This is a genomic window from Bacteroidota bacterium, from assembly GCA_041658205.1.
Classification (GTDB): Bacteria; Bacteroidota; Ignavibacteria; order UBA10030; family UBA8401; genus UBA8401.
In genome coordinates this window covers 2,133,844-2,887,874 of the sequence record JBBAAO010000001.1, presented here as the reverse complement: position 1 = coordinate 2,887,874, position 754,031 = coordinate 2,133,844, and the positions used below count along the sequence as shown (strand labels likewise).

Below are 754,031 nucleotides of genomic sequence, written 5' to 3'. Positions count from 1 at the left end.
TGAATCCCCGTCACTCTGAGCGAAGCGAAGAGTCTGAGTTACTATAACTCATTGAAATTACGTTCAGATTCTTCGTCCCTCACAGAGAAAAAACTATGAACGGGACTCAGAATGGTAGTGTAAGTGAATCCCCGTCACTCTGAGCGAAGCGAAGAGTCTGAGTTACTATAACTCATTGAAATTACGTTCAGATTCTTCGTCCCTCACAGAGAAAAAACTATGAACGGGACTCAGAATGGTAGTGTAAGTGAATCCCCGTCACGCTGAGCGAAGCAAAGAGTCTGAATTACAATAAACTCAATGAAATTGTGTTCTGATTCTTCAGCCATCCTGAAAAACCTAGACAACCTCAGAATGATGGTGTTTTTCATCACTCCTTTCTCCTACTTTTTTAGTACCTTTTTGTAATTCTCAATTCTTCATAAAAAACTATTTCCATGAAAAAATATGCTTTACTAGCTACGCTATTATTATTTATCGGCACATCCTATTTTTATTTCACACACAATGAAATTCCGACGAAAAAACATCGAAAGGGATTGGTCGCTTTCGATTGGTGGTATGACCAACGCGCATTACCCGGGACAATCATTCAACCTGACGGTCTTGGAAAAGCATTTCACTATATGCGTCAGCAGCAGCTGTCATTAAAAAAATCGAATGAAGAACCATGGCAGTCCATAGGTCCAGATAATATTGGTGGGCGGGTGTTATCTCTGGCATTCGATCCGGACAGTTCAAATATCGTTTGGGCTGGAAGTGCCAGCGGAGGATTGTGGTGTTCTACTACCGGTGGAGTGGGGAAAGATGCGTGGGATTATGTGAATACGGGATTTAATCTCCTTTCTGTCAGCACCATAGCCATTAATCCTTCCAATGGAAATGAGATGTATATCGGAACGGGAGAGATTAGTGGTTATGAGCTTGGTTTGGTCGGTACTCCCGGTGCACGCACAACATATGGACTTGGAATTGTGAAAAGCAGCGATAGAGGAAAATCGTGGTCTGAAACGGGATTGACTTGGCTCTTCTCACAGAACCGATCCGTACAGAAGATTGAGATCAATCCAAAGAATCCAAAAACTATTTTTGCGGCGACCTCCGAAGGAACATACCGTTCGTACAATTCTGGCGTATCATTTGTCCGAGTTGATTCCACGCTGATGGCAATGGATGTCGCGATCAATCCGGTGGATACATCAATTATTTATATTGCATGTGGTCAAAGGAATACTGCGCCAAATCCAGGGCTCTATCAATCTACAAACGGTGGAGCATCATTTACGAAATTAGCGGGAGGACTCCCTGTATCGAATTTTGGAAGAACCTCTCTTTCCATATCTCTTTCTAATCCATCCATTGTCTATGCAAGTATTGCCGATGCATCCACGCATGGGACACTCGGTTTGTACAAAACAACGAATAACGGTACGTCGTGGACGTTGATGTCGTCGATTAATTATATGAGCGGGCAGGGATGGTATAACAATGTTGCTGCAGTTCATCCAACAAATTCAAACGTTATTTTTGCAGCAGGGCTCGATGCGTACAAATCTGCAGACGGCGGAAGTTCACTTACGCAAAAATCATTTTGGTTTAAATCGAAAGATGGTATAATTACTCCTGGAGGAGTAGAGGGAACCGATAATTCCTATATCCACGCAGATCATCATGCTATTCTCTTCGATCCGAAGAATCCGAACAGGATATTTTTCGGAACCGACGGTGGTGTTTTTGAATCGACAGACGGTGGCGAAACGTTTGTAGGACGAAATGGTGGATTGGTAACGACACAGTTTTACAACGGTTTTTCGAACGCGGAAAATGATTCGGTAAATGCCTTAGGCGGATTGCAAGACAACGGCACCGTTAAATTTCAAGGGGGAATGTCGTGGAACAAAGTCTTCGGCGGTGACGGCGGCTGGTGCGCTATTGATCCACTCAATGCGAATATGATGTATGAAGAGTATGTGAATTTGTCCATCGCTAAAAGTGTGAACGGTGGAACGTCATGGTCAAATATTTTTACGCCGGCTTCAACGGATACAGCAAATTTTATTGCACCATTTATTTTGTCTCCCTCGAACGGTCAGATTCTGTACGCAGGGGCTGAAAAAATTCATAAATCAACCGATGGTGGTGTTACTTGGAGTGCAACAAACAATAATTCGGCACTCAATTCTTCCAGTGCCTCATGCATGGCTGTTAGTTATACAAGCGCGGAAACAGTGATTGTCGGAACGGGACGAAGACAAAATCCACTCTTTGAATTGTTCTACACAACCAATGGTGGAAAATCCTGGACGAAATCAATATCCACTATCCCCAATAGATTTCCGACCGATATTGGGTTCGATCCAAGCGACAGTAAAATAGCGTTTGCTACTTTTTCGGGGTATGGATCTGCGCATGTATACAAATCCACCGATGCAGGAAAAACTTGGACGAATGTGTCAGCGAATCTCCCCGATCTACCGATGCAGTCTGTCTGCATCGATCCGATGAATTCAACTGATATTTATGTTGGTACTGATCTTGGTGTATATCGTTCGATGAATGGAGGCACAAGCTGGGATCCATGGTTTGACGGAATGCCGTATGCGATGGTTCTTGATGTTTCCATTTCGAAAAAAGACAGACGTCTGCGTGCAGCAACATTCGGTAATGGCGTGTATCAACGAAAACTTCGCCCTCAGCAGACTGTTAGTGTGCAAATTGTGGATGCGGCAGTTCCTTCGAAATTTGCCTTGAGTCAGAATTATCCCAATCCCTTTAATCCATCAACAACATTGAAGTTTTCAATTCCGATTTCAAGTTTTGTTACGCTAAAAATTTATGACGAAACAGGAAGAGAGATAGTGACGCTTGTAAATGAACACAAAAGTCCTGGTAACTATTCTGTTCAATGGAGCGCATCGCAGTTTGCCAGCGGTATCTATTTTGCAAGACTTCAATACGGCAATAGTACATTGATAAAGAAGATGATCTTTCAAAAATAATTTGCTTTATCCTTAAGAAGGTTTTAAAACTTTCTTTCCTCTTCAACCTTCATAAGGTTATCAAAATAGTTGTTTAATAATACGTATTTATGAAAAACACAACATCGTTCCTTTTTGCATTTAGTTGTTCAGTGTTTTTTATTTTTTTCTGCCTGACGGTAATCCCGAAGCCGACACCGTTGAAATTCTCCGGCGCAATGCAAGCACTGCAATTCTGGAATGCTCAGCGTGCTTATCCGAACAAACTGATTGATGATCAACAATTCTACTCCGAGTTTGTGCGGCAAAAATTTGAGAAATCTTCTGAAAGTCAGTTGATTGATGCGGGGGATCAGTGGCGACAGATTGGACCACACAATATTGGCGGACGCACGTTAGCCGTGGCAATCAATCCCCAAAATACGAAGACGATCTATGCCGGTTCTGCCAGCGGCGGATTATGGAGAAGCTTTACGGAAGGAAAAGGGGCGGTTGCATGGCACTATATGAAGACCGGATTCCCAACGCTTGCCGTCAGTTCCATCGCTATTTCACCGAAGGATTCCAATGTTATGATGATCGGAACGGGTGAAGTGTATAATCAGTATAGCTCCATTGGAGGATTGAGTATCCGCACTACCCGCGGCAGTTATGGAATCGGCATTTTGAAAACGACAGATGGTGGCGCGACATGGCAAAAAACACTTGATTGGAGTAAATCAAATCAATGGGGAGTGCAAGCGGTGAAGATCCATCCAAACTTCATCAATCGAGTTTGGGCAGCAACAAGCGAAGGAATTTATAAATCTGTGGATACCGGAAAAACGTGGATGAATGTTTCGGATATTCCGATGGGAACCGATCTCGTTTTTGATATGCTCGATTCCAATGTGGTGATTGCAGCACACGGAAATCTTGGAAGTGTCGGTGGCGGAATCTATCGGACACTCGATGGCGGAAAAACATGGGATCAATTGACGATCGGTCTGCCGGTAAACTTCGGCGGGAAGATTCTTTTTGCGCAATATCAATCTGCTCCGAACGTGATATATGCAAGTATCGGCAACGGGGCCGTGAGCGGAACGTGGCTATGTAAGACAACGAATTACGGTGATACATGGACGACCATTAGTACGTTTGATTATGCGTCGTATCAGGGATGGTATTCACATATTGTCGGAGTCGATCCCGGTGATTCATCCAAGATCATTTGCGGTGGAGTAGATCTTTTTAAATCCACGAATGGCGGTTTGAAATTAACGCAAAAATCCGATTGGGCTGCATGGTATTTCGGAAAACCGTTACCCGGCGAACCGGAAGGACCCCCAAATTATTCCCACGCAGATCATCATGCAATTGTGTACGATCCCACAAACTATGACAAAATCTATTTTGGAAACGACGGCGGAGTGTTCTGTTCAACAGATGGCGGCGAGACATTCGAAGGAAGAAACGGCGGATATCAAACGACGCAATTTTATAATGGATTTTCATCCGCATGGCTCGATTCAAATATTGCTATTGGTGGAATGCAAGACAATGCTACGGCAATCTATGATGGGTCTGTTGCTTGGTATAGAGTAATTGGTGGCGACGGATGCATGACAGCAATGAGTCCGACCAGTGTGGATACAATGTACGGTTCATGGCAAAGTTTGAATATACTCCGTTCTATAAATCGCGGTATTTCGTTTAGTGGAATGTCTATACCCAGTGGAGCAGCAACAAATTTTGTCGGTCCCTATACACTTTCTGAATCGAATCCAAAAATTCTCTATGCCGGAAAAGATAAAGTATTTAAGACGACAAACGCCGGCGTAAGTTGGACAACCACCAACGCTAATACTGCATTGGATGGTAATCCTGTCCTGACGATTGCTATTTCGCCCACCAATTCCGATACAGTGTATGTATCAACAACGCCGGTCTCATCCCGTGCAAGAATATTCCGTACAACCAATGGCGGAACAACATGGACAAATATTACCGGTACATTGCCGGACAGATACATGATTGATATTGCCGTTGATCCGAACGATTCCAAAGTTTTGTATGTGACTCTCTCCGGATTTTTTATATCGCATCTTTACAAGTCCGCTGATGCTGGCACTACGTGGAGCGATATTGGTGCCGGTTTACCTGATGTTCCAACATCTGCTGTGGTCATCAATCCTTTTGACACGAAACAGGTTTATGTGGGAAATGATCTGGGTGTGTATGTTTCCACAAATAACGGTACCACGTGGATCAGTTTCAATAATGGACTATATGATGCAACTTCGATTATGGATTTAAGCATTTCACGAAAGAACAAATCGGTTCGTGCAGTAACACACGGTAATGGAGTTTTTGAACGAAAATTATTTGACGGCATAACTTCCATACGTCCTGAACCTTCCGTCGCCACAGAATTCCGGTTGGAACAGAATTATCCGAATCCTTTTAATCCAACAACGACATTGAGATTTGAAATTGAGGTCTCAAGTTTTGTTACATTAACTGTGTATGATGAAACAGGAAAAAATGTATCGACATTAGTGAGCGAACAGAAAGAACCGGGAACATATTCTGTTCAATGGAACGGATCACAATTTGCGAGCGGAGTCTATTTTGCAAAACTGCAAAGCGGTGTCCGCTCTCAGATGAAGAAGATTGTTTTACTGAAATAGGAGGATGTATGCCTTCAACGATACCTGAACGTGAAGTGTTTGCGGATTTGATGGATATTGCACTCAAAAATCCCGACGTGAAAGAACAGCTGGTGAATATCCTTTCACTAGAGAGTAATAAACGCAAAACATTGCTAGATGTGTTATTGCATCATACTGCCTTACAAATTGCACCGGTCGAATTGCAAACAATTTTTACCCGTTTTTTGGATGACGACTTTGCACAGGAAGTGCTTCAATTGTTACAAGAAGGTTAATATTGCCGCCGCAGTTTTACCCCCATCATTCAACAAAACATCTTTGCTCTTGCGAAATATAATTTCAATTTGTGAAGTTTTTGCGTACCATCAACAATGGAAATTCAGATCAATAATCAACATTCAATACCAACATTATGACACCGGCAGAAATAGTCAAACAATGGGTCGAGCGGTTTAATGCAGCGGATGTGGAAGGATTGGTATCGCTTTATGCACCCGATGCAGTGAACCATCAAGTAGTAACAACACCGCTCAAAGGGAGAAACGAAATTCGACGGTTATTCGAAGTGGAATTTAGCCGCGCAACGATGGTCTGCATTCCGGAGACAATTCACGAAGCGGGTGAATGGGCAATATTGGAGTGGAGTGATCCTCTTGGCTTGCGTGGCTGTGGTTTTTTTCAGGTAAAGCACGATCAGATTGTTTTTCAACGGGGATATTTTGATCAGCTCACCTTCTTCAGGGTTCAAGGACTGCCGCTACCGAATGAATATTTGCCAAAATGACTGCACAATAAAAAAAATAATTCACCTTCTTCTTTCATTGTCATTCTTCAGCTGTCATAAAGAAACCCCAAGCGAACAAGTGAATTCAAACTTCGCCCCGGAATTTGTCTTGAATATGATACACTACTACTTTCGCATTGTTGCCGACATTAATACGACCACGAAGTTACGACCTTCTTCACAACAATGATGTATGGTTTGGATGCGTATTATCGCAATGAATGTGAGATCTATCTATTTTGCCGGTCAGAGATTTAGTATTAAATCATGTGTAAAGATTGTTTACGAGATCAAAAAAAACATTGCTATAACAGGCATAACGCATTTACGTGACCTCACCCAGATATGTCTTCAGAATTGAATTTTAAGGCATAACGTATTCACGGGATAACAAAAGATCAGACTGTAGATATTACAATTGAGGTATCCCGTATTTACGCGATTGTGGGATTGTAGAATTGTGGGGTGGGGGAGAAAATGGTACATTCCGTTAAGAATACAAACTATGCTAATACTTAGTTCGGCAGAAATATAGGGCAGTGAATAAATGTCATTTTATCGATTATTTTTAATATGTAACATTATACAAACCACTATTTTGGTGGGTCAAGTAGCTCGAATAAATCTTGATAGTTTAACAACTAAGGATGATGATGATTTTAGTATTCACGTCTTAAAATCTCAACCGTCAAAGCCTGTGAAACTTCCTCCCGGTGATAATCAATCCAGACGTTTTCTAACAGAGTTTTACAGTTGGAAGATGACGGATGATCCTGATATCGTCGTGATGTTGGAATCAAAAATAAATGGAGACTTGTTATATATTGATAGAAATATGAACAACGATCTTACCGATGATGGGTTACCGCTATTCTTTCCGTTTAAACAGGATACAATAAGTTTTGACATTATCGCTCCTAAGGATGTGCAACAGCGGACAAAAATATTATTTAGCAGGGCGAATACTTATAAGAGCAGATTTTTTGATCTTCCCGATACAACTCGAAATAATAACCTTGATCAGTTCAATAATTTGAACCCAAAATTGGCAAAGGTTTTAGGAGGATTTTATGGCGAACCGGATTTTAAGGGTTCTGCGGGAAGTTTTTATTTTGCGGAAAGAGTTTCTGTGCGACGAGGATCGATCGTTGTAAATAAAACAAAATATTCCATTGGTCTTTTTGATTTCAGTAACAATGGGTTGTTTAACGATGATGACGATGTACTTTTGATAGACAATGGTGAAAATGGCGCCCTTCGGTTTTTGGACAAGGATCGTGTATTCAAATTAAATGATATTTTTACTTTAGGAAATCAAAACTTCAAGATTGATCGCATAGATCCGTATGGGAAATGGGTAGAAGTTGAAAAAACGCTTGATGAAAACACTTTCTATTATAAACAGTATAATGACTCGCTTACAATATCCTCCGTTCAAAAAGTTAAACTGAAACAAGAATTTTGGAATAATAAGTTTATTTCTCTTGATGGAGATTCAATTTCATTAAATTCTTTTAAAGGAAAATATGTACTCTTAAATTTTTGGGGTGAGTGGTGTAAACCTTGTATAGAAGAGATTCCTTCTTTAGTTGGGGCAATGAAAGAATATCCAGAAACACGCATTCAATTTATTAGCTTTATAAAGCTCCAGAATGAAGAAAAAGCAAAAATGGTAATAAAAGAACATGGGATTAATTGGCCTCAGATTAAATTGACTGATAAAATAGAAAAGAAATATATGATACGTAGCTATCCTACGAATATATTGATATTACCAAGTGGAGAAGAATGTGTAATCTTGCACCAAGTTAATGAATTATTTTTTAAACAATATTTGAAATAATGTTTCAGTCTAACCAGTCACTCAAGGTGAAACTGCAATGCAACTAACCCGTCCGCCGTCTTTTGCCAACACGAAGTGCCCCTTCGGGAAGGCATCAATTTGTGAATGGCGGAGCTCCAGTCCGTTGGGCCGTAGAAAAAAATATCTCTCATTACCATCACACATAGGAGGTCACATGAAACGAGTCACTGGCATCGGTGGCATTTTCTTCAAGGCCAAAGACGCTCCATCCCTGCAGGCTTGGTACAAGCGGCACTTGGGAATCGATGTCCAAGTTTGGGGAGGAGCTGCCTTCGATTGGACCGACGCCGAGGGCAAGCCAGTTGCAGGTACAACTGCCTGGTTAATCGATCCGCAGGAAAGTAATCACTTCGCTCCGAGCTCTGCTTCCTTCATGGTCAACTACCGAGTGGAAGACCTCCACGCCTTGGTCAAGGTTTTGAAAGAAGAAGGCTGCAATGTGCTTGAGAAGATTGACGATTCCGAATATGGGAAGTTTGCCTGGGTCATAGATCCAGAGGGAAACAAGGTCGAGCTATGGCAGCCGCCCCAAGGCCAATGAGCGGGCTCATTAGTTCCGGTCACGAACTGCAGCCTAACCAATCTAGCTGACGTTGCAACCGCTCGTGCTCGAACTTTATAAATGTTTCCGCCAGGTCCAAAGGACCACTTCGTGGAGGCGGAAGGGCCTTTGGCGAAGAGTTCTCAAATGACAACGTATGCTAAAAATAGTTAACGCAAATTAAAAATATAATCCAATGCGCCCGCCAAAAAAGCCGGCAGGCGCAAAAATCGTGCTGGAACGTTACCACGCAGCTTAATTCCAGTCCGTTAGGGCGAAATCGAAAAGGCAGACAATGAACATTGAAGAGAAAGAATACACTATTTATGACAATGGCGATAGATTAGTGTTCACAAAGAACGCTTCAAAGGAGGTATTATACATTGTTCTTGGAGCAGTGTTGATATTAGCATTTACACTTTATCAAAATAAAGAAGTCGTGGAAACTGTTGCTTATGTAATTCTTGAAATTCTAGTTGTCATAGCATTTATTGTCGTCAGACCTATAATGATTGAGATTGATTCAACCGGACTTAAATTTCAACATAGACTGTTCCCGGGGATTTTATTTGCGAGGCGTCTTGACAAGAGTGAACTTGTTTTAGTTAAATCAACTCCATATTCTACTGTTATTTTTAACGACAAAAGTTATGCCTCGCAGGTTCGTGTTCTAACAAACGAAAATAAAAATTATACTGTATTTAGTATTAGTCAAGAATCAATGGTAACAGCGCAAGCCGAGTCAGATAAATTGGCAATGGCAATAGCAAATAAATTGGGTATTCCGATGCAACCATTTTCTCGAAATTTTGCGCCCTAACCGGTCGCTCATGCTGAAACTGCAATGCAAATAAGCTCCAGTCCGTTAGGATGCAAACAGATTTTATGAGACCATATTCCATAGTATTTATTCTTCTCTTGATTCTTGTTTCCTGTATGCCACCGCCTCAGGATACACAAGATTCATCCGTCGTGATAGAACGCCTATACTTTGGTAGAAACGTCGGGGATAGTTTGATGGTGACAGAATCCGCCTGGAGACTGTTTCTTTCAGAAGTTGTCACACCCCGATTTCCGAATGGGCTAACGACATGGCGCGCAGAAGGTCAGTGGCGTGGCTCTCGAGGTGTGATTGAACGAGAACCCAGCTTCGTCATGGAGCTCGTACATCCCATCGCTGTAAATGTGGAACAGACCGTAACAGAAATCATTATCGAGTATAAGCAACGTTTTCACCAAGAGTCGGTACTTCGATTGCAATTAAATGGTCGAGCAACATACTGAGTCAAAGCAACCTAATGTGGAGAAATTATGACAGAGTATAAATGGTGTGTCCTGCTTTTTCGAGGTTTTGGGATTTACGCATTTCTTCATGCAGTTGAAAGCGCACCATTCATTGTTGCTCAAATTATTAATCCTCAAGCAACAATGGAATCATCTGAACGATTAATAGCAGTTACCTATGTATTTTTTGTTGTGCTATTTCTCATTGTCGGGGTTAGTTTATTTGTACTTGCGAAACGATTCGCGAACTATCTCGCAACCGACGATGAAGAACATGAAGATCTAAATATTCTATCGGTTGACGAAATAGAAAGTGTTGTCTTTTCCGGAATTGGGCTGTTCTACACAATTCAAAGTTTAACTCGGATACTACGAGTTATTATAGCGAGTATTTCTACGGTGAAAGTTGATTCAAGTATTACGGAGGATTTTTATACGAGCATGGCAATGTTTGGATTTGGGATTTTACTGTTACTGAAAGCAAAAGGTTTTGTTGGTGTATTGAAACGTCTTCGCCAAATAGGTACAACAAAGAGGGACTAATCAATTACTCAAACGTTACTGGACACACTCCGATCAATAGATCCAACTTTTTTTTATTTATGAGCTGATGTTATACAAAACTGAAAATTCTTCTTATTTCGTCCCTGAAGGGACTCTCAATTTGGAAATCGTACTGTGTTACAAATATTAAGCGCCTACGGCGCTCCTTAAAACCGATAAAATCATGAATTAATTCGTTTATTTCGTTCCATTGTCCCGGTAGGGACAAGATATTTGTAGAAGATCAAGCAAATCAATTTTCAAGTCCCGTCAGGGACGAAATAATCTTTCATTAATAAGGATGTGCGTAACATCAGTTATGAGGATAAAGAGTCGTCGATACTTATCATATACAGCATCATCATGGCAACGAAGGAAACCTTCCCGGCAGAGTTAAAGAGATTTTTATACAGCTGGCGGATTTCCATCTGTATTGCGTTCTCATAATTAGATATCTAAGCAGGAGTTTGTCGCTATCAAAAAAGATAGTGGTATTATCTCTTTTACAACTCATACTACAAATATTTCAAGTGAAATTGTTATGAAGTATACTCTTATGAGTATAAAATAATACTTGTAAAATATATCATTATTTGATTAAGCTTATATACATTTTGCAGCACGCGTAAATTAATGTATCATGTAATAAAGAAATGAAAGGAGTAATAAATGAAAACACCTATTCTTTTTTTTGTTATGTTAAGTTTCTCAATTTTCAATACAGGTTGTATGGCGGTAAATCTCACCGCGGTAGGGTATGATAAAACTGCTTCGTTAACCAATATGGAGAAAAAGTTCACTATTGTTAAACATTTCAACAGAGATATAAAAAACTTATACACACTCTTTAATTTAATTCCACTTTCTGAACCGAGCTTAGCTGATCTTCTTCATGATGAAACGATGTCCTCTCATGGTGATGCAGTTATCAATCTCAGAATACATGGACAAACTTCGCTTCTCGATATGGCCATCCCCCTTTCATTAGGTGTTCTTGGTTCCATCGTTTTGCCGCCACGCGGTGCGTTTCTGGGAGTTCTTATTGGTTCGAGAACATATACAGTAGAAGGCGATGTTATTAAATATATCGAGTGAAAAATATACGTCGATGAAAAATCAATCTGTCGGACAGTTAGTTTCATTCCACTAAACAACAACAATAGGGTCCAATGCAACCAAATCAAACAGCAATAACGGGGAAAGAAAAATTTGAAGATTTGTCGAAACCGTATCAAGCATTAGTGCAATTCTATCATGCTTTTAATAATCGAAATATTACAGAAATGTCTCGCAACTGGCTGCAAAGTTCTGACATTGCTATGGACAATCCGTTGGGCGGAATTAAACGAGGCTGGGATGAAATACAATCGGTGTACAAAAAAATCTTTACTGGACCGGCGGAAGTCTATGTTGAATATTTCGATTATACCATTCATGAAACACACGATATGTTTTATGCTGTTGGGAGAGAACGAGGATATTTTAAAACCGGAACAGAGGAAATAATTCTTGCAATCCGAACAAGTCGAATATTCAAACGCGTAGATGGAGCATGGAAGCAAGTGCATCATCACGGCTCAATTGAAAACGGAGAACTCTTAACTCAATATCAAAATGCTGTTTCAGGTATACAGTAGGTTGCGCTAACCTAGCGATTAACTATCATAAGGAGATCAAAAATATGAACAAAATAAAATATGTCGTAATCGTTTTGGTAAGCATTGGATTTGGTGTTTTGATTGGCATATTCGTAAAACCCAATCCATTAGCAAAGATTGATATTGCGAATTTATCCAAAAAAGTTGTTAAAACAGTCGATATTGTTGTTGGTGCTACAACGTATGTCGTTGGAAATATTGAACAGGGGAAAAGCAAGTCGGTAAATGTATTTGTTGCCGGAGAGGTAGGATACTCCTTGAAAGTAAATTTTGCCAATGGAGATACTCTCGTCACGTGGAGCTATGTTGAGACCAGCAATAAGATCAACACAAAAGTATATGATTCAAGCCTGGTATCGGTTATAACAAAATAACAATCCTCTCTGTAGTTTTGTATTGAGTCGGAAGAAAACGTTACATCGAGCAGCCTTGATATTGAACATCTTACCCCCATTGAAACAGTGAGGTAAACATGAAGACAATAGTATTGTTGACCATGTTGATGATTTCAACAGGTGTATCGCAAAATTATTTCCCTGTGAATATTGGAAACAAATGGATCTATACCGGTTCATTTGACACCACGCATAAACTCATCAAAACAATTATTGATGAAGTGAATATTGTCGGGATCAGATATTTTCTGTACGGTAATATCAATTCAATGGTTGATACCATCCGACAGGATTATGTTGGTAATATATGGAAATATAAATATGGCGTTGAACAATTGTGGTTTGATTTTACAAAAGAAAATGGAGAGGTGTATTGGTATCCCTTCACCAACAATCGATCTTATACGGTAAAAGTGAGGAAGGGATTGACCGTTAAAACATACAATGGAACATATACGGATTGCATCTCCTTGTATTTTAATGACACAACGGCGATTGATGATGAAGTGGGATATATATTTGCACGTGGAATTGGTATTATCCAAAAATATGGAGCCTGGAGCGATGATGTTTTATACTCTGCCAATATTCAAAGTGGACCATCAACTGTTCAGTCCCGCTTTGGTTTAAGTCCTGAGACGATTGTTCTTTCGCAAAATTATCCTAATCCTTTTAACCCAAGTACAACAATTACATATCGAGTAGTCAATCCTGGATTTGTAAAACTTTCAGTGTTTAATCAATTAGGGCAAGAAGTGGCATCACTGGTGAATGAGATTCAACGAACGGGGAACTACAGTGTAAAATTTGATGGTAATAATTTACCATCTGGTGTTTATTATTACAATCTGACATCCAGTTCGATCACAATGACAAGGCATTGTTTATTGATAAAATAACCTCTCTTCAGGTTCCTCAGTTGAATTATTTGATCAGCGACATCGACTTTATCTGCACAGTCGACCCTTGTTGCAGACGGTAATAATATGTTCCGCTTGGTAAAGATGCTCCATTGAACACCACTTCGTGATCTCCTGCGGGATACGCCCCCTCCATAATTGTTTGTATCTCCTGTCCGAGTGAATTGTAGATTTTCAATTGAAGATATCCGTCGTTCGTACTGAATCGTATTCGTGTAGATGGATTGAACGGATTAGGATAATTCTGATGTAATGCAACGTCTGTTGGTATTGTATTTTTTTGACTGACCGATGTGGGAGCGGTTATAATCGGCAACGATTGGAAGTTCTTCATCAATACCGCTTCAAGCTCTGCCTGTGGAACGCCGAACCAATCTCGCAGAATGGACGCATAGACGGATCGAAAATCGTACTGCATCGGAATATTGTTACTCACCGTTACCGTTGCAGGGATACTCGGATTCGTGCCGATGATTCCGGGAATGATATTCTTTCCGAAGACGATCAATGGAGCTGCTGCTCCATGGTCTGTGCCTCCGCTGGCGTTTGAGATAATGCGCCGACCAAACTCAGAGAATGTCATACCAATCACGCGATCTTCCACATTGAGCAATTTGAGATCATCCTGAAATGCGCTGATCGCTTTAGAGAGTCGTCCAAGAAGATTTGCATGCGTTCCCGTTTCGGTCGCTCCCGCAACAACCTGATTGGAATGTGTATCGAATCCGCCAAGCGTTACTACATAGATTCTTGTTTTTAATCCGCCGGCGATGAGCCGTGCAACGACTTTTAATTGATCACCGAGAGAATTATCCGGCGTTGTTGGATATTTTATAGAGAGGTTATTCGCTTTTGCTGCTGCATTTTTGATCACCGATGCATATTGCTGCGTCTGCTGTGCCACTTGACGGATGAATGTCAGCTCATGACCTGCTGGAGTATTTGGAGCAGGGTCAACGGTTCCGGAAACCAACTGATAAAATTTTGTCGGATCGGTGATTGTCATTCCCATCGAAACGGAAGGACCTTGCAAACCTGGAGAAATTGTCGAACCGATCTGTATCGCGAGTGGATCTGGCATTACTGTGTTTGGATATCCATTGGGAAAAGAAGGAAATTCTTCATTCAGATATCGTCCCAGCCATCCTTCAGTGACAAATTGATTGGAATCAGATGCGGTGAGCCAAATATCCGTCGCCCGGAAATGCGAAAAATTTGGATTTGGATAACCGACACTTTGGATTACGGAAAGTTTTCCGTTGGTGTAAAGATCCAACATTCCGGTCATGGAAGGATGGAAACCCGTTGCATCGGTCATCTTTAATACTTTCGCTTCAGGAATGAGGATATTCGTTCGTGCCTTAGAAAGATTGGTGTATTCGCTCAACGGTATCACCATGTTCAATCCATCATTTCCGCCATTTAGTTGGATTAAAACGAGCACGCGGTCTGTCTCAGTTGCTGCGCTGACGAGAGTTTCCAAAAATGGCGAACGTCCGTATGCCTGCACGGAGAGTCCACCGATAAACATCGGAAGCAATGAGATCGGAACTGATTTTGATAAAAATTCTCTGCGTTTCATCATCATCCTTCTATGCTAGTTGATATTCAGCAGCGTTCATCAATGCTTTCAGCAGAGATTGCAGTCGCGTTACTACCGCGCTCTTCGCTGTTGCGTTGGTAGGATTCGCTTTGAAGAGACTCCATGCATCCGTCCAATAATGATCCGACGCTTGTCCCGATAAAAGAGAACTTGTCTTGAGTGATGCTTTTAATGTGTCCGAAATTGGAATGGCATAGAGATGCTGAACAATATCATTCACCAACGCTGTCGGATCGGATGGATCAGAAAATTGACTGGCATAGGCAATCACATCAATCACCAATCGTGTGCTCGACCTTGTGTATCCGTTGTTCGTAATCATCGTGTCAGTAAATTGGTTTCGCTTCGGAAGTGTGTCGGCGTTGATCCAAATCTCGTAATACTGCGGCTCCTGATAAAACGCAGACCACCCCGCGACATTTGGGGGATCACCGATATTCATTTGCATAGTTGCCGCTTGTCCACGCACATAATCCCATATTCCGTATTTTTGAGTATCCGTAAGAGTGACCGGAGGATTTGCGGTGGAAATACCATTGATGGTATACTCTCTGCAGAGTCCTACCGTAAGATCAATCGGAGATTTGATGAAACATCCCATGTTGACCGGATCGAAAAAGTGTGCGCTGTTAAACAGAGCGGAAAGAGCAGGCTTAATTTCGTAATTGTTTGTGCGAATAATATCCGCAAGAGGAATAATCACGTTTGTTTCCACACCGGAATCTATTACATAATAGACAAAAAATCGGTACAGTTTTCGTGCAAGAAATTTTGCTGTTTCGTTCTGAGCAAAGATCATCGTAAGTAAATCGTTTAGCTCAAGCGCACCGGCCGTGGATCCTGTTTTTCCGGTGATAGTCGTAGAACCGTAAAAAGTTGAGAAAGTTTTATTTCCTGTATCATGTCGTGTTGAATCGAAGTACGAAACATAATTAATGCCATCGATTCTCCAGCCCGTAAGAACACGCGCCGCATTTTTCACATCGTCTTCCGTGTAATGCGAGTCCGTGCCTTTACCGACAGTGAACAATTCCTGCAATTCACGTCCGTAATTTTCGTCCGGCGCAGTTTTCGTGTTCACATATCCGTTGAGATATCGCAGCATGCCGGGATCGGTCGTTACTTGTTTTGTCAATTCTTTAAAATTTCCAAGTGCAAATTGGCGAAGGAGCGCATGGTGTTTATAGATAAATCGAGAGTTGTCAATATCAGGTGTTTCGGTAGAAAAATGATTGTGCCAAAAGAGTGTCATCTTTTCACGAATAGAAAGTTGCTGCGAGATCATTTCGTTGATCCACCACGATCTCCATGATTCTCTGCGCGATCCGTTAACAGTACTATCGTATGGTGCATTTACCCAGGTTTGTCCCGGAAGTACACCGGTTGGATCGGCACCGGAGGAATAATTATTTACGGGGGGAGCAGGGATCGGCGGTGCAGTTAATAATAAGTCAATAGTTTCGGAGAGAGATTTTGTTTTGATTGTTTGAAGGTCTGTCCACCGCGCACCGATTGTTGTGCGGCGGAGGAGATGGAGCATTTGGTCTGTTCCCCATGTTCCAGCATACGGTTCCAGTCCTGCTGATGATCGCTCCAATCCTCTCGGAAGAATTTTATTTGAAAAATCCTCAACCTGCTGTGCGATGTTTGGAAGATTCTCTTCTTCGAGAGTTAGCGGGGAAGTTCCTAAAAAATCTCTTCTCTTCATACGGTTCACGATTATGGTAAAAATGAATATTCAATAAAATGAAGCAAGAAGCTTGCCGGTTTTTCTATTCAGGTAGTTTTCGTTTTATCGGGGATTCTCTCAATGTTTGATCAATATATCATTTGTCCTGATGATGTCAATGCGCAAAGATCACATATTAGTGTGCAAAAATTGCGCAGCATCTTGATAGGATTGAAGCTCAAACGAAAACAATATTTTAGGTCGCTCTTACAGAGCTTTTAACGTAATTATTTCTTTTAGTAAGCGGCTAAAATTTTAGTCAGGAAAGTACAATCTCTTTATGAATTTAGAATAGGAACAACATTAAAACCCCAACGTGACAGTCCGTTTTTTTCTTTTTGAGATTGTCGCTAATCGATGAGAACTTCGTGTACGGCAATTGGTGCATCTAGACCTTTTACCATAATTGGTTCTCTCGGTTGTGTTGGGACTTTTCCTTGAAGAGCGCGGTAGGTATTATCTGATATGAGAATTCCGGCAACTGGAGCATTTGACTCCAGCCGTTGTGCAAGATTCACATCGGAGCCGATAACGGTATATTCTTTGCGCCGTTCAGATCCGAGATCGCCGACGATCACTTTTCCAGTGTTGATACCGATGCGGATCTGAATCGGAAAGCGACCTTCTGCTTCCCATTTTTTCTTTATCTCTCTGCATTTCTTCTGCATTTCAATTGCTGCCTGCACGCATCGCAGTGCATGATCTTCCTGCTGTTCCGGTGCACCGTAAAAAACCATCAATCCATCCCCAATAAATTTGTCCACCGTTCCCTCATATTTAAAGACGATTGCAGTCATCGCTTCAAAATATTCACTTAACGAACTGCTGATCTCTTCCGGAGTCATCCGGGAGGAATGGTTGGTGAAACTTTTAATGTCGCTGAACATGATCGTAATCTCCTGACTTCTTGGCTTCGTCATTAAGCTGTCAGGATTTTCAAGCATCTGCTTTACAACGGCTGGAGGGAAGTACGATTCAAACCGTGCACGGAGCTGTTCTTTTTCCTTCTCCTCAGTGATGTATCGATATGTCAACACTGTGCTGGTAGAGACAATGATGGAAAGCGAAGGGAAAATCATGGAAACGATTGTGTTGCCGTAAATAAACAATAAACATCCTGCTGCAAGATATGCCGCCAGCAATACGATAGATGAGACAGTGTACACAACTGACGAAAACTGATATGAAAAAAAGATCATCAGTACGGCAAGGAACAGTACAATTGCAATAAACAATGTTGAGTCGATTTGGCGGAGAAAATTTCCGGTCAATATTGTATTGAGCGTGTTCGCATGAAGTCCGACCAATGGGAATGATTGTTCGAACGGTATCGGTCCGATATCGGAAATACCGGTAGAGACATCTCCGACAAATGCGAAAGCTCCTTGATATTGTTCTGCAAATGCGTCTACTTCGTCCTGATCCTGCGCCGCTTCCAACAATGTGACGAAACTAATATGCTTCATCCGTTCCCAGGGACCGATCCAATTAATCACCATGTTTCCCCGTTCATCTATCGGTATAACGATATCTTTTTTACTTCCATCCTTCAATGTCGCATCTCGCAGTGTGATGGAATTTCCTCCATCTATGATGATGTCGTTTGGTTCTACTTTGAGAAAATCGCACGCCATGCGGAAGACCATGCTGGGGTAGAACGAATTTTTATATCGTATCACCAAAGGAACGCGGCGGAATACTCCGTCCGGATCTGTGGCGACACTGATGTAACCGACCCCGCGGGAGATGTTGGAAAGAGAAGGCCAAGTAAGAAGCGTTGCTCCGGAATGAAAGAAATCATTCGTATCGACTGCCTGCAGAGTCCACGCCGTGGAATCGAGATATTTCGATTCTTCCGGTTCCATCTTTGCAGCGGTTCGCTGATTTTTTAATTCAAAAGCGACCGGGAAAAATCCGTTTCCATTTTGTTTTACAGCACCTAACAATAATGTATCGTCAACAGTATTCAACCGCTGTGCAAAGATGATATCATATAACAAAGCGGAGAATTCCATTCTTCTGGTAACATCAAACAGATCGGCATGGAGTCTTCGCGGAAAATAATAACTCAGTTTTTTAATGCTGGAGTTATCGATATCAATATGAATAATTGTGGAGTCATAAGGGGAAGGATGGATCTTCTCGCGAACCACGAACAATCGGTCAATGGTTTGACGGTCCCACGATTGAAACACGCCGGGGAAAAGGATAAACAGCAGCGTCGTAAAGACGAATGCCGATAGGACGAGAATGATGGCGGAACGGAGCCGCTTGAGTTTATTTGTGTTCAATCGTAATTGTCTTTGAGTAGAAATTATTGGCTGAGATTTCCGTCGCGAGCGTTGCCACGTCAAATTTATCAATATTCAAAGCTTCCGTTCTTGTGCCGCGAACATTTCCTGCTATGCTGATCGGACGTTCGGCTAATGTCTGATAGGAGCGATATTTCTTTTTAATATCCTTTATCTCGGTTACAACAGCAGAAGCAAGGTCCAATTGTTTTTCTGCCGATGCAGCGGCATATGAAGTTAATTGCTGTTCGAGATCGGTTAACCGTTCCTGTGAAGCCATAATATAGAAGGTTTCGGTCCCAACATTTTTATCTAATTTGAACCAGCTCCGTCCTTTGGGGAGGTAATAATTTTTTTCTAGTTCAAATTGCGCATCAAATGAGTACGGATATAACACAGAAAGTTCGTTCGCAGAACTCTTGTGAATAATATAGACATAACACTTCTTCTGTAAATTCACTACCATTTTGAACTCGTCCCCTGTCCGTAAAATGGTATCTCGGGTAACCATGGCGATCTTTCGTTCGGCAGCAACTCCGACCTTTGCAACAAATGACCATTTATAGTTGATGTTTTCATCGGAATCTCCAGCCTGCATGGCAGCGTTTACTGTTGTTTGTCCGGAGACCATGAGCAGCATAAGCATTGCTGCAAAAGAGAGTGTTTTCATGTTGGTACTTTCGAATAAATGAGTAACAAAAAAATGGTCTAAAAAAGAAACAATGTCATTTCTCATGCCGCTTCGCTGGTTCGAAATGACAACAGCTAGACAGTGAAATAATTTCTAATTCGGAATTAATGAAATCGTTAAGTCTTTATCGTATGTTCCTTGATTTCGCGTCGGGTGCTGATTACCATTTGTCTGACGCTTTACTTTTTCTTCCACAAAGTCCATCAATTCGCCTATCGTCACAGTATAATCATTGTTAAAGTCTGCTTCACCTTTCATTCCCTGCAGCAGAAAGTGTGTGAAGACACCATGTCCAAATTTTTCCAATTCTTGCGATACTTCACCCGCCTGACTTGCGGTGAAGACAATGATTCCCTCTTTTGTTTTGGAGAGGTCGGAAAGATACTGGTTGATCAAATTTCCTTCGGTTGCGCTCATTCCACGTGTTGCGATATCAGAACTGATTCCGCCGCTGTGACATGCGTCCGTAAAGACAACCACTCGCTTCGACGGAATATAACGAGTTAATGCGGTATTGATATCCCACATCGGAAATGCCGTTGTCTCCAGTGAGCGCGGATCGGTATCGTAGCATAGCAGATAATTATTGTTGGGATTGGCCGGTTCCGGTGCACCGTGGCCTGCAAAATAGATCACCACCAAATCCTTATCCACCGTCTGGCGCAGGAAGTTAAAGAGGGCTGTCTTTACGTTTTGCAGTGTCGCTTCTTTATTCAACAGAACTTTCACGCGATCTTCTTCAAATCCTCCTCCGGCAGAGGTCTTTATGAACTCTGCAAACGATTTTGCATCCCTGTCTGCATAAGCAAGATTTTTAATGGCGGGATTTCCGTATTCAGAAACACCAACAATCACCGCCCATCGCTGCGGCTGTCCCGAAGTATTCTTGATAGGTTTGTCCTGGGTAATTGAAGTGGGAGCGCCGAGTGTTCGTCGTGTGATGTTGATTGTCTTTCGGATTCGTTCTCCATTTCGTCCGTTCACTGCTAATTGAATTTGATTCAATCCAGCGGAGAGAGCAATTTTTTCTGTGCGTAGTGTGCCGTTCGGTTTCTTTGGAAAGTTTTCTTTCTTTGCAATTTCAATTGTATTGAGTTGCAGGGCATAGGAAGTAAAATCGAACCATATTTTAAATTGCAGATCGATCGATATTTGGTCGGTCTCTAAACTTTCTTTTGGATTCACCATCTCAACGGCTGCATCCTTCGGAAGTTTTGTGATCTTAAGTTCTTGAGTGGCTGTATTATTATCAATATCTGTCGCAGAAATGGAAACGGTGTTTACTCCAGTCATCGGTAATGTGACGGTACCATTAAATGTCACTGCTGAATATGCCTCAGCTATGGATCCGCGTTCTTCCAATGAAGCAGGCGTGGTAGATACAACGGCATCGTTTATTTTTACCTCTTTAATATTACTTTCATCTGAAACAAGTCCGCTCACCTCAATCTCACTACTGAACACTTTCGAAGGTTCATCTGCGGTTGTTTGCGGATTGTTTACGGTGATAACCGGAGCCGTTTTATCCGGCATTTTTTCCAGCATTGCAAATGTTCGTATTTCGCCGCTGCGAGAAACGGCTGCAAGTGATTTCTTCTGATGTGAAACGGATAACAAAATTGGGGAAAACGAAGTGTCTGTAACTGTTTGAAATACTTTTCCGATCACTATGTCCCAAAATGCAATGACGCTCGATGCTGCGATGACATACTTACTGTTTGGATGAAATACCATTGAAGATATTGTTCCAGTGCTGCTTTTCCATGTGGTCAAAGGACTTCCGGTTCGTCCGTTCCAGAGAGCGATGCTTGAATCGGAATGGGAAGTGACAAAATATTTTCCGTCCGGACTGAAGACGATGGAATATGCCGGAGATCTTTTCTCCGTATTTGTTCTGGCTACGCTGCGTGTGACCGCGTCAAAAATTGTTATCGCTCCATCAGTAGTTGAAACGATGATAATTTTCCCATCGGGCGAGAAGGAAAGTGCAACGATCTCTGCATTTACTGCGGGGAATTTTCCGGCAAGTTGACCCGTTGAGATATCCCACATCTTTAAGATTTTGTCATACCCGCCGCTGACTACTCTGCCTGATTGATCCACATCGATGGTGCGAAGACTCGAGCCTGTTGAGAAAGTTTTTGTGATGCTGGAACTGGGAATATCCCAAACAGTAATATTTCCATCCGGGGAACTGGCAAGCAAATTTCGTCCGTCGTCCGAAAATGCTATACTGAACGATCGTTGATTTCCTGTTTGAAATGAGGCTTTTTCATTCAGTGTTGCAGGGTCTAAAATCTTCACAGTCTTGTCGGCACCGGTCAGCGCTAAGAGATCGCCTGTTGTTGAAAGCTTGGCGGTGTGAAATGTTGTTTTAAGAGATTTGTTCTGAGCGATTGGTTGTAGATAGATGTTTTGTGCTCTTAGTTGAAGAGAAAACAATACCAGTACAGCCGATAATAATATGCGAGTCATAGGTTCCCCCATCCGTAATGCAACGTTCTAATGCAAGTTGTGGAAATCCCTTAATTTAGTCAAGGTAAAACTCAATTGATTATAGCGGAGCACTTTGTTATATTTCTTCAAATTTCATCAAGAAAGTAATAAAAATATTAATTGCCCGGCTTGAACTGTATCACAAGATGCATTCACGAAATCACACACTCATTTATATCTATTGATGCATATCGCTGATAATATGAAAAAATTCTTTATCGTCGTCCTTCTACTATTTTTTGTAACCGCAAATATTTTTCCCCAAAAAAAATCTCCTGAAGTAACAATAAAAATCTCTGAAAAATCCGGTTTTCTAGGAATGGGGAAAGCACGATTTGCGAAGATTGCATTATCTTCCCGAAATCAGGAGAAAGAACTGACGAGCGATAATGTGAATGCTGGTCCGCTCTATTTTTTTGTCTTAAAAGATTCCGGCGGTTGGAAGATTGACGAAGATTTTATCGCTGATGAACTCCCGAAGTTGACCATCAAACAGGACGGCGTAACGTTTGCATTAGATGTTGCCGGTTCCGTTATGAAAGTTGGTGAAAATTATCTCCTCCCAATTTCATGCAAAAAGAATCTCCTATTGCATCTACCGTTCAGCTTCAATTTCCCAAGGGACAAGAGTGTAGAAACCGTTACGATGCAGGTTTCCCAGGAATATTGGCCAGGTTACAAAAAATTTACACAATTGAAACAAGAGGGAGATAAGGCGCTTTCCGGAGGTAAATTTCAGGAGTCGCTCACACCGTATGAACAATTGTTAAGCGACCGATCCTTCAATATCTTTCCCGATTTCGACCAAGTATATCTGAAACGCTTTACCGCATTGCAAAAATTAATGGATGACCAGAGTCTAAAATTCCAGGAAGCCTTAGCCGCTTCAAACACCACTACGAAGCAAAAAATTGCGTCGACGGAAGAATATATAAAAAAGTTCACCGTCCTTTCCGAAAATGCAGCGCAGGAATCCTTCCTCAATCAGCAAACGAAAGACAGTTCTCAGTTACTGCTTGAAACTGCAAACAGAATGATCGAACGAACAACCGTTGTCCGGGATTCTCTCAACATAGCGTTCGATGATCAAACAATTCGTTGGATTGTTCTCGGTTCATCAGCAGGGAAGATCGATTTTAAATATAAATATGTTATCGAAACTCTAGCCTCTGCGTATTTGTCAGTGAACTTTGCCGATACAACCACAACATCATTGAACGTTGTTGTCTCCGAAGATCTCACTTCACGGCTGCAAAAATATTCGTTGATAAATTCGTATGAAGTATTTTTGCGAGTGGTTAATAAACGATGGACCGCCAAACAACCGATGTTTCCGGATGGATTTTTGCAAAATCTTGCAAAAGATACGGCACAATTTCCGTTGCCGTTCTATTCTATGTTAAAAGCGGTGGAAGAATATTACAAGAAAAATTTTGCATCGGCCAAAACAGAAATCTATTACGTGATGAAAAAAAGTTATGCCTATGAATTGACGGAACGAATCGATCAGCTTCGCATTCTGATCAATACGATTGAAAAAAATGTTCCCATAGAAGTGTTGAATAACATTAAAGCAGGATATCGTGCAGAAGAGAAGGGGGACAACGAAAAAGCGATTGAACACTATAAAGATGCGATTCTAATTGCTGAGGATTATGCTCCTGCTGCATTTGCACTGGGAAAACTGTATGATCGTAATGGCGATAGCTACACGGCAAATAACTTTTTCCAAAAAGCGGTGACGGTCGACTCACTCTATTATACTGCATATCGTTTTCTTTATATCAATTTCTTTAAGAATGCAAACTTCAAACCGATGATCGATCTATTGACCCAAGCAGTGACGTACGGGAACGATTTTTTTGACATCCATTATTATTTGGGAATTGCGTACAACGGTTCGGCACAATACGATCTGGCAATACAGCAGTATGAACGAGCATTGGAGTTAAATAACAAAAGTATCGATGCCAACATCCAGGCAGGCATCTCTTACCAAAACATGAAATCGTATACCAAAGCGAGAGAATATTTCAGGCGAGCAATCTCTATCGATCCTGAAAATCAAACCGCGACTGATAACTTGAAGCGTTTGGATGAACTTCAAAAGAAGATGTAATCTTTTCTTTCATACGAACTCAAAAATGAATTCATCGCAATCCTGAACGGATCGAAGGGTCTGAGGTGATCATAAGAAATAGGACACGGATGACACGAAAAGGAAGATTTTCACGGATAAATAATATCTACGATTAGATTTGCCGTCATCATTTTGTTTTGTGCTGCACTCCGCACAGCGAAGCTTCGTCCAGCACAGAGATAAAATTTTGCATGGGACTCAATTGTTACCTTGAGCGAAGCGAAGGGTCTGAGGAAATCTTTCTCAGATTCTTCGGCCATAAAGCAGGCTACTTCAGAAAGACACTGTAAGCGCTTTTTTTAATCTTACCTCAATACTTTTCACGCAACTTTATATACATCTGAAGGGATCCAAAAAAACCGGACAGATGTTCAGGTAACCAACTCCCGCTTTCCCCGTAAGAATCCACTGTTATTTACATCCGTAAAAATTTTGGTGCGATATTTATCACAACATTGCTGAACTAAACGTTCATCCAGTTGTAATGGCATATCATTCATATTATTTTTATAGCGTAATTTCCCTCATGACGAGAAAATAAAGAACAAGGAATAGATCAATGACACAACATCAACAAGAATTAGTTCGTACAAGTTTTGCAAAAGTTATACTGATTTCAGAAGAAACAACCGATTTATTTTACAGCCGTCTTTTTGAAATCGCTCCCTATATTCGTCCTCTTTTTAAAGATGATTTGAAGGAACAAGGGCAAAAATTCATGCAGACATTACATGTTGTTGTCAACAGCTTGGACAACATAGATACCATCTCACCGGCATTGCAAAAAATGGGACGTGACCATAAAGCATACGGTGTTGTGAACGGACATTATGATATCGTCGCAAGTGCGCTTCTCTGGACACTGGAACGAGTTTTAGGAAGAGATTTTACGGATGAAGTTCGCAATGCATGGGTTTCCATGTACACAACGATATCAAGCATTATGAAAAGGGCGGCGGATGAAGTTCAGCTTGCTGCATAATATTCCAAAGGCCATGAGGCAAAAATCGCTAACGTAGTATAAAAGGAAGAAAGTTTTGCTGTTTTACAACAAAGAATCACTACGAGAACAGAAGAACGAAATTGTTAAAATACCATCACTACACATCTCCCCAAAAACACAAATCTCTCCGGTAGTGTTGGAGAGTTTTGTGTTTTTTACCACACTCTGAAATCATTCTCCAAATTCTCTCTTCGCGAAGTGGGAGTTTGCGCTCCTTTGGTGAGTTCTTCTACACGCCGAAAGATATAATCGCGCAGCTCCGAAACATTGATCACCTGGTTTGAATCGCGGTCTGCTTTGAAATGTTCAATTCCTTCTCTTGTTGCAAATGTAAATGCCCCATTGTTCCATTCAGACGATTCTAATGAACTTTGAACTCCTGTTGAGGATGAAATGATGGTTGCACCGGTACCGCGGCGAAGTTCAGCGAACATTTGTTGCATAAATAGACGCAGATATTTACTATCAGAATTTAACGTGCCGCCCGTATTTTTCATCCCTTTTGTTTTCGATTTTGGTGACTTTTTTTTCGCGGTAAAACCTTTTGATTTTACGGTGATACCGGCAGTATTGGAAGCCGATGTAGTTTCTAGTATGCCGATTTCCTGTTCACCGGAATTACACGCATCAATAAGTATCATTTTATTTCGAGCTGGAATTCCGTCAAGTAAATTTTCAAAATCTTCATATCGGATGGCAGAGTGTGAAGGATTTTCAAAATCCACATCGGATGTTGAGAGATAATACTGTTTTGACTGTTCATCGTAGAGACCGTGACCGGAAAAAAACAACACAACCTGATCGTCGATACTTGTGGATTGCAATTCATCTTTTAACGACAATATCATCTCTTTCGTAGCGGAAGAATTTGTTACGATCGTTTTGTCGACATTTTGATAAATTGTACCCTTGCCCCGTTCGAACATTGCCGCAATATCTTCTGCGTCTTTTGCGGAATAGTCGAGCGTCCAATCCCTATCGGTGTCTACATCCTCATATTTGGAAATCCCAACCGACACAAGGTAAAGATTTGGGAGCACCGGTGTAGTATCGTTTGTGATGTCAAACGTTTCTTTCAAGCTTTCCGTGCCGATACTGTTGATTACAGAAACCTGAATCTTATTTTTTCCCCGTGCAAGCTGAACGGTAATGGGTTGTGTGTAATAGTGGAGATTATTTGCTCGTAACGAGATTCCCTTAATTCCGTATACGGGAACATCATTTACATAAACATTGATCCTATCTAGGGTATAAAGTGAATCGTGTGCGAAGAAAGGGAATGTGACAGCGTTATGCAATGTTTTAAACGGTATGTGTTTTTGTTTGGGAGAGACCTTGAATCCAAACTGTTCTTCCTGTTTGAATGTCGTAAATTCCAGTCCTTCGATAAATTCATCACGCTGAGCAACAACAAGATATTTTTGATTTGGTTTTACATATTCCAGTAATTTTTCTGAAGACAAAAAACAATGTTCGTTGATGCTGATGATATTGTCATCAACTTTCAATCCCATTCTATCTGCAAGTGAATTTTGTTGCACTTCGGTAATCGTAAATGTCGGTGCAAATCCTGCTTCTGGAAGGTGAAAATCGTCTTTCATTGAGGCAGCATCAAATCCCATTTTTTTCATACGAGTATCATGCAATCCGCGCATGGCAACAAGCATAGCATTTGAAGTATACCCAAGCCGTTCAAGGACAATATCCGGACGATTATATTTCAGATCGTATTGCTCAAATGGATAACCGTTCAATCCGACACGAAAGGCAACGCCATTTAGTGCACCTTTTGTTGCCATATAGTAATTATCCGGCGTTGAAACGATAAAATCTTTTTCTCCGACAAATACCATCGATACAGTAACGGATTTTGTCTGAGTATTGATGAATGATAATTTGGATCCTGATACGATCAACATCTTGCTGTCATTCCGAAACGATAATGTTCCTTGAATCCCAACAAATAGCGCTGTTTGGGCCATTGTTGGATACTCAAACAGTGTTGTTGTGTTGGCAAATGAAGAGATCGCCAATATTTTTCCGTTCGGAGAAAATCGAAATATGTATGGTTGTTCTTTTCCATACAAAATTGATTTGGCGACTTGTCCGGATGAGATATCGATGAGTTGAAGATAATAATTCGTCGACATTTCGTTCATGAGAAATTCGCTTTTTACAGAAAGTAGATATTTTCCATCGGGTGTTGTGGTGACGCCGGATGACGGTATGGTTGATTTCAGTGTTCCATTCGCAAGGGAATAAAGCTCGTTTTTTGAACGCGTCACAATTATTGAGGAATGATCCGCCATTGGAAGAGCGGATGTGTTTTTTGAAAAACCACTTTCCGTCATTCCCGGAATGGTGTACAATTCTTTCATCGTAACCGCGTCAAATACCTTTACTGCATTTTCTTCTTTGCTATACTCAATGGAATTTTTTTTATTTGAAAAATCCCCGAAACTGGCAAACTTCAAACCCCCAGTCGTAGTGGTGACGATCTTTTTCCCATCTGGTGTAAAAAACATTTTGTCGTATGCATACGAAGGCACCGGCAACCGCCCAACTTCTTTTCCAAAGGGAAAATTATAAAACCGTATTGTTACACTATCATCATTGTCATTAAGCAGTCGTCCTCCACGGACAGCAAAGGTTGAACCGCCCGGGTGAAACGCAATATCCGATACCAAAAATCCGAAAGAATTTAGCGGAGTGATGGAAATACCATTTTTTAAATCTATTCGTCGAATCAATCCGTCATTGCCACCGGCAATAATTGATTCACCGGATGGGGCGAATTGTGCAGCCGTCTGCACAGAGCTCCCCTTCAATGTTCGCACTAATGCGCCGTTTCGGCAATCATAGATTTTTATGACAGTTCCTGATTCTACGGCGAGTTGTGTGTTATCGGGAGTAAAAGCGAGCGTCTTCACTGCCAATCCGTAATACTTTCCACGAAGCTCAGACTTACGGTCGAGAACAATTGTCTGTAGAATTTTTTTTGAACCAAGAGAGCTTATGGAGACTGTATCTCCGCTTGATGTCGCAAGGTATTCGCCGTTGCTGCTTAAATCCATGGCGCCGATTTCTTTCGACAATAATCGCTGCTCATACAGCAATGTTCCATCAGAAGTTTGAAACACCTTGATGATACGCTCACTTACTTGATCCAAATTGTTAGAATCAAATTCAGGATTCTGCTGATCATATATTGCAATGATCGTACCATCATTACTTGCAAAGATACCATCAACACTCAGTTGGAATGGCGTTGTTACTGTTTTGAGCGTCGCGTTATCCTTCGATTTAAAGAGATAGGATTTGTTTGCATACGATGAAGATGCAGACAGATGTGCCTGCAATTGTGAAATATATATTCCCTCGGGAGATTCACCGCGTTCATGCCAATCTGCTGTGGAATATGCTTTACGTAGTGCAAAAAAAAGTGATCCATCACTCGAAAAAGCCATCGGAGAACTTTCATTGTTCATTTCGGCTAATTTTTTCCCGGCAATATTGTCCCAAATAGTGACTTTGTGTGGATTCGTCAATTCTAGGGCAGCAGTATACCTTCCGTCGCGGCTGAGTGCTATATCGGCAATAATATCTTTCATGCCAGTATAATGCTGAATCATTTTTCCTGTTCGTATATCCCAAATTCGAAGATCCTTACTGTTTCCGCCCGCATTTGCCAAAATATTTCCATTGGAGCTGATTGCTATTTTTCGAATATCAGAATACATCTCCGTTTGAACAACTAGCTCACCTTTGTTTTGCGCTATCGCGCTACAGGTAACTAATATTGCGAAGAGGATCGATTGACGAATCATTCTACTCAGCATAAAAATTCCTTATCCTTAAATAAAGATTTACCAATCGACTCCTGCATTGCGCAATGCATTTTGAGCCGTTTCGTTCCCGCGCCGTGCGGCAATTTTAAGCCAGACCAACGCATCGGTTTGATTTCCAAGTTGCTGATAGGCATACGCAACAGCTTGAGGAGCTTTATTATCGTTTTGATTTGCATTCGAGAGGCCTTTATAGACTTCAAGATATCCGTACCAATTCCCGTCGCTTTGATATTTATCCGCAAGGACAAAAACAAATTCTTCTTCGCCCGGATTCATCTTAACACCCAGTTCCGCGTATTTCACCGCTTTGGTCATGTTTGATCCTTTTTCCCCGCCATAATACCACGCCAAATATTTCAGTGAGGAAAATTTCAGTGATTCGTCATTTGGTGCCAAATCGATAACATGTTCAAATGCATCAGCAGCATCAGCGTATAATTTTAATTTGCTATTGGCATAACCAAGATCATAGTATGCATTGACATATTGTGGATTAATTCTGATGGCATTGTTATACGCAACAATTGCACTGTCATATTGCATAGTCTTAATAAAATATCCGCCGAGATTTTTATACGCGATTGCAACATTGCCAGACTCTGAAGTGCCAAGCTCGATTCCTTTTCTTGCCATCTCAATTGCTTGAACAGTATTTCCGCCTTCTTCGAGTAGTACTGCCAGATCACCATACGCGCGAAAATGTGTCGGTGTATACCGAATGGTCATTTCAAATAAAACCTTTGCGCTGTCTAGTTTTATTCTCCGTTGTTTAAATGCATTTCCAAGTTCGTACAACGCCATAGCATTGGCGTTATCTTTCGAAAGAATTTTTCCGGCGTACACCTCGACCGTATCATATTGTTCATTATTGCCTGCTGATATCATTACTTCTTCCCACTGTTTTATTTCTGCTAATTGTTTCGAGCTTTTTCCAGTGGATTTTTTTATTGAAGGAACAGTAGGTTTTGCTTTTGGTGAAGATCGTTTCAATTGTGGTGTTTGAGCATTGAGTACGAATGCGGAAAATGCTATTACCAGAAACAATAGAATTATTTTTTTCATAACGGTTACTCCTTGTAATGTGTGAGTGTAGTACGGTGCAGTACTTCCAATGAATTTTCTATTGGGGAGGGAATAACATTGAGAGAGCGATTGAACGTCGTAAAATATTAAAGTGAAGTACATTTAGCAATAGTGTTTCTCTTCTCTTTTATATTTTCATCGAATACTTGGTGTAGCACAAAGAGCGTCGTCGTTGATTCGTCTGAGGTGGTTACGGATGATCGAAATGATCTTTGCTGCTTTGATTTCTCCTGAATACATGATCCAGGAATAATTCAGACAAAACGCTCTTATTAAAATTGAAAAAACAGTTCCCTTAGCACTCATATTTGTCTAAGAATTCATCACTTCGAAGAGTTTTTGAATTTCATGTTTATCAATAGAAAACAGTTGAATTTCTCTTTATAGGAATCCTCTTTTCTGCTTCCTGTTTATGCAAATAGGAAACAAGGAAAACATAAATTTTTACCGTAAAAACGATAAAATTCCCGTGGCACTATAATTGAGTGTTACCTGTACAATTAAATTATTATAGGGAGTTTGTATGATTTCCGGTACAGTCACTATTGCCACAGAAATTTGTAAAGGATGCGAACTTTGTATCGCATCCTGCCCCCAGGAAAGTCTTGGGTTATCGTCATCCATCAATCACAAAGGTTACCGTTTTGCCCAGTTAATACAAAATAACTGCACAGGATGCACAAACTGTGCGTTAGTATGCCCTGATTCGGCGATTACGGTCTACCGAGAATCAAAATCAACCAAACGTGCTTCTCACTCTCTTGTTGCCGCTCAGGCAGCGTAAAAGAAAGGAAGAAGCAATGGTCAACATACAGCATGATGAATCCCCAAAGTTAATGAAGGGGAATGAAGCTCTTGCCGAGGCATCGTTTCGTGCAGGACTTCAAGCATATTTTGGTTATCCCATCACTCCGCAATCCGAGATCCTAGAATACCTGGCAGAAAAAGCTCCGCAGCATAACGATGTAGTTGTCCTTCAAGCCGAAAGCGAAGTCGCTTCCATCAATATGGTTTACGGAGCGGCAGGTGCAGGTGCACGAGTGATGACCACATCCTCCAGTCCCGGAATTAGTTTAATGCAGGAAGGAATTTCGTATATCGCTGCATCTGAATTGCCGTGCCTTATCGTCAATGTACAGCGTGGCGGTCCTGGCCTTGGAACGATTCAGCCGTCGCAAGGTGATTATTTTCAAGCAGTGAAAGGAGGAGGGCACGGTGATTATCATTTGATCGTTCTTGCTCCTTCGTCGGTGCAAGAGATGGCAGATTTTGTTTTTGACGGATTTCGTCTTGCCGAAGAGTACAGAATGCCTGCGATGATTCTTGCCGATGGTGCCCTGGGACAGATGATGGAAAAAGTGTATTTACCGAAGAGCGGTACACTTCCCAAAAAGGAAACGCCATGGGCCACGGTTGGTAAGCCAGCATCACGTGAGCGAAATTATATTACCTCGCTTCACATTGAGCCCGATAAAATGGAATTGATTAATCTCCATTTGCAGGACAAGTACAGAAAATTAAAGCAAGAAGTCCGTTGTGAATTGATCAATACGAACGATGCCGATATTATTCTAGTTGCGTTCGGATTAACAGCACGTGTCTGCAACAAAGTGATGGATATTGCCAGAGCAAAAGGAATCAACGTTGGCATAATTCGTCCGATTACATTGTATCCGTTCCCGACTGAGATCATTGCATCATTTGCTGATCCGATGAGGATGTTCCTTACGGTGGAGATGAATGCCGGACAAATGGTGGAAGATGTTCGTCTTGCCGTGAATGGAAAATGTCCTGTCTATTTCAAAGGACGTATGGGAGGAATGATACCCACACCGGAAGAGATCATGCTGGAAGTGGAAGCAATTTCCGAAAAGCAACAGAACATGAATCAATCGGCGGGGTATTTATGAGCATGATAGTGAACGATCAAATGGAAGTTGTCTATCATAAACCCATAACACTTACCGACACACCGATGCATTACTGCCCTGGCTGTGGTCATGGTGTAGTTCATAAAATTCTGATGGAAGTGATCGACGAGATGGGAATTGCAGAACAGACTGTCGGTGTTGCACCGGTTGGTTGTTCCGTCTTTGCATACCATTATATGAACGTGGATATGCAGGAAGCGGCACACGGTCGGGCAAGCGCAGTAGCAACCGGAGTGAGGAGAGTTCTTCCTGATAAATATGTTTTTTCATATCAAGGAGACGGAGATCTAGCCGCAATCGGCACAGGTGAAACAATTCACACAATAAATCGCGGTGAAAATATTCTGATGGTGTTCATTAATAACGGCATCTATGGAATGACCGGCGGTCAAATGGCGCCGACATCGTTGTGCGGAATGATTACTTCAACATCCCCTTACGGAAGAGATGAACACAAAATGGGCTATCCGCTGAAGATGACGGAATTAATTGCTCAGCTTCCAGGAGCATATTATGTTGCACGGCATTCCGTCCACACACCTACCGCGGTACGGAAATTGAAAAAAGCATTCAAAGCGTCATTTGAGTTTCAGAAACAAAAAAAAGGAACATGTTTCATCGAGGTGGTTTCCAACTGTCCTTCGGGATGGAAAATGACACCGCTTGAATCCAATGAATGGATGGAAAAGAACATGTTTCCGTATTATCCACCGGGAGACATTAAAGTCCCCGCATCACTGAAATGATAAAAGAGGACATTATGGAACAGAACCAAGAAATTATCATTGCAGGATTCGGAGGACAAGGTGTTCTGTCTATGGGACAGATTATCTCTTACTCTGCAATGAAAGAGGGAAAAGAAGTCAGCTGGATGCCTGCGTACGGACCTGAAATGCGAGGCGGTACGGCAAATTGCATCGTTATTGTTTCGCCGAAGAAAGTCAGCTCACCAATTGTTACGACATTCGATTCGGCAATAATTCTTAATCAACCCTCACTTGAAAAATTTGACGCAAAAGTAAAACCGGGTGGTTTGTTGTTATGTGAAGAATCCACCATTATCACACCCAGCAATCGTAAAGATATTGATGTGTTAATGATTCCAGCAATCGCTGAAGCAGTAAAGATGGGAAAGAAACAAGTGGCGAACATGATCCTGCTTGGCGCATTCCTTGAACGCCGTCCTATTGTCAGCATTGCAAATGTTATCCAAGCACTAAAAGAAGTTCTGCCGGAACGACATCATCATTTGATACCGTTGAATGAAGAAGCATTGTATGCCGGTCAGCAATTTGCATCGTCGAATGTTCAATCCACTTTGAAAGAGGAGGTCATATGAAATTCAATGATTTTTTCTGCGAACATAACTGCCGCAATACTTGCACAGCGTTAACAAAAGCATTGCAAATGGAATCAGAGATCGTTCGATTGTGCGAGGAGACATTACGACAATGCGACGATGATAATATTAAAGATTTTATGACCGATCTGGCGGAAAACAGCAGTGAGCGCGTGATGACCATTATGCAGAAATTGAATGAAATCCGTGCGCGGGTACATATTTTGGAAGGAATATCTTCCAGTTTTGAGCCACATACCCCTCCATCTAAAAAAATACATTGAATACATTGAGAAGAGTGGAAATTGGTGAGTACAAGACCGGCACAAGCCGGTCTTTTTTTTATCCTGATATCTTCAACACAAATCCCCGAAATCTCCAAGATTTCGGGGATTTGTGTTATTAAAAGTCTCACATTTTTGTGAGACTTTTGTTATCATTATGGGAGAACATATTTACGTATGGGTGTGTTGTAGAGTGTGAAAGGAAAAACAGAATGAATCGTCAAACCATAATATCGTTGATCATACTTGTCGGCATTTTCATCGTAGTTTTTGTTGCCGCCTATGCGGAGAAACCTATAGCAAGTATGATCCAAAAAAGAAAATATCCACCCACACAAAAGGATGCAGCCATGAAACCGATTACAGAATATTTGAAAGATGTTTATAAGAAGGGAATGCCAAAAGTAGTAAAGACCGAAGCGGAGTGGAAGAAATTACTCCCGCAGGAAACATATGCTGTTGCTCGTGAAGCAGGGACGGAACGGGCATTCTGCGGTGCATTTTATGATCACAAGAAAGAAGGAATTTACCTGTGTGTTTGCTGCGACCTACCTCTCTTTGCATCGAATGCAAAGTTCGATTCGGGTACCGGGTGGCCAAGCTTCTTCCAGCCAGTAATGAAAGATCACGTAGATGAAAAAACAGATCTGAGTTATGGCATGCATCGTGTCGAGATTAATTGCGCTCGATGCGACGCCCATTTGGGACATGTTTTTGAAGATGGGCCCCGTCCGACCGGGCTCCGATATTGTTTAAACTCCGAGTCTCTCAAGTTTATACCGGGAGAGATCCCTGAGAAATTTTAACATTCCGAGACTAATTTAAAAATGCCACAAGCACCAAAGCACACAAAAAGAGAATTAAACCACCACTCAAAAATTAATATTATTTTGTGTCTTAGTGTTTTTTGTCACAGCTGTCCAAAATAAATCGTAAACGAATACAAAATCGGCCATAGTATCTCAAATTGGGTAAAAATATTTTGATAACAATTAGTAAGACTCTTCGTTGTATTTTGGAGATCGTATTAAAGTGTGTGGGTGCGAAATTTCGGAGGACTGAGCGAATGGGAAGGCGATGAATGACGGGACTTTTGATGGCGCGATTCGCGCCATCAACGGGCAAGAGCGAACGGGATTCATCGCGCGCGTTAAATTTCGCAAGGAGTTCTTTTGCTTCTTTTCTTGCTCCGTCAAGAAAAGAAGAGAGTGAAGATTCTTGTTGTTTTTATCTATGTATTTTGGACAAGTGTGGCTTTTTGTAGCGAATACTATAATTGTAAAAATCCGATTTTACAAATCTTTGATGTGTGTCGTGCCGTTAAAACGAAAACGCCTCGCGTTGATGAAAAATTGGAAACTTTTTTATCCGTTGAGTGTAGAACGCTTCCTGCGCAAATGGGAAACGTAACGGTTCAGCGTTGCCGTCGTAGTATGTGCCGCTGAGACTAGAAAACTTTCCAATAAACGATACCCATGTTATGGGAAAAACCTTCTGAACATTCGCTTCCAAATTATATTTCACATCGATATGTTTCATGTCGTTTGATTGAAACACAAAAGGCATTGCCGATGTAATTCCGGAATCGGCGATAACATCGTACGTATATGATTTTTTATTGTTTGGCTGCAGTGTCATTGAATAACCGTATGCATACTGTTTGCTGACAGTTGAAAAATATTTTGTTTTATTGCTGTAGGCATTCGTTGATCCCCCACCGAGACCGACAATTGCATAACCGGTCGGTTGATGCACTATTGCTTCAAGATAACTATACGTGCCGCCAAGAGTTGAAAGACTCAACTGTTCACCTTTTTCGTTAACTGGTTTAAATGAGACCGGATATTTTGCATCCGAGCTAGCAATATCATTGATCGATTTGCCATTCACATTAATCCCTTCCGTTATGACATAATGTGAACCATAAAATAATGTCACTACATCATAGATACCGTCCTTCAAGATTATCGAGACAGAGTTTATTTTTGGCGATATCGTTTTCGAAAAATTACTCCTATTGTGAATCATTACCAGCCACGGTGTTTCGTTAAAACGGAGCTGCAGAATTGGTCCCTTAAAAAAAACATAGGGAATGGAGAGGGAATCGCTCGTTCCAAGTGCAATTAGTTTGCCGGAATATCCATTTTCGAAGGCGCTATTATTGCTCAGAAAAAGATTATTTGTCTCAAGCTCAACATCGATAATGGCGGAACCATTCGGCGGTATATCAATCAGTTGTGGAGTACATCGAATCTGCAGTGCAGGATTTGCTGAGGGGGAACTCATTTGATATCTTTTCGATTGAGTACTTTTATTGAAAATGGTGACTGTTTTTTTCTGTTTCCAAGACGATTCAGAAGGAGGATTGAATCCAAAGCTTAATTGGGAGGGACTTGAAAATACGGTGCTGAGCAGGACATTTTCATTGATCTTCCCGTGTCCTTGCGAAAAAACAGAACTTCCGAGATCAACAGTATTCGAAATAAGTGCATCTTTAATTTGTATTGCATTCCAATCCGGATGCAATTCCCGCATTGCGGCTGCCAACGCTGTTACAAACGGCGTCGCCATGGATGTTCCGCTCATCTGTACATACCCGCCCCCTTTTTTTGCAGAGAGAATATTTACTCCGGGTGCAACCATCTCCGGTTTGATGCGGTAGTTTTCAGTCTCAGGACCTTTTGAACTGAATGATGCAATGCTATTTACATCGGTAGCTCCCACGGTCAGCGCAAACTCCGCCACACCGGGTGAATTGATGCTGGAAAATTCTCCGGTATTTCCTGCAGCTACCACAACAACAATTCCGGACTGGACAGCACGATTGACGGCGGTGGACAACGGATCGTCCGATGAACCGGAAGAAGTGCCGAGACTTAAATTAAGTACTTGTATGCTGTCTTTAATTGCCTGTTCAATGGCAGCAAGCACGGATGATGTTGTGCCGTTACCGCTTTGGTCGAGCGCTTTGTATGCAAACAAACGTGCATCTTTTGCAACGCCGTTGATGGTAGCAGAATTTCCGCCGATGATTCCGGCAACATGTGTGCCGTGGCCATTATCGTCTAACGGATCAGTATCATTATTCACAAAGTCGTAACCGCCGGCAACAATATGTCCTGCACCGAATCCTTTTCCGAACGCTTCATGTTCATAATCAATTCCGGTGTCAATAATTCCGATCCGGATTCCTTTTCCGGTAGCGACGGATGTAGAACTTTGCGGAATAATTGGTGTGGCAGATTGTACCGCGAGCGGTAATGATTTCACAACTAAATCCGGATAGACAGATTTTACTTCGGGCATGGCTGAAATAATGTTGATGTTTTCTCGTTTTGTGGTGACAGCAAATCCGTTGATAATCGTTTCAAACTCTCGTTCAATGGTTGTTGCATTATCGGCAATAAGAATCTGTTTTGAGTTGCTGGCGGATACTTTCGAAAAGAGTCTACCACTCAGTTTTTGTTCAATGCGGGAGGGGGCTTTCAGTTCAATTATTATTCGGACCATTTCATTTTGCGATTCTGATACAACAATCTTATTGTCCACGGTGGAGATAGCGATCTCAGACGTTGCCGTTCCAATGTTCTTCGTTTCTCCATTCGCCTTCACCACTAATTGCTGTGCAAAAACAAAAGAACAGAATATGATACTATAGTAGAAGATGTTTTTCATATTATTTCATGACAATCATTTTTTTTGTATCAACGGTAGTCTTACCGCTGTTATTGCGTGCGGTCATTCTATAAATGTATGTTCCTGAAGCAATGTTATTGTTGGAAAATCCAACGCTGAATGTACCGGATTGTTTTGTTCCATTCACCAATGTGGATACTTCGCGGCCGGTGATATCAAATACTTGTATGGTCACATCGCTCATCTCGTTCAGAGAAAATCGGATGACGGTTGAGTTGTTGAATGGGTTCGGAAAATTTTGTTGAAGTGTCGATGTCATTGTTTTGGTACCTCCGTCCGCTACGGATGTTGTGTTTTGTTCTTTTGCCACAAATAACGTTTCTCCGGTTATTATGGCATATGGCGTTTGGATTGAAGTGGGGCGAAATTGCTCAATTCCGCTCTTAGTAATTGTGAATTGTGAACTTGTGGCGACTTTATTTGATGCTTGAACGTTCATCAAATCAAATCCCTGAGAATTTGCCAGCGTGGTCAGTGCGATGATTACTTGTGCAAAATATAAGAAGAAGTTTTTCATTGTGCTTGGCTCCATGCCATACATTTTGGCAATGCCAGTGCCACTGAAAAACCTTCTGATTTTATTGGGCTTTTTGAGGAATTTGTATTTTAAGGAGGCATTTTTTTACGAGATGACCGAAGAATTGTAGAATTTACAAATTTGAAAAAGTGCAAAAATCTCCCGTCTTTATTGAAGATTCTACACTTTACCTAATTGAAAATGGATTGAAAGGAGGGTGGAGCGGGTAAAAAAGATATTTTTGTCTTATATAGACCTACACAGCTGTCCAATATAAATGGTAAGTGAATACAAAATTGGCCGTAGCATCTCAACTTGGGCACATATATTTTGATAACAAGTAGGAAGACCCCTTTGTTGTTTTGTAGAGATCATAATAAAGTGCGTGGGTGCGAAATTTAGGAGGATTGAGCGAATGGGAAGGCGATGAATGACGGGACTTTTGATGGCGCGATTCGCGCCATCAACGGGCAAGAGCGAACAGGATTCATCGCGTGCGTTAAATTTCGCAAGGAGTTCTTTTGCTTCTTTTCTTGCTCCGTCAAGAAAAGAAGAGAGTAAAGAATCTTGTTGTTTTTATCAATGTATTTTGGACAAGTCTGATAGACCCAGTATTTTCTTACTTTTTGCCACTTAGCTAATTCTACCTCCAAGAAATATCTTTCAACACAGATTTTTGGAAATACTCTTTGTTTGGAAGAGAAAGGGGGCAGCATCGCACTGATCTATGAATCCGTTAGAGAATATGAGTCAAAACAATAGTGATGAATTGGAAACAGAATTTATTGTTGTGAAGGGATATTGGATAAACGTTAAGCGGACTCCATTACGGAGTGAATCAAGGGAAAAAAAAGCGACGAAGATCCGAATGTCTTACAGGTGGACATTCTCCGAATTAAAATGAAAAACGAGGTAATGCCGTAAAATAAAACGGTTCACAATATCAATAGTTTTTGGATTTTTAATACCGCTGTTATTGAAAAATTGAAAAGCTATATAAGGGTTTTGAGTGCGTTAAAATATCGAATGGGAAAGCGAAGGGGAAGAAACGAAGACGAATGAGAGTCTGTGTGTGCGCTATTCTTCTTTAAGATTGTAATGGTGGATTTTTGTGTAGAGTGTCTTAAGGGAAATGCCAAGAATCTTTGTAGCAAGATTCTTATTCCATTTTGTATTGATCAGAACAGTTGCAATGTGCTCTTTTTCCAATTCTTCCAGGGAGATAGCCGAACCGATTTTCTGTGCTCCGTTTCCGTTTGAAGATTGTTTCATCACAAGTTGCTGCGGCAATAAAAGATCTTTTGGCCGAATAAATTCATCATTACTTAGAATAATTGCCCGCTCAAGAACATTTTCCAGTTCACGGATATTTCCGGGCCAATGATATTCCTTTAATGCCTGTAATGCGTCGGGATGCAATTCCTTTTTTTCACGAAGCTTATTTTTTCGTTCAAGAATGCTTTGTGCAAGAAGTGGGATATCATCCTTTCGTTCGATAAGTGAAGGGAGATGCATCGTGATTACATTGAGACGATAGAGAAGATCCTCACGAAACCGTCCTGCTGTTACCTCATTAAAAAGATTTTTATTTGTTGCGGAAATAATTCGCACGTCCGACTTCAATGTTTTATTTCCGCCGACACGCCGGTATTCACCCAATTGAATAAATCTAAGAAGTTTCGGCTGGAATACCGGGCTAATCTCGCCGATCTCATCCAAAAACAATGTTCCGCCATTTGCAATTTCCACTAACCCTTGACGCATTGCACTAGCATCCGTAAACGCTCCTTTTTCGTGTCCAAACAGTTCGCTTTCAATCAATGTATCCGGAATGGAAGCACAGTTTAAGGCAACAAAAGGTTTTTCTGCACGGGGTGAGTTTTTATAGATAAAGTTTGCAAAGACCTCTTTTCCGGTTCCGCTCGCACCCTCCAACAACACAGTTGAATCACTCGGAGCAACTCTCTCTGCCAATTCCAAAACTTTTTGAAACTCTTTACTTTCACCGATCAATTGAGATGAATGTGTCAATCGTGAAATGGTACTCTTCATCACTTTCAATTCAATGAGCATTGCGCGTTGTTCCAGAGCACGATTCACCAAGGATTGTAATTCATCCACAGAATACGGTTTTGTTAAAAAATGGAAGGCGCCGAGTTTCATACATTCCACCGCAATGCGCACATCGTCGACGGCGGTGAGGATGATTACCTGCGTATCAATGTATTGCTGTTTAATAAACTGCAACACTTCCAATCCATCCACACGCGGCATACGGATATCGAGCAGCACGAGATCGAATATCTTTTCATGGAGTTTATTGATCGCATCTGCGCCGTCTTCAGCCGTTGTGACGGTGTGACCTTCCGTGACAAGGAAAGATTGCAGAATCATCCGGAAGTCATTTTCATCATCCGCAACGAGGATATTGGCACTATGTTTGGATTTTGCCATAAAATTATACTGAAATATAGATGTTTATCTTATGACCTGCAAAACTTAAAAAATCCATTCTGCGCTTAAGAAAAACGATAATTTTGTCTGAATCAAGAAGATTCGTTCCAATATAAAAAATCCCTCTTTTCTGGTGGAATAAGAGGGATCAATGGTGATAAGAGATGATATGGTGGATACTGCATTACCCAAAAATTTTCTCTAAATCATTTGTCACCGGCGTTTGTTCATTACTTGGAGTGCCGAGTGTCATCGGCAGCACAACGGTGAAAGCAGTTCCATCATCTTTGTTGGAAACAAATGAAACACTGCCAAGCAAATAGTGTTCAGTAAAAAGTTTTACACTATATGTTCCCAATCCTCTTCCTTCTCCTTTTGTGGAAAATGATCGTTGGAAAATCTGAAGTTGAATGTCTTCCGGAATTACTTCACTGTTCTGAACCGTAAATTGTACTTCCCGATCCTTTCGTTTACAAGAAATTCGAACAATGCCGTTAACCTTTGTTGCTTCAAGAGCATTTTTCGTAAGATTGACGATAACGCGACGCAACAACCGTTCGTCCGTTACAAAAATAAAATCTTCTGTTGATTGATCTGCGATAATGATCTTATCCTTTGAAGCCGCATGCAGTCGGAGAGCAATGGTAATGGAATCCAGAAATGATGTTGAATGGATCATTGTTGGAGATACTTTGGTGGTACCCTGTTCTGCATTTGCCAACTCTTTCTGCGACATAATTTGTTCGCTCAGATCACCGACAAGTCTATTGATGATGGGAGCATATTCCTTCGCCTCATCCGTTGAAGCATCTTTCAGCAACTCTGAATATCCAAGCAAACCGCCAACCATGTTCAGGATATCATGGAAGAATAACGTCTCGAGAACTTTTCTCCGTTTTTCATTTCCGATATCGGTCAATGAAAAAATTGTGAAAGATTCGTTGTTATAGGTGAGCGGTGTGGCATGAACGGAGAGATCCAATGCTTTGGTATCCGGGTCCGTAATGATTCTGCATTCATTGACAACTTCTTCACCCTGTTGACTTTTCAGAATTGCCTTGAAAGCACCGCACATTTTACAAAACTCAGATGTTCCGCATCCGCCGGGTGTGATATGAGAATGCTGGCATCGAAGTGCTTCACCAGGTCGTTTTCCTATGATCTCGTTTGCATCGACGGCATTCAAATATGTAACCAACGGCTGATTACAGAATACGATTTGTCGATGTGTATTTAATATCGTCACGAATTCAGAGAGTGAATCGGAAAAATATTGAAAAGGAAGCTGCTTGGTGAAGTATTGCGATTGTTTGTATAACTCTTCTATTGAAGAGCGTTGGCGAAGTGTTGAAGTAGTTGTTGCGTTCATGGTGTCCCCCCCGTTGAACTGTTATCTAGTAACACTGCAATCCTTATGCCGAGGAATTACTGCGAAATAATCTCAATTTAGATATGTTGCATAATTCCCATTTTTACCATTCTACAAATTACATTCCTAATAATTACAACATATAGGCATAACCGGAGTAAAATATCGCATATTTCGAATGGTTTTCGTGGCACCCCATTTGAACATTTCATATCATTGTGTATTACTTTTTATTGCTCGTTGAAGGGGGAACATTATGAGTTTGAAAGTACCAAAAAAAAATGAAAATGGCCGAACACATTTTTTAACCTACCGATCATCTGATATCCCTTTTCACACCGTAATTCTCTATATCATTTTCGGATTCGCTTGGATTTACTTCTCCGATCAACTCCTTTCCATTATCACAACCGACACGACAGTTTTTCAGACATTACAAACGTATAAAGGATTTATGTTCGTTGTGGTTACTGCATTTCTATTGTTCATACTTCTCAAAAGCAGACTGCGGGTGATGGAAACAGAACGGTTAAAAAAAATCCGTTCAGAGTATAAATTGACCGATTCAGAAGACCGGTACCGTTCTATGCTGGACAATATGATGGAAGGATGTCAAATTATCGGATTTAATTGGTGCTACATCTATATGAATGATGCAGCAGAAAAACATAACCGATGTTCAAGAGAGCAACTGTTGGGAAATCTCTATACCGACATGTGGCCCGGTATTGAATTGACAACACTATATGATGTCATTAAGCGGTGCATGGAACAGAGAGAAGTTAATCATATTGAGTACGAGTTTACATTTCCAGACGACACGAAAAGCTGGTTTGATTTAAGTATTCAACCAATTCCTGACGGTGTCTTTATTCTTTCCATCGACATTACGGAACGAAAACATGCAGAAATAGTTATTTCAAAACTCAATCGTATCAATCGCGTCATGACGAATATTAATCAATTGATTGTTCGGACAAGAGACATTGATGAAGTATTTCGAGAGGCGTGTTCCATTGCCGTGCAAGATGGAAAATTCTTAATGGCGTGGGTTGGTATTAAAAATGAAATAACGAATACACTTGATGTGGTGGCATCTGCTGGTATGGCTGAAGAATATTTAGAGTCGATTAATATCGATTTCAACGACAAGGCCCGGTCAAGCGGACCGACAGGTCTCACTGTTTCCAAAGGTGTGCACCATTTTATCTCCGATATCGAAAACGATCCTTCGATGGCGCCGTGGAGAAGCGCTGCATCGAAAGCGGGCTTTAAATCGTCAGCAGCATTTCCATTGATTCTTCATAGCAAAGTTGTCGGGGCATTTACACTCTATGCTGGAGAAAAAAATTTCTTTACCACCGACGAACGTACGTTATTGGATGAACTTGCCATGGACATTTCCTTTGCGATGGAAGTTACCGAAGGAGAACGTGAGCGTCAAAAAGTATATGAAGCACTGCAGGAAAGCGAAACAATTTTTTCGCAACTTATGGAGCACAGCCCCATTTACATTTTTTTCAAAGACGATCAAATACGCTCTCTCCGATTGAGCAAAAATTTTGAAACAATGCTCGGAAAACCAATCGAAGCAATACTCGGAAAAACAATGGACGAGTTGTTTCCTTCCACGTTTGCTAAAAAAATGATTGAGGATGATAAGCGGATTTTGAAGGAGGGAAAGCAGGTTGATATTGAAGAAGAATTAAATGGGCGTAGTTATAACACCATTAAATTTCCCATCTATCACAAAGGTACGGCCCGATATCTTGCCGGTTATACTATTGATGTGACAGAAAAGAAAAAATCGGAATCGGCATTGATTGAATCCATGCGATTCGCTCTTGCAACGGTCAATGCACTTTCTTCCCACATTGCAATTTTAGATGACAAAGGATCTATTATTACAACGAACAAAGCGTGGGATGAATTTGCTGAAGCCAATGGATGCCGTTCTGCCAATGTCGGTGCGGGGATCAATTATCTTTCCACATGCGATAATGCGCAAGGCAACAACGCAGAAGATGCAATTGCTATAGCGGCGGGAATACGTTCGGTCATTTCTAAAGAACGCGATGAATTCAACCTTGAATATCCTTGTCATTCATCCACGGAGCATCGATGGTTTTATGCAAGTGTTACCCGATTTCCGGGTGAAGGAGCTGTTCGTGTCGTTATTTCCCATGAAAATATCACCAGACGGAAAATTATCGAAGAAGCGCTGCGAGAGCGGGAGTTAAAATACCGACTGCTTGCCGATAATATTACGGATGTCTTGTGGATACTCGATTTGCAGCAAAAGCGGTTTAAATACTGCAGTCCGTCGGTGGAAAAATTACGCGGATACACCGTTGAAGAAATACTACAGCAGCCGCTGGAAAAAGCGTTAACGCCTTCTTCGTTGAAACTTCTTCAAGAATCACTGACAAGTGAATTGCAGAATTTTCTGGAGGGTAAGCCCGGCGCAGGATCATATCATATTGAAATTGAGCAACCGTGTAAAGACGGATCAACGGTCTGGACGGATATCAGTGCAACATTTGTTCGAAATGATCAAGGAGATGTTGACGTTATTGGTGTATCCCGCAATATATCCGAACGGAAGAAGATGGAGTTGATCATCCGAGATAACGAAGAACGATACCGATTGTTATTTGAAAACAGTGGCGAAGCAATTCTGCTGACACGTTTAAATGGAGAAATTTTGTCCGCCAATCCTTCAGCATGTTCAATGTTCGGAAGAACCGAAGAAGAGATTTGCGCAGTGGGAAGAGCAGGGTTGGTGGATATGAATGACCCGCGGTTGATTGCATCATTAAAAGAACGAGAGCTAACAGGAAAATTTAAAGGTGAATTGAACATGCTGCGTCGAGATGGGGCATCCTTTCCCGCCTATGTCACTTCAATTTCTTTTGTGGACGCGAAAGGAGATTTGAAAAATAGTATGACCATCACCGATCTGACAGAACGTAAGCGTGCCGAAAAAGAACTGTGGCAATCGCAGCAGATCTATAGAGAACTGGTAAACTCGATTGATGGTATTGTATGGGAATCAGATGCGAAGACGTTTCAGTTTTCGTTTGTCAGCGAACAAGCAAAACGTATTCTTGGCTTTTCTCCGGCGCGCTGGATTCAAGAACCGACATTTTGGATGGATCACCTTCATCCCGAAGACCGTGAGCAAACCGTTGCATTTTGTATTACTGCGACGAAGGAAAAAAGAAATCACGAATTCGAATATCGAATGATTGCTGCTGACGGGCGTGTTGTCTGGCTTCATGATATTGTCAATGTATCGTTGAAGGATGGCGAACCGGAAAAGTTGAGGGGATTAATGCTGGATATCACCTCCTCCAAACAAGCGGAAATCCAATTGCAGGAAAGCGAAGAACGGTTCCGCACGATAGTTGAAAATGTCCGTCAGGCGTATTTTGAGGCCGATAAGAGAAGCTTATTTACCTATTGTAATCCCGGATTGATGGTCATTAGCGGATATACGGAAAAGGAACTGATCGGTACAAGTTCACTCCGGTTGGTGGTCGATGAGCATCGTGATGGAGTTATTCATCAATATCGCACATGGATAAACGAACACCAAAAAGAGGCAACATGCGAGTTTCAAGTGAAAAAGAAAAATGGAGAAATATTTTGGGTGGAGCAGATTTCCCATCTGAATTATTCCGATGATGGAACACTAATCAGTGCGACAAATTTCTTACGGGATATCGATGAACGCAAACAGGCAGAAAAAGTACTTCGGCTTCGTGAATCTTATTTGACGGCTATTGTTGAGAACCAACCGGGTTTAATTTGGCTGAAGGATAATGATGGACGTTACCTTATGGTAAATCGCCTCTTTGCGGAAACCTGCAGTAAAGCTTCGCCCGCAGAATTGGTCGGCAAAACCGATAGAGACATTTGGCCAAAAGAACTTGCGGAAAAGTACATTGCGGATGATAAAAAAGTGATCAAAGATAAAATTGGAATTGTTGTCGAGGAACCTGTCATCGATCGTGATATTACAAAATTGTTTGAGACCTTTAAGACACCAATTTTTAATGATATCGGTGAAACGATAGGTACGACTGGTTTCTCCCGCGACGTTTCTGAAAGAAAGGAAACGGAGAAACAGATGGAAATGTTGGCGCACGCATTGCGGAGTATCAGCGAATGCGTCAGTATTACCGATATGAATGACAACATCTTTTTTGTGAATAATGCTTTTTGCTCTACCTATGGTTATGAACGGTACGAAGTAATTGGTAAACATGTTTCTATACTTCAATCCTCCAAGAACGACCCTGCAATAATTGCAGAAATTTTACCGAGCACGCTACAAGGGGGATGGCGCGGTGAATTATTGAATCGTCGAAAAAATGGCCAAGAGTTTTTTATTGAACTTTCCACCTCTTCCATTCAAAATGATCAAGGGGAAACGTTAGCATTGATCGGTGTAGCAAAGGATATCACCGAACGGAAAAAAATTGAAGAAGTTTTGGTTGAGAACGAATTGAAGTTGAAAAATATCATTGAAAATAGTACAAACGTCTTCTATATGCACGATGTTGACCATACTCTGCATTTTTTGAGTCCCCAGATTACACAATTGTTAGGGTACAATGTTGAGGAAGCATTAATTAGCTGGAGAGAATTCACAACAGATAACCCGGTGAACGAGAACGGATATCGATTAACGGTCCGCGCAATTGAGACTGGCGTAGCACAGCCACCGTATGAACTGGAATTGCACCATAAAAACGGCACAAAAGTCTGGGTTGAAGTGCGGGAAGCCCCATTGGTCCATGAAGGTAAAACTGTCTCGATTGTCGGTTCGTTGAACGATATCACAGAACGGAAACGGGCGGAGGAAATTTTAAAGGAGTCGGAGAAAAAATTCCGTTCAGTTGTGGAAGATGCCGTAGAAAATATTTTTACCATCGATATCAAAGGGCACTTTACGTATGCAAACCCGATCACGTTGCAATCAACAGGGTATTCATTTGAAGAACTGCGGCACCTTCGGTATTCTGACCTTGTAGAACCGAAATATAAAAATGCAATACAGCGGATTTATTTGCGTCAATATCAACTGCGAAAGGAATTTGTGACAACCGAATTTCCTTTCCGGACGAAAACCGGTGACATTAAATGGTTCAATCAAAATACCCGGCTGATTATTGAAAATGGGACCGTAAAGGGATTCTTTTCGATTGCTCGTGATGTTACAGAACGCCGAATTGCTGAAGAAAAACTTCGCGAAAGCGAAGAACGTTTGCGTCTGTCAATTCAGGCGGCAAATCAAGGATTATTTGATTTAAACATTCAAACCGGCGAAATGATTGTGAACCCCGAGTATGCAATCATGCTGGGATACGATCCTGCCACATTTGTGGAAACGAACTCGCTGTGGATTGATCGGCTTCATCCCGATGATAAAGAACGGACACGCCAAGCGTATATCAATTATATCTCCGGAGTGTCCAACGAATATCGAATAGAATTCCGGCAAAAAACAAAATCCGGCGCTTGGAAATGGATCCTTTCCCTTGGAAGAATAATTGAATATACGACAAACGGGAAACCTCTGAGAATGTTAGGCGCACATACGGATATTGACGATATCAAACGGGCGGAAGAGATGCAGGTGTTACAGACAACAGCACTTGAATCTGCTGCGAACGCCATTGTGATCACAGATCTGGATGGTCAAATTGTCTGGGCAAATAATTCTTTTACAAGAATCACCGGTTATTCGGTGGAGGAAGCAATCGGAGGGAAACCCAGTCTCTTAAAATCCGGTAAACAAACGCAACAGTTCTACGAGAAATTATGGAACACCATCAAATCCGGTGAGGTGTGGAGGGGGAATATCGTCAATAAACGAAAGGATGGATCATTCTATGACGATGAAATGACTATCACTCCGGTGCGCAACGCCAGTAACGTTATCACACATTTTGTTGCCGTAAAACAAGATGTTACGGACCGGAACATTGCCGTTCAACGAATGAAGGAACAGGCGATGCTTCTTGATGAAGCTCACGAAGCGATCATCGTACGAGATATGGATTATAGGGTGATGTACTGGAATAAAGGTGCTGAACGGTTGTTCGGTTGGTTAGCAACGGATGCCATCGGAAAAGATTTCCGTTCATTGGTCTATCTTGAAAAAAATGATTTCAGTAAGGAAATGGAACAACTCTATAAGGAGGGAAATTTTTCAGGCGAGTTCAAGCTGCGAACCAAACAGCTTCAAACCATTGTTGTTGATATTCGTTTTAATGTGATCAACGATGAAGAAGGAAATCCAAAATCGATCCTCTCCATGAGCAATGACATTACCGATAAGAAAAAAATCGAAGCGCAGTTGCTGCGAACACAACGGATGGGAAGTTTAGGAACGCTCGCCGGAGGAATTGCACACGATCTCAATAATGTACTTGCCCCGATCTTATTGGCAGTGGAATTTTTAAAACGGACTTATGTAAATGATAGTTCGCAAAAGATTCTCGAATCAGTCGAATCCAGTACCCGCCGCGGTTCGGAGATTGTGAAACAGATTCTGACATTCGCCCGCGGAGTGGAGACGCAAAAAATTCTTATTCAACCGCGACATTTGATCAAAGAAATTATCGGGATCTTCAAACAGACATTCCCTCGCTCCATCAAAATTAGCAGCGACATTCCAACCAATACTTGGACAATCATGGGTGATCCGACTCATTTTCATCAGTTGGTGATGAATCTGGGCGTGAACGCGCGCGATGCCATGCCGGACGGCGGTTCGCTCTCAATCACCGCTTCCAATGAAGTGATTGATGAACAGTACGTTCGGATGAATATTGATGCAGTTGTCGGGCGGTATGTTCAGTTTTCCATCAAGGATACAGGGATCGGAATGGCTCCTCAGATCATTGATCATATCTTTGAACCGTTTTTTACGACAAAAGAAATTGGTAAAGGGACGGGTCTTGGATTATCAACTGTATACACTATCGTAAAAAGTCATGGCGGATTCATTAAAGTGCAAAGCGAAGTTGGTAAAGGGACTACGTTTAATGTCTTTTTGCCCGCTACAGTTTCAAACGCTGTTGTTGCGGGAACGAAAGCACTGCAGCAGGACTATTTTGGAAAGGGAGAATTAATATTGGTGGTAGATGATGAAGCATCGATCCGTGATGTTACGAAATATACCCTAGAGCTTTATAACTATGTTGTTATTACGGCAGCAGACGGCGCAGAAGGAGTCGCGCGGTTTGCCGAACTGCACGACAAAGTTGCACTCGTCTTGACGGATATGATGATGCCGGTGATGGATGGGAATCATTTAATCACGGCACTACGCAGAATGAATCCAGATATCAAGATTATCGCTTCCAGTGGATTAATCGATAAACCAAAAAGTGTTGAGGGGGATAAAAATGCAGTGAATGGATTTATTGATAAACCGTATACAGCGGAAAAATTAATGACCATGGTATCGTCGGTCATTAAAGGGGTTCCCACGCAGCCAGAGTCCTAATGACGTGCCAGAACATAGGTGTAAAATCATTGCATGGTTGACGAGAGACCATGCAATGATTTTTTCATTTACATGCATCGTCAGTTACTTATTTTTGCAATCGGCAACGTGACGGTAATGGAAGTACCTTTATTCACTTCGCTGTTAATGGTAAGCGTGCCCCCGTAAAGTTCTGCAATAGATTTCGTAATTGTCAGTCCCAACCCAGACTCATCACGCCGGTATATTTGTTGCTTGTTGTCCATTAAGGATTCCACGCTGTCAATTTCCTCTTTCGACATCCCGCGGCCTTCATCACGGATTGTTAATTGAATGCCCTGTTGGTTCTTTTCAGAAGAGATATATATCGTGCTAGTAGGATTGGAAAACTTGCAGGCATTATCAACCAGTTCATCCATCATCTTTCCAAAATCAGCAGGAGAAATTTGTAATGCCGCATCAGTACAGGAAAGAACGATCGAATCTTTTCGGTCTTGTTCGCGGACATTTTCATGAACGATGGAATGAAGAATGTGAAGGTACGACGAAGTGACTTCCCGACGGAACGATGCAATCTTTTCATGGTCGGTCACCCACAATTGTAGCATGGCATAGTATAGAATATTTTCGTGTAAACGACTTAAGCGTTTTCCCGAACGATTGATTTTTTGCGCAGTTTTTTGGATTCTTTCCGGAGAGAAATCGTTTTCCGCAAGAAGGGATTGTGCGTGTTCGAGTATATCCATCACTAAAATATGCAGTTCATTGGACAGTAATACAATGAAGCCGGTTTGTGTCTTTTCTATTTTTGAATCGAGAAATTTTTGCCATAATTGTTTTTTCCGTAATCGCGTCCGCACGGCATTAATCAGATCATCCGCGCTGAAGGGTTTGGTGAGATAATCATCCGCACCAAGATCCATTCCTTTACGAAGATCGAATTGCCCCACATTTACACCGGTCATAAAAACAAACGGGACATTTCCCATCTCCGGATCTGTTTTTACCATGTTTAAAAGTTCATATCCATTCATGGAAGGCATTTGAATGTCGCAAAGAATAAGATCCGGCAGGATCGTTTTGGCCAGCGTCAATCCCTGTATTCCGTCTTCCGCCAAATATGTTTCATATCCGGCATCGGTAAGAATATCGGTAATGATATTTCGAAGATCGATTTCATCATCCACGACCAGGATTTTTTGTTTTTGTTCTTTCATGCAACACCTTTACAGTAAGTGAATGATTTGTGATGTTGTGTGAGGGTCCCCGGTCCCACTTAATTTTGAAGAGTGCAGTGCAAACATTGTTTCAATGTTGTATTGCTTTTGGCAACGAGATTGTGACCGTTGTCCCCTTCATCCCATTGCTGTTGATAAGAAGATCTCCGCTATGCAATTCAGTAAGAGTTTTGGCAATTGCTAAACCCAATCCGGCTCCTTGCTGTTCGTAATATCCCCGTTCAAACTGCTGAAATCCAGTAATTTTTTTAATTTGTTCTTCCGATATCCCTCTGCCAACATCCTGCACCACGATGTGAATATTCGAACCGCACTCCTCACTGGAGACGGAGACAAATGCACCAGTCTCGGAAAATTTTAAAGCATTATCGATAATTTCACTGACAATCTTCGTCAACAGTACCGACGAAATTTGTGTGATGCAATCCTTCAGCGACAACCGTACCGCATCTGTCCGTCCATATTTTTTCATCAGCTTCTCTGATGCCATGCGAATCACTTCAATGATTAATGTAGAGGTGCTCTGCAATTCAATTATTTTTTGTTGATCATGAATCCATAATTGCAGCTGTCCAAACATAATCAAGTTTTCCAATAGATGATGAAGCCGCTGCCCTGACTTGTGGATTCGCGAACCCAACTCTTTTATTTCATCGGCGGGAATATTCTGTTCTTCCATAAGAATTTGTGAAAAGCCCAGAATTCCATTCAAGGGCGTACGAAATTCATGAGGAAGAGCATAGATGAAGTTCGATTTAATATCCTCGAATTGCGATTCGTAATATTTTTGCTGAGTATTTTTTTTTGATAAGCGTGTCTCAACGGAAGCAATCAATTCGTCGGACGTAAATGGCTTTGTGAGGTAATCATCTGCGCCAAGCTGCATTCCTTTTCTGCGATCGCTTGTGCTGGCATTTCCGGTTAAAAAAATAAAGGGAATCCAGGCAAATTCCGGTTCTACTTTTAAAGTGCTGAGCAGAGTAATGCCGTCCATTTTCGGCATATTCACATCGCAAAGAATAAGATCGGGAGTGTGCATTTTTGCTGCGGCCAGTCCATCTAAACCATTCGTTGCTTCAATCACTTCGTATCCGTTGCAGCCGAGCGTCAAAGCAATAATTTCACGATAACTCTCTTCATCGTCTATAACGAGAATCTTTTGATGTGGTGTCGATTGGTCCATTGTCTTAATCCCTCCAACAATAACGCTTCTCAATTGAAATTCTACGATTCAGAAGAGTAACGTAAGCAACAAAGTTCATTGCATAGTAATAAATATTTGCAAGGAAAACAGCATCAAAGTAGAAGTGTTTGTTTGAGTTCATTTATCCAAAAATATCCGTAGATTCACAGATACTTTATATGATTTCATGTTGTGAGCATTCAAGATATCATATTTACGTGATACCGGATTTAAGATACATCGGATAAAATTATCTTTATAAAAAAAATGAATTGTGCTAAAATAATATAAAAAACAAAGGTAATTAAATGGATTTCAGAAAGTCATTTATATTTCTATTTGTAAGTATAGTAGGGCTTAGTTGTAAAAATTCGACAGACAATGAAATATTTTATGTGTCAAAAGACATTTCCGAAATATTTACTGTTTATCAAGATGGATCAGGACTGCGTCAATTAACAAACGAAAAACAATTTATACACTATGCCGATTTTATTCCGAATTCGAGTAAAATATATTATGTGCAAAGTAAATTGGGAGCTGGATATCAAGGCATTTTTACTTTAGATCTAAAAACAGGTCAAAAAGATAGTCTTTGTGTCGCAAATATTTTCCAAAGTACACATTATGTTGACATTCCACATTATAAAAGAATTTTGGTCTCATCGGATGGCAAAGAAATATTTTTTGCTTCTTGGGAATCAAATGATGCGAATTTGACACCTCGTAATATATTTAAAGTAAATATTCAAACAAAAGTAGTCACTAATATTACCAATAACACACCTGGAAATAGAATTAATGAGATATGTTTATCTTTTGATAACACAAAAATTGTTTATTCTGAAATTGATCAAACGAATAAATTGGCTTCAATTTATATATACGATATCGGCACGAATAACAAAAAAAAGATATACAGTTCTTCTGATGGAACGTGTTATCATCCACAAATTCTTTCTGACAACAAGAGGATATTTTTTGTTGAAATAGACAACAGTGACACAAAATCTAGTAAACTGAAAATCGTTCGAGCTGATTCAATAAATAATGTCACAGCAATCACAATTCAGTCTTTAGGTTTTGGATATTATCCGGAATTATCTGTAACCAATGACATCATTATTGATGTAAATGATAGTATACCGTTTTTAGTAATATTTAATATAGATACGCAAAAACAAATTAATACCAATATTCCAAACACCAACAGTCCATATTTATCCAAAAATGAAAAATACATGCTTTATTTTAAAAATAATTGGTCATTAGGAATAGTAACTATTAACAGTATGACTGAACAGATGATTTTGTCGACAACAAATTATACGGGAAGCACACATCTTCCAAAAACATCTTACGCGAACAATGAAATCATTTTTATTAATAGAAAAACACTTAAGGAGTAAAAAATGAAAGTTAAGGTAGTTCAGATTCAGTTAATTGTGCTATTCGCTTTTTAAGAATGAATTTCGCAAATCGGTTCATCAATTCCCTCTTCTCGCCGTGTGGATAAAAAAGTTTAACGAATTTTTGGAAATTGAGAGATATTATTTATTCAAATCTGTCGAATGATTTGAATAAAGTAATGTTCAAATTGTTCTTTGAACAATGGATTAAAACGGAGTACAAAAAAAGAGGTTGTTATGTTGTGTGTAATTGTGATCCCGCCGCGAATCGAACGCGGAACCTACAGCTTAGAAGGCTGTTGCTCTATCCAATTGAGCTACGGGATCAAGTATTGTTATACAAATATACAAAAAACGAAAAACGTTTCAAAATTGGAAATAATTATGGCACAAATATTTACGTTACTTATCATTAGAGATTTATAAATCAAAGTTTGCTTCAATAAGTTGACTTCATGGTCAAAAAGATTTACTTTCTACAGGATGAAAGCAGAAGGGAGTATTTCTCGAAAGCACTTCCATACACCGTAAACAGTTTTAGAAAGAACATTGCGATCCGTTATGTGAAGTTGGTTGGGATGAAGATCGTTGGTGTGTTTATCTGCTTCAACTTACAACCTGTGGCGTTATACTCGATGAAGAGTGGGAACACGTTAACTACCATTATCAATGTTCTGTTATGCCCATGACAAATAAAAAAGACGAACAAGAATTGAAACGCGTTCTTGTTGTAGAAGATAATAAAGATATTGCCTTACTCGTTGAAAAACGATTGTCCCGTCAGTTTGCTGTTGATGTTGCCGTAAACGGTGAAGATGCCACAAACGTTATCAATGCAAATCCCTACGATCTGGTTGTTCTCGATCTCTCTCTCCCAAAAAAATCCGGTTTTGACGTTCTAAAAGATATGCGAAAAAAATCTGCCTATCCTCCGGTGTTGATCCTTTCCGGCTTGAATGCCGTGGAAGATAAAGTAAAAGGATTGAAACTGGGAGCGGATGATTATCTTGCAAAACCGTTTGACGTAAAAGAACTGGTGGCTCGGATCGATGCTTTGATGCGCCGAGTTCCTTCTGCACAGGAGATTGTGAAACTTGCCGCCGTCGATCTTGAGATGGATCTTGTTTCTCGGAAAGTTACGCGTGCCGGCAGCGACATTATGCTTAGCCCGCGTGAATTTGCTTTGCTTGAATACCTTCTCCGCAAAAAAGATAAAGTTGTCACCCGAAAAGAGATTGCCGAGGAAGTATGGGGACATAAATTCGATGCCGGGACAAACTTTGTTGATGTGTACATTAATTACCTTCGCAAATCTGTCGATAAAGATTTCCCGAAGAAACTGATTCAGACTGTGTACGGACAAGGATTCATCCTGAAAACGGAAGAGTAATTCTTACGCGTGGCCACAACACATTCCGCCGCACTTTTCCATAAAAGTATACTCCATTGGTATGTCCATCATCAGCGCCATTTACCCTGGCGGAGGACGCATAATCCGTATCGTATTCTTCTCTCAGAAATTATGGCGCAGCAGACACAGGTAAGCCGTGTTGCTGAATACTATCGTCGCTGGGTAAAAATCTTTCCGACATTTTCTTCGCTTGCAAACGCTACCACCGGCGATGTACTGCGTGAGTGGTCCGGACTGGGTTATAACAGCAGAGCGTTACGTTTTCATCAATTGGCGAAAATTGTTTCCACTGAATTTCATTCCCGACTTCCAAACAATCCAGACGATTTACAAAAACTTCCGGGTATCGGACGGTACACTGCACATGCGGTTGCATGTTTTGCATTCGAACAACATGTGCCTGTCGTGGATGTCAATATCAAACGGATCTTAACGCGGTGGAGTAAAAAAGTCACATCCTCGTTAGAACAAGTTAATGATGATCGTGCGTGGTATCTGGCAGAAAAATTTCTTCCGCCTAAACGTGCATACAGTTGGAATCAATCGTTGATGGATTTTGGAGCGTTGGTCTGTACTGCTCGAAATCCCGGCTGCGATAAATGTCCTGTCTCGCTATATTGTGCTTCGGCGTTTTCAAAATCATTTTTGCAGAAAGAAAAGAAGAAAGTAAAGATTGAACCGGTATGGAGAGGAATTCCACGTCGATTATATCGCGGTAAGATTTTGAAATTATTGCATTACCATTCATGCACTGCTGAAACTGTTGCAGCCTTGTTATGGAGCAATCACACTCAGTCGGATATTTCATGGACGGCCTTGTTGATGGAAAAAATGAAGATGGACGGATTGCTTTCGTTCCACAAAGGAAAATATTCTATTGTCCAATGAAAAAATATAAGCGCATTGAAGAATTGCCGTCCGCATTTATTTCAAAGAAATCAGCGATACGCATACGACTGAAAGAATATGGCAACATCCCAACGGAACAATATTTCTATGAATTGATTTATTGTTTAATGACGCCGCAATCCAGTGCAGTGAATGCAGGAAAAGCACAGCAAGAGTTTGAACTACTTCAATATCGCATTACTGAAATCGATCCCGAACCGATTTTGTTTAGCAAAGAGCATTACATTCGTTTTCACAAATCGAAAGCGCGATGGATCGGTATGATGAAACAAAATTTTCCGATGATTATGGAAATAATTATCGGACCGTTATCTGCCGAAGATAAAAGAACGTGGCTTGTGAAGAATGTGATTGGGTTAAGCTACAAAGAAGCGACCCATTTCCTGCGTAATATCGGAAAGAATGATGGTTTGGCGATCTTGGACAGACATATCGTAAAGAATCTGAAATACTATGGGGTGATCCGAACAATACCGAAGACACTGACAAAAAAGCACTATCTTTCTATCGAGAAAAAATTTCAACTTTTCGCAGAAGAGATCGGGATCACGATTGATGAATTGGACCTTCTTTTTTGGAGCAATGAGGCGGGCGAAATTTTGAAATAGAGCGTAAATCGTTGTACATTACAGAAAAACACTATGGCACAACAAAGTTCATTTGATATCGTTTCTGAAGTGAATATGCAAGAAGTAGACAACGCACTTAATCAGGCGCGCAAAGAGGTCGCAACGCGGTATGACTTCAAGGACTCCAAAACGTCGATTGATTTTGCCGAAAAAGAAAAAGAGATCACTCTCCATACGGAAGATGATTTTCGCTTGAAAGCAGTGGTTGATATTCTTCAAAATAAATTCATCAAACGGGGCATTGCAATCAAAACGCTGAAATATAGTAATGTAGAAACAGCATCGGGTGGAACCATCCGACAAAAGATCTCTCTGCTGGTAGGGATCGACAAGGAGAATGCGAAAAAACTCGTTCAGATTATCAAGGAGACAAAGATAAAAGTGCAGGCTTCCATTATGGATGATCAGGTTCGTGTGACAGGTCGAGACAAAGATGATTTGCAAGCGATCATTGCAAAATTACGCGGAACAGATTTTCCGCTCCCACTTCAATTCACCAACTACCGCTGATGGTGAAATCCTCATTCATGAAAAAGTTCGGTCAGTCTTTGGCGGTGCTGATAGCCATTTGTACCAGCCTGTTTGCGCAGCATGATATTGACATCGTTATTGATTCTCTTCGTTTGCAGTCATCAAAACAGAGCGGATATGCAGCTTCTGCGATGTCCGGATCGCGGCGACTGATCTCGATTCAAGGGATAGCGACAGTTCTTCAATCAGATTGCCTCGAAAATATTCAATTGAAAAAATTGGAAGTGAAATTGCCGCATTTCACTCTTAAATTTTCGGCAGATAATCCCTTTGTGGTCATAACAAACAGCGAAACAAAACGGCATCAGGTTCATCAATTTTCTTTTCCGATCACCGTTGTTCAGGGAAAATATTTTGGACAGATCGATGAAGCAATTGCCTTCTTTCGTTCGATTGCCGATTCTACATTGAGTATTGATTCAACATCAATAGCAGTTCGTGATACAACACCTTCCTTCCCTACAGTAACAGGTTTCACGCTTGAAGAAAAAAAGAACGGCACAATGGTTCGCATTCATCTTTCTGCCAAACCGAGCGACTTCTATCGCACGCTGCAAATTGGAGAGTGGATTTACGTAACGATACTCGGTGCGAAATGCGATACAGTGATGTTTGACAGCACCTATACGGATGGAATCGTTCGAAGAATAAAACCTGTTCAGTCTGAGACCTCACTTCAGATTTCGCTTCAGGTTCGCGGGAAAGTAGAACAGTCCGAAATTGTTCAAGATCAATTGAGCAACGATATTTTGGTGACGCTTATTCCTCCTATTGTTGAAGAGAAGAAAGAGCCGAAAATTGATTCTGCAGCGATTCGCCGTCAGCAAGCAGAACGAGCGCGTCAACACGTGGCTAACTCTATTGAAAAACAAAAAAAGAAATGGAAACTGGATGTTGTTGTGATCGATCCGGGACATGGTGGTCACGATCCAGGTACTATTGGAAACATCGGCACGAGAGAAAAAGATATTGCGCTCGGCATAGCGTTGAAACTTGGGGATTTGATTAAGAAAGAAATACCAGACATTAAAGTTGTCTATACCCGAAAGACCGATCGTTTTGTAGAATTGTACAGGCGCGGCCAGATTGCCAATGAGAGCGAAGGGAAGATTTTTATCAGCATTCATTGCAATTCCACGGAACGCAAACCTTCCTCCGCAAATGGATTTGAAATTTATCTTCTCCGTCCCGGTAAAACGGAAGATGCCATTCGAATTGCTGAAAAAGAAAACGACGTTGTGAAATTGGAAAAAGATTTTGAAGACCGGTATCAGGAATTGACGGAAGAGAATTTTATTATTCTGACTATGGCACAAAGTTCCTACGTAAAACAGAGCGAGCGTTTGGCGGAGATGATGGAAGAGACCATGAGCGCACAAATGGAAGGAATGCGTCAACCGGTAAAACAAGCGGGATTTTATGTGTTAGTTGGTGCCTCCATGCCGAATGTGCTTGTAGAAACTGGTTACCTCTCCAACCTGAAAGATGAACGGTTTCTTCGTAGTCCAGCCGGACAGAAAAAAATTGCTACCGCTATCCTTAATGCTCTCAAGGGATACAAAAACGAATACGAAGATGAAAATCAGTAACGTTCCCTTCAACTTTTTTGTTTTGAACAAGAGTAAATCCAAAATATGAAACCAAAAAAAGTCTCCATCGCTACCCGCGCTATCCACGGAAAAAAACTTTATCCATACAAAGGGGCAGTAACGACCCCGATTTATCAAACCTCGACGTATCGGTTTGAGAACTCACAAGATGCGGTACGGTACTCTCAGGGTGATCCGAGTGTGTATGTCTATTCCCGTTATCATAATCCTTCGGTTGAAGACGTTGAAGAAAAACTTGCGGAGATGTATGAGGCAGATGCTGCCGTCCTGTTTTCCTCAGGAATGGCGGCAATTTCCACAGCGATTCTTTCCATTGTAAAAGCGGGAGATGAGATTATCAGCACGCCGGCGTTGTATGGCGGAACATACCGATTTTTCCGCGATGTGCTTCCAATCTTTAATGTATCTGTGAAATATGTTGATGCAGATGCACTCCCCGACATCTCAACACTTGTTACGCCAAAAACAAAATTATTTTTCTGTGAATCTCCGACCAATCCGACGGTGGGAGTGATTGATCTTTATAAAGCAATTGCTGAAGTAAAGAAAGCTCAAAAAAAATCCGAAACAACAATTGTGACGATGATCGACAATACGTTTGCATCGTGTCTACATCAGGCTCCCTTTGATATTGGTTTTGATATGGTAGTTGAAAGCGCCACAAAATACATCGGCGGGCATAGTGATTTGTTGGCAGGAGCTGTTATTGGAAAAAAAAACGATATCAAGCAGGTTCGCCAAATTGCAAAATATCTTGGCGGCTGTGCCGATCCGTTTGCAGCATTTCTTCTTTCCCGCAGTTTGAAAACATTTGAATTGCGCGTACAGCGTCAAACAGAAAATGCAATGAAACTTGCAAAATCATTGGAGAGACACCCCAATGTTCTGCGTGTGTTGTATCCCGGACTGAAATCTCATCCGCAGCATGCAATTGCCAAAAAACAAATGAGCGGATTTGGCGCGATGGTTTTGATTGAAGTTAAAGGGGGAGTAAAGGGAGCGGCGAAAGTGTGCGACTCGTTAAACGTTGCTGTTAATGCAATGTCGCTTGGCGGAGTGGAAACACTTGTGAGTATCCCCGTGTACTCTTCTCATGTAAATATGAGTGATGCAGAATTGAAACAGCACGGAGTGACTCCGGGAATGATCCGCATCTCTGTTGGCGTAGAAGGGATCGAAGATTTGATTTCTGATTTTGAACAGGCGCTAAAAAAAATATAAAAACCTTGCGAAGGTTAAGGGAAATGTTCGTTTAACCTTGATCTCGTTCCCAAACTCTGTTTGGGAACGAGAATCCTCAATGACAACTCACTCCCAAACTCTGTTTGGGAACGCAAGTATGATTGGAGATGAACTACAACTGCGAAACGGAGTTTCGCGCAGTCTTCGTTCCCAAGCGGAGCTTGGGAACGAAGAAGTGATTCTGCATGACAAGATCCCGCTATAAAATATACAATCAGCAACAACCTCATTTTCTAACCATGACAATCGTTGAATGGATCCCTCTGTTTATGAATAAAGAGATAGTGTCGATTATTCTCGATTCTCTCAGATTTATTCAGACAGAACGAACGATAACAATATATTCTTACGTCATTATGGAGAACCATCTCCATATAATTGTTTCTGGCGATCACCTCATCAAAACGATAAAAGAATTCAAATCATTTACGGCAAGGAAAGTTATTGATTATTTGATGGATCATCATTCCGTGCATCTGCTTGAACGGTTGAAAAAAGCAAAACTTTCTCATAAGACTGACAGTACATATCAAGTATGGCAAGAAGGGAGTCATCCCCAGGAGATTTTCAGTGAAAAAATGCTCCTTCAGAAGATCGAATACATTCACAATAATCCTGTGCGGCGAGGATATGTTGTTGAACAAAAACATTGGAATTACTCAAGTGCAAAAAATTATGATGGTGAAACTGGATTGCTTGAAGTTAAGACAGATTGGAGAAATGAACCATAGCTGCGAAACGGAATTTCGTTCAGTCTTCGTTCCCAAGCGGAGCTTGGGAACGAAGATGTGTAGTGTACCGCCGAGCTCTGCTCGGCTGTTTAAATAACAACATCCCCGAGATCCAAGAAGATTTCGGGGATGCGTTGTTTTAAAGCAAAGAGAGACTTAATTTGGCCGAGTGATAAATGAAAAGCTTATCGGTTTTTTAATCCGTATTCCGTAAATATCTTTCACCGAATCGGTTAATGTCACCGTATATTTTGTATTGGGCTGCATTACTCCGCTTGGCGTAAAGACGATCTGAGCTGGAGAATCATACGAACCGCTGTAGTAATAGCTAAACGTTCCGTTCAACGGAGGTGAAATAGAAGTTCCATTTTTCATGCTCGTGAGATCCACATAGGTATTAAATGTCATTTGTATCGTTCTGCTGGTTGAAACGTAGATTTCCCCGTTGCTCGGTTGAGAATACTGAAGATCAATGGATGCTGTTCTAAAGGAAAACGTAAAGCGATGACCCAGTTTTATACCATCCTTATCTTTTGCTGTACTGTCCACAAAAACGGTGATCAATGTATCCGATAAAAATGGTCCGCCGGTATAGATTGAGACCGAGTTTTCATCATTCCACAAAAATACTTTGTTCATATTTGGATTGACACTTATTGCCGCTTCGGTCGACTGTTTGTCCATTCTGCGTGGAAATTTCATTGTGATGCCACGATAATACAACGGCGATACTTCAATATCTCCATGGACAGGAGTTGTTTGGATTCCATTTTGCGTTGTGTACGATTGCACCGTTTTAAATGTGAACTTCAATGGGAATCGTAATGGTTTGCCTGAAGAATCTTTTGCTCCAGTACCAATAGTGATTGTGTAGGTTGAATCGACGTACGAGTCTTTTTTGGCAAAGGTATAGGTCATCGATTTTACTTTGCTGAATGTTGTGATTGTTGCACCGGGATCAAAACCGGAAGATAAGCTGGCATAACTTGGCGCGTAATACAATCCTCCATACGGCGACGTTGTATAATATCCCCATGTAAAAACTCCCTCACTTGCGGGAAATGTGGAGAATGCTTTTTCCACACTTTCGCGGTCCATTGATTGGTTAAACAATATCGAAATGGTAATTCTTCCATAACGCCAATCGTACACAATTTCATCTTTATCAACAGGATAGTGGCTCTCAATTTCATCGGGAATTGTAGAGAGTGGTATCTCACCGAGATAGACGATGTTACCGCCATTCAGTTGAAGATTTGCTCTTTTAAATGTGCGATAATTTGCAGTCCGAATGGTCACATCGTAATTTCCGCTGCGAAGGTCACGGAATGTAAACGATCCGTCCGAAGGATTAATTTCCTGTGAGTCGACCACGCTGATTTGGCTTACATACACTTTTGCTTTGCTCGATGCAGGCAGGACTTTACCTAAGAGATCAGAGTGGAGAAGATCGTTGGTATATTCTTTTGGAATTCGCTCTTCGATGATCGTTTCTTTACATCCGAAGAGAAGAAGTGTGGCGAGTGTTACAAAGCGCAGGAGCGTTTTCATATAGCTTTCCTCTTTGAGTCGTGGAGAACGTACTACAAATCTAACTCCATACCAAATAAAAGACAATAGTCAACGGATTGGCATTTAAGGCAGGGTTTGAAATAAACAGAGAAAATCATCCTCAAATGCGGCGTACTTCTTTTACGAGAATCGTAAACAAAATCATTGATACAAAGGCTATTCCCGCTCCTGAACCAAATGCTGCCGTTGCACCAAACGCATTGTAAATAATACCAAACAGAATGCTTGCCGGCAATGCTGCAATCCCGACAGCAAAATTGAACAGTCCGAATGCGCTGCCGCGTAGTTGCGGCGAAACCACATCTGCCACGAATGCTTTTTCCGCCCCTTCGGTAAACGCGTAATATACAGCATAGAATGCAAACAGAATGAATGTCGCCGCGATCTGCCATCCTTCAGGAAGCTGATCGATCAGTGCAAAACCGATATAGACTGCGGCATAAATTCCCCAGCCGATATTAATTACCAATTTTCTTCCTACGCGATCTGAAAGTGAGCCGAGCGGGGTGGAGAATATTACTTTGATAATATGGAAGAATGACCAGATCAATGGCAGAAACAAGATATTGGCAAACTGATTTTGTGTTTGTGTATCGCCAAAATGAGAAACCATTGAATTCAGTAAGGGAACCGACATAATAATGGAGCGAAGTGTTTCGCTGTTATGCATTGTTTCTTGAATACGGAAAAGCATGAACGCATCGGAAGAGTTGCCGAGCGTGAAGAGTGCCGTAATAAAAAGATATCGCTTAAAGTTTCGGTCGAATGAACGGAGAGAAAACGAGAATTTTTTCTCTGCAACAAATCCATCATTGTTTTCTTTTACAAACAGAACAAGTGTCAGAACTGCCAGCGCACCGGGGATGATTGCGAGAAGAAATGTTGCGCGAAGAATTGTCGGAAGATCGCTGAAATTGAAAGCAAGGATCAGAATTGCGAGGGATCCGATGCACAAGATCGGACCAAGCACCGCACCGGCATGATCCATAGCGCGATGAAAGCCGTACGCTTTTCCCCGAATATGTTCATTCACGGACGATGCAATAAGTGCATCGCGTGGTGAGGTGCGAATACCTTTCCCAATGCGGTCCATCGTCCGGATCAATGTAATCTGCCATGCATCGCTCACAATTCCGATCAACGGACGTGCAAGTGAAGAGATTGTATATCCAATCACTACAAGAGCTTTTCGTTTTCCCAGCTTGTCCGAAACAACACCGCTGATCAATTTGAGAAGCGATGCTGTTGTTTCTGCAACACCTTCAATAATTCCAAGGAGGATGGCACCGGAACCGAGTGTAGCAATAAAAAGGGGAAGGAGAGGATAGATCATCTCTGTTGCCGCGTCTGTGAAGAGACTGACAATACCGAGGACAATAACATTTCGAGGAATGGAGTTTTTTTTCATGTGTGTCTGCAATATTCCCGAAATCTTATAGATTTCCGAATATATTTGTAAGAGCTATCTCAAAAATGAATCCATTGCTATCCTGAGCAAAGCGAAGGATCTGATGTAGTTTCTCAAATTCGTTCTCGTTGTTTGGAAGTTAGTTTCAGATTCGCCCCCTTCGGCAGAAAAGTTCGGTCGTCCTGAGAAGCGGACTCCTTCAGAATAACAGCAGATTCATTTTTTATGTTTCATCTTTAAAATCGCTTTGATATTCTTCCCCATCTGTTTCTCCCGAGCTTTTCTCTCCTGCTGCTTTGTGAAACTCGATTTCGATTCGATGTAATCCGCTTCCTTTTTCAATTTCAAAAAACTTTCATAGCGTCCCAATTCAAGCGTCCCGTCTTCTATGGCCGATTGAACAGCGCATCCAGGTTCGTGAGCATGCGTGCAATCAGTAAACTTGCACTGCAATCCTAATTCCGTAATGTCTGAAAATGTTTCATCAAGACTCCCACCGACTTCCCATAATCCTATTTCTCGTAATCCGGGAGTATCAATGACACATCCGCCGCTCTCCAGCGGGATTAATTCACGATGAGTAGTAGTGTGTTTTCCGCGCGAATCATCTTCCCGTACTTCCTGCGTTTGGAGTTTTTCGCTCCCGATCAATCGGTTGATCAATGTTGATTTTCCGGCGCCGGATGAACCAATAAAACAGATGGTAGAATCTTTTGTGATTAACTGTTTTATCTCATCCAAATGCAACAATGTCTTTGCACTATAAGCTATTGTGACCGCTTCGTGCGAAATCGTCTCCACTTCGGTAATGAGATTTTCTAATTCTTCATCGGAAAGAAGATCAGTTTTACTTAACAAAATAACCGGAACGGCACCGCTATGTTTTGCAACCACAAGAAAACGTTCTAATCGGCGAAGATTGAAGTTTTTGTCCAACCCCATGACGATGAAGACAATATCCATGTTTGTTGCGATGATCTGTTCTTCTACTTCTCTGCCGGAAGTTTTTCGGGAAAGTATTGTCTTGCGGGGAAAAATGTGCTGGATGATAGCGGGAGAGTTTTCATCATAGACTTGAACTGCCACCCAATCACCGACTGCGGGATAATCTTTTCGCGTTTCTGCATCGAACATCATTTTACCGGTGATTTCTGCGGAGAGGAGTTTCTCTTGAACAATAATTGAATAACGACCTTTATGCTCAGCGATAATGCGCGCAATGGAAAATCCTTTGGATCTCCATTCCTCATATTCCTGCGTAATATCAGGACGATCGCTATTCATTGATAATGGCGGACACTTCAATTTCAATTAGGTAATCCGATTCGATCAATTTTGCGATCTCCACCATGGTCGTACATGGTTTAATTGTTCCGAAAAATTCACCATGTGCTTTTCCATATTCTTCCCACCGCGTAATATCAGTGACGAACATTCGTGTGCGAACAACATCGGTCAACGATGCGCCTGTTTGCTTCAATACTCGCTCGATTTTTTGCAGGATGAATTTTGTCTGCTCATACGGATTCCCTTTACCAACGACAGAGCCGGAATCGTCCGTTGCAACAGTTCCGGTTACTTCAACTGTATTTCCAACACGTACTGCGCGGGAATATCCAACGATATCTTCCCATTTTGCACCGGATGAGATATTGATTCGTTTGCTCATAATAGTTTCATTTTTGTTAGTAATTGTTTTGGATGCTCTTCTACGATGATCAGTGATTTTACTCGAGCAGGGACGAACTCTTCAGCAACGGCATGATCGACGAATTCGAGCATCTTATTATAGTAACCGTTCACATTCAATACACCGACCAATTTTTCATTCACGCCAAGATGCGTAAAAGCGAGCACTTCAAACATTTCGTCCATTGTTCCAACGCCGCCGGGAAGCGTAATAAACGCGTCGGCAAGTTCAATCATTTTTGTCTTTCGTTCACTCATAGAAGCGACAACATGCAGTTGGGAAATGTTTTTATGTGCTAGTTCTCTATCGGCAATAATTGTCGGAATTACCCCGATCACATTTCCGCCGTGATGCATCATGGTATCGGCCATGATTCCCATAATTCCGTTCGACGCACCACCGTAGATCATGGCAATATTACTTTGAACAAGTAATTCTCCCAATAATTTGGCCTTTTCTGCGTATTCTTTTCGTATTCCGTTTTTTGATCCACAAAATATACAAACTGCCTTCATGTTTTCCTTTTTTGATTTTCATTAATATACCATTTTGTTTTCAATGAAAAACTATGAAACCTTGTCAAGGTTACGATGCAATCTTTCCACACCTTGACAAGGTTCACATTTTCATCAAATAATTTTTTCCTCTGACTAATAATAGGAAGGATCTTTCTTTTGATAATCCTCCAGTTTTTTGTATTTTTTGAGTGAAATACTGCTCCTGTTTTGTATCACAAAAAAGTGCATCATTATGTCTCTTACAGAAAAATCCGATTTTATCCGCGAAATAATCACCGACGATCTCAAGACAAACAAGTTTCAAGGCCGGGTGCAAACACGTTTTCCCCCGGAACCGAATGGGTATCTTCACATTGGTCACGCAAAATCGATCTGTTTGAATTCCGGAATTGCCCGGGATTTTAACGGGAAGTTCAATCTCCGTTTTGATGATACCAATCCCGCCAAAGAAGAACAGGAGTATGTTGACTCTATAATAGAGGATGTACAATGGCTCGGCGGTAATTTTGAAGACCGATTGTTCTACGCTTCGGATTATTTTGAGAAAATGTACGAGTTTGCTATTCTCCTGATTAAAAAAGGGAAGGCATACGTCTGCGACTTGAATGCCGATGAAATGCGGGAGACTCGCGGCACACTAACGGAACCGGGGAAGGAGAGTCCATACCGAAACCGAAGCGTGGAAGAAAATCTTGACCTGTTTGATCGGATGAAAAAAGGAGAGTTTCCAAACGGTGCAAAGACACTCCGGGCAAAAATCAATATGGCTTCCCCAAATATCAATTTGCGTGATCCGGTAATGTACAGAATCGTTCATGAACATCATCATCGACAAGGGAGTGTGTGGTGTCTTTATCCAACATACGACTGGGCTCATGGGATAGAAGATTCGTTGGAAAAAATTACGCATTCTGTCTGCACATTAGAATTTGAAAATCACCGCCCATTGTACGACTGGTATTTAGATGAACTGGAAGAGTATCATCCGCAGCAGATCGAATTTGCCCGGTTGAATCTGACGTACACAGTCTTAAGCAAACGCAAATTGTTGAAACTTGTCGGAGAAAAACATGTTTCCGGTTGGGACGATCCGCGGATGCCGACAATTGCCGGGTTTCGAAGACGTGGATATACATCCAATTCCATCATCAATTTTTGCGACATGATTGGTGTTGCAAAACGCGACAGTACGATTGATGTGGCGTTGCTGGAATATTCCATTCGGGAAGATTTGAATAAACAAGCACCCCGTACTATGGCGGTGCTTAATCCATTAAAAGTGGTTTTAATAAATTATCCTGAAGGAAAGAGTGAAGATTGCGAAGCAGTGAACAATCCTGAAGATGCTGCCGCGGGAACGCGGACAATTCCATTTGGACGGGAACTCTATATTGATCAGGATGATTTTCGCGAAGTACCTCCCCCAAAATATTTCCGTCTGTCGCCGGGAACAGAAGTGCGGTTGAAATATGGGTATATTATTAAATGCGAACGTGTTGTGAAGGATGAACAGGGAAATATTGTTGAAGTTCACTGCACATACAATCCCGATACGAAAAGCGGCATGGTGGGGGCGAACAGAAAAGTGAAATCGACCATCCACTGGGTCTCGGCGCAGCATGCAATGAATGTGGAAGTTCGTCTGTATGACCGCCTGTTCCTGAAAGAAAATCCGGATGACGGTGACGATTTTCTGTTAAACTTAAATCCGCAATCACTAACAATACTCAAAGACTGCAAAGTTGAACCTGTTCTGGGAAATGCCAAAGCGGGAGAACGATTCCAGTTTGAACGAACCGGTTATTTTTGTGTGGACAATAAAGAGAGTAAAGAAGGTGCGCCGGTCTTCAACAGAATTGTCACGTTAAAAGATACCTGGGCGAAGATCGAACAGAAACATAAGTAAAATCTTTTTGCATTGAGGTGATGAAAGAAATTTTCACAATATATTTCCTCCAGTTTTTCTAGAGACAAATTTCTTGCCGACGAACCAAAATTTTTGTATTTTTATGAATAGTTTCAAATAAATAATATGCACCCGTAGCTCAACTGGATAGAGCACCAGCCTACGAAGCTGGGGGTTACAAGTTCGACTCTTGTCGGGTGTACTAGAAACGTCCTGTAAATACAGGGCGTTTTTGTTTTTAAAGGAATTACGAATGGGTCACTGCGACACAGAGGTAAGAATTTGGTTCTACCATCCCTAAATTAAGACAAAAGTAGTATTCCATCTTAGAGTTTCACTTGGCAGGAGTATCCTGTTCTGTGTTTACTAAAACTTACCAACAGAATTGAGAGATTTCCACGTTACTATGAACAAACGACAATATTATGATAAATATTCTGCGACAATTGCTTCGCCCCGTTTTACTTGTTCCATCACTTTCTGACTAATTTTGCGATTATCTTTTCTGATGAGTTCAACGAGTCGAATGATGCGTTTGGCCTCCGATTGACTATCGTACTTTTCACTCCACAATACCATTTCAAAAAGCAACGGAATAAGATCCAGACCCTTCTTGGTAAGGGAATAGATTCCTTTTCTTCCATCCGTTTCATCCCCTTCGAGTTGAAGGATTCCTACCTGAATAAGATGATCTAAGCGTGAAGCCAGAATGTTGGTAGCAAAACCCTCTTCGGATTTGAGGAAATCTCTATACGTTCGCTTTCCTCGAAAAACAATGTCTCGAAGGATCAACAGCGCCCAACGGTCACCAAAAGCTTCAAGACCATAATTGACAGGACAATGCGATCGAAGTTTATTCTTTTCTTTTTTCATAGGCTAAATCTAAAGTAAATAATTCACTTGCAAATTGCAAGCGAATATATTATCATGAGTTATCGTAAGAGCTCAAGAATATTTTTATGTCCTTTGTACAATTGCACAGAACAATTTAAAGGAAAAACGCTATGAAGCAACAACATTACCATTGCAGCCTCACTGCACATATTACACCGAAAGCAGCATTTCAACATATTACTCATGTTTCAGAATGGTGGTCTGAACATATCGAAGGCAGTTCTGAAAAACTGAATGATGCTTTTACTATCCATTTTGCTTTTGGCGACTCTTTCGACATCAAAATAGTAGAGGTTGTTCCGGACAAAAAAATAATGTGGCTGGTTACGGATTGCAATCTTACGTGGGTGAAAGACAACAAAGAGTGGAAAGGGACAAAAATTTGTTTTGAAATTTTCACGAAAAACAATTCAACACACATCAATTTTACTCATATCGGTTTAGTTCCCGAAATTGAATGTTACAATGGTTGCGTCAACGGCTGGAATCAGTATATAAAGGAAAGTCTGTTCAAACTATTAACCAACGGCAAAGGAGAGCCAGACAGGAAAAAATAGCAATATATTTTACTGCTCTTAAAGCCATTTTTATTCATATTTATTGGAGGTATATATGGTCGACATTATTCACCGTATTGGGATCAAGTCCCCTGCACTTCAAGTCTATACCGCATTAACATCTATAGAAGGTCTATCTCAATGGTGGACCGAGGAAACTCAAGGAGATTGCCGGATTGGAGGAAAGATCGAATTCAGGTTTCGATCGCCGACAGGTGAACTTAAAGGCAAAATGGTTATGGAAGTGAAAGAGCTCAACGATCAAAAAGATGTTCGATGGCGCTGTATAGATGGACCAGTTGAATGGATTGGAACTGATATTACCTTTCAACTATCACAACAAGATGGACAAACAATTGTTCTCTTTGGTCACAGAAATTGGCGCGAGGCAGTTGAGATGACATCTCACTGTAGTATGAAATGGGCCACATTCTTTTTAAGCCTTCGTGAGTATGTAGAAACTGGAAAAGGGAAGCCCTCCCCTTATGATCTGAAAATTGACAACTGGAATTAATATCCATTTTTCTACAAACCGAGGAATCGTTACAGTTCTGCAACTCCTCAATGTTTCGTCCGGTGGTACACCTCTCTTTCAATGTAAAATGAAAGTCCCGAAATATCGGGACTTTTTTGTTTTAAATTATATCTTCACCGCTGTCCAAAATAAATCTTAAATGAATACAAAATTGGCTGTAGTAACTCAAATTGGGCAAATATATTTTAATAACAAGTAGTAAGCCCCTTTGCTGTATTGTAGAGATCGTATTAAAGTGTGTGGGAGCGAAATTTAGGAGGACTGAGCGAATGGGAAAGCGATGAATGACGGGACTTTTGATGGCGCGATTCGCGCCATCAACGGGCAAGAGCGAACGGTCGACGACTCGACTCGTAGAGGATTCATCGCGCGCGTTAAATTTCGTCCGCCTTTGGCGAACTTCTTTTCTTGCTCGGTCAAGAAAAGTAGAGAGTGAAGAATTTTGTTGTTTTTATCAATGTGTTTTGGGCAAGTGTGTTATATCTTCTATTGTTCAATTCTTTAAAGCATTATATTATACTCATAAATCAACGATCTTTTCCCGTTAGAAAATATTCGTGTCATTATTACGTAATGAGAGGCATTTATATGAATAAAAGAATAATTGAAGCGATAACGTTACTGGTATTGATGTTTTCCGGTGTTGGTATTGCGGGGGTAAAAAATATTGCTCATAGAGGGGGATCACAGTTGGCTCCGGAAAATACTCGTTCGGCATTTCTGAATGCTGTAGCGTTATCTGCTGATTATCTCGAACTCGATATTCAATTATCCAGCGATGACTCGATGATGATTATGCATGATAATACTGTTGACCGGACAACGAATGGCACAGGCTTTGTCAGCAACCTTACCTATGCACAGCTTCGGGTGCTTGATGCCGGTTCAAAATTTAGCGCTGCCTTTGCCGGTGAAAAAATTCCGACTTTTTCCGAAGTGTTAGAGATTGCCAAAAATAGTAAAAACAATATTGGTATTGTTGCGGAAATAAAAACCACTAATGCAACGGCTGTGCAAAAGACTGTTGCCATGATTCAGAAGTATGGAATGCAAAGCAGAATGATTGTTTCAAGTTTTGACATCAATCAAATAGCAGCGGTAAAAACATTGGATTCGACTATCAATGTGCAGTTGTTTGCGTCAGCACAAGAAACAATTGTGGATCAAATAAAAAATATTCATGGTGCTTGGATCGGAAGCAATATTGCCACCAAATCCCTTATCGACTATGCACATTCCAAAGGAATATTATTTAACATCTGGACTATCAACGGTGCAAGTCAAATGATATCATTTATTGATATGGGTGTTGACGGTATTACAACCGACGATCCGAAGACATTAAAAGTTGTTAGCGATTCAACGGCACCGAGCGATGTTACTTTGAATACCGCAACGGTGAACCAAACAAAAATAACCATCAGTTGGAATCCGGCAACGGATGCTGAAAGCGGTATTGTTGGATATGAGATCTATCGAGGGACATCATCTGCACCGACGACATTACACGCTTCAGTAGGAGATACGACGCAATTTGTGGATGAGACATTGATGGAAGGAACCAAACTCTACTATAGAGTGAAGGCAAAAAATTTAGCTCAGCTCAAGAGTGCTAACTATAGCAATGAACTATCGGCAACAACCGAAATTGATAATGTAAAACCGGAATTAGCATTTGTGACATCATACGGAGATACCAGCACAGTATATGTGGAGTACAGCGAACGGGTCGATTCAACATCGGCCACCACAAGTGCAAATTACTCTATCGAAAAATCAGTAACGGTATTGAGGGCAGTACTTGGTTTGGATCAAAAAACAATTATGCTTACCACCACGAAACTGAGTGACACATTATACACGATTAACGTAAAAAACGTTAAAGATAAAGCGGCTGCTTCTAATACAATTGTAAGCCGAGATCAAAAATTTATTCACCTGAATTTGCATCCACATGCCGTTGCGTATTACGCGCTGGATAACTTCTCTGTCTCTGGAACCGATGCACTGGTTGTTGATGCATCTACCAATGCCAATAACGGAGCCATGAAGAATGGCGTGGCGTTATCCGAAGGATTTACGGGAAATGGACTTCAATTTGACGGTGTGGATGATTATGTTCAATTCTCTTCTTCTCCCTCTTTTGATATTGGTGCCAATGCGGTCACAGTTTCTTTATGGACAATCTTGAACTATTTGCCGAATGAATTGCCAAGCGGATTTGGTCCGCTGTTTGATTCGGAGACAGATAATTATGTGCTGTATGAAGACAGAGGGAATAATCAATTGCGGTTTAAAGTAACTACCACCGGGGGCGCTGCCCGACCGGGAATTGCTTCTTCCGATCTGAAAAAAGGAGAATGGATACATATTGTAGGAGTGTACGACGGCACGAACGCAATGATATATCTTAATGGTGTATTAAAAGCATCACTGCCATTGAATGGATCGATACAGCCAGGCCAGGCGGCGACGTTGGGGAAAAATGGTTCATCGTACTTTTCAGGAAAAATAGATAATGTCCTTGTTCTCAATAAGGTACTGTCCGGGGCGGAAGTAGCTGAATTGTATAAAATTGCAAAAACCAAAACGTTAACTGCCCGGTTAAACGATGTGGAAACACAATCACCATCATCATTTTTCCTGTCGCAAAATTATCCGAATCCGTTTAACCCGATAACAACTATTTCATTCGGTGTACCATACAGCAGCACAGTCATAATTTCGATCTACGACATTCTTGGGAGAAAAATATCAACGATTGCGGATAATCAATTTTCTCCAGGATTTCACACTGTGCCGTTTAATGGCGTGTCTCTTGCGAGCGGGATGTACTTATATCGCATGACATCACAAGCGTTAAACGGAGATCAACAACAGTATGAAAACACGAAAAAATTAATATTGATGAAATAACACATCTCACCAAATTATGAGAGTGTCGAATAAAACTTCCCGATTATAATCGGGAAGTTTTGTTTTTGCGACGACTCAGATGCTATCTTCACCGGCATCATCCTTTTTTAATTTACATTTCACCTTTGCATTCTCAGCGAAAATCCGGCACATTTACATCATATCCATATAATGGGCCGGACATGAAAAAATATGTTCTTCTTCTCTCTCTTCTCCTCTCGATACATGCAGCAGCACAATTAAAATTCGCACATGTTTCCGATACACATGTCGGCAACTCTACCGGTGCCGAAGATTTACGCAGAACTGTTTCAGATCTGAACAGTTTTACGGACATTTCCTTTGTCATTATCACCGGAGACATTACAGAATCAGGAAAAGATGATGATGTTAGAACGGCCAAACAGATCCTTGACAGTCTTACAATTCCATGGTATATCATTCCGGGCAATCACGATATGAAGTGGTCGGAATCGGGCGGAACATCATTCGGGAAAATTTTTGGAGGAGAGAGATTTGTGTTTGATGCCGGAAAATATTCATTTGTCGGTGTGCATCAAGGACCGCGTATGCGAATGGGGGATGCCTATTGGGCAACGGAGGACGTTCGATGGCTCGATTCGGTGCTTACAGTGCTACAGAAACGCCAACGGAAGGTGATTATCGCTACGCATTATCCGGCTGATTCCGGTATTGCCAATTGGTATCGAGTAACTCAACTTGCAAGAAAATACCATGTGTTGGCATTTCTTAATGGGCATTTCCATCAAAATCTCTTCAAAATATTCGATGATATTCCAAGCGTCATTGGAAGGTCGAATCTTCGTGGAAAAGAACTTTCCGGCGGTTACAACATTGTCGAAATACGAAATGATTCAATGATATATGCGTTGCGCATAACGGGAAAAGAAACAGGTACCCCATGGGTTATTGTTCCGTTAAGGGATACGGATTCTTCGAATGGTATTTTATTTATCGATTCTGTTCAATTGTCGCACCGCCAAAAATATCCCGATGTAAAAGTTAGTTCTATTGTCTCAAATCCATACTCAATGAATGCCCCTCCTGCTGTTTCGGCTGATTTTATTGCGTATGCATTTTATGATGGTTCTGTTTTCATCAATGCACGAAACAGTAAGAAAAAATATTCTCTCAAAACATCCAATCCAATATTGTCCACCCCCGCTCTGGAAAAAACAAAAATTGTCATCAGTTCAACAGACACTACAATTTCGTGTTACGATTTTGTGAAGAATAGAGTGGAGTGGAGAGTGAAAACAAAAAAAGCTGTTGTGGCTCCGCCAATTATTGAAAATGGTATTGTGTATTGCGGAGCGAGTGACAATACATTTCGCGCAATCGATCTAACAACGGGTAAATTATTGTGGAGCTATGACTCACTTCAAGGACATGTAGAATCAAGACCGTTGATTGTAAAAGAGAGGATCATTATCGGAGCGTGGGATGAGCATCTCTATTGTTTGGATAAGAGATCCGGGAAACTATTGTGGAAATGGAAAGGTGGCAGATCAGGTATTTTGTTTTCTCCCGCCGCATGCGAACCAGTATATGCACATGGTAAAGTGTTTATCGTCGCCCCGGATCGTTATATGACTTCGATAGACATTTCAACCGGTGAAACGATCTGGAGAACAGATCAGTTCAAAGTCCGGGAGACGATTGGTATTACTGAAGATGGCGAGCATGTGTATGTTCGCACGATGAATGATTCCGTCTATGCCATTTCAACGCGGGAAAATCATCCGATAGTTCTCTGGGGAACGAATGCAGGATTCGGTTATGACATTAACTCTTCACAGATACGAGAAAAATTTGGAGTAGTTTTTGTAACAACAAAGAATGGAGAACTGATTGCGTTGGATGCAACACAAGGAACAGTTCTGTGGAAATTCAAAGAAGATAATGTCATTGCGCACACTCCGATCCCATTATCCAAGAATACGGTAATGTTCACCAATATAGTTGGCACAATCTGTACTGTTGTTTACAAAACAAAATAAGATGAAAAGTGACCGTTACCTTGAAGATGACGGTCACGTAATAATGTTGAACTTTTATTTGCCATTACTGGAAGCAAAACTTAAATTATAAAGCACATGAAACGAGGTAAGTCCTAATTTCGTGAAAGAATTTAGTCTACTCTTTTTAAAAATGAAAATGTTATGAAAAATATTGCACTTCTATTTTGTGTTCCATTATTATTGCTCACTCAGACGAAAGACTTTAAAGGGGCGGAGTATCGAACAATCGACAAGTTTACGTATGGAAGATTTGAGATCCGCATGAAATCAATGCCTCGGGAAGGAACTTTGGCATCCTTTTTTACCTACAATGACAGTTCAAATACGCCCTGGAATGAGATTGATATCGAAATTCTTGGTCGCTATTCGGATGATATTCAATTTAATCCGATAACTCCGGGACAAGTAAACCATGTGAGTCATTATCAAACGTCATTTGATCCAAGCAAAGACTTTCATACGTATGCTTTCGAATGGACTCCGACGTATGTTGCTTGGTTTGTGGAAGGTGTTGAAGTGCATCGTCAAACCGGTGCACATATTGAAGCGCTGACCTATCCGCAAAAATTGATGATGAATGTCTGGAATCCTCAATATCCCGGATGGGTGGGACAATGGGATGCGAATGTACTACCCGGATTCGCTTACTATGATTGGGTTAGTTATGCTTCATATACTCCGGGAGCGGGAAGTTTTGGTAACGGAAACAATTTTACTCCGAAATGGAAAGATGAATTTGATACGTGGGACAAAACGCGCTGGACAAAAGCAACGCATACATGGAACGGAAACGGGTGTGATATGCTGCCGGACAATGCAGTGATTAGCGATGGAAAATTGACTCTCTGTTTAACAGGCGCAACATATACTGGATACAATGATTTTACCGGTCCATCTGTACGGTATGCAAGAGCAGAAGTTGATGGTGTTCGAATTCGATTTACGGAAGAAATGGATCCTATTTCAGTGGAAGATAGCACGCATTATTATATTGCCGGAATGAGTGTACAGAAAGCGACACTGTTGCCTGACTCGCAGAGTGTTTTTTTAACAGTGGCAAATTATGATACAGCAACAATTTCAAATGTTGTGTTGATAAATATTAAGGATCGTTTTGCTCAAAATATTTCCCCGGTAAAAAATATTCAAACGGTAAAATCGACACCATTAACATTTCCGGTAAAAATTAATTGTGGAGGCCCCGCTGTTGGTGGTTATCTCAATGATCAAGAGTGGAGTGGAAGTGTTGAATATGGAAGGTTGGATGGTTCGCCAAAATCATTCTCTGCATCGTTACCAATCTCCGGAACTTCGGAACCGGCAATCTATCGATCAGAATTAGCCGGTATTGTTGAATATAAAGTGCGTGTACCAAACGGCTCATATACTGTTACGCTTCAAATGGCAGAAAATTATTTTACCTCTGCCGGTCAACGAATATTTGATGTAAGCCTTGAAGGAAAACCTATACTGCAAAAATTCGATCTCTTTGCAACTGCTGGGAAGAACGCAGCATACGAAAAAGTTGTAAATAATGTGGTTGTAAATGATGGTATTCTCGAAATGCATTTTTCCAGCTGGATTGACCTTCCGGTGATTAATGGAATTATTATTTCGAAAACACCGGCAAGTATCAATCAACTGTTCTACGATATTCCGGACGATATTGAATTATCTCAAAATTTTCCCAATCCATTCAATCCCAGCACTGTGATAAATTTTCAAGTTCCAAAGAGTAGTATGATCAATCTCAATGTCTATGATGTTCTTGGCAAGCAAGTGACATCATTGGTGAGTGAAGTGAAAGATGCGGGTCATTATTCCGTTGTATTCGATGGGACAGGCTTATCAAGCGGGATGTACTTTGTTCAATTGCAGAGCGATCACAAAACGGTGATGAAGAAAATGATTTTGATGCGATAATAATTTCACAAGTAGAAAATTTATTACGAAATAATCCCTCCTTAACATCCCTTTTTGGAATAAAAAAATCACTTCGAAAGAAAATTTTTAGTTACCGATGTTACACAAAGCTGAAAATTCTTCTTGTTTCGTCCCTAAAGGGACTCTCAATTTGGGAATCGTAATTTGCTACAAATATTACGCGCCTACGGCGCTTTTTAAAACCAATAAAATCATGAACTTATTCACTTGTTCCGTTGTCCCGGTAGGGACAAGATATTTGTAGAAGATCAAGCAAATCAATTTTCAAGTCCCGTCAGGGACGAAATATTCTTTCATTAATAAAGATGTGCGTAACATCAGTTAGTTATTTCCACACCTCCATTTTGTAGAAACTACAAAACAACTCGCTAAGAATTAGCTTAAATAGAGCAATTTCACCATATTTTTGTTGGCACCTCCATTGTTAGTTTATAGATCAAGCGAGTAAACACTTTCAATGGGGGGGTCAAATGAGCCAATCTGCAGTAACTACCAAAATTTATTCTATTCTGCAAAACGTACCGGTTGATCAATTTGCAGAATCACTCAATAACTACACACACTATCAATCTCACAAGATCACGCCTGATATTCTCGAAATGGTCTGGGACCGTACCGTTGACGGTATGCTGTTAACAGACAGTGACGGGATAATTATTGCCGTGAACGCTGCGTTTTGCTCTTTAGTGAATATGGAAGAAGATGAATTAAAAGGGCTTCCTTTCACGGTGATCTATGATCGCACCGTTGACCGAGCGCAGGTCTTTGAAGAGTATAAAGAGAGAGTTCAACGCAAAAATTTTACGGCCAAGGCGGAAAAAAAGCTTCAGTTTAACTCCGGACAAATTGTATTTGCAGAAGTGTCTACTTCGCTGTTGGTGGACGACGCTCAAGAAGCATTCGTCTTAACGGAGTTCCGAGACATTAGCGAACGAAAACGTTGGGAACAGACGGTACACCAAAATGAAAATCGATACCGGTCGCTGTTCGAAAATTCTGTCCTACCCATGTATGAATCGAATATTGACGGAAAATTGATTAATGCAAACGTTGCGTTGTTGCGCTTGCTCGGGTACGAAACGTTTGATGAACTGCACCATTTAAATCTTGAAAAAGATGTTTATGTGAATCCCGAACAGCGTATGAAGCTGTTTGAAAAACTTCTGGCAAACCCGGATGCTCGGCCGACAGAACTTGAGTTGAAGAAAAAAGATGGTTCTATCATCACCGTTCTTGCACATTCCAGATTATTGCGAGACGAACAGGGTGGCTGCATCGGTTTCGAAGGAATACTGGAGGATATCACCGAACGGACTTTGTTGGAACAACAGATTCTTAAAAATATACAGAAACTGGAAATTGCCCAGGAAGAGTTGACAAAGATTAATACGCAAAAGGATAAAATATTAGCGATTGTATCGCACGACCTTCGTTCGCCCTTCAGTTCCATTCTTGGTTTCTGTGATTTATTGAAAAGCGAATTCCACGTACTCTCCGATAGTGAAAAAATGGAATATATCAATTATATAAACGATGCAGCACTGCAGCAGCTGAATATGGTTAATTCGTTACTTGATTGGTCACGATTGGAAACGGGGAGAATGCAAGTGAAGTTTCAATCGGTAAATCTCGGTACGGTTGCTTCGGAAATTATGATAACCATGCTTGGTCTTGCAAAGAAGAAGAACATCGAGCTCCGTTCATTAATACCGATCGGTACTTTTATGTATGCTGACGAACAGCTGCTTCGCCAATTATTATTAAACCTAGTCGGCAATGCATTGAAATTTACCCCTGCGGGAGGAACAATCTCTATCGATCTTACAGAAGACTCCAATACACAGCTCGTCGTGACTGTTTCCGATACGGGAGTTGGTATGCCGGCAGAAGACCTGGAAAAGATTTTCAAAGTAGAAGAAAAATACACTCGCAAAGGTTTGGAAGGAGAAATAGGAACAGGATTAGGACTGCCGATGTGTTATGAGATTATGAAAAAACATCAGGGATCCATCGAAGCAGAGAGCACGGAGGGAAAAGGGACAACATTCATTCTGACCTTTACAAAACAAGTGCCATCAACCTGTAAAAAAATTATGATTGTTGACGATCAAAAAGGGAACAGACTTATTCTTTCCAGATTTATGAAGCGAATTGCAGAGGATTCAGAAGTAGTTTTTGCTGAATCCGGAACAGAAGCTATAGATCTTATTGAGAAAACAGTTCCGGATCTCATTCTCACTGATTATCACATGCCAATTATGAATGGCCTTGAATTTATCAAAAAAATCCGAAACGATAACCGAACAAAAAATACGCCGGTCATCTTAATATCGGGAGCAGAGGTAGGACAGTTTGTCCAAACCGATCCGATGACGAGCACGCTGCGAAAACCTGTCGCGTTTGAACAACTAAAGGAGGCTATAGAAAAAATACATTTATAATTACTTCGCTTGTTATACCCCCCGCTTCATCTCGCTATAGAGTCCTGCCTTCCCCCGGGCAGGGCTTTTTTTTTGTTGTGTCTCAAAGATACACACTTTGACATTTCTATTGAGCGCTAACCCTGACATTTCTACTAAGCTTTAACAGAGCAGCTTTGAGTCTTGCATTTAGAATACTCTTACTCTATTTTGTTGTTATGACGAACACAACAATGAAAGTTTTTTTACTGACAGTAGGCCTGTTATTTGGCCTGTTCGTGGTATTTCTGTTCACGTCCGATTTTAGTGCTCGGAGCTTCATTTTTGAACAGAGCAATGTTTCGAAAGTCTATTTTGCAGATCATATATCCCCAGCTCATAAAGCGGTGATTGATCTCTTTAACAAGAAACATGCTGGTAAAATAGAAGTTATTCCAGTAAATCTTACATTCAGCAAGTTCAGTACAAATGAAAGGAAGGAACTGCTTGCCCGTTCGCTGCGAAGTAAAAGCGATAGATTGGATGTGTTTTCCGTGGATTATATCTGGACACCACGTTTTGCAAAATGGTGTGAAGATCTTAATCCATATTTTCCGACCGCCGCTCAACAAAATATTATTTCCCCGGCGATGCGATCGTGCGTGGATGATGGACGCTTGGTTGCCATGCCGCTCTATATAGATATTGGCGTGATGTACTATCGCAAAGATATCATTGAAAGATTGCCGAACGCTGATGTGATCAGCAAAAAAATTCAAGGATCAATCAGTTGGAATGAATTGATCGATCTTCGCAACACCTTGCATTATCAAAACAAACCATTCTATGTATTCCAGGCGTACGATTACGAAGGACTGATTTGCAATTATTTTGAAATCATCAATAGTTTAGAACCGACATTCTTCAGCAAAAACACAATTAATTTACGTTCCGATGTTGCAAAACGATCGTTGCAATATCTTGTCGATCTTGTCCATCGTCAACATATCAGTCCTTTAGATGTGACAGAGTTTGATGAAAATAAAAGTTACGAGTATATGCTTGAACACGATGCGGTGTTTGTACGCGGATGGCCAAACTTTGTGGAGAATTTTCGAAAAATATATTTCGACACATCGAAGTTTGTGCATATAGGAAGGGCAGCATTGCCTCATTTTCCGGGGCAACAACCGACATCGGTTTACGGCGGATGGAATCTGATGGTGTCAAAATTTTCCACCAAGAAGGAGGCCGCAATCGAATTCATACGGTTTCTCCAAACCGAAGAATCGCAGAAAATGATGTTCGAAATGGGTGGATATATCCCCGTGAATAAAAAAATATATATCGATTCATCCTATATGAGCAATTATCCGGATTTGGGATATTATAAAGGTCTGGTTGATCGCGGATTTCACCGTCCATTTATCGAAGATTATACTCGTATTTCCGACATCATCTCGTACTATATACATCGAGCGATCAAAAAAGAAATCACCGTGGATGAAGCGCTGGAGAAAGCATCAGTTATGATTGATTCGAAGGCATTGTTGATCAGATGAGACATCACATTTCCAAATTACGTGAAAGCATCGGTCACTACCGTTTTGAAATACGACATTTAACGGTATTATTCATCATTCTGATTTTTTTTCAGATCATCATTTCTTTTGTTCACAAAGTCTCTCTTCAAAAGATTCTTTTTAGCACGCAGGAATGGTATCAACAGGATTCGGCTGAACGCTTGGCCAATTTAACGGCAACATCTATCGAATTGCTTTTGGAGTCCCGTTCAAAGAATGAGAATCTAAAACCGTTTGAAGTCAGCAAGCTTATTCAGGATATCAATATCATCTTAAGCCAGCAGTATCTGCAGCAAAATGTTCAAGAAATTTGCCTTCTTGTCAAAACGGATTCGGCCATCATAGCAATCGACGACGGACATGTTTTATATTCGTACATCTTTCAGGATAAAAAAGTTGATAGTCAAACACCAACAACGCATCATGAAGCCATAGCACTGTATGGCAAAATCGAAAAAGATTTTATTGCAAAAGAACAGGTGCAGACGGTTGTTGCGGACGAACAAACATTTCATATTTTCGTTCCATTTGTTCCTCGTGGTGAACTTGCCGGAGCGATGTACATGAGAAATAAACCGGATTTTACCATTATTACAAACGAAATGATTTCCGCGTACGATGAAACATCCATCACCTATTCGGCGCTGATTTTGTTTGGACTGATTGCCATGTTCTATATTTCCTCCTATACCTTGAAGGAGAGAAACAAGGCGCAAGAATTACTCTTTGAAGAACAGAAAAGGCATCTTGCTGAACAGATTAATATTGAGAACGAGCTCCTCTTTACGAAACGGATCTATCATACGCATCATAAAGCCGAGAAAATTATGGGCTTTATTAAGGAGGATTTGCGTGTATTAACACCGGATAATATTGATGCGATAAAAATGCGGATCAATAAATATGCAAATTTTATTGCCCGGGTGATTTACGATATGAAATGGTACGATCCGCCTGTGCAGACAATTCGAAGCGGAATTTTTAAGACGAACATTAATGAGGTTCTTTCCTTTTTAGTGCGGCATGTGTTTACAAGAATTTCTCTTGGTTCCGATACGAACAAATTTATTCTGAAATTAGATGAAAATGTTCCCCTTGTGAATATCAATGAATTTGTCGTTTGGGAAGTGTTTGAACCGATTATTCAAAATTGTGTTGAACACGCCGGCGCAGATGAAATAGAGGTCACAATAAAAACTGAATTTAATGTCCACACACAACAAACCAAAGTAATGATTATGGACAACGGTTCTGGTATAGAGCAATGGCTGTTGGCAAAGGACGATCGGGGGCAAAAGAAAATTTTCCGGGAGCATACTTCCACGAAACGTACCGGCGGTAAACAACATTCCGGATACGGATGTTATATAGCGTATGAAATTGCTCAACAACGCTGTGGTTGGGAGCTTGATGCAAACAATTTACCCGAACACGGAGCAATTTTCACTTTTACAATTCCGAACACCAAATTATGAGCATAGAAAAACAAATACAAATTCTCCTCATCGAAGATGAAGAATTTGATGTCCGCCGAGTACAGAATACGATCAAGCCATTTTCAAAACGCATTCACATCAAAAAAGTGGTCTCTAACGGAAGATTTGCGCTGGAAATGTTGATGCAGAAAAATGAATCCTATGATGTTGTGATTATGGATTTTCAGATTGCTGGCGGTTTGATGGGAGAGAGCTTGATTCGGGAAATCAAGAAGATCGATCCGTCCATCCAGATCATCGTTATTACCAAGATGACGGTAAATATAGCTGATTTTGAATTTGCTGACAGCCTGATACGCGCCGGCGCATTTTGGTACTGCACAAAATATCCTGGAGACATTGAAGAATACATCTATCAACCGACCGACTTTATTCTGTCTATTATCAATGCATACAATAAAACAGTCTTGGAAACGGAACGTAATAAAACGAACCGAAAGTTATTGTACTCCATTGAAGAACGTCTTTCCCAAAAACGGATCGTGGGTGTTTCTGCCGTAACAGAAAATCTTCGCAACCAAATTCAAAAATGTGCCGAGTCCGATGTGAATGTTCTCATTACCGGATCATCAGGGACCGGAAAAGAACTGGTTGCCAATAATATCCATCTTCGCAGCAAACGCCGATTTGAAAATTTCGTTCCCATCAATTGCGGCAGTATTCCGTCTGAACTTGTGGAGAGCGAATTGTTTGGATACGAAAAAGGTTCGTTTACCGGTGCTGTATCATCCAAACCTGGTTTATTTGAAACAGCAAATCATGGAACAGTTTTTCTTGACGAAGTTTCGGAACTTCCGCTTTCTGCTCAGGTGAAAATGCTTCGAGTGATTCAGGAAGGTGAGATCGAAAAGATTGGTCGAACAGATTCCATTAAAGTTGATGTTCGCATAATTGCAGCATCCAATCAAAACATCGAAAAAGAGGTTGAAGCAAAACGGTTTCGAGAAGATTTGTATTATCGGCTGAATGTCGTTCCGATTCATGTTCCTCCGTTGCGTGAACGAACAGAAGATATTCCGGAATTGGTTGAATATTTCTTCTCGGAATTTTGTGCGGATATGGGAGTGAGTAAACCGGAAATTACAGAAGAAGCAATGCTGCAATTTCAATTCGCTCCATGGAAGGGAAACGTTCGTGAATTAAAAAATGTGATACAGCGGTTGTTGTTTATTAACGAGCCGATTATCACGAAAGAGAGTATGCAGTTTGCTTTAGGAATTTCTCCGAGCGGTAAGAATATCACTTCCTCATCAGCGCTCGATTTTTCATTAATGCAGGAACAGCTTCCGTTGCGGCAAGTAGAACGATTGGTTCGACAAAAATATGTTGAGTATATTCGTTCCAATTCATCATCCGATGCAGAAGCGGCAAAAAAACTTGGTATTGCTCCTCCGAATTATCATCGAATGTGCAAAGAATTGGGAATTAAATAGTGTTATCATCATATTCTCGTATTCATACACGAAAATTCTACAGCCGATTATACACGAAGAGCTTTAATTTTTAAAGCAACAAATCACTATCCAATATCAAATCATTCAATTATTAAGTGTAATTTTATCAAAATTCTGTTTGCTTTTCATATTATACAGAAATGATGAAAACTAATGATTACACCCGCAATTGTAGTTTTCCTTTCAAATGGGTCACAGGACTTATCTTATTCATAATAGAAGACTTATCATTTTAATAATACCTCGCGTAACCACCCTGTGTTTTTTTAAAAATTGTGTGTTTTTCAAATCGCAATTTTTGGCATAAAATGTGCACTAAATTTAAGATAGCGCAAAAAAACCATACAGTTTCGTCCCTTTTTTTGCATATCGAATGGCGTAAGTTCTAGTAATACAAAAAGCAACTTTTTATACATCGATCGACAGATTCTTGTAATTTTTAATCCACTACTCACATTCACAAACAATAAAGGGTTCACATGAAAAAATTTATACTCCCCTTATTTTTACTTGTTGTGTTCAGTGTTTCGTCCTTTGCGGCGGACAGTGCTACATTTCGAGTAAACATGAAGGTACAAAGCAAGCTGAAAAAGTTTGACCCGGCGAAAGACAGCGTTTTTATCCGTGGAAACTTTTACACAGGGACTGGAAACTGGTGGGAAACCAACAAAATGAAGTTAGCAGATGCTGATGGTGATAGCATTTATACTGGTACGTTTGATGTGGGTGTAGTACCGAAAAAAATTACTGCATTTAAATATGTTGTACGAGGTGCATCGTATGGCGGAGATCACTGGGAATACATAGGTGATCGTTCGGATTCCGTTCCGACTACTGGGTACTTAATGCCAGTAAGATGGTTTGATCAAGATAGTACATCTGTTTTTTTCGCCAACAATGTCACATTCCAAGTGAATATGTCTGCACAGATAAAGAAAGGCAGTTTCAATAAAGCAACCGATTCGGTTGTCGTTCGCGGTGAATTTAACGGATGGGGTGGAAAGCAACATGTGTTAGCAGATGCTGATGGCGATAGCCTTTATACGGCAACGTTTAGTATCCCATCGTGGAAATTCCTCAAATATAAATTTGTAAGAATTAGAACCGGTGGTGAAGATTGGGAAAGCAGTTCGGATAGGCTCGTAGAGAATGTAACAGGACCAACAACAGTTCTGCCGGTTGTATTCTTTAATAACTACGATCCAGCACACGGGCAAGTAACATTCCGAGTGAATATGAAAGTCCAAGCTAGATTGAAAAATTTTGATACAGCAAAAGACAGCGTATTCCTCCGTGGTAATTTTTATTCGGGCCCAGGCAACTGGTGGGAAACAAACAGCATGAAATTGTCTGATGCTAATGGTGACAGTATCTATGAAGGAACATTTGATGTTGGCGCAGTACCGAAACGTCTTGGCCAATTCAAATACATTATGCGCGGTGCTACAGCTGCAGGTGATCGTTGGGAAGTTGACAAAGCTGACGGTGTAAACAAAGATCGTACAGACACAATTTCAACAACACCGAAGACATTAGCAGTGGTATGGTTTAACGGTGATAGCACGTCGGTCTATTTTGATAACAATATCACATTCCAAGTTCAGATGCGTGAGCAGATGAAAAAAGGAACATTTGTTAAAACGACCGACTCCGTTGTTGTTCGTGGCGATTTTAACGGATGGGGTGGAAAGACGCACGTACTAGCAGATGCAGATGGTGATAGCATCTACACCGGAACATTTAACATTGCTTCTGCAAAGAAGATCATCTATAAATTCGTGAAGATTGGTGTTGGCGGAGATATGTGGCCGAGCAGCCCGGATCGAGTTGCAGATAACTTAACGGGACCGACAACATTATTACCGGTTGTATTCTTTAATAACTACGATCCATCACATGGACAAGTAACATTCCGAGTGAATATGAAGGTTCAAGCCAAGCTGAAAGTTTTCAGTCCGGCAAAAGACAGTGTATTCCTCCGTGGTAATTTTTATTCAGGCCCAGGCAACTGGTGGGAAACAAACAGCATGAAGTTGTCTGATGCTAATGGTGACAGTATCTATGAAGGAACATTTGATGTTGGCGCAGTACCGAAACGCCTTGGCCAATTCAAATACATTATGCGTGGCGCGACGGCTGGTGGTGATCGTTGGGAAATTGATAAAGCTGATGGCGTAAACAAAGATCGTACAGACACAATTTCAACAACGCCGAAGACATTAGCGGTGGTATGGTTTAACGGTGATAGCACGTCGGTCTATTTTGATAACAATATCACATTCCGTGTGAACATGCGTTCACAATTGAAATTGAATAAGTTTAAGAAAGCAACCGATTCAGTTATCGTACGTGGTGACTTTAACGGATGGGGCGGAAAAACGCACGTCCTAGCGGACGCCGATGGAGATAGCATCTACTCCGGAGTATTTAATGTTCCCTCTGCAAAGAAGATCATCTATAAATACGTAAAAGTTACGCCAGCCGGAGATGTTTGGCCCAGCAGTCCGGATCGTGTTGCGGACAACTTAACTGGACCAACAACAATGCTGCCGTTAGTATGGTTTAATAATGACAGCACGTTAACGGGAATAAATTCGGAAGAATCAATTGTATTAAAATATGAATTGAATCAGAACTATCCGAATCCGTTTAACCCGAGCACCACCATTAAATATTCAATTGAAAACAGCGGTATGGTTAGCTTAAAAGTATTCAATCTTCTTGGACAACAAGTTGCAACGTTGGTAAATCAAGAATTGGAAGCTGGCCATCATACAGCTATCTTCAACGCAACAGGTCTCTCCAGTGGTGTCTACTTCTATAAAATAGAAGCTGGAACATTCTCATCATTGAAAAAAATGGTGATTTTGAAATAAAATGGAAGATCCACCAGAATATTCAATGTTCTGACAATATTATTCAGTAATAAAAAAGGCAGGGTAAATCCTGCCTTTTTTTATTTATGATCGTAAAAATTAATCTGGTATTGTTAAAGATATTAGTGAATAATTTGGTTATCGGAATAATAACTAATTATTATCGTTTTGATAATTTATGGGTAATTATTCATTAGAATTCGGTGAAAATGTTCACTATTGAGTGTTTTGTCTTTGGCACGTTTTGTGCCGTTTTTTACTTGAATGACTGGGCATCCTGAATCGAATATAATTTTTTACAGCTTTTTTGGCTTTCTTATTTTGATAGGATTGGTTTTTTCCCGTTCTATGGATAAAGATGTGAATCATTATTTTTCAACAGGATTATCCACGGGGGGCGGCTCCATTAGTTATTCCATTTTTTTGCTGGCATTGTTTCAGGCGTTGATGATTATGATTCCAAACATTGCAGGCCAATCATTAAGTGCGGGAACAATATTTTTGATCAGCGTTGCTGCAGTGGTGCCAATGCTGTTTGGAAAACAGATGAAATATTTTGCCGAAAAACTTTCGGATTATAATTCACGCACTGCTTCGATGTTTTTAAACAGCATTGGATTAATTTTTTTGTGTTCGGTGCAATTGCTAGTTTTGGTGCAGGTTGCCGATTTTGTTATCATCCAATTTTTTGGTTCTTCTCAATACTCAATGCTTGTGGTGATGATTGTAGCGACTGGTATTTATGTAATGGCTGGCGGACTGAAAGCAGTATTATATGCCAATATCATTACCGGCAGTTTGTCAATCATCAGTCTCTTTTTTGTCATTGCCAACGCAATGTTGTGGAAATACCAATTATTTTTTTCGTTTAGAACTGCATTCCACTCTGGGAGTGATATTTTTCGTGTTTCAGGATTCACGGAAACAAATCTTGTAATCGTGGGAATTGGAATAGTCTTGATGATGTATTGGATGACAGGATTAAGCGTTGGTGAACTTCTTCGGATGGCTCCGGCAGCAAAACAAAATATTTTTTCGAGAAAATTATTCATGTTGGGTGTTGTTGTCTGTCTATTGCTGGTTGGGGTTCTTTTTTTGACTACAACGGGAACAGAATTCGATTCACCAGTAACGGTGAATCTGTTAAATCCTATAGACTATTTTGTTGCTATAGGTTTTCTTGGCGGACTGATGGGAATTTTTGCTATTACGTTTCACATGGCCAGTTCCATCGTTGCCTTACGGTTGTATCCGTCATTAAAGAGTGAAGTTGGAGAAGAAGAGCAAATTCTTGTAGGTCGGCTCTCGACAGTATTTGTTGTTCTCCTATCGATTATTCTTATCTCGTTCGTAAAAATTTCAGGATTTAAAACATTTATCTGGTATAACAATTTTATTGCATTTTTCTTTACCCCAATTACGGCAGCACTGATATCGACAATGATCGTAAAGAAAGGGGCGGCGATCGGATTTATCTTTGGGATGTTGACAGGCGAAACGTATGCTGTTATTGAGTTCATCAGTCAGCAATTTGAAATTCATCCGTCGGTATTACAATCGACAAGTCCATATGCATTTGCGATCGAAATTGCATTTGTGTCATTGTTTGCAGGAATGGTTGCCGCCAAAACAAGCGAAATGGTAATTATTCAAAAAATATTTTCAAGAATAAAGATTTTACGCAGCACAATGTTGTAATGGTTTAATACATTAGTTTACAGTATGCAATCGTAATTCACACAATCCACACAATCTCAATATCAATTCACAGGAGGAAATATTATGCGAAGGGTACAATTTCTACTATTCGGCATAGTTTGCTCGGTCGTTGTTGCTTTCAGTCAAATAACAACTATCGATAATTTTGAAAGACCACGACCAGATACGTTATATCAGACATCGTTGGAAGCTCCTTCAACTATTACGTTTATCGCTGATACGGTTGATAAATTTGAAGGGAAAAGCTCATTAGCGGTGGTAAGCATTCTGGCAGGACATATCCATTCGTATGGAACGTATTCACAAGTTGGTTGGTCACATGCTACAAACACCATTAATTGGGGAACTTCTGATTCACTGAGCGTTTGGATTAAAGTGACAAAAGCTCCAACAATTCCGGAGTTTTTTTCATTCAGACTTCAGGTAACTGATAATGTGGGTGGAGTGAAAGAAACATGGATTTATCAACACAATACTATTCTCGATGCAAAGCACGACTGGGTTAATCTCCGCATTCCGTTGAAAGAAAGAATTTCAGACGGATCAACAGCGCCTGATAGCACCGGTTTTGTTATTTCACCGAGCAACTGGGGTTTTCCAACAAACGACAAAAAATTTAATACCGATAAAATCGGATCATGGTATTTCACACTGCTACCGACATCGCAAGCAGATGATTCCATCGAAGTTAAGTTTGACAAATTCGAACAATTCGGTTCCAAGGCATTACCGGTAACAATATTTAATGGCATGGCGTTCGATGCTGTTGTTAGTGGTGACCCATGGGCATGGGGCCAATCTACCGCAACTATTGCAATCGGCGGCGGTCCCGGCGCAGGCACTGCACAGACCAACGCAGTAAAATGGACACAAGGTGATGAATGGGGCGGCGGATGGACTGGATGGGGTGTTAATCTTACTCCAACAAATATGGCTGGTGCATGGGCAATTGATACACTGCAATTAAAAATGAAATCCGATACCGGTACCGGAAAAATCCGCATTCAATTTGAAGATGGTACTACTGGCGGCAAACGCGGAGTGAATGTCAATCTGACGAACGACAACGCATGGCACACTTATAAATTTGCTTTAAAAGATTTCATTTATCCTCCCGGCGAAGATTCTACAAAAAAAGGCAAATTTGATTCTTCCAAAGTAACAGTGTTTGGTATTATGGCTGAAGCTTCCGGAAAAGTTGGAAAGATTATCTATATCACCGACGTCTGGACGGGGAATCCCGTATTTGATGTTATTCCTCCTGCAGCGCCAACATCGATATCGACGTTACCCGGAACATTTAGCAATCTTGTTTTGTGGGAAGACGTGCCGAATGAACCAAACGCAAAATATTATGTGTATTACAGCGATAAGAAATTTACAAAAGTAGATTCTACCATCAATGATATACCGAAAATATATATTAATGGTGATAAGTCTGCTACACACGTAATGCGTTCACCGGTAACCGACCAGACTGTTTCGTATTACTATGGCGTCAGGGCAAAAGATGCAGCAGGAAATCTTGGACCGGTTGCAGTTACGGCGACAGCTGTAACGAATAAAGCTCAAGGTGTTCCCGTTATTTCCGATGTGCCACCTGCAAATTTTGTTGCCGATGGATCGGTCAGCGAATGGGCATCCATTGCACCAATCCGTTTGAATGCATTTGGTAAAAATGCAGCGGCACACGTTGTGACGAATACAAACATTAAGGATAGTCTTGATCTTAATGTAAAAGTGTATATGGCTGTTGATGCGAATAATCTGTACATCGCATATGATGTTATCGATGATACTGTTTCCGTTGACACTGCTGGTACAACCTATCAACAGGATGCTCCGGATTTAAATATTGGATTATATGACTGGATTGGTCAATTCCATTCTGGATATTCACGTGGAGCAACGCCTGACTATATGCTGCGTTTTTCACAGAATCGTTTGAACGACGATCATTCCGGAAAAATTCTCATGTATCCGGGTGCAAACTATGTGTGGAAGAAAAAAACCTTTACTCCCGGTTATATTGTTGAAGCAAAAATTCCTTTTACAACATTCGCCAGTATTTCTACCGGAGACGTAGTATTTGTACCGAAAAAAGGAATGCGTATCGCGCTCGACTTCTCTATTAATGATCGCGACGGTGGCACAGGCCGCGATGGTATTCTGGCATACTCCGCTAACAACAATGACAATTCGTGGCAAAATATGTCCAACTGGACATATACATGGATAGGTAATGTGTCATTGGGTGTTCGACAGGATGCTGCTTTTGCAAAATCGTATGAATTATCACAGAACTTCCCGAATCCTTTCAACCCGACAACGAGTATTCGTTACAGTCTGCCGCAAGCCGGTTTTGTTACGTTGAAAGTGTACGATGTTCTTGGACGTGAAGTGATGAATGTTGTCAACGAACAACAAAACGAAGGTTCGTACACCGTCAACCTCGATGCATCGAAACTGGCAACAGGTATGTATGTGTATAAACTTGAATCAGGTTCCTTCACATCGGTGAAGAAAATGTTGTTGTTGAAATAAGAAACTGCTGTATAATTGACACTACTGCGGTCACCGGTTAAAAAAACGGTGACCGCGGTTTTTCTGCTGAACGACAATACATTCGGAAGATACTTATCATATAATAAAAGCAGCATCATTAATGCTGTTTTTATCGCATGTCAGTCTATAAGAATACATTGGTGTTCACCAACATAAAAGAAATTATTATGAAAATTTTTCAGAAAACCAAAATTCTGTTCACGGGAATACTTTTTCTTTCATTCCTTCCGATGGTTCTGTTTTCAGGACAGACCGGAAAGATCGTTGGGAAAATCATCGATAAAAAAACAAAGGAACCGATGATCGGTGTTTCTGTCCTCGTTCAAGGAACAAGGTCGGGTGCATCGTCTGATCCCGAAGGAGATTATATTATCGGTAACGTTCTTCCCGGAACATATTCCTTAACGGTATCCAGTCTCGGTTATAAGACCGCCACCATTAAAAATGTTGTGGTGAAGATTGATTTGACCACAACCATCGATATCACGTTGGAAGAATCTGTTATTGTCGGGGAAGAGGTTGTAGTTGTTGCTGAACGTCAGCTGGTACAAAAAGATCTTACTTCAACATCGGTAACGGTGTCGGCGGATGAGATGAAGTTGATGCCGGTGGAAAATCTTTCCCAGGTGATCAATCTGCAAGCCGGTGTGGTTGGCGGACACTTTCGCGGCGGTCGAACAGGCGAGGTTGCTTACCTTGTGGACGGTATTTCTGTCAATAATCCGATGAGTGGTAATGCAGGATTTGTTCCGGAAAATGCTTCTGTCCGTGAAATGGAAGTGATCAGCGGAACATTTAATGCAGAATATGGTCAGGCGATGTCCGGTGTTGTGAATATTGTGACACAGGATGGTTCATCAGATGTTCATGGTTCGCTGGGAGCATATCTCGGTGATTATTTGACCAACCACGCGGATGTATTTGAAAATCTTGATAAGTTGAATTTATTGCGGACAAAAAATTATCAATTCAGTTTAAGCGGACCAACCTATTTGTTGGACAATCTTTCTTTTTTTATGACGGGACGACTTCAGGATGAAGAAGGATATCTGTACGGCAAAAGAGTATATAAAATTACAGACACCTCCCCAACACCTGTTCTTATCGATCCAATTAATCGTGTCACAGCGTATGTCCATCACAATACAGGAGACGGCGCTTATGTATCGATGAATCCATATAAAAAATATTCCTTCAACGGAAAATTTTCGTACTCATTTGAATCCATCAAATTAAGTTACAGCGGATTTTATGAAACAGCTAAATGGAAAGGGTACGACCACAATTACAAATGGGCTCCGGATGGGCTTCAGAATCATTTCAGCGAAAACATGATGCAAAATTTTCAAATTAATCATGTCGTCAGTAACAGCACTTTTCAAGCGCTAAAATTTTCATTAAATAAATTTACTGGAAAAGGATATCTTTATGAAAATCCTTATGACCCGCGATATGTTAATCCGTATCAAGGTGCCGCAATTTCTGACAATACATTCCGTTCCGGCGGGAACCAGGGGGGACGGTATGAAAATAAAAGTCAATCTATCATCGGTCAATGGACGATAGCATCACAGTTGACGAAAGAACATAAAGTTGGTATTGGTGTTGAAGCGCGGCTGCACGATTTGTATAACCACAGTTCTAGCTTGGTGTATGAATCTACCACAACGGATACAATCTATAAGCCAAAATATGCACAGCTTGGTTCCATTGGAAATCAAAGTTACAGTAAACAACCGATTGAATTTTCAGGGTATATACAAGATAAGATGGAATATGGAATCATGATTATCAATGCCGGTCTTCGATTCGACTATTTTGATCCAAATGCAAGCATCCTTGCTGACCTTAAAAATCCGATGCGAAATCATCTTTTTGACTCAGTGTACGGTGTAGCCGGTACCATGACGCCAGCCAAAGAAAAAATTCAAGTTAGTCCTCGTCTTGGTGTTTCCTTCCCGATTACCGATCAGGGTATCATCCACTTTTCGTACGGGCATTTTTTCCAGATTCCTTCCTTTGGCAATCTTTATTCAAACTCTGACTATATCATAGCACCGACGGCGCAATTGCAGAGTATCACTGGTAACCCGGATATCGATGCGCAGAGAACAGTAATGTATGAACTCGGTTTACAACAGGAATTATTTACAAATATTGGTATTGATTTTACAGTCTATTACCGCGACATCCGAAATTTACTCGGAACAGAAATTGTTCAGACTCATGAAGGATTTAAGTACGCACGATATGTGAACCGCGACTATGGCAATGTTCGTGGATTTATTTTCTCCATGGAAAAACGATACGCCGATTTCTATAGCTTGCGTGCGGATTATACTTATCAGATTGCTGAAGGAAATGCTTCTGATCCGTTAACGGTATTTTTCAACAATCAATCCGATCCTCCGCTGGCGACGAATAAGAAAGTAGTGCCGTTGGATTGGGATCAGCGTTCAACGTTGAATATTTCGTTGAATGTCGGCGATCAGGGTGACTGGATGACAGGATTAATTTTTGGCTACGGTGTCGGCTTTCCCTATACGGAAAATATTCGCGTGAGCGGCGGACTTCGTTTTGAAAACGGGGGTATCAAACCATCAACGTACTCATTGGATTTCCGTGCTGAAAAATCATTCTCATTCTTTGATATTCGAGGGAACATTTTCGTGCTTGTCTATAATCTTCTCGATATCAAAAACGAATATAATGTTGATGCTGCCAGCGGACGTGCGAATAGAAACATTTTTCTTGAAGAAGCAGGACCAATTATTGGATTAAATACCATGCAACAATGGCTGAATAATCCGACATCGTTCTCAACGCCTCGCAATGTTCGAGTCGGTGTTAACTTAGACTTTTAATTCACTTAATACGCGACGATTATCGCATGAATGCATCTATGAAAAAAACATCGTTATCAATTCAGATCGGAATCATCTCGCTGCTCGTGGTCGTAACTGCCGCGGCACAAATAACTCCGCAAGTTCAAATGTTCCGTAATGAACCCAAAGGGAATATTCAATACCGCAAAAAAGGAATTTTAGACGGAAATTTGGTTCGTACGATTTATCAAAATTCCGGTGAAGTCTCTGACTGGTTCAACGGTGCGGTTTCCGCTCCTCATGGAGAATGGCCAAAAGGTTCAGGGCATAGAAGTTTGGACGGGCTTGGTTTGTTAATCGGAAGCAAAGTGAAAATTACTGATGTGTTTGGAAAACCGAAAACCATTACTCCGATTGAATCTTCTTACCGCGAAGAAATGGACAAAGATCCGGTGACGGGAGATATTTGGGGAATGGAGCCGGTTCCCGGTTATGTAAATCCTTCTGCCACGAGACCCGGAATCAATATTGACAAATCGACGTTCCCTCCGCAATGGCCACGCTCTATTTTTTACGATGTCTATGGAACGCAGGAAGATTCCATTAGAAAATGGGATGGTTTTTGGTACGGATATTTCGGACGCGGAATCAGCAACGCACAGCTTGAAACGTATTTTGTTATTGATGACTCACCGGATAAAGAGTTTAACGATATCGTTAATGGGTTTTTTCCCATCAAATCAGATTCTGCGCGAGGCGGATTAGGTCTTCGCACAGAAATTCGTGGATTTCAATGGACTCACGTTTTAGCGGAAGATATTATTTTCTGGCACTATGATATTGTGAATATTTCTGACTTTGACTACGATTCTACTGTCTTTGGATTCTATACTGACCCGAGTGTCGGTTCAGTGAATAATGACGCAAAGTTTGACCGCAAATTAGATCTTGCTTATGCATGGGCTCCATCGGGCAAAGGATGGGATGGTATTTATAAAACGGGATATTACGGGCAGGCATTTTTAGAAAGTCCGGGTAACGCAACGAATAGTGTCGACGACGATGCTGATGCAATTAAAACAGATGGAACAACATGGAAAAGCGGCGGAACGTTTAATCCTGCTTTAGTGGATGAACGCCGTGATGATGGAATAGATAATGACGAAGATTGGGTTGGCTTTACCGATGCTAACAAAAATGGAAAATGGGAAATAGACGAGCCGTTAAATGATGATCTCGGTAAAGATGGTGTGGGACCTTATGATAAACAATATAACGGACCCGATGAAGGGGAAGGAGATGGAAAACCAACGATCGGTGAACCTGCTTTTGATAGAACCGATAAAGATGAATCTGACCAGATTGGACTTCAATCAGCATACATCAATATTCTTGGGGACAAAGGTCCAACAAGCGTGTGGCCGAAGAATGATAATATAATGTACGGTGTAATGACCGGAGGATTTGTTGATACCGCCGTTACCAATTCTAATATTTCGATGGTATTTTCCTCTGGAATATTTCCATTAAAAAAGGGACAACGCGAACGTTTTTCTGTGGGTATTCTGTTCGGTGATGATCTGCCAGATCTTATCTTTAATAAAGTGACAGTGCAGGCAATCTATAATGCGAATTATAATTTTGCACAACCTCCGCTGACACCGGAATTGACTGCCATTCCCGGTAATAAAAAGGTCTATCTCTATTGGGATGCCTCTGCTGAAAAATCGTATGATCGATTCTTAAAAAAATTCGATTTTGAAGGTTATCTATTATACCGCAGTTCGGAACCGGAATTCCAGGATCTGAAAGTGGTAACAGATTCCAAAGGACAGGGAAAATTCTGGAAACCGATTATGCAGTGGGATATTATAGACTCCATTAAAGGACCAGATCCGGTTGGAATTAATGGTGCGCATTTCTGGCGTGGAGATGAAACCGGTATTGTCAATTCATATATCGATACCACGGTAGTGAACGGAACCAAATACTATTATGCTCTGGTATCCTACGATCAGGGCTTAGTTCCGGTAAAATTAGATCCATTCAATGGACCATCCGGCGGATTAACGCCATCAGAATGTACCAAAATTGTTTCAGAAGATTTTAACGGCACACTAAAATTTGTGGATCAAAATTGCGCTGTGATCATTCCCAACGCAAATGCCGCAGGATATATACCGGCTTTACTCAATGGAATTACGACACCGCAGCAACATGGCGGTATTGGAACCGGATCGTTGTCAACCGGTATTGTGAATCCTGGTTCTGTGAAAGAAGGAAATACCTATCGAGTTCAATTTGATTCCACCGGCTCATTCCCAAATTACACGACGAAATCATTTAAAGTGTTACGCAAAGCTCAATCGGCGTCAACATTTGATACACTGGTAAAAAATCTTTCTATAAACAGTACTTCCGCCCCAGTTGACGGATTTACTATCAGCATTAAAAATGATGCTACTGTCGTCATCAATGATACGGCAACAGGATTACAGCCTGGCTTTAAGACTAATGCAACCTTGGAAGCGCATCTCGATCGATCATTCTCTGCCGTCAATTTTGCATGGCCGTCCGATTATGAAGTTCGATTCTACCCCGTCGGTTCGAAGCAAGATGCGGGTGCATTCGATGATCCATCTGGTCCATTTATTAAGGATTCGGTAAACTTTACGATAACCAATACAACGTTTGGATACAGATGTAAATTTATGATTCAAGATATGGACGCGAACGCAAAATTCAGCACCGGCGATTCCATACGAATTATCGATGGTTATAAAAGCGATACCGACTTTAAGATTTGCTATACGTTCTCGTACAAATTTGTTCAATGGTGGAATCCACCGGTCGCTCCTGCAGAAGGGGATAAGTTTGTTCTGAAAACAACAAGACCATTTGTCGGCGGAGATTATTTCGAATTTACCTCCCACGCTTCTCGATTGGATAACGCTTCCGCAAAAAATCAGTTGAATAAAATTTCTGTCGTTCCTAATCCATATGTCGTTGCGGCAAAATGGGAGCGTCGTACATTATATCAAAGCGGACGCGGTGACAGAAAGATAGATTTTATCAATCTACCGTCGGAATGTACAATTAAGATCTTTACTGTTGCCGGAGCTCTGGTGAAGACACTTGAAAAACAAGCTTCTGGAACCAACGGATCCGTATCGTGGGATCTTATCTCTGATGATGGAATGGAAGTGGCATATGGTCTGTACATCTATCACGTAAAGGCTCCTAATGTTGGCGAACATATCGGCAAATTTGCTGTGATCAAATAAGAAAGTAACCATCAATGATTATGAAAACTGAAAAATTTCTCTCCATCGTTCTCGTGGTGATGTTGTGTGCATCACTCTCAGTTGCTCAAACTTTTAAATCGAATGTATCGAAAAAAGGAACGACCGCTGCGCCGTTTCTTTCCATCGGGCAAGGAGCGCGAGCTCTTTCCATGGGAGGTGCATTTGTGGCGATGGCCGACGATCCGAGCTCGCTCTATTGGAATCCGGCAGGGATTGCCGATATCCAAGGTGGATCGGTGTTTGCCGATCATACACAATGGTTTGCGGACATTCAGTACAATTATCTTGCAACCACATTCTCTCTTGGCGATGTCGGAACAGTCGGTCTTTCATTTACCGCTTCGAATATTGACGAGATGCGAGTGACAACCACCGATAAACCGGAAGGAAACGGAGAAACATTTTATGTTTCTGATATCGCGTTCAGTGTTGGATATGCCATTAAGCTGACAGATAAATTTTCCATCGGATTTAATCCAAAGTTTGTCTATCAAAAAATATGGAAAATGAGCGCAAGTGCCATCGCGATCGATATCGGTGTGAAGTATATTACTCCATTTGACGGAATCGTATTGGGAATGTCGATTTCCAATTTTGGCTCGAAAATGAAAATGGAAGGGACATCCTCTTCCGTAACACATGATATTGACGAAACAACCACGGGTAATAATGGAAAAATTCCTGCCAATCTTGCATCGGAAGAATGGGCGCTGCCGTTGAATTTTAAAGTAGGAATTGCATACAAAGTATTCGCTGATGAAATGAATTCACTTACGCTTGCAGCCGATGCATCACATCCGAACGACAATTATGAAAGTATTGACCTTGGCGGAGAATATGTCTTTAACGATTTTCTCTCTCTCCGCGGCGGTTACAAGTCAATGTTTCTTGTTGATTCGGAGACCGGGTTGACATTGGGACTTGGCGTTAAACAGGCGTTAGTCGGCAGTGTACAAATCGCATTTGATTATGGGTACCAAGATTTCGGCATTCTGCAAAACGTACAAAAATTTACTGTTGGAATTATTTTTTAAGAAATGGTAGGAAGTACACAATCGTGGTAAATTCGAGCGAACCACCAATACAAGGGATAATGTTTATGAAATGTGTTTACCAGGGTTTGTTATTCATCATCAGTGCTTCCATCGTCGTAGCACAAACAGCAACGATTCAATCAACGTTTCAACTCTCTTCAGTTTCGGATATTACCGTTCCCTATCAAAATGGTATGCCTGTTCCCTCGTTTGAAAAACAACGCCGAACGACTATTTCGTTATCTGGGTCATGGAAAAAACTTCGCTTTACTGCCAATCATGATCTTTCATTGTTAGTTCGCGATTCAGCGGGGTACACCCAATTATTAACGGAAGCAGCAGGTCGGCAATCGCCGCATTACGACGATGCGCTCTGGCAGCAATTGGCAATTCCCGGAGTGGAAAATATATTAAAGGCGAACGAGAAAGTCCCTGAGTATTATGAAAATGGTGTATGGTACCGCACGAAATTTACAACGCCGGATTCATTGCAACAAAAATTCACAAAATTAAATTTTTTAGCCGCAAATTATATTGCCGATGTATGGCTGAATGGAAAATATTTAGGATGGCATGAAGGGGGATTTACCCCGTTTTCGTTTAACGTCTCTTCCGCACTTCGATATGATAGTGCAAATGTGCTGGTGGTTCGGATTGATAATATTCCATGGGGTACGCGAAAAGATATCGTACCGTTCTATCCATGCGACTGGTTCAATTACACAGGGATTCTTCACGAAGTCTATCTTGAATGCAGTGATAAGATTTCTGTAACGCGCGCCGATGTCATTACAAAAAATATCAGTGGGCTTGTGCAAGCTACCGTTGTGGTCAACAATAAAAAATTGACGAATGAAAATGTTGATGTTACTCTGAACGTCTATAAAGCAAAAACTGACACCGTCTCAATGATGAGTGAAATTTCTGCAAATCTTGCCGGCGCGGAAGCTGCCCTACAGGGTGTGTCGCAAAAGTCCATTGCAATACCTGCCGATTCCATTGGAGTGTGGCAGGCAGATGTGACGATCTCAAATCCTGAGCTATGGTCGCCAAAGAAACCGAATCTCTATATTCTTAAAGTAACTGTTTCACAAGGTGGAGTTGTAAAAGATGAATTTTACACGCAATTCGGTGTTCGTACGATCAAAACGCTTGAAGACAGAATATTGTTAAACGAAAAAGTAGTTTTTCTCCATGGCGTTGCACGTCATGAAGATCATCCGTTGTATGGAAGAAGTCTTCCACCAAGCGTTATTTTTTCCGATCTCAAAATTGTAAAGAGTGTTAATGCAAATTATTTACGGAGCGGACATTATCCGAACCATCCATATACGTATCTGGCAGCTGACCGTCTTGGACTGTTAGTGATGGAAGAAATACCTGTCTGGTGGTTCGATGAAGGACTCCCCTGGGCAATACAAAACGTCGTCCGAAAGATTCACGTACAAATGTTTCGCGAAATGGTCTATCGTGACCGAAATCGACCTTCCATTGCATTGTGGAGTACCAGCAATGAATGTAAAGATGTTGCTGGCCGTATCACGTTCCTGCAAATGTTAAAGAGTGAAATGGAATCACAATATCCAGACGGGAGACTAATTACTCAATCTGCCGCAGCCGATCGGCCGGGACCATACGATGAATCTCAGGGATACTGTGACGTTGCCGGTTGGACAATGTACTTTGGAATTTTTTACAATCCATATGGACTTGGAAAATATCGCGGCACCAGAAATTTTATTGCCGACGCCAGTGAATATTTCCCCAAAAAACCAATTATTGCAACGGAGTATGGATATTGGTCCGGCGAGAGTATGTCGCAATATGCAAAACAGGTTGAAGTCTTTGATTCTACATTCATGGCGTTTAGTCAACGGCTTCCTATCTTCACCACCGGAAGCCCAAACCCATTTGGATATCTTGCAGGAGTAACATGGTGGTGTATCTTTGATTGGTATACACATCAACAAGCTGGCGGTTTCCAGAGCATGGGTTTAGTTCGCATGAATCGACAGGAAGAGAAACCTGTGTTTGCTACTGCAAAAGCAAAATACGGATTGTACGTTGACAAGAGCGAAAATATTACGGAAGTCGAAGAATCCCGAAATTCTGTCATCCCGGAAGAATTTATGCTGGGACAAAATTATCCCAATCCGTTCAATCCGTCTACACTGATCAGTTTCCAATTGCCGGCGGGTAATCATGTTACATTGAAAGTGTATGACGTGCTCGGAAAAGAAATCGCTACGCTTGTTAATGAACAGAAAGAGCCCGGAGTATATACCGTTCCGTTCGATGCTTCATCAATATCAACAGGAGTATATTTCTATCGATTGCAGGCCGGTGGTTTTGTTGCTACCAAAAAAATGGCGGTCGTTAAATAACTGTATAAGGGAAATTTCTTTTCCATAAGTAATGGTTGATATAATTATCGACGGCAGACTCTGTGGAAAGGAATTGATCTTGAAACATTCCGATCCTTTGTTTGAACAAAGGGTCAATGCTGCTTGTTAGAAATTTTTTCAATAAACATCTCCAACGTCTACCGAAGGACACTCTCATGAAGCTACTTTCATTATTCTCGGCAATCATCATTCTTTTTTCGGTTACGACAGCACAGCAGAAAAAAGTGATGTCGGTCGATTCGCAAGTTCAAACACTTCTTAAAAAAATGACATTAGAGGAAAAGATCGGGCAAATGACTCAGATCGATTATGAGGCAGTGAAAAATACCCCCGGCGATCTTATTAAATTTTCTCTTGGTTCAGTCCTCTGGGGTGGTAATTCAGAAATTGTTGATCTTTCAGCAAAAGGGTGGGCTGAGTGTTATGATTCTCTGCAACGACTATCGGAAAAGACACGATTGAAGATTCCAATGATTTTTGGTATTGATGCTGTTCACGGCCACAATAATGTTGATGGTGCGGTAATCTTCCCGCACAATATTGCGTTAGGTGCAACGCATAATCCGCAACTTGTTGAACAAGTTGCCATGATCACAGCAAAAGAGATGAAAGGGACGGGGATTCATTGGGCGTTTTCACCATGTGTTGCCGTTGTTCGCAATGAACGGTGGGGAAGAACGTATGAAAGTTTTGGAGAAGATCCCGAGTTGGTCCGAATGCTGGGCACCTCACACGTGAAAGGATTGCAGGGAACAAATCTTTCAGATAAAAACTCTGTGCTTGCATGCGTAAAGCATTATATGGGTGATGGCGGCACAATGAATGGAATTGATCAAGGAAATACGGTGGCAGATGAAGCGACGATGAGGAAACTTTTTCTTCCGGCGTATATTGATGCGATTAATGCTGGTGCGCTTTCTGTCATGGCATCTTACAACAGTTGGAACGGGAACAAGATGCATGGCAATAAGTATTTACTGACCGATGTTCTAAAGGGTGAATTGAAGTTTCAGGGATTCGTAGTCGGTGATTGGAATGGTATCGATCAGCTTTCACAAAAGTATAAGTATGCAGTAGAACAGGCTGTCAATGCCGGAGTGGATATGGCAATGATTACCACACCTCGAGGATCGTTCAACAGTTATGATGCGTTTGTCAGCACGATGAAAGAATTGGTGAATGAAAAAGCTATCAGCATGAAACGGATCGATGATGCAGTATCGAGGATTCTGAAAGCGAAGATTGTGATGGGCTTGTTTGAGCAAAAATATTCGGATAAGGTATTGCTTACGGAGATTGGTTCACCGGCACACCGGGAAATTGGCCGCAACGCTGTCCGTCAATCGCTCGTTCTATTGAAGAACGAAAAAAATCTTTTGCCGTTATCCAAAAATGCGAAGAGTATTCTTGTTGCAGGAAAAGGTGCCGATGATATTGGTATGCAATGCGGCGGCTGGACAATTAATTGGCAAGGGAAAATGGGAAAAACCATTTCTGGCGGAACTACAATTTATCAAGCTATTACCAATACGGTTTCCAAAGCAACGAACGTAAAATATTCGGCTGACGGCAGCGGTGCAGACAGCGGTGATGTGGCGATTGTTGTTGTCGGTGAAGAACCATATGCAGAGTTTTTGGGTGACAAAGCCGATCTCACTTTATCCAACGATGATGCGGCGCTTGTGGAAAAATTGCGATCAAAAGGAATTCCTGTCGTTGTTATTTTGCTTTCCGGCCGTCCATTGATTGTGAACAGCACATTGGATGCCAGCACAGCATTCATTGCAGCATGGCTTCCCGGAACGGAAGGTCAAGGTGTTGCTGATGTATTGTTCGGTGATTATGAGCCGACGGGTAAGCTTCCTCATTCATGGCCGAAATCGATGAGCCAAATTCCCATCAATGTCGGGGATACAGAATATAATCCGTTATTTCCGTTCGGATTTGGTTTAACATATTCGACTGAAAAAGCGATGAAATAATAATTGTGAAATGGTGTAGTATTATATTTTGTTCGGTATTCACGATCGTTTCAACAGGGTGTAAAAACCTTCTTGAAGATCCGGAAGAGAAAAAGAATCCACCGAGAAATTATGAAAACTACACACTTGTGTGGAATGATGAATTTGATGGGACAACACTCGATTTAACAAAATGGAATTATGAAACGGGAACGGGTGTCAATGGAGATTTTGGCACCGGACAATTAGATCGAGCAACTGATCGAAAAGAAAATATCGTGATCGTTACTGGACTAAATAATGCTGAAGGCAGTTGTTTAGCGATCACTACCAGGAAAGAGCATTACATCGATAGAGAATTTACCAGTGGAAGAGTAACTACCAGTGGCAAAGGTTCGTGGGGTCCTGGACATAGAATAGAAGCGCGGGTGTGGGCAAAAGATGTATTGTATAAGGGGGAGGGATTTGCTTTTTGGATGATGCCGGCCGAAAAACCTACCAATCAATCATCAATCATGTGGCCGCAGGGGGGCGAAATAGATATCATGGAGTATGTCGGCTCATTTCCATATGATAATCTTGGAAGCGTTCATTATGCATGGTCGTGGCTGAATAATGAATGGGCAGAATGGAATCATGGACACAAAGGAGCATATTACAAATATGCTTCAAAAACAGTTCCGTTCTCATCTCCCACTTACACAGGATATCCCCCACAAGCAAATGATTCAACCGCTGGAAGTAACTCATTTCACGTTTATGGAATAGAGTGGTTCAGCGACAGAATGGAATTTGCCGTCGATGGACATGTATACCACATACATTATTTTAATGACGGCGACAGTTTTGACAGCGGCATGGGAGACGGTCAAGATGAAGATGGTATCAAAACAATAAACGGATCGAGAACGCTGCTTTCTGAATATTCCAATCACTTCACTGAATGGCATCCATTTGAGCATTCATTCTTTATCATCCTCAGCGGAGGTGTGGGAGGAAGCGATACTAAGACGTACGGCGGTGCGATTGTAGCGGATGCGAAATTTCCATGCTCGGTCTATATTGACTGGGTGAGAGTTTATAAAAGAAATCAATAATCAAATTCACGATGAATGGTACAAATCAATAACCTTAAGATAGGAATGATATGGCATCAGTAACCGTTCCAACCGAAACACACATAGATCCATCGCAGGGTGGAAATTACAATGTTCCGCTCACAGTTGTGACCATGCTTTTTTTTATGTGGGGATTCCTCACTTGTTTGAATGACATTCTTGTTCCTCACTTAAAAGCGGTATTTGATCTCTCTTACACACAAGTGATGTTCATTCAGTTCACATTTTTTACGGCGTATTTTATTATGTCGATTCCTTCGGGAAAGATCATCAATATGTTTGGTTATCAAAAGGGAATTGTGATCGGTCTCCTTACCGCTGGTGTTGGAACATTTCTTTTTTATCCCGCTGCAAGTGTTCCGTCCTATCCACTTTTTTTAACAGCACTGTTTGTTCTTGCTTCGGGGATTACGCTGCTTCAAGTTGCGGCAAATCCATATGTGGCAGTGCTTGGACGATCAGAAACTGCGTCCAGTAGATTAAATCTAACACAGGCTTTTAATTCTTTAGGAACAACAATCGCACCCTACTTTGGCGGGTTATTTATTTTAACAACTACAATGTTAAGCGTTGATGCAATGCGCGCTCTTCCCCCGGATCAATTGCAGGCTTATAAATTAACGGAAGCATCGTCGGTACAAACTCCGTATGTGGGACTTGGTATCGCGCTATTTGTACTCGCGTTTGCAATGGCGAAATTTAAACTTCCAGTTATTGCATCGGTGGAAGACCACCATGCGAAAGCGGGAAAACTAACGGACGCACTCAAACATCGGCATCTTGTTCTTGGTGCGGTCGGAATTTTTGTATATGTGGGAGCAGAAGTTTCCATCGGCAGTTTTTTGGTGAACTTTATTGGACAGCCGGATATTGCGGGATTAAAAGAAGCTGCCGCTGCAGGTTTTGTCTCATATTATTGGGGCGGCGCAATGGTAGGTAGATTTATTGGTTCGGCGTTATTGCAAAAAGTAAACGCTGGAAAATTACTCGGTACGTTCGCGTTAATTTCGTGCGGGCTTGTTTTCACTACAGTGTTCACCACCGGAACTGCTGCAATGTGGACGATCCTCAGTGTTGGATTATTCAATTCAATCATGTTCCCGACTATCTTTACTCTGGGAATTGACGGACTTGGCAAATTAACAAGTCAAGGCTCAAGTGTATTAATCATGGCCATTGTGGGCGGTGCAATCATTCCGTTAGCGCAGGGTGCGTTGGCAGATACATACGGTATTCAAACTGCATTCATTCTTCCTGCGGTGTGTTATCTGTATATCGTATTTTATGGCTTTATCGGTTCGCGCCACAACTGACCGATGCAGTGTTTTAACAACGAGAGGCGAATTGCAGTCTCTCGTTGTGTTGGAATTATTGCTCCAGTTGTTATGAAATCTTTCTTTACTCATACCGCGTTCATTTTCATCTTTTCTCTCCTCTCCCCGGCATGCGAAACTACGGCCGACGACTCATATACCAGTCCAACAGTAATTTCAGGCACAGTTAAAGATGGAAACGGTCTGGCTGTGTTCAATGCAAAAATATCTTTATCAACGGCAGGAACATTCGAAGGAGTGTTTACAGATGCGAATGGGCTTTTTCATCTTACAGGATTTCCGGCGGGGAAGCACCGGGTGAAGATCGAAAAAATCGGTTTTGAGGTGTATGATGGTGCGGTTCCTAATCCGATTAATGGAGTTTCCACAATCAGCGCTGTATTGCAAAAGAAAACGTATATCATTCCCACCGCTAAACCGACAAGTACAGGTCCTGTTCGAATAAAAAATAAAACAGTAGAAACAGATTTTGACGGTGACGGTGTTTATACTGAATTCATTATTAAGGGAGCCGCATTTTCCCCAATGCCAATCGGTGGTAAACCAATCACTAAAGAGATTTATGATCGGTCTAATTTTTGGCTGAAGGGATTAAATGCCAATACTGTAAGAACGTATTCCGGTGTTGATAAATATTTTCTTCGACAGGCCGCTCTCAATAATATAAGGGTGATTGTCAGCTTTTGGGTCAATCTTGATCTTGATTTATCCCTTGTCGACGTGCGACAAACGGTGATTGATAATTTTGCAGCCATGGTGTTAGATCTCAAAGATTTTCCCGGCGTACTGATGTGGAATATTGGAAACGAACAAAATTATTCTTCCACCCCCAATAACGGGAACAGTCCATATTGGTACTCTCTTACGCAGGAATTGGCGATAGCAGCCTATAAAGTGGAGGGAGAAAAATATCATCCCGTCTGCATCAGCAATGGACATCTGTATAATATTGGAGAGAGTGGAATGAAAGCGAACGACTCTTCCATTACCTACATCGATCTTTGGGCCAGTAATGCATACGAAATGAATTTTATAAATTTTTTCTCCACTTATCGCACCAGAACAACAAAACCGATTGTGATTACTGAATTTGGAATTGATGCGTTAAATAATGCAAATAAAATTGAATATGAATCAATTCAGGCATATGTTGACAGTGTGAATTGGGTGCAGATCAGGACAGCGAAAGATGTTTGCGTTGGTGCAACAGTATTTGAATTTACTGACGAGTGGTGGAAGGCAACAGGAGACGTGAACAGTCATGATTACGGTGGTTATCAAACAAGTGCGCATCCCGACGGTTACTCTAATGAAGAATGGTGGGGAATTGTAGCTGTCACACCGGATACGGATAATGATGGAATGGACGAATGGCGCCCACGAATGGCATTTGAAATGTTTTCACGAAACTGGAAATAACGACGACAAAAAACAATTACAACCTATGAAAAAAAATATGATTACTCTCATGACATTGCTCTTATGCTCATTTCCAATGACAGGATGCAAGGAAGATGGGCCGTCAAAAATCATTGAATCGACAACGACTGCCCAGGATACTTCTCTGGTTCTACCGGGATGGAAATTAGTTTGGAATGATGAATTTAACGGATCTTTTGTTGATTCCGGTAAATGGGGGTATGAAGTCAATGGCAACGGAGGAGGTAATAATGAATTACAATACTATACTGAAGGTTTTGAGAATTCGTATGTGGACAGCGGCGCATTAACCATTGTTGCAAAGAAGCAAGCATATCAAGGTAAGCAATATACTTCTGCACGGATGAGATCAAAATATAAAGGGGATTGGACATACGGACATTTTGAGATACGAGCGAAACTTCCCTTTGGAAAAGGGACATGGCCTGCCATTTGGATGCTTCCGACAGATTGGGAATACGGTGGATGGCCGGCGAGCGGTGAGATTGATATTATGGAACATGTCGGATATGACCAAAACGTTATTCATGGATCAACCCACTGTCAAAAATATTATTTTAAGATCGGCACTCAGAAATCAGGAACGGTCAAAATTGCAAACGCATCAACCGATTTTCACACCTATGCGATTGATTGGTATGCTGATCGGATTGATTTTTTCGTGGATGGAACAAAATATTTTACATCGTGGAACGACGGATCCGGCTGGCAGGGATGGCCGTTCAATAAACGTTTTCACTTTATTCTTAATATTGCTGTTGGCGGAGATTGGGGCGGGGCACAAGGGATAGATAATTCCATTTTCCCTCAAAAAATGGTTATTGATTATGTGCGTGTATATGAAAAAACTAACTAAGAAAGGATGCTATGAAACATTATTGTCTTTTAATGCTTTTCTGTTTCTCATTACTTTTTTCACAGCAGAACACGTTTGTTTCAACAAAGGGACAGAACATAATAACTCCGGATGGCAAACCGATTCTTCTCCGCGGTATCAATCTTGGAAATTGGCTTGTACCTGAAGGGTATATGTTCAAATTTACTCATACCAACTCGCCGCAGCGGATCAATGAAACATTCAATCAACTCTTAGGGCCGGAAGAAACAAAAAAATTCTGGAAACAATACCGTGACAATTATATTACGAAGGAAGATATCACATTCATTAAAAAAAGCGGACTAAATTCTATTCGCGTGCCGTTTAATTACCGCTTGTTTGTTTCCGAAGATCATGAAACACGATTTGCCGGTCCAGGTTTTGAAATGCTGGATCGTGTGATTGCGTGGTGCAGGGAAGAGAAGTTGTACGTTGTTCTTGATATGCATTGCGCTCCCGGTGGACAGACAGGAGATAACATTGACGACAGTTACGGGTACCCTTTTTTATTTGAAAGCACCGAGGCGCAACAACTGACAGTTGATTTATGGAGAGAAATTGCCAAACGATATGCTCAGGAAACGATTGTGATAGGGTATGATTTTTTGAACGAACCGATCGCAACATATTTTGACGCGACGCAATTTAACGATAAGCTCGAACCATTCTATAAACGGCTTGTTGCCGCTATCCGTGAAGTTGATACGAACCATGTGGTGTTTCTTGGTGGTGCGCAGTGGAACGGAAATTTCAAAGTGTTCGGCCCGCCATTCGATAAAAAAACCGTCTATACGTACCATAAATATTGGTGCGACACAACACAAGAACATGTGCAGGAATATGCGGACTTCTCAAAAAAATATAATGTTCCTATTTGGATGGGGGAATCCGGCGAGAATACCGATCGATGGATCGATGCATGGCGCAGATTGAATGAGAAAAACAATTTTGGCTGGTGTTTTTGGCCGTACAAAAAGATGGACTCGCCGAGCAATATGGTCTCAATCAAACAAACAACGGAATGGGATTCAATTATCACCTATGTAAACAAACCGAGAACAACCTACAAAGATTTTCGGGACGCAAAACCGTCACACTCTGTAATCCAAAAGGCATTCGCCGACTATCTGGAAAATTGCAAATTCATCAATTGCACAGTGAATGATGGGTATATGAAGTCGTTGGGATTAAAAAAGAAATAGAACACGGATAACGCGGATCTGACGGATTTACACAGATAGAAATATCCGCGAAGATCAGTGTTATCCGCGATATCCGTGTTCTATCTGAAAAACCATAGTTATAAGAGGCATCATCGTTTATTTTTTTGTTTGAAGTATATATTTTCACATTCATCATTTAACACTATGGAGAATGTATGTTGCATGAAAATATTACTTCAAAGATTATACATGCTTTTTATAGAGTCTATAATACATTAGGGTATGGATTTTTGGAGAAAGTTTATGAAAACGCATTACTCATCGAGTTAAATCATCTCGGATTTATCCTCGAACAACAAAAGAACATTAAGGTATTTTATCTCAATGCAAAAGTCGGCGACTATTTTGCCGACATCATTATAGTTCATAAAGTGATTATTGAGTTGAAAGCTGCAGAATCACTTCGGGATGAACACGAAGCACAATTGATTAATTATTTGAAAGCTACAGATATTGAAGTAGGTCTGTTATTAAATTTTGGTAAAAAACCTGAGTTCAGGAGGAAGATTTTTTCCAATGTTAGAAAATCAATTGAATAAAATATGGATGAATGAAGAAATTAAACCCGCGAAAGTCCGTTCTTTCCGTGTCATCTGTGTCCTATTGACAATAACTCTTATCCTAAACGCACAATATGAAGACTCAGGTAAACGCGGAATGTATTTTTCAAAAAAGGATTACACTGGATCGTCCATTCCGACATTTAAAGAGAACCGAGCGAAACTTCCTTCCCCCATTCTTGAAAACAATCCTGAATACGTAGCGTTGTATTGGAAGGCATGGTCGCTCGCGTTTGATCATTTCAAACGACCGCCACAAGGTTCACCATTCGTATCGGATTACATTGATGAGGCATTTTCCCCAAGTATATTTCAATGGGATACGATTTTTATGTTAATGTTTGCCCGGTATGGTCACTCTATTTTTCCGGCGATTCAATCGCTTGATAATTTCTATTCACGCCAATATGAGAATGGCTACATTTGTCGGGAAATACAGGAAGCAGACGGAAAAGATTATGTCTTTGTTGGGCGTGAGCATACTGTTAATCCTCCGCTGTTTGCCTGGGTAGAAGTTGAATCGTATAAAGTCACCGGAGATCAATCCCGATTTACTTCGGTACTTCCACCGCTTATACACTATGCTGAATGGTTAGAAAAGAATAGGAAAAAAGAGAATACTAAACATGGATTGTATTGGAACACCGGATTAGGTTCCGGGATGGATAATATTCCGCTGCAAGGTTCAGGCTGGGTGGACATGTCTTCGCAAATGGTGTTATTCTATCGCAATCTTGCTTTCATGTGCAGTGAAGTAAAACAGAATGATGACGCAAAAAAATATGAATCGTTGGCAAACGATATTTCACAACGAATCAATCAGATGATGTGGAATGAAGTCGACGGTTTCTATTACAATGTCGATGATAACGGTGTTCAGCAGAAAATGAAATCTATTGGAGGGTTTTGGCCGATGCTGGCAGGAATTGCCGATCTTCAGCAGGCAAAACGTCTTCTTACACATTTAAAAGATTCAAAATCTTTTTGGCGTTCAATACCATTTCCGTCGTTAGCGGCAGACGAAAAAGAATATCGTCCGGATGGAAAATATTGGCTCGGAGGCGTATGGGCACCGACAAACGTGATGGTTCTCAAAGGATTGGAACAGTACGGACGCGAAAGCGATAACGCGACAGATTATTCGTTTAACGAATTTGCAACGATTGCCGCCGAAAAATATCTCGATGGGTTGTCGATCGTATATAAAAAAACTGGAACATTATGGGAAAACTATTCTCCCGATCTGATGATGCGCGGAAATCCTTCCCAAAAAGATTTTGTCGGCTGGACTGGGTGTGGTCCGATACAGTTGCTTATTGAAAATGTTCTTGGTTTTCGTCCTGATGGGGTGCATAACAGATTGGTGTGGCATATCAGCAGAATCGATCGTCATGGAATTGAACAATTGAAGTTTGGAGATATCTCGGCAACATTGATCTGCCAAAAACGTGTCGGTGTTGGCAAATCGGCTGAGCTTCATATAGTAGCGAACCATCCATTCGAGTTGAGTGTGATTGTTGATAGTAAAGAACAGAAAACATTACAGATTAAACAAGGTGCGCAAAGAATTGTTGTAGAATAAACGAAGAGCCCTACGGCCAATAACGTACGAATGAAAATACGATACCTGATGTTTCAAAGTAATTATGAAAAAATATTTATTATGCATATTCATTGTGGTGATATGTTGCTCGATCCTTAGTGCGCAGCCGATCACGGTGAAGCCCTCGACAACTGCATTTATTTTCCCCAATGGTGTTTCAGTCCCATCCGATTATCCTCATGTGAAGATCTCAATCCGTAATAACCCAGACTCCGGATATATTTTTATCAATAACTGGGGAGGCACACCGTATATCGCAATTCTTGATAACAATGGTTCACCGATTTTTTATCGAAAAATGCCTGCTAATGCCCGCGATTTTAAAGTGCAAACGAATGGAATGTTGTCATATCGTCTCGCCGATCCGTATTACCGGTTTTATGAAATGGATTCATCCTATACCGTTACTCGCGAGATTACGACAAAGAACGGATTTGGTACTGATGAACACGAATTACAGATTCTTCCCAACGGAAATGTTTTGCTGATAGCGTTGGAAAACAAAACTATCGACATGAGCAAGTTAGTGAGTGGCGGAAACACGAATGCTACAATCATTGGAAATCATCTGCAGGAGATTGACCCTGCAGGAAACGTCCTCTTCGAATGGAAATGTTGGGACAATCTGAATATTCTTGATGCCACTCATGTAAACCTGACCGCTCAAACAATAGATTATGTTCACATGAATGCCATTGCAGTTGATATTGATGGCAATATTCTTATTTCGAATCGTCACCTTTCAGAAATCATGAAGATCAATCGAACAACCGGCAGGGTGATGTGGCGTTTTGGAGGGAAGAACAATCAGTTTACCTATGTAAATGATCCATTGAACGGTCCTTCATATCAGCACGATATACGTGTTTTACCAAACGGCAATTATACGGTGATGGACAATGGAAATTATCATTCTCCTTCCGTCAGCCGTGCGGTGGAGTACAAATTGGATACTGTTGCAATGACTGCTACGCTCGTTTGGCAGTATCGTCATACTCCGGATCGTTATACATGGTGGATGGGAAATGTACAGCGACTTCCGAACGGCAACACGTTGATTAATTGGGCAGACGGATCACTGCCGAAATTAACGGAGGTAACACCTGGTGGAACAGTAGCAATGGAATTGGGATTTGTCAACTTTAATCATAGCTACAGAGTATTTCGATTTCCGTGGAAAGGAAAAGCAACAACGCCTGTCATTAATGTTGAACCGGGAAGCGACAAGGTAACGTTATTGATGAATACATTTGACCAAAGAACTTACCACAAATATATTCTGTATTGTGATTCCCTTCCCAACCCAACTCGTGTGATCGATTCAACTTCAGTATCCGCTATTGATGTTACAGGATTCAAAAATGGGAAACGATATTACTTCCGCGTGACGATAAAAGACAGTGCCGGAAATGAAAGTCCATTCTCCAATGAGGAATCTATTCTTGTGAGATTTCTGACTCCGGGAGAAAATCTTGTTGTGAACGGCGATTTTTCCGATGGGACAATCTCCTGGAATTACAATGTCACGTCTCCTGGTGTTGGCGTGCCGTTTGTGACCGACGGAGAATTACTGGCGCAGATCGGCAATGGCGGAACGCAAACATGGCACGTACAGTTGGTTCAGGAAAATATCCCGATCATCAACGGGTTGAAATATCGATTTGAGTTTGATGCGTATGCGGCAGGGAATCGCTCAATGGAAATTAAAATCGCGATGTCTGCTGCTCCGAATACGAATTACAGTAAAACAGGTTTAATTGCGTTGACGACAACGAAAAAACATTTTTCGTTTGATTTTACAATGCAGGATCCGACCGATAATGCTGCAAAGGTTGTGTTTAACTGTGGCTTATCGGACATTGACGTTTTAATCGATAATGTATCGATAAAGCAGATAATCCCCGCAGGTGTGGACGGTAAGAGTGAAAATTTCCCGAGCGAATTCTTACTCCATCAAAATTTTCCAAATCCCTTCAATCCTCATACAGTGATCCAATATCACCTTCCGGGAGCAAATGTTGTGTCCTTAAAAGTATTTGATGTGTTAGGGAACGAAGTAGCAACGCTTGTACATCATGGACAAGAAGCAGGAACATATTCAGTACCATTCAATGCGTTGAATTTATCCAGCGGAGTATATTTTTACAAACTGCAAGTCGGGAAGTTATCAGCAATAAAAAAATTAATGATCCTTAAATAGACCGGCTATGGCTTGACGTTTTTTTATCAATCTGAAAGTGAATATCATGAAAACTAAGTTCCTACTTCTTTTTATTGTCTGTCTTGGCCAAATGACATTGGCACAAACATCAGCGTTTCAATACATTTCACCCAAACCTAATTCAATGCTAAATTCACGGGAAACAAATATCATTCTGAAACAGGGATCGTTCATTGACAAATTGAGCGTTCAAGAATATTTTTTTGTGGTAAGCGGATCTGAGTCTGGAATACAGAAAGGGACACTTATTCTTTCTGATGACGACAAAACGTTGGTCTTTCAACCTTTCAAAAAGTTCATTCCCAACGAAGTGGTAACTGTTAATCTTTTAAGCGGTATAAAAACTACTGCCGGTAAAGAGATTGGCCCGCTCTCATTTTCTTTTACCATTTCTCCTGCAAGAGAAATCGTAAATCAATCTCAAAAAATCGCACCAATATTAGATTCTTACACTGATACATCAAACAATAGTTTAACCATTCAAGCTGATTCGCTTCCGACGGATTTTCCGAAGATAACGGTTGGGACATCACACAACCCTTACGACGGAAAAATATTTATAGCAAACAAGCCGGCGGTAAGTAAACCCCCGTACGGGAATTATATACTTATAGCAGATAATAATGGTAGTATCATTAAATATAAAAAGTTTGCACAAGCAGAATCGAATTTTAAAGTACTGCCGAATGGAGAATTATCATTTTCGGAAAACGGAAGGCATATCGTGACAGATACTTCATTAACCCCTATTGATACTTTTAAATGTGGAAATGGATATACTGCAGATTCACACGATTTTTTGCTTCTCCCGAACGGTCATTCGTTATTGCTTGCCTATGATTCCCAGCCTGTTGATATGAGTCTGATCGTGTCCGGCGGTAAACCCGATGCAACGGTTATTGGAACGATAATTCAGGAACTGGACGCATCTAAAAATGTTGTCTTTCAATGGCGCACGTGGGATTATCTTCCTATTACATCATCCTATATTAATCTTACTACTCAAACTGTTGACTATTCACACGGGAATGCATTGGAAGTCGATAAAGACGGAAATATTTTCATTGTATTGAGACATACATCTAACGTCGTTAAAATTAACCGACTGACAGGAAATGTTGATTGGATTTTGGGAGGAAAACAAAATGAATTTACATTTATCAACGAACACGAATTCAATGCGCCAAATTATTTTTCGTATCCGCATCATATGAGCATTTTACCAAATGGAAATATTACACTGTTTGACAACGGTGATCAGCACACGCCAATGTATTCCCGGGGCGTTGAATATAGACTCGACGAAAAGAATAAAACGGTTACACTGGTATGGGAATATCGACACGTACCTGATATTTATACCGCTTCAGGTGGTTCCGTGCAACGACTGCCGAACGGGAATACCATTGTGGGATGGAGTAGAGGTGGGGCTGCAAGCGGTTCTCCGGCGTTTACGGAATTACAACCCGATAATTCTGTTGCACTCGAAATATTTTTCCCTGTCGGTCAGTTTTCATACCGCTCGTATAAATTTCCATGGATAAGCCAAATGCCGGGAGCTTCCGTGACAGTATCAGAAGTGTTGCAGGGAAATACATATACGTTTAATAAAGCGGCAGATACTACTGGAATAACGATCACGTTCCAACAACTGGCGGCAGATATGTATTCAAACGCAATTGTGACGAAATATAATTATGCGCCCATCGATCCGGACTTTATTGAACAGGCGCCGCTAATGGATCCCAGTTTTTTTAAAATTCAAGGTGAGCTGATAACCTCATATAAAGGTTTGGTACAGGTCGATGTCAGTAAGTATCGTGGAATCTCCAACCCTAAAAAAACTGTGGTGTATGTACGACCGCTGTACAGTAAAATTTTTATTCCTCTTCCAACAGGTTACGATTCCGTAAAGAATGAACTTCTCTTTACAACAAGCGATTTTGGGGACTTTGCGTTCGGTATGCCGCAAAGTGTAACGGCATATGCACCAAATCCAATTTCGCCCAAACAAAATGAAATTGTCAATGGAGAATCAGCTGTGAATTTGCATTGGGGAATACGAGGGGTTGTCCAAACCTATCATCTTCAGGTTGCTACCGATTCTGCATTCCAAAACCTGGTTGTGGATACCAAAAATCTAACGATGACTTCATTTGCACTAAAGAATCTGAATAATAATTCAAAGTATTTTTGGAGGGTGAATACAACCAATGCTGCGGATACAAGTGATTGGTCGAACATTTTTGTATTCCGTACTGGGTCTCCGTTTATCACAATATTGAACCCGAACGGTAGCGAGCGAATATATTTCGATTCTACCTATATTATTCGGTGGCAAACAAACGTTCGTGATACCGTGAGAGTTGTATTGACGAAGGGAAGCGTGCAGGCATTGATTATTGTCGATTCCGCTGTTTCGCGTACCAATGCAATCGCATGGAAAGTTCCATCATCGCTTCAAAGTGATTCTTCCTACAACATTACGATTACCAGTGTGAACCATGAAGGTATCAATGACCGCAGTGATAATTCATTCACGATAGGAAGCGGCATTTCAGGTGTTTTCGATCGAGAAAATTCTATTGTGAGATATTCCTTGTTCCAAAATTACCCCAATCCATTTAATCCAACGACCGTCATCAATTATCAACTGCCGACCGGCAGTTATACGACATTGAAAATATACGATGTGCTTGGAAGAGAAATTGCTACCTTGGTGAATGAAATAAAAAATTCAGGAACATATACTGTTGAATTTGAGGCACATTCATTATCTGCAGGCGTGTATTTCTATCGTTTACAAGCAGGAAAATTTTCTTCAATTAAAAAAATGACACTCATCAAATAAGTTGATCGAAAGAAATCTATGAAATCAATACGGATAGTATTTGTATTATTGCTGCTCAGCTCGTCCTCAATGATTGCCGGAGGATTCCTAAAAGTTTCAGGTCAGTATATTGTTAACGACAAGAATGAAAAAGTATTGCTTCGCGGAATCGGACTGGGTGGCTGGCTTCTCCCTGAAGGATATATGCTGCAGACCTCTGCATTTGCCAATGCCTTTTGGGAAATGAAACTAAAAGTTATCGGTGTTGTCGGTCAGCAAAAAGCTGATTCATTTTGGACTGCGTATAGAAAGAATTTTGTTCAACGAAAAGACATTGAACATCTTTCAAAGTTAGGATTTAATTCTGTTCGAGTAGCATTGCACTGGGAATTTTTTATGAACCCTTCCGGTGGCTGGCTGATCGAAGGTTTCACCATTGTTGATAGTTTGCTGCGTCAATGCGCGGATAATAACATCTATTTAATTCTCGACCTTCACGCCGCGCCTGGCGGACAAAATACTTCCAACATCAGCGATTATCATTATCCGTATCCATCGTTATGGCAAAGCGATACGAATAAGAGAATGACGATCAATCTGTGGAAAAAACTTGCTGAACGATACAAAAATGAACCATGGATCGGCGGTTATGATCTTCTCAACGAAACAGTGTGGGATCTTAAACCGAACAATCAGCCGTTGCGCGATTTGTACATCGCCATCACTGATTCGATCCGTTCTGTTGATACAACACATATTATTTTTATTGAAGGAAACCAATGGGCAAATGATTTTACAGGTTTAACTCCCCCTTGGGACAAAAATATGGTGTACAGTTTTCATAAGTATTGGAATCCCAATGACATTGCTTCAATAAATTTTGTGTTAACATTACGCAATACAACAAATCGTCCGTTATGGCTGGGAGAATCGGGAGAAAATTCTAATACATGGTTTACTGATGCCATATCATTGATGGAGGCGAATCATATTGGCTGGTCATGGTGGACATTGAAGAAATTTAATGCAACGAATGGCCTCTTTTCAGTCCCGATAACACCGGAATATAATTATTTGCTGCGCTATTGGAGTGGAAAGGAAACAAAACCATCGGTCGATTTTGCGATGAAAGGATTAATGGATATGGCAGAAGGTTTACAATTGGAAAACTGCACATTTAATTCGGGAGTCATTGATGCAATGTTCCGACAGGTTTCAGACTCTTCCGCTACTCTTCCATTCGCACCGAATATAATTCCAGGAAGACTTTATGCTGCAAACTACGACTATGGCAGACAAGGTATTGCATACGGCGATAAAGATTATCAAAACGCCGGAGGTGGAGCGTGGGGTTGGAATTCTGGCGATCAATACCGTAATGATGGCGTAGATATCGAAAGCTGTTCCGACACAATCACGAATGGTTACAATGTCTTTAATATTAAAGCAGGCGAGTTTTTAAAGTTTACGATAAACGTTGCACAAAATGCTACCTATCTATTTTCGGCTCGGGTTGCAGCAAACGCAGATGGCGGGGTTATTGTTGTCACTCCGGATAACTCTGCTTCGAGTTTTACGACTATTGCAAAGACCGGAGAGGGAGATGTGCCGACATGGAAATCTCAGGATCTATTTGAAATTGATCTCACCGCCGGAACTCATACGCTGAATTTTACTCTCTATGGGAGCGGATTAAGAGTTAATTACATAGACCTCACAAATGTGGGCACCCTTTCGGTAAAAAACGATTTACATGTTCCTAAAGAATTTTCGCTGATGCAAAATTATCCAAATCCATTTAATCCAAACACAGCGGTTCAATTCCAATTACCGTCGAATGAGTTCGTCAGTCTTACTGTATATGATATTCTCGGTATGAAAGTGATGGATATATTTCAGAAACAGATGCCGGCTGGTATTCATTCTGTGAATGTCAATGCATCCACACTTGCTTCGGGAATATACTTCTACCGACTTCGTGCTGGCTCACATTCTTCCACAAAAAAAATGATTCTGCTGAAGTGATCTCTCATTACGCTTATGAAAAAACTAAATTGTTTCATTGTTATGTTTGTCATTATTCATTCATCTGTCGCATTATGTGATGGATTCCTGAAAGTCTCCGGAACGACGATTGTTGACGGGCAAGGAAACGAGATTATCCTGCGGGGTATGGGGCTCGGAGGATGGATGCTTCCCGAAGGGTACATGTTTCAAATGTCTTCATTTGCAAATGCACCGTGGGAAATCAAGAAAAAAGTAATCGATGTGGTTGGTATTCAGCGAGCAGATACATTTTGGAATGCATTCCGGCAAAATTTTGTGCAAAGAAAAGATATCGAACGTTTGGCGCAACTCGGATTCAACTCCATTCGTTTACCGATGCATTGGGATTTCTATATGAATGCAGATGGAACTTGGAGAACAGAAGGATTCGTCATTACTGATAGTTTGCTGCGTTGGTGTGCCGATAGTAAAATATATCTGATCCTTGATCTTCATGGGGCTCAGGGAGGACAGAGCGCAAATAATATCAGCGACTACAATCCGGCAAATCCTTCATTATGGCAAAGTGATTCAAATAAACAAAGGACGATTGCACTTTGGAAAAAACTGGCGGAATGGTATAAAAATGAACAATGGATCGGCGGATATGATATTCTGAATGAACCGGCATGGGATCTTCCACCATCGAACAAACCTCTCCGAGATCTTTCGGTGGCAATTACAGCAGCAATTCGCTCTGTCGATACCACGCATATTATCTTTGTCGAGGGGAATTGGTATGCGACTGATTTTAATGGAATGACTCCTGCGTGGGATGACAATATGGTATGGAGTTTCCATAAATATTGGAATTCGACTGATGGTAATTCGATTAACTATTTGTTGACCCTTCGAAGTAACACAAATCGTCCTTTATGGATGGGGGAATCCGGAGAAAATTCAAATTCATGGTTTACGGATTGTATCTCGCTGTTGGAAAGCAACAAAATCGGATGGTCTTGGTGGACGTTAAAAAAATTTGCAACCATCAACGGTCCATTTTCTATTCCCATGAGCAACGAATATGAAGCACTTCTTCGTTACTGGAAAGGTCAAGCAACAAAACCAACTGCAGACGATGCAATGAAAGGTCTCATGGGAATGGCAGAAGGATTAGCATTGGAAAAATGCATCTATAACGAGGGAGTGATTGATGCCATGATTCGCCAACCGTACGATAATGCGCGAAGACCATACGCTTCCAATACCATTCCCGGAAAAATATTCCTTACAAACTATGATTATGGAAAAAACGGAATTGCTTACAAAGATATTGTCTACACAAATACGGACAATAAGTCTACGTGGAATAATGGATGGACATACCGAAATGACGGAGTAGATATTGAAAAATGCTCCGACGACATTACCAATGGATATAACATCGGTTGGACGGAAACAGGGGAATTTACAACATATACGGTAAATGTCACACAAAGTGGTTCATACAAGGTGAACCTCCGAGCGGCCGTAAGTAATGCCGGAGGGTACATTGGAATGCGTTGGGATGAAAAAGATCAAGTGTTGGTTCCGTTATCGCAAACCGGCGGCTGGCAATCTTGGGGTACTACAACGCTCGGCACCGTTGACCTAACCGCGGGAATGCACCTCTTAACATTAAACCAATATTTTGGAGGGTTCAATCTTAATTATGTTGATGTCGCATATAGCGGACCAATCTCTTCAGTTGGCGGTGAAACAATTCCCGTTCAATATTCTCTTAAACAGAATTTCCCAAATCCGTTTAATCCCACAACAACAATTCGGTACCAAATACCAACGAATGAATTTGTATCATTGAAATTATATGATCTTCTTGGGAAAGAAGTCGTTACGTTAGTAAGTGATGAAAAGCTACAGGGAGAACATTCCGTTCAATGGAACGCATCAGATTTTCCCAGCGGAGTATACTATTACACGGTGCGGGCAGGAAATTTTTCTTCCACAAAAATGCTTATGCTTTTGAAATGATTTTATGAAAAACATTTATTTCCTTATATCGCTATTGTTTCTTTTTTTAGTTCCCGGTTGTAAAAAAGATGAATCAAACGTGACTGCTGCAAAAACAAAATCTATCGACGAACGAGTTGATGATCTGTTGTCGCAGATGACTCTCGATGAGAAAGTTGGTCAGATGACACAGGCAGAACGTTCGGCATTACGGAGTACGTCTGATATTAAAACGTATTTTCTCGGTTCATTGCTGAGCGGAGGTGGTTCTGCACCTGCAATAAATACTCCTGTCGCTTGGGCAGATATGTATGACGGATTTCAGGCATATGCTTTACAAACGCGGTTAAAAATTCCGCTGTTGTATGGTATTGATGCTGTCCATGGTCACAATAATGTAAAAGGGGCTGTCATCTTTCCGCAAAACATTGGTATGGGTGCAACCCGGAATCCAGAATTAGTGCAAAGGGCTTCTGCCATTGTAGCAAAAGAAGTCGCTGGCACAGGGATCGATTGGACGTTTGCACCGTGTATCGCTGTTCCACGAGACGAACGGTGGGGAAGAACGTATGAAGGATTTGGTGAAACTCCGGAATTGCAGTCGATGATGGCTCCTGCCTCTGTAAAAGGATTTCAAGGTTCGCTAAACGGCGGATCAACAGAAATTCTTGCCTGCGCTAAACACTTTGTTGGTGATGGCGGAACGATGGGTGGTGACGATCAGGGGAACACGCAATTATCAGAAGCAGAATTACGTGCGCTCCATTTGCCTGGTTATATAGAAGCTATGAAGCAGGGATTAGGTTCAGTGATGGTTTCGTACAACAGTTGGAACAATATCAAAATGCATGGGCACAAATATTTAATTACTGATGTCCTGAAAACGGAATTGGGGTTTAAAGGTTTTGTTGTATCTGATTGGGCAGCGATCGATCAATTAGCAGGCGATTATCCGACGGATATTGAAATTGCCATTAATGCCGGAATTGATATGGTGATGGTACCATACAACTATGTGACATTCATAGCGGAGCTTAAAAAACTTGTGACTGCCGGTAAAGTGCCGATGATTCGAATTAATGATGCAGTTCGAAGAATCGTAAGAGTGAAATTGCAGATGGGTTTATTCGAAAAACCATACACGGATCGGACATTTACATCGCAGATCGGTTCCGATGAACATCGTCTGGTAGCTCGAGAGTGCGTACGGCAATCGTTAGTGCTTTTGAAGAATGCGGATTCCACACTTCCGTTGAAAAAAAATCTGAACAGAATTCATGTCTCCGGAAAAAATGCAGACAATATTGGCAACCAATGCGGAGGGTGGACAATATCCTGGCAAGGGGGAAGCGGAGCAATAACAACAGGTACATCAATACTGAATGCGGTGAAACAAACAGTTTCTTCGAACACCGTTGTAACATACTCTTTGGATGGAAGCGGGGCAGCAGGTGCAGATGTGGGAATTATCGTGGTCGGAGAAACTCCATACGCCGAAGGGGCAGGAGATAATAATCTGCTTACATTGTCGCAGGAAGATCAAAATGCAATATCATTGGTGAAAGCGACAAATATTCCTGTGGTAGTCGTTCTTATTTCCGGTCGTCCTTTGATCATCAATTCGGCATTAACACAAGCTGATGCATTTGTAGCGGCGTGGCTTCCCGGTACCGAAGGCCGTGGTCTGTCCGATGTGCTGTTTGGTGACTATAATTTTTCAGGAAAACTTCCTCACTCTTGGCCCCGCACCATTCAACAAGTTCCAATCAATGAAGGTGACTCAAATTATGATCCGTTATTTCCTTATGGTTTTGGGCTGATCTATTAATACTAATTACGGAAGGATATACGATGCAGAAACAACTCTTCGTTTTATTACTTGTTGGATTTAGTCTGGGAATCTCTCAGACTCCGCTCTACAAAAATTCAGCAGCAAAAATAGAAGATCGCGTTAGCGATTTGTTAAAACAAATGACGTTGGAAGAAAAAGTGGATATGCTCAGCGGAACCGGTTTTGCATCCAAACCACTTGCACGGCTCGGCATTCCTGCGTTGACGATGACGGACGGTCCGGTCGGTGTTCGTTGGGATTCTTCCGTTGCATTTCCTTCAGCGATTATGCTGGCGGCGACATTTGATACATCGCTTGCCGGCCGATATGGATGGGCGCTAGCGCGTGAAACAAAAGCGAAGGAAAGAAATACAATCCTCGGCCCATGTGTGAACATTAATCGTGTGCCGCAAGGGGGACGTAATTTTGAAAGTTATGGAGAGGATCCGTTCCTGACATCACGAATCGCTGTCTCGTATGTAAAAGGTGTGCAAGGTGAAGGTGTTGTTGCGACCACAAAACATTTTGCAGTCAACAATCAAGAAACAGATCGGATGAGTGTGAATGCCAAAGTGGATAAACGCGCTTTGTACGAAATTTATTTTCCTGCATTCAAAGCGGCGGTACAGGAGGCAAAGACCGAAGCAATTATGTGCGCATATAATAAATTGAATGGGCAGTATTGTAGCGAAAATGAAATGCTTCTCAATACTGTATTGAAGAAGGAATGGAAGTTCGACGGACTTGTTATGTCCGATTGGGGAGCTGTTCATAACACGGAGGGTGTTGTTACGTACGGACTTGATCTTGAAATGCCAGGAGGTGATTTTCTGACGAAAGAAAAACTTCTTCCTCTTAAAAAAGATGGGAAGGTAAAAGAATCGACGGTTGATGATAAGATAAAACGCATGCTTCGAGTGATGTTCCGTATGGGATATTTTGATAAGCCGTCTGAAAAGCCGATGACGAACGCCCCCGAGCATCGTGCCGTCGCTTTAGATGTTGCCCGGGCTGGCATCGTTCTCTTGAAGAATGAAAATAATATGCTTCCGTTGAGTCCAGTTTCAGTGAAGTCCATTGCTGTTATCGGACCGAATGCTGATGTTCTGCGAAGTGGCGGTGGCGGTAGTTCGATGGTTGTTCCGGCGTTCAGAGAAACACCGCTGGATGGAATTAAAAAGGCATTTCCGAATTCATCAATTTCTTTTGCTATGGGTGCCAGGCTTATCAGTGATGTTCCTACAATCGAACCGCAATTCTTTTTTGTTCCGAATGATACAACAGGGAAAAATGGGCTGCTAGCTGAATATTTCAACAATAAGGAATTAAAAGGAGAGCCCGCCCTTCGTCGTGTTGACAAGAATATTGAATTCCGTTGGGGAGGTGAACAACCCGCTGAAGGTTTCGGTGTCGATAATTTTTCTGTCCGGTGGACGAGCAGACTTAAACCTGATCTGACCGGAACATATGAGATCACGGCTGCGAGTGATGATGGCATTCGATTATTTATTGATGGAAAACTCCTTATCGACAATTGGATGGACCATGGAGTGGAAGCACGCACGGTCAAGGTCAATCTTGACGCAGCAAAATTTTACGATGTGAAAGTAGAGTATTATGAGAACGGCGGGGATGCTGTTGCATTATTAGGTTGGACAAAGCCGAACGAAAACGAACTGACCGCAGCTGTTGAGATTGCCAAACAAAGTTCCGTGGCTTTGATCTTTGCCGGTCATTCACAGCATCAAGAGTCGGAAGGCTCCGACCGTCAATCGATCGATCTGCCTGAGAATCAGATCCAATTGATCAACGAAGTTACAAAAGTGAATCAAAATACAATCGTTATCCTGAATGCCGGTGCACAAGTGAACCTTTTGCCATGGATCAATAATGTCCGTTCATTGGTGTGGGCATTCTTCCCGGGACAGGAAGGAACGCAGGCGATGGTTGAGGTGCTTACGGGAATTCAAAATCCTTCAGGGAAACTTCCCTTTACGATAGCAAAAAAATGGGAAGATTATCCGGCGTTTGGAAATTTTCCGGGCGCTAATGGCGAGGTGGAATATAAAGAAGGTATCATGGTTGGGTATCGATATTTCGATACGAAAAATGTTGAACCGTTATTTCCGTTTGGTTTTGGAATGTCGTACACAACTTTTACATTATCAAATTTGAAAGTTCAATCCAAAAAAAATAATACCTATGAAATCTCCATCGATGTAAAAAATACCGGTTCAGTTGCCGGATCGGAAGTAATTCAACTCTATGTGAAAGATAATAAACCCAAAGTCATCCGGCCGGAAAAAGAATTAAAGGCGTTTACACGCATAACCCTTGCGCCCGGTGAACAAAAGAATGTCACATTGAAATTGAACACTTCTTCGTTTCAATATTATGATGATGTGAAAAATGTTTGGACCCGTTCATCAAAAGGATATCAAATACTTATTGGCAATTCATCAAAAAATATTTTGTTAAATTCAACCATTAAATAAGCATTTGACATAATTTCTATGCAATGTCTCGTGAAACAGGGCGTTGTATAGTAATGGGAAATGGTGGAAGTTTTTTTTGTCCTTTTATTTGCATCCATTAGCTGTTCTCACTATCTTTATTCGAATGATTATTTGAGACAATATTTTTTTTCATGAAAAAAGCTTATAAATCTGTTCGAGACTTTGTCCTTCGGTATCCAGCGATACTTGCTTCGTATTTTATCTACAGCTACTACTTCATCTCCACGATGGATTTTTATATCAAGTTCAAGCATCGTCATTTTGGTGCGTCTGATGCGCTTCAACATTTTGATACGCTGTTGTGGATGTGGGTACTCTCATATGTGTTAGTGAAGGTGATCGATCTTCGGGAACGCCTGCACCGAAGGGAAAAAGAATTTCTGGAACAACAACATCATATTGAACTGAAAGAGACACAGATCCAAACGCTTCATGAAGTGATTATGACCTTGAAGCATGAGATTAATAATCCGTTGGCGATTATTCTTGGATATACTCGTCTGCTGAAGAAACGTGTCACCGATCCGGAATCGCTGAAAAAGATCGAAGAAATTGAAGTCGCCTCTCAACGCATCAATCACGCGTTAAAAGAATTTTCCACCGCACAGGTCTATGAAGTTGCCGAATCACCTGTCGGCAATCTTGTAGAACTTTCTCCTTTCCCCGCAGATAAAAAACAATGACGCTGCATGAGCGCTGGATGAAGTACGCACTCCGCGAAGCGGGTCGCGCATTTGAACAGAACGAAGTCCCCGTCGGTGCCGTCATCGTCCATAAAAATACTATTATTGCCAAAGGATATAACCAGGTAGAAATGATGCACGATCCGACCGCGCATGCGGAAATGATCGCTTTGACGGCAGCAGCAGCCCATCTTGAGAACAAATTCTTGAAAGATTGCATCCTGTATATTACGATGGAACCGTGTCCTATGTGCGCCGGTGCGATCGTCTTATCCCGCATACCGACGATTGTGTTTGGATGTTATGATCCTAAGATGGGAGCAAGCGGAAGTGTGATGAATGTGACGGAAAATAAGAAGCTGAACCATCAGGTACATGTCGTTGGCGGTGTGTTGGATATTGAATGCGGGGGATTGGTGAAAGAATTTTTTGAGAAAAGAAGAAAAAGAGATACGGCAGCTCAACGTTAATTCCGACTTGTTATAACTTACATTGCAATTCCTTCCTTTAACTTTTCCGCCCTGTCTGCTAATCGCAATGATTTCAGCATCTCTTCTATATCACCATCAATGAATCGGTCAAGATTGTACAATGTCAAACCAATACGGTGATCCGTCACGCGGTTTTGCGGAAAATTATATGTGCGCACTTTGTCACTACGGTCACCACTTCCGACCATCGATTTTCGCGAGGCGGCCTGTTCATTCTGCTGTTCCTGTAATTTCATTTCGTATAATTTTGAACGGAGCATCTTCATTGCACGTTCACGGTTTTGAAATTGAGAGCGTTCCTGCTGACATGCCACGATGATGCCAGAGGGTTTGTGTGTGATACGCACAGCGGTTTCTACCTTATTCACGTTCTGTCCACCTTTGCCGCCGGATCGGTAAGTATCCAATTGAATATCGGCTGGATTAATTACCACTTCTTCAACATCTTCCACCTGGGGCATAATTGCAACCGTAGCTGCTGATGTATGGACCCGCCCTTGTGCTTCCGTTTCCGGAACGCGCTGCACGCGATGGACACCGCTTTCAAATTTCAGAACGCCGTACACATCTTCACCGTCGATGCTCATAGTCACTTCTTTAAAACCGCCTTTGTCGGTTTCGTTCCAATCAAGCGTATCAACGCGCCATTTTTTCCGTTCGCAGAAACGGACGTACATTCGATAGAGATCCGAAGCGAACAGCGCAGCTTCTTCGCCCCCAGTTCCGCCGCGAATTTCGACAATCACATTACGATCATCATTCGGATCTTTAGGCACCAGCAATGACTTAACATCATTCTCAAGCGTTACTAATTGTGGTTCAAGTTCTGCAATTTCTGCCAGAGCCATTTCCTTCAATTCCGCATCTCCGCCGATTTCGAGAACCTCTTTGCTGCTGTTGATATTATTATAGACGCGAAGATATTGATCTGCCGCTTTCACGATCTCGGAGAGTTCGCGAAATTCACGTCCCAATTCTTTGCTCTTTTGCTGATTGGAGGCAACATCAGGGGAGGACATCTTTTCCTGAACTTCGGCAAAGCGTCGTTTTATTGATTGTAATTTTTCTACAAGATTGCTCATAACGTCAACAGTACTAAAAATAAAAAATATAAGCAGGACAAGCATTCCCGCTTGTCCGAAGTTACAAAATTTCCTTTTGGTCAAACAGGAATGATCGGTTTTTGGTATTTTACTCTACTCTTTTTGCAATGCTGCTTTCAACGCCGCCAATGAGACTTCCATCATTGAATCATCCGGTTCTTCGGTTGTGATTTTTTGCAGCCATAATCCTGGTGCGACGAACATTTTGCCGAGCGCCGTTCCGCTGTGTTTCGCAGAATATTTAAGAAATTCGTACGATATTCCGCCGAGTACCGGAATAAAGGGAATATGCGTTGACAGTCGAATCGGTAATGTTAATTCATCAATGAACTGCAGTAGAATCGTATCCATAATACTGAATAGCAAGATTGCAATTAACATCACTTGCAGTACGAAACTCGTCCCGCAGCGGGGATGAAAACGGGTATAGGTAATGGCGGACGGAACAGTGAGAGGAGCATTCTGTTCGAATGCAAAAACCGCTTTGTGTTCAGCACCGTGATATTGAAAGAGGCGATGGACATCTTTCATCTTTGAAATGGCGTAGAGATAACCGAGTAAAATTGTGATGCGGATTGCACCGGAGACAAGATTGAATTCGAACGGTCTCTGGGCCACGTCAAAAAACTGTGTTGCCGCAAACAGAGGGAGGAAAAAAAATAGTCCGACCCCTATCACCAAGGAAAAGATTAGTGTTGCTCCCAACGCAAGTTTTGATTGCGGTTTTCGTTCTTTTTTTTCGCCGATATTATTTTTAGTTTCCTCATCTTCCATGGCAATTTCAGCCGAATAGTTGAGCGTACTGATGCCGATGTACATCATCTCTACAAGTCCAATTGCGCCGCGGAGGATCGGTTTATTGAACACCGGGTTTTTCTCCAATACCGAAGTAAACGGCATTTTTTTTACCACAATTTCGCCGTTGGCTCTTCGCACGGCTGTAGCAATCATCCCTTTCGCACGCATCATTACCCCTTCGATTACCGCTTGGCCTCCCACCTGGATCGGTTGATTGATATCAAATTTTTGTTCGCTCATGCTGCTCTATTCCTCTGTCGGGTGTTCTGAAAATAAAAACCTGTGAAACAGTTCACAGGTTTGGTATTACAATATACGAAAATTCACGGATAATTTAATACCCAATTGCTTGACCGTATCCCCTAGGATCTGTAGCGCCATATAACATCCCTTTTGCATTGTCGATAATGATCCCTTCGGCAAGTCCGCTTGTCCCGCGTCGTTCTTTCATATGGTGCCCCATTGCTTCAAGTTTCTCCACAGTGTCGGAAGAAAGTCCGCGCCGTTCGTAATATGTTTCATCCGGCGACCATTGATGATGAATCCGAGGAGCATCTATTGCTTGTTGAATATTCATTTCAAAATCGATTACATTACAGATCACCTGCATCACGGTGGTGATAATGGTTGTTCCGCCAGGAGTGCCGATGACCATAAATGGTTTTCCATCTTTCACAACGATTGTCGGTGTCATGGACGAGAGCATTCGTTTGTTCGGTTGGATTTCGTTCGCAATATTTCCTATTGCACCGTAAATATTGGGAACTCCCGGCTTTGCGGAAAAATCATCCATTTCATTGTTCAATATAAAACCGGCGCCATCCACAGCAACGGAACATCCGAATCCTCCGTTGAGTGTGGTGGTAACGCTTACACAATTTCCCCATTTGTCAACTACGGAATAATGCGTTGTCTGTTCACTTTCGTGGAGTGGCGCTTTTCCGTGTGAGATGCTTTTACTTTCACTGGCGTTCACTGTATCGATGGTTGCGCGGCGTTCATCTGCGTATTGTTTTGATATAAGCCATTCGACAGGGACTTTATAAAAGTCGGGATCTCCTAAATGTTCTGCGCGATCAGCATAGACGCGTCTCATTGCTTCGATATAACGGTGAATAGTCTTTGCGGAATTATGGCCATACGATTTTAAATCGTATCCTTCCAGAATATTCAACAGTTGCAGCAGTGCCGTTCCTCCGGAACTGACCGGCGGTTGGGAAATGATCTCATATCCGCGGTATGTTCCCTTTAATGGAACTCGAATCGCCGCTTGGTAATTTTCAAGATCGGTGTGAGAGATTAATCCGCCTCCTCGTTTCATTTCTGCAACGATAAGATCTGCTGTTTCTCCTTTGTAAAATCCATCACGTCCCTTTTCAATAATTCGTTTGAGGGTTTTCCCAAGGTCTGCTTGCTTCCATAGTTCACCCTCTTTGTATGCGCCGGAAGGGTTGACAAAATATTTTTTGCTTCCCGAAAATTTTTCGAAATCTTTTTTCCCCCAATTGAGATCTTCTGCCAACTCGCCGAGAAGAGGAAATCCTTTGGCGGCGAGTTCATATGCCGGAGAAATTACCTGTTTGCGATTCATAGTTCCATATTTTTCTAATCCCGTTAACATTCCGGCAACAGCACCCGGAACCCCTGCCGCTAAATGTCCCAACGTACTTTTTTCAGAAATAAAATTTCCCTCTTTATCCAAATACATGTCGCGGCTTGCGGCTCCCGGCGCTTTTTCCCGATAGTCGATAGCGTAACATCGTCCATCGGCAAAACGGATGTTCATAAATCCGCCGCCGCCGATATTTCCAGCAGCCGGATACGTGACGGCAAGAGCGAATCCAACGGCAACTGCGGCATCAATGGCGTTACCTCCTCGCTTCAGAATTTCCATTCCGGCCTTGGATGCGAGCGGATCAGCTGAAACGACCATGCCGTTTTTTGCTTTCACCGGTTTTCGGGATGCAGGTTGAAGGAAAGCTGAAACAAAGAGGATGAGGATCAATAACGAAGAAACAATTTTTTTCATGAATGAGAGTCCTTTAAAAAAAGAAGCCCTGTCTGTTAATGACAGGGCTCTATCCTATATTATAGTGGAACTAAAACGGTAGGTCATCATCTTTTGGAGCATCTGAATGTGCTGGGGTCGATTCGGAAACTGAACTGCTACCGGTGTTTCCTTTTCCTGCACCGCCTCCGCCGTCCAGCATAATCAACTGATCAGCAACAATCTCAGTGATATATCGTTTGATTCCATCTTTTTCATAGTTTCGAGTTTGTAATTTTCCTTCAAGATAAACTTTTTTTCCTTTTTTAAGATACTCACCGCATATTTCTGCAAGTTTTCTCCAAGCAACAATATTGTGCCATTCTGTTTTTTCCTGTTGGTTTCCTTCCTGATCTTTCCAGCTTTCGCTGGTGGCAATGGAAAATGTGGCGACCGCAACGCCGCTAGGCGTATATTTCAATTCGGGGTCTTTACCCAAATTACCGATCAATTGAACCTTGTTTAGACTACGTGACATAAGACCTCCTTAACGTTAATGTGAATTGTGGGAAAAACATACAATAAACAGTAAAAAATGTCAAGTGCTCAATTGGTTTAATTTGTTGGTCATAGCGGGCATTTTTCTGTTTTTCAAGAATCAGTTTTTTTATATTCTCTATAACAATGATGATTAAACATTTTGTGATGATTCGAGGAAAGAAAATAATCCTTTATCCGACGCATAGAAACAGCATTAGCAGAATGATTAACGTGAGCGGACACATTGAGAAAACTCGGCTGATCACGGAACGTTCAATCAGGACTGTTTGTTTCATGTACGTCCGGATTCCAATTGCAGTGGAGAATCCACATTGATGAATTTTTGCGATACAGTAAAGACTGAAAGCGATAACAATATGTTTCGAATGAACGTAATGATAAATTTTTTATTTCTAATTACTTGTGTAATGTTTGGACAATCGGTGGAACCAGTTCGAATTTCGTTCTCTGTTTTACCCGTGACGGTGAAGGGAGGAGATCAATTTACAGTTATACTGCAAGCGAATATCGAAAAACCATGGCATATTAATTCCGACAAGCCGCATGATGAATCATTGATCGCTTCCAAAGTGGTGGCAACTGGGAAAGGAATACGGTTGACCAAAGTACATTATCCAAAACCGCACGATGTTACATTTTCATTTTCCGATCAGCCGGTCTCTGTATTTGAAGGGAATAGCCAAATAGAATTATTGTTTACTGTTGACAATGCTCCGGTTGTTGGTAAACAAAAGATTGAAGTGAAGTTGAATTACCAAGCATGCAACGACCAAACATGTCTTGCCCCAAAGTCGGCGTCTACAGTTCTGGAGGTTGATGTTACAGCATCTTCTGTTACACCACAAAATCAAAAAACAGATACCGCTGCACAAACAACAGGCTCCGAACTCTTGCAAACTTATGGAGGAGCAACAGAAGCTGACCAAAAGATAGGAAATGCATCTGATGATACCGGACTTGCTTCAACGTTGGAAAAGAGTGGTCTAGCCGTATCGTTGTTGTTTATTTTTCTTGGCGGACTTGCATTAAATCTTACGCCATGCGTTTATCCCTTGATTCCCATTACGATTGGGTATTTTGGCGGACAAAGCGAAGGAAAAACGAGTAGACTCTTTTTGTTAGGTGTGCTCTATATGTTGGGAATGGCGTTGACCTATTCAGTGATTGGCGTTGTCACGTCATTAAGTGGTGCCCTCTTCGGGACATTACTTCAGAACGTGTATGTGATTCTTGGAATTGCGACACTTTTTGTTGTGCTTGCACTCAGTCAGTTTGGTGTGTACGAGTTTAATCTTCCCAGTTCATGGATGAACGCTGCCGGCGGAGCAAAAGGGGGTTCATTCGGTGCATTCTTTATGGGGTTGACGATGGGAATTGTCGCCGCTCCCTGCATCGGACCTTTTGTCATCGGTCTGGTAACATTCGTCGCGGCAAAAGGAGATCCATTTCAGGGATTTCTGATGTTCTTCGTGCTGGCGCTCGGACTTGGTTTTCCCTATTTAATCTTAGCATTATTTTCCGGTAAGATAAAAAATCTTCCGCGTTCGGGCGAATGGATGGAAGGAGTGAAGCATCTGTTTGGATTCATCATGTTAGGTATGGCTCTCTATTTTATTGATCCGATTCTTCCAAAAGAAATCCAATTATATTTGCTTCCGGTATTCGGAATCATTGCCGCCATTATCCTCATGTTCATAGATAAGAAGGGGAATAGTGTGAAGGGATTCCGCGCGGTGAAAATTGCCGTATCGCTTTTGATTATTGTGATCTCATCATATGCTTTGATCCCGTCAAAGAAACAATCCCCCGATTGGCAAATCTTCACCGAAGTGAAGTACGAAGAATCATTACAAAACAAAGAAATGATGGTGATAGATTTTTATGCTGATTGGTGTATCCCATGCAAAGAATTGGATGCAATCACCTTTTCAAATCCAAAAGTGATTGAACGGTCGCAGAAATTCAAAACATATAAAGCAGATCTTACGAAGTCCGGAAAACCGGAGATTGAATCGTTAACAAAACGGTTTCAGATAAAAGGGGTACCGACTGTATTGATTATAGATGGTGACGGAAATGAGAAGGGAAGAATCACGGGATTTGTCAATGCTGAAGAGTTTTTAAAGAAATTGGAAACAGCTCAATAACTGTCAGATCGATTATGGTAATAATCCCTGTGAACTCTTTCGATAAGAGTCTCTTTCTAAAATAGATTTTCAATGACAATTAATATTAAGGAAGTTAGTTTATTTATTGTAAGCAAGCATCCTAAAAAAATCCAAAAGCGGAATTATCTCGTAATATAAATGTGCTTCAAATCATAAATCCACTCATAACAATTATATAATGACAAAAAATGATACAAAATCGGACAAAAAGGTTGCCTTCAAAAAAACTTTGTGTATATTTGTAATACCCTCATTGACTGCAATTCTATAAAATTTTTACAATTCACTATTTACATAACAAACGTAAGGAGCATCATGAAAAAATCCTTATTACTATTTTGCGCGTTGTTTGGAATGATGTTAATGTCCGCAATAACAAACGCTCAAAGTGTAATACCATCAAAATGGCTTGTACCTGCCGGTAAATCGTGGTTGAATGCCACGTCGAGCAACACTCGCGGCATGGCATACAACCCAGTCACTAAACACGTTCTTGTTGCTTCAAGAGAAACCGGGATTAATGCTGTCGTTATTCTTAACGCTGCAACCGGTGATTCTATCGGCAAATTGAATATGACTGGCATCTCTGGCGGAACATTCACGTTTGTGAGAGTCGGTGTGGCAAATGATGGGCGTATCTACACTTCAAATCTTCAAACGACTGTCAATGATTCAACTCAGCGACAAGTAAAAATTTATACATGGGCTGACGAAAGTTCTGCTCCGACAATAGCATTTGCTGATTCAGTGAGAGGACCGAGAATGGGTGATGCGTTGACCGTTGTCGGTGCCGGTGAAAGTACGTATGTCTATCTTTCCGGAAACACCACACCGGGTGCCGTGAATGTATTCAAACGCTCAGGTGATACTTTGGTTCTTCGCAAAACAATTGTTCCCACAGGCTGGGCTACTGGTGTATTGGGAATCGGACCGGAAACTAATGGATTTGGTTCATTCTGGTTAAACACATCAGGAAAAGCTGCAATGAAGTTTGACACAAGCGGTAATGTTCTCGATACCATTCCTACAGGTGTTGCGGCGACCGGTTTCACAACAGCAACATATTTTGAATTCAACTCCAGAAAATTTCTTGGAATGTATTCCGGCAATGCAAGCGCTACAAACCCTTCGCTTGTACGCGTTGTTGATATCACCGCCGGCGGTGCATCATCCTATGTTGTTGCAGCAACAACATCATTAGGGAATAATCCAAATTCAAATGCAACGGGAGATGTTATTTATTCCGCAGCAGATTCTTCACTGTATGTCTTTAGTACAAATAATGCAGTTGGGAAGTTTAGTATTCCGTTGTCCGCTCCCGGTGTCACATTCAATAGTCGTGTTCCCTTTATTCCGAATGCGGGTGAAAATGACACGGTCTATTTCAATTTGTTGACGATGAAATCTATCGGCAGTGCACAATTAAAATATTTCGGACACAGAACATCTGTAAGCGATACTGCCGGTGTTGACTCTGCGTTTGTCACATTGAGTCAGTCTAACGGACGAGTATACCGCGCAGTTGTTCCGGCATCGGTAAACAGAAACGGCAGAAGAATCAATTTCCGTGCTGAGGTAACTGACGGAGCAGGTGTTAATGCTACAATTATTGTTCCTGGATATTATGCAGGAGTAACAAAACTTGCATATAAAGGTGGACCGCGTGAAGTTGATACTAACGGTGTACTTTTATTTAAAGGTTACGGCATTCGAACTCAAGGAGTTGTGACTGTTGAAGATAGTATCTTCCAAGTTGCCAACAACGAAATTGTTGCGCAGGATAGTCTCGGCGGCGTGACAATATTTAGAACACCTTCGGGTGGACCGCTGTTTGATGTGAAACGTGGCAACGCATACATTATCACCGGAACAACAGATAATCCTATAGGTGGTGGAAGCAAATTCCAATTTAATGATCCGGGAATTGATTTCACCGATCTTGGCCCTGCACCTCCCATTAAACCGAGGTTGGTTACTATTAAAGAACTTTTAAATAATGGCGAGTTGTTTGAAAATTCTTTAGTTGAGATCCGTAATGTTACCAAAACGGCAAGCTCTCCTGCATGGCCTGCTGCTGGCACCAGCGTTAATATGATTTTTAAAGATCAAAGCGGTGACTCAACAACCATGCGTATTGACAGTGATACCAATATTGACGGTATTCCTGAACCTGTATATCCAATTACGATTGTTGGACCCGCGGGACAGTTTGACAACTCTTCGCCATTTACTTCTGGCTATCAATGGTTACCACGTGATACAAATGATATTCGTCTGTTCAAACCACGTCCATTTATTCCTCCGTTTGCATTTGCTCCGGCAAATATCACATTCGGTGCACTGCTGGATACAGTACAAGCAGGAAATGGCGGAAGAAAAGGTGTCGGCACGGCAGCATTCGTATTGAGTGAAGATAGAATGGAATTGATGTATCAAGTTACTGTTGCTGGATTAAGCGGAACAATTTCCAATGCACATTTCCATAATGCTGCGGCAGGTGTTAGCGGCGGAGTGGTAAAAGATATTAAATTTAATGGAAGCACTGCCTACGGATTCTGGAGAGCAACGGATGCTAACCAGCCGCTTTCACCGGCAATGCTGACAGAACTTTTTGCTGGAAAATTGTATGTGAATGTCCATACGACAACATTTGGCGGCGGCGAAATCCGAGGTCAGGTGTATCCAAGCAACGGTATTGCGTTTGCATCTGTATTGGATAGTGTACAAGCAAAGACATCCTCACACGCAAATGGAACAGCAGCAGTCTTCCTTTCACCAGATCGTTCCACTGTAAAATACAGCGTCACGATTGAGGGACTTGAAGGAACGCTTTCCGCTGCACATTTCCATAATGCTGCTCCGGATTCGAACGGCGGTGTCGTAAAAGACATTACGATCGTCAACGGTACGGCGATGGGTGAATGGAAGAAAACAGACGGAACACAACCGCTGACGGATCAATTGATTGCAGAATTGATGCGCGGTCGTTTATACGTTAATGTTCATTCCTCACAAAATCCCGGTGGTGAAATTCGCGGACAAGTACGTCTTGTTGGTGGGTATGGTTTTGCCGCTATGTTGGATAGCGCATTAGCGGGAACAAACAAACCCGGTCGTGGAACAGCTGTGATGTTATTCCATGCCGGTGAAAAAGAAGCAATTCACTATCGGATAACAGTTGCGGGTCTTTCCGGTGAGATTACGGGAGCACATATTCACTACGGAGCCAAAGGTGTAAACGGTCCGGTCCTGAAACCGCTCAACTTCTTCGGAAACACAGCATCCGGTATTTGGTCCACGCTGGATTCTACCAATAAACTGAATGATTCGTTAGTAACGGCATTGGTCCGTGGACGCTTATACGTTAATATCCATACTGCAGCTCATCCAGGCGGCGAAATTCGCGGTCAAATTGAGCTTGTCACCGGATTCGGAATTGCGGTCGGTTTGGATAATTTACAGGCAAAAACAAACAGCGGTGGAAAAGGTACAGGCTGGGTAGTTGTCTCTCCCGGTCAGGATGAAGTGAAATATAACTTCACCGTGAATGGTCTTACCGGTGCTGTTACGAATTCGCATTTTCATAACGCACAACGCGGTATCAATGGCGGTGTGGTGAAAAATATTGCGTTTGCCAATGGTAACTCATCCGGATCTTGGAAAGCGACGGATGCAACACAACCGCTTACCGGAGCACTGCTTGATTCGCTCTTTAATGGCGGATTGTATGTGAACATCCATACAGCAGCAAATCCCGGAGGAGAAATTCGAGGACAATTAGAACCGGGACAGGGAACATTGACTGCCGTGAAACGCGTAAGCGAAGTTATTCCGGCAGAATTTTCTTTGGAGCAGAACTATCCGAATCCGTTCAATCCATCAACCGTCATCCAGTTTGCTCTGCCGAACGATGCGAAAGTATCATTGAAGATTTATGATATTCTCGGTCGCGAAGTTCGAACACTCATCAACAGCGATGTTGTGTCCGGAACAAGCAAAGTGGAATGGAATGGAAAAAATAATTTCGGACAGCAAGTTGCATCCGGTATGTATATCTACCGAATTGAAGCAGGATCATTTGTCTCAACAAGAAAAATGATGCTGTTGAAATAGGATCCGTTACAGTAACAAAATAAAAAAGCCGGATGCTGAATAAGCATTCGGCTTTTTTTATTTTTAAAAATAAGATTGGACAATCTTGTTTTGTATATTCTTCTCCACAAAAAATTCTGAAAAATATAATTGGAAGCGGTTTTATACTAAAAATGTATAATTATTCATCTCCAAAATAGTTTAGAATTTCTACAACGGTTTTATTCGCTTGCTTATAGAACTAGGTTTCTTCATATTCGCAACAGCACCAGAAGAAGCTCCAACATGTACTCCCCGAAATGTTCACGATGGTACCACAATAATACCAACGTGACATGATAGTTATTTCCTCAAAACATGAGCGAGAAATAATGAAACGATTGTTACTACCATTCCTTACACATCATTACAAATTCCTTAACGTTGAACATCACTGTACAGATTTTCTGTAGAGGAATCTTTGTCAGTGTTACGAACATGAAAGGGTGTAGTGTCTTATTGATGTCGGAAAAAATATCTACCATAAACTAATCCATCACTCATCTCCGAACGTAATAAAGGAGGATTCACCATGAAACAAATTTTACTAAAAACTCTAGTCGTAATGATTGTGCTACTGGTTGGAGCGGGAAATGCGTTATATGCCGGTACGTATGCTTCAGGAATACGCATTACAAATCCTGATTCCACGATTGCTTTTGATGGTTCATTTCATGACGGAACGAATGCGCGTATCTGGTTTACATTGAACGGTCATGCCGATACTGTACTTGTGAGAATCAAATCGGGGAACACGGTCGTTCGTGCTTTTCCTCCTTTACTGAACGACACAGCAAGAACATACAGTATCGCGTGGGACGGTAAAAATGACCAGGGTAATATTGTATTAACGGGAAGATACATGCTTGAAGTATTTACATCTGATACGGGGAATTCTTCATCCACTTGGGCCAAAGCGTGGCAAAACAAAGTCCGTTCGGGACTTTCAAGTAGAGATATTGAAGTGGTAAACGTCCCCGGGCATCCATGGTTTGGCAATCTTATCCTGTCTGAAGCATCCTCTCCGTATTCGCGACTGATCGTTGCAAGCGCGGCCGGTGATAGTCTTACATCATTCGGAACTGATGCATATATATCAAGTTCAGATCCGTGGTATTTAACCACTTCTCAGAACGGAAATCTGTATGCGTCGAACAACAGCAGAAGAAATATTTTTGTCTTTCAAAACGGATTGCTTGTGCAAACCTTAAAAGACACCGCTGGCTTTGATTTTCCACGTGGAATTGCTGCTCTAGGGGGAGGAAGTCCAACGTTATTAATAGCGACGGGGAATCGACTGGTACGAAGATCACCGGCTGGTGTTGTTGATACGGTATTTCAAACAGCGGGAGCTGGATATGTCCGGGATGTGGTGGTTGATGATTCCGGATACGTGTATTTTTCATACGGCGGATCATCGACAACATATACGAATGTCAGCAGAGGCCGCTTAACTGTCGATACGATGTTTGTGCTAGATACACTCGTATTGCCGGCACGGGTAACGCATATGAATGTCTTCCGCGGTACAAATTTTACGTCAAACGCAGATGATATTATATATGCGCGCGTTCGTGACGCAAGCGGCGGCGTATTTAAACTTGATTTTGCTGCGAAAACTTCAACAAAGCTTTTCTTGCCTGATGGCTCTACAGCGACGGACAATATTGCTATTGCAACCGACTACTTGGGAAATATTTACTATGCAAATGCGAGCAACGAGTGGGTAAGGATGTACGTTCCGCCCTCAAGTGTTCCGACCAAATTAGTTTCCAGCTTGCCCGTTAGTGTCAGTCACTATGGAACAAAAATCATAGACGCTTTTGATAAAACGGCAGGACACTTTAATGTAGCACCAAATTACTCAGGTTCAACTGCTGGTATCGATGCATCGTCGACCGCGGCGTGGACACCGATGTATTCGGCCTCCGGGAACGGCGGTTCAGTTGAAGTACGCCTTGTGGATAATCCCGCACTCACTACAGATTTAAGCTGCCGATTTCTTTCCGGCGTAGGTGCACCCACAAGCAACGACAGCCTTGCTCCATTCGGTTGGGTAGGCTACTGGATGAAAACAAATACCGCACCGCCTGGCGCAATGGTAGCTATTGGAATTGATGATCCATCAGATCCGGCAACCAAACGTTCGGTGATGCTTCCCGTCATTAGCGATGGTGAATGGCATCTCTATCAATGGAACATCGAAGATATTTCACAATGGACACCGTGGGTTGTAACGTCAGGTTTATCAAAGATCAAAGGTCCCCGCGCATCCATTGACGCAGTATGGTTTTTTGCTCCTAATGGTTCGCAACCGTGGGTACTGAATTTAGATAATGTATCATATAATCCCTATGGGAGAATTGGTGAAGAAGTCGGCCGCGGAGACGTTACCGGAAACGGTTTCGTATCGGTGTTGGATGCTTCTTGGGTTTTGCAGCATGCTGTTGCAACACGAACATTGGATGCAAAGCAGATTTTTGTATCAGACGTTAATTTGTCTCACGAAGGAACAGCAACCGATGCTGTAGATGCAAGCGTCATGCTTGCTCATGTTGTCGGTAAAATTCCGTTCCTTCCGTGGAAACAGGCTTTACCGCCAATGACCAATGTGAATGAAAACGAAGCAGCACCTATTTCACTCATTATTGCTTCTGCAAAAGGAAATTCCGGCAGGATAGTGACCATTCCAATTTCTGTTCCGCAGGAACTTGCAGGATTACGTTCAGCGGAAATGAAAATTGAATTCAATTCGTCACAGCTAAAAGTCCTAAGTATTTCTACGGTGACACTTACGAAAGATTTTGCGCTGGCATCGAATGTTGAAAAGGGTTCTGTCTCAATTGCTATGGCCAGCGGAGAAGCGATACTTCATGGCGGTCAAATATTGACGATTGAAGCGGAAGTGCTTCAGACATCAGAAAATATTAATTTCACCGTAAGGAATATTTTGCTGAACGATATTCAAATTTCGAAAGTAACAAGTGTGGGAGGCGGACAAATAAAAATTCCTGATAACTATGCTCTGTTCCAGAACTATCCGAATCCGTTTAATCCTTCAACAACAATTGAATATCAATTGCCGAACAATGGATTTGTCGATCTAAAGATATACGATATTACAGGCCGTGAAATTTTCACGCTGGTGTCCGATCTGCAGGATGCAGGAACGCATCGCATCATGTGGAATGCAACGGATCATAACGGTGTGAGAGTAGCTTCAGGAGTGTATTTCTATCGCATTATCGCAGGCAATTTCACGCAGATTAAGAAAATGGTGTTGTTAAAATAGAATCCCGTTTGGGCGCGATATGGAAGCACATCACAATGTTAGGGTGCTTCCATATTCATAATCTGTGATTGTAATATTTAATAAAATTGAAAATAATCATTTTATGAGGAACAGTATGAACAATAAAAAAATATTAATGAGTGTGGCCTTGGCAGCCTGTTTGATGTTTCTGGTCAGCACCGCGTCTGCGCAATTTACCCAAGTATGGAAAATCGATTCCACCAGTTGGCCTATTCAAGGTTTTAATACAAACAATATGCGTGGTGCTGCATTAAACAGCTCGAACGGACATTATCTGGTCGGACGGAAAGATTTACCTCGAATTTATGTCTTTAATGCTACAAATGGTACATTGCTCGATTCACTCAATATGACAGGAGTTACCGGAGGTGGAGGAAGTGTCCTTCAAGACATCGAAGTAACATCCGACGGTGTTGTATATGCATCCAATCTCGTCGGTACACCGATTGGAGCTGCCGATACGACTTTTAAAATATATCGCTGGGCGAATGACAACAGTGCAACAGTACCGACGGTTGCTTTTTCAGGAAGACCATTGGATAAAAACGGTCGGTTTGGTGATGCCTTTGATGTTGCTGGTACAGGAACAGGAACAGTAATTTATGTCGGTGGAAACAATACTGGAACGGATTCTGTGTTGGTCTTTACCACAACGGATGGTACAACATTTACAAATTCCAGCATTATCAAAATTACCGGAAATGATGCAGGCATGGGTATTGCGCAATTAACCGCTGGCGGAGATTTTCTCACGTCAAGATATAGTTCAGGAAATCCTATTCGTCTCTACAGCGGCACCGGTGCAGGTCGTTTAGATGCTGTTCCAACGACAGTAACCCCCGCATTTCAAGCAGATATTACATACCTCGTAGCGGCTGGGAGAAAATGGGTTGCATCAGTGGAAAGCTTAGCCACTGCAGGACATGGGCATAAAGCTGTTCTATTAAATGTTACGTATGGACTGAGTGGAGCTATTAAGGTTGGTACAACTCCCGTAATTGGTAGTGTCACAAATACATCCTCTATTGGCGGTGATGTTGAGCTTCAATACAATACAGCTGATAGCACTATGACAATTTTCCTAATGGTTGATAATAACGGTATCGCTGCATATAAAACGGGAAATCTTTTGCTTGCGAATCTGAAACCATTTGCGGGAAATATCCGCAGAACACAATATATTCCGATAGCCGGCCAAAATGATACCGTCCTTGTGGATGCACAGGATGATTCGTTCATTCCAAAGGACAGCGTTCGGATGAACTACACTGTTGATGGAGCTACACCTGTTGTTGTTGTAATGTCACGGGTCACCGGCGATTCCGTCAAAGGAACGTATCAGGGGGTGATTCCCGGATCGGTACATACGAATGGCAAACGCATCGCGTACTCCATTATAGTTTCCGACAATCTTGGCGTTGTCTCAACGTCCGGCACAAGTGGCTATTTTGCTGGTTTAACATCGTTGAGTCTAAACGGACCCCGCGCTGTTGATACAAACGGTGTGCTTCTGTATGACGGCTATGGAATCCGTATCAGCGGCGTCTGTATTCAAGAAGACAGCATTACTGCACAGGATCGTTTAGACGCTGTTATTCAGGATAAAGATGGAGGCGTTAATATATTCAGATTTGGTACAGTGCTTAACAATTTTGCACGAGGACGTGGTTATACGGTTGAAGGAGAGTTGGATCATTTCCGTGGTAAGATTGAATTGATTGTCCCGGGAGGTGGAACCAATTTTGTCTACAGTGACAATGGACCTGCAGTTCTTCCCAAACCGCGTCTTGTCACTGTTGGAGATCTTCTGTGGGGTAAAAAAGGTGAAGAAGTAGAGAATATGCTTATCATGATTCAACACGTTGTTCCAACACCGGGTTCTATTGCTTGGCCTCCGGCTGGCGCAAGCGGCAGTGCGTTGAATATGATGGTAACGGATAATGGTAAAGATTCTACTACGATGCGTCTTGCTCAGTGGGGTGATTTACCAGGACTCAATCCGAAAGCTCCGTATACAGTGATAGGTGTCGCAGGACAATACAATGCAGCATCTACATCTCCGTTTACGAACGGATACCAAGTAATCCCGCTTGATAAAAGCCATGTAATTTCCGAAGTAATGGTTCATGTAAAAGATACGACGCGAGCTCCGATCGAATCAGAAGTGGATATTCCTGTGATGGTTCCCAATATCACCGGATGGGGAATTACAGGATTCAATTTTGATATTCTTGTTGACTCAACAGCCCTGCAATTTATCAGTGCTTCCAATACTGGATCCATCAGTGCTGGGTATTCGTTTACATCAAATGTATTTAACAAAGGATCAATGAGAGTTGTCGGATCTGGAGCAGTTGCGTTGAAAGATTCCGGCGCACTCTTTACGCTTCGGTTTAAAGTTCTCAAAATGGGAGCATCAATGTTGACGGTAAACGGTATGTTCAATGAAGGTACTCCTGTAGCAGCAGTACGAAGCGGTGTTGTTGTTGGAACGTATCCGATGGAATTAGAACCAAACGATGCAATGAACACTGCAACAAAACTGCCGCCGGATGGAATTATTACCGGTATGCTTTCAAGTGCAACAGGTGATCCGGACTACTTCGTTTTCACTTCACAGGTAGGTCACCTTCTTGCAGATGTGACGGATGCCGCCGGGTCAACGGATGCCGATGTTTATCTGTATGATAGCACGGGAAAATTACTTTACAACGTCGACCGAAATCTCAACGATCGATTAGAATTTAATTTACCGTATACCGGAAAATATTTCGTTAAAGTCAGCGGATTCTTGGATGGCACAACCTATGCGACAGGTCCGTATCAATTGTTTGTCCGCAACGGACAAGGAACAGATGCAAATGAACCGAATGATGGACCGTTGTTCGGATTTATGAATGTTGCCACTCCAATTACATTTAACATGACCGATACAACCAATTCGCTTAATCCGGGTGTTGGGCTTCCGGGTAACGATTATGATTATTTCCAATTGATCGCTGCACCGAAGCAAACCATTTCGGCTCTTGTTCAAATGAAAACTTTTAAATCCTCTACAACATTAAATAACGTACAAGCTCGCATCTATCGTAAAGGAGCTTTTGGAACAGCGTTGGTTACTGCAAGTAAGACCGATGGAAGCGATATAACCATTGCCCATGCTGTTGCGGTTGCCGATACATATTATATCCGCATCGTCAATGTCACTGGAGCTGAAGGGGGCAAGGATGCCCGGTATAAACTAACAGTATCTCCTCCAACAGGAGTGTTTGGTTATATCGAAGGTCTGCCATTAACTTTTGCGTTGGATCAGAATTTTCCAAATCCTTTCAATCCGACAACAACAATTCGGTTTGCATTACCGACCGACGCTTCAACAAAATTGGTTGTGTATGATATGTTAGGAAGGGAAGTGAGTACGTTAGTGAACAACAACATGAATGCCGGTTACCATCAAGTATCATGGAACGGTAGAAACAATAATGGATTAGCGGTTGCATCCGGTATGTATATTTACCGAATAGAAGCTGGCTCATTTATTTCCATTAAGAAAATGATGCTTCTGAAATAATATCATCATTGTCATTGTTCCAACAAGGGCGGTCTTTTTTTTGACCGCCCTTTTTTTATGTCCGGTCTGCTGATATTTCATTTTTACATCAAGAATTATTTGTCAAGTCTCTAGAACGTTCAGTTTGTTTCATCGTTTCTCTAGATTACGTTCATTTTTTCAACAGTGAGTGTACAACATTTCAACAATTCACTATTTGGTCATTGTATAGAAATTCCCCCATATTCTCCCCCCATTCCAAAAGAACCTGTTGAATAATTCATCGATCTCCGCATGTTCAAATATTCATCGTCAGCTTTAAAAAATCACCTCCTGCAACGCTATTATATTCAAATAGTTATAGTCTAAAAATAATCCTCTCAGTTAAGTAATGTGGCACGGCGATTGTCAGTAGTATTGGTGTAACAATACCAAGACAAGAACTGAAAGGAGCCAACAATGACCGTACTATTATTCATATCGACTATCGTGGTCTTCTTGACCATAGATTACTTTGTGAGACGCAATAAAGCTGCTGTAGCAGTTGCGCCGCAATTTGCACCAAAACAGATTCCCATGCGCATTCCGGCGGGAATCTTTTTCACAAAATCCCATACATGGCTGAGCTTGTTCCCCTCAGGAAAAGTTCAGTTGGGTATTGATGATTTCCTTGCACGCATGTTTTCTTCTCCGTCCATTACCATGCTGAAAAATAATTTAGACCATGTCAGCAAAGGTGAACCGATCCTTCGTGTTTCCGAAGGGAAGAATGAGGTGATCGTTCGTTCGCCGATTGATGGAACAGTGGATAATACCAATGCAGCGTTGGTAAAAAAACCGTCGCTTCTCAGCGAAGCATTATTCAGCGAAGGTTGGGCTTATACTATCATGCCAACAAGCACAAACGATCTCAGACAATTCTATCTCGGCGATGACACCCGGGTTTGGCTGAGAGAAGAGATGGGCAGACTCCGCGATTTCTTCGCACATCTTACCACACCGGTTCCCGCATTCATGCAAGACGGTGGTCTTCCGGCAAATGGTATTATGGATAACCTTAACCCTGATCAATGCAAGAAATTCGAAAACGAATTCTTGACCATTGAGTAACCTTCGGAGGATGTCATGTCTAAGAAAAAAGCACTGTTGATCGATCTCACCCTTTGCGTAGGATGTAACGCCTGCCAGGCAGCATGCAAGGAAGCGAACCATATGCCGGCGGATGAGGAAAAAACTCTTTCGCCGACTGCGTACACGGCACTGAATGAATATGACGGCGTGTTTGTCCGCCGAATGTGTCAGCATTGCGATGACCCGACCTGCGCGTCGGTTTGTCCCGTTGGCGCATTCACAAAAATGCCGGAAGGTCCGGTTGTTTATGATGTTGATAAATGTATCGGCTGCCGATACTGCATGCAGGCGTGCCCGTTTCAGGTTCCGCGGTACGAATGGTCCAGCACATATCCGCGTATACAAAAATGCGTGATGTGCCACGAGCGTCTTGCCAAAGGACTGCCGACCGCATGTTCGGAAGCATGTCCCACTGGTGCAACAAAATTTGGCGACAGAGATGAGTTGTTAAAAGAAGCATACGAACGAATGAATGCTGAACCGGAAAAATATGTGCAGAAAATTTATGGCGAGAAAGAAGTCGGCGGAACATCGGTGCTGTATCTCTCTTCCGTGCCGTTTGAAAATCTTGGATTCCGTACATCACTGCAGACGACGCCGTTGCCGCAGTTGACGTGGAATGCTCTTTCCAAGATTCCCGGTGTCGTCTCCGTTGGCGGTGCGATGTTGTTTGGTATCTGGTGGATCACCAATCGACGCGAAGAAGTGAAAGAATACGAACAAAAGATGCGAGACATAAATCATTCTACCAACGGAAAGAAATAGGTGAAGCCATGAAAAAATTTCTCTCAACATTCGGATTTTGGAAAGTCACGGCTGCCGCCATTATGCTTGCCGGAGTGTATTCAACATATGTTCGTTTCTTTCAAGGACTCGGAGCGGCGACAAATTTAAGTGACCAGTTTCCGTGGGGCATTTGGATCGGATTCGACGTTCTGTGTGGTGTTGGCCTTGCTGCTGGTGGATTCACACTAGCGGCGATCGTCTATATCTTTAACATTAAACGTTTTGAACCGATCATTCGTCCGACGATTTTAACAGCATTTCTGGGTTATGTTCTTGTCATTGTTGGCTTAATGTTCGACCTGGGACGTCCGCTGCAGATCTGGCACGCCATCATTATGTGGAATCCCCGTTCGGTAATGTTTGAAGTAGCATGGTGCGTTATGTTATATACAACTGTTCTAGGCCTGGAATTTTCTCCGGTAATTCTGGAAAAATTCAATATGACGCGAACCATCAAAATGGTGAAAAGAATCAGCATTCCATTGATTATTATCGGAGTGTTACTCTCCACGTTGCATCAATCTTCGCTCGGTTCGCTCTATCTTATCGTTCCGGAAAAGATGTATCCTCTTTGGTATTCGGCCTATATGCCCGTCTTTTTTTATGCGTCGGCAATCGCCGCCGGATGTGCTATGATTATCTTTGAATCGTTCTTAAGCAGCCGCGCGTTTAAGCGTGGATTAGAATTGAATCTGTTGACGGAAATATCTCGTGTCTGCGTTGTGATGCTCGGTGTCTATGCAACCATGAAATTTGTTGACCTTGCAGACAGGAAAATGCTTTCGTTGCTGACAGAACCGCGAGTGGAAACATATATGTATTGGCTGGAAATGAGCGTTGGAGTCATTGTCCCGTTTGCGATGTTTACACAGCGCAAGATTCGACAGAGTGCCAATGGATTGTTCATCGGTGCCGTTATGGTAGTTGTCGGATTCATTATGAACAGAATGAATATCGCCATCACTGGAATGGAAGGTTGGTCCGGTGCATCATATATACCGTCGTGGACAGAATTTACCATTACGATGATGATTGTTACGACCGGATTCATCGCATTTTACTTCATCGCAAAATATTTTCCTGTCTTTACACATGAAGAGCATCACGAAGAAAAAGAAAACACTCATGCGGCCATTGAATGGAAACGCGACATTGAAGCAGTATCACGAATGGCAGGAGATTCGATGCGTCGAGTGGAAATTCGCAACTAATGTTTCATGATATCCCGTTTGGGTGAATTATGAAAACAAGCATGCATACAATTATTCCGGAAAATGAAAACCACTGTGTGTGGATGGACGCCGGATTGGTAAATTACAAATTGTGCAATAACAAGTTTGAATGTGAAACCTGTCCGTTTGATCTGATCATGCAGGAGCAGCATCAAACATTTGCAGAACAAGCTGCCATGCAATCGGAACAGCACTTTTCAGATAGCGGAATGAACGACGAACGCGGTGCTATTGAGGCGGATCAGTTTCAACGGTTTCTTTCACCGTTGCAGAAACTGAACTTTCCGGAAGATCGTATTTATTTTTCCAATCATACTTGGATGAAATCACTTCACGACGGAATGTTCCGAATGGGAATTGATGGATTCCTGGCACAGTTGATTTATCCCGTTACCGGTGTCGCAACAGTGCATGTACCATCACATCTTGGACGCGGGGAACCGTATGCATGGATCATCCGTGATGCAGCAACCTTCGCAGTTCACAACAATGAAAAAGGGATCGCATCGCTTCTCAATTCAAAATTAGTCGAACATCCTTCGTTGGTAACGAGCGATCCGTACGGCGAAGGATGGCTGATGACGCTTGCATGTTCTGCTTGTTCACCTTCTGATCTGAAATTTTATACTGCCGCAGATTTTGATGAACTCATTCAGGAAGATCTTGATGATCTTTCGCACGAGATGAAAAAAAACAAACATTCCGCGGGCGCCACAATGCTCGACGGAGGAACGCGCGTTGAAAACATTGAAAAATTCATCGGTGAAAAACGTTATAGTAAGTTTCTTTTAAGACTGATGAGTCCGCATTAACGAAGATTGATGTTGTTATTGAAGCAATATCCCGGTACCTTTTTTAGTCCCGCAGTACAACCATTGAAAGTGTTTAAACTTTCAACAACCGCTATGAAATATACACGCCTACTTGTGTATCGACTTCTCGCGGGAATTTTTGTGATCATGGTTATCGGGGTTGGAGTTCTTACATTTGCACTCGTAGAAATTCAGACCGACCGCCTCACAAAAATTTCCATCGCAACCGCACAACGTGTCAGTGATATCGTAAAACGGTCAACGCAGTACAGCATGTTGCTCAACCGCCGCGAAGATATATATCACATTATCAACACTATTGCTTCCGAACCCGGCATGGAATCGATCCGCATTTACAATAAAAAGGGGGAAATCTCTTTCTCAACCATTGAAAAAGAAGTAAACACAACCGTGGATATGAATGCGGAAGCGTGTGTTGCGTGTCATTTATCCGGAAAGAGCGATATCGTTTCCCCGGCAAATGTTGAACTGGTCCGAACGTTTCGGTCTACGCTCGGACACAATGTCATCGGTGTTATTACGCCTATTAAAAATCAAAGAAGTTGCTACGAAGCCGATTGCCATGTACATCGGAAATCGCAGACAATTCTCGGTGTGCTGGATGTGATGATCCCGCTAACCGAAACAGAACAGAATCTTGCCGATTTGAAAATAGTCCAATATGGCGGTGGACTTGCATTATTGTCGGTGGTAACTGTTTTTTGCGGATTGTTTTTATGGCGGATGGTCAATATTCCGGTTCATCGACTGACGGAAGGAACGATTGCTGTGATGAACGGAGATCTCGATCATTCCATTGATGTTCAAACAAAGGATGAGATCGGTTTTCTGACAAAGTCCTTCAATCACATGACGAGGAAATTAAAGCAGACGCAGGATGAGTTGCAGCTATTGAATCAAACATTGGAAGAACGGGTGCAGAAAAAAACAGAAGAACTCCGCCGTGCTCAAGCAAATCTTATTCAAGTGGAAAAAATGGTCTCTCTTGGCACGCTTGCTGCGACAGTTGCACACGAACTAAATAATCCGTTGGAAGGTATTCTGACCTATGCAAAACTGATTCGGAAACGAGTGAGCGTACCAGGCCTGACGGAGGAACAGATTAATGAGATCATGTCGGAATTGACAATGATCGCGGACGAAACCGCACGCTGCGGAAACATCGTGAAAAATCTGCTACTCTTTTCCAGAAGGAAAGTCGGTGAATTTAAAGAGAATAATATCTGTGCATTAGTAGAGCAGAGTATAAAACTGATCGAGCATCATTTGAAGATGAACAATATTGAGTTGAAGAAAACGTTCGGTGAAAATATTCCTCATGTGATGTGCGATGGAGAGCAAATACAACAAGCTCTATTAGCGTTGGAGATTAATGCCGTTGAAGCAATGCAGAACGAAGGAACGCTTACGATTGACGTGCTGCAACACAATGATGCTGATGTTCGATTAATTCTTACGGATTCCGGAATAGGCATTCAGCCGGAAGATTTGCCCCATATTTTTGAACCGTTTTTTACAACCAAAAGAGAAGGAAAAGGAACCGGTCTGGGTCTTGCCGTTGTGTACGGGATTATCGAACGTCATAATGGAAAAATTGAAGTAACATCAGAACCAAATAAGGGAACGGCGTTTACCATCACACTTCCGATACAACGTAGTTAATCACAGATTTCCGAAGTTTTCAAAACTTCGGAAATCTTCACAGCAGGAGATACGATTATGTCAGAAAATAAAAAATCAAGTATCCTTATCGTTGATGATGAAACCATCGTCCGTGAATCACTTACCAAATGGTTTAAGCAGGATGGATTCCGCGTTGAAGCTGCCGAGCATGCAAATGCTGCACTAAAACTGATGGAGAAAGGTCCATGGGATGTCGTCATTCTGGATATCAAAATGCCCGGAATGAGCGGATTGGATCTGTTGAAGCGTCTCCGAGAGATTGACAGAAATGCACAGGTGATTATGGCAACGGCATTTGCTTCTGTGGAGAGTGCCGTTCAGGCATTGAAGGATGGTGCATTTGATTATGTTACAAAACCGATTGATCCTGACCATCTTTCTCATCTTGTTTCAAATGCCATCCAGCAGAAAAGACTCGAAGATGAGAATTCAATTTTACGCGAACATATCACGGAGCTTTCGGGTGTCAATGAGATTGTCGGCGAAAGTCCCCAGATTAAACGAGTCATTGATCTTTCACTGACTGTGGCAAAGACTGATACGACGGTGATGATTCGCGGTGAAAGCGGAACAGGAAAAGAGTTGATCGCTCGGACAATTCATGCTAACAGCGCCCGACGGTATTTTCCAATTATTACAGTCAATTGCGGAGCAGTTGCTGAAACACTTCTGGAAAGTGAATTGTTCGGTCACGAACGGGGCGCATTCACCGGTGCGCAGTACAGACGAAAAGGAAAATTCGAAATGGCGGATGGTGGAACAATCTTTCTGGATGAAATAGGAACAGTGAGTCCGAAGATGCAGATTGAATTGTTGCGTGTGATTGAGACAAAACAATTCACTCGAGTGGGAGGGAACGAAACACTCTCAAGCGATTTCCGCATTATTTGTGCAACAAACAGGAATCTTGAGACAGCAATAAAAGAAGGTTCGTTCAGAGAAGACCTCTATTATCGATTGAATGTTTTTAGTGTCCTTATTCCCCCCATTCGTGAACGACGGATGGATATTCCGCAGCTTGCGCAGTTTTTTGTGAAAAAATATGCAATGATCATGAACAGACCAGTGAGCGAAATTTCCGGAGACGCCATGGATATGCTGGTACGGTATGATTGGCCCGGCAATGTTCGCGAATTGGAAAATGTTATTGAACGGGCAATGGTGCTTTCGCAGCCGCCGGCCATTCGTGCAACAGATCTTCCGTTTCAGAATGTAACAAAACTGGAGTTACCGAAAGATGATACTCTTGCCGCGATGGAGAAAATGCATGTTGAAGCGATTTTGGAATCAGCTAAATGGAATATTACCCGTGCAGCGGACATTCTTGATATCGACCGAGTAACGCTGTATAACAAGATTGCAAAATATGGGTTAAAGAAACCGCTAGCGTAGAATGTTCAAATTCCAAACAACTATACCAAATATATGCTTTCACGTTTCAAAGACCAAACTTCAATAATATTTTCTCATCAGTTTAAGATTTGGTTATTGGAATCTGGAATTTGATATCTTGAACACTATGCTTATCCCAATCCGCATCGTGCCGTTGGAACCAGTGTCGGTTGAATTGATCTCAGCGATCATTCATCCGCTCCGTTCGGTCTTTCGGACGGAGGTTTTTGTTGAGCAGCCAGTATCGGATGTTGTCGATACAGTATATGATGAGTCCCGTGCACAGTACAATTCTACCGGAATCATTACGGAGTTGTTAAGTCGTTATTCTGCTGCACAATCAAAGATCCTCGGTATTACTTCAGTGGATCTTTTTGTACCGATATTGACGTACGTCTTCGGTGAAGCGCAATTAGACGGACCAGCATGCGTTGTTTCAACATATCGGCTGGATGACACAGTGTATGGGCTTCCGCCAGATTCGGCACTATTTTTTGAACGGTCATTGAAGGAGGCGGTTCACGAACTTGGACACACGTATGGATTGTATCACTGCAGCCGCTTTGAGTGTGCAATGCATACATCAACAACGGCAGAAGATATTGACTTGAAAGGTGCAGTATTATGTGCGGAGTGCTGCAAAATAATTTCTTTGCAATGTTGAAACATCTGAAAATTCGATTATCCATTTTCATCCTGAGCAAAGCGAAGAATCTTGTTTTTCTTTTTAAGTGAAAAGCAGAGGCTCCCCGCCTGACCGATGGCGGGCGGGCTCCTCGCCCTGCTCCTTGGAATGACATTGATTATAGATTTTTCAGACGTCTTAATGTTCTACACTAGAGATTCAGTTATGAAGAACATTATCGAGAGTGTCAGGGAAATAACAACAACGGAGGGTACAATGGATAAAACAAGACTTGTTATCGTTCAAACATTTTCCAATGAGATTAATGCAGAGATCGCAAAACAGAAATTGGCATCCAATGGAATCGAATCATATATCAGTAAGGATGATGAGGGCGGAATGTTCCCTTCGTTGCAGCAAACATTAAGTGTAAAACTGGAAGTACTCGACAGCAATCAAGCAAAAGCTGAAAAAATTCTTAAAACATAGAAACACGATTAAAGAAATATGAGTTTTTTTTTGCGGTTTCAGTCTTTGTTCTTTAATTTCAACAACTGCATTTTTTTCAGTATCAATTTCCGGCATAAAAATGAAATAATAATGCCGGATTTATTTTGTTCGAAATGCATAGTAGAAACGCCAATTTTGGAGTAATTCGATGAAACTTGTTGTGACCAGTTTTCTTTTTTTGACAATCTTTTTTGCCAATGCACAAGATATTACCCCAGTGAAAATACATAAACAGGAAGTAGACAGCTGGCATGAAAATAGAGTGAAGGGATTAAAAAAAGAACACGGTTGGCTAAGCCTTATCGCTCTTGAATGGATTCAGGAAGGGAAAAATACTCTTCCTTCTATTGGCGTCATCTCGTTGAAGCAAGGAACGTTGCATCTTGAGTTGAATAAAAAAATAAAAGGTTTATTGAATAAAAAAGAATTTTCTTCCGGTGTCATCGTAGCGGATAAAGATAAAGTGCTGCTCGGATCAAAAGCATTAATGGCGATTAAGCGGGGAGATAAATATGCTGTTCGTATTTGGGATTCTGAAACGTCCGCATTAAAAAATTTCACGACAATCGATCGATATCCCGTTGATGAACACTGGAAAATTGAAGCACGATGGATGCAATATAAAGAACCGAAAAAAATAGATATTCCTACTGTAATTCCGGGACTGATTCAGTATGGAGTCGCACCCGGTATTGCCATTTTCACTCTTAACGGAACAGAATATACGCTTGAACCGACCATTGAAGAAGGGGATGATCAGTTTTTCTTTGTGTTTGGTGATAAGACGAACGGAAAAGAGACCTATGGTGCTGGGAGATTTTTATACGCAGATCAACCAAAGAATGGAAAGATCATTTTGGATTTCAATAGATCCTATAATCCCCCCTGTGTGTTTACAGATTTTGCAACATGTCCTGTTCCGATCAAAGAGAATAAGCTGACGATAAGAATTGAAGCGGGAGAGAAAATTTTTAAACATGCGCGTTGAACAACTGCGTCCATTCTCCAGAATCAAACTACAATAATTGATGTACCTGTGCGGTGAGAAGTGCGGAATGGTGTTATATCTCTTCCGTTGGTAACAATCCATCTATTTCTTTCCAAATAATTTCATGGATCGATTCGATCGGTTGTTTTCCGTCGATTGTAACAAATCGGGACGGTTCTTCTTTAGCAAGTTGCAAGTATCCATCTCGTACGCGTTGATAAAATTCTTCATTGCTCATTTCCATCCGGTCAATTTCCTGATGGCTTGCTTGACGGCGTTGATACATTTCCTGCGTAGAGATATCAATGAAAAATGTTTTTTTCGGCATTAATCCGTTTGTGGCAATAGCATTAATTCCTTTGACACCGCCGTGATGCAAACCCCGGCCGTATCCCTGATAAGCGGTTGTTGAATCGACAAATCGATCTGAAATCACAATGGTTTTTTTCGCCAACGCAGGTTTAATCACTTCGCTCACCAATTGTGCACGGCTGGCAGAAAAGAGCAGTAACTCAGAGATTTGTGTCATCTTTAAGTTCTTTTTATGCAACAAGATCTGCCGGATTTGTTCGGAAATTTCCGTACCGCCAGGTTCCCGTAAAAACAAGACCTCACGATTCTGATTCTTTAGTTTTTCGACGAGCAATTTTGCTTGAGTCGTTTTTCCGCAACAATCGATGCCTTCAAACGAAAGGAACATTCTTCAACTCCTAGATTTTCTCACTGTATGTACGATTTTTTGACGTGTAATACAACTGAGTGAAATAATCGGTACGAAGGATCAATATCATTCAATGCGGAACTGAGAAAAGACAAAATAGGACATTGCACTTGTTGATTCTGAATAAGTTTCTTCCTTAACGTAAAAGAAAATTAACTACTCAGCAGCATTACATAAAAATTCAAAAACATGCCACCAAATCACGAAAACACGAAAGTGAAAATTTTTTGAACCATCACCTCAAAAAGATTTGTGAAATGTGGTGTTTTCGTGTTTTAGTGGCAAAAAATCATAAACGCTGAGTACTTGCAAAGAAAAATATATCTATGAAGAATTATTGAACTGTTTTGTTTCATATTGGAGCTGTGATAAAAATAACTTGGTGTTTAATGTATTGTATTAGAGTATTATAAGGTGCGAATGGTCAATTATCAAAATAAAGTGAGTTTTGATGTTATTAAACCGCAGCGGAATTGCCCATTTTTCTGTATTGCATCTCATTGACTTGCTTCATAACTTTGACTACTTCGTATAAAACAAGCAGAGAGTATTTGAATTTATGGTAAAGAAAGTCCTTTTGGCAGAAGATGATGAAGACAACCGCGACCTAATAGTATTTATGGTGAAACGGAGCGGGTTGGATATAGAATTATTACTTGCTGAAAATGGGAAAGAAGCAGTCGATTTGGCAGAACAACATCTTCCGGATTTAGTTTTGATGGATATGCAGATGCCTGTTATGGATGGATTTACTGCTGTGAAGCTTATTAAAGCAAATCCGGTTATTCAACACATACCGATTATTGCCTTTACCGCGCAAGCTCGTGTGGAAGATAAAACGCTGACAAAATCCATTGGTTGCGTAGAGCATTATACAAAACCAATGGATCCGGACGAATTAACTCGTCTTATTCGTAAATACACAAATATATAACTGATAAAATATGTTTCGTTCAAAAGTATATTTTAAAGTATTAGCATATTTTGGTTTTTTGTTAATCGTACTTGTTGCGATGACAGCGATAGTCATCACCCGGCAATTACAGATTGAAAAAGAATACAAATCGTCAAGTTCGGAAGTGAAGTTCCTTAATAATCTGGAACGTCTACGGTCACAACTAGTTGACATTCCTGAATATCTGGATCTCTATGCAAAATCGAAGAATCCTCAATTCAAAGCCTCGTTTATTAATGGACTGAACGGATTTGAAAATCTGATTGGAGAAATTAAAGGAACAGTCATCGACTCATCATCCTTGACGACACTCGATCAGGTTGAGACACTATTTTTTGATTGGACACATTATGTCGGTGAACCAAGAATGAAAATCGCCGACGGTACAACACTCAAAGACTCTGTTGATGTTATTACACAATCTATCGATAAAGAAGAGACGGAACGAAATTATCTTGCTCAAGCTCGTTTGTTAACGGCGTCTATTTATGAAAAATCGCTCCTGTCGCAATCGCAACGCATCGACTATGCAAAAGAATTGGGTTCCGAGCTGTCACAATTTATTCTTTTTGTAAACATCTTGTTTGCCATTTTTGCTATTGCGTTAGGATTTGTTTTGAGCCGATCTATTACAAGGCCGCTTCAACAACTCCAAGAAGGTACTCGCAGTATCATGGAGTCGAAGTTTGTGTCCATCAATCTTAATCGTGTTGATGAGTTTGGACAGCTAGCCGTTGAGTTTAATCGTATGTCAACAATGCTGAATGAAAATTACACCCGTGTAAAATCATATTCGGATATGATGACCACTCTCAATCGAAATTCTACCTTTACCGGAGTGATCACGGAGAGTTTGGATTTGTTATGTCAGCAGACGCATTCGGGTATCGGTGCGTTGTATATCTATAATAAGGAAACGGGAAAACTGACATTAACCGGCAGATATGCATTCCCGAAAGAGATTGGAAGCGCTGCCTCGTTCTCCATCGGCGAAGGCGTTGTTGGTGAGTGCGCGCGATTGAAGCAATCATTGGAAGTATTCGATGTTGCGATGAATGCAAAATTTTCGATCGATACTGGAATTCAATCTTCAATTCCGTCGTATACGTACGCTTTTCCGATCCTGTTCCAAGAAAATTTGATCGGAGTATTAATCTTCGGTTCTATGCAGCGTTTCACTGCGTTAACGCGAGATCTGGTCGAAAGTTCGCTTCCGCAAATGGGTGTTGCCATAACCAACGTGCAGAACTATGAAGCTACACAGGAATTGTCGAGAGAAATTTCAAAGAAACACGATGAATTGAATACGAAAACACAGGAACTGGAAAAAGCGTATCGTGTGAAGTCCGACTTCCTTTCCAATATGTCGCATGAACTTCGCACACCGCTCAACTCTATTATAGGATTCTCGTCCATTTTGCTTGGAGATCGCGGAGATCCATTGACTGCGGATCAGCGAAAGGCGCTGGAAAAAGTTCTGAAGAATGGAAAACATCTGCTGCAGTTGATCAATGATATTCTTGATTTCTCCAAGATCGAATCCGGACGAATGCATGTCAGCATCGAATCGGAGACAATTGAGGGGGTCATTAACGGAGCGGTCATGACTGCGGAATCATTGATTCGTCAAAAAAATATTCACTTAAAAGACGATATTGGTCCGGATATTCCCGTGATCAATTCGGATGTTTTGAAGATGAAGCAGATTCTTGTAAACCTCCTTAGTAATGCGGCAAAGTTTACGGATGAAAATGGAACCATTACCATCAGAGCGCGGTTTGAATCACCGATGATAAAAATCTCCGTGGTTGATTCTGGTATTGGAATTGAACCCAAAAATATCAGTAAAATTTTTGAAGAATTTTCTCAGGTGGACAACAGCCATTCCCGAAAATATCAAGGAACCGGCCTGGGACTTCCCATTGCCAGAAGACTTGCTCAACTGCTTGGTGGTGACCTTATCGCTGAGAGTGTTGTAGGAATGGGATCAACCTTTACACTTTCCGTACCACCACAGTACCAAAGTAACGATAAGGCCGATGTTGTGACTGCGGTACCTCAACCGCCGGTTGTGAAAGAATTGCCGGTAGTACAGCAAATTCAAAAATTGGATATCCCAATCGTAAAGAATGGCGGCGAAACGCGGGTGGTTTGTATAGATGATGAACCGGATGTAATCGAAATTCTTCGCAATTATCTAGTCCCCGAAGGATTTGCAGTCTTTGGCGCAAACTCTGGTGATGACGGAATAAAATTAGCGGAAAAACTTCAGCCATCTGTGATTACCCTTGATATCATGATGCCCAAAAAAGATGGATGGCAGGTGTTGCGGGAATTGAAAGCGAATCCATTAACGCAGAATATTCCGGTGCTGATCCATTCGATGGTGGATAATATCCCGCTTGCTTTTTCATTAGGAGCGATTGATTATTTACCGAAACCGGCCGATGTTTCACTCGTATTGAAAACCGTTCGAAAAGCAATTTCTGTCGATGATAAACACGTGTTGGTTGTGGATGATAACGATGATTTTCGATCATTACTTGTGAAAGTACTTCAAGATGCAGGATATATTGTTCAGTCAGCAAATAACGGCAAAGTAGCACTTTCAAATATTGAAGTAAGCAGACCGTCATTGATTTTACTCGATCTGAGCATGCCGGTGATGGATGGATTTGAAATGCTGAGAAAATTGAAACAATCGGAGCAGTGGCATTCAATTCCCGTCATCATCCTGACCGGGATTGATTTATCAGAATCACAGATCGCTGAAATCAATAATATGACAGCTGAATTATTAAAGAAAAAAGATTATTCGGCAGACACCATCGCTTCTGCAATTAAGAAGTCGATTCAACATGTAACGTAAGAGAAAGAGAATTTATGTTCGATCAAGAAGAATCAGTTCCCATGATACCGAAAGTGTTGTTTGTGGATGATACCGAGGATAACCTCGATCTCCTGGAATTTGCACTGAAGAAAAAACCGATTACCATGTTTCGTGCGGCAAGCGGAAAAGAATGTCTTCTGGTAGCAGAAGAACAGCAGCCGGATATGATTGTCCTGGATATTCAAATGCCGGAGATGGATGGTTTTGAAACGCTTCGCCGTCTTCGCGCAAATCCGGCAACATCGAGGATTCCGGTTATTTTCTTGACGGCAATTAAACGTGATCCGCAAAGTATTGCTGAAGGAATTTTGCTTGGCGCCGAAGAATATTTAACAAAGCCAATTGATCTGGAAGAATTGTTCGCGCGTGTCCGTTCTATTTATCGTGTTATGGCTATGCAGCGTGAATTGGAACAGGTGAAATCGCAGTTTATGGCGATGCTTGTTCACGATCTTCGCACACCACTCACCATTATCATCAGCAGTATCGATTATCTTCTTCGACATCACGGCGGCGGCAAGCCGTTGGATTCGGATAGTTTAAAATTGATGGAAACGGTTTTGGCATCAACCAGAGGGATGTCGAATTTGGTGAACGATCTTCTTGATTTGTCGAAATATCAAGCCGGACAAATGTTGTTGAATAAACAAACGATTACCATTCACGAGATGATTGAAGAGTCATTGCAGCCGTTCCTGCTTCAGTTTAAAAAGAAGAATATTAATCTTCATACGGATATTAATCCCGATCTGCCGCGTGTTGATGCTGATTCGGGAAAGGTTGTTCAGTTGATGACGAATCTCTTATCGAATGCCATGAAATTTACTCCGGATAATGGTTCCGTTGGTATTAAAGTAGAAAAGGAAATATCTCCGGATCAGAAACAAAGCTTCATCAAAGTCTCCGTAAGCGATTCTGGTATTGGCATTAAACCTGAAGAAATATCCTTGTTATTTGAACAATACCGCCAGGTCTCTTCTTCCAATAAGATCAAAGAAAAGGGGACCGGTCTTGGGCTGGCGATCTGTAAACTGATTGTTCAAGCACACGGCGGTACAATTTCGGTGACAAGTGAAGCAAATAACGGAGCCATCTTTGTGTTTACCCTCCCTGCACAACCGGAAAAGTAATGGTTCTGATGATGAGTTGAAAAAGACCTTGTAGAAAAAATAGTTCTGCAAGGTCTTTGTGCTTTATACACAAAATCTTTTCATAACATTTCCTTGCTTCATTTTTTTTCATCGGTTATATTGTAAAAGCGAAACAATAGGATCATTAACGACGCGGTTTGCCAATGCTTAATTATGTTTGGATTTCTTTGCTTCTCATCGGAATTTTCACCGCTGTGGGAAGAGATATTAATGATGAAATAACAAATACATATCGAAATGGTGTTTCGCTCACTGCACACTTCAATCAAAAACAACAGATCGCAGCTGTGAATCCTTCATATGAAGGAGAAATCATTCTGACTGCTGCAACATTCAATCAGTTCTATAATCCTTCTTCAGCACACATTCAACAATCTGAAATTCGACAACCGGTACTTCTGACGACGCTATCATCCGGCAAACAAAAACTAGAAATGAAAATCTCTGACGCAACTCCACTCTTTTGGAAAGAAATGGCAAAAGCAGCTGGAGGGAAAGAGAAATTGGAAGCTGAAGTTCTTTCGCTAAACGGTGCTACGCGTGAGATTACGATCAAGATGGAGAAAGTCTCCTATGTCAAAATTAAAGCGGTCACAAGAGCGGCAATCGATTTTGCGGATACCGCAGTGACGATTTCTCTTGGATTGATCGGCGTAATGGCTCTCTGGCTTGGGATTATGAAGGTCGGTGAAGCGGCTGGACTTCTTGAAATGCTGACAAAATTGATGACGCCAATTACACGACAATTGTTTCCGGATGTTCCTCCAAATCATCCTGCCGTGGCTGCAATGATTATGAATATTGCCGCGAACATGTTCGGCTTGAACAATGCTGCAACACCGATGGGATTAAAAGCGATGGAAGAGTTGAATAAACTAAATCCAAAAGCGGGAACAGCATCCAATGCAATGTGTACGTTTCTTGTCGTGAACACGGCCGGACTCACACTTATACCGGCTACAGCAATTGCCATTCGTGCCGGACTTGGATCGGCTGACCCGGGTATTATAATTGGGACATCAATCTTTGGTGCAGGGTGTGCAACGGTCTCCGGATTGATTGCGGTAAAATTATTACAACGGCTTCCGAAATACAAAAAGGAAATGGAAGTATCAGAACCGGAGGTAAACAATGGTTGAAGTATTTAAAACCATCGTCACTCTTATCTCCGCCATAGCCATCCCGATGTTTATTCTTGTCTTTTTGGGTTGGGGGTTGGTTAAAAAAGTAAAAGTGTATGAAGTATTTGTTGAAGGGGCAAAAGACGGTTTTAATACGGCCGTGAAGATCATTCCGTACCTTGTTGCAATGTTATTTGCCATCGGCGTATTTCGTGCAAGCGGTGCAATGGATGTTGTTGTTGCCATTCTTTCACCGGTAACCAATTTGATTGGAATGCCGGCGGATGTACTTCCGCTCGCACTCCTTCGTCCTCTTTCCGGAAGTGGTTCAATGGGTTTGATGACGGAGTTGATGAAAACGAACGGACCCGATTCGTTTATTGGCGTTCTTGCATCCACGATGTTTGGAAGCAGTGAAACAACATTCTATATTTTAGCAGTGTATTTTGGTTCGGTGGGAATCAAAAATACCAGGCATGCACTGCCTGCCGGTTTAATTGCCGATTTTTTTGGAATGCTTGGTGCGGTATTTATTGTGCGGATCTTATTTAGTTTATAATTGTCAGGGGATACCATGAAAAAATACTTTATTGTGATGTTTTTGTTGACGATGATCATTTCTTCGTATGGACAAAAAAAAGCTGCTGCGGCCGCTAAAGGGGGCGGAACTGAGGGAGTAGTAAAAGGTGGCGTTGGTATGACATGGATTGATGGCGAAGCATACTATCTTGTATCACTTGCGCCGGAAATTGCATTTGGAAAATGGGGAGTCGGTCTTGATCTGAATCTCCATGTTAGCAGCAAAGATCAAAAAATTCGTAAAGCCGATTTTGACGAAACGTACGATTACATTCGCATTATACGATACATTCGATATGGCACCAAAGGTGAAGAAATTTATGCTCGTGTCGGTTCTTTAGATTATGCAAGACTTGGTCATGGTTTTATTCTCTATAATTATAAAAATAGTCCAAGCTTTGACAATAGAAAAGTGGGAGCAGAGTTCGATCTCGATTTTGGTAAATGGGGAATGGAAACAGTGTACGGAGATTTTGCTGGAGCAAGTGTCCTAGGTATGCGTGGTTATACACGTCCTCTTCAATTTACGCCTGCGGCATCAATTCCAGTCATCGGTAACGTAGAGGTTGGTGCAACATTTGCCAGTGACGTCCGAAAAGACGCGCGTGATACCGGCATTGTCATTAGGGCAAATGGAGCATCGTTCGATACAACCACCTATGACGCCGGTTCGATGTCAATTATTGGTATTGATCTTGGACTACCGTTGTTCAAACTTCCCGTTGCAGATGCAACGTTGTATTTGGATTATGCGAAGATCTTCAACTACGGCAGCGGCTTTGCAACTGGTATTGATTTCAATTTTTCCGCACTCGGCATGATAAAAATATTTACAAAGTTTGAACGCCGTTTTGGTCAAACAGATAAATTTATTCCGGCTTATTTTGATGCATTCTATGAACTAGAACGATATCAATACACTCCCGGAAATTTCCAAAGCAAGGCGAAGACGCTCGAACAAACAATTTCTCCCGGTCCCGGTTATTTTGGAAGTCTGTTGGTTGATGTACTCGGAACAATTCAAATGGAAGGTTCATATCAAAAGCTCGATCTTCATCCGACAAGCGGGATTCTTCATATTGGAACAAATACCGGAAGCAAGATTCCGCTGATCAGTCTCAGCGCGGGATATGACAAGAAGTATATCAAAAACAATAAAGATGTCTTTACACTTGATGAGCGTTCGTTATTGTATGCTGAGATCGGATACAAACCGTATCCGTTTATGATTGTCTCGACACTTTATACGTGGACGTTCGCACCGGAAAAAGATTCGGATGGTAACGTGACAGGATACAAACCACAGAAGCGCATAACGCCCAAAGTAAGTTTTGTATTCCCGTTATAATTAATTTACCCACAAATCGGCGGGATAAAACATATTCTGCCGATCCCAAAAATGGTGTATGAAATTATTAAATAATCTTATCGTTGGAACACTTCCTTACGTTCCCAAAGCAATTGTTGCAAAAGTAGCCGGAAGATATATTGCCGGTGCCTCACTCTCCGATGCAGTTTCGACCGTCCGAAATCTGAACACCATGAAAGCAATGGCGACCGTTGACGTGCTTGGTGAAGATATTTTTACGAAAGATCAAGCTGTTGGAAGCCGGAATGGAAGTACATCTGTTCTGGCTGCTATTGCTGAACATCAGCTTGATTCAAATTTGTCCATTAAACTGACTTCGCTTGGTCTAAAGATGGACAAACAGTTTTGCGCGGACAATACAAATAGCATTGTTGAAACGGCAAAGAAGTTTGGTAATTTTGTTCGTATCGATATGGAAGACAGAACGTGCACTGATGATACGATCGAAATTTATCGCACTATGAGATCGCGCTATGAAAAAGTTGGAATTGTTATTCAAGCATATCTCCATCGTAGTGAGAGCGATATTCGTTCGCTGGTAGCCGATAAAGCGAATGTACGTCTCTGCAAAGGAATCTATGTTGAACCGGCCGATGTGGCGATTAAAGATCGAATAGGGATTCAGGATAATTATTTGAAACTCCTTCGCATGCTATTTGAAGGTGGAAGTTATGTTGGTATTGCAACACATGATGATGTGTTGATCAATGGCGCAAAAAAGATGATTGTTGAAATGAATGTCGCAAAAGATCGATATGAGTTTCAGATGCTTCTCGGTGTCCGTGATGAGACGCGCAAACGATTGATTGAAGAAGGACATCGATTACGGGTCTATGTTCCGTTTGGGAAAGACTGGTATGCATATTCCGTTCGCCGCTTGAAAGAAAATCCTCAAATGGCGGGTAACGTTTTTAAAGCAATGTTTGGTATTGGACAGTAATAGAAAAAGGAGAACAAGGAAAATTTTTGTTACGGTAATTACATTCATCAACCATCTGGAGGTTAGACCGTGACAAAACCATTGCTGGTATATAGTACGATAATACTATTTTCACTCTTTTCAACTATTGGCTGCAGTTCATCTCGTCAGACCGGGATGGTTCAGCCTGCAGGGAAAAGTGTTGAAGCACCGAGTTATAAAATGTTCTCCAAACACAAGGAGAAAGTGTATCGATTATCGATATCGGCACTTCAGAAACTCGGATATGTTGTAACGGTGAGTGATGCAAACATAGGATTGATCAGTGCGGAGAAATATACTACATCGCCAATTATCGAAGACGTGCAGCCGGTCAGCACAATCAAAACAAAACCATCGGCCGGCGAAGTGTTCTTTACATTCTTAAGTATCTTGCTGGTGTTTGGATTGATCATTATGATTGTTGACGCGGCATCTTCGAATTCTTCGTCTTCGACACAATCATCCAATAAGGAGACAACAGAACATCATCACTCTGAGAACCATCATGTCAATACTACGATTGAAAGCTATAAATATATTTTGAGCATTCAATATTATGCATTTTCAGATACAGCAACCAAGATTGTGCCTGCTATAACCAAAGTAACCGTTAGCAATGGCACATCGACAAGTTCTTCTGCAATTCGCAGCAGCGTGATGATGAATGAATTCTATCGATCGCTTGAAAATGAATTATTTTTTGTTCCTTAACCTCTATCATTAATTAATCGGGGAGAAACCGATGTCTTCACTTCAACAACCAACAGGAAAGTTTGCGCCGTTCATCGCGGATACGCAGATCATTCCTGAATTTACCATTAAATCAATTCTTCTTGGCGGATTTTTTGGAATCGTTTTTGGTGCGTCAACAGTGTACCTGGCGCTGAAAGCGGGACTGACCGTTTCAGCATCCATTCCCATCGCTGTTATTGCCATCTCACTTGGAAAGAAGTTGTTCCGAACTACGATTCTTGAAAATAACATCATTCAAACAACAGGTTCCGCCGGTGAATCCATTGCAGCCGGTGTGGTCTTTACGCTTCCTGGATTCTTATTCCTTTCCATTGAAAGCGGAGGAGCAGCGTACTTTAATTATTGGACAATCTTCACCCTTGCCATGCTCGGTGGAATTTTGGGTACGATGATGATGATCCCGCTTCGTCGATCATTAATTGTTCAGGAGCATGAGACACTTCCGTATCCCGAAGGAACTGCCTGTGCATCTGTGTTGATCGCGGGTGAAAAAGGCGGGGACTTTTCCAAAACAGCGTATCAAGGATTGGGATTTGCGTTCTTGTATGCAATGCTTCAAAAAGTATTTCACGTTATTGCCGAAACACCGGCGTGGGTTACACAACAGACAAATAAATTTTTCCCGTCGGCAACAGTCAACGGTGAGATCACCCCGGAATACATGGGTGTTGGCTACATTATCGGACCGAAGATCGCTGGTGTTCTTGTTGCTGGCGGTGTGCTTGCTTGGCTTGGATTAATTCCATTGCTGGCGACACTTGTTCCAACAGTAGTGATTGCCGAACAACTGGTGAAGTTAGGATATTTGAAGGATGTTCTGACCGCCGGCGGTCCGGGTGGATGGAATCCGGAAACACATGAATTTGCGAATACCGCTACTGCTGTGTATCGTGCGTATGTCCGTCAAATTGGTGCCGGTGCGGTTGCGGCAGGTGGATTTATCACATTGCTCAAAACGCTTCCCACCATTATCAGTTCATTTAAAGGAAGCATTGCTTCGTTGAAAAGCAGAAAAGCGGGTGTATCAATTGCGCGAACAGAAAACGATCTCTCATTTCTTACAGTAATCGGCGGATCACTTGCTCTGGTTCTTCTTATTGCACTTCTTCCGATTATTCCAGGTGATTCAATTATTAGCAAGATCGTTCTCGGAATTCTTATTATCGTATTCGGTTTCTTTTTCGTAACCGTTTCAAGCCGTATTGTTGGTATTATCGGTTCTTCATCAAATCCGATCTCCGGAATGACGATTGCAACATTGATGGGAACATCGTTGATCTTTATCGGTATCGGTTGGACAGGAATGATCTATGAACCGATGGCACTTGTTGTCGGCGGAATGATTTGTATTGCTGCAGCAAATGCGGGTGCAACTTCACAAGATTTGAAAACAGGATATATCGTCGGAGCAACTCCCAGATTTCAACAGATCGCATTGTTCATCGGTGCTATCGTTTCGTCAGCGGTAATTGGTTGGACAGTTCAGATTCTTGATACACCAACGCCGGAAATGATCTCTCAAGGAATTTATCATGCCATCGGCACCGAAAGTTATCCCGCTCCGCAAGGAACATTAATGGCGACATTGATCAAAGGATTATTATCCTTCAATCTTGATTGGCAATTTGTGTTGGTTGGAGTGTTTATTTCCATTGTGATGGAACTATGCGGAGTAAAATCATTATCGTTTGCCGTCGGATTATATCTTCCGCTTTCAACGACGTTACCGATTTTTGCCGGCGGTGCAATAAAAGGCGTTGCTGATTATTTCCGTACACGAAAAGGTGAAGGTCACGAAGATGCCGAACTCGGTAAAGGCAGCTTATTTGCAACAGGGCTTGTTGCTGGGGGCGCTCTCTTTGGTGTTATTGTTGCCATTGCAACAGTGAAAGCAAAAGATTTCATGGAAGCGTTGAGCATTGAAGCAAACATTGAACATATGCTTGGTGCAAGCGGATTTGAACTGCTTGGAGTCGCAGCATTCACATTAATGGGATTAACATTGTATAAAGTGGCAATGAAGAAGTAATTCAAGCTGTTTTAGCCTGTTTTTTGAGTGGACGTGTTCGAAAGGATGCGTCCACTTTTTTTTGACTGTACAATCTTGTGGTATCAACAGGAAAAACTCGGTATTTTAGAAAAATGGTTTTTTGTATATAACTCTTAAATATTTATTGAGGTAAAATTATGTCAGAAGCAATTAAAGGATTAGAACCGCAACTTCTATGGAAATATTTTGCCGAGATTAGCAAAATTCCACGAGGTTCAAAAAATGAAAAAGCTATTGCCGCATATGTTATGAGTGTTGCAAAACAGTTTGGTCTTGAAGCAAAGCAGGATAAAAAAATGAATGTTGTCGTGAAAGTCCCGGCAACTTCAGGAAGAGAAAATGCGCCATCCGTTTGTTTGCAGGGACATCTGGATATGGTTCCGGAAAAAAATAAAGAGAAAGTGCACGACTTCACGAAGGATCCCATCGAACTTGTGCGTAAAGGAAATATGTTGATGGCAAACGGCACAACGCTTGGAGCAGACAACGGTGTTGCCGTTGCCACAAATCTTGCGGTGATGGAAGACCGATCAATTCAACATGGTCCGCTGGAACTGCTCTTTACTGTTGATGAAGAAACTGGGCTGACCGGTGCAAATAATCTTAAACCGGGATTCCTGGAAAGTAAAACGTTGATCAATCTTGATTCAGAAGAAGAGGGTTCTCTGTTCGTCGGTTGTTCTGGGGGACGGAATACGATTGGCACATGGAAACTTGCGCAAGAAAACGCACCAAAAGGAACAGTTGCAGTAAAAGTGATTGTGAAAGGATTAAAAGGAGGTCACTCTGGTCTTGAGATTGATAAAGGAAGAGGAAACTCGATAAAAATCATCAATCGTGTATTGATAGGATTGGAAAGTGTTGGCGCCCGTCTTTCTTCCATCGAAGGGGGAAATAAGAGCAACGCAATTCCTCGCGAAGCTGAAGCGATAATATTTGTCTCCAAAAAGGATTTGAAAAAAGCTACCAAAATTATCGCACAGTGGAACGATACAATTAAAGCGGAACTTTCGTCTGTCGAACCGGATCTTATCATCACATCAGAACAAGTAGAGGTGAAAAAGGGGAAGGTTGTGAAAAAAGTTCTTCAATCATCGTTATTCCAGACGATTTCCGCACTACCGCATGGCGTATTAAAAATGAGTGCGGATATTCCTGAGCTTGTTGAAACATCCACCAACGTTGCGATTATTAAAACGGATAAAAAGCAGATTGAAATCATCACCAGCCAACGCAGCTCGGTCTCTTCGGAAATTTCTGAAGCGCTGCAGTCAATGGCGTCAATCTTTATACTTGGCGGAGCTAAAGCACAGCATACCGAAGGATATCCGGGTTGGAAACCGAATTTGAATTCAAAAATCCTATCCGTTGCAAAAAATTCTTATAAAGGACTCTACGGAGTGGAACCGCATGTGAAAGCAATTCATGCGGGACTTGAATGTGGGATTATTGGTGAAAAATATCCCGGTATGGATATGCTCTCCTATGGACCAACCTTAGAAGGTGTTCATTCGCCTGATGAAAAGATTCATATTGATACCGTGGAAAAATTTTGGACATTTACTCTTGAAATCTTAAAGAATGTAAATTAAATACCCAATTATCGATTTTCGATAACGCCGGAGTGTTCTCCGGCGTTGTTGTTTAATCAATATCTTACTGAACTGGTATGGCATCAAGAACGGTTTCTTGCTACATTCGATATCATCCTACGAAAACAATAATGCTTCCATTACAGATAGATTTCATAGCCTTTGTTGGTTCCTATTTTGTAGCCATGATGCTCTATAATGCAATTCTACAATCCAACACGCACTCAGTCGTCGAACGGGTCGGTTCAGCGTTCATGTCGTACGCTGTACTGTTTTTTGTGCTCGATTTTTTTCTGAATGTTCTTCTGATGGCTTATGAAGTCATTCTCAATCCATCTGCATTCTTACAATTTATTGGCATAATGCTCCTTACAGGATTGCTTGTGCGAGTATATACAAATCGCCCTGAGAAATTGAATATTGATGAGATGCGGAATTTTATGAAGACTTCATTGCTCTTTGGCAACTATTTTCGATTGAAGGATGTCGATACGCAGGAGCAGATTGGCAATGATAAAATGAAAAAATTATACCAAGAAGTTCATGGAAAACCATTTACCGATGATGTCATCGCCACTCCGTTTGATCAGCAGGTAACAACATTCAAAAAGGTATCCATCGAAGAATTAAGGGAAACGAAAAAGCAATACCCGCCGGAATATTTTGAAGAAGTGGAACAGTTGAATGCAAAAAAGACTACCGATGTGTCGGTTTCATTCCGGTTTCAATTGTTGGATAACACCCTGCATGCGCTGCTCAAACATATGGTCCATTTTAAAATTAATCCTCTTATCAGAAATCTTGATGTACATATTCGATTTCCTGTCGAAAAAAAGATTCCCATACAAACATCAGCAGAACAAAATCGTCTGGTGGAGCGGGTGTATGAATCTCTGCAAATTCTTATTGCTCAAGAATGGTTCACGCTCTATGTACCATTTTTTAGTACGATCAATGTGGAATGTCAACAATCAATCTTTGATGAAGCAATGAATGAATCGATTCAACCCACTATGTCATTTAAAGTTTCTCTGTTAAATTTGCAGTTGCGGTCTTCCAGAATCACAACGGGATCCGAAATAGTGAAAATTGCCGATGTTAAATTTTTAACAAAGAATGAGTCAAATCCATGAACAATTCACTCGACATCTTCAATTCCGAAATGGAACAGTTAGCGAAACAATTTCCCCAGGCAAAGGTCCCCCCAAATTGTTACAAGTGGATGAAGGTGAAAGAGCTGGATTATGAATCACGGACAATGTTGAAGATTGAAGTTGTTGTTACAGAAGAAATGTTAAATCCCATGCGTGTGATGCAAGGGGGCTTCGTCACTGCAGCGTTCGACAATGCCTTTGGTCCTTTGAGTTATGTAGCCGCAAAAAATCCTTGTTCAACGTTGGATATGCATACACAATATATCCGTTCAATCGGTCTGGGCGAAACGTTGACAGTGACCGTTCGTGTGGTATCGCGTGGTCCTGTCTCAATACATTTGTCCGGCGAAGCATACAATAGTAAAGGCAAATTGGTCGCAACCTGCAGTTCCAATATGATTGTCATGAAGTAAAATTGCTTTTGTTCGTCTCTCATTTTCTCTATATTCACACATCTAATTTTATTCAATCAAACGGGTTCCTATGTCTAAACCATTTGTCCCCTATATCTCTCCGAACGATTCTCCATTGGAAATGTCTTTGCGCGGAATTGTTCTTGGAGCAATTCTCGGCATCGTTTTCGGCGCTGCATCGGTCTATCTTGGTCTTCGTGTCGGATTGACGACATCCGCTTCCATTCCAATCGCAGTGATGGCAATTACCATTCTGAAAAAACTTAAAGGGAATACGGTTTTGGAAAATAATATTGTGCAGACAGTCGGTTCTGCGGGTGAATCTGTTGCGGCGGCTGTGGTATTTACCATCCCTGCGCTTATTTTTCTCGGTTTCCCGTTAAAAACTTCAATCACTTTGCTGATAGCTTTGACCGGTGGCGCACTTGGTGTGCTGTTGATGATTCCACTTCGCAGATATTTAATCGTCAAAGAACATGAGAATCTCCGTTTTCCGGAAGGAACAGCTTGCGCAGAAATTATTAAAGCAGGAGAGGTAGGAGGAACGTCGGCAACAAAAATATTTAAAGGAATTGGTCTCGGTGCAATATGGAAAGGAATGTCGACGTTGTTTGGATTTTGGAAACCGAGCGTTGGTTATGCATTTCCATTTTACAAAGGTTCGTCAGTATCAATGGATATTGCACCGGAATTAATGGGTGTCGGATATATTATCGGATGGAACACATCGTTGATGATGGTCGGTGGTGGTTTAATGGCCGCGTTCATTATCTCGCCGCTGATTGCGTTTATCGGTTCGGTGGCATCATCGCCGATTTATCCCGGAACAATTCCGATCAACGAAATGTCCCCCGATCAGTTGTGGCGAAATTATATTAAATACATTGGAGCCGGAGCTGTTGCAACCGGCGGTGTTGTTGGATTGTTTCGTGCACTTCCTTCCATTTGGGATTCACTCAGTGCATCAATAAAACAACTTGCGATGGAACGTAGTGGAAATACTTCCAAAGCAGAAATTCCACGGACAGAACGTGATACACCGATTTCAATTGTCGGGATAGGGATTGTTTTATTAATTTTGTTTATCTGGCTTGTGCCGACGTTTCGAGTGAATCTTCTTGGCGCAATTCTTATCATCGTTTTCGGATTCCTATTTTCTGTTGTCTCAGCACGGATTACCGGAATTGTCGGTTCATCATCAAGTCCACTTTCCGGAATGACGATTGCCGTGTTGATGGGAACCTGTTTGATTTTTCTCGCCGTCGGCTGGGGCGGGCAGGAATATACATATCTCGCGCTTGTTATCGGTGCAGTTGTATGTATTGCCATCAGTAACGCAGGAACAACTGCGCAAGATTTGAAGACTGGGCATTTGCTTGGATCTACACCAAGTTCACAACAGTTAGCGATTCTTATCGGGGTAGTTACTTCTGCCGCGATTGTTGGCGTTACAATGCTATTGTTAAATGAAAGTCAATCAAAAGAAATACCGATGCAGAATCCATTTGCTGTTTCTGCAGAGCATTATCAACGCTCCGAAACAATGACGGGCCGAGATGGGAAAGAATATTTACTTGTTAAAATAAACGGTGTTGAAGGAATTGAGCCGGGTAATTATCTTGTTGATCAAGAGAGCAAAAAAGCAATCTTCAAACGTGAAGATGGAATCGGCGGACGAGAGCTGGCCGCTCCACAATCGAATTTGATGGCGGTGTTGATTACGGGGTTACTGGAGCAAAAACTTCCGTGGGGATTGATCATGATTGGTGCATCCATTGCATTGTTTATGGAATTGCTCGGAATTCATTCTCTGACATTTGCTGTTGGATTTTATCTGCCGCTTTCCTCAACCATGCCAATCTTTATCGGCGGAATTGTGCGGAAGATCGCCGACTGGAAATATAATCGCGTTCCCGATGATACGGAAGAAAGCGAAGGGACATTATTATCTTCAGGTCTCATTGCAGGCGGGGCATTAGTCGGTGTTGCCGGAGCATTCCTCAATTTTATCCCTGGATTTGTTGATGATGAAACAGGACTGCCGATGCCTATTGCATTTGCGTTTAGATATTTACCGTTCTTATGGAATTTTGATTTTCTTGCAGTTGCGGTGTTTGGTGTTCTTGCATGGATATTATTAAGAGAAGCGCGAGCAAAATAATTTTAGATTTTTGAATCTAGATTGGAGATTGCTATGACTGAAGAGCAATCAAAAAATCGGACAAAGCAATTTGCTTTGAGAGTCATAAAATTATCATCATCACTGCCTAGATCACGGGAAGGAGAAGTTCTTGGAAGACAGATTCTTCGTTCGGGCACTTCTGTTGAGGCAAATTACCGTTCTGCTTGCCGTGCAAGATCAACCCCGGATTTTATTTCCAAATTAGGAATTGTGCTCGAAGAAGCGGGCGAAACTTTATATTGGCTTGAAATAATAACTGAATCAAACCTTGTACCTGCTAAAAGACTTTCAAGTTTAATGAGAGAAGCGGATGAGTTAGTCGCAATCTTTGTAGCATCAGTTGTTACAAGTAAAAACAATAATCGCAAGCCAATCAAAAATCAATAAATCTAAAATCTAAAATCTTATGAGTTCTTCCAAAAAATGGTTTCATCTTTCCCTCACAAAACAAATTCTTCTCGGTCTTGTTGTCGGCGTATTGATCGGATGGCTTGCTCCGGAATTTTCAAAAGAGACGGCATTTCTTCGCACAATTTTTTTAAATTTGATCAAAGTAATCATTGCTCCGCTAATCTTTGGAAGTATTGTTGCGGGAGTTGCAGGAGGCGGCAGTGCAAAAAAGGTCGGACGTATCGGTTGGAAGGCATTGCTATATTTTGAAGTTGTTACGACGCTCGCACTTGCAGTGGGATTGATTGTTGTAAACATTACGAAGCCCGGATATGGAGTAGAACTGAAAGGTGATATGGTGCAGATGGGAAAGATCGCAGAGAATCATCCGATGACTTTGACAGAAACCCTCGTGCACGCGTTTCCATCCAATATTGTTGATTCCATGATGCGCAATGATGTTCTTCAGATTGTCGTGTTCTCCGTGATATTTGCATTTGCTGTTTCTGCAATGGGAAAAAAAGGAAAACCTATCCTGGATTTTGCGGAATCACTTTCTCAAGTGATGTTTAAATTCACGAGTTACATTATGATGTTTGCACCGTTCGGAATTGGAGCGGCGATGGCGGTAACAGTTGGCCATATGGGAATCGGTGTGCTGGTGAATTTGGGAATGTTGGTAGGAACACTCTATATCGCTCTAGTAGTCTTTATCGTTGCCGTGTTTGGAACTGTAGCGTACATCATCAAACTTCCTGTAAAACAATATTTGAAAGCAATTAAAGAACCGTTTACACTGGCATTCGTCACAACGAGCAGCGAATCAGCTCTGCCGAAATTGATGGAAAATATGGAGAGGATCGGCGTTCCAAAACGTATTGTAGGATTTGTGGTTCCAACAGGATACAGTTTTAATCTCGACGGAAGTACCTTATATCTTGCCGTTGCCGCTGTATTTGTTGCGCAAGCAGCAGAAACAGCTTCGGGCGTTCATTTTGGTATTGAACAGCAGATTCTATTACTGCTCACATTAATGATCACTTCCAAAGGAATTGCCGCCGTTCCACGCGCATCGCTTGTTGTTTTGTTTGCTGCGTTACATTCCTTCGGTCTGCCGGCAGAAGGTGTTGCCGTGATTTTTGCCGTAGATGAGTTGATGGACATGGCACGCACATCCGTAAATGTGCTTGGCAATGGACTTGCATGTGTTGTGGTTGCACGATGGGAAGGGGAGTTTGACGACCAAAAGGCGAAAGTGTTTGGAACTCCGGAAGAAGCACGCATGGAGATGGAAGAAGGAAATCTTGCCTTTGCACAGGATGCAAGCAAAGGAGAATAAATTTTCCTCTGGAACAGTTCGTTGTCTATATTATTCTTTTTGTTGCCGCTCTGTTTGCCGGTTTGATTGATTCGATTGCCGGCGGCGGTGGATTGATTGCACTCCCTGCACTGTTAAGTGTCGGTGTTCCTCCGCAAGTCGCACTCGGTACGAATAAATTCCAAAGTATGTTCGGTACGTTAACGGCGGCGAGACATTACCGCCATCACGGTTTGGTACGGTTTCGTGAAGAAAAATTTGGCATTATCATTACGTTTCTTGCTGCCGGTTTCGGTGCCTGGTCTGTTCAGCAAGTTGATTCAAAAATATTGGGATATATCATTCCCATTCTGCTGTTGTGCATTGCAATCTATACCCTTTTCTCTCCTTCGCTCGGGTTGCATCAAGCGAAAGCAAAAATTTCCAAAGAAACATTCTTTATCATTTTTGGCAGCGTGTTAGGATTCTATGACGGGTTTTTTGGCCCCGGTGTCGGCGCGTTTTGGGCTATGGCGTTGATGTCGCTTCTTGGATATGAGATTCGAAAAGCAACCGCACACACCAAAGTGATGAATCTCTCCAGCAATATTATTTCTGTCATTGTTTTTTCCCTTGGCGGCTCCGTCATTTTTGTGTACGGAATCGTTATGGCTGTTGGACAGATTATTGGTGCAAGAATTGGTGCCAGTCTAGCAATAAAAAAAGGAATTGTTATCATTCGACCTCTCTATATATGTATCGTCTTTGCGACGATCGTAAAACTTCTTTACGACCGCTTTCTTTAGTTTGAGTCAATTTTACCGCGCTTTATCTTAGTATGAATTTCTTCTATATTGCTGTAGATATTTTGGAGATGTAATGAAATATATCCTTTCCCTCGTTCTCTTATCCATTCAGATGTTATTGGGATGGGGAAGTACAGGGCACAAGATCGTTAACAAGGGAGCAGTGCAGCACCTTCCATCGTCCATGCAAAAATTTATCGATCAGCAGTCGTTTTTAGAACTGCACTCGACGGATGCTGATACGCGGAAGACGGGAGATACGGCAATGTTCTCAGAGCAGTACAGACATTATCTTGATGTCGATGAATATCCGGACTTTAAAAATCTTAACAGGAATTTTAATACGCTTATAACCCAGTTTGGATGGTCACGAGTAAAGGGGAATGGAACAAACCCTTGGTGTACCGTATGGGTGATGGATTCCTTAACGACGCAATTGAAACGAGGAGACTGGAATTCTGCATATCAATCTGCTGCCGATCTTGGACATTATGTCGGTGATCCCCACCAACCTCTTCACGCCGCATATAATTATGATGGAAAACTAACGGGAAATACCGGCATCCATTCTCGTTATGAATCGACAATGCTGGGCAAATTCCAGACACAGATTGTCGTAACAAAAGATTCGGTAAAATATATCAGCGATATATACGGATTTGTTTTTGATTACATCCTTAAATCCAATGCATTATGTGATTCAATTTTTCGTGCTGATAATGAAGCAAAAGCTGTTACCGGCGGTTCCTATACCAATCAATATTACGATACACTTTGGAAAAAGCTTGGTGCTATGACAAAAGCTCAGATTCAATCTGCAACAGTCGATCTTGCCAGTTTATGGTACACTGCATGGATAAATGCGGGACTCTTATCACCACCGACAAATGTAAAAAAAATTGAATCTTCCAAATCTAAATCATTCAATCTCCATCAGAATTATCCAAATCCGTTCAATCCGAAAACAACAATCCAATTTGATGTGACTCAGAGGGGAAATGTTAAACTGGATATTATTTCGTTGGAAGGGAAACATATCACAACATTGATTGATCATGAATGCGAAGAGGGAAGTTACACTGCTGATTGGGATGCATCGCATTTCTCGAGCGGCATTTATTTGGTTCGATTGGAAACTGATGATTTTTCACAGGCAAAAAAAATACTGCTCATAAAATGAAAACAACCTCTTCTTGGACATCCGATGAACGAAAAATTCTTCGTTTGTTCACAACGCCGATCAAGATACAACAGTTTTTAGATAACGTTGTATACAGTGCGGAATCCCGTTATCGATCTCCTCGTTCAGTTCTTAAAGATCGAAAAGCGCATTGCTTTGATGGTGCCGTATTTGCCGCCGTAATGCTTCAACGGCTTGGATTTGCACCGTTGATTGTTGATATGCAGGCTGTGCGGGATGACGATCATGTCATTGCGGTCTTTCAGAAAAATGGAAAATATGGCGCAATTGCGAAATCAAATTTTGTCGGACTCCGTTTTCGGGAACCGATTTATCGCGATGTTCGAGAGCTTGTGTTGTCGTATTTTGAATCATTCTATAATCTGAATAAGGAAAAGAGTCTGCGGCAGTTTACGGTGCCGCTTAATCTTACAAAATATCCCAATGTTGAATTTGATGATCAAGTGATGGAAGAGATTGGATTAAAACTGAGTTATATACCCGTAACGAAAATTATGACCCCTGTACAGATTCGTTCGCTGCAAAAAGTAGATGAGAGAGCATATAAGGCGGGAATGATCGGTGCGGTGAAAAAAGGAATCTACAAGCCCTAAATGATGATATATCAAAAATGGGTTCGCGAAATTGCGAAATGCGTTTAAATGGAGAATAATGTTATATAATCTTGTATCTGAGTACAAACCGCAAGGCGATCAACCTGAAGCAATTCGTGAATTGACCGAGGGAATTGAACGAGGAGATCAATTTCAGACACTGCTTGGTGTTACCGGAAGCGGGAAAACATTTTCTGTTTCCAATGTGATTAAGAATTTCGACCGTCCCATCTTAATCATGTCGCATAACAAAACTCTTGCCGCCCAATTATATGCGGAGTTTAAAAGTTTCTTTCCAAAAGATCACGTCGAATTCTTCATTAGTTATTACGATTATTATCAGCCGGAAGCATATGTTCCGACAACAGATACATACATCCAAAAAGATTCTTCGGTGAACGAAGAGATCGATCGGCTGCGGCTTCGTGCGACCAGTGCGCTTCTTTCTGGAAATCGAAATGTTATTGTTGTCGCCTCTGTCAGTTGTATCTATGGCATCGGTGCTCCGGACGAGTGGATTGCCCAGATGGTGGTGATTAAAAAAGGAGATAAGCTGGAGCGGAACAAGTTCCTTCGTAAACTTCTCGATATTTTCTATTCTCGGAATGATTATGAATTTCAACGCGGAACATTTCGTGTCCGAGGGGATGTGGTTGAAGTGATCCCTGCGTATGAGAATGATGAAGCGATCCGGGTGGAATTTTTCGGTGATGAAATTGAAAAAATTTCGTACATCAACTCGCTTGATGGAACGATCCTTGGCGAAACGGATTATGATGTAATTTATCCCGCAAAACAGTTTGTGACAACCCGTGAATCGCTTGAAAAAGGAATGAAAACAATCGAGATTGAACTGAAAGAGCGGCTGGAAGAATTGCGTAATCTGGGGAAATATGTTGAAGCGCAGCGGCTTGAACAGCGTACGAGGTTCGACCTTGAAATGATGCGTGAAGTCGGGTATTGCAACGGAATCGAAAACTATTCCCGACATCTTGCTTCGCGTCCGCCCGGTTCACGTCCGTTCTGTTTATTCGATTATTTTCCAAAGGATTTTCTTCTCATTATTGATGAGTCTCACGTAACAGTCCCGCAAATTGGAGCCATGTACTTTGGAGACCGCAGTCGAAAAACAACGTTGGTTGAACACGGTTTTAGACTTCCTTCCGCTCTTGATAACCGTCCGTTGAAATTTGATGAATGGGAACAGATTGTGAACCAGGTGATCTTTGTCAGCGCAACTCCCGGAAAATATGAGATGGAAAAGACGCAGGGAGTTTTTGTTGAGCAAGTGATTCGCCCGACGGGATTGCTTGATCCGGTGATAGAAGTCCGTCCTGTAAAAAATCAAATTGATGACCTGCTCGCCGAAATTCGGGATAAGGTGATAAAGAGAGAACGGGTGTTGGTGACTACATTAACCAAACGCATGGCTGAAGATTTGACGGAATATTTGGTCGATCTTGGGATAAAAGTTGAATACATCCATTCCGAAGTCGACGCGCTGAGTCGTGTCGAGATCCTTCGCAATCTCCGGCTTGGCAATAGTGATGTGATTGTTGGAGTAAATTTATTACGTGAAGGACTTGATCTGCCTGAGGTATCGCTCGTAGCCATTCTCGATGCAGATAAAGAAGGATTCTTGCGTTCCGAACGGTCGTTGATCCAAACCGCCGGCCGCACAGCACGCAACGCAAATGGTAAAGTGATTATGTATGCAGATAAGATGACCGATTCGATGAAAAAAACAATAGACGAAACGGAACGTCGCCGTACAAAACAAATTGCTTATAACACAGAGCATGGCATTACCCCCAAAACCATTTATAAAACACACGATGAGATTATTGCTTCAACTGCTGTAGCCGATGTTTCATCACGCTATGAAGCGAAAAAAGAACAAAAACATTTAGCGGTCGTCGCTGAAAATGTAGTGAAGTATTTGTCGGTAGAGCAACGGAAGGATTTGATTGAAGAACTGACAACGGAAATGCATCGCGCGTCTGCTGACCTTGAATTTGAACGAGCGGCACAGCTGCGAGACGAAATTCAACGTTTAACAGTTTCGAAGTAGCATCAACGGACAAACAGAAAAGAAATAATCATTGCCTTTCTGGTAAGGATGATAATAGTATGGAATTGATATGAATGTTTTTACTTCAACACTTCATGCTGTGAAAGATTTTCTCTTCGTTACTACCTGTTTCCATTGTAACGAACAATTGAAGAATGATGAACAGCGAATCTGCCATCGGTGTTGGAACGAATTGTCCTTTGTTGGAGAAGATGATTATACATATAAAGTATTGCAAGAACGTTTCGCTATGGAGAATGCGGTTGACGAATTTTACACTCTGTATTACTTTGAAAAAGGAAAATTACTTCAAAGTCTTGCACATTCGTTAAAATATGAAGAGATAACATCCTTTGGATTTGAGTTGGGACAAAGGTTGTCAGTGAAAATACGTAGCAAGCATATTGATTTCATCGTTCCGGTGCCGCTCAACAAACGAAAAGAACGGGAACGAGGATATAATCAAAGCGATTTTATTGCACATGGTTTGGCTTCGGTCATTCATGTTCCGGTAATGACGAATCTGGTTCAGCGAGTAAAATATACTATCACACAAACTCATCTGAACGCAGAGCAACGGAAATCAAATATTGCCGAAGCGTTTGCGGTAAAAAATGGTGATACGATACAAGGAAAGAATATTTTAATTGTTGACGACATCATTACGACAGGGTCCACAATTCAAGAATTGGGAAAAGTGTTAAAAGCAGGGGGAGCAAAAATGATTATTGCAGGGTCGGCAGGTTTGGCAAAATTAGGGGAAAATGTGTAATATCAATCTACTACACTACCACTGTTTTTAGGAGCTTTGCATGAAAAAAATCTTGATTGTTGATGATGATGATCATATGAGGATATTGATAACAACCGTTTTTAAGGCGAGTGGATTTGAAATGATGGAGGCGGACAACGGTGGAGATGCATTAGAAATGATAAAAAATAATTCTCCGGATCTGATCATCAGCGACGTCATGATGGATAATATGAATGGGTTCATGTTGCGCGAAGAGTTGAAAAGTGATCCGAAGTTGGCAAATATTCCTTTCATACTCATGACCGGTATGGCCATGACAGCCGGCGCATGGGAAGCTGATCCAACGGTTGGCTATATTGTGAAACCGTTCATTATGCCCGACCTATTAGCAATAGTAGAAAAAAAGTTATCTTCGGTATGATGAGAACTGGTTTAAAATACGAAAGGCATCTTTCGATGCCTTCGTTTAGTAGCGGGGCTAGGACTTGAACCTAGAACCTTCGGGTTATGAGCCCGACGAGCTGCCAATTGCTCCACCCCGCGATCAATTTGTATACAAATATACTCAATTAATGGAAGGCAGTCAAGGTAAGATTTAATTATGAAAAAGAAACTTTCAATTTTAGTTTCCAATGATGATGGTATTTTAGCAGAAGGATTAAGTGCATTAGTAAAAGAATTACAGACAATTGCAGAAGTAACAATTGTTGCACCGGACAGTCAGCAAAGTGCGGTTGGACATGCGATCACTGTTCATCGTCCACTACGTGTGCGGGAAGTAAAAAAAGACGGAGATTTTTTTGGTTATGCGGTTGACGGAACGCCGGCGGACTGCGTAAAACTTGCTATCCGAAATGTCATGAAGACAAAACCTGATCTTGTCATTTCAGGCATCAATCATGGTTCAAATACGGCAATCAGTGTTATTTATTCGGGAACTGTTTCTGCGGCGACGGAAGGGACAATTCTTGGTATTCCCTCATTCGCAATGTCATTAACAACATTTGAAGCCAATGCAGATTTTTCGTATGCGGCAAAATTTGCTCGTCAACTTGCATTAAAAGTTACTGAGCACGGTCTGCCGAATGGAACGTTATTGAATGTTAATGTTCCCCCATTATTGGAAAAAGAGATTCAAGGGGTTGTTATCACACGGCAGGGAAAATCAATCTGGAACGATGAATTTGAAGCACGGCGCGATCCGGGAAACAAACAATATTTTTGGCTGAAAGGGGAATTAGTGGAGTTGGATGAAGAAGAGGACATTGATCAGCGAGCAATTTTGAATAATAAAGTGTCTATTACTCCAATTCAATTCGACTTGACGAATTACGCCTTAATAGAAAACCTAAAACAGTGGAAAATAGAAAAATGAGTTGATTATACTGCTTGTCTCTGTTTTTCCCGTAATAATATTTTTTTGGAAACGTCATTCGCTGAAAGGAGAGATTCTGAATTAGGGTTGAGCAAAGATTTTGTCAAATCGTTATCATAGTGGTATTGTATAACGAACTCAAGAACATTCGAAAGTCTAAATTTTCTATGTCCGCCCGGCGTTCTGAAACATCGTAACCTTCCCTCATCAGTCCAACGCTTTATGGTGGACTTACTTACTTGTAATAGCCTTGAAAGATCTTCCGTAGTAAGCAGCTCTTCATTCATTTCATCTCACGTATGCAATAGAAAATCAAACTAATAAATGACTAATTGTTTCTAACAGTGTGTCCGTTAAAAATGGCTTCCGGAGAAATTCAATTTTTCCCGGTTCTAAATAGGTCGGAATATCTTCTTCCATAATCGATCCGCTGATGACCAATATTTTGATTGTTGGCTTCAAAGAAAGAAAACTATGTATTGCTTTATGTCCCCCCAGTTTTGGCATATTAAGATCGCAGATTATTACATCGACGGTCTCAAGGTTTTTTTTAAATGCAGTTATTCCTTCCAGACCATCATATGCGGTAAGCACCTTATAACCGGCTATTTCCATCAATATTTTGGTCACTTCTACAAAAGATAGTTCATCATCAATAATCAATAAGGTTTTCGCCTTACTGATTGTTGAAGTTCTACGGTCATGGGAAGTCATCAAAAAGTCCTTTAAGCATCAGGTAAATGAATTAATCGAATTCTACTGGAAATACCATAGATCTGCACAGAGACTATTGTTTCCCTTTGTATTTTTTTTATTTACCTTGCATTGGGTTTAGCTCACCCGAGAGGTCCACGTCGGTAAAATATCTCTCGTTTAGATTACTGTGGTGGCGGTAATGTTCCTATGGGATCACCGCACGCTTCTACGGTAACAGTGGTTTCTATTGATAATGAGGTGGTTTCGATTGCAATTCCCAACACAATAAGAATCGAAATGGTTGTAAGAAGATTTGACATAAATGCTCCAAATAGTGTTTTGATAATGGTGTTGTGAAGTTTGTGTGTATATGTACATATACTCCACGAGCGGTCTGTTTTGGAGCCATATTCAGAAAAAAATAATTAATTTTAAGCGTTGTTAAAATTGTCGAAATTACTTAAAAATAGACTCTTTTTAGTTTTCCTGGTATTTCAGGGATCATTTTCCGCGGATATTATTTCGGACTCTCTGAAGGGAAATATCCAAACGACACTGGCCGAGAGATTTTTCAATGAATCTCAATTCGACAGTTCTGAGGTCTATTATAAAAAAGCGTCCGATACGTGGCAATCGACTGGACAAATTAATTACTATGTAGATGCACGGATTGGAACAGCGAAGAGTCTAGTGCGCCTTGGTACTGTAAAAGAAGCCAGCACATTGCTTGCAGATATTGAACAAATACACATCGAAAAAAAATGCAGACAATGTTCGCACATGGGAACAGTATATTCGATGTTAGCGTATTGTTTTTTTGCATCAGAGGAATTTTCGGTCTCAATTGTATATGCAGAAAAAAGTATTGAGTATAATACTTACACCGTTGGGGTGAATCACGAACAGACCGCCTCGGCGTATTATATGCTGGGTCTTGGGCAAAAAGCTAAGGGGGATTACAAGAAGTCAATCGAAGCATTCAATACTGCGTATGATATACGGTATAAATTATTCGGAGAGAAAAATAATAATCTTGCCAATACGCTCACAATGATCGGTACGGTATATGACGATCAAAACAAATTTGATAATGCTTTAACGTATTATCAACATGCATTGAAAATTCTCGAAACTCTTCAACTTCAATCCACATCCGATGCTGCGACAAATCATATTTATACAATGTCATCTTTATTTAACAGGGGTGACTTTGTGCAAGCTATTGAGCATGGAAAAAGGGCAATTGAAATATATCAATCGCTTTCTCTCCCTGAACATGCAAACGTAGCAAGCGCATATGCAAAACTTGGGGAGATGTATACTGCTCTCGGAGATTTTGAAAAAGCAAAAGATCACCTCCTTCATTCCCTAGATATTTTCGTTCGAAAATATCCTCAAAAACTATCCGCTGTTGGTGGAGCACATATCCTTCTTGGTGAAGTATATAACAACATTGGTATGTCGGAACTGGCAATATCGTCATCCGAAAAGGGAATACTACTATTTGAGCAGGCATTCGGACAATATCATCCTCAGGTTGGATTCAGGTATGAACAATTAGCTGGAATTTATTTCAATACAAAACATTATGATGATGCTATTCGGTACTACAGAAAAGCGATAACAGCGCGTGAACGTGTTACTGACTCGCTTTCTCGCAATGATTTATCCTCACTCCATGCATCCATCGGCAAAGTGTATATTTCTAAAGGGAAATGCGATTCTGCATTGTCGAGTTTGCAAATGGCATTAAAGATTGAAAAACATTCTCAGGAAAAAAATATCCTCCAAAGCGCAATTCTCCAGCAGCGCTTTGGTGAGCTTGCTCTGCATCAAAAAATGTTTGATAAAGCGTTAAACTATTATCAAAAAGCATTATTTGATTTAACAGTGACGAGTAACAGCAGCGATGTTCATATGCTCCCTTCCGAAGCGGACATTGAAAAAAGTATTTACAAAAGAGAAATATTGAATGTTATTACTGGTAAGGCTGATATTTTTGAACAATTATTCGAACGTCATTCCAATCTGGGTGATCTCATTTCGGCGTTTAATCATTACACTCAATCACTCAATATTTTAGATGATGTGCGGAAACAGTATTCTTCCGATGCTTCAAAGTTTTATCTTGCTGAATTGGGAGCTTCTCTTTATAGAAAAGGATGCAGAACTGCTCTACAATTGTATGAAAAAACAAAGCAACAAAAATATCTTGAACAGGCGTTCGTGATTGCCGATAGAAGCAAAGGAAATGTTTTGCTTGAACGATTGTTTGATGGTAATGCTAAACGGGTTGCTGATATACCTGATTCGATATTGCATGTTGAAAACGAACTATTAAATCGCATTGCGTATCTTGAAACTGCCATTTCCCGGCTATCGGAATCAAATGAAATAAAAGGCGTATTGGTGAGGGTATATGAAAACGAACATTTTGAATTGAAACAAAAACATCAGGCTCTCATTGAACTATTAGAAAAAAAATACCCAAAATACTACGCATTGAAGTATGCAAAGTATTCATTTTCACTCGGTGAAGTACAGCATCATCTTGCTGATGATGAAATGTTGGTTGAATATTTCATCGACGAGAAGAAAATTTATCTTTTTTCTGTCTCAAAAACGTCGCTGTCTCTAAAAAAGGTAAATGGAACTGAACACATTGGAAGAATGGTCCGTCAATTTTCTTCATCGTTGAAAACAATTGATGCAGAACTGTACAGAGCAACCGGAAGTGAATTGTATGTTTCGCTTGTGAAACCATTGAATTTGGACAGATTGCAAACTAAAAAATTGATCATAGTTCCCGACGGATTCTTACATTATATCCCATTTGAAGCATTGCCGATGAGTAAAAGTGCTACAGGATCTATCGATTTTACAAAATTGGAATATCTCATTTCTCAGTATGATATTTCATATTCATATTCTGCATCGTTTGATCTTACGCAGCAGAAAAAGGATGCAGGGCATATAGTTACTAGTCCAAGTTTTGCCGGATTTGCTCCGGTATTCAAAGATTCTTCCAAGAACAGTGATGTATTTGCAAATCGAACTTTTGCGGAAGAGAGCGGCATATCGGATGTTCGTTCTATCACCTTGGACGGTAAGAAATTTAATGAACTGAAATATTCTGAGAATGAAATTGTTTCAATCAGTAATACGCTCAAAAATCATCAGGCAACCGTTAAGAATTTCCTTCACACTTCTGCAAGTGAGAAGAATTTCAAATTCTTTTCACCCCTTTATGATATAGTCCACATAGCAACTCATGGCTTTATTAACGAGAAAAATCCGAAGCTCTCCGCCGTAATTTTCTCACAGCCCCAAACAACTTCGGAGGATGATGACGGCATCCTCTATTTGAATGAAACATGTAATCTAAATTTAAAAGCACAATTAGTTGTTCTGAGCAGCTGCGAAAGCGGTATCGGTCAATTAATTCATGGTGAAGGAATGATAGCTCTTTCTCGAGGTTTGTTGTATGCTGGAGCAAAGAATATTATCTTTTCACTCTGGAAGGTCTCCGATAAACAGACCTATGCATTGATGGATGAACTGTATAAAAATATTGCCGAGGGAAAATCGTATGCATCATCGCTCCGTTTGGCAAAACTGTCCATGATTCGATCTCAAGAAACATCATTTCCCGGCAAGTGGAGCGGATTTGTGCTCATCGGGAAATAATCCTACTTCACGAAAAACTTACCCACAAAAAGCAATTCATCATCCGATTCCAATTTCCAGTAATATAATCCTGGCGGAAAGGTCTTTGCCGTCACAAAAGTATTTTTCTGTACAATCGATGTCAGAATAGTAATTTCTCGATTGGTGAGGATTTTGATTTTTACCGGTTTATCATATTGATTCCAATGAAAGGTAATTGGTGAATGTACAATTGCTCCATTCTCTGGTGAGATTACTTCGATCGTCGAAGAACGATATTCTGTATGCACTACATCGTCCAAATTCGGCGAAGGAGAAAATGAATCTGCTAGCAGATCATTTATCGGTTTTTGGGAAGAGATATTCTTGCGTGCTTTTACAGAATCATTCAATAGTAATGACTTGGAAATTTCTGGTGTGACGGTCAATTCTTTTTGAATGAAAAGAAAATATAATGTTCCAATTAATGCAGCCAGGATAAAGATGGCGGCGATTCGATATGATTGTATAAAGTAATGCATTTTTGAAGGTTTGATATCAAAGAATGGATGCTGTATGGTTTTTTCTTCCATGCCTTCTTGAACGAGGTCAAATACTTCAACAATTTGCAATTTGCATTCCTCGCAATGTTCAACATGTTGGAGAATTTCTTTTGGCAGCTGGGAGAGATGTTCAAGGTGCAATGCATCCACATACAAAGCGATGCCATTTTCATCAAGATGATGTTGTTTTGTAAAGAATGTCTGTTGTGCTGTGATTGTTTTCATAAAAATTATCTTCCAAATGTGTAATGTTCAAGTAAGGTTTTTACTGTTTCCTTTGTATGGGATCTGTGACGACTCTTACCGTTTAAAATTGTAATGACTTTGTACAGATGATCCTGCGTCCATCGGCGAAGTGAAGCGCCTGATGTTGTATTTCCTTCCTGTCTATTCATGGAAGGTGCAATAATATTGAAATTCTCTACTTCCAAACGTTCGTCATAGTTCCCTCCCAAAAGGGTGAAAATTGAATTCCGGTCTAGGTAGGTACTCAACGTAAAACATTCATTAATTTCCTGTTTCGTAACGGGCAATCGAAAATAGATTTTAAGACAGATAATGATTTTGGGTGCTTGGGCGTTATAAAGCTTTAAGGCCATGATTAATCGGTGTAATTCATCATCAATGTTTAGTGTTCGAAAAATTTCAGATTCTTCTGCAGGATGGTCAAACGTCTCCAGTGATACTGTATTGAGTTCGTGTCGTTCGCTATCGTGTATGTCCAGGCAAATGTTCCGGATGACGACGTTCATGTAAGTAACCAAAAGAACCTTACCATTGAAATTCTTTTCAATACTGGGAAGTCGCTTAATCAACTCTTCATTTACTGATTGTATAATGTCATGAATATGATGTGCAGAAAATAATCTGTTTTTAATAAAGTGTTTAACAACAATTTTAACGATCCTTTGACAACGAAGGATGAATTCATCTTTGTCAGTGCGTAAAAGGATAATGTCTAACGTGTGATCAGTATGATGCATTGATAGTATCTAAACGATGGTAGAATTTGAGCGCCTGCATATTGCAGTATAGTGTATTCAAAATATACAAACCGTAGTTCAGCACTGCAATATATTGCTCTTAGTTTTCCCAACCCATCATATCATGAAGGTGTCAACGGTCTCCTTTCATTTGTACATTTTCCCAATGAAGGGGGAGTAAATTATCAATCGAATTTGTACCACCGTTTGATCTCGGGACGATTTGAACAATTTCCCAGCCATATTGATTTTTTTTTCCAAATTCGTGTTTTGCAATAATTTTTCCTAAATGATCGCGTCTGAAAAAATAAAATCCGAATTCTTTACTCGCTTTTTCCCAAACAGCATTTATTGTGTAGGGATCATATTGTTCAAGCATTGCATTGGTATTCGCTGAAAAAAGGCTTTTAAGTGTTTGAGAAAAGTGATCTTTTTTCGGTTCGGAGAATCTATTGTTAATATCCATGTACACCTTTCAGATGATTTTTTGCTTTCTATATACATATACTCTAACCCGCCGGTCAATTGGAGCCAAAGGTTGGAGAAAAATTGGAGTGACGCATTTTGTTATGGAGGATTACTGAATAAGGAAGGATATTTTGCTTCTGAGTCAGATTTTCGGTACCTTTTATGCCAATTTAGAGAATTTATGCGCGCTATTATTCCTGTGGCCGGAGTTGGAAGTAGACTTCGTCCGCATACATACACAGTTCCAAAGGTGCTCCTGAATGTTGCCGGTAAACCGATTATCGGTCACATTATGGATAAGATTATCACCGAAGGGTTTGATTCTGCAACAATCATTGTTGGGTATCTGGGTGATCTTATTAAAGAATACATTACTGAAAATTATAAGATCAAAGTCGATTTTGTTGAACAGGAAGAACGGTTAGGTCTTGGACATGCAATTTATCTTTCTCGTCACACAATCTCCAAAGACCCTATTTTGATTATTCTTGGAGACACTGTTTTTGATGTCGATCTTGGAAAAATGATTAAGAGTGATTATTCGACCATTGGGGTGAAAGAAGTTCAGGATCCTCGACGGTTTGGTGTAGCAGAGACGACAGATGGATTCATTACTAAATTGATCGAGAAGCCAGAGAATCCTACGAGCAATTTGGCGATCGTAGGACTATATTTTATTAAACATCCAGATGTGTTAATCGAATGTCTAAAGGAAAATATCAAACGTGACGTTCGTACGAAGAATGAGTATCAGTTGACTGACGGTCTTCAAGCGATGATTGAGCGCGGCGAAAAACTGACAACGTTTGGTATTGAAGGATGGTACGATTGTGGGAAACCGGAGACATTGTTAGATACAAATCGTCACCTGTTGAATGAAACAAAGACGAATGGAATTCATGAAGGTGTTGTTATCATTCCTCCGGTCTTTATTGCCCCGACTGCAAAAGTTGAACGTTCAGTTATTGGTCCATACGCAACAATTGCCGACGGTGCAAGTGTCATAGATGCGGTTGTAAAAAATTCAATTGTGAGTGAACATGCAACGGTTGAGAAAGTGTTGTTGGATGGTTCTATCATTGGCAGTAATGCTCACATTACCGGCGGGTTCAAACGGATTAACATCGGTGATTCGTCGGAATTGGAATATTCTTAAAGTAGTTTATTTTCAAATTTCTATCGGTTGTAATTTGTGTTTTGATATTTAGGATTTACAATCAATTATTTTTTAACAAATTAATATCAGAATTTATTCATTTAATCATAATAACAGGAGTCAAATTTTCATGCGTTATCTTTTTACATCAGAGTCGGTTTCCGAAGGACATCCCGATAAAGTTGCGGATCAAATTTCCGATGCAATTCTTGATGCTTTGCTTGCTCAGGATAAATATTCACGCGTTGCGTGCGAAACAATGGTTACCACTGGACAAGTGATTGTTGCCGGTGAAGTGACGACGAATGCCTATATTGATATTCATGAAGTTGTTCGTGGAACAATTAAAGAAATAGGATATACAAAAGCAGAATACAAATTCGATGCTGAATCATGCGGTATTCTCAACGCTATTCATTCGCAATCTGCTGATATTGCTATGGGTGTAAACACTGGCGGCGCAGGCGATCAGGGAATGATGTTTGGTTATGCTAACAACGAAACGCCTGAATTGATGCCTGCAGCAATCATGTATGCTCACCAACTCGTAAAAAAACTCGCAGACATTCGCAAAAAGAATTCGAAGTTAATGCCGTATCTTCGTCCCGATGCAAAATCTCAAGTAACAATTGAGTATGATGGACGCAAGCCGATCCGAGTGGATGCCGTTGTTATCTCCACACAACATGACCCGACTGTTTCGCAAAAGAAGATTAAAGATGATGTGATTAATAATGTTATTAAGAAAGTGATTCCTGCGCGCTTTCTTGATAAAAAGACAAAATATTATGTGAATCCGACCGGTAATTTTGTTATCGGCGGACCGCATGGAGACAGCGGATTAACTGGTCGTAAGATTATTGTTGATACCTACGGCGGACGCGCACCCCACGGAGGCGGAGCATTTTCAGGAAAAGATCCGTCCAAAGTTGACCGAAGCGCTGCGTACGCAACACGCCATCTTGCAAAGAACGTTGTTGCAGCAGGACTTGCCGAAGAATGTCAGATTCAGGTTGCTTATGCAATCGGTGTGGCAGAACCGGTTTCAATTTATGTCCAAACATTCGGAACAGGCGTTATGCCGGATTCTGAAATATCAAAGATCCTAGTAAAGAATGTTGATATGACACCACGTGGTATCATCAAACGTTTGAACTTGTTGCGCCCGGTCTACAAAAAATCTGCTGCCTATGGACATTTCGGACGGAATGAATTTTCATGGGAACAATTAGATCTTGTCTCAACATTGAAAAAAGCAGCAAAATAAATTTTAGTGGTGATGAATCACTGATTAATCAACTAACCCCGTAAGGTTATATTCATAATTAAAGGAGCTACAATGAGTGCAGTAATGGATGAAGCAGTGGCAAAAAAGATCACCAAGCCATCGCTTCCGTATAAAGTAAAGGATATGTCTCTAGCAACATGGGGACGAAAAGAAATTAAATTGGCAGAAACAGAAATGCCCGGCTTGATGGCGATTCGTGAAGAGTTTAAAGGAAAAAATCCTTTGAAAGGCGCACGTATCGCGGGCTGTCTTCACATGACGATTCAAACCGCAGTGTTGATTGAAACATTAATCGATCTCGGTGCGGAAGTTTCTTGGTCATCTTGCAATATTTTTTCAACACAAGATCACGCCGCTGCCGCTATTGCTGCAGCCGGAATTCCTGTCTACGCATGGAAAGAAATGTCCGCTGAAGAATTTGATTGGTGTATTGAACAGACATTGTTTGCATTTAAAGACGGCAAACCGTTGAATTTAATTCTTGATGATGGCGGTGATTTGACCAACATGGTATTTGATAAATACCCCGAGCTTGCTGCTGGTATAAAAGGACTTTCTGAAGAGACAACAACCGGTGTTCATCGTTTATATGATAGAATGAAAAACGGAACATTATTGATGCCTGCGATTAATGTGAATGACTCGGTTACAAAATCGAAATTCGACAACAAATATGGCTGCCGCGAATCACTGGTTGATGCAATTCGCCGCGCAACAGATTTGATGCTTGCCGGTAAAGTTGCTGTTGTTGCAGGTTTTGGAGACGTAGGCAAAGGATCCGCTGATTCATTGCGCGATGCAAAAGTTCGTGTCATTGTAACGGAGATTGACCCGATCTGCGCTCTTCAAGCAGCGATGGAAGGTTATGAAGTGAAGCGGATGGATGATGCAGTGAAGGAAGCCGACATTATCGTCACAACTACTGGAAACAAAAATATCATCACCGCAAAGCATTTCAAAGCAATGAAGCATAATGCGATCGTCTGCAATATCGGCCATTTTGATATTGAGATTGATATGGCATGGCTAAATGAAAACTACGGAAAATCAAAAGATACCATTAAACCGCAGGTTGATAAATATACGATTGATGGGAAGGACATTATTGTTCTTGCTGAAGGCCGTTTGGTAAATCTGGGCTGCGCAATGGGGCATCCCTCGTTTGTGATGTCGAACTCTTTCAGCAATCAAGTGCTTGCCCAGCTTGAATTGTGGAATAATTCAAATAAGTACGAGAAGAAGGTCTATACACTCCCGAAATATTTAGATGAAAAAGTTGCTCGATTGCATTTAAAGAAGATCGGTGTTGAACTTGACGTACTTTCGGAAGATCAGGCTCAATACATCGGTGTTGCGGTTGAAGGACCTTATAAACCGGATTATTATCGCTATTAAAATTTCCCAGATCGTTCTATTTTTGGACATATCGAGAAATACAAAAATCCCTGAATCGAAACACTTCAGGGATTTTTCGTTTGTAAGAAATGTTAAGGTTTTGAGGCTTATCATTTTTACGGTTCACAATCGTTCTTGTATTGTTTTACGAGGCTGTCTGCTACAGTCCTCAAAGCTTTCTTTCAAAATAAAATATTGTAATCAAGGTATAGAAACGTTCTTGCCAAATGAAACGTTTCTTCCCATCTTAGTGTTATAGTTGCTACACAAAATCAAAGGGAAACATAATGAACAAACTCATCGCGGCTACTGTTGTCGCACTTTTTGCGATTGGAACACTTTCAAGTCAGGAGATAACAAAGAACATGGACGCCCCAATTTATGGTTTTACAATGAAAACGCTTGAAGGAAAAGAAAGATCTCTTGCTGATTTTAAGGGAAAAGTGGTAATGATAGTCAATACCGCATCGTTTTGCGGTTATACACCTCAATACAAAGATCTTGAAGCAGTGTTTAAACAATACAAAGACAAAGGATTTGTCGTCATTGGCTTTCCTGCTAACAATTTTGGAAAACAGGAACCGGGAAAAGATGAGGATATTGCCACTTTCTGCGAAAGAAATTATGGTGTGTCATTCCCCATGTTCAGTAAAATCAGCGTCAAAGGAGATGATATTCATCCGCTCTATAAGTATCTGACAACGGAAACACAATTTAAGGAAGAAATTGCCTGGAACTTTACAAAGTTTCTGGTTGATAAAAACGGGAATGTTGTTTCAAAGTTTGCATCGAAAGTAAAGCCGACCGAAAAAGAGGTTATTACTAAAATCGATGAATTGCTGACACAGAAATAATTAATTGTCATTTCGAACGAAGTCCCAAAGGGACGAGTGAGAAATCTCGTTTTCCAACGTGAATGAAGAACAAGATTTTTCGCTGTGCTCGTAATGACATTGATGAGATATTTTCGAGAAACAAATTGAAAGGAAACCAAGAAAACGGTTTCCTTTTTTGTTATATTACCATATATGTTAAGAATAATCGATCTTCGAAATAAGAAAGCCAATGCTTTTCAATCTGTTGGGGGACCGTCAGGGGATTCGTCAATAGAAAAAACAGTTATTGAAATTCTCCGCCGAGTCCGCAAAGAGGGGGATAAAGCGTTACGAAATTATACAAAAAAGTTTGATGGCATCGAAATAGATTCCATTTCCGTATCCGCAAAAGAAATTGCTGCCGCAGAGAAACATGCCGATAAGAAGTTCGTGAGAATTTTGAAAGAAGCAGCCGCAAACATCAGAAAATTTCATTCAGCGCAGGTTCGCAAACCATTTTTATTGAAAGTTCAACAAAACTCTCAGCTTCGTCAAATATTCCGTCCGATCGAAAAAGTAGGAGTCTATGTCCCTGGCGGAAAAGCAGTGTATCCCTCCACGGTATTGATGAATGTTATTCCTGCCCAGGTAGCGGGAGCAAAAGAAATTCATCTGGTATCACCGCCGGATAAGCAGGGGAATATTCATAGAGATGTGTTACTTGCTGCGTCATTACTTGGAGTACGAAATGTTTATCGAGTTGGCGGTGCTCAAGCGGTAGCTGCACTTGCGTTCGGTACGGATACAATTCCTACCGTAGACAAAATCGTCGGCCCGGGAAACATTTTTGTCGCGACAGCGAAAAAATTAGTCTTTGGAACAGTCGGCATCGATAGTTTTGCCGGTCCTAGTGAAGTGGTCATTCTTGCGGATAATTCCGCCAATCCAACGTTTATTGCAACCGATCTTCTCGCACAATCCGAGCATGACGAGCGGGCAGTTCCAATTCTTGTCACCCCAAGCCATTCACTGGCTGAGAAAGTGAACAGGGAAGTGAAACGTTTACTAGAGAAACTTCCAAGAAAAAATATTCTTGAGATCTCGCTGCGGAATCAGGGAAAAATCTATCTGGTCGCTTCATTGAAACAAGGAATCGCTGTGACAAATGAACTCGCACCTGAGCATTTGGAAATTATCACGACCAATGATGAAAAGGTGCTGAAGCAAATTAAACATGCCGGATCCATCTTCTTAGGGAATTATTCGCCGGTGGCAATCGGTGATTATTTTGCCGGGCCGAATCACGTTTTACCGACAGAAAGGACAGCAAGGTTTTCTTCTCCTCTTTCCGTCGATGACTTCATAAAGAAATCCAGTGTGATACGATATTCGCAAAAACGAATGAGTACAGTTTCTGAAGATGCAGCTTGTTTTGCCGAACACGAAGGATTAACGGCTCATGCGCTTTCGTTGAGAGTAAGGAAAAACTTTAAACGATGACTTTTTTGAAACATATAAAACCATCTATCCAAAAGCTCGAAGCGTACTCCGTTAAAAGCAAACCATTGTCGTCTGACCTGATTAAACTGAATCAAAACGAGAATCCATTTGATTTGCCCGAAGAGATCAAACGGGAACTTGTGGAAGAATTTATCCGACAGCCTTGGAATCGTTATCCCGATGTGTTCCCAACGGAATTGATTGCATCGTTGGCAACGTATCTCAATATGCCAATGGAAAGTATCATTGCGGCAAATGGATCAAATGAATTGATGTATACCGTTCTCATGGCAATTGTATCAAAGGGGACAAAAGTATTAATTCCAACGCCGACATTTTTTCTCTATGAAAAAATCGTTAATGTTTTAGAAGGGCAGTTGATTAGTGTTCCTGCAAAGAGTAATTTATCATTTCATGTTGACCGTATAATTGAAACAGCAAAGGAGGAAAAACCTTCTCTCATCATTTTGAACTCTCCGAATAGTCCGACCGGACAAATGATGTCAATCGAAGAAGTAGAACGGATTATTTCCGAGACGGATGCGATTGTTCTCGTCGATGAAGCATACATTGAATTTGCGGATTTACCCACGGTGTTACCGTTGTTGCAACGTTACGATCGACTTATCATTCTCCGTACATTTTCTAAAGCATTTTCCCTGGCTGGGTTGCGCATCGGATATTTACTGGCTCAACCCGCATTATGTTTAGAGTTATTAAAACCGAAAATCCCATTTACGGTGAATAATTTTTCTTCATCTGTGGCAATCAAATTAATGAAGAATAGTGAATTGATTTTAGAACGAATTCACTATGTGAAACACCAGAAAGATTTTTTGTATCGGGAACTGAGCATTATCGACGAACTTAATGTCTTTTCTTCGCAGACAAATTTTCTTATCTTTACAGTCAAGAAGAATGCTCAAATATTGTTTGATAATTTATTTTCTGAAAATGTATTGATTCGCGATGTGAGTTCGTATCCTCAATTGGAGAATACATTGCGGGTAAACGCCGGAACGGAGAATGAAAACAAAACATTTGTGGCCGCGCTAAAAAAATATGTATGATATGAAGATTCTCCACAATCTGTTAAATTTGGAAATCTTTCAAAATATAGGTGATCAATGAAGATATTAGTTTTTGTGAACCATGTTCCGGATACTGAAACAAAAGTGAAAGTTGGTGCTGATGGTAAGCTGATCGATCAGAACGGTGTCAATTTTATGCTTAGTCCATACGACGAATTTGGAGTTGAAGAAGGACTCAAAACAAAACAACAGTTTGGCGGCGAAGTTGTAGTAGTTTCTCTTGGCGGTGAAACCAATAAGGAAACATTACGCAAGTCGCTTGCAATGGGATGTGATAAAGCAGTGCTGTTAAAAGATGCTTCTATCCGTGATTCGTATTCGGTTGCTCGATCGTTGGCAGATTATGCAAAAGAATATAGTCCCGATATTATTTTCTGTGGTAAACAATCGATCGATTATGACAATTCACAGGTCGGCGGACTGGTAGCGGAAATGCTGGATATCCCTTCGATTTCAGTGGTGGTAAAATTAGAAATAAAGGATGGCAATGTTATAGCCGAGCGTGAGATAGAGGGGGGACATGAAATTGTTCACGCAAAACTCCCGGTGCTCATTAGCGCTCAAAAAGGATTAAACGAACCTCGATATCCTTCGTTGAAAGGTATCATGGACGCGAAACGTAAACCCATTGAAGAAAAAATTCCTAATGCTGTCGCATCCCACGTAGAAGTTGGTATCATGAGCAAACCTCCTGCAAAAGCTCAAGGGAAAATTGTCGGCTCGGATGCCTCCGCTGCAGCAGAACTAGTTCGCTTGTTACGTGAAGAAGCAAAAGTAATTTAATTATTCAATTCAGAAAATATTATTTATGAAAATATTAGCCTTTGCAGAACAACGAAACGGCCAGTTCAAAAAAACAGCGTTTGAAGTTGTAAAAGCAGCGAAAACCATTGCAGATCAATTGAGTGGTGAGGTTGTCGCGGTAGTCATTGGAAATAATGTTGGATCAATTGCCGGTCAGCTGGGTGGATTTGGAGCAGCAAAAGTTGTTGCTGTTGAAGATGCACGTTTGGATTTGTATTCTACTACGGCGTATGCCAAAATTATTGCAGAAGTCGCAACTTCAGAATCTGCTGAAATTATTATTCTTCCCGCAAGTGAAATGGGGAAAGATGTTGCGCCAAGAGTTGTTGTAAAATTGAACGCGGGACTTGCGGCAGGATGCACGGCTCTCACGGTCGAGAATGGATCATTAAAAGCAACACGTCCGGTATATGCAGGAAAAGGTTTAATTGAAGTATCAGTGAAAACGGCAGTCAAGGTCTATTCATTACGTCCCAATATTTTTACCGCGGGGAATTCTGATGGGTCAACGGCTGTTGTTGAAAATAAGAAGATTACATTAAACGAAGCTGATTTTTCTACAATGGTGAAAGAAGTAAAAACTGCGAATGGAAAAAAAGATGTCGCAGAAGCAGATATCATCGTTTCCGGCGGACGGGGATTAAAAGGTCCTGAAAATTTTGCAATGATTGAAGACCTTGCCGGTTCGCTCGGAGCCGCTGTTGGAGCATCGCGAGCCGTTGTAGACGCCGGTTGGAGGCCTCATGATGAACAAGTTGGTCAGACAGGGAAAACAGTTTCTCCGTCCTTGTACGTTGCAGTCGCAATTTCCGGTGCGGTTCAACATCTTGCCGGAATGTCTTCATCAAAATATATTGTTGCGATTAACAAAGATAAAGACGCACCAATCTTTTCTGTCGCCGATTACGGTATTATTGGGGATGCTTTTGAGGTTATCCCAGCAATAACCGCAGAAGTAAAGAAATTACACGGTAAGTGAGATAGATTATTGCACATCGCTTGAGAATTTGATATACTCGCTGTAGAGAAAACAAGGAGAATCATAGTGGAGAAAGTTCAGGTTGACATACTCGGATTATCGACAAGTCCGTCGAGTGCCGGCGCGTATGCATTAATCTTGAAGGAAACGAACGGTAAACGAAAATTGCCGATTATTATTGGTGCATTTGAAGCTCAGTCTATTGCGCTTGAATTGGAAGGGATGAAACCGCCGAGACCGCTCACGCATGACCTTATGAGAAATATTATAGATACATTTGCAGTGTCGTTAAATGAAGTGTGCATTAACGAACTTCGAGACGGAACATTCTACGCAAAATTAACTATTGAAGGTTTGAGTGATACACAGGAGGTTGATTCGCGTCCAAGCGATGCCATTGCTTTAGCTGTGCGATATGGAGCTCCGATCTTTGTCGGTGAAGAGGTGTTGAACGAGGCAGGAGTTGTCTCCGAGGATGATGATGAAGTAGAAGAAACAGGACTCAAAGAAGAAACCACGAAAATCAAACAGCCATTGACAAAACTTGAACTGCTTCAATCATCATTGAAAGAGGCAATTGAAAAAGAAGATTACGAAAAAGCGGCTAAGATAAGAGATGATATCAGGAAATTGGGTATTATGGATTAATAAAAAAACCGCGTGAGCGGTTTTTATTTAACAAGATGTAACATCTCCTGCACAGCTTTTTCTAATCCGACAAATGCTGCTCGAGAAATGATCGAATGTCCGATACTCATTTCATCAATCTGGGGAATTGCTGCAACAGGTGAAACATTCGTGTAATTTAATCCATGTCCTGCATTTACCTCAAGTCCGAGTTGTTTTCCGTATTGAGCAGCAAATGTTATTTCTTTCAACAAACGCTCTAACTCTTCCGTTTTTTTTGCTTCCGCATATTCTCCCGTATGAATTTCAATCATGTCGGACTCAATCTCTTTTGCGGCTTCGATTTGGGCTTTTACCGGATCGATAAAAAGACTAACGGGGATATTCTTTTCGTGAAACTTTTCAATAACACGTCTCAATTTTTCCTTGTAGGTAATAACATTCAGACCCCCTTCGGTAGTAAGTTCCTGCCGTTTTTCCGGTACCAGTGTTACTAAGTCAGGAATAACTCGAAGAGCGATTGATACGATTTCATCTGATGCACCCATTTCCAGATCGAGTTTCGTTTTTACTGTTTCACGTAATGTCCATACGTCGTGGTCTTTAATATGTCGGCGATCTTCACGAAGGTGAACGACAATACCATCTGCTCCTGCATGTTCACATACTTTTGCAGCTGCAACAGGATCGGGTTCTGCTCCCCCTCGTGCATTGCGAAGCGTGGCTATGTGATCAATATTGATGCAAAGTCTCATAAAGTGTTAAAAATTACAAAATTTCAGTGATTATTCAAAGGCGCTTAGCTATTAACCCGTAACTTTTTACAATGAGAATCGTAAAAAATTATTACATTCCAATTGGAGGAAACTATGATTCGTATCTACTCAGTTTTTTTTATTTTTTGTCTCTTTATTTCTATATCTGCTGCACAAATTTCCGAATCTGACAACGATAGCTACGAAGATCGATTTGACCGCACAACGAATGATTTTGAACGATTTGTGGATGGCATTGTTGAGACGATAGAGTCTCAGGTGGATGATATGGTTGATGATCGATCCCAACGGGTAGAATATAATGATGATGAAAGCCTTCAAGACCGAGATAAATCAAATTCAAAAATATCTTCTGATGCCGTAACTTTTAATGGAAATACTGAAATTGTTGAAACGGACACTGTGCAGGGAGACCTCGTTGTGAAAAATGGGACATTAACTGTGCGGGGGACAATTTTGGGTGATGTACTAGTGGTAAATGGTGATATTGAACTCAAAAAGACTTCAAACATTTTGGGAAATGTGCGCGCAATGAACGGAAGCATATCGAAGGATGATGGCGCTTATGTGGAAGGTTACACGGAGCAATCATCGAATTCGAGTACTCGAAAGTACAAACGAAAAAGTACATACCGAACGAAATACTCGTATTCATTTAAACCGTATTTTTGGAACACCGAAAATGTAATTGATGATAATTTCCTCTTCCGATATAATCGCGTAGAAGGACTGTTTCTTGGATTTGGTGCGGAGAAGAAATTTTATTGGGATGGCAGTAAGTCGATCTCTGGTTATGGTTCATTCGGATACGGATTTACCTCGCATAAATGGAGACTGCAATTGGGGCTCGACCGTCAATTTGCTATTTCAGACGAAACACTCTATGAACTTGGCGGTGAAGTGCACAGCTTAACTGATACAAAAGATGAATGGATTATGAATCTTGGGGAAAACAATCTTGCCGCATTATTTTTCAGAGAAGATTTTAGGGACTATTATCAACGTGAAGGATATTCACTTCATAGTGCGCGATATACCAAAGATGGAGATGTTTCCACTATGGTGGATGTAAGGTTTTTGAATGATCGATATGCATCATTGAATAGTGGTGCACGTTGGGCTGTATTTGGCGGGAGCACTTTTCGAAGTAATCCTTTAGTGAATACCGGGACAATGAAAAGTGTAACTTTGAGTGCAGGATTAAGTACTGTAGAAAAATACCGATATCATTCGGAAGGCTGGAATCTATTTTTGCGCAGTGAATATGGTGGCAACGAACTGGGTGGCGATTTTGATTTCACGCAAGCGATTGTTGATGTTCGCAGATTTCAACCGGCTTTTGATGATGATCAAATTAATATACGGTTTCGAGCAGGAGCACTGGAGGGTGCACCAATTGCCCAAAAAATGTTCGAACTCGGTGGAGCCAACACTATTCCTGCGTATGGTTTTAAAGAATTTAACGGAAACAGAATGTTGTTGACAAATCTTGAATATCGATTTAGCGGAGATTTGATTGATGAGATATTTTTTTGGCCCAGTTTCTTAAATCTAATAGCTTTTGGAGATGTCGGCACGGTTGCAAATGTCAAAACGTCGTTAGCAGTGTATGATGGATTTGATTCAATAAAATCATCGCAGATAAAATCTGATTACGGTTTTGCTATCTCCTGGCATGATGGAGATGCACGATTAGGATTTGCCTGGAGAACAGATAAACATGCACCTGCAGCAATTTTCTTTCGATTGAATAGATCTTTTTAGTTGGAAAAAATAATGAAACGAAAAACCCTCTGAGCTTATTCAGAGGGTTTTTCGTTTTAAAGTGTCTTATATCATTTGTCACATTATGGAAGAATAAGATGTCCCTTATTTTCTAACGACATATTGAATCTTTTCGGGATTTTGTTGTACAATTTTTACATTCTCTGGTCCAACAATATTCGGTTGAATCATTCCACTCGTATCTAAAAGTATCGATTTGTAATCGATGAATGCATAAAAATCTTTTCCTGAAAGATTGGCGATATTATTGACACCAGATCGGATAATAATGGATATTTTCGGCGGGATAAGAACGACATTTCGTTTATCAGGCACCTGAACTATTTCTATCGGAACATCATCGATAGTTTTTTCGGCAATTGGCTGGACATCAAAATTAATAATGACATTGGAAATGGAACGCGATATTTCGAATTTCAGGGAATCCTTTAATCCAATATTCATGGAAATTGGGATATTGATATCATGAAGAATAATAGTTTCTGTTTGCCAGTATTGGATTTTATTAAGCAGCGATTTTGCACCGGTTAATAGAACGCTATCGGGTGTTGTTTTCACCGTACCGACTAATCCAAAACCATTTCGAAACGAAGCATTCACCATTCCCGTGATGGGGACCTTTTTAGTAACCTTATCGTCTAATTGTACATTAATCGACTCAGGTGTGGTTCCAAAAATATATATGTCATTGGAAATATTGACATGTTCATTCAGATCCTTTGATGTTAAGAGAATATTTGTTTTCGGTAAAACAGCAAAATCAATAGTGTAATACAAGTTAGGTGAAATCAAGATATTGAGCAGTTGCCATCCGTTTCCTTGAATGTTAAAACCGATTGAGGGGGGGATAGGAGAAGCAATAGCTTGGTCTGGGGGTAAGTTTTCAATCTTTATTGGTACGACAGTAAAAAATTTGAATTGATTGCCGAGATTGATCGATATCCATACTAAAGATGCAAATATCAGAGAAAAAAGTATTATTGGAAATTTTCGTTCTTTCATAATGGAAATATAACCAGTGAGTATAGTATATACAATGTTCAAATTCATTTATTTTTTGTAACTCTCCCAATTTTATCCTATTTTCATTAAATACTTAAAAAAATCAAATTATACCAAAGCGGGAATATGGCATCAATCAAAAAAGAAAAACCTTCTAAGCTATTGCAGAATGCGCCTGCTATTCCATTGAAATATCAACACGCTGCGGCAATTACTGTCATTTTCCTTTCGTTAGTTATTTTCTTCCATGAACTGGTATTTGACGGTAAAGTATTTGTGGCGGCAGATAGTATTGCTTCCAAAAGTTTTCATACGCTTGTCAGCGATGCTGCCAAAGAAGGGATTTTTCCGCTTTGGAATCCTTATATTTTTTGTGGAATGCCGGGTTATGCAAGTCTAAGTGTTCATGGTGATCGATATTTTGATGTGACTGCTCTTGTTGTGAACCGTGCGGCTGTTTATTTTGGGCATATTTTGAATAATCCAGACATCGGATGGGAACTGCTCTATTACTTAATATTCGGTATTGGTATTTATTGGTTCGTTTTTGATAAGCTTAAGAATAAAATAGCTGCACTCATTGCAGCATTGGGAGTCATGCACTCTACGTTCATCGTTATCTTGATCATTGTTGGTCACATGACCAAGGTTCCAGTTATCGCTTTCTTTCCTTTCATTTTTATAATTCTGGAACGACTACGAGAAAAATTTAATATCGTGCTCTCTTTGGTTTTGATTATTCTGATTCACTTAATGTTGATTCCAAGTCATATGCAGATGATTTTCTACTGCTATTTTGCGTTTGGGTTATATTATTTATTCTTTTTTGTACGTGCAATTATTTATAAGGAAAATTGGCAAGGTATAATTCGCTCGGCGTCTATATTTGCGGTAGCAACGGGTTTGGCCTTTGCTATGACCGGTGACCAGTACCTTTCTACTCTGGAATATTCCAAGTATTCTATTCGCGGATCTGATCCGATTATCCGATCTCAACAATCTCAAGAAAAAGCTCCTTCCAATGGCGGTCTTGATTACGACTATGCAACCAATTGGTCATTTTCTCCAAGTGAGATGTTGACATTTTTTATCCCATCTTCTCATGGATTCGGATGGTTTTCGTATCGAGGCGTATTAACTCAGAATCAAGAGACCAGACTCAACACGTATTTTGGAAATATGCCGTTTACAGATGCACCGCAATATATGGGCATAGTCATCATCGTTTTAGCTGGTATTGGATTTTGGAGAAATAAAAAAGACCCGTTCGTACAATACACAGCGTTATTGATCGTCATATCTCTCTTCATTTCGTTTGGGAAAGAGTTTTCGTTGTTCTATGATTTGATGTTCAACTATTTTCCAATGTTCAATAAGTTTCGGATTCCTTCAATGATCTTAATCCTTGTGCAGATTATGATTCCGATTCTATCTGCGTACGGATTTATGTCGTTAATTGGCGACGGTGATGAAAAAAATCTTCAACGAAAAAAAATATTCGAATATATTTTAGTCGGAATAGGAGTTTTACTTATTGCTTCGGTTGTAACAAAAGACATCTTCCTTTCAATCTATGATATGTTTTTTCCACGGCAAGAGATTATGCAATCTCTTGCACGGTCTTATAACCAGACTGTTGTGGGCGAGCTGTATAAAGTGATTGCAGGAATGATATCGAGTGATATCACATATGCTTTATTGTTCCTTCTTATCTCATTAGGGTCATTATATCTATATCAATCAAAAAAGATTAAATACTCGTTAGTTGCTTTGGTAGTAGTTGCAGTAATGCTGCTGGATTTGTGGAGAGTCAATTATAAACCAATGGATCCAAAGCCACACACAGATTCTCAAGATGTGTTTGCAACACCAAAATATGTTTCATTTATTAAACGGGATACTACGTTATACCGTACGTTGGAGTTTGAACAAGGTCAACCACCTTATAACAATACCCTGGCGTATTGGAGAATACAAAGTGCTTATGGTTATCAGGGTGTAAAAATGCGACAGATTCAAGATATGTTTGATGTTGCGGGATTGGGAAATCCGCTGGTTTGGGGATTAATGAATGTCAAATATATTTTGTCTGATCGACTTGATTCAAATCAAATCTTGCAACCGGTTTTTAGTTCTGAAGGGAAGTATGTTTTATATAATCGATCAGTATTACCGCGTGCCTTTTTTGTGAATCGTTATGAAGTTGCTAAAGGATTGGATATTCTTCAAAAAATAAAAGAGATGAACTTTGATCCACAAGAAGTCGCGTTTTTTATGGATGATTTAAAGCTGGCTATTGATGCACCGCAAGCGGGTGCAGAAGCCACCTATACTCATTTTGGTATTCAGGACATAGCATTGCGTGTAAAAGCGACTGGGAACAATCTTCTTTTTCTTAGTGAATCATGGTATCCTGCAGGCTGGAAAGCGTTTATTGATGGGCATGAAACTCCAATCCATCGAATTAATTATATGTTTCGAGGAGTCGTTGTTCCTGTCGGCGAGCATTCACTGACAATGAAATTTGAACCAGTGGGATTTGTATTGGGAAAACAGTTGAGTTTATGGACAAATATAATCATTGTAGGATTGGTTGGATTTTTTTCATTTCGTCGGATGAGGACAAGAAAAAAACAAAACCTAATAAATGAATAACTATCAGCACGGCTTCCAAAATAATTATTTATCCAATAGTGTTTGGTTGCTAGTTGAAAAAATTTCAAGGATAGTTTCTGGATTATTTGTTGGAGTGCTAGTCACTCGGTATCTTGGTCCGGACCAGTTTGGTTTAATTAGTTACGCACTAAATGTTGTTGCAATTTTTACGATAGCGTCTACGCTTGGATTAGATGGAATTGTGGTTAGAGAGTTACTTATCCGAAAGGATAAAAAAAACAGCATTTTGGGAACAACATTTTTTCTAAAATTAATTGGATCGGTGATTGCAATTATTTGTGCGGTAACCTATTCTAGTTTCCATGACTCTCAAGAAAAAATACTAATTGTCTTTATTGTCGGATTATCTCTTCTATTCCAGTCTTTTCAAACTATTGATTTTTATTTTCAATCACGTGTAAAAACAAAATATACCGCAATAAATCAATTAATTACTCAATCTATTTCAGCTCTTGTGAAGATTGCACTAATTGTATTGCACGGAAGCGTTGAATGGTTTGCAGCCGTTTTGGTAATAGATGCAATCATATATGCAATATTTTCAATATATTTTTATAGCAAACAAAAAGAATCATTAACATCATGGAAATTTAATTTTTTAGAAACAAAACTTTTGCTTCGGTTCTCTTTGCCGATGATAATCGCTGGGTTTGCACAATTGCTTTATCAAAAAGCTGATCAAGTATTAATTTTGCATTATTTAAATAATTTAAACTTTGTTGGTCAATATGCTGCTGCAATTCGTATCAGCGAGGCATTTTATTTTATTCCAATAGCCATTAGCACAGCAGTATTTCCAGGAATTATAAATAATAGGGAAAATGTTCAATTGCAATACAATCGTTTTATTCAACTATGTTCTTTGCTTGTTTGGATGTCAATAGGTATTTCGGTTGCAGGTTTTTTGTGTGGTGATTGGATCATTTCTTTATTGTATGCAGAAAAATTCAATCTTTCTTCATTAGTATTTAAGATTCATATTTGGTCAATGTACCCTGTATTTTTTGGGACAGCGTATGGGATGTGGTTAGTTGCAGCAAACAGACAAAGAATTCTCTTGGTTGCTCAAGTGATTAATCTATTCACATTTTTAATATTGAATAGTATTCTCATACCTAAATATGGAATTGATGGTGCGGCTATATCAATTGTTGTTGGATCGTATAGCGGTTTAATCGTGTTATGTATACTCGATATTACCAGAAACCCATTTGTTGTTTTGGTAAAATGTTGGCATCCAAGACATTTGATTGATATTTATCGTTATATACTTATGCAATATAAAGTATCGAAATAATTAAAATATGTTGAGTCAAAAATTGTATTTTAATAAATAGTGAATGTTTAAATTTTGTTATTGAAGGTGAATTGTGTCATGAAATACATATTCAAAAAAATATTCAATAAATTTGGTTATTCAGATGTACCACAATATACACAATCGGATTTCGAATCAGATTTTTTATCATTGGCAAAATCGTGTTTACCTTATACAATGACTTCCCCTGAAAGACTCTATGCTATTTATAAGAGTATAGAATACATCGCAAAAAATAAACTTGAAGGTGATATTGTAGAGTGTGGTGTGTGGAGAGGTGGAAGTATTATGTGTGCTTTACAGTCCTTAGTATTGTTTAATGACAAATATCGAGATATATATTTATATGATACATTTGAGGGGATGAGCCTGCCTTCAGAAAAAGATGTTGACTTAAATGGTATACCTGCTAATCATTTACTTGCAAAAAGGAAAAAAAGTCCGGAAGATATTATTTGGGCTTTTGCGCCGTTAGAAGAAGTTAAAAAAAATATTAGCCAGACCAGTTACCCTATTGAACGTATACATTTTGTCAAAGGGAAAGTAGAAGAAACAATTCCTGTGACTCTTCCCGAAAAAATATCTATGCTACGATTAGATACTGATTGGTACGATTCTACATATCACGAACTTGTTCATTTATTTCCACGATTAATTAAGGGCGGGGTGTTAATTATTGACGACTATGGTCATTGGAAAGGTGCAAAGGAAGCAGTAGATCAGTATGTAGAAGAAAATCATCTCCGGGTTTTGCTGAATAGAATCGATTACACTGGACGCATCTTAATTAAACAATAGTATAATAGATATGCTACTTGAAGAATCTTATTGGTTTAGCTATGTAATAAAAAAATATGTTGTGCAGAACTCTGTTGTTCTAAATATAGGATCTAGCACCTCAGAATTTATTGAACGGTACCAACCCTATATTCAAGAAAATCTTCTTAATTTATTACATTCAAAATCCTGCATCATAAAAAATATTGATCTTAAAGCAGATGAAGGTGTTGATTTGGTTGGTGATATTGTTGATCCAAATTTTGTGAACCAATTGAAAAAATACGATTCGGATGTCATTATTTGTTCAAACGTATTAGAACACATTACCGATAAAAAAATATTTTGTGACTCTCTTTGCAAGATATTGTCAAAAAAAACAATTGTTTTAGTCTCCGTCCCATATAAATTTCCTTACCATCCTGATCCTATTGATACAGAATACCGTCCTGATTTTGAACAGCTTAAAAATGCATTTCCTTTATTGCAATGCATTGAAGGTAAGGAAGTTGATTGTGGTTGGTATTTTTCCTATGTGAATAGCCAGTTTTCTCTGGTTTCGAAATGCGTTAATTTAGTCAAAGCAATCATAGTTCTTTTATTTTCTGCTATTACTATAAACAAGCCAAAACTGAATGAAGTTTTATGGAATTTTAAGAAAATATCGGCTACCTGTGGTGTCTTTCGATTACCTACTAATGAATAATATCATACATATTGCGTGTGCAGCAGATAATAGTTATGCTCAACATCTGGGGGTGATGATAACCTCTTTGTGTGAAAATAACAGAGACCAAAAACTTCATATTCATTTTTTTTCTGTTGATTTTAGTCCAGATAATCTTCAAAGTGTCCGGAAATTATTAAATCAATATAATATGGTTTTTTCCTTCCATCCCATTCATCCTAACGATGTGGAAGGTTTCTTTATCAGTCATCATGTTTCAACAGCAACCTATTATAGGCTGCTAATGCCTTCCATATTGTCAAATAATATTGAAAAACTTCTTTACCTTGACGCAGATATGATCATAACAAAATCTGTTATTGATTTGTGGAAAACAAACGTTGATGACCACATTATAGCTGCAATTCAAGAGCCAACATTTAATCACAATGAAAGACTTGGGTTATTTTCTAATTCATTGTACTTCAATGCAGGAGTGCTCTTAATAAATCTTAAAGCGTGGCGCAAAAATAATATTACGTCATTACTCGTTGATTACATAAGGAAACAAAATGCTAAATTATTGTTTTGGGATCAGGATGCTTTGAATGCCATTCTCTTTGCAAGTTGGCTCCCTATAAAACCTAAATGGAATCAACAATCAGCATTTTGGGAGAAAGATATTAATACATTATTGCAGTGTTATTCCCCAAATGATCTCTTGGAAGCGCTTAATGATCCGTGTATAATTCATTATACTGGTTCGTCAAAGCCTTGGGACTATCTTAGTTGCCATCCCCGAAAACATATTTATTGGAAATATCTTCGAATAAGTAATTGGAGAGAATTTCGATATCCCAATATTTCAATTATTGATAGGGTTAAAAAAATAATTTTATTCCTATTTTCACCGTTTACGAAAAGGAAAATATTGATTTATTTTCATTTAGGAATTTAAACAATTACAATGGAGAAATAGTTATTATTTATACTCCCATCCTTTTTTTAATCTTTAACCGACCCCAATCTACTGCTAAAGTATTTCAACGGATCCGCGAAATTCGACCGAAATATCTTTATGTCTCCGCAGATGGTCCAAGGACTAACAAAGAAAACGAAAAAACACTTTGCGATACTACTCGGAAAATCATTGAAAAAGTAGATTGGGAATGTGAAGTAAAAACCCGTTTTAGCGAGATTAATTTAGGATGCAAAGTTGGTGTAAGTTCTGGGATCAATTGGTTCTTTGAGCATGAAGAGGAAGGAATAATTCTTGAAGATGATTGTTTGCCTGATCCAAGTTTTTTTCAGTTTTGCGAGAAAATGTTGCAGCACTATCGCAATGATGAAATCGTTATGCATATCGGAGGGACAAATTTTCAAGATGGAATTATTCGAGGGGATGCAAGTTATTATTTTTCAGCTATTACTCATGTGTGGGGATGGGCAACATGGCGAAGAGCATGGGAAAAATATGATGTTTCTATCCCAACTTTTCCGGATATGATGAAGAATCACCAATTTGATAAAATATTTCCGGATGAGAAGGCAAAAAGATTTTGGTTGAAAAATTTCGATTTAGTGTATGCCAATAACAAAGACACTTGGGATATTCAATGGATGTATACTGTAAGTACCAATAATGGTTTAACGATAATTCCCAATAATAATTTAGTTTCAAATGTAGGATTTGATTTGGGTGCTACACACACATTTAACCATTCAGACCCGATGGCAAACCGTCCGACAGTACCTCTACATGTCATCACCCATCCCAAAGGTATAACTGTGGATTTAGTAGCAGATAACTATACTTATGCTAAATACTTGAATCCCAATAAATTCCGTAAATTATTGAGACTCCTTCGCCAATACACTTGAAGTCTTTTAGTATAAAGGAAAAACAAGAATGATTTGTAAGATTTGTGGAACAGCAGTCGAAAAATTATTTCGTAAAAAAATCTTGCAAAAATATGATGTTGATTATTTTCAATGCCCACGGTGTAAGTTTATTCAAACCGAAGAACCTCACTGGTTAAAAGAGGCGTATGAAAATTCTATTAACATTGAAGATACCGGATTAGTACAACGAAATTTATTATTCTCGAAAAGAACAAGTATCTTACTCTACAGTTTATTTGATCGTAAGGCAAAGTTCCTTGATTATGGTGGGGGATATGGACTGTTCGTTCGTTTGATGCGTGATTATGGATTTGATTTCTTCTGGAAGGATCCTTTTACTGATAACATTTTTGCTCGAGGCTTTGAACATATAGACGGGTTGGATCAACAATATGAGGCAGTAACATCATTTGAATGCTTTGAGCATTTCCTGGACCCGCAAAAAGAATTAGAAACAATGCTTTCATTTTCGGACTCTATCATTTTTTCCACGGAAACGTTTGATCATAATGCACCGCTGCCGGACAACTGGGAATATTATTATTTTTCTCACGGACAACACATTGCTCTCTATTCGTTAGAATCTTTACAGTTTATGGCAAAAAAAAATCAGAGAAATTTCTATACAAATGGCAAAAGTTTTCATATGATCACTTCCAAGCGTATTAATAATTCTATTTTTAATATTTTACTTAAGGTTTCTTTGGTTGGTATCCCTTCGTTCATAAAAGTGGCATTAGGAAGTAAAACCAAATCGGATTCTTTGTATTCTCAAAATCAACGGATCTCGCTTTAAAAAAAATTAACTATGAATGTACTGTTTGATCACCAAGTATTTTCATTTCAGGAATATGGCGGTATTTCTCGATATTATTCGAGACTTTTGAAAATCTTTTCTCAAAATGCTTCTATTCAAGCCGACCTAATAGTTAAGTTTTCCAACAATGCTTATCTCCATGAGGTCGGCAATTTTAATCCAACACCTTTCTTCGGTAAATACCGTTTTAAAGGTCGGAATGAAATTATCCGTGTCTTGAATCAATTATATTTTAAAAAAGAATACGCTAAACGTCCCCCGCCGGATATATTTCACCCGACATATTATCACCAATATTTTTTGAACGATATTGGCGCCGTGCCATTTGTTTTGACGATTTACGATATGGCTCATGAAATATATCCGGGATCATTTCATCCATTTGATTTTACGATTAAAAACAAAAAAGCATTAGCTAAAAAAGCTGCCCGTATTATTGCTATATCCGAGTATACTAAAAAAGACATCGTAAGAATTCTTGAGATTCCTGAATCCTCTATTGATGTAATCCCTTTGGCGACTGATATCGTTGTGAATGCGTCAATGATGTTATCATTTCCTCCCCCAAAAGAATTCATTCTTTATGTCGGAGCAAGAAATACATACAAGAATTTTATGTTTTTTTTACGTTCAATGAAGTCTATCATGAAGGATTCACACAACCTTTTTGTAATATGTGCTGGTGGAGGAACATTTTCTTTGCAAGAGCAGAAAAATATTGAACAATTGGGATTGTCTAAAAATATCCGTCAAATAAATGTAAGCGATGAGTCACTTGCATTGTTGTACTCTAAAGCCAAAGCATTTGTATATCCTTCATTGTATGAAGGATTTGGAATTCCGATCGTTGAAGCATTCACCTGTGGCGCTCCCGTTATCTTAAGTAATAGAAGTTCTCTGCCGGAAGTTGGCGGAGAAGCCGCGGCTTATTTTGAACCAGATAATAATGAGAGTCTAGAAATTGTTGTAAGAAGTATTCTAAATAATCCCGAAACTAGAAATGAAATGGTGCAGAAAGGATTCGAAAGAGCAAAAATGTTTTCCTGGAACAATACTGCGGAAAAAACAATTGAGACATATAAAAAGGTTTTGCAACATCGATAAATCATCTATTGCAATACATCTTTAGTTTATTTGCGTAGAGAGAGGTGGGTGAATATAAAAACTAAACCATAATACATCACTACGCCGGTCGGAAAAGCAAAAATACATCACGCAACTTATTCCCTCATATTTGCTCACCCTAATGATTGAATTGTACCGAATACATCTAACTGTAACATAATATAAATTTGTAATAGATCGATAGGGATTGGTGATTGATGAAAGAGAAACTCACCTATACGAAGAAAAGGTATATAAAGAAGCAGTTGAAGTGGGTATGAAAAATAATTGATGAGTTGTACGGCAGGCATGTTTAATCGAAATACCAATGGACAATTGTGCAAAGCAATGTTGTAGAACCCAATCACTGGAAATATCCCCAATATAAAACCTAAAACTATGCAGAGCGATAGTTTTTTAGGCGTCAGTCCTTGTTTAAAAAAAATCAATTAAGGGTAAAACAATCGTTTTATTGAAGATTTTTTTTTGCCGTATTGTTTTCTTCTATCATGTGCCTAATATTTCTAATGAATAACTGATGTTACGCACATGCTTATTAATGAAAGAATATTTCATCCCTGACGGGACTTGAAAATTGATTTGCTTGATCTCCTAAAAATATCTTGTCCCTACCGGGACAACGGAATAAACGAATTAATTCATTATTTTATCGGTTTTAAGATGCGCCGTAGGCGCGTAATATTTGTAGTACATTACGATTTCCAAATTGAGAGTCCCTTTAGGTCGACGACTCGACTCGTCGAGGACGAGATAAGAAGAATTTTCAGTCTTTGCATAACATCAGTGAATAATTGCAAAATATCGTTCAATTAAACCCATCAATTTGTTGTTTGTAGAAATTTCAAAATCTTCCATTACTTTCCCCCTAAATTTGCGTAAAAAAGGCCATTCTTTCTTGGCAGATATGTTGCAATTCTTAATAGCATCAATACAAGAAAGGATCGTTATGAACACATTTTTTATCCCCCAAATAAAGCCGATTTTCCCGCAATCTTCGGTACGTATTCATGATGAAGAAAAAGAACGAATTATGGATAGAGTATATAACAGCCCTGTTTTTCAGGAATTTATTAAACAGTGGGGTGATGCAATGGCAAAACATGAGGAAAATGTAAAGTCAACGCAATAAATTTTCTCAATAGTTATTACAAACATTCAATAAGAAGAGAGAATTTTTTAACATACTATTCTAGGGGGCTAGAATGAGACAAAAAAAGGATACACGATATAGAGGTCCTCTTCTACATTTGAAAGATATCAAAAAAAATATCTTTCTTGAACAAATCAGAGCTAATGAACACTTCCAAAATTTTATTCGTCAATGGAAATTTGAAATGGTCAAATTTGAGCGTGACCATAATTTTCAAAAATAAATTATTACGTTTACTGTTTAATTTACTCCTTCATTAGATTAGCAGCGAAATCCCTGCTACAATAATCACAAATCCTACCAAATCAAGCAACAGTCCATACCGGATCATTTTACCGAGCGGAACATATCCGGAACTGTAAACAATCGCATTGGTTGGCGTAGAAATTGGGAGCATAAAGCCAAGTGATGCTGCCATCGTTGCAGCAATCGCTGCTTGAAAAGCAGAATGCTGTGCCAAAACAATTACCAGCGGAACAATCATATTTGCCGACGATACATTTGATGTCAATTCACTCGTAACGGTAGCAAGTGCGGATGTTATTGCTAATAATCCTATACCATCAGTTGGGATAAATCCGGCTAGCTGTGAACCGATAATTTCTGCAAGTTTTGTTTCAAAAACCATTTGTCCTAATGTAATTCCCCCTCCGTATAAAGCAAGTACGCCCCAATCTATTTGTACAGCGTGTGAAATATTCATGACATATTTCTTTTTTCCTTCATTTTTGGACTGCGCCGGAAGAAAGAACAATAACACAGCACCGATCAGTGCAACGACACTCTCGGGAAGCTGTTTTGAATATGCTACTGTTACAGGATGTGTATCGCCAATTGTCAGCGCAAATATACCCGGGAGTATCCACAATAGTACGGTAACACCGAATGCGATGAGTGTATTACGTTCTGCAACAGAAAGTGCGCCGAGTTTTTTTTGTTCTTGTTCGAGCAAATCATGGAGTCCTTCAATGTGTGTTTTTCCAACTCCGCAAAAATAATTGAGATACAAGAAAAGAGCGAGATACATGACAATGACAATCGGCATGGCAAATGCCACCCATTCAAAAAAAGCGATGTGACGACCTAATTGTCTTTCAATGAAGCCGATGCCAATAAGATTTGTCGGTGTACCCACCGGTGTTGCAAGTCCCCCAACGGAAGATGCAAATGCGCACATTAACATCATTCCAGTAGCATACTCTTCGCGGACTCGGTTTCCTTCCTTTGAATACAGCATGGAAATTATTGCTAATCCGATTGGAAACATCATTGCTGTTGTTGCAGTATTGGAAATCCACATGGAAATGGTACAACACACTGCACCATAAGCAAACATGATCCGGCTTGGATTACCATTGACCAATTTCATTGTTAATACGGTGTAAGCAAATCGTTTGTCCAATCCATGAAGTTGTATCGCTTTTGCCAAAATAAATGCGCCGATAAATAAAAACATGATGGGATCTGCAAATGGGGAAAACGCTTTTTGTGCAGAGGTGATTCCAAGAACGATTAACAAAACGGGGACAAGTAATCCGGTAATATACAGCGGGAGAGCTTCCGTAAGCCAAAGAATAACAATCAAACTTACTAGTGCTGCAAGTGAATGCGTCTGTTCATTGAGTATGGATATAGGTAAGAAATAAATAATAAGAAAAATTATCGGCGCAATAATAAGACCAGAACGGCGTCGGAGGATTTCAAATCGCTCTTCGATGAGTGAAATTTTTTCTTTTATCATAGAATTAAAAGAGTTGCTTTTTTACACTTATACCCCAATCAATAATCGATCGGCTAGCTTTTGAGGCAAACCGGCATCTAGAATATTTGTGCGAGCTTTTTCGATATCATATTCCACTCGAATAAAATTTGCAGTAAACTGTTCTGTGTCGTATACAACAAAACAAGAACGCCGATCCCCATCTCTTGGTTGACCAACGCTGCCAACATTTACGATGTATCGCTTATCCAACATTAATTGATCGGTAATCCCATCTTCGCAAAAAATTTCAGGTCGGTGTGTATGTCCTATATAACAAATTTGCTCAGTAAATGCGTGAAAACTTTCTGCAGCGTCTTCTTGATCGAACAGATAGCGAAAATTTTCCGGTGAATCTGGAGAGCCATGCACAAACAGAGCACTGTATTCTTTAATGCTAAAATTCAAGCTGGCAAGAAAATTCTTGTTTGCTGTTGAAATAACGGATTGAGTCCAGAGAACACCTCTTCGTGCAGTCTCGCTGAAATTTTCAATAGGAATTTCTCCAATAACAGCTTTATCATGATTTCCGACAACAGAGGGAATCTTCCGTGATTGTATCAATTCAATACACTCATTCGGATTTGCTCCATATCCGACAATGTCTCCCAAACAAATAATCTCGCGGATGTCCATTAAATCAATTGTTGAAAAGACAGATTGCAATGCTTGTAAGTTTCCGTGAATATCCGACAGAATCGCAATTTTCATACGGTAAATGTAATAATATTTTTTGGAAGATGAATGACAATCTTTGGGATGAGACAAAAATTTCGTAGTTTGATGCAACGAACTATTTGAGAAAGATCATGAACAAAACTCTGATTTCAAGACTAAAAAAAATTAAACTGATTGCAATGGATGTTGATGGTGTCCTTACAGATTCCGGAGCATACTATTCCGAGAATGGAATAGAATTAAAGAAATTTTCTATTCGCGATGGAATGGGAATGATGTTATTGAAGAAAGCCGGATATACAATTGCTCTTGTTACCACGGAGAACACTAAAATTGTCGAAAAGCGAGCTGAACGCTTAAAGGTGGACGAACTTCATCAAGGCGTTATAAATAAAAAGGAAACGATTGAACTACTCATGAAAAAATATTCGTTGGAATGGAACGAGATTGCGTTCATTGGGGACGATATTAATGACATTCCTGTCTTAAAAAAAGTTGGCTTTGCTGCAACACCGGCAGACGCAACCGCAATTAACAAAAAAATTGCACATTATATCACGAAAACAAATGGAGGGAATGGTTGCGTTCGTGAAGTATGTGATTTATTTATTTCATTGAAATGGAAAGATGATGCGGTAACGGATTTATGGCTTACCAAATAGCCTTTAATGAATAATGTACTTTTCATATCGTATTTTTGGCCCCCTTCCGGAAAAGCATCGCTGCATTGGCCGTTATTCATTATCAAGCATTTGCCAAAACTTGCTTGGATGCCGAGTGTGTTAACCGTAGATGAGGATTCATTTTCACACGTTGATAATAGTTTGATGAGTGAAATTGATACAAATATCAAAGTGGTTAAGACTGCTGCAAACGAACCGTTCAACATGTACCGAAAATTCCTTGGAAAGAAATCTGATTCTCCTCTTGTGGCGTCTGAAACAATCTCGCTGACTAATACCGATTGGAAACACAAACTGTCCATATGGATTAGGATGAACCTATTCGTCCCGGATGCAAGGATCGGATGGTATTTTTCAGCATTAAGTGGCGGAGAAATGCTGATCAAATCTGAAAAACCAAAAGCAATCGTGTCAATTGGTCCGCCACATAGTTCTCACTTGATCGGGAAAAAATTAGGCAAACGATATGGTATTCCTCATATTCCCGTTTTGATTGATCCTTGGGTAGATATTGTGTACTACAAGGATTTTAAACGAAGTGCTTTAACGCTTGCAATTGATAACTATTTTGAAAAATCTACATTTCGATCTGCCCAGCAGATAATTTTTGTTACAAAGAGTGCTCAGGAAGATTATATCAAAAAATATTCCTGGATTAAAGAGAAATCCCATGTTCTTTATTGGGGATATAATGAAGAGAATTTTTCAATGCAAGCATCTTCATCTCCTGCAGAAGTTGTTTTGCACGCTGGAAACATCTTTGATTATCAAAATCCAAAAGGATTATGGAAAAACATACGGTACGAGATTAGCCAAGGGAGAAATTTACGAATTAGATTTGTTGGCACCGTAAGTCCTGATATTAAAAAGGCAATCTCAGATTCAGGATTAGATGATTACACGGAGTACTTGGGATTTCTTCCTTACCAGGATGTATTAAAAGAAATGATGAATGCTAAATATCTGCTTGTGTGCGCAACGGAAAAACGTCACGTTCCAGGAAAATTGTTCGAATATCTTCGCACAGGGAATAAGATTATAGCGTTTGGAGATGATAACAAAGAGGTAGATGGAATACTCTCTCAGGCAAATGCAGGAATTTTACTTCCTTATCAGTATGATAAAAATGATATTTTTGAACGACTAAAACATCTTACACCCAAACCAGAATTAGCAAAACAATATAGCAGGGAAGCGATAGCTGAACAGTTGGTAAAGATCTTAAATTCGTCTATTTGATCCGTTTTTTGAATGTTTACTGCTCAAAGAAACTAGTCTTGCAAGCCAACCGATATTTTCGTAAATTTCAAGTAATTTGTGAAGAAAAGGCTGTAATAGTTATATAATATCTATGCTATTACTATAAAGTGTGACGGGGAAAAACAATTGTGAACCTCAATAATGGGGTCAGTTTTATTATTAAGAAACTTGACAAGCGAAAGAACTTGTTTGTATTGTGAAAGGTTATTGATGTAAATGAAAAAGGAAATTTTGATTAATTCCGTCGGGAATGAGATCCGAATCGCCATCACCGAAGAGTCGAAATTGGCGGAATTATTTGTAGAAACACCCGAAAAAGAACGGATGGTTGGTGATATATACTTTGGCAAAGTTGCCAAGGTAATGCCGGGGATTCAAGCTGCATTTATTGATATTGGGCTTCCTCAAGATGCATTTCTCCATTTTTCTGACATCAGCGATGTTCAGGATGAATACAATGCGATGTTGGATGATGAAGACGATGATGAAGAAGGAGATGAACATCAAGAAAACGGATCTGCTCCCGCAGTAGCAAAGCCAAGACCGGAAAAGAAACCTCGCGAAGAACGTCGTAAACAGGTAAATCTTCAAAAAGGACAAGAAATTATTGTTCAAGTGACAAAAGAACCGGTTGCAAAAAAAGGGGTCAGGGTAACATCGCAAGTTTCGTTGCCAGGACGATTTCTCGTTCTTCTGCCATTTGATGGTAAAGTTGGTATTTCCAAAAAGATCAGCAGTTTCCGCGAACGCCGTCGGTTGCGCCGATTAGTCAGGAGCATTCTTCCACAAGGATTTGGGGTCATTGTCCGGACAAATGCTGAAAACCAAGATGAGAAATTATTTCTAAACGATCTTGAATCGCTTCTTGTTTCATGGCGTGAAATTGAAAAGAGTGCAAAAGAAGAACAACCCCCTTCATTGATCTATAAGGATATGGCCACAACATCCAGCGTGATCCGTGATCTGTTCAGTGAACAGGTCGAACGGGTCGTTACGGATGATAAAAAACTTTTCAAAGAGATCAAATCGTACGTGAAAGTATTCTCACCGGAAATGGCAGATCGCGTAGAATTTTACGGAAAACGGGAACCGATCTTTGATGCATTCGGAATTGAAAAAGAAATTGCGACACTTCTTGCTCGTAAAGTGTGGCTGAAACATGGCGGATATATTATTGTAGAGCAGACAGAAGCAATGGTTGTTATTGACGTGAACAGCGGACGCTACGCTGCGAGCAAAGAGCAGGAAGAAAATTCACTTCGCACTAACCTTGAAGCAGCGCGTGAGATTTCCCGCCAAATCCGATTACGCGATCTCGGCGGGATCATCGTAATAGACTTCATTGATATGCTGGATGATAGAAATAAGAAAAAAGTCTATGACGAAATGAAGAAAGAGTTTAAGCGAGATCGTTCGAAACACACGATTCTTCCGCTGACCGATTTTTGTATTATGCAGATCACCCGTCAGCGTCAACGACAAAGTGTTATTCATAGTTTCACCGAACCATGTCCAGTCTGCGGTGGAACTGGAATGATTCAATCAAAAACGACAATATTAAGCCATATTGAACGCTGGCTGCGCCGGTATCGTGCAGAAGGAAAAGAGTTTCGACTACATTTACGGGTCCATCCAAGCATGGCCGAATATATTACAACCGGATTTTTCAACCGTAAATGGCAGATGCGATTAAACTTCTTTAAATGGATTACCATCGAAGAAGATAAATCCCTTCCGATCGACGAATTTAGATTTATTTCTATAAAACAAGACAAAGATATTACCCCGGAATTTTTAAATTAGGAGAACGGAATGAAATTTTTTATTGATACCGCAAATCTTGCCGAGATTAAAGAAGCAAATGATCTCGGTGTGCTTGACGGTGTAACGACAAATCCATCGCTTGTTGCAAAGGAAGGAAAAGAATTTATTCCGCTGCTGAAAGAAATCTGTGCCGTTGTGAACGGACCGATCAGTGCAGAAGTGGTGTCGATGGATTTTGCCGGGATGATGAAAGAAGGAAAAGAGCTTGCAAAAATTCATGACAATATTGTTATCAAGCTTCCGTTGATCAAAGACGGATTGAAAGCAGCAAAAGCGTTTCATACTGAAGGTATCAGAACAAATGTGACGCTTTGTTTTTCCGCGAATCAAGCGTTGCTTGCTGCGAAAGCAGGCGCAACATATATCAGTCCATTTGTTGGACGTCTTGATGATATCAGCACGGATGGAATGCAATTGATTGAACAGATTGTGACGATCTATAACAACTACGGATTTGAGACGGAAGTTCTTGTTGCCAGTGTCCGTCATCCTATTCATGTGATGCAAGCTGCACTCATGGGTGCGCACGTTTGTACCATGCCACTCAAAGTGATCGATCAGTTGATTAAACATCCATTGACAGATATCGGACTTGAAAAATTTCTTGCTGATTGGAAAAAAGGACAAGCAAAATGAAACGTACACCATTTTTTGAAATTCACCAAAAAGCCGGAGCAAAAATAGTACCTTTCGGCGGATTTGAAATGCCCGTACAATATGCCGGCATTATGGATGAGCACAAGAAAGTGCGAAATGCTGTCGGTGTTTTTGATGTTTCCCATATGGGTGAATTTTTTGCAAAAGGAAGTAATGCACTATCTTTCTTGCAAAAGATTACTGTTAATGATGTTTCGAAACTGGTTCCAGGAAAAGCCCAATATTCAGCCATGTGTTACGACAATGGCGGTATTGTTGACGATCTGCTCATTTATATGCTGGCAGAAAATTCTTATATGATTGTTGTCAATGCGTCAAACATCGACAAGGATTGGAAATGGATGAAAGAACATTGCCCGTCCGATGTTTCATTTGAAAACAAAAGCGATGGAACAGCACTGCTAGCGGTTCAAGGGCCAAAATCACTTGAGACAATGCAGAAATTGACCTCGGTGAATCTTTCGACAATTTCGTATTATCATTTTGTCCAGGGAAATCTAGCCGGTGTTGATATGACTATTTCCCGAACCGGTTATACGGGTGAAATGGGATTTGAAGTCTATTTTGATGTGAAATATTCCGAAAAAATTTGGAACGCGATATTTGATGCTGGAAAAGAATTTGGAATTGCACCAATCGGGTTGGGAGCGCGTGACACACTTCGTTTGGAAATGGGATATTGTTTATATGGAAATGATATAGACCAAACGACTAATCCGATTGAAGGTGGATTAGGATGGATTACAAAATTGGCAAAAGGTGATTTCATTGCAAAACCTGTCCTTGAGAAGGCAAAATCAGAAGGCCCAAAAAAGAAATTAGTTGGAATGATGCTGCAGGAAAAAGCTGTCCCCCGACATGGTTATCCGTTGTTGGTAAACGGCGCAAACGTGGGGGTTGTAACAAGCGGAACATTCTCCCCGTCGCTTGAAAAAGGTATTGCGATGGGATATGTGAATGCTCCTTTTGCAGAGACAGGAAGTAAGATTCAAATCGATGTGCGGGGAAAATTTATCGATGCAACGATCGTTGCTTTGCCGTTTTTGAAAAAATAATTGCTGCGGCAGTTCGGGGGAGTTCATTATGAAAATTGAAGTGTTTTTTTCACCATCCCAGATCGACGACCTATTCTTGCGTGACAAGAATGTTGTTGTGATCGATGTCTTGCGCGCCAGTACATCGGTGATCACTGCGTTGAATAACGGAGCGAAAGAAATTATTCCAGTAAACACTATTGAATCGGCAGTAAAAGTTTCCGGTAATTTGTTTGGTGACGTTGTACTTCGAGGCGGCGAACGGAACGGGAAGATCATTGAAGGATTCAATCTTGGAAACTCTCCTTTGGAATATACCGAGGAAGCAGTAAAGGGGAAATCAATTATTTTTTACACTTCCAACGGTGCGCCCGCGATGTGGAAGGCCCGATATGCAAAGAATCTTATTATTGCAGGATTCGTGAATATGTCCGCGGCAGTTAGACGGATTACTGAATTGAAAGATGATGTATTTATTCTCTGCGCCGGAAAGCATACGCAGTTTTGCGTGGAAGATGCTGTCTGCGCAGGCATGATTATTAAAGAATTAATGGACGATAAAAATACTGAATTTGAATTCAACGATTCGGGTGCAGCAGCGTATACATTGTACAAAAGTGCAAGCAAGAATCTTTTAAAGATGGCGCGGACATGTGATCACGGAAAATTTCTTTTGGAAATTGGTTTTGAAACCGATTTGGAATTCTGTACGAATGTTGATGCGTTCGATGTTGTTCCAGAACTTTCCAGCAATGTGATTAAATTAAAAAAGAAAGCGGATCCTAGTGTTCCGCATGTCCCGATCAGTATTGATACATCCGGTGGAAAAGGAGAATAATGGAAGATTTTCCATTGCCACAACAAGAAATTCCACAGCAACCCGCACGCAAGAAAAAATCTGATAACGGAGCGAAGAAAACATCGCAGCAGCGAAAACAAGTTCTTTCGTTTCTCGTTATCGTCTTCGGGATCATGGCATTATTGTCGATGGTCTCTTATTCTTCAGCCGATGAAGCAAACGGTGATGTTCGTTTTTCCGATCTGTACAAAGTATTTACCAACGATCCTCTGATCCAACAAAAATCTGAATTGACCACCAATTGGCTCGGCCTATTCGGTGCAATTCTCTCTAATTTCCTTATTAACTCAACAGTTGGACTCTTTGCATTCATCGTTCCGACCTTGCTGCTAATGTGGGGATGGACAATGTTGCGAAATGGAGATATTCGCCGACTCGTGTATTTTACCAATTACGCCATTGTTTTGTCGCTGCTAGGAGCAGCATTCTTCGGTCTATTGCGGAAAACGGGATTAGCAGATGTGATTTCATCAGAATGGCATGGAAGTTACGGTGCATTTTTTTCCACGATACTTCAACAGTCTGTTGGACTGACCGGTGGAATCATAATTACATTATCGCTGACTATTGTTACACTGACTCTTGCAATCGATCTTGATCTTCACAAGACTTCAGAACGGATTAAAAGTTTTGTTGTGACGCTTGGTGAGATCTTCGGTGCTAAAATGGAAGAATGGAAAGAACAACAGGAAGTCCGTGCAATGCAGCGTGAAGAAGAAAAAAAGAAAACGGCTGCGGAGATTAAAGTAAAGCGTCCCGATTCCGAACTGCAGATTCAAGAACAACGGCCTGAATCAAAAATTATTCAGCCGAAGAAAGAAATTGTTAAACGTGCTCCGATTGATGTCAAAAAATTGGGCGAAGAGATTTCGTCGTCAATTGATGATTCTGACATTCCTTTAGAAATCAACGAAGGTGTCACAGAAAAAGAAGCGGATCTTGAAGAACGCGAGGTTGACGATGAAGAGATTGACTATGTGTTTCCGTCAGTAGAACTTCTTGATCCAAAGAAATACGAAGAAAAAATAAGTGATGAAGAACTGAAGAGTAATGCAGCACAGCTTCAGGCAAAGCTGGCCGATTTTGATGTTGAAATAGCCAATGTGAGTGTGACTCCGGGACCTGTTGTAACATTGTATGAACTTGTGCCGGCTACAGGTGTAAAGGTTTCGAAGATCACATCGCTGTCCAACGATCTTGCCCTTGCCATGCAGGCGCGCGGTATTCGTATAGAAGCACCAATTCCCGGAAAAGGAACTGTCGGCGTAGAAATTCCAAATAACAAGCCTCAGATTGTTACGATTCGAAGCATCCTCAACTCTGAAAAATTTCGGGACAGCAAATCTGCTCTGCCGCTTGCCATGGGGAAAACAATCACTGGTGAAATCTTTATCGACGATCTAGCGAAGATGCCACATGTTCTTATTGCCGGCGCTACAGGCATGGGAAAAAGCGTTGGAATCAACACGATCATTGCAAGTTTATTATATCGGCTGCATCCATCTGAATTAAAATTCATTCTCGTCGATCCTAAAAAAATTGAGTTGAATCTCTATGAAAATTTAAAAAATCATTATCTTGCCGTTTCGCCCGATATCGATGAGCGGATCATCACACAACCGCAAAATGCTGTACTCGCATTGAAATCGTGCGTGATTGAGATGGAGAGACGATATGATCTGCTCGCATCGGCTGGGGTTCGACACGTGACGGATTACAACGCTCGGTTTAAAGATGGCCGTTTAAAAGGAAAAGATACTGAAATCATTAAACATCGATTTCTGCCGTACATTGTTGTTATTGTTGATGAACTTGCAGATTTGATGATGACAACAGCAAAAGAAGTAGAAGAATCCATTGCTCGTATCGCGCAGCTTGCTCGAGCAGTTGGGATCCATCTTGTCCTTGCAACACAGCGTCCATCGGTTGATGTTATCACGGGTGTGATTAAGGCGAACTTTCCCTCGCGTATTGCTTACGCTGTTTCATCTAAGATTGATTCGCGCACCATCCTTGATGGCAGCGGTGCAGAACAATTGATTGGTCGCGGAGATATGTTGTATCTCTCATCCAGCAGCCCCAAAGCGATCCGAATACAGAATGCGTATATCTCTACCGAAGAGGTTGAAGGAATTGTCGAGCATATCGGCAAACAACAAGGATATAGTAAGATGTATGAACTTCCCTCAGCGCTCGAAAAGAAAAAGGGGGGAAACGGAGGAAATGGCGGAGAACGCGATGAACTATTTGAAGAAGCGGCCCGCATAATCGTTCGGCATCAACAAGGTTCGGTTTCTTTATTGCAGCGTAGATTAAGTGTCGGATATTCACGCGCAGCACGGCTTGTCGATCAATTAGAAGAAGCCGGAATTGTAGGCCAATTTGACGGCAGTAAAGCACGCGAAGTGATGATTGAAGACGAATCACAATTGGAAATTATTCTTAAGAGTTTATAAATCCTGCTGATGAAATTCCTTTCGTTCATATTGTTGTTATTATCGATTGTTTCTGCCCAAGATCTTTCTCCCACAGAGGTGTTGAAAAAAATTCAATCTCGTTACTCCGGTATGAACGATGCGTCAGCTTCTTTTACTCAAACGGTAAATTTGCGGTTCAAGAAAAACGGACAGCAGAATGTGGGCACAGTCAAGATCAAAAAAGGGAATAAATATCGTCTTGAAACCAATCAACAAACGATTGTAACAGACGGTAAAACCGTATGGATGTATACTCCGGCGACCAAGCAAGTTCTTAAAGATACATTTAAACAAAATCGCCAGCCATTCTCTCCAGACAAATTTTTGCTTGGGTTACCGAAGGAATTTTCGGCTACACATGTTGAAAAGGATTCGCAATATGTTGTGCTGAGTCTTCAGCCAACCAAAACGGGATCGACAACATCCTTAATTTTGGCTTTGAAAGTTTGGGTTAATCCAGAAACTTGGATTTTTGAAAAAATAGAGATCACCGATAAAAATAGTACCACAACGACAATTTCACTTTCATCCATCGTGTTCAATAAAGGTATCGCCGAAAAAGATTTCCAATTTGAGATCTCGGGTGATATGAATATTGTGGACCTAACAAAGCTTCAATAAATCATTACTATTGAATTCCTTGATAAAAAATACCATCAGTACACTATTCAGCATTGCTCTTACAGTGCTGTTTTTGTATCTCGCATTTCAAGGGAAAAATATTGATCAATTATGGCATTCATTAATTGATGTCCATTGGAGTTGGTTCGTAGTATTGTTTGTTGGAAGTGCGTTGAGTCATTTGTTGCGTGCATGGCGCTGGAAATACTTGTTGTTTCCGATTAAACAAAATATCTCTCTCCGAAATGCATTTTCTGCAACGATGATCGGCTATCTGGTCAACAATGTTGTTCCACGGCTTGGGGAGTTCGTCCGCCCGTATGCTTTGAAGAAATTGGAAGGAGTTTCCAGGAGTGCAACATTGGGGACAATTGTCCTTGAGCGGGTATTGGATCTTGTAACATTTGCCATTATTGTATTGACCGTAATGGCAATTTACGCAAAACCGTTTACCATTTGGTTTCCCAGTATGGCAGAGTTTGAATGGCTGTTTTTCGTAGGTGCAATTGTGATGCTGATTGTTTTTGTGCTCATTTTTTTGAAAGCCGAAATATTATTCCAGTTCCTGAAAAAATTTCTCGTTCTTCTGCCGACAAAATTTCGAGTGCAAGTAGAAAAGATATTTGATTCGTTCTTAACAGGTTTTCAAGCGGCTAAACATCCCGGTAATTTTTTAATGATTGCTGTGACGAGTTTCATGATCTGGATTCTCTATACCATATTATTGTACGTCCCTTTTTTTATTTATGATTTTTCCAGCAACAGCGAGATAAATTTTGGCGCAGCTGCTGTTTTGCAGGTGGCTTCGGGGTTTGCTTTTGCCTTGCCGACCCCGAGCGGGATCGGAAGTTATCACGCATTTACATCTTTTACGCTTACCCAGATTTTTAATGTCGATTCTGATAGTGCGCTAAGTTATGCTGTGTATACCCACGCCGTTGGATTTATCACAACAACGGTATTGGGATTGTATTATTTTTTAATCGACAGGATGCACGTGAGTGATGTGGTCGGCAAAGGGGAGCCGGAAGAAAAAATATCGTGAAGCAGCTCTGTATATTATTTGTGTTTGTCACCTTTGGATTGTCTCAAGACAATTCATTATCTGCACCGAAGGTGCGTGACAATTCGTTTGCATTCTTTGGCGGAATGGGCGTTCATGTTGTTTCGGCACCGGATATTGTAGAATATATCAATACGGTAACAATATTCTCTCAACGCGTGGATGATTTTGGGACTGCCGTTGACTTTTTCGGAGGAGTGGAATTTCCCATTGCTAACGACTGGGGTGTTAAACTAGAACACGCTTATCTATTCAAATCGTATTCTGTACCGGGAAAACTTGGGGGAATATACGATCTCTATTATTCCACGCAATCTCCTACGATAACGATTCAAAAAATCATTAGCGGCAAGGGTTTTTTTTTCAAGATTGGCGCCGGCGGAGGATATCATTTTGGTTATGCTTCACAAAAAGTGTCAACGTTTGGTATTGTCACAGAATATGTATCTAGCGGAATTGGTGTGAAAGCTGAAGTGGTCGGCCAAACAGCGTTTGATGATAATTTTTTCGGTTATATCGGCGGTTCATTGGGCTGGGAATTTTTGGGCGAATTGAAAGATAGCAAGGGGCTTAATCTTTTTGCTCCAAATTCAACATCACCTGTATCGTTGCGGTATTTCCATGCCGGCATACGTTTTGGCATTATTCAATATCTTTAATTACTTCATTCAACTATAAAGGAAATATGAAATATCTTTACCTGCTTCTGTGTGGTGCGTTGCTGATATCACAATTATCAGACGCACAAAAAAAATCTTCCAAAAATAAAAAAGGAAAATCCGCCGTGAGCGAACAAACAGCAAACCCCAAAAAAGGTTTTGTTACGATCGAGACATCGCTTGGTAACATTACCATTCAATTAAACGATTCTGTTGCGCCGAAACACTCTGCGAACTTTCGTAAATTAGCGAAAGATGGTTACTACGACAGCACAACATTCCATCGCGTGATTCCGAATTTCATGATTCAAGGGGGTGATCCGAATTCAAAGAACGGTGAACGAAGCACTCATGGTATGGGAGGTCCGGAATATCGCATCGATGCTGAGATTGGTCTACCGCACGATCGGGGTGTGATTGCCGCGGCACGACAGGGAGATCAGATCAATCCCCAGAAAATGTCAAATGGAAGCCAGTTTTATATCACTGTTGTCCCGACGACATTCTTAGATGGACAATATTCTGTCTTTGGAAAAGTTGTTGAAGGAATGGATGTTGTTGACAAGATCGTTGCTGTTCCACGCGATCCACGAGATAATCCGCTTGAAAAAGTAATGATTAAAAAAATGACAGTGATTGAATGATATTGACGGGCAGGTATTATTTCCTGCCCTTTTTTTTATGGCAAAATCCAAAGAAAAATTTGAGCCGGAACAGTTTATTTCTTCGTTCAAGAAGAAACAGTTTGCTCCTGTGTATTTTTTCTGCGGAGAAGAGTCATTTTTGATTGAAGAAGTGGTTGATGTTTTGATCGAACAAGCAGTTGATCCAGCCATGAAGGAGTTCAATTTTGATCTTATCCATGGAACCGAGATCGATGGTAAGAAGATCGTTTCGCTTGCTTCATCGTATCCTATGATGGCGGATCGTCGTGTAGTGATCATTAAAGATTTTGACCGAGTGAGCGGAAAAGAAGCACTGGAAACCTACGTTGAAAAGCCATCAGCTTCAACAATCCTCGTTTTAATTGCGCATACTCCTGATTTTCGTAAAAAACCCTTCAGCACATTTAAAAAACTAGGTGTTGTGTTTGAAGCATCACCGCTGAGGGATTTTGAAACAACCGCGTGGATTGAATCCCGAATGAAAAAATTGAAGCGATCCATAGAGCCCGCGGCAGTACAATTACTCTTTTCCTATGTTGGAAGTTCGCTCCGTGAACTGTCGAATGAGATTGAAAAATTATTGCTCACTGTAGAAAACAATGCAAGCATTACGGTGAAAGATGTTGAACATGTTGTCGGTGTTTCTCGTGAATTTTCACCGTTTGAACTGGCAAATAAGATTGCCGAAAAGAACATGGCAAAATCAATTGAAATTGCGGACCGATTGGTGAGTTCCGGAGAAAGTGCGGTAGGAATTATTGCTGTATTAACGCTCCACTTTGTAAAATTATGGAAATTACAGGATGGTATGCGGAACGGAAAATCGGAGCCGGATCTTGCCCGGATAGCATCAACCCACCCGTTTTATTTGAAATCCTATGTTGCACAAGCAAAGAACTACAAACCGAATGAGATCGAAAATGTTTTTGTCCTTCTAGCTGAAGCAGATCTCGCTGCAAAATCATCGGGTGATTCGAAACGTATTCTGACAAAAGCGATTGCCGAGATCATCTCGGGAACGTCCTATCATATGGAAGAAACAGCGGTAATATGAGATTATTCTCTGCGCCTACTTCAGACGAATGGCTATTTCTCGCTATCGTGTTTTTCCTCGTTGTCCTTTTAATTGCAGCAGCAGAGTTGATTCGCAGGTTGTTCAACGGCGATTCAGAATTTACTCGAAAGTTCGTGCACATAATTTCCGGCATATTAATGATGTGTGCTCCGTATGTATTCTACTCTGGTATTCCCGCTGTTACCATTGCCGGAATTATGGTGATTGGGACATTTCTTTCAATCCGTTTTGATTTTCTGAAAAGCATTCACGGAACAGACCGAACTTCTTATGGAACGATGTATCATCCACTATCATTTTTAGTTCTCGTTCTCCTATTTTGGGACATTTCTCCCATGATCCTTTCTATTTCCGTTCTCATTCTCGCAATTCCGGATGCTCTTGCAGCGATCATCGGGCAAAATGTACGCACACGACACTTTCTGTCGATTGGAGCAAATAAAAAAACAGTGGAAGGAAGCATAACAATGTTTCTTTCGACGGTAGCCAGTATCCTGTTAGGTTTTTATTTTTTCAATGTTACAGCTGAAACATCGATAATTATTATTGCGGTAGTCACTTCGCTTTTTGCGACAGGGTGGGAATTGATCAGTTTTAAAGGTCTCGATAATTTTACTGTGCCGTTGAGTACAGCATTTATCCTTCATTATTTTTTAACAATCTCGCCGCATCATGTACCCGAACAATTGATCACAGCCATTGCTCTTGGAGCAGGAATTGGTATTCTTTCCTATTATTTTAAATTTTTATCGCTGAGTGGCAGCATTGCCACCTTTCTTCTTGCGACCATCATCTACGGAATCGGTGGGTGGAAGTGGACGGTGCCAATCCTTACATTCTTTATAGCGTCTAGTCTTCTTTCCAAATATGGAAAATCAAGAAAGAAGAAACTGGAACATATCTTCGATAAAACGGATAAACGCGATTCAGGTCAGGTTGCAGCGAATGGTGGAATTGCAGGAATTATTATTTTGCTGTGGTATATTTTTCCTGAACACATAGAATTATATTTTGTCTATCTCGCTTCAATTGCAGCGGTAACGGCAGACACATGGGGGACTGAAATCGGAACATTGATGAAAGGAAAACCTCGCTCGATTATCACATTTCAAAAAGTCGAAACTGGAACAAGTGGTGGTGTCTCAATTATTGGTTTTGCGGGAGGAATAATTGGAACCACTATTGTCGTCTGCTCGGCATGTTGGATGAATAGCGCTTCTTTTTCCGTTGAACTTGCAATTGCTTTGGTAACAGTTGGATGTATTGGTTCGATCATCGACAGCATTCTTGGTGCAACTATTCAAGCGCAATATGTAACGGAGAGTGGCAAACTCACTGAAAAATCTGTAGTTGACGAAAAACCTACTCGATTGGTGCGAGGATTTCGATGGTTCACGAATGACATGGTAAATTGGTTTTGTGCTGCCAGTGGTGCTGCAACCATGTATTTTTTGCTTTAACCCGTAAAGATTGGTACCTTACATAATATGGAAAAACAAGTAGCAGTACATTCAATAAACATTGGCGCCGGGAATCCGCTTGCGCTGATTGCCGGTCCATGTGTAGTAGAGAACCGCGATATGATTTTTTTCACTGCTGAAAAAATAAAAACTCTCTGTGAAAAATATTCGATTCCTCTCATCTTCAAATCGTCCTACAAAAAAGCGAACCGAACTAGTATGGCAGGATTTGTTACAATTGGAATGGATGAGGCACTGAAGATCTTGGATGAGGTTAAAAAAGCGTTTGATCTTCCCATTTTGACGGATATTCATACTAGTGAAGAAGTAACGACCGTAGCCCAAGTTGCCGATGTATTACAGATTCCGGCATTCCTCTGCAGGCAGACTGATTTACTGATTGCTGCTGGGAAAACAGGCAGAGTAGTGAATATTAAAAAGGGTCAATTTCTCGCGCCGGATGATATTAAACATCCCATCGAAAAAGTCGCTTCAACTGGTAATCAAAAAATTATGGTAACGGAGCGGGGCACAACATTTGGATATCATAATCTTGTTGTGGATATGCGCGGATTAGTGATGATGAAGAAATTTGGCTATCCGGTCGTTTTGGATGCGACACATTCGGTTCAATTACCAAGCGGTGAAAATGGTAAAAGCGGCGGACAACCGGAGTTTATTTTCCCATTGTCCAGAGCCGGAGCGGCCGTAGGAATTGATGCCTTGTTTGTGGAAACGCATCCTGAACCGGCAAAAGCAATGAGTGATGCTGCAAGCCAGCTTCCGTTAGATCAATTGGAAAAGCTGTTGAAGCAAGTGATATCCATTGATAGAATAGTAAAAGAACTTGTGAAATAATATGTCCAACGAATCGATCGACATACAAACAGCAAAGCGTGTCATCCGCATGGAAGCTGAATCGGTTGCCGCATTGGAAAAAAACATTGATGCATCATTCCAAAAAGCAGTTGATATCATTTATCAGTGCAAAGGAAGAGTCGTCGTTACCGGTATGGGAAAATCCGGGATTATCGCACGTAAAATGGTTGCAACAATGAACTCAACAGGGACACCTTCTATTTTTCTCCATCCGTCGGATGCTGTGCACGGCGACCTTGGCATGGTACGCAATGATGATGTTGTCATCTGTATCTCAAAAAGCGGAGATACGCAGGAAGTGCGCCAATTGATGCCAATGTTTAAAAGGATCGGCGTCCCGACGATATCAATGGTCGGGAATATCCATTCTCACCTTGCTTTGCAGTCGGATGTAACACTTGATATTTCTGTAAAGGAAGAAGCTTGCCCGCACAATCTCGCCCCAACGACTTCAACGACAGCAACGCTGGCTATGGGGGATGCTCTTGCAGTAACGTTGCTAGAGAAGAAGAATTTTTCTGCAAATGATTTTGCTATGTTTCATCCGGGCGGCAATCTTGGAAAACGATTGCTGTTAAAGATAGAAGAATTAGCTGTCACGGGCGAACACACTCCAAAGATTGGACTGAGGACGAGTTTAAAAGACGCAATTTTGGAGATGACGACTAAACGACTGGGAGCAACAAGCGTTGTTGATGATAATGGACAACTTGCCGGAATCATTACCGATGGTGACTTACGTCGATTATTACAAAAAACAACAGATGTTACGAATCTTACGGCTGATCAAGTGATGTCGAAGAATCCTAAAACAATTCGCAAAGGAACTCTTGCTTCAATTGCGCTGCAAGAGATGGAGCAATTCAGCATTACGCAACTCATTATTGTTGATGACGAACGAAAACCGTACGGTGTGGTTCACTTACATGATCTTGTCCGTGCAGGACTTGGCGGAGATTCGTCAACGTGAAACTAACAATTATTGCTTCACTGCTGATGCTGTTAATGCTTGGCTGTGAAGAAAAGGTCAGGCCTTCCGTTCTTAGTGGCGTTAACAGTACGCAACTCCCGTCTCAAGAAAGTTGGAATTCCACCATTACCTTTACTGATTCCGGTATTGTAAAATCCATCGTTCAAGCTGGACATATTTATGCTTTTGATAATACGCGGATCACTTATCTGGATTCAGGAGTTATCGTTGATTTTTTTGACGAGATGGGAAAACATACAACAAAGTTAACGTCGAAACGAGGTTCGGTAGACGAAGGAACGAACAATCTTGAAGCGATTGGGAATGTGATTGTAACATCAGACAGCGGAACGGTTGTTCGAACGGAAAAAATGTTTTGGACAAATGAAAAGCAAATGATTCATTCACCTGAATTTGTACACATTACCTCTCCCACTGAAGATTTGAAAGGAACAGGATTTGAATCTGATCATAATCTGCGTAATTACAAAATATTTAAAGTGACAGGAACTGCGGAGCGGAAATGATGAAATGTCTCGTGACATTTTCCCTTCTTCATTTCGTTATGTTTGCTCAGCAATCGGAGACGATTGTTCTTCAAAACGCAGATATTTTTGCAGGAAAACAATTGGAAAATGGTGAGGATGTCCGAGAATTGACCGGCAATGTTCGTTTTCGCCAGGGAAATACAAAAGTGTGGTGCGATAAAGCAATCCAGTTTTTAAGCAGGAACGAAATAGAACTGATCGGAAATGTGAAGATTGTTCGTGATACAGTGACCCTAACGGCAAAAGAAGGAAGATATTACGGAAATTCGCGAAAAGCGGACGGTAAAGGGAATGTTAAGTTGAAAACTCCGAACGTCACGCTATATGCTGAATTGGGAACATATTATCTTGATGAGGAGCGCGCGTATTTTCAACGTAATGTCCGAGTCATCGATTCTGTCACCATCATCTATTCAGAGCAGTTGACATATTTTGAGAAAGAGCGAAGATCCGAAGCGAAAACTAATGTAAGGATTGTGAATCCAAGCGACAACATTACAATGTTTGGCAATCATTTGGTTCATTCTGATTCAACGCATTATAGCAGGATGACGGAGGATCCGCGATTACTCCAGATCGATACGACAGATAAAGGGGAGATTGATACGCTTGCGGTCAAGAGTCTTGTGATGGAATCATTTGACGACTCCACCAAAAGAATGATTGTAAAAGACAGCGTGGTGATTGTCCGCGGCAATCTTGCCGCCAGAAGCGGTTTAGTAAAATTTTTTCGGCAAGATGAAAAGATAGAACTCTATGATAAACCGATCGTTTGGTATGGAGAGAACCAGGTAACCGGCGATACGATATTTTTGGAATTACAAAAAAACCGATTAAAGAGCGCATCAATTAAAACGCGTGCGTTTGTTCTCTCGCAAAGTGATTCGCTATATCCGAATCGTTTTAATCAGTTGACCGGACGATCGATTGTTATGATGTTCAGAAACAACAAACTGCAAGAAACATTTGTTGAAAGAAACGCCATCAGTCTGTATTTTCTCTATGGTGATTCTGCCGGCAACGGCGTAAACAAAACAAGCGGTGATGCCATCAGGATGCAATTTGATGACGGCAAACCCAATACGATTTATGTTATTAAGGGAATAGAAGGATCTTTTTATCCCGAAAACATGCTTGAAAAAAGTGAATCGCAGTTTAACCTGGATGGATTTATCCTGCGAGATGATCGGCCAAATTTTTTAACTGTATTTCCAACAAAGCCACCATTATGACTGAACAAGCAGTACGCAGTACCATGAGTCTTCGTGCCGAGCATCTTGTAAAAAAATACAAGAAGCGTACGGTGGTGAACGATGTAACCGTTTCTGTCCAGCAGGGAGAAATAGTCGGTTTGCTTGGACCGAATGGTGCCGGTAAATCGACGTCATTCTATATGATTGTAGGAATGATCCGACCGAATGGGGGAAAGGTGTTTCTTGATGAACACGATATCACAAAATTGCCAATGTATAAACGTGCGAGGGCTGGTGTAGGGTATTTAACACAAGAAGCATCAGTGTTTAGAACGATGAACGTGCGTGATAATATTTTATCGGTTCTTCAAATGACAAAGTTCTCAATAAAAGAGCAGCATGAACGTGCTGATAGACTTTTGGAAGAGTTTAGTTTATCGCACCTTGCCAAAAGCAAGGGATTTATGCTCTCCGGCGGTGAACGCCGAAGAACGGAAATTGCGCGCGCTATGGCAACTGATCCAAAATTTATTTTGCTGGATGAACCGTTTGCAGGAATCGATCCAATCGCCGTAGAAGATATTATGGAGATCGTGAAACAATTGAAATATCGGAATATCGGTGTATTAATTACTGATCACAATGTTCATGAGACACTATCGATTACGGATCGGTCATATTTGTTATTTGAGGGGAAGATACTGAAAGCGGGAAGCGCAGAAGACCTTGCCAATGATCCTGAGGCACGCCGATTATATTTGGGTGAAGGATTTAAATTAGATCGTTATGAATAATTAAACAGAGAGAGGGTGACCAATGGTTGTTGTTGTTGAACAAAATGCTACCGAAAAAGAAATTGAAGGAATCATAAAAATTCTCCACGATTTTGGGTTTGATGTCCATCGTTCCACGGGAGTAAACCAGACCGTGCTTGGAGCAATCGGCGTAAAACCGGATTTTGATACCCGCCAAGTAGAAGTGCTTCCGGGGGTTGCGCATGCGTATCGGATTACCGAACCATATAAACTCGCCAGTCGTTCGTTTCAACAAGAAAAATCTATCTATAAATTCAAAAATTGTGAGATTGGCGGCGATGCTATTGTTATTATGGCAGGACCGTGTTCTGTAGAGAATGAAAAACAAATCTTCACCGTCGCTGAAAGCGTTGCAAAAGCGGGAGCAAAATTTTTGCGCGGTGGTGCATTTAAGCCGCGGTCTTCGCCATATGCCTTTCAAGGCCTTGGCGAGGAAGGTTTAATACTGATGAGACGAGCAGCAGATGAGTTTGGACTCCTAGTCATCTCTGAGGCAATGGATGGAAATCAACTTGAATTGATGGAGAAGTATGCGGACATCATTCAAATCGGTGCTCGAAATATGCAGAATTATAATTTTCTGCGGGAATTAGGAAAATCTTCAAAGCCGGTGTTACTCAAGCGAGGATTAGCGGCAACATTCGAGGAATGGTTGATGTCTGCTGAATACATCTTATCCGGTGGAAATAAACAAGTGATGATGTGTGAGCGCGGAATACGGACATTTGAAACAGCAACACGCAATACCATGGATATTAGTGCAATTCCTGTTATACATGCAAAGAGTCATTTACCGATTATTGCAGATCCTTCTCACGGAATTGGAATACGGGATAAAGTTATTCCCATGGCTCGTGCGGCTGTAGCAGCCGGTGCCGATGGAATTATTGTGGAAGTTCATAACGATCCAGATCATGCAAAATCAGACGGACCGCAGTCGCTGTATCTGAATCAATTTGATGAGATGATGAAACAGATCCGTGTGATTGCAGAAGCGATCGGAAGAAAAATCGCGTAACATACCTTTAACAGTGTTAGCCACAGATTATTAGAAGACATCTCAAAAATGAAACTATTGCCATTCTGAGCACTTGTCCGCCTTCTTTTGCCGAAGGCATCACTTTCGTGATTGTCGGAAGCCTTGGATGTTTTTATACTAAGCGCAGCGAAGCCCCGTTGTTCGGGGTGCCGTGCATGTAAAAAACTTATCGGCAAAACTGATACTATTTTCAGAATGACCGTGATTTTGTGTTTTTGAGCTGGCTTCTAGTAAACTCTCGTTGAAATCTGTGGCATTATTTTATGGAAACAGCAAATATACATATTACCATCATTGGTCTTGGCGTTATTGGCGGTTCATTGGGTCTTGCGATCAAACAGAACAATTCTGGTGCAATCGTAACGGGATTCGATGAAAAGACTAAGATCAAATCTGCTCTTCATAGAGAAGCGATCGATTACGGCGCCGCATCACTTTCAGCATCCATTCATGATGCGGATATTATTTTTCTCTGTACGCCCGTACATACCATTCTTGAATCTCTTTCGGATATTGCTGTCCATTGCAAGCCCAATGCGATCATAACGGATGTTGGAAGCACAAAATCCGAAATCGTTCGCGCGGCAAAAAAAATATTTCGATCGAACGGAATATTTGTCGGCGGTCACCCCATGGCGGGATCAGAGGGAAAAGGGATTACATACGCCGATGCAATGTTATTTCAAAATGCGACATACGTCCTGTGTGCCGATACAAAACTTCAAAAGAAAATTTCATCGCTGAGTTCACTCCTTCATTTGATCGGAGCTCGTGTGTTGTTTCTTTCCGCTTCGGATCACGATAAAATCGCCGCGACAATCAGTCATTTACCGCAGCTTGTTGCTGTAGCAATGATGAATATGGTTGAACGAAAGAACAGGTCTCATCATGGATATTTACAGCTTGCAGCAGGAGGATTCCGCGATATCACTCGCATCGCTTCAAGTCCTTATGAGATGTGGAGAGATATTCTTGCCAGCAATGCTCATGAGATTCGTGCCATCGTAAAAGCATTTTCTGTTTTGCTTTTGCAGTTTCAAAAAGATCTGAGCACGCCTTCAAAACGTAAAAAATTTTCACAACGTTTTCAGAGCGCAAAAATATTCCGCGATGCCATCCCAAAAAATTCCAAAGGATTCCTACACCCTCTCTTTGAAGTGTACATTTCTGTGGATGACCGGCCAGGAGTTCTTTCTTTATTGACCACTGCGCTCTTCAGAGCGAATATTAATATTAAAGATATTGAGTTGCTTAAGATTTGTGATGGGCGAGGAGGAACATTCCGATTGTCATTTAATACAAAGCGTGAAGCGGAATTAGCAAAGAAAATTTTAGATAAAATTGCTATGACAGCGATGTAGCGCGAATGTTAAGTGAAGAAATGTTTTATCAAAGAGTGTCATCATAAAAATCTTCTCGTGTTCAATTCTTAAACATCCCTTTTTAACAATACCATTTCTATCCACCCCTCGATCAAATAGGATCAAAATGACCGATTGGGAAAACAGAGTAAACTCCCGCATCGCTTGTTTCTGTCGTTGAGTATTTCATCATGTTCATTGCATCACATCATTCATCTTTCAAGAACCATTTCTTCTATCGTTTGTTGATATTCTAACCATCTCTTTCTAATTTGCTTGTGGATATTTTGTTCCGCTTCAGATACCGGAGACGCCTCTCGTGGTACAATCGGTTGACATACTGCATATTCATACACTACCCGCTTCTTTTAATTCCGGATTCATTTATAGTTTATCCCAATCGGTTACACTACCTAGGCTACCGCGTTTTGTTGTTGCAAATATTCTTAACTACAGAACCACATATTACAGTTCACTAGTATGATCGAAAGGAGATTGTTATGAATTCAAATGTAATTGTTACTGATTCAAAAACAGGGAAGAAATTCGATATTCCCAAAGAGATGATCCAGCCGGATATGATGACGATCATCGATAGCAGGACCGATAAGGAATATGCCGTTCCAATTACTAACGGAACAATCAAAGCGATGGATCTTCGACAGATTAAAGTGTCAGAAGATGATTTTGGTATGATGACTTATGATCCAGCATTCATGAATACCGCATCATGTAAGAGCAAGATAACATTCATTGATGGTGATAAGGGGATTCTTCGGTATCGCGGCATCCCAATCGAACAACTGGCAGAACGCAGTTCTTTTCTTGAAGTAGCATACCTCATCATCCACGGCGAACTTCCGACTTCCGAACAGCTTACCGATTGGAAGTACAACATTACTCACCACACAATGCTGCATGAGAACACGAAAAAATTCATGGAAGGATTTAATCATGACGCGCATCCTATGGGAATGCTTGTCAGTACTGTCGGAGCACTTTCGACCTTTTATCCAGAATCACGCAACATTAATGATCCTGAATTACGTCGACTTCAGATGTACCGACTCATTGGAAAAATGCCGACGATCGCAGCATATTGTTACCGTCACCGTCTCGGCATGCCGTATATCTATCCTGATAATGAGTTAAGTTATACCGGCAATTTCCTCAGCATGCTGTTCAAAATGACGGAGATGAAATTTAAAATTAATCCTGTACTGGAGAAAGCACTTGATATTCTCTTCATTCTGCATGCAGATCACGAACAGAATTGCAGTGCGAATGTTATGCGAAGTATTGGCAGTTCTCATGCGGATCCGTATGTGTCCATGGCCGGAGCCGCCGCCGCACTTTACGGACCACTGCATGGCGGAGCTAATGAAGAAGTGTTGTTGATGTTGCGTGAGATTGGTTCAAAGGAACGTGTGCCGGATTACATTAAACGAGTAAAAAATGGGGAAGGGAAATTAATGGGGTTTGGACATCGCATCTACAAGAATTATGACCCCCGCGCAAAAATTATCAAACAGACTGCAGATCAAGTATTTGAAGTGACCGGAAGAAACAAGCTTCTGGATATCGCGCTCGAATTGGAAAAAGCAGCTTTAGAGGATGAGTATTTCATTAAGAGGAAACTGTATCCTAATGTCGATTTCTATTCCGGTATTATTTATCAGGCAATGGGATTCCCAACAGATGCCTTTACAGTATTGTTTGCCATCGCTCGTACGGCTGGATGGCTGGCACAATGGGAAGAGATGCTAATGGATTCCGAGCAAAAAATTGCCCGCCCGCGGCAAATCTATCTTGGTTCAGAACCGAGAGATTTTGTTCCGCGCAGCAGAAGACATTAATCATTTTACGGTATCATACAAATCCAGTTCTCTCTCAATGGGAACTGGATTTTTATTTTACTATCTGATGTTACGCACATCCTTATTGATGAAAGAATATTTCGTCCCTGACGGGACTTGATAATTGATTCGTTTGATCTTCTACAAATATCTTGTCCCTACCGGGACAACAGAACATACAAATTAGTTCATGCTTTTTATTGGTTTTAAAAGCGCCGTAGGCGCGTAATATTTGTAGTGCATTACGATATACAAATTGAAAGTCCCGTCAGGGACGAGATAAGAAGAATTATCGGTTTTGCGTAACATCAGTTACTATGTATGGTTATCCTGTTTTTTGAGATTCATCATTGACGTAAATGAGCATTACAAGAGAAATATTCTTATATACGGAGGAGAGTAATCTTATTAATGTGAAAACCAATATCGGTGTATTCACTCACATCAAAAATTTTATGGAATATCAAACTAAGTCACGCTTTGTTACATATCTTTCGCTCCTTTCCATCGTCGCTGCCGTCTTTATGATCTTTGAGAATATTTCTACGCTGACGATGCTCAATTCACTGGAAAACAGTCAAGAATACCGGATGGCTGAACAAATGCTGCCTTCGTTGTCGATATCTCCAACAGAAACGGTTTTTGAAATAATACTTCAAATGCTTGGTATCGTCGCTTCCATTTCAATGTTTAAGCGATTGAATTGGGGAAGAGTAATGTATATTTCTATATTAACCACGCTTACAGTTATGGGAATCATCACAAGCATTTTTTCCTATCTATCTCTTACAGAATTTATGAAAGGATATGGCGCAGAAACTTCGATGATGCTGTTCGTGTTTGGAAATATTATTGCGATAGGGATTAATGTCTATTTGGCGTGGAGACTGACTAGAAAAGAAATACAGGAAGAGTTTATACGCCAATAACGAGATAGGTATATTGATAAGAGAATAAATAATCCCCGACATCATTCGTATAGAAATATTTATGATGTTGGGTGTTTTTGGTTACTCTTTTTTGGGAGTTGGGGTTGGCGTGGTAGCATCTGATGCCGGTTTTGCTTCAGTTTTCTTCTCTGTTGTTGGAGATGTTGCTTTTTTCTCACCACTACTTTTATAATCGGTCTGGTAAAATCCGCTTCCCTTGAAAATTACTCCACCGCCTCCAATAAGTCGTAATAAGGTCTCGTTATGGCAATTTGGGCATTTCGTTAAATGCGGATCTTTCATTGACTGTACTTCTTCAAACAGATGACCGCAATTGGAACATTTATAATCGTATGTCGGCATAAAATATTTATTGTTACTACAAAAACAGAGAAATCACTACGGTGAATAAATATATTTTACACCGTAGTGATTTCGTTGAAATATTTACTTTAATTTTGCGAGAGCCTCTTTCATTCTCGATGCTGCTTTTTCAAGATCCTGCATTGAGCATGCATATGAGAGTCTGATATTATTATTCGCTCCGAAACCACTGCCCGGAACTGTTACTACCTGAGCTTCTTTAATTAAGAACTGAGCCATGTCGTCGCTGTTCTTCACCTTTGTGCCATTGTAACTCTTTCCATAGAAAGAGCTTACGTTCGGGAAGAGATAGAATGCTCCGCCCGGCATTGTTGACGTAATACCCGGAATTGCTGTAAGTGCGGAATGAATGTAATCCCGTCGTCGTTTGAATTCCGTCGTCATTTTTTTGACTTCATCATCATTTCCTGCAAAAGCGGCGTAAGCAGCCTTTTGAGCGATTGAATTAGGTCCCGATGTTACCTGGCTCTGTACTTTTTCTGCAGCATCAACAACTGATTTTGTTGCCGCTAAAAAACCAATGCGCCATCCGGTCATAGAATATGCTTTGGATACTCCGTTCACCGTTATCACAAGTTCTTTTATCGCCGGTATTGAGCCGAGACTGAAATGCGTAGCGCCGTCATAAATTACTTTTTCGTAGATCTCATCGGCAATAACGAAGATGCCTGACTGTTCAATCACTTTTGCAATCGCCTTCAGCTCTTCCGGCGTATAAACAGAGCCGGTCGGATTAGAAGGAGAGCAGAGGATCAACGCTTTTGTTTTTTTGGTAATTGCCTTTTTTAGTTGTGAGGCGGAAATTTTGAAATCGGTTTTTTCCGTAGTTTTTAGAATCACCGGTACACCATCCACCAGTTTTACCATTTCCGGATAGCTGACCCAATATGGTGCCGGGATGATCACCTCATCACCTTTATTGCAGATTGCCTGCAATGCGTTGTAGATAGAGTGTTTTGCCCCGTTTGAAACTAGGATCTGCGATACATCAACGTGAACATTATTGTCACGTTTTAATTTTTCCACGATTGCCGAACGGAGTTCCGGGATTCCTGCGTTGATAGTATATTTTGTGAAATTATCTTCAATTGCTTTAATTGCTGCGTCTTTAATATGGCGAGGTGTTGGAAAATCCGGCTCACCGGCGGTCAAGGAAACAACGTCAATCCCCTCTGATTTTAATTTCTTTGCAAGTGCAGTTAGTGCTAAAGTTTGTGACGCCTCTGCTTGGGCGACTTTCTTCGATAACGACTTCACAGTACAACAATTCCTTTCTAATGATCGACAGGTGAATATTCGGTCCCGCCGAGATAAATTATAGCGATAGTTTTTTCTTTAACGCGCGGTGAACGATGGGATGAACGAAGTCCTTGAAATTACCATCCAACCGGGCGATTTCGCGCACAATACTGGAATTCAAATACGTATATTTCTCGTGCGGCATCAGAAAAACAGTAGCAATTTCATTGGATTGTTTTCTATTCATCAGAGCCATCTGAAACTCGTACTCAAAATCCGAAATAGCACGCAGGCCGCGGATAATTGCGGCAGCGTTTTTCTTTTTGGCAAATGAAACAAGCAATCCGTTAAAACGTTCCACGCTGACATTTTTATAGCGCTTTTGTTTTATGATTGATTGGATCAAATCCACGCGTTCTTCGTCCGTAAACATCGGTGTTTTCGACGAGTTCACGGCAACAGTCACAATGACTTTGTCAAATAATTGAGCTGCGCGTTCAATAATGTCCAGATGTCCGTTTGTGATCGGATCAAATGTACCGGGATAAATTGCAATTTTCATACAACACTCTTTTTATGCTGAAAAAATGAAACGGTCGTGTTGCCATACACTTTTTCGACAACAATCTCCCACAGGGAATTCTGTGCAAATTCGTATCGCGTTGGATGTTCAATGATCAAATATCCATCGTCGGCGATCAGATTTTTTTCAAAGATAGTATTTGGAATGTTTTTTAATGCTTCCAAGGCGTACGGAGGATCCGCAAACACTACAGTAAATTTTGTTCGGGTCGATTCCACGAACATATCAACATCACCATAGACGACATTTGATTCACCGTCTGCCCCGATCACCGCAATGTTGGACTTTAAAAATTGAAGGGCATTCCTGCTCTTTTCCACAAAAATGCAGCTTTTTGCACCCCGGCTTAATGCTTCAATACCGACACTTCCACTTCCGGCATATAGGTCCAACACTCTCGCTGAGGTCCAATTCACTCGAGATTGCAGCACATTAAAAATAGCCCCCTTCACCTTATCGGTAGCAGGGCGCACAGAATTATCCGGCACAGTTTCAAGTTTGCGCCCTTTGTATTTTCCTGCAATCACCCTCATTCTTCTTCGCGCACCGCCAAACCAACAGCGGCTGTATATTCCTGCCGCCGCATTTTTATCTCTTCAACGCCTTTAATCGTTGTTGGGAGAGCAACTTTTCGAAATGGATCTGCCAATTCTACATCGATGGGGGAAATTTCTTTTACTTGATCAACCAGTTTTTGGTTTACCATTCGACCGTGCAGGTAAATTATTTCTGCCCCTTTATCTTTGGCATATTTTCCGATGACGGAAAGATCTCGTTTACTCCACCGTATCGTTCTGATATCGGAATTTTTTCCGTTTACCAGCAATCCTGCATCGAGTGTTTCTTCGTCAATTCCTATCACCGCAGTTCGTTTTGATACTAAATGAGGATAATTGTAGAGAAGCGCACCATCGGCGCAAAATTGATCGATATCCAGAATATGCATGGAACCATGCAGTTCTTGACAAACATTGTTGAGAAAGTTTACAAATGTTTTTTTCACTGAAATAATCATGGCATCAGAACCGGCGACACCATCGTCACCCACAAGCGCATATGGTTGAACAACATATCGTTCCGGTGTAGCATCCGGGAAATAGTTCTGTAATTCCCACTGTAAGTGAATATTAAACTCTTCATCTGTGAGCGATGCTTCCACCGGGATTTGCTGAAGCATTGCCATCCGCGTGTTGAGACCGAACGAAAAAAAGTGGGCGCCGGCGGCCACTCGTTTCATAAATGATTGGATCTCCTTGACGAAGATCTTTTCGCGGTTTACCGATCCGGTTTCGGTATATATTTCAGGACTGTCGAAATCGATTTCGGAATCAAACGATCCCGCAGCAGTCAATGTTTTACCTTTTGGACTGTGAGCAATTTCGACAGCAGTGATGTGTCTGCTTTCAATGATGAATGCTAGATATCGTTCAGTGCCTTTCATTTGACCTCGATGTGCGGTTTAAGTTTTTCAAATTTCTTTTCACCGATGCCTTTGATGTTTTTGAGCTCGTCAGTTCTTTTAAATGTTCCTTTTTCTTCTCGATACAGCATGATGCGTTCAGCTGTTGATTCTCCAACACCGGGAAGCGTCATTAATTCAGTTTTTGTGGCCGTATTGAGATTAATTTTTTGTGCGCTCTTGATCTGTCCCGTCGCACTATCATTCAATAACATCGTTGATTTTGCATTGAACACAGAATCACCAACTGAATAATCGTATTGTATCGGTTCCTGTGGGACAATGTATGCTTTATACGCTTTAACAGCAACGCCCGCAAGGAAGACGAGAGAGAGGAACAGAAATACCATCTGTTCATTCTTCGTGAACGCAAAATATTCCTTCAGGCGTTTCATGCTATCCATTCAGCGTCTGCTACGTAAATACGTTCTTCATTTTTTCGAACAGGCTCTTACTTTTACTTTTTTCCTCTTCGGATGGATTGATATGCTCGCTATCCGAAAGTTCTTTCAACAATTCTTTTTCTCGCGAATTGACTTTGTGAGGAACCCAGATTTGCACTTGGATCAATTGGTCGCCTCGTCCATAAGCATTCAAATGAGGAATGCCGCGTTCTTTCATCCGCATCATTTTCCCGGGCATTGTTCCCGCATCGATTTTGATCTTTGCTTTACCGGTCAGCGTCGGAACTTCAATATCCGCGCCGAGAACAGCATCGGGATAACTTACTAACGCGGTATAAATAATATCGTCGCCATTGCGGATGAATGAATCATGCTTTTCTTCTGTGAATTCCACAATCACATCGCCGGCATGTCCGCCCCGTCGTCCTGCATTTCCCTGACCCTGCAAGGTCATATAATTACCTTCGGTAACACCGGCGGGGACATTGATCTTGATTGTTGATTCGCCTTGTTCTCGTCCTTCACCGTCGCATGTATGGCATTTTTCTTTTATAATTTGACCGGTGCCTCCGCAAAATGCACAGGCAGAGATATTGACGAATTGGCCGAACATTGATCGTGATACTTGGCGAAGTTCACCAGTACCTTGGCATTGCGGACAACTGGATTTTGAAGATCCCGGTTTTGCACCGTTTCCACTGCACGTTGCGCACGATTTCCATTTTTTTATTTTTAGTTTTTTTTCAACTCCGGCGGATATTTCTTCCAGAGTTAATTTTAAACGAATGCGAAGATCGGAGCCTTGTTCACCGGTAGAGCGCGGACCTCGACGACGTTGTTGTCCGCCAAACATCTCTTCAAAGATAGAACCGCCGGAACCACCGAAAATATCTCCAAAATGGGAGAAGATATCGTTGATATCCTGGTATTGATGGAAGTCGGAACCGCCGCGCATTCCTTGATGGCCAAATTGGTCATAGCGCTGACGTTTTTGCTGATCAGAAAGAACTTCATATGCTTCAGTCGCTTCTTTGAATTTCTCTTCTGCTTCTTTGTTATTCGGATTTCTATCCGGGTGAAATTGAAGGGCCAGTTTGCGATATGATTTTTTAATCTCGTCTTCGGAAGCGTTGCGCTGTACGCCAAGCACTTCATAATAATCTCGTTTGCCTGCCATACTTAGTTCTTCACTTCCTCTTCTATTGGTGACGTTGCAACAATAACCTTTGCGTGACGAATGACCTTGTCATTCAAAAAATATCCTTTTTCAATCTCTTCCACAATCACGTGTGGTTTCACATCCGCGCGCGGAATTTGCATCATCACATCGTGGTGTTCAACATTAAATTCTTTTCCAATCGTCTCAATTGCTTTCACCCCCTGGGATTCCAGCACCTTATTGAACTTGTTGAGGATTAATTCGATACCTTTGTAGAACGGATCGTTTTCAGATTTCTCTTTGCTACTTTTCAAGGAGCGGGAGAGATCATCGATGATCGGCAGCAATTCAAGAATAATATTTTCGCTTGCATATTTTGCGAAATTGATAGAATTCTGTTCCGTTCGGCGTTTATAATTCTCGAATTCGGCGGCTTTGCGAAGAAGCTGATCCTTCAACGATACGATTTGTACTTCAAGTTCGGTATTTTTTTCGACAGCAATTTCTATTTCGCTCTTCGGAGACGCTTGTTGTTGAGCTTCCTGTGATTGTGTGTTCTGTTCTTCGTTCTTCAATTCTTCAGTGTTTTGATTATCCATACATCCTTAGTGTTATTGTGGTTTTTTGTTAAAAAGATCTGAAATTGTTGTTGCGACAAAATCGACCAACGGAATCATTTTTGAATATTCCATGCGTTTCGGTCCTAACACGCCGATCGTTCCGGAAACGTCACCGACCGAGTATGTTTTTGTGACAACGCTGAAATCTTTCATATGCTCTATTTTTGTCTCTTCACCAATTGTTACATTTGCTCCGCCATTTTTTGCATCACCGGTTTCCAATATGTGAATAATAATATCCTCGTTATCCATTAATTCTATTACACTTTTGAAATTTTTTGTATTCTCAAACTCAGGCTGTGATAACATATTCGTCGTACCGCCAATATGAATCTTTTCTTTTCGATTCTCATCGAACAATTTATCAACAGATTCAATGAATAACCGGATCAAGCCTGATTCTTCATTCTGAAAATCACGAATCCGTTCTGTGAATGTATCCCTGATCTCTTTAAATGTCAGTCCGCATAGTCGGTCATTCAGTAACCGTGCAACTTGGTCCAGTTTTGCACGCGCAATTTCAGAATGGATCTCCATCATAATCGTTTTCACAAGTCCCGAACGAATAGAAATGATCACGAGCAGTCGTGTGCTGGAAACTTGAAGCAGTTCTAATTTCTCAAAAATACCGGATGTCATTTGCGGTGCTGTTACTACGCTTAATTGATGCGAGATAGTTCCGAGAATTTTAGAAGCAATCTTGAGGACGTCATCTGTTTCAATGTTTCCCTGCAGTTGAGTTTGGATTGAAGATTGATCTTTTTCGCTGAGCTGATCTATTTCCATCAATTCGTTCACATAAAAACGATATCCTTTATCTGTGGGAATTCTTCCTGCCGATGTATGAGGATGACCGAGATATCCGAGATATTCCAAATCGGACATGACGTTCCGTATGGTCGCCGGACTTAATCCAATATCGCGCCGTTTAGCAATAAAGCGCGATCCTACCGGAATAGCGGTTTGAATATAACTGTGGACGATATTATGTAATATCGTTTTTTCCCTGTCGTTCAATGAATTCATTATGCGCTCAACATCTTCCTTTTTGGAAGACAAAAATGGCCTGTTTTTTAAAAAATACGAATACTTTGAGCGGATGTCAAGAAACGCTTACGGAAGGATTATAGGAATTGAATGAAAATTTCGATTATACGGCAATTTTTTGCTGTTCTTCCATCAACTTCAGATTTTTCTCTAATTCTTGGCGGATATCAATGATGCTTTGATCGGTAACGTAGTTGGTATATACGACGTTAGAAAGTTCGACTAGAGAGCGAACAACGGATTCGATGACTGAAGCTTGTCCTTTTAAATCGCTAATAAGTTGGACGAATTGATTTGCTGTTTCCGCATCAAGGGTTTTCTTGACCATCCGTTCGTACGAGGAAGAACGGAGCATAATAATGGCAAGTGCATTATTCACATGGTGTGCAATTGTACGGACAGTGGTTTGGAACATTTGTACTGCAGCCTGATGTTTTTCTTCTTCCATTCTTTCAATTTCGCGTTGTTTTACTTCCTGACGGAAGAGATATCGTTCATAAATTCCGTTGATCAGAATAGGCAGATGGGAAAGTTCGAGACGTTCTTTTCGTGCATAATCATAGGCGCCTAATTTCATTGCATTGACTGCAATCTCTTCTGTGCCTGCTGCGGTGAGCATTATAACCGGAGTGTCAATTGCTGTCTCGTTCATCCATTGAAGCACTTGGAGTCCCGTCATGGTTCCGATATGATAATCCAACAACAGGATATCGAAACGTTCTCCCTTCATTAACGAAATTCCCTCTTCCCCAGAGCTGGCAGTTTTCACAACGTAATGTGGATCAGATTCAAGATCCATGCTTAACAGGCTGGAAAAAGCAGTTTCATCGTCGATAATTAGTACCGTAAGTGGTGTTTTCATATTCCCCTTAAATATTAAATAAATTAAGGGCAATAGGGGAATTAGTCAAGGAGAATTTAGATTTGTCAATAGAGATGGGTTACATTGTAAATAGTAAAAATCCCGTCGGATAATATTCTGACGGGATTTTTATATGCTGCCCCACAAGGATTCGAACCTCGATAAGCAGAGTCAGAGTCTGCTGTCTTAGCCGTTAGACGATGGGGCAATTATATAACAAAATAAAAAAATGTCGGTTGAAAATCTACTTTTTTAATGAAGCCAGTAGTTTTTCAACTCGGTCTTTTGTTTTGTCGCTCACGCGAGCTGTGATGATGATATTATTTTCATCATATGTTTGTTCAATGATCTCGGTAAGATCATGAAGGAGTGAGATGGTTTTATAATCGGAGTTGGTGACGGTAAATGTCATTTCTGTGAATGACGAATGAATGATGGAAATGAGCATTTGTTTTAAGCCAAGAATATTGATGCCTCGGTGCGCAGAGATGAAAACGGAGGGTTCATATTTAGCTTGCAGCATTTTGATGATGGTTCTATCCTCAACAGCATCCACTTTATTAAATACATAAATCACCGTTTTGTTTGCCGCACCAAGATCGGCGACAGTGTTCTTCACTACTTCAATCTGTTCTTCCATCTGTGGATGAGAAAGGTCTATCACATGCAGCAGGATATCAGCTTCAACCACCTCTTCCAACGTACTCTTAAATGACGCGACAAGATGATGCGGAAGTTTACGGATGAATCCGACTGTGTCCGTAACCATAGCGCTTGTTGCGGAATCTAATGCCACAAGCCGGGTTGTCGGATCGAGCGTGGCAAACAAGCGATTTTCCACGAACACTTTTGAATCGGAGAGTGTGTTCAGCAATGTGGATTTCCCCACGTTCGTATATCCCACAAGTGAGATATTGTAAAATTCTTTTCTCCCTTTGCGCTGCGTGGTACGCTGTGTTGCGATCTTCTCGAGTTTTTCCTTCAGATATGAAATTTTTTCACGAATCAAACGGCGGTCAGTTTCGATCTGTGTCTCGCCGGGACCTTTTGTGCCGATTCCTCCGAATTGTTTGGATAAATGCGTCCACATACGGGTCAAGCGGGGAAGAAGGTAGTTCAATTGAGCAAGTTCTACCTGAGTTTTTGCCTCATTGGTCTTTGCCCGTGAAGCAAAAATATCCAGGATCAATCCGCTGCGATCGAGAATTTTCCGTTCGATAGATTCCTCCAAGTTGCGTACCTGTGCAGGGGAGAGATCATCGTCAAAAATAACAAGAGAGATATCATCATCTTTGCACATTTGTGCAAGCTGTTCCACTTTTCCTTTGCCAATGTAGTATGCCGAATCAAATCGATCCTTTACTTGCAGAATTTTATGAAGAACGTCTGCACCGGCAGTGTCTGCCAGAAGGACGAGTTCTTCCAGATATTCTTCTTCCTGCAATTTTGTTGTATTTTTTGCGGCAACACCGACAACCATTGCACGTTCACGTTTTTCTTTTACGAGGTCAATCATAATTTTTTTATCCCGCAAACATCATGCGGGTAAATATTTCTGTTTTGATCAATATGACATTACTGTTGTTTTGGTTCTCTTGCAACAAACATCTCAATCAATGCAATAAGGGCTGCAGCCATTAAAAGATATCGCCACAACTCAATTCCAAATCTGCTCTGGGTAATTGTATTTGCAACATCGGTGTCCGGCAGCAGTTTTGTCACTGAAGACTCTTCAATGCCAAACCGAGTGAAGATATTATTTATTTGTTCATCGTCAGTCAGTATTCCATTTGATTCTTCGCGAGGAACGTTCACCGGCAGTGCAAGAAGTGTATCATTCTGAGCTACCGCCGAATACATTCCTGCGCTCTGAGGATCATTAAAGGTAAACATTGTTTCCGATATTCCTTCGGAATTTGTTTTATTATATGTTTGTAATGGTATTTTCCGATTTTCGGTGTCGAACAATTGAAGGGAGGTGGGAGAAACCATCTTTCCCTTTTTCAATTGGGACGAATTGAATTCTACTTTTTCTCCAACACGATAATGCATCTCTCCGGCAGTATTGAGTGGGGATGACAGATATAAAACGGATTGATATAATAAGGGAACAAAAATTCCTTTTATAGGGAAATCAGACCAAGTCATGACTGCCGGAACGGAAAATCCAAGAAGTTTCCCTTTCCCAACCTCCTTGAGCCAAAGAAAGTTTTTTCCGTTTGACAGTGAAATGACAGATCGAACATTGGTTTCTGGTGTTACATTTACAGTTGTTAAAATGTGCGGGGATTCTATCCCCTCAGCATTTTTTTTGATGCCTTGTTCAAACATCCCTTGAAAAATAGGAAATTGCAGGTCGACCTTTTCAAATGTGGTGTTGGTTTTTGTCACGCTCATATCGGCAAGACCGACCGGTTTTAAGTAGTCATACGAGAATGAAGAGGTATCTGCGGAAGGAAAAAACAAAACGTTTCCTCCGTTCATTAAAAAACGATTCAGAATATCAGTCTGTGAAGAGGGGAGCGTTTTCACACCCGTGATAACGAGAACATCCGATTTGGCTAGAGAGGATGAATTCATTTGCGATGGAGCAAAGGTTGAGATTGATACGGGAGAGGATCTGTTTGACATTGCTGCTACATTTAAAGCAGTAAAAATATAGTGCGAATACCCCTCTTCTGTTGAAATGATCGAAACATTGATCTGACCGGGAATGTTGACTGAAAAATAGTAACGGTTATCCGACTCAAAAGGATCATCTTCCAACTCTACATATCCGGAAACGGTGCCGGAATGGGATGGAATGAGATTAAACTCAAGAGTTGAACTCATGCCGCTTCCAAGGGAGACACTTTTTTGCATTACCCGAGCGCCATCGAACACAACGCTGACGAGGTGATTGTTCAGAGGAACGGTTCCGTAATTTTTTACCACAACATTCAGTGTAAACGGTTTATTTGCTTGTAAGAGGGCGGGAGGAATTACCGTTCGCTCAATTGCAGCATTCTCTGTTTGTCGCTGCGAAAGGAATGAATAAAATATTTTTACCTGAGGATCGAACAAATTTTCAGTGACAGAATTGTTTTCTGTGAGAGAAGAAAGAGATGATGCCTGTCCGTCTGAAATAATATATACTTCCTTGTTAAAATTCTTTGACTGCTGAAGCAAGTGTGATGAGAGGCGAATACCATCTTTGATCGTACGATGAGAGTACTGTACCTCTGTCTCTCGGATCAATGATTCTAACGTGCGAAGATCGTGTGTTGCAGTTTCTGTTGTGGCATTTGGCAGATCGGAAAGACGAAGGAAGAAGACATCGTCATTTTCCTGCAATAGAGAAATGATCTGCAATGCCTGTGTTTGTGCTTGAGCAAGAAATTTTCCTCGTTCATTATTCAAAGACATACTGGCGGAATTGTCCAGAAGAATAACGATTGTTGATGCCGCGCGTGATCCTGCTGAGCCGAAATTTCCTTTTAAAGCAGGTCGAGAGAAGGCGAGGACGATCAACAAAATCAACATTGTGCGCAAGGCCAGCAAAATCCATTGACGGATCTTGATCTTTCGGATTTTATTTTTGTTCAACTCTTTCAAGAACGAAAGCGTGCTAAACTCGATAGTGCGGAGCTTACGGATGTTGAAGAGATGGATCAGAATTGGGATTGTCGCTGCTGCAAGTCCGAACAGAACAAAAGGATTAAGAAAGGTCATTGAATATCGTTACGTACAAAATCCCATAATTGGGTTGGACACTTGTCACACACCTAATATACTTCAATGGGATTTTGAATACAACCTACATGCGGTGCTCTAAAAAAGACTTCCATTTTGCAAAATCAAACATCGAACCACGATTGCCGAAGTTTTTTTGCAGTATTGAACACGTAGCAATTGCAGCCGGTAGGTTTTGTGAATTTTGCAGGATACTCCACAATTCATTTTCATGATCGCGGGTAAGAGTCTGTTCCCACAACAGTGTCATAATTTGATGAATTTGTGGTAAGGAAGCTCCCGGAGAGTTGAGAACATAAATCAATTCTACCGCAGATAATGAATCTGTTACAGTATTATTTCCACCTTTCACAACCGACAGGCTTCCTAAGGTGAGATTCTGCCGTTTGGGCTCACTAAGTAATGAATAATAGTTTTTGAGCTCTTTCAACTTACTCGATGCAAAATTTCCTTTTGCGCCTCCTCGATTTACAGCTTTTACTAATTCTTCAAATGCACTTCGTGATCCGTTTCTCGCTAGTCCCTCTAAGGCAAAAACATCAATGTAACCTCTGCTTAACGAAAGTTCAGATGTTACTTGATTGAGGTTTTTTTCAACTGCCTGTCTGATAGGATTGAACAATGTAGCCGTGTTTGTTTTATTTTTTTGCTCAAAAATGGCAAATTCGCTTGTGACGGCTGATTTTACACTGGATTCAGTAGTGCTAAAAATAAAGAAAATATTTACTACTAATAATATTATAACGAGGGACAAAAACCCAAGAATAAGCCTATTTGCGTATTTTCGGTCATTTCTTTCTCGAAATATTGCATCTCTCAGTTCAGAATTACCAGTCAACACCTGTCTGTCAAATTCCTCTCTTAAAGAAACCCCAAATTCAGAGAATTTTTGATCTAATATGGCCTTGAAAAGCAATTCTCCATTAAAAGATTTTGCCGGGAGATTAGTGACTTTTTCCTCGTCTTTGGTGTCGGTTACCGATTTACGTCTTTTTTTTAACATAGATTTTTTCGACAAAAATGAACTCTTTTACTCTTCAATGCACTTAATATATGTTAGAATAAAAACTATATCAAACCAAATCTCGCTAATTATAAAAATCTAATACATTTGGAATGTAACCTATCTAAAAAGATATTATTCATTAGCGCATCAATAAAAATTTCTTGTTATTAGAAAATTTTAATTAAGGATATTTTAATAAATGATGTGTGTAACCCATGTGAATAATTATAAATATTTAAATTATTAGAGTTTTTTAGTACTTGTTAGAATATGCTAACAACCCTTTATTTTACAACAACTTATGCCGACTTTTTATCGTGGGAAAAACCTAATACGATAATTTCATTCTTTGCACATTATATGCAGGAACTCTATGAATCATGAAAATAAAATTTATGCGATACATCAAATCGCAACATTATTGGGAATTAGTGTTTCATCGATTGATCGATGGGTCGATGCGGGAAAATTAAAATGTCTGGTCACTAAAGATGGGACCAAACACTTCACTATCGATCAGTTACTTGAATTCGCCACGACGTACAACATTTCCATGCAATTTCTTGTTGAAACAACTCATCACAGCAAACCAAAATCCGAACAAATTTTCGAACAAATTTCAGCAGCTCAATAAACACGTAGACAATGTTTATCAATTATCACAAAAATAATAATTTGAAATCAGACCGATTGATCGTGTTCATTGGCATGATCTTATTTGTAACAGCGCTGAATGTTGCAATGATATTTGCGCAAACTCCAATTTCAATTTACAATAATTTTTCCGGTACGGTAAACTACACAGTCATCGGCGGTTCGCTTCGTACTTCCGGGAACACAGTGAGCGCGACAGCACTTCGAACGACCGATACGAGCAGACTTGTGTATCCAACCAATGCAATTATTGTTGGTGCGTATTTGTATTGGGGAGGATCAGGCGCAACACCCGATAATTCCGTCACCCTTGATGGAAGTAATTCATTTACTGCAACAAGGACATTCACCGAATCAAATAACAACGGCGGTATGCGGTATTGGTTTGGTGGATTCGTTGATGTTACATCATTCGTTCAATCACAATCAAATAACCATGTATATACGTTTGGAAATTTGACGGTCGACAATACAGGAATCTATGCGTCAAGCCAATCAGCGCTTGCCAGCTGGGCGATGGTTATCGTATATCACTTAGAAACAGAAGTAAAAAAATCCATCAACATCTACGACGGTTTCAAAATATTTAAGGGCTCGCAAATTACCGTAACACCAAATAATTTTTATGTTCCGTATGCGCTTGTTCAAGGGAAGATGACGCATATAACATATGAAGGCGACAAAGAAAATTCCACGAGTCTTAGCGGATATTCCGAAGAAGTAAAATTTAATGGTACGTCGTTAACTGATGCTAATAATCCTACCAACAATCAGTTCGGTTCGCTGAGCAACAATTTCCCTGAAGATAGCACCTTTGGTTTAGATATCGATACGTACGATATTACAAGTTATCTCAGTCCGGCTGATACTCAAGCAACATCAGATTATTCTTCCGGTGGAGATCTTGTTATTCTCAACGTTGAAATTATTTCTATCGCAGACACTGCTAATTCCGATATTCGTGTCACCAAAACACATTCTGGTGGCAGTATCGTTGCCGGTACCACATTCAATTACACAATTAGCGTACAAAATTATGGTCCTGATACTACGGGAACCATAACGTTAACCGATAGTCTCCCAAGCGGATTAACATTTGTTTCAAGTACGTTTGCAGGAGCAAACGGTTACGGTTCATGGACAATCGATAGTTCGGCACGACCAAAATATGTTTGGACACACACCGGTGCACATCCAGATAGTACGACCTTACCCCCGGTAACAGTAACAGCGTACATCACGGCTGAAAATTATCCGAATCAACAGAACTCAGCGTATGCCAGCAGTCCACAATTTGACAGAAAACCTTGGAATAATACTTCGACCGATGTAGTACCGATCTTGACACCGATCTTTTTGACATCGACAAAATCGTATAGTGATCTCAATGGAGGATCAATTCGTCCCGGTGATACATTGTTATATACAATCAGCGTAGCGAATTCAGGAAATTATCCGGCTTATAATATTTCGGTCATTGATTCAATGCCTACCGGCATGCGTGTAGTTCCTTCAAGTTTTTCACCATCGGCAACATATACTGGAACTTCAACGACGGGTGAAGTGGTCACCTTCGGTACGTACGCAGGGCCAATGAATGTCAGTGGCAGTACATCATTCCAATTCAGGGCGGTACTCGATTCAACAATTCTTGGTAGTTCAACCATAACGAATGTCGCCCGCGTACGTTCGGCAACAGTTGATCAGCGCGTTACATCAACGTTTGTTCCTGTTAATGCGCCGCCGATGGATATTCAAAAGAGCCGATACAGTTCGGGTGTAGGCAGTGGCGACACAATTCGGTATTTCATGGTCGTTACAAATACTTCATCGTATGCAACGTCGACCAACACACAGGTGATTGATACCATTCCGGAACCATCCGGAACAACAGCAAACAATCCTTACTACATCACATCAAGCGCGATTCCTTCCGGCGTACTTACACAAGGACCGAATACCGGTGATCGTGACACCATTCTCACATGGAGTATTGGAACGCTCGCACCTGGAGCTGTCGATACAGTTGAATTTAAAGTCCGCATATCGAGCGGATTAGCAAATGGAACAACTGTTACCAATAAAGCGACGGTGATCAACACTCAGGGAAGCAGGGACTCAGTAGATTATTCTTTCGTTAAACAAGCCCCGGTAGTGACCATTCAAAAATATCAATATCCCCCCGGCAGCGGAACCGGAACGGGCGACACAATCCAATATTATTTAGTCATTACGAATACAGATCTGTACGGATATTCGACAAACACTCAAGTCATTGATACTATTCCAAATCCTGTCACAGCAAATACAACGAATGGAAACAGACAAAATCCATATTACTTAACCAGTGGTACTTCTCCTGCTGCGACAATAGCATCATTTGGCGGCGGTGGAGCAAATAACCTTGATACCAGTTTGACCTGGAATTTGGGAACAATGACCCCTGGGGAAATCGATACGATCAAATTTAAGATGAGAGTTCCCGGTTTTCTGGCAACCGGAACAACGATTACGAACAAAGGAACCGTTACGAATGATCAGGGAAGAAGAGATTCTTCATCGTTTGACTATAAAAAAGCAGTTTTTTATTCAGCCAAACTCACGGGAACACAATATATCCTTCCGGGTGATAGTATTTACTATTCACTCTTTGAAGCAGACACGAACAAAAATGTCAGCCTTATCGAGTCATTAACACTTCAAGATACCAACAAAGTGACATCTGAACGCGAAGGCATCCTTGTGACAGAGACTGGAGCAAACACAGGATTGTTTGCAGGAAAAATCACTACGGTGTATGGTGCTTCTGCCGGGACGAACAACAACGCTTCATTCAATGTAAAACCGGGCGACAGCATAAGAATTTCTTATATCGACAAATATGATTCCACGAGCACTAATCTGAATTCCGTTAAGAATGTTTGGAGATCGTTTGTTACGAGAGTGCTAAATGGTCACGCTGTTGCCTTGAGCGGATCTGACTCCATATTGCCCACACAGACAATTTACTACACGTTGAACGATTCTGATCTAAACAGACACAGTACTTTGATAGAATCATATTCTATCAGAGACAGTAATCAGGTGACCGGTGAAATTGAGAACTTGATCTTTACGGAAACTGGTGTCAACAGCGGAATATTCACATCAACCGTACCGACGGTTTTTGGTATTAGCGCAGGGACAAATAATGATGGAACATTTACCATTCAAAAAGGCGACACTATCACACTGAAATATTATGATAGTGTTATTGTGAATGGAACGAACGGGGGATTGAAAACATGGAAAACATATGTCAAAGGGGGTGCAACAGCCACATTAACCTCCACATCACCAGTTCATCCGGCTGACTCTATATTAATCACTATCACGGACGGAGACCTCAATGCCAATAGTGGTAATGCTGAAACATATTCCATTAAAGACAGCAGCATAACGACTGGTGAAGTTGAGACATTTACCGTTACGGAGACAGGAATCAATACCGGCATTTTTACGAAAATGCTGGCAACTCAGTTTGGATTATTTGCCGGTACAAATAATAATGGAAGCTTCAATGTAAAGAATGGCGACTCGCTTAGAGTAACATATTATGATACGTTGCTCATAACCGGAGGACCAGGTGGGAATATTATTTCCGGCACGCTGGTCATAGGAGGAGCAACTGGAACGATCAGCGCCACAACCCCTCATCATCCGGGTGACTCTCTGACTGTGACGGTGACCGATGCAGATTTAAATAGAAATACTTCTGTAGCAGAAACATATACCATCAAAGACAGCAGCATCGTTACCGGTGAAGTTGAATCGTTTGCCATTACCGAAACCGGTATCAACACCGGAATATTTATAAACAAATTAGGAACACAATTCGGATTATCTGCCGGGGCAAATAATGATGGTCGATTTAATGTACAGGCAGGCGATACACTTCGCGCAATGTATCGTGACACAATGCTTACCAATGGTGGTCCCGGAAGTTTTATATTCGGGAACAGCAAAATTCTAGGGGGAGTTAATGCTTCACTTACAGCCACTTCCCCAATATACCCATCAGACTCTCTATTAATAACGATTGTTGATAACGATCTCAACAGAGATACTAATTCCGTTCAAGTCTATTCTGTTAAAGACAGCAGCATCTCCACAGGAGAAGTAGAAACATTTCCGATCACTGAAACAGGAAACAATACCGGCATCTTTACCAAAAAACTTGGAACCCAGTTTGGATTAACAGCAGGAACAAATAATGACGGAAAATTCAATGTAAAAACCAACGATTCGCTACGCGTCACCTATATTGATACACTGCAACTGAATGGCGGAAGTGTAACTCTTTCAGCGTTTACAAAAATATTAGGTGGAGTTACAGCTACCATCACTTCAACAACACCCGTCCTGCCCGGAGATTCATTACTTATTACAGTAACTGATGCTGATCTCAATAAGAATATTACCATCGCGGAAACATATACAATAAAAGACAGCAGTATTGCCACTGGTGAAGTTGAAGTATTCGCTGTTACTGAAACCGGAGTGAACACCGGCATCTTTACCAAAAAACTGGGAACCCAATTTGGCTTGACTATCGGAACAAACAATGATGGTCGATTCAATGTAAAAGCAGCAGATACATTGCGTGCTTCCTATATAGACTCGCTGCAAAACAATGGCGGATCAGCAACGCTTGTTGCGAACACTGGAGTAATCGGTGGTGTCACTGCAGTTTTAACATCAAATCCGGTTGTTATTCCGGCAAATGATTCATCCACATTTACTCTTACCGACAACGATTTAAACAAGAATTCGGCAACAGTGCAGTCATACACGCTCACAGTGCAAAGTACTACCGGCGAGAGTGAGACGATGATATTCACTGAAACCGGAATCAATACCGGAGTTTTCACAAAAACCGTAACGACAATCTTTGGTACAACACCGGGAACAAACAATAATGAAATATTTACGGTTCAACCGGGAGATACAATTCGTGTTTCGTATCTCGATTCATTGCGTGCTCTTGGGGACACAGCAACCGTAACCGCGATATTCAGGATTGGTACGGTCACTTTTACAACATCCACGAAAACATACGTAGATGGAAACGGCGGATTTGTCAAACCTCCTGACACTCTATTATATACCGTGAAAGTGAAGAATAGCGGATCAGTCGGGGCAACGAGCATCTCCTTAAAAGACACGCTTCCGACGGATGTGACAATTTTGACAGGTACGATTTCTGGCGGCGGAAGTGCAGCAGGAAGAGTTATTTCATGGCCTCTCTTTAATCTTTCGGCAAGTGACAGTGCGACCTATCAATATCAAATCCGCGTCGATTCAACGATTGTTACTCAGACTCCTTCCATCAATAAAGCAACAATAGACGGAAATGGAATTCGGTATCAAGTAACGGCTTCGTTTACACCAGTAAATCGTCCGTTGATGACAATGAGTAAAGTGGCAAACCGGACTACCGGCAAACCAGGTGATACAGTTATGTATACAATCAATTATTCGAATACAGGTACCGCAAATGCATATGTCGTAACAGTAACTGATGCACAACCGGATAATACTACGTACGTGCCAAATTCCGTTATCATCAATTCCGTCGCGAAAAGCGATGCAGCAGATGCCGATGAGGTGGAGCTTACCGGAATTACCATACAATTGAAATTGGGAATTATTCAACCCGGAGTTTCGGGGACAGTTACGTTAAAGGTCAGAATTAATTAATAAACGATAATTTTTATACATCAATTAAAAAAATAATCAAACAACACAAAAGGAGAACAACAATGAAAAGACTATATACGCGCAGAGCAAAACCTCCACCATCCATACCGAGGATGAGTGATTCATAAAAACACACAGTTTAACAAAAAGAAAGAAGTAGCAATGAAAAACAACACAACAAATAACAAACAATACAAACAGAAAGGATTACTTATGAAAACCAAGTTATCGGTTTTTGCGGGTGCCTTTTGTGCTTTTGTCCTGTTAGGGACGACAAGTGCATTTGCATCTGGTACTCCGGCTGGTACTGAAATCAAAAACGTCGCGAAAATGACGTACAAGGATTTCGCCGGAACAAGCTATGATACGCTCTTTACTGATACCGCTCGGGTGACAGTTGAGCAAGTGGCCGGTGTTACGGTAACACCAGTCGGATCACTGAAATATTCCAGTGACAGTTTATATGTCTTCTTTCCTCACACGGTAACAAATACTGGTAATGGAACAGATACATATACTTTGGCTGCAGCAGATTCTGCAAGCTGGGGTGCTTCAATATTTTTTGATATAGATGGACAAGGTGATGTTGACGCAGCAGATACGGCAGCCGCAGCTATTACTACAACCGGTTCAATGGCGGCGGATGCAACGTATAAAATCCTTGTCCGCTTATTTGTCCCCAATGGTAAAACCAGCGGATTGCTTGATACCAATAATACCAAAGCAACATCAAGCTTTAATACTGCTGTGCTTGCCTGGGTACGTGACTCAATTAGAACAAGAGTTACGGAAATCGCGTTGACCAAAACAAATAATAACGGTACCCCCACACCTGGTCAAACGATTACCTATACGATCACTTATAACAACAGCGGCACAGGAACCGGAAAAAATGCGGAGCTCCGAGACACGTTAAATTCCAATTTAACGTTCGTCAGTGCTGTCGTAAACTCCGGGGGTGGATCAGCAACAACTACCACCGGCGGTCTTGGTGAACTAATTGTTATTTGGTCGGGAATTGGCAATAGCGGAAACGTTTATGGCGGATTGACAGGTCAATTGACAATCCAAGCAACAGTAAATGTTGGTGTTGCTGCCGGAACATCTATATCTAACCGCGCTTACATGGTCTATAATGACAGTATTGGTAATCGCACAAAGAGACCACCAGCCGGACCGACAGTTGTTGTCGTTGCAGGAAGCGGTGCGTGGGAACTTCAAGTGACAGCATTGAATAATAATTCATTTACAACCGACAATGATGATGATTCAGTACAGGTGAACCAAGGAATCTTCTTCAGAGTAAAAGTGAAGAATAATGGTAACAGAACTGACTCATTAAAATTCACTACGCGGACTTCAACAGCATCGTTCACTTGGTTCTTATTCAGAGACGTTGACTCCAATGGTGTATACCTTCATGGAACGGATACGGTGATTAAAATCGCCTCCGATACAATCGTTGTCCCGCGCGGTGGCACTGCATATTTCTTTGCGGCAGACACCTCCGGTCACATGACGGCAGATCGTATTCGCGACAGTGCATACTATCTCGTGACATCGTTAACGCTTGGTGCTTCGGACAACGGTTATCACATTACAAGAATAAAAGCACCTGTCATGACATTGACTAAATCAGTAGTTACGCAAACATCCACGTGGGGAGGTGGTACAAGATCTCGACCGGGTGATTCGCTGATTTATATCATTACATATACCAACACAGGGTCAGGTAATGGTTATTCGATTGTCGTTCTCGATAACATCCCTGCCAATACTTCTCTTATTGCCGACTCCATTAAGATAGATTACTCGACAAATGGTGGTGGTGCAACTGGAGATGGTACACACTATGTATCAAAGACAGACGCAGTTGGCGACGATATTGTAGATGTGGCAGCCGGTACCATAACGGTTACTCTTGGAACAGTTGGTCCTCGCATGACAAATGATCCGACTCATACAGGTAAGATCAGATTCTTGGTGAAGATCAATTAATGCAACACCTATTTCCGGGGCTCCCTTCAGGGGAAGGGGGCTCTGGAGATATTTTTTTCGTGAAAAATTTCATTAAACATATTACCCAGTACTTCTTGCTCAGCGGATTGATGATCGCTCTGAGTTCGCAGACCTATGCACAGACGTCCGGCGGAACTCGAATCGATAACGTCAGTTCGGCAATTGTGCATTATCTGAACGGAAGTCAGGATACAGTGAAAAGCAACATGGCTAGTATTGTTGTGGAGAAGTGGGGAGCACTTTTATTGAATAAAACAGTGTCACGTGATAGTGTCCATGCGCGTGATACTGTTTTATTTAAGATTGTCGTGGGATATAATGGAAACCTGAGTGCGGCACAAGTAGTTATCACCGATACAGTTCCTACTCACTTTAGAATTATCAGCTCATCAAAAGGAACAGTCAATGGAAATATAGTTACATGGAACGCAGGAACCATTTCTGCTCCAACACCAGATTCTGTAATAATCACTACTGTTGTGACCTCGCCATTTGGCGGTCAGTTCAATACAACCAATACAGCGTATGCTATTGACAGTGTGGGAATCAGAACAACTTCAAGCGCAATAGTTCATTTAGATATTTTACAGACAGAATCGTGCAAACTGAAGATTGAAAAGTCCACCGACAAAATTATTGGAAACGGTCAGCAATGGGCAGTGATTCGAGCCAATATTACCGATTCGATTGGTGTACCGAAACCGGACGGAACACCGGTATTCTTTAAGGCAGATCTTGGTGTGTTCTCCAATGGTAAAGATTCCGTTACGAAATTCTCCTTAAATGGTTTTGTAGCAGATTCACTCAATGCAAATCTTTCATCGGGATCCATTGTGAAAGCGAAAGTGACTGTTCAATTATTGAGTGTATGCGATTTGTCGGATACGATCAATGTAGAGTTTTATCCAGGAGCAATCACCGGCGTGGTACTGGATCATTCTACAAAAACATTCTATAAGAATGCGTATGTCCGGTTAATCGATTCCGTACAAAATGTATTGATTGACATCGATACAACAAAGGCCGACGGAAAATTCTTCATGTTCGTTCCGAAAACAGGTGTGTATCGTGTTGATGTTTCTGCAGCAGATAAATTTGCATTGAATAATACAGTCACAACATTTGTCAATGTGGACATTAAAGGGGATGTTGCTCGAATCGTTCCCAATAAAAATTCGATTTCTGGAACAGTCTACTACTGGATCAACAATACACCAATCTATATTCCAAACATGCCGATCGAACTGTTCGATATCACGAACGGCGATAACAGATCGAACAAAGATGCGGAAGCAAAAAGCATCGCAACTGTCTTGAAAACAACCACCGACTCGCGCGGAGTTTATGAATTTGAGGATATTAAACCGGGCAAATACAGAGTGCTGCTTGGCGCTTCTGAATTAAATGGTGCTTCATCAATCATCATTCCAGAACAGGGATATTACATCCTTAATGGAAATATCCCGGTTGAATTAACCGTGACACCAACGTTTGAAAAGAGCGGAACGCCGACAGTAGTTCTTGGCGATACCATTGAGTATCAGATGAGGGTAAGAAATATTAATGCATTTGCGGTAACCAATAGCGTCGTAACCGACACACTGTTGAATGATGTTGAATACATCAGTTCAACAAACAACGGAACGTATAATTCGGCGGTACATTCAGTACGATGGTCAATTGGAAATGTCGATTCATCGTATAAAAATGTTCTTTCAGTGAAAGTTCGTGTGAAAAACAGTACGCCAGCGTCACTTCTTGTAAACCGAGCAACACTTTCGGCGTCGGAAATTTTCCCAATTATCGATACTGCAGCAACAGTTATTATGCGAAACCCATTATTGGCGATTGTAAAAACAGCCAATAAAGATTCAGCAGCAATCGGTGATACAATGCAATACCGCATTGTTGTTAAGAATATCGGCGACACTCCATTGACAAATGTTTCCATGGTGGACACTGTCGATGCGCAGAAATTCATCGTCTTATTGGTATCGTCGAATGCCACATTGCAGAACAATATTGTTTCAATGGCGCGCGATACGCTTGCGGTTGGTGACAGCGCCGTTGTTACTATCCGTGTTCGCGTTCGAGAAAGTGCATTGTTTGGATTCGTGAACAGGGCATTTGCTCAATCACAGTTGACACCGGTCCAGTCTTCAACAGTGGTGACACTGTGGAAGCAGACAATTGGTCCAAATGTCGCGAACTTTATCCTGAGCAAATTCGTGTCGAAAGATACGGCAGTGAACGGCGATACTGTCAAGTATACTATTCGGATCAAAAATAACGGCAGTAAAATCCTAACAAATGTTGTTGTCATCGATACATTGCCGAAGCAGCTGACAAAAAACACAGTGCTCTATAATAATGGTACGATAGATAACAATATCGTAACCTATTTCGCCGGAACGCTTGCCGTTGATGCAACAGATTCCGTCGTGGTCGTATCGGTCGTGGCCGGAAGTCCGTACATTCCTGAAAGAGTTACCAACACTGCGTATGCAAAGTCCAATGAAGTTCCATTCCAGACTGCGCAGGCTAAATTCGTTTCGTTAATCGGCAAACTTGATCGGTTGCTGCTCAATATTAGTGTCTCATCACCGACAGTGTTTACCGGTGATTCGTTAAGTTATGTCTTGCGCATTACGAACGTTTCAAATCGTAAGTTGACCAATGTGATTGTCCGCGATCCGGTTCCGTTCCAACTTGAAAACATCCGGGTTGAAAATCCGAATTCGACGGCTCGTTCAGCAGCCAAGATCACTATTGTGCCGATGAGAAAATCCGGAATAGCCGAAAGCGATACACTCCGATTGGACGGATCAGTAGCGATTTATAAAAAAGATACCATCGATGTGGGTGAAGTTGATTCGTTTTATGTAAAAACGACGGTTCGATTGGATCGTCCGAATTTTGAATTGATTTTGAATACCGGCTATGCCACAACGAATGAAACAGAGCAGATTATTGCGCAAGCAGTGACGCTTGTTGAACCACGCACAAACAAAAACTTCCAATTGCAATTGGAGAAGAGAGTATCAAAAGATACTGTCCATATCGGTGACACAATGTCTTATGTGATTCACTTTAAGAATATCACCGGAGGGCCGTTGACGAAGATTAGTATTGTTGATACGCTTCCGGTGCAGATTATTAATCCTCGGGTCAGCGGCAGTGCTAAAGTGGAAAACAATATTGTTACCTACGAAGTCGGTTTCCTTGGACCGAACAAAGAAGATTCGATTATTGTGATCGGTCAATTAGATCCGTACGGCGTTCATGACGGTGAGTTGGTGTTGAATTATGCGTTTGCACGAGCATTCCAGATTGAAGAACAAACAGCGTTTGCCATCTTCACGGCAAAGACAGATCCGGCATGCCGCATTGAAGTGATTGCAACGCCAGAGAAAATTATTGGCAATGGCAAATCGAAAGCATTCATTCAAGTTAACTTGACCAACACGCTTGGATATCCAAAACCGGATGGAACGCCGGTTGTAATGACCACTACCGTTGGTCAATTTACCAATGGTCAATCGATGCGTGTGTTGTATTCCAAAGACGGTAAAGCATCGGATTCATTGCGCGCAACTATTGCAGGAAATAATCTCATAAAGGCAATGGCCATTGCTTCAGCAGATGACGGCCAGGGTTGTAAAGCGAAAGATACAGTCGAGATCGTATTCTTCCCGGGTGCTATCGAAGGAACAGTAATCGATCATCGAACACAATCACCTGTGAAGGGTGCAATCGTTCGTGCATACTCCAAAACAACCGATTCATTGGCCGGTGAAGTTATTACAAAAGAAGATGGATATTACCTGATTGCTGTGACAAAAACAGACAGCTTCCGTGTTTTGATCACCACTGTCAATGAGTTCGGACGACAAATTACGGTGGAAACCGAAGTAAAAGTAAGTGTATCCGGCGGTGGTGATCTTCCAACACCAAACCAAAATTCTGTTTCCGGTGCAGTGTACTATCTTGTTTCACACGAACCGATTCCGGCTGCGAATCTTTCCATTTATTTACAAAGCGTTACACCGTCACCAAAATCGAATGTCGACATCAGTATTTCTAATAATGTGGCAACGATTGATTCTGTATTAACAGATTCAGCGGGAACATATAAGTTTGACAGAATTCCGGCAGGGCGATTTATAGTATTGCTCAATCATCCGACTATTAAAAATTCCGTGGAATTGACAAACTCCGGTAATGGCCAATATGTAATTAATGCGAATATTTCCGTTGTATTAAATCCCAACATCGTGTTCGATAAGAGCGGTCCATCACGCGTTGCGTTGTCCGATACAGCAACGTACAAGATCAATGTTGGTAATACCGGAAATCTTTCCACAACAAACACAATCGTTATTGATTCGCTGCATTGGGCAATGAAATTCATTAGTGCAACAGGCGGCGGCGTTTATCAGCCAGCCTCACACCGTATTGTATGGAACATTGGAAAACTCGATTCTCTTGTGAATCGTGAATATGATGTCACAGTTCGCTTTGTTGACACACTAAAAAACAGCACTCCTTCATTGAACCGTGCGAGCGTTACAACCAATCAGACAACATTGATGAGGGATTCGGTTCCGACTCTATTGTTCTTGCCGCCGACCATGAAAATGTGGAAAGTATCAAATGTTCATCAGGCAAATCCCGGTGATACGGTAGTGTATTCCATTAAAATGCAAAATCGTTCGGGTTCATTTGGCGATAGTATTGCGGTGACGGATAAACTTCCGACGCAGGTGCAATATCTTAAATCAAACGTTCAGTATTTCCGTTCAGCACCGCAGTCTGTCATGAATGACACTGTGGAGTATAACAGTGCATCTCATTCAATATTCTGGAAACGAGACACGATGTTTGTAGGCGATTCAGTAACAATTAATTTGATCACGCGCGTTCGCACCAATCTGGAACCGGGCGATCATACCTATACAAACGTTGCCGGTGTAACATGGAAGGGTGGATCGCTAACATCCGATCAAGATTCATTAAGCAATACCATGGTGCGCTCTTCAGTTTCATATTTGAAAGTAACGAAACAGGCATTGCGTAAAGTGCTCGAAATAGGTGATATCGCAACGTATCTCGTTCGCGTAACAAATATGAGTGCGGTAAATTATGCACGTGATATTCAATTGGTGGATAAGATTCCGTTCGGCTTCCGATATATGAACGGTTCTTCGGTGATTGACACAATGAAAGTGTCCGATCCGACTGGCAGAAAAGAATTGTTCTGGCTGTTGAAAGATTCCTTGGCACCAAGTGCGTCAGTTCAGATCGTCTATCGTTTGGTGGTTGGTGCGGGTGCTGTTGAAGGAAATGGTATCAATACGGCTCGTGCGTATGGTATCTCGCATTTCGGAGCTCAGATGGCATCTGCTGAGGTTCAAGAACAAGTAGAGATTCGTCGTGGTGTATTTACAACGCATGGTTTAATCATCGGAAAAGTCTTCTATGATGACAATCGCAATAAATACCAAGATTCATTGGAATATGGTGTAAAGGGAATTGAATTAATGATGGAAGATGGAACCAGAATCATCACCGGTGACGATGGTAAGTATTCCATACCGGATGTACTGCCGGGCGAACATGTGATCCGCGTTCGCACACATACGCTTCCAAAAAATTCATCTTTGGAAATGGGTTATAATGATTTTGCAAAAGATTCAACGTCACGATTTGTCAACCTGACTGAATCCGGTATTGCTCGCGTAGATTTCTATCTTGCTCGCAATATCTCCCGTCCGGATTCGTTAGTGTTAAGCCAGGCGATCGCAAAAATTGGAGACTTCTCAATTCAGCGCATTTCTTCGCCGCGCAATATCGTCTTTATTGAAGATAAACGGTTAGCGTCAATGAAGCTGACCGGCTTGAATTTTGAAGTTGGTAAAGCAATTTTAAAACCCGAAGCGTTTGTCACGTTAAAACAGCTTGCGGATGTGTTGCGCGAATATCCGGATCAACCGCTGATAATTGCCGGTCATACCGATTCGATGAAGATTGCTACGGCTGAATTCCCGAATAACGGGGTTCTTTCTATGGCACGTGCAATGTCCGTAAAGTCGTACCTTGTGGAAAAAGAAGGAATCAATGTCGATCGTATCCGCATTGAAGGACATGGTGAAACAAGACCGGTAGCAACCAATAAATCGATCGATGGCCGCTCGCTGAACCGTCGTGTAGAATTCTACTTTACACCGACAACAGAAGAAAAACAGATTACGGAAATGCCGGTGTCAATTGAAATACCGATTGAGTATACAGGAACGGAGAATATTACGAAGGTTGATTTCCGTGATATTCTTAATCCGTCGTTCAAATATGTTGAAGGAAGTGCGATGTTTGCGGATTCCACGGTAACACCGCGGATCAATGGAAACGAACTGCATTGGACATTAACGAATCTTGGTCCAAACTTTAAATATAAACTTCGTTATACAGTAATGGTACAACGTCCGGAACGGTACGAAGCAACAGAAATACAATCGACATCTACATCTATTTGTTATTTTGTTGGGGATAGCGCCTTACATTGTATCGATTCATTGATCACAACAAATGAAGTCGCAATTGCGGTTCGCGGCCGTGCAGTAAATTTTGTTATGTCGGGTGTCTTGTTTGATGTTGGCAAAGCAACGTTGCGCAGCACAGCATTAACGTCATTAGAAACAACGGCGAAATTCTTGAAGGAAGATCTTTCGTCAACGGCATTAATTGAAGGTCATACGGATTCTTCACCGATCAAGACGAAAGAGTTCCCATCGAACATCGAATTGTCGCAGGCACGAGCCAACACGATTAAACAAAAATTGATTGCTCATTATGGTATAGCACCGGAACGGTTGAAGACGATTGGTTACGGCGAGTTCCGTCCATTGGCATCCAACTATACAATAGAGGGCAAACAAGTAAATCGGCGAATTGAATTAAGAATATTACGGAGTGAGTTTGCGCAAAAAGTATTGCTCGAAGGTGGAGTTGATTCATCGAAGCTGGTTGTAGAAACACTGCTTCCGAAAAACGCTCCTCAGGGAATAGATTCAATGATGCGAGATAAATCAAAAGAACGGTATATTCTAAAACTTGATGTTCGTCGCAAAGTAAAACGCAACACCGTCTCAACAATAATTTTGGATACCGTGCCGGCAGGATTGCAACTGGTTCCGTACTCTGTCACTTCCGTGCACGGAGTTGATAGTGTAAATGTCAGTGGAAAAGTGCTGAAGATATATTGTTCTAAAACGGATAGTACCATCCAACTCTATTATATTGCAGAAGTATCGGATGATGGAAAAGAAGAAGCAACAATATTTCATGATTATACCGTAATCAAAAAACAAACCGATGGATCAATCATTGAAGAAAAAGCAAAAGCATCATCTATTGAAATTCGAAAGAAACAAATGCTGGTACGAAATCAACGATAATGAATAGACACTCCACATATTGGATATTGGCGCTGCTGTTCTTGAGCAGTTTTGCTGCCGCTCAATTGCAGATTATTACGCCTGGACAGGATAGTACTGTGAGTACACTTCTTCGACAGGTTGTGACCGCACAATCAGTTTCCGGATTCGACGCAGAACTTTATGTCAATGGGAAATTTGCGTTAAAGCGGACAGTGCGCATTGATGGTATTGTCGATTTCATTAACGTTGAGGTACCGCAAGGGCCGGTGCAGTTTGAAGTTCGCATCCTCAATCCTGATGGGACCGTTGCGTTTTCTGAAAATCGGTTTATGCATATCCTCGGCAGTCCGTACAAGATAGATCTGCAGCTCGAAAAAGATTTTGTTGAAGCGAATGGCAGATCAACGATTAAAGCTTCCGCAAAAGTTTTCGATCAATGGGGTTACGCTATTCCGAATGAAATATCCGTTACTGTTTCAGCAGATAGCGGCAGTATCTCAACTCCGGATGCCGATTCTTCGCAGCGAGGTGTTCAGATAGCTGTTGTCAATGGAGTGGCAGAATTTGAATACCAAGCGGGAACAGAAGCAGGGTTCTCGAAGATTTACGCCCAAATAGCGCAAATATCGGTAGGAAAAGAGATTAATCTTAATACTCCTAAAGAACCATTCACTCTAGTCGGCCTAGCCCAAGGTTCAACCGGTTTGTATTCTGCTAAAGGTAACAGATCGCAATTGATCGATGATCGATCTTTCCCAAGCGGTTTGACCACCGATGGAAGATTGGCGCTTTATGCGCGTGGGACGCTGTATGAAGAGTATTTGTTGACTGCTTCACTGGATTCGGATAGAAAGAATCGCGGTCGATACTTTAAAGAACTCGATCCGGATTATCTCTATTCTATTTATGGCGACAATAGTATGTTGTTCTACGACATTCAAACGAACAGAAATCTTTTTGTCAAATTGGAAAAGAATCAAACGTACGGTCTGTTCGGTGATTATAACACGGACTTAACAGGACAAGAATTTATATCATACAATCGTACGCTGAATGGTTTAAAATTCGGACATCGCGATAAAAAATGGAGACTCACCGGGTTTGGATCACTCACGGATCGCCGAGCAACACAAATAGAATTGCGCGGACAAGGTTTATCTGGATTTTACGATCTTGGATATACGGATATTACTCCGGGAACGGAAAAGATCCGTATTGAAACACGAGACCGTTTCCATTCTGAAGTATTGTTGAAAGTCGAATTTAAAAACCGTTTCAGCGATTATGATATTGATTACACACAAGGTACTGTTTTCTTCAAACAACCGGTACCGGCTGTGGATAATGATGGAAATCCTGTCTATATCATGGTTTCATTTGAGGCGAAAACCGGTGCAGCAATGTCATACATTGCCGGTGCACGAGCGGAACATCAATTCAATGAAAGTTTCTCCGTAGGATTCACCGGGGTTACGGAAGAGCAATCCCCGAGCAATTTTACCATGTTGGGAACCGATGTGAAATACTCGTTCAGTTCACTGCTTGCTCTCAGTGGTGAATTTGCTCGTTCATCTACAATTGCAGGTTCCGGCTTAGCATATAAATTCAATGCCACCAGTCTGCCTATAGACGGTGTGCGATTGAATAGTTATTACCGAAGAGTGGAAAGCGGATTTACCAATGAAACACAGATTGGCGGCCGCCGCGAACTCGGAACAACCAAATACGGCGTTAGCGGTGATTATGCAATTTCTTCATCTACAAAAGCGATCTCCGAATTCTATCAAACCCATCAAATAAATTCTACTGGCGGAACAAATGATGTTACTTCAGTCTCTGCCGGTGTTGAACAAAAAATTGCGGCCGGATTTACCGGACAGTTCAAAATTGAAGATGTTCGTTATGACGGAACGGATCCCGATACGTCGAAACCATTCTTAGCGACACATTCCACTCTCGGATCGGCAAAATTGGATTATGCCTACAGTCAAAAATTAACTCTTTCCGGTTTGCACGAACGAAATCTTGGATCATCACCAGAATTGACCAGACCGAATGCTTCTTCTATTATTGGTGAGTATAAAGTAAGCAATGATCTATCGTTAAGTGCACAGGAGAAATTCTACGAGGATGGAGGCATGATGTCCACCCTTGGGTTTTCAACTAATCTTCTGGAAAATACGCAGGCCTACGGAAAATACGAAATTGGAAATGCAATTGGTGCATATCAAAACCAAATTAGCATTGGGTTAAAGAATAAGATTGCAGTGACAGAAGATCTTGCCGGTTATCTTGGCTATGAAAAAACAAAAGCACTCGGACAGCGTGTCGGTGAAGCATCAACACAAGACCATTCGGCATATTCCGCTGCATTAGAATATTTGCCGAAACTTCCATTGAAAGTTTCTACGAAAGTTGAATTTGGTCAGAATGTCAATGCGGATAGGACGAACTTCACGTTTGCAGGAGATTACCGTTTTGAACGAGACTTCAGTATGATTGTGAAATATCGTGGTGCAAATGAAAGTGCCCGGCAAAATTCCAGCTATCGCGATCTTGAACACCTCATCACCGGACTTGCTTACCGGCCTGTTGACGAGAACTGGCTGAACGTGATTGCGAAATACGAAGTGAAGTCTGATAAGAACCATTATATTGCACCGTTTATTGATTATAACACATCCATTATTTCTATCCACTCTTTCATTGAGCCGATTCAAAAACTTGAGTTTGGATTGAAATACGCGTACAAAGCATCAACAGAGAATTCAGTCAGTTTTGGAGCTACAACCAATACAAACTTCTATCTGCTCCGGGCAGAATATGACATTACGGAAGATTTGAATGCCGGTGCAGAATATCGTCTGTTGCATCAGCTTGAAGCTGGGGATAAACTTAATGGCTATAGTTTAGATGCCGGTTATGTAGTGTATCGCAATGTGAGGCTAACAGTCGGGTATAATTTCAAAGGATACAAAGAGCAAGATCTGATTGATTACACGTTATGGTCGAGAGGCCCGTTTATCCGAATGAGTTTCAAGTTTTCTGAAGAGTTGTTTGGTTGGTAATATTTGAACATATGCTCAATAAAAAAGGACGCTAAAAGCGTCCTTTTTTATTATTGTTGTGCCGAGGAAGGGAAGTGAAGGTCTACTTTTTAAACATTCGGCATTTTACAGAAATATTAATTTTACTGAGGGTTTTCAAAAAATTGCTCGATTCGGATCCAATATCTTCCCTCAGTTTCCCTGCTGTTCCTCCAAAAGTGGACACGAATTGGACACATTTTTCGTTTATCGTACCACAGTTGATTGAAGTCAATATACTTTGTTTCAAAGAATTTTGCAATTGCAGACAACCGAAATTCTCTAACGTTTCTTAGACTGAACCAAAAGAAGAGCACAACACCTTCTATGTTTTTGTCCGATCCGATATGCTCATGAAGGCATCCTTACGGCCTTCAATGCTTTCAAACGCCATTCCTCTAAGGTCGAGGGCAAGCAGGAGTGCTCCGTGGCTTATAGCTCTTCCAGACAGCTTTTCAACAACCTTCAGCATCCTTTCAGTTGTTCCCCAGTGCCTGTTGATCCCTTTGCGAAACTTTAAATCCAAGCCATCAAGAATCAAAATGGATTCAACAAAATCATTCAATCTCGTTGATAATAAGATTTTCTTTTGACCGAACAGCCCATGTTTGAGATCGATGTTGGTAGCAAAACCATCGTCTATTATATCTGAAAGCATGCGTGATTGTAGTAACAACTCAAAATCTTTATCGAGAAGATTACTTCTCAATATTCCACTAATAGTATTCATTTCTTCTCTCCCTGTGATAATTCAGTTGTAGGTGGTGTAGGTGTGTATGCTATTCCAAAAACTTACTAATTAATAGCCATAGTAATTATACTGAATGTTTGAAATTCACATACACCACATACACCAATACTGTAAACATTGATCAAATCTCGGTGTATGTGAAAAATTTCCACCTACACCAACTGACTTTCACATACACCTCGGTCAGCTACTTCCTGCCACCTGCTCCCAGCTCCTCCGGTACCGGGACGGTGGTAGGTGGTGCTTGGTTGCTAGTTGCAAGTGTCTTCGTATAATATTCAAGCTCTGGTAGTTCAATAATTGCGTACTGCATCCCCCGTTTCACACGCTTTGATTCGAATCCAGCTCTTTTCAATGCAGTTCCAAAATCTCTTGCACTGTTTTTATTGACTGGAAACTTAAAAATGAAATTCGCATACAGTGCTATTTCTGTACCAGATTTCCATTTGCAGGTGCCGGTGTTGATTTCCTCATTTGTCGCCGGTCGAACCATTTTTTCAACCAGTTCATCTTCGGTTGCACGAACAGTGAATTGTTCATTCGATGTATTCACAGTATCAATCTCATTTGTGTTAAACCAGTATTGGAAGTTATTCTTATACAAATAGTACGCTTGTGCATGGACTTTATTCATATCAATGGGGGAATCAATATCTATAGATTCAATTTCATAGGTCAAAAACCGTCTTGTTCCTGTTTCATCATTTAAAAATTCACGCCGATTAATGGATCCAACGAATGAGGCACGTCTGATAAGATTCTCCGCAATTCTGCCGTATGGCCTTCTAACATGGATGTGCTGCAATGTCATAATTGACTTCAGCGAACCAAGTTCTCCCTTTTTGAGGGTCTCTAATTCATCGAGATTAATCAAAAAGCATTCTGAAAGGTGGATAAGGGTATCCTTGTTGTCAGGATTAATTGTACCGACAAATTTATATCGGTCCAGAATTTTAGGAACAAATCGATTTAGCCATGTTGTCTTGTATCTTCCTTGAGGACCGACAAGTATTAGTGCGTTGTGATTTGTAATTTCAGGGTTTATTGCACATCCAACAGCATTCACCATCCATTTTTTCAAATGTTGGACGAACTGTTTCTTGTGTTCATTCTGTTTGGTCGCATCTGAGCCTTCCGGATATCGTAGCGTTACTGTCTCTGAAAGATTCTCGATATAATCAGTTTTCTCATCCCATTTTGGTAATGAGGAATAGTATTCAAGGAATGGATCGTATATTGGTACAAAATCTGAACGTAATAAACTCGCCAGAACGTCCAGCCCAATTTTAATATGATATCGTTGAAGCTGTCGATATAAAGAATTTAAATGGACATCGGTGATCTCTTCATACTGGGTACTGCCAATCTTTCGGTATTCAGTTTTGCTGGTGATAATATTTAAACGGAATTCGTATCGATTGCTAAGATGTTCTTCAGCTTTTGATATCGTGGTTGATCCGAATCCTTCACTAGCTAGGGCTGCAGCGGCTTTCTGATAATCCCCTCCATGACCGAGTTGAGTGAATATGCTGAAAGGTGTATGATATTTATTCGCTTCAAGAGGATGGGCATTCGTACTATACACGGCGAATAATGGAATCTCATCTTTTTTCCCAGAAATAAGCAGTGCGCTCACCCCAATTGTCTTACCTGGTCTGCGCCAGTATTCCCCGCGATCATTTTTTCCAACACTTTTCCATCCATTTTTCCGCAGCACTGGTTTTATATCACCGCGTATGTTAAAATCGTCGCCAGGACGTTTATCGAACCCATCCAAATTGATTGGTGCATTAATAATATCTTCTTCTTTGAGGACTTCGTTGAAGGATCTCGCCGTATTTAAAAGAATATCTCTTTCCTCTTTTGTAATGATCGGAATATTCTCAAACGAACCATGTATAATTTTATATCCAATCGAAGGAGCACACATAAAATAGCCACCTTCACCTCTAGTTTCTATCAAGGTTTTTGGCCCTGCTTTTATTCCTGCTGTCTTTGGTGATTCAATTTCCTCTAATGTAGGCAAACGCATTGCCAACTTTTGATTTCGCTCTATAACATTAGATTTATAAACAAGATGGAAACCATTACTTATTGATTTTTCAAGTACGAGTTTGTCTATCAGACCAGGGGAGAGAGATTCTACAATGGAGCTGAACCGTAAAAACAAAGACATATTTTCTATATTATATTTTTCATCGAAATCTAGTAGCTCAAGACCATTTGATATTTTACCGCAGATAATGCCGACCTGAATATTTGGACGCATATACCACCGTCTAATTTCTTCAGATGATGCAATAGTTTGTTGTAATGGAATCCATGATGCTATTCCAGAAGGTTTCTTTTCAGGTAGTTCGAGTGGGAGGACTGATAAGCCAGCAGCAGCGTATGCTATTGCGGCATTTTCAGTATTTATTAGCGGGAGATTGTTATCATTCGCTTTTAATTCATTATTGTCCTGTAGATTGTTCATTGATGTTATCTTTCTGTGATTTAGGGGTTTCTTCCATACCAATGTGTTCACGGATATGGTTTAGTACTGCTTTGTTCTCGGAGAGCTCGGCTACCACTGAATACCCGATATTTGTTTCGATGAAATGTTTTAAGGTGTTTCTCAAAACGGTTTCATCGCCAACTTGAGCTTGCAAGTTGTTGTTCTCAATGTAATAACGGAATGCTTTGACAAATGGCAAACCATAGATTCTGATGTTGGATATCCAGCTCCCTAATTTTAATGATTTTGGTTCTGAGGAGTTTATTGATTGTTTTATTAATGTAGCTGGCTCACCCAGGATATCAGCAATTTTATTAATCAAGTTATCATTCAATGGCCGCTTTCCTCGTTCAAGGTTGGAAAAATGTCCTTGGGAGATGCCCAATTGATTGGCAAGGTCAGTCATCCGAATTGATTTTGATTTTCTTATCTCAGTAAGGTTCATAGTGTTTCCTTTGTTGTACAACCAATAGTACATTTTGTTTAAAGCACTTCAGCCGAAGGGATCTGTATTTCGGATTGAAATGATTTTAGGAGAATTGTTGCGATGATGGGAAGCAGTGACAGATGATATCTGGGTTTGCTTTTCTATATACCTTACTGTATGAAATATTTTTCATTACGTCAATAGGTGTGTTGTGATATCGCAAAATATTTTTATAACTCCGGTGTATGGTATTGTAGCATAGTCGGGTGGCTATCGATATAATCCTTTAAATATGGATTATAAGGAGACAGACTAAATTTTAGTCAAAACAGTACACCCATTTTACAAGCATGGTTTAAAACTCAAATTTAAACGATTGTAGGTGTTTTAGAGAGGACGGTGTTGGATCTGATGTGATAGTAACGCGATAGGTATTTGAGAAAAAAGATGCACTAATCCATGCTTTCAATTCAGTTTGATTAATATTCTACGGGTATTCTCGGGGCGAATATATTTTTTGTTTTTTATAGAACACAAAATGTTTGTCCCCTGATTGATGAAAAGTTTGCTAGTTCGCCAATGGCAAAATTAATGGCGAATTGTCTAAATGGCAAACTCACTTTGCCACCTTGCCAATCTCTATAGGGTTTTGTCGAAATGGCGAAGTATGGAGTTTAACCCAATAAATCTTTAAATTTATACGTCCAATAAAATATGGCGAAACATGGCAAATTGCCTGAAGCCATGCTACAAAACCTTTCTAATTCCCTTTATTGGGATTAGGAGCATAAATGGACGAAACAAAACAAATCTATGATAACGTCATGGATAAAATTACCAAAGCAATATCGGATGCCAACACGGAACTTGAAGCAATAGATCCTACGGGAGAGAAGTATATCCTGACGGCTATCTTCAGTGTTGGCGTCTCCGTTAACGACCCTATGGCCGAAAGCGGATCATCAACAATACATCACGAAATCTGCATCAGCAGCTATCGTGCAAATATTGCTGAAGTTGCTTTTGTATTGGGACGCACTGCGAATGCTGTCGCAGATTATCCTCATCCAGAAGGTTTCGCACCTTTGGATGTATTTGCAAGGTCACATGATTTTGCGAGTGCACCAGAAGGTCGGCTCAGTGTAAACTGAGATTATGGATTGAATTGGCCCGGGAGAGTATTCGGCTCCCGGGTTTGTATTTTTAAAGAGAAGAGGATCGTACCGTGGAAAAACCGTTCAATTCTGACCTATAAGCGATTCACTATATTATCGGGATTACGGTACACTCCGGGATTCAGTATACTTTAAAGCGCAGCTTTAATCGATTGCTGAGGTTTTAGGATGGTCTTTATGGAGCGATGACAAATCAGGGTATGAGGATCTGAGAAAAGATACAATTATTTCATTTGTCCATAATATTATAATATGGAAAATAAGTTAAGCCAACTTGTATTAAATCATTTTATAGATTTTGGTATCCAAGTTATTAACTGATCGTTGGGTAGTTTCATTTCGATCCGATTAATAATAAGATTCATAGTAAAATTAATATCAATGTCGTAAGGCGAATCATTGTGATTTTTATATTTGTATTCTTTCTCAAGTTTGGGTAATTGACTTTTAGATACTGATTTGATTGATTTGTAACCTTTTGTTAGCAAAAACACAAAAAACGATGTGGACTCTACCTTTGTCTGTTTTACAACCGGTGAAATATGATCTGGAATTTCAAAATAATAATAGACCGTGCAATTACTTTTTGAAAAATCTTCTGCCAAGTTTACATTGCCAACATTCACTTTAAGCTTAGATGGTAAGTTGATAATTTTATAACTCAGACCCGACCAGGTACAATAATTGAAATGTTCTCTTTTATACTTAAAAAATAAAATTTCATGTGGGAGGTTATCATTGAGAATTTGCAAAAGATCTACGACAAAAGAATGGGATTTGAAATCATACGACTCTGTTTTCAATATAAAATTATTCTCCAAAACAAATTTACCTGGGTAAATACTTCCTATGTCTTTTGCTTTATCTAAAATATTTTGATGCTCTGTTTGCAATCGTTTTATACTAAAGTGGTTAACACCTCCTTCTTCGGTCGCTGCTTCTTCATAATTGTAATTATTGAACTTGGTTGTAAAATGAAAGATTGAACTTATTGCCCTATCACTTTCAGTAATATAAAACTGCTTTAAGCTATCAAATTGTGTTGTATTGCAAAGTTGAAATTCATTTGGTCTTTGTGCGTCCCATGGAATATTCCTTGAATTGAGATATATTTTCATTTCTTCCAATTGTTCACTTAATGCCTCTATTTCCCAATTCTTACTAATAAAATAATTAAAATCTGGAGTGATATAATCGTCAAATTCTTGAGTATCAATAATTAAATTAACAGCATGTGTGTAATATTTCCTTGCTTCATCTTTCTTATTATTTAAGAATAAACAGTGCGCCATATTTAAGATAAATGAAAGATCATCAGGGTAATTTTTAGATGCGTATTCGCAATAATCTTCTGCTTGCGCAAAATACCCCAGAATGATATAGGACCGACCAAGCGTTGCTCTATTGTTGGCGATTTCTGATTTATACATATCAATATCATCCTGATCAATACGACGATAAGGTTCGTTACTATATTTTAATATTCGTTCATCAAAATCTTTTAACACAGCGATGGCATCAGTATACCTTTCCAATTCAAATAAAGCTTGCCCTTTCAATCCAAGTATTAACAAATTAGTCCAATTAAACCCGACACCTCTAGGATCATTGGACATATAAAAATTATCATTATTATTTAGATATGAATCAGCGAGGCTAATACACTCAGTATAGTTGCCTTTTTCAAACACTACTTTTGCAAATGATAGTTCATTACTGACATCTTGAGAGAAAATTGTGTTAAATAGACTAATCGAAGTAAAAAACAGAACATATAAATGCATGTATCTATTACGTTTTTTCATGTGACATCCTTTGACAAAAATGATTTAAAATGATAAAGCCTCATCATCTTCTTACCGAAGAATCAGAGGCATGATAAAATCTCGACCGGCACAAAATAAAAGCTCCTGTAGCCTTCGCTTCGGCAACCTAAATGAGTCGGCTAGGACGCACTAAGACACCTATGCAATGGCATACAGGAGCAACCATAGACATGGCTGCCGAGTAATAAATTGCATAGGCGCTCTTGTGAGTCGCTTTGTATCGTTGTGTGTCCTAGCCGGAATTAATGTAATGAGATTTGCCGAAAGAAGGAACCAAGAACTAAATATTGCGGGATCTTTGAATAAATAGCGTTGTTGCAAGTTTCTGAAGTTCATCATTATTGAACTGAATTCCCGCAGACTTCACAACATCCGCAGCATCTCGAACACACAGAAGAAGCAATTCTTTCAGGTTATCAGACGACTGGGAAGTTGGCATTTGAGGCACAGGCTCAGGCTCCCCGATGATCGAAAACTCCACCTTTGAAGAAGTCTTCTTTCCATTCATCACAGCAACTCTCTGAAGCACGAATGAGCTACCGGCCTTCAGCTTGTGCTCCTGGATCAGTTGGTGGATGGGAGCATCGGCGAAATAGCTATATTCCACTCCGTTCTCATCCTTCGCAGAATAGAGATAGAACTCGCCGTAGTTGTTTTGGCCGATATATGGTTTATCCTTAAGCAGCGTGAGCTTGGTTGGAATTCCCTGCGATAGCTCCAGCTTGGGCTTGTTCATCGTTCCGTTCGTATTCGACATCGTTTGTTCCTTTCGTTTTGTATGAAAAGTGTGATTGTGCAGGTGTTCTCATAATTCCAACGGGAGGTTTTCCTCCATTCAACTTAGTATAGTTGGCAATTGCGATGAGATCCGGTTCTGTCTTGGCTGGTGTGACCCGGACCAGTCCAAGTTTCTGGCCAATAGGAAGAAAGCGAGGGAGATCCACCACCTCATACCGGTCCCGACCCATGCGGAATGCAATCTTGCCGTGTGGGAGAGAGATGGTCTTTTCACCGGTAGACTGCATCCAGTTCTGCATATTCCAAACGAGCCAATCGATCTTCTTCTGAAGCTTTGCAACCTCTGACATGTTCCAGTTCTGGATAAGGCTGATTTCCTTTTCAGCGATATCGTTCACCTCATTGATCTTGGCTTCGATGACCGAGATAGCTGCCAATGCCTGGTCTGCTTTGATCTTGGACATTTCGATAAGTTGATGCTTTTCTTTCTCTTCTTCAGCATCCAAGAGTTCTTGAAGCCAATCGGGGGATTTTTGTTCAATCATGGTTTCTCCATCCTTTCAATGACGATTTCGACCACTTTTTTTGCAGCCGCGACCACCATTTCAATGACGGCAAAAACTGCTTGCCAGTTGATGTTCATAAATGATTTCCTTTGAGGTACAGTTTGAAAACAAATGCCGCTTCAAGTCAGTAACCCAACAATGCTCATTGTGGTTTGAGTTTGAACTATCGGCGGCTATGAATTAATACGGATACTCTTCAATTGAGAGGATCTTGTTTGCTTTCCGATCTTCGACATAGTAGGCCAATTGTTCCATATCGCTTTCTTCGCTCCTTGCAAGCCGTTCAGCCTGCTTTTGGGTTTTCGCCTCAATGATATAGACTGTCGACTGATGGATTGTCTCATCTACTTCAACTCTCCATCGTGTCATTGTTCACCTCTATACCAGACACAGTCTTTCGGCTGTTTCTCTTTTCGAAGGCCACCATATTGTGGATGACGAATAGCCCCTGACTTCAACCGTTCCATACCTTTGATCGTTACTACCTTTCCGATATACTGATCTTGACATCTTGACATCAGCAATCGTTCTTCATCAGACATACCGGATGCTTGACCTAGCTCAGTCAGCTTGCCATTGACATACTGCCCGAACTTCACCGCTCCGATCTGAGTATTGTATTTCCCTTTACCAAGAGAGAAGCCAGTAATCACGCAATCATATGTCGCGCTCTTCTTGGCTTTATACCAGTTGTTTGCCGGTCTGCCACCTTCGAGGTATGTTGCATTGAGGTTCTTCAGCATGATCCCTTCACCACCGCTAGCAATCACGGATTCATATAGTTTCCGTTTTTGAAGAGGGGATGATGCGAACGGCAGAATGGAGATGTGATCGCATTGGAGTTTGTATGAGATGGAGAGAAGATAGCCGAACCGTGCCTGAAAAGACTTATCGGTGATCTTCTTGCCATTGATCATTAGGCAGTCGAATACGAAGATCTTCACCTCGTTGCTTTCATCAGAGTTCTCTTTCCGATGAACCAGTCCGGCTATTTCGGCACTATCTTTACCTGGTGCAAGGATCTCGCAGTCCAGAACCGTTCCAACTAGTTCAGGGAATACGAGCGAAGCAAGGTGTGGTAGTGAAGCTGTCTTTTCGAGAGGATGCGTAGGATCAGCAACTCCAGCAGAGCGAGAAAATACTCTAAGACCCTTCGCAGTGACATGAACAACAGCTCGCATGCCATCGAGCTTAATTTGTGCAACATAGTTATCATCTCTGAGTAGTTGATCGAGATGTTTTTCATCTTTAACTCCTTGGGCATTCATTGCCCAGACTATTGGTACAGGCTCAGAAGAGTTTTTTTTTCTGAAGTCTCGGTTGTCGTTGGCTTCCCGTTTCTGGATACAAAAACGTATCCTTTCTTTTTCTTTTCGTTTAACTTCTTTTGGAATTCGAGGTCAGCTTCGGCTTGTGATACGCCGTCATAGATCACTGAGATCTGCCCGGCTTGACCGATGCGACCATAAAGCGCTTTCACTGTATAGCGGCCGTTGTTCTTAATACCCTGAAACTCATAAAACTTGTTATGGCCGGCAGAGGTGTTTTCTAAACGAATTGTATTCATAGCTTTCCTATGGTTTGTTTTTGGATAGTAAGTGAAATACCTGTGATTGAGCATTCGATGGATCCCTTCAGATTCATGTGAGCCAGCCGATCAGCAATAGCTTCATGGAGGAATTCCCATAACTCAGGCGGATAGTCTTTATCGAGCTCTAAAACGAAAAAGCCGGTCGATGTGACCGGCTTCTCATTGGATTTATCGAGCGTTATCATAACATGCTCTCGGCAAGCTGGTATGCCCTCCGTTTGAGCTGCTCGCCTGATCCTCCGAACCAGATAGAACGAAGCTGTTTGCTCGCATCCTTCTGGCTGCTGTAGTGATCAACGAACTCCGTGACGGCATTGTATGCACCGAACAGATTCCCTCTGTGCATCGAAGCATCCTGAACGGTATCATGCAGAGAGATGATGTGATTCCGCATGTTCTCGGTCCGGGTGTTGTTTTCTGCCTGTGGATTATCCGGAATGAGAGTCTTCACATACTCAACCAACTGTGATCCTGAGACTTTGCGAAGTGCCATCCTGTTGAAGATGAAATCAAGCTGAGAATACAGCTGATTGGTAAGTCCAAGGATCTGATGAGCTTCCTGCAGTTTGTCCTGAGCGGACTGTGTGTGTTTGATACGGACTTCTGATTCAGTTCCTGAGAGTGCTGCGGTGAGGGTGTTCTGGCACACGACCCTAATTGGACTCATTTTTACGCGGATATGACTTGAACCATCGTGACTGTTGTAGAGAAGGACGAACTTCTCTACTGGGTCTTTCTTCGGGCCGACTTTGATATAATCAGGAAGCTTCGCCAAGAGCCAGATCTTTTCGCCTCGTCCCAACACGCCGGCAGTGTGATAGATCGCCTCGTCTCGGTCCACAAGAGGATCGAAGAAATTGAACGCGTCTTTGTTTTGGACTGGTTCATATCGAGCACCAACTACACCCAAAACAACATTCGTGTCATTTCGAAGTGTTGCAAACGCATTGGGAACATCTGAATATTTGTGACCGTTGATGATCGCTTTCATCGGACGTTTAACGACTGTGTAATCCAGTCGTGCTGCTTCCATTGCTTCTGCAGCTGTTGCGGGTTTGTTGAGATGTCGTCCTAATTGATGCCAAGGGACATCCCCGGTATAGAACATCGAGGCTTGACCCTCGCGTTGTTCCAGGTTGTGTGCCATGAATCCTCCATATATGGTTGTGAATAGGGTATGTAACTAGCTACCTATTCTTATACCAAAAAATGGGGATCAGATTGAATCGGTTTGACGAATGATCCAATTGAAGTAAAAGAATGTTTCTATGATACAAATTTAAGTGGAATTGATTGAATTATATTAATGGTAAAAAGAGGCAATGCTTTGAAAAAATATAATAAATTAACAACGTTTAGTAACAATCGATTAACTTTCCTTTCACTGGGATATTTGTTATTATTTAAAGGAGATTAGAAGTAAAAATCTCAAAAATATATGTTAGCGCAATAGTTTTTCTATAGGTGATTATTACGTGTATTATTTTAGTTAAATAGAAACAATTTATAGAAGGGAATATATATGCCAAACGAAAAACCTGAAACAGGAAATAAAATATTCTTTTTTGTTGACAATAAGAAATACGAAACGGAAAAGACTACTCTAACAGGGGGTGAGATTAAAGCAATGATCTCTGGATTTGATCCAAGTTATAGTTTATTTCTTGAAGGGCCAGGCGATGAGCCAGACAGACTTATTAATGATTCAGAAACAATCTCTTTAGAAAAGGATAAAGGACCAAAACGTTTTTATACAGTTCCTCCTGCAAATTTTGGTATTCTATGAGCTTGATTGACGAACAACTTATAACTCTACAGGCAGAATTCCCAGGTGCATCCATTACTCCATCTGGAGGTGGATCACATGTCGTAACTTTGCCAAACGTTACACTACCGGAAGGGTGGAATTTGCCTAAAACTATTATCAAATTTGTAGTGCTAGCAAATTATCCACACGGTGCACCAGATTGTTTTTGGGTTGAACCAAACCTGAGATTGAAGAATGGATCTTCACCGAAGAATACAAACATTCAAATAATACCAGGCACCTCAGATAATTGGCTTTGGTTTTCTTGGCATACTAGTCGATGGAGCCCCAACCGTGATACATTGTATACGTATGCAAAAGTTATCGAAACGCGCCTTAAGGTTGTTGAATGAATGAATTAATTATAATAGAATCCGATTTAGTATTTTTGAAAACACGTTTACAGAGTTCAAAATTTGAAACGTGTGCCATTCTTTTAACGAATCCCATAAAACGTGGGGACTACTACCGTCTGTTGGTTAAAGAAATTCACATGGTAACCCCAGATGGTTATAGAAAACGCAATACTTCGCAAGCAATTATAGATCCTCTTTTTCTAGCACCGCTTGTTAAAAGAGCAAAAATTAATGGGTTTGGATTAGTATTCGTTCATACACATCCAGGTGAACAAAGCATACCAAATTTTTCAACCATTGATGACGATGGCGAAATATTGTTATCAAAGTTTATTAAAAGTAGAAAAGTAGAAGGCCCGCATGCAGCAATTGTATTTGGAGAGAATCTTTGTCGAAGTAGAATTTTAAATAGCCGAAAAGCAGTTAAAGTAATATCAATTGGTAAAACTCGTGAAACTCTTTTTGATCCTGTTCGAAATAAATTATTGGATCGTTTTCATCAACGGCAGGTAAGGATTTTAGGAAATAGTGGCCAACAAACAATTACCAAACTCCGAGTAGGTATTGTAGGATTAGGGGGGACAGGTTCAATTATTTGTCAGCAACTAACTTATTTAGGCATCCAAAATTTTTTGCTTATAGATCCTGATAATGTAGAACAATCAAACCTAAATCGTTTAGTAGGTGCGTATAAAAAACATATAGGCTTAGCAAAAATACGGGTCGCAAAGGAACATGTTAAAAAGATTAGTTCTAAAGTTGAAGTAGAAATGCTCCAACGAAGTATTTTAGACGATGATGTCGCTAAAAAATTATCAAAAGTAGATTTTATTTTTTGTTGCACGGATTCACAATCTAGTCGTGCGGTTTTGAACCAATTAGCTTATCAATATCTTGTTCCTACCATTGATATTGGTGTTAGTATTACTACAATACAGGAAATAGTGAGTAGAATTACAGGACGTGTGCAGCTTCTTTCGCCTGACCACGCCTGCCTTACATGTCAAGAGCTTTTGGATGCCAATATCGTTCGTCAAGAGTTTTTAACACCAGAACAAATTGCCCAAGACCCTTACTTTATAGGAGCAGGAGAGCCTCAACCAGCGGTTATTTCTATTAATAGCACAATGGCTTCACTAGCTATTACAATGTTTCTTAATGTGGTCACGAAATTGCCAGGCAGTGCGAGGTATTTAATTTATGATGCTATTCAAGGTAGAATAAGGTCTGCTACTGCTTCCCAATATCCCACCTGTATAGTTTGTTCGAGGCATGGGGCATTAGGCCGAGGTGATCAATGGAGCCTACCAGTTCGCTTGGTATCGCCACATGAATAGTCGTAATACGATATTCTGGATCGGCAGAACACCTGCACAAAATGTTATGCTAGAATTTCAGTGCAGAGATATCAAGCTTGATTATTTAACTGTAAAGACAAATATATCTCAAACACTTACAGATCAAAGTTTAATTAAAAGCTTAGGGGTAATTTATTTTCATAAATCGATTAAATTAGGGAATACAATTACATTTCTTCGAATCGTTTCAACCCCTCTTGTTAAATATTCCGGTATAAAAATTCTGATTATTGTTGAGGACACTTCTGAAGTTAACCGAATTAAGCAAACATTCCTTGGCAAATCGGACTTCTCAACATTTAACGAAAGCCACATTTCATTTCAATTAAAGCAATCAATAGAATATAATGATGTTGCTCGATCTTTTTCACAATTGCAATCAAATCCTTATCCAAATATCAACTTAAAAATTTATCCCAGGACAGGTACTATCTTATCTGAAGAACAAAATGTACTTCTGCGTCGAAGTTTTTCAGATTGCGATTCGCTCCATATTCACCAATTAGATCAGCAGGGTTATTCCGCTAAAGTCTTTTCTGTCTACCCACAAATCAACGATGGTATAAGTAGTGGTCGACTACAACCATTTCTTGTAAAGTTTGATAAAATAGACGATATAATAAATGAAAATAATTACTATAAGACTTATGTAAATCCTTATATCCCATTTAGTTTGCGTCCCAATCTTGACCACAATCGCAGTATACATTCCTCTGAAATTAGTATCAAATCAGATGAATTCGGAGCACTGGTATCAAGTTATGTGGATCGAGCAATTCCACTATTGGAGGCAATAGAAAAAGGAACAGGTCCCAATGCACTGCACTGTCTTTTTGAAGAATCATTAGATCGATGGTTGCAAAATACAAAAATTGAAGATGGATCTCCTTTTGACGCTATTGAAAAAAGATTTAAACAAAACAAATTTAATGAAAGTCCCCAAATACTCACCGAGGCAAAAAAGATAGGACATGTTTTAGATCCGGATGTGCTTCTTGCTAAATTAAAAACAATCCCATGTAATAAGCATCGTAATGGAATTATACATGGAGATCTTCATGCGAATAATATTCTTGTAAAAGGTTATGATGCAATCATAATCGATTTTTCCGAATGTAGAAATGGTCCAGTTCTTGTTGATTTAGCAACATTAGATGTGTCAATTGCATTTTTTTCAGCATTACGAATCGAAAAGGAAGAAGAATTTAAAGAATGGATAAGATTTGTTAAAGAGAAATACAGTTACAAGAACGTTTCCGGATTACCTGTAGTACGTCAAGGATATGAATATTATATGCGACAATGGAATTGTATTCGCCAAATTCGTCGACATGCATTGATGGAAAGAGTCGACAAAATGGAATATGCAATATGCCTAGCAAATGAACTATTAAAGCACTCTGTTTATATTAACAAATCAAACTTTGGACTTCAAATTGCCGCATACTCTTATTACCTAAGCTCAAATCTTGCACAGGAAATACTAACAAATACATGAAAACGAGCAATCGAAGAGCTCTAAAAATAAAATTGAACGGCACAGTCTCCAATCATGGAGACGCGATTAAAAAAAATCGTAAGTCAGGCGATGTTGTAATTGTAGAAAGGGGTTCTTTACGATCACTTGTTTGTATGTGTCCATGTGGCTGTGCTGAACAAATAACTATAAATTTGGATATTAGAACTGGAAAAGCATGGAAAATGTATCGAAAAGTAAAAGGGATGTCGTTATATCCATCTGTCTGGAGAGATTCTGGATGTAAAAGCCATTTCATAATATGGAATAACAGAGTATTATGGCTTGATGATGATTGGTGGTTTGAAGAAGATAATATAGTAGAAATTACAAAACGCATTCTTCCCTTGTTCACACCAGATGAATTTATACATTTTAGAGATATAGCTGAATCAATCGAGGAAATACCCTGGTCTGTACTGCGTTCATGCAGAGAATTGGTCAATCAGGGTATTATTATCGAAGGCGAGGATGAAATGAAGGGTTTTTATCGAAAGATATGACTTGGGCAACAAAGAATTTTTATTTGTCGGTACGATATTCGAATTGGTAAGCGGGTATATCTGAAGAATTGAAGATTCTTAAAATACCGAGAAAGTAAGAGATCTAAGTAATCCTATAGTTCTTCTTGCTGCCCTTACCGGTCTTAATAATTATAACTTGTTATTTCGAATTCTTTTTCCTCTATAGATAATATTATATGTCTGTGGGTATGAATAGTTATTCTCAAATTCTTCGATAGCCTCAATCGATATTCGATAAACCTTCCCCAGTTTCATATGTTGTAGTGCTTCAGCCTGACAATATCGAACCACAGTTTTTGCGCTGCACTTCCAACGAATCCCAACCTCCGTTGGTGTATAATATTTTCGGTTTAAATCTTGTTCCATTCTAAACCATTAATTATTAATACCAATATACAAATCTTGACCAATTCACGTAACCGCAATATCGATATACCCTGCCCCCTCCGCGAATCCTGGTAGACATCGCTTTTCCTAGAAAATTTATTTGGATTTTTTTATCAACCATACTGAGTTTTTGTTCATGAAAAGCGATTCTGGTAAAATTATTTTTGGAATTATTGTGGTTTATATGTGGTCAGAAACATTTAGTGGAGGTATTCGATGAGGACGGTGTGGATTTAGGTTCGAAAAGGATAAAATTTTACTGATATATATAGTACTGCCGACCATCGGGTTCGGGCATTTTTATTTCCAGGACGAGGTTGATATAAAAAGTTCAGAGTGTGTGCCCGGGTTTAAAATAAAAGCGCCCCAATTCTCTCGAAAAGGGGCACCCCGTGCTCGGGACTCGACATCGGCTTACTGCGAATCTCATAGTGGTGAAGGAGTTGAAATACTGATTCAAATCGTAATTGTAAGATAATCGTAATTGCTTAAATGGATATTGCTGTTTGGGTTATTGTGGTTTCTTACGATTACGATGATTTTGTCATAAGCTGTTCGTTATTGAGGATGACGGTAGATTTCAAAGATTTTGAATATTATCAAATTTTTATGTATATTTACTTTATGAAAGCAGTGGCTTTAATATTTTCGATCTTCTTTTTTACTATATCTGTTGTTCCTTGTGCAGATATCTGTGAAGATCTAGGATTTATTGCTGTATCGCATAATGATAATGCTGGGAATACCTCACAAGATACATGTCCAGTATTTTGCATTTGCAACTGTTGTGGAGTGGTAATTGGAGCCGATGTTTCCGCAATTAATATCTCTTCTCCCGATAATGTATCAACATCGTTTGGTTCGTTTCTCGTAAACGGACATCCTTCTGGTTATAACACTTCAATTTGGCAGCCGCCTAAGCAAGCGTAACACCATTCTATAGCTATTTCATCTTTAGATTTTATTCTTTCTGATCAGAAAGAATACGCTCAATCATTTACTTTAAATACTCGTGGAGAATACATGAAGCAAGTAATTGCTTTGTTCATGTTGGTGCATTTATTCAGCATCACTTATGGACAAGATAAATCAATAAATACTTTGTCATTAAAAGAAGCGATAGAACTAGGCTTAAAAAATAATCCCGAAATACAATCTGCGAAAGAACGAATATTCTCGGCCAAAGGAAGATTTTGGAGTGGGATATCATTGCCAAAGCCTGAAATATCTGCTTCGCATGAATGGATACCGGTAGGGAAAAGCCTTAAAGGAGCAACCGAAAGGACAATTGAAATCGGACAATCTTTCGAATTTCCCTCAAACTATTTTTTAAAAGGATCTAAATTTAATAGTGAAGAAGAAATTGAGAAGTATAGGTTAAGCATGTCGGAAAGGAACATTATATATCAGATAAAGACAAACTATCACAAGGTATTAACTAAACAATTTCAGATAAAATCAGCAGAAGAAAATCTTTTGATCTCGGAAGACTTTTTGAAGAAAGCGGAGATAAAACGTAGTGTCGGAGAAGGAACGAATCTTGAAAGATTAACTGCCAAAGTCCAATACACTGAATCGAAGAACAATCTTGAGGTGATTAAAAACGAATTTACGATTGCATTTGCTGAACTTAATTATGCTCTCGGATTCGGTAAGCAAAACTATGGGGCCAACTATACTTTAACAGATTCGATGGTTTTTGTCGATCACAAAATAAGTTTAGAACAACTTTTTCAAACGATGGAGGTTGCAAACCCCCAGTTAAAAATTGCTGAACTAAATTCTCAAATCTCATCGGTTGAGAATTCCCTTGCATGGTCGTCACTCCTACCAAATTTTAATGTAGCATATTATCAACAAACCCGTGACGGAAATAATGGATTCTATGGAGCAGCATTAGGAATATCAATTCCATTATGGTTTTTGTTAGATCAAAATGGAAAGATACAGGAATCAGCTGCCAATCAAGCAATATCGGAATCAGAACAACGCATAACAAAAAACGAAGTATCCCTGATGTTAAAAAACGCCTACACGGATCATGAGAATAATCTACAGCAGGTGAAATTATATGTAAACGATATTTTACCACAAGCAGAAGAGATATATAGAACCGCGATAAAAAGTTACGATGCTGGGGAGCTGACATACCTTGAGTATCTTCAGGCAAAACAAACTCTGATAAATTCAAGAAATAATTATATCAATGTGTTATTCAATCATTTTCAATCAGTGTTCAAAATTGAAGAAATGATCGGTAAAAATATCACAGACAATTCAGGATTGGAGAACTAAATGAAAGCAAGAATCATATTTTTTAGTATTGCTGCAGTATTATCTATAACCTTATTCGGATGCAGCGGCAAGGAAGAACCTAAAATAGAAGAAAGTCATACTGAACATAGCGAAATAGTGCAGCTTTCAACCGAAGCCATTAAGGAAATAAAACTAGAGACTGAAATCGTTTCCTTTCGCCCATTTACAGGGTATTTAACAATACCTGCGAAGGTGTTGACAAATCAAGATAACGAAGCACAGATCGGTTCACTTGTCCAGGGTAGGGTTCATCAGGTATTTGTAAAGGTTGGTGATTTTGTGAAAGCAGGACAAATATTGATGACGGTTGAAGGTTTGGATGTAGGTGAAATTAAAGCCGGATTTTTAATCGCAAAGGCCGCATTGGATTATACAAAAGCAAATTATGAACGACAAAAAAAATTATATGATGAGAAGATTGGATCACAAAAGTCCCTTTTGGAAAGCCAATCAGAATACGAGAAAGCCCTTGCGGAATACAAAGCAGAAGATAAAAAAATTCACTCCGTCGGGTTAAGCGATGCTGATATTAATGATGAAAAAAAGAGTGAAGAACATACTTCGGGCACATTGTCTATAAAATCTTCCATTAATGGTATAGTGGTTGAAAGAAATGTTGTTATTGGCCAGTCTGTCGATGTAACGTCGAATGCATTCAAAATAATAAATACATCAAACGTATGGGTTGACGGTCAGGTGTATGAAAAAGACATTGCAAAGATTTATCAGAAAACCAATGCAGTATTCTCTTCGGCGACTTATCAGAATGAAAAATTCAACGGAAGAATAATATACATCGGTCAGACCATTGACGAACAATCCAGAACAATAACAGTGAGAGGAGAATTTTCCAACACAAACGGTAAATTAAAGCCTCAAATGTTTGGCGATCTAAAAATCCCGATTGAATCAAATGCGAAAGCAATAATGATGCTCGATGAAGCTGTAGTGAAAGAAGCCGGAATAGAATATGTTTTTGTGCAAACAAGTGATACAACATTTGAGCAGAGGAAAGTGTCAACCGGTACGGTTGTTGATGGCAGGATAGAAATTAGAGCGGGATTAACGATAGGTGAAGATGTCGTATCGAAAGGGGTGTTCTATTTGAAGAGCGAACTGAAAAAAGAAGAAATTGAAGGAGACGAACACTAATGTTAGAAAAAATAATATCACTAACGCTTAAGCAGAAAGGAATGATCATATTTCTTTCCCTGCTTATCGTGACATTCGGATTGTATTCCTATTTGACTTTACCTATAGATGCTTTTCCCGATGTTACAAATATCCAAGTAGAGGTTGTTAGCTATGCTAATGGGCTTTCAGCAATTGAAATTGAAAGAAATGTAACATATCCGATTGAAATGGCGATGCGCGGTTTACCTGATGTTGAACAAATGCGATCTGTTACTAAGTTCGGCCTTTCGATAGTTACAATCGTATTTAAAGATAATGTTGATATCTATTTTGCCCGTCAGTTGGTGTTTGAACGATTAGGTGAGGCAAAAGAAAATGTTCCCAAAGGCGTTGAAGTTGCAATGGGACCAATTGCAACGGCGATGGGTGAAATATACCAGTATACGCTTGAAGGATCCATGCCATCCGATTCGATGGCAAAGATTGCATATTTGTCCAACTTACGAACAGTTCAAGAATGGATTATTACACCGCAGCTAAAAAGTGTTGCCGGTGTAAATGAAATAAACTCTTTCGGTGGGTATTTTAAACAATTTCAAGTGATCGTTTCGCCCGATAAATTATTGAAATATGATTTAACAGCGGACGATGTATATTCAGCTATTGAAAACAATAATCAAAATGTTGGCGGGAATATTCTTGAAAAGAATTCAGATCAATATATTGTTCGCAGTGTCGGGTTAATTAAAAGTATTGCCGATATCGAAAACATTGTATTAAAATCTCACGAAGGAATACCAACGTTTATTAAGGATGTAGCACAAGTAAAGACTGGTGAAGCTGTGAGGCAAGGCGCCGCAATGATTAACGGAAAGGAAGAGTCTGTTGGTGGCATTATAATGATGTTGCGCGGTCAGAATAGCCGTGATGTTGTTAAACTCGTAAAAGAGAAAGTGCAGGAAATTAACGAGAATAATATCCTTCCCGACGGAATAAAGATGGTTCCATATTATGATAGAAGCGACATTGTAAACGCAAGTGTTAATACAGTAAATAAGGCCTTGATTGAAGGTTCTATTCTTGTTCTTATCATAGTGTACTTATTGTTGAGAAGTTTTAGAGGGAGTATTGTTGTACTTATTGCTCTACCTCTCTCATTACTTGCAACATTTATTGTAATGAAATTTGTAGGTCTTAGCGCAAATTTGATGTCGCTTGGTGGACTTGCGATTTCAATAGGAATGATTATCGACGCAACGATAATTCAAGTAGAAAATGTGCAAAGGCATTTAAGCGAAGAAGGAAATAAGAACCCCAAAATGTTGACCGTTCTTAAAGCAGTATTAGAAGTGCGAAAACCGAGCATTTTCGGAGAGCTAATTATTGCAATTACATTTATTCCAATCCTTTCATTAGAAGGAATTGAAGGTAAAATGTTTGGACCGCTTGCCAAGACTGTTGCCATTGCGCTTCTTTCTTCGATGTTTCTGTCCATATTTATCATACCAGTTCTTTGCTCAATATTTTTGAAATCGCAGCCGGAAAAAGAAAGCATTATCATGAAGTATGCGACAAAATTGTATCAGCCGATATTAGAATATGTGATGGAAAAGAAAACAATGATTTTAAGTATTGCCGGAATATTCTTAATACTTTCGCTAATGTTGTTTACACGATTAGGTACGGAGTTTATTCCAATAATGGATGAGGGTGCATTTGATATGGATGTATCGCTGCTCCCGGGTGTTTCACTGTCAAAGGCGATGGAGGTAAATCAACTTGCAGCCCAAAAAATGAAACAGTTTGATGAATTAGATATCGTTGTATCCCGTACCGGGCAAACGGGCGTCGCAATGGACACACGAGGTGCGGATAAAACAGGATATGTTGGAATCCTAAAACCGATAAGTGAATGGAAGCGGGATATATCAAGGGAGGAATTGACCAATGAAATGCGTGCATCGTTGGAAACGATACCTGGAATTAGTTTTGGGTTTAGTCAACCCATACAATGTAGAATTGATGAACTTGTTGCAGGAACAAAAGCGCAATTAATCCTTAAACTATTTGGCGACGACATAGATGTGCTTAAGGATAAATCGGATGAAATAGCAAAGGTTCTTTCCTCCATTCAAGGCGGAACCGATTTGTTGACTGAAAAAGTATCCGGTCAGCCATACTTAACCATAAACATTGATCGATCAAAAATAGCGAGGTATGGCTTAAATATTAACGATGTTCAGAATGTAATAGAAATTGCTGTTGCTGGAAAAGCAGCCACAAAGTTTTATGAAGAGAACCGTAGCTATGATATTACAGTTCGTCTGCCGGAAGAGAAACGGAATTCCATTGAAGCAATAGAAAATATATTAGTCCCGGCCAAATCGGGAATAAATATTCCGCTTGCTCAATTAGCCGCAGTAACAATTATTGAGGGTCCCGTTCAAATTAGCCGCCAGGATGGAATAAGAAGAATTGGCATTGAGATGAATGTAAGCGGAAGGGATATCGGCGGTTTTGTTGCCGAAGCAAAACAAAAGATTAAAGATAATGTTCAACTCCCTGCCGGTTATTATTTAACCTGGGGCGGACAATTTGAGAATCAACAGCGAGCAATGACCAAACTAATGATCGTAGGACCTGTTGCTGTCGGAATAATTCTACTGCTTTTGTTCATTACGTTTCGATCTATCCGTTTGGCATTACTGGTAATTTCAAATCTTCCCTTTGCGCTCATTGGTGGAATATTTGCTCTCTACATTTCCGGGTTATATTTGTCTGTTCCTGCTTCAATTGGATTCATAGTCTTATTTGGTGTTGCTGTGTTAAACGGAGTTGTGTTAGTATCTCACATTTCTCAGTTAAGAGAAGAAGGCATTGAATTACAAGAAGCAATTAGGAGAGGAAGTCTTGACAGATTACGTCCGGTTTTGATGACTGCATCAATAGCCATTTTTAGTCTAATGCCGATGTTATTTGCCACCGGAGCCGGATCAGAAATTCAAAAACCGCTCGCTACAGTGGTCGTCGGTGGATTGATCACCTCAACGCTGCTAACATTGTTAATTATTCCCTCTGTGTACAGTTGGTTCGAAAAGAAAAATGTTGAAGCGGAAATGTAATTAGTGCTTTCCGGCTTATTCCATATGGTGTAAGCCGTTTTTATATAAATAAATAGTAAGGAAAATAAAATGAAAGAGATAAAAGCAATAATAAGACCGTTCAAATTATTGGAAGTAACGGAAGCGCTGCAGAAGATAGCAGGACTTCCAGGTGTCACCGTTTCTGAAATTAAAGGATTCGGTAAAGGCAGGGCAAGAAATGCACAAGATAAAACTGTTTACGAGATGGTGGAACTCGTTCCAAGGGTGAAATTGGAAGTTGTTGTTTCTGATGGAATGGTAGACGAAGTGGTTAAAGTAATTCAGAAATATTCACATACCGGCAATACGGGAGATGGGAAAATATTTGTCGTGAATGTTGAAGAGGTTATAAAAATACGGACGAACGAACGGGGGAAAAAAGCGATATGATGGTTCTTCGCGGATGGCGAGAATTGTATAGATATGTCATGCACAGGCGGTGTGTACGAACTTCACGAATATGGAAATCACAGAGGTCCGAGGCCAACGGGACCTGAGAGTGGGATGGTGTCTGCCTCGTATAATGAGTTCATGAGATGAAACGAGTTACTACATATATTAATACTCTAAAGGTAAGCCGGTTGGCAGAGGAGTTGATTGCAGCCGGCATCAAAGAGATAAGAGTGATCGAACATTTCTCACCAACGTCACAGATCTCTCGATTGCAGCTCTACTGTGAGTATGATCTTGTTGACAAGGTGCGAGAGATCATTCGTCAACATGGGTCAAACGGTTCACCCCCCAGCTATGACGTTGCTGTGTCCGATTTTGATCCAGATCTTCCGAGCCAGATTCCCATTGGTAAAAGGATGAGTGTTCTTGAAGAGCCTCACCTCGCAAGGCGTATCCGCTCACTCTTCAAAGGCGCATCAACCAGACTTACGGTTGTTTTTCTGGCGATAACTCTAAGTATCGGTGTCGTTGGTATGTTCACTAATATTCAATTGGAACGGTATCAGAGAGAAGCCAGAGAATCGGCAGAAAATGTCCGAATGGTTGTCGATGCCGCCGGTGCCATTCAGGTTGCCCACCTTGAGGAATTATTAGCAGCGGAACGGCTTCACCGAGGAGAAGGTGAAACGGCTATGTGGGATTTCAAAACTGCACGGGAAAATCTTGGTGTTGCCGTCAAAACCCTCCATGGCTCACGTCTTATCAGCCGAGGGGCGATCGACTCACTGGTTGAAATTGAGAATCGGTTCCAGTCCATTACCGACGCGATGTTTGGGGTTCTCATGCGCATCTCTAATCCTCCGCCAAAACAGAAAGCTGAAACGCGTGGCGAACTTTCCCAGTCACATGCAGGGATCATGGTATCGCTCAATCTCCTTCATCGAAAGTGTGTGAACCTACTAGCCTCGCTTGAGCGAGATGTCGACGAAATTGCTCAGGAAAACGTTGTGGAAAACAATAACGCTCTTAATGCTATACGTATCTCACTGATACTTCTCGCGATAGCGGCTACGATCATCACAATCATCATGTGGATTGTCACCAGAAGTCAAGTATCAAAACCGTTAGGCATCTTGGTTGAAGAAGCCTGGGCATTGGATGATGCAGAACTCAGATAACTTATAAAGATACGGACGAACGAGCGTAGAGAGAAGGCGATATAATTCTAAGCAATGAGATTCATTGTTTAGAACAAAAATGAAAGGAGGTTATTATGAAAGGGTATATATTTTTAATTGGTATTGTGGCAATTGCGTTCAGCGTTACTGGATGCTATTCACAGTACGGCGCCCAATATGCCCGGGGTGAAATTCCGACCGACTCGAGCGCTATGTTAATTGATGATATCATCAAATTAAGCAATGAAGGAATAAGCGATACCGTCATCGTCTCGCAAATCAACGCAACATATTCATACTTCGTGCTTGATACCGACGACATTGTTGAATTAAAAAAAGCCGGCGTCAGTGAAAAGGTTATTAATGAGATGATCAATACTTCCGCATCTGTAACAAGCGGCAGTGCAGCACGATATTATGGTAATCCTTTCTATTTACTTCCCTACTACAGCTACCCGTGGTATTCTTCGTTCTACCTCGGTTTCTTCGGCAGACATTATAACCACTCTCCTTCTGTTTCCCACTTTCCTACTTACAATAGAGGTCATTACAACCGTGGTTATTCTGGCGGACATGGAATCAGAGGACATTCTTCGGGCGGCAGCCATCGCTCATCTGGAAAACACCGATGAATCCCCGCTCTGAAAATCGGAAAGGAGAACGAATATGAAGCCAAAGCTACTCATCGCTTGCATTCTGACCATAGTATTGCTGGCGATTCCCTCGACGTTGAATGCTCAACAGGAAAAAGATTCAATGCAGAACACTATTGTAAAAGCGGAGAAGTACTTAACGCAAGGTAAATTCACTCAGGCAGTTTCAGCGCTCGATAAAATCATACAAGCCGACCCGGAAAATATTGATGCGCTCAATTTGCTGGGCAGGGCATATCTCTCTGCAAGAAAGTTTCAGGAGGCGGGGATTTTCTTCAAGCGAACTCTTGATGTTGATGCAGATAAAGCAGAAGCTAACCTTGGATTGAGCATCACGTATCTTCTGGACGGCAAGTCGCAGGAAGCAAAGCCGTATGCGCTTATCGCATCTCGTTCCGAATCTACAAAGATAGATGCGCTCAACATTCTGGGACAGATTGCCGCACAAGAAAACGATATTGACAATGCACGAAAATATTATCAGGAGATACTTTCCATTGACAGCACACATTACGACGCACTTTCAAATCTTGGCGTCTTGTATCAGCAAGCGGGGAATGAGGCGCAAGGACTGGAATACTTTCAGCGTGCTGTAAAATTCTACCCTGAAAATGCTTCTGCGTACCACAACCTAGGCGTATTGAGCAGCGTCCTTGGGCGTTTGCACGAAGCGATTATTAATCTGAACAAAGCTGCATCACTCGATTCGATCAATCCAAAATCGCTCCGTACGTTGGGAATCATATATCTCAAAGAGCGCCTTTTTAGTGAAGCAGTTTTCACATTTCAGCGGGCGCTTAACAGGGATTATTTTAATATGGAGAGCCGTGTTGGAAAGGCACTCGGATACTGGTCGTTGAGGGAGTACGAGAATGTTCTTCGGGAGATTGAAGACATTCGTTCATTAGGAATTCGGTTCGGACGAATGGAATTGTTCCTTGCCAATATCTATTTCGAAAAGAAAGAATATGATAAAGCAATGGAATATGCAAAGCAAGACGAGCAAAACAATCCTTCTGAAGCAGAAGGACATTACATGCTTGGCATGCTGCATCAAATTACTGGTGATAAGCAACTGGCAGAAAAAGAATTTAATGAAGCATCAATGATTACGAGGCAAAATCCTAAAGCTCGCTTGCTCTTCAGTGCTGATACGTACTTCACTTCAGGAGGGAAATAATGAAATGTTTTCACATTGTGCTGTCAGTGTTTCTCCTTTCTGTACCGTTATCGTTGTATGCACAAAACAATACTTCGATACTTCAGAAAACAGACCCCGTTCCGAAAGTGGATTCGATTTTAGAAAAATATATTGAAGCGCTTGGCGGCAAAGAGAAAATACTCTCCGTAACATCAAGAGTAAGAACAGGCGTTGTTGAAATATCCGGTATTCCCTCCAAAGGAACTGTTAAGCGATACCAAAAAGCGCCGAACAAACTGATGGGTATTCAACAAATTCCCGGTTACGGAATTGTCCAAACGATTTTTGACGGCACCACCGCTTGGTATCAACGACCGGAAATACTATTGCGAAAAGCTGAGGGCGAATGGTTGGAAGATATTAAGCGTCAGGCGGAGTTTTATTGGCCACTGCAATTGAAAATGCTATTCCCAAAAATGGTTTTAAAAGAATCCATTCCTATCGCAAATCGTCGCGCATACGTAATAGAGGCACATCCTCTCAGCGGAAGTACTGAACTATTGTACTTTGATTCAGAGTCTGGACTATTGATACGTCAAGATATTCTTCTTGCAGGAGGAATGAGAAATGTTGTAACATTATTAGAAGACTATAGCGAAGTGGATGGAATCAAGTATCCATTCACTATTCGGCAGGACATTATGACCATACGGTATACGGAAGTTAGGCACGATATTCAGGTTCAGGATTCGGTGTTCGTAAAGCACGGTAATGAATAAAAAATTGCTCGGAGCCTTATGAAAACAACAAAACGGATTTTACTTTTCATAGTAGTTGTATCAACGGTGTTGTTGTATTTTGCATATTTTGCTCCGACAAAAGAATTGGGCACATTCAGCAAATTTGTTCCCGGAAGAGAGATCAACCAGTTAATAAATGTCGCCATTGTTCAATCCAAAGGGTTTGAAAGGGATGACAACGGAGGTATTATTTCTTTTTACGTAAAAGATAAAGATAACATTGAAGCAAAAGTAACTCTTCACAAACCAGCAACGGAAGAAATTGACAATGCAAAAGTAGTAGAACTACTGGGACACATGCACAAAGATAGTTTCATCGCGGCAAGCGTTTATGTGGTTCAATAAAATATTAAAGAAAATAATTAAAATTTAAAAGGATTTAGCAATGAACAAAATTATTAAGATAAAGTTCACTTTATTCTTTCTTCTTATTTCTGTATTAAAATTTACTTTTTCCCAAAACATTATTGCTCCGGAACATGATAAGACAGTAATTCCAAACGTTGGGGTTAAAGCACCGGATTTTTCAGGTCATTATTTCGATGGAAAACCGTTCACGCTTTCCAAAATAGCAAAAAACAAACCTGTCCTTCTCTGGTTCACAAATCTTTGTTCCGGCTGCCAATCAAAGCTTCAATTTATTGAGGAGTTAAATAAAAAATATCAGAAGAAGGAGATGGAAGTATTAGCGGTTAGTCAATTAGGAAGTGACCAGAAAACAGTTGAAGATATTATCCGCCAGAACAATTTATCTGTTAGGTTTGTGTATGATCCCTCAGGGGTAGCAACGACTCTTTACACAGGGGGATATAATCCCGGCATCTGTCCGGTGAAGAATATTTATCTGATAGATAAATCAGGGAAAATCTCCTTTGCGACACATTATCCGGGAGTATCTGAAAAAGAATTAACCAAACAAATAAATAAACTTACGAAAGGTAACCAGCAATGAAGGATAAAATAATCTCGGTTTTAGGATGGTTGGCGATCGTTCTCTTCGTTGTAATTTATGTGGTTGAGCTACTTCCTCATCAAGAAGGCCCTCCCGTAACAATAGTCTGGATTTATGAAACCTTCGGACAAGCAGGTTTAATCATTCTTAATATTCTCATCGTCTTAGGTTTTTTTGCGCTGCTTCCATTTCGCCGTCCCACAAAACATCTATGGAAATCTCGCGGAACTTTTGTCGCTTTCGTAATTGCTCTTATGACTGAAATGTTTGGTTGGCCCCTCGTCATATTTCTTCTTTCACCACTTGTCAATATTCCTGAGATTGGGGAAGCCTTCGAGGAAGGTTTTAAAATATTTGGACAGAAGCCGGCTCTGGTTGGAACGGCAATCAGTTTCATTGGGCTTGCTATTATTGCTTTCGGCTGGGTGCAGATACACCGTGCAAAAGGATTAGTATCAACGGGAATTTACAGGTATATGCGTCATCCGCAATACACAGGTATTCTTCTTTTTACGTTTGGATGGCTCGTCCACTGGCCTTCAATTGTAACTTTGGTATTGTGGCCCATTTTAATTTTAATGTATGTCTGGCTTGCAAAGCAGGAGGAGAAACAAGCTCTTGAAGAATTTGGCAATGAGTATGTTATGTACGCAAACCGAACAAAGAGATTTATTCCCTTTCTTATCTGAAATATTTAATAAATACATTAAAGGAGTATTAAATGAAAACTATAATTGCATCACTGTCGTTACTTGTTCTTGTTGCCAGCACAGCAATTGCATACCCCCCGGGTGTTGGCATTCTCGGGAAAGCAAAATCTTGCATGAGTTGTCACGTTAACAATGGTCCCTGGGTAGATGAATCAAAAACCATTATTGATATTCTTGACAAGGAGACAATGAAATCTCTGCGTCAATTAGATGGCACTTTTCAATTTGAAGCAAAACGTGGACAACAAAAAACTGTTCTAACGGTAATTGGTCGAATAAAAGGCGACGACACCCCGGCTCCTTACCGGAATGCATGGACATATATTGATCCGACGATGATCGGGGATAGTTCTCTTTCGAAATTCGCACCGGGCTGGGCAGTGAATCTTCACATGTCCTGTCGAGTTGTGGGTGACAATCTGCCAGGATTTGAAGGGACAACAATTACAGCTCTACCTATGACCGTCCAGCCGCTTAACGATGCAAAGGACGCTGTATTACAGCTTCAAGTGATGTTGACAAAAGGTGAATCTGTTAAGGGAAACACCAAAAAGGGAATGTTGGGAAACTACTTTGAACGCGCGGTAAAGATAAAAGTGATTGACTAAAGTTTCATAATTAATTGGTGATTTCAGCCAAATTATCAAAGAGCACGATTATTGGTTTGAGAGAAGTTTAGGAAAAAGTATCAATTAGAAGATAATTTTAAGGACATTTTATTATGACCGGCTTATCCCAAATAATAATTGGCGCATTACTACTCAGCATAGTCCACGCATCAATTCCAAATCATTGGCTGCCTTTGGTCGCGCTTTCTAAATCCGAGAAATGGAATGAGAGATTTACTTTAAGTACCACTGCCATTGCCGGTGCTGCACATACGCTCAGCACCTTAATTATCGGAGTCATTGTCGGATTTTTAGGCTACAAATTATCGGATTCGTATTCTTTTATCGTTGGTGTTATTGCACCGAGCTTGCTTCTACTCCTTGGAATTATTTATCTCGCACTCAGCATTCTAGCAAATAAACATCATCACCACCATCATCATCATAGCCATGAAATTCATCTTGATGATACTAAAAAGAAAACTACAATCGCAATAATTCTTACGTTAATGATTTCAATGTTTTTTTCTCCCTGCCTTGAAATCGAAGCTTATTATTTTGTTGCAAGCAAGCTCGGCTGGCAAGGAATCATAACCGTTTCCGTGATTTATACAATTATTACAATATCCGGAATGCTTCTGCTCGTCTGGCTTGGAATGAAAGGAGTAAAAAATATTAAATCACATTATCTTGAACATCATGAAAAAACAATTACAGGAATTTTGCTAATCGTTTTGGGAATAGCCGGATATTTCATCACATAGTGCGATATAGTCGTTCCTTCAGGAATGGCTATGCTATAAAATAAGAAAGCAAAGGAGTTTGTAATGGAGCTGAGCAAATCTATCATAGTTTTTATCCTCGCCGGATTTTGTGAAATAGGAGGCGGATATTTGGTTTGGCTATGGTTGAAAGAAGGCAAGCCGATTTGGTATGGGATTCTTGGAGGACTTATTCTTGCCTTATACGGTGTTGTTGCTACTTTACAGACTCAAAATTTTGCAAGAGTATATGCCACTTACGGCGGTGTATTTATTGTGATGTCCTTACTGTGGGCTTACAAGATGGATAATTATGTGCTTGATAAATATGACATTGTTGGAGCCTTGATTGCATTGGCAGGTGTTTCTATTATTTATTACTCACCAAGACAGTAATATAAAGGAGATAAGCATAACGATGGATTTAAATCTCACTTTCTCGAACATCACGAAAAAACAATTACAGGATTTTTGCTAATTGTTCTGAAAAATAGCGGGTTATTTATAAACTAAGGTGTAGTATGAAAAAATATCAATTAAAAAATATTGACTGCGCATCGTGCGCAGCAAAAATAGAAGATAGTCTTTCGAAGATGCCGGAAGTAAAATTTGTATCGGTGAATTATGCTAATTCAACTTTGCAGATTGATGCGCCGGACATTGAAGAAGTAAAACAAAAAATAAAAGAGATAGAACCGGAAGTTGAAGTGGAAGAGTTAATTCAAAAGAAGTCCCTCGTTTCCACAAGCGAGCTTGCAGAAAATAAATGGACTATCATTAAAGCTGTTTCCGCATTATTACTTTTGCTTTTGGGAACAATGTTCGAGGATGAAATTCATAATACACCGTACCACATAGCAGAATATGCGGTGTTCATTACGGCATATTTAATTGCCGGCTGGAAGGTAATTACAAAAGCGATTAACAATATTTTCAGGGGACAGATCTTCGATGAAAATTTTCTGATGACAATTGCGACTGTCGGCGCTTTTGCAATAGATGAAATGGCTGAAGGAGGCGCGGTAATGTTGTTTTATGTGGTCGGCGAATTGTTTCAGGACATCGCAGTGAACCGCTCACGAAAATCAATTAAATCCCTCCTTGAAATAAAACCGGACTACGCTAATGTGAAAACTAACGGAGAAACAAAAAGAGTTTCGCCGGAGAGCGTTAACATCGGCGATTATATCATTGTCAAACCCGGCGAGAAAATTCCATTGGACGGAGAAATAACCGAAGGAACATCGTTTGTCGATACCTCTGCATTAACAGGCGAAAGCGTTCCAAGAAAAGTGAAAGTAAAAGATGTTGCATTAGCTGGGATGATCAATCAATCGGGATTACTAACGATCAAAGTCACAAAAGTATTTGGAGAATCTTCAATCTCTAAAATACTTGAACTTGTAGAAAATGCAACAAGCAAGAAAGCACAGACGGAAAAATTTATTACGACATTTGCAAAATATTACACTCCGGCTGTAGTCTTTGGCGCACTTATTCTTGCCGTTGTTCCGCCGCTGTTAATTCAGGGGGCAACGTTTAATGATTGGATTTACAGAGCATTGGTTGTGCTTGTCATTTCTTGTCCTTGTGCGTTGGTCATCAGTATTCCGCTTGGCTACTTTGGCGGAATCGGTGGAGCTTCCAGGAGGGGAATTCTGATAAAGGGTTCTAACTATTTGGATGCGTTAACAAAGGTTAATACAGTTGTGTTTGATAAAACCGGAACGTTGACCAAAGGCGAATTCAAAGTTACCGAAATAATTCCGACGAATGGATTCAAAGAAGTAGATATTCTAAAATACGCTGCGTATGCAGAAGCAAACTCAAGTCATCCGATTGCAAAATCAATTCTGGGTGCGTATAAGGAGAAGGTTCATCTAAATGAAATTACCGATGTGAATGAAATATCCGGACACGGCATTCGTGCGAAAGTGAACGGAAGCGAAGTACTCATCGGAAACGATAAACTCCTTCATCAAGAAAACATTGAACATGGTAAATGCGATGTTGAAGGAACAGTTGTTCATGTAACAGTAAAAAAAATATATGCTGGTTACATTGTTATATCTGATTCACTAAAGGAGCAATCTGTTGAGACAATTGCCGCGCTCAATACATTAAAGATAAAGACAGTTATGCTTACCGGTGACAATAAAAGTGCAGCGGAAGTGTTTGCAAGGAAACTTGGAGTAAAAGAATTTTATTATGAACTTCTGCCGGAAAACAAAGTCGAACACATAGAAAAAATGATCGGATCAAATAATGATGGAAAAATTGCGTTCGTTGGTGACGGGATCAATGATGCACCGGTCATTGCCCGTGCCGATGTTGGTATTGCAATGGGCGCTCTCGGTTCTGATGCCGCAATTGAAACGGCAGATGTAGTGCTCATGACAGATTCACCTATGCAGGTTGTACATTCGATTGAAATAGCGAAGCGTACAAGAATGATTGTATGGCAAAACATTGCATTTGCAATGGGAGTTAAATTTATTTTCATACTTCTTGGCGTGTTCGGTATTGCAACAATGTGGGAAGCGGTGTTCGGAGATATGGGAGTTGCTATAATCGCAATTTTGAACGCAATGAGAGTGATGAAAAATTAGGAGATTCTTTTGCTCTCCACTAAAACGACAGCACTAGTCGAGTCGTTCAGATTTATTTCAATGACAATTTCAATATCAGCAGGAACGGAAGTTCAGCGTCTGCTTGCGATTGTTGTGATTGGTGGTTTAATCACATCGACTTTATTAACATTATTTGTTTTACCAATGAGATACAGTATTTTTGAAAATGGAAAAACTCACATTGAATAATTTAATTTGCAGTCTGTAAGAACGAAATCGATTTATTCTCATCAATAGGAAATGAATCTATATATTTATTAAGTATTCTTGCAACATCTATGGCATAGATATTGAGCCTTTAGATCTAAATAAGGAGGGAAAAATTATGAAACTATTTATAGTATTTATACTCATTACAATATTTATCGGTTGCAACAAAGAGCATAGCACCGAATCACAGATGGCGAATACGACAGACCTCGTTAAAATCTCCCCTGCAGACAATGCTACGGAGGTTTCACCAAGTGAGCCGATCACACTACAGTTTTATACCAAACCGGATCCACGGGTTGTCCAGGCAAACCTTGTTATTCTCAGTGATAGTTTAATTTTAGACTCTCAATGTCCTATATCGGATTCTATTGGACATGGTCACATGGGATCAGCAATGGGTCATAATAATACGATGCAACATCTTGATTCATTACATTCGATTCGGGGACATTTTTCTTGGAACAACGATTCGACACTGTGCCGTTTCACGCCCGATTCTGCATTGAAACACGGAACAAAACATATGGTTCATCTCAGAACCGGAATGATGACAATGATGAAAACAATGCAGCAACAGCATGGTGGTGGTATGATGAATATGGGAAGTTATCAAAGTTCAGAAATCCCCGATGAAAAATATCTGCACTTTACTACAAAGAAATAAACCTAATTATTAGAAAAATGATTTTACTCAATGCCATCGCTTACACCGATGGCATTTTCATTTCCAAATTGTATTATTATCTACTCAAAGTGCATATCGATTAGACATTTTTGGATCTAACATATTGACATAGAAACGTTTCCTGGTTATATTAGTTTCAATAAATCGAAACAACGAAACAGAGCAACATAGAACCGATGGAGGAAGAATGAACAAAGAAATCTTTCAACTTCATGCTGAAGTATGCAAAACCCTTTCCCACGCAAAACGTTTGGAAATACTCAGCATTCTCAGAAATGACGAATTAAGCGTTGGTGATATTGTCGATACTATGGAAATTCCGAAAGCGAATGTATCGCAACATCTTGCGGTTTTACGTAAAGCGGGCATTCTTGATTCTCGCAGGGATGGATTGAATATTTATTACAGCATTTCTAACCACAAAGTGATAAAAGCATGTGATTTAATGCGCGAGGTTCTTGTGGAGCATCAAGCAAAAAAGACAAAACTGATGAAAGGAATAATCGCATGAAAGGGAAAACAATTGTCATCCTTGGCGGCGGTGTTGGCGGGATGATCGTTTCCAATACACTTCGCACGGCATTGCCTCGATCACATCGAATAATTCTCATCGAGAAAAATGAACATCATGCTTTCGCTCCCTCTTTTCTTTGGGTGATGACTGGCGACAGGACAACGGAAGCTGTTGCAAAACCGCTTCGACAATTAATTCGGGATGGAATTGAAATTGTTTATGACGAGGTGACAAACATCGATGTTTTGCACAAATCAGTTTCTCTATCAACCCAGAAATTGAGTTACGATTATCTTGTTGTTGCGCTTGGTGCAGAGCTTGCTCCGGAGCTAATTCCCGGATTGTCCGGAAATGCCTTTTCGTATTATTCACTCTCTGATGCAACGTCGCTTCGCACAGCATTACATGACTTTGCGGGAGGAACAATAAATATTGTCGTTTGTTCAATGCCGTATAAATGTCCGGGAGCGCCGCATGAAGGTGCAATGCTGATGGCGGAGTATTTCCGCAGCCGGGGGATGCATGAGAAAGTAAATATTCATCTCTACACTCCGGAACCTCAGCCGATGCCTGTTGCAGGCCCTCAATTAGGCGATGCCGTGAAGCAGATGCTTACATCCAAGAGAATATCATTTCATCCCCTCCATAAAATTGTATCAGTCGATCCGCACCATCGCACAATCACGTTCGAAGGGAAAGACCCTGAATCCTATGATATGCTTGTTGCCATTCCGCCCCACCGCGCTCCGAAGGTGGTTCGCGAATCCGCACTCGCCAATGATGCCGGATGGATCCCTATTGACCGTTCGACGCTGAAAACTCAAGCGGAAAATGTTTATGCCATTGGTGATGTTACAACGATGAGTATTCCGGGACGATGGAAACCGGATGTTCCGATGATGCTTCCCAAAGCTGGAGTATTTGCCCACGACCAGGCAGAAATTGTTGCACATCGTATCATTGATGAAATTAACGGAATTTCGCCAACTGCAATATTTTGTGGAACCGGATATTGCATGCTTGAAGCGGGCGAAGGAATGGCCGGATTTGCCTATGGCGATTTTTTGAATGACCCGCATCCAACACTTCAATTACGGAATATCGGCAGAGCATGGCATTGGGGAAAAATCTTATTTGAGCAATGGTGGCTTTCGCCGTTTGGTTTGAAGAAAAGCATGTATGGTTTGCTTCTAAAACTCGGCGCGAAAATGCTCAGAATTCCTGTCAAAATATAATGCCAATGTACAACATATTAGAGAACAAATACTATCACGAGCCATCGGTATTCACCCCGGATAATTTACTTCGCGAAGCACGAAGACAAAAATCAATCGAGAACTGTAGCATACCCCATGTTTGCATTCTTGACCCAGATGGTGATTTGGTTGAATATCTGGTCCGAACCGGTCAAGCGGAGTTAAATAAATGTTGGGCATGTTATCATACAAAACTATACAATTTCATCTATCAAGAACGTGAGTATGGTATTGTTGGTAGTGTCGTTGGTTCAGCTTTTGCCGTATTGGTCGCTGAAGAATTGTTCGCATCGGGTTGTCAACTATTAATTAGTATTACCTCTGCTGGTATTATTATTTCCCCTGACAATAATACTCGATTCGTTCTGATCGATAAAACAATTAGGGATGAAGGGACAAGTTACCATTATTTACCGCCAGACGAAGATGCTTCGATCAATCACACATTGTTAAAGGATTTGCTCAGCTCCTTCAATGGATTACCGTTATCAGTTATTCACGGCTTAAGTTGGACAACCGATGCACCATTTAGAGAGACAGCATCGGCGATTCAATATGCAAAAAATCATAATGTCACATGTGTTGAAATGGAAGCCGCTGCCCTTTATGCGTTTTCTAAAGCGAAACACAAAAAGGTGATCTGCTTTGCGCATCTCACCAACACAATGGCGCAAAGTGAAGGCGATTTTGAAAAGGGGGAAGAAATGGGAAGTATCGATACACTGACACTCATTGATTATACGACAAAAATTTTGACAACGGAGAAATAAATATGAAAATCGGAATTCTTATCGAAACAAATGAGCCTGAAAAAGCTTGGAATGGTGTGCGCTTTGCAAACACCGCATTAAAGAAGGGACATGAAGTAAAGATATTTCTCATGAGCGCCGGTGTAGAAATTGAAAGTATTGTCCATGAAAAATATAATGCAAAGAAACAGATCGATGAATTTGTTGAAAACAAAGGAGTCGTGTTGGCGTGCGGAACGTGCATCAAATCCCGGAACCAGGATAGTACTGACGTCTGTCCGATTTCAACAATGGTTGATTGTTTAGAAATGGTAGAGTGGGCTGATAAGATTATTACATTTTAACATACAGCAAAAGTGAATTACCAATGTTATGACATGACAGATCCCGATAAATGGGTCCCAATCATTTAAGGCTTACATCGGATCCAAAGTGTTTCTACTATTTCAAGATAGAACGGAGGAACGATTGAAACAATATAGTCGGTCTAATATTTGGTTATTAATACCGAAGGAAGGAGAATGCTGTGTATTTTGTTCGTATGGCACTGTTGTCTGTCCTTCTAAATAGATTGGAATAAAATGATTAAAAGACAAAAAGGGAAACTATGACCTGTTTCCCTTTTTGCCTTAAAGAACCCCACGAAAACGACTAAGCAGGGTATTTAAAATCCTCCTCGTATTGCCCACATTGATATCATCATCGCGCTCATAGCCAACACTCCTAGAATTGGATAGTCCCAATCGCCTCCCATCCCCATCATGCCGTGTTCTTTTTTCTCGTGCACCGTGAAATTCAAATCTGTTGATAGTGCAACGGAATCTACAGTTGTTTTTACGGAAAAAGTAAATCTGCCAGGTATTGTTGGCTCATACGGAATAAATGCTGCTCCATTCAGTATAGAAATGGTCTGATGAATGGCTTTGAAATCCTCAGAATCATTTTTTAATCCATGTTCGTGACCATTTGAAGCACCATCCATTTCAGATTTAGTAATCATATAATGAATGGTCGCATCGTCGGGAACTCCGCTTTTCGATCTTAGAGTTACCGTGATAATATTCTCTTTGTTTGTTTCCATTGGGGGAATAGTAACTGCAAGTGAATAGTCACCGCTGGAGGTCTCTTTCGAGACGCTTATTGATTCCATTTCTTCATGGTTATCGTGACTTCCCATCATGACGGCATGCATACAGGATGAAAAAAATAAACCTAAGAGTGCAATAACTGTGATCTTTAAATAGTCGATTTTCATAACGTGCTCCTTATGGATGATGTGAATCATGTCCGCCGCCCAACGTGGTGCTTACGGTAGTAAAATGAAATGTCATTCCCATTCCAGAACCCATTCCATTCCGACCCATCATTCCCATGGAACCCATTGAAGATTCCATCATTCTTACCATCCCATCACGCAAATGGATCATATGCTGCATACCGGGATAAAGGGTTGAATCGGGTTTGAAGGTGCAGCTCTTTCCATCAGAACTCCAATAAAAATTACCCGATAGTGCATGGATGCTGTCGAGATGATTCATCTTCATACTGTCCATCATCGACATAGACATTTGGCCATGGTTCATTGTTGAAGATACAGGACAGAGAGAATCGAGGTAGGAGCGTTCATTCATTAATCGGAAATTCTTCTCTACGACACTTTTATCTACGGCCTTAGCAAAGGTCAACGTGATCGGAGAAGAAGTAGATACACTTGTTTGATTGTCTGATGGACTGACGGTGATATTGTCGACGACTGGATTAATGGCAGTGTTCATTTCGTCACTGGCACAACCGATGATAGACAAAGAAATGATGACGAATACGAGATATTTCATATATATTCCTTTCAAGATTTAAAGTTACGGCATTTGGTATGTGACGTTGATGCCTTATTGGTCTTCTGAATATTATTTTGGCCGGTACAAACATCCATTGGGTTTATCGCCAGCCGGTATGTGAGTTATGATGTTCTTGCCCGCAACCGAAATTATTGAAACAGTTCCTGCGATTTGATTGGTGACATAGGCATATTTTCCGTCACCGGAAAATGTCAATGCGTGCGTACCAGTACCGACAGAAAGCTCTCCTTTCTTTTGTGTAGAATCAAGCGCAAAGAATACAACCTTACCATTTTCAGTATCGGTTACCCACAACTCATTGTTTGGTGAAAGTAATGCCATTGCAGGGGTGAAAGAAAGCGGATAGGTGCGAACAACCGTTAACGTTGAAACATCTATAACCGAAATTGATTTCCCCGTTTCATTATCAACGTACATCATATTGTTTGAACCTTGCCAAGCTCCTACAGGATTAGCCCCAACAGGAATAGTTTTAACTACATTCTTTGTTGAGTATTCAATAACTGAAACAGAATTATCACCACCATTGCAAACAAAAGCATATTTGCCATCAAACGAAAAGGTAACTTCCGCAGGATCTTTACCCACCGATATTTCTTTCTTTATTTCCAGTGTGGTGGCATCCAAGATCAACACCTTTCCAGAAATCGATGTTTGCGATGTCCAAATATCGGTATCATCCGGCGAAAATATTGCATTATGATTTGGATAGACCAATGTTTTAGAAACAAGCATTTTTCCAGTCAGCGCATCAATGACCGCAACAGAACCCTGACTGCCATGTGCATCACCATGCCCTCCGCTGAGATCACTTCCAGGGAAAGCAACCGCTAACTTTGAACGGCTTGAATTCATACCGATGTGGTGAGGATATGAAGCATTGGAAAAACTAATCGTCGCGGCTACTTTCGCCGAATCGGTATTGATCACCGAAATAGAGTTACTATTGCCGTTGACAACAAATAACGCATTATAGGATATTGTCGGGATTTCTGTTGAAACTATTGCGTTTGTTCCTGGATGTATGGTATGATCTTCTGCAACATGATCATTGCATCCTAACAATAGTAGGGAAATAAAACTTACAGTGATGATGATGAACGAATTCATAGAAATTCCATTAGTGGAGATTAATGTTTGTGTCCTTTTTTAATATCTTTCGCATCTTTGCCGGAAACGGCTCCCTGGCCTTTTTGCCAACCTTCATAGCACTCATTGCATACCGGCTTATCATTTTTGACTGCTTTTTTGCAATCACATGTTCCGTGTGCTTTTATGCATTCATCACATGGCTCTTCGATGCAGCAATTGTATTTACCATCTTTCATTGCTTCCATTTTTTGTTTCATCATTGACTTCTTTCCATCCTTCTTTACTTCAACAAGATCCATTTTGCATTTTGGGCATGAGCCCGGTTTGTTGGATGTGACTTCTGGGTGCATGGGGCACGCGTAAATGATTTCTTTAGTCTTTATGGAAGGTGCACTGGAATCTGCTTTTTTTGCATCATGCTTGTGGCTGCTATGGTCCTGCATACTTCCCCCTGTGGGGTCTGCCATCGCCATTTTTTTCCCTCCACAGCACCCTCCGGCACATGATTTATCCTTTTTATCTTGAGCAGTTATAGCATTTGTGTTTACCACAATCAGTGCGAATACTACCAACACTGCGAACATATAAGTGTATTTCATTGTTGATCTCCTTTATGAATGATGAGTTTATTTTACATTGTTTTTTTGCCACCATATTTATTAGATACCATTTCAACTATTTGTAATGGTGTATACTTATTCTCTTGAATTCGTTCATAGATAAACTGTTTTACGATCTCGGCTCCACCGGGATGTTTACAATGACAATCTTTGAGATCATCTTTAATCTTACATTTACCGCAAGGACAAATAAATTGAGCAACAATATCTTTCTTATCGTCCATGGTAGCCACAACATCTGATTTTGATTGCAAGCGCATGACACTCGATTCATCTATTTGTGTTACCAGAGTTTTCGGAGATCCTTTTGGAATGATCAAGAATATGAATCCAACAAGTAGAACTACTCCGCATATAACCGGCAACATCATTCTTGATTCGAACTTCTTCTTATGTTTATTGAATTGATTCACCTGAACAATCTTGTTCTTATGCTTCTTTTCTAGCTTGACTTCAGATTGCAGTATTGTTCCGCATCCATAACAGTGTGTCGACGTCTCTTTATTCCATATACCACAAGATTTGCATATCATATTTACCTCTATTCTTTTACTGGATCGGCTTCCAAATCATTGCTACACATTATCTAAAAGTTAGACTTCGAAGCTGGCTTTTTAGGTAAAACATTTTGACCATTCTCGCTTTGATTTGACGATTGTCCATTTGGGATAAAAATCATTTTCGATCCTGGTTTTGCAGGATATGAAATTGCCTGGGAATTTATCGTTGTTGACGATATCGACTGTGCTAAAACAAAATTCATCTTTGAGTGTGGTTTTGATGGCAAATTATTTAATGAGTTTGTGCTAACATTATTTTGTGATTGAATTGCTAACATTGGACGAACCCAACGTGGATGTTCTTGTGCTATTATTAGCGATGATGCTATGATCATCGGGAATAGAGATTTCAAAACTAAATTCTGTGACATTGTTATTCTCCTTAAAATATTCATGTTAATGGTTGTGTTCTTTTGGCGTTTCTTCTGTCTTGGAAGTAGTTGTTGCAGCGTCTCCATGTTGATGTCCCGACCCGCCTCCAGTCTTTAATTGACTTTCCGAATCAATGAGATATCCACCTTCGCTGACGACTTCTTCACCTTCTACAAGTCCCCATGTAACTTCGTATTTGCCGTTAAACCTGGTTCCAATTCCGATCTCTCTCGCCTCAAAGTGATTCTCGTGTTCCGCTTTGATGTAGACAAGATTACGTTTCCCTGTAATGAGAACTGCACTGACGGGCACGGTGAGAGATTTGTCTTTCTTTCTCTGAAACACTGTTTCGGTATACATATTCGGCTTTAGTTTATTACCTGCATTGTTCACTGTTAATCGAACCTTTACGGTTCTGGATTGTGGATTGACGACAGGATATATCAGTGATACGATTGCAGGAAACGTTTGATCAGGATAACTTGCGATAGCCAGCGTAGCGCGTTCACCAACCCGAATATGAGATGCATCTGTTTCATAAACGTCGGCAATATTCCAAAGTGTAGAAATATCAGATACATCATAGAGTGATGTTCCTTCTGTAACGTATATTCCTTCAACTATCTTTTTGTCGATGATAATACCCGATGCGGGGGAGTGATACGTAATCACCAACGGGACATTTTCTATTGTTTCAAGACTACGAATTTGCTCTTCTGTTAAACCGAGCAATTGCAATTTTGATTTAGCATAGGTTAAGAAATTGTCCTTTGTCTGAGAAGAGCTCGTAAGAGCTTGGCGATATTCATTTTCAGCCTGCACGATATCAGGACTATAGACATCGAATAGCGGTTGACCTTTTTTGACTTTTGACCCAACAGCATTGACATACAATTTTTCAATACGTCCATTGAAACGAGCGCTGATGATTGTTTTATTCGGCTCAGGTATCTCAAGTGTTCCGTATGAACGGACCGTGTGTTCAATTGGCTCATATTTGACGATAACTGTGGATACGTTTGCCAGAACCTGATCTCGGTCATTCAATGGAATCATCGGTTCATCCGAAGAAGCTTCCATTTTCCGGCTGTTGCTGGCTTTTACAAGATCCATTCCACAGATAGGGCAGACACCAGGTTTATCCAAATGAACTTGGGGATGCATAGGACACGTATAATAATCTGCCGCTAGTTCTGTTGATGTTGAATCCGTGTGTCCTTGATGAGAAGACGAAGACTTCCCGCACGATGAAACAATGATAGCGAGGACAATTGAGAGTGTGATGATGAGTGATTTCATATTATTTGCCCTGTTGATAAAGTTCATAATTATTGTAATGGTGCACCGACCATCATTTCTATTTCAGTGAATGCCATTTGCCGATCTACCAACGTCATCAGATAGTCGTCTTGCTTCATTAATTCCATTCTTCGTGAATCCAATACTGTTGAAATTGGAACCTGACCGGTCTGATAAGCAATTGTTTGCGCTTCTGCTGCTTCACGAGTCAGCGGGATAATTGATGTCATATATTGTTTTGAAAGTGTGTCTGCCGTGGTATATCTGTTGATCGCTGAACGGAGAGAGGAGAGCATTTCCCGCTGCATAGCATTCTTCTCTGCATCTATACTTGAGTTCGTAGCGCGCATTTCGTCAGCTTTGCTTGTTGATCGTTCTGCTGACCACGGAGCAAACGGCAAAGTAATTGAGGCCATAATGCTATACATCCAATCGGTTTCTTGCATCGGCATTCCCATGGCGCTTTGTTGAATGGCATATGCGGAACGTGAACCGCCCGTTAAAATCATGCCATTTGGCATACGCATTACCATTGCCTGCACCATCAGATCGGGGATTAGGTCTTTATCAGCAGAAACAATCATTGATTCATTCATATCCTTCATTCTATCCATTGCGATAAGCGATGGATTGACTTGTTTTACTTTTTCAGCCAATTGAAACTCTGAAACAATCATAGAACTTGTTGTAAGAATGCTATCGGTTTTGATGGCAGATGAAAAATCATCCCTGCCCAATAACGAATGGAGTGTATTTTGAATATCGATTCGCTTTGAACGCTTTTCTATAAGTTTGGTTTGTTCCGATGAAACCTCGGCTTGAATAGTCAATAAGTCTGCCTGTCTCATTCTATTGGTTTGAACGTGGGGCAGCATGAACCGTGCAAGTTCATCAAGCAACGATATTGTCCGTTGTTGCACCTCTATCTGACGGTCAACTAACCACAGTTGATAATAATTCATCTTGATCTTAGCCCGTAGTTGAACGCCGAGAGATCCTTGGTTCTGTTCAAGCACTTTCCCTTTTTTCTTCTCTACTTCAGACATTACAGAAAGTTTACCGCCAAGCATAAACATTTGCGATACCGAAAGATTGTTCGATATAGCGTCATTCAAAACATTAAAACTATTGGTCGGTATCTGACTGAATTCCAATCCAACCGTTGGTGCCGGCAAAGCTTGTGAAGCATTAGCCCGAAAGCCCGTTGCTTGGATTTGATATTCATATGATTTTAACTGAGGATTATTCTTCAATCCTTCTCGGATCAACGAATCAACCGATTGAGCCTGAACAAGTGCCGCCGCAAAGAGAAAAGAGAATACCCATTGAAGAGATTTGTTTGTCATGATTATTCTCCTTCCTTAATAAAGTCTGCCATCTTTGATACTTCCAACGTTCCTTTTCTCAATGCTCGTTCTTTCATCATTACAAATAGAACAGGTGTGACAACCAGAACATGAACTGCCGATGTGAATAAACCACCGATCATTGGCGCTGTTAGTGGTTTCATAACATCTGCCCCCGCGCCGGTTGACCACATGATTGGAATAAGTCCAACCATACTACAGGCAACCGTCATGAGTTTCGGACGCAATCGTAACACTGCTCCTTCAACAGTTGCATCGTAAATGTCCTTTATTGTTATCTCACCCCGTTCACCGCGCTGATGTGCTTTTAATCGTTTATCAAGTGCTTCGTGTAAATAAACGACCATTACAACACCTGTCTCTACTGCAATGCCATACAGAGCAATGAATCCGACCCACACCGCTACGGAGAGATTATATCCGAGAATGTAGATCATATAGACGCCGCCAATCAGTGCGAATGGAACAGAAAGCATCACGACGAGCGACTCCACATAATCCTTGAATGTAAAATAGAGGAGAACAAAAATGATGAGGAAAACAACCGGCATAATGTATGTCAGCGTCTGCTGCGCACGAACCTTATGTTCGTATTGACCGCTCCATGTATAAGAATATCCAGCCGGAAGTTTTAGATTTTGACTGATTGCTTTCTTCGCATCTTCCATTGTATTACCCATATCTCTGCCACGAACATTCATGTAGACAATGGCTCGAAGTTGACCATTCTCGCTGCTGATCATTGGCGGTCCGGTAACAATATTGACATCAGCTAATTCAGAAAGAGGAACATATGTCAGTTCGTTAGAATTAGATTGGCTCATCAGGGAAGATGAAGCAAATGATGATTGCTGAATCGGAGCCTGCTGAGACTGTGAAGATTGTGTTGAACCCATTGATGTCATTCCACCTGATCCGGAAGAAGGGGCGCTTTGACCCATTCCCGCAGGAGATGACATTGATGCAGATGCAACGCTTGCCCGAACTGGAATGAGCAGGCGATTCAACTCTTCGATGTTATCCCGATACTCACGTTCAAATCTCAAGCGTATTGGGAAACGCATTCTTCCTTCAAGCACTACGCCAAGGTTTTGACCGCCGATAGCAACTTCAACGATATCTTGAAGATCGCCGATATTCAAACCATAGCGTGAGAGCATCTCCTTTTTAGGTGCGATATCAACATAGTATCCGTTGCCTATACGTTCAGCAACAATATCCGCCGCTCCGGGAACATCTTTTAATATCTGTTCTGCTTTGATCGCATAGTGCTCAAGTGTATCAAGTCTGTCCCCAAAGATCTTAAACCCGATATCTGTTCTAACACCTGTCGAAAGCATATTAATGCGATTAATGATTGGCTGCGTCCAGCCGTTGCGAGTGCCGGGAATCTGTAGTTTTGCATCCAACTCTTGAACGATATCCTTTTTGGTGATGCCGGGTCGCCATTCTTCCTTTGGCTTGAGAATAATAATCGTTTCGATCATACTGATGGGAGCATTATCCGTTGCTGTTTCAGCACGTCCGGCTTTACCGAGAACATGATGCACTTCTGGAACACTTCGAATTATCTTATCCTGTAAAGACAAAATACGGGCCACTTCAGTAACAGAAGCGTTGGGGAGTGTCACCGGCATATAGAGCAATGATCCCTCGTCCAGTGGAGGCATAAACTCAGACCCAATAGAGAGAAGCATTGGAACAGTGATCAGTAGCGCGAAGATGTTAATTGCAATCGTTGTCTTTCGAAATTTCAACACCCAATGAATGACAGGTTCATAGATCTTAATGAAGAACCGAGTAACGGGATTGCCTGTTTCCGGTTTGAAATTACCGCGCATCAGCATTGTCATCAGCACTGGGATCAGTGTGATTACGACTGCCGCTGAAGCGATCATCACAAAAGATTTTGTGTAGGCAAGCGGATGGAACATTTTTCCTTCTTGTCCTGTGAGTAAGAAGACGGGAAGAAATCCAACCAAGATGATCAGTTCTGAAAAGAAAATTGCTCTGCCGACTTGTTTTGCGGACATGATAGAAATATCACGATACTCGTCGTTGGTAAGGTGTCCTTTTTTCGCCAAAGCATTAGCAATGTTCCTGTAGGCGTTCTCAACCAGCACCACCGAGGAATCTACGATAACTCCAATCGCAAGGACGATCCCGCCAAGTGACATGATGTTAGATGTGATGCCGAAGAGATACATTAAAATAAAGGCGAGCAGGATCGAAACAGGCAGTTCAATTAATATCCTGACGATTGATCGGAAATGGAGCAGGAAGATCGAAACGACAATTGCAACAGTAATACTGGCTTCAATGAGTGCGCGATCCAATGTTCCGATTGCCGCTTCAATGAGTGTTGACCGGTCATACGATGGGACAACTTCAACTCCAGGGGGAAGTCCCGGTTTAATTTCTTCTATCCGTTGTTTCACTCTATCGATGACTTCACGGGCGTTTGCACCGGTTCTCATCACAACAATACCGCCGACGACTTCGCCTTCACCATCTTTATCTAATAGTCCACGGCGAATATCTCCGCCAAGCTGCACTGTAGCGACATTCTTCACAAGAATTGGAATACCATTCGGACCTTGTTTAACTAAGACATTCTCAACATCCTCTGTTGAAGTGATGTAACCCTGACCTCTTACAAAATATTCAGCATTGCTGATTTCAAGTAATTTGCCACCAACTTCATTATTGTTCCGTTGGATAGCACTGGCAACTTCTCCTATCGTGACATTGTAAGCTCTCAGTTTATTGGGATTCACATCAACTTGATATTGTTTTACGAATCCACCAATGCTGGCTATTTCTGCAACCCCTTCTACAGAAACAAGTTTAAATCTCAGATACCAGTCTTGAATAGAACGCAACGAAGCGAGATCATAGTTCTTTCCTTCAACTGTATACCAAAAGACATGACCAACCCCTGTCCCATCAGGTCCAAGAACCGGAGTAACATTTTGAGGGAGTTGAGCGCGAACAAGGGAGAGTTTTTCGATAACGCGGTTGCGTGCAAAATACAGATCGGTGTTATCATTGAAAATCACGAAGACAAATGACATACCGAACATCGATGTAGCTCGGACTGCTTTTACCTCGGGTAATCCTTGTAGGGCAGATGAGATAGGGTAGGTAACTTGCTGTTCAACGATTTCCGGTGAACGTCCCATCCATTCAGTAAAGACGATCACTTGGTTTTCGGACAGATCAGGAATAGCATCAACCGGCAGTTTGATTACTGCATAGATGCCGAATCCGGTAATAAGAACGTAGATTAAAATAACGATGAAGCGGTTCTTGGCACTCCAATCAATAATTCTTTCGATCATAACATCTCCAAAGCAAAAAAAGATAATTGAAATCAGAAAACGGCAGTACAGCGTTCTCCAACAACTATAAATTCACTTTGGAAATTTAAATGAGGAAAGAACTTACTTGAATGTATATATCAACCCCGGTGGGGTAGAGTGCAATATGGGGGGACTTCGGAAAGCGGGTTACCTGTGCGGTAAGATCTACAATTTGGTATTCCGTTGCTTCAATCGTGACCGCAAACGATAAATACTTTTGAATCGATTCAGTGTTGAATACGGCTTTTAAATCATTAACCCCGCCAGCCACTTTTTCAGAATAGCAGGAGGATTTAACACTCTTAATAATAAGGGATTTTGATGATGCCGTTCCCTTACAGTTTTGTTCCATATCGCAGCAGCAGACGGCAGATTTGCTCATCGCGCAATAACCGATAACGGTCGTAAAACCAGACGATGTCAGAGACATGACAACGAGTAGTAGAATCTGTATGGTTTTATGGAATTTTGTCTTTCTCACGCTGTAATATTGAACAGTCATTTGTAACTCATAGTTCCCAAATCATATTGCTACTTTAATCAATATCACGATTATCGTGCCAAAAATCAATTTAAAAAAATACAACGAATTTCTAATTTCCATTCCATTATATGAGAATTGGAATCTACTAGGTGTCAATTTCAACAAAATTGCAAGTAGATAAAGTAATTAATGTTAAAAAGATTTGACACCGCTGAGCCTATTCACGTTTTAATTGGTGATAGAATTCCACCCGCCCGATACGTGAAATTTTATTAGGGAAAAATTTTGAAGCCCATGCGATTTGTTATAAGAGCTTTCGAGCGAAATGTTAGTTTTACATACATATATACAATGTGTGTCTTGTATTCAGACAAAATAGTCTTAAATCAAACTCAAATACTTGTTAAATAGTAATCATTCAACATACTATTTATTGATAAAGGTTCGATTATCAATTACATTCTCTTCGAATTGAATCCGTGAGATGTAGAATTTTGTCGAACTACGGACGTTTATAATCCCGATGCGTAAGGGAATCTATGTCTATTCAAGTGCTTGGCGAACCTTGGAATCCTGCTACAGGCTGCACAAAAATAAGTCCTGGCTGTAAAAACTGTTATGCTGAGGCTTGGGCACATCGACTCCATGGGATGAATAATATTCGGTATGTCAATGGATTCAAACTCACCACCCATCCTCCTTTGGTAGATCTTCCAAGAAAGATAAAAAAATCTCAAGTATATTTTGTGAATTCAATGAGTAATCTTTTTCATAAGGACATTCCTCTCGATTTCATACAGGCGGTATTCAAAACGATGAATGAAAGCCCTCAACATACGTTTCAGATACTTACAAAAAGAAGTACTCGGTTGAAAGAAGTTGCATCTGAGATCGATTGGCCTGACAACGTATGGATGGGAGTTAGTGTTGAAAATCGAAAAACAATTGGACGAATCAAGGAACTCAAATCTATCCCTGCTAAAGTAAAATTCATTTCATTCGAACCCCTCATTGGAGACATCGGGCGGGTATCCCTTAGTGGTATTGATTGGGTAATCGTCGGTGGTGAGTCCGGACCCGGCGCAAGACCGATGGAAAAAGCATGGCTGTTATCGCTTTTGAAAAAATGTAGAAAATCGAAATCTGCATTTTTCTTCAAGCAATGGGGTGGGGTTAGGAAAGATCTTACTGGCCGTCGTTTAAATGGCCGTATTTATAATGAAATGCCTAAAGTACTGTTATCCAAGAAAAATGATTGATTTGTTCCATGGCACATTATGAACCGCTAAATTTTGCAGTAATCGAGCGCATAAGCAAAGCTTTCGGAGACTACTATACTGGGAGCGAACTGAGTGCACTTCTTCATGAATGTCGGATCCCAGATCATAATTCTACTGGTACAAAGTGGAGACGTTTGAACGAAAACTTTGCAGCGATCCAAAATCGTGACAATTGCTCCAATTCAATATTACGTTTTATTGAAATTGCAATGAATCCTGTTCGATATAATTCTCACGATGTGTTTGCTTCAATGCAAACACAGGTGAATGCTGCATTACTATTTGAAGGATTTGAAGTCCGTGACAACGGGAAAATTGGAAAAGTCAAAAAGGTTACGACGCTCAAAGAAGCAGAACAACGCGCCAATGAACTAAAAGAGATTCTTGCCGCAAGAAATATTCATGCTGATGTCCTGAGGTTTTGCAGGGCCGAACTTCTACAAGAGAACTACTTCCATGCTGTATTGGAGGCAGCAAAGAGTGTAGCAGACAAAATTAGAGAAAGAACAGGATTGTCGGGTGACGGTGCTGAAATTGTCGATGAAGCATTTGGAATAAAACATCCAATTCTTAAGCTCAACAGTTTATCGAACGATACTGAAGAGGCAGAGCAAAAAGGGTTCTCAAATTTATTAAAAGGACTTTTTGGCACATTTAGGAATCCTACTGCACATGCGGCCAAAATTCAATGGTCTATTGAGAAGGATGATGCGCTAGATTTATTGTCTCTTGTTTCTTATGCCCATCGACGAATTGACAAAGCAAAAAAGACTGAAAGTTGAAACCAAAGAAATCTGTGAACGTGCTGTTGTATGTTTCCAAGGAGTGGTCACTATGAAAAAGAAGGATTCCAATGACGGTTCAAATTCCTCGAAAAACTCGGCAATTGTAGATCAAGATGTCCCAAGTATTGAGGAACAACTAAAGGGAAAAAACCTTTGGAAGATGCTGGGTGAAGTTGGTCCCGGAGAAGAGTTTGCACGATTGAGGTGGGTGTATGGGAAAGGGAAGCGAAGAAGAGACTACACTGTAATTCTCAAGAAGAGCGAACATCCCGTTTCGATGGAACAGGTGGCAAGAGAATTTGCTAAAATCATCACCCCTGCTATCTATCGATACATGGAAGAACATCCAGAAATTGCAAATCAAAAGAAAGATGTGAAACCCAAAAAGAAGAAAGCATCATCTACGGGTAGGTCGAGAAATAAGAAAATACAATTGATAGACAATTCTTCAATTTAATATAAACTGTCTATCGAAATCAGTCAAGCTGAAGATGTAACCGCATCGCAAATCCCATAAGATCTCGAAAGGATCTTTGAGGCAAATAAGACAGAAGAATGAAGAGATGATAAGTAACAATTTACATTGCTATCTAAGGAATGATTTATGGCAAGGACAACAAAGATTGAATTCACTTCGAGATCTGAATATGCACTCCGTACACAAAAACAATTTGATCAATTTGGTTTCCCATTTACATTAAATCCAACTGTAGGGTGCAGTTTTACGTGCAAATATTGTTATTCGCCAATATTTGTTGCCAAAGTAGATATAGGAAAACGAAAACAGTTTTTTGAAAACATACGCGTTAAGCTTGATTTGCCAACATTGTTAGATAAGCAACTGACAAAATTAAATGGTCTTCCTCAACATCTGAAACGAGTTCAAATTAATGAAACAAGCGATTATTATCTTCCCAAAGTTATAAGAGAACTTAAAACCCGAAATCGAGATACAATGCTGGAAATATTGAATGTTTTTGAGAAACATGCCAGTATGGGAAATGTTTGGATGTTGCATATTCTGACTAAAAGTAATCTCATTCTTAATCACCTGGCGACGTATAAGCAAATGCGCGAGATGGTGCAGATAGAAATAAGTTTTGCCACACATGATGAGAATATTCGAAATCAAATTGAATTCTATACTATTCCAACACAAGAACGACTCAAAGTAATCGAAAAATTTGCTGCAAACGATATCTTTGTTCGAACAATGGCGATGCCATTTTATGGCTATGCAAAAGATCTTCAAATATTGAAGGAACAAACCTTTAATGCAGGAGCGAGTGCATTTAAGAACAAAAGTATTAATTACTTTGATTGGAATCAGTTAAAAGCGTTAACCTACACCGAACTGGTAGACGACAAAGTTGATCGAATCTCGGGTCGGCCAGATCACATGGATTTAAACTATGTTATCAAAAGTGGAGAATCTGTATTAGTGAATGGACAACCACAGACTATGAATCTTGAAATGCCGATCTCCAAGATAAAAAATGTTAAATTACAAGATTGGGCGATCCCTTCAAAGTTATCGACAAGAATTAAACCTGCTGCGGTATCAAAAATTGATTGTGGTTATTCACAGATTTCTAAAGTCAACTGGGGATATATCGTTTAGGATTAAATAGGATATCATTTCAATGACCGCAAACCATTTGGCTCACCATCAATACAAAGTGTTTTGAGGGATCCCAATCTGGTTCCATCAGTTTAAGCCTTACCTGGTGCCATCGCACGTAACCGCAATATCGAAATATCTCGCCGCTGAAACCATTCCTGGTAAACCCCGAATTCCCTAAGAATTTTTATATTTTAAATTTTTAAGGTCTCTTTGACGATTATTTTTTGAAAATATTTGACCACTTAAAGGAGATTGATATAAGGAACAAATTAGACTACATTTCGACCGAATTGGATCTGCAGGGTTGGCATAGATATGTCGAGCTGCGGATATTTTTATCCCTATTCCGATAAATCTTAATGGCTCAATTCATTCCCAAACGCATTATTATAAAGCCACAGGCTAGGACGCATCCTAAAACAAAGGAGATCATCCAAAGGGTTCAAAGATTCAATCCGGATGTCGAAATTGAATATCTTGAGACGAAAAGATTTGTATATCCAGTGAAGAAGCCGATAGATAAATTCAATTACATGAATGAATCGGTAATTATTTCAGAGAGATCAGAATCTTTTATCAGAACCTTTGACTCCCCTGGAAATATAGTTGAATCTCTTACGACAGTTTTTAATTTGGCATGGATGTGTGTTCACAAATGCGAGTATTGTTACCTCCAAACGAATCAAACCCCAGAGCACTATTTTTATGCAAATCTCCAGGATGCAGAACATGAAATTGCTGCGGCTCCAATTGCGCATACCGCTATTCTTACGTTATGGATGCATCTTGAGAATTATTTTGGCGTGCTTTTCAATAAACTTCCCGATCGTTTTAAAGAAGCTTCGGATTGGTTGCGTGAATATTTTGTAAACGCTAGAATTAATCGAGACGAAAGGGCAATAGACACGTATTACGGAATACAGCAAAAACTTGTTGAACAACTTAACAAGGACAACAAATCCTACAATGTTGATATCAAAGCATTTCGCCGAAGCCGTGAGACAATCACACAGTGGTATCAGCAAAATCAAAAATATAATCTTAAATTAACCAGCTCCGAATTTACTGACCTACTAGCAGTTGATCATCTCACAGGAATCTCTACGTTTTTAATGCAGATGGTTCAAAAATATCCTCGTGTTTCTTATACTTTGCGAACAAAGTCAGCTTATGTTGATGAGATACTGAAATTCGACGGATGCGGACGTATGAAAATCCAAATTGGAATGAATACACAATTTGCGATCAGAGAGTATGAACATGGAACTGCGAGTTTGGAAGAGAGATTGCAAGCTGCACGAAGGGTGCAACAAGCAAGTGGTTTTGTGCTTGATATTATTATAGAACCAATGCTTACCTATAAAAACTATGAAAAAGAATATTTAGATCTCGTACGGCGAGTACTAAAAGAGCTCGACCCTAAGAGGATACATTCAATCACACTTGGTACAGCGAGGTATGCTCCACAATTGATGGCAATGGCTCAAATGCACTATCCTAATACGACATTATTTGACCATCCACACGTTTTAATTCCTCCCCAAAAACCAGATGTAAAATATCGCTATCATTTTGAAACCAGGGTTAAACTCTATTCATCACTTATTAAGGAACTGGAATTATTTCCGCAAATTCAAATAAAACTCGGAGCAGAAGAACCTGGCATTTGGAATGCGTTAAAACTTAATAAAGAGATTGAATTAGGCAACCCAAATTCTCATAATATCAATGTTCCGCCACCAACTTCAAATCCTATGAGCAAACAGAAAGCAAAAACTAAAGCAACACCTCCAGTGAAAAACGTAATAAATGGTGAAGATGATATTATCCCTTACTGGCATTCGATTGCAACTCAAGATATTTTAATAGTTGCCGAACTGCATCAAATGAAAAATCAATCTGTGCCTGTACAAAAAGCATCTGAGGCCGCCCGTCAGCTAAATGGTATGATGTATATTAAAAGGGAACAAGTCAAAAACGAAGAAGAATATATTGGTGTTCCCATACATGATGACTGGATTATCGAAAAATCCAGCACAATTGGCGACGCCATAAAGAATGTATCATTTTTTACTCCTATTAAAATAGTTGGTAAAATTATCAATGTGTCACCTGCTGAGCCACATGAAATGATTGATGGTTCAACTTTGGGCTTTGTTAGGCTGGAAATATCAGATCATAAAGACTATACCTTAAAAACATTGCTGATTGATGTCAGCAAAATATCAGTTGATGTCAATTCATTATGCAAGGCAAAAACAAGATGCACTTTTTTTGGCTCGATAGTACCAATGTATCTTAATAGCGGGAAGAGTGAATTTTATTTTTATTTACATGATTTTATTCCTTCTACGTCTCATTTGGATTTGGTCGAGTGGGCTCCACATGGTGAGTATGAAGGTAATTTCCGCTATCGCAAAGGCGACAAAATATTTGGAATTCATAGTGACCATCCTTCGGTAATTATTAGACAGAATAATCAATTCAATGGGATCCTTAAATATATCAAGAAAGAGTTAACAGATAATTATGGTATTGTTGGACTCGATAAAGCAAAAGGTCTCGATAGAGCGTTAGAGTTTGTAATCCTTCAAGCTTTCTCTCATGGTAAAAATGAATATTTAGAAAAGCTCCATGCACTGGTCATTGGAACTCCAAATGTTGGGAAAGCATATCTTACCAATGCCGCGTTGGCATTAAATCCAATTGGCCAAGAAATATCATCCTCTTCTCAAAAAATTACATTTGCCGGTTTAGTGGGTACTGTTACAGGCGGAAAAAAGAGTAAGAGCGAAAGAGGCATCCTACCGCAAAACAACGGCGGAGTGGTTTGCATTCAAGAGTTTCATGATGTTCTCGGCGCACACAGAAAAGCGGTTTGTGGTTTATTTGTAAGGATGATGGAGGAAGGAAAAGTTACTGAAAGCACTTCTGCAGCAACAGTTCATCCTACTGAGACTGCTTTACTTATTGACCAGAATCCATACGATGAAATTGATCCAGCCGGCAACTATAATGCGTATACACGTATTGGCATACCTATACACATGCTTTCAAGATTTGATTATATACTTGAAATTAGGAGGGACAAAGAGCGCTCGGCAAAAATAGCTTCAGAGATGACAAGATCATTGGATACTGGAAAAAAATCACAGGAATGGAAAGAACGTTGCAGGTATTTAATAGCATTTTTAAAAGATCAGTATAAAATCCGGCCTTTTGACAGGAATATCCGGCAATATATTGATAATCAAGTTACAGCACTATTGGAGCAACTACCAAAAACACCAAGGCATGAAAATCTTATTGAAGATATGCGGTTGCGAATGGTGCGTTCTGTATTCAAAATCACTAAAGCAATTGCTACAGCAAATGCAACGAGTATAGCCACGAAAGAACATGTTGATTATGCAATGATGTTTCTTCGTGATAAAGTAAGTTACATCAGTCAAATCAACTTGGACGATATTAAGCCGGAACTTCCAAGTATCGATGATGTTGAAAAACGAAAATCGCTTCTCTTAATGCAATTTGCAAGGAAAAAATTTTCTATCGGCGAGGCAAAAGCTTTTTTAGAAAAGAATATGGTAGGAGAGTTCAATAATAGGCGATTACAGAGAGATTTGAAAGAATTAGGCGCAAAACCAGAAAAAAAGCCAAAGGGATCCTGGTCACTGGACTAGATTATCCTATGTCGCAGTGTCGCAGTGTCGCAATGGCGAGGAAAATAGATTAAATATAACAAAAACAGCATATTTTCTCGGATAATATCATTACTAGGAATATAGGATGAGTTTCAGACTCAAAAAGGCAATTATCGAAATTGATTGTGGAAAATCGTTTTCTTCGATGATTTTTGACATAGATCAGAAGGTTGAGCATCCATTATTGGGTGATCATAAATACCTTGTTCCTTTGGATGCAAAAATGTCTGAAGCTGAAATTAATGAAATACCTCTATTCAATTCTTCAGGGCAAACGCAAATAATACGGAATATCGGAAAACATGGGGTTTATTATCTCTATCTTCCAGAAGGATACTATTTAGATAAAATCATAGTTGAGCCTGACGATATAATTGTTGACATATTCTTTAAAGACCACCAATTAATATACTGTTTTTACAACCCCTCAAATCAGAACTCGATTAAGCTTGTATTACATAAAGCTAAAGACGATAAAAAGATATTAGCAAAATTATCAGTAGATCCATCAGATGTAATTTGGAGGCAATATTTTATTCGAAAAGCAATTGTGAAGCCAGATACTGACCTTCCAAGCATTCTGACGCAAACGCAAGTTGCGGATTATCTCCAATTAAGTATTAAAACCATCCAAAACTGGACCAGTGAAAATAAAATACCATATAAAAAAGTTGGGGGAGTGCCACGATATCTAAAGTCGGAAATTGACGAGGCGATAAGATCAGAGCAGTTGGGGAAGAAAAAAAGGAAATAATAGCCCAGGTTTTTCTGGGCTATAATTTTTATGCTACTTTCAATTGTTCGAGTTTTTTTACAGCATCTGAAAGATGTGATGGACTTAAATGGGCATAAACCATTGTTGTTTCAATGTCAGTATGTCCTAAAAGTTTACCTACCGAATACAAATCTGTACCGGCCATAACCAGTTTTGATGCAAACGTATGGCGTAATTTATGAATGTTCCCTTCTAATCCTGCTTTTTTCAAAGCTTTGTTTAAATAGTTAAGCGGGTAGTTTTTACGAATAAGTTCATTATCAGTTCCTGTGAAAACGTATTTTGGATGAATGTTTTTTCTTGCTTCAATTATCTTCATAGCCTCAGAATTTAAAGGGATTGTTCGAGTCCCTCCCGTTTTTGTCTCAAAATCATCCTGCGATTCGATAACGATATGCGGATTTTTAGGATCTAGAAAAACACTGCTCCAACGTAAATAAATCATCTCGTTTCGCCTTAGACCTGTGTGCAATAAAAACTTTATAGGAAGACGCCAATGATCATCTAAGTTGTCAAACAGTAATTTTAATTCTTCGTCTGAATAAAATTCCACTCGGCCCTTCTGTGCAATACGATACTCTCTTAGTTTGAAAGTAGGATTCTCTTCGAGATAACTGTTGGCAACAGCATATGAGAGTAATGATTTAAGAAAGACAATGAGATCGTTCACTGTTTTTTTCTTTAATGGTTTGACTTCTTTGCTGCCTTCAATTAATTCATCAATAAATTCACGCAGATACTTGGCTTCAATCAATCTGATATCAGGGCAGGCGGGAGAAAAGTTCTCGAGGAAATATGCATCAATTCTTCGTTTGTACTGCTCATAGCGTTCTAACGTACGAGCTTTGACATGATGCTTTTTGTCGTTTAGGAATTCTTTTGTAAGATCCTGGAGACTAATGATCTTTTTCTTTTTCGCCGTGATTCCGACTAGGGAGAGATTGAAATCAGTCTGGAGCTTAGCACGCATTATTTCTGCATCACTCTTTTTATTACCGGCGGGGATACGAACGCGTTTGCCGTTTAGACGATAATCCAAAAAATAGGAAGTTCCATTTTTTGTTTTGCGTTCAGCGAGTCTAACTTTAGGTGCACCCATAGAAGTGTTCCTCCGTGTTCCTTATGGTTCCATAAAAAGTGGACACGAATTGGACACAAAAAATGTCGTCATAACTTCTGACCGCATAAACATTGGAGGAAAATTACTTCTGTGCCGAGGAAGGGACTCGAACCCTTAATGCCGTAAGGCGCTAGCTCCTAAGGCTAGTGTGTCTGCCAATTCCACCACCTCGGCAACAAATTCCGATACAAATATACGAAAGGTTCAAAACTTCTCCAAAAATGAAATATTGTGATTTATTGCCTTCGAAAAGAACATTTGATGGAAATATATTTTCGAGTATTTCAAGGGATTAATATTTTCGACATCAAAGCAAGGATATTGGAGCGCATCTACATAGCGGTTTTTTAAAAACCAAGCAAAACTACATTTTTATACTATCGAGTGAAAGACCAACGCTCGTGATATCATGTATCGTGATATCAATTCTTGCAAATGGATGGTGAATGCCATATACTTACCTTCAATTAATTCATTTTCGTCCATCGGCATCCACTGACTGTTGTTATGATGAGAGAAAAACAACTGTTATCTATAGTCATTCTTCTCGTAATCGGGACTGGTCTCGACTTTGCTCAACGTGGTTATCATTTCGACCAATTAACAACGCGTAACGGACTTTCCTCTAATACGGTGAACACCGTCATGCAGGATTCAAAAGGATTCCTCTGGTTTGGAACAGAAACAGGTTTGAACCGGTACGATGGATATCGATTTAAAATTTATCAGAATGATCGTAACGATTCAAACAGTCTTTCCAATAATTATATCTGGACAATTTGCGAAGATAAAAAAGGATGTCTCTGGATAGGAACCGATGGCGGAGGGTTGAACAAATTCGATCCCCGCACAGAAACATTCGTTCGGTTTCAATATAATGCGAATGACAGCACATCACTCAGTACTGATATCGTACAATCGGTATTTCAAGATAGCAAAGGCAATCTCTGGGTTGGAACATGGGACGGAGGTATCAATCTCCTGAAAAAAAACAGCAGCTCATTTATCCGTTATATGAATGATCCAAACATTCCTTTTTCCATCAGCAATAACAAGATTCATTTTATTAGAGAAGATTCAAAAGGGAATGTATGGGTTGGGACCGACGGCGGCGGTTTGAATCTCTTTGACTCGGCTACGAATTCGTTTACTTCATGGAAACACGACGCTCGCAATCCATCGTCCCTTGGCTTTGACATGGTGACGGATATGACTGAAGATTTGCATGGGAATCTCTGGCTGACAACCTATGGCGAAGGGCTTGAATTGTTCGATCGGGAGAGCGGAAAATTTACCCATTTTAAGCTGCAGGGAAAGGATGTAAAACCATCTTCCAATGTATTCTGGAAAATTATTCAAGACAGTAAGGGATTGTTATGGATAACCACGCAGACGGAAGGTCTTGTCATTTTTGACCCTCTTTCAAAATCCTTTACATGGATTAAAGAAAACAAACACCTTCAAGGCGGTTTACCTTCAAATATCCTGCAGGATGTATTTGAAGACAACTCCGGAGTTCTCTGGATTGTCACTGTCGGCAAAGGAGTGGTAAAGACGGACAGGAAACCCGCAGAGTTTATAACAATTCAAAATTCTACAGATGATCCGAATTCTATTCCATCCGGGTTTATATATTCGTTATGTGAAGATTCCAATGGCGATATTTTAGTCGGAACTATTGAGTCGGGAATTGTGCGGCTCGATTCTCAATTGCGTGTTAAAAAACGATACCCGGTCAATACACCCAAAGGGCTTTCTGGAGAATATGCCAGAACCATCTACCGTGACCATGACAACACTATCTGGGTTGGTACGTATTATGGAAAGCTAAATCAACTGGAGAGAAAGAATGATACATTCAATCATTTTGATCTGGATTATCTAAAATCCAATCCGATGAGAAATTTTATTCGGACGATCACAGAAGATGCTGGCGGCAATGTTTGGTTCGGCTCTCAGGGAAGCGGAGGTGTTTCAACCTACGATACAAAGAAAAAACAGTGGTCGTATCTTGTGCCATCGGATACATCTCGAATTGCATTAAGTGGTTATGATGTACTTTCGATCATCGAAGATCGAAAGGAATTTCTATGGGTCGGCACACAAAGTTACGGACTGACTAGAATTAATCGTTCGGATGGAACGGTAAAAAAATATTTTCACGATGCGGCTAATCCCCGATCCATTCCCGATAATTCCGTTCCGGAATTATTTGTGGACTCACATGGGAATTTGTGGATTGGGACGACATCGTCCGGACTTTGCCGGTATGATTATGAAACAGATTCTTTTGATATCTATTCGACGGAAGAGGGTTTGTCGGGAAATTCCATTTGCGGAATACTGGAGGATGATCACGGAAATCTCTGGATTAGCACAATGAATGCGATTACGAGATTCAATCCGGAAACCAAACAATGCACCAATTTCAACTATTACGACGGTATTCGCTCCGAAGAATTCATCTATTCATCCCGGCTTAAAACAACCGATGGCAGAATGTTGTTTGGCGGTACGGATGGGATTACGGTCTTTCATCCGGACAGCATCAAAGAACGGCCCGATAACGCTCCAATAGTGATTACTTCGTTCAAAATATTTAATAAAGAAGTAAAACTTTCCCGGAATATTGCATTTTTGGATACCATTTTTCTTGATTACAAAGATAATTTCTTCTCATTTGGATTTGCGTCGCTCGATTTTACGATGCCAGATCGTACTGAATACGCATACATACTGGAAGGGGTAAATGAAGAGTGGATTGATGCAGGACGCGTACCATTTGTAAACTATACACATGTCGATCCGGGAAATTATTTGTTCAAAGTTCGTAGAATGAACGGTAATAAATCCGCGATCATCGCTGTGATCATCGATCCTCCGTTTTGGATGACTTGGTGGTTCCGATCAATGGTGATATTCGGCTTCCTTTCCGTGGGACCGATCATCTATTATCGGCGTGTCAGTCAGTTGAAAAAAGAACAACATCAGCAGGTGGAATTTTCAAAACAGTTAATTAATTCTCAGGAAGAAGAGCGGAAAAGGATCGCGTCGGAATTGCATGACAGTATTGGTCAGAATCTTTTATTTATCAAAAATTCCGCCCTGCTTGGGACGAATAAGAACGATGTAAAACGCTATACGGATATCAGCGAAACAGCTTCTTCTACCATTGAAGAGGTACGTCGAATTGCTTTCAATCTTTTTCCATATCAACTGGATCGATTGGGTTTGACAAAAGCGATCGAATCCGTTGTGCGATCAATCTGTGAATCATCAACCATTCAACTTCGTAGCGACATTCAACCGATCGACGACATGTTCACCAAAGAACAGGAATCGAGTATTTTCCGGATTGTTCAGGAATGTTTGAATAATATTGTGAAACACTCTGGTGCGGATAAGGGTTCAATACTTGTCAGCAGAACGAATGCTGCAATATCAATTACCGTTGGAGATAACGGTAGCGGATTCGACAGTGAATTGATGAAGCATGACTCAAAAGGATTCGGATTGAAAAATATTCAAAATCGTGTACTGCTGCTTCACGGGAATATAACCTACTCTGCATCGAATGATTGGAAGACGCTTATTATTATTACAATTCCGGTAAACATATGAAGACAAAGATTCGAATATTGATAGCGGATGATCATCCCCTCATGCGCAAAGGAATTCGTGCAGCGCTGGAAGACGAACCGGACATCGAACAGATTATTGAAGCGGAAAACGGCGAGATTGCATACGGCCGGTTAAAACAAGAACCATTCGATATTGCTCTGGTGGATATTGAAATGCCGAAACTTGGAGGCATCGGTCTTTCGCAAAAGGTTATTGCAGAGAAGATAAAGACAAAGATTGTTATTCTTACGATGCATAAGGATAAAGACATCTTCGACCAGGCAATGGACGCTGGTGCACATGGATATCTCTTAAAAGAAAATGCAGTCGATGATATTGTGGAATGTATTCATGCAGTACGAAAAGGAGAATATTTCATCAGTCCTGCAATTTCCGGTTATCTCGTACAACGTTCACAAAAAAATAGTGTTCCGTTTTCTGCGATTCCGTATGTTGACAAACTCACGAATGCCGAACGGACTATTCTCAAACTTATATCGGAAGAAAAAACATCCCAGCAAATTGCTGATGAATTATTTATCAGTCCCAAGACAGTTGAAAACCACCGCAATAATATCTCCAAAAAACTTCATCTCAGCGGCACACACAGCCTGTTGAAATTTGCCCTATCGAATAAAGACTTGCTTAAAGCATAATACTTTTCAACCCAAAAAAAGTTCACCGCCGAGTCCGCTGAGAACGCGGAGAATTGTAAGTCATTATAATAAAAAGCATCCCTTCGGTCTCTGTGCCCTCTGCGGTGAGCACAGGCCTGATCACCCCCCCCTATCTAGGTGCTTTCACTTATGTATTTGAGTGTCCCCATCTATTTAAAGCTCCTCTCCGTATCTGCACATTACATAAAAAATGAAACTTCTACTGGTAGACGATAACGACAAGATCAGGCAAATAATGAAGGATTTCTATTTGCCATACTTTAATGAAGTAGTTGAATGTGCAGACGGCAAGGAAGCGGTTGAACAATTCCCATCTCTTCAACCGGACTGGACAGTAATGGATATTAAAATGAAATCAATGGATGGCATTGAAGCGGCACACAGGATCTTGTCGGAAGAAGGAAAAGCAAAGATTATCCTTGTCTCTCAATTCGGCGACGAAGCGACGGTTTCGGCGGCTGTGGCATGCGGTGCTGTTGCATTTGTAAAAAAAGATAACCTGGAGAATGTGATTGAAATAATTCGACGGACAGATGAATAGTTGTCCTATATAGCATCCGTAATATTCAATTATCAATGATGTATAATAAAACTAATAGCGAGGTTATGATGAATACAATTCGACACCAATCAACACTGTTGTTGGCCATTGCCTGCTTGTTGATTGTACCAGAGCGGGCCAATGCACAATGGTCAACTGACCCAACAGTTAATAAAGCGATCTGTACGGCGTCCAATGATCAACTCCTTCCAGCAATACTCTCGGATGGCAGCGGTGGAGCCATTATTACCTGGTCTGATTCCAGAAGCGGCACGAGTAATAGTAATATTTATGCACAACGTATCAATTCGGTTGGGGCAGTACAGTGGACAAGTAATGGAGTGGCAATTTGTACTGCAGTAAATAGTCAAGTGAACCCGGCTATTATTTCGGACGGAAACGGCGGAGCTATCATAACGTGGCGTGATCCTAGAGCCAGTATCTTTAATAATGATATCTATGCTCAGCGTATTGATGCTAATGGGTTGGTGCAATGGACAACCAATGGAGTTGTCGTTTGTTCAGCAACAAATCACCAGACTGCTCCCGTTATCGCATCGGACAGCAAAGGAGGTGCTATCATTTCATGGATTGATCAACGGAACGGCAATGATGCCGATGTTTATACTCAGAGAATAAACTCTCTTGGAGAAGTTCAATGGACTGCAAATGGAGTAGCAATCAACACGCTCACATTTCAGCAATATGTTTCTAGTGTAATCGCCGACGACAAGGGAGGAGCTATTCTCTGTTGGTCGGATGGACGAAGCGGCAATGTTGATATTTATGCCCAGCGCATCGATTCGAGCGGCGTGGTGAAATGGACATCAAACGGAATTGCTGTCCGGTCAGGGAGTGGTACCCAGGATTATTCATCAATAGTCTCTGATAGCAGCGGTGGAGCTATTATTACATGGCTTGACAACTTCAGCGGATCAACCGATGTTTATGCTCAGCGTATCGATTCCAATGGGGCGGTACAATGGACAGGTAGCGGTGTTGCAATTTGCACTGCAACGGATAACCAGGAAGTACCAAAAATTGCGACGGATGGCAATCACGGTGCTATCATTACCTGGTCAGACCTGCGAAGCGGAACCCAGTATGATCTCTATGCCCAGCGTATTGCTGCCAATGGTATAGTACAATGGACAACGAATGGTACAGTCATCAGCTCGGCATCAAGTAATCAAACAGCACCAACCATAACGCCGGACGGCAGTGGAGGCGCAATAATCGCTTGGATTGATAACAGGTCACGTGCCAATGACATCTATTTACAGCGTATCAACGCTGCCGGAGCTGTGCAGTGGACAAGTGATGGCGTTGCAATTGCAACGGCGACCGGTAGTCAAGGAGCGCAACAAATTATGTTAAATACCAATGGTGAAGCGATTATTACCTGGGAAGATTTTCGAGGCGGATCAACTTCGGATGTTTATATAACAAGAGTCTCTTCTGAAGGGGCACTTCCGGTTGAACTCACTAGCTTTACCGCGGTTGGACAAGGTTCATCCGTACTGTTAAATTGGAATACTGCAACCGAAGTAAACAATTATGGTTTTGAGATAGAGAGAAAAAAGATTCGCGATTCAAGATTCAGGTCTCAGGATACTCCTGAATCTTCCATCATGAGTCCTGCATCAACGTGGTCCCGAATCAGCTTTGTTGAAGGAAACGGAACAACTAATTCTCCCAAAGAATATTCATTCAGCGACAATAACATTCAATCGTCGGGAAAGTACCTTTATCGACTGAAACAAATTGACCGCGACGGAAAGTTTGAGTATTCGCAAGCAGTGGAAGTGACGATAGGAAGTGTCCCGAAAGATTTTGCTCTCATTCAGAACTATCCCAATCCGTTTAATCCAACCACCACGATCGGTTTCACGCTTCAGGCTTCAGGTCCCACCACATTGAAGATCTATGATGCGATTGGTCGAGAAGTAGCCACGCTGGTGGATGAATTTCTGGATGCAGGTGTGTACCATCAAAACATATTTAATGCATCGAACCTTCCAAGCGGTATCTATTTCGCTAAACTTTCTTCGGAAGGGAAATCTCAGATTAGGAAATTAATGCTGCTAAAATAATGCTATCGAAGGTAGCGATAAATGGTGTTGAATAAAACAACATGTTTTTTTCAATTAATGGGGGATAATATCCCCCTTTCCTTTTATATGTCTTTCCGATAAATAAAAGAGCAGGCCTTTGTGGTGCTTGCGTATTTTTTGCAAAATCGGAAAAAAGAGAGTGAATTCTTGAATTGACTTTTAATTCGCACTTCTCTATGTTAATTGAATATTCAAATGCTTTTATTCTTTAACTAACTGTTGAGAGTGCTATGAAAAAGTTACAGCATGTTGTCGGATTATTGATAATTCTTTTTTTTAGTTCAAATTTATTGTGGGCTCAAACCGGGCCTGGTGGTATTGGAAAAACCGACGGAACATCTTCGCTGAAGTTGTGGTTAGATGGGGCTGATGCGTCAACAAAAACTTTGAATAGTACTGCGGTATCGCAATGGAGTGATAAGAGCGGTGTAGGGAATCATGCGACGCAAAGTACATCCAGTAAACAACCTGCGAACAATTCAATAGGAATTAATTCACGCCAAACAATAACATTTGACGGTAGCGACGACAATTTTGTTTTACCGAGTAACTCTGTTTTATCGAACAATGCGCCCTGCTCCTTCTTTTGCCTGGTAAAGCCAACCACCCTTTCTGGATACAAAACGGTCTTCTGCGCTGGTGTTGGCGGTGGCTATACAGCATTTGAAACTAATGGTACCAAATTTAACTTTTATGACGCGGCAGATGGAATTCATACTACAGATGGGGCAACCACTTTGAGCACTGGCACAACCTATATTCTTGATGTTCATATAAGTTCAGGTACTGGTACGGCAATACTGAACATGAATCTAAATGGTGTGAACGATTTTACATCCTCTGCTACCACCTTCGGAACCGCTATCGGTGGCGGAAATTCTGATAGAACAATCGGTGGGACAGCTTCGGGTGCTCAGTTTTGGAGCGGAGAAATTGGGGAGGTGATTATGTATAATACAAAACTTAATTCCGCCGAAAAAATTATCGTTGGGAGCTTTCTTGGAACAAAATGGGGTACAACATATTCGGGAAGTAAATATGGTGGCAGTTCAACATTTGGAGATAATGTTATTGGTATCGGTAAAGAATCCGACGGAAGCAATACTTCGGCAAAAGCGGGCGGATTAACATTAATCGATAATAGTTCGTTAAATGCCAATGGTGAATATTTGTTAGCAGGGCACACAACCGGTACAAACTCAGTGGTAACGAACGATGTTGGTTCATCTGGAGCAACTCATCGATGGAACAGAATTTGGTACTTGGATAAAACTGGAACACTTGATGGTGCAAATGCACAAATAGGATTTGATTTTTCCGATGCGGGAATGAGCGGAAACCCTGTCACCGCTGCGAACTATAGATTGCTATTTCGTTCTGGAACTACAGGTGATTTTAGTACTGTTACTACGGCAACCTCCTTGATCAGCGGTGATAACATGAACTTTACTGTTACCGATGCAAATCTTGTTGATGGTTATTATACTATTGGAACAACAGACAATACAAACTCACCACTTCCGGTAGAACTTACATCTTTTACTGCTCACGCCAAAGGTGCTAATGTTGAATTGATTTGGAAGACAGCAACAGAAGTAAACAATTATGGCTTCGAAGTCGAACGCCGCGATGCAGATGGACTCCACATCCATCTAGGTTGGACAAAAGCAGGTTTAGTTGAAGGCAGCGGCACAACAAACGCTCCGAAAGAATATTTATTTCAAGATAAAAATATAAATACCGGTAAATATTCGTATCGACTCAAACAAATTGACCGTGACGGAAAGTTTGAATATTCCAAAGAAATCGAAGTGTCTATTGTTGGAGGGCCTTTGGTATTCGATCTGATGCAAAATTATCCCAATCCGTTTAATCCGACAACGGTGATTAGTTATCAGATTCCGATGATTGGCCATATCTCATTAAAGGTATTTGATGCTCTCGGTCGGGAAGCAGCAACTTTGGTGGATGAGACAAAAGAAGCGGGAGTATATTCAATTACATTTGATGCTGCAAAGCTATCAAGCGGAATATATTTTGTAAAACTGCAGAGTGTTGGAAGTACCCAAATAAAAAAGATGATTCTCATGAAATAACATTTCAGAAACGATATCATACAAAATAGTCCGATTATACGAGTTCACTCGATCGGACTATTTTTGTTTTATCCTCTATGTGTCCTGCAATACAGACGTTGATTGACAAGCCTATTCAATTTTGGTAAGTTGACATCATAAAAGTAAATCTCCGAAATTGTCGTTGCCAAAGTAAGGTCGGTTGATAATGAAAGATCTCAACAAAGAAATCACCAATGTGTATGTATCACAAACTAAACTTACAATGGAGTAAACAATGAAAGTGATACGAAAATTATTGTTGGTTTCTTTTGTTATTGTCGGTGTCCTTCATGCGCAAGGAATTCTCAACAGCGGTTTTGAATTAGGTCGGAATAATGGCTGGACTGAATCGAGCACAGGAAATTTTACGCTCATAAGTACAGCCGCTGGTTTTGCTTCTGCGACAATATCACCGGCAGTGACCCCTCATTCAGGACAATATATAGCACGGATTGGGGGTTTCAATTACGAAGTCAATTCAATTTCACAAACGGTAGCATTGCCAAACACTACTCCATTGTATCTCAAATTCTATTATCAGGATCGTAATGACGTCGGTTCCGAATGTAATGCCTTGTGGGGTGGGCAGATCCGGGTATATATAGCCGGACAAAAACTTCTTGATACCTACATATGCTATTACAGCCAAAAAGAAGTTTGGACTGCCGGATATTTTGATTTGAGTGCCGCTGCCGGGCAGACCGTCGAAATGAAATTTCAAGCGGATGCGGCACATTCATCCTGGTCGTTTCTGTATCTTGATGATATCAGTTTTACAAATACGACCGACGTTGAAAAAGAAAAAGATATTCTTCCAAATAGTTTTGTGTTGTTGCAAAACTATCCCAATCCATTCAATCCCACGACCATGATAAGTTATCAGTTACCGACGAAAGCGTATACAACATTGAAAGTGTATGATGAGATCGGAAGAGAAGTAGCAACATTGGTGAATGAATTGAAAGGAGCAGGATATTATTCCGTCACGTTTGATGCATCAAAATATTCAAGCGGCATTTATCTTGCAAAATTGCAAAGCGGCGATAAAATTCAATTGAAGAAGATGACAGTATTGAAATAGTATGAAAGCGGCAAAGAATCATACAGAGTAAACACAATACGTTGAGAGGAATAAACGACGATCATCGGACTAGTGTTCGCGGATTGCACAGAAAAGCTGCGCTACATCTTTGTCTGAGTAGATTTGCCTTGGGTGAAGACCAATCCATGGTTGCAGTGTTTGATTGGCTATGTATGTCAAGGTCAATTAACGTAGTTTGTTCTGTGGCTGATCTCCTTTCTTTTGAATGAATTGGTTTCTACAAAATATCGAATTTCAATGTATGTAAAAGATCGATGTTCAGTCGTTTCTATACAATCTGATATCAAGTGTGTAAAAATGATAAACGCAAAAGGTGGATATTCATTCGCCTTTTGCATTTGTTCACTATCCTTTTATAACTAACAAATGTATTAACTTCAGTGAGTTATGTATATTGAATAATGTATAGCAAATGCAAAAGATATTGACACTTTCTTTCAAGATGGAGCAAAATCTGGCTTCCAAATTATTATTCTCCCAAATATTATTCATCCTATCAACGTTCTCACCGTTTGCTTTGTCACAAACCTATTCGTTTAAGCATTACTCATCCGCAGATGGCCTGGAATTAGCTTCCATCAATACGATATTTCAAGATTCAAAAAACTCTCTTTGGTTTGGCGGTATTGGTGGAGCTTTCCGTTATGATGGGAATCGCTTTATACGGTATGCAACAAAGGGAGCAGAACGATCCGTAGTTACTCGATTTGCAGAGGATGCATCGGGGACGATTTGGATTGCAACGGAAGGAAACGGTATTGCAAAAGTGCGGTATGGAGAAAAAAATAGTGTTGAATGGATAACGGCAAATCAAAAAATCATTTCCAGTGATTCGGTATATGCATTACTGAGCGATAGTTTAGGAACAATGGTCATTGGAACAAGGAGAGGTGCAGTAGTCTTATGGAATAATGGAACAACCACATATCTTACCAAAGATTCCGGTTTGCATAGTGACTGGGTGCGGATCATGGCCAGAGACAAATCTGGGAAAATATGGATTGGAACGAACGGAGGAGTAACACAATACACTGTAGAGAAACAGAGAATTGTTTCATGGAAAAAAATACATGACGCTACAACACTTGCAATTATTGTTCAAAAAGAGGGGAAAGTTGTTTTTGGAACGACTGAAGGAAGAGAGGAAGAGAACAAGGGAGTATTCGGATATCACAATAATACAAAACAGCGAATCCTTCATCCGAAAGAATATGATGAACCAATAAAAACACAGTCATTACTGGAGGATTCAAAAGGTTCATTGTGGATTGGAACGACACGGGGTATCATCGTCAGACAGAACGGAAGGACTGTTCGTATTCGAACACCACAAGGATTGGTGAGTGAATCGATCGGTTGCATTATGGAAGACCGTGAAGGGTCAATTTGGATCGCAACTGGGAACGGAGCAATGAAACTTCCAAGTCGGTATACATTAAATTTCAAAGAACTGCAGGGAATATCCGGCATCTTGACGGTGCTAGTAGATAAATCAAATACTGTGTGGTGCGGTGGTTTTTCTCCGTTGTATAAAATAGAAAAAGATCATAGCGTCCATATCTTGGACCAGAATCCTCTTCTGAAAGATTTAGTGGTCTTTAGCATGACGGAAGACAAGAGTGGGCAAATATGGTTCGGTACACAGTCTGGACTGGTTATGTACGACGGCAAAAAATTTGTACGACAGAAAATTTCCGGTAAACCTGCCATGCTGTTTATTTCTTCTCTTGTTGCAGATAGACACGGGGGAGTTTGGGTAGGATTGAAAGGGGAGATTGTGAATATTAAAAACAAGAGCATTGTTGCCTCCTATGGCGTTCGCGACAAAATCCCCGACAATGATATTTCAACAATGATGATTGATCATGAAGGTCGATTGTGGTTTAGTACAGACAACCGGGTCGGATATATTCAAGACGGGGTAGTATCAACATTTGATTCAACAGAAGGAATGCAGAGAAAGAGAGTTGAACGGATGATGGAAGATTCTCAAGGTAGGATCTGGTTTGTGTTGGGGGGGCGTGTCGTCTACAGAAAAAATGGAGAGTTTCATCAGCTTTCAGATTCGCAATTTCACGATGGGAATATCCGTGTGACGACGGTGCATGAAGATTCATCCGGACATTTATGGTTTGGAACATTGTCGGGAGTGATAGAATGGTCAGATTCAGTCCTTGCGCGATACGATACCCGGGACGGTTTATCCGGAGATATTATACAAGCAATCGATGAAGATAATGAAGGGAATCTTTGGTTTGCCACATCCGGAGGGTTGACCAAATTTCCACGTTCTGAACAACTTTCGTCTATCCCCAAACCTTCTGTAAAAATTGAACGATTATCAGGTGAAAGTGAGCAAACGATAGTTACTGCAAAAACTATCCTTTCGTATGATGAACGCACGGTGACGTTTTTGTCAACGTCGTTAAGTTTTTACGATGAACGAAATATGGAATTTCAGTACAAACTTGCAGGTATTGAAAACGAATGGAACTCGGCAACAAAACAACGGACCATTCGATACACAACGCTTCCATCGGGTGGATATACGTTCTATGTTCGTGCTCGGAATAGGAACGGCGAGTGGTCTACTCCGGTAGCATATTCATTTGAAATTCTCTCGCCGTACTGGAAAACATGGTGGTTTATAACAATAACGCTGATCATTTTTTCGGGAATCGGCTATGGAATAGTAATGCAGCGGATCAACCGTTTGAGGAAAGAGGCGCAATCACAGGAGTTATTTTCAAAGCAATTGATGGAAGTGTATGAATCAGAACGGAAAAGAATCGCTTCCGAATTGCATGACGGACTCGGCCAGAATCTGTTGATTATCGCAAATCGGGCAAAGATGGGCTTAAAGAAGGAAGAACGATCATTGATGCAAAAGGAATTTGAGATCATTTCTGACAGTGCACTGGAATCGATCAACGACGTCAGGAAGATCACCTACAATCTTCATCCACTTCAGATTGATGAGATTGGAATTACCTCAGCGGTCGAATCTATGTTGAAACGGATAGCAACGCTTATTGACAACACATTGTCTTATACTATTGAACAGATTGATGATCTTCTCCCCAAGGAACAGCAGATTCATCTCTATAGAGTCATTCAAGAAACACTGAACAATTCAATAAAACATTCCGGCGCAAAGAATATTGAGGTTATCGTTGTGAAAGACGAACAATCGATCCGGATGATCATTAAAGATGATGGAAAAGGATTTGATCCAAAAATTAAAAAAGAAGGATATGGAATGCGCAGTTTAAATGAACGGGTGAAAATTCTTAATGGACAATACGCTATTGAATCGTCACCGGAAAAAGGAACTGTCATTAAAATTACAATCCCAATAGTATAAAGAGAGATACAATTTCTATGAAAACAATATTCATTGCAGACGATCATCCGATCTTTCGAAAAGGACTGATAGAAATTATTTCATCAGAGGCTGACTTTGATGTGGTCGGAGAGAGCGGCGATGGTATTTCCGCACTGAAATTCATCACAGAACGGAGACCCGATATTGCACTACTTGATATTCAAATGCCCAAAATGAATGGCTTTGAAGTGTTGAGAAAGATCAGCGAATTAACACTTCCAACTAAGGTCGTATTTTTGACGATGCATACTGAAGAACACATCTTTGAAAAAGCGATGGACCTCGGTGCAAACGGATACCTTCTGAAAGAATCTGTGACGGACGATATCCTCCAATGTATCCATAATGTGCTACAGGGAAAGTTCTATGTTACCGCTTCCATCTCCGACTACCTGTTTAGATTACATGATAAGTTGAAAACCGGGAATAAAGAACATGGTTTGCACAGACTTACGTCCACCGAGATGAAGATTTTGCGATTGATCGCAGAAAAAAAATCGAGCAAAGAGATTGCCGATATATTGTTTGTCAGCATTCGAACAGTGGAGAATCACCGCAATAATATATGTACTAAGCTCAATCTACACGGTGCAAATGCCCTCCTTCCATTCGCCCTTGAAAACAAACATCTTCTCGTTTGAATTGATGCCGCGCCGCTTCAGCATTATCCTGTAGCGTGTAATCAAAAGAACCTCCTGAAAACAATAACAAAATGTTCATTTCTGAACTCCAACCTCTGAGTATTGATACTCATGAAAATTGAGTATTCATCGCTACATCATATTCGGACTATTTTATCCAATTTCGATCAATGAAACCAAGCGGCATTGTAACGATTATGATTGTGGATGATAATGAAAGAATTCGGGAAGTTATCAAAGATACTCTTTCAGTCATCCTTTGTTCTTTCATTGAATGTTCCAACGGGCGTGATGCTATCGATTCTTATAATCGGTTACTCCCAGATTGGGTGTTGATGGATGTGATGATGAAACCGATGAGTGGTATAACAGCTCTTTCCGAGATCAAGAAACATCATCCTGATGCAAAAGTGATCATGGTGACTAATTCCGTTGAAGAAGGAGTACGTGATGCGACATTGAAAGCAGGGGCAGCCGCGTTTATTCAAAAAGAATCACTGTCATTATTGCCGGATCTAATAAAGGAAAAAACAGCAATATCTATTAAGATCAAATGAAATGTAATTCGATCGTAATTATTTAAATAACAAATATCGTAAGGAGGATACCTTGAAGTTAAATAGAATGATTCTCATTGTACTAGCGATGATCATGATAACAGCAGGATGCAATTTAATGGATAAGAAACCGTTGCTTCCTGCTGGAGTGACAAGTGTTGTGCAACACAGTGTGGACATCTCATTTGGGGATTATACCACCGAGACAGTTTACAACAACGGGAAGTGGTTCAAATCCATTGGGCACTTTAAGAATGGAAATCTTTTTTACGAAACGTATGTGATGCGAAATGACACAACAAGCATTATTCATACCATTTCCTTTTATCCTTCCGGAAAACTTCTTAGAACATCAATGAGAGTAAATAATGCCGTAATAATGGAACAATCCTTTCATGAAAATGGGCAGCTCAGTCTTGAACGAAACTCCGCTGCAGGGTATGAACGGGCCTGGGATGAGGATAGTAAACCGTTCTTTGAAAACAATGACTTTCGCAAGAATAATCGAACGATCTACGCATGGTATTCCAACGGACAGATGAAGGAATTATCAGAGGTAACTGATGGCGAGCGAAATGGAAAATGGTTTCAGTGGGATTCGTTAGGCAGAAAAACACGGAATGAAGTATATAAAAATGGAAATATAAAAAAGTAGTAATGAACTACAATCAATCATTTTGCTCAATGGAGGATCGATGAGAAAGAGGTATCGTTTGCTGTGGGTTACAGTAACAACAATATTGATGGTGTCTGTATCAACCGCAACCAATTATTTCGTGAATGCCATGACGGGAAGTGACGGTAATGCCGGAACGTCGTCTGGAACGGCTTTCAAAACAATCACCAAAGCATTGTCTGTTGTTGCAAACGGTGATGTGATTAGTGTCGCTGCCGGAACATATAATAAAACACTCGGAGAAACCTTTCCGCTGAGTATGGTGAGCGGAGTAACATTGAGCGGGTCGGCAGGTGCTGCGACAACAATTATTGATGCAACTGGTGACGGACATAGGGTGCTCAATTGTATTTCAAACTCTTCAACAACAATCGTTCAAGGATTTACGATTACCGGCGGATATGCTATAGATACTTCAAGTTTTACGAACTTTAGCAAAGGAGGAGGAATTTATATTGAAGATGGGTCGCCGATCATTCAAAACAATATTATTACGCGAGATACTGTTCGGGGATATGATTTTTATCAGCCAACTGGCGGAACTCAAGGCGGCGGTGCTTATGGCGGTGGATTATATTTAGCATCTAGCACAACTGCTACCATTCGAAATAATGTGATTAGTCATAATATTGCATTGGGTGGAGGAGGTAAGGATTTCCGTGGAGGGTGGAGCGGTGATGGCACTTCGGGCGGAAATTCGTACGGAGGTGGTATCAATTCGTCGAGTGCTGGTGCGGCATTAATTATGAATAACACATTTTATGGTAACAAATCAACCGGCGGTCTTGGTGGTTCTTCAAACAGTCAAAATGCAGGATACGGAGGTAATGCCAATGCCGGTGCGATAGATGCAGGCGGCAGTACCTTGGTGAAGAATAATATTTTCTGCAACAATTCTGCCGTTGGGGGAACTACCGGGGGAGGGAATAACGGAAGCGCTGGGACGTCAAATAACGGTGCAATACGGTCCTTTGTTTCAGGGAATCTTTCCAACAATCTCTATTACAACAACACGGCTACAACCGATGCCGATGGAGCGACCTTAGGTACAAACAATATTAGCGGAAGCGATCCTCTGTTTGTAAGCACAACGAATTATCATTTTACAAGCACATCATCACCGGCATATCATGCTGGAACACCAACTGGTGCTCCATCAACAGATCTGGATGGAACGACACGCTCTGGTACTACGCCTTCCATCGGAGCTTACGAAGGTGTTGATCCGCTTCCCGTAGAGTTAATAGCATTTTCTGCACTTGCTCGGGGAAGAACGACTGAACTCTACTGGAAAACGGCAACTGAAGTAAATAACTATGGATTTGAAATTGAACGCCGAATCCTCTCCCAAACCCTCCCTCTAAAAGGGGGAGGGCGGGGTGGGGATGAGTGGACCCGCATCGGTTTCGTTGAAGGCAATGGCACAATCAACTCTCCAAAAGAATATACCTTTATCGATAAAAACCAATCTGCTGGAAAATATTCTTATCGCTTAAAACAGATAGACCGTGACGGAAAATTCGAATATTCACAGCAAGTTGAAGCAGTAATTAACACCTCACCGCTGAAATTTGAGCTTGCACAAAATTTTCCTAATCCATTTAATCCCACAACAACTATCGGATTTAGCATACAAGTCGATGGATTTATAACGTTGAAAGTGTATGATGTGATTGGTCGGGAAGTGAAAATGCTGGTGAATGACGCGAGAGCTTCAGGATCATATTCTGAAACATTCGATGCGAAGAGACTGACAAGCGGCATCTATTTCGCCCGACTGACATCCAATGGAAAATCACAGGTGAGGAAATTGATGCTCCTGAAATAATTCTGAAGCACATTTCAATTTCATTGACAGAAAGTCCTGAATGTAATTCAGGACTTTCTGTTTTAAAGAGCAAAATTTGTATTTCTTCAATATCAAATAATTTGTACTATAATATTGATGAATTCTCAACGACAACAACAACAGTTTGCTATCCGTCTCTCCCTCGCCATCGGCGTATTGATGCTGGTCGGGAAGTGGTATGCTTACCTTATTACCGGATCTGCAGCAATTCTTTCCGATGCGGCAGAGTCGGTTGTGCACATTATCGCCGTGGCATTCGCTGCATACAGCATGTGGCTCAGCTACCAGCCGGCGGATGAAAGTCATCTGTATGGACATGATAAAATCAGTTTTTTTTCCGCCGGTATTGAAGGTGGACTGATTATCATCGCAGCACTGTTTATCATCTATGAATCGGTCTCAAAATTAGTCACCGGCATTGTCCTGCAAAATCTTGACTATGGAACATACATCATTTTCGGCGCATCGGTCATTAATTTGGGTCTCGGCGGATTTTTAGTGTGGCGCGGAAAGAAATCAAGCTCATTAATTCTGATCGCAAATGGTAAACATGTCCTCACTGATTCCTGGACAAGTTTTGGTGTTGTAGCGGGACTGTTATTGACACAATTTACCGGATGGTTACCATTCGATCCGTTGGTTGCAATAGCCGTAGCATTGAATATTTTGTGGGAAGGGGGAAAACTTGTTCGCCAATCTGTCGGCGGATTAATGGATGAAGCGAATCCGGAGCTTGAAAAAAAGATTCATGCAATACTGCAAGAGGAGACAACAAAACGGGGATTACATTATCACGAGCTTCGATATCGGGATAGCGGAATTTCTGTCTGGATGGAATTTCACCTACTGTTCCCGAAAGGAACAATGCTTGAAGATGCCCACGCCGTGTCAACGGATATTGAATATACGCTTTCACACGCTCTTGATCAAAAGGCGCGCATTATCACACATCTTGAGCCGATTGATGATCACGATAGTGTTCATCCACCTGGATTAAGACATTAATTTGTTTCACGAAAGCATTATAAACAAAAACTCCCGATCGATGATCGGGAGTTTTTGTTTTAAAAACTATAGCTGTTAATTCAGCCACAAGCTCAAGAACGGTTTCCACGATTGATACGAATCGCCAATAATCATCTTGCTGTTTGGAACATATTTTGCAAGTGGTGTTACGGAGATTCCGGGAAGGGCTGCAACATCAACTTCGGAAATGGAGAATCCGAATTTTTTATTGAGTGCTTTGATGTATTCATTGGCTACAATTCCTTGTCCTTTTGAGGAGGGATGCACACCGTCTAAACTAAACAATTGTCCGGTAATGAAATCAGTCGTGTATTTTACACCGCCAACGGTGATCCCATTTGCTTTAATGTTATTAAAGATTGTGTTTACGTCGACAAGAGCGGCATTATTCTTTGTTGCTGCTGCTGCAATTGTTGAGTTAAACGAAGCGATCGCATTTGCAGCAACAACTTGTTCTGCTGCATCCAATACCAATGCATCCGGTAATGGATTTTGTGGGTGCACACCAAACTGCTTTGTCGTATCAATTCCCGTAGGTAATGCCGGATATTTATTGTCTTTATACCATTTTCCGCTTGCAACACCTATATAGGGAGCATATGTGCTGGCAGTTAATGTCAAGAAGGGGGCATTTGCTTCTGTAAATCGTGAAGAATCCATTGCAACACCTGTATTTCCACCTTTTTGATAACGAGCATAAACCCCGGTAGGTAATGCCGCTGCTACTTTGGGTCCTATGGTGGTGAAATAGGGAACGGCTTTTACATCAGGAATATTTCCAACAACCAGTTTTGCATTGGGAAGGTTTGCACGCAATGAATCAAGAGCAGCATTGTAGAATGAAGTAAACATAGCTGCTGGTGTTGGAACAGCTGTTCCGGTAAATGCACTTTTTGCGGTTCCGCCACTTGTTGCATAACCGAGAACGTCATTGTTTCCAAGCCAGAAGGAGACAAGGTCAGGATTTAATGCTTTTGCCTGTTTTAAGATACTTGCACCAAATGAACTGCTGCGTAGAACATGTCCAAAGAATGGGTTTGCTCGCGCAGTGCTCTTAGATATGAAGTTTGTCGTATCGAGAAAATCATAAACGATCGAACCAGGAATTCCTAAATTATCATAAGGTCGTGCTAGGTTCAAATTTGACGCTGTTCCCGGAGCTAAACCTTCCGTGACAATGACAGGTCCAGTGAGGCTTTTCAATACTAAACGTGATGATTTTCCATCGGCGCCGTATGAACCTGGATCTTCCCAATATGGAATTTCAAATGTACCAATTGTTGCACTGGCCGCAACCAATTGTTTTGCGATCAAATTCGGATATCCATTGACCTGCGCAGATCTATATAATCCACCCGATTGATATCCAGCGGTCAAACTGTTCCCGATGGATACGTACTTTTTGACATCGGCTTTTGCTTTTGCTTCAACCGGTGCATCATCTTCTTTACATCCGACCACGAGCAGAGCCATGATGCCAAGAATCAATCCTTTTTGATACATCTTCATTGCGGTTCTCCTTATAGATTAAGTTGAAAAATATTAAAAGGTATATCCAAAATTGAAACCAAAAAGATTTGCATTGGCATTATAGGTACCATCAAAATCTCCGTATGTTTGTCCTGGATTTCCATTATTATCAAAGTCCGTTCCGATTGCTTTAATCTGGTCGAACTGCAGGGAGAGATACGATACATCGACATGCATATTTTCATTGATCTTATACCCTAGACCGACATTAAATCCGTTTCGATTGGCATCAGGTAACAATGGATCGACATGTTTTGTTGTTACCGGTGAATTGTCAAACAAATATCCTGCCCGAAATTGGAACTCATCCATGGTATACTCTCCACCGACACGAATAATATATGTGTTTTCATAATCTTTCGGATTACGACTGTTTTTTGAAGGGTCTTTTTTAAATTCTATCAATAATTCTTTATAGGTAGACCATCCAACATATTGATAGTCTGCCTCAACTTCAAAATTCTCCATCACTTTATATGCTACACCAACAAATGCGGTTGAAGGAAGTTCAAGAGCAGCGGATGCATCGCCCGATGGAGTGGAGCCTGGAATGTCAGGTGTAAATTGTGCTGTACCGGTAGCATCAAGTTTTACCGAACTGCGATACGATATGCCGAGAGATAGTTCGGGAGTAAATTTGTATAGTGCACCAAGATTAAATCCATATCCCATTGCACTTAAATCCAATGCTACTTTCACCCCAGGAATATAGTATCTGCTTAACGTAACAGCTCCTGTCACCACATTAAACCCGCCACCCAGCGAAAGTTGATCGCTTATTTTATAGGCTAATGTTGGAGTAATAAAAAATGATTGGAGATCAACTTTTACGGAGAGTTGATTTCCGACCCAATTCTCCGGCCATTCGGTTCCTAGTCCAAAAGGATTGTTTACACCAATACCCAGTACTAAGTTTTCATTTAATGCATATGTTCCATAGAGATTGATTGGTGGAAAAACTTGATCGACCATTTTGGTTTCTTTTACGCTTGGCAACGGACCGAAAAATTTTGATGTTGGCATAATGATGGTCGATCCAAGATACACCGAACTACCGGATTGAAATCCAAGTCCTGCCGGATTAAAGAATATAGCAGATCCATCATAGGCACGTGCAGCCCACGCCCCACCTTGTGCCATTGCCCTAGCCCCATGCTCATTTAGTTGAAATCCCCCTGCAAGCACCGCAGTGGAAACAGTGAAAACCATAACAACGGTCAATAAGTATTTCACGTAAACCTCCTTAAATGAATAATTTGTGGTTAAGAATATGTCAATCCCAATTTTGAAAAGCAAACAGAATATTTTTATCCGGGATGAAATTTCTTTTTTAACGGACTTTACTGTCTGTTATCTGCTAAGCTTTTCTAAAAGTTCTTTCGCTTCCTTTTTGTATTGATCATCATCCTCATCTTGCTTGGAAATGGCGGCGATGGAGATAAGAAGTTCTTTCGCCTTTGCTGTATTATCTTCTTCATTGTAAGCGCGTGCGGCATCCAATCGATATAAGATGAATGAAGGTCTCAGTGCAATTGATTTATCAAAATACTTCAACGACTCTTCCATATTTGCCCAGCCGAGACCGAGCGGCCAACGGATCATTTTTGATTTTTCACAAAGCTTCATATGTGTTCTTCCGAGTACGTAATATGCCGTTGCATTGTTCGGGTCAAGAGAAATTGCTTTTTCACAATCGGCTTTTACCTGTTTCACAAAATCAATTGCGCTCCATACTCCTTTAAACAGGGCAACTCTTCCGTTTGCGATCGCTCTTCGTACATATCCGTTTGCAGAATCCGGACTTGCTTTAATAGCCTTATCGGCATAATCAAATGCCTTTTGATAATACTCTAATTGTTTTTCTTTATCAGCGTCTGTCTTGTTCGGAAGGTGTTCGCCAATGTCTACATAACTTCTGCTGATGCGCCAGAGTACACCATAATTATTCGGTTCCATTTTTTCCGCTTGCAACAACTTGTCAAACGCTTTTTGATTTTCAAATGAAACGATTGAATAATTGTCGGCTTCGGAAATGAGATCAGGAACAGTTTGTGAGAAGAGAAGGTTAGAACTGAGAAGTGCGACAATGAAGAGAAAAGCAGGTTTCATATTGGCTCCGTATTTGTGTTGCCCAATAGTACGAAGTGGAATCCACGGAAGCAATCAGAATTTTGTTAATTAGTTCTAAGAGCATATCGAGGTAATCAGGTTGCTTCTTTATCAAATTTGCTATAGTATTGATGCAGAATGAAAAAAGAACTGAATTTGGTGATTGGTCTTGCTTCCTTATGGTGTCTCGGTATCGTCCTTGCCCCTCTCACATCGGGATCAATCATATCGAATCTTTTATACTCGATATATTCCACGGTATGTCACCAGTTTGATTCCCGTTCATTTCATGTCAATGACGAACCATTCGCTGTTTGCATCCGCTGCACTTCCATCTATATCGGATTTTTATCGGCTTTGATCGTTCTTCGTTTTTCAATTCCATTACGTTCAAAAAATTATCAACCGGTCATTTTGTTGCTCATTGTCTCACTCCCTATGTTTGTAGATGGTATGTTGTCGCTGCTGAATGTATATACGTCGACGACATTTTCACGCATCGGAACGGGGTCGTTTTTTGGAATTGGCCTGGCTTTATTATTGCACCAGACGCTCACAGATGTTATTCACACTTTTTTGAAAAGAGTAAAAGTATATGAATCTGAAACCAGATAAACTGATACCCTCGCTCTATGGCGGTTTATTGATCGCCACAGTGTGGGCGGTGCCCGGACTGAATTTTTTGAATTGTTTGTGCTGCGCAGGTGTAATGCTTGGCGGATTTCTTGCTGTAATGCTCTATCAAAAAGATATTACTCCGGACATGGAGCAAATGACCAGGGAAGATTGCACTCAACTGGGAATTTATGCCGGTGTAATTTCGTCCATCGCTGCTGTGTTGATACAGTATGTTGTAACGTTGATCTTCGGAGACATTGCCATTGATATGATGATGCGATTGGCGGAGAGGATGCAAATAGATCTTCCACCGGAAATTTATCCAATGGTAGAAGATGCAAAGAATGCCGAGCCGAATATTATTGGCTCGTTCCTCGCAATCTTCATTTATATTATTCCCAATACGCTCTTTTCGTTTTTAGGAGCATTGATCGGTTGGAGAGTGTTTCAACCGAAACAAACAATGTAGGTCGAAGCGTTGCAGTAATAACTTTTTACGATTTTAACACTATTCTAAACGTTGTTCCTTCTCCGACTGCGCTTTTTAAGACGCTCAGTTTACCGCGGTGATATGTTTCAATAATTCGTTTTGAAAGTGAAAGTCCTAATCCCCATCCTCGTTTTTTTGTGCTGAAACCCGGACGGAAAATATCTTTATGATATGACGGATCGATTCCTTTTCCGGTGTCCTTCACATCAATAATCGTTTTATTTCTGACTTTCGAAAGGGAGAATGATATCGAACCTTTTCCATCTTCCATCGCATCCAGGGCATTTTTGATCAGGTTCTCAATCACCCATTCAAACAGTTCGTTGTTCACACGTGCAGTGAATCCTTCATTAGCGTTAATAGAAATATCGACTTTTTTCCCCATTTGCGGAATGCGCTTTTCAAAATATTGGATCGTTCGTTGAATTAATTCCGTCACATTTTCATTTTTCAAGTCCGGTTTTGAACCAATTTTTGAAAATCGATCAGCTACTTTCGTTAACCGACGAGCATCATGCTCAAATTCCGAAACTGTTTCCAGAATTTTCGGACTCGCTTCGGATTGATGTTTCAAGAGTTCAATCCATCCCATCATGCTCGTTAACGGAGTTCCAAGCTGATGCGCTGTTTCACGGGCCATTCCGACCCAAATGTTGCTTTGTTCGTTCCGTTTAATGTAGCTGAATCCGATATATCCGACGAGGATGAACAATGTGGCGATGGACAACTCAATAAATGGCAACCATCGCAATTGCGTTACGAGGTTCGATTCACCGTAATGGACTTTCTGTAGTATCAGTGAATCTTGATACGTCACAAGAATCGGCTTATTCTCTTCGTCCAACGACCTGATCATCTCAAACAAAATTGTTTTCCGTTTTGCTATGGAGAAAGTGGAATCGATGGTAATATTTTTTGTTGTACTAATTTCGCTGTCATCACCGTTGGTGAGAATGACAGGAAAATCTATAGCACCGATAATTTCATCAAAGATGAACGTATAATCTGTCCCGCTGGTGGGATTGCTGTTGGCAATATACTCAAGAGATCGAGCATACAGCGCTGCAGTTTCCCGCTGCTTTTTTTGGAGATCAATAACAAGGTTATGAGTATAAAGAAGGATTGGTATGACAATACATACAGCCGCAACAAACAACGCTATTTTAATATTGCCGGATTTTGGACTGCGGGTATTGAGTTTCATATTCGGTAGTGAGCATCAATGTTGCGCTACGCAACATTGATGCTCTTGCAGAACATTTATCGAACGATAGTTTGATCTCTTCGTGCACCGACTGACACTAACGAAACGGTTACTCCGGATAGTTTTTCAATCGTTTCAACATATTTCATTGTGCGCTTCGGTAAACGCTTCCATTTCTTCGTTTCGGAAATGGATTCTTTCCACCCTTTATACGTTTGGAATACCGGCTCAACGGTTTCCAGTGTGTGAACATCAGTCGGGAATGATTTAAGAATCTTTCCCTCTTTTTTATATGCTACACAGATGTTGATTTCGTCAAAACTATCCAGCACATCAAGTTTTGTCAAGGCAATCTCACTGATTCCGTTCACCATCAACGAATATTTCAAGCTCACCATATCAAGCCATCCGCAACGCCGCGGCCGACCAGTTGTTGCTCCGAATTCATGTCCTATCTTACGCAGTTCTTCACCGGTAGTATCATTCAACTCTGTGGGGAAGGGTCCGTTGCCGACGCGCGTAGAATATGCTTTTACTATTCCGATAATCGATTTCACCGAAGTTGGCGGAATTCCCAAACCGGTGCATGCACCGCCGCTGGTTGGATTAGATGATGTAACGTATGGATACGTTCCATGATCGACATCAAGCAGCGCACCTTGTGCTCCTTCGGCAAGAATCCGTTTCTTTTTCCGGAGTGCATCATTCAAAAGTGTCGCAGTATCGGTAATGTATGGATCGATTTTTTTATCAAACTCTTGGTACTCATTTACTATTTTGTCGATATCGATCTCTGTTTTGCCATAAACTTTGCTCAGGATCTGATTCTTTTCTTCGATGTTGCGGGTCAGTTTTTCTCGTAATACTTTTCTATCCAACAGATCTACAACACGGATTCCCGTACGCATATACTTATCAATGTATGCCGGACCGATGCCCCGTCCTGTCGTTCCTATTTTTTGTGCTCCCTGTTCTCGAATATTATCGAGCAATTTGTGATATGGCATAATTAAATGCGCATTGTGACTGATAAACAATCGCCCATCGATCTTAATGCCGAACGATTTGATCATTTCGATCTCTTCCATTAAAGCGATGGGATCGATCACCACACCATTACCGATGACGCATTTGACATTCTTTTGAAAAATTCCGGAGGGGATGAGATGTAGCACGTATGTTTTATCACCGATCACAACGGTATGTCCCGCATTTGCTCCACCTTGGTATCGGGCAACGATATCGATATTTTCGCTGAGCATATCGACGATCTTCCCTTTCCCTTCATCACCCCATTGGGCTCCAACAATGATTGATACTGGCATAAATTCACTTCAAGTTTAATTGACAAAAATAAAAAATTCCTGATTGAGTATAGCAAGAATTGTCTCGAATCTCAAATGCGAAAATAACCCACTGTAAGAGTTCCTTGCAACTGCATCCATTTTTGAGTAATTTCATTTCAGACATTACTGTATGTATTTTTTACGATGCCACCACTGAAAAAAACTTCCTCTACCATACAACCATCCGGATCACCAAAGACCAGAGAGGAAGTTCTTGCCCAACGCAGACTTGATTCGCGCGCTGAAGATTCCCGCAATATAAAAAAAGCTTTAAAAGGGGATCAACCCTCGTATCGTGCTATTTTAAAGAAGTACCACGATCAAGTGTACAATCTCTTGTATAGAATGGTTCACGATAAAGATGAAGTTGAAGATCTTACTCAGGAAGCATTTATCAAAGCGTTCAATTCGCTCCACAATTTTAATGAAGAATTCGCTTTTTCAACGTGGCTTTATAAAATTGCGACGAATAACTGTATCGACTATATCCGAAAAAAGAAGTTGGCAACCTTTTCCATTGATAAACCACTAGAATCGAAAGATGGCGAATACAGTTTTGAGATCCCTGATTCATCCTATGAGCCTGACAAGACGTTGATTGCAGGTCAACGGACAAAGATTCTTGAAGATGCTGTCAATGCCTTGCCCGAGAAATATCGGCAAGTAATTCTTATGCGACATACCGAAGATAAAGATTATCAGGAAATTGCCGATGAGTTAAAACTTCCGCTTGGCACTGTAAAAGCACATATTTTCCGTGCCAGAGAGATACTCTATAAGCGCTTAAAGAAGAAAATTCATCAATATTAGCCGCAACTCTTTCCCTCAACAAGCGTAAAATATCATCAGCCCCCTAATAAAAAGGCTGAATTATGAAAAAGACTATTGTAATATACATCGGCACAATTTGCCTTCTTACCGGTATGCTTTCTGCACAACATTTACACCGTGAAGTGAAGAAAACAGACGAAAACGAAGTGCGAGTGAAAATAGAATCATCATTTGGTTCCGTGAATATTGAAAAGGGAAGCAAAGATAAAATTGTCTCCGTTTATTATAAGCGAAAAGAAAAAAATCGCGAACCAAAATTGGATATTGATTATTATGTCCGAAAAAATGTCGGCGATCTGAAAATTGAAATGCATCCGGAAGATTCCGATATTGAAACATCGGAAGACGGTGACACACGAGTTCGCGTGAATGCCGATCTCAATTTTAGGACAGATGAGTGGTATGTTGAACTAGTAGAAGGCATCCCGCTCTCCATCGACGCTGAGCTTGGAGCAGGCAAAAGTAATTTCGACTTTACGGGATTGACGATCAACGAACTTTCTATCTCCACCGGTGCCAGTTCATCAAAATTGAGTTTTGATGAAAAAAATGCCGGTGAGATTAAAAATTTGAAAGTGGAAACAGGCGTTAGTAAATTTGTTGCCAATAATTTGAACAATGCGAATTTTCGCAAAATGGAATTCGAAGGGGGAGTGGGTTCATATTATCTTGATTTTGGCGGTGAATTGAAGAGGGATGTAAAGGTTGATATCAATGTCGGCCTTGGTTCAATAACGGTTGCTGTGCCGAAGAATATCGGATTACGCATAAAATATGAAGATAGTTGGCTCTCAAATCTGTCGTTGGATGACAACGAATTTGTCCGGAAGAAAAAAGGAGTCTATGAATCCGAAAATTATAATGATGCTGAAGGGAAAATGGACGTCTACATCGAATCGGGATTAGGAAGCGTGAAAGTGAAACGGACAAAATAATTGAGTGTTACCCCCTTGCCAAGCGCTGATGCTTGGCAAGTTAGTTTTTAGCCTATGCCAGACAATATTGTTTTTCCCCTCTTTTTATTCCTTTCAATTTTTTCCCTCGTGATCGGATCCCTTTCAGGATATTTTGCATATAGAAATTCTCATTTATTGAAAAATGAAATGAAGATGATCTCATGGTCGATCATTTCGATTGGATGTCTTGTCTTCGGGGGATTGATCTGGGCGTGGTTCCTCATCCCGATTATTATCAATCACTTGTAGTCGTTCAGCGATTTCACCGCCGTTTGTGTAAACTACTTCACTCCATAGTAAAAGTACGACGATCCGCCGTACCCGCTATTCAACTCTTTTTTCTTCCCGAGATAAACAGCAGCCCGCCTATAGGCAAGGAAAGGATTTACTTCTGAAGAAAGTGAAGAGTAAAAATTTTCTCCAAAGGTTTTACTGATATTCGGTGTAATGGGAAAGTGTGTTGCGACGACACACGTTGAACCATTAAGAAGCCAAAGCAACGGATGAAGGTTTGTTACATTGTTCACTGTAGATTGAGCATCGGAGAGATAAACAATTTGGAATGGGTGTATCTCTGTAAATTCAGCAATCGGGACGCTGATACCGGCTTTTGATGTGCTTCCGTCTGAAAGTGTGAACCAGGAATCATTATTTTTATCTCTTGTAAAGAACGTTGAAATCTGAACTACTTCACCCACAGAGGATACCAGTTTTTGTTTGGTTGCGGCTTGATTGATGTTGATCTGTGTGTTACGGAAGAAGCTTCGAATATCGCGCAGCTCAAATTCTAATCCCCAACGGGAGTTTGATGTAAATCCAAATGCAGCGATGCTATTGATGAATTTTGGTACCAACAATGTTGCAGTCATCACTCCGGCATGCGGAAGATATGTAACACCTGTCTTTTCAAGAATAGAGATACCGTCATTCGTAAGAGAATGGAATGGAAAGTGTTCAAATTGCAGCGGAGGAATAATGACAATCCGTTGTATCCCCGTCAGATCAATCGGCTTGATGAAGAATTCATACAGTTCATTGGAGAGTCGACGGACATCTGCTGATTGACCGGAAAAGGAGTACAACATATCGCAATACTGTCTCATTTTATTTTCCAATGCATATCCATACGATGATAATTTCACCGCAGCAACTTCTTCATCTGCTTTTGCAATGATTACCCATGCTTCATTGTTGGCGAAAAAAAAATCCAATACGGCTTGCGACTTGGGGATAGCATTGAGAATGCCGGACTGAGGTGAACGATGTGAAATACTAAGAAAAGAAAATACAGGAAATGCCTGAGCTATTGTTACTGCATCCGATTGCATTTTGCTTTTAAAATAAGCGATTTGTTTTTGCAGTTTGTTGGCATAGTTCCTGTTTTTCGTTTGTTGTTGCATTGAATTAATGTTGTGCAGTTCCAATAGGTTTTGACGGTACATCAACATTGAATTATGGAGGGCTGAAAATTTACTCTCTTTCAATTGATCTCTAAAGTGTAATGAAAGAGGATATAATTTTGTTTGCAATGTAATGTTGCGGACACTTTGAAGATACGAAAAGGCTTCCTCCGTTTTTTTGTTTCTCAATAAGAGGGAAATTAGATTTTGTGAGAACCATTCAACCGGCGAGTTTTTTGTCGATTCTGATTGATATAATAATTCAATCGGCACAATGAGAGGACAAAGTTTTGGATCGATTTGTTGATCTATGAATCTATCATAAGCTCTTTTGTAAAAAGTAATAGCCGCATTATCATCGCCGGAACGTTCTTTCAGCATACCCAAACGATGTAACGTGATTGCTTCGCCAAAGGAAAATCCTGTTCGAGAAAAAAGCGTCTGTGCCTGTTCGTATAATTGCGTGGCACGAATAAGACCATCCTGCGATTCAATAACGGAAGATTGCTGTGCAAGACAATCGGCTACACGGATCAAAAGATAGGATAGGGTGACATTGTCCGATCGCTCTTTTGCGACATGATACGCTTGAACGAAAAATCGTTGTGCATCAGGAAAGGCAAAATGATGGGCATACAGTTCGGCAATCCCAATGTTTGCTTCAATCAATATTTGTGATCGCAGTTCTCCCTGTTTATGCTCTGCTATGTCGATTGCACGTTCAAAATTTCTTTTAGCAAACGGCCATTCTTCTGCAAATGCAAACGCCTTGCCGCATTGAAGGTAAAACTGTTCGGCGTTAGCAGTTTTTTCAGACAGTACGATCGTTTCCGCTTCGCGAAATATTTCGAATGCTTTGCTAATGTTTCCCAATGCCGTTAAGGCTGAAACGCGGAGATGTTGCGATTCAATCATTGTGAAGATGTTGCGCACTCGTTTGCTTGTTTGATAGGCATTAGTAGCGTAGAGAAGTGCCTTTTCATATTTTCCTGTTTTGGAATAGAGTGTGCTTAAACTGATTGCAGATGATATTGCTATCTGGTCTAACAGAAATAATGTGCTGTTATTGTATGCTTCGGTTAAGATGGAAAATGCGTGTTCGGATCTTCCGAGTTGAAAATTAACTCTTCCGATCTGGATCATTGTTTGCAGTTCTGCGCTTCTGTCACCGCTTCGCTGATAGATATCACGAAGGGCGATAAGTGTCTCCAACCCTGGTGATAATTTCCCTGAAAGTAATTGTATTGAGGATAATGTGGAATAATTTTCAGCCAGCTTTGCTTCGTTATTTGATTCGCTGTTCAGATCAATGCTTTCCGCAAGAAGGCGTTCTGCGTCGTCGTAGTTCTGCCTATTCATTTCAGTGACAGCCTGCTGCATTAAACGATCTACCTTTTCAGACGGCTGCTGAGCTGAATCCTCGCAGCCGAAGAAACAGACTGCGCTAAACAATATGAGTGATAATATTTTCAATGATGAATTGTAACTACTCAGTGGCGAAATAAAATAATATCTCCTTGTTGTCATACTGAACGATGTGAAGTCCTGCTTTTCGCATTCCGTTTTTGAGCGGTATTCCGGAGACCGGAACAAAAATCGGAAAATCTGAATTGTGCGCTTCACGATTCATCGTGTAATTTTTTCAGATACTTCGCTACGCTCAGAATGGCGAGTAATGCTTGAACCACCTAAATAATAGCTGTGCAGTTACGATGAATTAATATAAGAACACTCTTTAAAACAAGAAAGCCGGCATTTTCATGTCGGCTTTCTTGTTAGGACCAGAAAACTTAGAACGCGATTGCTATGCCGCCGGTCATGGAATTATATTTTCCAATGTTGTAATCAGCATTAATGTTGATGATCAACAAGCGGATTCCTAATCCGACAACAAGACGCGAACTGTTTTTTCCTTCGACTTCAAAACTGATGTTTGGCGGTGTAATGCCTGGGCCGTAATCACCTGCTGGAGGTGTGATATTGACGGTCATTGTTGAGCTTTCAAACATGAAACCTGCGTACGGAGTAACGTTCAAGAAAGCAAAACCGAGTTGTTTGCTGGCGGTTAATCCAAAAGACGTTCCGCTCATTTCGAAGATAGGATCGATCTTGATTTTTTGTGTGTAGAACGAAGCAGCAACGTCCACAACCGGAATGGGGAACCAATATCCTAAATTGTGCTGGATACCAAAACCTGTCCAGCTTAAATCACCAACATCCGGAATCGGAATTTTCGGCACATAGCGAAGCGTGAACTTTGTTCCGTATATGGTTCCTAAGGTTAATTGCGGGGCAAAGAATGGTATACCGGCATTTCCTGATAATGCTCCCACACCGCCGAGACCTGTTTTCAATGCATAATTCACATTGAATGTAGTATCTTTTTCAAACGGGGTTCCTGTATAAATTTTTGTTGTTACCGCGCCATTCATATCAATTTTTACTTGTGGTGAATTGGGATCACCGACAATTGGTGCATCACCAAGAACGGTTGGTCCATAAATACGAATACCGAAATCTGATTGTTGAAGGGCACTGCTTAAAGCTTCTCTCAACTGATTAGTTACTGTGGGATTTGACGTATTTACTGTATTCAATGCAATTTCATCTGCTTGTGATTTGTTGAAACGAAATGTTCCTTTTTCATCAAATGTTTTTGGAAGATCTGCCAACGGAGTGTACATGAATGCTGCACCCAATTCGATATCAATTCCAAATAATTTTGCCTGCGGTGCTTTGTTAAACAATCCGCCGTTCAAATTGGTCAAGAAACCTTGCGTGATCGGATCAATGTATCCTAAGGCTGCCTTACCGGCAAGTTTATTCAAAGAACCTTGGAGATCGTCTTGCGACTGTGCCAATGATGTCAACAACAATACTGCAGAAACAAATACCAGTAGAGTTTTTTTCATAGAGAACCTCTTTGTGTTGTGAGTGTTGATGGAATTGAATTTGAAACGAGAATTTTCAATGCTTTTGGGGAGGTAAGCAAGAGTTTCATATTATCTGCGTTGAAGACCTTACAAATATACTGCTTTTCTATCTAAACGCAATAGTTTTTTGTTGCGATTACGCTCCTTTTTTTTTACCATTGTATAACTTGTGAGGCGAATATGAAATCTATCGGGATCAAAAAACTCTATTATTCCATCAGTGAAGTTAGTAAAATTACTGACTTGGAGCAGTATGTTTTGCGTTATTGGGAATCGGAATTTGAACAGTTAAAACCTCAAAAAAACCGCGCGGGAAACCGTGTCTATACTAATAAAGACATCAAACTAATCCTTCATATTAAAAAACTGTTACGTGAAGAACGCTATACTATAGAGGGGGCCAAACAAGTATTAGTCGATTTTCAGGCAGATGATACCGGGGAACAGACAGTGCTCCCATTTGGAGATTCCATGGACAGTTCGAAACCAGTATTGCAGCAACCTGTCGCTAAAATTGTCGATCCAAAATTAAGAGATGACCTTACGGAAGTCCGCACGTTGCTGGAAGATGTTTTATTAAAATTGAATTGAAGAGAGAATGATGTACAATAAAAAAAGTCTTCCGGTTTGGAAGACTTTTTTATTTGTCGGAACGACAGGATTCGAACCTGCGACCCCTACCACCCCAAGGTAGTGCGCTAGCCGGGCTGCGCTACGTTCCGAAGAAAGTTATTTTTTATTTCAAGTAATGTCTTCCACCCCTGTGGTGATTTCAGAAATTGTTCACGTTGAATTGCCTGCTGTCTTGATTCAAATTTTTCAGTGTGAGCAAGAACCCACGGAACACCAAATTTTGTTGATAGAACTCTTCGATTGTTATGTCGTTGGAGTCTGTTTTTTACATTAGACGTTTGTCCAATATAGAACTTGTTCTTTGAATAGCTATAAAGTATATAGAGATAAAACATGTTATCGGTAGTGCGTTAGCCGGTCCCGAAGGGATCCCGTTGGGAGCTGCGCTACGTTCCGAAGAAAGTTATTTTTTATTTCAAGTAATGTCTTCCACCCCTGTGGTGATTTCAGAAATTGTTCACGTTGAATTGCCTGCTGTCTTGTATCAAATTGTTCAGTGTGAGTAAGAACCCACGGAACACCAAATTTTGTTGATAGAACTCTTCGATTGTTATGTCGTTGGAGTCTGTTTTTTATATTAGACGTTTGTCCAATATAGAACTTGTTCTTTGAATAGCTATAAAGTATATAGAGATAAAACATGTTATCGGTAGTGCGTTAGCCGGTCCCGAAGGGATCCCGTTGGGAGCTGCGCTACGTTCCGAAGAAAGTTATTTATTTCAAGTAATGTCTTCTACCCCTGTGGTGATTTCAGAAATTGTTCACGTTGGATTGCCTGCTGTCTTGTATCAAATTTTTCAGCGTGAGCAAGAACCCACGGAACACCAAATTTTGTCGATGAAACTCTTCGATTGTTATGTCGTTGGAGTCTGTTTTTTATATTAGACGTTTGTCCAATATAGAACTTGTTCTTTGAATAGCTATAAAGTATATAGAGATAAAACATGTTATCGGTAGTGCGCTAGCCGGTCCCGAAGGGATCCCGTTGGGAGCTGCGCTACGTTCCGATCAACTATCCCAAAGTTACAAAAAAGTGATAGATTTTCCAATGAAAGAATTTTGCATGAGAATACACATCTTTTTTTTCCTCAGTATTTCAATATTTACTGCAACATTATTTTCTCAAGTTTCATCTTCTCAGAAATTGATCGTTACGCTTACCAATGAATGGAGCAGTAATAAAGCGATAATTTATTTGTTCGATAAAACGAAGGATGGATGGAGGAAAAAACGAGGGGAACTGTCAGTTTCGATTGGAGAAAATGGGTTAGCGTGGGGTGAAGGAGTTCATCCCACGCAGGCCGGTGAATTCATGAAAAAGGAAGGTGATAAGCGTTCGCCCGCCGGAATTTTTGAACTAGACACCGTTTTTTATGGTTTGGATGCAACCGCGCCTGATGGAGTTCGATATCCGTATCTTCCGTTGACCGAACTGACCCGATGCGTAGATGATTCGAATTCAACAGCATATAACTCAATTGTTGAAGAGGATTCAACTAAAAAAGATTGGAATAGCGCCGAGCGAATGCGTGCTGTTGCACCTGATTATAAATACGTTCTTGTCGTGAAACATAATCCACGGCGAGAGAAGGGGAAAGGAAGCTGCATATTCTTTCATACAATCAATATTCCTACCAGCGGATGTACATCGATGGATGAAGAAGATATGCTTACGATCCTTCATTGGTTAGATCCAAAACGAAAAACAATCGTTGTTCAATTACCTCATTCCGAATATCATCACTTACGGACGGAATGGAACCTTCCACTGCTGCTTAATAATTAACCATTATGCGAAAAATAAAAATCATTATCGGCATTTTCTTTTCCCTCGTCGTCGTAGCGATTGTCGCATTTTTTGCGCTGCGATATCTCGTTACAAAATCGTTTCCTCAATACAGCGGTGAAATTGCTGTTCAAGGATTGAAAAATTCTGTTAAGATTTACCGCGATGAATATGGAGTTCCGCATATCTTTGCTGAAAATGAATATGATCTCTTTTTTGCACAAGGGTATGTGCATGCACAGGATCGGCTTTGGCAAATGGACCTCACTCGGCGGGCCGGTGAGGGTCGGCTCTCGGAAATTCTCGGAACGCAAACTATTAAGTTCGACAAAATGTTGAAGACGGTCGGTTTTGAAAGAATCGCAGAACAACTTGAACAGCAGTTGAACCCAAAATCAAAAGAGATCCTTCGTGCATATTCGGATGGAATTAATGAGTTCATTCACACGCATAAGGGAAAATATCCGATTGAGTTTGACATGCTGAATTATGAACCGGAAGAATGGAAGCCAGTTCACAGTCTCATGATTGCACGATTGATGGCGTGGGAGTTAAATATTTCGTGGCATGTTGATGTTGTTCTTGGAGAATTAGTTGCGAAACTTGGCGAAGAAAAAGCGAGCAAAGTATTTCCTACCTATCCGGAAAATGGCCCGGTGATTGTCGGGAAAGAGTCCGATCGTAAAAAATTGGAGGGACTTAAATCGTTCGCCTCGTTGCACAATGATTTTAAAGAGTTCTTCGGAACAACCGGCACTCATATTGGCAGCAATTCATGGGCAGTTTCACCGCAAAAATCTGTCAGCGGCAAGGCAATGCTTGCCAACGATCCGCACCTTGGACTTTCACTTCCGGCTAAATGGTATGAGGTGCATTTACACGGGGGAAAAGTTGATGTTGCTGGTGTATCGCTTCCGGGAACGCCGCTCGTGATTCTCGGACACAATAACAACGTCGCCTGGGGATTTACAAACGTAATGGCGGATGACGCTGATTTTTATTTTGAGCAGACCGATTCGCTCGGAGCGGATAAATATCTTTTTAAAAATGAATGGAAGGATATTGAACTTATTCAAGACACGGTTAAGGTAAAGGATTCGACAGATGTTTTGTTTACGATTCGCAAAACGATTCATGGACCGGCTGTGAATGAAATTTATCCGCTGGAATCAATTGAGTCCTCAAATTTTATTACCATGAGATGGACGGGATTTGAGATGAGTGACGAATTGTACGCACTATATCTTGTCAACACGGCGGATAGTTGGCAGGCTTTTTTGAATGGTGTCAAAGAATTCACCGTTCCGGGACAAAATTTTGTCTATGCAGATGTTTATGGGAATATCGGTTTTCATCCCGGTGTACGTCTGCCGAAACGGAGCAGCAACAATCCAACATTGCCATTTATTGGATGGACTGGTGAGTATGAATGGCAAGGATTTATTCCGTTTGAGCAGCTCCCATCATTGTATAATCCGCCGGAAGGATTTATAGCAACGGCCAACAATAAGACAACCAATAATGCGGAATATCATATCGCCAATTTGTGGGAACCGCCATCACGCATCCAAAGGATCAGAGAAGTGTTGCAGTCCAAGGATCGGTTCGAAGTGAGCGATTTCAAAAAATTGCAGAATGATAATTTTTCTCATTTTGCTAAAGAGCTGACTCCGTTCATACTTGGCGCATACAATAATCTCTCAATTCCTGAACCGAAAGTACAAATGGCGGTAAACTATTTCCGTAATTGGAATTTTGTGCTTTCAAAGGATGATGTGCCGACAACAATTTTTGAAGTATTCTTCCAGCATCTCAATAAGAATATCTATCGCGATGAAATGGGTGAGGAGTTGTTCCATCAATATATCGTTCTTGCCAATATTCCGTACCGCGTGACGATGTCGTTACTGAATGATACATCAGCTGTGTGGTTCGATGATGTTACAACGGACGGTGTTGAATCTCGCGACGATATCATCCGCAAAAGCTTGAGTGAAACGTTGGTGGAATTGACCGAACAACTCGGCGGTGAAATGAAGCAATGGCGCTGGGGAAGAATACACACATTAACGCTGAAACATCCATTTGGCGATATAAAAGTGTTGCAGTCAATATTTAATATTGGACCATTTGAAGTAAGCGGGTCTGGAACAACTGTGAATAATGGAGAATATCGTTTCACGAAGCCGTATGAAATGACTCTCGGTCCCTCCATGCGGAAAATTGTTGACTTTGCAAATGTGAATAAAGCGCTCTCAGTTATTCCATCGGGACAATCCGGTCAGCCAATGCACGATCACTATGCTGATCAGACTCCGTTGTGGAAAAATGGAGAGTATCACGAATTACCACTGGAGGAGGATGTTGTTGCTTCAATATCGAAGAATATTTTGTATCTTATACCGAAAAATTAGAAAAATGTCTATGCGTTAAAGCGGGCGTCATCACCTGATCGAAGAATTATTAAAAATATAATCAACGGAAACCCATCATTAATATAGTTCTATGATACAAGAAAAAAGAAAATACGGAAGAACGAAAATAGTATGTACACTCGGACCCGCATCCTCATCGGTGGAAACATTGGTGAAAATGATTGAAGCGGGTATGGATGTTGCACGATTGAATTTTTCACACGGTTCACACGAAGACCATTTAGGGATGATGAATCGGGTTCGAGAAGCGGCAAAGATCTCTGACGAACCGATTGCCATTTTGCTTGACCTTCAAGGTCCGAAAATTCGCACGGGAAAATTAAAAGAACCGATGGTGTTGAACGAGGGAGAACTGCTCACCATCACAATCGACGAGATGCTTGGCGAGAATCATAAAGTTTCCACCACATATCAATATTTGCCCACCGATGTGAAACCGGGTGATACGATTCTGATGGATGATGGACTGCTCCAATTTAAAGTAGTATCCACCACTGCACGGGAAGTTGTGACGGAAGTTGTTCATGGCGGAATTTTGAAGAGCAATAAAGGGATTAACCTTCCGGGCGTTTCTGTGAGTGCTCCTTCCATGACGGAGAAGGACAAAGAGGATCTGTTATTCGGTATTGCAAACGATATCGATTATGTTGCACTTTCATTTGTCCGCTCCGCTCAGGATGTTGTGCAACTGCGGGAGTTTATTATTGATAATATCGACAAACGGAAAAAGTTACCGATTATTTCGAAAATTGAAAAAGACGAAGCGCTTCAAAATATTGATGCGATTATTCATGAATCAGACGGGTTGATGGTGGCGCGCGGCGACCTCGGAGTAGAATGTCGAACAGAAGAAGTTCCGCTTGCTCAAAAGATGATTGCACGAAAAGCCAATGCAGCCGGAAAGCCGGTCATCATTGCAACACAAATGTTGGATTCGATGATCGAGAATCCCCGCCCGACGCGGGCAGAAGCGAATGATGTTGCCAATGCTGTGCTTGATGGTGCGGATGCAGTGATGTTAAGCGGCGAAACATCAGTCGGGAAATATCCGGTGATTGTTGTGAAGACGATGGACACAATTATCCGCCGCGTAGAAGAAGAAGCGAAAGATAAACTTTATCTGGAAGATGAAGTCGGATCAGAAAATGACGCGGTGTTTAAAGCGCTCGGACGTTCGGCGTGTATTCTTGCAAAACAGATCAATGCAGCGGCGATTATTTGTTTTTCGCATTCCGGTTCGACGGTAAAGGCGATCTCACGATATAGGCCATCCGCGCAGGTGATTGGTATTGCAGATCGCGAACGAATCCAACGACGACTAAATCTTATCTGGGGTGTCCGATCATTACTGATAAAAAGTTTTGAAGTTGGTGAGACAGATACGACCATTGCGAGAGTAAATCTTTCATTGACGGATTTGGGATATCTGAAAAAAGGAGATTACGTGGTGATTACCGCAGGCATTCCTTTAATGTCGAGAAATACAACGAACATGATTAAGGTGGAAAAAATCCAGTAGTGAGTATTGCTTGGCGATGGACGATTGTGGGTAGAAAAAAAGGTCAGCGAAATGCTGACCTTTTTTATTGTTGGTGTTACAGTCCACTTTCGGAAATGTAATCGTTCGTGTCGTAACGGACATTTTCGCTGTCACGTTCGGATTTTTCAATCCTCTTTTTAATAAGGATAGGAATTGCCACAACACCTGCGATAATTGCGGTCCATTTAACAACCTTCAGTAATTGTTTCATCTAACGTACTATAAAGGATAAGTGAATGAGTCTGTGATTTTCTTTATAGAATAAAATACAAAAAAATTGATTATTGTGTGAGCGAAATCAACATTGTAAGAGAAATTTAATACCGGTTGTACAGAGGTACCTTCTCCAACGTTACTCTTGCTAGCCCTCTAGGGAGCAAAAGTGCCAGCTTTACTTATCCCGTTTCGAATGCCTTAAAAGTCAATAATCTTCCTTTTTAAGCAAAGTTGAAAAGTCAAAAAACCTCAATCTATTGAATAAAATCAAACATTTATGTCCTAAAAAAGCGTAACTACTCAGCGAAGGAAAAAACAAAATATAATATTTTCAAAAGTGACAGGGGGGATGTAGAATGTCTGCCACCCTGAGCGTAGCGAAGGGTCTGAGGTAGTTTCGGAAATAGAACACGGATGACACAGAAAGAATGGATTATCGCGGATATGGAATTGAAATTTTTTTGGAGCTAATCCTGATAAGATCAGATTTGCCGTCATCATTTTGTTTTGTGCGGTATTCCGTATAGCGAAGCTTCGTCCCGGCCAAAAAAAGTCGAGACCCAGAATGAAAAGTAATTCATAATTCACCAAAATAATAGCTGAGCAGTTACAAAAAAGCATTTGAAGGACTCTAATACCAGGAATAGGATTGGTTAACATATACGCTTCTTGTTCTTTAAAACAAAAACGCCTGAACTTCTCACCCAGGCGTTGTTTGTTGGTGCTTTTTATAAACAATCAGATATAATACTTCTTCACATATTCTGCTACCATACGGTGAGTATTATACTGAGGAACGAGAGTAGCAATGGCTCGGCGCATCCGTTTGATCCATTTTTTCGGGATACCGTTTGCATCGCGGTCATAAAATTCAGGGATGATCTGTTCGCTTAATACTTCGTATAAAAACTGTGAGTCTTGCGTATCCTGAACATGTGCGTCTGCGGGCTGTTCGTCGCCTCCAATTGACCATCCGTTATGTCCGTCATATCCTTCGCGCCACCAGCCGTCCATAATACTGCAATTCATTCCGCCATTGATACTAACCTTCTGACCGCTGGTTCCGCTTGCTTCCAATGGTCTGCGGGGATTATTCAGCCAAACATCGGCGCCTGAGACAAGATAGCGTGCGAGGTTCATATCGTAATTTTCAAGGAAGATTACTTTGCCGAAGAGATTAGGATGTTTGGTAATATCGATAATTTTTTGAATGAACTTCTTTCCTTCATCATCGCGTGGATGTGCTTTTCCGGCAAAAATTACCTGGACAGGTTTTTCGAGAGTATTGAAGACATTCAGAATTTTTTCAAAATGGGTGAAGATCAACGGTGCGCGTTTATATGTTGCAAACCGTCGTGCAAAACAGATGGTGAGTGCGTCAGGATTTAAAATTGATTCGTATGCGGCGGTTCCGTTGCCGTATCGAGAATGTTGTTCATGCAATCTATGCCGTGCAAACTCAATCAATTGACGACGGAGATTATAGCGCAACGCCCACAATTCTTCATCGGAGATCTTTTTCGGATCGACAGCTTTTTGCCAGAATGCGGGCTCAAGAAAGTGATTATTCCAATCACTTCCAAGTTTATCAGTCCAGAATGTGTTTGTCTTTTCATTTACCCAGCTTTCAACGTGAATACCATTGGTAACGAACCCGATTGGAACAGCATCAATATTTTTTGCTTTCGGATAGAGTGGCTTCCACATTTCGCGGCTGACAGCTCCGTGTAATTCGCTTACTCCGTTTGCCGTGCGGGACATTTTCATTGCCAATACCGTCATGCAGAAAATGTCGTGAGGATTATTGGCATGTTCGCGTCCGAAGTGGATCAACTCTTCCATGGTCATACCGTAATGATGAACATGCTGATCAAAAACGAATTTCATTAGATCGTTGGAGAATCTATCGTGACCCGCCGGAACAGGTGTGTGAGTTGTAAAAATACATTCTTTAATCACGTACTGCATCGCTTTTTCTTTGGAAAGACCTTTCGCGATTTGTTCCCGTAGTAATTCCAGCGTTAAGAATGCAGAGTGTCCTTCATTCATATGATATACGGCAGGATTGATTCCCATTGCTCGCAGCATTCGTACACCACCGACACCGAGAACAATCTCTTGTGCAATTCGTGTAGTGGAATCGCCGCCATAGACGTGCGCCGTAATATCACGATAGCGTTCTTCATTTTCTTTAAGATTTGTATCTAACAATAAAATATTGCTTCTGCCTACAGCGAGCCTACGGGCAATAAAATTGACTTTGCTGAAACCGATCTGAACAGAACAGACAATAGGATTACCTTTTTTATCCGTAACCATCTCAGTCGGCTGTCGCTTAAGATCTATCTGAAGGTATTGTTCGTGCTGCCAGCCATCTACACTGATTCGTTGTTCAAAATATCCTTCACGATAAAAGAGCGACACACCGTAAAAGGGGACACCGAGATCGCTTGCCGATTTTGTATGGTCCCCGGCTAAAATTCCAAGTCCACCGGAATAAATACGGACACTTTCATGGAGTCCGAATTCTGCGCTAAAATATGCAATTGGCTTCTTCAACGCTTTTGCCTTTGATGCAGACCAGGTTTTTGTATTGCTCATGTAATCATCAAACTCTTGCAATACATCCGTTACGTGTTGTGCAAAATTTTTATCGCCGAGACGTGCAAGAATTTCACTCTCGGTAATATCCGCCATTAACCAGGATGCGTTGTGATTGGTTTTTTCCCATAACTGAGGAGAGAGTTCTCTAAAAATTGATTGGGCATTTGTATGCCATGCCCACCAAAGATTTTTTGAAAGTCTGGAAAGCCCTTCCACAAGTGAATGAGTTAAAGAGGTTTTTTTCTTTGCCATAGTCTTTTTTTGCCCTTTTTTGATGATAAACGACTATAAGAAACCGAAAATTGAGAGAATTTCCAAAGGAAATTTTACGAGGCTGTTTTTGGCAGCTTCAGAAGGTGTTCAATAATCTGCGGTGTGACAATCCATCGTAATCTTCCGTTGCCGTGGGATGGGGCTCCTGTAGTTTCCACACAGGCGAGTGTTGTCGGTTTCATGACAACGTTGACGTTTTCCGTCCCGCTAATCAATGTTGAAATGCATGTACTGACGAATGGTTCATGAGTGACTAATAAAATGCCGCTGTCGTTTGAATACGAACGAAGCAGTTCAAATAAATTTCGGGGATCACTTTCAGGTGTAAGGTGTTTTGTTTCAGTCAGGACGACAGGAGGTAATTTTTGCAGAACGGTCTGAGCTGTCTGTTGGGCACGAACAAGCGGACTCACAAATGCATGGGTGAAATGCATATTCATTTCCGTAAAGAACTTGCCGACATTTGCTGCCGCATGTTTTCCGTCATTCGTGAGTTCCCGTTCAAAGTCAGTATTATAATGATGTCCTGCTTCGCCGTGTCTTAGAAAAAATAAAATCATTATGATTTGGTAGATTGCACTGATGGGTTCGCAGATGAGTTTACGTTACATCTCATAGAGACTTTGTCAGCAAAAATTAATTATTAACTCAACCGTATAGTTCGTTGTTCTAAGATAGTGAAGTAATTTATCTTCAAAAGTGGTATCAAAATTCTTTAAAGCTTTAACCGCCACAATAACAGCGTCATCAAGAGTAAACTTTTTTTTCATTTTCTCTTACCTTACGGTAAAAAAAATAGTTTCTCGGGTTTTGTAGTTTTAATATGCGTAAACATCTGCGTCAACAGAGCAATTACATTCGTTTCTTCGCTTCGGCATATCCCGGTTTTAATGTGTCATAGATAATCTTAATACGGTCCTTGTAAGGTATAAAAGCAGATTTCATCGCATTGATTGTAATCTTTTCTAAAGCAGCAAGGTCAAGACCAAATGTTTGATGCGCAAGATAATATTCATCTGTCAACGTAATTCCGCTCATCAAACGATCATCAGTATTCAGCGTTAGCCGGAATTTATATTTATGATAGATTGGAAAAGGATGTTCTTCGATAGAACGGACGGCACCCGTATGAAGATTGCTGGTCAGGCAGATTTCAATCGGGATACGTTTATCCAGAACATATTGTGCGAGCGTTCCCATGGACAACACCTCACCATCTTTTACTTTCATATCTTCAATCAATCGTGTGCCGTGACCTATGCGATGTGCGCCGCACCATTGGATTGCCTGCCAAATCGATTCTTTCCCAAATGCTTCGCCTGCATGGACTGTAATATTGAAATTTTCCCGCTGTATGTAGTGGAATGCATCAACATGTTTTTTTGGAGGATATCCTCCTTCTTCACCAGCAAGGTCGAATCCGACTACACCTTGATTTCGAAACTCGACGGCGAGTTCGGCAACCTCCAATGAAACCGTTGGTTCCATATGTCGCATAGCACAGATGATCACTCCGTAATGGACTCCAAAATCTTTTTTACCACGTTCCAATCCTTTCAGAACGGACTTTATAATCCTCGATACGGAAAGTCCCTTACCGGTATGAAATACCGGTGCGAATCGGGTTTCGAAATAGACAACGCCGTCAAGTTTCATGTCTTCAACGGTTTCATATGCAACTCGCTCCAATGCTTCTTCGGTCTGCATGACTCCGCACGTATGCTCGAAACCTTCCAGAAACAATGGAAGACTTCCACGCTGTGCACCTCGCTGAAACCACTGATCTAACTCTCCCGGATCACTCGTGGGGAGTTTGTCATATTTTTGTTCTTTGGCTAGTTCAATCACAGTCTGTGGGCGAACGCCGCCATCCAGATGGTCGTGCAGGAGAACTTTGGGAATCGTACGGATAAAATCTTTTGAGAGTGTCATAGTGTGTCCTAAAATAAATTATTATTCTAATCTACAATTTTCTTTGAATCTTTTCTACTTTAATAATATTTGTTGGACACATTTTTGCGGCAAGGTGATTTTTTTTCCACTCATCATCACCGACAAGAGTGGTAAAGATATTATTCTTCTCACTTGCTTCCAGAAGAACGCTTTTCCCATCTTTCCTGGACATTTTCCAGCGTTCGGGTGCAAGTTCAACACACGCATTACAGCCGATACATTTCTCTCTAAAGTGAATAATGCGAATCATCCGATTTCTACTGCGCATCTCCCGTTCTGTTTTCGACCAATTTATAGATCGAATCTGACGGTCGGATCATTTCGTTGATGGGAATTGTCACGCAATCACCTTTGACCGCGTGTTGGACGCTTATATCATTGACGCGAAGTTCCGTTGCTATGGCATGAACATATCCTGTGGTTGGGCCGGTAATAATAATTTCATCTCCGACATCGAGTGATTGAGATTCAATTTTGAAATATCCAATTTTCGGTTGTTCAAAATAGTTCAACCCTTTGCCAAGATAAATCTTTCGTTTTGTGGCAAGAGACTCTTCGGAATTGCTCCATTCTCCCATTGTCCTACCGAGATAATAGCCATCCCAAAATCCACGGTTGTACACTGTAGAAAGTTCTTCCTTCCATAGATTGATTTTTTCTTTTGTGTACGTTCCTTCCATAATGGAAAGTACCGCTTCTTTATAACATTTCGTTGTTGTGTGGACATATTCCGGGGAACGTCCTCTTCCTTCAATCTTCAATACACTCACCCCGGCGTTGATTATCTTATCCAAGAAATCGACTGTGCAAAGATCCTTTGCCGACATGATATATTCATTGTCAATTTCGAGTTCATACCCTGTCTCTTTATCTGTAACGATATAGTCGCGTCTGCAATTTTGAATGCATGCACCACGGTTGGCGGATGAAAAATGAGTATGAAGACTGAGATAACATTTTCCGGATACTGCCATACAAAGAGCCCCATGGGCAAACACTTCCACTTGAATTAACTTACCGGACGGTCCGCAGATATTTTTGCGTTTAATCTGGCGTGTAATATCGGATACTTGTGAGAGTGAAAGTTCGCGTGAAAGCACCATCACATCGGCAAATGCGGAAAAATATTCGATCGTTTCGATGTTGGTAATATTCATTTGTGTGGATATATGCAGTTCAACATTTTTCTTTTTTGCATACATCATTACAGAATGATCTGATGCTATGACGGCAGTAATTCCGTTTGCTTTGGATGCGTCGACAATTTTTCTCATTAGCTGAAGGTCGTGATCATACATAATGGTATTGAGTGTAATGTAAGATCTTGCATGATACTCTGCACAACGCTCAGCAATTTTTGGAAGGTCTTCAAACGTAAAATTATTCGAAGATTTAGCCCGCATGTTTAATTGTTCCACACCAAAATAGATTGAATCTGCACCAGCGTGTAGTGCTGCGGAAAGGGAATCCCACGATCCGGCCGGGGACATTATTTCAATAGTTGGCTTCATTTCCATATAATATACGAAAAGAGAGAGTCTTTTTTCTGGAAATAATCTGAAGGGTGTAAAGAATGTCGTTCAGGAAACAATCTGCAATAATTACTAAAACAACATTGTTAGTAGAGGCTATCTCAAATGTGTTTTATTCAGACTTGCATTGTCCATGGACGGAATTTATTTTAGTAAACCGATCTTTCGTTCAACAGTTGAAAGTACGGCACCATTTTTCACCAGTCCCAATGCTTTCTGTATATCGTTGTGTAAAATTCGGTCTTCGTTAAGATGGGGGATGTTATTGCGGATTGTTTGATATGCAGCGTTCGTTCCTTTGCCGCATTTGAGTGGTGCATGAAAATCAATTCCTTGTGCGGCAGTCATCATTTCAATGGCAATCACTGTCTGTGCATTTTTTAAGATCCGCCAGCATTTTTGGGCTGCGATTGATCCCATGGAATTGTGATCTTCTTGATTTGCGGAAGTGGGTATTGAATCAACGCTTGCCGGATGTGCAAGCACTTTATTTTCCGATACAAGCGATGCGGCGGTGTACTGTGCAATCATTAATCCGGAATTTAATCCTCCGTTGGTTGTAAGAAAGCGGGGAAGACGACTCAGCGCGCCATTGACCATTCGTTCGATTCGTCGTTCGGAGATGTTGGCAAATTCTGCAATCGCAATTCCAGCAAAATCCATTGCCAGCGCCATCGGTTGTCCGTGAAAATTTCCTCCTTCCAGATGTTGTTTATCATCCGGAAAAATAAGTGGATTATCATTGGCAGAGTTGATTTCGATCTCGACTTTCGAAGCGACGTACTCCAGCGCATCGCGCGAAGCTCCATGGACCTGCGGTGCACATCGTAACGAATAAGCATCCTGTACGCGATCATCGTTGTGTCTGTGCGATTCACGGATCTCACTTTGTTGCAACAGAGTTCGAAGATTTGCAGCAGCGGCAAGTTGTCCTTTATACGGACGGAGTTTGTGAATTCGTTCGTCGAAGGCAGTATCGGTTCCTTTTAATGCTTCAACACTCAATGCGCAAGAGATATCGGCCAGCTTCATCAATTGCAGAGATTCGTGAGTGATGAGGGAAGCATACGCGGTCATCATTTGTGTGCCATTGATGAGTGCAAGACCTTCTTTTGCAGTCAAACGGAGCGGGCGTAATTTATTTTTTGTTAAAAGTGATTTTGCATTTTCTATTTTTCCTGACTTGCTGTTGAATATTTTTCCATGTCCCATCATAGTAAGAACAAGGTGAGCCAATTGTACGAGATCACCACTTGAGCCGACTGATCCTTGCGACGGAACAACCGGAATGAGTCCCGCATTAAAAAAGCGCACGATAAACTCCACTGTTTCAGGTCGTATGCCGGAAAAACCTTTTGCAAGTGCATTGATGCGAAGGACCATCATTGCCCTCACGACTTCATACGGCAGCGGGTCGCCGGCACCGGCGGCGTGACTGACAATAAGATTTCGCTGCAATAGTTCAATCTTATCCAATGGTATGCGTACATTCGCAAATTCACCAAATCCGGTGGTCACACCGTAGATCACTTCATCACTTGCAAGCCATTCTTCAACAAGAGCGCGAGATTTTTGCATCGCTTTTTTTGCAGATGGGGCAAGAGTAATTTTATTTGTGAAATCTGTCGAAGTTGAGTACAGATCAGAGATGGTAAGTGAATTGCCGTTCAAAGTGGTCATCATGTTAATAATTTTCTAATATAATTCCAGTATCAATAACGTTTATCCTGCAAATTATTTTGGCAGTCTGTTTTCCAATCGCACAACCAGATTCCGTTTAAGTGCATAACGAAATAACTCACTTTTCATTTTGCATATATCCTCACAAATTCTTCCAATCCTTCAATAATCTTTGTTGCAATCTGCTTCTGGAAATTTTCATCAATCAGTTTCATTTCATCTTCAGGATTTGAAAGAAAAGCAGTTTCAACAAGGACGTTTGGAAATTGTGTTGGTCCGCTGAGTGAAAAATTGAAATTTCCTGTAACACCCCATTCTGTAAGACCAAGTGTCAACATTTTTTTATACATAATATCGGAAAGAGATTTGTATCCGGGATAACGATAATAGGTGCTTGTTCCTTTTATCTGTTCAGGATCGCTACTCTCACCAATGGAGTTGCAATGAACGCTCACGAAGAGATGGACTCCGCCATTGATTACTTTATCTGCTCGGTCTGTCATGGTCACATTATCATCAGTTTCCCGCGTCATAATAGTGTTGATACCTTTAGCCTGCAATTGTGTATTCAGTTCCTTGGCAATTGCCAGTGTAACGTTCTTTTCAATTGCTCCGGTTGCGCCTTTCGCTCCTTCGCTTCCGATTCCATGTCCGGCATCAATTGCGACGGTCAGTTTTAACAACGGTCTAATGGAATCCGCAACAACCGGAGGACGTCGCACACGAATTCGCATGGAACTCCCTTCGTACGATATGTCGTACCCCCAATGCTGTTTATGCTTTAATAGAATCGTTAATTGAAATTGTTCTGCACCGATCTGAGTGCTTTTTACTTGTTGAATTCCAATTGCGGAAAGCTGATGTGTAATCCAATTTGTATTCGATGTTGCACCGAATATATTGACTACAATTGCCATTGGATCTGTTACTTGTTCGCTGGTATACGGAACTTTTTGTCCAAGACCCACGCGAACGACATCCTCGAAATCATTTCCATTAATGGAGATGGAGCCAGTAAGTGTTGAGGGGAGAGGTGTATTCATCGGAAGAAGTTGCGCGTACTCCTGCGGAAGCCAAGCTTCCATTCCATCGGATAACTTTACACGATATTGAGCACCAACTTTTCCCGTGATAAGTATACGAACTCCTTCAACAAGAAAACCTAATTTAGCGCCTCCCAAACGGTCCGTGCCAAGTCCTGCATTGAGAAAAGGTCGTTTGCCGGTTAATTCGGCAACACGAGGAAGGGAATCCTGAATAATGGAAATTTTTCCTTTTGCAATTGCCTTTTCACTGCTAAAAAAATTTCGTCTCATACGGACTTCAACCAAAGCGTCCACACAGTTGTCATTCGGCAGGACTTTGTATTGACCAATATAACTTCCTGTTCCCGCACCGTTTTTTGCCGTTATTTCGCGCATGGGAATTCCAGATTCCACTCCATCAATTGAGAATTCTGGCTGCTGCCCGGGAGTTCCTCTCATTCGAATTTCAACAATATCACCAGCGGTCAGCCACATGTCTTCTTGGGGAGATGAGACGTTGTCGATATAGATTTCCCCGTCTGGATATTTTTTTAAAACCGGTTTCAGAAAAAGAATATCCTTGTATAACGAATCACCCTTTTCATTGAATACGGCAATGTGTAACTGCGTAGTGTCGGAAGCGATAAAATGCATTCCAACAAATGCACCGCTGGCATACACTTTTGCTTCTTTGTAATTGATGAATGCTCTCGAAGTAATGTTCGTTGAGGCGGCAATCCGATGTCGTGATGCACTATAGACAACTGTGTCCTTTTCAGGAAGTACGACGCGAAGAAAGAGGGAATCATTAGTCTGCGAAAGAAGAGGTAATGCGAGTAGGATCAGAATTGAAATTGATTTCAAAATGTGTCTCCAAATGTTAACCCGGTACAAGTGACACAAATGTAGAAAGAGATGGGGCGAGATTCAAGAAAGGAATTGCATGTGACATTTTCTAAACAGCTCACAGGTCTTTAAGAACTGTGAGCTGTTTCTGATATTAGTAAATCACTTTATTCAGTGGGTATTCGATGATCCCTTCAGCACCGGCACGTTTCAACTGCGGTATGATTGCGCGGACAACTTTTTCTTCAAGGATAGTTTCGATCGCAACCCAGTCTGAATCCGAAAGTTGAGAAATAGTTGGTTTGCGAAGTGCAGGAATAAGAGCGACAATTTTTTCCAGGTCGACCTTTTTTAGATTCATCTTTAATCCCACGCGCGAACCCGCATTGATGGCTCCTTGTAATAACATTGCGAGGTTCTCAATCTTTTCTCGTTTCCACGGATCATTCCAACTGGTTTTATTGGCAATCAGTTTAGTATTGGATTCGAGGACAACATCGACAATGCGGAGTTTATTGGCGCGCAGTGAACTGCCGGTCTCCGTCACCTCAACGATGGCATCAACAAGATCCGGAGTTTTTACTTCTGTAGCTCCCCAAGAAAACTCCACAGCAGCTTTTACACCATGTTTCTGCAGATAGGCTTTTGTGATGCCTACAACTTCCGTTGCAATCCGTTTTCCTTCAAGATCTTTAACTGTTCTTACGGAAGAGTCTTCGTGGACAGCAAGAACCCACTTTACTTTTCTCATCGACTGCTTAGAATAGATAAGATCGCAGACACTGACAATATCTACGCCATTTTCAATGATCCAATCGTGACCTGTTAGTCCCGCATCGAACACGCCGTCTTCTACATACCGTGGAATTTCCTGTGCGCGAATGAGCATTCCTTCCAGTTCTTCATCATCAACAGAAGGGAAGTAAGAGCGTGACGAAACAGAAAAATTGAATCCAGCTTTTGATAACAGTTGAAGTGTGGATTCCTGAAGACTTCCTTTTGGCAAGCCAAATTTGAGTTTACTCATAACAATCTTGAGATAAAGTTACCCTCATAGTGCAGCGGGATAACCAATGTGTGTTTAATGAAAAGTTATTGTGAACAGATTAACTGATGGGTATAATATAAAATATAATCCCCACATAATCGCTCCCACGGAGAGTGGAATCGAGAGATTGTCGTCTATTTTCCAAGCTCCTGCTTCTACAACAGTTCCGACCAACGCAGCAATTGCTCCGATAAGATATTCGGTGCTTGAATATTCGACTTTGGGGGTAAAATAAATAACGAGCAGAGCAAAGACAAAAAACGCTGTGCTTCCCTCAACACTTTTTTTCAAAAATTTTTTCTTCCCGAACCGCCGTCCAAATAATGCAGCGACAGAGTCGGAGATAATAAGAATGGGAAATGCGGTCAATACAATCAATTTTGGGAATACGACTACGCAGATTGTTGCGGCAATTAATACGTTGGTTGCACCGTTCAATCGTTTTGAAGTGTGGTCCTGTTCATGTTTGCGTAACATAAATCGGAACACCATATAAAAGAGATCGGCAGTCGGTTTGTGGTAATACCGCAAAAGGTCAACAACTAAAAAACCAAACGTGACCGGCACCAGAATCTGCAGTGCTAGGTCACGTTCGATAAAATAATAGATGATCGGTATACTGAGTGAACAGAAATGAATCGCTTTCCGAGCAATCTCCGCTTTATAATCAATATTCGCAGCGTTAATCATACATTACGATTTACGTGCACGGGAGCGAGGTTTTGGTTTACTTTCACTTTTTCCGTTCGAATCTGTTTGAGCTGCAACAACAACGGCTTGTTCAATCACCGGGACCGGAATTGATGGAACATCTGCCACAGGAGCGCCATTGCCATTCTTTACGATAGCGGGAAGTTGTTCGCCGCGTAAAACTTTATCAATTTCCTCACTGTCCAGAATTTCTCGTTCCAACAACACATTGGACAACGCATGAAGTTTATCAATGTTCGTGGAAAGGATATCACTGGCACGTTTTTCACCCGTAGAGATAATTTTTTTCACCTCTTCATCAATCATTCTTCCGGTCTCTTCGCTGAAGTTGTGATGTTTTGTCACTTCACGGCCGAGGAAGAGTTCTTCTTCTTTTGCTCCGTATGCCTGCGGTCCCATTTTTTCGCTCATACCCCATTCGCAGACCATTTTGCGCGCAAGATTGCTGGCGCGTTCAATATCATTGCCTGCGCCGGTTGTATATTCATTGAACACAATTTTTTCAGCCATTCGTCCGCCGAACAACATCGCAATCAGTGACTCTAAATACCGTTTTGAGTACGTGTGTTTCTCGTCAATTGGAAGCGATGTTGTTACACCGAGTGCGCGTCCGCGCGGGATGATTGTTACTTTGTGGATCGGATCCGATTCCGGAATAAATTTAGCTACCAGTACATGTCCCGCTTCATGGTATGCCGTAATCTTTTTTTCTTTATCCGAAATGAGCATCGATTTTCGTTCCGTTCCCATCATCACTTTATCTTTCGCCTCTTCAAAATCGTGCATAGTCACTTCTTTTTGATTTTTGCGCGCAGCAAGAAGTGCCGCTTCGTTTACAAGATTGGCAAGATCAGCGCCCGAAAGTCCGGGTGTACCTTTTGCCAATATTTCCAATTTAATGTCCAATGCCAACGGAATATTTTTCGTGTGCACTTTTAAGATTCCCTCACGTCCGCGTACATCCGGACGATCGACGACAACCTGACGGTCAAAACGACCCGGGCGCATTAATGCAGGATCCAGCACATCCGGACGATTAGTTGCAGCGATCAGTATAACTCCGTTGTTTTGTTCAAAGCCGTCCATCTCAACAAGCAATTGGTTCAAAGTCTGTTCGCGTTCATCATGTCCGCCGCCGAGACCTGCACCGCGATGACGTCCAACAGCATCGATTTCATCGATAAAGATAATGCACGGCGCGTTTTTCTTTCCTTGATCGAACAAATCTCTTACACGGCTAGCTCCGACACCAACGAACATTTCTACAAAGTCCGCTCCGCTGATAGAGAAGAATGGAACCCCTGCTTCGCCGGCAACCGCGCGAGCTAATAATGTTTTTCCAGTGCCGGGAGGGCCAAGCAATAACACGCCGCGTGGAATTTTCCCGCCGAGTTTTTGAAACTTTGCCGGATCGCGTAAGAATTCAATCACTTCCTGCAATTCTGTTTTTGCCTCGTCGCAACCGGCAACATCGGCAAACGTGATTCTGATCTGTCCTTCATTCAACATTTTCGCTCGGCTTTTGCCAAACGAGAAAATACCTTTTGTGCCTCCGCCCTGCATTCTGCGGAAGATGAAAATCCAGATACCAATAATGATGATCCACGGAAGGGCAGTGATCAGCATATTCGTCCAGATCCCGTCATCTTTCGAAATATTGAATGCAACGTTATGGGTATTCCATTGTGCGATCACTGCGTCATCGATATTCGTATAGGGAAGAGTGAGGGTGAATTTTTCCACTTTCACTCGTTTTCCGGTTGAGAGGGTAATCTCTTGCGGTTCACGCATGATACCATGAAAATCAAAATCATTCAGATTTGATTTTTTTACAGTCGCTTTGGCGATCTGGTTATTGTTCAATAACTCCTGATACTGCGTGAATGTTATTTCATATTCAGTTGCTTCAGCACCTTTGAAAATAGTCATCACAACAAAGACAGCCATAATAATCGCTGACCAACTCAACACAACGCGAAAGGCTTTGCCCCAGTTGAATTCGTCGTCGTTTCGATTCGACATTTTTGGCTTCTTCAGTTTAGGAAGAAACTGACGCTTCTCATGTTGTTTATCACCCTGTTTTTGGTGTTGTTCGTTCTTTTTTTCTTCTGACATCGTAGTATATTCTCCAGACTAAGTTATTTCTATTTCTCAACAATTTTATAGACTGCGGGGATGTTCCGACCTTTTTGGGCGTAATCCAATCCATAACCGACCACAAAATCATTCGGGATTTTGAATCCGATATATTCTATCGGGAAGTCGATCTTAACCGCTTTTGTTTTGTATAACAATGCAACAACGGAAAACGATTTTGGGTTCTGTGCAAGGAGCATTCTTTTAATAAAATCGATTGAAAGACCCGAATCGATGATATCTTCAACAATAACAATATCTCTTCCCATCACCTGGCAATTCAAATCTTTCAATAAGTGAACATTCCCGGAAGAGACTTTTGCGTCGCCGTAACTGGAAAGTTTCAGAAAATCCACTTCGCATTCAATGGTGATCTGGCGGATAAGATCAGAAAAGAATACGAATGAGCCGTTCAACACACCGATGAAAATAGGAGTGCGTCCTTTATAATCCCTGCTTAATTTTTTTCCAAGCAGCTTGATTCGCGCCTGTATCTTTTTTTCATCAATGTATGGTTCAAATTTTTCGTTGTTAACGGTGATTGTTTTTTTTGCCATTGAGTTTCATCGCCAGTTGATATGTTGATGTTGTAGAATCGGTTAATTTGTAGCGCTCATCTAATCGTTTCCCAGCCACCCAGATGATATTGTTCTCGCTGATGACAAGCGGAACGTTCATCTTTTCTTCTCCAGATAATTTTTGTTCACCAAAAAAGTCGCTTACTTTCTTTCGTCCGTTCAATCCAAGAGGGAAAAAAACATCGCCGCTTTTCCATGATCGGATGGTTATAGGAAATTTCACTTTTTCCGCATCAACATACTCTATAGACGAATCGAGACGTTTTTTATTGTCAGGAAGTGCAGACTTTTTTACAGAGAGTGTAAATTTTGCCGTGGAAATTCTTCCCACACTGTCTAACCTGTATTCGAAAGCTGCAGTAGTGTTATTCTTCCGCACAATGATGCTTTGTGAAAGACGCTCTGCAATCCAATCGTTTTGTATTTCGACGATTGTCCCTTTTTGTTGTTCCATCAATTCTATAACAGAATTGATATTGCTGAATGTAGCATCAACCATCAATGTTTTCAACAAGCGGCGAATAACCGACTGTTGGATGAATTGATGATGCACCGAGATTTTTTTGATATCTATTTCCGTAGAGGAAACGACTTCTTTAAAAATCTTTTTTGTCTCTTGATTCGTAAAATCTGCAGCAGCCCGGAAGAGTTCCGACTCATGAAACAGTGTCTCATTCAGCGAAGGATTGATCCTTTTCTTCAATACTGGAATGATCTTATTTCGCAGAAAGTTACGAGTATAATCATCTTCTGCATTAGTAGAATCATTTCTGAATGCGATCTTTTTCTCTTTTGCGTATCGTAAAATCTCGTTACGGTTTACACACAACAACGGTCGAACAATCGCATCACGTCGAGGTGGAATACCGGCTAAACCGTCTATTCCACTTCCTCTCAATAGATTCATGAGCATCGTTTCGGCATTGTCATCTTTATGATGTGCCGTAACTATCACGTTTGCATTTACAGTGTGTTTCAAACTCTCAAAGAACGAATATCGAATTTCTCGTGCAGTTTCTTGTAACGATAATTTTTTTTTGGCGGCAATCTTCTTGGTTTCACTTCTCTTATTATAGAAGGGGAGTCCGTAGTGATTTGCCGTTTTCTTTACGAATTGTTCGTCATCGTGTGATGCTTTTCCTCGCAGCTGATAGTTGACATGGGCAACGACGATGTTCAATTTCAGAGTCTCTTGCAGGGTTACAAGCAAATCCAGCATCACCATTGAATCCACGCCGCCACTAACCGCCGCTATCACCGTTTCACTCGAATGGAGCAATCTTTTTTTCTTCACATACTGCTGAACGGTTCGGATGAGCTGTTGGTATGTCAATTTCTGCTTCATTCGCTCGTTCGTTTCCGGTCTGATTATCCTTCCATACAGCAGATAATGAAAATTTGTCACTCATTACTGCGAATAAACATAATTTACCGAAAAGTTGCTGATTCTCCAAGTTATTCTTGAATTGTTACCCATTCGAACAGCAAAATCGAATAAAATGGAAATGAATGTTCACTAAAATCAAAAACCCGTCTCAATATTCATTAAGACGGGTTTTTATGATAACGGATTATTACGATCTCTGAAATGACAATGGATAATTTACATGTGTGAAATTAATGCATCGCCGAATGCTGAACACTTAATTTCCTTTGCGCCTTCCATCTGGCGGGCAAAATCATATGTGACAGATTTTGCGCCGATCGCACCATTCATTCCTTTTACAATCAGGTCTGCCGCTTCGGTCCAGCCCATGTATCGAAACATCATTTCGCCGCTCAGCACAACAGAACCGGGATTCACTTTATCCTGATTTGCATATTTAGGTGCGGTGCCGTGTGTTGCTTCAAATATAGCGTGACCAGTGATGTAATTGATATTTCCGCCGGGAGCAATTCCAATTCCACCAACCTGTGCTGCGAGTGCGTCGGAAAGATAATCGCCATTTAAATTTAATGTTGCGATCACATCAAATTCTTCGGGACGGGTGAGTACTTGCTGTAACGTAATATCGGCGATTGCATCTTTAATGACGATTCCTGCACCTGGTTTTCCTTCCGGAATTTTGCACCACGGTCCACCGTCGATCTCTACTGCTCCGAAAAATTCTTTCGCTGCCTGGTAACCCCATTCCCTAAATCCCCCTTCGGTGTATTTCATGATATTTCCTTTGTGAACAATTGTCACGCTCTTGCGATTGTTCTTGATTGCATAGCTAATGGCACTATGGATCAATCTCACTGTCCCTGAATAACTGACAGCTTTAATGCCAACACCAACATTCACATCGCTCGGAAAATCTTTTGCGCCGACCAATTTCCAAAATTCTTCTGCCTTTTGTTTTGTACTGAATCGGATCTTTTCAAAACTTTTTGGGAATTCCTTTTGCAGAAAGTCGAGAATTTTTTGTGCATCCGGTGAGCCGCCCGCAAATTCAATTCCAGCATAGATATCTTCTGTATTTTCCCGAAAAATTACCATATCCACTTTTTCAGGATGTTTTACCGGTGACGGGACTCCTTTGAACCACATCACAGGACGCAAACAGACATACAGATCTAGCATTTGACGAAGTGCAACATTTAGAGAACGAATCCCGCCGCCGATTGGTGTTGTTAAGGGTCCTTTGATGCCGACAAGATATTCTTTGAATGCATCGATTGTTTCGTCCGGAAGCCAATTATTCACTTTGTCGAATGCTTTTTGTCCGGCAAGAACTTCTTTCCATTCAATTTTGCGTTTTCCACTGTATGCTTTTGCCACTGCCGCATCAAATACTCGCACCGATGATCGCCAAATGTCTGGACCAGTGCCATCTCCTTCAATAAATGGAATGATCGGATTATTCGGAACGGTCAATTTGCCATTGTGGATAGATATTTTTTCTGCCATTGTCTTTGTTCCTTCGTTTAAAAATTGGATCCAATATTCAAGTTGGATTCCAATGAATGATAGTTAATCAATATTCGCGCGAATTTTATCCGCCACTTCTTTCATCTGTCCTTCGGTATACTTCTTCAAGTTTAGATTAAAGGAGATATTGTCGTTGGAATAGCGCGGTGTTACGTGAATGTGAAAATGAAATACGGATTGTCCGGCAACTTCGCCGTTGTTGGCAAAAAAATTGAATCCTTCTAGATTGAATGTTTTTACCAATGATTTTGCAACTTTTTGCGTCACAATCATTAATTCGCCCAGTTCCACTTCAGGAACTTCCAAAAAATTCCTATACTCTTTTTTGGGAATAATCAGAGCATGCCCATAGTGGATCGGCATAATATCTATTATAGAGATAACGTTATCCGTTTCGTAAAGAATTTCGGAGGGAATTTCGCGATTGATGATCTTCGTAAAGATTGTACTCATATCAGATGCGGGATGTTGTCGGTAAGAACATATTCAAAATTTCTTCAGTAAGAAAGTAGAAAAAGAAGTGGAGAATTTAAAGGGAAAAATCTCTATATTTCGCCAACAAAAAATCGTAAAAAAAACCACCAAATATCAACTGAGGTATACATGAAAAAAATTATTGTCTATGGTATGCTTGTCATCAGCGCGGCATCGCTTGCATTAATGGGCTTTCAATGCTCATCTGCCGAAATGACAAGTGCGAAACTGTACATTCAACGAAAAGAATTTTCAAATGCTGAAGCACAATTATTGAAGGAAGTTGCAAAGAATCCGAAAAATGAAGAAGCATGGTTTATGATTGGTCAGATCCGAATGGAACTGAAAAACTACAAAGGAATGAAGGATGCATTTGTTGAAGCATCCAAAGTGGGATCAAAGTTTAAGAAAGATATTGAAACACAGACACTTGGGACATGGGCACGTTTGTTCAATCAAGGCGTTGAAGAATTAAATAAAGCACAAGATTCGACAGGATTCGATTTAGCGATCGCAACATATTCCTTGGCAAATTACGTGATGCCGGAAAGTCTTACCAATCAACAGAATTTAGGTCTGGCGTATTATCGAAAAGGTGATTTCGAAAGTGCCATTCAACCATTGACTATCTCCGCAGAAAAAGGAAAATCGCTTTTTGCAATCAAAGTATTGAGTAATATCTTTTTAGTTCGTGCCAATGAATTTAAATCGAAGTTTGTTGAACAAAATCGTGTTGCCATTGAAGAATTAAAAAACCTCGGTCAAGTTCGTGAAAAAGTAAAAGCTGCCGATGTAAAATATTATCTTGGTGAACCAAACGATATCAGCAAAGAGACAAAAGGAAAAGGGAAGCAGGCAGTTGTTGTAAAAGAAATCTGGAAGTATACTAAATATAACCTTGATGTGACGATTGAGGATGAGCTTGTGAGCGTAGTTAACTTCTCAACACCGTATAAGGGAAACATCGATTCGTCAAATCATTATCTTTCCGTGGCAGAATATGCGAAAGCCATCGTCGTTCTGAAAAACGGCGCTGTATTGTATCCGGAAGAACCGGAGATTTCCGAAAATCTCATGAATGCATATATTGGTGCTGAACGAAACGAAGAAGCACGCGAATTGTTGGTTGATCGTGTAAAACGATATCCGAACAGCAAATTCGATCGTTATAACTACGGAGTATTCCTCTTAAAAGACAATAAGTATGAAGAATCGGTGAATGAATTTAAAGCGGTTCTTGAGATTGATCCTGCGTTTAGTTCTGCCGTCTATAACCTTGCAGCAACGTATGTGAACTGGGGAGTTGCAGAGCAAGAACGATTGAAAAAAGAAAAGAAGGACGACGATAAGTCGTACCAGGAGAAATACAAATTCGCCATTCCATATTTGGAAAAGGTTATTGTGGATAAACCGACCGATATTCAGATCTGGGAATTGTTAGGCCAGGTATATGCCAATCTTGGTGAAGTTGATAAAGCGAATAGTGCATACAAAAAAGCAGATGAAATCCGTTCTGGTAAAAACTAATCTATAGAAGTATCTCCCGAAGCTGTTGTGATCAACTTCAGCTTCGGGATTGTTATTTAATTCGGAGTATTATGAGCAACCAACCACAACCGCCGTCGCAACAGATCAATATCGAATTAGGGGAAAAGGAAGCCGAAGGAATTTACTCCAACCTTGCAATCATCACGCATTCCCCGGCAGAATTTGTTATTGATTTTACACGGATCCTTCCAGGAGTTCCGAAAGCGCGCGTACAAGCACGCTTGATTATGACTCCGCAACATACTAAGTTATTGATGAGTGCCATTCGCGACAACATTCAAAAATACGAAGAAAAATTTGGGGAAATAAAGATTCACGGGGAAGAAGCAACAAATCCATTCGGTTTTCAAATTCCTCCTAAAGAGGAAAAAGTGCATTGACAATGTGAGCGCAGCCACATCGCGTTTATTCAATTCTTTACAATTTCTAAAATAACAAATAGTCTGTTCGTCAGAATTTTTGACGAAGGGATTATCATTTACTAAATAATACAATAGGGGAAAGTTCATGAAAATTTCTACGTTCCGAATCCGAAAACGATTAGCGAATGTGTTTTTCATTCTTCTTACCACGCTTCCATTCTCATACCATTGCATCAAAGTGCCATCGCAACCGGTCATTCCTCAATGGGAAACACAATTGAGTCTTACGCTTGTTAATAAGACGTTTTATTTTAACGACTTGGTGAATAAGGATCCGAAGTTTGACACCACGACCGGTATCGTTCTGTACAGACCGACAGAAAATGCCACCGGTACGAGAAAAGGAATTCCAAAAAGCGTATTCAATATGCCTTCACCAAAAGGTAATACCATAGCGCAGGAAATTGGTGTAGTTCCGGTTGATGTCGGTGCGCCGCCAACATTTAATTTAACGGCTACGGATTTGGGAATTAATTCCTCTAATCTTAATCCGACGTTCGCCCCACAAACAGTAACATTAACGGCATCACAATTGGGTATGCCTGTCGGTACACTCCCTGCAGATATTCCATCAATACCTATTAACCAAATTTTTGGAGACACAGTAAAGTTTTCCTATTTGGTGTTTGCAAACGGAACGATGAGTCTTACGATCAAGAATAACTTTCCGTTTGGCATCCAATTCGCCAGTAATCAACTTCGCTTGGTGAATTTTAATAAGGCAGCAGATTCAACAGAAGAAGTAGCGATCTTTACATTCACAGGAGTGATTAATACTAACGATAGTGCTACGTCGGCACCCGCACCATTATCGGGGAAGAAAATGGATGGGATTTTGAAATTGAAGGGGACAATGGCAACGTCGGGTGCAACTGGTAAAACGTTGACGGCAAGTCACAATTTGTCGGCTATTGTTTCAATTAACAACGCACAAATTCAATCCATGGTGCCGGATCCTGCTCCGCCGACTTCTATAGATCAGATCTTTGGCGACTCAACTGATTTTAAATATATTGTGTATGACAAAGGTCAAATGCAGTTGGAGATTAACAACAGTTTTCCATTTGATATTAAATTTACAGGAGACTCACTTCAACTAGTCAATAGAAACGATACAACCCAGGTGGTTGGGAAATTTTTATTTACAGGATCGATTGCGGCAAACACTACGGGCAAATCAGACATCATTCAGTTGGCAACAAAGAGAATGGATGCGATTTTGAAGTTGAAGGGAACCGTCAATATCAGCAATTATTTTGGGAAGACGATTACTGCGTCTAATAAACTTGTTTCAACATTAAATCTTTCCAACGCCTATCTTCAATCTGCATTAGTCAATACGATCAATTTTAATCCCACAAGCGTACTTGCCGTTCCGGATTCTGCTATCCGGCTTGATCAAAAAATTAAAATAAAACTAGCCAGGTTTGAAAGTGGCGGTATGAAAGTGCGCATTGTTAACCAAGCCGGACTGAAATTGAGTGTGAAGTTTGGTATCTCGGAGTTGACAGATAATTTGACCGGAGGGCAAGAATACAGACTGCCGGGTACAAATACTGCGACAGGAATTGTCGAGGTGCAGCCGAAAGATTCTCTGGTCACTACTATCCAAATGAATAATGTAGCATTCGTTTCGCGTGACCGATTAGCCAACGATACGCTCGTTACTCAGTTCCTTCATTTCAGTTTGGAAATTAAAACACTGAAAGCAAGCACTGGTTACGTTACCATTAATAAGTCTGATCAGGTTATTGCCGATGTGCAGCCGGTAGGTGCGTTTGTGTTGACGGAAGTTCAGGGAAAAATACCTCCGGATACCATCGCGGTGAATCAGCCATTCAGCGTTGGTATTGGTGATATTGCGAATAATCTCACGTTGGAAGGGATCAACAGTGCCATAAAACTTTCGACAAAGATTCTAAGCACCGGATTGTTCCCGACGGATGTGAATCTGTATGTAGTTCCTTTAAATAAAAACGGTGTAAAGGGAGATTCGGTTCAGATTACAAAACGGATTAATCCGGGAGATCCATCCGATATTCCAATCGATAGTTCGAAAGTGAACAAGTTGATGAACACATTCCTTCCGGGCGAATTACCGTCGCAATTTATTGTGAGAGGAAATGTCATTGTAAGTCCGCTGGATATCTATAATGATAATTCCACTGCGAAAGCGGGTGTCGGTAAAGTGTTGCAAACAGACAGTGTGTTTGTGAATTTGGATTATGCCATACCGGTTGCAATCGGTATTAAGAACGGTGTGTTGAAGAATCCGCCGACGGCATTTTCTCAGACCGTAGATACGGCGCAGGTAAACCTCATTAAAAACGGAAAAATTTATCTCGACTTTAATAACACCTTCCCGCTTGATGTGGAAATGAGTTTGAAATTATTAAAAGGCATTACCGTCGGAGATACTTCGAAAGCAGATACCATCTCCGCACCGGTGTTGACCATTCCACAGGTTGCTTCTGATACAGTAAATTATCCTCCGCTTCGTGTCGCTGCCGATACTACAGTTGCCAGGACTGGCCAGCGATCGTTCACATTCTTGAATTTGACACCGGAAGACGCGAAGAAATTGAGCAGTGCTTCTTTCAGCGCTGTTGAATTAAAAATGAAAACTGCAGGGAATGGCACAACAGCAAAACAATTTAATCTAACCGATAAACTGGTGATGTCTGTCAGGGCGAATATGACGTTCCTGTTCAGCCAAGACCGTTTAGGCAAAAAATAACCACATCATACAGAAAGGATAATGGACAATGAAAACGTTTGAAAAAAGAAATTTCGTTGCAGCATGCATGATCCTTCTTGCACTTGATGTGGTGATGACAACCACAACATTTGCCGGAGGAGATAAATATTCACCTCGTCTTGTTGGAATGGGACGAGCATTTACAGCATTTTCACGGGGACTTGACGCCGTCGGAGTTAATCCTGCGAATCTTGCCTTGAATGACAGAGATGCGACAGTAACAATCAACCTTGTACCGCTTGGTTTCTCTATAGGTAGCGACTTGATTAATCTGGGAATTTATAACGATTACTTCACCGGAGTTGATGTTCCCGGAAATCCGGATCGGCAGCCAAGAATGTTAACAGAAGCAGATAAAGATAAAATTCTTGAATTGTTCCCATCCGGTATTGCACGGACACAAACAAGAATTGAAACTTCTTTGATTGGTTTTTCATTGCAGATTGGTAATTTCGGATTTGCCATTGCACCGTCAATTCAAACAGCCATCAATCTGGATCTTGATAAGGCATATTTGGAATTTCCACTTCGCGGTTATGGAGCCGGTCAATCGTACAATTTTGACGGCACCGCTGTCAACGGACAATCTGTTGCTGAAATGAATTTTTCGGCAGCTTATATGTTGCCAGTTGAATTCCCGATGGTGACAGAGATAGCTATTGGTGTTGGTGTAAAATATTTAATAGGACTCGCATTCATTGCAACAGATCACTACAATGGTTCCATTACCCCTGTCACGGAAGTACAGCCTGATGGCTCCGTTGTGAATAAAGAAACAATCGCAAAGTTCGACTTCCTTCAATGGGTAGCGCAAGTGGATCCGAATGATCCGGCTCCGGTTGGTACCGGTCTCGGACTTGATTTTGGAATTTCCATGAGACTGTTAGATAATATCCAATTTGCAGCAAGTATCACAGACATCGGCAGTATTACATGGGATAAAAATACAAAAGCGATCATTGGTAATGCTTCATTGAACTTAGGTGCTGTAGGTGACAAAGAGAACCAGCAAAAATTGACAGATGCATTCAAAGGAAAAACGGTTGATACGACCGGATTTACATTTGATCTTCCAACAGCGGTGAACGTTGGTGCGGCAATTCAAATGGATGAGATGATCGAAGCATTTCCGTTCCGCTGGCTTGTTGCTGTGGACGGACATTTTGGTTTGAATGAGATTGGTGGTAACACGAAATTACCGCAATTCTCTGTGGGAACCGAACTCGATCCGCTAGCAGGTTGGTTGCCGCTGAGAACTGGTGTTATTCTCGGAGGCCGCGAACGATTCGCGTGGTCAGCCGGATTTGGTATTCATTTGGCGAATACATTTGATATTGATTTTGCAACGCAGAGTATCGCGATTCTGACCAATCCGGAAACATTCCGCACTGGGTCATTTACGATGGGGATGCGATTAAGGTTTTAATCAAGAAGAAAGTAATTTGAACAGATCCCCGAAGTCTCCAAAAGATTTCGGGGATTGTTATTTTAAATCGAACGTCTAAGGCGTGCAACGGGAATCATCATCGATTCCCGGTATTTTGCAACAGTTCTCCGGGCGATGTTGTATCCTTTTTCTTTGAGGATTGCAGCGATATCTTCGTCGCTGAGCGGTTTGGATTTATCTTCGGCAACAAGAATCTCTTTGATACGTGCTTTCACTTCTTTATTGGAAACATCCTCGCCGCTTTGCGTGCTAATGCCTTCGCTAAAAAAGTATCGAAGTTCGTACACACCAAAATCGGTTTGCACATATTTTCCGTTTACAACACGGCTAATGGTGGAAATATCCATCCGGATTACTTCTGCAATATCTTTATAGATGAGCGGTTTTAATCCCTCGCCCGTTTCAAAAAAGTCTTTTTGCCGATTCACAATCTCGTGCATCACCTTCAACATTGTTTCGCGACGCTGATAGATAGAAGCAATGAACCATTTTGCAGCATCAAATTTAGAGCGAAGAAATTGTTTGGTATCGGCGCCAACTTCTTTATTTCGCTTGGACATCAATTCTTTGTAGTTGCGGTTGATACGAAGGGGAGGAACATTCTTATCATTCAATTGAATGATGAATGTCTCTTCATCTTTGGTCACGATAAAATCCGGAGTGAGATAATTCTGCTGCGCATCGATGGTTCCTTCCCCTGGTTTGGGATTCAGGTGAGAGATGATCTCAAGAATATTTTTTACTTCATCGATGGAGATGTTCAGTACTTCGCCAATTTTTTCATAATGTTTCTTGGTGAATTCATCAAAATGGTCCCGCAGAAGTTTTTTTGCCAGTTCAATCAATCGATGTTCACCTTTGGCAAATTCCAATTGTACCAGCAGGCATTCCTGCAGTGAGCGGGAAGCAATTCCGACCGGTTCCATCCTCTGAATGATGCGCAGGACTTCTTCCACCTGTTGAACAGTAAGGTGCAGTTTGTGACTGAGATTGATATCGTTCACAATTGATTCCAGATCACGCCGTAAGTATCCATCTTCGTCAATATTGCCGATAATCTCTTCGGCAACGTTCATTCCCATATCCGTAACATCGGCTAAATGCAGCTGATCGATTAATTTTTCAGCAAGGGGCGTAGCAGCGGCAATCGGAATCTCTTCTTTCTCTTCGTCATCATTTTGTTGCTGTGTTTCGCGTTTTGGAGCGAATGATTCCTCGTCGCTTAAATAATCTTCAAACGAAAACTCATCTTTCTTCTTTTCTTCCTCTTCCTGTTTTGTTTCTTCTTCCACAGCCGGTGTTACATCGGCAGATTGTTCCACTTCAACTTCTCCATCCACTCCTTCTTCCAGCAGGGGATTGATCTCCAATTCCATTTTGATCATCTGTTCCAGGGCAAGGGTCGGCAATTGGAGCAGTTTCAGATACTGAATCTGCTGTGGGGTGAGTTTCTGAAGTAATTTTTGCTGTTGTGATAAATGAAGCATTATGATCGTTTCGTGTTGAGTGTTTCGTTCAATTGTCTGTTCCAGGATTCTCCAAATACACGTACCAGCGGTGCAGAGACAAATTGGTGGAGCGGAATGTTTTCTTGTTCCCCCTTGTTCAGCGCAGGAGTACACTCACTGAAAAATTCGTAGTGAATTTCTTTTCCGTTTACCTGAGCCTTACCGATGCGTATCGGGAAGAGATGACAGGAGACCGGTTTCTGCCAGGTAATTTTGTTTTCGTAAAATGCGCGTTCGAAAGCACATTTGGCAATATCACCATCATAATATACAAACACGCACGCTTTGCCGTCAACACACTGTGTGGCATAATTCCCCGTTGATCCGTCCACCAAACCGTCGCGTTCAATTATTGCCAAATGTTTTGATGAAAGATATTCTTTAATGATCGGGAATGCATGTTCAATTTCACCGATTTCATTGTCTTGTAGAGGCGCCCCTCTTCCTCCCGGGAATGTGCAACAGGCTCCTTTACACGCGTTAAGATCGCAGGCAAATTTCGTTGTGAGGACGGAATCATCAACATGTATTTCAGCAATGGTAATCATTTTCTATTGATAAGATAAGGATTTTTTGAGGAAGGGGAAAGAAGAACAGGAGAATAGAAGTTATTTTTCTGGTGCAATAGCTTGGAAAAAGTTAAAAATTTCAGTACAGAAATTTTTAGGAAAAGAATTATACTTTTAAAAACATCTTTCCCGCCATTTGGCGTACAATCCCTTTGAATTCAAGACTGAGCAGATTTACCAACACGTCCGAAGAAGAGAGCTGTGTTTGTTCAGAAATGCTGTCGATATGCACCGGTTCATTATTAAGAACATCGATAATTTTCTGCTCGAATGCATTTAATTGCGGTATTTCGGCTTTATGAGGTTTTGATTTGAGGATTGGAGAGAGCGACACTAACAGTTCGTCAATAACATCGTCCACAGACTGAACCAGTTTTGCCTGGCCGTTCTTGATCAATTTATTGGTGCCGTAACTTTTTTTCTCCGAAATATTTCCCGGAATGCAAAAGAGTTCACGATTCTGATCAATTGCGGTCGTTGCCGTGATCATTGCTCCACCGTTTTCGTCCGATTCTATAATAAGTGTCCCGAGCGACATTCCGCTGATGATTCGGTTCCTTCGCGGAAAAAATCCCGGATGTGATTGTGTGCTCATCAGCAATTCGGAGATTACGGCTCCGTTATTCTTTATTTCGATCTGGCTCACGAGTTTTTCATTTTCTTTGGGATAGATCTTATCGATACTTCCACCGAGAACAGCAATTGTTCTTCCGTGTGCTTGAAGCGTACTGCTATGGGCAATTGTATCAATGCCCCGAGCCAAACCGCTGACCACGGTAATCCCTCGATGAGCAAATTCTTTTGCAAAATGTTCAGCGTTTAGTTTGCCGTTTGTTGTGGGATGACGGGTGCCGACGATTGCAATGGAGAAATTATCATTATGATGAAACGCGCCACGCACAAATAATAATACAGGAGGATCGTAGATATTTTTTAAGTGTTCAGGATAATTGTTATCCCACAAGGAAATAATGCTTCCATCGATCTTATTGACAAGGGAAAATTGTTTTTCGACCAGATGTTGATTGAATGGAGTGTGGCGGATAAGCGAAGCGTCTGGTTCTTTCACTCCGTGTGCTTTAATCAGTTTGCGCGGGTCGGAAGCCAGGATCTCTTTTGTATTTCCAAAATGGTTGACAAGATTGATGATTTTTCGATCGCTTATTTTTGGAATCGATTTTAAATGCAGTAAATCCCGAATCTGAATCTCATTTTGCATTCAATTAACCAACGATCTCATTCTGGAAACGATCAACCAGCTGCGATGCCTTTTCTCGTGTTCTAGCTTCGGCAATAATTCGAATGATCGGTTCGGTATTTGATTTTCGCAGATGTACCCACGAAGCAGGAAAGTCGATCTTCAATCCGTCGTCAAAATTCGTTGTTTCGGTTTTGGAATATTTGGAATGCAGTCGTTTCAGTATTTCGTCCGGTTTTAATGAACCGAGCTCAATCTTATTCTTCACAATCTCGTATTGAGGAAGTGATGCTTTCAGTGCAGATGCTTTCCCACCAAAGTTCGCTAGTAATTGCATAAAGAGTCCAATGCCAACAATCGCATCTCTTCCTAAATGAACTTCGGGAAGAATCACACCTCCACTTCCTTCTCCACCGATGACGGAATGGACTGCTTTCATCTTTGATGCAACGTTTATTTCTCCTACTGGTGTCCGGTGAACGGTTGCCCCAAATTCTTTTGCCACATCTTCTACTGCACGAGTAGTGGAAAGATTAACGACGACGTTATGATTTGTTCTTCCCAATTTCTGTTCTGATTCCAAGATAAATTTTGTTGCAGAAACGATTGTGTATTCTTCCACAAATGGTTTTCCTTCTTCCGTGATCAACACCAGTCGGTCAACGTCGGGATCCACTGCAACGCCGAGATCCGCTTTTTCTTGCACCACTCTCGCACATAGGCCGGTGAGATTTTCCGGAATGGGTTCTGGTGTGTGTGAAAATATCCCGCTTACTTCGCAATTCATTTCAATTACTTCGCAGCCAAGTTTTCGCAATAGCTGAGGAGCGATGTTACCCCCTGCAGCATTGACACAATCCACAACTACCTTTAGTTTTCGAGCAGCAATCGATTTTGTATTGATGCTGGGAAGAGAGAGGATAGTATTGATATGTTCATTAATGAAGTTCGGATCTTCCGTTAGCTTACCCTGCTCATCCCATTTTTTGTAAAGGAAGTTACCGCGATCAGCGATTGCCCAAAATTCTTTGTTCTCTTCACCATTTAAAAACATTCCGGAGGAGCCGATGAATTTCAAGCCGTTCCAGATCATTGGGTTGTGACTTGCGGTGATGGAAATTCCGCCGGCAGCGTGAAGTTTTTCAATGGCAAGACCAACAGTCGGTGTGGGACAAATTCCGAGGGATACAACATTGCAGCCCATTTGCAAAAGAGTGGATACAACGATATCCGAAATTGATTTTCCGGTGATTCGCCCGTCTCGTCCGACAATAATTGTTCCGCGATTGCAGTATTCAGCAAACGCTGCGGAATATTTTACCGCTGTTTCGGGTGTCAACGATTCACCAACAACGCCGCGGATACCTGAGATACTTACCATTAACGACATACAACAGTTCCATTCTAAGTGTGAGACAATAATGGTAAGAAAATACGGATCAATGGTGAGTCAAGCAAGGGTGTTATGTGATTTCTCTGTTTGCATCTTTCTTTTGGTTTTTCCATATTCACAGAGTCAAAAACTTTGAAAAGGATTGTTATGAATTACAAAAAAATTGCCAAAGTGGCTGTGGTTGTTTCAGCAGTTGTTTTTCTCTTTATGCAGTTCATCCAACCAAATCGTGACAATCCTTCATTCGATTCCGCAAAGACACTTCAATCAGAGTTGGCAATTCCGGCAAATATCAGTTCGCTTCTTGATAGAGGATGTAAAGATTGTCATTCCAATAAAACGGTCTGGCCATTCTATTCCTACATTGCTCCGGCTTCTTGGCTGGTTTCCTACGATGTGATGGAAGGACGGAAGCATTTCAATATGTCCGAATGGGGAAAATATAAATTTAATAAAAAAGTCCAAAAGCTCTCTGGTATATATCAAGCGGTTACCGATCGATCTATGCCCCTTCCGAAATACATTCCGTTACATTCTGAAGCAAATTTTAGTGATGCCGAACGCGATACTCTTGCACGGTGGGCCCAAACAACTGCCGAAAAAATGATGGGAGGAGAAGAAGAGGAATAACGTTTCTATGTCACAATCGCTTTTTCTCTGTGACGCGTCGTACAACTTCATTTCTCATTTTCTTCTTTGTTTGTAGAGGATTTTTAACCAATACACGACCTGAACGGCAGTGGATTAGCAATTGTTGACTACCGTAGCAATTTTTACAATATTTGCAGTACCTATTGGAGTTTATTCATGAAATCTTCTTTACGCCGTGCAATACTTTTGTTCACCTGCTTGGCGATAATGCAAATCTCGTGCGGTCCCGGTCTCTCCGAAATAACCACCAATCTTATTGAACAAGGAAGAAATGACGAAGCAATTGCGCGTATGAAGCGTGCTTTGATTCTTTCGCCGGACCGGCCAGAATATATCAAATTGATGGCGATTGCACACTATAATAAAAAACAATATGATGATGCAACGAAACTCCTTCAGCAAGTTTTAAAGTTAGATGAAGAGGATGATCAGGCGGCGTATTACATTGCCGCATCGTACGAAGCAAAACAGGATTACAACAAAGCGATACAATACTATAGAATTTATAATGAATTAACCTTCTTCGGTGAGTATAAGGAAGTTGTCGAAACACGTATTAAACTTCTTTATCGTCAGCAGATGGAATTGGAAGCTCAACGTGCTTTGCAAATGGAACAGCAATTAGATGTTGCAAGGATCCCCGCGAATACGATCGCCATTCTCTATTTTGAAAACAAAGGACAAAAAGCAGAGCTGAATCCGCTTCAAAAGGGTCTTTCGGAAATGATGATCACGGATCTTTCGAAGGTGAAATCGCTTAAAGTGTTAGAGCGAATTCGATTGCAGCAATTGATCGAAGAAATGAATCTTTCTGAGACAGATATGGTTGATCAAAAAACTGCTCCACGGTTAGGGAAATTATTGGGAGCTAATAGATTGATTAAAGGCTCGTTTTTTGATTTGACGGGTAACAAAATAAATATTGATGCGTTTGTTGCAAAAGCTAAAACCGGTGAGATTGATGCCTCTACAAATATTTCGGGAAAAGTTGAGGACTTTTTCCGAATGGAGAAGGATCTTGTCTTTAAGATCATCGACCAGATGAAAATAAAATTGACCGATGAAGAACGAGAGGCGATTCTTGAAATACCTACAGAAAATTTCTTTGCGTTCCTTCAATATTCTCGAGGTCTAGATTTTGAAGACAGGGGACTGTATACCCAGGCATTCCAAGCGTATTCTCAGGCTGCAACAGCCGATCCGAATTACTCACAGGCAAAGACTAGCGCAGCATCTGCAAAAAAATCAGAACAGATCGTTGGTTCTACTTCGTCCTCTTCTAACGATGCAAAATCGTCCGAACAAAGCCAGACTGATCAGAAGCAATCTGATCAAAAGCAAGGGCAGCAAACGACGTCTTCTTCGGGAACAACTTCGTCAAGTACATCCCGCACTTCATCGTTTGCCAATGTCCCGCCACCGCCACCGCCACCAACAAGTTCAATGGGAGGTGGAGGAGCTGGGAATATTATTAATGATCGCATCGGCAATCTCATAGGGAATATCAATAACACAGTCAATCCAGGAACTGGTTCTCAAAACACACCACCTCCTTCGGTTATTGATCCTTTGAAACCGCCGCCATCTCCGCCGAATTGATGTCATGTATAAAAGCATAATTGTATCAACCTTGATGTTGGGCACGTTCCTTTTTGCTCAGCAGCCTAAACTTTCTTCTCTCGGACCCAAGGGTGGGGTGATTACACATCTTACTGGTTCTCTCAATGACGATGTTATTTTTGCCGTTGTGAGAGAAAATGGATTATACCGTTCCATTGATGGTGGAGAGAGTTGGAATAAAGTAACCTCGCAGAATTTTAAGAATCTGACTATCGGTGAGATTACCTTGCACCCTAGATCTTCCGATACTGTCATGATGGCCACAACCATGGGGCTCTATCGGAGTACTGATAAGGGATTTTCATGGATGCTTCAATCAGCTTTTCCCTATCCGACCTTTAGCATTAAATACTCTCTTGCCAATCCCTCAATTATGTTTGGTACTGATTTCAACGGAGTACTTCGGTCGAACGATGCAGGAAAGACATGGCTTCCTCTTAAAGACAATGTCTATTTTGGAAATCGCACAGCATTTAAAGTGGCTGTCCATCCGTCCGATATCAATAATATCCGGGTGATCGTTTCCACGGGGTTTGCCGATTCTGTTGGTTTATTTTTCTCTCCGGATGGCGGTCAATCATGGAAACCGTTCAATAAGAATTTACCGACAGGTGCGGCACGCAGGATCTATGCGATGGAAATTGATACGACGGGAATAGGCACCATCAATTTTAGAGCTGTCATAGGAACCGCTGACGGAATGTTTGGTGTACAATCAGATTATGCAGATACGGCATGGCAGGCGATTAAAAAAAATAATATTCCCATCTCCGGTGTCATTACCGACGGGGTTCTTGTCTATGATAAATTTGATCCAACGGCCGGACAAAATGGTGAACATAAATTTTCGTTCTTTGTTGCTTCTAATGCTTCGGAATATAACGGCAGACCAATGCCGAGTACCGTTCAGCATGGCCTTTTTAAGATAGATTCCAGACTCAACAGCATTATCTCAATCAGTCCATTCAGCCAGCCGCCGATCACCAAAGTTTTCGATGGATTGTCCGACATTATGTCCATTTTTGTTCCGTATGGAAAAGATAAAGGAAAGATATACATGGGAACAACTGCCGGTGTTTTTATCAGCAACGATACCGGAAACACGTGGCAACATAAGAACGATGGAATTTTTCAAACACTCATTCGTAATCTCGTATCGGTGCACCAGACGCCGACGGTTATACCTGTCTTTGCTGGGATCTTCGGCGGCGGTGTCGTGCGTTCCAATGATGAAGGACTTACCTGGAATCCGGTGAATCTCGGATTGACAAATCCATACGTTACTGCATTGGCCGTTGATCATAAAAAGGATTATCTCTACGCAGGAACTGCTTATACAATGTATCGAAGCACAAATTACGGTGTGCTTTGGGCACCAGTCTTTACAGTCGATTCATCCACTATTATCAACAAGCAAGAATTTACTACTGGTAAAAATGAGATGACTATTCGAATCTCATCAAAAAATCCAGACTTTCTTTTATTGCACACGAAAGCATTTGGATTAAGACTTTCCACAAATGGAGGGAGTTCGTGGTCTCTAGTTTCTTCACCATTTCCGGTAGATACAACGCATGTTCCTGAACATTTTGAATTTGACCCGATTGACAGCTTAACAATCTATTATGCAGGATATGGTCTACATAAATCGACAAATCTTGGTCAGACCTGGATCGATATTTCTGGTAATTTGCCGAAATCCGTTTTTGTTCCCACCGCTTCTAGAAATTTAGTGTTAACGACAATCAGTCCAACAATTAATCCCAAAAATAACAAGGAAATATTACTTCCATCCGTTTTCGATGAACAAAAAAGTGGTCCGTACCGAATATTCAAAACAATAAATGGAGGTACAATTTGGGATTCTCTTATTGTCCCTGCCTATGATGTTATCTACGATTCGTTCGACGATAAAAAACTCATTGCGACAGGACCATATGGTGTCTTTGGGAGCGAAGATGGTGGTCTTTCGTGGAAGAATTTTTCCGATTCCCTTCAAGCAAGCTGGTACACGCTGATTAATGCCCACGCAACGAATCAAAATATCTTTTATATCGGCAGCGAGAATGGTGCACACAAATTGGAATTTACGGGATCTCCCAGTCTAAAAATTGATACCACAGATTATTATTTTGGAAGTTTATTGGCCGGGAAAGATTCAATTCAAACGATTTTGATGAGCAATAAAAATGGAACCAGAAAGGTAACGGTTCAATTTTCAATGTTAACCGATTCAGTAACATTTCGTTATCCAGGTCCTCGTCAGTTTGAAATACTACCAGGTGATGAAGTGAAACTTCCTGTTCGGTTCGTATCTCTTTTGTCAGGTTCTCATACCGCTAAACTTATTTTTGTCAGCAACGATAATCTTTTACCTGAAATAGTATTCAATCTTTTCGGTCATACATTTACACGAGATGCATTCGACAAATTTGTGTTTGACTTTGGATCGGTCACAGTGGGAAAAGATTCTGTGCTCAATATTCCGATCGATAATAGTGAAGGAATAAAATCTCTTGGTATATCTTATCTTGGCAAAGTCGGGGATACCATATCGTTCTCATATTTAAGTGCAATATCACTGACTGTCGACAGTGGCAAGAGCGCAACAGTGGCGATTAAGTTTGCTCCTCGTACAGTAGGTGAAAAAACAGCATACATTCGTTTCTCAACGACTGATGCACGCTTTCCGCTGATTCAATATCGTCTGAAGGGTGTTGGTGTTGCGAAGAATTTTATGTCGAGAAAAATTCTGATCGATTCATCCGTTGGTTTTTCTACCAGCAGCGGTGTCAATATTGCCGATTATTATAAGATCCTGACGCTAAGCTTGCGGCGTGCTGATATTGCAGTGCAGTATCAAAAAAGCGGATCGTTTGAAAGTTATAACGCTCTTGTGTATGTGCAGCCGGATGCTCCCCCGCCTTCCGAGATGGTCGATTCGCTGCAGCGTTATGTGAACAATGGTGGCACTCTAGTATTGGTTGGAGATTACGGAGCGAAGGGGAATCAACACTTAACAACATTTCTTGAAGATTCCGGTTGGTCAAAAAAATATAATTCAAAAACGGGAATACGATTCAACACAGATTTACTTCTCGATTCCATGTTTACTAATCCGGATAATGCCGGTATTGTTATTGCTAAGCCGTTCAAATCCCATCTCTATACTTATAGTGTCGACAGTGTCGTAATGTTTCTGCCAGGAAGTCTATCCGTCGATACAAGTCTGCGCTATGTAGAGCCGTTGCTCACCGCAAAATCAAAGACGCTTTTCTCTGTGAATCTTTCCGACACAAGCGCAAAAGCAATCTCGAACGCATACATCGCTGCCGTATCAAAGATTGGAAAAGGGAAAATTATTGCTCTTTCGGATTACGATATCTGGTGGAACGGAATTCCGGATGATACAACAAAACCATTGGGAGTATTCGGCGGAAAGAATTTACAATTTGCATTCAATATTTTTGGTTTGGTAGACAATCTTCTTGCACTGTTAGAACCGACTCCACAGGAAGCGTATGAGATGATCAGTATTCCATATGCATTTACTGATTCGAGTGTTGAAGCTCTGTTCAAAGATCTCGGAAAACCGAATAAACTACTCTGGAGAATGTTCGGACATTATGATCAACGGACCGGATATGCCGAATTTCCGGATGACTTTAAAACTGTCCGACGTGGTGAAGGGTACTGGTTGATTGCCAAGAATCCGGTCAGCATGAATTTGGGGACAACAACCGTTCAAGCTACGGAAGAAGATTTTGAAATCGTATTGCATCCTGGATATAATATGATCGGTAATCCGTTCCCGTATAAAGTCAGCTGGAAAAATTCATTCCGGAGCGACAGCGTTGAGAATGTGATATGGTCTTATCATGACGGTAAGTATGACTCAATCACTCAGAATATGGACGCGTACCATGGCTATTGGGTAAAGAATAGGGGAAAACTTCCGAAGATTATTCGGATCAATTCTCTGCTCGTAACTGAAAATAGCAATATACCTAAGAAGCAAGATTGGCATGATGAATTACTACAGAATGAATGGAAGTTACAGCTTTCCGCAAGGACAGCAAAAACAGCTGATGATAAAAACTTTATCGGAGTGCTCAACACATCGGTCGATGGACTTGATGAAAATGATTTTTCGGAACCACCGACTGCTCCGGAGCATTCTATAAGCATTTCAATCAAGAATACGGAAGGACGGTTGGCTGCGGATTACAGAGCATTCAATGCAGAGGGAAATTTTTGGGATATTGAAGTCATATCCAGTGAACCAAATATACCGGTATCCATACTATTATCAAAGTTTGGTGCGATAAAACCTGATTTCAAAACATATTTGCTTGATAATAAACAAGAACGTGTGTATGATATGTCCAATTCGAATGAATATTCATTAAAATTAGAGAAAAATGAGAAGATTCGTTCATTCAGACTTATTGTTGGCAGTCAAAATTTTGTAGAAAAGAATACGAATGGTATTCCAATTATTCCATTAGCGTACGCTCTGTCACAAAATTATCCAAATCCCTTCAATCCAACTACGTCGATACAGTATTCCGTGTCACACAGTGGAATGGTAATGTTAGAAATATTCAATGTTTTAGGGCAAAAAGTTAAAACGGTTGTCAATGGATTTAAACCGATAGGTTCATATATTGTGCAGTGGGATGGTAACGATAATCTTCACAAATCGGTTGCAAGCGGTATCTACTATTATAGATTGAAGGTTAACGAATTCTCGTCGGTCAAAAAGATGACCTTCATCAAATAAAACAATACAATGTGATGATTAATACATCTTTAATGCTACGCTCTTTCCATATTTCTACCGTTATTTTTGCGGTAACATTACTGTTCTTTGACACTACGCTGGCACAATTTGAACAGCCAGGGGGCAGCAAATCTTTATTTAGCGGGGCTTCGGGCATGTCACTGGGTGGAACGCAGCAGCAATGGACTTTACAAGATTCGGGTACAATTTCCCAACAATCTGCACCAATTTCCATCTCCATTCCGCTAGGAGATCGAATGTTGTTTTCTGTGACCAATTCGGGAGCAACAACAAAATTTGATACGGCGAAAGTATCAAGTATTGTCGATACCCGTTTATCGTTATCGTATGTCTTTCCGGGCGAAAAATTTTGGTTAACAGGAGGTGTCAGTATGCCGACTGGTAAAACAAAATTGAACACGTCGCAACTACAACTTGCGGCGCTTATTTCTCAGACCGCATTTGCTTATCGTGTTCCGACATTCGGACAGGGGCTGAGCGGAAATATCGCAATAGTCTATGCCGGGACGATTACACGACGGATGGTTGTAGGACTTGGTGCATCGTATTACTACAAAGGAATGTACGAACCAGTCGAAGCTGCATCGAAGTTTGAATATGATGCTGGAGATGAGTTTTCACTGAACCTTGGGTATGATTTTATTACCTATTCAAAAATTGCACGAATTTCGCTCGACCTTACAGCAACATATTTTTTTGAAGATAAGTTGAATGGTACGACGGTTTTCCATTCGGGACCAAGAATGATCGGTTTAGCGGCATATACAATAAAGACCGGCAGTATGAATCATCTCTTACAGATTCGAGTACGATACCGTTTACCGAACACATTTTACAATGGTTCGACAACGACAAAATATGACGCAACAACGCAGACGGAAGGTCTCTATTCACTCTCCTATCCGTTGAATGAGTGGCTTTTGGGAACAGCAGTTGGTGAATTGAAAATGTTTACGGCAGATCAAATTCCTGTAGCAGGCGTGCCGATTGAAACAGGGAAAGCAGCGATCGGTTCAACAGGGTTTGATGTAACATTCTTATTCTCGGATTTCTTTTATCCGACGCTGAATGTTCGGTATGCGCTTGGAAACATTACGCTGGAAGGTGTTTCAAGGGATGTGCAGGGTGTTGAAGCCGGTCTGGGTGTACGAATCGTCTTTTAATGAGAAAAATTATTCACTTATCATATCATTGTACTGGAAGGAAATCAGTATGAAACAGAAACATGTACTCTTTGGTTTGCTAATGCTATGCGCTGTTGTGTTGAACAGTGTTGTGTTTGTTCAACAAGCGTACGCGAGCGATCCCAAAACTATTGCAGTTCTGTATTTTGAAAACAATAGCGTTGTCGATAAAGACAAACTTGATCCGTTGAAGAAGGGATTGGCGGATATGATGATCACAGAGATGACTAAGATTAAAGGGATCAAAGTTGTTGAACGTCAGCGAATTCAATCAATCATTGAAGAACTGAACCTGAATGAGACCGATATGGTCGATAAAACAACCACGCAGAAAATGGGAAAACTGCTCGGCGCGAAAGTGATGCTCTTTGGTGGATTTTCCAACCTGTTCAATGATCAGCTTCGGATTGATGTTCGAATTGTTCGAACAGAAACAGGAGAGACATTAAAAGCGGAACAAGAAACCGGTGAACTGGACGAGTTTCTTACCATGTTGCAGCTTCTCGTGAAAAAAATCGCGAGCGATTTGGAAGTGAAAATGACTTCCGAGGATGAAAATAGACTTGAGGCATCGAAAGACGGTAATTTTGAAGGATATATTACCTATGCCCAAGCTTTAAATTTTGAGGATCAAGGAAAGAAGTACGAGAAACAAGGAAAAAAATCCGATGCGAAATCGTCATACGAGAGTGCAAAATCGATGTACCAAAAAGCATGGGATGAATCCGACGGTTATGAACCTGCCAAACAAAAGGTTGAAGAAATGACCACTGTAATATCGAAATTGAAATAATTATTCATCATTCAGGAGAAGAAACATGAAACGTATTCTTTCGTTACTATGTGTGTTTTCGCTGCTCGGGACTGTTATGCAGCCGGCACGTGTGTTGGCCCAAAATGCCGATATGCCGCGTGTAATGGTTATTGTCGATGAAAAGATTGATAATGTAGACGCGACGGCAAGGAAAGTAGCTGGGAAAATCGAAAAAGCATTACTGGAAAAAGGATATCGCATCGTCGATTCACGACAGTTCTCGGAAGTTCGTGCGCGTGACGTTGCTGCTGCTGATGCGACCAAAGCAAAAGAACTTGGAAGACGGTATGGCGCTGAATTGATTATTGCCGGCGGAGCGCAGGCAAATTTCGGCGGAGAGAAAGAAGTGTACGGAATCAAATCGAATGAATTTACCTCCGATGGTGAAGTGAAATTGATCATCACCGATACCGGCGAGATCCTTGCCGTTTCAAGCGCGTCATCAAAAAAATCTTCACAAGGAAAAGCACAAGCAGCTTCCAAATCGCTGGAAGAAGTCGGAGATTTGCTTGCCGTAGATTTGATGGCGAAGATCGAAATGAAAATGAAGGAGATGAAAGAAAAACCGATCATCGTTGAACTTATTCTCCAAGGTGTGAACGATGCATCGTTAGTAAAAATTGAGTCCGAATTGCCGTCAAAAATTGGACTAATCGAAAAAATGAAATTGCGCTATATGGAAGGGGGTTCCGCTTCGTATGATGTGTTGATGAAAGGGACTCTGGACGATCTTCGCAAAGCATTCTCTGGTATGCAGGAATATTCCGTTGTCGGCGCATCCGGTAATCGTCTGGATGTTTCGACCAAGACAAGCGGAATCAAAAAAGCGAGCACGATTCTTTCCAGCGCACTGGAGATTACAGAATTCAAAGTGGAAAATATCTTCCCGGCGCAGTTTGTGTATTATTCCAAGAATCCTATCGGAGCTGTAACGCTGGAAAATACAGGGAAAGCAGATATTAAAAATATTAAAGCAAAGATTTTTATTCCCAACTATATGTCGTTTGCTTCTGAACAGATGATTCCGCTGCTGAAAGCAGGAGAGAAAAAGACGTTTGAAGTTTCAGCAACGTTGGATAAAGATAAACTCCTCGCTGTTAGCGAAAATACAATTGCTCAGATTAAAACGGAAATCTCCTATAATCAAGGGGGAGAGGAAAAAGTCCGCAGCATTACAAAACCGGTAACAATCTACAGCAAGAACTCTATCAGCTGGAACAAACCAAATCATGTCGGAGCATTCGTAACATATAAGGATGCATCGGTAGAGAATTTTTCACGGAATGTTGTCGGCACGGTGAAGTTCGATCAGTCGCTTTATCCTAATGCTTCGCGGAATATGCAGAATGCAATGAAAATTTGGGATGCAGTCCGTGCATTCTCAATCAATTATGTCTCCGATCCCTGGGTTGTTGCAGAAGGGGATGTGCTTGATGAAATCCAATTTCCGCGACAAACACTGGCAAAGAAAGCAGGGGATTGCGACGATAGCTCCATTCTCCTTGCCGCATGTTTAGAAAATCTCGGCATCCGCACGATGCTGATTGGAACAGCAGACCATATTTTCATTATGTTCGATACGGGAGTGAATAAAAAGAATGCTTCACGTGTCAGTTTGAATGATCGTGAATATGTAGTGCGTGAAAATACTGTCTGGATTCCTCTGGAAACAACAATCATCAATAAACCCTTCTCGGAAGCATGGAGCATGGGTGCAGGTGGATATTACAAGACCGTTGATGCAAACGGGAAATTGGATATTATTGATGTCCGAAAATCTTGGGAAAATTCTCCACCGAGCAACTTAGCAAGCGACGAAAAAATTGCGGCGACGCCGGCTGCTGCAGATATTGAGAAATTGCTTTCGGCTGATGCGCAGAGCATTTCGAATACCAATAACGAAATGGCAAATCAAAAAGTAGCGTTTCTTAAAGGACAAAATAATGAAAAATCGTCCAATGAAGCTGCCGTTATTTTAGCCAATGCAGGAAAGTACGATGATGCGATCAATGTTCTCACATCATACAAATCCGCATCAACGCAGAACAATCTTGGAAATATTTATTTGTTGAAAGGGGATTCGCTGAATGCGTTTAAGAGTTACACGGCGGCTATGAGTGCTGATGCCAATGACGGCGGAATTCACTTGAATATGGGACTGCTGAAATATCTTGGCGGCGATCATTCCGGTACCGTTGAATCGTTTGCATCGGCCGTGTCGAAGTTCTCTTCACAAGAACAGGCATATGCGGAACTTGGTATTGATAACATCGTTGCGGAAATGGGACAAACACGTGCAGCGGAAAAAGGTGCATTTGTCGACAAAGGAGAGTTGCAAAGCCTATTGTTCAGCGCTTTGCAGGATCTGCAGACACGCAAGGATGCCCGTACGGCAAGCCGTCAGGTTCGGCGCGGAGAAAATAAATTTCTTTTCGGCGGACGACGCGGTATCGATCCGACGGCGTTGGCAAACATCAAAGACTTCCTCTATTGGAAAATATAGTTGGATAAATTGAATATTTTTTTGCAAGTTACCCTCCGATTCGGAGGGTAACGTGTTTTAAAGGGAAAAAATCGTCCAACCTATCTTTCAACCTTCGGGGTGTTATGAACAAAAAATTAATAAAGTCTCTTATCGCAATTCTGTTTGCGATCCTTTCGATTGGTATTACCAGCGTTTTATTTCACTTGGAGTTTTTCAAATCCTTGGAGTTGAATGCGTATGATGCACTGCTGCAAGCGCGAGGCGTGCGGCCACATACCAATAATGTGGTAATCGTAACGATCGATGAATACACTATGAAAGAGTTGGATTATCCGATTCCAAGAGATAAGTACGGAACTCTCCTTGCAATTCTTGCTCAAAGCGGTGCCCAAGTAATCGGCGTCGACGATCTTTTCCCGACAGTACGGCAAGATAGTATTTCACAGTATCAAAATGATCAGTTTCTGTTTTTTCACGCCTATGCTCCAAACGTCTATCATGCCATTGGTCCGTTTGTTCCGAGCGAAGAAGATCCTGGAGAACGACGAACCGTCGATATTGATGCTGCGAAAGTTTTGCGGCAGCACTCAATTCCCAAACACGGACAATTTAATTTCCCCCAAGCAACATACATTGATGAACGCCCTATCGATACACTTGTCAATTTAGCAGCAGGTATCGGACATATTCTTATTCGACCGGATTCGATTGATGGTATTATTCGTTCTGTGCCATTCTTTGTGGAATATGCCGGTGCGTATTATCCCACGTTTGGTGCAGCTATGGCGTTTGCCGCTGCGCAAATTGATCTTCAAACGATAACAGTTGAAGAGAATGAAGAAGGTGGTTTATTAGTACATGCTGGACAATTAGAAATTCCACTGGATGATCAAGGATATTTACCGGTGGATTACGCCGGACCAGATGATGTATACCAACAGATTTCATTCCAGGAAGTTTTGGATGCATTCGTGAAGAGAGATGAAGCCACTCTTGCAAAGTTTAAGAATGCTGTTGTGATTATTGGACCGACCGCTCGTTCCATCGGTGATCATAACGCAACGCCGATGTCACAAATTTCACCGAATTGTTTCGTGCATGCCAATGTGTACGACCAGATTATCAGCGCAAAATATATTTCTCAGGCAAAGTTCGATGCACAGATAATGTTCCTTGGTATTATGGCGCTGATAGTTTCGATTGCCGCAATTTTGTTAAAACTCCGCTGGAGCCTCCCGATAGGAATTTTACTGATGGGCGGTTACGTCATGTTCGCCTATTCAACATTTCAAAATACCGGCGTTGTCTATTACCTAGTTGAACCAATATTTGCCCTCTTCTTTTGTTTCGCTTCTGCCATGTCCTATAACGCTGCAACGGAAGGAAGGCAAAAAGCACAAATTAAAGGAATGTTCGAAAAGTATGTTGATAAAGCTGTTGTCAAACAAATTCTGGATAATCCCTCCTTGGTGAAATTAGGCGGTGAAGAACGCGAGATTACCACCTTATTTGCTGATATCGAAGGATTCACCAGTATGGCTGAAAAGATGGGTCCGACCAATACTGTTGGAATGTTGAATTCGTATCTTACCGAAATGTCGAATATCATTATTGAACACGGCGGAACGATCGACAAATATATTGGCGATGCCATCATGTCATTTTGGGGAGCGCCTCTTTCTGATGCAGACCAAGCATTTAACTCCTGTGCAGCGGCGATTAATATGCAGCGAAAATTGACAGCGTTGCATACTAAATGGATTCATTATGGACGCCCGGTAGTAAATCAACGAATTGGCGTTAATACTGGCCGCGCTGTTGTTGGGAATATGGGTGCCGAAACCCGATTAAATTATACGGCGATTGGCGATGCGGTAAATCTTGCTGCACGTCTTGAAGGGGTAAACAAAGAATATGGAACGCGCCTGTTGATGAGCGAGTTCACATATCGAAAAGTTCATGATAAAGTACTTTCAAGAGAAATGGATCTTGTTGTCGTGATGGGAAAATCTGAACCGGTACGAATCTATGAATTGATTGCGTTAGCTGATGAAGTACAAACAGATGCTACCAAAAAATTTCTGCAATATTATCACGATGGTTTGGAAGCGTATAAGAAACGGGCGTGGAAAAGTGCCATTGATCAATTTAATCAAGCACTTTCCATCCGTAGAGATGATATTGTTTCGAATCTCTATATTCAACGGGCAACAATGTTTTTGGATGTTCCACCTCCCGATGATTGGAACGGCGTTTTTGTGATGACGAAAAAATAAGATGTATTCCTTCTTTAAGTAAAGGCTGAACAGTCAATGTTCAGCCTTTACTATTTTTGCCTGTTTGTTTCATTGATTTTTCATCATTTCTTTTATACTTTGTCTCGGCAAATTTAACGAATAAAACTTCACTCTTATGAATCCTTTCTTCAGATTTATCAATTCTTCGGTCGGCAAAAAAGTCCTTATGAGTCTGACCGGAATCTTCCTTTCTGTCTTTTTAGTCGAACATCTTGCTGGCAATCTTTTGCTTTTGAAGCAAGATGGGGGACAAGCCTTCAATGATTATGCGAAATTTATGGGAGGGAACCCCATTGTCCGAATTTTAGAGGTCGGTTTGCTCGGCTTTGTACTGTTGCATATTATCAATGGTATCCGTTTGTGGTTGAGCAATCGAAGTGCGCGGGACAAAAGTTACGATGCGTATAAATTGGATGAGAATACCACATTCCAATCTCGCATGATGAAATTATCGGCTGCTCTGGTGTTATTATTTCTGATTATCCATTTACGCAAATTTTGGATATCCGCCCGCTTCTTAGATGAACATGATATCGCATCGATTGTATACTATACATTTCAACAACCTGTGTATGTGATATTTTATCTCTTCTCATTGTTTGTTCTCGGTTTCCATCTTCGTCATGGTTTTCAATCTGCATTTCAGACATTAGGACTCAAAACGACGAAATATCATTCCTTGATTGAATTTGTTGCAGTATTATTCTGGCTTGTTGTTCCAATCGGTTTCGCGATTATCCCGATATACATCTATTTTTTTAGCGGAAGCCCGGTCGCTTTCGTTCAATAATGTAACTCTGAAAAATTTATGACACTCAACTCAAAAATTCCCGAAGGACCATTAGAGAAAAAATGGTCAAATCATAAATTCAACATGAAGCTGGTTAATCCGGCCAATCGACGGAAATATAAAATTATCGTCGTTGGAACAGGGCTTGCCGGTTCATCGGTAGCAGCAACGCTTGGTGAACTTGGATATAATGTGCATGCTTTCTGTTATCATGAATCTCCTCGCCGCGCTCATAGTATTGCAGCACAAGGAGGCATTAACGCTCCGAAGAATTATGCCAATGATGGTGACAGCGTTTACCGTCTGTTTTACGATACGATTAAAGGGGGAGATTACCGGGCACGCGAAGCGAATGTATACAGATTGGCGGAAGTGAGTGGATTAATCATCGATCAATGCGTTGCCCAAGGTGTTCCATTTGCCAGAGATTATGCCGGTTATTTGGATAATCGTTCTTTTGGCGGTGCTCAGGTATCCAGAACATTTTATGCCCGTGGTCAAACAGGACAGCAGTTGCTTTTAGGTGCATATGCAGCCCTGAATCGACAGATTGACAACAAAAGCGTAAAATTTTATGACCGACGTGAAATGCTGGATGTTGTGATTATTGACGGAAAAGCACGAGGTATTGTCGCACGAAATCTTATCAGCGGAAAAATTGAATCGTACACGGCAGATGCTGTGGTGCTTGCCACCGGTGGTTATGGAAATGTCTTTTTCCTCTCCACAAATGCTAAAGCAAGCAACGCAACAGCGGCATGGCGTGCGCATAAAAAAGGAGCACTGTTCGGAAATCCTTGCTTCACGCAGATCCATCCTACATGCATACCGGTTTCTGGAGAGCATCAATCAAAATTGACACTGATGAGCGAAAGTCTTCGGAATGATGGCCGGGTATGGGTACCGAAAAAGAAAGGGGATACACGAAATGCGAAAGATATTCCTGAAAACGAACGCGATTATTATTTAGAGCGATTATATCCTTCCTTTGGTAATTTGGTTCCTCGTGATGTTGCCTCGCGTCGTGCAAAAGAAATGTGCGATAACGGTTACGGCGTTGGTGCTTCGAAGATGGCAGTTTATCTTGACTTTGCCGATGCTATCAAACGATTAGGACGTGAAGCGGTATTCCAAAAGTACGGAAATCTATTGGATATGTATAAACAGATTACGGGTGAAGATCCTTACAAAGTACCAATGCGAATTTATCCCGCCGTCCATTATACAATGGGTGGATTGTGGGTCGATTATAATTTGATGAGCACAATTCCCGGATTATTTGTGCTTGGCGAAGCGAACTTCTCCGACCATGGTGCAAACCGACTCGGCGCCAGCGCACTGATGCAAGGACTTGCGGATGGATACTTCATTGCTCCCTATACGATCAGTGATTATCTTGCCAGCAATAAATTTGTACCGGTAAAAGAAGAAAATAAGGAATTTAAAGAAGCTGAAGATTCTGTCACAGCGACAATCAATAAATTGTTGAGTATTGACGGGACGAAGACTGTTGATGAATTCCATCGCGAGTACGGTAAAGTGATGTGGGATTATGTCGGTATGGGACGTACCAAAGAAGGTTTGCAGAAAGCATTAAAACTCCTTCCTGAGATCCGCCAAAAATTCTGGAAGGAAGTGAAGATCACCGGCAATGCGCACGATATCAACACGGAACTGGAAAAAGCGCAGCGTGTTGCGGATTTCATGGAGCTTGGCGAGTTGATTGCCGTTGATGCATTGCATCGTGAAGAATCATGCGGCGGCCATTTCCGCGAAGAGTTTCAGACGGAAGAGGGAGAAGCAAAACGGAATGATAAGAAGTTTTCGTATGTTGCTGCTTGGGAATATACCGGAAAACCTGGGAAACCGAAATTGAATAAAGAACCATTAGAGTTTGAAGAAGTACATCCGTCACAACGGAGTTACAAATAAGGAGAAATGAATGAAACTCACGCTTAAAGTTTGGCGACAAAAAGATAAGAATGACGAAGGCCGTTTTATTGAATATACAGCGAAAGAAGTATCTCCGGATATGTCGTTTCTTGAAATGCTTGATGTCGTCAATATCGATCTCGTCAAAATAGGGGAAACACCGATTGTATTCGACCATGACTGCCGCGAAGGAATTTGCGGAAGCTGTGGAATGATGATTAATGGACGAGCTCACGGTCCGGGACGTGGAATTGCGACATGTCAATTACATATGCGTAGTTTCAACGATGGTGACGAGATTGTCATCGAACCGTGGCGTGCTACTGCATTTCCTGTCTTGAAGGATTTGATGGTCGATCGCACTGCCATGGATCGCATTATGCAAGCCGGCGGTTACACATCAGCAAAAACAGGCGGAATACCTGATGGAAACTCGATTCTGGTGCCCAAACCGGTAGCGGATGAAGCATTTGATGCCGCAGCATGTATCGGCTGCGGTGCTTGTGTTGCGGCTTGTCCGAACTCTTCTGCAATGTTATTTGTTGGTGCAAAAGTTTCGCAATTGGCACTATTGCCGCAGGGACAAGCAGAACGGGAAGTACGCGTCACACGAATGGTTGCACAAATGGATGAAGAAAAATTTGGAAGCTGTTCAAATACCTATGCGTGCGAAGCGGAATGTCCAAAAGGGATTTCGGTCACTCATATTGCGCGGTTGAACAGAGAATTTATCTCAGCGCAATTTTAATTTCCAATACGTTTTAAAAAACTGATGCCCGAACACCACGTTCGGGCATCGCTGTTTTTGGAAGAACCTATTACTGCATTACGATATTTTCTGAAATAAATCTTTTTACCGACCAACCGCTTCCAAGCAGACCGAGAATCATTCCAAAACACATCATAGCAAGATAAAAATATATTTCAACGGAAAAAAATTCAGAGAGTTCCTTGCTCACAAATGTTTTTGCAAGATAGATAATACTCCAAATCAATCCGGCAGAAAGAGCACCTCCTAATAATCCATGCAAGATTCCTTCAATCAAAAACGGCATGCGAATGAAACCGCGCGTCGCGCCAACAAGTTTCATTGTCGTGATCACTTTCCGTTTTGCATAAATCGTTAAACGGATCGTATTGGAGACAAGGAATATTGCAGCAATAAGCAATGTCAATCCGATAGCAGCACTTGCACCGATGAAGATTTTCACTCTTCGATCAAGAATTTCCAAAAGAGTTTTTCTATAAACAACGTCGTCAACACCGTTGATTGCCGATAATGCGGAAAAGACTATTTTTGCACTGTCCGAGTTCTTATAGTCATCGGCAAGACGAAGCTTGTAGGAGGCTGGGAGTGGATTGAAGTCCAAAACAGAATTGATATCTTCGCCAAACTCTTTTTTAAATATTTTTGCTGCATCCTCTTTGGAAATATATGTGGAACTGACAATGCCGGGGACATCCAACAATGTGGATCTAATCTTTGCTGATTGTGCTGAATCTGCTTCGGATGCAATAAAGACTTCCATCTCCACCTTATCACGAAATGACTGAATGATGGAATTTGTGTTGCGATAAATGATTGCAAACAATCCCAACAGCAGCAAGGCTATGGTCATTGTAAAAATTGTGATGACGGATGAAAGCCGAGCACGCTTAAATCCTGAGACACCCTCTTTTAGGGAATAAAAGATTGCCATATTATTGTACCACCTTGCCAATTTCATATGACCCAAGAATTTTAACGGAGGAGGTCATTTTTTTCAATTCTTTGAATGCAGAAACAAAGTCGCGATCATTTTGATCGGATTCTACATCCACAAAAAATAAATATTCCCATGGCTTGCCGACGAATGGACGAGATTCTATCTTTAAAAGATTGATCTTCCGGTCTGCAAAAAGGGAGAGGCAATGTACCAGTGAACCGGGAACATGCTTTGTCGCAAAGATAAGCGATGTCTTAGCGTGTTGTGCCGGATGTGATTTCCTTTTGGACAGAATAATGAATCTGGTAAAATTGCGATGATCGGTCTCAATCCCTTTTTTAAGAATCTTGAGAGAATAATGTCTTGCTGCCTGCTCGCTGGCTATCGCTGCTGATGTAGTTAATTGCTTTGTGGCAATCATTTTTGCCGCTCCAGCCGTATCATAAAACTGATGGAGTTTTACATTTTTCAACGTCCGTAAATATACATCACTTTGGCCTAATGCTTGAGGGTGTGAATACACATTCCGAATATTACTTAATGTTGTCGTCGGCAGTGCCATTAAATTCATTTTAATCCGTAATTTAATCTCACCGACTATGTTCAAGGAATATTCCTGTAGGAGATCGAAATTTTGATGCACGCTTCCGAATAATGAATTTTCGATCGGAATTACCCCAAAATCAGATCGACCTTTTCGGACATCATCAAACACATCACGAAAGTTCTCACGTGGGACAGCGGTGCAATCATTTTGAAAATAAGCAATAGCGGCCTGTTCGCTGAATGCTCCGTATTCACCCTGAAATGAGGCAGTAATTTTTTTCATTCAATAATATATTTAAAAATTCGACTCATCCCGCCATCGGGTAATTTTCCAGATATCGGCGGTCTGCGCTCGCTCCAGTATCCAGTTTGCATAGCCGTCGACTCGAACGATGTCGTTTGTGCTGAATGTAACTGTTAAGTTAAAATTACGGGTTATGGTTGCCTTCAAACTGTCTGCTTCAACGTTCGATGAGATGATTGTGTTCCAAACGAGATCCAACCGCTGGACATTCTGAAATAAACCATACGTAGTGCGAATATCATCGTCTCTTCCCCAGAAAACATCGACTCCCTTGTCGTAATCACGATAAATAAAAATAAAGTTCGACGCAAGAACTTGTCCGTAAATAGTTGAATCGCGAAATGCATACGCCTGCTTGAAGTTTTGAAAAACACCGTCTATCTGGTGCTGATCTCCCAAAATGGATTGGTTATTGGATAATGAAGTATCAAGTGTAGGTGCGAATGGATTATCGCATCCCAACAGCATGACGATTCCAATACCAAACATGATAGGCAGTTTCATTTTGCAAATTGACCTTTCAATTCGCTCCAACTTGAATCCTTTTTCGTTTCAAAATCAACCCAGCGATGAATTGCCCAGATATTATTTTTATTGGGAGAAAGATACAATTCACTTCTTCCGGTAAATTGTTTTATGGTGGTTCGTGAATGTGGAATAAAAACAACATAATCCACCGTGTACGAAGCGGAGTCTGATTGGTACTGCACATTGGAAACAGGCGTAAACGATAATTGGGGGGAAGAGGCATTTCCTATTTCCGTAATGGCATTGCGAAAATACTCTGTCTCTGAAGTTTTGTTCCACGAGCTAAACACCGATCCATATCGTGTGAAGGCGGATTGCGTTGGAACAAAGATGAAATTTGAGTCGGCGAAGAGCTTTTGATATTCCTGAATATTTTTTTGTTGGAACGCTGTCGAGAAATTCGAGATCAGCATGGATGGGGAAGTTGCATTATCCAGCGTCTGATTATCAGCAATGGGGTTCTCTGGATCTCGTGTATCGAACAGGTTGCAGGAGAGGAACAACAATGAAAGGAGAATAATATATTGTTGTTTAGAGCGCAACTCTTCCCTCCAGCGCGCGAGTTAAGGTTGCTTCATCTGCAAATTCAAGATCGCTACCGATAGGAAGTCCACGTGCTATGCGCGTCACTTTCATAGAAAGAGGTTTTAATAGCTTTGCCAAATAAAGAGTAGTTGTTTCTCCCTCTACATTTGGATTAAGAGCAAGAATAATTTCCTGCACATCATCATTCAGGCGCGTTAAGAGTTCCCGCACTTTCAAATCTTCCGGTCCAACTCCATCCAATGGTGAAAGAGCACCGCCAAGCACATGATATAATCCATTGAACTCATGAGTCTTTTCAACAGCAATCACATCATTCGGTTCTTCCACAACACAGATGATCTTACGATTCCTCTTTTGACTGGCGCAGATGGAGCACGGATCGCTTTCCGTGATATTGAAGCAAACGGTACAATAACGCACTTTGTCTTTCACATCGATCAAAATTTTTGAAAAATTCACTACTTCTTCGCGCGGCATTTTTAGGATATGCATTGCCAAACGTTGCGCAGTTTTGCGACCGATGCTCGGAAGCGAGGCAAATTCTTCAATAAGTTGTTCGATTGTCTCCGACGTAAAGATCATAATGCCTTTTTATCTTATATCAAGGTTATGTTTTAATAACTTTCTGTTCTGTCTGTTTTCGAAAATCTGCTGATCTAACGTCTGATGTTAACCAAACATTTCTTGTTCAACTTCTTGGAAGATAATGTGGCCGATGGTGATGTGACCTTCCTGAATTCGTTGTGTATCATTGGAAGGAACAATAATGGCAAGATCGCACAATTCTTTTGCATTTCCCCCATCTTTACCAAGAAAACCGATGGTTGAGATTTTCATTTCCCGCGCTTTACTAAACGCATTGTTTACGCTGGCGGAATTTCCACTTGTAGAAATTCCGATTAATACATCTCCCTCGTTTCCTAATGCTTCGATGGAACGGGCAAACACATTATCATAGCCAATATCATTGGCACCAGCTGTCAGATTGGAAGCATCGGTTGTCAATGCAATCGCCGGCAGCCCGGGTCGCTTAATGTTGGGTGAAAGTCGTATAACGAATTCCGTTGCGAGATGCTGAGCATCGGCCGCGCTTCCGCCATTGCCGCAAAGAAGGACTTTCTTTTTATTATTGAATGCTTTGATGATGATGTCGATTGCTTTGGAAATATCACCATTACATTGTTCTGCAATCTTTAATTTCGTCTCAGCGCTGGCTTTCAGCGAATCCTGAATGAATGATTGACGATAAAGAAGCGTGAGTGGTAAATGGGCCATTGAAGTTAAAAGTTAAAAGTCAAAAGTATAAAATAAAAAGTGCCGTAAGAAATGATAAGCAATTATGAATTATGAATGGCTGAGGCAAATTCTTTCATTAAATTTGCGTTGCCATTCTTTTCAAGAATAGTTCCGGTAACGATGAACTTTGCACCGGCTTGTACTTTCTTATGTGCTTCATCTGGTGTTCGCATTCCACCGCCAACAATGAGAGGGACAGAGCAATGTTTGGCAATAGCGCCGATCATTTCTTCGGGAACGGATTGTTCTGCGCCCGATCCCGCTTCAAGATAGATCATTTTAAAACCAAGAATCTCCGCCGCCAATGCATGTGCTACTGCGATATCCGGCTTATGTCGGGGGAGCGGGCGGGTGTTGCTGATAAATTCTGCTGAGGTTGTTTTGCCGGATTCAACAAGCATATATGCAGTTGAAATTGCTTCCAAACCAATCTTTTTAACAATCGGTGCTGCAAGTACTTGATTGCCAATTAATTGTTCGGGGTTTCTGCCGCTTAAGAGAGATAAAAATAAAATTGCATCAGCATGTTTTGATATCTGCATCACTCCACCGGGAAAGATTACCACGGGGAGTAATGTATGCTGTTTGATTGATGTAATGCAATGTTCAAACGAATCGTCTACAATCAAACTGCCGCCGACAAGGAATGCATCGACCCCGGCTTCGGTTGCTTGCTCTACAAAGGAGGGAAGTTTGTCTGTTCCAATTTTGTCAGGATCAATCAGAACAAAATAACCAGCCCCTTTGGATTTCGAAGTCGAGAGAAGTTTTTCGTAAATAGACATTAATTCAACATTCCTTTCACGACATCGGAAAAATTCTTCAATGTGTCGTCCAATTTTGCTACATCTTTTCCACCGGCGGTCGCAAGATGTGGTTTCCCGCCGCCTCCGCCATTCAATTGTTTTGCAATAATACCGACGACTTTACCCGCCTGAAGATTCTTTGTTTTAATAAGATCGTCGCTGACAATGCAGACGAGGGCGACCTTTTCATCAATGACAGATGCAAGAAGACCGATGCCGCTGCCGATTTTTGCACGCAGATTGTCTCCGAGCGATTTGAGTGCATCCATATCTTGTGCTGCAATCCTGGAGCTGATCACTTTGAATCCATTTAGTGAACCAGCCGATTGTACCAATTGATCGATGTTTCCGCTTGCGGATTGGACTGCTGCCTTCGCTTTTTCTTTTTCTATGATCTTTTTCTTATCACTTAATTCTAAAATGTAGTTTTCCAACGAATGGAAGCGGCTGAGTTGGTCTGCAAATTCCTTCTTGAGATCCTCGGTAACGATGTTCTGCGGAATTTCAGGAAGATCTTCAAATTTCCTCAATGTTGTATCCAATCCAAGAACCTTTTCGTTGGAAAAAGGGGACGAAGCTCCAAGAGCGGTATGCATTTCTTGAATGCCATCAATCATGTCGTACGAAAGCTCAATTCGTTCTCTATATGTTTTGTTTTGCAGTTTAAGATATTCAAGAGCATAATCATACGTCAATGCTTCCACACGTCGAACGCCGCTTGCACTGCTCGCCTCTGTCCGTATTTTAAAATACCCAATTTCACCGGTATTTTTCACATGGATACCACCGCAGAATTCTTTGCTGAAATCACCAAACTGCACAACATTCACCCGATCTCCATATTTATCTCCGAAGAACATTAAAGCACCCATTTTCTTTGCATCATCGAATGGAATGTTACGATGATGCTGTAACAGGACATTCTCTTTAATTTTTTCGTTGACGATGTTCTCAATTTCAATCAATTCCTGTTCACCAACCTTGGCAAAATGTGCAAAGTCAAATCGGAGATAATCAGGAGCAACGAGCGAACCGGCCTGATGGACGTGTGTTCCCAATGTTTGACGCAATGCGGCATGCATCAAGTGTGTTGCGGTATGATTCCGCATGATGGAATATCGTCGTTTCGGATCGACCTTTGCGACTGCCTCGTATCGGGCGGAATATTTCGGTATGTCAGTCCCAAGAATATGAACATGAACCTTCCCGCTTTTCTGTGTGTCGACGACCGGAAATGATATTCCATCGATGACGATTTCGCCTGCATCTCCGAGTTGTCCACCGGATTCTGCATAAAATGGGGTGGCATTTAATACGACGAGATTCTTTTCGGAATTTAATATAGCAGCGCGTGTCTCCGTCAGTTCATATCCTAAGAACTGGAACTCCTTTTCGAATAACTCGGTGGAGATTTGACGGGCAGATTCTTTACTTTGAATCGCAATACGTTCGCTTTCAGAGATATCGCCGCCGCCGTGCAATTTTGAATCACGCGAACGTTCGCGCTGTTCATCCATCAATTGCGCAAATGTTGCTGCGTCAACGGAAAGTCCGCGTTCTGAACAGAGCAGTTGAGTCAAGTCCAGCGGAAATCCAAACGTATCATATAATTTGAATGCCGCTTCGCCGGGAAATACTTTTGACTGTTTTAATCCTTCAACAGTCTGTTCAAATATCTCCAAACCGCGGTCAAGTGTTTGGTTGAAACTCTCTTCTTCACTTTTAATAACGCGTTCAATGTGTGATTGATGTTCTTTGATTTCCGGGAATACATCGCTCATGGTATCAACGAGTGTTTGCACAAGCTGATACATGAATGGCTCACGAAGGTCGAGCTTTCGTCCCCAGCGCGATGCGCGGCGAAGAATTCGGCGAAGTACATATCCACGTCCTTCGTTGGAGGGGGTTGCTCCATCGCCGATGGCAAATGTTAAAGCGCGGATATGATCTGCAACAACGCGCATAGCAACATCTGTATCCGAATGACTTGCTTTATATCCTTTTTGGGCAATCTCAGAAATTTTTGCGATGATCGGCGTAAAAACATCGGAATCATAGTTCGACGGGAATTTTTTGAAACTGGACTTCATTGATTCCATCACTGCGCAAACACGTTCGAATCCCATTCCTGTATCGACATGCTTCGCCGGAAGTTCGGTCAAAGTACCGTCTGTATTACGATTGTATTGAATGAACACGAGGTTCCAAATCTCGATGAGTTCAGGCGATCCTGCATTCACCAATGCTTCCGGTGCATCACCACGGTGGGTCAGATCGATGTGGATTTCAGAACAAGGGCCGCATGGTCCTGTATCACCCATTTCCCAGAAATTTTCTTTCTCACCAAAACGAAGAATTCGGGATGGATCAATATATTGTTCCCAGATTTTTGCGGCTTCTTCATCTGTCTTATAAACAGTAACCCAGAGACGTTCTTTCGGCATCTTCCAACGTTCTGTCAATAATTCCCATGCCCAGGCAATTGCTTCTTTTTTATAGTAGTCGCCAAACGACCAGTTGCCAAGCATTTCGAATAACGTATGGTGATAGGTATCGCGTCCAACCTCTTCAAGGTCGTTATGTTTTCCGCTGACACGAATACACTTTTGTGTATCGGCTGCGCGTGTATAATCACGTTTACCTGTCCCAAGGAAAATTTCTTTGAATTGATTCATTCCGGCATTGGTAAAGAGTAATGTCGGATCGCCATGGGGAATTACCGGCGCACTGTGAACAATGGTATGTTGTTTTGATTTGAAAAAATCTAAAAAAGATTGTCGAATTTCGCGTGATGTCATATTCTGTAGTAATTCTCTCTGTTTTCTGTTTATCTAAACTTCGACCTGTGTCATCAATTCAATTTCTTCAAGAATGCTAGTTACTTGAAGACATTTGACCAATTCACCGGTGAATACACATGATTTTCCGGTATGATGGACTTCAAGTGTCATTCGCTCTGCGGTTGGCAGGTCACATCCAGTCGCTTTTATGATCTGATTGATTACTTCGTCAAAGGTATGCACCTCATCGTTGAACAAGATCGCTTTCGCAGGATGCTGCGTTTTGACCTCGTCGATGACTTCTTCTTCGGTTTGGGTAATTTGGTCAGTCATAATTTATGTTAATTAATGCTTAAAATACGTAAAAATTAAAGGATGAGCAAGAAACGTGCATTGATCAATAATCGATCAATAATCGAGAATTTATTGAGTGAATTAATGATGGTACGAAGAGAAATAGAAAAATTATTGCAATGAATACTCAATCAGAATAGGTATTCATAAATCAAATATTGTGTACATTAAAAAAGTCTATTTTTAAGTGATTCCAAAAAATACTGGATAAAAAACCATATTCCACTCTCTATCAGTTTCATGAATTCTTCTCTTCAATTAATTTATTCAGTTCTTATCTCTATTGTAGTGTTTACCTCACTTCAAGGACAATCAAAATTCATCATTGGAGCCGACGTTTCGTATCTCGACCAGATCGAACGACATGGAGGAGTACATAAAGACAGTGGTAAAATAAAAGATGTCTTGCAGATTCTGAAAGATCATGGATATACGCATATTCGTTTGCGCATTTGGCACACACCGGTTGATAGTATCAATGACTTAACGAGCACAATATCCATTGCCAAGAGGGCCAAATTATTGAATATGAAATTACTATTGGATTTCCATTATTCGGATACGTGGGCCGATCCTGCAAATCAAACAAAACCAAAAGTATGGCAAAATTCATCATTTGCCGCATTGAAAGAGAGTGTATATACATACACCCGTTCTGTTTTACTGAGAATGAAAAATGAAAATGTCTACCCGGAGATGATTCAAATAGGGAATGAAACTATTTGCGGAATGTTATGGTATGACGGAAATGTCTGTGGCAGCTATAATAATGCTACACAATGGTCTCAATATGCCGCGCTTGTCAAAGAAGGAGTTCGTGCTATCCGTGAGACTGAAAACGACAGTGGATCCACAAAGATCATTCTTCATATTGATAAAGGAGGAGACAGCAATGCAAGTCAGTGGTTTTTTGACAACATCACTGCGCAACAAATTCCATTTGATATTATCGGACTATCTTTTTATCCATGGTGGCATGGTACGTTCTCTCAACTTGATGATAATATAAGATCGTTAATCAGCAGATATTCAAAACAAGTTCTTGTGGTCGAAACCGCTTATCCATGGACGCTGCAATGGAATGATAATAGTACCAATATTGTTGGATCGGAGAGTCAACTTTTATCGGGATATCCGGCAACGCCCGATGGTCAGGCGAAATTTCTGAAAGATCTATCCTCGCTCTTAATGATGATACCTGATGGGAAAGCGTTTGGTCTTTTTTATTGGGCTCCGGAATATATCGTTGCTCCCGGAATGGGTTCTGTTTGGGAAAATGTAACACTCTTTAATTTTTCAGGCGATGCATTAAAATCTGTCGGGGCAATCACGGCAGTGCAAGAGAATATTTACAAAACGGAACGTCCATTAGAATTCAATCTCTTTCAAAACTATCCCAATCCATTTAATGGAAAAACAGTGATGCAATTTTCCCTTTCACATGCTGACAATATCAGCATCAAGATTTTTGATCAATTGGGAAGGGAATTAGGAACAATTACAGATCAATGGTTCAATGCAGGGATGAATTCGGTAACATTTAATGCAGTCAATCTTCCGAGTGGTTTGTATATTTGCAGATTGAGTGCAAAAACAACTGTTCAAGCAGGGAAAATTGTTCTGATCAAATAATGTATTGTAATCTCCAGCAATATTAACTGAATTTTCCTTCCTTGCAGTCAACCGTAACTCTGCTTATATTTAACAACTTTCAAGCATCCTCAATATTGTAGAAAGACATTCACAATGATTTTCGACTTAGAAATGATCAAAAAAGTGTATTCCGGCTACGGAGCAAAAATTGCTGCGGCACGGACCCTGGTTGGAAGACCTTTGACACTCACAGAAAAAATATTGTACGCTCACTATTTTGAAACACCAAAAACCGCGGGAGAACGGGGCAAGAGTTATGTTGACTTTGCACCGGATCGTGTTGCGATGCAGGATGCCACGGCTCAAATGGCCCTTCTTCAATTTATGTCCGCAGGAAGAAAAACTGTTGCCGTCCCATCCACCGTGCATTGCGACCATTTAATTCAGGCAGAAGTCGGTTCAGCCAACGACCTGCTTCGCGCTAATACGGATAACAAAGAAGTGTACAGCTTCCTTGCCAGCGTTTCCAATAAGTATGGAATCGGTTTTTGGAAACCGGGAGCGGGAATTATTCACCAAGTTGTCCTTGAAAATTATGCATTCCCCGGCGGAATGATGATCGGAACAGATTCGCATACACCGAATGCTGGCGGACTTGGAATGATTGCAATCGGCGTCGGTGGTGCAGATGCTGTTGATGTGATGGCGGGAATGGCGTGGGAATTAAAATTTCCCAAAGTGATTGGTGTTCATTTAAAAGGGAAGATGAACGGATGGACATCTGCGAAAGATGTTATTCTAAAAGTAGCAGGGATCCTGACCGTAAAAGGTGGAACCGGTGCAATTGTAGAATATTTTGGTGAAGGGACGAATTCTATTTCCGCCACCGGGAAAGGAACCATCTGTAACATGGGTGCAGAAATTGGTGCAACCACGTCAGTATTTCCGTACGATTCGAGAATGGGAGATTATCTCCGTTCAACAAAGCGTGATGAAATTGCTCGGCTTGCAGAAGGAATTGCAGAACATTTACGACCGGATGCAGAAGTGCTTGCAAATCCCGGCCAATACTATGACCGCGTGATTGAAATTAATTTGGATGAACTCGAACCGCATGTGAACGGACCATTTACTCCTGATCTTGCATGGCCGATCTCACAATTTGCAAAAGCAGTGAAAGAAAAAGGATATCCCGAAGAATTAAAAGTGGCTCTCATTGGAAGCTGCACAAATTCATCATACGAAGATATTGAACGAGCAACATCTGTTGCGCGGCAAGCTTTTGCTAAAGGATTGAAAGCAAAATCTGACTTTACGATTACACCCGGAAGCGAACAAATTCGTGCAACGATTGAACGTGATGGACAATTGAAGACGTTGACGGATTTCGGAGGGATGGTTCTGGCAAACGCTTGCGGTCCATGTATTGGCCAATGGAAACGTCATGATGTAGCAATGGGAGAGAAGAACTCAATTATCACATCATACAACAGGAATTTCACGGGACGAAACGATGCTAATCCGGCAACACACGCATTTGTTGCAAGTCCTGAGATAGTGACCGCCTTCGCGATTGCCGGCAGACTTACTTTCAATCCTCTGACCGACACTATCGAGAATGCAAAAGGAGAAAAGGTGAAACTCGATGCTCCCAAAGGAGACGAGCTCCCGAAAAACGGATTCAAACCGGATGAAGAAGGATTTGTCGCTCCGGCCAAAGATGGTTCAAAAGTAAAAGTAGCAGTCAGTGTAAAAAGCGATCGATTACAATTACTTGCGCCATTCAAAGCGTGGGAAGGAAAAGATCTGGACAACCTTCGCGTGTTATTGAAGGTGAAAGGAAAATGTACTACGGATCATATTTCTCCTGCTGGAAAATGGCTGAAATATCGTGGTCATCTTGACAACATATCCAACAATATGTTTGTTGGTGCTGTCAACGCATTCAGTGGTGAGGCGGGAAAAGGAAAAAACCTGTTCACTGGTGATGTGAAAGAATATTCTGCCGTTGCGCGTGATTACAAAAAACAACAAATCGGATGGGTAACGATTGGTGATGAAAATTATGGCGAAGGATCATCGCGTGAACACGCTGCAATGGAACCTCGTTTCCTGGGTGGACGAGCAATTATCGTAAAGAGTTTTGCCCGTATTCATGAAACGAATTTGAAGAAACAAGGAATGTTGGCGTTAACGTTTAAAAATCCTGCTGATTACGATCTGATCCGCGAAGATGATATCGTTGCAATTCGAGGTCTTTCGAAATTTGCTCCGGGAGTTCCGTTGATTTTGGAATTAAAGCATAGTGACAACACAATGGATTCTATTGAACTGAATCATACGTTTAATGATGGACAAATTGGTTGGTTTAAAGCGGGAAGTGCATTGAATTTAATAGCTCAGCAAATGAAGCCGATCAGCACTAAAAAGAGAGCAAAGAAAAAGAGTTTTAAAAAAGCTGTTAAAAAATCGGCGAAGAGGTCTCCGAAAAAAAAGGGTAAAACAAAACCGACGAAGAAAAAAGCTGTTGCAAAAAAGAAAGCAGCAAAGAAAACTGTAAAACGGAGAAAATAGTCGGGAACGTTTCTCGTCGTTTTCTGCGTTACTATAGTGAGAATCATTTTTACCAATAAAATAAAGGAAGAATATGCCGTTCGATCCAGTGATGATCCAACCATTCCGTGATGAACTGTTGGACTTGGGAATTAAAGAATTATATACACCACAAGATGTTGATAGTACCATCAGCAATAACAAAGGAACGTTGCTTGTTGTCGTCAATTCCGTCTGCGGTTGTGCTGCAGGAAAAGCAAGGCCAGCAATACGGAAAGCGTTACAACATGCGAATGTACCAGATCACAAAGCGAGTGTATTTGCAGGACAGGAACTTGAAGCAACAGCACGGTTGCGTGAACAATGGCTCCAGGGGATTCCGCCATCATCACCTTCAATTGCTCTCTATAAAGACAATGAACTTGTTCATTTCATTCCTCGATTCAAGATTGAAGGACGCATTGCGGATGAAATTGCTGCAGATTTGATTGCAGCATTCGATGAATTTTGCGGCAATAAAGTAACAGCGTAAATACGGTTAAATATGTTGCCACAGAGACCACAGAGTAATCTGTTGATCTGTGGCATTTTTTTTATGAGCACACCTAAAGTAAAAATCTGTTGTATATCGTCTATTGAAGAAGCACATCTCGCAATCACTTATGGTGCTTCTGCCCTTGGGCTGGTTTCAGCAATGCCGAGCGGTCCTGGACCAATTTCTGAAGATCTGATTACAGAAATTATTGCGACTGTTCCGCAACAGATTGCCACATTCTTATTGACGAGCAAACAGGATGCGGAATCCATTATTGCTCAACAAAAGAAAACAAAAGCAAATACACTACAACTTGTTGATGCTGTTTCCACTGAAGTCTATTCTAAATTACGGAACGAACTTCCCGGAATATCAATTGTGCAAGTGATTCATGTCCTCAATAACAATTCAGTAGAAGAAGCACAATCTATTGCACCTTGGGTAGATATGATCTTGCTTGATTCAGGTAATCCAAATCTCACGGTAAAAGAATTGGGGGGGACGGGAAGAAAACATGATTGGAAATTGAGTCGACAAATTGTTGCATCGGTCAATAAACCGGTATTTCTTGCTGGTGGATTAAACAGTGAGAATGTGTGTGAAGCGATTGATGTTGTTCAACCGTACGGTGTGGATCTCTGTAGCAGTGTGCGAACAAACGGAAAATTGGATGAAGTGAAATTAAAACGATTTTTTACTGCGGTAATGTCGTAGCTGGTTTTACTATATCGAAAAATCTGAAAAACTCTCGAGTGGTGTCATTGCAATGACTTTTTCAACTGTCTCTAATTGATAATCGGAATAGATTCTATATCCAGATAAATAATTTTTCCTTTTGCTTTTGCTGTAGCAACCATTTCATCTGCCCCTTTCGATGGCCCGCCGATTCTCAATACTGCATCGCAATGATCGATCAGTTTCACGGCAATAGGGTGAAAGATATCATTGAAAATGTCATCGCCTATCTGTTTTGATCCAGCCTCTTCAATCAACGGCAATGCAAACCATTCTCCCAATACGGGCATATGCCCCATCCGGAATACTTCCAATGCCATTGTTGTCATTGCTTTTACATTTGCTTCGATTAAACTAGGATCGTCATTCGTTCCGGATCGATATGGTCCGGCGACGAGAATCATTAAGGATTTGGTAGGAGTCATTTTTTATTACTTGTAGGGTGATAGAAATTGAATGACAATGTAGCAGAGGTAGAGGTAATATCCTAATAGAAATTACTGGTTATGGTATTCTATTTGTGATAAAGTTGAGGACTTGTTTCTTTTTATTAATGAGATTCACATGGGCAATTACGTTTTGTGTCTCAATTTTCTAACAATATCAATACCAGCCAATAATATTCCGATGCCCAATAAACTGTAACCAATAAACCGGTCATCCCCGGTAAACAACCCAGCTAATACAAAACCAAATGCTAATCCTCCCAATGGAGAGAATTTATTTTGCCCTTTATGCTTATTAATGACAAAGAAAAGAATAGCAATGATTATTAATGTAGCGAGGAGAATAGGGATAAAAATAATTGATATGTCCATATTGTATAATCTCCTTTCTCTTAAATACGATGAATGTTTTTGAAACATTCTGAACTAAAACCGCTACCAGAGATACGGAAGTAATCTGTATCGGACTTTTACACAATACTCGTGATAACCATCCAACTGCTCACGTAAAACTTTCTCTTCATTGAGGATACGGAATACCATGGACACCGGAACTGTTGCAAACGGAATCAACGCCCAATACGAACCAAGCGATATTGGAGTGGCGAGGAACATCATAATGCTTCCCAAATACATAGGATGTCGTACATATCCGTACGGGCCGGATGAAATAACTGTTTGTTGTTTTTCCACTTCTATGACTCGGGAAGCATAACGATTTTCCATAAAGACGTACATAATAAAGAAATAGCAGAGAAGTACAATGATATCTGCTGCGATCACTCCGTCGACGGGAATATCCGACCAACCATATCGATGATCAAAACCGGGGAGAAGGAATCCGATGATATATCCAATCGCAGAATAGGAAACGATTTTTTTTTGTGACGATTCTTTCTCTTTTAATTTCATTCTCCGTTCAAGAAATTCCGGATCATGTTTTAGAAAATATGTAACGACTGCAGTCAAAGGAAGAATAATTACACCCAGATATGCATATACCTCCCAATAATCGAATGTGCCGGCGGAAAGAAGCAATATAGAGCCAAGAAGAACCGGAAACAGAATCAGTCGTGTCAATAGTTTCTTCTTTAACGATTTCAGATCGACAGATTGTAAAGCCATCGGTCATCTCTCTGTACAGGAATGCGGTTTAGATGCTTACAACATATCGGATAACTGTATCTCAAATTTCTATGAAGTAACTTTCGGCAGAGCCGTAGGATGGATGGAGGGGAGAAAAGTAAACGAAACAAATGTCTGATCCCAGAATCCAATTCGCGGCCGACGCCGACGAACAGTCAACATTGTAGTACAAACGTACATCTTATTCAATATCGAATCAAGAAATAATTATATCTATGAGACTTCTGAAAAAGTCATTACAAGGAGCGACCTGCCCGCAAGTGTTCAGGCGGGAACAACGAAGTTTCGTTTTTTGAATCCGAATTGAGCGGAATCCAAAAAGCGGGGCAATCTCATATAAATTAACAAAAAAACAAGATTATCACGCTGTTCGGGATCCCGTAATGCGCGACTTCGACAAAAAAACTTTCCGCAATGACATTGTTCGAGAAGTTTTCAAAAATTTCATCTATTTAAAATTTAATCTCTTAAGGGCCTAATTCCCCGCCGCTTGCGGCGTCATTCCGGCGAAAGCCGGAATCCAGGACCTGGATGCCAGCGTACGCTGGTTCCGCCTTTTTGAATCCCGCTATGCGGAATCCGAAAGGCGGGACATGACAAGATACCTAGCGGCTTGCCGCGAGGACATTCATTTATTACTATCACTGGTATTGAATGGGTCAAACTAACAGAGGATGGATGTCAACAGAATATTTTAAGAAGAAAGAGCCCATCTATGCAAAAACGCAACCGCTAACAGTGCTCTCTTTTGATTCCTTGAATAAATAGCATTCTTATTTAAAGAGATCTTTATGGGAATTAACTCTTTCCTAACACCATAAATGATATTCCTAGAGCCATCAAATCTTTCAAAATAAAGAAGTCCGTAATCAGCACTCCGTCCACCGTAGAAAAGACACCCGGAGTAGTAAACAAAAAACTCAGCGTAAGAAGAAACGTAATTGCCGCAAAGAATCCTCCAATCATTCCAGCTTTTTTCCAAAAGAAATGGAGTAACAGGCAGACTGCGGTGAGTATTTCAATGCTTCCAACAACTTTTGAGACGATTTCTATACTGGCATAATTATACATCCATTTCATTAAAAAACTGTTTTTTACCAACGGTTCAATTCCTCTTGCCTCAGTCGGCGTGAATTTGAATACGCCAATCCATATCAAGACTGTCGCTACGCCGATCACACTGATGAAATATCCAAACGAGTGAAAATATTTTTTCATAACAATAATAGATTATGGTGGTAAAGTAATGGTGAATTATTTAACTCGTTATGAAATAGTTTGAATCCACTGATAAATATATTCTGCAACTTCTTCCCAATCTTGCTGTCCGCAAATGTAGTGTGTTCTGCCGGCAAATACTTTAAAATCTCGTTTACTATTTTTGTCTTTATATGCGTTATAATTTGACTTATTCAGTGAGAAGGGAATAATGTTGTCTTTCTCGCCTGCAATAATCAATAACGGATTGTGCGGTTTTTTAAAATCAATCTTTCCGTCTTTCAATGTTCCGCTTCGCGGAATATTTCTGCTTTCAGGAACAACAAATTTATCATATTCAATCTGTGTTTGCTCCAACGTCATGGTATTGCAGAATGCGTAATGGAACCATTCAACACTTGGAACACAGACAGAATTTCCTTTTAAAGGATTAATTGTAGGGAGGTTCGCTTTTAAAAAACTCCATCTTGTAGTGAAAACGCCGATTGGTGGCGCAGAATCAATACAAATACCGGCAACTCCTTTTTCCATTCCGATGAGTTTTTGTACAGCAAGACCACCCATTGAGTGACCGATAAGAATGGGTTTTTCAGGTAACAAGGAAATAAAGTTTGCCAGGCCATCCACCACTTGTCCGAAGGTGAGCTTGCCAAGCTTTGGATCAATGTTCTTGCGTAAGTCAGAAGGCTTGCCTTCGTGAAACGGATATGCAGGCGTGTGGCACATGTACCCTTTTGCCTCAAAATATTTTTTCCATTCGGTCCAGCTTTCAGGATTTTGAAAAAGTCCATGAATAAAAACGATCGTTTTATTTTTCGTCATGATCCGTACCCTATGATTGTAAAAGTGAGGAATCTGCTAGTCCATCAAATATATTTACGGTAACGATTTCTTTTGAGACGAACGAAAATAGAGAAGATTATGCAGACTTACAATAACACAGGTTAAAAAATGCAGGAATTTGGGAAGAGCTCAACCTTTTAGTGGAGACGGCTCTAGATCCGTCTCCACACATTGAAAGTTATTTCTTCAGCGATTTAGTTTCGTTACCGTTTCCCATGCTCAAAAAAGGTTTCAATAATTCCATCGGCAGCGGGAAGATCACTGTTGAACTGTTTTCCGAAGCAATCTCCGTTAATGTCTGTAAATATCGGAGCTGTAATGCGATCGGATTTTTATTGATCACTGCTGCCGCTTCACCTAATTTAACACTTGCTTGTAATTCACCTTCGGCATGAACCACTTTTGCGCGACGTTCACGTTCTGCTTCTGCTTGCTTCGCCATTGCGCGTTGCATCTCCGGCGGCAGATCGATCTGTTTTACTTCAACATTTGCAATCTTAATTCCCCACGGTTCGGTATGATTATCGATAATGATTTGCAATTCGTGGTTGATTTTATCCCGCTGCGCGAGCAGATCATCTAATTCAAATTGTCCTAAAATACTTCGCAACGTTGTTTGTGCAAGTTGTGATGTCGCATAAATGTAGTTTTCCACACTAACAATTGCCTTGTCCGGTTGAACAACGCGGAAATAAACGACTGCATTTACCTTAATTGAAACGTTGTCTTTGGTAATCACATCTTGAGGAGGAACATCGAGAACGACAGTGCGAAGACTGACTTTGACCATGCGGTCAATTCCTGGGATAAGGATAATAAGTCCCGGTCCTTTTACGGCAAGCAGCCGGCCAAGACGAAAGATGACTCCCCGTTCGTACTCGGATAAAACTTTGATGAGATTAAAAAGAATGACCGCAGAAAATGCGACCAAGAGCATTAAACCAAACATTCCGTCCATTGTAATTCTCCTTTATTTAGGAAACATTCAAAGTTGACTGTCACCTTTAAGGTCTACGACCTCGTAGAGGTGACGATCAACTTAATCGATTTTATAATTTTCTTACTTTTAACAACAATCCATGAATTTCCGTTACTGTTACTTTTGTATCCATTACAATCTTACCATCAACACTTTCTGCGCCCCAAGTTTCTCCTTGTACGCGAACTTGTCCGGTTGGATTCAGCAGAGTGACCGCAACGCCTTCGGCACCGATCATGCCTTGTTCACCCATATCAACTTTTCGTTTTTGCGCTCGTAACCCTGCGCCAATCACGAATGCAAAGAACAACGCAGTGGCAATGACCAACGGAATGATGAGCGAAAGAGATACTTCAACAAATTCCAGCGGCTCATCATTCTGATACAACATGATTGACCCGAAAAATAGTGCCACCGCTCCGCCGACTGATAATAAACCATAACTCGTAATTTTAATTTCCAGTATGAACAAAATAATGCCGACAAAGATCAGTGCGAGTCCTGCATAATTAAGCGGCAGAGTTTGCATCGAATAAAGTGCTAGGATCATGGCAATTGCACCGACGACTCCCGGAAAAACTGAGCCGGGATTGTAGAGCTCAAAAAAGATTCCATAAATGCCGATGAGGAACAGGATGTAAGAGATATTCGGGTCACTCAGCATATTGAGCATTTCGTATTGCCAGTTCATTTCGTGTTCTTCAATGGCCGCATGTGTTGTTGCAAGCGTGATTGTGTCGCGCTCAATGATGATCGTTCTTCCATTGAGAGAATCCAAAAGCGCTGCACGATTGGAAGCGATGAAGTCGATGACATTTTTTTTCAATGCTTCCGTTTCCGTAATGGATACACTGTTGCGGACGGCATCCTCAGCCCATTCCACATTCCGGTTTCGTTTTTCAGAGATTGTTCGAATAAATGCTGCGGCATCATTTGTTACTTTTCCGGACATGACGGAATCCATCGCTCCCTGTCCGCTGACAGGATGAGCGGCACCGATATTTGTTCCAGGTGCCATCACGGCGATATGTGCAGCCATGGTGATAAACACTCCCGCCGATGCAGCACGCGAACCTTGCGGGGAAACGTATACAATAATTGGGATTTTAGAATTCAAAAATTCCGTAACAATGTCGCGTGTAGATTGAAGTAATCCACCGGGAGTATTCAACTCTATAATAATGGCTTGTGCATTATTGTTCTTCGCGTAGTCAATTCCATGTTTCAGATAATCATACGTTGTGGGATTGATACTGCTGTTGACGGTGAGAACATGGATCGGTTGTTCAGCGAAAAGAAGACCAATCACTACAAAGGAGGAAAGGAGGAATTTTTTCATAGCGGTTCTTTATAAGTGTTACACAAGGTAGAGAAAGAAGAGGGTGAAAACAAGGTGAGATACTGCTTCGTTTTTGAGGCGATTTTTGATATTTTCTCAATCTGTGTCGACGATCTGTAATATCGAAGGGATTTTTAAAACGATTATTTACGATAACCATCACCTGTTAGGTCTACGACCTCGTAGAGGTGACGGCCAATTGTCATGATAAATAGAAAGAAAAACATTGTCCTTTTTTAGCAACATTACCATTGATATTTCTCCGTTACGCAATAACCGCGATTTTCGATTGCTCTTTATCGGACAGTTCATTTCGTTTTTGGGCTCATCGATCACCGCGGTGGCGTTATCGTATCAAATATATACTGTAACACAATCGACGGCGTATGTGGGACTGCTGGGAATGTTTCAACTGATCCCACTCTCCATCAGCGGGTTCATCGGTGGGTCGGTTGCCGATAGGTTTGACAGGAAGAAAATCATTATCATTTCCGAAATTGTGTTAATGCTGACATCTCTTTCGCTTGTGGTAACAGCTCTGATGCCGAATACTTCTGTCTGGTTTTTGTTTGCCATTGCGGGGATTGCGTCATTCGTCAACGGATTCCACCGTCCAGCATTAGATGCGTTGACACCCCGCGTGATTGAACACGATGAAATTCCGGCAGCAAGTGCGCTTTCGGGGTTTCGCGGAACAACCGCAATGATTCTTGGTCCATCGTTAGCAGGAGTTATTCTTGCATCGCTCGGATTATTCATAACATATCTGATTGACGCGCTCACGTTTATCATCTCCATCGTTACGATTTTAATGATTAAACGAAAATTTCAATTGGAGCGGGCTGAAGATGACGAGAACGAATTTTCCGTTGCGCATATTGCGGAAAGTCTGCGTTATGCGTGGAGCCGGAAAGAATTACTGGGAACATATTTTATTGATATGATGTCGATGACAACATCGTATCCCTATCCGCTTTTTCCCGCGCTTGCCGCTGCATACGGCGGAGTTGCCGTGCTCGGATCGCTTCACGCATCTATCGCCATTGGTTCGTTTCTTGCAACACTTACCAGCGGGTGGACGAGGAATATTTTGCGCCACGGGAAAGCGATCACGATTGCTGCGGTTGGTTGGAGCGTGGGAATTCTTGCTGCCGGATTCTCGGGAAATCTCTGGCTGATGCTTTTCTTTCTGGGATGCGCCGGATTTGCCGATATGCTGAGCGGAATTTTCCGTTCCATTATCTGGAACCAGACGATCCCCGATTCCATTCGCGGAAGGATGGTTGGAATTGAAATGCTTAGTTATATGAGCGGCCCTCTAGTTGGCGGGACGCTGATCGGATTTCTTGCCGCTTCCACAGGAGAGAATGTTGCAATGTCTATCGGCGGAAGCGTGGGACTTGTTGGGATCGTGGTACTGATTCTTTGGCTGCAGCAGTTTTGGAGGTATTCCGCAAATAGCAAAAAAAGTTTTATTAGTTGACCGTCACCTTTACGAAGTCGTAAACCTTCAAGGTGACGGTCAACTGGCTGTCGATCGGCGGAAGTGTTGGTCTTGTTGGGATTGTTGTGCTGATTATGTGGCTGCAACAGTTTTGTAAGTATACACCGGAAAGATAAAATATTTTATATTCTGAATAATTTATCATTTTGGGACAAAGATAATATTTCAAATGGAGCAATATCAATATCTATTGGTAATTTGACTCTTAAAACAAGAAGTACATATTGACAATATGGTCGCTCCTTTAGCAAGTAGTTTTGTCACTTTAATTTTTTGATATTTAGATTAGAGGCAAGCGATTGTAACTGCATAATGGCAATTTGATTGAGTTTTAGCAATCGTTCACGTTGTGGTAATTCCATCCGTATAAACTCAGCATTCATACTCTCAATATTTGCTAGTACCAGCAATTGCTCAATGGTAGCATAATCCCGTATGTTGCCGTCATGTTTCGGGTTTGCGTCCCGCCACTGTTTAGCTGTTTTTCCAAAGAGAGCTACATTCAGCACGTCTGCTTCGTTTGCATACGCTGCATTGGCTTGTTCTTTGGTAATATGTTCGGGGATGATATGTTCTTTAATGGCATCAGTATGGATGCGGTAATTGATCTTGGAGAGAGTCCTATGGAGATTCCATGTTAATTTCAGACGGTCATTTTCATCATCTTTAAGCCGTTGAAATTCTCTAATAAGGTAAATCTTAAATTCGGCATTAATCCACATCCCAAATTCAAAGGCAATGTCTTTATGGGCATACGTGCCGCCATATCTCCCTGCGGTAGCTTTTAGTCCTATGGCATTAGTTTTTTCAACCCATTCTTTAACACTAAGTTTATAACTGTTTAATCCTGCTTTACTTTTAATTATGGCGAATTCGCCATAATTAAAACGGGAATTATAGATTCTTTCCCAAATTCCTAAAAACTCAATAGTGTTTCTATTTCTCAACCAATCCGAAATAAAAAAATCACCTTCTTTTGCTTGTAACATATCAGTAATTGAAATGTAATCTTCATTTTCAAATTTTAATAATGCAATTTCGATACCTTGAACATTCAATGTTGTCGATTTTTTATGCTGCATTTGAAATGATACCCGTTTAAGAGGACTATTATTGGTGTAATTTGTTCATTGTTTGCGGGGAGAATACAAAGAAATTATTTCTGATAGTTTCCTTATTTGTAACTGCAAAGTATAAAAACTCATTCTTGAAAACAACAAATGAGAAGAATGCGAGTGAGATAGAACATTTTGTACAAATTGTTGGAAGAAGAAAAAATATTAAGAATATCGGTAAACAAGCTGTACTGTTTATCCGCTGACTTGTATTCGTGCCCAAATGATCAATATAATTTTTTGGATTCTGAACTTCTGTGGATACGACTCATTAACAGAAAAAAAGAACCGATATTTTAGAGTCTTATACATTTTCTTTTTTGCCGAGTAACTTTCCCCTCTTCTTCTTATCTTCATCTTATGTCATTACTTCTAAACGATACTGAGCTGCACTTTCCTCATCTGATCACCATTCCCGCATCGGCGGGATCGGGGAAGACATACACATTATCGTACCGGTATGTGCAGTTTCTTCTTTCCCCGCATATTCAGTCTAATGGACTGAGAAATATTCTGGCAATTACATTCACGAAACTTGCGGCTAAGGAGATGAAAGAACGCATTGTGAAGGTGTTGAAGGAAGCGGCTCTTAGCGATCCGCGCACAATGGAAAATCTGACGAAACTCGTTTCACTTTCTTCCGAAGAGATCAAAATTCGCTCCGAACAATTAGTAAATGAAATTCTTCACAACTATTCCGATTTCAATATTCGTACGATCGACAGTTTCTTGACAACCATTTTTAAAGCTTCATCATTGGAAATGGGAGTGCAACCGAATGTCGGCATTCAGTTTGACAATGACGCGGTGATCGATCAAGCGTTCCGGCAATATTCGCAAAATCTCCGCGAAGGAACTGCCGATGCGCAATTCATCGACGATCTGATCACGCTGATCGAGGCGAATGAAGGGAAATCGGGCGGATATTTATGGAATCCATTCACAAAGATCGTTCGCGAAGTGCGGCAATTGCAAAAGCAATTCGGAAGATATTCACAGAAGCCGATCATTATGGAAGGAGCGCTTCCGCTTTCCGAACTGAAGCAGAGAATTGTAACAAATGCAAAAACGCTTTTAGGATTACTGAATGATTCGACACTTCCGATCAATAATTATTTTCAAAATGATGTGAAGCGATTGGCAAACGGCGATGTGCTTGAAGTTGCATCGAAAGGGAAGACGAAGAAATATTTCAACAAGTATAGTGAAGATGCAGGTGCAACGAAAGAGATCAAACGCCTTTTTGCGGTGATCAAGCCGATGGAGAAAGAGCTGGAACAATATATCTCCATCTATGCGCATACGTTTTATCAGCCATTTGTTCGTGCGGTAAATCTGATTGAACAAACGATTCGAAATGTAAAGACGCTTGAAGGAACTGTCGTTATTGATGATATCAATCGTTCGCTTGCCAAGTATCTTTCCAACGATGTTGTGCCGGAAGTGTATTTGAAATTAGGTGAGCGAATTGCCCATTTTATGATTGACGAGTTTCAGGATACCAGTCCCATACAATGGCGGAATCTGACTCCCTTAATCGAAGAAGCACTAGCGAAAAACGGCTCGCTCTTTGCCGTGGGTGATACGAAACAATCTATTTACGGATTCCGCGGCGCGGATTGGCATATTTTCAAAAATCTGAGCGATGGAAAATATTTTCCTTCTGCACCTGTGTCATCGCTGCCGTTAACGAGAAATTATCGCAGCGCGCAGGCGCTCGTCGATTTTGTGAAAGATGTTTTTTCTTCCAATGTTGCCGCTGCCGGATTTGAAGCACACGCAACAGCAAGCGGGCTTTACAATTTTGCGCAAGATGTTCCTGATTCGGAAAAAAACAAAGGCTATGTTGAAGTTAAATTAATCGAAAAAAAGTTTGACGATGATTCATCGGCTAATACGCATCGAGAATATATTCTTTCCAGCATTCGTGACTGTACCGATCGCGGATATTCATATGGTGACATTGCCATTCTTACTCCCGCCAATGCGGATGTTGTTGAGATCAGTTCGTGGCTGAATAGAGAAAATATTCCGTTCCTTTCCCTCAGCACTTTGGACATCCGAAAGCGGAAAATCATCGGCGAAATTATCGCGCTGCTTCGCTTTCTTGATTCGCCGATTGATAATCTTGCGTTTGCGACATTTGTGTTTGGGAATTTATTCCAAAAAATTGTATCGGGTGAAGGAATCAAACAAGAAGAGTACCACATGCAATTTGGTAAAAATACCAAAGAGTATTTTTACCGCACCTTCCAAAAACATTTCCCCGCGTTATGGGAACAATATTTTGGCCGCCTCTTCTCGCTTGTCGGTTATATGCCGTTGTATGATCTCGTCTCTGAATCGTACAAAACATTTTCCGTCTTTAAACAGTGCAGCAGTGAAGAAAGCGCATTGATAAAACTACTGGAATGTGTGAAGCAGTTTGAAAACAGCGGCAACAATAGTCTGAAAGATTTTCTCTCGTTCAGCACGGAAGAGGGAAACGAAGGCTGGAGCATTGAAATACCGAACACCGTCCACGCCGTAAGGATTATGACGGTGCATAAAGCAAAAGGATTGGGATTCCCGGTAGTGATCGTTTCCCTGAAAGAAAAGAATCCCCGTTCAGATTCGATGGTGATGAAAGAGACCGAGGATGGAGTATCGGTTATTAAGATCGGAAGGAGCAACGGCGACCGAGATGACACTCTTTCCGAATTGTATGAAGAGAAAAAGAAAGAACAGACGATTGACGAGCTGAACAAATTATATGTCGCGCTTACCCGAGCGCGAAAAGAGATGTATGTTTCGGTTCTGTATAAGAAAATGGAATATCTTCCCGTCGCAATTCTTCCGGCAAAAACATACGGCGTAAAATACACCACAGCTGAAAAGGAAAAGGCTGAAGAGAAAATACCAGTAATCGAATCGCTTTATCAAAAAGAACAATCATCGCTTCCTGTTGCACGATATCAAAAGATTGGCGTGCAGGAAACCCGGCGAGGCGATGCGATCCACAATATCTTATCGCATATCGAGTTTGTGGATGAGAAGAGTGAACCGTATATCCGATCTGCAATCGAGCATCTATTTTTGGTTCACGATCTGGATATTGAAAAAGAAATTTTGAATCTCGATCAGTTCCTTAATCTTCCCGGAGTGCACATTCATTTTGAACACAGAAAAGATCGCATAATTCTTCGAGAGCAGGATGTAGCGGCTTCCAACGGACGATTATATCGGTTGGATAGAGTTATTGTGGACGCTGATTCAGTAACGGTTGTTGATTTCAAAACCGGAAATGATGAACACAACGATGATTATCTAGTGCAAGTGCGAAACTATATGTCGATGCTGAAGGATATTTATCCTTCAAAAACCGTGAAAGGGGCATTGCTTTATATTGATCTGCATAAGGAGGTGCCTGTCGTATGAGCACTGTCCGATTGCTTTCACCAAAAATTAATCTTGTTGAAGAAGTAGTGACACTGTTAAGTGTTTCGTTTGCCCAAAACAATTTCTCAAAATCCATTGTCGTATTTCCCGGAAAACGTCCCGCACACGTCTTGCGAAAAAAACTTGCGGAAAAGATCGGAGCATCGTTCATTCCGCCAAAGCACTTTTCCATTGATATCTTCATTGATTATCTCTGCACGACCTATCTTCAATTTCGTGCTGAAACAGTGAGTGAATTTGATGCCGTTGCGATCCTATTCGAACTGCACAAAGAGATGCAGGAAGATGAAAAAATCGGTAAAGAACATTTTTCTACGCTTGAAACATTCTATCCAGTTGGTGTAAAGATTTTTTCGGAGCTGGAAGAGCTGATGATCGCCTCTGTTTCACCACAGCAATTATTGGAAGCAGTTAAATCTGTCACGTTGACATCGGCGCATGCCGTTGCGTTGTTGTATGAACCGTTCTATAACGAATTACAAAAGCGAAAGTTCACTTCCCGCGCACAGAAGTATAAACTTCTTGCGGACAGAATTTCGGAGATTGATTTTAGTTCGTATGATACAATTGTGCTTGCAGGATTTTACGCATTTACGCAGACAGAAGAGACACTGATTCGTCATTTGCTTGCTCAGAAGAATGTCACCGTGTTGTTCCAGAATGGGAACGGGATACAAATAACGCTCGATCAACTGAAATTGAATCCAGATTTGGAAGGGGACGAACCGGAAACAGAACATCACTTTTACGAATCACCCGATGCGCATGGACAATTGTTCGCGCTTAACAGAGTGCTCAGCGAACAATTCCCAAATCCAATTCTAGACAGTGAACAAGCGTCGATCATACTTCCGTCGTCAGAAAATCTTTTTCCGTTGTATCATCAAACACTGTCAATCTATGATCAAAGCGAATATAATCTTGCCCTCGGATATCCATTGTCGCGAACTCCGGTGTATGGATTTCTAAAATCACTCTTGGATGTGATTGTTTCATCTCGAAGCGGGGAAGTATTTGTTCCAACGTATATTCAATTTCTCCTTCATCCATATGCAAAAAATATTCTCTTCAAAACACGGACCGATGTTACTCGAACTCTTATTCATGCAATTGAAGATGATTGCCTCGAACACAGTGCACGGGTATTTTTGAATTTGGAAATTGTTGAACAGGATGGTAAGCTGCATAAAAAGGTTGTTGAACGATTGGAGCGAGAAGAGGTAACTGTCACTGTCGAAGAAGTCCGCGATCATATTGCAATGATCCATACTGTTCTATTCCGTCTGCTGTTAACAATCAACTCAGTCGGTGAGTTTGCTACAGCATGTATCAACGTTCTCAATTTTATCAACGAACACAGTACTGCACATCGACATCCCTATTTCCGCCCATTTGTGGAAACGTTGATAGAGCAATTGACGTCGCTTTATCAATCGCTTTTGTCGGGATATTCATTCGGAAAACTTGAGCATTATCTTTTGTTTCTTCGTCATTTCATCGAATCGGTCGATGTTCCATTCACCGGAACGCCTCTGCAGGGTTTGCAAGTGCTCGGTTTCCTGGAAACGCGCGGGCTTCAATTTGAGCATGTTTTTATGATTGATGTCAATGACGATATCCTTCCGGGAAAGGCGCAGCAGGATGTTTTGCTTCCATTGACGCTTCGCGATCAGCTTGGACTTTCAACGTATCGCGATCAGGAGCGAATTAAAGCTTACATTTTTGATGTGCTACTGCGTGGGGCGAAGTATGTGCATTGCTTCTATATCAATAATAATGAGAAGGAACAGAGCAGATTTATTGCCCAGTTGCAATGGAAGATTCAATTGCAGAAAAAGAGACTGACGCCGTTCAATACACTATCTCAGGAATATAAGATCGATCTTGGTACGCAGACTCCGGATCCGATTGCAAAAACAACTGAAATGGTTGCGATACTCAAAGAATTGCAATTCTCTTCAACGGCGCTAGATACGTATTTAACTTGTGGATTGAAATTCTACTATCGCTATGTTCTGCGTATGATGGAGAAGAACGAGATCTCTGGCGATGTTGAACAAACTGATGTCGGAAAAATCATTCATAGCATCCTGTTTGAATATTTTGCTCCTGCGAAAGATCGAAAGCTAGAATTGACTGATTTGGATATTGAACGGTTGCGAAGAGCTATTCAGGATAATTTCCGGTCATTCTATGGAAGCGCACAATTTGGTGAACAGTTCTTCACTAAACAACGTGTTGAGAAGCATTTTATTGAGTTTATTGAGCAATTCCAGCGCCCGTTGATCGAATCAGCTTCTATTATAATCGAAGCGCTGGAAGAAAAGTTTGCTGCAGGAATTGATGGATTTCATTTTATCGGAAATGCGGATAGGATCGAAACGCGCAATGATAAAACATTCATTCTCGACTTCAAATCGGGACAGCACGAAGCGAATTATATGATCGATTTCGATCATCTTAATGTAGATGATAGAGCAACGTGGAAACAATCGATCGGTTCCGTGCAGTTGGTGCTTTATGTAATGCTCTATTCAATCGTAAAAAATATGGATCCGGGAAAGATTATTCCGGCATTTATTTTTCTCGGCAAGAAAGAATTGAATGAAGAGATTGAAATCTCTCTGTTTGAATCTGATGAACAAATGAATGAGTGGTATCCAAAGCTAAAGAATATTATTCTTTCATTGACGAAAGGAATAGTAGATGAAGCCCAACCGTTCACTCCAACGCAAGACATCAAGAACGACTGCCCCGATTGTTCCTACCGAACGATTTGCGGAACGCAGTGGGCAGAGAAGTTTAGTCTATACTAAAAAGAAAACCACATAGGCACATAGAGAACATGGAAAAACTATGACGAAAAAGTATCTTGATGAACTGACATTTCAAATTATTGGAGGAGCAATTGAAGTACATAAAGCTTTGGGACCTGGTTTACTGGAAAGTGTGTATCATAAATGCCTTAAACAAGAATTGACTCTTAGAAAATTGTCGTATGATTCAGAATTTATTGTCAATGTCGGGTATAAAGGAATAGATCTTGATACAGAGCTTCGGTGTGATTTGTTGATTGAAAGAATTATTGTGATTGAATTGAAATCTGTTGATTCAATTTTACCTATTCACGAAGCGCAGCTTCTAACGTATATGAAGTTACTGGAGAAACCCAAAGGTATTCTCATTAATTTTAATTGTTCAAATCTTTTTAAGGAAGGCCAGCGAACTTTTGTAAATGAATTATTCCGAAATCTTCCGGAACAATGAAATATGTTATGTGTCCTATGTGCCTATGTGTTTCAGGTCGTTGAAAAAAGCACACTACATCAGTCAAAATGAAGGCGGACAAGTAGACACATAGTTCAGATAGTTAAGAATTAGAAAATAAACGGAATCAATCGGTAGGTTTGTTTCATGTAATCTGAATAGTCAGTAAATTTCTGTTGTAACAACTGTTCTTCATATTGCAGTTTGACAATGAGGGTTATTATAAGTACACAAAACAGGGAAACTGAAATTATTTCTATAGTATTGAGAACAAACGACAACATCATTACGAGCACGGATGTGTACATCGGATGACGAATGTACTGATAGATTCCTGAAGTGATAAGTTCTGCGTCTGATTTTGGAATTGGCTGAACGCGAAGATTGTTTAATTTCATTGTAAAAATAGCAAGAATACCGATCAACCCACCAAATATTCCCAAGAATAATAAGTAGGGATTATAAAATGGAAATTCGCAGTATTGTACTATTGCGACAATAAGCGTAAATTGAGCTATGACTAAGAGTTTTGAATACATTTTTTTATAGAATCCATTTCAAAAACACAAAAATAACGGTCATTCTGAATCCCGATGCAATTTCCGAAGGAGTCCTTCCCTAAGGGAAACTTCGTGTCGGACCGGAGCGAAGGATATCGGGATGAAGAATCTGAAATTAGCATCAGATTTGCCGATAAGTTTTTTACATGCACGGCACCCCGAACAACGGGGCTTCGCTGCGCTTAGTATAAAAAAATCCAAGGCTTGCTCAGAATGGCAATAGTTTCATTTTTGAAATGGGTTCTAATAACCTCTAATGAATATATGAAAAAATACCTTGTTGTAATTTTATTCCTGATTCAAATTTCAGTTGCGCAACAACGTCAGATGGATGCTGTTGAACTGCAGCTTGCCGTGAACAAACTCTCCGTTCTTGGATCAGTTCTGTATATTGCCGCACACCCCGACGATGAAAACACCGCGCTGCTTTCATATTTTTCCAAAGGAAAATTATATCGCACCGGATATTTGGCTATTACACGCGGCGAAGGTGGACAAAATCTGATCGGCTCTGAACAAGGAGTTGAACTTGGTGTTATTCGGACGCAGGAATTATTGGAGGCGCGTAAAGTGGATGGAGCCGAACAATTTTTTACACGGGCGATCGATTTTGGATATTCGAAGTCTGCAGAAGAATCTCTCCGGTTATGGAATAAAGACAGCGTGCTGAAAGATGTCGTTTGGGTTATTCGGACATTCCGTCCCGATATTATTATCAACCGGTTTTCTCCAACGCAGGGTGGGCACGGACATCATCTTGCCTCCGCAATTCTTGCTGAAGAAGCGTTTAAGATTTCCGGCGATCCAAATGTGTTTCCCGAACAATTGAGATTTGTCCAGCCATGGAAGGCAAAGCGGCTTCTTTTTAATTATTTTCGTTTTGGCGGAAATAATTCAAATCCAGGAAATATAGCAACAGTAAAGATTGATGTAGGTGAATACAATCCGCTCCTAGGTAAATCCTATACTGAGCTTGCTGGGATCAGCCGTTCAATGCATAAGAGTCAGGCGATGGGTTCTGCGCAGAACAAAGGGACAAGTGTAAACGAGTTTGTGGTGACGGCAGGTGAATCGATGAAAAACGATCTGTTCGACGACGTTAATGTTACGTGGAATAGGTATTCCAATGGAAAAAAACTTCAGCAAATGGCAGAAGAGATTAAGAAAAAATTTATTCCCTCATCGCCCGAAAAATGTATTCCAACGCTTGTACGTTTTTATCAAGAACTGAGGAAAGTGAATTTCGATCCGCTCATCAATCGAAAAATGGAAGAACTTGCATCGGTTATTCAATCGTCCGCTGCGTTATCGATTGAAGCTCGTGCTGATGATGCACTTTATTCCCGCAATGATTCCATCAAGATTGGATTAACATTCCTTAATCGTTCGTCGGCGAAGATCACTGTTGCCTCAGCATTTTCACCTGAATTGAATTTGAATAAAGAATCCAAACAGTTGTTGAATTATAATGAACCGTTTCACATCCAGTTTGCTTCCACCATCCATTCAAATGAGATGTATTCACAACCATATTGGCTCACGTCCGATCCGAAGGATAATCGGTATTCCGTTTCTGATCAATCGGTCATTGGGAAAGCTGAGAATCCTGCCATTCTGTATGTTGCGACTTCGGTAACGATTGAGAATGAACCATTCATTTTCAATGTTCCGGTCAGATATAAATGGATTGACGATATCCAAGGAGAACAAGTGCGAAATGTGGAAGTGATTCCGCCAATCTCCGTATTGATGGACGAGAAAAATATTGTGTGGAATGAGACTACATCTAAAAATGTAATCGTTAGACTTCATTCTTCACGAGAGAATGTTGCCGGTGTTGTATCATTGAAATCGTCCAAGGGATGGAATGTTTCTTTAGAACAGAAATTTTCAATATTGAAAAAAGATTCCGAAACGGAAGTAATTTTTACCATTTATCCGGATTCAACGACCTCCAGTGGAGAGCTTATCGCCGAAGCTGTTGTTAATGGAGAAATTTATAACTCGACCGTAAAACATATTGTTCATGATCATATTTCACCCCAGTCTATTTTGACACATGCCACTAGCCGATCCTTAAAATTCGATCTGAAAAAAAATGGAACAACAGTTGGATATATTATGGGTGCCGGTGATGAAGTGCCGAACGCATTACGACAAATGGGGTATACAGTTTCGCTCATTACGGATGTGGAATTGTTGAATGGAAATCTTACCAAGTATGATGCGATTGTTGCGGGCGTGCGCTCCTATAATACACGCGAACAATTGCGTCTATCGCATTCAACTTTGATGAAATATGTTGAACAAGGGGGAACATATGTTGTGCAATATCAAGTGTTGGAACGAGGACAGACGGAAAATATCGGCCCCTTTCCGTTTGCACTTTCCCGCAATAGAGTGACAGATGAATATGCAGCGATGAACTTCATCAAACCGGAACATGCATTGCTAAATTCACCAAATAAAATTTCCTCGAGTGATTTTCAACATTGGGTGCAGGAGCGTGGATTGTATTTTGCATCAACGTGGGATCCAAAATTTGAGACGGTGCTGTCGTGTGCCGATCCGAACGAACAGCTGCTGGAAGGAAGTTTACTCTACACACGGTATGGAAAAGGACATTACATCTTTACCGGACTTTCATTCTTCCGTCAATTACCGGCTGGTGTGGAAGGTGCTTATCGATTGTTTGCAAATTTAGTTTCCGTTGGGAAATAAGAATGAAGAAACTGCTCAACGACCAATTATTCGATTTTGTCTCTAGGGAAAACGGGAAGCGAAATAAATCCCGTGTTTCATCTTTAAATATTGACAAGCAATCGATTCCAATATTCACTAATGAATATTGGACATCGAAACAGAGGCAGGCACACTCAATTCATGAAGTTTCATACCGAGCTTGTTTTAAACCGCAATTACCCCGTTTCTTTATTGAACGATTAACAAAACCGGGTGATGTTGTGTATGATCCATTTTCCGGCAGGGGTACAACAATTATCGAAGCGGCTCTTCTTCAAAGAAATATTATCGCAAACGATATCAATCCGTTAAGTGCGATCTTATCTCAATCGCGACTGATTATCCCTTCCATTGAAGAAATCACTGAGCGATTGGAAAAGATTTCGCTAAAAACCAAAACTTCTTCCAATATAGACCTTTCGATGTTTTATCATAAAGAAACAATGTCTGAGATACTATCGCTGAAAAAATATCTACATTCTCGATCTCAAAAAAGTGAAGAAGATTCCATCGATCGTTGGATACGAATGGTTGCAACAAACAGATTGACGGGACATTCGAAAGGTTTTTTTTCTGTTTATACGCTTCCACCAAACCAGGCATTATCTGCGGAGAGCCAGAGAAAAATAAACAGACTGCGAAAGCAAAAGCCGGAGTATAGAAATGTAAAGGACATCATTCTGAAAAAATCGAAACAATTAATCAATCAAATCAATGATGAGCAAAAGAAAACGCTTGGGAAGGCTGCAAAAAAAGCAGCATTTATCACTGCGGATGCTCGCGTCACAAAGAAAATCAAGAATAATTCTGTCGCACTTACTGTAACATCTCCCCCATTTCTTGATGTGGTGCAGTACGTAAACGATAACTGGCTTCGATGCTGGTTCAATGGAATTGATGCGAAAAAGGTTTCAATAAATATTACAATGTCGCGCACACTGGATGATTGGTGCAATGTTATGGGAGATGTATTTCGGGAACTCTATCGGATCACAAAAAAAAACGGCTGGGTCGCTTTTGAAGTGGGAGAAGTACGAAGTGGAACGATTAAATTGGAAGAGTATGTGGTGAACCTTGGTTTGCTTGCCGGATTTCGCTGTGAAGCGATTATGATCAATCAACAGCAATTTACAAAAACGGCAAATATTTGGGGAGTTGATAATAATTCAAAAGGGACGAATTCGAATAGGATAGTCTTGTTTACAAAATAGAATTATTGCTTTTGTTAAAAGATAACAGGAAATTTGTATAATTATAAAGAGTGACACTGCAAGGAAAAACTTTATGACCAAATTTCGAACGATATATCGTTGCATTATTGGTCTGGCCATGGTGTTCTGTTCAACAAGAGCGCCCGCCCAGATTTCGAGCGATGCAATTGAATTGACACTGAGAGTGCAGGAAGGGATCATGTTGGATTCTCTATGGGCACAAAAAATCGATTCTAGTTTAATCATTGCACGCTTGAAGTACGACACTCTCAATTCGATTCATGCCCGCCGGCAGTATGTCATCAGTCAATTGCTTATTTCTACAAGTGCAGAGTGGAGTGAAGCGTGGAGAAGGTTGGAGTTATTGACGGGTGATACGTATATCGATTCACTTGGAAAGGTCTATGGACTTGTGAAGGCGGACACCGGCTACAGAGCTTCAGGATTTTATATTCTTACATTTAAGACACCTCTTCAAATGCAACGGTTGTCCGCTCTCTATGCAAAACATAGAGGTGTAAATTTTGCAGAGCCAAATGGTTACGGTGGTGACGCCAATAACATAGAGTACTTTCGAAAAAATAATATTGATCATTTTGCATTTTCATACGGCAGCGGAGATTGTCCTGCTGGATGTATCTATCGATATTATTGGTATGTCACTGTATCGGGAACCGGTTCGGCTCGAAATGCACTTCTTGAAGAAGGAGGTGCACGATCTGGGGTGAAGATTTATCGCTGGAACATTCCTCCCCGATATGCTATGACGATGTTTCCCAATCTGGATTCCATCTTAACGGCAATTCAATATGCACCTGAATGGTGGGTACGTAAACATGCCATTGAAGGATCATGGAGATTCTTTGTACGGTCATCTCCATGGGTAGGGGAAGATCTGATAAAAAGATGGGACACACTCAAGTTCCAAATACAATCAAGAAAGAACGATATTCTCAATGTACTTAAGACTGCACAAAACGACGTAGATCCCGATGTCAGAGCATCAGCAGAGTTTGCCGTCAACACGCTAAAAGTTTTGAATGTTACTCCTGATGTTCAAAATGTTTTTGATTTTACATTATTCCAAAATTTCCCGAACCCATTTAATCCCAGTACACAAATTCAGTTTCATCTTGCACACGAGACTGCGGTTTCGTTGAAAGTATTTACTATGCTTGGACAGGAAGTAACCTCTTTAGTAAACTCCACACTTACAGCAGGAGTGCATTCTTTTAATTGGAATGCTGAACGGTTTTCATCCGGCATCTATTATTACACATTGCGGGTGGGTAAATATTCGGAGAGTAAAAAAATGCTTTTGTTGAAATAAAAAAGGGGAGTTGAACTCCCCTTTTTTATGAAACATCTGTCAGTTTATTTTTTCTTCCCTTTTACCGGAGGAAGTTTTTCTTTCCATCCAGTCATTGTCTTCTCAAAGTTTGCTGTGTTTGCGCCACTCTCTTTTCCCGCTTTCAATGCCTCTTCGCCTGTCTTTACGGCTTCGGACCATTGTTCTTTTTGTGCAAGAAGATTTGCTTTTAAAGAGAGATTGGAAAAACTTGGTGTAATGGCAATTGCTCGGTTAACGGCAGCAATTCCATTGTCAACGTCTGTTTTAGTGTCCAGTGAATAGCGAGCAAACATTGCTGCCTGCTGTGCAGCGAGTGAGGAATACGACGCTTCTACTTTCTTAATGTTCTCTTCAGTGTTGGTGTTAATTATAAATGAAACAGCGGTTTTATTCCACTTTAAAGAGACTTTTGCGGATGAGCTGGTCAAGTCCGAAAAACTATACGACAACCATTCTTCGTGAGGAATTGTATCCGGTGTTACTTTGAAAGTGATAACATTCAAAGTTGAATCATATGAATAAGCACCCCATTGATCTTTTGCAGAATTAAAGATTACTGTCCATTCATTCTCTGTTGGGATCAAGAAAAATTCATATCGTCCAGCCTTTAACGTTGTTCCGGCAATGGTGACATCCTGAGAAAATTCAAATGATGTTGCATTATTTGCCCCTGCACGCCACACTTTTCCGAATTGTTCAAGTTTCCCAAAAATTTCGCGTCCTTTTACTCCCGGACGGTGATAGGAAATAGTAGCTTCCGTAATGCCGATTGTCTGTGTTACAGAAGCATAGGGGCTTACACGGAGCATCTTCGACGGCGGCATTTGTGCAAACATATTGCTGGCAACGATAACCAGCGATAATACAAGGATGGAGAGGTTTTTCATGGTGATTCCTTATTGTGATTGTGAGTTGAAAGCTTAAACCTATAACAGAGTGAAAAAGTTTCCATATTGGCGATGCAATATAGGAAAAAAAATTGTACTTTATGGAAGGGATTTGCGAGAGTAATTCAGTGGTAGAATGCAAGCTTCCCAAGCTTGACGTCGCGGGTTCGATCCCCGTCTCTCGCTCAAAAGAAGGGAAGGCAGAAATGCCTTCCCTTTGTTTTTTTCTCATGTAATATCAGCTCAGCCTTTTGTATATTGGTCAAAACCTATGGCAGAAAAGATACTCGTCGTTGAAGACGACAGTAACATAGAACAACTTGTTGCATTTAAACTGAAGAATTCGGGATACGAAGTCTCCGCGGCGCATAATGGTGCCGAAGCGCTCGAATTTTTAAAGAAAAACACGGTGAACCTTATTATCACTGATGTGATGATGCCGGTGATGGGGGGAAAAGAATTGGTGATTGCACTTAAGAAAAATCCCACTACGAAGTCAATCCCTGTTGTTATGCTCACCTCCAGAACTCTGGAAAAAGAAATTGTGGAAGGATTTTCCCTTGGTGTTGAAGATTACATCAAAAAACCATTCAGTCCTCAAGAACTTCTTGTGCGAGTAAAATCCGTATTAGCGCGAAATAAAACTTAACTGAAATACTCATGCAGCGATCGAAAAAACGATTTTTCTATACCCACAAAATCATCTTCACAATCGCCGCGTTACTCCTTATTGTTTTCGTTGTTCCATATCTCTATTGGTACATCGTACCAAAAACTCCTCTTGCCGTTGTAGTGATCGATAAAACCACAGGCCAGGGTTACCGAGAACACCACTCTTTTTTTTGGTTGCTGAATCATTGGAAATACGTTGATCCCCGCTCAGGTGAATTTTACGATGGTGAAGTTGATTATTACGGATACCAACCAAAAGATACTACAGTGAATGATGTGTCTCAATTACAACTTCTTCAGACTTCTCTATTATACATCGTCGATACGTATGGCGTGTACGAATATCCCATGGAGTATAATCAATACGAACGTTTGATTCCTGAAACGTATGTTCCGATTAAATTACAGTATGGCGGAATTAATGAAGAAGAAATAAGTTTGATTGAACAATACGATTCGCTGGGGAGGATGTCAATTGCGGAGTTTAACACCATGCAGGATCCACAGTTGGAAGTCAAACCAGTTCAGCAGCGTCTAGAAAAACTGTTCGGAGTCCATTTTACGGGCGCACTTGGCCGCTATTATGACGATGTAAACAGTGCTGCACACTGGATGAAAGATCTTTATCAAAAACAGTATCGAGAAAAGTGGAACTTCTCAGGGCGGGGAATTATTATCACGGTGAAACGCACATTGGGGGATGAGAGGCCGGGAATTGTGGTGCTCCAATCCGGAGATCTTTCACATACGCCAGTCTTTATCCGAAACAGTGAACACCCTCTGCTGACGGAAACGGAAGACAATGTGCCCTATTATTACTTCTTTGAATTTATGGAGATTGATTCTTCTGCTCGAGCTCTTGCCACATATGAAATTCAATGCAATCATTTGGGGAAAGAAAAAATGGCCGTCGCAGGCCTTCCGCTTTCATTTCCAGCAGTGATCCTGTCAAACAGTGAAGAACGCAATATCTATTTTGCTGGTGATTTTGCCGACAATCGCGTGGAAACACTGCTGACAGAATATTGGAATGTAGAATTTTTACTCAGTAAATTATTCTCATTCTATTTTGTTTCGGATCAGACTCGTTTTTTTTGGAAATTTTATCTGCCGATGATGAAACAGATCTTGCATCGCGCGGCGGATCAAAATCCGGTTCAAACAAAATACCGGTAACATTCTTTCCAATTTTAAAGGAATACCGCCATTTTTTTTCTCTTTGTACTTGTCACAACGTTTCTCGCTCTTTTTTTGATTGCCATCGGATCGATCGGTCTGATCGTTTCGAAGGTCCGCGCTGCGACCGTTGAGACTAAGCTGTACAGCGGCGATACCAAAACTCGTGAATTTCTCAATCAGTATTTGTTTGCTGATATTGTGACCGACGATAGTACTACGGATCGAGAAGAATTTATCAAACGACTGGAGCCGTATCTTATTACATTGAAGATCGACCTCAATATTGATGGAAACTCCAAATACAATTCCCGCAGAAGATCGTTGAAACGTGTGATGTTGAAATTAACAACGGAAGTGATTGGCGATACTCGGATACGTTTGACCCGTGCATTTGAATATTTTGATTTCGTCAAAGAAACGAGCGAAACACTTCGGGATAATCGATGGTGGATTCGTGCAAAGGGATGTAAAAATGCAGGATTGATGATGAATGAATCCGCTCTTCCGTATCTGGAGCAATGTTTGGATGACGAGAATGGCGACGTGCGGATTGAAGCAGCGCAGGCAATGCTCGACATAGCCGGTGTGGAAATTCTCAGTCCGATTATGATGCGGTTGAAAGAAATGTCTCCTTGGATGCAGGTGCGGCTTTCCCGTTCCATTTTAGGATTCGGTGAACATTCCGTATTACCCTTGGTGCAAGCGATGCAGTCGAAGTATCCGAAGATTCAGGGATTTTGTGTTGACATGCTTGGAATTCTTGGGGATGTAAAGGCAGTGCCAACGTTGTTGGAGTATATCGACTACACCGTCTCCGAAGTGAAACATAAAAGTTTAATAGCACTGGGAAGAATTGGTGACGGAAGAAGTATTCCTGTTATTCAACGGTTTTTATATTCCGATAACGAACAATTACGTGCGGACGCAGCGAAGGCGGCAGGAAATCTTTCGTCCCCTTCCATGGCATACGATCTGTACTGGATGCTGGTGAAAGATACTTTGATTGTGAAACTTGCTGCAGCGGAAGCGTTGGCGCGATCCGGAGAATTGGGGATTAAGAGTTTATTATATGCATTGAATCTTGATGATGAACAGGTGCGGATGATCGCAATGCAATTCCTCCATGAAGCCGGTGTCCCGATGAATTCATCAAAAATTGCGGCGGGGGGAGTATGATGGAGCTATTTGTTGAGTTTATTAATGTTGTCATAAACACATATTCATTATTCATTATCGGTTTCTTTGTTTTTGTGAATGTGTTCTACTTCTCCATGTATGCCATCTCCTTTGGCGCAATCGTCACATATCTCCGCCGCCACGCATTTTGCGATTATCGAGTGATCATGCAATCCGAGCTGACTCCTCCCGTTTCGATTCTTGCTCCGGCATACAATGAATCTGCAACATGTATTGAAAGTGTGAATTCGTTGCTGCGATTAAATTATCCGACATCAGAAGTTGTTTTCATCAATGACGGCAGCAAAGATAATACGTTGGAAGTGGTGGTGAAAGAATTCGACATGGTCAGAACGGAACGAGCATATCTTCCTACCATCGCCACAAAACCAGTCCGCGGAATTTATGTGTCACGGCGCCCGGAATACAAAAGCCTGATCGTTGTGGATAAAGCGAACGGTGGGAAAGCGGATGCACTCAATGTGGGGATCAATGTCTCTCGGTATCCGCTGGTCTGCGCCATTGATGCGGATTCCATTCTGGAAGATGACGCATTGCTGAAAGTAGCGAAACCATTTCTGGATGACGAGCGGGTGATCGCCGTCGGCGGAATAGTTCGCATAGCCAACGGCTGTAAAATTGAACGCGGACATGTGAAAGAAGTTCGCCTTTCCAATAAATTGATCCCTTCGTTTCAGGTGATAGAATATTATCGGGCGTATCTTTCCGGCAGAATGGGATGGGGAGCGATCAACGGACTGCTGATCATTTCCGGTGCATTCGGACTCTTTAATCGAGAAATTGTAATCAAGGTCGGCGGATATAAACATGACACCGTCGGTGAAGATATGGAATTGGTTGTACGGATGCATCGATATTGCTTGGAGAACGACAGACCGTATCGCGTGGAATTTGTTCCCGATCCTGTCTGTTGGACGGAAGCACCGGAGACCTTGAAAATTCTTGGCAGACAGCGCAACCGATGGCATCGCGGTTTGCTCGATACGCTGCTGATTCACAAAAAAATGTTATTCAACAAGCGCTACAAAGTGCTCGGTCTTGTTAGCACGCCGTACTTTGTTTTTATTGAATTGTTAGGGCCAGTCATTGAAGGACTGGGAATTCTTGCCGTTGGATTCGGATTTTATTTGGGAATGGTGAATTTAGAAATTTTCACGCTCTTTTTTGTTGTATCAGTAATCTACGGTGTCATGTTTTCCATCAGTTCAGTCATTCTGGAAGAAATTTCATTTCATCGCTATCCCCGCACGCGAGATCTGCTGAAACTTCTTTTATTGGCAGTTATTGAAAATTTTGGGTACAGACAGATCACCGTATGGTGGAGAATGAAAGCATTCTGGGATTATGCGCGGGGAGTTCAATCCTGGGGAGCAATGACCCGCGTCGGATTTAAGAAATAATGGAACGGATAACCCGAACTAAATTTGTACGATAACGATAACAATGAAGCGGTCTAACCATATGAAGTGTAAATATTTCGTTCTTTTATCCGTTCTGATAGTATTGCAAAGTATAAATGCACAAACGAAGCTGGATGCACTTGATGCTGATGAACTGTTTGTTCGTGCGCGTGATCTTGCGTTTAGCGGACAACGCGATTCGGCCAGAGTAATATTGAAGATTGCCATTGCGAAAAGTCCAGCCTACACTGACCTGAAGGTTCTGCTTGCTCGAACATATGCATGGGATGGTCGTAGAAAAGAAGCCCGGCAAGAATTAAAACGAGTTCTGAAAGAAAAACCGAAATATCTTGACGCGCTTCAGGCCGCAATTGATGTTGAGATGTGGGATGGAAAATTTCCGGATGCATTGGTTCTTTGTAATACAGCGTTGAAATATTTTCCGAATGACGAAGAGCTTTTAGTGAAACGAGTAAAGATTTATCGTGACATGGATAAAGATGGCGAGGCATTGTTTACACTTTCTATTCTGGAAGATATCAATAGATCTAACCCGGAAATTCAACCGTTGAGGGAATCGATTAAAACACGTTCATATTTAAATAGCATCGGCGTTTCGTACACACACGACTGGTTTAATGTTGCACGGTTTTCGCCGCGGGATCAAATGACTGTGCAATATACACGAATCACCCCAATTGGATCGGTCGCGCTTAAATTAAATGGATCCCGCCGTTTCGGAAACGAGGGATATCAAGTGGAACTAGAAGCCTATCCTAAAATCGTCAGCGGCATCTATGCATATGCAAATTATGGATATTCCTGGACGAAGAACTTTCCAAAACATCGGTTTGGTTTGGAACCATTTTTCAAACTTCCCGAAAGTTTTGAGGCATCCATCGGTACACGGCTTCTTTTTTTTAGTAATAGTCCGATCGATATTTATACGGCTTCGGTAGGTTATTATTTAGGAGATTATTGGTTTTCTCTTCGCACGTATCTCATACCAGGCAAGCAGCTTTCCCGTTCATTTTCATTGACCATTCGCCAATATTTTGGAGGGGACGGAACGTACGCTTTTCTCAAAGGGGGAGCTGGTTCCACACCGGATGAGGACAATTACACCGACACAACCGGAACAAGAATTAATCTTTTGAAATCTCAAAGTATCGGAACAGGATTTCAATATGTCATCGATTTGAAATCAACCGTCGATTTTTCCGTTGATTATAAATATGAAGAGGTGATACCCGGTTTGTTGGTGAATAATTATGCTCTTTCATTCGGATATAAATTTAAATTTTAGTATGACCGATCAATTGATCCTCACTCCAATCGGTATCATTCGTACTCCATACCAGGAAAAACAACACGCACCGCGTCAGCCGGGTATAGATAAAGAAACAGTTATTGGTACCATCGAACTTTATCCTGATAAAAATTTTGATCAGGCGTTGGAATATTTGAATGGGTTCGAACGAATCTGGATTATCTCCTGGTTTCATGAAAATTCCGATTGGAAACCGAAAGTTCTTCCACCTCGGAGCGGCAGGACCAAGCGGGGAGTTTTTGCAACACGCTCGCCGCATCGTCCCAATCCCATTGGCCTCTCGTTATGTAAATTGATTGACGTGAAAGGGAGAGTCATTAAAGTTGAAAATCCGGATCTGTTGGATGGCACGCCGATCCTTGATATCAAACCGTATATTCCGTATGCCGAAGCGTTTCCCGATGCAGAGATTGGCTGGTTAGCGGAAGTTGAACATGCGGAAGAATCGCCGTATGCCGTTGAAGTATCTTCCGAAGCAAAAGAACAAGCGGAGTGGCTGAAGGAAACGCACAATATTCATCTATTGGAACGGGCGATTGATATCCTCTCATTCGATCCCTTCCCGCATTCATACCGCAGAATTATGAAATATGACTTAGGCGGATATGTTATTGCCATAAAATCGTGGCGCTTACTCTATACTATTAAAGAGAAGGTTGTTTTTTTAAAGACAATCCAAAGCGGATATCCTACCGAAGTTATCCGATCGCTCGATCCTTCCAAAGAAACACTGCACGACCAACTTGCCCATGTTCAATTTCATGAAAAATGGAAAAAATAACCCCATCCCGTATTCACGTGATGCGCAAGAAATAATGAAGTTGTAACTTAATACTATAGAGTATTTGCGATTGCTGTTATGGTATTATTGCAATACATTTTTTTAGAATAATAATGTTGGTTAATGAGGTATGGAATTTAATAAGACAAAATCCAATCCAAAAATGTCTCTTGTATGCTTGCTTCACAAAAGAAAGCATTATGAATAGATCACTTCTGAAAACACTTTTACTATTCATGATATTTTGTAATACATATCCCTGTTCCTGTTTTAGAACTTCCATAACGAAATCGTATAATTCGGCAGATATAATATTTATTGGAAAGCTTACCCAAATTCATAAAGCTGATAATGAATTTTCGTTTAGGCAGGAATATAGATTCGTTGTCTCAAAAGTATTAAAGGGAGAAGCGCTTGATACAATAGCAATTGAAACCGGAATGGGCGGGGGAGATTGCGGCTCTTACTTTCGGGATAGTATTGACTATTTAATTTATGCCTATAAAAAAGATAAAGGATATACAACGAATATCTGTTCAAGATCGAAAGCCCTCTCAGAATCACAAATTGATTATGTCTTTTTTGAACATTTGCCGCATATTCTCTCTACATCGTCTTTTGTTGGAAACATTTATTACGTGAGAGATCGAAGTCCGTTTATTAATATGTGTGACTTAAGGGTGACGATACGTAACAAAGAACATCATTATGTTACAAAGACCAATTCACAAGGAAATTTTTATTTCTTGGACATAAAACCTGGCGTATATACGATTGAATTAGCCATCAGTGATTCGTTGTATTTGTCTCCTTATCATTCATCAATTCGGATAGATTCTCTAGAATGTGAAGAGGACAATTATCAGTTATTCCCGGCGACATTCATTAACGGTAAAACATTTTTTACGAATGGATCGGCTGCCCCAAATATTGAGGTTTCGTTGGTAGAATCAGATATCGATACCAGAAATAACTCCGTTGGATACTTTGAATCTGCAACAAGTAATGATTCGGGTTATTTTGAATTTGATAAGGGTATAACTCTTGGTGCATATTATTTAGCGGTAAATCCCAACGGACCCACGGTGGACATGCCGTACGAAACGACATTCTATCCGAATACACCAACAATGAATAAGGCAATACCGATTGAATTACATTCGCCAACGGCGACTAAATCTATTCGTTTTTCACTTTTAAATAAAAAACTCCCAATCTATCTTGTGAGCGGATACTGTTATTATAAAGACAGCGTTCCTGCAACAAATGTATCCATCAGTTTCGATGCAATTATGAAATATGGAAAAGACAATGTAACAATGACGACAGATAATCAGGGAAAGTTTTCATTGAAGGCAGTGCATGGCCAAAAGTTAGTAAAACGATCTTACTATTTTCAAGTTGAAACAAAAGAAGAAAGTGAACAATTACAATTACAGCATCGCAGTTATACTGCGGAATTTGGACTTTCCGATTGGGAATACGACACGCTTCAGGTGAATCATAATCTGACTGATTTGAAATATTACATTGGGAAAACATCAAAAGATGTCTATAACGATATACGTAAATATAGAACGGCAAATAGAAAAAAATAAATCATTAAGATCTTATTATATGAATCACGTCTTGCGATATCTCTTTTTAAGTATCATCATTTCAATCCTTGGATGTGAAAAAGAAGAATCCATTGTGTACATTTCTCGCGAAACGGACAATAAAATCATTGTCTATGGAAAAATATATTGCGAAACATATCCTGCCGGAGCTAAAATATATATTGATAGTCTGTTCACAGGAAAAGTAACACCGGCACTTATTGATAGTGTAACGGAAGACATTCACGCGGTTGAATTTAAGAAAATGTATTTTTCAGATTACATCACCGCCGCACAAGTCCGGTCAAATGTCATTCCTGCGATTCGGTGCACACTGAAGCAAACATTGAATATTTCAAACTACTTCCCGCTCACAGTAGGATCTTCCTGGAAGTATGAGCGAATAGATACGGGGCTTAGTAATTACACCGATACCACTGGTTTCTCCGTAGCAGATATGGGTGTTGCTAACAATGGAACAGTAGGCGCTTTATGGATCGAGAAATATGGAACAGTGATCGATTCGAATATTGTCTATGAAAATAACGATACACTCAGGTTTAATTTGTCTGGATATGAAAGCAAGACGTTTCCGTTTCCCCTCTCAATTGGCAAAACATGGAGTGTCGGTTCATTACGGTATAATGTTGATACCATTGAAACTGTAACGACAAAAGTCGGTGTGTTTCAAAACTGTGCTAAAGTCCAAAAAAATACGATTGTTCCCAACACGTATGGGCATCCAACATATTGGATTCACCCCGACGTTGGAATCGTAAAAGTGTATGATTATGATTTTGTTGAACGGCGATATCAAGTTTGGAATCTTAAGTCGTACTTCATTGCGCAAAAATAGTCATTCACAGTATGCCAGATTTTATTTATCTAGATGAAAGAAAATATATGCGATCAGCACTTTTCGTTTTATTGTTGTTAGGATTAACTGTCGGTGTAATAATTGGTCAAACAGCCAAACCTGTTGATACGACTAACACATTCCATGCTGTATTTCTGGAAAAGAGTACTGCCGAAGCCTATACCCAACACTTTACCAGTTGGAAACAAAAGCCTCTTTATTCTGCCACTCTCCTTGCTGGTGAAACGCCATTGTCTTTAGAATTTGTCTGGAGTATAGATAGTTTAGGGAAGGATTGGTTCTGGTTAATTCAGAACTATGGAACTAATGGATATAGCACACTTTTAGTCATGTTAGAAAAAACAACGGAATATCAGCTGAAAGGAACGCGAAACTTTCAATTGTTTGAAAATAATTATGATGACTATCAGATGGAATTTGTCGTACTTCTAGACAGTAAAATGTTGTTATTTCGATGGAATAGTCCGGAAAAATCATCAACAACTGCTGAAGCAATTCCGGTATTTAAGTCGAATCCGATAAAAGTAGGAAAACCAATGCCCGAAGTCTCCATCAATACACTTTCAGGTTTTCCCTATCGTCTTCGGTATCAAAATGATTCAATAACAGTAATTAATAGTTGGAATACATATTGTCAGCCTTGTGTGCTAGAGATGCCAGAGTTAAATAAGCATGAAAAAAAATATTCTGGAAGAAAAATTAAGTTCATATCAGTTGCATGGAATAAAGAATCAGAAGTTAAAGAATTTTTAAAACAAAACCCTTTTCGGTATCAGCATACATTATTTAATGATAGTACATTTTCTATTTTGGGAGGAACGTTCCCGCGAAATGTCATTATTGATGCAAAAGGAATTGTTGTGTATGATCATATAGGATATGATTCACTATCCACACAGACATTTGGCATGAAGATCAACAACCTATTAAAAGCCAAGGAATGATGATTTAATCTCTTAAGGGTCTAATTCCCCGCCGCTTGCGGCGTCATTCCGGCGAAAGCCGGAATCCAGGACCTGGATGCCAGCGTACGCTGGCATGACAAGATACCTCGCGGCTTGCCGCGAGGACATTCATTTTTTGCCATCATTGATGAAAATTGAATGTAATGATCAAAACAATCAGATCAGGCAACAGTCCCAACGACATACCATGACATTAGCATATTTAAAAGCTTCATTACTTCTCTCATTTCTCGCAATTTCTGAAATTTACGGCGCTACTCTCAAAGGGACCATTACACTGCAGGATGGTCAAAGATCTTATGAACTCATTACTGTGGGAATTAAAGGTACTGTTCTTGGAAGTCTCGTAGATAAAAATGGATTGTATGAAATTGAACATGTGCCGATCGGAAGACACATTGTCGCGTTTTATGGCCTTACATATATTTCCAAATATGATACTCTGATTGTTGCCGATTCAAATTCCATTACAATCCATAACGTAACATTGAATGTTCCCCTTGTTGAATCCAATGACTCCCTGGAAAAATATCACCAACGAATTGACAGAGAAAATGAAAAACAGAAAGTATTACAAATAGAATTACATGGATATTCTTTTGTAAACGGTCGTTTGAAAATTCAAGTATCGATGCATAACACTTCATCAATGCCGTTAAATATTCTTCGGGTAGAACAATGTATTCTTCCCATCGAGGCAATTGTTAGAGATAGTGCCGGAAAGATCGTCCGACCGACCGAAATACGTGTTGATTGCGTTGGAGAAAAGATATTTCCGGATAGCAACGATGTGATTACTCTACCGGAAGGAAAGACAATCACGTACCCAGCAGTAATGCTTGATTATTATAATTTCAATATTCTTCCGACAGGGAAATATGATGTTCTGCTAAAATATATATTCCATAAGCCAGGTCGGTTATGTTGTTATAACTTTACATCAAAGTACAAAGAAACGTATGCTGATGTGATCAAAACATATATTAGTTCATTGCGAGGCGAGTACGAATCAGTGAATATGTTGACCGTGGAAAATAAACGTTAATTTTCAAAGCGAATGTTGCTTCCAATAAAGCAAAGATTCAGTGTTCAATTGGTAACTAAGATAACTGGATAAACTAAAAATGTTATGAATTCTATCTCTCGTATTTTTTCCCTTTGTTTAATAAGCATCAACATCCTTACCGCACAAATTATTGAACAGCTTCACTTTTTTCCCGAATCGACCTATGTCTCCACATTTACGGCAGATGCACATGCTCATCGGATGGAGGTGGAGAATATTATTTTCACCAAAAATGAACGTGCATCTGTCGGAGGAGTTTTTCCGGTATTCAATCTTGATCTCTTCGGAACAGTTGTCCAGGCAAATTTCGGAGGATCGATTCATTTTGAATTGAATCCCATGGGACAAGCTCATGTTGTTTCGAATGATTACTATGTGGATTATCTTCTTCTGGATATTCCAGTACAACAATTCTATTTTGCCCGTTTTATTACCGGACACACAAGCCATCATTTAAGCGACAACTGGTACGAACGATTGAAATTGACCTCTGCAATTCGATATTCCCGCGATTATGTGAAACTCTGTGTTATTCAAGAAACTGATGTCAACAATCAACTCTACGTCGGAGCAGATTACGCCTATATATTTACAGTGAATGGTTTAAGGATTAATAAACGGTGGACACTTCAAACGGGTGGCAAAGTTTCTTTAGCGGAAGTATATCCTTCAATTATTCTTTATGCAGCGGGAGACTGTAAAGTGCGACAGGAAGCGAAATTTGCCGCAACGAATACTGTGCAATTAGGGTTTGCAACGCCGATGCAAAAAGGCAAAATGCTTCGTATTTCTTACCAATTTCGAACAGGACTGGATGAACGAGGCCAGTTTTTTTCACAACATCGAACGCTACATACGGTGGGTTTTTCCATTGAACCATAATGGCAACAATTGTCAATTGCTGATGATTCAGAATGATTCTATATTGCAGGAAATATTTCGATCGTATTAGAAGAATCTCATAAATATACCACCATCGACTGTCTAAGGGGGGCACTTCGGGAACACATTCATTATTCTAAATTATTGTTGAGAACATGTTTCACTTTTTGTTCAAAATATTTATCATGAAAAAAATTCTACTATTTCTTTTTCTTGTTTCTCTATCGTTATCCCATGCGCAAACTCGCCAACTCGATTCGTTAAAAGAAATTCTTCCCACGCTTACTGGAAAACCGCGGCTGGAAGCTCTCTTCATACTTGCCAATCAATTGGAAGGGATCGTCCCCAAGCAGGCGCTGGAATTTGGTCTTGAAGGAGTAATGATTTCGGAACAATTAGGCGATTCCGCTTCATTGGCGACCTTATACGCATCACTGGCATTCAGTTCCAGTGAACTCGGGAATTTTGCACAGGCATTGAAATATGGATACCAATCGCTGGAGATAAGCAAACTGATTAATAACAAAAAGAAAATTGCGAGCGCCAACAGCACATTAGGAATTGCCTACGTCTACATCGGACAATACAGCAGAGCGTTGCAGCACCATCTTGAAGCATTGCGTATCCGTGAAGAATTGGGATTAGTTGTTCCAACGGCAAATACGCTGAACAACATTGGAATTGTCTATCATAACATCGGTCAATATGACAAAGCTATTGAATATTATAAACGTGCTCAGGACCGTCATGGAGCGTCATTACCCGATGTTGTGAAAGCTCGATACTATACGAATATTGGATACTCCGAATACAAGCGCGGAAATTTTGAAGCGGCAATGAAATATCACTCCGAAGCACTTGAGATTGCGGAGCAATCCAACTATACAGGAACGCTGGCATATATATACTTCAATCTCGGAATTATGCACTCGGAAAAACGGGAGTATGAAAAAGCAGTGACATATTCGCTTCTCTCACTGTCCTATTATGAAACACTTGGTCAAAAATACGGAATGCTGCAGTTATTTAATGCGTTGGGAACGATCTATTACAAAACAGCAAACTATCGAAAATCGATGCTGTATTTGGACAGTGCGGTTGTTCTCGCAAAACAGATCAACGCTCCAGATCAGTTAAAAACAAGTTATGAAACATATTATTTGATATATGAAAAAACAGGTCAAATAGAAAAAGAACATCATTATTATCAACTATATACGTTGGCGAAGGATTCGTTGATGACCCATAACGAATCGAAAAAGATTGCAGAGATTATCATTAGTAATGAAATTGTTGAAAAACAACAGCTGATTGAATTATTGAAAAAAGAAAAGACCATTTCTGAATTGAATCTTGAAAAAGATAGTTTTCAATTGAATGTGATGTACGCGGGTGCGTTAATATCTGTTGTAGTGATCGGTTTTCTCTATTCAAACAATCGCCGGATTCAAAAAAGTAAATTGCTGGTTGAACAAAAAAATGAAGAGATGAAATTATTGAACGATCATTTACAGCAAAAGGTGAGTGAAGTGCAGTTACTCAGCGGATTGCTACCCATTTGTGCCAATTGCAAAAAAATTAGGGATGATAATGGAGCGTGGGAGCAGATGGAACAATATATCACCAAACGGAGTGAGGCGAAATTTTCGCATGGCATTTGCCCCGACTGTATGAAAGCATTATATGGCAAAGTATACATGAAAGAGCAATAAATCCTCAAAGGCGTTTCAATGATGAATTGTCCTGACTGTTTTCTGACAATGTGCAGATGAATAGTGTAACGATTACCATAAACCGCGTATATTTCTACCGCTCTCTTTTGTATTGAAAAACTGCTTTGTATCGGTTATCTTTTCCCATTCTATAAGGACTCGTTATGAGATATTTTTTTATCATCTGCCTGATAACATCACTTCTTTCTGCAAAAAACCACGCAATTCTACCAATTCCTCAATCATTAACTGAAAAGAATGCGTCGTATAAAATTACATCGTCAACGAAAATTGTTTTAGGAAGCGACAATCCGTTAGAGCAATTTATTGCTGAACAATTAAACGATGAATTTTCCATTCTGAAAGAAACCCGGTTGAAAATTGTTGGAGAATCTTCGGTCCGCAAATTAACAGCAAATTATATCTTTATCGGGAAACCAACAACAAAATACGGAAAGAAATTTCTTTCGGATCGAAAAGGAAAACTCACTCCGGAAATGAAAGCCGAAGGATATTTTCTGGATGTAGATGCAGACGGAATTGTTATTATTGCCGAATCGGAAAAAGGAATGTTTTACGGAGTAATGTCGTTACTGCAATTGTTGCGGTTGGAAAAACGAAGTGTGATTGTGGATGGTGTTTCAATCCATGATTTTCCCTCCCAAAAGATGCGCGGAATTACGGACGATATCAGTCGCGGTCAGGTTTCCACATTGGATAATTTGAAGAAAATTGTCCGGTTTTGCGCCCGGTATAAGATGAATATCTATTGTCCATATATTGAAGATGTATTTCAATTTAAAAAACATCCTGCCATCGGAAAGAATCGCGGAGCATTGAGTGCAACAGAATGCAAAGAGCTTGATGCATACGCCAAAAAATATTTTGTAGAAGTGATACCGATCTTTGAAACGCTCGGCCACTGGGAGAATATTCTTATTCTTCCGGACTATGCGAAGTATGCCGAGTTTCCCGGGGCGCAGACAGTGAATGTATCGGACGAAAAAGTATACTCATTACTAGATGAAATGATCGGTGAGATTGCCGCCTGTTTTAGTTCTCCGTATTTCAATATTGCCGCGGATGAATCGTGGGATGTGGGACTGGGAGTGAACAAGGAACGAGTAAAGAAAAGTGACCTGGCCACCGTTCATGCCGAACATTATAAACGAACATTTGATATTGTTAAGAAACATGGGAAAAAAGTGATGATGTACGGTGATATTATCCTCGATCATCCGGAGATTCTGAAAAAAATTCCGCAAGATGTCACAATGGTCGATTGGCATTACGGAACATCATTTGATTATCCAAGTCCTGAAATATTTAAGAACGCCGGATTTCCGTACGTTGTCTCTCCCGCAGTCTGGAATTTTACGGGACCATTTCCAAATTATCTTAATACTTTTTTGAATATTCAGAATTTGAGTCTGGATGGATATCAAAACGGTTCGCAAGGTATTCTTTGTTCCAATTGGAACGATTTTGGGGGAGAAGCATTGCGGGAGCTGAATTATTTTGGATACGCCTGGAACGCAGAATGTGCGTGGAATCCATTGCACGCCGATCAAGAATCGTTTCAACAAAGGTTCTTTGCAGATTTTTTCGGCACTCAGGAAACGAATAACATTCGCACAGTCTATTTATTATTGACGAATCCCGCTAATCAATATCATTGGTATGAACTTTGGCGTCATCCAATGTTGCAAAATCGTGACGACATGATCTGGGAAAAAAGGCTGCCATTAATGCAGCGGATGCAGAGCATCAATTCAACAATGCCATTCGCGTTGGAATTGATTGAGAGTGCGTCAAAAACAGTCACCAAAAACAGTGATCATCTTCAATATCTTTCCTTCGTGGCAAAACTGAACCTTTGGTTTGCGGAAAAAATCGAGGCACAGGAAAAAATTAAACTGCTGCTGAAAGATACCGTAAAAACAAAGTCGGAGATAGCGATGCAGATATCGACGATGAGCAAAAAGATTGTGGAGGAATTAATGAAGGTGAAGACAGAATTCGAGCGAGTATGGCATACCACGAATAAAACGGAATCGATTCAATTACTCTTGAATCGTTATGATCGACAAGCTGCGTATTGGAGCGAACTTACCGATCAACTGGCACACGAAGAGTATGTTGTTGATCCTATTATTAAAAGTCAATGGATCTATCATCCGAATGCAAAAGATTCCACGCAGATTCCCAAAGCATATTTTCGGAAATCCTTTTCGGTGGAAAAGGGAGTGAAGACAGCTGCTATTCAATTGTTGGGTGATTCCTGGGTAAAATTATCGGTGAATGGAAAGGCAGTCGGCGAAGTTTCTGCGCGTCGTTCCTTATCGCTGATGGTTGAGAACCAGAGAGCAAAGATCTTTGACATAGCACTATTATTGAACGATTCAGTAAATGTGATATCAGTGGAAGCACAAAATTTTCAAGAAAATGGTTCTGCAGGAGTCAATGTATATGGTGAGATCATTTCTGTCGCTGGTGCAAAACAAATAATCGCAACCGATAATTCCTGGATGGTTTCCGATACAACATCAACAGATTGGAGCACAATACAATTCAATACAAAGGCATGGCCGCAGGCTGTCCCAAAAAAATATCCGCTTCCGGTTGTAGCACCGAATCTTTCCACCGGAAGAACGAGCTGGTTCGAACGATAACAGCAGTATTTCCAACATGAATCCCTTGTTATCCTGAGCGACCTGTCCGCTCGACGAGTCGAGTCCTGGACCTTCTTTTGCCGAAGGCTTCACTTCGTGATTGGCGGAAGCGAAGGATCTGAGTGAAGTGTTAATATTATAGCGAAGCGAAGAATTATGGAATTGTTTAAGGAGTCCCATTTGCTAAGACTCATCGCTGCGCGCAGAGCGTCATAAGATAAAATTGCCTTCGATGTTTTGATTCACCGTATGCGGAGAACAATCCAAACCAAAGAGAGTATGATTTCAAATGGAAACAACACCAGTAATTGAAAACGAGCAACGCTACTTTATTGAATGCTGCCGAACCAAATTAGTCAAAGAATATCTTCCAAAGATTGAAGATTGCTTGAAAAATATTTCGGACGATGATCTTTGGTGGCGAGCGTACGAAACGAACAATTCCATTGGGAATCTCATATTGCATTTGAGGGGTAATATCCGACAATGGGCTTTTCACCATTTGGGCGGACATGAATATCATCGAGAACGGCATCAAGAATTTTCGGAAAGAACTCATATTCCCAAAGTGGAATTGATCTCCCATCTGAGATCAGCTGTTCTGGATGTTGATACTGTTTTAAAGAACTTTCCGACCGAACATCTTCTAAAACACTATGATATCCAAAAATATCACGTCACAGGATTGGAAGCTATTCTTCATATTACGGAACATTTTTCGTATCATGTGGGGCAAATTGTGTATATCACAAAGTTACGAACAGGAAAAGATTTGAAGTTCTATAATTTATAATTTAAGAGTAGTCGACCGGTTTCACTATTCAAGGTAAGCTTATCCAGATAATAAAAGGCATGCAGAAAGAAGAAACACTCCCCAAAATTACCATTTCTCAAAGACCAATCGTTCGGTGGACACTCTTATTGGCGGGAACTGTGTTTGTTGGGATCGGCATCCTCGGAATTTTTCTGCCGTTACTGCCGACGACCGTATTTTTCTTGATGGCAGCTTGGTGTTATGCCCGCAGTTCACGCAAATTTTACGATTGGCTCCATCATAACAAATACTTCGGCAAATATTTAGAGAATTATCGCGAAGGAAAGGGGATTACCCGTTCTTCCAAAATCTCTACAATTATCATATTGTGGGGAGGAATTCTTTACTCTATATTCGTAACACATTCTCTTATTATTCAACTGATCTTGTTGGCGATCGCTATTGGTGTGACGATCCACGTTGTTATGATCCCAACGAACAAAGAATAAAAATCCGTTTTTCTTTATTTTTACAAAGGAGCAATATGAAAAAACCGTTCTTGTTGCTGTTGTTGAGCTGTACTATTCTCTATGCTCAATCAACGCAGCCGACAGAAGGTATTCGTAAGAACACACCTGCCGTTCACGCCCTCAAAAATCTCACCATTGTTCAAGCACCCGGAAAGAAGATTGCAAAAGGAATCATCGTAATACGTGACGGTGTGATTCAATCAGTTGGTGCGAATATTGCGATTCCTGCCGATGCACGCGAATGGGATTGTACGGGAATGACCGCATATGCAGGGATGATCGATCTCTATTCAGATTATGGTCAGTCGAAACCGAAAGTGCAGGGAGCTCAGCCGGAAGCTCAGCGTGGATCGAATTATTGGAACCCGAATGTGAAAGCAGATTTGTCTGTATCGGAAATTTTCTTTCCGGAAACAGAGGCAGCAGAAAAGCTTCGTGCCGTCGGATTTACAACGGTATTATCTGTGCCGCAAAATGGAGTGATTAAAGGGAGCAGTGTGTTGGTAAATCTCGGTGACGATGCGGCAAATACTCAAGTGCTTCGTTCACATGTTTTTCAGCATACGAATCTTGCTTATCAGAATGTTGGCGATGGTTATCCCGATTCACATATGGGAACGATCGCGTTGATTCGCCAGACATTCATCGATGCAAAATGGTACGCCGATGCTCAAAAGATCTATTCGAAGAATCCCAATCAACAGCGTCCGGAAGAGAATAAAACTCTTGCAGCGCTTGAAAATATCGTCACCGGCAAACAACAAATGGTGATTGAAACGAACGATGAATTAAAAGCACTGCGTGCCGATAAAATTGCCAAGGAATTTTCTCTTCAATGGATTCTTCGCGGAAGTGGCTATGAATACCGCCGCATCGATGCGATCAAAGAACTTAAAACAACGGTTATTCTTCCTGTCAATTTTCCTGATGCTCCGAACGTTGAGACGCCGGAAGATGCATTTAACACCGGTTATGAGGAATTGCGCCATTGGGATTTTGCGTCTGAGAATCCTGCCCGGCTGAAAAATGCTGGAGTGAATTTTGCGTTGACCGCCAATCAATTGAAAGATGTATCAAAATTCCGTTCCATGGTAAAAACGGCAGTCGATTGTGGATTACGTGCTGAAGATGCTCTTGCATCAGTAACGACAATCCCCGCTCAAATCGTCGGAATGGAAAAACAACTCGGATCGATCGATGCAGGAAAGATCGCAAATATTGTGTTAACGGATGGAGAACTTTTTGGCGAAAAGACAAAGATTCTGGAAACGTGGATTGAAGGGAATCGCTATGAGATAAAAGCCGCACAAGTTGTTGATGTGCGTGGAGTTTGGAGTTATTCATTGAAGCGAGCCAATGCAAAACCTGATACGGGTACATTGGATATTTCAGGAGAGAATGATGCTATCTCCGTATCTGTTCTTAAAGGATCGCTAAAAGCAAAAGCAAATACTGCTTCGATTTCACAAAAACAATTTTCGTTATCCTTTGATAGTGATTCGCTCGGTGCTAAAGGTATCATCCGTTTATCGGGATCAGTCAATGATAATTTGATTGCCGGATTGTTTGAATTGCCTGACGGGCAATCGGGAACCTGGAATGCAAAACGAACAAAAATGTTTGCAGAAAAACCTGATACAGCGAAACCAGTTGTGCCGCTCTGTTCAACAACTGAACTCTTGTTCCCTGATGGTGCGTTTGGTCGTAAAGAAGTTCCCAAGCAGCAGGATGTGTTGATTAAAAATGCAATGATCTGGACAAGCAGCGCACAGGGAAATCTTGAAGGATCCGATCTTTTAGTGAGCAAAGGAAAAATTGCAAAGATCGGAAAAGGACTTTCTGCTCCCGGTGGAACGCTTGTTATTGATGCAAAGGGAAAGCATGTTACCGCGGGATTGATCGATGCACATTCGCATACCGCAATTTCAGAGGGAGTGAACGAAGCTGGTCAAGCAATCACCGCCGAAGTGCGTATTGGTGATGTTGTCAACTCGGATGATATTAATATTTACCGTCAGCTTGCCGGTGGATTGACAACGATGAATCAGTTACACGGATCTGCTAATGCCATTGGGGGACAAAATCAGGTCTCTAAATTACGATGGGGTGCGTTGCCGGAACAAATGAAATTTGAAGGTGCAATCAGCGGAATTAAATTTGCTCTTGGTGAAAATCCAAAACAATCCAATTGGGGTGAAAAATATATGACTCGTTATCCGCAGACACGTATGGGTGTGGAACAGATTATTCGCGACGAATTTACTGCTGCGCAGGAGTACGAAAAAGCAATGGCATCATCAAAATCCTATCCAACAGTAATACCGCCACGCCGCGATCTGGAATTGGAAACGCTCGTGGAGATCCTTAATAAAAAAAGACTTATTCATTCTCACTGCTACAGACAAGATGAAATTATGATGCTGTTAAAAGTCTCCGATGATTTTGGCTTTCAAATCGGGACACTCCAGCACATTTTAGAAGGTTATAAAGTTGCCGATGAGATGGCAAAACGGGGAGTTGGCGGTTCAGCTTTCAGCGATTGGTGGGCTTATAAATATGAAGTGATCGATGCAATTCCGTATGCGGGTGCATTAATGCATAATGCCGGAGTTCTTGTTTCGTACAATTCCGATAGTAATGAAATGGCGCGCCGGTTGAATACCGAAGCTGCGAAAGCAGTGAAATATGGCGGTATCAGTGAGATAGAAGCGCTCAAATTTGTCACCATCAATCCAGCAAAACAATTGCGTATTGATAGTCGCGTCGGTTCACTGGAAGTCGGCAAAGATGCTGACTTTGTTATTTGGAGCGGGCACCCCCTCTCAACACATACAATCTGTGAACAAACATGGATCGATGGGCGAAGATATTTCGATAGAGAAGAAGATGCGTTGATGAGGGAAGATGTTCTAAAGAAAAAAGCGGAACTCGTCCAAAAAGCTTTAAAATCCAAAAAGAAAGGATCAGGAAGCGCATCGGCTCCTTCTCGTTCAACTAATTATTCTTGTCACGAAGAAATCAATACGCACACATTCGAAAATGAGGTGGGACAATGAAATCAATAATCAATGATCAATTGTCAATGAACAATTTGCTGTCCTACCGTTCGTTCAAGTTGATCTCACTCGCTCTCTTCATAGCTTCTATTGTAACATTTGCATCGACTCCCGTTCCAGCAAAGAAACAAGAAAAACCGATCGTTCTTATAGGCGGAACGATTCATACGGTGAGTGGATCTGTGATTGAAAACGGGATGATATTGTTCGACAAAGGGAAAATAGTTGCGCTGGGAGTATCAGTGGAAATTCCTGCAAATGCTGACAAGGTGGATGTTAAGGGAAAACATATCTATCCAGGACTTATTAACGCCGCATCCAATATCGGCTTAAATGAAATTGAAGCTGCTCGCGCAACCATAGATGTTGCCGAGACGGGAAATATCAATTCCAATGTTCGGGCGGAGGTTGCTGTGAATCCCGAAAGTGAATTGTTCCCGACGACTCGTGCCAATGGTATCACTGTATCGCACGTGATGCCGGGCGGAAGTCTCATCGCAGGTAAAACCGCCGCAATGATGATGGATGGCTGGACGTTTGAAGAAATGACATTGAAGGCTCCGGTCGGTTTGTATGTGAATTGGCCGAATCTCCGGATCAATCGTTCGCCATTTTCTCGTCAGTCCGTAGAAGAGCAAAAGAAAGCGATTGAAAATAATATGAAAGAGCTTCGAAATGCATTTGCTGAAGCTCGCGCTTATCTCAAAGCGAAAAAAGCATACGGAGAAAAACACCAGACCGATCTGCGGTGGGAGTCATTTGCATTGCTCTTCGAAAAAAAGATGGCGTTAGTTGTCGGAGCAAATGAAATATCACAGATTCAATCCGCTGTGCAGTTTGCAAAAGATCAAAATGTTAACCTCATCATCCATGGTGGACGTGATTCATGGAAAGTGGCAGAACTGTTGAAGGAAAATAATGTCAGTGTAATTGTTGAACCGATCCATGATCTTCCGAACAGACGATGGGAAGATTATGACAATCCATTTACCGTTCCCGTGAAATTATATAACGCCGGTGTATTATTTGCGATCTCCGGTGGCGGAAATTCGACGATGAATGAACGCAATATCGGGTTTCAAGCCGGAACGGCATCAGCATATGGACTGCCAAAAGAGGAGGCGCTAAAATCCATTACACTCAACGCAGCAAAAGTGCTTGGTATTGATTCGATGGTCGGCTCACTAGATGTTGGCAAAGATGCTACACTTATTGTAACAACTGGTGATCCTCTGGAGATTATGTCGAACATAGAAATGGAATTTATCCAGGGAAAGAAAATAGACCTTCGCAGTCGTCATACGGAACTATGGAAGAAATATCAGGAGAAGTACAAACAGTTGGGAATATTAAAATAACCAAAAAAGAATTCATGGAACAAAAAAGTCTCGGATGACCCGAGACTTTTTTGTTAGTTTGAACTGTTTTATTTCTTATTCAAGGAAAATGATTTTTTGCAACAGCTGAAGGATGGCGCTATATATGATTTGACTGACGAGAATAGCTTTTTGTCAATGGAACAAATACAAAAAAATCCCAAAAATTGGGATTTTTTTGTAGCGGGGGGGGGACTTGAACCCTCGACCTACGGATTATGATTCCGACGCTCTAACCAGCTGAGCTACCCCGCCAAGAAACTAAATTTCTATTTTATATTTGAACCGTCGACCTGCAAAAGATGATTCCGACTTGGCCGCCGTGTTGTTTGGCGGCCGCTCTAACCAGCTGAGCTACCCCGCCAATTTAATTTTTTTCAGGAGAAACTAAAGCAAAGCCCCTTTGGGACTGCCTGCCCCGTGCTTTTTACGGTGAGCTACCCCGCCAAAATTTGTGTTCAAACACTCATCAATTGCGAAGCCCGCCTTAATAGCAAAGCAAATTCGAGTAGTTTTTTAGTCCCTAAAATTCAGAATTTCTATCTATTGAGGAACACAGGCACAACATGAAGAACAGTTTTTGAGTTAAAAACAGACTGTTATTGAATATAAAAAAAAATCTCTTAGACTGCTATAGAAAAAATCATAAAAATTCTCTCCCCTTCGGACAAAAAATCCAGATCTAGCCTGGACACCATTCATTGAAAGAATCTTCAACTACTGCAAATTAGAAATCGTATTGTCAGATGAAAACATCATAAAATTCACATTCAAAAATGAAAAAAAGGATTACTCCATAGGGTTACAACTTAACCATTAAACTGGATATTTTTTTGCCAGTCAATTTGACATTGCGTTGAGATGTTGTAAATTAATTATGTGATAATCATTTATTTCAACTGCGAGTAATTGCCTTTCAAGTATTTCCAGCAGTGCATTCATGATGACATAGAGGGAAGCGATATTGATGAAAAGTAATAACAATACCCACATTGAAGAATCGTTACGTGAAAGCGAAGAACGGTATCGAAGTCTTATCGAATTCTTACCGGATGCAATGGCTGTGCATTCGGAGGGTAAATTTGTATTTATCAACCCTTCCGGTCTTAAACTTATTGGTGCAAAAGATCAATCGGAATTGATTGGTACACCGGTCCTCAACATTGTTCATCCCGATTACCAGGCAAAGGTTATTCAACGTATATCAGCAGCGATAAAAGAAAATAAACCGCAATCGATTGAAGAAGAAAAATTTATTCGATTGGATGGAACAGTAATCGACGTAGAGGTAATTTCGGTTCCGGTGATGTTCAATGGAAAAAAATCTATTCAAGTTGTAGTACGTGATATCACTCAGCGTAAACAGATGGAAGAACGACTTCGTCAATCTGAAGCACACTATAAGCAGGTTGTCGAGATATCTCCGAACGGTATTGCGATGGTGGGTACTGATGGACGAATTACGTATAGTTCACCGAAGATGTTTGATATTTTCAAAGTGCCTGTTGATGAAGTTGTCATCGGTACGTTATTTGAACGATGGATTGACCCGGGTTATCATGAAATAGCGCGAGCTCGTGTGCGAAGGATTATTGAAGAAAAAGTTGCTCTTGAATCGCATGAATATCAACTTTTACGATATGATGGAACAGTGTTTTGGGGAGAACTCATATCATCCCCGGTACTTGATGCACAAGGGAATGTTGTGAGCCTGATGGTCGTGTTTCACGATGTAACGGAACGAAAACGTGCCGAACAAGTTCAATCAGCAGTCTATCGCATTTCGGAATCTGCGCAGTCAGTTGTGCTGTTGGACGATCTCTTTCATTCCATTCATGGAATCATTTCCGAATTAATGCCCGCAAAAAATTTTTTTATTGCGATGTATGACTCTTCTAAAGATGTCATCGATTTTCCGTATCACGCAGATGAGTTTGACAATGATTGGAAGCCCATCCAACCCGGCAAAAGTATGACCGGGTATGTACTTCGGACTGGATTACCCATTTTAGTAACCCCTCAAATATTTCAAGAATTAAAAGCAGCGGGTGAAGTTGATTTGTATGGAACACACTCGGTCGATTGGATCGGTGTTCCGTTAAAAACGAAGCAAAACGAAACAATCGGCGTCATGGTCATTCAGACGTACAATGATGAGATCCGGCTAACCGAAAAAGATAAAAACATACTTGTGTTTGTCTCAACACAAGTGGCGAATGCCATTGAAAGAAAACAGACAGAGCATACTCTTCGCGAAAGTGAACATAGTTATGCAGGTCTTTTTAATTCTGTAACGGAAGCGATTTACATCCAAAACAGCGAAGGATATTTTCTTGATGTTAATGACGGCGTTGAAAAAATGTACGGTTATAGTCGAGATGAAATTATCGGCAAAACACCGGAGTTCCTTTCTGCACCGAATAAAAATGATCTTCCGCACATTATTGAACTCGTTGGGAAAACATTTACTACTGGAGTGCCCCACCAATTTGAGTTTTGGGGAAAACGGAAGAATGGCGAAATATTCCCCAAAGATGTGATCACCAATAAAGGGAAGTACTTTGGTCATGATGTTATCATCACGACAGCGCGAGATATTACAGATCGAAAACGTGCCGAACGCGCTTTGGAGGTAAGTGAGACACGGTATGGAAAGCTGATAGAGTCATTGCTCGACGGAGTATATAAAAGTAATCACGATGGCAAATTTATCGACGTCAATCCTGCTCTTGTCCAGATACTGGGTTACACGAACAAAGAAGAATTGATGGCTGTTGATATTAAAAAAGATCTCTACTTTGATGAAGTTGATCGGGAAAATGTCACGAAGCAGGAACTCGAAGAAAAGATCGCAGTGTATCGATTGAAAAAAAAGGATGGATCAGAAGTCTGGGTAGAAGATCACGGTCGATATGTTATGGATGAATCCGGTGCCATTCTTTTTCATGAAGGTATTCTTCGCGATGTGACTGAACGAAGACGGGCGGAAGAGGAATTGAAAATTGCTGCAACGGTTTATAAAGCACTTGGTGAAGCGATTGTGGTAACCGATGCTTCCAATAAAATTATGGCGATCAATCCTGCATTTACGAAACTGACAGGATATTCAAATGATGAAGCGATCGGACAGTCTCCATCCTTACTTCGGTCCGGGAAACATGACAAAAAATTTTATGATATCATGTGGAAATCGCTCAACAAGCTCGGTACATGGCAGGGGGAGATCATCAACCGTAAAAAGAACGGAGAACTGTTCGACGAATGGCTGAGTATCTCTTCGATCTATAATGAAAACGGTGAGGTCATCCAATATGTCGCCTTATTCTCTGATATCACAGAACAAAAAAAGATGCAAGCACAGCTGCTCCAATCACAGAAATTGGAAAGTCTAGGGACTCTTGCGGGAGGGATTGCACACGATTTCAACAATCTCTTGGCAATGCTTCTTGGTAATGCTGAACTATTGAAAAAACAGGTACCCCATGATTCAAAGCTGAATAAATATGTCGATCAAATTATCGATGTGTCACACAGAGGAGTGTCGATTTCAAAGCAATTGTTATTTTTCTCGCGACAATCCGAAGTGAATCTTCAACCAATATCTCTTTCCCACATCATTGAGGAAGTGAAGGTCATGCTCCAACATTTTATACCGAAGACCATCATTGTAAAAACGGACATCGGTGTTGAAAACGGGATTGTTAATGGCGATGCTGGACACCTTCATCAAATTATCTTAAATCTTTGTCTGAATGCAAAGGATGCCGTCGGCGACCATGGAACGATAACAATCTCTGAGCGGATGGTTGATGCATCTCTTATTAGCACTAAATTTTCTAGTGTCGCTCAGCGCTCATATGTCAGCGTAGCAGTCAGCGATACCGGAACAGGAATAGACGAAAATATTATTCCAAAAATTTTTGATCCCTTTTTCACCACAAAAGAAAAGGGGAAAGGAACGGGACTTGGACTTTCCATTGTTAATGGATTGGTTCGGAGCCATAATGGTTTTATCGATGTGGTCTCGAAAAAGGGGGAAGGAACCACTTTCACAATGTACTTGCCGACCTCAGACAACTATTCGGAAGTACAAGAACCCGTAGACCATCTTCTTTCGATTAAGGGGAAAACAATTCTTGTCGTTGACGATGAAGAATTATTCAGGAATGCATTGAAAGAAAATTTGGATAACGCCGGATGCACTGTTCTTACAGCATCGGATGGATTTTCTGCATTGGAGTTATATCGTCAACATGGAAATACGATCGATGTTGTTATTTCCGACCTCGGAATGCCCAATATGAGCGGAGAGGAGATGTACAAAAAACTAAAAATTATCAATCCTTCCGTTAAAGTGATCATTTCCTCGGGATATTTGGATCGTTCGATTCGATCTCAAATGATAGAAGACGGTATCAAAGAGGTTATTAATAAACCATACAAGTTCTCTGAGATTGATAGAATCATCGGAAATGTTCTTGCGATGGATAGTGAACTGTAACTTCCTTAGACTCAACACCGGCGAAATTATTTTAATGAACAGTTTTATCACTGTTCATGATTTTATACCCCAATAGATAACGAAGTCCCATTGGGACGGCCTACCTGTTCTGCCTTACCATGTTGATGAGAATTTTCCCATGCAATAAAATATTTCATCCGTCTATATTAAATTATGCCGGAATAATTTTCTTGCTTCGAAAAAATATCGTAAATTATATATCAAATTGATGAAACGATCGCTTATCGTTTGAAAATATTATTCGCTTTTATTTAAATTTTGTAATCATAGCTGTCCAAAATTAATCGTATATGAATACAAAATTGACTATAGTACCTCAAACTTATTTTGATAACAAGTAGTAAGCCCTTTATGTTATATAGTAGAGATCGTATTAAAGTGGGTGGGGCGAAATTTAGGAGGACTGAGCGAATGGGAAAGCGATGAATGACGGGACTTTTGATGGCGCGATTCGCGCCATCAACGGGCAAGAGCGAACGGTCGACGACTCGACTCGTCGAGGATTCATCGCGCGCGTTAAATTTCGTCCGCCTTTGGCGGACTTCTTTTCTTGCTCCGTCAAGAAAAGAAGAGAGTGAAGAATCTTGTTGTTTTTATCAAGGTATTTTGGACAAGTTTATTTTGTAGTCGATAATCACATATATCAAGGATCTAAAAAAGGTAAACATTATGCAATCAGCAAAAAAAATGGAATTCAAGAGTGAATTAAAACAAATTCTTAATCTTATCACTCACTCGCTCTATTCTCACAAAGAGGTTTTTCTGAGGGAGTTGATTAGCAATGCAAGCGATGCAATCGATAAAATGCGGTTTGATTCGGTGAATAACGAATCTCTTCTTGAAAACAATAAGGATTGGAAGATCAAAATCACCCCGGATCCCGAAAAAAATACATTGACCATTTCCGACAATGGAATTGGGATGTCGCAACAGACGATTATTGAAAACCTCGGAACCATCGCAAAATCCGGAACAAAAGAATTTCTCGATCAATTGAAGAAAGTAGATGCTGCTTCCCGTCCGGAATTGATCGGCCAATTTGGCGTCGGTTTTTATTCGGCCTTTATGGTGGCAGACTCAGTGACTGTAATTTCAAGGATCTCCGAAAGTTCAAGTGATGGAGTGAAATGGACTTCCGACGGACAGGGAGAATACACTGTTGAAACGGTCGATAAAGCTGCCAGAGGAACAGACATTGTTTTGCATCTAAAATCGGAGGAGAAGGAATTTACCGAACAATGGAAAATACGGTCGCTGGTGAAACAGTTTTCAGATTTTATTGAGCACCCGATTGTGATGGATGTTGAGAAGGAAGATGATAAGAAAAACAAAACGATTGAAGAAGAAACCTTAAATTCCAGAAAAGCGCTCTGGCTTCGTTCCAAAAGTGAAGTGTCGAAAGAGGAATACAATCAATTTTATAAACAAGTATCGAATGATTTTTCTGAACCGGCAAGAATTCTTCATTACAGCGGAGAAGGAGTTATTGAATTTAAAGTATTGCTCTTTATTCCCGCAAAAAAGCCGTATGACATGATGTTCGGAGAGACCAAAGTAGGTCCTAAATTGTATATCCGGCGTGTGTTGATTATGGATCACTGTGAACAGTTGCTTCCGCCGTATCTGCGATTCGTAAAAGGGGTAGTGGATTGTGCCGATCTTCCGTTAAATGTCTCCCGCGAATTGCTGCAACAGAATCCGCTATTGGAAAAGATCAAAACCAATCTTGTGAAGAGCGTTTTAAAGAATCTTGAAGAGATGATGACGACCTCGTTTGATGAATACCTCTCGTTCTATAAAGAGTTCGGATCATTTCTGAAAGAAGGGTTAAATCACGATTGGGCAAATAAAGAGCAACTGTCAAAACTATTATTATTTGAATCGCTCAAAACGGATGAAAAAAAATGTATTTCGCTGACGCAGTATGTGGAATCGATGCATGCGGAACAAAAAGAAATTTATTATGCCACCGGTGAAAATAGATCAGTCCTGATCCATGCTCCGTACCTTGAAGTGTTTAAGTCGAAACAATGGGATGTCCTCTTTATGACCGATCCAATCGATGAATTTATCCTTCCATCCCTACCTGAATTTAATGGAAAAAAACTGGTAGCGGCAGACAAAAGCGATGTTTCTGTTGAGCCGGAAAATGAGAATAAGGAACTGGCGAAGGAGTATTCGGGACTTTTTGAAGTTCTCAAATCAAAACTATCGCATATCAAAGAGATTAAAATCTCCACACGCCTGAAAGAGAGTGCTTCCTGTTTAGTGAATGATAAGGAAGGGATGAGCTCGAACATGGAACGAATCATGCAAAAATTAGGACAGATGGATGAGACCAAAAAAAGCGATCGGATCCTGGAATTGAATATCAAACATCCAGTGGTACAGTCCTTGAAAAAAATATTTGATGCAAACGGACAGGATAACAAAATTGAAATGTATGCCCATCTGCTGCACGATCAAGCGTTGATCGCCGAAGGTTCAAAAGTGGAAGATCCGTTAGCGTTTGCTCAACGGATAAATCAATTATTGGTGGAGTCATCCGGTAATTGATGTATCCATGAAATCGTTCGTGAAAAAGGAATCTGTGAAAAATGCAGATTCCTTTTTTTTATAACATTCCACTTTCGTTTGTCATGTCCAAGACATTTCGTAAAGATGCGTAGGAACTTTACTGTCCCGATAAAATGTTTCAGTGTAATATTTGTATTATTGTAACTTTTTGATACAATTGCGTAAAATGACCTTCATCAAAAATTTAAGAATAACCCTTTCAATGTTCAAAAATGAGGAGATTCATGGCATTTCGTTCGGCGCTGTTTTTTGTTTTATTCTATTTCTATTCTATTCCAATTTATTCTCAAAACGTATTTCAATCAAGAATCGATTACCAAAAACCGATATTAGAACCTACCACGCATAACGTCACAAAAGATTCTGTTGTCAATCTCATTGTCGAATTCCGTGAAGCGCCACTATTTATCGCACAGTTGAATACTCAAACAGACCAATCTGTTGCCGTGTATCAAAATCGGTTTACTCAATTTGAAAATGATCTCCGCAGAATGACATTGCAAAAAACTGCAGCGAACATTCAATCCTCGGTGATAATCCAAAAGCGATTCTACAAATCATTTTTTGGGATAAGCGTGCAGATGCCGATGAGTCTTATTCCCGCCGTAGAACAAATATCGTACGTGAAAAAGGTGCACGAAAATAAAACGGTGAATGCATTCATACAGAAAAGTGCTCCGCAGTCAAGGATCAATAATGTTTGGAGTACCGATACTGTTAAAGGGGAAGGTGTTGTTGTGGGAATAATAGACTCCGGGATTGATTACTTGCATCCCGCGTTGGGAGGCGGACTTGGTCTGTCATTTAAAGTCATTGGCGGATATGATTTTGTCAATAGCGATAATGATCCGATGGACGATAATGGACATGGAACTCATGTTGCGGGAATTATTAGTGCTGATGCTGTGGATTTTCAAGGGGTTGCGCCGAAAGTAAAATTATATGGATTAAAAGTTCTCAATGCGGAAGGAAGAGGAAGTCAGAGTACGATTATTGAAGCGATTGAGCGTGCAGTAGATCCAAATCAAGATGGTGATATGAGTGATAAACTCGATGTCGTGAATATGAGCTTAGGAAGTTCTTACGGCGACGCAGATGATGCCGCTTGTACTGCTGTTGATCAAGCAACGGCACTTGGTGTTACATTTGTTGTAGCAGCGGGAAATGATGGTCGTGCAACCCCAGTTCAAGGGAAAGAAGATAATTATTATTACACCGGTATGGAGACGATAGGAAGTCCCGGCTCTGCTCGCTCGGCCATTACCGTCGGTGCAATTGATTCAGTGAATAAGGTCGCTGATTTTTCTTCCAAAGGACCTACAAGAATATATTATGATATAAAACCCGATGTGGTTGCTCCGGGTGTGAATATACGCTCATTATCACTTGGGAACGGTTTTTCTGTTAAGACCGGTACTTCAATGGCAACGCCAATGGTGACCGGGGTTGCTGCATTATTGAAGTCTAACAATAAAAGTCTATCACCGCTGCAGATCAAATCTGCAATCGCAAATTCTTCTGTTGATCTCGGATTTAAAACGATACGTCAAGGTTCAGGGAAAGTCGGTGCGATGCGGGCGATGGCAAATACGTCATTTGTTAAGCCAACACAGTTGAGTTTTGGGTTAGACGATCCTGCTCTAACAACATGGACGAAAGTTGATACACTCACTATTTCAAACACCGGGGACAGTACGCAAAATTATTCAGTTGGATTTTCACCGGCATCAGCCGGAATTACCCTTTCAGCTGTTCCCAACAAATTTTCGTTAGCAGCCGGTACGTCGCAACAGATCTTGGTTACCATTGCTGTAAACAACGCCGTTGTTCCAATTGTTGATGAAGATATTATTCTTTATGATGGATTTGCACATATTTTTGGAAGCAGAGATACACTGCATCTTCCTTGGCTGTTTGCAAGAACAACGAGAATGTTGTTAACATTCAATGAATCTCATCCATATCTTGTTGGATCAAGCAACAGCTTTTATATTGTGCCGTTCTATAATAGCTACTATTCCAAAGTTCGATGGATTGATTCAAAAACATTGGAAGTGTCCGGGGCATTTCCGAGCACCTATGATTTTGCCGTATTTTTTCGCAACAGTTCGAAACTGATATTGAAATCCAATCTTCAATTCACCGGTGCTGAGTCATTTTCATTCAATTCATCCGACGCAATTCATCCTGTGAATTTTAACGGTGTTGACCAAAACGGTGTTCCGCTTTCATCTTTAAAAACGCAACGAATTCTCAAGATTGGTTTACCGATAGGATGGTTATTTGCTCCATTACTTGAAGGAGTTAAAACTGTTCTGGTGTCGTCGGCTTCCGCGAACTTTTCCTTTATGGGATTTGAAGCATTGATCGATTTGACTGGTGCGAAGAGAGTTGTTATTCCGCAGTATTCCCGTTTCAACGGAATTTCGGGTGAGGTGAATTTGACTAATAATCCGGCTGGATATTACAAGCAAACTCTTCAATTCAAAGTTCCTGAGAATATCACCTCGACAAGGATATTTTCCGAAGTGTTTGCAACGCAGACAATAATTGAAGGTGAAACCTATGGTAATACGATTATTGTCGCGGCGGATACGGTAAATGTTATGAACAAGGTTGCAATATTTGATCTGTTCTTGATGAAACAAATCGATTCCACGTTCGGTGCTTCAGTCGCATTCTATACAAATAACACATACAAAACAGACGATTTGTTGGATATGGCGACACGATATTTTACTATTTTTAATGATAGTATCATGCTTGGTTTTCCCGCTCAAGCGAATTGGTTGACTACACATAAATCTGCAAGCGGAGATACGATGCGTTTTGGTGAGTCGCCTGTTCGCCTCTTGAACGTTTCGTATAATAATTCATTCGGTCCATCAATCCATTTTAATCCATTGTTCTTTGGAAGCCTTTTTGAACAGCGGTACAGCGATATTAATTCAGGAACATACACAATCTATAATGAAGCAGGGGAAAAATTAAAAGAGGATAAATTAAATGTATTTCCGCGGCGTCCATACGAAGTAACGCCGGGAAAATATCGTCTTGAAATTGAATCGCAGGGTTATTCTGTGAGCAATGCAAAAGGGAAACTGACGCTCGTTAATAATGTTGACCTGACAAAATCAGTTCCCGATGCACCGATGATTACATCGTTCACAATATTGAATTCGAAGAAAAAAATATCGAACAGTTTTGTTAAGAATGAACAAGCGTCATTACGGTTTTCTTCTAAGATTCTTGCCGGTCCGCCGCAGTTACCGATGACTGATTCAACCAAAGTCTATTATCGGAAATATAAAACGTCATCATGGATAGCGCTCCCTGTTTCTGTTATCAGTAGTGATGTAGAAAGAGAAGGGACAATATTCTCTGCGTCTCTTTCGCCGGCAATAGTGTTTGATACGGCCGCAATTGATCTGAAAATTAAACTTGCCGATGCTGTCGGGAATACTGTTGAACAGATACTTTCTCCGGCATTTTCCATTGGCAACTGGGTGGATGATGGAACCATTAATGATATACAGGAGGAAACTGCAACGCCTGTTTCGTTTGCATTATATCAGAATTACCCGAATCCGTTCAATCCTGTGACAACGATTCGTTACGATGTACCGGGAACAAGCTTCGTGCGACTTTCAGTGTATGATGTTCTTGGCCGTGAAGTACAATCGCTGGTGAAAGAAACTCAATCAATGGGGAAATATTCGGTGCAATTTGATGCACACAATCTATCAAGTGGAGTATATTTTTACCGTCTGTCAGTCGGTCAACAGAACAGCATCATGAAAATGCTTCTTGTGAAATAAAAAAGGATGAATACTCAGCCCTTTTTTTATGGTGGACTGTTACGATAAATCTTTTTTTGGATCGAATTCTTTGATACCGCTGAATTGTTCGAACGTCTGAAGTTTTGCAAGAGGAGAGAGCATGCCGATCTCTTTTCGAGGTTGTTTGTTGTTATAGTCGAGAAGATAATTATGAATCATTCGGTCGGCATCGTTCTGCGAATTGAAGGGGAAGGAAAGAAATGCATCCGGTGCATCGAATTTTTTGATCCGTTCAATCTGTAATTTTGATTGCGCTTGTTTCCTCGTTGGTATATGCTGTTTAATGCCGAGACGTCGAAGATTTAATGTGAAGGCATGTGTTCGTGAGCGCGACATGGCTACACTAGTGAACACATTGTCCAGCGGTGTGTGTACATAATGGACTGGGAACGGTAACGAAGTTAGCATGTACTGGACAAAATCGAGCGCGGAAAGTGTGGAATGCCGGGCATACATCTTTGCAATGCGAAGATGTGTACATTCATCCACAGCGGAATAATAGTAGAATTTCTGTTTTCCGATCGTTTTCTCGAACGGTTTAACAAAGATGATCACACGATCTCCCGGAAGCAACGCATCATGCGGTTTTACTTTCCGCCGTTTGATCTTCGTTCCCTTCATATCAATCCCGCTTCTGCGCAAAATCTTCCAGATGGTATTTTCAGCAAGATCGATTCCGTACCACAATGAAAGATAGAGTTGCAGTCGTTTCTGGCCAAAACCTGTCTGTTCGCGAAGGTTCTTTAATCGTTGAATGATATGCTCTGGTGTTGCCCGCGGATTATTGTGAGGCTTCCGTGAACGATTGACAAGGCTTGTAGAGGATTTATCGGCGGTGTTATATCGTTTCCACCATTTATAGAACGTTTTTCTGCTGATGTCGAATTTTTTGCAAACCTTGGGAACGCTTTTCACTCGTTCGTATTCTGCAAACCACTCCATACGCTCTTCTGGAGTCGGGAGAATTTCTTTTGATATGGAATTGTGATGATTCACGTTGATTGTTTAGGATGCATTTCCGTTTTCAACTGCTTCCCACAATATCTCCGCAACATCTTTTACCTGAGCTTTTTCCGATGCTTCTTTTGCTTTAATGCCATCATTCAACATTGTCATACAAAAGGGGCAGGCAGAGGCAACCGTTGGCGCACCGGTTGCAAGTGCTTCTTCAGTTCTTTCGATATTGATTCGTTTACCGTGATGTTCTTCCATCCACATCCTGCCGCCGCCGGCACCGCAACATAATCCTTTATCTTTCGTTCGAGGCATTTCCACTAATTCAGCTCCAGTGGCTTGCAAGGTCCTGCGCGGAGTTTCCACGACATCGTTATATCGTGCTAAGTAACAAGAATCATGATATGTGACCGTTTGTTTTTTCTTCCGATCATCGTTGATCTTAATCTTTCCTTCTTCAACCAATTGATTGAGAAAATCCGTGTGATGAACAACTTCAAAATTCCCGCCAAATTGAGGATATTCCTTTGAAAGCGAATGGAAACAATGCGGGCACGTTGCAACAACCTTCTTCACATGATATCGGTTCAATGTTTCGATATTCTCGGTCATCATTGTCTGAGCAAGGTACTCATTTCCCATTCTCCGTGCAGCGTCACCGTTGCATTTCTCTTCCGTGCCAAGAATTGCAAAAGAAATTCCTGCGTGCTGCATTAATTTTGAGAATGCAATCGAGACTTTTTTATATCGTGCATCATATGCTCCGGCGCATCCAACCCAGAAGAGAACATCGACATTTTTTGCATCACCGACTTCTGCCATTTTGGGAATGTGTAACCCTTCAGCCCAATCTGCACGCGTAGAATGTGAGAATCCCCATGGAGTAAAGTTACGTTCAAGATTGTCAAATACAGTCTTCAATTCAGGCGGGAATCGGGATTCATTCAATACTAACCCACGGCGCATGTCAACAATTTCATCGACATGTTCTATCATGACGGGGCACTCGTTGACGCATGCCATGCAAGTGGTACAGGACCAGAGTTCATCTTCGGTGATGTAATTATCCAACAGTGTCTTTTGTGCAATTTGCTGATTCGATTCCAATGTGCCGGAAATCATGAATGGTGATTTTTCTGCAGTACGTCTTCGTGTATCAACAATGATTTTGCGCGGAGAAAGAGGTTTGCCGGTAAGATTTGCAGGACAGACCGATTCGCAGCGGCCACATTCCGTACATGTGTAACCATCCAATAATTGTTTCCATGTAAGATCTTCAATGTCACTGACGCCAAATTTTGTCAGCGTCTCATCCTGTAGATTGATCGGTGTCAGTGCCCCTTTGGGTTTTAATGAAGCAAAGAAAACATTCGGAACGGATGTGAGTACGTGAAGATGTTTTGAATATGGTAGGTAATTTAAAAATGCAAGAACAAGTCCTATATGACTCCACCAAAAAATGTTTTCAGCGATGTATGTGCTGCGGGCGTACGAAAACAATAATGCGAGAGTCGATGAAACGGGGAATTGCCATCCCGCATGATACGTTCCTATTGAGATTCGGGTTGCATTTTGAAATAACGTTGTTGTAACTATCAAAAAGATCCACGTAAGGATCATTGCTGCATCTTTGCTTCCATGTGCATCAACTTGTAACCGTTTCACTTTGGTAATAAAACGTCTCCAGAGCGAACCGATGACGCCGACCATTACCAGGAGGCAAAATACTTCTTGAGAAAACGTGATGACGGAATATGCTCTGCCGAGAAATGAAAATGAGAAATGTCCAATAATTCCTTCGATGATTGATTCCACAACAACAAAGGATAATGCAAGGAAACCCCAAAAAATTAAAAGATGAAGTGTCCCAGCGATCGGGTCGCGCAACAGTTTCGTTTGCAGAAAGGCAATGGTAAATACATTTTTTAGTCGTGACGGAATATTGTTAAATCGATTGTCGGATTTTCCCAGTTGGAATGTTCTGATCAATTTTTTGACACTCAATCCAAACAATGAAATTGAAGTGAGAAAAAAAAGAGAGAAAGCGATTTGGTTAAGTCCCATGAATATTTCCTTTGTTCTTCATCATCCAAAATTCAAGGGTAATGAATCTCTGGTTTGATGAAGGTGCTGTTATGGCAAATCCAAAGCGACGAATGTTTTTCGTTCTTTGATGTAAAAGACTCGATCTCTATCCATAAAGAATGAGTCCGGTACAGGGTATTGCGTCGATTCGTTCAATACATCGGAATATACTTTTTTCTTTGTTGTTGTGTCAATAATAGAAAGTGTGTTTTTCAATCCTAGTTCAGCAGTAGTATGTCGAGAATATACATTCAAAACGACGAAATTTCCTCTGGAAATATATTCAGCACTTGTGAATTCTGACTGACTGCTCATAAATTGTTCAATACCATCATCATTATGGGCAACTTGTTGGGGAAATGTAAAGTCTGTCTTTTCATACTGTGTATTCGCAATGATACCGTCAGGCAGGGTGTTTAGTTCTTCAATAATCGCTCCATTTCGCTCATCGATCTTATAATAGACTCGTCGTTCAAATAAGTCTTTATATCCAAACACAAATGGAGCTTGAATTGCCAGAAATGTGCATTCAGTATTCTGCCATAGCGTATTACCACTGAAAAGATCTACGGCTATTATATTTTTTTGCTCGGGCATGTCCGGTTTTCTGAATCCATGAAGATATAACCGTTCATTGGTAACGGCACTGAGACCGATCCACCATTTTTCCTCAAAAATTTTATCTTTCCAGAGCATGCTGTTTGTTTGTGTATCGAAGCAGAAAAATGTTGCTGATTTTGATTCCGTATTGCGATCTTCACAGATAATATGACCATGTTCAGAAAACATCACTCTCCATAATACGTGCTGAGCGGAAAAACTCCATGACGGTTTTAATCTGTTCGGCAATAAGAGCGAAAGGAGATTCATTACATAAAAATAGGGGAATATCGTTTGAGTAGCAACGTGAAACAAACCAATATCTCAAAATTATGAGAGGCAATATGTACTGAAATGCATTTGCTTCGGTCGAAACTTCTGGAGTTTAATAAGTTGTTTACCATTTCAAATTCTCTTCAAATTAATGTGATTTGATCATCTTTGTTCTTACCAAGTTTTGCACATGGGTTTGCTTCTCTCTTCAAATCTTGGTAAATTTCACCAGCAAATAGGAAAAATTCAGCACATTTAACAAGGAATGAATATTATGGCAATAAAAGTAGGAATAAACGGATTTGGACGTATTGGTCGTCAGGTGATCAGTGCGATGGTTGAAAAAAATATACTTGGAAAAGAAATTGATATTGTTGCTGTTGTTGATGTCAGCACAGAAGCAGATTATTTTGCGTATCAATTAAAGTATGATTCTGTTCACGGTCAATTTAAAGGGACTGTTGGAAGCGAGAAGAGCAGTCCTGCCGCTGAGCACGATGATATTCTCGTGGTGAACGGCCACAAGATTAAATGCGTCATGGCGCAGAAAGATCCGTCGCAACTTCCTTGGAAAGCTCTCGGTGTAGAAATTGTGATTGAATCTACAGGGTTGTTCACCGATTCCGAAAAAGCAAAAGGACATATTGCCGGCGGTGCGAAAAGCGTACTTATTTCTGCTCCTGGTAAAGGCGATGTCAAAACAATCGTCATGGGTGTGAATGACAATGAATATGATGCAGCAAAACATACGATCGTTTCCAATGCATCGTGCACCACAAATTGCTTGGCTCCGGTTGTTCATGTTCTGTTAAAAGAAGGAATCGGAATCGAAACCGGTTTGATGACAACAATTCACTCTTACACAGCAACACAAAAGACAGTGGATGGTCCTTCCAAAAAAGATTGGAGAGGCGGACGTGCTGCAGCAATCAATATTATTCCTTCATCCACCGGTGCAGCAAAAGCGGTTGGTGAAGTGCTTCCGCAGACAAAAGGAAAATTGACCGGTATGTCGTTCCGCGTACCGACTGCAGATGTTTCTGTGATCGATTTGACATTCCGTTCCACACGGGATACCTCCATTGAAGAAATTGATGCGTTGTTCAAAAAAGCGTCTGAAACATATCTCAAAGGAATACTCGGGTATCAGAATGAAGAAGTTGTATCAACGGACTTCATTCATGACGATCGTTCATCCATTTATGACTCTCTTGCAACAACGCAGAACAACCTGAAAGGTGAAAAAAGATTCTTTAAGGTTATTTCTTGGTACGATAACGAATGGGGATATTCAAACCGTGTTGTCGATCTGTTAAGAAAAATGGCCGGAACATCAAAATAATGTTCTGTCGTTTTCAGATGTAACATTTAGTAAGGGCTGATCTCCATTTTGGGTTCAGCCCTTTTCTTTCAATAGCGAGGAGGTTGTATGGACTTAGTAAAAGAAAAAGAGTTGATTAAACAACAAATCGATTTAATGGAAGATGAAAAAGTACTCACCGCTGTCAAAAATATGCTAAGCTTATCTCGATTGCATCATGAGAACTTAAAACCTATTTCGATTGAAGAATTAAAAGAACGCGCCATAGCTTCAGAAGCTGCAATTAAGAATGGAAATGTTATTTCGCTGGAGAGTCTAAAAAAAGAAATCTTGATGTGGTAATATGCGGATAATTGTCACTACACCTGCCAAACAAAAATTGAAACAAATATATGATTACTATGAAGCGGCTTCAAGTAAAAGAATAGCAAAATCAATTATAAATGATATTGTTAATGCAACCGAAATGTTAATTGAACAACCCCTTGCCGGACAAACCGAAGAATTTCTTATTGACTTGGAGCTGAATCATCGAAGGATTGTTGAAGGAAATTATAAGATTATTTACAGAATTCAAGACGACAAAATATATATTACCGATATTTTTGATACCCGTCAAAATCCACTGAAAATGAAGAGATGATATTATGAATAAAAAAACAATTAAAGATATCGATTTTAACAACAAACGCGTGTTGCTCCGTGTTGATTTTAATGTGCCGTTGAAGAATGGTGTCATTCAAGATGATACCCGAATCAAAGCAGCGCTCCCAACCATCCAATATATTTTGGAACATAAACCAAAATCGCTTGTGCTTATGTCCCATCTCGGCGATCCTAAAAAAGACACGCAAAAGGCAAAAGAAAAAGCAGAGAAGGATGGGAAAACATTCGATGAAAAAGCGTTTAGTGACGGAAAACATAAAATGAAACCGGTGGTCGAACGTCTTTCTTCATTACTGGGGAAGAGTGTGAAACTTGCTCCGGCAGCGATTGGTGCAGAAACAAAGGCAATAGTGGATGCATTGGGAGCAGGCGAAATATTGATGTTGGAGAACACCCGCTTTCATAAAGAAGAGACTGGAAAAGAGGCTGCAGACCGCGAACGAATGGCAAAAGAATTGGCGCAATATGGTGATGTATATGTGAACGATGCATTCGGTTCTGCTCATCGTGCCCACGCTTCCACGGAGACGGTTGCAAAATACCTTCCGGCTGTTGCAGGATTTTTGATGGAGAAGGAATTAGCGTATCTTGTGAAAGCAACGGCAACACCGGTAAAGCCGTATGTCGCAATTATGGGCGGCGCTAAGATTTCGGGTAAAATCGATGTGATCCAGAATCTGATGGGAAAAGTTGATGCGTTGTTAATCGGCGGCGGAATGATGTTTACCTTCTTTAAAGCGCAGGGAATGGAAATCGGGAAATCGTTGTTAGAGGAGGACAAGATCGACCTCGCAAAAAAATTGATTGATGAAGCAAAAGCGAAGAATATCAAACTCCTACTCCCGATCGATTGTGTGGTTGCAGAAAAATTTGATAATGACTCTCCCGTGAAAACTGTGAACATCAACGCTATTCCTTCCGACGGAGTTGGAATGGATATCGGTCCAGAAACGATTAAATTGTTTAGCAATGAAATTAAGAATGCAAAAACAGTAGTGTGGAACGGACCGATGGGTGTGTTTGAGATGAGCAATTTTGCTGCAGGTACAAATGCCATTGCGAAATCACTTGTTGAAGCAACGAAACTTGGCGCTATCACAATTGTCGGTGGTGGAGATTCTGCCGCAGCAATTGCAAAGGCTGGACTTGAAAAAGAAGTATCGCATGTTTCTACCGGCGGCGGCGCATCGCTGGAATTCCTGGAAGGAAAAATACTTCCAGGTGTAGCAGCATTGAATGATAAATAAAAGTAAGGAACAAACAACAAATTCCAAACAACAAACATAAGTAGTGTAAGTTTGAAATTTGAGAATTGATTTTTTGGAATTTTTATAATTTATGGCATATAATCGTCCCGGTAATTTTTATCGTCCAAGTTTCTTTGGTGGATTTCAGTTCTTTCCGCCTGTGATCAAAGGATTGCTCATTGCAAATGCAGCGGTATTTTTAGGAATGGTTTTTCTCGGAAATTTCCGGATTGGTGATTTCTATTTTGAACAATTCTTTTTCCAATCGTTTGCTCTTTGGCCTCTTGGAGCTGGATTCGGATTCTGGCAGTTGTTTAGCTATATGTTCATGCATGCTAGTTTTACGCACATCCTATTCAATATGCTTGCACTTTGGATGTTCGGGATGGAACTGGAACATGTGTGGGGTTCACGAAAGTTTTTCATTTATTACTTGCTCTGCGGATTTGGTGGTGGACTTGCCAATCTGCTTATCGCACCGATGTTCACATCGGTCGGTCCGACCATTGGTGCTTCTGGCGCGGTGTACGGCATTCTGCTGGCGTTTGGGATGATGTTCCCGGATCGTCCCATTTATATGTATTTCCTTCTTCCAATTAAAGCAAAATATTTCGTTGTTATGTATATGGCATTTGAAGTATTTTCCGTTGGAAGTATGGACGGCGTAGCTCACTTTGCCCATCTTGGCGGAGCGCTTGTTGGATTCTTATATTTAATGGCGGACGGTTATCATTTTGGTTCTTCATATCGTGCACCTCGTCAAGAAGAAAATATTTTTACCCGAATGACAGGGTTTGGAAAACAACCGCAGCGAGATAAAAATTATTCCGATGTTAGCGAAGCAAAAGTGTTTGATATCTTTGAAAACCAGAAGAAAGAAGAGAAACAGGCTCAAGTACAGATCGACGAAATTTTGGATAAAATCAGTAAGAATGGATACCAAAGTTTAAGCGATGAAGAAAAAAAGATTCTTTTCGAGGCAAGCAAAAAGTTAAATTAAACAATTGATGAACGCTGAGTCGCGGAGACGCGGTAAGTATTGTAATGAATGACAAAGGTTGAATACGATAAACTGACTTAGCAAATTATTGCTGCCGCAATTGAAGTGCATCGGGAATTATGTCTCTGTCTTTTTGGAATCTGTGCGTCTCAGCGTTCATACAAAAACAATTAAAGGAATAATGTTCTCTGCGTCTTTCCGACTCAGCGTTCATTTGAAAAAAGTATGGAAAATATTCTACCGGTCATACAACCAACACAGAATGGAAACTCCACTCCGTCCAACTATAAGGTCGGCATACGCCGACATACCCGTCAAGTGAACATTGGCGGCATTAAAGTGGGAGGAGGGGCGCCGATTTCAGTTCAGACGATGACAAAATCGAAGACTGATGACATTGCCGGGACAATGAAACAAATTGTCGACGCACATGAAGCGGGATGCGATATTGTGCGGGTAACGGTAAATGACAAAGAAGCAGCAGAAGCAATGGCAGAAATTGTTCGTCAGTCACCGTTGCCGATAGTTGCCGATATTCATTTCAACCATATTTTTGCATTGAAGGCGGTTGAAGCTGGTGTTGCAAAGGTTCGTATCAATCCGGGAAACATCGGATCAAAGGATCGCATCCGACAAGTATTGACAGCAGCAAAAGATAAAGGGATTCCGATTCGCATCGGTGTCAATTCCGGATCACTGGAAGAAGACATTTTGGAAAAATACGGTTATCCAACTGCTGAGGCATTGTATGAATCAGCAATGCGCCATGTTGGTATTTGCGATGAGTTTAATTTTCGTGACGTGATTATCTCCGTTAAGTCAACGGATGTTCGTTTGATGATTGAAGCGTACCGTCTTGTTGCACAGCGAACCGATATTCCACTCCATCTTGGTGTGACCGAAGCAGGATTAACACGTATCGGCACAATCAAATCCGCAGTTGGTATTGGAACATTGCTTGCTGAAGGAATCGGCGATACGATCCGCGTTTCGTTGACCGATGAACCGGTGAAAGAAGTGGAAGTCGGGAAAGAAATTCTTCGCTCACTCGGACTTGCAACACGCAATGTAGAACTGATCGCTTGTCCAACCTGTGGTCGTTTAGAAATTGATCTGTTTGGAATTATGGCGGAATTAGAAAAACGTCTTGAAGGAGTGAAGAAACCGGTGAAGATTGCGGTGCTTGGCTGCGTAGTGAACGGTCCCGGCGAAGCAAGTGATGCGGATATCGGAATTGCTGCCGGAAAAGGAGTTGGAATTCTCTATCGAAAAGGACAAATGATCCGAAAGATCAAAGAGAGTGAGATTGTTGATGTAGTGGTTGAAGAAGTGCATAAGTTTCAACCGGAAGCATAAACAGCATACGTTCCTTTATAAAAAAAGGTCGGTTATTAGCCGACCTTTTTTATTTTGCATCCGTTACAGGGTGATTATAGTTTTTCATCTTCAGACATTCTTTTTTTTGCAATGGTGTAAAACATCACCAACCCTAATCCTCCGAAGAGGAAAATAATGCCTGCGGTGATTTGTTCTTCCTGTGCGTAGAACATGGATGAGAGAAATGCGCTGACAAGAATTCCCACACCGATAAATGCAGCGAGCATACCGTACTTTAATGATGAATATGGATTTGTTTTCCAGGTGCCTCTCGAATACAGGTGTTTCAAATCTTCGCTCACCAATCCTTTCTCGATGATTGTCATGCGTTCTTTATGCCGGGCATCGATGAATTTCCATAATACCGCCGCTGTACCGCCAAACAAAAAAATTGGGATGATGATTTCGGGTTCCATAAAACCTCCTATAATTTGAATAGTTGATGTTTGTTCTCTGCTTTCTTACTTTGACCTGAAATCCTACAACAAGGTTTCAATATTTGTTATAGAAATTTCATCCTGTTTCTGTATCGCAAAAAATTTAACAATAGCAGTTGGTAGATAGTTGAAACCCTTGAGCCAAAAATCGAGTCTAATTGGATATATATTCTGCAGAAAGATGAATGAAAAGCACAGATAATGACATTATCCGGCGTGTTCTGGATGGAGACCACCGGGCGTATGCAGAATTGATCGATCGTCATAAAGATAAGGCGATGACTCTCTCGATGCGTATGCTGAAGAATCGTCACGATGCGGAAGAAGCGTTGCAGGATGCTTTTGTCCGTGCATTTCGCGCATTGCCGAGCTTTGAATGGAAATCGAGTTTTTCCACGTGGTTCTATAGAATTGTTTTTAATGTATGTTCATCGGTGTTATCCCGTCGTGGACATACGAATCTTCTTTCGATAGATGAAGAGAACGATGATGACCTGAAGATCGAAATCCCTTCAACGGACGAAGAACCGGATAGAGAGTATGAGAAGAAAGAATTTTTGCAGATTGTTCATGGTGAGATCGAGAGGATGGATGCAAGTTATTCGTCAATTCTGACGATGTTCTTTTTACAGGAAATGAGCTATGACGAAATTATTGTTGTTACCGGTCTGCCGATTGGCACGGTAAAAAACAGATTGTTTCGTGCGCGGCTGCAGCTTCGAAACGCCGTTGCACGTCATTTTACAGATATGGATCAAATGGTGAACGTATGAAAAACCCCACACGACAAGAGTTGATGGAATTTGTTGACGGCACGCTCACGCCTCAACGTTTCCTTGAGATTGAACAATTGGTTTCACAATCTCATCGTTTGCAACATGAAGTCGCGCTGATGCAAACATTGCGCAAAACATTACAATACGACACAATAGTTTTCCCGTCAAAAAAATTTACGATGAACGTTATGAATGAGATTGTGCCTGGGAAACAGGAATCCCTCTGGTTCCGTTTGGCGAAGAACTCATCGAATGTATTTGCTATGATCTTGGTTCTTTCCCTGATCGGTATCGCTCTTGTCTCCAACCCTAGCGGACAGAAGAATGAAGCAAACCTGTTTTCGAAGAGTGTTGAATTATACTCTACGGCGTTCAATTCTGTATCGGAAACGATTTCCCATTGGACGAAACAATATACGCAGCCTGTTGGAGAAATTGCGAAATCATCCTCAGGCAAATTCATGCTGCTTGGCGTAATGGCATTTGTCATTTTTATTGCTGTGGATGAATTGCTGGGAAAGAAGTATTTCCAAGCTCGCATCAAACATTAGCTCTAACAACCGCAGACCATCAATCCACTGTGTTCGAAAGCATTCTTGCACACCCACACACTTTTTAGTATTTTAGTTCAACAACAAGAGAAAGTGACCGTGCAATTCAATGTCTAAAAAACAGCTCCCCCGCATTAAATCGGATAAGATTGCGTTAAAGGACATTTCTGTTTTTCCATTCTTTAAAGAATATCTCGAACATAGATTCAGCGGCATCTTTATTGCCGGAATCTACCTGTTTACCTTATTGTATATCGGATTGAGGTATCATGTAGTGGGCGATTATCATGTGGAGACCGATTTTTTCCAAATGTATGTGCCCACAGCAAAGGACATTATTAAGGGAATTTGGACTATCGAAGATTTTCGAGGACCGGCATACCCTGCCGTACTTGCTATCGTTGAACTTCTGGTGAAAGATTATTTCATCGCCGGAATTATTGTATCAGCGTTTACAGCTTGTGCAACACTTTTTTTCACTTTTGAACTGCTGAAAAAACTATTTCGGTACGATATCGCGTTCATTGTCATTCTATTGACGGCTTTCAATAAGACGTTTGTTCAATATTCTTATACCGCCGGTACCGATATGACATTTAACTGTTTTGCGGCGGCGACAGCATATTTTATTTTAAAAGATGAAAAATACTCTTGGGTGAACATAGCCCTCGCGTCACTCTCCGCAGCATTGGCTTATCTCACTCGGTATAATGGAGTATTTGTCATTATTGCAATTCCATTGATCATCGTTATTTTTAATATCTACAAAGTTGAAGTAAAACAGCGATTGATTATTTCTGGTCTCTTTGCCCTTCTCTTTTTTGTCTGTATTGGTCCGTGGGGAATATATTCTCTGCAAGAGAAAGGTAATTTTTTCTATAACAAAAACTATCTCAATATTGCATACGAAATGTTTGCAAAAGGAAGGATCGGCTGGGACCAATATTGGAATGTTGAACAAACTAAATACCATTCACTGCGTCAGGTAATTTTTGATGACCCTTCACTATTTGCATCAACAATCGGGAAGAATGTATTTGAACATTTCTCCAGTGATCTTGAACTGCTCGTCGGATGGGGAATAGGAAGCTGCTTCCTTGCCGGAATATTTGGTCTATTCAAAATTAGACCAAACGCGAGACAATCAGCATTCTTTACCTTTGGTGCGTTAATGTTTCTGGTGTTGCTGATTGTGTTTTACAGCGAACGATTTTCCATGTATTTAATCCCTGTCTATACTACGTTCGCTGTCGTGACATTAACATGGGATCGATGGAGAGGTGTGCCGTTTTACAATGGATTTATTGTTGCCGCACTGTTGGTGGTGTGGACATTTGTGAATTCATATGATTTTAACAGAACAAATATCGATTCCGGACCTAAAGAGATTAAAGTAATTGCGGATTGGTTCAATGCAAATGTGAAGGATAACGATGAGTCAAAGATTATTGTGTGCCGCAAGCCGCACATTGCGTATTATATCAATAAGAAAATGTACTATTTGCCGTATGTAAAAACGATGACAGAACTTGAAATGGAAACGAAAAAATTACATGCATCGTATTTGTTCTATGGAATATATGAAGCGAATATGCGTCCGGAATTCCAATCATTATTGAATCCCAATAATGCGCCATTATGGCTTGAACCGATTACCTACACCATCAACCCGCCGTCGGTACTATATAGAGTAAAATAATTTATGGTAAGTCGGCGTTTATGACGACCTACTGACTAAAGGAGATTTGTGCAACAAACAATTAATATACTTTTTATCGGCGATATCATCGGTAAACCCGGACTCGATCTGGTCACGAACCTTTTGAAAGGTCTTTTGGAAAAATACAAGATCGATTTTTGCATCGCAAACGGTGAGAATGTAGCAGATGGAAAAGGAATAGAAGAAGTCCAGGTGAAACAATTGTTTGAGATGGGAGTGCATGTTATCACGGGTGGAAATCATACGTTTGATCGCTGGGATATGAGGAAAGTGTATACGTCATTCAAACATTTGCTGCGTCCTCTCAATTTTCCCCACGGGACTGCCGGTATTGGCTACACAATTTACGAAATGAAAAGCGGCGTGAAAGTTGGAGTGATCAATATGCAGGGACGAACGTACATGCAGCCAATTGAAGATCCTTTTCGTACAATAGATTGGGCTTTGTCCAAGATTAATGAACAGACAAAGATCGCATTCATCGATTTTCATGCGGAAGCAACCGCGGAAAAAATGGCGTTGGGATGGTACGTTGATGGACGCGCGAGTGTCCTTGTAGGAACACATACGCATACACCGACCGCCGATGCACGAATTCTTCCCCGGGCAACAGGGTATATCACCGATGTAGGAATGACCGGTCCGTATGATTCAGTGCTTGGGATGAAAAAAGACTTGGCGTTAAAACGATTCTTAACGCAGACACCCCATAAATATGAAACGGCTTCAAACGACGTTCGATTATGTGGAGTGATTGCTGAAGTGGAAGTTGAAACAGGGAAGTGTCTTAAGTTCGAACAGTTGATCTATCCTAAATTTTAATTGACAAAAAGCATAAGATATTTTCTGTCTCGAACACGGCAATAGTATGTTGGGAATGTTCCGTCCGAAAGTTGAACTTTACCAACACCTCGGAGAATTAACAGAGTAGACGATCCCGGAGCTAAGATGGTATAAGTTCCGCGATCATTGTTTGCATATTCTGCGGATGCGAGTTTAATCATTCCGGCGGCATCAGCAGTCAGACCGACAAAAGAATGTCCGCCTCCAGCCATGGCGGAGGGACGTGAATAATACTGATCTGCTTTTACCGCTAGCATTGCAAGATCAGCTTGCAAGTCGTCTCGATTTTGCGTGATCATGTTGTCATTGTAGAGAGTTATTCCGACGGAAACTGCAATTCCAACGATGATAACGCCCAAAATGGTTAAAAGTAATTGTTGTTGGCCCATAAAATTCCATGAAGTGTACTAGGTTCTTCTCTCTTGACCTATGATTGTTGACACAACAACAAAAACCTAAACATATGTTCAGGTAGAGTTCTAAGTTTCTCAAACAACTATTTCGATATACATTATATTGATGTATTAATTCCTCCATAAAATGATGACGATAATCGACGGTAAAAAAATATCACAAGAGATTAAGAATGAAGTAAAACTCGCTACCGAGAAATTTAAACGTGAAAAAGGATTTGTTCCAGGATTAGTTGTGATCCTCGTCGGAGATAATCCTGCTTCGCAGGCATATGTAAAAAGTAAGGGAAAAGCTTGTGAAGAATTGGGATTCTATTCGGTAACGGAACGGGTTTCCGCAGACATCTCAGAGGCAGATCTGCTGTCATTAGTTGACCGATTCAACAATGATAAAAAAATCCACGGAATTCTCGTTCAACTTCCTCTTCCAAAACATATAGATGAGCAAAAGGTAATTGAAGCGATTTCTCCTGCAAAGGATGTGGATGGTTTTCATCCTGCCAGCGTGGGAAAAATGATGATTGGGATTGATACGTTTTTTTCAGCGACACCGTACGGCATTGTGGAACTTTTAAAACGATACAAAATTAATCCTTCTGGCAAACATGTTGTTGTGGTTGGACGAAGTAATATTGTCGGAAAGCCAATTGCTAATATGCTTGTTCAGAAAAAGGAATGGGCAAATGCCATTGTAACAATTGCTCATACCGGAACAAAAGATCTTTCCTACTATACAAAACAGGCAGATATTCTTATTGCTGCGATTGGAAAACCAAACGCAATCACGAAGGAGATGGTGAAGCCGGGAGTAGTTGTGATTGATGTCGGTATCAATCGGATTGAAGATGCTTTAGCGAAAAACGGCTCTAGATTAGTAGGAGATGTAGATTTTGACGGAGTGAAAGAAGTTGCTTCGGCAATTACACCCGTCCCGGGTGGAGTTGGTCCGATGACGATTGCGATGTTGATGGTGAATACACTAAAAGCAGCCGGCGGAAATTTATCTTGAGCCCTTTGAATAAAAAAACCTGAGTGATCCTCAGGTTTTTTTATTGCTCATAGAATCCCGTTATTTTTGCCGATGCAATCACTTTCCCTTCTAGTGCCTTGTTAAATTCCGATAGAGTTATTTTATCGGAAAGTGGTACCGATTCAACATTCAATGCGTAAAGAGTTGTGACATACGGATGAGCGCCCGAACCTTTCGGAGGTTCCGGTCCGCCGTATCCAGTCGATCCATATGTTGTGAACAATTCTTTGGAACCCTTCGGCATTGATTTTAATGATGCTCCTTCCGTAAGCGATGAAATATTCCCGGGAATATTGATGACAAACCAATGAACCCAATTCTTTGCAACAGGGTGAGGATCAACGATAGAAAGTGCGAATGATTTTGTTTCCGATGGTGCGCCTGTCCATTGGAACGGAAGTGAAATATTTTCCCCTCCTTCGATGCCATAGTACGTATGTTTTACGGGGATGGTTTTACCTTCTTGAAATGCAGATGTACTGATTTTCATTACAGCCTCCACTATATGAGAATGAAATAGTTGCACAATCGTACGAAAGAGTTGGGAGAAAGACAACTGTAGTGCAGAGCCTATTTTTAAGATACAATCGTCCGGTTTTCACATTCCTAAATGAGCATGACGGTAATAAATAGAACTTTATGTAAACTATTTCGTAATATAAGCCTGTCATTCAACATTTTCCGGAGAACTTATGAAACGAATTCTCGCCCTCTTTACATTGCTATTTCTCTCTACCGTTCCATTGTTTACTCAATCGAATATAACTCCGTATTTCTTACGAAACAGTTTTCAATTTACCTCGCCTGGTGCTTTGAAATTTGGTTTGTACGGTTTCGACAATCCCGCTCTTCTTACATATGTTCGACAGCCGGATCTTTTATTCACATGGTCCGACAAAGGGGCGAGCGTGAACAATTTTGATCGGTGGGGATTATTTGCGGCCGTGCCGAATGTTGGTTTCGGTGTTGTGCGAGAAAAATTATTATCGGATTATGTCGCTGATTATACGATTTCAATGGGTGGTGGTGACAGATCGATGAGTGCCGGCATTTCATATAATTGGACAACAACAAACAATCTTCTTCTCGAAAAATCGGATTTACTTACACTCGGTGCGTTGGCTCGCCCCATGCCGTTCGTTTCCATCGGCGCAAACTATACTTCGGCAATAAATGTGAAAGGATGGGAAGCGGTTGGAGAGTTCAGTCTCCGTCCATTCGGCGATGAAGTGATAACGGCATTTGCGGATTATGTCCTTCATCGCACACCGCAATTTCATCAAGATTATTGGAGTGTGGGAGTTGCGGTCGAAGCTCTTCCGGGCATTCGTATCATCGGCCGATATTTTGATACCAAGGCATTCAATGTTGGATTTCAATTCAGTCTTGGTGGTGCTGGTGTGGAAACGCAGTCGCATTATGACGCAAACGGAAATCATTCAAATAATACGTTTGGCATTCGACTCGGTGCACAAGACAGAACTCTCTTACGAAAGATTATTCCTGCTCAACAAAAGTATGTTGGTTTCGATTTGAATGGCACCATCGGATATCAGCGTTTTGAACTCTTCGACAATACAAAGACACTCGCTAGCATTCTGGAGGTGATCGAGGCGTCGAAGACTGATCCATCGGTTGCGGGAATCGCAATCAATACTTCCGGCATGAATGTGGATCGTGAAAAACTGTGGGAGATCCGTGAAAAATTGAAGGAGTGCAAAACGGCGGGGAAAAAGATCATCATCTTTATTGACAGAGGAAATATCGATCTCTACCATTTTGCATCCATTGCAGATAAAATCGTTATGGACCCGGTCGGTACGATAATGCTTGAGGGTTACCTGATGGGGAATACATATATAAAAGGTATGTTTGAGAAAATTGGAGTTGGATTTGAAGAATGGCGCTTCTTCAAATATAAATCTGCCAATGAAACTATCTCGCGTGATAAAATGTCTGATGCAGACAGAGAACAGCGCCAGGCGATCATTGATGATTGGCATGGTATTGCCAAAACGGATATTTGTTCCGCGAGGAACATTACATCGGCGAAATTCGATTCACTCGTCAATACGCAAAGTATATTTCTTGCTCAGGATGCGAAAGAACTGGGATTGATCGACAGCATTGGCAGATGGGATGTTGTGAATACCATCGTCAAAGCCGAGACTGGTGAAGAGAACGGATATAAGCCGTTTAGTGCACTCTCTGCATTCCAAAAACCGTACGATGCCCAATGGGGTGAACCGCCGAAGATTGCGGTAATCTACGTTCTTGGTGCATGTGCAATGGATGAAGGAATTAATGCGCGAAGTTTGGTGAAAGTGGTCGAAGGAGCAGTAAACAATTCACAGATTAAAGCTATCGTCCTGCGTATCGATTCTCCCGGCGGTGATGCTATGGCATCTGATTATATCGCCGAAGCAATGCGGAAAGCGAAAGGAAAAAAACCGATCATTGTTTCCCAAGGCTTCGTTGCAGGCTCAGGAGGATATTGGCTTTCCATGTATGCCGATACAATTGTCGCCGCTCCCTGTACAATAACCGGTTCTATCGGAGTGATCGGCGGTTGGATATACAATAAGAATCTGAAAGAAACGCTCGGCTTGTCCACTGATTTTGTTAAAACGGGAGAGCATGCCGATCTCGGTTTCGGAATCCGCATGCCATTTATCGGGCTCGGACTTCCGGACAGAAACCTGACGACGGAAGAACATGAACGTATGGAGTATGCCATAAAATTCATGTACAAAGAATTTGTCACCAAAGTTTCCGTTGGAAGAAAGATGAGTTACGAACATATCGATTCGATTGGGCAGGGGAGAATCTGGAGCGGAGTGGACGGAAAACAGAATGGTCTTGTTGACATTCTTGGTGGTATGGAAATGGCGATTTCAATAGCGAAAGAACGGGCCGGAATATCAAAAGATCAACAAGTGACCATCGTCGAAATGCCGAAAAAAGGATTCTTTGATTTTAATGTGTTGATGCCGAAGTTTTTCGGCATGGAGACAAACCCTGTATCAGTTCCTGCAATTGACTTGGTAAAATTCCGCCTACAGCATAACGGTGAACCGATACCGATGATGCCGTTTGAAGATGCGCTGACATTTCCTGGCAAATAAATGAGTAGTGGTCAAAAAGTGTAATTTTTTATTCTTTCGGTTTCCAGAAAACACCGGCAACAGCCATTTGTCGCAACAGCGGTGCTACCCGATAGCGTTCTTCATGATGGTTGTGATAGAGTGCATCCAACACGGCAACGACATTGTTGAACCCTATCAATTCTCCCCAGGCGATTGGTCCATGCGGATAATTGGTTCCATGCTTCATTGCTTCATCAATATCATTCGGCGACGCAACATCATTCTGCACGGTAAATAATGCTTCGTTGATGATCTGACAAAGGATTCTCGGCATCACCATCCCAACACTGTCCTGCACCATTGCGGTCTCTTTTTTTGCAGATCCAAATAATGAAGTGACTGTATCTGCAATCTCTTTAGATGTATGAAGTGACGGTGCCAATTCAACGAGTGTATTTGAGAGGAGGGTGGGGAAGGAAGCAATTCCAATCAGGCGATGCTTGTGTTTTAATGAATGCGATTGTGTAAGAACAGTTTCAGATACTGCGCAAGAAACAATTGGGATATTTTCCGCCAAGTGTTCATCCAACGCTTCGAGATTCTTTTTTTTCTGTTCGCCGGAGGTGATGGTTAGTTCAAACGCTACAGTGATCTTCTTTGCCGAAGTCTTTAGTGAGTTTAAATTTTTCAATTCCTGTACAGCAATCCCGTGTTCCTGAAATGCAGCCGAATATTCTTTTACTAACTGTTCATCTCCAAGCAAGCACACCATCTGTTTCACTTCACCAGTCTTAGGTTTCTCGGCGTGAGTTTTGGTTTTCTGAGGTGAGCTTTTTTTTACTTTTACCTTTTTATCTTGTTTTGTCATTTTTCTTCGTAATTATAAAATCCCTGTTTTGTTTTTTTGCCGAACATTCCCGCTTCCACCAGTTGTTTTTGAATCTGGCTTGGCTGAAACCGTGAGTCGTGAAACAGTTGTTCATACACAGATTCTGTAACGGAAAAGTTCACGTCATTACCGATTAAATCCATCAACTCAAACGGCCCCATTTTAAAACCGCCGCTTTTTTTAACGATTCTGTCAATCGTTTCAACATTTGTGACATTCTCGCCAAGGATCCTTAATGCCTCACCATAAAATGGCCGGGCGACACGATTCACAATAAATCCCGGAGTGTCTTTTGCTTGGACAGTTTTTTTCCCTAATTGTTCGGCGATTGCCGTGGCGGATTTTATTGTTTCATCAGACGTTCGCGCACCTTTAACGATCTCAACAAGTTTCATCAAATGGACAGGGTTAAAAAAATGCATCCCGACAACTCGTTCCGGCTTTTTCGTAGCGGAAGCGATGGATGTCACGGAAAGAGAAGAGGTATTCGTTGCAAGTATTGCGGTGTGGTGTGCTATCTGATCGAGTTTTTTAAAAAGATCGCGTTTTACTTTAATATCTTCCAACACTGCTTCAATGATGATGTCACACGTGTCAAGATCGTTGATATTCGTCCGCTTTTTGATCCGTGTCAACGCTTGCTTCATATCATCGTCTGAGATCTTGTTCTTATCCACGCTTCGCTTCATTTCATAATTGATTTTTTCCACACTGTGGCGGATCACCTCTTCGTTGATATCATAAAGCGATACAGTAAACTTTTTTAATGCAGCAATGTGCGCAATTCCTGCACCCATTGTTCCTGCACCAACAATTCCAATTGAAATAGCCATTGTGAGTAAAGATGAATGATAAATGGTAAATAATGAATAGCGGAATGAAATTACAGAATGATTCCTGTAAAACCAAAGAGAAAGTGAGAAGGATTACTTTCGAAGGTTTGTATGCGAATTGCCTATGAAAAAGTTCGAACCGGTAATTATTATAGTCCGAATTGAATTCCTACGCTGCAATACACATCAAGCGGTTGATTTACCCATCGATTGACAGCATGGAGATCAACGCTGACACTCAAAAATGTATTCGGATGCCACAATAAGCCTACACCATACATTGTTGCGAATTGGAATTTCACGACCGATCCTTCTACCTCTTTATAACTTCCTCCCGATCCGGGAAAAGGTTCCGGAGAGTGGTACGGAACTCTTTCAATCGTTCCATATTTAGTTCCAACAATTCCAAATTGACCTCGAACAAACGCTTGGATAGAATTTTTTCTTGTCAAAAAACGAACACCGGAGTATGCACCATATTCAGCATAGTAAGGTTCAACGGTAAATGGTACGTAAATTGAAGAAGATGCAGAAAGGGCACCGGTGGTATGCGCAAAGCGCTGAATTTCGAATGGATGTTGTTGCGTATATGTTGCAGTAGAAATGAAATCGATATATTCATGGAGGCTCAATGCAATGCCGGCAGAATATTTTGTTGTCATAAAATATTCCCGTGATCCGTGCTGAAAAACACTCATTGGAAATGAAGTAGAGAATTCTATCCTTGGTGAGATTTGAGCAAAAACACTTGATGCGATGAGTGGAATAGCTAACAAGAATGTTCCGAAGCGTTTCATAATTCCTCCTGAAATATGCTCACACAAACGTAACAAATCCTATATGGATTAGCAACACTTACGGAAAAAAACCGCAAAAATCCAATAGATAATCAATACTTAATACAAAAACATCGGCTTTCCGATAACGTTAAAGACACGTGGACGATAATTCTCAATATCATATAATTCCTGCACATCAACTCGTTTGGTTCCATCCATGATCGACTTTAATGGAACAGTTGTATATTTCCCGTCACGTAAAGCTACCATCCTACCCGTATGTTTTTTTAAGACAAGATCTGTTGCGAGATTGGCGTAGCACATTGCCACCATTCTGTCCAATGCATCCGGTTCGCCGCTGCGCATTAGATACGCAACTTGTTGGTTGATGATATGTGCGCCGGTAATTTTTTGAATTGCTTCTCCGGTGATCTGTCCGATACCGCCAAGTTTTTTGTGTCCGTATGCATCTGCTTGACCATATTCAACGACTTTTCCGCCAACCATTTGTGCTCCTTCAGAAATTGTCATGATGGCATAACCGCTCGGATTCAGATGCTTATCTTCCAATAATAAACTCGCAAGTTTTTCGGGATCAAAATGTACTTCTGAAATGATTGCACGATCAACTCCCGACAGATATGCCGAGATAAGGGAGGTTTCGCCTGAATTTCTTCCGAACAATTCAATCACAGCAATGCGTTCGTGCGAACCTGCGGACGTTCGAAGGTTGGTAATAAACTCTACGCTGCGTGTTACCGCTGTGGAAAAGCCGATGCAATAATCTGTTCCATAAACATCGTTATCCATTGTTTTTGGAATAGAGACAATTGGGAATTTTTCTTCATGCAACCGCACAGCAAAACTTTGTGTATCATCACCACCGATAGCAATCAAGACATCGATTTTCAGATGTTCGAGGACTTTTAAGATATGCGGAGTGAAATCACTAATTGGATCTCCTTCTTGTGGTGGACGCATCGGATCTTGAAGGAACTTTGGAATGTCCGACCATTTTACTTTTTGGGGATTTGTCCGAGATGTATGAAGAAATGTTCCTCCGGAGCGTCCGATCGTACGTGTATTCTGTTTCGTTAGCGGGAGGTACCAATTTTTTTGATCTTCAACATCATTAAAATTGAAATTCAGTAAGCCGCCCCAACCACGGCGAATACCGTAGACTTCGGCTCCGGCATTTTCTGCGTGATAGACAACTTCTTTGATACAGGGATTGAGTCCGGGAACGTCTCCGCCGCCGGTAAGAATTCCGATACGCATATTCTTTCCTTTCAATAAAAGTACTAATTGCAGAGTTATTTATCTGATCCAAAATTAGGTAGTGATACTACTACTTGTTTCCGCAAAGATTGTACCAGTGAATGTAATGAAAATGGGAATGTTTCGCCCTATCTGATTGTCATTTCCGAAAAATGGAGGAGAGATTTTTTAGTTTTGATGAGAAATCTTCTCCGAAGCAAAGTAGGTAATGTTTAGTTGAGTAGATAAAGATTGAACGGAATGAAAGGAAGCTTGTAAGGTCATCCGTATCTCATCGGAAGAGATCGATCCTTCATCATGTTCATTATGGTATACTATGTTGTGTATCTGCTGCATTGCATTGTATCCTTCACGTTGAAAATCTCCAACCGTCAGAATACCATGAGGATGCATCACCCGGATCATCTCGTGAAGACAAATAAGTGGATTGGCGACTTCGTGAAGCGTATTCATACAAACAAGTGTGTGCATCCTCTCTGTTCCAAACGGGAGATGTTCCATATCCAATTGAAGGAACCGCACTCTCTCCGAAAATTGCATTGGAATACGTTGTTGTGTCCGGGGAAGATCCTTTAGCGATAGATCGCCTGATATGACATTCGGGTGTAGACAAGAGAGGACGGCACACATGCGGCCTGTTCCCGTTGCCAATTCAATCACTGGATGTTTTGTAGCAGGAAGTTGTTCTGCAATGTGAAAATACTCGTGGACAAGATCGTATCCCCATTCTTGAAGAAGCAAATCACTTTGCGATTTCGGAATGAGGTTTAGATAATCACCAATGTTCATGGCTTAGAAGGGAGAGGTTTTCATTAATTTATTCTACAGGATATGATGCCAGTGGCATCATACGTTTATCGAAAATTACGGATAAAGAAAATATTCGACCTCGGAGAGGTCGCACAATTATTACTTCCCTTCAAATTTCGGTACACGTTTTTCCATAAACGCTGCGAGACCTTCTTTATGATCGGTGGATTGTGCCGCCACCTCTTGCATCATAGCCTCATAGGAGAGAAGTTCATCAAAGGTCATCGTCAGTGATTTATTCAGCGTCCGTTTAATGATACCAATTGCTTTCGTTGCACCTTGCGCAAGTTTTCCAGCAAGTTCGTATGTGGCTTTTTCTAGTTCGGCATGAGGAGCAACATGGTTAACAAGCCCTACTTCTTTTGCTTCTATTGCATCAATATCTTTACCGGTTGCAGCAAACTCAAACGCTTTTGCTGTGCCGACCAAACGGGGAAGGAACCAATGGCCTCCGGAATCTGCAACCAATCCTATCCGGACAAATGCCTGGATCAATTTTGCTTTATCGGACATGATACGCATGTCGCACGCAAGGGCAAAACTGAATCCTGCCCCCGCGGCCACGCCGTTGATCATTCCGATAATAGGCTTCTCTATCGTACGCATCTGTTTAATAATCGGATTGTATCCTTTTTCCAGCATCTCCTTCATGGAGCTTTTTGCTTCCTTATATTCTTTCAAATCTTGTCCCGAACAGAATGCTTTTTCTCCACTACCGCGAAGGACGATACAGCGGACGGAAGAGTCTTTTTCCGCTTGACGAAAGGCATCAAGAAGATCTTTTTTCATCTGTTCATTCACCGCGTTAAAAACATCGGGGCGATTTAATGTGATGGTGAGAATATTGTCCGAAACGGAGTAGAGAATGGTTGAGTATTCCATAGAGAATAATTTATCTGTCCACGGTAGTGGAATGTGGTAGCGTCTTGAATATATATTTATTCAATTATCCTGCTTTAAAACAAAAGAAGCAACCGCTATTGGTTGCTTCAATCGATCCATATTAACGATACACTTCTTTTCTATGCTTTATTCGAAAAACTAAAACAAATATTTTCTGATCATCAATTTCATAAAGAATTCGATAATTGCCCGATCGAATTCTATAACCTTCTTTGTTGTGTAATTTTTGAATTCCAACAGGTCTGGGATCTGATTCCAGTTGTGATATTCGCGAAAGTATTTTAACCACTTCCTTGTCAGGAATAGCATCAAGATCTTTTTGAGCAGAAGGTTTAATGCGTATTGTGTAAGCCACGCTTTTTCAAATATTGTTGAACGGTTATACTTTTTCCGCGAACGCTTTTTGCCTTTTCCAGATCAGAAATATCTTCGAGAAGTTCAATCGCTTCACTTAAAGCCGGATTGGATTTCATTTTTTCCCAATCTTTGCGGTTGATTTTTACGTGAGATTTTGTTTTTGTCAGTGTCATCATTTCTCCAAAGCGATATGGTAACATAGTGAAAGTTTTACTTTCTCTCAACTTATTTAGCTCTAAAACAAAAGAAGCAACCGTTTCCGGTTGCTTCTCTATTCGTTAGGCCGCTCTTTCGTTGAACGAGGAAGCGGCCCACCAGCATAAATCTTCAGGGTTACGAATCCTTTTTCTTTCTGCTTACCATCTTTTTTACCACTTTGTGTTCGCGCGGTTTGTATTCGCGCTCTTCGGGGATCAATTGTTTCCAATCCGGACCGCTATGCGGTCGCGGACTTCCAAACGGTTTTGAATCGCTGAAACTATTGACTTCACTGAATGAATCTTGCTTCTTAAACGCATGTTCTCGTTTTTGTCCGCCAAAAGAATCATGTTTCTTCGGTCCGAAGATATCTCTTTTTCCGAAATTACTTTTTCTGCGATCACCGCTAAATGGGGTTCGTTTTGCAAATCCCCCTTCTCGTCGTTCTCCGCCAAATGATTCCCGCTTTCCAAAACCTCGGTCTTTACCGAACGGTTCTCTTTTCTTAAAATTGCGGTCGCTTCCGACGTTATTGATTGATCTCGGTTTAGCATGATCACGATTGCCGCGTTCTTCGCCGAATGGTTTTCGTTCTTCATTGAATGGCTTTCGTTGTTCACCGCCGAATGATTCCGATTTCGGATATTCGCGTTTTCGTTGTTCGCCGCCAAATGCTTCCGGTTTAGGAAATTCACGTTTGCGTTGCTCGCCTCCGGAACGAAATCTGTCACCGCCTCGGCGGTCATCTCGTTTGAATCCTTCGCGACGATCTGTACGTCCGGCAAATCCAGAGGGTCTGCTCGTTCGACGGTCGGTGCGTTTAAATCGATCTCTGTTTTCTCCGCGAGGTTCGCGATTGAAGTTTGTTTCGCTGTCCGATTGTTGTTCCATATCAGATTGTTGTGCAGACTTCAACGGTTTTTCCTCTACTTTGTTGTAATCAAAATCAGGGTATTTTTTGATTTCAAATCTCTTTCCAATAAATTGCTCAATCTTCTTTACGTGGCGTGCTTCGCTGCGAGTGACAAATGTTAGTGCATCGCCTGTCGAGAGTGCGCGCCCCGTTCGTCCAATGCGGTGAATGTAATCTTCCGCAAACGTGGGGATGTCATAGTTGATCACATGCGAAATTCCTTCTACATCTATTCCTCGTGCCGCAACATCCGTTGCTACCATCACTTTATATTGGCCTTGTTTAAATCCCGCAAGCGCACGCTGTCGCTGAGCTTGTGTTCTGTCGGAATGGATCGAGATAGCCTTGATTCCGTTCCGATGTAAGTTGTTGGAAACTTTTTCTGCACCAATTTTTGTTTTAGAAAATACCAACACGCTGTCCAGTTCCTTCGATTGAAGAATGTGCAACAGCAGACTTAATTTTTTGTCTTCGTTCACGGTGTAAAAATGCTGCGTGACTGTCGTTGCAGGGGAACGCTGATGGCCAACTTCGATCAATTCAGGACTTTTTTGAATATTCCTCACTAACGATTTCACTTCTTTAGACATTGTAGCGGAAAATAATAACGTCTGTCGAGTATCGGGTGTTTGTTTGATGATTAAACGCATATCGTCGATGAATCCCATGTCGAACATTCTGTCCGCTTCATCCAGTACAAGCACTTCCACGTTTGAAAGATTCACACTTCGGCGTTCCAAATGATCGATTAATCGTCCCGGTGTTGCGATGAGAATATCCACGCCGCGAGAAAGTTGTTTTAATTGGTTATACATGTTCGTTCCGCCGTAGACGGAAAGAGCGCGAAGTGAAAGGAAGCGGCCGTATTGTTTTACCGCGTCTTCAATTTGCTGAGCAAGTTCGCGCGTTGGTGTTAAGATCAACGCTTTAATATGATGATTTTTTTCGGTCTGTTCTGCTAACCGGTTCAGAATCGGAAGTGTAAATGCAGCGGTTTTGCCCGTGCCCGTCTGTGCACTGCCGATAATATCCTTACCGGCAACCGCCAGCGGAATTGCACGTGCTTGAATTTCTGTAGGGGTTGAGTATCCGGTCGCAAGAATTCCTTGCACAAGCCGATCGTTTAGACCAAGAGCTTTAAAAGCCATTGTTTGTTTCCTTTTGTGGTTTGCACACTACGGAGAATATTCAGATTGTCCTTAGGAATTGTAACAAAAATTCCTCTATGGACTCTATGTCCTCTATGGACTCTATGTCCTCTGTGGTGCAAATAACTATGTAGTATGAAAAAATGACTCGCTGCTGTGCGAAGGAATTGCGAGAGGTGAACCTAATCGAAAATGCCGTCAAAGAAGCGTGTCGTTGTACCGCTTCCGACGTAGTCCGCTAAATAAAGAATACTGCGTGCGGAGATTTGTTGGTGGATCAGATGCGGCGTTGCATATTTGCAACTGTTAAAGATACCAAAAAAAATCGTAACTTCCTATTAAAGTTTGTTAATGACAATAAAAGCACCACTACTCAACTATTTGTCTTTCCACACCGCTTTCCGTTTTTCCACAAAAGCTTTCATCCCCTCTTTTTGATCTTCGGTATCGTAAAGATTGGCAAATTTGCGCCGTTCATATTTTATTCCATCCTCAAGGGAAAGATCATCCGCTTTGTTCACCATCTCTTTTGAAGTGATGACAGCCATCAACGGTTTGCTCGCAATTTTCCTTGCAAATGCTTTTGCTTCTTCCAGCAAAAATTCGTTCGGTACGATTTTATTTACGAGTCCAAATTTTAATGCATCATCGGCAGAGAACATGTCGCCGGTAAGAAGTAATTCCATTGCTCTATATTTACCTACCGCTCTCGTGAGCCGCTGAGATCCGCCCATTCCTGGAATCACGCCAAGATTGATTTCCGGTTGGCCAAATTTAGCAGATTCACTTGCTATAATGATGTCACACGTCATCACCAATTCACATCCGCCACCGAGTGCAAATCCACTTACGGCTGCGATCATCGGTTTTTTAATCGTGCGCAGTTTATAAAATGGTTCAAACTGATTATCGTTGAACATCTTCTCAGCATTTTTCTCCATCATTTCTTTTATATCCGCTCCCGCTGCGAATGCCTTTTCATTTCCTGTAATAACAGAGCATTTCACATCGCTGTCGTTGTCGAGCGCAGAGAGTGCTTCAAATAATTCCCGAAGCACTTGTGAGTTAAGCGCATTCAGTGCTTGTGGGCGATTGATTTGAATTAGGGCAAAACCGTCTTGTTTTGATATAAGTAATGTTTCGTAAGCCATAGTATATTCTCCAAATTAGTATGTAGAAATATAGGTGATGAATATCGAAAGTGAAAGAGCGAAAAAGAAACTAATTTGCATCACTTGCTTTCATTCGAAAGAACAGAGATATTTGTATGTGAAACAACGCGTTACGCATTTCAACTCTTGAGAAAGGAGTAGTTATGCATCCTCACTCAGATCACATAAAAGCTTTTCGCACAACAGCCAGAGTGTTCAGCATTGTGCTCTTTATGCTGTGGGGTTCCTTTTTTGTGGAACACCTTTCATGGTTCGTCACCGAATCCATGAATACTCCTCCAATCCGTATATGGGTAATACAGGCAGGACATTTTCTTTTGCTTGTAGGATACTTGGTTTCTTTAAAATGGGAACGGATTGGGAGTGTTTTGATTATCGTGAATGCGATTTTCTTCTTTAGCTATGCAGCCGGGAAAAATGCCGTTCCGTTTATTATCGTAAGTGCTTTTCCGGTGATGTTGTATTCCTATTGCTGGGTAAAGCAGAGGCATTGGACAAAATCAGCATAGTGGGTTGTGAGAGAGAATCTTACTTTTCTAATTCAGAATATGTTGAAAAACTGATCGCCTCAGGTCGCACGAAATATGCTGTGTCGTGCTGGAATATCCTCCACTTATCATACTTTCCTTTATACCAGAATTTCAAATAGAACCGTTTTGCTGGAGGCGTTAATGTTAATTTATCTTCGGCAATTGCTCTTGGTCCGTTGCATGGCGTTGGTGCAAGAAAATCTCGGACTATGATGATGATAGTATCTGCGTTTTGGTAGTCTCGTGTATCAAATTTATAGTTTTTACACGGAAGTTTTTTTATCGAACGAAGTATTACCGTGGATTTTGTCTCTTGTCGTTCCAAACTGAAGGAAAGTTCATCTTCTTGAGAAAACGCGACGGAAAAAAGGAAAAAAAACCATAGGATGCTAAATCGGGATTTCTTTATGAAAATCATATCTTTAAGGAAGCATATTTATTGATAAAAGATGGAAAAAAATGGTTTTTTATTTGTTCTAGAAGAAAGTAATTGCAAAACAGATATATAGCAAGAAGTATTATCGGTGTTACATTTTTCTTTATGATCTTCTATTAAAGAGAAAGTGTATCCATTGAGCATTTCCATCGTATAAAAAAACACTTGTTTTAACCAATACAAGAAGCTTGAGTCAGTCACAAAACGTTTTCCGAAATTGTTGTATGTTGACCACAACCATTTTGAAATATCATAGGTCTAATACCTAAACGCAGTCATATGGCGCAAACAGACGAAGAACTTATTGAGCAATCCATTGCCGGAAATGCAATTGCATTTGAGCAGCTTATCTATCGTTATGATCAGGACGTGCTCACTATTGCAGCACGGTTCACGAGAAGTTCCGACGATGCGAAAGATATTTATCAAGAGACATTTATTCGTGTTTTTAAAGGACTGCCAAAGTTTCAACAAAAAAGCGAATTTTCAACATGGCTGTTTAGAATTGCCACAAATGTTTGTTTAACGCATAAAGAAAAAACAAAACGAACATCGACTGTATCGATAGAAGAAGAAGATAATAATGAATCTATGAGTGAATATGCTGTGAGCGATAATGAAACAGACGCACTGCTTCACGGCAATGAAATCTCAGACCGAATTGAAATTGCACTTCAGGAATTGTCGCCGCAGCAAAAATTGGTCTTTACACTGCGACATTATCAGGATTATAAACTGAAAGAAATTGCCGCAATGATGAATTGTGCAGAGGGAACAGTTAAAAAATATCTATTTGAAGCAACACTGAAGATGCGAACCCACTTACACGATCTCTACAAACAACAATGAAAAAAGAAGAATATAAAGAATTGATGTATCTCTCCATTTATGGAGAATTAAATGAGGGTGAACAGGCTACGTTAGATGCGTATCTGAAAAAACATCCTGATGCGAAAAAAGAGATTCAAGAACTTAAAGAATTCAGATCCTTCGTTTCTCAACATACTTCTCCGAAGACTTCTGATGATCTGTTGAGCGATGCCCGTTCTAAACTCCGCGAAGCATTGCGGAAAGAACGGAGTAAGAAATCACTCACGGTTCAGATGACGAGCTTGCTGAAAGAATTTCTTCAGCCAAAATTTGCTGTCGGTGGAATTGGAATTCTCTCATTGGGAGTGTTTATCGGATATTGTTCATTTTCACCAACAAGCATTGAAAATCAACTGATATTTCAACCAGTTGCAAATAGCGAAAAGACAAAACCGAAGACATCAATCGCCAACATTCAATTTATCGACAGTGATGCATCAGACGGTGAAATAGAATTCGAATTTGATGCTGTGGCACCGATGCACATCAAAGGAAAGATCGATGATCCCGAGATTCAAAAGGTATTAACGCATGCATTATTAAATGAGTCGAATGCCGGCATTCGTCTCTCAACTGTCAATGCTATTCGGAATCAAACAGAACAAACAAAAACGGTGGATCCTGCAATTAAAAATGTGTTGATCACATCGTTAACGTCCGATGCAAATCCGGGCGTCCGCCGCGAGGCATTGCGAGTGCTTCAACAATATCAATTTGACAACGATATTCGTGATGCATTATTGCAAGTGATTATGAAGGATGATAATTCGGGACTGCGTGTTGCCGCCATCAATGCTTTGGAAATTGCAAAAATGGACGGAACGAAATTCGATGATGCAACCATTCGTGCATTAAAACAACATATTGGAAAAGAACAAAATAACTATATCCGCAATCGTGCGGTAAATTTAGTAAAGGAGATCTATCAATGAAGACAGGAAGAATGTATTCAATCATACTCAGCGCCGTTCTGCTCGTTTGTGCAGCATTCGGAAGCGATCAGGAATCACCAAAGTCGTCTGGAAAATCCTACGCTCGTTCGGGATCAGTTTCAGTTACCGGTTCATCCAGCAATCAATCGAAGAAAGAACAATCGTTCAATGTGGGGAAAGGAAGTTCGCTTGATGTTTCCGTTACAGGTTGTGAGATTCTCATTAAGACATCTGATAAAAATGAGATTAACGTAGTGGTGGATGGTATTGATGATGAGGATATGGAGTTTGTAAAAATGATTCAATCCGGTGACGAAGTACGAGTAACATACCGTCCAAAATGGGGAGATCACAGCGACGGACGTTTTGTGATTACAGTTCCGACACAAACAAAACTTGAATTGCGTACTTCCGGCGGTGATATTGAATTACAAGGAAATTTGACAGGAGATGCCGTTGGTTCAACATCAGGCGGAAATATCACCATCGAGAAAGTGAAAGGGATGGTTCGCATGTCTACTTCGGGCGGTGATGTTCGCACCGGAGATATTGACGGCAAAGCAGACCTGCGAACGTCCGGAGGGAATATAACTCTGGCGGGTGTTAATGGTGAAGCAACAATCAGCACTTCCGGTGGTGATATTCGAATCGAAAAAGTTGCCAAAAAACTCGATGCAAGAACATCCGGCGGCGATATTGAAGTCGGTGATATTGGCGGTGATGCTTCTTTATCAACTGCGGGTGGTGATGTTCGTGTTGGAAAAGTGAGCGGCAATGCTTATCTCCGCACAGCGGGAGGTGATCTTCGATTAAAAGGTGCATCAGGAACAGTCGAAGCAAAAACTGCCGGTGGAGATATTGATTTAAAGAACATTACCGGCTCAATCGAAGCGAGCACAGCGGGTGGCAACGTCAATGCAGAATTGAATCCTACCGGTAAAGGCGAAAGTAAGTTAAAAACGGCAGGCGGAGATATTAAATTAACCATTCCGGAAAATGCCAAAGCGACAATAGAAGCTACGATCCGCCTTCGTGAAAATGGAAATTGGGGTTCATCATCCAGAAAAACAAAATATGAAATCCGATCTGATTTCAAAGCCGAATCATATGAAAAAGATGAAGATCGTGAAGAAATTCATGGACGATATATTCTCAACGGCGGCGGAGAAACCATCACATTAGAAACTGTGAATGGATATATCGATATCAAGAAAAAATAATTGACAATTGTAATGCAACAAACTCATCAAAGCGGCGTAGCGAACACACTACCGCCGCTTTTGAGTATCTAATTTGGAGGACCTATGACATCTTGTGTGCGAATTTTTGCGATGGGGATATTGTGCTGTTGGACTATTCAAGCAGCACAAGTAAAAGCAGTTCGATTGGTACAGCCGATCGTCGTTGATGGCAAACTTTCGGAATCTATTTGGAACTCAAATCCTGCATCTTCGGATCTGAAACAAAAAGAACCGAATCAGGGAGAACAGCCATCCGAAAAGACCGATGTATGGGTCGCGTATGATGATGATGCACTTTACATCGCTGCACGATTGTTCGATTCTTCACCCGATTCAATCATGGCGCTTCTCGATCGAAGAGATAATCTCAACACTGCCGATTGGTTTGGAGTATTTTTAGATCCGTATCGTGACAAGCGATCCGGAAATTATTTCGTGGTTGGCCCTTCCGGAACACTTGCAGATGGTGTGCTCTATAATGATGATTGGGATGATTTCGATTGGGATGGAGTATGGGAAGGGAAAGCACAGATAGATGATCGCGGCTGGACAGTTGAAATGAGAATCCCCTTCTCTCAGTTACGATTTTTAGATCAGGATTCCCAAATATGGGGGATTAATTTTCGACGTGATATCGGCAGGAAAAGCGAAACGGATTATCTCGTCTATACCCCAAGAATGGAAAGCGGATATGTTTCCAGATTCCCTGAACTTGTTGGTATCGATGGAATAAAACCTGCAAACGCTTTGGAAGTGCTGCCGTTTGGTACAACAAAAGCGGAGTATACTCATCCAGCTCCCGGTAATCCATTCAACAATGGTTCGCGTTACTCACCGGAATTCGGCGCGGACATTAAGTACGGATTGAGCAGCAATCTCATCTTAAATGCAACTGTCAATCCCGATTTTGGCCAGGTAGAAGTCGATCCGGCAGTGGTCAATCTTTCAGACGTTGAATCATTCTTCAGCGAACGGCGCCCGTTCTTTGTTGAAGGAGCAAACATCTTTACCAATTTTGGACAAGGAGGAGGACGAAATTTTTGGAATTTTAATTTCCCCTATACAACTCCATTCTATAGCAGAAGAATCGGACGTTCACCTCATGGCAACGATACGCTGGGACAAACAAATTTTATCGATATGCCTTTTGCAACACGGATATTAGGGGCTGGTAAAGTCACCGGCAAGGTAGGAGATGGGTGGAATGTTGGAACGATTCACGCTATCACCGCGCGCGAATATGCAGATTTCAAATCCGGTCCGGTGCGCGCGAGTGCTGAAGTGGAACCGTCAACATACTATGGTGTTGGAAGAGTGCAGCGGGATTTTAATGACGGCAAGCAGGGAATAGGTGTGTTGGGAACATACACACACAGAATGTTCGATGATCGAGTCCTTCAAAACGGGTTGAACTCGAACGGATCGTTTGTTGGTGTGGATGGATGGACATTCCTCGATACCAGCAAAGCATGGGTCGTTACCGGTTACAGTAATATTTCGCATGTGGAAGGAACGAAAACTCGGATCACCGGCATTCAAACAAATTCCCAACATTATTTTCAACGTCCGGATGCCTCGCATATTACGGTGGATTCCAATGCATCATCGCTTACAGGTTTCGCCGGACGATTTTATTTGATAAAACAAAAAGGAAATTTTTTCTTTAACTCATCCATCGGTTTCATTGATCCAAACTATGAAGTAAATGATCTCGGATTCCAATCCCGTGCAGATGTCATCAATATGCATATCGGCGGCGGATACAATTGGACGGAACCAGATGGCTTGTTCCGTCGCAAAGAATTAGGGGGAGGATTCGGACAAAGTTTTGATTTTCAAAATAATCTCATCCATCAGGTGTTAATCCACTTTGGTTTCGTCCAATTTATGAATTTCTATTCAGTGAACTGGAACCTGGCCATGAATCCAACGGAAACGATAAATAACCGACGGACGCGGGGAGGACCATTAACCATCAATAAAACTGGATACGAGATTAATTTAAATGCAAGTTCAGATTACAGTAAAGACGTTATAGTAGAAGTAAATACGAATAATTACTTTTCCGATCATTCCGATTATAAAAGCGCATCGTTTTGGGTCCAATATCGTCCGGCAAAAAACATTACATTTTCGGTCGGGCCGCAATATGAAACAGAAATGCAAAAATTGCAGTGGTTTGGTGAATCGGTTCATGCCGAACCATTGGCTGTAGCAACATTCGGAAATCAATATGTTTTTGGTCAGTTGGATTACCGATCGATCTCCGCCAACATTCGTTTGAACTGGACGTTAACTCCGTCCTTGTCTTTGCAGTTGTATTTGCAGCCGCTTATTTCATCAGGAGCATACTCTAACTTCAAGGAATTACTTAAACCAAAAACAGACGATTATTTATTGTACGGCACAGGCGCTTCTTCCATTTCGTATATTGATTCGACTTCCACATATTCCTTCGATTCGGACGGCAGCGGACCGATACCGGCAAAGAGTTTTTCAAATCCCAATTTCAATTCCAAATCGTTGAGAGGAAATGCCGTACTGCGATGGGAATATCTCCCAGGTTCAGTGATGTATTTTGTTTGGACACAAAACAGATCGGATTACGAGAACATCGGTGATTTTCAGATGAACAAATCATTCTCACGATTGATCGACGCAAAGGCGGACAATATTTTTCTGGTGAAGCTCAGCTACTATTTCAATATGTAACAGATTCAAAAAGACATTTTTTGCCATAGATTTCGAAGATTATTTTGTATTTTATATTCGAAATTTATGGCATTTCTATTTTTGGTATGATGAAAGAATTTTTTGAAAAAAAGAAAGAAACAGTAGCTGCAGTTATTCTGTGGCTGATTGTCTTTTCTCAATATTATACAACACTCTCTCCATCAGTTGGATTTATTGACAGCGGAGAGCTTGCGACGGTTGCAATTACTCTTGGAATTGCACATCCCACCGGATATCCGTTGTTCACAATGCTGGGAAGATTATTCTCTATTCTCCCTATTGCTGGCGAAGAGATTGTTCGGTTGAATCTCTTATCGGCAGTATTAACTTCGCTGGCGTTAGTCGTATTCTATTATGTAATCACAGAATTGCTTGATAGGGGAAAAAAGGAGGACCGAACCAGTATTCTCATTTCATCATTCACAGCATCCCTTTTCTTAGGATTTTCCAAAACCTTTTGGTTTCAAGGCGTGGCTGTTGAAGTGTATTCTCTGCATTTGTTGATGATCTGCTTAATCCTTTTGTTGTTTGTGAATGCTGTGAGGACCAATGAAGCGCGTTGGTGGCTATTGTTTTCGTTCTCTGTTGGTGCATCATTTACAAATCACCTCACAACAATATTACTGGCTCCGGCATTGTTGTATTGGTTTTTTGCTGAGCAGGGAGTGAATAAGAATGCGTTCAAGAATATTGCGAAGTTATCAATTCCGTTTATGGCAGGGTTGTCCATATATTTATATCTGCCAATACGTTCCGCCCAGCAGCCGTTGCTGAACTGGGGTGATCCGCAAACGTTCGAAAAATTTTGGTGGCACTTCACGGGAAAACAATTTCGTGTCTTCATGTTTTCTTCTACCGATGCAGCAAAGAAACAATTGAACTATTTTTTTGAAAATTTACCGAATGAGTTCTTCTTTGTTGTTTTAGCGTTTGCTGTCGTTGGATGTTTTATACTCCTATTTACCGATAAGAAAAAATTTGTGTTTACCGGTCTGTTGTTTGTGTCATGCATTGCATACTCAATCAATTATGATATTCATGATATTGATTCATATTTTCTGCTCGCGTTTATTGCTATTGCAATCTTTTCGGCATTTGGCATTCAAAAAATTTATCTACGCTTTGAAAAACCCATCACAAAGTCGATGGTGATGATTCTATTGATCATTATTGTTTCTGTCCAATGTATCGAAAGTAGAAAAAAAGTAAACCAGAGCGAAAATTATCTTGTCGAGGATTACACGAAAAATATCCTGTTAAACCTTCCCCAAAATTCGATTGTCCTTTCATATCAATGGGATTATTTTGTAGCATCGTCTTATTATTATCAGTATGTAAAGAATATCCGAAAGGATGTTGTGGTGTTGGATAAAGAACTCTTCCGAAGGTCATGGTATATTCCTCAGTTAGAGAATCATTATCCTGAATTGATGCGAAAGTCAAAGATTGAAGCGCAGTTGTTTCAACAGGAGTTATTTAAATTTGAGCATGAACTTCCGTACGATTTTGCAGCGATTGAAGGACGTTATACTGCTCTACTGAAAAGTTTTATGGATAAGAATGAATCTTTGGTATTCTATATCACTCCGGAAATAGAACCTCAATATACACTGGGCTATTATAGAGTACCCGAGGGTTTTTTATTTAGAATTCGCAAAGATACAGTCTATTCCTCAACTCCTTCTCAGCAGATCATTTATAGAGGATTTGATGGGAAAGATATTTACTCAAAACAGATCACAACATTGGCATTGAATGCCTTGTTGCGCAGGGAATTATACGAACGATATTATGGAATGGATAGTGTTGCCGAATTTTACCGTCAAAAAGCCTCAGAAATAAAGTCCAAACGAACACCTTAAGTTATTAATTTTTAACGCATATTCTGTTGACTTTCTAGCAAAAAAGTATATATTTGTTAACTCCGCCACAATACCTTTTCAGGAAACCGTATTTTTATGCGTTTTCCTTAAAGAGCCTTGGGTCTTTAAGATATTATTGCTGGCATAGCTCAGTTGGTAGAGCAGCTGATTTGTAATCAGCAGGTCATCAGTTCAAGTCTGATTGCCAGCTCAAGAAAATTGGTAAGGGTAGGTAGCGAAGTGGTTAAACGCAACAGACTGTAAATCTGTCGCCCTCGGGCTTCGGAGGTTCGAATCCTTCCCTACCCACAGAACGCAAAGATTGCTTGCGTAGCTCAGTTGGTAGAGCACGTCCTTGGTAAGGACGAGGTCACCGGTTCAATCCCGGTCGCAAGCTCTGCTGAAAGTGGAGTAACCTGCGAACTAAAGAATTTCCAAATCGTCAAAGAGGAGATTTGGTTAATGAAAAAATTGCGGAAGTAACTCAGTTGGTAGAGTCACAGCCTTCCAAGCTGTTGGTCGCGGGTTCGAGTCCCGTCTTCCGCTCTCAATAAGATGTCACAGTGTTGTTTTAAGAATAAGGAATGAAGTATGAGAGATATCATTACCCTCGAATGCACCGTTTGCAAGGAGCGAAACTATTCAACCACGAAGAATAAAAAGAAACAAACAAATCGTGTTGAATATAAAAAATATTGCCCCCGCTGCAACAAACACACAATTCACAAAGAAACCAAGTAAATTTCGTACGGGTGTAGCTCAATTGGTAGAGTAGCGGTCTCCAAAACCGTTGGTTGGGGGTTCGAGTCCCTCCACCCGTGCAGAAGTGTCAAGGTTATTATGAAAGAAAAAATCATCAACTTCTTTACTGACGTCTACAAAGAGATGAGTAAAGTAACGTGGCCAACACAAAAAGAACTTCAGGAGTCAACCTTGGTTGTTCTTGGGGTGTGCGGCGTTATTGCTGCCTTCGTCTATGTTGTGGACACACTTGTCAGTCAAGCTATCAAGGGAATCTTTTAAGTGGTGGACTCAGCCGTTTTACATAGATGGTATGTTGTTCGTACCTACTCGGGACACGAGAATAAGGTGAAACTTGCGATGGAGAGTGAGGCGAAAGAGCAAGGATTGCAAGAAAAAATTACTCGTATTCTTATCCCCGCGGAAAAGATTTTTGAAGTGAAGGATGGAAAGAAGAAGAGTAAGACAAAAAATTTCTTCCCCGGTTATATACTGGTAGAGGCAATACTTGATGAGAAGACAAAACATCTCATTTTGAATACGCCGTCGGTTCTGAGTTTCGTTGGGACAAAAGATCGCCCGGTTCCGCTTCAACCGGACGAAGTAAAACGTCTCATCGGGAAGATTGAAGAGAAGAGAGAGGATGGCACGGAGATTGAGCGCATGGAAATTCCGTTCCATATCGGCGAACCGGTAAAGATTATCAGCGGTCAGTTCCACAATTTCACGGGATTTGTGCAAGAGATTAATGCGGAAAAATTACGGCTGAAAGTGATGGTGAGTATCTTCGGCCGCAAAACGCCGATCGAACTCGATTTCAGTCAAGTTGAAGTTGAAAAATAATTTATCAATTTAATTCAGTAGAGAAAGATTATGGCAAAGAAAGTTGTTGGTTTTATTAAGTTGCAAATTCCTGCCGGTGCGGCAAATCCTGCTCCTCCGGTTGGTCCTGCGCTTGGTCAAAAGGGCGTAAACATCATGGAATTCTGTAAACAGTTCAATGCCCGCACTCAAACGCAGGCTGGACTGATTATTCCTGTGATCATTACGGTATTTTCTGACAAATCGTTCACCTTCATCACTAAAACACCGCCGGCAGCAGTGTTGCTGGTGAAAGCGGCAAAAGTGCAGAAGGGTTCCGGGGAACCGAACCGTACGAAAGTCGGTAAAGTGACGCGCGCGCAAGTGAAAGAGATTGCCACAATGAAAATGCCCGATCTCAACACTTCTGATATCGAATCTGCGATGAGCATGATCGAAGGAACAGCAAAAAGTTTAGGAATCACAGTCGAAGGTTAATCATTCTAATCATCGTGGGAGTTATGCTTAGTGCATAACGCTTGGACCACAAAGGAGAACTCATGGCTCACGGTAAAAAGTACAACAATGCAGTAAAAAAATATGATGCAAAAAAATTCTATTCAGTTGATGAAGCAGTTGGTATCGTAAAAGACACCGCATCGGCAAAGTTTACAGAGGCAGTTGATATTGCAGTTCGTCTTGGTGTTGATCCCAAAAAAGCAGATCAAGCAGTTCGCGGCACAGTTGCATTACCCCACGGAATTGGTAAATCGGTTCGTGTATTGGTGATGGCAAAAGCACCAAAAGATGCTGAAGCAAAAGCGGCGGGTGCTGATTATGCAGGACTCGAAGAGTATGTCGAAAAAATTAAAGGCGGTTGGGCAGATATTGATGTGATTATTGCCACGCCGGACGTGATGGTGGAAGTTGGTAAGCTTGGAAAAATTCTTGGACCGCGCGGATTGATGCCGAACCCGAAGAGCGGCACAGTGACGCTTGATGTTGCAACAGCAGTGAAAGAAGTAAAAGCGGGAAAGATTGAATTTCGTGTTGACAAAGCCGGCGTTCTCCATGCAACAATCGGTAAAGTAAATTTTGATAAAGATAAACTTGCTGAAAACATTAAAGCATTTCTTGTGACGGTTGGAAAACTGAAACCGTCAACATCGAAAGGACAATACGTTAAAAGTATTTTCATTTCGTCAACAATGGGACCAAGCGTTCAAATCGATCGTACCGTTGTTCAGTCATAATATAAACGAATTTACGCACTCATAATCTCATAAACCTGATATGATGCCTCGTGAAAAAATCGGGGGCTTCTCATTGTATCAACAAGAAGAAATATCTCACAATGAATAAATCAGAAAAAGAACAAATTGTAGCCGAAATTCAGGCGATGGTTGCCAAGGCTCAGGGAATGTTCTTTACTGATTTTGCGGGAATCAATGTGGAGGAGATAACAAAACTCCGCAGTGAATTCCGAAAATCCGGTATTGAATATAGAGTCGTCAAAAATACACTCGCGAAAAAAGCATTGCAAAATGTTACCGGGTACGATAAAGTGTACGATAAGCTTGTCGGACCAACCGGTATCGCATTTGCGTATAATGACGCAGCAGCACCGGCTAAGATCATTCAAAAATTCAAAGAGAAGAACGAGAAATTTGCCGTAAAAATCTGTGTCGTGGAAAAGCAAGTGTATGATGGTTCCAAATTAAAGGAACTCGCAGCATTGCCGTCACGTCCGGAAGTTATTGCAAGCATTCTCGGTTCGCTCAACTCACCGATCACCGGCATTGTTGGTACGCTGAATGCTGTGATCAGAGACGTTGTCGGCGTTCTCGATGCTATTGAAAAGAAAAAAGCCGCGTGATGTACTATCCCGCACTGAAAAGTTTATAACATAATTTAGAAATAAGGAGAAACAACAATGTCAGTCGTAGCAGAATTAGTAGAAAAAATCGAAAAACTTACCCTTCTTGAAGCTGTTGAGCTCAAGAAAGCCCTCGAAGAAAAATTCGGCGTATCAGCAGCAGCACCGATGATGATGGCAGCAGCTCCGGCAGCTGGCGCAGCACCGGCAGCTGAAGCACAGACCGAATTCAGCGTTGAGTTGACTGAAGGCGGAGCACAAAAGATCAACGTTATTAAGGTTGTTCGTGAAGCAACGGGCCTTGGCTTGAAAGAAGCAAAAGATCTCGTTGACGGTGCGCCGAAAGTCGTCAAAGAAGGTCTCAATAAATCAGACGCAGAAGCGTTGAAAAAGAAACTTGAAGAAGCAGGCGCAAAAGTTGCGTTGAAGTAATTCTTCATACATTTTTTCAATACTCTGTAATGTACCTTATTGCACATCCTATAGAATACTGAAATATACCAAGCCGATCGTCCCGTTTGTCAAAAAACGGAACATCGGCTTGTGTATTCTTTTGTCTGTTCAGTTGAACCGAACGTTTTTTGAGGATAAAAAAAAGTTTTCAAACGGATCATCGCTTTGCGTTGATCAGTATTTCACCTAACCAACATCGTCATCAGGTTCATGACCTGAAGGAGTGATTGAGTTGAAGAGCCAATCCAGATTGCATATCGACCCGAAAACGGGCCGCCATAGTTTTGGAACAATCAATGAAGTGGTCGAATATCCTGATTTGCTGAATGTGCAGATCGAGTCGTTCGAACATTTTCTACAGGAAAAAATTGCACCGACCAAGCGTAAGAACAGAGGTCTGCAGCAAGTGTTTCTCCAAAACTTTCCCATTACAGACACGCGAGAAAATTTCCTTCTCGAGTTCGTCGAATATTACGTTGAAAAGGCAAAGTATACAGTGCGCGAATGCCAAGAACGGGGACTGACATACGCCGTTCCGTTAAAAGCAAAATTACGCTTGTCGCAAAAAGCGGAAAATGGCGAAGGGTATTCGGATACCATTGAAGATGTTGTGTATCTTGGCAACCTTCCGTATATGACAGAACGAGGAACGTTCATCATCAACGGCGCGGAGCGTGTTATCGTCAGCCAGCTGCATCGTTCACCAGGCGTGTTCTTCAGCGAATCAACACATCCGAACGGAACACCGATTTATTCCGCGCGTATCATTCCGTTCCGCGGATCGTGGGTTGAATTTGCCACCGACATCAATAATGTGATGTACGCATATATTGATCGCAAAAAGAAATTCCCCGTTACAACATTGCTTCGCGCTCTTGGTTATTCTTCTGATGATGAAATCATGGAGCTCTTCAATCTTGTTGAAGAAGTAAAAGTGGCTGATATCGATTTGAAGGATTACATCGGACGTATCATCTGCGGCGATGTTGTCGATAGAAAAACAGGCGAAATCATCATCAACAAAGATACGCTTGTTACAGAAGAAACCGTTAAGAAAATAAAAAAATCAGAAATTAAAAAGATCCGTTTCCTGAAATCCGAAGAACCGGGCAACCGTTCGGTTATCGCCAACACCATCATGAAAGATGCTGTGCACAGCGAAGAGGATGCACTTGAAACCATCTACCGTCAATTGCGTTCCGGCGATGCTCCGGATTTGGAGACAGCAAAGAGCTTAATTGACAAATTGTTCTTCAATCCAAAACGATATGATCTTGGAGATGTTGGCCGTCATCGTATCAATGCAAAATTGAAATTGGATATCAGCGAAACGGTAACGACGCTGACAAAGGAAGATATTATTGCTATCATCCGGTACTTGCTCGATCTGAAACAAGGGAAAACCTCTGTTGATGATATCGATCATTTGGGAAATCGCCGTATTCGTACCGTTGGTGAACAGATTTCCGCGCAATTCAACATCGGTCTTGCACGGATGACACGCACAATTCGTGAGCGTTTGAATGTTCGCGATCAAGAAAAAATTGCTCCTGGTGATTTGGTTAATGCCCGTACTATTACAAGCGTTATCAATACATTCTTTGGAACAAACCAACTCTCGCAATATATGGATCAAACGAATCCACTGGCTGAGTTGACCAACAAGCGCCGTATGTCGGCTCTTGGACCGGGTGGTCTGACCCGTGAGCGCGCTGGATTTGAAGTTCGTGACGTTCACTATACACACTATGGCCGTCTTTGTCCGATTGAAACACCGGAAGGTCCGAATATCGGTCTTATTTCCTCGCTTTCCATGCACGCAAAAGTAAATGAGTATGGATTTTTGGAAACACCGTACCGCGTTGTGAAAAAGGGAAGAGTGACAGATGAAATTGAATTCTTAAATGCTGAAAAAGAAGACGAATTTACCATTGCGCAGGCGAATGCGCCGATCGATGATAAAGGGAAATTTTTAACAGAAAAAGTTCAAGGAAGAAAAGCTGGTGATTTCGTTGTTCAATCACCGGATGAAATGCAGTATATGGACGTTGCACCGACGCAGATCGTCAGTGCTGCCGCAGCGCTCATTCCGTTTCTTGAACATGACGATGCGAACCGCGCATTGATGGGATCGAACATGCAACGCCAGGCAGTTCCGTTGCTTCGTCCTCAGGCACCGATCGTTGGAACAGGTCTTGAACAGAAAATTGCTCGTGATTCGCGCACATGTGTCATTGCCGAACGTAATGGTGTTGTAGAAAACGTCTCAGGCGAAAAAATCACTGTGCTCTATGATATCGATGAAGACAACGTAGAACAGTTGATAAGTTTTGAAGATAAACGCCGCGTAGAATATCGCTTGGTGAAATTCTTCCGTACGAACCAGGATACAGGTTTGAATCAAAAGCCGATCGTGGTTCCCGGACAGCGTTTCAAAAAGGGAGATGTGCTTGCCGATGGTTGCGCAACAGATCAAGGTGAACTTGCTCTTGGACGCAACCTGCTCGTAGCATTCATGCCCTGGCGCGGTTACAACTTTGAAGATGCTATCATTATGAATGAACGCATTGTCGCAGAAGATGTGTTTACGTCTGTTCACATTGAAGAATTTGAACTTCAAGTGCGCGATACAAAGCGCGGTGAAGAAGAACTCACGCGTGAAATTCCAAATGTCAGCGAAGAAGCAACAAAAGATCTCGATGAGAATGGAATTATCCGCATCGGTGCAGAAGTGAAAGAAGGGGATATCTTGATCGGTAAAATCACTCCTAAAGGTGAGACCGATCCGACACCGGAAGAGAAATTGTTGAAAGCAATCTTTGGCGACAAAGCCGGCGATGTGAAAGATGCATCGTTGAAAGCTCCGCCAGGCATGAAAGGCATTGTCATCTCGACAAAACTCTTCAGCCGAAAGAAAAAAGATGCTGACACCAAGAAGGAAGATAAAAAGCGTCTTGATCTTCTTGAGAAGATGCATAAACAGAATCTGGATCTGCATTACGAAAAACTCGGACGCAAGCTCGGATTACTTCTTGATGGTGAAAAATCTGCCGGTGTAAGAAATCTTGACGGCGATATGATATTCCGCAGTGGCACACAGTTCAAGATGGAAACGTTTGTCGGTTATGATAAGCTCGACAAATTGGATCCAAAAGTGGAATGGGTCGAGGAAAAACGTAAAAATAATTTGATTGAAAAAATCTTCCAGCATTATTTTGATACGCTGAACCATATAGAGGAAGCGTTCAAGCACGAAAAGAACAAGATTACCATTGGTGATGAATTACCTCCGGGAATTGTACAGCTTGCAAAAGTGTACGTTGCGAAAAAACGCAAACTTTCCGTTGGTGATAAAATGGCAGGTCGTCATGGAAACAAAGGTGTTGTTGCTGCCATTGTTCCTTCGGAAGACATGCCGTTTACGCCTGATGGCCATTCGGTTGATATCGTTCTTAATCCACTTGGCGTTCCATCCCGTATGAATATCGGTCAGTTGTTTGAGACAGCACTCGGATGGGCAGGAAAAGCTCTCGGAATTAAATATGCCACTCCAATTTTCGATGGTGCAAGCTGGGAAGATGTACAGGAAGAATTGAAAAAAGCAGAACTGAATGTTGATTCACGCAGTACGCTGTTGGATGGACGTACCGGTGAAACATTTGACCAACAAGTGACTGTCGGACAGATTTATATGTTAAAACTGTCTCACTTGGTAGACGATAAGATCCATGCACGGTCAATTGGACCGTACTCATTGATCACGCAGCAGCCGCTTGGTGGTAAGGCACAATTTGGCGGTCAGCGTTTCGGAGAAATGGAAGTGTGGGCGCTTCAAGCATATGGAGCCGCACACGTCTTACAGGAAATCTTGACGGTAAAATCCGATGACGTTATGGGACGTGCAAAAGTATACGAAGCAATTGTGAAGGGCGACAACCAGCCGGAAGCAAATATTCCGGAATCGTTCAATGTGCTCGTGCGCGAATTGCAGGGTCTCGGCCTTGAAGTTAAAATTGATTAAAGAATGAATTGATGAACGGAATATTCCGTTCATCAACTATTAAATGGAGAGTAGAATCTATGTTCCGCTCAAGTGAAAGTAAAGCAACCAAATTATTTTCCCGCATCAGCATCAGTCTTGCATCTTCCGATGCGATCCTGACACGCTCATATGGTGAAGTGACAAAGCCCGAAACAATCAACTATCGCTCGTTCCGGCCGGAACGCGACGGGTTGTTCTGCGAACGTATCTTTGGCCCGACACGTGATTGGGAATGTTATTGCGGTAAATACAAACGCATTCGGTATAAAGGTATTATCTGTGATCGTTGCGGCGTGGAAGTGACACAGAAAAGTGTCCGCCGAGAACGTATGGGACACATTGCCCTTGCAGTGCCGATTGTTCATATCTGGTATTTCCGTTCGCTCCCGAGCAAAATCAGTTATATACTCGGTATCAGCAATAAAGATCTTGAAAAGATCGTGTATTACGAATCGTATGTTGTCACCAATCCCGGAACAACCGGATTGCAGCAGAAAGATCTGATCACGGAAGATCAGTTCTTCGAGATTCTCTCTTCCCTTCCGGAAAAAAATCAGGAATTGGAAGATGATGATCCAAAAAAGTTTGTTGCAAAAATCGGTGGCGAAGCAATTAAAGATTTGTTAAAAAAAGTTGATGTCGAAATTCTGTCCGCAGAACTTCGTGCTCAGCTTCGCGTGGAAACATCGCAGCAGAAAAAACAAGATCATCTCAAACGTCTCCGCGTCATCGAAGCATTCCGTGAACGCGAAGGCGGTCCGGCTAACAAACCGGATTGGATGGTGCTCGATGTTATTCCGATTATTCCTCCCGAACTTCGTCCTCTTGTGCCGTTGGAAGGTGGACGGTTCGCAACATCAGATTTGAACGATCTCTATCGCCGTGTTATTATCCGTAACAATCGTTTGAAACGTCTTATCGACATTAAAGCACCTGAAGTTATTCTGCGCAATGAAAAACGTATGTTGCAGGAAGCAGTCGATTCATTGTTCGACAATTCGCGCCGCAACAATGCTGTCCGGAGCGACAACAATCGTGCATTGAAATCACTTTCCGATATGTTGAAAGGAAAGCAAGGTCGTTTCCGTCAGAACTTGCTCGGTAAACGTGTTGACTATTCCGGTCGTTCGGTTATCGTTGTTGGTCCGGAACTGCAGTTGCATCAAGCAGGTCTTCCGAAAGACATGGCAGTTGAATTGTTCAAGCCGTTTATCATCCGCAAGTTGATCGAACGGGGATTCTCCAAAACCGTGAAGAGCGCAAAGAAAATGGTAGAGAAGAAGGGTCCGGAAATCTGGGAAATTCTCGAAAATATTATTGACGGTCACCCCATTTTGCTGAACCGTGCTCCTACACTTCATAGACTTGGTATCCAGGCTTTCCAACCGGTTCTTGTTGAAGGAAAAGCTCTCCGTATCCATCCTATGGTCTGCACGGCATTCAATGCTGACTTCGATGGCGATCAAATGGCTGTTCATATTCCGTTGTCATTCGATGCGCAGCTTGAAGCACGTATTTTAATGTTGTCATCGCATAATATTCTTTCCCCGGCAAGTGGTGCACCTGTGATTACCCCAACGCAGGATCAGGTACTCGGTTGTTACTATTTAACAAAATCAAAAACCGGTGCCAAAGGCGAAGGTACATTATTCTATTCTGATCAAGAAGTAATCATCGCGTATAACGAAAACAAGCTTGACCTTCATGCCCGTATTAAAGTTCGGTATGCAGATAAAATGATCGAAACGACAACTGGTCGTGTTATCTTCAATCAGATCGTTCCCGAAGAACTTGGTTTCATCAACGAATTGTTAAGTAAGAAACGTCTTGTTCAAATTATTGCACAAGCATTCCGCAAGAGTGGAAATCAGCGCACTGCGAAATTCCTTGATGCAATGAAGACGCTTGGATTTACGTATGCAATGCGTGGTGGACTCTCTGTGAACATCGCCGACGTAGCAATTCCAAAAGAAAAAGAAGAGTTGATTAATAAAGCGCAGAAGGAAGTTGATTCCGTTGAGAAACAATATCAAAATGGTTTCATCACCAACGGCGAACGATATAATAAAGTTATTGACGTGTGGACCCGCACAACCAGCCGCGTGGCGGAACGGTTGTTCGATTCACTGCAAAATTCCAAAGAAGGTTTCAACTCTATCTATATGATGATTGATTCCGGCGCACGTGGTTCGAAAGAACAGGTGCGTCAGTTGGCCGGTATGCGTGGTTTGATGGCGAAGCCGCAAAAATCATTATCCGGTGCGACCGGTGAGTTAATCGAAAATCCGATCATCGCAAACTTCCGCGAAGGCCTTTCGATTCTTGAGTATTTTATTTCCACACACGGTGCTCGTAAAGGTTTGGCAGATACTGCGTTAAAGACGGCTGATGCTGGATATCTGACACGCCGACTTGTTGACGTTGCTCAAGATGCGATTATCACCGACGTTGATTGCGGAACATTCCGCGGTGTTCTCACCGGTGCGCTCAAAGAGGGTGAAGACGTAAAAGAACCCTTGTCCGAACGTATTGTGGGACGCGTATCCGTACATGATGTTCGCGATCCGATGACAAGCAAAATTCTTGTGAAGTCCGGCGAAATTATTGACGAAGAAGTAGCTCAGACAATTTCTGAAACGGCAATCGAACTGGTCGAAATTCGTTCGGTATTAACCTGCGAATCAAAACGCGGAGTTTGTGCAAAATGTTACGGCCGCAATTTGACAACTGCAAACATTGTTGAAGTTGGTGAAACAGTTGGTGTTATTGCAGCTCAATCAATCGGTGAACCAGGTACACAGTTAACACTTCGTACATTCCATACCGGCGGTACAGCAAGTTTAATTGCAAACCAATCTCATATTACCTCCAAGTTCGACGGTTATGTGAAATTTGACAGTGTGAAATCGATCAAAATCAGCACCGAAGAAGGAGATAAAATTCTCTCGCTAGGACGCAGCGGCGCTATTCAAGTATTGAATAGTGATAATGCTGTATTGACAAAGTATGATGTTCCGTACGGTGCTATTCTGCAATTAGGCGATGGTGCCCAAGTGAAAAAAGGTCAATTGTTGTATGAATGGGATCCATACAACGCTACGATCATTTCTGAGTACGCTGGTCAAGTGAAGTATATGGATTTGAAGGAAAACATTACGTATCGCGATGAACCGGATGAACAGACGGGACACATTCAAAAAGTTGTTATCGATTCGCGCGATAAAAATTTAAGTCCGTCCATTATGGTTGCGGATAAAAACGGAAAGAAGATCGCCAGTTACATTATTCCGACACGCGCACACATTCTTGTTGACAACGAAGATGCTATTCCGGCAGGAACTGTGCTTGTAAAGATTCCGCGCGATATCGGTAAGACACGCGATATCACCGGCGGTCTGCCGCGTGTAACAGAATTATTCGAAGCACGCTCACCGGGTGATCCTGCCGTTGTCAGTGAAATTGACGGAGTTGTTTCATTTGGTGTGCAGAAACGCGGTAACCGTGAAGTGATTGTTACCAGTCACGATGGCAAAGAGCGAAAAGTATATATGATCGCACTCGGTAAACATGTTCTTGTTCAGGAAAATGATTTCATTCGCAGCGGTGAACGTCTTTGCGACGGTGCAATCGATCCGCATGATATTCTTCGCATCAAAGGTACCAGCGCGGTGCAGGAATATTTAGTGAATGAAATTCAGGAAGTGTACCGTATGCAAGGTGTGAAAATCAATGATAAGCATATCGAAATCATTGTTCGTCAGATGATGCAAAAAGTACGCGTCACAGATCCGGGCGATACGAAATTCCTGGAAGGTGATTATATTGACAAGGTGAAGTTCGAAGAAGAGAATCGCAGTCTTGAAGGAATGGTATTTGTGGAAAACAAGGGTGATTCAAAAATAAAGAACAACACACTCAGTGAAAAGAAAAAAGTAAAAGAGATGAACATTGAGTTGAAGAAAAAAGAGAAGAAGATCATTGAAGCGCGTGATGCTGAACCTGCGCTCTCCGAACCAATTCTTCTCGGAATTACGACAGCGTCATTGTCAACAGACAGTTTCATCTCTGCAGCGTCGTTCCAGGAGACAACAAAAGTTCTTACCGATGCAGCGATCGAAGGTAAAATTGATCACCTGCTTGGCTTGAAAGAAAATGTTATCATGGGTCATCTCATTCCCGCAGGAACCGGATTAAAGAAATTCCGCGAAGTGCTGGTGACGTCAAAAACTCCTTCAAGAGTTATTGAAAAAGCGCCGGTCGTTGAAGAACCAACAGACGAGATGAAAGAAGAAGAAGTAGTTTTGGTAAAAAAAGCACGAAAAAAGTCAAAAATCATAGTCTAAGGATATTGGGGGAAGAATGAAATAATTCTTCTCCTAATGATTGACAAAAAAGAATTTTTTCGCTATATTGTAAAACTTAAAAAGACATTAAAAACATCAATTTTTTGGAGTACGTAGTTGCCTACGATTAATCAATTAGTTAGACTCGGTCGTGAAAATCTGGCTGTGAAGAGCAAGTCTCCGGCGCTTGAAGGCAATCCGCAAAAGCGCGGCGTATGCACGAGAGTGTATACTACAACGCCGAAGAAACCGAATTCAGCACTTCGTAAAGTTGCTCGCGTGCGTTTAACAAACCACATCGAAGTAACCGCTTACATTCCCGGTGAAGGTCATAATTTACAAGAGCACTCTATTGTAATGATCCGCGGCGGTCGTGTAAAAGATTTGCCCGGTGTGCGTTACCATATAATTCGTGGAACGCTCGATACACAAGGTGTTCAAGATCGTAAACAGGCCCGTTCAAAATACGGTGCCAAAAGACCAAAATAATCATAGTTTGACCTTTACCAATGAGAAAAAAGCACGCTTCGAAACGTATCGCCATCGCTGACCCCAAATTTGGGGATCTATTAGTCAACCGGTTCATCAATAATATCATGAAAGATGGTAAAAAGCATCGTGCTCAGACCATTCTGTATGATGCAATTGAAATTATCGGTGATCGAACGAAATCGACCAATCCTATAGAAGTTTTCAAAAAAGCAGTACATAACGTCTCTCCTGTAATTGAAATTCGTGCCAGAAGAGTCGGCGGAGCAACCTATCAGGTTCCTACAGAAGTTCGTCCCGAACGGCGAACCGCTCTCGCAATTCGTTGGTTAATCAACTATTCGCAAGAACGTTCGGATAAGTCTATGTCGTTAAAGTTAGCTGCTGAATTTATCGCGGCTGCAAACGGCGAGGGCAATGCGGTGAAGAAAAAAGAAGATACACACCGCATGGCTGAAGCAAACAAAGCGTTTGCTCACTTTAAGTGGTAATTTGTTTCTCAAAAACATTTTAATCGTTTAAGAAATTTCACTCGACAGCACTATTTTGTCTGCTTTAGAGTTCTAGGAAAAGTATGCCTCGTAAATATTCATTAGAACGTACTCGTAATATTGGAATTATGGCGCACATCGACGCTGGGAAAACCACGACGACTGAGCGAATTCTCTTCTATACCGGTGTGTTGCATCGTGTTGGAGAAGTGCATGATGGTGCTGCGACAATGGATTGGATGGAGCAGGAAAAGGAACGCGGTATAACGATCACTTCTGCCGCAACAACTTGTTTCTGGAGAGATCATCGCATCAATATTATCGATACTCCTGGTCACGTAGATTTTACGATTGAAGTTGAACGCTCGCTTCGTGTATTAGATGGTGCGGTTGCATTGTTTTGTTCTGTTGGTGGTGTAGAACCCCAATCAGAAACGGTGTGGCGCCAAGCTGATAAGTATGGTGTTCCGCGTATTGCGTTTGTGAATAAAATGGATCGCATCGGTGCTGATTTCCTTGGTGCTGTGCAAATGATGAGAGAACGTCTTGGAGCAAATGCAATTCCGATCCAACTTCCTGTTGGACAAGGGGATTTGTTTAAAGGAATTATCGATCTCGTGAGCATGAAAGCCCATATATTTCATGATCATTCCAACGGTATGACATGGGATGAAATTGAAATTCCTCACGATCTTCAAGCGCAAGCTGCAGAATATCGTACAAAAATGTTAGAAGCAGTTTCCGATGAAGATGATTCATTGTTGGAAAAATATCTTGAGGGGAAAGAGATTTCTGAGAAAGAGCTAACGGATGTATTGCGTCGTGCTTGTTTGAAAGTAACAATTGTTCCGGTGTTATGCGGTTCTTCCTTTAAGAATAAGGGCGTTCAGATGCTTCTCGATTCAGTCGTGAACTTCTTGCCGTCTCCTCTTGATATACAAGGTGGAGTGATTACTGGTCATCATCCAAACATGAAAGATACAGTTAGTCGCACAATTGCTGACAACGAAAAGTTTACAGCGCTTGCGTTTAAGATTATGACTGATCCCTATGTCGGACGATTGACGTTTTTCCGTATTTATAGTGGAACAGTAAAAGCTGGTTCATATCTGTATAATTCTGTTAGTGATAAGAAAGAGCGTATCGGTCGTGTATTGCGCATGCATGCAAACCATCGTGAGGATGTTGACGAAGGATATGCGGGCGATATTCTTGCTGCAATTGGTTTTAAAAATACTCGAACGGGAGACACATTATGCGGCGAGGATGAATCAATCATCCTTGAAAAGATGATATTTCCTGAACCGGTTATTCATCAAGCAATTGAGCCGAAAACAAAAGCTGATCAAGAGAAGATGGGCGAAGCTCTTTCGAAACTTGCCGAAGAAGATCCGACATTCCGTATTACAACAAACATCGAAACTGGCCAAACAATTATCGGCGGTATGGGTGAGTTACATCTTGAAATTCTCGTCGATCGTATGAAACGGGAATTCAAAGTTGAAGCGAATGTTGGAAAGCCGCAAGTTGCTTACAAAGAAACAATTCGCAAAAAAGTTACACAAGAAGGTAAATTCGTCCGTCAATCAGGCGGTAAGGGTCAATTCGGTCACGTATGGATTGAAATTGAGCCGAATGAAAAAGGCAAAGGATACGAATTCGAAGACGCAATTGTTGGCGGTGTTATTCCGCGTGAATTTATTAAACCGGTATCTGCAGGTATTCAGGAAGCGTTAAAGAATGGTATTCTTGCAGGATATCCTGTCGAAGATATTAAAGTGAAACTGATCGACGGTTCATATCATGATGTCGACTCGTCGGAAATGGCGTTTAAAATTGCCGGTTCGATGGCCTTCCAAGAGGGTGCAAGAAAAGCAAACCCGGTGATTCTTGAACCGATCATGGGTGTTGAAGTAGTTTCTCCCGAAGATTATCTCGGTGATGTGATGGGTGATTTGAATTCACGCCGCGGTAAGATTGAAGGAATTACTCCTCGAAAAGATGCTCAAGTAATTAAAGCAATGGTTCCGTTGTCTGAAATGTTTGGATATGCAACAACATTGCGTTCCATGACTCAGGGGCGAGCGCTCTATACTATGCAGTTTGATCACTATGATGAAACACCGAAATCGGTTTCAGAAGCGATCATCGAAAAAGTAAAAGGCAAGAACGCTTAAGAATTAGAATATTAGTAAAAATCAATCACACATTAAAATAAGGAGAAATCCTCATGGCAAAAGAAAAATTTGACCGCAGTAAGCCGCACGTGAACATCGGAACGATTGGACACGTCGATCATGGAAAGACATCTCTGACTGCAGCGATCACAATGACACTCTCATTAAAGGGTGGTGGATTATCAACAGTTCGTACATTCGATTCTATTGATAATGCTCCAGAAGAACGCGAACGCGGTATTACCATTGCTACTGCTCACGTAGAATATTCCACTGAAAATCGTCACTACGCGCACGTTGACTGCCCAGGCCACGCTGACTATGTGAAGAACATGATCACCGGTGCTGCACAGATGGACGGTGCAATTCTTGTTGTTGCCGGCACAGACGGACCAATGCCGCAGACAAAAGAACACATTCTTCTTGCCTATCAAGTTGGTGTGCCGAAAATCGTTGTCTTCTTGAACAAGGTTGACATTGCTGATCCTGAACTTCTTGATCTTGTTGAAATGGAATTGCGCGAATTGCTCACTTCCTATAAATTCCCCGGTGATGAAATTCCGATCATTCGCGGATCAGCAACAAAAGCTCTTGAAGCATTTGCTGCAAACAAACCGATTGACGATCCGGCCTATAAACCGATTCTCGATTTAATGGCAGCAGTTGATTCTTATATCCCGGAACCCAAACGTGATTCTGAAAAGCCGTTCTTAATGCCGATCGAAGACGTATTCTCAATTACCGGTCGTGGGACAGTTGGTACCGGTCGTGTTGAACGCGGTCATGCAAAAGTTGGCGATGAAGTTGAAGTGATTGGTCTTGGCGCACATAAGAAAACAGTTATTACTGGTGCAGAAATGTTCCGGAAAGAACTAGATGAAGTTCGTGCTGGTGATAATGCAGGTATCCTGTTGCGCGGTATTGAAAAGAACGATCTCGAACGCGGAATGGTTGTTGCAAAACCTGGTTCCATTACACCGCACAAAAAATTCACTGCACAGGTGTACGTGTTAAAGAAAGAAGAAGGTGGACGTCATACACCATTCGTAAACGGATATCGTCCTCAGTTCTATTTCCGTACTACTGACGTGACCGGTGTTGTCACCATGCCTGCCGGCGTTGAAATGGTTATGCCCGGTGACAACGTTGATAACATGCAGATCGAACTGATCTCTACCATCGCTATGGACGAAGGTCTCCGTTTCGCTATTCGCGAAGGCGGACGCACAGTAGGTGCCGGCGTTGTAACAAAGATCGTTGAGTAATAAAAATAATTCTGTCAAAATCCCGATGTGCAACGGTGCGCATCGGGAAATTGCACAAGGAGAAGAGAAACATTGGCTGGTCAAAAAATTCGTATCAAATTGCGCTCGTATGATCATAACTTGATCGACAAGTCAGCAGAAAAAATCATCAAAACCGTGAAATCAACCGGAGCAGTTGTATCCGGACCGATTCCGCTTCCGACGCGGCGTTCGGTGTATACGGTAAACCGCTCTCCGCACGTTGATAAAAAGTCGCGTGAGCAGTTTCAAATTAAAAAACACAAGCGACTGATCGATATTTTGTCATCCGGTTCAAAAACCGTTGATGCATTGATGAAGCTCGATCTGCCAGCCGGTGTCGACGTAGAAATTAAAGTGTAACAGGTTGAATATCATACCAGCAACAACATTTTTGTTCAACCAATAAGTTAGAAAGTTCTCAAGGAGAATATACCTGTGAGTGGAATTTTAGGAAAAAAGATAGGCATGACAAGCGTTTACGATGACAACGGTGTTTCCGTACCGTGCACCGTTATTGAAGCTGGGCCATGTTTTGTCACTCAGATTAAAACAAAAGATAAAGACGGCTACGATTCAATCCAGTTGGGTTACGATCAAAAAGCAGAACGTCTTGTCAATGAGCCGTTGAAAGGCCATTTTGCGAAAGCGGGAGCGAAAGCACTTCGTCTGCTACGTGAATTCCGGAATTTCAATGGAGTAAAATTGGAACTGGGTCAAGAGCTTCGTGTTGATGCAGTGTTTACTCAGGGCGATACGGTTGATGTATCGGCTCGATCTAAGGGTAAAGGATTCCAGGGTGTTGTTCGTCGACATCATTTTGCTGGTGTTGGTAGCCAAACACACGGACAATCCGATCGTCAGCGCGCTCCTGGTTCTATCGGCGGATCGTCGTATCCTTCACGTGTATTCAAGGGAATGCGCATGGCAGGCAGAATGGGATTCGACAATGTCACTGTAAAAAATTTGAAAGTTTTGAAAGTTATTCCGGAATCAAATCTTATCCTTGTGAAAGGTTCAATTCCCGGAGCAAAAAATACGTACGTAACAATTACAAAGTAATTTGATTGCAGGAAGCATCTGCTATGAATATTGAAATCTTAAAAAAAGATGGCACAAAGTCCGGCGAAACTGTAGAGTTGAAAGCGGATATTTTTGAAATCGAACCGAACGATCACGCGATCTATCAGGCAGTCCGTTCATACTGGGCAAACCAACGCCAGGGAACGCACAAAGTAAAATCGCGTAACGAAGTTCGCGGTGGTGGGAAAAAACCGTTCTCGCAAAAGAAAACTGGTCGGGCCCGTCAAGGTACAAGTCGTTCACCATTGATGCCGGGCGGCGGTTCGATTTTCGGACCAAAACCGCACGATTATGTTGTGAAACTTCCTGCAAAAGTGAAACGTCTTGCCCGTAAATCCGCTTGGTCCTATAAAGCGAAAGACAAACAGATTGTTATCGTGGAAGATTTTTCATTTGATGCACCGAAAACAAAAGAGATGTCAACGATACTAAAATCACTTCAGATCGGCGGAAAAAAAGTATTGTTGCTCACATCAAAGACGGACCTGGGCGTGTTGAAATCAGGACGCAACATTCCGACCTTAAATATTTTAGAAGCAGCAAAAGCTTCAACGTATGATATTCTCAACAACAACGTTGTTCTGATCCTGAAAAGCAGCGTTGATGTTATCAATAAAACATTTGCAAACTAATTAGTAACGGCAGCGATTATGGCAGGAATCCTTATACAACCTTTGTTGACCGAAAAAATGACGGAATTGACAGCAAAACGTCAGTACGCATTCAAGGTCAATCCAAACGCAAATAAAATTACCATCGCTAAAGCCGTTGAGAAAAAATTCAACGTCAATGTTACCAGCGTGCGCACCGCCAATGTGAAAGGGAAAATGAAATCACAGATGACGAAACGCGGACGCATTGCGGGAAAACGCAGCGACTGGAAAAAAGCAATCGTCACGTTGAAAGACGGACAAACAATTGATTTTCTGGCTAACGTTTAACGAGAAGAGTAAGATATGGCATTACGTAAATTAAAACCAACTACTGCTGCAACGAGATATTATTCGATTGCAACATTTGAAGAGATTACCCGGTCGACACCGGAAAAATCACTTCTCGAAAAAATCACCAAGTCCGGTGGACGAAACAGTCTCGGACGTGTTACATCGCGACATCGCGGGGGTGGACACAAACGTCGTTATCGCGTGATCGATTTCAAACGCGACAACCGTAATATTGAAGGTAAAGTTTTTTCTATTGAATACGATCCGAATCGTTCAGCGTATATTGCATTAATCCATTATGTTAACGGTGACAAGCGTTATATTATTGCACCGGAAGGTTTAAAAGTTGGAACAACAATTATCGCAAGTGAAAAAGCAGACATCGTTGTTGGAAATGCATTGCCGCTGAAATCCATTCCTGTTAACACACAGGTGCATAACATTGAACTTCGTCCCGGAAAAGGTGGACAAGTTGCACGCGGAGCCGGAAATTTTGCAACAGTTCAGGCGAAAGAGGGTGGTTTTGTTTTGTTGAAATTTCCTTCGGGCGAAGCGCGAAATGTTCTTGCAGAATGTTATGCCACCATCGGACAGATCGGAAATCTTGATCACGAAAATATCAGTTTTGGTAAAGCAGGTCGTTCACGCTGGTTTGGAATTCGTCCTTACGTTCGCGGTGTTGCTATGAATCCTGTCGACCATCCAATGGGCGGCGGTGAAGGAAAAACATCCGGTGGCGGACATCCAGTCAGCCCGTGGGGTCAAAAAGCAAAAGGTTTGAAAACCCGCAAACGTAAAAAACAATCAAGTCAATATATTGTAAAGCGTCGTAAGTAATTAAGAGAGTATTATGAGTCGTTCACTCAAAAAAGGTCCATACATTGATTTGCGTCTTCTTCAGAAAGTAGAAGCGCTCAACAAATCAAACAAAAAGCAAGTGATTAAGACGTGGGCTCGTGCCTGCACTATTTCTCCTGAATTTGTGGGACATACGTTTGCCGTGCACAACGGTAATAAGTTTATCCCAGTGTATGTTCAGGAAGCAATGGTAGGACATAAGCTCGGTGAATTTGCACCGACGCGTATTTTCCGCGGTCACCCAGGTTTAAGGACCGAAGCAGCGGCGTAATCATTCTAATTGGAGTCTAGTAAAATGGAAGCAAGAGCATTACAACGATTTGTAGGAACATCACCGCGCAAGATGCGTATCGTTATCGATTTAATTCGTGGTAGATCGGTCGGTGAAGCGATGAACATCCTTCATTTTCAGCCGAAGCATGCGGCAAAATCAGCAGAGAAGGTTCTTCGTTCTGCAGTATCAAATTTTCAAAATAAAGATGTCAATGCCGGTGTCAGCACCGATGATCTGATCGTGAAAGAGATTTTTGTGAACGGTGGCGCATCGATGAAACGTATTCTTCCTGCTCCAATGGGACGAGCTTATAAAATCTTAAAGCGTTCGCATCATTTAACAATAGTTATTGATAAACGAACATCCAAAAAAAAATAATTTTCAGTTGAGGAGTTACTTTGGGACAAAAAATTAATCCGGTCGGTTTTCGTTTAGGTATCATTAAGGGTTGGGACTCAAACTGGTACGACGAAAAAAATTTCGCCGGAAAACTTCAAGAAGATATGATGGTTCGGAACTACCTCCGCAACCGTTTGAAAAAAGCCGGTGTCTCTAAAATTTTAATCGAACGAACACCGAAGAATGCCCGGATTACCATCAACACTTCCCGTCCCGGAGTAGTGATCGGAAAAAGTGGAAAAGAAATTGGGCAGCTTGAAGAAGAATTGAAAAAAGTAACGAACAAAGAAGTAAAGATTCTTATCAGTGAAGTGAAACGGCCGGAGCTTGATGCACAGTTAGTTGCTGAAAACATTGCTGCACAGCTTGAAGGTCGTATCGCATTCCGTCGCGCAATGAAACAGGCGATCACAGCGGCAATGAGAATGGGTGCAGAGGGAATCCGCGTAAAATGTGGCGGACGTTTAGGCGGAGCAGAAATTGCACGCACGGAACAATATAAAGAAGGCCGCATTCCGCTTCACACACTACGTGCTGATATTGATTATGCTCATGCAGAAGCTGCAACGATCTATGGTAAGATCGGCGTTAAAGTGTGGATCTGCAAAGGTGAAGTATTAGACCGTTCCGGTAAATAAATTTGAATTGCATCTGGAGTTTTGAACTATGTTAATGCCAAAAAGAGTAAAATTTAGAAAAGCACAACGCGGCCGCATGAGCGGTGTAGCAACACGCGGTGCATCGGTTGCCTTCGGTGATTACGGTTTGAAAGCAATGGAACCGGGCTGGATTTCAGCACGACAGATTGAGGCAGCACGTGTCGCGCTGACCCGATTGATGAAACGAGAAGGCAAAGTGTGGATCCGTATTTTTCCGGATAAACCAGTAACCAAAAAACCCGCAGAAACTCGTATGGGTAGCGGTAAAGGAGCTCCGGAATTTTGGGTAGCTGTCGTAAAACCCGGACGCATTATGTTTGAAGTTGGCGGAATCAAAAAAGAAGTAGCACAGGAAGCATTAAAATTGGCAACACATAAACTTCCCATCAAAACAAAGTTTGTATCACGTATCGACCTGGTAGCGTAAGGAAATAGAACATGAAATCACAAGAAATTCGACAAATGACCAATGAGGAACTCAGCAAACGCATCGAGGAAAATCTCGATATGCTTGCAACATTAAAGTTCCAAAAAGCAACCAGTCAGGTTGAAAACTCATCAAAGTTTACTTCGCTTCGCAAGGAAAATGCGAGAATGAAAACGATCATTCGTGAACGTGAACTTGGTAAATCAAACGTTGCAGCAAAGTAAGAGAAGAGAATACTCAATGGAAACACGAAACAATCGTAAAACCAGAACCGGAAAAGTCATCAGCAACAAAATGGCGAAAAGCATCGTTGTTGTCATCGAACGCAAAGTTGCTCATCCGCTGTATAAAAAATATTTTAAGCGTACAACAAAGTTCTATGCTCATGACGAAAAGAACGAAGCCGGTGTAGGCGATACTGTAAAGATCATGGAAACACGACCGCTCAGCAAATTAAAACGTTGGCGCCTGGTCGAGATCGTTACGAAAGCGAAATAATTGAACGATAGACGATAGAAAGTTCGGAGACGACAATGATTCAAGAAGAAACCAATTTAGTTGTTGCAGATAATTCAGGTGCAAAGAAAGTCCGTTGCATTCGTGTACTTGGCGGTCACGATCGTCGGTACGCATCAGTCGGCGATCTTGTTGTGGTATCGGTAAAATCTGCTATCCCGGGTGCGGGTGTGAAAAAAGGGGAAGTATCGCGTGCCGTTGTTGTTCGCACCACAAAAGAAGTCGGTCGCAAGGATGGATCCTACATTCGTTTTGACGAAAATGCCGTTGTGTTGATCAATCAGCAGAACGAACCGCGTGGAACTCGTATATTCGGACCCGTTGCGCGCGAACTTCGCGAACGTCAATTCATGAAGATCGTTTCACTTGCTCCCGAAGTATTGTAATTCAGAAAGAGAACTCATCATGCACGTAAAGAAAAATGATATCGTTGTAGTCATCTCCGGAAACTCCAAAGGCAAAGAGGGTAAAGTGCTGAAAGTATTTCCGGAAAAAAATCGAGTGATCGTTGAAGGTGTGAACATTATGAAGCGTCACACAAAACCTTCCCAGAGCAATCCGCAGGGCGGAGTCGTTCAGAAGGAAGCTCCAATCCATTCATCCAACGTGATGTTGAAAGATCCAAAGTCCGGCGAAAAAACCCGCATTGGATATGCCCGCACAAAAGATTCAGTCAGCGGAAAGAAAAAAGTAATGCGTGTCGCTCGGAAAAGCGGAGAAATGTTTTAATTTTTTAATCGGTGTTACGCGCCTCTGCCGTCAGGCGGAAATAACGTAGCACACAACAACAAACGACCATGGCAAAAGAAAAGAAACAGCACAAAGAAGAGAAAAAGGGACCGGGAGTACGTGAAGCCGGCGTGTATCCGCGCCTTGCCGAGAAATATAAAAAAGATATCATTCCTGCAATGATGAAACAGTTCGGCTATAAGAACGTGATGCAGGTTCCAAAACTCGAAAAGATCTCTGTGAACATCGGCGTCGGACAGGCAACACAAGATGCAAAATTATTGGATGTTGCCGTTGGTGAATTGGAAACGATCACCGGACAAAAAGCAGCCATCACGAAAGCGAAAAAAGCTATCTCCAATTTCAAACTCCGTCAGAATCTGCCGATTGGTGCTCGTGTTACGCTGCGCAGCAACATGATGTTTGAATTCTTAGATCGTTTGATCAGTTTAGCAATGCCGCAGATCCGCGACTTCCGCGGAATCTCTGACCGTTCGTTTGACGGACGCGGTAACTATACGCTTGGAATTAAAGAACAAATTATTTTCCCAGAAATTGATGCAGATCGCGTTACAAAGATTTCCGGTATGGATATTACATTTGTTACGACGGCTAACACCGATATGGAAGCAATGGAACTTTTGAAATTATTCGGCGTTCCATTTGTAAAACGTGAACAACCAGTAGCGAAAGCAAGTTAAAGGAACAGTATGGCAAAACTCAGCTCAATTGCGCGTCAAAAGCGTCGTGAAAAATTGGTGGCAAAGTATGCTGCTAAACGTAAAGAATTGATCGAAAAAGGTGATGTTGAAGCATTGCGTCTTCTTCCGCGCGACAGTAACCCCACTCGGTTACACAATCGCTGCTTTCAGACAGGCCGTTCACGCGGTTATTTCAGAAAATTCGGCCTTGGACGTATGGCGTTCCGAAAATTAGCACACGAAGGAAAAATTCCAGGTCTTACGAAAGCAAGCTGGTAACAAATTAGGAGAACGGTTTAGAATGGCTCATTCAGATCCAATCGCAGATTATCTTACACGTCTTCGCAACGCAATTCAAGCGAAGCACAAAAAAGTTGAAATCCCTGCTTCCAATGTGAAACGGGAAATCACCCGCATTCTTGCGGAAAATAAACTCATCACAAAGTATGATGTTGTCGCTGATGATAAACAAGGTACGATCCGAATCGCATTAAAATATTATGCGGGTTCTAACGTGATCAAAGGTTCGCGTCGCGTTAGTACGCCGGGCCGCCGTGTTTATCGTCAAGTAGAAGATCTGCCGCGCGTCAGTAACGGTTTGGGTCTTGCGATCGTTTCAACATCAAAAGGTTTGATGTCCGATAAACAAGCTCGCAAAGAAAATGTCGGTGGAGAAGTTCTCTGCCTTATTTGGTAAAAGGAGTTTAAAACGTGTCACGTATAGGTAAAAAACTTATTACAGTTCCGAGTGGCGTAACGGTCTCCGTGAATAACGGCGTAGTTACCGTCAAAGGAAAAAACGGAGAACTCAACGAACGACTTCATCCGAATGTCGGCATTGAGATCAAGGGCAACGAAGTAACAATTACTCGTAAGACGGAAGAACGTGCGAATCGTGCGATTCATGGCACCACCCGTGCGAACGTTGCCAATATGGTGAAAGGTGTTGCCGAGGGATTCTCCAAAAAATTGGAATTGGTCGGCGTTGGTTACAAGGCAGAAATGAAGGGGAAAAATCTTGCACTCGCACTCGGATTTTCACACCCTATCTTATTTCGTGCACCGGAATCAGTGAAGATTGAAACTCCGACTCAAACAAGCATCACTATCACTGGTTATGATAAACAACTTGTCGGACTCATTTCGGCGAAGATTCGTTCCTTCAAACTTCCTGAACCATACAAAGGTAAAGGAATAAAATACGAAGGTGAAGTGCTCCGTCGTAAAGCCGGTAAAACAGCAGCAAGCTCGAAATAACAATTTTGTGAATTGAGATTATGATAAAAAAAGACACTACAAAGCGGCGTTTACGAATTAAACAAACGATCAAAAAGAAAGTTTTCGGTTCCACGGAGCGACCCCGTTTTTCCGTCTATCGCAGCTTGAACGAAATTTACGGTCAGATCATCGATGATGTCACCGGAAAAACAATCGTTGCTCTTTCGACGAATGCAAAAGAAGTAAAACAAGAAGTCGCTGCTGTGAAGACGAAGATTGAACAAAGCACGCTGGTAGGCAAGTTGCTTGCAAAAAAAGCGATCGAGAAAAATATCAGCGCAGTGGTGTTCGACCGTAACGGATATTTATATCATGGTCGCGTGAAGGCATTTGCAGACGGTGCACGCGAAGGCGGATTGAAATTCTAAACTGTTGGTCGTGCTGTCCAATTGTCGTGTCGTCCAATGGCAGGACAGCGCCCTTTGGAGGCGTTAATCTAGGTTCGAATCCTGGCACGACAGCAAAATTTTACGAACAAAAATTACATGTGAGGATTTACTTTGGCTCGAATAAAAACAAGTGATCTTGATCTGAAAGACAAACTGGTCCACATTAACCGTGTTGCAAAAGTGGTGAAAGGTGGTCGTCGTTTCAGTTTTAATGCTATCGTCGTCGTTGGTGACGGGAATGGGTATGTAGGGATCGGACTTGGAAAAGCAAACGAAGTTGCAGATGCTATTTCCAAAGGGACAGATGATGCAAAAAAGAACGTTGTGAAAGTTCCGTTAATTAACGGCACAGTTCCTCACGACGCCCTTGGAAAATTCGGTGCAGGGAAAGTGTTGCTTCGTCCTGCAGCGCCCGGTACCGGTTTGATCGCTGGCGGCGGAGTTCGCGCAGTGTTGGAGATGGCAGGAGTGAAAGATATTCTGACAAAGCAAATGGGATCGGCTAATCCGCATAACGTTGTGAAGGCAACATTGCGTGCATTGCTTTCCATGCGCGATGCAAGAATGGTTGCAGCAGAACGCGGAATTTCCGTGCAAGAACTTTTTCAAAACTAAACTTAGTGTGAGCGACAATGGCAGCGCCGAAAAAAATTAAAATTACACAAAAGGTCAGCATTATAGACACGCTGGCAAAACATAAAGCAACGATCAAAGCGCTTGGACTTGGTCGTCCGAATTATTCTGTAGTCCATACCGAGACTCCTCAGATTCGTGGAATGATCAATACGGTCCGCCATTTGGTGACCGTTGAAGAAGTTAAATCATAATATTTTTTGAAGATGCCTGCCTGCCCGGCAGGCTAGCGAGCTCCGGCTCCGGGGCGTTAGTACTTCACAGGAGACAATAATGGCAAATATTCTCAGCAACTTAACATACGCAGTAGGTTCACGCAAAAAGAAAAAACGCATTGGTCGCGGACAAGGTTCAGGACACGGCGGAACATCGACACGCGGTCACAAAGGACAGGGCTCCCGTTCAGGCTCCGGTATCAAAAGAAATTTTGAAGGCGGACAGATGCCGCTTGTACGACGGTTACCGAAGTTCGGTTTTACACCGCGCAATCGTGTTGAATATGCTGTCGTGAATGTTGAATTGCTGCAAAAGCTTGTCGACGATAAAAAAATTACCGATGGAATAATTTCTCCTGAAGTTCTTGTGAACATTGGGACAGTATCTGATAAACGAGCACCCGTAAAAATTCTGGGCGATGGCGAGTTAAAAGCAAAGTTGACAGTAACTGCACATAAGTTCAGCAAGTCTGCTGTCGAAAAAATTACAAAAGCTGGTGGAACAACAAAAGAAATCTCAAACGAAAAAGTTGCTGCTTAACTTAATCTGAATATTATCAATGAGTAAATTCACCGAAAGTTTTAGAAATATTTTCAAGATCGAAGAGCTTCGAACGCGCTTGCTATTCACCGCAGGGTTGTTGATCGTTGTCAGACTTGGATCGCATGTGACACTGCCCGGCGTTGATGCCGGTGTACTTGCTGATGCAATGCGCAATCAGTCTGATAATACCCTCTTTGGATTGTACGATCTGTTTGTTGGCGGTGCGTTTAGTAATGCCGCAATTTTTGCATTGGGTATTATGCCCTATATCAGTGCCTCTATTATTATCCAATTACTCGGGGCGGTTGTTCCGTTCTTTCAGAAATTGCAAAAAGAGGGAGAAACAGGTCGTAAGAAGATTAATCAATACACCCGGTTGGGGACGGTAGTGATTTCAATATTACAGGCATGGGGTGTCAGTGTTCGTTTAGAGAGTTTGAATGCGAATGGAATACCGATTGTACCTATTGAAGTGCAGGGATTTTTCTTTGCATTCAGCACAATGATTTTTCTGACCGCAGGAACAATGTTCATGATGTGGCTTGGAGAACAAATTACGGAACGCGGCCTCGGTAACGGTATTTCGTTGATCATTTTTATCGGCATCATCGCGCGTTTTCCTCATGCTGTTCTTGATGAGTTCCAATTGGTCAGCTCGGGTGCACGCCCGATTATTATTGAATTGATTATTTGGGCGGCAATGTTGTTGATCGTGGCTGGAGTTATTATGGTCACACAAGGTACGCGCCGAATTCCGGTGCAGTATGCAAAAAGACTTGTCGGCCGCAAAGTGTACGGTGGTGTTACACAATATATACCGATGCGTGTCAATACCGCTGGTGTTATGCCGATCATTTTTGCCCAATCATTAATGTTTATTCCCAGCACAATCTTGACATTTTTCCCTGACAGTGAATTTGTCGGATCGATTGCCGGATATTTTCAATACACATCGTTCACATATTCATTCTTTTACGGATTGATGATTGTGTTCTTTACATATTTTTATACGGCAATTGCATTCAATCCGAATGACGTTGCAGATAATATGCAAAAGAACGGCGGATTTATTCCCGGTATTCGTCCAGGAAAACATACATCCGATTTCATTGATAATATTTTAACAAAAATTACATTGCCGGGCTCAATCTTTTTGGCGATCATTGCCATTCTTCCTGCGTTCATGGTGAAGTTTGGAATTACATCAAGCTTTGCATCGTTCTTTGGCGGAACAAGTTTGTTAATCTCTGTCGGTGTCGCACTCGATACACTTCAACAGATCGAATCGCACTTGATGATGAGACACTATGACGGCTTTATGAAGAGCGGCAAAATAAAAGGTCGTATCGGTCGATAATGGCTGCTAGTATTAAATCTCCGGCTGAGATAGAATTGATGCGAGAGAGTTGCCGGATCGTTGGTGATGTTATAAAGCTGATAGGGACGCAAGTGAAGCCGGGAATTTCTACAGGAGAGCTAGATGCGATGGCGGAAGATTATATTCGCAGTTGCAATGCAGAACCGGCGTTTAAGGGATATGGTTCGGATCCCAAAAATCTTTTTCCAGCAACGTTATGCATATCGGTTGATAGTGAAGTAGTTCACGGAATCCCGGGGCAGCGAGTGTTGAGAGAGGGAGAAATTGTCTCGATTGATGTTGGCGCGAAAAAGAATGGTTTTTTTGGGGACGGGGCTTTTACCTTTCCGGTTGGACAGGTAAGTGAAGAGAAAATGCGGTTAATGAGAGTAACAAAAGAATCTCTTAATCGGGCAGTTGAACAAGCGATTGATGGAAATAGGATCGGTGATATTGCCCATGCGGTGCAGGCGTTTGTTGAAGCAGAAGGATTTTCGGTGGTGCGAGATTTAGTTGGGCATGCCGTAGGAAGAGAGTTGCACGAAGATCCGCAAGTTCCGAATTACGGGAAGGCGGGGAAGGGTCCGGTGTTGAAAGAAGGAATGACTCTTGCGATTGAACCAATGGTGAATGCAGGAACATTCAAAGTGTTAACGGCAGCGGATCGATGGACGATCGTTACACAAGATGGAAGACCTTCTGCGCACTTTGAATACACGGTGGTTGTTCGCAAAGGTAAAGCAGAAGTGTTAACAATCTATAATTAATGGCAAAACAAGACGCGATAAAAATTGACGGAGTAATTTCAGACACATTGCCAAATGCGTCGTTTCGGGTAAGGTTGGACAATGGCCACGAAATTCTTGCGCATATCTCCGGCAAAATGCGTATGCACTATATTAAGATTCTGGTTGGCGACAAAGTAACGGTAGAACTTTCACCGTACGACTTGACAAAAGGCAGAATTACGTATCGGTACAAATAAGAGTGATAAAGGGACGACAATGAAAGTTCGTGCATCAGTAAAAAAGATCTGTGAAAACTGCAAGATCATCCGCCGAAAAGGCAAAGTGATGGTGATCTGCAAGAAAAATCCAAAACACAAGCAACGTCAAGGTTAAAATTTAGGAGAGTATTCAGTGGCTCGTATCGCTGGCGTAGATTTACCAAAAAACAAACGTTCCGTAATCGGACTAACTTACATCTTCGGCATTGGTGACACCGTTGCCAAAGAGATTCTTGCAAAAGCAGGAGTGGATGAAAATAAAAAAGTCGGATCGTTGACTGATGAAGAGGTCAATAAGATCCGGACGATCATCCAGACCGATTATAAAACAGAAGGCGCATTGCGTGCCGAAAACCAAATGAACATCAAGCGTTTGATGGACATTGGAGCATATCGCGGCCTGCGTCATCGTAAAGGTTTGCCGGTGCGAGGACAACGCACACGTACCAATTCTCGTACGCGTAAAGGTAAACGTAAGACTGTAGCAGGAAAGAAAAAAGCAATCGCTAAAAAGTAATTAGTTCTCTGAAAGGAATATTGTGGCTAAACAACAAACAGCGCCGACAGTTGCGGCAAAAAAGAAGAAAAAAATTCACGTTGACGTGAATGGAAAAGTGTATGTCAAAGCAACATTCAACAATGTTATTGTGACGATCACGGATACCTACGGAAACACGATCGCATGGTCGTCCGCTGGTAAGAACGCATTCAAAGGCTCGCGGAAGAACACACCATTTGCCGCACAAGTTTCTGCTGAAGCGGCTGCGAAAGAAGCGTACGATCTGGGACTTCGCAAAGTGGAAGTGTTTGTAAAAGGACCCGGTTCCGGACGTGAAGCGGCGATTCGTTCGCTGCAAACGGCAGGTCTCGAAGTGACGATCATTCGAGACATGACACCGATTCCGCACAACGGCTGCCGACCGCCGAAACGACGTAGAGTGTAATTTTATATCTTTCTTATTAAGGAAATTAAAACAGAATGGCACGTAATACCGGTTCAGTAACAAAACAATCCCGCAAATTGGGTATTGCTCTCAGCAGCAAAGCAAGCAAATTCATGGAACGTCGTCCGTACGGCCCAGGCCAGCACGGAAAAGGAAAGCGTACCAAGGTTTCGGAATACGGCTTGCAGCTGAAAGAGAAACAAAAAATGAAATATATTTACGGGGTGCTTGAACGCCAATTCAGAAACTACTTTGAAAAAGCAACCCACATGAAAGGCAAAACGGGCGATAATTTGGTGAAGCTGCTCGAACTTCGTCTTGATAATGTTGTGTACCGGATGGGATTTGCTCCAACCCGACGCAGTGCACGCCAATTGGTAACGCATGGCCACTTTAGAATCAATAAGGAAAAAGTGAACATTCCATCGTTTCAATTAAAGACCGGTGATGTTATTGCTGTTCGCGAAAAAAGCCGGCAACTTGACATCATCCATAATGCCATGAAGCGCGTAAAAGATGCTTCGGTGTATACATGGGTGAGCTTGGACAAAGCTGCCATGGCTGGTACATTTTTACGCGTGCCGGAACGCGAAGAGATTCCGATGCTCGCAAACGAACAGCTCGTTGTTGAGTTGTACTCGAAATAACTTAATTGAATTTTTTCTTTACTTGGTGAGAACCAAACTATGAGCAATACACAATTTCAAATGCCGGAAAATGTCCTGCTGGAAGAATCATCCGGCACCGACCGTTTTGGTAGATTCATCGTCCAACCGTTGGAAAAAGGATACGGGGTCACAATCGGAAATGCATTGCGACGCGTACTTCTTTCCTCGCTTCCAGGATATGCAATCACAGCAATCCGTATCGAAGGCATCGTTCACGAATTCACAGCTCTTCCGGGAATCGTAGAAGATGTAACGGATATGATCCTGAATTTAAAGCAAGTTCGCTTGAAAGCGACCAACAAAAAAGTTGGCAAAGTGACTGTCCATTTAAAAGGTCCAGGAAAATTTCTTGCCGGCGATATTCAAAAAGCGACCCCTGAAGTCGAGATCTTGAATCCCGAACTTCACATTGCAACCTTGAATAAGGATGCCGATTTCGAGATTGAATTCCGTATCGGTCGCGGCAAAGGATACGTCACTGCTGAAGAAAATAAAATGCCGGATCAGCCTGTAGGAATGATTACGATCGATTCTATTTTTACGCCGATTGTGAATGTCCGATATAATGTTGAATCAACACGCGTTGGCCAGCAGACAGATTATGAAAAATTAGTGTTGGAAGTTGAGACGGATGGCTCCATTGTACCGAAAGACGCTGTTGCGTATGCCGGTAAAGTGTTGCGCGATCACATTCAGTTCTTCATCAATTTTGATGCGTCACAAGAAACGGAAAAAGAAGACAATGAACGCGACGAAGAAATTTCACGCATCCGCAAAATTTTAATCACACCGGTAGATGAGCTCGAACTGTCCGTTCGATCCCATAACTGTCTGCGCGCAGCGGATATTAAAACATTGGGTGATCTTGTCCGTAAGGATGAATCGGAATTGTTGAAATTCCGTAACTTCGGACGTAAATCGCTTGCTGAATTATCAGCAATCGTAGAAGTAAACAACCTCACATTCGGCATGGATGTGGAGAAATATTTGAAAGACAGCGACTAAAAGGAATTATTGCAATGATACACGGACGATCAGGAAGAAAATTACAACGAACCGCAAGCCATCGCAAAGCATTGTTGAACTCGCTTTCAACATCATTGCTGCGTCATAAGAGAATTCAAACAACATTGGCAAAAGCAAAAGAAACGCGTATGGTTGTTGAGAAATTGATCACGCGTGCAAAAAATGCAGTTGCAAAAGAAGTTGAAGGCGGACCAAAAAATATTCACGCGCGTCGTGAAGTGGCTCGACATATCAATGATAAAGAAGTTGTGCAGATGCTGTTCAATGAGATTGCACCCAAAGTTGCATCACGTCCCGGCGGTTATACTCGCGTGATCAAACTCGGACAACGTCTTGGGGACGGTGCGCATGTGGCAATGATCGAACTGGTGGATTTTGCGCTTGGCATGGATACGCCGGCAGAACCGGTGAAAAAGAAACAAGATCGTCGTGCTCGTGTTAATCAGAAGAAGAGGGCGAAGAGCGAACCCGATGCAGAAGCTGGTGAAACAGCCTCGGCATAAAACGTATAACCAAAGGATAGCAAATGCTATCCTTTGCTCTTCATAGTGAATTATCAATCGAGTGTGTGTGAAGTATGAAAATTTCTACTGTTGATTTTGTTGTTGGCGTAGCAAACTTAAAACAACTTCCCAAGACCAATCTTCCCGAAATAATTTTTATCGGTCGCTCCAATGTCGGCAAATCCTCGTTGCTCAATAAATTATGCAATCGAAAAAATATTGCACGTGTCAGTGCAACGCCGGGAAAGACTCGCGAGCTGAACTACTATCTGATCAATAAAGAACTCTATTTTGTTGATTTGCCCGGCTACGGATATGCAAAGGTTGCCGAACATGTGAAAGCCGGCTGGACACAAATGATCGAAGAGTTTTTTCACACTCGCAGGCAAATTGCGCTTGCCATTCAAATTGTTGATGCCCGGTTAGGACCAACCGAACTGGATAATACCATGATGGGCTGGCTCGACTTTTATAAAGTTCCGTTTCTTCTTATCCTGACCAAAGCAGATAAACTTCCGAAGAACAAACTCATTACCCAAATGAATACCATCGGTGCACAACTGAGCAAGTATAAACATCTTGTCGGCCTCCAGCCGTTCTCAGCAGTGACCGGCGACGGCAGAATCGAATTGTTAAAAACGATCGATCGCCAGATTGAAGAAAAAGAACTTCCTTCAACAAAACTTGTCACAGCAGTAGCGTAACCATCGTGACACGCATTACCGTCCACCCCGCACGGTTATTTTCTTACAATCCTAATTTGTGAGGAGCACATACTTATGAAAAAACGATTATTTACCCCAGGTCCAACACCTATTCCCGAAACAGTAATGCTGAAAATGGCAGAGCCCATTATTCACCATCGCAATCCGGAATTCAATGAAATTCTTACACGCGTCAATCAAAATTTGAAATATCTTTTCCAGACTGAGCAACCCGTTTTGACGTTGACATGCTCGGGAACTGGCGGAGTAGAATCAACATTTGTTAGTTTATTTTCGCCTGGCGATAAGATCATAGCATCAAACGGCGGAAAGTTTGGCGAACGCTGGGTAAAAATGCCGAAGTCATTTGGCCTAAACGTTGTCGAGATTAAAGTGCAATGGGGAAAAGCGCCGACCGAAGAACAGATACTGACCGCCTTAAAAGCAAATCCCGATACAAAAGCAGTGTATCTTACACATAGCGAAACGTCAACCGGCGCAGCAACAGATGTGAAAGCCTTGGCCAAATTGATCCGCGAAAATTCCAACGCTCTTGTTTGCGTTGATGGGATCACCGCTGTCGGTGCCCATGAAATGCGTTTTGATGAGTGGGGTATTGATGTGTGTGTGACCGGATCGCAAAAAGGATTGATGATTCCTCCCGGACTGGCATTTGTTGCAGTCAGTAAACGGGCTATCGAAGCAATTGAAACTTCAAAATTACCACGATTCTATTTTGATTTGAAAAAAGCATTGAAATCATACGCAGATAATGATACGCCATGGACACCAGCAGTGTCGCTTATCATCGGCGTTGATGCTGCTTTACAAAAAATTCGCGAAGAGGGAATTGAAAATGTCTGGGCACGTCATAAACGTTTAGCAAATGCTATCCGCGCAGGTGTTGTCGGTGCCGGACTGAAATTGTTTTCCGATTTTCCGTCGTTTGCTGTTACTCCGGTATGGGTTCCTGAGGGAGTAGAATGGAAACAGTTTAATAAGATTCTTAAAGGAAAGTATGGAATTACCATTGCCGGCGGACAAGATGATTTTACTGGAAAAATCTTCCGCGTTTCTCATCTTGGCTATTATGATGAACTGGACATGATTACGATGATTGGTGCATTGGAAATGACTTTAAAAGAATGCGGCCATAAATTTGATATGGGTGCCGGTGTAAAAGCAACATTGAACTCGTTAATGACGGCATAACAAACTAGAAGTTACCTTATCACTTATTCCCCAACCTCACCGTTGGGGAAATTATTTTTACAGACAATATGAAAATACTCATTACAGATCCAATTGAACAAAGTTGTGTCGACATCCTCACCCGTGAAGGTTTTCAAGTAGATTTGAAGCCCGGTCTGCCTGCTGATGAGATTAAGGCGATTATCCATGATTACGCAGCACTGATTGTTCGAAGTGGGACAAAAGTAACAGCGGATATAATAGAGAAGGCAACATCAATGAAAGTGATCGGCCGTGCCGGTGCCGGAGTAGATAATATTGATTCTGTTGCGGCATCGCGTAAAGGTATTATTGTGATGAACACACCTGGTGGAAATACACTTTCCACTGCCGAACATACGTTTTCGATGCTGATGGCAGTAGCGCGAAACATTCCGAATGCGCATGCGAGTTTGGTTGCGGGCCGTTGGGACCGAAAAAAATTCATGGGAACAGAACTCCACGGAAAAACACTAGGAATTGTCGGGATGGGAAAGATCGGGCGTGAAGTTGCTACCCGTGCTCAAGCATTTGGAATGACAACAATCGGTTATGATCCGGTGTTGAGTGCTGATGTTTCGTTGAAGATGAATGTTGAACTTGTCTCTCTCGACGAAATCTATCGACGATCAGATTTCATTACAGTACACACTCCGTTGAGCGATGAAACTCGTGGATTGCTGAATGAACAAACCATTGCAAAATGTAAGAAAGGTGTTCGTCTCATCAATTGTGCCCGCGGCGGAATCATTGATGAAGCAGCGTTACTGAAAGCACTTGACAACGGGCATGTTGCCGGCGCCGCGCTTGATGTCTTTGTTGAAGAACCTCCGAAAGATTTCACACTTGCAAAGCATCCAAAAGTTGTTGCAACACCTCATCTTGGTGCATCAACGGAAGAAGCACAAGAGAAAGTCGCCATACAGATTGCTGAACAGATTGCTGATGCGCTGAAAGACCGCGGTATTGTTGGAGCTGTAAATGCCGCAGCATTGCAAGCGGGCATGCCAAACGAAATTAAACCATATCTGTTACTTGCTGAAAAACTTGGTTCATTGCAGGCCCAGGTCATGAAGGGTCAATTAAAAGAATTATCGATCGAGCTGAGCGGGGAATTGCTTCACAAACATTCCGAACTGATCAAAGCGGGAGTGTTACGAGGACTCTTTTCAAAATTGATGAGCCAGCCGGTCAATTATATCAACGCACCGGTTCTCGCACAATCCATGGGTGTTCGCATCAGCGAAAAGAAGATTACGGACGCAGAAGATTATGCAAACTTGTTGACAATCGGTTATAAAACGGAATCGGAACAACGTTCGTTTGCCGGCACAGTATTCGGTGGCAAGATTTTAAAATTTGTCCGGCTCGACAAATATTCTATCGAAGGAACACCTGACGGTACATTCCTCTATTATACGAATATCGATAGACCAGGCATGCTGGCCAAGGTCGGAGCAATTCTTGCTGAAGCGAATATCAATATTGCAGGATTATCACTGGGACGTTCTGGAATAGGTGAACGGGCACTGACTGTAGTAAATGTTGATACACCAATTCCGGATTCAATCTTGCAAAAGGTCGCCTCACTGGATGGTGTCTTTAATGCGAAAGTGGTAATATTATAAATGGTTGAGAGTAAAAGTAAAAATCCCTCGACGTAGTCGAGGGATTTTTACTTTTAAAGTGGTTTGCCGAGGACTTTGGTGAAGTTATCTCTATAACCACGACTGAGGATCACTTGAGTGTTATTCTGTAAAACCACTTTATACTCTCCGTTGAAGTACGGCTGCAGTTCTTTGATTTTTTCAACATTGATCATAGTACTCCGGTGGATTCGAATGAACTTCTGTGGATGGAGTTTTTCTTCAAGACTATTCATTGTTTCACGAACAAGGTGAGCTTCATTTCCAACATGCAGCTTCACATAGTTTCCTGCCGCTTCCATCCAATCAATTTCTTCAATCCGTAAAAAAATGATCCTTCCGTTGGTTTTCACAATCAACCGATCCAATTTGGAGGGAGTTTGTTTCATTGAATCCAGTAACGTCTTTATCTGTTCAGTGGTGACTTCAGATTGTGTCTGCGATATTAATAATTTGCGGGCATGTTCAACCGCTTTTCTAAAACGTTCTCGGTCGTACGGCTTTAGCAGATAATCTAACGCATGGAATTCGAATGCTCGCAATGCAAATTCATCATAGGCCGTAATGAAAATAATACCAGGTAACGGATTCACTTTTAAATGCTGCAGTACTTCAAAACCGGTCATTTCCGGCATTTGAATATCAAGGAATAAAAGTTCGGGGTTGAATTTTTGGAATGATGCGACTGCTTCGTGTCCGTTAACGCAGACATCAACAATCTCAATATCAGGTTCGCCGTCAGCAAAAAGTTGAACTTTTTCGCGTGCGAGAGGTTCATCATCAACGATGATTGCGCGAATCATATGTTTGGATTAACAAAAATTTGTGGTGCGTGCAATTCAGGGAATTTAATCCGTTAACATACGAAATGGAATGGAAAGAGTTACACGTAAACCACCCGTTTCTTTGTTTGTGAAGGTAAGAGAATGGTTATTTCCGTAGAGGATTTTGAGGCGTTCTAGAGTATTTTTGATTCCATAGCCTTTGGTAAGATTTTCTTGGAGAGAATTGGAGAATCCTTTGCCGTCATCTTCAATTTGAAGGAAGAGTTTTTCTGCGATACGCCATGAAGACGCAATGATTGTTCCTTGTTTAACGTTTGGTGCTATACCGTGTTTGATTGCATTTTCCAGCAATGGTTGTGCCATCATGCATGGAACAAGAGCATCAAGCGTTTCGGGATGAAAGTTCGTCTTCACGATGAGTCTGTCACCCATTCTTGTTTTTTCAATCAGAAGATATCGTTCAATGAAGGCGATATCATCTTTTAATGGAACTTCTTGAACATTCATTCGTTCCAGTGAAATTCGAAGAAGATCTCCCAGATAGGTTAACATTTTGTCCGCTTCATCAACACTTTTATACATCAAAGAAGATATTCCGTTGAGCGTATTAAAAAGAAAATGTGGCTGAAGCTGCTGATGCAGCGTACGGATTTGCGCTTCTTTTAATTGTACTTCCAGTTGTGATGCCCGCAATTCTCGTTCAGAATACTTTCGGAAATAATCGAATGCAAAATGAATGGCAATGATGATACTGTAATAGAGGAGGCGGTACACGTGATTAACGCGGGCAATGGAGTTGATGACATAATCAATGTAACTGACATTGGGCATCTTTTCAAAAATTCCCCCATACATCCAGGGGACAAAAGAATGCACAATAAAAATATATGTGGAGTAGATTGGGATATGAAGAAATGTAAAGAATAGACCGACGAAAATATGGATAATTAAAATGAGGATAAATGGTAGCTGCCGACTAGATATTTTTTCTGCAAGCCAGATGATGAATGGGGTCAACAACAGCCATAAGTACGCTGCGATAACACGATCGACAAAGACATTGATGACTTCATTCCTTGTCGGTTTTGGCGCTGCTGTTTCATATGAATCTGCATAAATTGACTGAAGAAAAAAGGCAACACCTAGGATTGTCAGAAATCCGAAGTAGAACAATAATTCTGTTCTATATTTTTCCCAGTATGTTTTAGTCATCATAAAACTGCGTTACATCGTCCATCGAGTGTAATCAATGTTTCGTAAAAACTCCACCCCAAAAAACTATCGGCGTGAGTCGGCATACAATCCATTCGATTTTTTCGATTCGCCAAATGAAGGGGTAGCAATTGCATTCCGTGGAAGCGCAGAATGTAATCGTAGACTCTCCTCATCAAGTTTCTTTACTATTTCTTTTACTTCTCCTGCAAATGGTGTTTCTCTGCTTGTTAACAACCAATTAATATTGCAACCCAAATCGATCAATTTTACCAACAGTACCGGACCGGGTAAACTTCTTCCGTTGAGATAACCTGAATAAAGTGTTGAGGGATTCATTTCAAGCGCTTCTGCAAATTTTTTCATCGTACCGTATCGTTTGTAACCGAATAACCGAAGGTTCTGTGCTACCTCTTTTTTATTGAGCTTCATACTGCCTCCTTAATGTAATGTGAGATGCTGCGTTTCTGTATGTCAATAATAGGCAACCACACGTGAATTTAAAAACAATTTGGGATGAACAGGTGTAAAGAGGGGGTAAAATGCGACCGGTAGTGACAAAAACAGCTAATTTTTTACGATGAAAGGGGATACAATACAATTGTTATAGTTAGCCTGAAAATACTGAACAAAAATGATGTGACCCTTGACAATTGAACCCGCTGTCCCTATATTCAATTGAGCAAGTGAATAAATATTAATTAATAGGGAATAAAATATAAAAATTGTTTCCCCCTTCTCATTAAACCAAAATCAACGTACGAAGAAATTATTATTATCATTTCATTAAACCGAACCTACATCATAATTACTATTACAACATAACATAACTTAATAGTTCAAAAAACATAAGGAGACCCCACCAATGATTTTGAACAGACTTCATTTACTGTTCGCTGTTGCTGTCGTTACGATGGCAATGGTACTTGTGAGCTGCGTAGAAATTCCCGACAAAGCTCCCGATCCACCAGTGCTCAACGCAGAATATCGTTTTATTTCTGTTATGCCTGATGGTTCAATTCCTCCTACAAGCATAAAAATTGCCGAAGGTCCGGATTTTACGACATATAAATCGTATAACCTTGCTGCCAATACAATCGCAACAAATTATCAAACGTTTCTTTCCGGCAGTAAGCGAATTGTATTTGGGTCACTCGATACATTTCGTGTGACATTCGAAACTGATCAACGTGCAACATTAGCGTTTGCGGAAACAAAAACTGGTGCATTCCAGGCGTTGAAGCTTGCGCATCGCTATACATTTGCGCCGAATGGTATTGCCGACACATCGATCGTACGCTTCATTAATCTAGTACAAAAAGCACAAGACACTATCGACGTATGGCGATCGGATAGTACTCTTGCTTCAGGTATTGTTAGCAATAATAATGTTTTGTATGGTGCCTCCAGTGGATGGATAAAAATTCCCGCAGGTAAATCCTATAAATTCTTCTTTACTGATCCCAGTATTGCAAACAGAGTCTATAAAGATTCTATTATCCTTAGTGGCGCATCCCGAAAATTCTATACGGTATTTGTCTATGATAAATTTGACTCTACAGGGACCGACAAGACTCTAAAAGTGAAAGTAAAAGTCTTAGAAGATTTATGATCAGCCTTGATAACGACACTATGTATAAAACTAATGAAGCATCAAGAGGAGAAATTATGAAAAAGTTTTTATTGTCTGTACTGATCTTCTCAATTATCCCAACGCTGATCTTTGCCGCATCCGGTAAGATTCGCGGTCAGATACTTGATGACAAGACCAAAGAAGCGCTTGTTGGCGCTAGCGTGGTGATTGTTGGAACCAATTACGGTGCGGTTACCGATGTCGATGGTAACTTCATAGTTTTGAATGTCCCTCCCGGCACTTATGCTTTGCGGGCATCATTCATTGGATATCAAAACACCACAGTCAACAATATTAAAGTCAGCGAAGATTTATCAACGGAAATCAACTTCCGATTGATATCATCTGAAGTGCAATTGAGTGAAGTGATTATTATCAACGATCGACCGTTGGTGAATAAAAACGCAACGAACGCTGTTCGCATTGGTACCCAGGAAGATATTCAGAAACTTCCTATTCGCGGTGTTCAAGCTGCAGTCGCTCTTTCACCTGGAGTCGTCCAGCAAAATGGCAACCTCTATATAAGAGGCGGCCGTTCGGACGAAGTGGGATATTATCTTGAAGGTGCCAACACCAGAAGCATTGCAAATGGAACCAATTTAACAACTGTTATTCCGGATGCATTGGAAGAATTTCAAGTACAAGCTGGCGGATACACTGCTGAGTACGGTGGTGCAAACTCTGGTATTGTGCGTCAATCTCTGAAAACAGGCGGACAAGAATATAAGATTAGTATACAAGGAGAAACTGATAATTTCACCCCGCAATATAAAAAGGCACTCGGTACATACTCCTATGGATATAGCAACTATACAATGACCATCGGCGGCCCGATTCCTGGTATGAAAAATGTGAAATTCTTTGTTGCTGGCGAAAATCAATTCCAACGAGATAATCAGGTGCTCTTTTGGGAAGGATTTACGATGAAGAATCTTACAGACCTTAGTTCAGCGACAACCCCAAAGTTTGTGAAAGATGAGTTAACGATTAAACCAGGAAATATTCCTGGTCTATCAAATCGTTATACCACCAATGGTACTTTGTCGTTTGATCTTCAACCATTCTTAATTCGTGTTGGTGGTTCATTCAGTCGACAGAAAACACAAAACACAGCTGACATCTTGACGAATTTGTATGCAACAGAACGACTTGGAATTACTGATGTGAGCAATCTGCTGTTGAACACAAAAATCACACATATTCTGAACACAACTACATCGTACGATTTTAATGTCAGTTATATGGATAACCGGACAAAAACATACGATCCGGATCATGGTGATAATTTCTTCAAATATAACGATAGTCTGGAAAATGCGAAGTACGGATATACATTTAAGAATTACAATACCGGACCGACACAATATAATTTCTACAATTTCGGTGTAAATAGATTCGGTACGACGCAAGCAACGTTTAATAAAGGGAAACAAACTCGTTATGGTGCGTCATTTGATATTACAAGCCAGGTGAGCAGCGAGCATCAATTAAAAGTTGGTGCATCCATTGAAGAGTATCGCGTCAGCAACTATACAACAGCCTCCAGTGCGTTACTCGGTTATTATCGCAATAATCCTGATGATGCACGGACTGCCGGACTAAAGCGTGATTATGCTATTGCACAAAATGGTGCCGTAAATAATTACGGTTATGATTGGTATGGAAATGAATTGTCTGATATCGACAATATTGACGGCCCGAAAGCTCCGCGATATATCGGTGCATATTTACAAGATAAGATTGAATATTCTGATCTTGTTGTTAATGCTGGTGTTCGTCTTGATTATATCGACAATGATGATATCCGGTTCATCGATGATCCAAACACAACAAATATTACTGAAGGACCGGAAAATCCATCGGTTGATAATACCATCTTCACAGCATATCCTGTTTATAAGGCTTCGGGTATTGCAAAGTCCAAAGCGTTTGTCGGTGTTAGCCCTCGTTTAGGATTTTCATTCCCGGTTTCCGATAGAACTGTGTTCCATTTGCAATATGGCAAGTTCATTCAATCACCACAGTTAAATCTTATTTATCGCGGCCGTGGAAACCAAGCGACTATTTTTAGCGGTGGCAATTTCATACCAAATCCAGTTGGATTTAATATCCAACCGGAGCGCACGACAACGTATGAAGTTGGTTTCACGCAGCAATTTACTGAAAACGCTGCGTTTGATATCACTGGTTTTTATAAAGACATCAATGGTCAGATTCAAATACAGAGAATCACGACCGCCGTCGGATCTCCGGTTGCCGGGTATAACACTTATGCGAACGGTGATTTCGTGACGACAAAGGGTGTTGAAGTTAGTTTGCGTTTACGACGTATTAATCGGTTGAAAGCGCAATTCAATTATACATACTCCGATGCGCAAGGTACAGGTTCTGCAACAAACTCGGCTGTTTCATCAGTAGAATCTGGGACATTATATCCTTCAGTGATTTCACCCTTGGATTTCAATCAAACACATAAGGGTTCTGTCAATCTTGATTACTCATTTGACAAAGGTGATGGCGGACCAATTCTTGAACAAGTAGGGACGAACATCTTATTTACCTTCAATAGTGGACATCCGTTCACACGTTCTACCGGAAGTATCGGTCAGCAGGGAGCATCCACTGGTGCACTTGTTGAATCTGATGCTCGATTTAGCGTACCGCTCGAAGCAATCAATTCATCAACAACGCCTTGGGTGTTTAATTTTGATGCCAGACTATACAAAGGAATTGAAATTGGCGGAATCAACGCAGAAGTATACGTCTATGTTCAGAATTTAATGAATACGAAAAACGTCATTAACGTGTATCGTCGTTCCGGTAACGCATATGAAGACGGCTTCTTAAGTAATCCGGATCTTAGCGCAAGCATCGTAAATCAATTAGGCCCCGGTTATGTTGAGTTGTATCGAAATATTAACCTGGTGAATGGTCGACACTATCGCACAGTAACAGGGAACAACCTTTACGGAACACCGCGCCAAATTCGTTTTGGTATGCGCTTAGAATTATAATGTGAATTAAATGAATAATAATATTATGAACGGAGCCACAATGATGAAAAAGAAAATCCCACACATTCAATTGTTGGTTGGACTGGTGTTGCTCGCTACCTTGACTCTTGTAGCAAAAGAACCATCTGGAGTTAAGGCGGCAACTGGTGTTCAGAAGGCATCAGGCATTCCAAGCAGCTCTTTGATGAATATCAATAAAATGTCCTCTTGGTACAGCGCGGATGGAGAACATGAACGAAATCCTGCGACTGGCAATTCCGGTATGTCGTATCCGCGAGGAACATCCTATGTTATTTATGCATCCGGATTGATGATGGGTGGTAAATCGACAGATGGAATTCAAACCGGTCAACGTGTGACCGGATTTTCCTATAACAAAGGATTTCAGAATGGTGCTATTCTTGGAAATAGAACTGGTGTTATCGAAAGTCCCGGTGATATTAATGTCCGCATTTGGCGTATTCGAAAAGACTATGCTACGGCAGATCTTCGGCAAGATGCAGCAGAAATTAATACCATCTCCATTTCTTCGGTTAGCGATGGACAGATAGCCGCTGTTCGTGACCAATATAAAAAAGACTGGAAAGAATGGCCGACACAAAAAGGTGCTCCTTTCTATGATGTTGGATATAAAAATACTTCGAATGTTGTTGTAGGTGCAAATAATGGAGTCATTGATTGGGGTGAAGATGATACATTTCCGCTCAACGATGATCGTCGCCGCAACGGTGTTTTGGATGATGGTGAAGATGTCAATGATAATAAAGTGCTTGACGGCGAAACACCCGGCATTGCTGATGCTGACCAAGTTATTTGGGCAGTGAACAATGATATCGGAACAATAGAATCACCTTGGAAAACAAAGGCATTAGGAGTTGAAGTTCAAAACACATTCTGGGGTTACAACAGAACAGATGCTCTTGGAAATATGATTTTCAAAAAATTCAGAATTATTTATAAAGGGACATCTGCTACTCCTGCAGGCTCAATGATCAATGATATGTATCTCTGTCAATGGTCCGATCCGGATTTGGGAGATGCGGGCGACGATTTTGCAGGTTGTGATGTAACACTCAGTTTAGGATTTGTCTATAATTCAAAAACATTGGATTCAGAATTCCGGAAGTTCAATTTAGCACCTCCGGCATCTGGCTATGATTTTCTTCAAGGTCCAATCGTTCCTTCCGCTGCGGATAGCGCCGTATTTGATTTACGGTATCGCAAAGGATACAAAAATTTACCGATGACATCGTTCATTTATTTTGCTGCCGGTGGTGTCTACGGTGACCCGCCATTCAATTATAATGGATCAATTCAATGGTATCAAATGTTTAGAGGATTACCTCCGATACCACAAAGTCCACCAGATCCAGATCCATTAATTGATCCGAAAACAGGAAATCCCACATCATTTTGGCTTCCGGGTGATCCAGTCACAAAAACTGGATGGATTGATGGTGCACTCGACAATCCTGGTGATAGACGTCTTTTGTTAAACTCCGGTCCATTCAATATGGCTATTGGTGATACTCAAGAACTTGTTTCTGCGGTCATCGCAGGTATTGGTTCTGATTTTTTATCCAGTATTTCTGTTTTGAAATTTTATGACAAAACAGCTCAAGCTGCATACAATAACTTATTTAATCTTCCGAAACCGCCGCCGGCGCCCAAATTGAGTGTTGTGGAATTGTCGAACGGTATCATTTTAGAATGGGATAATGATGCAGTAGCTGTAAAAGCAACCGAAGAATCGAATTCGCAAGGATTCTTATTCCAGGGTTACAATGTCTATCAATTTCCCTCTGCTACTGCACCTGTAACAAGCGCTAAGAAACTTGCCACCTACGATCTTATTACAGATCCTGCGACTGTTTCACAGGAAGAATTTGATGAATCATCCGGTCAGATTCTTGTAAAACCAGTTCAACTTGGAAAAAATAGCGGTTTGTCACGATATCTCTATCTTACAAAAGATGAAATTCGTAATAAACCATTGGTAAACGGTCAGCCATATTATTACGCTGTTACAGCGTATAATTATACGGCCGATCCGTTGAGCACAACAAAATCATTAGAGAGTTCGGCAAATATCCAAACCGTCATTCCGCATTCACCAAATTCCGGAACGATACTGCCGTATAACATTAATGATACAATGATTGTTGCATCCAACATGGTGGTAGGACAGAATGATGGTGTTGTTGGTATTACCGTATTCAATCCAACCATTCAAGTCGGCACAACATACGAAGTATGGTATGGTGGTTCTGGAGCAACGACACGGACATATACAATCGTGAAACCGGTTACCGGAAGCACCGATTACGCAACCTTGAGCGCAACAATGCTCCCAGTAGATACGGCGGCAGCAATTCAAAAAGGAAAAGGTTCCGGATCATTTACAATAAATGATGCAAAGAACCAAGTAACGTATGGAAAATTATCCGTCAATGGTTTATCGGGACCAATTACGAATGCACATATTCATGCCGGAGCACCTGGTGTTGCTGGTCCGGTTGTGCATCCCTTTACAATAACGAATAACGAAATTGTTGGTGGTACGTGGGCAATTCCGGATTCATTGTTTGATGATTTTACTGCAGGCAACCTGTACGTTAACATTCACACAGCTTTGCGTCCGGGTGGCGAAATTCGCGGCCAGATAGCCGATGGTTTAACACCACGATTAACTGCTGCGGCTCCACCAGTTGGCGTTTTGGCGTCAATTACAACCTATGCAGAAAATAGAGTGCCAAATGAAGGTGTGTCCTTTTATGTTACTCCGGCACCTTCTGGAGCGAAATCAGTTGAACAATCTGCTCCCACCGTTGGTCAGGTTATTGGAGTTCCAAACCCGAACGGAACATTTAGTATCGTTGGTCCGGTTGCAGCAATGGCTGGGACCAAAGACTCTGAAGCAGCATTTGAAATCAGGTTTGACGGAAGCGACTCAAATTATGCGCTCCTTATTCCGCGCGAAATTGTCAATCCAACACCTGCTCAAACAAAGTATGCTCGGGTCCCATTCCAGGTATACCAAAATACAACCAGAGTTTGGCCAGCAATAGTTTCTGCATCAACCGATACAGTATGGAATGCAGATCCTCTCAATGGTACTGTCAATGGTGCTCCGTTATTCGATCTGATTCTCGGAATTGTGGACACAAAAGATGCTTCGAATAATAATTTGGAATATTACAGTTCATTTGTTTTGAATGGATCGGGCGTTCGTGTTCCAAATCCCGGAACACCATTTAGAGGCAGATTAAATAATGCAAATAATCACAATTTGAAGAACATCTCTTTTGTGAACCTTAAAAAGGACGGCGTTGCTCCGGCAGCCGGGACAGTGATTAAGATTGCGATGAATAAATCGATTAAGCCGGGAGATATTCGCACATTCAGCGTACGAGCAATTCAAGTAGGAAAATTCGAAGCTGCAAAAGCTGAGGCTTCACTCGTGAATGTGTTCCCGAATCCGTATTACGCAGTCAACACATCGGAACGAACTAAGGAAGCACGTTTTGTAACAATCAACCATCTGCCAAAGCAGGCGACCATTCGTATCTTCAATCTTGCCGGCAGTCTTGTGAATACGATTATTAAAGATAGTCCATCACAGTTCATCAACTGGAATCTGACGAACCACAAAGGATTGCCTGTTGCAAGTGGAATTTATTTGCTCCATATCGATATGGGAACGCTCGGTGTCAAGATTCTCAAATCAGCCGTTATTATGGAACAGCAATTCTTGGATAACTTCTAATTCACAGCGAGATAACTATGATGAACATACAATTAAATTCGAAGGAGAGTACAATGATTAATACTCTTAAAAAATTCTCGCTGGTGATTCTTGTGCTGGCGTTGGTCGTAGCAGACTTCGGTATTGCCGGTAGAGGAGACAAAGCCGGCACCGCAGCTGCACCAATGCTGCTGATCCCGGTGGGAGGACGTGATATTGCCATGGGCGCTTCTACTGTTGCCAATTCATTTGGTATCGAAGCCGTACATTATAATCCAGCCGGTATAGCCTGGGGAAAGAAACAAAGCGAAGCGATCTTTTCTCACATGAATTATATTGCGGATATCGGTGTCGATTATATCGGTGTCAGCAGTAATTTTGCCGGCTTTGGAGTGCTTGCTCTTACCATCAAATCGTTATCGATCGGTTCTATTGAGATCACGACCGAAAACAATCCCGATGGAACCGGAGAAACATTTAATCCACAATTTACCACCATTGGACTTACTTACGCCAACGCAATGACGGATCGTATCTCTGTTGGGTTGACAGTCAATTTGATCTCTGAACAAATTGACAGAGCAAGTTCTAGCGGAATTGGTTTTGACTTTGGCGTTCAGTATAAAAACTTTGCCAATGTTGGTGGACTTGATCTCGGCGTTGCAATTAAAAACGTCGGACCGCAGATGCAATACGAAGGTCCGGGATTAATTCGCCGCGGCCAGGTTGACGATGTTATTCGATCGAGTTCATATTATGCATTGACCGCATCAAAAGCAGAACTTCCTTCTGTGATTGAACTTGGCTTTGCATACAAGATGAGCATCAGCGAGCAAAGTCAATTGAATTTAGCATCGATCTTCCAAAATCAAAACCTGTCCGATGATGAGTATAAATTCGGCGGAGAATTTGTTTGGGATAATACATTCTTTGTCCGTGGGGGATATAATGTCTCTCAGGATTCGTACAAAGAATCATATATCTTTGGAGCAACATTCGGAGCTGGAATTAGTCAGAATTTTGACGGTTTAGATTTCACGTTCGATTATGCATATCGTGATGTGCAATTTTTTGACGCAAATCATGTTTTTTCGGTAAAGTTAGGCTTTTAAGAGATTTTCGTTGCATTTTTGCACGAAATACGTTAAATATCAATGAAGCATCACAATCCACACATTTATCAACTTACAAAGGAGTAACCGTATGGTGAAAAACCTCTTTACACTATTTTTACTCGGTTTATTTTGTTTGACGGCAACAGCCGGTGAGCGTTATTTGGTACGCATCGGTCAAAACGGAAAACAAGAAGCTATCCAGTTAAAAAAAGGTGAACGAGCACAAGATGTTATTGAACGTCTTGAACATGCAAAAGCAACGTTGCATAAAAATAGCTCAGCAGCTGGTTTAATTGATACGCTGAAATACTATCCGAACGATGCAGCATTGACAACCAACTTCGGTTGGACACACCAAGATGTTGCATTCCAATGGTATACACCGGCTGCCGGCGGCAGAGTAAAAGAATTCTGGTGGTTAAACTATCAAGCCAGAGGAAATGCAAAAAAAGGAACTGTACGTGCTTGGATCGTAGATCCGAAACTTGCAACACGTCCTACTTCTGCATTGACCAAGTTCTTAGGATACTATAAAGATCCTAATGACGGTGATGGTTTGGTTACTCCTTATAAACCAACAACCGGAAATCAATGGTTCTATGGTAACGGTGGTGCTGACTCTGCAACTTGGAGATTTGATCCGCTCGGAACAGAAGTTTCAACATGGGTTCCCGGTGGTCAAAATTTCACACTTGATTCAAACAAATGGCAAGGATTCAAATTGGAAGATTTCGGCGATTCAATGTTCGTTAAATTGGGACAAATGTTTGGTTTCACACTTTCAAATGATACCAAATTATCTGACATCCCGACCGGCGGAACAGATGAACGCATGGAAATTCTTTCATGGGCAAATGCTAACTCTGCACCATACCATTCCTTTAAATGGTATGAAGGCGGACGTAGCAATCCAGGCGTAGATAATGGCTGGCATATGCGTGGTGATTACGAATGGGGTATGTACACCGTTATTGAATATACCACAGATCGTGCTCCGAAAGTTGTTGTCCCGACATACTCTACAACACTGAAAACAACAGCACGCACCATCTCTGCTACTATCACCGATGATAACCCAGGCGGAGGAGCATCAGGTGTTTCATCTGCATTCTTGAAATACAAAAAAGGATCGCTTGCATCATATGATAGCGTTGCAATGACAGCATCAGGATCTACCTATTCTGCAAGCATTCCCGCATCTTCAGTGGGAGATACCATTTACTGGTACATTTCCACAAAGGACGTGAATAGCAACTATACAATTCTAAGCCCACGTAACTACAAAATCTTCAGAAAAACTCAAGATCGTATTTTTATTCTCAACAATGCTGCATTCTCTATGAGCAGCCCAACAAGTGGTGCTAACTATTACTATAATAACAAGAGCACTGCATACGATCGTTGGTCAGCACCGAATGATGGAACTGGTGAAATGGCAGAACTTCTTGCGTTATATAGCAATGCTATGGTTGCTGATGCTGGTTTCCCGGCACGCAATGTTTATCCTCTTATCAGTACATGGTTAGATGGCGGCACTGCAAGTGCAAAGAGAAATTTCTTCTTCTCTAGCCAAGATTACGGATGCTATGTTCAAGCGGCATGCGCAGACACAACATTTGCTTCTACATCATTTGAAAACAAATATCTTGGTGTAGAAAAACTTGGACCGCAAGATCAAGGTTCAACAAGTAAACCAGTCAAAGTTCTGCCACAGGTAGATAGTGTAACAAACTACTTGATTAAGTACAATACCGACAGCTCCACTACATTGTGGACAAATCCAACGTTTGAATTAGGATTCGCTGGATATCCTGATTTCATGACACCAACCGCAACTGCAAAAGCTCTCTTCAAAACAGCTGATGGTGCAAATGTGTACGGTGTGAAAAACCTTGGAGCTACATTCAACACGGCATTCTTTGCATTTGACGTTGCAACATTGCAATTCCGCAGTGATACGTCGAAAGCACCGGGCGATGATCCAAAATATCAATGGATCTCTGATATCGGAGCGGTTTCCAATTCATTCTTTCAGAGTGTATCTTCTGTGAAACCTGTCGGTGATGTTATGCCTGGTGAATTTACACTTGGTCAAAACTATCCAAACCCATTCAACCCGTCCACAGTGATTGAATACAACGTTCCAGTTCGTAGCAATGTTGAAATCTCTATTTTCAATATTCTCGGTCAGAAAGTTGCTTCCATCATCAACGACGTTCATGAAGCCGGTACACACCGTGCTACATGGAATGGCAAAGACAGCTTCGGTAAACCTGTTGCAAGCGGTATTTATTTCTACCAAATGAATGCAGGTTCATTCGAACAAGTAAAGAAAATGATGTTGATGAAGTAATCCTTTCGTGAATAACGGAAGAGACTTCTCTTCGCATTGTGCAAATGCCCTTGATTCGTCAAGGGCATTTGTGTTTTAAACAGACGATCTGAACAGACTATTTTGTATATTGACGTATGATTGCTTTAACGTTCATTTTCTTGTTAGTTCAACCTGATTCTATCCAATCTATAATAGTGGAATCGTCGCAGCAATTGTTCCAAAAAGCAACCAGCATCTCTGCGGCACCGGATGGAAAGGTGTTTGTTATTGACCAGTCATCCAATTCCTTGTATGTCATTTCGCAACAGAATTCCATTTTAAAGACACTCGGTGGTTTGGGATGGGGAAATGATGCTTTCGATTTTCCAACAGACATTTCTTCATCTTTTTTGCTTGATATCCTTGTGGTGGATGCAAATAATAGACGTGTCCAGCGGTATGACAAGAATTTCAATTATATTCAAACGTATGATGAGAATATTCTTCCGCAATCATCAGGGAGGTTTCAACCAATAGCCACGGCAACGTCGAACCAGGGGGATTTGTATATTCTGGATAACGATGGAAGACGGGTGATTACTGTAAATTCCCGAGGACAATTTGAACGTGAGTTTGGAACGTTTGCTGATTCTAAAGGCAGATTGATCGATCCGAGGGATATTACTGTTACAGCAGAAAATGAAGTGATTGTGCTCGATGGCAAGACAGTGATCATATTCGATCGATTTGGAAATTATGTAAGATCAATCAAGTTATCATCGAAAGAATCGTGGAAGACGATTAATGTCTCTGGAAGGGAGCTCATTATTTCTTCATCCTCAAGGATTGAATTGATCAACCTTGACATGAATACATCCATAACGATAAAGCATCAATCATTGATCGGTTCGAAAGTTGAAGAACCATTTTCAGATGCTTTAATTCAGGGATCCATTCTTATTATTCTTACACAGACTACCCTTTACCGATGTTCATTCCCCCAATAACCTCAGAACCCACCTGAGCACATATTCTGATGCGAAGCAAAAAAAAGATTCGCGTATCGTAGAGTTCTTGTCAAAATCAGTGAAATCCTTCTTAAAATAGTCATTCTTTTGGTTTTTGTTATTACCTATTCCTGGCATCCTCACCAAAACTTAATTATATTCAATCAATTAATTTTTACCATCTTCTTAATACGGGATCAGTGTGGCGCTTTTGAGCAAACAACAAATCACTGACAGATTGCAGTCTATTAACGACTGGAAACAAAAAGGAAAGACCATTAGCCGAACAGTCGTTTTGAAAGATTTTGTTCAGGCCATGGGTTTTGTTCAATCTGTTGCGTTGCTTTCAGAAAAAGCAGATCATCATCCCGATATTGATATTCGATGGAATACGGTGACGCTGGTGCTTTCAACGCACAGCGCTGGGGGTTTAACAGAAAAAGATTTTTCTTTGGCCGCCCAGATCAATTCACTCATATAATCACAAGTATAGGTTTATGTATGGCAAGCGAACAACGCATTGAAAAATTGAAAGAGATCATCGCCAAAGACCCATCCGATTCTTTTTCGCAATATGCTTTGGCATTGGAATATAGCGGTATCAACGAACCGTTGACGGCAATCGAGATTCTTGAAGCGTTAATCCAACGAGATAATGTATATCTTCCGGCCTATCACCAATTGGCACAGTTACTGGGAAAAATGAATAAAACGCAAGAAGCAAAGAAGTTCTACCGTAAAGGGATGGATCTTGCTGTTAGTCAAAACGATGAAAAGACGGCAAAAGAATTACGTGAAGAATTAGAAGAACTTGAAGACGAGTGGTAACAACAACCATTAATAACCAGAGACGACATGAAATTACCCAAAGATCAGATCCTGCAGATATTTAAAGATACCGACGCATTATTGGAAGGACATTTTGTTCTTACATCGGGACTTCACAGCCCGCATTATTTTCAATGTGCCAAGGTACTGCAGTATCCGAAATATCTGCATCTGTTGGCCGGTGATATTGCAAAACATTACGAATACAGTGAAGTTGAAGTTGTCATTTCACCTGCTGTCGGCGGCATTGTTGTCGGGACGGAAGTTGGCCGGGTCTTAGGAGTGAGAACGATTTTTGCCGAACGGGAAAACGGAGTAATGAAATTACGGCGCGGATTTGGTGTGAAGAAAGGGGAGCGTGTATTGGTTGTGGAAGATGTTGTCACGACCGGCGGTTCAGTGGATGAGGTATGTACATTAGTGACTGCTGCTGATGCGAAACTTGTCGGTATCGGATGCATTGTTGATCGAAGTAACGGTAAGGCACAATTCGATGCAAAGTTCTATTCCGTGATGGAAATGGATGTTCAGACGTATCCAGCCGAAGAAATTCCGGCGTCGCTTGCAGCAATTCCCATCACTAAACCCGGGAGCAGAGGATTGCAGGGTTAAGGTAAACGATTTTTCATATCATCCTCGGCGAGTCGATGCTGACAATCGAACAGCCGAAGGATGATTTTTTATTTTTTTTATGATAGAGACACTTTTAAACATACTACGAAATCTTGCAGGCGAGAATCAAATCTTGTTTCATTCGGTCGTTGGTAGTGTTGTCTGCATTGCAGTGATCGCAGCCGGAAAGATTGTGAAATGGCTATTCAGTACGGTTGGTAAAAAAATTATTTCCAAAACAGATACTGAACTGGATGATGAAATCTTGGATATTGTTAATTCCAGGATTATCGCATTATCATCAGTGATTGGTATCTATCTTGGTATGAAAGAACTTCGCCTGGGACTCACAAAACAGAATATCAATTTTTTGACATTTCTGGAGTATGCCGACACGACATTATATCTCGTTACCGTTCTGATAATTGCATCCGTCATTATCAAAATTGCAAAAGCGGTAACATTTCAAACAATTAAAACTATTTCAGAAAAACAGAAGCAAGAACAGTTTAATCAGACGCTGACACCACTGATTAATCGTGTTGTTACGTTTGTCATTGTTGCGTTTACCGGCATAGTCATACTTGAACATTTTGGACAGAGTGTGACAAGCTTGGTGACAATTCTAGGAGCCGGTTCTCTTGCCTTAGGTCTTGCCGCACAGGACACAATCTCAAACATGATTTCGGGCTTCATTATTATGATCGACCGTCCATTTCGCGCCGGAGATAGGGTAAAGATACCGTCAGGCGAGATCGGTGATGTGTTCGAGATTGGACTTCGCAGCACCAAAATTATGGATATGGAAAACAATGTTTTGATTGTTCCTAATAATGAATTGGTGAAAACAAAGATTGTCAATTTTGGATATCCTGATAATGAAATTCGTGTGGCCGTTGAAGTAACTGTAGCGTATGGAGTCAACATCGATCAGGTAAAAAGCATTTTGCTGAACATCGCCAACTCACATCCGGATGTGCTGGCGGCTCCTGCTCCGGAAGCGTTTTTAATGAAGTTTGGCGATTATGGACTACATTTCGGCCTATTTTGCCGTGTTTCTAATTTTAAACTTCAATTTTCCACTGCAGAAAAAATGCGTGTGCAAATATATGATGCATTCTTAAAAGCAAACATTGAAATTCCATATCCTCAACAAGTGGTACACAATACATTTGAAAGAGTTAATGCACTTCAAACTTCTCGAAAGAGAAAAAAAATATCACGGTAAGATTATTGATCTTACTGTTGACCATCTTCAATATCCCTCCGGTAACCAAACCGTACGAGAAGTTATTGAGCATCCGGGCGGCGCCGTTATACTCTGTGTGTTCGAGAATTATGACATCCTTCTTGTGAAACAGTATCGCCATCCCTTCGGTGGTGATGTTGTGGAATTACCGGCCGGAAAACTGGACAAAGGTGAAGACCCATTATTGTGTGCACAACGGGAGTTACAGGAAGAGACAGGTTATCAAGCTCAACGATGGCAGAAACTCTCGGCGATCTATACGACTCCAGGATTCTGCAATGAAGTCCTCCATATTTACCTTGCTCAACAAGTGTCTCTTCATGAGCGTGGTCAGGTTTTAGAAGAAGGAGAAGCATCAATCCAACTGATGCGTATTCCATTGAACAGTGCAATTGATATGATCGACAGAGGAGAAATAATTGACGGAAAAACAATTGCCGGAATTTTGCTCGGCGCACGAAAGATAGGAAATGTATGAACGTCGTAGAGATTATTCGAAAAAAACGAAATGGTGAATTGCTTTCATCCGAAGAAATGAAATTTGTCATTGATGGATATGTGAAAGGATCCGTTCCCGATTATCAGATTGCATCCTTTTTAATGGCGACATACTTTCGGGGAATGACGAAAGAAGAAACTGCAGAATTTACACGGTTGATGCTTTATTCGGGTGATATTGTAGATCTCACTTCGATTCCCGGCACGAAAGTGGACAAACATTCCACCGGCGGTGTGGGTGATAAAATCTCTCTTCCTCTTGCTCCAATGGTAGCGGCGTGTGGCGTTCCGGTTCCGATGATCAGCGGCCGCGGACTTGGACATACCGGCGGAACACTTGATAAGCTGGAATCCATTCCAGGATTCAATACCAGTCTTTCCATTGATGAGTACAAGAAGGTGATCGCGGAAATCGGCTTAGTGATGATCGGACAGACAAAAGAGATTGCGCCTGCCGACAAAAAGATGTACGCATTACGCGATGTTACGGCTACTGTTGAATGCATTCCGCTAATTGCCGGAAGCATTATGAGTAAAAAGTTGGCAGAAGGGATCGATGCGCTGGTGCTGGATGTAAAGACCGGACGCGGTGCGTTTATGCAAACATATGAAAAGTCCGTTGAACTGGCACAAGCATTGGTCGGGATTGGGACGAGTTTTGGGAAAGAGACGATCGGTTTTATTACGGATATGAATCAACCACTGGGGAATGCAATCGGAAATTGGGTGGAGATTATGGAATCGGTAGAATGTCTTCGTGGAAAAGGTCCATCGGATGTTATGGAGTTAACGTACGTTCTCGGTGGCGCGATGGTAATGTTGGGTGGTAAAGCGAAATCTATTAATGAAGGAATCGAACGCTGCAAAGAAGTTGTGAACAATGGAAAAGCGTTCGAACGGTTCCTGGCATTGGTGAAACGACAAGGAGGAGATACTTCATTCCTTCTTCATCCAGAACGTTATCCGCTCTCCAAATTTCGGACAGAAATTATTGCAGACAAAGACGGATTTGTATCGTCGATTGATTCATTGGAACTTGGCCTTTCGGTAATTACGCTGGGCGGCGGCAGGACAAAAGTTGATGATATCATCGATCCCAAAGCAGGTATCTTGTTAAGGAAAAGAGCCGGAGATTCTGTGAAAAAAGGTGATATCATTGCAGAATTTTTTACCGATAAATCCGATGTTGTGGATGGTGTAAAAAAACGTATTTCGAATGCCTATACAATCAATGTTTCTCAACCGAAATTCAGTCCTATTGTCATTAGCATCGTTGATAAAAATGGCGTAACACCATTTCATAATTAATCGTTCGCGTGAAGTTCTTACAAAATTTTAGTATTCTACCATCATGGTGAGTGTACTAATAGCATATTATAAAACGACGCGTGTTCAGATTGCTGCATTGCTCTATTTCCTTCTTGCCGGAGCACTTACCCAAATTCCCCTCTTCAATTATCTCGGATATGAATTCTCCGCACTGTTGACAATACCAACGTCCATCATCACCGGTATTCTTACAATACAGTTCATGCGTGAGCACCGCATGAAACCGCTGACAAGGCGAACTTGGCTTTATGTTATTATCGATTATCTCGTAGTCAATTTGTTATTACTGATGATACCGCTGATTGTTATTTCTTTCAATGCCTTTGTGATTAAAAATTGTGCGTATTTCAAGGGACTGTCGTATTATTTCTTGCTGCCGGTCATTACCATGTTTTTCTCCGTTGCGTTAGCATTGATTGTTGGAATACTCTTTCGCAGAGGAATCATGATGTATAGCCTCTTTGTCATGGCAATTCTTTCCCATATTGTTTTTGTGACATATACCCAACCTCAACTGTTTGCATTTAACTTTATTCTTGGATTTTTTCCAGGGATAACTTATGACGAAACATTAAGCGACATTGGCCGGATTGTTCTTTATCGACAGTTCACTATTATTGCATCGATGATGTTGATTGCACTCTTTATCATTCTCACGGCAACGTATAATTCGGCAGATCGTTTGTTGAATAATATTAAAAGTATTAAACATAATTTGCGACGAGATGGCGTGTTGTGGGGTGTCATAATTGTTTGTTTTGCAATCGTAGGAACAGGTCACATCTTTAGAGACATGATGGGGTTTGAGTATTCTGAGCAGGAAATACAAAACAGGCTTGGTCGTCGGTCAGAATCCAATCATTTTGTCATTTATTATCACACGAGCGATTATTCTGCTGATGAAATGCGTATGCTTAAAGCGGAGATGGAGTTTCACTACCGAAAGGTCACAGATGTATTAAAGACGAACCATTTGCGTTCAACAAAGATCTCGTTATTTATCTATCCAAACTCCGATTGGAAGCAACAATTCATTGGAACGTCGAACACCAATATTGCCAAACCATGGGAGAGTGAAATTCACCTAACAAAGTCAACCTTAGAATCGACTTTTCGGCATGAACTTGTCCATATTCTTGCAGCAGAATTTGGTTTTCCTGTCATTAAAGCAAGCACACACATGGGATTGAATGAAGGACTTGCAGTAGCCGTTGACTGGGATGAGGGTATGTTTACACCCCATCAATTTGCAGCCGCCCTTCAACGGGAAAATGGACTGCAAAATACAGAACAGCTCTTTTCCTACACAGGATTTGCAACGCAATCAAGTTCCTATGCGTACCTTGTGTCAGGATCATTTGTTCGTTATTTGATTGATCGATTTGGAATAGAACGAGTACAGAGAGTATATCCCGATGGAAATTTCGTCCTTTCATTTGGTGAATCACTACAAAGCTTGTTGAATGATTGGAAAGCGTTCCTGAAAACAATTGATGTTACAGAAATTCCGACTGAAACGGTAAAAGCATTATTCTTCCAACCTTCCATTTTTTACAAAACCTGTGCGCGGGAAGTTGCGGAGCAGAATCAGCGGGCAGTGCAGTCGATTCGGGTGAAAAATTTTATTCAAGCAGAAAGCGAGTTTTCCGTTTCCTACAACTATGCTCCAACGGCTTATGCACTGCGCGGGATTTTTCAATCCATGAATTCACTACGGAAACCGAAAGAAGTGATTAAACGATTCGCAGACTTATCGGAAAGATCCGCATTGAGAAAAAATCCCGCAATTATGCTGCTGCTTGCCGATGCGTATTATATCGATCGGGAATATACATTAGCTGCAACGGCGTACCGCACTGTCCAAGACATGAACTATTCTGAACCATTTATGGAGGCTTCAGTACTGCGATTACAATTTCTCAGAGATGCGATTGAACCTTCAGTCTTTTATTCCTTGTATTACGGAGGCCAGAATGATTCCATTCGATTGTTATTTGCGGATAGCGTATCCAGACTGAATTCCCATGCGCTTTCACTATTTTATGTAAAAGGGCTTTTGTATGACAAGAAGAAAACTGATCAAAATGAAATGCTCAAACGAATCGCGTCAGAATCATTGCCGGCGGAGATGAAATATTTTTCTTTACTCAGGTGTGCAGATCAATTATATAGCCAGGGTGCACTTGAAAAAGCAAAAAGTTTGTACTGGCAGGCAAAGAACTTTGCACCGACGGCAGTACTATCTGACCGATTAGAAGAGAAGATTGAATTATGTGATTTTGTCTCAATGGAACAACAATGAGAATTATTGCGGCGATATTGATCTTGTTGTTTGCCGGTTGTTCTTCAAGTAGCGATTCGCTCACTGATTGTTACTCAACGTCTCAATTTCGAAAATTCTCCCTGCCGAGCTTTTCCTCATACATTATGAATGTGCGAGCAGATAACATGAGCAGGGGAGACGTATACATTCAAACTCCCTATACGAATCTCCGTTTTGAAAAAGTATTAGAAGGATTTAAGGCATCATACACTCTTGCCTTTGTTGTCCGTGACGTGCACAACGATATTGTGCAGACTAAAGAGGTCGAGCGGCCGATTTCCGTTAAGACATATGAAGAGACAATCTCCAGACGATTTGATTCCTATTTACAGTCGCTTATTCTGGTTCCAGGTGATTATACCATTGAGATTATTTCCACGGATAATCTTTCGCGTCTACGGTACAAATTAAAAGAAAAAATTACGGCCAAAAATTACGCAAACGAAAAGAATTTTACAAGTTCTGTTTTGTTCCTGAACACAATGCTCTCAAATGAACACGGAATCACAATACGACCCATCCTTCCAGCTTCACTTTCTTTGCTTACAGATTCGGTAGGGATGTTTCAAGAATTGTATCATCTTCAACAAGGGGATACAATTCAGATCACGGAATCGTACCGTACATCACGAGCAGATGCACTAGAAGGTCGATCAATATCTTACATGCAACCTCCCTATAGAATAGGTCTTGACGATTGTGAACGCTCACTGGATTCTGTGTATTATAAACAAGATTCTATTTTTATCGCCGGTAAAAGCGGGACACTGCAGCTCATTCAATTTTATACTCTGCCAATGGTTGGAGGGACGGCAATTGACCGAGTTGTCAAAATCAAACGAAAAGAGATGTTAGATTCTTCCGTCACTACACTCAATGTCTTCCGCCGGGACAGTCGTTTTCTGACATCACTTTCCGTTAACGAAGTGACATCTGCAATGCGGTATATTATGCGTCAAGAGGAATATGATTCGTTGATGCACCGAGAGAAGGAAGAACAGAACGCTTTTATGAATACATTCTGGGAAAATCGCGGAGGGTTTGTCCGACGGACGGAATTTGAACGAAAAGTGGCCGAGGCAAATGGTTTGTTTACTTCGTGCATTGATGGCTCGCGGACGGCGATGGGAATTGTTTATATCCTGTGCGGTACTCCCGATTATATTGATTGCAGAGGTACCTATATTGAAACGTGGGTGTATAACATTGGAGATAGGGCATTTTCTATTCAATTCAGGCGAGTGAGCGAGCGATCTCAGCTATATGAAATGACACCATTTTCTGTGAACGAGGCGGTTTGGCAATATTTTGTCGATCGATGGAGAAGGAAAACGTAATGTTCCAAAAAATACTAGTCACTCGGATGAAATATATCGGCGATGTTGTTCTTACAACACCGGTGATTAAAACTCTTCGCGAAACTTTTCCAAAAGCACATATTGGCTACCTCGGAGATTCAAAGGCGGTTTCCTTATTGGAACATAATCCTTATCTCGATGAAATAATCCCGTTTGATTTTTCACAAGATTCAATATTCTATCAATTCAAAATGTATTCAAAGATGTTCTTAGGAAAATACAATCTTACCATTGACCTATACAGTAATCCGCGCAGTGCCTTGATGACATTTGCAACACGGGCAAGAGTACGCATTGGAGGGGATACGCGAGGAAGAGGTAATCTGTATACGATTAAGATTGGAGATGACGGTACATTAAAATCAGCAATTGATTATCACTATCAATCGCTGGCACCTTTAAATATTAAACCCAAATATTACAAAACGGAAATATTTCTTACCGATCAAGAAAAAAAGGATTCACTGGAGTTACTTCGATCGATCGGAGTTGATACAAGTAAGCGTATTTTGGCAATTCATCCCGGCGCAACCTGGCCTAATAAAATTTGGCTGAAAGAGCAGTTTTCAGAACTGATTCATCAATTGATGAAGGAGACAGATGTTGAGGTTATTTTGAGTCCCGGACCAAAAGACTTAGATCTCATGACATATCTTTCAGAAAACCACTCAAAGCGTGTTCATATATTGCCGTTGTTGCCTGTTCGTACGTTGGCTACAGTATTGTCGCAATGCAAAGTGTTTGTTTCTAATGATTGCGGTCCAATGCATATTGGCGTTGCCGTAGGGACGAAAACTATCGGTATTTTCGGTCCTGAGCCAATTGAAATTTGGTTTCCATACGATCGAAACGATGGACACCTTCCGATGTTTAAAAAAATATTCTGCTCACCATGCCGCACAACAAAGTGTTTTCGTCAGGGGGATGAGTATCTCGAATGTATGAAATTGATTACTGTTGACGAGGTATTCAACGCAGTGAAAGAACGGTTGTAAATGGCATATCCCAAAAAAAATACCACATCAATTCCTCAGGAAACATTTCGCGCTGTACTGGGAAAGATTATTTACTACAATAATGAGAATGCCTATTTGATTGGGGCATTTGAGAGCGGTGGGAAAAGCTTCACTGCGGTGGGATATCTTCATCAGCCGCACGATGGAGAGGAGTATACGCTTTCTGGCGGGTGGACAACCCACGCGAAGTATGGAAAACAGTTTGCCATCAACTCTTATGAAACACATTTACCAAATTCCGAGGTAGGAATTGAACAATATCTTGCTTCTGGATTGATTAAAGGAATTGGTCCCTCGCTGGCAGAACGGATCGTCGAAAAATTTGGAACACAAACTATTGATGTTCTCAATAATCATCCCGAAAAATTAATGCAAGTCGAAGGGATTGGTCGAAAGAAATATGCCGGAATCGTTGTGGCGCTCTCTGCAATGAAAGAGATGCAGGAAACGATGGTATTTTTAAAAGCGCACGGGATCACCACCGGAACGGCGATACGTCTGTATAAAACCTATGGAAAAGTTGTTGCCGAAATTTTGCAAACCAACCCATATCAGATTATCGACGATGTTGGTGGAATTGGATTTCAAACGGCTGATGAGATTGCAAAGAAAATGGGGGTCAAAGAAGAAAGCATCTACCGTCTTACAGCAGGCGTCCGGTACGTGTTGGATGATGCTTGCCGTGCCGGAGGACATTGTTTCCTGCCGAAAGATGAATTGAGCGAGCGAGCCGCTGCATTATTGTTTGTTGACGAAGCAAAAGTCGGGAGGGCAATCACCTCAGCAATTGAAACCGGTTATTTGATTGCGGAAGGGGATGCAGTATTCCCATTAAAGTTGTATGAAGCAGAGCAGCAATCTGCGAAAAAAATTGTTCAATTAATGATGAAAGGTGAACGCCTTCTCGATAAAAATAAATTGTATGCAGCTCTGAAACATGTAGAGCATAGACATAACATAGAATTCGATGAAAAACAACGCCTTGCCGTTGTGAGTGCTGTTCTAAACCCGGTTACGATTCTGACCGGAGGACCGGGGACGGGGAAAACATTATGTGTAAACGGAATGATTGAACTCGCCGATGAGTTAGGAATGAAGTACGTACTGTGTGCGCCTACTGGAAGAGCCGCAAAACGTCTTTCTGAGGTGAGCCAACGTGAAGCGAAGACGATTCATCGTTTATTGGAGTTCGATCCGAATAGCGTGATGTTTCGCAGAAATCATGATGATCCGATTGAAGCGGATATTGTTATTGTGGATGAAGTATCCATGGTGGATATTCAACTATTTGCATTTCTTCTTGATGCATTGAAACCTGAAACTCAGTTAGTTCTTGTGGGAGACGTTGATCAGCTTCCTTCCGTCGGTCCAGGACAGGTGTTGCGCGATCTGATTGAATCTAAATCGCTTTCCATTATTCGTCTGGATATGATTTTTCGACAAGCTGAGCGGAGTTCAATCATCACCAATTCGCACAAGATTAATCATGGTGGCGAACCGGAATTTGCGGAGGATTTTCAATTTATTGAGGCTGATGCTCCTGAACAAATACAATCGCACATTGTCGGATTATGCTCAACAGTACTGCCGCAAAATTTCCAATATGATCCGTTGATTGATATACAGGTTCTTTCACCAATGAACAACACGTTGTGTGGTGTAAAAGAACTAAATAAAAAACTGCAACATGTCTTGAATGGAAAATCGAGTGTTTGCTGGCAAGGGAGTGAACGCAAGTTCCTTCTCAATGATAAGGTGATGCAGCTTCGAAATAATTATGATAAGGAAGTCTACAACGGTGATATTGGTAAGATAATCGGTCATGACAAGGAAGAGGGGAAATTATACGTTAATTTTTACGGCAAAAGAACGGATTATTCTTTTGATGATCTCGATCAACTTGTCCTTGCATATTCGACTACGATACATAAAAGTCAGGGAAATGAGTTTAATGCCGTTGTTATTCCTCTAACAATGTCGCATTTCATCATGCTTCAGAGGAATTTGATCTATACCGCTATTACCCGTGCTAAGCAACGATTGTTCCTAGTTGGTCAGAGAAAAGCTCTTGCTGTGGCCATACAGAATGCTGATACACGTCTGCGAAATACGAAACTCTTAAAACGACTGCAAGCATTGGTATAGCCGAGTTAATCATGTTGTAGTACCCACATAATATTTTGGTAATACTCTTTCAGTATTTTGACATAGTAACTGAAAGGAGAAATCATGGAGTTCAAAGAATTATTCTATCTTACGTTTGCCTGTTTATTCTTGGTTGCTGCATTGTTGGATAGTCTGGACACAAATCAATCCGCTAAGTAATACTATTTTTCAATATCCCGGTTATCTCGGCGGGGTGTTTTAACCTCCGCACAGGGCTTTTTTCTTTCCTTCCAGTCTTTTCCTTCCTATATTCATTCGGAATTGTATCATCCGATAAGGTAAAATTATGAAAAGACTCTTTTCTCCCTGGCGATCACAATATATTGCGACATTTAAAAATGAGAAACCACAAAAAGGTGAGTCGCTTTTTGCCCGAATAATACGGCAGAATAAAGATGAAAAAAATCTTGTGATTATTCGGAAGAAGTACTGTTTTGTGATGATGAATCTCTATCCTTATAACAGTGGTCATTTAATGATCGTCCCGTACAAACAGACTTCGGAAATGAGTGATCTTACGCTTGAGGAAAATGCGGAAATCATGAGTACCACGGCAGAAATGATTGAAATTCTAAAAAAAGTGATGAAACCGCAGGGATTTAATTTCGGTGCGAATTTAGGACGAGTGGCAGGGGCCGGAATTGATGATCATATACACTTTCACATTGTTCCTCGCTGGAATGGTGACACGAATTTTATGCCAACATTGGGAGATGTAAAAGTTGTTTCGGAAGATATACAATCAACATATAAAAAAATCATAGCTACATTACGAACAAACAAATCATACAAGTCAAAAAGGAAATAATGCGAACACTTATAGTTGGTTTTGTTATTCTGTTTTCTTCAATTCTTTATGCGCAGCAGTCACATTTTGATGTGGCAGTTACTATGAAAAACAAAGGTCTTGAAGAATTATTAGCATATGAAATGTTAAAAGATCTCACGAGCAACGTCGGAACTCGATTAAGTGGATCCGAAGGGTATGAAAAGGCGGTTGTGTGGGGGAAACGAGCTTTAGAACAAGCTGGTGCTGATTCAGTCTGGCTTGAGCCGGTGATAGTGCCAAAATGGGTTCGCGGAAATATTGAACAGGCATCTGCTTCTGCCGGAAGTTCACGAATGGAATTGACGATTTGTGCACTAGGCGGTAGTGTTGGAACTCCGAAAAACGGTATCAGTGGAGAGGTGATTGAGGTAAACTCATTTGATGAAGTGAAGGAGCTAGGAGTAAAAGCAAAAGGGAAAATTATTTTTTATAATCGTCCTTTCGATAGGACGAAAGTTAATACCGGTGAAGCTTACGGAGGAGCAGTAAATCAACGAGGCAGCGGTGCCATTGAGGCGGCAAAAGTCGGTGCTGTTGGCGTTCTTGTTCGATCAATGACAAATGCCATCGATGATGTACCCCATACTGGTGCTATGAGATATCTTGATTCAATTCCAAAAATACCTGCAGCAGCTATCAGTACGATTGATGCAAATACTTTAAGTGATTTGCTGAAAAAAGAGAAATCAGTTGTGGTCACATTGCAATTGAGTGCAAAAATATATCCCGATGTACAATCATTTAATGTTGTTGGTGAAATTAAGGGCTTAGAATATCCTCGAGAGATTGTCCTTGTCGGCGGACACCTTGATTCATGGGATAAAGGAACAGGCGCACATGACGATGGGAGCGGAGTAGTTCAAAGTATTGAAACAGTGCGATTAATTAAAACGTTGAATGTGGTACCGAAGAGGACAATTCGAGTTGTACTATTTGCGAATGAAGAAAACGGATTAAAGGGAGCGCGTGCGTATGCTGCTCGTGAACAGGGGAAAAAAGAAAAGCATATCGCAGCAATTGAAAGTGACGCAGGAGGTTTTCTTCCGAGAGGATTTGGAGTGACATCGGACTCTTTAAGATTTGTGAAAATCAAATCATATTCCAACCTACTAGAAATTGTTGGCGCGGAAAAAATTCAACGTGGCGGGGGTGGTGCAGATATTGGACCGCTTGAATCGTTTGGAACAGCACTTATTGGATTGAGTCCGGAATCCCAACGGTATTTCGATTACCATCATTCTAATCACGATACGATCGATAAAGTACATCCAAGAGAATTAGAACTCGGTGCTATTGCTATGGCAATTCTTTCATGGGCTATTGCTCAAGACGGATTATAAGCACATTTAAAATCTCATACAAAGAGGGGCTATAAAAGCCCCTTTTCAATTTTAAAAGTAAAAGATATTTATTATCTTGACATATTATTACTAATTAGTTATATTTGAATTAGTAATAATTAGCCTGGCAATCAAAACTTATGAAAACAACCAAAAAATATGGTAAAAATGCTGATTTAGCCCTCTCATTGTGGGTAAAATTAGCTCGAGCATTCGATACACTAGCAGTTCTAACAGCAAAGGATATCGATAGCTTCGGCCTAACCCCGCCTCAATTCGGTGTGATAGAGGCACTTGGGCACCTTGGATCGATGAAAATTGGAGAAATGTGTTCCAAGAAACTTATGACTGGCGGGAATATGACGGTTGTGATTGATAATCTCGAAAAGCAAGGCCTTGTGGAAAGGGTGAAAGATCAGAATGACCGAAGGGCATATATCGTACGATTAACGAAAAGCGGCGAGGATAAATTTGCCGAAATGTTTCCGGCGCATGCTCACTATGTTGAAAAATATGTATCGGCTGCGCTTTCTGTAGAGGAAATTCATCAGCTCTCAGCATTATTAAAAAAACTAGGATTAGCATTAAAATCGAATTTATAGCACAAGGAAATAATCAATTACAACATTACTAAAATAAAGGATCCCACAATGAAACAAGTAGTAACAATGACGCTCGCAATTCTTTTCATCTCGACAACTGCATTTACACAAACAAAATGGAAAGTCGATAAATCACATACAATGATCAATTTCAGTGTCTCACATATGGTTATTTCTGAAGTAACGGGACAATTCAACGAATTTGATGCTACAATGGAAGCAACAAAAGAAGATTTTACCGATGCAAAGATTAATGTCACGATTAAAACGAAAAGTATTAATACCGGCACCAACAGCAGAGACAATCATTTACGAAGCGCAGATTTTTTTAACGCCGATGTCGACAGCAATATTACATTTACAAGCGCAAAAATCGAGAAAACCAGTAACGATACCTATAAGATTTACGGTTCATTGACGATGCGTGGAGTAACGAAAGATGTTGTTCTTGATACAAAGTATAAAGGAAAAATCAAAGGAGGAAAAGGGATGGTATCAGCGTTTAAAGCAACAACGTCCATTGCGCGAAAAGAATGGGGATTAGGTTGGAACCGTACTATTGAATCCGGAAATTTACTTGTCGGAGAAAATGTTGATCTTACAATATTTATCGAATTTGCAGAAGCAAAAATATAATTCACTGTCATTTTAATTCAAAGGAAAAGTGTCATGGTAAACCCCGCCACCAATTTAAATTCAGTCGATCTTCAGAAAAAATGGAACATCGATGTAGCTCATACAAATATTAATTTTACAGTGTCGCATATGGTCATCTCCGAAGTGACAGGGAATTTCAAAGAATTTGAAGGAACCGTTGTTTCAACAAAAGATGACTTCAGCGATTCCCAAATCGAAGTATCCATCAATGCAAAAAGCATCAACACCGAAAGCAACGATCGGGATAATCACCTTCGCAGCGCAGATTTCTTTGATGCAGAGAATCATCCAGTGCTCACATTTAAGAGCGGAATGATTGAAGTGAAAGGAAACGGTACACTTGCAATTTCCGGTGACCTTAACTTACGCGGAATATCTAAACCGATTGTGCTTGATGCTCAGTTTAAGGGACAAGCAGTCAATCCTTGGGGTCAAATTGTGGCAGCGTTTAAAGCTTCCACAACAATTAACCGTAAATCCTGGGGATTGTCATGGAATGCCGCATTGGAAGCAGGCGGATTTCTTGTCGGAGAAGAGATCAAATTAAATCTCAATATTGAACTCAATCAAGCAAAATAGGGGACGAAATCTTGAACCATATGCATATAGTCGGAATTTCAGGGAGTTTGCGCAAAGGTTCATATAATACTGCGCTGTTAACAGTGGCGCAGTTATTATTACCCGAAGGAACGACTTTTGAGATAGCAGAGATCGGCAATTTACCGTTCTATAATTCAGACATTGACGGTAATTTACGTCCCAATGTGATTAAACAATTCAGGAATATACTTGCAGCCGCAGACGGGTTGTTATTTGCCGTGCCCGAATATAACTATTCGCTTCCCGGTGTTTTTAAGAATGCCATCGATTGGGCATCTCGAGGTGCTGATTCTCCTTTATTAAATAAGCCGGTTGGATTAATGGGAGCAACGAATGGAATGTGGGGAACAGTGCGAATGCAGCAATCTATCCGTCCGATTTTTCAATCGTTGAACATGTTTCCGGTAAATAAACCAGAAGTGTATGTTTCACGAGCAAGAGAAAAATTTGACGAAAATGGCATGTTAAAAGACGAAAAAACAAAAGACGTAATTCGTCAGCATTTACAGGCCTTAAAGGATTTGATGGTACAATTCAACAATAAAGATTAGATATGGTTACATTCAATAAAAATTATTCAAATGGTGAGGTCACAGTTCATTGGAAACCTGATGTCTGCGTCCATTCCGGCAATTGTGCACGACAATTATCAAGTGTGTTCAACCCGCGATTAAAGCCTTGGATTAATGTGGAAGGAGCCGGAACCGAAATAATCATTAACGCAGTCGAAGGTTGTCCTTCGGGTGCCTTAACATGGAGTAATAATAAAAGAGAAATACATGAAGAGTAAAATTTTAGGAATACATCATATTACCGCAATGGCAAGCGATGCCCAGAGCAATGTTGATTTTTATGTCAATGTTCTTGGGTTACGGTTTGTCAAAAAATCGATCAACCAAGATGCACCGGATGTGTATCATTTGTATTATGGGGACGAAACGGGAAGTCCCGGAACGGCAATGACATTTTTCCCTTTTGGAAGAGCTGCGCGAGGAACAAGGGGGAACGGAGAGATATCGCATGTGGCGTTTGCTGTACCAACAAGGTCGCAGGATTTTTGGATCTCTCACCTTGCAAAGCACGGAATTCAATTTGACGGTCCGTACAAAATATTTGGTGAGGAAGTTCTCACGTTTCTTGATCCAGACGGATTGGCCATTGATCTTGTTTTTAGCGACAAACAAGAATTACGACATCCTTGGAAGAAAAGTTCGGTTCCTGTTGAATATGCCATTAAAAGGTTTTATGGTGTCACCATGAACTTGGCAGAACTCGATTCTTCGATGACTGTTTTGCAGGAATTGCTCGGTGCACATGCGTCAACTCAAACAGGAAATCGTCATCGGTTTATCATAGGTGAAGGGAGCGATGAAGCAGCGATTGATATCATAATTGATCCATCATTACCTCGTGCACGGCAATCTGCTGGTTCGGTACATCATATTGCGTGGAGAGTGAAAGATTTTCTGGCGCATGAAGAGTGGCAAAAGAGAGTGGAACAGGGAGGATTACATCCAACGGAAATCATTGACCGATTCTATTTCCATTCCATTTATTTTCGCGAACCCGGCGGCGTGCTATATGAAATTGCGACAGACAAACCCGGTTTCACAGTAGACGAATCCTTAGAAAATCTTGGAACACAGTTGGTACTTCCGCCGTGGTATGAACCGCATCGTTCACGTATTGAACATGCGTTGCCCCCAATTGTTATTCCCACATGGAAATAAATAGATGAGAGAATTGATCATACAAACGCAAGGAATTCCACCGCATAACAGTGCAAAAACCATTTTGTATGGTCCTGAATTGGTGAAAGCAAAGGCAGCGCTCATTATGATGCATGGGCGCGGCGCAACGGCTGAAAGTATTTTGGAGCTTTCCCGTTATTTTATGTTTGATGGAGTTTCGTATATTGCACCGCAGGCGGATGGATTTACGTGGTATCCGAATAGTTTTTTGATGCCGATTGAGAGTAATGAACCAGGACTTTCTTCGGCATTGAAAAAAATGACGAATGTGGTCGATCATGTGGTTTCAGAAGGTATTCCTGAACATAAGATAATGCTGCTTGGTTTTTCGCAAGGCGCTTCTCTTTCATTGGAATGGACAGCACGGACAGCAAGAAATATTGCTGCAGTTTTCGGATTAAGCGGTGGGTTGATAGGTCCACCGGGTACAAAAAGAAATTATGAAGGTTCGTTTACCCAAACGACAGTATTCTTAGGATGTAGCGATGTTGATGTCCATATTCCCAAAGAACGAGTTATTGAAAGCGCAGATATATTTAAAAGAATGAATGCTGATGTTACTATGCGATTGTATCCAAAATTACCGCACACAGTGAACGATGACGAAGTGTATTTTGTCAATACATTCATTAAGAAACTGATTGAGTCGTAATGTACACATTGTACAAATCAACTGAGCGATCGAACACTTTCGGTTCCTGGGGCACATCGGCGGAAACATTCTTTGGGTCTGATCAAGAAAAATATCTCGGCTTCGGCAATCTCGTCCAATTGACGCATTCTACATTAAATGTGAATCAAGGAAATTCCGGAATGAAACTTCATCGGAACATGGAGATTGTCGATATTATTCTTAAGGGCTCGGTTGGATTTCAGGACAGTTTCGGAGAAACATCAACGTTTCCGGAAAACACGATTCAGGTCGTATCGGCAGGGAAAGGGATATACCAAAATGAATTCAATGCAGGTTTAGACGAATCAGAAAAAATCCAAATCGGCTTTTTGCCGAATTCATTGAACAAAACCCCTGGCAAAACTAAAGCATTGTTTGATTTACATCAAAACAGTAATTCATTAGTGGAACTTGTGTCCCCCCGCAATCCGTCGTCATTGAGTGTCCGACAGCAAGCAGCGGTACTTATGGGTGAATTTGAACCAAATCAACACATTGGTTATGCTATAAACAGTAAAACGATCGGTTTATTCGTCTATACCATTTGCGGAGTTGTTACCGTGCATAATGAAATACTGAGACGGGGTGACTCTGTTGGAATTATTAATGAAGAGCAAACGTTATTACATACAGCTGAGCAGTCAAAAATTTTAGTTATAGAAGTATCATTGAACGATTAAAGGAAAAACATGAAGACATTTATGGTCGAAGTAAAACTTCCGTACGAACCCAATCAGGAGTTTTTTTCACTCATACCAGCTCAGCGTGCGATGGTGATTGATCTGCTCACCAAACGAAAATTTTTAAGTTATACGCTTGCTGCAGACCGCTCAAAAGTATGGATCGTAATGGTGGCACCAACAGAACTTGAAGCGAGAACATTATTGGAACAGCAGCCGATGGATAAGTATTTCAGCTATACATTTACCCAATTGATGTTTCATGATATGGCCGGAGCAATGTTTCCTGCCGTTTCTTTGAATTAATCATGGTAAGAAAAGATTTCATTAAGACAGTAGCGTTATTTCCCTTGGTGGGAGGCAGTATGAAATTACATGAACTCAAGAACATTACAGACGATCATTCAAAGAGTGAAAGAATGCCCTTGCTATTTGTCGGCCATGGTAATCCCATGAATGCGATTGAAGATAATCGTTACAGTAAATCGTGGAAAGAAATCGGTGCTAAACTTCCTACGCCACAGGCAATTCTATCGGTTTCAGCTCATTGGCTGACCCGAGGGACAAAAGTTCTTGCCATGGATCAGCCTAAAACAATCCATGATTTTGGCGGTTTTCCTGAAGAATTATTTGCGCAACAATATCCTGCCCCTGGTGCGCCGGAATTTGCAAAAGAGACTCAACGATTATCCACAAACAAGCATATCATCTTAGACGAGGAGTGGGGATTTGATCATGGAACGTGGAGTGTTTTAAAACAGATGTTTCCAAAGGCAAACATTCCTGTCTATCAACTCAGCATTGATTACAATCAATCGATGGAATATCACTATGAATTGGGACAGCAGATTCAATCATTGCGTGAAAAAGGGGTGATGGTTATTGGGAGCGGAAATATTGTGCATAATCTTCGAGCGATTAATTTTCAACAAGGTGCAAAGCCGTATGACTGGGCTATAGAATTTGACGCAAAGATCAGGCACTGGGTCGAAACAGGAGACCACCGATCAATTATGGAATTTCAAAAACTCGGAGCGCTTTCGCAGCTTGCACATCCAACGTACGACCATTTTCTTCCGCTGATGTATGTGCTCGGTTTTCAAAACAAACGAGAATTGCCCAGGTTCTTTAATGATGATTTTGATATGAGTTCGGTTTCGATGCGTTCAATGATCTATGAAAGCTGAAGAGTATATATTTTTATTTAGAACCCATCTCAAAAACACAAAAACAACGGTCATTCTTCATCCCGATGTTGTTTATCGGGATGAAGAACCTGAAAATAGTATCAGATTCTTCGCTGCGCTTAGTATAAAAACATCCAAGGCTTGCTCAGAATAGCAATAGTTTCATTTTTGATGGCCTCTATTAAACCCGCGTAAGCGGTTTTTTTTATGGCCTAACGTAGATTATGCCAAATATATAAATCCAACTGCTGATCAGTAACACAGAAGTGATGATGAAGAAGTATTTTCGAAGCGTTGTAATTGTATAAGACTTTGTGTTCCATGACTCAATTGAATATGCTGCCAAAATGATCATCGCAGGCATCATTGGTATCCTGTAGCGTGCAACAGTGAAAAAGATGAGGTGAAAACAAATCCATCCAATGATGACCATTTTAATGAGAGTAATATTTCTGAGTGTTGAATCATTGGTAAATATAAAACTCCACAACGCCAGAAGAACGATCCCAGCCGTCAGAAAATGAAATCCAACAAAGATGAGCGGTGGGAATTCCCGGTAAATATGCAGAGCACGGGAATATGTCTTCCATTCCTCTCTGTAAAAAAGTGACTGCATCAATCCAAAATCTGGTTCGAAGAAATGAATTGATTTCAAACAGATCAATTTTATCTCTTGTAACGGATGAGTGGCTAGATAACTCAGCCCTTCCCTTAATGCGAACTGTGAACGCTCGAATTCTCCTTTGACATTCTCTAATGGATTATTCTTTTCGACATACCGAAATGAACCGGTTGCCTGCTCGTTATGGCCGATCCAAAAATTCACACCACCATTGCTTGTTAATGATAAACGATCAAATTGGATCTTATTCCGTATTATCCAAGGAGAGATAAGTAAAACGAAACCAATACATACAAGAAGGTACTTCCTTAAGGTTGAAATAACAGATCTGGAGCGGAACCATTCCCAAGCCAAAAAAATGAGAAACAGAATTGCAGCGTTTGGTTTTATCAGTGTTAGTATTCCGAGCACGGCTCCCAACAATAATCTCAAAATTGTAGAATCCTGAAGACGTCGGCTGGAGGCAAGGAATATGGCGATCATCAATACACCGGTAAAAATTGTTTCTGTCATTAAGAATAAAATGTAAAACATGCTGCCCGGAAATAAAGCATATACTATTGTTGCTAAATAGGCAGTTTTTAAGGAGAAACTGTTTCGGCAGATTGTGAACACAAGAAAACATGTCACACTATCAACCAGGGCTTGAAAGACCCTCATTGCTCCAATGGAATTGCCAAAGAGGGAAATTATGGACGCTATGATGATCGGATATCCCGGTGCCCGAGATGCAGTAGGGATCCCGTCCAAACTAAAACTATTTTCATTGACTATGGATTGTCCAAGATGATAATAATCAATTTCATCAGATAACAACGGAGGAGAGAGCAATAAAACGACTATAAGCCGTATTGAAAATGCGGCAAGAACAATCATAAAAATTGGAGATAGACGCTTTATGTGAATATTGGAGAAGTCCATTTCAATTAATATAGAAAAAACATAGATTGAAATCAGTCCAAATTAGTCGTACACTATCAAATGACATTGACTTCAGTACTATGCCACTGACACAAGACGCTTATAAACAGGTATTTTCCATTCTTCAGGATTATGCATTTATTATCGATAGTTCGTCTAAGATCATCGATAAGAATACAAAAGTTGATCAACGAAAGTTTAATCAATCAAAATTATCCGATTGTTTTGCTGATGACGGCTCCTTCCACTTTGAGAAATCTTTGCAGACCAGTCCATACGTATTCCGATCGGATTTCTTCTTCAATCCTTCTGACCATATCTATTCAGAAATATCTGTTACTTTGTTTACTGCAGCAAAAGAAAATCTGTTTCTTGTGGTGGTAAGAGATATCACTGCGCAGCATGACACAGAGCTTGAACTACTTCGTTTTTCCGAAGTGATCTATCGAACCGTCAATCCGATCCAAATCACCAGCACTGAAGGGAAAATGATTTTTGTTAATCCTGCATTTGAACATATTACGGGATATACTCGCGCGGAATTGATTGGTGAAAATCCCAATAAGTTGAACAGCGGAAAACATGGAAAAGATTTTTGGAAAAAGGTGTGGACGAAGATCAATACTGGTCAACAATGGGTTGGTCAAATTCAGAATAGAAAAAAGAATGGTGAACTATTCTATACCGAACTGGTGATTTCTCCGATTGTAGACGAAAAGAAAAAAGTAATCGGTTTTTTAGGAGCGCACAGAGATATTACAGAGCAAAAGATTCTCGAACGTCAGGTAGTGCGATCGCAAAAGATGGAAACCTTTGGAACACTTGCCGCCGGAATTGCCCATGAAGTGGGAAATCCTCTTACCTCCATTTCATCGCTTGTGCAGGTCGTTCAACGTCAAACGGAAGATGATTTTGTGCAGGAGAAACTGGAATTAGTGAAGAACCAGATAAATCGTATTTCAAAAATTATCCGTGAGCTGGTCGATTTTGCCCGTCCATCGACGCATGAAGTGAAGGATGTCAGCACAAATTTGGTGGTTCGGGAAGCATTAAATATCGTTCAATACGGAAAAAAAGCACGTACTATTAAGTTTAACGTTGCTCTCGTGGACGACCTGCCATTTGTCAGTGCTGTTCATGATCAGATTTTACAAGTTTTCCTAAATATTTTAATGAATGCCGTTGATGCAAGTATGGGAAATCCAGACTCTTCAATCTCAGTATTGACAAAACAATCGGACGAAAAAGTCGAAATTAGCATCTCCGACAATGGCACGGGAATTGCCGAACATCACCTCAGTAAAGTATTCGATCCATTTTTCACTACAAAAGAGGTCGGCAAAGGGACGGGACTTGGTCTTTGGGTCAGTTTGGGTATCATCCGCAATTTTGGGGGGGATATTCATGTTGAAAGCGAATTAGGAAAAGGAACCACGTTCATCGTTCGACTGCCAAAAAAAGGATAAGGAAATGAAGAAAAAAATTTTAGTTGTTGACGATGAAGAAATCATTCGAGATTCCATTGGGTTTATCCTGGAAAAGGAAGGATATGCCGTACGGAAAGCAGAGAACGGGGCAGTGGCATTTAAGTTGATGAATGAAAATCTTTTTGACCTCGTCATCACGGATATTGAAATGCCGGAAATGCGCGGTCCCGATTTACTGGATAAAATATCGGAACGGTTTCCACAAACATTTGTCATTATTATCACAGCGTATGCTTCTATTGAGACGGCAGTTGCGGCCATTCGCAAAGGGGCTTATGATTATTTATTGAAACCGATCGAGTTCGACGATCTCCTGTTCAGAATTAAAAAATTGTTCGAATATAAAGATCTTGTGTTGGAAAATACGCTTTTACGACAGGAAGTGAACAGAAAATTTGACTTCTCCTCCATTATCGGACAAAGTGAAGCAATGAAAAAGATTTTTTCCGATATCCAAAAAGTTGCGCCGACGGAAGGAACAGTGTTGATCACGGGAAAAAGCGGAACAGGAAAAGAGTTAGTAGCACGAGCAATCCATGGACACAGTAAACGATCCGGAAAACGGTTTCACGCCATCAATTGTGGTGCAATCGTCGAGACACTATTTGAAAGTGAGCTCTTTGGACATAAGAAAGGATCATTTACAGGGGCTACAAACGATAAAGACGGCGCATTCAAAGCAGCTGAGGGAGGAACATTACTGCTAGATGAAATTAGTGAAATGCCGCTGCATCTTCAACCAAAACTGCTTCGTGCTTTGGAACAGCGCGAAATTACACCCGTTGGCAGCAATGATACCATACCTATAAATGTAAGAATAGTTGCAGCGACGAATAGAAATCTGAAAGAAGAGATAGTCAAAGGAAAATTTCGCGAAGATCTATTTTACCGCCTCAATGTTGTTGAAGTCCATCTGCCCGAACTGAGCGAACGATCGGAAGATATACCACTGTTGGTAAACTCGTTTATCTCCAAATTCCGCAGCGAGATGGGAAAAGCGATCAAAGGAATCTCTAATCAGGCGATGAGTGCGTTAGTAAATCATCAATGGAAAGGTCAGATCCGAGAGCTGCAGAACATTGTAGAACGCGCTATGATCTTTTGCGATGCGGAGATTATTGACGTGCAGCATCTTCCGGAAGAACTGCAGGCAAGCGCACAAATTTCCGTTATTGATTATTCTTCGCAATCATTAAAAGATGCCGTTCACATGTTTGAACGTCGTTACATTGAACAGAAATTGAAACATCATGGCGGCGACAAAGATAAAGTCGCAAAAGATCTGGGATTAAGTCTGTCAACGCTCTATCGCAAATTTGAAGAGCTGGGGATACCACTGAAAGATAAATAGGAAGAGTATTTTTGATAACAGCCATCGGATTACACGAAGCAATCTGATGGCTGTTTTGTTTTAAAATTCTGCACTGACACCGATCGATGGAAGTAATGCAATACTCCCTTCGGGTTGTTTCACTTGTTTTGTTCGCTCATCATAAACAGGAATATCAAGTGCTCTGCGGTTATAGATGTTTTGCACATCAATATATGTGATCAAATTCCATCGTTCAAAGTTCCATCGACGGTCAATACGAATATCAATGCTATGGTTGGCGCCGATGCGTGCAGTATTATATGCTAAACTATTCTGCGTCCCGTTAGCATTATACGGTGTATAGGGGCGTCCAGTAGCAAATCGAAATTTCCCGCTGAACTCCCACAATTCATTCAGAATATAACCGCCGCCAAGATTGATAATCCAGCGCTGATCGAATGAACTAGATCGTAATACTCCGTCCAGTGCTTGGAATCTCGCCTCATTCCAACTGAGACTTACCAATCCATAGCATGGAACATTGGACAATTTTTTTTGAAGGAACAGTTCAAGTCCATGTGCAACGCCGCTGCCGGAACTCACGAGGGGATCAAGTCCGAATGCAGCATATCCGTCTTGTGAACCGCCGTATCCGGCACCGCTATTGGCAAGGACCAAATATGGCCGAGTGATACTTGTTGGGTAATCGGAATAGTTTTTTACATATCCTTCCAGACTTATTTTTACATCGGAGCGAATAAGGTATTCAATTCCTGTCACGTATTGATCGACAGCCACAAATTTCAAATTTCTATTTGTAGCATTTGCCACCAACCAAATATATGAAGGTGCTTGATGGTATTGGCCAATGCTTGTGGTTACCGTGACAACCGGAGAAACTGCGTATGAGAATGATACACGTGGTGAAAAAGAGAATTGATCGTTAATAAGATTGAAATAATCAACTCTTCCGCCAATCGTAAATCGAAGATTGTGTGCAATCGATTGTGACCATTGAATATATCCCGCCGATTTAATTGCTGTTGTATCGAGCGCTGCGTTCACAGTCAATTGCTGGCCAAAATTTGTCCAGAAGGGAATCGGGAGAATAATATTTGAGTTGAAATCGACGAATTTACCCAGCAAACCAAACGAAAGTTCCGATTCTTTTGTCAATTGAAATACAGCATCAGCTCGCAGTGAAGTTTCAAATTCATTCGATGAACTTTTAAAAATCTGTTGAAGAAGAGAATCGCTTTGGAAAAAACTATATCCGATAAATGTCTGACTTATTGTTACATTCGTAAATCCTTTGTTTACCAAATGTCTCCATGAAACTCCGCCAAGAAATTGTGTTTGATCGGTGCCTAAAATACGGGAATTATCAAAACGTTTTTTCTGAGTGTCATTGAACAACTTTATATTATCCAATGCAACAATACTTAATATATTCACTTGATCATTCGGCGATAATTTATAATTCACTTTACCGAGGAAATCCCAATATTCCGGTACAAAACCAAATCCGGCAGCTTTAAAGATAAAATCGAGATAACTTCTTCGTGCAGAGAAGAGAAAAGAGCCTTTATCATCGGTGGGTCCTTCAAGATTCAATCCGAACTGTGAAGCAGAAATAGTTGCCTTTCCGCCAAGTCGGTCTGTTCTGCCATCTTTTAAATCGATCAAAAGAACAGACGAAAGCTTGTCGCCGTATTTTGCTCCGAATCCGCCAGTTCTGAATGATGTTTCATCCACAAAATCGAGATTAATATAACTGAGCGGCCCGCCGCTTGCTCCTTGTGTACCGAAGTGGTTGATGTTTGCTACTTCAATGTTGTCAATGACGAACAGGTTCTCGGATGGTGCTCCGCCTCGAACGATCAGATCGTTTCTCCCGTTTTGAACCTGGGCAACACCGGGGAGGATAGAAATGGCACGGACAACGTCCTCCAATCCTCCCGGTAAGCGGCGGATCTCTTCCGCACCAAGTGTTTGGACACTAATGGGAGCATCCGGTGATTTTTGGAAATATTCTGTTGTGACTGTCACACCTTCCAATTCCAGGGAAGATTCCATTAATGCAAAGTGAACGTCAGCCGGTTTACCGACGGAAATTACAACATCGGTTTTAACCATCGGTTGAAATCCAAGTGCGCTTGCCCGGATATTGTATGTTCCAACTGATACATTCTTAATGGAAAAATTACCCTCAATATCTGTTGCTGCACCAATGGTTGTTCCTTGAATGACAATTGTCGCACTGACGATCGGTTCTTTTGTTGAGAAGTTAATTACGTGCCCGACCATTGAACCAGCCTGTTTTAATTGGTTTTCTTGAGCAAAGAGTGAAAGAGCAAAAAAGGCAAAAAGCAAAAAAACGAATGATTTCATATTCCCTTATTTTTATAATGTCTGTAGTTGCCAGCGCCGGGGAGGTTTAAATTGTTCCATTGTTGAATTAAATCATTTACTATAATGGTTAACAGAATTTCTCTGCACGCGAAGAAATTTCCTTAAACATTGTCATTACAAAATGTTCATGCTCTGGTTTCATCAAAACACTTCTGAGCACTCTGGTCGTCGGTGCATCAACAACATAATGGGAATGTTCTTTGGCGATAGCGGATGATGAAACTGTATAGAGAGCAAGATAGAGGGGTGAATCGGAGTGATTCATTGTGGAGTTGAATATTTTTTCAGAGGCTGCAGAAACAGTTGAAGCTGAGAACTCTTTTGTCTTTGGAAAATAAATGACAATATCAAGATCCGGAGTGCAATACTCCAATAAACTGCTGCTAGTCGAAATCAATTCACTCCATATCTGCGCTGCATGCCGTGTTTTTGTGAGGATTGTACCGAGACCCCCGTCTCTCCTCAATGGAAATGCTTTTAAAGTTGCCCACAAAGCCGCCGCCGATGCTCCCGCGCGTGAACATTCCAATGAAATTTCGCCAAGATGTAATTCTTTTGAAGTAAAATATGTATAAGGCGAATCATGCTGATAATATTTTCCAACATTTGCATTTTTGAAGATTACACAGCCGCAACCGTACGGCTGCAATCCATGCTTATGCGGATCGATAACAATGCTATCACACTCTTTCAGTGCCAGAAACGGTTCCGGGGAAATAATCGGAGCTTTGTCATATGCAAGCAGAGTGAAGAATCCTCCATAAGCACAATCTGCATGAATTCTAACTCCGTATTTTTTAGCAAGGGGAAGAATTGAATGTAGTGGCTCCACAGATCCAGTACCCGTTGTTCCAATGGTGACAACTAATGTTCCAATGGTTCCCTTCTTCAATTCAACTTCAAGTAAATCAAGATTGGTAATATCTACTTCTTGTGATTCTGTTTTGATTACCTCACACATCCGTCTGTGTGTGTAATGTGCATTTGTGGAAAAAGCTATAGTTTTATTTGGGTGGATTGATCGCGCAACCCATAGAGCTTCAAGATTGGCAATGGTGCCACTGGAAGTAAGATGTCCAAGATGTTCAGTGTAGCCGAACATCGTTGCAATTTGATCGACTGACTCCATTTCCATCTTTGCTGTAGCCGGTCCGCCATCCAATGCATGGTTGTTAGGATTGATCTGCATTGCCATCAAATAGGATGCAATTGCAATTGGGTGGGGAGGTTTAATCATCTGACCTGCATACCTGGGATGGAAAAAAGGGTAATTATCGTTGAGTCGTTGTTCCAATTCAGTGAGAATAGAGACAGATTTCTCTACTGTGATATGCAGAGATTCATCGCCATCCATACTTTCCCATCGTTCGCGAAAACGGTGCTGGAATGAAATGGTGCTGTCAATAAGAAGACGAAATTCCTTTTCAGTCATAGTATTCGGCATTAATGTGATTCAATATAGAAGGAACAATGTTTGCAATCAATACAACCTAATAAATTCAATTGAACAGCGGTAAATTATTTTCTATTTTAATAAGATGTAAGGAAAAAAATCTTTAATTTTTTGATCGTTGAACTTCAACTATTTGGTTAAATATACTCTATGTTGACAATAGCAATCGACGCGGCATGTGAAGCGGGAAAGTTCCTCAAAGCAAATGTTGGGAAGGTGAAAAATATCGAACGAAAGATCGGACAAGAGACAAATCTTGTGACGGAGATTGATAAGCAATCCGAAGTGATGATCATCAAAAAAATTAAAGAACATTTTCCTGAACATGCTATCCTTGGTGAAGAGAGCGGCGCAAATGTCAGTACGTCCGAGTTTAAGTGGATTATTGATCCCTTGGATGGAACGACGAATTTTACACACGGCCTCCCTATCTATTGCGTTACCATTGGCATTGAACACAAAGGTGAGATTATTGCCGGTGCCATTTATGATCCGAATGCTGATGAATTGTTTACAGCCGAAAAGGGAAAGGGAGCGTTTCTTAACGGAAAGAGGATTTCAGTCTCAACAGCAGCAACATTAATTACATCGCTTGTTGTTACAGGTTTCCCCTATAACGTGAAGGATAATCCGGAAAATGTGATTGAACATTTTGTTAATTTCCTTCCGCTTGCTCAAGGTGTTCGCAGACTCGGTTCCGCTGCTCTCGATCTCGCCTACATTGCATCGGGTCGATTTGACGGTTATTGGGAAGTGACACTTCAACCTTGGGACAAAGCAGCGGGAATCTTATTAGTGCGCGAAGCTGGTGGTATGGTGACAGATTTTTCGAACGATCCTGCAAATGTGATATACAATCCGAACACTTTAGCAACGAACGGAATAATTCATCATCACATGCTCGAGATCATCCAATTGACAAAAAAATCTCATGCCTCTTAAAAAACAAACCATTTTATTTGTTGATGATGAAGAAAGCCTGCTTGATATCGTCGGTTCGGTGTTGGAGGCAGAAGGGTTCAAGGTTGTCACTGCCACCAGTGTAGAAAAGGGGATTGAACATTTATCTTCCGTCAATCCTGACATTATTATTTCGGATATCACCATGCCGGGTAAAAATGGATTTGATTTTTTTGAACATATACGCTCCCTTCCGCATTTGCAGCATGTTCCTTTCCTCTTCCTCTCAGCTCATTCCGATTCCGAAAGTGTTGTTGCCGGAAAAGAAATCGGCAGCGATGATTATTTGACAAAGCCTGTCGATTTTCATCTGTTGCTTTCATCCATTCGCGGAAAACTCAAAAGAAAAGAACAGCTGCATGAAGCTGCCGCCCTTCAAACGGAAAAAATTAAATCGGAAATCTTTCGTTTAATCACTCATGAAATGCGGACCCCGCTTACCTCCATCCTCGGCGCAACGGAAATGCTGTCTGACTCACATGGTGATTTATCGACGAAAGAGTTGACAGAATTTTTACAGATGCTTCAAAATAGCAGCAAACGATTAAATATGATGGTGGATGATTTTCTGACCGCAACGAAGATAGAATCGGGCGAGATTCTTAGAGAGATGGATATCAAAGATTATCGTGTTACCCCCAACCATATTGTTCAGCGATTAATCTCCGATTTAGAATACCAGTTGAGCCACCATGGAGTGAAGATTGAAAACAAGATTGTGGATGCTACCATTACTGTCCACATGTTTGCGGCACATATGGAAAATATTCTCAAACGCCTTATTGATAATGCTATAAAGTTTTCCCAGCCGGAGAGTTATGTAATTGTCGATCTCCACGAGAGCAATGGGTTTGTTTTTTCGGTGCAGGACTTTGGTGTCGGAATAGCTTCGGAAAAAAAATCGATCATTTTTCAAAAGTTTGGACAAATAGATAGAGAAAAGAACGAACAACAGGGATCCGGCCTTGGTTTGTACATTGCGTACAATTTAGCAAAACTCAATGGAGCCGATGTTTGGTTCGAAAGTGAAGAAGGGAAGGGTTCCACCTTTTATTTGCGAGTCCGAAAAAGCCTCTAAAATTCTTCTCCTGTTACTCGAGAGATTGAAGCTCCCAGTATGCTCAATTTCTTTTCGATTGCTTCATATCCTCGATCAAGATGATAAACACGTAATACTTCCGTTTCCCCTTCCGCTTTCATTGCTGCGAGAATAAGAGCAGCAGAAGCCCGAAGATCGGTGGACATGACTTTTGTACCTGAGAGTTTTTTCACACCGCGTATAATCGCAGCGTTATCTTTCATTTCAATATTGGCCCCGAGCCGTGCAATTTCAGGAACGTGTGCAAATCTGTCGTGATAAATGGTATCGGTCACCGTTGATGTTCCTTTGGCAATCGTCATTAAGGAAATCCATTGCGCCTGCATATCGGTTGGGAAACCGGGATAGACAGCAGTGGTTACATCTACAGGCTTGATGGTTTTTGGAGCAATCAATTCAATAAAATCTTTGCCGATTGTTAGTTTTGCTCCGGAATCTTCAAGTCGTGCAGTCACAGCAGAAAAATGGTCCGGGATAACATTTTCTATTCTGATCTTCCCACCGCACATTGCGCCGGCAATTAACATTGTCCCTGCTTCAATCCTGTCCGGTATAGTGTTGATGCTCGCAGGATGTAATTCTTCTACTCCTTCAATTTCTAACGTGGTTGTACCCAAGCCGTCAATCTTTGCTCCCATAGCAATTAGCATTTCGACAAGGTTTGTGATTTCTGGTTCCATTGCCGCATTTTCTATGCGTGTTGTTCCTTTTGCCAGAACAGCAGCCATCAAAATATTTCCTGTCGCTCCAACGCTGGAGACGTTGAATGCAATACGCGCTCCTTTCAGCCGTTTGGCTTTCGCATAGATATATCCTCGCACAAGTTCAATCTTAGCACCGAGTTTTTTCATTCCTTCAATGTGAAGATCGACCGGCCGCGGGCCCCATGCACATCCGCCTGGGAGCGATACCTTCGCTTGTCCATAACGGGCAAGCAGCGGACCAAGAACATAAATTGACGCACGCATCTTTTTCACATGTTCGTACGGCGCTTCGAATTTATTAACACGGAAGGTGTTTACCTCCAACGTTTTATTTTTTCGTTCAAAGGTGACTCCCATTGTTTGGAGCAGTTTGGACATGGTGACTACATCTCGAAGATCGGGAGTGTTATGGAGTTCATACTTTCCGCTGGCGAGGAGTGTTGCCGGCATCAAGGCGAGCGTTGCATTTTTTGCACCGCTGATGGAGACAGTACCATTGAGTTTCTTTCCGCCTTTAATAACAAATTTATCCATAAAACCTCTCTCGATCCTTTCTTCAATGAGTGATGGAATGTTATTAAAAATTGCTCAAAAAACAAATTAAGCTAAATGATGGCGCAATTTTTGGCGAAGAATAGACATTGCAGTACGGATGCGAGTTTTAACGGTGCCGAGCGGCATTTTAAAATGTTCTGCTAATTCGGATTGTGTGTAACCACGGAAGTACGCGAATTCGATTAATTCTTTCTGCTCATTGGAAAGAGACGTAAGGGCGATAAGAATCTCTTCCTGTTGTCTGGAAAGAATTGCTCGGCGTTCAGGATTATCGGCAAGATCTGCAGTGAAGATATCACTATAATTTTCAATTTTGGATTCTTGAGACCGATTCCGATAATTTTTAGACCGTAATCGATCAATTGCCTTGTTTCGTGCGATACGGCAAAACCATGAACCGGGATTTCCCAATCGCTGATCGTACTTTTCCCCATGTTCCCAAATATTGAGGAAGACTTCCTGTAAGATATCCTCTGCCTCCTGTTGTTCCTTCAAAATGCGGAAGATAACGGAATAGAGAAGTGTTGAATATTGATCATATAATTCTGCCAAGCCAGACGCTTCCTTTCTCGTGATCCTGTCGAGAAGGGAAATATCATTCTTCATTTGTTCGGCTGGCAGAATACTGAATATCATACGCTAATTAGAAAATGCTGGTTCACCCATTAAATACATCGTTCCTGTTGGCTGCGGAACACCTCCTTTGGGTTCTAAGGTAACGGCAAAGGCAGTAATATCTTTTTTATTTTCAGGAAGCGGTAATTCGGAAACTTTGAAATAGTTCTCATTGCCCTCGGCAACGCTAAAGATGCCGGCACTGAACGGTTTTTTATTTTTATCTAAGAACCACAATTGATAATCTTTATCCGAAGGGAGAGAGGGAAGTTTTGAAATTTGCAGAATGGCAATTTTGCGTACGGGATCCCAGATAATTTTTCCATAACCGGCAGGATTCACTTCCAGTCCATTCATGATTGCTACTTCAATTTTTGGAGATTGCAGAACGTTCAATATCTCATCTTTTTGTTGTATATCGGTTGTGAGAGAAGTCAGTCGTAGTTGCTGTTCTGCAACAAGTGATTCATACGAAGAAAGTTGTTGTTCTGTTGTTGAAAGGTCATTGTATAGCAAATATGCATATGCACCAATTTCAATAACTACGATTAACAGAAGCATTGATACAATAAGTCCGAATTGCGGACTTCCGAAACCGAGTGTGTGTGCAAGATCTTCAAAGAACTCTGAAATAGAGAAGGAAGCATGGGATCGTTTTCGGATTGTATTAAGGAGTTTTGTTTTTATGTTCGGACGAGGAGAAACGCGAGTGAGACTGGTATTAATTAGATAGGAAACAGAAATCGAATCACGGTAAATTTCCTGATACTCTTTATCGCCGTGAGTCAACATGTTCTCAAACACTGCTTGTTCTTTTGCATCGAGCTCACCGAGTGCATGCACAGCACATAATTCTTCAAAATATTCTTTTTCAGATGCCATATAAATAGAGAACGAAGTTTTTTCACTGTTGGATTCAACACTAAAGTACTTGAATCGATGCCCAGTCGCAATGAAAAAAAATGCTTAATCTTTTGATGAAACAAACCGGATAATCGGAAGTTCTATCAGTGTGACAAAAACACCTAATCCGGTGGAACTGATAAAACTCATGATTCCCTGCCCTAGTGAGTTATTCATTTTTCGGTTTTGATCCATGAATCGCCCTATCTCATCGTCTGTAGCACCGCTCAGGATCAGTTTTTTTCTTTGCCACTGCACCATAGCATCGATCCACTCGGGGTTGATATAGTTATTGTAGAGAAACAAGAACAGTGTGAATATGGCAGCGGATATAATAGCAATTTGAAATCCGGTATTAATTCCTGCTTTGAGTGGAAGAACGACATTCAGCGTGGTTTGTTGTTCTTTTAATGCAACATATATTACTACAATAGGAATGAATACTGATACATATCCGGAGTATTGACCAATCTCAAGAGATGTAGTATGAAATCCGAGCGCGAATTCAATCAGCACCCATATACTCATTTCTACGCCGCAAAGAAGACCGTAACGATATTCGGGATTCATTTTTTTGTGATAAAATTACTGATGTTTCCAACAATAATTGTTGCCAGACAACCAATAAGTGTATGCCAAGTAAAATCAATATTTGTATATGTCAAAACAATGATCATCGATACAATACCTGCAATAAAACCGGCGAATGCATCAAGTTGATTAGTACACTTGAAGAGAAGACCGAGAAAAAATGTTCCCAACAAACCACCGTAGGTAAATGATGCTATTTTTAATCCAATCTCAACGACAGGATTTTTTGTATCGGTAAACAGCATAGCGCCGCCGATAAGGACAAATCCCCATAATAATGTAAAGCGTTTTGACCATATCACATCTGTTTTTTCGTCAAGGTTTCTTCCTTTGGTTGTTAATTTGAAGAGATCAAGAAACGTTGAGGAGGCTAGCGAACTGATGGACGAAGAGAGTGTACCCATAGCAGATGCGAGTACACCAGCGATAACCAATCCTGCAAGACCGGTAGGGAGATTTTCGACAATGAATTTCGGAAATATTTCATCGGACGATTTTAAACCAAGTTGTTGGAATGGTACACCGTTGTAAAATGCGAACAGGCATAATCCCAACACTAAAAAAAATGCGAACTGAAGTACGATGATCGATGCATCCAGAATCAACGCTTTTTGACTTTCCCATTTGGACTTGCACCCAAGCAGACGTTGCACAAGCAGTTGATCAGTTCCATGTGATGCCATGGAAAGAAATGTTCCTCCAAGCAGTCCGCCAAGAAACGTATACGGGGAGGAAAGAAACTCGAGGAAAGTACTTCCGGTAGTCAAATTAATCATGGAAAATTTATCTGTCCCATTCAATGTTGCAAATGAGACGACATCACTCCAGCCGTTGGGCAGATGCTGTAAAATTAATACCATCGAAGCAAAAGCGCCGCCGAGATAGATACACATTTGAACAACATCCATGGCAACGACAGCTTTCAATCCGCCGACATATGTATAGACGAGTGTAAAAATTCCAATAATAAAGATGCTTGTTGAATAATCAAAACCAGTAATTAGGTGAACAGGAATTGCTGTGGCAAAGAGTCGAACCCCGGAAGCAAGGACTCGCGTAATAATAAAAACAGTCGAAGTGAATTTCCGCAGTCCCATGCCGAACCGTTTGCCGAGAAAATCGTACGCTGTTTCCAAGTCTCCTTTATAATATGCCGGTATAAAAATCATACTGACCAGCAGTCGGCCGAAGAAGTACCCGACGGCAAGTTGCAAAAAATGCATGTCACTTTTATAAGCAAGACCCGGAATACTGATGAATGTGAGTGTACTCGTTTCACTGGCGACGATGGAAAATCCGACCGACCACCACGACATTTCCTTTCCACCGAGAAAATAGTCTCGCGAGGTTTTTTGTTTTCTGCCGATATAGACGCCGATCAGTGTAACGCCAAGAAGATAAACTGCAACGATGAGGTAATCGATGAAGGAAAAGCCCATGGGGGAAATATTGTATCAGTTCATTGCAGCATGAGTGCAATGAACTGATGATTTGATAAATTATGAACTTTTTTGCGCTTTTGCGACGCTGTCAAAGATGGGGAATACTTTATCTAATTGGGAGATCTTGAGCAAAGAAAGGACTTTTTTATGTACGCCGACAAGTTTTATTTCGCCATTATGCTGGCGCATTTGTCTGTCGGCAATTAACAGAGCACTTAATCCGCTGCTGTCGCAAAACTCGACGGCAGTGAGATCAATAACCAGTGATTTCAATGTCGGTCGACAGAGGAGGATAAATTCCCCCTTCAATTCAGGAGAGACCGATACATCCAGTTTGCGTTCTTTTAAGGTGATAATAGCACTACTTCCATTCTTTGTAACGTCAAATTTCATAGCGACCTCAATTTAAAACATTGATAAAGTTCTGAACAACTGTTCATATCTCATTTTTGCATTCCGATTCGGTGCTGCATTAAATTGGAAATTGTAATACGCATCGGCATGCTCCTGCGTGAACCCGACCTTCAATGGTGCGTTAATGTGTTTGCATAAATATGCCGAAGAAGGAACAAGGGAAAAATTCAAATCGAGCAATAGATCAAATTTTTGATTGAGCAGCGTACTGATCTCTTGTTTTTTAGGAAGGAAAAAATAGTTCAAGTGCTCATTTTTAATGGTAGTAACATTCGAACGGTTGAGTGTATTGGAAAAACTACGATGTCCTTCGTTCACCACCAATGTGAGCTTATTTCCCTGAAACTTATTCTGCAGAAGAATAATTGTTTGTGCCACAACGGATCGCTGTTCCGGGTTCTCAGGAATGATTACCAGTGCCGTTTTTGCGCTTGAAAACGACGTGGAAAAAGAGATTGACTTCGATACCTTCCGTCGCGAAAAGAACCGTGTTATTGTTATTCCAAAATTTCTTCGTTGTTTTTCAAACATATCGTTGTTATCAACTATTCTGTGGCAGTAAAGTGCAAAACGTTTTTAAGAATTTCAAGAAAAGAAATTTACAGATTTTACGGAGGATTGTACCGTGATGAGAAATTGCTTGACTATCACTGTAACATTTTTACAAACTCTGCTTCAGTGATCGTCTTGATACCCAACTCAATCGCTTTTTGCAGTTTTGAGCCTGCATCGCTGCCAACAATGACATAGTCTGTTTTTTTACTTACGCTGGATGCAGATTTGCCGCCAAACGCTTCGATCTTTTCCTTTGCTTCATCGCGGCTCATCGATTCAAGACCTCCTGTCAGTACAAACGTCTTACCGACGATGAGCGTGTTAGCGGAAATCTTTTTCCGATCACTTTTCATTTGAAGTCCGGCTTTGGAAAGGCGATCGATCAGTGTGAGTGAATGTTTATCCTTGAAGAATCGAACGACACTTTCTGCAATACGCGGTCCGATTCCTTCAACATGTCCCAGTGATTCCAATGATGCATTCCGTAATTTATCAATCGTAGAAAAATTATCCGCGAGTAATTTTGCAACCCCTTCACCGACAAACCGAATTCCCAAACCGAATAGTACTCGATTAAAAAGAAGTTGTTTGCTTTCTTCGATTCCATCCAATAGATTCTGAGCACTTTTTTCTCCCATTCGTTCAAGGCCGGCAATCTGTTGTTTCTTAAGGTCATAAATATCAGCAATATTATGAATCAATCCTTCATTCACCAGAAGGTCAATTACTGCTTCGCCAAGTCCTTCAATATTCATAGCACGTCGATGGGCAAAATGTTCAATACGGCCTCGAACTTGTGCAGGACATTCAAAATTCTCACAATAATATGCCGCTTCACCTTCAGGGCGAAAGATCTTGGAACCGCATTCGGGACACTTGGAAGGAAATTTGAACACAGAAGATTTTTTCTGCCGTTTTTTTAGATTGACCCTGGCTACTTTTGGAATGACATCGCCCCCTTTTTCTACAAAAACAGAATCACCAATTCGAATATCCAAATCCTTAATAAAATCTTCATTATGCAGCGTTGCACGACTGACGGTGCTTCCTCCGACAAATACTGGTTCAAGTTCCGCAACCGGAGTAATGGTACCAACGCGCCCCACCTGAAGAGTAATAGCATTCAGTTTTGTTTCCATTTGCTGAGCTGGATATTTGAAGGCAATTGCCCAACGGGGAGACTTTGCAACGGCACCGAGTTCTTGCTGTTGTGCTATCGAATCGACTTTAATAACGATGCCATCGATATCATATGGGAGGGAAGCCCGTTGTTCATTCCATTGGTCGCAATACTGCTTTACTTCTGTGATGTTTTTGCAAACACGGGCATTTTCATTTACGACAAATCCGAGTTTTGTAAGAAGTTGGAGGTTTTCCGAGTGACTTTTTAGCGGGACATCATTCGTGCGGAGGAAGTATGTGAACATCCTCAATTTCCGTTGCGCGACGATCTTAGCATTTTGTAATTTTAATGTGCCGGAGGTTGTGTTGCGGGCGTTAACAAAGGTTTTCTCTCCAAGCTCTTCCTGCTTTTTATTCATCGCTTCAAAATCTTTTTTCATCATAAAGATTTCACCGCGCACTTCAAAATTATTGGGCAGTCCCTTTTTACTTTCTGTCTTTAACGGGATTGACCGTATCGTTTTTAGATTGTTGGTGATCTCATCTCCCTGAGTTCCATCGCCTCGCGTTGCACCCTGAATAAAGATGCCGTTACGATAGATTAAACTGATGGCAACACCATCGATCTTTAATTCGGCGACGAATTGATATGGGTGCCCTCCGATTAATTCTTTTACTCGGCGGTCAAAGTCCAGCAATTCTTCTTCACTGTATGTGTTGGAGAGTGATAGCATCGGGACTTCATGCGTTACAGTCGGGAACTCTTTTGTCGGTTCGCCTCCGACACGTTGTGAAGGAGAATCCGGTGTGATGAGCTGAGGATATTTTTGCTCTAAGTCGAGAAGTTCATTCAACAACTGGTCATACTCGAAATCGGAGACCGAAGGCTGAGAGAGGACATAATATCGATGATCGTGATCTCTCAGCGTTTTGCGAAGCTTGTCAATCTTTTGTTTGACTGATGGTGGAACGCTCATGCACTATCTCAGCAATTCTGCCGTAATTTTTGCGTTGCGAACCCGTTTTCCCTTTTCTCCAAGCGGGCCAATCTCTTTACCGTTTAATAACAACCGTACTGCACCTCCGTCACTTAACGATATTGAAAATCCTTTTTTTGCGATATAGGTGCGATACCTTCCGTTCAGCATATAACCGCTGCGAGGAGGTAGCGAATCTCTGATGATCGTGATCCATACTGAATCTGTTGCAACAAGGCGGAGCACAAGCGAGTCGATGACGGGAAGCTCAGGCACTGCAACTTTTGCCGTATCGACTGAATCAATCGTCACCGTCGGCTGCAATTTTTCCTGTTCCCGCACGACATCCTGAAAAGCTGTCTCTTTGATTTTATCTGCCGGGAGTACTTCATCAAAATAATTAAACAGAAATATTGAGATGAGTAGAGCGGCAACAGCCAGTCCGGAAAGAATGATTATGGATCGGCCCCGTTTTTCTTTTTTTAATTCATTCTCAGTGGATTCCGCCCGGTAGTTGAATTTTGTTTCATCTCGGACAGCGGCGGTTTCTTTTTGATGTTCCGGAGTGCTGTGGATATCGTATTTTTTTAAAACTTGGTCAGCATCCATTCCAATTGCTTCTGCATAGGCCTTAATGAAAGCACGGACATATGTTTGCGGGAGGATATCGAATGCTCCCTGGTCGATGGCTTGAAGAAATTTTATACTGATACGAGTTTGTTGTGATATATCGGACAGCGTAATATTTTTTGCTTCACGTTCTTTTCGTAATTCTTCAGAAAAATGATTCATTCGATTGGCTATTGGTAGAAAATCTTTTATGTATAAGATAAAAAAAATATCGCAGGGCATCAAGGAAAGAACATGAGGTAATCGAAGTTATTTTCATCAGGAATGATCAAAAAGTCACTTCTTCAGACGATCAAGAACTTCTCGAACCTTTTTTGCAAGCTCCTCTATTTTATACGGCTTCTGCAGGAATCCGTTAATTTCTTTTGCAAAGGTACTTCCTTCCAAAATAGCATCATTATACCCGCTGGAAATGATCACTTTCGATTTCAGCTTCAATGCTTTGATTTTTTGGAAAACTTTTTTCCCGCTCACTTGTGGCATGTTCATATCGAGAAGCACGAGATGATATTTTTTCTTTTTAGAGAGTAATGAAATCGCTTCACTTCCGCCGGAAGCAGTGGTGACTGCATAACCCAAGTCGGACAACATCGTGCTGAGAGTCAGGCGAACGAATTCTTCATCGTCAACCACCAAGATGTTTTCTGAACCACCGGTAATTTTTCGCGGTGAAGCCGTAAAGATGTCCTTTGGAACTCCTTTGACGAGAGGAAAGCCGAGGGTGAATGCAGTTCCTTTGCTGCTCTCGCTGGTGAACGAAATTGTTCCGTCATGAGATTTAATAACGCCGTAGACGACCGAAAGACCGAGTCCTGTCCCTTTACCATGTTCCTTGGTAGAAAAAAACGGGACAAAAATTTGTTTTTTAACATCATTGGACATTCCAATACCGTTATCGGTGATTTTAATGGTAACTGTATTATCACTCTTTAAATCCACAATGGTTTCAATTGATAATATTCCGCCGTTTGGCATTGCATCCCGAGCATTGATAAAAAGATTCAACAACGCTTGTTGAATTTGTCCCTCATCTCCGTTGATGATCGCATAATTCGGTGACAATGTTCTTTTCACTTCAATAAACGGTTTCACTGATGGCTCGAACATTCTGAGTGTTTCTTCAAGGATATCGTGCAGATTAACGGGGTGAAATTCCACCGGCGAACGACGAGCAAACGTCAGCAGTTGATTTGTGAGGGATTTTCCTCTTGTTGCGGCTGTTTCGATGATCTCGACAAACGGATAATTTTTATTGGATGAACGGATGCGCCGTCGCATGATGGATGAGGCACCCATAATTGAGGTAAGAATATTGTTAAAATCATGAGCAATTCCTCCTGCAAGATTTCCGATGCTATCGATCTTTTGCGCTTGCATCACTTTTTGTTCCAAAAATTTCTGTTCTGTCATATCACGACCAACGCACCGAAGTAGAGTCGGTTGATTGTTCTCATCGAAGACAAGCGATGTATTGATTGAAACATCGATGATTGTTCCATCCTGTGTTCTCATCTGCTCTTCGCTGCTGCGAAACTCTTCGTGGTCGTCAAATGATTTCTGCAAGATGGTTTTTACATAACTGTGCATTTCTTCGGGATAAAGAAATGTGATTGGTTTTCCGATGATCTCAGTTTTGTGGTATTTGAGCGTCTGGGACTCGGTTTGATTACAGTTGATTATGATTCCTTCCCGATTGACAAGGTGATACATATCCGGCGAGTGCTCAAAGAGATCGGCATATCGCTTTTCGGATTCGGTGATCTTATCGAACAAATGTGCATTGTTCAATGCAACACTGATTTGGTTGCTGAATGCAGCAATGAGATTCACTTTGCGTTCGGGAAAAAAATCTTTTCCTGTGCTGGCTAACAACAAAATTCCTTCTGATTTATCGGCAACGCGAAGCGGCACCGAGACCCACGAACCGATATCCAACAATTGCAGATTGGTGTGAAAGACTATTCCTTCTGTTGAATTGGTGTCCTTGTTGGTGCGTATTTCTTCGGTCCACTCTAAAAATGTTTTGCTCGATAACATTTTTTCGGAAAAGAACCCAAAATCCGCACCGAATGTCTGTTTCAATTCAAGACGGTCGCCTTGCAATACATAAAGCCATCCAAATTCTGTTTTGAGAATTTCCGCAACGTTGTGCAGTGCATTACCGAAGATATAATTCAGGTTGATAGATTTGCTGACAACCATTGCTACTGTGTTCAGCGCCTCTAGTTCACGCCGCTGCTCTTCAAGTTGTCGTCCGTACTTCAGAGAAAAATATACACTGGCAAAACCAATGACACCTGCTGTAACAATGCTAACAAAATCAAGAAATTCGAAATCCTTTTGCAGAACGATGTTGGCTGCAATGATTGTTGTCATCATCACAATAACAGCGGTCGATGCAACCATCTGTGCCTGTTCTACAAGGCCAAATTTTAGTGAGAAGGAGCGAAGCCGTTGGAAGATTTTTTTCATGAGGACGACTGGCCGGGGGAATTAGTAATCGACTGCTTTTTTCATTTCGCGTGTCCGCCGAATACGGCCTTCAATGGTTGCCAGCAGTACATCGTTTTCGACAGGTTTAGTAAGATAATCATCAACGCCGATTCTTTTGCCGGTGCGGATCAGTTCTTTTTGGTTCAGCGCAGAGATAAAAATGAATGGAACGGTGGAGAATTTATCGATCAATCGGAATTTTTCATAGAACATAAATCCGTTCATGTTCTTTTGTCCGAACGCAATATCGCATAAGACAAGATCCGGTGTAAAATTATCCAGCAGGTTTAAAGCTTCTTCGCCCGACGTTGTGTTGAGACAAAGATAGCCGTGTTTTTCCAAAAGACGTTCGAGTAACAATAAAAAATTTCGATCATCATCCAACGAGAGAATGACCCCTTTTGAGTCGAGGGATTTGATAAGTCGCGAAACTTTTTGTTCAAGAATGAGATCTTCTTGTGCGGTGACTTTAAATTTCTCCTTAATTGCCGAAAAATCCCGGATACCGTTGTTCCATTCATCTTTGATCGCATTCATGTAACAGGTAAGGCGTGAATTCTGTTCAAGATAGTCATGCTCATCTTGAGAAATGGCAAAGAATTCGCGCATGGTTTTGGTTCGTTCTTGTTCTAACGGTGTGATATGGCCATCTTTCCAAATCTCATTTAGGAATGTTTTGTAAGCCTCCATCACCGCATCGGAGATCTTTTGAACATACTTAGACGGTATTAATACTGCTTCTTGTTGCAGATGCTTTTCGTTCGGTTGCGAAGATTCGGATCCATTGGCGGAGGGTTGAACAGCCTTTGACGCTGATTGCTTCTCACTTTGTTCTTTGAGAAGAGCTTCAATCCGTTCTTTGTACGCTTTTGCATAAATATTCTTTGCGTTGAGCTGAAGGATTTGATCAACGAGATTCAAAGACTCTTCCAGTTTTCCGATTTTGATTAATTTGTCGATGCTTCGGAGTAGTTCACCGATGTTTTCTTTACTTGTCGCCATAAGTTACATTGCTCGCTTTAATTCTCGTGAACGTCGAAGTTTTCCTTCAATTGTTGCTAACAGCATTTCAGTATCAATCGGTTTAAACAAGTAATCATCGGCACCAAGCTTTTTGCCTGTGCGAACAAGAACATCCTGGTCAAGTGCGCTCAAGAAAATGAACGGAGTTGTGAGAAACTTATCGATAGAGCGGAATTTTTCATAGAATGCAAATCCGCTCATGTTAGGTTTAGAAAAATTAATATCGCAAACAACGATATCCGGTGTCATAGTTTCAAGTAATTGTAATCCTTCTTCACCGGTAACAGCTGTGAAGCAATAGAAACCTCCCTCATTCAAAACACTTTTGATAATATCAAGAAATGGTTGATCGTCGTCCAGTACCAATACGGAACCGTTCGATTGTAACGATTGGAGCAGCTGGAAGACCTTTGATTCAATGGCAATTTGCTCCTGATCGGTGATCAAAAATTTTTTGCGCAACGGATCAAAGTTTGTTATTCCTTTACGGTATTCGTCTCGAATGGCATGCAGATAGCTTGTTAACCGGACATCTTTTTCAATTATGGCATGTTCGTCCAACGTGATGGCGAATGTCTCCCGCATTGAGGCGATTCGGATTTGTTCCTCTGGTGTGACCGATCCATCTTTCCAACTCTCCATCAATAACGATTGGTATGCATCTGCCGCAGCCGCCGAACGTCTAATGGGTGAGAATTTTGCTTCATCAGGAGAACTCTGTTTTTTAATACTTGGTTGTTTAACCGGAGGATCAATGCCAGCAAGGGGAATCGGGGCAACAATCGGCACAGCTCTTTTCACTTCCGGTTTTTTCTGTTCAATAGGTTTTGGAGATACCGGTGCAACTGGTACTGGCGTTGGCGGTGGGGCAGTTTGTTGTACTGGTTGTTCAACTATTTTTGCGTCCGCCGCACGTTGTTCTGCATCCGCCCGCGTAATGCCTTGTGCTTCCAAAAGCGAAATGATCCGCTCCTTATACGCCTTGCCATAGACATTCTTTGGGTCCAATTCAAAAATTTTATTGATATAACCCAACGCAGAATCAAAATTATTATTTTTGATTTCTTTGTCTGCGAATCGAAGAAAGTCGCTAATATTTTTAAGTGATATGCTCATGAATTATTTTTGTGTGAATGCATCAGTTCTTTCAAGACCGTTTCCCGGGCAGTGTTCATCGGAAATTCATTATGGGTAAACAACTCAAATGCTTTTGCCCCTTGCCCTAACAGCATTTCAATTCCGCTAATTGTTCGTGCACCGGCTTTGTGTGCCAGTTTTATTAATACCGTTTCCAACGGGTTATAGACAATATCTAGGACAATTTGGTTTGGTTGGATCACCGAGTCCGGCGGGAGCGGATGAAGGTTCAACAATGGTTTCATGCCGACGGATGTGGTATTGATGAGCAGCGTTGCTACATTCATCTCCCGCGAAGCTACTTCATGTTCGTTGGTGCAAAAGAATTTTGTCAATCGGAACTTTGCACTGAAATCATCAACGATTGCTTTTGCATTTTCCAGCGTACGGTTTACAATCATGATCCGTTTTGGGGAAAAGAATTTTGCTATAGCATAGACGGTTGCCCTGGCGGCACCGCCCGCACCGAAAATAACTACATGATTATTTTTGATCTCTTCTGAGTAGTACGCAAGAGAAATATAGACTCCATGTGCATCTGTGTTGTATCCTACAAGGCGTCCGCCGTTGTTGACGATTGTATTAACAGCACCGATCATTTTTGCCTCTTCCGATACTTCATCAACAAGAGGAATTACTGTTTCTTTATAAGGAACAGTGATGTTTGCACCACGGAAATTTAAAGAACGGAGTGCGGCAATAAGATTCGGCAGCATTTCCGGATTAACATCCATGACCCCATAATCATAATCGAGACCAATTTTATTCAACGCTGCAGTATGCATTGCCGGGGACATTGTATGGGAAATGTTATGTCCGATGATGCCGATATGTCGCTGATGTTCTGAGAATTTTGGTAATTTCATGAGTTAATATACCGTTTATTCAAAAAATAAAAAAAACCTAATCATTTGATTAGGTCCCCTGAAAAACAAATCAAAAAAATAACAAACTATTCTATTGTTGAAGGAGCGAGGCAAATTCTTTAACAGATTTTACCCCCTTGAATTCTATTTCAAATTTTGCCTTCAACTCAGGGTTAAGTTTCAATGCAACTTTGAGTGATTCAACAGCATCCAGATTCTTTTCCATGACGAAGAGGACTTTTGCTTTGCTGTAGAAAGAATCCGGAAACGCCGGATTCAACTCAATGGATTTATTGAGCGCCTTCAATCCTTCTTTGAGATAACCCATCACAAACAGCGTGTCCCCGTAATCATACCACGCTTCAAAATTGTTCGGGTCAAGCTGGACGACCATCTTGTAACTGAGAATGCACTCCTTCATTTTCCCCAGATTGAATTCGGCATCTGCCTTTGCATACCAAAGTTCGGGATATTCTCTGCAAATTTCCACGGCGCGGTTGTAATCGGTCAATGCTTTTCGATATTGTTCCATCGCATCGTAACAGCTGCCCCGGCCGAAGTACGATTCATAATGTGTACTGTCATAACGAATGGCAAGCGTAAAGCACTTAATTGCTTCCGCAAAATTTTCTATTTCTTCGTATGCATTTCCAAGATTGTGGAGCGCCGGAACATCTTTTGGTTCAAAACGAAGGGTTTGTTTATAACACTCTATTGAATCGTTCAATTTTCCCTGCATTGCAAACACATTTCCCTTATTATAGTAAGCAGCAGGGAAATTCTCCTTAATAGCAATCGCCATATCGTAGCTGTCTATGGACTGGTCATGATTACCAAGCCGGTTCAATACGATGCCTTTATTATACCAAGCATTAAAATTATACGGATCGAGATCGATGTGTTTGTTGTAGCACTCAAGCGATTCTTCGATCTTATCCATCAAATCGTAGCAAAATGCCAACTCAAACCAAACATCGGGATTCGTCGGTTCTTCTTTGACCAGAAATTTTAAAATCTCCAATGCTTCGCCGAACCGTTCTAACTTCTCAAGGATGACTGCTTTATTCAATAATGCTTCGGTATCGCCCGGATTCAGTATAAGTGCTTTTTCAAAATCCAGCAACGCTTCATCATTCCGATTTGAATTGTCGAGCGTAATTCCACGATTGATAAAAAGATCACTGTCATTTGGATTTAAGGAGATAGCGTGGTTATAACATTCCAATGCTTCGGTATAGCGGAAGAGATTATTCAAAATCATCCCTTTTCGCATCAATGCATCAGAAGAATAAGGTGCAAAATCGACTAATTGTGTTGCGAACGAAAGAGCATCCTCGTATTTTTCCTTCTCAAAGTAATAACCGATGATTTCTTCAAGTGCTTCAATGCTTTTCAGCCCGTTTCCGCCACGACGTAGCAATTCCTTAAAGCGTTCTATCTCTTCATTGCGGTCTCGCCGAGGAGAAGAATCGCCTTCAAAATCATCTTCGAAATTATCGTGGTCAAACGTGGACATGTGCAGAAATGATTAAAGGTGATTGGTAAATACTCTTAGTTCAAATAAACAAAAAAAGGGGGGGTAAGTCAATAATTCCATCGTTAACAATTTATTTTCTTTGAAAAGCCACAAAAATAGGCGAAATTTGGTCAGTTATTATGTCTTGCGTTATTACTTAAACCAATACTTGAAGTATGTTGATGACCCCGCTTAAAATACGAATCACTCGAATCTCCGAATTGACAAATGATGTTCCGCTTCCGACCTATGCCACGCAAGGTTCTGCAGGAATGGATATTTATGCTGCCGTCGTAAATGAAATGACGGTGAAAGCAGGGGAAACAACATTAGTACCGACCGGATTCTCAATGGAAATTCCAGTCGGATTTGAGGCACAGATTAGACCAAGAAGCGGTCTGGCATTAAAGAGCAGTATTGGATTGATGAATTCCCCCGGAACAATAGATTCAGATTATCGTGGAGAAGTAAAGATTGTTTTTACAAATTATGGGAAGAACGATTTTGTCGTTAAACGTGGCGACCGAATTGCACAAATGATTGTTGCAAAGTACGAACGAGTAGAATGGGAAGAGACTCATCGGCTTTCCGAAACCGTCCGCGGTTCCGGCGGCTTTGGTCACACTGGTATCGCTTAAATAGTCCAACGGATCAAATATGGCAAAACAAAAGAAATCACCCGACGTTACACCGCTGCCTGAATCAAGCAATGGAGATCAATCGACGCCAGTATCAACATTGGACACCGTTGTTATTTCTGCAGGACTTGTACTATTATTTTTTCTACTCTATTCCCTTGAGTCGTTGATCTCTCCATTTTTAATCTTTGGCACCATCATCTTTTTATTGTATCCGTTACGCAACATTGCAGTAGCTAAAAACGTGATGCTGCTTGCCGTTGTATTGTTTACTCTATGGTTCGTTTACACAATCGATAAAATACTATCACCGTTTATTCTTTCATTGTTCCTAGCATATTTGTTCCATCCAATTGTTTCAAAATTGGAAACTTCCTGGAAGATTCCCCGCTGGACTTCGGCAGTCTTTATTATTTGTATTAGCATCGCAATAGTTATTGTATTGCTTATTCTCGGTTTGCCACACATCATCGGTCAGTTTGAGGGAATACTTCAAGCGATTGGAACAATCTCAACTCAATTTGTCGAGTGGGTGCTTGACGGTCGCTTCATAAAAGCGATTCAAAAATATGGAATATCGACCGACCAAATGCGAAGCATGTTGACAAATTCTATTGCACCGCGCGTGGAGGACATTTTAAAAGGAATTCTCAAAGGAACATTCGGTATTGTCAGTGGATTGCAAGTGCTTGTCTCCGGCATTGTGAATATCGTGATCATTCCGTTCCTCACATTCTTTCTGCTGAAAGATTTTCTGCTTGTCCGCCACCGTATTAAAATGATGATCCCAAGAAAAAGAAGAATACAATCGGTTGCGTTTTATCATCGGGTCGATGAGATCCTTGGACGGTACATTCGCGGAACAACAATCATCGCCATTTTTGATACAGCGGCAGTGACAACCGGATTATGGATTATCGGTATTCAATATCCGCTGGTATTGGGAATTCTTTCCGGTATGCTTTTCTTCGTTCCCTATTTCGGATTCATTACCATTCTGTGTGTTTCGGCATTTGTTGCTTCGCTCAGTATGGGAGCTATGACGCTTCCGGTAATCTCAACGGTGTCCTATTTAGCGGTTCTTCACATTATTGAAAATTATGTGTTGACGCCGAATATTATTGGAGGAAAGATCGGGTTGCATCCTGTGGTACTTATTTTGTCGCTGTTCATCTTTGGATATTTCCTCGGATTTATTGGTCTACTGATTGCTATTCCTGCTGCAGCAATCATTATCGTTTCGGTGAAAGAGTGGGAATTGAACCATAAAAAAGAATTGAAACTGGAAGAAGAATAATTATTTACGGAATTAGGGATTGTTCATGTTTGGAAAATTGTACCTTGTTGCTACACCGATCGGAAATTTAGATGATATGACGTTTCGCGCAATTGAAACGCTAAAGAAAGTCGATATCGTTGTCTATGAAGAACGAAAAGAAGGGAGTCGCTTACTTCGTCATTTCGGAATTGAAAAACCGGTAGAGAGTTTAAATGAGCATAATGAAGCGGCATCAACATTCATTATTCTCGATCATTTAAAAAATGGAAAAAGTGTCGCCATCGTCTCCGATTGCGGAACTCCCGTGTTTTCCGATCCCGGACAATTACTTGTTCGAAAAGCAGTTGATGTAGGGATAAAAGTAGTGCCTATTCCCGGTGCATCATCACTGATGCCGGCCCTTACTGTATCGGGATTTTCCATTGATCAATTTGTGTTTTACGGATGGCTTTCACCGAAGCGTCCGCGCCGCGTCATTGAGTTGCAGCAGCTCCGACGTGAACTTCGCACGATTATATTGATGGACACACCGTATCGTCTTGTTCCGTTGATGAAGGATATTTCGGAAGTGTTCGGAATCACTCGCAGAGTCTGTGTAGCATTCGATCTGACAATGCCGGATGAAGAAATATTTCACGGAACAGCTCCTCAACTTGCCGCAAAGTTCGAAAAAGAGGACCGAAAAGGGGAATTTGTTCTGGTGATTGAAGGAAAAGGGAAATAGTGTCGTTGCACTTTCCTGGGCCATTATCTATATTTTTCATGTGAAAGCACTTCACCAAACATATCAGCAATCCACAAAAGCACCCGAACTCTACGGAGATTATTGGTTCAATTCCGCACCACGTTCAATTGCATCGTCGCAAGGGCAAAATATTTTACTGTTTTTTTGGAGTTACACATCTCCCGCATCGCTCCGCATGCTTCCAATTATTCAGGAATGGTTTACGATGTATGCGGATTTAGGTTTGGAATGTATCGGTGTCCACTCTCCCGAATTTTCGTTTGCAACGAATCCACGGAACGTGGAAGATTTTTTACAAAAACACTCAGTTCATTTCCCGATTGTTGCCGATAATGACCGCCTCATTGCCGGAGCATATCGCATTACAACATTCCCATCGCTGGTGTTGATCAGCGGCAATGGAAATATTTATGACGTTGTTACGGAAACATTCTCGATCTCCCGCCTTGAACGTTCGATGCAATATTTACTTCGTCAGTCCGGTTTTTTTGGAGAACTGCCGATGCTTCGGTCCATTGAATCCGAACGGTCACAGGAACATAATGCATTCGAAATTACTACCGGATATTTACATGGATCTTTGGGGAATGTTGAAGGATACAGTCCGGAGCTTCCTTCGGAATATCGGGATCCGAATATTTACGTTGAAGGTAAATTTTATGCCCATGGAATTTGGCGAGCTGAGCGAAATGCCTTTCATTACGAAGGAGAACCGAATGATGGGTATTTGATCTGCCAAAGCGAAGGGGAGAATATTGACACACTTGTCGGCTGCGAACAAAAGAGTTCCATGCGGATTAAAGTTGATGATGCTTCTATGCTCATTGGGCAGATGGGTTCTGATGTGAAGCGAGACCCCAAAGGAAATTCTGTCGTGACGATCAACGAACCGCAATTTGTTTCTATCTTTCACGGTGTACAAAAAGAGACACATTCCGTCAAACTCATCCCGGCGAATACTGGTGTAACATTCTATATGTTTTCGTTATATAAGGATCGCATTCAAGAAGATTTTGATCAGACGATCCACAATAATTGACCCTCGTAATGACCAATCGTATAACTGACCTTTTTCACATCCAATTTCCGATCATTCAAGCTGGCATGGTTTGGGTTTCAGGATGGAAACTAGCATCTGCCGTCTCAAACGCTGGTGCTCTCGGTCTTGTTGGGGCAGGTTCTATGAAGCCAGATCTGCTTCGCGAACATCTACAAAAAACAAAATCTGCCACATTAAAACCGTTTGGTGTAAATATTCCTCTCCTCCGAGGTGATATTGATGAGTTGATTAAGGTTGCACTGGAAGAGAATATCAAAATAATTTTTTCTTCTGCAGGCCATCCCGGACGCCATATTGAAAAATTTAAAAAAGCCGGATACATTGTCGTTCATGTTGTGGCAAATGTAAAGCAGGCGTTGAAAGCAGAAGAAGTTGGCTGTGACGCTGTTGTTGCCGAAGGATTCGAAGCCGGTGGCCACAATGGCATTGATGAAATCACAACGCTTTCTCTTATTCCTCAAGTTGTTGATGCTGTGAAGATTCCGGTGATTGGAGCGGGTGGAATTGCCGATGGTCGTGGAATGTTGGCGGCGTTTGCATTAGGTGCAGAAGGAGTTCAAGTCGGGACCCGCTTTGCCGCAACGGTGGAATCTTCAGCTCATGATATCTATAAACAAAAAATTGTTGAAGCGAATGATGGCGATACGGTGTTAACGTATCATAATATTCTTCCAGTGAGAGCAATAAAAAATCCGTTTATGACGCAGGTGCAAAAAGAAGAAACACAAAAAGGGATGACACGTGAGAGGATGATGGAATTGCATGCTAAAGGACGTGAACGGAAAGGGATCTTCGAAGGGAACTGGGAAGAGGGAGAAATGGAAATGGGACAAAGTTCCGGACTGATCCATGATATACCAACTGCTGCGGAAGTTGTTCAAAGAATGATGAATGAGTTCGAAACAACGCGTCGTACCATCCACGCTCTGTCGTGATGAATCACTCCGATAGAATTACCACATCCATTTTTGATCTCTTTAAAGTTGGTCCAGGACCATCAAGTTCCCACACAATTGGTCCAATGAAGGCTGCGTTTGATTTTCTTTCCCGGATCAAGCAATTACCCACACATCTTACTACAACAGCAACTTCTCTTGAAGTGATTCTCTACGGTTCTCTTGCTGCAACGGGAAAAGGGCACGGCACAGATCGTGCAGTTGCGGCCGGACTTCTTGGAAAACATCCCGAAGAATGTGATCCTCAATGGTTTTCGTCACTGATGGGGACAGATGCTTCCTATGCTATTAACATCGGGTCACATTTGATTTCGTTCTCGGCCGACAATATTCATTTTGAACGTGGGAAATTTCATTTTCACCATCCCAACACTCTTCAGATGAGATTGATGAATGGAGATGTGCCTATCATAGAAGAAGAATATTATTCCGTCGGAGGGGGATTTATCCATCGAAAAGGTGAATCAGCGTATGAAAAAAGTAATGTGCAACCGGCATATTCGTTCTCAACGATGAGCGAGGTGAAAGATCATTTGCAACAAAAAAATATTTCTTTGGCGGAATTGATCATTCAAAATGAAATATCCATTTCGGGAATGGGCCGTGATCAGGTTCTTACAAAAATTGACGCGATTTTAAATTTTATGCATGATGCAGTTCAACGAGGGCTCTCTGTCACGGGCCAACTTCCCGGAACGATCAAATTGAATCGCAAAGCGGCATCACTTTATAAAAAAGCTCAAGAAATGTCCCGGTCTCAAGATTCCTTCCTCATTTTTCTGAATGCATATTGTGAGGCCGCTTCCGAAGAAAATGCGGCGGGAAATATTGTTGTCACCGCGCCAACAAGCGGAGCATCCGGTGTTATTCCGGGATTAACCTATTTGATGAAATCTCATTTCCATTATGACCAACAGAAATTACGCGAAGGGATGCTTGTTGCAGCGGCAATCGGTTTTCTTGTGAAACATAATGCGAGCATCTCCGGTGCAGAAATGGGATGCATGGGTGAGATTGGGACTGCGAGCGCCATGGGGGCAGCCATGCTAGCCTATTGTGCAGGTTGCGACGTGAATGCAATCGAAGCAGCTGCCGAGATCGCCATTGAACACCATCTCGGTATGACGTGTGACCCGATTGGCGGATATGTCCAGATTCCTTGCATAGAACGGAACGCAATGGGGGCGGTGAAAGCATATAATGCTTTTCTTCTTGCCTCTTCGGGAAATCACGCCCATCAAAAAATCTCCCTTGATAGTGTTATTAAAGTGATGAAAGCAACCGGTGATGATATGTCCAAAAAATATAAAGAAACATCCGAGGCAGGATTGGCTCTGAGTTCAACCGAGTGTTAAGAATGTTATGTGGAAAATGAAAAAATCTACTTATAGTATAATCCTCTTATTGTTCGCTGCGTCAACATCCCTCTCTCAAGTGTATGAATGGAAACAAGTCGGGAAACTTGATCGAACACTGAATCCTTTTTGGATATTTTTTCACGTAGACAGCACAAATCGCATTTACGTTTGTACTGAATGGTTCTACACTCAGTTTAAATATTCAGACGATGAGGGGAAAACGTGGCAAACAAAAGCTGATTCAACGTTTATAAAAGATTACTTCGGATATTCCATAGGTCTTGACTCAAATGGAATTATCGCCACTCTTGATATCAGTGAATTCGGGAAAAACACATCCAAAGTGCCAAATCCCGTCCAATGGTTTATAGAGAAGTTGGACTATTTGAAGACGAATAAAAATCCTTGGATAAAAGTTTCAAAATCCAATAAAATATTTCTACCGACATTCATTGTCCTCACTTCTAAAGATTCAGGAAAATATTGGAAGATGAATGATATTTTAAATAGTAGACCTGAGGGGCATTTTTACTGGACGGACAGTTTGCGGCTTCATTTTCAAAAACAATCCGCCACATCAATTTTAGTTGATAATGATGATCGTATCATTGTTAGTTCAAGAGTGGGAATCTATTCTTCTGAGAATGATGGTCTATTCTGGAAAAAGCAAAATTACGGATTAACAGATTCATCCATTGCAATGATCAGAATGAGTAAGGATGGAAGTATTTTTGCGATTTCGGATAGCGGTCGCATTTTTAAGGGAACGCTCTCCCCAAATTCCATTCAGTTCGATAAACCAAATACGCCGAGTATGGGATATCTGTTGTTCCAGAATTACCCTAATCCTTTCAATCCATCCACCGTCATCAATTTTACAATTCCGCGGGATGAATTTGTCAGAATAGGCATCTATAATGTCCTTGGAGCAGAGATTGAGGTTATTATGAATGAAACATTATCTCGGGGGGTTCATTCCGTTCGTTGGGAAGCAAAAAACCATCCGTCCGGTTTGTATTTTTATCAAATTCATTCAGGTGGTTATTCGGAAACGCGAAAAATGCTCCTTTTGAGATAGATTTGGGAACTTGTAGTTGTTGTAATTCATAGAACTCTTTTGTAACTTTACACAGTGGCGATTTGAAAACGACAGCTTGCAGCCACTCAATTTGTGAAAAATTGCTAAAGCGTCGAAGGTAAAAAACACATTGTACCCCGACGCATTTCATTATTGTTGTCGGGGTTTTTCATTTTATGTAGGTAAAACCTTCCTGTTTAACCGATTTTGAATAAGCAAGAATGCTTGTTCTACGAATAATAATTATGAGTAAAACATTTGAACAAGTATTAAAAGAGAAAATCGTCGTATTTGACGGCGCGATGGGGACAAACATCCAGACTCAGGATCTTACCGCGGACGATTTTGGCGGAGAGCATCTTAACGGTTGTAACGAGTTTCTGCTTGTGACAAAACCCTCTGCCATTGAGAAAGTTCACAGCGATTTTCTTGCTGCCGGCGTTGATGTTATTGAGACCGATACATTCGGATCATCATCTATCGTGCTTGCAGAATACGATCTACAGGATCGTGCATATGAAATTAGTAAACTAGGTGCTTCATTGGCTAAGAAAGTAGCACGAGAATTTTCAACCGCTGCTCACCCCCGTTTTGTTGCCGGATCAATCGGACCCACAACAAAACTTCCATCGCTTGGACATATTACATTTTCCGAAATGGAAAAATCGTATTACGAACAAGTTTCTGGTTTGGTGGAAGGTGGAGCTGATCTTCTTATTGTAGAAACATCGCAAGATATTTTACAGGTGAAAGCCGCTCTTGGTGCGGCATTCAGATATTTTGCTGATAAACGAATTAAGCTTCCTGTGGTCAGCTCCATAACCATTGAGACGATGGGAACGATGTTGATGGGAACGGAAATCGGTGCGGCTCTTACCGCATTAGAGCCGTATGATATTTCTGTTATCGGAATGAATTGTGCGACCGGTCCGAAGGAGATGTCTGAAAATATTCGGTACCTGACTCAGAATTCACGAATTCCTGTCTCCTGTATTCCAAACGCCGGACTTCCGGAAAATGTCGGCGGAGTGGCACACTATCATCTTTCTCCGGAAGAAATGGCGCAGTGGCTTACCCATTTTGTAAAAGATTACGGAGTGAGTGTTGTTGGCGGATGCTGCGGTACCCGTCCTGAACATTTAAAGGCTGTCGTTAGTGCAATGAGCGGTTTTACACCAAAACAACGGACTATTGAATATCAACCTTCCGTTTCGAGTTTGTATTCCAGCGTAACGATGGAAATGAAACCCGCACCACTTATTGTTGGTGAACGGACGAATGCTAATGGCTCGAAAAAATTCCGCGAGCTTCTTCAAAAAGAAGATTACGACGGAATGGTAATGATGGCGAAGGAGGCGATCAAAGAAGGAGCGCATGTATTGGATGTCTGCGTTGCGTATGTGGGCCGAGATGAAGTGCGTGATATGAAGGAATTTGTTTCACGATTGAATACGCAAGTTCCTTTGCCGTTGGTAATTGATTCAACGGAAGCGAATGTTATTGAAGCAGCTCTTCAATTGTGCGCTGGAAAAGCGATTGTCAATTCCATCAATCTCGAAGATGGAGAGGAGCGTATTGCTCATGTTGTACCGCTCTGCAAAAAATACGGAGCAGCTGTTGTTGCACTTACGATTGATGAACGCGGAATGGCGAAGACCGCTCAAGACAAATTTGATATTGCAAAAAGGATCTATGATCTCGTGGTGAATAAGTACGGGATGAAATCCAGCGATTTGATTTTTGACACACTCACATTCACTCTTGGCAGCGGTGATGAAGAGTTCCGGAAAGCAGGGGTGGAAACGATTGAAGCGATCAAACTGATCAAAAATGAATATCCTGATGTTGGGTTTGTCTTGGGTGTAAGTAATATCTCCTTTGGACTTTCACCTCATATCCGCCATGACTTGAATTCGGTATTCTTGCATTTCGCCATTGAAGCGGGATTATCGCAGGCGATTGTCAATGCACAAAAGATTAAACCGCTTTACAAAATTGACGAGCGTGGTCGCGAGTTGTGCAAGCAATTGGTGTTTGACGAACGGAAATTCGAAGGGGAACAGTGTACCTATGATCCGTTGACGGAATTGATGGCATTTTATGCGGACAAAAAATCCGATATGAAAGCAGAGAAAAAAGAGCGTGCCGGTACAATCGAGGAGATTCTCAAAAACCGCATTATTGACGGTGAAAAAATGGATGTCGGTATCGATCTTGATGAAGCATTAAAAAAATATTCACCGCTCCAGATTATTAATGAGGTACTGCTTGAAGGGATGAAAGTAGTTGGAGACTTATTTGGGAGGGGGGATATGCAGCTTCCATTTGTGCTTCAATCAGCGGAAACGATGAAAGCTTCGGTTGCGTATCTAGAACAATTTATGGAAAAAACCGATGCAACGAACAAGGGAACAATGGTCCTTGCAACGGTCAAAGGAGATGTACATGATATCGGAAAGAATTTGGTCGATATCATCTTAACGAACAATGGCTACAAAGTGTACAATCTTGGCATTAAACAGCCGTTGGATAATATCATCAATGCGTGGCAGGAGCACAAGGCCGATGCTATTGGTATGAGCGGGTTGCTTGTAAAATCTACCGCAATCATGAAGGAAAATCTTGAATTGATGAACGAACGCGGTTTGATTCCTCCCGTTGTTTTAGGTGGAGCTGCACTGACCCGTCGATTCGTTGAGAATGACCTTCGGTCTCTATACAAAGGAACGGTTGTGTACGCCAGCGATGCGTTCGATGGTCTTCGATTTATGGAACAATTGAAAACGAAAGGGATCGAAAGTTTTGCATCGTCATCAACAGAACAGACTGTCTCGTCCGAAGATGGTGAAGAACTACTGACCGGCTCTGAAGCAAAAATCGCGGCGGCAATGAAAGAATACCCGATCCCGAATGGTATTTCTAAAGTGTCACATGATTATGAAATTCCCAAACCGCCATTCTGGGGATCTAAAATTGTTGAGAATATTTCGCTTGATGAGATCTTCGGGTTTATTAATGAAGCAGCGTTGATTAAAGGACAATGGCAGGTGCGAAAAGGGAAACGTTCAGAAGAAGATTACCGTAAAGAAGTAGAAGAAAAAGTTCGTCCCGATCTTGAACGATTGAAAGAACAGGCAAAGCGTGAAAATCTTCTCCAACCGAAAGTTGTGTATGGATATTTCCCTTGTCAATCCGAAGGTAATGATCTTATTATTTATCAGGACGATCAAAAAACCGAACGATTGAGATTCTCTTTTCCACGCCAAAAGGATGATCGATTCCTCTGTCTTTCCGATTATTTTTCACCGAAAGAATCCGGAAAGATGGATGTTGTTCCGTTTCACATGGTGACGATGGGAAAGAAGGCATCCGAATATTCGGCAAAACTATATGCTGCGAACGATTACAAGGAGTATTTGTACTTCCATGGTTTAAGCGTAGAGACTGCCGAAGCATTAGCGGAATTGTGGCATAAAAAAATCCGTGAAGAACTTGGCATCGCTGGGAAAGATGCAAAAGAAACAAAACGATTGTTCAGTCAAGGATATCAAGGTTCCCGTTACAGCTTTGGATATCCGGCATGTCCCAATCTTGAGGATCATGTTAAATTGTTCGAACTCCTTCAGCCGGAACGAATCGGTGTTCATCTTACGGAAGAATTCATGATGGAGCCTGAACAATCCACTGATGCGATTATTGTACATCATCCCGAAGCAAAATATTTTAACATAAAGTAACATGAAGATCTATCTTTCTTCAACCACGATTAATTATTATATTTAGTCGTGGTTTTTTATTTCTGAAAGGACAAACTCTCTTATGCCAAATGTCATCTTAATTCGCCATGGCGAATCACAATGGAATCTTGAAAATCGTTTCACTGGTTGGGTCGATGTACCGCTTTCTCCAAAAGGGGAGCAGGAAGCAAAAGCTGCTGGAGAAAAACTTAAAGCATATAAATTTGATAAAGCGTTCACATCAAAGCTTCAACGTGCGAATAATACTCTAAAATTTATTCTGCAGGCAAACGGACAAACGGACCTACCGACGGAATATGATAATGCGTTGAATGAACGCCATTACGGTGCCCTTCAGGGTTTGAACAAGGCCGAAACTGCCCTGAAGTATGGGGAAGATCAAGTAAAGATCTGGCGTCGCAGTTACGACGTACCTCCACCGAAAGAAAAAACCGAATTGAATCCGGATGGAACCAGCGAAAGTCTCAAAGATACGGCTGCCCGCACTCTTCCTTATTGGGAGAAAAAGATCTTCCCGGAAATCAAAAATGGGAAAAATATCATCGTAGCAGCCCATGGAAACAGCCTGCGTTCCATTGTGATGCATCTTGATAATCTCACAAAAGAACAGGTTTTAGAGTTAAATATACCGACTGGTGCACCATTACTGTATGTTTTCAACTCAAATGGCATGATTGTTGAAAAGAAATACCTGTAAGAAGACAATTTAGTAGTCTTATTGAAATAAGATCTATTTATCTGATATATTCCATTATTGAGTTTCGAACAAGTTTTTCTTATTATTTCAATAGTTACTTTGTAAACCTCGAGGAGAAAACATTATGGCAACATTTATTACCGAAGAATGTATCAATTGCGGAGCATGTGAACCTGAATGTCCGAACACTGCAATCTATGCTGGGGGCGCTCAGTATGATTTTAAAGGGGGAAAGCATGATGCTGTCTCGAACGATTTCTATTATATCGTTCCTGAAAAATGTACAGAATGCGTAGGACATTTTGATCAAGAACAATGCGCAGCGGTTTGTCCCGTTGACTGCTGTGTTCCGGATCCGAATCGCGCTGAAACAGAAGATGCATTATTTGTACGCGCAAAAGAGATCCATCCTGAAAGAGCATTTGCAGAATTAACTGCTTCCAACTCACGCTTTAGAAAATAATATTTTCAATTGATGTTTTTGCGAAGGTCGGTTCATATATTGAGCCGACCTTTTTTATTATTCTGAGGAGCCACAATGAAGTTTTTGAAAAATAATATTCTTGTGTTATGTGTTTTTGTTTGTGTGTGGGTGTTAAACATTTTTGCTTCTACCAAGGTTCACATTGAAATTATTGGATTTGACGGCAAGCACCCTTCCATGGCCACTATCAAAGTTGGAAAATTAATACAAGGGGGAGTGCTTGCAAATTATATTGCCGGCGATCCAATAAAGACTATTGATGTAGAATCTGACGGCAAAAAAGAATTTGAAATTGAGAATCCAGGATATTATAAAATAGTTGTTTCAGCTCCTGATCATGAATTTGCAACTATACCACTAATAATACAGGAATCTGGTGAAAATATTGAGTTGAAAATACAGTTAGAGCCCGTCTACCAACTCTTTCCAGATAATGACTTTTACCTTATTGGGGATTGGAATCATTTTGATATGCGAAGGGCAGACAAAATGAGTTTAGATTCTACTGGAAATCCAAGATTTGAAGGAAGTAGTTCTTTGGATTCAGTTTCCTATCAATTAGTTATTCGAAGAGGAGGGCAGACCTCAGCTCCAACAATTAATGGAACAACATCCACTCATTTTATTAGAGATGGTTTCGGGGGATATAAATCTACTGTTCCTGTCATTCATGGAAAGTTTACCATTACATATAATTTACAAAAGTATAACATGTATCGGAATGTATCGCTTCCTAAAATATCATTCGATACCGCTCATGCATTTCTGGAAGCAATTTCGAATTTAACCACGCAATTTATTCATGAACGGGTTACATTGTGGAATGCATTAGATAAAAAACGTAAAAATGAACCTGAAATAAGTATGAATGTTGATAGAAGTATTTTGGCTCAAAAATTAATTGAAAAAATGAGTGATACAACTGAAAATCTTTTGGTCAGGCAATTTGCTGCAGTGAGTATTTGCAATCCATTTAGTTGGAGTGAATTATCACATTTGGCAAAGTATGGAAAAAGTATTTTGCAAATTGTCCCCCCTTCATCGCCAATGTGGTCTGCAAGCTATCGTGATGGATTTATTTCTGTTACGAGAGATGATTCAAATAATGTATTGGAAAATGTTTTACAGCAGTTTGCCGATACCAATCCTGAAAAGCAAATTCGTATTGAAGCAAATTTGCGTTTGATAGAAAAAGCGAAGGTTGATAAAAAAAATGCACTGCACATGGTTCGGTATCAGCAATTTCTTGAAAAATATCCACAGCAAGAGTTAGAAACCCGTGACAAAATGATGTTGGGAATGTTTGTGCCAGATTCAATTGCCAATAAAAAAATATCACGCAATAAAAAAATGCCGGATTTTGAATTTCAATCGATGGATTCACGAGGGAACATTTCCAGTAAGAAATTAACTGGAAAATATTACCTATTAGATTTTTGGGCAATATGGTGTTCTGGTTGTATACAAGAGATGCCAAATATGGGTGAGCTTTATAAAAAGTACAAGGGCAAGAATTTTGACATTGTAAGTGTTTCGTTTGATAAAGCATCTGATATCGATAAATTTAGGTCGAAAAAATTTCGTATGCCTTGGTATAATGTTGCACTCACGCAAGAAGAACAAGAAAAAATTATGGCAACATTTGAAGTCATTGGATTTCCTAAGCCAATCCTTGTTGATCCAAAAGGATATATTATTGCGACGGATTTAGATGCACGTGGTGAAGATCTTAAAAAAACATTAGCCAGAATATTTAGGAAATAAACTGAAATAAACATAGAAAACTATACTCTCAATTCGATTGAAATAGGAAGATTTGCACTCGACGGTGGTGCAATGTTTGGTGTTGTGCCGTGGATCTTCCTGAATACGTGTTTGCAGAATTAACCGTATCAAAGTCACGATTCAGAAAATAATATTGTTTTGTGATATTTTATTGAAGGTCGGTTTATATATTGAATCGACCTTTTTTTATTTATAAAAATCTAAATTTTTAGTAATTCACAAAAATGGGATTATTTTGTGAACTAATTGTAGAAAATTATGGTTAAATGTATTGACTAATTCATTCAACACTTTTGTCCAACAAAAAATGGAATATGAAATTACAATACCATAATAAATTCACGCAAGGGAAGTTGTTTTTATTTCGGGAAGAAAATGGCTTAAACAGCGCTCAGTTTTCTGACGGCAGAGAAGAGAAACTTTTTACATTTATATGGAATAAAGGAAATACGCAAAAAGTGATCATTGATGAGATTACGCATGAATTCCCAAGCAATACTATTTTGCCGTTGATGTATAATCAAAACTTTCACATTGAAAACCCTGAAGATATAGCCGTTTGGCAGTTCAATAGGGAATTTTATTGCATCATTGATCACGACAAAGAATTGGGATGTGTGGGATTCCTCTATTATAATTCTTCAAAAACAATGTTTATTGCATTAAATGACGGTGAAACCCAGAAATTTGATATGCTTACGAATATGTTCATTGATGAAATGGGGCAGTCTGATAATATTCAGGGTGAAATGTTGAGAATGCTGTTGGGTAATCTGATCATCAAGCTGACAAGACTTGCAAAGACACAATTCCTCAATCGAAATATTGATGAACACAAACTAACCATTGTTCGTGAATTTAATTTTCTTGTTGAACATCATTTTCGAAAGCAGCATACTGTTCAGTTCTATGCTGATCAACTTGCTAAATCTTCAAAGACTCTTTCAAATCTCTTCAAGCTGTATAATGATAAAAGCCCGCTGCAAGTGATTCATCACCGAATAGCCTTGGAAGCAAAACGTCTGATAAATTATACGGACAAATCAATAAAAGAAATTGCATATGATTTAGGATTTGAAGATGCAGCGCATTTTAGTCGTTTTTTCAAAAAACAAACTGGCCTGAACCCTACATCAACTAAATTATCGTTTGAAGTGAGCGATAAGGGAAGAATTGCCAGTCATTAGGGAAGTGTGTCCATTTTCTGCGGTATCGTTCTATTGTATTTTTGTAGTGTCAATTTATTTATTAACTCAAAGGAGACACTATGAAAACATTCACTATTCCAACATATGAACAGGTATCAGAAAACAATAAAACAATTTTTGATGGCCTAAAAAAGAGTATTGGCTTTGTACCGAATCTTTTCGCTGCGTTTGCGCATTCCGAAACTGCACTTGCCGATTGCTTTACCTTTCAAAACAGAAAGAGCACGTTGAATTCAAAAGAACGCGAAGTTGTAAATCTTGTTGTTAGCCAAATTAATGATTGTCAGTATTGCCAAAGTGCACATACTGTTGTAGGGAAGATGAACGGCTTTAGCGACGATCAAATTCTAGAGATTCGAAAAGGTTCTGCGTTGTTTAATGGGAAATTAAACGCATTGGCAGAATTTACTTATGACGTCACGATCAATCGTGGAAAAACTTCACCGCAAATCACAGAAAAATTCTTTGCTGCCGGATATACCGAAGCTAATATGATTGATGTTATTATTCTTATTGGAGAAAAAACAATCAGCAATCTATTGTATGGCGTAATGCAGTTTCCCATAGATTTTCCGATTGCACCACAATTGGATGAAACGTTGGCATAGAAATAGTTAATTGAGGAAGTTGTATCCATGATGAGTTAAAACAACAAAATAGTAAGAAGAAATATCTTGCAGTTGTCGTGTTATTAAAGCGATAACTGCTTTTTTATTGTTAAGGCATAATTTTCATGAATGTTTTCTCACTTTCTATTAGAAAGTGAAAGAATTTTCGATTACATTATTTAACACTGTTATGAAAATCGGAAACTACGAACTTACTTCAATAGAAACGGGGAGATTTGCACTTGACGGCGGTGCAATGTTCGGTGTTGTGCCGTGGGTTTTCTGGTCAAAATCGAATCCTCCGGACGAACGAATGAGAATTACTCTTGCCGCACGTTGCCTGCTCATCCGAGGCGAAGGCCGCACGATTCTTGTTGATACCGGTAATGGATCAAAATGGAATGATAAACTGAAAGATATTTACCGGCTTGACAATTCTCATTTTGCTCTTGAAACTTCATTGGCGAAGCATGGAGTGAAACCAGAAGAAGTGACAGATGTCATCTTGACCCATTTGCATTTTGATCATTGCGGCGGAAGTACGAAGTTCGTCAACGGGACGCTTGTTCCGACATTTCCGAATGCGACGTATTATGTTCAAAAAGCACATTGGGAATTATCGCAAAATCCTTCTGACCGCGACCGAGCAAGTTTTATGAACGATGATTTTATGATCTTGCATGAAAAAGGAATGCTAAAGTTTACCGAAGGGGAACAAGAAATATTTCCTGGAATATCCGTTGTTGTTTGCAATGGACATACGATGGCGCAACAGCTTCCAAAAATCACCGATGGAACATCTACACTCCTATTTTGTTGTGATTTGGTCCCAACCACATCACACATACCATTTCCCTATGTCATGGGATATGACCTCCGACCACTTGGAACATTAGAAGAAAAGAAGAGAATTCTTCCTCAAGCGGAAAAAGAAGGATGGATCTTATTTTTTGAACATGATCCTGAAACCGCGGCAGTAACATTGCAAAAAACAGAAAAAGGGTTGGCAATAAAAGAGAAAATAGTAATATGAGTTATATCTATATCTGGAAATTTGAAGTGAAGCAAGGAAAAGAAACAGAGTTTGAGCAAATCTATGGTTCGGATGGGGACTGGGTTCGCTTATTTTTACGTGGCAAAGGATATGTGCGAACGATGTTGGTGCGGGATATTGCCGAGAAAAATATTTATTTAACGGTTGATGAATGGGAGACTGCCGATAGTTTTCGAAAATTTCAAAAAGAATATCGTGAAAGCTATAGTGAACTAGATCAGAAATGCTCATCATTGACGATACATGAATCACAAATTGGTGAATATGAACGTATTTGATAGATAATGGTGAATTCAGGAATAAATATTGAAGAGGTGAGAGAACGGAGAGGAAAAAGAGTTATCCTCGATGGAGAAGAAATTGTACTTTTCAAAATAGAAAGCCAAATTTGTGCTGTTTCGAATATGTGTCCTCATCAGAAATTCCAAAAACTGCATGAGGGAATGTTTGAGAGTGGAATTGTGACGTGTCCGATGCATGGCTGGGCATATGATGTGCGAACTGGGGTATCCACCAACGCGAACGGGAGATTGAAAACATTTCCGGTTGAGGTGAAAGGCAACAAGATTTTTTTAGATGTATAACTAGTCAATGAATAGCTTTGGTAGTACCTTCATTTGGAGTTAACACGTTCCTAAAATGACGATCAAAGATTTGAGTTTATAAAATTAAGATATACCCGAAACACGGTATTGCCATTGAAGAAATATTGCAATATTTTTTTGGTATGTATTTGAAAGATTATAAATATGATTAAGTTCTCCGGTGAACTTTCACAATCAGCATTAAGTACCGTTATGGGTTGAAAATAATACTTCGCTTAAAACGCGTATGGAATATAATATTGAAGATATTTCAGATATCCGTAAAATCACCTTGGGGTAAGTCTGCAAATAAATAAACGAAACCATTCATGGATTCCACGAAGAAAAGGCGCTTTCCGTATTGACTCCATCGGAATCTGATAATTAGTATCTCCTTCAAAACAAGGTAATGTTTTATTTTTCTCCAATTGATTTTGCGCACGAATAGAAACATTTTTATTCTTTAATTTAATAGATTCATTTTTTGCGCAGAGAAATTAAGGGGAAGAGGCGAATATCCTGTCGTACGAAATGTGCCCTCGTTTGGCAATCCGCATGAACGGTATTCAAAACGTAGAAGAATTCTAGAACACCATCGGCGGCATATTTCATTTTGTTTTATACAACACTACAGTACCATTGCAACGAAGGGGGTTTTATGAATTCCGATTTTGCTATCCACCTGCTTGAAATTTCTATCGTAATGGTATTTTTTGCCAATAAAGTCTTAATTTTAATCGGCAAGCGATTCGCATGGTTGTTTGGAATTATTGCTGCCAGTCTAGCAATTATTTATTTTTCCTCCAGGGGCAATTTGCCCTTGGCCAGTTTGCAGGTAGGAATTTTGGCAGCGGCAGTGTATGGTTTTCTGAAGCCTACAAAAAAATATATTTTTGAATTACCGATTCGCCTAATAATTATTGCTGTAGTGATTGCCATAGCCGTTTTTGTTCTTAACGGATCATTGGAATTGCCGAAGTCAATAGTTAGCGTAGGGATTCTTTTGGGAAATTATTTTTTGGCACGGTCTAATTTCCATATAGGCTGGCTTCTTTTGGGACTAAGCAATGCAGTCACCGCTTATTTTGGGTATTTAAAGGGACATGTTTTCTTTGCGGATTTCCAGATGGCTACCGCAGTCGTGGCTTTTGTTGGTTTGATCTCACGAAAGATGAGGGATTAAATTTTAAGACTCGGATTGTCGATCGGTTTGTGAGGAGGAGTTCTTTTAAGGTGTTTTTGGGAAACAATTCATTCTTAACAGCTTTCGCAAGTTCAATTCCTCAACTGATTTTTTACCACGTTAACCTGAATTACTCAAAAAGATATTTCTGCAATTTGTTTTTGAAGCAGAAATCATAGAAAATCTTTCTCCGAGAATTTATTTGAGGTGTGGTATCGAATCGTTTATACATTTTGATATGTAAATGAAACAATGCAGTAATGACTCTTACCGAACAAATAAAATCTAAAGCAATTGAGCTAGGCTTTCACAAAATCGGAATTGCTAAGGCTGACGAAATTACGCTAGAGGGCGAACGATTGAAGGAATGGCTCAATCGTGGTTATCATGCCTCAATGCAATGGATGGAAAAGAATATTGAAAAACGGATCGATCCTCGAGAAATTGTCCCAAATGCGAAATCGGTTATAAGTGTAGCAGTGAATTATTATACTTCAACGCCGCATGAGCCGGATAATCATGATGGGAAAATATCTCGTTATGCCTGGGGAGATGATTATCATATCCATGTTACCAAAAGAATCCAAATGCTCTTTGAATGCATCAAACAATTAGCACCGAACTCTGAAGGACGATATTACGTCGATACTGGTCCTGCAATGGATAAAGTGTGGGCGGCTCGCGCCGGACTTGGTTGGCAGGGGAAACATACGAACCTTATTACCAAGGAATATGGATCGTGGGTTTTTCTTGGGGAAATTATCACAACACTGAAGCTCGACTATGATGAGGCGATGGAAGATTTTTGCGGAACATGCACAGCATGCATCGATGCATGTCCGACCGATGCTATTCATGAACCGTATGTCGTAGATAGTAACAAATGCATTTCTTATCTTACGATAGAACACCGCGGGGAGATCGCTGAATCATTGGGGAAGAGGTTCGATCAGTGGATCTATGGCTGCGATATCTGTCAGGATGTTTGTCCTTGGAATAGATTCCAACAACCAACAAACCATAACGAGTTCTTACCAAGAGCCTGGAATATTGATCCAAATCTGGACACATTATTACAGCTTTCTCCGGAAGATTTTTCACAACGATTTAAGAATTCCCCTATCAAACGAACAAAACGCGAGGGGCTTATTCGTAATGCAAACATTGTTAAGAACAAAATATCATAGACATCCTTCGACACGTTACGATAAAAAAATATCGTGATGTGCACAAACAAATTCAAATTTTTTATTAACATTATTCATTTAAGTATATATGTCAGATAACCACAGAAAAATTATTATTATCGGTTCCGGTCCAGCAGGTCTTACAGCCGCAATTTACGCCAGTCGTGCCAATCTCAATCCTTTAATTTTTGAAGGAATTCAACCAGGCGGTCAGTTAACAATCACTACGGAAGTTGAAAATTATCCTGGTTTTGAGCATGGAATTCAAGGACCGGAATTAATGGATATCATGCGCAAGCAGGCGCAGCGGTTTGGTGCCGAATCACAGTTTAATATTGTTTCAAAAGTCGATTTTTCACAGCGGCCTTTTAAAGTGTGGGCGGATGATGTTCTCTATACCACTGATACTGTTATCGTCTCCACCGGAGCGTCGGCAAAATGGCTGGGACTTGCTTCTGAAAAACAATTTTCAGGATATGGAGTCTCTGCGTGTGCTACATGCGACGGATTCTTTTTCCGTAATCAAGAAGTATATGTTGTCGGAGGCGGTGATACTGCTATGGAAGAAGCAAGTTTTTTAACAAAGTTTGCTTCAAAATTAACGTTGGTTCATCGCAGAGAAGAATTCCGCGCATCGAAAGTAATGCAGGATCGTGTTTTAAACAATCCCAAAGTTTCTGTTGAATGGAATTCCGTTGTTGAAGAGGTGTTGGGAACTGTGGAAAACGAGAAAAAGAAAATGACCGGATTGAAATTGAAAAACATAAAAACCGGTACCGTTAAAGAAGTAAAAGCAGACGGGCTTTTTTTAGCGATTGGTCATAAACCCAATACGGAAATATTCCACGGTATTCTAGATATGCATGAGAATGGTTATTTAAAAGTTCAAGCAGGTTCAACAAAGACGAATATTGAAGGCGTATTTGCAGCAGGAGATGTTGCTGATCATTATTATCGTCAAGCGGTCACGGCTGCGGGAAGCGGATGTATGGCAGCCATTGATGCAGAACGATGGCTTGCTGAACAAGAATAATATTTATTGATCTACATCTACGAAGACACCTTATCAGAAAAACCTGATAAGGTGTTTCTGTTTTTAAAACCAGATTGTCACAAACTTCTGACTTCGTTACTCTCGCATCGGAAAATGTGTCTTATTCTTCTGTCATCATTTCATAAAATAATCCAGCGTCATCAAAATATTGTTTGTTTTCAGCAATTTATTTTTGGCACAGCGATTGAATTGTATCTGATCATACAAAACTTCAACACTCATAAAAAAAACACAAACAACCAAGGAGTACAATTATGTTAGTCCGTTTCCAACCCGTTTCAAATATCTTTGATGAAATTAATACCATCATTAATTCGTCATTAGTTCCTTTTCCGGCGATCAACGATATGAAACGTTACAGTCGATTTGGAGGAGTATCAATGAAAGAAAACGGTGAGCAGGTTCATGTTTCAGTGGAACTTCCCGGTATTGCAAAACAAGATGTCAAAGTGAATGTAAATGATGGCATTCTAACAATTTCTGCGGAACGAAAACAACCGGAATTGAAGGAACAGGAGCAGTGGCTACGAAATGAGATTGCATATGGAAAATATGAACGCTCCATTGAGCTCCCGTATTCTGTGGACGTGGAAAAGGTTTCTGCCGCACACGAGAATGGCATACTTAGCATTATACTTCCAAAACATGAAAATGCAAAACCAAAACAAATTTCCATTCGATAAGAAAGAGAGAACGAATATGTCACAAAATATTTTAGAAAAGAAAACGGTTCATTCAATTATTCCGGCAGTTAATATTGTTGAAACACCAACTTCTTATGTCGTGACGTTGGATATTCCAGGTGCGGCAAAAGACCGTATCAAAGCAAATATTGAAAACAATACATTGTTCATCTCAGCCGATGTGTTGGAATTATCCACACCAGAACAATCCGACATTGCGAAACAATATCGCCGGGAGTTTTCACTGGCGCAAAATATTGATTTAAATACAATCGATGCACAATATGATCTTGGTGTATTAACGATTACGTTAAACAAAAAGCAGCAATATTTACCAAAACAAATAACAGTTAACTAAACATAAAAATCATCCATGTCACATAGGAAGAAGGAAGGAGAACAATTATGTCACTAATGAAACGAATACCAAGCCAAAGCGTAACACGTTGGAATAGTGAATTTCCTGCATTTCGTGGATTGCATTCACTGCAGAATGATATGAATAGAATCTTCGAAGAATTCTTTCGTGGTGATATCGTGGCGGGAGATTCATTCTTCAGCAAGGATTGGAGTCCCGCAGTCGATATTGTAGAGAACAAGGATCAATATATCCTCAAAGCGGAGCTTCCGGGGATGAAGAAGGATGATGTAAAGATTACTGTGGAGAATAACGTTTTGACGATACGAGGTGAAAAAAAGAATGAAGTAGAACAGAAAGAGGAAAATTATCATCGCGTAGAGCGAAGTTATGGATCTTTTGAACGTTCCTTTGCCATTCCAGGTACAATCAAAACAAATGATATTGATGCTCAATACAAGGAAGGCGTTTTGACATTGACACTTCCGAAAGCAGAAGAAGCAAAACCGAAAATGATTGATGTAAAGGTGCAATAATAGCTTATAGCGATGAAAATAGTACCATTATTTAATTGAAGTCCCGTGCTGAGCGGGACTTTTTTTTATGCAGCCTATGCATTCAGTGCGCAAATTATGCATAGCAGAAAGTATATGAATCCTTGAAATGATTAAAATTCATCATTTATTTTTTGGCATGTTGCTTGTAATGATATATGACATAGCAATTCTAAATCAATCATTACAAACTAATTGAGGATCCAAATATGAAGCACCTTTTTGTAGCAGCATTGTTTGCTTTGTTGTTCGTTGGATGCGATAAAAGCAGTCCTGTTGCAAGTGAAATTGCGACTGATGCTCCTTATAGCGTAGAAACAATGTATAAGGCGACGGTGGCAACAGATGCAGAAATTATTGAGATGCATGGAGATGGACCAGCACATGATTCAATACGGCATGGAAGAATGCTGGGTCATATAAAAGAGTATGTTGGTTTGACAGATGCACAATTTGACAGTGTAAAAGTATATGCACAAACTTTGTTTGTGACTTTAAAAGATATTCGAAAACAAGTTCATGATAGTCTTATTACCAAAGAACAAGCTCGTGAGTTAGTTGTGGCGGCACGTACACAATTTGTTGATTCTATTAAATTCATCTTAACGGCAGAACAGATCGTAAAATTTGATGAATGGGTGACAAATTTTTGGAATAAACCTCCGCGACGAGGTCCTGGTGGACGAGGTGGTCATGATGATCATGGTGGGCCTGGAGGTCCAGGTAGACATGGCGGACGACCATAGAAGAGTGAAAAGGCGGACAATTGTCCGCCTTTTTTATTTTATATGATATGTGAAGGAAAACCCACGATAATTGGGAGCAATGATGGGTTGAAACGAAATTTCGTTCTCTTTTTTTCTATGGATGTATGGTATTACATATCCAATCGTACTTCCTACCGCTGCACCAACGACGATATCAGAAATAAAATGTGCCCCTGAAGTAACTCGTAAAATAGAGACCGTTGAAGCCAGTCCGATTGCACCCCCCCATATATACTCTTTATATTGAGTATCAGGATAATAATCCAAATAGACATTGGCAAAGAAAATACTGGTGGAGAAAGCCCATGTGGCATGCCCTGAAAAAAAAGAACGACGGGATTCACCATCTTGCTTATCGGCAAGAGATGCACTGTTTCCATATACATAGGGTCGGATCCGTTTCACTCCGCCTTTGCCGTACGAGGGAGTGAATGTGGAAAATAATACGGTTTCCAAATACATGGTGGAAATAGTACCAAAATCATTTCGAATTTCTTCGTCAAGAAAAAGGGCAAATGGTGATACAATAGCAGCTCCGACTAAAACATCACTTATTTGAGATTGAGTTTTCGAAAAAGTTCCTGCTGTTATTCTGTCAATCGGATTGATATCATCCTTATTCAAAACATTAATTTCTGCGATGGTCAACATTGGAACGGAATCATCAATTGCCGACGCAGTGAACGCGACAATAAAAGCAGAACCAAAAGTGATTCCATCAGTTGTCCAATGAAGAGAATAGGGGCCATTTTTTGAAAGCGTCTCTTGACTGAAAGATGAAACGCAAAGTGATAGGAGACCGACTATAGTGATTATGATGGGTTTCATTTGTAAACAAGTTTTGAGTAGAAAATTTATATGAGTTTTCAATTTTCATTATCAATTAATAAAAATTTGTCATCGAAAACTAACGGATTCATAGGATTTCACAACTTTTTAAGGAAGAGGATACTTTTTTTAAAAAAGTTCTTGACAATTAATTTTTTTGGTGGTAAACTATTAAAAATGTAAACGTTTACATTGTTCCACTCAAAAGCACATCCTTATGAGATATAATCCATAAGAATGTAAAGGTTTTCACTCTAAGCGCATGCGATATAGCATAATAGATGTGGCGAAAAAAGCAGGTGTTTCGATTGCTACCGTTTCAAGGGTATTAAACGGTAGCGACAAGGTCAAACCGGAAACGCGTGACAAGATTCGCTCTATTATAAATCAAATGAAATACGCTCCGAGTCCAGCGGCTCGTGGATTAATAATGAGGAAAACCGAAGCTATCGGTTTACTTCTCCCGGACCTTCATGGAGAGTTCTTTTCGGAAGTTATTCGAGGTGCTGACTCGAGTGTACAAGAGCAGGGGTATCATCTCATCGTATCAAGTTCTCACAACGATCCCAAAGAGATTGAAGCTGCTCTCCGTTTTATGAGAGGGAGAGTTGATGGATTGGTGGTCATGTCTCCGCAAGTTGAATCTGAGATCCTTCTTACCAACCTACCCAAAGGTCTACCAGTTGTACTTCTTAATTGTCAAATCAACAACCCGCATTTTGACACTATTGTGACCGATGGATTTGGCGGTGCCAGAGACATGGTATCTTATCTTTTAAGTATCGGTCATACCAGAATAGCTGTTGTAAAAGGGGGCGAAAATAATTTAGAATCACAGGAGCGTTTACGCGGTTACAGGGCGGCCTTTACGAATCAAGGATTACCATTCAACAAAACATTTGAGTTCGACGGAGACTTTACCGAAGCATCCGGATATGAAGCAGCACGTGAAATTCTGAAATTACAGGAACGTCCAACAGCTATTTTTACGTTCAATGACTCCATGGCGATTGGTGCTATCGGTGCCATTCGTGAAGCTGGATTACGGATTCCTAACGATATTTCTGTTTGTGGATTCGATGATATTCCGGTGGCAAAATATTTAAGTCCTTCTCTTACATCTGTCCATATTCCTATTCATGACCTTGGTGCGATGGCGATCTCTCGAGTATTTGACAGATTGCAAAAACGAACAAAAGGGGACGCAGCACACATCTTCGTTCCAACAACATTATCAATCAGAAATAGTTGTAAAAAAATTAATGGCATAACTCACGTTGGGAAAGAGAGCACTAATGGATAATGTGAATTTGGTTCTTCGTAACCCGGGTGAGTATGATCTTCATCTTGAAAAGATAATCAGTATCAATACAATATATCATGCAACATTAAATCCCAAATCACTAAACATTAAAAGGAGTTGAACGATGAAAAAACTATTGTTGCTTTTTGCATCGATATTTGCAGGTCTTATCTCGACTGCAAATGCTCAGTTGCTGTTGCAAGAGAATTTCAGTTATCCGGCAGGAGATTCAGTACTGAGTCATGGATGGCAAATAACCGGGACATCCCTCACAAACCCTGTAAAAGTTGTCAATGGCAGTCTGATCTATTCCAATTATGCCGGTTCGGGTATTGGAAATGCTTCAAAAGTTGATTCAACTGGACAAGATGTATGTATAGGATTTACTTCTCAGACTTCCGGGACAATCTTTGCATCGTTCCTTGTGAATGTTGCTGCTGTGCGAAATGGTGCTCCATACGTTGGAGATTATTTTTTCCATTTGACACAAGTAGTAGGAAATACTTCTGCATTTTCACCGCGGCTCTTTGTGCGTCCCGCGGATAATGGAAAGATAGCATTTGGAATTAGCAAAACTTCTATTTCCGCTGCTATCCCCCCGACATTTACAGATTCAATCTATAATCTAAATACAACATATTTGCTTGTAGTAAAATATCTCTTCAATACAGGATCGACGACAGATGATGAAGTCAGTCTCTTTGTCTTTTCTAATTCGGCATTTCCTCAGGAAGAACCGTCTACACCATCTGCAGGTCCTGTGTCCACTACTCAAACTGATATTGCTGCCATTGCTGCAGTCAGCTTGCGTCAGGGAACAGCAGGCAATGCACCTACATTACTTGTTGACGGAATTCGTGTTGGTAAAACTTGGAAGGATGCCGCTGCAATTAATCCCTTCGACAATCCTGCATCAATGCCAGTAAAGAATGCAGAATCAGTTACTGTCGACGGCAAATTGGACGAACCAGCATGGGCGAATGCACCCGCGCTATTGTTTGGCAATGGTGCCTTCTTAAAGAAACAGGCTGGTGATCAAACGGTGAGCGGCGGATTTGATGTCAAAGCATCATTTGACGTCAATAGCGTGAAATATTACATCCCAAACAAAGACAGTTCGTGGGCAAGAGTAAAGTTCTTGCGCAAAGGTCCGGATCTTTTTATTGGTGTTCAATCCAATGATAAATCCATCTGCCGATTTGATTGGGAAGGCGAAGGTCTCTTTGTTCAGATTAAAGATACTGCCGGCGTGACAAAAGAATACAAGTTGTATTATCAGAACATTGCTGGGAACAAAGACACAGTTAAATACGAAGAAAGCGTTTTGAATTCGGGTTCTGGCGCGGGATTTTTACCGTCCGGTTCTACAGCGAATGACACCACAAATGTTGACAATGGTTATTCCGTGGAGTTACGAATACGCTTAGATAAACTTGGATATAAATTACCGCTCAATAATATTCAAATTTCAATGAATATTTTCGATCCGGATGGATTTCAATTTAATGCAGCAACGCCGGTGCCTGGTTATAGTCAATGGGATAGCGCACGCGGTTCCTATTATAAATCATGGTGGGGCAGTGAATGGGGTTCAAGTTTTAAATCTTTAACATTTACGCCGGAACCGATAAAGTACGATGATCCTGCCGCAATGCTAGTAAAGAATGTGGGAGCAGTAACATTAGACGGAAAATTAGATGAACCGGAATGGGGCGGCGCACCTTCGTTGTTATTTGGAAACGGAGCGCACTTACGAAAACAAGGAATAGATCAGACGGTGACCGGCGGATTTGATCTTAAATCATCGTTTGATGTAAACTCAGTTACATATCATATTCCGAACAAAGATAGTTCGTGGGCGCGAGTGAAATTCCTTCGCAAAGGTCCGGATCTTTACATTGGTGTACAATCCAATGATAAATCGATCTGTCGGTTTGATTGGGAAGGTGAAGGATTATTCGTTCAGATAAAAGATACAGCAGGAGTGACCAAAGAGTACAAGCTGTACTATCAGAATATTGCTGGAAATAAAGATACCATTAAATACGAAGAGTCTATTTTGAATTCCGGAGGAGGTGCGGGATTTTTACCAGCCGGATCAACTGCAAATGATACGACCAATGTCGATAATGGTTATACAGCTGAACTTCGAATACGGTTAGATAAGTTGGGATATTCGTATCCTTATAAAAATGTCAAAATATCGATGAATATATTCGATCCGGACGGATTTCAATTTAACGCAGCATTGCCTTGGCCGTATGGTATGAATCCGTGGGATAGCGCTCGCGGTTCCTATTTTAAATCGTGGTGGGGTAGTGAATGGGGTTCGGCTTTTAAAATGTTGAACTTTGTTCCTGAAGTAAAAGAATACGATGATCCACCAACAATGTTGGTGAAAAATGCGGAAGCAATATCGGTAGACGGAAAGTTAGACGAACCGGAATGGGGAAATGTACCTTCCTTATTATTCGGGAATGGTGCGCATTTGAGAAAACAAGGAGTAGATCGAACGGTCAGCGGAGGATTTGATTTAAAAGCGTCATTTGATGTGAATGGCGTAACATATCATAATCCAAACTTAGACAGTTCATGGGCAAGAGTGAAAATGTTGCGCAAAGGTCCGGATCTTTTCTTAGGAGTGCAATCGAATGACAAATCCATTTGTCGATTTGATTGGGAAGGGGAAGGATTATTTGTACAGATTAAAGATAAAGCAGGAGTAACGAAAGAATACAAATTGTATTATCAAAATATTGCGGGAAATAAAGATACAATCAAATATGAAGAGAGTGTCTTGAATTCAGGAAACGGCGCGGGATTCTTGCCTTCCGGTTCAACCGCAAATGATACAACAAATGTAGACAATGGTTATACTGCCGAACTACGCATTCGTTTGGATAAATTAGGATACACAGCGCCATACGACAGTGTTCTTATATCGATGAACATTTTCGATCCGGACGGATATCAGTTTAATGCGGCATTGCCTTGGCCGTATGGTATGAATCCTTGGGATAGTGCACGCGGTTCATACTTTAAATCATGGTGGGGCAGTGAATGGGGATCGAGTTTCAAAAAACTGAACTTTGTTCCTGTGGTGAAAGAATATGAAGATCCGCCAATGATGGCAGCTGCATATATTGGCAGCACAGTAACACTTGACGGAAAATTAGATGAACCGGAATGGGGTGGTGCTCCTTCCTTAATATTCGGAAACGGTGCACAATTGAAAAAGCAAGGTCCGGATCATACGGTTTCTGGAGGATTTGATTTGAAAGCCGCGTTTGATGTCAACGGGGTAACATATTATAATCCGAATAAGGATAGTTCGTGGGCACGTGTGAAATTCTTGCATAAAGGTGTTGATCTATATATTGGAGTCCAATCAAACGATAAATCTATTTGCCGATTCGATTGGGAAGGTGAAGGTCTCTTTATTCAGATTAAAGACAATGCAGGAGCAACAAAAGAATACAAGCTCTATTATCAAAACATCGCAGCGAACAAAGATACAATCCGTTATGAAGAAACAGTATTGAATTCCGGTGCCGGTGCAGGATTTTTACCCACAGGTTCTACGGCAAACGATACTCTGAATGTGGATAATGGATATTCGGCAGAACTTCGAATTCGGTTGGATAAATTAGGATATGCTGCCACGGTTAACGAAGTCCAAATTTCCATGAATATCTTCGATCCGGATGGATATCAATTTAACGCAGCATTGCCTTGGCCGTATGGAATGAGTCCTTGGGATTCGGCACGCGGTTCATACTTTAAATCATGGTGGGGAAGTGAATGGGGTTCAAGCTTCAAAAAAATAAAATTGCTGCCGGCGTTCGATAGTCCCGACACAATTAAACCATTTGTCTCTACAACGGCAATTACACTTGATGGAAAATTAAATGAAACTGATTGGGCAAATGCACCGACACTCGTGTTTGGACCACCCAATCTTCCAAAAAGCGGTACCGAAAAATCAGTTACCGGCGGTTTTGATTTGAAAGCGTCGTTTGATGTGAATGGCGTTACGTATCATATTCCGTATATCGATACAAGTATCGCACGAGTTAAATTCTTACACCGCGGAAGCAATCTGTACCTCGGTATTCAATCAAACGATAAATCCATTTGCCGATTTGATTGGGAAGGTGATGGAATGTTCCTGCAGGTAAAAGATAAAGCAGGTGCCACAAAAGAATACAAGTTGTATTATCAGAACATTGCGGCAAATAAAGACACCATCAAATACGAAGAAACTGTTTTGAATTCAGGTGCCGGTGCAGGATTCTTGCCGTCCGGTTCTTCCGCAAACGATACAACCAATGTGGATAATGGTTATACTGCTGAACTGATGATTAAATTGACCGCATTAGGATTTACAGCCTCAACCAGTCCGGTGTCATTTCAAATGTCCATGAATGTATTTGATCCCGATGGATATCAATTTGACGCTGCAAAACCTTGGCCGTATGGTATGAGTCCTTGGGATAGTGCACGCGGTTCCTATTACAAATCATGGTGGGGCAGTGAATGGGGTTCAGCGTTTAAGACTGTGCTTTTGTCAAGCATTACCGGTGTCGATGGCAGTGATCTCGTGCCGGTTGAATATTCATTAGCGCAGAATTATCCGAATCCATTCAATCCATCAACAACCATTCAGTATTCAATTCCTACTGCAAGTCAGGTGGTTTTGAAGGTCTACAATATGATTGGCCAAGAAGTTGCAACGTTGGTCAACCAAGAACAAAACATTGGTAATTATCATGTCTCCTTTGATGCAAGCAAACTGGCGTCTGGAATTTATATTTATCGAATTCAGGCCGGTACGTTTGTTCAAACAAAGAAAATGATGTTACTGAAATAACAGTCACCATTGCTGCCGGAAATTCCTTTCAAAGAATTTTCGGCAGCATTTTTTTACAAAAATAGGAATAACGTATGGTTCAAACATTCTACAAAATAGTGACGTGTGTAATTTTGATTTCGTTGATGAGTGTTACCCAGCCAAAACGAACAGATGCAATTTGGGCCAGGACAGCTCCAGCTGGATCTCTTGTTGTTGATGGAAAATTGAATGAGGCAGCTTGGTCGAAAGCGGAATCTCTGTACGTGCAGTATGGAAAAAGCGCCGGACTTCCCGGAAGCGGATATACTGCAGAAACCGGAACAGTGTTCGATTCCACTCGCGCTTGGGTAAAATTTCTTGTGATGGGAGACTCTCTCTATCTTGCCTTTACGGTGAAAGACAGTTCGATTGGCGGTGGAAATTTTGGTGCTGCTGATGCCATCATTTTCAACATTCGTGATAAAAGTGATTTGAAGCAACGTCCGGCACCTTCTGGTGAATTTCTTTACGGTTGGATTAATGAATCATGGATGAATCCCGGTGCGGTCACCGCGGTCGGTGGTCCTCCATCAACTGGACCGACAGGGAAATATACAATAAAAGATTTTGAAACGGCTACAACTGTTCAAGGAATAACCAATACGGATGCAAAACCGGATACGGGTTACACTGTGGAGATGAAGATCAACATCAAAAAATTGGGTTACAACACAGCAGATCCGAACGGTGATATCGTCATGTTCAATGTTGCATTTCGTGATGTTGACTGGTTTTTTCCGGTACAGGATTGGGTAACATTTAGCAGAACATGGTTACAAGGTCCTTGGGCAAATGTCAGTAACAAGAATTTTCTCAGAATTCATGTCCGTCCCGATATCACAACAGCATCCGGTGCCGCTCCGAAGTTGTTGCCGGAATATTCTCTTCAAAACGGCAAACTCATGACGTCTCCAACAATCGACGGAAAACTTGATGAAGCGGTCTGGGGAAAGATACAAGGAATTGATATCCGATTCGGTGATAACAAAATCCGAAATGCGTATGCGAGCGTTGGACCGTTTGCGAGCGGTGAGTTTCAACCTCCCGTGAATGGCGGAAAAGCAACGGTGTTTGATTCTTCAAAAGCGAATGTTAAAATGTTCTTCAAAGGAAACACATTGTATGTTGGTGTTGATGTACAAGATCAAGCAGTACAATTTCTCGATGTATATGACCGATGGGATGGTTTTATGATCACCATGAATGGAATGGGAAAAGATTATCAAAACCAGACCGATCATGATCAGATACCAATGAAGTTAACAGTGATTGTGGGCAAAAACGGTAAGGATAGTTTAAAAGATTATTATCCGAAATTTCGCGATTCACTGCATGGAGCTCAAATTGCACTGACACTCAAACCAAACACCACTCTTGATACAACGGGCATCGATGAAGATGCAGGATATCAAATAGAACAAGCTATTGATTTAACAAAAATGGGTTATCCCTCAGGACTTGGAGATGGTGTACTCTATTTAGGACTAACGCTATTTGATGGTGATTCCTATAATCCCTCATCATTAAGTTATGGCACGAGAACCTGGTGGTTTAGGGAACATGAAGGATTTGCAGCAGCTGCTTATGTATATATGGATACCACACTGTTGATTACCGGTGTCGGTAAAACAGTAAACAATGCATTGCCGACGGAATTTATTATTCTCGGTAATTATCCTAATCCCTTCAATCCATCCACAAATATTAAATTTAGCTCACCGACGGATGGAAGAGTAACATTATCAGTGTTCGATATTCTTGGCCGAAAAATTTCATCAACTGACATTGGAGAATTTCAATCTGGCCAGCATTCGGTTCCGTTCAATGCTTCGAAGTTAAGCACTGGTGTTTATTTTTACCAACTTCATTTACACAGCGGTGTGACCGGAAAGGAATTCGCAACTCCGTTTTCCAAGATGGTCTTGCTGAAATAATCAATTTCTATCCATGAGAGAGAGCCCGACTCTCTCTCATGTTTTATGATCAGCTCAGTATGTCGTTCCACTGGTATTCCATAGATACAAAGCAACGATCGACGCTCAAAACATAAATTCATCTCACATGAAAACGATGTTTACAACGCACCAATCACCCGTCAAGACGTTATGGATTTTCTATTTCGTTCTGTTATTCCTTCCAACAATTTTATCGGCTGGTTCATCGGGGAAACTAACCGGGCATATCGTCGATAAAAAAAGTAATGAACCTCTGATCGGGGTCAATATTATTATTCAGGGAACAACGATGGGATCGGCGACAGATTTTGAAGGGTATTTTGTCATCATCAATATTCCTCCTGGTACCTATGATGTTCGGATGAGTAGTGTCGGGTTCGGTTCAAAAGTCGTGAAAGGAATTGAAATCAGTTCCGAACAAACGACAACCCTTAATGAGAATCTATCAGAAGAAGTGATCGTTGGTTCGGAAGTGGTTGTGATTGCTGAAAAACCAATAGTAGATACGCGGCAAACAAGCGCCGTATCAATCATGAGTAAAGAACAAATTTCTCTTTTACCTGTTCAAAATCTCCAGGATATAGTAAACTTACAAGCCGGCGTTGTCGACGGACATTTTCGCGGTGGACGAATAGGAGAAGTTCAATATCAGGTAGATGGAGTGTCAGTAAATAATCCTCTGACAAATGCGTCGTCAGTTTCGTTGGATCGTTCAGTGTTGCAGGAAGTGCAGGTGATCAGCGGTACTTTTGATGCGGAATATGGACAAGCAATGAGCGGCGTGGTGAACGCCGTACTGAGAAGTGGTTTTAATGACAAGCTTGATTGGTCTGCCGAATCATATATCGGCGATTACGTCGGCATCGGTAAAGTTTCCAAATATCCCTATCTGGAACGGATCAATCCGTTGGCAATCCAAAGTTATCAATTTGCTTTGAGCGGACCGACAGGAATTTCGAAAACAACATTTCTCTTAAGCGCTCGCAGATATGCTTCGGATGGGTATTATTTCGCTACCCGCAAGTTCAATCCTACCGATACGTCGGACTTTAATACGAAGAAATTTTACCCTACCGGAGATAACAAACTGATTCCGCTGACCTCGAATGATGAATGGTCCGGTCAAATGAAATTATCCAATGCATCATTTCAAGGAATGCAGATCAGTTATCAGGCTATTTTTAATCTCACCAATAACAGAACATATAGTTCAAATCTATTTAATTACAGATTGAATCCGGATGGAATAAAAACTCCGCGATTTTTTTCTATCGTACATGGTTTTGATTTCACACACATGTTGACGGAAAAAATATTTTATACAGTCAATCTTCGGCAAAATATTATTGACTACCGCGATTATAAATATGAAGATGTAAACGATCCGCGATATTATCAGGCGAAACAGCCGCGCGGCGATGCAGATTACGCCAATGGAGCGATTATACAAGGTGTTGATCTCGGCCGTTATATCGAAAAAACCACAGTGAATATCATTAAAACTTCTATCACCGCGCAAGTGACAAACATTCATCTGGTGAAGGTTGGTGCTGAATTACAATTGCCGGATATTACCTATGGAAATCCTGGGGTGATTGATCGCGATAGTGTTACCGGTGCGTTACATGCGTATGTCAACAGTCCGCTCTTTCCGCCGCCACAAAATTATACGCCAGTATCATTTTCGATGTATGCTCAAGACAGGGTCGAATGGAAAGATATCGCTGTCCGTGGCGGTGTGCGCATGGAATATTTTGACGCAAGCACAACCATACCAAGTGATTTGCAAAATCCGGCAAATGCTATTGTTGGTTTCCCGACTTCAAAGCCAAAAAAGACATCTGAAAAAATTGCGATTGCTCCAAGACTAGGAATCTCCTATCCCATCATGGTGAATGGTTCGATCTATTTTTCTTATGGACATTTTTATCAACTTCCTGCCATCAATCAATTTTTTTCCAATTCTGATTACAGTATTCTGAAGGATCTTGCAAATGGCGTGAGCTATTCCGTCCTTGGTAATCCTGATCTTCGTCCTGAGTTCACCACTCAATATGAGTTTGGAATGAAAATGCAGCTGAACGACAACTTTGGGATTGATGGAAGTATGTTCTATAAAGATATTCGTGATCTGTTGGGAGTTGAATTTATTGAAACGTATAACGCCGCCAAATATTCCCGGCTGACAAATGTTGATTTCGGCAGTGTCAGCGGATTTACACTTGCGTTGGATTTTCGCAGTGGTTCGTTGATCAACGCGTCGCTTGATTATTCAAACCAATTTGCGCTGGGAAATTCGAGCAATCCGTCAGAAACGGCAACGCGCGCGGCAGCGGGAAAAGATGCAAATCCCCGCGAAGTGCCGTTTGAATGGGATCAGCGACACACACTCAACGGAAATGTATCATTGCAAGAACAGAATAACTATTCCATTACTGCTATTGCAAGGTACGCGTCCGGACAACCATATACGCCGCTCATCGGATCTGGATTTGGTGCTGATCTTGAAAATAATTCGGGTAGAAAATCAAATGGTATTGTTGTTGATTTGAGGGGTGAAAAGAATTTTCTTCTTGATGGAATTCATCTCAGCGCATTTATCCGCATCTTCAATGTTTTTAATGCTTCATTCTTCAATGGTTTTGTGTTTACGACGACTGGAAGTCCTGACTATTCACTTTCGCCGGTATCGGACAGGGTGACATTGACAGATCCCGGACGGTATAATTCTCCGCGAAGGATAGAAATAGGTATTTCAATTCGAGGGTCTTCATTGATTGACTAATGTTTATAAACAATATTCTTGTATGATGAAACGATCATTTGTAATTCTGCCGTACGCGTTTGCCGTACTTCTTGTCTGTCAGGAAATTCTTCCGCAGACGATATTGTTTCCCGTTGTGCCAAAAGAACGGCGGGGGAATTTCAGCTTTGAACGAGCAGGAACGCACGATGCCAATAATATCCGATCGACCTTTTTGAATTTCGGCATGGTAGGTGACTATCCAATCGATCCAATCAACGTTGATCTTAGTACATTCCATTCCGTTGAAGTACCAAAAGGGGCTGGTATGAATTATAGCGACGGTATCACACCATTTGTTTTGGCAAAGATCAAAAAATCGACAAACGAATTTGATTGGATTATGGAAACCGGATTTCGCGAACGCCAACAAAAAATTATTGGAACACTGCGAGATATGCGATTTGAACCGCGCCCAGGATATTTTCAATCGGATGTTTCGATTAATCGAGACCGTTCTCCGGCGATGAGTCATCTTCCAAGAACGTGGCCGAATGAATGGATTGATAAACTAAATGATATTTCGGATCCGGGTTGGAAAAATGATGGACTTGGACCTAATGGTACAGATTCGGATCCATCGACTGCGACATGGAACGGATATTTCGGAAAACGGATTGTAGCCGATCAAGAAAGTTTCTTTGTTCTGGATGATGATGAATATAGAATCCCCGCCTTTACTGCCGATTTTCGCGATTCGTCACGCCGCGGTTTGGGATTACGTATTGAAACACGCGGATTCCAATGGTCAAATCCCCAAGCAGGCAATGTTATATTTTGGCACTACGATATTTCGAATGAAGGAACTACGGACTACCTCGACAATATTATCTTCGGTCTCTATATGGATTCCGGTGTAGGTGGTTCCGCCATTGGATGCGATCCTTTGCCTGAATCGGATGACGATAATGCTTTCTACGATAAATCCTTTGGATTGAATCTCGTTTATACATGGGATTCATACGGTCACGGTAAGAGTTTGGTGAATAATTGCGGAAAGACCGGATATCTCGGTTATGCCTATTTGGAAACACCCGGGAAACAGGATGATGTCGCCGATAACGATGCTGACGGTATTACCGATGAAAAACGAGACGGAAATTCTGGTCAAAAGATTACCGGACAGCAGAATATTTTGAATTACATCAATGCAAATTATGACCGGACAAAATTCGAAATTATTTATGGACCAGTCACATCGCGACCAGCATATAGAGACAGTGTTTGGTTCACCGGTGATGAAGATATGGATTGGTCAGCGCGATTTCATGATACAGGTACTGATGGAATTTTTGGGACGAATGACGCGGGTGAGAATGATGGAAAACCATCTCAAGGAGAAACGAATTTCGGGGAAACCGATCTGCACGAATCTGATCAGATTGGTCTCACGGGATTTAAAATTAATCGCATTGCACCGGGAAAATCAAATCCCGGCGGTGAAACAGATGGAATTGTATTCTGGAATGATCCGGGAAGTCAAAAATTTTGGCCAAAAGAATTGTATGAACAATTTACCGCAGACAATGGAAAATTACCGTTCGGTCCATCGTTAGCTCTGGATTATAATATCGGATTCCTATTTGCTTCCGGAACCTTTAAACTCCCCGCCGGCAGTCGCGAACGTTTTAGCCTGGCATTGGCGTACGGTAATGATCTGTATGATCTGCGAAAAACAGTTTCTGTTGTGCAGCAGATTTACAATGCTAACTATCAATTTGCCACGCCGCCGCCGCGCCCAACGCTGCATGCGGAATCGGGCGACGGTGTTGTGAGACTTTCATGGAATGATATTGCTGAACGAAGTATCGATCCGATTTCATACAAAAATGATTTTGAAGGATATAGAATCTATCGAGCCACCGATCCGGAATTCCGCGACATCAAGGTGATCTCCAACGCACAAGGAACCGGACCGATGGTTTTTGGAAAACCTCTTGTTCAATTTGACGTTGTGGATGATATTCAAGGATATTCGAATCTTTCTGTTGATGGCGTGCAATACTTCATGGGTAATGAGTCGGGAATTCGGCACAATTTTAAAGATACAACCGTGGTAAACGGACAGACATATTTTTATGCTATTGTTGCCTATGATTATGGAAACGACTCTCTCGGTTTTTATCCTTCCGAAAATGCCGTTTCTGTTTCTCGAACGGTAAGAGGTGGAATTATACTCCCACCGAATGCCGTAGAAGTACGTCCAGAACCAAAAGTTTCTGGTTTTGTACCGGCACAAACTAGTTCTGTGTTTCACACGAAAGGGAATGGAGTCGGAACGGTTGACATGGAAATTGTAAATTCTGACCGTGTACCAAATAACAGGACGCTGGTTTTGAGATTCAAAAATTCTGTCACCTCTGATATTCGATCCGATTATTATGAATTAATTGATAGTGCAAACGGGACTACCTATATAGATCGAGGAACAGATTTGGATGGCAAAGGAAACGGTCAAGTCGGTGCCGGTATCAAACCGATCATAAAGACACAATCACTTTCAACAATTGATACCGCCGGAACTGGATTGTTAGCGGGGAGCGCTGCTAATTTTAAATTTAAGATGCTGTTTGAAGCAACAACGTCTGTCAAACCGGAAAAAATGCGACCAATGTATCCGAACGATATTCGCATTGAATTCAGCAACGCAATTGTTGACACGTCATTCCGTTTTAATCCCGGCTCTTTAAAAAACCGTCCTTCAAAATTCAAAGTGTATGCGGTGAAAGAGGATGGATCGTTGATGAAATTGCGTTATACATTCTATGACAGCAATAATGATAGTACACTTAGTGCACATACCGAATTCATCAATATTCTTGATACAAACACACAACAGAATCTTCCGGGATTGCCGGATGTCATTTGGACGATCTCTGTTGACACCACCGGTCAATATATACGCGGGCCGGTCGTAAACCCGCAACAAGGAGACGTGTTTGTTCTTCGTTTGAAACTTCCATTTCATGCAAAGGATGAATTTACTTTTTACACTACTGGTCAACGTGTGGACGCCGCCAAAGCCAAAACAGATTTTACGCAGCAACCATATGTTGTTCCAAATCCATACGTGGGGGCAGCTAGTTTTGAACCGGAAAAATTTGCTATCTCAGGACGAGGGGAACGGAAAGTGGAATTCCGCGGGATACCGATGAATGCAGTCATCCGCGTCTATACTGTTAAAGGCGACTTGGTGCAAACGCTCCGGCACGACGGATCGAATGACGGAGTTGTTGCATGGAATTTACGTACTAAAGATAATATGGATGCGGCACCAGGATTATATATTTTCCACGTGGACGGCAATCAAACCGGCACACATGTGGGAAAATTTGCTATCATTAAATAATTTCTTTCACCGATATGAACAAACAATTTCTCTATCTTATCTCAACCGGTCTTATTGTGTTGCATCTTGTTTCAGCACAGACAAAAACCGGTACGACGATTGGACAATTTCTTCTGATTGAACCAAGCGGAAAAATATCCGCCATGGGCAATGCCGGCGTGGCACAAAGCGATGAAGCAATGGCATTGTATTATAATCCCGCCGCACTTGGACACATGACAAATTCCGGTGCACAGTTTACTCACAATACATGGTTTGCAGGTATTACACTGGATTATTTTACTGCTGCATTACGCATAACGGAGAACAGTTCAATGTCGATTTCAATGTCGTCATTAAATTCGGGAGAGATACCGGTACGGACTGTGGAACAACCGCTTGGTACCGGCGAACAATATTCCGTTGCAGACTACTCTTTTGGAATCGGTTTTGGACAAAAGATTACCGATCGATTCTCCGCCGGAATACAATTATCGTATGTGCAAGAAACAATTTGGCATTCCAGTTTGTCGGTATTTGCTTTTAATTTTGGGACATTGTATCAAATCAGTGATGATGGACTGCAGCTTGGTGCCAGTCTCTCGAATTTCGGCATGCGCGGAAAATATAACGGAAGAGATCTCCGAATTCGATATGATCTTGATCCGACACGAAATGGAGACAACAGCAGTTTACCTGGGGAACTGATCACGGAAGAATTTTCACTGCCCGTGGTCTTTCGCGTTGGGTTCGGTTATCCTGTAAAACTCAATGAAAATAATGAATTGTATTTTTCCATCGATGCATTCCATCCCAGCGATAATTCTGAGAGTATCAGTTTTGGCGGTGAATATAAATTTTTGAATTCGTTTGCATTGCGTGGGGGATACCAACATCTTTTTCAAACCGATTCTGAATTGGGCTTAACATTTGGCGGAGGGATTGAATGGGAGATTGCCCAATATATTCTGCATATCGATTATTCATGGATTCAGCATCAACGTCTTGGTGATACACAACGGATGACCGTTGGCATGGAATTTTAATAACGTTCATTGGAATTACTTAAAAAACTACTGTGAAAAATTTTAAAACAAAGTACGGCTACTTTGCCAAACAGGGTAAAGAATTTGTTATTACCAATTATAAGACACCTCGTCCATGGATAAACCTGTTGACGAACGGAGATTATGGAGCAGTCGTTTCTCAAACCGGAAGCGGGTACAGTTGGAAAACAAACGCGCAATTAAATAGAATCACACGATGGGAGCAGGATTTAGTAAAAGATGAGTGGGGAAAATATCTCTATCTCCGTGATGATAAGAGCAAAAAATTCTGGTCGGCAGGTTGGAAACCTGTCTGTTCAAAACCAGATTTTTACGAAGTACGTCATGGTGTTGGGTATTCTAAGATCACATCAAGGAATAATGGGATCGAAAGCGAGATGTTGATGTTCATTGCTAATGATGCACCAGTTGAGATATGGAAGGTGACGTTAAAAAATACTTCGAAGAGTGTAAGAACTCTTTCGCTGTACACCTATTTTGAATGGAATCTCGGTTCCGCTCCGGATTGGCATCGTGAATTTCATAAATGTTTTCTGAATACGGAGTACGATGCTTCGCAAGGAGCAATTTTTGGGACAAAAAGACTGTGGGAAGTCCCATCTCCAAACGGTCATTGGAATCGCGAATGGGAATATGTTGCGTTCCATGCCTCAAGCATAAAACCAAGTTCATATGATTGCGACAAAGAATCTTTCATGGGAATGTATCAAAATCAGCGCGCTCCGGTATCGATGGTAGAAGGAAAATTGAAACGCCAATCGGGTAATTCATTGGATGCTATCGGCAGTTTGCAGGTGAAAATCCGGCTGAAAGCAAATGAATCAAAAGAAGTTGTCTTCATCCTCGGCGCGACCGAAAATAAAACAACTGCGAAAGAATATATTAAACACTACACATCGGTTAGCAATGTTAACAAAGCATTCGACGAAATGCAGAAGAAATGGGATTCATTGCTCGGAACAATGGAAGTGAATACGCCAGATGAATCCATGAATATCATGTTGAATACATGGTTGAAGTATCAGACGATTGCGGGGCGATTGTGGGGGAGGACGGGATATTATCAGACCGGCGGGGCGTTTGGTTTCCGTGATCAGCTACAGGATAGCCAGATTTTTCTCCCTATTGATCCATCGCAAACGAAAAAGCAGATTTTGCTTCACGCACGTCATCAATTCAAAGATGGACAAGTGTATCATTGGTGGCATCCTCTTTCCGAAGTCGGGTTACCGACAGAAATGACGGACGATCTGCTTTGGCTTCCATACGTTGTTGCCGCATATATACAAGAGACGAATGATTTTTCCATTCTGAATGAACAACAACCGTTTTTGGACGACGAGACCGATGTCTCGTTGTATGATCATTGCATTCGTGCAATTGAAAAAGTTTATACACGTATGAGCAGTCGCGGGTTGCCCTTGATTGGTGCAGGTGATTGGAATGACGGACTCAGTGCCGTCGGGTTACAATGGAAGGGTGAATCGATATGGCTTGGACAATTTCTGTATCGAATTCTTCTAGACACAATACCCATGGCAGAAAAAATGAACGATTTCAATCGAGTTGATCTCTATCAAAATCGTTCGAAGAAATTACGTGAATCACTGAATATGAATGGCTGGGATGGGAAATACTATTTTGGCGCCACAAAAGACAATGGTGAAAAATTGGGAAGTCAGTCGAGTCCGGAAGGGAAGATATGGCTGAACACACAGACGTGGTCCGTCATCAGTGATGTGGCTGATGAACAACGGGCTCATCAAGTGATGGATGTTGTCGAACATTCGTTGGAATATAAAGCAGGAACCGTCCTGGTGTATCCCGGTTATGCAACACCCGATACGAATATTGGATATTTAACACGATATGCTCCCGGAATGAGAGAAAATGGCGGGACCTATACGCATGCCGCTACCTGGTCTATCATTGCACACGCAAAATTAAAACGTGCGGAGGCGGCATTCCGCTCATTTTCAAAGATCAATCCTATTATTCGTGGTGCTAAACCAGATGAATATGTTGCGGAGCCATATGTCACTCCTGGAAATATCGACGGGCCGGATTCACGGTTTTACGGCCGCGGCGGTTGGACATGGTATACCGGTTCAGCTGCATGGTTATTTAAAGCAGGGACAGAATGGATTCTTGGAATTCGTGCCACACGCGACGGTTTGCTTGTCGATCCATGCATTCCGAAATCATGGAAAGAATTTTCTGTGAAAAGAATTTTTCGCGGGACCACATATCACATCACTGTAAAAAATCCACAACGCGTTTCCGGTTCAGCCAAAAAAGTGCTGGTCGATGGGAATGAATTTCCAGTTGAATGTGGAAAATGTGTACTTCCGCTTCTCGACAATACGAGCGAACACATTATTGTAGTTACTCTTGGCAAATAAAATGAAATTTTTTTTTATCGTTCTGTTATTGATCTCTTCTATTCTTTCTGCGCAATCGAAACCGGATCTCCTCATCTTTGATGAGGATGATGCGGTTGGCGATGGATTTTACGATGCGTCCTGGGGAAACGTTACCTCACCCAGTACACTTACTCTTGCCGGCGGAAGCAGTGATAAACTGAAGATCGAAACTACACAGCACTATTCAGGGAATCACAGCGGATTGATTCAATGGAAATCTTCTGCGGGAGGAAGTTGGAAAATTTTTATTTCCAGTCCTAATTGGGCTGCCCGTGATGCAAGCGGTTACGATAGTTTGATTCTGTTTGTGAATGCTCAGAGTTCAATCGCCGCAGGGGATCTTCCACAACTCGGATTGGAAAGTACGACAGGTAAACTTTCAACATTGTATGCACTTGGAGATCGTTTATCTTCGGGAATTGATGGTGATCTAATGACATGGCAGCGTGTCAGCATTCCATTAGCTTCATTTCAGCCGTTTAATCAGTTTGATCCCGCTCAATTTAAGGATATCAATTTCAATCAAAATGGAACGGACAACGTTTCTCATACGATGTGGTTCGACAATGTAAAAATTGTTGCCGCCGCATCGGCCGTAACGGATACAACACTTCCCAGCCCTCCCAAAAAAATTATAGCACGCATCGGCGATAAGACGATGACGTTGCACTGGAATAAAAATTCCGAACAAAATGTTATTGGGTATAATGTCTATCGATCAACTTCTGCGGCCGGTCCTTACAGTAAAATGAATTCCGCAGCATTACCTACACAAAGTTATTTTGATGTTACGGTTGTTAACGGACAATCGTATTATTATTTCGTCAAAGCGATGAATGCATCTCAAATTGAAAGTCCAAATTCGGATACAGTGATTGTTCTGCCGAAATCATTTGGAACCACCGATGATTTTTTAGAATATGTTCAGCAAACATCGTTTGATTATTTCTGGTATGAAGCGAACCCTTCCAACGGATTGATAAAAGACAGAAGCTCAAAAGATTCACCGGCAAGCATTGCGGCAGTCGGGTTCGGATTAACCGCTATTGGTATTGGCGTAGATCATGGATACATCACCCGTGCGGAAGGACGCGACAGGACTTTAACAACCATCAAAACATTTTGGAATGGCCCGCAAGGTACTACACCAATTGGTATGATAGGTTATAAAGGATGGTTTTATCATTTTCTTGATATGAATTCTGCAACGCGAACATGGACGTGTGAACTTTCTTCAATTGACACAGGTCTTCTTCTGGCAGGAATGTTATACTCAAAACAATATTTTAATGGAACCGATTCGTTGGAAACTCAAATTCGAGCATTGACAGATTCCATTGTGGCACGCGTCGATTGGGGATGGATGAGAAATTCCGGATTATCGCTGACAATGGGATGGCATCCCGAATCCAATTTTCTCGGAGCTAGATGGATAGGATACAATGAAGCAATGATCCTCTATATCATTGGAATCGGCGCACAGGTTAATCCGCTATCTGCTGTTTCGTGGAATGAATGGACAAAGGGATATCAATGGTTCTTTAGCACACGAATTAATGATTATTTTGTTAATTTTCCCCCATTGTTTGGGCATCAATACTCACATTGCTGGGTGGACTATAAAAATATTGCCGACACTTACATGAAGGGAAAAGGGATTACCTACTTTGAGAATTCCCGACGGGCAACACTCGATCAGAGATTATATTGTATAGAAAATCCAAAAGGTGCTGTTGGGTACGGAGCTAATATGTGGGGAATTACTGCAAGCGATGTCCCCACCGGTTACAATGCACGCGGAACAAATATGAATGATGATGGAACGTTGAATCCTACCGCTCCCGGCGGTTCAATGCCATTTGCTCCTGAAGTTTGTATTCCGGCGTTGCGTAATATGTATGATACGCATCGTGCAAAGATTTGGACCGGTTATGGATTTACCGATGCTTTCAATGAAACAGTAAATTGGTGGGGGAAAGATGTGTTGGGGATCGATCAAGGACCGATCATTATTATGACAGAAAACTATCGCACGGGAAAAGTGTGGACCACGTTCATGAAAGAAAAAATTATTTCGGATGGCTTGCAAAAAGCTGGATTTACAACTGTAACGGACGTTGCGTTGGTAGAAAACAACATACCGGAACAATATTCATTAACACAGAATTATCCGAACCCATTCAATCCAACGACAACGATTAGTTATCAGTTATCAGCCATCGGCAATGTGAGTTTAAAGGTGTATGATGTTTTAGGAAGAGAGATCGCCACATTAGTTAACGAACAGAAACCAGCAGGAATGTATTCCGTTTCATTCGATGCCGGACAGTTATCAAGCGGAATATATTTCTATAAACTCACCGCCGGTTATTTCAGTCAAACCCAAAAAATGATCCTTTCAAAATGAAAAAATTATTCTGTGTAGTATTTGTTTTCTCGTTATCTCATTTTGCATTTTCACAGAACAGTGCAAATAAAAAATATTTTGAGGATGGTTTTCTCGATACACTCCAACATCGCACATTCAACTATTTTTGGGAATGTGTTGATCCCAAAACAGGATTAACTCCCGACCGTTATCCTTCACTTACATTTTCCAGTACGGCGGCAATTGGTTTTGCTCTTACATCGTATGGAATTGGTGCAGAACGAAAATACATATCACGCGAAGCGGCTGCGGACAGAGTGCTTACGACGATCCGATATTTATATTATCTTCCGCAAGGCGATGCGATGATGGGAACTGCGGGGTATCGGGGATTCTATTACCATTTTCTTGACCTCAAAAAAGGTACCCGGTTCAATAAGGATATAGAACTTTCAACGGTCGATACGGCATGGTTACTCGCCGGAATATTATTCTGTCAATCCTACTTTAACAACGAAAAAGAAACGGAGCAAGCAATCCGTGCTTATGCGGATTCGATGTATCACCGAATTGATTGGCAATGGTTATATGCTCGCCCACCATTAATGAGCATGGGTTGGTATCCTGAAAAAGGAATTCATCCTTCGGATTGGAAAGGATATGACGAATCAATGATTCTGTATATTCTTGCTCTTGGTTCTCCCACATCGCCAATACCAAGCGAAGCATGGAATGGATTTACGCGGACTTCGTTATGGATGAAGTACTATGGTTTAGAGTTTATCAGTTTTGGTCCATTGTTCGGACATCAATTCTCTCATTCGTGGATCGATTTTCGCGGAATCAAAGATTCATATATGAGAGAAAAAGGAATCGATTATTTTGAGAACTCTCGTCGTGCTACGTTAACTCATCAAGCATACGCAAAGGAAAACCCTAAAAAATTGAACGGCTATTCTGAAAATATTTGGGGACTTACCGCATGTGATGGACCTGCGGATGAAACCCGAACGATTGAAGGAATACGTCGACAATTCTTTACCTATAGAGCGAGGGGAGTTTCAGCAGATTGGGTGAATGATGACGGTACCATTGCGCCGACAGCTGCCGGAGGTTCAATAGCATTTGCTCCGGAAATTTCTCTTCCCGCACTCAAAGCAATGCGCAACAGTGTTCCAGAACTCTGGACGAAATATGGATTTCTCGACGCGTTCAATCTAACGTATGTTACGGACAGCACTCCTAATGGTTGGATCGATCACGATTATATTGGGATTGATCAGGGGCCGATTGTCATCATGATTGAAAATTTGCGCAGTGAACTTGTATGGAATGTGATGAAAAAAAATCCATACGTCGTAAAAGGTTTACAGCGAGCCGGATTTACCGGCGGCTGGTTGGAAAATTACTCTAAGAAAAAATAATTGCTTGTGGCAAGTACTCATTATATTCTTGATCCGAACAAACCTCGTAACACATTTTCACTCAATGGAATTTGGGACATTTCCGGCGGTGAAAAATCTACGATTCCTCAACAATTTACTGCTACGGTAAATGTTCCCGCTGTTGTCGACATGGCTCTTCCCGCATATGCATGGGAGTCGTTCGATTATCATTGGTACCGAACGTCATTCACCATCGAAAACATCCTTCCGACACATTTTGTTTTTTTGAACATAGAACAGAGCATGTTTGGAACCGAAGTATGGTTAAACGGACATCATCGTGGCGGCTCAATCAGTTGTTACACTTCGCAGGAATATGCGTTGAATGAGTTTCTTGAGATTGACCAACCAAATGAATTAATCATCCGCGTCGGCTCAAAATCAACGTTACCTCCTGAAAGTGCCGTAGGACGAGATCAGGAAAAAGAAGTCTATACTCCGGGAATTTGGGGCGATGTTTCGCTTGTGTGTGTGGGAGGTGTTCGAGTGAAATTAGTGCAGGTGATACCACATATTTACACTGGCGTCGCCGAAGTCCGAGCATGGATCCAAAATCTAGAACATAAAAAGGAATCGATACATATCTTTGGACGAATTTTTGAAAAAAATTCCCATAAGGCAATGTCACCAATTGAAGACTCTACGGTGTTGATTGAAGATCATGGCATAGAAGAGTTCGTATTTCAAATTCCCATTGATAAAGTATCGTTGTGGTCTCCCGATAATCCGTTTCTCTATGAAGTGGAATTGACTGTGCAGGAAGGGATGCGAGAATTTGATTCTATGCGGACGACATTTGGGATGCGGGAATTCACAGTCTCAGGATCTGATTTTTATTTGAATGGTCAACGGATTCTTCTTCGCGGTAGTAATATCGCATTTCACCGTTTTCTTTCCGATCAGCAGCGAAAGCTTTTGCCATGGGATGAAACGTGGATCAAGAAGGCGCTTATCGATATTCCGAAGGAACATCATTTTAATTTTTTTCGCAATCATCTTGGCCAAATGTATAATCGCTGGTACGATATTGCTGACGAATATGGTATGTTGATCCAAAATGAATGGCAGTTCTGGGGTGCTACTGGTTCGGATGTACAAATCCGAAAAGAATTTACCGAATGGTTGCATGATAATTGGAATCATCCCAGTATTGTTATTTGGGATCCATTGAATGAATCGACCGACGATACCGTGCAAAACGAAATCGTTCCCGAAATGAAAAAACTCGATCCCACTCGTCCGTGGGAATCAGTCGATTTTCGCGAAGAACATCCGTACATCTATTCGCTAGGAATGGTGTTGAATAATCGATCGTTTGGTTTTGCACGTTCGCTTGACGAAATCGAAAATCTCCCGGTTCCTTCAATGGTGAATGAATTTTTGTGGTGGTGGTTCAACGACCAATGGGAACCGACGGTCTTGACGAAAACAATTGTTGAACGATGGATGGGAAGAGTATATACCAAAGAAGATATTATTTCCCATCAATCATTTCTTGCTCAGGAATTGATCGAACTCTTCCGTCGAATGCGTATCAAAGCGATTCAGCCATTTGTGTATATCAGCAATAATGATGGCCCCACAGCACATTGGTTCTTGGGTGATATTAAGGATCTGCAACCGAAACCATTGTTAAGCGTCATCAAAAATGCATTTGCTCCTTTTGGTGTCAGCATTGAATTGTGGGACAGACACTTTTTTGTCAATGAAACCCGAACAGTGAAGATTTTTGTTTTTAACGATTCCAACGGTACACGAAAAGGAACGGTTGTATTTGGAATAAGAACATCGGATCGTCAATGGCTGACGAAAAAGGAAATTCTGGTTGAAGTCCCAGCGGTGAGTGACATTGTCTTAATAGAAAAATTTATGCTGCCGAACGCTTTGGATCGATGGAGCATTTGTGCTGAGTTGAAAGAAGAGAACGTTACCGTTGCAAAGAGCAGTAAAATGACGTACGCTTTTCATAAACGGGTAGTTCCGAAATTGGAGAAGCAAATTGTCATGTTCGATCCATCGGAAGAGATGAAGATGTATCTAACAGAAATTGGCGTTCCTTCTTTGCAATTTAATACTGCTGATTTTCAAAAACCGACCACTGTAATAGTGAATGGGAATGTTCTGGGGAATTGGGTATATCAACAAAGAAAAGAAGAGATTACCTCATTTGTGAAAAATGGAGGGACACTGATATTGATCGAGCCCGAATTCCGGGTTGTGGGTACTATAACACATACAGTTGTTGAGGGGGTTGAATTGAATATTTCTCACCGAGCTGACCTTGACAAAGGAGGATATGATTCATACGTTTTTGCAGAAGATCATTCGCATCCGTTATGGAACAAAGTCGATAAAGAATATCTGAAAATGTTTAATGGAGCGTACGGCGGAGAGATTGTATCACAATATGATGTTGATTTTTCCATTCCTTCAAAAAGACTGGCTAGTTGCGGGATAAATCTACAAGTGAATGCTGCCTGCGAGGTAGAATACGGCATGGGAAAAATTATCCTCTTCCGGTTGCAGTTGCGCGGAAGGCTGAAACGTTCTACGGAACAGAATTCGCTTTTTGCCCGCAGAGTTGATCCGATTGCGCAACAACTTTTCTTGAATTTGTTGGATTATGCATCTCAAACGTGATACAATGAAAAATACATTCTCACTTGTTGTAATGATAATGACTATGATTGGCTGTACTGCATCGAAGGAATGGGGTATGACACAGGGACAACACGCTCAGCGTTTTGAGAAGGAGATTGTCAAAACTGTTGGATATGATATTCTCGTTTATACTCCACAATCGTTCTTACAAAGTCAAAAACGTTGGCCTCTCATTATTTTTCTTCATGGTTCGGGTGAGCGGGGAAGTGATCCTAATACATTAAAAGTACACAGTTTGCCAAAAATTGTTGAAACAAAAGATGATTTTCCATTCATCGTTGTCTCGCCGCAATGTCCAGATGGTCAGCGGTGGAATGCAGAAGCATTAAATGCTATGCTCGATGAAGTTCTCATCAAACTTCCCATTGATACAAATCGAATTTATTTGACAGGACTGAGTATGGGAGGATTGGGCACATGGAAATTCGCCATAGCATATCCTGAACGATTTGCGGCGATTGCACCTGTTTGCGGCTGGGGACACTTAGAGGATGTAGAAAAACTTAAAGATAAACCGATATGGGTTTTTCACGGGGCTAGAGATAACGTTGTACCACCGACAGAAAGCGAAACGATGGTTCAATTTTTACACAAATTTGGCAGTACAAAAGTAAAATACACAGTATATCCCGATGCCAACCATAATGCCTGGGATGCGACATATGCAAATCCGGAACTATACGATTGGTTTTTATTACATACAAAATAACATAGGATAGTATGAAGAACGTTTTTGGCAAGATACTTTTTTTTCTTCTGATTGGTCTCGGAATTATTTCTGCTCAATCTTCTGCACCGTTGCTGGCGGTACAGGCAGAAGCAAAAATCGATTCGATCATTTCACTGATGACGCTGGAAGAGAAACTTGGTCAATTGAACCAGATCGGCGGGACATGGTACGATGATAAAACGGAACGATTAAACGAAGAACAAACATTGTTACTGCGACAAGGGAAGATCGGTTCATTTCTTGGTGTGATGGGTGCCGAGGAAACGGGAAGGATACAGAAAATTGCGGTTGAACAAACACGGATGCATATTCCTGTCTTATTCGGTTATGATGTCATTCACGGTGTTGCAACAATCACTCCCATTCCACTTGCCGAAGCAAGTTCCTGGAATCCATCATTGGTAGAACAATCTGCACATATTGCTGCAGTAGAAGCATCGGCCACGGGAATTCACTGGACGTATGCACCGATGGTGGATATTGCCCGGGATCCGCGATGGGGAAGAATTGCTGAAGGCTCCGGCGAAGATCCGTATCTCGGTTCTGCAATGGCAGCAGCGCGAGTGAGGGGATTTCAAGGAAAAAATATTTTGGGTGATGGAAATATTCTGGCCTGCGCAAAGCATTTTGCTGCCTACGGTGGAGCTGAGTCTGGACGAGATTATAACACGGTAGACATTTCTGAACGAACATTACGGGAAATATATTTGCCGCCATACAAAGCAGCTGTTGATGCCGGTGCCTGGACACTGATGAGTGCCTTTAATGAAATTGGTGGCGAACCTAGTTCCGGCAGTCGATGGTTGATGACAGATATTTTACGAAAAGAGTGGGGATTTAATGGTTTCGTCATCAGCGATTATACCTCTGTTAACGAATTGATCAATCATCGCATTGCAAAAGACCGGACCGAAGCGGGAATTATCGGATTAAATGCCGGTGTGGATGTTGATATGATGAGCAGGATATACATGACAGAACTAGTTGATGCTGTTCGAAATAAAAAGATTTCCGAAGTGATCGTAAATGAATCGGTGCGAAGAGTGTTGCGCGCAAAATATGCTTATGGGTTATTCGATCGTCCATATCGCAACAGTGATCCTTCCAAAGGACCAAATGTGATGTTATCAAAAGAACATCGAACTGTTGCAAGAAAAATTGCGGGAGAATCTATTGTTCTGCTGAAAAACCAAAAAAATATCCTTCCACTTTCGAAACAAACGAAAACAATTGCTCTTATTGGACCGTTTGCCGGAAATGATCACAAAAGCGATTTAACAGGGGCATGGGCTTGGGCGAAAAATTCTGATGATATTGTTTCGGTGATGGAAGGGATAAAATCCAAAATACCTTCATCAACAAAATTACTCTATCACAAAGGTTGTGAAATTGAATCGGATTCAGGTTTTCGGATTGAACAAGCGGTGAAGATTGCAAAACAGGCTGATGTTGTCGTCGCAGTGCTCGGAGAATCTCAGCAGATGAGCGGTGAAGCTGCAAGCAAAACGAATCTGGATCTACCGGGAAGACAACAAGAACTTCTCAAAGCTTTAGTAAAAACCGGAAAACCGGTTGTTCTTGTTGTGATGAATGGGAGACCGTTGACGCTTGAATGGGAAGCAGAAAATGTTTCCACAATTATTGAAGCATGGCATCTTGGCGTAGAAACAGGAAATGCTCTGGCTGATGTTCTTTTTGGAGATGTCAATCCGAGCGGTAAATTACCTGTAACATTCCCGCGAAGTGTCGGTCAAATTCCCCTTTATTATAATCACAAGAGTACTGGTCGGCCAATGATGGGATCTGAAAAATATACCTCACGGTATATTGATTCCCCAAATGAACCGCTCTTTCCATTTGGTTTTGGACTTTCCTATACAACTTTTTCCTATAGTAATATTACTCTTTCATCGTCAAAGATTAAAAAAGACCAAAAAATAATGGTAACTGTCGATGTAGAGAATACCGGAACGATAAATGGAAGCGAAGTAGTTCAACTATATATGCGGGATGATGTTGCATCGGTAACACGACCGGTGAAAGAATTAAAAGGATTCCAAAAAGTTGCGTTGAATCCCGGAGAGAAAAAAACGGTCCAATTTACAATCTCAACCGATGACATGTCATTCTATAATATGGCAATGAAAAAAGTGGTGGAACCGGGAACATTTACCGTATATGTCGGCGGTAATTCCGTTGATTGCAAGGAAGTGAGTTTTGAAGTAGTAGAATAGAACACTGATGACACGGAAATTACGGATTATCGCAGATAAAATAATTATTTGATAATCGTTTTAATCCGTGTTTCATTAAACGATAATCGATCATGAGAATCATTCAATCCATACTGTTTTCCTTCGTCCTCATAGCTGGAATAAGTTGTACTCGACATTCTGATCAAATTACAACGATCAAATTTTGGGCAATGGGAAATGAAGGGGAAATAGTTACTCAATTAATTCCTGAATTTGAACGGAACAATCCAAACATTCGTGTTGTTGCGCAGCAAATTCCCTGGACTGCAGCTCATGAAAAAATGCTAACGGCATTTGCTGGCGGTTCATTGCCGGATGTGTTTCAGATGGGAAATACATGGATACCGGAGTTTACTGTTCTCAATTCGTTAGAGCCGTTAGAGCCATTTGTAAACACATCATCGACTGTTCATCTTTCCGATTACTTTGAAGGAGTATTAAAAACAAATATTATTGATTCAGTGTTGTATGGAATTCCATGGTATGTTGATACGAGGGTCATTTATTATAGAAAAGATTTACTTCGCCAGGCGGGATTTAAGGAACCACCGAAAACTTGGAATGATGTGCTGAAAGTATGTGAGATTATTCAAAAGCAGGCAAAGGAAAAAGGTGTTACGCGATATCCGTTTTTCCTGCCGACCAATGAATGGGTTCCTGTGATCGCTTTGGGAATGCAGCATGGCGGACACTTTTTGAAAGACAATATGACGCGAGGAAATTTCAGCGGTCCCGAATTTAGACGAGCGTATGAACTTCTCGGTACATTTTACGATAAAAAATATTCTCCATCAGGAATGCAATTGATTACCAATTTATACAATTCATTTTCTGAAGGGTTGATTGCAATGTACATTACGGGACCATGGAACATTGGTGAATTCTCTCGAAGAGTAGCTCCGGAATTGCAAAACGAATGGATGACCGCACCGCTTCCTTCTATGGATTCGACATATCCGGGAAACTCTCTTCCGCTCGGAACAAGTTTGGTCATGTCTCGAACATGTAAACAGAAAGATGCTGCTTGGAAATTTATTGAATTTCTAGGTTCGCGTGAACAGTCCATAGCTCTCTATAAAATCACCGGAAACCTTCCTCCCATAAAATCTGCGTGGGAAGATTCTTCATTAGTAAATAACAAATACATTCAAGCATTCCATAAACAATTAGAACGTGTCGAACCGTTGCCGCAAGTTGCCGAATGGGAACAGATCGTGATTCGGCTGCAAATTTATGTTGAATATATTGCCACACAAACAATGTCGGTTGATGAGGCATTGAGAAAATTTGATGCGGAAGTTGACCAAATGCTGGAAAAACGCCGTTGGCTGGTTGAAAAACAATTAAAACAATGAGTAAAATCCCCAACAAGCAACAGCACGAAAATCGCACAGCAGCGGCTTGGCTATTTCTTTCTCCAGCAATGGCAGCGATCGCAATTTTCTTTGTTGTCCCTGTGCTCAGTGCGCTTATTATGAGTTTCACTGATTTTGATATTTATGCCCTTGGCAATTTGAGCAATGTCCGCTTTATGGGATTTAAAAATTATATTCGAATTTTTGAAACACCGTTGTTTTGGGTTGCGATGAAGAATACTTTTTATTTTGTCATTGTTGGTGCACCGCTCTCCGTGTTTGTTTCGCTCGGAGCGGCGTTGATGGTCAATTCAAAATTAGCAAAGTTTAAACCATTTTACCGAACGGTCTATTTCCTTCCCGTCGTAACAAGTCTCGTTGCAGTTGCAATTGTATGGCGGTATCTCTTTCATCCGGCACACGGATTATTGAATTATGCGCTTGGAAATTTATTTGGCATCGCTCCGATTGACTGGCTCGGCAATCCCGATCTTGCGATGCCTGCGATTATTTTAATGGCTGTGTGGAAGGGATTTGGCTACAATATGCTCATCTTTATCGCCGGGCTGCAAAATATTCCCGAAGAATTATATGAAGCATCGCATATGGATGGTGCGGGTGGATGGAGACAATTTATGGATATTACGGTTCCAATGTTGGCGCCAACATCAGTTTTTGTTGTAATGATAACGATCATCGGCTACTTTCAATTATTTGCCGAGCCGTATGTAATGACCGAAGGCGGTCCGATGAATGCAACAACAAGTATTGTGCTTATGATGTATGATCAAGGATTTCGTTGGTGGAATATGGGATACGCCGCTGCAATTGCATTTGTATTGTTTGCGGTGATCCTTGTATTCTCGATCATTCAAATGCTTATCCAACGGAGAATGCAATCATGAATCATCGAATGTCATCCGTTATGCTCAATGTGGGTTTAATGATTCTTGCATTCATTTCTCTTGTTCCCGTATTGTGGATGGTTTCTGCATCGTTTATGACTCCGGGTGAGGCAAGTGCAGTCCCTATGCATTTTATCCCATCTCATCTGACCTTTGAACATTACCTTGCACTGACCGAACGAATGAACATGGGGAAATATTTTCTCAATAGTTTTATCATTGCGTCCGCAGTAACGTTGATCTCATTATTGTTCAACTCAATGGCTGGATTTGCATTTGCAAAATATCGTTTTCCGGGACGCGATAATTTATTTCGATTCCTTCTCGGTGGAATGATTGTTCCCGCACAAGTAACAATGCTCCCGTTATTTTTAATGTTGAAGAACATGGGATTTGTCAATACGTACATTGGCGCAATTATTCCTGGTCTTGCCAGTATTTTTGGGATCTTTTTGATTCGTCAATTTGCTATGTCAATTCCGGATAGTCTTATTGAAGCGGCGCGAATGGATGGGGCAAGTGATTTTAAGGTTTATCGTTCGGTAATACTTCCCTTATGCAAACCGATATTATTTACACTGGCGTTGTTTACGTTCATGGGAACGTGGAATGATTTTATGTGGCCGTTAATTATTATGTCCGACAATGTCAATTACACGCTTCCCGTTGCCATTGCAAATTTACGGGGAGAACATCTGCTTGATCTTGAATTGATGATGGCGGGTTCTGTGATAACAATTATCCCCGTACTAATTTTGTTCCTTGTCTTTCAACGACACTACGTCCGTGGTATTATGGTAGGTGGTGTGAAGGAATAGTGTTACACAAGGAAGGGAAAACAAAAAATGAATGAAGTAGAAATATATTTCAATGCGGAAAAAAACGAAAGTCTATTATTTATCCTTGTAGGCTTTATCGCATGTTCGATATCCTTGTATTATTTCTTAAAATTACGGCAGCCTTTCTATATTGGAATTGGATATGCTTTTACTACAATCGCATTGATCCAAGTTACTGTTGGAATATCTGTATATGTTCGCAGTCCTAAAGATATTGTGAGAGTGAAAAATGTATTGCAGAATAACACGAATGAACTTCAGGCTGAAGAAATTCCAAGAATGAATAGAGTGATGAAAAACTTCGTTCTCTATCGTTGGATAGAAATAGCTTTAATTTTCATTGGCATACTGCTGATCTTTGCCATGAAAGAAGCATCAGTCTGGTCAGGTGTTGGCCTTGGGCTCATGGTGCAATCAGGTTTTATGCTGCTTCTTGACCACTTTGCGGAGAGTAGGGGGAAAATATACTTGGAATATTTAGAACAGATCATAAAGTAAATGAATATCGCAATATTGAAATGACCTTAGCGTTTACTCCGGAGATGGTATGAAGTGTTTCATAATTTCAATGCTTGTCACTGTTTCGATGCTCTTTCCTCAAACTTCCCGATATTCTGAAGTTCTTGATAAATGCGATGATGCTGCCCAATGGCTTCCGTTTCAATCAATAGGTGTGGAAGTACATCACGGAATTGTTGACGATGCGGTAAAGTTTGATGTCAATTTCCCAAAGGGCTCAGGATTCGCCGGTATTGTAAGAACGTTCAATGAATCGCTTCCGGAAAATTATGAGATCTCATTTTTAATGAAAGCGACCGTTCCAGTCAACAATTTTGAAATCAAGGTGAGCAGTGACAGCACTGGGGAGAATATCTGGTGGGTCAATAATAAAAACTATTCTTATCCATCGGATTGGAAACGGATTGTCGTCAAAAAACGGCATCTCAGTTATGCATGGGGAACAGGGTTTGCACCTTTTCCTTCGAAATTAGCACGATTAGAAATTGTTGTTACTGCCGGCACTGGTGGAAAAGGGAGTGTGTGGATTGATAATGTTACGTTAACCGAGTTGCCTTCTCTCCCGAAAATAGTTCCTCAAATTTCTGTCTCCGCCTCTTCATACCAAAAAAACACTGGGAGCCCGTCAAATATTCTTCCAATGAAAAAGGGTATGTGGATAAGTAAATCGAACAAGAATGAGTGGATTGAGCTCAACTTGAATTATGAAAAAGAGTTTGGCGCCATCAATCTTGTGTGGGATACATCAATGAAATCACTCACGTATGATATTCTTACGTCGTTTGATGGGAAAAAATACGATATGCTGTATTCTATCATTAATGGAAAAACCGGAACCGTACTGCATTACCTTCCTGAATCCGAAGCAACGTTTGTAAAATTGAATTTGAAAGAAAACTCCGCTCGACTTCCTTTTACATTGGAGGAATGTGAAATAATCTCCAGCGAATCTATCTCAACTCCGAATCACTATTTCGAACGTGTTGCATCATCATCTCCAGCGGGATTGTTTCCTCGATATTTCCTTAAGCAACAGTCGTATTGGACCGTCGTCGGTGTTCCTTCCGACACACGGGAGGCACTCTTGAGTGAAGATGGTGCGATTGAAATTGATCGGCAAAAGCTTTCCATTGAACCGTTTGTCATTCTTAATGATGGAAACAAGATACTGCACTGGGCAAACGGATCGAATACCCAATACTTGGAAATGAATTATCTGCCAGTTCCGACAGTGGTACGGACGTATGAAGATATTTCGTTGCGCATCACTACTCTTGCGGATGGTGAACCGGAACATTCGTCGATATTGACACAGTACGTACTAAAAAATACATCACCGAAAGAACAAAAAGGATCATTCTATATAGCGATGCGGCCATTTCAAGTGAATCCGACATCGCAATGGTTAAATTATGATGGCGGATTTGCAAAAATTATGAAGATGAATGTTTCTGAAAATCATGCATCGATAGATGAAAAAATGGTTTACGTTTCGGGAACTCCCACTGCTTCGGGAGTATCAGCGATTGAACAGGGAGACATTACAGATTTCGTTGCACATCACTCAATTCCGTCCGCTCATACTTCGGTACAAAAAAATGGTATGATATCCGGTGCTTTTCAATATTCCTTCAATCTAAAATCTGGTGATTCGCTTGTTGTTATTGCTGCTGTCCCATTTACACCTGCCGGAAATAGATGGGAGAATACACAGCCGACAATAGAAGAATTCCAAAGTGCCTTTACGAGAGTTACTGCATATTGGAAGAAATTACTTAACACAGTGAAATTTTCTGTAAACCCGGAAGCTCAACATTATGTTGATCTCATCCGCTCTAATCTGGCATATATTCTTATCAATAAAGATAAATTTGGATTCCAGCCCGGATCACGATCGTACGAGCGATCATGGATTCGAGACGGTTCGATGACCTCCGATGCATTATTGAAATTAGGTATCACCGAAGAACCAAAAAATTATCTGCAATGGTACGCCAGCTATCAATACGAAAGCGGAGCTGTTCCATGCGTTGTTGATACTCGCGGTCCGGATCCTGTTCCGGAGCATGACAGTCATGGACAACTGATTTTTGCCTGCATGGAATATTTTCGCTTTACCAATGACACAACATTTCTGCGCGATCGATGGAAGAATATTGTTGCTGCTGTGGAGTATATCCAATCGCTTCGTGCGCAGCGAATGACGCAAGAATATAGGAATGGGAATGATGAAAAAAGAGCGTTATATGGATTGGTGACAGAATCGATCAGTCACGAAGGATATTCCGATAAAGCAATGCATTCGTATTGGGATGATTTTTTCGTGTTAAAAGGATTAAAAGATGCGTCTGCTGCTGCATCAATATTAGGAAAGAAAACAATTGCACACACATATGACAGTCTTGCAAAAGCATTTCGAGCCGATCTTTACGCATCCATCACACTGGCAATGAAAAATAAGAATATTTCCTACATCCCCGGATGTGTGGAAAAAGGGGATTTCGATGCAACGTCGACTTCCATTGCACTATTTCCTAACGGAGAAATGAAATATGTTCCCCAACCTGCGTACAATGCAACGTTTGATAAATATTTTGAGTGGTTTGTTCAACGGGAGAAGAACGAGGTTGCTTGGGATGCATACACACCATATGAAATTCGAAACGTCGGAACATTCATCTATCTTGGACAAAAAGAACGGGCACATTTTCTGTTGGAATATTTTATGAAGGATCAGCGTCCACTGGGATGGAACCATTGGGCTGAAGTTGTTGCCAATGGTTACCGCACCATGCGCTTCATCGGCGATATGCCACACACATGGGTCGGTTCGGATTATATCAATGCCATACGAGCAATGTTTGTGTATGAAATTGATGACGATCATTCGATCGTTGTGGGTGCGGGGTTAAAGGATTCTTGGATTAAGGAAGGATTGTCCGTTCAAAATCTTCCAACGCATTATGGAAATCTTTCATATTCAATTTCATCACTACCGTTAGGTATCGTTCAATTAAATCTCTCCGGAACTATTGACGGGAAAAAAACACCGATTATGATTCCTGAAAAACTATTGTCAACACAACTTAAAAAAGCATTTGTTGATGGAATCGAAACGCTTCCGGTAAATGGTTACATCGTAGTCACACACCTTCCCGCCTCAATAGATTTGCACTATTGAATCTGTTTTGGATAATTGAAAGATAGTTCAAACCGCAATATTGTAATAAAAAAACCTCTAATGATCATTGGAGGTTTTTTAGTTTGTCTCAGATTTATATTCTATTATTTCCCCATCGCCAGAATAGCATCCTCTCGTTTATTTTCCGTTAAAAAGATTGTTGAAAGTTTTGTTACCAGAAAAATGTTCGAGATGCTTTTATTAACATTGCACAAAATTAATTTCCCGCCGCGGGCTGAAAGAGTTGAATGCGATACGGTCAAAACACCGATTGCTGAAGAATTAAGGTATTCCACCCCACCAAGATCTAAAATAACCTTTACCTTCCCTTTTTCCATAAACGAATTGAGGGCACTCTTCAATTCATCTGTTTCCGTCCCACCAATGAGTGATCCTTTTGGTTCCAGAATGACCACATTTCCGTCATCCATTGTTGTGGATTTAATATTCATTGTTCCTCCGATTGTATTGTAGATTATTTCAACAGATTGTGAGAGTCAAGATATTCAAACTTCTTAAGAAAGCAAAAGTAATAATTCGGATAGATTTGTCTTTGATTATTATCGTATTAACGTTACTTTTGCTCTCATTATAACCGATAAATTTTCTATGACAGACAAACCTCTACATCCTCAACCGGCGGATGCGCTGCAGGATGAAGTACGAAGACTGCGCCGTGCTGTTGAAGAACTTTCCATCCTTAATGATATTGCGAGAGCTATTAGTGCGTCGTTGAATGCCGAAGAAATTATGCAGACGTTGATTCGAAAATCAATTCGTGCTGTGAACGCCGAACAAGGTGTTATCACATTGGTGGAAGAAGAACAGAAGTCGATGAAGACGCTGATTCGTACCATGGTGAGTTCTGCCGGAGCGCCGGCGTTTCACATGCATCAAGCGTTGATCGGGTGGATGCATTTGAATAAAAAACCGCTGAGCGTTGACGATCCCGGAAATGATCCGCGATTTCGCGGAGTGCAGTGGGATGGAAATATTAAAACATTGCTCTGCGTTCCGTTGATCGTGAAGTCTGAACTGCGCGGCGTGTTAACAGTGTACAACAAAAAAGATGGACAATCGTTTAATACAGACGATCAACGGCTGCTTGCAATCATCTCCGCTCAATCGGCGCAAGTTGTTGAGAATGCGCGATTGATTGAAGAAGAGAAACTGTACATTAAGATGCAGCAAGAGGTGGGGCTCGCCGCGAAAATTCAACGCGACCTTCTGCCGCGAAGCAATCCCGGACTGTTGGGATATGATATCTTTGCGCGGACGATTGCGGCACAATCCATCGGTGGAGATTATTTTGATTTCATCCCGATGAGTGACGGGAGAATGGCGCTCTGTCTTGGAGATGTTTCCGGTAAAGGTCTTCCGGCATCTCTGCTGATGGCAAATCTTCAGGCAACGCTTCGTGGCCAAACATTAGTCTCTCAACAACCTTCCGAGTGTTTACTGCGGTCCAATAAATTATTATATGAAAGTACGAGTCCTGAGAAATTCGCAACATTATTCTATGGACTGATTGATGTGAAACATCACAGCATCCATTATTCCAACGCGGGTCACGATTGGCCGTTTTTAATCGGAACGGATCATTCTATTCGGCGGTTAAAAACCGGAGGACTGATGATTGGTCTTCTGCCGCAGGCGAATTATGAAGATGAAGAAGTTCCGATTCAGATCGGGGACATTCTTGTTATCCAGTCAGACGGCGTCAGCGAGGCGATGAACAGCAATCACGAACAATTTGGTGAAGAACGTCTGCAGGCACTTATTGTAGAACATAAAGAACAAACAGCAGAAGAAATCATTGATACCGTCGTGAAAGAAGTTCGGAAACATGCAGGAACACATCCTCAATCGGACGATATCACGATGATGGTGGTAAAAAGAATTCAATAATTCTCCAATCCATTCTTTGCCGTACGGCTCCGGGAGGAATTAGTTTATGTTTCTTCGAATGGTTTCGATGGGTGTTCAAGCAGAACATTCTGAAGTGTTTGCAAAAGCGTACGATGAGAATGTTATCTCTGTACTTCGGCTCCAGCCGGGATGCAGTTTTGCATCGTTATTGCAGAATATTGACGATCCGAAAGATTGTATCTCTGTCACCATTTGGGAATCAAAAAAAGCGACGGAAGAATACGAACATAGCGGCGTATTCAAGGCTTTGGTCGAATCGCTGAGATCGTTCTATGAAGAATCGAATGAATTCGAATTGAAACTGACTGATGATCTTTCCATCGAATATACTCCGATCCAAAACGACCCCTCCTTAAAACAATTCGACGACAATGACACGGAAAAAAAGTACATCCGGAAGTTCCACATCACTCCATATGCCGCAAAGATTATTACGCTCACCGTTCAACCAGATAAGATCCAGGAATTTCAGGAAATCTTTGCTTCTAAAGTAGTCTCCAAGTTCAGCGAACAGAAAGGTTTCATTCATATTATCCTTCTCAGAAAAGGGAGTGAATTTAACATCATTTCGTTCTGGGATGAAACCATCGATTTGTATGCCGCTGCAGATGAACAATCATTCCGTTCTCTTACAAAAAACGTCTTTGAACTTCTGCCATCATCAGTGCAATGGCAGGTTTCCCATAAAGCATCACGGACCAGTTTTGCAACATCCGAAGAAATAAAAGCATCAGTATACCGCTGCTTGACCGGTGAGTGGTTCTCGAAATGAATTTATATTCAATACGGCATGACTCTCTGCTGATCAAAAGGCCTTCTTTTATATCAAAGTAGAAGCAGAGTCGGACATTTGGCAGGCAACGATACAGTGATCGTTGAAAAATCAATGGTCATCATTCATTCACCAATTATCAGGAGGTAGTTATGATTATCGTGCGAAATACATTTCAGATGAAGTTTGGTCATGCAAAAGATGTAAAAGCTTTAATTGCGGAAGGAAGAGAATTGATGAAACAACACGGACAACCTGAATCACGGTACATGATGGACGTAACCGGAAAATTTTATACGCTTGAGATGGAATTAAAATTCGAGAATCTAGCTGCATATGAAAAGAATTCTTTGGAAACGATGTCGTCGATGGAGTTTGGAGCCTGGTATGGCAAATTTATGGCGCATATCGATTCAGGACATAGGGAAATATTTTCGGTTGTAGAATAATTGATCCATGAAAATGCTATCCCATCAATCTAAGATTTTGTAATTAATGGAACAGTCTACAAGGAATGCAAAAGGATGTTATGATGAAGCGTTGATGTATTCTTGCTTCTCCGAAGGATAAGAAGAAATGAACCGTGGACAGTCGCCTCGTGAGATCAGGCAATAAGGAATGTGTTACTCGAAGCGTGTACCTGGGATGAGCCCTTCGGGATCAGTTCTTGAAAAATGTAACATCCCCGAAGGGGATGAAGATATGAACCGAGGGCAACGCCCTAGGGAAATAATGATCACTATCAGTATGTTACCCTGAAGGGGTAACATAAAAACAAACTATGCCACAATCATTATCCAAAGTATTACTTCATATAGTTTTTTCAACGAAAAATCGACACCCCTTTTTGGTTGATAAAAATATACGTGAAGAGATGCATGCATATCTCGGCGGAACATGTAACAATCTTGAATGTCCGGTTTTGATTGTAGGCGGAATTGCTGATCATGTGCATATTCTTTGTTTGCTCTCTCGGAATCAATCAATGGCAACCATTGTGGGTGAAATGAAACGCAGTTCTTCAAAGTGGATTAAAACGAAAAGTCCACTATTAAACAAATTCGCTTGGCAAAATGGCTATGGTGCTTTCTCTGTTGGACAATCCGACGTTCAGCGTGTAAGAAAATATATTGCAAATCAAGAAGAGCATCATAGAAAAAGAACGTTTCAGGAAGAGTATAGGATATTTTTAGAAGAGAATGAAATCGAATATGACGAACGGTATGTATGGGATTAATATCTTTATTTCACCCATTCAGGGTTCGTTGAAATTTGTGAACAAGAACTGTCGGGGCGTCGCCCCGACCTTGTCGAGATGACCCCTTCGGGGTGATATGTTGTGAAGCGAATGTTTCTTAAGGGTAATTGCAATCATGATCTGTAAAATCCCGTTCCAATTATCCATCGGAACGAGGATTCCGTTTCGAACATTATTCGAGACGGGGCAATTTCATCCTAAATATAAAAACTTATGATAGGGCATGTAATTTCGCATTACAAAATACTTGAAAAGCTGGGTGAAGGAGGAATGGGCGTAGTTTACAAAGCCCAAGACACCAAGCTTGACCGCTACGTCGCACTCAAGTTCCTTCCTGCACATGTAGCAAAATCCGAACAAGAAAAATCACGGTTTTTCCAAGAAGCGAAATCTGCTTCGGCATTGAATCATCCCAATGTATGTACGATTTACGGTATCGACGAAGCAAATGACATGCAGTTCATTGAAATGGAGCTGGTTGAAGGTGTAACACTGTGGGATAAAGTTGATGCCGCAAGTCCTCTCACCATAAAACAGGTAGTTGAGTACGGTATTCAAATCAGTGAAGCTCTTCACGAAGCACACAGTAAAGGGATTATTCACCGCGATATCAAAGCGGAGAATATCATGGTCAACTCCAAGAACCAGATTAAAGTGATGGATTTTGGTCTGGCAAAACTAAAAGGTTCGCTGAAACTGACCAGAACATCTAGCACCATAGGTACGTTAGCCTACATGTCCCCCGAGCAAATCCAAGGGATTGAGGCCGATATACGTTCCGATATTTTTTCGTACGGTGTTGTCCTGTTTGAAATGACAACAGGAAAAATGCCGTTCCGTGGCGAGCATGAAGCGGCGGTGATGTATTCCATTGTCAACGAAGAACCGGAACTTGCAACGAAATATCGTAGTGATATTCCTAATGAACTTCTTCATATTCTCAAAAAGTCGCTGGAGAAAGATCCGGAAGACCGTTACCAATCCATGTCCGAGATCATTGTTGATCTTCGCCGCTTGAAGAAAGAATCGACTCGGATTGTACGAACGAAAGAATTTCAGACTCCAGATATACCGAAAAAGCCGCGGCCTGATCAGTCGGAACAGCAAATGAGGTTGTCAAAACGGACACTCTTGTTCAGCGCTATAGGAATTGCAGTATTGCTCGCGGGAATTTTCTTTCAAAACTCGATTCGTTCTCTTTTTGCACACGACGAAAAGAAAGTGATTGTTGTACTCCCATTCGAAAATCTCGGACCAAATGATAAGGATTATTTCGTAGACGGAATGACCGATGAAGTGACAAGCAGGTTGTCAGGATTATCCGGATTGAAAGTGATCGCCCGTTCCAGTGCTGTTCAGTACAAAAAAACTGCGAAGACGCTGAAACAGATTGGTGATGAACTTGGTGTGAATTATGTTTTGCAGGGGACAGTCCGTTGGGAAACAGTCGACGGAAAAACGAATGTTCGAGTGAATCCGACATTGATCAGAGTAGAAGATGAGACGCAAGCTTGGTCGATCTCTATGGAATCAGTTCTCTCCAGCGCATTTAAGCTTCAATCGGATATCGCCAGCCGTGTTGCCGGAGCGATGGATGTTGCTTTGGGAACGGTAGAAAAAAAATCACTCGAAACTTCTTTGACGGAAAATTCTGAAGCATATGATTATTATCTGAAAGCTATAGAATATTCAAATAGGAGTGTTTCGAAGTCCGACCAGGAAATTGCTATACAATTATTGGAACGTGCAATTCGTCTTGATCCAAAATTTGCAGCAGCGTTTGCTAAACTTGCAAAGATTCATGCAACGATGTACTGGTTCTTCTATGATCGCACTGAAAAACGTGTCGAACAATCACGCGCTGCAGGAGAAAGAGCAACAGAACTTGCACCACAGCTTTCCGAATCACATGAAGCAATGGGATGGTATTATTATCATACCAAACTTGACTATTCAAAGGCATTGGGAGAATTCTCTCTTGCTCTTTCCTATCGACCAAGTAATTCTACCGTATACTATGGCATTGCAGCAGTGATGCGTCGTCAGGGAAATATGCGCGGTTCCATTGAAGCATTTGAAAAATCAATCGAAAGCAATCCGCGTGCTGCTGACCTAATTCGACAGCTTGGAGAAACACAGGTTCTTGCTCGGGAGTATGAAAAAGCAAGCCGAAATTTTGACAAATCACTGGAACTGTCCCCCGATATAACCGGCACATATCAGGATATGGTAAGGAATCTTTTGGCGTGGAAAGCTGATCTTGAAGGTTCACGTCGCACCGTTGAACAGGCCCGCAGGATCGGAAAAATTAATGAAACGGAGTTCATCATTGACTATCTGGAGTACGACGTTGAATTAATAGCGCGAAATTTTCAAGCCGCAAAAAAAGTGATCGACCAGGTGAATACGAAGGAATTTTTGAACGATCAATTCGGATATGCACCAACAAGCCTTCTCCGTGCACAGATGGAACATATCCGCGGGAATGAAACGCTCGCAAAACAATATTATGACAGCGCCGTTGCCTACATTCGTGTTCAACTCAAGACCAATCCGGCCGATGAACGGTTCTATAGTGCCCTTGGCCTTGCGTACGCCGGGATCGGACGCAAGAACGATGCGATAACAGCGGGAGAACGCGGAGTGGAACTTCTACCAATTGAAAAAGAAGCTTGGCGCGGTTCATTTCGCCTTCGTGATCTTGCAAGAATTTATGTCATGGTGGGAGAACAGGAAAAAGCTGTAGATATATTAGAACGGTTGTTATCACTACCGTGTGAAGTAACGGTGCCATTGTTGAAAATAGAACCATGGTGGGAGCCATTGAAGAACAATAAACGGTTTCAGAAATTGGTTTATTAAATTATTGCATTATTGGACTAATGATCAAATGAACCAATTTTAAAAACCACTGATTCAATTACGATAGGTTATAAAAGAATGATAGGTCAAACAATATCCCAATATAAAATTCTTGAAAAGTTAGGCGAAGGTGGGATGGGCGTTGTTTATAAGGCTACCGACACCAAACTTGACCGTTTCGTCGCGCTCAAATTTCTTCCGCAGCATTTATCGGCATCCGAACAAGATAAAGCGAGATTCATTCAGGAAGCCAAATCCGCATCGGCGCTCAATCATCCAAATGTTTGCACCATTCACGATATCTCAGAACACGAGGGTCAATTATTTATCGTGATGGAATTTGTTGATGGGAAATCACTGAAAGATAAAAAAGAACAGCTCGGACAAAAACAAATATTAGAGATCGGTATTCAGGTAGCGGAGGGACTTGCCGCTGCACACGAAAAAGGGATCGTCCACCGCGATATCAAACCAGATAATATCATGATCCGCAAAGATGGTATCGTACAGATCATGGATTTCGGTCTGGCAAAGCTTTTTACATCAGGAAATGTTTCTCGATTGACAAAAGCCGGTACTACAATGGGGACGATGGGTTACATGTCTCCCGAACAAGTGCAGGGACTCGATGTTGATCACCGAACTGATATTTTCTCTCTTGGTGTAGTACTATATGAACTTCTTGCCGGAGAATCTCCGTTCAAAGGTGTACACGAAACGGCGATCATGTATGAGATTGTAAACGTCGACCCCGCACCGATCTCTGCTGTGAAGGAAGGGACTGATCCGGAACTTGACCACATTATTCTTGAATGTCTTCAAAAGGAAAAAGATGACCGATGCCAATCGGCGAAAGAGTTAGCAAAAGATCTTCGGAAGATAAAGAAATCAACCGGACACACAAACAGCAGAGCGTATTCGGTACTGCGTTCAACAAGCCACATTCCTTCAGCGCAAAAAGAAAAATCAATTTCATCCGGCTCGTTCGTCATTGAAGTCATGAATCGGAGATTCGATCTGGCGGCACCTTTTCGTTCATCGGTTATTCCGTGGATTCTTACTGGTGTTCTATCCTTAGCACTACTGTTTACATGGTGGATGTTGCGCCCAACAACTTCTGGAAATTTTATTACAAAATTCACCCTTGATATCGGCGAAGAAAAAATGCTTGATGTTACGGCATATCCTGCTTTGACTATTTCGCATGATGGTTCCAAAGTGGTATTTAAGGCAAACAATAAATTCTATCTGCGTGAATTGAAGTCGATGGATCCCGTTCTCATTCCTGGAATTGAAAATTGCATCTCTCCTTTCTTCTCTCCGGATGACCGTTGGCTTGGATATTTCAGGAACGGGAAGCTTGAAAAAATTTCGTTGAATGGCGGTACTCCTGTTGCAATGACTGAAGCATCGGATAATAGAGGAGGGACATGGAATTCGAAAGGAGAAATTATCTACGCGCCTTCTGCTCAAACCGGATTGTTTCTGATACCGGAAAATGGAGGCGAAGGTAAACAGATCACGAAGATCGATTCTGCCAAGCAAGAGCGTACTCACCGCTGGCCTTCCAGTCTGCCGGACGGCAAACATGTGATATTTACTGTCGGCAAACTTTCGAGTCCCGATTATTATGAAAATGCCAGCATTGATATTGTCAATATCGATACCGGCGAACGAAAACGGATTTTGGAAGGTGCCAGTACTGCGAAATATGTCAATTCAGGTCATCTTCTCTTTTCCCGTTCCGGTGTTTTGTATATCGTACCATTCAATGATGATGATCTTGAAGTATCGGGACAGCCGGTACCTGTAGTTCAAGGAGTGTATAGTGCTACGACCACAGGAATTACCAATTACTCTATTTCTGATAATGGATCACTCGTCTATCTTCCCGGACCGATTGAAGGTGAAAGTAGAAAGATCGTAAAGATCGACATGAAGGGTGCGGTAACGATACTGGATTCATCAGCACATCCGTACATTGAGCCGAGCATTTCGCCCGACAATAAAAAAATTGCCATTGTCATCCGTGATGGGGAAGATTTTGATATCTGGACATTCGATATTGCACGAAGTACGCTCAGCAAATTGACCTTCGGCGGTGTTAACAGGACACCGCACTGGTCGCCGGATGGAAAAACGATCGTCTATATGAAAAGGACAAAAGAAGGAATTAACGGAGTCTTTATGAAACCTTCTGATGGAAGTGGAGACGAAGTGGAAGTGTATGCAGGCAGCGGGAGAAATTATGTCAACTTTTGGTCTCGGGATGGCAAATTCCTTATGATAGATAATTTGACATTGGGTGCTCAGTCCGACCTTCTCGTACTGCCGTTATTAGGGGACAAAACACCCTGGAGGTATTTGGAATCCAAAAAAGATGAATATGAATCTTCCATTTCCCCTGATGGCAAATGGGTTTCGTATATCTGTGATGAATCAGGATCGTATCAGATCTACGTACGACCATTCCCGAAGAAAGAAGGGAAATGGCAGATTTCGTCGGATGTGGCGGAAGAGCCGCGATGGACTCCAGACGGAAAATATTTGCTGTACCGCCGGAATTCTCAATTAATGTCAGTACCGGTCTCTTCTGGAACGACATTCACGGCTGGAGTACCAACGGTGCTGATCGAAAATTTTCCGGCAATGAATGTGGATAGTGGGATCAGTTATGATATTACTTCGGATGGAAAATATATTGTAACAACCCAACCTGTGAAAGGGGTCTCGTTCAAAAATATATCGATTGTTTTGAATTGGACGGATGAAATAAATAAAATGATGGATAGCGAAAAATAAAGCTATTGATTCATTGAATTATTTCAGCATTTGGTCATTGAATCGTGAATTGCTTTTCAATGAGTCAACGATTCAATCAACAAATGAAAAAATCTTATGATCGATCAGACAATATCGCAATATAAAATAGTTGAGAAATTAGGTGAAGGTGGGATGGGTGTAGTGTATAAAGCCCAAGACACCAAACTGAACAGGATCGTCGCCCTCAAATTTCTTCCGCATCATCTTGCGAAAGGGACATCTGAGCAGACGCGGTTTCTTCAAGAGGCTCAGGCTGTCGCAATTCTGAACCATCCCAATATTTGTGTGATCCACGATGTCCGTGAAGAAGATGGGAAACAGTTCATTGTCATGGAATTTGTAGAGGGAAAAACGGTCCGGGAGACGTTTCTGAAGGGAAAGATCAAAATCGAAACCGCCATCGATTATGCAATCCAGATTGCCGAAGCACTCGAAGAAGCGCACACCAAAGGGATCGTCCATAGGGATATCAAAGCTGATAACATCATGATCAATTCCAAAAACCAAGTTAAGGTGATGGATTTTGGTCTGGCAAAATTAAAAGGATCATTAAAACTGACGCGGACTTCGAGCACTGTTGGCACGCTTGCATATATGGCGCCGGAACAGATGCAGGGAGGCGAAGTTGATCCACGGTCGGATATCTTCTCGTTCGGTGTATTGTTTTTTGAGATGCTGTCAGGACGGCTTCCGTTCCGCGGCGAGCATGAAGCGGCAATGATGTACTCCATCATCAATGAGGACCCGGAGAATATTCAGAAATTTGTCCCGGATGCACCGGCAGAGTTGTCATTTCTTTTAAAGACCGCGCTCGAAAAAAATCAGGATGACCGCTTTCAGCACATGTCCGATATTGTACGCGATCTGCGTCGTTTGAAGAAACAGAGTTCACGAGTTAATCGTCCGCAATATTCCGGCGAGTACAAAAAAATTGAAGAAGAAAAAACTCAACACTCCTCTTCGCAGCACCAATCGGCAGACACTCCAAAGAACAGCAAAAAAACACTTCAGTATATTGTTGGGGGATTGGTTGTTATGATCTTGATTTTCGCCGGACTGATGTTGTTCATGCAAAACGATCCGATTCCGTTTACCAAAACCCAAATGTCAAGGATCACTTCTACCGGAAAAATCTTTTCAGCTTCAATTTCACAGGATGGACGATACGTTGCTTATGTTCAGTTGGATAAGGGAAAATATTCGTTGTGGGTAAAGCAGTTGGCCACCTCAAGTAACATTCAGATTAGAATTGCTCAAAAGGCAGCAATTGCGGATCCTGTGTTCTCCAATGATGGGAATTTCATATTTTACCGTATGGGAGATGATGTTCTAGATAATTATTCACTCTATAAGATTCCTGTACTTGGGGGGAATTCGGTAAAAATTTTGGACAATGTCCAAAGCTCAGTTACGTTATCACCTGATGGAAAACAGCTCGCATTTCGAAGAGTCTATCCAGAATCGGGCAATTTTGCGTTGGTTGTTGCCTCTGTCGATGGTTCACAACAGAAAGATCTCAGTGCGTATAAAGGGGATCTCTGGATCAATGGTAATCCTTCTTGGTCACCGGATGGGAAAATGATTGCAGCCTCTCTGGGATCGTGGGAAGGAGGATTCCATCATACCGTTGTTGGTTTTGATGTAACAACGGCAGAAATGAAAAAATTATCAACCCATCAATGGGATGATGTGTCTCAAGTCAATTGGCTTTCAAACGGGAAGGGACTTGTTGTAGAGGCTTCAAGTATCAATATCATTGCAACACAACTATTTTTCATCGAATATCCTTCCGGTACCGTTTCCAAAGTGACAAATGATCTGAATAACTATTTGAGTTCGTCTCTCACGAATGATTTTAAAACGTTGTGTACAGTCTTGAATGAACAGGAACTTTATTTGTATTTTGTTCAAAACGGAGATGCAAAGCATGCAAAAAAAATTACTTCGCAGCGTAATGACGGTGACAGGGGATTGACAATCAGCAGTAAGAATGAATTGTATTATTCATCCAGACAGAATGGAGCTTTTGATATTTGGAAATCGGAGCTCAACGGCGAGAATCAACAACAGATTACATTTGATGAGTTTCTGGAATTTGATTTTTCAGTCTCCACCATTGCCAAATCAATAGTGTTCACCTCATCTAAGGGAGGAATTCCCAATATTTGGTCACTCAAAACCGACGGAACAGGACTGAAACAATTAACAAAAGATGCTGAAGACTACAGGCCCACTATTGATGCAACAGGAAAGTGGGTCGTGTTTGATTCCTGGCTTCGGGGTCCGAATACAATCATGAAGGTGCTGCTGGATGGTGGGGAGAGAGTGGATATCACATCGACTCAAGGAACTCAGCCGAGTATCACTAACGACGGAAAGCGAGTGATCTTTCGTAAATATGATGACCAACGAAAGGTTCAGACGATGTACGCGGTACCGCTGGAAGGGGGAACGCCGAAATACTTGTTTGATCTTTCGAGCGATGCAGAAAATGAAATGGTGATGCGGCCCAACAGCAACGATATAAGTTACATCCTCACGGAGAATGGAGTATCTAACATCTATATCCGGTCGTTGGATGGCGGCGCTCAAAAACGATACACCGATTTTGACGAATATTTTATCACAAATTTTGCATGGACTAACGACGGGAAATCACTAATCGTCTCTCGCGGTGATATCCGATCCGATGTTGTCATTATTGCAGATGAACAAAACAAGACGGTAAAATGAAATACGCAATTATCTCAGATATACACTCGAATTTAGAAGCGCTGCAAAGAGCATTGTCCATTATCGATGAGAAGCAGATCGATGAGATCATCTGTCTCGGCGATGTGGTCGGTTACGGTGCCAATCCCAACGAATGTGTCGATATCGTTCGCAAACGTTGTTCCACTGTGGTCTTAGGTAATCATGATGCTGCCGCTTTGGATGTCTCTCAAGCGCACGACTTTAACGCTATTGCAAAAAAAGCAGTGGTGTGGACTTCGCAGCAGCTGACCGATGAAAGCAAAACATTCTTGTTATCTCTTCCGATGGTTGCCAAAAAAGAAAATATATTGATCGTACACTCTTCCCCCAATACACCGGAAGCGTGGGATTATATCATCGACAATGATGATGCCTCCTCTGCGATCCGTTATTTTGAAGAGAAGATTTGCTTTATCGGTCACACCCATGTTCCCGGAATCTTCACTAGTCACGGCCGTGCAAAGAATATTACGCCGGATGATCAATATCTGATCAATGTGGGAAGTGTCGGCCAGCCGAGGGATGGGAACCCAAAACTCGCTTTTGGGATCTTCGATTCTTCGACATGGGAGTATGAACTGATTCGATCTCAATACGATATTCAAACAGCGGCGGAAAAGATCTATGCCGCAAAACTTCCGGAAGAACTTGGAAACCGGCTGATGTACGGGATGTAAATATCATATCATTTCATTGCTTTGTAAAGCATGAAGTCAGTTTAACGAAATCCTGCATTAAGAGATGCCACCCTTAAAGACTAATGATAACGCGAACAATGAGAATGGAAAATAATACTCCCATATATTCACAAAAATGTATGATGGCATGGTAAATCGTTTCATTATCGTTAAGAAAATATTATCGACTGCTTGGTATGATCGCTTTTTTTTGCCTTTAACACGCCTCACAATAATCTACTTGTCTGACTTAATTGTATTGACGAAACACACAGTGAAAACAACATGTCATAATATCATCCTGCTTTGCGTAGTATTTCTATTCCCTTCTATTGCAATCTCACAATCACCATTTACGTTTGAACAATTCACTTTAAAAAATGGATTGTCTGAAAACACAGTTAATGCGATAGTACAAACTCGCGACGGGTATCTATGGATTGGTACAGCTAACGGACTTAATCGATTTGATGGAAAAAACTTCAAGACATTTTATAATTATACGCACACACTGCAAGTAAATTACATTCGGACATTATTTGAGGACAGCAAGGGAAATTTGTGGGTCGGAACGTGGGGCGGCGGTGTATGTCTATTTGACAGAAAAACTGAACAATTTAGTTTATTGAATAATTATCTCAAATTAGAGAAAGCAACCAGTAATAATTTAGTTCGGTGTTTTGCTGAAGATTCACAAGGATTAATATGGATTGGGTCTCTGAATGGCGGATTATTTAGTTATGATCAAAGGGAAAAAATATTACGCCGATACCTTATTGGAATTGATATCACTGCCATTTACCCAATGCATAACGGAGAGTTATGGATTGCTTCCAACATTCGAGGTCTTTTCAAATTCAATCCTAAGACGGGATCAGTACTCTCCGTTCTACATGATCCGAAGGATCCACAATCGTTGGCAATGAACAGCGTCATATCAATACTACCGTTTAGAGATTCGTTGCTTATTGTTGGTCTACATACTGGTGTGGATATAGTAAATAAAAGGACGTTAAAGGTTGCTCATTTTATTCCCTCTGCGATAGGAAAAAATCTCATCAAACCTATTATTCTTGACAGGCAGAAGCGACTGTGGCTCGGTTCATATGGTCATGATGGAGTTTATCTTGTTGAACGAATGGGAACAAAGGATCAAATGATAACAAACATCCGTGCAACTTCATCTGACGAGAAAGGGCTTACCGGTAACAATATTCGGTGTATTCTTGAAGATTATTCGGGGAACATTTGGTTTGGCACCGAAACCGGCTTATGCAAATTATCAGCAACAAAAATGTTTGAACGGCATGAAGATTTTGCAAATAAAAAACATGATCAGAGAAGCACCACTGTCACAAAAATTTATCAAGATCGCAATAAGAATCTGTGGATTGGGTATGATGGAGATGGCTTCATAAAAATCGATGCTACGACAGGAGATACTACAATATTTTGCTATACAGGAGTGGATCCTCAAAAAATAGCAGAGAATAATATATCGGATATTTACGAAGACCGTTTTGGAACAATATGGATTGCCACAAAAGGAATAGGCCTAAAAAAATTACATCGTGATTACAAAACATTTACTAACTATTTCCATAATCCAAAAGATTCAACATCACTTCGAAGCAATCTAACGGCACGCTTATTGGAATTGGATGATGGAACATTCCTTGTTGGTACACAATTTGGCGCAGATGTGATGGATCGAACAAAGGGTACGTTTATTCGGATCAACGATTATCTTTCAAAAAAAACAAATATTGAAGAGCTTGACGAGTTTCCCTTTCCATTTCTTCAAGATCATCATGGTACGATATGGATGGGTCCAACGCGATATCATACAAAGACAAATAAAGTATCGCGTTTTGCCGTCAATAAAAATATTCCTTCTTCGCTGACTCCAGAAATCGAAACGACGGTGTTTGAAGATTCACAGGGAAGAATATGGATAGGTACTTTCGGAGGGGGTGTATCCAAATATATTGATTCAAATAATACCTTTAAGCGATATACAACGGCAAATGGTTTGCCCCATGATATTGTTTTTTCCATTGAAGAAGATCACTATGGAAATTTATGGATGGGAACGATAAACGGACTTGCAAAATTCAATCCGGCAACAGAAACATTCCGAACGTATACCACTGATGATGGTCTTAGAAACAATGAATTCAACTGGAGGACCAGTCTCAACACTCATGACGGCAAACTGTATTTTGGCGGAAGAGATGGATACATTTCATTCAAGCCGGAAGATATGAAAAATGATACATTCGTATCAAACGTTGTTATGACTTCCTTTAAAGTTTTTGGCAGAGAGATTGCAATATCGGAATTAGCCGATCCCGGGAAGGAAATCACTTTAGAATTCAATCAAAACTTCTTTTCTATAGAGTATGCATTCTTGGATTATCTACCGCACAAAAAAAATCAATTTAAATACATGCTCACAGGGTTTGACGATACATGGCATCAATCCGGTGATAATACAACAGCAACATATACCGATGTGCATCCCGGGACATATGATTTCATCATTCAAGCCAGTAATCGGGATGGTGTATGGGGTGTTCCAAAGAAAATGGCAGTAATTACAATCGTGCCGGCGTTTTGGATGACATGGTGGTTCAAAGGATTGGTGATTATCGCAATACTATCGATGGTCTATAGTGTGTATCGGTATCGGATGATAAAAATATATGAAATGCAAAACGTCCGGATGAAAATTGCCGGAGATTTACACGATGAGATCGGGAGTAATTTAAGCGGAATAGCGATTGCAACACAAATGAAAGCACGCGACGACAAATTCTCCGAAAAGGATAAGCAGGAATTACTGGATATCGGACAAACAGCAATACAAACAGCCAATGCCATGCGGGATATTGTTTGGTTTATTAATCCGCAAAATGATTCTACGGAAAATCTATTTCTCAAAATGAAAGAGACGGCAAAATCTCTGCTGCGGTCAACGAACATAGAGTTTGAATTTTCGGGAACCCCGAACTTTGCTCTATCGCTTGAACATCGAAGGAACCTTTTTCTTATTTATAAAGAAGCTATTCATAACGTAGTGAAACATTCCGGAGCCACAAAAGTGACCATTTCTTTTTCGGAAGAGAATTCACAACTGCATATGATCATCCGTGACAATGGAAAATTTATTCAACAAAATATAAAGCGTGATGGACTCGGTTTAACCAGCATGAAAAACCGCGCATTGTCGTGTCGTGGAACCTTGAACATTATTCCTGATGAGCATGGAACGTCGCTCTTTCTGACAATCCCCTTTTCATAAAACTACGAACATTCGTAGTTGTAACTACCTCGTATTCTGGATACTCTAAGGATATGAGTGAAATAACTGATATCAAGAATAGTGCTATTTCGTTGTGGATTGTTGAGGATAATAAAGTATACCGCCAAAACATTGAAAAACTTGCTCAACAGATCCCATGGGTTACTGAATGTAAAGCATTTGAAACGGGCGAACTTACCTTGCAAGCGTTTCAAAACGAAACACCTCCAGAGCTTCTTCTGCTCGATCTCGTCCTGCCGGGGATTGACGGCATTACTACACTCAAAAAAATAAAGCGGATATCTCCATCCACCAAAGTGCTTATTTTGACGGTTCAGGATGATGAAGAGCAGATATTTCAGGCGATTTCGAGCGGTGCAGATGGATATTTATTAAAAGCGACTTCTACGGATTCGATAATTCAATCCATTGAAGATGCGATGAAAGGGGGTGCTCCGATCAACGCCTATATTGCGAGCAAAATTCTCTCTGCGTTTAAAAGAGCAAATAAACCCGCATTCGATTATGGGTTGACAGAGCGGGAAAAAGAAATTCTTGAACTTCTCATACTGGGTATCTCCCGTAAAAAAATTGCGGACAAAATTTTTATCAGCTACCATACCGTCGATTTTCATATCAGGAATATTTACAGCAAGCTGCATGTCAATTCGCTGCCAGATGCAGTAGCAAAGACGATTAAAGAAAAGATAGTATAACACAACATTTTCTACATGTAAGCCATTTACAACATACCCGCCAATCTTACGATTGGCGTTTTTTTTTGGTTGAAAGTATCTTTACATTAAGGCTCAATTATTGGATCCGATTGTTGAAAATAGACCTTGTCACATCTTGTTTTGCGGGTTCATATACGGCATGTAAATAAAGATCGTGAAGTTAATTGCTATCTTAAATTACTGGAGAAGAATTGAAGAAATTTCTGACCGTAGCAGGTATTATTGCATTCGCTGTAGGGACTATTTTTCTTCTTGCTTATATTTTTCTTTTGATAGAGCCAGTTGATGAAGTGTCTTCTAAGGATTACAATAGAGAAGGAATTGCTTTAATGGACAAAGGAGAACTTGACAGCGCCATACAGTTCTACCAAAAAGCTATTGAATTTGATAAAAATAATGTGAACCCGTACTTTAATCAAGGGTTAGCATTTTATAAAAAAGGGAATATTGATAGTGCAATATTGCTCTATGAACAAGCAATCAAGCTCGATCCTAAGGAGTCCGATGTTTATAATAATTTAGGTGTGATATATTATGAAAAGGGGAATTATGATAAAGCCATTCAGCTCTATGAAAAGTCGATTAAATTTAATCCCAAAAAAACAAATCATTACTTCAATTTAGGATTCGTGCACCTTCATCATCGCAATCCAGAGAAGGCGATTGTTATGTTCCAAAAAGTTATCGATCGTAATTCGAAATCGTCCGAGGGGTACAAATATTTGGGGCATGCATATGAAATGAAAGGTGACGACGCGAAGCAAATAGCTGCGTATCAAAAAGCAGCCGCACTTGGCGATGAAGAAATTCAACAATGGTTGACGCAACGGGGTAAAACGTGGTGAATTTTTATAAAAACTGACCTGGTCAATCTCGAGGATCATGGTCAAAAATCCACCCCGTGCATTGGTAGTTGAATAGTGACGGTGCTGAGCCCATTTCCGTAATTCGAAACTGTAGTAAATCGATCGAAATGCCGTTCAACAAATTCCTTTCAACACTTTCACTGTGAAAATTTGTTTTAATTTGCTTCTGTTACGCCCATTTTCTAACTTTCCGCACGTAATAAAGATGTAATACTCTTGTAAGCTCATACCCTATGCGTTCGTCTCGGCGAAAATTTCGACGAATGACCTCAGTGAATCTATATTCTCTGTCCGGATCCTTTTACAATTCTAATATTTTCCCCGAAATTCTTCGCCTTTCTAAAGGATTTTCAAAATGATCGGGAAAACAATATCGCATTATACTATTCTCGAGAAATTGGGTGAAGGGGGCATGGGCGTTGTTTATAAAGCCATTGATACAAAACTCGACCGCTTTGTTGCGCTGAAGTTTCTTCCGTCGCACACCGCTGATACCGAAGAAGGAAATCAACGACTGATGCAGGAAGCGAAAGCAGCATCCTCTATCAATCATCCGACTGTCTGCGTTATTTATGACTTTGAAGAGGCTGATGGAAAACAATTTATCGCCATGGAGTATGTTGAGGGAATGACACTACGACAACGGATGGCACTTACTCCTCTTTCCTTGGATGAAATTATCGATGTTACGATTAATATCATTGCCGCATTAAAAGAGGCACACAATAAGGGAATTGTTCATCGTGATATAAAGCCCGATAACATCATGATCACCAATCAACATCAGGTAAAGGTGATGGATTTCGGGTTGGCAAAATTAAAAGATTCCATTTTCAAAACACGGAAATCCGTTAGAGTTGGAACGCTTGCTTATCTTGCGCCGGAACAGATTCTGGGAAAGGAAATAAATTCACAAACCGATATCTTTGCCCTTGGCGTTGTCTTATATGAAATGACAACAAGACGGCTTCCGTTTCGCGGGGAGCATGAAGCGGCAGTCATGTATTCCATCTTACATGAGGAATGTACTCCCGTGCATCGTTATGCTCCTGATGTGCCGACGGAATTTGTTCTCATTATTGAAAGAGCACTCAAGAAGGAATCGCGAGATCGTTTTCAATCGGCAGGTGAAATGGAAATTCAACTTCGTCAGTATTGGAAGAAACAATCTTCAGGGTCAATTGCACCATCGGCGAGTGCTTCAAATCTGCCGTCGGCACAGAAACGAAGACTTTCCGCAATAGTCTTTACGGATATGGTCGGTTACAGTGCCTTGGCGCAAAAAAATGAATCGCTTTCATTGGAACTGTTGGCCCAACAGCAGGTGATCGTCAGATCGGTTGTTCCCAATTTCAGCGGAAAAGAAATCGATACGATCGGTGATGCATTCTTTTTGGAATTTGAAAGTGCGCTGGAAGCATCACGGTGCGCGGTTGAGATACAAAAAAGTATTCGCGAGCACAATGGTTCGATGGCGCCGGAAAAACAGATCCACATCCGAATCGGAATTCATATTGGAGATGTCATCCATATTGATAATAAAGTGCAAGGCGACGGTGTGAATATTGCCGCCCGAATTGAACCGATCGCCGATTCCGGGGGTATTTGTGTTTCGGAAGATGTTGCCCGCCAGATCAGGAATAAGATCGATCTGCCTCTGCTCAAAATCGGTAGACCTCAATTAAAAAATATTCAAATTCCTGTAGACATTTATAAAATTGTTCTTCCGTGGGAAAAACAACGCAGCGGAATTACGGAGCGTATGTTATTTACGTATAGACGTAAAAAAATTCAAGCGATTGGCATCGCGTTGTTGATAGTTGTCAGTAGTGTAGTGACTTTTCTTCTTTGGCAAAACAATGATCCCGTATTATCAGCGAATATTTCCGCTGTCCGTGATACTTCCGGTACGACGGTTCATTCCACAATCGACAACATAACGCAAACACCAGTGATGAGCAACGCTTCCACGAACAGTCAAAAGGAAGAAAATATTTCACCTGGGTCAATACACATGCCGTTGAACAATACATCTTCTCAAACCGAGATGCTGCGTGATACTGCTCCAACGGACGTTGTTCGTGAATTGATGATTCCTTCAAACGATTACAGAATAGCGGTACTTCCATTCTCAAATATCAGTCCGAATAAAGAGGATGAATACTTTGCGGACGGTATGACGGAAGAACTTATTTCGACACTTTCTAAAATTCAACAGATTAGAGTGATTGCACGAACATCAATCATACAATACAGGGGAAGCAATAAAAAGATCTCGGAAATTGGAAACGAATTGAAGGTGAAAGCGATTTTGACAGGCAGCGTACGAAAGTCGGGCAAGAAACTCCGGATCACCGTGCAATTAATTGATGTCTCCAATCAGGAACATTTATGGTCTGAGGAATACAACAGTGAACTGACGGATGTTTTTGATATACAATCGAATGTTGCCAAGCGGGTCGCAAACGCACTTCCTCTGAAGCTCATAGCTCCGATCAATCAAAATGCTGATAGTAGACGGCAGGTAAATATTGAAGCATATACTTTGTATTTGCAGGGGAGATTTTATTGGAACAAACGGTTTCCGCTAGATTTACTCCAAAGTGTAGAATATTTCAAAAAATCAATTCAAAAAGACAGCCAATTTTCGTTGGCATACGCAGGACTTGCCGATGCATACGTACTGCTGGGAAATTTTTATGTACTGCCACCACCCGAAGCATATCCCTTGGCAAAAAAAGCGGCACTCAAAGCTCTTGAACTCGATGCGTCCCTGCCCGAAGCTCACACATCGTTAGGATTTACGTTGATGCACTATGATTGGAACTGGAGTGAGGCGGAAAAAGAATTTCGAACTTCGTTGGAGCTTAATCCAAGTTATGCAATGGGTCAAAGCTGGTATGCATATTTTCTAACAGTCACAGGTAGATTTGATGAAGCTGTTGCAGCTCGGAAACATGCGCAAGAATTGGATCCTCTTTCGATCGTCATCAGTTCCGAAATAGGGCTGACGCTGTATTTTTCGGGAAAATTTCAGGAAGCGATCGATCAGTATCAAACGGTACTGAGAAGTGATCCAAGTTTTTATGCTGCATACATCCCATTGGGCGGGGCATTACTTCAGCAAAAACGTTATGATGAAGCAATTGTGGCGTTCAAGAAAGCCAGGATCTATTCCCTCAACCATCCCATACCGACTGCAGCGCTTGCATATGCGTACGCCGTTTCGGGGAAGAGAAAAGAGTCCCGTACAATTGCAGAAGAATTGAAAAAAAATTCTGTGAAGACATACATATCGCCGTACTGGATAGGAATTATTTATGCCGGTTTGGGTGAAAACGAAACAGCATTTCAGTGGATGAAAAAAGGAATCGACCAACATGATGGGTCAATGATCCTCTTAAAAGTCGAACCGATTCTCGGCACGTTGCGGAACGATAAACGGTATACAGAACTACTCACGAATATCGGTTTGAACTAATACTTACTGTATGAGGAATGAACAACGGCAATATTATTCAACGGTAGAGGAAGAGAATACCGCATTGGCGCGCGCCGTTGAGGAATTGACTGTCCTGAATGAAATGGCGCAAGCGGCAGCGGTAAGTTTGGATTTAAATGAAATGCTGAAGACCATCGTAAAACGATCGTTGCAAGCGTTACAAGCTGAGCAAGGCGTTATTACGCTTGTTGACGAAAACAATGCTGAACAAACGAAAACGCTGGTACGCATTATCGTTCGATCGAGCGAAGATAATAAATTTCATTTTAACGAAGGATTATTGGGATGGATGTTGTTGAATAAACAACCATTACTATTGAACGATCCGGCGCACAATGTTCAATTTAACCGAATTCCATGGGAAGAACCGATCTCCTCGTTGTTGTGTGTACCGATGATGATAAAAGGAAATCTGACTGGAGTGATCACAGTCTATAACTCAACAGAAAGAGCTTTCAACCAAAACGATCAACGACTCTTGACTATTATTGCATCACAAATGTCCCATATCATAGAAAATACCCGTCTGGAAGAAGAAAGACGAGAGATGCAGATACGCATCGCACGTGATTTACATGACGACATTGCATCGTCGTTAAGTAGCATAGCACTCTACGCCGAAAGTGTAAAACGATTATTGCGTGATGCACCGCCGCAAGCGATTGAGACCATCGATAAAATGACATCCCTATCGCACAATGCTGTCGATACGATGGGAGATATTGTCTGGTCGATTGCACCGGAACATGATTCTCTCAATGATTTGTTCAGTCGATTGAAAAACCTTACTGTCGATTTGTGCAGTACAAAGGAGATCCGTCATCATGTTTCAATTCCAGAGGATCTGGTTGAGAAAGAATTATCAGTTGTCGTACGACGGAATATATTCCTTATTTTCAAGGAGGCTCTGAACAACATTCTGACCCATTCACATGCCCGAAATATTTTTATCAAAATTGTGTTGCATAATGGTTTGTTTGAAATGATGATTCACGATGACGGTATCGGATATAAACTTGATCGAAGCGAAAGTGGCAGCGTATCAAATGGCGGCCATGGATTGAAAAATATGGAGAAGCGTGCAAGAGAAATAGATGCAAAGCTATCAATTGTATCCGAAAAAGAAAAAGGTACGACATTGATACTTTCTAAAAAAATGACATGAAAATGCTATTGTTTCTTTTTTCATCAACATGTACGTTGAACGGAAAAACAGATCGATAGGTCAAAAGCTGTATGAGTATTCGAGTCGCAATCGTTGAAGATAATGTTGATTATCGCGAAGGTCTGTATCAGATCCTGCGGAATAATGATGGATTTCGTTGTCTCGGTCAATTTGAGTCAGTAGAAGAAGCGATGAAAAAACTGACTGAGGTCGATGTAGTGTTAATGGATATCGGACTTCCCGGCAAATCCGGAACGGAAGGTGTTCGCCTCGTGAAAAAAAAATATCCCGATACACAGGTAATTATGCTCACTGTTTTTGACGACAGTAAGAATATTTTCGACGCTATTGTTGCGGGTGCCAACGGATATATGCTGAAAAACACTCCTCCGCAAAAACTGCTTGCTTCCGTTGAAGATTCTGCGGCGGGCGGCATGCCGATGACTCCGATGATTGCACGCAAAGTCATAGAGATGTTTAAAAAACAATTCCCGACTGAAAAAGAAAATTATTCACTCACTCCACGCGAACAAGAGATTCTCAATCAACTGATCGAAGGTTTAAACTATAGTATGATTGCAGAGAAACTGTTTATCAGCCTTGACACAGTTCGGAACCACATTCGTCATGTTTACGAGAAACTCCACGTCCATTCTAAATCACAAGCTGTGGCGAAGGCGATAAAACACAATATTGTTTAGCCAATCGAAATAGTTGTGTAGTACTATTCTTAAAGAAACCTTCTTCACATCAAGAAGAATCGCCGGTTTCGTTTTTTCTTCTTGTTTTGGAGCAAAGCGATGCATTTCAAAATGACATGATTATGTCATTGTATTTTGCCATTCTTGCATGCATGTTGTACATGAAAACTGCAGTTGGTGTGTCTCAATAATAACGGAGGTTTGTATGAAAGCAATTATTCCATTTTTTTTGTTTTTGGTCATGTTTGGTATGACAATAACCTTTTCTCAAGATGATCGGATTCTACCAGCACAAGCCGAGGCTATTCGTTCGTTGGCGCTTGAAAAGGGATTTACCGCACAGGCCCTGAACGATTATTTGATCCAAAAATGGGGTTCTTCATTGAACGATTTGAGTCGGAAGAATGCAGCGACACTGATCGCATTATTTCAAAGCGATACACCACCGTTACCATCCGATGTTATTCGCACTGCTCCTGCGCAGAATACTCCTACATCAACACTGCAACCGCAGCAACAAAATAATCCTGTGGTTCAGCAGAATTCCACAAAAGGACAACAACAGACGCTGCTGATTGCTGAATATCTTGAAATAGGAATGTCGAAGCGATTTCATCTCATCGATGGAAATATTATTCAAGGATCGATAGCGAGTATCGACAGCGGCATGTGTAATATCGAAACTGCCGATGGTATTCTGAAGATTCCCACGAAAGATATTTTGGAAGAAACGGCGGAGATTACAAAACGTGACGGCAGCCGCTATGTTGGTCCGGTGTTGAAGGAAACAATCGAAGATATCACCGTACGTTCTAAATACGGTGACGTCATTGTCGATAAACGAGATATCCAGAATATGAATCGCTATCATGGCGGAAAACTTGTTCCATGGGCAGAAGAGAAGAAGACATTCTATCGAGGCAATGTGGTGTTGACTGACATATTTTTTGATCCAACCGCATTTCCGTTGGAACCAAATTCGCTCTATATTAGTGCCCTCTCGCTCGGATATGGATTTACAGATCGGTTTATGGTCCGCACATCGTTTGGTAATAATTTCTCCGGTGATTTGAACCTTCAACCAATTATTCAATTTTACAATCAACGGACCGCCACCAATCGAATCGCTGCTGCAGTCGGAATGGACATGTACAGCCATCACGATATGACATCGGTGATAGCGAAATATGCCCGCTTCATTAAAGAGGATAAAGTCGGTGGAAAACCGATCAACGAACTGTCGGCGCCATTTTCAATTTCAAACGCACTTTCCAAGCAGTACAAGAATAATTTCTATGCTGAATTCTATGTGGTGCTTTCACATCGTTGGACACTCGAATCAGGTCGTGGAGAAATGGGTTATCATCTTGGTTTCAGAACAAACACATTGCCGTTCTATAGGGATGATGTTCTGGCAGCCGGGTATAAATGGTCCAATGATGCACTCGGGAAAGTACCGTTTCGTTTTTGGGCTGCCTTCGAGTATGACTTAATGAAGGACTTGAAACTCGCCGCAAATATCTGGGCAGACAACGGGTACCGATATCGAACGCTGAATCAAGTGGTGAAAGATTATTTACGGGAAACGCCGTTCATCTTGGATGGACTTGATGGAGAAGAACGGACGGTTGATTTTGATTTTGGTCTTCTGTACGCGGTGAATGAAAGTTTACGTATTGGTATTCATTTCCAACACCCGTACATCGCTCTCTTTTGGAGAATCGTTGAATTCTAATGTCGCTGTCTCAAAGCATTCTTCGACGCGCACCGCGTACTATGGTCATCCTGAACGTTGTTGTGACATCGCGTCGATCTACGATTCAATAGGAAAGGATGATTTCAAAGCACAAGATTACTTTTTTGTATACGCACTAGGAAATACCGCATTGTTTGTGTGAGGTTATTTATGAAAACAGTGTTTCTCTGTATACTCTCAATTTTTTGCATCGCGTCTGGATCGGTGATTGCACAAGAGCATTCAGGTTCTTCCATAGGGAATAACTTGAGAATACAAAAACTAGTGCGTGATGTAATTGGAAGAACAATTGTTTTGAATTTTAAAGCAGAGGGACCAAAAACCGGGACACTCATCCGTGCTAATGGGAATGAATTTGTGTTGGAGGTGGAGGGTGACGAAGAGATATTTCAAACCCAAACAATTCATTCCTACACAATAAAAGCGGGAATTGCAGAAGGAATTTTGATGATAATTTCTGGCTGTTTTGGTGCAGGTCTTGGTGCAGGAGCGGCGGCACTTTCTGTGAACGGAATCTCAGCTGCCGCAGTAGGCGGGGTTGGATTTGTCTTTGGCGTTCTTGGAGGGTGGCTTGGCTATGAAAGTTTTTTCCAGGATGTGGAAGTCGAATTACCTTGAGATGAAAGGGAAACTATGAACCAACGGAATGTCGAACGAATAATATTTGCAGTGTGTGTGATGGGGTTTGCTGGATGCACATCTACGTTCGACAACATGATTATACGTGATGAATTGGCAATGTGGTCAGGGGAAAAGATCGTAGCACTGACTCTCAACAACGGATCTGTGGTTTCTTTTAACGATGATGGGGGGCGGATCGTCAGGAAGCAAAATGGAACAGAAACAAAAACGACAATTGACGGGGTTACCAATTATGACGAACGTGTACAAATAGATCTAAATAATATTGTAGGAGCAAAAATAGAGCGATCCGAATTCAGTGCGGGACGCTCAATGTTGTTGTTACTTGCACTCCTGTCGGGTGTTTTGTTCACGCTCCTCATGATTGCTCTCAGTTCAATATAACTGTATGACAAACTTCAGAATAGTTCTGCTTGTTGCTCTTGTGAGCATTGTTTCGTTTCCGCAGATGGCGAGTTCCCGGGATGGAGCTCCTCTGCGAGCCATTGTCTTTACGACAACAGGTATTGGTGTCAGCGGATATCTGATGGGAATTCGCGTGGGGATTGAAGATGATACACTCGTGCTGACATCATCTAGTGGAACAGAACTTTTCCCGGTTGCCAGCCTGTCAAAAATGGTCATTTTACCCGCTGAGCATCAGGGAAATTTATTCCTTGCCGGATCTATTGTCGGAACGTACGCAAGTACATTATTGATCGGAAATCAGGATGGAATGCCGGCAGGATATTTGGAAGAGTCATTTGCCGGCGGTGCAGGAATGTTGTTTACAACACTGATTGGAGTTCTCGTCGGCGGAGGTGTTGGAGTACTGATCAATTCAGGATCGAGCGATGAACTTATTCTTGAGTTTAACAGCAGCATTAAAGAAAATAAAGAGGCGCGCACAAAACTCTATGGAATATTTTCCAAAGAGTTGAACTATCGAAAGATCCATATGAGTGTTCAGGGTGGTCATGTGTATGCACGGGTAAAGGATGAATTTCGGAAAGCTACCGGACAAGGTAATAATGGGATGTATGGCGGCGGGACGAGTGATGTTAACTTATTGCGGAAGATTCAAGTGACATATTCCCCCGAACGGGATAGGGAATTCGGCGCTGCGATACATTGGAGTAGTGAGCCAAAAGTACAGTTGACAAAGTATAACACGATTTACAATAACAATATCAATAATCTTTATACTTATGTAGAGACTTCCACAGGGCAGGAACAGCAATTTAACGTGACAGGATATTATGCTATCGGAAAGTATAAACCCTTCGTCGAACAAATTCCTCAGAATGTTGACGTTGCGATTGGCGTCGGGATCGGGATCGCTGCAATCCAATATCATCGTAGTGTAGGGATCGTTACTACCAACGGAACGAACAACTTCAACACCTATCAATTCACCAGAACGTCAACAGAGGTCAGATACAATAATGATGTGAATAAATCGGTCGGAAGCGCAATTATCTTTGGAGAGGCGAGTTATTTTATCCATGATTTCTTTTCGATCGGACTCACGGCGGATTATTCCTATTTCCCTTCAATTGTTATTCCTTCCGAGCCGCAAGCAGGACTTCCGGAACAAACGCTCACCGGGAATGGATCAGTCGGTTTCGTGATCGGGATACATTTATGAACAATCATGAAATGCGGAGACAGTATGTTTAATGCATTGTCGAATAGAAAATTGCTGCGAACAAGATGTCTTTGCGAAACAATTTTTCTTATCGTAACGATGGTGTGTATTCAAAGTTGTGCTTCATTCACACCTGTGGACTTTTCTTTGTTTGCTGGAACGAAGACGGTAAGTATGACCGCAAATATTAACAGAGAGTACAAAGTTATAAAGCACATTAAAGTGCAACAAAAAGTTCCATTCCTTTTTCTTGTCCGCCTCCATCCTCAAAGTGGCAGTGCGGATCTTAATGAATTACTTGGACCCGAACTGAAAAATAGTGAAGCAGACGCACTCGTGAATGTTACGATCAAAGGGAATGCCGCTTTTGGTGATGTGATGCTTCCGTTAGGTTTGGGCTTTTTGGGTGGCTTAATGTTTCCTCCGATGTTTGTTCTGATGGCAATTCCGTTGTATGAGGATCTTAAGACATACACTGTGGAAGGTGATCTTGTTAAATACATTGATCGGCAAACAGAGCCGGATCAATTCAAGCAATCATTTGATCCACTGACAGGATCCCCAACCGAGAAAAAGAAAATAACATTTGATGCGGAAACAGGATTACCGATTAAGAAATAGAGAAAAATTTACCCCGCCTCCAATTTCTGTTGAATGCGCGATATTACTGTCTGAAACAGCTCTCTTCCGGAAAAACGGATGAAAAATATTAAATGACAAATCCGTTCGACATTCCAAGAAGTAAACACTCGTTTGACAAATTCCTTTACACCACAGAATGGATTTGATGTATTTGCGAAAAAAGGTTCCTTTCTTTTATGACGTTAGGGAAATAGGAACGCTACCTTCTTAAGCGCTCCGGATACTCGTAGGATGGTGCATTGGGAATCGCTATCTTATTATACCATTCGTTATAAATATTGCTATCGGATTTGAAGGAGGGAAGATGAAAACATTTGCAGGATTTTTAGAACATGTTATGAAAAATTTCGAAGTGCAGTTTCCATATGGGTTGTCGAAAACAGAAGTGGTTCGATTGACATTCCTCGCTTGGTGTGTAAAAGAAGCGAACATATTTGAAGGAAAAAACGAAGTACCAAAAGTGTAGTCTGTCGAATTGCTGCTTGTTCCAAAGACTTTTCTAATGATTTAAAAAATCACGTCAATACCGACGTGTTTTTTTTTGTAAATACTCAGATTGCTAATGTCCCGTGCAAAAACTACATTAAACAGTATTATTATACACGATACCGAAGTTGCATTTTTCTATATGAATACCACACACTGTTGCCATATTTGTGGGCAAATATATTCAAATAATTCTTGTCAACAATTGATCATCAATATGTGTTTCCCTCTAGTTTTCAAATGTATCCCCGCATAGCAGTACGTGCAGTTGCAGCAATTGTTTTTCTCTGCATTCAACTTTCTGCTCAGGACCGCTCCATGGTGTTTGAACGATTCACTATTGAGAACGGACTTTCCAACAATTCCGTTAATAATATCCTTCAAACAAAGGATGGGTTTTTGTGGATAGCCACAAAAGACGGGCTGAACCGTTACGATGGACAATCGTTTAAATATTATAAGCATGACCCCTCCAAAAACTCGCTCCCGGAGAACTATGTGAATGTGTTGTTGGAATGTTCGGATGGAACTTTATTAATCGGCATGTGGGGAGGCGGACTGTGTGTATACAATTCACAGCAGGAAACTTTTACGCGAATTGATTCCCCGGAACCGTATGATGATTATATTCAAGCGTTGTATCAAGATGCGCAAGGGTATGTTTGGATTGGAACGCTCAATGGCGGTCTGAGCAAAGTAGACCTGAAAACAAAAAAAATTATTTCTTATCGAAAGAATACCTCGACCTCAAAATCGTTTCCGACTGACAATATCACTTGTATTATCAATGACCAGCAGAATAATTTATGGTTAGGAAGCGGTGATGCAGGATTATTACATTTTGATCCAACAACAGAAAAAATAACTTATTATACCGACCATCCTTCGAACAACAATAAGGTTCTTGGTAAAAACATTCTCACAATAGTGAACGATCGGAATACGTATTTGTGGATTGGCACTCAAGCTGGTTTTGATCGATTTGATCTTTCTACCGGACATTGGACCCACAATCCGTTTGTTTCTCAAGAGCACCAAGCATATCTCGCTAATCCCGTCAGTCAAATAATAAAAGATCGTCTTGGGAGACTATGGGTCGGTACATATGAATATCTCGGACTCTTTCAAATTGAATCTGTTGATGCACCTGCTCCTGCTGTTGTCCATTTTCGTCGCGAAAATGATAATCTTACCTCAATTATCTCAGACCGAATACGATGGATGTATGAAGACCGTCAGCACAACATTTGGATCGGCACAGAAGATGGTTTGGCAAAACTGCCGGTGACGCAGCCATTTTATCAATATCGCCATTTGCCGCTCCGTCCGACCAGCCTCAATGGAAGAGTGGTGAGCGGCATCGTTGAAGATGAGGATGAAGTGTTATGGGTTGGTTTAGGGGGAAGCGGATTTGACAAAATTGATCTTCGAACAAAGACAATACAACACTATTCACACGATAATCAAAAAATTACGAATACACTCAGCAGCAATACCGTTACCTCAATGTATAAAGATCGCGATGGAATTTTATGGGTTGGGACGATGAGTGGCGGTCTAAATAAATTTGATCCAAAAACAAAAACAATAAAACAGTATACCTATCATGAGCGCGATTCGACAAGTATTCGGTCTAATTGGGTTCAGCAAGTATTGGAAACTCGTCAAGGAGAATTTCTTGTTGCCACCAATGATGGATTACAGCTTTTTGATCGGAAACGTGAAACGTTTCAATTGTATCGACCTCCTGTTGTTACCGGCACGAAATTATTGCCGGCAACATTCTCGCCCAATGCGCTTTTTGAAGATCGGGAAGGGAACATTTGGATAGGAACATGGTTGGACGGATTATTTCAATACAACCCGAAGACAAAGATGATACTGCAATATTTGCCGGAAGAAAAGAATCTTAACAGCATCAGTTCAAGTAAAATCACTTCCATTACAGAAGATAAGCTGGGTCATATTTGGATTGGCACACACAGCGGCGGATTCAACAAATTCGACAAAGCATCGGAGAAATTCTATCACTACTCTACATTAAATGGACTTCCCAATGATGTTGTTTTTGGGATCTTGGAAGACGATCGTGGTTTTGTGTGGGTGAGTACAATGAAAGGATTGGTAAAATTTAATCCGAAAACGGAAACATTCAGAGTGTATGATGAATCCGACGGGATTGTCCATAACCAATTTAACTGGCGTGCATATTTCAAAAATAAAAAAGGGGCGATGTATTTCGGAGGCATCAACGGTTTTGTCGCCTTCCATCCTGATTCTATGAAAATAGACTCCGTTCCTCCAAACGTTGCAATAACTTCGTTCAAAATTTTTGATAAAGAAGTCATTTTGCCGCAATCTCTTACGGACACAAAAGAAATTGTCCTTCATCACGATCAAAATTTTTTCTCCATAGAATTTATTGTATTGGATTTGACGCCGCTCCATAAGCATCAATTTGCTTATATGTTGAATGAGGTTGACCCAGACTGGGTGAATGCTGGAGCACGCCGCGTGGCATATTACACAAATATTGAACAGGGGACGTATTATTTTCGAGTAAAAGCCAACAATGCGGATGGAGTGTGGGGTGCGCCGACGATTCTTAAGATTGTCATTCTTCCTGCGTGGTGGATGACATGGTGGTTTAGGGTGTTGGTGTTTCTTTCGCTGTTGACCGGCGGTATTGCTCTCTATAAATATAGAGTGCGCCAATTAATTGAGATTGAGAGGATCCGGTTCAATATTGCCAGCGACCTACATGATGAAATCGGAAGCAATCTTAGCAGTATCAGCGTTGACAGTCAAATGTTAATGCAAGGAACGCATCTTTCCGACACGGAACGTGAACTGTCATCCGACATCAGCAAAACGGCAAAAGAGACCGTCGAGGCAATGAGGGATATCATATGGTTTATCAATCCCAAAAATGATATTGGCGAAGATGTGATTTTTAAAATGAAGGAAACAGCCTCCAAACTTCTTGTAGGAATACAATGGACTTTTAATATCTCTTCAGAAATCCGGTTTACAGCGTTCGATTTGGAAGTGCGCCGGCATCTCTTTTTGATGTATAAGGAATGGTTGACGAATGTTGTTCGTCATTCCAAAGCACAACATTGCGATATTGAAGCCGGGAAAAAAGGGAATATGATCCATCTTGTTATTCAAGATAATGGAGTGGGATTTGATGTTCAGCATGTGAAAAAGAACAACGGTTTATCCAACATTTATCACCGCGCAGAAAAAATACATGCGCAGGTTGCACTGACCAGTGATATCGGCAAGGGAACCCGGATAGTGATAACCATTCCAATCAAAGCATCCTGAGAAACTGTTTGTATCACATTCCAAAGAAGAATGGAATTATCCAGTTTCGGTGAAGTGATTTTCATGCAATTCGCTGTTACGAGCGACAACAAAATGACACGTACGTGGTATATCGTTCAACGAAAATAGTTAATATTTTAAAATAAAGCATACTCTGTACATTGAGATGAGAAAAAGGAAGCATTGACAAAACCAATTACGATATGGGTTGTAGAGGATAATCTTCGGTATCGCAAATCGCTTTCCGGGTTGATTAATCGTACACCCGGAATGCAATGTCCTCGAACATTCGCATCGTGTGAAGAAGCGTTGATGGTACTCTATACTGACAGGACGCCAAAAGTAATTCTTCTGGATATTGGTTTGCCCGGCATGAGCGGAATTGAAGGAATAGAACAATTTAAGCAGTTGCTCCCCGCAATTCATATCGTAATTCTAACCGTGTATGATGATAATGACAAAGTGTTCAATGCATTGTGCGCCGGAGCATCAGGATATTTGCTGAAGGATTCTTCTCCAGATAAAATTATCACTTCCATAAAGGAAGTTCTCGCCGGCGGTGCTCCGATGAATATGCCCATTGCACATAAAGTGCTTGAAATGTTTGCGCAGTTCAAACCAAAAAAATCTGATTACGGTTTGACAGACAGGGAAAAAGAGATACTGCAACACATGGTTGCCGGACTCACCATCCAGCAGATTGCCGATAAATTATTCCTCAGTTTCCATACCGTGAATTCTCATCTCAAAAATATTTATACGAAACTGCACGTCAATACTCGCTCAAGCGCGGTTTCAAAAGTCTACAAAGAAAATTTATTATAATCGATTTTGTCGGTTTACCTACGATAAGACATTTATGAAAAAACAATACGTATCAATGTTGAGCGTTGTCATTTTTTTCTCAGTGGTAATGTTGTTTACAGGATTTCAATCCTCAACACCGCCTATCAGAGTCATGACGTTTAATATCAGGCTGGATAGTCCCAACGACGGGCCAAATATTTGGGCCAATAGAAAAGTTAATCTTGTCAGTATGATCAGGTTCCACAATGCGGATCTTGTAGGACTTCAAGAAGCGCAAAAGCATCAGATCGATTTTATCATGCAATCATTACCGGAATACGGATGGTATGGCGTAGGCCGCGATGATGGTAAAGAGGGAGGAGAATTTTCTGCAATTCTGTACAAAAAGGAGAGGTTCGATACAACAATGTCCTCAACATTTTGGTGCTCTTCCACTCCGGAACATCCGGGGTTAGGCTGGGATGCGGCATACCAACGAATTGTTACTTACGGAAAAATGAGTGATAAACGAACCAATACAATTTTTTACATGTTCAACACCCATTTAGATAATGAAGGAAAAATAGCAAGAGCAGAAAGTGCTAGACTGATCAAGAAAAAAATACAGGTAATTTGCGGTAATTATCCTGTTATACTCACGGGCGATTTTAATTCTGAACCGAACTCCGAACCGTATAAAATTATTTCATCGCAGGATACAAGCTTTTCTGTCCAATTGGTTGATACGAAGACATTATCCAAAAATATGCCTCACGGTCCACATGGAACATTTACAGCGTTTAATATCAATGCCAAACCCGCTTCACCGATCGATTTTATCTTTGTGAAAAAAGGAATATCGGTGTTATCCCATGGGACTCTTTCGGATTCGTTTGATGGATATCTTCCTTCGGATCATTATCCCGTTCTTGCCGAAATAGTATTTTAGATGTGGTTGATTTCATATCCAGTATAAGAGCTGCTTCTGCTACTGTATTTCTTCTATCTGCCTCGTCTTTAAGATACCACGTTCGTGGGATTGTTCATTGGTGTGTAAAACGTAATATTTAAATGAGTTATTGAACATTCTGATTAACAATATTTCCCCTTTTCGGATTGGAGAGATCTTCAACAATATTGTTCTATGAGTATCATAACTTCAGTCAATGATTAATCTCTTTTCACACAACAAATGACAGTCTCGTGAAATCTTTTAACATCTCGTCTCCATCGTTGAAGTACAATATGGCACTAAAAATTGTGCATCGAATGTTCTTCATTTTCTGTATCTCGTTTTTCTCAGCACTATTACTCAACGCCGGTACTACCGGAAAGATCAGTGGGCGCGTTACCGATAAAAGTAACGGTGAAGCTCTTATTGGAGCGAGTGTCCAAATTGATGGGACCACCCGCGGTACGGTATGTGATCCGGATGGATATTATTCCTTAATCAATCTCTCACCGGGGAAATATACTCTCACCTTCCGTTTTATTGGATACCACAATATCACGATTCGTGATATAGAAGTGAATGTAGACTTGACGGCAAAACGTGATGTGCAGCTTGTGCCGGATAATATTCAAATGGAAGCTGTTCTCGTTCAAGCAGATGTACCGATTGTGACAAAAGATAGAACGTTTTCGGCTGCTGTTGTTTCTACGGCGCAAATTGAAGCAATGCCAGTTACGGAAGTCGCTGAAGTGATTGCGTTGCAAGCTGGCGTGGTTCAAGGCTCCGATGGAGCGCTGCATTTTCGCGGTGGCAGATCCCGCGAAGTGGGCTATATTATTGACGGCGTAAACGTCACCAATGCGTTCAGTCAGGATGGCGGGAACAATGTGCAGATTGAAAACTCAGTCGTCCAGCAAGTAGAAGTGATCAGCGGAACATTTAATGCTGAATATGGTGCAGCTCAATCTGGAATTGTGAACATTGTAACAAAATCAGCAGCGGAGAATTATTCCTTTAATATCCGTGCACAAACCGGCGAATGGTACAGCACAAACACTTCTACCTTCTTAGCAATTGATAAAATAAATCCTTTTGCAAATCGTGATGTTCAAGCAAGCCTGTCTGGTCCAATTATTCCTCAAACACTAAGTTTCTACGCATCCGGCAGAGTGCAGAATGATGAAAGTTATCTCTGGTATGAAAAGAGATTCACGGCATTAGACGGATGGAAAATTGCGGCATATCAGCGCTGGTATGGTGAACATTTTTCCGCAACGCAACAATCGGGAGCAATAAACATTCCTGATTCACTTTCGACCGGTGATGGTTCAATGGGCCCATTGAATACGTCGCAAAATCTTTCGCTGCATGGTAAGCTCGATTATTTTTTCTCCGCCGATCTTCGGTTGTCCTATCAACTGTTTTTTGCTGACGGAGAATCTCAGGGCGGAGGTGCAAGTCGGCGGTATCAGCCGGGTGAAACATCAACATCATTATCACAATCCTTCCATCATTTTATTTCCTGGGCTCATACACCGTCAGAAAAATTCTTCTATAATATTCGCGGTTCGTATCAATACAATTGGGGTGATTCATATTACCGCAAAGATAATCGCATTGCCAGATATCCTGGAGATGTCGGAATTCAACCGATCTCTTCCTCATCTGAAGGATTTTCACTCGGCACCACCGGCGGAATCTACCGCGGGAACGATGCAAAGAACTATCGAAAATTATATTTAGTGAATGGGGATGCAAACTGGCAACTCGATAGAACACAGTTTATTAAAATGGGATTTGAAGTAAAGCAGCATGATATCAATACTTATTCCCGAGGATTGGTAGAAACAGATGATTGGAGCGAAAAAAAATGGACAACGGCGATAAAAGGAAATACGCTGTCGTGGAATAGTTATTGGTCCGAAATGATTCACTATTGGGATACGTTAAGTATTCAACGATACCGAGCAGTTGCTGATAGTGAAGTAACACGGTATCGGGATTATACTATTCGTCCATTAGAAGTCGCTGCATATCTCCAAGATAAAGTCGAACTCGGCGATGTGATTATGAATCTTGGCCTCCGTCTCGATGCGTTTCAACCGAATGAAAAAGTGGTCAACAACCCCCGCGTTGAATCATTTTCTCTCGGAAGTGCAATCAATTTAAAGGATGCTCCATGGCAATACCAATTCAGTCCTCGATTCGGATTATCGTTTCCTATTTCTGTAACGGGTGTGTTCCACGTTGCGTATGGACATTTCTTTCAGATGCCAAGTTTCCAAAAATTATATAACGAACCACTCCACGTGTTAACAGCATTGCAGCTTGAAGGATTGACCCTCGGCAATGCAACATTAAAACCGGAACGGACCATTGCGTATGAAATTGGATTGCAGCAAGGCCTAACGGAAGAGGTTGCCATTGATATTACTGCATTTTATAAAGATGTGAAAAACCTTCTCGGCATCGAAGCCCTGTCCACAGTAGACAATGTTTCCTATTACCGCTATATCAACCGTGATTACGGAAATGTTCGTGGTCTCACTGTGGCATTACGCCTCGGAGGAAGTGGATTTATCAGCGGATTTTTGAATTACAGTTTACAAATAGCGAAAGGAAGTTCTTCCGATCCGGAATTCATTCAATTAATACAGACATCAACCAGTATCGGCGGAGAACCAGTAGAATTTATCGAACGTAAGATTACTGCATTGGATTGGGATCAAACGCATACGCTAAATACTGTAGTAACATTGCAGGAAGTTTCGAATTGGAGTCTGTCGTTTATCGGTTCATTCTCTAACGGATTGCCATTTACACCTGTTTTTGTGGAACGCAAAGACATCGCGGTTCGGGAATTCTTGAATGCGGAACGGAAACCAATTCAATGGTCTGTTGATCTTAAAGCACAAAAAATGTTGTCGCTTGCCGGCATACAAACAACGCTATTTTTGAAAGTCAATAATGTGTTTGATATCTCCAATGAAGTGCAGGTATATTCGTCCACCGGAAGAGCCACCTATAATGCACGCAGTGTGCGAGATGAAGAGTTACTCCGTGAAAAATTGAAACAAGAAGGTTTGTTCACACTGAATGAAGTCGATGCTCGACCGACTTGGTATTCCGAACCGCGGCGTATTGAGTTTGGTTTTGAAATTAATTTTTAAACTAAAGAAAATTCATCTAGATGAAACAATATAATCGAATAGTATTTTCAAGAGTTCATGTTCTTCTTCTTGCCATCCTCGCTGTTCTTTCAACTGACAGGGCAATGTCACAACGCAGTGCGGCTGATGTCGAAAAGTACAATAACAAGGGACAATCCGTTTCGCCACGAAATTCTCGAAATCTATATTCTCCGCAATTTCTCTCCAAAGTGTCAGCGGCTATTGGCAATGCACAATACCTTCGTTATGGAAAACACAACGGTAATTTAATTGAGACCGGGTTTATTAATAACACCTCACTATCTTATAATTATCTTGGCGGCAGTTCGTTGGCAATCTGGCCGAAAGGGAGTGGAACGCAGTACGGTTACGCATTTATTTTTTTCGTTGGCGCGAAAGTTGTGAATACAAACGGTGATTCTATTGCGATCATCTCAGAATCGTATCGAAGACAGGGGGGAGACTTTGCACCCGATGCTTCGCATACTTATCAATTTCAACCACTGCCCGGATATTTTAATGACCGATCAACCAATTCGCTTGCTTGGAAATATGGAGGAATTTCGGAAGACGTTGGAGTAGACGGAATTCCAAACACCAATGATTTTGGAGAGAATGATGGACTCTTACAGACGGCAGAAGATTTCAACGCAAACGGAATTCTTGATAAAGAATTGATTAATACTCCGAACTGGCCGGCGATGAGTCATTTAAAACAAACGTGGCCAAAAGTGTGGGCTCCGCAAACATTTCCCGGTGATTCACGAAATGAAAAAGATACACTTGTCCCAAGTATCCGTGACGGCAGATGGAATGGAGAATTTGGTGCATATGTTCGGGCAGATCAGGAATCGTATTACGCAGCGGATGACCGGGAGAATGATGAATTTTCCTATTATCCATTTGAAGATTCACTTTCAAAAAGACCTTTTCCAAACGGCAGACGCGGTTTGGGTGTAACGGTAGAAACAAGAGGATATCAATGGTCAGCACGGTTAGCGGAAGATATTCTTATTAACATTTTCGACATAACAAACTTTGGGAAAAAATTAAAACGCTCCATCGTTGGAATGTTTGTTGATCCGGATATGGGAGGATCACTCTCAGGTGATAATGCCAGCTTCGACAATGTTGATGATATCACGTATGCATGGAGTGATGGAGACGTTTCGAACCTTGGTTTGCCTCTAGGATATTTTGGTTTTGCGTTCTTGGAAAGTCCCGGAATATCGAATGATGGAAAAGATAATGATGGCGACGGCCTTATAGACGAATCACAGGGAAATGCTTTGGATGAGGATGCCGACTGGAGTAAATTTTCGGATACGAATAATGATGGAGTGTGGACCACTGAAGATACGAATAGGAATGGTGTGCTGGATGCGGGAGAAGATAAAAACGCAAACGGCAGACTCGATTTTGAACCGATCAACGATGATGTCGGATCAGACGGTATAGGTCCCGAACAGAATGATTATACAGGTCCTGATGCGAATGGCACTGAAGGTAATGCAAAGCCGGATCATGGCGAACCAAACTTCGGCTTTACCGACAATGATGAATCGGATCAAGTCGGCTTGACTTCGTTTTACCTTACCGATGTGAATAATGCATTATATGATGATGAATTGTTCTGGAATAAGGAAATCGTCCCCGGCCAATACATCACCGTTCCCGGATATGATCGCGACATCAGCTGGATATATGGATCGGGTGAAGTATCAATAGACAGCGGTCGATCGAACGCACAGCGATATGCGATTGCACTTTTGTTCGGAAACGATAAAGCGGATATTCTGCGCAATAAAAAAACGATGCAGGTTATTTATGATCATGATTATAACTTTGCAAGTCCGCCTCGTGTTCCGACGGTAAGCTTTCAAGTATTTGATAAAAAAGTGGTCCTCCGGTGGGATGCCATTGCCGAGCGGTCAAAAGATGCAATCTATGGTGCTGACTTTGAAGCATACTATATTTATAAAAGTACCAATCCTTCCTTTGATGACATTAAAACAATTACCGATGCGTACGGAAATCCACTCTTGTTTCGTCCCGAAGCGATTTTCGATATAAAAAATGGATTATCAGGTGTGCATCCGGTTAGTATTGGCAGTGAGATTAATCAGGCAAGCGACTTAGGGATATCATACAACATGGGAACGGATACCGGTATTCGTCATTATTTTATCGACAACAATGTGCAAAATGGACGAGTATACTATTACGCAGTTGTTTCTGTCGATCGCGGATATGATTCGGACTTTTTTGCACGAGGATTGACGGATCGTGCAGGGCTTGCGATTATTTCTCCGACAGAATGTTCTGCCAATATTCTTCTGGATGATCTTGGGCGGCCTGTTTCAGCTGATCGTAATATTGCCATCGTGACTCCGTCGGGATCAGCATCTGGGTATATTTATCCGACGCTTTCTTCTGAAGGTATCAAGAGCAATACAGACAGCACGTATGGTTCAATCGGTGTTGAAATATTTGAACCATACAAAGTGCATTCCGGAAACTCGTATCGCATAACATTTGAAGATGATAGTTCATCCAGCACATACAGCGGCAAATTTACCGGTTTAACAAAAAAGGTAAAGCTTCACAATACTACAACCAATAGTCTGTTAATGAGCTTGACCTATCCTAATCCTGATGCAGTGAATGAATTACTCTACGAAGGTTTTAAAATCACTTTGCGCAACAACGATACTGTCGGAATTAGTTCAGTAAAATGGAAAGATAGTGTCAATAATCTTGTCGGAACCCCAAAGGCGACAGGATTTGGTGGATTTCCTTCGGCACGCGATTACGAAATTCGTGTAGTAGGGCCAAATGCTGATACATCGTTGAACAATATTGTCACAAATTATCAAATCTGGGATGTAACATATCCAGAGAGTACATATCAAGTAAACTTCCGGTTGACCGAGACTGGAACTGCTGCGTTTAAAGGTATCTTAAGCAATGGAGATCAGGTTGCGATTACCAGTGAACTCAACAGGCGATTATGGGTTATCGATTTTGCATATCCGTCGACTATTCCATCACCTCAATATGTTTCCCCCGCTATTGGAAGTGTATTTCGGTTAAGGACAACGAAGCCGTTCGATCGGAATGCTTACTTTGATTTTAAAATTAATGGCAATTTCGTCAACGTATCAAATGTAAAGAATGAACTTGCCAATATTTATACTATTCCCGATCCATATGTTGCAGCGAGCAGTTTGGAACAGCATCTTGTCAGCCTTGATGCAGGAAGAGGAGACCGCAGAATCGATTTTGTTAATCTTCCTTCCACATGTACTATTTCGATTTTCACATCGAGCGGACGGTTAGTTCGGGTTATCAATCATAGTTCGTCAGTAGAAAATAGTCGTGAACCATGGGACTTGCGGACAAAAGATGGACTTGAAGTAACTCATGGTGTATATCTTTGGGTAGTAGAAGCGCCTGAAATTGGAAAAAGAATCGGAAAACTTGCGGTGATCAAATGAGCAAACAACAACAAATTTGGATTATTATATTTATTGTCGTGGCATCAATCGGTAAGGCAGAGAAGGGTCCTGGTAAAGTGACTTTTGAATCAGACGTTTCCGGTGTTGGAACGTCTGCCGCTGCATTTTTAGAAATTGGAATTGGTGCCCGTGCTGCTGCTTTAGGAAATGCGTATACAGCATTGTCGAACGATCCAACCGCTTTGTATTGGAATCCCGCCGGTGTTGCGTGGGCTACTTCAATGCAGGTTGAGATTATGCAAAATAATTGGATTGGGAAAAGGAATCATCAGTTTGCTGGAATGGTTATACCACTGTCAGATTGGAATGCATCCGTCGGATTGAGTTTTAATACACTCGATTTTGGTGAAGCCCAAAAAGTTCGAACGATTGACCAGCCAGATGGTACGGGAGAATTATACGATGCCCGAGATATCGCATTTGGATTGACCTATTCTATGGCATTAACAGATCGCTTTGCTTTTGGTATTACCGGAAAATATGTGCAGGAACGTATTTGGTCGGTAACATCTTCCGGTTTTGCCGTTGATATGGGAATTCTCTACAAAACAGAATTGAAAGGTTTAACGCTCGGCGCTAATCTCAGCAATTTTGGTACGGAATTACAGTTAAGAGGAAATCGGCTTTCCATTACGGTCGATCCTGATAAAAACCATTATAATTTTGACAGGGTGGAAGCAACCTATTCTACAAATTCTTATGCAATGCCTCTTTCATTTCGCTTTGGTATCGCCTATGAAATGGAACTCGAATCGTTCGGTTCACTTGTCGTATCTGCGGACGTTACACATCCCAGTAATGCTACGGAAAGTGTATCGTTCGGAGGGGAATATTCCGTTTTTAATCTTTTCTTTCTTCGAGCGGGATACGAAAATATGTTCGAACGTGACCACATTAATGGATTGACACTCGGCGGTGGCGTAGACTATTTTGTGGAACAATCCAATTTTGGTTTACGGCTTGACTATTCGTGGTCCGAATGGGGATTGTTAGGAAATGCTCAACGAGTTTCGGTTGGGGTTGTGTTCTGATTGAATCGAATATCATGAAGCTGAAGAAAACCATTTCATTCGTAGTTGTCCTTGCAATCCTTTCTGTTGGAATAGCAGTAATATGGATGGTGCGTCAACCGGCAGATTTAACACGGACCGTTCAATTATCTGATTCCGTCGTTGCGGTCGTCGGCGGTTCATATATAACACTCTCCGAACTTCAACAAGCATTTGAGACAGTCCATCCGGTGATCAAACAAGGCACAACTTCACGCGATCAATTATACAGCGTATTGACTGCCATGCTTGCGGAAAAAATTCTTGCGCAAGAAGCCTCTCGTCTTGGATTTCAAAAAAATAACCGTATTGAACAATTACTAGATGAATTTCTGCGAAATGCCGTTGTTGAGCAGGTAATCACAACGGATGTCGATTCGCGAATTACGGTGACCGATGATGAAGCGAACGAAGAGACAATGAAATCGCTCGTGACATTTAAATTCCGGTATTGGATGGAGCCGAGCAGGGAACGCGCAGAAAAGATTCAGGCACAAATGCAGCGCGATGGATATGGCGCTGTTGTACAACAACTGATGAAACAAAACCCTGAACTCAAAGGAGTAGCGCTTCAGCTCGAGTCTGATTATGTGCGATGGACAGAGATTGAACCGAAATTCTATGAAGCAATTAAAAGTCTTCCGGTCGGAAAAATATCCACTCCCATTGAATATGACGGAGCATTTTACCTGCTGCAAATTGTTGATATTCGCCGCGGCGGTATGACAACCACTCAGTTAATAAATTCTATTCCCACATCCAAAAAGATTATCTTTGCCAGAAAACGGATGGCTGCACGAAAGGCATATGTTGCAGCATTGATGGAACCAAAGAATGTGAAAACAAATACTGCTGCGTTGAATATTTTAGTACAAGCAGCCAAAGAATGGTACGGTTCGGAACCATTAAACGCTATTGATTTTTTTACTGCACTTGAGAAGTCAAGTGATTCTTATCCGAATCTGCAATCATTCAAAAAAGAACAATCCCGAATTCTAGTGACGACGATCGATAAGCAATTTTCTCTTATGGAAATTGCTCGGATGATTCCGCTGCGTAAAATCATGAAGGAATTCAATCAGCCGTTTGCGGCGTTCGCTGCGTATACTGCTGCTTCCGTCCGTGATTACTATTTGGGAAAAATCGGAATGGAACGAAATTATCGAAACGATCCGGAATCGTTAGAAAAACTTCGGGTGTGGAATGATAAATGGCTCTATGAAGAATATCGATTGAAATTTACTTTGCAGCGAAATATTGTTGATCATGATGCTCCGGATAGTAATGTCCGGCCATATATTGTGCGCAAGGATCAAAATTTTCTCATTCAAAAAATTGATTCTTTTGTTAATCTCTATCACCCGAAATTGAATAGATCTGTTCTTGATACGATTCGTATGGATGGACCATTAACATCGCGGAACATGCCGGTTTCTTTTGTTCGAGGTGGCATGGATGTTCCCGCTTTTCCATCGGTCGGTAATGAATGGCGGAATGAAATCTCAAGACTAAAAAATATTTTTAAGATACAAAAAAATAATAACGGCACAACTTCGAACAATGAACCATAGGAGAATTATCTATGAAACAGTTGTTTACACTATTCATCATTACAATCATCAGTTCATCGATTGCTTCATCTCAAATACTCCCTTCCGCAATTCCGACAAAAAACCTCAAAGGACATTGGACCTTTGATAATACAGGTGCACCGTTTGCAGCAGCAGTCGGGACGGCGTTGGTGAAAGACAAAAACGCACCTGCAACGGAAACCATTATCTCGATTGATGGACCGACAGTTGCCAACAAAGCAATTCATGTTCCCAAATTTAATTTTTTACGGGCTACGCCGGGATTACAAGCTAATGGCACAAGTGATACTTTGAAAAAAGTAAATCGATATTCCATGATTATCGATTTTCGAATTAACAGCAGAGGTGATTGGAGAACGTTCTATCAAACTGATCCGACCAACACAACGGATGGTGATTTATTTATTCGAAATGCAACCACCTCACGCGGCCATAATATTGGACGTGCTACGCCAGGGTATTCCTTTGACTCAATCATGGTTGGCCGCTGGTACCGTCTAGTTGTTGTGGCAAATATTGGCGTGGAATTCAATTTATATCTTGATGGAAACCTTCTGCATAAAGGAAGTCCAATGACTGCCGATAATAACCAGGCGCTTGAATCGGTGAATGGATTGGACGAACTGCTCTTCTTTGGTGATGATGATGGAGATAATGGTGAAATAGATGTTGCGGAGATAGCGTTATATGACACAACATTAACAGTGACACAGATTAGTACAATGGGAGGCTATGGCTATCTTGTGCAAGCAAAAGATCCTGTCAGTATTTTTGATATGACCGATGCCGCCAATGTTCTAAAACCAACAGTCGGAACTGGTACATTGGTATTGAAAGGAGCCGGCACATTAAAAACTGTTGCGGGACCGAAACCGGATTTCAATGCCGTTCAACTTCAAAGCGGTCAATACCTGCAGTTAAACCACAGTATCACAGCAAATGGAGTTGTGGCAAACGGGAAAACCAATAGCTGGTCGGTGCTTGTAGATTTTAAACTTCCGGATCTTTCACAGGCGTACGATCTTCTTCAAACGGATTCAACGAATGTATCGCCGGCTGAATTCGCAATTAATGCTGCTGGGAAAGTGGGATGCGATACTCTTGGATATTCTGACAGTACAGTCGTAGCTGCAAAAAAATGGCATCGTATGATTATGGCAGTTGATGGGGGAAAAATTACAACATATTATATAGATGGAAAAAAAGTTTCACAACAATCTGTTCTTCCCGCAGGACGGTTCACACTGATTCCTGCTGCTAATGGGAAACTCGGTTCGTTGCTTATTGGTACACAGACGGCGGGCAGTCACTCCAATATGATTGAGATCGCACAGGTGCAGATGTGGAATCGCTGGGTAGATAGCTCAACTGTTTCTACGCTGGGAGCCGTTGATGTCTTTTCAGATCTCGGTACCGGTAAAGGCGGCTCATCGGTTTTGTTGGATGGAACAGATGCGAATATGAACGTTCGTATTCCGTTGAAACAACAATATAAATTCGATTCCACAAAAAGTTTTACCGTTGAAGCATGGATCAAACCTTTACGGGTGTGGAGCGGTGACCCTGCTATCATCAGTAACAAAGATTGGGGTTCAGGAGGCAACGCGGGATGGGCTATTGCACTTGACGCAGGCGGAGTATGGCAGTACAATATCGGTGATGGCGGAATCAATACAGATGCAAAACATCGCGCGGATATGGATGATATTGCTGTGATCAATAATGAACAATGGCATCATATTGCTGTTGTCGTCGATCGGTCATCAAATTTTGCGCGGGCATATTCCGATGGTGTCTTAAAAAAGAGTGCAGATATTTCCACTGTGAAAAGTATCGATACCGATTATGATCTGTATATCGGTCAGGATGGTACCGGAAATTATTCCTGGGGTTATAAATACGGCGGTTACATTGATGAAGTCCGTATTTGGGGAACCGCGTTGGATTCAGCGACATTACGGGGATGGATGTTTAACAGCAGCAACATTGCAAGTCACCCAAAGTTTACAGATTTGCGCGGTTATTGGAGATTTGATGCGGCAGCCGGGGACAGTACACCAGACGCGTCGAATTATTCGAACTGGGGAAAGTTACTGAATGGTGCTTCATTGCGACGTTCCGATGTAGCACTGCCGGTACGTGAAGAAGGATTGTCAACACCGACTGCATTTGCGCTCGACAATGCATATCCAAATCCATTCAATCCATCCACAACCATTCGATTCTCAGTTCCATTCGACAGCAGAGTGACCTTGAATGTATATAATGTTCTTGGGCAACGGATTGCGACAATATTCTATGGAGAAGTTAATGCCGGCGTATACCACACAGTATGGAATGCTGCCAATAGCGTATCACAGGTCGCTTCCGGTATATACTTCTATCGTATTGAAGCAACCGGATCGAACAATGAACAATTTACTGCAACGAAGAAATTGATCTTGATGAAATAAGAACGATCGATATTTTTGAATGTTATGCGGCCGCTTTGACCATCACAGCGGCCGTTTTTTTTATAAGACTATTCAGCGGACTTTTCAGGTTAAGATACCACGTTCGTGGGATTGCCCATTGACGTGTAAAACGGTACTATTTATACGTTCCCTATAAAAACACAATATTTTTTACAATGTACTGTGAGGGTATCGTGTTTTTTAGTCACCAATATTTTCATCAAAACTCAAGGGTAAGTTATGAAAAAAACACATTTTCTTTTCATCATTTTGTTATCGGTATACTGCGCCTCATCGCTGTACAGCCAAATACCAACTAGACAAGGTTGGTGGAAATTTGATGATGTACAGAACGTTTTTAAAGCAGAAGTCGGCACCGCGCTGGAATTAGTCGGAACACATCAAGTGATTGTTGGTCCAGAAGCAACGAATGGAGCTGTAAAGATCGGACTAGGAAGTTATTATAAATTGAGACACGGAATGAGTCCCAATGGTGGCGGTACCAGGGTGAATGAATATACGCTGATGATTGATTTTAGAGCTCCCACCATCGGTGCCTGGAAATGTTTTTTTCAAACTGATACAAATAATAATAATGATGGCGAATTATTTGTTAATAAAACGGGCGCAACCATCGGAAATGCTACAACAGGATATTCGTTGTTTTCAGTAACGGCAAATGAATGGTATCGACTTGTCATTTCAGTGAAAAACGGCGTACAATTTAATTCGTATATCGACGGCCAAAAAATTAAAACAGGAAATATTCAACCGATAGACCATATTCGATTTTCTCTGGACAAATCGTTGTTGATGTTTGGCGACGATGACGGCGATGATGGTGAAATAGATTGTGCTGAAATTGCTATTTGGAATACTATGTTAACTGATTCCATGATCAGCGCTCTTGGCGGATTTGGGCACGAATTAGATAAAATACCTCCAGAAGCACCAACAAGCGTAGCTGCAATCGCCGGCGCGGCAGGTTCCTATATCAATACAATTACATGGGTTGATGTACCGGACGAGCCAGGTTCAAAATATGATGTGTACTTTAGCGAAAAAGCATTTACCAAAATTGATTCTACTATAGAGCGTCTTGGACCGTATGGATTAGCGTTAGGTGTACAATCGGCTACTCATGTTCTTCGTTCGCCGGTAACTGACCAAGACATTACATATTTTTACGGTGTTAATGCAACTGATGCGGTAGGAAACGTTGGTCCGGTTGCTGTTGCACCAACGGCGGTAACAACAAAAGCAAAAGGTGTTCCAGTCATTTCTCCGGTGGCTCCATCCAATTTTGTTGCAGACGGTTCATTGAGTGAATGGGCATCAATTCCTCCCATTGCAATGAACGCGTTTGGTAAAAATCCGACAGCGCATTTAGTGCCAGGTGGGAAGTTGAACGATAGTCTCGATCTTTCAGTGAAAGCCTATCTCGCGATGGATGCAAATAATCTGTACATCGCATTCGATGTTGTGGATGATACCGTTGTTGTTGATACAAGTTCTTCTGTCTCTACGTGGTCAAACGATGCACCGGATATCAATATTGGTTTATATGATTGGAGAGGCACGGGGCATTCAGGATATAAACGCGGAGCAACTCCGGATTACATGCTTCGTTTTTCAAAAAACCGTATCAACAATGATAAAGGAATCGGCACCATTATCGTGATGTATCCTGGAGCCAATTATATTTGGAAACCAAAAACATTTACTTCGGGATATACTGTTGAAGCAAAATTGCCCTTCACAACGATTGCCGCAATTATCCCCGGTGACAGTCTATTTGTCCCAAAAGAAGGAATGCGTATTCCGATCGATTTCTCCATCAACGATCGTGATGCAGGTTCAGGTCGTGAAGGAATTCTGAGTTATTCAACTTTAAATAATGACAACTCCTGGCAAAACATGTATAACTGGACTCATACATGGATCGGCAATAAATGGACCACAGGAGTTCAACGGAATCCTGAAGTTGCAACGTCGTTTGAATTGTTGCAAAATTATCCTAATCCATTTAATCCAACCACAAACATTAAATTCACTGTTCCACAGTCGGGAATGGTCAGCCTAAAAGTGTATGATGTTTTGGGACGCGAAGTCATCAATTTGATTAATCAATATCACTCTGCAGGATCATATACCGTAAATCTCGATGCATCAAAACTTGCAACGGGTATGTATGTCTACAGACTTGAATCAGGTTCGTTTAGTTCAGTAAAGAAAATGACATTAATCAAATAAACCGAAAGTTTTTTTTGATTACGGTGTAACACAATGTTCTTAAAATAAGATGGGGCTCACCGCTAGCACCTTTTGTGGATTAGGTGCTACAGTAAACAGATTTGTTTCCTCCTATAATGAATGCGGTGAGTCCTTTTTTTTATTTATTTGTGCTTTGAACTCCTGAAATTTGTCCTCCTAGATTGTTTAAATAATCTGCCCCGCAAAAAGAACTATCAAAAATGGTTGAGAGTTAATTCAAAATGATTGTATTTCGTCAATCTATTTTTGCTGATATTTATCTCAATCAAGTTCAAGCCTCTCAATAGTACCAAAGGAATTGTGTGAAAAAAAAATATTTCATTTTATTTTTACTGGTATGCATTAACGCATCACTCTATGGTCAAATACCGGCAAAACATGGCTGGTGGAAATTTGATGATGGGACAAATATTCTAAAAGCCGAAATAGGAACAGCGTTACAATTAGTCGGAACGCATCAATTTGTTGCCGGTCCAGCTACAGGGAATGGGGCGGTGAGGATTGGTATCGGAAGTTATTACAAACTGAAACATGGTATAAGTTCAAATGGTGGCGGAATAAAGGTAAATGAATATACCATCATGATCGATTTTAAGGTAGCAAGTCTTGACACATGGAAATGCTTTTTTCAAACAGACATAAGTAACACAAGTGACGGGGATTGTTTTATCAATAAGACAGGAGGTACCATTGGTGTGGGTGCCACCGGATATTCTTCTTTTTCTGTTACATCAAATGAGTGGTATAGACTTACTCTTTCCGTAAAAAATGGTACACAATTTCACTATTATATCGATGGTCAGTTGATTAATAATGCTACGGTTCAGAGTGTGGATGGAAGGTTTGCTCTTGATTCTCTCTTGTTAATGTTTGCGGATAACGATGGGGAAGACGGCGACATCGATTGTGCCGAAATTGCAATTTGGGACACTGCACTATCTTCTGCAAATGTTGCAGCGCTTGGTGGATATTCACATTACATCACACCTAAAACGACTCCTATTACTCAATATTTACAATCGCCAACGCCAACGTCAATGTATATAAGCTGGCATGATACTTCATCTACCGGCACAAGCGTTGAGTATGGGGAGACTTCATCTCTTGGATCGGTTTCAACTGGTACGAATGAAATGATCGGTGCTTCCTACCGATGGCATACGGTGCTTCTTACCGGCTTAACGCCAAATACGGAATATCATTACAAGACGAAAAGCGGGAACAACATTTCTGAAGAATTAAAATTCAAAACTCAGCCTCTGCCCGGTTATACAGGAAAAATTCGTTTTTTACTGTTAAGTGATACGCATAATTCTGATACAACAAAACCAATGAAAGTGCTGACAGCGGCGAAGAAAAAAATTACAGAACTCTATGGCACGGATATTCACAATCAAATAAATGCTGTGCTGCATTCGGGTGATATTGTGATGTCTGGAAGTGCGATCGATGAATTTCCAAAATTATATTTTACACCGATGTCTGTTTTTTCAACTTCCGTACCATTCCTTACTGTTCAAGGAAATCACGATGTGGGGCCTTATTTCTATTCGTATATGAAATCTGACAGTATTTCGTTGGTTCAACCTCCTTCGCTACCGATGGAACAATTCTGGAGTGTTCGTTTTGCCAATACGCTTGTAATAGGATTAAATACTAATGGAACGTCAACATATGGTGGACTTCAAAAAGATCTCCTCAATTCGAAATTGGCGGAAGCGCAAGCTGATTCAACAATTGATTTTGTGATCTGTTTGTTCCATCATTTACCCTATTCTGAATTATGGGGTGAGGGGGCGGGTTATTATCCGACGCCAAATTATGTGCGTGATGATTTATTGCCTTTGTTTCAAAAATATTCCAAAGTGGTGCAATTAAGCTATGGTCATACTCATGGATTTGAACGGGGAACGATTGAATCCAAAACAAACGACGGGGATTTTCGCATGGTCTGCACCGGCGGGGGCGGAGGAAATACCGATCGGTGGGGTTCATTTATCAATGTTGATTATCCCTCAATCCATGTTTCACTGGATCATTTTTTCTATCAACTCATTGAAATTGATGCAGCAAAAAAAACATTTACCGGTTCAATGTACAGCCTTGGAAATTCGAATAAGGCATTCAATAATGAATTGTTAGATACTTGGTATAGAAAAGTTGACCAATCCGCACCGGCGACTCCATCAGTTTCTGTCCCAACTATCTTCCCAAATAAAGTTGTGTTTAACTCAACTCCCATGAGTGGTCTGGATTCAATGATGACGGTGCGAATGCAGGTTGCCTACGATACATCCTTCACACAATTTGTTCTTGATACAATGGCGCATTGGAAAGATATCTACGGCAGCGATGCGCAGTATAATCCGGTTGATAAAAATGCAGGAATAGATTTAACGAAAATCGAAATTCCTCGAACACGTTTCATCGAAGGCAAATCGTTCTATTACAAAGTGAAATATCGGGATCATAATTTGCGTTGGAGCAATTGGTCCAATCGGTCTGGTAGTGTAAGCTTTGCAAGCGTAGCGAGAGAATCACAACTTCCCACAGCGTATAGCTTAGATCAAAATTATCCCAATCCATTCAATCCTACAACAAGCATACGGTACAGCATCCCGTCCGGAGGATTGGTGCTGATAAGGGTATTTGATATCTTAGGGCGTAAAATAATGGATGTAGTAAATGAGTATCAAGATGCCGGTTGGTATACTGTAAAATTCAATGCAGCGGCCCAAACATCAGGATTCTATTACTATAAACTTGAATCAGGCTCTTTCATTTCTATAAAGAAAATGGTGTTTCTGAAATAGTACCAAATGACACTATTGTAAATAGTATTGCGATAATTACTGCAAGTGTGCGGTCATTGTATAATACAACGACCGCATTTTTTTTGTGGGCGTCCGCTCATCATTCCTTTCTAATGCTTCATTCCCTGCAATATTTTATTTCCTGTATCACATCAAGATACCACGTACGTGGGATTGTCGATTAAAACATGATGCGGTAATTTGATATTGCACAATGATGCGGTTCAGCTGAGCCGCTCCATTGATGCATTCATAGCGGCAACAATAAATGATAATAGGGGTTATGCAAAAAAAATATCTTGTGTTTTTTCTCGTAATGTGCAGCATATCCCTTGGATACAGTCAAATACCTGTCCGGCAAGGGTGGTGGAAATTTGATGATGCGGCGAATGTTTTAAAAGCGGATGTTGGTTCAGATCTGGTAAAAGTAGGAACTCAGCAAATTGTTACAGGGCCGGAAGCGGGCAACGGTGCGGTAAAGATTGGCATTGGCAGTTATTATAAAATGAAACACGGAATACTTGCCAATGGCGGTGGTAAAATGGTAAATGAATATACTATACTGATCGATTTTAAAGTGCCGAGTATCGGCGCATGGAAAACTTTTTACCAAACAGATTTAAGCAATTCAAGCGACGGCGATTATTTTATCAACCCGACTGGAAATATTGGGACGCAGGCAACCGGATATACATCGTATACAATAATACCAAATGAATGGTACAGGTTTGTCCTTACGGTAAAAAATGGAACGCACCACATTTCCTATTTGGATGGCAAGGCGGTAAAAGCCGCAAGTCCATTGCCAATAGACGGCAGGTTTGCTCTTGATACACTTCTATTGATGTTTGCAGATAACGATGGGGAAGACGGCGAGATTGAATGTGCCGAAATTGCAATTTGGAATTCTGCACTATCAAGCAGCGATATTTCAGCACTTGGCGGTTATGGACATAATGTTGGCCCTAAACCAATTCCGATTGTTCCATATTTGCAAACTCCAACTTCAACATCCGTCTACATTTCTTGGCATGATACGTCATCTGTTGGGACAAGTGTTGAATATGGTACATCAACGTTGTTGGGTACAGTTGTTATAGGTAGCAACGAACTTATTGCATTGACAAATCGATGGCACACAGTTCTGCTAACGGGATTAACGCCGAATACAGAATATTTCTACAAAGTAAAAAGCGGAACAAATTCATCGACAATATTTTCATTCAAAACACAGCCGGGAGCTGGATATACCGGAAAAATTCGATTTCTGCTCTTAAGTGATACACACAATCCTGATACATCCAAATCGATGAGAGTAATAACAGCAGCAAAGAACAAGATGTCGGAACTTTACGGTGCTGATCTTCATAATCACATCAATGCTGTTCTCCATTCCGGTGATCTTGTGATTTTCGGTAGGAATGTAGACGAATATGAGAGATTATTTTTTGCTCCAATGTCCGTCGTATCCGGTTCAATACCGTTTCTTACTGTTCCCGGGAATCACGACCGCCCGGATAATGGCCGCGATGGAGATGCAGGGCCAAATTATTATGCCTATGTAAAATATGATAGTATCTCTCTCATGCCTCCTCCAAATCCGCCGACGGAACGATTTTGGAGCGCGAGATTTGCAAACACACTGGTTATTGGATTAAATACTGACATCGCCTCTACACTTGGATCCGCTCAAAACTTGTTACTCGATCGTAAATTAGCTGAAGCTCAAGCAGATTCCACCATCGATTTTGTGATGTGTCTTTCCCATCATATGCCATTCACCGAATTATGGGGCGAAGCGATTGGATATGATCCTGGACCAAATTATGTGAAGAATGAAATACTTCCAATTCTTCAAAAGTATTCCAAAGTAGTCCAGTTAAACTACGGACACACGCATGGACATGAACACGGAACGATCGAGTCCAATACAAATGAAGGAGATTTTCGCATCATCTGTAATGGCGGTGGCGGAGGAAACATAGATCGCTGGGGTTCATTTGAAAATATTGATTATTCGAACATTCACATTTCTCTTGATCACTTCGCGTATCAAATTGTTGAAATAGACGTTGCGAAAAAAACGTTTGTCGGATCGATGTATAGTCTTGGCAATACCGAGAAACCATTCAATAACCAATTATTAGATACGTGGTATCGAAAAGTGTCCCAATCGGCTCCTGCTGCTCCGTCAGTTTCTGCCGCAACAATTTTTCAGAATAAGTTTGTATTTAATTCAACTCCAATAAGCAGTACCGATTCGTTGATGACGGTGAGAATGCAGATTTCATACGACACTGCTTTTGCACAGATCGTTATTGATACGATGGTGAATTGGAAAAATGTGTACGGCAGGGACGGACAATTTAATCCGGTGGACAAAAATGCCGGGATAGATCTGACAAAAATTCAAATTCCTGCAACACGCTTTGTTCAAGGGAAAACGTTTTACTATCGAGTAAAATATCGAGATCACAACCTTCGGTGGAGTGATTGGTCCAATCGTTCAAACAACATTACAGGTGTCACAAAACAAAAGTCACTACCGACATCGTATGGTATAGAACAAAACTATCCAAATCCTTTTAATCCGACCACTACCATTAAATACCAGGTTCCGGCAGCCAGTTTTGTAACGCTGACAATTTATGATGTATTAGGGAAAAAAGTAACGGCACTTCAAAATGGAATAGTCAATGCAGGACAGCATGAAGTGTTGTGGGATGGCTCGGGATTATCTTCGGCAGCATATTATTATTTATTTACAGCACAGAAAGAAGATAAATCATTCTATCACAATGTAAACAAAGCAGTATTGTTGAAGTAGAAAAACTAATTAACGTTTGCAACCAACAAAAGGAGAAATACACGATGAAAAATCTGTTTCAGGCATCCTTGCTATTGCTTGTCACAATAGCGTTCCTATTCACAAATGGATATGGGCAAATACCCCAAGGGAAATGGACATTCGATAATGCATCAAATCTCACCGCCGCTGTTCCTGGCCAAGGAAAAGATCTCGTGCTTGTCGGATCTGATTCCGCAGTTGCAGGACCGCTTGCCGGCAACGGGGCGGTACGAATTCCGAAAGGAAGTTATTTTAAACTCATTCATGGAATTGCACCAAACGGCGGTGGTACCGGAGCGGCGGTACGTGTGAATGAATATTCCATGATGATTGATTTTAAGCTTTTGGACAATACGAAATGGTATACGTTTTATCAAACGGATACAACGAATGCGAACGACGGCGAATTATTTATTAAACCCAATACTGGAGAAGTTGGTAACGGTTCTACAGGATATTCAGCGACGGGGGTGAAAGATACACTATGGCATCGGCTTGTCGTTTCCGTAAAAAATGGGACTAAATATGATACCTATTTAGATGGAGTTCTTTTAAAAACTGGAACACCTCAAAATATCGATAGCAGCCGATGGGCGCTCGAGAGCTTTTTGTTAATGTTCGCTGATAATGATGGTGATGATGGTACAATGGACGTTGCAGAACTTGCCATCTGGAATCGTCCATTAACAACGGATGAAATCTCAGAAATGGGAACACCGATACCGGTAAAGCGGACATCGAAATGGACATTTGACGATCCAGCCAATCATATCGTTGTTGCACCTGGTTTCGGAAAAGACCTTGTACTTGTTGGTAAAGACTCTACAATCAGCGGACCAAGTCCTGGAAATGGTGCTGTGCGAGTGCCGAAAGGAAGTTATTACAAATTAACACATAAATTTCGTCCAAACGGCGGTGGTGGAGATTCTCTGCATCGCGTTAACGAATACTCGATCATGGTTGATTTCAAAATTCCGGATCTGACAAAATGGTATAATTTCTTCCAAACAAATCCGAGCAATACGGATGATGGAGATTGCTTTATTAAAAAAACAGCAGGCACGATTGGAACAACAGCTACAGGATATTCAACCACAGCTGTTACAGTGAATGAATGGCACAGATTTGTTGTTTCAATAAAAAATGGTACGCAGCATAATTACTATCTCGACGGTCAATTGTTATATGCCGGAACTGCTTTAGCAATCGATGGCAGATTTGCTCTCGATAGTCTCTTGTTAATGTTCGGCGATGATGATGGTGATGATGGAGATATCGACGTTGCTGAAATGAGAATGTGGAACTATCCATTAACAGCCGGTGAAGTGACCGCTCTTGGGAAAGTGTTTGTTGATACCGTTTCAATTGCACGATGGACATTTGATGATCCATTAAAACTCATTGCTGCCGTTCCCGGTTTTGGTAAAGATCTTGTCCGTGGTGGTCTTGCGAAAGACACTGTGGTTCCCGGTCCCAGCATTGGCAACGGAGCAGTGAGAGTTCCAAAAGGAAGTTATTATAAATTAACGCACGGATTTAAATCCAATGGCGGAGGTGCAGATTCTCTTCACAGAGTGAATGCCTATTCACTGATGATAGATTTTAGACTTCCTGATAATACAAAATGGTACACGTTCTTCCAAACAAATCCAAGCAATGCAGATGATGGCGATTGTTTTATTAAACCAAATACGGGAGTCATTGGTACATCATCCACGGGATATTCGGCAACGGGTGTCACCGACAAAACATGGCATAGATTTGTTGTAGCCATCCAAAATGGTACGCAGCATAATTATTATTTAGATGGAAAACTATTATATGCCGGAACAGCGCTGGCAATCGACGGTAGATTTGCGCTCGACAGTCTATTATTAATGTTCGGCGATGATGATGGTGATGATGGTGATATTGATGTCGCCGAAATTCAAATGTGGAATTATCCCTTATCTGCCGCTGAAGTTACCAAACTTGGAAAAGTATTTTCAGACCAAGTGACGTTCCAGGTAAATATGAAAGTGCAGATGAAACTGAAAAAATTTGATAAAGCAAAAGATACCGTTGTTGTTCGCGGTGGTGGATCATTCTATAACGTATGGGGTAAGGGTAATGCTAATAAATTAACCGATGCCGACGGTGATAGTATCTTCACCGGAACATTTGGCTTACCTGGTGCTCCATTATTACTTCAATATAAATTCGTGATGAATGGTCCTTCCATTGGTGGAGATCGTTGGGAAGCAGGGGATGATCGTAAAGATTCCATTCCGGCTACACCAATGATCATGCCGTTAACATGGTTCGATAAAGACAGCACCACGCAGTACTCAGACAACTTCATCACGTTCCAAGTGAACATGAAGAAGCAGATGAGATTTGCAAAATTTGATAACGCAAAAGACTCAGTAGTTGTGCGAGGAGATTTTAATGGTTGGGGTGGCAATACACACTTGTTGACCGATCCGAACACGGATAGTATCTATACCGGCACCTATAATATCACCTCAGTGAAAAAAATCATCTATAAATTCGTTATCCACAAAACATCAGGCGATACATGGCCCAGCAGTCCAGATCGGGTCGATTCAACACTAAACGGAACTCCAAAAACGTTGCCGGTGGTTTGGTTTAACAACGACAGCGTATTAACAAGTATTCGCCGTGATGAAAATGCAATTGCCACAACCTATGAATTGTTCCAAAACTATCCCAATCCTTTTAACCCTGCAACGAGGATCGATTTTTCAATTCTCGTTGATGGATTGGTAACGTTGAAGGTCTATAATATTCTGGGACAAGAAGTTGCGACGATTGTCAATCAGGAATTGCAAGCCGGTGTGCATCATGCCACATTCGACGGAAGCAAACTGACGAGTGGAGTATACTTCTATAAGGTGGAGGCAGGTACATTTACATCCATTAAGAAAATGATGTTATTGAAATAATTCGTCGATGCAGCCGGAGTTCGTACCCTTGATTCGGCTGTATTGATGTTTACCAGCCGCAGTATCATTTCGCCATGATGCTGCGGCTGTGTAATTTTAAAGTGCATATTTTCCTCTCCATAATTATTCTTTTCCTTTCTGAAATCCTTCGTTCAGACACTCTCTCTTTAAAAAAATTAGTTAGAAAAATTTCAAACGTAATTGAACGCACGGATGTTAAGTCTAAAAAAAGACTTATTTTATTTGTAGAATTCCGAGTGATTATTGCTTAAACTAGTACTACGAGGCATTACGGTTCAACGGTGGAGTATCACGATATTTGAATCTTTTTGTAGCTTCATCATCCTGAATGGCCAAAATAATCAACACACGCCTGATCATGTGCACAATGTTGTTCCTGCTTTTTGGGAACAATGCAGTGTTATCTCAATCTTCGATTGTCCTGTTCCCTACGCAAGATGAAATCCAAAAAGTACGACTATTTTTTGGAACAAATAAAAATATCGTCTTCTCTTGGTCTGCCCCTTCCGCAAATCTCCGGTTAAAAATCGGATCGCTTTCAGGATATTACAATATAAAATCATTATCAGTTAAGGGCGTTTCGCAAAATATACGACCTGATTCCATATCCCTTCCTATTGGAAGATATTATGCTATCGTAACTAATTCAGACAGCTCCACTCTTTCCGGAATTCAATCGCAAAATGTCAGCAACAGTGCAATAGTATATTCCAATCAAGTGGAATTTATTGTTGAATCGCAGACCCCGCCATCGTCACTTGGTCCGATAGGGAATGAGACAAGTAATACACCACTTTTTCAGTGGACCTCCGTTCCGGGAGTACCGGCCTATATGGTTTTGCTTTCCAAAACACCGTTTCAAGTAACACGCGATCCGGCGACAAATGAATTAAGTGTTGTTGGTGCGAGTCTTGTCTGGCGGTATATTACAACAAACACCTCATCAATTTATGGTTCCACAAACACTTCCTCACGATTTGTCAACATCGTTCCGGCTCCGCTTATTCCTGGAAACGAATACAACTATACGATTCTTAACGTGTATGATCCGGAAAATCCTGCGTATGCAAGCGATGTATTTGGCGGAGTAGTTTCCTTTAAATATGTGGGTGTACAATCCATCTCGCCACCATTATTGCGTGAACCGGTTGATAATGCAGTGTTAGAGAACCTCGACTTATTGACGTTCCGATGGGATCCGGTTGCAAACGCGAATGTGTACACTGTTTATTTATTTAAAAGAACAGTATCCACAAGCGGCGCAAAGCAGGAAATTGATGTGCCGTTCTCAAATGTTGCGGTTTCATCGAATGCACTCGTCGATTTTCCGGCAAAGCTCAATCTGACGGATGGTAAATATGTGTGGTATGTTTCCGCAAGCGATGCGAATGGAAACGGAAATGCCAGTAAAACGTTTGCCTTTAATTATTCTGTGGATATGGGTGTTGTCCGCTTCGAAGCATTGACGACGGAATCTTCCACCAACAATAATCTTGTTGGTTACGAAGTGCGGGCGAAAGCCATTAATGGAGGAGTAACTCCAGGAAATGCTTTCGTTACCGTGAACGATCGGTATATGGTTGACAGTCTTGTAACAGGAACATATCAGATTACCTGCGTAAAACAAGGATATGTGGATACGACGATAGTTGTTGCTATAACGAATAATGGTACGACGAGTTCACCAATCAGTCTTTCATTTCAAATGCGTCCGTATCCTTCTACAATCTCCGGAACAGTTACAGATCAGTCGGGGAAAAGCATTGGCGCAGCTAATGTGAAGTTGATTAATCAGCTGACCAATGCTGAAAAAAATATAGTTTCATCAAGCAATGGGCAATTCAGTATCAGTACGGAAAATGGAACATATGCATTACAGGCATCCAAAGCAGGTTTTCTTGCTTCCACAAAAACTTCTGTAACGGTATCACGAGGTGAGCAAAAAGTACTGACAACTCCATTAGCGATGACGCTCGATCAGGCAACAGCAAACGGAACAGTTGTCAACGACATTGGGGCTGCCATCACGCTGGCGACAGTAACAGCAACGCAGGGTAGCTCGTCAATTGTAACAACCACAAATGCTGCCGGCACATATTCGCTCACATTGACGTCGGGAGCCTGGTCAATTGCCGCAAGTAAAGATGGATTTGTTGTGCCCGCACCGAAACAACTACAACTTTCGGCAAACCAAACCCAGCAAGTAGAAAATATTGTCCTGCTTCCTAATGCAAATACCATCAATGGAAGCGTGTATGAATTGATCACGCAGAACGATCAAACGGGTAGTGCTCCATTGGAAAACACCGTTGTTTCTGCAACACCTTCGGTCGGTACGATTGTAACGGCAGTAACAAATTCGCAGGGACAATTTTCCTTAAGTCTTAAACAAGGATCATATCGAATTGTAGCGACTCGAACGTCGTATACGATAGCATCAGGCACATTGCAACAATATGATATTACTGTCGGTGTCGGTCAAACAGTAACGGGTATCAATTTTTCGATGCGTGCAAATCCGTCATCCATATCTGGTATTGTTTCTTTTCCTGACGGTACACCTATCAGCGGTGCGCAGACTTCCATTGCTAATGTGGCAACGGTACTTTCAAAGTTAGATGGGACATATACATTAAGTGTCCCTCCCGGAACATTTACTATTACCGAAACCCGGGAAGGTTACAGTGCGCCGAAACCGGTGTCGGTTTCCGTTACGGCGGGACAGAATTTAAACGGTATAAATTTTGAAATGAGTCCTAATGCCGGTGTTATTTCCGGATCAGTTAAAAGTTCCGGTGAGGCGGTCGTAGGTGTTCTTGTCACGGCAAAATCAGGAAATGATTCGGTGAGTACTACGACAAGTTCGTTAGGGGAGTATTCTCTAAGTCTAACTCCGGGAACGTGGCAGATTACTGCATCGAAAACAGGATTTATCTCTTCGTCTAATTCCTTTACGATCGGTCCCGGACAACGAAGTACAGGAAATGTTTTTACGATTGTTTCGAATACTGCTGTGATTCGAGGGACGGTGAGTGATGGAACAACAACATTACGTAATGCACCAGTACGAATCACAGAAACAAGTAATCTTGCTAATATTTTTTCTACCGTTAGTAAGGATGATGGAACGTATGCCATGACTGTACCTGCGCAGGTTGGTTATACAGTATCGGTTTCCCAAAATGGTTATGCTACAAAAACTCAAGTCACGTCTGTATTGAGTGCAGGAACTACAGAATTATTACAATTTGTTCTTTCAGCAAATCCAGCATCAATTACCGGTGTTATTCAGGATAATTTATCGAAACCGCTCTATCCTGCTAAAGCATATCTTCAGAACACCAACGGTGTCGTTCTCGACAGTGCAAATACCGATAATAACGGAAAGTATACTATTGGCAGTTCAGCTGGTAGTTACACTATTCGTTCGTCACGTGTTGGTTACCGATCAGACAGTATTCCCGTTTCAATCAGTGTGGGTCAAATTCTTTCCAACATTAATTTAAAGTTGACGGAAAATTTTGCGGTGCTCACCGGCACTGTCACGTCGGCAGGTTCACCGTTATCAGGCGTACTTGTAAATATTTCAAGTGTTAGTGGAGGTAGTACGGTGACTACCGGAAGCGACGGAAGTTTTATCATTCCGCAATTGCTTGGAGGAGTGTATACCATTCGCTGTACAAAGAACGGTTATTCGGATTCTGTTCTTACATCTTTTCTGCTTGCGGATGGTCAATCACGGAATATTTCACTCTCGCTAACATTGTTGGACGGAAAAATTACCGGGGTCATAAAATCAAAAACAGGTCAAACTGTTCCTTCGGCATCCGTATCGGTGAAGAGTGTAAGCAAATTATTTAATGCAGTATCCGATGCAAATGGAAGTTATGCTATTTCATCCGTCCCACTCGGGAAATATTTTATCTCAGCGATAAAAAGCGGTTATTCCAGCACAACCGTAGACAGCCTTGAAATAACATCAGCTTCACTTCAAGGAGTCTCAACGATCAGTGATTTTTCGTTCAATCTTTTACGGATTAAAGGAAATGTTAAAGATTCTCTTACCGGTTCGGTTATTAATGATGCTGCAATAGCTATCTCTGGTCCGCTCGGTTCAGGCTCTGCTGTTGCTAATTCTCAAGGAGAATTTACGGCGGAAAATCTCTCCCCTGGACCAACGACATATTCCGTAACAATTTCAAAAACAGGATATACTTCGTTGACGCAATCAGTATCTCCAACTTCCGCGGACACTCTCATCACGATTAACGCGCTTCTTTCAGCGAATATCGGGAAAATTACTGGAACGGTGAAAGATGGAAATGGAAATCCTTTGCCATTTTCTGTTTCGTTAAAGGCTACATCAAGTGCGTCTACCTTTACAACAATTTCAGATGCGAACGGAATATTTTCTTTCGATAATGTAGCAAATGGAACAACATATACCGTTGCAACCGATATATTTAAATCGGGATATGATAATGTTAATACAGTCATTCCATTCCCACCAAAACAATCTGCATTAACAGGTATTGCATTGGTGGTTGAACCTAAGACAGCGGAATTAAAAGGGAACGCCGGCGTGGCAGATGCGAGCTTGGAATTGACAGAAGCATCAGGAAAAATTGCCCCTCGTATTGCAAACTCTACTACTGATTTCAGTTATTCTTTCAAATTTCTTCCCCAGGGGAGTTATTTGATTAAGGTCAAAAAAGAAGGATTCACGTTTACACCTTCATCATCTTCGGTAACTCTTACCACTGGACAAATCGCTTCAACAACATTCTCTGCTATTGCAGATACGTCATCTATTCTTATTAACGTTGTTGATCATCTGAATGTCCAAGCTCCGGGAGTGACCGTTTCATGTGTCAGTGCTGATACAAGTATCGTACGTATTGGAACAACGAACGCCGGCGGAAATGTCCTCTTTTCAAAACTGCCTGCCAGCAGAACGTATATTATTCGAACGTCGAAATCCGGTTACTCATCTTCACCATTGCAGGCATCCGTTGTGTTACAGGCGAATGTTTTAGGTAATTCGAATTTTATTGTCACTCCCAATTCGGCGTCTTTTCATGGTTTTGTTGCACGAGCAACTTCGTTAACACTGATTGCGAATGTTCAGATTTCTGCACGAAGACTTTCCACAGGAGAACAATTTTCCACAGTAACTTCCGATCTGGGAAAATATTCTTTTTCGCAAATGGCAGCGGATTCATTTGTAGTAATTGCGTCAAAACAAGGGTATACCGCAGATACCACATTATTGAAGGTTGAAAGTGGATCGAACATTACCATTCTCGATACTTTAAAACTCATCCCCTCAACTGTCAACGCAGAAGGATTTGTTCGGTACGAAGGGAAAGGGATCGGCGATGTATCCGTGACAGCAACATCATCGAGTACTGTTTCCACAAAAACGGATGCAAACGGGCGATTTTCATTATCAGAATTGCCTGTCCGTACTTCTGACGATACCACGATTTTTCAATTAAAATTTGAAAAGACCGGAATAACAACTCGATACACGAAATTGATTGTTCCTCGATCCCAATTGGGTCAAACACTGACAGTTTCCGACATTATTGTTCCTAGTGGAAAGATTAAACTCATTATTTCTGATGGCAAAGAAGCGCTGTCAGGTGTGAAAGTTGTTTATACAGAACCGAATAGCTCGCCGGTGGAATCCTATACTCCGTCGAATGGAATTTTTGAGACAGCTAAAGTATTAGAGGCAGGAGAGTATCGTTTTGCATTTATCAAAGAGAATTTACTCTCCCCGAATGATCGATCGGTGAAACAGGTGCTAGTATCTGATACGTCGGTCATTGAAGAGAAGATTGAGTTGCCCTATTTTATGGTGCCGCTGTCAAGTATGGCTGCATCCGAAAGTACGGCAATAAGTGTTCGTGCAAAGAAGAAAATGGGAAATCCCATCGCATCACTCTATTATAAACGAAAATCACAAGCGGGTTTTACAAAAATCACAATGTCAGTAGTGGGGGATTCGGCATTTACAGGATATATACCACCACTACTATCGACGGAATTGGTTTCCTATTATACCGAAGTGAAATTGGATTCGTTAACCTATTTTACCAGTGAACAGAAAGAGGTTGCGCCGATTGCTAAGGGAATTCTTTCGTTTATGGATTTTGAGCCGAGTCTAAGCGGAGCAACGCTTCGATTGAATGACACATATTCTATGCGAATCATTGTTCGTGATGGTGCAAATGCCGCAATGGGAAAGTCTTTGTCTGATACAACCAGAGGAAAAATATCATGGAATGTTTCCGACACAAATGCTGTCACGATTAAACAAAAAGATACTCTCACCACCATCACCACTTTAAAGGTCGGAACATTTACTATTACCGTCAACACGACGGTGGATAATATTGCGCTTTCGAAAAGTTTTGTTATTGTCGTCAAAGAAATAGTCCTGAAGGAAATCACTATTGGCGGAACTCCGGCCGGTAATGAATTGAACAACCGATCGCGCGGTATTCAGTTGACCATCGGAAGCAATGACACGAGCGGAAAATTTATCAATATCGGCAATAATATTTCGTGGACGCTTTTTCCTCAAAAGGCGGGAACACTGGACAGTGCGGGATTTTTAACGATCGATTCGACATTGATCGGGAAAATTACTGTTACAGCTCTGGATAAATTATCGAAGCTTCAACATATCATCCGACTGAATATCATTGCAACAATTGATTCCACCCGGTCATTTTATCTTACAGATAAGAACGGAATGGAAATAGAGATCCCTCAACGCGCAGTTCTTTCTCCGATTGATCTGTTGATAGAAGATGCCTCATTTGGTCCAGCAAAGAAACATGTCTATATCAGATCCTCCGGAAAAAATTTTGTTGCCGCACCGAATTTATACTTTTTTAACTATAAAGGTGGGGCACTCAATGGGGATACTTTAACAAAACCGGCGACGTTCCGCACAGCGATCCATTCATCGTTGAAATTATTTGACGGAGAGAAAATCATCGGCTTATACGATCCAACAACAGTGGAATGGAAAATGTTGCCGGCATCCGCTGCAGAAATGACATTGCCAAAGGGGAGCGACTATGTAAGTGAAATGTCGGTACCGGCATTACAGACAACCATGTTGACGCAATTAAAAGCTCAGTATACTGTGCTTGCACAGAATCTGCCATTGGGCTTGAAGTATTCAGCAGTACTCCCAAGTCCATTTTCTCCTGAGATAGCTCCGGTGAAAATTGGATATTTGCTTACGACGACCGATCAGCATGCTTTAGTGTCCATTTCAATTTATAATATCCGCGGAGAGTTAGTGAGAACGCTGTTCGAAAGTGAAGCACAATATCCCGGAAGATATGGAAGTAGATCGAGCAATAGACCGATTTCATGGGATGGAAAGACGAATGATGGTTCACTGGCAAGAAATGGGAGATATATTATTCAGATTCGCGCGAAAGACAGTACGGGAGAAAAAGTGGAATTGCTCCAAGTTGTATTGATAAAATAAGATCATGATGAAGCGAAGTACATCTATATTAATACTTCTGAGTATTTGCGGATCATTGCTCACAGCTCAGCAGCTATCGAGCATTCCGGCATCATTTGTTGATATCGGATTTGGTGCGCGGCCGGCCGCTCTTGGCGGTGCGTTTACAGCACTTGCCAATGATGCGAACAGCACATTATGGAATCCGGCAGGAATGGCATCTGCTCGTAATTCACAATCATCTTTTTCCACCACAAAACAGCTTGGATTGTTAACATATAATTCATTTTCGACAATAATTCCGTTAACCAGATCTCGACAGGCATTTGGACTGGCGGTGATTTCATCCGGAGATAAATCGTTACAAGAAATCACAGTGCAAATGTCCTACGCCCGTTCATTTGGGGAAAAATTGAGAATCGGAGTGTCCGGAAAATATCGTAACGCTTCGTTTGGCAATAATGCCTTCAATAGTGATACATACATTCTTTTTGAACAGGATGAGATCTCCGAAGGACAAATGAACCAAATTCAAGGCTCTGCCAGCGGATTTGGTGTCGATGTTGGTCTCCAATATTCACTTTCGTCGAAAATCCAATTTGGTGTCATGGCTAAGGACGTGTATGCACCGTTGCAATGGAATTCTGTATCGCACAATACCACAAAAAAAGCAAAAGGGAAATATGATGAACCGATTCCAACGGAATTATCAATTGGGACTTCTCTAAAGATGTTCGAAAATGTTGTGGTTACTTCGGATTATCATCCTGCACTTTCCGGGTCTGGCACAAATGCTTTAAACTCAGGAATGGAAATTGTGCTGCTTCAAATGATTTCGTTGCGAGGAGGAATTCGCCAGCCATTCAATAACGATGCTGATGCAAAATACACAGCTGGTCTTGGGATTAATTATTCATTTGGAAAAAATTTCTGTGTGCTTCTCGACTATTCGATGATTCGCGAATTCCTTGCTGATACGCAAACTCTATCCGTAGGAATGGAGTTCTAGCATGAAGAGGATCATCATCATATTGATTATTGCAGTCACTGGTGCTGTTGCACAACCGGCAAAGGATACGCCGGCATTAACGGCCTGGCGGGGAGGTGCGATCGATTTCAATTTGGGACTTGGATTAAATATGCTTGGGGTCGGCACAGGTTCTGCTACGGCAGGAGGAGTACTCTCTCCGCGTCTGAATAATAAAGGAGCAAGCATTTTTTTCAATCCCGCTGAACTATCCTCGCTGACATTACCTCACATCGTTATCGATTCACGGTTTGGCATTGGCACTGGTACATTTGGAATGGAAGGAAATGCGTTGCTGAGCGATAAGACTCTCTCTGAACAAACCGATGAATTCCTCAAAGATTCTTCGATCTTCTTATATGATAAAGTAAATGGATATACTCTTCCATCAAAAGTGAGCAGTGGTTCGGCCGGATTTCTTGGTCAACTTACTTCGTTTTCCGTTGGGATACCGATCGCACGAGGATTGGTGATCGGATTCGGATCCTATTATCCCATAGATATCAATGTCGGATTTCATGCCAATGATTTGAGCATGAAATTACGAGCAACACGCGAAACTGGTACGCAAACCATCGGCATTGATTTTTTATTGAATATTGCCATCTCAACAAATCTGATCATTCGCTCCAATGTGATGAATGCCGGTTTTGGATATGAAGTGATGAGAAATCGATATGGCCAATTATCATTCGGTGTCTCTGCGAAACGATACGATGTACGAACAGTCCTCGATTTAGATATGCCGATTGATGGATTGATTTCGATTCAAAAGGTAGAATATTATTTTAACAATCCTGTTGATCGGGCGATTGATTTTTCTTCCGGTGAAACAAACGCTTTAAAATGGAAAGCACATGGAGACTATCGAGATAAAAAATGGGGATATACAATCGGACTATCGTATAAGGGAGTTCGTTTGATTGATTCAGCGTTGTCCGCTTTGAATCTTACGGTTGTCTATGATAACATTCCCTCGTTTTCCATGTTTGATCCGCTCGCAAAAAGTGAAAGCTATTCTCCCGTCTTTATGGTCGGCAAACCGGGAGGAACGGGTCAAGATTCTATGCAGATATTGATCGATTCGTTGAAATTAAGTAAGCCAAATCTTACGAAGACTACACACAATATATTTTCTAACCGTTTGTCACTGCAACAATCTTCTGCATTAACGTTTGGCATTGATGTAGGATTGGGAAAACACACTCTCATGTTTAACTACGTGAAATACTTTGGAGATTATTCCGTGACATTTAGTAATTATAAGATCGGAAAAAAACTCACTTCTGGTGTAAAAGGGGGATTAGATTTTGAGATGCCAACCCGTTTTGTCGGATGGAATTGGCTCTTGCTTCCAGTGAGAATATTGTTTTTGGATGTTGACGGTTTACTATTCCAGGCATTTCAATCCCGAACAAGATATAGAAATTCACATTATCGTATCGGCGGCGGAGTAGTGATGGGGACAGCTATTGTGGAAGGATTGAAACCGGAAACAGCGCGCGACCTTCGACCCTTATTAAACGATCCTATACCTATTGGATTTACGATGGGGAGACAATACACCATTTTTACCCGTTATACTATTGGAGTTATGGTGTTAGGATTCCCGGATATTGGGTTTAAAACATCTGTAGGAATTGACCTCTAATTTTTGATAAAAATTTAGTCCTGAAACTTGTTGGTAATTCAATCGTGAATCTTTCAACCCCGATAATCTAGTCGGGGTTTCTTTTTTCGCTCAGTTCTTGCATCTCTTCCCTCTATAAATTAGACAAACTACTCTCTTTAAATTCTAAATTTCTGTAACTCAAGTTTATAAATTGTTTTTACAGAAAATAGAACACACGCAAATTCCCTAATAAAAACTGCACATTTAAGAAGATTACTTCAATTTATTAGTAACATACCATTTTGTCTGTTCCACCAAAAATCCATCAAATTTTCAAATTTTTAGAGTATTCTAATATGTGATATTTTCGAGTACTTTTAGAATTTATAACCTTATCTTAAAACGACCAAAACGACCATAACGTCTTTACAGACCACATATTGAAAATTTACTCTATTTATTCTTAATCATTTACAGGAGTCACTATGAACGATCTACTATTCTCCACAGAAGACCTCGCAAAAATGTTTCAGGTCGGCCAAACCACTATTAAACGATGGGCAGATGAAGGAAAACTGAAGTGTATTAAAACTCCCGGAGGACATCGGAAGTTTAAACCATCTGCAGTTGATGAATTCATTATGCACTATAATTATGAGATAGTTACACCACTGCTTCCGTTTGCAAGAACTTCGGAAAGTATCCGACCGGATGCCGTAATGGTTGTCGGTGAAACACTGTTGAACGAATGTTTCATCAACGCAATCAAAGGAAAAAATCTGCTGATCGAGCAGACTTTTTCTTCTTTATCATCACAAGGAAAGACGCTTCCCGCCATTTTCGATTTTCTTCTCACTCCTGTACTTCAATTAATTCAAGAAAAACATCAACACCGACAAATCACTCCGGTGGAATTTCAGATAGGGAAGAACACGCTTCTCACCTCACTTATTCATTTTGCTGATCGGATTCCGAAATCAGAAAAGAAAGAGTTTGAATTGCATTGCCTTACCGCGCACGATGGAATGAACGAAGTGGAGTTGAAGGCGGTGGAACTTCTGTTGGACAACATGGGAGTAACTGTCTATAACCTTGGGACTGTATTAACAAAATATACATCAGAAGATATAGTGAACTACTGCAAACCTGAAGATGTATTTATAGTCCTTTCGTTAGATCACGCTTCGGACGAGGTGGTTCATCAATTCAATTCATTCGTTACCGGCGTAAGATCGTACGGTGGGAATGTTTTTACGTCGAGCTTTTTTGATAAAGATTCCACAGAAGTAGTAACGGAACAATCCAAAAAAATATTTTCATATGCTGAGATTTTTAATCAGTTCTCGCTTACAACACAAGTAGCATAAAGTATAAATTAATCCCGTTGAAATGGTTTGCTAACATAGTGCCCGCTGCATCGCTCATCCGCCGTACCGGTCGTTTGAGTTCAGTTATTATACTGATGTTCGTCAGTGTAACGGCAGAACTGTTTGCACAAGGGACCGTCCGTTGGAACGGTTCAACCAGTACTGATTGGGCAACTGCGGGAAATTGGACCGTTGTCAGCGGAACTCCGAGCACTCCTCCTGCAGCCGGTGATGCGGTTGAACTTGGAACGGCTGCAATAACAAATCAACCGACCGTTGGAGCAGTAACAACTGTTGCATCGTTAACATATGGAAATTCTACAGCCTCTACACTTACAATCAACGCAAATCTTACTATTACCGGTGCGATCACGAATACGATTGTAACAACAGCGCGAATCCATAACGTTTCTATTGCTACTGGAGCAACTCTTTCTGCGGGAAGTGTAAATCTCAGTCCTGCCGTCGCCGCTGCGAATATGACATTTACATTTGCCGGTACCGCTGCCTTCAACGTCAGCGGAAACTTTACTGCACAGCCAACAACTGCTACGACTACCATAACATTGACGGTTGGAACAGGTTCATTCTCCGTTGGAGGAGTAACACTACAGGGAGCTGCCGCCGCTGCAGCACGAAATTGCGTCATCAGTGCATCGACCGGATCATTAACATTCTCCGGAAATTATACGAAACATGGTAGCGGTTCAACGTTAACGACTTCCGGTGCAGCGACTGTTTCGTTTGGTGGAAATGTCACCAATACATTAGGAACATTTACACTTAACGCTGCAACCACAACTACATTTACCGGCTCAGGAACTATTACACCAACCGTTGCAATGACCTTCGGTCATGTTACGGTAAATAATGCTATTACGACAACAACAATTTCTGCCGCCGGTACATTAACGATTGCAGGAAATCTATTGCTCTCCGGAACTGCGATTCTTGCTGGAACCGAAGCAGTGTTACTGACTGGTGTCGCAGCAACTATTGACGGGACAGGAACTCTGTCTGCTGCGTTAACAGTCTCCGCGGCACATTCTATTCTTGCAACGGCTAATCTTACAGTTACCGGTGCAATTACTATGAGCGGTACGAACGGGGATATCAATAATAGTGGAACAATAACAGCCAGTTCAATTAATGGTACAGTGGCTGCTGCTACGTGGACCCAGTCAAGCGCAGCATCGGTTTTGAATATCAGTGGAACAATGCTCACCACTGGAACACTCACCGCGACCACTGCAGGAAATACTGTCAATTATAATGGTACCGTTGCTCAAACTATAAAAGTAACAAGTTATAGTAATCTCACGATCAGCGGAGCTCGGACGACGAACAATGTAACGATAGCCGGAGCAGTGAATATTGCGGGAGTGTTCACGCTCAGTGCAACATTCACGACAGGCAGCATCGTAACGACCGGCAGTACGATCAATTACAATGGAACAGGAGCCCAGACCGTACTGGCGATCAATTATAATAATTTAACGGTCAGCGGCGCCCGCACGACCAATGTGGTCACGTGGGAATCGACCGATACAGTGGGAGTATTAGGAGTATTGACGATATCAGCAACGTTCACCTCCGGAAGCCATACGACTACTTCAACGATCATCAACTTTAACAGTGGCGGCGCACAGAATATCCCTGCATCGTCGGCGTTCTTCAGTTATTATCATCTGCTCATTTCAAACGCGGGAACAAAGACAGCAGCAGGGAACATGACGGTCAACGGCGATGTCACCATTCAGAATGCGGCAGTCTTCTCCGGCGGAACATCGAGAACGCATGCTCTTTATGGTAATTTTATTGTCAACACATCCGCCGTTACACCATACACATTTACGACTACTTCGATATTGAATTTCAACACACCGACCCCTGCGGCTGCGACTTCTATCAGCGGAACAACCGTAGCGACACTTGGATTCAACACGATCAACATGAACAACACGAGCGGGTTCAGTTCCACCGAGAACTTCAACGCAACGGGAACAGTGACAGTTGCTGCGAGTGTCACATTCACCAACACGACAACTGTTTCTATAACGACATCGCTTGCCGGAGCAGGAGCGTTCGTCAACAGCGCAACGGGAACATTGAACATTGCTGGAACAACAACCATCACCACATTAACAGCAACAGCAGTCGGTAACATTGTCAATTACAACGGAGCGGCTCAAACAGTCAAATCCACCTCCTATGATATTTTGAATCTCTCAACATCGGGAGCAAAACTTGCTGGTGGCGCAATAACGGTGAATGGTAATTTCACGCTGCAGGGAACGGCGACCTTCAACATGGGCAATTCGCTGACGCATAACTTTGCAGGGAACTGGATTATCAATACATCTGCAGCGACGCCGATTACATTTACGACAGCGTCCACGGTGAACTTTAACACTCCCGGAACACCGGCTGCGACTTCGATCAGCGGAACAACCGTTGCAACGCTTGGGTTCAACAGCATCAACATGAACAACACGAGCGGGTTTAGTTCTACGGAGAACTTCAACGCAACGGGAACAGTGACAGTTGCCGCGAGTGTCACATTCACCAACACGACAACTGTTTCTATAACGACATCACTTGCCGGAGCAGGTACATTCATCAACACCGCAACTGGCACATTGAATATTGCTGGAACAACAACCATCACCACATTAACGGCAACAGCAATTGGTAACATCGTCAACTACAACGGCGCAGCGCAGACGGTGTTAGCAACAACGTATGATATACTTCGGATGTCCACATCGGGCGCAAAACTTGCTGGCGGCGCATTAACGGTTGCGGGCGACTTCACGCTTCAAGGAACGGCGACCTTCAACATGGGCAATTCGCTGACGCATAACTTTGCCGGGAACTGGATCATCAATACTACAGCAGCAACGCCGATTACCTTTACGACAGCCTCCACCATTAATTTCAATACTCCCGGAACACCGGCTGCGACTTCCATCAGCGGAACAACTGTTGCAACGCTTGGATTCAACAGCATCAACATGAACAACACCAGCGGCTTCAGTTCTACAGAGAACTTCAACGCAACAGGCACATTGACGATTGCCGGAAGTGTCACATTTACCAATACAAGAACTGTTGCTGTCACGACATCTCTTGCAGGTGCTGGTACGTTTATTAACACTGCCACAGGAACATTGAATCTGGCAGGTTCAATATCCATCACCACATTGACTGCCACAGCGGTTGGCAATATTGTGAATTATAATGGAACAGGTTCGCAGTCGGTTATGGCGACTGGCTATTATAATCTTACGATCAGCGGCGCTCATACAACGAATAGCGTTACACTTTCGCCGGGGACTATTAGCATAGCCAACACATTTACCGCTTCAGCAACATTTACAAGCGGCGGTTATATCTCTACCGGAAACATGATTGACTTTAATGGAACAGGCGCTCAGACCATTACAGCGTTTAGTTACAATAATCTCACGATCAGCGGAGCTCGGACGACGAGCAATGTAACGATAGCCGGAGCAGTGAATATTGCGGGAGTGTTCACGCTCAGTGCAACATTCACGACAGGCAGCATCGTAACGACCGGCAGTACGATCAATTACAATGGAACAGGAGCCCAGACCGTACTGGCGATCAATTATAATAATTTAACGGTCAGCGGCGCCCGCACGACCAATGTGGTCACGTGGGAATCGACCGATACAGTGGGAGTATTAGGAGTATTGACGATATCAGCAACGTTCACCTCCGGAAGCCATACGACTACTTCAACGATCATCAACTTTAACAGTGGCGGCGCACAGAATATCCCTGCATCGTCGGCGTTCTTCAGTTATTATCATCTGCTCATTTCAAACGCGGGAACAAAGACAGCAGCAGGGAACATGACGGTCAACGGCGATGTCACCATTCAGAATGCGGCAGTCTTCTCCGGCGGAACATCGAGAACGCATGCTCTTTATGGTAATTTTATTGTCAACACATCCGCCGTTACACCATACACATTTACGACTACTTCGATATTGAATTTCAACACACCGACCCCTGCGGCTGCGACTTCTATCAGCGGAACAACCGTAGCGACACTTGGATTCAACACGATCAACATGAACAACACGAGCGGGTTCAGTTCCACCGAGAACTTCAACGCAACGGGAACAGTGACAGTTGCTGCGAGTGTCACATTCACCAACACGACAACTGTTTCTATAACGACATCGCTTGCCGGAGCAGGAGCGTTCGTCAACAGCGCAACGGGAACATTGAACATTGCTGGAACAACAACCATCACCACATTAACAGCAACAGCAGTCGGTAACATTGTCAATTACAACGGAGCGGCTCAAACAGTCAAATCCACCTCCTATGATATTTTGAATCTCTCAACATCGGGAGCAAAACTTGCTGGTGGCGCAATAACGGTGAATGGTAATTTCACGCTGCAGGGAACGGCGACCTTCAACATGGGCAATTCGCTGACGCATAACTTTGCAGGGAACTGGATTATCAATACATCTGCAGCGACGCCGATTACATTTACGACAGCGTCCACGGTGAACTTTAACACTCCCGGAACACCGGCTGCGACTTCGATCAGCGGAACAACCGTTGCAACGCTTGGGTTCAACAGCATCAACATGAACAACACGAGCGGGTTTAGTTCTACGGAGAACTTCAACGCAACGGGAACAGTGACAGTTGCCGCGAGTGTCACATTCACCAACACGACAACTGTTTCTATAACGACATCACTTGCCGGAGCAGGTACATTCATCAACACCGCAACTGGCACATTGAATATTGCTGGAACAACAACCATCACCACATTAACGGCAACAGCAATTGGTAACATCGTCAACTACAACGGCGCAGCGCAGACGGTGTTAGCAACAACGTATGATATACTTCGGATGTCCACATCGGGCGCAAAACTTGCTGGCGGCGCATTAACGGTTGCGGGCGACTTCACGCTTCAAGGTACGGCGACTTTCAACATGGGCAATTCGCTGACGCATAACTTCGCAGGGAACTGGATCATCAATACTACAGCAGCAACGCCGATTACCTTTACGACAGCCTCCACCATTAATTTCAATACTCCCGGAACACCAGCTGCGACTTCGATCAGTGGAACAACTGTCGCGACGCTTGGATTCAATAGCATCAACATGAACAACACCAGCGGCTTCAGTTCTACGGAGAACTTCAATGTTACGGGAACACTGACTGTGGCTGCGAGCGTTACATTTAATCCTTCTGTTGCTACAATGCGGATCAATCCATTAGCCGCCAACGGAACAATTACTGGAAACGGAACTATTTTGGTCACTCGTACTGCTGCCGTTCCGGACTATTCTTCTCAATATCGGTTTACAACCAATACGCTGACGAATATGACGGTGGAATATAATTCCGCCTCACCGCAAACAATCAGTGCAGTGAATTATGGAAATCTTGTCAGCAGTTCCACCGGTACACGAACGCTCGCACCGGCAGGAACAATCGGTATTACCGGAACATTCACACCAGGAACAAATACATACACAGTTACATCAAGCACGGTGAATTTTAATGGAAGTACGCCGCAATCCATTCCAGCATTTAACTTTAATAATCTCACCAGCAGTTCAACCGGCGCGCGAACGCTTGTGAATGGCGGTACGATCGGTATTGCAAGCACGTTTACGCCAGGGTCAAATTCCTATACCATCACCGGCAATACAATTGATTTTAATGGAGACGCGCCGCAGACCATTCCGGCATTCACATACCAAAATGTGGTGTTAACAGCAACCATTGCAGTTATCAAGACAGTGAATAGTACAGTAACTGTTAACGCAAATCTTACAATTAATGCCAACAACACAATGAGTGTCACCGGAATAGGTATTGTGAATATTGCGGGAATTTATACAGTCGCAGGAACAAGTGATAATAATGGGATAATAAATTTAGGTCCATAAAATGAACATAAATAAAAAAATACAACGGGAGAAATCTATGAAAAATCGTGGTCCACCAAATAAAAAACAGCTCAATTAACTCAATTTGTTCCCTGAGCAAGAACAAATAATTTTACTGAAGGATTACTGTTATGAAAACAGAACAGAAAAAAAGCAACAAGAATAATAATTCATCAATACATCAAATAACAAGGGGCACAATCATGAAAGCATCAAATAATCATATCAACACAGGGAGAGGAATATTAGTGGCAATAATTCTTTTCCTGTTTACAACAGCGGCTTTTGCACAACATCTTGCCGTCACTGGTGGGACATTTACAGGTTCCGGTACATACAACATTGCCGGGAATATTACGAATACTGGAGTGGCAAGTATCTCTGGAACAACAACATTAAATGGAGCCGCTGCTCAATCAATTGGAACAGGTGGAGCTCTTACATTTGGAACGCTTAATGTCAATACAAGTGGAGGCACTCCTACAACAACAATGGGAAATGCTGTTACTGTGAGTACGGCTTTGTCTATTGCCGCAACATCCACATTGGCAGTGAGCAATAAAACATTAACAATAAACGGTACTTCAACGCTTAATGGTGGCGGTTTACTAACTACAGCATCTGGAAGTACGGTAGTGTATGGTCAAACTGGTACAAGTCAGGTTGTATTGGGTGTAGCGTATTCAGGTGCTCTAACGCTTTCTGGTACTTCAACGAAATCCTTTTCGGCAGGAACAAATGTTGCCGAAACTTTTACACACTCAGATGGTGATGTTACGATCGATCAAGATCTGACTATACCATCAGCTTCACCTTCCTTTGCCACAATTGCAAATATATCTTCTGGAAAGACATTAACACTCTCGGGAACCGGTGCGAAATCAATTACTGCTATTACAACAACAGTTGGAAACCTCAATCATAGCGGAGCTTCTGGTTTGTTAACTATTGCTACATTAAATGGTAATACAGGTACAATTAGTGGTGGTGCCGGTGGAATTACATTCACCAATGCGGCGGCAAACAGTGGTAATATAACCGGTGGAGCTGGTGCTATTACGTTCAGCAATACACTGGCGCATAGCGGTGGAACAATTACAGCAGGTGGTGGCGATATCAACTTTACCGGCGTAGTTACTCGGTCCGGTAGTTCGTCTTTAGCATCAGCCGATGTTGCAAATATTCTAAATTTTGCTACAGATGTTAATGGAACAGCAGGAACGATTGATTTAACAGTTACAGGTGCCGCAGAATTTGGAGGTGCTGTAGCAAGCACGACTGGTCTTAACTTTGCCACTGGAACGACAGTAACCTATGATCAAGGAACAGCAGGTCAGGCAATTGCAGATGTGAATTATGGATATTTAACATTAAAAAATAATACAAAAACATGGAGTTTGGGTGCTGCACGTACAATCAACAATGACTTCGATGTTCAAGCAAGTAGTGCAACATCAATTAGCGGTTCATTTAATTTAAATATTAGCGGAAATGTTGCACTTGCGAGCAATGTTACGAAAAGCGCAAATGCTGTTGTTTTTGCAAATGCTTCAAGCGCGGTTAGCGGAACAAACGAAATCAGTGGTTCTGTTACAAGAACCCACGGTTTTGCAGCATCGGCCTATACATTTAATAATTCTAGTATGACAATGACACCTTCGGTAGTAGGTACGCTCTCGTCGTTTACTGTTACGTCTGAGCCAGGTGTGAACCCAACAGCGTATTCTGCTACAAACACCATCAATCGTAAGTATACGCCAAGTTATGCCGGCGCTGGATTCACAGTTGATCTTAAACTTTCATATTTGAGCGGTGAAGCAACTGGCGTAACAGAAAATAAATTGAAACAATTCCAAGGTGTTGTAATTAATAACACAACAAAACTCACAGGAACATATACACGTCAAGCTGCTGGCGGTGGTTTTGGATTTGTTTCATTGGCAGCATTAACACCTTCATCATTGGCGAGCGGAACAGAAGTTGCATTGGATGATAGATTCAATACATTTACCTCAACTGGTGTCACAGCTGATTGGCACACCAGCTCCACATGGGATGAGGGATCAATTCCGACCTCAACGGATGATGTTGTGATCGCTAATAATAATCCAGTTACTATTGCCAATGGTGGTAATGCATCAGCTTTGTCAACTACAATTAATGCTACAGCAACTGGATTAACAGTCGGTGCGGGAGCATCAGGTACGCTTGCAATTGGATCTGGTGGCTTAACAAACAATAATACAGGAACAGGTCTTACCGTGTCTGTCGGTGGCGCAGTGACAATTACCAGCGGTACATTAACCAACAGCGGTGCTGTGACCAACAACGGAACAATCACTATACAATAATATCATAACCAAACATATGTAAATACGAACAATATGGTTATTCATTTTCATAACATTAATACAAAGTTCCGTCGAATCATCGATGGAATGCAATTGAGGTGTTCATCAATCATAAGAAGTTGCTCGCTTCTTTATGATGATTCGTCGGTTGATGAACTGACCTTCAGATAACGAACAACAATTGATTTATAGCGGAGGGTGTTATGGTGCCCCTTTTCACCCTCTGCGTAAATCAAGTAATACAAGCAGAAAGAAAATAAAGGGCATGACGAGAACTCGATACGAAAGGATCAAGAGAAATATTTCTAAGATCAATAATTATGGTATCGTATGATTTTAAATAATGCTAAAAATAGATTGCGGGGACTTTCTTGGAGAGATAAACTCTTTAATACTCCACGCGATGGAATATCGACGACAAATACTTCGTCCATGAAATATAATGGGGAAGTGTTGAAGGAGAACAATATTGGATATTTATCAATACAGCGGATAGCTATGTGTCGGCTGTTGAGGACAATAGTATCTTCTGTCAAAAAACTTACAGTGAAGCGAATTGTATGTATTCAGTTGTTTATAATAATTGTTTCGTGCATTTCATCTGCCCAGGATTTAGTTAATACCGGAACGATAACTAATAACGGCGTATTAAAAGTAAAAAATCAATTGGTCGGACTTCCATCGGAAATGAAAGGAACAGTTGAATTGATTGGTTCAGATCAATCCTTGCCGGCTGCTAATTATAAGCATGTCCGATTAATGGGAACAGGTACGAAAACAACAACGGGAGGAAATCTTTCGATTTCAGGCAATCTTACCATCGCGACGCCGGTGACGCTGAATATTGCAAAGGGAAATATGATTACGTTAGGAGACACGTTATTTGAATTGGGAATATTAAAAGGTGCTATTAAAAAGACAGTGAATTTAACAGGTGATACAACATCTTCTACCTTCGGGAATATTGGAAAAACCATTAGTTGGATTTCCAACGCTCCCGGAAGTACGAGTGTGCTCCGCGCTTCTGATTCCGTCCAATTTGGAAATGGTCAACAATCCATCCGGCGATATTATGAGATTCAACCGACAGATGCGACGGCGATTGGTACGGTCGTCTTTAAATTTGCTGACAGTGAGTTAAATGGACAAGATATTAACAATCTGCAGCTGTGGCGATCTGCAGATAACGGATCAACCTGGCAGAGACATATTCCTGTTGTTGATACGTTATTAAAAACGTTGACGAAATCGAATGTTCCATTGAAGGGACTTTGGACTGCTACCGATACCACGCATGCACTCGGACCGCTGAATGGTGGCGCAGGAATTCCGGCAAGTATTGCCAATGCAAATACAGTTCCAAATGAACAGGTAATTCTTACAACATTGGATACACTCAAAGTACTCATCACTGATATTTTTGGTTCTCCGGTAAATAACGTCGCTGTCAAGTTCGAGATTGATTCAATGCCGGCACCAAATGCTGGTGCAGCATTGAGCAATATTAATGTTGTGACGAATTCTTCGGGCATCGCATCGACGCTCTTTATGCTGGGAAACAAAGTAGGAACATATGAAGTGATTGCAACATCGCCAAACCTTGATACGGTGAGAATGACGGTGAAGGCGAAACATGGCGCTGCACAATCACTCGATTCTATTCCTATTCCGTTGCAAGTGAAACCGATATTGACTCAACTGGATACAGCGTTTACCGTAGTTGTTTCCGATATCGGCGGAAATCCGGTGGACAGCGCACTCGTTCAATTCGCGATTGTTCATACTCCTTCCGGTTCGTTTGGCGATGGATTAACCGCACAATCAACTCGTACGGATATAAGCGGCCATGCTTCAACACGTTTAACATTGGGAAGTAAAATTGGACAATACACTGTCAGTGCAAAAATTGCGGGTGTGTCGGATACGGTCACGTTTATTGCGAATGCTACCGTCGGTGCGCCCGACCAGCTTGCAATAAGTGGTGGTATTAATCAATCGGGAGAGAATGGGAAGCCGTTAAATGATCCGTTTATTGTTACGGTATTGGATCAAGGAGGAAATCCGGTACCGAATGATACAATTGAATTTAGAATTCTAACGGTTCCGAGTAATGGAGCACAACTCAGCAGTACGGGTGGAATCACCAATTCACTTGGACAAGCGTCGACCGTATTAACACTTGGAACAAAAGTAGGAAATTATCTTGTCGGTGCAAATTCTACAACACTCGGACAAAGTCAATCATTGAGTTTTGTCGGCAATGCTTTAGCCGGCTCTGCGTCTGTCCTTGCGTCGATACAAGGGAACAACCAATCGGCGGTAATCGGCCAAACATTAACTTCGGAATTTGTTGTTCAAGTACGTGATGCTAATGGAAACAATGTTCCTCAGGCAACGGTGATGTTTTCCATTGATTCAATTCCGAATCTAAATTCAATCGGACAATCAATCAGCAATACTGCCGATACTACAGATACTTCCGGACTTGCAACAACCCGATTAACGCTCGGAAATAAAGTCGGAGAGTACAAAGTCAACGCTCGAGTGAATGATAATCTGATTGTTTCATTTATTGCATCCGCAAGACCCGGGGCAGCGGTATCGTTTACACAGCTTTCCGGTAACGGGCAATCAGCGCAGATAATTACTCAGCTTCAGAATGAAATTGTTCTCCATCTTTCTGATATCGGCGGTAATGGAGTTCCTGGTTCGACGGTACAGTTTAGCATTGATGCGGTTCCCGTTAATGCCACTGGACAGCGATTAATAATAAGTGATCCAACGTCCGATGTAAATGGCACGGTTCGCGCAACATTTATCCTTGGCAATAAAGTCGGAACGTACAGAATCAGAGTACGCAGTGCCGGAATATCCGATACGATCTTTACCGCCATCGCATTGCACGGCGCAGCGGTTGCAATGGTACCGAATGTTGGACTAAATCAAACGAAGCCGATCTTTACTCCTTTGGATATTCCGTTTACCGTTCGTGTTGTGGATATTGGTGAAAATGCGGTTCCGTTAACGAATATTCGTTTTGCTGTCATCGGAAGGCCGGCTGGAGATACGAGCGCCATTCTTAGCCGAGATTCTCAGCCTTCCGACTCTTCCGGATTTGCATCATCTCAGTTAACACTTGGCAGCAAAGTTGGGACATATTCAGTGCGGGCATTCACCGCGACCCCGGCACAGAATGAAGCAGCCGACATTGAAGGAAAGAAGGGAAAGAAAACATCCAATAAAATTGTTGGACAAGCACTTCTTGAAACAATATTTACGGCACAAGCAACAAATGGTACTGCTGCTACCATGATGCAGATCTTTGGAGATCACCAGGTGAATCCGACAGAAACAGAATTGGATACCGCATTTGTGGTGACAATTCGCGACCGCGGTAATAATCCTGTTCCCAACGACACAGTATTTTTCCGAATGGCATCGGCACCGGAATTTGCCAAGAAACAAACTCTTCGCGATTCACTTACATTGTCGGATTCGAACGGAAACGCAAAAACATTCTTGCGTTTAGGTGAACGTGCCGGAACATATTCCGTGAATGCGACGGTCGGCAATGTTCCTTCAAAAATGTTCTCGGCAAATGCCTACTATGTTTATGGCGATATCAATAAGGATATTGAAGTAAATATTGCGGATATAACATCGCTCGTCGATTTTATCAACAATAAGATTACTTTATCAACATCAGATTCGATAAAAGCAGATTATAATCATGATGGAAATATTGATACGACGGATATTGCTTTTATCCGCGAGACGCTTCTTTCCAGATCGTTACTCACACATACGCTGTTACCATCAATATTTGTTGATGAGAATGTCTATAGTGAATTTATTTCTCCCGTGGTTGCATCAAAGAAGAAAGTCTTTGACAATGCCTCGACTGTTTTTGAAGCAACCCAATATGGTTTAAGAATAAATATGGTCAACACCGTTCCGGTCCGCGGTATGGAACTTCGGTTGACGCTGAAAGATTCGACAAAAAATATTACATCAACGAATCTCATTATGAAACGTGCCGAACCGATGCAAGTGTATGTCTCTACTCAAAATAAAGAAGTACGAGTCATTGTATACAATTTGCAGAATAATGAGATTCAACCGGGGAGTGGATCTCTCTTCAGACTTCCGATGATCACTTCGCAGGATATGATTGATTCTATGCAGGTTATCTTTGCATTGATTTCGAATACATCTATCGAATCACATGTCGAAAAAGTAACAGCACCGGTCAATACGTATCCGACAACATTTCGGTTGTCACAAAACTATCCGAATCCATTCAACGGTTCGACAACGATACAGTATGATATCCCTGATGGTATGCATCAAACAAAGATGATCATTCAGGTATACAATCTTCTTGGTCAAAAAATAAAGACTCTTGTCTACGAGGAACAAGATCCGGGACGCTACACCGTGAAATGGGATGGAACAGATCAAAACGGCAGATCAGTCTCGTCTGGAGTCTATTTTTACAGACTGCTTTCAAAAGCATTTGTTGAATCGAAAAAAATGCTATACGTCAAATAGTAACAAGGCATAAGATTAATAATACGAGAAGCTGTTTTCAACATTTAGTTATTACGAGCTGTTTTTAGGCGGAGTCCCGCAGTACGGGACTCCGTACAGCGGAAAAATTTAAAAACTAAGGAGCGATTTCCTCTACTATTTCAGAATTCAATCTCTATTTCTTGCACTGATTTTCATTATTTTGTATATTGTTTCACATTCGTTTCAAATTTAACGCATCCGTAGTTCCCGCCAAAAGGTGAAGCATGGCGGACAAGCAATCCCAAAGGGATTTCGCTTTAAGATTTTTAGAAAAAATTTGCATCCGTAGTTCAACTTCCAAAACTTCCCACGAGCGGAGCGAGTGGCAGAAGTTTTGAGAATCTCCCGTTTCTGGATTCCACCTGAACGGGATTCAAAAAGCGGAACCGCAGAGCACAGCGAATGCGGAATCTATAAAGAAAAATATTCGCTTTTGCATCCGTAGCTCAACCCCAAGGGGGTTTCGCTTTGGGTTCAAATTCAAAAAATAATGCATCCGTAGCTCAACTGGATAGAGCATCAGACTTCGAATCTGAGGGTTGGGGGTTCAAATCCCTCCGGGTGTACAATGGTTTCACAATTTATCGCCGAAAGGCGATTTTTTGTAGCTGAAATGTAGTCCTGAAATAAGAATATCATCCAATTTTCTATGAACAGAATAGTTCGGACAACAGATGAAACTGACCTTAGGACTTTCTATTTTCTTCTTAGTTTTAATTAATCAAATATCATTTTCTCAGAATGATACATTGGTTTCTTTTGATGTAAGATCCCACACAATCAAAATTATACCGCCTCAGATATATGATAAAAGTAAAATATCTGAAAATACACAGTGGAACATAGGTTCGCTGTCTGGATTATCTCATTTACCGTTGATAAAACCATCTAATGTTTTTCCGGGTGCAGGGTTCACCGATTTTACTCCAGCGCAAAAACTCTTCTCTGTTTCAGATTATCCAATTCGAACTGCAGTAAAAATAATCGCTTACAAAAATGGTCAATCATTTCCTACGTGCAGTGGGATATTGGTTTCAAAAGATCTAGTTTTAACAGCTAGTCATTGTCTCTATAACATTTTCGATTCAACCAATATTTCATCATTTATAGATAGTGTATTGGTCATCCCAGGGTTTGATAATGGTAAAGAGAACCAATTACTGAACAAGTCATTCAGTTCTACTTATATAATTCCTAAAATAAACATAGATGACTATTATCTTTCTCAAGATGTAGCCCTTATCAAAGTTCGTGAACCTATAGGATTGTCAATTGGATGGATAGGAATATCATTCTATCAACAAGACAGTTCCTTAAAAAACAAAGTGTTGCATAAATTTAGTTATCCAGGAACCATTGATAGAGACGATTCTACAAGAATATTCAATGGGGACACATTGTATTACAATTATGGGATTTTGGACGTAATAAATAAAGATGGCATTGGTTACAATATCAACGGTATAGAAGGACAAAGTGGTAGTTCACTATTTTTATCGGATAATGTATCATATTTCTCGATTGGTGTTCTAAACTGGGCTGGAAATTCAATGCATTATCGCTTTAGCAAACCAATGTATTACGCTTTTAAATATATCATTCAAGGAACGCAAAATGGGATTGTCAAATCTTCAAATATTCAACTTGAATATTCAATCTCAAATGCATATCCCAATCCATTCAATCCGACGACATCCTTCGTGTATAGTCTTAAGTCGGATGCATTCGTAAAACTCGAATTAATAGATATTCTCGGGAGACACGTACAATATATTCTTTCCGAGAATAAGTCAAAAGGTATATACACTCAATCAATTAATGCAGAAAATCTTCCAAGTGGCATCTATTTTTTAAGATTTTGTGCGAATGAATATTATGAGATTAAAAAAATAATATTGCTGAAATAGCATTGAAAATATGCCGTAAAATCATTTACAGATTTGCAAATTATAGTTAATTAGGTTCAAATTCTTTTTGCGCACTTTCGTGTTTTCGTGCCTGCCCGACTAGTTGTTTGGCGGGATTTGGTGGCACGGTTTTGAATTTTTATATAATTCTGCTGAGTAGTTACTCCCTTTTTTATTTCAGAACGTATCGCATATAAGAAGATATTATGCTTTCTTAACAAATTCTGATTTCAAAAACATCGCTCCGATCCCATCGATTTTACAAGAAATATTGTGGCCATCATTGCTTTCAACTAAACGGATATTCTTTACCTTTGTTCCGACTTTAATTCCCGATGGAGAGCCTTTTACTTTTAAATCTTTGATTACTGTTACAGTATCTCCATTATTAAGAATAATTCCATTCGAATCGAGAAATGTCGTTGTTTGTGTCTCTTCTTCAACTGCTTTTGCCAGTTCAGAAGGATCCCATTCATGAAAACATTCAGGGCAAACCCATAAATTCATATCTTGGTATACATGTTCAGAATTGCATTTTGGACATTTTTGTTCGCTGCTCATTTTTATCCTTTATTTTTTGAAATTTATTGGTACTTCCATAATCTGATTTTTTAAAGAAACTTGTAACTTCTCAGCGGTTATGATTTTTTGCCACTAAAACACGAAAACACAAAATAGAACCAACCTTTTTGGGATAATGACTCAAATTCTTTTTGCGCACTTACGTGTTTTGGCGGCATGTTTTTGAATTTTTATGTAATTCTGCTGAGTAGTTACAGAAACTTTTAATAAATATACGAATAAATTATTGTTTGTACATAAAGGAGTCCGTACTATACAGGACAATGTAATTTTCTGATAAGACGTATCGTTATATATCGTTGATGTCGGAGGTTTTTTTTGTTGCTATTCTGTCTCGGTAGTTTGTCACTCATTTGATATAACATTTATTTTTTTGATTCCATCGCAATGTATCACATCAGTTAAATAGTATTTCCAGTGAGTTAAGAAAATAACACGTTCGTGTGATTGCATAGAGGAAAAAAATCTGATACAATATAAATTATACAAACAGTGACTTTCCGTTCATTTCTGTATTTGAAAAAGTCCCCGTTACTCACTATCACATAATCCTCACGCTTATGAAATTATTCTTCAGCATAGTTATTTGTTTTGCACTCGTTTCAGCTCAGTCTGATTCCACTGACTATTTGCAAATGCCGGCGATATTTTCCACTAATATGGTCCTTCAGCAAAAGTCCAGCGTTCCAATCTGGGGCAGGGCTGTTCCGAAGCAGAATGTCGATATATCAACATCGTGGGGAGCAAAGGGGAAAGCAGTTGTTGGCGCCGATAGTGCATGGAAAACGTTTATTTCAACCCCTAAAGCCGGCGGTCCATACACTGTGAATCTGCGTATTGGCGATTCAACGATCGTCTATACTAACGTGTTAATTGGCGAAGTATGGATTTGTTCCGGCCAGTCCAATATGGATATGCCGGTGGAAGGATGGCCTCCGACTGATACCGTGAGCGCACTGCGGGAAGCAAACTATCCTATGATCAGACTGTTTACCGTAAAGCGGACGATTGCCTCAACGCCGCAGTTTAATTGCACCGGTACTTGGCAGGTGTGCACACCCGCAACGGCGGCATCATTCAGCGCGGCTGGGTATTTTTTTGGAAGAAATCTGTTTCACGAACTAAAGGTACCGATTGGTTTGATTCAGTCGACGTGGGGAGGAACTCCTGTTGAGGCATGGACAAACGAACTATACATATCGATGCATGAAGATTATAAGAATTTTTCCGAACAGGTTGCGAAGAGCAAAAGAGATTACGAAATATTTATCTCATGGATGGAATCGCATAAAATTCTCGATGTGGAACAACGAAGGATCACCACTAATTGGAAATCGCTGGATTTGAATGATTCCATTGTGACGGGAAAAAATTACCAGGACAGCAGCTGGGCACGCATGGATCTTCCGACACTTTGGGAAGAGACACAGGTTGGAAATTTTAACGGTGTCATCTGGTTCCGAAAACAGATTCAGATACCGAACGAATGGCGGAATAAAGAGCTGATCATGGAACTCGGACCGATTGATGATTACGATGCGACGTATGTTAACGGCATCAATGTGGGAGGAGTGGACACAGGTTCCGGTTGGAATGTCTTGCGAAAATACACTCTTCCTGCCGGAATAATTCAGGATTCCATTCTTTCCATCGCCGTGCGGGTGATTGATCTAATTGCAGGGGGAGGGTTGTACGGTCCTGGTGCTGAAATGAATGTTCATCCTGCCGAAAGCGAAGAAAAAATTTCTCTTACTGGTGAATGGAAATATATGCCCGCAGCGGAATTCAGAGATAATAAATTGTATCTGTTCAGTCTCACAACTAATGAGCTTGAACACCGTCCACCGCTGGGATTGGAAGTCTCTTTTCAAATGCCTACTGCTCTCTATAATGGCATGATCGCACCATTAATTCCATACACAATCAAAGGGGCGATATGGTATCAAGGGGAAGGCAATACCCGGAAGCCGGAAGTATACAAAGCATTGTTTTCATTGATGATCAAAAATTGGAGAGAAGATTGGAAAATTAATTTTCCGTTCTATTTTGTTCAAATCGCTCCGTTCCAATATGGGGACAGGACGCCGTCACAATTTTTACGGGAAGCACAATTTCAAACGCTCTCTGTTCCCGGAACGGGAATGGTCGTGACGATGGATATCGGGGACAGTTCAGATATTCATCCTAAACAGAAACAGGAAGTGGGTGAACGTCTTGCACGATGGGCACTGGCAAAGGATTATAAAAAGAAGAAGCAATATTCAGGTCCGTTGTATAAATCATTCAAAATTTCTAAAAACACAATCATTATTAGTTTTGATCATGCGGATGGATTAAGGTTAATACTTAAAAATAATAAACATTACGTTCAAATTGCTGGAGAGGATAGCATTTTTAAACCTGCAACAGTAATTGTGAAAAAAGATAAATTAATTGTCACTTCCGCAGAGGTTCTTCATCCAATTGCGGTACGGTACGCATGGCATAATATTGTAGAGGGGACGTTGTTCAATAAATACGGACTTCCCGCATCTTCCTTCAGGACCGATCAATGGAGTAAATAATAAGTAACTGATGTTACGCAAAACTGAAAATTCTTCTTATCTCATCTTCGACGAGTCGAGTCGTCGACCTAAAGGGACTCTCAATTTGGAAATTGTAATGTTCTACAAATATTACGTGCCTACGGTGCTTTTTAAAACCGATAAAATCCTGGACTCATTTGCTTGTTCCGATGTCCCGGTAGAGACGAGATATTTGTAGAAAATCAAGCGAATCAATTGTCAAGTCCCGTTAGGGACGAAATATTCTTTCATTAGAAGTAGTCTCAAAAATACCTAATCATTGTCATTTCGAGATGCGAAGCATCGAGAAATCTCGATTTTGTTTTCAATTATAAAAACGAGATTCCTCATTCGTCCCTTTGGGACTTCGTTCGGTCTACGACTCGTAGAGAATGACAATAAAATTCATTTTTGAGATCACTTCTAATAATATATCACTTCTTTGAAGATGAGAATTATATTGTTCCCTAATTTTGATTCTTGTAAATTAGGAATACAAACCTGCACTCGTAGCTCAATTGGATAGAGCGTCGGCCTCCGAAGCCGAAGGTTTCGGGTTCGACTCCCGACGAGTGTACTAGAAAATCAATTCTGAAATCCTTTCGAAAAAGTGTCCCCGTGCTGTATTTTGTTCTTCCACATATACTTTCTGTAGTGATATAGAGTATTCTTACCTCAGTATTTTCTACTCGTTTTTTCCGAAAAGAATTCATCCTTTTGAAACATAATAAAATGAGAAACGCATTGTTAAATCGGAGTAATTTGTCTGAATATTCTATACATTTACTTCAATCAGTGAAAATCCTCTCATTTATAGAAAAGCAATATAAGATTGAGTCAAAATTGAAAAAATAACCAACAAAAATGTTGAATTTTTAATCGAAAATAGACGGCACAATCTTTGTCTCTTGATGTGCAGTGTTTTCAGGTTTTTTTCAAGATCTTTAGACGATAATTAAGGCATACCAGATGTTTTTACGCATACTTCCTTTTCTCTTTCTTTTCAACCTCACAGCAATTTCCCAAACGAAAGAAGATTGTCTTGCATGTCATTCGGACAACTCTTTAACGATGGAGAAAAACGGGAAAACCATTTCGCTGTTTGTCAATGACGACCACCTAAAAAATTCACCGCACAAAAAATTCAATTGCACTACCTGCCATACCGGATTTGATCCAAATAATATTCCTCACAAGGAAACAATTCAGCCTGTTCAATGTGCAACGTGCCATCAAAAAGATGTACAAAAGCATAAATTTCACAAAACAGTTCTTAGCCCAACCTCCGATCCGAGTAAGAATTGTAAACAATGTCACGGTAAACATGACGTAGTCTCTCCGAAAGTGGAAGGATCAAAATTCAATCGTGCTAATATTGTGAATGCTTGCGGAACATGTCATGCCGGTGAAAAAGAAAAGTTTTTAAAATCAGCACACGGAGATGCTCTTGCGGCAAAAGTTCCGAATGCTCCAAACTGCGTCAAGTGCCATTCGGTATTGATGCCGACAAATGGTGCGCGAAAAGATACCGTGGCCGTAAAAGTGGCGCAAGAAAAAATGTGTATAACGTGCCATGGAAAAAAAGAATCAACACAGGATGTTGCTTCTGAATTCGTTCATGCATACGAACAGAGCGTTCATGCGAAAGCATTGAAAGCAGGAAATGGTAAAGCGGCTAATTGTGTGAGTTGTCATAGCAGTCATGATATGCAAAAAGGTTCTCATGCAGATTCAAAAGTCAATAAACATAATATTCCCGCCACCTGTTCGCAGTGTCATGCGGATATTGTTAAGACATATAAAACAAGTATTCACGCAAAAGCGTTTGCAAAAGGAAATAATGCATCTCCGGTCTGTACGGATTGTCATGGAGAACATAAATTATTAAGCACAAAAGATCCGAATTCTCCTGTTTCGAAATTACACGTTTCTGAGGAAGTCTGTTCACCCTGTCATAGTTCTGTAAAGATGTCCGAAAAATTCGGACTTCCAACCGGTAGGGCAAAAACATTCAATGATAGTTATCATGGACTTGCGGTAAAATCCGGAAGCAAAGAAGCGGCAAACTGTGCAAGCTGCCATGGATTCCACGATATTCTTCCGTCGAGCGATTCACTTTCACGGGTGCATAAATCCAATCTCGCCGTCACCTGTGGAAAATGTCATCCGGGAGCCGGACAGAATTTTGCCGTTGGTGCAGTACACATTACCACACAGTCGGACAGTGAAGATGAATTGATTTATTTTGTGTCGAATCTGTATGTTGTATTGATTGTTGTGACGATTGGTGGAATGGCCATTCACAATCTTCTCGACTTCAGACGCAAATCAAAACGCCGTTTACGTCATCGCCGTCATGGTTATGATTACGAAGAGGATGAGATCGGACACAGTTTATATGTCCGAATGACGTTGAACGAACGATTCCAGCATGGTGCGCTCGCACTGAGTTTCATCACGCTAGTGTTGACAGGATTCATGCTTCGGTATCCCGATGCATGGTGGGTTGTCAGCATCCGGTCCATCAGTGAATCAGTATTCGATATTCGTGGGATTATCCATCGCACCTCTGCGGTGATTATCATTTTGGCTTCGTTATATCATATCTATTATATCTTCGTTGTTCCCCGCGGTAAACAGTTGATTCGCGATTTATTACCAAAGATTTCCGATGTGTATGATGCGCTGAATGTAGCGAAATACAATCTTGGCATTACGAAGGAAAAACCGTTGCTTGACCGATTCAGTTACATTGAAAAAGCGGAATATTGGGCGTTGATCTGGGGAACGATGGTGATGGGGTTTACCGGGTTTATTCTTTGGTTTGATGTAACATTTATCAATATTATTGGAAAATCGTGGTGGGATGTTGCACGGGTTGTTCATTATTACGAAGCATGGCTGGCAACGTTGGCAATTATTGTGTGGCATTTCTATTTCATTATCTTTAATCCGGATATCTATCCGATGAATCTTGCCTGGTGGAAAGGAACAATTTCAGAAGAGGAGATGGCCGACGAACATCCGTTGGAATTGCGAAGGATTAAGGAACAGGAATTATCCAAGGAAGAGAAAGAATCCAAGGAAAAGGACGCTCAATAAACAAAACTCATCGCATGACAATTCGATCTTTTATTTTTACCCTTTCCGTTTGTTTAGGATTGCTCCTGTTGTCAGAGGCAGTGTATGCACAAGACAAGGCTGAGTGCCTTGCTTGTCATACTGACCATACACTGACCATGGAAAAAAATGGGAAGTCCATTCCGCTGTTTGTGGATGAAAAGAAATTCGGAACTTCCATTCACAAAGACTTGGAATGCGTTTCCTGTCACGAAGGATTCGATCCAAATAATCTTCCTCACAAAGAAACAATCACTCCGGTGCAATGCGGTACTTGTCACGATACACAGCAAGCACTGTTTGAACAATGCCGCCACGGTAAGCTGAAAGCAAAAGGAGATCCTCTTGCACCATCGTGCAGCGACTGCCACGGGAAACATGATATTCTGACTGTGAAGGATCAACGTTCTCCCGTTTCACCGATGAAGGTTCCGTATACCTGCGGTAAATGCCATAAAGAAGGTACTTCGGTGATGCGGCGCGGAATCATCTCTCAAGACCATATCATTGAGAATTATACGGAAAGCATCCACGGGGAAGGATTGTTGAAAAAAGGATTATCCGTTGCCGCAACGTGCGCATCATGTCATTCACCGCATCTTATTCTTCCGCATACCGATCCACGATCTTCTATTAACAGAAAAAATATTGCCAACACATGTCAAAAATGTCATTCGCAAATTGAAGCTGTCCATCGAAAAGTGATTAATGGAAAGCTCTGGGAAAAAGAGGCAAATGTTCTTCCTGCCTGTGTAGATTGCCATCAACCGCATAAAGCACGAAAAGTGTTTTACGATCAAGGAATGGCAAACAAAGATTGTTTGACATGCCATGAGAAAAAAGATGTGAAGTCTTCAAAAGACGGTCGTTCCCTGTTTGTTGATGTCAGCGAATATGCCGCTTCGAAACATGGCCCCAAGATAGCCTGCAGTCAATGTCACAGCGAAGTAAAATCTTCACACACTCGTCCCTGCGATGCAATCACAA

The 754,031-nt window shown here is 41.1% G+C and carries 577 protein-coding genes and 16 tRNA genes (1 of these 593 running past the window's edge); 434 read left to right on the top strand and 159 right to left on the bottom strand.

Features of this window, described 5'->3' with window-relative positions; all coding sequences use genetic code 11:
* The first annotated feature begins 437 nt into the window (after positions 1 to 437).
* From WDA22_11815 to WDA22_11755, 13 genes are all read left to right on the top strand, one after another.
* Positions 438 to 2,999 (top strand): T9SS type A sorting domain-containing protein, encoded by a 2,562-nt coding sequence (locus WDA22_11815; GenBank protein MFA5834150.1) that lies wholly within the window; start codon positions 438 to 440, stop codon positions 2,997 to 2,999.
* Between the two features lie 89 nt (positions 3,000 to 3,088).
* Positions 3,089 to 5,647 (top strand): T9SS type A sorting domain-containing protein, encoded by a 2,559-nt coding sequence (locus tag WDA22_11810; protein ID MFA5834149.1) that lies wholly within the window; start codon positions 3,089 to 3,091, stop codon positions 5,645 to 5,647.
* 8 nt (positions 5,648 to 5,655) lie between these two features.
* Positions 5,656 to 5,904 (top strand): hypothetical protein, encoded by a 249-nt coding sequence (locus tag WDA22_11805; protein ID MFA5834148.1) that lies wholly within the window; start codon positions 5,656 to 5,658, stop codon positions 5,902 to 5,904.
* A gap of 137 nt (positions 5,905 to 6,041) precedes the next feature.
* Positions 6,042 to 6,413: a nuclear transport factor 2 family protein gene (locus tag WDA22_11800; GenBank protein ID MFA5834147.1), complete on the top strand. Its 372-nt coding sequence runs from the start codon at positions 6,042 to 6,044 to the stop codon at positions 6,411 to 6,413.
* 601 nt (positions 6,414 to 7,014) lie between these two features.
* Positions 7,015 to 8,256, top strand: a complete 1,242-nt coding sequence (locus tag WDA22_11795; GenBank protein MFA5834146.1) for a TlpA disulfide reductase family protein — start codon at positions 7,015 to 7,017, stop codon at positions 8,254 to 8,256.
* Positions 8,257 to 8,431: 175 nt separating this feature from the next.
* Entirely contained in the window at positions 8,432 to 8,818 is a 387-nt protein-coding gene (locus WDA22_11790) for a VOC family protein (GenBank protein MFA5834145.1), read from the top strand.
* 295 nt (positions 8,819 to 9,113) lie between these two features.
* Complete coding sequence (locus tag WDA22_11785) at positions 9,114 to 9,638, top strand: hypothetical protein (protein MFA5834144.1); 525 nt, start codon at positions 9,114 to 9,116, stop codon at positions 9,636 to 9,638.
* A gap of 116 nt (positions 9,639 to 9,754) precedes the next feature.
* Positions 9,755 to 10,102 (top strand): DUF3574 domain-containing protein, encoded by a 348-nt coding sequence (locus tag WDA22_11780; GenBank protein MFA5834143.1) that lies wholly within the window; start codon positions 9,755 to 9,757, stop codon positions 10,100 to 10,102.
* 27 nt (positions 10,103 to 10,129) lie between these two features.
* Positions 10,130 to 10,645 carry a hypothetical protein gene (locus WDA22_11775; GenBank protein ID MFA5834142.1) on the top strand — a complete coding sequence of 172 codons (516 nt, stop codon included), beginning with the start codon at positions 10,130 to 10,132 and terminating at the stop codon, positions 10,643 to 10,645.
* Positions 10,646 to 11,314: 669 nt separating this feature from the next.
* Positions 11,315 to 11,740 (top strand): hypothetical protein, encoded by a 426-nt coding sequence (locus WDA22_11770; GenBank protein ID MFA5834141.1) that lies wholly within the window; start codon positions 11,315 to 11,317, stop codon positions 11,738 to 11,740.
* Positions 11,741 to 11,814: 74 nt separating this feature from the next.
* Positions 11,815 to 12,282, top strand: a complete 468-nt coding sequence (locus WDA22_11765) for a nuclear transport factor 2 family protein (GenBank protein MFA5834140.1) — start codon at positions 11,815 to 11,817, stop codon at positions 12,280 to 12,282.
* Positions 12,283 to 12,326: 44 nt separating this feature from the next.
* Positions 12,327 to 12,677: a hypothetical protein gene (locus WDA22_11760; protein MFA5834139.1), complete on the top strand. Its 351-nt coding sequence runs from the start codon at positions 12,327 to 12,329 to the stop codon at positions 12,675 to 12,677.
* 98 nt (positions 12,678 to 12,775) lie between these two features.
* The gene (locus tag WDA22_11755; GenBank protein ID MFA5834138.1) at positions 12,776 to 13,597 is read left to right on the top strand and encodes a T9SS type A sorting domain-containing protein; all 822 of its coding nucleotides are present in this window, start codon (positions 12,776 to 12,778) and stop codon (positions 13,595 to 13,597) included.
* 25 nt (positions 13,598 to 13,622) lie between these two features.
* On the opposite strand, the gene WDA22_11750 is transcribed toward WDA22_11755, so the two are convergent.
* The 5 genes from WDA22_11750 to WDA22_11730 all read right to left on the bottom strand — a co-directional run bounded on the left by WDA22_11750 (position 13,623) and on the right by WDA22_11730 (position 22,407).
* Positions 13,623 to 15,200, bottom strand: coding sequence for a DUF1501 domain-containing protein (locus WDA22_11750; protein MFA5834137.1), 1,578 nt, complete (start codon positions 15,198 to 15,200; stop codon positions 13,623 to 13,625).
* A 10-nt stretch (positions 15,201 to 15,210) separates the two neighbouring features.
* Positions 15,211 to 16,929 (bottom strand): DUF1800 domain-containing protein, encoded by a 1,719-nt coding sequence (locus WDA22_11745; protein MFA5834136.1) that lies wholly within the window; start codon positions 16,927 to 16,929, stop codon positions 15,211 to 15,213.
* Between the two features lie 371 nt (positions 16,930 to 17,300).
* Positions 17,301 to 19,241: an adenylate/guanylate cyclase domain-containing protein gene (locus WDA22_11740; GenBank protein MFA5834135.1), complete on the bottom strand. Its 1,941-nt coding sequence runs from the start codon at positions 19,239 to 19,241 to the stop codon at positions 17,301 to 17,303.
* Entirely contained in the window at positions 19,228 to 19,911 is a 684-nt protein-coding gene (locus tag WDA22_11735; protein MFA5834134.1) for a DUF4384 domain-containing protein, read from the bottom strand. The genes WDA22_11740 and WDA22_11735 overlap by 14 nt, the downstream gene beginning before the upstream one ends.
* A 114-nt stretch (positions 19,912 to 20,025) precedes the next feature.
* Positions 20,026 to 22,407, bottom strand: a complete 2,382-nt coding sequence (locus tag WDA22_11730) for a caspase family protein (protein ID MFA5834133.1) — start codon at positions 22,405 to 22,407, stop codon at positions 20,026 to 20,028.
* 223 nt (positions 22,408 to 22,630) lie between these two features.
* On the opposite strand from WDA22_11730, the gene WDA22_11725 reads away from it, so the two are divergent.
* Positions 22,631 to 24,547 carry a tetratricopeptide repeat protein gene (locus WDA22_11725; GenBank protein MFA5834132.1) on the top strand — a complete coding sequence of 639 codons (1,917 nt, stop codon included), beginning with the start codon at positions 22,631 to 22,633 and terminating at the stop codon, positions 24,545 to 24,547.
* A gap of 580 nt (positions 24,548 to 25,127) precedes the next feature.
* A complete protein-coding gene (locus WDA22_11720; GenBank protein ID MFA5834131.1) occupies positions 25,128 to 25,550 on the top strand; it encodes a globin family protein in 423 nt (140 codons plus the stop codon).
* Between the two features lie 176 nt (positions 25,551 to 25,726).
* Here the strand turns inward: WDA22_11720 and WDA22_11715 are convergent, their stop codons facing one another.
* Together WDA22_11715 and WDA22_11710 are read right to left on the bottom strand one after the other, a co-directional pair.
* Complete coding sequence (locus tag WDA22_11715; GenBank protein ID MFA5834130.1) at positions 25,727 to 29,410, bottom strand: caspase family protein; 3,684 nt, start codon at positions 29,408 to 29,410, stop codon at positions 25,727 to 25,729.
* Between the two features lie 27 nt (positions 29,411 to 29,437).
* Complete coding sequence (locus tag WDA22_11710; protein ID MFA5834129.1) at positions 29,438 to 30,481, bottom strand: tetratricopeptide repeat protein; 1,044 nt, start codon at positions 30,479 to 30,481, stop codon at positions 29,438 to 29,440.
* A 544-nt stretch (positions 30,482 to 31,025) separates the two neighbouring features.
* On the opposite strand from WDA22_11710, the gene WDA22_11705 reads away from it, so the two are divergent.
* The 6 genes from WDA22_11705 (at position 31,026) to msrB (ending at position 34,862) form a co-directional block, all read left to right on the top strand.
* The gene (locus WDA22_11705; GenBank protein ID MFA5834128.1) at positions 31,026 to 31,286 is read left to right on the top strand and encodes a ferredoxin family protein; all 261 of its coding nucleotides are present in this window, start codon (positions 31,026 to 31,028) and stop codon (positions 31,284 to 31,286) included.
* Between the two features lie 16 nt (positions 31,287 to 31,302).
* A complete protein-coding gene (locus WDA22_11700) occupies positions 31,303 to 32,412 on the top strand; it encodes a 3-methyl-2-oxobutanoate dehydrogenase subunit VorB (GenBank protein MFA5834127.1) in 1,110 nt (369 codons plus the stop codon).
* Entirely contained in the window at positions 32,409 to 33,179 is a 771-nt protein-coding gene (locus WDA22_11695; GenBank protein MFA5834126.1) for a thiamine pyrophosphate-dependent enzyme, read from the top strand. The genes WDA22_11700 and WDA22_11695 overlap by 4 nt, the downstream gene beginning before the upstream one ends.
* 14 nt (positions 33,180 to 33,193) lie before the next feature.
* Positions 33,194 to 33,772: a 2-oxoacid:acceptor oxidoreductase family protein gene (locus WDA22_11690; GenBank protein MFA5834125.1), complete on the top strand. Its 579-nt coding sequence runs from the start codon at positions 33,194 to 33,196 to the stop codon at positions 33,770 to 33,772.
* Entirely contained in the window at positions 33,769 to 34,056 is a 288-nt protein-coding gene (locus WDA22_11685) for a hypothetical protein (protein MFA5834124.1), read from the top strand. The genes WDA22_11690 and WDA22_11685 overlap by 4 nt, the downstream gene beginning before the upstream one ends.
* 212 nt (positions 34,057 to 34,268) lie before the next feature.
* Entirely contained in the window at positions 34,269 to 34,862 is a 594-nt protein-coding gene (gene msrB, locus WDA22_11680) for a peptide-methionine (R)-S-oxide reductase MsrB (GenBank protein ID MFA5834123.1), read from the top strand.
* A 514-nt stretch (positions 34,863 to 35,376) separates the two neighbouring features.
* On the opposite strand, the gene WDA22_11675 is transcribed toward msrB, so the two are convergent.
* The 4 genes from WDA22_11675 to WDA22_11660 all read right to left on the bottom strand — a co-directional run bounded on the left by WDA22_11675 (position 35,377) and on the right by WDA22_11660 (position 42,092).
* Positions 35,377 to 37,731, bottom strand: coding sequence for a S8 family serine peptidase (locus WDA22_11675; protein MFA5834122.1), 2,355 nt, complete (start codon positions 37,729 to 37,731; stop codon positions 35,377 to 35,379).
* 1 nt (position 37,732) lies between these two features.
* Complete coding sequence (locus WDA22_11670; protein ID MFA5834121.1) at positions 37,733 to 38,269, bottom strand: T9SS type A sorting domain-containing protein; 537 nt, start codon at positions 38,267 to 38,269, stop codon at positions 37,733 to 37,735.
* A gap of 1,077 nt (positions 38,270 to 39,346) precedes the next feature.
* A complete protein-coding gene (locus WDA22_11665; GenBank protein ID MFA5834120.1) occupies positions 39,347 to 40,723 on the bottom strand; it encodes a sigma-54 dependent transcriptional regulator in 1,377 nt (458 codons plus the stop codon).
* A gap of 184 nt (positions 40,724 to 40,907) precedes the next feature.
* Positions 40,908 to 42,092 (bottom strand): HAMP domain-containing sensor histidine kinase, encoded by a 1,185-nt coding sequence (locus tag WDA22_11660; protein ID MFA5834119.1) that lies wholly within the window; start codon positions 42,090 to 42,092, stop codon positions 40,908 to 40,910.
* A 256-nt stretch (positions 42,093 to 42,348) separates the two neighbouring features.
* Between WDA22_11660 and WDA22_11655 the strand changes: the two genes are divergently transcribed.
* Positions 42,349 to 49,614: a PAS domain S-box protein gene (locus tag WDA22_11655; protein ID MFA5834118.1), complete on the top strand. Its 7,266-nt coding sequence runs from the start codon at positions 42,349 to 42,351 to the stop codon at positions 49,612 to 49,614.
* Positions 49,615 to 49,694: 80 nt separating this feature from the next.
* Here WDA22_11655 and WDA22_11650 read toward each other — a convergent pair whose 3' ends face one another.
* Positions 49,695 to 50,810: a hybrid sensor histidine kinase/response regulator gene (locus WDA22_11650; GenBank protein ID MFA5834117.1), complete on the bottom strand. Its 1,116-nt coding sequence runs from the start codon at positions 50,808 to 50,810 to the stop codon at positions 49,695 to 49,697.
* A gap of 91 nt (positions 50,811 to 50,901) precedes the next feature.
* Positions 50,902 to 52,014 (bottom strand): response regulator, encoded by a 1,113-nt coding sequence (locus WDA22_11645; protein MFA5834116.1) that lies wholly within the window; start codon positions 52,012 to 52,014, stop codon positions 50,902 to 50,904.
* Between the two features lie 308 nt (positions 52,015 to 52,322).
* Between WDA22_11645 and WDA22_11640 the strand changes: the two genes are divergently transcribed.
* Entirely contained in the window at positions 52,323 to 53,423 is a 1,101-nt protein-coding gene (locus WDA22_11640) for a hypothetical protein (protein MFA5834115.1), read from the top strand.
* 253 nt (positions 53,424 to 53,676) lie between these two features.
* Here WDA22_11640 and WDA22_11635 read toward each other — a convergent pair.
* Positions 53,677 to 53,750 (bottom strand) — tRNA-Arg (locus WDA22_11635).
* 358 nt (positions 53,751 to 54,108) lie between these two features.
* Between WDA22_11635 and WDA22_11630 the strand changes: the two genes are divergently transcribed.
* The 8 genes from WDA22_11630 (at position 54,109) to WDA22_11595 (ending at position 60,486) form a co-directional block, all read left to right on the top strand.
* Positions 54,109 to 54,813, top strand: coding sequence for a response regulator transcription factor (locus tag WDA22_11630; GenBank protein ID MFA5834114.1), 705 nt, complete (start codon positions 54,109 to 54,111; stop codon positions 54,811 to 54,813).
* 9 nt (positions 54,814 to 54,822) lie between these two features.
* Positions 54,823 to 55,722 (top strand): hypothetical protein, encoded by a 900-nt coding sequence (locus tag WDA22_11625; GenBank protein MFA5834113.1) that lies wholly within the window; start codon positions 54,823 to 54,825, stop codon positions 55,720 to 55,722.
* Positions 55,719 to 56,351: a DNA lyase gene (locus WDA22_11620; GenBank protein ID MFA5834112.1), complete on the top strand. Its 633-nt coding sequence runs from the start codon at positions 55,719 to 55,721 to the stop codon at positions 56,349 to 56,351. Before WDA22_11625 ends, WDA22_11620 begins: the two co-directional genes overlap by 4 nt.
* Before the next feature lie 33 nt (positions 56,352 to 56,384).
* A complete protein-coding gene (locus tag WDA22_11615) occupies positions 56,385 to 56,882 on the top strand; it encodes a YajQ family cyclic di-GMP-binding protein (protein ID MFA5834111.1) in 498 nt (165 codons plus the stop codon).
* Between the two features lie 17 nt (positions 56,883 to 56,899).
* Positions 56,900 to 58,492: an N-acetylmuramoyl-L-alanine amidase gene (locus WDA22_11610; protein ID MFA5834110.1), complete on the top strand. Its 1,593-nt coding sequence runs from the start codon at positions 56,900 to 56,902 to the stop codon at positions 58,490 to 58,492.
* Positions 58,493 to 58,537: 45 nt separating this feature from the next.
* Positions 58,538 to 59,734 carry an aminotransferase class I/II-fold pyridoxal phosphate-dependent enzyme gene (locus WDA22_11605; GenBank protein ID MFA5834109.1) on the top strand — a complete coding sequence of 399 codons (1,197 nt, stop codon included), beginning with the start codon at positions 58,538 to 58,540 and terminating at the stop codon, positions 59,732 to 59,734.
* 79 nt (positions 59,735 to 59,813) lie between these two features.
* Positions 59,814 to 59,960, top strand: coding sequence for a hypothetical protein (locus WDA22_11600; GenBank protein ID MFA5834108.1), 147 nt, complete (start codon positions 59,814 to 59,816; stop codon positions 59,958 to 59,960).
* 64 nt (positions 59,961 to 60,024) lie between these two features.
* The gene (locus tag WDA22_11595) at positions 60,025 to 60,486 is read left to right on the top strand and encodes a transposase (GenBank protein MFA5834107.1); all 462 of its coding nucleotides are present in this window, start codon (positions 60,025 to 60,027) and stop codon (positions 60,484 to 60,486) included.
* Positions 60,487 to 60,642: 156 nt separating this feature from the next.
* Here the strand turns inward: WDA22_11595 and WDA22_11590 are convergent, their stop codons facing one another.
* From WDA22_11590 to WDA22_11570, 5 genes are all read right to left on the bottom strand, one after another.
* A complete protein-coding gene (locus WDA22_11590) occupies positions 60,643 to 62,037 on the bottom strand; it encodes an Ig-like domain-containing protein (protein ID MFA5834106.1) in 1,395 nt (464 codons plus the stop codon).
* A 121-nt stretch (positions 62,038 to 62,158) separates the two neighbouring features.
* The gene (locus WDA22_11585; protein MFA5834105.1) at positions 62,159 to 63,466 is read right to left on the bottom strand and encodes an MFS transporter; all 1,308 of its coding nucleotides are present in this window, start codon (positions 63,464 to 63,466) and stop codon (positions 62,159 to 62,161) included.
* Positions 63,467 to 63,682: 216 nt separating this feature from the next.
* Positions 63,683 to 64,750: a ribosome small subunit-dependent GTPase A gene (gene rsgA, locus WDA22_11580; GenBank protein MFA5834104.1), complete on the bottom strand. Its 1,068-nt coding sequence runs from the start codon at positions 64,748 to 64,750 to the stop codon at positions 63,683 to 63,685.
* Positions 64,743 to 65,135 carry a RidA family protein gene (locus tag WDA22_11575; GenBank protein MFA5834103.1) on the bottom strand — a complete coding sequence of 131 codons (393 nt, stop codon included), beginning with the start codon at positions 65,133 to 65,135 and terminating at the stop codon, positions 64,743 to 64,745. Before WDA22_11575 ends, rsgA begins: the two co-directional genes overlap by 8 nt.
* Complete coding sequence (locus tag WDA22_11570) at positions 65,132 to 65,671, bottom strand: TIGR00730 family Rossman fold protein (GenBank protein ID MFA5834102.1); 540 nt, start codon at positions 65,669 to 65,671, stop codon at positions 65,132 to 65,134. Before WDA22_11570 ends, WDA22_11575 begins: the two co-directional genes overlap by 4 nt.
* 235 nt (positions 65,672 to 65,906) lie before the next feature.
* Here WDA22_11570 and WDA22_11565 point away from each other — a divergent pair, with 235 nt between their 5' ends.
* A complete protein-coding gene (locus WDA22_11565; GenBank protein ID MFA5834101.1) occupies positions 65,907 to 67,580 on the top strand; it encodes a glutamine--tRNA ligase/YqeY domain fusion protein in 1,674 nt (557 codons plus the stop codon).
* A gap of 128 nt (positions 67,581 to 67,708) precedes the next feature.
* A tRNA-Arg gene (locus WDA22_11560) sits at positions 67,709 to 67,782 on the top strand.
* A gap of 221 nt (positions 67,783 to 68,003) precedes the next feature.
* Here the strand turns inward: WDA22_11560 and WDA22_11555 are convergent.
* Positions 68,004 to 68,453, bottom strand: a complete 450-nt coding sequence (locus WDA22_11555) for a helix-turn-helix domain-containing protein (GenBank protein MFA5834100.1) — start codon at positions 68,451 to 68,453, stop codon at positions 68,004 to 68,006.
* A 131-nt stretch (positions 68,454 to 68,584) separates the two neighbouring features.
* Here WDA22_11555 and WDA22_11550 point away from each other — a divergent pair, with 131 nt between their 5' ends.
* The 32 genes from WDA22_11550 to tadA all read left to right on the top strand — a co-directional run bounded on the left by WDA22_11550 (position 68,585) and on the right by tadA (position 124,792).
* A complete protein-coding gene (locus WDA22_11550; protein MFA5834099.1) occupies positions 68,585 to 69,031 on the top strand; it encodes an SRPBCC domain-containing protein in 447 nt (148 codons plus the stop codon).
* 55 nt (positions 69,032 to 69,086) lie between these two features.
* Positions 69,087 to 69,545, top strand: coding sequence for an SRPBCC domain-containing protein (locus tag WDA22_11545; protein ID MFA5834098.1), 459 nt, complete (start codon positions 69,087 to 69,089; stop codon positions 69,543 to 69,545).
* A gap of 609 nt (positions 69,546 to 70,154) precedes the next feature.
* On the top strand, positions 70,155 to 72,482 hold the full coding sequence (locus tag WDA22_11540; GenBank protein ID MFA5834097.1) for a glycerophosphodiester phosphodiesterase family protein: 2,328 nt from the start codon (positions 70,155 to 70,157) through the stop codon (positions 72,480 to 72,482).
* Between the two features lie 182 nt (positions 72,483 to 72,664).
* On the top strand, positions 72,665 to 74,503 hold the full coding sequence (locus WDA22_11535) for a PQQ-binding-like beta-propeller repeat protein (protein ID MFA5834096.1): 1,839 nt from the start codon (positions 72,665 to 72,667) through the stop codon (positions 74,501 to 74,503).
* 162 nt (positions 74,504 to 74,665) lie between these two features.
* On the top strand, positions 74,666 to 76,447 hold the full coding sequence (locus tag WDA22_11530) for a family 16 glycosylhydrolase (protein ID MFA5834095.1): 1,782 nt from the start codon (positions 74,666 to 74,668) through the stop codon (positions 76,445 to 76,447).
* 491 nt (positions 76,448 to 76,938) lie between these two features.
* A complete protein-coding gene (locus WDA22_11525; protein ID MFA5834094.1) occupies positions 76,939 to 78,909 on the top strand; it encodes a PAS domain S-box protein in 1,971 nt (656 codons plus the stop codon).
* 212 nt (positions 78,910 to 79,121) lie between these two features.
* Positions 79,122 to 80,429, top strand: coding sequence for an extracellular solute-binding protein (locus tag WDA22_11520; GenBank protein MFA5834093.1), 1,308 nt, complete (start codon positions 79,122 to 79,124; stop codon positions 80,427 to 80,429).
* Complete coding sequence (locus WDA22_11515) at positions 80,426 to 81,925, top strand: ATP-binding protein (GenBank protein ID MFA5834092.1); 1,500 nt, start codon at positions 80,426 to 80,428, stop codon at positions 81,923 to 81,925. The genes WDA22_11520 and WDA22_11515 overlap by 4 nt, the downstream gene beginning before the upstream one ends.
* A complete protein-coding gene (locus tag WDA22_11510; protein MFA5834091.1) occupies positions 81,922 to 83,379 on the top strand; it encodes a sigma-54 dependent transcriptional regulator in 1,458 nt (485 codons plus the stop codon). The genes WDA22_11515 and WDA22_11510 overlap by 4 nt, the downstream gene beginning before the upstream one ends.
* A 500-nt stretch (positions 83,380 to 83,879) precedes the next feature.
* A complete protein-coding gene (locus tag WDA22_11505; GenBank protein MFA5834090.1) occupies positions 83,880 to 86,276 on the top strand; it encodes a T9SS type A sorting domain-containing protein in 2,397 nt (798 codons plus the stop codon).
* A 348-nt stretch (positions 86,277 to 86,624) separates the two neighbouring features.
* On the top strand, positions 86,625 to 87,974 hold the full coding sequence (locus WDA22_11500) for a hypothetical protein (GenBank protein ID MFA5834089.1): 1,350 nt from the start codon (positions 86,625 to 86,627) through the stop codon (positions 87,972 to 87,974).
* Positions 87,975 to 88,058: 84 nt separating this feature from the next.
* A complete protein-coding gene (locus WDA22_11495) occupies positions 88,059 to 90,539 on the top strand; it encodes a sugar-binding protein (protein ID MFA5834088.1) in 2,481 nt (826 codons plus the stop codon).
* Positions 90,540 to 90,727: 188 nt separating this feature from the next.
* Positions 90,728 to 93,424 (top strand): TonB-dependent receptor, encoded by a 2,697-nt coding sequence (locus WDA22_11490; protein ID MFA5834087.1) that lies wholly within the window; start codon positions 90,728 to 90,730, stop codon positions 93,422 to 93,424.
* A gap of 38 nt (positions 93,425 to 93,462) precedes the next feature.
* A complete protein-coding gene (locus WDA22_11485) occupies positions 93,463 to 96,669 on the top strand; it encodes a hypothetical protein (protein ID MFA5834086.1) in 3,207 nt (1,068 codons plus the stop codon).
* Positions 96,670 to 96,689: 20 nt separating this feature from the next.
* Positions 96,690 to 97,724 (top strand): PorV/PorQ family protein, encoded by a 1,035-nt coding sequence (locus WDA22_11480; protein MFA5834085.1) that lies wholly within the window; start codon positions 96,690 to 96,692, stop codon positions 97,722 to 97,724.
* 65 nt (positions 97,725 to 97,789) lie between these two features.
* A complete protein-coding gene (locus WDA22_11475; protein ID MFA5834084.1) occupies positions 97,790 to 100,108 on the top strand; it encodes a glycoside hydrolase family 2 TIM barrel-domain containing protein in 2,319 nt (772 codons plus the stop codon).
* 176 nt (positions 100,109 to 100,284) lie between these two features.
* Complete coding sequence (locus tag WDA22_11470; GenBank protein ID MFA5834083.1) at positions 100,285 to 102,111, top strand: glycoside hydrolase family 3 N-terminal domain-containing protein; 1,827 nt, start codon at positions 100,285 to 100,287, stop codon at positions 102,109 to 102,111.
* A 5-nt stretch (positions 102,112 to 102,116) separates the two neighbouring features.
* Positions 102,117 to 103,187, top strand: coding sequence for a glycoside hydrolase family 16 protein (locus WDA22_11465; GenBank protein ID MFA5834082.1), 1,071 nt, complete (start codon positions 102,117 to 102,119; stop codon positions 103,185 to 103,187).
* 50 nt (positions 103,188 to 103,237) lie between these two features.
* The gene (fucP, locus tag WDA22_11460) at positions 103,238 to 104,521 is read left to right on the top strand and encodes an L-fucose:H+ symporter permease (GenBank protein MFA5834081.1); all 1,284 of its coding nucleotides are present in this window, start codon (positions 103,238 to 103,240) and stop codon (positions 104,519 to 104,521) included.
* A 72-nt stretch (positions 104,522 to 104,593) separates the two neighbouring features.
* Positions 104,594 to 105,961, top strand: a complete 1,368-nt coding sequence (locus WDA22_11455) for a carboxypeptidase-like regulatory domain-containing protein (protein ID MFA5834080.1) — start codon at positions 104,594 to 104,596, stop codon at positions 105,959 to 105,961.
* A 25-nt stretch (positions 105,962 to 105,986) separates the two neighbouring features.
* Positions 105,987 to 106,838: a glycoside hydrolase family 16 protein gene (locus tag WDA22_11450; GenBank protein MFA5834079.1), complete on the top strand. Its 852-nt coding sequence runs from the start codon at positions 105,987 to 105,989 to the stop codon at positions 106,836 to 106,838.
* 11 nt (positions 106,839 to 106,849) lie between these two features.
* Positions 106,850 to 108,061 carry a cellulase family glycosylhydrolase gene (locus WDA22_11445; protein MFA5834078.1) on the top strand — a complete coding sequence of 404 codons (1,212 nt, stop codon included), beginning with the start codon at positions 106,850 to 106,852 and terminating at the stop codon, positions 108,059 to 108,061.
* Between the two features lie 176 nt (positions 108,062 to 108,237).
* Positions 108,238 to 108,621 carry a GxxExxY protein gene (locus tag WDA22_11440; GenBank protein ID MFA5834077.1) on the top strand — a complete coding sequence of 128 codons (384 nt, stop codon included), beginning with the start codon at positions 108,238 to 108,240 and terminating at the stop codon, positions 108,619 to 108,621.
* Positions 108,599 to 110,224, top strand: coding sequence for a trehalase family glycosidase (locus tag WDA22_11435; GenBank protein ID MFA5834076.1), 1,626 nt, complete (start codon positions 108,599 to 108,601; stop codon positions 110,222 to 110,224). Before WDA22_11440 ends, WDA22_11435 begins: the two co-directional genes overlap by 23 nt.
* A gap of 64 nt (positions 110,225 to 110,288) precedes the next feature.
* On the top strand, positions 110,289 to 112,445 hold the full coding sequence (locus tag WDA22_11430; protein MFA5834075.1) for an aryl-sulfate sulfotransferase: 2,157 nt from the start codon (positions 110,289 to 110,291) through the stop codon (positions 112,443 to 112,445).
* Positions 112,446 to 112,491: 46 nt separating this feature from the next.
* Positions 112,492 to 115,317, top strand: coding sequence for an aryl-sulfate sulfotransferase (locus WDA22_11425; GenBank protein MFA5834074.1), 2,826 nt, complete (start codon positions 112,492 to 112,494; stop codon positions 115,315 to 115,317).
* Between the two features lie 18 nt (positions 115,318 to 115,335).
* Complete coding sequence (locus tag WDA22_11420; GenBank protein ID MFA5834073.1) at positions 115,336 to 117,321, top strand: cellulase family glycosylhydrolase; 1,986 nt, start codon at positions 115,336 to 115,338, stop codon at positions 117,319 to 117,321.
* A gap of 15 nt (positions 117,322 to 117,336) precedes the next feature.
* Positions 117,337 to 119,313 (top strand): cellulase family glycosylhydrolase, encoded by a 1,977-nt coding sequence (locus WDA22_11415; GenBank protein ID MFA5834072.1) that lies wholly within the window; start codon positions 117,337 to 117,339, stop codon positions 119,311 to 119,313.
* Between the two features lie 4 nt (positions 119,314 to 119,317).
* Entirely contained in the window at positions 119,318 to 121,120 is a 1,803-nt protein-coding gene (locus WDA22_11410) for a glycoside hydrolase family 3 N-terminal domain-containing protein (GenBank protein MFA5834071.1), read from the top strand.
* Positions 121,121 to 121,143: 23 nt separating this feature from the next.
* Entirely contained in the window at positions 121,144 to 123,618 is a 2,475-nt protein-coding gene (locus tag WDA22_11405) for a glycoside hydrolase family 3 C-terminal domain-containing protein (protein MFA5834070.1), read from the top strand.
* 152 nt (positions 123,619 to 123,770) lie between these two features.
* Positions 123,771 to 124,322, top strand: coding sequence for a histidine kinase dimerization/phospho-acceptor domain-containing protein (locus tag WDA22_11400; protein ID MFA5834069.1), 552 nt, complete (start codon positions 123,771 to 123,773; stop codon positions 124,320 to 124,322).
* Positions 124,319 to 124,792, top strand: coding sequence for a tRNA adenosine(34) deaminase TadA (tadA, locus tag WDA22_11395; protein ID MFA5834068.1), 474 nt, complete (start codon positions 124,319 to 124,321; stop codon positions 124,790 to 124,792). The genes WDA22_11400 and tadA overlap by 4 nt, the downstream gene beginning before the upstream one ends.
* A 17-nt stretch (positions 124,793 to 124,809) precedes the next feature.
* Here tadA and prfA read toward each other — a convergent pair whose 3' ends face one another.
* The 4 genes from prfA to WDA22_11375 all read right to left on the bottom strand — a co-directional run bounded on the left by prfA (position 124,810) and on the right by WDA22_11375 (position 129,239).
* A complete protein-coding gene (gene prfA, locus WDA22_11390; protein ID MFA5834067.1) occupies positions 124,810 to 125,895 on the bottom strand; it encodes a peptide chain release factor 1 in 1,086 nt (361 codons plus the stop codon).
* A gap of 114 nt (positions 125,896 to 126,009) precedes the next feature.
* Positions 126,010 to 126,954 carry a DUF1385 domain-containing protein gene (locus WDA22_11385; protein ID MFA5834066.1) on the bottom strand — a complete coding sequence of 315 codons (945 nt, stop codon included), beginning with the start codon at positions 126,952 to 126,954 and terminating at the stop codon, positions 126,010 to 126,012.
* Between the two features lie 94 nt (positions 126,955 to 127,048).
* A complete protein-coding gene (gene ggt / locus WDA22_11380) occupies positions 127,049 to 128,743 on the bottom strand; it encodes a gamma-glutamyltransferase (protein MFA5834065.1) in 1,695 nt (564 codons plus the stop codon).
* A 70-nt stretch (positions 128,744 to 128,813) separates the two neighbouring features.
* Positions 128,814 to 129,239: a single-stranded DNA-binding protein gene (locus WDA22_11375; GenBank protein MFA5834064.1), complete on the bottom strand. Its 426-nt coding sequence runs from the start codon at positions 129,237 to 129,239 to the stop codon at positions 128,814 to 128,816.
* A 445-nt stretch (positions 129,240 to 129,684) separates the two neighbouring features.
* On the opposite strand from WDA22_11375, the gene dsbD reads away from it, so the two are divergent.
* The 13 genes from dsbD (at position 129,685) to WDA22_11310 (ending at position 151,604) form a co-directional block, all read left to right on the top strand.
* Positions 129,685 to 131,409 carry a protein-disulfide reductase DsbD gene (gene dsbD, locus WDA22_11370; protein ID MFA5834063.1) on the top strand — a complete coding sequence of 575 codons (1,725 nt, stop codon included), beginning with the start codon at positions 129,685 to 129,687 and terminating at the stop codon, positions 131,407 to 131,409.
* Between the two features lie 336 nt (positions 131,410 to 131,745).
* A complete protein-coding gene (locus WDA22_11365; GenBank protein MFA5834062.1) occupies positions 131,746 to 135,543 on the top strand; it encodes a CHRD domain-containing protein in 3,798 nt (1,265 codons plus the stop codon).
* Positions 135,544 to 136,093: 550 nt separating this feature from the next.
* The gene (locus tag WDA22_11360) at positions 136,094 to 138,853 is read left to right on the top strand and encodes a FlgD immunoglobulin-like domain containing protein (GenBank protein ID MFA5834061.1); all 2,760 of its coding nucleotides are present in this window, start codon (positions 136,094 to 136,096) and stop codon (positions 138,851 to 138,853) included.
* Between the two features lie 115 nt (positions 138,854 to 138,968).
* Positions 138,969 to 142,445, top strand: a complete 3,477-nt coding sequence (locus tag WDA22_11355) for a T9SS type A sorting domain-containing protein (protein MFA5834060.1) — start codon at positions 138,969 to 138,971, stop codon at positions 142,443 to 142,445.
* Between the two features lie 438 nt (positions 142,446 to 142,883).
* Positions 142,884 to 143,534, top strand: coding sequence for a glycine cleavage system protein H (locus WDA22_11350; protein ID MFA5834059.1), 651 nt, complete (start codon positions 142,884 to 142,886; stop codon positions 143,532 to 143,534).
* 15 nt (positions 143,535 to 143,549) lie between these two features.
* Positions 143,550 to 144,320, top strand: coding sequence for a 4Fe-4S dicluster domain-containing protein (locus tag WDA22_11345; protein ID MFA5834058.1), 771 nt, complete (start codon positions 143,550 to 143,552; stop codon positions 144,318 to 144,320).
* A gap of 8 nt (positions 144,321 to 144,328) precedes the next feature.
* Complete coding sequence (gene hybB, locus WDA22_11340) at positions 144,329 to 145,552, top strand: Ni/Fe-hydrogenase cytochrome b subunit (GenBank protein MFA5834057.1); 1,224 nt, start codon at positions 144,329 to 144,331, stop codon at positions 145,550 to 145,552.
* A gap of 29 nt (positions 145,553 to 145,581) precedes the next feature.
* Entirely contained in the window at positions 145,582 to 146,385 is an 804-nt protein-coding gene (locus WDA22_11335; protein ID MFA5834056.1) for a hypothetical protein, read from the top strand.
* Positions 146,386 to 146,394: 9 nt separating this feature from the next.
* Positions 146,395 to 148,068: an ATP-binding protein gene (locus WDA22_11330; GenBank protein MFA5834055.1), complete on the top strand. Its 1,674-nt coding sequence runs from the start codon at positions 146,395 to 146,397 to the stop codon at positions 148,066 to 148,068.
* 57 nt (positions 148,069 to 148,125) lie between these two features.
* Entirely contained in the window at positions 148,126 to 149,481 is a 1,356-nt protein-coding gene (locus tag WDA22_11325) for a sigma-54 dependent transcriptional regulator (GenBank protein MFA5834054.1), read from the top strand.
* A gap of 127 nt (positions 149,482 to 149,608) precedes the next feature.
* Complete coding sequence (locus tag WDA22_11320) at positions 149,609 to 150,145, top strand: archaemetzincin family Zn-dependent metalloprotease (GenBank protein ID MFA5834053.1); 537 nt, start codon at positions 149,609 to 149,611, stop codon at positions 150,143 to 150,145.
* A gap of 237 nt (positions 150,146 to 150,382) precedes the next feature.
* Entirely contained in the window at positions 150,383 to 150,595 is a 213-nt protein-coding gene (locus tag WDA22_11315; protein ID MFA5834052.1) for a DUF2007 domain-containing protein, read from the top strand.
* Positions 150,596 to 150,764: 169 nt separating this feature from the next.
* Positions 150,765 to 151,604 (top strand): DUF1684 domain-containing protein, encoded by an 840-nt coding sequence (locus WDA22_11310; protein ID MFA5834051.1) that lies wholly within the window; start codon positions 150,765 to 150,767, stop codon positions 151,602 to 151,604.
* Positions 151,605 to 151,677: 73 nt separating this feature from the next.
* On the opposite strand, the gene tmk is transcribed toward WDA22_11310, so the two are convergent.
* Complete coding sequence (tmk, locus tag WDA22_11305) at positions 151,678 to 152,304, bottom strand: dTMP kinase (GenBank protein ID MFA5834050.1); 627 nt, start codon at positions 152,302 to 152,304, stop codon at positions 151,678 to 151,680.
* 580 nt (positions 152,305 to 152,884) lie between these two features.
* On the opposite strand from tmk, the gene WDA22_11300 reads away from it, so the two are divergent.
* From WDA22_11300 to WDA22_11200, 21 genes are all read left to right on the top strand, one after another.
* Positions 152,885 to 153,259, top strand: a complete 375-nt coding sequence (locus tag WDA22_11300; GenBank protein ID MFA5834049.1) for a response regulator — start codon at positions 152,885 to 152,887, stop codon at positions 153,257 to 153,259.
* A gap of 10 nt (positions 153,260 to 153,269) precedes the next feature.
* On the top strand, positions 153,270 to 156,149 hold the full coding sequence (locus WDA22_11295) for a response regulator (protein MFA5834048.1): 2,880 nt from the start codon (positions 153,270 to 153,272) through the stop codon (positions 156,147 to 156,149).
* A 14-nt stretch (positions 156,150 to 156,163) separates the two neighbouring features.
* On the top strand, positions 156,164 to 157,300 hold the full coding sequence (locus tag WDA22_11290) for a hybrid sensor histidine kinase/response regulator (protein ID MFA5834047.1): 1,137 nt from the start codon (positions 156,164 to 156,166) through the stop codon (positions 157,298 to 157,300).
* Between the two features lie 164 nt (positions 157,301 to 157,464).
* Complete coding sequence (locus WDA22_11285; protein ID MFA5834046.1) at positions 157,465 to 158,460, top strand: nucleoside recognition domain-containing protein; 996 nt, start codon at positions 157,465 to 157,467, stop codon at positions 158,458 to 158,460.
* Complete coding sequence (locus WDA22_11280) at positions 158,453 to 159,001, top strand: spore maturation protein (protein MFA5834045.1); 549 nt, start codon at positions 158,453 to 158,455, stop codon at positions 158,999 to 159,001. The genes WDA22_11285 and WDA22_11280 overlap by 8 nt, the downstream gene beginning before the upstream one ends.
* A 15-nt stretch (positions 159,002 to 159,016) precedes the next feature.
* A complete protein-coding gene (locus WDA22_11275; protein MFA5834044.1) occupies positions 159,017 to 160,369 on the top strand; it encodes a hypothetical protein in 1,353 nt (450 codons plus the stop codon).
* A 58-nt stretch (positions 160,370 to 160,427) separates the two neighbouring features.
* Positions 160,428 to 161,330 carry a proline dehydrogenase family protein gene (locus WDA22_11270; GenBank protein MFA5834043.1) on the top strand — a complete coding sequence of 301 codons (903 nt, stop codon included), beginning with the start codon at positions 160,428 to 160,430 and terminating at the stop codon, positions 161,328 to 161,330.
* A 69-nt stretch (positions 161,331 to 161,399) separates the two neighbouring features.
* Positions 161,400 to 162,062, top strand: coding sequence for a hypothetical protein (locus tag WDA22_11265; GenBank protein MFA5834042.1), 663 nt, complete (start codon positions 161,400 to 161,402; stop codon positions 162,060 to 162,062).
* Positions 162,063 to 162,093: 31 nt separating this feature from the next.
* The gene (locus WDA22_11260; GenBank protein MFA5834041.1) at positions 162,094 to 164,133 is read left to right on the top strand and encodes an OPT/YSL family transporter; all 2,040 of its coding nucleotides are present in this window, start codon (positions 162,094 to 162,096) and stop codon (positions 164,131 to 164,133) included.
* Between the two features lie 158 nt (positions 164,134 to 164,291).
* Positions 164,292 to 165,746: an aminoacyl-histidine dipeptidase gene (locus WDA22_11255; GenBank protein MFA5834040.1), complete on the top strand. Its 1,455-nt coding sequence runs from the start codon at positions 164,292 to 164,294 to the stop codon at positions 165,744 to 165,746.
* Positions 165,747 to 165,823: 77 nt separating this feature from the next.
* The gene (locus tag WDA22_11250; protein ID MFA5834039.1) at positions 165,824 to 166,879 is read left to right on the top strand and encodes a hypothetical protein; all 1,056 of its coding nucleotides are present in this window, start codon (positions 165,824 to 165,826) and stop codon (positions 166,877 to 166,879) included.
* A complete protein-coding gene (locus WDA22_11245; protein ID MFA5834038.1) occupies positions 166,876 to 167,313 on the top strand; it encodes a PaaI family thioesterase in 438 nt (145 codons plus the stop codon). Before WDA22_11250 ends, WDA22_11245 begins: the two co-directional genes overlap by 4 nt.
* 70 nt (positions 167,314 to 167,383) lie before the next feature.
* Positions 167,384 to 169,474 (top strand): oligopeptide transporter, OPT family, encoded by a 2,091-nt coding sequence (locus WDA22_11240; GenBank protein ID MFA5834037.1) that lies wholly within the window; start codon positions 167,384 to 167,386, stop codon positions 169,472 to 169,474.
* A gap of 33 nt (positions 169,475 to 169,507) precedes the next feature.
* Positions 169,508 to 169,882 (top strand): four helix bundle protein, encoded by a 375-nt coding sequence (locus tag WDA22_11235; protein MFA5834036.1) that lies wholly within the window; start codon positions 169,508 to 169,510, stop codon positions 169,880 to 169,882.
* A gap of 19 nt (positions 169,883 to 169,901) precedes the next feature.
* Positions 169,902 to 171,224 (top strand): cation:dicarboxylase symporter family transporter, encoded by a 1,323-nt coding sequence (locus WDA22_11230; GenBank protein MFA5834035.1) that lies wholly within the window; start codon positions 169,902 to 169,904, stop codon positions 171,222 to 171,224.
* Positions 171,221 to 171,988, top strand: a complete 768-nt coding sequence (locus WDA22_11225) for a TSUP family transporter (GenBank protein MFA5834034.1) — start codon at positions 171,221 to 171,223, stop codon at positions 171,986 to 171,988. Before WDA22_11230 ends, WDA22_11225 begins: the two co-directional genes overlap by 4 nt.
* Positions 171,989 to 172,061: 73 nt before the next feature.
* Positions 172,062 to 173,168 carry a S1/P1 nuclease gene (locus WDA22_11220; GenBank protein ID MFA5834033.1) on the top strand — a complete coding sequence of 369 codons (1,107 nt, stop codon included), beginning with the start codon at positions 172,062 to 172,064 and terminating at the stop codon, positions 173,166 to 173,168.
* The gene (locus WDA22_11215; GenBank protein ID MFA5834032.1) at positions 173,165 to 173,782 is read left to right on the top strand and encodes a hypothetical protein; all 618 of its coding nucleotides are present in this window, start codon (positions 173,165 to 173,167) and stop codon (positions 173,780 to 173,782) included. The genes WDA22_11220 and WDA22_11215 overlap by 4 nt, the downstream gene beginning before the upstream one ends.
* 58 nt (positions 173,783 to 173,840) lie before the next feature.
* Entirely contained in the window at positions 173,841 to 175,853 is a 2,013-nt protein-coding gene (gene uvrB / locus WDA22_11210) for an excinuclease ABC subunit UvrB (GenBank protein MFA5834031.1), read from the top strand.
* Positions 175,854 to 175,923: 70 nt separating this feature from the next.
* Positions 175,924 to 176,625 (top strand): phosphoribosyltransferase family protein, encoded by a 702-nt coding sequence (locus WDA22_11205; protein ID MFA5834030.1) that lies wholly within the window; start codon positions 175,924 to 175,926, stop codon positions 176,623 to 176,625.
* A gap of 40 nt (positions 176,626 to 176,665) precedes the next feature.
* The gene (locus tag WDA22_11200) at positions 176,666 to 177,028 is read left to right on the top strand and encodes a response regulator (protein MFA5834029.1); all 363 of its coding nucleotides are present in this window, start codon (positions 176,666 to 176,668) and stop codon (positions 177,026 to 177,028) included.
* Positions 177,029 to 177,077: 49 nt separating this feature from the next.
* Here the strand turns inward: WDA22_11200 and WDA22_11195 are convergent.
* Positions 177,078 to 177,150: transfer RNA gene (locus WDA22_11195), tRNA-Met, on the bottom strand.
* A 58-nt stretch (positions 177,151 to 177,208) separates the two neighbouring features.
* Here WDA22_11195 and surE point away from each other — a divergent pair.
* On the top strand, positions 177,209 to 177,982 hold the full coding sequence (surE, locus tag WDA22_11190) for a 5'/3'-nucleotidase SurE (GenBank protein ID MFA5834028.1): 774 nt from the start codon (positions 177,209 to 177,211) through the stop codon (positions 177,980 to 177,982).
* Positions 177,983 to 178,294: 312 nt separating this feature from the next.
* Here the strand turns inward: surE and WDA22_11185 are convergent, their stop codons facing one another.
* Positions 178,295 to 178,696 carry a response regulator gene (locus tag WDA22_11185; protein MFA5834027.1) on the bottom strand — a complete coding sequence of 134 codons (402 nt, stop codon included), beginning with the start codon at positions 178,694 to 178,696 and terminating at the stop codon, positions 178,295 to 178,297.
* Between the two features lie 164 nt (positions 178,697 to 178,860).
* The gene (locus WDA22_11180) at positions 178,861 to 178,998 is read right to left on the bottom strand and encodes a hypothetical protein (protein MFA5834026.1); all 138 of its coding nucleotides are present in this window, start codon (positions 178,996 to 178,998) and stop codon (positions 178,861 to 178,863) included.
* A 127-nt stretch (positions 178,999 to 179,125) separates the two neighbouring features.
* Between WDA22_11180 and WDA22_11175 the strand changes: the two genes are divergently transcribed.
* Complete coding sequence (locus WDA22_11175; protein ID MFA5834025.1) at positions 179,126 to 182,365, top strand: CHAT domain-containing tetratricopeptide repeat protein; 3,240 nt, start codon at positions 179,126 to 179,128, stop codon at positions 182,363 to 182,365.
* 2 nt (positions 182,366 to 182,367) lie between these two features.
* On the opposite strand, the gene WDA22_11170 is transcribed toward WDA22_11175, so the two are convergent.
* The 3 genes from WDA22_11170 to WDA22_11160 all read right to left on the bottom strand — a co-directional run bounded on the left by WDA22_11170 (position 182,368) and on the right by WDA22_11160 (position 184,335).
* A complete protein-coding gene (locus WDA22_11170; protein MFA5834024.1) occupies positions 182,368 to 183,111 on the bottom strand; it encodes a hypothetical protein in 744 nt (247 codons plus the stop codon).
* Between the two features lie 5 nt (positions 183,112 to 183,116).
* Entirely contained in the window at positions 183,117 to 183,638 is a 522-nt protein-coding gene (locus WDA22_11165) for a hypothetical protein (protein ID MFA5834023.1), read from the bottom strand.
* Positions 183,639 to 184,002: 364 nt separating this feature from the next.
* Positions 184,003 to 184,335, bottom strand: a complete 333-nt coding sequence (locus tag WDA22_11160; GenBank protein MFA5834022.1) for an HNH endonuclease signature motif containing protein — start codon at positions 184,333 to 184,335, stop codon at positions 184,003 to 184,005.
* Positions 184,336 to 184,518: 183 nt separating this feature from the next.
* Here WDA22_11160 and WDA22_11155 point away from each other — a divergent pair, with 183 nt between their 5' ends.
* The 9 genes from WDA22_11155 to WDA22_11115 all read left to right on the top strand — a co-directional run bounded on the left by WDA22_11155 (position 184,519) and on the right by WDA22_11115 (position 194,013).
* Positions 184,519 to 185,493: a sugar phosphate nucleotidyltransferase gene (locus tag WDA22_11155; GenBank protein MFA5834021.1), complete on the top strand. Its 975-nt coding sequence runs from the start codon at positions 184,519 to 184,521 to the stop codon at positions 185,491 to 185,493.
* Between the two features lie 130 nt (positions 185,494 to 185,623).
* The gene (metK, locus tag WDA22_11150) at positions 185,624 to 186,760 is read left to right on the top strand and encodes a methionine adenosyltransferase (protein MFA5834020.1); all 1,137 of its coding nucleotides are present in this window, start codon (positions 185,624 to 185,626) and stop codon (positions 186,758 to 186,760) included.
* 72 nt (positions 186,761 to 186,832) lie between these two features.
* Entirely contained in the window at positions 186,833 to 188,176 is a 1,344-nt protein-coding gene (gene ahcY / locus WDA22_11145; protein ID MFA5834019.1) for an adenosylhomocysteinase, read from the top strand.
* 365 nt (positions 188,177 to 188,541) lie between these two features.
* Positions 188,542 to 189,030 carry a glutathione peroxidase gene (locus tag WDA22_11140; protein MFA5834018.1) on the top strand — a complete coding sequence of 163 codons (489 nt, stop codon included), beginning with the start codon at positions 188,542 to 188,544 and terminating at the stop codon, positions 189,028 to 189,030.
* Positions 189,031 to 189,204: 174 nt separating this feature from the next.
* The gene (gene hisD / locus WDA22_11135; protein MFA5834017.1) at positions 189,205 to 190,491 is read left to right on the top strand and encodes a histidinol dehydrogenase; all 1,287 of its coding nucleotides are present in this window, start codon (positions 189,205 to 189,207) and stop codon (positions 190,489 to 190,491) included.
* 5 nt (positions 190,492 to 190,496) lie between these two features.
* Positions 190,497 to 191,561, top strand: a complete 1,065-nt coding sequence (gene hisC, locus WDA22_11130; GenBank protein ID MFA5834016.1) for a histidinol-phosphate transaminase — start codon at positions 190,497 to 190,499, stop codon at positions 191,559 to 191,561.
* Between the two features lie 57 nt (positions 191,562 to 191,618).
* Positions 191,619 to 192,365: an electron transfer flavoprotein subunit beta/FixA family protein gene (locus WDA22_11125; GenBank protein MFA5834015.1), complete on the top strand. Its 747-nt coding sequence runs from the start codon at positions 191,619 to 191,621 to the stop codon at positions 192,363 to 192,365.
* Between the two features lie 25 nt (positions 192,366 to 192,390).
* On the top strand, positions 192,391 to 193,365 hold the full coding sequence (locus WDA22_11120; GenBank protein MFA5834014.1) for an electron transfer flavoprotein subunit alpha/FixB family protein: 975 nt from the start codon (positions 192,391 to 192,393) through the stop codon (positions 193,363 to 193,365).
* 66 nt (positions 193,366 to 193,431) lie between these two features.
* Positions 193,432 to 194,013, top strand: a complete 582-nt coding sequence (locus WDA22_11115) for a bifunctional nuclease domain-containing protein (GenBank protein ID MFA5834013.1) — start codon at positions 193,432 to 193,434, stop codon at positions 194,011 to 194,013.
* A gap of 23 nt (positions 194,014 to 194,036) precedes the next feature.
* On the opposite strand, the gene WDA22_11110 is transcribed toward WDA22_11115, so the two are convergent.
* Positions 194,037 to 194,747, bottom strand: coding sequence for a pyridoxine 5'-phosphate synthase (locus WDA22_11110; protein ID MFA5834012.1), 711 nt, complete (start codon positions 194,745 to 194,747; stop codon positions 194,037 to 194,039).
* A gap of 114 nt (positions 194,748 to 194,861) precedes the next feature.
* Here WDA22_11110 and WDA22_11105 point away from each other — a divergent pair, with 114 nt between their 5' ends.
* Positions 194,862 to 196,532: a hypothetical protein gene (locus tag WDA22_11105; GenBank protein MFA5834011.1), complete on the top strand. Its 1,671-nt coding sequence runs from the start codon at positions 194,862 to 194,864 to the stop codon at positions 196,530 to 196,532.
* Between the two features lie 105 nt (positions 196,533 to 196,637).
* Here the strand turns inward: WDA22_11105 and WDA22_11100 are convergent, their stop codons facing one another.
* Positions 196,638 to 197,555 (bottom strand): hypothetical protein, encoded by a 918-nt coding sequence (locus WDA22_11100; protein ID MFA5834010.1) that lies wholly within the window; start codon positions 197,553 to 197,555, stop codon positions 196,638 to 196,640.
* A gap of 126 nt (positions 197,556 to 197,681) precedes the next feature.
* On the opposite strand from WDA22_11100, the gene WDA22_11095 reads away from it, so the two are divergent.
* The 9 genes from WDA22_11095 to WDA22_11055 all read left to right on the top strand — a co-directional run bounded on the left by WDA22_11095 (position 197,682) and on the right by WDA22_11055 (position 207,966).
* Positions 197,682 to 200,210 (top strand): YfhO family protein, encoded by a 2,529-nt coding sequence (locus WDA22_11095; GenBank protein ID MFA5834009.1) that lies wholly within the window; start codon positions 197,682 to 197,684, stop codon positions 200,208 to 200,210.
* Positions 200,203 to 201,528 (top strand): flippase, encoded by a 1,326-nt coding sequence (locus WDA22_11090; protein ID MFA5834008.1) that lies wholly within the window; start codon positions 200,203 to 200,205, stop codon positions 201,526 to 201,528. Before WDA22_11095 ends, WDA22_11090 begins: the two co-directional genes overlap by 8 nt.
* Before the next feature lie 78 nt (positions 201,529 to 201,606).
* Entirely contained in the window at positions 201,607 to 202,347 is a 741-nt protein-coding gene (locus WDA22_11085) for a TylF/MycF/NovP-related O-methyltransferase (protein MFA5834007.1), read from the top strand.
* A gap of 10 nt (positions 202,348 to 202,357) precedes the next feature.
* A complete protein-coding gene (locus WDA22_11080) occupies positions 202,358 to 203,032 on the top strand; it encodes a hypothetical protein (protein ID MFA5834006.1) in 675 nt (224 codons plus the stop codon).
* Positions 203,025 to 203,951: a glycosyltransferase family 8 protein gene (locus WDA22_11075; GenBank protein ID MFA5834005.1), complete on the top strand. Its 927-nt coding sequence runs from the start codon at positions 203,025 to 203,027 to the stop codon at positions 203,949 to 203,951. Before WDA22_11080 ends, WDA22_11075 begins: the two co-directional genes overlap by 8 nt.
* Before the next feature lie 329 nt (positions 203,952 to 204,280).
* Complete coding sequence (locus WDA22_11070; protein MFA5834004.1) at positions 204,281 to 204,874, top strand: hypothetical protein; 594 nt, start codon at positions 204,281 to 204,283, stop codon at positions 204,872 to 204,874.
* A 28-nt stretch (positions 204,875 to 204,902) separates the two neighbouring features.
* Positions 204,903 to 205,691, top strand: a complete 789-nt coding sequence (locus WDA22_11065) for a class I SAM-dependent methyltransferase (GenBank protein MFA5834003.1) — start codon at positions 204,903 to 204,905, stop codon at positions 205,689 to 205,691.
* A gap of 12 nt (positions 205,692 to 205,703) precedes the next feature.
* The gene (locus WDA22_11060; protein MFA5834002.1) at positions 205,704 to 206,816 is read left to right on the top strand and encodes a glycosyltransferase family 1 protein; all 1,113 of its coding nucleotides are present in this window, start codon (positions 205,704 to 205,706) and stop codon (positions 206,814 to 206,816) included.
* 967 nt (positions 206,817 to 207,783) lie between these two features.
* Positions 207,784 to 207,966, top strand: coding sequence for a hypothetical protein (locus tag WDA22_11055; GenBank protein MFA5834001.1), 183 nt, complete (start codon positions 207,784 to 207,786; stop codon positions 207,964 to 207,966).
* A gap of 277 nt (positions 207,967 to 208,243) precedes the next feature.
* Here WDA22_11055 and WDA22_11050 read toward each other — a convergent pair whose 3' ends face one another.
* Together WDA22_11050 and WDA22_11045 are read right to left on the bottom strand one after the other, a co-directional pair.
* The gene (locus WDA22_11050) at positions 208,244 to 209,728 is read right to left on the bottom strand and encodes a DASS family sodium-coupled anion symporter (protein ID MFA5834000.1); all 1,485 of its coding nucleotides are present in this window, start codon (positions 209,726 to 209,728) and stop codon (positions 208,244 to 208,246) included.
* A gap of 27 nt (positions 209,729 to 209,755) precedes the next feature.
* Positions 209,756 to 210,457 carry a metallophosphoesterase family protein gene (locus WDA22_11045; protein MFA5833999.1) on the bottom strand — a complete coding sequence of 234 codons (702 nt, stop codon included), beginning with the start codon at positions 210,455 to 210,457 and terminating at the stop codon, positions 209,756 to 209,758.
* A gap of 86 nt (positions 210,458 to 210,543) precedes the next feature.
* On the opposite strand from WDA22_11045, the gene WDA22_11040 reads away from it, so the two are divergent.
* The 22 genes from WDA22_11040 to WDA22_10935 all read left to right on the top strand — a co-directional run bounded on the left by WDA22_11040 (position 210,544) and on the right by WDA22_10935 (position 234,351).
* Positions 210,544 to 211,086, top strand: a complete 543-nt coding sequence (locus WDA22_11040) for an HAD-IIIA family hydrolase (GenBank protein MFA5833998.1) — start codon at positions 210,544 to 210,546, stop codon at positions 211,084 to 211,086.
* Between the two features lie 6 nt (positions 211,087 to 211,092).
* Positions 211,093 to 212,346 (top strand): glycosyltransferase, encoded by a 1,254-nt coding sequence (locus WDA22_11035; GenBank protein MFA5833997.1) that lies wholly within the window; start codon positions 211,093 to 211,095, stop codon positions 212,344 to 212,346.
* Positions 212,347 to 212,583: 237 nt separating this feature from the next.
* Positions 212,584 to 214,170, top strand: coding sequence for an Rne/Rng family ribonuclease (locus WDA22_11030; protein MFA5833996.1), 1,587 nt, complete (start codon positions 212,584 to 212,586; stop codon positions 214,168 to 214,170).
* Between the two features lie 9 nt (positions 214,171 to 214,179).
* Positions 214,180 to 214,827, top strand: a complete 648-nt coding sequence (gene fsa, locus WDA22_11025) for a fructose-6-phosphate aldolase (GenBank protein ID MFA5833995.1) — start codon at positions 214,180 to 214,182, stop codon at positions 214,825 to 214,827.
* Positions 214,824 to 215,903: a glycine cleavage system aminomethyltransferase GcvT gene (gcvT, locus tag WDA22_11020; protein MFA5833994.1), complete on the top strand. Its 1,080-nt coding sequence runs from the start codon at positions 214,824 to 214,826 to the stop codon at positions 215,901 to 215,903. Before fsa ends, gcvT begins: the two co-directional genes overlap by 4 nt.
* Before the next feature lie 28 nt (positions 215,904 to 215,931).
* A complete protein-coding gene (locus WDA22_11015) occupies positions 215,932 to 216,720 on the top strand; it encodes a 2-phosphosulfolactate phosphatase (protein ID MFA5833993.1) in 789 nt (262 codons plus the stop codon).
* Positions 216,720 to 219,197: a DNA translocase FtsK 4TM domain-containing protein gene (locus WDA22_11010; GenBank protein MFA5833992.1), complete on the top strand. Its 2,478-nt coding sequence runs from the start codon at positions 216,720 to 216,722 to the stop codon at positions 219,195 to 219,197. Before WDA22_11015 ends, WDA22_11010 begins: the two co-directional genes overlap by 1 nt.
* Positions 219,198 to 219,206: 9 nt before the next feature.
* On the top strand, positions 219,207 to 219,839 hold the full coding sequence (locus tag WDA22_11005) for an outer membrane lipoprotein carrier protein LolA (GenBank protein ID MFA5833991.1): 633 nt from the start codon (positions 219,207 to 219,209) through the stop codon (positions 219,837 to 219,839).
* A 19-nt stretch (positions 219,840 to 219,858) separates the two neighbouring features.
* On the top strand, positions 219,859 to 220,884 hold the full coding sequence (locus WDA22_11000) for a lysylphosphatidylglycerol synthase transmembrane domain-containing protein (protein ID MFA5833990.1): 1,026 nt from the start codon (positions 219,859 to 219,861) through the stop codon (positions 220,882 to 220,884).
* A complete protein-coding gene (locus WDA22_10995; protein ID MFA5833989.1) occupies positions 220,881 to 221,561 on the top strand; it encodes a hypothetical protein in 681 nt (226 codons plus the stop codon). Before WDA22_11000 ends, WDA22_10995 begins: the two co-directional genes overlap by 4 nt.
* Before the next feature lie 26 nt (positions 221,562 to 221,587).
* Positions 221,588 to 222,205: a peptidylprolyl isomerase gene (locus WDA22_10990; GenBank protein ID MFA5833988.1), complete on the top strand. Its 618-nt coding sequence runs from the start codon at positions 221,588 to 221,590 to the stop codon at positions 222,203 to 222,205.
* Positions 222,206 to 222,242: 37 nt separating this feature from the next.
* Positions 222,243 to 223,280, top strand: coding sequence for a DNA polymerase III subunit delta (holA, locus tag WDA22_10985; protein ID MFA5833987.1), 1,038 nt, complete (start codon positions 222,243 to 222,245; stop codon positions 223,278 to 223,280).
* Positions 223,277 to 224,761: a DUF92 domain-containing protein gene (locus WDA22_10980; GenBank protein ID MFA5833986.1), complete on the top strand. Its 1,485-nt coding sequence runs from the start codon at positions 223,277 to 223,279 to the stop codon at positions 224,759 to 224,761. Before holA ends, WDA22_10980 begins: the two co-directional genes overlap by 4 nt.
* A gap of 27 nt (positions 224,762 to 224,788) precedes the next feature.
* Positions 224,789 to 225,619, top strand: coding sequence for a 3-deoxy-8-phosphooctulonate synthase (gene kdsA / locus WDA22_10975; GenBank protein MFA5833985.1), 831 nt, complete (start codon positions 224,789 to 224,791; stop codon positions 225,617 to 225,619).
* Position 225,620: 1 nt separating this feature from the next.
* Positions 225,621 to 226,610: a KpsF/GutQ family sugar-phosphate isomerase gene (locus WDA22_10970; GenBank protein ID MFA5833984.1), complete on the top strand. Its 990-nt coding sequence runs from the start codon at positions 225,621 to 225,623 to the stop codon at positions 226,608 to 226,610.
* Positions 226,607 to 227,137 carry an LPS export ABC transporter periplasmic protein LptC gene (lptC, locus tag WDA22_10965; GenBank protein ID MFA5833983.1) on the top strand — a complete coding sequence of 177 codons (531 nt, stop codon included), beginning with the start codon at positions 226,607 to 226,609 and terminating at the stop codon, positions 227,135 to 227,137. Before WDA22_10970 ends, lptC begins: the two co-directional genes overlap by 4 nt.
* Entirely contained in the window at positions 227,134 to 228,390 is a 1,257-nt protein-coding gene (locus tag WDA22_10960) for an OstA-like protein (GenBank protein ID MFA5833982.1), read from the top strand. The genes lptC and WDA22_10960 overlap by 4 nt, the downstream gene beginning before the upstream one ends.
* Positions 228,391 to 228,413: 23 nt before the next feature.
* A complete protein-coding gene (gene lptB, locus WDA22_10955) occupies positions 228,414 to 229,145 on the top strand; it encodes an LPS export ABC transporter ATP-binding protein (protein ID MFA5833981.1) in 732 nt (243 codons plus the stop codon).
* 22 nt (positions 229,146 to 229,167) lie between these two features.
* On the top strand, positions 229,168 to 230,184 hold the full coding sequence (gene aroF, locus WDA22_10950; protein ID MFA5833980.1) for a 3-deoxy-7-phosphoheptulonate synthase: 1,017 nt from the start codon (positions 229,168 to 229,170) through the stop codon (positions 230,182 to 230,184).
* 284 nt (positions 230,185 to 230,468) lie between these two features.
* Positions 230,469 to 231,566 carry a prephenate dehydrogenase/arogenate dehydrogenase family protein gene (locus WDA22_10945; protein MFA5833979.1) on the top strand — a complete coding sequence of 366 codons (1,098 nt, stop codon included), beginning with the start codon at positions 230,469 to 230,471 and terminating at the stop codon, positions 231,564 to 231,566.
* Positions 231,567 to 232,129: 563 nt separating this feature from the next.
* Positions 232,130 to 233,422, top strand: coding sequence for a citrate synthase (locus WDA22_10940; GenBank protein ID MFA5833978.1), 1,293 nt, complete (start codon positions 232,130 to 232,132; stop codon positions 233,420 to 233,422).
* Between the two features lie 413 nt (positions 233,423 to 233,835).
* Positions 233,836 to 234,351: a hypothetical protein gene (locus WDA22_10935; protein MFA5833977.1), complete on the top strand. Its 516-nt coding sequence runs from the start codon at positions 233,836 to 233,838 to the stop codon at positions 234,349 to 234,351.
* A gap of 81 nt (positions 234,352 to 234,432) precedes the next feature.
* Here WDA22_10935 and WDA22_10930 read toward each other — a convergent pair whose 3' ends face one another.
* From WDA22_10930 to WDA22_10865, 14 genes are all read right to left on the bottom strand, one after another.
* The gene (locus tag WDA22_10930) at positions 234,433 to 234,714 is read right to left on the bottom strand and encodes an FmdB family zinc ribbon protein (GenBank protein MFA5833976.1); all 282 of its coding nucleotides are present in this window, start codon (positions 234,712 to 234,714) and stop codon (positions 234,433 to 234,435) included.
* A gap of 84 nt (positions 234,715 to 234,798) precedes the next feature.
* Positions 234,799 to 235,992 carry a pyridoxal phosphate-dependent aminotransferase gene (locus tag WDA22_10925; GenBank protein ID MFA5833975.1) on the bottom strand — a complete coding sequence of 398 codons (1,194 nt, stop codon included), beginning with the start codon at positions 235,990 to 235,992 and terminating at the stop codon, positions 234,799 to 234,801.
* Positions 235,993 to 236,050: 58 nt separating this feature from the next.
* Positions 236,051 to 236,536, bottom strand: coding sequence for a pantetheine-phosphate adenylyltransferase (coaD, locus tag WDA22_10920; protein MFA5833974.1), 486 nt, complete (start codon positions 236,534 to 236,536; stop codon positions 236,051 to 236,053).
* Positions 236,533 to 237,090: a 16S rRNA (guanine(966)-N(2))-methyltransferase RsmD gene (gene rsmD, locus WDA22_10915; GenBank protein ID MFA5833973.1), complete on the bottom strand. Its 558-nt coding sequence runs from the start codon at positions 237,088 to 237,090 to the stop codon at positions 236,533 to 236,535. The genes coaD and rsmD overlap by 4 nt, the downstream gene beginning before the upstream one ends.
* Positions 237,087 to 237,998: a hypothetical protein gene (locus WDA22_10910; GenBank protein MFA5833972.1), complete on the bottom strand. Its 912-nt coding sequence runs from the start codon at positions 237,996 to 237,998 to the stop codon at positions 237,087 to 237,089. The genes rsmD and WDA22_10910 overlap by 4 nt, the downstream gene beginning before the upstream one ends.
* Entirely contained in the window at positions 237,995 to 238,411 is a 417-nt protein-coding gene (locus WDA22_10905) for a helix-hairpin-helix domain-containing protein (protein MFA5833971.1), read from the bottom strand. The genes WDA22_10910 and WDA22_10905 overlap by 4 nt, the downstream gene beginning before the upstream one ends.
* A 19-nt stretch (positions 238,412 to 238,430) precedes the next feature.
* On the bottom strand, positions 238,431 to 239,597 hold the full coding sequence (dnaJ, locus tag WDA22_10900) for a molecular chaperone DnaJ (GenBank protein MFA5833970.1): 1,167 nt from the start codon (positions 239,595 to 239,597) through the stop codon (positions 238,431 to 238,433).
* A 2-nt stretch (positions 239,598 to 239,599) separates the two neighbouring features.
* Positions 239,600 to 240,178 carry a nucleotide exchange factor GrpE gene (locus tag WDA22_10895; GenBank protein ID MFA5833969.1) on the bottom strand — a complete coding sequence of 193 codons (579 nt, stop codon included), beginning with the start codon at positions 240,176 to 240,178 and terminating at the stop codon, positions 239,600 to 239,602.
* 12 nt (positions 240,179 to 240,190) lie between these two features.
* Positions 240,191 to 241,225: a heat-inducible transcriptional repressor HrcA gene (hrcA, locus tag WDA22_10890; protein ID MFA5833968.1), complete on the bottom strand. Its 1,035-nt coding sequence runs from the start codon at positions 241,223 to 241,225 to the stop codon at positions 240,191 to 240,193.
* 124 nt (positions 241,226 to 241,349) lie between these two features.
* Positions 241,350 to 242,108, bottom strand: coding sequence for a response regulator (locus tag WDA22_10885; GenBank protein ID MFA5833967.1), 759 nt, complete (start codon positions 242,106 to 242,108; stop codon positions 241,350 to 241,352).
* A 136-nt stretch (positions 242,109 to 242,244) separates the two neighbouring features.
* Positions 242,245 to 242,316: transfer RNA gene (locus WDA22_10880), tRNA-Gln, on the bottom strand.
* Positions 242,317 to 242,352: 36 nt separating this feature from the next.
* Positions 242,353 to 243,624: a GTPase HflX gene (gene hflX / locus WDA22_10875; protein MFA5833966.1), complete on the bottom strand. Its 1,272-nt coding sequence runs from the start codon at positions 243,622 to 243,624 to the stop codon at positions 242,353 to 242,355.
* A gap of 59 nt (positions 243,625 to 243,683) precedes the next feature.
* Complete coding sequence (locus WDA22_10870) at positions 243,684 to 245,819, bottom strand: BatA domain-containing protein (protein ID MFA5833965.1); 2,136 nt, start codon at positions 245,817 to 245,819, stop codon at positions 243,684 to 243,686.
* 85 nt (positions 245,820 to 245,904) lie between these two features.
* Complete coding sequence (locus WDA22_10865; protein ID MFA5833964.1) at positions 245,905 to 246,843, bottom strand: hypothetical protein; 939 nt, start codon at positions 246,841 to 246,843, stop codon at positions 245,905 to 245,907.
* Between the two features lie 376 nt (positions 246,844 to 247,219).
* Between WDA22_10865 and WDA22_10860 the strand changes: the two genes are divergently transcribed.
* The 5 genes from WDA22_10860 to WDA22_10840 all read left to right on the top strand — a co-directional run bounded on the left by WDA22_10860 (position 247,220) and on the right by WDA22_10840 (position 265,762).
* On the top strand, positions 247,220 to 247,480 hold the full coding sequence (locus WDA22_10860) for a DUF3853 family protein (protein MFA5833963.1): 261 nt from the start codon (positions 247,220 to 247,222) through the stop codon (positions 247,478 to 247,480).
* Positions 247,481 to 247,521: 41 nt separating this feature from the next.
* Positions 247,522 to 253,239 carry a hypothetical protein gene (locus tag WDA22_10855; GenBank protein ID MFA5833962.1) on the top strand — a complete coding sequence of 1,906 codons (5,718 nt, stop codon included), beginning with the start codon at positions 247,522 to 247,524 and terminating at the stop codon, positions 253,237 to 253,239.
* 213 nt (positions 253,240 to 253,452) lie between these two features.
* Entirely contained in the window at positions 253,453 to 255,237 is a 1,785-nt protein-coding gene (locus tag WDA22_10850; protein MFA5833961.1) for an isopeptide-forming domain-containing fimbrial protein, read from the top strand.
* Complete coding sequence (locus WDA22_10845) at positions 255,237 to 262,712, top strand: OmpA family protein (protein ID MFA5833960.1); 7,476 nt, start codon at positions 255,237 to 255,239, stop codon at positions 262,710 to 262,712. Before WDA22_10850 ends, WDA22_10845 begins: the two co-directional genes overlap by 1 nt.
* On the top strand, positions 262,712 to 265,762 hold the full coding sequence (locus WDA22_10840; protein ID MFA5833959.1) for an Ig-like domain-containing protein: 3,051 nt from the start codon (positions 262,712 to 262,714) through the stop codon (positions 265,760 to 265,762). The genes WDA22_10845 and WDA22_10840 overlap by 1 nt, the downstream gene beginning before the upstream one ends.
* A gap of 343 nt (positions 265,763 to 266,105) precedes the next feature.
* Here WDA22_10840 and WDA22_10835 read toward each other — a convergent pair whose 3' ends face one another.
* The 3 genes from WDA22_10835 to WDA22_10825 form a co-directional block, all read right to left on the bottom strand.
* Positions 266,106 to 266,510: a hypothetical protein gene (locus tag WDA22_10835; protein ID MFA5833958.1), complete on the bottom strand. Its 405-nt coding sequence runs from the start codon at positions 266,508 to 266,510 to the stop codon at positions 266,106 to 266,108.
* A 208-nt stretch (positions 266,511 to 266,718) separates the two neighbouring features.
* Positions 266,719 to 269,007, bottom strand: a complete 2,289-nt coding sequence (locus WDA22_10830) for a VapE domain-containing protein (protein ID MFA5833957.1) — start codon at positions 269,005 to 269,007, stop codon at positions 266,719 to 266,721.
* A complete protein-coding gene (locus tag WDA22_10825; protein ID MFA5833956.1) occupies positions 268,985 to 269,473 on the bottom strand; it encodes a helix-turn-helix transcriptional regulator in 489 nt (162 codons plus the stop codon). The genes WDA22_10830 and WDA22_10825 overlap by 23 nt, the downstream gene beginning before the upstream one ends.
* 773 nt (positions 269,474 to 270,246) lie before the next feature.
* Between WDA22_10825 and WDA22_10820 the strand changes: the two genes are divergently transcribed.
* Entirely contained in the window at positions 270,247 to 270,606 is a 360-nt protein-coding gene (locus tag WDA22_10820; GenBank protein ID MFA5833955.1) for a hypothetical protein, read from the top strand.
* A gap of 308 nt (positions 270,607 to 270,914) precedes the next feature.
* On the opposite strand, the gene WDA22_10815 is transcribed toward WDA22_10820, so the two are convergent.
* The 7 genes from WDA22_10815 to WDA22_10785 all read right to left on the bottom strand — a co-directional run bounded on the left by WDA22_10815 (position 270,915) and on the right by WDA22_10785 (position 276,498).
* Entirely contained in the window at positions 270,915 to 272,435 is a 1,521-nt protein-coding gene (locus WDA22_10815) for a tetratricopeptide repeat protein (GenBank protein ID MFA5833954.1), read from the bottom strand.
* A gap of 301 nt (positions 272,436 to 272,736) precedes the next feature.
* On the bottom strand, positions 272,737 to 273,192 hold the full coding sequence (locus tag WDA22_10810; protein ID MFA5833953.1) for a hypothetical protein: 456 nt from the start codon (positions 273,190 to 273,192) through the stop codon (positions 272,737 to 272,739).
* Positions 273,134 to 273,739 (bottom strand): host-nuclease inhibitor Gam family protein, encoded by a 606-nt coding sequence (locus tag WDA22_10805; GenBank protein ID MFA5833952.1) that lies wholly within the window; start codon positions 273,737 to 273,739, stop codon positions 273,134 to 273,136. The genes WDA22_10810 and WDA22_10805 overlap by 59 nt, the downstream gene beginning before the upstream one ends.
* Positions 273,740 to 273,940: 201 nt before the next feature.
* Positions 273,941 to 274,129: a hypothetical protein gene (locus WDA22_10800; GenBank protein ID MFA5833951.1), complete on the bottom strand. Its 189-nt coding sequence runs from the start codon at positions 274,127 to 274,129 to the stop codon at positions 273,941 to 273,943.
* Entirely contained in the window at positions 274,126 to 275,028 is a 903-nt protein-coding gene (locus WDA22_10795) for a hypothetical protein (protein MFA5833950.1), read from the bottom strand. Before WDA22_10795 ends, WDA22_10800 begins: the two co-directional genes overlap by 4 nt.
* An 8-nt stretch (positions 275,029 to 275,036) precedes the next feature.
* Positions 275,037 to 275,327, bottom strand: a complete 291-nt coding sequence (locus WDA22_10790) for a WGR domain-containing protein (GenBank protein MFA5833949.1) — start codon at positions 275,325 to 275,327, stop codon at positions 275,037 to 275,039.
* Between the two features lie 205 nt (positions 275,328 to 275,532).
* Positions 275,533 to 276,498, bottom strand: a complete 966-nt coding sequence (locus WDA22_10785) for a DUF932 domain-containing protein (GenBank protein MFA5833948.1) — start codon at positions 276,496 to 276,498, stop codon at positions 275,533 to 275,535.
* A 375-nt stretch (positions 276,499 to 276,873) separates the two neighbouring features.
* Between WDA22_10785 and WDA22_10780 the strand changes: the two genes are divergently transcribed.
* The 27 genes from WDA22_10780 to WDA22_10650 all read left to right on the top strand — a co-directional run bounded on the left by WDA22_10780 (position 276,874) and on the right by WDA22_10650 (position 301,479).
* A complete protein-coding gene (locus tag WDA22_10780; protein MFA5833947.1) occupies positions 276,874 to 277,137 on the top strand; it encodes a hypothetical protein in 264 nt (87 codons plus the stop codon).
* Positions 277,134 to 277,511, top strand: a complete 378-nt coding sequence (locus WDA22_10775) for an E2/UBC family protein (protein ID MFA5833946.1) — start codon at positions 277,134 to 277,136, stop codon at positions 277,509 to 277,511. Before WDA22_10780 ends, WDA22_10775 begins: the two co-directional genes overlap by 4 nt.
* Entirely contained in the window at positions 277,508 to 278,851 is a 1,344-nt protein-coding gene (locus WDA22_10770) for a ThiF family adenylyltransferase (protein ID MFA5833945.1), read from the top strand. Before WDA22_10775 ends, WDA22_10770 begins: the two co-directional genes overlap by 4 nt.
* The gene (locus tag WDA22_10765) at positions 278,844 to 280,370 is read left to right on the top strand and encodes a phosphotransferase (GenBank protein ID MFA5833944.1); all 1,527 of its coding nucleotides are present in this window, start codon (positions 278,844 to 278,846) and stop codon (positions 280,368 to 280,370) included. Before WDA22_10770 ends, WDA22_10765 begins: the two co-directional genes overlap by 8 nt.
* Positions 280,367 to 280,891, top strand: coding sequence for a DUF6527 family protein (locus WDA22_10760; GenBank protein ID MFA5833943.1), 525 nt, complete (start codon positions 280,367 to 280,369; stop codon positions 280,889 to 280,891). The genes WDA22_10765 and WDA22_10760 overlap by 4 nt, the downstream gene beginning before the upstream one ends.
* 900 nt (positions 280,892 to 281,791) lie before the next feature.
* On the top strand, positions 281,792 to 282,229 hold the full coding sequence (locus tag WDA22_10755; protein MFA5833942.1) for a DUF6660 family protein: 438 nt from the start codon (positions 281,792 to 281,794) through the stop codon (positions 282,227 to 282,229).
* 93 nt (positions 282,230 to 282,322) lie between these two features.
* Positions 282,323 to 283,594, top strand: coding sequence for a TolC family protein (locus WDA22_10750; GenBank protein ID MFA5833941.1), 1,272 nt, complete (start codon positions 282,323 to 282,325; stop codon positions 283,592 to 283,594).
* Positions 283,595 to 284,767: an efflux RND transporter periplasmic adaptor subunit gene (locus tag WDA22_10745; GenBank protein ID MFA5833940.1), complete on the top strand. Its 1,173-nt coding sequence runs from the start codon at positions 283,595 to 283,597 to the stop codon at positions 284,765 to 284,767. It abuts the gene before it with no gap.
* Positions 284,767 to 287,871, top strand: a complete 3,105-nt coding sequence (locus WDA22_10740) for a CusA/CzcA family heavy metal efflux RND transporter (protein ID MFA5833939.1) — start codon at positions 284,767 to 284,769, stop codon at positions 287,869 to 287,871. The genes WDA22_10745 and WDA22_10740 overlap by 1 nt, the downstream gene beginning before the upstream one ends.
* Before the next feature lie 69 nt (positions 287,872 to 287,940).
* On the top strand, positions 287,941 to 288,282 hold the full coding sequence (locus WDA22_10735) for a P-II family nitrogen regulator (protein ID MFA5833938.1): 342 nt from the start codon (positions 287,941 to 287,943) through the stop codon (positions 288,280 to 288,282).
* Between the two features lie 146 nt (positions 288,283 to 288,428).
* On the top strand, positions 288,429 to 289,463 hold the full coding sequence (locus WDA22_10730; GenBank protein MFA5833937.1) for a hypothetical protein: 1,035 nt from the start codon (positions 288,429 to 288,431) through the stop codon (positions 289,461 to 289,463).
* A 95-nt stretch (positions 289,464 to 289,558) separates the two neighbouring features.
* On the top strand, positions 289,559 to 290,095 hold the full coding sequence (locus tag WDA22_10725) for a hypothetical protein (protein ID MFA5833936.1): 537 nt from the start codon (positions 289,559 to 289,561) through the stop codon (positions 290,093 to 290,095).
* A 34-nt stretch (positions 290,096 to 290,129) separates the two neighbouring features.
* Positions 290,130 to 291,296 carry a tetratricopeptide repeat protein gene (locus tag WDA22_10720; GenBank protein MFA5833935.1) on the top strand — a complete coding sequence of 389 codons (1,167 nt, stop codon included), beginning with the start codon at positions 290,130 to 290,132 and terminating at the stop codon, positions 291,294 to 291,296.
* Positions 291,296 to 292,036 carry a hypothetical protein gene (locus WDA22_10715; protein MFA5833934.1) on the top strand — a complete coding sequence of 247 codons (741 nt, stop codon included), beginning with the start codon at positions 291,296 to 291,298 and terminating at the stop codon, positions 292,034 to 292,036. Before WDA22_10720 ends, WDA22_10715 begins: the two co-directional genes overlap by 1 nt.
* A gap of 18 nt (positions 292,037 to 292,054) precedes the next feature.
* Positions 292,055 to 292,402 (top strand): hypothetical protein, encoded by a 348-nt coding sequence (locus WDA22_10710; protein MFA5833933.1) that lies wholly within the window; start codon positions 292,055 to 292,057, stop codon positions 292,400 to 292,402.
* A gap of 40 nt (positions 292,403 to 292,442) precedes the next feature.
* A complete protein-coding gene (locus WDA22_10705) occupies positions 292,443 to 293,009 on the top strand; it encodes a redoxin domain-containing protein (GenBank protein ID MFA5833932.1) in 567 nt (188 codons plus the stop codon).
* Positions 293,006 to 293,698: an isoprenylcysteine carboxylmethyltransferase family protein gene (locus tag WDA22_10700; GenBank protein ID MFA5833931.1), complete on the top strand. Its 693-nt coding sequence runs from the start codon at positions 293,006 to 293,008 to the stop codon at positions 293,696 to 293,698. Before WDA22_10705 ends, WDA22_10700 begins: the two co-directional genes overlap by 4 nt.
* Positions 293,699 to 293,730: 32 nt before the next feature.
* Positions 293,731 to 294,327 (top strand): hypothetical protein, encoded by a 597-nt coding sequence (locus WDA22_10695; GenBank protein MFA5833930.1) that lies wholly within the window; start codon positions 293,731 to 293,733, stop codon positions 294,325 to 294,327.
* A gap of 113 nt (positions 294,328 to 294,440) precedes the next feature.
* Positions 294,441 to 295,091 (top strand): hypothetical protein, encoded by a 651-nt coding sequence (locus tag WDA22_10690; protein MFA5833929.1) that lies wholly within the window; start codon positions 294,441 to 294,443, stop codon positions 295,089 to 295,091.
* 63 nt (positions 295,092 to 295,154) lie between these two features.
* Positions 295,155 to 295,484: a YnfA family protein gene (locus WDA22_10685; protein ID MFA5833928.1), complete on the top strand. Its 330-nt coding sequence runs from the start codon at positions 295,155 to 295,157 to the stop codon at positions 295,482 to 295,484.
* Between the two features lie 125 nt (positions 295,485 to 295,609).
* Positions 295,610 to 297,697, top strand: coding sequence for a heavy metal translocating P-type ATPase (locus WDA22_10680; GenBank protein MFA5833927.1), 2,088 nt, complete (start codon positions 295,610 to 295,612; stop codon positions 297,695 to 297,697).
* 9 nt (positions 297,698 to 297,706) lie between these two features.
* Positions 297,707 to 297,907 (top strand): efflux RND transporter permease subunit, encoded by a 201-nt coding sequence (locus WDA22_10675; GenBank protein MFA5833926.1) that lies wholly within the window; start codon positions 297,707 to 297,709, stop codon positions 297,905 to 297,907.
* A gap of 136 nt (positions 297,908 to 298,043) precedes the next feature.
* Positions 298,044 to 298,595, top strand: coding sequence for a hypothetical protein (locus WDA22_10670; protein MFA5833925.1), 552 nt, complete (start codon positions 298,044 to 298,046; stop codon positions 298,593 to 298,595).
* A gap of 208 nt (positions 298,596 to 298,803) precedes the next feature.
* Positions 298,804 to 299,127 carry a metalloregulator ArsR/SmtB family transcription factor gene (locus tag WDA22_10665; protein ID MFA5833924.1) on the top strand — a complete coding sequence of 108 codons (324 nt, stop codon included), beginning with the start codon at positions 298,804 to 298,806 and terminating at the stop codon, positions 299,125 to 299,127.
* Positions 299,124 to 300,365 (top strand): FAD/NAD(P)-binding oxidoreductase, encoded by a 1,242-nt coding sequence (locus WDA22_10660; GenBank protein ID MFA5833923.1) that lies wholly within the window; start codon positions 299,124 to 299,126, stop codon positions 300,363 to 300,365. The genes WDA22_10665 and WDA22_10660 overlap by 4 nt, the downstream gene beginning before the upstream one ends.
* Positions 300,366 to 300,370: 5 nt before the next feature.
* Positions 300,371 to 301,156, top strand: coding sequence for a nucleoside phosphorylase (locus WDA22_10655; GenBank protein MFA5833922.1), 786 nt, complete (start codon positions 300,371 to 300,373; stop codon positions 301,154 to 301,156).
* A 2-nt stretch (positions 301,157 to 301,158) separates the two neighbouring features.
* The gene (locus tag WDA22_10650) at positions 301,159 to 301,479 is read left to right on the top strand and encodes a DsrE family protein (GenBank protein ID MFA5833921.1); all 321 of its coding nucleotides are present in this window, start codon (positions 301,159 to 301,161) and stop codon (positions 301,477 to 301,479) included.
* Positions 301,480 to 301,799: 320 nt separating this feature from the next.
* On the opposite strand, the gene WDA22_10645 is transcribed toward WDA22_10650, so the two are convergent.
* The 10 genes from WDA22_10645 to WDA22_10600 all read right to left on the bottom strand — a co-directional run bounded on the left by WDA22_10645 (position 301,800) and on the right by WDA22_10600 (position 312,168).
* Complete coding sequence (locus WDA22_10645) at positions 301,800 to 302,390, bottom strand: hypothetical protein (GenBank protein MFA5833920.1); 591 nt, start codon at positions 302,388 to 302,390, stop codon at positions 301,800 to 301,802.
* A gap of 10 nt (positions 302,391 to 302,400) precedes the next feature.
* Positions 302,401 to 302,970, bottom strand: coding sequence for an Ig-like domain-containing protein (locus WDA22_10640; protein MFA5833919.1), 570 nt, complete (start codon positions 302,968 to 302,970; stop codon positions 302,401 to 302,403).
* A 72-nt stretch (positions 302,971 to 303,042) separates the two neighbouring features.
* Positions 303,043 to 304,104, bottom strand: coding sequence for a hypothetical protein (locus tag WDA22_10635; GenBank protein MFA5833918.1), 1,062 nt, complete (start codon positions 304,102 to 304,104; stop codon positions 303,043 to 303,045).
* Positions 304,105 to 304,124: 20 nt separating this feature from the next.
* Positions 304,125 to 304,685 (bottom strand): heavy metal-binding domain-containing protein, encoded by a 561-nt coding sequence (locus WDA22_10630; GenBank protein MFA5833917.1) that lies wholly within the window; start codon positions 304,683 to 304,685, stop codon positions 304,125 to 304,127.
* A gap of 32 nt (positions 304,686 to 304,717) precedes the next feature.
* Positions 304,718 to 305,239, bottom strand: coding sequence for a hypothetical protein (locus WDA22_10625; protein MFA5833916.1), 522 nt, complete (start codon positions 305,237 to 305,239; stop codon positions 304,718 to 304,720).
* 53 nt (positions 305,240 to 305,292) lie between these two features.
* Positions 305,293 to 305,637 (bottom strand): hypothetical protein, encoded by a 345-nt coding sequence (locus tag WDA22_10620; protein ID MFA5833915.1) that lies wholly within the window; start codon positions 305,635 to 305,637, stop codon positions 305,293 to 305,295.
* Positions 305,638 to 305,662: 25 nt separating this feature from the next.
* Positions 305,663 to 306,937, bottom strand: a complete 1,275-nt coding sequence (locus tag WDA22_10615) for an efflux RND transporter periplasmic adaptor subunit (protein MFA5833914.1) — start codon at positions 306,935 to 306,937, stop codon at positions 305,663 to 305,665.
* A 29-nt stretch (positions 306,938 to 306,966) separates the two neighbouring features.
* Positions 306,967 to 308,283 (bottom strand): TolC family protein, encoded by a 1,317-nt coding sequence (locus WDA22_10610; GenBank protein MFA5833913.1) that lies wholly within the window; start codon positions 308,281 to 308,283, stop codon positions 306,967 to 306,969.
* 2 nt (positions 308,284 to 308,285) lie between these two features.
* Entirely contained in the window at positions 308,286 to 311,645 is a 3,360-nt protein-coding gene (locus WDA22_10605) for a CusA/CzcA family heavy metal efflux RND transporter (protein ID MFA5833912.1), read from the bottom strand.
* 85 nt (positions 311,646 to 311,730) lie between these two features.
* On the bottom strand, positions 311,731 to 312,168 hold the full coding sequence (locus WDA22_10600; GenBank protein ID MFA5833911.1) for a hypothetical protein: 438 nt from the start codon (positions 312,166 to 312,168) through the stop codon (positions 311,731 to 311,733).
* Positions 312,169 to 312,689: 521 nt separating this feature from the next.
* Here WDA22_10600 and WDA22_10595 point away from each other — a divergent pair.
* The 6 genes from WDA22_10595 to WDA22_10570 all read left to right on the top strand — a co-directional run bounded on the left by WDA22_10595 (position 312,690) and on the right by WDA22_10570 (position 320,297).
* Positions 312,690 to 313,409 (top strand): phage Gp37/Gp68 family protein, encoded by a 720-nt coding sequence (locus WDA22_10595; GenBank protein ID MFA5833910.1) that lies wholly within the window; start codon positions 312,690 to 312,692, stop codon positions 313,407 to 313,409.
* Positions 313,410 to 313,564: 155 nt separating this feature from the next.
* Complete coding sequence (locus tag WDA22_10590) at positions 313,565 to 314,212, top strand: TIGR02391 family protein (GenBank protein ID MFA5833909.1); 648 nt, start codon at positions 313,565 to 313,567, stop codon at positions 314,210 to 314,212.
* 52 nt (positions 314,213 to 314,264) lie between these two features.
* Positions 314,265 to 314,672, top strand: coding sequence for a hypothetical protein (locus tag WDA22_10585; protein ID MFA5833908.1), 408 nt, complete (start codon positions 314,265 to 314,267; stop codon positions 314,670 to 314,672).
* 147 nt (positions 314,673 to 314,819) lie between these two features.
* Positions 314,820 to 315,836 carry a radical SAM protein gene (locus WDA22_10580; protein MFA5833907.1) on the top strand — a complete coding sequence of 339 codons (1,017 nt, stop codon included), beginning with the start codon at positions 314,820 to 314,822 and terminating at the stop codon, positions 315,834 to 315,836.
* 362 nt (positions 315,837 to 316,198) lie between these two features.
* Complete coding sequence (locus WDA22_10575) at positions 316,199 to 319,522, top strand: spore photoproduct lyase family protein (GenBank protein ID MFA5833906.1); 3,324 nt, start codon at positions 316,199 to 316,201, stop codon at positions 319,520 to 319,522.
* Between the two features lie 106 nt (positions 319,523 to 319,628).
* Positions 319,629 to 320,297 (top strand): helix-turn-helix domain-containing protein, encoded by a 669-nt coding sequence (locus WDA22_10570; GenBank protein MFA5833905.1) that lies wholly within the window; start codon positions 319,629 to 319,631, stop codon positions 320,295 to 320,297.
* A 28-nt stretch (positions 320,298 to 320,325) separates the two neighbouring features.
* Here the strand turns inward: WDA22_10570 and WDA22_10565 are convergent, their stop codons facing one another.
* Together WDA22_10565 and WDA22_10560 are read right to left on the bottom strand one after the other, a co-directional pair.
* Positions 320,326 to 321,417, bottom strand: a complete 1,092-nt coding sequence (locus WDA22_10565; GenBank protein ID MFA5833904.1) for a tyrosine-type recombinase/integrase — start codon at positions 321,415 to 321,417, stop codon at positions 320,326 to 320,328.
* Positions 321,418 to 321,529: 112 nt separating this feature from the next.
* Positions 321,530 to 321,612 (bottom strand) — tRNA-Leu (locus tag WDA22_10560).
* A 336-nt stretch (positions 321,613 to 321,948) separates the two neighbouring features.
* On the opposite strand from WDA22_10560, the gene WDA22_10555 reads away from it, so the two are divergent.
* From WDA22_10555 to WDA22_10500, 12 genes are all read left to right on the top strand, one after another.
* Positions 321,949 to 325,059 carry a two-component regulator propeller domain-containing protein gene (locus tag WDA22_10555; protein ID MFA5833903.1) on the top strand — a complete coding sequence of 1,037 codons (3,111 nt, stop codon included), beginning with the start codon at positions 321,949 to 321,951 and terminating at the stop codon, positions 325,057 to 325,059.
* Positions 325,056 to 325,715: a response regulator transcription factor gene (locus WDA22_10550; protein MFA5833902.1), complete on the top strand. Its 660-nt coding sequence runs from the start codon at positions 325,056 to 325,058 to the stop codon at positions 325,713 to 325,715. Before WDA22_10555 ends, WDA22_10550 begins: the two co-directional genes overlap by 4 nt.
* A 211-nt stretch (positions 325,716 to 325,926) precedes the next feature.
* A complete protein-coding gene (locus tag WDA22_10545; GenBank protein MFA5833901.1) occupies positions 325,927 to 326,277 on the top strand; it encodes a response regulator transcription factor in 351 nt (116 codons plus the stop codon).
* A 68-nt stretch (positions 326,278 to 326,345) separates the two neighbouring features.
* The gene (locus tag WDA22_10540) at positions 326,346 to 328,370 is read left to right on the top strand and encodes a T9SS type A sorting domain-containing protein (GenBank protein MFA5833900.1); all 2,025 of its coding nucleotides are present in this window, start codon (positions 326,346 to 326,348) and stop codon (positions 328,368 to 328,370) included.
* Positions 328,371 to 328,621: 251 nt separating this feature from the next.
* Positions 328,622 to 330,487 (top strand): T9SS type A sorting domain-containing protein, encoded by a 1,866-nt coding sequence (locus WDA22_10535; GenBank protein MFA5833899.1) that lies wholly within the window; start codon positions 328,622 to 328,624, stop codon positions 330,485 to 330,487.
* 256 nt (positions 330,488 to 330,743) lie between these two features.
* A complete protein-coding gene (locus tag WDA22_10530) occupies positions 330,744 to 331,589 on the top strand; it encodes a T9SS type A sorting domain-containing protein (protein MFA5833898.1) in 846 nt (281 codons plus the stop codon).
* Between the two features lie 433 nt (positions 331,590 to 332,022).
* Positions 332,023 to 334,974, top strand: coding sequence for a two-component regulator propeller domain-containing protein (locus WDA22_10525; GenBank protein MFA5833897.1), 2,952 nt, complete (start codon positions 332,023 to 332,025; stop codon positions 334,972 to 334,974).
* A 17-nt stretch (positions 334,975 to 334,991) separates the two neighbouring features.
* The gene (locus tag WDA22_10520; GenBank protein ID MFA5833896.1) at positions 334,992 to 335,636 is read left to right on the top strand and encodes a response regulator transcription factor; all 645 of its coding nucleotides are present in this window, start codon (positions 334,992 to 334,994) and stop codon (positions 335,634 to 335,636) included.
* A 170-nt stretch (positions 335,637 to 335,806) separates the two neighbouring features.
* Positions 335,807 to 336,193 (top strand): response regulator transcription factor, encoded by a 387-nt coding sequence (locus WDA22_10515; GenBank protein ID MFA5833895.1) that lies wholly within the window; start codon positions 335,807 to 335,809, stop codon positions 336,191 to 336,193.
* A gap of 52 nt (positions 336,194 to 336,245) precedes the next feature.
* A complete protein-coding gene (locus WDA22_10510; GenBank protein MFA5833894.1) occupies positions 336,246 to 336,848 on the top strand; it encodes a hypothetical protein in 603 nt (200 codons plus the stop codon).
* Between the two features lie 40 nt (positions 336,849 to 336,888).
* Positions 336,889 to 338,697 carry a DUF1565 domain-containing protein gene (locus tag WDA22_10505; protein MFA5833893.1) on the top strand — a complete coding sequence of 603 codons (1,809 nt, stop codon included), beginning with the start codon at positions 336,889 to 336,891 and terminating at the stop codon, positions 338,695 to 338,697.
* A gap of 117 nt (positions 338,698 to 338,814) precedes the next feature.
* Positions 338,815 to 339,723, top strand: a complete 909-nt coding sequence (locus tag WDA22_10500) for a cation diffusion facilitator family transporter (GenBank protein ID MFA5833892.1) — start codon at positions 338,815 to 338,817, stop codon at positions 339,721 to 339,723.
* Positions 339,724 to 339,798: 75 nt separating this feature from the next.
* On the opposite strand, the gene WDA22_10495 is transcribed toward WDA22_10500, so the two are convergent.
* The 3 genes from WDA22_10495 to WDA22_10485 form a co-directional block, all read right to left on the bottom strand.
* Positions 339,799 to 341,253 (bottom strand): SGNH/GDSL hydrolase family protein, encoded by a 1,455-nt coding sequence (locus WDA22_10495; protein ID MFA5833891.1) that lies wholly within the window; start codon positions 341,251 to 341,253, stop codon positions 339,799 to 339,801.
* Positions 341,254 to 341,286: 33 nt separating this feature from the next.
* Complete coding sequence (locus tag WDA22_10490; GenBank protein ID MFA5833890.1) at positions 341,287 to 342,507, bottom strand: outer membrane protein transport protein; 1,221 nt, start codon at positions 342,505 to 342,507, stop codon at positions 341,287 to 341,289.
* A 117-nt stretch (positions 342,508 to 342,624) separates the two neighbouring features.
* A complete protein-coding gene (locus tag WDA22_10485; GenBank protein MFA5833889.1) occupies positions 342,625 to 343,383 on the bottom strand; it encodes a hypothetical protein in 759 nt (252 codons plus the stop codon).
* A gap of 138 nt (positions 343,384 to 343,521) precedes the next feature.
* Between WDA22_10485 and WDA22_10480 the strand changes: the two genes are divergently transcribed.
* On the top strand, positions 343,522 to 343,998 hold the full coding sequence (locus tag WDA22_10480; protein MFA5833888.1) for a DUF2085 domain-containing protein: 477 nt from the start codon (positions 343,522 to 343,524) through the stop codon (positions 343,996 to 343,998).
* Entirely contained in the window at positions 343,979 to 344,470 is a 492-nt protein-coding gene (locus WDA22_10475) for a hypothetical protein (protein ID MFA5833887.1), read from the top strand. Before WDA22_10480 ends, WDA22_10475 begins: the two co-directional genes overlap by 20 nt.
* Positions 344,471 to 344,495: 25 nt before the next feature.
* On the opposite strand, the gene WDA22_10470 is transcribed toward WDA22_10475, so the two are convergent.
* Both WDA22_10470 and WDA22_10465 read right to left on the bottom strand, forming a co-directional pair.
* Positions 344,496 to 345,695 (bottom strand): HAMP domain-containing sensor histidine kinase, encoded by a 1,200-nt coding sequence (locus WDA22_10470; GenBank protein ID MFA5833886.1) that lies wholly within the window; start codon positions 345,693 to 345,695, stop codon positions 344,496 to 344,498.
* A gap of 56 nt (positions 345,696 to 345,751) precedes the next feature.
* Positions 345,752 to 347,020: an adenylosuccinate synthase gene (locus WDA22_10465; GenBank protein ID MFA5833885.1), complete on the bottom strand. Its 1,269-nt coding sequence runs from the start codon at positions 347,018 to 347,020 to the stop codon at positions 345,752 to 345,754.
* Positions 347,021 to 347,185: 165 nt separating this feature from the next.
* Here WDA22_10465 and WDA22_10460 point away from each other — a divergent pair, with 165 nt between their 5' ends.
* The 3 genes from WDA22_10460 to WDA22_10450 all read left to right on the top strand — a co-directional run bounded on the left by WDA22_10460 (position 347,186) and on the right by WDA22_10450 (position 349,077).
* A complete protein-coding gene (locus WDA22_10460; GenBank protein ID MFA5833884.1) occupies positions 347,186 to 347,851 on the top strand; it encodes a sigma-70 family RNA polymerase sigma factor in 666 nt (221 codons plus the stop codon).
* Positions 347,852 to 347,913: 62 nt separating this feature from the next.
* Positions 347,914 to 348,807, top strand: a complete 894-nt coding sequence (locus WDA22_10455; GenBank protein MFA5833883.1) for a LiaF domain-containing protein — start codon at positions 347,914 to 347,916, stop codon at positions 348,805 to 348,807.
* Between the two features lie 54 nt (positions 348,808 to 348,861).
* Entirely contained in the window at positions 348,862 to 349,077 is a 216-nt protein-coding gene (locus WDA22_10450; protein ID MFA5833882.1) for a hypothetical protein, read from the top strand.
* Between the two features lie 32 nt (positions 349,078 to 349,109).
* Here WDA22_10450 and WDA22_10445 read toward each other — a convergent pair whose 3' ends face one another.
* Positions 349,110 to 351,851 carry a CHAT domain-containing protein gene (locus tag WDA22_10445; GenBank protein ID MFA5833881.1) on the bottom strand — a complete coding sequence of 914 codons (2,742 nt, stop codon included), beginning with the start codon at positions 351,849 to 351,851 and terminating at the stop codon, positions 349,110 to 349,112.
* A gap of 167 nt (positions 351,852 to 352,018) precedes the next feature.
* Positions 352,019 to 353,140, bottom strand: a complete 1,122-nt coding sequence (locus tag WDA22_10440) for a DUF6588 family protein (protein ID MFA5833880.1) — start codon at positions 353,138 to 353,140, stop codon at positions 352,019 to 352,021.
* 201 nt (positions 353,141 to 353,341) lie between these two features.
* On the opposite strand from WDA22_10440, the gene WDA22_10435 reads away from it, so the two are divergent.
* Positions 353,342 to 353,752 carry a MerR family transcriptional regulator gene (locus WDA22_10435; protein MFA5833879.1) on the top strand — a complete coding sequence of 137 codons (411 nt, stop codon included), beginning with the start codon at positions 353,342 to 353,344 and terminating at the stop codon, positions 353,750 to 353,752.
* A 56-nt stretch (positions 353,753 to 353,808) separates the two neighbouring features.
* Here the strand turns inward: WDA22_10435 and WDA22_10430 are convergent.
* A tRNA-Pro gene (locus WDA22_10430) sits at positions 353,809 to 353,883 on the bottom strand.
* A gap of 974 nt (positions 353,884 to 354,857) precedes the next feature.
* Here WDA22_10430 and WDA22_10425 point away from each other — a divergent pair.
* From WDA22_10425 to pyk, 3 genes are all read left to right on the top strand, one after another.
* Positions 354,858 to 355,580, top strand: a complete 723-nt coding sequence (locus WDA22_10425; protein MFA5833878.1) for a L,D-transpeptidase family protein — start codon at positions 354,858 to 354,860, stop codon at positions 355,578 to 355,580.
* 5 nt (positions 355,581 to 355,585) lie between these two features.
* On the top strand, positions 355,586 to 357,994 hold the full coding sequence (locus tag WDA22_10420) for a penicillin acylase family protein (GenBank protein ID MFA5833877.1): 2,409 nt from the start codon (positions 355,586 to 355,588) through the stop codon (positions 357,992 to 357,994).
* Between the two features lie 91 nt (positions 357,995 to 358,085).
* Positions 358,086 to 359,534, top strand: coding sequence for a pyruvate kinase (pyk, locus tag WDA22_10415; GenBank protein ID MFA5833876.1), 1,449 nt, complete (start codon positions 358,086 to 358,088; stop codon positions 359,532 to 359,534).
* Positions 359,535 to 359,610: 76 nt separating this feature from the next.
* Here the strand turns inward: pyk and WDA22_10410 are convergent, their stop codons facing one another.
* From WDA22_10410 to WDA22_10335, 16 genes are all read right to left on the bottom strand, one after another.
* Positions 359,611 to 359,766, bottom strand: coding sequence for a hypothetical protein (locus tag WDA22_10410; GenBank protein ID MFA5833875.1), 156 nt, complete (start codon positions 359,764 to 359,766; stop codon positions 359,611 to 359,613).
* A 743-nt stretch (positions 359,767 to 360,509) separates the two neighbouring features.
* Positions 360,510 to 362,627, bottom strand: a complete 2,118-nt coding sequence (gene glgP / locus WDA22_10405; protein ID MFA5833874.1) for an alpha-glucan family phosphorylase — start codon at positions 362,625 to 362,627, stop codon at positions 360,510 to 360,512.
* Positions 362,628 to 362,701: 74 nt separating this feature from the next.
* Entirely contained in the window at positions 362,702 to 363,208 is a 507-nt protein-coding gene (gene sixA, locus WDA22_10400) for a phosphohistidine phosphatase SixA (GenBank protein MFA5833873.1), read from the bottom strand.
* 66 nt (positions 363,209 to 363,274) lie between these two features.
* Entirely contained in the window at positions 363,275 to 363,418 is a 144-nt protein-coding gene (locus WDA22_10395) for a GxxExxY protein (protein MFA5833872.1), read from the bottom strand.
* An 82-nt stretch (positions 363,419 to 363,500) separates the two neighbouring features.
* A complete protein-coding gene (locus WDA22_10390) occupies positions 363,501 to 364,580 on the bottom strand; it encodes an adenosine deaminase (protein ID MFA5833871.1) in 1,080 nt (359 codons plus the stop codon).
* Between the two features lie 31 nt (positions 364,581 to 364,611).
* Entirely contained in the window at positions 364,612 to 364,851 is a 240-nt protein-coding gene (locus WDA22_10385) for a ferredoxin (GenBank protein MFA5833870.1), read from the bottom strand.
* 7 nt (positions 364,852 to 364,858) lie between these two features.
* Entirely contained in the window at positions 364,859 to 366,112 is a 1,254-nt protein-coding gene (locus WDA22_10380) for a peptidase U32 family protein (protein ID MFA5833869.1), read from the bottom strand.
* Between the two features lie 165 nt (positions 366,113 to 366,277).
* Complete coding sequence (hutH, locus tag WDA22_10375) at positions 366,278 to 367,816, bottom strand: histidine ammonia-lyase (GenBank protein MFA5833868.1); 1,539 nt, start codon at positions 367,814 to 367,816, stop codon at positions 366,278 to 366,280.
* Between the two features lie 122 nt (positions 367,817 to 367,938).
* Complete coding sequence (locus WDA22_10370) at positions 367,939 to 369,702, bottom strand: N-acetylmuramoyl-L-alanine amidase (protein ID MFA5833867.1); 1,764 nt, start codon at positions 369,700 to 369,702, stop codon at positions 367,939 to 367,941.
* Positions 369,703 to 369,838: 136 nt separating this feature from the next.
* Entirely contained in the window at positions 369,839 to 370,711 is an 873-nt protein-coding gene (hisG, locus tag WDA22_10365; protein ID MFA5833866.1) for an ATP phosphoribosyltransferase, read from the bottom strand.
* Between the two features lie 54 nt (positions 370,712 to 370,765).
* Positions 370,766 to 371,422 (bottom strand): dolichol kinase, encoded by a 657-nt coding sequence (locus tag WDA22_10360; GenBank protein ID MFA5833865.1) that lies wholly within the window; start codon positions 371,420 to 371,422, stop codon positions 370,766 to 370,768.
* 3 nt (positions 371,423 to 371,425) lie between these two features.
* Positions 371,426 to 373,558, bottom strand: a complete 2,133-nt coding sequence (ftsH, locus tag WDA22_10355) for an ATP-dependent zinc metalloprotease FtsH (GenBank protein ID MFA5833864.1) — start codon at positions 373,556 to 373,558, stop codon at positions 371,426 to 371,428.
* 29 nt (positions 373,559 to 373,587) lie between these two features.
* Positions 373,588 to 374,136 carry a hypoxanthine phosphoribosyltransferase gene (gene hpt / locus WDA22_10350; GenBank protein ID MFA5833863.1) on the bottom strand — a complete coding sequence of 183 codons (549 nt, stop codon included), beginning with the start codon at positions 374,134 to 374,136 and terminating at the stop codon, positions 373,588 to 373,590.
* The gene (tilS, locus tag WDA22_10345; GenBank protein MFA5833862.1) at positions 374,111 to 375,502 is read right to left on the bottom strand and encodes a tRNA lysidine(34) synthetase TilS; all 1,392 of its coding nucleotides are present in this window, start codon (positions 375,500 to 375,502) and stop codon (positions 374,111 to 374,113) included. Before tilS ends, hpt begins: the two co-directional genes overlap by 26 nt.
* Positions 375,503 to 375,760: 258 nt before the next feature.
* Complete coding sequence (gene icd / locus WDA22_10340) at positions 375,761 to 377,050, bottom strand: NADP-dependent isocitrate dehydrogenase (protein ID MFA5833861.1); 1,290 nt, start codon at positions 377,048 to 377,050, stop codon at positions 375,761 to 375,763.
* 63 nt (positions 377,051 to 377,113) lie between these two features.
* Positions 377,114 to 377,524, bottom strand: coding sequence for an HIT family protein (locus WDA22_10335; protein ID MFA5833860.1), 411 nt, complete (start codon positions 377,522 to 377,524; stop codon positions 377,114 to 377,116).
* Positions 377,525 to 377,674: 150 nt separating this feature from the next.
* On the opposite strand from WDA22_10335, the gene WDA22_10330 reads away from it, so the two are divergent.
* From WDA22_10330 to WDA22_10315, 4 genes are all read left to right on the top strand, one after another.
* Positions 377,675 to 379,072, top strand: a complete 1,398-nt coding sequence (locus tag WDA22_10330; GenBank protein ID MFA5833859.1) for a tetratricopeptide repeat protein — start codon at positions 377,675 to 377,677, stop codon at positions 379,070 to 379,072.
* A 71-nt stretch (positions 379,073 to 379,143) separates the two neighbouring features.
* Positions 379,144 to 379,473, top strand: coding sequence for a DUF3467 domain-containing protein (locus WDA22_10325; GenBank protein MFA5833858.1), 330 nt, complete (start codon positions 379,144 to 379,146; stop codon positions 379,471 to 379,473).
* Between the two features lie 127 nt (positions 379,474 to 379,600).
* Positions 379,601 to 382,252, top strand: a complete 2,652-nt coding sequence (locus tag WDA22_10320; GenBank protein ID MFA5833857.1) for a hypothetical protein — start codon at positions 379,601 to 379,603, stop codon at positions 382,250 to 382,252.
* 28 nt (positions 382,253 to 382,280) lie between these two features.
* On the top strand, positions 382,281 to 383,699 hold the full coding sequence (locus WDA22_10315) for a DUF5723 family protein (protein ID MFA5833856.1): 1,419 nt from the start codon (positions 382,281 to 382,283) through the stop codon (positions 383,697 to 383,699).
* A 62-nt stretch (positions 383,700 to 383,761) separates the two neighbouring features.
* Here the strand turns inward: WDA22_10315 and rpoN are convergent, their stop codons facing one another.
* The 4 genes from rpoN to glmM all read right to left on the bottom strand — a co-directional run bounded on the left by rpoN (position 383,762) and on the right by glmM (position 388,385).
* Positions 383,762 to 385,207: an RNA polymerase factor sigma-54 gene (rpoN, locus tag WDA22_10310; GenBank protein MFA5833855.1), complete on the bottom strand. Its 1,446-nt coding sequence runs from the start codon at positions 385,205 to 385,207 to the stop codon at positions 383,762 to 383,764.
* Positions 385,207 to 385,776, bottom strand: coding sequence for a DUF3109 family protein (locus tag WDA22_10305; protein ID MFA5833854.1), 570 nt, complete (start codon positions 385,774 to 385,776; stop codon positions 385,207 to 385,209). The genes rpoN and WDA22_10305 overlap by 1 nt, the downstream gene beginning before the upstream one ends.
* Before the next feature lie 127 nt (positions 385,777 to 385,903).
* The gene (dprA, locus tag WDA22_10300; GenBank protein ID MFA5833853.1) at positions 385,904 to 387,016 is read right to left on the bottom strand and encodes a DNA-processing protein DprA; all 1,113 of its coding nucleotides are present in this window, start codon (positions 387,014 to 387,016) and stop codon (positions 385,904 to 385,906) included.
* A gap of 4 nt (positions 387,017 to 387,020) precedes the next feature.
* Positions 387,021 to 388,385 (bottom strand): phosphoglucosamine mutase, encoded by a 1,365-nt coding sequence (gene glmM, locus WDA22_10295; GenBank protein ID MFA5833852.1) that lies wholly within the window; start codon positions 388,383 to 388,385, stop codon positions 387,021 to 387,023.
* Between the two features lie 150 nt (positions 388,386 to 388,535).
* On the opposite strand from glmM, the gene WDA22_10290 reads away from it, so the two are divergent.
* From WDA22_10290 to WDA22_10245, 10 genes are all read left to right on the top strand, one after another.
* Positions 388,536 to 389,018 carry a heme-binding domain-containing protein gene (locus WDA22_10290; protein ID MFA5833851.1) on the top strand — a complete coding sequence of 161 codons (483 nt, stop codon included), beginning with the start codon at positions 388,536 to 388,538 and terminating at the stop codon, positions 389,016 to 389,018.
* Positions 389,019 to 389,195: 177 nt separating this feature from the next.
* Positions 389,196 to 390,638 (top strand): tetratricopeptide repeat protein, encoded by a 1,443-nt coding sequence (locus WDA22_10285; protein MFA5833850.1) that lies wholly within the window; start codon positions 389,196 to 389,198, stop codon positions 390,636 to 390,638.
* A 4-nt stretch (positions 390,639 to 390,642) separates the two neighbouring features.
* A complete protein-coding gene (locus WDA22_10280; protein ID MFA5833849.1) occupies positions 390,643 to 395,442 on the top strand; it encodes a choice-of-anchor D domain-containing protein in 4,800 nt (1,599 codons plus the stop codon).
* Between the two features lie 32 nt (positions 395,443 to 395,474).
* The gene (locus WDA22_10275) at positions 395,475 to 396,626 is read left to right on the top strand and encodes a hypothetical protein (protein MFA5833848.1); all 1,152 of its coding nucleotides are present in this window, start codon (positions 395,475 to 395,477) and stop codon (positions 396,624 to 396,626) included.
* A gap of 49 nt (positions 396,627 to 396,675) precedes the next feature.
* A complete protein-coding gene (locus WDA22_10270) occupies positions 396,676 to 397,440 on the top strand; it encodes a CsgG/HfaB family protein (GenBank protein ID MFA5833847.1) in 765 nt (254 codons plus the stop codon).
* A gap of 25 nt (positions 397,441 to 397,465) precedes the next feature.
* Positions 397,466 to 399,964, top strand: a complete 2,499-nt coding sequence (locus WDA22_10265) for a hypothetical protein (GenBank protein ID MFA5833846.1) — start codon at positions 397,466 to 397,468, stop codon at positions 399,962 to 399,964.
* Positions 399,965 to 400,068: 104 nt separating this feature from the next.
* Positions 400,069 to 402,222, top strand: a complete 2,154-nt coding sequence (locus tag WDA22_10260) for an adenylate/guanylate cyclase domain-containing protein (GenBank protein ID MFA5833845.1) — start codon at positions 400,069 to 400,071, stop codon at positions 402,220 to 402,222.
* Between the two features lie 136 nt (positions 402,223 to 402,358).
* Positions 402,359 to 403,033 carry a succinate dehydrogenase cytochrome b subunit gene (locus WDA22_10255; protein MFA5833844.1) on the top strand — a complete coding sequence of 225 codons (675 nt, stop codon included), beginning with the start codon at positions 402,359 to 402,361 and terminating at the stop codon, positions 403,031 to 403,033.
* Positions 403,034 to 403,051: 18 nt separating this feature from the next.
* Entirely contained in the window at positions 403,052 to 404,965 is a 1,914-nt protein-coding gene (locus WDA22_10250) for a fumarate reductase/succinate dehydrogenase flavoprotein subunit (protein MFA5833843.1), read from the top strand.
* Between the two features lie 10 nt (positions 404,966 to 404,975).
* Positions 404,976 to 405,713, top strand: a complete 738-nt coding sequence (locus tag WDA22_10245) for a succinate dehydrogenase/fumarate reductase iron-sulfur subunit (protein MFA5833842.1) — start codon at positions 404,976 to 404,978, stop codon at positions 405,711 to 405,713.
* Between the two features lie 70 nt (positions 405,714 to 405,783).
* On the opposite strand, the gene WDA22_10240 is transcribed toward WDA22_10245, so the two are convergent.
* From WDA22_10240 to WDA22_10200, 9 genes are all read right to left on the bottom strand, one after another.
* Positions 405,784 to 406,665: a permease-like cell division protein FtsX gene (locus WDA22_10240; GenBank protein ID MFA5833841.1), complete on the bottom strand. Its 882-nt coding sequence runs from the start codon at positions 406,663 to 406,665 to the stop codon at positions 405,784 to 405,786.
* Position 406,666: 1 nt separating this feature from the next.
* The gene (pheA, locus tag WDA22_10235) at positions 406,667 to 407,500 is read right to left on the bottom strand and encodes a prephenate dehydratase (GenBank protein ID MFA5833840.1); all 834 of its coding nucleotides are present in this window, start codon (positions 407,498 to 407,500) and stop codon (positions 406,667 to 406,669) included.
* A 12-nt stretch (positions 407,501 to 407,512) separates the two neighbouring features.
* Complete coding sequence (locus tag WDA22_10230; protein MFA5833839.1) at positions 407,513 to 408,025, bottom strand: hypothetical protein; 513 nt, start codon at positions 408,023 to 408,025, stop codon at positions 407,513 to 407,515.
* On the bottom strand, positions 408,022 to 408,591 hold the full coding sequence (locus WDA22_10225) for a hypothetical protein (protein ID MFA5833838.1): 570 nt from the start codon (positions 408,589 to 408,591) through the stop codon (positions 408,022 to 408,024). Before WDA22_10225 ends, WDA22_10230 begins: the two co-directional genes overlap by 4 nt.
* A complete protein-coding gene (gene recR / locus WDA22_10220) occupies positions 408,581 to 409,177 on the bottom strand; it encodes a recombination mediator RecR (protein ID MFA5833837.1) in 597 nt (198 codons plus the stop codon). The genes WDA22_10225 and recR overlap by 11 nt, the downstream gene beginning before the upstream one ends.
* 87 nt (positions 409,178 to 409,264) lie before the next feature.
* Entirely contained in the window at positions 409,265 to 409,870 is a 606-nt protein-coding gene (locus WDA22_10215; GenBank protein ID MFA5833836.1) for a D-sedoheptulose 7-phosphate isomerase, read from the bottom strand.
* 62 nt (positions 409,871 to 409,932) lie between these two features.
* On the bottom strand, positions 409,933 to 410,676 hold the full coding sequence (locus WDA22_10210; protein ID MFA5833835.1) for a geranylgeranylglyceryl/heptaprenylglyceryl phosphate synthase: 744 nt from the start codon (positions 410,674 to 410,676) through the stop codon (positions 409,933 to 409,935).
* Positions 410,676 to 413,495: an alanine--tRNA ligase gene (alaS, locus tag WDA22_10205; GenBank protein MFA5833834.1), complete on the bottom strand. Its 2,820-nt coding sequence runs from the start codon at positions 413,493 to 413,495 to the stop codon at positions 410,676 to 410,678. Before alaS ends, WDA22_10210 begins: the two co-directional genes overlap by 1 nt.
* A gap of 33 nt (positions 413,496 to 413,528) precedes the next feature.
* Entirely contained in the window at positions 413,529 to 413,810 is a 282-nt protein-coding gene (locus WDA22_10200) for an ATP-dependent Clp protease adaptor ClpS (GenBank protein MFA5833833.1), read from the bottom strand.
* Positions 413,811 to 414,071: 261 nt separating this feature from the next.
* Between WDA22_10200 and WDA22_10195 the strand changes: the two genes are divergently transcribed.
* The 4 genes from WDA22_10195 to WDA22_10180 all read left to right on the top strand — a co-directional run bounded on the left by WDA22_10195 (position 414,072) and on the right by WDA22_10180 (position 419,226).
* Positions 414,072 to 415,463, top strand: coding sequence for a glycosyl hydrolase 53 family protein (locus WDA22_10195; GenBank protein MFA5833832.1), 1,392 nt, complete (start codon positions 414,072 to 414,074; stop codon positions 415,461 to 415,463).
* Positions 415,464 to 415,577: 114 nt separating this feature from the next.
* A complete protein-coding gene (locus tag WDA22_10190; protein MFA5833831.1) occupies positions 415,578 to 417,998 on the top strand; it encodes an aconitate hydratase in 2,421 nt (806 codons plus the stop codon).
* A gap of 73 nt (positions 417,999 to 418,071) precedes the next feature.
* A complete protein-coding gene (locus WDA22_10185; GenBank protein ID MFA5833830.1) occupies positions 418,072 to 418,509 on the top strand; it encodes a BrxA/BrxB family bacilliredoxin in 438 nt (145 codons plus the stop codon).
* A gap of 63 nt (positions 418,510 to 418,572) precedes the next feature.
* A complete protein-coding gene (locus WDA22_10180) occupies positions 418,573 to 419,226 on the top strand; it encodes a phosphoribosylanthranilate isomerase (GenBank protein MFA5833829.1) in 654 nt (217 codons plus the stop codon).
* Positions 419,227 to 419,297: 71 nt separating this feature from the next.
* Here the strand turns inward: WDA22_10180 and WDA22_10175 are convergent, their stop codons facing one another.
* The 7 genes from WDA22_10175 to WDA22_10145 all read right to left on the bottom strand — a co-directional run bounded on the left by WDA22_10175 (position 419,298) and on the right by WDA22_10145 (position 425,218).
* Positions 419,298 to 419,672: a DUF4406 domain-containing protein gene (locus WDA22_10175; GenBank protein ID MFA5833828.1), complete on the bottom strand. Its 375-nt coding sequence runs from the start codon at positions 419,670 to 419,672 to the stop codon at positions 419,298 to 419,300.
* A 147-nt stretch (positions 419,673 to 419,819) separates the two neighbouring features.
* Positions 419,820 to 420,065, bottom strand: a complete 246-nt coding sequence (locus WDA22_10170) for a hypothetical protein (GenBank protein MFA5833827.1) — start codon at positions 420,063 to 420,065, stop codon at positions 419,820 to 419,822.
* A 63-nt stretch (positions 420,066 to 420,128) separates the two neighbouring features.
* Positions 420,129 to 420,818: an isoprenylcysteine carboxylmethyltransferase family protein gene (locus WDA22_10165; GenBank protein MFA5833826.1), complete on the bottom strand. Its 690-nt coding sequence runs from the start codon at positions 420,816 to 420,818 to the stop codon at positions 420,129 to 420,131.
* 819 nt (positions 420,819 to 421,637) lie between these two features.
* Positions 421,638 to 422,057 carry a DUF417 family protein gene (locus WDA22_10160; protein MFA5833825.1) on the bottom strand — a complete coding sequence of 140 codons (420 nt, stop codon included), beginning with the start codon at positions 422,055 to 422,057 and terminating at the stop codon, positions 421,638 to 421,640.
* 48 nt (positions 422,058 to 422,105) lie between these two features.
* Entirely contained in the window at positions 422,106 to 422,879 is a 774-nt protein-coding gene (locus WDA22_10155) for an alpha/beta fold hydrolase (protein MFA5833824.1), read from the bottom strand.
* Positions 422,880 to 423,078: 199 nt separating this feature from the next.
* The gene (locus WDA22_10150) at positions 423,079 to 423,849 is read right to left on the bottom strand and encodes a slipin family protein (protein ID MFA5833823.1); all 771 of its coding nucleotides are present in this window, start codon (positions 423,847 to 423,849) and stop codon (positions 423,079 to 423,081) included.
* A 100-nt stretch (positions 423,850 to 423,949) separates the two neighbouring features.
* Positions 423,950 to 425,218, bottom strand: a complete 1,269-nt coding sequence (locus WDA22_10145) for a nodulation protein NfeD (protein MFA5833822.1) — start codon at positions 425,216 to 425,218, stop codon at positions 423,950 to 423,952.
* 226 nt (positions 425,219 to 425,444) lie between these two features.
* Between WDA22_10145 and WDA22_10140 the strand changes: the two genes are divergently transcribed.
* Positions 425,445 to 426,701: an MFS transporter gene (locus WDA22_10140; protein ID MFA5833821.1), complete on the top strand. Its 1,257-nt coding sequence runs from the start codon at positions 425,445 to 425,447 to the stop codon at positions 426,699 to 426,701.
* A gap of 281 nt (positions 426,702 to 426,982) precedes the next feature.
* Here WDA22_10140 and WDA22_10135 read toward each other — a convergent pair whose 3' ends face one another.
* Positions 426,983 to 427,804: a KilA-N domain-containing protein gene (locus WDA22_10135; protein ID MFA5833820.1), complete on the bottom strand. Its 822-nt coding sequence runs from the start codon at positions 427,802 to 427,804 to the stop codon at positions 426,983 to 426,985.
* 393 nt (positions 427,805 to 428,197) lie between these two features.
* Between WDA22_10135 and WDA22_10130 the strand changes: the two genes are divergently transcribed.
* The 3 genes from WDA22_10130 to WDA22_10120 are packed head-to-tail and all read left to right on the top strand — an operon-like array spanning position 428,198 to position 434,542.
* Entirely contained in the window at positions 428,198 to 431,254 is a 3,057-nt protein-coding gene (locus WDA22_10130; GenBank protein ID MFA5833819.1) for a UvrD-helicase domain-containing protein, read from the top strand.
* Entirely contained in the window at positions 431,251 to 434,091 is a 2,841-nt protein-coding gene (locus tag WDA22_10125) for a PD-(D/E)XK nuclease family protein (protein ID MFA5833818.1), read from the top strand. The genes WDA22_10130 and WDA22_10125 overlap by 4 nt, the downstream gene beginning before the upstream one ends.
* A gap of 40 nt (positions 434,092 to 434,131) precedes the next feature.
* On the top strand, positions 434,132 to 434,542 hold the full coding sequence (locus WDA22_10120) for a GxxExxY protein (GenBank protein MFA5833817.1): 411 nt from the start codon (positions 434,132 to 434,134) through the stop codon (positions 434,540 to 434,542).
* A gap of 110 nt (positions 434,543 to 434,652) precedes the next feature.
* Here the strand turns inward: WDA22_10120 and WDA22_10115 are convergent, their stop codons facing one another.
* Positions 434,653 to 435,081 carry an isoprenylcysteine carboxylmethyltransferase family protein gene (locus WDA22_10115; GenBank protein ID MFA5833816.1) on the bottom strand — a complete coding sequence of 143 codons (429 nt, stop codon included), beginning with the start codon at positions 435,079 to 435,081 and terminating at the stop codon, positions 434,653 to 434,655.
* Between the two features lie 285 nt (positions 435,082 to 435,366).
* Between WDA22_10115 and WDA22_10110 the strand changes: the two genes are divergently transcribed.
* The 3 genes from WDA22_10110 (at position 435,367) to WDA22_10100 (ending at position 440,385) form a co-directional block, all read left to right on the top strand.
* Complete coding sequence (locus WDA22_10110) at positions 435,367 to 437,823, top strand: PIG-L family deacetylase (protein MFA5833815.1); 2,457 nt, start codon at positions 435,367 to 435,369, stop codon at positions 437,821 to 437,823.
* A 2-nt stretch (positions 437,824 to 437,825) separates the two neighbouring features.
* Positions 437,826 to 439,055 carry a DNA methyltransferase gene (locus tag WDA22_10105; GenBank protein ID MFA5833814.1) on the top strand — a complete coding sequence of 410 codons (1,230 nt, stop codon included), beginning with the start codon at positions 437,826 to 437,828 and terminating at the stop codon, positions 439,053 to 439,055.
* A gap of 73 nt (positions 439,056 to 439,128) precedes the next feature.
* A complete protein-coding gene (locus WDA22_10100; GenBank protein MFA5833813.1) occupies positions 439,129 to 440,385 on the top strand; it encodes a T9SS type A sorting domain-containing protein in 1,257 nt (418 codons plus the stop codon).
* Positions 440,386 to 440,429: 44 nt separating this feature from the next.
* On the opposite strand, the gene WDA22_10095 is transcribed toward WDA22_10100, so the two are convergent.
* Positions 440,430 to 441,293: a DUF2911 domain-containing protein gene (locus WDA22_10095; protein ID MFA5833812.1), complete on the bottom strand. Its 864-nt coding sequence runs from the start codon at positions 441,291 to 441,293 to the stop codon at positions 440,430 to 440,432.
* Positions 441,294 to 441,407: 114 nt separating this feature from the next.
* Here WDA22_10095 and WDA22_10090 point away from each other — a divergent pair.
* The 18 genes from WDA22_10090 to WDA22_10005 all read left to right on the top strand — a co-directional run bounded on the left by WDA22_10090 (position 441,408) and on the right by WDA22_10005 (position 463,322).
* A tRNA-Gly gene (locus tag WDA22_10090) sits at positions 441,408 to 441,479 on the top strand.
* 85 nt (positions 441,480 to 441,564) lie between these two features.
* Entirely contained in the window at positions 441,565 to 441,942 is a 378-nt protein-coding gene (locus WDA22_10085; protein MFA5833811.1) for a response regulator, read from the top strand.
* 11 nt (positions 441,943 to 441,953) lie between these two features.
* Positions 441,954 to 443,141: a hypothetical protein gene (locus tag WDA22_10080; GenBank protein MFA5833810.1), complete on the top strand. Its 1,188-nt coding sequence runs from the start codon at positions 441,954 to 441,956 to the stop codon at positions 443,139 to 443,141.
* Positions 443,142 to 443,216: 75 nt separating this feature from the next.
* The gene (locus WDA22_10075; GenBank protein MFA5833809.1) at positions 443,217 to 444,320 is read left to right on the top strand and encodes a HEAT repeat domain-containing protein; all 1,104 of its coding nucleotides are present in this window, start codon (positions 443,217 to 443,219) and stop codon (positions 444,318 to 444,320) included.
* The gene (locus tag WDA22_10070; GenBank protein MFA5833808.1) at positions 444,317 to 445,741 is read left to right on the top strand and encodes a glycosyltransferase; all 1,425 of its coding nucleotides are present in this window, start codon (positions 444,317 to 444,319) and stop codon (positions 445,739 to 445,741) included. The genes WDA22_10075 and WDA22_10070 overlap by 4 nt, the downstream gene beginning before the upstream one ends.
* Before the next feature lie 61 nt (positions 445,742 to 445,802).
* Positions 445,803 to 447,047: a YaiO family outer membrane beta-barrel protein gene (locus WDA22_10065; GenBank protein ID MFA5833807.1), complete on the top strand. Its 1,245-nt coding sequence runs from the start codon at positions 445,803 to 445,805 to the stop codon at positions 447,045 to 447,047.
* Position 447,048: 1 nt separating this feature from the next.
* Complete coding sequence (gene tsaA / locus WDA22_10060; protein ID MFA5833806.1) at positions 447,049 to 447,852, top strand: tRNA (N6-threonylcarbamoyladenosine(37)-N6)-methyltransferase TrmO; 804 nt, start codon at positions 447,049 to 447,051, stop codon at positions 447,850 to 447,852.
* Between the two features lie 200 nt (positions 447,853 to 448,052).
* A complete protein-coding gene (locus WDA22_10055) occupies positions 448,053 to 449,450 on the top strand; it encodes a hypothetical protein (protein MFA5833805.1) in 1,398 nt (465 codons plus the stop codon).
* A gap of 19 nt (positions 449,451 to 449,469) precedes the next feature.
* On the top strand, positions 449,470 to 450,306 hold the full coding sequence (locus WDA22_10050) for a PEGA domain-containing protein (protein MFA5833804.1): 837 nt from the start codon (positions 449,470 to 449,472) through the stop codon (positions 450,304 to 450,306).
* Between the two features lie 47 nt (positions 450,307 to 450,353).
* Positions 450,354 to 451,271 carry a TlpA disulfide reductase family protein gene (locus WDA22_10045; protein ID MFA5833803.1) on the top strand — a complete coding sequence of 306 codons (918 nt, stop codon included), beginning with the start codon at positions 450,354 to 450,356 and terminating at the stop codon, positions 451,269 to 451,271.
* A 148-nt stretch (positions 451,272 to 451,419) separates the two neighbouring features.
* Positions 451,420 to 452,337: a hypothetical protein gene (locus WDA22_10040; GenBank protein MFA5833802.1), complete on the top strand. Its 918-nt coding sequence runs from the start codon at positions 451,420 to 451,422 to the stop codon at positions 452,335 to 452,337.
* Positions 452,338 to 452,421: 84 nt separating this feature from the next.
* The gene (locus tag WDA22_10035) at positions 452,422 to 453,240 is read left to right on the top strand and encodes a DUF1207 domain-containing protein (protein MFA5833801.1); all 819 of its coding nucleotides are present in this window, start codon (positions 452,422 to 452,424) and stop codon (positions 453,238 to 453,240) included.
* Positions 453,241 to 453,425: 185 nt separating this feature from the next.
* Positions 453,426 to 454,952 (top strand): tetratricopeptide repeat protein, encoded by a 1,527-nt coding sequence (locus WDA22_10030; GenBank protein ID MFA5833800.1) that lies wholly within the window; start codon positions 453,426 to 453,428, stop codon positions 454,950 to 454,952.
* Between the two features lie 164 nt (positions 454,953 to 455,116).
* Positions 455,117 to 457,624 carry a glycoside hydrolase family 20 zincin-like fold domain-containing protein gene (locus WDA22_10025; protein ID MFA5833799.1) on the top strand — a complete coding sequence of 836 codons (2,508 nt, stop codon included), beginning with the start codon at positions 455,117 to 455,119 and terminating at the stop codon, positions 457,622 to 457,624.
* Positions 457,625 to 457,913: 289 nt separating this feature from the next.
* Positions 457,914 to 458,417: a DinB family protein gene (locus tag WDA22_10020; GenBank protein MFA5833798.1), complete on the top strand. Its 504-nt coding sequence runs from the start codon at positions 457,914 to 457,916 to the stop codon at positions 458,415 to 458,417.
* A 59-nt stretch (positions 458,418 to 458,476) separates the two neighbouring features.
* Positions 458,477 to 458,887 carry a YbaN family protein gene (locus WDA22_10015; GenBank protein MFA5833797.1) on the top strand — a complete coding sequence of 137 codons (411 nt, stop codon included), beginning with the start codon at positions 458,477 to 458,479 and terminating at the stop codon, positions 458,885 to 458,887.
* Between the two features lie 35 nt (positions 458,888 to 458,922).
* Positions 458,923 to 461,964 (top strand): amidohydrolase family protein, encoded by a 3,042-nt coding sequence (locus tag WDA22_10010; GenBank protein ID MFA5833796.1) that lies wholly within the window; start codon positions 458,923 to 458,925, stop codon positions 461,962 to 461,964.
* A complete protein-coding gene (locus WDA22_10005; GenBank protein ID MFA5833795.1) occupies positions 461,961 to 463,322 on the top strand; it encodes an amidohydrolase family protein in 1,362 nt (453 codons plus the stop codon). The genes WDA22_10010 and WDA22_10005 overlap by 4 nt, the downstream gene beginning before the upstream one ends.
* Before the next feature lie 199 nt (positions 463,323 to 463,521).
* Here WDA22_10005 and WDA22_10000 read toward each other — a convergent pair.
* Positions 463,522 to 463,595: transfer RNA gene (locus WDA22_10000), tRNA-Met, on the bottom strand.
* A gap of 712 nt (positions 463,596 to 464,307) precedes the next feature.
* On the opposite strand from WDA22_10000, the gene WDA22_09995 reads away from it, so the two are divergent.
* The 3 genes from WDA22_09995 to WDA22_09985 all read left to right on the top strand — a co-directional run bounded on the left by WDA22_09995 (position 464,308) and on the right by WDA22_09985 (position 474,257).
* Positions 464,308 to 467,841, top strand: coding sequence for a PAS domain S-box protein (locus WDA22_09995; GenBank protein ID MFA5833794.1), 3,534 nt, complete (start codon positions 464,308 to 464,310; stop codon positions 467,839 to 467,841).
* Positions 467,842 to 468,531: 690 nt separating this feature from the next.
* On the top strand, positions 468,532 to 470,418 hold the full coding sequence (htpG, locus tag WDA22_09990; protein ID MFA5833793.1) for a molecular chaperone HtpG: 1,887 nt from the start codon (positions 468,532 to 468,534) through the stop codon (positions 470,416 to 470,418).
* A gap of 245 nt (positions 470,419 to 470,663) precedes the next feature.
* Positions 470,664 to 474,257 carry a S8 family serine peptidase gene (locus WDA22_09985; GenBank protein ID MFA5833792.1) on the top strand — a complete coding sequence of 1,198 codons (3,594 nt, stop codon included), beginning with the start codon at positions 470,664 to 470,666 and terminating at the stop codon, positions 474,255 to 474,257.
* 39 nt (positions 474,258 to 474,296) lie between these two features.
* On the opposite strand, the gene WDA22_09980 is transcribed toward WDA22_09985, so the two are convergent.
* From WDA22_09980 to WDA22_09970, 3 genes are all read right to left on the bottom strand, one after another.
* Positions 474,297 to 475,220 (bottom strand): helix-turn-helix domain-containing protein, encoded by a 924-nt coding sequence (locus WDA22_09980; GenBank protein MFA5833791.1) that lies wholly within the window; start codon positions 475,218 to 475,220, stop codon positions 474,297 to 474,299.
* Positions 475,221 to 475,283: 63 nt separating this feature from the next.
* On the bottom strand, positions 475,284 to 477,296 hold the full coding sequence (locus WDA22_09975) for a (Fe-S)-binding protein (protein ID MFA5833790.1): 2,013 nt from the start codon (positions 477,294 to 477,296) through the stop codon (positions 475,284 to 475,286).
* A 69-nt stretch (positions 477,297 to 477,365) separates the two neighbouring features.
* Complete coding sequence (locus WDA22_09970; protein MFA5833789.1) at positions 477,366 to 478,187, bottom strand: DUF4905 domain-containing protein; 822 nt, start codon at positions 478,185 to 478,187, stop codon at positions 477,366 to 477,368.
* Positions 478,188 to 478,464: 277 nt separating this feature from the next.
* Here WDA22_09970 and gap point away from each other — a divergent pair, with 277 nt between their 5' ends.
* The 6 genes from gap (at position 478,465) to ispG (ending at position 483,780) form a co-directional block, all read left to right on the top strand.
* The gene (gap, locus tag WDA22_09965; GenBank protein MFA5833788.1) at positions 478,465 to 479,532 is read left to right on the top strand and encodes a type I glyceraldehyde-3-phosphate dehydrogenase; all 1,068 of its coding nucleotides are present in this window, start codon (positions 478,465 to 478,467) and stop codon (positions 479,530 to 479,532) included.
* Positions 479,533 to 479,619: 87 nt separating this feature from the next.
* Entirely contained in the window at positions 479,620 to 479,853 is a 234-nt protein-coding gene (locus WDA22_09960; protein MFA5833787.1) for a hypothetical protein, read from the top strand.
* 1 nt (position 479,854) lies between these two features.
* The gene (locus tag WDA22_09955) at positions 479,855 to 480,154 is read left to right on the top strand and encodes a type II toxin-antitoxin system RelE/ParE family toxin (protein ID MFA5833786.1); all 300 of its coding nucleotides are present in this window, start codon (positions 479,855 to 479,857) and stop codon (positions 480,152 to 480,154) included.
* Positions 480,155 to 480,158: 4 nt separating this feature from the next.
* Positions 480,159 to 481,424, top strand: a complete 1,266-nt coding sequence (locus WDA22_09950; GenBank protein MFA5833785.1) for a phosphoglycerate kinase — start codon at positions 480,159 to 480,161, stop codon at positions 481,422 to 481,424.
* A gap of 91 nt (positions 481,425 to 481,515) precedes the next feature.
* Positions 481,516 to 482,424 (top strand): rhomboid family intramembrane serine protease, encoded by a 909-nt coding sequence (locus tag WDA22_09945; protein MFA5833784.1) that lies wholly within the window; start codon positions 481,516 to 481,518, stop codon positions 482,422 to 482,424.
* Between the two features lie 225 nt (positions 482,425 to 482,649).
* A complete protein-coding gene (ispG, locus tag WDA22_09940) occupies positions 482,650 to 483,780 on the top strand; it encodes a flavodoxin-dependent (E)-4-hydroxy-3-methylbut-2-enyl-diphosphate synthase (GenBank protein MFA5833783.1) in 1,131 nt (376 codons plus the stop codon).
* Between the two features lie 74 nt (positions 483,781 to 483,854).
* Here ispG and WDA22_09935 read toward each other — a convergent pair whose 3' ends face one another.
* Positions 483,855 to 484,217 carry a DUF6249 domain-containing protein gene (locus WDA22_09935; protein ID MFA5833782.1) on the bottom strand — a complete coding sequence of 121 codons (363 nt, stop codon included), beginning with the start codon at positions 484,215 to 484,217 and terminating at the stop codon, positions 483,855 to 483,857.
* Positions 484,218 to 484,423: 206 nt separating this feature from the next.
* Here WDA22_09935 and WDA22_09930 point away from each other — a divergent pair, with 206 nt between their 5' ends.
* From WDA22_09930 to WDA22_09915, 4 genes are all read left to right on the top strand, one after another.
* A complete protein-coding gene (locus tag WDA22_09930) occupies positions 484,424 to 485,011 on the top strand; it encodes a sigma-70 family RNA polymerase sigma factor (protein ID MFA5833781.1) in 588 nt (195 codons plus the stop codon).
* Complete coding sequence (locus WDA22_09925) at positions 485,008 to 485,565, top strand: hypothetical protein (GenBank protein MFA5833780.1); 558 nt, start codon at positions 485,008 to 485,010, stop codon at positions 485,563 to 485,565. Before WDA22_09930 ends, WDA22_09925 begins: the two co-directional genes overlap by 4 nt.
* 109 nt (positions 485,566 to 485,674) lie before the next feature.
* A complete protein-coding gene (locus WDA22_09920) occupies positions 485,675 to 487,264 on the top strand; it encodes a glycosyltransferase family 39 protein (GenBank protein MFA5833779.1) in 1,590 nt (529 codons plus the stop codon).
* A gap of 48 nt (positions 487,265 to 487,312) precedes the next feature.
* Entirely contained in the window at positions 487,313 to 488,107 is a 795-nt protein-coding gene (locus tag WDA22_09915; GenBank protein MFA5833778.1) for a TIGR00282 family metallophosphoesterase, read from the top strand.
* Here WDA22_09915 and WDA22_09910 read toward each other — a convergent pair.
* Entirely contained in the window at positions 488,104 to 488,517 is a 414-nt protein-coding gene (locus tag WDA22_09910) for a hypothetical protein (protein ID MFA5833777.1), read from the bottom strand. The two genes, WDA22_09915 and WDA22_09910, sit on opposite strands and share 4 nt — an antisense overlap.
* 154 nt (positions 488,518 to 488,671) lie before the next feature.
* Between WDA22_09910 and folD the strand changes: the two genes are divergently transcribed.
* The gene (gene folD / locus WDA22_09905) at positions 488,672 to 489,550 is read left to right on the top strand and encodes a bifunctional methylenetetrahydrofolate dehydrogenase/methenyltetrahydrofolate cyclohydrolase FolD (protein MFA5833776.1); all 879 of its coding nucleotides are present in this window, start codon (positions 488,672 to 488,674) and stop codon (positions 489,548 to 489,550) included.
* 40 nt (positions 489,551 to 489,590) lie between these two features.
* On the opposite strand, the gene WDA22_09900 is transcribed toward folD, so the two are convergent.
* Positions 489,591 to 490,061, bottom strand: coding sequence for a YbhB/YbcL family Raf kinase inhibitor-like protein (locus WDA22_09900; protein MFA5833775.1), 471 nt, complete (start codon positions 490,059 to 490,061; stop codon positions 489,591 to 489,593).
* A 202-nt stretch (positions 490,062 to 490,263) separates the two neighbouring features.
* Here WDA22_09900 and sppA point away from each other — a divergent pair, with 202 nt between their 5' ends.
* Positions 490,264 to 492,696: a signal peptide peptidase SppA gene (gene sppA, locus WDA22_09895; protein ID MFA5833774.1), complete on the top strand. Its 2,433-nt coding sequence runs from the start codon at positions 490,264 to 490,266 to the stop codon at positions 492,694 to 492,696.
* Positions 492,697 to 492,724: 28 nt separating this feature from the next.
* Here the strand turns inward: sppA and WDA22_09890 are convergent, their stop codons facing one another.
* The 10 genes from WDA22_09890 to WDA22_09845 all read right to left on the bottom strand — a co-directional run bounded on the left by WDA22_09890 (position 492,725) and on the right by WDA22_09845 (position 501,916).
* Entirely contained in the window at positions 492,725 to 493,525 is an 801-nt protein-coding gene (locus tag WDA22_09890; protein MFA5833773.1) for a 3-hydroxyacyl-CoA dehydrogenase family protein, read from the bottom strand.
* Positions 493,522 to 494,379 (bottom strand): 3-hydroxyacyl-CoA dehydrogenase NAD-binding domain-containing protein, encoded by an 858-nt coding sequence (locus WDA22_09885; GenBank protein MFA5833772.1) that lies wholly within the window; start codon positions 494,377 to 494,379, stop codon positions 493,522 to 493,524. Before WDA22_09885 ends, WDA22_09890 begins: the two co-directional genes overlap by 4 nt.
* 149 nt (positions 494,380 to 494,528) lie before the next feature.
* Positions 494,529 to 495,176: a hypothetical protein gene (locus WDA22_09880; protein ID MFA5833771.1), complete on the bottom strand. Its 648-nt coding sequence runs from the start codon at positions 495,174 to 495,176 to the stop codon at positions 494,529 to 494,531.
* Positions 495,177 to 495,275: 99 nt separating this feature from the next.
* Positions 495,276 to 496,436: a 6-phosphofructokinase gene (locus tag WDA22_09875; protein ID MFA5833770.1), complete on the bottom strand. Its 1,161-nt coding sequence runs from the start codon at positions 496,434 to 496,436 to the stop codon at positions 495,276 to 495,278.
* 168 nt (positions 496,437 to 496,604) lie between these two features.
* On the bottom strand, positions 496,605 to 497,225 hold the full coding sequence (locus tag WDA22_09870) for a class I SAM-dependent methyltransferase (GenBank protein ID MFA5833769.1): 621 nt from the start codon (positions 497,223 to 497,225) through the stop codon (positions 496,605 to 496,607).
* A gap of 120 nt (positions 497,226 to 497,345) precedes the next feature.
* Positions 497,346 to 498,128 carry an enoyl-CoA hydratase-related protein gene (locus tag WDA22_09865; GenBank protein ID MFA5833768.1) on the bottom strand — a complete coding sequence of 261 codons (783 nt, stop codon included), beginning with the start codon at positions 498,126 to 498,128 and terminating at the stop codon, positions 497,346 to 497,348.
* A gap of 121 nt (positions 498,129 to 498,249) precedes the next feature.
* Positions 498,250 to 498,504, bottom strand: a complete 255-nt coding sequence (locus WDA22_09860) for a type II toxin-antitoxin system RelE/ParE family toxin (protein ID MFA5833767.1) — start codon at positions 498,502 to 498,504, stop codon at positions 498,250 to 498,252.
* A complete protein-coding gene (locus tag WDA22_09855; protein MFA5833766.1) occupies positions 498,482 to 498,706 on the bottom strand; it encodes a hypothetical protein in 225 nt (74 codons plus the stop codon). Before WDA22_09855 ends, WDA22_09860 begins: the two co-directional genes overlap by 23 nt.
* A gap of 133 nt (positions 498,707 to 498,839) precedes the next feature.
* Positions 498,840 to 500,765, bottom strand: a complete 1,926-nt coding sequence (locus WDA22_09850) for a DEAD/DEAH box helicase (protein MFA5833765.1) — start codon at positions 500,763 to 500,765, stop codon at positions 498,840 to 498,842.
* Positions 500,766 to 501,142: 377 nt separating this feature from the next.
* A complete protein-coding gene (locus tag WDA22_09845; protein ID MFA5833764.1) occupies positions 501,143 to 501,916 on the bottom strand; it encodes an enoyl-CoA hydratase-related protein in 774 nt (257 codons plus the stop codon).
* A gap of 164 nt (positions 501,917 to 502,080) precedes the next feature.
* On the opposite strand from WDA22_09845, the gene WDA22_09840 reads away from it, so the two are divergent.
* Positions 502,081 to 502,446, top strand: a complete 366-nt coding sequence (locus WDA22_09840) for a hypothetical protein (protein MFA5833763.1) — start codon at positions 502,081 to 502,083, stop codon at positions 502,444 to 502,446.
* Between the two features lie 19 nt (positions 502,447 to 502,465).
* On the opposite strand, the gene WDA22_09835 is transcribed toward WDA22_09840, so the two are convergent.
* A complete protein-coding gene (locus WDA22_09835) occupies positions 502,466 to 502,885 on the bottom strand; it encodes a hypothetical protein (protein MFA5833762.1) in 420 nt (139 codons plus the stop codon).
* A gap of 297 nt (positions 502,886 to 503,182) precedes the next feature.
* Between WDA22_09835 and WDA22_09830 the strand changes: the two genes are divergently transcribed.
* The 57 genes from WDA22_09830 to serA all read left to right on the top strand — a co-directional run bounded on the left by WDA22_09830 (position 503,183) and on the right by serA (position 545,952).
* Complete coding sequence (locus WDA22_09830) at positions 503,183 to 503,752, top strand: RNA polymerase sigma factor (protein ID MFA5833761.1); 570 nt, start codon at positions 503,183 to 503,185, stop codon at positions 503,750 to 503,752.
* The gene (locus WDA22_09825) at positions 503,749 to 504,705 is read left to right on the top strand and encodes a HEAT repeat domain-containing protein (GenBank protein ID MFA5833760.1); all 957 of its coding nucleotides are present in this window, start codon (positions 503,749 to 503,751) and stop codon (positions 504,703 to 504,705) included. Before WDA22_09830 ends, WDA22_09825 begins: the two co-directional genes overlap by 4 nt.
* Entirely contained in the window at positions 504,702 to 505,925 is a 1,224-nt protein-coding gene (locus WDA22_09820) for a DUF4097 family beta strand repeat-containing protein (protein ID MFA5833759.1), read from the top strand. Before WDA22_09825 ends, WDA22_09820 begins: the two co-directional genes overlap by 4 nt.
* Positions 505,926 to 506,009: 84 nt before the next feature.
* A complete protein-coding gene (locus WDA22_09815) occupies positions 506,010 to 508,658 on the top strand; it encodes a DUF5916 domain-containing protein (GenBank protein MFA5833758.1) in 2,649 nt (882 codons plus the stop codon).
* Between the two features lie 89 nt (positions 508,659 to 508,747).
* Positions 508,748 to 510,541, top strand: a complete 1,794-nt coding sequence (locus WDA22_09810; protein ID MFA5833757.1) for a DUF2723 domain-containing protein — start codon at positions 508,748 to 508,750, stop codon at positions 510,539 to 510,541.
* A 138-nt stretch (positions 510,542 to 510,679) separates the two neighbouring features.
* A tRNA-Thr gene (locus tag WDA22_09805) sits at positions 510,680 to 510,752 on the top strand.
* Between the two features lie 15 nt (positions 510,753 to 510,767).
* A tRNA-Tyr gene (locus WDA22_09800) sits at positions 510,768 to 510,850 on the top strand.
* Positions 510,851 to 510,865: 15 nt separating this feature from the next.
* Positions 510,866 to 510,938: transfer RNA gene (locus WDA22_09795), tRNA-Thr, on the top strand.
* 76 nt (positions 510,939 to 511,014) lie between these two features.
* Positions 511,015 to 511,087: transfer RNA gene (locus WDA22_09790), tRNA-Gly, on the top strand.
* 45 nt (positions 511,088 to 511,132) lie between these two features.
* Positions 511,133 to 511,282, top strand: coding sequence for a 50S ribosomal protein L33 (gene rpmG / locus WDA22_09785; GenBank protein MFA5833756.1), 150 nt, complete (start codon positions 511,133 to 511,135; stop codon positions 511,280 to 511,282).
* 7 nt (positions 511,283 to 511,289) lie between these two features.
* A tRNA-Trp gene (locus tag WDA22_09780) sits at positions 511,290 to 511,362 on the top strand.
* A 19-nt stretch (positions 511,363 to 511,381) separates the two neighbouring features.
* On the top strand, positions 511,382 to 511,564 hold the full coding sequence (gene secE / locus WDA22_09775; protein MFA5833755.1) for a preprotein translocase subunit SecE: 183 nt from the start codon (positions 511,382 to 511,384) through the stop codon (positions 511,562 to 511,564).
* Between the two features lie 3 nt (positions 511,565 to 511,567).
* Positions 511,568 to 512,125 carry a transcription termination/antitermination protein NusG gene (gene nusG / locus WDA22_09770; protein ID MFA5833754.1) on the top strand — a complete coding sequence of 186 codons (558 nt, stop codon included), beginning with the start codon at positions 511,568 to 511,570 and terminating at the stop codon, positions 512,123 to 512,125.
* Between the two features lie 30 nt (positions 512,126 to 512,155).
* Entirely contained in the window at positions 512,156 to 512,581 is a 426-nt protein-coding gene (gene rplK / locus WDA22_09765) for a 50S ribosomal protein L11 (protein MFA5833753.1), read from the top strand.
* Positions 512,582 to 512,643: 62 nt separating this feature from the next.
* A complete protein-coding gene (gene rplA / locus WDA22_09760) occupies positions 512,644 to 513,336 on the top strand; it encodes a 50S ribosomal protein L1 (GenBank protein ID MFA5833752.1) in 693 nt (230 codons plus the stop codon).
* 101 nt (positions 513,337 to 513,437) lie between these two features.
* Positions 513,438 to 513,959, top strand: a complete 522-nt coding sequence (gene rplJ / locus WDA22_09755; protein MFA5833751.1) for a 50S ribosomal protein L10 — start codon at positions 513,438 to 513,440, stop codon at positions 513,957 to 513,959.
* A 57-nt stretch (positions 513,960 to 514,016) separates the two neighbouring features.
* Positions 514,017 to 514,391 carry a 50S ribosomal protein L7/L12 gene (gene rplL, locus WDA22_09750; GenBank protein ID MFA5833750.1) on the top strand — a complete coding sequence of 125 codons (375 nt, stop codon included), beginning with the start codon at positions 514,017 to 514,019 and terminating at the stop codon, positions 514,389 to 514,391.
* 271 nt (positions 514,392 to 514,662) lie between these two features.
* Positions 514,663 to 518,433, top strand: a complete 3,771-nt coding sequence (rpoB, locus tag WDA22_09745; GenBank protein ID MFA5833749.1) for a DNA-directed RNA polymerase subunit beta — start codon at positions 514,663 to 514,665, stop codon at positions 518,431 to 518,433.
* Positions 518,434 to 518,492: 59 nt separating this feature from the next.
* Positions 518,493 to 522,797, top strand: coding sequence for a DNA-directed RNA polymerase subunit beta' (gene rpoC / locus WDA22_09740; GenBank protein MFA5833748.1), 4,305 nt, complete (start codon positions 518,493 to 518,495; stop codon positions 522,795 to 522,797).
* A gap of 117 nt (positions 522,798 to 522,914) precedes the next feature.
* A complete protein-coding gene (gene rpsL, locus WDA22_09735; protein MFA5833747.1) occupies positions 522,915 to 523,286 on the top strand; it encodes a 30S ribosomal protein S12 in 372 nt (123 codons plus the stop codon).
* A 20-nt stretch (positions 523,287 to 523,306) separates the two neighbouring features.
* Positions 523,307 to 523,777 carry a 30S ribosomal protein S7 gene (rpsG, locus tag WDA22_09730; GenBank protein MFA5833746.1) on the top strand — a complete coding sequence of 157 codons (471 nt, stop codon included), beginning with the start codon at positions 523,307 to 523,309 and terminating at the stop codon, positions 523,775 to 523,777.
* A gap of 83 nt (positions 523,778 to 523,860) precedes the next feature.
* A complete protein-coding gene (gene fusA, locus WDA22_09725) occupies positions 523,861 to 525,954 on the top strand; it encodes an elongation factor G (protein MFA5833745.1) in 2,094 nt (697 codons plus the stop codon).
* Positions 525,955 to 526,007: 53 nt separating this feature from the next.
* Positions 526,008 to 527,219: an elongation factor Tu gene (tuf, locus tag WDA22_09720; GenBank protein MFA5833744.1), complete on the top strand. Its 1,212-nt coding sequence runs from the start codon at positions 526,008 to 526,010 to the stop codon at positions 527,217 to 527,219.
* Between the two features lie 72 nt (positions 527,220 to 527,291).
* Positions 527,292 to 527,600, top strand: coding sequence for a 30S ribosomal protein S10 (gene rpsJ / locus WDA22_09715; GenBank protein MFA5833743.1), 309 nt, complete (start codon positions 527,292 to 527,294; stop codon positions 527,598 to 527,600).
* Between the two features lie 75 nt (positions 527,601 to 527,675).
* Positions 527,676 to 528,299 (top strand): 50S ribosomal protein L3, encoded by a 624-nt coding sequence (gene rplC / locus WDA22_09710; protein MFA5833742.1) that lies wholly within the window; start codon positions 527,676 to 527,678, stop codon positions 528,297 to 528,299.
* Positions 528,300 to 528,322: 23 nt separating this feature from the next.
* Complete coding sequence (gene rplD / locus WDA22_09705) at positions 528,323 to 528,952, top strand: 50S ribosomal protein L4 (GenBank protein MFA5833741.1); 630 nt, start codon at positions 528,323 to 528,325, stop codon at positions 528,950 to 528,952.
* Between the two features lie 18 nt (positions 528,953 to 528,970).
* Entirely contained in the window at positions 528,971 to 529,261 is a 291-nt protein-coding gene (gene rplW / locus WDA22_09700; GenBank protein MFA5833740.1) for a 50S ribosomal protein L23, read from the top strand.
* Positions 529,262 to 529,276: 15 nt separating this feature from the next.
* Positions 529,277 to 530,101 (top strand): 50S ribosomal protein L2, encoded by an 825-nt coding sequence (rplB, locus tag WDA22_09695; protein ID MFA5833739.1) that lies wholly within the window; start codon positions 529,277 to 529,279, stop codon positions 530,099 to 530,101.
* A gap of 13 nt (positions 530,102 to 530,114) precedes the next feature.
* Positions 530,115 to 530,393: a 30S ribosomal protein S19 gene (gene rpsS, locus WDA22_09690; GenBank protein ID MFA5833738.1), complete on the top strand. Its 279-nt coding sequence runs from the start codon at positions 530,115 to 530,117 to the stop codon at positions 530,391 to 530,393.
* A 24-nt stretch (positions 530,394 to 530,417) separates the two neighbouring features.
* Entirely contained in the window at positions 530,418 to 530,774 is a 357-nt protein-coding gene (rplV, locus tag WDA22_09685; protein ID MFA5833737.1) for a 50S ribosomal protein L22, read from the top strand.
* A gap of 20 nt (positions 530,775 to 530,794) precedes the next feature.
* On the top strand, positions 530,795 to 531,433 hold the full coding sequence (gene rpsC / locus WDA22_09680; GenBank protein ID MFA5833736.1) for a 30S ribosomal protein S3: 639 nt from the start codon (positions 530,795 to 530,797) through the stop codon (positions 531,431 to 531,433).
* Positions 531,434 to 531,461: 28 nt separating this feature from the next.
* Positions 531,462 to 531,881, top strand: coding sequence for a 50S ribosomal protein L16 (rplP, locus tag WDA22_09675; GenBank protein ID MFA5833735.1), 420 nt, complete (start codon positions 531,462 to 531,464; stop codon positions 531,879 to 531,881).
* 11 nt (positions 531,882 to 531,892) lie between these two features.
* Positions 531,893 to 532,105 carry a 50S ribosomal protein L29 gene (rpmC, locus tag WDA22_09670; protein ID MFA5833734.1) on the top strand — a complete coding sequence of 71 codons (213 nt, stop codon included), beginning with the start codon at positions 531,893 to 531,895 and terminating at the stop codon, positions 532,103 to 532,105.
* A 16-nt stretch (positions 532,106 to 532,121) separates the two neighbouring features.
* On the top strand, positions 532,122 to 532,379 hold the full coding sequence (gene rpsQ, locus WDA22_09665) for a 30S ribosomal protein S17 (protein ID MFA5833733.1): 258 nt from the start codon (positions 532,122 to 532,124) through the stop codon (positions 532,377 to 532,379).
* Between the two features lie 35 nt (positions 532,380 to 532,414).
* Positions 532,415 to 532,783, top strand: a complete 369-nt coding sequence (gene rplN, locus WDA22_09660; protein ID MFA5833732.1) for a 50S ribosomal protein L14 — start codon at positions 532,415 to 532,417, stop codon at positions 532,781 to 532,783.
* A 19-nt stretch (positions 532,784 to 532,802) separates the two neighbouring features.
* A complete protein-coding gene (gene rplX, locus WDA22_09655) occupies positions 532,803 to 533,126 on the top strand; it encodes a 50S ribosomal protein L24 (protein MFA5833731.1) in 324 nt (107 codons plus the stop codon).
* A 68-nt stretch (positions 533,127 to 533,194) separates the two neighbouring features.
* Positions 533,195 to 533,827 (top strand): 50S ribosomal protein L5, encoded by a 633-nt coding sequence (rplE, locus tag WDA22_09650; protein ID MFA5833730.1) that lies wholly within the window; start codon positions 533,195 to 533,197, stop codon positions 533,825 to 533,827.
* 9 nt (positions 533,828 to 533,836) lie between these two features.
* Positions 533,837 to 534,106, top strand: coding sequence for a 30S ribosomal protein S14 (gene rpsN / locus WDA22_09645; GenBank protein MFA5833729.1), 270 nt, complete (start codon positions 533,837 to 533,839; stop codon positions 534,104 to 534,106).
* Between the two features lie 22 nt (positions 534,107 to 534,128).
* A complete protein-coding gene (rpsH, locus tag WDA22_09640) occupies positions 534,129 to 534,524 on the top strand; it encodes a 30S ribosomal protein S8 (GenBank protein ID MFA5833728.1) in 396 nt (131 codons plus the stop codon).
* 14 nt (positions 534,525 to 534,538) lie between these two features.
* Complete coding sequence (gene rplF / locus WDA22_09635) at positions 534,539 to 535,084, top strand: 50S ribosomal protein L6 (GenBank protein MFA5833727.1); 546 nt, start codon at positions 534,539 to 534,541, stop codon at positions 535,082 to 535,084.
* 20 nt (positions 535,085 to 535,104) lie between these two features.
* Positions 535,105 to 535,473 (top strand): 50S ribosomal protein L18, encoded by a 369-nt coding sequence (gene rplR / locus WDA22_09630; GenBank protein MFA5833726.1) that lies wholly within the window; start codon positions 535,105 to 535,107, stop codon positions 535,471 to 535,473.
* A 22-nt stretch (positions 535,474 to 535,495) separates the two neighbouring features.
* A tRNA-Gln gene (locus tag WDA22_09625) sits at positions 535,496 to 535,566 on the top strand.
* A gap of 39 nt (positions 535,567 to 535,605) precedes the next feature.
* On the top strand, positions 535,606 to 536,109 hold the full coding sequence (gene rpsE / locus WDA22_09620) for a 30S ribosomal protein S5 (protein MFA5833725.1): 504 nt from the start codon (positions 535,606 to 535,608) through the stop codon (positions 536,107 to 536,109).
* Between the two features lie 17 nt (positions 536,110 to 536,126).
* Entirely contained in the window at positions 536,127 to 536,321 is a 195-nt protein-coding gene (gene rpmD / locus WDA22_09615) for a 50S ribosomal protein L30 (protein MFA5833724.1), read from the top strand.
* 79 nt (positions 536,322 to 536,400) lie between these two features.
* Entirely contained in the window at positions 536,401 to 536,883 is a 483-nt protein-coding gene (gene rplO, locus WDA22_09610) for a 50S ribosomal protein L15 (protein ID MFA5833723.1), read from the top strand.
* Positions 536,884 to 536,902: 19 nt separating this feature from the next.
* Positions 536,903 to 538,243 (top strand): preprotein translocase subunit SecY, encoded by a 1,341-nt coding sequence (secY, locus tag WDA22_09605; GenBank protein MFA5833722.1) that lies wholly within the window; start codon positions 536,903 to 536,905, stop codon positions 538,241 to 538,243.
* Positions 538,243 to 539,010: a type I methionyl aminopeptidase gene (gene map / locus WDA22_09600; protein MFA5833721.1), complete on the top strand. Its 768-nt coding sequence runs from the start codon at positions 538,243 to 538,245 to the stop codon at positions 539,008 to 539,010. Before secY ends, map begins: the two co-directional genes overlap by 1 nt.
* Positions 539,010 to 539,228, top strand: a complete 219-nt coding sequence (gene infA, locus WDA22_09595) for a translation initiation factor IF-1 (GenBank protein MFA5833720.1) — start codon at positions 539,010 to 539,012, stop codon at positions 539,226 to 539,228. Before map ends, infA begins: the two co-directional genes overlap by 1 nt.
* Before the next feature lie 19 nt (positions 539,229 to 539,247).
* On the top strand, positions 539,248 to 539,364 hold the full coding sequence (gene rpmJ, locus WDA22_09590) for a 50S ribosomal protein L36 (GenBank protein MFA5833719.1): 117 nt from the start codon (positions 539,248 to 539,250) through the stop codon (positions 539,362 to 539,364).
* 18 nt (positions 539,365 to 539,382) lie between these two features.
* Positions 539,383 to 539,766 (top strand): 30S ribosomal protein S13, encoded by a 384-nt coding sequence (gene rpsM / locus WDA22_09585; GenBank protein ID MFA5833718.1) that lies wholly within the window; start codon positions 539,383 to 539,385, stop codon positions 539,764 to 539,766.
* A 22-nt stretch (positions 539,767 to 539,788) separates the two neighbouring features.
* Positions 539,789 to 540,193, top strand: coding sequence for a 30S ribosomal protein S11 (gene rpsK, locus WDA22_09580; GenBank protein ID MFA5833717.1), 405 nt, complete (start codon positions 539,789 to 539,791; stop codon positions 540,191 to 540,193).
* A gap of 35 nt (positions 540,194 to 540,228) precedes the next feature.
* Positions 540,229 to 540,840, top strand: coding sequence for a 30S ribosomal protein S4 (gene rpsD / locus WDA22_09575; GenBank protein MFA5833716.1), 612 nt, complete (start codon positions 540,229 to 540,231; stop codon positions 540,838 to 540,840).
* Positions 540,841 to 540,879: 39 nt separating this feature from the next.
* Positions 540,880 to 541,866, top strand: coding sequence for a DNA-directed RNA polymerase subunit alpha (locus WDA22_09570; GenBank protein MFA5833715.1), 987 nt, complete (start codon positions 540,880 to 540,882; stop codon positions 541,864 to 541,866).
* Positions 541,867 to 541,880: 14 nt separating this feature from the next.
* Positions 541,881 to 542,390, top strand: a complete 510-nt coding sequence (gene rplQ, locus WDA22_09565) for a 50S ribosomal protein L17 (protein ID MFA5833714.1) — start codon at positions 541,881 to 541,883, stop codon at positions 542,388 to 542,390.
* 74 nt (positions 542,391 to 542,464) lie between these two features.
* The gene (yihA, locus tag WDA22_09560) at positions 542,465 to 543,094 is read left to right on the top strand and encodes a ribosome biogenesis GTP-binding protein YihA/YsxC (protein MFA5833713.1); all 630 of its coding nucleotides are present in this window, start codon (positions 542,465 to 542,467) and stop codon (positions 543,092 to 543,094) included.
* Between the two features lie 75 nt (positions 543,095 to 543,169).
* Positions 543,170 to 544,306, top strand: coding sequence for an alanine--glyoxylate aminotransferase family protein (locus tag WDA22_09555; GenBank protein MFA5833712.1), 1,137 nt, complete (start codon positions 543,170 to 543,172; stop codon positions 544,304 to 544,306).
* A gap of 68 nt (positions 544,307 to 544,374) precedes the next feature.
* Positions 544,375 to 545,952 (top strand): phosphoglycerate dehydrogenase, encoded by a 1,578-nt coding sequence (gene serA, locus WDA22_09550; protein ID MFA5833711.1) that lies wholly within the window; start codon positions 544,375 to 544,377, stop codon positions 545,950 to 545,952.
* A gap of 53 nt (positions 545,953 to 546,005) precedes the next feature.
* Here the strand turns inward: serA and WDA22_09545 are convergent, their stop codons facing one another.
* From WDA22_09545 to WDA22_09535, 3 genes are all read right to left on the bottom strand, one after another.
* Positions 546,006 to 546,773 (bottom strand): LytTR family DNA-binding domain-containing protein, encoded by a 768-nt coding sequence (locus WDA22_09545; GenBank protein ID MFA5833710.1) that lies wholly within the window; start codon positions 546,771 to 546,773, stop codon positions 546,006 to 546,008.
* A 45-nt stretch (positions 546,774 to 546,818) separates the two neighbouring features.
* A complete protein-coding gene (locus WDA22_09540; protein ID MFA5833709.1) occupies positions 546,819 to 547,970 on the bottom strand; it encodes a histidine kinase in 1,152 nt (383 codons plus the stop codon).
* A 63-nt stretch (positions 547,971 to 548,033) separates the two neighbouring features.
* On the bottom strand, positions 548,034 to 548,399 hold the full coding sequence (locus WDA22_09535) for a helix-turn-helix transcriptional regulator (protein MFA5833708.1): 366 nt from the start codon (positions 548,397 to 548,399) through the stop codon (positions 548,034 to 548,036).
* A gap of 433 nt (positions 548,400 to 548,832) precedes the next feature.
* On the opposite strand from WDA22_09535, the gene WDA22_09530 reads away from it, so the two are divergent.
* From WDA22_09530 to ygiD, 28 genes are all read left to right on the top strand, one after another.
* Entirely contained in the window at positions 548,833 to 549,579 is a 747-nt protein-coding gene (locus WDA22_09530; protein ID MFA5833707.1) for a hypothetical protein, read from the top strand.
* Positions 549,580 to 549,635: 56 nt separating this feature from the next.
* Complete coding sequence (locus WDA22_09525; protein ID MFA5833706.1) at positions 549,636 to 552,614, top strand: TonB-dependent receptor; 2,979 nt, start codon at positions 549,636 to 549,638, stop codon at positions 552,612 to 552,614.
* A gap of 10 nt (positions 552,615 to 552,624) precedes the next feature.
* Positions 552,625 to 556,380 (top strand): CHRD domain-containing protein, encoded by a 3,756-nt coding sequence (locus tag WDA22_09520; GenBank protein ID MFA5833705.1) that lies wholly within the window; start codon positions 552,625 to 552,627, stop codon positions 556,378 to 556,380.
* A 53-nt stretch (positions 556,381 to 556,433) separates the two neighbouring features.
* The gene (locus WDA22_09515; protein MFA5833704.1) at positions 556,434 to 557,471 is read left to right on the top strand and encodes a PorV/PorQ family protein; all 1,038 of its coding nucleotides are present in this window, start codon (positions 556,434 to 556,436) and stop codon (positions 557,469 to 557,471) included.
* Between the two features lie 91 nt (positions 557,472 to 557,562).
* Positions 557,563 to 559,827, top strand: coding sequence for a T9SS type A sorting domain-containing protein (locus WDA22_09510; protein MFA5833703.1), 2,265 nt, complete (start codon positions 557,563 to 557,565; stop codon positions 559,825 to 559,827).
* A gap of 116 nt (positions 559,828 to 559,943) precedes the next feature.
* The gene (locus tag WDA22_09505) at positions 559,944 to 560,795 is read left to right on the top strand and encodes an NHL repeat-containing protein (protein MFA5833702.1); all 852 of its coding nucleotides are present in this window, start codon (positions 559,944 to 559,946) and stop codon (positions 560,793 to 560,795) included.
* Positions 560,796 to 560,997: 202 nt separating this feature from the next.
* Complete coding sequence (locus tag WDA22_09500) at positions 560,998 to 561,276, top strand: 4a-hydroxytetrahydrobiopterin dehydratase (GenBank protein MFA5833701.1); 279 nt, start codon at positions 560,998 to 561,000, stop codon at positions 561,274 to 561,276.
* A 20-nt stretch (positions 561,277 to 561,296) separates the two neighbouring features.
* Entirely contained in the window at positions 561,297 to 561,623 is a 327-nt protein-coding gene (locus WDA22_09495) for a hypothetical protein (protein ID MFA5833700.1), read from the top strand.
* 27 nt (positions 561,624 to 561,650) lie between these two features.
* Complete coding sequence (gene pyrE / locus WDA22_09490; protein MFA5833699.1) at positions 561,651 to 562,235, top strand: orotate phosphoribosyltransferase; 585 nt, start codon at positions 561,651 to 561,653, stop codon at positions 562,233 to 562,235.
* 79 nt (positions 562,236 to 562,314) lie between these two features.
* Positions 562,315 to 563,463 (top strand): mechanosensitive ion channel family protein, encoded by a 1,149-nt coding sequence (locus WDA22_09485; GenBank protein ID MFA5833698.1) that lies wholly within the window; start codon positions 562,315 to 562,317, stop codon positions 563,461 to 563,463.
* On the top strand, positions 563,420 to 563,962 hold the full coding sequence (locus WDA22_09480) for an NUDIX hydrolase (protein ID MFA5833697.1): 543 nt from the start codon (positions 563,420 to 563,422) through the stop codon (positions 563,960 to 563,962). Before WDA22_09485 ends, WDA22_09480 begins: the two co-directional genes overlap by 44 nt.
* A complete protein-coding gene (locus WDA22_09475) occupies positions 563,959 to 565,290 on the top strand; it encodes a thymidine phosphorylase (protein ID MFA5833696.1) in 1,332 nt (443 codons plus the stop codon). Before WDA22_09480 ends, WDA22_09475 begins: the two co-directional genes overlap by 4 nt.
* Positions 565,291 to 565,333: 43 nt before the next feature.
* Complete coding sequence (locus tag WDA22_09470; protein MFA5833695.1) at positions 565,334 to 567,613, top strand: hypothetical protein; 2,280 nt, start codon at positions 565,334 to 565,336, stop codon at positions 567,611 to 567,613.
* Complete coding sequence (locus tag WDA22_09465; GenBank protein ID MFA5833694.1) at positions 567,610 to 568,971, top strand: GWxTD domain-containing protein; 1,362 nt, start codon at positions 567,610 to 567,612, stop codon at positions 568,969 to 568,971. Before WDA22_09470 ends, WDA22_09465 begins: the two co-directional genes overlap by 4 nt.
* Entirely contained in the window at positions 568,971 to 569,987 is a 1,017-nt protein-coding gene (locus WDA22_09460) for a glycosyltransferase family 9 protein (GenBank protein ID MFA5833693.1), read from the top strand. The genes WDA22_09465 and WDA22_09460 overlap by 1 nt, the downstream gene beginning before the upstream one ends.
* Entirely contained in the window at positions 569,988 to 572,153 is a 2,166-nt protein-coding gene (locus WDA22_09455) for an ATP-dependent RecD-like DNA helicase (protein MFA5833692.1), read from the top strand. It abuts the gene before it with no gap.
* Positions 572,154 to 572,460: 307 nt separating this feature from the next.
* Positions 572,461 to 572,982, top strand: a complete 522-nt coding sequence (locus tag WDA22_09450) for an HIT domain-containing protein (GenBank protein ID MFA5833691.1) — start codon at positions 572,461 to 572,463, stop codon at positions 572,980 to 572,982.
* Positions 572,982 to 574,343: a M20/M25/M40 family metallo-hydrolase gene (locus WDA22_09445; protein MFA5833690.1), complete on the top strand. Its 1,362-nt coding sequence runs from the start codon at positions 572,982 to 572,984 to the stop codon at positions 574,341 to 574,343. The genes WDA22_09450 and WDA22_09445 overlap by 1 nt, the downstream gene beginning before the upstream one ends.
* A gap of 140 nt (positions 574,344 to 574,483) precedes the next feature.
* A complete protein-coding gene (locus WDA22_09440; protein MFA5833689.1) occupies positions 574,484 to 574,945 on the top strand; it encodes a MarR family transcriptional regulator in 462 nt (153 codons plus the stop codon).
* Positions 574,946 to 574,993: 48 nt separating this feature from the next.
* Positions 574,994 to 575,581, top strand: coding sequence for a YceI family protein (locus tag WDA22_09435; GenBank protein ID MFA5833688.1), 588 nt, complete (start codon positions 574,994 to 574,996; stop codon positions 575,579 to 575,581).
* 33 nt (positions 575,582 to 575,614) lie between these two features.
* Positions 575,615 to 576,181 (top strand): YceI family protein, encoded by a 567-nt coding sequence (locus WDA22_09430; GenBank protein MFA5833687.1) that lies wholly within the window; start codon positions 575,615 to 575,617, stop codon positions 576,179 to 576,181.
* Positions 576,182 to 576,201: 20 nt separating this feature from the next.
* Complete coding sequence (locus WDA22_09425; GenBank protein MFA5833686.1) at positions 576,202 to 576,753, top strand: NADPH-dependent FMN reductase; 552 nt, start codon at positions 576,202 to 576,204, stop codon at positions 576,751 to 576,753.
* A gap of 2 nt (positions 576,754 to 576,755) precedes the next feature.
* The gene (locus WDA22_09420) at positions 576,756 to 576,992 is read left to right on the top strand and encodes a (4Fe-4S)-binding protein (protein MFA5833685.1); all 237 of its coding nucleotides are present in this window, start codon (positions 576,756 to 576,758) and stop codon (positions 576,990 to 576,992) included.
* Positions 576,982 to 577,932: a ring-cleaving dioxygenase gene (locus WDA22_09415; GenBank protein MFA5833684.1), complete on the top strand. Its 951-nt coding sequence runs from the start codon at positions 576,982 to 576,984 to the stop codon at positions 577,930 to 577,932. Before WDA22_09420 ends, WDA22_09415 begins: the two co-directional genes overlap by 11 nt.
* A gap of 4 nt (positions 577,933 to 577,936) precedes the next feature.
* Positions 577,937 to 578,605 (top strand): dienelactone hydrolase family protein, encoded by a 669-nt coding sequence (locus tag WDA22_09410; protein MFA5833683.1) that lies wholly within the window; start codon positions 577,937 to 577,939, stop codon positions 578,603 to 578,605.
* The gene (locus WDA22_09405; protein MFA5833682.1) at positions 578,605 to 579,306 is read left to right on the top strand and encodes a pirin family protein; all 702 of its coding nucleotides are present in this window, start codon (positions 578,605 to 578,607) and stop codon (positions 579,304 to 579,306) included. Before WDA22_09410 ends, WDA22_09405 begins: the two co-directional genes overlap by 1 nt.
* Positions 579,307 to 579,315: 9 nt before the next feature.
* Positions 579,316 to 579,612, top strand: coding sequence for a hypothetical protein (locus WDA22_09400; protein MFA5833681.1), 297 nt, complete (start codon positions 579,316 to 579,318; stop codon positions 579,610 to 579,612).
* A gap of 59 nt (positions 579,613 to 579,671) precedes the next feature.
* Positions 579,672 to 580,493 carry a 4,5-DOPA dioxygenase extradiol gene (gene ygiD / locus WDA22_09395; protein MFA5833680.1) on the top strand — a complete coding sequence of 274 codons (822 nt, stop codon included), beginning with the start codon at positions 579,672 to 579,674 and terminating at the stop codon, positions 580,491 to 580,493.
* Between the two features lie 205 nt (positions 580,494 to 580,698).
* Here ygiD and WDA22_09390 read toward each other — a convergent pair whose 3' ends face one another.
* The gene (locus WDA22_09390; protein ID MFA5833679.1) at positions 580,699 to 581,991 is read right to left on the bottom strand and encodes a glycosyltransferase family 39 protein; all 1,293 of its coding nucleotides are present in this window, start codon (positions 581,989 to 581,991) and stop codon (positions 580,699 to 580,701) included.
* A gap of 125 nt (positions 581,992 to 582,116) precedes the next feature.
* On the opposite strand from WDA22_09390, the gene WDA22_09385 reads away from it, so the two are divergent.
* Positions 582,117 to 583,502 (top strand): PAS domain S-box protein, encoded by a 1,386-nt coding sequence (locus WDA22_09385; protein ID MFA5833678.1) that lies wholly within the window; start codon positions 582,117 to 582,119, stop codon positions 583,500 to 583,502.
* 4 nt (positions 583,503 to 583,506) lie between these two features.
* A complete protein-coding gene (locus WDA22_09380) occupies positions 583,507 to 584,874 on the top strand; it encodes a sigma-54 dependent transcriptional regulator (GenBank protein ID MFA5833677.1) in 1,368 nt (455 codons plus the stop codon).
* 60 nt (positions 584,875 to 584,934) lie between these two features.
* Here WDA22_09380 and WDA22_09375 read toward each other — a convergent pair whose 3' ends face one another.
* Both WDA22_09375 and WDA22_09370 read right to left on the bottom strand, forming a co-directional pair.
* Positions 584,935 to 587,226, bottom strand: a complete 2,292-nt coding sequence (locus tag WDA22_09375) for a TonB-dependent receptor (GenBank protein ID MFA5833676.1) — start codon at positions 587,224 to 587,226, stop codon at positions 584,935 to 584,937.
* An 88-nt stretch (positions 587,227 to 587,314) separates the two neighbouring features.
* On the bottom strand, positions 587,315 to 588,691 hold the full coding sequence (locus WDA22_09370) for a pyridoxal-dependent decarboxylase (protein ID MFA5833675.1): 1,377 nt from the start codon (positions 588,689 to 588,691) through the stop codon (positions 587,315 to 587,317).
* 159 nt (positions 588,692 to 588,850) lie between these two features.
* On the opposite strand from WDA22_09370, the gene WDA22_09365 reads away from it, so the two are divergent.
* Together WDA22_09365 and WDA22_09360 are read left to right on the top strand one after the other, a co-directional pair.
* Positions 588,851 to 589,642, top strand: a complete 792-nt coding sequence (locus WDA22_09365; protein ID MFA5833674.1) for an inositol monophosphatase family protein — start codon at positions 588,851 to 588,853, stop codon at positions 589,640 to 589,642.
* Positions 589,632 to 590,738, top strand: a complete 1,107-nt coding sequence (locus WDA22_09360) for a response regulator (protein ID MFA5833673.1) — start codon at positions 589,632 to 589,634, stop codon at positions 590,736 to 590,738. The genes WDA22_09365 and WDA22_09360 overlap by 11 nt, the downstream gene beginning before the upstream one ends.
* Here WDA22_09360 and murA read toward each other — a convergent pair.
* The 14 genes from murA to WDA22_09290 all read right to left on the bottom strand — a co-directional run bounded on the left by murA (position 590,735) and on the right by WDA22_09290 (position 606,302).
* A complete protein-coding gene (gene murA / locus WDA22_09355) occupies positions 590,735 to 591,997 on the bottom strand; it encodes a UDP-N-acetylglucosamine 1-carboxyvinyltransferase (protein MFA5833672.1) in 1,263 nt (420 codons plus the stop codon). The two genes, WDA22_09360 and murA, sit on opposite strands and share 4 nt — an antisense overlap.
* Positions 591,998 to 592,063: 66 nt before the next feature.
* Complete coding sequence (locus WDA22_09350; protein ID MFA5833671.1) at positions 592,064 to 592,654, bottom strand: sigma-70 family RNA polymerase sigma factor; 591 nt, start codon at positions 592,652 to 592,654, stop codon at positions 592,064 to 592,066.
* Between the two features lie 3 nt (positions 592,655 to 592,657).
* Entirely contained in the window at positions 592,658 to 593,515 is an 858-nt protein-coding gene (locus tag WDA22_09345; protein ID MFA5833670.1) for an anti-sigma factor, read from the bottom strand.
* Positions 593,516 to 593,599: 84 nt separating this feature from the next.
* Entirely contained in the window at positions 593,600 to 594,106 is a 507-nt protein-coding gene (locus tag WDA22_09340; protein MFA5833669.1) for a DUF4199 domain-containing protein, read from the bottom strand.
* Complete coding sequence (locus WDA22_09335; protein MFA5833668.1) at positions 594,103 to 595,566, bottom strand: sodium:solute symporter; 1,464 nt, start codon at positions 595,564 to 595,566, stop codon at positions 594,103 to 594,105. Before WDA22_09335 ends, WDA22_09340 begins: the two co-directional genes overlap by 4 nt.
* Before the next feature lie 60 nt (positions 595,567 to 595,626).
* A complete protein-coding gene (locus WDA22_09330; GenBank protein MFA5833667.1) occupies positions 595,627 to 595,962 on the bottom strand; it encodes an STAS domain-containing protein in 336 nt (111 codons plus the stop codon).
* Positions 595,963 to 595,974: 12 nt separating this feature from the next.
* Positions 595,975 to 596,514 (bottom strand): hypothetical protein, encoded by a 540-nt coding sequence (locus WDA22_09325; protein MFA5833666.1) that lies wholly within the window; start codon positions 596,512 to 596,514, stop codon positions 595,975 to 595,977.
* 116 nt (positions 596,515 to 596,630) lie between these two features.
* Positions 596,631 to 598,637, bottom strand: a complete 2,007-nt coding sequence (ligA, locus tag WDA22_09320) for an NAD-dependent DNA ligase LigA (GenBank protein ID MFA5833665.1) — start codon at positions 598,635 to 598,637, stop codon at positions 596,631 to 596,633.
* A 3-nt stretch (positions 598,638 to 598,640) separates the two neighbouring features.
* A complete protein-coding gene (locus WDA22_09315) occupies positions 598,641 to 599,429 on the bottom strand; it encodes a RodZ domain-containing protein (protein ID MFA5833664.1) in 789 nt (262 codons plus the stop codon).
* A gap of 114 nt (positions 599,430 to 599,543) precedes the next feature.
* Entirely contained in the window at positions 599,544 to 601,739 is a 2,196-nt protein-coding gene (locus tag WDA22_09310; GenBank protein MFA5833663.1) for an ATP-binding protein, read from the bottom strand.
* 21 nt (positions 601,740 to 601,760) lie between these two features.
* The gene (locus tag WDA22_09305) at positions 601,761 to 602,762 is read right to left on the bottom strand and encodes a response regulator (GenBank protein MFA5833662.1); all 1,002 of its coding nucleotides are present in this window, start codon (positions 602,760 to 602,762) and stop codon (positions 601,761 to 601,763) included.
* Positions 602,763 to 602,765: 3 nt separating this feature from the next.
* Positions 602,766 to 603,899 (bottom strand): response regulator, encoded by a 1,134-nt coding sequence (locus WDA22_09300; GenBank protein ID MFA5833661.1) that lies wholly within the window; start codon positions 603,897 to 603,899, stop codon positions 602,766 to 602,768.
* On the bottom strand, positions 603,896 to 604,786 hold the full coding sequence (aroE, locus tag WDA22_09295) for a shikimate dehydrogenase (protein MFA5833660.1): 891 nt from the start codon (positions 604,784 to 604,786) through the stop codon (positions 603,896 to 603,898). Before aroE ends, WDA22_09300 begins: the two co-directional genes overlap by 4 nt.
* Positions 604,787 to 604,877: 91 nt before the next feature.
* A complete protein-coding gene (locus WDA22_09290; protein MFA5833659.1) occupies positions 604,878 to 606,302 on the bottom strand; it encodes a tetratricopeptide repeat protein in 1,425 nt (474 codons plus the stop codon).
* A gap of 182 nt (positions 606,303 to 606,484) precedes the next feature.
* On the opposite strand from WDA22_09290, the gene dut reads away from it, so the two are divergent.
* The 22 genes from dut to WDA22_09180 all read left to right on the top strand — a co-directional run bounded on the left by dut (position 606,485) and on the right by WDA22_09180 (position 629,359).
* Positions 606,485 to 606,940 carry a dUTP diphosphatase gene (dut, locus tag WDA22_09285; GenBank protein MFA5833658.1) on the top strand — a complete coding sequence of 152 codons (456 nt, stop codon included), beginning with the start codon at positions 606,485 to 606,487 and terminating at the stop codon, positions 606,938 to 606,940.
* Between the two features lie 19 nt (positions 606,941 to 606,959).
* Positions 606,960 to 608,237, top strand: coding sequence for an AI-2E family transporter (locus tag WDA22_09280; protein ID MFA5833657.1), 1,278 nt, complete (start codon positions 606,960 to 606,962; stop codon positions 608,235 to 608,237).
* A gap of 25 nt (positions 608,238 to 608,262) precedes the next feature.
* The gene (rsmI, locus tag WDA22_09275; GenBank protein MFA5833656.1) at positions 608,263 to 608,943 is read left to right on the top strand and encodes a 16S rRNA (cytidine(1402)-2'-O)-methyltransferase; all 681 of its coding nucleotides are present in this window, start codon (positions 608,263 to 608,265) and stop codon (positions 608,941 to 608,943) included.
* On the top strand, positions 608,924 to 610,003 hold the full coding sequence (locus tag WDA22_09270) for a thioredoxin-like domain-containing protein (GenBank protein MFA5833655.1): 1,080 nt from the start codon (positions 608,924 to 608,926) through the stop codon (positions 610,001 to 610,003). Before rsmI ends, WDA22_09270 begins: the two co-directional genes overlap by 20 nt.
* 8 nt (positions 610,004 to 610,011) lie before the next feature.
* Positions 610,012 to 610,959: a nitronate monooxygenase gene (locus WDA22_09265; protein ID MFA5833654.1), complete on the top strand. Its 948-nt coding sequence runs from the start codon at positions 610,012 to 610,014 to the stop codon at positions 610,957 to 610,959.
* Positions 610,959 to 612,335, top strand: a complete 1,377-nt coding sequence (locus WDA22_09260) for an L-serine ammonia-lyase (GenBank protein MFA5833653.1) — start codon at positions 610,959 to 610,961, stop codon at positions 612,333 to 612,335. The genes WDA22_09265 and WDA22_09260 overlap by 1 nt, the downstream gene beginning before the upstream one ends.
* Positions 612,336 to 612,351: 16 nt before the next feature.
* Positions 612,352 to 613,416 (top strand): T9SS type A sorting domain-containing protein, encoded by a 1,065-nt coding sequence (locus tag WDA22_09255; GenBank protein ID MFA5833652.1) that lies wholly within the window; start codon positions 612,352 to 612,354, stop codon positions 613,414 to 613,416.
* Positions 613,417 to 613,661: 245 nt separating this feature from the next.
* Complete coding sequence (metH, locus tag WDA22_09250; protein MFA5833651.1) at positions 613,662 to 617,153, top strand: methionine synthase; 3,492 nt, start codon at positions 613,662 to 613,664, stop codon at positions 617,151 to 617,153.
* A gap of 82 nt (positions 617,154 to 617,235) precedes the next feature.
* Positions 617,236 to 617,871, top strand: coding sequence for a 2,3-bisphosphoglycerate-dependent phosphoglycerate mutase (locus tag WDA22_09245; GenBank protein ID MFA5833650.1), 636 nt, complete (start codon positions 617,236 to 617,238; stop codon positions 617,869 to 617,871).
* A 124-nt stretch (positions 617,872 to 617,995) separates the two neighbouring features.
* Positions 617,996 to 618,334 carry a YfhL family 4Fe-4S dicluster ferredoxin gene (locus WDA22_09240; GenBank protein ID MFA5833649.1) on the top strand — a complete coding sequence of 113 codons (339 nt, stop codon included), beginning with the start codon at positions 617,996 to 617,998 and terminating at the stop codon, positions 618,332 to 618,334.
* Positions 618,335 to 618,409: 75 nt separating this feature from the next.
* A complete protein-coding gene (locus WDA22_09235) occupies positions 618,410 to 620,119 on the top strand; it encodes a TlpA disulfide reductase family protein (protein ID MFA5833648.1) in 1,710 nt (569 codons plus the stop codon).
* A gap of 335 nt (positions 620,120 to 620,454) precedes the next feature.
* Positions 620,455 to 621,327, top strand: a complete 873-nt coding sequence (locus WDA22_09230; protein ID MFA5833647.1) for a helix-turn-helix domain-containing protein — start codon at positions 620,455 to 620,457, stop codon at positions 621,325 to 621,327.
* An 80-nt stretch (positions 621,328 to 621,407) separates the two neighbouring features.
* Positions 621,408 to 621,956, top strand: coding sequence for a carboxymuconolactone decarboxylase family protein (locus tag WDA22_09225; protein ID MFA5833646.1), 549 nt, complete (start codon positions 621,408 to 621,410; stop codon positions 621,954 to 621,956).
* A gap of 190 nt (positions 621,957 to 622,146) precedes the next feature.
* Positions 622,147 to 622,989 (top strand): MBL fold metallo-hydrolase, encoded by an 843-nt coding sequence (locus WDA22_09220; protein ID MFA5833645.1) that lies wholly within the window; start codon positions 622,147 to 622,149, stop codon positions 622,987 to 622,989.
* Positions 622,986 to 623,288, top strand: a complete 303-nt coding sequence (locus tag WDA22_09215; GenBank protein ID MFA5833644.1) for an antibiotic biosynthesis monooxygenase — start codon at positions 622,986 to 622,988, stop codon at positions 623,286 to 623,288. Before WDA22_09220 ends, WDA22_09215 begins: the two co-directional genes overlap by 4 nt.
* A gap of 964 nt (positions 623,289 to 624,252) precedes the next feature.
* Positions 624,253 to 624,777: a nicotinamide mononucleotide transporter gene (locus WDA22_09210; protein ID MFA5833643.1), complete on the top strand. Its 525-nt coding sequence runs from the start codon at positions 624,253 to 624,255 to the stop codon at positions 624,775 to 624,777.
* A gap of 260 nt (positions 624,778 to 625,037) precedes the next feature.
* On the top strand, positions 625,038 to 625,964 hold the full coding sequence (gene queG, locus WDA22_09205) for a tRNA epoxyqueuosine(34) reductase QueG (protein ID MFA5833642.1): 927 nt from the start codon (positions 625,038 to 625,040) through the stop codon (positions 625,962 to 625,964).
* Positions 625,965 to 626,052: 88 nt separating this feature from the next.
* Positions 626,053 to 626,997: a thioredoxin-disulfide reductase gene (gene trxB / locus WDA22_09200; GenBank protein ID MFA5833641.1), complete on the top strand. Its 945-nt coding sequence runs from the start codon at positions 626,053 to 626,055 to the stop codon at positions 626,995 to 626,997.
* A gap of 275 nt (positions 626,998 to 627,272) precedes the next feature.
* Positions 627,273 to 627,701, top strand: coding sequence for an Hsp20/alpha crystallin family protein (locus tag WDA22_09195; protein MFA5833640.1), 429 nt, complete (start codon positions 627,273 to 627,275; stop codon positions 627,699 to 627,701).
* Positions 627,702 to 627,717: 16 nt separating this feature from the next.
* On the top strand, positions 627,718 to 628,059 hold the full coding sequence (locus WDA22_09190) for an Hsp20/alpha crystallin family protein (protein ID MFA5833639.1): 342 nt from the start codon (positions 627,718 to 627,720) through the stop codon (positions 628,057 to 628,059).
* 47 nt (positions 628,060 to 628,106) lie between these two features.
* Positions 628,107 to 628,595: an Hsp20/alpha crystallin family protein gene (locus WDA22_09185; GenBank protein MFA5833638.1), complete on the top strand. Its 489-nt coding sequence runs from the start codon at positions 628,107 to 628,109 to the stop codon at positions 628,593 to 628,595.
* Positions 628,596 to 628,822: 227 nt separating this feature from the next.
* A complete protein-coding gene (locus WDA22_09180; protein MFA5833637.1) occupies positions 628,823 to 629,359 on the top strand; it encodes a hypothetical protein in 537 nt (178 codons plus the stop codon).
* A gap of 33 nt (positions 629,360 to 629,392) precedes the next feature.
* Here WDA22_09180 and WDA22_09175 read toward each other — a convergent pair whose 3' ends face one another.
* The gene (locus WDA22_09175; protein ID MFA5833636.1) at positions 629,393 to 630,208 is read right to left on the bottom strand and encodes a phosphatase PAP2 family protein; all 816 of its coding nucleotides are present in this window, start codon (positions 630,206 to 630,208) and stop codon (positions 629,393 to 629,395) included.
* A 430-nt stretch (positions 630,209 to 630,638) separates the two neighbouring features.
* Here WDA22_09175 and WDA22_09170 point away from each other — a divergent pair, with 430 nt between their 5' ends.
* The 17 genes from WDA22_09170 to WDA22_09090 all read left to right on the top strand — a co-directional run bounded on the left by WDA22_09170 (position 630,639) and on the right by WDA22_09090 (position 664,236).
* Complete coding sequence (locus WDA22_09170; protein MFA5833635.1) at positions 630,639 to 631,511, top strand: substrate-binding domain-containing protein; 873 nt, start codon at positions 630,639 to 630,641, stop codon at positions 631,509 to 631,511.
* Positions 631,512 to 631,635: 124 nt separating this feature from the next.
* Complete coding sequence (locus tag WDA22_09165; GenBank protein MFA5833634.1) at positions 631,636 to 636,381, top strand: T9SS type A sorting domain-containing protein; 4,746 nt, start codon at positions 631,636 to 631,638, stop codon at positions 636,379 to 636,381.
* Positions 636,382 to 636,455: 74 nt separating this feature from the next.
* Positions 636,456 to 638,336, top strand: coding sequence for a T9SS type A sorting domain-containing protein (locus WDA22_09160; protein ID MFA5833633.1), 1,881 nt, complete (start codon positions 636,456 to 636,458; stop codon positions 638,334 to 638,336).
* Positions 638,337 to 638,463: 127 nt separating this feature from the next.
* Positions 638,464 to 641,142 carry a TonB-dependent receptor gene (locus tag WDA22_09155; protein ID MFA5833632.1) on the top strand — a complete coding sequence of 893 codons (2,679 nt, stop codon included), beginning with the start codon at positions 638,464 to 638,466 and terminating at the stop codon, positions 641,140 to 641,142.
* A 25-nt stretch (positions 641,143 to 641,167) separates the two neighbouring features.
* Positions 641,168 to 644,509 (top strand): hypothetical protein, encoded by a 3,342-nt coding sequence (locus WDA22_09150; GenBank protein MFA5833631.1) that lies wholly within the window; start codon positions 641,168 to 641,170, stop codon positions 644,507 to 644,509.
* Positions 644,510 to 644,523: 14 nt separating this feature from the next.
* A complete protein-coding gene (locus WDA22_09145; protein MFA5833630.1) occupies positions 644,524 to 645,534 on the top strand; it encodes a PorV/PorQ family protein in 1,011 nt (336 codons plus the stop codon).
* Positions 645,535 to 645,566: 32 nt separating this feature from the next.
* Positions 645,567 to 647,957 (top strand): glycosyl transferase family 36, encoded by a 2,391-nt coding sequence (locus WDA22_09140; protein MFA5833629.1) that lies wholly within the window; start codon positions 645,567 to 645,569, stop codon positions 647,955 to 647,957.
* 1 nt (position 647,958) lies between these two features.
* Positions 647,959 to 650,385 (top strand): glucoamylase family protein, encoded by a 2,427-nt coding sequence (locus WDA22_09135; GenBank protein MFA5833628.1) that lies wholly within the window; start codon positions 647,959 to 647,961, stop codon positions 650,383 to 650,385.
* The gene (locus WDA22_09130) at positions 650,382 to 651,770 is read left to right on the top strand and encodes a glucoamylase family protein (GenBank protein MFA5833627.1); all 1,389 of its coding nucleotides are present in this window, start codon (positions 650,382 to 650,384) and stop codon (positions 651,768 to 651,770) included. The genes WDA22_09135 and WDA22_09130 overlap by 4 nt, the downstream gene beginning before the upstream one ends.
* Before the next feature lie 6 nt (positions 651,771 to 651,776).
* Positions 651,777 to 654,431, top strand: a complete 2,655-nt coding sequence (locus WDA22_09125; protein ID MFA5833626.1) for a glycoside hydrolase family 2 TIM barrel-domain containing protein — start codon at positions 651,777 to 651,779, stop codon at positions 654,429 to 654,431.
* A 4-nt stretch (positions 654,432 to 654,435) separates the two neighbouring features.
* Positions 654,436 to 655,161 (top strand): prolyl oligopeptidase family serine peptidase, encoded by a 726-nt coding sequence (locus WDA22_09120; protein ID MFA5833625.1) that lies wholly within the window; start codon positions 654,436 to 654,438, stop codon positions 655,159 to 655,161.
* A gap of 11 nt (positions 655,162 to 655,172) precedes the next feature.
* Positions 655,173 to 657,416, top strand: a complete 2,244-nt coding sequence (gene bglX / locus WDA22_09115) for a beta-glucosidase BglX (protein ID MFA5833624.1) — start codon at positions 655,173 to 655,175, stop codon at positions 657,414 to 657,416.
* Positions 657,417 to 657,508: 92 nt separating this feature from the next.
* Positions 657,509 to 658,792, top strand: a complete 1,284-nt coding sequence (locus WDA22_09110; GenBank protein ID MFA5833623.1) for a sugar ABC transporter substrate-binding protein — start codon at positions 657,509 to 657,511, stop codon at positions 658,790 to 658,792.
* Positions 658,789 to 659,697 (top strand): sugar ABC transporter permease, encoded by a 909-nt coding sequence (locus WDA22_09105; GenBank protein ID MFA5833622.1) that lies wholly within the window; start codon positions 658,789 to 658,791, stop codon positions 659,695 to 659,697. Before WDA22_09110 ends, WDA22_09105 begins: the two co-directional genes overlap by 4 nt.
* The gene (locus WDA22_09100; protein ID MFA5833621.1) at positions 659,694 to 660,515 is read left to right on the top strand and encodes a carbohydrate ABC transporter permease; all 822 of its coding nucleotides are present in this window, start codon (positions 659,694 to 659,696) and stop codon (positions 660,513 to 660,515) included. Before WDA22_09105 ends, WDA22_09100 begins: the two co-directional genes overlap by 4 nt.
* 27 nt (positions 660,516 to 660,542) lie before the next feature.
* Entirely contained in the window at positions 660,543 to 661,034 is a 492-nt protein-coding gene (locus WDA22_09095; GenBank protein MFA5833620.1) for a hypothetical protein, read from the top strand.
* A 49-nt stretch (positions 661,035 to 661,083) separates the two neighbouring features.
* On the top strand, positions 661,084 to 664,236 hold the full coding sequence (locus WDA22_09090) for a discoidin domain-containing protein (GenBank protein ID MFA5833619.1): 3,153 nt from the start codon (positions 661,084 to 661,086) through the stop codon (positions 664,234 to 664,236).
* Positions 664,237 to 664,340: 104 nt separating this feature from the next.
* Here the strand turns inward: WDA22_09090 and WDA22_09085 are convergent, their stop codons facing one another.
* Entirely contained in the window at positions 664,341 to 664,688 is a 348-nt protein-coding gene (locus WDA22_09085; GenBank protein ID MFA5833618.1) for an STAS domain-containing protein, read from the bottom strand.
* Positions 664,689 to 664,845: 157 nt separating this feature from the next.
* Here WDA22_09085 and WDA22_09080 point away from each other — a divergent pair, with 157 nt between their 5' ends.
* From WDA22_09080 to WDA22_08880, 41 genes are all read left to right on the top strand, one after another.
* Entirely contained in the window at positions 664,846 to 666,144 is a 1,299-nt protein-coding gene (locus WDA22_09080; protein ID MFA5833617.1) for a GAF domain-containing SpoIIE family protein phosphatase, read from the top strand.
* A gap of 46 nt (positions 666,145 to 666,190) precedes the next feature.
* Entirely contained in the window at positions 666,191 to 666,937 is a 747-nt protein-coding gene (locus WDA22_09075) for an antibiotic biosynthesis monooxygenase (GenBank protein ID MFA5833616.1), read from the top strand.
* Positions 666,938 to 667,089: 152 nt separating this feature from the next.
* On the top strand, positions 667,090 to 667,386 hold the full coding sequence (locus WDA22_09070) for a hypothetical protein (protein MFA5833615.1): 297 nt from the start codon (positions 667,090 to 667,092) through the stop codon (positions 667,384 to 667,386).
* 332 nt (positions 667,387 to 667,718) lie between these two features.
* Positions 667,719 to 668,174 (top strand): IS200/IS605 family transposase, encoded by a 456-nt coding sequence (gene tnpA, locus WDA22_09065; GenBank protein MFA5833614.1) that lies wholly within the window; start codon positions 667,719 to 667,721, stop codon positions 668,172 to 668,174.
* A gap of 234 nt (positions 668,175 to 668,408) precedes the next feature.
* Positions 668,409 to 671,057 carry a protein kinase gene (locus WDA22_09060; GenBank protein MFA5833613.1) on the top strand — a complete coding sequence of 883 codons (2,649 nt, stop codon included), beginning with the start codon at positions 668,409 to 668,411 and terminating at the stop codon, positions 671,055 to 671,057.
* Positions 671,058 to 671,135: 78 nt separating this feature from the next.
* Positions 671,136 to 673,859, top strand: coding sequence for a protein kinase (locus WDA22_09055; protein MFA5833612.1), 2,724 nt, complete (start codon positions 671,136 to 671,138; stop codon positions 673,857 to 673,859).
* Positions 673,860 to 673,955: 96 nt separating this feature from the next.
* Positions 673,956 to 676,613 (top strand): protein kinase, encoded by a 2,658-nt coding sequence (locus WDA22_09050; protein ID MFA5833611.1) that lies wholly within the window; start codon positions 673,956 to 673,958, stop codon positions 676,611 to 676,613.
* Complete coding sequence (locus tag WDA22_09045) at positions 676,610 to 677,311, top strand: metallophosphoesterase family protein (protein ID MFA5833610.1); 702 nt, start codon at positions 676,610 to 676,612, stop codon at positions 677,309 to 677,311. Before WDA22_09050 ends, WDA22_09045 begins: the two co-directional genes overlap by 4 nt.
* A 274-nt stretch (positions 677,312 to 677,585) precedes the next feature.
* Positions 677,586 to 680,615, top strand: coding sequence for a two-component regulator propeller domain-containing protein (locus tag WDA22_09040; GenBank protein MFA5833609.1), 3,030 nt, complete (start codon positions 677,586 to 677,588; stop codon positions 680,613 to 680,615).
* Between the two features lie 53 nt (positions 680,616 to 680,668).
* Positions 680,669 to 681,331, top strand: a complete 663-nt coding sequence (locus WDA22_09035) for a response regulator transcription factor (protein MFA5833608.1) — start codon at positions 680,669 to 680,671, stop codon at positions 681,329 to 681,331.
* A 212-nt stretch (positions 681,332 to 681,543) separates the two neighbouring features.
* Positions 681,544 to 682,197, top strand: coding sequence for a tetratricopeptide repeat protein (locus WDA22_09030; protein ID MFA5833607.1), 654 nt, complete (start codon positions 681,544 to 681,546; stop codon positions 682,195 to 682,197).
* 376 nt (positions 682,198 to 682,573) lie between these two features.
* Entirely contained in the window at positions 682,574 to 685,699 is a 3,126-nt protein-coding gene (locus WDA22_09025; GenBank protein MFA5833606.1) for a protein kinase, read from the top strand.
* A gap of 10 nt (positions 685,700 to 685,709) precedes the next feature.
* On the top strand, positions 685,710 to 686,885 hold the full coding sequence (locus WDA22_09020; protein ID MFA5833605.1) for a GAF domain-containing protein: 1,176 nt from the start codon (positions 685,710 to 685,712) through the stop codon (positions 686,883 to 686,885).
* Between the two features lie 71 nt (positions 686,886 to 686,956).
* On the top strand, positions 686,957 to 687,586 hold the full coding sequence (locus WDA22_09015) for a response regulator transcription factor (GenBank protein ID MFA5833604.1): 630 nt from the start codon (positions 686,957 to 686,959) through the stop codon (positions 687,584 to 687,586).
* A gap of 205 nt (positions 687,587 to 687,791) precedes the next feature.
* A complete protein-coding gene (locus WDA22_09010; GenBank protein ID MFA5833603.1) occupies positions 687,792 to 689,321 on the top strand; it encodes a hypothetical protein in 1,530 nt (509 codons plus the stop codon).
* 171 nt (positions 689,322 to 689,492) lie between these two features.
* Positions 689,493 to 689,960, top strand: a complete 468-nt coding sequence (locus WDA22_09005; protein MFA5833602.1) for a hypothetical protein — start codon at positions 689,493 to 689,495, stop codon at positions 689,958 to 689,960.
* A gap of 15 nt (positions 689,961 to 689,975) precedes the next feature.
* Positions 689,976 to 690,368 carry a hypothetical protein gene (locus tag WDA22_09000; protein MFA5833601.1) on the top strand — a complete coding sequence of 131 codons (393 nt, stop codon included), beginning with the start codon at positions 689,976 to 689,978 and terminating at the stop codon, positions 690,366 to 690,368.
* A 4-nt stretch (positions 690,369 to 690,372) separates the two neighbouring features.
* A complete protein-coding gene (locus WDA22_08995) occupies positions 690,373 to 691,611 on the top strand; it encodes a hypothetical protein (protein ID MFA5833600.1) in 1,239 nt (412 codons plus the stop codon).
* Between the two features lie 174 nt (positions 691,612 to 691,785).
* Positions 691,786 to 692,232: a hypothetical protein gene (locus WDA22_08990; GenBank protein ID MFA5833599.1), complete on the top strand. Its 447-nt coding sequence runs from the start codon at positions 691,786 to 691,788 to the stop codon at positions 692,230 to 692,232.
* A gap of 325 nt (positions 692,233 to 692,557) precedes the next feature.
* Entirely contained in the window at positions 692,558 to 692,719 is a 162-nt protein-coding gene (locus WDA22_08985; GenBank protein MFA5833598.1) for a hypothetical protein, read from the top strand.
* Positions 692,720 to 692,934: 215 nt separating this feature from the next.
* Positions 692,935 to 696,069 carry a two-component regulator propeller domain-containing protein gene (locus tag WDA22_08980; protein MFA5833597.1) on the top strand — a complete coding sequence of 1,045 codons (3,135 nt, stop codon included), beginning with the start codon at positions 692,935 to 692,937 and terminating at the stop codon, positions 696,067 to 696,069.
* A gap of 183 nt (positions 696,070 to 696,252) precedes the next feature.
* Complete coding sequence (locus tag WDA22_08975) at positions 696,253 to 696,894, top strand: response regulator transcription factor (protein ID MFA5833596.1); 642 nt, start codon at positions 696,253 to 696,255, stop codon at positions 696,892 to 696,894.
* Between the two features lie 34 nt (positions 696,895 to 696,928).
* Complete coding sequence (locus WDA22_08970) at positions 696,929 to 697,804, top strand: endonuclease/exonuclease/phosphatase family protein (GenBank protein MFA5833595.1); 876 nt, start codon at positions 696,929 to 696,931, stop codon at positions 697,802 to 697,804.
* A 296-nt stretch (positions 697,805 to 698,100) separates the two neighbouring features.
* Positions 698,101 to 700,977: a TonB-dependent receptor gene (locus WDA22_08965; GenBank protein MFA5833594.1), complete on the top strand. Its 2,877-nt coding sequence runs from the start codon at positions 698,101 to 698,103 to the stop codon at positions 700,975 to 700,977.
* A gap of 20 nt (positions 700,978 to 700,997) precedes the next feature.
* A complete protein-coding gene (locus WDA22_08960; protein MFA5833593.1) occupies positions 700,998 to 704,474 on the top strand; it encodes a hypothetical protein in 3,477 nt (1,158 codons plus the stop codon).
* Positions 704,471 to 705,526 carry a PorV/PorQ family protein gene (locus WDA22_08955; protein ID MFA5833592.1) on the top strand — a complete coding sequence of 352 codons (1,056 nt, stop codon included), beginning with the start codon at positions 704,471 to 704,473 and terminating at the stop codon, positions 705,524 to 705,526. The genes WDA22_08960 and WDA22_08955 overlap by 4 nt, the downstream gene beginning before the upstream one ends.
* A gap of 14 nt (positions 705,527 to 705,540) precedes the next feature.
* Positions 705,541 to 707,115, top strand: coding sequence for a hypothetical protein (locus WDA22_08950; GenBank protein MFA5833591.1), 1,575 nt, complete (start codon positions 705,541 to 705,543; stop codon positions 707,113 to 707,115).
* An 11-nt stretch (positions 707,116 to 707,126) separates the two neighbouring features.
* On the top strand, positions 707,127 to 709,589 hold the full coding sequence (locus WDA22_08945) for a LamG-like jellyroll fold domain-containing protein (GenBank protein MFA5833590.1): 2,463 nt from the start codon (positions 707,127 to 707,129) through the stop codon (positions 709,587 to 709,589).
* A gap of 240 nt (positions 709,590 to 709,829) precedes the next feature.
* The gene (locus WDA22_08940) at positions 709,830 to 711,842 is read left to right on the top strand and encodes a sugar-binding protein (GenBank protein MFA5833589.1); all 2,013 of its coding nucleotides are present in this window, start codon (positions 709,830 to 709,832) and stop codon (positions 711,840 to 711,842) included.
* Positions 711,843 to 712,165: 323 nt separating this feature from the next.
* Entirely contained in the window at positions 712,166 to 714,676 is a 2,511-nt protein-coding gene (locus tag WDA22_08935) for a metallophosphoesterase (protein ID MFA5833588.1), read from the top strand.
* A gap of 268 nt (positions 714,677 to 714,944) precedes the next feature.
* Positions 714,945 to 717,503, top strand: a complete 2,559-nt coding sequence (locus WDA22_08930) for a fibronectin type III domain-containing protein (protein ID MFA5833587.1) — start codon at positions 714,945 to 714,947, stop codon at positions 717,501 to 717,503.
* Positions 717,504 to 717,547: 44 nt separating this feature from the next.
* Positions 717,548 to 720,469: a T9SS type A sorting domain-containing protein gene (locus tag WDA22_08925; GenBank protein MFA5833586.1), complete on the top strand. Its 2,922-nt coding sequence runs from the start codon at positions 717,548 to 717,550 to the stop codon at positions 720,467 to 720,469.
* A 349-nt stretch (positions 720,470 to 720,818) separates the two neighbouring features.
* Positions 720,819 to 728,006 (top strand): carboxypeptidase regulatory-like domain-containing protein, encoded by a 7,188-nt coding sequence (locus WDA22_08920; GenBank protein ID MFA5833585.1) that lies wholly within the window; start codon positions 720,819 to 720,821, stop codon positions 728,004 to 728,006.
* Positions 728,007 to 728,013: 7 nt separating this feature from the next.
* Positions 728,014 to 728,994 (top strand): hypothetical protein, encoded by a 981-nt coding sequence (locus tag WDA22_08915; GenBank protein MFA5833584.1) that lies wholly within the window; start codon positions 728,014 to 728,016, stop codon positions 728,992 to 728,994.
* 1 nt (position 728,995) lies between these two features.
* Positions 728,996 to 730,663: a hypothetical protein gene (locus tag WDA22_08910; protein MFA5833583.1), complete on the top strand. Its 1,668-nt coding sequence runs from the start codon at positions 728,996 to 728,998 to the stop codon at positions 730,661 to 730,663.
* A 446-nt stretch (positions 730,664 to 731,109) separates the two neighbouring features.
* Positions 731,110 to 731,991 carry a helix-turn-helix domain-containing protein gene (locus tag WDA22_08905; protein MFA5833582.1) on the top strand — a complete coding sequence of 294 codons (882 nt, stop codon included), beginning with the start codon at positions 731,110 to 731,112 and terminating at the stop codon, positions 731,989 to 731,991.
* A 17-nt stretch (positions 731,992 to 732,008) separates the two neighbouring features.
* Positions 732,009 to 737,948: a hypothetical protein gene (locus WDA22_08900; GenBank protein MFA5833581.1), complete on the top strand. Its 5,940-nt coding sequence runs from the start codon at positions 732,009 to 732,011 to the stop codon at positions 737,946 to 737,948.
* Positions 737,949 to 738,079: 131 nt separating this feature from the next.
* On the top strand, positions 738,080 to 740,299 hold the full coding sequence (locus tag WDA22_08895; GenBank protein ID MFA5833580.1) for a hypothetical protein: 2,220 nt from the start codon (positions 738,080 to 738,082) through the stop codon (positions 740,297 to 740,299).
* A 330-nt stretch (positions 740,300 to 740,629) separates the two neighbouring features.
* Complete coding sequence (locus tag WDA22_08890; protein MFA5833579.1) at positions 740,630 to 744,850, top strand: FlgD immunoglobulin-like domain containing protein; 4,221 nt, start codon at positions 740,630 to 740,632, stop codon at positions 744,848 to 744,850.
* Positions 744,851 to 745,363: 513 nt separating this feature from the next.
* Positions 745,364 to 745,437, top strand: a tRNA-Arg gene (locus tag WDA22_08885).
* Positions 745,438 to 745,545: 108 nt separating this feature from the next.
* Positions 745,546 to 746,778 (top strand): T9SS type A sorting domain-containing protein, encoded by a 1,233-nt coding sequence (locus WDA22_08880; protein ID MFA5833578.1) that lies wholly within the window; start codon positions 745,546 to 745,548, stop codon positions 746,776 to 746,778.
* A 204-nt stretch (positions 746,779 to 746,982) separates the two neighbouring features.
* Here WDA22_08880 and WDA22_08875 read toward each other — a convergent pair whose 3' ends face one another.
* Positions 746,983 to 747,339, bottom strand: coding sequence for a zinc ribbon domain-containing protein YjdM (locus WDA22_08875; GenBank protein ID MFA5833577.1), 357 nt, complete (start codon positions 747,337 to 747,339; stop codon positions 746,983 to 746,985).
* Positions 747,340 to 747,920: 581 nt separating this feature from the next.
* Here WDA22_08875 and WDA22_08870 point away from each other — a divergent pair.
* From WDA22_08870 to WDA22_08855, 4 genes are all read left to right on the top strand, one after another.
* On the top strand, positions 747,921 to 749,924 hold the full coding sequence (locus WDA22_08870; GenBank protein ID MFA5833576.1) for a sialate O-acetylesterase: 2,004 nt from the start codon (positions 747,921 to 747,923) through the stop codon (positions 749,922 to 749,924).
* A 503-nt stretch (positions 749,925 to 750,427) separates the two neighbouring features.
* A tRNA-Arg gene (locus WDA22_08865) sits at positions 750,428 to 750,501 on the top strand.
* A gap of 392 nt (positions 750,502 to 750,893) precedes the next feature.
* Positions 750,894 to 753,026, top strand: a complete 2,133-nt coding sequence (locus WDA22_08860; GenBank protein ID MFA5833575.1) for a cytochrome b/b6 domain-containing protein — start codon at positions 750,894 to 750,896, stop codon at positions 753,024 to 753,026.
* A gap of 14 nt (positions 753,027 to 753,040) precedes the next feature.
* Positions 753,041 to 754,031: the start of a cytochrome b/b6 domain-containing protein gene (locus WDA22_08855; protein ID MFA5833574.1), read on the top strand. Its footprint extends 1,793 nt past the window's final position; the window shows 991 of its 2,784 coding nt (coding positions 1–991); its start codon is at positions 753,041 to 753,043; the stop codon falls past the right edge of the window.

Excerpts from the sequence above, each read along its gene's own strand:
- WDA22_11815 (MFA5834150.1), top strand. The coding sequence starts at position 438 with ATGAAAAAATATGCTTTACTAGCTACGCTATTATTATTTATCGGCACA.
- WDA22_11810 (MFA5834149.1), top strand. The coding sequence starts at position 3,089 with ATGAAAAACACAACATCGTTCCTTTTTGCATTTAGTTGTTCAGTGTTT.
- WDA22_11805 (MFA5834148.1), top strand. The coding sequence starts at position 5,656 with ATGCCTTCAACGATACCTGAACGTGAAGTGTTTGCGGATTTGATGGAT.
- WDA22_11800 (MFA5834147.1), top strand. The coding sequence starts at position 6,042 with ATGACACCGGCAGAAATAGTCAAACAATGGGTCGAGCGGTTTAATGCA.
- WDA22_11790 (MFA5834145.1), top strand. The coding sequence starts at position 8,432 with ATGAAACGAGTCACTGGCATCGGTGGCATTTTCTTCAAGGCCAAAGAC.
- WDA22_11785 (MFA5834144.1), top strand. The coding sequence starts at position 9,114 with ATGAACATTGAAGAGAAAGAATACACTATTTATGACAATGGCGATAGA.
- WDA22_11780 (MFA5834143.1), top strand. The coding sequence starts at position 9,755 with ATGCCACCGCCTCAGGATACACAAGATTCATCCGTCGTGATAGAACGC.
- WDA22_11775 (MFA5834142.1), top strand. The coding sequence starts at position 10,130 with ATGACAGAGTATAAATGGTGTGTCCTGCTTTTTCGAGGTTTTGGGATT.
- WDA22_11770 (MFA5834141.1), top strand. The coding sequence starts at position 11,315 with ATGAAAACACCTATTCTTTTTTTTGTTATGTTAAGTTTCTCAATTTTC.
- WDA22_11765 (MFA5834140.1), top strand. The coding sequence starts at position 11,815 with ATGCAACCAAATCAAACAGCAATAACGGGGAAAGAAAAATTTGAAGAT.
- WDA22_11760 (MFA5834139.1), top strand. The coding sequence starts at position 12,327 with ATGAACAAAATAAAATATGTCGTAATCGTTTTGGTAAGCATTGGATTT.
- WDA22_11755 (MFA5834138.1), top strand. The coding sequence starts at position 12,776 with ATGAAGACAATAGTATTGTTGACCATGTTGATGATTTCAACAGGTGTA.
- WDA22_11750 (MFA5834137.1), bottom strand. The coding sequence starts at position 15,200 with ATGAAACGCAGAGAATTTTTATCAAAATCAGTTCCGATCTCATTGCTT.
- WDA22_11745 (MFA5834136.1), bottom strand. The coding sequence starts at position 16,929 with ATGAAGAGAAGAGATTTTTTAGGAACTTCCCCGCTAACTCTCGAAGAA.
- WDA22_11735 (MFA5834134.1), bottom strand. The coding sequence starts at position 19,911 with ATGAAAACACTCTCTTTTGCAGCAATGCTTATGCTGCTCATGGTCTCC.
- WDA22_11730 (MFA5834133.1), bottom strand. The coding sequence starts at position 22,407 with ATGACTCGCATATTATTATCGGCTGTACTGGTATTGTTTTCTCTTCAA.
- WDA22_11725 (MFA5834132.1), top strand. The coding sequence starts at position 22,631 with ATGAAAAAATTCTTTATCGTCGTCCTTCTACTATTTTTTGTAACCGCA.
- WDA22_11720 (MFA5834131.1), top strand. The coding sequence starts at position 25,128 with ATGACACAACATCAACAAGAATTAGTTCGTACAAGTTTTGCAAAAGTT.
- WDA22_11715 (MFA5834130.1), bottom strand. The coding sequence starts at position 29,410 with ATGCTGAGTAGAATGATTCGTCAATCGATCCTCTTCGCAATATTAGTT.
- WDA22_11710 (MFA5834129.1), bottom strand. The coding sequence starts at position 30,481 with ATGAAAAAAATAATTCTATTGTTTCTGGTAATAGCATTTTCCGCATTC.
- WDA22_11705 (MFA5834128.1), top strand. The coding sequence starts at position 31,026 with ATGATTTCCGGTACAGTCACTATTGCCACAGAAATTTGTAAAGGATGC.
- WDA22_11700 (MFA5834127.1), top strand. The coding sequence starts at position 31,303 with ATGGTCAACATACAGCATGATGAATCCCCAAAGTTAATGAAGGGGAAT.
- WDA22_11695 (MFA5834126.1), top strand. The coding sequence starts at position 32,409 with ATGAGCATGATAGTGAACGATCAAATGGAAGTTGTCTATCATAAACCC.
- WDA22_11690 (MFA5834125.1), top strand. The coding sequence starts at position 33,194 with ATGGAACAGAACCAAGAAATTATCATTGCAGGATTCGGAGGACAAGGT.
- WDA22_11685 (MFA5834124.1), top strand. The coding sequence starts at position 33,769 with ATGAAATTCAATGATTTTTTCTGCGAACATAACTGCCGCAATACTTGC.
- msrB (MFA5834123.1), top strand. The coding sequence starts at position 34,269 with ATGAATCGTCAAACCATAATATCGTTGATCATACTTGTCGGCATTTTC.
- WDA22_11675 (MFA5834122.1), bottom strand. The coding sequence starts at position 37,731 with ATGAAAAACATCTTCTACTATAGTATCATATTCTGTTCTTTTGTTTTT.
- WDA22_11670 (MFA5834121.1), bottom strand. The coding sequence starts at position 38,269 with ATGAAAAACTTCTTCTTATATTTTGCACAAGTAATCATCGCACTGACC.
- WDA22_11665 (MFA5834120.1), bottom strand. The coding sequence starts at position 40,723 with ATGGCAAAATCCAAACATAGTGCCAATATCCTCGTTGCGGATGATGAA.
- WDA22_11660 (MFA5834119.1), bottom strand. The coding sequence starts at position 42,092 with ATGAACGCAACAACTACTTCAACACTTCGCCAACGCTCTTCAATAGAA.
- WDA22_11655 (MFA5834118.1), top strand. The coding sequence starts at position 42,349 with ATGAGTTTGAAAGTACCAAAAAAAAATGAAAATGGCCGAACACATTTT.
- WDA22_11650 (MFA5834117.1), bottom strand. The coding sequence starts at position 50,810 with ATGAAAGAACAAAAACAAAAAATCCTGGTCGTGGATGATGAAATCGAT.
- WDA22_11645 (MFA5834116.1), bottom strand. The coding sequence starts at position 52,014 with ATGGACCAATCGACACCACATCAAAAGATTCTCGTTATAGACGATGAA.
- WDA22_11640 (MFA5834115.1), top strand. The coding sequence starts at position 52,323 with ATGGATTTCAGAAAGTCATTTATATTTCTATTTGTAAGTATAGTAGGG.
- WDA22_11630 (MFA5834114.1), top strand. The coding sequence starts at position 54,109 with ATGACAAATAAAAAAGACGAACAAGAATTGAAACGCGTTCTTGTTGTA.
- WDA22_11620 (MFA5834112.1), top strand. The coding sequence starts at position 55,719 with ATGAAAAAATATAAGCGCATTGAAGAATTGCCGTCCGCATTTATTTCA.
- WDA22_11615 (MFA5834111.1), top strand. The coding sequence starts at position 56,385 with ATGGCACAACAAAGTTCATTTGATATCGTTTCTGAAGTGAATATGCAA.
- WDA22_11610 (MFA5834110.1), top strand. The coding sequence starts at position 56,900 with ATGAAAAAGTTCGGTCAGTCTTTGGCGGTGCTGATAGCCATTTGTACC.
- WDA22_11605 (MFA5834109.1), top strand. The coding sequence starts at position 58,538 with ATGAAACCAAAAAAAGTCTCCATCGCTACCCGCGCTATCCACGGAAAA.
- WDA22_11600 (MFA5834108.1), top strand. The coding sequence starts at position 59,814 with ATGACAACTCACTCCCAAACTCTGTTTGGGAACGCAAGTATGATTGGA.
- WDA22_11595 (MFA5834107.1), top strand. The coding sequence starts at position 60,025 with ATGAATAAAGAGATAGTGTCGATTATTCTCGATTCTCTCAGATTTATT.
- WDA22_11590 (MFA5834106.1), bottom strand. The coding sequence starts at position 62,037 with ATGAAAACGCTCCTGCGCTTTGTAACACTCGCCACACTTCTTCTCTTC.
- WDA22_11585 (MFA5834105.1), bottom strand. The coding sequence starts at position 63,466 with ATGAAAAAAAACTCCATTCCTCGAAATGTTATTGTCCTCGGTATTGTC.
- rsgA (MFA5834104.1), bottom strand. The coding sequence starts at position 64,750 with ATGAATAGCGATCGTCCTGATATTACGCAGGAATATGAGGAATGGAGA.
- WDA22_11575 (MFA5834103.1), bottom strand. The coding sequence starts at position 65,135 with ATGAGCAAACGAATCAATATCTCATCCGGTGCAAAATGGGAAGATATC.
- WDA22_11570 (MFA5834102.1), bottom strand. The coding sequence starts at position 65,671 with ATGAAGGCAGTTTGTATATTTTGTGGATCAAAAAACGGAATACGAAAA.
- WDA22_11565 (MFA5834101.1), top strand. The coding sequence starts at position 65,907 with ATGTCTCTTACAGAAAAATCCGATTTTATCCGCGAAATAATCACCGAC.
- WDA22_11555 (MFA5834100.1), bottom strand. The coding sequence starts at position 68,453 with ATGAAAAAAGAAAAGAATAAACTTCGATCGCATTGTCCTGTCAATTAT.
- WDA22_11550 (MFA5834099.1), top strand. The coding sequence starts at position 68,585 with ATGAAGCAACAACATTACCATTGCAGCCTCACTGCACATATTACACCG.
- WDA22_11545 (MFA5834098.1), top strand. The coding sequence starts at position 69,087 with ATGGTCGACATTATTCACCGTATTGGGATCAAGTCCCCTGCACTTCAA.
- WDA22_11540 (MFA5834097.1), top strand. The coding sequence starts at position 70,155 with ATGAATAAAAGAATAATTGAAGCGATAACGTTACTGGTATTGATGTTT.
- WDA22_11535 (MFA5834096.1), top strand. The coding sequence starts at position 72,665 with ATGAAAAAATATGTTCTTCTTCTCTCTCTTCTCCTCTCGATACATGCA.
- WDA22_11530 (MFA5834095.1), top strand. The coding sequence starts at position 74,666 with ATGAAAAATATTGCACTTCTATTTTGTGTTCCATTATTATTGCTCACT.
- WDA22_11525 (MFA5834094.1), top strand. The coding sequence starts at position 76,939 with ATGAGCCAATCTGCAGTAACTACCAAAATTTATTCTATTCTGCAAAAC.
- WDA22_11520 (MFA5834093.1), top strand. The coding sequence starts at position 79,122 with ATGAAAGTTTTTTTACTGACAGTAGGCCTGTTATTTGGCCTGTTCGTG.
- WDA22_11515 (MFA5834092.1), top strand. The coding sequence starts at position 80,426 with ATGAGACATCACATTTCCAAATTACGTGAAAGCATCGGTCACTACCGT.
- WDA22_11510 (MFA5834091.1), top strand. The coding sequence starts at position 81,922 with ATGAGCATAGAAAAACAAATACAAATTCTCCTCATCGAAGATGAAGAA.
- WDA22_11505 (MFA5834090.1), top strand. The coding sequence starts at position 83,880 with ATGAAAAAATTTATACTCCCCTTATTTTTACTTGTTGTGTTCAGTGTT.
- WDA22_11500 (MFA5834089.1), top strand. The coding sequence starts at position 86,625 with ATGGATAAAGATGTGAATCATTATTTTTCAACAGGATTATCCACGGGG.
- WDA22_11495 (MFA5834088.1), top strand. The coding sequence starts at position 88,059 with ATGCGAAGGGTACAATTTCTACTATTCGGCATAGTTTGCTCGGTCGTT.
- WDA22_11490 (MFA5834087.1), top strand. The coding sequence starts at position 90,728 with ATGAAAATTTTTCAGAAAACCAAAATTCTGTTCACGGGAATACTTTTT.
- WDA22_11485 (MFA5834086.1), top strand. The coding sequence starts at position 93,463 with ATGAAAAAAACATCGTTATCAATTCAGATCGGAATCATCTCGCTGCTC.
- WDA22_11480 (MFA5834085.1), top strand. The coding sequence starts at position 96,690 with ATGAAAACTGAAAAATTTCTCTCCATCGTTCTCGTGGTGATGTTGTGT.
- WDA22_11475 (MFA5834084.1), top strand. The coding sequence starts at position 97,790 with ATGAAATGTGTTTACCAGGGTTTGTTATTCATCATCAGTGCTTCCATC.
- WDA22_11470 (MFA5834083.1), top strand. The coding sequence starts at position 100,285 with ATGAAGCTACTTTCATTATTCTCGGCAATCATCATTCTTTTTTCGGTT.
- fucP (MFA5834081.1), top strand. The coding sequence starts at position 103,238 with ATGGCATCAGTAACCGTTCCAACCGAAACACACATAGATCCATCGCAG.
- WDA22_11455 (MFA5834080.1), top strand. The coding sequence starts at position 104,594 with ATGAAATCTTTCTTTACTCATACCGCGTTCATTTTCATCTTTTCTCTC.
- WDA22_11450 (MFA5834079.1), top strand. The coding sequence starts at position 105,987 with ATGAAAAAAAATATGATTACTCTCATGACATTGCTCTTATGCTCATTT.
- WDA22_11445 (MFA5834078.1), top strand. The coding sequence starts at position 106,850 with ATGAAACATTATTGTCTTTTAATGCTTTTCTGTTTCTCATTACTTTTT.
- WDA22_11440 (MFA5834077.1), top strand. The coding sequence starts at position 108,238 with ATGTTGCATGAAAATATTACTTCAAAGATTATACATGCTTTTTATAGA.
- WDA22_11435 (MFA5834076.1), top strand. The coding sequence starts at position 108,599 with ATGTTAGAAAATCAATTGAATAAAATATGGATGAATGAAGAAATTAAA.
- WDA22_11430 (MFA5834075.1), top strand. The coding sequence starts at position 110,289 with ATGAAAAAATATTTATTATGCATATTCATTGTGGTGATATGTTGCTCG.
- WDA22_11425 (MFA5834074.1), top strand. The coding sequence starts at position 112,492 with ATGAAAACTAAGTTCCTACTTCTTTTTATTGTCTGTCTTGGCCAAATG.
- WDA22_11420 (MFA5834073.1), top strand. The coding sequence starts at position 115,336 with ATGAAATCAATACGGATAGTATTTGTATTATTGCTGCTCAGCTCGTCC.
- WDA22_11415 (MFA5834072.1), top strand. The coding sequence starts at position 117,337 with ATGAAAAAACTAAATTGTTTCATTGTTATGTTTGTCATTATTCATTCA.
- WDA22_11410 (MFA5834071.1), top strand. The coding sequence starts at position 119,318 with ATGAAAAACATTTATTTCCTTATATCGCTATTGTTTCTTTTTTTAGTT.
- WDA22_11405 (MFA5834070.1), top strand. The coding sequence starts at position 121,144 with ATGCAGAAACAACTCTTCGTTTTATTACTTGTTGGATTTAGTCTGGGA.
- WDA22_11400 (MFA5834069.1), top strand. The coding sequence starts at position 123,771 with ATGAAAAAAGCTTATAAATCTGTTCGAGACTTTGTCCTTCGGTATCCA.
- tadA (MFA5834068.1), top strand. The coding sequence starts at position 124,319 with ATGACGCTGCATGAGCGCTGGATGAAGTACGCACTCCGCGAAGCGGGT.
- prfA (MFA5834067.1), bottom strand. The coding sequence starts at position 125,895 with ATGAGCAATCTTGTAGAAAAATTACAATCAATAAAACGACGCTTTGCC.
- WDA22_11385 (MFA5834066.1), bottom strand. The coding sequence starts at position 126,954 with ATGAGCGAACAAAAATTTGATATCAATCAACCGATCCAGGTGGGAGGC.
- ggt (MFA5834065.1), bottom strand. The coding sequence starts at position 128,743 with ATGAAAAAAATTGTTTCTTCGTTATTGATCCTCATCCTCTTTGTTTCA.
- WDA22_11375 (MFA5834064.1), bottom strand. The coding sequence starts at position 129,239 with ATGTCACGTAGTCTAAACAAGGTTCAATTGATCGGTAATTTGGGTAAA.
- WDA22_11365 (MFA5834062.1), top strand. The coding sequence starts at position 131,746 with ATGAAAAAATCCTTATTACTATTTTGCGCGTTGTTTGGAATGATGTTA.
- WDA22_11360 (MFA5834061.1), top strand. The coding sequence starts at position 136,094 with ATGAAACAAATTTTACTAAAAACTCTAGTCGTAATGATTGTGCTACTG.
- WDA22_11355 (MFA5834060.1), top strand. The coding sequence starts at position 138,969 with ATGAACAATAAAAAAATATTAATGAGTGTGGCCTTGGCAGCCTGTTTG.
- WDA22_11350 (MFA5834059.1), top strand. The coding sequence starts at position 142,884 with ATGACCGTACTATTATTCATATCGACTATCGTGGTCTTCTTGACCATA.
- WDA22_11345 (MFA5834058.1), top strand. The coding sequence starts at position 143,550 with ATGTCTAAGAAAAAAGCACTGTTGATCGATCTCACCCTTTGCGTAGGA.
- hybB (MFA5834057.1), top strand. The coding sequence starts at position 144,329 with ATGAAAAAATTTCTCTCAACATTCGGATTTTGGAAAGTCACGGCTGCC.
- WDA22_11335 (MFA5834056.1), top strand. The coding sequence starts at position 145,582 with ATGAAAACAAGCATGCATACAATTATTCCGGAAAATGAAAACCACTGT.
- WDA22_11330 (MFA5834055.1), top strand. The coding sequence starts at position 146,395 with ATGTTGTTATTGAAGCAATATCCCGGTACCTTTTTTAGTCCCGCAGTA.
- WDA22_11325 (MFA5834054.1), top strand. The coding sequence starts at position 148,126 with ATGTCAGAAAATAAAAAATCAAGTATCCTTATCGTTGATGATGAAACC.
- WDA22_11320 (MFA5834053.1), top strand. The coding sequence starts at position 149,609 with ATGCTTATCCCAATCCGCATCGTGCCGTTGGAACCAGTGTCGGTTGAA.
- WDA22_11315 (MFA5834052.1), top strand. The coding sequence starts at position 150,383 with ATGGATAAAACAAGACTTGTTATCGTTCAAACATTTTCCAATGAGATT.
- WDA22_11310 (MFA5834051.1), top strand. The coding sequence starts at position 150,765 with ATGAAACTTGTTGTGACCAGTTTTCTTTTTTTGACAATCTTTTTTGCC.
- tmk (MFA5834050.1), bottom strand. The coding sequence starts at position 152,304 with ATGTTCCTTTCGTTTGAAGGCATCGATTGTTGCGGAAAAACGACTCAA.
- WDA22_11300 (MFA5834049.1), top strand. The coding sequence starts at position 152,885 with ATGGTAAAGAAAGTCCTTTTGGCAGAAGATGATGAAGACAACCGCGAC.
- WDA22_11295 (MFA5834048.1), top strand. The coding sequence starts at position 153,270 with ATGTTTCGTTCAAAAGTATATTTTAAAGTATTAGCATATTTTGGTTTT.
- WDA22_11290 (MFA5834047.1), top strand. The coding sequence starts at position 156,164 with ATGTTCGATCAAGAAGAATCAGTTCCCATGATACCGAAAGTGTTGTTT.
- WDA22_11285 (MFA5834046.1), top strand. The coding sequence starts at position 157,465 with ATGCTTAATTATGTTTGGATTTCTTTGCTTCTCATCGGAATTTTCACC.
- WDA22_11280 (MFA5834045.1), top strand. The coding sequence starts at position 158,453 with ATGGTTGAAGTATTTAAAACCATCGTCACTCTTATCTCCGCCATAGCC.
- WDA22_11275 (MFA5834044.1), top strand. The coding sequence starts at position 159,017 with ATGAAAAAATACTTTATTGTGATGTTTTTGTTGACGATGATCATTTCT.
- WDA22_11270 (MFA5834043.1), top strand. The coding sequence starts at position 160,428 with ATGAAATTATTAAATAATCTTATCGTTGGAACACTTCCTTACGTTCCC.
- WDA22_11260 (MFA5834041.1), top strand. The coding sequence starts at position 162,094 with ATGTCTTCACTTCAACAACCAACAGGAAAGTTTGCGCCGTTCATCGCG.
- WDA22_11255 (MFA5834040.1), top strand. The coding sequence starts at position 164,292 with ATGTCAGAAGCAATTAAAGGATTAGAACCGCAACTTCTATGGAAATAT.
- WDA22_11250 (MFA5834039.1), top strand. The coding sequence starts at position 165,824 with ATGGCATCAAGAACGGTTTCTTGCTACATTCGATATCATCCTACGAAA.
- WDA22_11245 (MFA5834038.1), top strand. The coding sequence starts at position 166,876 with ATGAACAATTCACTCGACATCTTCAATTCCGAAATGGAACAGTTAGCG.
- WDA22_11240 (MFA5834037.1), top strand. The coding sequence starts at position 167,384 with ATGTCTAAACCATTTGTCCCCTATATCTCTCCGAACGATTCTCCATTG.
- WDA22_11235 (MFA5834036.1), top strand. The coding sequence starts at position 169,508 with ATGACTGAAGAGCAATCAAAAAATCGGACAAAGCAATTTGCTTTGAGA.
- WDA22_11230 (MFA5834035.1), top strand. The coding sequence starts at position 169,902 with ATGAGTTCTTCCAAAAAATGGTTTCATCTTTCCCTCACAAAACAAATT.
- WDA22_11220 (MFA5834033.1), top strand. The coding sequence starts at position 172,062 with ATGAAATATATCCTTTCCCTCGTTCTCTTATCCATTCAGATGTTATTG.
- WDA22_11215 (MFA5834032.1), top strand. The coding sequence starts at position 173,165 with ATGAAAACAACCTCTTCTTGGACATCCGATGAACGAAAAATTCTTCGT.
- uvrB (MFA5834031.1), top strand. The coding sequence starts at position 173,841 with ATGTTATATAATCTTGTATCTGAGTACAAACCGCAAGGCGATCAACCT.
- WDA22_11205 (MFA5834030.1), top strand. The coding sequence starts at position 175,924 with ATGAATGTTTTTACTTCAACACTTCATGCTGTGAAAGATTTTCTCTTC.
- WDA22_11200 (MFA5834029.1), top strand. The coding sequence starts at position 176,666 with ATGAAAAAAATCTTGATTGTTGATGATGATGATCATATGAGGATATTG.
- surE (MFA5834028.1), top strand. The coding sequence starts at position 177,209 with ATGAAAAAGAAACTTTCAATTTTAGTTTCCAATGATGATGGTATTTTA.
- WDA22_11185 (MFA5834027.1), bottom strand. The coding sequence starts at position 178,696 with ATGACTTCCCATGACCGTAGAACTTCAACAATCAGTAAGGCGAAAACC.
- WDA22_11180 (MFA5834026.1), bottom strand. The coding sequence starts at position 178,998 with ATGTCAAATCTTCTTACAACCATTTCGATTCTTATTGTGTTGGGAATT.
- WDA22_11170 (MFA5834024.1), bottom strand. The coding sequence starts at position 183,111 with ATGAAAACAATCACAGCACAACAGACATTCTTTACAAAACAACATCAT.
- WDA22_11165 (MFA5834023.1), bottom strand. The coding sequence starts at position 183,638 with ATGAACGTCGTCATCCGGAACATTTGCCTGGACATACACGATAGCGAA.
- WDA22_11160 (MFA5834022.1), bottom strand. The coding sequence starts at position 184,335 with ATGGATATTAACAATAGATTCTCCGAACCGAAAAAAGATCACTTTTCT.
- WDA22_11155 (MFA5834021.1), top strand. The coding sequence starts at position 184,519 with ATGCGCGCTATTATTCCTGTGGCCGGAGTTGGAAGTAGACTTCGTCCG.
- metK (MFA5834020.1), top strand. The coding sequence starts at position 185,624 with ATGCGTTATCTTTTTACATCAGAGTCGGTTTCCGAAGGACATCCCGAT.
- ahcY (MFA5834019.1), top strand. The coding sequence starts at position 186,833 with ATGAGTGCAGTAATGGATGAAGCAGTGGCAAAAAAGATCACCAAGCCA.
- WDA22_11140 (MFA5834018.1), top strand. The coding sequence starts at position 188,542 with ATGGACGCCCCAATTTATGGTTTTACAATGAAAACGCTTGAAGGAAAA.
- hisD (MFA5834017.1), top strand. The coding sequence starts at position 189,205 with ATGTTAAGAATAATCGATCTTCGAAATAAGAAAGCCAATGCTTTTCAA.
- WDA22_11125 (MFA5834015.1), top strand. The coding sequence starts at position 191,619 with ATGAAGATATTAGTTTTTGTGAACCATGTTCCGGATACTGAAACAAAA.
- WDA22_11120 (MFA5834014.1), top strand. The coding sequence starts at position 192,391 with ATGAAAATATTAGCCTTTGCAGAACAACGAAACGGCCAGTTCAAAAAA.
- WDA22_11110 (MFA5834012.1), bottom strand. The coding sequence starts at position 194,747 with ATGAGACTTTGCATCAATATTGATCACATAGCCACGCTTCGCAATGCA.
- WDA22_11105 (MFA5834011.1), top strand. The coding sequence starts at position 194,862 with ATGATTCGTATCTACTCAGTTTTTTTTATTTTTTGTCTCTTTATTTCT.
- WDA22_11100 (MFA5834010.1), bottom strand. The coding sequence starts at position 197,555 with ATGAAAGAACGAAAATTTCCAATAATACTTTTTTCTCTGATATTTGCA.
- WDA22_11095 (MFA5834009.1), top strand. The coding sequence starts at position 197,682 with ATGGCATCAATCAAAAAAGAAAAACCTTCTAAGCTATTGCAGAATGCG.
- WDA22_11090 (MFA5834008.1), top strand. The coding sequence starts at position 200,203 with ATGAATAACTATCAGCACGGCTTCCAAAATAATTATTTATCCAATAGT.
- WDA22_11085 (MFA5834007.1), top strand. The coding sequence starts at position 201,607 with ATGAAATACATATTCAAAAAAATATTCAATAAATTTGGTTATTCAGAT.
- WDA22_11080 (MFA5834006.1), top strand. The coding sequence starts at position 202,358 with ATGCTACTTGAAGAATCTTATTGGTTTAGCTATGTAATAAAAAAATAT.
- WDA22_11075 (MFA5834005.1), top strand. The coding sequence starts at position 203,025 with ATGAATAATATCATACATATTGCGTGTGCAGCAGATAATAGTTATGCT.
- WDA22_11065 (MFA5834003.1), top strand. The coding sequence starts at position 204,903 with ATGATTTGTAAGATTTGTGGAACAGCAGTCGAAAAATTATTTCGTAAA.
- WDA22_11060 (MFA5834002.1), top strand. The coding sequence starts at position 205,704 with ATGAATGTACTGTTTGATCACCAAGTATTTTCATTTCAGGAATATGGC.
- WDA22_11055 (MFA5834001.1), top strand. The coding sequence starts at position 207,784 with ATGAACACATTTTTTATCCCCCAAATAAAGCCGATTTTCCCGCAATCT.
- WDA22_11050 (MFA5834000.1), bottom strand. The coding sequence starts at position 209,728 with ATGATAAAAGAAAAAATTTCACTCATCGAAGAGCGATTTGAAATCCTC.
- WDA22_11045 (MFA5833999.1), bottom strand. The coding sequence starts at position 210,457 with ATGAAAATTGCGATTCTGTCGGATATTCACGGAAACTTACAAGCATTG.
- WDA22_11035 (MFA5833997.1), top strand. The coding sequence starts at position 211,093 with ATGAATAATGTACTTTTCATATCGTATTTTTGGCCCCCTTCCGGAAAA.
- WDA22_11030 (MFA5833996.1), top strand. The coding sequence starts at position 212,584 with ATGAAAAAGGAAATTTTGATTAATTCCGTCGGGAATGAGATCCGAATC.
- fsa (MFA5833995.1), top strand. The coding sequence starts at position 214,180 with ATGAAATTTTTTATTGATACCGCAAATCTTGCCGAGATTAAAGAAGCA.
- gcvT (MFA5833994.1), top strand. The coding sequence starts at position 214,824 with ATGAAACGTACACCATTTTTTGAAATTCACCAAAAAGCCGGAGCAAAA.
- WDA22_11015 (MFA5833993.1), top strand. The coding sequence starts at position 215,932 with ATGAAAATTGAAGTGTTTTTTTCACCATCCCAGATCGACGACCTATTC.
- WDA22_11010 (MFA5833992.1), top strand. The coding sequence starts at position 216,720 with ATGGAAGATTTTCCATTGCCACAACAAGAAATTCCACAGCAACCCGCA.
- WDA22_11005 (MFA5833991.1), top strand. The coding sequence starts at position 219,207 with ATGAAATTCCTTTCGTTCATATTGTTGTTATTATCGATTGTTTCTGCC.
- WDA22_10990 (MFA5833988.1), top strand. The coding sequence starts at position 221,588 with ATGAAATATCTTTACCTGCTTCTGTGTGGTGCGTTGCTGATATCACAA.
- holA (MFA5833987.1), top strand. The coding sequence starts at position 222,243 with ATGGCAAAATCCAAAGAAAAATTTGAGCCGGAACAGTTTATTTCTTCG.
- WDA22_10980 (MFA5833986.1), top strand. The coding sequence starts at position 223,277 with ATGAGATTATTCTCTGCGCCTACTTCAGACGAATGGCTATTTCTCGCT.
- kdsA (MFA5833985.1), top strand. The coding sequence starts at position 224,789 with ATGGAAAAACAAGTAGCAGTACATTCAATAAACATTGGCGCCGGGAAT.
- WDA22_10970 (MFA5833984.1), top strand. The coding sequence starts at position 225,621 with ATGTCCAACGAATCGATCGACATACAAACAGCAAAGCGTGTCATCCGC.
- WDA22_10960 (MFA5833982.1), top strand. The coding sequence starts at position 227,134 with ATGATGAAATGTCTCGTGACATTTTCCCTTCTTCATTTCGTTATGTTT.
- lptB (MFA5833981.1), top strand. The coding sequence starts at position 228,414 with ATGAGTCTTCGTGCCGAGCATCTTGTAAAAAAATACAAGAAGCGTACG.
- aroF (MFA5833980.1), top strand. The coding sequence starts at position 229,168 with ATGGTTGTTGTTGTTGAACAAAATGCTACCGAAAAAGAAATTGAAGGA.
- WDA22_10945 (MFA5833979.1), top strand. The coding sequence starts at position 230,469 with ATGGAAACAGCAAATATACATATTACCATCATTGGTCTTGGCGTTATT.
- WDA22_10940 (MFA5833978.1), top strand. The coding sequence starts at position 232,130 with ATGATCCAGCCGGATATGATGACGATCATCGATAGCAGGACCGATAAG.
- WDA22_10930 (MFA5833976.1), bottom strand. The coding sequence starts at position 234,714 with ATGCCGACATACGATTATAAATGTTCCAATTGCGGTCATCTGTTTGAA.
- coaD (MFA5833974.1), bottom strand. The coding sequence starts at position 236,536 with ATGAAAATTGCAATTTATCCCGGTACATTTGATCCGATCACAAACGGA.
- rsmD (MFA5833973.1), bottom strand. The coding sequence starts at position 237,090 with ATGAGGGTGATTGCAGGAAAATACAAAGGGCGCAAACTTGAAACTGTG.
- WDA22_10910 (MFA5833972.1), bottom strand. The coding sequence starts at position 237,998 with ATGAAAGGCACTGAACGATATCTAGCATTCATCATTGAAAGCAGACAC.
- WDA22_10905 (MFA5833971.1), bottom strand. The coding sequence starts at position 238,411 with ATGAAACGCCTGAAGGAATATTTTGCGTTCACGAAGAATGAACAGATG.
- dnaJ (MFA5833970.1), bottom strand. The coding sequence starts at position 239,597 with ATGGCAGGCAAACGAGATTATTATGAAGTGCTTGGCGTACAGCGCAAC.
- WDA22_10895 (MFA5833969.1), bottom strand. The coding sequence starts at position 240,178 with ATGGATAATCAAAACACTGAAGAATTGAAGAACGAAGAACAGAACACA.
- hrcA (MFA5833968.1), bottom strand. The coding sequence starts at position 241,225 with ATGAATTCATTGAACGACAGGGAAAAAACGATATTACATAATATCGTC.
- WDA22_10885 (MFA5833967.1), bottom strand. The coding sequence starts at position 242,108 with ATGAAAACACCACTTACGGTACTAATTATCGACGATGAAACTGCTTTT.
- hflX (MFA5833966.1), bottom strand. The coding sequence starts at position 243,624 with ATGATTGACCTCGTAAAAGAAAAACGTGAACGTGCAATGGTTGTCGGT.
- WDA22_10870 (MFA5833965.1), bottom strand. The coding sequence starts at position 245,819 with ATGACCTTTCTTAATCCTTTTGTTCTGTTCGGACTTGCAGCAGCGACA.
- WDA22_10865 (MFA5833964.1), bottom strand. The coding sequence starts at position 246,843 with ATGTTAAAAAAAAGACGTAAATCGGTAACCGACACCAAAGACGAGGAA.
- WDA22_10860 (MFA5833963.1), top strand. The coding sequence starts at position 247,220 with ATGAATCATGAAAATAAAATTTATGCGATACATCAAATCGCAACATTA.
- WDA22_10850 (MFA5833961.1), top strand. The coding sequence starts at position 253,453 with ATGAAAACCAAGTTATCGGTTTTTGCGGGTGCCTTTTGTGCTTTTGTC.
- WDA22_10845 (MFA5833960.1), top strand. The coding sequence starts at position 255,237 with ATGCAACACCTATTTCCGGGGCTCCCTTCAGGGGAAGGGGGCTCTGGA.
- WDA22_10840 (MFA5833959.1), top strand. The coding sequence starts at position 262,712 with ATGAATAGACACTCCACATATTGGATATTGGCGCTGCTGTTCTTGAGC.
- WDA22_10835 (MFA5833958.1), bottom strand. The coding sequence starts at position 266,510 with ATGAATACTATTAGTGGAATATTGAGAAGTAATCTTCTCGATAAAGAT.
- WDA22_10830 (MFA5833957.1), bottom strand. The coding sequence starts at position 269,007 with ATGAACAATCTACAGGACAATAATGAATTAAAAGCGAATGATAACAAT.
- WDA22_10825 (MFA5833956.1), bottom strand. The coding sequence starts at position 269,473 with ATGAACCTTACTGAGATAAGAAAATCAAAATCAATTCGGATGACTGAC.
- WDA22_10820 (MFA5833955.1), top strand. The coding sequence starts at position 270,247 with ATGGACGAAACAAAACAAATCTATGATAACGTCATGGATAAAATTACC.
- WDA22_10815 (MFA5833954.1), bottom strand. The coding sequence starts at position 272,435 with ATGAAAAAACGTAATAGATACATGCATTTATATGTTCTGTTTTTTACT.
- WDA22_10810 (MFA5833953.1), bottom strand. The coding sequence starts at position 273,192 with ATGAACAAGCCCAAGCTGGAGCTATCGCAGGGAATTCCAACCAAGCTC.
- WDA22_10805 (MFA5833952.1), bottom strand. The coding sequence starts at position 273,739 with ATGATTGAACAAAAATCCCCCGATTGGCTTCAAGAACTCTTGGATGCT.
- WDA22_10800 (MFA5833951.1), bottom strand. The coding sequence starts at position 274,129 with ATGACACGATGGAGAGTTGAAGTAGATGAGACAATCCATCAGTCGACA.
- WDA22_10795 (MFA5833950.1), bottom strand. The coding sequence starts at position 275,028 with ATGAATGCCCAAGGAGTTAAAGATGAAAAACATCTCGATCAACTACTC.
- WDA22_10790 (MFA5833949.1), bottom strand. The coding sequence starts at position 275,327 with ATGAATACAATTCGTTTAGAAAACACCTCTGCCGGCCATAACAAGTTT.
- WDA22_10785 (MFA5833948.1), bottom strand. The coding sequence starts at position 276,498 with ATGGCACACAACCTGGAACAACGCGAGGGTCAAGCCTCGATGTTCTAT.
- WDA22_10780 (MFA5833947.1), top strand. The coding sequence starts at position 276,874 with ATGCCAAACGAAAAACCTGAAACAGGAAATAAAATATTCTTTTTTGTT.
- WDA22_10775 (MFA5833946.1), top strand. The coding sequence starts at position 277,134 with ATGAGCTTGATTGACGAACAACTTATAACTCTACAGGCAGAATTCCCA.
- WDA22_10770 (MFA5833945.1), top strand. The coding sequence starts at position 277,508 with ATGAATGAATTAATTATAATAGAATCCGATTTAGTATTTTTGAAAACA.
- WDA22_10765 (MFA5833944.1), top strand. The coding sequence starts at position 278,844 with ATGAATAGTCGTAATACGATATTCTGGATCGGCAGAACACCTGCACAA.
- WDA22_10760 (MFA5833943.1), top strand. The coding sequence starts at position 280,367 with ATGAAAACGAGCAATCGAAGAGCTCTAAAAATAAAATTGAACGGCACA.
- WDA22_10755 (MFA5833942.1), top strand. The coding sequence starts at position 281,792 with ATGGATATTGCTGTTTGGGTTATTGTGGTTTCTTACGATTACGATGAT.
- WDA22_10750 (MFA5833941.1), top strand. The coding sequence starts at position 282,323 with ATGAAGCAAGTAATTGCTTTGTTCATGTTGGTGCATTTATTCAGCATC.
- WDA22_10745 (MFA5833940.1), top strand. The coding sequence starts at position 283,595 with ATGAAAGCAAGAATCATATTTTTTAGTATTGCTGCAGTATTATCTATA.
- WDA22_10740 (MFA5833939.1), top strand. The coding sequence starts at position 284,767 with ATGTTAGAAAAAATAATATCACTAACGCTTAAGCAGAAAGGAATGATC.
- WDA22_10735 (MFA5833938.1), top strand. The coding sequence starts at position 287,941 with ATGAAAGAGATAAAAGCAATAATAAGACCGTTCAAATTATTGGAAGTA.
- WDA22_10730 (MFA5833937.1), top strand. The coding sequence starts at position 288,429 with ATGAAACGAGTTACTACATATATTAATACTCTAAAGGTAAGCCGGTTG.
- WDA22_10725 (MFA5833936.1), top strand. The coding sequence starts at position 289,559 with ATGAAAGGGTATATATTTTTAATTGGTATTGTGGCAATTGCGTTCAGC.
- WDA22_10720 (MFA5833935.1), top strand. The coding sequence starts at position 290,130 with ATGAAGCCAAAGCTACTCATCGCTTGCATTCTGACCATAGTATTGCTG.
- WDA22_10715 (MFA5833934.1), top strand. The coding sequence starts at position 291,296 with ATGAAATGTTTTCACATTGTGCTGTCAGTGTTTCTCCTTTCTGTACCG.
- WDA22_10710 (MFA5833933.1), top strand. The coding sequence starts at position 292,055 with ATGAAAACAACAAAACGGATTTTACTTTTCATAGTAGTTGTATCAACG.
- WDA22_10705 (MFA5833932.1), top strand. The coding sequence starts at position 292,443 with ATGAACAAAATTATTAAGATAAAGTTCACTTTATTCTTTCTTCTTATT.
- WDA22_10700 (MFA5833931.1), top strand. The coding sequence starts at position 293,006 with ATGAAGGATAAAATAATCTCGGTTTTAGGATGGTTGGCGATCGTTCTC.
- WDA22_10695 (MFA5833930.1), top strand. The coding sequence starts at position 293,731 with ATGAAAACTATAATTGCATCACTGTCGTTACTTGTTCTTGTTGCCAGC.
- WDA22_10690 (MFA5833929.1), top strand. The coding sequence starts at position 294,441 with ATGACCGGCTTATCCCAAATAATAATTGGCGCATTACTACTCAGCATA.
- WDA22_10685 (MFA5833928.1), top strand. The coding sequence starts at position 295,155 with ATGGAGCTGAGCAAATCTATCATAGTTTTTATCCTCGCCGGATTTTGT.
- WDA22_10680 (MFA5833927.1), top strand. The coding sequence starts at position 295,610 with ATGAAAAAATATCAATTAAAAAATATTGACTGCGCATCGTGCGCAGCA.
- WDA22_10670 (MFA5833925.1), top strand. The coding sequence starts at position 298,044 with ATGAAACTATTTATAGTATTTATACTCATTACAATATTTATCGGTTGC.
- WDA22_10665 (MFA5833924.1), top strand. The coding sequence starts at position 298,804 with ATGAACAAAGAAATCTTTCAACTTCATGCTGAAGTATGCAAAACCCTT.
- WDA22_10660 (MFA5833923.1), top strand. The coding sequence starts at position 299,124 with ATGAAAGGGAAAACAATTGTCATCCTTGGCGGCGGTGTTGGCGGGATG.
- WDA22_10655 (MFA5833922.1), top strand. The coding sequence starts at position 300,371 with ATGTACAACATATTAGAGAACAAATACTATCACGAGCCATCGGTATTC.
- WDA22_10650 (MFA5833921.1), top strand. The coding sequence starts at position 301,159 with ATGAAAATCGGAATTCTTATCGAAACAAATGAGCCTGAAAAAGCTTGG.
- WDA22_10645 (MFA5833920.1), bottom strand. The coding sequence starts at position 302,390 with ATGAAAATCGACTATTTAAAGATCACAGTTATTGCACTCTTAGGTTTA.
- WDA22_10640 (MFA5833919.1), bottom strand. The coding sequence starts at position 302,970 with ATGAAATATCTCGTATTCGTCATCATTTCTTTGTCTATCATCGGTTGT.
- WDA22_10635 (MFA5833918.1), bottom strand. The coding sequence starts at position 304,104 with ATGAATTCGTTCATCATCATCACTGTAAGTTTTATTTCCCTACTATTG.
- WDA22_10630 (MFA5833917.1), bottom strand. The coding sequence starts at position 304,685 with ATGAAATACACTTATATGTTCGCAGTGTTGGTAGTATTCGCACTGATT.
- WDA22_10625 (MFA5833916.1), bottom strand. The coding sequence starts at position 305,239 with ATGATATGCAAATCTTGTGGTATATGGAATAAAGAGACGTCGACACAC.
- WDA22_10620 (MFA5833915.1), bottom strand. The coding sequence starts at position 305,637 with ATGTCACAGAATTTAGTTTTGAAATCTCTATTCCCGATGATCATAGCA.
- WDA22_10615 (MFA5833914.1), bottom strand. The coding sequence starts at position 306,937 with ATGAAATCACTCATCATCACACTCTCAATTGTCCTCGCTATCATTGTT.
- WDA22_10610 (MFA5833913.1), bottom strand. The coding sequence starts at position 308,283 with ATGACAAACAAATCTCTTCAATGGGTATTCTCTTTTCTCTTTGCGGCG.
- WDA22_10605 (MFA5833912.1), bottom strand. The coding sequence starts at position 311,645 with ATGATCGAAAGAATTATTGATTGGAGTGCCAAGAACCGCTTCATCGTT.
- WDA22_10600 (MFA5833911.1), bottom strand. The coding sequence starts at position 312,168 with ATGACTGTTCAATATTACAGCGTGAGAAAGACAAAATTCCATAAAACC.
- WDA22_10595 (MFA5833910.1), top strand. The coding sequence starts at position 312,690 with ATGTCTATTCAAGTGCTTGGCGAACCTTGGAATCCTGCTACAGGCTGC.
- WDA22_10585 (MFA5833908.1), top strand. The coding sequence starts at position 314,265 with ATGAAAAAGAAGGATTCCAATGACGGTTCAAATTCCTCGAAAAACTCG.
- WDA22_10580 (MFA5833907.1), top strand. The coding sequence starts at position 314,820 with ATGGCAAGGACAACAAAGATTGAATTCACTTCGAGATCTGAATATGCA.
- WDA22_10575 (MFA5833906.1), top strand. The coding sequence starts at position 316,199 with ATGGCTCAATTCATTCCCAAACGCATTATTATAAAGCCACAGGCTAGG.
- WDA22_10570 (MFA5833905.1), top strand. The coding sequence starts at position 319,629 with ATGAGTTTCAGACTCAAAAAGGCAATTATCGAAATTGATTGTGGAAAA.
- WDA22_10565 (MFA5833904.1), bottom strand. The coding sequence starts at position 321,417 with ATGGGTGCACCTAAAGTTAGACTCGCTGAACGCAAAACAAAAAATGGA.
- WDA22_10555 (MFA5833903.1), top strand. The coding sequence starts at position 321,949 with ATGAGAGAAAAACAACTGTTATCTATAGTCATTCTTCTCGTAATCGGG.
- WDA22_10550 (MFA5833902.1), top strand. The coding sequence starts at position 325,056 with ATGAAGACAAAGATTCGAATATTGATAGCGGATGATCATCCCCTCATG.
- WDA22_10545 (MFA5833901.1), top strand. The coding sequence starts at position 325,927 with ATGAAACTTCTACTGGTAGACGATAACGACAAGATCAGGCAAATAATG.
- WDA22_10540 (MFA5833900.1), top strand. The coding sequence starts at position 326,346 with ATGAATACAATTCGACACCAATCAACACTGTTGTTGGCCATTGCCTGC.
- WDA22_10535 (MFA5833899.1), top strand. The coding sequence starts at position 328,622 with ATGAAAAAGTTACAGCATGTTGTCGGATTATTGATAATTCTTTTTTTT.
- WDA22_10530 (MFA5833898.1), top strand. The coding sequence starts at position 330,744 with ATGAAAGTGATACGAAAATTATTGTTGGTTTCTTTTGTTATTGTCGGT.
- WDA22_10525 (MFA5833897.1), top strand. The coding sequence starts at position 332,023 with ATGCAAAAGATATTGACACTTTCTTTCAAGATGGAGCAAAATCTGGCT.
- WDA22_10520 (MFA5833896.1), top strand. The coding sequence starts at position 334,992 with ATGAAAACAATATTCATTGCAGACGATCATCCGATCTTTCGAAAAGGA.
- WDA22_10515 (MFA5833895.1), top strand. The coding sequence starts at position 335,807 with ATGAAACCAAGCGGCATTGTAACGATTATGATTGTGGATGATAATGAA.
- WDA22_10505 (MFA5833893.1), top strand. The coding sequence starts at position 336,889 with ATGAGAAAGAGGTATCGTTTGCTGTGGGTTACAGTAACAACAATATTG.
- WDA22_10500 (MFA5833892.1), top strand. The coding sequence starts at position 338,815 with ATGAATTCTCAACGACAACAACAACAGTTTGCTATCCGTCTCTCCCTC.
- WDA22_10495 (MFA5833891.1), bottom strand. The coding sequence starts at position 341,253 with ATGAAGATGTATCAAAAAGGATTGATTCTTGGCATCATGGCTCTGCTC.
- WDA22_10485 (MFA5833889.1), bottom strand. The coding sequence starts at position 343,383 with ATGAAACCTGCTTTTCTCTTCATTGTCGCACTTCTCAGTTCTAACCTT.
- WDA22_10480 (MFA5833888.1), top strand. The coding sequence starts at position 343,522 with ATGAAAAAAGAACTGAATTTGGTGATTGGTCTTGCTTCCTTATGGTGT.
- WDA22_10475 (MFA5833887.1), top strand. The coding sequence starts at position 343,979 with ATGAATCTGAAACCAGATAAACTGATACCCTCGCTCTATGGCGGTTTA.
- WDA22_10470 (MFA5833886.1), bottom strand. The coding sequence starts at position 345,695 with ATGAAACTCAATACCCGCAGTCCAAAATCCGGCAATATTAAAATAGCG.
- WDA22_10465 (MFA5833885.1), bottom strand. The coding sequence starts at position 347,020 with ATGCCAGTATCAATCATTGTTGGAGCCCAATGGGGTGATGAAGGGAAA.
- WDA22_10460 (MFA5833884.1), top strand. The coding sequence starts at position 347,186 with ATGCCACCACTGAAAAAAACTTCCTCTACCATACAACCATCCGGATCA.
- WDA22_10455 (MFA5833883.1), top strand. The coding sequence starts at position 347,914 with ATGAAAAAGACTATTGTAATATACATCGGCACAATTTGCCTTCTTACC.
- WDA22_10450 (MFA5833882.1), top strand. The coding sequence starts at position 348,862 with ATGCCAGACAATATTGTTTTTCCCCTCTTTTTATTCCTTTCAATTTTT.
- WDA22_10440 (MFA5833880.1), bottom strand. The coding sequence starts at position 353,140 with ATGAAAAAAACTCTACTGGTATTTGTTTCTGCAGTATTGTTGTTGACA.
- WDA22_10435 (MFA5833879.1), top strand. The coding sequence starts at position 353,342 with ATGAAATCTATCGGGATCAAAAAACTCTATTATTCCATCAGTGAAGTT.
- WDA22_10425 (MFA5833878.1), top strand. The coding sequence starts at position 354,858 with ATGAGAATACACATCTTTTTTTTCCTCAGTATTTCAATATTTACTGCA.
- WDA22_10420 (MFA5833877.1), top strand. The coding sequence starts at position 355,586 with ATGCGAAAAATAAAAATCATTATCGGCATTTTCTTTTCCCTCGTCGTC.
- pyk (MFA5833876.1), top strand. The coding sequence starts at position 358,086 with ATGATACAAGAAAAAAGAAAATACGGAAGAACGAAAATAGTATGTACA.
- WDA22_10410 (MFA5833875.1), bottom strand. The coding sequence starts at position 359,766 with ATGAAACAATTACTGAAGGTTGTTAAATGGACCGCAATTATCGCAGGT.
- glgP (MFA5833874.1), bottom strand. The coding sequence starts at position 362,627 with ATGGCAAAGAAAAAAACCTCTTTAACTCATTCACTTGTGGAAGGGCTT.
- sixA (MFA5833873.1), bottom strand. The coding sequence starts at position 363,208 with ATGATTTTATTTTTTCTAAGACACGGCGAAGCAGGACATCATTATAAT.
- WDA22_10395 (MFA5833872.1), bottom strand. The coding sequence starts at position 363,418 with ATGAAAAAAAAGTTTACTCTTGATGACGCTGTTATTGTGGCGGTTAAA.
- WDA22_10390 (MFA5833871.1), bottom strand. The coding sequence starts at position 364,580 with ATGACACTCTCAAAAGATTTTATCCGTACGATTCCCAAAGTTCTCCTG.
- WDA22_10385 (MFA5833870.1), bottom strand. The coding sequence starts at position 364,851 with ATGATTCGCATTATTCACTTTAGAGAGAAATGTATCGGCTGTAATGCG.
- WDA22_10380 (MFA5833869.1), bottom strand. The coding sequence starts at position 366,112 with ATGAAGCCAACTATTGAAATAATGTCCCCGGCCGGATCGTGGGATTCC.
- hutH (MFA5833868.1), bottom strand. The coding sequence starts at position 367,816 with ATGATGACCACTTTGAACGGCAATTCACTTACCATCTCTGATCTGTAC.
- hisG (MFA5833866.1), bottom strand. The coding sequence starts at position 370,711 with ATGAGTAAACTCAAATTTGGCTTGCCAAAAGGAAGTCTTCAGGAATCC.
- WDA22_10360 (MFA5833865.1), bottom strand. The coding sequence starts at position 371,422 with ATGATTAACGCTGCGAATATTGATTATAAAGCGGAGATTGCTCGGAAA.
- ftsH (MFA5833864.1), bottom strand. The coding sequence starts at position 373,558 with ATGTCAGAAGAAAAAAAGAACGAACAACACCAAAAACAGGGTGATAAA.
- hpt (MFA5833863.1), bottom strand. The coding sequence starts at position 374,136 with ATGGCAAAAAAAACAATCACCGTTAACAACGAAAAATTTGAACCATAC.
- tilS (MFA5833862.1), bottom strand. The coding sequence starts at position 375,502 with ATGAAGCAGAAATTGACATACCAACAGCTCATCCGAACCGTTCAGCAG.
- icd (MFA5833861.1), bottom strand. The coding sequence starts at position 377,050 with ATGGCAGAAAAAATATCTATCCACAATGGCAAATTGACCGTTCCGAAT.
- WDA22_10335 (MFA5833860.1), bottom strand. The coding sequence starts at position 377,524 with ATGAGTACAATCTTTACGAAGATCATCAATCGCGAAATTCCCTCCGAA.
- WDA22_10330 (MFA5833859.1), top strand. The coding sequence starts at position 377,675 with ATGAAAAAAATTATTGTCTATGGTATGCTTGTCATCAGCGCGGCATCG.
- WDA22_10325 (MFA5833858.1), top strand. The coding sequence starts at position 379,144 with ATGAGCAACCAACCACAACCGCCGTCGCAACAGATCAATATCGAATTA.
- WDA22_10320 (MFA5833857.1), top strand. The coding sequence starts at position 379,601 with ATGAAAATTTCTACGTTCCGAATCCGAAAACGATTAGCGAATGTGTTT.
- WDA22_10315 (MFA5833856.1), top strand. The coding sequence starts at position 382,281 with ATGAAAACGTTTGAAAAAAGAAATTTCGTTGCAGCATGCATGATCCTT.
- rpoN (MFA5833855.1), bottom strand. The coding sequence starts at position 385,207 with ATGCTTCATTTATCACAACAGCAAAAATTACTTCAGAAACTCACCCCA.
- WDA22_10305 (MFA5833854.1), bottom strand. The coding sequence starts at position 385,776 with ATGATTACCATTGCTGAAATACATGTTGATGATTCCGTCCTCACAACG.
- dprA (MFA5833853.1), bottom strand. The coding sequence starts at position 387,016 with ATGCAAAATGAGATTCAGATTCGGGATTTACTGCATTTAAAATCGATT.
- glmM (MFA5833852.1), bottom strand. The coding sequence starts at position 388,385 with ATGTCGTTAATGGTAAGTATCTCAGGTATCCGCGGCGTTGTTGGTGAA.
- WDA22_10290 (MFA5833851.1), top strand. The coding sequence starts at position 388,536 with ATGAATTACAAAAAAATTGCCAAAGTGGCTGTGGTTGTTTCAGCAGTT.
- WDA22_10285 (MFA5833850.1), top strand. The coding sequence starts at position 389,196 with ATGAAATCTTCTTTACGCCGTGCAATACTTTTGTTCACCTGCTTGGCG.
- WDA22_10280 (MFA5833849.1), top strand. The coding sequence starts at position 390,643 with ATGTATAAAAGCATAATTGTATCAACCTTGATGTTGGGCACGTTCCTT.
- WDA22_10275 (MFA5833848.1), top strand. The coding sequence starts at position 395,475 with ATGCTACGCTCTTTCCATATTTCTACCGTTATTTTTGCGGTAACATTA.
- WDA22_10270 (MFA5833847.1), top strand. The coding sequence starts at position 396,676 with ATGAAACAGAAACATGTACTCTTTGGTTTGCTAATGCTATGCGCTGTT.
- WDA22_10265 (MFA5833846.1), top strand. The coding sequence starts at position 397,466 with ATGAAACGTATTCTTTCGTTACTATGTGTGTTTTCGCTGCTCGGGACT.
- WDA22_10260 (MFA5833845.1), top strand. The coding sequence starts at position 400,069 with ATGAACAAAAAATTAATAAAGTCTCTTATCGCAATTCTGTTTGCGATC.
- WDA22_10255 (MFA5833844.1), top strand. The coding sequence starts at position 402,359 with ATGAATCCTTTCTTCAGATTTATCAATTCTTCGGTCGGCAAAAAAGTC.
- WDA22_10250 (MFA5833843.1), top strand. The coding sequence starts at position 403,052 with ATGACACTCAACTCAAAAATTCCCGAAGGACCATTAGAGAAAAAATGG.
- WDA22_10245 (MFA5833842.1), top strand. The coding sequence starts at position 404,976 with ATGAAACTCACGCTTAAAGTTTGGCGACAAAAAGATAAGAATGACGAA.
- WDA22_10240 (MFA5833841.1), bottom strand. The coding sequence starts at position 406,665 with ATGGCAATCTTTTATTCCCTAAAAGAGGGTGTCTCAGGATTTAAGCGT.
- pheA (MFA5833840.1), bottom strand. The coding sequence starts at position 407,500 with ATGAAAAAAATTACTGCCTCATTTCAGGGTGAATACGGAGCATTCAGC.
- WDA22_10230 (MFA5833839.1), bottom strand. The coding sequence starts at position 408,025 with ATGAAACTGCCTATCATGTTTGGTATTGGAATCGTCATGCTGTTGGGA.
- recR (MFA5833837.1), bottom strand. The coding sequence starts at position 409,177 with ATGATCTTTACGTCGGAGACAATCGAACAACTTATTGAAGAATTTGCC.
- WDA22_10215 (MFA5833836.1), bottom strand. The coding sequence starts at position 409,870 with ATGGCCCATTTACCACTCACGCTTCTTTATCGTCAATCATTCATTCAG.
- WDA22_10210 (MFA5833835.1), bottom strand. The coding sequence starts at position 410,676 with ATGTCTATTTACGAAAAACTTCTCTCGACTTCGAAATCCAAAGGGGCT.
- alaS (MFA5833834.1), bottom strand. The coding sequence starts at position 413,495 with ATGACATCACGCGAAATTCGACAATCTTTTTTAGATTTTTTCAAATCA.
- WDA22_10200 (MFA5833833.1), bottom strand. The coding sequence starts at position 413,810 with ATGACTGACCAAATTACCCAAACCGAAGAAGAAGTCATCGACGAGGTC.
- WDA22_10195 (MFA5833832.1), top strand. The coding sequence starts at position 414,072 with ATGAATTCTTCTCTTCAATTAATTTATTCAGTTCTTATCTCTATTGTA.
- WDA22_10190 (MFA5833831.1), top strand. The coding sequence starts at position 415,578 with ATGATTTTCGACTTAGAAATGATCAAAAAAGTGTATTCCGGCTACGGA.
- WDA22_10185 (MFA5833830.1), top strand. The coding sequence starts at position 418,072 with ATGCCGTTCGATCCAGTGATGATCCAACCATTCCGTGATGAACTGTTG.
- WDA22_10180 (MFA5833829.1), top strand. The coding sequence starts at position 418,573 with ATGAGCACACCTAAAGTAAAAATCTGTTGTATATCGTCTATTGAAGAA.
- WDA22_10175 (MFA5833828.1), bottom strand. The coding sequence starts at position 419,672 with ATGACTCCTACCAAATCCTTAATGATTCTCGTCGCCGGACCATATCGA.
- WDA22_10170 (MFA5833827.1), bottom strand. The coding sequence starts at position 420,065 with ATGGACATATCAATTATTTTTATCCCTATTCTCCTCGCTACATTAATA.
- WDA22_10165 (MFA5833826.1), bottom strand. The coding sequence starts at position 420,818 with ATGGCTTTACAATCTGTCGATCTGAAATCGTTAAAGAAGAAACTATTG.
- WDA22_10160 (MFA5833825.1), bottom strand. The coding sequence starts at position 422,057 with ATGAAAAAATATTTTCACTCGTTTGGATATTTCATCAGTGTGATCGGC.
- WDA22_10155 (MFA5833824.1), bottom strand. The coding sequence starts at position 422,879 with ATGACGAAAAATAAAACGATCGTTTTTATTCATGGACTTTTTCAAAAT.
- WDA22_10150 (MFA5833823.1), bottom strand. The coding sequence starts at position 423,849 with ATGTTTGGTTTAATGCTCTTGGTCGCATTTTCTGCGGTCATTCTTTTT.
- WDA22_10145 (MFA5833822.1), bottom strand. The coding sequence starts at position 425,218 with ATGAAAAAATTCCTCCTTTCCTCCTTTGTAGTGATTGGTCTTCTTTTC.
- WDA22_10135 (MFA5833820.1), bottom strand. The coding sequence starts at position 427,804 with ATGCAGCATAAAAAATCGACAACATTGAATGTTCAAGGTATCGAAATT.
- WDA22_10130 (MFA5833819.1), top strand. The coding sequence starts at position 428,198 with ATGTCATTACTTCTAAACGATACTGAGCTGCACTTTCCTCATCTGATC.
- WDA22_10125 (MFA5833818.1), top strand. The coding sequence starts at position 431,251 with ATGAGCACTGTCCGATTGCTTTCACCAAAAATTAATCTTGTTGAAGAA.
- WDA22_10120 (MFA5833817.1), top strand. The coding sequence starts at position 434,132 with ATGACGAAAAAGTATCTTGATGAACTGACATTTCAAATTATTGGAGGA.
- WDA22_10115 (MFA5833816.1), bottom strand. The coding sequence starts at position 435,081 with ATGTATTCAAAACTCTTAGTCATAGCTCAATTTACGCTTATTGTCGCA.
- WDA22_10110 (MFA5833815.1), top strand. The coding sequence starts at position 435,367 with ATGAAAAAATACCTTGTTGTAATTTTATTCCTGATTCAAATTTCAGTT.
- WDA22_10105 (MFA5833814.1), top strand. The coding sequence starts at position 437,826 with ATGAAGAAACTGCTCAACGACCAATTATTCGATTTTGTCTCTAGGGAA.
- WDA22_10100 (MFA5833813.1), top strand. The coding sequence starts at position 439,129 with ATGACCAAATTTCGAACGATATATCGTTGCATTATTGGTCTGGCCATG.
- WDA22_10095 (MFA5833812.1), bottom strand. The coding sequence starts at position 441,293 with ATGAAAAACCTCTCCATCCTTGTATTATCGCTGGTTATCGTTGCCAGC.
- WDA22_10085 (MFA5833811.1), top strand. The coding sequence starts at position 441,565 with ATGGCAGAAAAGATACTCGTCGTTGAAGACGACAGTAACATAGAACAA.
- WDA22_10080 (MFA5833810.1), top strand. The coding sequence starts at position 441,954 with ATGCAGCGATCGAAAAAACGATTTTTCTATACCCACAAAATCATCTTC.
- WDA22_10070 (MFA5833808.1), top strand. The coding sequence starts at position 444,317 with ATGATGGAGCTATTTGTTGAGTTTATTAATGTTGTCATAAACACATAT.
- WDA22_10065 (MFA5833807.1), top strand. The coding sequence starts at position 445,803 with ATGAAGTGTAAATATTTCGTTCTTTTATCCGTTCTGATAGTATTGCAA.
- tsaA (MFA5833806.1), top strand. The coding sequence starts at position 447,049 with ATGACCGATCAATTGATCCTCACTCCAATCGGTATCATTCGTACTCCA.
- WDA22_10055 (MFA5833805.1), top strand. The coding sequence starts at position 448,053 with ATGAATAGATCACTTCTGAAAACACTTTTACTATTCATGATATTTTGT.
- WDA22_10050 (MFA5833804.1), top strand. The coding sequence starts at position 449,470 with ATGAATCACGTCTTGCGATATCTCTTTTTAAGTATCATCATTTCAATC.
- WDA22_10045 (MFA5833803.1), top strand. The coding sequence starts at position 450,354 with ATGCGATCAGCACTTTTCGTTTTATTGTTGTTAGGATTAACTGTCGGT.
- WDA22_10040 (MFA5833802.1), top strand. The coding sequence starts at position 451,420 with ATGAAAATTGAATGTAATGATCAAAACAATCAGATCAGGCAACAGTCC.
- WDA22_10035 (MFA5833801.1), top strand. The coding sequence starts at position 452,422 with ATGAATTCTATCTCTCGTATTTTTTCCCTTTGTTTAATAAGCATCAAC.
- WDA22_10030 (MFA5833800.1), top strand. The coding sequence starts at position 453,426 with ATGAAAAAAATTCTACTATTTCTTTTTCTTGTTTCTCTATCGTTATCC.
- WDA22_10025 (MFA5833799.1), top strand. The coding sequence starts at position 455,117 with ATGAGATATTTTTTTATCATCTGCCTGATAACATCACTTCTTTCTGCA.
- WDA22_10020 (MFA5833798.1), top strand. The coding sequence starts at position 457,914 with ATGGAAACAACACCAGTAATTGAAAACGAGCAACGCTACTTTATTGAA.
- WDA22_10015 (MFA5833797.1), top strand. The coding sequence starts at position 458,477 with ATGCAGAAAGAAGAAACACTCCCCAAAATTACCATTTCTCAAAGACCA.
- WDA22_10010 (MFA5833796.1), top strand. The coding sequence starts at position 458,923 with ATGAAAAAACCGTTCTTGTTGCTGTTGTTGAGCTGTACTATTCTCTAT.
- WDA22_10005 (MFA5833795.1), top strand. The coding sequence starts at position 461,961 with ATGAAATCAATAATCAATGATCAATTGTCAATGAACAATTTGCTGTCC.
- WDA22_09995 (MFA5833794.1), top strand. The coding sequence starts at position 464,308 with ATGAAAAGTAATAACAATACCCACATTGAAGAATCGTTACGTGAAAGC.
- htpG (MFA5833793.1), top strand. The coding sequence starts at position 468,532 with ATGCAATCAGCAAAAAAAATGGAATTCAAGAGTGAATTAAAACAAATT.
- WDA22_09985 (MFA5833792.1), top strand. The coding sequence starts at position 470,664 with ATGGCATTTCGTTCGGCGCTGTTTTTTGTTTTATTCTATTTCTATTCT.
- WDA22_09980 (MFA5833791.1), bottom strand. The coding sequence starts at position 475,220 with ATGGAGTGGTTTGCAGAATACGAACGAGTGAAAAGCGTTCCCAAGGTT.
- WDA22_09975 (MFA5833790.1), bottom strand. The coding sequence starts at position 477,296 with ATGGGACTTAACCAAATCGCTTTCTCTCTTTTTTTTCTCACTTCAATT.
- WDA22_09970 (MFA5833789.1), bottom strand. The coding sequence starts at position 478,187 with ATGAATCTCCTTTCGCTCTTATTGCCGAACAGATTAAAACCGTCATGG.
- gap (MFA5833788.1), top strand. The coding sequence starts at position 478,465 with ATGGCAATAAAAGTAGGAATAAACGGATTTGGACGTATTGGTCGTCAG.
- WDA22_09960 (MFA5833787.1), top strand. The coding sequence starts at position 479,620 with ATGGACTTAGTAAAAGAAAAAGAGTTGATTAAACAACAAATCGATTTA.
- WDA22_09955 (MFA5833786.1), top strand. The coding sequence starts at position 479,855 with ATGCGGATAATTGTCACTACACCTGCCAAACAAAAATTGAAACAAATA.
- WDA22_09950 (MFA5833785.1), top strand. The coding sequence starts at position 480,159 with ATGAATAAAAAAACAATTAAAGATATCGATTTTAACAACAAACGCGTG.
- WDA22_09945 (MFA5833784.1), top strand. The coding sequence starts at position 481,516 with ATGGCATATAATCGTCCCGGTAATTTTTATCGTCCAAGTTTCTTTGGT.
- ispG (MFA5833783.1), top strand. The coding sequence starts at position 482,650 with ATGGAAAATATTCTACCGGTCATACAACCAACACAGAATGGAAACTCC.
- WDA22_09935 (MFA5833782.1), bottom strand. The coding sequence starts at position 484,217 with ATGGAACCCGAAATCATCATCCCAATTTTTTTGTTTGGCGGTACAGCG.
- WDA22_09930 (MFA5833781.1), top strand. The coding sequence starts at position 484,424 with ATGAAAAGCACAGATAATGACATTATCCGGCGTGTTCTGGATGGAGAC.
- WDA22_09925 (MFA5833780.1), top strand. The coding sequence starts at position 485,008 with ATGAAAAACCCCACACGACAAGAGTTGATGGAATTTGTTGACGGCACG.
- WDA22_09920 (MFA5833779.1), top strand. The coding sequence starts at position 485,675 with ATGTCTAAAAAACAGCTCCCCCGCATTAAATCGGATAAGATTGCGTTA.
- WDA22_09910 (MFA5833777.1), bottom strand. The coding sequence starts at position 488,517 with ATGGGCCAACAACAATTACTTTTAACCATTTTGGGCGTTATCATCGTT.
- folD (MFA5833776.1), top strand. The coding sequence starts at position 488,672 with ATGACGATAATCGACGGTAAAAAAATATCACAAGAGATTAAGAATGAA.
- WDA22_09900 (MFA5833775.1), bottom strand. The coding sequence starts at position 490,061 with ATGAAAATCAGTACATCTGCATTTCAAGAAGGTAAAACCATCCCCGTA.
- sppA (MFA5833774.1), top strand. The coding sequence starts at position 490,264 with ATGAAACGAATTCTCGCCCTCTTTACATTGCTATTTCTCTCTACCGTT.
- WDA22_09890 (MFA5833773.1), bottom strand. The coding sequence starts at position 493,525 with ATGACAAAACAAGATAAAAAGGTAAAAGTAAAAAAAAGCTCACCTCAG.
- WDA22_09885 (MFA5833772.1), bottom strand. The coding sequence starts at position 494,379 with ATGGCTATTTCAATTGGAATTGTTGGTGCAGGAACAATGGGTGCAGGA.
- WDA22_09880 (MFA5833771.1), bottom strand. The coding sequence starts at position 495,176 with ATGAAACGCTTCGGAACATTCTTGTTAGCTATTCCACTCATCGCATCA.
- WDA22_09875 (MFA5833770.1), bottom strand. The coding sequence starts at position 496,436 with ATGCGTATCGGAATTCTTACCGGCGGCGGAGACGTTCCCGGACTCAAT.
- WDA22_09870 (MFA5833769.1), bottom strand. The coding sequence starts at position 497,225 with ATGAACATTGGTGATTATCTAAACCTCATTCCGAAATCGCAAAGTGAT.
- WDA22_09865 (MFA5833768.1), bottom strand. The coding sequence starts at position 498,128 with ATGGAATACTCAACCATTCTCTACTCCGTTTCGGACAATATTCTCACC.
- WDA22_09855 (MFA5833766.1), bottom strand. The coding sequence starts at position 498,706 with ATGTTACCATATCGCTTTGGAGAAATGATGACACTGACAAAAACAAAA.
- WDA22_09850 (MFA5833765.1), bottom strand. The coding sequence starts at position 500,765 with ATGGCTTTTAAAGCTCTTGGTCTAAACGATCGGCTTGTGCAAGGAATT.
- WDA22_09845 (MFA5833764.1), bottom strand. The coding sequence starts at position 501,916 with ATGGCTTACGAAACATTACTTATATCAAAACAAGACGGTTTTGCCCTA.
- WDA22_09840 (MFA5833763.1), top strand. The coding sequence starts at position 502,081 with ATGCATCCTCACTCAGATCACATAAAAGCTTTTCGCACAACAGCCAGA.
- WDA22_09835 (MFA5833762.1), bottom strand. The coding sequence starts at position 502,885 with ATGATTTTCATAAAGAAATCCCGATTTAGCATCCTATGGTTTTTTTTC.
- WDA22_09830 (MFA5833761.1), top strand. The coding sequence starts at position 503,183 with ATGGCGCAAACAGACGAAGAACTTATTGAGCAATCCATTGCCGGAAAT.
- WDA22_09825 (MFA5833760.1), top strand. The coding sequence starts at position 503,749 with ATGAAAAAAGAAGAATATAAAGAATTGATGTATCTCTCCATTTATGGA.
- WDA22_09820 (MFA5833759.1), top strand. The coding sequence starts at position 504,702 with ATGAAGACAGGAAGAATGTATTCAATCATACTCAGCGCCGTTCTGCTC.
- WDA22_09815 (MFA5833758.1), top strand. The coding sequence starts at position 506,010 with ATGACATCTTGTGTGCGAATTTTTGCGATGGGGATATTGTGCTGTTGG.
- WDA22_09810 (MFA5833757.1), top strand. The coding sequence starts at position 508,748 with ATGAAAGAATTTTTTGAAAAAAAGAAAGAAACAGTAGCTGCAGTTATT.
- rpmG (MFA5833756.1), top strand. The coding sequence starts at position 511,133 with ATGAGAGATATCATTACCCTCGAATGCACCGTTTGCAAGGAGCGAAAC.
- secE (MFA5833755.1), top strand. The coding sequence starts at position 511,382 with ATGAAAGAAAAAATCATCAACTTCTTTACTGACGTCTACAAAGAGATG.
- rplK (MFA5833753.1), top strand. The coding sequence starts at position 512,156 with ATGGCAAAGAAAGTTGTTGGTTTTATTAAGTTGCAAATTCCTGCCGGT.
- rplA (MFA5833752.1), top strand. The coding sequence starts at position 512,644 with ATGGCTCACGGTAAAAAGTACAACAATGCAGTAAAAAAATATGATGCA.
- rplJ (MFA5833751.1), top strand. The coding sequence starts at position 513,438 with ATGAATAAATCAGAAAAAGAACAAATTGTAGCCGAAATTCAGGCGATG.
- rplL (MFA5833750.1), top strand. The coding sequence starts at position 514,017 with ATGTCAGTCGTAGCAGAATTAGTAGAAAAAATCGAAAAACTTACCCTT.
- rpoC (MFA5833748.1), top strand. The coding sequence starts at position 518,493 with ATGTTCCGCTCAAGTGAAAGTAAAGCAACCAAATTATTTTCCCGCATC.
- rpsG (MFA5833746.1), top strand. The coding sequence starts at position 523,307 with ATGAGAAAAAAGCACGCTTCGAAACGTATCGCCATCGCTGACCCCAAA.
- fusA (MFA5833745.1), top strand. The coding sequence starts at position 523,861 with ATGCCTCGTAAATATTCATTAGAACGTACTCGTAATATTGGAATTATG.
- tuf (MFA5833744.1), top strand. The coding sequence starts at position 526,008 with ATGGCAAAAGAAAAATTTGACCGCAGTAAGCCGCACGTGAACATCGGA.
- rplD (MFA5833741.1), top strand. The coding sequence starts at position 528,323 with ATGAATATTGAAATCTTAAAAAAAGATGGCACAAAGTCCGGCGAAACT.
- rplW (MFA5833740.1), top strand. The coding sequence starts at position 528,971 with ATGGCAGGAATCCTTATACAACCTTTGTTGACCGAAAAAATGACGGAA.
- rplB (MFA5833739.1), top strand. The coding sequence starts at position 529,277 with ATGGCATTACGTAAATTAAAACCAACTACTGCTGCAACGAGATATTAT.
- rpsS (MFA5833738.1), top strand. The coding sequence starts at position 530,115 with ATGAGTCGTTCACTCAAAAAAGGTCCATACATTGATTTGCGTCTTCTT.
- rplV (MFA5833737.1), top strand. The coding sequence starts at position 530,418 with ATGGAAGCAAGAGCATTACAACGATTTGTAGGAACATCACCGCGCAAG.
- rplP (MFA5833735.1), top strand. The coding sequence starts at position 531,462 with ATGTTAATGCCAAAAAGAGTAAAATTTAGAAAAGCACAACGCGGCCGC.
- rpmC (MFA5833734.1), top strand. The coding sequence starts at position 531,893 with ATGAAATCACAAGAAATTCGACAAATGACCAATGAGGAACTCAGCAAA.
- rpsQ (MFA5833733.1), top strand. The coding sequence starts at position 532,122 with ATGGAAACACGAAACAATCGTAAAACCAGAACCGGAAAAGTCATCAGC.
- rplN (MFA5833732.1), top strand. The coding sequence starts at position 532,415 with ATGATTCAAGAAGAAACCAATTTAGTTGTTGCAGATAATTCAGGTGCA.
- rplX (MFA5833731.1), top strand. The coding sequence starts at position 532,803 with ATGCACGTAAAGAAAAATGATATCGTTGTAGTCATCTCCGGAAACTCC.
- rplE (MFA5833730.1), top strand. The coding sequence starts at position 533,195 with ATGGCAAAAGAAAAGAAACAGCACAAAGAAGAGAAAAAGGGACCGGGA.
- rpsN (MFA5833729.1), top strand. The coding sequence starts at position 533,837 with ATGGCAAAACTCAGCTCAATTGCGCGTCAAAAGCGTCGTGAAAAATTG.
- rpsH (MFA5833728.1), top strand. The coding sequence starts at position 534,129 with ATGGCTCATTCAGATCCAATCGCAGATTATCTTACACGTCTTCGCAAC.
- rplR (MFA5833726.1), top strand. The coding sequence starts at position 535,105 with ATGATAAAAAAAGACACTACAAAGCGGCGTTTACGAATTAAACAAACG.
- rpmD (MFA5833724.1), top strand. The coding sequence starts at position 536,127 with ATGGCAGCGCCGAAAAAAATTAAAATTACACAAAAGGTCAGCATTATA.
- rplO (MFA5833723.1), top strand. The coding sequence starts at position 536,401 with ATGGCAAATATTCTCAGCAACTTAACATACGCAGTAGGTTCACGCAAA.
- secY (MFA5833722.1), top strand. The coding sequence starts at position 536,903 with ATGAGTAAATTCACCGAAAGTTTTAGAAATATTTTCAAGATCGAAGAG.
- map (MFA5833721.1), top strand. The coding sequence starts at position 538,243 with ATGGCTGCTAGTATTAAATCTCCGGCTGAGATAGAATTGATGCGAGAG.
- infA (MFA5833720.1), top strand. The coding sequence starts at position 539,010 with ATGGCAAAACAAGACGCGATAAAAATTGACGGAGTAATTTCAGACACA.
- rpmJ (MFA5833719.1), top strand. The coding sequence starts at position 539,248 with ATGAAAGTTCGTGCATCAGTAAAAAAGATCTGTGAAAACTGCAAGATC.
- rpsD (MFA5833716.1), top strand. The coding sequence starts at position 540,229 with ATGGCACGTAATACCGGTTCAGTAACAAAACAATCCCGCAAATTGGGT.
- WDA22_09570 (MFA5833715.1), top strand. The coding sequence starts at position 540,880 with ATGAGCAATACACAATTTCAAATGCCGGAAAATGTCCTGCTGGAAGAA.
- rplQ (MFA5833714.1), top strand. The coding sequence starts at position 541,881 with ATGATACACGGACGATCAGGAAGAAAATTACAACGAACCGCAAGCCAT.
- yihA (MFA5833713.1), top strand. The coding sequence starts at position 542,465 with ATGAAAATTTCTACTGTTGATTTTGTTGTTGGCGTAGCAAACTTAAAA.
- WDA22_09555 (MFA5833712.1), top strand. The coding sequence starts at position 543,170 with ATGAAAAAACGATTATTTACCCCAGGTCCAACACCTATTCCCGAAACA.
- serA (MFA5833711.1), top strand. The coding sequence starts at position 544,375 with ATGAAAATACTCATTACAGATCCAATTGAACAAAGTTGTGTCGACATC.
- WDA22_09545 (MFA5833710.1), bottom strand. The coding sequence starts at position 546,773 with ATGATTCGCGCAATCATCGTTGATGATGAACCTCTCGCACGCGAAAAA.
- WDA22_09540 (MFA5833709.1), bottom strand. The coding sequence starts at position 547,970 with ATGATGACTAAAACATACTGGGAAAAATATAGAACAGAATTATTGTTC.
- WDA22_09535 (MFA5833708.1), bottom strand. The coding sequence starts at position 548,399 with ATGAAGCTCAATAAAAAAGAGGTAGCACAGAACCTTCGGTTATTCGGT.
- WDA22_09530 (MFA5833707.1), top strand. The coding sequence starts at position 548,833 with ATGATTTTGAACAGACTTCATTTACTGTTCGCTGTTGCTGTCGTTACG.
- WDA22_09525 (MFA5833706.1), top strand. The coding sequence starts at position 549,636 with ATGAAAAAGTTTTTATTGTCTGTACTGATCTTCTCAATTATCCCAACG.
- WDA22_09520 (MFA5833705.1), top strand. The coding sequence starts at position 552,625 with ATGAATAATAATATTATGAACGGAGCCACAATGATGAAAAAGAAAATC.
- WDA22_09515 (MFA5833704.1), top strand. The coding sequence starts at position 556,434 with ATGATTAATACTCTTAAAAAATTCTCGCTGGTGATTCTTGTGCTGGCG.
- WDA22_09510 (MFA5833703.1), top strand. The coding sequence starts at position 557,563 with ATGGTGAAAAACCTCTTTACACTATTTTTACTCGGTTTATTTTGTTTG.
- WDA22_09505 (MFA5833702.1), top strand. The coding sequence starts at position 559,944 with ATGATTGCTTTAACGTTCATTTTCTTGTTAGTTCAACCTGATTCTATC.
- WDA22_09495 (MFA5833700.1), top strand. The coding sequence starts at position 561,297 with ATGGCAAGCGAACAACGCATTGAAAAATTGAAAGAGATCATCGCCAAA.
- pyrE (MFA5833699.1), top strand. The coding sequence starts at position 561,651 with ATGAAATTACCCAAAGATCAGATCCTGCAGATATTTAAAGATACCGAC.
- WDA22_09485 (MFA5833698.1), top strand. The coding sequence starts at position 562,315 with ATGATAGAGACACTTTTAAACATACTACGAAATCTTGCAGGCGAGAAT.
- WDA22_09480 (MFA5833697.1), top strand. The coding sequence starts at position 563,420 with ATGCACTTCAAACTTCTCGAAAGAGAAAAAAAATATCACGGTAAGATT.
- WDA22_09475 (MFA5833696.1), top strand. The coding sequence starts at position 563,959 with ATGAACGTCGTAGAGATTATTCGAAAAAAACGAAATGGTGAATTGCTT.
- WDA22_09470 (MFA5833695.1), top strand. The coding sequence starts at position 565,334 with ATGGTGAGTGTACTAATAGCATATTATAAAACGACGCGTGTTCAGATT.
- WDA22_09465 (MFA5833694.1), top strand. The coding sequence starts at position 567,610 with ATGAGAATTATTGCGGCGATATTGATCTTGTTGTTTGCCGGTTGTTCT.
- WDA22_09460 (MFA5833693.1), top strand. The coding sequence starts at position 568,971 with ATGTTCCAAAAAATACTAGTCACTCGGATGAAATATATCGGCGATGTT.
- WDA22_09455 (MFA5833692.1), top strand. The coding sequence starts at position 569,988 with ATGGCATATCCCAAAAAAAATACCACATCAATTCCTCAGGAAACATTT.
- WDA22_09450 (MFA5833691.1), top strand. The coding sequence starts at position 572,461 with ATGAAAAGACTCTTTTCTCCCTGGCGATCACAATATATTGCGACATTT.
- WDA22_09445 (MFA5833690.1), top strand. The coding sequence starts at position 572,982 with ATGCGAACACTTATAGTTGGTTTTGTTATTCTGTTTTCTTCAATTCTT.
- WDA22_09440 (MFA5833689.1), top strand. The coding sequence starts at position 574,484 with ATGAAAACAACCAAAAAATATGGTAAAAATGCTGATTTAGCCCTCTCA.
- WDA22_09435 (MFA5833688.1), top strand. The coding sequence starts at position 574,994 with ATGAAACAAGTAGTAACAATGACGCTCGCAATTCTTTTCATCTCGACA.
- WDA22_09430 (MFA5833687.1), top strand. The coding sequence starts at position 575,615 with ATGGTAAACCCCGCCACCAATTTAAATTCAGTCGATCTTCAGAAAAAA.
- WDA22_09425 (MFA5833686.1), top strand. The coding sequence starts at position 576,202 with ATGCATATAGTCGGAATTTCAGGGAGTTTGCGCAAAGGTTCATATAAT.
- WDA22_09420 (MFA5833685.1), top strand. The coding sequence starts at position 576,756 with ATGGTTACATTCAATAAAAATTATTCAAATGGTGAGGTCACAGTTCAT.
- WDA22_09415 (MFA5833684.1), top strand. The coding sequence starts at position 576,982 with ATGAAGAGTAAAATTTTAGGAATACATCATATTACCGCAATGGCAAGC.
- WDA22_09410 (MFA5833683.1), top strand. The coding sequence starts at position 577,937 with ATGAGAGAATTGATCATACAAACGCAAGGAATTCCACCGCATAACAGT.
- WDA22_09405 (MFA5833682.1), top strand. The coding sequence starts at position 578,605 with ATGTACACATTGTACAAATCAACTGAGCGATCGAACACTTTCGGTTCC.
- WDA22_09400 (MFA5833681.1), top strand. The coding sequence starts at position 579,316 with ATGAAGACATTTATGGTCGAAGTAAAACTTCCGTACGAACCCAATCAG.
- ygiD (MFA5833680.1), top strand. The coding sequence starts at position 579,672 with ATGAAATTACATGAACTCAAGAACATTACAGACGATCATTCAAAGAGT.
- WDA22_09390 (MFA5833679.1), bottom strand. The coding sequence starts at position 581,991 with ATGATTGTTCTTGCCGCATTTTCAATACGGCTTATAGTCGTTTTATTG.
- WDA22_09385 (MFA5833678.1), top strand. The coding sequence starts at position 582,117 with ATGCCACTGACACAAGACGCTTATAAACAGGTATTTTCCATTCTTCAG.
- WDA22_09380 (MFA5833677.1), top strand. The coding sequence starts at position 583,507 with ATGAAGAAAAAAATTTTAGTTGTTGACGATGAAGAAATCATTCGAGAT.
- WDA22_09375 (MFA5833676.1), bottom strand. The coding sequence starts at position 587,226 with ATGAAATCATTCGTTTTTTTGCTTTTTGCCTTTTTTGCTCTTTCACTC.
- WDA22_09370 (MFA5833675.1), bottom strand. The coding sequence starts at position 588,691 with ATGCCGAATACTATGACTGAAAAGGAATTTCGTCTTCTTATTGACAGC.
- WDA22_09365 (MFA5833674.1), top strand. The coding sequence starts at position 588,851 with ATGTTGACAATAGCAATCGACGCGGCATGTGAAGCGGGAAAGTTCCTC.
- WDA22_09360 (MFA5833673.1), top strand. The coding sequence starts at position 589,632 with ATGCCTCTTAAAAAACAAACCATTTTATTTGTTGATGATGAAGAAAGC.
- murA (MFA5833672.1), bottom strand. The coding sequence starts at position 591,997 with ATGGATAAATTTGTTATTAAAGGCGGAAAGAAACTCAATGGTACTGTC.
- WDA22_09350 (MFA5833671.1), bottom strand. The coding sequence starts at position 592,654 with ATGATATTCAGTATTCTGCCAGCCGAACAAATGAAGAATGATATTTCC.
- WDA22_09345 (MFA5833670.1), bottom strand. The coding sequence starts at position 593,515 with ATGGCATCTGAAAAAGAATATTTTGAAGAATTATGTGCTGTGCATGCA.
- WDA22_09340 (MFA5833669.1), bottom strand. The coding sequence starts at position 594,106 with ATGAATCCCGAATATCGTTACGGTCTTCTTTGCGGCGTAGAAATGAGT.
- WDA22_09335 (MFA5833668.1), bottom strand. The coding sequence starts at position 595,566 with ATGGGCTTTTCCTTCATCGATTACCTCATCGTTGCAGTTTATCTTCTT.
- WDA22_09330 (MFA5833667.1), bottom strand. The coding sequence starts at position 595,962 with ATGAAATTTGACGTTACAAAGAATGGAAGTAGTGCTATTATCACCTTA.
- WDA22_09325 (MFA5833666.1), bottom strand. The coding sequence starts at position 596,514 with ATGTTTGAAAAACAACGAAGAAATTTTGGAATAACAATAACACGGTTC.
- ligA (MFA5833665.1), bottom strand. The coding sequence starts at position 598,637 with ATGAGCGTTCCACCATCAGTCAAACAAAAGATTGACAAGCTTCGCAAA.
- WDA22_09315 (MFA5833664.1), bottom strand. The coding sequence starts at position 599,429 with ATGAATCATTTTTCTGAAGAATTACGAAAAGAACGTGAAGCAAAAAAT.
- WDA22_09310 (MFA5833663.1), bottom strand. The coding sequence starts at position 601,739 with ATGAAAAAAATCTTCCAACGGCTTCGCTCCTTCTCACTAAAATTTGGC.
- WDA22_09305 (MFA5833662.1), bottom strand. The coding sequence starts at position 602,762 with ATGGCGACAAGTAAAGAAAACATCGGTGAACTACTCCGAAGCATCGAC.
- WDA22_09300 (MFA5833661.1), bottom strand. The coding sequence starts at position 603,899 with ATGAGCATATCACTTAAAAATATTAGCGACTTTCTTCGATTCGCAGAC.
- aroE (MFA5833660.1), bottom strand. The coding sequence starts at position 604,786 with ATGAAATTACCAAAATTCTCAGAACATCAGCGACATATCGGCATCATC.
- WDA22_09290 (MFA5833659.1), bottom strand. The coding sequence starts at position 606,302 with ATGTCCACGTTTGACCACGATAATTTCGAAGATGATTTTGAAGGCGAT.
- dut (MFA5833658.1), top strand. The coding sequence starts at position 606,485 with ATGACCCCGCTTAAAATACGAATCACTCGAATCTCCGAATTGACAAAT.
- WDA22_09280 (MFA5833657.1), top strand. The coding sequence starts at position 606,960 with ATGGCAAAACAAAAGAAATCACCCGACGTTACACCGCTGCCTGAATCA.
- rsmI (MFA5833656.1), top strand. The coding sequence starts at position 608,263 with ATGTTTGGAAAATTGTACCTTGTTGCTACACCGATCGGAAATTTAGAT.
- WDA22_09265 (MFA5833654.1), top strand. The coding sequence starts at position 610,012 with ATGACCAATCGTATAACTGACCTTTTTCACATCCAATTTCCGATCATT.
- WDA22_09260 (MFA5833653.1), top strand. The coding sequence starts at position 610,959 with ATGAATCACTCCGATAGAATTACCACATCCATTTTTGATCTCTTTAAA.
- WDA22_09255 (MFA5833652.1), top strand. The coding sequence starts at position 612,352 with ATGAAAAAATCTACTTATAGTATAATCCTCTTATTGTTCGCTGCGTCA.
- metH (MFA5833651.1), top strand. The coding sequence starts at position 613,662 with ATGAGTAAAACATTTGAACAAGTATTAAAAGAGAAAATCGTCGTATTT.
- WDA22_09245 (MFA5833650.1), top strand. The coding sequence starts at position 617,236 with ATGCCAAATGTCATCTTAATTCGCCATGGCGAATCACAATGGAATCTT.
- WDA22_09240 (MFA5833649.1), top strand. The coding sequence starts at position 617,996 with ATGGCAACATTTATTACCGAAGAATGTATCAATTGCGGAGCATGTGAA.
- WDA22_09235 (MFA5833648.1), top strand. The coding sequence starts at position 618,410 with ATGAAGTTTTTGAAAAATAATATTCTTGTGTTATGTGTTTTTGTTTGT.
- WDA22_09230 (MFA5833647.1), top strand. The coding sequence starts at position 620,455 with ATGAAATTACAATACCATAATAAATTCACGCAAGGGAAGTTGTTTTTA.
- WDA22_09225 (MFA5833646.1), top strand. The coding sequence starts at position 621,408 with ATGAAAACATTCACTATTCCAACATATGAACAGGTATCAGAAAACAAT.
- WDA22_09220 (MFA5833645.1), top strand. The coding sequence starts at position 622,147 with ATGAAAATCGGAAACTACGAACTTACTTCAATAGAAACGGGGAGATTT.
- WDA22_09215 (MFA5833644.1), top strand. The coding sequence starts at position 622,986 with ATGAGTTATATCTATATCTGGAAATTTGAAGTGAAGCAAGGAAAAGAA.
- WDA22_09210 (MFA5833643.1), top strand. The coding sequence starts at position 624,253 with ATGAATTCCGATTTTGCTATCCACCTGCTTGAAATTTCTATCGTAATG.
- queG (MFA5833642.1), top strand. The coding sequence starts at position 625,038 with ATGACTCTTACCGAACAAATAAAATCTAAAGCAATTGAGCTAGGCTTT.
- trxB (MFA5833641.1), top strand. The coding sequence starts at position 626,053 with ATGTCAGATAACCACAGAAAAATTATTATTATCGGTTCCGGTCCAGCA.
- WDA22_09195 (MFA5833640.1), top strand. The coding sequence starts at position 627,273 with ATGTTAGTCCGTTTCCAACCCGTTTCAAATATCTTTGATGAAATTAAT.
- WDA22_09190 (MFA5833639.1), top strand. The coding sequence starts at position 627,718 with ATGTCACAAAATATTTTAGAAAAGAAAACGGTTCATTCAATTATTCCG.
- WDA22_09185 (MFA5833638.1), top strand. The coding sequence starts at position 628,107 with ATGTCACTAATGAAACGAATACCAAGCCAAAGCGTAACACGTTGGAAT.
- WDA22_09180 (MFA5833637.1), top strand. The coding sequence starts at position 628,823 with ATGAAGCACCTTTTTGTAGCAGCATTGTTTGCTTTGTTGTTCGTTGGA.
- WDA22_09175 (MFA5833636.1), bottom strand. The coding sequence starts at position 630,208 with ATGAAACCCATCATAATCACTATAGTCGGTCTCCTATCACTTTGCGTT.
- WDA22_09170 (MFA5833635.1), top strand. The coding sequence starts at position 630,639 with ATGAGGAAAACCGAAGCTATCGGTTTACTTCTCCCGGACCTTCATGGA.
- WDA22_09165 (MFA5833634.1), top strand. The coding sequence starts at position 631,636 with ATGAAAAAACTATTGTTGCTTTTTGCATCGATATTTGCAGGTCTTATC.
- WDA22_09160 (MFA5833633.1), top strand. The coding sequence starts at position 636,456 with ATGGTTCAAACATTCTACAAAATAGTGACGTGTGTAATTTTGATTTCG.
- WDA22_09155 (MFA5833632.1), top strand. The coding sequence starts at position 638,464 with ATGAAAACGATGTTTACAACGCACCAATCACCCGTCAAGACGTTATGG.
- WDA22_09150 (MFA5833631.1), top strand. The coding sequence starts at position 641,168 with ATGAAACGATCATTTGTAATTCTGCCGTACGCGTTTGCCGTACTTCTT.
- WDA22_09145 (MFA5833630.1), top strand. The coding sequence starts at position 644,524 with ATGAACAAACAATTTCTCTATCTTATCTCAACCGGTCTTATTGTGTTG.
- WDA22_09135 (MFA5833628.1), top strand. The coding sequence starts at position 647,959 with ATGAAATTTTTTTTTATCGTTCTGTTATTGATCTCTTCTATTCTTTCT.
- WDA22_09130 (MFA5833627.1), top strand. The coding sequence starts at position 650,382 with ATGAAAAAATTATTCTGTGTAGTATTTGTTTTCTCGTTATCTCATTTT.
- WDA22_09120 (MFA5833625.1), top strand. The coding sequence starts at position 654,436 with ATGAAAAATACATTCTCACTTGTTGTAATGATAATGACTATGATTGGC.
- bglX (MFA5833624.1), top strand. The coding sequence starts at position 655,173 with ATGAAGAACGTTTTTGGCAAGATACTTTTTTTTCTTCTGATTGGTCTC.
- WDA22_09110 (MFA5833623.1), top strand. The coding sequence starts at position 657,509 with ATGAGAATCATTCAATCCATACTGTTTTCCTTCGTCCTCATAGCTGGA.
- WDA22_09105 (MFA5833622.1), top strand. The coding sequence starts at position 658,789 with ATGAGTAAAATCCCCAACAAGCAACAGCACGAAAATCGCACAGCAGCG.
- WDA22_09100 (MFA5833621.1), top strand. The coding sequence starts at position 659,694 with ATGAATCATCGAATGTCATCCGTTATGCTCAATGTGGGTTTAATGATT.
- WDA22_09095 (MFA5833620.1), top strand. The coding sequence starts at position 660,543 with ATGAATGAAGTAGAAATATATTTCAATGCGGAAAAAAACGAAAGTCTA.
- WDA22_09090 (MFA5833619.1), top strand. The coding sequence starts at position 661,084 with ATGAAGTGTTTCATAATTTCAATGCTTGTCACTGTTTCGATGCTCTTT.
- WDA22_09085 (MFA5833618.1), bottom strand. The coding sequence starts at position 664,688 with ATGAATATTAAATCCACAACAATGGATGACGGAAATGTGGTCATTCTG.
- WDA22_09080 (MFA5833617.1), top strand. The coding sequence starts at position 664,846 with ATGACAGACAAACCTCTACATCCTCAACCGGCGGATGCGCTGCAGGAT.
- WDA22_09075 (MFA5833616.1), top strand. The coding sequence starts at position 666,191 with ATGTTTCTTCGAATGGTTTCGATGGGTGTTCAAGCAGAACATTCTGAA.
- WDA22_09070 (MFA5833615.1), top strand. The coding sequence starts at position 667,090 with ATGATTATCGTGCGAAATACATTTCAGATGAAGTTTGGTCATGCAAAA.
- tnpA (MFA5833614.1), top strand. The coding sequence starts at position 667,719 with ATGCCACAATCATTATCCAAAGTATTACTTCATATAGTTTTTTCAACG.
- WDA22_09060 (MFA5833613.1), top strand. The coding sequence starts at position 668,409 with ATGATAGGGCATGTAATTTCGCATTACAAAATACTTGAAAAGCTGGGT.
- WDA22_09055 (MFA5833612.1), top strand. The coding sequence starts at position 671,136 with ATGATAGGTCAAACAATATCCCAATATAAAATTCTTGAAAAGTTAGGC.
- WDA22_09050 (MFA5833611.1), top strand. The coding sequence starts at position 673,956 with ATGATCGATCAGACAATATCGCAATATAAAATAGTTGAGAAATTAGGT.
- WDA22_09045 (MFA5833610.1), top strand. The coding sequence starts at position 676,610 with ATGAAATACGCAATTATCTCAGATATACACTCGAATTTAGAAGCGCTG.
- WDA22_09035 (MFA5833608.1), top strand. The coding sequence starts at position 680,669 with ATGAGTGAAATAACTGATATCAAGAATAGTGCTATTTCGTTGTGGATT.
- WDA22_09025 (MFA5833606.1), top strand. The coding sequence starts at position 682,574 with ATGATCGGGAAAACAATATCGCATTATACTATTCTCGAGAAATTGGGT.
- WDA22_09020 (MFA5833605.1), top strand. The coding sequence starts at position 685,710 with ATGAGGAATGAACAACGGCAATATTATTCAACGGTAGAGGAAGAGAAT.
- WDA22_09015 (MFA5833604.1), top strand. The coding sequence starts at position 686,957 with ATGAGTATTCGAGTCGCAATCGTTGAAGATAATGTTGATTATCGCGAA.
- WDA22_09010 (MFA5833603.1), top strand. The coding sequence starts at position 687,792 with ATGAAAGCAATTATTCCATTTTTTTTGTTTTTGGTCATGTTTGGTATG.
- WDA22_09005 (MFA5833602.1), top strand. The coding sequence starts at position 689,493 with ATGAAAACAGTGTTTCTCTGTATACTCTCAATTTTTTGCATCGCGTCT.
- WDA22_09000 (MFA5833601.1), top strand. The coding sequence starts at position 689,976 with ATGAACCAACGGAATGTCGAACGAATAATATTTGCAGTGTGTGTGATG.
- WDA22_08995 (MFA5833600.1), top strand. The coding sequence starts at position 690,373 with ATGACAAACTTCAGAATAGTTCTGCTTGTTGCTCTTGTGAGCATTGTT.
- WDA22_08990 (MFA5833599.1), top strand. The coding sequence starts at position 691,786 with ATGACCGCAAATATTAACAGAGAGTACAAAGTTATAAAGCACATTAAA.
- WDA22_08985 (MFA5833598.1), top strand. The coding sequence starts at position 692,558 with ATGAAAACATTTGCAGGATTTTTAGAACATGTTATGAAAAATTTCGAA.
- WDA22_08970 (MFA5833595.1), top strand. The coding sequence starts at position 696,929 with ATGAAAAAACAATACGTATCAATGTTGAGCGTTGTCATTTTTTTCTCA.
- WDA22_08965 (MFA5833594.1), top strand. The coding sequence starts at position 698,101 with ATGGCACTAAAAATTGTGCATCGAATGTTCTTCATTTTCTGTATCTCG.
- WDA22_08960 (MFA5833593.1), top strand. The coding sequence starts at position 700,998 with ATGAAACAATATAATCGAATAGTATTTTCAAGAGTTCATGTTCTTCTT.
- WDA22_08955 (MFA5833592.1), top strand. The coding sequence starts at position 704,471 with ATGAGCAAACAACAACAAATTTGGATTATTATATTTATTGTCGTGGCA.
- WDA22_08950 (MFA5833591.1), top strand. The coding sequence starts at position 705,541 with ATGAAGCTGAAGAAAACCATTTCATTCGTAGTTGTCCTTGCAATCCTT.
- WDA22_08945 (MFA5833590.1), top strand. The coding sequence starts at position 707,127 with ATGAAACAGTTGTTTACACTATTCATCATTACAATCATCAGTTCATCG.
- WDA22_08940 (MFA5833589.1), top strand. The coding sequence starts at position 709,830 with ATGAAAAAAACACATTTTCTTTTCATCATTTTGTTATCGGTATACTGC.
- WDA22_08930 (MFA5833587.1), top strand. The coding sequence starts at position 714,945 with ATGATAATAGGGGTTATGCAAAAAAAATATCTTGTGTTTTTTCTCGTA.
- WDA22_08925 (MFA5833586.1), top strand. The coding sequence starts at position 717,548 with ATGAAAAATCTGTTTCAGGCATCCTTGCTATTGCTTGTCACAATAGCG.
- WDA22_08920 (MFA5833585.1), top strand. The coding sequence starts at position 720,819 with ATGGCCAAAATAATCAACACACGCCTGATCATGTGCACAATGTTGTTC.
- WDA22_08915 (MFA5833584.1), top strand. The coding sequence starts at position 728,014 with ATGAAGCGAAGTACATCTATATTAATACTTCTGAGTATTTGCGGATCA.
- WDA22_08910 (MFA5833583.1), top strand. The coding sequence starts at position 728,996 with ATGAAGAGGATCATCATCATATTGATTATTGCAGTCACTGGTGCTGTT.
- WDA22_08905 (MFA5833582.1), top strand. The coding sequence starts at position 731,110 with ATGAACGATCTACTATTCTCCACAGAAGACCTCGCAAAAATGTTTCAG.
- WDA22_08895 (MFA5833580.1), top strand. The coding sequence starts at position 738,080 with ATGAAAACAGAACAGAAAAAAAGCAACAAGAATAATAATTCATCAATA.
- WDA22_08890 (MFA5833579.1), top strand. The coding sequence starts at position 740,630 with ATGATTTTAAATAATGCTAAAAATAGATTGCGGGGACTTTCTTGGAGA.
- WDA22_08880 (MFA5833578.1), top strand. The coding sequence starts at position 745,546 with ATGAAACTGACCTTAGGACTTTCTATTTTCTTCTTAGTTTTAATTAAT.
- WDA22_08875 (MFA5833577.1), bottom strand. The coding sequence starts at position 747,339 with ATGAGCAGCGAACAAAAATGTCCAAAATGCAATTCTGAACATGTATAC.
- WDA22_08870 (MFA5833576.1), top strand. The coding sequence starts at position 747,921 with ATGAAATTATTCTTCAGCATAGTTATTTGTTTTGCACTCGTTTCAGCT.
- WDA22_08860 (MFA5833575.1), top strand. The coding sequence starts at position 750,894 with ATGTTTTTACGCATACTTCCTTTTCTCTTTCTTTTCAACCTCACAGCA.